Genomic DNA, 922,746 nt, shown 5'->3' on the forward strand with positions numbered 1-922,746 from the left:
GATAAGGGCTGTAATCTGCCGGAAAAATCCCGCTGAAACTGACTTCGCGCAGCTTCGGCGACTTGATCACGTTAATTTCACCCAAAGCGCTAACGTTAAACGTACTGCCGTCTCCCGAATCCGAAAACTCAATGCTCTCTGGTGTGACCGGGAAAAACATGTATTCGGAGCGGTTATTGAAGCTTAGTTGAATATAATATTCCACTTATCCATACACCCCCTGAGCACTGGAGACGATCTGACTGTTCAGTCCATCGGTGATTTTGCTGATGATGCTGTCCACATCATGTCCGCTGTTGATATCCCCTGTGGTGACCTGAACGGTTGGCGTCAGACTGACGAATCGTTGAATCGCCTGCATCTCGGCAAGCTCACGCATCAGCTTCAGATCCTCGCTCGTCACATCCACTGTGCCGTCCACGTCACCAATCTTGTCCACCTGTCCGATATTGTTGATTTTGTTGATGTTACTCATGTTGCTATTGGGAACAACGGCGGGAGTAGGTGCAGTTGGTATCGATGGCATGGAAGGTGTTTTTGGAGTTGAGCCGCCGAATTTTCCGGGTAATTTATCAGAGCCGTTGGGAAATAGGCCTTTGGTGGTATCCATCAAATCATTCCCCTGGCCAAATCCCTTATCAAATGCATCCTTATAATCCGCAGAAGCATCCATTCTCCACAGGCTAACAACGTCCTTTTGGCTCTCAGGAGCACTCGCTTCAAGGTCACTCATTAAACCCTGTATCTTACCGCTCATTGAATGAATGTTAGCATCATCCACTAGTTTAATACCGCCCCAATCGGTACCGAAAATTTTATTCAGATAGGGTATTAATTTATTTATACCCCCGATCATCCAGTTGATCTGATCTTTGAAACCACCTGCGAAATCCTCAATTCCCTTTGTAATGTTGAACAGAATTTGGAGTACAATGAGTCCCATGTCAACAAACAACTTTTGGAATGCATATGCTGGATCTCTGAATACATTGATGACAAATTCAGCCCAAGACATGAAATAATTCAGAATGGATGCAAAAATTGATTTCATATGCTCGTAAACCATATAAAAATAACCTATAATCGCTCCCACCATATCCCCAGCTGTAACTCCACATAATTGCAAAATAAAGATGAGTCCTGCAATGGCAACAATTACAAGCAAGATAGGCCAGTTAGCTACCAACCATGCCGCTGCCAGTAAATAAACCTGAGCGATTACAACTCCGAGCGTAATAATTATATTGGCTAGTAGCACTAAAGCAATGGCTGTTAATATAGGCCCGATGATAGCCCAATTTTCTTGCACAACTGTAGCAAAATTGATGAACCCATCCACGATAAATGCCACCACTTGAGCAATAATTGCGAAGGCCCCACCAATCCATTCGATGAAAGCACTGAACTGACCTGAGCTTATGGCTTCGTTTAATCGGTCAAGCACAGGAGATAAAACTTCCAAAGCTCTTGTCCCGATTTCAGATAGTATTCCATTGAACTGATTCACGAGAGCCGTCCATTTTTGCAATGGAGAATCCAGCATCGTATCAAAGGCTTCTTGTGTGTAACCTTGCATTTCAAGAACCGTCTGCAAACCTTGTATAAAACCGTCAAGATCTTTAGTCTGAATAAATTCACCTAATCCAGCCCCGGTCAATGCACTCTCCGGGATGTTAAATTGACTAGCCAAGTCTGTATTTTTTCCATTCATGGCACTAACAATAGCCTTGGATGCATCGGTCAGACTTTTATTATCCGGTGACAACATACTCAGTCGTTGAGTCATTTCATTTAACTGATCTACCTGCCCTGTATTCTGTGCCAATGGCACGAAGCCTAGAGAAGATTTAAGCGAATCATTGACATCCTGACCACTCTTGGAGGCTTGATCTCGATACTTATTATAGATGCTTTCCCCGAGCCCCGGATCTTCTGCGGCAACCATGTAACGATATTTGAAGTCTTCTTGTTCAGCAGCCGCTTTTAACACGACACTTCCAGCGGACTTTACCATTTGAACCCACTTGGAGAGTTTGCTCAGATTATCACCCAAAGCATTGCTTGTATCATCAGCCGTATCCTCCAACTTTTCCATCAGATTAATCGTTACATTCATTTGCTGGTTTATTTGATTAAAGTGGTTGGATATGTTCGTTTGGTTAAATTGATTCAAATTAACATGGTTAATCTGATTGAAGTTGTTCAAAATTTCGGTTGTTTTTACCTGAATTAGATTTAAGTTATTGATCAGATTATTTACGGATGGAGGATTAATTACATTGATACTTGTATCGGACATCTATTTCTCCCTCCTTTCCTCTTTATTTCTTCCGGGCTCGGCTCTTGGATCGTTCTTTCTTCTCTTCCTCTACCCGGATGGAGATCATCGCATAGATGGCCGCTCGTTCTCGCATGGAGAAGGCCATTAGCTCATGCGGCAAAATGTTTAATTCATGGAGAGCGTAATAAGCCAGATTGGCTTCGGAATCGCCCTCTTTAATTAGTTTTTTACGTCATCCACCAGTTCGTTCATGTCCTGATTGAAGCCGTTCAGCTTCTGAACCTGTTCACCGAGCGAAGCAAATTCCCCAGGCAACAACATTTTCCGCAAAAGCGATTCCGCCCCCATTACGCCATACGAACGTTGGAGTTCAGCATTTTTCAGATCGGGATACACGACACTTGCGCTCATCAGACGAGCCATATAATCATTGGCATCAATGTCGGGTGTGTAGACACCGTTCTTACCCTTAATTTTGCGGGTAGCTGCCTTGCGGCATTCCTGGTTTTCGTCCTCGGTCATGCTGCGCAGTTTCCAGGCAACCGGCTCGCCTTTCTCATCTTTAAAACGGGGGGATACGATAAACTCTTCCGTTGTATCCATTGCTGCATTTTGTGCAAAAAACATACTCAATCCACTCATGTATTGTTCCTCCTCTAAAGTTAGGCTCCCCGCCGCAAAAAGCGGCGAAGAGCAGAATTTTGACACGCCAAATAGCCCGTAACACAGGCAAGTTGAACAGGTTTCTTTTACAAACCCGCTGCTAATTTATACTCTTTATTAATTCTCAAATCATTATGCTTTCCACGCTACATTACTTCGGCAGATTGAACGATACAGGCATATCGACATCTTCAAAGGTAAAGCTTACTTCTTCCTCTAACGCCTCGGCCTCGGTATCCAGGGATGCCATGATCACACTGTCGAGGTTGACGCCTTTGAGGGTTACCGTCTGTTTGCCAATCGTAGAGGAAGGATCTTCGTTGGTCACTTCAATGTCGAAGTACGTGTCCACACCATTCTGCATGTACTGGAGCATCAGCTCACGGAAACGGGATGTGGTATAAAAGATTGTCATGGAACCCGAGCCAGACCAACCGGTTGCTTTGTGCTGTACACCGCGGCGACCCAACGTTTTGACTTCTGCTTTTTGCTTCTCCACCGTTGCTTCCAGCGTCTTCACATAGAACATTTCTTCCGTCTGTCCGTTAATCGTTGCGTATGCGCGGCCTTCCTGGCCGGAGATCGTGTCGCTTGCTTTCAAAAATGCCATCTTAAACCACCTTCACTTTCATATATACTTTTTCAACGGAATCCACAGGTTGGACCTGAATCTCGATCAGAATACTGTCAGTTTCATTGCCCGGAGCAACAGTGATATCTGTTTTTGAATCAAAATTTTGAATCGCCCCAATATCCTGAAGCTGCTTCAGGTAAGTGACACATTGGGAACGGAACAGGCTGCGCCCATCATCGTTGTTGTTCACTTTGCCGATATAGTAGGACTCGAAAATCCGTTTCATATCGTTAGCGATGCCATCGAGTACGCGGACAACACGGTTTTTGGCAAAATGACGTGCCTTATCCGGTGTCACGGAACGGAACGTATTAACATCCTGCTCCACCACCGCGCGGTTGCTGCTAGCCGTAAACACAAACTCGCCATTACGCAAGGCTGCTTCTGTCTCGGTATGTGTCAATCTGCCATTCACATCCACGGCATCGTCATAAGCACGGAACGTCAGGGATTCATTCAGGTTAGCTCCCGCTGTTGCGCCTGCTGTCCATGTTACGGTTTGTTTTGGTGACAGGACCGTACCATCTGCGAGCACAACACCATTTTTGACACTGATAATGCCTTCATGATCTGCAGCAGGATAATCGGACAGAACGAGTTGCACTTTCTTGCCCTCGGTATCACGCAAACGCTTGATGTAAGCTGTGTAGACTGACTTGAGTGTGGCATCGTCTGAGACCAGACCGACCGTGTTAAAATCCAGTACTTCCAGCTTGGTCAGGAAATCAGCATGCTCTTGGTTCGTTGCTGTACCATCTAATCCACCCGTTAGTGGAAGTGACGCTGTAGCTGTGAGTGCACCTTCACCAGTAAATGTGACGTATGCGTTGGATTCCAGAGCTTCGATGGTAGACGCGGTTTGTTTGTCAACTTCTTTACCCGCAAGCAAAGTGGAGACATCCAATTGTTCCGGTTCGTTGATATTCGCGGAGATTACAACAGCCAGATCATTACCACGTACACCACCGTGTTGGGCTGTCACTGTCAGTTTGTCCAAGGTTGCCTTGGCTTTGGTACCTGCATTGAGTCGGTAAAGAAGCAAGGTCTGCGCCCGTTTCAATGCCTCGCGGATCAGCAGCATTTGCGGTGCTGTCCAGTCATAGCCTAATTTGGCTTGTACATCTTCACCTGCTTGTATTGTCAGAATTGTGCCAGCTTGTCCCCATGACAACGGAAGTGCCAATGCCACCGTTCCCCGCTCCCCTACCGTACCCGGCAATGAGCCCTCTGATGCAAAATTCATATATACGCCGGGGCGTACCTTGTTTTGTGTTGTCCATGTTCCTCCAGCCATTATTGTGCCTCCCCATTCATAAATTGTTGGATATGTTGCTGTGCTTCTTGCAAAGTGTATGTTTGTTTTTCCAGCAGAACTGCTGCCAAAATATCTTTCTCCATCCGGCTGAGTTGCCGGGATTCGGCGAACTGTGCTTTGCTGTATTTTTGATTGTTTTTCTGTTGAGCTTCCGGTGTTTTAGGATCCGGTTCTTTTTTCGTAAACATTGCCAAAGCGCCTCCTATTCCTTTCATGTAGATCCCCTCATTTTGGTTATTTAAGTTCAATAAAGAATAGTTACACTAGCAAGTCCAAAAGCAGAGCAACCTTCGTTATGTGGAACTCATATCGTTATTCTCTCGTAGCTTTAAGTGCGGTGGGTCGCTGTTCCAGTTGTTGCATAGTAGCGGCGGGCTCCGACACTTTGGTGGTTCGCATGGTGTAGTACACCAGCATGCGCGGAGTATCGTTCTCCGTCTCCCAACGTAGCTCTGTTGCGCGATAGGGTGTGCCCTCCACGTCGATGGTTTCCAGCGCTTCGAAGAGCTCATCCGGCAGGGTGGCTGGGATATCGTTTGGATCGAGCCACCGGATTTCAAAGGCGTGAGATTGCACGAAGCGATCGCTGCGTTCCCGGGTGAGTTGAGCGGACAGCAAGCGGTAGGAGATGCCTTTTTCGGCAGGAGTCGAGTTACCACCTACTGATGCTGGGTGGATCGGGATGTTAGGGAAATGCTGCGTCAGAGCATCAGCAATGGCAGTGGTTAGTTGGTTTGTGGTCATGGTTCACCTCCCATTTTTGATTAGAATTGATTGAAGTATGATTTTGTATTTAACAAGCGGTAGCTTACGATCTTAAGTGTTCTAAATATAAGTTCAGAACTAGTCTTAAGACACAAGCGATTCACCTGTTGTCATATCCAGTATTAGATAGAATTTCATTGAAAATATAAACCATACGACTGCACCCTAAATATGGTGACCATCACCTAGGAGGACATCCATCAGTTGATCTATAGCCAACATTATGAAAATAAACGTCTTACCTTCAAATTTTAAACAATCCCATATTGTCTTGAGCTGCCGGCGTCAACAATGACACTACCATTTGGCTACTTTCTCCAACTCAGTTGCTCAAAAAAGTCTCCTAATTACTCCAGAGGACTTAATAATCCGCACCACTTTAGCACATCTTTTACATTGATTCGACTATTAATGCACTATTGTTACCTGGGAAATTCACAGATCCCTCACTAACTACAATTAAACTAAAGTTACGACTATTATCAAAACCACCGTTAGGTTTCGTGGTTGAGTTGCTATAACCGTAACCACCTTGATGCACATTATTCCACGACACATACGAATCAACTCGTGCAACCACCATCGCAACTCCCGATAGCAGGTTTACATGTATTTGTGCAATTGACCAAAATGAATTTACGCTATCGTTTGTAGTACCGTTACTTCCAATGTAATTATGAGTTGATAGGATCCAGTCAACCCCGTTAGCATCTCTTAATCGAAGTTCAAACTTATCAGACGCTTTACTCTGAACAGACCATCTGTCATTGAATATACTTGATCCAATAGGCGTACGCCCATAAGCCGATATAATACTTGTACCACCTGGAAATGTTGCAAGTACAAACGGGACACCCGACCCTGAATTAATAAAACCTGTGGGTGAAGTTGTTGACTGATAATACGCTTGTTTAACTTTAGTTACATTACTCGCCATCGTTGCGAAAGAAGCATTTGCCGCTGTTAGTACTCCCTTGCCAGTAATCGCAGCAGCAATTGATGCTTTACCGTTACTGACAGATTGCTTTAAATCAGAAAGTGCTGTCACTCCGTTCTTATCTCTGAATAACAATTCTCCTCCGTATTCGTTTGCGATTGTAAAGTCCTTCCCACCGGGAGTACCAAATCCGACGTATCCCTTTCTACCTGAGTTCTGGCCTTCTGGCAAGAAACCTTGATAAACATGAGTTGAACCCACGAGGTGTAATACTCCTGCATCGCCAACTATAGATCCCCCGGACCTTGGCAGGCTAGCATTCTTCGCATTTGTCTCAGCCGCCACCCTCGCATCCCTTATCGCCTTCTCCGTTGCCGCCACCGTCTCAGATGTCCCATCCGTCTTACTTGACAACTGCACCTTCCCTTTTTGCGTCAACGACGCATCAGGAATATCCATATGACTCACCGCTTCACGGAGCGCATCCAAATCCTCTTGCGTTGCAACACCAGCATCAATCTTTTCGAAAATCATACTAATACTATCCCGGGTCACTCTTTCGTTCCCCAAGGGAAGAGGTAATTTCAATCGATCGGTTTCTTGTGGCATTACGCCCACACCTCCAGTTCATTCCACGTCAAAGACGCGGCGTCCAGTTCATCCCATGTTTTCTGCTTCTTATCCAGATCGTCCCAGATCAGATAACGATACTCATATTCCACGACCATATGGGCCGGTTTCAACTCTTCAATTGCCCGTTTGAGATCATCGATATTGGGCGGAATGCCCATCGTGTCCACAAAACTCACCGTAAAACTCCACGCTTCCGGTTGAAATGTTACATCCACTTTTCCCCCGGCATATGCCTCAGCCACATTCGCAACCAACCTGCCAGAGAACTTCCCGGCACCACGCAGCTTCGATTCCACCACGGCGCGCCTTTGTTCCACGGGTTTGAGACGATCTGTCTCAATGCCGAGCTCCTGCTCCCAGAAGTCCAGCCCCCATGTCGCTGTACGGACAAAAAACTGCTCCAACGTCTCATCCAGCGCCTGGTACAGCAGATCCATCTCGACGCCTTTGGCCTGCATATCGGCCTGCATGACGCGCGAAGTCTCGTAATACCTTGGCAAATACGAGAACAACTCCCGCCCTTTCTCACTCGTCAGTCCAACATCTACAGTAGAAGGAGCACTCATGCCCTGTCCCCTCCCTTCCTTGCATATCATCATGGAGCGTCTCGCTCACTAGCTCTAACCCGGAACGGAGTATTTCTCCCAATCTTCCTTGGTCTCCGCACTCCAAAACTACTTCCTCGTCCACCATCTGCCCAATGTTACTCATGAACATCCACCGTCCCCAGCACGGCCACCTGGCTCGCGGTCATCTCGATATTCTGGTCACTTACACCGTTTACGGTAAGCTCCGAATAGTCGATAATGGGCGGAATGTCCAGCAGAATCGCGGCAATGCGAGTGTAACGAACGAGTGGATCGGCAAAAGCCAACTGCTTCAAATACGCGGTCACCCCGCGTTCGATCAATGCTCGTACATCGGCCAACGTTGCATCACTGGCAAGAGTCAGCTTCACCTGAATGTTCATCGGCACTTCCACCGCTGGCATCACGGACACCACTGGCCCCGCCGGCGCAACGCCTTCACCCTGTCCATCTTGCGTTGGATCTACGTACTTCTGCACCGCCGCCACCAAATCCGTACCCGCAGCACGTTTGTCCGTGTCCAGCAGATACAATCCAACCGTACCTGGCCCTTGCCACAACGGAATAACACGCGTTGCACCAACACCTGGTACTTCACTGGCCCATTGCACATATTGCGATTTGTTGCCGCTTGTCCCTTGGTTGCGGACTTTGGCATAAAAGCGTTCCAACAACGCCGTATCGGCCTCAATATCCGCACCGCCTTTGATCACATCAACGTTCGTGACAGAATTCACGCCACTTACAGGTGTAGAAAGCACAGTTACCGTGCCAGCAGGCACATTGCTTTCTTTTCCGGCAACAAGCGCTCGCACGCCTACCACCCCGGACCCCTCTGCATCCAGTTCCAAACGTCCCACTGTCTCATATTCGAGCGAAGCTTCAGCAGATACTTCATCCGCGAGCGTTGCCACGACCGTGCCCACAGGCACAACTTTCCCCGGCGTACCCATGAACCTCACTGCACCTTGTGCCGCCACAGCAGCCCGCCGCGTGATGCCGTGCTCTCCTGCCCGCAGATCCAGCTCTTCCGAACGAAAATTCGGATCACTGCTCGCCGCAGTACTAGCAAACCCTCGCCGAAGTAATTCCTGCGCCCACAATGCCGCTTCAGACAGCATAAACGCAACCGGAGCCTCCGCATCCCACAGAAACGATCCTTCCGACTTATCCAGATCTGCGGGCAGACGATCCAGCATACGCTGCATAATCTGTTCCTCCGTCTGGTCCTCCAAATAACGCGGAATCTCAGCCATCCCGTCAGATCACCTCACTTTCCAGAATAAACATCTCTTCCTGCACACTCGCCACCCGGCACGAGAACATGCACTGCTCCCGATTCCAATCAAACGTGAACTGGTCTACCGATTCCGTGCGTGGATCAGCCAGCAACGTTTCCGGCACCATCCGGGTAATCTCACTTTCCATCACACCTCGGCTATCACCCTGACCCACCAGATCCTCCAGCTCCGAACCATAGTTTCGGGAATAGATCACATGTCTGTAACGTGGCGTTTTCACTGCCTTAATGCACCATTGCACCCAGGCTTCATGTGCATCCGCTGCGGCTACTTTACCACTTGGGGTCAATACAAAATCCCCTACATCGTAATCGAATCGCCAGCTCCGCCCAAAGCGCACCTCTTCCGAAGCTGCCCCCGACAGATCCTCCTCATCTCCCCAGACCACACCCGTTTCCGGGAACAAACTAGGCATGCGCACTCACCACCTTACACAGCACCACAATGTCGTTACCGCCATTCACCCGCATCACCAGCACGCGATCTCCCGCTTTTAATCCCTTACCAAGAGACCACACCGCTTCTTCAACTTCCTCTTCTTGCAAAAGAAACCGTCCCGTGCCCGTTGTTCCGCCGTTTGCCACGTCAGGTATACCGGAAATCGCGCCAGCAGTCTCGCGCTCCGGCAGTCCAAGCGTGCCCGGCAACTCGGCCACGAGATAATCCTGCACTTCGTGCTTGAAATCATCCAGCTTCACGCCGGACGAGGTCATCGTACCCAGTACTGCTCCCAGCCCGCTCACAGCCTGACGAGAATGTGTACTCATCGCACCCCGCATGACGTCGGCAAAATGCCCATACGGATCATCTTTATTCAAGGTAATACCTCCTTTTCACCAGCTCAGTCGTCCCCAGCTCTAACGTCATCGTTCCAGGTCCGGCAGACAGATCACGGCTGACCGACATGACGATTAGCTTCAGTCCTTTCAACAACACTGCGTCCCCGGAGCGAATCGTATTGATATCCGGTGCCGATATCGTAAAGGTCTCCTGAATACCCGTCAGATGACTTTTCGCCAGTTTTTTCGCGGCAGTTGTCGATTTCACCTGATCGTCCTCTACCAGCTTTTGCAATGTGCCCAGTTCTTCCACACCATTCTGCTCAATTGCAAGCACTTTGGAAGGAACTTCTTTGCCACTCGGTGACTCCGACGCTGCCATCACTTTAACTTTGGTAACCGCCCCTTCGAGCGTACGCATCTGGGTCAGATCAATCAGTCGATCCAGCTCATAAACCTTCGCATTACTGCCGACCTGGAAGAGTTGCAACCCGCCGGGTGTCATCCGTGGATGGTACATTTCCCCGCCGGACTTCGCCGTTTCTTTCAGATCGGCAAACATCATCGAAAAGATCGTCTGTGACCGATACACGGCTTTTCCCAGCTTTGTCTTGGTTTCCGGCAGCGTAGCATATGGAATCTTCCACTCTTTGGCGTAGGTTTTGAGTCGTTGCGTAGCGGTCTGATCCTTAGGCAACAGGAACTCGTCCTCTGATTTTTCCAGATATATCATTCGGTCGTACACCGTGAGAGACAACCGCTTGGTGCCGCTGTTCGAGCTTTCCACCTCCCAGATGACCGCAGGATGCAACAGATGAACCATGGATTTTTCGCCAAAAGGAACCCCGCTAATCCGCACCGCCATGCCCGGTGAGATCGAAGGCAGACCGGAAGATGCAGACACCGCCAGCCGGATGTTAGCCTGATAGGCAATCTGGTCAAGCGAGTCCTTCAGCGTAATCGTCTCCACCAACTTGGTGATGTCGTATTTGTCGTCGACAATGACCTTGTAGGTCATGGCATCACCAGCTTTTGTCCGGGCTTGATCCGGTTCGGATCACTCCCGATGATCTTTGCGTTGAGCTTGTAGATCTCGTTCCATTTGGAACTGCTACCCAGCTCAAGCTTTGCTATTTTGGACAGGGAGTCGCCAGATTTGACGGTGTAGGTCTTGCTACTCTTTTTCAAATCGGTACGAGAACCTGACTTGCCCCCGGATGCCGCAGAGCCCACCTTTTCCACCTTGGAATCCCGCCATGTGCGTAGGGTCAGGTCGAAATAAATATCCCCTGTCTCCCCCCCACGAAAGCTCGAATTAAGCGAAACAATAAAAACAGGCACGTTCACGCCCGTCTCTGAAATGATGAAACGCAGCGGCTTTTTCGATACCAGAAACGTATTCAGCATATTCATCGCTACCCGCGGATCTGGAAAATCTTCTTTGTCCATGCAATAGAAGGCATCATACTCTTTGGGAAAAAAAGAAGAGAAGGTGATCTCCTTCACCTTCTCCCCTTGCGCAAAATCAAACTCGCCATGCTCCAGCATATTAATCGTTTCATACCCTTTGGACCTGGAAATACTCACCTCTTCCGGGTTCACCGGGAATTGAAATGAAGTGCCGCCATCCTTCAGCGTAAATGCCATTTTGTTAGGACCTACTTCATCTTTAAGTACAGACATACACGGCCTCCTTTCTGCTTAGGCCATAATCGTTTTTCGGTTTTCCATCGCACGGCGGAACTCGCCCGTAATCCGTTGTCCGACCTGCTTGGTAACAGCATCGTAATCAATCGCATTTTCGCGCACAGTCACCTGCACCGCACCTGGTGGAATATTTATTGCAATCTGATTGGTAGTTTCTGTTTTGAAATCCTTCAAGTATCCGGACAGACTGCTCATCTGGTCTTCGGATATCTGTACCGTCATCGTGGACGATTTTCCATTCGTCTGCGCACCGTTACCAAGCGCCATCGCTTGGTTCTGCATCATGCTTGTTCCCATGAATCCAGCAGAGGTAGGCTGGCCGACCTTGCTGTTCATATATGCGGCTGGGCCTGTCATAGTCAGTGCCGGTGGCATATATGCAGGGGCCATCTGGGGGCCTGTTGCAACTGGAGACGGTGCGGCCACCGTTGCTGCCGAGACCGTCTTCTCTTCTTTTTTGGAACCAAAACCAAAGAAGTTGGATATGCCATCGGTGATTTTTTTTGTTTTCTCAGAGACGTAATCGGCTGCACCCGACAATGCATCACCTACACCTTCGGTAGCACTAGACATAAAGTTTCCAATATCCTTCGCTTTGTCTCCAATCCAACCGCCTGCTGTACTTCCGGCCCAACCACCTACTGCACCACCGACCCATGTCCCGATGCCAGGCAAAAGAACGCTACCGATGGCGCTACCAATCGCAGTACCTGCTGTGCCGCCAATCATGGAACCCACCGCTCGGCCACGCTCTTCCGGGGGTGCTGTCGCTACATTCGCCACATCAGCAAGCATGCTGATGGGCCCAAGCAACCTTTTAGCTCCTTTGGCAAAGCCACTACTTAAATTATCCATCAATCCATTACCAGCCAGCATGTCGGTTAATGATCCCAATCCACCATCCGCAAACCCTAATCTACCGCTTCCTCGTATTCTTCTACCCCCTCCCCTATTACGGTTGCGATCGGCCGGAGGAGTTGGAGTATCAGGTACAGGATTGGGTACTGGTGATGGGCCCCGGTTCGAACGATTACTAGACCTTCTACCACTTCGGTAATTTCGTCTTCCACGATCTGATCCACCACCATCCGCATTCGGTGAACGAACTCTACGGTTTTTGCCCATCTTTCCACCTGTGCAACAGCAGCATTTGGATGCTGGACTTCTGGTTGGATCAGATGCAGGACTTTCTTCTTTTTTCTTTTTGAACAAATTTATAAATTTACCAACTTTATCAATGATGTTATCAAAAATATCATTGAGGTTATTAAAAAATTCCATCCAAGTGTTAGCCTTATCAATCCAGCTATCTTCTTCTTTCGCATTGTTAGTGATATTTTTATTATTTTGAATCACGACAGCCATAGTTGGACTCGAAGCCCCTCCTTTACCCATCGCCACTTCAATCTTCTGCCGAACTTCAAGGGATACTGTTCCCGAAGCCGTAACCATCTGGTCCCTGAATCTATTCAGTTTAACCCATGCGCGATCCAGTGCCGGACTCAGCTTATCAATCAACCCAATCGTCGGTGTAATTCGCAGCCTGCTGATTCGCACAGCCATACTATAAATATGCTCCAACCTGCGTCCAGTCGTTCTCAGCTCATTATTCACCTTGATCAGACTCTGATATCGAACTCTACCCAGACGTTCCGTCGAGCGTTGGATCTGATCCAGATAACGAAGGGTCGTCCGCATTTCCGCATTGGATTTGGATAAACCTACAATCATTTCTGCCATTTTTTCACCTCCTGCCCTATTTCGTTATCGATTCATTTGCGAAGTTATCGCTGACATTTCCTCTTCCGAGAACGCAATTAACAGCGAGCGCTCTCCACGTGGCAAAGACCAGAACTCTCCGGGCCGGAGATGATGACGCACCCACATGTGATACAGGAACGTAGTCATCCCGCCGGAGTGAATCAGTTTTTTAGGTCTTCAATCTCCACACCAAAGCCAGACAGCTCCAGCACTTTATCACCTACGGCATCCAATTCACCAGCCAGCAGCATGCGGCGAACTGCCTGTTCTCCACCAGACAGCTTCATGCGGCCTGTAATGCGGGTGTCTCCCCAGCCAGACAGTTCCAGGCTGCGGACTTTCAATTTCACCGTTGCTTCGGAAATGAGCAGCGCGTTAAACGTTTCGGTGTCCACCTTTTCCTCGGTGCGGCCTTTGGTCGTTTTTCGAATGGTACAGCGTTCGCGAATGTGATCCACTTTGGAGGACGTCAGCCCACGCAAGGTCAACAGCAGATCCAGACGCTGAATGCGCACATTCTCCTCTGGCAAACGTTCTGCTGCTTCAAACAACTGATCCAAAATCTGTTCTTCGGACATATTTTCATTCATACTCATCGGGTGTTATCTCCTTCTTATTTCATAAATGGGTTTATCTATGCCAGCTTCCAAGCCTGTAGCGACAACAAAGAGACCGAGATCATCTCGGCCTGCATTGGTGTCCATATTATACGAAGTAACCACGCAATCACGCTTGAGCAAACCAGCTCAATAACGTGCCTATTCCAAAGCTTAGTTCGCCACAATCGGATTCAGCAATTCAAATCCTTCAAACGTAAAGCCCGTTTCCTCCGGTACTTCTTCGCCGGCTGTCCAGTTGGCAAGCTGGATTTTGTCCACCATGCAACCTCTCAGCAATACACTCTCATGTCCATACGATTCTGGGTCGTTCAGCTTGGAAATAATCTCGAATTTGGTGAAGCCGCGCTGGATCATATCGGAAGTGACTTTGTAGCCCGTCATCGTGCCTGTTCCTTTTTTCGCGCCGTTTTTGTGCACCTTCCAGTCGTTACCGACCAGGTTCAGCTCACGCTTTTCAATCTCCACACTCGCTTCCAACTTGTTAATGTTTGTCTGCCACACACCATCGATATGCAACTGACCATGGGTACCGAGAATTACTCTTGACGCATCCAACATATATTTTCCTCCTTAAAATTAAAAAATCACGTTTTCCTTTCACACAACCTTATTGCACGTAAAATGTACCAAACAACTGCTCCATTACATCCGTCAGCTTCACATTCCATTGCAGGAATACCTGATCTGCTTCCGGTTTGAGAACTGGTGCCGCACCGTAATAAGCCGGGTCGAGAATGACATCATAACCGTCAGCTTCAATCACATTACTCTGTGCGAGCAACGCCAAATAGGCCTTCATGGCACTAATCAGTGCCTGACGACCCTCTTCGGTATTGTTCACTTTACCGATATACGTATCTTCCGCGGAGCGCTGCAAATCCGTGTTGATCGCGTCCAACACACGAATGGAACGGATTTTTTTCCACGCATTATTCTGTCCAGCGGCTGGCGTTACCAGTGTGTTTACACCGCGAAGTGCTTTCACCTGACGACCATCATGGAAGAAAATAAATACACCATTCTGTACCGCCTGCTCCTGTTCTGCACGCGTCCAGCGACGTGTCACATCATCGAACGGAGTAGCCGCATAGGTTGTGGATTGGCTCAGACGTTGTCCGGCAATCAGTCCCGCAACATAGGCGGACGTTTCCGCCGAGCTGTAGAATGCATCTCCAAGGCGTACGCCTGTACCGACATTAATCACACCTTCATGGTTGAGCGTAAGCGAACGTGCTGCCGCTTTTTGTGCTGCTGTAGCAGAAGTGTCATCCGCTGCGGAACCGCCAAATACAGCCACCACCGGTTTACCTTCACTACGCACACGTTTCACCCATGCCGCAAAACTCGCAAGCAGAGGTGCATCTGCCGCCTGATCCAAAGCCAAGACGTCGAATTGCTCCCCTTCCAGCGCGCCCTGTACAGCAATGTACTCAGCATTGGTCCGGTCATCGTTGCCACTTACGCCGCCTTTGAATGCCGCCCCCGCAATTGTTGCAACTACAGCTGCACCATCGCCAATCGCCTGAGCCGTTACCCAGACATTTTGTTCATCCGCGTTAATCTCTTTTGCCAGAGAAGCTGCTGTAATATCCGCTGTCAGGAGCGCATACAACATCCGGTTACCTTCGAAGAGACGCACTTCATGTTTCGTATTATCAATCACACCTGGCTGGATGGTGACGTAGAATCCATTTGCACGATCCCCCGGATACTTCGCGTCCAGTTGCAGCACATTGGCATCACTGCTGTCCTTCAAGGTAAGCGTGGCTACTTTGGCCGCAGCACTTGCTACCCGATAAGCGAGCAACTTCTTCGGCCCACCCAACAGGGCGAGCTTCAAGGACGTATAAGCCGTACCGTTGTCCAGCACATTCGACGCATAGATACGTTCAATCGCCGCTTCGCTCCCTACTTCAACAAAAGTCCCCACAGGACCCCAGTTGGCCTTGATTGGTACCACGACCGTTCCCCGCGTACCTGCCTGAATGGCCGAGGATGCTGCCGCCTGAAAATTCATATATAAGCCCGGAAGGACCGGACGATTCGTTTGCTCCCAATTTCCGCCTGCCATTATCCCTTCACCTTCGCTTTCATAAATTGGTTAATTCGTTCTTGCGTTTCTTCAATGGAAAACGTCTCTTGCGCCGCTTCGTACAGCGCACCGTACAGCACCTCTGCCTTAACGGCAAAGAGGGCTTCTGCATGATTCATCAGTTCTGCCCGTGTATACCGCGGGGCTGTCTGTTTGCTTTTTTTCACCGAGCTTGCCATTGCCATCTCACCTCATTTGTTGGACTACTAATTTTGAAACATTGATCTTTAAGGTTGACCTATGAATTTTTGATCCTATGAACCTATGAATTTGAAGCTATAATGTTGAAGCTACATCTATCATCTCAAAGCTATAATCTGGAACCACTCTTAAAAGTGCATGTTCAAAAAGATCGGTTTTCAGTACCGAGAAGATGGGATGAAGTTAGAAATGGAGTAGCAGAGCGTAGGGAAAACTACGTGAGCAACTACAATGTTTCCAAAGGAAACATACTTCGTAAGCTTATGCTTATTCGGCTGAATTCCATATTCGATGCTGATGATGCCGTTAGGCATCCTTTGTAATCAAAAGCACGCTTTTTGAACAACCTCTAATAGAAGGTTCCTCTCGACTAACGTTTACTCCATACCTTTGCTATGGTGAATCTCACGAATGAAAGGTACATTTGTACCCCGGACGATGAATCCGCTGTTGCAACGTCAGGTGAATCTGACCATTCAGATATGCATCCGTCTGCAGATCTGCCGTGATCTCATCCACCGTCACATACCGTGTGTTACCTTCGTGCTCTTTGCCACCCGTTTCAGTGATGGCAAGACGAGATTGCACTGCAAGTTGCTCTACCAACCGAGTAATGGTCTGGCGTGTTAACACCGAATGATCGGTTAGCACATGCCCAATCCACTGTTGTCGAACCTCCAAAGCCGAAGTGCCTGCCATAGACGTGCTGTATCCAGCCAATCGCCATAACACAGACGGCATCTCATATCCTCCGGGCCAGGCATTACCATATACCGACCAGTTCGAGCCAAGCTCTTGCTGTGTCCAGCCTTGAAGCGCAGCTAACCACGCGTCCTCTGTTTCAACGAGAGCAGTTCCCGAGTCTTCGGGAACATACACTCCGAATCGCAGACTGCGTGTAAGCGTGCCAGACCCTGCATCCACCCGGTCACTATCTGAAGAACCCAAATAGATGCAAGTGAAGGCCTCACCTGCTTCATCCACCAGTCTTACCTGGTGTAACCCTTCAATTAGAAGGGCTGACCAAGCTTCCACTTGTTCAGCGCCACCATCTTCCGGACGAGCGTATGGTGAAATTTTAATGATCCGTCGATATCCCGCCCAGGCAGACTTCGGCACCTCTTCCGCAAACGCAACCACGGCACAAGGCCCAGCCAACACTTCGCCTGACGCGGGTACATCTAGCACATGACCGTCCCAATCTGGCACAAGTACCGCGAGCTTCTGTTTCAGCGTTTTTTTAATGAGCGTACTCATTTTACTGGTGCTCACGGCAGTGCTAATTTCATTTCTCATAGACACATTCATTTCGCCCCCTTTGGCTGCAAGTTTGAGATCTGCCCACACCGTGCAGCGACAATGCAGCAGCAGTAGACTCCCCCTTTTAACTCAGAGTCTGTATTCCAACCGAACCAGTACCGGGACTTCATTCACCGCATCAAAAAGACCGGCCACCTGGCCGGTCTGTACATTAGCGTATGTGCTTTCGGTGCGTCCCTTGTTATTGATCCGATAATACAATCTTACACCCTTTCATCCCTAGCGCGGATGGTGTTCCGTACGACTTCGGTGCGATTAAGGGAGACGTTCGGGTGGAAAAAAGACGATTCTGGAATCATCATTTTAAAGAATACCTAAGTAAGCTTTAAGATCAAATAATTGATAAATTTATCCAAATATATTAATATTTTATTATCAAATTCATTGTCGCTTACGTAAAAGAAGGAGAAATACCTATGAGTAAAACATTCAAGATCACTTCACTTGTCATCTTAGCATTTATACTCGGGATATCCTGCTGGGCCTACTTCGGACTGCTTGGTAATCCGCTGAAGAAAAATGATGCTGAACAACAGGTAACCACTTACCTGATTGAACAGAAAGGTTATTCACCCGAACAGCTTATCGAAGTACAAGGTACTTACTCCTCAAAAAGTTCTGAAGCACCTTACGGTGCCTCCGTAACATTCGCGGATGAACTCGAAGCGAAGTATCAATATATCATTTTTAACAATGGCGAGATTAAGCAGTACAGTCATACCAGTGATGATCCCAAACATGAGGAGCCCATGGTGAGATAACAGTTTAGTTCAGCGTAACCTGCGGGTTCAACGTAATCTCAAATGCACGCCCCCAGATGAAATCGGGATTTCCATATTCCAGCAGCGCACTGCCATACGTCGCATAGGACAATTCGTCATTACAGATCTGCTTAATCGCCACATTACCTGTCTGGAAGGCTGTTTTATTCGCAAGCGCCGTGGTATAAGTCTGCATCAAATCACGGAGCAATGTTTGCAAATGGGCATAGTCTTCCTCCGAGTTGAACAGCAACATATTTTGATCCGAAAGGGTAGCCACGTTGGTATACAGCGCATGAGCTCGGGAATACGTGCGGATCTCTGCAATCGCTACCGCTTTGTAGTAGTAATCCTTCAGGAAACGCTTAAACAACAACGAGCCATGCGCATTCATCGCATCACGCAACTTATGCTCATGCTTCTCTGTTGTGATCAACGCGTACCTGGACTGCCCCATACCTACAGCAATACCGATCTTGTTACCTGGCGTATTCCATGCACTATAACCCAGAACCCGTCCGGTATATGGACTGTTGAGCAATGCTTCAGCAACATCAACATTGGCTGGTCCTTTACCCACAAAATCAATCAATACCGAAGGCAGACCTTGCTCACTATTCAGCGTCAACTGCCCCAACGCAGCCTGCACCTGATCCAGAGCGGTAATCGCAATAATCTCAATGTCGATGCCCGTGTTCTCCCCGGAATTACCCGGGTGACCTTTCGTCATACGATTCAGTTCGGAGGCCATGTCAAACGGGACAACTTGATCGGCTGCTACAGCCACTAGCTGTTCATTTTCCATGCCAGCACCCACATCCGTCACCACCTCCGGTTCAGGATATGCCGAATCCGCTACAAGCACACCACCCACAATATCCACATGACGAACCACATTCTCGTGTACATCCATGTATTCATACGTGTTAATGATGGTATTGCCGTGAGGACCAAAATATTTCACTGCGTAACGTGTCTTCGCCCCGCCTCGGAACAACTGGTTAGCCATGCGAGCGACCAAAGCGTGCCCCAGACCATCCGCATCCGGCAAGATGATGGCACGATCCGGATTTTGTCCATTGGTTCCACCTAGCCATTCATTAATCCGTGCTTCTACATATTTGATTTCATTGATCTGAACACCCTGCGTGTTGGCATCGTCGACTCCAACCGCGAGGAAATCGATATAACCTGTGCGAGCCAGCTGATCTAAAATGTACAGATTTGTTTTGAATTTATGCTGTCTTGTATTGTAATACTGTTCTTTATCAAAATAGGTCGTTGTCCCATATTCCACTCCATCCGGGGACAGGTTATAACCTTCGATAATATCCTCAAACTCAGTGGATGTCTGACGTGGCTGCTGCATCAACGCACGGGACTCATTATATGCATCAAGCGCCAAGCCATCTGCAAACGAGGTCGTAGCCAAACGCATGATGGTGTCCATTACAAATACGGGTTTGCGTGGATATTTCTGCTTGATCACGCGGATCACATCCAGCAAACGCGTCGTCTCATCATCGTATTCTGGATAGGCGCCTCCTCCATCTTCACGGAGCTGACGACTGCCAATCAGACCGCCATAAGCGAGCATATCGGATGAGATAATGAATCCGTCGACCTTGGCAGCATGTTTCAGAATAAAGTCGTGAATCTTGGACGGTTTGCCATAAACCGGCGTGGAGGTGCCGAGCAGCGTTGTGCCATCTACGGTTTTCTCCGAGTCCAGACGATTCTTAATATCACTCAGGTTCGGTGTAACGATATGGATACCGGCTGCTTTCCCTTGCACAATCACATCATCCAGATTCGCTGGACGATCATCCAGTGGAACATACAATACTGTTTTCATATCACGTAGCCTCCTGTTATCTAATTAGTCTTATTACCCGATCAGGGCAAGGATGCAATCACCGAATTAAAAAACCGGCCCCATGGCCGGTCCGTACTTTAGCGTATGAGCTGTCGGTGTGTCTTCCTTGCTGCTGATCCGATAATACCATTTTACCGCCTTTTCCCACTCGCGCTGACGGTAATCCGTACGGATAAAGTCTATTTGCTGACGCCTTCACAGCGGTTAAAAGTCGGTTTCTTGCGAGAAACTCCTAGCGGATAATCCAACCAAACCATTCCTGATGATGTTTATATGATATAAGCAGCTTTTCCAATCCTATGTACAATAAAGGATGGGTATGATCATGAATAAAAGGCATTTCTTCTATCTTTGGATTGCTGTGACCAGTTATATGGCGGGTCCCGCTATGTATGCTTTAACAATGTACATCTTATATCAGGAAACAGATGTTGTAACGACATCACTCATTGGATGGACCGCGGCAACATTCTTATCCGTTGGCATCCTGTTTATCCTGATCACAGTAATTATGCTTCGAGTGTTAAACATCTATTATTTCTGGCTGCAAACCCTGCTCTTCGAGCTGCTTTTCCTTGCGCTAGTCTATATGACCACTGTTCTTCTTGGGGCTGGCAACACAGGACTGCCCAAGCTATCCTTTCCATTTACACCCGAAGGCGTTTCCTTATGGATGTTCTGGGGGAGTATTGCACTTATGAGTTCCTGGGGAATATGGGCAGCGCGTCAGCCTATACGAAAATCACCATACATGCTGGTGTCCAGAGTCATTTTGATCCTGTTTATCCTTGAAATTTGGCCCCGTTAAAAAGATGCAGGCTGCCCACGATTCGGTAGACCAGAATGATGCCAAAAAGGGATGTCCTCCGTCAAACTCATGACTGACGGACACCCCTTCTGAAATGTATGTTTTATCTCACGCGATGATATAACGAAATTTCTCCCATGTTTCCGGTACAGGCTCCCCGTTCTTCGCATGATGATAGAAGCTGAACGGGAATTTGAATACATGACCTCCGTTCCAGTCACGGGAACGTCTGTCGGTGAGCCAATATTCCAGCTCATGAGGGAGCGCCACGGATCGTTCCGCTCGTTCCAGTGGCAGCAGGTCTACGGATGATTGCAATGTCGGCATCTCCTGTTCAATATCCACATTTCGGCTTAAGCGTAGTGCCTTCACCATGGTAAGGAAAGGCGGGATGCCTTTGTAGAATAATGCAGGATATCCCAGTTCATATAATATATTAAGCGCATGTCCGTAGGTGAGCATATGACCAATCAGGTCATGATGTGCTTCCGCGTGATAGATGGTCTGGAACGCCCCAAGTTCATCCAGAATCAAACGTGACAACTGAACTGGATCATCAATCTCGGGGAAACCATCGCTTTTTTCCGGCTTCAGACTGCGAATTTCTTTCATCGTTGTGTTCATCCAGGATCTTCCCGGGATGGTTCGATCAAATGAATCGATCAGTTCAACCAACCGACCAATATCCTCCGTAGTGCCCCATCCATCCAGTTCACGAATGGCTTTCAGACTGATTGCCCCGTAGATGGCCTGGTGTCCAACCCAGTGCAGCTCTCCAATCGTTCGATCCAATGCGTCCGTAATACGCGCTTCGGCATCTTCCCTGGGCATCATCTCACCAATCGGAGAGGTCTGACCAGGGCTGATTCCATGCTGGCGAAGCATGGCTTTTGCTTCGGCGGTAACACTGCCGGCGGCAAGGGCAGTGAGACGATTTTCCCGTAACCAAAAATATGCCGCAATCGCACCCGCCCCATAATGGGCGTGCCACAGATCTCCTGTACGTTCCCGACTGGAAACGATAATCGCTAGTCCCTCTTCCAACAAACGTCGATCCAAGCCTGCCACCACCCTTCATCATATGTAAGTCCATCAGAGAAACTATATAAGTTGAACTAAGATTATTTACACTGACACTACGATGACAGAACAACCTTCCAATCACTGTTATCCCCAGATTTTTCGATTCCCTTTCCTAAGAGAAAATCCGGTGATCAATGTGAACGCTTCGCTTTTTCGGTTTTTTTCTGTCCTCTCCGTTATCGTGTAAATGTAGTTCAACTTATATATCCTAATTAATAAATAAAGCGTTTACTTCTATAACATGATGGAAATGCTCCACATATGCCCGTTTTGCCCCGGAATGCAAAGTTTAGCCAATTCGAAGCTTGCCTACGCCATGGATGGATACTTCCAGCGGATAGATCTCTGCTTTTTGCTTGGAGAAAAACCACGTCCGATCCTTCTTCACCACAATAAATAAACCATGTACATCTCCTACAGGAGCAAAGGTATCACTAACCTCACCCCAGCGCGTGAGTCCAATCCGCTGAAGCTCATTCACCGTAGACAGAACATCATCCGCCACCAGTCCAACCTCACACACCTGTAATATATCTTGAGTCGAGAAGTCATGGTCACTCTCGTTTTGAATACGATGATGAGCAATCAGCTCGATAATATTGCCTGCCGGATCTTCGAAATAGAGAGAATGAGAGTCCCAATTAGCAGAGTACGTCTCATCCCGATTTCCTTCCCTGCTTAAAACAACACGTGATGTAGCCCACTGCTTCGCTTGCTTGAACCGATTCGTTGGAATCAACCAGGCCACAAGATAAAAGGGCTCATGATCTGTTTCACCCTGTTTGAAAATCATCTTTGTCCTTCCAACCTGCAGGTTGAAGGTCTGATCTGTCGCATTGGACACCACCATTCCCAACGTATCACGATAAAAATGCTTGAGGTCCTCCAGCCGTGTTGTATATAACTTTAATTCTTCAATCATCATATGTTCTTCTCCTGCATCTCCTCCCACTTACTCCATGGCACCATACCAAGTTCAGGCTTCGCTTCATCCGGGAGCATGGCGATGAATTCAAGCAAATGACCATCCGGATCGGTAAAATACACAGATACCGCAGGCATCCAGCCGAAGACGTACAGTTCACCGATATCATCATTCAGGAAGTTCTGTGTCTTGATTCCTTTGTTCTCCAAGTGAGCCACCGCATGTTTCATATCCTCCAGAGATACATGAAAAGCAAAGTGCTGACGCTTCACCTCGGAAGGTTCCTTTTGCCACAATCCCAGCATGGCATTGCCTTTTCCACCAATCCAGTAGAAGGAGTTTCCACGTTCTTTCTGCCCGTAGGCATGAGGTAAACCTAGGACCGTTTCATAGAAGTGATGGGATCTCTCCAGATCCGTCACGTTTAGATGTGTTTCAAATATGCCTGTAATCATAATGCTCAACCTCTTTTCCTTTTCCGATTTTTCATCTTCCTTGGTTCTCAACTCATGGTAGAATTCCGCGCATTCGTTAACGTCTGGGCCAGATTTAAAAACGATCCAATAACCCGCTGCACCCGGTCCTCTATATCCTGACTGCCTTCGTACTCTTCGTATCCGTCAAATGTTGCTTCGAATCGTCTACGCTGCGCACCACCAATGGATATCCACTCCTGGGCATTAATGCCATGCAGATTGCGAACAATCGCTTGCAGTTGTAAAAGCGAACTTACCCCCACCGCTCCGCCAGAAGAGCTGATGGACAGGACAGGCTTGCCGCTGAAATGAGCCTGACTCAGGTGATCCAGTGCATTTTTGAGCACACCGCTAATACTGCCGTGATACTCTGGTGTAGACAGGATGATTGCATCAGCCGCGAGCATACGTGTATTCAGGTCTGCCAGATGTTCATGACCCGCTTGTTTTTCATCTGGTGCGTAGAATGGAAGTGGCGTCTGATACAGATCAAACAGGCTGGCCTGATGTCCCTGACCTCGAATAATCTCCACAGCATACTCTCCCAGACGTGTACTGGTTGCATTGTTCCGATTGCTGCCTGCCAAAATAACAATATTCATTCATGTCACTCTCCTTGGTTTTTTAATAATTCAAACTCTCATGTTTCAACCGATCTGTTATTTCTACTCTTATCTTACCTTTCTTTGGCATCCAAATCGTCAGTAGATAGACTTAACTTGAAATACAAAAAAACTCAACCTTTAGGTTGAGTTTATACGACTTAAGTATGAACATATGTCGGAATTGGTCAGACGACCCAGCCATTTCTTACGGCATGAAGAGCCGCTTGCGTCCGATCCGCCAGTCCCAGTTTGTCGAGCAGATGACTGACATGTGTTTTGACCGTTTTTTCGGTGATGACCAATTGAACTGCAATTTCCTTGTTGCTCAATCCTTGAGCAATCAGCCCCAAAACTTCTTGTTCACGGCGAGTGAGCATATCCAGTCCGCCAAGAGACGCTTCAGTTGATTTCCCCTTCTGCTTTGGCTCCTGATGTTGACTGTCTGCTGACTGATCTGTCGGTATATCCTGTGGTTGCTGTTCATTTATAGACCAATCGGATGAAGCCATCACATGCATCAATTGACCTGCTGCGGCAGGATGCAATTCTACCTGACCTGCATGCACATTACGAATGGCCACAGCCAGATCCTCCGGTTCAATATCCTTGAGTAGATATCCTTTCACCCCTGCACGAACAGCCGGAACCACATGATCCTGATCCGAAAACGATGTGAGCACAATGATTCGCGTTGCTGGCATTATTGCACGCAATCGCCTTGCTGTTTCAATTCCGTCCATGACCGGCATATGCAGATCCATTAATACCACGTCAGGTTTTAACGCTTCCGCCTGCGCCAGTGCTTCCTGCCCGTTCGATGCTTCACCGACAACCTCCATGTCTTGCTGTGTGGTCAAAAAAACGTGCAGCCCCCGTCTAACCATCGCGTGATCATCTGCAAGCAAAATCGTAATCGGCATCTCTTCTTCCCCCTGACTTTATACAGATTCGAACGGAAGTGGAATGACTGCCGTTACTGTTGTTCCCTTACGGGAAGAACTCACTATTTCTAAGCTACCCCCGAGCGATTGAGCCCGTTCCTTCATAATGGACAGGCCAAGGGAGCCTCCAGACGAGGCTTTTGGCCTTTCCGTACCACCTTTTCCCTGATCTGTGACGGTGAGCACCACTTCATGATCACTTAATTTGAGGGTGACCTCAGCAGAAGGAACATCCGCGTGTTTCCGTACATTATTCAGCGCTTCCTGTCCGATTCGCCACAATGCTTCTTCTATATTACGCGGTAAAGACCGCATTCCCGTCCGATTCATCACCACTTGAAGACCTTGGCTGGTGCCGTATTCCTGTAGCGCATGGAGCAGCCCTGCTTCCAGTCCCGCGGGACGGAGCTGCATAATCAATGCGCGCATTTCCTTGAGAGCCTCCTGAGACAAAGCCCGAATATCCTTCATCGCTTCCGCTGCCGGGTGCAACTGCTCGGAGCCGGATAACATACTTTCCGCGCCTTTAGCAGTTAACGATAGTGAAAATAAAATCTGATTAACCGAATCATGCAGATCGCGAGCCAACCGGTTTCTCTCTTCCAGTCGTGCAAGTTCGCGGCGATTCTCCGCCAGCTTCAGACTCTCCCATGAGGCAGCAATATGTTCGGCCAATGCCTCCAGCACTTCACGGTCCGCCTGCGCAGGACCTGATGTTCCTATTCCGATCACCAGAATTCCCGTTTCCCCTGGCGTATGGTACGGAAGGGGAGCAGCAATTCCCGAGGCAATGGAATTCATTGTCTGGTCAGGCTCGCACAGGGTAAATATCTCAGCAATCTCTATTACAGACAGAGATGTAGCACGATGACTATTGATTACATGGTTAATGTGGCTCGTCACTTTGAAAGATAACGGAGTACTTGATAACGTTCGAACCGTATCATCTGCATAGGCTGCCTGCAAAACGAACATTCCGTTTTTCTGCTGAATGATTGTAGCAAAAGGCCAATCATAATGCTGCCCAAGCAGCTGTACAACTTTTAAAGAAAAAGCATCCGAATTGCTGCATTCGTTCACTGCAAGACCCAAAGCCGTGCTGAACTCCCCCAGCTTGGCATACAGATCAGCTCGTCGCTGCTCCGCGCGATACAATCTCATCCGCTCTATCGCACTACCAATCTGGTATGCCACACCCTGTAACAGTGCCAATTCACTGTCGCTGAAATGTTCCTTGGCTGGCGCAGCCACATTGAGCAGGCCGAGCATCTTCTCACCTGACCTTAACGGAACGGTTGCATGGTGGGTAATATCATGAGTATCTCCCCATCGGAATTCCACGGCATCCTCCAGCCGTTTACAGTTAATGATGTTGACCGCATGATTGAGCTGACCGTCCTTAAAGCGGTTCACACACCAGCAGGTACCCGTTCGCATGGGCTCTTTATATTTCCGTAGTAATGCCGGGGGCAGATTATAATCCGAAACACAGGTATAGTCTCCACGTTCATTAATCAGAAACATCCAGCCTGCCGTTAATCCGGTCAACTCCAGTAATTTGCCGACCACGGTATCCAGCATTAAGTTCAGATCATTGGACGTATTGAGCGTTTCCGCGATTGTCTTCAACGTGACCATTTCCTGCATTCCGACTTCTTCCGACATGGCAGACTTCTCTCCTTTGGCTGTGCCAACTGTGGTTTGTTCAACTATTGTAACCAATCCACCTTGGATATTAAAGGATCAACTTCTTCAATCGCTCACTCAGCCCAGCTTCTGTCGCTCTTTGCGGGACACAGACAAAGGCTCCATATTAATCAGACCTCGATCTGACAGAGCCAGTGCCATTTTGTAGAAAGCACGTGTACGAATCTTCGTGTACGTATCCTTGCTGACAGGTGGATCAAACACATGGTTATACACTTTATAGTCAAACACATCATCGTCTTTCAAATATCGTTCACAGACAAGTACACGTTCCTTTTCACTCAGCCGGGACACAACAAAATCAATCGTATCGCAATATGCCTGACGCGCACGCTGCACGTCCACATTGTAGATCGCCGTTCTCGCCGTGGAATCCCCCGTCACATTGGTTGCACCGTGGAAACGCTCGGCATAACTTGCCGTCACCATAACCTCTCGTTCTTCAAATGCAATGGTTTTATAAATTCGGTATTTTTCCAGCGCAGCTTCAACAGCTGTTTGCGTTTTGCGTCGGTCCAATTCGGGCAGCATCAATTCCATATTTATCTTCCTCCTTCAGTATTCGCTATAGAATGAAAGTCTAGTAGCTTCGCATGATCACTCCGATGACAGAACAACCTAGTTAAACATGCAACCACTTCATCTTTAGCACTTTCATTTCTCAACTCATATCACTCATTCAATGGTTCACATGAAATTGTTTTGCAATCGTGAACGATGGCAAAACGCTCTTATTCATAGAGTTGTCCAGTTTCCTAAAAAAGTAACGGCATTTTTTCAATTTCCCCCTGTTGCCTTTTGGAATCACTCCAAACCGCTATAATCCGGGGGATTCCACTTTTCAGAAGGTGATTACAAAACACACGCTCTGCCTCAACTTTACATTTTGTTCGTATATTGTTCGTATTTCTATTTGAGGATACCACTTTCTGGAGATCGGAGTAAACCTTCATTTTGGTTCGTTTTGACGATAAAATAAAACCTTCACTCTCATTTCCTATGCCTTTTGGCATAATTGTTTCATATCTCTTTACCTAATGGTATATATACGTTATAGTACTGTTTAATTAATGAACTTCCGTATAAGTCATTTGACTTTTATAAGTTAAGATTTGGATTAGATATGCACGTTAACGGAGAGGACAGAAAGAACCTGAAGAAGCGAAGCGTTCGCCTTTATCACCGAAATTCCACCTATGAAGATATACATTCAGGAAATTCGGGGATAACAGCGATCGGAAGGTTGTTCTGTCATCGGAGTGATCTGTGCAGCACGAGCTCTCTTAATTTATAACTCAAGCACTTGTACGAATCGAAGGAGTTGGCATAATTGTGGAGCACGCTTTTGGCCCTTATATGAAACAACTGCGCGAGCAACAGGGATACAGCATCAATCAGCTCGCCGAAGCAGCCGGAATAAGCAACTCACAGATTTCACGTATTGAGAATGGGGTCCGGGGTGTGCCGAAACCAGCGACCATCCGCAAGATTTCAGATGCACTCTCGGTGCCCTATACAGAGATGATGAAGCAGGCCGGTTATATTGAACCAGGGAGTGCTGCTGAACTTCAGGACGTACCGGAATGGGCTACATACAAAGACCGTCGTGATTTCAAAAAGATGCTGGAGGACGATGATGATCTGATGTTTGACGGCATTCCACTCGATGAAGAGGACAAGAAACGAATCAAGGATGTGCTGACAGGTCTGTTCTGGGAAGCCAAACAGATGAACAAACGCAAAAAGACAGACGAATCGGACAATCGCCCATGAGGCATGACCCACTGAATTTAATGAGGCAGCAGGTGAGATCATATGGATGACATCGTAACAAAGCTGATTCGAAAACACCGGACCAATTGCCCGTTCAGCATTGCCCGCGCGGTTGGAATACAGATTCGTTTCACCAATTTGGGGAAGTCCACCAAGGGACTGTACTTTCGCAAGCTCCGGCGCAGGTTTATCGTCATACACAATGATTTGCCGCCGGAATGGCAAAGGTTCGTGTGTGCACATGAGCTTGGTCATGACCGGCTTCATAAAGGGATTAATCGATTCTTTCTGGAGGAACATTCCTATTTTGCTCCAGGCAAGCTGGAAAGACAGGCCAATCGTTTTGCCATTCAATTGCTGACCTCCGGAGTGATGCCTGAACCGGATGAATCTTTGGAGAAATTTTGTTTACGTACCGGACTGCCGCGTGAAGCGCAGCATTTTTTTTACACACCTTAAGAACATACGTTCTTTCCAAAGATTATATTTTCCAACAGCAGATTTACATGTCACTTTCAGGTTACTTATTTTTACGTAATTCGCGAGATTTCCTAATAATAGTCTGTTAAAATACTACGTGAGCTGTGTAAACGCTCAAGTAGATTATTAATTGGGGAGGTTTCGGATTCATATGAAAATCTGGAAGAATTACGTTTCACTTCTGCTAACGGTCTGTTTGCTGTTTGGCAGTGTAGGTATTGCCGCGGCTGCAACGGATACCACTCCGGGCACAGGCAAACACATTACCATTCTACATACGAATGATACGCATGCCCGTGCAGTTGAATCTTCACCTGCTATGGGTTTTGCCAAAGTAGCTGGAATCGCTGACAAATATCGTAGCGAAAACCCGAACACACTCTTGCTTGATGCTGGAGATGCTGTACATGGTACAACATTTGCCACTCTCGTGAATGGTGAGAGCATCGTGAAAGTCATGAATGAAATGGGATACCAAGCCATCGTACCGGGTAACCACGAATTCAACTATGGTTCGGATCGTCTGATCGAACTGGCAGACATGATGAACTTCCCCATGCTGAGTGCCAACGTGAAGAAAAAAGACGGAACACGTCTCTTCGATCCTTACCTCATTAAAGAAGTAGATGGAGTGAAGATCGGTATCATTGCTCTTACTACACCAGAAACGATGTACAAAACAAATCCTAAAAATGTAGAAGGTCTTGATATTACAGACCCTACTGCGGAAGCTAAAGTTCTGGTAAACGAAATCCGCAGCAAAGTAGATGTTGTTGTTGTTCTGGGACATCTTGGACAAGACGCGTCCAGCACGGATACTAGCTTTAAAGTTGTTAAAGAAGTTCCTGGCATCGACGTATTCATCGATGGTCACAGCCACACTGTACTGCAAGATGGCCTTGTATCCGATAACGGAACATTGATCGCAAGTGCAGGGGAATACACTAACTACGTAGGTGTCATCGATCTGTGGGTAGATGGTGGTAAAGTAACAAAGAAACAAGCAACATTAATTGATGAAACGGAAGCAAAAGACATCAAACCAAATGAGAAAGTCGCGACTCTCGTGAACTCCATTCAAAAAGAACAAGAACCTATTTTGAAAGAAGAAGTAGCCAATACAGCTATTCTGCTGGATGGTAAACGTGAACAGGTACGTGCAGGAGAAACTAACCTGGGTGACCTGCTTGCAGATGCCATTCGTGATGTCAGCAAAGCCGATATTGCACTGACTAACGGTGGTGGTATCCGTGCTTCCATCGAAAAAGGGATCGTAACCAAAGGTGATATCATCACAGTGCTTCCTTTTGGTAATCAAGTAGTAACTCTTGAAGTGAAAGGGTCCGATATTCTGGCAGCCCTTGAAGTCGGTGTAGCTTCCTACCCGGAACCAAGCGGTGGATTTCCGCAAGTATCTGGTATCAAGTTCAAAATCGACACTTCCGCTGCAGAAGGTAGCCGTGTACATTCCGTAAACGTGGGTGATAAAGCCCTTGATCCGGAAGCAACGTATACACTGGCAACCAATGATTTCACAGCTGTTGGTGGTGACGAATACACCATGTTTGCCAAATATCCAACTACGGGTATGTATGGCGCGCTGGACGAAGCATTGATCAATTACATGCAGAAGCTTGGCGCTGTAGACATCAAAACAGATGGTCGGATCAGTGAAGCGAAAAAACCTGCAGTAGAGCCGGAAACTCCGGCAACAGAAACACCAGCTCCAACCAAGCCAAAACCAGAAACACCAAAACCGGAAAAACCGTCTAAACCAACACCAAGTAAACCAGCTCCAGCCAAACTGCATGTTGTGAAATCCGGAGATTCTCTGTACTCCATCTCCAAACAATACGGCACAACTTGGCAGGCATTACAAAAGCTGAACAATATCAAAAATCCACACTGGATTTATCCAGGTCAACAATTGAAATTGCCTGCAGCTTCTTAAGCTCAGCAAAGCAAAGTGCCTATAGGCATGATCGCTTATAAGGCGCAACAACATAACGAATCAATCTTGTCATAAAACCAAAAGGGTGTCCCCAAAGCCAGATTACTGGTTAAGGGGACACCCTTTTGTATCTCCGTTCTTAAACATCAATCCACATCAGATAATTGAACATTTCCTGTGGACATATCCTGTTGATCCTGACAATCATCTGAGGCAAAAATAAATCCCAGCCAGGCCTTTACGGACCAACTTTATCATGTGCCTTCCACACCGAACTATATAAAAACTCTCCGGAAAGACCGTGTTCATGCGGTTATTGTACTTTTATTTCGACATCTCTATCTTCTCAACATTGCATACTTGCACATAAATCCGCCTGAGTATGATCATCTTCAAATCCTTAATCATAAAATCATTTGTATACTAAATACATATGTCCAAATATAGTTATTTCGTATGATATCACTCATAAAATCCAACCAAATTTTATGCCTATAGCCCTCTTTTTCATGCTCACATTGGAATTTCAGCAATCAAAATCAGCTACCGCATCATATTCGGTACTATTATATGAACTCATATAATTAACGAAGCCCTGAATTTAGGAAGTGAGCTGTTCCTTCACATAACGCACTGCCTCCTGTGCCGTCAAAGCAATTCGTTTCGATTCACCTGATGCTGCAAGTGCATGTGATCCCAGTTCCACCTGTCCTTCGGCTGCTCCTCGGCCAATAACGATCTGCACAGGCAATCCGATCAGCTCCGCATCCTTGAATTTCACACCCGGACGTTCATCCCGGTCATCAACCAATACAGTGAATCCGCCATCGATCAATTGTTGTTCCAGTTCAAGGGTAAGCTGGCGTTGCTGCTCACCTTTCCAACTTACTGCAATCAGATGCACATCATATGGCGCCACAGCGGCCGGCCAACGAATGCCCTCATCTCCTGCATACTGCTCAGCTATAGCGGCCATCAGGCGGGATACGCCAATGCCGTAACATCCCATGACGGGCGCACACTGGCGACCATTACGATCCAGGAATGAAGCACCCATGGCATCACTATATTTCGTCCCCAATTTGAAAATATGGCCAACCTCGATGCCTTTGGTAAAAACAAGTGGCGATCCACATGTTGGACAAGCATCCCCTTCCGCAGCAAAGCGGATTCGTTCTACTCGCTCCAATGCAAAATCAACCCCTGGGCGTACGCCGGAAACATGCACATCCGCTTCATTGGCTCCTGTAATTGCACTTTTCATCACTGCCACGTCAGCGTCCACCACCATCGGCAGATTTAGTCCAATCGGACCCAGGAATCCTACCTTCAGATTTGGATGTGCCGCAATGGCTGCATCGTCTGCAAGGATCAGTTCCTCTGCCCCCAACACCTGCTTCAATGCGATGTCATTCAGTTCATGATCTCCACGTACAAGCGCAGCGACGAGCTGACCATCCGCCACATAAAGCAGCGTTTTGATCATATGTTCAGCACCTTTGCCCACAAAAGTGGTTAACTCTGCAATCGTACGAACGCCAGGTGTGGAGATGTGTACTACGTTTTCCGCTCCTGAATGTTCATCCGTTTGAAGCGCGGAGTCTGCACTCGCAGAGTCGGCTGGAACTTCCAAGCTTCCTTCTTTTTTCTCCATATCTCCAGAAGTCTGATAACCCGCTTTCTCCAGATTCGCAGCATATCCACAATGTTTGCAGGTTACAATTGTGTCCTCACCCACATCAGCAAGAGCCATGAACTCGTGTGTTTCTCCTTGACCGCCAATCGTTCCTGCGTCCGCCTCAACACGGATATAGTCCAAACCACAACGCTCCAGAATGCGACTATAAGCCGTGTTCATCGCCTGATAAGTCCGATCAAGCTCTTCCCAGTCCGAAGCAAAAGAGTACGCATCCTTCATGATGAACTCACGTCCACGCAGCAATCCAAATCGAGGACGGCGCTCATCCCGGAACTTGGTTCCGATCTGGTACAGGGTGAATGGCAGCTTACGATACGAACTCACCTCGTCCCGCGCTATAGCGGTTACGACTTCCTCATGTGTTGGCCCAAGAGCAAATTCCCGTGCATGACGATCCTTCAGACGCATCAATTCGGGACCATACTGTGTGTATCTTCCGGATTCTTCCCACAACTCCGCAGGCTGCATAATCGGCAGCAACACTTCCTGACATCCAGCACGATCCATCTCTTCACGAACGATCCGTTCAACATTTAACAATATACGCCGTCCAAGGGGCAGGTAACTGTATATCCCTGCTGCCAGTTGGCGAATCATGCCGGAACGCAGTAACCAGCGATGTCCCGCTGCATCTGCCTCCGCTGGCGCTTCACGTAATGTTGGGACAAGCATTTCACTTTGACGCATCATAACACACTCCTAATCTTCCTTTTTGTTATCAAATACGGCGCATAAACAGCAAAAAGACACATCCGTCAAGGGACGAATGTGTCGTGGTACCACCCTTATTTAACTGCAAATTAATCCGTTCGCAACCTATGCGATCTGTAACATGCAGTCCTACGGGGCATAACGGGCCCTGCCGGCGGAGGTTGCAACCCTTGATGGGCATTCTCTTCCGCAGCTCGCGAGGTAGGAATTATGAAGCAGCTACAGGAACCTTGCACCACACTGTTCCCTCTCTGTTGAAGCTGGCTTGCACAATCATGTCCTCGTTATAACGCTGTTATCATTTTTGACCACATTAGTTCATTTACAAGTAATTGTCAACCAATTAGTCGAATACAACTCCAGAATAATACTCCACTACATCACGGATGAGCATAAACGCATCCCCATTGGTAAGATTGTTCTTGTCAGCAATGCCAGCAAGCGTGTTGTCACTTATAAAGTTTTGCGTTTGTAATTGAGCAAGTGCCTGTTCAAGTGAAGTTTCCGTTTCTGAAGATCCCATTGCCAGACATAACATATACGCAGCCTGATCCAACGTTAAAGGTAGGGTTACGGCATTCTCCATATTTGCTAGAGCTTGGTCGGCACTGCCTGTGTAGGCTTCTGGAAACATCGCTTGCATTCTTTTCAATTTACTTAAAAATCGTTCTGGATTCATTCCTTTATCCAGTTCCCAACCATCGTTATTATAATTGCCTGAAGTCATATACATACTCGCTGCAGCCAGCAATCCCTTGTAATCCTTATGCTCCATATAATCAGGCTGCTCGAAACGATGTACTTTCAGATCCATACCCTGATTCTCCAGCATCTTACGTAGTTCAGATGCTCGCTCTTCGGAAGTTGAGAGTTCGCGGAAAGACTCCTTATGGATATATGCCAGCTTGACCGCCGCTCCTGCTGCTTCTCCCTCTGCCATTCCCAGCGGGACAACTCTTGCACTACCGTGTGGGATTGTATCAAAACTTGCTGCACGTCCAACGACGAGCAAACCATCAACCTTTAGCGGTACAAGCGAGCGAAAGGGTACACCATATTGAATTGGACTCAACATAATCGTGCCGGGATTTCCAACACTCGTGCTCTGAATATCAATATCGTATGAACCGTATCCAATGGCATCCCAATGATCACGATTTTCCATGACATCAGCTAATGTTAATCGGTACTCGCCATAGATATGACGTGACTCCCTCACGTAAAGCTCGTCTGCTGTTCCAGCATATTGTAGCCCTGCAAATTCATCATAATTTTTCTTCAGAAAATCAACAATTAGCGGGGCTTCTTTACGCCCGATTTCCAGACCTTTTTTCACAGATATCGGATCTAACGGATCTACCCCAAAGATTTGCATTGTATTAATTAAGATTGTATCATCATTTTGTCTTCCGATATTCAGACTTCGAATCTTAATATGTTGTGGATTGGAGGATTCATATTTTCTAGCATCACCGTACCCCCAAGCACTCATCTTATCAACCCCGGTTCCCTCTCTTTCCCTAAACTTTTGCCATACCTCATCTGTAACACCGCTTAGCTTGAATACAAGCGTAGAGACCATTTTGGATTTACCATCTCCAATATCTTGTCTGCCTATGGAATATGGAACTCCTGCAGCGGCTGCAATATCCGCATCTTGCGTTGCATCAATGATGGAGCGGGTTGAAATCTGAACAGTTGTTCCATCTTCTTTAGTTATGCTCATACCCGTTATTGTTGTGTGATCTCCCGTAGATTGTTCAGTAAGGGGAACTAATTCCTTAACATTCATCAACAGGTCAATATTAGGTTCAGAACGAACCATCCGATAGAAAATGTTAGCCGCTGTATTGGTATCAAATGAACTACCCTCGATCTGGTCAAACCATTCCTGGAAAATACCTTTGTTCAAAAAGTCAGGCTGCCGCAAACTACTCAATAACTGCGGTTGTTCAGGGGAATAATTTAGATCCAGCGTATTAAGGCCTCCCTCGGTCAACAATCCTCCCAACATGTTGCGATCTCTTGCTTCCACCAGCAATACACGCATCCCATTACGAGCAGCTGATAAGGCAGCAGTAATACCTTCCGGATCCGTTCCAGCTACAATAACGTTATAGGAATCTTTCAGGTTTAGTGTAGATTGCACGTCCTCCAAGGGCTGCCATACATAATTATTATTAAATTTATAATTCTTGTTCCAGATATAAAATGCACCATATGCAGCGCTCATTAAAACAATAAACACACTGGCTATAATTGCTGTTATTTTCAATTTTCTACTAATCAAAGAAACAAACCTCCATATGTACTTTAAATTCAACAATGCTAACTCGTGAGTAGTTTTCCTATGTTATACCAACAACCGACTAACTTTTTCTCCTTTCCTACATGAGTATGCTATAAATAATAAAAAACTCCCCAACACTTCAAACCGTGTTAGGAAGTTTTGATAATAAGACGGAAAATTCTACTATTATGTTGCCATAAATACAAACTAAAACATAGGAAAGTCCCTAACTTTCCTCATTATAACGACCACTTTTGGCGAAGTAAAGACTTACCAAAACCGGAAATGGATCAGAAAGATCATTAAACACTCAGACTGTCCGTTCATCCTGACTACAATGAATTCTCTGGCGATGGCTGACATGGCAGCACGTTCCCTGTAATATAGAGAAATAGAAATCTATCACAGGTATTAATCGATAAAGGAGCTTGTCCTATGCCATATATCATATATGATCTTGAATTCACGGTAAGCCGCAATACTCGTTATTCTTCTGAAATTATTGATATCGGTGCCGTTAAAGTTACGGAAAGTGCGGATGGATTGGTCGTAACGGATACGTTCCATACGTATGTTCGTCCTTCCAATAAGTCTGTTCTGTCCACTGACACGATTCAGTTTACAGGTATCACGCAGAAAGATATTGATGCAGCCCCCCTTTTTCCGGCAGCACTGAATCAATTCATCGCCTGGATGGGAAGTGACCCCTATTACATGTGTTCCTGGGGACCCGATGACCGCAGCAAACTGATCTCTCATTGTCGCACCCATCAACTTGATGTGGCCTGGATCACCAATCATAACGATCTCCAGCAACAATGGTCCCGCACCGTTCGTAAAGAAGGCAAGTTCCGTCAACTCGGACTCGCTCAGGCTCTTGAAATCTGCGGAATTGAATTTGATGGTACCCAACACCGTGCCTTGGATGATGCCATCAATACAGCCAAGGTGTTTATGCATCAATTTGATCGCTTCACGCTGGAAAACAATTGTGCAGCGGATGATGAGGGCATTGCATCCAAGGTCGTCTATTCCAGCTCCACAGAAGATGAAGAGAAAGAATCACCTTTTGGCAACCTGGCAAGCCTATTCAAAACCAAAGAGTAGCCAACCACAGCTCTGAATTTTTTGGTGTTCTAACTTCTGTGTTCTTGCTTCAAATGGCATACTAACCTCAATTTCTGTCGTACATTTGTTGCCAACTGTTCAGGCGTTCCTTCATCCTGATGCGGCAGATCTCGGGTTCGATGATCTCCGCATCAGGTCCATATTTAGATACCCATACGAGAATCTCCTCAACATCACTTAATATGGCTTCAAATACCAGGCTACCTTCCGGTTCAATGGTTAAGATGGGGCTTATGCAGAATTGCTCCTGCATCACACGCTCCACAGCATGGGGTGCAAATCGAATTTTGAACGCTGTCCACTCCGTACTTCCCTCGTATGCCCAAGGAATGCGGAAGTGCGATTGTATGAGATGATCCTCTTTGCGAAACGTGCGTGGCAATATTCGTATCCTCTGCAGCCGGCTTACCTGAAAAATTCGAAGTTTCTCCGACAGGTGACAGTACGCTAACAGCTCAAATCTGTACTCGCGAGGGATAAGACAGTAAGGATCTATGCGTACGATCCCTTTTTTACCTTGAGACAGATATTCCCCTTCAATGGTGTTCTGTGAAATGCCGGCATGAAGCAGGGTAATTAGAGATTGATTCTGCGGATCATTTCTCTCATTTTGCCATGCAGGTAATCCCAGTTTAAACAATCTACTAATATGCTCCGACCATTCCACTCGTTCTGTTTTGTTTTTCTGACTCGCAGCAACCACTTTCTCATAAGCGCTCTCAAAAGCAGGTTTCAGCAAAGGACGAATATTCTCCATAACTTCAGCAAGATGCATGAAAGCTTGGGCTTCTTCATCAGACCAATTTAGCGGATACATGGCAAACTGGCTGATAAACATGTACCCTTGCCCGTGTCCCATATTGGCGATCGGGATATGCATTGCACTGAGGGCCTCCATGTCGCGGTATATCGTCCTTTCCGTCGTCTCGCATCGCTCGGCAAGCTCACGTGCCAGAATGCCCGGCTTGGCCTGTACCAGCGTTATAATGCGCATTAATCGGATTAGTCGGTCTGTCATTTTGCCGGACCCTCCACGATGTTGTTTCAATAAATTTGATACAACTCCATCCATTGTTTAATATGATATTGATACATACATTCGACCTTCTCCTAAACTTCACCTTCAAATATGTAGACTCACTCTATACCGTTACCATCTGAAATCAACCCTATTCCCCTAATATCTTTTTTTCACGATCATGATATCCTGTTGTAAACGTGATCCCGTAGTGATACCGCAGCTTTTCAACGATCTCGGCTTCCGCATAATAGTCCAGATCCTGTTTCCGTGCAGCTTCAATTAACAATGCATCTGCATGACGACGCAACATATTACTTCCCTCTTGAACCCGTCCTCTTTCGTAGGCGCGCAGGGCTTGTTTGATCAAGGGCACCGTTTCACTTAATTTGATCGTCTTCTCCACTTTTGGATCTTCGGGCTGTCTCAGCATGCCCAGATGACTGGTGTACTGAATATACAGCTGTTCTCTTCGTAACAATACACGTTGACTTTGCTTCAACTTCCTTGTGCTCCAATACGCTGAACATACGGCAGCTTTTCCTGATACGCGGGGTCCCATGACGAATTCAAGCAAAATTTGCTTGCTTTCCCCCTTATACATATCGCCAAGTCTCAGTACCCAGCCAATATCCGTTTCTTTGGAACGACATCCATAGATACCTTTTAGCTGTACTCCATATTCCGGTTTGAGCAAAAGTTCCAAATCTCTTGATACAATTTTGGGTGCTATTTTCCTAAGTCTTTTGGCAGGGGCACCGTTACGCCACTCTACCATCATATATACGGGGTCGGCTCCCCCTGTCGGTATGGCCTCTTTATTCCACGAATAAGATACTTCAAAGACTGAGTTCACTGGTAGTCTCTCCCCCGATTTATGTGTATTATCTTCTAAGTTATCAGGGTGAATGGACACTATATTGTCACGGAACACATGTTCTCATTAAATTTTTCCAATATATTAGTTTTATATCCCTAAATCCGTCTCAATACGACAATAAACGACGAAAAAGCCTGGCGCTATGCCAAGCTTTTCAATCACTTATCTATGACAAGTCCCAAATTAAACAGTAGGATGATCGATTCCCATTTTGTGTAAATATTGAGCACCATCTGCTTCGGTTACCGGTGCATAGGTGACACTGTCAATGACCAGCTTACGCCCTACTGGCTCTCCATTCACAGTGATCATGATTGTTTTGGTTGATGTGTTCTGATCTGTTGTGTACATATGTTTCTACTCCTTCATGTTCACGATCTGATATTCAATCGGCTATATTGGTATCTTTCATTAAATTGCGTATTTGTGAATAGCATGCACCCGGAACTGAAGTAAAAGATCTGTAAAACGGTCCGGTGTGCTTGCCTATCGTTCTATTACCCCGCAGATTTGTAAGCTAAACAGCCCTGTTCCTAAATAATTTTATATATTTCGGGTAATAAAACGATATCATCTTGAACCCATCGTCCCGGTTTTGACGTATAATGTAAGAGCCGTATTTCAACAATAGACGACGAATTCGGCGATTGATCTATCTAACCGAAGAAAGAGGTGTTAACGATGCCAAAATCCATTCAGGGTTATTTCATTCGGGTGTTATTCACCACATGCATTCTATTTACCGTTTCGATCGCTTCGACAGTAAGTGCAGCCAGTGCCAATATTTTCACGGATATATACAGCGGATGGGAGCGAGTCTCCGAATTGCCCGGAGAAGTGAACGCTCTGCAGGAAAGTTATAAGCAAACGATGGAGCAATTAAATCAAACGTCTGCTCAGTTGGGACAAGCCCAGGCCAATGTCGAAGCATTTAAGACCCAGAACGAACAACTGCTGGCTCAGAACCAGAAACTCACTGAAATGGTAAGTAAATTACAGGATGACCAGAATGCCAAAGCAGCTACTACCAAACGAATTCAGACGACGATCATCACTGTCGTTTCTCTCATATTGGGTTACTTTGTTTTGATTCGTGTGATGCGCTGGGGAATGCGTCGCCGTTCGGGCCGAGTATAAAAGAACAGGAGCAACTGCATGAACATACACCTGAACAATGCTGAAGCAGGCGGAGCAGGACAAGTCGTCACATTTTCACTGATTAAAGATGACCGCCTTCATATTTTGCATCCGCAGCAAATTGTGGCCTTCCGCGGTCCAAGTGGGAGTCGCAATGACAAATTCATGAATATCACGGGCATATATCGCAAAAAAAAGCTGATTAAATCCGAAATCACCGGACCTTGCCAATTTGTGGCCGCCCTGCCTCCCGGATTCACCATGAAGGAAGTGGAGCTCACGGAGGATAGTGATCTGCTCTATGACTTCCGCCACCTGTTCTTCTACTCTGATGGTGTAACCATGCATACCAAAATTCAGAAAATCAAAAACATGCTGATCACCCGCGATGCAGTGAAAATGAAATTTTCCGGCAAAGGCAAAATCGGATTACTCACCCAAGGTCAAGTCTGCCAGCAGGAACTGCATCCGACAGCCCCGCTCTATGTGGATGCTGGCAGCATTATTGCCTATCCCGAAAATGCACATCTGGAACTCACCGTATATGGTAACAACCTTGCCAGTCAGCATATGAATTATCATTGGAAGATGACAGGACATGGATCTGTGCTCTTTCAGGCTGGACGTGAGAATCACCGCTTGGAACAGGATCTTAACGATGAGGGACTGTTCAAACGAATTCTGAAAGAAGTTATCCCCTTTGGCAATGTACTGATCAAATAAACTGTTAGTTGATGGAGCCGACCGATTATCTGCCACTATGCTCCAGTGGGGTGATCACCACACCGTTTCATGTTATAATGGTTCAGACAATTGAAGAAGAAAATCCATGCCTATGGCATGGGAGAGGTTCGCGAACTCCCTCTATAAGACTTGACCATGTGATGGTCAGTATAAGTCTTGCGTACACGTTGCGGTCACCATGCAACTATGTACGTAAAAAACTAAGGACACTTACTCTTACCTGCTTTTTTGAAGCGGTTATCGAGAAGGTGTGTTTTTTGATGGATGCCAGTTCATGAACTTCTCTGTTCTTCCGACACTCTATGCCTATGTGCATGGTTTGATCTCAAGAAGATAGAGAGGTTTTTTTATGTTGAACGAAGAAAAAGCAGTCGTTGTATTCAGCGGCGGTCAGGATAGTACCACGTGTCTGTTCTGGGCCAAACAACAGTTTGCCGAAGTCGAGGTTGTTACGTTTGATTATGGTCAGCGCCACAAGCTGGAGATTGAATGTGCAGCCGAGATCGCTCGTGATCTGGGTGTACAGCAAACGGTACTCGATATGAGCCTGTTAAATCAGCTTGCACCCAACGCGCTTACTCGCACGGATGTAGAGATTACCCATGAAGAAGGCGAACTGCCGAGTACATTTGTAGATGGACGAAATCTGCTGTTCCTCAGTTTTGCGGCCATTATGGCCAAGCAAAAAGGAGCACGTCATCTGGTTACAGGTGTATGTGAGACGGATTTCAGCGGATACCCGGATTGCCGGGATTCATTTGTGAAATCGATGAATGTGACACTTAATCTGTCGATGGACTATCCATTTGTCATTCACACCCCGCTCATGTGGCTAGACAAAGCCCAAACGTGGAAGATGGCCGATGATCTCGGTGCTTTTGATTATGTACGCGAGCGTACCCTGACCTGTTATAACGGCGTGATCGGCGATGGATGTGGAGATTGTCCCGCTTGCAAGCTGCGCAAAGCCGGACTGGATCGTTATGTACAGCAACGTACTGCTGCTGAATCGGCGGGAGTGGATGTACGATGAGAGAGCCGGGAACATTCCGTATTGTAGAGCATCTGCAACGCATCGGAGAAGATATTCTACCCACCCAGCTGCGCTACCACCGCAAACGTGTGCTTGTAAGCAAAGAATTCACCTTTGACGCAGCACATCACCTGCATTGTTATGAAGGCAAGTGCAAGAACCTGCACGGTCATACGTATAAAGTAATTTTTGGCATCAGCGGTTATCCGGGTGAAACCGGGCTGACGGTTGATTTTGGACATATCAAAGATATATGGAAAACTCAGATTGAGGGATATCTGGATCACCAGTACCTCAACGAGACACTTCCTTTAATGAATACAACGGCTGAAAATATGGTCGTTTGGCTGTTCGAACAGATGGAACATGCGCTCCAGACGGAACCCTATGCCGGGCTGACCGATGGTGGGCGGACGGAGTTTGTCCGACTCTTCGAGACACCCACCAGTTACGCGGAAGCGAGACGGGAGTGGATGATCCATGAGTAGTGTGACACAGCAGGTGAATGAGACGGGATCTCGCAAAGAGGCTCGTATTCCCGTGATGGAGATTTTTGGTCCGACGGTTCAAGGCGAAGGCATGGTCATCGGGCAAAAAACGATGTTTGTTCGCACCGCGGGCTGCGATTATCGCTGCTCTTGGTGCGACTCGGCCTTTACTTGGGACGGCAGTGGCAAGGACCAGATTCGGATGATTACGCCAGAGGACGTATGGGAAGAATTGCGCCGCGTTGGCGGCACCCGTTTCTCCCATGTCACCATCTCTGGCGGTAATCCCGCCCTGCTCGCTTCGCTGGGCGGGTTGGTTGCCCTGCTGCGGGAGAACGGCATCCGCACCGCGGTGGAGACGCAGGGCTCCCGCTGGCAGCCTTGGCTGGCGGACATTGACGAAGTCACTGTCTCGCCCAAGCCGCCGAGCTCCGGCATGGACACCGATTGGGCCGTGCTGGATGATCTGATCGAACGGTTGGCCGCTGGTCCGGTGGAACGAAGTCACAGTCTGAAGATCGTGATCTTCGATGAGACAGACCTGGACTACGCCCGCCGTGTGCATGCACGGTATCCGGGCACGGATTTATTTTTACAAACCGGGAACCCGGATGTGACTTCCACTGATACGCCAGATCTGGCGTCCTCGCTGCTTGCTCGTTATGAGTGGCTGATTGACCAAGTCAGTGCCTCCGATGACCTGAATGATGTTCGTGTGCTTCCACAGCTTCATACGTTGGTATGGGGCAACAAACGCGGCGTTTGAAGGGCAGTATGGGTGGAATGGGCGGCATGATGTAAGGATGAGGGCGAAAGGTCCTTAGACAATGAAGAGAATTATACAGGCAAAATTGCCTATTTATATATACCGCGAGGCTTCGGCTTTGACGGAAACAAGGAGCGTTTAATAACCGATGAGACAACCTGATGAGATGCAAGATGTGACGTTGCTGGGTAACCAGAACGTAAAATATACGTTTGAATATGATCCGGGCATTCTGGAGAGCTTTGATAACAAACATCCGTACCGCGATTATTTTGTGAAATTCAACTGCCCGGAGTTCACCAGCCTGTGCCCGATTACGGGTCAGCCGGATTTTGCAACGATTTATATCAGCTACATTCCCGATGTGAAAATGGTCGAGAGTAAATCACTCAAGCTGTACCTGTTCAGCTTTCGTAACCATGGTGATTTCCACGAGGACTGTGTGAACATCATCATGAACGACCTGATTAAGCTGATGGACCCCCGCTACATCGAAGTATGGGGTAAATTCACACCACGCGGGGGTATTTCCATTGACCCTTATACGAACTACGGTAAGCCGGGAACAAAGTACGAGCAGATGGCTGACCACCGCATGATGAATCATGATATGTATCCGGAGACGATTGATAATCGTTAATTCGTCAGGTTCATCCATTCTGTATAAGATAGAATCATAGAATACCAAAAGCCGAACTCTGCTATATAAGTTGAACTAAAGATTATTTACACTGACACTACGATGACAGAACAACCTTCCAATCGCTGTTATCCCCAGATTTTTTTCCATTCCCTTTCCTAAAGGGGAAAATCCGGGGATGGCGTATGCTTCCGATGCAGCTTTCTTTCAGAAAGCTTTTAGGCGAACGCTTCGCTTTTTCAGGTTTTTTCTGTCCTCTCCGTTATCGTGTAAATGATTAATTCAGCTTATATAGCTTAAGAAGTTCGGCTTTTTAATATAAACTTTTAGAACCTCAGTCTCTCGATACAATGGGATCGCAGCGCATTCAAGTAGATTGATCTTTCTTTAGTTCTTTGACTTTTCTAATGTAATGTCTCAACATCAGCATACCAATCGATTGAAAGATAATAAATATGACGATAGCCACAGACAAAGATGCTGGGGCAACATAGATAGCCTGGAACGTTATTACAGCCATATACAAAATAGTCATCACCAACTCACGTTTGGCGGATTCATAAGGTAAGGATTTCATATCCCTCCTCTATCCTTCTTACACATAAATATGGGTCTTCTTACAGTAGATGCTAAAGTGATACGTTTATTTTGTAAATGTAATGCTATAAAAAACATCTATTGAATTCGTCAACGTTTTCTCATGTTCCCCTTGTCGGTCCAATCAATCTATCCTATTATGTAACAATATGCTTACACGCATAGAATACAACATCAGGCGCTGATCCCTCGTGACCGCGACCAAAGGAGAATTGTACATGTCTACACAAACCTCATTAACCAAGGACGCCACAGCGCGTTCGAAAAACCCACCCGGATTGGATGCCCAAAGCACCGTATACCGGATACTCATTGCGATCAGTCTGGTTCATCTGTTCAATGATTCAATCCAGTCGGTCATTCCCGCCATTTTTCCGATTTTGAAAGACTCTATGCATCTCACGTATACTCAAATCGGATGGATCTCATTTGCTATCAACTTTACCGCTTCCATTATGCAGCCTGTCGTAGGCTGGTTTGCTGATAAAAAACCGACACCATCTATCCTGCCCATTGGCATGGGATTTACATTTACCGGCATGCTGCTGTTGGCCTTCGCCGACAGTTATATGGCTGTCCTGATTTCCGTTATTTTTGTCGGTCTGGGTTCCGCTGCTTTCCATCCGGAAGGTTCACGTGTATCACATATGGCTGCCGGTCAACGCCGTGGACTGGCACAGTCCATCTTCCAGGTTGGTGGTAACGCTGGACAATCCCTTGCCCCATTGCTTACACGCTGGATCTTCATCCCGTTTGGACTGTTCGGTGCCATTGGATTTACAGGCATTGCTGCCATGGGAATTGCAGTTCAGATCTACATAGCCCGTTGGTATGGACGTATGCTGCAATCGGGAGGATATCTGCGTAGACAGGCTGCTGCTCGTCGTGCACCCAATCCTGCTTTGCGTAAAAAGATTACTGCCGCCATTACGATATTAATCTTGCTTGTCTTTGTTCGTTCCTGGTATATCGCTTCCATCGGCAGCTTCTATGCGTTTAATCTGAAAGATACTTTTGGATTGTCCACAGAGGACGCGCAGATCTATATCTTCTTGTTCCTGGCCGCTGGAGCACTTGGTACGTTCTTCGGAGGCCCCTTGGCGGACCGATTCGGCAAACGTAACCTGATCTTCCTGTCCATGGCTGGAGCTGCTCCGCTGGCTCTGTTGCTGCCCTATGCGAATCTGTTCTGGACAGGTGTACTGCTTACCATTATTGGTTTTATCATGTTATCCAGCTTCTCAGTTACGGTTGTGTACGCACAAATGCTGATTCCGGGCAAAATCGGAACGGTTTCCGGTCTAATTACTGGTCTGGCATTTGGTATGGGAGGCCTGGGCGCACTCGTGCTGGGCAACTGGATTGACGTTTTCGGTGTATCACCCGTGATGCAGATGTGCAGCTTCCTGCCCTTGCTCGGGATCTTCACGTTCCTGCTTCCATCCGATAAATTACTCAATATCTGGGCGAAAGAAAACGGTAGTGAGGAATAAAGAATACATCAACAGGTGTCCACTTTTTACTCTATATTAGATCCAATCCTTACGTGGCAGCATCGCCTTTATAAGACGTTATCTTGCGCTAACGAACCAGACAGCACTTATTTGAACGAATACTGCCGGTTTCGCAACCTAGAGAATCTGAGCAACGCTATTCCCGAGAAAAAGGCCGAAAACCTTGGAATGTGCGTGTGAAATGCAGAAATAACGTGTCGGAGATTCTTTAGAAATCGGGATTAGTGAAATATCGCCCAGTAGCTGTCTGCTGAGTTCGTTAGATTTCACTTTAGTCACCTACATTTGCAGCCTGAATAAAAATTGAACCATAACAAAAAGGTTCCCGCCAACTCTGTATTCACAGACTGGCAGGAACCCTTTTTTATATTTGTTGTTCTCGTATTTAGCTTCAACCGTTTATTCCACGTCACACATGACAACGTTGCTACCTTGAGCTGTAATTAGTTCCTTCACATCTTCAAATTCAAAAAATACCGTCGCCGTATTTTCCATCGGATGAATTCCGATCTTCTGACCAACTAGATCCTTGTCAAAAACTACGGTCACGTTTTTCTGAATATTATTGAGAACTCCCATAGGGTTGACGTGCCCTTTTTCCAATCCGAGGAATTCCAACAAATCCTTTTCACTGGCAAAACTCAATTTGCGGCTAGGTATCTTTTCGCTTAAACTTCTCAAATCAACGGACTTCGTTCCGGCAATCGTCACCAGATAATAGTTGCGTTTCTTGTCATCACGCAGAAACAGATTTTTAACGATATGTTCTGTATGCGGAATCTGATAAGAGAATATTTCCTCCATCGTGTATACTGCGGGATGTTCAATACTTTCGTAAACGATATTATTGCGATCTAAAAGATCATAGAAACCCTGTTTGTTTAACATAACAAATTCATCTCTTTCAATATAAATATTCTTCTCTAACATTACTTCTTCTGTAATATTACTTCAAACGCTGAAGGATCAGCCGTTTTTTGTACAACATTTTGCCTGCTTCAGCTACATCTCGAATTGTATTTTTGTTGCTCACCGAACCAAACACCATGCCGGCAATCGGCACGAGTTGGAACAGCTTCTTCCAGCCAAAGGATTCACTGTAGGAGTTAAACACTTCCCGCCAGCCCTGCATCTGCGATACCACTTCAATTGGCTTGTCCGGATCGTCGTAGGCGGCCAGTTCTTCAATGATCGCTTTCTTGCCTACAATATCGGCGGAAGAGAATTGCAGACATTTTACAATAAAGATGCGCTCCAGCGGCTCATCTGGATCATACCCGTAACATAGTGCCATCTCTTGCAGTACCTTTAAGGAAAGCCCCATCACCATCGGAATATCTGCTGCAATGGTTACAATGCCACCAAACCCTGTAGCTGCTCCCTGAGCCGCGGCAAACTTCGTTCGACTCTCGGTAATGTTATCAGCTACCTGGTCCAGCACAAGAAGTGGCAGATTCTCCACACTATGAATCTTCGCTGCTCCCTCCGCTTCAGCTTCCTGCTCCAGACGATAGGTCGTATCCATCATGGAATAACCGGACTTCTCGGCTTCCTCTTGCAGTAGCTTGGCTACTTTTTTCTTCTGTACGAGGAACTTGCCCCCATTCTGCACATACTGACCCACGTCGTTCAGGGAATCTCCGATCTTCTGTTTCAGCACTTTAGGCATCACTTTATCTAACATCGCAAAGGGCAAACGTCCGATTTTATCCCATATAAACAAGTCTTTCTGCTGTTTCTCCCATTTCAAAATCTGTTCAAGTTCCTTGTCCAATGTCTCGCGTGAATCCATATATGATCCTCCTAATAGGTTCTGCATCGTAATCTGTATCTTTCTCATACGCAGAAATCATCGTTGTGGTTGCTTTGTTTTATGTTCAGGACACATATGTTCAGACCGCTCTATCTTATCGTTCACATACGGAAGAGCCCTTAATCAGCATCTCTCGCTAACTAAAGGCTCTCGTATTTAAGGTTTCACTACCTCTTATTTTGCTTCTGCTACTGCTTTTCCATCTGGAACCGGAACACCGAAGTCAGGTGTGCCATCTTCACGCCAGTGAATCACTTGAGCACGGGCGTGACGGTTCGGATCATACAAGGGATCACCCTCGATGTCTTTGTAATTACGCGCATGATAAATCAGAATATCGGTCTTCCCATCCGGTGAAACCGTAAAGCTGTTATGGCCCGGACCATACTGCCCGTTCGCTTCACAGGTCTGGAACACCGGCTCCGGTGATTTTACCCAGCTTGTCGGATCAAGCAAATCGGCATTTTCATCTGCGGTGAGCAGACCCATGCAATAATTGTAATCGGTCGCACTGGCCGAGTAGCCGATAAACAACCGCCCATTCCGATGCATCACGGCTGCTCCTTCATTGACCTTAAAGCCGATGATCTCCCAATCGTACTCTGGCGTAGAGATCATGACCTGTTCGCCGCGTAGCGTCCACGGGTTTTCCATTTCGGCAATGTACAGGTTCGAGTTGCCCACAATATCAGGATCTTTCTGTGCCCAGACCAGATAGCGGATTCCCTTATGTTCAAAGGTTGTTGCATCCAGCGCGAATGATTCCCACGCGTGTGTGAATCTGCCCTTTCTCTACCCACTCTCCTTCGAGTGGATTCGCAGAATCGTTCTCCAGAACATACATCCGATGATCGAACAGACCTTCGTTGGTTTCACTGGTGTGAGCCGCAGCGTAGTGTATATACCATTTGCCATCGATAAAATGAATCTCCGGTGCCCAGATGTTGGCACTCATTGGCCCTGTGTCACGCTTCGTCCAAGCCGTTACCGGCTCAGCATTTCTCAACTCTTCCAACGTCTCTGCTCGCCGGATCTCAATCCGGTCAAAGGCTGGTACGGATGCGGAAAAGTAATAGTAACCGTCTGTATGACGGTACACCCACGGATCAGCACGTTGCTCCAAAATAGGATTAGTAAAGGTAATGGAATCAGTCATGGGAATGCTCCCCTTTCAAATGTTGTTTGGCTCGAAGTTGGGGAATGTAACCCAATTGCGAAAAAGCGAAAACCTTTTTTGGGTGGTGCACAGCGAACGTTCGGGGGTGGTAGGGCCTTGGCGCTCTCTTGTCCTCCGATTTCTCTTTCCACCGCTCTTGGCGGTTGAAATCGGATGCCAAACTCGCTCCTGCGGCTCCTTCCTCCCCCTCACTGCTTGTGCACCTTGGCGCATCAGCTCGCTCTTACCGCGCTCGCTGGGTTACAACTCAACCTTGAGCCATTGTTTGGCTCGGTCTTATGGGGTTGACCACTTCGCAGGGTCAACTCTCCCCGTGTTTAGAGCATGATTGGCCTCAGACATAGGCCAGCATAGATGAGAATCTTGAGTGTCTATCTGTGTTATCGCACCTTAATAGGCAGCTTGCATGCACATCGGACGTTCGGGGGCGGCAGGGCCTTGGTGCTCTCTTGTCCTCCGATTTCTTTTTCCCACCGCTCTCTGCGGTTGAAATCGGATGCCAAACTCGCTCCTGCGACTCCTTCCTCCCCTCACTGCTTTTGCACCTTGGCGCAGCCACTCGCTCTTAACGCGCTCGCAGCTCGTCCCCTTACTCCTCCGCTCCGCTGATCTGCTTACCCCAGACCGCCACGCCGTGGTCATTGAGACCTGTCACCACCAGCGCAGGTTGGCTTCGCTCCCAGTCCCAGGACGGGAGCAGCTTCAGCTCTTCCGTGGAAGCTCCGCCCCATGGGCTTTCTTTCCACTTCAGTGTCAGTGTTTGTTTGTCATCAAACGTCCAAGTTCCTGAACCGTTTTCGCTTTGAATTTTACCGTTGTCCGTTAGGGTATAAGGCACGGCTTGAATCTGCCCGTCCACGGACGGATCAAGTGCCATGCCTTCCCACTCCCCGGCAATCATGGACTTAGGAATATCCTGTGCTGTCTCACCGGCGTAACGTTCGGGTGAAACCACAGGCCAGCCGTCCTTGGTCCATAACATTTTGCGTACATGCAGATATGGCCAGTTTTTATCCGTCTCGCCCCGTGCATGATGCACGATGTAATAATCGTCTCCGTCCTTCAGAACAGAGTTATGTCCGGGCGCAACCCAGCCCTCGCCTTCCGTGAAGCGATAACCGCCGAGAATTTTGGTGCCGATCTCATATTGCGGCAGATGCTCCGTATCCAGCATGTTATTGCCATTTATGTCCGTGTACGGGCCTGTGATTGAATCAGCACGCGCAACCCGCACGTTATAGTCCTCGAATAAGGAATCATAGGATACAAACAGATAATACTTTTTGAACTCCGGGTTATACACAATGTATGGACCTTCGACTGCACCTTCTTCGGTAGCACGATCCCGAGCGGCAATACGCGTACCATAACCCTCGTCCTTGAATTTGCCCGTGTCCGGATCCAGCGGCGCAATATAGATACCGTCAAAAAATGAACCGTATACCATCCACGAATTGCCCTCGGCATCCACAATGGGATTGGCATCTATCGCATTCAGTTTGTCTTGTTCATTGGCAGAAGTTTGCACAACCAGTCCTTCATCTGTCCAAGGCCCTTCGGGAGATGACGATGTCTGAAGACCAATAGCCGACTGGGTACTGCCAAAAGTAGAAGCCGAATAATACATCCGATAGGTATCGCCAGCCTGGATCACATCGGGTGCCCATAGATTAAGTGCACCTGTCCAATCCAGCGCTTCTTGCGGAATGCCCGGCAGAGCCTGACCTACCCATTTCCAGTGGATCAGATCATCTGATTTGCGTACCATGACGCCGGGTTTCGCTTCTCCTGCTACACGAACGTCTGTGGAATAAACGTAGTATCCCTGATCGGTTTTGATAATGGCCGGATCATGCGCATTGTTCACCGTCCAACGGGACTCATCATCCAGTATGGAAGTGTCATACAGCTGAGTATCTTGGGGGGCTTTAGGAAAGGCCGGACGGGGAACCGTTTCTTCTGCCCCTTCTCCAGCACAACCCGTAGCCCCAGTGATCAACAACAGCAACATGGAAGCAACAACCCCTCTCTTCGAAAATGTCCACCCTCGGAATCTCTTCCGCTGATTCATCCCTTCACTCCCGAAATGGCAACCGATTCAATAATCTGTTTCTGGAAGATCAGGAAGATGATTAATACCGGTAACAGAGCCACAATCGACGCCGCCATAATAAGTGGATAATCCGTCTGGATTGCATACGTGGCATTAAAGTTGGCAATGACCAGCTGCAGCGTCTGCTTCTCCGGTGAATTCAGATAGATAATCGGTGCGAGATAATCGTTCCAGATCCCCATGAACCAGAGAATTAACTGTGCAGCAACGGCAGGTTTAATCAATGGGAATGTAATACTGGAATAGAGCCGGAAATAGGAACTTCCATCAATTTTGGCTGCTTCAATAATGGCATCTGGCACACTAAGCAGATATTGCCGGAGGAAGAAGATCATAATCACATTACCGAACAACCCCGGTACAATAAGCGGCAATAATGTATCTGTCCAGCCAAGCTTAGAGAACATCATGAATTGTGGAATCATGACTGTTGGATACGGAATCATCATGGAAGCAAGCAAAGCAAGAAACAGTTTGTTTTTATGTGGAAACCTCAATTTGGCAAAAGCAAACGCAGCGATACTGGATGTAAACGTACCGACGATCGTTACACTCACCGCGACAATGAGGCTGTTTTTGATCCCGCTTAGCAGAGGGCCTGCTTCCCATATTTCCTTATACTTTCCAAATTGAAACACTTCAGGTATCCACACAGGTGGAAGCGCGAATACATCCTGCTTCTCCTTCAATGAAGTGGATAGCATCCAGATCAGTGGTGCAACCATCGCAATAGCACCGATCGCGAGTACGATAAAAATGATCGTGTTCGTTAAATTCCTTTTTTGACTGTAAGACATCTCCGATTCACTCCTTCCCTTGACAATTAATCCCCATCATAGGCTGATTTTTCGTTCATTTTGAATTGCACCAAGGTAATGACAAAAATGAAAATACCAAGAATCATAGCCATGGCTGACGCATAACCCATCTGAAGGTTACTGAAGGCTTTCTGCCAAATGTAGAAGACAATCGAAGCCGATGAATATTCAGGACCACCTGTAGGCGTCATAATGTTCATCTCGGTAAAGATCTGGGAACCGCCAATGATATTCGTAACGACGAGGAAAAAGGTAACAGGCTTCACCATCGGCCAAGTGATATTGCGGAAAATCTGGAACCCATTGGCTCCATCCAGTTCAGCCGCCTCATAATATGTACGTGATACACTTTGCAGCGCTGCCAGATACAATAACATGGTGTATCCCAAACCTTTCCATACCGTCATAATAATCAGTGCTGGTTTGACTGTGTCTTTGTTCGCGAGCCAGTTGGGACCTTCAATGCCAAACAGGCCGAGGAACTGGTTCACCAGACCGTAATCTCCGTTATACGCCCAGTTCCACATGATGGACACCGCAGCCAGGGAGGAGATGACCGGAATATAATAAATGACACGGAAGGTCGTAGTCCCGGGAATTTTACGATTCAAACCCATAGCCAGCAACAATGCCAGCAAAAGGCCAATCGGGATCCCGAGCATCAGGAAGAATGTATTAAACATCGCTTTGTAAAATAAGTCATCCGTTAGCAAGTCCTTGAAGTTGGCCAATCCGATAAAGTTCATCTGTCCCAGTCCATCCCAGTCGGTAAAGGAACCATAGAGGGAGTAGAGGAATGGGAACATGACAAAGATCAGCAACCCAAGAATCGGAGGTAAGATAAACAGATATCCGTACAGCATCTCTTTGCGATACAAACTCGATTTCGTAATCACGGCGTTCACCCCTGTTTCTAGTATCAGCATGTGGCATTCTTCGATTGAACCTTGCCGATCAACGAATGCCACATGCCCGTATGGAATCCAATAATACCCAATATAAATGATGCCAGCAGCATGATTGCAGGCTGCCGGCATCGCCCTTTCCTATCTACTATTTCTGAGATTTCTGTTCCTGTTCAACCGCTTTGTCGAGCAGCTTCTGCATTTTTGGCTGTTGCTGCTTCACATAATCTGCGGCTGTAATCTTGCCATCCAATACCGGCTGGATGTCTGTGAAGAAGAGGTCATACCACTCCGCATTGTACGTGTAGTTACCTGGCAAAGCACGTCCGTAATCCTCTACGATATCAATGAATTCCTGCTTGTTGGATGGTTTCGTGGATGTATCTTTGGCCCACTCGTCTGCCATATCAAGCAGATTCGGAATCTGTACCTTGGCATCTACCAGTTGCTGCATACTTTCTTTCGAAGCGGTTAGGTAGTTCACCAATGCTGCCGCTTCTTCCGGATGTTTCGATTTCGCAGATACCCCGATTCCCAGGGAACCAATCCACGTAGCCGACTTGCCAGTCGATCCCGCAGGGAAAGGTAACAAATCATACTCGAAAGGCAATTTCTCGAATGTACTCATATCCCAAGGACCTACAGGGAAGAAGGCCATTTCGCCTTTCATCCAGCGTTGGTACGTATCCAATGTTTGCGCTTCCTCAATGGAAGGTGTAATGTTGTATACGTTCTGCATATCCGCGAAGAATTGCAAAGCTTCTGCGAATTTCGGATCATCAATGGTTACCTTCGTTTTGCTCTCATCCAGCCAATCCCCGCCATTGCTCCATACAAAGGATTGCAGTGCCCACTGTACGTTAAAACCTGTACCGAATACATCCGGTTTACCGTCCCCGTTGGTATCCTTGGTCGCTTGCTGATTCACCTTAATGAACTCTTCCCATGTATATGGTTTATCCTTGTCAGGGAGTGGAATGCCTTCTTTTTCAAACAAAGTCTTGTTGTAGCCTAGTGCAAATGGCCCGAGGTCCTTCGGCATGCCGTAGATATCACCCTGTCCTGCCATCTTGCCATCATAACGGTATAGATCCACTCCATATTTCCAGATGTTATTCAAATCAACATCCGCATTTTTTTCAATGTAAGGTGTAAGATTCATGAGAACATTGCTGTTCACATAGGCCTTAATATCGCCTGGGTTAAAATAAAATACGTCAGGCAAGCTGTTGCCTGTAATTGCCGCTCTCAGCTTGGTTGCATATTGATCTGCAGCCGTTACAATAATTTTGACTTTCACACCCGGATGGTCTTCTTCGAATTTCTTGACCACCGCCTGGTATGCTTTCTGCTCATCTGTGCCCCCGCGGAACATAAACGTTAACTCCTTGTCCCCACTTGCACCGCCGCTTCCTCCTCCGCAGCCCGCAAGTACCAGTGCACTTACCAGCATAAGAAGCATAAATGTGACCCAATTCTTTTTCTTTACCATCTGAACCCCTCCTGATCTGGATTTGTAACCGTATTCAATTGGATGAAATAAGATTTCTGTTGTTAATTTATCAAATCCAGATCAATTTAGTCAACACTTTTATAAAACATTTTATATTTATCTAAAATAAATCAATACTTCGGCCATCCATTAGCGTCCCACAACAAGTCATTAATCAGCAATTTTGGATTGCCATTATCCTCTGCATCATAGGCGTGTCGTGCAATGACATTGCCGTTGTACACGTCCTGACCACCTGGACCTTTCCATTTCACATTGCCTGTATCCAATATCGTTCCGCCACCATTCAGCATATTAACTCCGTTTTTGTCCACATAAGGGCCTGTTATACTGGTCGAACGTCCATAGACCATTTTGTAGGTACTGTTCACCCCTTGGCAGCAAGAATCGATCGAAGCAAACACGTAATAATAACCACCACGATATATAATACTTGGTCCTTCAATAGCACCTCCGTTATTCGGGCGCGCAGCAATGGAAGTTATACTTCCCGTCGGTTTCATCGTATTTTTGTCCAGCTTGACAATTTTCAGACCGCTCCAGAAAGAACCAAAGGCCAGCCATGGATTACCTGAAGCATCAATGACCAGATTCGGATCAATGGCATTATAATTATTGGCGGTCGTGGTTTGAAGCACCAATCCTTCGTCCTTCCACTGCCCTGCTCCAATGCTGTTCGCAGACGCAAGACCAATCGCAGACCGATTGGAGCCAAAGGTGGAGATCGAATAATAGAGCCATACTTTTCCGTTATACTGCTCTACATCCGGTGCCCATACATCCAATCCGCTTTGTCCCGGAACGGCAGAAGCCCACCAGGATGGCTTACTTAAGAAGATTTGTGGAACACGATACCAGGACGACCCATTATCGGATTTCAATACTTGAATGCCCGGGCCGGTTGAAAAGGTGTACCAGGAACTGCCCTCTTTGATAATCGACGGATCATGAACAGCGGTATCTCCGGTCAGATTCCAGAACGCCGCCAAAGCTTTTGACTGACCTGCCAGCAGTAATACCATCACAAGTAATGCCGGTAACGCCAACCGTTTCCACTTAAACCTCTTCACATTGCTTAACTTTTCCAAACCAAACTCCACCTTTCCTGATCAAATGGTTAATTAGGTTCATGAAGTAATGAATCAATTTAGGTATAATAGGATTATAAAAGCGGTTACATTACATTTCAATGGTATATTTCAAATATATGTGAACTGATTAACACTTATTTTAACCGGAATAGTGAACAAAATATAGATTATATTTTCGTATTTGCGCTATACACAAGGGTTTTGGCTTCTATTTCTCCACCCTTCCCTTCCATGAGGGAATGATTTATAATTATCTGAAATAAAACATATAAATGTGCAAATGTCTGTGTCGAAGACTTTGTCCAGAACGGGGAAAGGAAATCCACCTATGATTTATATTAAAGATCTGATGTCGGGTGTGAATATCTTCAAAGCACTCAGTTCGGAAATCCGGATTCAGATCATCGAGCTGCTGGCCAAGAACCAAAGCCTTAATCTCAATGATCTTGCAACCAAGCTGGGACTGAGCAATGGTGCTATCACAATGCATATCAAGAAGCTTGAAGAGAGCGGATTGATCGAGATCAACACCGCTGTTGGCAAACATGGAATTCAGAAGATATGTTATCTCAATGAGGAAAAATTGATGGTTGATCTGCGTTCACAGGAGATTAACAATCGTTATGAGGTGGAAATACAGGTTGGTCATTACAGCGATTATCAGGCTGCACCAACATGTGGTCTCGCTACCCGGGACAGCATTGTTGGAGAGTTCGATGATCCGCGTTACTTTGCTGATCCACTGCGAATTGATGCGGAGATGATCTGGCTGGCTGAAGGTTATCTCGAGTATCGGATTCCCAACTATCTCAAGCCTAATCAGTCCTTTAGCGAAATTCAGTTGTCGATGGAACTAGGGTCGGAGGCACCTGGATTTTGCGACAATTACCCTTCGGATATCTATTTCTACATTAACGGTATTGAGATTGGCTGCTGGACAAGTCCGGGGGATTTTGGCAATACACGCGGTACCTTTAACCCGGAATGGTGGCCTCCGCACTTGAATCAGTACGGCATGCTGAAGCTGATCCGAATTACACAGGAAGGCAGCTATATCGACGGATGCCGCATCTCGGACGTGACGCTGGACCAGATTGGGCTGGATTACAAAAGCGATATTCACTTCCGCATTGCGGTTACGGACGAACCTTTGAACAAACGGGGCTTAACGATTTTTGGTAAAAACTTTGGTAACTATGGACAGAATCTGCTCGCTCGGGTTCTCTATAACGTGCAAGAAGAGTAGAGCCATCTCTGACTATTCACTCGATATTAATTAAGTTCGACTGATCTGCTAACATAACTGTTCAACACAACAACAATCATGTGTCTGAGAAAGGGTGCTATCCAGCACTCTTTTTTTGTTTCATCACACCGAAGAACTTGTCCAATCATGTTGGAACAAAACATACTGGATGATATGACTTCAATAGCCCCTCTGTAATCCTCCATGTTGTTTACCCTGGCGTGATATAATAATGGCCTGTAATGACAAAATGGAATAACGGGCGGGGATACCTTTTGAAATTGGAGCGATTAATCTCAATCATATACAAACTGCTGAACCACGAAGTATTGTCTGCTTCCACCTTGGCTGAAGAGTTTCAGGTGTCCCCAAGAACGATCTATCGGGATATTGATGTAATCTGTGCCGCCGGCTTCCCGGTCGTCTCCCATCAGGGACTCAAAGGCGGCTACGGCATGATGGACGGATACAAGATGGATAAAAGCTTGCTCGGTTCTTATGATGTGGATTCCCTGATCACGGTTCTGAGCAGTCTATCCACAGTATTTGAAGATGCACGTGCACAAGGCACGATTGAACGTCTGCAAACGATTGGACCGGAGCATCAAACCTCAAGTCTATCGGTGGATCTGGAGACTCGCCGAACAGAACCTGATGCCCTTCCTCATCTGCGTAAAGGTATTACGGATCATCAGGTTGTCCGTTTTGACTACATCAATACGAAAAATGAACATACACCCCGCCATCTGGAACCGGTAAGACTTCATTTTAAATATCGTAATTGGTATGTTTTTGGATTTTGCCAGACACGGCAGGATTATCGCGAGTTCCGACTGTCCCGGATGATGAACGTGCAACTGACATCGGAACACTTCCAACCCCACCTTGAACTTCCCCAAGAGACGGTTGTGTCAGATCCGTCATGGCAAGATCAAGTAAGTGATGTGGTATTTCGGGTGAACCCGGAAGCGCTAGCGGAAGCCATGGATCATTTTCAACAAGCAGATAAACAATTTCATGAGGATGGAAGTATGACGATGCGCATCTCGGTTCATCAGCCGTTACAAGCCAAGTGGTTATGGTCGTTTCTACTTAGTTTGGGTAGTGGTGCTGAGGTGCTTGAACCGATTGAATTACGAGACATTCTGAAAGAACAACTTCGAAACGCACTTAAGCTCTATGAAGAAGTATGACACGCTGTTGTCATACTTCTTTTTTTATAATCATCTCAGTAAGTTCATCCAATCCATCGCCAAATTAAAGGAGACGATCATCAATGAATCATCCAGAACAAATGTATAACTACCACGCATGGGCCAACCAAACGATCCTGGGCAGAATCAAGGAACTGCCCTCTTCTGTCCTGAATCAGGAAGTGAACAGTTCATTTCCAACCATTGCTCACGCACTCAGCCATATCTATACAGTGGATAAGATGTGGTATCTGGTGTTAACTGGCACCGGGATGCCCGAGGCACTGCAAGCATGCATACCACTCAATAGTGAAATTCACGGTTCTGTGGATGAGTACATCCAATGTTTTACCGACCTGTCGGCACAATACAGTGAGTGGTTACGAGGCCAAGCTGATCTGGAGCAAACTATTCTACTCGATAATCCATTTGCAGGAGTTCGCGAAACCAGCTTATCCGATATAGTAATCCATGTGGTTAACCACGGAACCTATCATCGAGGCAATATTTCTACCATGCTTCGTCAATTGGGGCATGCCTCCATCATGAATGATTATTCACTCTTTTGGTATCAGGAACCGGCTCAAGTATAGTTGACAATCGGATGGAAAATGTACATTGTATCCCCGTGACGTCGAGGGATGAATTGAGAAATTGGTTGCGGACGCATGGAAAAGTTGAGAAATCTTGCTGGGTAATGATAAGCATAAAACCCGTGCCAAATACCCTGCTGTATTTGGACGTGGTTGAGGAGGCGCTGTGCTTTGGCTGGATCGATGGAGTCAAAAAGAAAATATCCGAGACTCAATTAGCACAAAGATTATCTCCTAGGAGTAAACGTAGCTCATGGACTGAATTGAACAAGGAACGTGTCCGTCGTCTTGAAAAGTTGGGCTTCATGCATGACGAGGGTAGAAAGGTTCTTCCTGTTATGGAGCCGACTGCTTTCATTATTGATGGTGTGATCGAACAAAGGCTGAAAGAAGACCAGCAGGTTTATGCAAATTTCATGGCCTTCCCTGTCCTGTATCAAAACGTTCGTATCGATACGATCCAAAGTGTGAAGAATCAGCCAGCATTATTCCAGAGCAGATTGGATAAGTTCATAACCAACACAAAGGAAAATAAAATGTACGGTCAGTGGCATGACAACGGACGGCTTTTGGACTATTAAATTTCCCCTGAAACAGCAGACAGGACCTCCATATGAGGAGGCCCTGTTTTGGTGTCTTATATTCGGTCATGTATTAATGAGTCTGCCTGTATGTTTTGGGAGACTTGCCAAAGGCTTTCTTAAACTGGCGGGTGAAATAATTACTGTCGTTAAATCCACATTCATACGAAATTTCCGTGATGGACAGATTCCCGTTTTTCAACAAATGACACGCCTTCTCCAGACGCAACTTTTGCAGATAAGAGATCGGGGTCATCTGATAATAGGATCGAAAAATCCGATTCAGATGCCTTATTGAGATATTCGACTTCCCCGCAATATCCTCTAGCGACAGTGGCTCCAGATAATGATCTTCAATAAATGAAATGGCATTTGCCAGATGCATCAGATTATTACCTTCGATCCCTTTCTCCTGCGTATCATACTGCCTCGACAAATAAACAACCATCTCCGTAAGACGTGAGATCAACATCGTCTGATACCCTTGCTGTTTACTGTGATACTCCTCAATCATGAACGATATCAGCGATTCTACATACTCCAGACTGGAAATGGATAACGCCAATTTACTCGGAAAGGAGTGAATATTACGATAAAACGGTTCCAAAACAAACAGAGCCTGGAAGCCGTTAGATTTTCTCAGATCGGGCCCAGCCGAAGCAAGCATCTCGGGACTGAACATAATGTTACAGATCCTAAAATCATGAGGGTCTTTATACGCGTGATGGGTGTCGCCATTAATCACAAATGCGTTCCCTTTTTTAACAAAAAATTCCTCGGTGTTCACCACATGGGTTGCATGACCATTCAGAACAATCACAAGTTCCGTAAAATCCATATGATTATGAAGCTCCATGTCCTCAACATGTCCACCGTACTGAATAAAAAACGGAAATTGTTGATGGTCTGAGGTAAACCATCTCAAATATGCATTACTCAAAAGCATTCCCCTCCGCAAACCATGTTGGGTTGAATGTCTATATCATGCTATTCTAAGACCGAAAAATCAAGGTTCCATATACTTATAAGCGTTATAATTCGCCTTGTAACAGGGATTTTCAATGTGTCCAGATTCATACTAAACTCTCACAATGAATAGGAGCATAAATGATGAAATATACCAATCCGGTCATTCCGGGGTTTTACCCAGATCCAAGTATCTGCCGTGTAGATGAAGACTATTATCTGGTAACCAGTACCTTTGAATATTTCCCTGGTGTGCCCATCTTCCACAGCAAAGACCTTGTGAACTGGCGACAGATCGGCCATGTCCTCACAACAACTGAGCAACTCCCTCTAGCGAACGCAGGCAGCTCTGGCGGTATTTTTGCCCCAACACTCCGGTACCATGGTGGCTGGTTCTATATGACAACAACCAATGTCAGCGGCGGCGGAAATTTTTATGTGCGTAGTTCCCAGCCCGAGGGACCATGGTCTGCTCCGATTTTTGTTGATCAGGGCGGCATTGATCCCTCTTTTCTCTTTGATGATGGACGTGTATACTTTCAAACTGCTTGTAATGGCAATGAAGGCGAGGGCATCTATCAGTGTGAGATAGACATCACGACTGGAGCCAGACTAACCGATAGCCGATTGATCTGGACCGGAACCGGAGGAGCAGCCCCCGAAGCTCCCCACATGTACAAAATAAACGGTATCTACTATCTGATGATCGCCGAAGGTGGAACCGAGTATGGTCATATGGAGACCATCGCTCGGAGCACAGAGCCATACGGACCATTTGATCCGTGTCCTCATAATCCGATTCTGTCCAATCGGAGCATGAAATCCAGCATTCACGCAACCGGTCATGCAGACCTTGTCCAGATCCAGGATGGAAGCTGGTGGGCCGTATGTCTGGGCCTTCGTCCAGCAGGTTACCCCATGCGACACCATCTGGGACGCGAGACCTTCCTGGCACCTGTCACTTGGACGGATGACGGTTGGCCGATAATCGGTGTGGACGGACATATTGAACCAGAGATGACCGGACCTTCATTGCCTGAGCATCCTTGGTCACCTCGGGCTATCCGGGATCATTTTGACGAACCAACTTTGGACATGAACTGGATCTTCTTACGGAACCCGGCTCCGAATAGTTGGACACTCACAGAAAATCCCGGGCAACTCATCCTGCGGGGTCAGTCGGTTTCACTCGATGATGGAGGAAATCCAGCCTTTGTCGGACGTCGCTTGAGCCATTTCTTATTCAAAATGGCGGCCGAGCTGTATTATGAGCCAAGTGCGAGCGGTGAGGAAGCTGGATTAACCTTATTTATGAATGATAAATATCATTACGATTTGGCTGTAACACAGGTCGATGGGCAGAAGAAAATCGTATTGCGGCGAACCGTCGGCTCTCTGCGAACCGAACAGGCGCTTAACTGTGACACGGGGCCGGTTGTATTACAAATCAAGGCTGACCGTAATCACTTCTCTTTCCTCTACCAGCAAGGTTCATCCGATGCCATCGAAGTGGGTTCAGGAGAAACACATCTGTTATCTACCGAAGTAGCAAGTGGTTTCACAGGTGTGGTGATCGCCATGTACGCTTATGCTCCATCGAGGGAGTGTACGCCTGCAAGTTTCGATTGGTTTGACTATGAACCTCTGGACGAATAATCGTTTTAACTCCTATATTCAGTAATAGAAAATATAATATATGATCAGCTAAAATTATCCCCTTAAAGTAGATACTCTTTGAAAAGCCTTGTGTGGTAGCATAAGGAAATGAGTGAACTTTGAGGGGATTTTGCTATAGCTATATCTTTCTTACGAATTGCACTGGAATTTATAAAAGAACCATTGCTTTATTAGAGAAGTTCTCCTAGTATTTTTAGAAGGAACACCCCAGCAGCTCCCATCTTGGCAATAACTTCACTGCCCATATGAGAGCGCTATCGCTGCAGCACGAAAGAAAAACGGGAGGTTGCAGATATGAAATGGAATCACTTCAAGTCCAAGCTTCTGTTTAAGTACACCCTATCCTATATCTCCATTTTCCTTATCCCTCTTGTTATTTTAACCATCATTATTTATCACAACGCTGTGGACACGCTCCGTTCAGAGATTGAGCAGACCAATGTCAATCAGCTCACTCAAGCCAAAACTGTTATTGATGATCGCATGAAGGAACTCCAAGACATTGCTTTTCGCATCGCCTACGATGAGCAGTTAACGCGGTATTGGACCCACCATCCGTACTATAGCCGGGAATCCATCGGCGCATTGGTCAAATACAAAGCCACCAGTTCCATTATCGATGAGTTATTCCTGTTCTTCCGTGGAGATGATAACATCTATTCTTCTCAAGGTTCTGAGAACCTGGATGTATTCACTGGCCGCTACAAATTTACTACGTGGAACAAAACAGACATGATCCGGGATTTGAATAACGTACAGTCCCCCACAATACGTCCAGCGGAGCAGGTCGTCCAAGGAACCAGAATACCCAATTCCATGCTGGCATACCTTGTACCGATTGCACCTAACAATACTCCTGCCCATGGAACCGTCATGTACCTGATTCACGAGTCCAATCTGACGGGCCTAATTGATTCCATCCTCAGCGACTATCACGGGATGACTTATATCTTCGATAATTTCGGGCAAGTACTGGCAGCCAATTACAAGGGAGAAATCATATCTGAACAGGAAGTCAACGCTCTGTTTGCCCTTGAACCCGGGACGCACAGCATCTCCTTAAATCAAGAACCACATTCGGTTGTATCCGTTAAATCGGATGCGGGTTGGACTTATGTGACCGCTATGCCCAGCAACCAATTTTTTAGCCGAATCGTTCATATTCGCACTTTTGTTGTTCTCGTTTTCTCCTTCATGGTGGTGATGGGCACGTTCCTCGCCATTATGTTGGCCCGAAGACAGTACCATCCGATTTCAGACTTAATGGAGTTCATTCGGTTGAAAAATGATCCTGATCCATCCTCCACCACCAACGAGCTGGAATGGATTAAGAAAACACTGCATGATTATAGTCAGCGCGTAGATCTTCAGGAGCCCTATGCTCGCAATCACATTTTGCTCATGTTGCTGAAGCACGGTCACACCGGAGATTTCCCCTCTGAGTTTACGGATAAGCTTGGCATACGCTTTAACCGATCCCATTATTTTGTCATGATCATGGGCTGGGAAATGCATGCTTTTCCTATCGGTGATAACCCCGAGCAACCTACTGTCATGCAGCTGATGAACGATGTGGAGCTGCCGGAGTTGTCTGCATATGCTTACGGCGTGGAGCTGCCACAGGCAGACCAATTGGCCCTTATCGTGGGATTCGATGCCGAAATTGGGCATGAAGGTAGCCTGAATGCTCGTATGGAGCCTATTGTTGAAAAACTGCAATGGATGGTGATTGAACACACCGGGGTCGCGCCCGCAATCGGGATAGGCAATCGGTACACTTATCCGAAACAGCTGAATCAGTCCTACATTGAAGCCTCGACCGCTCTGGAAGCATCGATGCTGCATGGACAGGGCAGCAGTACATACTTTAACGACCTTTCCGGTTCCGATGTACAGGATTCTTCCTTCTGGGTCCCTAAGGATGTGTTATTAAAGCTGGTTCAGAGCTTAAAACAAGGCAGCTATGATGTGGCGGTTCAGATGGTGTCAACTGCGTTGAATACCCTGAAATCCGAAATGCCATCTGTACCGCTGCTGCGTTGCATCTGCTTTGATATTCTGAATACAATGCTGAAAACCGCTTCGGAGCTTGGAATCCATCATGTGGTTGATCAACTTCCAAGGATCACTTCCTACGACTCGTTGGAGGATTTGGAGAAAAAACTGACAGGCCTTGCCGCCGAAATCTGCGCCCATGTCGAGGCAAAGAGTGAGACGGAAGAAAGCTCTCTTATGGATGAAATCGTTGCTTATATCGATGCCAATTTCTCTGATTATGATCTCAGTTTAGGTACGATTTCATCGAAATTCACGATCTCTTCATCCTATTTCAGTCGTTCTTTCAAAGAAAAGATCGGCATGAACTTCACCCAATATATCTGGCAGAAACGGATGGATGAGGTCATTCGACTACTGCTGCATACAACCGATCCGTTAAAAGATATCATCACGCGTGTCGGTTACCTGGATACACCAAACTTCATCCGCAAATTCAAAAAAGAGACGGGTTATACCCCAGGGCAATACCGTAAAATGCACCGTCCCAACGGCTCCGCCGATTCCCCTGATGATGATGACGAGGAATGTATTGGATAAAGGGAGATATCGTCTCTGTAATGGTTACATCTCAGAACAGTAAACAATGGATATGAGAGCGAATCCGTGCCTGATTCATTAGACCAAAATAACGTAAACAGGGGCCGTCCTATACGTCATGAGCATGACGTATAGGACGGCCCCTTCGTATGTTTTTAGTCCGTAGACATAATCTGATTCGTCGCGACCAGCGACCTTATCGGATTTCCCCAGCCGAAAGATCCTTCAGCCCTTGATGCACTGCACCCAACAAACGGTGAGTTGGATCACAGCCGTACTCCCAGAACATGATCCCGGCCAGACCTTGATCCTTTACGTAATCACATTTGCATTGAATCGATTCTTCATCATCATAAGATATGAGGCTGGACCCATTAAACAGAAACGGTGCACAGGCTTCTTCATCCCAATAACGGATGTATCCATCCTTGTTGATGTACTGCGCTTCCAGCTCTGCAAATGATGGTCCATATCCGCCTGTACTCCCGGCCATTTGATGGAGTCCGCGGTTTCGGTCAGGAACCTCATTCCAGATCCGGGAATAGAACGCAGCTCCGATCACAATCTTCTCCTTCGGGACACCAGCGCGAACAAACAGGTTCACGGAAGTATCCGTACTAATTCGAAACAGATCTCCGGTTGGCGTATACAGATTCGTATGATGTCCGGTCAGGACTTGAAAACCGCCACGCATATCATAGGTCATCAACTGTACGTAGTCCAGGTACTGCTGCACCTCAGCCATCTCTGTACCATCAACGTAGTATTGATCAGCCCCTGCCGCAATAGTGAGCAGATAATGACGGCCATCCTCTTCTCCCTTGGCACTCAGTGCCTCCCGCATCGTCTTGAGAAGTAAAGTGAAATTCCGTTTATCATCTGGGCTGGATACGATATCAGCTTCACCGTAACAAGGATATTCCCAGTCCAGATCAATCCCGTCAAAAGGATATTCCTCCAGCGCCCTAACCGCCGATGCAGCCATGCTGTCCCTCCCCGCCTGGGTTGAGGCGGCTTCGGAAAAACCGCCTGCGCTCCATCCGCCTACAGATAACAGCACTGTAAGATTCGGATGCTCCCGCTTGATGTTCTGGATAACGTGACCGTTTTTTAGATGCTCGGTTGTTATTGCATCATTTTTGACATGTCCAAAGGCTACGTTCAGATGTGTTAACTTCGACAGATCCTCAGGTGCCATATCGGGGAGAACTGAATCAACAGCATAACCCGCAGCAATATATCTGGTCACTCTCTTCACTCCGATCCGTTCGATGATTGAGATATCGCAGCAGCAATCTGCAAGGCTTCCTTCCCGGTACCAATCTTGTACCCGGAAGCCGAATAACGAACTTGATACTGAGTATCCAGTACAAAGAGATGTGGATAACCCGCTTCGTGAGTTGCAGGCTTCGAAATGAAGCCGGACAAGGAAGCATAACTGGAATCTCGTACAAAAACCGTGCGTACAGGCAGCTTTGGATAACCAGCAGGGTCAAAGGCAGCATTCCATTCCATATCTCCGATCATGAGTACGATTGGTATACCCACCTTATCCAGCGGCTCTGCCAGCTCGCACAGTTCACGAATCAGATGTTTGGTCGGTTCCCGCTCCGGTTCAATCCAGGCAGCAATGGCACCCTCCGATCCCAGAAGTTCCTCTAGTTCTACCTCTGAATCATCCAGACGGGTCAGATTACTTCCTGGTGCCAGTTTACCCAGTACAGGAATATCAACCTCATTCTCGCGATAAGACAATACAACCTCAGTGGTATCTCCGGCGTTCACGGTAAAGTAGACGAATCGTACTTTTGCCGTTCCATCTTTCAGACGAATGCCTGTCGTTAAGCGATAAGCTCCTGCTTCAACCTCATATGGCTCGCTATAGACATCCGTACTGCTATAAGGATAAATCAATGTCTTGTAGACGCCATCTTTCAGACGAGCAAACGAGAAGTTTTCGAAATAAGATGCCGCAGGTGTGTCCTGCGAAGCTTTTATATCCCTATGAAGTTGGAGCATTCCCCAGCTTGTGCTCTCCTGAGTTAGAGGTGAGGTGAGACTAAACACTGCATCCTCCCAGCCTCTGTCACTTAGATACTGTGGTTTCTGTGCGCTCGGATGTAATCGGGCCGGAATATCCAAACTGCGACATACAGCCACAAACAAAATATCCAGCGACTGAGAGTCTCCCTTCATTAGACTAAACGTCCCTATTGGATTCCCTTTGCCTTTTAGATTAGGAAGATCGTCATAGTATTCATATTGCTGTTCCAGAATTCGGGCAAGTGTCGAGGGATTCTCCCTGAACGCTGCCGCCTCATCTGCCGAAAAGGCATTCTGGAATACACCTCGATAAGGGACCAGCATCTCATAGGAGATCCGCGGACACAGGATGTAGCTCACGAACGTATCTTCCGCCCATGATCCTTGCTGCGAGAGCGCACCAATCAGATGATCATCCAGCGTCTGACGAAAGGTATCAATTAAATCTTTTTCATTCATCGACTCCAGCAACCGGAGCGGCCACTCACCGTATGGATTGGAACGTTCCTCTAGGAAAGCTGCAATTTCCCGGCTGTTCCCCCGTGCCTTGCGGAGAACATCCCATACACGTACCGAGGGCAGTCCAACCTTTTTAGCCAGCGAGACAGCTTCCTCCTCACTCAGGAACGTGTCCTCATACTCGCTCCGAGTCTGCGCTCCTTCCTCCAGACGACGATTATGAATCTCAATCTTCTCCTCCGGTAATGCAACCACGACCTCTCCCTCCCTTTCCGGAGGAGGAACCATATCGAAATCTACAATCCCTGTAGGCTGCTCTGACGAGTCCAGCACAAGCTCTATAACCTCGCTTTCCTGAGCCTTGAATAGGATTTCACTCCACTTGCCCCCGCTAACTGTACGAATCAAAAGGTCGCCATAGCCTGTCTTAAAAGCAGCTTCCCCTTGTGCGTCCGTCCTGATTTCGGCAATCGGATAGAATTCAGCCGTATTGTACAGCTCAAAGCGGACACTCGCGCCGGGTACGGGCTCTCCCTGTTCATTTTTCACCTTCACATAGATGTTGCGTGTGGGCGCATAGTTCTCAAGCAAATTAATTTCCGTATATCCCTTTTCGGAGAGCGTAATATCCTCTGGTCCGGGATAGTCGGCATAGATCCTCGTATTAATCAGCATGGCCCTGCGGGCTGGCGGACTGAACCACCCTTGGTTCAGACGGGCTTCAGGCTCGCATGCCCCGATGTAATACCATTGACCATCTGCCCAGGCTTCTACCCAAGCATGGTTACTGTCACAGTGAGCCCAGCGCGGTGTGTAGACCTGACGGGCAGGTATACCGATGCTGCGAAGAGCGGCCACTGCCAGCGTGGATTCTTCGCCGCATCGGCCACGAGCATTTCGGATCATCGTCAGCGGTGATATCGTGCGCAGATCGCTGCCTATATAGGTCGCTTTTTCATGACACCAGTAATTGGTCTCCAAGATTGCATCTGCCATGGATAAGTTCGTAGTCCGCTCGACTAATTCGCCATACATCAAGCCGCGGTAATCTTCAATATTTTCCGTATTTACCCGATAAGGCAGCACAAAATGAAGGAACAGATGATCCGGAACGCGATCTCCCCAAGGCACACGTTTACGGGTGTCCAAAGCCTGGCGCACATGGCTCAAGAACAAGTCCCCGTTATAATCAGCCATGTCGTTTACCGGCATATAGGCATAGACATACTTCAATGCCCATGTCTCTTCTTGTGTTAGCTCCTGCTGAAAAATATGAAACAACTCCGATTTGCGGGCCTCTGCAAAACGCACCTTCTCCTGGAACTTCTGCTCGATCCTCTCCAATGACTGTGCATCAAGGGAAAATACCAAGGTTTGGCTGGTCATTGTGTTCTCACTCCTTCCACAGCTTTCCGTCTTCCCGAATACAGATCAAGGCCGTGCCGTCCGAAGAAGGCGCAGTAATCTGGAACAGGCTGCGAGTCGTTTCAATAACAGGATTACAGCTCAACAATTCCTCACCCATAAGCAACTTCATATCTTGGGTAAATTCACCATGCTTTTCATAATAATTACGTTCACGGTAATAAAGCTTGCGAAGCTCCCATTTGATTCGTTCGTCTTTCGGCAACTCAAACGACTGATCGGTTCCGTCATCCGAGAATACAACATACCCCCATAACTCCGGGTAATGCATGTTGATAATACCCATAGGTGACCACACCCAGTTGTCCTCCGGATAAGGTTTACCCGTATCTGGATTCAGCACCTTGCGGTACTCACCGTCCTGTACCTCGGTTTGCCACTCCACACGCGAGAAGTTGACACGCCAGAACTCACCCGGCGCAGGTGGACGGTTTCCTTCGGCGCATTCCTTTAGACTGGCCCAGGGAATCGCAACTTCCACACTCCATTTCCGGTTCTCTGCACCAGGTCTGTTCAGTTCCCCGTCGATATATACGGCCGTCTTGAGACCGCTGATATCCCAACCGTTAACCGGAGGCCCACCATCCCGATAAGGCTTCACTAATAACAGGTCCCATACCGTATTGAGCGCATTAATCTCGAACTCATAATATTGATGGGAATCCCCGTCGGGATCGATAAAAATCTCGAAGTCATTGTCATAAAAAATAACCGAATCACGTTCAGTCAGGGTAGCCCATATCTGATCTTCAATCAGCTCGGCAGCAAAATAGAAATAGTCGTCATCCCACAGCATTTTTACCCGTGTCTGTTTCTCTGGCTTCGGACGAAGATCCCCTTCGATATCAACGAAATCATCCGTCCAATGAGCCGCATTCCAAAATGCCTTATCCACACGACCGTCTAACACCAACGGTTCCTGCGCACGCTTGCATATATAATGTTTGGGAGCATATTCAATCCTGGGTTCTGGCACTCCACTTCTGTTCATGTCAATCTCTCCAATTCGTAAGGGAGGGCATGCATCTACCAGCACACGCCCTCCCCGTAATGGTTAGTTATGGGTGACAACGGCTCCAGAGCCGCCGTACATTTCCAGCTCCTCATCGAATTCGAGCTTAAGAACGGTCACCTGTTCATGCGTGTCCTCCGGGGTCATCTTGATCCACGTTGTCCCCGGGATATTGAACCAAGGCACGCCCCCATGAATCTCATGATTCAGCTCTTTGCCCGAATGCAGCACGGTAATTTTCTTGATCGGATTGCAGAGACCCTTGATGCACACATTCTCTTTTGGATCGTCATACACAAACAGGTACAGCGTCTTTCGATCCTCGGATACGGTGCTTCCCCCCAGATAATAGCGAGGCATAATGCCTTCACCCGTACCAAAGACGGCCTCTTCATGGGTTCGGATCCATGCTCCCAGCCCAAGTAGAATATCCTCCTGCCTCTGATAGATGGTGCCATCTTCACGCGGACCGATATCCAGCAACATATTACCGCCCATGGAAATGCAGTCGCAGAACATTCGAATGATCTGATTTAGGGATTTGTATTTATGATCTGTTGGCACATAACCCCATGATGTGTTGATCGTGGTGCAGAATTCCCAAGGTCCCTCCGGTCTTGTAATCGGAATGCCTTGCTCTGGCGTCTTGTAATCCCCATAACCCTGCAGACGGGAGTTGATGATGATATCCGGGTTGAAGGATTGCAAGTAATGCTTGAACTCCGGCAGATTCCACTGCTCGGCACTCCGTTCCCAGTCCCCATCAAACCACAGCAGATCCACCTTTCCGTAATTTGTTAAAATCTCTCTCAGTTGATGGTTATTGAATTGCAGGAACTTCTGCCACTTTGCCTGATCCTGAACGCCGTCCACAGGACTAGAATGCCGGTTGACACTACTGAGATCCTCCGGTACTTTTCCACCTTCATACACGCTAGGATAATCCGGGTGTGACCAATCAATGAGCGAGAAATACATCCCCAGATGAATGCCCTTTTCCCGAATCGCTTCCGCATATTCCTTCACAATGTCACGATTCGCTGGTGTCTGTTTGACAACATTGAGATCGCTATATTGCGTATCCCATAACGCAACGCCATCATGATGCTTCGTTGTTAACACGGCATACCGGGCACCAGACTTCTCAATCAAGTCCGCCCACTTCTCCGCATTGAATTCCGATGCCGTAAAACCATCCAACTGTTTCATATATTCTTCATAGGATATCCTGCCATTATAGAAGGACCAGGATTCCGCAACTCCGTCCACCGCATAGATGCCATAGTGGATGAATATCCCCAGTTTGGCTTCTTCAAACCATTTCTGCATAACGGTTCACACCTCCCCCGAGAATTCTTATATGCGAAAATTTAATGAAGCTAACATTATTGAAGCTAACTGTTGTTTTTCTGCATGGGATGAACCTCGATAGGTTTTTTATTGGCCGGTATTCCAACGGTCATATGCCCCCTGATACAGTTCGATGATACGGTCACTGCCCATTTTCTTCATCTGTGCAATGTACTTATCCCAGTTCTCAAGTGGTTCCTGGCCGGTCACAAACTTCGCTTCCATCTGTTTAACGTACGTATCCAGGTCAGACAATAGAGCGGTTGCTTCGCTTTGCTCTTCATTTGTCAAATAAACGTTAGGAAATGGCGCTTTTCCGATAGGTACCAACTTCTCTTGATTCTGCTGGTCAATCCACTCATCAAATTCAGTGCGAAGACCCTTCGCTACATCCGGATCATTAATACCCGGTGTCAAGATACCAAAGTTCGGCGTGATTTTACCGCGGTATTCCTCACGATCCCCACCCCCGGGAACGGGGAGCCACTCTTTAACGTGATTTTCCTTGTCTTTGAATTTCCACAGCACACCTTCCGGACCTTGATTGAACAGTGTCGCACCTTCATAGCTGTATAAGTAATCGATCCATCGCATCGTCGCCTCGGGGGACGGGTTGCTGCTTGTAATAGCAAAGGTACCACGAGCCGACATGCCCGGATGTTTGCCGTATACCGGAGAGTTTGCCACCTCGCTCTTCACGGGTGTCATCAGCGGATGATCCGTGCTAGGTTCACCACCAAGCGTGAAGTATGGATGGTAATCGTTGAACAGTGCAAGTTTGTTGCTTTCACCTTTAGCTTTTTTCTGATCACCTGTTTGAGAGAAGGTCTCATGATCCAGCAAGTCTTCCTTCCACAAGCGGTTCATGAATGTAAGATAACCTTTGTAACCTTCTTCTTGATAAGGATAGTGAACTTTACCGTCCTTATCGGAATAGATGCCTTCGTTGTACATTCCCCAGAAGCCGAAGAAAAACATGCGAAGATCATCCAGTTTTACAGAAGTAAGCGGAATTTCATCTTGCTGGCCATTGCCATTAGGATCTTCTTCTTTTACACGCTTGAGATACGTATACAATTCTTCCGTAGTCTTGGGCTCTTCTACGTTAAGTGCCTTCAAGAATTCCCCGTTGTACCACATTGGGCCTCTATACCACACGGCCGCTTTATCAATGAATGGGAGTGCATACATATGCCCATCAGGTGTTGTAAATGATTTACGGACATCCGGGTTCTCATCGAGAATCTTTTTAATATTTGGGGCGTAACCTTCGTCAATGTATTTTTCCAACGGGATCAGGATGCCCTGGCTGCCATAAGTCACCTGCTCGGCAGGCTTGAGGTCCGCAGCATAGAACATATCCGGCAAGTCTCCGCTCGCGAAAACCAGATTTTTCTTCGTTTCAAAGCTGTCGATCGGTGAGAGCTGGTACTCCAGCTTGATGCCCGACAGTTTCTCCATTTCTTGCAGCACAGGCATGGTGCTCCAATCGGCTACGCCCGCATCCTGGGACATGACCTTTAACGTTAGCGTTTTGTCTACAATAGGGAAACCTTCTTTTTTGACCCCCTCTACTTTGGAGGTCGTGCTTCCATCTTCATTGGTTGAACCACAAGCTGCAAGCAATGTTGCGAATAAGGTGAGACAGAGTGTAATGGATGAAGCCTTGCGAAGCTTTTTCATAACAACAACTCCCCTTGTTTAATGTGGTATATGGATTAAGATCATCCCTTAACGGAACCGATCATAACACCCTGTACAAAGTAACGCTGGAGGAATGGATACACCGCAATGACCGGTAGGGTGGCAACAATAATGACAGCATATTTGACCAGTGCAGCGATCTCCGCTTTGGTATTCATCGCTGTTGCTGAAGAGGTATCGATAGCGCCTCCCCCTTGAGCCGCCATTTCTTGAAGCACCAGAATCTGGCGCAGAAAGAGCTGCAGTGGGTACTTGGAAGAATCATTCAGATAGATCATGGCACTAAAATAGCTGTTCCAGTGTCCGACTCCATAGAAGAGCGCCATCACTGCAATGATTGGCATGGAAAGCGGGAGCACAATCTTGATGAACAACCGGGTGTTGGTACACCCATCAATATGCGCCGCTTCCTGTAACTCCTTGGGGATGGTCGATTGGAAGAACGTTCGGCATACGATAATATTCCAGATGGATGCAGCTCCAGGCAGAATAAGTGCCCACATGCTGTTCACCATACCAAGATCCTTAACCAGCAGGTAACTTGGGACAAGCCCTCCGCCGAAGAACATCGTTACCATAAACATCGCCATGAAGAATCCACGTCCCACAAAGTCCGAGCGGCTGAGCGCATAGGCTGCGGGTAGTGTAACAATCAGGTTAACGATGGTGCCTACAACGGTATAGATAATCGTATTTTTGTACCCAATCCAGATGTTGGTGTTCTCAAACACCCGGGCGTAACCTTCAAACGTAATCCCTTTTGGTAGCAGCCACATCTCACCGGAGGCTACATATTTGGGATCACTGATTGAAGCACTGATGATGTATAACAGCGGATACAGCACAATGACGAGTGCTACCGTCAGATAGATGTAATTGCACAATAAGAACAATTTATCACTTCTGCTTTCTTTCACAGCGGATGACATATGTATTCCCTCCTTTTACCATAGGCTGTTTTCACTGGTGCGGCGTGCAATCTGATTCACGGTAATAAGCAGAATCGCATTCACTACGGAGTTGAACAATCCCACCGCCGTAGAGAAACTGTACTGCGCATCGACCAGACCGGATCGATAGACAAATGTTGAGATGACATCGGACGAGCCCATGTTCAGCGGATTTTGCAGCAGCAGGATTTTCTCGAATCCGACGCCCAGAATACTGCCCATATTCAGAATTAACAAGATGGTGATCGTAGGGATGATCGCTGGAATGTTAATATGCAAAATCCGTTTGAACCGGCTCGCACCATCCACCACAGCCGCTTCATGCAGTTGCGGGTCCACACCCGATAGAGCGGCAAGGTATATAATGGTGCCCCAGCCTGCACTTTGCCAGACTCCTGACAGTACATACACTGTTTTGAACCACGCAGGGTCCGTCAGGAATTGAGGTGACTGAAATCCAAGGGCCTGTACCAAATTGACAATCATGCCTGACGAGGGTGATAAAAAGGTAATGATCATCCCCGACATCACAACGACCGAAATGAAATGCGGTGCATACGTGACGGTCTGCACAGTACGCTTAAAGAAGGAATCCTTCACTTCATTGAACGCTAACGCCAGAATAATCGGCAATGGAAAACCTATAGCCAGCTCATACAAGCTGATGCTAAGGGTATTCCATAGTAAATCCCAGAAATAATACGAATTGAAGAAACGGATGAAATGATCGAATCCAACCCATGGGCTTCCTGTGACACCAAGCGTTGGGATAAAGTTTTTAAATGCAATTTGTATGCCGTACATCGGACCATAATGGAATATCAGAAAGTATAGAAAGGCTGGTGCAATAAACAGATACAACTCCCAGTTCCGAATCGTCCTTCTCCATAATTTATTTTTCTTACTGCTCGGATTGGTGTATACCGATAAGTTTTGCGATAAGGCGGACTTCCCATCTGGTTGCATCAGTTGTTTCCTCCTTTTTTGGTAACGCTTACATACTGAGTTTATGGTTCATTGCCTAATCCGTAAATATGCCATTTCAATCTTCACTTCTAAAATTACGGAATATACTGATACAACGGGGGTTTACACTTTTGTTGCCAGCTTGTCATTGTCATTTCGGGGGTATAAAACATGTAGAATTTGACCTATTTCCCTCCTGTAGTTGTCATTGAGAGTTTCATCACATGAACTTGAAAGATGTCAGATCCGAACTTAGGTTAGAAAACAGACCTTAAGGTCAAAACCCACATATACACATGGGACACGGTATTGATGTCTACAAGCATCATACTTTAATGTAATATTATCTGTCATATATCTTTCGCACATTACAAAACTGTAATGGCTTGCCTTTATTCTATATTTCTCCTCCCTCTTTCGTATATATGTTGTTTTTATCTTTGCCTTCAGGATACATAAACACTTATAAACACTGGAAATATGGAATCATATATGTAGATTTTGCACAAGGCGTGGAATCTGAAAATAGTAGATATTTCGGAAAAGACCATTAAAAAAAAGCCATTCCGCTACACGAACTGGCTTTACAACCTAAGCAGATATCTATTTCATTCATAAAAAATGACAGAATTAATTACGCCACATGTAATATAAATGATCATATGAAAATCTGGGTACAGTTTCAACTCAAATAAAAAACGACTCTCCATACATGTATGGAGAGTCGTTTTGAAGATACACATCCGTTATATCCATGTTCAGTTTGTAGGGTTTGCAGTGAATTTACTTACCAGAAGGTTGAGCTTCTGCTGTATAGCCTGTTGGGATATCCGTTTCTGCAGTCACATTTGTGATAACCATTGGATACATCATGTCTGGATCAGGTTGAATAATGGAATAGAGCACGATGGCGCGTCCATCCTTCTCCAATTTCACATCATCAATCTTCAATCCATATCCAGGGTGCGGCATTTCAGCACTGAGTTTAACTTTGGTTGTTTTCTCATCAACCTTCGTCGTTGTTACTTCAGGTACAATCGCTTGTTGGCCTTCACCTGGATTGGTTGGAGTTGGCTCTGCTGAGCCGCCATTGCCGTGTTTATCCACAAATTCGAGTGCATTAAAGATCATGCTTGCAGCCTCCATACGGGTAAGCGACTGATCTGGACGGAAATTCCCGTCCTTATCCAGTTCAATGATGTTCATGTTCAGCAGGTTCTGGACTGCAGATATGGCGTCCTTACCGATTTTATTTTCGTCCTTAACAAGATTATACTTCATGATGACCGGATAATTCCCGGTTGTGTTAATCCCTTCATGTAGCAAAATGACAAACAGTTCACGCGTCATCTTGCCCTGGGGGTTCAATTCAACTGGAATGGACAGTCCATTCTGAGTAGCGGCCTGCACCGCATCGGCATACCACGTATCCGGACTGATTTTATTCTGAGCGGATGCTTCCGCAAATTCATTTTTCAGACCAAATGCATTCACTATCAGTTGAACACCCTGTGGCTCGGACAATGCAAGATCTGGACGGAACAGATCCGCTGTTACTCCGTTAACAATGCCTTTTGATTTCAAAGAATCCACAACCGACTTCTGACCTTCATCCTTCACATCTGTGAAAGCAAATACCGATGCACCTCCTGCTGTCAAAGAAACGCAGAGCGCAAGTGTTGCAGCCAATCCTTTTTTATGTTTCATTTCCTGGCACCTCCATATGATTAGTAAAGCCTATTTTTTACCTCTTCATTCCTACAGACGGGGTATCTCTAGAAAATGTTTCAGTAATTTCGACATCTGGTGAATACAACACGGGAACACTGAATAGAACTCTTCTCCGCTGTCACTAATCGGGGCCACCTGCTATTGCTAACTGGCTTCGTTGACATCCCATCGGATTAGCGCAAAAATAAGAATAGAGAAATCTATCGGATGACGGATAAACAACGAACTAGATCACATACAGTAAGAGGGCACGACGCGCTAATAACAGGTGTCGGCCCTTTTCTTGACTCCACCTGCTGAACTGACTTCACCTATAATAAAAGGAGAACAACGCTTATGTCCAAGAAAGGATTACTTCGCGGTTATGTTGTGTCGAACTGGCCTGTTTATCTGGTTGCTGTTCTTCTGATCATCGCCTCCAATGTCGGGCAAGCATCCTTGCCCCGCATACTCGGCAGCTTCACGGATCAGTTGATGCAGAACTCTCTTCAGATGCAGACGGTCGTAAGGTACAGCCTGTCCCTTTTGGCTATTGCCATCGGGTATAATCTACTGTTCGGTACCGGGCAATTCATGATTATGAAGCTCGGTCGACGCTTCGAATTCATGACACGTGAGCGTATATTCAGTAAGTTTTCCGAACTTAGCGAACATTATTTCTCGAAACAGGGAAACGGAAAGCTGCTCAGTTATGTCATGAATGACGTTACTTCCGTACGTGAAGCGATATCCAATGGCGTGACGCTCATGACCAATGCCACCTTCCTGCTGTTGTCCTGCATTGTCATGATGCTGCTTAGCGGGATTCCGTTGACGCTCATTCTAATCAGTGTTGTTCCTTTGCTGGCGATTCCATTTCTGGTCGTGTTTTTTGGTCCGCGGATTCGCAAGCGCTCTCGCGACGTGCAGGAAGCACTTGCTACCATGACGGAATCGGCGGAAGAGCAGCTGGGTGGCATTCGCGTCACCAAGACGTTTGCCATCGAAGACAGTGCTCGTGCACGCTTTGGAACTACCGTCGATGCAATCAAGAGCAAACAGCTTCGACTGGTTCGTCTGTCTTCCTTGTTTCAAGCCTTGCTACCGTTGCTCGGAGCTATCTCATTGGTCGTTTCTCTGCTTGTCGGGGGTATTATGACCATGCAGAATTCCATTACACTCGGGAGTTTTGTCGCCTTAACCTTATATCTGCGCATTATCATGGGACCGCTTCAACAGATCGGCAATGTTATTAATACCGTTCAGCGCTCAGGCGCATCACTGGAGCGGGTGAATGACCTGCTCAGCGAAGTAGCAGATGTGCGTGAACTTCCTGAAGCCACAGCGCTCCAAACCGTACAAGATATCACCATGGAGAATCTAACCTTCTCCTATCCTGGCAGTTCATCTCCTGCTCTCAAAAACATTCAACTCCATATCCGTGCCGGGCGAACGGTCGGTATTGTAGGCAAGACCGGCTCAGGTAAAAGTACCCTCGTTAAGCTATTGCTGCGTACATATGAACCACCTGAAGGAACAATTCGCATCAATGGTACCGATATTCGGCAGCTGTCGCTGGAAAGTCTAAGATCGCGCATCGCCTATGTCCCTCAGGATGGATTCCTGTTTAGTACCACCATCCGGGATAACATCGCATTTAGCGACCGGGAAGTATCGCTGGATACAGTGGAACATAGTGCACGGCAAGCCATGATCTATGATAATATTGTCCGTTTTCCTGATCGCTTTGATACACTGCTTGGCGAACGTGGACTCACCCTGTCTGGTGGACAGCGTCAGCGAACCAGTCTTGCAAGAGGACTGATCAAGCAAGCACAGTTACTTATTCTGGATGACAGCATGAGTGCGGTTGATGCCGTCACCGAGAGTGGTATTCTGCGCAGTTTACGCGAGATCGGCAAGGGCAAGACTACATTGATTATCTCTCATCGCATCAGCGCGGTCCGTCATGCGGACGATATTATCGTTCTGGATGAAGGGCGAGTCGCTGAGCAGGGAACACATGCGCAGTTGATGGCTGCCAAAGGGTTATATGCGGCCACCTACCGTTTGCAGGAGGAGGGATTACATCATGTCTAACGCTAACCCTGAACTTCACCCAGATGCAGAAGCCGATCAGAGTAAACGAACTTCGTTTAAAGCCATGATGGCATACGCCAAACCTCATAAATGGGCTTTTGCCGGTATCTTCTTCTGCTCACTGCTTGGCATATCGGCAGATTTGTTACAACCATATCTGGTGAAGATCGCCATCGATGATCATCTGGCCGTGGGCCAGACCAGTGTGGGCTTTCTCGTTCAGCTCGCAGCCATCTTTCTTGGGCTGGCTGTCATCAGTTTTATTTTTACCTATATCCAGAATAATCTGTTGCAGCATGTGGGCCAGAACATTGTATCCCGGATCAGAAAGGACCTGTTCAAGCATATCTCCAAAATGTCCATGTCCTTCTTTGACCGTTTTCATATCGGCAGTCTGGTTACGAACGTATCCAGTGATACGGAAACCATCAGCAGCTTTTTCACTCAAGTACTGCTCAGTCTGATTCGAGATGGTATGATGCTGGTGCTCATTATCGTCTTTATGTTCCAGCTTGATCCTGTGTTGGCGACATACTCCCTGATCGTGCTGCCTGTCATTGCCGTTGTTGCGGTATTATTCCGTAGTGGACTGCGGAAAGCTTATCAAAATGCTCGTACCCGGCTTTCCCGTTTGATCGCATTTACGGCGGAGAACCTGTCCGGTATGTTCTTGATTCAGGCTTTTCACCAGGAAGAAGAACAGAAGAAACGTTTCTCGGAACAGAATGCGCTTCATCTGAAAGCCAATATTGCGCAAGCCCGCTCCAATGTCATCTTCAACCGAACGTTTGATATCCTTGGCAATGCAGCACTGGTCATGATGGTTTGGCTTGGAGGTCGCGCCGTACTGGGTGAATCCCTGCAAGTCGGGGTATTGTATGCGTTTATTAGCTATATCCGTCAGTTCTTTCAACCGATTAACCAGATTACGATGCAATGGAATACATTCCAGTCCACGACCGTATCGATGGATCGCATCTGGAATATTCTGAATACACGGCCTGAAGTTGCTGATCCCAAACCCGGGATGGCCTCCTCGCTTGAACCACAAAATGTGATGGGCCAGATTGATTTTAACGATGTGTCGTTTGGTTATCGGGCAGACCGGCCCTTGATTCAGCAGATGAACCTGCACCTCTATCCGGGTGAAATGGTAGGTATCGTGGGAACAACAGGCGCTGGCAAAAGTACACTGATCTCCCTGCTCAATCGTTTCTATGATGTAGACAAGGGCAGTATCGAGATTGATGGTACCGATATTCGGCATCTGCCGCAGGCTAAGCTTCATCGAATCGTGGGTCTGATTCAACAGGAACCCTTCCTGTTTTCCGGTTCCATTATTGATAATGTGAGAATGTTTCGTGAGGATATTACCCGAGAGCAGGCGATTGAGGCCTGCCGGTTTGTCGGAGCACATGCGATGATTTCACGTTTGCCTCAAGGATATGATACACATCTATCCGAACGCGGAAGCGGTCTGTCTGCCGGGGAGCGGCAATTGATCTCGTTTGCCCGGATCGTGGTGTTCCAGCCTCGCGTGCTCATTCTGGATGAAGCAACCGCCAATCTGGACTCACACACGGAACAGCTTGTGCAGCAGGCACTGGAATCGGTATCCCAGGGACGCACCACCATTGTCATTGCTCATCGCCTGTCCACAGTGATGCATGCCGATCGAATTCTGGTGATGGAGAATGGTGAGATTGTGGAGGAAGGACCACACCAGGAACTAATCGCAGCCAAAGGTGTATATGCAGACTTGTACACCCACGCGCGTGATGCAGGTAAAAATTCAGCTATATCAGGGTAATGAACCTGAGTTATAGTAAATACAGAACGTTGAACATGCCGCTCTGCTCATGCAGGCGGCACGTTTGGCATATCGATCAGCATTGTTAATTAGGAGGAACACCTATGCAACAACCCGAAACACCCAAGCGTGACCATCAGCAGATTCGTTACCAACGCAGCACAGCTCTATGGAAGGGAAGTTTATGCCTCCTGTTCCTTCTCTTGTGCGTGAGCTTATTATGGATCATCGTGGACGGACAAGCCGAAAGACTTGAGACGATATACTATTCCATCGCAGCTGTGCTGGGTATGTGGTTGATCGGACCGCTATTCTTCATGTTTGTGTCACGACTAACCAGAACCCCTGCCGTGTTGTTATCCTGGGATGATGATGCGTTGAGCACGGGCAAACGGAAGATTGCTTGGAGCCAGATTCGCAAAGTCGAACTCGCCTCACCTGCCCGCAGCAAGTGGCTCCTGTCTGCTTCTCCCATGTTTGTCCTGTACTTAAAGGACGGCACACGGTCTCATATTCAGACAGATCATCTGCTGAGCAAAAAAGAGCTAAACCAGGCTGTGGCTTTGCTTCAGAGGACTTTGCAGGAACAGAAGCAGGATCGTTGAGTACGGGATGGATGAGGGCAAGTTCCCCACACATCACTGTGATTTCTCTACACCTATAGACAGGCTGACTTTGTAATTGCCGTAAGGTAACAACGCTTCAAGCAGCTGGCCAAGCTGCTCTGTGGTGCCAGTCTGCACCCGCATCAGATAACAACCTTCTCCACTGACGCGATGGACTTCAACGATGTCCTCACGATCAGCAATGAATGTACGAAAGGCGGCATGTCTGTCGCCGGAGTTCAAGAAAACTGTGACAAAGGCCTGTAGGCCGAGGCCAAGGCGTTCCGGGTTCCATTTTACCGTATACCCTTCAATCACACCCAGATCTTGCAGCTTGCGCACTCTTGCACCAACGGCCTGTCCCGTAAGATGAACCTCTTCACCGATCTCTTTGTGAGAACGTTTGGCATTCTGAATCAGAATCTGCAAAATACGTATATCCGTGTCATCTATCATTTCATTCATCTTGCTTCAGCAATCCTTTCACGGTGAAATTAGCGTGGCCTAATTCCATTCATCATGTTATGTACGCCGTTAAACGGGTTGTATACCATATAGGGTAATACTATTAAACAACTCGAAGGAGTGCAAATATAATGAAAATTCAATTGATTCGCAATGCTACACTGTGGCTGGAATACGGAGGACTGAACATTCTCGTTGATCCGATGCTGATGGACGCCGAAGTCATGCCTGCATTCCCGAACACACCGAATGAGCTACGTAATCCGAGAGTCGGTCTGCCCGAAACCGAAACGGATTATCTGAATCCGGATCTGTTGATTGTGACACACACCCATGTGGACCACTGGGATGAAGCCGCGGCGAAACAACTTGGCAAAGACATTCCCCTGATCTGCCAGCCTGGGGACGAGAATATATTTCTAGGTGCCGGATTCACGAATGTAACAGTTGTAGATGAAAAACATGAGCATCACTCTGTCCGATTCGCCCGTACATCCGGGCATCATGGCACAGGTGAAATCGGTGAACGTATGGGCAAGGTGTCCGGTTTCGTACTTGAAGCAGATGGAGAACCTGTCACCTATATTGCGGGGGATACGATCTGGTGTGAAGAACCTGCTGAGGCCATTCGCCAATATAGCCCTGAAGTCATTGTCGTGAATGCAGGAGGTGCACGCTTCGTGGAGGGTGATCCCATTACGATGGACGGCCCTGACGTTGTCGCCGTGAAGCGCCATGCGCCGTCTGCTCATGTCATCGCTGTGCACATGGATGCGATTAACCATTGTGTGATGTCTCGTACGGATCTTGCGACTTATCTGGCATCCGAGCAGTTGGACGGTCAGGTGCTCATTCCACGCGATGGCGAAAGTTTTGAGTTTAAATCTTAAGTGAGACCGTAGCATGTGACGAAAAAAAGCTGGATGCGATGAACTCGCACCCAGCTTTTTTTGATTCAAGAAGTACGCTGATCCATTACTGGACTTTCAAACGAATCACGTTCCATGATGCTTTTGCCAAGCTCGCCGTAATCAGGGTATCAGATACAACTGCACCCCCGCGATTATGAGGAGCAACGCGGTTTGGTTGTGCCGCCGTATTAGATGCTTTGAGATCATCACTCTCCAGCACGATATGCTCGATCACGGTACACTTCCCGAAGCTGCGCAGGTCCACTTCGAGCGGAAGGGATTCTTCCAGATGACGGTTGACTGCAAATACAGTCACTTCACCCTGCTCTTCGTTATGAACCGCAATAGCTTCCAGATAAGGAACATCTGTGATTTGTTTAGTATCGTATTTCGGAGACTGAATCAATGGCACCAATGCTGTTCCACGTCCGAAGAGGGATGTATGCATGAATGGATAGAAGATTGTCTGTCTCCATGAACCACCGCCCGTATCTGTCATGATTGGTGCAATCACGTTAACGAGTTGTGCCAGACAGGCCATTTTAACCCGATCCGCATGTTTGAGCATACTGATCAACATACATCCAACAAGCAGTGCATCCTCATGATTGTAGATATCCTCCAGCTGTGGCGGGGCAATCTGCCAAGGGTCCATCTTCGAATCATTTTCATTGGAGTGATACCATACATTCCACTCATCAAAGGACAGATACATTGTCTTTTTGCTGCGTTTCTTCGCTTTGATATAATCACAAGTCGCCTTCACGGTATCGATAAAACGATCCATTTCAAGCGAGCGTGCCAGGAATGTTGGCGTATCTTGCTCTTGATTGCCATAGTATTGGTGCAAGGACAGATACTCGACGTGATCATACGTATGATCCAGCACCGTTGCTTCCCATTCCGGGAACGATGGCATATTCAGATTCGAACTTCCGCAGGCTACCAGCTCAATCGTCGGGTCCGTCCACTTCATGACTTTTGCCGCTTCAACAGCTAACCGTCCATACTCATCTGCCGTTTTGTGACCAATCTGCCAAGGACCATCCATCTCGTTGCCCAGACACCATGTTTTAATCGAATGCGGCTGCTTGTATCCGTGCTTGATGCGAAGATCACTATAGTACGAACCTTCCGGATGGTTGCTGTACTCCACAATGTTGCGAGCTGCATCCGTACCCCGTGTTCCCAGATTGACCGCCATCATCACTTCAGAATTAGCCTGTTTCGCCCAGTCCACGAATTCGTTGAAGCCAAATTCATTGGTCTCAATCGTTCTCCAGGCCAGTTCCAGTCTGCGTTTGCGTTCTGACACAGGTCCAACCGAATCTTCCCAATTGTAACCGGATACAAAATTACCTCCAGGATAACGTACAATCGGTACGTTCAACTCCTTAACCATCTCCAGCACATCCGTGCGGAAACCCTGTTCGTTCGCTGATGGATGCCCCGGCTCGTAAATCCCGCCATAGACGGCACGTCCCAGATGCTCAATAAATGATCCGTACAAGCGCTTATCCACTACACCAATTGTAAAATCTTTATCTACCGTCATTTTTGCTTTTTCCATAATGAATTTCAACTCCCTAAGATTAATATAAAAATTAATTGATATTCTATGGATCAACGTTCATATTTATATTAAAATCGATTATAGCCTTAATTTCAACCTGAATTTTGCAAAATGTTATTCTTTTTACTGAATTTATGTTTAACTTAATTCTATACAGATAAAATGGAGGAACAACTGTGATCAGAGCAAATACCGATGCCGAATGGCTACCCCTATATGAAGCACTTGCCAGTGAAGTCCGTCTACAGATCATCCGCCTTGTTGCAGAGACTCCGATGAATGTGAAAGACCTTGCTGCTTCACTGGGTCTGAGTAGTGCCATCGTGACCATGCATGTCCGCAAACTTCAGGATGTGGGCATTATTCAGTCCAAAATGATACGCAAAGACGGCGGCACACATAAAATGAACAGCCTTGCTGTAGACTGGATTGGCATCTCCATGCCGCAGGAAAGCGGAACAGCGCGCAAGCTGCACGAGGTTTCCGTCCCCGTGGGACACTACACCCACTTTGACGTCTATCCGACATGTGGTCTGGCTACGTCCAATCATGTTATCGGACAGTATGATGACCCTCGTTATTTTCTCGACCCTGAGCGGATGCATGCCCATATTCTATGGTTTGGCCGTGGATTTGTGGAGTATAAAATTCCAAACTATATCTTATCCGGACAGCAGATCAATGCGATTGAATTGTCCCTCGAGATCGGGTCAGAAGCACCTTCGGTGAATCCAAATTGGCCCTCGGATATTACATTCATGCTTAATGGCATCCGATTAGGGGAATGGACAAGCCCTGGAGATTCAGGCAACGGACGTGGCATGTTCACCCCGGAATGGTGGAGTGACAGTGTCAATCAGTACGGCATGCTCAAGGTACTGCGAATTACCAATGAGGGTACGTTTATTGATGGACAACATCTATCCGACATTACACTCGCAGATATCCCGGTCGAACGCAACCAATGGACTCTTCGTCTTTCGGTGGAGGAAGATGCTCAGCATGTAGGCGGGCTTACCTTATATGGTGAGGGATTCGGCAACTACAACCAGGATATCCTGTTCCGACTGTACTATCACGATTGAGTTTTTCAAATAATAAATAACACCAAAACACCTCCCACTCGCCTGTCAAAGGCAGAATGGAAGGTGTTTTATATGCATATGAACATGCGTGGATTATTTAAGAAGGTTCTTGTTTCAACCTACAGCGCACTGCCACCAAACAGGAAGCGATACTCCCAGTGTTTGCCGGAGATATCACTAGTTGTTACACCACCGCCAGCATTGGAATACGTATGTAATACCTTGCCGTCGCCCAGGTAAATCCCTGTGTGAGTAATGGTTGCACTAGATTTATTCACGCCCGAATACGATGATGCAGAGCTGCCTTTATACGACATGAAATACATCAGATCACCGCGTTTCAGGTTTTTCCAGTTCGTCTGAACTGTACCCTTGGCTTTTACATAGGCTCCCTGTTTGCGGGAATCCGCTGGAAGTTTGATACCAAGTGCATCGACAAATGCCTGGCGTACAAAGCTGGAACAGTCAAAAGTAGCTGTGCTGTTACGACTGGCTCCGAACTCATAAGGTGTTCCCAGATATTTCATTCCCGCCGCAATCACTTTTTCTACAGATGCATTGCCGGTCACCGATGTACCACTATTCGAACCCGATCCGCTTGTGCCGCCACTAATCGCTTGTGTGTATTTGGATGAAGAAGATATGTAGCCTGTCCGGTTAGCAGAATCCTTAATCTTATACCAATCCGAACCGGATTGCTGAAGCACCGTTACCGTTTCCCCTTTAGCGACCATGCGAACAATCTTCGCAGAAGAAGAAGGTGTTGTGCGTAGGTTTACACCCCAGATTACTTTTACTTGTGAATTGTCAACAGCAGCTGCCGATACCTGTGCCGTTAGTGCTCCTGTCGTCAGACTTCCCATCAGCATCGTTGCTGTGACACTTGCCGTAATAATCGTTTTCTTCCAGTTCATGATGTCGAGTTCCCCCTGATGTTACAGAATTTTAACCTGGCTTGGTTCTCCCGGGCTTGCCCCATTGTAAACGGGCTATCCATAACGTTCATCAGTCGAAAGTCCTGTATTGATATAGACGAACTTGAGCACTAAGTATCAGGGTGTGTCCATCATCTGCTGGAAAAATTCACTGCTGATCCCTTCTTTTTGAAAGGTTAAATTATTGTAACTATTTGATATGCTTCATTTTACCGCGATACAAGAGCTAGGTCGTTTCTCATTCAGGGCATATGCCATATGGCCTAGATTTTAATGTTTAAAATCGCAAATATGGTAAACATTACTATGATTCATTTGCCGATTACCGTTCCCCAAATTCACATTTTTGCCTCCAGCCTCAATACGGATCGATTTATCAGCAGTGTCCGTTTGATTATTTCGTATTTCATTTTTGCTTTTCCATAAAAAAAGAAAAGCCAGGGATTTCTCCCCGGCTTAACCTATGTGATGAGTAACATTACTCTACAGCTGGTTGATCAACTCATTTAAGGTTCAATTCCCCATACCTTGGCGCCATCCTGATAAGCTGTTACTTTCGTCCAGGCACTGAAGGCCGTTTGGGTAGTATCAAAGGAATAATCATTCGTTTGATCAAAATTCGTCCAGTTGTTTTTCGAGAAACGTCCCTGGATGATTCCGGTTTCGGCACCTGCGGCCAAACTGCCAGCACCTGCTTTGAATTCAATCTCCAGATACGTATCTGCCGTGCCCTTGGCTGGATCTATCGAAACAAAATGTCCTTCCACGTTACCACTGCCAATCTGTGCATAATCACACCAGAAACTCAGATCAGCGGCACTATCCTTGGTGAAATAATACCGGACCTTCACTTTGCTCAAGTCCACAGCAGTTGTACCAGTATTCTTCACATTAAATTGTGGAGTTATTGCATTGACCGAAGCTCCTGAACTACCATTACGGTATTGTACTTCAAGTGTTCCCGTTGTAACTGGAGGTGCCAATGGGGTCAACACCAATACATTCGAATTCGTCTGACCACTCGTATTAACGGCTACGACTCTATAATTATAAGCCGTACCATTCACCGCTGTAGCGTCGGTATACGTCAGTGCGGTCAAACCTGTTGCCAGATCAGCATATGCCCCGGTGCCTACCGAACGTTGTACCTTATAACTTGATGCTCCAGTTGATGCGGTCCATGTCAGTACCGCCTGGGCATTGCCAGCCGTTCCAGTAAGGTTGAATACGCCTGGCACAACGGTACCTGCGAGTGGTGTTGCAGATGCCTGTGTCGACGGTGCAGACTCACCTACGGCATTCACCGCAGTGATGACATAATAATACGTTGTGCCGTTGGTCAAGCCTGTATCCGTGAATGTCGATCCTGTGACCCCTGTTGCTACAGACGTATAAGGACCACCATTCACCTCTGCACGTTTCACGGTATACGAAGCTGCACCAGCGGCTGCGTTCCAATTCAGAACCACTTGCTCACTTCCTCCAGTTGCTGTTACGCCAGCAGGAGCAGCGGGAACTTCCACTTCCGGACTATCGGAATCTCCGAGGAGACGATCATACTCGCCGTACGCTGTAGCCATATCCACCTGTGACCAGAACCGGTGATACGTAAAGGTAGGTGCACCGTTTTCCCACTGTTTCGTGGTCGTGTTATATGACGTTTTGTACAGATTATCCAAGTAAGCCCATGCCGGATCTTGTTTAATGGCCGGACGCAGATCGGAGTATCCAATGTATACGCCATTGCCACCTTTCGCCGGATCGGAAGGTACACCTGCTGTACCTGGAATCGTATTGCCCTGACCAAAGGTTCCAGACCAGTTCGCCGGGATATAGATCTCTTTGGCAAAGAAGCGGAAGTAGTCTTTACGTTCTTCTTCCGTAACAATCCCCACACCATCATTGTAATCCCAAGCTGTATCCAGCAGAGCCTCGGCCAAATCCTTGGCTTCTTGGCCTTCCGCGCTAAGTGTGCCGTTCTCTGCCTGTGTTCCCGCTGCAAAGAAGGTCAGAGCTTTAACGTAACTTCCCAGAACTCCTGTGTCCTGCACTGGATCTTTGGTCGTTACACGGAAGTTCGGATTTTCCGTAAACGAACTGAATCCATTCCATTTGTCCGGTTGACCCTGCCATTCCTGACCACCCGGAATCCAGAACTCTCCCGGAGCCGGCGTTGTTGCTACCTGAACATTAGTTCCACCCAAAATGCGCTGTCCAGCCGCATTCAGATAATAGCCTTGCGCATCCGTCACCGGACGCTCACCTACGAATACATAATCCTTACTCCAGTCGATCCACTTCGTGATTACTTTTTTGGCCATCTGGAAGTTCTCAGAGGTCAAATCACCGCTCTCCGCAAGAATATAGTACATCTCGGCTACACGCTCCAGCGGCCATGCCTGGAATCCAAACCAGGTGTTGGAATCCGGATCACGATACACTGGTGCTTCTTGATAAGCCATGTCATAGAATGTACTTACGCCTGCCGGATAGGCTTTGTATGAACCATCCAGACTGTTCGTTGCTCCCCCGCCGATAGCTCCTTCATGGGATTGTAGCCAAGTATAGAATTCCAACTGACGTTTCAGCGTCGCATTCCAATCCGCCTTCGCTGTTGCTGATTTCGGTATCAAGCCGCCAGCCGGGTCAGACAAGGCATACGCTGCAACCGGGTTTTGATAAGCCTGATGGGTATGGCTCGCTCCAATGCGCCAAGCCCAATCCCCACCTTGACCCAAGCCACCTCCCCAAGACGTATACCAAGCCATGAGATACATGTTGGAATCCTTGCCTGTACCCGGAGTTGGTGTACCGCTCTTTGCACTTCCAATTTTCTGGAAGTATTTATCATACATGCCATAGCGCAGATAGTCCCCCATCTTCTTCGCTTTATCCAGATATTCCGGATTGTTGTATCCCATCTCCTTCGCCCAATACAGCACCTGTACAGCACGCGCATCGGCATCCGTTGCATTTGTGTAACGCCATTGCGCTGACGGTACCTGATTTTCCTTTGTGAACAAGCTCATGAATCCTTCGTTTGCCTTACCAAAAGATTTATCATCCTGGGATGGATGCGGAATGGCTTCCCACACAGACTCCTGCTCTCCACGCTGGAACGTATTCACATAGGTAGCCGTATGTGATGGATTCAACAGGTTTCCATATCCATACCAGTCATCCACATCGACCAGCCAGTGCATGAGATAGGTCTGATTGTCACCATAGGTCGCCTTAAGTTCGGCATCAATCGGGTCTTTACCCGCTGCATATTGACCATTAAGTTGCGATGGATATTGATCAGGGAAAGGTTTTTCCGCTGCATACGTAGCAGGGCTGTTCGGGTTATATGAGCTCATCGTAGGCTGCTCTTCCTTGCCGTCACCTTCGTTGACCGGGATAATGTATTTCTCCATACTGTCCCAAGCCGCTTCCAATTGGGACCAATCTCCCGTGTAGTGACCATACATCGTTTCCAACCACAGCCAATAACTGTATGCCTCGGACGTCGTCATATGACCATAATCCGGGGCCTCACTCAACAGGGTCTCAATGGAATGATACGGTAGACCCTCTGGTGAAAAATATCCGTTCGCCGGATCTTTCAACTGATCATATAATTGCAAAAACCGGGCTTCATTAATGCTGTCTGCCTGAATCTCGATGGCCTGATCTGCGGCATGTGCTGTTTGCGGCCCTGCCCAGAGTCCGGTGTATCCGGTCAACATGACGGTTCCCGCCAGCATGGCTGTTAAACTTTTTTTCGCAGCTGATTTCAACATTAATATATACCTCCCTGGAATAGTGGAAATTGAATATAAACACTGTTGGTCTGCCCATGCTGCTCTTCGTCTTCTGACATTCAGCTAGTTACGGCTCCAAGCCCCATACTTTGGTGTTTCCCTGATACCCGGTTACCTTGTTCCATGCGGCAAAAGCCGTCTTGGAAGCATCATAGGAATAATCATTACTTAGATCGAAATTGCTCCAGTTATTTTTGGAAAAGCGTGCCTGAATCACGCCGGTCTCTGCTCCAGCGGCCAAACTGCCTGCTCCAGACTTGAAGCTAATCTCCAGATACGTATCTGCGGTACCCTTCGCCGGATTCACTGCGACAAATGTACCTTCAACATTGGCCGTGCCCATCTCGGCATAATCACACCAGAAGGTCATTTGATCCGCACCATCCTTGGTGAAATAATATCGGATCTTCACGGTACTGAGATCAATCGCCTGTGTTCCGGTATTCTTCACGTTGAACTGCGGAGTCACCGCATTACTTGAATTCCCGGACCCTCCGCTGCGGTACTGCACTTCGAGTGTACCGGTCGTCACCGGAGGTGCAGAAGGCGTCAGTGCCAGGACATTGGACAGTGTCTGTCCGTTCGCATTCACGGCTGCAATCCGGTAATTGTACGTGGTGCCATTCAGCGCTGTTGTATCGGTGTAAGTCAACACGGACAATCCAGTTGCCACATCTGCATATGTCCCGCCTGCCACCGAACGTTGTACCTTATAGCTAGTCGCGCCCGAGGCTGCTGTCCAAGTCAGGACCGACTGCGCATTACCAGCTGTCCCACTTAAAGTCAGTGCTCCCGGCACCGTCGAAGCTGCTTGCGGGGTAGCCGACACCTGTACAGAACCCGATGATTCCCCTGCTGAATTCACAGCAGTCACTACATAATAATAAGCCGTCCCGTTGGTCAGTCCCGTGTTTGTATAGGTTAATCCATTAACACCCGTCGCGACAGTTGTATATGGTCCTCCACTCACCTCGGAACGCTTCACCGTATACGATTCGGCCCCGGATACAGCGGCCCAGGTCAAGTTAACCTGACTGCTTCCCCCTACAGCCTGCACGCCAGCAGGTGCGCCTGGAACCGTGACTGGTGTAACACCAGGCTCCTGTCCATACACCTTCACCCCTGCATCATAGACTGGAAGGTATATGCTCTTCACAGGAGTACCTGTGGTCAGCGTCTGGAACGAATGATCATTGTTGGCATTCCATGCACCCTGTGGGCCTGTAATGCGGAACTGTACTTCTTTACGATAATTTCCTTCCCCACCTGGATAGATCTTGGTATTACCGAGGTTCGCCGTAATGGCATAGATATGCTGGGCTGCATTCACCACAACTGGTTGGGATACCGTTGCCCCCTCCGTATAGGAGGTAGTTACTTGCACGTCCGATACGGTACGTCCGGCAGCATACACTTCACTCAAATCCAGGAAATACTTAAAAGACAGTTGATCTCCCATTCGAGCAGGCCAAGCGGAACGATTATTAAGCTGTGCCCTGATTTCCGTATAATTGGCACCTGATGATTTAATCGCAGCCTCCACAAAGAACTCATCTCCCTTCACCTCAGGTGCAGGGAAGTTCGCAAGGGGCTGATGATTCTGACCAAACAGCAAATTCATCTTTGCCAGTGCGCCGGTAAAACCAGCATTGTAATCGGTTGCGACCTCATTACTCACATAATCGCCGATATCATCGGTATATCCATCCGATGCATCCGGGCCACCGACCATGGCACCATACAGAATGTGGCGATGGTTAGCCGGGATATCTTCGTTATTCAGCCATGAACCGTGAGCAGTCCGATGATGCGGATGTTGAGGTGCATTTTGCCCATATCCGACCACATAACTGCTCTGACGCGGATTATCGCCCAGAATATAATTCATCTGTGAGACAGCAAAATCCTGATATCTTGACTTTTTCACAGGATCACTGACCCAGTCGGAGTATACAAAAGAAATAAAGGATGCATTCGCTGCATATCGGAGCGAGCCCCACTGATCCAGCCACGCCAGACCTCCTGGCGTATACTTAACTCGTGTCCCATTGACTCCAACCGTCCAATAATCCAGATTGCGCTCAGTCGACTGAATAAATCTCGTCGCCTCCGGCATGTTCAAACTGGACGTAATACGGGCAAGCAGGATCTGGGCACCATAATGTTTACTGTCCCAACCTTGTGTCCAGGTATACGGCCAATTGGCTGAGCCTCCGCTAGAAGACCACCGGTCCGTAGCTGCAATGGCTTTGGACAAGTAAGCGCTATCATTAGTAGCTAAATAAAGCCATGCGCCACCCCATGCCAGCTCGTCTTCGTATCCTGTCCACGAATTATAAAACGCTGCAGCATCAGTGATACAATCGGTGTATTCCCCCCGATATGTATCTGCGAAGTTGTACAGCTCTTTCGCATGTTGGAGCAGTCTGGCCGAATATGCCGGATCATCATCTGCAAATACAATCGATGACACTGCCAGCGCTGCAGCCGTTTCTGCCGCCAGATCACTGCCCGGGCATGAAGCATCGATCTTGAACGAAGGACGGTTCATCTGCATGACTTCTGCAGGCCCCCACCAGGCATGGTCGATATTACCTGCCCCCACTTGTCCCCATAATTCATCCGGTTTCGTATGCGCTTTCATAAAATAGTCGGTCGCCCATCGGATATTATCCTTGATCTCCTCCAGTTGTCCGGCCTGTTCATATCCGTCGCTGTATTCCACGACAGACCAGGCGAGCATCGTTGCGGAAGCAGCCATCGGAAAGCCAAATTTCACATGATCTCCGGCATCATACCATCCTCCGGTCAGATCAACGCCTACATCAGCCCCATCCTGCATGCCCGAATTACCACGCCATTCGACCCGATTACTGGCTGGCAACGGACCCGAACGCTGTGCCTCATAGAAGTAAATGGCCTTTTGCAGTGCTTCAGCATAGTTCTGATTTCCGACGGCCGCATCCGCCTTAGGAATTCCTGTGCCCATCGATAAACTCCCTGCCAGTAGTCCTGCCGATAACGCGATCATAGCGACTCGTCTCCACCAGCTCCCCTTCATGTTCAACTATTCATCTCCTCTTCATCAATATTCCGTATGCATTACTCTGGACTACAAGTTTATATCGCTCCTCCCCATGGTGTATTTCAGTGTAAGTTCCACCATTAATTACCATTATAACCGTTTGTTTCACTAGCTATATAAGCGTTGGTGACTTCTGCAATAACATTGTTGTGACCTGCTTTGCGTCATGCGACAAAAAAAGCTGTTTCTCTAACGCATATACGCATTAGAGAAACAGCTTCTCGCCCTTGTTATCATCAACAGTACAAATCGAATGGCATTCTGACCATCCCGTCAGTATGTTTCTGTATACCTTGGGTATCAGAACATCTCATTAGTTACACTTTGAACTTGTTAATTTGCTCCTGCAGTTCTTCGGCCATTTTGGATAATGAACCTGCGGATGAAGCAATCTCTTCCATCGAAGCCAACTGCTGCTGAGTTGCGGCTGATACATTATGAACCCCGCCCGCTGCCTCTCCGGCAATGTTGGAGATTTGACTTACATATCCTACAACCTCAGTTGTACTCGCCGACATTTCCTCTGAACCTGCAGACACTTCCTGGATTTCACCCGCTACTTTGTTGACCGCATCCGAGATCTGCTCGAACGCTTGTCCTGCCGCAGTAACCATCTCGATTCCTGCTTCTGTCTCACTGCTGTTCACTTTGACTGCCTGAACAGCATGATCCGTATCTTTCTGAATCAATTGAACGAGATCCGTAATTCTTTGCGCAGATGTGGAAGATTCCTCAGCGAGCTTCCGCACTTCTCCTGCAACTACGGCGAAACCACGTCCATGCTCTCCTGCTCGTGCGGCTTCAATGGCTGCATTCAGTGCAAGCAGATTGGTCTGCCGGGCAATGTTGTTGATTACCTCGGTAATGGTTCCAATCTCTGCTGAACGTTCCCCCAGCCCTGTAACCAATTCAGTAAGCGAAGCAATGGAATTTCGAACAGAACCCATCTGTTCAACCGCTTGCTGAATAATCATATTTCCTTCGGAAGATTGATTCGCCGCATCTACAGCAGATACGGATACACTCTGAGCAAGCTCGGCAATCTGCTCTGATCCGAGAGCCATCTCATTCATCGCCTGTGAAGAACGCTTCACAATATCAACTTGATCAGACGTACCTACAGCCAGTTCTTCGACCGTTTGGGAGATCTGTTCCGAGGCTTGAGTATTTTGCTCTGCACTTGCAAGAAGCTCCTCCGATGAAGCGGCTACCTGTTCGGAAGTCATCGATACCGATTCAATCATGGAGCGCAAATTGCCACTCATGGTATTGAAGGAAGCCGCGAGCGTTCCCAATTCGTCTTTGTTCTTAAGTACAATCGTCTCACCCGTCAGATCACCATTGGCAATAGCCATTGCCGCTTCATTCATCTTTTTGATTGGACGTGAAATGATGCTTGCAATGAAAAAGGCAATAAATACAGCTAGCAAGAATGCAAAAATCGTCACTGCCAAAATCACATTAAATGTATACTCCGCCATCACGACAGACTCATTCGTTGCTGCATTCGATCCTTCATTGCCTAAAGTGATTAACTTGGTGATAGAGTCGTTTGCTGTGTACCACATTGGATAGGCTTCAGTATGCAGTCTACTTGCTTCTTCATAGTTATTTGCAATACCGAATTCTATGAATGCAGGCATTTTCTCCACATAAGCATCATAATTCGTACTGAAATCATTGTAGAGCTTCATCGCTTCATCATTGCTCTCAATGTATGTAAGCAACTGTTTACGCTCATCCTCAATCTTCGTGAGCAGCAACTTTAACGCTTCATTCACCTTGACATTTTCTTCTTCGTCTTGTTCAACGATAATTGCCAGCGCCAACCGCTCTACATCCGAAACATCGCCATTCATCAAGCCAAGGAGGCTTACACTCGGCATCCAGGTCTGATCCACATCATTGGCTTTACCAGACATATTATGGATCTGTATTAACGCATAAACGCTTACAACAATCAGCAGAGCCACGACTATGAGAAAACCAGTAAGTAACTTGCCTCGAATCGTTAACTTCAATATCCCCAACTTATTCCCCCGCGTGTCTTCCATGTGTCCCACTCCTCAAATAATACATATTTATAGTATATCGTCACCTATCGCCATGAATTGTAGATGTTAGAATTCAATTTCTATAAATTTCTTGTAACTTCGAACATAACACAAAAGAAGTCTCCCATCTTTGGCAGAACCAGAGATAAGAGACTTCATTCATTAAACTAAACTACCAAAACTTCACTAGACATTGCAATCAGGCGCTATCGGAAAACACGTCGGTGTATGTTAATGAAAAAGTCGGGAATCGACTTGGTATAATTGCGGGTTGTAATCAGAACCACACTAAGCAGACTTCCGAGAATGAATCCTCCCAGAATATCTCCTGGATAATGCACACCAACATATACACGCGACACCCCTGTCAACACAGCGAGTAACAACATCCATGACCCGAAGCGACGTCCAATAAAGAATGAAGCAGCCGCTAGAGCAAATACAAAGGAAGCATGTTTACTTGGAAAAGAAGGATCAGGTACATGGGCAACCAGCTGATGCACAGTCCCTTCCACAAAAGGTCTTGGATGACCGACCGCTGGTGATATCCCCCATTTGGTTAGAACCAGCGCTACAATGGAAGCCACACAGGCATAGAAAACAATTCGTTGTTTCGATGGATCGCCGAGAAACCATACGATAACGAGCAGTGCGATCATGACCCAAACCGCATACTCGGATGATGTGATCATAAACCAGTCCAGAAACGGTATTTGGTCTGCAAACTGATTAATCCAATTAAATAGTGATTGATTCATAACTGGCTTTTAATACCCCCATTACACAAAACAAGATTATTTTTTACATAATAAATATAGACTAACTATTTGTCAAACAATCCTCACATTGACCGAAGTTACGAAATCAAAGAGGACATTTTGCTTTCTTTTTGTTAAACTAGTTTGGGGTTACATATCAGTTCAATCATAGAAAGGTGAAGATTATGCTTAAAAAATGGTTATGGGGTACAGCCCTGACCCTGGCACTTGCGATTACAGGTGTCGTTGTATATTACGGATATTCGATTGTTCATTTTGCCAATAGCATCTCAACTGCTTCCGGGACTTCATCCAACTCGTCCTCTTCCGGCACAGACAGCGATTCAGACACACCATCTACAACGATTCCCAGGTGGGAGGGCCAGGAACGGGTGAACATTCTGCTCCTTGGTGGAGACTCAAGAGGCGACGATGCAGGGCGCTCAGATTCGGTCATGGTCGCTTCCATTGATCCGGTCACCAAGAAAGCCCATCTATTCTCCGTACTGCGTGATACCTATGTAGCCATTCCGGGGCATGGCAAAAGCAGACTTAATGCAGCCTTTTCCTACGGGGGTGCGGAGCTGACCAAACAAACCGTCAGTGATCTGCTCGGTATTCCCATTCAGCATTATGTCTACACAGACTTTACAGGTTTCATGGCACTCGTTGATGCGGTAGGCGGCATTGAAATCGACGTGGAGAAAGACATGTATTACACCAGTAAAGCAGATAAACATATGTACGACATTGACTTAAAAAAAGGATTGCAGCATATGGACGGCAAGACCGCCCTGCAATATGTTCGGTTCCGGCATGATGCCACCTCGGATTTTACCCGTACCGAACGGCAGCGGATCTTCATGACCGAGCTGGCCAAGAAAATGCAGAGCACTACGTCGCTCTTCAAAATCCCGGATATCCTGGAAGCCATCGCTCCCTATATTGAGACAGACCTTAGTCCAACTCAGATGTTAAAACTCGCATCACTTGGCTTCGATATCCATGTGAACGATATTGATCAGCAGCAGATTCCACCGAACAAACTACTCACCAATGAACTGGTCGGCTCAGCTCAGGTACTGGGTGTTGATGTGACCAAACTCCAGTCCTACATTCAGAAACTGTTTGAAGAAGATGCCGCGTCCTCAGAGACTCCATCATCAGAGGAACAGAACTAAAACAAGCATGAGATATATCAATAGAAAAGACGGCCAAAGCCGTCTTTTTTTGTACCTATTTTCTCCATTTAATGCAGCCTTAATGTTTAACGGGTACCCTTATATGATGAACTCCGGTTCCTGGAGGGAGGATTACAATGTGAAAAAACCGCGAATAGCGGAATGGACCGAACTGCGGGGCATTGCCTTTCTGGCAATCGTCATGCAGCATAGTATCGCTGAGTATATCTACCGCGCTGATATTGAACAACCGGATTCCATTATGCTGACCATGATTTATCATCTGACCCGATTTGGTACGCCAACGTTTGTATTTCTATCGGGTGTAATGTTGTTTTACCATCATCGTAACACCAAACCGGAATATCCTCGCTTCATTCGAAAGCGATTTGGCGATATCTATATGCCGTTTGTCGTATGGACAATTATCTACTGGCTTTCTGTCCGTATCTTCACCCCCGCGTTCTGGCTTGCAGGCATACCGGATTTTCGCAGTCTTGTTCGTGAACTGTTTATACCACAGACGGGATATCATCTCTGGTTTGTCATTATGGTGTTTCAGTTCTATATTCTGTTCCCCCTGTTCTGGACAGGAGCAAAAGCCATTCAGAGACGTATCCAGAACGTCATGCGTTTCACGCCCCTGCAAGTTATTATGGCACTAATTGTCTTGGCAGCTGCATTCTACGGCCTGCTTATGAAATGGTCCTACTATAATATGGGGGGCTGGACAGAATCCATGTCTGAGCCTTGGTCAACGTTACTGCAATATCGCTCCTATTCATGGGTGATGTACTGGTTTTACTTTTTACTGGGTGCCGTATGTGCCTGGTCAGTGGATAGCTGGAGGAGTTGGACCACGAAGATCCTGCCTTGGACGATCTGTCTGTTTATAGGGATGTATATATGGCTTGGTTACGATGTGCTGCGTGGGTCCGGGGATGTTGTTAATCTGAATATCTCCACCTATCTGAAACCAACCACATTTCTGATCATTATGGCTCAGATGTTTATGATGTATGGTTTCCTTGTACTGATGCGGGGCAAAGATACACGGTTTCAGCGCCTCTTAACCTGGATTGGCCGCTATTCATTTGGTGGATATCTGGTTCATGCACTGGTGATCTACGCGATCGCTTATGTAACTAGACCGCTACAACTCAGTGGATGGCATCTGCCTGTAACGTTGCTATCGTTCCTTGTAACCGTTGGTATTGCTCTTGCAATCAGTTGGGCATTATCTAAGCTTCCTGGTTCACGTTTCACCGTAGGGTTAATGCGCAAACCACGTTCTATACCTAATTCATCTGTTAATGCGGATAAGAGAAACTCACCCCAGCCAAGCCCCTCACCTATTCCCGCTCACAGTCGGGGAACGCGTGAGACATTATGAAGCAAGAAGAGCGTCCCCTCACGGAGACGCTCTTCTTTATTTCACTTCACTCGAAGTTGATCGTCCAGGAACAGGTTCCTGGGGACCCGGGGCTGGATGCACGTTGCCCTTCTGATTCACAAATCTCTTCAGATCACCGGTTAATTGTTCCTTCAGCTTGTCCACCAGCTGTGTTTCGCTAATGCCTTTTGCCTGAGCAATCTCAGCCAGGGATTTCCCTCCCTGAAGCTGCTCGTGCAGTTGAGCAGGGGTCACTCCAATAAACCGGGCAATTTCGCCCTTATCTACCATGGAACGTTTGCCATGGTGGGCAAATTCACGCCGCAAATCACGCAGCGGGGTATTAATGACCTTTTTCAACTTGGTATCCATGTCTGCCTTCGTGGCTGCAGCTTGTTCCTTGGTGAGACAACCTTCTTCTACAGCTTGATCCAGACGCTGTGCCAGTGTAGGCTTCAACTTCTGCAATAACTGCTCCTCACTAAGTCCCTTACGCTCTTTCGCAATCTGGGACAACGTCTTGCCAAGTTCCATCTGTTCTTTCAGATCCCGAAGTCCAATCCCAAGCAAGTCTGCCGTCTCACCAATCATAAACAGACCGTGTCCTGCCTGCATGCATGGCTTCGCTGGTTTGCTGGAGGAAGAAACTTTTGACGCATCGTCATGTTCCTCAGCCCGAACGGTTGAATCAGCGAATGCTACATGTCCTGTTGCTGCTGTTATAACTACGGCTGCCAATCCGGCTGCCATCCATGTTTTCCATTTCAAATTCATTTTTCTGCCGCCTTTCCGATGTCGAAATCCTGTGCCTTCCTAGTTTGAGCCTAAAATCCACTTTTTTATGCCATAAAATACAAAAAGTCATCATTTTTCTCACAATTGATCACAAAAAATCCTATTTTTTTCAGTTTATTTCCGCTATACTGAATGTAACTTCATGATTATAGTCGAACAGTCCTTAGTCACCTTATCGCAGGAAGGACGAGATGTAACGATGCGGAGAAATTGGTTAGATCCGTTTAGATCCGATCTGGAGGTCGTGTTTGCTTCAGCGGAACAACTCGTACGGGAATATCCCGAACCCTTGTCAGGACATGCATTAGAGCAGCTTCGTTCGGTTAATCCGCTGTTACGAGATTCGGGACACAGCTACATCGGGTACATCACTCCACTTTGGATGCAACACTCAGATAAACTACCCCCAGAGAAAGCACACCAATTAAGTACAGCCTGTCTCATCCATATGTTATATTTTCTGAATCAGGACGACGTGATGGATGAACAACCGGAGAATGCCACATTGAAGTTATCCCTGGGTAATCTATATTACATGGATGCACTTCAACTTTACTCGGTATTATTCAATCCTTCCTCCACGTTCTGGGTCTATTTCAGACAATATGTAGTGGATTGGGCCGTGAGTGTTACGGGTGAGCATTCCATTGATTATTTCCAACAGAATCCCTTGTTGATTGCGCAAAAGGCTGCCCCTCTCCTCATTGGAGCTACTGGTGCACTGCTTCTGCTGAATCAGTCCGACCGGATCATCCCGGTGTGTTCTGCCATCAACATCACACTCATGACACTCCAGATGACCGATGACTTCACAGACACGCAACAAGATGCTGTGCATGGAAACTACAACAGCTACCTCTCCCACATATCCGCAGCACTGAATCACAACTATCCAGTTCATCCTCTAAGCGAACGTATACATGACAATGTATATAATACACAACTCATGAACTCTTACGTAGACATTGCTTATCACTATAATCGTACACTAACATCGTCTAACTTAGGAATATCGCATCTTGAGGCGTTTAATTCTTATTTATGCAGCACTTTAGTACAAGCTGTTCAGGACATTACACAACGGAAGAAACGGCTCCTCCAAGGCGGGTTTCATCACTGGATTAGCGAGCAACAGTTGGGATTCTGAACATAAGGACTAAGCTGATTCAGTTTAATTTTAAATATGAAGGGAATGTTGACGATGATGGTATCAGAGAAAACGTTGCATGAGGATATTATTGAAAAGGCTTGGACTGACGAGCACTTCAGACAACAATTGCACTCCAATCCGAAGCAGGCGCTTCGTGAAGCGTTCGGCATCGTAATTCCGGAGCACATTCAGGTACGTACTGTTGAGGAGCAGCAGAATGACTATGTTCTTGTCATACCTCCCAACCCTTCCAAAGTAAATTATGATGTGAATTGTGGGCCTTGGAGAAGTTAAACCGGGTGAGTTATTGGTAATGTAAGAAATCAGGGGTAGGAACAAAAAAAGCCGCTGTATCCTTCTGTGAGTTCGTCAATCGACGAACTCGGCAAAAGATACAACCGCTTCTGTTCCTACCCCTTTGGTGCTTGTAAAGCTGATCTGTCCTTGCATCGCTTCAACAATTCGGAATGTCACCATCATGCCCAGGCCTGTGCCTTTGATTTTATTGGAGAAATAAGGCTCGCCCAACCGGGAGAGTGCTTCCTCGTCCATTCCTTCTCCGTTATCCCTGACATGCACCTTAATCATTCCATCCTGCTTGTACGCCCAGATATCAATCTGACCTTGTCCCTGCAGAGCTTCAATACTGTTCTTGATAATATTGATAAAAGCCTGCTTGAACTTCGAGGAATTGCCTCGAATATATAGATCTGGCGGAATGTCGGTGGTGATTTTACCACCTTCCAGATTAGCCATCGGTACAAGAATGCCTTCAATATGATTGAATTCATCCGAGATATTGAGCGAGATAATATGGTCAAACTCAGGTTTGGCAAAGGTAAGAAAATCCGTTATGATGCCCGAAGCCCGATCAAGTTCTTCCAGTGCAATTCGCACATACCCCTTATTTTTGTTGTCTTCCTGTTCCGTCATAAGTTGCAGGAACCCTCTTGTCACCTGAAGTGGATTACGTACTTCATGGGCAACTGAAGCAGCCAGTTCGCTAATAATCTCCATCTTTTCGGATCGCTGCAACTCATTGTTGAACAGCTCCAGTTCCTTGGAATACTCTAGAACTTTAGTATGTTTTTCGGCAAAACGACTTCCGAGAATGGCAATCAACGAGATCACAAATGCAACCATGGACCATTTCCACCATAACAGATGATACGTCCCACTCCGCTGATAATACCACAACAGTTCAGCCACACTGATCAAAGCAAATGTACCAAATCCCGTTGCAAGCAGCATAGCTTCCCGATTTCGTTGCAGCGCTTTGGCGATGGTACCAACCAACAGGATTGTCAGCAGAATGACCAACACAATGCCAACCACACGCTGTACGAGTAGATTGTAGAGGATCTCCCATTGCCCACCTGAAGTAACATAGATAAATAGAGAGAACACAGCGATAACTGAATATATGAATAGTATTTTTCGCAGTTTGGTGAAGATTCCATGCAGTCCTGGCCCGATAATCTGTTCAAAAAAATAACATAGCGCTGGCATACCCAGCAGCATCGCCAGATCAAAGACTACGGAATACAGGTCACCATATACCTGATAGAACGTATACAAAAATTGCGAGTACGTGATGATCATCGTGCCGATGGAACCCATCACGATGCATAGCGAGATCCATAATCCCTTATGGAATTTGCCAAGGAAGAACGTACAACTCAGCATCGTAATCGCTGTGAAAACAAAGGTCGCGCCCAAAATTACATCAATAAGTCCGTTATGAATATATTTCTCCTGTAACGCGGCATAAGGTCCAACCTGAACAGTACCTTGTATCCCCAGACGGCCTTTTTCATTTTGCGACCATACATAGAGCGTGTCACCTGAATTTTCGCTGGATAAGGGCAGCAACACAGCATTATTATCATAATTGTAATGATAGTTCTCGTAGACCTTGCGGTCTTCCAGATAAACAACAATATGATTGCCTTTAATGTTCTCAAATCGAATGGCTGAACTTTCCTCACTCAACTCAGGAATGGTCAGGCGAGTCCATAAAGAATTCGATCGATCCGTATTGCTATACTCTAACTTATCGCTACCCTGCTTTTCCCATATTTCGTCTGCTCCCTTAACCTCACTGATGAATCCTTGATCGTCAACGTTCCCCCATTTTACTTCCCATCCTGTAATGGATACAGGTTGCTGAACCGCTCCTGTAGTTGCAAAGACTATCCCATGTGGCATGCCTAGAATAATCAATACACTCATCCATAAGATGACGATAGCTTTGGGCACATTTTTCATTCACAGCACCTCAAAGTTCTAATTTTCCCTATCTTAGATTCTCTCATTTATCATTCGCCACCGTTTGTCACGTCACCTTCTTGAGATAAAATGAAATTTCACATTTAAGTCGATTTATAGTCTTATTTCCATTTTATTGTTAAAGTTATCCGATTAATCACGCAGGTCTTCGAACTGGTTCACTATCATTTCCCGTTCTTTCTGTTCAACTTGACTGCGAAATTCAAGCCACTGCTCTGTCTCCTCATCATCATAGATGGTCCATATGTCGGAAAAAAGGAAATCCCGTAACTGTACAACTTGCCCGGACCATATACCGCCTACCCAAAACAAACCATCCGGACGACGGATGACGGTACGGGAGAACCCGGGTGTGGACGCCTTTTGCCCGATACGGATGCGTGTGATCATATTGCCCAGTGTGAACCAGTCCACATGAAATTCCTCCCTTACATATTCAAGCTTCATCATAACATAGGCAAAACAGGAAAAGCTGTAAAAACGGTTGCTGCGATTCAATCCTTTGCTCCGGGTGTAATGGTTTCTCAAAGCAAACAAACACGCTAAGGAGATGATTACAATGAATGAGCCACATCGTACGGTTGAGGTGGAACATAAGGATGTTCAGCATAAATCGGATTCAAGTATGGTCGCTTCCACATTTATTAAATATGCCGCATATATCATTATCTTTTTCGGATTCTTATACTTCTTGGTTAAATATGTATTCCCCAAATTCTAAGGCATTCATATCGTAGTGAACACCCGGAGATAATAACCTGTGCAAGATTACAACACTAGCGCTTTGGGTAACTACGGGTAAGAAGTTTTGGACAACCGACAATGAAAGGAAGTGTTACTCATGTCTGACAAACCAATTAGTAACGAAGAGAGCGACCGCTATTATGACCGTTATCAGAGGTCCCGCGATATTCCCCCAGAGACGGAAGTCCCGGAAGGCGATATGGATACCTTTGATGAAGTTTCCGGCAGACGGATTGTAACGGAAGATTCGGATCTGGCACCCGTAGCCGCAACCGCTGTGGACGAGCCGGAATTGGATTCACGTTTGGCTGAGACACCGCTGGAATCTGTACCGGATGCAGATCTTCTGCAACCGAACAGTCCGGTTGATCCTGCTGCACCCGATCCAGATGCGCTGCATGGTACCGATCTGCTTAATGGCGCTGGTGCGGATGCCAAACCGGAGAACGACATTCCACCACGCCATTAACGGCTGTTATGACATCCTGAATGAGGAGGTGCATACACGATGAAGGAAGATCGCCAAAAGCAGGTGCATGAACCGGATAATCTCGTGACCGAACGGGATATTGACCCGGACTTCGGATTGTTCACTGAGGACTCCTTCCCCGAAGCACTTGAGGATGAGGACCAACGTGATGCGGTCGAGCATGCCATTCCCAAAGAGAAGGCTTCTCGTAAGCCCTCTTCGGATGACTAACTTATATAGATCCGTAGTAGACTTAAAAAAGATGACGTCTGTAATTTCACAGCGTCATCTTTTTTGTTACCTGTAAGTTCACGTACTCTTAGGGATTCAGCATCATCGTTTAGCGGAAACCTTACTTGCCACGGGCAGTTTGTGATCCAATCCTGACCACTTCGCTACAATCGCAGTGATGATCAATGCCACTCCATTAATAATAAATATCCAGCGTATCGGCAGCCAGCCTCCAAGTACACCACCAATAATCGGTCCCGCCATCGTCCCGATCTGGGCGGCGGATTGATTCAGACTAAAGGCCCTGCCCCGGAAACTCGATGCGGTAGCCTGCACAATCATGGCGTTAATTGCCGGAAATACAGCCGCAAAGAATAAACCGTACACAAATCGTAAAATGCCGAATGCTATATAACCTGTTGTAAAGAACTGCAGAAGATTCCCTACAGCCCCACCAACCAGTCCGATGATCAACACTTTACCGTATCCAATCCTTGAACCAATCTTGCCCCAACGCGGCGCCATAATAACTGTTGCTACCCCCACCGCTGAGAAAATAATACCCGAGCTGAGTGAGGCACGATCCGGCTGAACGCCCATCTCCATCACATAGACCGTCAATAGTGGCTCCAGAATCATGACGGAGAATGTACATATGCCCATCATGCCAAGCACCGTCATAAACAAACGATTCGCTCTCGCTTCACGAATGTCATCCATGACGTGAGAACGCGCTTTGTTCCGGTTGAAGTTCTCTTCTTTTACCCAGAAGGTTGCGATGATTGCTGAGACTAACACAACAATAGCCGAAAACAAAAATGCATTCCGGTTCCCATAATAATGACTCACCACGCCACCAATTAATGGTCCGATAATACCACCAGTGGCTCCTGCAGTGGACATAATACCAAGTGCATAACCCGTCTTCTCTTCAGGTGTATTCGTGCCTACCAAGGCAATCGCTGCTGGAACAAACCCTGCAAGCAGACCCTGAAACAATCGAACAACAATCAGCGAATACGGGTCCTGCACGAAATAATTGATTAAATACAAGACGGCAAGGCTGTATCCCGACCGGATCAGCATGGGCTTGCGTCCGTATTTATCAGCCAGTGATCCCCAGAACGGAGACACGAGTGCACTCGCGAGAAACGTAATGCCAAATGCCAGTCCTGACCATAACTCCAGGTGATCACGAACCCCCAAGTCAGCACTTAGAAACAGGGGCAGAAATGGAATCGAGATCGAATACGCGGTGCTACAAAAAAATACACCAATCCACAATATGACCAGATTGCGCTTCCACGAGAAGTTCATATATCCGCACGCCCTTTCCGTTACTGACGCCGGGACTGCCGTGTATTGGAGCGGACGGAACAGACCCGTACGTCCCGATGCGGAAGCATTTTCCTTATTTTACACCCATCATTCCATGAAGGCCATCCCTTGTTCACCACAAACACATGTATTACATTGCCATCCTGTCCACAAAAACGGTATGATAGTTGGGTAAATATCCAAATATGATTTGGAGAAAATATATAATGCAGAGATGCAAGGAGGAACGTTTTCATGTCTTTACGGTGGAAAAAAACAACCGCAGTATCGCTCGTTCTTGCGATGCTGCTTATCGTCATTAGTGGTTGCGGACGCCCTGCGACCAGTGCCGAGAAAGCGCCGGTCCCGGCCGCACCTGAAGGTCCAAACCCAGTGGCTACCATTGAGATGCAGGATGGTCAAAAGGATCGTTATTGAGCTCTATCCCGAGATTGCACCCAACACGGTGTATAATTTCATCTCCCTTGCGAATAAAGGGTTCTATGACGGCCTGGTCTTTCACCGGGTCATTCCGGGCTTCATGATTCAGGGTGGTGATCCCAATGGCAACGGTTCAGGCGGCCCAGGTTATACGATTAAAGGGGAATTTACATCCAACGGCCACAAGAATCACCTAAATCATACTCGGGGAATCATTTCGATGGCACGTAAATCGGATAATCTTGATTCAGCTGGTTCCCAATTTTTCATCATGTTAGCTGACGCGGATTACCTGGATAACGCATACGCTACCTTCGGTAAGGTAACAGAAGGTATGGAAGTTGTTGATGGTATTGCTGCTCAGGAAATAGGTGAAGGTGACAAACCCGTTAAGGATCAAGTTATGAAAAAGGTTATGGTAGATACCCACGGTCTGGAATATCCAGAACCGGTAAAAATGCCTTAATTAACATCCTTGCCAAACGGATGATAATCCATGGTTATGATTCGTAATGAACTCTAAACAAACAAAAGCTCTGTCCTATGCGAATGTCGCAAGGCAGAGCTTTATTTAATGATAGCGGTTACATATATGACTTTATAAAAAATGACCTCTTCCGGCATCATCCTCAATACATCCATCCCATCAAACGTAACCAGCCGATAATCGCAATCCATAACGGGCAGCTGAAGGCAACGCCCCATGCAAGCCCTTTCAGTAAACCACGGTTTACTTCCACGAACAACGACTCCTTTCTCCAGGGAATAGTCGCAGTATCGGTAATAGTATATGATTTTATACCCGTTTTCATTCGTCACGCAACCCTCGTTTTCCTGCTTTTGTTCCGCAGACTCATGGAATGCTTTACGGGAACCTGATATACTATGACTACTGTACGATAAATGGAACCTGATTCATGTTTGGAAAGGAGATTTTCCTATGGCAAAATCCAAAAAACGCACTCCTGCTCCCAAAACAGCAGTAGCACAGGATAAACCCACAACACTGAAGGATCTGCTTAGCAGTGATGTGCTGGAGAAGCTGAAAGCTCAGGCGGATGAAGCCAAGGCTGCCGAAGCGGCTCTTAAAGAGCAGGAACGTCAGCAGGCAGAAGAAGCTCGCCAAGCGGAGCAGAAGCGCCGGGATAACGATTTCGAATATTTGCTCAATAACAGTGCAATGGACTGGAAGAAACATAAGTAAGCTAGGGCATGACCTAGGGGTGTCTCCTATCACACATGCCAAAATAATATTACAGCAGACAGATCATGAAGATGATCTGCTCACAGAACAGGGCCGCATTGCGGTCCTGTTCTTTTTGATATATACACATATGATTCACGCGTCTTGAGCCGGGTATGTTAGAAGTAGAACGTACAACGATAATCTAACTCATGGAGGGATCAGATATGACAGAACAACGTTTGGAAGGCAAAGTCGCGATTGTAACCGGAGGTGGATCGGGTATTGGCCAGGCTACCGCTATTCGTTTCGCCGAGCATGGAGCCAAAGTGTACATGCTGGATCGCACACCCGAAAATGCGGAGGAAACAAAACAGACGATTGAAAAGGCTGGCGGAGAAGCGTATGTGATCGAATGTGATATCTCCAAACCGGATAATGTGCAGAAGGCAATCAATCAGGCTGCGGCTGAAGCGGGTAAACTGGATATCATATTTGCGAATGCTGGCATCAACGGAACGATGGCCCCGATCGAAACGATGGAAATTGAGGACTGGGACCAGACGATGGAGATCAATATGCGCGGAACCTTCGCAACCGTCAAATATGCTATTCCTCATCTGAAAGAACATGGCGGCAGCATCATTATTACCAGTTCCATCAACGGTAACCGGGTCTTCTCAGGGATTGGATTCTCTGCATACGCTTCCAGCAAAGCGGGACAAACTGCGTTTACGAAGATGGCTGCCCTGGAACTGGCTCGTTATAAGATCCGTGTAAATGCCGTCTGCCCAGGTGCCATCGATACCAACATTGATGATAACACCTACCCGTCGGATGATCTGAAAGAAGTACAGATTCCTGTTGAATTCCCTGAGGGTCATGAACATCCGCTCAAGGGCGAACCTGGAACGTCGAAGCAAGTGGCGAACCTCGTTCTGTTCCTCGCTTCCGATGAAGCCTCTCATGTTACAGGTACACGAATCTATGTGGATGGTGCGGAATCTCTGCTCCGTGGATAAAAATATAAAGATAAGTTGGCCCCATTCAGGGACAACGCCCAAACATCCCGCAAGCGATCTGATCCGGTCAGATTACTGCGGGATGTTTTATATATAAAGAGTTTATAGTACGGCGCAGGCACAACTACAAGGATTATCACTATACCGCGGAGCTTTTACCTTTTTTCACACGATGCTTCAACCGGTCTGGAATGGCAAAGAGCAAAATGTACATCAGCGAAAACAAGACTAACGCAAGTATCTCTTCCCCAAGAATGTACAAGGGATACGGACCTAGCATATCCAGCACCGAGGGTGTACTCGGTTTGTGTCTCAAAAACATATAATTCGCGTCAAGCATGACATCTACAACGTATACGATTAATGCTGCCACATTCACAAATATCATCGAACCTGCTACAGATCTCCAGCTAGGTCGCAACTGTTCCACCCAGGTCATGTAGAGTAAAGCCAGAATGATACAGGCATGAGCAACGAAAAATTGAATGAATCGAAAATGTGCATAACCATAACCCAAATTAGGAGTCAGGATCGCCATAAGGGCTCCAGCAATGCCTGCAAACAGCAGTGCAGAATGTAACAGTCGACTGCGTGTCAGTAGTAACAACGCCGATAATAGCAGAGACAGACTGCATAGTTCGAGTGGCAGTGACGTCTTCAGGCTCCATATCCCTCCATACACATACCAGAGTTGCAGCACGATTTCGCAGGCAAACATGATGCAGGCCAGAACAATCCGCAGTATGCGGCGTACCCTCTCTGACCATGATCGAAAATGGTGTCGAAGCAAAAACATCAGTACAATCAATGCTGTAATTACGCTAATTGAAACGATATGTGAACGGGAGAACAGGATAAACGGCTCTGCATCATAAGGGTCCAGCCATGGTGGATACGCCACGCATCTCTTCTCTCCTTTTCGATTATCTCACCAACATTATCTCTCTTTAATGTTAACTTTTTCATTTTGCCATTGAATGAAAGTGCTGTCCAGTTGGAATTCTAAATAAGCATTGTAATTTAAATATCTTTATGTTAAGATAAATTCAGAACCAAAACAAACGAAAAGTTAGTAACTTTCTTAACCGAAATAAAATATACCGTACTTAACAAACGTTCAACTGAACATTTACACTATCCCATTTCATCTAGGAGGAATTATTATGCAAATCAAAGGACTTCACCACGTATCAGCTCTAACAGCACATGCCGATCAGAACTATCGTTTCTACACCAACATCATGGGTCTGCGCCTCATTAAAAAAACAGTCAACCAGGACGACGTGTCCGTCTACCATCTCTTCTATGGCGATGAAAAAGGCAATCCGGGTACCGAACTTACCTTCTTCGAGATTCCGATGGCCGGACAGACTCGTGAAGGTGTGAACAGCATATCTGGAACGTCACTGCGCGTTCCAAGTGATGCGGCACTTACTTACTGGCATCAGCGTTTTGACGAATTCGAAGTCCCACATGGAGAGATTGTTGAACGGGGTGGTCGTGCCACGCTCTCGTTCACAGACTTTGAAGGACAACGTCTGATTCTGGTCTCGGATGAAAACAATACAGGTGTCGCTGGTGGTAAACCATGGGATCAGAGCCCTGTGCCTGCCGAGTATGGCATTGTAGGCCTAGGCCCTATCCATCTTACGGTAAAAGATGCTTCCCTTACCGCTCCGGTTCTTACCGAACTGCTCGGTTTCAGAGCCAAAGGAAGTTACCCAGCCTTTACTCCAGGTCAACCTGATGTACTCGTTTTTGAATCCGGTGAAGGTGGCAGCGGCTCCGAGGTGCATGTTGAGGAACGGAATGACCTTGCCCAAGAGCGTCCTGGACGTGGCAGTGTACATCATGTTGCGTTCCGTGTGGATAACGAAGAAGAACTGAAACAATGGGTGGAACGGGTTCGTAACTTCCAATTCCCTAACTCAGGGTTTGTAGATCGCTTCTACTTCCGCTCCCTGTATTTCCGTGAAGCAAACGGTATTCTGTTCGAGCTTGCAACCGATGGTCCGGGATTTGATACAGACGAAGAATTGGAGCATCTGGGTGAATCGCTTGCTTTGCCTCCATTCCTTGAAGGTCGCCGCGCCGAGATTGAAGCCAATCTCAAACCGCTGGATACCGTCATTCGTTAAACATAAAAACGATTATCACCATGTGTGTTATGGACTTGATCCAGCAACACCATCGTTGATAATCGTTTTTTTATTACGTATATTTTATTTAACCAAATACGATGTTGTAAGAGGTACAAATAGCGATGAACCTGGATCTTCTGAAACAATCTCAACAAAAACAGCTTCCGTACCCGATACATCGACGTCCAGGCTTACCAATCCGCTTCCCGGCGATATACTCAGCTTTTTGAGAACCGTATTGTCCTGGTTGATTACCTGTATCTCCTGATTCCCTTGAAGAGCGGCCAGTTCCAGATGCAGGGAAGAATACTTTTTGCCCGTCATGATCTGGAAGTCGTCTCCTTGCTTCACGGAATCTGTATGCAGATATACATCTTTATAATCCTTGCCTTTGTAAGTAGTCTCCGCAGGATCTTTGGTATGCCATGCAGTAGATCCCAACACCGTTGTTCCCAGTGTACTTAGTGTTACTTTATCGTTGGTTACTGGCCCGGTTTCATTTTTTCCACCAATCAGGACGGATGAAGTTGCACTGTCATAAGTGATCTCTGTCCCAAGCAAGGATCCCACAGCACGCACAGGCAAATAAGTCGTTCCGTTGTAAGTGATAGGCAACACTGTTTTACCATTGGCATCTTTAGCTGTCACCGTGGCACCATTCATTTTTAGCGTAATCTTGCTGTTCAGATAGGCTTTAATCTGTTCCAGTCCTGTTGCTGCGAGTGCACCTGTTCCGATTCCAAGCGTTAATGTGCCTACCATCAAACCCAGTACAACCTTTTTCTTCATCAAAATCCCTCCTGAATGTTAAAATGATTTGTCCTTTATACATTTAAACGACTAAAGCGATAAAGTCAATTGTTTCCTACGTTTTTAGTACACTGTGCCTATTTCCGGGCAGCACAAAACGAGGCTGTATGTCCCGATTTTTTTTCAGCCTCGCCCTGTTTCCCACTGTCCGTATACGGAGTAAGGAAGATATTCTTGTCAGATGTTCACTTAACTCCACACTCGAGAACTTTCAATTCCCGCTGTATTACGATATCAACATGACGCCATTAATCAAAAGTTTCATAATATTCTTCTTCATACACTTCCATACTGTACTTCAAATCTACGGCCTTCCACTCGCCATCTTGATACTCATAAGTGAATGTCAGATCACCCGCATATAAAGCCGCACCGTAAGATCCTGCTGCTAATACGACAAGCTGACCATCTTCTACACTGTAATAGGTTACTCCACCGAATCCCAACTCTTCGTTATATACGCCGCCACTTGTATCTTCCTCAATCCGTAAAGGTTCTGCTTGAACGCCATCAACGGCGACATCAACATCCACGCGGTCTGATCTAACCGTAACTTTTGACTTCACATGCTGTTTCGCAATCTCATCCAGAGATTGCATCTTCATCTCCTCCAGCGTTACCGGATTAATGATACGTGCTTGTCCCAAATAAATACCTGTTCCATGACCTTCTGTGTACAAAACAATAATTTCTTTCTGGCCGTCTCCATTCAGATCCAGCTCGTGCACTTCGGGTTTGTAAGACCCACCTTCTCCCTGCCAATCACTAAATTCTCGCGTTTTACCGTCCACTTCCAAAATCATTCCGTTATATATATAACCTGAACCCTCAACTTTCATAGGGTATAATCTGACGTTCTTATTCTCTGGAGCTACCGAAACATATTCCTCTTTCACGGGAATGGATTCCTGTGTTGTCTTCGCTGTGTCATGCATTTTATCTATATTGGAAGCCTCGACCACTTCGGTCTGGCTGGATTGATCATCTATATTAAGCTGTTTTTGCGATTCATTCATGGTTCTGGCAGCCGAAGTTGTACTAATCGTAGCTACCGCCAAAATAATCATCAGCAGGATACCTGTCCAAGTTTTCAATATACTGGGCTCCTTTATCTGTTGTGATAATCCTATTATATCTTCATTTATCGCCTGCAAGTTGCGAATTTGTTAATCTTTCATAAAATAATCTTTACAAATTTCCGTTTTCACGAAAGAACGTTCGGCTTTAACCAGAATAAGCAAATTCTCATACCAAAACTGTTCTCCAAAAACAAAAAAAATCCCGAACACAGCCTAAGGCTGCATCCGGAATGCTTTGGTTTTGTCCAATAACCGATCGGTTAATTGTCTCAGTTCTTCCGCCGAGGATGAAATCTCCTCCATGATGGCTGTCTCTTCGTGTGCGGCATCCATAATTCGTCTCGCCTCATCCGAGAACGATCCGGCTTTCCCCTGGATTTTCTTCACATGACCGTGCGTTTGCTCCACGCGACCAGTCTGTTCTGCAATCTTGGAACCGATATCATGCGCACCCTTCATAAATACTTCCACCGTGCCTGTCAGTTCATGCAACGTCTGATCTACAGAGATGGTCCGCTCCGATTCATTAACCACGAGACCATGCTGCTCATGAGACAGTTGGGCTGTCTCCCTGATCCGTTGCTGTACACGACTAATCAGCTCATTAATACGATGTACCGATTCCTTACTTTCGTCTGCCAGCTTGCGGATCTGCTGCGCCACGACTGCAAAACCAGAACCTTCTTCACCAGCTCGAGCAGCCTCAATGGAAGCATTCAGGGCAAGTAACCCTGTTTCCTCAGCAATGTTTTTGACAGAATGGGTAATTACCTCGATATCGGAGGCTTCCTTCTCCAGCAACAGCATAATGTCGCGGGAACGATTGTGCGACTCGGCCAGCTCGTCCATCCCTTTCATCAATGATGAGAAAGTCTGTTTTGTATGATCCACCGATCGTTCCATCTGACCGGACATCTCTGTCATGTCCATGGACTGGCTATGCATACGCTGGAAATCGTTCAGCATCTCATCCGCAGTAATCAGAGATTGATGGGAAGTGACCTTCTGCTCTTCTACGCCTACCGCAATATGATCTACCGCATCCGACATCATCTCGATCTGTTCGGCAGCCTGGGTAATCGCTTCACTCAGAGACTGTGCGTTCTGTGAAGTCGTTCTTGTACTGTCTGCAATATCATTTACAATGCTTCGAAGGTTAGAAACCATTGCGCGAAAAGCATCATATAATACGGTAAGTTCATCCTGCGTGCGTCGCTGCGGAATTTCGGTTGTCAGATCACCCGCTGACACCTGCTGTGCAGCCCGGGACAGGTGAACGATTGGACGAGTCAGCCAGCGTGAGGCAAACCATCCCAGAATCCCGTTCCAGCATACTCCCATGATCAAAATAATCGATATGTATACCCAATTCGGAATATCTAATGTAATCCAGTCTTTGACAAAAAATATAAAAAAGCCGCTAGTTCCGTAGGTAATAATCGAAATCAGTACCAGACCTGCGACAGTCTTTGCTCCTAAAGTCCATTTCATGTGCGCACCCCGTAGTCCTTTTTTCCTATTTTACCAATCAAGTACCAAATTTCATGTGATATACATCACTGAAAACGTTCTATTCCTCCCATACTTGCCGTTCATGCATGACTTCTCTACCATAAAGCGCATAATGTATAAGACAAGCTTGGCCACCCCTCCCTTTCTTGAAAATTGAATAATATTCCATTTAATATCCCTAATTTTATTTATTATCGGCACAAGAGACCAAATGATTTAGATTGGCATCCATTTTGCTTAAATGATATACTGAGTGCGCTTCAGCAACGCTGAAGCCGAACTATTTTTATTGATGCCACTGGAGGCGAACGAGATGTCTACTATGTCCACACGGACGGAGAAAGATTTTATCGGTGAAAAAGAAATCCCGGCTTATGCTTATTACGGAATTCAGACGGTACGGGCCGTGGAAAACTTCCCGATTACCGGCGTTCCGGTACACCGGGAGCTGATCACGGCTCTGGCTGCGGTGAAGAAGGCAGCAGCGATTACCAACATGGAGTTGAAGATGCTGCCGAGCAAGATTGGCGATGTGATCGTCATGGCAGCTGAAGAAATGATGAAAGGCCATCATCTGGATCATTTTATTGTAGACTCCATTCAGGGCGGTGCAGGCACCTCCATGAATATGAATATGAACGAAATTTTGGCCAACCGCGGGCTGGAACTGTTAACCAAAAGCAAGGGAGACTACTTCCATTGCAATCCCAATAATCATGTGAACATGTCCCAATCTACTAATGACGTGGTTCCTACAGCACTGCGCATTGCGGCGTATCAACTGTCGGAGACGTTACTCGCTACCATGAAAAGACTACAGGATGCGTTTCGTAAAAAAGAAGTGGAATTCAACGATGTGGTCAAGGTTGGCCGTACCCATCTTCAGGATGCCGTACCTATTCGCCTTGGACAAGAATTCGGAGCTTATGCCCGTGTCATCGGACGGGATATTGAGCGTCTTGAATTCGCCAATCGCCGCTTGCTTACCATTAACATGGGTGCAACTGCGGTAGGTACAGGACTCAATGCCAAACCCGAATATATCGTCAAGGTTACAGAGCACCTGTCTGATGTTACCGGACTTCCACTACAAACAGCTGAGGATCTCGTGGATGCAACGCAGAACACAGATGCCTATCTGGAACTTTCAGCGGCGCTGAAGGTATGTGCGGTTAGCCTTTCCAAAATCTGTAATGACATTCGTTTGATGGCTTCAGGCCCGCGTGCAGGATTCAATGAATTGCGCCTACCACCGCGTCAGCCAGGTTCGTCCATTATGCCGGGCAAAGTCAACCCCGTTATGGCGGAAGTCATTAACCAGGTATCCTTCCAGGTGATGGGGAACGACCATACGATCTGTATGGCGTGTGAAGCCGGTCAATTCGAGCTGAATGTCATGGGCCCAGTTATTGCGTTCAACTTGCTGCAATCGCTGAAAATTATGAATAACGGCATCGATGTTTTCACGCGTTATGCAGTTGAAGAGATGGAAGCTAACCGTGAGCGCTGCGAATTAATCATGAACCAAAGTTTCAGTATGGTTACGGCATTGAACCCGCACTTGGGTTATAATGTGGCAGCTTCCATCGTGAAGGAAGCGCTCAAGACTGGACTTTCCTTACAAGAGATTATTTTGGAACGCGGATTGCTGACACCGGAAGAACTGGAAGAGATTCTTCATCCGGAACAGATGACTACACCAGGGATTGCCGGAGAACACTTCCTGCGTAATATGGAACGATTGTAGGTAATCAGGAAAACTGTGCAGCAATCCAAACACGAATAATTAACAAGAACCCCCACAGACCGTTTATCCGGTTTGCGGGGGTTCTTGTATTCAGAGATGATAAGACGCCAGTTATTCGATTAAGCCCACCGTTTACGCTCAAGGGAAGGCAGAATCTGAAGTTCCTCCCTGTACTTGGCAACCGTTCTGCGGGAGATGACAATTCCCTCCTCGGCGAGCAGTGTGGCCAAATGACGATCCGAGTAGGGACGCTGAGTCTGTTCCGTGCGAATGATTTCTTTTAATCTACGTTTCACCGCTGAGGCAGATGTTTTATCCCCTGACGTTGTGCCGATTCCCGAGGCAAAGAAAGCTCTGAGTTCATATACACCATGCGGAGTGTCAATGTATTTACCGTTCACCGCACGACTTACCGTTGATTCATGCATGCCAATCTTCTCTGCAATAACAGCCAAATTAAGCGGTTTTAGCGCGGATGGGCCTTTGACCCAAAAGTGCTTCTGCTCTTCCATCACTGCCGCCAGCACACGCACTAAAGTCCTGCGCCGCAAGTGTACACTCCGAATGATAGCCCTCGCCTCTGCCACGCGGGTAGACCAGATTGCGTCCGGAGCCTCTTCCCTGATCCAGCGGAAGCACGCTTCATTCATCGATACACGAGGGTTACCTGCTGCATGCAGGCTAAAATGGGCCTCACCGTTACGCAACCTGACAATGGCATCCGGAATAATGTAATGTGGCCGTTCTGTACATCCGATGGATCGACAGGGCTTGGGGTCCAGACGTGTAATATAGTCATAGGCAGTCTGAGCTTCCCGTGAAGTCATACCTAATCGACTCCCTGTTCTACCTGGGTGAAAAGGAACCAGTGCTTCCAATCCCGCTTCCACCATACGTTCAGCGTACTGAATAGCCAATGGATCACGTCTAATCTGGAGCAACAGACATTCTTGCAGATTCCGCGCTCCTACACCAGCAGGGTCCAGCGATTGGAGAAGCTCCAGTCCCGCTGCAATCTTGCTCATCGAAAGCTCAAGTGTTGCTTGCACCTCTGCCAGTTCAACCGTCAGATAACCATCATCATTAACGCACCCTGCCAAATATACGGCCATATTTTCCAATTCATCTGGAAGTGTCATCACCCGAATTTGCGCAATCAGCAATTGTTCCAGAGTAGGTTCGGCACCTTTGGCCTGAAGCAACGGATCATAGGAATCATACCTGCGCTGATCCATTCTCCGCGGAATCCGGGCGAGAGGCGCAGCTTGTTCTTCCAGCTCAAGTACTGGATTTTCCTCCGCCGCATCCAGCAAGTAACGGGTCAGATCCTGGCCAGACATGGTTAGCAAATGAAAGGATTGTTTCATCTCCGGCGTGATGGACAGCCGAATACGTTGTTCCTGTACCAACTGAACACCTAACATCCGTTTCCCTCCTTATGCCTTCGGCAATAAGCATCTGTGTTTCTTATACGAACAAAAGGATTTGCAGGGATAATAGCATACTATTCAAGTGAATGTAAGAAGTTTTTAGTCGAATCATGGGTTTCTGTCTAGTATTTCTCCGATACTAGCTTCGCCTGGGTAAACAACAGCAGATAGTCTCTTCCACCTGCCTTGGAATCCGTGCCTGACATGTTAAATCCGCCAAATGGATGTGTGCCTACCAGTGCTCCGGTACATTTCCGGTTGAAATACAGATTACCCGCAAAGTATTCGCGTCTTGCCTGTTCCAGATGTTTACGATTACGTGAGATCACCGCGCCGGTCAGACCATAGTCTGTATTATTGGCGATATCCAAAGCATCCTGGAAAGATTCTGCTTTGATGAACGCAAGCACAGGTCCAAAAATTTCATCTTGAGCAATCCGTGCTTTCGGGTCCACATCGGCAATTATGGTTGGTTCAATGAAATAACCTTCAACGTTCCCTGTACCGCCACCGTGCACAAGACGCCCCTCGCCCTTACCAATTTCAATATATTCCGTGATCTTTGCATATGCCTTGTCATCGATAACCGGCCCAACCTGACTGCCAACTTCAAGAGGACTGCCCATCGTCAGTTTCTGTGTCCGTTCAATCACTTTTTGCAATACTTCATCATATACATCCTTATGAATAATGGCACGGGAACACGCCGAACATTTCTGTCCTGAGAAACCAAATGCCGAAGCGGTAATGGACTCTGCCGCGAGTTCCAGATCACTGTCACTGTCTACTACGATGGAATCCTTGCCGCCCATCTCTGCAATAACCCGTTTGATCCACTTCTGACCTGGAGCTGTTCGTGCTGCACGTTCATTAATTCGCAGTCCTACATCTCTGGAACCGGTGAAACTGATAAACCGGGTGAGCGCATGATCCACGAGATAATCGCCCACTTCACTGCCTGGTCCTGGTAAAAAGTTCACGACACCATCCGGCAGACCAACTTCTGCAAGCAGCTCCATAAACTTCGCGGCAATCACCGGAGTTGTACTTGCGGGCTTTAACACCACCGTGTTGCCGGATACCAGTGCAGCAGAGGTCATGCCTGCCATAATTGCTAGCGGGAAGTTCCAAGGTGGAATAACAACACCAACGCCCAGCGGTATATAACTCAGTTCATTATCTTCTCCTGCAATCCGCACGAGGGGCTGCGGTTCACTCAGTCGCTGCATATCCCGTGCATAGAATTCCATAAAATCAATGGCTTCCGCTGTATCCGCATCGGCTTCCGGCCAAGTCTTGCCGGCTTCATAAACCATCCATGCGGAGAATTCATGCTTGCGACGGCGCATAATGGCAGCTGCTTTGTATAGATAACGAGCTCGTTCATTCGGGTCAGTATGTTTCCATGTGTGGAATGTCTCCGCTGCTGTCTGAATGGCCTTTTCGGCCAATTCCTGATCGGCCTGGTGAATGGTTCCGACCACTTGATTTTTGGCTGCGGGGTTCACGGAAGTTAACGTGCGGCTGCTTGTTATTTTTTGCCCACCAATAATAATCGGGTATTCCTGCCCAAGTTCAGCTTCTACCTGACGAAGTGCGTCTTCAAATGCTTCTTGGTTCGCCTGGACTGCAAAAGGTGTGAATGGTTCGTTAACAAAAGGGATATTCATCAATGATTCCTCCTTCAGGATGTGGGATTCGCTGGCTGCTCGCCTGAATTATTTTGCATGTTACTCATCACCAAATATATGTAGCAAAATCCGTGCCAACTCCGGTTGGGATTGAAATATTTTTCTAATTAAATTTAACTAAAGAAAATTCACACGGCCCATTCCGATGACAGAATAACCTTCCAAATTCAATTTAAATAGATAATCCTCATAAAAAATAGTAGACCATCGCTAAATCTGGCACGCTTCTTGCTTCTAATTAGGGATAAAAAGCATGATTTAACCGAGTTGGATCGAATGATGCACAATGCTGAAGGAGGAAACGAAAATGAGTGTGGGAACGGAAATATATCGCAAAACCTTATTAACCGTGGCAGGCAACAAAGCTGTAGAGAACCTGTCCATTAGATATGGTAAGAAGCTGGCAGGCAAGTTTATTGCAGGAAACACCTTGGAAGAAGCTCTCGAAGAGATCCGCATACTCAATAACAAAGGCATTATGGCTACGCTCGATCATCTGGGTGAAGGCATCACCCGCCTGAGCGAAGCGGCATTGTACAGGGATGAGTATGTACGCCTGGTAGAAGGCATTGCACGTGAAGGCGTAGACTCCAACGTCTCGCTAAAACCAACCCAGATGGGCCTCGCACTTGACCCGGAAGAGGGTTACCGAAATATCCGTACCGTTGCCGCACAAGCCAAATTACATGATCTATTTGTTCGAATTGATATGGAGGATAGTCCATTTACTCAAGCAACGCTGGATATTGTCCGAAGACTGCACTCGGAAGGACTGCATAATACAGGCACAGTATTGCAAGCCTACCTGCATCGCACCGAAGAAGATACGCGTGATATGATTCGGGAGGGCATCCGGCTTCGACTGGTTAAAGGTGCTTACAAAGAACCCGGATCAGTCGCCTATCAGAATACTTCTGAAGTCATTCATCAATTCAAAACGATGATTCGTAATCACCTCGATCAGGGTGTGTACACTGCAGTTGCCTCGCATGATGATCACATCATTAACTGGACGAAACAATACGCCAAGGATCGGGGAATCTCACCGGATGCCTTTGAATTTCAGATGTTATATGGTCTGCGCATGAGCGAACAGGAACGTCTCGCCAAAGAAGGCTATCGCATTCGCTGTTACGTACCTTATGGCACTATGTGGTATCCGTACTATACCCGTCGTTTAGCCGAAAAACCGGCTAATCTCTGGATGGTCGTTAAGAATATGTTCCGATAGTTATTTTCCAGCTGGATCAATATATATGAAAAAGACAAAAGAAAACCATGTTGCCTCTTTCTTTCTTGGCACATGGTTTTTTCTGTACGAACACTTTACCAGAGCATTCAACTTTCCTTTTCTCCGGTTCTTCTCTTAATGTCTAAAAAATTAGCATCCCCAATTTTAAATGTCTATTTTTCTGGACACACCCATTTATTAATCAAAATTATAAACTCGAAAAGTTTAACTACTTAATTGTTGAATAAGGATAGAGGCATTGGCATTGGTCTGTGTTCCACCTGCTAGTGTTTGCAGACCAACAGCTGATGCGCTGGAATGGTTCCGTAATGTCAGCACATCACCGGGAGCAGCCGTAATAATGACCATGCCTGGATTCGGTTGAGTGCCAGCTCCTGAACCATAGACACTGCCACCTACAGGGGCTCCGTTTTGATAAAGGGTGAATTGGTTTGCCTGCACACCTGCAACGTTGAAAAACACCGCATAGTCCCCGGCATTACCAATAATAATCGCAGCGGTATTGGCCGTGTGAGTAATACCGGTAAGATTTGCGTTGCTGTCGAAGATTACATCCGCTTCAATAGCTACAGTTTGAGCTGATGTATTAAAAATATAAGCGTACGAGGACAACCCTTGCCCTGCTGTACCGGTTGCTCCAGTGACACCTGTCGTTCCGGTAACCCCAGTGCTTCCTGATACCCCCGTAATGCCCGTGGCTCCTGTTACTCCAGTAGCCCCGGTGCTTCCCGTTGCTCCCGTAACACCAGTGGCTCCTGTTACTCCGGTAGCTCCGGTGTCCCCTGTTACTCCCGTAATGCCCGTGGCTCCTGTCACTCCAGTAGCTCCAGTGCTTCCCGTTGCTCCCGTAACGCCCGTGGCTCCCGTCACTCCAGTAGCTCCAATGCTTCCCGTTGCTCCCGTAGCGCCCGTGCCTCCTGTTACTCCAGTAACCCCAGTGCTTCCCGTGGCTCCCGTAACGCCAGTGGCTCCTGTCACTCCAGTGGCACCGGTGCCTCCTGTTACTCCTGTAACGCCAGTGGCTCCTGTTACTCCAGTAGCCCCGGTGCTTCCCGTTGCTCCCGTAACACCAGTGGCTCCTGTTACTCCGGTAGCTCCGGTGTCCCCTGTTACTCCCGTAATGCCCGTGGCTCCTGTCACTCCAGTAGCTCCAGTGCTTCCCGTTGCTCCCGTAACGCCCGTGGCTCCCGTCACTCCAGTAGCTCCAATGCTTCCCGTTGCTCCCGTAGCGCCCGTGCCTCCTGTTACTCCAGTAACCCCAGTGCTTCCCGTGGCTCCCGTAACGCCAGTGGCTCCTGTCACTCCAGTGGCACCGGTGCCTCCTGTTACTCCTGTAACGCCAGTGGCTCCTGTTACTCCGGTAGTCCCCGTTGCTCCTGTGACTCCGGTAGTCCCCGTTGCTCCTGTTACTCCAGTGGCACCGGTGCTTCCCGTTGCTCCCGTAACGCCCGTGCCTCCTGTGACTCCTGTTACTCCGGTAGCTCCGGTGCTTCCCGTTGCTCCCGTAACGCCCGTGCCTCCTGTTACTCCAGTAACCCCAGTGCTTCCCGTTACTCCCGTAACTCCTGTGACTCCTGATACTCCGGTAGCTCCGGTGCTTCCCGTTACTCCTGTAACGCCAGTGGCTCCTGTTACTCCGGTAGTCCCCGTTGCTCCTGTGACTCCGGTAGTCCCCGTTGCTCCTGTTACTCCAGTGGCACCGGTGCTTCCCGTTGCTCCCGTAACGCCCGTGCCTCCTGTGACTCCTGTTACTCCGGTAGCTCCGGTGCTTCCCGTTGCTCCCGTAACGCCCGTGCCTCCTGTTACTCCAGTAACCCCAGTGCTTCCCGTTACTCCCGTTACTCCCGTAACTCCTGTGACTCCTGTTACTCCGGTAGCTCCGGTGCTTCCCGTTGCTCCCGTAACGCCCGTGCCTCCTGTTACTCCAGTAGCTCCGGTGTTTCCCGTTGCTCCCGTAATGCCCGTGGCTCCTGTTACTCCGGTAGCTCCGGTGTCCCCTGTTACTCCCGTAACGCCAGTGGCTCCTGTTACTCCAGTAGCCCCGGTGCTTCCCGTGGCTCCCGTAATGCCCGTGGCTCCTGTTACTCCGGTAGCTCCGGTGTCCCCTGTTACTCCCGTAACGCCAGTGGCTCCTGTTACTCCAGTAGCCCCGGTGCTTCCCGTGGCTCCCGTAACCCCCGTGGCGCCTGTCACTCCAGTAGCTCCGGTGCCCCCTGTTACTCCCGTAATGCCCGTGGCTCCTGTCACTCCAGTGGCCCCAGTGCCCCCTGTTACTCCCGTAACGCCCGTGGCTCCTGTTACTCCAGTAGCTCCGGTGTTTCCCGTTGCTCCCGTAACGCCCGTGGCTCCTGTTACTCCAGTAGCCCCAGTGCTTCCTGTTGCTCCTGTCACTCCAGTAGCTCCGGTGCTTCCCGTTGCTCCCGTAACGCCCGTGGCTCCTGTTACTCCAGTAGCCCCAGTGCTTCCTGTTGCTCCTGTCACTCCAGTAGCTCCAGTGCTTCCCGTTGCTCCCGTAACGCCCGTGGCTCCTGTTATTCCGGTGGCCCCGGTGCTTCCCGTTACTCCCGTAACCCCCGTGGCGCCTGTCACTCCAGTGGCCCCGGTGCTTCCCGTTACTTCCCGTAATACCCGTGGCTCCTGTTACTCCAGTAGCTCCGGTACCTCCCGTTACTCCCGTAACGCCCGTGGCTCCTGTTACTCCAGTAGCTCCGGTACCTCCCGTTACTCCCGTAACGCCCGTGGCTCCTGTCACTCCAGTAGCTCCGGTGCCCCCTGTTACTCCCGTAAGACCCGCGGCTCCTGTTACTCCTGTAACGCCAGTGGCTCCTGTTACTCCGGTAGTCCCCGTTGCTCCTGTTACTCCAGTGGCACCGGTGCTTCCCGTTGCTCCCGTAACGCCCGTGCCTCCTGTTACTCCAGTAACCCCAGTGCTTCCCGTTACTCCCGTTACTCCCGTAACTCCTGTGACTCCTGTTACTCCGGTAGCTCCGGTGCTTCCCGTTGCTCCCGTAACGCCCGTGCCTCCTGTTACTCCAGTAACCCCAGTGCTTCCCGTGGCTCCCGTAACGCCAGTGGCTCCTGTCACTCCAGTGGCACCGGTGCCTCCTGTTACTCCTGTAACGCCAGTGGCTCCTGTTACTCCGGTAGTCCCCGTTGCTCCTGTGACGCCCGTGGCCCCTGTCACTCCAGTAGCTCCGGTGCCCCCTGTTACTCCCGTAATGCCCGTGCCTCCTGTTACTCCAGTAGCTCCGGTGCTTCCTGTTGCTCCCGTAAGACCCGCGACTCCTGTTACTCCGGTTGCCCCGGTGCTTCCTGTTGCTCCCGTAACGCCCGTGGCTCCTGTCACTCCAGTAGCTCCGGAGCCTCCCGTTACTCCCGTAATGCCCGTGGCTCCTGTTACTCCGGTGGCCCCGGTGCCTCCTGTCACCCCAGCGACCCCTGTAGTTCCTGTTACTCCAGTAGCGCCCGTTAATCCCGTTACGCCACTGACACCTGTTGCACCGGTAGCACCAGTTACGCCCACCGCCCCTATAGTTTCACCCAGCAACTCCTGCGAAACCAATCGGTGAGCGGTCACCAACTCGCCTTCGGAATTCTTGCCCCATACGGATATTTGTGCTTCTGGAGCAGCCGTGTCTGAGGTTGAAAATATAAACTCAAAAGCATCAAAATTCCCATTATAAACTTTGGTTATGACCTGATTAGGTGATACATTGAGCAGTTCTTCTACATATAATGTTCTCACTCCATTAAGGTAATAGCCCCGAAGAAGCACCGTGAACATTTCTGTCGCATTCCGGTTATCGATTTTGACAGTAACGGATTGAGTTGGTCGGATCCCCGTTATTCCTGAAATATTATTCTCAATGGGCCCAGTTGATAGAATGGCCATTTTATCACACTCCTTTAGTTCTTCTTCATGCGGATGGCCTTCATACAGCATTATTCAGAAGTTTCTTAATGGTGTGGACAATTCATGTTCTATATGAATAATCACTTCAACTGTCCGTGGAGCAGATTGAGAAATAACAGTTTAATCAGGTAACTCAAATGTCATTTATAATAACTCAACCCTCACCCAAAATACTGAATGGACCGTTAGAATTAGCATTAATTCCTTAAAATAATAGTAAAAGGAAATATCAGAAATGAAAATTCAACATTGATCTCTACTGTGCCGACAACATGTATGCTTCATGTCAAAAAATATATACACACCTCATTTGGAAAGTTATAATATGGGTAACCATCATTCTCCAGTCATTTCATATGTAGATCACTTATAAGTAACTCGTGTAAAAGAAGTCGTTTCCAAAAGTTATGCCCTAACTGAGGTGATATCGATGAAACATTTACTTCCAGAATTAATGTCTTTATTGCGTACGGATATGGATATTCTGGATACAGACCTCTCCACATTTACCATTCCGTCATCAACATCGTTGGTAGATGCCTTCTGCTTATTCGACACATCTTCTTATCTGTTCATTCAGGATGAAGGACCCATACTGGGATATATCGTGGTATCCGATGTTTTGCATGCCATGATGCATGCGCATCGCCTAATAGAAGCTTATTTTGAGACCACACTGGAGACAGCGGGTTCAGCTCTGACATTAATTAATGAAGATGCCAAGGTGGCCTACTGGACAACTGGCGCGGAGCATGTTTTTTCGATCAGCAAAAAAGACATCATCGGACAACCCGCAGCGGACTTTTTTCCTCCAGATCGGCTACAGTCTCTCAAGACGTTGTATACCGGCGAAACGGTCTATCGCAAACAGCATCAGCCACGGCCCGACCTGTTCGCCCTGATTAATGCTCGTCCTGTCCAACTGGATGGACATATTGTGGGTGCAGTTGCTGCCGAAGTGGATATAACAACCGAAATCCGATTACATCAGGAACTATTACATATGACCTCCAAAGTCCAGCACCTGGAGAAAGCCGTTGCTCGGCTACGTCCCGAATTAGATCCATTTGCCAGAATCAAGGGCAGTAGCCCGGTCATCAAGCAGTGCATGGAGACCATTCGCAAGATCAGTACCACCTCAGCAACCGTACTTATCCTCGGAGAGAGCGGCACAGGCAAGGAGTTATTCGCCAAAGCTATTCATGATCTTCGTGAATTGCAGACTGCACCGTTCATCGCTATTAACTGTGGGGCAATCCCTGCTTCCTTGTTTGAAAGTGAGTTATTCGGCTACGAAAAAGGTGCCTTCTCCGGAGCAGATCCCAAAGGCAAAAAGGGCAAGATTGAGCTTGCCGAAGGGGGCACTCTTTTTCTGGATGAGATCGGTGAGATGCCATTGGAATTACAAGTGAAACTGCTTCGGGTGTTGCAGGAGAAGAGTTACTTTCCTGTGGGGGGAACGCGTATGAAACAGGCCGACTGCCGGATTATTGCAGCAACCAACCAGAATCTAATGAGTATGATTGCCCGCAATCAATTCCGAGAAGATCTCTACTATCGGCTGAATGTCATTAACCTTGTCATCCCTCCTCTGCGCATGCGCAAGGAAGATATATATGAATTAACCCAGACGTTCCTTCAAGAATTCTCATTGCTCTATAACCGTCATATTGAGTTGGTTCCACCTGAAGTGTTCAAGTTGCTGTTCCAATATGATTGGCCAGGCAATGTACGTGAATTACGAAATGTGATCGAACGCCTGACCATTCTGACGACAGATGGTGAGGTGAAGCAGGAATATCTGCCTGATACCCTCACCTCCCTCACCATGCAAGAACAGTCCGAAGTTCAACTGACATCCGGAATTCATTCACATGCCAACAACGAAAATCAGCAACGTCAGGATTCGGCGGGAGCAGAACCAGAACAAGAACCTCGAACGGTTGCAAATGTGGACGAATTAGATCACTCGGATGATTCCGAACTTGTCTCCGGTGTTACCTACCAGCAAAAATTGGACACCTATGAGGCGCAACTTCTAATTCAATATCTGAAAGCAGCAGGTGGCAACAAACGAACACTCGCCAAGCAACTTGGCATCTCCAGGGCAACGCTCTATAATCGCATGAAGAGGCTTGGTCTATGACCAGCCTCTTCTTCTCGTTATTATCGGTATGATGAATGAATAGAATCCTACAAAATCCGCGCCAAGCGAGTCAGCGCTGTTCTGAGATGGCGATAAAATGTCGCCCGACTCATGGAACACGTCTGGGCTGCGGCAGTTGGATTGCCAGCATGCGTCCAGTAGGCCGCGTATAACAGCATCTGATCCTGTGGAGATAGGCCATGCACTCTGCCCTCCAACAGATCCATGACATACAGCTGTAACTGGATTCCATCCTTTACTCCTCTAACCCTTCCAGCATATTCATGCAATTCTCCCGGGGAACGAAGATCCCCCAACATCTTGCGAACATCCTGTTCAGTCCAGACTAAACCATCCACTTCCGTTGTTTCCGGCTGTATACGCTCCTCTGTTGATTTCGGATCAAGAAGAGACATGACCCACTCTCCGAATTGCCCATTACGCAAATCCAAATCAAGTACGTCCGCCTGGTCCTCAAATCTGTCGCAGACACGAGTGCGGGTTCTTCGCATCCGGAATCCAATACTTTGCAAAAATAGTTTCAGGTGAGGGTTCGTTGCAACGAGCATCGCTCGCGCACCATCACCAAGCAGAGACAGTCGATCCAGTGCCATGTATCCCACCAGTTCTTCTCGTGTATAACCAGGCACATCATCTCTTGCCGCCGCCAGCAAAGCAAAGTGTGTATCACTCTGATCCGGGTCATTTTCGAGCTCTTGTGGTGTGAAGCATTCATTCATCTCATTTGGAAAATATTTTAGTAACAACTCACTACTATCCTTATGTACAAGGATAGTAATGAACATGGCAATTGTCTCCCCAAGCTTGTCACGCATTAATACGATCCCTTCGGGATAACGGTGTGCCAGTTCATCCAGGAAGGGGCCATAGGTTACGGCTTGCCATGGTTCCACGCTGTACTCGCACCATTGCTGTAACAGGCTTTGCAGAACGGGCAGATCCTCGCTTCTCATCGTTTCGAGAGGTGAGAACAAGGAATCACGGGACACATCAGCGTACTTGCGGTATTGAAGCATGGATTCCTGACAGAGCAACAGCATCTTTCGGGCGATTTGACGACGCTCATGAGCCCCTGCGTGTTCATGTAGCGCTTTCAGCAGCTTCGCAATCTTGATACGCAATGTCTGCAACCGATGTGGCTCACGTTGGCGAAAATCCCGTAGCAGATGCACCCTGGCCATGTCATGCAGTCCAAGACCATCCGGACCGGAACGGATAAACGACATCTGTCTCAGCATGTGGTAGTCTTCTTGCGTCACAGTCATGTCCAGGACAGATGATAACAATTCCTGATTGGCTGTCTCAAGCAGTGTTAGTACCTCCACCACAGGATGCAGACGGGGTGTCGTAAGTTCCAATAATAATCGAGCACTGATCATATGCGACAAATCAGCCCATTCGGACTGTGGAAGATTCCTCCTCTGATCCGCAGCTTCTACAGCAAGGGCCAGCCCCAGCGGATGTCCATCGGTCATTCGCGTAATGGTACCTGCCATCCCCTGATCCAGAAAGCCTGCCAACGTGATATATTCCGTAATCTCATCCACTGTGAAATGTTGAAGCCGCATCTGTATAAACCTCTGATGTAATCGGGGATGTGTCCGCCAGGTGGACGCCAGTTCCGGGCGTGATGCAAGAATGACAAGTATCCCTCTTAACGGAAGTTTGGATACAAAGACTTCCATGAACCAGCTTTCTAACAGAGCAAGCTCTTCATAATTATCCACGGCCAGGACCAATCTCTTCTCGAACGATGTGTCTCTCAGCAGACTCAATGGTCGCGGGTATCCTTCACTATCCATTGTTTCCAAGCCTAATGTAGAGGACAAATAATCCATAAAAACGGAAGGAGTTGCCCCACATGATCGACCATCCATCCATATTGCCGTCGCACCTCGATCCCGAGAGACAGATAACATCTCTGAAAGCAAGGAAGATTTACCAATGCCTCCCATGCCCGTAATTGAAAATATGGTTAATGGGGCTTCCGGATGATTGAACCACCGCTCCAGTGTCGTCAGTTCCTTGGTTCGACCAATGAAACGTTTGCCATCCTCAACATATTTGTCGTATTTCGCCTCACTACTGTTTCCCATATATGTCCTCCGTACTAGATACTGGTACTTTTAATATACTTTTTTCTCTCACAAAATTGAGACTATATTGAGACGCGCAATTGCATGTGAAGTGATAGAATCTTGTTAAAAGCCAATTTAATGGAAATATTCAAAACAGCGGACATGGAAACGTATAACAAGGTATACATAAACGCCTCCGCATTATTTCTTATCATAATGGATCATTCCGCCGATCAAACTGCAATCAACATGTTACATGAGCATTTACTGATCTCGAATTCATGCTTCCCTTTCATACCCTACTACCAGCCCGATATTCCAAGAAAGGCGGATTTGTGTGAGAATAAACCTCGATATCTGTAATCTGAGCGGACAACTCGGAATCAATCCCAAACGACTTAATGAATGGCTGCACCAAAGTGGCATTTCAATGGAGGACAACGACGCAGAACCGGAAGGACGCCCTGACCGGTCATCCCCCCCGTATCGGCTGGCTGCACCTTCTTCCTTATCACTGGCACCTTCCTCCGGTCAAGCGAAGCTATATCGGGGCCGACGCTCCACTCCTACCCTGCAACACCTTCCCGCCTCGTTACAACGGACTCGGCGGATCAGTAAAAACTGCTAGACTGTGCACGAGGTAGTGCAAGCTCAATGCACAGTCTGTCTGTCTTACATCTCATATCACCCCATCAAGAGGATTGCCACTGCCCTTCTCAATCATCGCGTGCGCGAGTAACGCCATCTCCAGACAGATTCTTCTCTCTTGATCCATGTAACCTGGACCCATCAGTTCTTCCAGCTTCTCCAGTCTGTTGTACAATGTTTGCCGATGAATAAATAACTGGGCGGCCGCATCCCGCTTGGAACCAAAGTTCTGCAGGTAGGCATCCAACGTCTCTACCAATCGCAGGTGATGCGTTTGGTCATGTTCAATCAACATACCCAGGTGATCCTGGACAAAGGGTTGCAGGAAGGATTGGGGTAACGCCTTTAACATTTGATATATACCCATACGTTCATAAAAGTGAACATGTTCCATCGAATCTACCGATCTCGAAACTTCGATCACCTGGTAGGCCTCCTGAAGGCTCTCTGGCAGGCTGGTCAAACGGTTGCGTAACTTGCCAAATCCCACATGAATCATAACCTGTTTCAAGTTACGACTGGCAAACCGTTTCACGTCCTGGGCAATCCCTTCCAGTAATCGCAGCAGTTGATGACGTGCAGCAGCCGTTACCGCTTCCTTCGCACAGCACAGATATACCTGGTTGTTCTTCAGCATAATCAGGCTAGGCAGATTGTTCTTCTTGAGCAGGGAACGCAGCAGGACAAGAACATCCTGATGATTCGCTTCCATTCGCTCCCGGCCTGTACCCTTCAATCGATGCTCAATCTCGATGACCCCTCCTGCAAACCAGTACTGTCCCTTCACCAGCAAACGAAGCCCCATTCGAGTCTGAGCCTGTTCCTCCTGATGGATGTTGCCACTCATCAGATCCTGGATCAGTTCATTCTGATTGCGGACCATCTTCTCCTCAAGAAACTGGGAACGAAGCGTGAGCGCTGCCGCCGCCTTCGCCGTATAATCGAGCAACAGCTTGAGATATTCTACTGGAGCTGCGGGATGCACAATCATGCCTACAGCCGAAAAAACCTGGCCAAAACAGACGACCGGATGACACAACAGAGCCTTCTCTTCGTCGATGTGGAACCATAATTCAGTATCTGAATCATTCAAATCCAGATGTTCTACCTCCTGCTCATACCAGGTATAGATGGCCTGTTCCATCTCCGGAACAAGTTCGGGCACAAAACTGCCCGGCTCCATGGACGAAATGTACACCACCGGTTTGGTAGCGTACTCATACAGCAGGTTCAGCACAGCAGACATATCCGTACTCTGTAATGTTCGTTGCTGAAGCTGACGGGAGTATGCTTCCAGACTTTTCAGCAACTGATGTTGATGATTAATGAGCAGAGAGTGAATATCCTGTGTAATCTCGACAAAACGGACCGGTTGCTCAAATACGATCAGCGGAAACTGGTGCCTGTCCGCCAGTTCAATCAGTTCTTCCGGGATTCCGTATATGCTGGTACCAAACTCCACACATAGCCCCGCTGCCTCACTGCCAATGAGCTGAAGCAGATACTCTTCGCGCCCTTCTTCCGATTGAAGCCACAGTCCAGTGGATAAAATAAGATCATGGGGGCTTACGAATGGAGATACATTTGTAATCTCCAATACATGAACCCAGCCAACCTGACGGTTCACTCCATCCTTCCCTGCCGCTAGTCGTGCTCGGCCAAATACCGGACGTGCAAGGATATCTTTGATCGTAAACACACGGTCATTTCGCAATGGCGATCCCTCTTCGTGTTATTTTTTCTTACATTATAATCCATGGACAAATGTCCTGAACAGTCTTTTTCGACAATATGTTGAGTTCAATTTCTAAAGATTAGACATCAAGTAAGGTGCAAAACGATTATCCAAGTCATAAACTTGTAGTATAAGCTAACAACCAATAAATGGACGAGGTGCATGGTGATGAGAATCGGAATTCCCAAAGAAATCAAGAATAATGAGAATCGTGTAGCAATGACTCCGGCCGGGGCTGCTGATTTCATCAGAGCCGGTCACCAGGTACTGATTGAACAAGGCGCGGGGATCGGCAGTGGATTCACGGATCATGAATATCAAACTGCGGGCGCCGAGATTCGGATTGATGCCAAGTCAGTGTGGACCGAAGCCGATATGATCATCAAGGTGAAAGAACCGCTTGCCAGTGAATATGGATATTTTCGTCCGGGACTGATTCTGTTCACATACCTGCACCTCGCAGCGGAACCAGAGCTTGCCAAAGCCCTTATTAAGAGTCGGGTAACGGCTATTGCGTATGAGACGTTGGAGGTCAACAGCGCTCTCCCCCTGCTAACCCCTATGAGTGAAGTTGCAGGCCGCATGGCCTCCCAAATCGGAGCACAGCTACTGGAGAAAACGGAAGGTGGCAAGGGCATTCTGTTGTCTGGTGTACCCGGCGTCAGTCGGGGGAAAGTGGTCATTATTGGTGGCGGAACGGTGGGAACAAATGCAGCCAAAATTGCTATTGGTCTTGGCGCCGATGTGACCATCCTTGACCTGAATCTGAATCGTCTGCGGCAGTTGGATGATATCTTTGGCAATCAGATCCACACGCTAGTATCCAGCCCGTCCAACATTGCAACAGCTGTTGCGGCGGCAGATCTGTTGATCTGTGCGGTGCTGATTCCGGGCGCCAAGGCGCCAACGCTTGTCAGCGAGCAAGTGGTGAAGACGATGGCACCGGGTTCGGTCATTGTGGATGTGGCGATTGATCAGGGTGGGATCGTTGAGACCATTGATCATATCACAACCCACGATGAACCGACCTATGTGAAACATGGCGTCGTGCATTACGCGGTGGCGAACATGCCAGGCGCCGTGCCGCGTACGTCCACGGTGGCGCTGACCAACGCCACCATGCCTTATGCGCTGCAGCTGGCCAACCACGGTGCAGCCGCCGCGATTCGCGGCAGTTCGTCCATTCGCAGTGCGGTCAACGCGCTGAATGGACATATCACGTATGAGGCGGTTGCCCGGGATCTCGGGCATGCCTATGTTCCTGCGGGTCAGGCGCTGGAGAATACCGCCGCTGTCCAGTAATCTTGATATGATCGTTCCACCCGGCGCCTTGTCGCCAAGCCTGTGGAACGCAATAGAAGCGCAAGTCGGGCAGATGATGTTCCCGGCTTGCGCTTCTTGATTTTTTTCACATATAGGATAGCTTGTTGGTTGGTATAAGGCCTTTAGGTTGTTCCGGTTTTGGCGCTTCAGACTGCTCGCTCACTGCATACTTCGCGGAAGTTGCAATCCCGACAGGACCGGTGGGAAGGCATCGCTGTGAAGTAGGTGACGTCCTTGGGACGGTTATAATACTCATCCTCCACGCAGGATCGCATCTCCTCAATGTAACGACCCACATTCTCCTCCACCTTCCGGATATCCTCTTCTGTGGCTGTAAACTCTCGGTGTTTTCCGGTTAACAAGTACTCCACTCGCAGCTCAATCTGCTCCAAGGGAACCCGGTAATGCTCTCTCACATAGGATGCGTACAGCATTAGCTGATCGGAGAAGTCATCTTCCTTGCCCGTCTTCCAGTCCACAATGACGATATTGCCGTTACTGCGCCGATACAATAAGTCCATCTTCACATAAACGCGCGTATCGTGCAGCATCATGGTATCCCATTTCTCAATCTCCAGAATGTCCGTACTTGCCCGGGACAAGTCCTCCCACGTAAGCGTCTGGTACAGGTTACTGACACAGGCCGAAGCCCGTTCCTTAATCGTGGCGATCCGGTCATTCAACGTGTCATCCCCGTAATAGATCTCGGACAGCATCGTGCGATTCTTGGGGTTCAGCCGCCACTGATCCGCGTCCATGGATTCCACATACGCCTGATTCAGCAGCTTGCGTATCGTCTGTTCCAGGAAGTGTTCACGCGGTTTATCTTTGCCCTCTTCCCTGCTGCGTACCGCCGACTCACACATCCGATGCGCGAGGTCCCCGAAGACAAGGTACAGATTGCTGAGCTGCTTCAGACGGTACAGACGAACCTGCATCTCATCAGCAGAGTCTGCCTTCCAGCCGTTATGGGCACCGTAATAATGATAATAATATTTGCGCAGGCACTCATCGAACATACTCGCCCGCGACTGCGAATAAGACCACTGCGGGTATTGTGCCATAAGATATTCTGCCTTTCTGTATGCCGAATCTACATGAGATCCCTTAATGCTCACAGTATAAAGCCCGCGCAACATTGTCGCAAGCGCGCTTCCGTTATTTTCTTCTGACGCAACCGTTTCCGATTCGATCCGTATCGTTTATATAGTAACATCACCAAAAGATGAAATTGCGGAGCAGAACGCATAATATACTCTATAGAGGGCAGCGAATCCGGGAGCGGGATGCTAATACGGGTCTAGCCCGGGGCCAGTGCGGGCCCGGCGCTAACGAATCTCACACACCTTATCATGTGGATCACGTGGTTTTACGGAATCTAACGAACTCCAGACACGCTAATTAGTCTTATTTTGGTTGTAGAACGTGTATACTGCAAGCTATGAGCCAATAACGTGTCTCTGATTCGTTACATTTTCAGATCTGCTAGTTTACGTGAAATAAGACTTACTCGGTTCGCTAGAAAATGATTATATGAAAAAAAAGTACAGGCATATCCTAAAAGGGGGCACCACCCATGAATCGACCGGATTGGTTCCAGGCGGAAGAAGCATTACAACATATCCAAGTCATCGGAAGCGACCGGAATGAGCTCGTGAACATCATCGGCGATGTAGAAGGATTGAATTGCATTGGCACAGGTACGGATGCGGCTGTATTTACGTATGACGGCTTGCCGCAGTATGCCTTCAAGATGTACTCGGATCATGCCTTGGACAAACTCGAAAATGAAAAACAGGTATACGAGCAGCTCAAAGGCCTGACATACTTCCCTACCTATTATGGCAGCGGCCGGAATGTGCTTGTGATCAGTTTTGAACCCGGGGATACCTTGCTGGAATGTTTGGAAAAAGGAATCCCCGTCCCCGAGCAGGTCATGCTCGATGTGGACGCAGCGCGAGAAGCCGTTCGCAGCCGTGGGCTGAACCCTCGCGACATTCATCTGAAAAATGTAATTCTTCAGAACGGACGCGGGAAAGTGATTGACGTATCCGAGTATATTCAGGACGGCAATGACAATCGCTGGGAGCATCTGGTTTGGGCTTATCACAACATCTATCCACGGATCAAAGGAACGCCCATATCCCCACGCATGCTGCAAACGATCAAATGGGGATACAATCAGTTCGATCATGCCAACGTCAAAATGGACGACCTCACCAAGAAAGCCAATCGTCTGTTCTCCAGATTTATGAAATGAGCACGTTGTACACATAGATGATTGTCTTGTTATTATTGAATCAAAACCACCCGGATGAACGCCTTGAATTGGCCTTTATCCGGGTTATTCTTTGTATATGTGCGTATGCGTATGCGTATGATTATGGTTACGGTAACCACTGCTGTGTGCTCTGCTTCTGCTTCTACTTCTACTTCTGCTCACATTGCGACTGCGAGTTACTCAGGGTCTCAACCATCTTTATAGACATTTTATTCGAGACTACTGGTAAACTGGTCGTGCTCAACCTTCTTTTCTTCCACGTCCCTGCGAGGGGGTCATGCCCTTGTATTGTTTGTATAATTTCGTAAAATAGTTGGCGTTGTCGCAGCCGACTCTGGCGGCGATCTCCGTAATGGTCAGACTACTGCCTTGCAGCAGTTGCTCTGCCTCACTCATCCTGCACCCGTTCACGTATTCCACAAAGGTACGTCCGGTCAGCTTTTTGAACATTTTGCAGAAGTGATACGCATTCAATCCCACATGACTTGCCGCTTCCGTAACAGACATCTTACCTGTGGGGTCCGCTTCAATCTGTGCGATCAACTGTTTGAAACGTTCGCGGTTGGGAAAATACGATCCGACCGTTTTATCCGGTAGCTGCTGCGGCATAAAGGTTCGCGCAAGCAGGGTGAACAAGGCGTGCAGCTTGGATTTCACCACGAGCTGATAAGCCGGGGGCTGTAACGCCATTTCCTCCACAGCTTCATTCAATAAAGAATAATAGCCTGTGCAGGCTGTGTTTTCCTCTGCCGGTTTGACCGGAAATCTCACTCTTCCTTCCAAATACGGCGCGACATATTGCTCATGCACAGGATCATGAGTGAAATCATGGAACAGTGCACGGTTCACTACAACGGAATCATAATGCACATCCCCGTCATCCAGAGCATATCCAACATGCAATGTACCTCCAGGAATGATGATGACCTCACCTGCTCGAACCACATAAGGTTTGCTATCAATATGAAACAGCGCACTGCCCTTGCGCATAATAATCAGTTCAAAATGTTCATGCCAATGCAAATACAGAATGCATTCTTCAGCTTTCATATCTGAACACCGATTTTGGAACAGCTGAAATGGATGTGATTTATGGTCAATTCGGGTATTTTCGTGAAGCGCTTTCAGATCCAGCACGACTTCTTCCCCCTCTTCACAAGATCCGACTATTATTACACAAGATTGTTTAGAGCCATCCCGTTAATCCACGGCTATAATGAGTGTGTCACGAAGTACTATAAGCCAATATTGGAGTGAAATACAACCATGAATAAATCATTACGCATCGGTACCCTTGTAGGCGGGCAGGACGCCGTCCGCGTTATCCCGCAGATCATGCAACACGGCTTCGAATCATTTAACCTGACCTTCTGGCAAACGACTGGTGATCTGGACCTGGCAGAGACAGCCAAACGTGTCCGTGAAATCGTGGACGAACAAGGTATTGTCATCTCCGCGGTGAGTGTATTTGGTAACCCGCTCACAGGAGCCGGAGACAACGCCGATACACTGGCAAGCTGGGAGCGGGTGATCGATCACGCACAGCTCTTCGGTGCAGATATCGTCTCCGGGTTCACCGGACGTCTGACCGATCAACCCATTAACGAGTCCATCCCCCGGTTCAAGGAAGTATTTGGTGAACTGGCACGCCGGGCAGCAGACAGGGGTGTACGCATTGCTTTTGAAAACTGTGATATGGGTGGAACCTGGCAGACAGGCGACTGGAACATTGCCCATAATCCGACGGCCTGGGAGATGATGTTTGATGCTGTTCCGGATGAAAATGTAGGCCTGGAGTGGGAGCCTTGCCATCAAATGTCCAGCCTGATTGATCCTATTCCACAGCTACGCAAATGGGCTCATAAAGTCTTCCACGTACATGGCAAAGATGCCACTATTGCCTGGGATATTGTCAAGGAATATGGCGTGCATGGCCCACGTGAATTTGTTTGGCACCGCACACCCGGCTTCGGGGATAACAACTGGGCAGACATTATCACCATTCTGCGTCAGAACGGTTATCAGGGTACGATTGATATTGAAGGCTGGCATGATCCCGTCTACAAAGACGAACTCGAAATGACCGGACAGGTGCACGCATTGCGATATTTGAAACAATGCCGCGGCGGCGATTTTGTGCCAAATCCGGTATAGGAAACCATGCGAGCTGTATAACACAATCCATGCGAAGGAGATGAGAACATGACTCATCCTTATCGGGTAATTATCGCTGGCTGCGGTGCCATGGCAAACACGTGGGCGGATTATGCCTTGCAAAGGCCGGATACAGAAATCGTGGGACTGGTCGATCTGTATGAACAGACAGCCCTTGCTTTTGCTACAAGACATGGCCTCACCTGCCCTACGTTCACCGATATCCGTGAAGCCATTCAAACGACTGGTGCAAATATCGTATTTGATGTCACGATTCCGGCGAGTCATTACGGCATTGCCATGACAGCCTTGAAGGAAGGATGCCATGTATTTGGCGAAAAACCACTGGCAGAGTCCTTCTCCGACTGCACAGATATTGTGCAAACCGCTCGCAGTACAGGACACATTCAAGCCGTCATGCAGAATCGCCGTTTCGATCCGCGGATTCGCGCCTACCAGCACCTCATTTCCGGCGGAGCTATAGGACAGGTTGGTTATGCCGGGGCTGACTTCTTCCTCGGGCCACACTTCGGCGGATTCCGGGACCTGATGGATAGTCCGCTACTGCTCGATATGGCAATACATACGTTTGATCAGGCACGGTATATTCTCGGAGCCAACCCGATATCGGTATACTGCCATGAGTTCAATCCTCCAGGTTCCTGGTATCAGGGCAATGCGATGGCGTTATGTATATTTGAGATGTCTGACGGTTCCGTATTCAACTATCGCGGATCCTGGTGCGCAGAAGGTGTACCCACATCATGGGAAGCAAGCTGGCGCGTAATCGGTGAAAAAGGAACCGCCATCTGGGATGGTCATGATGACATCTATGCTGAAGTAGTTACTGCGCAAAGCCTGGATGCTGACGGCAAACCCTCCTTTTTCCAGCCAAGTGAGCGGATTGAAGCGGAACTGCCTGTCATGGACAAAACAGGACATCACGGCTGTCTCGAAGACATGTTCGCTGCACTGGAATCCGGCCGACTGCCTGAGACCGATTGCAGCGATAACCAGTTCAGCATGGCCATGGTCCTCGCTTCCTTGGAAAGCGCACGCACAGGCCAGAAAGTGTTCATCGCCGATCTACTGAAAAACACATAGCAAAGCGCCTGTGTACTTCAATTAAACAAAGCCCAAACTGCAAATTTCAGCAGTTTGGGCTTTCTTGTTTTTTTACCTACTCTCCTATTCTAAAAATGATGTCGTACAAAAACAATGGCGCTCGATAGTAAAAGTAGTGCAGGGAACGAAATCGATTCTGAAGAAGCAAAGCGTTCGCCTTTATCACCGGATTTCGACTTTACAAAAGTCGATCAGGAAATCCGGGGATAACAGCGATCAAAAGAACGATTCGTAACCGGAACGGACACTTTGCAGGCAGTTTTTTTGGACTTTCATCATTTTATAGAATTCCTTTTTTCATTGCCTTGTACACCAACTGCGAGAACAGGCTGTTGGACCAGGCAAACCATGGTCTGGTGAACGTGTTTGGATCATCGGCGTGGAAACCCTCATGCATATACCCAGTACCCGCATCTGTGTTCTCCAGTAATTCAATCATCGCCAGCATCTCCTCGTCATTGTCTGCGGTCAGACCCTGCATGGATAGCGCCATGTGCCAGATGTATCCTGGAGGGGTGTGGGGGCTACCTATACCTTTGGCTACCTTCCCTTCATAGTAGAACGGGTTTTCTTTGCTCAAAATAAATCGACGAGTGTTTTGATATACCCTGTCTTCAATCGAAGCATACTCCATATACGGTATAGACATCAGTCCAGGTGTGCCCGCATCATCCATTAGACAAAAGTTGCCGTAACCGTCCGTCTCATAGGCATATATCTGTCCATACTCCGGATGACGGTAAGTACCGTACAGGGAAATGCCATGTCGTATTTCTTCTTCCAAACGAGCCATTTGACTCACCAGCTGCTCATCCCGGAACACCCACTTCGCGATCTCCCCCATCTGGCGCAAGGTTACCGCAGCGAACATGTTCGCCGGAATATTATAATGAAAATCACAGGCATCATCACTCGGACGAAATCCGGACCAGATCATCCCCGTATAATTCACCGGCATACCCAATCCTTCATTACGCAGCGTATCATGGGCAGGACAATTGCGCCGCATGAACCGGTAAGATGAACGCTCTGTATGATGCTGTTCTGTCTCCCATAGGTTTACGATATTCTCCATCACTTTCTTGAAGCGCTCGTCAAATATATCCGTGAGTTCAGTTTCCCGCCAATATGTATAAGCCAGCTTCATGGAGAAACAAAGGGAATCCAGCTCAAACTTCCGTTCCCACACCCAAGGTGACATCTCCGTCTCATCATTGGCATCCCAATGCCATCCATTCGCTGTTTCATTGAACGCATTGGCATAGATATCCTGATCAGCGTAGAACGTATGCCGTTTGATCAGCCCTCCAATGATACGTTGCAACTTCTCGTCACCCTTGGCAAGCGGAACATAATGCATGACCTGCTCTACGGAATCCCTTAACCACATGGCGGGAATATCCCCTGTAATCACAAAGGTTGTCCCATCCTCCAGTAGCTTCGTGGTCGTTTCCAGTGTATTCGGAAAACAATTTCGAAACTGCGCCAGTAATCTCGGTCGATGTTGCAAACGCTCGTCCGCCTCAGTCAGAATATCCTGCACAGCTTGCGGCAATTCCAGATGCGGCATAGGGATTTTCGGTAATCTGAACTGTTCCATGGATGTTATCTCCTTTGAATTGGTTTATTTAAGTTCAGCTAATATTTTTTACACCAGCACTCCGATTGCAGAATAACCTTCCGATCGCTGTTATCCCCAGATTTTTTCGATCCCCTTTCTCAAGGGGAAATCCGGTGATAAAGGCGCACGCTTCGCTTCTTCAGGTTATTTCTGCCCTCTCCGTTATCGTGTAAATATTTAGTTGAACATATATAGATTGGAGCTAACACTCTAATTATATTGTTATTTTTGTTATGATAAATTATAATAACATTATTATTTGTAAGTGTACTGTGTCAGAAGATGATCGTCAATTCATAAAGGTCATCTCATTGAAAATTCAATTCACTATTTACATCTGCAAATTGCATTCATTTAATCGATTGGCTCATTGGATTTATGCAAACTGCTCACATACGAAGGAGTAATGATATGTCACGCAAAGTATCCATTCAGACGCTGGCTGACCAGCTCGGATTATCCAAATATGCCGTCTCCCGCGCACTCAGTGGCAAGACGGGTGTCAGTGAAGCGACACGCGCACGGGTACTGGAACTCGCTCGCGCTTTAGGATATCGCCAAAGCACTCCTGGTGCTAGCAATAGTCCTGCTACTGCAAACCATGCAGATCCGTCCGATCCACCGTTTGCTCTCATATGCATGAATCAGCTCAACCGCGGTGAACCTCACTATTGGCAGCGTGTTCTGTCAGGCATGATCTCCGCCTGTAATGAGCGTGGTTGGCATCATGCCATTGTATCTCCCTCACTCGGAGTGACGGACGAGAACACCTCTCCCGAAAAAGCTATTGCTCCTCATTTGGATTGGGAACGTTGTGCCGGGATTATTGTCATGGGGGCTTTCCCGCATACGGTTCTGCAACGACTCTCTCAGACGGGTCGGCCTATTATTCTGGTAGATCATCAGGAGCCCCTGCTGAATTGTGATACGATCAGCCATGATAATCTGGAAGCTGGCATCACCGTGGCTAGATATCTAATGTCTATGAATTGCCGACGGATCGGCCTCATCACAGATGATGGTCGTGCTGCCAGCTTTGCGCAGCGGAAGATCGGGATTGAGTTGGCTTTGAACCATTTCCATGTGGACACCAGTCATACGACCAGCTTCAGAGAATGGAATATTCCGTATGAGAACGGGGAATGGGTTAACCAGTTGGCTACCACCATTCAAAACATGCCAGATGACAAACGTCCCGATGCCTGGATTGGTGTTAATGATGATATTGCTTTGCAATGGATGCACAAATTACAGGAGATCGGTATCTCTACACCTAAAGATTGCCTTGTCATCGGTATCGACAATGTACATTCTGCCGTTACGTCTTCCCCGCCTCTGACCACGGTTAACCTGTGCAAAGAGGAACTTGGACAGCGTGCCGTTGAAGCTTTACAACGCCGAATTGAACGCCCCGGGACCCCGAAAGAGACGGTTATGTTATCGACTACGTTAATTCCAAGGGAATCGGCATAATTTGGCATGCCCCTCCTAGGGACCAATGATTTCATTTTGTGCATTTCAAAAAGGCCCCACATTATGACATTGTGGGGCCTTTCATCTGTTTCAATCATTTTTCATCTTGGCTGGGAGACTCCTTTTGTCTTACTATTTCTTCCAAGGCAGGCTCGTGTATGATGGAAGATCCACCTCCCAATTTACATCACGAAATTCTCGGTTAACTGCGGTTCGTTTCAAAGTGAATTTCGTTCCATTTTCTTTTTTAAAGCCATGGATAATCAACCTCAGATCACCTACGATGTATTCTTCGTTTTTATTAGGCTGATCCGGGGTTCCCATCACTTCAACGGGATAATCCTTTCCTTCACGATCTATAGCCACCCATTGATCTCCATTAAAAGCATTTTGGAAAGTCCCTATTCCTTCCAAGACAAGAGATGAGTTTCCTTCAATTCCTTCGGGCAGCTTAAGTGATTGCTGTACTAGTTGATAATTGAAATCAGAGAATAGAACTTCATCTCCAAATTGTTCAAATTGTAGTACGTAGGTGTAGAATTCAGCATCCTTACGCATCTTATCCAGGTCCACTTCCACGGATTTCTCTTCCCTAACTGGAATGGTATATCCATCCAGAACAAAGCGAATGTTCTTCGCATCTACCGTTACCAAAGCAGGGTCCCATGTCTCAGACAGCTTCAACTGACCACCGTTCTGATTCAGTTCGCTCAAATCACGAAGACGGAACTTGGCTTCACGTGTATTCGGTCTGTTCCCATTGAATATTCGATACTCATTTGTTTCAGGGATTTCGATATGATACATAATGTCCATATCATTTGCCCAATCCTCATCAACTTTGGCACGAAGCTCATAATCCAGACTCACATTCAGGTCAAGTCGGGTTCCGTTTGGCGTACGTACAAGCTGGGTCATATCGAGCTTTAGCCCTTCTGGCGTCGTATATGTGTTATCCATAGAATTTTCGACAGCCAATGATTTAGCTTTGGTCATATCGATTTTGAATTGGAAGCTCCAATCCACCGTAACTTCTCTATCTTCGTAGGATTTCTTCTCGTTATCATAATAGCTGCCCACATTCAAATTACGTAGTTCACCCCGCACGATCACCTGATCCGGAATTTCATCATGCAACTGGAATACCAATCGTTCAGATAGGGAGCCCTTTGTTCTTGTATCCCTTGCAAGAGTGGCAACCTGTCGCCCCTTTTCATCCGTAACATGAATTCTCCCCATCTCAGACAGTAACCGTGATCCCCCTAATCCATCAGGTGTTGTTTGTTGCATGGTCATTACAATCTGAGAACGGTCTACAAGCACATCTTCAATTTTAAGCGTGTAGCCCTGGTCATTGATATTGATATCCGGATTAACCACAAGTCCAAGAGGCTTGAGACGCTTGTAGTCCTCTGCAAAATAGGAATATTTTAATTCTTCTGGTACAGGTATGTCGGGTAGCCGCTGATCCACAGCATTTACCGCGGGTTGTGCTGGCTCTGCTGTTCGGTCAAAAGCAAACCAGGCCCCTCCGGCAAAGATCACAACAGCCGCTGCTGCCATTCCAGTCCGGCGCATCCAATGCGTTCTCATGGATTTTTTTCACGAATGGATGCTCGTCTTCTCCACTTTCCATGGACACGCCATCCAGCTTCTGCATGAGCTTAAGCGTAAAATCCGCATCCGGCTCCTCATGATACAGGTGCTCCTCCCACAACCGATCTTCATCCTTTGAAATAGGCTTCATACGTAGCTAAACCTCCTTTGCGTTCCATTTGCTTCCTCAGCGTTTTTTTCCCGCGATAAAGGGTGTTGCGCACTTTGGTTGAACTCATGCCTGTAATGTCTGCAATCTCTTCATAGCTCAACTCGTTTGTGTACTTTAGTAATAACACCAGGCGATACGATTCAGGTAATTGTTCGAGCTGGCGGTATATTTCACGCTGCATCTCTTTATGCAGCACACGTTTTTCCGGTGTTTCATTACTGACAAGTTCGATCCCCTGATCAACCGGAGACATGACAGGTTTCTTTTCCCGTATAAAATCCCGCATCCGATTCACCGCAATGGTGTACACCCACGACGAGAAACTGCTTCCCTCCCGCCGCGACGGGAGATAACGATAGATACGAATGAACGTATCCTGAGCAAGATCCTGTGCATCCGGATGACTCGCGCCCATTCCGCGCATGATGCCGTAGACTTTATTTTTATATCGATCCACAAGCACGGAGAACAACTGCTTATCCCCTGCAACAATGCACTGAATAAGCTCCTCCTCCGGTATCTGTTGAGTCATGTAATCCCCCTTCTCTACAGCTTCCATGCATGGTTCTGTACTATATAGACGGAAGCCGTTCCCGAAACCTCTCACTTTATCCAAAAAAAAGAATTCGCCCTTATCGGCAAAGCCGAATTGGGTGAACTCTGCGTACCAATATATTGTGAGTGCCTCTGCACATTCTTTACAGGTTTGGCGGTGAACTTTATGGCGACCCGAATCACACATTCCGTGGCAGTATATTCTTGCTATCTTGCTATCTTGCTATCTTTCTCTCCTGCCTTACTTGCCTCTTAATCTTCCCTGTTCTTCTCCACAACAAAATCAGCAAGCTGGGAATAGATCGCCACAATCTCATCCATCGACATGCGCACGAGTCCACTGGACGACGGAGCGACGAACTCCTGAATCTCCTTGACGACCGGGTCGTCCTGGAATCCCCATTGCACTTTGGCGCGCTTGCTGTACTGGGTGTATACACCTTTTCCGACAAAACAAGCGATGTCCGGTCGGTATTTCTCCAACTTTTGCCGTAAAATCTGTCGTCCTTCTGCGTACTCTTCCTTCGTAATATCCTCCATACCTCTGGTGGGACGGGCCACAATATTTGTGAATCCATATCCCAGCTTCAGCAACTCTCCATCCTCCTGTGCATCATATAAACGCGGGGTTAATCCCGACCGTTCAAGGATGCGCCAGAACCGGTTTCCTTTGTAAGCATAATGATGACCCGTCTCTCCAGACGTAATGCTCGGATTGAAACCAATAAACAATATCGATAAACCAACATCCAGATGATCTGGAATCATGATGGGAAGCCCCCTTATCTTTTTTAGCTAATTACATCTTTCGTGTGTGTATAAAATGATATAATAAGCAAAGTATTTTCGAAATCGGATTGAAATTTTCATGAAAAAGGAAGCTGAACTAATGATTGCAGACATCATGCTTGAAGTCGTCCTACCCGTCTTTCTCTTGATCGCCGTCGGGTCCTGGATGCAAAAGGTGTTCAAGCTGGACTTGTACACACTCGCCAAAATCAATTTCTATTGTATTACCCCCGCAGCCGTCTTTATGAGCATGTACCACTCGGATATGTCGGGCGAACTGCTTGGGACCGTGACACTCTTTTACGCGATATATGTATTGATTCTCTATATTGTAGGTTCTGTATTTGCGCGCTCGCTTCGGATGAATAAAGGCATGAAGGCTGCCTTCAACAACAGTATTATGCTGGATAACGCAGGCAACTATGGACTGCCCATTAATGCACTGGTATTCCGCGGCGATCCACTCGCCTCATCCATTCAAGCGCTGGTTATGTCTTTACAGGCATTACTGACATTCACCTATGGCGTGTTATCCATTCAGGGCGCGAAACTCAAAGGTAATTACCGTGCGGTGATTATTGGATTTCTTAAAATGCCCGTTCCGTATGCGCTCTTGCTGGGAATTCTGTTCCACATGTGGAAGGTTCCCTTGCCTACGTTCCTGTCCATGCCACTGACCTATGCACAGCAAAGTATGGTCGCTGTGGCACTGTTGACACTCGGAGCACAGATTGTAAAATATCCAATTCAACTGTACCGTCTTGATGTGTATATTAGCACATTTTTGCGTCTTCTGATTGGCCCGGCTATCGGGATTTCGATCGTGCTTATGCTTGGGTTGGAAGGTATCGCTGCACAGGCACTCATTATCGCTTCGGGTATGCCTACCGGTGTCAATGCATCCATTCTCGCAGAAGAATACGATAACGAACCAGATTTTGCAGCCCAGACGGTGCTAATCTCAACGTTGCTTAATATCATCACCATTACGGCACTGATCTCTTATGCCAAAACGTTCTGAAACGAAAAATAAGTCCATGACCCATGAGCAGGGTTGTGGACTTATTTTCGCGGTGCTGAAACTATGTTTCAAACGTCGTTCGTTCCGGGAACTTGCCGCCTTCCCTGAATAAACATCGTACCAGTCGCTGCGCAGCTCGGTTAAAGAAAAAACTCGGGCTTACCCCATCCACCTGGACAGGTTCCAGTTCCCTCACACTTTCCTTGATCTTATTCATCTCAATGAGCCCCATCTTTCGCTCATTCGGTCCGAAGCGATAAATAACCTTCTCATCGTCCTCCGTCTGTTTCACCAGCAGAATCACAGATGCCATACAGGTTACCCCCTATCGTTACGTTATGAGATTCCATTAATCGCTTGCCTACTATAATTATTACCCAGATTCTAGTGGAAGGATATAGGACTTAAGTTAGTTATACCTAAATTAAATATCCTGATATAAAGATTCTCTGGAATGAGTCGTTAGGCTCAAAAACACCGTAGTCACACTATTCTAATGAATAGTCACTGTCATGAAAGTGCGTACTGCCCAAGTCGTTCTTCTCCGTTTATACTAACGTTATCTTGAATTCCCAAAGGAGAGAAATATATGTCTACAGCTCAAATATATAGCCACGGTGTCCCGTGGGAAGAGGCATTCAGCGTTGCTCAGGGATACAGTGTTAACGGTACGATCTACATTGCAGGACAATTTTCGCATGATATGCAGGGGACGTTTATTGGTGTCGATGATATTGAAGCACAGGTTCGCCAGACACTGGATAACTTGGATCGCGTGCTCGCAGGATTTAACGTGACCAAGTCGAACATTGCTGAACTGGAGATACTTTTGGTTCACCCGCAGGAGCATCTTGAGCCATGTGTTGCCGTGTATAAAGACTACATTGGTGCGCATCGTCCGGCTGTTACGATGGTTGGGACATCGGGTCTGGCCTTCCCTCATCAACTGATTGAGATTCGCGCCGTTGCTCATACCGACTGATTCTGGTCATGTCAAAAGTTGCAGTGCCAATTAAAATGGCCTGATGAGGTTTCGCTTTAACGAAGTTCATATACAAAAAAAGAAGCAGGGCCGGATAAACTCCTAACCTGCTTCATCATTTATTATTCTTTTTCTTTAAAAATTTACAAACGCGGGTCTACTCGCTCCGACTCCAGCGATAGCGTTGCCAGCACACATTCATGAATTCGCTCCACTGGCTCTCTGCGTATAAAGCGCTCAATCCCCTCCAAGCCCAAGGCACTCTCCATTAAAGCGTGGCGTTCTTTTTTGGACGTTTTGCGTTTACGAAGTCGGGACAGATTCTCGGGTGCCAGGTAATCCATCCCATAGATGATGTGCAAATATGCACGTCCTCGTACTTTAATCGCAGGTTGAATCATTTTGTTGTTATTCCAGGCGCGGAACGTTTCGGGCTTGATCACAATACCCTCATGTCCTTCCGCCGTGATCTCATCCCACCAATGAATGACATCCGCTTCATCTGCCTCACTTGCGATTACGCGATATTCCGTCTCCATCATCATGGTCGATATCCGGGCGAACTCACGGTTTTGTTCCATATGCCATTCGTGTGTTTGCTCCCAAAATGCTCCAGTGCTATGTGCCAGTGTGTGGAACGGTGCAATTCGAATGTCCCCTATATCCTCCACATCCCAGCAGTATTTCTGGAATACATCGCGGAACGTCTCGGCATTAGCGAGTTTACCTGCTGTCTCCTGCAACCAGTCATCTACATTCCGACCTGCCGCTTCAACTTCGCGCAGTTTGCCCAGCACTGTAGAGCGATCCATGAGCGAGGCTTCGGCCACGTGTGCATATTGTGAAGCAATCAACTCACGCGCCTTCAGATTCCAAGGTACAATCTCCGCATCGAGCAGTACAAACTCCGTCTGATGACGATCGAAATAACCATCTGTGGTCAAGTCCGCATGTAATCTGGAAAGCACATCTTGCTCTGTCGAAGGGTCAAAAAAGGATCGGCCCGTCCGAGTCACAATGTTACCCACCATCGGTCGGCCCACTCGTTTCACCGCAGCTTGCTCATCGCGGAAAAGAAGCAAAATGGCCCGGCTGCCCATGTGTTTCTTCTCGGCAACCATACGGGTAACGCCCTGTGAGCGATAATATTGGAACGCATCCTTTGGATGCTCTAGGTATCCCTCTACGGAGCATACACCCGGCGGAGGACTCATCGTAGGCGGGATGTAAATCAGTTCTTCCAGAGGCACAGTATAATGGGAAAACGTATCAATCGCCGTCTTCGCCACCTCACCGTGCACAGATACATCAAGCTTGGATGCTGTCTGAACCGTGAAACCCTCCTTGAACTTACGTATGTTGGGCGGAGCAAAACGCCGCTGTTCCCAGCGCTTTAATGGACTATCCGGATCCCCCGCATAATCCTGCTTCGCCGGAACACTGACTGCCTCACGTTCTGGCATTCGCCATGCAGTGAGCATGCCACCAAAAACGACACCTTGATCAATGTTGACCGTATCATTCACAATCGTAGGATATGGACGGGGATCATGTCCCCAGACGATGCATTCACCCGAATTGTGATCCACGTACCAATCCTTGCGCACAGGCCGACCCTGCTCATCCATACCTTCCACATCGCCATATCGGCAGTAATCCTGAATGCGTTTGGAATGTTTTCCGATAAAATGATCTCGAATCCCTGCGTGTGCAACAACCACTTGTCTTACCCCGTTGCGGGAAAAGACCAGATGAGATGGTGCATCAAGCAGAAAGGTCCTTAGCTCTGCACGTACTCGCTTTGCTGTCTCCTGACCTTGCTCCTGCTCAAGCTGCAGTAGTTCTATCTCCACCCGTTCGTCACCGTGACTCAGCGTCACGTCTCGACCATCCAGATAACGTGCAATCTTCCAGCCGTGATTACTGTCAATCATGTAGGCAAGCTCGGCGGCACAATGTCGTTGCCAGAACAACAGACATTTTAACGATTCTGGCCCACGGCTCGTTACGTCACCAACGGAGACCAATTTGCGTCCTTCGGGGTGACGGTACAGACCAGTTCCATCCTCGTCCACATACCCTAGACGGACGATTAATTCCATCATTTCATCGTAACAACCATGAATATCTCCGATGATATCAATACCTGTACCCATATCAATCACCAGCGGATTGGATGTGCGGACAAATGTAATCTCATCCGGCTGCTTCAGCACATAACTGGCATCAAAGCCATCCTCACGGATTGAGCGCAATGTGCGCTTGAACTGTTGCACCTGTTGTTTCACCCGTTGACGCCCACGCGGATAATCCCTTCGGGCATCACGTTCCAGCAGTTCTTTTTCAGGGATATCCAGCACCACAGCAATCACGGGAACATGAGCTTTCCTTGCCACCTGAATCAGGCGCTCGCGATCCTCGGGATACAGATGTGTAGCATCGACCCAGGTCAACTTGTTCAGACGGCAGCGGGTTGCTAGCATCGCCTCCATCGCTTCAAATGCTTTGGCCGATACTTGCTGATACTCCGCATAGATCACATCCGCTTCGCTGCGGGGACGGTGTTTCCAATCCACATACTCATCATCTCCAACCAGCATGCGGAATTGATCAGATGAGACGCCTTCCGTGCGGCGAATGACGCTTTCTGCAACGAGACGATCCAGCAACGTACTTTTGCCACTGTTTGACGGGCCGACAAGAACAACGATACCTGCATGGGGTAGACGAATCTCACGTTGTCTTTCCTCCATCCCATTTTTCCGATCCTGCTGTCCTCTGCCCGCACCAGTTGTTTCGCGAGAACCCTTTTCTTTACTCATGATTGACTCTCCTTTCTCCGCTCAAAAATGACCAGTTGGGTAGGTTGTCCATAGCCTTCTGCATGCTCACCGATGCCCTTAATTTCATAGGCATAGTTCCCTTGTTGCGTCCATTCCTCACACCGGGAAACCAGTTCCGCACGGGTCCACTCGAAGCGATGATCATGGTGACGGAAGCTTTCCTGCTCCATTGCATACACTTCGTTATATTCCTTGTTTGGTGTAGTGACCAACAGCACATCTGGCTGATATTCGTTCATGATTGTATCCATAATTCCGTTCAGACGATATTCCTCAATATGCTCAATCACTTCGCACAGAATCATAACGTCCTGGTTTTGCATCTGCTCGTCAAAATAAAACAATGAACCGATGATCGGCTCCGGCATAGCCACCACTCCAGAACGACCCTCGAGCTTCGCGAAGCGCTCCATGGCCCGAAGTCGTGACTGGCCCGAAGGTTCAACGGCCAGAATCGACTCCACACCGGGAATGTACGCCAATCGGGCAGATAGCTTGCCTTCCCCTGCTCCCATATCTACAATGCTCCGTTTCACTGGTAACGCTGCAACCACATCTGTGATTGCACGATAACGCAACTCGTTTAACCTCACAGGAGGTTCTGATTGGCTGCCATCGCTAACAGACTCGGACCCACGCTGCTCTTGTTCTCCGTCTTCTCGATGTTCCACGTTAACCTCCTGAATAACCGCCTCCGAGATGTGGCCTATTCCTCTCTCCTGTCCAAAAGACGCAGACAAAGCACCCTCTTGTCGCTCATACTGTCGGATCAGTTCGGCAAAACGCAACGTACGCTTCACAATGAGTTCTTTCAGTGGGTGAGCATCCAGCCACCCTTCACCATATCGTTTGATTTTATCGATCTCATCTTCACTGATGAAATAATGTTTGTAATTATCCAGCACTGGAATCAGCAGAAAGAGCTGACGCAGCGCATGTTGTACCGTGTTACGACCACGCAGGATGATATGGCGAACCGTGCTTCTATTTTTCAGATCAAATGAATACGAAAGCTCTCCACGTTCCACCGAAACGGAGTATCCTAATGGCGAGAATAATTCCTCCACAACCTTATCGGGCAGATCGGAAGCCACTGGGCCAAATTTCAGTTCCAGTTCGAAGGCATGATTCACCCACTGCACATAGTCTTCCTTCGGCTTACCATTCAGGGCCGTCCCGAGCGCCGCACGTATGTAGGAGCAGAACAGACTGCTGGTCACGAACTCACGATCGTTAATATATTGCGTAATGTCATATCCATCAGGTGTACCTCTGACCAGATCCACAGGATCAGGCTCGGCATGAATCAGCACTTCCGTTTCGTTCTCTGTAGCCGCAGTGTACACCATTCTTACACGCACACCTTTGTCTACGCGGTCATATATATTCAACGGATTCTTCTCTAACAGATGGGATACAACCCCCGCGTCAGCGCCGCTTGCTTTCAAGATCAGATGCATCAATTCTCCTCCTTCGGATCAATTCCATTCTCTTTCACGATCTCGTTTGTCATCAAGCCCTAATTAGTTCCCCACACCTCTTGCAACGCAAATCGAAAAATCCGGTCCAATTCTTCAAATTCAATAATTTGCTCATTATCCATCTTGCCGGCCATTCGTTCAAAATGATCGATCTTCTCCGCCAAAAAAGCCTGTATTGCTGGCAACTGCGGCTCCAGATCCAGTTCCTCGCCCGCCTTTTTCCGGCGCAGCAATTCATGAATCTCCGTATATAGCGATGTATTCGCAGGTACAAGTTCTTGCACCAGCTCTTCGAATGCCATCGGTGGCATCGCATCGTAACGTTCGATCCAGCCACAAGCCAGCAAGGGGCGCAGCACGTAGAAATACTTTTTGATCTTCACCCGCTCACCTTGTAAATAATCCCGGAAATTGCCCTTCGCCATATTCAGATAATGATACATGCAGGACTTGGGTGAGAAAGTCAAAGGCGACAGTGCACGGATATGCTGTGCCACGTTATACTGTTCATCATACTGAATCGGGGATTGCAACCATTCCAGCAGTGGTGGATTGGATTTGCGAAACAGCTTCAACGCCTTGCGCAGATCCCAACCATTGATGTCGAGCTGATCACTGATTGGGCGTTCGATAACATCCCTTTTATCCTCAATCGACAAATACCATTCCAGCGGTCTCACATACAGAAAACGCACATCATAATCACTATCCTGGGAAGGAAATCCCCAAGCCCGACTGCCGGATTCACAGGCATAGATAATCCGAACCTGCTCCTCCTGTTCAATCTGCTTTAGCTGTTGTCTAATCGTATCTCTCATTTCTTCATGAACATGAGTAATGTCAGTCGCCTCCTTTTAAAAATTACATTATGTATCACAGATTCCTATTCCCTTCTCGCATTGTTCACCAGATCGATTAAACGTGTTGCCCTTCCTCGCTCATAACCTCATTATGACCCAAGCATGATCATACGAACATGGCAGAAGTATGGCGACGAATCACTTTCATAACTCATTAAATTATCGTTTACCTTCATAAGTTTAAAATGAAACCTGCCGCTCATCCTGCTACAATGAAGGGATAACAAGGAGTGAATGTTCATGGCAAGAGAGAGTTTTGACAAAGAAATTCAGTTCTTACGCATGTTATCCCTAACAAGCGGTGCATATAACCGCAAACAATATGCCGAGCGGCTTGGCATATCCGTACATACCTTTGATAAAACCAATCGCAGATTAAAAGAAATCATGCAGACCGTCGCCGACCAACGCCCAGGTGCCGAAGCAAGCCGGGAAATGGCGGATCTCGTCCGCTTCCAGTATGGAGAGTCGGCTGAACCTATGCTGCTCTTCCTCTTCCGCGCCAAGTCGATGAAAGAGACTGAAGTTCAGCGGCTTTCTGTCCTTTTGCATACCTTACAACATAAAGTCCTAACTGCGATGGAACTGCTGGACGCCTGCTGTGCTGATCTGCCGGAAGATCTGGCACTACCTGACGAGAAAACCATTCGTTCCGATCTGAAGTATCTGGAAGAGGTTGGGGTTATACGGAAAGAGCCAGGTGGCAGACCATATCGATATGCCTTGCAACAGGATGTCCTTACCGAATTAACAGTGGAGGAACAGCTGGAGTTGTATGATTTTGTAGATATTATGGCAAACACTCAGGTTCCTTCCGTACAGGGGTACTTATTACGGGACAGTTTGAAGAAAGCCATTACGGCAAGTTTTCCGCAAGAAGAAGCTACCGAACCCTATATCTATAAGTATCACTATTATTCTCGCATTCTGGACGAAGCTCATCTCTACACGTTGCTTAGTGCGATTCGCCAGCGTAAACGTGTGCAGTTCCTGTACTTTTCACCGAAAAAGCCATCCAGCTACAGTTCACAGAATACGAATCCACGCTTTGAACGGGAAGCAGGCGGACGATCCAACCGGATCGTGCCCCTTGAAGTGATTTATGACCATCAGTATGGTCGTTGGTATGTAATTGGATATCAGGGCCGGCGCGGCTTTGTGAAATTCCGCATGGAAGGCATAACCCAACTGGAGGAACAGGATTCAGTAGAAGAGCAATACATGCTCGAACTGAAGCAGCAGTGGACCGACATTAGTCGCTACAGTTGGCTCGTGGATACGGGGAATACCGTGACGGTTCAAGCACGCTTTTTCCACCCGGAGCGTGGTCAGCGCAACTTCATTTTGGATCGGGTTCGTCTGCAAGGTCAATGGGGCAAAATTATACCCGAAACGGATCATACCTTTCTCTACGAAATCCAGGTCAACGGTACCACCGAGATCAAACCGTGGTTGCGGAGTTTTGGCTCAAGCTGCGAGATAATTGCACCTCAGAGACTACGCCAGGAGATGATCAAGGAATGGAAGGAGATTGCGGAATATTATGAACCTGTTCGAGAAGATGTTCAATTACCAGATGATGACACGACTGAATGAAACCGGACTGTTCACCTGGACCTCACAGGAACGGGCCTGGCTTCGCATGATGCTGAATCACCCTGCTGCGAGAGAAGCGCTGAGCCCTGTAACGTTGGATAAAATGTACAACATGCTGAATGGTGAGCAGGACCTGAACCTTCAAGATTACCTGACCGAAAAAGCCAAAAGTGAGGAAAACAGTGTCTCTCATCCACTCCTCAGACAGTTACGGCTAATCATTCTGCATCATCAGGGATTTCGGCTGATCGGTCGCGTCCGCAATGGACGCACGAGCCAGGATGAATTTGGCTTCCCGTATAAACTGGAGTACTCCATGGTCAAAAAAGAATGGTACGTGCTCTGGTACGCGCCTCGCTTCGACAAACTCATGTCCACCAAACTGCACAGCATCGTTACCGTGGAAGCCCAGCAGGTTGAACCGGATACCGCTTCTGGTTACACTGCCCGAATTGCTGCGATAACAGAGAAGCGTAAAACGTCCATCACCATCGAAGTACTGCCCGAGTTCAATCAGGAACTGTCCCGAATCCTCTATGCCTTCTCCTGCTTTGAGAAACAAGTCGAGTACCTGGAAGCCGAGCAGACATATCGGATCGAGCTGACCGTTCCGCGCAATGAGATGGATTACGTCTTATCCAAAATGCGTTTTCTCGGCAAACGGGTTCGAATCACTGACCACACAGTGCTGCGGGAGCGAATGTCGGAAACAGCTGCGAAGGCATTAGCCCGTTATGCGGAAAAAGATCCTGATTTGCATTCCGAACGCGCGAATGAAGTTCAGCACCGCCAACGTGAGGAAGGCTCTCTTGCGAAAGCCGATGGGCTTTAATTTGGTAAAAGTGGATTAACCATAACTATTGCTCAAAAGCCAAATCCATATCCATATACGAAAAAAAAGGTCTGGATGATCTCATCCAAACCTTTTTGCTATATATGCGCCTAAACTAGGTTCCACCACTGCTGGCAGCCGAGTTCCGTCTTTTGTTAATCGCGTGCACGCCCATGACCACTGCAATTAATTCATACGTGTCCAGTTGTTCCGACTGGTTATCTAACACAAATGCCCCTGAACTAAACCAGCCGCTGGTACGACGGAAACTTGCCACGATGCGGCCACCACTGCCACTTATATCATACTCCTGCGAAAATGCTGGAGCAGACACATCATACGTACCGCGTGATCCTGCGTCATATTCATACTTTTTGCTAAAGAAACTGAACCTGGCCCGCAACACACCCAGATGTCTCCCATCTGCTGCAGTGATGTCCCAACGATTGGTTAACATGCGGAATTTGCCGCTGCAGACTAATCCTGAGTTATCTGATACATCGAGTGAAGAACCAAAGACACTTTTCAAATCCAGATGCCCAGCCTGTTCCTGATTCGGATTCATAATCTCGGTGTAACCTGCGTTAAAAAAGTTATCCCTGAAGTATAATTCCATAACGATTTCTCCTTTCCCAGTTCAATGTTCTTTTCATTAAACATAACTCTGAGGTCGTACTTCCACACACATTATATCTAAATTTACGTATCATTAATGGGATTCGATTCAAAAAGTGGATTATTACTGGATGCAAAAAACGAGCAACCCTGGTTGCTCGCATCACGTTTAAGTTATCCTGTTATCAGACTTCAACTTTTTTGTTGTTCAGGTAGATGGTAGCCCACACCAAGATAACGGCTACGATGATTTCAAATATAGTACTTCCCCACATGCCGTCCGACCATAATACACCATTGGCTGTGATCGAGATCCCTGTACTTTCTTCCGTGTACTGGAACACCTCGTTTGGATTAAAGCGCCCTGTCATAATAATATTCTCCAACCAGCCAATCAGATTAACGAGGACCAAGAATGCAACGATTCCGATCCATGGCCCAGTTTTCCAACGGAAGCTGCCTGCAATCGAGATCGAAAGGAAGATGATGACGGTCATGAATACCATAACCCATGCGCTAAACAGCAACAAACTAATATAATCCGAGACATGCAGACCCGAAAGATCAATATTGCTAGCGATGTTCATTCTTAGCTTCATTGAGATATAGATGTAGGCATGAGTCACGAATATAATGACTAACCCCAACCCGCAAAGGGCTCCAAAGATTAAAGGAGACAACACATGTGACAGGCCCGTTACGGGTAACAGACGACGATTATAAGAGCGGATATTGGACGTATATGTTTTGATCATTTTCACATAAATAGCCACACCAACTCCAACATAACCCATAATGCCAAGCACAATCCCTGTGACCTCAGACATGATAAGGGAAACCCCCACTTGGGCGATAATCAAAATAACTAGCCCCGCCAGCAGTGTATTCCAGTTCCTTCTAAAGTCATACTTCAATAATGTCATCATTCCGCATAGACCTCCTTGAACATCTCATCCACACTTTTCCCATATTTCAGACGGAGCGTTTCCACTTCTTCCCGCATCACCAGCTCGCCCTCGCGAATAAAGACAACTTCATCAAAAATCCGTTCGATATCATTCACAAGATGTGTGGAGATGATTAGACTGCTGTCTTCATCATAGAATTTGACGATCGCATCCAGAATCTTGCCTCGCGCAACCGGATCTACCCCGCCAATCGGTTCATCCAGCAAATACAGACGAGCCTTACGAGAAAGTGCCAGTGTTAGTTGTAGTCGTTCATTCATCCCTTTCGACAGATGCCGTACCCGGTCACTCTCGACAAGGTTCATGAAGTCCAGCATCTCCCGCGCCTTCTCCTCATCAAAATCAGCATAGAAATCGCGATAGTATCCAATCGCATCCCGGACTCTCATCCACTTTTCGGTTAATGGACGATCCGGCATAAATGAAACCAGCGCTTTCGTCTCCAGCCCAACAGGCTTACCTGTGACTTGAATCGTTCCACTGCTCGGATGCAACAAACCCGCAACCAGCTTCATGAGCGTACTTTTTCCACTACCGTTGCTACCCAGCAGACCTACGATTCGTCCTGGAGCAATATCCAATGTAATATTACTGAGCGCTTTCTTATTGCCATATGTTTTATTGATCTGGTTCAGTTCAAGGATGTTACTCATGCGTTGTTCCTCCCTTTCCTTCCGCAACGGCATCGGCTACGATGGATAAGATATCCTGCTCTTCGATCCCCAGTTCCTGCATTCCGGTCAGAAAGCGTTCCAGCAATTCACCGGCCATCTCTTTTTTGATCGTCATAATCTTCCGCTCCTCACTGGTCACATATCTGCCCAAGCCCCGTTTGGTTTCGACCACTTCTTCCCGCTCAAGCTCCTGAAATGTCCGTTGTACTGTATTTGGATTGATCTGTAGTTCAGCCGCCAGTTCACGAACCGAAGGAATTTTGTCACCTGCCTGAAGTGTCCCGGTTACAATCTGTCTTTTGATATACTGCATGATCTGCAGATAGATTGGTAAATTGTTATCAAATTCTATAGTCACAAAGCTCTCGCTCCTCTCTGTACTGGTGTGTTAGTTACATAGTACACTAGTGAAATAGTGTTGTAAAGCCCATTTGTTAAAATATATATTCGCTTAATTGAAGGGCAAGCTTCCGCTATCGATATCCATACAAAAAAAGAGCAGATCGTGAAGATCTGCTCTGCATAACTTTATTAATCGTATTGTTATCTATTTTACACGATATCTAGAGGTACTTTGCCTTTAGGTGCAGGAAATGCCTCATCCAAACGGGCGAGTTCCTCTTGTGTCAAAACGATATTCACTGCTGCTGCATTGTCTGCCACATGATTCAGCTGTACCGCCTTGGGAATCGCCAGCACATCTCCATCCCTGATCACCCAGGCTAATGCGATCTGCGAAGTCGTAACTCCTCGATCCTGTGCAATATCCTGAATGACGGGATGCTCCAACAATTCACTTCGAAGTCTGCCACCCTGAGCCAGGGGACAATACGCCATTACAGGAACGCTCCGTTCCCGCATCCAGGGAAGCAGATCATGTTCAATACCACGCGAAGCTGCATGGTAGAGCACCTGATTCACCATGCACTGAGACCCCTCCGGCAGACTCCATAACTCCTGCATATCCCTTGTATCCAGGTTTGATACACCCCAGCGAAGGATTTTACCGGATTGCTTCAATTGTTCCAAAGCCTCAACCGTCTCTTCGAGCGGTACTCCTCCACGCCAGTGAAGCAAATACAGATCCAGACGATCTGTACCAAGACGCGTAAGACTACGCTCACAGGCAGTAATCATCTGCTTGCGATCTGCATGATGGGGATATACTTTGGATACGAGAAAAACTTCATCACGATGGCCCGAGATGGCCTTTCCCGTAACAACTTCTGCCCCACCTTCTGCATACATCTCCGCTGTATCAATCACGGTCATTCCCTGTTCAATACCGGAACGAAGTGCTCGTACTTCTTCTTCTTGGCTAGATTGCTTCTCTCCCATGTTCCATGTGCCTTGTCCTATCGCAGGCAGGACAGTTCCATCCGGAAGTAGAATCGTGCGTGTTGGATTACCATGCATCATCTATATTCCTCCATTCTGAAGACTTATGGACATTCTGACCTCTCTAACGACGATAATACGAATCATAAATCATGTTATCACTCACATGTCTCCAGTGGCTTATCATCATGATATACAATTGATCCAGTGGCACTGTGAGGCTACTTTGGGCAACGCTGATGGTCGCATCGACCATATTGCTGTTGACCGTCATCAATTTGCGTTTCATCCCGTTCTGGCGATCCAGAAAGGCTTTCTCGTCCCGCAATTTGACCCCGATCATTTTCTGTCCCATCAATTCATACATAAAAATATTCTCAACGTCTCTCCAGGCCACTGCTCCTCCTGCGGTATAAGAAGATGCATCCACAAACCCATCCTCATCAATTACAAAAGAAGGTTCCTTCTTAATCATCTTTACCAGACTGTAGCAGAAACATAGCCCAAAAAACAAAATGGATAGAAGTCCAATCACATCCGAAAGGATGGAATCATTCGTAACTGAAGAACTATCAAAAATCAAAAAAAATCCGGCTACCACAAAAAGTGCTGCCCCTGCCGTGAGCCACGCCATTCGTTTCCGGCTTGGATATTCCACATGCTGCTCATAGGATGTGCTCAACGTAACGTTCCTCCTCCATTGCGACTGAATCATACGAGTTCTATATAAACGAATGGCTAAGAACCAATACCTGAATGTAGAACAGGAATTGCATTGTACATTAAACCAAATTAACCAATGTTAAACATTGAATTAAGACCATTTTTCGTCATTTCTGCGCTTATTCAACATTAGGATTCGTCATCCTTCGAGCAAATCCTTTTAACACAACTATATGAATTGAACTAAAGAATGTTTGCACTGGCCACTCCGATGACAGAACAACCTTCCGATCGCTGTTATAAAAGTCTCCCCTCCCATCCTTAGTCATATTGTCCTGTCCCTAGCTTTCCGTTAATATAAATGGAAAGGTTAGGAAATTAACCAATTCTAATTCATGGTGGGAGGACAAACAATGATGAGTCAGCGCGGCATAACATCGGAAGATCTTTATCAGATTACATGGGTTAATGATCCAACTCCGTCCCCTCAAGGCGGACAACTGGTATATGTAAGCCGGAAAACGAATGAAGCACGTGACGGTTATTGTTCTCACCTAAGACTGCTTCATCTGGGAAGTCAAAAGGATAGGTCCTTTACCTCTGGTGAGAAGGATCATTCCCCTGCCTGGTCGCCCGATGGGTCTCAGCTTGCCTTTTTAAGAGAGGTTGATGGGAAATCCCAAGTGTGGATTATCGCATCAGATGGCGGAGAAGCACAGCAAATCAGTCACCTGAAACATGGCGTAAGTTCCCTGCTCTGGTCACCAGATGGTCATACCATACTTGTGAAATCATCCGTGGATATGAGCGGAGATGAAGAATCAGAACATACAGATCCTATAGACGATAAACCCAAACTGCTGCAAGAACATGTCGTAGACCGGATTCGCATGAAATCAGATGCCAGTGGATTATGGAACGGTCGACGTTCCCACCTTTTCGCTCTCGCACCGATCGATGTGGAACCACTCCCTGTAACTACAGGTCATTATGACGTTGGAGACTACGCTTGGTCCCCGGACGGAACATCCATCGCTTGGATTGCGCAGATGCCTGAAGAAGGCGAGGACCATAATGATTACACCCTGACTAATCATGTGTACCTTGCCAAGGCAGACGGATCGGATGTGCAACAGTTGACCCCGGAAGGATATACGTTCAGCCGAATGGCCTTTGCACCGGATGGACAATCTCTTGCACTGCTCGCCAGTGACCGTTCCTATGGAAATGCCACGCTTGTGAAGTTGTACACCCTTCAGATATCAGGTGGGGAACTCGTATGTCTGAGCACGGATTGGGACGTACAGTTGAATCACAGCATTGTTGGCGACATGCGTTCACATCTGACAACCACGGGGCCTGTATTCAGCAGAGATGGTTCTTCAATCTTCTGTCTGGCGACCATCCATGGTAGTGTACGCATCGCCAAATTCGCTCGAGACGGCAGCAGTGCCGACTATATATGGCCTGACGAACGGGAAATTTATCAATTTGCCGAGTTGGAAAACGGGCAGATCGTTGCCGCTGTAGCCGATACACTAAATCCTGGTGATCTCTATATATATGAACAAGCGGAAAATCCCGGGGTAGAACCGATTCAGCTCACCCGCAGCAATCCACAGCTTGAGGATGAGATCCATCTAAGTACACCTGAGACCTTCTGGTTCAATTCCTCAGATGGCCTACGGCTGCAAGGATGGATCATGAAACCTCATGGCATGGTCGACGGGGTCAAAATCCCGACCATTCTGGAGATTCATGGCGGCCCGCACATGATGTATGGTTTTACATTTATGCACGAGTTCCAAATTCTCGCCGCACAAGGCTACGCTGTTGTGTATATCAATCCACGCGGTGGCCTCGGATACGGGCAGCAGTTTGTAGACGCCTGTCGCGGAGATTATGGCGGTGGCGATTATCGCGATCTCATGGAGAGTGTGGATTATGCCCTGTCCCAGTATGAGTTTATCGATGAATCCAGATTGGGCGTAACCGGGGGCAGTTATGGTGGCTTCATGACCAACTGGATTGTTGGACACACGGACCGCTTTAAGGCGGCTGTTACCCAGCGTTCCATCTCCAATTGGCTATCCTTCTACGGTGTAAGTGACATTGGATATTTCTTCACGGAAGACCAGATTGGCGGTAACGCGTGGGATGACACGGAAAAACTGTGGAAACATTCTCCGCTCGCTTATGTCGGCAACGTGAGTACTCCGCTGCTCATTTTACATGGCGAACAGGATCTGCGGTGTCCAATTGAACAGGCCGAGCAATTGTTCATTGCGCTGAAAAGAGGCAAGCAGACCACAAGGCTCGTTCGTTTCCCAGGGGCAAACCACGAGTTGTCCCGTGGAGGTCACCCTCACTTGAGGGTACGCCGTTTGGAGCATATTGCCGGATGGTTTAACGAGTACCTGTAGCGGACTAATATCTAGACTATTAATTCAGAGTATAGAACCAGATATGGATTCAACCCTAAAAGCCGTCCAATGAAATCTGTTATGATTTCAACGGGCGGCTTTGGCCGTTCACTTTTTATAGAAGCAAAGATTACTCTTCGCCCCACACTACGGTGATTTCATTCAGATCCTTGTTGGTTGCAGACACCGAACCCGTGATGGTTACGGCATATTTGCCATCTTCACGACCCACGATGCTGAAGCCGTCTGCCTGGATATCCTGAGTGTTCTGACTTAGATTTTTGGTCTGGTAGTAGTCTTTGTAGGATGTTCCAACGGTTAGCAACGTTTCTTTGGTTGTGTACGTGAGCACTACTTTTTTGTCACCATCCATTATGTTCTCAATGAGACTTGTTGCCTTTGCATCCTTCGGTAATGGGAAATCTGCTGGCAGATACTTGGACTTCACACCTGTCGTCTGTGAGTTCGTGCCTGTAGATGGTGATGTCGATCCACTGTTGCCTGTGGATGTTGACCCACCAGAAGAGCTTGAAGAACCGATGCTTACTTTATTGTTTTGGGAATCATACTTCACTTCGGTCTTCAACGCATCTGCAATCGAACGAACGGGGAGATATGTACTGCCTTGATATGTAATTGGCGCAAGCTTTTTGCCCTGGTCACCTGTCGGTGTAAATTTCTGTCCGTTCACTTCGATGGCGAGCCCATGGTTCAGATAAGCTTTGATTGTCTCCAGTTGTGTACCTGCATATACACCTGCCGATCCGGTTAACACCATGCCAAACACACCCGCAGCAACCAACCACTTTTTGCTTTTCATCCCTAAACGCCTCCTGAGTTCAAATGTCAGCCTTATGCATAATACGATTCAAGCGATCGCTCGATGTACGCGAAAGACTCATGTAGTTATGCTCATCATGTATGGGTACGAGCTTATTCGGATAACAGCCCGTTGTTCCACCAAATGTTAGCAATATAATAGCATCTGACATGAGGTTGTAAACGATAAATGGACAAAACAGGACCAAGGACGTACAAAAATAGTCTTTGTCGTATGCCCGCTGTTCTCTGGCTCGTTAAGTTGTTCTTATATGAATAAAGTCCCGAAATCCGGACCATACATATGAAGCTAATCATACACGCACAACAGTTGCGAAATTAACCAATGTATTAGATAATTATTTGTCGATTTGTGGTCGAAGGAACGGAACTCAAGGGGGATTAAATACGATGAATAACAATAACAGTACATTTGATCAGTCTATTAACCGGATCTCTACCGGATCAGAAAAATGGGATGCGCTTGAGGATATCTTCGGTGCTGCTGATGCGCTTCCGATGTGGGTGGCCGATATGGATTTTGCTGCTCCACCATCCGTCATTCAGGCCCTGCAAACACGGATGGAGCACGGAATTTTTGGTTATACAGTGCGGACTGAGGCGTATCATGCAGCTGTTGCAGGGTGGATGGAACGGCGTCACAACTGGAAAATTAACGATGACTGGATCGTATTCACTCCAGGTATTGTGCCCGCACTCAGCATTGCTGTACAACGATTCACCGATCCTGGAGATGCTGTAGTCATCCAAACTCCGGTGTATGCGCCCTTCTATGAAGTAGTACGTGGTCAAGGTCGTGAACTGATCACCAATCCTTTGGTAGAGAATAACGGTCATTACACGATGGATCTGGAACAACTGGAATCCAGCTTGCAGACCGGTCGGGTCAAAATGCTGATTCTGTGCAGTCCTCATAACCCGGTTGGACGGGTATGGACTCGTGAGGAGCTTGAAGGGCTTACGTCACTGTGTCTGCAATACAACGTACTGATGGTTTCAGATGAAATCCATGCCGATCTTGTTCATCAGCGCGGAACTCATACACCACTGACCCTGATCTCGGACGCCGTCTCTGATCTAAGTATCATCTGTACGGCTCCAAGCAAAACGTTCAACATTCCTGGCCTCTGCACATCCAACATCATCATCCCCAATGCCAAGTTGCGGGAATCGTTCGCGCAGGGTGTTAAAACGATGGGACTTGCCAGTATCAGTACACTGGGGGCTGTTGCAACCGAAGCTGCATACAACGGAGCCGAGGAATGGCTGGATGAGTGCCTTGCCTATATCCGTGGAAATATGGAGTATGTACAACAGTATGTTACGGAACACATGCCACAGATCAAAATGCATCTGCCCGAAGCAACCTATCTGTTATGGATGGATTTCCGGGAATTGAATATTCCCCATGCACAACTATGCAACACGCTGCTTCATGAAGCAGGGCTTGCTTTCAATGACGGGAGCTTCTTTGGAACAGAGGGTACAGGGTTCATGCGTATTAATGTAGCCTGTCCACGTTCTACGGTTGAAGAGGCGATGCGCAGGTTATCTGCGTTGCTAAGCAATGTGTCAGGCAAATAAGCGTCAGTTACATCTATGTATGTTTCGAACAAAACGTGTACTGTTCGTTAAATGGTGAATATTTGTCAAAATAGAAAAAGGGGTGCCCCGTAGTCAAGTCCATGACTCACATTCGTGGTCAATGACTGCACAAGGAGCATCCCTTTTGTATTCGATCCATTTATTTATTCAAAACATAATTAAAACTACAGTGACATCGATAGCGGCATCGGAGTAATTCTGTCGCACAGCCTGTCCAACAAATCCCGATCATGGCTTATGATCAATAGCCCCAGATTACGCTGGCGAGCCACCCCCATCACGGTATGCCAGATCTGTGCCTGAGTGATCGCATCCAGCATCGTTGTCATCTCATCTGCGATCACGTAACGTGTCGCTGTTCCAAGCGCTCGCGCCACACAGAAACGCTGCAGTTCTCCACCGGATAATTCACTCGGCCTACGGTCCAACCAGGTTTGCTGAATACCCAATGCTTCGAGCAACTGTTCATCCTGCACAGACGCCTCTTGCAACACGCGGCGCATTCGCCAGCGTGGATTCACAGCTTTCTCCGGGTGCTGGAACACCAGCTGAACCGGACATACTCCTGTACGTGGGAGTGGTTTCCCATCCAGAAGTACTTGTCCTGCCACAGGTTCGGCATATCCTGCAAGGATGCGACCAAGGCTTGTTTTGCCACAGCCACTTGGTCCCCACAAGCCAACCACTTCTCCCTGTTGCACCTGCATGTTCATCTGTTGGAATACCCATGATTTCTGATTATAACGGTAACTCACGTCCCGTGCTTCAAGTGACATGGAAACACCTCACTTCTCCGCCCCGTACCTTACGAAGCTCTGGACGTTCGCGGGTACATACAGCGGTTGCTGCATTACATCGGGGAGCAAATGAACAGCCTGTGGTGATCTCTTGACCTGCCAACGGTTGGGAGCCTGGGAGTGGCTGAAATCCGTTCTGCGGCAACGCATTCCAGAGCGCTTTTGTATATGGATGACGAAGACGTCCTCCATTCCCTTTAAAATCATCCACCTGCGCCGCCTCTACATTGGTCCCCGCGTAAAATACAGCGATGCGATCGGCAGCCGTCAGCGCTGTCGTAACATCATGCGTAATCCATAGGATACCTACGCCTTCATTTGCAAGCTCGCGAAATTGCTTCATCGTCTCGGCCAGCACTTCGGGATGGATGCCTGGTGTTGGCTCATCTGCGATGATCAGCTTCGGATGACCGGAGGTCGCTGTAGCCATCAACACCCGCCTTGCCATACCTCCGGACAACTCAAACGGGTATTTCCCGGCTGTTCCTTGAGGAAGATGATATCGCTCCGTCAGCTCCTGCTCCGTCTTTTTCGTATGGGATCGAGTTATGAAGCCGCGCTTCCGTCCCAAATCTCGGGTTACCGGCTGAACTTGTCTTCCCACCTTCATCAGCGGGTCCAAATAACTGACGGATTGTGGAATCAACACCAGTTCGTCTCCACGCAGATGAAGCTGCCGCTCTGGGGTTAAAGGCTCGCTATTATAGCTAATTCTACCTTCCAACCTGGCATTGGCAGGCAGAATACCCATAACGGCTTGAGCCAGCACACTTTTACCCGATCCACTTGCGCCTACAACAGCCACGATCTCGCCCTTGTTTACGGAAAGATCCAGATTCTGAATAACATAAGTCTGTTCGTGCCCAAACCAACCACGAGCGCGCCGAAATGACACCGATACTCCCTCAATATCAAGCAGAGCCATATTTACCTCACCTCCCTCGAACTACCTGTACCCGTCAATGTCTTCAGACTGTTGCCCAATACATCAAACGCACGAACAACCAGCAACAATGCTAGTCCCGGGAAAAAGGCGAGCCACCACATGCCAGCAGATAAATATCTCATCGACTCTGACAAAATAATTCCAATTGCCGGTTGTTGCGGGGACAACCCCAGCCCCAGAAACGTAATGGCTGCCTCGTGCAGAATCGCATGGGGAAAGATTAGCAGTACGCCAACGAACAGCTGCGGGACCAGATGTGGCAGCATATGCTGCACCGCAATCTGTAACCGCGATTGACCCAACTTGTGTGAAATCTGAATGTACTCTGCGGATTTCAGTTGGATCATCTCCGCTCGTACAATCCGGGCCAGATTCGGCCAGTGTGTCAGCGCAATCGCTGCCGCCACTCCTGCCAAACCTCCACCGAATACAAAGGCCAACATAACCAGCGATACCAGATGGGGCACACTGAGGAACAAGTCGATAATCCATGAGATTACCCGGTCAGCAGCCTTGCTTGAAGCAGCAGCCAAACCCAACAGCAGTGCGATCAATCCGCCACCACATGCAGCAAGCAATCCCACTTGAATGCTGGTTGCCAATCCTTTTAACGTACGCATGAACATATCTCTTCCGAGCCAATCCGTTCCAAATGGATGCGCCCAGGTTGGAGCCAAATTCCGATCCATTAATGAAGTCAGCGTAGAACCAGCCGGAAGCAGCCTGCCCGTCAACCACACAACGGCAATCCAGATCACCGCGAGGCTTCCCCAGATCACCGCTCTTTGGCGAGGGTTGCGGAAATTTTGGTCTCTGGCAGCCGTATAATCTTTTCTCGTTTGGCGTGTTGTTCCTGTTCCTTTTCCAGTCTCAGCTTGTAGAGACCCTGTATTAATGTTGTACCGTACCTCTTGATTCGCAGTTTTCACTTTCTGTACTTCGGCTGTTTCTGCCGTCTGCTCGGAGGAGCGTTCTACCGTCTGCTTCATGACATCAGCTCCTCCTTCATCCGTGGATCAATCATGCGATACAGAATGTCAGCCACCATATTACCTGTAAAAACAAATATCGCACTGCACATCACAAGTCCGAGCAGCAGTGGAACATCTCCACGCAACCCCGCCTGAACCGTTGCCTGACCAAGGCCGGGGTATGAAAATACCTGTTCTGCAAGCACAGCCCCACCAAACAGTTCACTGAACGAAGCAAATTGCAGCGTGATGGCTGGCAAAACAACATGTCTGAACCCATGTCGACGGAACAGCTGAAATCCACGCTCACCCCGCGCTCTCGCAAACAGAATATAATCTGACTCGAGCACATCCGTGAGCTTCTGCTTGGTATGCAAAGCAATAGAAGCTACCCCAGTCAAACTGAGGGTCAACGCTGGCAGAATCATATGAATAGCTCGATCTCCCCATGTGACCTGATCAGCTGACATTCCTGCGGGTACCCCAAGGCCAACTGGAAGCCATCCGAGCCACACCCCAAATACCATTAGCAGCAACAGCGCAATCCAGAATACCGGCGTGGAGGCCAGCGTATAACAATACCAACAGATCAGGCGATCCAGCTTCGAATCGCGTCTCATGGCGGCAACTACACCAAGAGTGAACCCAATGATACCAGATAGTAGCCAGGCTACAGCCATTAGTGCGATAGAATTCATGAATCGTTCCTGTATAATATCCGCTACAGGCTGTCTGTAGATCATCGAAGTTCCCAGATCTCCCTGAATCAGCGCTTGTCCCCAGGCTAGTAATCGTTCCATGGGAGATTCATTCAATCCCCACCGTTCTTCTATAAGATTGCGCTGTTCGGCGCTTACCCTGATCATGTCTCCACCAATGTAGGCTTCGATCGGGTCCACAGGAGAGAATTGCATTAATATAAAAGACAACACACTGACTCCAACCAATAAAGATACAAGTCGCAACATTTTAAAACCAACAAATCTGGCCCATCCATTCCTGCCTGTCATCCAATCTCTCCCCAATTCAGGCTAAAGCTACCGTTACGTTTCCTACTTTGTACTGTTATCCCAGGACCATTCCTCCAGATTGGTTGTCACCGGCCAGCCGTGACCATGAGGATGGATCTGCTGCTCACCAATGTTCAGTCCATTCGTAACCAGATACAGATGATCTATATTTACGAGCCATGCCCATGGCGCATCACCCTGATAACTGAAACCTGTTGTTCCATCCCATTCCGCTTTCTGCCAGAACGGCAATGCCTCTTCTTCACTTGTTGCCTGAAGGGCTTTGTCCATCCAAGAATCCACGACAGGATTACTATACAGCCCCACATTGTAATACCCTTCTCCTTTGTGAGTACTGCTATAGAGGTTATACGTTTCCAAAGGATCATGACTGCCCCACCCAAACAATACAGCGTTGGAGTAAGCCATCTTTTTCGTCTCTTCACGGCTTTTACCTTCAACATTGATTTTGATTCCCGCCTGGGCAACCATATCCGCAGTAGCTAACGCCAGAGATTGTCTTGTTAAATCACCTGCAAAATAAAGCAGATTGAATTCGGCCTTAACACCGTTTTTCTCGACGATACCGTCACCATCCGCATCGGCCCAGCCACCAGCGGCCAGAATGCGCTTCGCTTCTTCGAGATTAGCATCCGTAAATACGGCTTCCGCATTGCTCCAAGGCAGATCATCACTGACGGAATAAGACGGACGACCGTACCCTTCCAGTACACCTTCAACCAAAGCCTTACGATCAATCACAACATTCACCGCTTGGCGAATGGCCAGATCGGATGTCACATCATTTCCTGCGGGAAGACCATCGCCCGACTTGGCACAAGCAGGTTGCATGGGGAACATGATGCCCCGGTTATCTACGGTTTTCACGGCCTCCAATGTCATGCCATTCACCTGTTGTTTGCTAAACGCTGCCGGGATAGCAGCGATATCCACCGTACCTGCCTGTGCAGCGGCGTAGGCTGCATCTTCATCCAGATAGAGGAAGGTGAGTTTGTGGAATGCAGACTTGTTACCGTAATATTCTTCATTGGCCTCAACGATAGCCTGTTGTCCTTTGTCCCACTGTACCAGCTTGTACGGTCCCGATCCGACCGGATGTTCTGCGTAATCAGCACCATAGGCATGTTCAGGCACAATGCCAAGTGTCGTCAGCAGACTGATGAATGTAGACTGCGGCGACTTCAATGTGAATACAACCGTGCTATCATCAGGTGCCTTCACATCAGCCATATTTGTCAAATCAATCACAGACCCACTCTGAGTAGCCGTATCAAACGTAAATTTCACATCTTCAGCCGTAAGTGGCTCCCCATCAGAGAATGTTACATCGTTCCGGAGTGTAACCGTCCAGGTCAGCCCATCTTCACTAACTGAGTATGCCGTAGCCAGATCGTTAACCAGTTGTAACTTGGCATCCCGCTTCAGCAAGGTACTCTGGAAAAGTGGTGACCCATATTGCCCCCATCCGGTTGTTGGATCAAACCCGCCTTCCGGCTCGGTGCCAACGGCCAGCACCAATTCGTCTTTGGTTGAGGTTGTTCCTGATTGTCCATTCTCTGCTGATGAAGCTGTTGGTGCTGTGCCCTGTGCACAACCAGATAAACCAATGGAACATACAAGTAAAATGCCTAATCCTGTTCTACCTTTTCGTTTTCCCCATCTCCATGAAAATCTGCCCATTCTGGTCGTTCCCCCTCTAAATATGTGCTGCACTCCCTTTTTTCGTGTTACTTTTTAGAGAAATTGTAGCACAAAATACAAATTATATGTCAACAAAGTTAACTTCGTAATCCATATTTTTTCATATTTCAGAATTAATAAATAAAAAGTTGTATAACCGAGCATTCGTAGCGCTCTATAAAGTCAGGTATTATAACAAACAAAAAAAAACAGACAGTTGGCATCTAACCAATAGTCTGTTTTTTAGATTTGCTATATTTTCATAGAAATTACACCCGTATTTGTCTTACTCCGTAGAGCGATGATGATGATGACTGTGACCATGCTGACCCGCACCTTGATTGTGACCCAGACTTTGATCCGGGTTGCCATCCTGACGACTCTGAGCATGAGCCAGTTTGTTGAGTTCATCTACATAAGTCACGGACAGCTCCGCATACAAAACACCTTTTTGTACCTGGATCTGTTGATGCAGATGACGCAATCGTCCCAGGTTACCCCGTACGGCAATTACCTCCAGGCATTGGTCATGGTTCAGGTGCACGTGCATATTGGAAATGATGTCATGATGCGCCTCGTGCTGGAGCTCCATCAAACGAATGGGAAGATCACTGATATGGTGATCGTAGACCATCACAATGGTACCTGCCACATCCTGGTCGGATTGTAATACAGAAGGTTGCAGTAATGTTTTGCGAACAAGATCACGGAAGGCCTCGGATCGGTTTTTGTATCCCTGTTCCTCAATATACTGGTCAAACTGCTCAATCAGAGGTGTAGGAAACGCCACCCCGAACCGGGTCAAATCTTCTTTATCTGCCATACTTCTCCTCCTGTGCCCTCATTTGCTTCGAGTGTACCACAGACTTGTCTGCTCATCGACTATACTGTTGCATGAATCGTACTGCCGAATGTATCGCCTGTTGTCCAGCGTCACTCTCCAGATCAAATTGATAATCATGTCCCAGCTTCTCTGATGAGTTCGAGAAAAACAAGGTTTCCACCTCAACATCAAGGCGCTTCAATACTTGTGCGAGCTCAATCGATTGACTGGTCAACGGGTCATCATTGCCTGAGGTAATAAATGCAGGTGGATACTCTGCTGTGGCCTGAAGCACGGTCGACATTTCATGCAGACGTGGATAGTCTTCAAATGTTTTGACTCCCGTATATGACCAGAGAAATGTCCGTATGAGTGGAAAGCCTGTATTGGCTACCGTGCTTAGATTGTATGGACCACAGAATAGCAGAACCCCACGCAACTCTTCCGGCTGGGCGGCTGGTGTTATGTTCATCAGCTTGGCGAGAGATGGATTGGTCACCACTGCCGCAGTCTGACTTGCAATCTGGGCACCTGCCGAATTGCCTGCGAGAAATATGTTTTCCGGGTCACCGTGATACTCACTGACATGGTTCTTCACGTAAGTCAAAGCCTGATTCGCCTGGATCACGGGAATGGGATATTTCGTATCCGGTGCGAGCGCATAATTCATACTGACCACAACGTAACCCTGTTTGGCTAATTGTACGGCATAATCTGCGATATCCTTTTTGTCACCCAAGACCCATCCACCACCATGAACCCACAACACAACAGGCAAAGGTTCCGATGTTACGGAAGGATAATAGATATCCAGCGTACTGTCATTACGCCCTTCGTCTGCATAGGGTACATCCGCAACACGAGTTATCCCACCCGAGAGCATAGTGTCCTTGCTATTTGTGTCTGTATTAGCAGTTTCAATTAATGATTTTAATAAAAATACCGTTATTTTGGGTGTCCATTGTGTACCAATCCCAATAAAACCTATGATCATAATTAGTACAACGCTGGGTATCCAGTAACGTTTACGTTTAAAACCTTTTGCCCCCGTACGTTTCGTTTCCAACTTGGACTGCAATAGCTCCACCTCGTTCCATCATCATCGAAGCGTCTTTATATCTAAAGTTGTGTACGTTGCAGAGAGGACCGGGTTTCCTCTTATTTGGGTCTCTTGGCGATTTCCTGTCTGACTTTCACATATGTAGTGGATACGTTTTGCTCCAGTGTATGAATACTTTGTTTTGTTCCTGCCCATTTCTCTGCTGCAGACGCCAAGGTGTTCAATGAGCTGAGTACACGTGACGTTTGGCTTTGTTTTGTACTCTGTTTGAACTGTTGTAGAGCTTTGGAATATCGTTCTTTAGCCAGACTCGCCTGTTTTTTAGCCGTTTGAATCTGTTTCTTCGCGGAGTCGGCCCCTGCTAGCATAGCTCGTAAACGTTTTATTTCAGCGCTCTTCCGTTTACGTGCTTCAGCAAGTTCCTTTTTCTTGATCCGGATGTCTTCTCTGGCAAGTTTCACAACGGGTCTCAACGTCTCTGCCTGAGTGCGGATCGCTGCACTCCATTCCTTATTTTTGATGGCTTTGGCTGCATCCAACTGTCTATTGACTGAACTGTATAGGGCAAATAGCGGTTCATATCGGGCCTGTGTTTGCTTTACCTTTTCAGCTAGAGTTGCGACCTTCGCATCATCGGTTTGTCTTATTTCGACACGTAATCGCTCCAATTCCGCGGTATTGGCGGCATGAAGCGTCTTTATCTTTTGTTCCCAAGCCTGCTCTTGTGTCTTCCAGTTCCCCACTTTCTCGTACGCTTGCTTCAACGTTAACTTAGTTTGTGCGTCGGCTTTGTTCAAAACGGAATCCCAGGCTTTCTGCGCTGTTACGCCAAGATCTATGCCCGCAGCCTCCACTGAAGAAGCAAAATAGATCGTGCCTGCGCTGAACAGAATCACAAGTCCTATGAGCAGGCGTGATCTGAAAATAAGATGAGCGAATGAGGATAATTGACGATGCCGTACGTTACTTTGTTCCATCATGTGACTATGGCTACCTGCTATTGGAGAAGGGAATAGAATGTCACTCGTCTCCATTAAAGCTATTTCTTCTGTAGATATATCTTCGATATGCTGTCGCCCCTTCTTTTCTTCCACCAAGCCATGATGATCTATGAAGTTATGTGAGCTTGTTCGTTCCAATAGGGAGCAACAACATGCCGTGGCCTCCTGTTCACTTATCATTTCCTTCCATGCTTCTGTTTGCATGCGTCTCTACACCCTTTCTTCTAAAATATTTAGCAGAATAGCCAACGAAATCAGCGAACGACAAAAAAGCACCCGCAAGTCAGGCATTTGCCTGCTCTTACGGGTGCTTCCCTCATAAGCCGTTCCATATGAGATTCGATTGAACGAGTCGCTCGAACCTTACCTTTTTCTAATATATTCCATTCACTGTGTCTGGTCAAGTAAATCTGGTTTCACTATACTAATATCAAACCTTTGATCAACGGGAGAACCCTTCCCGCTTATAGTTAACAACTGATACAGCTCAGCTTATTGATTGACCAAAATAGCTTTCATTTTCTCGGTCAAATCCTCTTCTTTCAGCATCATATAGATGTTCTCGCCACGAATAACATTCAACTTGATCTGATAAATGGTATCTTTCTCTGTTAGATAACCAGACCGTTGACGTTTGAGCAAATCACTAATGATTTCTTTGTTTTTAGTCGCTATCTGTTTGTTACCACTTAGATTTCCATCGATATATTCTGGCTGCGGAGCAGTCCACTGAAGCGAACCCGGACTGTTAATCTCCTGCTTCGCAAACTGAGCGGAGACAATCTCATCTGCCTGGATAAGCAACTGGTCGTATAACTTGTTCTCCTTCAGCCAAGCCAATACCCGATCATAGCTAGGTTTGATCTCAAAATTCCACATCTCCCTCGGTTGAAATGGATCTTTCGAAGTAGAGTCCTGATTCATCTCCGCGTAAGCAAACGACTGCCACGGGGAGCGCTGTTCTTCATAGGTCTGATCAAAAATGTCCTGTTTCAACAATGCTTTGAACTCACGGACTTGCTCCGGATTGCTAATATAAACCTTCCGGTATGAACTTATGGCAGAACGAATGCCGAAACTTAACGCATCTTCATCCAGCTTATACGTTTCAAAGGCGACTCTTTTGTAATCCTGGGACTGTTTCAGAGCCTTTAATTCCTGATGGAATTCGGCTTCTGGAATGTAGTATTTACGTTTCATCACTTTGCCGTTATCCAGCTTGTAGTTAATTAATATAGACTCATCATTACGCATACCTGTATTAATCGGATCATCCAGTAAAGGAAGATCGGAATTCACAATTTTTTGATGAAGAGCGATAACTGCCCCCATGTATTCCGGATCATTAGAATAGAGGTGAGCATCGTCCTTTTTCTGACTGACACCGTTACTGTAGGTATAACTCTCCCCACCAAGCTTGATGCTATTCACCTTGCTCATTTCAGGCACTCGAGCGGCGTATCCATTCCAGTCGGCAATAGGTACGTACAGTATCAGACCAGCGATGATACCATATAGAATCAGCTTGGGTAGCAGCCTGCTGCTCCAGATCAGCCATGTTTTGCGAATAATCATCTCGGCAACGATATAACCTACAATTCCGCCGAGGATATATCCGAAGATTCCCCATCCAGCTGATCCTCTTGGAGCAATCATTGTAAAGTAACCTCCGCCAATCAGAACCAATGTAAACATCAATCCAAAGCGGAATATAGGTTTTATAAGCTTAAACGTAACTGCTTGGGTAGCAGATTCAACCTGTCTCTTCGCATAAAGTACATAGGTTAGAGGAATAAACAGGATTGCAAATATCGCATAGATAATTAACTCCTGACGGATTACAGGGAGGTTACTGATCGAACCCACACGCAGGACAAGTGAGAGTTTCTCCGCATTAAAGCCCACTTCTTCAAAAGCATATCCGAGCAAATAATGCTGGAGATGAAGTGACATAATGAACCATACGACAACAGGTAACAAGACGAGTGCGTACACGGTGAGTCCCTGCAATACAGATTGACCAATACACATGCCCACCGCCACAGTTAGCATGAACATAAACAGCGAGTAGATACTCATGCTCAAGCCCCACATCCAGATTGTACTGCCATCAAACAGAAACGCAGGTTGATCCAGTACCGCCCATACCCAGCCGGTAATCGCAGTTGTAATCCAGATTGGAATCAGGATCATGGCATATCCGGTCAACAGATTCACCGTTAATAGATGTTTACGACGTAACGGCAAACTATGGAACAGATCCGAAGGTGCACCAGACTGAATGTACCGAAAAAGAAAGATTCCAGCTGCTACGGGCAGTGTGATAGCGAACAGAATCTGCACTTCACCATTGGCCTGAAACAAACTTATAATCTGCTGTGGCACATCCCTGTACTCGGTAGCGATATATAGCGGAAGTGAGAACAACAATGTGATGAGAAATAAAATGCCTATCCATCCATGCTGTCTGAAATTTTGGATCAGGATGCCCCGGTTACAGAACAATCGGTTGAATATCATACCCTGCGTCCTCCATTTCATAGATAAAGATTTCTTCGAGCGTCAAAGGCAGTACATCCAGCAGATATGGATCATGTATACGGAATTGATCCGTTACCTGTTGTCGGTTACCTTTGACAATGTACAGGGATACACTTCCCCGTTTCTCTTCATGCAAAATATCAATCTGCTCATCCATGGCTTTGGCATGGTCCGGGTGGCGGAAAGCGACCTGGATTTTATGCGTATCCGCCTTCAGATCATCGAGATCTTTCTCTACAATAATTCGGCCTTTGTGCATAATCGCCACATGGTCACACAGATCTTCAATCTCACGCAAGTTGTGCGATGAGATGACAATGGTTACTTGACGCTCAGCCGCTTCCTGGAACAGCAAGTTTTTGATCTGCTGGCGCATGACCGGGTCAAGGCCGTCAATCGGCTCATCCATCAGCAGTACTTCAGGCATACAGCTAAGTCCCAGCCATACGGCTGCCTGACGGCGCATGCCTTTGGACATGCGATGTAACTTGCGTTTTACATCCAGTTTGAACACGGTAGCCAGTTGCTTGAACCGTTCCTCATTCCAGCGCGGATATACCGAACGATAAAATGCAGCCATCTGAGTTATTGAAGATTGCGGGAAAAAGTAGGGCGAATCGGCCATAAAAATCGTGCGGCCTTTGAGATCCATATTTTCATAAATTTCAGTATCCTCGATACGAACAGTCCCGCTGTCCTGACGGTAAATGCCAGCCATCATTTTGAGCAGCGATGTCTTGCCTGCCCCGTTGGAACCGAGCAAACCATAGATCGACCCCTTATGTATGTGCATCGTTACGCCATCCACTGCCTTTTCCTGTTCAAATGCTTTGACGACTTGATTCAGCTCAATCATGAGGCTCCTCCTTCTCTATACGGGCCATCGCTTCCTCAAACAAAAGCGTCATATCCGCTTTGGTCAAACCGGAATACGAAGCTTCTGCAATCAACTTCACCAGAGACTCTCTGATCTCATCTCTCATGGCTTCATTCGGATGTTCCACTGACGATGATACGAAGCTCCCTTTTCCCTGCAAAGAATAAATGTAACCTTCACGTTCAAGCTCACGATACGCTTTCTGAATCGTATTTGGATTCACGGTCAGCTGCGTGGATAACGCACGAACGGAAGGAAGCTGCTCGTCGGGCTTTAGAATACCGTATACGATCATTTCTTTGACTTTGTCCACTAGTTGCTCGTAGATCGCCTTACGGCTGCGTACATCTAATTCGAACATCCCGCACCTCCTTTCTGTAAATGTGTGAAATAACCCATGGGTTTTAAATGACTGTATCTGAGGTGTATGTGTAGTAATCTAGGTGAAAAAAGGCGTTACCTAAGCTGTACAGATGTATGTATTCAACTCTTAGGTGTATTAACTGTACTACTATTATTAATACAGTTAAATCGAATTGTCAACCGTTGACTTTGACTTCTTGTTTTATTGGGAGTACGTTAATAAAGAAAGGTTATATGGTTTAAATGACATATGTGTTTTTGGGAAGCAAGTTCATTTCGACTTAGGACGCGGCACGATCAGGGTGACTTTCACATGAGGTGAGGCAAAACGGCTATCTGAAGCGATGTGGCTAGATGTGGCTACTCGAAGTGATACGGCTACCCGCAACCTTTGCTTGACCGCTTTTGACAGAATTACATGCAAAGGTTGTTCAGGTCTTTCCCCTTCCGTTATGATGGAGATGGAATATTGTTCGATAATCACTGTATCTTGATTACTATTTTGTGCGCGTTTAATCTGATTGATTGTTAGGTATGTCATGCGTTATATATGTTGTCTTGCGTTATAGATCTAATGTCCTCACAGCTATTGGACATACATCAGACAGCTATATTAGAGTTAGCGAGACTGTGTATTTACTTTAAATTCTGGTTTGCACAAATGAGCTACTATGCAGTGGTCGAGTGTAGACTGGGCCCGTTATTCATTTGGCTTGTTGGTCTAAAATCCGAAGGTCTATATATGATTCGCGTTGGATGGGTCGGGGCAGTCTTCAGCCTTTTCAATCGTTTATCTGTTCGTTTGGAGTGCCAACTCGTGCTGTCCGCACTGAGCATACATATTGCATATTTGTCTTTCAAAGGGTGGACACGGACATGAGAAAGTACTCCGGAATCGATATTCTACATATAGATCATTTTTAATTTTATATCTGAAAACGTCTATATATAGTGTTTCATTTTCCTGGATGGATATAGTATCTTTTGAGAAAAAGTGTCCACTCTTTGAAAGACAAAATGAAGATAAATGTCCTTTTGTAGTGGACAATGCCCGAATTCCATTTATATAAGTTGAACTATAAATTTACACAAAAATATACAAGGCAATTATAACTCAAAGAAGTGTAGCTAAAAGCTTGTTGTAAGAAAGAAACTATGGAGGCATATGCTCCGCCTCTAATACCTCATAAGGAGAATCCGAGATGAATGAACATAGACAGGATGAAGATCAGAATAATAAACCAAACGCATCATTCGAAAATAGTGGACACCACGGTGATTTAATTGGGGAAATAAACACTTCAGATATAAGTCCGGTACAAGCAAATTCATCACAACGTGTGTTAATTGTAACCGCGGTTGATGCAGAAAAAGATGCGGTCCTCCGTGGTTTGGGAGACACGGCCGCGGAACGATTTGACGTCATCGCTGCGGGCGTTGGCCCAGCCTCGGCCGCAGCAGGAACAGCCGCTACATTGGCATATGCCGTAGCGGCTGCAAGCACAAGGGCGTTGGCGCAAGCATCTACTGCGCCAAGCCCATCCGATGTGGCACAGGCATCTGCCACATCTTCAAGGCCGGGGCCCCTTGCCGGGACCGGATATTCACCAGCCTACATGCTGGTGATCAGTGCCGGCATCGGCGGCGGGTTCCCCGGCCGGGCAGACGTCGGCTCCCTCGTGGTAGCCGACGCCATGGTTGCCGCCGATCTGGGCTCGCAGACACCAGACGGCTTCCTTAGTGTGGACGAGCTCGGATTCGGCTCGTCCATTGTGGCGGCGGACGCGGAGCTTGCCGCTCGCCTGCGCCATGAGCTGCAGCGGGCTGGGCTCGCTGTCAGCGGAGGCACTGCGGTCACCGTGTCCACGGCGACCGGAACAGCGGAGACGGCCGCAGAGCTATTGCGCCGCGTGCCGGATGCCGCCGCCGAAGGTATGGAAGGCTTCGGCGTGGCAACAGCTGCTCAACAGTTCGGCGTGCCAGCACTCGAACTGCGGGCCATATCCAACGCAGTCGGTCCACGCGACCGCGACGCTTGGCGCATCAAGGATGCCCTCGATGCGCTTCAGGCTGCAAGTTCCATTTTACGGGAGGTTATTACATCATGAAAATTGCATTTTCCCCTTGTCCAAACGATACATTTATCTTTCACGCGTGGGTGCACGGTTTGATCCCGGGCGCACCTGAGCTGGATGTCCGTTATGCTGATATTGATATTACCAATGGTCTGGCGGCAAATCCCGATGGACCCGACACACCTGAAGTGATGAAAATATCTTATGCAGCACTGCCATACGTGTTATCTGACTATGCTCTGCTTCCTGCTGGAGGCGCACTTGGCAGAGGATGTGGCCCTTTGGTTCTGACCGCAAATGGCACGACCGATCCAGCATATCTGTCTGGACGACGGGTTGCTGTGCCAAGTGAACGCTCAACAGCATATCTGTTGTTCCGTCTTTGGGCAGCGCAAAATGTCCCGGGCGGTGTAGGCGAGATTGTTGTCATGCCATTCGACCAGATCATGCCTGCTGTTCGTGACGGCAAGATCGATGCCGGACTTGTCATCCATGAAGCACGCTTCACGTATCAGAACTATGATCTCAAACTGATGACAGATCTCGGGAACTGGTGGGAAAGTGATACAGGCCTTCCGATTCCGCTTGGAGCGATCATCGCACGTCGCAACATGGACGCTCATGCCCTCGCCGGTTGGGCACGCGCCTCCGTTGAATATGCATGGGCGCACCCTGATGAGTCGAGAGCATACGTTATGGAACATGCCCAAGAAATGGACCCTGACGTAGCCGCACAGCATATCGGCCTGTACGTTAATGAGTTCAGCGCCAACCTGGGTGGTGATGGTTATGGTGCAATCACTGCACTGCTTGGCCGTGCCATGAAAGAAGGACTCGTTCCCGAGTTCGACCTTGATCTGTTGCGCATCTAACTTTGATTTAATTTGAGTTAGTTTCTGCTCTATATCTAAAGAACACAGCGCATCTTATTTAGCCGAATAACGTGGTATGAGAATTCTAAAGAATCTCAGACACCGTATTCGGCTAAAATTCGTTTATATCGTCAACAAACTCGGTTCATTCCACACAATAACGCTTCTACGATTCGTTAGAAATTGGTGTGTGCGTTTTTTCAGCGAATAACGTGTGCTCGATTCGTTAGAGTCCGTCCCAAGGCGTTCTGAGGAGCAAGCTTCGTGAGGCCTATCCGGGGTATTCGAAATCGAAATGGTTTGTAAAAGTAGACTTAGGGTGCTACAAATTCGCAGGTTTTTCTCTTACGAACCCAACGCACCTTATTTAGCTGAATATCATGCCACGAAAATTCTAACGAACCCCAGACACTCTATTCAGCTAGAATTCGGTCATATCACCGACAAACTCACTTCATTTCACACAATAACGATTCTACGATTCGTTAGAAAATGGTGTGTGCGGATTTTCGGCGTATAGCGTGTGCTCGGTTCGTTAGAGTCCTGCATAGGGTACATTTGGGGATAGAAACTTCTTAGCTAGCCAGGGTGATGGCGGTGTCCTTGCGTTTTGTTTTTTTTAGAGCTTGGTTACTTAGGATTAGTATAGGTCGTATTCAGGAGGGTCACCAATCAGAGTCCGTCTTTTAAACTCCCCTTACCTATTTCGCTGAACCCAACTTTCCAGCAAAAGTTGTATAAGCCTTACCGGGTTTCGGATTTGCGGTTTGCGGTTTTAGTGTCTAATTTTTAACTTGGCGAAATACTTGCATCAAGATACTTTGCTGCAGACTAGTGACCTCACTAGCCATGTTGGACTACACTACACATGACACACGAAATAGAAAGAGCTGTCCCCTAACGTCAGACTTATGACGATGGGACAGCTCTTTTTTTCACTTTATATTCAACTTCATATTTATACTCATATCTATCACTCTACTCAACCCAAGATCGAAGCGGAAAGAAACCCATGCAACTCCACGCTCTCCACGTCATCCTAAAACCTACTTTAACCCTTCCCAACCCACTGCTCTCCCTCTTACAACGGCGGTCTACGAATCAACCAACCATCGCCTACGTTCTGCTGCAACCGCAGCCGAACAATCGGAACCATCCCCTACGAATCAGCCACAACCGTGCGGATCATAATCCGCAGTGCATCCAGCATCATGGGAATAGGTAGCGAAGAAACGGAAGGCTGCAACACCGCCATCTCTGTGGAGGCTGGAAAGTGTACAAATCCGGCACGGATCGGAAGTTGCCCTACTCGAATGTAATCCAGCACCCGGTACATCGTGTTGTTGCAGATATATGTACCTGCTGTATTGGACACGGCAGCTGGAATGCCTGCTGCAGACATGTCATTCACCATGGCACGTATGGGCAAAGTGGCAAACAAGCCGTCCGGGCTGCCATCTACAATTGGCTCGTCCACAGGGCGCTGTCCCTGGTTATCCGCGTAGGAGCCTGGCGGAATGTCTTTGACATTCACGGCGATCCGCTCCGGTGTGATGGATGTTCTGCCCTTGGCCAGCCCACAGGCGATGACGACATCTGGCCGATAGGCTTCCATCTCTGCGATCAGCAGGTCTGCACATTCATCAAAGTGCACGGGCAACAGTACTGTTTTTAGCTCAGCACCCTCGATCACTTCGTTTCCAAGAGCTTCCATTAACGCCCCAGTCGGATTCACCGCATCCCCGCCAAAAGGTTCAAACCCGGATATCAGAATCTTCACCATCACACGTCAGCTCCTGTCTGTTACTCCGATTTGTAACGCAATCCCCACTGGCCCCGAATCGTGTCCATCAGCTTCATGATTTCCAAGGATTCATCCAGTTTAATGGTATGGCTCTCCGTCCGACCTTCGAGGATACAGCGTCCCGCTTCTTCTGCCTCAAAAGCATAACCAATACATGTTCGATCATCCGTGAACTTCTCCGGCTCGTCCTGACCATTCACATGCAGATAGGCTTCTTTGCCCGCCAGGAATAAAGGTAGACGAATCTTGCCTTCCGTACCGTATATAACTGCTTCATTGCTAAGGTTCAGACGAATGGCAGCACTCAGTGATGCAGAACGTCCCTCGGAATAGGACAACAATACGGAAAACTGCTCGTCCACACCCGTTTCACCGATATTGGCCGTACTCCATACATGCTGGGGCTGTTCGCCAAAGATCATCGATGCAAAGGAGATCGGGTACACCCCTGCATCCAGCAAAGCTCCCCCACCCAGATCCGGATTAAGCAACCTTCCTTCCGGCTCCCAGCCGACACGGAATCCAAAGTCTGCCTGGAGCAAACGCACTTCACCAATTCGTCCTTCTGCAATCCATGCTCTGGCTTGAGCAATCGGTGGCAGAAAGCGTGTCCACATCCCTTCCATCAGAAAAAGGTTACGCTCCCGTGCCGTCTCCACCAGTTGCTCCAACTGACGTGCATTCATCGTAAACGGCTTTTCACAGAGCACCGCCTTGCCTGCCTCCAGACAAGCCATTACATTCTCCTTATGCACAGGATGAGGTGTTGCCACATAGATAATATCTACCTCAGGATCTTGCAGCATCTCATCATAAGAACCGTAAGCGCGTGCAAAACCATATTCAGCTGCAAACTTCTCCGCGCTTCCGGCTGTCCGTGAACCTACCGCTGCTTTCACAGCGTTTCCCGCATGTTCCAAATCCCTTGCAAACTGGGATGCAATCCATCCCGTGCCCATAATGCCCCAGCGTACTTTGTCCCGTCCCACTACTTCTGTCATATTAAAGCCTCCCTACTGCAATTTGAGTTGAAAAGGTTAATGATTCAGATCAGGCCAACATGTTATCCCCTTTATTTTACCAAAAAGAAACGCTTACGTCAGAAAACGATTTCGATTATGTGCTTTCAATAGAATTCAAGCTCATCAGGGCCTCGAACATATCTGTGTACATTTCAATTCTCCAGTAGATTTGCTAAGATTATCAGCAGACTAGGGCCAAGAAGTCTTGTCCGTAAACATACTTGTAACTAGCGACAATCTGGTTAAACTATCGATCACATCTGATAACGGGATCATATACCCTGTGCTATTCGTAAAACATCTGACTATACTGCAAACGCGCTTTGACAAGGCAGCCAGTAATCATAACATCATGCAAAACGCATCAATAGACGTTCAAGAAAGACGTTCAGGTCCGAGAAAATATGGTGCGTTCCAGATTCAATCATTACCTAAACTGTTCAAAAGAAAGGAGGACGCATAACACCATGACTACCATCCCCGGTACCGTCCACAACGGCATGAATCCACACATGTTGCATCAGCAGACAAGTCCCAAGGAATCCTCAACCCGAGCAGGCCTGGATGCATTCCTGAATGATACTCTGATCGAACTTCGTCAGGCAGAACATATTATAACCCGTGGGAAATGGCACTGGTCCACAACTGAGCTAGCTCATCATACCTTCATATACATGCACAAATTCACAGGCCAACTGATCATGAATGGGATCAAATTTTACGTGGTTCGCAAATCAGCTTGTCTATGCACACCAGGAACTGCAATTGAACTGATTAGTGATGAAGACCATGATATTGAACTGTATATCATTCACTTTGATCTGTATCGGGCTACGGAGAAGACAAAAGCCAGACGAATCTACGAACGTGAGCTCAGTTCCCCTGTTACAGGCTGGATTCAGGGCCCATTTTACGGTATACAGCGCATTGCCGCACAGCTTACACAATTAACCAACGAAGGTTTGGAAACAGGCTTGAAAGCACAGCTCTTCCTGACGGAACTGTTACATATGCTCTGGCCTCAAGAAGACCAGACTGACGTGGGGGCTGGGCAGGATGAACCCGAACAGTGGCTCAGGTCCACCCTGCAATACATGCGCGAAAACTATATGCTCGAGATCAAACTGGAAAAGCTGGCTGAACTGGCTGACATGCACCCGTCCTATTACTCGCAGCTATTCAAGAGCCGCATGCAGAAAAATCCGATTGAATACATCACTCATCTGCGTATGAACCGGGCCAAGGAATTACTGCTCACTTCCGATCTTCGTATCCGTGATGTGGCTCGTGAAGTGGGTTACCGTGACGAATTTTATTTCAGCAGACGTTTCCGGAACCATGCCGGTTATGCGCCAACTTCCTATTCGAAGCAGGTCCACCGAAATATCGTGTCGCTCTCCTATCCATACACGGACCACCTGATGACACTTGGTATCACGCCATGCGCAGCTCAGATCCAAGGCCATCTTCCTCATATGCCCAAATCGCTGACGCTGCCCTTCCACGCCTATGAACCTTGGGAACAGGGACGTCAGGCTTTCCTGGATGTGAATCCTGAATTGATTCTGACCAAGGACAATTCAGCTGCCAAAGCGATGGAGCATATTGGCGATGTCGCACCCATCATCACGATTCCCTGGAACCAGACAGACGTCTTTGGTCATCTGCATCAGATTGCATCCATTGTGGATCGCACCCAAGCAGCCACAGATTGGCTGGATCGACATGAACGCAAGGCAGAGCGTGCACGCAAAAAAATCAAGGAATTCGTCGGGGACATCACCGTTGCCGTTGGCACGTTAACGCCTAAAGGTCCACGGATGTACAGCCATCGGAACTTTGGACATGTTTTTTATCGAACCTTGCAATTGGCCGCTCCTCAGCGTATTCAGACCGAACTGGCTGGCAAATCTCCCGGCGTTGGATTCAACTGGCTGCCCTTCACACCAGGAGAATGGGACGGACTGGAGGCAGATGTGCTGGTACTGGCGATTAATTCTATGCATGAAAAGGCAACACTGTTGAAAGAGATGGCTTCGAATCCACTGTGGAACAGCCATCCTGCGGTAAAAAACGGACGTGTACATCTCATCGACTGGAACTCATGGGTCGTATATGCTCCATATTCCATCAACATCCAGCTCGATGAAGCGCTCTCTATGTTGACGAACAAACCTTCACTTTTGTAATCTAAAAAATGTCCATCTCCAAAATCTTAATTTATGCCATGTACGGGCCTGAATTAAGATTCTATAATGATCACTAATTGATAATGATAATCAATAACAATGAAATACGTTGTTGGTACCAAAGGAGTGACCCGTATTCAACATCCGGGACTGCCACATCGTCCGTCTAATTCAAGAAAATCTGCAGTGACCGTTGGGCTGACGTTTTTGTCTGCCATAGCCATACTGCTGCTAAGTATGTTTGTCGCAATCTCTTTAGGTGCCAAAGGGCTAACGCTGGAAACCGTATGGGCTGCCATATTTCAGTACAACCCAGCTTTGACACCACATCAGATTATTCATGAACTGCGGCTGCCTCGTGTCCTTGCCGCGGTTATTATCGGCGCTGCCTTTGCCGTTGCAGGAGCTTTAATGCAAGGTATTACGCGTAATCCGCTGGCAGACACGGGCATTCTGGGCATCAATGCTGGAGCCACTTTTGTCGTAGCACTGAGCTTTGCCTTTTGGCCCGGACTGCCATACGGCTGGATTATGTTTTTATCATTCATGGGGGCTGTTCTGGGCACACTGCTTATCTTCCTGCTTGGAATGGCAGCACCTGGTGGTCTGAATTCCATCAGACTGACCGTTGCCGGAGCCGTTATTGCAGCCATGTTTACCTCGCTCAGCACAGGCATTGCCATTTATTTTGATCTGAGTCAGGATCTGGCCTTCTGGTATGCGGGTGGTTTTGGCGGAATTGAATGGCGGCATCTGAAGTTAATTCTTCCCGTACTGCTCGTGACACTAGTACTGATTATGCCACTCGCCCGGCGTGTATCGCTTATGTCACTCGGTGAAGAAGTAGCGATTAATCTCGGGATCAACCTGCGCTGGACGAGATTTCTCGCCCTTGCAGCGGTTGTTGTGCTGGCTGGTGTGTCCGTGTCGGCAGTGGGCTCGATTGGATTTGTCGGACTCGTCATCCCTCATATCTCACGCAAACTGGTGGGTGTGGATTATCGACTTATCATTCCGATGTCTTCTCTACTTGGAGCGATATTACTGGTGCTCGCCGATCTGGGCTCACGCATCGTGAACCCGCCCGAGGAGCTAGCGGTAGGCATTATGGTCGCTTTTGTCGGTGTACCGTTCTTCCTCTATCTGGCCCGTAAAGAAAGGAGGGCCTTGTAGTGATGAATTTTAATACACCTTCACGAGGTAAACGTTCGATAATCGTCAGTATCACGCTGCTCTGCATCGCCATTGCCGTTATTGTGATCAGCCTGAACACGGGAACCATTCGTCTCTCCCCAGTGGCTGTGTTACAGACTTTGCTTGGTAATGGCAGTTCGGATGATCAGATTGTACTGTTTGATTACCGACTGCCTCGCATCCTGGTAACTGTACTGGCTGGAGCGGGACTTGGTATTGCCGGAGCAGCCTTGCAAGGGATCACCCGCAATCCATTGGCGGACCCAGGCATATTGGGATTGCATGCAGGGGCAGCATTTGGACTAATGGTGTTTGTTAGTCTCTCCTTTACGATGGATGGCTCTGTGGCCTTGCTGATTCCGTTGTTTGCTTTTGCAGGCAGTGTGGCCGCTGCCCTGATCATCATGCTGTTATCTTATGATCGGCACAACGGCGTATCGCCCATTAAGCTGATTCTGGTGGGAATCGCGGTAGCGGCCGGGTTCCATGCGTTAACACTCTATCTATCCCTGCGTTTGGATGAAGACACTTATTCCTTTGCCGCTCGCTGGCTGGCAGGAAGCGTCTGGGGCCGGGATTGGATTCATGTGCAAGCTTTGCTTCCTTGGGTGGTGTTATGTATCTCTTATATTTGGAGTCGATCCAAAACGCTCGATGCCTTCAATCTTGGAGATGCTGCCGCAACCAGTATCGGGACGCCTGTCCGATCCCAGCGTATTATTTTGCTGCTCTGTGCCGTGGCTTTGTCTGCCGTTAGTGTATCCATGGCTGGTGGAATCGGCTTTATCGGTCTGGCAGCGCCACATCTGGCGCGTAGACTTGTGGGTCCGATGCATCGGCATCTGATTCCAGCCGCCGGGCTCATCGGTATGGTTATTCTGGTGACCGCCGATACGATCGGGCGAACGATCTTTCAGCCTAACGCCATTCCAGCAGGCGTGGTGGTTGCTGCGATTGGTGCACCTTACTTTTTGTACCTGTTAGTACGAAGCAAGTGATCTTTTTTTCAAAAAAACAATAAAGACATCCAAGAGATGTTCAAGGAGAATGTGACTACCCATGTTAAAGAAAAATCTTATGCTTGTCATGAGTATCTGTCTGGTGCTTGTGCTTGCAGCCTGTGGAACGACCAATAATTCATCATCTGCTTCTGGTGGTTCGTCTACGGATACTTCAACCAAGAATCAAGACAACAGTGCAAGTTCGGGAGAGCAACGTATTGCCTCCATGTCGATTCACTTGACCAATGATCTGCTGTCTCTTGGCATTACTCCGGTTGGTTCCGTTATCGGTGGCGAAGCCAAAGGTTTCCTGTCCCATGTTGCTGATCAACTTCAAAATACAACGCCACTTGGTCCGGTTAAAGACCCGGATATGGAAGCTTTGCTTGCCCTAAAACCCGATGTGATCTATCTGGACGAAGAATTTTCCGGTGGTGATCTTGCCAAATTCGAAAAAATTGCTCCGGTGCATGTCTTCAATCTGGATGACGGTACATGGCGCGACCATCTGAAAGACATTGGCAAACTCGTGAATCGCGAGAAGGAAGCCGAGCAATACATTCAGGACTACGCGACCGAAACGGAAGAAGTGAAGTCCCTCATTAACGACACCATTGGTGATGGGACTGTGATGGCAATCCGTGTTACTGCCAAAGAATTGCGTGTATTCAGTACACGCCGTCCCGTGGGTCCCATTTTGTATGAGGATCTCGGTCTGACTCCTGCCAAAGGGATCACAGATATCGATTCGACTAAACCGTATCAAGTCGTCTCCCGTGAAATATTGCCGGACTATGATGCAGATGCGATCTTTGTAGTTGTGAATTCGGATGATGAAGCCCAGACCATGTTCAAGGAACTGCAAAACAATCCGATCTGGCAAGGCCTGAAAGCAGTCAAAGCCGGCCATGTCTACCCGATTGGTGCACAGCCTTGGCTGGATTACTCATCTATCGGTAATAAAATGGCCATGGATGAAGCCAAAGAAATGTTCTCCAAGAAGTAAGTTTCCGTACACTCAACACTAACGTGTGACAATACCAAAAAACCTCTCTTTAGAGACCGGAACAGAGTTAGTTATTTTACTCTCTTCCGCTCAAAGTAGAGGTTTTTGTTTTTTTCTTATCTATTTTACTTGTTTACTTTCCAGCCAATCGACCCGGAAATACCTTAAATTCAAAATAAATGATCTGTATTCACTTGACGATATATTAAATCGAACTTAAAATTTATTTAGTCGACTAACTAAATTTGCGTGTTCAAAAAGTCTGGTTTTCAGTACCGAGAAGATGGAATGAAGGTAGAAATGGAGTAGATGATATGAACCCAGTCCAAAATGATAGGTTAATGGGGCAGCTATCCGAACTCGTGAAACTGAAACGCTACAAGGTTCATGAGAAACTTGTGAACCACCCCGAGTTATACCCGGGGCAGCCCCCTTTGCTGTTCCAGCTTGAACGGGAAGATGGCCAATCCCAGAAAAACCTGGCCGAACAACTTCAGCGCAGTCCCGCAACGGTAACCGTGATGCTCAAGCGCATGGAATCATCCGGTTATGTGAGACGTGAAGCAGACCCAAAAGATATGCGCAGTCTGCGGGTATACCTGACGGATCAGGGGCGCTCTGCGCTACAAGAATTGAGAGAAGTGATTCAGGAGTTGGAACAGCAGGCCCAGAAAGATTTTACACCGGAAGAATCCGAGATCATGTCTGCACTTGCACAGCGTATGCTCCAAAACCTGCGTGAGACCTGAGGTGATGCAGACTCGCGACATCGTTTAAAAGAAAATACTTATGCTATGAAGATTGAGGTGATTCCCTATTGTGGACGTTAAAACGATTCTTGACCCCGTATAAGTCGGCGGCAATCTTCGCCCCACTGCTCATGGTACTTGAGGTTACCATGGACCTGCTCCAGCCCAAGCTGATGTCCAGCATCGTGGATGATGGTGTACTTGCAGGGAATCTGCCCCATATCGTGACTACAGGTCTGATCATGCTACTTGTTGCGTTAATCGGCTGGGTTGGCGGCGCAGGCTGTACACTCTATTCAAGTAATGCTGCCGTTGGATACGGCACAGATCTGCGCCAGGAACTGTTTGACCATATTCAAACCTTCTCCTTCCGCAATCTGGATACGTTTCAGGAAGGATCTCTGATCACTCGTCTGACCAGTGACATTACCCAGATGCAGACCTTTGTACAGATGCTGCTACGGATGTTTATCCGTTCACCAATGCTAATCATCGGTAGTATCATCATGGCGTTTACGATCAGTGTAAAGCTGGCTTTAATTCTTATTGCGACTGTACCGGTGCTGTTTATTATTTTATTTATTCTGATAAAAGCTTCCTATCCGCTGTTCGCCAGTGTGCAGAACAAACTTGATCAGGTCAACGCCGTGCTTCAGGAGAATCTTGCCGGCATTCGTGTCGTCAAGGCATTTGCACGTGCACGTCTGGAGAAAAAACGGTTCAAGCAATCCAACGAAGATTACACTACAACCGCCGTCAAAGCTTGGCGGATCGTCACACTGAATGCACCCGTGCTTAGCCTGATGCTGAACGCTACCATTGTAGCGGTGCTGTGGTTCGGAGGTTTCCAGGTAGTGGGAGGCGATATTGCTGCCGGAGATCTGATTGCTTTTATCAACTATGTCACGGTTGTACTCTCTTCCCTCACGTCGATCGGCATGATGATGATGAGTTTCTCCCGCGCCAAGGTATCTGCTGCACGGATCAACGAGGTGTTACATACACAGCCGGATATTCAATCGGGAACCGATAACTCCGGGAATGTACAGTCATCCCCGTCTACTCGTGATCAGTCCCGAAACCAAACGTCTTCTCTTCCCTCCCACACAGGCGGTCAAGTGGAGTTCAGAGACGTATCTTTCCGTTATGACGGAGACCATGCACTCACTGACATTAACCTGAAGGCTCGCCCGGGTGAGAAAGTGGCCCTGATCGGTTCAACAGGTTCAGGCAAAACCTCGCTGGTGCAGCTGATTCCCCGTCTATACGATGCTTCGCAGGGTGAAGTGCTCGTGAATGGAGTGAACGTTCGCCACTGGGATCTTCAGGATCTTCGCAGCCGTGTGTCCATTGTGCTACAGGAATCCATCCTGTTCAGCGGCAGCATCCGGGATAACATTTGTTTCGGCCGGCCCGGTGCAACAGATGCTGAATTGCGTGCTGCGGCACAAGCTGCGGCAGCGGATGATTTTATTATGAAACTGAAAGATGGGTATGACACGGAGCTGGGTCAACGCGGGGTCAATCTGTCCGGTGGACAGAAACAGCGGATATCCATTGCACGTGCCCTGCTCATGCGACCGGAAGTACTGATTCTGGATGATAGCACCAGTGCTGTGGATCTGCGTACGGAAGCGAGCATTCAGAAGGCTTTGCAATCTTTGATGAAAGACAGCACGACCTTTTTAATTGCACAGCGGATCTCCTCCGTGAAGGATGCAGACTGTATATATGTTATTGATGAAGGACAGATCGTTGCCAGGGGCACACATGATGACCTTATGGCTCATTCATCACACTATCAAGCCATCTTTTATTCGCAGCAACGGAAGGAGGATGTTCAATTTGGCTAAACCTGCATCTTCCTCCATACAACAAACGGTCGTGCCTCCCATCGGAAGACCCGGACCAGCGGGAAGAGGACCTGTCCCCAAAGTCAGAGCCAAAAATGCTCGCCATGCCCTGATTCGGGTGTGGTCGTATATGGGACGTCATCGCAAAGGAGTTATCGCTGCATTAGTGCTGACGGCTCTTGGAACACTGCTCAATCTGGCAGGACCTTATCTTCTCGGCCGCGCCGTTAACGAACATATCGTGCCCAAAGTAACAGCGGGTTTGCTAAAGGAATGTCTTCTTTTGCTGAGTGTTTATGTCCTTGGCTCACTCCTGATGTGGGCTCAATCCTATGTCATGATTGGTGTCTCCCAACTGACCGTCAAAGATCTGCGACATGCGTTGTTCTCCCGACTGCAAGAGCTGCCTATCCATTTTTTTGATAAAAATCAAAGCGGGGACCTGATGAGCCGGGCCACCAATGATATCGATAACGTATCTACAACGCTGAATCAAAGCGTAACCCAATTGATGTCCAGTGCCATCCTGCTCGTTGGCTCCTTGTCGATCATGTTTGCACTTGATGTCCGGCTTACCCTGCTCAGTCTGGTGACTGTACCCTTGATTACCATCGCCACTCGCCTGATCGCGTCAAGAACACGCAAACACTTCACCGCCCAGCAGAAATTACTTGGTGAGCTTAATGGGTATGCTCAGGAAACCATTGCTGGACAAAAAGTCGTAGCGGCCTATAACCGCCAGGATCAGGCACATCAACATTTTCAGAACCTGAACGAGAAACTGCGCACCTCAAGCACACAGGCCCAGACCGTTTCGGGTTTGGTTGGACCCACGATGAACGTGATGAACAATATCGGGTTTGCCATACTCGCTTCTGTAGGTGGATGGATGGCTTACCATGAAATGACGTCCATCGGACTGATCGTCAGCTTTCTCGCTTACTCCCGCCAGATTGAGCGGCCGCTCAACGATCTGGCCAATCAGTACAATCTCATTCAGGCTGCAATCGCAGGTGCTGAACGTGTGTTCCACATTATGGATACACCTGGCGAATACGTAGAGGAACAGAAGAAACAACTGGACCAGATTCAAGGTAAAGTTGTATTTGAAGACGTCTCTTTTGGGTATAGTGCGGAGCGAGACATTCTCAAGAAGGTTAGTTTTACTGCAAAACCTGGTGAGATGATTGCACTTGTTGGACCCACCGGCGCAGGTAAAACGACCATTATCAACCTGTTGCCCCGTTTCTACGAGATTACAGGCGGACGGATTACCATCGATGGATGTGACATCTCGGAACTGGAGAAGGATCAACTCCGTCGGCAACTCGGCATTGTACTTCAGGATGCCTACCTGTTCTCGGGTACCATTCGCGACAATCTCGCCTACGGCAAGCCGGACGCAACCAATGAACAGATCAGACAAGCGGCGGAGCTGGCGAATGCACATTCGTTCATCTGCAAACTGCCACAGGGCTACGATACCCCCATCATTTCCGGGGGAAGCAACCTGAGTCAGGGACAACGACAACTGCTGACCATTGCCCGGGCAATTCTGGCTGATCCGGCCATTCTTATTCTGGATGAAGCAACAAGCAGCATTGATACACGTACAGAGATGAAGATCCAGGAAGCGATGCGCACTTTAATGAAAGACCGTACCAGCTTTGTTATCGCCCACAGACTGAGCACGATTCGTGAAGCCGATCAGATTCTCGTCATTGATGATGGACAGATCGCTGAACGGGGCAGCCATGACGAGTTGATGCAGCAACAAGGATTTTACTATCAGTTACATCAGGGACAGCTCAATAAGTCTAACTAAAGCGTGTCTGCAAAGCTACTGCACGCCGAAGCGGACCTTAGCGCGTCTGGAGAAAGCGAATGCGCTGTATCCTGAATGTGCGAGGACATGTCCTTCGCGTGCGAACAAGCGATCAATACGCCACAAAAGCGGATTTTCTCCATTCCAAATGAAAAGCTCCACTCCGTGCCGGGCGGGATTGGAGGACATCGTCCAGCTCGCGGTTGAGCAGAGCAAGAGCGTAAGCTAACGAATCTGAGGCGCCTTATTCAAGCTTTTGAAGCTCCCTCAGAAATCTAAAGAACCTGAGACACGTTATATCCAAATAAACAGCCATTTTCAGCGTTTTTTCATGGGATGTTGGGAAATAACGTGTCTGAAGTTTCTTACAAATTAAAGTAAGGACCTGAAGGCCAAATAAGACGTCCTATGTTCCTTAGAAAATCGACTACCCATTCGCCAGGTTCAACCGGCTTGAACTTCAAACTTTTATACGCTGACCACCATCATCATATCGCTTACTTGAATTTGAAGTCACACTCTTATATAGCTAAAATGATCTGAACCGATGTCGACTCCACACATTAACTTATTAATTGAAATACTAAACACCGCATGGGGTTCTTCAGGACCCATGCGGCGTTTTTTTGATTTTGTCTAATGACTATGTTATTGCTATCTCTAGGTAAGTTATATGATTTACGTCTCCATTGGCAGATGAAGCGTGAAGGTGGAACCAACCCCCATTTCGCTATGGACGGTAATTTTACCATTGTGATCCTGAACGATTTTCTGGCAGAGCGCAAGTCCAAGTCCCGTACCTTCTTCTTTGGTTGTATAAAATGGATTAAAGATTGTGGATAGTGAATTTTCCGGAATGCCGCTTCCTGTATCTGTAATTGAAATGAGTACTGCGTCTCCGTCCTGCAACAAATCCATATGAACCTCACCAGGGTCTGTCATTGCTTCAAAAGCGTTACGAATCAGATTGATCAATACCTGCACAATTTTATCTCGATCCATGATGATCACAACTGGCTCATTAGTCATTTCAAGCGTAATTTGATGCCCTCGGGATGCCGCATCTGACTCGGTCAAAGACATCACGCGTTCAAGGCAGTGACCCAAATGTTCAGGCTTCATGTGATTGGCATGTGGTTTGGAAAACTGCAAAAATTCAGCCGTCAGATCGGTTACTCTCGTCACCTCACCCATAATCACTTCATACCATGGCGCGATATTAAACGCTTGTCCACGGGACAGCTGCAGGAATCCCCGAATTGCGGTAAGCGGATTCCGAATTTCGTGAGCCATACCCGCGGCCAGTTCACCTACAGCCCTTAGTCTTTCGGAACGAAATACTTCTTCTTCATTTTTCAGCCATTTGCTGCGCTGTTGTTGAAGCAGCCTATCCTCGGCTACCGTCATAAAGTGCTGCAACGAATCCGACATTTCCGGGTACAGAGAGATGCTGTAGCTTACCTGGAGTCCTTGAAGCTGCACGGATAGCAGTGACGACATTCGTTCTTCCACATCCTGTATCTCTGGCAAAACGACTGCAAATCGGTCTCCTGCATACCGGGATATGCCATAAGCTTCGGTGAAATGATTGCTGATCATCTGACCTGTACCTGTGATTACCGTACACCAAGGATCTTCTGAATCTTTTTTAAAGCCGCTAAAGTTATTGACGTTCAAAAGGACAAGCAAAAAAGACCGTTGCTCTTCTACTGTCTTATGTAACATCTCCATGTAACCTTCGTAATTCAACAGTCCGGTAAGCGGATCATGCAGGGTCAGGAACCGATTCTTTTCCCGAAGCCTGCGCTTCTCTACCTCACTGTTGATCAAGGTATGGTACAAAAAAATGATAACAACTGAGGTTAACAGGTCAAATAACGAAACCAGCAAAGCATATGTATCTACAGGCACATACGAAAGCCGAATCACCGTATATTGCAGCATAAGCAGCAACGAAATCGGCAAGGTCTGCGCCAACCGTGGTTTGTCCTGGATCATTGAAATAATGAGCATATAATACAGCATGTTGCACCAGTTCAGTTCACTAAAATAGTGGAATATCCCGAGGAAAATCCACTGAAACTTTCGCAGCACAGGGTATCGTCTCTCCCCATAAATACTTGCTACCAATAATGTCGCCGAAAGTGACATTATTGCCATATGAGGGGTAAGCCTGAGAACATAAGAGGACAGAATGACAAGCAGACAACCTAGCGGGAATATCACCATTTTCATCGTGTAACTAAGCAAACAGCCTCGCCCCCTTTGACATAAAACTCACATCAAACAACTTATGTACATGTATTATATCGATTATGATTAGCTGATGTTGTCGATTAGTGGAGGCTCGTCAAATTCGCAAGAATGTATAAATTATGAAGGCAATAGGACATATGATGTAATTGTAATCAACAAAAGTGAATCAATTCCTCTTCGCATAAATCAGTATTGTGGTACAATACATTAATGGATTAATTTAGGATAAATACTTGGTTATGGAGGATATCACATGACAACACAACGAAAACCACTGGGCCTCGGAACGCTCTCTCTACTCGTACTATTGATGGGTCTCGCCTTTAACTTCCAATGGGGCAAAACAAATTTTATGATCAGTCATTATCTTTTTAACTTAATAAACATACCTATTTATAGCAACGGAACTCAAGGACTTCACATTCCTTTTGTAGTAGCAGCCCTCTTCTGGATTCCAGCCTTCTTGATCGCCAAAAAATATCGTGCGCATTTCGGTACCAGTGTGTCTTATAACATCGCCGGATTTATGTTGCTCTTATGCATCATTGGACCAGTTATCCCCGTTATCGATTGGATGGTCAATGGTTAAACAATTAAAGCCAGCTCTCTATATCCCGAGGGCTGGCTTCTTTGCTACTTCTCCATATAAGATGAATGGAATTTTTACACCATAACGTAGAGTGCAGAACCAATCTGAAGAAGCGATAGCGTTCGCATTTATCACCGGATTTTCCCCTATTAATATATCGGAATCAAGAAAATCAGGGGATAAGGGCGATCGGAAGATGGTACTGCACTCGGAGTACAACGGTGTAACCTTTTCACGTTAATCTTATTTTTTCGCCATATACTTACGGATATCAAAAGCCACCGCAGCAACAATGATCAATCCTTTAATAATCAACTGCCAGTATGGGCTCACACCAATAAACGTCAGACCATAGTTAATGACCCCGAAGATCAGCACACCCGCCATAACCCCAGGTACCGTTCCAATACCTCCTGCCGTTGATACGCCGCCTACCACACATGCGGCAATCGCATCCAGCTCATACATGTTACCGTAATTATTTGTTGCTCCACCTGTGCGTGCTGCCTCAAGCACACCACCCAGACCATACAATGCACCGGCAATGGCATACAGCGCCACCAGGTTGCGTGCCACATGAATCCCGGATACATGCGCCGCCTGAATGTTGCCACCGATCGCGTACATATTTTTGCCGAGACGTGTTTTATTGAAGATCACCCAACAGATTAACGCCACAGCAATAGCAATGAGGACAATATACGGGATGGAGTAACCTCCGCCCAGATCAATGTATCCAGAGCCAATGACGGTGAAGTCCTCTCTCAATCCTCCGATCGGCTGTGACTGGTTGGGTTCCGTATCAAAATAAATGGAGTTCAGTCCATACACGGCAACCATCGTACCCAGCGTTGCGATAAAAGGGGGCACATGTAATTTGGCGACAATGAGTCCATTTACCAATCCCACAAATAGACCCGCGGTAATCCCGACAAGGATCGGCAGACCCACCCATAAGTGGGGCAGATCGGGGAAGAAACGGTTTGCATACTCGTCAATTTGCAGCATCGATGCCGATACAACCGCCGTCAGACCAACCACCCGTCCAGCGGACAGATCTACCCCGCCCGTGACAAGGATAAAGGCTGCACCGAGCGCAATAATGGCCCGTGTGGAGGACTGCTGCAAGATGTCCCGCAGTGTGGAGAAGGCCAGAAAATTCGGATCGGCAATCGCAATACCAATAATGAGCAGGATCAATACGATAAAGATGGCGCGTTGTGTTACATATTGTTTTACTTGATTAATCATCTGTGTGTTCATCTGTTTCCCTCCTGACTAAGCCATCCGCTGTTGCGCGGCCAGCCTCATAATATCCTGCTCGGTTGCCTTGGCTCCGTCCACGATTCCGGTGAGACGCCCTTCGCTCATCACCATAATGCGATCCGACATACCCAGAAGCTCAGGCATCTCTGAGCTAATCATGATAATGCTTTTGCCCTGACGAGCCAGTTCCGTAATAATGGTGTAAATCTCAAACTTGGCCCCTACATCGATTCCACGTGTCGGTTCATCCAGCAGGAGTATCTCGGGGTCGGTCAATAACCAGCGGGCCAGCAGAACTTTCTGCTGATTACCGCCAGACAGGTTGCGAATCAGCGTGTTAACCGAAGGCGTTTTGGTTCTGAACTTCTGCGTCTGCTCACGTGCCTCTTCGCGGCCCTTTTTCTCGTCCAGCAAGCCCATTCGATTTCGGTAGCGTCCCAGACTGGCAATGATCGTGTTCTCATACACCGACAACACAGGGAATATCCCTGTAACCCTTCGTTCTTCCGTGAGCAACGCAATGTTATGACGCTTCGCTGCTGCGGGAGAGTTAATCTTCACCTTGCGCCCATGAATCGAAATCGTACCTGAAGCGAGTCCGCGCAGTCCGAATAAGGACTCAATCAGTTCTGTCCGCTGTGCTCCAACCAGGCCGCCAATGCCAAGCACTTCACCTTTTCGCAGCTCAAAGGAAACATCACGAAACGATTTAGATTGGCTTGATGTCAGACCCTCGGCTTTTAATATCACTTCACCGGGTACGTTCGTCCGTTCCGGGAAACGTTCGTCCAGATCACGGCCAACCATACGCGTAATGATCAGATCTGTCGTTAGATCCGCAGCATCCCATGTCCCGACAACGAAACCATCACGCATGATTGTCACTTCATCCGAGATCGTCAGGATCTCCTCCATCTTGTGTGAAATATAGATAATGGATACGCCGCGACTGCGCAGTTCATTAATAATGGTGAAGAGTTGATCCACTTCCTTGCCTGTCAGGGAAGAAGTTGGCTCATCCATGACGATGACTTTGGATTGAAAAGAGACCGCCTTGGCAATTTCCATGGATTGAATCTTGGAGACAGACAATGTTCCCGCCTGAGCCTTCGGATCAATATCCAGGTTCAAGTCCTTGAACAAGGCCAGCGTATCGGTATACATCCGTTTCTCGTCCACCAGTATTCCCCTCATCGGAAAACGACCCAGCCATATATTCTCCATCACCGGACGATGCGGGACCGGATTCAGCTCCTGATGAATCATGGATATGCCTTGCTGAAGGGCCGCTTTGGAATTCGGAATATCCACATCCTTTCCTTCGATGCGTATCGTTCCTTCATCGGGGCGATACATGCCGAACAGACATTTCATAAGTGTGGATTTCCCCGCTCCATTCTCTCCCATCAAGGCGTGAACCGTCCCCGGTTTCACTTTCAATGTGACCTGACTTAGTGCCTGCACACCCGGAAATGCTTTGGAAACTCCATTCATCTCCAGCAGGTAAGTTGACTCCATCTTGGTTCCTCCCTTCCATATGACCGGCAAAAAAGGGACGCTACCCGAATGTCGGACGTCCCTGTCTCGTGCTGTTATTGGGCGTCGGCGATGTTGTCTTTTGTAATCTTCTTGTATGCAATCCAGACGTATTTACCATCTGTAATGTCGTATTTGGTATTTTCCTTTGTTGGTGTCTCACCTTTGGCAAGTACGGAAGCCAGTGCCACCGTGGCTGCACCCTGATTCTTGGCATCATTAAGCACCGTGCCCAGCATCGTGCCATCCTGGAGAGCCTGAATGGCTGGAGCTGTTGCATCCACACCTACAACCGGCATGGATTTGCCATCTTTGAAGTATCCGGCTGCTTTCAATGCCTCAATGGCTCCCAAGGCCATGTCATCATTGTTTGCGAGAACAGCTTCGATCTTGTCACCATGCGAAGCCAGGAATGCCTGCATTTTCTCCTGACCTTTCACCCGATCCCACATCGCCGTGTCTTCCGCCAGTGCTTCCACTTCGATACCAGCATCCTGGATCGCCTGAACCGAATATTTGGTCCGAAGCTCTGCATCCTGGTGACCCGGTTCCCCTTTCAGCATGACGTATTGCAGTTTGCCATCGCCGTTTTTGTCCGCTTCCGGATGTGCTTTCCAGTAATCCACAATCAACTGACCGGAGATCGTACCGGACTCCTCCGCTTTGGCTCCTACGTAGTACACTTTATCCCACTTGTTCATATCTTCAGCTACTGGCTCACGGTTGAGGAATACCACTGGAATGTTCGCTGCCTTGGCCTTGTCAATGATGACCCCTGCCGCCGTCCGGTCCACCGGGTTCACAGCCATCGCATTATATTTCTTGGATACAAACAGATCCACTTTCTCATTCTGGGTCGGCTGTGCATTCTGGCTATCCACGATATCCAGAGTCGCAACACCTTCCGCTGCTGCTGTCATTGCATTACGTACACCCGTCATGAATGTATCATCAAATTTGTAGATGGCAACACCAATCTTGGGCGTTTCCGTACTGGCTGCTGTCTGGCCTCCTGTATCTGTTCCCGTACTTCCACCTGCGCCGTCTCCGCCGCTGCTACACCCCGCCGCCACAACCATACATGCCGTAATCAACAGTGTCATCCATGTTTTCTTCATATCCTAATGACCTCCCCCAAGTTCATTCGGCTTCACCGATGTCTTTATTATGAAAGGGTTTACATTAAATTCGAATACAATATCTTCACCTGTTCTATCGAAATCTTCCTCAAGTTAACAAACACCTTAATTTCTTCATTCAGCATTCGTTCTGTCATTGGTTCATTGTACAAAAGGAAACAACAGCTTCTGGTTATCCATCCAGAACATATTGTCAGTGCTAACCAGCTTCGTCTCAAGTAGCACTCTCGCTTGCACCTGTTGATTGTTCAGCCGCGCAACGGCTTGATTCAATCCCAGATAACCTGCACTATATCCATTCTGGACGATGAGATGATCAAAGACCCCTTCCTGCAATTGCTCCAGTTGCTGTTGTTCACTTCCAAATCCAACAATCCTTACCTTGTCCGCCGATTTGCGTCGATTCAGTTCATCAGCTGCTCCCAGAGAAGCAGGTTCCTGAAGAGTAATGAAGCCATCCACCTCCTGCTGGTCCAGCAATTGCTTCGCAGTCTGCCAACATCCATCCCGTGTATTACATATCGATTTGGGTTCCACTTGAATATCAGGATACTGTACCAAGGCTTCCATAACTCCCTGCTCTCTCTGAATCAGACCAGAATTAAGAGGATCGGGGCCCAATAAGGCCACATGCCCTTTCCCTTCCAGAAGCTCCGCCATAGCCTGGCCGGCCTGTCTTCCCGCCTCAACATTATCCATCGAGATGAAACTGGTGATGCCTTTCACGGGAAATTCATCGTTAAGCACAATGACAGGAACATTGGTCCTATCAGAATTCGTTGTCTGTGCCTCCTGAATGATGTCACTAAGTGCCTTCTCACTTAGGGGATCAACCAATAGAGCTGATGCCCCCTGCTTCAGAGCCGATGCGGCGGCCTCCACTTGAGCCTGCTCTCGCGCACTGCGAGACAACGTTTGGCTGTTGATATTTGCCTGTTTGACCTGCATCTGATTTTCAGCAGAGTCCAAAATGGTAGGCGTGTACACATCACCATTGGAAGGGTATGCTTCCACGGTAATCAGTTCGGCTCCACTCTCTTTGGCAGCCGCTTCGGCCCCAAGGCGGATGGCTTCCGCAAGTTCCCCTGTCCCAGCTGGCGTAATCAGCGCGATACGTGGCGGTACTGCCGTAGTATCGGGACTCGATAAGCCACAGGCGCTGCATATGAGCAGACAGCAGCTTGCAACTGTCAGGGTTAATAACCGACGTTTCCGAATTCCAGGGAAGCTCGCAGCAACCTTTTTCCAAAAAGTACGAATGTATGACCCAACAACTCTGTGGCTGTGGATGTCGCTCCTATTCTCCTTATTGTCCGTCATCAGGCTCGCCCTCCTTCTGCTGCGATTGATTGGGGATTCGAATCCAGACCGTGGTTCCTTCTTCCAACTCACTTGCAAATTCAAGTCCGAAGCCCTCCCCATAATAGAGCCGGATTCGGTCATGTACGTTGCGTACCGCTACGCCGGAGCCTGCACCGCTTTTGACCACAGGACGACCACTTAGTAATCCCGACATCTGTTCTTCCGTCATGCCGACCCCATTATCTGTAATGCGAAACACCAGCTTGTTGTCCTCACGATAAACATCAACCTCAATACTTCCTTCGTCCATGTGGTACTCGATGCCATGAACAATGGCATTCTCAATCAGGGGTTGGAGCACCAGCTTTAATGTCAGGCATTCCAGGAGCGTCTCATCTGCATGGATGGTAAAGTTGAATTTGTGCTTGAACCTCATCTGCTGAATCGTCAAATAATGCTGCGCATGCTCCAGCTCTTCCCTGATCGTGATAATCGTTTTACCTTGACTAAGACTGATGCGAAACAGGCGCGAGAGTGATGTAATCATCGTAATCACTTCTTCATTGCGACTCATGCCTACCATGCGCACTACTGAATTCAGCGTATTGTACAAAAAATGAGGATTGATCTGGGCCTGCAAGGCTTCCAGCTCCAGACGACGCTTCTGTTCCTGTTCATGGATAATCTCATCCATCAGGGTGCGAATTTTATTGACCATGAGGTTGAAGCGACGGGATAGTCGTTCCACCTCCAGCGGCCCTTCAATAGGCAACTCCACGTTGAAATCGCCTCGCTCCACGGCTTTCATCTTACGTTCCATACGCCGGATCGGACGAGTCAGACTGGAAGAGAGAAACAGGGATACGAGAATGACCAGTACCAGCACAACCACCAATACACGAATGAGATATCCATTCACTTCCTGGCGCGTTGTCATAATCTCATCCAGATAGGCAACACCGACGATTTTCCACCCGATATTGGCAACGGACTTCACGGTATTCAGCCTTTTCTGTCCATCTGCTTCATCTTCGTAACTGCCGGAAGCCACCAAAGCCTGTTCGATATTCTCGCTTTTGAGTCCCATATACATCAATTGCTGCTGCGGATGGTACACGATATTGCCCGCACTCTCATCGATGATATAGACATATCCCCGTTGCCCCAGACTGACCCGACGGCTCAGTTCATCCATCTGTTTGAAATTGATATCGACCAGCAAAATAACCTGCCGATCCTGACCATTTTGCCGTATCGTTATGCCTTTGCTCATGGAAACGACCCATTTATATGGGCCTGTGTACATGTTCTGAATATGAGGTAACGAGAAACTCAGGTGATCCGGCACACGAAGCGCAGACTGAAACCACCCTTGCTGTGTCACATGGGCGCTGGTTTTTAATTCAGCTGTAGGTCGGTTCTTGAGCAATTTCCCCGTGGAATCAAGCAGAGTAATCGAGATGATATCCTCACGACTGCTGAGCAGTGTGTCGAGCTGTTTGTCCACCAGTTCCCCTTCCCATGTCCCGTCACGCAGCATGTGTTCCTCAATGGCACGGTACAGATGCGACATACTGCGGACGTAATCCTCAAGGTTATAACTGACCTGATCCACAATCTGTCTCGTCGTCAGTTCCGCACTTCGCTCGGCAGCCTGCGTGAACTTGTCATGCAGAAGCATCGCCATGATGGTCAGCACCAAGACGATGAAAACGGAAAAGGACCACGTAATAATAAACCGGATACTGCTGACTCTGGACGAACGCAGACGAGAGCGTAATTGAGGTCCCATGGAATTCACCCATCTGGAAAAAAACTTCATCGGATTGAACCTTCACTTGCTGTCTGAGAAGCCTGTTTACGATATTCTTTGGGCGAGACACCAATATGTTTTTTGAAACAAAAACTGAAGTAATTGGGTTCAGCAAAGCCAACCTGCTCCGCAATTTCAAATGACTTCAGCTCTGTCGAGCGAAGCAGTTCACGCGCTGCCTCCATTCGGATCTGCATCAGGTACTGCAGGAAGGTAAGTTGCACTTCTTTTTTGAAAATGCCACAAAAATAACCGGAGCTGATATGCAGATGGCCGCACACCTTCTGAATGGATAGGTCAGGGTCGGCATAATGCTCTTTGGTGAAGACTAACGCCTGCTCGACAATATCCTTGTATACATGCTGGCGACCACTGGCAATGCGATGTTGCACGAGTAGACAGACCTCCTGTACCTTCTTCTGTGCCTCAGTAAGTCCCGGCAGTCGGAACAAATCCGCATACAACTGGAACCCTGCACCAAAGATGTCTTCCATCGCTTCCCCTGATGCCTGTGCTGCCTTCCATACTGTTGTTAATACTTCAATTAAATAGAGCTGAATATCACTTCGCCCGTGTTCCACTGTAATTTCCCGGAAAATGATCGCAAGTGCTTCCTCCAACTCCGCCTGCGTACCCGCCTTTAGACAACGTGTCAGCGACTGTTGCTTCAACTCGTCGAAACGCAGCTTGCCCGCCGTCTGTCGCTCCACGTCCGCAATGTATATGATTGAATCCGTCCCGGGCACAAGCCGATAATCCAATGCCAGCAGGGCATCTTCATAGGCATGATTCACATCCGCGAGTGTATCCACAATCTGACCAGATCCCACCGTAGCCGGGATACGTAAATAGTGGTTGATGCTGCGCATCACATTTTCCAATGCCTTCTGTTGCCGCTTCGCTCCATCTGTACCGCCCGTACGATCCACATAGAGCAGAACAATCGTCTCCTGATGCATAAAAGCATGACCAGCCCCATGCTCCGCCCAAACTTCTGCCGCAATGTTAAGTGCCGCAAAGCGTTTCAGTTCAGCATCCTCAGATTGACGCAAGGAACCTCCGGGAATGAATATCTCAGACTGATCCGCTACCTCGGATGTTGTTTTGTTATGTCGCTGTGAGGGCTCGCTGAATACTCCCTCAGACTTCTCCTTCTGTACATCTCCATCCATATGCAGTGTCAATACGGACACACCATAACGTTCTCCTGTCAGATCCAATCCGCATTGTTTGGCTTTACTATGAATATATGTCGAGGATTTCTGTCGATGGAGCAAGGTCGCCATCAGATCTGCCTGTAATAAAGGCAAACTGGTATGATAGTGCTCACGCAGCTGCTGTACATCTTCACGCTCAGCCACTTCAGCCGCCATCTGGGCGCGCAGTCTTGTGAGCAGTTCTGTGAGATGTCCTGCCGAGAACGGCTTCAGCAGATATTCATCCACACTTAACGAGATGGCTTGCCTCGCATAATCAAATTCATCATATCCAGTCAAAATGACCACCTTCACGAGTGGATTACGCTTCCTCAATCTTTGTGCGAGTTCCAAACCATTCATGAATGGCATGCTGATATCGGTCACCACAATATCCGGCTCCACCCGCTCCGCCATCTCCAATGCTTCCCGCCCATTCTCAGCCAAACCGACAATCCGCAGATCGAGCGCTTCCCAATTGACCTCTACAACAAGTCCTTCACGCACATCTTCTTCATCATCCACCAGCAGTACCCGGTACATGTTTGGATTCCTCCTTTTGATGACGGCCTTATGCCCTATCAACGAATATATATGTAGCATTGTGAATCATTTGATTTCTTATGGCTCACCGAATTGAAGCAAAATGCAAAGGCTCATGTTGATCTGTTCCAAGGTTGCCATCATAATATACAATATTATCAGGGATATGTAATCGCTTTCTTCATTAGAGGTAAGGCAACCCTGTCGGGCAGTGCCTAAGTGAAATGTGAAGGATAGTATATGAATGCTAAAGGTAGGTTAAAGTGATACAAACACGGAAAATTTCGAAGTACTTCTAATAAGAGGTGTTTTGATTGTGATTATAATTCAGATTCTTCATTGTTGTTCTCTACGATGATTCGTAGTTAATGCTTTAAAATAAATCATGGTTGTATCTGGGTTGGTGTGTCCCATTATCTCGGCCAAACGGTGCAGTGGCGTATGCTCAGCCATGGCGTAGCCGAAACGATGACGCAGGTCGTGTGAACTCAGTCCTTCCAGCCCTGCTGTTATCATTACTTTTTTAATCAGGTGGCGCAGTGCTCTCTCCGTTAAACGATCGTTTGTCTTCTCTGAGGGAAAAAGGTACACACGATCGGTAGCAAGATTAGATAAGTACTGATTCAACATAACAACACACTGTATATTCAAAGGGATCTTACGTTGCACGTTGCGTTTATCGGCTCTCACTGTCAGGTGACCGCTTCGTCTACCAAGTTCGATATCATGAGGCTTGAGGTTGCATACCTCCATCGTTCGCAAGCCTGTGTGAAACATAAGGGTCAGGATCGTCTGATCACGAAGGGAATTACCATACTCCACTGCCGCGAGGAATGCCTGCTCTTCTTCCAATGTCATTCGGCGTGGACTTACTTTGTCTTCCGGAATGAATTTTAATGGTTTGGAAGGGTCATGACTGAGCCTGGATTCCAAGACAGCCCATTTGAAAAAACGCTTCAGCGTAATCAATCTCCGGTTAATGGTGGCTGGTTTCAATAACATAACTTTGTGAGCATCTTCACGATAACTGACTAAAGTGGATGTATCCACATCTTCAATTCGCAGTGAAAACTCTTCGCTGAGCATGGTGCTTTCCTTGTACCATTCGATAAAGTGCTTCAGATCACTTGCATATTCCTTCACGGTTTTGGGATGCAATTCTCCCTCTTTAGCAAGCATATGTATGAATTCCTCTACTGTCGGTTCCCGCTGCACCGAAATCCCTGATGACTGATTCATTAGAAATTACCTCCAAATCTTGACTTATATTAGCGGACATGGTATTATCATATTAATCGATACATTAGCGGACATCAAGTTCGTGGTTTAAATGCACCAGGTGAGTGTCAATTTTAAATTATACTCGTCATAATGATCGGCTAAAAACTTATTTTTTGGAGGAATCACATGCAAACAGGTACAGTGAAATGGTTCAACGCGGATAAAGGATTCGGCTTTATCGAAACTGAAGAAGGAACAGACGTATTCGTTCATTTCAGTGCAATTCAAGGTGAAGGTTACAAATCTTTGGACGAAGGTCAACGCGTTCAATTTGAAGTAACTCAAGGTAACCGTGGACCACAAGCTGAGAACGTTACTAAACTTTAATTATATGAAAGCTGCCTTATTAATAAGGCAGCTTTTTATTTACTCATATGTGTCACAGCAAAGTTTCCACATCCCAAGAATGAAAGCGAGGTATTCCCCATGGATAAAGAACAATTGATCACAGAAGTAGCCAAGGCTGGCGGTTTCTCCAAGAAGAATGCTGAAAAAGCTGTAACCGTTGTATTGGATTCGATTCTCGAAGCTCTCAAAGAAGGTAAAGAAGTTCAAGTGGTTGGATTTGGGAAATTCGAAGTACAGAAGCGTGAGGCAAGAACAGGCAAAAGTCGGAGAACAGGCAAGGAAATTCAACTACCTGCAGGTAAAGTTCCTGTATTCACAGCAGGTTTAAGCATGAAAGAAGCTTTAAATTAAACCACGTAACAAACGTAACAACCCATTGAAAAGAGGTTTTTATTCAAACACACAATGATAATATGGATTTAAATGTCGTGTTTACTACCGTTGATGATATCATTAACTTTTACTCAGGCAAACAGACAAACTCGGATCATACAGAAGCTCATACTCATTTAAAGCCCCCATCAGTACAGTCTGATTGCAACCTACGACCATCCACCCGCTAAATTAACATTTCATCTTGGACAACAAGAGGCCCTGATCCGCTCAAAACGGTCCAGGGCCTGATTTGCTTGGAAGCCGGCTCTGTCAGGAACCAGCTTATTTGTCTTTTATGCACAACCATCCTATTTGCTGTTCAGAAGTTCGCGCAAGATCTGGAGATCATATGTAGAGACAAGACGTTCCAAATGCGTATCCAGCCATTCCTCATCCTGATCCCACCACTTCAATTCCAGCAGCAGTGCAATCGTCTCTTCGTCAAAACGCTTTTTAACAGTCTTGGCTGGATTACCACCAACAATTGTATAGGGTTCAATGTCCTTAACAACGGTTGAATTAGAGGCAACAATTGCCCCGTCTCCAATCGTGATACCAGGCATGATCGTTACATTTTGTCCAAGCCAAACATCGTTCCCCAGTACCGTGTCACCCTTATATGGAAGTTGTTCCAGTGTAGGTGTCACACGCTCCCATCCTCCACCAAAAATGTTGAACGGATACGTGGTCATCCCCTCCATCCGATGATTCGCACCATTCATAATGAATGTCACACCTTCCGCAATTGCACAAAAATTGCCAATGACCAGGCGATCACCAATAAAGTCATAATGATGCTGTATCCGGTCATAAAATTGCTCTGGCGGATTCGTGTTATCGCTATAATACGTATAATCACCGATGTCCACGTTGGAACGCGGCGGAAGGTTTTGAATGTAACATACCGTACGGATATTCTCATTCGGGAAAAGTTTTGTTTTATCAGGGGCCATATTGTAGTCCCTCCTTTTCCCTATTGTAACAGATATTAAATCTTAAACGGACTAAGTGAGGTCTGGAGCTCTGTCGACACATCGGACAAAATAGCCGCAGATTCCTTGATCTGCTCTACCGACTTGAGCTGTTCATGAACAGATCCGGCAGCCTGCTGTGAATAGGACAAACCTTTAAGGTGAATCTTAAATTAATGATTCATAACAAAAAGTAGCCTATCAGGCTACTTTTTCTGATCCTTTATTGCTCGGTAACGGTTACACCTGCTGCTTTGTAGTAGTCCTCATTCACGTTGTTTAAAATGTTGGCCTTCATTAGAATGCCTACTCCGGCAAAGAGTCCGATTCCGTTTGTATTCCCTTCGATTCGGTTATGTTCAATCCACACATTCTCAGGGTCCCCTTCGCCGATATTGCCTGCTCCGGCATCACCTTTGTCGCGCTCAAGCCTCACACCCCAGTAACCGCTCGCCGTATTGTTAAGAATTACATTGCCGCGAATCACCGTGCCCGGTCCGTTCAACACTTTGATCCCTGCTGCCTCTGCAATCATAGCGGTATTCTCGATGAGATTATCCTCAATTAGGGTATCGGGGGTACCCATTGTTACCGAAATACCGATTCGGCTGTTCGTGATTGTGTTGTCATGAATGTAGTTCCCTTTGCCAGACTTGCTGTGGTTGCTGGGCGCCGAACCCCCGGTATTGCCGAGCCCAATCCCTGCGCCTGTCAATACGTCCGTAATGACATTGCCGGAAATTTCATTTAAATACTCCAGTTCACCATGAAGGTCGATGGCGTCCAACTTTGTTCCGCTAAAAGTATTGCCACGCAGCACGTTATTATGGGCCACAAACTGGATCAACGCTCCATGTCTCAGATAAGGTCCCTCAAACACGCTGTCCTCCACCACATTCCATAACGTATCATTGTCAAAGCCGAGTCGATCGGTTTTGGCTGTTCCCTGAATGGAAATGCCGTAACCTGAACCTCCAGGGCCCAGATCTGTTGAATTGCGGAAGGTTGCATGCTTCACAACAACATCGCGGCTGTGCTCAATACGGATCGCCATTCGTTTGAACTTCTCCACAATTACGCCGTCAATCGTAATGTCATACGATGGTGCCTCGCCATAATTGGCGATATGAATCATGCTATCCGGCCCCCCTGCGGAGGGGTTATTGGATTGATGATCGGTCGTGTAGCTGCCGGACCAGGCTGAAGTTATGGTCATGTTGGATACGAGAATGCTATGCTGAGCCGATGCTTTCAGAACGGCACTTCCCGTCACCTGATTCAGCGATGTCTTGAGCACAGTTCCTTCACGGCTCTCACCTCTCAGATTCACTCCGGATTTGAGCATCAGATTGGTGCTGCCATCCGGCCCGGATAACAAATTGTACACTCCATCAGGAAAAACACTTCATCCCCAACGTTGGCCTCGTCCATCGCAGCCTGTATAGCAGGGCGGTCATCACTCGTGTTGTCAGCAGGATCTGCTCCATAATCCCGCACATCAATTGTACGTCCGGTCACGGCATGTGGAGCATGGACAGCATGTGGTGTGCCATCTGTTTCCGTCAGACCTGGTGCGATAAAGGGCATCGTCCCTTCAGGTGGTTGTGGCACGATGTATGGAATCAGAGCCACAGGTGTCCCTCCCCCTGCAAAAGGAGCATACAGATGCACATCGGTCAGACTTGTGTAAATACTTGCATCGGAATTGCCACGCCCGGTGATTCGCACATAACGTGCAGATATGTCCGGGATATCAAACGCCTGCATTTCGGTTGTATCCCCACTGCTTTCGCCGTTAAATATCTGGGTCCACTGCTCACCGTCAACAGACGATTCCATCTCAAAAAATGTCTTTCGGATATCCCCTTTGTAAAAACCAATCCCAACATAACCCACTGGCTGTACCTGCCCCAGATCAAATGTGATCCATTGCCCCTCTCCTGCAACAGACCAGCGTGTATAGCTGTTATTGTCGAGAGTATTGGTCGCAAGGTTACCATCGCTGCCACTTGCCGTGACGGAAGCCACAGGCAGGGACGATACCGGGACGTCAAGGGTTGTCATTTCGGTTGATAAAGCAGTGCTGACGTTGCCGGCCTCATCAATCGCCCTCACTTGAAAGGTGTACGATGTTCCAGCTGCAAGTCCGCTGTCCCGAAATGACTGCTTACCTTGTTCGCTCAGCAGAACGCCATCCCGATAAATCCGGTAAGCATATACAGCCGTATCGTCACTGGCAGCGGGCCATCTCAGTTCCGCAAAATCCGTTCCCCAGTTACGAATCTCCAGCTCGGCTCCCTGCTCCCATTCGGGTGAATGCGTGTCACTGCCCTCTTCGATCAAAGCAATGACCGATAACTGTGGACGTGGATTGCTCGTTCCGTTGGCTTCCTTAGTATAGACGTTTACAGAGACGCCAGTTGATCCCGCATCCGCGAGCAAAAATGCCACTTGCCCCGCATCTGGACGACTCTTCACATAATCGGTTACATCCACTTCATAGACGGCCGGACTTCCATTCCGATCTGCCGTGACCTGGAATGTGCCCAGCAACGAAGCTTCGCTCAGACTTTGTACGGGGGCATTCGACCAGGTTAATGATGATTCATTCCAGTCTGTAGCATCCAAACCGTACAGGGACAACTCCGTAGCGGTATTCGAAGTGCCTTTCTTCGCTGCAATCCGCAGCCGATACCGGTCTCCTTCGGAATCATTTCCGGTCATATCAAATTTGAGATATACATATTTCTTGGTCGACGAAGTGGAAGAGATGCTTAGTAATCCGGTACTGGAACCTGTAGCCTGATTGAAATTCAGATCAGGCTTGCTGCTGTCAATCGCCGCATCGTCGCTTGGCAGCTTGCTGGCGATGACCTTCTCCATTAACGGTCGTTCTACTTCATCTTCGCCCTCGCCGGATGAAGTATCTTCGGGGTTGCTTTTGAAAATAATTGGCTCCGTAACGATCCGGTTCTTCACATGTTCATCCAGGAAGGCCCATGCCTCCGCATTGGCATTCTCAGAAGCTGCACCTGTAAATCCATGGCCCTGACCAGGTACAATCTTCACATCCACAATCGGCACACCCGCAGATTGAAGCTGCTCTGCAAAAGTAACACTGTCCGTGTATGGAATGGTGGCGTCAGCATCCCCGTGGCGAATCCAGAACGGTGGATCATCAGGTGAAGCATAGGTGCCCGGCATCGCAAGTCTGGCCTGTTCCGGTACATCCAATGCGCGATGACCGCCAAGCAGAGCCGTGACAGAGCTATAATTATTGGCAAATGTCGTCGTAAAATCAGCGGGTCCGTACCAGTCGGCAACCGCCTGCACTTTGTCCGAATACTCAGGCCATCCACCAGAACCTTCGAGATCCGGTACCTCTACCGTGACCCCTGTATCAAGCACGACGGGATCACCAGCGACCAAGTCCCCCGTGGTCCCGAGTAATGCGGCCAGGTGACCGCCTGCAGATGATCCCCAGACGCCGATACGACTTGGGTCCAGATTGTACTGGGCGGCATGGGCCCGCAAATATCGAATAGCAAGTTTGATATCCTGAATCTGGGCAGGGAAAGGCGCCTCAGGCGTGAGCCGGTAGTCCAGAGATACACCGATGTAACCGCGTTTGAGTACATAATTGCATATTGAGTTCAATGCCTGCTTCCGATCCCCGTGATTCCACCCACCTCCGTGAATATAGATCATGACTGGCATCGGTTCAGCTGCCGCTGTCTCGGGAACGGCAATGGATGAATACATCGCCCGCCCACCAGCCATGCCAATCTCCACATCCTCGTATAAAGTCACTCCTTGTGGTGGCGTAAACTCAGTATTCTCTTCTCCAGGCGGCACTGGGGAAGGGGCAGGCGTTATACCCGGAATGGCCTGACCGTAAATGGCAACATTGTCGATATACATGTTGGCCTGCATGGCATCTCCTGTCCGAAATCGAATATTCACTGTACTGTTATTGTTCGCTTCGGAACCCAGCGTCCAGCTTTTTAAGGTATTGCCTTCCTTATTCTTCATATCTGGAGTTCCTGGAGGAAGTTCAAACGTCTCCAACGTCGTCCAGGAAATACCTCCATCCTTCGACCATTCAATAATCACGCTTCCGCTTATATAGGAGGAAGCTCTTGTGTAGTAGCTTAGCCGGATGTTTCCGTAGCCGGTCAGATCAAGTGGCAGCGCGAGTGCATCGGTTCCATCTATCTTGACCATGTTGGGTTGGGATGGTGCGGTTGTTGAAGAAGACGTTTTGGCCTTGCTCCCGCCCGCACCATCCTGATGCCATGGTGCCTTCAATGCAATTCCGCCCGTAGAGCCAAAATTGTCGGGATCATCAAAGTTTTCCGCGTAAATCTCCAGCTCGGGCCCCTCGGGTTCCGGGATATTTTCTTCCTGTGCAGCAGCATTGATAACAGAATGAGGAATATCGTCTTCCATCGCCCAGACTTCATGCACAGGAATGGCGATACCGGTAATGAGTATGAAAGATATGGCAACAAGTACAGCCCGCTTCGTCCACGTTTTGAACAAGTCCTTCACTTGTATCCCTCCGTATTCACCTGACTTGCCACTCCAATGACAGAAAAACCTTCCGATCGCTGTGATCGTGTAAATGTATTGTTCAACTTATATAGTTAGCGACGCGGGGCTGACACTCCCTCACCCTTCTTAAATTTCTCCGTAGCTTCCTCGATGGCCTGATCGCCACCTTTGGATTTCCATTCCTCAACCACTTTTGGCCAATCGGAGATGGGCTCCTTACCATAAACCATCTTGATCATGTGTGTGAGCAATACTTGAGGAGGTGTATCCGAATTGGGAGCAATCTCGGGATTCTGCACAAAGGCCTCCAACCGCGGATCAAAGTTGATGCCATCCCGGCCTTCTTTGGCTAAAATCGTATCGTAAATATTCATCAGTTTCCTGCCTTCTTCTGTCAGCGATAACGAGCCTTTATTGTATGTTGTGTCCTGTACAAACCATAAGAACGACTGACGGTAACGCTCTTCGTCCACACCAGCGGAATCCGTTGGAGCCGTGTACGAAATCACGCCATTATCCTCTGTGTAGGTTTCTCCTTCCGTGCCATACGTGAAAAACTTCTCTGCTTCATCGGAAACCATCCAGTTAAAAAAACGGATAATGGAAGCCGGATCAGCCGCATCCTTATTGATAAAGTAAGCACGTGTCACCGGACCGTACAGATAATAACCACCCTTTCCGTCGGGACCAACAGGGGAAGGGATAATTTCGATTTTGGCATCGGGAACCGACGCTTTAATCTGCTTCTCCCATTGAATCAGTTCGTTGGCGTTCATCGACCACATGCCCGCCTTGCCGGAGAGAATCGTATTTTTGAATACCGTCGAATTGATGGTCGCAAACTCTTTGTTAATCAGCCCTTCTTCGTACATCGTCTTATAAACCGTCAGGGCTTGCTGCATATTCTCGTTATCCATGAATTTGGGTACAATCTGGTCGCCCTGCTGCTCCATCATGGACAGGAACTGCTGCACATCATAGGCACCAAAGAAGGTATCCGCATATTTGAAATCTTCACGCCCCATATATGGATTCTCCACGCCAAGCTTTTTAAAGGCGCGCAGCACTTCCAATGTTTCTTCCACCGTGGTAGGCACTGGCAATCCCGTTTGATCCAGCAGATCCTTACGAATCCAGGTTGCCCGGCGGGATGGATTGGATAAATATTCGGGGATGGCATAGATCTGCCCGTCATGGGTTACCTGGTCCCAGGCTTCCTTCGGCACGGCTTTGAGCAAATCTTGCCCATACTGCTGCAACAGCTCATCCAGCGGCTGGAATACTCCGGCTTCGACCGAACCGGCCATCTCCTTACCGTTGACGCCGCCATCACCCTGCACTACATCAGGAATATCATTGGTGGCAAACATCTGGACCATTTTCTGCTCATATTCCTTATGAGGCACAAGCACGATTTTCAGATCGCTATTGGTCAGCTCCTCCAGCTTTTTCACCCATTTATCCTGGTTGATGTCCGGTGACTTTTCCACATACGTATACGCCAGCGTTCGCAATGACATGGAGAACCTCGTCTTGCCGTCTCCTCCATTCTCACCGGATTCCGCCCCGCTTCCCTTGCTGCATCCCGCCATGAAGGTTGCCGCCAGCAATAGCGCCATGCCTGTGACCATCCACTTTTTCATGCTACCCCTCTTTTCATCCTGATTTAGGTTTAGGTATCACTTATATGTGAAGCGCTTTCATGAAGATGATAAAACATCCCCACCGCCTGCAACAATGGGGATGTTTTAGATGAGATTGCGTTTTCTTTAGGTCAGCACTTACTAGTACGTCTTGGATACCTCGATCTTCTTTGTTACACCGTTGTCGGTAAAATAGAGATGGATACCGTGATCTTGGTCATCGATGAAATAAGGGACATACTTCGGCTCCTCGATCTTGTAAGGTACAAGCAGCGTAACAATTGTATGACTTGTGGCAGACCGCGTTTCCGCGCTCAGATGATAATGTCTGTCCAGCCCTTCGTACTCTGCCGGGTCCACCTCTGCAAATTGATCCGTCTGGCTAAGCGACAGCTCACCGGAGGAAGCATATACAAATGTCCCCTCAAGCCCCGCCTTAGTACCGTTCAGACGGAAGCTCTGCCCTTTCAACTGTAGCGGGTGCAGTGCATGGAACAGCCATTGAATGCTGTCCGGTTTCTCTAGATCAATGTGGTCGACAATAACGAAGTAGGCGGATTGCAGAAAATGAATTTCCCGTACAACACGCTTCACATGGGGAACAGTGCTGGCATAGGCATCGGTCGCTACCGCACGCACATAACCATCGCCATCCCGCCAATAGGCCTCTTCGATCTGTCCGGTTGCAGCCATATTCAGCACCTTGTTGTTCTCGGCATACTGCCCTGCTCCGCCAATCAGCAGATTGTTTTTGGAGCGTGTCTGCCTGCGCCATTCCCGGTGAAAGGAGCTTCCATGCGCAATATAATAGCCGGTATCCGCGGCGAGTGGCTCACCGAATGCATGCAAAGTGAAGCTGTTCTGATCCGCATGACTGTGGCTGATCGAGCCATAACGGCTTGACTTGAGCAGAAACATCATATGCTCATCCGGATCGTCCATCCGATGATGCATGGCTACCCACCCCACATCACGGAACCATTTAAGCGGCTCGATATCCACAGGCGACTCTTCCTCCACCTGCGGATAATCGTGGCGGTATACTAATTCGTCAAAGTTAAAGTCCCACCAACCGTAGTTATAAAAAGCTCCCTCGGTCCCCGGGTCTGATTGACGTACACGCTCAAAATACCACTGGTACCAGCGATTGCCTGTAACCCCAGCCAGTTGGCGCACAAGATAACCTGTTTTCAAGTTTACCGGGTCACCCAGCGTAGACTGGTCCCCAAAGCTGGCGCGCCGTGCATCAGGCGGATAGACGTAGAACGGAAAATCCCCGGTACGTTGGAAGAATGGTCGACGGAAAAAGTCGATACCCGCATAGTTTCGCAGCAAATTCATCGCTTCGGTCACATAGGCCATGCCTGTTGTCCAATACATCGGGCCTTCGGCCCATCCCCCATCACTGCCTCCCCAAGGAGAGTACAGACAGGCATAATAATCGATTGCATAATCCAGCCACTCTGCAGCCTGCTGCTCCTCATGCAACAAGGCCATACAGCAGGGCACAAGCACGGAAGACAATGAACGCACCGCATGGCTGTCATAGGGTACATGATGAATCTTCGAGCGGACCATCACATGCTGGGCTACCTGTTCTGTCCGCCGCAGCAAACTGCGCCTGACCGCTTCCTGCTCTTCACTGTTCAACTCATCATGCAGCCAGTCATAACCCCAAGCAAGCGCAGCTGCGACCCGAAAAGCCGCCTCGTCATTATAATCGCGGGAGGTCGTTCCCTCCGTATCCCAAGCTGCCACATGCAACAGCCAGGTTTTCGCCGCTTCAAGCAGCCGTTCGTCTCGAAGCACTCGCCCAGCGATACTCAGATGACGAATCGCATATAACACTTCCTGACAGTCAATATACATTTGCCTCCAGAGTGCGGCAACACGTTTGTTCTCCGGGTAAGGCTGCGGTTCACGAATGGGCTCACGGTTTGCCCATGGCTCCACGGAATTTGCCATAAACGCATCCCAGCCGCAGTATGTAGCATCTGACGCAATGGCATCCGCAAGTGCATTCAGCCCACGCTCACCAAGCCACAGCCGTGGGTGAGACGTGTCTGTGGAAACATATCGCTGTGCCCGGGAAGGCAGCGGTGTTTCCGGTAATCCCGCTGACACCGTAAACCGCCGCACCTCACTCCAAGCCGACATTTCCCCTTGCTTCCCTTGCGAAGCATGCCCTTCGGCTTCACTCCCTTGCTGCACTGGATAATTTACAAGCAGCGCATATCGCCAATAATAATCCCCAGGTTCAAACACCCGGTCAGGCGTGAAAAAGTTATACGGGAGCGGCGCAAAGGTCATCGTCTCTTCTTCCTGAAAAGAAGGGCTCGCCGACACTTGCAGCAGATAGGCATTCTCATCCTCCTGCTGTGCCGCCATCCAGGTAAACCTTGGCGGATTCTCTGCCAGAACGGAATGCTCGTCAGGGGCATAGTCCACATGGAACGGCCCGCTGATGGGTTGGTACAACGATCTTTCTGCAAGCTTTCGCTTCACTTCCATCGTTTTTCCCCCTCCTTATCACAATGTTGTAACATCAACGCATATACATGCCACCATTGATTTCAAGCGTCTCTCCGGTAATAAAAGAACCCAGGTCGGAACACAGGTACAACGCCGCTCCTGCGACATCATCGGGAGTCCCTTCCCGTCCAAGCGGGATGCTGTTTACCGCAGAAGACCGGCCTTCTGCCGAGGTGAACGTAGCATGGAAAGCCGTCTGTCCGATGAAGCCCGGGGAGAGCGCATTCACCGTAATCCCGCCAGGGGCAAGCTCTTTGGCAAGCCCTTTGGTCAACGCCATGACAGCCGCCTTGGATGCTGCGTAAATAGCTGCACCCGGCCCGCCCCCATTATGGGCCGCTACGGAGGTCAGATTGATAATTCGTCCGCCACCAGCCGCCCTCATGCCAGGAATGACTGCTTTGGAGACAAAGACGGTGCTCTTCAGATTGACATCCATAACTCGGCTGTACAGCTCCTCACTCATCGTTTCAATGGGGCTTCGCTCCACCAGATGTCCCGCGTTGTTAACCAACAGGTCAATTGGACCGCCGAAACGGTGTGTAATATCTTCAATCATCGCTCTGATCGCATCCGTATCCGTCACATCTGCCTGAAATGCCGCCGCTTCACCACCAGCATCCCGGATTGCGGTCACGACTTCCTCCGCCCGCTCCATATTATGCAGACCATTCACAGCAACCTTCGCCCCGCAACGAGCCAACGCTCCAGCGATAGCAGCACCAATCCCTCCACTGGAACCTGTTACCAATGCGATTTTGTTCTGTAAATTGATATTCATGTTTTATCTTCCTCCTTGTTATTGGACTGAATTAAATTCGCTTGCTGTGCTGGTCCGCCGGAAGGGCCATCGTAATCGTCGTTCCCAAGCCTTCCTCACTCTCCATCATCAAGCCGTACGTCTCTCCAAATACGAGCTGAATCCTGCGATGCACATTCATAAGTCCGATCCCCCCGCGGTGATAAACATCATCCGTGTCTTCACCTGCCAGACGGTTCAGTTCAAGACGGCGACGCAGTTTCTCCAGACGTGCCTTGCTCATGCCCATACCATTATCCTGAACGATGACAAGAAATCGATCATCCAGACGCCGAGCATCGATGCGGATAAAATGACCCGGTTCCATGCCCCGTGGAAACGCATGTTGCAGCACATTTTCCACCAGGGGCTGGAGGGTGAGACGAACCATCTTTTCCAACAATAGATCCGGTGCAATGATGACCTCAACTTCAAGCTCCCGATCCATACGATGTTTCATGATGGAAAGGTAGGCCAGCACATGCTTCAGCTCATTGGCAACCGTAATTTCCTCCAGATTGGTCTGAATGGAATAACGGAGCATATGAGCCATCGATTCCACCATCTGCGTAATTTCTTCGGAATCCTGTACGACGGCATAACATTTGATCGTCTCCAATGTGTTGTAGAGAAAATGCGGATTGATCTGCAACTGGAGCGCCTGAAATTCCGCACGGTGTCGTTCCAACGCTTCCTGCTGTAGCTCAATTTCCGACTTCTGGCGGCGCAACTCCGACTCATATACACTCTCAATCATGTCCGACAAACGGCTGACCATCAGATTATAGCTGCGAATCAGCACTCCGATCTCATCGCGCCTTTCCTTCATCTCCACCTTGTTCCAGATTCCCTTCTCCGTCTGTCTCATTCCGTTCATCAGCACACGAATGGGTTCTACTTGAGATGCTCCGATCCGGTAGGCCACCACAAGCGCAGCGAGCAAGGTCCCTGCACCAACCCATAATGTAGCTGAGCGGATTGTTGCTATCGGCCTTTGAAGCTCCGACAGCGGCACGGAAGCAACAAAGCGCCAGCCCGAATAGGCAGACAGCTCCGATATAAACAGCCGTTTGGTGCCATCCGTGTTCTGTTCCAGTGACCCTGCCTCCATGTGCATAAGTCTGTCCACGGTGCTGGACGACATCACGGTCTGCGCCTCCTCGTCCCCAGGAGTGTAGATGACATTTCCGTTCTGATCCATCACATACTGATAGCCCCCTTGACCGAGATCGAGTTCTCCCCAGATGTTGTCAAGCTCCAGCACATTCACTTCCATCGCCAGCACTCCGTTTGGTGTATAGGAGGACACCCCCCTGATCCGGCGCGCAATCGTAATGACGTTTGCATTCTGTCCACTGCGAATACTGCGGGTGAGCAAAGTCGATTCACCATTCGCAGGGGTTGCAGCGAGTAACTCCTTATACTGCTGTGCAGCATCGATATCGGGTATGCCCGCTGAATTCTGGTTGTCATCGATGACAACCCGCCCGTTCTCCCCGATAACATACAGGAACTTGATCTGTGGATATAACATAAAAACAGGCGGGAACACGTTTCTTTTAATCTGACGGCTGTACTCGTAATAGGCATAACTGTCCTCCGAATTCATATCGAGAAAGTGCTTCACACTTCCGTTCGAGAGAATGGAGTAGGTAGCACGATCATAATTTTGCAAATACAGATCGGTCTGGTACGCCGTATTACGCATCGTTTGGGCGATGTTGTCCGCCAGCTGATCGTTCATCTCAGTTGAGGCATAGGTATAGGTAAACAAGCCAATAGCGGACAGGGACAACGTAATTACGATGGCAAAATGAAAGAACAGGCGGATCGACAGGCTGCGCTTCATCATTCAATGCCCAACTTACTGCGGTATTCGGACGGGGTCAGTCCGGTAATTTTCTTGAATGTCTTGGTAAAATGGGGATGATCCGCATACCCCACTTCGTAGGATATATCCGTAATCCGGTTGCCCGGCTGTTCCAGCATGCGTTTGGCCAGTTCCATTTTGCTGCGTATCCGGTATTGGATAAAGGTCTGACCTGTCGTCTGCTTGAACAGCTGGCTGAAGTAGGACGGGTTCAGGCCCAACTTGGTAGCAATCTCGTCCAGTGAAACTTCACGGCGCAAGTGCTTCTCCAGATAGGCTTTTGCTTCTTCCACTGGATGCTTGCGCTTGCCACTGCGTTTTTCCTTGATCGTCTTCATTAACGTGTGGATCTCGTTGCCCAGAGCCTCGAAGCACTCCTCTGAGGAAGCGCTTACAATTATCCTACTGGACGTACTCATCGTTCCGTTGCCACGGGCGTTCATGCGGGCCACAATCAATTCCAATAATTCCTGAAAAAGCTCCGCTGTCTGCTCAGGCATCAGGGCATATGCCGGATAACGACCAGACCATGCTGCGAGCAGCTCCGTCACATCGGATTGCCTTAACTCCCATATAGCCTCTTCCAGACGCATGGCCCAATCATTCAGCTCCCTCACGGGTACAAGGGATACCTTAGGTTTATCCTCTTCGGATGCCAGCAATTTGAGCAGCAGTTCATGAAGCTCCTGTCGTCCCACTGGCTTGAGCAGATATCGCTTTACCCCATAATCCATACAGGCTCTTGCATATTCAAAGTCTGAATAACCGGAGACTACAATAATGCGCATCGTACTGCCTTGCTCGGATAAACGTCGGCACAACTCAATGCCATCCATCGTTGGCATGCGAATATCCGTGAACAGGATGTGTGGTCGAAAGTCCTTCACCACCTGAAGGGCCTCCTCCCCATGCGCCGCCTGCCGGATCTCACAATCGAACAGACCTGCTTGCTCAATCATCTTCGCCAGACCCATCCGAATCATCGGTTCATCGTCCGTAATCAAGATTCTGAACATCGCCATTCCCCCGTTTCCGTCAGATCTGTATGCTGCTTGTAGTTAAGATTTGACGGAGCCGACCATGATTCCTTTTACAAAATGCTTTTGCAGGAAAGGGTAAATGATAATGATTGGCAAGGTGGCGATGATGATGGTCGCCATTTTGATGCCTTCCGGCGATGTATGTGCAAGGGTGCTATAGACGGCAGAACCCGGATCGACGGAAATATCGTCACTCTCAAACAGCTTCTTAAGTGTGACCTGGATCGGCCACCAGGCCGGATCATTCAGATAATAAAGCGCGGTGGAATACGCATTCCAGTGGCCCACCGCATAGAAAATGCCGAGTGATGCCATAGCCGGTTTGGATAATGGAATAACGATACGCCAGATGATGCCAAACTCTCCACAGCCATCGATGCGGGCGGCATCGATCAGTTCACCCGGCAGCTGTGAGAAGAACGAACGCATGACGAAAAAGTTAAAGGCGTTAATCGCTCCTGGCACAATCAGCACCAGTGGATTGTTAACCAGATGCAGCTCCTTCATCAGGATAAAGTTCGGAATGAGCGGCGCCGAGAATACGACGGTCACCAGGACAAACATGACAACTAGAGAGCGACCCTTGTACTCTGGACGTGACACGGGATACGCGAGTGATGCCGTTGCGGCGAGATTGACCAGCGTACCCACTAACGTTACCCCAACCGATACCGCAAAGGCCCGCCAGAAGGCAGCATCGCCGAATACATATTCATAATTGATCCAGGTAAAAGCTACTGGCCAGAAGCTAACCTTTCCGCCCATGATCGCTTCCGAACTGCTAAGTGATTGGGCCAGCACATTAATGAAAGGCAGAATCATCGTCAACGAGAGCAGCGTAAGAAAAACGAGATTTCCAATGCGAAATATACGGTAACGGACACTGGGGGTACGCATCCATCTCGCCTCCTAATACAGGCTTTCGCCGGTTGTTTTTTTGCTAAAGAAGTTACCGAGTAGAATAAGCATCAAGCCCACGACCGACTTGAACAACCCGATGGCTGTTGTATAGCTGTATTGCTGTGAGAGAAGCCCGGCTTTGTAGATGTACGTATCGAGAATCTCGCCAGACTCCAGATTGAGCGGATTGAGGAATACAAACACACGCTCAAAGCCCAGATCAAGGAACTTCCCGATGTGCAGCAGCAACAAAATCATAATCGTTGGCAGCAAGGATGGCAGGGTAATCGACCATATTTGCTTCAAACGTCCAGCTCCGTCCACCTCTGCCGCCTCATACAGATCGGGATTGATGCCCGCAATGGCAGCCAGGAAAATAATCGTTCCGTACCCGGAGTCACGCCAGATCCCCGAACCGATCAGAATAGAACGAATGTACGAGTCTTCTCCAAGGAAGTAGATCGGCTGCATGCCCAGAAATCCAAGTGCCTTGTTCACCACTCCGGCATCCATTGAGAAAATACCCATGAAGATACCACTAATGACGACCCAGGACAGAAAGTGAGGCATGTATACAATCGTTTGCAGCAAACGCTTAAACACAATCATCCGTACTTCATTCAGCAGAATTGCCAGTAAGATCGGTACCGGGAATGCAATCACCAGATCATATAATCCAAGAAGAAGTGTGTTATTGAGAATTCTTAAAAAATCATAATGACTGAACATCTTCTGGAAATGCTCCAGACCTACCCAATCACTTCCGGTGATGCCTTTGAAAATGTTGTAGTTCTGAAAGGCAATCACTGAACCGAATAAAGGTACATATTTGAAGAGGAAAAAATACAGGATACCCGGTAAGGAGAGTAGATATAGTATCCGATATCGCCACAGATAACGTCCCGCATCTCCGAGCCGAACGCCCAGACCAGACGAGTGAAGTCCGGTTGCACCCCGGCTTGGTGGCACGATATCTGCCGGCTTCACGTCTTCTCCCCTCCCTGCTTCTGTGATTGCGTGCTTCTCAAGTTATCAGGAACGTTCTCGTCCCATGGGATTTCATTGAATTCGATGGAAATGTAATCCGGCTCACGATCGATAATACGCGAGAGCTCGCGTGTGAACACCTCCACTATCTCCTGCTTTTGCTCATCCGTCCTGCCTTCATACAGCCTGATCGTAATTTCTGGCATCCGATTTAAGCTCCCTTCATTACGTGATGTAAACGCTTTAACAACTTCATCTTAGCGTTCCTGCGGAAGGGCAACAATGGACTGTCTTTTCGTTCACTTGTGTTTTCTTTAGGTCATAACAAACAAGCCCAAAATGCCCCCTTATGAATGGGGACCTCGCTAGAACCTTGCATTAACAAACGTAATAATAATGATTAAAAATGAAAAGTACACCCACAGAACCAGTACCTTAGAACCATTTTTTCTCTAAAAGCTAATATTAATATGACTTTATAACGATATAATCTACGAAGTAACTTACCTGGGGGTCCTATAAGTGAAGTAGAACTTGAAACAATGCAAAAGGCACACTGAAGCATGAGAGAATGTCACGTAACCACAGCAAAAATCAGAATTATAGAAGTTGCACGATAACAATTTTTCACTAAATATTCATTAGATTACATAGCGTATAGCATCCCATCCAGGTATAGTGCATTTTCACAATCGTAGAAGGAGTGAACCATCTTGTTTAATAAGCTTCGCTGGAGTACCATGCCTTTCTTCATCAAAAATTTGGTGATTTCATTCGGCAGCATCATGTTGATCGGTGTAATCCTGATTACTGCCGCGTATCAATTGCAAAAAAATATCTTGGTTGAACAGTTGCACGACCAGGCTACCGTCATCACCCAGAAATGGTACGATGATCTCGACACTGCCAAAGTGGCAGAAGCGGCTAAGGAAAAAAGCTACTCCGGTCCTGTACAGCTGGAAATGAAAACTTATCTCGATTCCATCCATGAATTCTATCCAAACATCGCGCAAGCGTACATTTTTGGTTCAGAACTTGAGGAAGGAAACGGAACGTCCATCATCGCGATTCCAACAAACCTGTTGGAACCATTCGAGGAGGGTAATCTGCCTGCAGGTGCCATGTACCCGCTGCCTCAGAATAACGTCGTAGTGCTGGAACAGATGAAAAAGGACGGAAAGCCTGCCTTCAGTGATTTCTACACGGATGAGTACGGAACTTGGACCACTCTGATCTATCCGATTAATAACGCAGATGGCTCCATGTACGCTGCTCTTTACTTCGATGTAGATGCAAGTGCCGTTCCAAAAGGCCTGAACAAACTGCTTACGTACGGTTTGATGTTCCTGATCGGTTTCTTGATCCTGTTCATGGTGTTGCAATTCATTTTGCTGAAAAGAACGTTGCTTCCGATCCGCAATCTGATGAAAGGTATCGAAGAAGTCAGCACGGGTAATCTGGACGTAACCATCGATACCGGACGAGATGATCTGGGTGTCATCAACGAGAAGTTCAATGCGATGATCCATCGCTTCAATACAACCATCTATAAAGTACAGAATACTTCACATCACCTCTCGGAATCTTCCAAACAACTACTGGGCATTTCCGAGAAAAATAATGTGAACATTCAATCCATCAGCACCAATATTCGAGAAATATCTACTGGACTGGTGTCACAAGACAAAGCCACTGTGGAGAACGCACGTGCCATGACAGAGATGTCAACGGTAGTGCAGACAATCGCCAGCAGCTCAGCCGATGTGGCAGATGAAGCACTCAGCATGGAGCAGCGCTCCAGCACAGGTAATGTGGTGATGCAACAAGTCATTGAACAGATGCGCCTGATCTCCGGTGCGGTGCAAAATACATCAAACTCGATTCAGTCTTTGGAAAATAACTCGAACCAGATTAGCAACATTGTTAACGTAATCACAGAGATTGCCGGACAAACCAACTTGCTTGCACTTAACGCTTCAATCGAGGCAGCCCGTGCAGGTGAAGAAGGAAGAGGTTTTGCGGTGGTTGCAGGCGAGGTACGTAACCTGGCAGAACAATCGCAGGAATCAGCGAAGCAAATTCGACAGTTAATTGAAGAAATTCAACGGGATATCATGCAGTCTTCCGAAGCGATGCAGTTGGGTTCCAAGGAAGTTACCAAAGGCTTGGAAGTTACCCAAGAGACTGGTGTATTCTTCGAGAATATTCTGACTGCTACGAATAAAGTTGCAAACCAGATTCAGGATATCTCCAGTTCTACTGAAGAAATCTCGGCAAGCACACAGGAAATGTCTGCCACGGCCGATGAACTGTCTGCCAATGTCAGCAAAGCAGCAAGCAGCAGTAAACAAATTGAGCAGTCAATTGATGAGCAGGAAGCCTCCATGGCAGCCATTGTGAGTGCCTCCGATGAGCTCTCGGTTGTATCCGAGCAACTGCAAGAACTGATCTCATTCTTTAAAGTACGCGCAGAATAGAAGCAATACGAAACAGATAACAAGAATACGACACAGTAAAAAAAACCAAGGCTCATGAGTGATTACACTCAAAGCCTTGGTTTTTTGTTGTTACCAGGGTAGGTGGGTTAGGTTCTAGTTCTATACTTCCCGGTATCATTTAACAGACAGTATTTCATAATTGCTGGACTCTGGCTCTTAGATTTTGGACGCAGGTTAACAATTGAAAGTTTCATTTTCTATAAATTCAATTTATTTTTATTTATGGAAATAATAATATATTTTAAAACTTTACTATGATATAGTTACTCTACATTTAGCAAATAAAACCAGAAAAGAGGATATCATGAAAAAGACATTTTTGCTCAGTTTAGCTATGTTCCTACTGCTCCTCCCTTTTTCCTCAACAACATTTGCGTTCCAAGAAAGACTTACGGTTTCTGACACCATGCACACTGCAGGGCGGTTAGTCTCGAACAACAATACATATATAATGGGACTAAATGGCTTTGGAGTTCTTGAGTTAAGAAATGTGCGCAATAAAACTCTGTTATGGAATACCAACGTCAAAGATCTAAGAATAAATATGCTAATAATAGATCAATACAACGGTAGATTGAAATTGACGGACTATAGCAATACCCCCTACTGGACATCCGATAATCAGGCATGGGCCAATGCGTGGTATGGCCCGGGAAATGTGCCTGAAAATCTTGTGGGCGACCTGCTAATCATGCAAAATGATGGAAATTTAGTTCTGTATAACACAAAGAATATAGCTAAAGGATGGTATCCTGTATGGGCTACTAACACAGGAGGACAATAACATTAAGAATCATTCTTTACCTGTCTGCCTGATTAAAAGGGTTGATTTACTAAAATGTATTCCTACATTACTAATTACAAACAAAAGATGGTATAGTGACTAGTTTCTTAGTCATGTACCATCTTTTTTAATGCAAGAAATCTGGTAAGATGTCCTCTCTCCCTCTACAAGCTTTTATTATGACAAAGATCACATCCACCTTCCCTGTTCAAGTGCTACAGTTGTTAACGACCAACTGACCATAATAGTAAAATGGTCAATAAAGGACTTACCTTACCATTAGCCTTTCAACCTACAAGGAGGTGTATATGTGATGAAAACGATAGATCGAAGGCAACAGGTGATGGACTCTGCCGAGAAATCCTTTGCCCTGTTTGGTTACAAGGCCACAACGATGGAGCAGGTTGCGAGACTTGCCAATGTGGGCAAGGGAACGATCTATACTTTTTTCGAAAATAAAGAAGAACTGTTCAGCGAGATTTTGCGCTCAATCATTGCGGATATGAGACAGATTACAGAGCAGACGGTGAAGGAAGAGAATTCGTTTCTGGATAACGTGCATATGAGTATGGATTCTTTGCTGGAGTATCGGGAGGAACATGAGCTGTTGATCAAGCTCTTTCAGGAGGTTAGCGAGTTCGGTACACCACAGGCCAAAGAAGGTCTACAAAAAGTGGAGACAGCCATTCTCGAATATTTGGAGCGTCAAGTGAGCCGTGCCATGGAATTAGAGCAGATTCGCAGAGATGATCCCAAGCTGGTTTCTTTTGTCCTGCTGAAGCTGTATGTCACCTTAACCTCAGATTGGAACAAAGCGCATCCTACGTTGCACAAAGATCAGATCAAGGATTTTGTGGGCCTCTTTCTCAAGAATGGCTTATCCCCCACCTAGAGAAAGGCATGCCACTAGATTCAAAACCTAATAGAGATAGAACACACGGATTAGCGTAAGGATAGGGAGAGAACATGATGAAATCATTCCACGTGTTTGGGCAGGATCTGAAGTCCACCTTTAAAAAACCAAAAGTATTTATTCCGATTCTCGTTGTACTGTTCATTCCGGTGCTGTATAGTGGCCTGTTCCTGAACGCATTCTGGGACCCCTATGGCAAAATGAATGAATTACCTGTAGCCGTGGTCAACACGGATCAGGGTGCAGTCTACAATGACAAATCACTCGAGGTCGGTCAGAATCTGGTCGATGAATTGAAAAAAAGTGATGATTTCGACTGGCAATTCGTGACTCGTGAACAAGCAGAACAAGGTATGCAAGACAACACGTATTATATGACGATTGTGATTCCGGAGGACTTTTCCACCAAAGCAACAACCCTGATGGATGAGCACCCTGAGCCGGCAGACCTGATCTATGAACCCAATGAAGGATATAACTTCCTCGCGGGTCAGATTGGCGGCACGGCGGTCAAACAAATTCGTTCCAAAGTCGCTGCCAAAGTCACAGAATCGTACACTGAAACGCTATTGGATCAGGTCGAAGAAATCTCTGGTGGTTTGGCAGATGCCGGGGATGGAGCAGGTCAGATTCATGATGGTGCGATCACGCTGGATGAGGGTGCTGCTACATTAAAAGAGAACCTGTCCAAACTGGCGGCAGGCACCGACAAGCTGGAAACGGGCGTAGTTCCGTTAAAAGAAGGTACGACTACGCTCGCCCATGGCATAGGTGATCTTCATACTGGCGCGAGTGCCCTGTCCAGTGGCCTGTCTCAATTGGCAGCAGCAGGCACGAAGCTGGGTGATGGAGCATTGCAGGCTGAAGCGGGTGGCAAACAGTTACAGGCTGGCCTTCAATCTGTTCAGGAAGGCACAGCCAAGCTGGATGCAGGACTGGCGGCTTCCGAGGAAGGCAGTGCAAAGCTGACTGCTGGGCTGCAAAGTTCTGTTGAGGGCAGTGGCAAAGTTAGCGAGGGTGCCAAAGCGGTTGCGCAAGGTCTTGCCCAATTAGCCGAAGCGAGTCCGGAACTTGCCGCAAGTCCTGCTGTGCAGCAACTCCTGGCAGCCAGCCAAGCCGTAGCTACGGGCAGCGAACAGCTGTATCAAGGCGGACAGCAATTGGTCGCAGGCAGTCAAAACCTGTACGCTGCACAGCAACAACTGCATCAAGGCAGCAGCCAGTTGGTACAGGGTGAACAACAACTGGTACAAGGAGCCACGCAATTATCCGTCGGACAAGAAAAGCTTGCGACTGGTTTACAACAGTTCAATTCCAAATTATCTGAGGCAGCCGCTGGAGGAGCCAAACTTGCGGATGGTTCAAGTCAATTGGATGCTGGTGCAGGCAAGCTGGTTGCGGGTGTAAGCCAGTTCACTGATGGAATCTCAACCCTTGCAGATGGCTCACATAAGCTGGATGAAGGTGCTGGTCAGTTAAAAGAAGGTACCCTTAAGCTAACAGACGGCTCTGGCGAACTTGCCACCAAGTTGAATGAAGCGGCTGAGCAGACGGGTAGTGTAAAAAAGACCGATGAACTCGTAACCATGTATGCAGAGCCTGTTCAGGTCGATGAGCATAAATATAATGAGGTACCCAACTATGGTACAGGATTCTCGCCATACTTCCTGTCACTTGGGCTCTTTGTCGGCGCATTGATTGCCACATTGGTAGTGCCAACACGCGGCAGCACGGTTAGTGAAGCAAGTGGCTGGAATCGTTTTGTGAGTAAAACGCTGGCTTTCACACTCATGAGTGCAGTGCAGTCCCTGCTTGCTTCATGGCTGGTCTTGTACGGCTTGGGTCTGGATGTTCAGAGCGTTCCATTATTCCTCTTGTTCAGCTTTGTTACCAGTCTAAGCTTCATGTACATCATTCAGGCACTGGTGACTTGGCTGGAGAATCCGGGACGATTCCTCGCGATTCTGATGCTGATCTTCCAGCTCACCACCAGCGCAGGCACCTTCCCGCTCGAACTGATTCCAAATTGGCTGAAAGTGTTTAATCCATGGCTACCTATGACCTATTCGGTAACGGGTTATAAAGCAGTCATCTCAAGTGGACAGTTCGGCGTGGCTTGGGATCAGATTGGTATTCTGTGCATCTTCGCCGTGATTGGTCTCGGAGGAACCTTAACGTATTTCCTGATGCATCGCACCACGGAGAACGAAAACGTCAGCAGTGAAGTCGCACTTCACGCATGATGCGTATACAGATAAATTAAAATAGGTAAAGGCATACCCCCTGTCCTGACTCGCTGAATGACAGCAAGTCTGGCGTAAAGAGATATGCCTTTGTTCTTTTGTTAGTTTTGATATTCGATCTAGTCGAGATTCTTCAGAAAGTTTTGGTTTAAAAATCTTAGAAAATTACCTTGCATGGAGCCAAGGGTAAGCATTTTCTTGATAATGCTCAATCGCCAATGGGTACCGCAAAATCAACCGTTTCTACTACTTTGGAGGAAAATGCATTGAGAAAAAGAATTCGTTAACCGGTCTACCCAGATTTTCTAGTGATTACTAGCATCGATTCTATACCTAATATGTAAAGTACACATCAGAACTCGAGATAGCGAAAGTAAATAACAGTACGAGCGCAATCAGTAATACATATAAAGCTACACTGATGATTCCACAGACAAGGCCAGCAATGGCTAATCCTCTCCCCTGCTCCATGCGGTTCTTAATTTCTTTGAGCGACACGGAGGCAATGATGATAGCAACAATACCAATCAATAATCCCACGTATGGAATCATGAGGGACAGTATACCCAAGACAAGAGCTGCAATCGATTTGCTATTGGTTTTTGGTGCTACATAAGGTGGTGGTGGCAATGTGTCACTATAATAACGATCTACATTATTAATATCTCGTTGATCCAAAGTAAATCCTCCCTCTTTATTAAGTAACATCATTATAATGGTTTATAAGATTTGTTTGTTCCATATTTTGCAAATTAAAGACTCTTACTTCCTTATTGACTCTGGTGATATCGTGCATCTGGTATCCTTAACACCGAAAAAACACGTAATGAGTATATATACTCATTACGTGTTTTCGCTCATCCATTTTTTTTAGTTCATAATGTATCACACGATTTAGTGCTTGTATCACCTCATCACATGTTCCTATTTGGAACCCCAGATCGATTGATTGTTGGAACCAATCAGTGAGAAGGTCATCACTTCGTTATGGCTAGATAACTCATTCTTCTGTTTGAAGAATATACCTTTGTACGTCACTCCGTTAATGACCATCGTGCAGTAATACGTACCGGCAGTATTCGACCATGTACCGGTTACCGCGCCAGATATCGTTCCGTTAGCATTCAGTGTTACACTTTGCGTGGGAATCATACCTACGTTGCTGGTGGACGCATCCAGCCCCATATTAACGAATTGGTACGTTCCCGTCATATCGGTTGCACTATATCCAGTGGAAGAGATTTTGCTTCCCAAAAATTCGTACACTGCGGTCACCGGCCATTTGTCGACGTTCAGGAATTGCTGATGTGCACGAACCTCATGATACTCCGTTCCGTTATTGAATCGGGTATGGTAGATCAGATACCTAGCCCCATCCGTGTCAACAAATGCGGAGTTGTGCCCTCCAGATTTGTAACCAAGCGGTATACCGGGCAGCGCATAGTTGCCGAACAACTTCACGCCCCGAGTTGACTGATTAACCGAAGCAGATTCATATACAGCCTGATTTCCGGCGGCATCGGTATATGTTCCATCAATCGTGGTGGAACGATACACACGAAGATGATAACCGCCTTCACTGGACAGCCAGCCGTACGTTACATACAGATAGTAATAACCTGCATCCTTGTCATACACGATATAGGGAGCTTCTCCCGTTTTTCCATAACCTCCTGCAATGCGCTTGCCAAAGTAACGGTCCGTATTACCACTATCCGATCCCGGATATATCGGCTGGCCTGTGTCTGGATTGATTTGAAGGATATAGATTCCCCCTGACCAGGATCCGTAACTCATCCACAGTTTGCCGGAGCTGTCATAAGTCAAGGTAGGATCGATCGCGTTGGGGAAAAGTGTATTATTAAATCCACCATTGTTCGTGAACCAGCCGCTCCGTGTGCCGGACAGATTCCCTTTGTCGATCAGCTCGGGAATGTTGGTATTCTGATACCACGTGTTCACCGTTTTTGTTCCAAGCGAAGACGTGGTCGTGATCGGATTGCTTCCACTTGTGAATCCCGAGTAGACGATGGTATCGATGTACTCGTAAGGTCCCTTAACGGATTTGGATACGCCAAAACCGATGGCTGAGCGAATATAGGTGGACGAGGTAGAGTAATACAACATGTAGGCGCCCTTGGAACCGTCCGCCCATGTATATGAAGCATTGTAGATCGGCGATGCCGGCGCCCATACCGCATGACCGCCGGAGCTGTCCTGATCATTATAACCGGCCCATGCGTAGGATACTGCCAGAGCCGATGTCAGCGCAGCTCCCGAACTTCGGGATGCATTGCCTGTGCCGCCTGCTTTGACCAGTTCCCACTTCTGCATATCTCCACCCCAGTAATTCCATTGCTGCACACTGGCACCGGCTGTCGTGCTGCCGTCCGCCACATCCAACGCACTGCGATATCCGGAAGCCTTGGTTAACAATGCAACCGTTCCGTCATCGTTTTGCTGAATTCGAAATAACTGCATGGTTCCGCCCCAATACGCCCATTGCTCAATACTGGCACCGTCGGCTGCTGAACCGCCATTGACGTCGAGAGCGCTGTTGTAGGCCGAATTGGCGGTCAGAAGATAATAGTCCCCGTTGCCGTAGTGCATTATTCTGAACTTCTGCGCGTCCGATCCATTATAGGACCACTGACGAACACTTGTGCCATCGGCAGACGAGCCATCGGAGATATCAAGATATAGGCCGCTGTTTTTATTTTTAATGTAATAGTAGCCTTCGAAGGTAGATGGTGCATACAAGGTACTGTTAGCATACCCTTGTGTTCCCTCGTATGACCAGTTTCTGAGATCTGTGCTGCTGGCCTGAGCCATATGCGAACCGTATATGTAGTACTTGTTCGTGGTTGAATCGTAATAAATGGACGGGTCGTGTACAGATACTCGTGTTGTATTCGAAGTGGTCGATGAACTTGCTGCGCCTAATGCATTTCCACTGCCCACGCTGGCGGCCAAAAGAACAAAAACGAGCAACATCATCCCCAGCTTGTTCCATAACTTGTGCACAATTTGCATGATCGGATCAATCTCCCTTCATATTGGGTTACTTATATATCAAATTAAAATTATGTTTTGGTATACCAAAACTAGTTAAGCGCTTTCATAAATTTGAATGAATAAGCCATCCGAATTCCCAAATCCACTCTTAGAGAATGCGCTTTCATTATTTTAGAAGGTATATTAGCCTCCTTTCATCGAATAAGGTGTCTATCGATTAATAGCTTCCAAGCTGTATACACCTCATATTAATGGTATTCCTTTGTCGAAGTAAGGGGGTTTGTGTCGTTTTTAAAAATAAATAATTATGTAAATAAATTCTTTAAATATAAATTAATCCTCACACTTCCAACCCTCATTATCGTCTCTTAATCAAAAAAAAAAAGATACCCCAACTCTAATGGGATACCTCTCTTTTTGGTTTCCTTTTCCGTCTATCCTTCCACTTCCACCCGCTGCAAAAATGTCCGAGTGCGTGCAAGCTTCGGATTGCCAAAGACCTGCTCTGGTGGACCGGCCTCTGCGATCTCGCCATTATCCATGAAGAATACGCGATCCGCAACGTCACGGGCGAAACTCATTTCATGCGTAACAATCATCATCGTCATATTTTCCTGCGCTAGTTGTTTGATTACGCGTAACACTTCTCCCGTCAGTTCGGGATCGAGTGCCGATGTCGGCTCATCGAACAGCAGAATGTCGGGCTGCATCATGAGTGCGCGGGCAATAGCTACACGCTGTTTCTGTCCACCGGACAGATTACCAGGGTAGACATCGGCCTTGTCCGACAGCCCTACTTTGCCGAGTAATTCCAGACTGCGGTACCGAATGACGCTTGAGCTTTCTTTTTTCAAAGTTTTCGGTGCAAGTTCCAAATTATCTTGTACAGTCAGATGCGGGAATAAGTTGAAATGCTGGAATACCATCCCCATGCGATCCGTCATCTTCCGAATATCCGCGGCACCTGCGTAACGGCCATTATCAACCAACGTCTGATCCTGAATGCGAATCGTTCCGCCCGAAATATCCTCCAGATGAATCAGGCTGCGCAGCATCGTACTTTTCCCCGAACCCGAAGGTCCGATGACGGCAATTACTTCGCCTGGTTCCACGTTGAAGGATACCTGTTTCAGCACATCAAGTGTGCCGAATGATTTTCTCAATTGATTTACTTCTATTATATGTGTCATATGCAGACAGTCCTTTGATTGATCAGATTTAATTTATTCAAATGAAAACCGCTTCTCCAGTGCCTTGAACAGCACGGTGAGTACGAGTGTCATGAGCAGATACATAACCGCCGCCACGAAGAAAGGTGTCAGCTGTAAGTCGCGATTTACCGCCGCTTGGGCGTAATACAACAGCTCAGGTACAGCCACGGCATAGAGCAGTGCCGTATCCTTGATGAGCGTAATGGACTCATTGGCCGTTGCAGGCAATACTACACGAATCATCTGAGGAATAATGACTTTGGTCATCGTCTGCCACTTCGTTAATCCAAGGACCTTCGCTGCTTCATGTTGCCCCTTATCAATGGAAAGCAGTCCGCCCCTGAATATCTCAGCGAAGTACGCCGCATAGTTTAGGATGAACGCAATCCCTGCCGCAACAAAGCGATCAAACACCAGATACTCTCCAATCACCGGAAGCAACGGTAAACCGAAGCAGAAGAATAGAATTTGGAGCAGTAGCGGTGTTCCTCGCATCACATATACATACGTATGGGCAATCCATGCCAGTGGTTTAATCTGGCTTCTCATCGCAAGCGTGACCGCAAATCCAAGCGGCACAGATAACACGATCGCCAGCAAGAACATGAAAATGGTGGTCTGCGCACCCTCTAGCATAGGTTTTAAAATGGTCGATAGATAATCCCAACTCATTATTTTGTCTCCTCTAATCTGTTAACCCCGCATTCCTCTGGGGCATGAATCGCTCCAGCATGGAATACGGGGTCCGTTTTGTTTCTAAACTATATATCAGGTGTGTAACCTGTCTATTTCAAAACCTTATCTTCACCCAACCATTGAGTGGAGATCTTAGCCGCTGTTCCGTCTGCATTCAACTCATCCAGCGCTTTTTGCAGCTGATTCAGAAGTTCTTCATTTCCCTTTTTGATACCAATGCCATATTGTTCCGGTGCAAGAGATTCATCCAACAGTTTGAATGTTCCCTCTTCTTTGGACATGTAGTATCTCGCTACCACTTCATCAATGATGACCGCATCCAGACGTTTTGTCTTCAGATCCGTCAGTGCAAGCACGTTATCCTTAAATTCAGAAGCTTTCACTTTATCCTTCAGAGGACTTGCTGCCAGTGCATCTGCCGCGGAGGACAGCGCCTGCAATCCCACATTTTTACCATCAAGTTCATCCAGCTTTGTGATTGGCGAGTCTGCCAAGGTAATAGCTACTTGGCTGTTTTCCAGATACGGCTTCGTGAAGAGCACTTTCTCTTTACGCTCATCCGTAATGGTGTACCCGTTCCAGATCATGTCGATCCGGCCACTGTTCAGCTCTGACTCTTTGGAAGACCAGTCGATCGGCTGGAATGTGATTTCTTTACCCATTTTCTCCGCTGCAGCTCTTGCGTAATCAATATCAAAACCTACAATTTCATTCTGCTCGTCCCGGAAACCCATTGGAGCAAACTTATCATCAATTCCTACAACAATCGTGTTATCGTCTTTGCTTGCGGAACTGGAACAACCAGCCACAATCAATACACATATACTGATGAATAATAGTAGAATCGCTTTTTTTCTCATCTCTCGAACCCCTCCATGTCTATAACCAAAACCCCGCTTTAGTTCGTTACCACGTTATCAGAGATTTATAATAACATAGCATGGGAGAAGAGTCGAGTCTCTTGCCTATTTCCTTCTATTTCATACAGCTTAATTGTCAACAATCTGTGAAAAAGCCTCTTTCACTTGTGCCGGTTCCACCAGCTTCTCGCGTACAGTCGAATTCCATAGCTCCGGGTTCTGAAGTTCCTTTAATTCCGTACCTGTCCATTGTTGGGCAGATTCACGACGTAAGGTATGGCTGGTATTCTCAAACTGGTAGACGATCTGCTCCAGATTATCGATCATAACAAAGTTCGCAACCGCATTATATACGAGTATCCGCTCAAGTTCCTCTGCATCCATCTCACGCGTATCCAAGCTATAATTCACTTGGACTGTGAACGTCTCCGGGTACAGTTGGTAACCATTCAATCTTTCACGTAAAGGTAAAGCCTGATTCAGATGACTAAGGTTTGAATTATCACCCATGTAGGGACTGCGATATTTGGTTAAAGCGGCAAAATCATGTGTCAGCGGATTCTGCTGCTCTTCCTCGTACCGAGCCTGTTTCGCCTCGATCTTCGGATTAACGAAGCCTTCAACAATCACCAAGCCAATGATGCCCAACACAACAAGTGTTATAATCCATATGTTTCTAATTCTCATAACGCATCACTCACTTCATACTTACTAACGATCCGATACGCCCGATGCACTACCAAAGGGATAATAACGCTTAGTAATGGGATGGCAAAGGCAATGACGATCACTGCAAACTGATAGGGTCCATCCACCTGAATGGGTCGATTAAACCAGATGTTGCTTCCGAATCGCAACGCTGCCTGCGTTCCCCATAGTACGAGTATTAATGCTGCCCACAACCACCATATCCTGCGATTCCACTGCACTAAGGCAGGGATTCGAATAACCGTGGTTTTCACGGAAGTTGCAGAATCGCTCGTCTTGTTGATCAACAGATACAATACATACATGCCACCAACAATGAGACTCACGATCATAAGCAGATTGTTTATGGCGGAGCCTTGCATCAGCACTCTCATTGGAATGGTAATGATCCAGGCTATGAGGCTATAAATCAGAGCAGACTGCAACAACGCTGTCCAGTAAGGAACACGTTGTACCCTTCGATGGTCACTCATCACTTCATCCATACCAGCGATATGCTGAATGGCGGTCTGGAACGCCTTCTCTTCACTCACCCCCTGCGAGATATAATCGTCAATGCGTGCAACGAGATTGCTGTGAATCTCTTCTTTTAATTCTCGATTGTCTAATGTATCTTGTGCGTGAGCGAACAAACGATTCACATGACGGGTGATGCGAGCTTCCAATCTCATAGGTCTTCATCTCCTTTTTCTCCAGTGACAATCATGCAATCAATCAGTGCCTTGGCTGCTTGCCAAGCATGAACCTGCTCTCTATAGGCTTCAAGGCCTTGCGTTGTAATTCGGTAATATTTGCGTCGTCCTCCCTGCGTCTCTTCCCCCCAGTAGGACTCCACATATCCACTCTTCTCCAGCCTCTTCAAACTGGAATAAAGCGTAGGTTCCTTCAATTCAAACTGCTCTCCGCTCTTACGATAGATCTCCTTAATAATGCTGTAGCCATAGTTATCTGCGGGTATAAGTACACTCAGAATGATGGGGTCAATATTGCCCCGAATCAGATCACTGTTAATCACTTGCACATCCATCTACGAGTTTCACCGACTTTCTTCCGTCCTGTGTATACTATAAGACACATTACTATGTCTGTAAAGGTAATATGTATCACATGGTAAATATGCATCGCAAGAGTAACACTAGCAACATTCCTCTCTTGCCTTTCGTTTGGAAGATATTAGGGAGGTGCATAAAATATAAATTCTTCAATACTATAAGAACATTGACCACATTGTTATTTCTTTCAACTTTGCTTATATTATCCGGCTGTAATCCTACTCCAAGTCATAGTACAAACAAAACTGCCTCACCTTCAACAACAAATGCAAATCAAGCCAAAACGGAATTAAAACAAAATCAGGAACTGCCTACACCAGTGATACAGACTGAAAGTGGCACTCCTATTCCTGCTATACAGGGCAGTTATTGCTGGGAAAGTATGTGTGCAGACTACGCAGGTGATATGGAACTGTTGGAAGGTCAAGTACCTGTCTCCGTGTTGGTAGGCGAGAATATATCTATTCATCTGGGTACAAATGTACCACCTGACGAGTTAACTCTTGTCGAATATGTAAATGGAGTGGCACGTCCCATCTCTTTGCGAGAAGGTTCATTCCAGTTAGCGCAGGAAAAAGGTACTCATTATTATGGTGCCTTTGCCCGCTGGACTTCCTCTCAAAACTCACAGGTTTCCTTGGGTGATACCTCTTTTGCCTTTGTTATCCGTGGTGTCGAAAAAAAATAAAAACAAACAGGGCCCCTCCAATTTTGGAGAGGCCCCTACGCATTTTTATCTATTGCTGCACTTTCTCGCGATCTTTCCCTTTATCGGATTCTCCCGCATTTTTGTTCGCAGCTTCGCGATCCTGTTTCATTTCTTCCACCGTTTTCACCTTCAGACGAGCTGCACCTTCATATTCCTTCGTTGGAATCAGGTCACCAGCAGCGAGTCTCGCTTCTGCGGCTGCAATCGCATCTTCGTACTGCGGCAACCACTGAGCCTGTGCAACCAGCATCTCGTCGACCATCTGCCAGATTTCTTTTGGATTACATACGGCACCCACGAGCGGGTCCATCATAAATGCCTGACGAAGTAATTTGTCGTCTCCGTTCACCGCGGCTTCAACCGCAAGACGTTGCACGGAAATACTCACATTACATACCGCAGCCGGACCAAGTGGCAGATCGCCTACATGTGGCATGGAGATGCCGTTGCGATCCACATATCCCGGTGCTTCAATAATCGCATCATCCGGCAGGTTGGAGATTACTCCATTATTAACGGTATTGAAATGTCCACGATAGACACGTCCCGTCTCCAGCCCTTCAATAATGTATGAACCGTGCTCCTCGCCCCGTTTTTCCGGAATGAATTGCATCGGTTCATCCTTCATCCAGTTAGGAAAATCAGTCTCAAACCAGTTGCGCCCCTCGGTACATACCCGCAGATAGCCACCCGTCTCTCCGTTGATCCAATTGCCCAGGTCGATCCATTCGTTAATCTCTTCCGGACGTTTGCGGTACCACGGCACATATTCACTCAGGTGACCATTCGATTCCGTACTGTAATACCCGAAGCGCCGCAGCATATCGATCCGCACTTTCTCGGTGCGGCTGTACTCCGGATGTTTTTCGAAAGCTTCAAGCAAATCGCCTGTAAGGTCCTTGCCTTCATGAGAAGCCTGGATATACCAGGTCTGATGGTTGATGCCGGCACAGACAATATCCACTTCACTCTTTTTCAATCCAAAAGCTTCCGCAATCTGATGATGACCATGCTGTACGCCATGACACAGTCCAATCGTCCGCACACCGCCATATTTGTTGCATGCCCAAGTCAACATCGCCATCGGATTGGAATAGTTCAAGAGCAGCACGTCGGGTGCACTCTGTTCACGAATATCTTTACAGATGTCCAGCATCTCGGCGATTCCGCGTTGTCCATACATAATGCCGCCTGCACACAGCGTATCGCCGACACATTGATCTACCCCATACTTCAGTGGAATATCCACATCTGTTGCAAATGCTTCCAGTCCCCCAACACGAATCGTACACAGTACATACTTCGCATCTTTCAACGCTTCTTTCCGATCCGTGGTTGGCTGAATCTGAATATTCAATCCATTCTCACGGATATCCCGCTGACACAGCTCAGTCACCATGTCCAGATTGTGTTGGTTAATATCGCAGAACGCAATTTCAATGTTGTTAAACTCTGGTACCGTCAGCAAATCCCTTAGCAATCCCCGTGTAAATCCGATACTTCCTGCCCCGATAAACGCCACTTTAAACGACATGCCTATGTCCTCCCCTAATCCGAATCTTTCGCTTCGGTTAATGACTTTCTTCATGAAATCATTGTACCAACGGCAAAAGGGGAAGCGTTATCAAAATCATGACCTGTTCAAGATCTTGTTGTCAAAAATCCTAACTTTTATGCGCCAGTTCCACTAATTGATATGTATTCGAAAATAACTGCAATCGGCTCATTCATCCGACGGGTACTGACTAACATGTCGTTCCATAGAGGAGCGAAATTCAACCGGAGTCATGCCCGTCGTCTTCTTGAATAACATATGAAAATACTGACGACTGCCTACCCCGACATAATCGGATATCTCTGAAATCGGGATATTGGTCTGCTGAAGAAGCATCTTGGCCTTCTCCATGCGAAGCATCGTCAGGTAATCGGTCGGTGTTCGCTGCGTGTGCTGACGAAAAATGCGATGTAAATAGCCTGGATGCAGATTAACTGCTGCCGCAATATCCTTCATCTGAATGTTGCGATCCATATTGTGATGCATGAATTCAATGGTTCGTTTGACATACAACTCCGCCTGATCTGGCGCACTCCGGCTCATTTCTCCGCGCAGACGTGCAACACGGACCAGCAACTGGATGAACAATGTACGCACCAGCACACCCTGTTCGGGAGACGACAGATTCCGGGCTTCGCGATGTTGTGCCCTTTCCTCTGTAGGAATAACTCCTATCGGTAAAGACGACCTTCCTTGCTCCTGCAGACCGCGCTGGTCGAGTTCCAACACCAGACTTTTCATAATGTGGTACACCTCTTCCGGGTCAGGCAGTACCAGATATGGCGAAGCATTAGTGAGTAGAGTGTGAACTTCTTCCTCCTCCAGCGCGAGCTGACGGATGGATAGCTGTCCAGGAGACGAGGTGGAGAAACCAAACTCCACATTGAGCATCCGGCAAGGGACACCATCTTCCACCAGCAAACGGTGCGGGACACCTGCGTCCAGCATAATGAACTGCCCTTTTTTCAAAACGGCCTGCTCCGTACTCCCATCCGACATCTGCACATCCACCCGGCACATTCCCGAAATAATATACATGATCTCTGTGGAATCATGATGGTGATAGGACATACGGTAGTTGTCCCACTGCTTGTAATAATACGCGTAGAAACGCGGCCCGCAGTCCTCTGTTCGCAATGCCTCCTGATACAGGCTTCCTGTCCAGCGTTTTGTGATGCTCATATACATACCTCCATTCCTGCAACGATCGATCCTCACTTTTCTCCATTGTAACAATTCTGTCGGGTGGATATAAACTGTCTGCGTTAAAAGCCTCATTGTATTATTTAATTAGATAAATATATAATTAGTATATAATCTAATCCTTTATGTAAACTGTCTATACTTAAGGAGGTTTCCACTCATGACTACCACCTTTCATTTGGTGAGACACGGTCTCAAAGAACGACGAATCGGGGATGTCCCCCTCACTTCCGAAGGGGTTTTACAAGCCGAAGCCACAGCACTTCATTTTGCCAGAGCTACCTTTCCCGTTACTAAAATCCTTACCAGCCCACTTCGACGAGCCCAAGAAACCGCAAGTATGATTGCCCGCCACACCCATTCCCATATAACCGAAGATCCTCGCCTGCGCGAACGTACCAATTGGGGCGATTGCCCGGATCAGTCATTCGAAGAATTCATTGCGATGTGGGATCGATGTACGTCTGACCCAGATTACATTCCACCCGTGGGTGACTCGGCAAAACAGTCTGGTGAACGGCTGGCCTCCCTCCTAACCGAATTGGCTAATGAAGAGCCAGAGAACAGTAACATTATTGTGGTTGCACATGGTGGACTCATTACTGATTTTCTGGTGCAGACCTTTACCGAGCGCGAGCTTAACGTCTGGCATTCCGATTTTATAACTATGCAGAACCAACTTATCCCGGAGTGCTCCATCACCACACTGATCTATGATCAAGGAACTTACACCATTAAAGCGTTCGCTTCTACCGAGCATCTAGACTCCAACGATGTAAAAAAATGACGTAACATGGATGGCTGAGCAAACGCCAAGCTTTATCCGCAGATCCTTATGTGAAAAAAGCTCTAAAATCCCATGTGCGAGACACATTGGGATTCCAGAGCTTTTAAGCTTCGATGCCAATTCTTAAAAATGCCAACGCTGCTTTACGTTACAGGCTCACATGTTGTAGGCTATTGCCAGGCATTGCTCATCCGGTCTGCTTACTTTCCGCCCTTACCTGGCGTGTAGAACTTAGGCAGCGTTACTTTGGACCAGTCCATATCCGATGCCATGTAAAAGGACGGATAGGACGGCTGGTTGTATCCACTGTTCTGTCCGGCAATGCCCACACGATACATCGCATCATGCATGAGCGTGTACAGCTTGCGGTCCGTCTTCTCGGTACTCAGATAGATACGAATCGCTGAGCTGTCGGTGGTTCTCACCAGCATCTCTTCCCGCCAATCACCGAAGATATCAGCTACGAGAGATGGTGTTCCTTTCGTGTGATTGTTAGTCAATGTGCCTGTTGCCGTCAGCACCGTGCCACGATTCCAGTCTTTGATGGTTGGTGTAACATCAATCGCACCATCTACGATCTGTGTCGTCATATCGGCAGCCCAACGGATATTCATATTCGTTCCCGGCATCTGATCACTGATTTTCTCACCCTTAGCTGTCCACAAACCTACAGCCCATGTCTCCAGCCCACGACGAGTCGGATCAACATCACCCACCATGCCACGTCCGGTATCTTTCCCCGTGTATCCGCCATAGATCACTTCTCCGGTCTTCGCATCACGCAGGGAATAGCCGTATGGCGCCCAAGGACCACCCTCGTGAACCATGAAAATCTCAAGTCCCGGACGATCCGGGTCAATATCTGCCACATGAAGTGCGTCCCCATGACCCAGACGGGCAATGGTTCCCGGTGCAGCACTCTCGGCAGGCATCAGGTCTGTGGAGCTGTATAGCACGCTGCCGTCATGATCAATCGTAGCGGAGCCATAGATAATCTCCTGTTTGCCGTCTCCATCCACATCCGCCACACTGAAATAGTGCGCTCCCTGAGTAGTAATGGAGCCGTACTGCGGATCTGTACCATCTACGCCGTGCGGTCCGTCATTAAAAGGGTTCTTCATCGGTGTCCAGCCGCTGTCCACTTTCCATTCTTTTTTCAGCTTCTTGCCATCCCAATTGTAGGCAACCATTGTCGAACGTGTATAGTATCCGCGTGCAAAGATAGCAGACGGTTTCTTGCCGTCCAGATAAGCCACTCCGGCTAGGAAACGGTCCACCCGATTCCCCGGTTCAATCCGTGCCATGGCATAATCGCCCCACATCAGACCATCATCATGACGCTCGGGTTCATATGGAATGGTCTCCAGCTCTTTACCTGATTTACCTTCAAATACCGTAACGTACTCCGGTCCATCCACGATAAAACCTTCAAACTTGCGCAGCTCATTGCGGTTGCTGCGTTCTACCGCATATACATCAATGAAGTAGTCAGCCAGGCTCTCGGCATCCTGCTGAGATAATGGGTAGTTATATTTTTTCTCGATTCCAAAAGCCTCTTCCAATGTCGCAGGCCAGTTGCCCTTCACAACCTCATCGTGTTTATGCCAGTTCCTGAACATATCCACCACGTGATCGTGGTACCCATCAGCACTTAAACGATAATCATCTTCGTTCGAATACCCTGCCTTGCGATCCTGCTTCGGAAGCGTGATGTATTTCTCGGATGTTACTTTTCCTTTTTTGTTATATTTGATAATCTTCGTGCCCGGAGCGGTCTTGAACATCATCTCAGCCTTGCCATCCCCGTCAAAATCGTAAACGAGCATCTGTGTATAATGAGCACCTGCACGGATATTGACCCCAAGATCGATCCGGTACAACAACTGACCGTCCAAGGTGTAAGCATCAATGTAGGTTTTACCGGTGTATCCTTTTTGCGATACGTCCTTGGCGTTGGAAGGGTCCCATTTGACAAAAAACTCATATTGGCCATCCCCATCCACATCACCCACGCTCATGTCATTGGCGGAATACGTATAAGCTTCTCCGGCAGGGGTCACACCATCAGCTGGTTTCTGCAGTGGAATGTCCACATATCCGTTCGCCCAAGGTTTGACGGATGCACTGCGTTTGCTTTCCTTGCCCTTCTTGTTCACCGCTGCCACTTCATAACGGGAAGAAGATTTACCCGCGGCATCTACATAGTTGGTGCTGTCGGTGACAGTAGCAATCTTTTTGCCATCACGATAGACGTTAAAGTCTGTACCTGTCAGCCCTTTGTCGCTATACCCTGTAGCCTCATCACCAAGCAATCTCCAACTGAGAAAGACACCTTCAGATGTCGAAGCAGCCACCAGTCCCCGATCCAGATATTCCAGTTGAATCTCTTTCAAGTGACTGCCCCCCTTATGTGATTGCAGGCCAGCCTCCGTCGCCCCATTACCGTTGGAAGCTTCCGCTCCCGTAACGCCAGCTGTTCCTCCAATGAGCAAAGCTACGCTAAGTGCCGAAGAGAGCACCTTGGCTGCAAGTGGCATACGAGCCTTCCTGCGACCGGATTGCCGACCTGACACCGATCCCTTATGTACCGGCGCTGTTGTTTCTGAGTTCATCCACCTTCACGCTCCTTGAGACAGAATAGGTGACGCATATACACATTGATGATGATTGGACGTTCGATCACCCGTGCAGACTTCCTTCAACGAAAGATCCCATTCCATAATGATTACGCTTACAAAATTAAAAAAGAGAAATCAGCTTGCCCGACTACCGGAGTGCGGTCCCCCTTTCATTCTCTTCCAATCCGAGCGAGGTGATCCCGCCCATCGGGTTCTATTATAGACATCCTGCCTGCCAGACCCTAGGCAAATATCCGTCCAAAACGATCAATAATCAGTGTTTTTAGGAGTCATTTGGGAAAAAGAACTTGCAGAATCGATTTCGTCCCCTCCACTACGTTCCTCAGTTGATCAAGAACTTCAATCTAGAATGACTCTTGTAATGCATAGCAAAAAACCGCGATCCTCTAACACACTGAGGATCGCGGTTAAGACAGCTACAAGTAAAGTTTAAGGCTCAATACCCCATACCAGGTTTCCACCTTGGTGGAGTGTTACCTTGTTCCAATCCTGATAGGATGTTTTCGTTGGATCGAAGGAGTAGTCGTTAGTCTCGTCAAAGTTGGACCAGTCCGTTTTGTACATGCGAAGCTGGATGTCTCCAGTCTGTCCACCAGCCTGAATGCTGCCAGCGCCAGATGTGAAGCTCAGCTCCACATACGAGTCTGTGAAGGTCCGCTGGATATTGGCTCCGCCAACTTGAGCGTAATCGATGGCCGAATCCATCGCAGCCGAGCCTTCTTTGGAAAAGTAATATCGAATCTTCAGATCACTCAGATTCACATCAGTACTGCCCAGATTTTTGATGTTGAAATACGGTTTGATCTGGCTATCCTGAGCATTGGTATCTCCAGCACGATATTGCACGACAAGATCACTGGTTGGTACAACGACACTTTGAGGTGTCGCGGAAGCTACAGCAGAATTGGCACTTTGCCCTGCTGCATTCACTGCACTTACCACATAATGATACGTTGTGCCGTTCGTCAGGGCAGTGTTGGTGTAGGACGTGCCACTCACATTCGCCGCGATCGTTGTGAACGGACCTGATGCACTCAGCGCGCGTTTCACATTATAACTTGTTGCACCTGTAGAAGCGGTCCACGTCAGGCTCACCTGCGCATTGCCTGCGGTTGCTATGAGAGCAGTCGGTGCAGCTGGCGCCGTTACACCTGCAACGGGTGTAGCTGTTGCTGTTGCAGAGTTAACACTTTCACCTACTGCATTTGTTGCCGTTACCACATAATAATAGGTTGTGCCATTGATCAGACCGGTGTTGCTGTAAGATGTTCCACTTACATTGGCAGCAATTGTTGTGAATGGACCTGATGCACTCAGTGCCCGCTTCACACTATAACTTGTAGCACCTGCAGAAGCAGTCCACGTCAAGGAGACTTGAGCGTTACCGGCAGAAGCCGTCAATGCTGCTGGTGCTGCCGGAGCTGTTGTTCCACCCGGAGGATTGCCTCCACCGTTACTTGCAGGAAGTACAGGGAATGCGTTTTTCACCAGTGCCACGAATTGATCATGGAACCAGTGACCCGATACCGGAGCATTAGGCAATGCACCTGTTAATACACCATCCCGAGTTGTGAAGGTTGGATCACACATCCGGTCAAAACCTTTGCCTTCGTTATTCGGAATTTCGGAGCTGGAGCCATCGGATTCACCCGGAGGTTTCACCCATACATAAGCATCCAGATGCGCTGGTCCTGGTGCAGCCTTAGGTGCTTCACCAATACCTGCGCCACTGGCATTACACCAGTTCCCCCGGTGCTCCCGGCGATCTACACGTCCGGAATTCACATAATCGTTGATGTTGCTGCCCGTAGCAGATGCTGGACGGTCTACCCCGCCCCACCCATTCCGGCTAGTATCAATCAGGAAACCTGTGCTGCTTGGCCAGCCAGCTTGTACAAAATCGGCATACAGCGCAGCGGTGAAATCGGTTTCGTCAAAATAAGGATTCCACTCATAAAACTTGGCAGATTTAATTGGTTGTCCACCGATATTGAGATCAGGGTTAGACAGGTTCGGCTCCCCCAGCGGTGTAGTGTTTGCTGTATTTGTAATGAAACCATCTGCACTGCTCAGACCTGCGGCTGTTCCTTGCACAACACTTGTATACAGCGCGACTGCTGCAGAACGGTTGTTATCCCATCCAAGCCAGCCGGAGTGGCCGATATCCAGATAGTTGTACACATTTGGAATGGCGTGCAGCTTGTCCAATGCATACTTCACACCCGCCTCATAGATACCTGTTGAGCTGGCTTGACCACAAGCTGGGGTACTCAGGTTGGTCACAAGGTTAGGCAGACTGTCCGGTTCAATGACAGCAATAATACGAATATCCTGATACTTCGGATCTGCGAAGATATCTGCGAGCACATCAATATAATCCGTTTTATATGTCTGCAGTGCTGCCTGTGTTAGTGGAAGTTCACCATTCGATGCAAGTGCATGACAATCTCGTCCAGGCAAGTTATAGATAACAAATGAAGCCGTTATAGGCGTACCCGGTTTCTTTTGAGCGAGAACGGCATCAAGATGTTGCTCTACACTTTTGCGACCAGCGTTGTCCGTACCGCCATAGATTGCAGCAATCCGGTCAACCCATACTGCGGTTGGATACGATTTGACCGTCTCCATCTTGGCCTTCAACGACGCATCGTTGGTCAGTGCAATGGACGTATCCACGAGAGCTGAATAGTCCTCGTTCAGATAAGCGGTTGCCCCTACAAATGGATTATCCACATGTGCTTCAGCCGCCTGAGTCAAGCCTGGAGACAGTCCAGGGAAAATCCCCGCAGCGAGCAGCGTTGCTGCAAGCATTTGTTTTACACCTTTGCGCAGGATCTTCTTACCTCTTGATTTGGTTTTCAATTTAGTCTTCATAGTTCCACCTTTCCTTTAGTTAGATTGGGTTGTACTCATGTCTGATCCTCTGTGTCATTATGATGCTTAGCACGAAGAGAACGTTCGGATGAGTTGGTTGTATCACCTCCAAAAGAAATGGTTGTATAACTGGAATCTTGAGCAAACAAATAGTGTGTGAGGGCGAATCATATGAATGAGTATAATATGGTGGGTGTTGTTGAACGTGTGTTAGACATGAAGAAGTGTGAAAATTGACTTGTGGGATGTTTGAATCCTAAATTAGGTAAGCGCTTTCTTCAAGCAGTTAAAAAAAAAGGTCTTCGCCTATCCATCTACAAACATGATGTTCGGTGTCACCTCCTTATGTTCTGATTATACGACATGTAAATATTACTGTAAATTGAATTATATAAATTTAATTATATTTTTTTCCATAATTCAGGCAGGAATCTGGACATCCCTTGCTCCAAAAGACACACGAGGTCCATCCTGGCAATCTGCCACAATGAACCTCGTGTTTTCCAATGCCGAATTAACCCGCTCGTCTAGATCGTCACTACATATGATGCCTTGTTCTTAAATTCCTACGTCTAGGGCAAAACGACAATGTCTCCCGGTTTCAACCCGCTAACTACTTCCGTCTTGTCCCCCGATTCCATTCCAGCCTGGATCGTCAGCGGCTCTGTCTGTCCATTGCCTTTGTCTAACAGTACGTAAGGCTCGGTCTGATCCCGCATAATCGCGAGACTGGACACTACCGTCACTTTATCCTTCCGCATTGTCTCGATATCGCCTTCCAGACTCACGCCTCCATACATTCTGGCGTCCGGCTTCAGATCAATGACCACGTCAAACTGTGAAGCTTGCTTGAGGTCCGTATCGGTACTCTTGCGGGCGAATTTGGATACCTTACTCACCTTCCCGGTAAATTGCAGGTCTTTCTGCGCTGTCATTCGCACCTTAACTGGCATGCCCACCTTAAGCCTGAACATTTCTTCCTCACCAACAATCGTCATAAATTTCAGTTTGCTGATGTTTGTAATGGACCCGATCAGCTGTCCTTCCGTCACCGCACGTGTCTTGCTATCCTCTTCATTCATCTGAAATATACCGGAAGCGGAAGCATACACAACAGACTTACTTATAACTGCCTGCTTTTTCTGTATCTCCTTCTCCTTGAGGACCAACGCTTTTTGGTTCAATTCATTCGTCAGGCGTTTACCTTCCCGATCTGCAAATGCCTTCTTGCGCTCCTCTTCCGTCACGCCAAGTGACTCACTCATATTCGCCTGATCCAGGGTAACCTGATTCATCTTGTTTTCCAGCTGAGCTTTCTCCAGATCACTCTGCAACTGTTCTACCTCCGTTTGTAACGTGGAAGTATCGAGGGTAAACAGGATATCGCCTTTGCTCACCTGCTCACCACTTTTCACGTGCCACTGCTTGATGTTGGAAGCATACGGAGCGAAGATATCCGTCTGATCGGTGTATACGGATTTCCCCTTCACCTGTATCGTTTGCGTCATCGTTTCCTGTGTCACATCAAAGGTAATCGGGGGCGGAATCTCTATAGGCGCCTCCGGTTTTGGCTTGTACTTTTCATACAGCCAGTATCCTGCACCTGCCAAAAGTACAACAGTGATGATAATTTTAATCCATTTCTTCATGTGCCCAATTTCCCTTTCGCTGATAAAATTACATTGATTTGATCACAGTTAATGCATTGGTCCGAGATGCGCTGATTGCCGGATATATACCCGATACAATGCCAACCAGAACAGCAAAAACGATGCCAAGTGGCAGAGCCGACTGCTGAATAACGACGGTCATCGGACCATTCATCTGATCTGCCATCTGACTCGCCAGCAGACTGTTCACTCCGCCGAGGGCAGCAAAGGCAATCCCCACACCAGCCACGCCGCCCATTAATCCAAGCATCGCTGCTTCCGTAATAAACATCTGACGGATCTGCCACAGATTTGCGCCCAGCACCTTCATCACACCAATCTGTTTACGACGCTGATGCGTAGACATAATCATCGCTACAATAATGGATAATGAGGCCAGCAGCATGATAAAACCACCGATCCCCAATGCCGCTTTTTGGTACATCGCCAATTGACCTGCCATCGCTTCCTCCTGGAACAGATTACTCTGTGTGTTTAACGTCAGCTTTTTAATCTGTTCTTCCACCTGGGATACATAACGTTTGTCCTCAACCTTGACCAGAGCCGAGTTAAGATGCTTGGCCGCACTGCTGTCGGCCTGCTGTAATCCAAGCTCATCCTGCAATGCACGAGCTGTATCGAGCGGCAGATATACTTTTTTATCGTTTTGAGCACTCATATCATCCATGTTGGAAGGCTTCATCAGTTCTCCAGACACGCGTATAGAGCCGCTCATTTTGGTTTTGCTCGCATTCGCATAATCTTCATATCGAAACTGAATACGCTGCTGCACCAACTGATCCTGCTTCGCAGACATTTCCGTAAACTGCTCCAAAAGCTCATTGTTATATGGATCAGCATTCAACTGCTCGAATAACTTCTGAGTTACTTTGGGATCCACGAGTCCGAATGCAGCCCCATAACTGGTTACCGCCATACGACCATCCTCTGCCCCACGTCCCTCAGCATACTTGTATCCAACCCCGCCCAGGGTCTCCAGCTGGGTACCAATGACCTCAACATACGTGCTGCGACCATCCGGAAGCACCATTTCCAGCGAATCCAGCTTTAACATGGGGGCCACGGCAACAACATGGGGAAGCCTTTGGATAATTTGAATCTTTTCCAACGTCAATGCTCCCCGTTCAAACTTCGATGTCTGACCACTTCCCTTGCCGTTCCCCGTACGAATGCCTTCATTGGGCGTAATCGTGATTTCATCCATCTTGTAATTGTCGTTCAATGTTTTCTCGCTATAGGTCTGTACGGACTGCCCCACGCTAAGAGCAATGATCATGGCGGCAGAGCCGATGGACAGCCCCATCATACACAGCAGTGTGACCATTTTTCTGCGAATGATCTGTCCCCAGGCCATACGTGCTACATCCCGTATTCTCACTTTTCCTCTCCTTTTGCCTCAAACTTCCCTTACAGCTTCTTCGACCAGTATTCCATGTTGCAGTGTAAGCACAACTTGCATCTGCTCCGCGACCTCTGCTTCATGTGTCACAATGACAAAGGTTGTATTCATATCCCGGTTAAGCTGCTGCAAAATCGCAATGATCTCTTCCTCCGTCTCGGTATCCAGATTCCCGGTAGGCTCATCTGCAAAGATCACCGAGGGCTCGGTAATGAGCGAACGTGCAATACTGACACGTTGTTGTTGACCGCCCGACAACTGTGACGGGAACAAGCTTGCCTTTTCACCCAGTCCCACTTGTTCCAGCAACTTCAATGCTTTTGCTTTGCGTTTCGAAGGGCTTATCCCCATAAACACCAAGGGTAACTCTACATTTTCCCGGATCGTAAGATTGGACAGCAGTTCATAAGATTGAAAAATAAACCCGATATGACTGCGTCTGAACTCAGCCAGGCGGTTCTCACTGAAACGTACAATATCTTGTCCCGCGATTAGAATCTTGCCCTGATCCGGTTTCATCAGCCCTGCCATCAGATTCAACAGTGTGGATTTACCCGAGCCAGAACTGCCCAACAGGGCTACCATCTTGCCTTCTCCAATCGTCAGGTTGATATCCTGAAGCACCGGCACGGTTCCCTGGCCATTGCGGAACGAGTGGGATAATTGTTCAACTTGAAGCATTACTACATGTCTTCCTTTCTACTTGCTAAATATGTACAGAGGTTGTTACGTAAAGATTCACGTAGCACATTCCCTTTTATTATAGGATGGAGATGTATCCGGGCTGGCCGGAGTTGTATCCAACTTGTAACATGTCATAACAAAAAGACCTTGTCCGCAGAGCAGCTATCGCTCCATCACCAAGGTCTTATATTCCTATACCTTCCGCAGCTTACCAGGCTCTGAAACTAAAGCGGTACATTTCACTTTTATCCACTGAGCTGCTTACAGCAAATAATTCCTCGTCATTCCATTTCAGACTGATGAAGTTATCAATATTGCGATAGATCACCGTATCCGACGAAATCTTGCTGTCATTCAGGTAGGCAACATGTAACTCATTCTTCTGATTCTGACTGTCCATCGGGAAAAAGTAAGCGATTCGGGATTCATCTGCATCCAGATCGAAGCTCCAGATCGAACCTTGTAATAACAGATCATACTGCTCCTCTGCTGCATGATACCGATACAGCCCCTGTACCTTATTCATCGTTCCCTGGATGAGCATGTCACCATTTTTCAGCAACTTGTACTGTTGGATGTCTTCCATTGCAGCATATGCCTTCACTTCATGCTCATCCTCAAGCGATACACGATAGATGGCATATTTATCTTTCAGCATTACCAGTATATAAAACTGTTGGTGATCCTCACTGACCTGCAACACATCCATAACGATAAACGTATCACTCGAACCTTTCCCTTGTTTGGGTCCTGTGAACATGCTCATCAGCTCTTCATACGTGTAGATGACATGACTCGTCCCCTGGCTCAGATCAACTTGTTTAAATAACAGATCATCCTGACCGATGTAGGAGTCGTTCCCTACAAACACTCGATAATACGAGTTGTCGTACGAAAGCTTGCGACGTTCCCCGCTCTGTATCATATACTCATACGTTGTCTTCTGCGTCTGACCTGCCCGATACTGGGAGTAAATGATTTTCTTGTGATCCGGGCTGATCGTTACACCGTAATCCGTATTAGCCGCAATGTTCTTCACTTCCTTATCATCCAGATGCAGAAGAGACAGCTTGAGCCCTGAATAGGAAAATTCCGGTTGATTAAATATAATCGTATTCCGGTCTAACACTTCAAAATCAAAGATCGCAAAGTCATTTGGAATCTTGGTAGCCGACTCGATCTGAATCGTACTGCTCGGTGGTGGTGCCAGACGGCTGTTGAACTGCTCACTTGGCAAAATCACCGTTCTTGGTTTGAGATTTCCGAGACTGAACAGGCTCCCAATCCCAAAAATTCCGCTGACAAATGCGATCAACAACCCTGACAGCATCAATCTGTCACGGTTTTTACGCCAAAATCCAGGATGTCTCATGCGTTCATTTCCCCCGGAAGACTGATATTCACTTGTGTCCCTTCCCGCATGATGCTCTTCATCTCCACTGTTCCTCCATGACGCTCAACGATGTTCTTCACAATAGACAGCCCCAGCCCGGCACTGCCTTTCTCGGCCCTGTTGATTCCTTTATCCTGGTAAAAGGGTTCAAATACATGTTGGAGCGCTTCTGCACCGATTCCTTCCCCCTGATCACGGATCACAATAGCGATAGAATCACCTAACCGGAAGGATTGTACTTCGATAATGGAGTTCACATCACTGTACTTGACCGAATTATCCAGGATGTTGAGGAAGACCTCCTTCAACTTATCCCGATCTCCCTGTAAAAACTGATGTTCCTCCAACTCATAGTGAATGCCTATATTGTACTTGCTCGCCTTAATCGACATGTCCTCACAAGCTTCACGAATAATATCTGATATATCGATACGTTCGAACCGGTATGCCTGAATGACCGCAGAAGAGACCGACACCTCCAGAATATCCGCAACCATCGTGTTGAGACGCTGGCTTTCCTTGATAATATAATTCATGCCTTTGTCAAAAAAGTCCTGGTCGGTAAACCCGTTATCCCGTAAAATCTGGGCGTACCCCAGAATCGTTGTTAAGGGTGTCTTCAATTCATGTGTCACATTGTCAAAAAAGACTTTGCTTCTCGCCTGTACTTGCTTCACTTCGTCCCGCTCTCGCTCAATCACATCAATCTGCTCCCGTACCCGATCAATCATGACAGTGAAGCTTGAAGCCAATTCACCGATCTCATCCTTGGTTGTAATCTGAATGTCTGCATTCAGACTCCCCTGGGCCACTTCCGCAGAACGTTTTGTCAGTACACGGATGGGTTGTGTAATTTTCCGGGAAATAAAGATGGATGCGATAAATACAAATACGAAAATAACCGCTGCAAACAGCTTGATCGTATTCTGGAACCGGAGATTGCGTTTGTACAAGTCGGTGTAATCCTTCTCCAACTGCACAATTCCAATCAATTGTTGATCCATCTGAAGCGGGAAGGACAGACTTGCTGTGACCCGACCTTTATCCACTACTGTGGTATAAGCGATCCGGGATTGTATGGCTTCCTCCACATCAGGATGGTCAGAGCGCTTAGCAACGTTAACCTTGCTACCAGCAGATCCGTAGGGCGAAGCATCGGGACGGTATACCGTAATCTCCCCACCAACGGCTGATCCAATCTGCTCCGCGAGCTCGCGACTGCCTGCTTCGAGCGAGTCTCTGCTCATGCGTTTATTATGTATCAGAAAGTACTGATTCAGCGCGATGTCCAGATTTCTTTTGGATTGCACCATATCCTCATGCACTTCCCGGTACATATTCTCCTGGGCTACCTTATTGGACAGAATCAACAGGACGGAGAATCCGATAAATACAATGACCGAGAATAGCACCACCATTTTGAACTGGATCGTCCACTTCATGTCTGTACCTGAATATTCAGCTTGTACCCCACACCGAATACCGTTTCAATCATCGAAATGCCTTGCACACCACTATCCAGTTTCTTGCGAATCCGTTGCACATGAATGTCCACCGTTCGGGTATCCCCTGCAAAATCAAATCCCCATACCTTGTCCAGCAGTTCAGAACGTGTATGAACCTTGCGATGATGGGTCACGAGAAATAACAACAGATCATATTCTTTATTCGTGAGTCCTGCCCGTTCCCCGTCTTTCCACACTTCCCGTTCATCCTTGCGGATCTCAATATGCTTGCCTAGCCTTACCACCTCGTAGGACTGATTCTCCAGTGTCTCGCTGATCAGATCAATCCGGCGAAAAATCGCCCGAATGCGCGCAACCACCTCACGGATATCAAAAGGCTTCGTGATATAATCATCCGCCCCAAGCTCCATGCCAAGTACCTTGTCCAGCATGTCCGACTTCGCAGTGATCATGATGACAGGTATCTTGGAGTTCACAGATAGTTGCCTGCACACATCAAAACCACTCATATCCGGCAGCATCAGGTCCAGCAGGATCAGATCCGGCTTCGAATCCCGAAGCAGATCCAGACCCTCTTTTCCCGTAGCTGCTTCCTTGATCTCAAATCCTTCCTTACGTAACGAATAGGACAAAATATCGCGAATGGACTCCTCGTCCTCAATAATTAAAATCTCTTTTTGTCTCATGATACTTTCGTAATCTCCCTGCTCTATGAATTTCCTTCATCTGCCTATATTTTGTATCCCAAGCCGTATGCTTGAATAGAGGGAAGCACGAAATGTTACAACTCCGATACAACTATGAACCTTTTGGAAACAACCTCCCGATATACTTGGATCATAAGAGACTCATACCAGACCGGACCCAAGCCTGATCTGTATCCAAGGGGGATTCACATCATATGAACAGCACACGAATTAATGAAGCTTATATCAACTATAAATCAGAAATCACGAGGTATCTATCCCATATCGTCAAACAACCGCAAGATGCAGAAGATCTGGCTCAGGATTGTTTCATTCGACTAATGAACGTTACCGTGGATATCCCTGAAGATCGCATTCTCTATTATCTCAAACGTATTGCCCGTAACCTGGCGATGGACAGCTTCCGCAGGCGGACCCGTACACTCAGACGAGACAGCCGTCTCGAGGTACCTACCCACCACGTCGATACTTCCCACCTTGAAATTAGCGAAGGTGTTCATGATCTTGTCTCCCATATTAACAACACTGAACATCGTAAAATATTAGAACTTCGCCTCATCCATGGATACTCCATTAAGGAAACGGCAGAGCTGGTGAATCGCAGTGAAGGTATGATTAAATCCTCTGTCTTCCATGCCGTCAATCGAATTCGGGCCAAAGTCATCTCATAAGAGATGGCTTTTTTTATGCCGAAATCAATATACGAGGATAGATTGGATAAATAAAGACAGGATCGAATTACCTATGGATATGTCAAAAGACCCAATTTTACAAATATCGAGTTAATTTTTACAAATTGTTATGACTATGTGAGATTTTCATGTGGTAGAATATGGACGAACTCATGAATCAACTAATATTTGGGAGGGATTTGGTTGGGTAAATTAACAGGTATGCGAGGAGTATTTTTAAAATCACTCCTGGCATTGTCCATGGCTTTGCCGCTTCAGATCGGATTATGGAACGGAGATGCATCGGTTCATGCGGAAGGACCGACAGACCCGGCACCGTTCATCCAGGCAAAGGTTGTGAACCAAAATGCAGGTAAAAAAGTATTATTCGACAACTCTCACGGCCAAACGGCTGGAGCTGCAGACTGGGTCATTGATGGAGGTTTCTCCGACTTCGGGAATGCACTCGCGAATGATGGTTACTATGTCAAAGAACTTCGCAAGACAACCCCATTTACCTATGATGATCTGAAAGAGTATAACGTATTCGTTATTGCAGAGCCTCAAATTCCTTTCAAAACATCCGAACAAGCAGCACTCAAACAATATGTTGAAACGGGCGGCAGCATCTTCTTTGTTGGAGATCACTATAATGCCGACCGTAATAAAAACCGCTGGGATGGCTCTGAAGTCATCAACGGCTATCGTCGGGGAGCATTCGAAGATCCGGCCAAAGGTATGAGCACCGATGAGCGTAATTCTGAAGCGATGCAAAATGTAACCGGCTCGGACTGGTTGTCCGATAACTTCGGCGTACGATTCCGCTATAACGCACTTGGCGATATCAACGCCAATATCGTCGTACCGGCAGATCAAGCCTTCGGCATCACAGAAGGGGTGTCGGGTGTAGCCATGCACGCAGGTTCAACACTCGCAATCACTGATCCGGAAAAGGCAAAAGGTATTGTGTACCTGCCAAAAACCAATGCAAAATGGAATAACGCGGTAGACCAAGGTGTCTACAACGGTGGCGGGATTGAAGAAGGTCCTTACGTGGCTGTATCCAAGCTGGGCGCAGGTAAGGCTGCTTTCATCGGTGACTCCTCTCCAGTAGAAGATGCATCACCAAAATACTTGCGTGAAGAGACAGGCACACGCAAAACAACGTATGACGGTTTTAAAGAAGCCGATGATGCCGTATTGCTCGTGAACACCGTGAACTGGCTTGCTACACAAGAGAACTACACAAGCCTGACTGAAGTGAACGGACTTGAACTGGACACAGCTACAGCGCTGCTGCCATTCGAAGAACCGGCTGCTTCCACAGAACCACAGGCTGAACCTTGGTCCGCACCTGCTGCCGGATACAAGTGGTACGATCGTTCCACGTTCAAGGCTGGTTCTTATGGTGGACCTGCATCCAGCGCGAACGCCGCATACAGCTTCGTGAAACAGGATACCCTTCCGAATGCAGAAGACTTCCAGATTCGTGTAGTTGTGGAGAACATGGCTCCAAACACAACCGTATCCGGTTATAGTGCCGGTATCTATCTGACTGGCGGAACACAGGTAGCCATGATTCAGAATGAAAGTGGTACTTGGCCAACTTCGTACGGCTATAGCTCCACATTCAGTGTAACCTCGGACAGCCAAGGTCGCGGGATCAAAGATCTGAACGTCCGTATCAAACCGGGTACAACTGGCGCTGCGAGCTTGCGTCTGCGTCTGAATGGCAGCAACCTGATCACCAATGCCGTGACTGTTGGCAATGTGCCAGCAGAACAGCTTCCGGAAGAAGAAGGACCGATTCCAGCAGCTATCACCGTTGCTGAAGCACGTACCAAAGCCGTTGGCACTACCGTAACGATCGAAGGTGTTGTGACGACAGAGCCTGGTGCATTCGGTGGACAAGCCTTCTATCTTCAAGATGAAACTGCTGGAATCTACGTATTCCAGCATACCAGCGGCTTCCATGCAGGTGACAAGGTGAAAGTAACGGCAGCAACAACCATCTATAACAGCGAGTTCGAGCTTACCGATATCGTTGCGATTGAGAAAACAGGTACGGCTTCCGTACCTGCTCCAATCGAGGTTACTGCAATTACAGATGCGAACCAAGGTCAACTGGTTCAATTGAAAAATGTAACGATCGAGAATATCATCAGTGCTACACCAGTTGGATCTTTTGAATTCGACGCGGTAGCAGCAGATGGAACGAGCACACACATCCGTGTAGACACCCGTACAGGTGTGACGGAGACTTCCTTCCCTTATGTTGCTGGTGACAAAATCGATATCACAGGCGTTTCCGCTATTTTCAAAGATGTATATCAATTGAAACCTAGAAGCTTGAATGATTTTGTACCTGCTGAAGAGCAAGGTGGCGGCGAAGTGCCTTCCACTCCAGCTGCAGGAGCACCGGGTAAACCGGTGCTTTCTTCTGATAATGGATATACCACTGGCCTGTTCGAAGGTTCGTATAACGTAAGCATGAACCTCTGGTGGGGCGAAAATGGTTCTGAGTACAAACTGTATGAGAACGGCGTTCTGATCGATACGCAAAAGTTGACTGCGGCTTCACCATCGGCTCAGTCCTCCAAAACAGCTATTACAGGTAAAGCCAACGGCACGTATACCTACGTAGCCGAGCTGACCAATGACAAAGGCACAACACGCAGTGACGTGCTGACGGTACAAGTAACCAATGCTGCTCCAGGCAAAGCTACGTTGTCCCAAAACAACTGGGATGGTGACGGCAACTACAACGTATCCATGAACCTCTGGTGGGGTACGAACGCAACCGAATACCGTCTCTATGAGAATGATGTATTGATTGATACACAAGCGTTGAACGTGGCAACACCAGCTTCTCAAAGTGCTACAACTGAATTGTCCGGTCGCGCTAACGGAACGTATACGTACCGTGCTGAGCTGATCAACGCCGCAGGCGTAACCAGCACCGAGACAATTACGGTTCAAGTTACTAAAGCTTTGCCTTTGGCTAGCTAAGTCTCAGTAAAGAAGCCTAACGTTTAACCAAGCAACTAAAAAACCGAAACCAACATTGCCTGATTCACAGGGCAACATGGTTTCGGTTTTTTTCATTCATTTCAAACGTTCCGGCTTATATCCATTTCTAACAAATAGAATGCTGTTCCATACAGCAAAGTAAGCGGCCACGGCGATGACACTAATGACAAAAATCAAGTTCATCTGTATAAACGTATAACTGCTTCCCGTGAAAATGATCAGGATCACACTGAGTCCAATATTTTCTCTGTTATGTTTTTTAAACTTCTGAAAGATCATTCTGTACAGTAATAGGAGTACCATAAACGCAATCCATATAAAATAAAATATCTCCATAGGTCACATTCCTTTCGAAAAACTCACTTCTTATATTGGTATCTAAGAGGAGTATTAATTAATATCCTTAATTCCCTTTATATAGAAACCTATTAATCTTACATGTATTTGGAAAATAATTCAATCACCTTTATACATATTCTTGGAATCCTCTTATTCCTCGACGGTTAGCTGAGCAACAAAAACGTACCGTTGTTTATTTGCAGACACAAAAAAAGACTATCCCTGCCAATATTTTGGCACCGAATAGCCCTCTCTTCTTACGCTATCATCAAATCTTAATTTATCATCTAATATATTCGTAGCGCCACATTAATTCTACACCAGTTTCTTACGAATATACCCCGAGATCAAGTCGATAATCGTGATCATCACGATAATACCCAGCAGTATTATACCTACTCGCGGCCAGTTCCGGGTGCTCAATGCAAAGATCAGTGGTGTACCAATTCCCCCTGCTCCGATTACACCAAGTATGGTCGCGGAACGTACATTGATCTCAAAACGATACAATGTATAGTTCAGGAATCCAGGCATAACCTGTGGCAGGATAGCAAACCACAACTGCTGCATGCGATTGACTCCGGAGGCAAGCAGCGCCTCAGATGGGCCATAGTCGATATTTTCAACTTCATCCGCGTATAATTTGCCTAACATGCCGATGGAGTGTAATCCAAGGGCGAGTACCCCTGCAAACGATCCGGGACCTACTGCCTTAATGAATAACAAGGCCATGATAATCTCAGGGAACGTGCGGATAAAGCTGAGTACCATTTTACCTGCACCCGAGATGGAACGATGCCCACTCATGTTACGGGCAGACCAGAATGCAAACGGGATACAGAGCACGGCCGAGATTACAGTACCTAGTACGGAGATTGCCAATGTGTCTAGCAGTCCGCGCAGCAAGTCTTCTCCCTCAGGCAAATATACAAACTCCCAGTCCGGTGAGAAAATTCCGGCTACAATGGCTTTCATAATCTGAGCGGCAGTTTCCTTGAAACCAGTAAACGGTACACCCGCAAGCGCCCAGGCATACATAAGGATTAACAGTAACACAATGACCCAGCGTAGCGGGTTCTTCCGTGGTTTAGGCCGGATGCGGCTTGTTTCATTTTTCATCATAGCAATTTCTCCCGCAGCTTAGTACTTACATAATCAATGACCAGAACAATGACGAGGGTAAACAGAATGATTACGCTGGTCTTGTCATACTCCAGGAATCCAAGTGTAGCCTCATAATAGAGTCCAATTCCTCCGGCTCCCACCAATCCCAGAATGGCTGCAGCACGTATATTAATTTCGAAGGCATACAGCACATAGGACGTGAACTGGGCAGCCAGTTGCGGCACAACGCCATATACAATGAGCTGAATCCGGTTCATACCAACAGCCGTCATCGCTTCCAGTGGCCCCTGATCAATGGTTTCCAGCGTCTCATAGGTCAACTTCGCAATCAGGCCTATCGAGAACACAGCCAGTGCCAAGATTCCGGGGATTGGCCCCAAACCAAACACAGCGACGAACAAAGCAGCAAGCAGCAGATCCGGCACGGTCCGAATCAGGTTCAGCAGAAAGCGCGCCGGATAGTAAATCCAGCGACTTGGCATCAGATTACCGGCACAGATGATCGAGACCGGAATCGCAATAATCGCACCAATGGTAGTCCCAATCAGGGCCATTCGGATCGTTTCCAGCATGCCTTGCACGATATTATCAAAGTAACTCCACCGGGGTGGAAACATTTCCTTTAGCAGATCCAACATGTTGGGAAAACCTTCAAACAACTCCGTGAAGCTGGCATCCGTCTGTTTGGCACTGGCCCACAGAAGGAGCAGAATGATCACTAAGGTGAGCAAATGTTTCGTACGCCCAGGCGGTTTTGGGCGATTTACAACCTGAGCCGGGCTGGAACCAGGTTCCTTCCCTACTCCGCCTGAATTCTGAAGTGGAACATTGGACTGCCCCTTCATACCACAACTTCTCCCTGCTCATGCACAGCCTGCTTGTCCAACAATTCGTCAGCCAGAATCGGTCTGCCGTATATTTCTGCAAAGCGCTCATCCGTTGCCTCTTCCACCGGACCGTCGAATACGACCTCGCCTGCTCTCAATCCGACAATACGGGTCGCATACTCTCTCGCCAGATCAATAAAGTGAAGGTTAACGATGGTCGTAATCCCAAGGTCTTGATTGATACGTTTCAGGTCATCCATGACCTGCTTTGTTGTAAGCGGGTCAAGTGAAGCAACCGGTTCGTCGGCCAGAATGATTTTTGCTTCCTGTGCCAGTACACGGGCAATAGCCACACGCTGTTGTTGTCCACCAGACAACTGATCTGCACGGGAATAAGCTTTCTCCGAGATATTCACACGATCCAGCGCAGTGAATGCCAGCTCAATATCCTCTTTTGGAAAACGACCCATAATGGTACGCATGGTGGAATGGTATCCAACCCGTCCAGCGAGTACGTTACGTAGTACACTGGACCGTTTCACCAGATTGAAACTCTGGAAGATCATGCCGATGTCACGTCTGATCATACGTAACCGTTTGCCTTGTGCCTTCGTGATGGAGCTTCCGTTAATCAGAATCTCTCCCTCACTAATGTCGTGCAGTCGGTTAATGGAGCGTAAGAGCGTTGATTTACCCGCACCGGACAGACCCACTACAGCAATGAATTCACCCTGCTCAAATTTCAGATTAATATTATCCAGGCCCTTGGTGCCGTTAGCGTAAGTTTTGGTAACGTTATGAAGCTCAATCATGACAATATCCTTCTTTCCATTCATAATGATCAACCATACATGAGTCCTTGCTATAATGGCACAAGCCAGCGCAGCGTAGATCACGCTGAACTGGCCTGTCCATTGCTACGATTAAGCTGTTCCCATCCAAGAAAGCTACTACAAAGTGAACAGATCCCGAACTACTTTCGGATCAGAATTATTCACCTTTCACTTTTTCGCCATACTGGCGAACGATCTCAAACTTGCTATCATCGGACTCTACATAACCTTCATGCGTATAGATTTCTTTGATGATCTGGTGACCTTCAGTATCTTTACCGATATCGATGAAGGCTTGTTTGATCTTCGCAGTCCAATCTGCATTCATGTCTGTACGAACGGCAATGGTATCGTTAGGAATAGGCTCAGTGAACGCCAGTACGCGTGTATCTTCAAATACAGTCGGATAGTCTTTAGCTACCGTGTTGCGGGCATCTTGGAAAATAGCTGCTGCATCAACGTCACCGTTCAATACAGCGATAACACCTTGGTCATGACCTTTCAACGTTACAGGTGTTACATCTTTTAATGGATCAATCCCTCTGTCCAGCAACAGACCTGCTGGCCATACATAACCTGCGGAAGACGTTACGTTTTGGTAAGCGACTTTTTTACCTTTAAGGTCCTCGATGGATTGAATCGGCGAATCTTTTTTCACAATGAACATGGATTTATATGAATCTGCCAGTTGCTCTGTAGGAGCTCCAGTCTCATCATTCACACCAAAACGTTGTGCTTGCAAAATAACTTGTGCAGCGCCTTTTTCTTTAGCCAGTACATAAGCTGTCGGAGGCAAGAAACCTACGTCTACTTTGTTGGAAGCCATTGCTTCAATAATTGTGTTGTAGTCGGTGGATACGCTGACTTTTACCGGAATGCCCAGTTTGTCACCAAGCAACTTCTCCAGCGGTTTCGCTTTGGCTTCAAGCGTATCTGCGTTCTGGGAAGGAACAAATTGAACCGTCAATTCAGTTGGCACATAACCTTCGACAACTTTCTCTGTCTCTGCCGTAGACGTACCGGATGCATTCGAACTCGCATTATCCCCGTTAGCCGAACCTGTTGTACTACTGCTAGACCCACAAGCACTCAGAAACAGAACCAAAATCAACAATGGTAAAAATAAAGCAGACTTCTTCAAACGAACACCCTCCAAAGAGTTTCTATTTTTCAGTACTTATCTACTATAGTTGCCAAATATTAGCGCGATGTGAAACGAAATTTGGAGTTTTGTAAAGTTTCCTGTCAGGCTGTCAGCGCGACTTGTATCTGTTAGAATAGGCTCATTATGGTTGAAGATATAAGAAGAACATCGGAGATCACGGCGTATACTTCGGTTCTTCAGGCTATTCATTCTTCTCCGTTTTATGGTAATTCCATATATCTGAACTTATATATTAGAGGAGATTGTAAAATGACATCCACAAACCATACGGCAAGCTTCGACATTCTGTTCACCAGTGATCTGCACGGGGCCATCCGCCCCATTCATTACAACACCAATGCCTACCGCCCGGCTGGACTTGCCCTGCTGGCTTCCCTGATTCGTAAGGAACGTGAACGTTCACCTGAATTGATGCTGGTGGATAACGGGGATCTCTTGCAAGGATCACCCTTGGCCTCTTATGCAGCTTCACAAGTTTCCAAAAACGAAGTGCATCCATTTATAACCGTTCTGAATGAACTGGGCTATGATGCTGCCGTAATGGGCAATCATGAGTTTAACTATGGTCAGCATCTGTTACGCGGGGCGGTTGAAGCTTCCGACTTTCCTTGGCTGTCTGCCAATATTGTAAAAGATGAGCATCCAGACGTACCTGCCTTCGGTCCTCCGTATCTAATCAAAACATTGTCTACGGGTGTCAAAATTGCCCTGTTGGGCGCAACTACGCATTACATTCCAAACTGGGAGCATCCGAAAAATATTGAGGGTTTACAGTTCCTTGATGCCTTGGAGACCATCCGTACATGGGTTAACTATATACGCGAGCATGAACAACCAGATGTAATGGTTGTCAGTTATCATGGCGGATTTGAGAGTGATCTGGAGACAGGAGAGCCCACCGAAAGATTAACTGGAGAAAATCAAGGCTATGCCATCTGTCGGGACATCGAAGGCATCGATGTGTTGCTTACCGGACATCAGCATCGTCAGCTTACCACTAATATTCATGGTGTAACCGTCATTCAGCCGGGATTCAGTGGAAATGGTGCGGGGCATATAACCGTTCAGTTGGAACAATCATCGGGCGGCAAGTGGCAGATTACAGATAAGCAGGCTCGGTTGTTACTTCTGGATGAACATCATGAGGTTGAACCTGATGCAACCGTCATGAAACTGACGGAAGAGCTGGAAACTGAGGCACAAGCATGGCTTGATCAACCCATTGGCGAGGTGGCTGGGGATTTATCCATCACCAATGCTACGGCTCTGCGACTCAAGGCACATCCATTCATTGCTTTTGTACATCAAGTGCAGATGGAAGCGACTGGAGCGCAGCTCTCCAATACCGCCATGCTGAGTGAAGAAGCTCGCGGTTTCGGGAGTCACATCACCGTTCGGGACGTGTTATCCAACTTCATCTATCCTAATACTCTGACGGTGCTGGAGTTGAGTGGTCAGGATATCCGGGAGGCACTGGAACAAACGGCACGTTACTTTGAAGTGAATGCTTCTGGTGAGGTGGCAGTCAATCCGGCTTATATGGAGCCCAAACCCCAACATTATAATTACGATATGTGGGCTGGCATGGAATACGAGCTGGATATCTCCCAACCTGTAGGCAGTCGAGTTGTGAAGTTGGAACATGAAGGCAAGCCAATGGACATGAATGGCATGTACTCTGTGGTGATGAACAGTTACCGTGCTGCTGGCGGGGGGGATTATGCGATGTATCCAGGCAAAAAGGTACTGCACGAAGGTGCCACGGACATGGCCGCACTGGTGGAGGATTATATTCGCAGACACCAACCGTTAACGGTTGAACAGCCAAATAACTGGAAAGTTATTGGAAGTTAAATGAGAAAGAGCAGGTCCTGTGATCAGGATCTGCTCTTTTGTTTTTCCAACCTATAACTTCGTATAGAAACGTAATGTAGTTGAAATTCAGCCTCATAATTTCAATACATATTGGAACTGATCTGAACATTAGCTTAAAGAAAAAGCAACCGATTGGTTGAACAGCTGCTTACTTGTTCTTATTTGAATTATCCTATCCTGTCCCATCCCGTTATCCGACATATTGAAGAATTAACTGATATAAGGCTATGGAAAACCCTAGAATACTTGCTTTCATTTTAGATGGATGATTTCTTTCGCTGCGAATCAAATAAAAGAAAATCACTATAAATCCTGCAGGTATCCATAGCTCAAAGACACCTTTTGTTGTACTTTGAGAATAAATTGGAGTAATGAACGTACTAATCAAAAAGTAAAAGAAAACCGTAAAACGTCTTGTTTCTAATTGCTTGCTCCACCTTACTAGAATGAAAATAATAATGATTGCGATAATCGTAATGTGTAAAGGGGGAAGAAGAAGAGCAGCATTCCCAAATTTGAATTCCATTCCGCATTGCCCTCCTCTCTTTTAATGCATCACATGACTGATTACAGGCATACGTGTAAAAATTCATTCTCATGCTTCAAAACCGCTGGCAACCTTCCAAAAACGGACCTATTCCAATATATCCATATTTTAACACACAATCATAGTTCCATTTCCCACGTTTATTCAATAAAATATGCAAAAAGAGCAGAAGTGAGGAGCATCGTGCCCTCATCCCTGCTCTTTTACATACCTACAAGCTTTCCAATACATGTCACATATTATCCAAAATGACTATTGCGCCTTTTTACGCAGCTGACTGTAATACAGCTCGCTGTAGAAACCGCCTTGTTCGAGCAACGCATCATGCGATCCTTGCTCCAGTAGATGCCCATCCTTCAGCACCAGAATCCGGTCGGCCTGACGGATCGTGTTCAGCCTGTGGGCAATGACAAAGCTGGTACGGCCTTGCATCAGACGTTGCAACCCTTCCTGGATTTTAATCTCCGTAACAGTATCAATACTGCTCGTCGCCTCGTCCAGTACGAGTATGGATGGATCTGCCAAGATTGCCCGGGCAATGGCGAGTAATTGCTTCTGCCCCTGACTAATGCCGCTCCCATCGGCCTGGAGCACTTTGTCGTATCCATCCTTCATTCGCACAATGAAGGAATGGGCATTCGCCAGCCGGGAGGCTGCTTCCACCTCTTCATCCGTTGCGTCCAGACGGCCAAACCGAATATTTTCCCGAATCGTGCCCTGAAACAGAAATGAATCCTGTAATACAAATGCCATATGTGACCGCAGATTCTCACGCCGAATGGTGGTCATATCGCGTCCATCTACCGTTAATGTGCCACCTGTCGGATCGTAGAAACGGGATAATAGCTGAATTAATGTTGTTTTCCCCGCTCCGGTCGGACCCACAAGGGCAATCATCTCACCCGGTTTGGCTTCAAAGCTGATGTCATGCAAAATGTTACGGCCTTCATCGTATCCAAAGGATACTTTCTCGAAGCGAACGGCTCCCTCTACCTTGTCCAGAGATACCGCTGCCCCTTCATCCTTCGCTTCCTCATCTTCATCCAGCACCTCGAATACACGCTCAGCCCCCGCAATCGCGGACAATAACGTATTCCACTGGTTCGCCAAATCATTCAGCGGACGGGTGAATTGACGGGCATATTCTACAAAGATAATAATCACCCCAACCGTAACGGAACCCTGAATCGCCAGAAAACCACCGATGCCCGCGACAATCGCAAAGCTCAGGTTGTTCAATCCATTCATCAGTTTCGGGATAAAACCAGAGATGGTTTGTGCCCAGAAACCGGAAATCCGGATGCGGGTATTCCGTTCCTCAAAACCGCGAATCACCCGTTCCTCTTGAGAGAATGCCTTAATGATCCGCTGGCCGGATAACGTCTCTTCGATGTAACCGTTAAGTTCACCGAGATTGCGCTGCCGCTCCTTGAAGAGCGGTCCCGTTCTGCGCGTTATCCAACGCATGCCGATGGCCATCAGAGGCACAACGATAAAGGTAAGCAGGGTCAGCAACGGGCTGAGCCAGAGCATAACCCCAAACGTTCCGAGCAGCGTTAATACACTTGAGAAAATCTGAATCGCCGAGCTGTTCAACGTACCGCTCACATTCTCGATATCATTGGTCACCCGGCTCATAATCTCACCCTGCTGGCGTTTACCGAAGAATGGAATCGGCAGCTTGTGCAGATGGGAGAACAGATCATACCGCATGCGGAACACAGTTTCCTGTGCAATTTCGATCATCCATATATTTTGTAACCAAGACGTAAGAGAGAACAAAACGTACACTGCGGTTAATCCAATCAGAAACCGAGTCCAGCTTGCGCCGGCTTCGCCCGCGATGAAATCATCTACGGCCACCCCCACCATGTAGGGGCCAAGCAAAGCGAGTGCGGAACTGGCAAACACCATCAACAGTACCATGGACAGCTTAACCTTGCGACGTGCCAGATAGGCCCAGATACGACCTAGCGTACCTGACCAATTCTTCGCCCGTGCCTTGGGTTTGCGACCACCACCTGATCGTAACGTCTCCGGATCAATCGGCGGTGGCGGCTGACGGAAAGGCTCAATGAATGCTTTGAACATGCTGTGCACCCTCCCCGTATTGTGATTCATGGATTCGACGATACAGCTCTGACGACTCCATCAGGTCTTCATGTTTTCCTTGCCCAATGAGTTGTCCATCATCAAGCAGCAGAATAAGGTCCGCCGAAGTGGTTGAACTGATCTTCTGGGTGATGATAAACGTGGTACACGACAATTCCTCCAGCGCATCGAGCAGTCTGCCTTCTGTAGCCACATCCAGCGCACTTGTGCTATCGTCCAGAATCAGAATTCTTGGTCTACGTACCAGTGCTCGTGCAATGGAAAGTCGCTGCTTCTGTCCACCGGAGAGATTCACTCCCCGTTGACCCAGCAATGTATCATAACCGTTTGGTAAATTCTCAATTGTTTCATGGATCTGCGCGCGTTTCGCGGCTTCCACGATCTCCTCCAAGGTAGCATCTTCCTGACCCCAGGCAATATTCTCCCGTATGGAACCGGTAAACAGGACAACCTCCTGAGGCACATAACCAATCGCACCACGCAGCATGGCCAGATCCAGCTCTGATGCATCAGCACCATCAATCCGTATCTTTCCTTGATCCTCTGTGTATAACCGCGGAATGAGCTGTACCAGCGAGGATTTGCCTGAGCCAGTTGCTCCCATAATGGCAATGCGCTCCCCCGCTTTTGCCGTGAATGTGATGTTATCCAGTACTGTAATTTCACTATTCGGATAACTGAAGCCTACACTGCGGAATTCAACCGCTCCCTGCACAGCGCGCTGTTTCTTCGCCGGGTATACAGATTGCGGAAAATGCGAAGATCTCATAGATCCAGCAGATGGTACAGACGCTGATACTGCCTTATGCTGTTCAGTCTCCGATGTATCCTCCGTATTAAACACTTCATTCAGCCGTTGCGCCGAAGCGCTTGCTCTGGAGAACGTCACCAGAATCCATGACAACGCAGACATGGCACCAATTGTGCGAAGCAGGTAGTTAATGACGGCGACCACTTCACCCACGGTTGCATTACCGGAGGCAATGTCGACTCGTCCAAACCATAACACGGCGATGATACAAACGTTCATCATCAGCAGCATGAACGGCATCGTGGTCTCCGTCAGGCGCAGCGCGGAGATTGTGCCTTTCATCAGCTTGCCGCTGAATCCGGCAAAGCGTTCAATCTCATGGCTCATCCGTACGAAGACACGGATCAGCCGAATGCCTGTCAGATTCTCCTGGATGACTCCATTGACGGCATCCAGTCTGCGCTGCACATTGCGGAACAGCAGCGCTGCCTTTTTGATCATCCACACTACAACAATGAGCAGTACAGGCACCATGACAACCAGCAGCAGACCCAACCTCGGGTTCACGATTACTGCCATAATCATGCTACCAATCACCACCAGGGGCACACGTGTCATGAAGCGCAGACTCATGAAGACCGTGTCCTGAACCTGGGTCACATCCCCCGTTAATCGGGTAATCAGGGACGATGTCGCAAACCGGTTAAAGACGGCATAAGAGAACGTTTGCACTTTCTCATACAACTTCTCCCGCAGATCGTATCCAAACCCCAGACTTGCATGGGATGCAAAGAACGAACTCGCAATTCCGGCAGCAAAAGCCACAACAGCACTAGCAACCAGCACACCGCCCCACAACCAGACGACAGATAAGTCTCCCTGCTGAATTCCGTTATCGATGATCTTGGAGATCAGATAAGGCTGAGCCAGCTCCACCGCAAGCTCAATTAACATCATGACCAGGGCTGCAATCGCGGCAACTCGGTACTTCTTCAAGTAGTACAACAGCTTGATCATAAGCATTCCTCCGGCTCGGAGCACCCTAAACCGATAACACGTTCCAGCTCAAAGCCTCCATTAGACATGTTGTTTTCTCCACAGCGTCCAATATGTAATCATTTCTATGTACACATATGGTTATTATAGCGTATTTTACAATGCCGCTTCTATTCTTATTACCCTACTTTTCCCAATACAATAAACTTCTCTTCATTTTGGCAGTAAAAAAAGGAAGGTCTCCCTTCCCCACGCTAGTTAAAACTTAAAGTTCGCCCGCTCTACCAGGCATATCTTAGATCGAAAAGAAATGCATGCCTGCAAATCAGGAGTATCTGCCTAACTTCGCAGAAATATAGTTATCTGTTTACATACCAAGCGAGATGTTCACTACCATCTTCTACGTCCACGATCACCCCGATAGTCATCATTCAACTCACCAAGACGATCGTACGTCTCCTTATATATCCGAATCACGGCCTGAACTTTGATAAAATCAGCATCTTCCGGTCCAAGTCCCTCCATAAACATTCTCTGAATAATCTGTTGGAAGAACTGCACTCTGGCCTCAATCTGTTTTTGCTCAAGCTGTAATATGTCTTCGAAACTGTGGTTCCCTATGTAATCCATCAACTCATCATCAGGACTGGAATAATCCGCGTTTCTTCGATCTGCAACCCATTCATCCGGCTCATTGGACTGGAGGTTAACACTGGTGCGTAATTGGGATAAGATAATTTTCTCTTTGGCCAACATCACATGAAAATCTTTGTTACGGAGCAGCTCCGATACAATCAGACTGCACATTTCACGGTTTTGGATCAGTATGCCGTCAAATGGATGCAGCGTCCACTCGCCGTTTGCATAATACAGGTTAAAGTTAAAGAACTCACTGCCATATTTGTATTGAATATTAATCTTGGTCTCATCAATAATCTCGAATGAAAAGTCCAGCATGTTCAGCAAGCTCCTTCGCACAACCCCAGATTTTAACTTCAATCTATCAAATAAATGAAACAAAGAGACGCACTCAGCGTCCCTCGTAGAAAATAAATACATGTAGCAATCTCGATACGATATGCAGAGAGTCCGACCCTAATCCAGGAAAGATCCTAATGCACTGGAATCCGGTTTATTTTTCTCCGGAATGGCAGCAGCCTTCGGCCCTTCCAGACCCAGTCGATCGCTCATTTTAGCGTTAAGTGTTGTCATCTTGTTGGTATAGTCATTACAGCTCTCGATGATCCGGCGATTAGACTGCTCGGACAGATCCAGCGCAGACATCAGATCACCCATCGCCTGATTGACTGCTTCAAGGGACATGGCTGGTTTGGACAACAGTTCATTCGTTTTCTCTGTTGTTGTCTTCAACAATCTGGCGTTCTCCTTGAATTGATCTTCAATTGTCTTATTCGTAGCTTCCACAGCAGAAATGACCTTCTCCTGATCATTAAGTGCCATCGCAATCATGGCCGAAACGGTGATCAGATTCGCTGTTTTATCAATGGCGTTATTCACTGAATCAATCAGCTTGTCATTGTTATCATTAATGATGTCGGTAGCTGCAATCGCCTGATTGTACAGCATGATCATCTCTGTCATGGATTGGGTACGTGTTACCACTTTGCGCAACCCACGCTCCAGATGTGCTTTGCGATTCTCGTTCTCAGGCTTGGCGATCTCGGTTTCAAACAATGCTTTCAATTGATTACCGAAGGAAATTTTGGTCTGCAGATTGTAGATCTCCTGAATGGAAGAACGTTTCAACTGACGCATATTCACGATGCTTTCTTCCAGGTTGTCCTTGCCGTCCCGCAACCCGTTAATGATGGCATCAATGTTCGTGCGAACGGATTGATAACGGTACACGTAGTTTTTCAGCGGGCTTTTACGTAACAACTTCCCGACAAAACTCACATTTTTACTCTGCTGCAGACTCTCACATTCATCACGGAGCTTCAGGATCATGTTCGATACCTCAGCCCGATTCCCCGACATCAGTTCATTGACTGGACGATCAAGCAGCTTGAGGGTTTGTCCTGCTCTCTCTTGTGTTTTCACACCCAACTTGCCGATATCATCCATTAAGGTATCCAGGTGAGCCGGATCACTTTGGGACACTTTCTGAATAAGCTGCGTTGCTTCCTGGTTAATCCGTTGCTCATCTTCCTGCTTCAACTGAGCCCATTCCGTTGCCATGCCAATCCCTCCTATAATTCAGAGCTGTTATACCTTTGATGTATCAGTTCCGCTTTGTTCTGGAGCTCCATTAAGTCTTTATGTTCAATCGTTGATACAATATCCGATATCTTGGAATCCACGTCTCGAAGACCATTCAGAAGCATACGCCGATTGTTGCGTTTGGCTTCTCCGCTTAAACGTAGAAATGGATTAATAAAACCGTTCAGGTCTTTCAAAATCAATCTGCGCACCGTATGGTTGATATCCCCGTTGTTCAGTTCCTGAAGGGAAGGAATCACACGCTGCAGACGGGCAAACAACGCCAGTGATTTCTCCACGATCTCATTATCCAGCTCGTTCTTCTGACCTTCGGAGATGATCATGTCCTCCAGAACTTCCAGGTACTCAATCACCGGATCAAATACAGGATCTGGTTCGGTCCGGGAAGGCTTCGCTTGTTCTGATCCCGCATGTTGTGCGGGAGTGGAGCTCGAATGGGGCTGTGCCTGAGAAGCTTCTCTTGCCCCTGTTGGCACTGCGCTTGGCGCATGTCCACTATTCAAGCGGGATGGTTCATTTCCGATATCTGTAATGGGTACAGGGGCTGATGACGAACCCTCGACCTGTGTGCGTGGCGTGGAACGTGAAGGAATCAATCCCCCGACCACAGTTGCCAGTGCCGGAATCGCCCACGTGATAACATCCGGTAGAAAGGGACTCGAGATCGCCGCGAGACCATAACCGACCAATGCGCCTATACCTATCTTCGTTTTCCGTAACATTACTTATCCTCCTGCCTTAACAACACATACAGTGCATATTCAAAAAGTCTGTTTTTCAGTACCGAGAAGATGGAATGAAGATAGAAATGGAGTAGCGGAGCGTAGGAAAACTACGTGAGCAACCACAATGTTTCCAAAGGAAACAACCTTCGTAAGCCTCCCGCTTATTTCGGCTGAATTTCAACTTCGATGCTGATGATGCCGTAAGGCATTATTCGTAATCAAAAGTGGACTTTTTGAATAACCTCTCATCCGTATTGTAAAAAAACCATCCAGAAGGTGTCAATGTTGAGGAAAATTCTCAGCTAGACGTGGTGTACTCCGCTTACCTTCTGAACGTCGATTATAAATGGCTGTTCGATATGACTTCCCAGTATGCCAAACTTCGGATGAAGTGGTCCAATATCATGGCCAAGTGCAGACTTGACCGCCAGATACGGGAAGTTCACGCCCGACAGACAAGACATGTGCAACCCACCCGACATACGCGGATTAATCTCCAGCAGCTTCGGTGTATCCTTGCGATATTTCATCTGAATATTAAAATTATAAGGAATCCGATATACCTCTGCCACATTGCGGGCAATCGCCAGCAATTCCTCGTTTTCTTCGAGCAAGCGCAAACGTCCTCTTTCTTTTCTACGCGGAATAGCCGTTATAAGTTTCCCATTGCGATCCGAAAGACAATCAATGCTGTATTCATATCCTTCCAGTACCTCCATCACCATGACATTTTGAAAGGACGGAGCAGAAGAGAACGCACGCAGGGCATCTTCATATGAAATCGAGTTAAGTGCATACCCAAACAACTCCTGCAACGGATCACGTTCATTGTTGATCACCCGGAATCCCATGCCGCCCTCACCATTACATGGTTTGAAACATACATCATGTCCACGTGCACGCAGCGCCTCATAGGCTTGCTGGAATTGTGCAGCATTACTGACCGTGAAATAATCCGGAATCTCCATAATGCCTTTCTCACGCACCGATTCATAGAACCGGTCTTTCTCCATCAATTGTTCCAGCAATTCCGTATCCGAGCATACGATAACCCGTGTACCGATCTCTTCGAATAGGGAGATATGTCTGCTGATGTCCAGCATGTTCCAGCGTGGAATAAACACATCAATCTGATGACGACGGCAAAAGTCCAGGCAAAAATCAACATACTCCCGGCCCGTTACACGTGGTTCAACTTCCGCAACATCACAGCCCTGTAATGCCATATGTCCCGGATCAGGATGAGTACCGTAGATCTCAAATTCCATACCGTCCTCATTGTCCCGAATCGCATTCATATAATGGTACGTTACAGAGAACCAACGGTTGAAGTAAATCTTCATTTTTTTCATTTATACGGTCTCCCTTATCTCGGCATGGTCTATCTGGGTCTGTTGATCGTTATGAATACGGTGGACGTAATCGAGAATCTCATCTGCTGCAAAAGCACCGAATTGTTCCGTAAATTGATACGGCACCAGCTCAGGTGCACGCTGTCTCTCCACATGTAACTCTCCGTGGGACGGAGCAATGGCATGCTGCGCAAAGTCCAGCAAACAGCGATCCAGCAAGGAATCGCCCGAAGCAATCACAGGCACATCGCCAATGCGTTGCCTAATGTGCTCCACTGCAGCTCTTTTGTTCACGGCTGAAGGCACCAGATAGAGCTTCCGACCCTGGATTGAACTCTCCCATCCCAGCGTCTCTAACACCCGAATCTTTTCCGCAATACGCTCCATCGGAAGCTTGTCACGTTCGATCAGTAATGCAAAGAACAGCTCATCACACAATCGCTGATTAATCACCCACTCCGGGCTCAGTACATCGTCAAATAAATCCAGGATCTCTTCAGGAGCAGCTGCCTGCTGACGAAGCAAAGAACGAATATGCAAGTTCCATTCATCGTCTACCTGACCGTCAACAATAATGTTGCCACCATTACTCGTCACCGCATATTTCGGAATACATTCGTTCTGAAAAATATGAATGCGCCGGTACTGCTCCACGGTACGTGTCGTCACAGGCATAAATACAATGTCCTGTGGCAATGACTGCAATCGCTCCAGTGCATATGCTGACATAAAAGCGGACAACTTGCCGTTAATCCACTCTGCGGGAACAAGTCCCGGTGTATCTTCGGGAATGCGGAGCGCACGACGGGAGTACACCAGCGTCTGGTCCAGATCACTTGCGTAGATCATCATTCTCCTCCACCTCCTAGGGATTGAATAATGCCGCAACAGGAATAGGTTAGTCCCGGATATACCTCAACCGGCACATTTCTGTCTCTGGCGAGCATCATGATATGTTGCAAATCCGGATTATCCAGACGGTCCACAAGAATCTTCCAGGGGACCCGTCGCAATAACACTCGGGTTGTTTCTCCGATTCCAGGTTTGATCAGATTAATGTTCGTAATGCCAAAGGATTGCTGGATGGCCTCGATATCCTGCCAGCCTTTCCAGGTGATTTCCGAAGTATCGGTACCATTGTCCTCCGAGCGAATCTCCACTTGGTCCATCATCTGCGGAAAATGCTGAGCGATGGTATCCACATATTGGGTCGAAACATCTGAAGAGGACCATTCACGATACCATTTGGCCCCGTGAAAATCTTCCGGCCCAATCAGATCATCGCGAAGTACTGTACGACTCACCAGTCCAGAGACAGTGGAATTCAGACAAGCGCTAGGAATGAGATAATCTTCCCTCGTCCCAAAGGTGCCTGAGCATTGCCCCGGATCGGCCAACACGGCAAGATCATCATCGAGGCTCACACCATAAGTCCGTTCCATTTGGTCACAGGACTCTTTCAGCACTTTGCGAATGGCCCCTTTTCCTGTCCAACCATCTACAAACTGAATGGCTGTTTCCAGCCCATGCTGCTGTAAAATATATAAAATTGCGTTCTCGTCCATACCCTTGCCACGAATAATTGAAATGCTATAATGCGGAATCGATACCTTGTATTTCAATTCAATATAACGCTTGATCAGGATGCCCACAGGTGTTCCGGCTCGAGCCAGAGATACCAGCACGAGATTCAGTCCCCTGCGCTCTACAATCTTCTCAGCCACAATAGCGGTATGACGCGCGATTCTTGCAGCGGATTGTTCCAGCGTCTGATGGAACAGCTCGATGTATTCTGCTGTGGGCTGATATTCCACGGGCAGCATCTCCGAATAATGAACCCCGGATTGGATCGCTTGCTCCCGTTCACCCGTTCCCTTTTCCAGATCCACATGGCTGATATCCTTCAATAGGAAAACAACGTCGGATGCAGCATAACTGCCCATCGGTTCGGGAGACGGAATCTCACGTTGTCTGATTAGCTCCAGTGTAGTTAAGTTCATTGCTCGTTGTCCCCTGTCTTCTCTGGCAAGCCGCAATATACAATATGAATGTGTCCGCATCCCAACTGCTCCAGTACCTTCAACATCGGTTCCATTCGCTCTTCGGACATCTGTCTCTCCAGCAGAACAAAAATCTCGTCATATTGTCCCGGGGCGATGTTATAGATAAAGTTACGAACGGATGCGTCTTCCGGTGAGGCATATCCGGCACCACTACGAACAGCATATTCTGGAGCCGGATGTGTATGGATTGGACTGCGGGTAGTGGATTGATACAACACGCCTTCTCCCATCTCGGCAGCAATACGCATCGGAATGTACATGAACTCCCCTGTTCCCATCACTAATGTCCGTTCTCCCGTACGCTGCGACCGAAGTCGTTCTGCAATCCGGCTAATCTCCTCACGTAATACCCCATTATGTCGGGATTGCATACCAAACCTGCCCGTATGCTGAACATAGCTCGCTGTGCTACGTTTACCTTCACCATCCTCCGAAGTGGCATGAAGCTGATGGAAGGCATCTGCAACGGTAGAGGTTTGAAGCGTTACGGCAGGACGGGATAGCTGCTCATCTTGCTGTGTTGGTTCCAACTGTGGAGTACCCACCACTTCAATGCGGCCCTTCAACAGGCTTAACGGTGTAATGGTAATTCCCAATTCAGCTTCCAGTTCGGCAAACCGAAGTTCGTCCGCTTCCGTACGCCAGTCCAACAGTGAAGCAATCACATACTGCTTCCGGGGGTATCTGGCCTGAATATCCCGAATGATATTCAACGTCGTTTTGCCCGTCGTAATCTCGTCGTCCACCAGAACAATCGGGCCCTCTCCTGCAAAGGCTTCATGATCCAGCGCATAACAACGATGAGCCATCGCGTGGGAATGTTCTTCTTCAAATTGAATATCTGGATGCATCGCTGGAACATATTCGCGAGTGGTGTGAATATAGGAAGCTTGATCAGCAAACATCTCGTACATGCTGTGACCCAGCGCTGTCGCTGTCTCGGCAAAACCAACAAAACGAATCGTTTCCGGCAAACTCAAGCTTTCTTGCAACAGCATGTTGTACACTTGCCGGGCTTGTTGGGGATCAATCAGCCCCTCGACCATTTCCCGTTTCCACTCGGTGATCTGAACTTTCGTCTCTTCCGTCTCCTCAGTCAGGTGCTCATATAACAGAACAGCCAATGCCGCGCCACTCAGAAGCGAGGTATACGGGTTAACCGGGATGTGCTTGCCCAGCAGTTTGCTTACAAACAGAAATGAACGTTTCTTATTGATGCGTGCAGCCATGGAAAATAGAGATTCTAGTGGAAGTTGCAGCGGGTTATGTGTAACCTGAACGTTCAGACTGAATTGATCAAGAATTGGGAACGTAGTTATGTTGTTGTTCGTGCTTGGGCAAGAGCCCGACAAAATGCTGCTGTTCATGTAACACCCCATATATTTGTGATCGGATTAGAATTCGATTCGCCCAGCTCAAGTGTGGTTTAATCTCATTCATTTTGTTATAGTAATTACTTTTGAACACACCCAGGCTACCGTCATTACGGGCGATGATGTCTTGGGCATCGGAATATTCCTCATGTGTAACAACGTACATCGCTTGTACGGGTTTAATATGAGAAGGATGAATGATCGTTTTGCCTACAATTCCATTTTCCTTGTCCATCATGACTTCACGCATCAATCCATCCATTGTGTTCGTAATATATTTCATTCTCAGATGCAGCCCTGATTTGCCCAGGGTTTCTTCGAATGGAGTCTGTCGTAATTGAGGTTTGAACACGCGCTCCCGCTGACTGAAATATTCCCAGACAGGACCTGAGATCACATACGGCTTGTCCATTCGTCCAAACAGATTGATAATATCCGAGATGCAGTCACGGATCGTGGCGATATCGTATATGGTCAATTCCGGGCTTCGGCGTAGTCCAAACAAGCTGGAGAAATCGGTCGCACCAATGCGTACATTGAGCACATATTCAACATTATCATCGAGGATGTTACGAAGGCCCAGTAAGGTCTCCCAACGTGTCTCCCGATATATAATTGAAGCCGTTTCCAATATAGGCATTCCATAGAGAACGGGATAATGATCCGGTTTCCGTTGATTATACTTGCGAATCTGGTCAAAATAGGCCCTTCCATTCCCCACGCAAAACTTGGGCAAAGCCACGCCTGTCAGCATGGACACCAGTTCTCCCAACGTATCAATGAGACGTTCCAACTGTTGTGGTGAACGTACACGAGCAAACAGAAGAGGCATTTGATCCTGACTCAGCATGCCTGTCTCCATATAAGTCATCAGTTGAGTTAGATGCTGTACCAGACACTGCTCGGCAAACTCTACTTGGTCGTCACCCACAGCGTCCTCCAGATCAATAATAATGGTCGTCAGACCTTCATGTTTACCATTCATAATGTCGTCCGCGATATGTGCGCGCGTCGCGGGCATATATAGAGCAGCCCCAACAGCATATGCCAGTAGATCTTTGGAAGTCCGGTGATTGAACGAGACGGGTGAAGAGAAAAATAAAGTATCTTCTTCTTCCAGACTCAAAAAGTTAAAATATTTCAGGGGTGTCTCCTCCTCGCACCTTTGGCAATAGCCAATCTGCAATAGTTGATTCCAGCTGTCGGGGCATAAAAACCAATCCCTCCTTAGTCTGGAGGGATTGATGGTCTATTATCGAGGATAACGTTGGTCAACAGTATCCTTGCAATGGCGCTGACCGATACAGCGTTTATATATTGAATAAATACAAATGATTACTTTCTTCCCGCAACCCACTGCATTCCCCAATCATGAGCCTCGTCCAACGCCTGATGCCCATTATAGAACTGCACGATTCGTTCAATACTGAATGTCTCATTGTTCACATTGCGTAACATCGCGATGCCACACATCCCAAGCGGGCTCCCGTATTCATTCATTCGGACAATGATATCCGGGCCGTCCTTCTGCTGGATGGTTACCACACCGTCTACTTGAGACCAGTTGGCCACACCACCATAAATATAGGTGAATACCAATATGCGCTCAATTTCCGAGATACGGGCACCATTAATCCGCAGATTCTCTCCCGTCTTAACCGATCCCGTCCGGTCATCCCCATCCAGGGCAATATAAGGGAAACGGTTCAGTGAACCAAACGTCTGTCCCAAGGCCTGAATCACATCTCGTGTACCATCCTTCATCTCGAACAGGCAGCCCAAGTCCAGATCCACACTCTTGCTGCGACCAAACAACCCTTTGCTGCCCTGTTGATTCCAGTTCAGGTTAATCAGGATTTCACCAAGTCCCCCCGCATTTTTCTTAAGGTTAATGGTGTCACCCTTCTTCTTCAATTCAATTTTGCTGAAATTGATCGAATTCACAGGAGAAGGCGTCGGTTCTGGTGCGGGCACCGGGGGTGGTGGAGTCGGTACAGCTGTCGGAGGAACGGTTGAAGTCGTTGGCGCAGCGTCCGATCCACCATCCACATCCACACCAAAGTTAGCGCAGAGTGCATTCAAACCTCCTGCAAAACCCGATCCTATCGCATTGAACTTCCATTCTCCGTTATGACGATACAATTCACCGATGACAATCGCGGTCTCCACTGTAAAACCGCTTCCCAGATCATATCTCATCACTTCCTGACCTGTAGCTGCATTGGCAAACCGTAGAAAACCATGCTGAACCTGTCCAAAATGATGGCGTCGTGCTTCACCGTCATGAATCGTCAGGCTGAAGGCGATTTTCTCAATTCGGGCGGGGATTTTGCCAAGATCAATGGCGAATTGTTTCTTCTCGCCACCAACCTGTCCACCATCCATATACGTGATGAACGAGGTAGAGGGCTGATTATAAAAGATAAAATCTTCATCTCCAGCCACTTTATTGTCTGAACCCAGAAGGAATGCTGATGTGTCCAGCTCCACACCCGAGGCTGCCTCCCAACCAATGCCTACCGTTAGACGGGACAAGCCCGGATTGGTTTTGGTCAGATCACTCTTCTGGCCTTTCACGACAGAAATCGCCATAGCAGAATCACCTTTCTATGCCAAGTTATTGTGCATCCAGTCCGTAATTTTTGCATAAAGCAGATAGTCCACCTGTGAAACCGCTGCCTACCGCCTGGAATTTCCAGTCCGCACCTGCACGGTAAAACTCACAGAACACCACAGCTGTTTCTGTAGAGTAGTCTTCTCCGAGGTCGAAACGAAGCACTTCCCGATCACTTGCAGCATCTACAACACGAACAAAAGCATTGGAGACTTGTCCAAAATTCTGCCCTCGTCCATCTCCATCATAGATGGTTACCGTAATCCCGATCCGGTGAATGTGCGCAGGGATTTTGCTGAAGTCAACGACAACTTGCTCATCATCGCCGTCACCCTCACCCGTACGATTGTCACCGGTATGTGTCACTGAACCCGCACCGCCGCTTGGATTGTTGTAAAAAACAAAATCATCCGTACCTTTGGCTTTTCCATCTTCGTACAGCAAAAAAGCCGAAGCGTCCAGGTCAAAATCGACTCCACCACTATATTTGTTCGTATCCCAACCCAAACCAACCACAACACGGGTAAGGCCCGGATTGGTCTTAGTCAGGTCAATACGTTGTCCTTTGGCAAGACTGATCGTCATTTGTTTTTCCACCTTTCCAAGATATGTGATTAAATGAAAAGGAGAACCGTCCAGGAGACGGTTCTTCCCATCCTGTAAGTCGTTCTGTACGTCCTATTGCAAACCGTAATCGCGTGTCAATCCAACCAGTCCATCCTGGTAACCACTACCGATGGCACTGAACTTCCACTCGCCGTTATGACGATACAATTCACCAACAACTACACCCGTTTCAATGGAGAAGTCTTCTCCCAGGTCAAAACGAATCAGTTCTTCGTTGTTTGCTTCGTTAACAATTCGCACATAAGCACGGGAGACTTGTCCGAAGTTCTGGCTACGGTCCGTAGCTTCGTAGATCGTAATGGAGAATGCAATTTTCTCTACATTGGCGGGTACGTTAGGCAGGTCGATGTTGATCTGCTCATCATCACCATCACCATCTCCTGTACGGTTGTCACCGGTGTGAACAACAGAACCATTTTCATTTTGTGGATTGTTGAAGAAAATGAAGTTTTTCTCGCCTTCTACTTTACCGTTTGCATTGGCACAGAATACCGATACGTCCAGGTCAAAGTCTTTTCCGCCATCATACTTGTTGGTATCCCAGCCCAAACCTACTGTAATTTTAGTCAGACCTGGATTCGTTTTAGTCAGATCGATCTTTTGACCTTTAGAGAGATTAATTGCCATCGTATGATCATCCTCGCTTATTTATAATTTATTGTAGTTATCGTTACATATGAATATCAGGATTATTGTCGAATTAGATTAAATCTTGTACTTAAGAGTACTTGCGAGCGAGTTCGTTGATATGTACCGCATGGGAACCCTCTCCAATTGCCGAGAATTTCCATTCGCCTCCATGACGATACAATTCACCACAGATCAACGCTGTTGAACCTGTGTAGTTATCGGATAGATTGAACTTCACGAGCTCACTGGAATTTTTACCATCCAGAATACGAATATAAGCCTTCTCAATCATGCCAAAATCTTGCTTACGATTGACACAATCGTAGATATTAACAACGATTAATACTTTATGAACATCAGCAGGAATACGGGACAGATCCATTTTGATCTGTTCGTCGTCACCGTCTCCCTGTCCTGTTAGATTGTCACCTGAATGGATAACCGAACGACATGCACTTTGCTTGTTGTGGAAGCAAACCAGGTTGGAGTCCTTGACCAACTTGCCTTCCTCATTCAACATGATCGCCGATGCATCACAATCGACATCCGCTTGTTTTTTTCTTCCGAAAAAACCTTTGGCAGTTACCGGGTCCCAACCGAGACCAGCAATCACCTCAGTAAGTCCTGCATTGCCTTTGGTTAAATCAATTTTCTGTCCTTTGACCAAATTAATGCTTGCCACTGATTTTCACCTCCCTTCATATGTAAAATAGCTACTTAGAGATTAAATTCACCCGGGTTCAGTCCAAGTACAATACATATCTCGGCAACGACTCTTTTCTCCTGATCATCAAAGTTGCCGTCAGCTGAACCAATCGCACTGCATACACCCACAATAACGCGTCCTACATCCGGCTTGGCTTTGAATTTCCCAATGGCTTTCAGCGCTTCCTGCTTCCCGATCTCTGGAGAGAACTCAAAGTTCGCGACATAATGATTAAAGCGTGTAATCACTTCAGCCATGTCGAACACTTTCAATTCCTGACTCAGTTTGATATAACCGGCCATCTTGTTCTTCTCGGCTTCGTCAATGGAACCATCCGCAAAAGCAACCAGTGCACAACCTGCAACCACGGCATCCATAAAATCTTTATTTTTAAACTTTTTGACTTGCTCTTCAAGTCCTTGTTTTGTTGAATTTAACCAGCTTTTAAATGAACTCATACTCAACCTCCAATAGTTTCAACCTGGTGTTCCGTACATTCTTTTCATGATTTTTCAGTAACTTTCATATCTACATCATGTTGAATATAAGTTAAATTATTCCTTAACTATACTCTGAAATACGGCAATATTCTACATTAAAAAACAATTAATACCTTATGATACGCATCGTTCTGGATATGGTTTCAAGCAAGATGCGAGAACTTTCTATTCACTTCATTTTTCAGGCAAATATTCCCCTATTTGAAGCCCAAACATAAAAAAGGCTCTGATCAGGGGATCAGAGCGCTTATTTCTACAACACCAAAATTATAAATTTTATGAATGATTTGAATTCATGAATTCATGAATTCACTCTGCTTTTTCAAAATCAGCCTGTTGTTGTTCATAGATCTCATAGAAGTCGTCCCAGACCAGTACATTATCCTTTTCCTTGCTCCACCAGTCTTTGTACCATGCTTCAATCTCCGGGCCACCGCCTTGCTCCCACTTCTGCTGTGCTTCCGTTGCAGCCTGTTCGATCGTATATTTGCTTCCGCCAATGATGGAACGGGTAAAAATATCGTTGATCGCTGTTGTCACATTGGTCAACTTCACCTGAAGCTCCTTCGGTAGCTGCGGCATATGTTCTGAATGGGTAACACCCTCTCCTACCGGAAGATCCGTCATGTATACCTCACGCGCTTCCTTGAATAGTCGAAGTCCTTCCTTCTGCGACGGGATCTCTTCGCTGAACAGCATTTCTGTGTACCCGCATTTGCCTTCCTCCAGACGGCTGTACAACATGGCGTAATCGCCTGCCCAGCTGATCTCCTGCTTGTATTTCTCCTGATCAGAGATGCGCGGACAGCCTTGATCGTTCAACGTATAATGCGTGCCTTCAAATCCATTTTTGAAGGTTCGGCCTGACTCTGTTTTGGTCAGAAAATCGATATATTGCATAACTGCTTCCGGATTTTTGGCTCGCGCATTCACAGCTGCAGTCATCTGAACCGGGTTATTCCACACCATCGTGTGCTGTCCTACGGACGTGGTTGGCAGAGCGATGACCTTTAATTTAGCCTCAGGAACATTCTGCATCAGTGTATCCAGTTCCTTCGCTGCAAACCCGGTATAATCCGAAGTCATGGCCGCGTACATACCGATTTTGCCATTCAGGAAATCCTGCTTCGCCTTGGCCCCATCCTTGTCGGTCAATAAGTCCTTATCGACCACACCTGCTTCATATAATGCACGTTTGAATGCCGTGGCTTCTTTCATGTTGTTGGGACCAACCACCATCTCCCCGTCCTCCACATTCACCCAGTTGGCGTTGTACATATAGCGAAACAGACCCGCTGTATCGCCGAACTGAAATCCACCGATGCCGTATGTATCATTAGCTCCGTTTCCATCGGGATCATTCTCCGTGAAGGCCTTGGCTACCGCCAACATCTCTTCCTCATTAGTCGGTACCTCCAGATTCAACTTTTCTAGCCAATCTTCCCGTATGAAAAAGCTCGTTAGTGGAAACACCTCGTTCATACGTCCCACTTCATAGAGCTTACCATCGCTTTTGATGCCGGCCTTCTTGAGCTGGGGATATTTCTCCATCAAAGCTTTGTATTCCACACTCGAGTTCTCGATCAACTCATCCAGCGGCATCAGCTGTTTCTGATTAAACAGTGTGTTACGGATCGGCGTACCGAATTCAAAAATAATATCCGGTGCACTGCCAGAAGCGAATAATACGTTAAGTTTGGACTGGGACTCCCATCGAGGAACTGCTGTATATTTTACATTAGCCGGGCCATTCTCGTTAATCCACTTGGACCACATATTATCTTCGATCGTACCCATGCCGCTTGGGACCGCGCCCCGATCATAGATCGTTGACGTGATGTTCCCCCTGTTGCCTTCGCCTTCCGCCTGTTCGCTACCGTTACCTCCTGTACATCCCGCCAGCAAACCACCGATCAAGCCCAGAACGAGACCCGACTTCATCCATGCCTTCATCGTTAACGCCATAGATAAGACCCTCTTTCTCTCCTGTAATATGAACCCATGCGGGTTAACCCACAGCTTGCTTTAACCTTTAATTGATCCAAGCATGACCCCTTTAACGAAGTACTTCTGCAAGAACGGATACACTGCCAAAATGGGTATGACCATCACAATGACAGCTGCTGCCCGAATGCCTTCCGGGGTCAGATTCGATATCATCGTTGGATCGGTAAAATCCTGTACATTCAGATTGGACATAATCATATTTTGGACGAGCACGGTCATGTTGTATTTGGACGTATCATTGATATAAATCATCACACTCATGAACGAATTCCAGTAACCCACGCCGTAAAAGAGAGCAATAGTCGCCAGCAAAGGTTTGGATAATGGCAACACGATGCGGAACAAAAGCCCCAGTTCACCACAACCATCGATGCGCGCAGCCTCGTCCACTTCCCCTGGCAGATTTTCAAAATAAGATCGCATAATCAGCATGTTGTACGTGCTCACCAGGCCCGGTAGCCAAAGCGCGCCGTAACTGTTCACAAGACCGAGATTTTGCACGACCAAATAAGTCGGGATGAGTCCACCGTTAAAAATCATCGTGAACACCATCGCCATCGTAAAGAAGCGCCGATGATAAAAATGTCTACGTGACAGCGGATATGCCGCCATAATCGTCACCGCCATGCTGAGCCCTGTACCGATCAATGTGATCTCCACACTATTCCAGAATGCATTCAGAATCGGCGTTCCCGTAATTAGGCTGTGATAGGAGAACCAGGTGAAATCGACGGGCCATAACCCCACTTGACCTGAAACAACCGCTCTCGCATCACTAAATGACAAGGCAACAATGTTCAGTAAGGGCAGGATACAGCTGACGGCAACCAATGACAACAATACATAATTGATTAGATAAAAGACTTTTTCTCCTTTGGTTTTTCTCATGCTGTTCTCCCTCCCTACCACAAACCTTCGTTAAATCGACGCGCGATATAATTTGCACTAAAAATGAGGATAAATGCAACCAGTGATTCGAACAATCCCATCGCTGTTGTCAGGCTGAACTGTGCTCCCTGAAGACCGGTGCGGTAGATATAGGTACTGATTACATCCGCTATCTCATTGACATTGGAATTCTGAAGCATATACACCTGGTCGAATCCGACCTCCATCACCCGCCCCATCGATAGAATCAGCAGGAGAATAATGGTGGAGCGTATACCCGGAAGGGTGACATGCCAGATCTGGCGCATTTTGCTGGCCCCATCCATCTGTGCAGCCTCGTATTGGCTCGGATCAATGGTCGTTAGTGCCGCGAGAAAAATGATGGCATTAAAGCCCATGTCCTTCCAGATCCCTGAGCCAACAAACACCGCAACCCACGAACCCTTGTTGTACATGAACGGATAAGGTGCTCCCGTCCAGGCCTCGACCCAGCGATTTACGATCCCATTTTCCAAAGAGAAAACCGTCATGATCATCATCGCAATGATGACCCAGGAAAAGAAGTGTGGCATATAGACCACTGTCTGCACCGTTCGTTTAAAGGCCATGTTTCGCACTTCATTCAGCATAATGGCCAGAATAATTGGAATGGGAAACCCGATAATGATGCTTAACAGACTGAGGAACAAGGTGTTGCGAATAATCTCCACCGTGCGCGGATCACTGAACAGCGTCTGAAAATGCTGAAAGCCCACCCATGGACTGTTCCACAGCCCATCATAGAAGTTGTAGTCCTTGAAGGCCATGACCAGCCCTCCGATGGGTGCATAACGAAAGGTAAGGTAGAACATAATCACCGGAACAAACATCAAGATTAACGGTATATTCATCTTGAATCGTCGAAGCTGCTGCTGCCGAATCCGCTGCTTCATTTCACTGTCCGGCGGTTGTAATCCAGACGGCGGACCTGCGGTCAGTTCCCCCTTCACATCCATCACTCCTCTCTGCTGTTGATGTACTATAGTTGTATTTTAGATAAAAATGTAAGCGTAAACATTTGTTATTTAACGATCCTTTTATAATTTTCTACGCAAAAATAACCCCACATGGTGGGGTTGACCCTACAGTAGTTCAAGGGGGATTGCTACCGGGCATTTCACTTGGCTACTTGCTTGCGATATTCGCGGGGCGATACCCCCGTCATCTGTTTGAATACGGTTGTAAAATAACTGGAGTTATCGAACCCGGTCAGTTCCGCGATATCTGCCATGCTCTGCCGAGTGCTGTGCAGCAGCAGCTTCGCCTTATCAATTCGGCGCTTGCTGACATATTGGCTGAAGCCTTGTCCTGTTTCTTTTTTGAACAAATGGCTCAAGTAGTTGGGTGTCACATGAACATGGGCAGCCACGGCCTGCAACGTGCATGTGCTGGAATAGTTCATTTCAATATACTGTATAACTCGTGTAACGACATGATCCTGCTGTTCCTGAGTTAGCCGCATCAGCATATCCACCCACTCTTCGCTCTTACATCTGGCCCAAGCGATGACTTCAGGTATGGTATGAATCCAGAGTAGTGGATCTGGGGCAGTTGAGTCCATACCACTGGATTCCTGAGGCTGAAGCTGTTGTACCAGTAAGTCCGTCATGACCTTCATAAGCATATGAATCTCCGCTTTGCCTTGTGACAAGCTCATCCCGGACGCTTCTTCTAGCAACATCTCGATCCGATTCATTATCGATCCGAATTGATGGTGGAGCAGCAACAAAGTCAGTTCCTCTCGCAGTCTCTCGGTACGGTCCACCTGGCTGTATTGTTCCCTGATCCGAATGTCGGACTGTTTTCGGCGATATCGTTCATGTGCCTTTTGTAACACCTGACATGCTTCATCGAGCGAGAACGGCTTTAACAAAAATTCAATTGCTCCATATCGGATGGCACGCTGTGCATATTCGAACTCACGATAACCTGTCAAAATGATAATCATAATGTCCAGTCCACTCTCGTGTATGCGTTCAGCCAAATCTAGACCATCCATCACAGGCATGTTGATGTCCGTAATGATCAGATCAGGTGTGCAGCTGTGTACAGCCTGTATTGCTTCTTCTCCATCGGCCGCTTCCCCAACGACCTCCCAACCGAGGGGGTTATTGCGAACCAGATGAATCAGACCCTGACGAAATAATGCTTCATCATCCACTACGAGCATACGTCCATTCAACAGAACCTACTCCTCTCAGTCACCTGAATTTCCCGGCATAAGTCCTCACCGATCTGATAAGGCAAACGAAGACGTACTAGCGTACCCTCTCCCACAGTCGACTCGATCTGTACACCGTAGGGTTCACCGTGAATCAACTCAATTCTTCGAAGTACACTCCGCATGCCAATGTGCTGACGTTCCTCATCTGCATGTGCCACTGGCGTCATAATGCGTTCAATGACCGATGCGTGCATGCCGCAGCCGTTATCTGAAATTTCAATGATGAGCAGATTCGGCTCTCCTTCATGCCCGGTATGCCGCGAGCCACGAATTTCCAGATGGCGGTTGTTCCTTTTGTCCGAGAAGGCATGAACAAAAACATTCTCCACGATGGGCTGAAGCAACAGTCGGATCACCTGACAGCGAAACAATTCAGCAGGAACGGCAATTTCAATCGACAAGGCTTCCTGATACCGGGCCTGCTGAATCTGCAGGTAGTGATCTATTTGCTTCATCTCATCCTGCACGGTCGTCAGTTGCTGCGCGGGTTCCAGCGTATACTGCAGCATCTCGGACAAGGCAGTGACCAGGCGAGCCGATTTTTCATCACCAAGCATATAGAACTTCCAGAAAAACATGCTCAGCGTGTTATACAGAAAATGGGGATTCAGCTGGGCCTGAATAGCTTTGAGTTCAGCTTCTTTTTCACTGAGTTCGCGCTCGTACACTTCATGTATAAGCGTATCAATCCGGGAAGCCATTGCATTGAATCGTTCACCGATGAAACCGAGCTCATCCCGTGTCTCGATCCGTACCCGTGTATCGAACTGTCCATCACGCACTCTTTTCATCGCGTTGACTAGACTCGCAAGTGGACGCAACAGTCTGCCGCTAATTACGGTAATGATGAACCAGGAGCATAATATGCTGGCTACCGCAGAGAACACAGCAACTTTTACAATGATCTTTCCCTTGTTCTGAATCTGAGCGAGTGAGACCTTGCTGACCAGGGTGAAGCCCGCTTTGTCTGACGTTTGCTTCGTATACAATTGGGTTGTTCCCTGCTCGTCCCTGATCTCAGTCGCCCCTAGGCTTAGCTCGGTCAGTGGTGGTGGATCTGCATCCTGATTATGAAAGGCATATAGAAGCTCACCATCTGCGTCAAACAAGTAGACAGCAACTTCCTCGTTCAGTCGCAGATCTTTGAGATACGATTCGAACAACGAGGTGTTAAACAGAATTAGCATGACGCCATAGGTCTCCAGATCAACAGACCGCATTAATCGTCCCGCCAGAATCCAATTGGATTGTTCCTCCTGCAAGAAGGCATCCGGCCCCAATCGATTCCAACCATATTCGCCGCCCGTTCCTTCCAGTCTATGAACCATCTCTGCCAGATAGGAAGGATCCATCTGTTGAAATGAGCCAGCAAAGGCGCCGAGATTAAATATGTTATCCTTCAGGTCATATATGCGGAGCCCCATGATCTCCGGTGCATCCAGCCTTACCTGATACAACTGATCATCCAGTTCATCTTCTAGCTTCATCTGATCATAGGACGAGATGCCAGAGGTCTGTGCTTTGATGGCATTTTTTACGGAGGGATTCAGTGTGATATAATCGGTGACTTTATACATGTCGTGTACCCTGGAATCCAGACGTGCAAGAATCTGTTCTGCGGTAAGACTATACTGGCGACTGACCTCTTCATTGAACAGGTCGATATGGATGCGATAGGTGATCAACCCTGTGATTCCGGAGATTAAGACCGTGGCGGTAGATAAAAACAAGATTAGCTTCGTTTTAAATTTAAAGCGTTTACAAAAGTTCATCCACCACATCTTTCACACACCTCACCTATATTCCGTACATGTCTTACTCCTAAAAACATATCATACACCTATTGGAAAAAACCAGAAAAACCCTGACCCCGCTTCAAGCGGTAGTCAGAGTTTGAAGGCATGTGATCCAGACATGTTACCGGGATGTTCCAGATTAACTCTGGATCACGGCATTTTTATTCCCCGTAAATCTCTTTGACCCGTTCTTCTTCATTGGTAGACAAGAGAACATTAAGCAACCCCATGGCATTATTGGCATCGGTTCTCGTCGTCTTGTACATCTCGGCAAACGCCGCTTCATCCTGCTCCGGGTCCATTGCAGCAAGCTTGCCCCACGACGTGCGGGCTTTGTCGTATAGCGTACTCAACGTAATGTCACGCGGATGCTGTGCAACAGGTGCCATGGATTCAAATTTCGCTGTGACCCTGAAGAAATCCATCGAATCCTGGAACGATGTACTGCTATAATCCTTATTTTTCATCGCATCTTCGGTAATCAGCAGGCCTTCACGGGCGATAAACAGTGTTTTCACCATGGCACGTTCCAGATTGGTAGCTTCTTCCCAAGTTATATAAGATTCATCAGGTGCTTGTACGGTTGTGAAAAATGGAAAGGCATCATCAATTAACCGCTGCGAATCCGAATGAATTGGAACCTCTGCATTCATGTCCACAACGGCATCGCTGTAGTTGGCGACATTAATATTTTTGGAACCCGCCTCACTGACCCGACGCACTGGATGATCTGTAAGCGGGATACGGATATAACCGAGCTTATCCGCATACTGCTGCTTCAACTCTTCCAGTGTGGAGTCCTTTCCAATCTTGCTGTCGTCGGCTGTAGAAGATTCTTTTGCGGCTGAATCTGTCTCCTCACTCCCATTCGAACCGGTTGCTGCGGTTTCTGTTACGGCAGCATTCGAGCTGCTTGTTTCTGATGAAGCAACTTCTGTACCGGAAGAAGACTCCGGCGATGACGTCTCTTTCGCTCCACCACCACAAGCTGTCAGAATCGCTGCCAAACCAAGCATAACTGTGAACGTCTTTATCGTGTAATTCCATTTCATCGTATAATCTTCCCCTTATCGTATGTATATTCCTGAGAACCATTAACCTCTGCTCCAAGACTTGAACACCTGCTTACAAAAATATCCTTTCATATAACATGCTTGATTCACACGATTGGACATGATCTACATTCTATCATAAGTTAAAAACCGGTTGTATACGACGATATACCTGTGTCTAAAGCCTTTTACTAGGCGCGCATTAACTACCACCGCAACGCAAAAACACTGCCGCCCGTATGGACAACAGTGTTTGTGAAGCGTAATTATTTGATCCCTTTAGCCTTCTCCATATGCTCTGACCTAATCTGAGGATCCGTGGAATTAACCGATGATAACAGAGCGTAGATCGCCTGAATATCTTTCTCTTGAAATACGGTTTCGGGAACCTCACTCTCAAGTCGTTCCGTCTTCCGCTGAATCGTTTCCACCAACTCATGATCGTAGATGATCAGTTCATCCGAATTCACATACCTCACAGCAGGATCAACACTGATGCGGCAACGGTTGGTGAAGGTCACCATGGAGACAAGACGTACTCTTTTGTAGTCTCCGAGGTGTGCATGAATGGCTTCCACATGTGCACGATGCTGCATAAGTGGATTGTACATTTTGACCCGGCTGCTGCTGACCGACCAATTGGCCTCTCTTCTTCCGCCGCGAATCTCACCTGTCGTCAGATTTCGAGTTTCGATTACAAAGATTGCCCGAGGACCGATTACGACATGATCAATCTGCGAATAACCGGAGCGTGACTTCGGATTGGTAACGAGCAGGTCGTTCAGCACTTTATATTCACTTGGGAGACCAATCAGCTGATCTGCTGTACTAGGCTCCTCCGGCTGGCGTGTCCAATCCCCTTCCGCTTTTTTCTTGCGCTTACTACGGACCATACGCGGGGGAATGGTTGTCGTTGATGGTAACGCTGAAGCGGAGGCTGTAATCTGGTTCGCAAGCTCTGGTTGTGTCTTGAACAGAGACAGGATTTTCTTGAACATGGGCAAGCTCCGTTCTATTATAGTGTGGGTTACGGGTGACCATTACAGGAGGAATAACATCCTTTGACACATTTATTATGTAAACTTCTATTACTTATGTCGGATAAAGCGGGGTAAAAATAAAGGGAAAACGATCAAAATCTCTCCAATACGCAAAGTACATATGAACATTTAACCAATTCCGTGACTTTAGACGCATAAACAAACCGCAAAATTGAAAAAAACAGCGCAACCCTTTCCTGAATAGAAAAAGAATACGCTGCTGTTCTCTTGGATGTTAAGCCTGAAGATAATAGGTGTAGAGCACCTGTGTACCCTTCTCTTCCAGACCATTATTTGCTATTTCCTGATACAGAGATTCGGCCAGAGCCAGCCCAGGCGTTTTCATGCCCATCGCTTTTGCAGACTCCAGTGCAATTCCCATGTCTTTGATAAAATGTTTCACATAGAATCCAGGCTCATAATCGCCTGCGATCATGCGCGGACCGAGATTGCTGAGTGACCAGCTTCCGGCTGCACCGGTAGCTATGCTCTTCAGCACGGTCTCCGCGTCCAGACCAGACGTCTTGGCATAGGCAAGTGCTTCGCATACGCCCATCATGCCAGAGGCAATGGCAATCTGGTTGCACATTTTGGTATGCTGCCCGGCTCCCGCCTTGCCTTGCAGCACAATGTTGGTGCCCATCTGCTCAAACAGCGGACGCACAGCTTCAAAGGCCTCCGAACTACCACCAACCATAATGGACAGCTTCGCGTTCTGCGCTCCGATATCACCGCCCGACACAGGTGCGTCCAGTGCATGCAGTCCTTTGGCTTCCGCAGCTTCAAAGATTCGTGCAGCCAGTAACGGACTGGATGTTGTCATATCAATCAGATATGAACCCGCTTTGGCATTGGCTACGAGACCATCCTCACCGAGATAAATCTCCTCTACATCTTTCGGATACCCCACCATCGTTATGATGACATCACACGCAGCAGCCAGTTTGCCTGGTGTGTCATGCCATACGGCACCTTCTTTCACCAACGCTTCCGCTTTGGCAGCAGTTCGCGTGTATACATGCAGCGGATATCCCGCTTGCTGGATGTGCCCAGCCATGCTTTTACCCATCACGCCTGTACCAATAAAGCCAACTTTTGTCTCTCCAGGTGCCTTCGTTGTATTTGTCATCGCAGGTTTCCTCCCTATTTCTCTATACTTCGCTCAGTGCTTGTCTTCGGACATTGCTATATCTGTATGTTAAAGCTTTCTGTCTGGCTCGTCCATCTCGTTTGCCGCTTTCTGTGAAAAAATCTGAAAAAGGAATCAACTTCCTGTATGCTGTACAACCTAACGGAAACTTCCTTCATTGGAAAGGAGGATTCGCATGAGTCGTGAAAAAGGTCAAATAACCATTTGGTTGTCCTTTTCCATCATTTTATTAAGTGCCGGACTGGTCTGCCATGTCTTGTCCATTCCAGGAATCCTCGAAGCAGCAGGCAGGGATGGATGGTTGTCTGTCGTGGCGGCTGGCCCTTTTTTCATGTTGTTTCTATGTATGATGTATATCATCATTCGGCGAGTACGTGGACAGCGATTAACAGATTGGATTACGCGAGAATTCGGGGCGGTCCCTTCCTGGATCTTCCGGATTTCCGCTTCCATTCTGCTGTTCACGCTTGGCACGCATACGCTGTATGAGACAACCAACTGGACCGTATCCACGTATCTTCAATTCACACCTCCCTATGTTCTGGCCGGTGGCGGAGCATTGGTTGCCGCTTGGGCAGCGGCTAAAGGCATACGCTCCATCGCGATGACTTCCAGTCTACTGCTACCCTTTGTCATTTTGCTTGGTTATTTTGTAATGTCCGCCAATATGAAATATAAAGACTACAGTCTACTGTTCCCGATTATGGAGAACGGCATGAGTCCCGTGTGGCGGGGCATGATCTACTCTCTTGCAGGGCTTATGGAAATCTGGATTCTTATGTTGTTCCAACATGAAGTCAGAGGCAAAATTCGTTGGTGGCATGTTCTGATCCTCGGCGTGTTTATGCTCAGTATGGCGATCGGTCCCACGATCGGAGCCATCGTGGAGTTTGGTCCAGAAGAAGCAGCCAAACAACGGAACAGTCCCTATGAACAATGGAAACTTGTGAATATCGGCAAGCTGCTGCAACACGTTGATTTTCTGTCCATCTATCAGTGGCTTAGTGGTTCCTTCGCAAGGATCGCTATATCCATGTATCTCATCGTGGATCTGTTGAATTTCCGCAGACCGAAGAAACGATATATCGCGATTCTCACCATCACCGTCATCATGAGCTTCATGGCGATGCAATGGTGGCGCATTGATTACGTCGACTATTACGTGGATCATATTCAGTTCCCGGTCATGCTGGCCTATGTCTCAATCGTTACCGTGATATTAACCATTGCTGCATTAATCCACAAAAAGGACAAGGAGGCTCCCGAACATGCCGATCTCAGCCCAGCTCAAGAATAATCGTGAAGTTGAACCGTTCAGAATGAACGAGCATAACCTGAATACCTTTTTTGCCGGATCTGATGATGTCATCATCAATAGTCATATGATCGGAGAACCTCCGATGCAACTCCTTATGACCTATTGTAGCGGTATGGTAGATAGTGAAGCGATCTACGATATTATTCTCCCGGAACTCAAACGAACATATGAAAATACACACTCTATCCGTACATCCGACATTGAAAAGTGCATCAGCCTGGATTGGACCCGAATGGATCTGCAAGATCCGGCATTTGGAACTGAACTGATGTCTCTCCGTGTTTTTGAAGGTCATATGTTAGTCTGTATACCATCCCTGCAAACCATGTGGAGTATTGATATATCTAACATCCCTACTCGGACACCGGAGGAATCGACCACCGAAGTTTCGATCCGCGGGGCAAGAGATGGGTTCATTGAACCACTTGCCGTTAATGTTGCCTTGATACGCACCCGTCTTCGTACGAACCAACTTGCCTGTAATATCGAACTGATCGGTACACGTTCTGCAACCAAGGTGGCATTGATGTATATCAAGAATATCGCCAATACAGAGCTGATCGAAGACGTCCAGGATCGATTGCGTAAGATTGAGATCGAACGAATCTTAACCGCCAATGAACTGGAAGAATTGCTGTCGCCTTCGAAGATTACTTTGTTTCCCGTCACCCATTATACGGGCAGGCCTGACTTTGCTGCAGAATGTCTCCTGAACGGACGTTTTGTCCTCATTGTCGACGGCAATCCCAGCGCTATTATTGGGCCAGTCAATCTGTTTCTTTTGCTCAAATCACCGGAGGATGCCAGCTTTCCCTTCTTGGCTGTGAACGTAGGACGGATGCTGCGCTTTCTTGGCCTGATGATCACCGTGTTCCTGCCCGGATTCTATATTGCGCTGACATCCTTTCATATGGATCAGATCCCCTTTCCTCTAGTCGCGACGATCTCGGTTGGACGCATGGGACTTCCGATGGAATCGGGAATGGAGATGTTTCTCATTATGCTGCTGATGGAGCTGTTCCGTGAGGCAGGGGTACGTTTGCCAAGTGCCATCGGCCAGACATTAACTGTCGTTGGAGGTCTGATTATCGGAGATTCCGCCATTCGAGCCGGCATGGTCTCTCCCCTCATGATTGTCATCATCGCAGTTACCGTTGTAGCTGGAGCAACCATTGTGAATCAGGTCATGACCAGTTCTGTGCTGATCCTGAGGTTCCTTTGTTTTGTCTTGGGGGCATCCCTCGGCATCTATGGGTTCATCCTGTCGTTGATTCTGTTCCTCATCTACCTGACCGATCTCAAATCATTTGGCATTCCGTATCTCACGCCGTTAACACCGCTTCATTTCAAACAAGCGATAGCTTCATTATTCAAACTGCCAAAGGGGTTAGGCAAACGAAGACCCGTCTATCTTGAGACTCAAGAACCGCGTAAGAAAGGAAACGGACGATGAAACACTTGTTACAGCGATGTCTACTGGGTCTGTTAAGCCTATCGATGTGCGTGATGACAAGCGGATGCTGGAGTGCCTTTGAGATTCAACAGGTAGACTACGCCAAAGCCTTTGGGATTGATTATAAGGACGGCATGTATCACCTGTATGTACAAACGCTGGATTTTGCCAGTGTCGCCAAAAGTGAAAGTTCGACCAAAAGTGCAGATACACCGCCTGTATGGGTCGGACATGCCGAAGGGAAAACCATGAGTCTGGCGCTGAACGAACTGTTCCGTACGGCTCAATTACACATGGCTTGGGGGCATGTGACAGCCATCGTAATGGCCGAAGGTGTGCTCACCAGCAAACATATCAAAGAAGTGTTCGACATGCTGGGACGGTTTCCAGAATCCCGTTATACTACCTGGGTGTACGGAACACGAGAGCCTCTGGAGAAAATTCTAAGTGCGACGTCCATCTATAATATGACGCCCTTGGATAGCATTCTTCACAATCCGCTCCCCACGTACATGGAAGAATCGTTGTATCCGCCTGTGCTCAGCTTTAAGCTCATTGCAACACATAATGATCCCGCTACAACGACGTATCTGCCGAGTATTGCATTGAATGATACCCAGTGGGTTGAGAACGAGAAGAAACATGATTTGTTTCTGGTGGAAGGAGCCTTTTTCGAGAAGACTGGCTATGACTTTGAATACTTTCCACGCAGTCAGCTTCCCGGTTATCACTGGTTAATCAAAGACATGCGGCGTGCTCCCTTGCTTGTGCAGAAGGATGGAACGATCTATGGGGCACTCAGTGTAGGATTACCAAAGATCAAAATTAAACCTGTCATTCAGGGTGAAGACGTTACGTTCAACATTGACGCCCAATACCTAACTGCCCTGTACGAATACCTGGTGCCTACCTCGTATGAAGAGATGATCCAGATTAGTGAAGTGAAGTTGCGGGAGCAGATCATGCAGACCTATCGTCACGGCCTTGAGCGTGGTGTGGATATTTATGGTCTTCAGGAGAAGCTGTATCGCAAAAATCCAAAGCTCTGGCGTAAGTTATCAAACAATGGCAGCAAGATGATGCTTACAGAAGACTCGATTCAGGATCTGAAAATCCACCTCACCATCCCGTATACAGGGAAATATAAACGGAAAGTATAGCAAAAACGCGAAATATCCCTTGTCTGTCTGGAGCCGGATAAGGGATATTTATGTAGATGGATGTCGTTCGTTTGCAGATTGGATCATGCGGATCTATGACTGCGAAGTTTCCATTCCATCAGCCAGCCTGTCAGTATTGAGAAATTCAAGCCGAACAGCAGGATCGGCACGTTGTAAAATAGTGTGTTCGTGTATTGGTTCAGCCAACCAAAACGGTATACTGCCGAATTTGGATCATTCGTAAATCCATTGAGTTGCATGCGTAAGTCATCGATGATACGTAACTCCAGAAAGACTGACGACACACACAGTAGGAGAGCAATCAAGGGTACACAGACATGCACCTTTCCTTCCCAGCGCTGACGCTGATCATATAACCACCATTTGGACAAAGTTGTCGTCCAGATACATAGAATGAGAAAGGTCAGAAGAGATGGAAATAACACCAGAAGTCCCAGGTTACCGTTACCAGACACACCTCTACCGGGCTCATGCTGGAAGGTTAATCCACGTACAGCTCCGATCATAAGTACGTTCCAGATGAGGAAGATGAAGTATGGCTTGTTGATTCTTTTTAAACGACTCATATGTTACCTCCTAGCCTCACTATCGAGAGATGAGTAGATGACGTGACCTTCGTCGTTCAACCCTTTTATGTCCCATATCATCTCGTGAATCGGCTGCTGGATTACCGCATACCACAACCTGCCGTTGGATTGATCGGAAGATGATTCCACGATTTCCGCTCCCAACCGTGAAGATACCAGGTTTGGTTCGTAGCGAATATGCACCTGGGTAATGTCAGCATCGTGAAGATACCCGTATATAATATAGATCATTTTGCCTTTAGACTCCTCGTATCCTGATATATGAGATGTAAGCGGCTCGGCCGGATTATCCTGCAGACCACCACCTATTTTAGCCAGTTCAGTGAACCACATCTTTTGCTGGATCAAAGCAGGAGTCAGGTTATTCGTAGTGAGATCTTGATATAAAACCAATTGTGTTCGCGGTTCAAAAGTTGTAATTAGCTTTACCTGTTCGGCATTAATACCATTCTTGCTGAGCACTGAATCGAGGTCCTGCGGACCACAAGAGCGTATCAAAAACAAAGTTGCAGCGAGCAATACAAAAACAACACGTACGCTACCTGTTTACGGTTGCGTGTCTTGAGCATTGATTAACGTCTCCTTAAAATTGAATCTCTATAAACAATTAATTATCGTAGAAATGGTATGTCAGATAGTGCTGCCCCGAAGTAATCTACCAGCATCCATGCAGCAATCCATAACAATGGCAACTGCATGATCCAGTAAGGAAAGATGTATCTTTTCTCATGATAAGAAACCCATCCCGAAACCAAAGCCGCAATAACGCAGAGTGGGTATGACATCAGTATATCGCCCTCCAAACGACTTGCCACCTGATACTCAGAAGGAGTGGGTGCAGCAAGCGACATTCCCATGGCAAATGCGATCAACGGCCAGATCAGTAATGTTAGACCATATATTAAGGTGAAAATCATGATGTACAAAAAACTTCTTTCTTTACTTCTTATATCTTTGCTCAACAATCGAAATCTCTCCCATGCGTTCATTTCATTTAAAAAGACGACCAACGGCCGCCTACTCTCAACTAACTTTCACTTCTTATAATAATCCATCACCCGCAACCGAGTAGTCAGGATTAAGGTCTGGGGAATGAGCACAAAGACAATATACATAAGTACAATTAACCATAGATGTGCGGCAAAATGTTCTGCACCGAACGATGGTTTCGGACGTTCAATCCAATACCACCAACACGGGATTGCAATAAACCATGTCAATCCCGTCGAGACGAACAAGTCTTTCACATCACTCCATAGAAAGCAGAACACCGCGACGAACAAAATAGGACCTGTCCAAGAATCCAATATTGGTCCCCAGCTCTGGAAGACAAAAATAATGGCAGGATATAGAAGATTGATGGTCCAGCGCCATATGTTATTAGTATAAAGATTCATAAAGCTTCTCACCTCATTACATAACGTTGCAATTGTAACTTCACTTATTGGGGGCATTTGCTACATTACTATCACTTTGATTATCCGTAGCCAAAAGTATGTACGTTCCATTTTTATGGGAAAGAAATGAAAAGATGAAGCATGATATTGGATATTATTGCTCATACTACCTTCAGGAAATTATTGAAGGAGTGACAGCATGAGATTAAAAAGTATCATCGCCGTTGGAGCCGTGTTAACTTGCTCAACTCTGTTATGGGGCTGTGGCAATGGCACTGCGAATAATACTTCCCAGCAACAGAATGACACCGTTCGATCGGAGAGTTGGAGCGATCCCAAACGACTGGAAGCTTCCCATCTTGAGGCGCTTGAACGTATGGAGAAAGACCATATTCACCGAATGGTCTCGCTTAGCGCAAGTACAGATGGAGACAAAGTGATGACCACACTTGAACGGTCGAGCCAAAAGTTGGAGGAAATGCGACCGCTCGCCGAAATGCTCCAACATGAAGGACATCCAGCATTATTACAGCGAATCCAAGACATGTCGGGTGATATCCAAGGTTCCAAATCCGTCATTGCTGAGATGAAAAATTTGCCTCAGGACGGTAAAATTAAGATTCAGTCCGAGAATTCCGATTCCTTGCATCACATCAGCAGCTTCCGCGATTACCACCAGTATATCCAGGGACAAGTGCAATCTTTAGACAGTAAGTCTACGCAAATGTCCCACTAACCCTAAAAATAGCTCAGAGAATCGTTACAGTCGGAATACGATAATCCGATGGTTAACGGTTCTTATTTATTAACTTCATATTGTTATCCCTCTACTACAGCTTCATTCCACCCACAACGATACCCAGATGAACATGCTAAATAACAAGACTGGTGCAAGTGCGCCTGTGGCTAATATGATCCAAAGTGTCGCGGGCTTGATCTTTTGGCAGTATGCATCGACTTTGCGCATCCGGTCTTTGCGCCACTTGGCGAATCTGAGCTGTTTGATCATCCGATTGAGAACTATTTTCCGCTGCTCGCCCTCTTCCACATCTTCGATCTCACGCCGCAACTCTTCGTATAATTGAGCCTCTTCCTGCCCAGCCACTGTAGGTGTAATCATCTGATCCTTCCTCCCATGAGAACATTATTGAGATACAGCCTCTCACCTATTTGAACCATCATTAATACGCCTGTATTCTAGTCACTACCTACCTAACTAAACCACTACTTAAATAACACATTACAGACCTTCAAAGTTTGAAGTTTTAAAAAAAATGAACAACCCAAAAAGCCCGGACATAGCCCGGACTTCGTAGAATCATGCTAGAACTATTTAACTGAGTGCTATTTAGCTCGCGTTAGCGATCAATGCATTCAAGCATACCGCACCCTGTGCACGCACATTAACAACAATAATCGGTGTGTCCAACATGTTGTGCATCCATGACATATACTCTTCTACTTTTTCGTTCGGAAGGATCGTCAGAATAACCCCTGCGAATCCACCACCATGAATCCGACAAGCGCCATCACCCAGATTTTGCAGATAATTCTCGGTCAATGCCAGCGCAATACCAATCTCCTGTTCCTTCACAGCACCACTCTGATATACATTCTGCAACCACTTCCATGACGAGTTACCGGACGCCTTGATCAGTTTCAAGAAATCAGCAAAACGTCCATCACGCAATGCCTGAACCTGACCATCGACACGCTTGTTTTCTTCCAGGAAATGAAGTGCACGCAGCACGGCACGATCCCCAGCTGCTTCACGAACCTTCTTGAGGTTGGCGTAGATTGCGTCAGCTGTAATTTCCCGAACATACTCACTGCCCAATGCCTGAGCAACCGCTCTCATCTCATATGGCACAGCAGCGTAATCTTCTGTCAGATCGGCGTGGTTACCGCCCGTATTCACAATGACCAATGAGTAGCCGTTTTGTCGGAAATCCCACTGAACAGGCTCGATGACTGGCTGTGCAGGATTTTCAAAATCAATAGCAATGAGTCCGCCGTACGCACAAGCCATCTGATCCAGCAGACCGGAAGGTTTGTTCCAATAGTGGTTCTCCGCATACTGACCAATTTTGGCCAAGGTTACAACATCCAGTGCTCCATCGTTATAGAAATGATTCAAAATCGTACAGATCAGCATCTCAAATGACGCCGAGGAACTCACGCCTGATGCCGAGAACACGTTACTTGAGAGATACGCCTCGAAACCGCCTACCTTATATCCGAATTCTCCAAATCCCGCAGCCATACCACGAATCAATGCAGTTGTGCCATCGTCTTCCGTATTTGGCGTGAGGTCCGTGAGATCGATTACATATTTCTTGTCATAACCTTCTGAATAAAACGTAATAACCGACTCCGCAGTTGGTGCTGCCACTGCAATCGTATCCAGCGTAATGCTGCCCGCCAGCACTTTACCATGGTTATGATCCGTGTGGTTGCCGCCAATCTCGCTGCGTCCTGCTGCGCTGAACAACTTGCTTCCTTCTTGCGCGCCAAAGTACTCTTCAAACGTTGCGTTCAGCTTTGTGTAACGTGCAGTCTGTTCCACTACTTGTGATTGTCCATACATTTGAGCAAGCAACGCTTGGCCCTCCGTGGATTGGATCAGATTCAATGGTTGTGTCGTCATTAATAATCCTCCTATGGATATGCAGCTGTTATTTTTAGACTGTTGGTGAACATGGTTGTTGGGTCTGTTTCACGCCTTATTCCTCTCCCATTATCTCAGCTTCGTAGCTGAAAAGGTAGGGTAGAATTGAAAGTTTGTAAGCGTTTTGTGAAGTTATTTATTGTAAAAATAGGATTGAAAACCATTTTACAATAACTTAAATTTGGTTTAGGTGAAAACACATTATTTTCCAACCTCAAATTTGCTATGCTTAACATCTTATTGGTGGAGGGAACGATGAAAATCAATTCGAACTATACCAAGTTATTCGGTGCATTTTCGCTTACATTTTTGGGTGATGGACTTACGCTTGCTGCAGTTCCTTGGCTCCTATCAAAACTAACGAGCGATACGCTCTATGCCTCTGTCACCATGACGGCACTTCGTTTGCCCTGGCTGCTATTCAGTCTGCCCGTGGGTGTTCTCATCGACCGATACTCACGCAAACATATGCTGGTTGGCGCAGGTTTTACGCGAATGATACTACTGCTTGCTCTGACGTTATGTATCTGGGGAGGATGGGTGAGTATTCCGCTTCTGGCTCTGTTCATGTTTGGAATTGGCCTGAGCCGAGTCGTATTCGACAGCACGGTGCAGACGGTCATCCCTCAACTGGTAGATGAAAGTAAGTTGGAAAAAGCCAATGGGCAATTCACCGCGGGACAGTTAATCACAAGTGATATTCTGGGCGTTGCTCTGGGAGGGTTTATCATCACCTTGCATATTGTTTTCCCTTTTGCCATAGACGCCGTAACGGCTGTTATTGCTCTGCTTTTTTTAATCAGTTTGAAGGGAAACTTCTATCCAGGGGATACGGAAACATCCAAGAAGGAAGTTCGCCCAATGAAGAATTGGAAACGTGAGATGTGGTCCGGTATTCAATACGTCTATCATGATCGTTTTCTCCGCGGATTAGCCATTCTATCTGTCACCATTACGCTGATGTATTCGATCATCCTGGCTACTCAGATCTTCTTTGTACGAGATGTGCTTCAATTGGATGCTTTTGCATTTGGTATTCTCATCTCCATTGCAACAATGGGCAGCATTGTGGGGAGCCAGGCTGTTGCTTATATGCGTAAGAGATGGAGTACAAAACAATTGATTATCTCCTCCATTTTGTGCATGGGAATCATCTACGGTGTGGTGGGTCTTACTACAAATGCATATATGGTAGGCGGCCTGTATTTCTGTGCTGCATTTTTCATCATTGTCTACAATGTTACCCGTTCGTCTATCCTGCAACGTTCCGTTCCTAATGAGATGCTTGGCAGGGTGGGAAGCGTGTTTCGCTTTCTATCCTTTGGCATCAGTGCCATTGGTACGCTTCTCGGCGGATTATTGGTGCGAGTTAGTGAAACGACTTTTGATCGTGTATTCTCGCTGCAACTCCCTTATCTCTTGTTAAGCCTGATCTATATCCTGTCTGGTCTGATATTCGCACTGAAGATGAAGAATCACTCAGAGAGCCAGTAGCGTAACATCAACGCTTGACTGTTACGTTAGGTCATACTTGATAATGATCTCAAGCTTACATGAAGGAGAGATTAAGGATGAAGATTACCGCGTTACGTTCAGATAAAATCTATGAGGAGATCATCCAGGCTGCACCCGATGAGAAATTGGAGTTATACCGCGAGCGAATGATGAGTCCATTCATGAACAAATGGAACATTCAACAGATCCCGTTTCGCTCTCAAGAGCCTCACGGCTTCGACGTGATCATGATGAATAACTTTATGAATATCGCTCCAGCAGATATCACACCTGAGATTAACGAATCGTTAGCAGCGATTTCGTCTGAAGCATTATGGCAACAGTGTCATGAAGCTGTTCGTACAAGTCTATCCACCTTTACAGATCACGGGATTGAGCTATCGGTCTCCGAATATCTATATACGATTTTGTTAGGCGACAAGAATAGCCCTTCACTCATGATGAACGAAGGTATCAGCGGAGATGGTGGAATACCGGGTTATATTATTGCGAACCTGATCCCCAATAGGTATACTCTACCTCGTATGCAATCCGTGTTAGCCCATGAATGCAATCATAATGTGAGATATCAATATATCCAGTGGAATCCACAGATTACGCTTGGCGAGATGGTGGTTAGCGAGGGGTTGGCCGAGAGTTTTGCGACATCCCTGTATGGAGAAGAGTTGCTAGGCCCCTGGGTAGCCAAAACGGATATGGAGACATTGAATACCGTAATCAAGCCAAAAATGAAAGACCAGCTGCATGTCACCGGTTTTGACCAAATTAATCCGTATCTATACGGCGATGAACTTGCCATCATGCAAAACTTCACGCCCGTAGGTATGCCCTATGCGGCTGGCTATGCCTGCGGTTATCATTTAATACAATATTATCTGAACAAAACAGGTACACCGATTACCCAAGCAACCATCACTCCGGCAAGTGTCATCCTTGCTGAAACAAAGGACTTTTGGAATGAAGACACCCTATTTCACCGTTAAAGATATCATTCAGATTACAGGCATCACCAAACGCGCATTACATTATTACGATAAAACAGATCTATTAAAACCGAGCAGAGTCGAGGACAATGGCTATCGGTATTACGATCGAGAGGCACTGGGGAATCTGCAAATGATTCTCTTGTTCAAAAGAAATGAATTTCTCATTAAAGACATTGCAGCCATGATGCAACTCTCCAAAGAAGAACAAAAAGATATCCTAAGAGAGCACCGCAGCACACTCGTTCAACGCAAACAAAAGCTCGAAACCATCATCGACCAGTTGGACGAGTATGTGATGGGACGGATATCTCTCATCTTCATCTGTTTGACGACTCTTCCATTCTGTCCATTCAAGAACAATATGAATCCGAGGCGAAGTTTGTATATGGAGATACCAAGAAATATCAGGAATTCGAAGCCAATGTGAACCAACTGTCTGCGGAAGAGCAAGAAAAAGCCTACCAGCAGTTCTCGGTTAACATGGAGCAGGTATTTCGGGAGTTGGCGAAACATCAGAATCTGTCTCCTGCCTCTGGTGAGGTGCAATCGTTGGTGGTTGAATGGAAGAATTGCTTGGAACAGTTTATGGTCTGTGATGCTGAGATTTTGAGTTGTATCGCGGAAGCCTATACGACGGATCGCCGCTATGCGGGTTATTTTGATCAGTTTGGCGATGAGAATTTTTTGAGGTTTTTGTATGAAGCGATTATGGTTTTTATAGAATCGGCATCGAACAGATAAGCTTTCGAGTGAAAAGAAGTCCCCCATACTTCGCCACAGCCGTGTCTCAATTCGTGGATCAACCTCACAGAGCGCCCGTAGTCCTTCCGGCTGTGTTATGTACAGATAATCTCCTGTGAGCATCCGTACTTCTGCCCCACGCTCCGCCGCCCGCTTTAGGTGCGGGGCCAGCAGTCTCACCCCGGACTGCATAATAAAGGACGTCATAATATAAATCCCGGATGCATGCTGCATCCGGGCAATCAGTTCGTCTGCCAAGTTATCTGTAATGAGTTTTACGTTAAGCTTCGTCGACATCGATCAGATACACCCGTTCCTGAAATCCACCGCGCGCCTCGGCTTTGTCTGCCCGTAGCTTATCCAGCTGCGCAGCATTCGCACCGTGCACCTCCGCCAGCGCCCGAATCACTTCAAGCATGTCAGCCAGTTCTTCCAATGCTTCCTGATCGCTTACTGCATTTAAGTACTCATCCGATTCTTCTTGCAGCTTCGTTCTTAACTCTTGCTTATACTCCTCCGGGTCCAGAATGCGTGTGCGGCATTCCTTACCACTGGATGTGATGATATGTGGAATCTTGTCCCGCACCAATTTGTTGTATGTAGGCATGTGGTATAACATCCTTTCTGCTCTTGAAGTCTCCCAGCCTCGATCCAGAATCTCCCTTGTTGCCATTATACAAGTTGCTATGTGGAGGGATGGGTTGAGTTAATAGAAAATAATTAACAAACAGACCAACGGGCACGACGTCAACAATGCCGCTGTAAAACTGATCTGTGCCGCGACTCGTCCTCCGGTAAACTCTTGCCGTGAAAAGAACATCCAGATCGAGAGGTACGCAGCGAATAGCGGGAATGTAATCATCTCTCTAAACGTACTCGGTTCCATATACCCATTCATCATACTTTTACCAATTAGGATTAAAGTGACCAATTCCAATATAGATAATATAAAAAACGCGATAGCAAGCACTCTTTTCAAAATGTACACCTACTTTCCAGATGCAAAGCAAAGAGCTTCCTTTGTTTTCTCTGCATCATATATCCTTTATTTGGATGATGTCATCTTGTAAGCGTAACATAGATAAATCAAACATTTAACCCAAATGATCAATTAAAAAAACATCTTACTCTGATGAATCATCCTCCAATTGAGTGGCTAACTCGTCCAATATCTCTTCCGTTCGTTGAATAAGCTTTTCGAAGTTGTTCGGTTCTAGTGGCTGGTCATATGGGTAATCCGCTTGGGATGACATATGTTGCATCGTGCCGATGAACAAGGCAATATCCAATCCAGTTTCAGTGTCCGTATGCACTAAAGGTAAGATTTCGTTCATGGTGATTTCCTTGGGTGGATGCATTGAATGATACTTATGGATATAAAGCGCTTTAATCATGGAGGCTAGAGCCCAATCACATAGAATTAGACAGGCTTTAAACTGATTGTGATTACACATGATGACGGCAAGTTTCAAATGATACTTAGCATGTTGGTGATAGTCCATTATTGTAGTACGTAGCATATGGTAAGCAGGAATGTGTTTGGACCTAGGTTGTGTGGAGATATCATGGTCTTGCAAACGTGGGGTAAAATCTACTTGGTGATTACAATGTGCTTCGGTTATGGACCAATTTCTTGCCATTGTCATCCCTCCAAAGAGTTAATACCAGTATTATACAATAAATACATACTCAAAGATATAATTAAACAAAATTATACGATTCAAGTAGTCATGTTTAGCCCCCGAAATCTTGTCTACACTTTTACATAGAGGGGGTGCGTATGGTGGAAGACAGAGAAATTTTAAATTTAGTCGGCGCTCGAATCAAGGTTTTAAGGAAAGAAAAGGGACTATCCCAAGAGGCACTTGGAGAAAAAGGTGGATTTCATTTTACATACATTGGACAAGTGGAACGTGGAGAAAAGAATGTATCTTTAATTAATCTCGCTAAAATTGCTGAGGCATTGGGAGTGAATATAACGCAATTATTTGCTTATGTGAATAAAGAAATGAAGTTCATGGAGTCAGAAACTTTGATTCAGGAGATCGTAAGTATATTAAAAGATATGCCAATTGAAAATATACTACTATCTAAAAATATTATTATTGAAATCCTAAAAATGCATGGTGATAAAAAATCCGAATAAAATTTGAAAATTGCACTGTCATCATTACTAATTTTTTCTTAAGGAGATAACTTTGCATGCCTCTTATACTTTCTCAAAGGATAAACTTTGATTCCAACTATCAAGATATTCCTTTTAAGGTATATCACTATCCAAAAAAATATAGAAGCAAAATTAAATCAGGAGATATTTTCATTTATCATCAGGGTGACAAAAAAAATCCAACTAATAGATTCTATTATGGATATGGTGTAGTAGGACAAATATCATCCATGGATGGTGAAAATTATTTTGCGGAAATAATAGGCGGTACGCCTTTCCCCTACAAAGTACCACTAAAGTATGAGACATCACAATATTATGAAAATTTTGGAGATGGCTATAATGAACGCAAAAAACCTGACTGGCAAAATGCTATTAGATTTATTTCGCATGATGCATTTAATTTAATTATTGAAGCAGCTTATGTAAGTGATATACAGTCCCTATACGATATTTCAAATATCGAATCTATTAGTGAACCTCTAATGTTAATTTCAAAATTAAACAAGATTTATTCTAATTATAATTTCGAAATGAGAAACAAAATTGTAAGTGAACATTTAGACCGTGGCACTTCTGTAACGAATGCTTTAAAGAAAATATTGGGACCTAACTGTCAGATATGTGGAGAACCCGGATTCGAAAAAAAGGATGGGACAAGATATATAGAAGCACATCATCTTATCCAACTATCCCAAAAAAAATTAGCTTCTTTATGTTCTGATAACATTATTTTACTATGTTCAAACTGCCATAAAGAAATTCATCACGGAAAGCATTTCAGTCATTCAGCAGATGAAACAAAATTATATATTGAACTAGGGACCAAAAGAGTCAGTATACAAAAAAATACTATTGATTATCTTAAGAAACTTGAACAATGTCAGGCTCTAGTACCATCATAATGTCATCTCACTCACCACATAATATTAGAACGAAATCTACACCTCTGAGTATAAAAAATCCCAAAACGGCCCCATTTTTAATGGGGCCGTTTTGGGATTAAACATCTAAACAGTAGATTTATATACTTTCTTCTTCTGTCCTAAATCTACATTTATTACAGCTGCAATTTGTTTGGCAATATCCTTCACTAATGGAACAACAACTGAATTACCAAATTGTCTGTACGCTTGAGTATCAGATACGACTATTTTAAATTCTTCCGGATATCCTTGCAGTCTGGCACATTCCCTTGGTGTCAGTCGCCTTGGATTCCCACCATTAATACTGGGAATAAGGATTTCAGAACCATCCTTGTGATATCGTGCACTTAATGTTCTTGCTATTCCGTCAAGATCAGTTAAACCAAAACCAAATCCGTTCCCTTTAAGCCTATGCTTCTCAGCGTAATCCTGAAGATATTGCCATAGTTTGTCGGACAATGTATATTTATCTTCGACTGTTTGATCGAGTATGGACTTAAAAGGGAGTATTTCACCGTTAGGTATCGGAAAGTTGAATGTTTCCTTACCCTTAAATATATTTCTATCAAATCCCACGATAAAAATACGTTCTCTATGTTGTGGGACATAATACTTACCATCCAGTACGGTGATATGCAAATTGTAATCAAGTTCTTCCAATGTGGACCGAATGATCTCAAAAGTTTTGCCCTTATCATGCGATCTCAAATTCTTTACATTTTCCAGCAAAAAGGCTTTTGGGCGCTTTTCTTTTATAATTCTGGCAACATCAAAAAACAAAGTCCCCTGTGTTTTATCCAAAAATCCATGTTCTTTCCCCAAGCTGGTTTTTTTAGAGACTCCGGCCAAAGAGAATGGCTGACAAGGAAATCCTGCAACGAGAATGTCATGATCTGGTATTTCTTGTGATTGGATTTTTGTGATATCACCTTTCGGCAGTTCTCCAAAATTGCTGAAATATGTTTTCTGTGCGTATTTGTCCCACTCCGAAGAAAAAACGCAATGTCCGTTGACGGATTCAAAGGCGATTCTCATTCCCCCTATTCCAGCAAACAAATCAATGAATCTAAAGTCTGCATTTTCAGCTCTATAAGTCGCTTCCGTTTCTTTAAGAACCTGCGAGGTAGCTCCCATAACAAAATCCTGAATCGAGACCCCTTGTATTTCTGAATACTGTTTTATTTTTGAATGTAATTCTTCATTCAACTTTATATGAATCTGTTTCAATCGGATCCCTCCGGGTCAAGTTATATACCCATATTAACCCTTGTTAATTAATTTGGCAAACAAATATTCGCATTTCATGATTTTTTAATTGAATTAAACCATAATTCAATGTCCTCGCTCATTTTTGAGAGTTCCACATGAAAAGGATAGTTCTCACTCACGGTTTCTGGAACCACTGACCAATCAATCTTTTCCCATGTTTGACCCAGTTCTTCAATAGCTTTGGACAGTGCGTATACCTTTTCCAATAATTCTTCCTTCAACACTTTCTCCTCCTTGCATCGACTATATAGTTATAAATTTTATTAATAGTTATATCATAATCGGTTTTGAATTCGTGCTCCCAAACACGAAGAATATTCCAATCATTTTTTAAATAAAATTCATTCACAGCCTGATCCCTTTTTTTATTTCCTTCCAGTTTATTAGCCCAAAATTCTGCATTGTTCTTTGGTCTGTTCGCGTGGATTGAACAACCATGCCAAAAACAGGAATCAATAAAAATCACAACTTTATATTTTCTAATTGAAATATCCGGTCTTCCCATTAACACTTTTGTATTTCTTCTAAAACGTAGACCTTTCCTCCAAAGACTGCTTGCCACCCTATTTTCCAGCTTGGAAACGGACTTGATAGAACTCATCATTTTGCTTCGGGTCTCTTTCGATACAATATCACTCATAATATCACCCCCACACATGGATTAATACCCAAAAAAGGACAGTATCACATCGAGTGATTACTGCCCAACATTAATTTATTTATTTTTCACATGGGTAATAAATGATTCCAAACTCATTAATTTATCCCTATATTTTTTCGGAAAACTTGTGATGTAAGATTTGGGAACTACAAGCCTCACCTTATAATCATACATTTCCTTTAACTGGTTCTCAGAAATGCCTTGTTGAAGTGTGAAAAGATGTTTCTCTTCAATTCTGTCAGCTTCATTAAGTACCTGTCTCCAACGATCCTTGCAAGTGGTTTTAGCAGCAAGGAAAGTAAGTTTATCACTACTGACCGAAGAATTATGGTAGTCAATCGATCCAGGGAACAAAAAGTCAGGCTTTTTTCTACCTTCAGTAACAGCCTGTTCTTCAAAATTCAATTGGTGATCCTTAAATATCCTGCTCAGATGATTTTCAAGAGATTTCCCTGCCCTGCTTTTCCTTCTGTTTAACAGCGTATTGGCACATCCCACCAATTCTTCTACAGAATTGAACGGTGTAGAGATTCTTTCTCTATATCTGGAACTTTCAATAGCACGGAACAATGAATACTCAGTTTCTACCCAATTCAACAACAATTTATCAGGATCATTTTTCCTAATATTATAGAATACTCCACTTATCTCTCTGGCTTTTCTAGAGATTTCTTTTGTATCAGGGAAATCCACAGTAAGTTCTTCTAAATATTTTTGAAAGAGTTCATCAATGGAAGGCTCGGTAGAAATGTCACCCTTTTCAATTATAGAATTTGTTTGGGTCACATCCATACCTATTTCAAGAAAGAATTCCTCAATTTCTTCATCGCCACTTAAAATATACGCATTATAAAAAGTTTCTTCCATTTGTATCAGAACAAAAAGATCTCCAACATGTTCCTCGTTTAAAAAGGGAAAACCTCTTCCGAATCTAGTGATTCTATATTCATTCCTGCTACCCTGACCATAATAAATAAATCTGCTCTCAGTCTCAAAATCTTGTTGCCACTTGATTGTGACTCGTTTTTCCTTGTTCTCTCCTTTAGAACCTGGGCTATCAAAAAGAATGCGCCAAGCATTCTTTGCTATGTAAAAGCCTGATTGATGTGACCCTGTAGAACCAGCATCGTTAGCTGAAATAAATTTGACAAATGATAATTCATTACTAAGGCAATCTTTAATCGCATCCTGTAACACTGTCAAACAATTCCCCTCCACTTCCTATAATCAGTAAAATTTATTCTTGCTTCGTTCTTTCACAAACTATTTTCAATTTTGATTCTTCATGCAAGAGGGTAATCGTATCCCCTGCTTTTATATTAAACTGCTCGAAGTACTTGTTCATGGGTGTTAATCTATATTCATCTCTTTCCCCTTTCTCTGTAAAATATTTGTTATTGTAATGAATAAAATCAAAACTCCATACTTCTCCGCATTCATCTTCAAAATTAAGAGTAACACGCGGATTTTTCTTATCCTCTGACAATTTAGGAAAAAAATTTACTTGATTTTTTAAAATATACATACCTGCCTGATGTGCCCTAGTCTCACTAACATCGTTTTTGCTCAAAACTTTTGTTATAATTCTCATGATTATATTCTCCTTTTACGTTAAGTAAGAAATAATTCGGTCACCCGACATAGAATCTTTATTTCCCACATTCTGATTATAAGCTTCTCGCTAAAGCTCCTCAATTATGCAATACTTTTGCTAGTCAGATAGTCAGATTCTGTAATGGGAATCCTCAGAATTCTTATTTATCTTCTTCCTGTAACTGATATAATCTGCAGTTAATTCTTTCATAACCCTGTCCATCGCAATATATAGAACCCCCGATCCACCCAATACAAACAGGGATTCATTAAAATCTTCTGGACCAGTAACCCGAGACAGTGCTTCATATCTTATAAAGAGTTCATACGTCACATAAACAAACATAAGGAAATATAGGCATATTCTTCGTATAAGAACTTCTTCAGAATTCATATTCACAGTGAATATCTTCTTGTAATATACCCAATAGTTACCATAAAACGGAATTAAGAATAATCCCAAAAAGTACATATTATATGACCAGGAAAGCTGTGTTAGAAAAACAAGAGGAAAATATAATATAAATATGGACTTGACTAAGTCAGGAATTTGTTTAAATAATAGATTCACTCTGTTAATAAAATAAATCCTATTATTTTTTTTGTTTAAATCTGTCATAACCTTTAATTTAAAGTTTATCCATTCTATTACAATAAATTTATATTCAGGATGTACTTTTTTGTATTCTTCAATATATGTCGTAGTAGGGAGAACCCAAAATATAAAAATCAGAGTCATAAACGACCAATAATTAATAAAAGGTTGGTTTTGAAAGCCTATAGTTATTAAAAGATAAACATTTGCACAAAAATAAACAATGGGGACCAATATTCCTGTTACTTGAACAGCCATTACGAACCACTTGTGATCAAAACGATCCATCGTTCTTTTTCCTATCCATTTCCCCAAAGGCTCCATCCATTTAGAGAAAGCGTAATTTAACCCAAACCAAATGGCAACCATTAATAAAATGGTTAACGATATAATCAAAAAATTGAGCCATAAATTCAAAGCCTTTCCCCCTCAGCAATTTTTATTTCAGTTAACTTGTTTGTATAATAGCAAATCCATACGACAACATAATGCCAGCGAACGTAAGTTCGTATAATTAAAAGGCGTGCCATAATATGCACGCCTTTTTGGTTAGTAAATCTGGTTCCATTTATTTAGTTTTTCCTTCAATTGTTCACGAACCGCCTGTGGTTCCAGTACTTCTGCATCTGGTCCATATCTTAGCAACCACTTGATAAATTCCTTATCATTGTTGACGGTTACCTCAAAAATAATGCTGCCATCACTCTCATCGGTTATTCTTGGATGTACAAATAGTTCTTTTTCCTTGACATACCTAGCAACATCTTCTTTAAACCTGACCTTGAATCTTGTATTTTTATCTCCTCTTTCAATCGACCAAGTGTTTTTAAAGTATTGTCTGATGCTGAAGTGATTCTTTTCAAAAGTCTGATCTGTAATGTCCACTTTGAGAAATCGACTGATCCGAAATGTACGAATTTCCTTTTTCATGTGACAATATCCTATCAGATAAAATTTCTGATCTCTGGGCACAAGAAAATAAGGATCAATCCGGCGGGCTGTCGTCTCATCCCGATATTGAGTATGGTACACTGTCTCAATTGAACGCAACTCTATCGTAGCTTGAATAATGTTTTCCAAAAAATTGTTGCTCTCCTTTTGATAAGAGGGGATACCCATTTGGATAATATCAGCTATATTATGTATGATATTGTTTTGTTGTCGTTTTTCCTTAAAATGAGCAGAAATAACTTTGTCATAAGCAGATTCAAATCCAGAGGGGAGTTTGTCCTTATTAATAAAAGAAGGCAGTAATAAGAATGCAAGCGCCTCTTGCTCGTTGAAATCAAGTGGGAATATATTGAAGTTCCCTTCAAATCTATAGCCCGTATTTTTCCCCTCATTCAGAATCGGTACAACCGTAGTAAGCAGCTCCAAATCTCTGTAAATGGTGCGTGGATTGACCTCACATTTTTCTGCGAGCATGTTGGCTGTAATTCCGGGATTCGCCTGGATAGCTATAATCATTTTCATTAATCTAATGATTTTTTCTTTCATGGCTACCTCATTTCAAAAGCACAAATTCAATATTTTTTTTCTTCTTATTCCTAACCTTTTCTCACTTGTTTCAAAAGAACTAGAGTAGGCATTTAGTCAAACGATACTATCTCATTAATTTTAATGGCTTCATGGAAATATCCTAAACCATGTGTGGTAAGTTCACTAGCTCTTCTGGATATGCAATAATGCTATACACTTCTCTATTATTATCGTCAAATACATTAAAAGTTTTGATTAAATGAACAAAAATATCCCTGATAAGAATTTTATCTTATCAAGGGAACTTAATTTCAGTTTTTATAGGTACATTAAAACTTTAAATTTAATTCTTATTTCCATTCATATTCATATCTTATTTATCATTATTTTGGTCTTGGTAACTAGCAGATCCCTCCTTGATATGTACTTTGAGTATTCCTGAATCTACTTTATCAAGATGCCACCACCAACTGTTAATAGGTAGGTCTCTATTCTCTTCCCCAGCAGTAATCAATAATTTTTCATCATCTATTTCCAATAATCTCAAAATCAACTCATCTACCTGATTTATCTTTTCTTCAAGAGATTTATTTATAGATTGAACTTTTAGATCTTCTCTCATCTCAAAAAGGTTCTTAAATAAGTCTAAGTATTGCAGCTCCTCACCATCCCATCCACCCTCTTCTTCAATACACTCTATTCCACCGATAAGCTCTTCGTTTAAACATTGGATAATATCTTCGATTACTTCATCATTAATTAGTCTAGAGTCATAAAATTGTTGAGTGTTTTTAAATTTCAGATTCTCTATCTCATCATTAACAAATAATCCACTATCACCATGATATATAAACACATCTTTGCTTTTATCAAGGATCGAGTAAATCTCTTTACAAAAAGATAACGCCAAGAAGGTAGCATTTCGATCCTTACTAGGTTGTATAAATAATGCAGTTTTCAGATTAGTATTAATAACCTTATCCCCAGAAATATCAAACCACATATTCCTTATCTCATCAGCATCTTCAAGAATATAATAGTTAACCCATATCCAACTGTTAGATCTTTCTATTCCCCAAGAGGATATTTGATCTTTGGCACCAAACTCAGATAGCACACTGTTTAATTTTTCAATACTAAGTTCTTCTTCCATGTACATTACTATATTGGATTGTGACATTATCTTTTTTCTCCTTTTAGGGTATTAATTAATTCTTCTGGAGATGTTACAATTTCAACACCAATTGAACTTATATTTTTTGCTTTCACAGTATCAATACCATTTGGGGCATATAAAATAACTCCTTTATGATCAGGATTTATATGTGGCTGCTTAACATCGCCTTCAAAGTATTTAAAAAAATCACTTATTGATTTTGATTTACCTCCAGTAGCATTGAAACATTCAATAATATAATTCGATGTTCCCAGATCAATCTCCCCTATCCTACCACCTAATTCCTTAGCATTATATGTTGTACCAGCCTCTGTTATTTTTATTTTATTATCAAGTAATAACTTAGCAGTATCAGCTTCCAGTCTAAAACCTTCCCTACCGGATTTTGATCCTTCTTTTAAATTTTTTAGAATCTTTTTTAATGTGTCCTCACTTGCAAGTCCTGAACTTATAAGTTCATCGGAATTCACTCCAATGTACTCAGATATCTTTTTTTGTTGGATTTCAGTAAGTTTTAAATTCTCGTTATACTTAAAAATCCCACCATGCTCCGGCTTAGCTCCACCCGCTCCACCCAGATCGGTATGCTTATCATCCATCGAACGAAAAGCTTTACCAAACAAAACATACGCCAAAGCCTGACCTGTCATCGCCCCACCGTAATACCCTGCACCATTCTCATCGATCTGCTTCTTCTGCTCTTCTACAAATTGCCCTATATCCGACCTCGCTGTTCCCGTACCCCAAGCAGTATCCCATGCAAACTGAATACCACGCCCAACGTCTACAACTTTGCCCACTGTCATGGCATATGCCACACTGCTTAATGTACTGAATGGGTTCTCGAAGAAAGCTTCTGCCGTCTGCCCCATTCCCGTTATTGTTTCTCCTACTGATTTATCAAGCAGCCCTACAGCGAAATTTCGCTTTAGTTCTTCTGGAATGTACAGCGCAACCTCGCCGGAGCCGTCCGTTGTTCTGAAGTTCTTCGCTATAAACGTAAACTCTTTCTGGATTTCGTCCAACAGCCCGAGTGTAGTCGGGAACACTTCTTTCACCTGCATAAAATCCCAGAAGAAACGCTCTCCTGTCACACCCGACCAATCGGATTGCAACATATAGATGGATTTCTCTAGTTCCCAGACCATTCGCTCCAGTTCCTGTTTCTTCTGCTGGACCAACCGGGCCTTTTCCTCCAATAGATCGGGATGTACCTCGATTCTCTGCATTTCCTTATCACCCGCCAACCTGACCCTAGTTTATGTACCTAAATTTTAACAAGTTAGAAGGAAGATTGGAATCAAACGGAAGGATCATTTCCTCAGAGGTTATCCGGTAGTTGGGCAACATCCTTGAGTAACTATTTTTGCACATTAATGCATGGATGAATGCAGTTGAGTCGACTGGGTATCTTGTACAAAAAGAACGACTTCTATCTCAGATAGAAGTCGCACAAGATAACGATACAGTAGGATTAAATCTTCTTTCTTCTTTAAGACACTACGAATTGTAAAACAACTGGAATTCCATCGTTCAGCGCATCTCCACCGGGAATTGTAATTGTAGTAGTCGTAGCCGAGGATGTATCTGCTGTCTGCATAATGCCGTTAATATAAAGATTGTAATAGTTGAACGTGCCTGGAAATGCCGTTGCAGCTACACCCGCGTCATTTGTAAAAGCTGTCGCGGCAATCGCAAACGTTGCTCCAGTACCCGTTCCATCACCAATGGTTGCAGCAAATCTTAAACTGTTCTGAAATGGTGTCACAAGTGGCATGTTTCTCACCTCCTACCTAACATAGTATATGTGGTAGGTTTGGGAGTAGTGAAGGCAAAGGAACCAGCAACTAAAACCAATTTTAACCATTTATGATATTGGCTGTTATTATAATTATCGCTATAGTGATGGGTGTCCCTGCAAAGATAACACCGTTTTGTGACGAAAAAAACAACCTTTCCGCACTTACACTGTATGAGTTTCCTGGTTGGATGATCCCGTTTATATAAAGATTATTGAAACTAGTAATTCCACCCCCGGCAAATTCGGTTATGCTACCGCCATCGTCATTCGTGAATTCTGTGGCAGGAATTATAACCGAGTTCGACAAATCCAGATCGGTGTCCGGAAAATAGAAGTAACGGTTTGCCGTAGGAATGATTTCAATTCCGGGTACGGTGCCCGGCGGACCTTGCTCACCTGGGGGACCCGTTGGTCCTTGGACTCCGGGAGTTCCCGGTTGACCCGGCTCACCTTGAGGGCCCGCTGGGCCTTGCGCTCCCGGAACTCCGGGTTGACCCGGTTCACCTTGAGGACCGGCCGGGCCTTGCGCTCCGGGAACTCCCGGTTGACCCGGCTCACCCTGAGGACCAACAGGGCCTTGCGCTCCGGGAAGCCCCGCTTGACCTGGCTCACCCTGAGGACCAGTGGGACCCTGCGCTCCGGGAAGCCCCAATTGACCCGGTTCACCTTGAGGGCCTGCGGGACCCTGCGCTCCGGGAAGCCCCAATTGACCCGGTTCACCTTGAGGGCCTGCGGGACCCTGCGCTCCGGGAAGCCCCAATTGACCCGGTTCACCTTGAGGGCCTGCGGGACCCTGCGCTCCGGGAAGCCCCAATTGACCCGGTTCACCTTGAGGGCCTGCGGGACCCTGCGCTCCGGGAAGCCCCGCTTGACCCAGCCCGCCGTGAGGGCCAGCGGGACCTTGCGCTCCCGGAACTCCCGGTTGACCCGGCTCGCCGTGAGGGCCAGCGGGGCCTTGGGCACCTGCCACACCTTGCGTTCCAGGGAGACTCACCGTCTCCAATTCATGTTGTCTCAAAGGAGCAAGCAGGGGGGCGGGCTCACAACATATCGGGTTGCTGCCTCCCCCTCTCGGTAATGCAATGACTTTTTTGTCACGGACCATTTTCTGTGATCTTAATGGACGCTTCAGTGAGCAGCGCTTTCTATGATAAGATCTACGGATAATATGGCATTTCTTTCGTTTTCCCAAGTGTTTGTTTCTACATTTCGGCGTAGAACGACTGGGCCTTAATTTGTTGAGGGTAGCTGTCCTCTTGTTCAGATACTTCAATATGGTCATCTCCTTAGGCCAAGGCACACAGTATATATGCCCTATACTATGTCCTTAGCACATTCGGAGAGTGTGCGAATAACTATGAGGGAAGCCCAATAAAAAAGACAAGAGTCCTGCTATAGTTGTCCTTTGTCTTGCCAGCATGGCTTCATTGTCTAATTATGGGGGAAGCTGAATACCCTTATGAAGCGGAGCTCAATTTCCTTTTTGCCGTCCAATAGCTCCAGCCTTGTAATACTACAAACAACGCTACCGCCATGGTCAAACTCATCCCCATCTCCACCACTCGCTGCATATTCCCATTCAGGAAAACGCTGTCCCCCTGAGTTACCGCGGAACTGAACTGCTCTGAGGCGAAAAATACATAATAAAGACTAAACATCAGCATATGAACAAAGGTATACATGATGGAAAAGGCAAAAGGAAGAATGGATATATACTTATTTTTACTTATCGCAAACATAATGAGTCCCTGTGCACCCAAGCACATAGAGGCGAATAAGGTGGACTCCAATCCACCAGACGTATGGAGCACGCCACTAAAAAATAACTTTTCAAACATATTAAACGTAAGTCCTTCACCCCAATAATGATACATCGTCTGAAAATAAGCTTGCAGATACCCTAAACTGAATAACAGGGGCACAGATAACAGGCAAAGGCGATCCACACGTTTGCGTGTAAATACAAGACAGGCACCTAGCGCACATACCGTAATCCAAAAAATAGGCATTAATTCGATATACCGATTATGCACACCATATCGATTCGCGATTAGTCCACCCGCAAGTGTTACAATGAACAGGAACAAACTTGCTAAGGCACAGCCAAAAATCATTTTCATGTTGAATCCATACGTTTCTTTGGTTACCGTTCTGCGCAGTTCTGAGATAGAGCCAAATTGTTGAATGGAACGTTCGATGGCCTTCGTCTCTCCCAACCCCTGGCGCTTCAGATGATCCACCGAGGAATAGAGATGAGCAGCCATTTCTTCTCTCCACTCAGACTTTTCCCTCTTCGTTAAAAACGTAAATCGAAGTACTTGATCCAAATACTGTTCAATGACTTCCATGCAGATCCCCTCCCAAGAATATATCAATAATCTTGATGTTCTCCCTCCATGATGTCCTCAATGTGTTGAGCTGAGTTTGGCCATCCGGGGTGATTCGGTAATATCTCCGCCGTGGTCCACTAATTTGCTCTCCCCAATAACCCTCTATGTATCCGTTAGCCTCCATACGTTTCAGTGCCGGATACAGTGTGCCTTCTTTTAGATCAAACTGACCATTGGTCTCGTCATTCACCGTTCTGGATATTTCGTATCCATATGCATCCTGCTTATTCAGTACAGACAGTACAATTCCATCGATGTATCCTTTGATCATTTCGTTTCTCAGCTTCACACACCACCTACTATGCAATTCTATGTAGTTAAGCATAACAAACAAATATTGTAAAAAGCAATCTCATGGAGCCGATTGTCTCAAAATAAATCTCATTCAGCGTTGCAAGCAACGCTATGAACCCGGAACCGGTAACTCCGGCAGCACCTTTGGAGATCAGCATCAGCACACCGAGCATTACCAGCACCTGGGTAATGGAAAGCTCCACCCCATATGCCTGAGCCATGAACATCTTCAGCTCAGGTAGATCAAACCCATCATTTTACCGATGGAGAACAGTTAGCCTACGCCGAAATTGCCAATCGTATACACCATGGCCCAGAAGGTTCATTTACAACTTAGGCATCCAAAAAGGGTTCTCTTCCTTCTCACACCCGGTTAACACGTAGTAAATATGCCCCTGCTCACTCTTCATCGTACCGATCTCTTTGCAGGTGTCGGTCTTCGTTCCCTGTTTGGAGCCATAGGCATCCCTTGAGTTATCATAAGTCGATTGAATAGCTGTACCATCATAGATCAATTCCTGGATAATGGGCCCACCTTCAATGGTATACATCGTTACACGAACCTGATCCTGCTGTTTTTTCTTCACATTTTTCATAAATGTGTCCCACTTATCTTCGTTCCGTATGCCTCCATGAAGCACAACCACATCCCCGCTTTGCTCCGCTTGCTCTGGATTATGGGGCTCGATAATTTCTGGGAATGATTTCGTGATTCCGGAAGCACCCGTGGTTGGATCATTTGCCTGATAGGCAGTTAACAGCATTAAAGCTAACGATAAGATAAGCATATTTTTTCTCATTCCATCACCTCATGTATGAAACGCTTCAATCTTATCCTTTGTTGCATGATTATTCTTATTTTGTCATTTATCTGTAACTCCCTCGTTGTCCCGAACGTACTCTCACACCTACATACAAGAAAAACCCTTCGCGCAAGCGATTCAGATCCACGTTCCCATGAACCGATGCCTGCTTGAAGGGGTTTTATATTTCTATCACATTTATTTCTCGAATCGGAACCAGCCGAAGTCAAACTGACTGCCTGGCAGGAAGATAAAGCTTACTTTCTGCTCACCTTTCACCTGTTCAAGTTCAAACACCCGTTCCTCATATCCACTTGACTGCGTGAACTCAACCAACTGGTTGCTCTGTCCGTCCGCACCTGCGAAGCGAATATGAATCGTATTCTTATCAATCGGTGAATGGCCGTAGATCACGAGCTTTGATGTGCCTTCTGCCGTAAAGTCCATGTTTTCAAACTCCAGCGACACGTTGTTCCCGATACCTTCAACACGGTCACCCTCGATTTTGAACGTATCTCCGTAGAGATGATCACAGGATGCAGCCGCATTCTGTTCAAAGGCCCGACTCTGACGTTCGAAGGAGAAACCTTTAATATGAATCTTCTGCTTCAACACAAAACAGATCGACGTGATCCCGCTAAGGCGTTTGGACAATTGGTACGTCTCTTCCTGGTATACATTCCAAATGGACTCTTTGTCATACACCACATCCGCAATCATCGTACTTCCTTCCTCATCCGGCATACCTTCCCAGATCTGAATGAGGTACTCCTCCGTGGACAACGTAAAGATTGGAATGGTAATCGTATCGGAGCCATATGGCCCGAAGTCAATATTACGGAAGCCTACATGCGTCTCTCCGTCGCGACTTGTCGCTACCCCACGTTCGTTGCCGTTACCAACCTCACCTTTGGTGTAATCGTACAGTCCGCCCGTGATGAAGCCGTATGGATCTTTGTAGGCTGTACCGAGACCGTCCGCCTTGAATTCCAGCTGGGAGATGAGTTTCGTTTTGTCCGTACCGTTGGTACTGGTTGCGCGAAGCCGGAACTCCCCGTCACCTATAGCCGATACCCTCACCGCATGTTGATGCTCACCGTTGTCGCCCGTTTCTGTTTGAACAGCTTCCACTTTGGCAATGTTGGACTCGATCCCCGCATCGTTCACAACGGCCCACTCGATATCGCAATAGGAGGTGTTCTCCGGATACAGCTTGGCGGTTACGACCAGCTCCGGGTTAGATGGATCGAGCAACTGTCCTGCAGCACTGATGATCTCGATTTTCCGCAAAGGAATCTCATGAGCATTCCCCGTAAGCACTGGACGTTCTTCATTGTTCATGAAGACAGGTTGTACTTGCTTCTCATCAACCAGTTCCGCATCCATAATACGCGATTCAAACTCAGCTACAGCCCCTTCCAAACCTTCGGAAGAAACTTCAATCCGTACCGTTCCAGCTTCATTTGTCGCTCCGATGATCGCCATCAGCTTGCCGCTGAACAGTCTTCTGCTCAACCCTTTGTATGGATCATAGTCCGTGCTGTCCCCATTATCCAGACCCAGCAATCGTCCTGCACCCGTCACCTGAACTTGCACGCGGTTATTCGCATTGTGAACCGGATTACCCGCCTTATCTTCAACATCAATTTCTACAAAAATGAGGTCTGTACCATTCGCTTGCAGCTGCTCCCGGTCCGCTTGCAGACGGATTTTCTTCGCATCCGTATAGGATCTTTGCACATCGGTTGCAATGATCTGGCCGTTCTCATCATAAGCGATCGCTTTTAGCTCGCCCTCTTCGTACGGCACTTTCCACCAGCCAGACAGCTGTGTTCCATTAGCATGATCGATATCGTACGTACCAATGGTTTTACCGTTGAGTTGCAACTCAATCTTCGGTGCGTTGCTGCACACGCGTACATCAATGATCTGACCCGGGCTGAAATCCCAATAAGGGAACAGGTGAACCATCGGACTTTTCTTATAATCCGTCCAAGCCGCTTGGTAGATGTAATAGGAGTCTTTCGGGAATGTTGCGGTATCCAGCTGTCCAAAATACGAATTCTTCGTATGATACGGTGTCGGCTCTCCGATATAATCGAATCCAGTCCACAGGAATTGACCCAGCGAATAAGGTGTATCCCGCTCTGCCAAAATGCAATATTCTGCCGACTTCGCGCCCCAGCTCGTCGTACTGTTACCCAAAGCCGAGCACTGCTCGTCATCATCTGCCAGAATCGGCTGTTCGAATGGGAAGTGATAAATGCCACGGCTCTGCACCACAGAAGACGTCTCACTACCATAGATGATCCAGTCCGGATGTTCTTCATGATGTTTGTCGTAATATTTTTCCGCGTAGTTGTAACCTGCCAGCTTCACGATATCCGCGCATTTTTGTGCATTTTCCCAAGGCATATAGTTCGAACCTATCGTCACGCCAGCATTACCTTTCGGATCAAATTCCAGCACATAGTCCATTAACATGCGAGTTACTTCCTGTCCACGCTCATCCGCATGGGTATCATAGATTTCATTCCCGATACTCCACATGATCAGGCTGGCATGGTTACGGTCGCGCTTCACCCAACTCTTCACATCCGTATGCACCCACTCCGGGAAAAATCTCGCATAGTCGTATGGCGTTTTGGCACGTTCCCACATATCAAAGGCTTCAGACACAACCAGCATACCCATCTCATCCGCGAGTTCCATGAACTCTTTGGCAGGCATATTATGCGCGGTGCGGATAGCGTTAACGCCCATTTCTTTGAGCAAAACAAATCTTCTACGCAGTGCCGTTAGGTTAAAAGCAGCCCCCAGCGCTCCGAGATCATGGTGTTCACACACACCGTTCAATTTCATCTTGACTCCGTTCAGGTGGAACCCTTCATTGGCATCCAGCTTGATATCCCGGAATCCAATACGCTGTGATACCGATTCAACTGTCCGATCTTCCTGATCATCCGAGATCAATCGCAGCTCTGTCACCAGTTCATACAGATGCGGTGCATCCGGGCTCCACAGGTTAGGATTCACAACAATAAGTTGTTGGCTATCTGTCGCTGCAACCGCTTTTTCAACCACCGAAGCCGTAACATTCGCTTGGCTGGATGCCACCACCTGACCTTCATACCGGATCGTATGCACCAGCTCTGCCTGCTGATTCTGTTCAAGGTTCAGCTCCGTATCCACTTCCACCTGCCAGCCATTCGGCTGCTGATTAATGGATACATAGATTCCATCCGTAACAATATGGTTGCGGTCTCTCGTTTTCAGCCACACATGGCGATAGATTCCGGCCCCGGAATACCATCTGCTGTTCGGGCTCTGATGCACTACTTTGACCACAATCTCATTGTCGCCTTCCACCAGTGCATTCGTGATCTCATGTTCAAAAGCAGAATATCCATACTTCCACTCCCCAACCAGATGTCCGTTCACATACACCGAAGAATCCATGTATACGCCATCAAAACAGAGCAGAAGCTGCTGCTCATCCTTCGTGTAATGGAACGTCTTGCGGTACCATCCAATGCTGTCCTCATACAGTTCAAGCGTATTATATATCAGCCAATCATGGGGAAGTTCCACAGGTTCATACACCAGACCCGCAGGTTCCGTAACATCCAGCTTACTTTTCGCAAATTGCCATCCATCATTAAAAAGTCTCTTCTGATTCATGGTAGATTCTCACTTTCTTGAAGTAAATTATGATTGCGGTTACAACAGTAGTGTCACTTTTTCCGAAAACCTTTTCGGTAATACACAAGTATGACTATAACACATAACCCGATTATACCATCAGTCTCTTTCCTATACCTCCATTTCATAAGATTTTTTAGCCACAATGATGAACGTTTTATTCCCTCCAAGCATTGTACCTTTCGATAACTACAAACCAAAAAGGCAACCCGTCAGCCGGGTCACCTTCTCTGTTCTATCCTTTAGTGAGCACTTCTTCTCTATACACTCCTGCACCAACACTACTCTACTTCTATCCCTTGTAAAAAGGGTTCCACCCTATGCCTTTGCCCGATGGCATCGCGCCGGGCACCCCGTCCGCTTCAAGCAGCGGACGGACAACTAACTTCACGGGCCACTCCCTGCTCTCGAATATCGCATGAGCGAGCGCGGCCCGGTCGGATTCGGGAAGCTGCACATGTTGCAGCGCTTCCTTCCAAGCCTGCTCCGTGATCTCCCATAACTTCGTTTCGGGAATGTGGTACACTTCGCTCAATGCCTCCATAATCACAGCCAGATTCACCTGCGTCCCCAAAGACTGCACATAGAAAATCAGTTTCTGAATCGTCTCGTTATACAGACTGTTCGAGTAGCCTGGACGAATATGATAGGCAGGGTCTGCAATGCCATGTTTGTCCAGATAAGGCTGATGCAGACGCACGGAATCATGATCGCGGAACAAAAGACCCTTTACCTGATTATCCCGTAACACCAGACAGCAGTTCTGACCATGAATCTCAGGTACAACGCCCACCTTGAACAGACGCATCACGATATCATAAAACGTTGTAGCTATGCTGGTATAGAAGTCGAGGACATCCGCGCTGCTGAGGGTATCCCCCAGAATCTCCGTTAATAGATGATGCCTTTCCAGATTCACACCCAGTGCGGCCATTGGAATTACTTTATAGGCTTCACACAGCAATTCAGCGGGATACACACGAATCTGTGCAGCCAGATGCCGGGGATGATCATCGAACAGTCCCATGGATTCTGGCATAAAGCCCCACCAGTTCTGCTCTTCGCACATATACACCTTGTCCTTCAACGTCTCGTCACAAGCTACAGCTTGCCTTAGCATAAGTTCTCCAGCAAGACCATTCAGAAGTTTGACTACTGGAAGATAACGAGCAGCCCCCAGAGATAGAACACTAACCGGTAGCTTAAGCATCCGGGTGGACTCGGTTGATGGGGCCATCGAGCGTAGAGAGGATGTGGCCTGTACGTCGGCCACTTCTATGTCCAATACGACAATGCTGCCCTCTTCAATCTCTCCCGTGAAGCGGGGCAGAATCACATGCTGCAATTGCCACGGATGAACAGGCATCGGCAGATATTCATCCAACGTGATCCCTTTGCGGGCAAACTCGGCTTCCACTACTCCACGCTGAACATCGTCTAACACGTCCAAAATGGACAACCCATCTTCACACCCTTGCTGAACGGCATCCAGCCGTATAGCCACCCAGCGCAGCGAAATCGTCTTCCCGAATTCCGCTGCATACCGAGTTACATCTTCTGCGTTGAATCCCACTTTGGCTTTGGACGATGGGTGGAATGGACGGTCCCGCAATGCCGCAACGCGTTCACCCTTGATAAACCACTCATAAGCAGACGCTGGGACGTTGGCCGACAGATACCGGACTTGTTCCCAGCCCTGAGAATACTGCTCCACAGCAATATCCAGACTAGCAAGAAACTCCGCCACTCCGGGTTGGCTATAGTCTTCATCTGACAAAGCCTTCTGTAACACCGCACGTCCAACCTCTGCTGGAGAATCAAGGAGAACCCAGCTTCCATCTGTTTTCTCCTCGTAGATCGGTGAACCCTGGACCCACTGAATCCCCTGTCTCACCCCTTCTTCAACCAGACACAGCACGCCTTGAGTGTGCAATCTATAGCGAGACGCTACATTATGATTATGCTCTTCGCTGTCATACCCCTTGTACAATCGACGGAACGGCGCAGGTGCTGCGGCAAAATCAATGAATGGGTGATCCTCCAGTGGGAGTAATTGCTCCGACAAAAATGAATTCATCAGATCCGTCATAATCCGGCGTTCAGCGGCTTGCAGACTGGAACGCTTCATCAGTGTTGACATGATTATTGTCCTCCGTTAGATAATGGAATGCCGGGTGCGGATGCCCCAGAAAATCATGATGCGAGATGGTCCAGCAATAAGCTCCAGACTTTTCAAACAAAACAATATCTCCTACCCGTAGCAGCGCTACCTCCGCATCGGAATGCATCCGATCCTTCGGTGTACATAACTCACCTACCACATGAACTCGACGATCTCTTACCTCTGGCCGGGCAAACGAGTGTTTCCAACGATCCGTCGCCATAATCTGAAACGGGTGGTCATGCCCCCATGAAGCAGGCAGACGATTGTGGTGCGTACCTCCCCTTAACACGGCAAAATACTGATCATGAGAGGTTTTGATATCCGTAACCTCTGCCGCGTAATATCCATGGTCTGCCACCAGTAGTCGACCCGATTCAAAATACAGCTGACCTCCGCGTGAAACAAGGCGCTGTCTGGCTTCACTTTGCTCCAGCAGGGAAGTGAATAAAGGCCAGTCGAATCCGGGACTGCCATCATACGTGACACCGAATCCGCCTCCTGCATTCACCACTTCCACAGGTAAATCATACTGCAGCTGCCACTGCTCCACCTTTTGCAAATATAGCTCGATCATCTCGGCGTGCAGACTTGCATCCATATTGTTGGACAAGGAGTGAAAATGGAACCCGCTTAACCGAACCACACCCGCGCCTTCCACACGAATAAGTTCAATGGCTTCTTCCACCGCCTCTTCATCGATTCCAAATGGACTAGGCCCACCGCCCATAACAATCTTCGTCCGAGGTAACGTGCTACTTCGCAGATTGATTCGGAGCAGAATGCGCACTTCCTGCGCTTGCTTCTGTTGTTGCTTGTGTTTCGGCTCATTTTCTTGCTTCTGCCTGCTTCCCTGCACCTGATCATGCTCTTGATCCATCGCTCTCTCTTTCGCAATCGCAATGATGCGGCGCAGCTCCAGCAAACTCTCTACATGGATGTAGCTCACGCCATTCTCGATGGCTAGCCTCAGTTCGCTCTCCTTTTTACCCGGACCTCCAAACAGAATCGGAACCTCGCGGCTTACCGCTCTAACCTTGAGTAACTCTCCGATCGAAGCCACTTCAAAGCCCTTCACCAATGGAAGCAACGCCTCAATGATTCGCGGATTAGGATTCGCCTTAATGGCGTAGAACAATTGTGTGTTCCCAGGCATGCTACCCAACATCTGACGTACTTGCTCCTGAATGCCAGCCAGATCGTATACATACGCACATACCGGTTCTTCCATTCCGCGTTGCAGTTCATCTATCGCATGCCATACACTAAGTTTCATATCTGCCCACCCGCATTCCTGTAGTCATTCCGTTTTTGGGCATACGCCCGAAACGCCGTATTCCGATCATCACCAAGCACGTATATATGTACTCCCCGCTCACCCCAGAGCGACATATCATCCACACCTCTGGTGACCGTTGCATAAGGTACTTCGCACTGCTGGGCGGTAGCATGTAATTCATCCAGCATACGTCTCACATCCGGGTGCTCTGTCTGCCATGGCACGCCGAGGGATTGCGACAGATCCGCCGCGCCTTCCAATACAAAACTCACCTGAGGGTGAGACAGAATCTGTGCACTTTGCCGCACGCCCTCCACACTTTCGATCATGGGTACAACCATCACCTGTTCATTGGCTTCCTCGATATATCCGGTAAGCGGATATTTACCGAACACACCGGGACGACCACTATTCAAGCTCCGCATGCCAACCGGATGATAGTAGGCGTGACGAACCGCTTCCTCCACCTGCTCCAATTGCTCGACATGCGGAATGACGATACCTTGTGCACCACAGTCCAGCACCTTCAGGATCTCCGCTCGTTCCACTTTCGAGATCCGTACCAGCGGGGTTAGGCCGACCAGTTCCGCCGCACGAACCAACTCTTCCACCGACTCCATCGATGTTGCGGCATGTTCCAGATCAATAATGACAAAGTCATATTCCGCATGTCCGATCATCTCAATGACGACCGGGTGTGGTATGGATACAAAAAGGCCATATACTGGCTGTTTGCGTGCAATTTTTTCCTTCAGCGTGTTAATCCTCATTCGACGATTCCCTTTAATTCGGGCGTTCTCTTTGATTCAAGTACATCCTTTGATATCTTGAGCGGATTGCTCGCCTTGCGGAAATATAACTCTCCATCCCCATACAGACGGCGCTTGGTCATCTCTTCGATCAGTGCATCTTCGGCAAAAAGGTCAAATGCAACGAATCGTTCCGTGTACTCCGGGTGCTCTCGCTGATAATCCACAATTACACCTGCGCACAGCTGCCAGAACGCTTCCTCCGACAGACCAAACTTCTCCAAAGCCAGCGCAATATCCGTCATGCAGATAAAAAAGAACGCATCATACGTATAGTCACGGACTTCCGACACATCTCCCGCATAGATGAAGGAATACCGATTGAACTTGCGATGAGTTTCCGGCTCTGGATTCAGTTTTGGTGCTCTTTCCGGGTGCAGCAGTTGATCCGGTACATAACGAACACCATCATGCAGATCCTTGATAATGATTCGTTTCGGCAGATCATCTTCCAGTACCAAAATGATATTCTGGGCATGGGATTCCAGCGCAATCCCGTGTGCGTAGAGCAAATGTATAATCGGCAGTGTAACCGTGCGAACAAGGGCCTCGCTCCACTTCTCCACACCATGTCGTTCTACAGCATCCTGGATAAATGGAACACCATCTGGCTGTACCAACATCAAAGCATTCAGCGGCCACGCCGTCTCACCTTGCTTCAGGTGAACCGATACATTCTCCCGCCAGATCGCACCAAGTGTGCCGTAGGCCCGTCCATATTGCGTTGCAGGCAACTGCTCATAACGGAACGACAGTCCCATGATTTCTTTCAAAATGGCAAACTGCGCCCGCTGCAACAGCTCATCTTCACGAACGAGATTATCCAGCCAATCGCTGATCAGCGGTGCGTTCTGGGTCGTATGTTGTGCCAGAATACGTGTGCTTGACGTATTGGTGATACTGAGGGCCAGTTTGATGTAAGGGGCTTCCGGATTCATCCGGTTCGAGAGTGAACGGATCGACTGCTGCGCGCGATAGGGCGAAGACGATGGACCAAGATACACGATGTCCCCATCCATCAGTTGACGAGCATATACCGATTCCAACTGGTGCTCCCACTGCCATGGATGAACTGGAATGAACACATAGGATTCATCAGTGCCAAAAGCTAATTTCCCATCCACCTTGCTGCCTTTGCTGCCAACGCTAGACCCTACTAAGCTATCTTGAGCAATGGTTATATCACGAACTTCGGCACTGCTCTCAAGCTGATCTGCACTGGTATCATATACGTTGGCGGTCTCACCCACGTCCGTTCGATTTTGTTGTTGCAGTATCTGATGAAATCGCTGTGCGTCCTCTACGGTCAGATGTTGCCCCACCAGTTCTTCAGAGCTATATCCCGCGGATACAGCGGTCTGAGCAAATTCTTTTTTCACAGCAACCCAGACTAATGCAACTTCCGTGTTAAACTCAGGGCCATAAGCGAGATTGTCTTTCAAAGAAAATCCTAGTCTCGACTTGTAGCTCGGGTGGTACAGATGACCGTCAGTCATGTGACTTTCGAGCGCATCATAATGTCGATCTTCACTCGGAATGTTCAAGGACAATATAGCTTGGCACTGGCTGTCCTTTGCCATCGTTTCGAGCAGTTCCTGGATAAAAGCCCTGACATTTGCACCCTTCAAAGCGTTCAGCACAATTTCCTCCAAAAACAGATCCAGATCGGTGCAGAGTACGCCTTCCCTTTGAATCGAACCCTTCTTCACCTTCACCCGGCCAAATGAAAACTTTCGCTCCGCTTCACACGTGTACGCCACAGAATCGCCGGAAGATGTAAGGCCGCTGGTTCGCCATTCGCTCCCACTTACATGACTGTCCAGAATGCCTTCGAACCACATCGCCTCCAACGTCTGACGCATAATCCGTTCCTGTACACCCACGTATACTGCTTCTGTCCTGCCGCCTGCTTCAGCCCTGTATCCCACGACTCCCACGCACTTCACTCCCTATTCGTTTCATTACATTGCTCACCGGCACGTAGGCCGGGGTCTGGCTGATCCCCCTTAGACAACTCACCAAATTTTGTTTGGCCAGAAATGCATCCGTTGTCAGCAGATGTTGCACATATGCATTGCCCGTTCGTTCCAGTTCCTCCACAAGTACCTCACGTACTTGCTTCCAGAAATGCTCCTCGGGGACGTTCACATCTCGCGCCATCGCATGAATCAGAGACCCCAGATGATTGACGATAAAATAATACGATGTCCGCGCCCAGGCTTTCTCTCGCGAATAAAATAATAAATCGGACGCAGCACGATCCTGCTCACTTATAAGTTCCTCATCCACACTGACCCCTTCCAGATCGCGGACGATAAAATCCACAGGCAACCCATCCTTTAAGGTCACAAGGGTATTCTGCAAATGAGCTTCAAAATGAATACCTTTCTCTCCCGCAGCCCGTACAGTCGGCAGCAGCGAACATGCCAGATATCGTTCCAGCCAACGCTCGGCAATGTCTCGTCCACCACCCAGCATGGTCATCAGTCTCGACCGCATCCTGGGAAGCGGTGCTTCAACCAGACTGGATAAGACATACGTATTCTCGACATCAAACTCAATGGGTCGATAAGCTATCGTAAACAGGCTGGTTAACTCTTCATCTTCAAAAGCACAAGTGGCTACACCTGTCTCATACGCAATATGCGTGTTCGGTTCAGCACCGAAGCAGTCATGCTGCCTGACGTATCTGGAGGCATCCAGTGTTCTGCGCATCTGCTCAGCACTGTTGGTGCGAATCATGTTGGTGATCTGCATGTTCAGTGACAGCTTGATATTGCAGTTCCATTCGGGAACATAAACTGTACGGACCGAAGAGGTTGGATAGACGGTAGGCCCCGCACTACCGAGTAGGATTAATTTTTCATCTCGAAAATAGGACTGTATCTCGGTCAACCGTGATATGTATGCGTATTGCCATGGATGGACAGGCAGCAGCCCATACATTTCACTCTTTTCTTTTAAAATAGGCTCCACATGGCTCCGCAGGAGGTCTTGCAAATCCATTGCCGCCTCGTCATCAACCCATTCCTGTACATAGACATCCTGTCTCACGGCGATATAACAGAGTTGAAACGATGTCCGTAACTCCGGACTGTACTTCTGCACATCCTGCTCGCTGAAGCCTTTGGAGTTTTTCGGAAATGGATGGAACGGATGACCATACAACAGTGACTGTTCCGATGTGCGATAATCGTGGATGTCGAGACCGGCTGCTTGTTCGATATACAACGTAAGGTTACCTACACTGTTATCTACCTTTTGTGCAAAATCTCTGGCGTACATCGCCTCTACACGATTCGTATTCTCGCCCTGTGGATGTGCAATATCCACCTCAAGTGAACGCTTCATTTCCATCACACTTTTCTTCATTCCATGTTGATCCGAACTCGCTCCCCGTGCCGTATCTCCACTTAGCTCAGATGTGATCCAACGAACAAGGTCGCCATAATGCACCGCTTCCCCGCCAGATTCCATGCTGAGGTATTCATGCTCCCCTATGGCAGAGTAATAAGACAAGTGTCCTGTCACCTTCACCCTACTGGCTTGAAAAGCAACAATGTACGTCAGCGTATTTGGATTAATCCGAATATCGCTTTCCTTCTCTAGCGCAAGCTCACGTATGTAACAGTTCAGCAACAGCTTGCACGAATGTTCATGGGCCTGCTGCTCAGTCTCAGACCGGAGCTTGTTTTCCATCTCGAACAATGATGCCAACCTTCTTTCGGGTTATAAGTAAGACCAGGGGAAGTGTAAGCAGTATGGCGCAGCCAAGTCCGATACAGATTTCTTTGAGCGCTCCCCATTTTGCCATCTCCATGGACGTTCCTGCCCCGGCAAGCCATTGCCAACGCATATCGTAATACAGGGTCAAGCCCATCACTGCAAACGAAGAAGCCAGACGCTCAATCGTCGTTGATAACACCGACCCTTCGTGCATGTCTTCGTCCGGTAAAGCCTGTAAACCAATAGCAGAGATACTCATGCCTGACAGACCAACGCCAATTCCCCGGCACGCCATGAGCATGCCGATGATCCAGATCGATGCTCCCATGGGCAGAACCGCAAACGACAGAATGGATATCGACACCAGCAACGTGCCCCATGCGATAAAATGTATGGACCGACCTCGGTCCAGCAAGCTGCCGCCAATCCACATGAACAGACTTGTACAGATCGACAAGGGAATGAACAACGCACCGGACATGGCTGGTGACAGGTGGAAGACGTCCTGGAACAATAACGGCAATGTAAAGATCACACCAAACATGACACAATCCTGAATAGTCGAGATCAGTACAGTCAGCGGAAAGACGGCATTACGCCGCAGCAACTGGTACCGGATCAGTGGTTCCTTGCGACCGTTCTCGGTCTGGACAAAACGAATGAGCAGCAACACACCGAGCGCAATCAGCATCCATGGTACCCATACTGCCACGACAGGACTTGCGTACAACTGTACCCCCAGACTAAGGGCACCTACCGCGCAGATCAGCAGCATAACACTGGTTGGATGCCATTTTTTCCTGCGGGCAGGGATATAGGTCTGAATGACTCGACCGCAGCCAATCAACGAGAATATAGCCAGTGGCACATTGAGCCAGAACAGCATTTCAAGCCGTCCATACTGAATGATGAATCCACCCAGCGTAGGCCCGGCAGCCGGAGCCAACATAAGCAGCAAGCCCCACGCTCCGGTAATTCGCCCTCGTACCTCCGGTCCGTATACATCAAACAGCAACACAAGTGATAACGGAATCATCAGCCCCGCGGCAACGCCATGCATGAAACGTACCAGTAATAGTACTTCGATGGAGTGATAAAACAACGCACCTGCCACCGAGAACACTCCATAGATACTGATCCCCAACATATACGTCTGCTTACGCCCCAGTCGGTCCACAATCAGGGAAGCCAGCGGCATCGTTAACGTCATAGCCAGCATGTACAGCGCGATAATCCACCCACCTGCTGTCGTAGAGATCTGATAATATTGCACAAAATAAGGCAGCAGCAGGTTAAATGCACTGTTGGTCAGTACCAGCGAAAAAGCACCGATCAGAATCGCGAGTAATACTGCATGCCTCTTCATCAGGGATAGCTTCAACATGCAGCCGTTGCTAAAGCAATCGCTTCAGCTACCGATTTCTCAAAGATCGCAAGGATTGCACCCGATTCTTGCTCCGTAATATTCAGCGGCGGCAGAAAACGAACAACAGCTGAATGACGCCCGCCCAGTTCTACAATTAATCCATTCTTGAAACATTCACGCTGAATAGACTCAGCCAGCGCACCATTAGGCAGATAATGTCCCAGACGATCCTTCCGTCCTGTTGGATCCACCACTTCAACACCGATCATCAGTCCTCTGCCTCGCACGTCACCAATCTCTGCATACCGCTCTTTCAATGCATTCAGTTGATTCATGAACTGCTCACTACGAAGATGCACGTTGTGTAGAACATCCTGTTCCCGGATATAACGAAGTGTGGCAAGTCCCGCTGCCATGGCCAGCTGATTGCCACGGAACGTACCTGTGTGTGCACCAGGCTGCCATCGATCCAGCTCCTCCTTATAGATGACGACAGACATCGGCAGACTTCCGCCAACCGCTTTGGAGCAGATGATTACATCAGGTACAATCCCGGCATGTTCAAACGAAAACATTCGCCCTGTACGTCCAATGCCTGTCTGCACTTCGTCGATAATGAGCGGAATGCTTCGCTCTGCTGTGATTCGGCGCAGTTCCCTCAGCCATTCAATGTCTGCCGGAATCGCCCCGCCTTCGCCCTGAACCGTCTCCACAATGACCCCACATGGTGCCGCAATACCGCTCTCGCAATCATCGAGCAAATTTTCAATATACTGTGCGCTTAATTGGGCCGTCATGCCTTCACCAACACCAAATGGGCAGCGGTATTCATAAGGAAACGGCAGGAAATGTACATCGGGCAGCAGGCTTTGCAGATGTTGTTTCTTGCTCAGGTTGCCACTCATCGACATCGTCGCTTGGGTTGAACCGTGATAACCTCCCTGAAAGGCAAGAATGGACTTGCCACCTGTGGCACTTTTGACCAGCTTAATGGCTGCTTCTACGGCATCCGCTCCGGTTGGACCACAGAACTGGATTTTGGCTTTGTCTCGCATCTCTGCCGGAAGAATGGAGAATAGTTCTTGCATATATGAAAGCTTCAGCGGTGTTGCCAGATCCAGTGTATGAAGCGGAATCTGCTGATCCAGAACATCGCGAATGGCGTTGACCACCGTGTCATGGTTATGCCCCAGCGCCAATGTTCCTGCACCAGCCAGGCAGTCGTAGAATACGCGGCCTTCAGTATCAGTAATCTTCACCCCATGGGCCTTGCTAATGACAAGTGGGAAATGTCTGGGGTACGATCTTGCATTGGATTCCTTCTCATTTTGCATCTTCAGATATTCCGTCTGCACCTCTACTGACATAGCCCTCTAACGCTCCTTATAATCGATTCAGGCAGAACCTGCTGCCTGTGTTTCTTGTTCTGCATTTTGCATATGACATGGTATTGGTTCAAAATCATGTAAGGTCCGAATTAAATGATGGTATCCGTTATCTGTTATCCGTCATATATTGTCATCTATACGTTGTTATAAGCTATATTTCTTTATATTCAAGTTGCTCCTGACACAGGTATTCCAGGTATAACCGAACCACATCACGAGTTGTTCCACCATGGGGAAAGACGTGGTGTGTCAGATCTGGCAAGGCGTTCACTTCCAGAATGCCTCCCTGATCTCTGGAGATCGGGGTGCGGATATCACAACAACGAACATCGACTCCTGCTACATCGATCTGAAGAGTCTTTGCCGCCTGAATGATCATTCGGGCATTTTCGGGATGAATGATTTTGGTACAATCCTTGTAGAATTCACTGATTTTTCCGGCGGCAGAATTGCGGAGATCGTATAATTCAATTTCTTTTCCCGCGGCAGGAACTTCATCCAGTGTTGTCCCTTGTTCATGTAATACCTCCAGCAGTCGTTCCGCTGCTGCATTAACCTCGGGAAACGCTTCATACTCGCCAATGGGTGTCATCTCGATTCGTTCCTGATTCAACTGCTCAATTAACGTCCGAACGGTTGAAGTTCCGTCTCCCTCAACATAGACAGGCCGATACTGGTTCACAGCCGCCACTTCTCCGTTGATGATCAGCACTCTGTAATCAATTCCGGTCACATATTGCTGTAACATAATGCTACTGCCGTGGACACGCGCAAGATGAATGGCTGCCTCCAGTTCATCTGCGGTACGCACATCCAGCGTCACGCCCATGCTGCTGCTCGCATCCAGCGGTTTCACCACAATGGAGCCATATCTATTCAGAAAAGCTACTGCTTCACTCCCCATCTCCGGGATCACGATAAATGACGGTACAGGCATTCCCTGTTCATGCAGCAACATATTACATGCCTGCTTGTTCTTCGCGAGCAGTCCAGCGATTAACGGCAGACGATGAGATCTGGTTTTGTTAATGATGATCTCTTTGTCCCCTACAGACAGCTTCAGAAAATCTTCGCATCCCTCAAGAAGTGGCTCACAGGTGATGCCCATTTCTCTCGCTTTGCTTATAATGAGTCGGTTTTGCAGATTATGAATCCCTTTCGGAAACACTGAAAATCCTCCCCGATCGAATGAAGGTACTCGCTCCTATATAAGTTGAATTAAAGATTATTTACGCTGACACTACAATGACAGAACAACCTTCTAATCGCTGTTATCCCCAGATTTTTTGATTCCCTTTTCTCAAGGTAAAAATCCGGGGATAAAGGCGAACGCTTCGCTTTTTCAGGTTTTTTCTGTCCTCTCCGTTGCATGTAAATGATTAATTCAACTTATATTGCTCATACGTTCATCAATTTTTATTGTAATTATATATTGATAATGATTATCAATATCATACAAAATCTATTTTATGGCAATTCGAGTTATATTGTCAATAATAAACTTTTAAGGAAAAATAAGATCGAATTTAGTGTAGGTTTGAGTCGATGCAGGTATGCTTTTATCGAATAATAGGCACAACAAACCGGGCAAGCCTGGGACATGGTTTTACCAATGGCTTGCCTAATTTGTTATCTGCATGATCATACAGTGGAGTTGATGTGGAGTTTTGGATAAGTATTGAACGAATCAAAAGCGGACTTTTTAATCCTCAAGCCAGTTGTGTATAACGCTGTTCTCCATTCAGCTTCCTTCCCCTTCCATGCGGGATACAGGTTGGTGTGCCAAACAGTGGATCAACCGCAATCTCACACTCCATCTGGAAAACTTTACGGACCATCTCCTGTGTAACGATATCTTCTGGTTTACCTTCCGCGTAGATCGACTTATTGTGAACAGCCACAATATGATGCGCATACCGACATGCCAGATTCAAGTCATGAAGTACCATGACAATGGTACGTCCTTCCCGTTCGTTCAACTCAAACAGCAGATCAAGGATATCAATCTGATGTGTCATATCCAGATAGGTTGTAGGTTCATCCAGCAGCAGCGTTTCGGTACCCTGCGCGAGCGTCATGGCAATCCAGGCACGCTGACGCTGTCCACCGGACAGTGCATCCACAGGTCGATCCGCGAGTTCTGTCAGATGTGTGGATTCGAGTGCCAGCTTAACCATGCACTCATCCTCTCGTGACCATTGCTTCAGCCATGTTTGATGTGGATAACGTCCTTGCTTAACCAGTTGGTTCACTGTCAAGCCTTCCGGAGCGGTCGGGCCCTGTGGCAGGATGGACATGCGTCTTGAAATTTCCTTGGTTGGCAGCTTCGCAATCTCTTCGCCATCCAGCAGCACCGAACCAGAGCTGGATTTCAGCAACCGGGCCATCGTACGCAGCAGCGTAGATTTACCACAGCCGTTGCTGCCAATCAGGACGGTAATCTGTCCCTTGGGAATGGTCAGGTTCAAATTTTCAATAATGGGATCTGCTCCATAGGAGATCGTAAGCTCCTTGGCTTCCAGAATACTCACAGCTCGCTCCTCCTCAAAACTGATTTCGATTCTTGAACAACAAATACAGGAAAAATGGTGCGCCTACGCCTGCAGTGAATACCCCTGCGGGAACATCTAACGGTAGAAAAGCTGTGCGGGCAATCAGATCTGCCGCAAATACAAGCAGAGCACCCACCAGTCCAGACACAATCAGCATACTGCCAAACATCCGTCCAACCAGCTTCCGGGCAATGTGTGGAGCGATTAGGCCAACAAACCCAATGGTTCCGGCAACCGCAACGGCAATTCCCGCCAGCAATACACTGCATAACAACAACGCTGAACGATGCCGCTGCACAGTGACACCTAGCCCTGTGGCCAAATCATCCCCGAATTCCTGTGCATTCAAGCTGCGGGCGAACCAGATCGCCAGAGGAACAACAAGAGTGATAACCGGCACTATTGTTCGAACATCGGTCCACGATGCTCCGTATACACTTCCAGTCAGCCAGATATAGGCTTGACCTGCCGTGTAGAACGGACTCAGGATCAACATAAAGGTTGTTCCAGCTCCGGTAATGGCTGATACTCCAATCCCGATCAGCACCAAGCGGATCGGACTGACTCCCTTTTTCCAGGCAAGCACATAAATAATCAATGCCGTCACAATTGCACCAGCGATGGCGAACAGTGGTAACAACTTGATGCTCACCGCTCCGCCCAGCAATGTAACAAAACCTACAGCCGCAACAGCGGCACCGCCAGTGATACCGATGACATCCGGTGAGGCCAGCGGGTTACGGATAATACCTTGCAGGAGCGCACCTGACATACCAAGGGCTGCACCTACGAGCAGGGATAATAACACTCGTGGCAGCCTTAAGGTCAGCACGACGAAGTCATGCTCTCCTGCATTCAGACCAAATATCGTTCTGAGCACATCCAGCGGAGAAATAAAGTCACTGCCTACACTGGTACCGACCACTCCTGCCATCAGGAACAAGAGGATACATATACCGATGACAACCAATGATTTTCGTTCCATTTGCACCGAGACGGTGTCTTTTTTGTTGCGGAAAGTCAACAGCTTCCTCATATCTTCGTCACCCCCTTACGGGCAATGTACACGAAGAAGGGTCCGCCAATCAGTGCAGTCATGACACCGAGTGGAACTTCCTGCGGCATGATCACCAACCTTGCAACAACATCCGCGGACAGCAGCAGAATCGCTCCCCCTACAATAGAGTAAGGAACGAGCCAGCGGTAATCATTGCCCACCAGTGCACGCATGATATGCGGGACAACCAGACCGACCAGACCGATCGAACCGGCTACGGCAACCGAACCACCCGCCAGCAATACCGTAACAATTCCCATGAGCACCTTGACCAGAATTACATTCTGTCCCATGCCTTTGGCGATATCATCACCCGTCAAGAGCAGGTTGATGGCTCTGCCCATGAACAGAGAGACAATGGCTGCGGCTGTCATGTACGGCAGAACAGGATATAACATATCCAATGTCCGCCCGCTAACTGAACCGGCAAGCCAGAACAATACATCCTGCAATCCGGTTCCATCCAGCACCAGAATGGCCTGTGTGAACGAGGCAAACAACGCTGAGATGGCCGTCCCCGCCAGTACAATTTTGATCGGTGTCAGGCCATCACGACCGAGGGAACCTAGCCCATATACAATTGCCGCGGCTACAGCAGCCCCTGCAAAACCAAACCACATCATGGTGGTTAGCGAGGATACGGACAATACCACAATGGCAATGACAATGAAAAAGATCGCACCGGCATTGATCCCGAACACACTTGGTGATGCCAGCGGGTTACGTGTCAACGCCTGCATCAGTCCACCCGCCACGGCCAAACTTGCTCCCACAACAGCAGCAATAATCGTACGTGGCAAGCGTTCCGTCAGCAGAACCACATGTTCCACAGAACTCTCGTCATAGAATTGCAGTGCTTCCCATGCTATCTGAAACGTGATATGCGTACGTCCCAGAATCATACTGGCTAGGCAAGCAAGTAGAAGTATTATGAGTAAACCAGCCAGTCCATAGATCTTGGCACTTGCCTTTGTAAAAAGGGGAAACATACTCTCACTCTTTCATCTGTAAAATGACAAAAGACCTGCCTGCCCAATACACTTCGTTAACGAATGTTCTGGTGCATGGCAGGTCCTGCTCCTGTTGGTTAGTTCAGGTTGAACTGCTTATATAGATCGTCCAGCATCATGTTGGCCGATGTGTATCCACCTGCCATGTTCCAGGCCACTTCATCGACCTGAACTAGTTGGTTGTTCTTGACTGCATCAAGGTTTTTCCACAGTGGACTGCTGGTCCAAACATCATAATTTTTCTGAATGGCATCTGTTTCTGTTCCTGAGTTGAAGTTGAAGATCATGTCTGCATTCATATCCGAAATGTTCTCTTTGGAAGTCAATTCAACTCCCCATGTGTCTGCGTCATGTTCGGCAGGTCTGGTGAACCCAAGTTCATTCAGAATCTTACCTGCATATCCCATGTAGAAAATACGAACCTGATCGGCTCTAAAGTTCGTGATGGTTGCTTCAATTGGCAGACGATCCCCCATTTTCTCTTTAAAATCAGCTACACGGCCATCCCAATCAGACAACAATTTATCCGATTGCTCAACCATATTCATCGCTTCCCCAACAGTTTTCACCGTTTCTTTCCAGTCAAAAAGCGTCTCCGTCACTACCGTTGGTGCGATCTGCGACAGTTGCTCATAGATCTCTTCATGTCTGATCTTCGTAGCAATAATCAAGTCGGGTTTCAACTTGTTGATCTCTTCCAGATTGGGCTGCGATTCCTGTCCTACTTGTGGAACTTCGTCCAGATCTGCTCTCAGATATTCATAGACTGGCTGCTGAACCCAGGATTCCACCACGCCTGTCGGTTTCACGCCAAGTGCAACAACGACATCATTCGCACCCTGGAACAGTGTCACGATCTTTTGCGGGGTTCCCTTGATTGTGGTTTCGCCCATGGCATGTTTGATCATTCGGGTCTGATCTTCAGTCGCACTGGCAGTTGTATCACTTTCATTATTGCTCTCATTGCTGCTTGCAGCTTGGCTGGACGTATTCGTTGTCTCGGCACTTCCACCCGAAGCACAACCAGCAAGCAGTGAAATCATCAGAATAAGTGCTGCATAAATGTATAGCTTTTTCTTTACTTTATACATGAAATCCGTCTCCCCTTTTTAATCTAAATGATATTGAATCTCATTATCAATTGTATTGTAATGGAGATGAAATCATTATACAAGCATTTTATTTGGAAAAACTTCTCACTCCCTGTCGAACTCTGTAACTTCATAAAACAACATTAAATAAAGATATATTAACTAAACCAATACAATACATATCGATATAATACGCCTCCATATAAACCATATATGTAATTTTTTTCTTACCTGCTAAATATACAAATCTCTCTTCTTACTTTTAGCTTCATCTAATACATGTCCTTTTTGCTCGTGAATCATTATTCATTCATATGCATTCAAGCAAGTTATTTACTGTAAAACAATTCCTGTAATTTCTTGTTGTACTATGTTAGATTATCCATTGGAATAAAATCACATCTATAGATAGGGGATATTAGCACGTGAAGAAATCATGGGTACTATCAATCATTATGAGTTTTGTCTTGCTTGGCGGGGTATTCGCACCTGCAGGGTCCTACGCCTCAGCTGCGGATGACTCAACCACTACATATTCGGAAGACGAATACTATGAAGAAGTTGACACGTCCGAACAAGAACCGATCCCTACAGTCGAAGAAGAAGATTTCCTCAACTACCTTGATCAGTTGGATATGGCATCGGTATATGAGGAGAAAGCCTTCAATGCTTTGGGAGGTGGATTTTACATTACATCATCCAATCGCAAGTCCGTTTTCTTGAAACTGACCAACACAGCGATTCCTAACTACACCAAATATGTTTCCAAGCTGAAGCTGATTAAACCGCAAAATGCGGAATTGCAAAAAATCCATGCCAACCTGATTAAAGGTAGCTATACACAGCTGGAAGGATTCCAACTCGCTAAAAAAGCGGTCTCCAAAACAACGGTAAACAGTGCTGTCCTGAAACAATCCAATGCCAAAATTGCTGCCGGGAAGAAAAATATCGAGAAGTTTCACAAAGAATTCTCTGCATACGCCAATAAACTTGGATTTGATTTATAAAAAACAGTAATTGCAGATATGCGTCCTACATTTCGAATAAAACTTTTGAAATTTAAGGAAAAAAAGTGTTTTCTTTTGCTGCGTTAGTTCGTATAATAGCACTATAATCAAAAGGCTATGCTGCCGAAAGGTACAACCTCGTGAACAATTGAGGTTGTGCCTTTTTTGCGTTTAATGGCCACTTTTATCTGAATTTCATCATCTGACGAGGAGTGATTTACGTGATTCTTGAAGCCATTTACCACCGCCCCAAACTCAATTGGTCTTATGCTTATGACCGCTCGACCATGCACCTGCGACTTCGGTCCAAACGTGGGGATCTGGATGCGGTGATTGCCATTACCGGGGACAAATATGCCTGGGATCGGACGATCACACACATCCCCATGCACATCTTTGCCCGGGATGAAATGTTCGATTATTGGGAAGCTGAGACTTCACCTCCCTATCGCCGATTACGGTATGGCTTCCAACTGATTCAGGGAGAGGAATCGGTCTGGATGACGGAGCGCGGATTCGAGCAGGCGCTGCCTGATCATCCACTCGAATTCTTTGATTTTCCATTTATGAATCCAGTCGACATTTTTGAATCGCCTGCCTGGGTTAAGGACGCTGTGTTTTATCAGATTTTCCCTGAACGTTATGCCAATGGCGATCCATCCATCAGTCCCAAAAATGCTGAACCCTGGGGAGGAGAACCTACACCGGTGAACTTCTTCGGCGGTGATCTCCAAGGTGTGCTGGATCATCTGGATCATGTAAGTCAGCTCGGCATCAATGCCATTTACTTCTGTCCGCTGTTTGAGGCCACGACGAATCACAAATACAATACAGGCGATTACATGAAGGTTGATCCTCACTTTGGAACCAATGAAGAGTTCAAGGCGTTCGTGGACGCCTGTCATCAGCGCGGTATACGCGTTGTTCTGGATGCGGTATTCAATCATTCCGGTAGAGAGTTCCCTCCTTTTGTCGATGTCATGAAGAATGGTCCCTCTTCCCCCTACGCAGATTGGTTCTATATCAAGGACTGGCCGCCACGTGTGGAGAATGGCATACCGACTTATGACACCTTTGCCTTTGAACCGCTCATGCCGAAGCTGAATACGGAACACCCTGAAGTGAAGGCATACCTATTAGAGGTAGGACGTTTCTGGATTGAGGAGATGGACATTGACGGATGGAGGCTTGATGTGGCGAATGAGGTGGATCATCAGTTCTGGCGCGAATTCCGTCAGACGGTAAAAGCCATCAAACCTGACGCCTATTTGCTTGGTGAGATCTGGCATGATTCGCTCATGTGGCTTCAGGGAGACCAGTTCGATGCCGTGATGAATTATCCGTTTACCAATTCGGTATTGGACTATACGGTGCATGGCAAGCTCGATGGACTTGGATTCGCCAATGAGATCGGCAAACTGCTTGCAGCCTATTCACAGCCTGTAACGGAAGCCGCCTTCAATCTGCTCGGAAGTCATGATACACCCAGACTGCTGTCCTTGTGTGATGGAGATGAGCGCAAGATGAAACTTGCCGTTACGTTACTACTTACGTATCCAGGTGTGCCATGTATCTATTATGGAGACGAAGTGGGACTTGATGGGGGATATGATCCGGGTTGCCGCAAGTGTATGGAGTGGGATGAGACCAAACAGAACCGTGAGCTTCTGGAATTCTTCACCCATACCATTGCCCTTCGTAAAGAGCACCCTGCCCTGCGCAGCACAGAACTGAAGATTGTATATGCAAAAACCGGAGACCCTTGTCTTGCCATTGAACGATTGGATTCGAATTCGGGCGAGCGTATGCTTCTTGTGCTGAATGCGGGTGATGAGCCGTGTACCCTTGAACTCCCCTTGGGAGATCGTAACATCTGGCGAAATCTGTTCACATCAAACACCGTGGAAGCTCGGCAAAATAAACTGACCCTCGATCTGGAAGCATACGGATTCTCCTTACTGCAAATGGAGATCAAACAACCAGCGAAAGCCTGATATGAATACGGCTAACAAGGGAAAATAACTTCAAAGAGGCTGTCCTCCAGGTCATATTGACGACCGGGGAACAGCCTCTCCTGCATCTTATACGTCTTGTGCATCTTATACGTCATATCCCAACGAACCAAGCACACTTTATTTGCTTCATTATACGCGGGCTAAATGCCTAACGAATCAGAGAGACCTTATTTCGTCCAATAAGTCGATTTTCGAGAGCAGAAGCCGTGTTTTCGACGCAATAACGTTACTGAGATTCGTTAGGTTTTACTTTTCTTGATTATCCACTCAATACAATGTTTGAGGTTCGTTAGCGATACCGATTCAAGCAAGGTGAAGCTCTTCGAAGCAGCGACCTATTTCCCAGCCGAGGCGAAGGGTGTCGAAGTCATTGGTTTTCGTATTTTTTTCATTCTTGAGCTTACGAGCGCTCCCTGTGTAATTACGATTTTCTGCGGAATCTTGTATGAAGGTAACTTGTCCTGACAATATTCCCAGATGGATCGCCGCAGATCGGTGAGAGTACATTCTGTAGCCAGCCGGATCGTCACCTTCACCCTCTGACCCGTGATACCACTCTGTTCTCCCGAAACTACGGCCGCTTCAATACATTCCATCTCTTCCAGAACACCCTCGACCTCGGCAGGATACACTTTCCGTCCCCCTACGTTAATGATCTCGGAACGACGTCCCAGAATACGAATGTAACCCTGCTCCAGCACAGCTTCATCCCCAGTACGTAGCCACCCGTCCTCTGTAAAAGGTGAAGGTGCATTCAAATATCCGATCATCGCAGTTTCGGTATGGATCTGCAATTCTCCTTCCACCACCCGGTACTTGACCCCTTCATCTTGAATGGAAAACAGCAGCGAGCCTGGCTCTTTGGAGCGGGTTGGCAGAATGCCAAGTTCAGACATGCCATAGGCTTGTATCGTCCTTAGTTGTGGAAATCTCCGGTTCCAGGCTGCCAGTACGGATTCAGGCATCACTTCCGATCCGTATGACACAACTTCGAGACTCGACAGATCATACCCCTCATCATTTCTACCCAGCAGCAACAGATTCATGAATGTTGGAGAGACCGGAAGAGCCTGCACACGAAACTTCTCAATCGTTCGGCACACTTCTTCGGGAGATCGATCTGCAATGATACAGAGACAGCCCCCACTGGACAGGGATTGCAGCATGGTATTCACACCGCCGATATGATCAAACATCATGAATGGAATCGTTCGCAAAGGCCGAACTTGCCGCCGAAAACGATGTAACAGCCGATCTGCACGATGCACAGTCGCTTTACTCACTCCGGTTGATCCGGATGAAAAGAGTACCAATCCCCCTACGCCATCCTGTGCCAGCGAGGATAACAATACAGGAACCTCTCCAGATAATTCACACATTTGCCGAATGCACAACTGGCCATCCTCAATGCCCAAACGCCATTTCACCTGTGCCAGTTGGATATATTCCTCTCGTTTGGCTTCAACCAGGTACCGATCCATGGGGAGCACGATACACCCTTGTCCGAGCAAAGCAACCAATGCTGCCGCTGAATAGGGGGAATAATCTTCCTCCAGCGTTACAAGTTGCCCAGTCAGCCCTTCTGCTGTAATCCACTTACTCATGATGCCAACCTGTTCCAGCAGCCACCGATAGCTGTACTCCTGATCTTTCCAGATCAGCGCAGGTTGCTGTCCCTGTTCCGCGAATCGTTCAAGCAAGAATTGGTTCAACATCTTGCATCCTCCTCACGGTCAGGCGCCCATTGATGTGCGAGATAATCAACAAGTGAACCTACGGTCTGATATGGGCTTTCCGGCATGGAAGCAGCAGCCATCTCCGCCAGTGCGACTCCCATCCCCGTCCCCCATCGATCTTCGATTCCCTGCTCTACCACTGCAAGCAATGACACGAGTTCCAGCGAATCCAGTTGCCCACTTCGTCCGTACAGTGGAGCGTTACCACCCTCACCAAGTGGAATCGATGTATTATGGTACGCGTTCAACTCCCGGCAACTATCCAATACGATACAGAGCAAATCCTCCCTGTGTTCTTGTCCAATCATCAACACGGCCTGACGTGGGAAGCAATCTGCCTGAGGTATGGACTGTCGAAGTGACTCATACCATTGCCATTCATCGGTGACCAACATTTTAATTACACTTGTTAGCTGTACTTTCCACTGCTCACGCTGCTTTATCCGACTGACCTGAAGCATATTATAGGCCTTCTCCCAACGTACAATGATCTCGCTGAATTCTCTCGCATATTGATCAAGTGGAGAACCTAGCCATAAGGCAGACTCCTGAAGAAGATCTCGAAGAAAATATCGACTCCATCGCATATCAAACAGCAGACCCGATATTAACATTTCATTGGCCAGATCCCCTTCATTCGCTCCATGCAATGCACCTAAGAGCCGCAGAGACACCGCATGTCCAAAATGATAATTGCGCTCTCCTTGCGTAATCGTCCTGCCTGTCAGAAACTCTTCAATCTGCGTTGTTAACGCCTGGATCAACATGTCTCGGTAACCGTCAGAGTCCAGCTTCACAGTCGCCCGAATGTCCATGGTTCCATACGTTCGGAGTTCTTCTTTGCGCTTCGCCTGAGCAAGCTCGGGTATGCTTTGGTTTCCTTTCCAGAAATCATGAAAGGCCCTTTGAGCAACCTTCCCCTTATACTTGGAGGGCACGGGATCATAGATGTGGACATGCTCAGCTTCCAGACCATACACGGCAATCCAATGGTCTACCAGATGCAGTCGGGAGCCTTGTTTCACGTGTTTGCGAATGTACTCGGGATTCTGATAATCCTCACAGTAAGGCAGATGATAACTGGTTCCTGTAGCCAAAAAAAGCCCACCTTCGCCAATATGCTGCCGGATCTGCGTCTTGCCTTCCTCGAAGCTGTCCAGCTGTCGCTGACCATACATCTCCCAGATCGGCTCTACATAATCCAGTTTGTGAAAATAAGGCTTCACCAGTCCGTTATCCCCGCACGAAGGAAGGCTGTACAACCGACTTGCCGCCAGCAGTGCCAGACTTGTGATGGATCCTTGTCGATGGAGCACTTCATGAATCAGAGGAAAATTGCAGGGATAATAATAGGGAATATCCAGCACCGGAGCGAATGAAGGAATGATCATTTTGGGCCTCCTGTTCCCGTTTTGGCTGACGTACTGCCCCAGGATTGGATTAGGTAATGCACAGACATATCATCTGTCGCTCGAAATACCCGATTGGCAATAGGTTTGCCATCCACATCGGTCTCGAAACGACGGAAACCGCGAGTAAATCGGAAGGAGAAACCACTATCTCGCGGGACTCGGTAACTACCTTCATATCGACCTTTACCAGAACGGACAAGCTTCATACCCATCCCACCATATATCGTCTCCTCCGAGTCTTCGTCGGGAGCTACCTCTGCACGAATGCAGACCTCCACATGAGTGGACAGTTCAGGAACGACAGTGTAGATGCGTGTAGCAGACAGTTCCCCCACAGTCAGCGTGATGGATGCACTTCCAATACCGACAGGAACCAACTCTCCACTCGCATGAACCTGAAGCACATTCGAGTCACTCGAAGTATAATTCCCGTGCAGCAGACTCCGAACTAACCCACTCTCGTAGTGCATTTGTACATTGATACACACGGTCATTCCACCCTTTAGTCCGATGACATCCCTTCCAAGCAGTTCGATCGAGGAGGGCTTACCTACGTGGCCGAACATGTACAGTAACGGGAGATGAACGCGTGCTCCCCAGTCGCCTTCCTGATGACAGGCACCCTGCTGTTCCAGAAATGCCAATTCCTCACCCGATCTGACTCCGCGTTCAATTAATTGATGAGCTACCCTTCTGACCTGAGAAGGCAGAAACAGACCTTCCGTATCTCCAATATCCATCCACATTCGAACGTCGGGTACCTCTTCTGGCAAGCGATACATGTTTTCTTCCAACAGCCCGCTCTCCGATGTTTCGTCCAGCTGCACATCCACATAGAATGGCGACATCATGATCAGTTTTCCGAAAACATCCGGATTTCGCATCCCCATGTGCAATGTACAAAGCGCCGCGGCAGATGAACCTAACAGCCCGGTATTCTGATTGTCCGGCAACGTCCGGTAACGATGATCAATGATCGGCTTGAGCTCATGAATGATGAAATGCTCATAGGCGATGCCTGAGCACCCCACACTCACGGCCTCTCTCTCCGGAGCAATGAAGTGGTAGAATTCGTTGTGCGTGACTGGGCGGACATGCGTAATGCCGACAATAATCAGTGATTCAATCTGCCCGGAGGAAATAAGACCGTCTGTTGCCTGGTCCATATTCCATGTTTCATTACCTGGCCCGGATGGACCAAAAGCCCGCTGCCCCGCATGAACGTACAGAACCGGATAATGCCGAACTGTCTGCTCATGGTAACCGGGCGGGAGGTACACATAAATGTTGCGGATATTGCCCAGCCGCGACGCCTGAATGCCTTCCAAACATTCGATGACAGAATGGGTACTCAACGATCATCAACCGCCTCTCTTCTCCCGATTCGACTGCATAATACAAATAACCCCGCCTCAGAAGAGACGGGGTTGTCCCAGAACACACGTAAGTGTTCCGGGATACATAGCCCTTATATTGTGAATCTGCGAATAGTTTAAATCCCCGGACGTGCTTTTGTAAACATAAAAATAGAAAATAAATGCTCTCAAAAAAGTTATTGACATAAGATCCAATATTTCTTACGATAACGTTGTGATCATAACTCGAGGGCCATGCTTTTAAACCTGAGCGGTTTAGGACAACCCCGGTAACTCCCGAAGGAGATGCCGGGGTTGTTGGCGTGTCAAAAGGAGGGAAGTCTTCAATCCACTGCGTAACACTCCGCTGTATTGAAAGCGCTATTATTCAAGAGCCAGGTTGGTTGTTTATCTAAACTACTACATTCACGAGAAGGGTGGATTACTATGTTTCAAATGGCCAAACGCGTACTCCTCAGCACAACACTGACACTCAGTTTACTTGCAGGGGGCGCACTTCCCTATCTGCCTGCTTCAGCGATCTATGCCGATGCGGATACCGCGGTTACCAACAAGCAGAACTTTAGTACAGACGTCATCTATCAGATCTTTACAGACCGCTTCCTGGACGGCAATCCTTCCAACAATCCTACCGGAGCTGCCTACGATGCCACTTGTAGTAACCTGAAGTTGTATTGCGGAGGCGACTGGCAGGGTTTGATCAACAAAATCAACGATAACTATTTTAGCGATCTGGGCGTTACGGCCTTGTGGATCTCCCAACCGGTCGAAAATATCTTCGCCACAATCAACTACGGCGGCGTGATCAACACAGCGTATCATGGCTACTGGGCACGTGATTTCAAGAAGACCAATCCGTATTTCGGAACGATGGCTGACTTTCAAAATCTGATTACGACTGCTCATGCCAAAGGCATCAAGATCGTAATTGACTTTGCACCGAACCATACGTCTCCTGCCATGGAAACCGATACGTCCTTTGCAGAGAATGGCAAGTTATACGATAACGGTAATCTTGTTGGCGGATACACGAATGATACGAATGGTTACTTCCATCACAACGGCGGCTCCGATTTTTCCTCCCTGGAGAATGGGATCTACAAAAACCTCTATGACCTCGCTGACCTGAATCACAATAACAGTACCATTGATCAATATTTCAAAGATGCAATCAAGCTATGGCTTGATATGGGCGTGGACGGCATTCGTGTTGATGCGGTCAAACATATGCCTCTCGGCTGGCAAAAGAGCTGGATGTCCTCCATCTATGCACATAAACCTGTATTCACTTTCGGTGAATGGTTCCTGGGATCTGCTGCATCCGATGCGGATAACACGGAATTTGCCAATGAATCCGGGATGAGCCTGCTTGATTTCCGCTTTAACTCTGCCGTACGTGATGTCTTCCGGGATAACACATCCAACATGTATGCTCTGGATTCGATGATTACAGGCACAGCGGCAGATTACAATCAGGTGAATGACCAAGTCACGTTCATCGACAACCATGATATGGATCGGTTCAAAACAAGTGCCGTGAACAATCGTCGTCTGGAACAAGCGCTGGCCTTCACGCTGACTTCACGCGGCGTACCTGCCATCTATTATGGTACCGAGCAGTATCTGACGGGTAACGGAGACCCTGATAATCGGGCCAAAATGCCTTCCTTCTCCAAAACAACCACTGCTTTCAACGTGATCAGCAAGCTGGCCCCTCTGCGCAAATCCAATCCCGCGATTGCCTATGGCTCCACTCAGCAACGCTGGATCAATAATGATGTGTACGTTTATGAACGAAAATTTGGCAAAAGTGTAGCTGTTGTTGCGGTGAACCGTAATCTCTCCACACCAGCAAGCATTGCGAATCTAAGCACTTCACTGCCAACAGGCAACTACACCGATGTATTGGGCGGTGCACTGAACGGTAATAACATCACTTCTACCAATGGCAACGTCTCTTCCTTCACACTGGCAGCCGGTGCAACAGCGGTATGGCAATATACAACGAGCGAGACAACACCAACGATCGGACATGTAGGTCCGGTGATGGGCAAACCGGGTAATGTCGTTACCATTAGCGGACGCGGATTTGGTTCCACCAAAGGTACCGTATACTTCGGTACAACAGCCGTTACCGGTGCTGCGATCACATCGTGGGAAGATACACAGATCAAAGTGACGATCCCAGCTGTTGCCGCAGGCAATTATGCTGTGAAAGTAGCTGCGAACGGCGTTAACAGCAATGCGTATAACAACTTTACCATCCTTACGGGTGATCAGGTCACTGTACGATTTGTCATTAACAATGCTTCCACCACACTGGGTCAGAACATCTATCTGACAGGTAACGTGGCAGAACTGGGCAACTGGAGTACGGGCACAACAGCTATCGGCCCTGCTTTCAATCAGGTTATCCACGCCTACCCAACTTGGTACTATGATGTGAGTGTACCCGCCGGGAAACAACTGGAGTTCAAATTCTTCAAGAAAAACGGGGCAACCATTACGTGGGAAGGTGGTTCCAACCACACGTTCACCACACCAACCAGCGGTACAGCCACAGTCAATGTAAACTGGCAATAAGATAATCCATCTATAAGCTAACCCGGAGTTACGCTAACGAGCGTATGCTCCAGGTTTTGCTGTACCTAGCGAAGTTGCTTAGATTGCTTCTATCCTCTCTCTGTTGAATGTGTACATGTGGGTTCAATTCATATCATTTTGATGTATCATACATGTCATTGATAGGTTCGAATCGACTTCAATGTTGTAGCAGCCAGAATACCTGTCGCCAGCAGTAATATGCCCACGCCTTGCAGCACAGAAGCTGCCCCCCATTGATCTGCCAATACGGAGACAACCGTCAATCCCAGAATAGGCGCCGTACTGGTGATTGTTCCAACCACACCATAGACTCTTCCTTGCAGCTCGTCCGGCACGGCTGTCCTCAGCATAATCTGGGTGAGCATTGTGCAGCAGGCGAACATCGCACCTCCGCCCACGATGAACGGTAACGCCATGATTGGTGAGGATACATTCGCCAAAAAAATATAAAGCGGCCCTAATACAATCAGACCGATAAATACCCATCTCCCTCTTCGCTTCAATCGTTTTCCCGAAGCAATCAACAGCGCAGAGCCAATCATGTATCCCAGCGGAATACAGGTCTCAATTAATCCAAACTGTACCGGATTCGCCTCCCATACCTTGACTGCCATTACTTGAACCAGCATCATGGCTGACATGAAAAATAAGATCAGCACCGGATTGAGCAATACAATGGATCGGATCAAAGGATTCCGATAGATGTAGGCAAACGAACTACGCCATTCCTGAGCAAACGTGGTCTGCTGACTAACGGATCGCTGTACCTGAGGAAAGCGGCCCGCCATCAGCACACAGACTGCGGATAACAGAAAGGTTGCCCCTGTAATTAATATGGCAACGAATCCGCCAAATGCAGCAACAGCAACCCCAGCTGCTGCTAGTCCGCTGATTCGGGCAAGATTATCCACCATATGAATGGTTCCGGTTGCTTGTTGAATATGTTCTCTGCCAACCATACTTGCTACAGAGGCGTGGAATGCAGGTGCCTGAAACAGGCTTGAAAACATGGAGAGTGAGAGCAACAGCAGCACCACTGGGAACGGCGCATGCCAGCCGAACAAGCTAATCGCAATCAGTACAGCCATTACGCCCCGAAATACATCCGAGGCCAGCATCAGCTTCCTGCGATCCAATCGGTCTGCAACCGTACCCGCCACCGATCCAAACAGAAAGCTGACGGCCATATTGCAGATCTGTACAGCTGCCATGCTCTTTGCACTCCCTGTGGTCTGTAACACCCACAGACTGATCGCAATCCCATTGAAGCAATCCCCAAAGACCGAGATCCCGTAGCCGTACAATATCCTCCGAAAGGTAACATTACGCCAAAGTGTTGGTGGAGCTTTAGTATTATGCAATGCAGCTTGTCCATCTTGGTATCCCATAATCTCGGGCTCACTGGACGGGTTCATGCCCATACATCACATTCCTCCCTAATCATGATTCGAGCCCATACAGAACCAGGCACTTCCGCAGCAGTGCCAGTCGACAAAGACATGACATCACGGAAGTGCCTAGTTGGCGTGCCGCAGGTATCGCGGCTGACTATGTTGTTATGGCACGGTATTACCCTTTCGAAGCTCCTGCCGTCAGACCCTGAACAAGGAACCGTTGCAAGAAAACGAACAGCAGTGTAATTGGAATGGCGATCAGTACCGCCCCCGCAGCAAACATCGTAAAGTTACTGTCCTGATAACGGTTGACCAGATCCCACATGCCCACCGCAAGCGTCCAGTTCTCTTTCGTCCGCAGCACCAGCCGGGCGAAGATAAAATCCATCCACGCACCGGTGAAACTGGTTAATGCCACATAAGTCAGCATCGGCTTGGATAAAGGCAGGATGATGCTGGTGAATACCCGCAGGTGACTCGCACCATCCATGCGGGCCGCTTCATCCAGACTACGGGGAATCGTATCAAAGAAACCTTTGACGATAAAGCCGCCCAGTACCGCTCCTGATGAATAGACCAGGATAAGCGCAGCGTGGGTGTCGAGCAATTTAATCTGCAGCAAAATGATATAGATGGCAATCATGCTCATGAAACTCGGGAACATGCCGAGGATTAGCATGGTGGAAAGAATCGTTTTACGTCCACGGAAGCGGAAGCGGGACAAGGCATACATCCCGAGTGTCACCATCAACGTGGAGAAGATCATTGTGAAAAAGGCGATTTTCAGCGTATTCATATACCATCTGCCGTACATAAAGGACGGGTTATTGAACAGCTCCCCGTAATGGGTCAGCGTGAAAGCTTCCGGCCATAACCGTTCACTGAACAATGCCGCACCAGGTCTCAGGGAAGAGAGAAAGATCCAGAGTACCGGATAGATGGAGACAACGGCGATGATCAGCAACAGCACATAACTCAGGGCCAAACGTAGCGGATTATTACGTGTCTTCATTGAATCATGTCCTCCTCCTTGAATGATTTGGAGCGGCGGAAGTTCCAGATAGAGAATGAAGCGATAATAAGGAAGATGATGATGCCTACCGCTGAAGCCATGTTGAATTTGTTATTGTCGAGTGTGAGCTTGTAGAGCCAGGTCACCAGCAGGTCCGTTGCCCCTGCGTACTGGTAGTCTCCCCTCAGTGGATTTCCGTTGGTCAGCAGGAAGATGACATTGAAGTTGTTGAAATTTCCGGCGAACTGCATGATGAGTACCGGAGTTGTGGCAAAAAGAATGAACGGCATCGTAATGATTCTGAACTTCTGAAACGCAGATGCTCCGTCCACTTCGGCAGCCTCATAGAGGTCACGAGGGATGGCTGTCAATACACCCAGAATCAGCACCATACTGACCGGAATACCAATCCACATGTTGACGACAATGACGGTGACCTTAGCCCAGAACGGGTCTGTCAGCCAGGGTAATCCCTCCAGCCCAAATGCTCTCATGTACGTATTGATCGGACCAAACTGACCATTGAACAGATTACGCATGAGCAGCAAAGAGATGATCTGCGGGATCGCATAAGGCAAAATAAAAATCGTCCGCCACAGCTTTTTGAAGCGTATGCCCCGCTGTTCAATCAGCAGTGCCACAAGCACGCCGCCAAAATAGGTGGTGACTGTCGCCAGAATGGCCCAGATGACCGTCCAAGTGAGCACGCCGTAAAATGTCTGGCTCCAGGATTTGAGCTGGATCAGATCACTGAACGTCTTGAAGCCTACCCAGTCCACGAGTTTGGCTGGCGGAATATGATCCGGGGCCGAATAGTTGGTAAACGCAATCGTGATCGTAAACAGGATGGGCATAACGGTGAAGAAAAGAATGCCCAGTGCCGGGATGGACAGGAACAGATACGGAAAGTTTTTGTCCATCATGTTCCGAAGCGAAGCCGCTGCGCCCAGGGTCTGCTTGCCTTCCTCCCTCGCAAGTCCCGTGACATACGCATCCCGAATATTCAGAATGTAGATCAGGATAAACACAAAAAACACCAGCAATACGATAATGCCATCAAGCAGCAAAAAGATGGAATGGTCTCCCCTTTGAAGTACAGTGGACCCATTCACTTTGACAAAACGCTGTGTATTTTCCCCCAGTGTCCATATGCCCCATACGGCCTGTGACAGGCGAGGAAGCAGGTACGCAAGCCCTGCCCCCTCCAGTAACAGTAGACAAATTCCCTTAATCCATTGTCGATTGTACAGCTGTCCAAGACCTTGCAGTATGATGGAACATATAGCCGCTGTCATCCGATGCTGTCTTTCCCTGTTCGGTCCAACGGGCACCGGGACATGCTGCTGTTGCATTCGCTCTCTCCTCCCTGCCTATTGCTAACCTGTATACATTGAACAAAAGTGTACTTACACTGACCACTCCGATGACAGAACAAGCTTCCGATCGCTGTTATCCCCAGATTTTTTTGATCCCTTTTTCAAAAGGAAAAATCCGGTGATAAAGGCGCACGTTTTACTTCTTCAGCTTTCTTCTGTCCTCTCCGTTTTTGTGTAAATATGAAGTTCAATTTATACAGCTCTTATGCATATCTTCGCACTCGTCGTTCGTCCTTATTGGACGGTTGCAAGGCTTTCCTGGATCTGTTTCACGGCATTGTCCAGTGATGACTTCACGTCCTTATCGGTATCCCAGATATCCGTAATGGCCGACGTGATTGGTCCCCATACGCTGTCCATGGCAGGAAGCGAAGGCATTGGCGTAGAGTTGTTGAACTGTTCCAGGAATGCCTTGTTGATTGGGTCCTCTTGCAACTTCGGATCAGCAGCTACGTTTTTGTTCGCAGGAAGTGTACCGTTCAGGTCAAAGTTCTCCATCTGAGCTTCTTCATTGGAAAGGAACGCTGCCAAGAGCTTCGACGCATTCGGGTATTGCGTAAATGCATTCACATAATAGGCTTTAACACCTGAGAAGGAGGTCATCGGTTTGCCATCAATTGCAGGAAGCGGAGCAACGCCAAAATCAATACCTGCATTGCGATAATCGGCAATGGTCCACGGACCGTTAATGTCCATAGCCAGCTTGCCGCTGGAGAATAATCCTTTTTTGATATCATAGTTCACGTCACCCATCTTAAGCGGCAGCACTTCCGACTTCAGCGTCTGCAAGAACTGTCCACCCTTCTGGGCTCCTTCGTTATTCAGACCGAGATCCGTGCTATCCATCCCGTTGTCTCCAAAAATATAACCGCCCTGTGAAGCCAGGAACGCATAGTTATAATAAAATTGCTGCAATTCCCACATCAGCGCATACTGATTGGACTTCACATTATTGAACGTCTTGGCGAAACTGATAATCTCATCAAAGTTTTTCGGAGCTTCTGGATAGAGTGCCTTGTTATAGAAAAGAGCGTAGGTCTCCACGCTGTACGGATAGCCGTACAGGATATCCTTGAACGTCACTGCCTTCAGCGCGTTGTCGCTGGTGTTCTCTACGGTGTCTGCTTCGAATATGTCATTGGGCAGAATAAGTCCCGCCTCTGAAGCGCTACCAATCTTATCATGCGGGAAAACAACCACATCTGCAGCAAGACCCGCTGGGCCATCCGTCGTCAGCTTGGTTACCTGATCGGTTGGAGGTAATTCCTCCATTTTGACTGTTACCCCATATTTTTCTTCGAATTTTTTGACCCTTTGCTCAATAAAGCTGCTTTGATTTTTATCCTCCCAGATCACCAGAGTTGCCCCTTCTTCCGGTTGAAGGTTCTCGGATGTCAGCTCTACAACTTCCTCCGGATTCTCACCTGCCGTAGTTGGAGATGGACTTCCGCCTCCAGCCCCGCACGCAGCCAGTGTAAAAGCCATCATGACGGACAATGTTGCCCCTTGCCATTTTCTCATGTAAAATGTCCCCTTCCCTCTGCTTGGTCCAACAAAGTTCGCGCTTTTCACCCTTTTGTCTGCGTATGTTGTCAGGTTTTTCATCCCATATCCCCCTTTTGTACAAACGTTTGCTCAAATGGGAGAAAAGATGATCTCTCCGTTCAATATGTAGGGGTAAACAAGTCAAGAAGTATGTAATTCCACTTATGTAAGCGCTACAATAACAATCACATCATACAATAACGATCTTTATTTGCACAAACGTTTGCACAAGCCATATTTGCTCAATTTTAACCAATTTCCTTCTTCTACCTACAGTAATTTCCTGTTTCCTTGTTCTGACTCTTTCTTCCTTAATTTCACTTTGCGTGCCCCCCTTACTCGGCAGTTAGCAATTGATTTCTCGTATCCTTTGGATTACCATAGGAGAATATTTATACGATTGTTCAGAAGGGATTTTTTACATGATTACGATCAAGGATATTGCCAAATTGGCGGGTGTTTCCCCTTCTACAGTGTCACGGGTGATTTCCAACCATCCTAGAATCAGCACCAAAACGTCTCTCAAAGTGAAGCAAATTATGAAAGAATTGAACTACCATCCAAACATCATCGCGAAGAGCCTGGTTTCCAAAACAACACATACCCTTGGGATTATGCTTCCGCGTCCTGCAGAAGAGTTGTTTCAGAATTACTTTTTCGGGGAACTGCTCCGAGGTATTATTACACATGCCACCCGAATGAATTATGAATTGCTGCTAACAACCGAAACATCATCAGACAATGAACTGCATGCGATATCACGCCTTGTTCATGGCCGTAGAGTTGATGGTATTTTGCTGCTTGGGTCCAAGCGAGACGATCCTATCATTTCTTTTTTGGAAGCGGAAAAGTTTCCTTTTGTGTTAATCGGTCGCAGTGAAGCTCATCCAAATGCCCCCATGGTGGATAACGATAATGTGCAGACCGCTTATGATGCGACTCATCATCTGATCGCTCAGGGACATACTCGAATCGGATTTGTCAGCGGTCCTCCGGACATTACGTTATCGCATGACCGTATGTTAGGATACCAAAAAGCGCTTGCCCAAGCCGGGCTGGATGCGGATAGTGATTGGATTGTGGAAGGTGAATTTCTGCAGGAAAGTGGATTCAGAGCGATGTCGCTGTTCATGTCCTTGCCGGACAGACCCACCGCAATTGTTGTCATCGATGACAATGTGGCCTTTGGGGTATTGAGAGCTCTTGCTGAGCTTCATTATCTGGTGCCTGAAGATATCAGTGTGGTCAGTTTTAACAATATTGCATTATCGGAACTGGCTTCTCCACCCCTAAGCTCTATCGACATCGGGACTTATCAGCTTGGTTATACAGCCGTTCAGGTACTGTTAAAAATTCTTAGTGGGGAACCACAGCTTCATAATCCGGTCATTATCCCCCATCGTCTGATCGTGCGCGAATCCTCACTCTTTTCCAAGCCAAAGCCACCCTCAGATTGATTCATTTCGGCTATCCGTGTAGTAATGCAAACGTTTGTCCTACACGGAATATGATGCTGTTATCCACCGTACGTAGGTGTATAGGTGCAAAAAAAAAGAAGCCGCATATACTCATGCGGCTTCCTTAATTCACACACTATTTCCGTACTCCATGCTCGACTGCACTTGAATGGATTAATAAGAGCTCCAGCCAGCATCTGCTGTAACGACAGTTCCGTTCACGAAGCTGGACTCGTCAGATCCAAGGAACAAAGCCACTTTGGCAATCTCTTCGCTCGTCCCGATGCGTGGGTTGATTGCCATCCCAAGCTGTTGCCGACCTGCACCGAAATGGCTAATACCTGTCATGGAGGAGCTGATATTGGTTGCCACGGCTCCTGGAGCGATTGCATTACAGCGAATGCCTTGCTCAGCATACATATACCCTGTATTTTTGGTGAAGCCCACGACCGCATGTTTGGACGCCGTATAGGCTGCTCCTGCACGTCCGCCGTGTAGTCCCCCTGCCGAAGCAATGTTCACGATGATACCTTTTTGTTTTTCCAGGAAAATCGGCAATACTTTACGCGTTGTCCGCATCACACTGGTTGTGTTCACAGCGAACAATCTCTCCCACTTCTCATCCGTTACATCTGCTGCCGGCTCCATGCCATCCATAATTCCCGCATTGTTAACCAGAATATCTACTGTACCGTATGTGCTAACCGTCGTATCGATCAGATTTTGCACATCTTCTTCTTTGGCTACATTGGCCAGAACGACAATCGCTTCTCCGCCCTGTGCTTTAATATCATTGACTACCGCTTGTGCGGATTCTTCGTTAATATCCGATACGACGACTTTCGCGCCTTCTTGAGCATATAACGTTGCAATTGCTTTCCCCATACCTGAACCAGCACCTGTAACAACTGCAACTTTATCTTGAAGTTTCATTCCATGTATCCTCCTTTGTGTATTCGTTTACAATAAGTTAACAAACAAATGTTCATTAACTCCTATCCTTAGTATAATAAGTCATAGCGTTTCACTTCAATCAGTAAAAGCTTGTCCAGTTGTACGTTAAACAACACTATCAAGCCTGAATGTACTTTAACTAATAAAGTGAACTCGCGAGGAGGAAAATAGATGTCTGAAACTCTGAATTCAATGGACCGAAGAATCAAGAAATCAAAAGCTGCACTGAAGGATGCACTCATCCATTTGATGCAAAAGCATCCCTTTAAAGAAATATCGATTACAGATATTGTGCAGCGAGCCGACCTGAATCGGGGAACTTTCTACAGGCATTATCAGTACAAAGAAGACCTATTCAACGAAATTATCGATGATGTGATTCAGGATCTGGTGACTTCTTTTCGCAAACCTTATCAGGATGAGGAAGAGTTCGAAGTCAATCTGATGCCCTCTTCGGCGATCACTATATTTGAGCATGTACACCAGCACGCACAATTCTACACACTGGTTGTGAAATCTGAGGCCTCCTCCAACTTCCAGCGTATGATCTGTGATGTTCTTCGGGATCTGGCCTTACAGGATCTGAACCACATCTTCCCGCAGCACATCAACCATGAAATATTGGCAAGCTACCAATCTCATGCGATATTCGGAATGATCATGGAGTGGATCAGACAGGATTTCAAGCACAGCCCGGCCTACATGGCCGAGGAGTTGTTCAAGATCATCCATTACAAGCCAGATAATGTCGTGTTGAGAAACTGAGATTCAAATCGCCATTCTTCCCTATAGCGTGGTCATTGAGAGGGATTTCAAGAAAGGTTTATCACCATAATTTTGTAAATACATTCCTGTAATTTCTGGTATTGATATGTTAGATTATCCATTGGAATACAAACAAAAGGAGGATGACATTACATTTGAAGAAGTCGTGGATTATATCATTGATTACCAGTTTTGTTTTGCTTGGCGGAGTGTTTCTCTCTCCAGCCGCTTCTGCCAATGCAGCCAAAGTAGCAACCTCTACATATTCAGATCAGAGTTATAGTGAAGATGATTATTTGCACGAAGAACTTATGGACGAATTAGAATTAGATGATGCCGAACAGGAGCTCACTAAAGATCAAAAGGATTTCGAGAAATATCTTGAACAAATATCTCGTCTGGTACCGTATGAGAATAAAGCAATCGATACGTTGGGTAGTGTGGGAGGTGAGGTGAATTCAACCAATCGCAAGTCCATGTACCTCAAACTTACGAATACGGTGATCCCTAATTATACAAAAACGGTCTCCATGTTAAAACAAATCAAACCTTCCAATCCTGAACTTAAGAAAATACATGCCTATTATGTTAAGGGAAGCTACCTTCAGCTGGAAGGATACTTGTTGTACAAACAAGCCGTTTCCAAAAACAAAGTGAATTCTAAGATACTGCAACAAGGTCGTGCCAAAGTACGTGCGGCTGGCGTTCTCCTCGACCAATACGAGCAACAGATATACCCTTATGCACGGAATATCGGGTATCTAAATTAGTACCAATCTTCATAGAAGCCCAAAAAGCGCCCATTCCCCATGCTTAATGAGGAATGGGCGCTTTTCTAATATTATAAAAAAGATAACTATCTAATACATATTTTTTTATTTCTCTCTTTTCTGATCACAGCCCCAGCTTCTGTCCTTTCTCCAACCGCTGAATCTGCTGCTCGCCGGTATCCGCAAGTTCACGGAACTGGTTAATCGTCTCGCGCATTCTTGGGAGGGCTTCCTGCTTATAAAGACTGATTGAATCGAGTGCTGACAGCACATCGGTAAACGCCTGTTTCATCGTATCCACGGAGATGCTAGCTTCATATGCTTGCTTCTGGATGGCAATTCCCTGATCCTTGAGCATTTTGGAAGTACCTGCGATCAGATCGTTAGTTGTCTGGTTCAACAACTCTATCTTCTGCAATACAATCTTCTGATTATACAAAGCACTTGCTACTGTAACGGCAATTTTCAATGCCGAGATCGTTACATTCTTCGCCCGGTCTACCCCTCGGATCAGTTCCTTGTTGTTGCGAATTACCACTTCAATCGCCATGATGCCCTGCTGGTTCACGACCAACATCTGCTGCAGATCCATCACCCGCTGACGAAGCGGGAATAATACTTCTTCCGTAATAAATCGGACTTTCTCGGGGTCCTCATTCCGAACCTTGGCGGCTTCAATCTGCGCGTCGATGGACTCATCCATGAGTACGCCAAGCTGAATTTCCTTTTGTAGTCGCTTGGTGAGTTCCCGCAGATTCTGCTGTTCAATCTCCAGCGTTGTATTATCATTACGCAGGGTGGATCTGCCTTTATCCAAAGAGGTTACGATGTCAGCGATGACTGCGTCAGCCTTCTGGTATTTCAGGAAATAGGCGCGAAGCGGATTGAACAATTTCCCGAGGAAACCAGTCTTGGCGAAGTCGACCACGCTTGGGTCGAGATCCTTCAGTTGCATATGCAGCTCGGTCAAGCCTTTGGCGACCTGACCGCCCTCGTCTCCCGTCTTGGACAGATGTCCAACAGAGACTTGAAGCAAGGCGTTTTTCTCAGAAGAGGATCTCATCGTGTTCATGCCAAAGCCGTCAATGGATTGCAAAATCTCTTTGCGCTTCTCCAGGGATTCGAGATCCAGTGTCATGATCATCTCTACGTTGGCATTTGCCACTTGTTGAAGCTCCGCGACCTCGGCGGGCACGGGTTTCACCTCTTCTTCGATCACCTTCTGAATTTCCTTCTGGCTCGGTATTTCCATTGAAAATGACATCTACAGTTCCCCCTTTAGATTACATCTGTACGTTAAACAGGTTACCAATCTTGTACACGACATCGTCGGTATCAGCATTGATGCTTGCCGCTTCGTTAATGCTGGAGATACTCTCCAAAGCCTTGATGTCCGCGTTGTATCCAATCGTATAGATTGGCACTTTGTACGTTTCAACCAGATCCCGGATATCCTTCAGGGTATGACCTTCGTTGGTCTCGCCATCACTCAAGACAAAAATCAGCGGCTTCACGTTTGGATCAGCAGCCATATAATCTTCCAGCATCTTCATCGCCACCACGATCCCGTCAAAGGTCGCCGTACCACCGCCAGCTTGCAGACTATCAACTGTTCCGACAAACATGGACTGCTGGTTTGTATCATATTTGGCAATCGGCAGATTCACGGTTACGCCGCTGGAGTAAGAAACCAACCCAATACTGTTCTCGGTGCCCAGGTACTTCTGACCTTTGCGCAAAGACTCCTTCAGTCGGTTAAGCGGTTCGCCGTCCATGCTTCCGGACACGTCTGTCACGAACACGGCGGCAATTGGTTTACTGCCGTTCTTCTTCTCTTTCCATACTTTCTGTGCAGAAAACAACGTGCCGCCATCCACGGTAGCCAGTTCGGATTTGTAATCCTGCAAACCGTTGAAGCCAAACTCTTCTGCCGATTGTTGGTACTTCGCCTGGGTTACGAATTCCGCAAACTTCTGGATGATTTCCTGTTTGTTCTGCGGCAATTGTCCCAATGCATACAACGGGCTATCATGTCTCACACCAAATGGTGTAAAGACGTATCCACTCTTCAGATCAGCGGTATTCACATACGTCTGGTATTCGAGTACAAAGGCATCGAGTCTGCCTGACTTGGCAGCTTCCCGCATCTGAATCGTTGTTGAAGCGGTAAACGGTACATTGGTCTGGAACTTTTCGAATCCTTCAATAGCCTTCTCGCCAAGTGGATTGGTACTGTCATACGTATTCAGTGCGGTCACCAGGAAATTCAGTCCTGTGGAGCTGGCAAATGGATCGGTATATCCCATCGCGAGTTCATTGTTGGCAATCGCTTCGGTTACGGTTTTTACATTAACGGAGCCGTACGTATCAACCAGTGCATCATATTTGGCTTTGGAGATGACAATACCCGGAACATTCCCGACCAATCGCTCGGATACCATCTCTGTCTTCACCCCGCTAGCCTCAACCATCTCGCCCCATAGTTCGTTAGAAGGTGTGAATGCATCCGGCATATACTTACCAGACTTGATATAATCGGTGGCCGTACCGGAGGCAATGTTGCGGATTTTGACCGATACCTGTTTCCCACCAACGGTAATGTTTGCTTTGTTGAACTCCTCGCCCACTTCGGTTAACCAGCCGTCTACCCCGCTGCCCGACTTCTCTGTGGAAGAGAAGATTTCGACGTAATCATTTGTTGTATTCTCTACGGCAATTGCAAATTTGGAGATATCCGGCAGTGATTCTGCCACATCGACCGGGTCGAGATCAATCTGTCCTTTGACCGGTTCCGCCGTTGCTGGTGCAATGTCCGCATACAGTTTCCCCAGTTCCTTACCTGCATTCTCTGTGCTCACCTGTGTGGTCGACTTGCCAAAGTTCGACGTCAGTGTAATCCCTGCATAGACCAGACCAAATACGAGTACCAGCATCACGATTGATATGAAAAAAAACTTTCCCTTCTTGGCCATACGAGCAACCCCTCACTGTCTGTATAATTTGGTGTGCTTGATTAACTGATCAATCTCCTGCATACAAGGCATCTCTTCAATATCTCCGGCTTCAAAGCTGTCGAGGCGTGAAATCTCCAGTAGCAACTGATCGAGCTTGAGCAAAATCTCCTCATTGGTGTGTAATGCATTTTTCACATAAGACAGATAATCGTTGTATACCTTGGTTTTTTCCTGAAAAAGCTTCTGGGGAAGTGTTGAGGATTTGGATTTCATCATGTTGGCATAGTCAGCTTCATCAAATACATTCAACCGGTTCAGCACACTGCGGATGTTCAGGTATAACAGCTTCTCCACTTCCAGCGTGACCGATGCGAATTTCTTATAACTCAGTTCCCCGGGATCAAATCGTTGATGTAGCACATTCAGAAGGGTTTCTTTTTTCTTTTTCATTCGACTAAGTTGGGACAGCCCCAGCGTAATATCTTCTTCGAGCACTTTGATGCGTCTATAAAAAGATAGTGCCTCCACATAATCTTCATGCGTTTCGATATGCTTCACGGGCAGGACTACCGGTTGTCTGAACAGCAAGGTGTAACTCCCATATAGGAGTGCCATTGCACTGCCGAACAGAAGGGTAACGGATAGCGCAGTTGTGAATGCACCCTTCTCGAAATTCAGCCCGATAAAGCCAGGTGAGAACGCCAAAACATTCACAGCCACAATACCGAGGATTAATCCCAACAATTTTATGTACTTGATCATGTTCAATCATCCGACCTCCTTTCATGTTATATATTGGTACTTCATGTCGTAATTTTCCTGTTCAACTTATTCTTGTTGTACATGATGTTAACGCTCTCAGGTGGATATCATTGGATGTTTGAATACTCATAATATACGTGGTTTGGGCTTATCCCATTTCATATTTTCAGGGACAACGTAGAACTTGGCAGGAAATTTGGTGGTCAATCCATAAAAAGTGAGTTTTACGAGACAGCCGATTGTGGAGAAGAAATGTTATCAGGTAATACGTGGAAAATAGCTATGCGTGTCATTTTTTATATAAGACTTGTCTGAAAAAGAGTAATGCAAAAAGGACGAATCGGAGATCATCCGGTTTCGTCCCTTATGCATTGGTTGTTCATTTTTGGTGTTTCCTCTACCTGAACTTGAACAGCGAATCCATCTGGATTACCAGTTCGGGATATATAACCGATTGAATTGTTTCCTGCTCCTGTATATAGATGACGGTTCTGGTAACTGCCATCCTCCAGCGTGTACACATGGACGGTTTGATTGCCGGGGTCAACAATCCAGTATTCGTTCACACCATATTTCTGATATAAGTTAAATTTTTCGTTAAAATCCTTTAACGCAGTCGAAGGTGATAACACCTCGATAATTAAAGAAGGTGCACCGTGACAGCCACTTTTAGATATCTGGTCTTTGGAGCACACCACCGATAAATCAGGCTGTACAACTTGATCTGGTAGGTCATATTGTTCATTTTCGCTAAAATACACATCAAAAGGGGCAACAAACACAAAACATTTCCGATTCTGAAAAAAATTCCGCAAAGAGAAGTGCAGCTCACCCACAATAAACTGGTGCAATGAAGTGGGCGCTGGAGACATATTAAAAGCTTTGCCGTTAATTAATTCCCATGCCCCCTCCCAGGTTAACCAATCCTGATAGTTATAAGTACCTTTATTATCGGGTTTTGCCACACTTCCAACCTCCTCTTTCACTAACCGTAATTTATTTTCATTATAACATTGTGTTTGCGCCTTTTCACACCATGCCTCTTATCACGAAAAGATGGATTCCGGTTTGCTTCGCGTGGTGCGTACCTCTACAACTTTCCCGGCACAACCATTGTCTCCCTTCGCCTGGAACATTACCGTAACGCTGTCTTTACCTGATGTTACGGCCTCAGGAATATCGTAGGTCACATAGAACACGTCGCCAATTTTATTCATGTGAATTCGCTGCTCACCAATGAGTGTTCCATCCACGGTAATGGCGAATTGTCTGTCATATAACGTACCATCCCGTTTAAACGCGGAATGATCTCCGCCCCAATAGGCCACACATAAATAATTGGTTACTTTACGATCCACTGCCAGTTGGTAACTGAAGTAAGCCCCACTGACGCCAAAAGCCTCTCGCCACATATGCAACTTCTTACGGCCATCTGTGGTTGAACCGTTGTGGTGCTCCCCACGGCAGTTGCTAATCCAGTTGATGTCCAATCTCATCCTGCTGACCGTCAGCCTGAACCCTGTCGATCGTGATATCGTTCAACTCTTTCTCCAGCGCATCCCCTTCATCGTTAAACGGCCAGTACACGGTATAAAATTCGTGATGCACATCATAGAACGGAATGAGCTTCACGGCTTCGCCTGTGGAAGTAACATCTTTGCTAAGTTCAAATGTTAACGTGTCTGCATCCACAACCTTGATCCACTCTCGGACATCCTCCTGCTCCGTCCAGATCACAGGTACAGGTGCAGTCTTGGGATTCAGCGCTGTTTCGTCCACGATCGTATCCTCGGGAAGACCCTCGTTTCCTAGTGCACCAGCGAGTACTATCGGGCCGTACAGGAATGCCACCTTGTGGGCATCATCCCGGGAGGTGTACTGGCGGAGTGACATCGGCAGTGTGATTGTGATGACATCGCCCGTTGTCCATGTGCGGTCGATGGAGAGATAGCCGGGTTCCATCTGTGTATACGGATGTTCCGTATCCCCGTTAACGGTTGCCGTCATTGGCTGTTGCAGCCATGAGGGCACGCGTAATCTTAGATGAGCCGAGGCGTTGCCTCCGGTGATCGTCAGGGTTACCTTTTCCGAATAAGGAAAGTCGGTTTCAAGCTTCAGGGATAATCCCTGTGACGCCCAATCCAGTTGGGAAGCGATATAAAGGTTGACGTACAGGTCCTGTTCATCCTCAAAATAGATCGCCTCGGCATATTTGCCCGGGTTCTCCATGCCTGATCCTGTACAGCACCACCAAGCGGTATCGTGAGTACCATAGATTTTGTAGTGGCCTTGCAGCGTTGATGCAAAATACGTTTTGTTCCCCGTATCCGGGTCCTGCGTGCCAAGGATGTGATTATAGATGGCGTTTTCATAATAGTCCATGTAGGCGCTATCATGACTCCAGGCGAAGAGTTGCTTCGTTAGATGTAACATGTTGTGAGTACAACAGCTCTCTCCTGTTTTGATCCCCAGACTCTCTCCATACCCTTTGCTTCGTAATGCTCTGAAATGCTCGTCGCACCAAATACGTAAGAACGATGATGCACCGTGGTGTTCCAGAAAAACTCTGCCGCTGTCCGATAACTCTCATGAGTATGGTCCTGATTGTAGATTTCGGCTGCACCGATCACTTTGGGAATCTGAGTATTGGCGTGTTTGCCTTGAAGATCGTCCTGTTTGTGCTCCAAGGGTCTCAGGATCAATTGATGGGTGAACTTGTTAGCGATCTCAAGATATAAGGCTTTGCCGGTAATCCCATACAAATGTGCAAATACTTCATTCATGCCCCCGTGTTCACTTTGAAGCATCGTCTGCATCTGTTCTTCTGTCATCGGGAGCAAACCTTCAACCGCCCAATCTGCAAATCGGGTAACTACCTCAAGTGCCTGTCCGTTACCAGTGAGTTTATGGGCATCAATCAGGCCGCGATAGATTTTGTGCACACTGTACCAGGGAACCCAGTATTCACCGATATTGAATCCACCGATATTCTCTGCTCGAAAAGCCATGTGGAAAGGTTCTTCGGACAAACCACCGATATACCCGCTCCCCGTTGTCTGTTGGATTCTCGCCAGTTCGGTGACAGCATAATCCAGTCTTTCTTTTAACGTGATATTCCCGGTCGCCTGATACGTCACAGCCAGGGCAGACAGATAATGTCCGAGAGAATGTCCGCTGATGGTACGTGCCTCCCAACCCGCGTAGCGCTCTTTTCGGGCAGGTAAACCATGAGCTTCGAAGCATGGAGCCAGGAATCGATCAATATCCAGCGATAACAGGTAACGCTCCCCCACCTCTTGTGATGTTTGGAACACACCATTTAACAGATCTACATGTTCCGGTCCCAGAAATCCTTTTTTCGTATCAATCATTACACTCACTCCTTCTCGGGATGTAATATATAAGTTGGACTAAAGATTATTTACACTGACACTACGATGACAGAATAACCTTCCAATCGCTGTTACCCCCAGATTTTTTGATTCCCTTTTCCGAAGGGGAAAATCCGGGGATAAAGGCGAACGCTCCACTTTTTCAGGTTTTTTCTGTCCTCTCCGTTATCATGTAAATGATTAGTTCAACTTATATAGATATAGATATCCATTCATTCTTGAGGGGTAAAATCCGTGTTCTGTTCCATATGACTAATACTCATCAATCTACTGTAGAGCTTGAATATCCCCATAATATCAAATAAAATACAATTACATCAGACTCATAATCCAAGAAAAGGTGGATAAATCCGTCCTATGCAAAAGCCACTGGAACATTACCTGTGCGGCAAGTTCATATCCGAAGGCAACTGGAGCCACATGAGACGCAGCATGCCTGTGCATGAGATCATTTTGATGCTGGAAGGTGAGATGTACATCGCGGAAGAAGAGGAACAATATGTAGTTCGTGCCAACGATCTGTTGTTTCTGCGCGCCGGTCGCACCCATTACGGCTACCAGATCAGCGACAAACCCGTCAGTTTCTACTGGGTTCACTATGATGCCGTGCAGGCAGAATTCAGTCGCTTTAGGACACATGCCACCATTCAGGTGCCTTCCATGGCCAATCAGTTATTCAAGCAGTTGCTTCATGTGTCATCCTTCTCCCCAGAAGAAGCCAACGCTGCTTTGTTACTGTTGTTCAAGGAGCTCGAGCGCAATATAGAGGCGGATTATCGCCCGCATAATGCGATTGTAGACCATATCTGCAAGTGGGTGGACATTCATCTGCATACAAACATCACGGTGAGTCAGATTGCAGAAAATTTTAATTTTAACAAAGACTATATCTCCAAAATGGTGAAACGCGAGAAAGGTACCGGACTCAAAACCTATATCCTCACAGAACGAATTCGCCGGGCGAAACAATTGCTGCTCAATACCAATGCCAGTGTAAAAGAAATTGCCGGACATTGCGGCTTCTCCGACTACAAGCTGTTCCTGCGCATGTTCAAGCAATACGAAGGCAATACGCCAACCGAATATCGCAATCATCTGTATTCCACACAGCTCAATCGCTGATATGCTTTGATCTATAGAAATGACTGAGTTAACTATAGAAAATTTGAATGAATCGGATGGAATCCGTTATGGTAAAATGCAAGAAAACTATATTCCATACTTAACCCATAAGAGAAGGGGAATTATAAGATGACAACGGCTGCCGTTACGATTCATCCTGCCACAGAAGCAGACCATCCAGAGATTGTAGATATCCTTGTTGCAAGTTATGCCGAATATCGGGAGACTTTTGAGCAAAATGAACGATGGGAAGCCTACCTGAAAGACATTAGAGAGTCTGTGGTTAATCCATACCTGACGCAATTATGGATCGCGAAGATTGATGATCAGATTGTCGGTACAGTCCAATTATTCGAAACAGCACGCAAGGCTTATCCAAACTTTGAATTGCCAATCGATTATCCGTTTATTCGGCTACTGGGTGTTGATCCAAAATGGAGAGGTCACGGGATTGCCAGAGTATTGCTCCAGCAATGCGTAGATTCTGCCAAAGAAATGGGCAAAAATACGGTGTATTTATATACGGGCGGTCAGATGGTCAATGCCATCCGTTTATATGAGCGTTTTGGATTTACAGAGGATGAGGAGTTCAGCTCCGAGAGTGGCGGGGGCAAGGCAATATGTTACCGTTATGATTCCTAGTGTTGGCTAACACCAACACGGGATCAGCGAACAGAGAATGAAATATAAAAAAGACCGATCATCTTCATGAACGGTCTTTTTTACATTTCTTGAATGATCAATCAACATTTGAAATGACACTTCGCTATTGATTTTTTAGCCGCCAATCTCTACCAAAATCTTCGCATGGCTCTTGTCGCTCATTAACAGCTCAAGCCCTTCCTGAACGATGTCGTCAAGTTTGATTTTCTTGGTGATGACCTGTTTCACATCGAGCGACCCTTCAGCAATCAGTGAAATCACTTCAGGGAAAATGTGGCGATATGCCAGCGTTGCCGTTAGATTCGCTTCTTTGACCAGAAGATCAAAGAAGTTCACTTGAAGCGGATTTGGAATCGCTGCGATGACAACAACTTCTCCGCCTTTTTTGACAACCGCAATGGCACTATCCATCGTTGGTTGCACACCTGCTGCTTCATAAGCTACATCAATGCCGCCCGATTGTTGCAAGATCACCTCTGTTGCATTGACTTTGGCACTGTTCACCGGAATCGCACCCAGTTTGGCTGCCAGGTCCAGACGTTCCTCAAATACATCGACTGCATAGATCTCAGAGGCTCCTGCAGCTTTGGCAGACAGAATGGTCAGTAGTCCAATTGGACCTGCTCCGTATACGGCTACCTTGTTCCCCACTTTCAGCTTGCTGTGACGAACCGCGTGAAAAGCTACTGCTGTAGGCTCTACGAGCGCGCCTTCTTCGAAAGATACGTTATCCGGTATGGGATGAACCATGTATGCTTCAACAACAACATACTCCGCAAAACCACCATCACCATTCAGTCCAACGAATCCAAATTGAGTACACTGGTTGTAACGCCCCTGGATACAGTACTCACATTTTCCGCAATGGTACAACGGCTCTACCACAACTCGATCCCCTACACTGATACCGCTTACATTACTCCCCAATTCACTCACGGTTCCTGCAAATTCATGACCCAATGTCAATGGTGCTTTCTGTCCTGAGAGCGGATGATTCTCGCCTTCTTGAATCCCCACACCATGATGATAGGCATGCAAGTCACTGCCGCAGATCCCCGCATATTCCACTTTGATTTTGACCTGACCCGCTTGAGCAACCGGAATTTCCCGCTCTTCCACACGCACGTCTTTATGGGCATACCATACTGCTGCTTTCATGAAGTTCATCCCCTTTATATGATTGTCTATATAAGTTGAACTAGAAATGTTACACCTAATTACGCTGATTGCAGTACCATCTTTCGATCGCTCTTATCCCCAGATTTTCTTCATTCCCTTGATCCAAGGGAAAAATCCGGTGATAAAGGCGCACGCTCTGCTTCTTCAGATTGGTTCTGCACTCTGCGTTTCTGGTGTAAAAGTAAGGTTCTACTTATATAGTAAAGAACTATAACGCTTGTCTATATATTATATCGCTGTTCATGTATTATTCATATTTATAGATACTAATGTTAACATTAGTTGTATTAATGCTAAACGGAGATGAAATCATGAATCTGGAACAGCTCGAATATGTCGTTGAAATTGCGAAAACGCAGTCATTCTCCGCCGCCTCGGAGCATCTACATGTCACACAATCGGCGATCAGCCAATCGGTTCATCGTCTGGAGAAAGAATTGGGTATCATCCTGTTCGAACGCTCGCGGCAGGGAACTCATCCCACTCCCGAAGGTAAACAATTTATTGCCAAGGCACTGGACATTTTACAGCGGATTGATGAATTAAAATCCCTGAACGCCGAAGCCTCCTCTCTTAGTGGAGAACTTCATGTGGCTACTTTTCCAAGTGTCATGCCCTATCTTGTCCAGTCTACTGCGGATATGAAGCGTGAGCACCCGCAACTTAACATCTCCATTGAAGAGAAAGGGTCCATGGAAATTATCGAAGATATTCGCAACAACAAAACCCATCTGGGCTTTATCGCGATCTACGCCAAACAATTGCGGGAATTCGATGGACTTCACTTCAGTCCCATGTACTCGGGTAAGCTGGTAGTTGGTACTCATCACCTGTCTGAACTTGCCAAGCACAGCCGTGTTTCACCTGATCAATTAAAAGAACACAAACTGGCACTCTATCGAGATGGTTTCATCGAAGACTTCATCAAGGAATTCACCTATGATCATGGACCTCTGTCCATTCTGTTCAAAACAAATAATTCAGAAGCCATCAACATGGTGTTAAGAAACGATATTGCCGCCACGATTGGTCACGACTTTTCCTTTCACCAAAATCCCTTATGGAAAGAAGGTCTGGTGAAGATGGTAGAGATCGCTGGAATCGATCAACCAAAAATGCAAATTGGCTTCGTACAGACGGAGTCCAAGGAGTCCGCCGTAGCTGCAGAGCGATTCGCCCAACGCTTCAGACAGGCGATAGAACTGGATCATTTAAAAATTTAAATCTAAAAAAGTGCTCCACCCTTTGAAGGAAGTTTGGGATGAACACCAACTTCTCCAAGAGCGGAACACTTTTCTGACTACCTCTTGCGTTACTATTACTACACCTTACTCAAACTATACTTTCACTTTACGTACGGCTTCACTCATCTCATTCGTCTGCTGCTCCAGCATTGTGGAGGTCTGCGCCACCCTGTTGAACATGGCCGACTGTTCACGCATCAAGCGATAGATTTCATCCGAATGATCCGACACACCGGCTGATATCTGCGAGATCGTATTGACGGAGGCTGCAGCCTCTTCCGATCCTGCCGAGATTTCCTCTGCCGCAGCGGAGACTTCCTGAATGCGACTGGTCACCAGTTGGAACGCATCAACTACATGGGCGAAAGCTTGCTCCGCTTCTGCGGTAATCGTAACACCTTGTCCAATCTCGGTTGCAGTAACCCCCATCTGTGAGCCAATCTGCTGTGATTCTTGTTGAATACGAAGCAGCAAGTCGGAGATCCGTTCCATGGATGTGCTTGAGGCCTCAGCAAGCTTCCGAACTTCATCCGCCACAACCGCAAAACCTTTGCCGTGTTCTCCTGCATGTGCTGCCTCTATGGATGCATTAAGTGCAAGCAGCTTCGTCTGACTCGCAAAATCACGAACCGTGTGCAGGGCACCCCCAATTTCCTGGGAGTAGTTGTTCAGCACCTGCACCATCGCTACAACTTCACTTGAGACATTTGAGATGCTCTCCATCTGTGTTTTCATCATTGTCATGCTCTGTTTACCGGACTCCGCCGTAGAAAGCGCACTTGTTGCTGCATCCGATACAACCATCGAGGATTCGGATATATCCGTTATGCCTTTTGCGATCTCTTCCATCGCATGCGCACTATCGCTCGCACCCTGCTTCTGGGTATGTGCGCCTTGCCTAATCTGTTCGACAGATTGATCAACCGTCTTGCCCATCTCAAGCATCTCTTCGGTACTACGATTAAATTCCTTCGTTGACTCTGATAAAATATCTGTGGTTACTGCTACGCCTTCAACCATGTTACTCACAATCTTATTCAAGTTCCCGGACATATGTATCATCGCTTGATATGTTGTTCCAATCTCATCTTGGCTGCGCAAACGATACGACGTCAAAATTTGATTCGCTTCTGCAAGCTCACCCTGTGCCATTTTTTCCACACTCGCCTTCAGCGGTTGAAGTGGTCGCAGTCCTCTTACGATAAACCACGTGACAACAGCAATGCCTATAAGTGTAATTAGTAGCAATAAGGCATAGAAGGGAATACTCGATTTCATAATATCCGATTCAATGCTTCCGATCACCGATACCGCCGTATCGATACCAATTACACCTGTTACAGCACCTTTACTATCCAGCATGGGAGCGTAAGAGGAAATATAGTCGCCGTACTCCTCATTGTTAATAATTGAAGAACTGGCTGTTTGCCCCTGCAACAGCTTCTGAACAGCCCCCTGAGGGACATCCGTTACTTCATTAATCGGTGAGGCTTTATCTGCATCCTTCATGCCATCCACCATAATAAGTGGCGTACCTTTATCATCTATTTTGACGAAATACACATACATTGCACCAATGCTTACGCGAAAGTCATCCAGTTCATCACGAATCTTCAAGAATTCGTCATTCTCCTTGGGGTCCTTGGCAAACTCGGCATAAGATGCTGTATCCAGCTGATTCACATAACTCTGAGCAATCTGGATGTTGTAACTCGAAATGGCCTCCTGCGCAGCTAGTTTCATATTCGCCACCTGTAACAGCATGCTTCCAACGGCTATAATCGTAATGACCAGTGTGACTACTGCAACAATGCGCACAACCAAACGTTTTCTAAAAAAACCAATCATCCGCTCCTCTTCCTCTCCCGTGAACCCAAGCCTTTTTGACTAGGCGTTACCCAAAAAACGCATGCTTGAAGCACTATGTATGGGAAAATAGTAAACGAATATGTCGAATTAGGCAAGAAAATATTGGGTTAACATAAAAACGCTATCATGGCCGTGGTAGCTTTGTTCTTGGAACAAAAAAACTCCAATGCAAGCATTAGAGTATGTTCAAAGTCGAAAAGGATAACTCATCCCGGAAAACCTTTGTTCATATCTTCTAGATAATGTATGTATTCGTGTAAAGGTGCCCCTATTGAAGCATCCTCATTTATAATGAACACTGTACTTTCACATCATTTTCGTTATTCATATTCTTGCCTACTAATCATTCCAATTTTTTGCACGGCCTTGTAAGATGCTGTTTTTTCGTAATTGAGTCAGCGGATATACGATTTAAGGTTTGAATCAACACATGTACTATAATATTGGAAATTAAATGAGGGATGGTGTTTCTCAATTGAAAACTTTTTATTGTGATCTAGAAATTACCTTGGATGTCATTGGCGGAAAATGGAGACCTCTTATTCTATATTACTTAATAAAAGGTCCTAAACGGACCGGTGAATTGAAAAGGCTCATGCCAACAATTTCTCAGAAAATGTTAGTTCAGTCTTTGCGCGAGTTGGAGAGTGGTAATCTGATTATAAGAAAAATATACAATCAGGTACCACCAAAAGTCGAATATTCAATATCAGAAATGGGTATGTCACTTGAACCCACTTTGCGAGCTCTTTGTGAATGGGGTCAGAATTATGCAGAGAAGACATTGAGCAAGGATGAATATCAGAGAATAAATGTAGAATAGCGTAATTTCAAAGAACAACTTTATTTTGTACTTCGTCCTAATTATCACCTTTTAGTTACTATATAACCTAAAAGTACGTACTGTTTTAAAAGTAATACATGGTACATAATGAGACCTGTGACCATGAAGAAAATCAAAGAATACTCTCCAATTGTAAGATTAAAAAGTTTATTAATAAAAGTTCAAAGGGGTTATTACTATGGGCAAAATACTTATTACTGGAGCAACAGGTAATCTCGGCAGCAGAACACTAGAGCTTCTTCTTAGAAAAGTTCCGTCAAATCAGGTCGCTATATTGGTCCGTGATCCGGAATCTGATAAAGTGGAAAGGTTTGTTAAAGAAGGTGTCGAAGCTCATCAGGGCGACTATTTTGATTATAACTCCCTTCTGCGAGCTTTTAGCGGTGTTGAAAAAGTTATGCTTATTTCCGCACAAGCATTTACCGACCGCAATACGCAACATTTCAATGTGATCGCAGCTGCAAAGCAGGCTGGTGTTAAACAAGTGATCTTCACGTCGATCATACGAAGAGAAAATTCTAATCTTGTTGTGCCCGAAGTATCAACATCCGACTTATTTGCTGAACAAACACTTAAAGCATCCGGATTAGCCTATACCATTCTACGGAATCCACCGTATCTTGAAGTCATGCATTCCTATTTCGGAGATGCGCTTAAAGTTGGCGTGCGAGTACCAGAGGGTTCCGGTAAAGTAGCCGCTGCATCTCTGGATGATTTGGCGGCAGCCAACGTAGCCGTTCTCACCCAAAACGGACATGAAAATAAGTCATATACTCTAAGTGGCAGTGAGGGAAGCTCTTTTGCAGACATCGCTGAAGCCCTATCGGAGATTAATGGGATTAATATCCCTTATGAGGCAATTAGCGAAAAAGAATATCTAGACACTATGGTAGCGAATGGCTTACCTGTTGTTATGACTGATTTCTTATTAGGTTGGGTGCGAGGAATCAACACTGGAGAATTCTCGGAGACGTCTGGGGATCTTGAACGTTTGATTGGCCGAAAACCAATGACATATAAGGAATTCTTTAAAATCAAATCTCAGTTTTCTAAAGTTGTAGATTGAAAGCTGACACGTTATTTACCTAACTCTAAAAAAATTCAGGCTATTTGCAAGGAGCGTCATTCATCCGGGTGATCACCAGTTAATGGCCGCAAAGTACCCCGATCCTTTGGAAAAACTACCAAGAGATTAGATGTATGTCTAATCGGAAATAGAAACAAGTTAATGTCCATTCCAGCATTCGGTGTAGGCATTGTCCAGGCAATTCCCACACCTGGAGTGACTTCCTAGCAAGCCTAGTTGTTTCAGTTTACTGTTAAATGGCATAGAAGGGTATAAAATAGGGACTGCTAAAAGCAGTCCCTATTTTACTTATAAAGTTTTCTCACTAATTACGGCAACGCACACCATACTAAACTGTTCGTCCATTCGTCCTTCTGAATCGAATCAGGGACCAGATAATCAGCAACGCGAGCACGGCAATACAGATGCTAATGCTGAACCGATTACCTTCATCGAATACAAACATGACCGCTATGACACTGAGACACAACACGACAACTCCGGTTATATAAGGGAATCCCCAAACTTTGAAGGTCGGTTGAACTGGATATTTCTTCCGCAGTTTCAACTGTGATGAGGCAATACAGATCCACACAAGGATTACCACAAACCCCGGAACTGCGAGCAATACACGGAACAGTTGATCCTGCGCGAATAGGCCAAGCAAGGAACCTCCGAGCAAAACTACTGAGCACACCAGAAGTGTGTTAACAGGGCTACCGCTGCGATTTGTCTTTGACAATGCCTTCGGAGCTTCCCCGCCCACTGCCATGGAGTGCATCATCCGGGATGCACCATAGATCCCTGAATTCGCAGCAGATAGAACTGCCGTCACCAAAATAAAGTTCATTATGTGTGCTGCTCCCGGCAGTCCCGTGGATGCAAGCACCTGTACAAATGGACTGCTCTCCGGCCCGATCTCATTCCATGGGATAAGACCACAGATGATGAGAATCGGCAAGGTGAAGAACAGAATAATTCTGAGCATGAAATTGCCCACGATTTTGGGCATAACTTTTTCTGCATTTTCCGTCTCGGTCAGGGTCAGACCAATCAGCTCCGATCCCCCATAAGAGAACATGACCACAAGCAGTGCCGAGAAGATCGATGACCATCCGTTCGGGAAGAACCCGCCTGCTTGCGTATAATTTTGCAGATAAGGGGTGTTATCACTTGGGATAATGCCAAAGATCAACCCTGCACCCAAGAAGATAAAAATAATGATCATGGCAATTTTGATCCCGGCCAGCCAAAACTCAAATTCCCCGAACACACCTACACTTAACAGATTAACGAGTATAATGAACGCCGCACAAGCCAGACTCAGCATCCACAGCGGTACTTCACTGAACCAATACTGCAAAAAACTCCCGGCGGCAATCACCTCAATGACACACACCGATAACCACAGAAAGCAATACATCCATCCCATAACAAAGGAGACTCGGCTACCAAATGCCTCCTGCACGAAGTCTTTCATATTTTTGTTCTTGTACACCGTAGCCATCTCCGCCATCGCGGCCATAACAACCAGCAGCAATAATCCGGCAAAAATGTACGTGACAATAACGCCCGGACCTGCGAGTCCAATCGTCTCTGCACTGCCTTTGAAAATTCCTGTTCCAATGACACCACCCATAGCCATAAAACTGATGTGTCTTGGTTTAAGCTTCTTCTGTAGTGTTCCTTCTGTCTGAGCCAATTCAAGTCCTCCTGATGTAAAAAACGTCTGTAATGTCTTGTTTTATAATTTTGAACAACCTCATAAACATAATGTCCAGTATACCCTATTGTCCATCAATCAGCCCAGAAGTTCCTTATGGCCAATTCATCCCAAACATATATGGACATAACCTATGTTTTATACCCCACAATGGCACGAAGCAATCTGTGCACAATCCAGGTGAGCACACTGTAGCCAGCCCCATAGAAGAACCAAGGGCCTATGTTACTCCCCAATGTTAAAAGATCACTCACGATATACAACAAAGGCAGCATAAAAGATATAATCAGCGCTCCCCAAAGTCTAAACCCTTTGGCAAAATAACTGCATATTCCAAGCACCGCAGCAATGATGGGACATAACACCAAGACTGCAAACAGCGGATTCATATGATCGAACCACCAATATATCATGCACGACTCCCTCCACATTCTTCGTCACAAGGCCACGTTGCATTATTGCTGTATTATTGAGTTTATTCTACTCTTTTTCCAACTTTTAAAATGTAAGATATGTTGCAAAATAAAAAAACCAGCATCCTGTAAAAAAACAGAAATCTGGTTTCTCATGCGAATCCATTTAGATTGTCTTTGTCATAAACGTGCTGTTCGGGTCCAATACATAATCCGCGAATGGTTCGCAATATTCAAATCCGAAATCTTCATACAACTTCCGTGCCGGGATAAATGAATCCATTGAACCCGTCTCCAGACTGATTCGCTTATAACCACGGTCTGTGGCAACCTCCATAATATGAGCCAAAATTTTTCTCGCTACGCCTTTTCTCAGATGAGCCGAAGCGGTACGCATCGACTTCAACTCTGCATGCTCTGGATCAAGTTCTTTGATAGCCCCGCAGCCGAGCAAGTCGTCCCCTTCCCAAGCACACCAGAAAGTAATTTCGGGCTCCTTGAGTCCGTCCAGATTCAACGCATGAATACTTTCTGGAGGCGAATCTGCTGCCATCCCTTGCAAGTGCTCCGCAATTAAAGCCTTAACTTGGACTCCACTCAAATCATCCACTTTGATCTCCATAACGTACCACTCCCGCCGACATTTTTATTGGTTTTATCACTGAATGTATATCAATCATTTCATCTTACTACCGTGTTAGGTTTTATGACAAGAGGTTACTTATATCCACTGAAATACGCTATTGTGATTCACCTGTAATTTCCAGTATGATGAGGCTAACAGAATCCAAAGGGGCGAGGTCTATTGCGAAATATACATAGAGTTAAATGTGAAACCAAGGTGAAGCCATCTTAACCTATTTTAAAGGAGACCCCTATGACACTAACTACGGACAACCTGTTTTATAGCAAACGATTAAAAATGACTCCCCCACGTGCTGAAGACGTGGAGACCATGCTGCAATGGAACGAAGACCCGGAGTACCTTCGGAATGTGGATACTGATCTGGCCATTCCCTATTCAGAGAAACAGTTGGAAGATGAGGGCGAAACGAAGAACAAGGAAGTGTACTTCAGACTGCGCACGCATGAAGAGGATCTGCTGATTGGTTTTGTCGTCATTCACAGTATTGAATGGAATAACCGCTGCGGACAGCTTGCCATTGGTATCGGACTTGCCAAACATCGCAACAAGGGATATGGCACGGAAGCGTTGAATCTTATTTTACGATATGCGTTCCATGAGATGAATATGGACCGGGTTGGCCTCGATGTCATCGCCTACAATGCCAAAGCAATCCGTTCCTATGAGAAGGTTGGTTTTCAGTTGGAAGGTCGGGCACGCTCCGCTGTATATCGTGATGGTAAGCGTTACGACCGCTTGATGATGGGAATCCTAAGACCAGAATGGGAAACACACAATCAGATCCATACGGAGGGTGAACAAGCATGACCAAGAATGAAGAAGTCACCGAGTTTATTGAACAGATTCAGATCCCCTGGCAAGTACAAGTCGCTGAACAATTGCGCCAGTTGGTGCATGATACCATCCCTGACGTGCAGGAACGCGTACAATACAAGAAACCTCATTTTTTGAAAAACGGAAAGTATGCTGCGGTCATTTCACCTTCCAAACAAGCCATGTCTTTCACCATCTTCAATGCAACTGGACTCGATCTCCCCGATGGGATATTTGAAGGCCCGGAAGAACGCAAAACGATCAAACTCAAGGAAAAAGATACGCCGGACTATGAATGGTTGGCTGGTTTGTTGAAGCAGGCATCTGCGGAATTGTAGACGGGTCTAGTGAAGAGGCACATACGCCGAAGTAGTAACTTAGGTGGTAATGTGCGGAACGTATGGTGTGGGCCAAGCGCTAACGAATCGGACACACCTTATGTCGCAGTTAAACACGAATTTCAGCAGTCTTATTACAGACCTAACCTCCGATTTTCTTCGAAAAACCTTGCCAATAGAAGCAATAACGTGGCTACGATTCGTTAGAATTCTATACTGCTGCAAATTCGCTCAATAAGATGCGCTAGGTTCGTTAGACTGTGTGAGTACGACAAGCCACCGCCTCTGCACGTAGAAAAAACAACCCATTCGCACTCTGGTGGCTAAATAAATAACATAACCGGCTAACTTTAACAGAAGCCCCCATCCATCCAACGCAGGGCAAAGGGGCGTCCCGTAAGTTCAAGAACTTACGGGATGCCCCTTTGTTATAGTCCGTCTACTACTGTCATTCCAACCTTAACAGCGGTGTAATCTTATAATAAGATGACTGCTTATACTTGCTTATAATATCTTATACTAACTTCCACCATCAAGATTGCTGGTACGATACGGCAGTCATCTGGCACGGCTCACATATGAACATGTAATACATACCCTCACCATATTCCTGAACCTCGCCCCAATCCAGTTGTGCGACAGCCTTCATTCTCGTGGAACAGCGTGGACATGTTGGGTACTCCGCATCCTGAACCCATCCTGGATGGCCGCCGACCTGAGATAGCGATGGCTCCATCGCCCACTCACTGGCATGGAATGCATGACGCGATGCATTCGCAATCCGAAACTGCTGGCCAACATCCGGTGCAAGTTTACCATATTCGTCCGGGTCAATCTCGTCCATTCCCGCAGGCATGACATTATGTGAACTCCATAACGGTTCCCCTGCCGCGTCCATCTCCATGTAAACCACACCGTAACTGCTGCATATCGCGCAAGTCTGTATCTGAAGTCGCTGGGCATACCAAGACACGTCCTTCAATGCTGGATGCTTAACATCCAGACTAATTAAGGTGGTTAAAGCATTGCCACACCATGGACAGCAATTGTTACTAGGGTTCAGCATCGAGAGTGAATTTCCGGTTAACTCCACGTTAGCTCCTTCATTCTCTTTTACTTTATAGAGTGAATAACTTGGGGTGATGAATAATTCCCTGCGCTGCCCGTCTTTTGTAAGCTCCCAACCAGCTTCAGTGGTGTAATGCTCAGGTGCCACGTACAATTCGCTCGCCCAAGATGGCGGAGATTGTCTCCACTGCCGGAACTGCTGCACAACAACATCATCCCCGATATGGGCCAGCATGAGCAAAATATGGTTCCGCTTCTCATCATCGGTGTTCACCTGCTGCAAGAGCCGATCACGCGCCTCACCCGAGGCACTTTTATACAAAATGGCAGGATAATAGATCTCCTGTTCCAGCAGCTCAGGAATTTCGGCAGTCAACGATATATCATGGTAGCAGACCAGATATACCAGAATGTCTTTACCCGTATCTTCATCACCTGTACGAATCCGTTGCATCGCGTAATCCTTCATCTGATCTTGTTGCTCTACAGACAAAGATAGATATACCTGTTCCTCGGATTGTTCATAGGGTGTATAACGAATTAGTGGATCGCGAACCTGAGGTTTGTGCATAATTTTCAAAATTTCGACCGGCTCTGTGATACCTGCATACAAGTTCACGTCACGTCGATTCGCTTCAATGTATCTCTGACGCTCCTCGCGTTCCATCTCCTGCTTGCAAGGCATGCAATAACCACCCGTTTTCGCAGCCGTTGCTGGCAAAATGGTATTTGCACACCCCTCCCGTATACACGGAATTCGTTCTGTCATATTTCAACCTCCTTCAACTATTGGCAATGGAAAACACGCCACAATGTGACGTGCTTGTCCCTTACTCATATTTCAATACCTGCGTGTCTCATAAAGGAAAATGCGAATCAGTGATGTCCCAACTGCTCCTTGGTGAATTCATAAAAGGCAAGCGCATCTTCACTGCTGGCAAAGCCTGCCTGAGCCATCTTTTCACTGCCGCCACCTTTGCCTTGGTAGGCTCCAAGATTGCCTTTGAAGAAAGGTCCACAAGCCCATTCAGGCGGCTGTCCGTTCTGTGCCAGAACTACTTTGGCCTCTGAGATACTGGCGAACAGTACAAGCCCCTCATGGTCTGCCGTCAGCTTGGTAGCCAGGCTCTGCATATCCTTGAGCGATTTGTCTTCAAAGACCTGAGCAATCACCAGCCCTTGCCGAGCGGCCAGAAGTTCCTCCGCATAATAGGCATCATTGGTTGTTTTCACTGCATTCAGCTCGGTTTGCAGCTGTTTTTGCTCCAGTTCCATTTTCTCAATACGCTCCAATAATTCGTCCTTGCTGGTCTTTAATTTAACCATGATGCTGTTGAGCACGTTTTGTGTAGCTGTGAATTCATTCAGGGCTCTTGTTCCACATTTGAAATAAATGCGGGTGCCGCCCTTCACTTTTTCGGTTTTCAACAGTTTGATGATCCCAATCTCACCTGTCGCGGACACATGAGTTCCACCGCAGGCGTTATACTCCACACCCTCGATCTCAACGATGCGAATGTCTTCCGTTACCGTAGGTTGCTTCACCAGTGGTAACTGTGCAGCCTCTTCAGCTGTAACCCAGGACGTGTTGATACGAGCGTTACGATAGATCTGCCGATTCACTTCTTGTTCAATGGCGGTCAATTGACTCGCTCCCAGTTCAGCCGCAGCCACATCAATCGTGTCATACTCCGTACCGAGATGGAAACTGAGCGTCATCGCTTCAGTCATCTTCAGCGTGATTGCCGATAACAGATGCTGTCCCGTATGCTGCTGCATATGATCGAATCTTCGATCCCAATCCAGCTCACAATGTACTTCGTTCTGCTCAGGGGCGCGTTCCAGCTTATGCCACACCTCGCCATCTTCGATGTTCACATCCAGAACAGCGATGCCGCCAATTTGTCCCAGATCACAAGGTTGTCCACCCCCATGCGGGTAAAAAGCAGTCTCCGCCAGCGTGACATATACACCATCTTCCTTATCCACTTTGCCTGTAATTGTTGTATGCCACTCTCTTGTATAAGCTGAGTCATAATAGATTTTTTGCGTCATTGAATCATCCCGATCCCTTCTCGTTCAAATGGGTTTTCATAATCTCCAGATTACACTATCTGGAACCTTCAAGCCAATTTATGGCATACAAAATCGCTTTCCATATCCAAAATAACGCTCTGTGAGCGAAAATACCTTTTGAACAAGAAAGAAAATTTTGCAGGTGGATGCTCGGCATTGAATAAAAAAAAGCAGAGTGAATAATCACTCTACTTTCTGAAAACCATTTTAACAAACAACTTTTCATTAAACCTTATAGCTAATAGATCGCTATCGGTCCATACGGACCATCGATAATTTCAATTTTCGTTTCAAAAATATCTGTTAGAATTTCGGGGTCCATCACTTCATCTACGGTTCCAAAAGCGGCAATTTGTCCATCTTTCATCGCACATATTCGATCCGAATATTTGGCAGCAAAATTGATATCATGCATAACCGTCAGAATGGTTCTCCCGAATTCATTAGCAGCATATCTCAAATGCTCCATCATCCGAACAGAACGCGCAACATCCAGATTGTTCAGAGGCTCGTCCAAAAGTACATATTCCGTCTCCTGACACAAAACCATGGCGACATAAGCTCTTTGCCTCTGACCACCAGAAAGCTCATCTAGATATCTATTTTCCAGATCAGTTAAGTCTAGAAAATCAATATATTTAGAGATTATAGCTTCATCCTCATCCGTTAATCTTCCCTTAGAATAAGGAAACCGTCCGAATCCAGCAAGTTGCCTAACGGTAAGCCTTGTGACAAAATGATTTTCTTGTCGTAAAACCGTTACAATTTTAGCCAAGTCTTTTGACTTGGTTGTAGAAACATCCATATTGGCAACCTTGATCTGACCTTCGTCCAAATCCAAAAGTCTTCCGATCATCAGAAGTGTCGTCGACTTCCCCGCACCATTGGGCCCAATTAAAGAAGTAAGACCGGCTTTGGGTATATGAATATTCAAAGGGCCTATCTCTACCTCGGCTGCATAGGTTTTTTTGACATTATTGATCTGTATCATAAAGAACCCTTCCTTAAAATCACAATTAAAAATGTTAGTCCGCCAACCAATTCTATAATGATGGAAACAACACCTTGGGCATTGAAAACATGATTCATAACAAAGTATGCACCGGTTAAGATCACAAACCCTATCGCAAGAGCCATTGGGAAAACATATCTGTGATCATAGGTTTGCGCGGCCTGATAACTCAAAATCGCAACTAAAAATCCATAGAATGTAAGGGGTCCAACCAAAGCCGTCGAAATGGCCATCAAAATGGAAACCAGGACCAGCGTATAAATCACACTACTTTGATGTTTAGTTCCCAAGGAAGTTGAGACATCCTTACCAAGCGACAGTACATTTAACCTCTTGGCATTAGCAAGTAGCAGGATTGCTGCAATGATGACGATAGGAATCGCAATCGGGAAATAGGCAGAATCCGCATTATTCACGGAAGCAAACATTCTTGCCTGCAAAATATCAAACTCGGACGGTGCAAGAAGTCTTCTCATAAACGAGGATACAGACCTCAGCCCGGTCCCAATGATAATACCGACCAGAAGCAGAAGTTGTAAATTACCGTATTTTCCGGAAAGCAGCCATCCATAAAGGATTAAACACATGATGACCATTGCAGCAACTTGATATAAGAAGGAATCAACACCGCTAAAATTCACAAATACCGTAGCACCAAGGAAAAATATAGTACTCGTATGAATGGTTGAATAAATAGCATCAAAACCTAAAAGAGACGGAGTTATAATTCTGTTATTCGTAATCGATTGAAAAGCAACCGTGGATAAACTTTGGCAAATTGCAGCGATCAGCATTGAAACCAGAGCAACTACCCTTCTTGTAACAACAGGTATGAAAGAAGGCGAAGACACAGGAACCGGATTGTTATAAATCAGTAGCCCAACTGATGCAAAAACGCCCAGAACAATTAATGTTATAAGCAAAATCCAATAACGCTTTTCTTCTTTCTTGGTACGGAAGGCTCTAGCTGATCTTTTTTTAGGACGACGGCTAGAATCGATTTCGATATTCAGTGGATTTCTACTTGCTAAGTCGCTCATCTTACCCTCCTTGTTGACCGCCTTTGTCTTAACAAAATGACAATGAATACGACGGCTCCCACTGTTCCAAGGATCATCGAGACAGGTATTTCAAAAGGCATGATAATGACTCGAGACAGGATATCACACACAATGATGCTGCCCATCCCTAATAAGCACACCCATGGCAGATTGCTCCTGAGATCGTCACCTCTGAACATGGAAACGATATTGGGGACAATTAACCCAAGAAAAGGCAGGTTCCCAATGACAGCTGCAACAATTCCAACGGCTAGTGAAATAAGCGCAGTCCCCAAAAGAATGATCCTGTCATAATTTACGCCAAGACTGGTAGCCACATCTTCCCCTAGTCCGGCTAAAGTCAACCGATCAGCAAAAATAAATATAAGAATAGTCACCAATACAATGAGCCATAGATATTCATACCTGCCAATTTGCACAGATGAAAAGGAGCCTGCAAACCAGCTTTCGATATTTTGAGTCATTTGGAATACAAGCCCAACGAAAGTTGAAAATGCAGAAATGACTGCTCCAAGCATCATCCCAATAATGGGGACAACTAAAGACGAGCGGAGTTTAACTTTCTTTAGAAACATAAAAAAAATCATCGTTCCTATAAAAGAAAAAATGATTGCGCCGGTCATTCTTAGTGTTAAACTCGGGGCAGGAAAGACCAGATAAATAAACATGATCCCCAGTCCTGACCATTCCATTGTTCCGGTTGTGGTAGGTTCCACCAAGCGATTCTGTGTAATAAGCTGCATAACCAGTCCTGCCATTGCCATGGCGGCACCGGTAAGCATTAATGCAACAGTTCTTGGGACACGAGTAATGAAGAACATCTCCATTCCATCCGCTTGTCCTCGTATGTCATAGACTCCAATAAGCAGTGATGTAATGCCTAAAATAATAGTGGCTATAATCGCAATGATAAAAGGTATGGTCCATAGCTTTTTGGGATTATGACGCTGGGGTTGAGAATTCTCAACCCCAGCTAATTTTGGTATTAAATTTTTCTGCACTGCAGCATACTCCTTTTTACTGTTTAGCTAATGCTTTCGTAAGGTTGTTAATCAACTCCAAGAAAGTTTCGATAGATTCATTGGTGTACGTGTCGTTTGGAGCATAAACGATTTGTTTTTGAGTAATAGCAGTGGTGTTTTGCAGAGCAGGTGAGTTATCAATAACGTCCTGAGCCGGAACGGCACCTTCTTCAGCAGATACAGCTGCATCCCGATCCAGTACGAAAATCCAATCAGGATTGCTTTGCGCGATCGCTTCAACAGAAATATCATCCCCTTGATGATCAGAAGAAGATTTGTCCACTTCTAGTGCCGGAACCCAGCCGAAAATATCATACAACGGTCCCCACACACGTCCAGTAAGAGGAGCCGAGAAACCGATGTTTCCACCAGAAACGACAACACTCATAATTTTATCTTCACCATTATAAGCAGCCTTAGCTTCTTCAATAGCTTTATCAAAATCAGCAATCAGTTGGGCAGCTTCTTCTTGCTTCTCGAAAACTTTTCCCAAATTGGTTGTTGCATCTTTAAGTCCATTAACAAAGTTTTCTCCAGGTGATGCTGTTTCTTCAAGCTCAATATTAAGGTCGATCACTGCTGCATTAGGTACTAATTTTTTGATGTCTTCATAGTAGCCAGCAAATCGTTGACCAACAATGACAAGGTCAGGCTGTATTGATGCCAAAAGTTCAAGATTTGGTTCGCGGTGATTCCCAATATTTTGTACCGATTCATCCGCCACATATGGTGAATCCGCAGGCATTACATCCTTCGGCGCTGCTGCTAATTTGACGCCCCAAGTGGACAGAGTCTCAAATGTTCTGTTATCCAGAGCAACGACCTTCGTTGGATTTATAGGCACAGTTACCGTTCCATGAGCATCCGTAATTTCAACAGTTGTGGCTGTAGCTGTAGTAGCAGCATCGGAAGTTTTAGCCTCTGTATTAGCAGTATCCGTCGTAGCAGGTTCATTACTTGAACAAGCTGCCAATACTAAAGTTAAAGCTGCAACCATGATAAACATTAATTTTGAAGAAATAGACTTTCTCATTTAATTTATATCCCCCTAGATTTAGAAAATTTGGATTCCAACGCAGCGTACTGTGTTGGATAAACTCAGTATCATATACCTCCTCCGACGTAAATTTTAGAGAATAATCTTAACCCCTTTTCACTGTAGTGCTGAGTAACAAAATAACAAATGATAGTGATTATCAATATCAATAGATTATATTATAACAAGTTAGAAGGCATTTTCAACAACCTAGTTGTTTTAATTCAGCGAAATTATGAAACAAATATTCCATTGTATGTATTTATATGCATAAAAATCGACATTTCAATACAAGAAAGAAGCATCACTGTGTGATACTTCTTTTGCGGTAAGAACACTTTATACATTTATATTTCTCATCGAAATGATCTAATTTTTCACTAACATTCTTATTTCATAGACTCAGATAATTCTGTGAAAATAACACCCAGCGCATACGCGCCAGCATCCGGGTAGCCCAGACTACGATCGCCGACGGCGCCTGCACGTCCCATACGTGCCACGATGTCTTCGGTTTTCTTCGCACCTTCAACGGCTGCTGCGGCACCTTTGGCAAATGCTGTTTTGAAGTCATCGCCAGACTTCGCGCTTTGTGTCCAGGAATCGGCACACGGCACGAGTGCATCAATCAAGGTCTTGTCGCCTACCACGGCGCCACGTCCGAAGGAACGTTCTCCTGTGGACTGAATCCCTTGCACGGCTGCATGGATCATCTCAGCAAATTCAGCAACGTTTAATTGCTGTTTATCCCCTACTGCTTTGCCAGCCGCACGGAATGCCGAACCCCAGATCGGGCCGGATGCGCCGCCACAATATTCCATGATGACTAAGGAACATGCATCAAGGAATGATCCGATGTCTTTTTTATCTTCGTTAATGATGTGATTCCATTCGCGTTTCAACTGGCGGAAGCCTTTTGCCACACTCATACCGAAATCGCCATCACCGGCATGGGAATCCAGTTCACAGAACGGTACTTCATTTTTGATGATGATCTCACCCATTTTATCGATCAGATAGACGACATTGTCCAGTGAAAATTGATTGCCTTCGATGACCGCAGCTGATGCATCCGTCTCCACTTCGTAAGATACGGGAGCATCTTCACCCACAACAGCTTCCAGCGCTTCGGAATACGCCACTTGTGCTGCTGGAGGGCCGGATACTTTAAATGCAGGTGTATCACTTTCCTTGAACAACAGCGTTTTTAGTTCCTCATCCAGTCTCAGGATCGTAACCGATGCACCCGCCATATCGATACTTGTCATGTAGTTGCCTACAAACGTAGTAGCTACATTGAGGCCTGAACGCTGTGACAGCTCACGCTGAACCGAATTGTTGAGCAGGTACAGTTCTTGCAGTGGCGTTGCACCAAAACCATTCACGAGCACCGCAATCTCAGCGGATGTATCCTTATCCAACTTCATGTCTGCGAGCAATGCTTCGACCATACGTCCTGCCAATTCATCAGCCGATACGATTTTCTCCCGGCGAATCCCTGGCTCACCATGAATCCCTACACCGAATTCCATCTCATCTTCAGCAATTTCGAATGTAGGCGTGCCTTTGGCGGGTACGGTACAGGATGTGAATCCAAAACCAATACTGCGCACGTTCTGAGCTGCTTTCTCGGCAACGGATTTCACATCTGCCAGACTGCGGCCTTCTTCTGCTGCTGCTCCGGCAATCTTGTGAACCAGTACAGTTCCGGCAACGCCGCGACGTCCAACGGTATACAAGCTGTCTTGTACAGCGATGTCATCCTCAACACGTACATACTGTACGTCGATGCCATCTTCTTCAGCCAGATGCGCTGCATTCTTGAAATTCATCATGTCGCCGCTGTAGTTCTTGATGATCAAGAGTGTACCCTTGTTGCTGGCTGTTGCCTTGATCGCTTGATACACCTGGATTTGGGAAGGAGATGCGAATACATCTCCACACACCGCTGCATCCAGCATGCCTTTACCCACATAACCAGCGTGAGCCGGTTCATGTCCGCTGCCGCCACCACTGATTAGGCTGACTTTATCGGCCTGAATCTCTCTGCGTTTGATGACTTTATATTTTTTCAGAAATTCAAGCTCCGGGTGTGCAAGCGCAATCCCGTTGCACATTTCCATAACAACATGTTCGGCCTGGTTAATAATTTTCTTCATTATTTTACCTCCCGGCGAGCTGCTTTGTACTCACGACCCATACGGTCAGCCGCTGCAATGGCAGCAGCCACTTCAGGAACAGTGATTGGGAACGGCATAGCGTGAATGGATTCTTCCGGAATACAAGCGATCTCTGCCACTTTCAACAACTCTTCCTGACTAATCGTGTCTACACCGATATCCGCCAAGCTGATCGGCAGTCCCACTTCAAGACAGAAGTCCATGACTTCATGCAGCTCTTCGGTTGGTGCATTTTCGAGTACAAGTTGTGCAATCGTACCGAATGATACTTTTTCACCGTGGAAGAAATGATGTGTGCCTTCCAGAACAGTCAAACCGTTGTGAATCGCATGTGCTGCGGCCAGACCGCCACTTTCGAATCCAAGACCTGACAACAGAATGTTGGTCTCAACGATGTTTTCCAGGGCTTGTGTCACGACGTTACTGTCACTTGCTACTTTTGCTTTTGCACCATCAGTCAGCAGCATTTCATAACACAGTTTTGCCAGTGCAAGTGCCGCATTGGTACCTACTGCAGATGGTGTGTATCCTTCGCGGGAACCCATTGGCAGACTTGCGTTTACACGGGAATAGGATTTCGCTGTTGCTCTTGCTTCGAAGTATGTAGAGAGCGCATCTCCCATACCGGATACGAGGAAACGGGTTGGTGCATTGGCAATGACTGTTGTATCAACGAGAACCACACTTGGGCTTTGTTTGAAGTAAGCATAGTCATCAAAAGAACCATCCGGTGTGTACAATACAGCGGAGTGACTTGTCGGTGCGTCTGTTGCCGCAATCGTAGGGCAGATAATCAGTGCTTCGCCTTCAGCTACACATTTCGCAGCATCGATCGCTTTACCGCCACCAAGACCGATGGTAGAGTCACATCCTTTTTCCTTTGCGATCGCTTGCAGACGAGCAACTTCCTCACGGGAACATTCACCTTTAAAACCGCTTTCAACAAACGTAATATTAAATTTCTCCGCTGTTGCATCAAGCTTTGCTTTGACACGCTGTACATCATCCGGATGTGCAATCAGCAAGGCAGATTCTCCAAAAGATTTAACAAAGTACCCCAGGTTCAACAACTCGTCTTCGCCTTGTACATATTTGGTTGGGCTGATAAATGCTTTTCTCATAATATTATATGCCTCCTAAGGATATGAAATAGTGTAGTGATTACATCAAATTTTAATTTCTTACAATTGACCTTAATATAACGCATGAGCAGCAGGTTTACAGTGGACTTTGATAACAAATTATTATAATTTACAATCGTAATTTTTTGCTTTTTGGCACAATCATGGTATCTTATTGTCATGAGATGGTTGAATTTTGACCTCCCATTAAACATTACCCGTCATCAATACATCTTAATATGTACAACTTGCTAACTTTTAACGGCCTAAATTATGAATCAGGTTAGCCTATGGAGGTTGCCCCAATGATCAAAGAATATCTGCATATCAATAAAATTCTCGACCTTAATAAATGGAAGCGTCTACAAGATTCTCTCGCAACAGTAACCAAACTGGCGATCCTCACCGTTGATTATAAAGGCATTCCCGTAACCAGTCACAGCAGCTGTCAGGCTTTCTGCCAGAATGTCCGTAAAGACCCCGAGCTGCTCCCTTACTGCCAAAAATGTGATTCACGCGGTGGTCTGGAAGCGGTCCGGTTGAATGAACCTTATGTGTATTTATGCCATTTCAATATTATTGATATCGCGATTCCAATCACGATTGATGGCAAATATATCGGCGCCGTCATGGCAGGACAAGTGAAACTCGCCGATCCGGAAAAGGGTAGCGACTTGGAGCAAATTGTCACGTCCAAAAACGTACCCATGCATGCAGCCAAGCTGGAGGAATTAAAGGATGATTACGCCCAGCTACCTGTGATGACCTATGAAGAGATTGTGAAAATCTCCAACATGTTATCCCTGCTCTGCAACTACATTGTGGAAGAAGCACTCAACAAAAATCTGTTAGTTGAAATGTTCGAGAAAGCTTCAGGCAATCAGGAGACTCTAAACCTCTCCACCATTCTGCCGGGTTACTCCATTCGTAATATCGAGTCGATCAAAAAAGAGATGACCAATGCGATAGCGGATGCTTATCTGAAGAACAGCCCAAGTGACACGGAAAGCTCCAGTCCGGTACTTCAGCCTGCTTTTGAATACATTCACAGTCACAAGAGTGAGCAGGTTTCGCTCAAACAAATGGCCGATCTATGCCACCTAAGTCCGAGTTATTTCAGCAGGCTTTTTGCCAAGGAAACCGGTGAGAACTTCACAACCTACCTGGCAAAACTCAAGATTAAGTGGGCCAAGCAATTGCTTGAGGTCACCGACATGCCTGTCTCACAGATCAGTGATGAGCTGGGGTTTAATGAATCGGGATATTTTATCAAAATATTCAAAAAGTTCGAGGAAATTACGCCTGCTCTCTATCGCAAATACCTCCAGGAGAAAATGTAGATTCACTGATACTTTTTTCGTATCAAAGATGAGGTTAAAAGATATTTCACCTATTAATCTGCCATTGTTACAATGGAGTCCAGATGACTTAGGGGGGCGACATGAATGGAATATCGCAAATTAGGAAACAGTGGATTAACCGTCAGTGAGATTTCACTCGGCAACTGGATTACGCATGGAGCGCAAGTCGAGGATGGAATAGCAGAAGCTTGTGTGCGAACCGCATTGGATGCAGGTATTACCACATTTGATACCGCAGACGTGTACTCCAATACCAAGGCAGAATCCGTGTTAGGACAGGCTCTTAAGGATATACGAAGAGAAAGTATTGAGCTATGCACCAAAGTCTGTCACCCAACCGGCACAGGTCATAATGACCGTGGACTTTCACGTAAACACATCATGGAAGCCTGCAATGGTTCATTACGGCGGTTACAGACGGATTATATTGATGTCTATTACGCTCACCGTTATGACTATAATACTCCGCTGGAAGAGACGTTTCTGGCATTCTCCGATCTGGTGCGTCAGGGCAAAGTTCATTACATTGGCGTAAGTGAATGGAACGCGGATCAGATTGCACGAGCAGCCGCTTTGGCGAGGGAACTTCATGTACCCTTTATTGCAAGTCAGCCCCAATATTCAATGTTATGGCGTGTGATTGAGCAAGAAGTCGTACCTGCAAGCGACCAAGCAGGACTTGGACAGATCACATGGTCTCCTCTTGCTCAGGGTATACTATCGGGCAAATATGCGCCTAACGCAGCATTGCCCACCGGATCACGCGCAGCTGCTGAGGCAGGAGCACCCTTTTTCAATAAACTGGCTGGACAGTGGTTACGTGAAGATGTTCTTACCGCTGTGCAACAGCTTGTTCCACTCGCTAAAGAGATTGGTCTAACTCTTCCTCAACTCGCTGTTGCGTGGGTTCTACAACATTCGTATGTTAGTTCCGTGATTATCGGTGCATCCCGGCCGGAGCAGGTATTGGAAAATGTAAAAGCCTCCGGTGTGAAACTGGACCCTGCGATCATGACTCGTATTGATGAAATATTGAATCCATGGATTGAGCGTGATCCAGCCAAGACGGGATAGTTTCTTTTTTTACTACTCACAACATACTAAGTTGTACTAATCATTTACACGATAACGGAGAGGACAGAAAAAACCTGAAAAAGCGGAGCGTTCGCCTTTATCACCAGATTTTCCCCTTGAGAAAAGGGATCGAAAGAAATCTGGGGATAACAGCGATTGGAAGGTTGTTCTGTCATCGCAGTGTAAGTGTAAATAACCTTTAGCGCAACTCATATTCCCTATCAACAAAGTTCATAAAACGGGATACCACTTCCTGATTCATATCCGTCCGCCATGCCGTGTACAACGGTACGGAGGGCGGATTTTCTTCTAATGGAAGAAAGACTACACCCTTACGCTGGAACACATCCACCGATGACGGAACAATGGAAATGCCCATGCCCGCCGCAACGAGATTCACAATTGTATACATTTGGATCGCTTCCTGTGTAATTCGAGGGTCTACGCCATGCTCCCCGCAATAATCCAGAACGAGACGATGGAACGGAGAACCCAGATGCCTTGGGAATAAAATAAAATCTTCATCCGCCAGTTCTCGAATTGAAACTTGAGTCTGAGAAGCCATCGGGTGATGATCTGGCAACACGGCAATCAACGTTTCCATCTGGCAGGGGCGGAACGAGACATGACGAGTATCTTCCTGATATCTCAAAAATCCAATATGGATCTGTCCGTCTTCCAGTGCCTGCAATTGTTGCGACGAAGTCATCTCACGCAACGTCAATTCAATTTGCGGATATGCAGCGCGAAATTTCCTAAGGACATCCACCATAATGCTCCCCGAAGCCGAATCCACAAAGGCTATGGTGATATGCCCGATGATGCCCTGATCTGCCTTTTGCGTAAGCTGAATGGATCGTTCGAGCTGGGCCATGATCAGTCTTGCCTGTTCCAGAAATACCGCACCTGCCGGGGTGAGACGAACCATTTTTCTGGTGCGTTCCAACAGCTTCACGCCAAGCTCTTCCTCTAAATTCTGAATCTGCTGGCTCAGCGGTGGTTGCGTCATATTTAATTTTTCCGCTGCACGGTGAAAATGAAGTTCTTCTGCCACGATGATAAAGTATCTTAACTTTCGAATATCCATAAGTCTGTTGCGCTTCCTTCCGTCTACCCTGTTAATTCATCTGTTCCTGAACCCAGATTGCGGACTCAGCCAGCATCGTCATCAATTCATTAAAGTCCACAGCAATTTCCCGCAGAGGAGTTTCCCCTGCATCGTGGATCAACATCAGCACCTTGCCTGAACTTTGATCCAGTATAGCCGTACTTCCTTCACCAAATCCACCAATCGGGAAAGGCTGGAGGTCAGCTGGCAGCTCGTATTCTTTCTCATATTCACGGTATACTTCCAAAAAATCGGGATAAGCCCAGCTCAGTTCTTTCACGGAATACAAGGCAGGGTCGCCGAAGTTACATGCACCGAACTCAAGTAAAAGTGCGCGATACGCTGCGGGCAGTCTCACGTTGTGCTTTTGCTCAAAATCCTCAATGCTCTGTTGTTTCTCAGGAGTACATCCATCTCCCATTGTTGTATCGTAGGCCTTCACCAAAAGATCACGAATCGGTTCCAATTCTATTGACGTCACTTGAACTCCCCCTTTTAGGTACCTTTCTCCACTGATCAGCCGTTGTGAATTCAATAGTTCTCCTTGAAGCGCAACACCTTACCCAAACAAGAGTCAAGCATTAAAATCAACTTCTTATCTCACCTATTTACGCAACTCTTGATCCAGCCATTCCAGTGCTGCACGCAGCTTGTCCTGAGGAACTTTCTCATAACGATCACCCGTAGACAATTCAAAGGCACAGCTGTTCCCACTTGTTTTGTTCAGATATGAAGTCATTCCTATGCCATACTGCTGAGCCATTTGCACAAGAATTGGTTCAACTTCGGCGGCAGCGAGCGCAAAGTGTACATGGAACATATTGGATACAGGTACCTCGGGCAACGTTTGTATCCCGTGACACACATTCAGTAGGAAGGCGAGTTCTTGAGCCTGCTCGTAATACAGCTCCATTTTCCCAATCCGTTCATTGAAATAATACTGAGAACTCAGAATATACGGATACAGGCCGATCAGATCGCCCCCGTGCCGACGTTTCCATACTTTCGATTCCTGCATCACATCGGGATCTCCCGCCAATATAGCCCCCGCAATACCTCCAATCCCTTTGTAAAAGGAAACATACACCGTATCAAACAGACTGCAAATCTCCGCAGGTGTTTTCTGATAATAGGGAGTAATCTCAAACAGGCGTGCCCCGTCCAGATGCAGCTTAATCCCGCGTTCACGGCAATAGGCCGAGATCGCTTCCAGTTCTTCATACGCCGGCAATTGCCCACCAATCTCACGTTGCGGCAGTTCCAACAGCAGACAGGCAATGTCCTGATCAAGCGCTTGTACATCTTCCAAACGAATCAAGCGATCCTTGTCCGCAAGTAAAATTGATTCAATCTGATGCAACTCTTTCAATCCGTCTTCCTCATGGATTTCAAGATGACACAGAGGGTGGTAAGCTACTCGTTTTACACCTTTGCGGTCACACCAGATCCGTAATGCAATCTGCTGCGCCATCGTTCCACTTGGGAAAAACACCGCCGATTCCTTGCCAAGAACGTCAGCCATCTGATCCTGAAATTCTTCAATGAGTGGGCCGTTCCCGTAGTGGTCACTGAACAACTCCCCATCGATCTGGTCCAGTACGTTCTGAAGTACCTTCACTTGGCGACTGCCATGACCGCCTACAATAAAGTCTGCCTGATTAAAGGCATCAGCCAACGTTAATGCAGTTTCTTTCAAGATCACTCACTCCTTTATAGTGCATGTTCATAAACGGACTTTTGAACAAGCTCTTACAGTTCTGGTTCTGTAATAATCTCAACCAAAGCGCTGAGCGCACTAGATATATGTTCACCACGGGAATACACAAATCCTACTTCCAACCGGCAATAGGGATCAGGCAAAGACATCACCGCGATCTCGCCTCTTAATTCTGCTTTGGTAACCGAAGAACGTGGCAGCAATGATACACCGAGCCCGGCAGATACCCCATTCAGAATCGTGTCCAGTGTTCCATATTCCATGATGTTAAGCGTGTGGATACCCTGATCTTTCAAAAAGGATTCCGCCTGATCGCGATGAGTGCATCCGATCTCAAAAAACAACATCGGCCTGGACAATAACGTGTACATCTCATGTACTCCAGGTTCAGCGATCAGCACCAATTCTTCGTCATACATCTTCATATAGTTCAGCTCAGGATGATCAATCGGGCCATATATTAAGGCTCCATGCAATTCATGTTGAATGACCTTCTGGTTCAGTTCATGGGTCCCACCCGTGACAAGCGAATGCTGTACCTCCGGGTAGCATGAAGTATATTCAGCCAAGAGCGGCGTCAGAAAAGTAGAAGCTGCTGTCTCTATGGCACCTAGACGAAGCATGCCCGCTGGTGGGTTACCCACTTGTGTGGCCTGCTCTGCTTCATATAATAATTCCAATATTCTATCCGCATACCCAAGCAGGTTCTCTCCTGCTGGTGTAAGCGACATCCCTCGATTGGAACGATGAAATAGCGGTACTTGCAGTTGAGTCTCCAACTGTTTAATCCGTGTTGTTACATTGGACTGCACATAATTAAGTGAGAGCGCAGCTTTACTGATACTACCTTCGCGGGCAACCGCCTGAAATATTTTCAAATCACCTGCATCCATACCCTGATCACCTGCTCGTCGTTATATCGGCATTCTGCATCATCCGATTCATGCAAAGTGCTTATCTATTATTTTCATTGATACTGACAATCATTTTTGTTCATTTTACGTGAATCTGCTCCGTCTGTACAATGAGGCTCAGTAGTGAATTCTGGCTACACAGACAGGAGGAATATTGAACATGAAAGCTATTGTCCATTCGGCCCAGAGCGGCCTTGCAGGTCTTCAATATACAGAGTCAATCTCTCGGGCACCAGAAGCCGGGGAAGTGCAGATTCAATTAAAATCCGCTGGAATCAACCATCGGGATCTATTCATCATGGCAGGACGCGGAACCCAGGATACCCCGCTCATTCCCGCTTCCGATGGAGCAGGTATTATCGTAGCGATTGGCGAAAGCGTAAGAGGGTTCGCGATAGGAGATGAAGTCATTGTCCATCCTACGCTCGGTTGGGAACATGCATCTGAAGTGCCGACCGTACCCGATATTGTTGGTGGCCCTACGGATGGAACGCTCGCGCAATATATAACGTTGCCTGCTGCAAATGCCCTGCCTAAGCCAGCTCACCTATCCTGGGAGGAAGCAGGAGTGCTGCCCCTTTCAGCGCTGACGGCCTATCGCGCCTTATTCACTCGCGGCGTATTGAAGCAAGGTGAACATGTCCTTATTCCCGGCATTGGCGGTGGTGTAGCGACCTATGCTCTGCTCATGGCGGTTGCGGCTGGTGCAAAGGTGACCGTCACCTCCAGAAGTGAAACCAAAAGAAATGAGGCACTGCGCTTGGGTGCTACCCATGCACTGGATAGTCATGCCGATTGGTGTATGCAGAACGATATGGAACCTGTGGACATCATCTTGGATAGCATCGGACAAGCCATGTTCCCAAAATATTTTGATATAATCAGACCAGGTGGACGTATCGTGATGTATGGTGCAAGTTCGGGGGATGATCTGACCGTACCAATTCGCTCTATCTTCTTCCCGCAGATCAGTCTGATCGGCACCTCTATGGGCAGCCGTGAGGAGTTTATCCAGATGCTGCAATGGGTGGAGCAACATGATATACATCCTGTAATTGATGGCGTATATCCACTGCAAGACGTAGCAAAAGCATTCGAACGCATGGAAAACGGCGAGCAGTTTGGTAATCTGGCTATCCTTATGGAGTGACATCTATTTTGAGATGGGCCTTCATGAATTGTTGAAAATTGATTTACGATAATGGGGTGAATTCATCTGACCCGTCTCGCTAAACGTATACTAATTGTTCTTGTTGCTATTATCATTGTGGCCCAAATTCCTATGATAAAAGAAACCTTAGCCCGAGGAGTTACTACGTTATATGTGGAGATAAAGTATCCCGAACATTCCTTTCAATTCCAAGACTTCAACTACGAGTCTCATTTCGGGAACTATATCATTTCATATACTGATCAAGACGAACAACGCATTAGTCTGATGCTTGAGCCCAAATTGTTTCCGGTGCTCATTACGTATGATCCTTTGAATCAGCCCATGAAAGACTAGTTAATTCACGCTATGAATCATTCAGGAGGTATCGATATGGACAATCGATTACATTTGGTAGAATTGGTTCGAAAACTGATGGAATCTAAAGGGACGGAAGCCGAGTTGGATGACATGTTAACGGAGCTACAGCAGCAGGTTCCACATGCGGAGATCAGTAATCTGATTTTCTGGGATGATCGAGACCTGACGCCTGAACAGATTGTGGAAGAAGCCTTGACTGCCCGTCCAATCATTCTTCCACCCCAATCATAATATTCTTCAGGAGATGAACGATAGGATATGTCTGACATGTCTGATTTAAATCATAATAACAACAATGAACACCCTGATTTTAACGGAATCAGCGGAGGAGAAAAACTACAGGCACTTCGTGATCTGATCGAACTAACCGATAATCACCTTACTCAGCAAGTTCTCGCTATTGGCATGGATACACATGAAGAGGATCTCATCCGTATCGAAGCATGGCGAGCTTCATTCGAAACAAGGAAGTAATAATCAATAAACCAAGTTTACCCTCCCCAATTTCCATAATTTCGTTATAATGGTAAGCAAGACACCATGTTATTGGAGGAGAATTATGGAAACGGAAGCTTTACGCAACGTGGAACAACTAGCTCTGAAGAAACACAAGATTTACAAACAAAGTTTAATCAGGTACCTCGCACGCTCCATGCTGGCCAGTATGTTTATCGGATTCGGCGTCATCGTGGCGTTTAAGACAGGTAACTTCTTTTATATGGAGCAGTCCCCGTTTACCTATCCGATGGCGGCAATTACGTTTGGCGCGGCCATCATTCTGATCGCCTATGGCGGGGGTGACCTGTTCACGGGCAATACGTTTTATTACACGTATGCGGCGCTGCGCAAGAAACTGCGCTGGTTCGAAGTGATCAAGCTGTGGATTGCGAGTTATAGCGGTAACCTGATGGGCGCAGCTGTGTTTGCCCTGTTAATCTACCTGACCGGATTGTTCGACTCGTCCCAGGTGAACGGTTTTCTGTTAAGCGTGGTAGAACACAAAATGGAAGTTCCAACCATGCAGCTCTTTTTCCGGGGAATCCTGTGTAACTGGCTTGTATGTATGGCGTTTTTTGTCCCGATGTTCATGAAGGAGAATGGAGCCAAAATGTTTGCCATGATGCTCTTTGTGTTCTGCTTCTTCATCTCGGGATATGAGCACAGCATCGCCAATATGTGTACGTTCGCGATTGCACTTGTGCTGAATCACCCGGGGACGATCTCATTTGAAGGTGTGCTTCACAACCTGGTTCCCGTGACCTTGGGTAATCTGGTGGGTGGTGTGCTGCTGATGGGCTTCATGTATTATGCGGTGAACAAACCGTTTCTGGATGAAGAGACGCATTAATCTCTGGCAAAAAAAGCCCTCCTTCCGGCCCGGTCCTTCGACCGTGGCTAATCGGTAAGAAAAAACCAAAACACCCCGGCAACCTTCCATCTCAGCGAGAAGGTTGCCGGGGTGTTTCTCTATGGGCAGGCTCACGGATAAGCCGCCTGCGAATCCCATCCGTGGCTTAGAAGTAATCCCGCCACGGAGTATATTCAATTTCGTTGTCGCCGCGCGTGACCACGATCATATTTTCCATTTTGCCCGTTTCCTTATTGGTACGGTAGATCATCGTACGTGTCTCGCCTTCTTCCGGCACAGAGAACAGGAACTTGTCCGCGACGAGGGATGAACCGAGTCCTGTCGCATGTTCGGTGAAGGCAGAGCCCGTCTTGCTTGTGAGCAGCAGACCAATGCCGTAGGCTGTAGCCGTTTGTGCCACTTTGCCAAAGAGATGCTCGCCTTGACTGGTCGTGTGCGTTTGCTCCGAATACTTATACTTTTCCGTATCTTTGGTATAGTCCACCACATTGCCCTGTTTATCCAGACTGATGCTAGTCGTTTCTCCCTTGTCACTTTTCACCTGATACGTACCCACGATGGAATCCTCGGTAATTTTCACCGTCTTGCCCGTATTGGGGTCAGTCTGATAGATTACATCTTCATACTGAAGCCGAATGATGTTCATGCTGGCCTGAATCTGCTGCGCCAGTTCTTCGTCACCCATCTCTTTGGCTTTCTTCAGCATTTCCTCATAGTTCTGATATTTCTCGGCATCCTTCTCATCCCATTCATCCATGTTCTTTGGTGGGCCTGACGTTTTGTCTAGATCATCGCCTTTATTTTTGCTCATGGTTGATAGCGCCCGCGCTGCGGTCAGCGCCGTCATGAGGGCCTGGCTCACCGCCTCTTCATCCGTCGTGCGGAAACGCTCGGCAATTTTCTTAAGCTCCGACTGAATGGACAGCACCAGTTCCAGAACAGATTTCATCGTGCCTTGAGCCGTTGAATAATCGTTATAGAAGCGTTCCCGTTCCATCCCATCCCAGTTGCTGCGCATGAAACTCATTTTGCCGTCCAAAGTGGACATGAATCCCGATAATTGCTGATGTGCCTGAGCGAACTGCCCACTGACCGTCTCCAGTTGTTCCGGTGTCACCTTAATTTGTGTCATCCTGCACACTCCTCACCCTGGTCATTTATAACTGATGGTCTATCCATTACGACAATCTCTCGGCCTCTTCCTGTTTGATCTCCAGATGCAACAGTGGAAACGGATTACCGGAACTATCCAATTCAGACCGCCCCATCTGTACAAATCCCATCTTTTCATAGAATCGGGCTGCCCCAGTATTCTGCTCATTAACATCCACCTTGAGGTGACGGCCTTTGATTTTGAAGGCATGGTCTATTAGAAGACGTCCTAGACCCTGTCCGTGTTGGCTCGGATCCACAAATAACATCTCGATAAAGTTATCATCCACACCAATAAAACCCACGGGTTGTTGCTTCGTATTGAGCGCTTCCCAAACCTCGACTTGTCTTTGTTGCAACACATCACTCACCACTTTTTTGTAGAACTGAATGTGATGCTCTTCCAAAAACGTATGGGTTGCCCGAACAGCACTCTCCCAGATCTCAACCAACTTGTCATGATCCTGTTCCCGATATGCAGCGACTAACATGTCCAATGTATGCTCCTTCTCTATTAAAAGTAAAAAGTTATGTAAAAGCCCGATCCTGGGATCGGACTTGTTTAATACATCAAATTTGAAATAACTCTACGTTTATTTTATCATGTTCATCATTCAATCTGTACCCATAATTTCCAATCATGAGTCAACGTTCTACCCCCGTTTTTGGCTTCCAACGGAAGGTTGCTGCCGATTGGGAAGGCAGTATATATCGAAACGAATCTCCATCTATGACTACATCAAAGGAAACTTCTGCCTCACCCGTGTTAGCTGCAACCAGCACCATCGTTCCATCCGGATTGCGGAAGGTTACGTTCTCGATCTTGCCCTGTTCTTGCGTGGAAGCAACTCTCACAGCTCCCGGACGTACATAACGGCTGATGTGGCCTAACGCATAATACTCGATATTTCTAGTGATTTCATCACTGTCGGGGTCAATCGTCACAACCCCACGACAGTTCTCACAGCCACCGTTCGTGGGTCCACCTTGCGGATCGAGTGCGATGTTCCAGAGCAGTACATTTTTCGCCCAGTTGCGAGGTGCACCAATGATGAGATTGGACATCTGCCAGCTCAGATTCTCGCCAAAATCAGGACTCCACTCCCCACCACTACATTCGGTAAAATAGATATTTTTGTCCGGGAAGCGCTCATGCACTTCCGACATGGCAGATGGATCACCTGCATAACAGTGAAAAGCAGATCCATCGATATAAGCAGCAGCCTGCTCATCACCAAGCACCTTGCTGGTATATTCGACCGCCTGATCCCAGTTATGATCATACGCGATGATTCGCGTATCCAGTCCCGCATCCTTTAGCGCCGGGCCGAGATAATCCCGAATGAACATGGCTTGTTCTTCGGCTCCCATACTCATACTCGGATATTTATCCGAGGTGAACTCCGGTTCATTTTGCAACGTGATCCCGTAGATGGGAATGCCCTTTGTCTGATACGCTTTGATATATTTCACAAAATATCTCGCGTACGCTTCATACACCTGGGGATCGTTGTAATTCAGATACCAGCCGTTAGTGGTCTTCTCCCCGTACTTCATCCAGGCCGGGGCCGTCCACGGTGTGCCCAGCACTTTCAGATCCGGTTTGAGCCCAGTCACATGCTCCAGCATATTCACGACTTCCTGATCCTTTTCGATCGAAAAGTGTTCCACCTCATAGTCCCTGCCGGACTCGATATCATCATAGGTATAACTTGAAGCCGCGCCTGATTCATCTACCGAATAATCGGAGACACCAATCGTATGACGCACCATATCCATGTTCAGCCCTTCTGTTGTAAACAGTTCCTTCAGCAGTTGCTCTTGTTGTTCCTCTGGAAGCTCGTTGATCAGATGTGCCGATGAACCCGTCATCGCTGCGCCAAATCCATCCATAGTCTGATACGTCTTGTCCAGGTCAATCTGTATGGTAAACGCCGACGAAGACGTGTCTGACTCCTGCGTTGAAGAAACTGAAGAAATTGTGTCTGCATCATGGTGATCGGTAATTGGAATGGGCTTCTGTGGCGTAAGCAGATTTTGCTGATCTCCCGTGGTTAACCAGACTTCGACCGTTCTCTGTTTATCCACAACCGGTGGCGGAGCAGGTTGTTCACTTCGGTTGAAGATAAGCCAGATTCCTATACAAACACAACAAACGGCGATTAACAGGTTAATCCATCGTTTGGGATGCTCTCGCCAGCCTATGTCCATCACGCTTCACTCTCCTTCCATTGTGGAAAAAGCCGCGGCCACTAGGCCACGACTCATTTTCCTAATCTATATGAATTAGAACAAACTGCATTTCGGACAGATGAATTCCATGGGGAGAACTACTTTTCGATCTCCCTTATTGCACTTTTATTTACCAGACTTGCTTCCGATATTCACACTACCTGTCAGACGAATATCATCGGATGCGCTGCCGACATACACTTGAACTTTACCCTTAGGCATTACCCATTCATGTGATGCTTCATCCCAATAGGACAGTGCGCTGCGATCCAGTTGAATATTGACCCGTTGCTGCTTGCCTGCTTTGAGATCGACTTTCGCCCAGCCAGCAAGTTGCTTCTCTGGCGTTTCAACTTTGGTTGGCAGATTGCCGACATAGACCTGTACAACTTCCGCACCTGAAACTTTACCGGTATTACGCAGGTTAAGGGATACTTCTACGGTTTCCTTATCACCTTTACCAGTGTTCTTCACATGCAGATTACGATAATTAAAATCGGTATACGACAACCCGTGTCCAAAGGCGAACGCCGGTGTCATGCCTTCTTTGTTATATCCTTTGTACCCTACAAAGATACCCTCGGAGTAGTTACCCACCCCATTCACACCCGGGAATTGTTCCGCAGTGGATACCGGGGTCTGGGAATCATCTGATGGGAACGTCACCGGCAACTTACCGGATGGATTCACATCACCAAACAGCACACGTGCCACTGCATTACCTTGTTCCTGACCTGCATACCAAGCCTGAACGATGGATGGTACTTCTTTTTGCCAAGAATCCATTTCAACAGCACGACCACTCATTTGTACAACGATCGTTTTTGGATTGGCTGCCGCTACCTCGCGAATCAGCTGCTCCTGGTTATTTGGCAGTTCCAGATCGGAACGGTCGACATAACCTTCACTGTCATACGTACGTGTCACGACAACCGCGACATCTGATTTTTTGGCCAGATCGACTGCTTTTTGCATTTTGGCATCCACAGCATCTTCAGGAGCTTCCCAGCCGAAACGAACTTGGGCTCCCATGTCATTACTGGATTGTACCGGGAAATCTGTACGATATTCAATCCGAATGTTGTGAGACTCGCCTTCTTTAAGTGTAATTTCTTTCTTTGTAGTGCCCAGTGTCGTACCTTGATTGTCTACCAGCAGCTGGTCATCCACGTATAGTTTTGCAGAACCCAGACTGGTCAGAGACAGTTTGTAATCACCTGTTTTCGGTGCCTTAATGGAACCTGTCCAACGAGCAGACATCTTGGCATTGAACTCCGTTGGTGTCGTTGGAAGCTTGGATGACTGTGCATTGAAGCCTTCATAGTTGTAAAATCCAAGATTCATGTTGACCTGATTATCTGTACGAACTAGAGAAGGATTGCCTTCCATATCTTTGTTTGTCCAGTATTCGGCACGCAATCCGTTTTTCGCATTGTCTGAACCACTTTCGTTAGCACCCGCTGGAGACAAGAGCGTGGATGGTACCGCGGACGGTCCGTTAAACGCATCTCCTGCCGAGATCGGATCGGTTCCGGCTGCATATTGCACATCTACACCGTTTCCTGCACGGTTACGAATCCCTTCAAGCGGGCTCACCGTATAGGTCGGATTAACGAGACTGCTACCACCACCGGCTGCGGATGCGGTATCCGCATCGGGTCCGATCACTGCAATGGACTTCAGATTTTTGCTCGACAGTGGCAACATGTTGTCGTTGTTTTGCAAAAGAACCATGCTCTCTTCTGCAATTTCACGTGCCTGTTTGCCGTCTTTCTTGGCATTAATTTGTGTATTCGTTACAGGGTTATCGAACAGCCCTTTCTCGAACATTTGAAGCAAAATACGTCTGACCTTCTCATCAATGGTTTGCTCGCTCACTTCGCCATTATTCACGGCTTCCAGTAGCTTACTTCCCCATTTGCCGTAAGGCTCTCCAGGTGTCTCCAGATCCAGACCCGCATTAGCAGATTTGGCCGTGCTGAAGTTTGCGCCGTAGTCACTCATGACGAACCCTTCGAAGCCAAACTGATTCTTAAGGACATCTGTCAGCATCTCTTTGTTCTCACAAGCATATGTACCGTTCACCTGGTTAAATGAACACATAGCCGAACCAAGATCCGCTTTTTCGACCATGGCTTGGAACGGACGCGCATAGACTTCCTGAATCGCACGTTCACTCGCTGTAGCATTGGTCGTGAAACGTTCCGTCTCCTGGTTGTTCAGGATGTAGTGCTTCGCTGTAGCGATAACCGGATTACTTTGAATCCCGTTCACATACGCTGCACCCATGCCGGAAGCCAGCAACGGATCTTCACCCAGGGATTCGAAGTTACGGGAACCCCATGGGGTACGTGCGATATCCAGACCAGGGCCCAGTACTACATTATGTGTTGTGTCATGGGCTTCCTTCCCGATCAGATCGCCATATTTCTTGGCAAGATTGGTATCCCAGGAAGCGGCAAGCGCGATGGGTGCAGGCAATGCCGTGGACTTTTTGTCCTGCACATCCGGGTTAGCCACACGTACCCCTGCAGGTCCATCTGCCATCTGTAATGCCGGAATGCCGAGGCGCTCCAATCCATCATTATAGAAACCATAATAGTTATTTACTTTACCCGTTACGAATCCAACTTTCTCCTCCAGCGTCATCTCCTTGAGCAGCAGATCGGTGCGTTCTTCCGCAGATAGAGATGTGTTCATCCATGGCCGATCGGCTCCGGATTCCGCCTCCGCGGCGAAGGCGTGTAACGGCATAGCCGCAACCGCCACGATGATTAATAGCATAAACCATCGTTTGAGGAAAATCAGATTGAGTCTTCTGTTCATGTTGTAAGCTCTCCTTCTCTCTTGATCATTTTTCTCGCATACATCCTGAATACATGTATACAAGGGAATGCATACTGGTTTGATCCCAGCCTTTCAAGCATTCAGGTCGTCCTGCACATGGCTTCTGAAACTGCAGCCTGCAAGCAAGTCAGCAGATTTCGCTTCCTAACGATAGCCGACCTATTCATGAATTACATCCACTTAAATTTGGTAAATGACCGATTAGAAAGAGCCTAGTTCTTTGGAATCACCATATTAATAATTCATATAACAAAACAAGAAAACGAATTATTTACATTTTCCGTAACTACTTTCGAACAAATTCTTTACTTTTAAAAACAGTCAGTTCGACCCACTCCCGATCAACCAATTAATGCAATTAATTATCAGATTAAGGAATATGATTAGACGATCTGGGTCCTAAGACTATTTGAAACCGGAACCAATCCGGCCCATTGAAATATCCAAAAATATAAAAGCAACTGAGGTCCCTTTTAACAGGTTCCTCAGTTGCCTTTATGTTTGGATTTCTCCATATTGTTCACTTGTCACCCCTGATTCTTGTTCTACACTCATTATATTGAGATTCCGAGTTACATTGAAAATCGGAGCAACAAATAAAAAACCGCCCCACAAGGCGGTTCACTTCTAGTTTGTTCACTTCTAGTTCTGTAACTGTGCAAGAATCTGCGGGTCCTTAATCTTTTTATCTTCAGCGAGCAACATCACTTTGGACAGAATCTCAGCTGTTCTCGGATCTTCATCGAGGAATGGCAGGAAGATTCGACCCCGATGCTGACTGTGCACCGGTACGATATGAAGTGCACCAGTGGCTTGTTTGAACACATTACCACTTCCCAGATGAACAGCATACTCACCCAATTCACCATCAATTCGTGCGTAATTCCCGTCCAGACGTACATTGTCGATCTTCAGCAGACGTAAAGACTCGTTCACAATGACGTGGCGCATCTCGATTGTTGTCAGGCTGGCTTCCGGATCTACGCCTCCTACATGTGCAACGCTGACCACCAGATCGATATCACGCATGACTTCGGAGAAGAACGTCAGCGGCACATCTTGCAGCGCTACAGGTTTGTAGCTCTTGCGATCGTAGAACTGCACCGTCTCCAAGGTAGGTGCCTCGGTATCTGCTGGTGAGAACCAATCTGCCATGGCATAAAGATTCGCAATCAGATTGTGCTCGTAACTTACCTTCTGCAGACCTTCCTCATAACTGACAGTCCATTGGCGTCCTTTAAGCAGAGCTACTGCTTTTTTCGGTTGAATCTGATACCCGGCGTATCGACGAGACACCGTACCATTAGCTAATTCGTCCTCGTTAGGAAGATATAGCTCACGGAATACCTGCTTGAACGGCTGACGCTCCTGACGGGTGAACAGATCCCGCTGGAATTCACTCCAGCTTCCGCTCTGATACAGATGAAGCGGATGAGCAATCAAAAGTTGATCCTGTTCCGCTAATGCATGGATCGTACCCTCCGGCCCTGGAGCAAGCAAACCACTGGACGATACATCGAATCTTCCCGTCTTGTCACCTGACTGGAATACAAGTGTTCTTACCAGCGGATGTATAACCGGATTTTGCATCAGACTGGCAATTTCCTGACGTGTAAAGGACGTTCCGGCAGTCATCGAACGTTCCAGCTCCTGTCGTGCCCGGCGATACTGATCCACCAGATCCGATTTGAGCTCTTTCAGTTCAGCGATATATCCATCTTTTTTGAACCGGGCAGGTACAGATTTGAGTGTCTTGCCTTTGCTAACGATAACCATCTCGGGTTGGCCTTCCTCATCAATGACCAATTGTGCCGTCGTGTCAGCATCCAATGCATGAGGTTCAAAGAAGGATTTCATCTCATCCAACTTGCGTGCTTCCATGTCCCACATCAGCCGCGTAACATCGGCATAACCTGCATTACGGGCAAGGTTGCCCAGTGCAATCTGTGATGCCACACCTTCGCTGGCACGGCGTTGTGCACCGAATTGTTTGCTCTGCATCAGGAACTTCTGAATGAAGTCGTATCGCTCACGCAAATCCTGTTCGCGATTTACAGCGAATGGAATCAAACTGTAGGTTAACAAATGATCCTTGTTTCGCTTGTCTGACACGGACTCACACATATCGTCCAGTCGAAGCTTGCCCAGTGCAGCATCTGCGAACAATTGGGATCTGCGGTGGTTAGATCCCCCGGAAATGTACTTGGCACAATCGTATAACAGATTGAACCGTTCCTCCCCGACAGCAGCATAGGCTTCTTCAAACCAAGCGATATCAAACGCACCTTCATTAAAGTCCTGTGGTGAGATTGGAGAATAGTGAGCCACGATGGTTTCTTTCTCCGCAGTAAAGCGTTCATTAATATGAGCATGGAAGTACCAAGCTGCACTGCGTAGACCTTCCCATCCCAGATGTTTCGCTACAATCTCCATCCACTGCGGGGCGTACATGGCTGCTTCCAGCAATTTTTTCTCATTCACCGGATACTTCTGGAGCAATTCCCCAAGACGCTTCTCATCTTCTCCATCCCGTGGATGACAATTCTGAATTAGATAGCTAAACGTCTCTTTACGTGTTGTGTTGTCTCCATAGCTATAGATATATCCACGGACAAATGTATCCTGATCCATCGCCGAGACCAGATGTACCCAGTGTTCCATGCCTTCAATTCGTTCCAGTTTCATGGCAAGTGTACTTACTTCTGTAGAGAGTTCTCCCCGGGTCAGCTCGATCTCCAGAATCCGATTAACGACCATATCCCGTAAGTGAATCAGCTTCGGATCACTTGCGATCCCTTCTGTACGAGTGGATGTTAAGCTCCGAATAAACAACAGACGATTCCCACCGACCAGCACCTGTCGATATATCTCTTGATCATCAATCAGGTTCAACTGGTACGCACGCAGGAAATCTTCAAGTGACAGTAAAGACAGCGGTTGACTACTCTCTACAAGACTGGTGAACTGGTAGGCTGTCTGGAAGAAACGTTTGAAGCTGTTGTCGTCATGGATTTTGCCCCGAACTACATAATTCCAAGGTCCAGTCAGAATATGAAGCATGCCTGACTCTTTCTCGAGTCGATCAGCAGGCATACTCGCGATAATGGAGGCCCAGGTTTTCTCAGCTATCTCAAACGTGTCGATCGGATCACTATCCAGAAATGCCGCCGATATCAGTGCCACTACCTGATCCTTATACGTTAACGAATCCAGCATCTGCTGCAGCTTTTCGATGTCATCCAGAGGATAGGTCTGTTCAGCAAACGTCTTGCGCCAGCCTTCCAGTAACGGAATCTTCTGCAATTCGTCATAGCCATACTGATCATGGAAGTAACTGTAATGGTCGCTCAATTTGCCATTGAAATCCCGGAGCTGTATACCCATATACAACTGCATTAGTTCCACACTGCTAAATCCGGCATGTTGAATATAGTTCTCCCATACGTCATGAAGCGGGAACTGTTCCATCTGCTTCATTTCATTCCGCTCTCCATACGGAACCTTGGAGCGAAGATTCGCTCCGACTAACAATGTGTCTTTATAGCCAGCGTAGTATTCCACTTGATACTCATAATCCCTGTGTTCATGCACTAATTCACTAAGTCCCTCCAGAAATGGTCTGGTCTTATCCAGAGAGAGTGTAAATATATCCTTCGGATTATGGCCCTTGAGATCACGCTTCTCATCCAGCAATGGCTCACGTCGCTTCGGATCAAATAAACCAAATCCATTAGAGGCTGTGTAACGACTCCCCTGATCGGTCAGCTTATCCAGCAGTTTCTGTTCCTTGGCAGTGGGTGTCTCAATCAGCTGCGCCAATGGCTGCAATTGCTCCTGCTGATCTATCCGCTCTGGATCTGCCGCAATCTCGGTCAATAATTCGAGCGCACCCAAGCGCTGCAGTTCACTCTTGGCCTGCAAAAGTCGCTTCAGCGAGACCGCCAATTGGTCCACGGGTTGCAGTAACAATACATGAATGACCTTCTGACGAAGTGAGCCTGTTTTGAGCTTCATCAACGCCTCCATCTGTTTCATCTCATCAACCGTCAACGTGAGCAGCTTCGCTTTGGCGAGTGCACTCTCCCGATTACTGATGCTTTTATCAGACAAGCTCTCAAACACAAACTGTCTTTGTAACTCATTATCAGGATGCTGAACAAACTGGGACAGCAGTTCTCCACGCAGTTCCGGGCTTAAACGGTCCTTGATTGCAATGACTTCGCCGATCCATTCCGGGTCCATATCATATGCAGCCAAATATAACATTTTCTTGGCTACATCATCCGTATCAATCCGGTAGTGAACATACTCAAGTACACCCGATGGTCCACCTGACCCGCCTTTTGGAATGGCAGCCAGCATCTGTTTGAACCGATCAAAGTCCTGACGCCGCAAGCCCTTATCTCCCAGAGAAGGCAATGGCCACACGTAGACGCTACGTTGATTCTCTCCATTCTCAAAACTCCAGTTGTACATATACATGGCGTCATAGTTGGTCACAATCCAGTGCATCAACTCGGTATCCTGCGCCTCCAGATAACGACGTGTAATGTCCAAACGAAGCTCTCTGTTCTGGCTGTTAGCCAGTACATATTGGGCAACAATCTTCTGATATAACTGACCTTGATCCATAATCTCGATTATCTTGCTCTTCAATTCATTCTCTTCAATGACCGCTGTCGCCCACAGACTGATAAAGAGTTTGTTGGCGTTAGCTTCCTGCTGCCAGGCCTCGCGTACTTCTGGTTGCACAAGCGCCTGATAGGCCTGTTCAATAAATTGTGCGGCAACACGCTGGTTGGCTGCTTCTATGCCGATCCCCGTCCATACGGCGAGCGCTCTTACCACGGAACTGAAACGAATCAGGTTGTTGTCGATAATGATTTTTAATATGTAAATATAGGCTTCCAGTGTCCCTTCATCCATCCGCTCCACAATGCTTTGGCGCAGTCCTTCCTGCAACCTTGCTGCAACGAGCAGCTCACCCACCATCTGATAGGCATCCGCCTGATCGCTCATGAATATACCTTTGATCATTTCATGGGTTAACAACGCCGTCTGATTGTCACCATAGATAATATCATGCAGCGCCTGCTTCATATCTCCGCCCTAATGATCCAGTTCATAAGCGATACAATCCGCCAGAACCCAACGGATCTCATGCAAATAATCCAGTTTGTACTCACGAAGTGACACATATTCTTCCAGGGAGAAATTTTTCATTTCCATACGGAACAATCCCATCAGTTTGCGAATGACCTGTTCTACATGCTGCTCCGGATCGGATGTGCGAAAAGGCCGACGTTCATAGTTGTTACTGTATGGGAAACGAGTCGCACGCTCTGCAATATAACGGAATCGTGCAACCAATGACTCGCTCGCCAGATGCTGGAGCACATCCAATAGTGGCTGGAATAATGGGTTCTGCGTTTCTGCAGCCAGCCTTCCAAGCAACTTATCAGTATTCAAAAACATCTTTTCGTCTCCACGCAAATAGGTAGACCCGGCGATCTCCACAACATAGCCTGCCAACTCGAGCTGTACCCCTGTTAACGACTTGGCTCTTTCCTGCAATCCATCCATATACACCTGTACTTGCTCTTCCTGATTCATCCTGTTCTCCTCCTTCATCGCTCTCTACCACAGACGTCCGGCAAGCATTGTAAAACGAATAAACACCACGTTATCTCCATCTTTTACAACAAGTGACTCATCCAGTTCCTGCAATTCTTCATCGTTGATAAACACTTTGTACAACCCATCCTCATAGGCGGTTATAGCTGTCTCCATCGCAACATTCAGATCAGGAACACCCTCATTGTATACTGCGCCAAACCCGACTTTCCCCGCCGCTCCTTGCGCCTCAATATCATCCGGCATCAGGTAGGCGAGCAATTCTGACTGTTTCTTCTTGTCCTGAAGTGCTTTTACTTGCAGAGCCACCATGTTCTCAATGAGCTGCCTTAACGTATGAGTTGTTTCCGGAAGTTCGGCAGCTTGCTTGGCAAGTACCGGCTTGCGCTTGCCCAGACTTTTTACCGTTATCCATACATTCACTGCATTACCTCCCTTGTCCTGCTCTATTTGAAGAAGCTTCCATAAGCCCCGATATCTATACCACGATGCGGAATATCCTAAACTCGAAATGACTATCTGTCTCTAAAATAAAATAAAAATACGTACATATGTACCCCTAATAAACATCATAACTAGAATTCAATCCATATTCATGAGCCAATCCTCATGTTTACGTGGAACCACGGAACTATGGCCTACTTGCGTACATATACGCAAAAAAAGCCGCACAGTCTCATATAAATATGGACTGCGCAGCCGCTTGCTACCATTAGAGTAACTTATGACGCCTGAGAACCTTAATATATTGAGACCTGTATGAATCATCTAACCAAGCGCAAAGGTCGAATGGTTACAGCTGCTGTCTTGAACCCAGGCATCCGGCAGAACGGATCTAGCTCTGGTCTGGTGGCCCGATTCACATTCTGAATGCCGCCCCAATGCATCGGCACGAACAAGGTATCCTCCCGAATCGAATCTTTGATGCGCGAACGAACCGTGAAGCTTCCGTACGTCGATTGAATCTCTACCCACTCTCCATCGTGAATACGATAACGGGCAGCGGTAGCCGGGTGAAGTTCAACAAAGTTCTCCAATTCACGAGCTGCCAGTGCCGGACTGTGATGTGTCTGCACCCCTGTCAGATAATGTGGGAGCACACGCCCATTGGTCAGAATCAAGGGGAACTCCGAAGATATATCATTCCAGCCCGGACTGGATTCAAATGTGAATGCAGCTTTGCCGTCCGGGTGAGCAAATCGTTCACCGAACAGCAGTCCTTCTCCCTGATCCTCCAGGGTAGAACACGGCCAGTATACCCCTTTCTCGTTACGCAAACGCTCATAGGTAATGCCATAGTAATCAGCCACTCCGCCGCGGCTCGCCACCCGAAGCTCATTAAAGATATCCTCAGCAGTGTCATATTCAAAATAAGAAGCTTTACCCAATTGTGCGGCAATCCGGCATAATATATCCCAATCATCGAGCGTTTCTCCCGGCGCAGGCCGCCCCTGTTCACGGAGCAGAACACGCCCCTCCAGATTGGTCAATGTACCTTCATTCTCCATATAAGATGTAACCGGCAGAACCAGATCAGCCATTCGTGCTGTCTCCGACAGGAACATGTCTGCCACGATCAGAAAGTCCAGCTTGCGCAGACCTTCTTCCACCAAACGCACATTGGGGTTGGATACGACCGGGTTGGAGCCCATTACAAGCAACGCCCGAATCTCCTGATCATGGACCTTCTCCATCATCTCGTAGGCCGAGACCCCTTTACCTGGCAAACTTGCAGGGTCAACGCCCCAGATGGATGCCACATAGGCACGATCGGCTTCATTTTCAATGGATCGATAGCCCGGCAGCTGGTCAGCCTTCTGCCCATGCTCCCGTCCGCCCTGCCCATTGCCTTGACCTGTGATGGCACCATATCCGCAGCCTTCTCTACCAATTTTGCCAGTTGCCAGCACCAGGTTCAAAAAGTGTCTCACTGCCATATGTCCATCCGTCTGCTGCTCCACACCACGTGCTGTCATGATCATGCCTGTCTCTGCCTCACCGTATGCCATCGCCGCCTGACGAATCAGCGCCAGATCAACCCCGCACGCTTGTGCCGCCTGTTCGAGTTGCAGATCAGCCAACCCTTGTATCAATTGCTCGTAACCATGCGTTCGTTCGCCTATAAAATGAGGATCCACCAATCCGGCATCCATAATCACCTTCAACATGGTATCCGCCAGCAGAGCATCCATGCCAGGCTTCACCTGCAAATGAAGGTCGGCAATGGCAGCGGTTGCCGTCTTACGTGGATCAATAACGATAATGAACGCCCCGTTCTCCTTGGCTTGATTGAAGTATGGCAGAAGAGTAGGTTGGCATTCTGCTATATTGGTACCTGCGAGTACTATACAACCTGCCTTGGGAATATCGGACAGACGGAACGTCAATCCACGATCCATTCCGAATACTTTACTTCCAGCTGAAGCCGCAGCTGACATGCAGAACCGTCCATTATAGTCGATATACTTTGTCCCCAATGCAACCCGGGCAAATTTTCCCAGCAGGTAGGCTGTCTCATTGGTCAAAGATCCGCCTCCGTAGACTCCGACCGTATCTGCTCCGTATAAATCCCTCAAGTTCTGAAACCGCTCTGCGATGGTCTGAATGGCCTCCTCCCAGGAACAGGGTTCAAGCTCACCATTGCGACGAATGAGTGGATGCATTAATCGTTGACCACTGAGCGCATGTTGATGAGCATTCATGCCCTTCACACACAATCTGCCCTGAGAGGCTTCATTCGGAACACCCTGAACCGTATACTCACCACGACGCTGGCCTGGAACAGGTGCAGCCAGTTCTTCAACAGTCATCTTGCACTGCACACTGCAATACGGACACTGGGTTTCCTTTACATAGAGCTTGGAGGCTGTTGGTTCTGAACTCACGGATAATCCCATCTTTCCATCCCCGCCTTTCATCTATATATCAGCTTGAAGTGTAGCTGCCAGTTCCTTCTGTAACTGGTCATCCAGAAGCGTTTCCCGAATCGACATGAATCCCAATCGTTCCGTCCATGCCCATAACGGCTCATCATACCAAGCGGTTTGGCGATACCATTGAAGGCAGGCTGATGCGAGTGTGGCCGCTTGCACCTCTGTTTCAGCCACCCCGAGCAAGCCACCTTGTTTGACCGGATGCTCTGCATGACCTCCTGCATAGATCTCCCACCCAGCTGGTGAAGCCAGCAAGCCAATATCCTGCACCAGTGCGCTCACCAACGAACCAGGCCCTGGTGCAACTCCCATATTCACCGGCGACGGCATCGCAGCGCCGATCCAACTCGCACGAAGCTGTGCAGCCAGCCCCCTGGCATCTCTTGCATAGGATGAAAGCGGGATCTGATCATCCCAGCGTACCTGAATCTCTGAGTGACCTTCCATCTCTCGAACAACCATCGTTCCACCGGATACCTGTAAGTAATAATGAATTACGGGGCGACATACCGAGCAACCAAGCTCCGAACCCCAACCCAGCTTCTGCAAGATCAAAGATATGTCTGGTAGCCCTGTCTCCAGAACATCGATGTCAGCCATTATTTCCTTCAATTCTGCATGCCCAAGTTCCGTACAACTGCACACAGGCATTGGAGCAGGTTTATCTGGTGTGGCTACCACGCCAGTACCCCCGCTTTTTTTCAGGTTATGCGTATGTTTCAATAGAGCAGCCACCATCGGGCGACAGCCACCGCATGAACCCGACGCCTTGGTCTGCTCCTTCACCTGATCTGCCGTTTCGAGACCCTGTTCCTGAATAGCGTTCATAATGGCAGCCTTGGTCACATTGTTGCAGGCACATACGGTTTCCTGAGCGGGTAATGCCGCAGCAGCCATCTCAGCCGGGTCCGGGGCCCCTTCACGCGGAGCCAACTCCGCCACATCTGCACCTCGTTGCACAAGTCCAAGCAATGCCGTTCCTTCGGTTGTATCTCCAAATAAAATAGCTCCACGCACTTTGCCAGCCTGCATCAGTACTTTTTTATAAGTGCCTTGAATGCCATCCAGATGTTGAATTGCAGTCTGCATGCCTTCCCCACTGATCTCACCCGCCGAGAAAACATCAACTCCCGATACCTTCAGTTGTGAATAAGGAATTGAACCCTTATATTCAGAAGTTTCCTGTCCACAGAGTGTACGTGCGAGTACTTTTCCTTGCTCGTATAAGGGGGCCACCAGACCATAACGGATTCCCCGATGTTCGGCGCATTCCCCAACTGCGTAGATATCCGGTACACTGGTGCGCATGTAGTCATCTACCATAATTGCCCGATTGGTGGCGATTCCGCTTCGTCTGGCCAGATCCACATTTGGCCGAATCCCTACAGCGACAATGACAACCTGAGCTTCAAGCTTGGAACCATCTGTGAACTGAAGGCCCTGAGCCTGTGATCGCCCGGTAATTTTCTGCGTATTTTTGGCCAAAAGAAAGGACATACCCTGCCCTTCAAGTTCCTGTTGAAGCATCGCGGCAGCCTTCTGATCCAACTGCCGGTTCATAATGTAATGTGCGTTATGGACCACCACAGCTTCCATGCCCAGATGCAGCAACCCGCGCGCAGCCTCCAGTCCAAGCAATCCACCACCAATGACTGCGGCCTTGCGATATGTTTTGGAATAATCAGACATGCGCGTACAATCATCAATCGTTCGGAAGGACATGACCCGCTCTTTATCAATTCCCGGAATCGGTGGGATAAAAGGTGAAGACCCTGTCGCCAGAATCAGGACATCATAGGTTTCTTTTAGTCCGGATTCCGTCTCTATATATTTTCCACGGGTATCAATGCGGTGTACCGTTTCACCTGTACATAGCCGTATATGATGCTCGGCGTACCAAGTCCAATCATTGATAATGATATCCTGTAACGAATGCTCACCCTGCAACACTTTTGATAACATGATCCGATTGTAGTTGGGACGGGGTTCATTGCCGTAGATTACAATCTCATACGTATCAGGCTCCAGTGCGATAATCTCTTCGACACACTTCACTCCAGCCATGCCATTCCCGATAATCACCAGTTTGCTTCTATTCATGGGCTGCCCCCCTATCTCTCTCACCTGAAAATAAACAGAAAAATCCCTTCTCCATGATTCGGAAAAGGGCACCGTTGCCTCCGGAATCCACACGCCTTTGTGTGGATTCATATTAGATTCAGATTAAGGGAATCTCAATATAATGTCAACTAAATTAACATTAAAAATGAGAATAACGATTGAAAAACGAATTATTTAAAATTCCATGTAATTTTTGTTGACATATACATTTTCTCTTGATTATAATTTGAATCAAAATCACAGTGCTGTGATCAACTCAGATGCGGGAACACAATGACGTGTACCGCCTGTCGGCAACGGGGCCGCAAATCGTTCAGATCTGGACGAATTGCGGCCTTTTTCTGCCTTAACAAGCACATAGACAAATCACGAAGATCTCAATTGGATGAGGAGCGATGATGGATGATGGAGAGCAAAAGTTTTTGGAAAAGCGGGCATAAGCCCACCCTCTTCGGGGCGTTTATGTATTTTGACATCAGTTTTATGATATGGGGGATGCTTGGTCCACTCGCAGTTGTCATAGCGTTGGATTATCCGATGACTCCGCTAGAAAAAGCCAATCTGGTCGCATTGCCTATTCTCGGCGGCTCCATCCTGCGCCTTGTGCTTGGCTTCATGTCTGATTATATTGGTCCGAAACTGACCGCACAGATCGGGATGCTCGTCACCTTAGTTCCTTTATTACTCGGCTGGTTATGGGTTGACTCCTTAAGCCAACTGTACGTGGTGGCACTCTTGCTTGGTGTCGCAGGCGCCTCCTTTGCTGCTGCGCTACCTCTGGCAGGCCAATGGTATGGCAAGGAGCATCAGGGTCTGGCCATGGGTATTGCCGGGGCGGGTAACAGCGGAACCGTACTCGCGACGTTGTTTGCCAATCGCTTGGCTACGCATTTTGGCAGCTGGGAAGTTGTGTTCGGACTTGCTATTATACCGATTGTTATTGTATTCATTCTCTTTTCTATCTTTGCCAAAAATAGCCCTAACCGGCCTGAACCCAAGAAATTGTCCCAATATGGAAGTCTGCTTAAACAAAAAGATGCTTGGGTATTCTGTGCCTTCTATTGTGTAACCTTTGGTGGTTTCGTTGGATTATGTAACTATCTCACCATCTTCTTCAACACCCAGTATGGGCTCTCTCCTGTTCGTGCCGCAGACATTACCACCTTCTGTGTAATCGCAGGCAGCTTCTTCCGGCCTGTTGGGGGTTACCTAGCGGACAAAATTGGTGGAACCCGCATGCTAACATTCCTGTACACAGGAGCCTGTATTATGCTAATTGGCGTATCCTTCATGCCACCTCTGCCTGTTGTGGTAGTCATGTTGTTCCTCGGTATGATGTGTCTGGGAGCCGGAAATGGTTCAGTGTTCCAACTGGTTCCCCAACGCTTCGGTAACGAGATTGGTCTGATGACAGGTATTGTAGGTGCCGCTGGCGGATTGGGCGGATATGCATTGCCGCTGATTCTCGGTCAACTGTATAGCAGCTATCAATCCTATACACCAGGTTTTGTCATTCTTAGCCTGATTGCAGCAGCTTCCCTGTTCCTTGTTCTCTTCATGCAATCCCGCTGGCGTGTGAGCTGGTTGAATCGGGGTAACAAAGGCATGGCGGAATCGACATCCCTCTCTTCCTGAGGCGTACAACCACTCGGCCGTTAACCAAGGTACAGTGTTTACGAGTGATCCATAAGTAACCAAAGAAACAGCGTTGCCCCATCAGGCAGCGCTGTTTCTTTGGTTACGGCTTGTCTTTTTACTTAAGATGAATATTTTTGAAGAACAATAACCGCATTATGACCGCCAAAACCAAAGGAATTAGACATCCCAATCCGCAAATCCGCTTTTCTTGCCTCGTTTGGTACATAATCCAGATCACATTCAGGGTCCCTCTGTTCCTGATTGATGGTTGGAGGAATGATGCCATGCCGCAGACTTTGAATAAGTGAGATCGCCTCCGCACCACCTGCTGCACCAAGCATATGTCCCGTCATGGACTTATTTGCTGTGACCGGAATATCATAGGCACCTGTCCCGAAAAGTTGCTTAATCGCTCTTGTCTCAGACAGATCACCTGCCTCCGTACTGGTGGCATGAGCGTTAATCACATCAATGTCCTCAGGTCCAATCTGAGCCTCTTTCAATGAAGCTTTCATCGCCAGATATGCCCCCCGCCCTTCCGGGTGGGTAGCTACCATATGATACGCATCCGAACTGGCACCATATCCAATCACTTCGGCAAGAATATTCGCCCCTCTTGCTAGAGCATGAGACAGTGATTCCACGACCAGAATTCCAGCACCCTCCGCCATGACAAAACCGTCTCTCCCTGCATCAAATGGACGGCTGGCTGCTTGGAACGCTTCATTTCGTGTAGACAACGCTGTCGCATTACCGAAGCTTGCCAGTGACACTTCCGTTACAGCCGCTTCTGTCCCGCCAGCAATAATGACATCGGCTCCTCCATGACGAATTAACCGGAAAGCCTCTCCAATGGCTGTATTGCCAATGGAACAAGCCGTTACTGGCGACAATGTCGGTCCCCAGCAACCAAACCTCATACTGACCATAGCTGCCGCCATATTGGATATCATCATAGGTACCAGTGTTGGGCTAACTCGCGCAGGTCCCCGCTCTGACAGGACCTTTCCTTGTTCCATCAATGTCTGGATGCCGCCTATGCCTGAACCAATATATACACCTACCCGTTCACGGTCCAGTTCATCCATCACAAGACCCGATTGTGATACAGCCTGATCCGCAGCAGCAACAGCAAATTGAACGAATCGATCCATGCGCCTTGCTTCCTTGCGTCCAAAACGCTCTTCACCATCAAAATCACGGACTACACCAGCGATTCTGGTTTTGTACGAAGCTGTATCAAAATGTTCTATAGGTGATACACCTGATCTACCCTCAATTAATCCATTCCAGAATGTATGTACATCATTCCCCAAAGGAGAGATGACTCCCATACCTGTAATCACGACTCGTTCCATGTCCATCCTCCTTCAGCGCTGTTGTCTACCTTACTCTTACGCTCTGCCACTAATAGTGCACTTTTGAATATCCTATTACAAGTTGTCAATTATAATAGTATAATGACTACCATGATAACGAGGATTGAAGGTGATGGATTGAACTACGATGTCAGGTTACAGGCATTGTCCACTTTTCTGAAAACACAGCGTTCCAAAATTTCTCCCGAATCGGTCGGTTTACCCACTGGAAGTCGGAGAAGAACGCCTGGGCTGAGGAGAGAAGAGGTTTCCCAACTGGCAGGAGTGAGTACAACATGGTATACGTGGCTTGAACAAGGTCGGGATATTCAGGTGTCCCATTCGGTGTTGGATAACATTGCTTCAGCACTGAGGCTTACTGCAGATGAACGAAAGTATCTGTTTTCGCTCGCCATGGAGCATCATACAGAGCTGCCCACACTGGAAGAAGAACCGGTTCAACTTCACCCTTCCTTGCAGAAAATTTTGCAAGAACTTCATCACTGTCCTACCGTGATCTCGGATCGGCGTTGTTACATTGTCGGCTGGAATGATGCAGCCCGGCATGTTTTTATGGATTTTGAACAGATTGCCCCTGAACAGCGGAATATGATCAGTCTGTTATTTGATCGAAAGGAGTTTCGCAGGCTCGCGGTGAATTGGGAGGATTTTGTGAGCGGATTTCTGGCGATTTTTCGTGCTTACTATGGTCAGTATGTTGATGATGAATGGTATAATTTATTTCTGGATGACATGATGAACAGACATCCCGATTTTCATACCCTTTGGAAACAAAGCAGTGTCAGCAGTGCCCCGGACGTATTAATCGAGTTCAGGCATTCCAAAGCAGGCAAAATGTTGTTTGATCTGACTTCGTTGCAGGTTCAAGGCAGCTCCGATCTGCGTTGCAGTGTCTACACCCCTGCGCCAGAGAGCGCTACCGAGCGCAAACTGATGCGCCTGATCGAGCGTGAAGCTGATCCACATCTTGGCAAGCATTAAATCGGAGTCTCTCACCTTCTTGGAGTCATGTTAGAGCCTTGACATCCTCATGTTGCATGTTATAAATATCAGGTATATTAAGTAATTCATGGATCTTAGTCCTTCTACAAGAAGGGGGTTCAGAAAGGAATATCATGACGAAAGTGCTTATCATAGAGGACGACAACATGTTAGGCGATACATTATCCTTGTATTTGCAAGGTGAAGGGTATGATGTTATCCGTGTCGATAACGCAAGAGATGGTCTTCTACAGCTTCAAGCGCGGCCTGATATCCTGCTTCTTGACTTGATGCTCCCTGATTCGGGTAATAAGAATCCTAGTTCTCTCATGCGCCAACATACGGCAATCCCCATCATTGTCATCTCTTCCTTAACCGAGGTTTCTGAGCGGATTCGATCATTAACAGATGGGGCTGATGACTATGTATGTAAGCCTTTCAGCATGCAGGAGCTGAAGGCACGTATTGAGGCCGTATTGCGTCGTTACTCTATATTGAACAGCTCTGTTGTCACTGAACAGGAATCCGGAATATCTCTCGATCTGGCCCGAAGAACTGTTTTGTTGAATAACCAGCGCGTGGAGATGACATTCTCCGAATTTGAGATCATGAAGCTGTTTATCCTCAATCCTGGCAAAGTCTACAGTCGGTATGCCCTAATTGAAGCCATTCGTGGTATTGATGCCTACATTAATGATCGCACCATCGATGTGCACATTACCAAACTTCGCAAAAAAATTGAGGACAATCCAAAAAACCCCCAATACATTCAAACCATCTGGGGGGTCGGATATAAGTTCACACCTTAAAACCACACAGCTTCATTCGGTCACCATGGCAGGGACTCGGTAATTTTATCAATTTCCTGTTGTACCTTCTCCAATATTGAACGCAGTTCCTCTTCTTTGAACAACGGACGGAACAAGAGCGATTCCAATTGGAGTACCGCACACATCAGGTCCACTGCATGCAGATTCGCAGCTACGCCTCGAAGAGAATGAACACTACGAATGACATCAGCAATCTGCTGTTGCTGAAGTTGGATCGCCAGTTTTTTCTGAAACGAGCCATACTCCATTCTGAATTTCGTGAGCGCATATTGCAGAATATGTGGCTTGCCGTCCATCTGTCTGATCGCCTTATCTGCATCAATTCCATTGATCTCCCTTATGCCTTTTAGATCAATCCATATTTCCAAAATGTCTGCGAGCTGTTGTTCATGTATGGGCTTAGTCAGTATGGCATTCATGCCTGTTTCAAGATATAATTCATGGTCGCTTTTTAAAATATTCGCTGTAAGCGCGATAATGGGTGTACGATCATATTTCCTCATCTTGCGAATGTGTCGCGCTGCATCAATTCCGTTCATATCTGGCATATAGAGATCCATCAGAATCAGTTCCCATGTTTGTTCATCCAATTTCTTCAAAACCTCTGTGCCACTATCTGCCAGCGTCACCTTGAATCCGGTATTTTCCAGCATGGCCCGAATGACCAGTTGATTGATTTCATGATCTTCAGCGATCAGAATGTGCCCTTTGGATTTAAGCAAATAGGATTCATCGTATTCTATCAACCGCTTTTTCTCCAATGGCCCTTCACCCTGAAGTGCAAGTAAGACTTCGAACAATCCCAGACGTGTAATCGGTTTGATCATCATGAGATCCGGGCGAAAGGATCTCTCCTCACTCCACAGGGCATTTTCACTAAAAGCATGGGTATAACCCACCATTTTAAATTTGGTTCGATTCATTCGCTTCATGAAACTGTCCCATAACGAACCGTTGACTGTGTCTTCTATATCCATATCCAACATGATCAACATCGAACTTGTCCCTTCGGCTTCAGGAGTATACCAATCACTCTCCATCATATGGTTCAAGGAAGTATACAGCGTCGGATTCATCCCGAATGAATAGAGCAGCTGCTTCAGATTTGCGCCCATCCGTTCATCATCTTCAATGATAACCACATCATTCGCACCATATAGGAGAGGGTGTGTCTGCAGGGAGAAACTCTCTTCTTCTTCCGAATCTGCAAGTTCAAATATCAAGTCGAATGAAAACAGACTGTACTCTCCCAGCACACTATCCACCCGCAAGCTTCCTCCCAAAGAGGTGACCAGAAGGTAACAGATGACCAGCCCAAGACCAGAGCCACCATATGTTCGATACGTCGAGGGTTCCGCTTGAGTAAACGGGACAAAGAGCCGTTCCAATTGTTCGGGTGACATTCCGATTCCCGTGTCCTCTACCTCAAAACGGACATGAACTCGCTCCGCCTCCAATGAAAGAACCTCTGCCTGCAGCGTTACATATCCATGCTCCGTAAATTTAATCGCATTACTGAGCAGATTCAATAACACCTGTTCAAGTCGGAACGGATCACCAATCACCGTTAATGGCAGATCGGGATCGGTTGTAAAGATCACTTCGATAACTTTGTGCCCGATAGCCACACCAATCTGATCTGCCACACGTTTGATCACTTCCTCTGGTGAAAAAGAGACCTTCTCCAACATCAGCTTGCCTGCCTCTATTTTTGAAAAATCAAGAATATCATTTACGAGGGCAAGCAAGGTTTGGGAGGAAGCATTGATTTTACTCAAATAATCCTTTTGTTGTGGAGATAGATCTGTTCGTTGAAGCAACAACGAAAAGTTGATAATACCGCTCAGTGGGGTACGAATCTCGTGGCTCATGAATGCGAGAAACTCACTCTTCGCCTGGCTTGCTTTGTCAGCCTTAACACGTCTATAGTGATCCGAAATGTCATGAATGACTGCCTTAATTTTCTCACTCGAGTTTAATACTTTAACAGGGTATAGGTGAACCCGAACATGCTGCTCATGACCTTCTCCAATAATGAAACTCAGTTCCGTATCTTGTGCTATATTGTGATGTAAGGCTTTTTGGAAAACGAACAACCAGTTCTCCAGCTGCTCAATGAACAACAATTCTTCAAGCTGACGCCCAATCACTTCCTGCCTGCCGAGACCGAGAACATCCAGAAATTTCTGATTCACTGACACAATACATCTGTTGTTATCCAAACCGACAAACCAATCTGCCGACACTCGCTCAAGTGTTCGATATCGCTCATCACTTTCTTGAATCCTTCGTTTAACCGCTCTGTGCTCCGTAATATCAAGTCCATATCCCACGACATATTTCACCACACCCTCTTCTCGCAGAGGGCGAACGTTCACCAGCGAATAGTAACCTCCATGCTCAATCTCGTAAAAAAAAGATTCCCCTTCCCATGCCCGGTTAAACTGCTTTCGCAGAAATTCTACCTTTTCCTGAGGTAAAATATCCAATGTGCCCAGTTTGTAATCTTGCTTCAGACTACTCATATCCAAGCCCAGTCGGGAGAGCATCTCTCCCTCAAGCACAAGATACTCGAATTTTCCGTTCTGTTTTCGGATTTTAAAAGTAAAACCCGGCTGCATACGAAGCATCTCCAGCATTTCCTGATCCCTCTGAATGACCAATCTCCTATATCGATGATTTTGGTTCAGATAATACAGGAATAATATAACGAACAGCAGGCAGATACATTGAAAAAAGAGAATCTGCCCCATCATTAGCAGAGAAGGGGAATTTGTCTTTAGTGCAGAAAACTCATACACAGTAATCAACAGCAACGCTCCGGACAACCACTTCTGTATAAATCCCCTGATATACTTAAAGATCAGACATATGGCTACGACAAATAACAACTCTGTCAACGCATACTGCCAGTTCTCCAACAAGGGATTACGCCCCATATTAATCCGAAACATCCACATGAATGCAAAAGTAACGAAAGCAGAGCCACTCCCACCAAAATAAGCAGCAAGCAGATACACAATGGCCCGGAAATTCAACAATGTACCATCCTCAAGCACAATAGAGAAATAATAGAGCGCCGTGCCCAACATGCTCAGCGTAATACCAATAATGATTCGAGTCGTGATGGATGTTGAACGGGTAGCATTTGTATGGTTCAAATAGTGATGAATTAGGAAAACAAAGATCAAAATTAGCGTGAAATTTAATACAAGATCGCGTAGCAAATGGTCACCGTCCACATTACGACTTCAGGATTTCATGCATTCAATGAATGTTGTCAGATTCATGGTCGCAGTTCCTCAGTACACAAATCATAGTATGCCGTGCTCCCTTATTCAATTGACGATATTGACCATTTTTTTGAAAATAATTACTGCTTTCAGCTAACATCCCCTTATCACCAAACAACGTTTTTTTTCATGAAAATTCATCATTAAATATGCTGATATAAAAAAGAGAATCATCCAAATGAACCGATGTAATCGTAACCTGGGCTTCCCACACTTCCTGATCAACCTTCATCAGTTTGGCAACGCCGGACCAGGTCTGATTTCCTCTCCAGTGGGTATCCATTAGCAATCGGGCAGGCTGACCTATGGTGCTCTCCCGTGAGAATCCTGTTTTGGTTACATAAACGGAATTCACATCCAGAATCACACCCTCCTCATCTGTAATCATGACCGCATCCGTTAGCAGTAAGAAGGCTTTGAGTTCCAGTTGCATGGTTGTCCACTCCCTCTAATGAAACATGATGTGATGCTGTCCCTGTGATACTCTCTTCTACGATCCCGTTTAATACTTAAACTGTCTAATCAGGCGCTGCAGCTCTTCAGCCAGGGTGGACAAGCCACGAGCCGATGAAGAAATCTGCTCCATCGCTGCCAGTTGCTCCTCTGAGGAAGCGGCCACTTCTTCGGAAGTTGCGGCGTTGCCTGACGCAATGCCTGCCAACTCATTGGATACAGCAGATACTTCCTGCACACCTGCTGTGATCTCTTGCGACGTGGCAGCAATCTCTTCAATCTGAGGTGTCGTTTCCCGCATGCTATCCAGAATACGTTCAAACTTTCGAATCGCTTCTGTAGAGATGTCCATGCCCTCTCCAACCTCTGAAGTCACCTTCTCCATCATGCGAACGGAAGCTGCCATATCTTCCTGAACCGCCGTAGTCAGCACGGTGATTTCATTGACAGACTGCCCGGATTGTTCTGCCAACTTGCGAACCTCTGCTGCTACAACGGCGAATCCATTGCCATGTGTACCTGCACGAGCAGCTTCAATGGATGCGTTCAGCGCGAGCAGGTTTGTCTGTTTGGCTATATTTCCGATTAACTCCGTGATCGCTGAAATTTGGTGTGATCGTTCATATAACGCTTGAATCAATTGGTTTGTCTGTTCTACCGTCTCTTGAATCGATTGCATCTGACTCACCGTCTGCTTGACGGTGTTGCCGCCTTCTTCTGCTTGTACGGTTGTATGTTTCGCCAAATCAGCGACATGTATGGAACGTTCGGCGATTCTTGTAATACCAATCGTAATTTCATTCATGGCCTGATGGTTATGTTCAATACCTTCGGTCTGTTTCTCCGCACCACTCGCAATTTCCTGAATGGCTCGCGCTACCTGCTCACTGGCTGCACTGGTTGATTCCGCACTCTGAGTCATTTCATCCGATAAGATGACTACCTGACTGGCGCTGTTCTCCACATTTTGAATCAGCACACGCAGATTGTGCTGCATTTTGCCAAAGGCATCACTCAGTTCACCAATCTCATCATGGCTTGTGCTAGTAATGGTTTGGGTTAGATCCCCTTCACTCACCTGGATCGCCTGATCCTTCAACTGACGAATCGGTTTAACAATCGATCGCATCACGAGCCAGATGATCAAAATTCCGATGACAAGACAGGAAACGATGACCATAATCGTTCGATTCAGAATAGGCGCAGCGGCATCCTCTACTTCAGAAGAAAACATGGTGCCTGCGACCTTCCATCCCGTGGATGCATTCGTGGCGTAATACATGACCTTATCAACCTGATCAAAGGTATAGTTGAAGTTACCGGATTCATTCGTATACACTTGTGTCCAAAAATCTTCTGTTGCATCTGTTCCAGGTTCCATCGTCGGATGATAGATATACTTTTCGCTGGCATCCAGCAGAATCAGATGTCCCTTTTCTCCTACTTTAATTCCGCTAACCAATTGACTAATGTCCGACAGATTAAGATCCAATTGGACCACACCGGATTGGTCATCCAGTGCCTTCGCAATCGTAATGGTAATCTCTTTTGTCTCTGCAGAAATATAAGGGTCTGTAACAATGACTTGCTGTGGAGTACCCATCGCTTCTGTGTACCATGGTCTTGTTCGCGGATCGTAATCTTCAGGCATCTCCGCATCGGAGGACATCAGATACACACCTGCCTCTGTGCCTACACCTATGGTGATGATATCTGTGTTCTGCGCAGCGTACCCCTTCAATTCGTTCACAACCCGAACCTCGGCATCTTCTTGTCGTAATTGCTCTGCAAGTGTATTCGCATAATATTCAATGTGATTCCGCTTGGTATTGACTGAAAGATCTATCGTTGCACTGGCAAGGTTCACATTTTCCATCGCACTATGTAAAATTTGCTTCTCCACTTCATCTTTTGCACTGTTATACGATAAAACTCCAATACTTAACGAAGGAATGGCCAGGAAAGCAATAAAGGACACCACCAGCTTGGTCTTAAAGTTCTTATGCATCTTGTTGAACCAGGTCGATTTGCTATTTTTTTGGGACAAATTTCTCTACCTCTTCCAGATTAATTTTAGTTTTACTTGTTCTAGCTCTTGTAAAGCTCTCATAGATTGTAAACCATCTTTTTAAAAAACTAGGTCTCACTTCTTGTAAAAAACACTTTTCACACTAAAAAACTCGAACAAATCTCTTCATTTATAATCCAAAAGAACCATTTTCAAACAAATTATACGAAAAAACTATTAAATAAAGTGTTCCGGGGATATGACCAAATTGTTAACTTTCTAAATACTTGTTAATAAGCACGCGGACGACAAAAAAAAGATCCAAGCGTTATCGCTCAGATCTACAGGTTATTTACATTGGACCAACGTATTCTCTATTTAAATGCCGGGATCGCGATATCTGCATATTTCTCTTCGAAGAAGGCTTTGACCTCTGGACCCGCCATGCGTTTAGCCAGCTTCTGGATCGCTTCGGAGTCCTTGTTATCCTCACGGGCAACCATGGTGATGGCAAAATGGGAATCATCCTTCTCGGTTAACAATGCATCCTTCTTCGGTGTAAGACCGAGCGGACTGGCATATGCCGGTGTCATGGCTACCAGATCAGCATCATCCATCATGCGAGCCAGCATCAACAAGTCCACTTCCTCAAACTTGAAGTTCTTTGTATTCTCGGTGATGTCTGCCTGTGTGGCGTTAAAACCTACGCCCTCTTTCAGCTTAATCAACCCGTTCTGCTCCAGCATCACAAGAGAGCGACCAATGTTGGAAGGATCGTTTGCAATTGCAACCGTTGCACCTTCTGGCAATTCCTCAATCGTTTTGTACTTTTTGGAGTAGCCGCCATAGATGGCATTATAGATAGGCTGTACAGCCACCAGATTGGCATTGTTCGCTTCATTATACTGGGTCATGTAAGGCACGTGTTGGAAGAAGTTTGCATCCACTTCCTTGTTCGCGAGTGCCGTATTTGGTTGAACGTTATCTGACAACACAACAACTTCCAGGTTGACACCATCTTCCTTCAATAGCGGTTTAACAATATCCAGTACATCTGTCATCGGTGGAATCAACGTGGCTACTTTCAGCGTAACTTCTTGTGCAGCTTGTGTATCTTCTTTTGTTCCTTCAGCCGCAGGTGTTTCTTCTTTTTTGCCACAAGCAGCTACAACCAGCATTACTGCAAGCAACATAAGCATCATTTTCACTTTCATTTCATGTCTACCCCTCATCGTATAATCTGTATTGGTTATTCTTAATAATGCACGGTCCAACCGTTCAGGATCTGCGATCCAGCCAGTGGGACAGTCTGCTACCTGTGAATTGGATCATCTGTACCAGGATAATCATAATGATGATCGTAAATACCATAATCTCCGTTTCGAAGCGCTGATAACCGTAGCGAATGGCAAAATCACCAACCCCGCCGCCACCTACAATACCCATCACCGTCGAGTAAGAGATGAAGCTAATCGTAGCTGTCGTGAGTCCCAGTACAAGACCAGATCGTGCCTCCACGTACAAAAACTTCACCACAAGTTGCATCGTCGATGCCCCCATGGAAGCAGCAGCTTCAACCACTCCCCTCGGTACATCCAGCAACGCTTGTTCCACCAGTCTGGCGTAGTAGGCAATTGCAATGACCGAGAGTGGCACGGTTGCCGCCAACGTACCTATGGACGTTCCCACAACAATCCGTGTGAATGGAATCATGAATACAACCAGCAGTAAGAACGGAAACGAACGAACGATGTTAACGACACTGCCGAGTACAAAGGACAGCGTTTGATTCTGATACCGTTGTCCTCTCCGGAATAAGTACAGCAGTGTACCCAGAGGTAACCCAATCAGAACAGCTGCCGCAATGGAGATACCCACCATGACAAAAGTCTCTCCGATCGCCTGCCATATCTCATGCTGATATTTCAGCACAGACTCAGGTAACCTCATGACTTGTCCTCCTGTTCTGCCTGACGGAACAGAGACGAACCTGTCATCCCGTATTCGTCACCCGCAAGCAAGGAGGTCAGCAGATCAGGCTGCGGAGCAGGGATACTGCTCACTTCCGCTTTAGACAACGTACGAACGAGCCGCCCATCCTTCATGACGGATATCCTGTGACATAGTCTGCGAGCCACTTCCATCTCATGCGTCACTACAACAATGGTCACGCCCAGCGTTTCATTGATATGTCGCAGCACATCCAGGATACCGTTCGTGGTCTGTGGATCAAGCGAAGAGGTCGGTTCATCACAGAGCAGCACATCTGGACGACTGGCCAGCGCTCGTGCAATCGCCACACGCTGCTTCTGTCCTCCGCTGAGCTGAGCAGGATATTGACCCGCCTTGTCTTCCAGTCCAACAAACCGCAGCACCTCAAGTCCACGTTCAACTCGCTGCGCACGGGGCATACCCGCAAGCTCCAATGGCATGCAGACATTGCCACTCACCGTTCGGTTACTGACAAGATTGAAGTGTTGAAAGATCATGCCAATGGATCTACGTGCCTGACGCAGACTCTGTTCATTCATCTGGGTCAAGTGCTGCCCATTCACAACAACCTCACCATCATCCGGCTTTTCCAATCCGTTGAGCATCCGCAGAAGCGTGGATTTGCCTGCACCACTCGATCCGATGATGCCATGTATTTCTCCTTGTCCCACTTCGAGGGACACCGAGCTTAATGCTTCGAATCCCTGATCTGCACGGGAACCGCGCTCGTTATAACGTTTGCTTACACCATATAATGAGATCATGGAGAGTCCTCCCGTGAATGATCATGCATGGTTCTTCAAGAACACATGAAGAAAGCCCGCACAGCCGATAACCGGAGCGCGAGCAAGCCTGTTCATTTATAATAAATCAACATCCCTTACGAGACAAGCTTTTAAGGTGAGATTGCCTCCTGCAGGCGGCTGGCTTCATATACACGAAAACGTCCGTTGGACGAACCCACATACACTTCATTACCGATCCGGTTAATCATTCCATTCTTCGCATCCCGGTCCCGGGTGCTCCGGGTTTCCCATCACAACGTCATGTACACGACCTAACAGTGCTCCATTCTTTTTGTTCATTACGAGCAGATTCTCGTCCATGGGCAACAGCAACTGATCATCAATGACCAGATAACTTCCCTGATTCGTCGGATGCCTTAGTGTTGCAATCGTATCTTTGGCATTCCAACGCGTCTCCCCCGTTTTATAATCCAAAGCCGCTGGATAACCGTTCTTAATCACATACAACTGATCCTCTTCCACCAGTCCTCGTTCAATCTTGCCCTTGATCGTCCAGCGTGTTTTGCCTGTCTTGGCATCATACAGGGTAGTTGTAAAATCTTCATATTCGCCGTAATGATCGCCGTTTTTGTTCTCACGGATCAACAACATGCCATCATTCAGCTCCTCAAATCTCTGTCCTACCCGAGCAGGGAATTGGGCAAGCTTTTTCCCCGTGTTCAGATCAAGCAGAAGCCACTGATTATCTAGTGATAGCCATCTTTCAGCATTCGTGGTTGCAAAGGGATCAAGACGTTCAATTCCACCAGTATATGGATCATTCCAAAATTGTTCTATGGTGGATCGTTTGCCCTTTAAGCTCCATACGGTTCGCCCTGATTGCGGATCGGCTGCAACCAGCTTATTCTTTTCCCAATACAACACATAGGGGTCATCTGCACTCTTGTTCAATAATTCATAACCCGTAGCCAGTTTTCGCGTCCACAATGTTTTTCCGTTTGCACTGTCCAGAACCGTTAACCAACTGTTGCTTGAGCTCTCAACAACCGGGTTATCCACAACCACAACGTTCTTCGCAGCGGTGATGCCATTTAGTCTAAACTTTTGCTTAGGAGTGTACGTCCACATGACCTTTCCGTTCTTCAAGTTCAGATGACGAATACGATCCACGTATTTTTTCTTATCAGGGTCATAATCGGTGTAGATTGTAACGTATTTGCGCTCTGCATCCACCTCTGCCTGCTGTCTTCCAAAGCCCCCATTAATCCCCCATAATTTCTGGCCCGAATGTCGGTCAAGAGCATATATGGAACCTTCGTAGTAATCCCCGCTAAATCCACCGTCATCCCCTTTCATCAGGAGTACATCATCCGTGGCTGCTTGTAAAAAAGTGTAGTTAATATCCCCCTGGTTGGTCCATACCGGTTTCCAAGGGATTGTCGTTGGCAGTGTTGTGCCATAGATTTTTGTTGTGAACCCATATTCATCCGCCCGACTGATGTTCCAATCGGAAACGACAGCATTTCGATTATCCTGTGCTAAATTCCAGCGTGTTCTGACCAGTCTGCCATTCTTGTTGAATGTGACCAGAAATTGCGCATCTTCCCGCTCATATCTCCAGGTCTGTCCAATACTCATTGAATAACCCGTGAAATTTAGATTGTTTGAACTCTCTTTCCAATCCGGCTCGCCTAACCACCCAGCCACTTGTTTGGAGGTGGTTGCCTTGTTCAGCTTAATATCTGTCAGATGGCGTATAACCGAAGTTGGCAGCGATGCATCCTGTTGGAACCAGCCATCAGCCACATTCATCCGCTGTTCTATAGCCTGTGCCTTGATCCAGAAGAGTCCTGGCCGATACGTGGAGGATTCTTTATTCCAGACTCGTGGGGCAATGGATACCCCATACCAGCCTTTCCACTTTGCAACAATAACAGCCTTATCTGTTAGCGCTTTCTCAAAAGACCAGGTTGTAGAACTATCTGGAGCCAGATACAGCTTGCTGCCTGATTGGAGTGTGAAGCTTTGGGGAGCTGTTTCCGTCATGCTTCTACTCTCCGTGAGGGCATACCAACTTGGTAGCCAAAAGTCTCCATGATCGGTTGACTTAAGCTGCACCCACTCACCTCGAACCGTGGCCAACGTATACTTTTCGTTTTTTGTTGTATAGTATTCAATCCCCAGCTGGTCAGCAGCCACACTGCCGTCCCTTCTGTTTTTGAACAGAGGAATGTCATTCATAAGTGTAACGGTATCTCCTTGTTTGTAGGCCAACTGTGTTGATAAGACTTGGGAACTTGCCCCCAATGCTTGTGGCGTTGTAGCCAAAGCTTGTCCTTCAAGGGCGACCATTTTGGAATCCAGCAGCATCCAGCCCGTCAACAGCACAGCTGATAATCCAGTCATGGTAATCCATTTGTACCCCGTTCTCTGCCAGTCAGGACCCGTCTTCACTCTCGTTCATCCCCATTCATTAGAAGTTATTTCCAATAGAGACGCAGTAAACAGGAAAAAGTTACCGTTTACCTCAATATATTTCTATTCTATCTGCCCGTATTACCTTACATCCACCATCGTAGCATGATAAGGAAAGGTAACTCCGATGTAATAAGCCGCTGTTAAGGTGAGGATATAATAAAATACAAACCACAGATCAGCTCGCGAATAGCCAATCTGAATGTAATACGTGCGGCTCGCGCCATCTGTGAACCCTTTCGCTTCCATCGCTACCGCCATTCGCTGTGCACGGCGAATGCTCTGTGCCAGCAGCGGAATAGCGTAACGCTTGAGTGTACCATACACGTTCCAGCGAGAGCCACGTTGCCGTGTTCCACGTATACGAATAGCGTAACGGAGCGTCTGGAATTCATCCAGCAAAATCGGGATCATGCGCATCGCGGCCAGAAAGCTATAGGCATATTTTGCAGGAAGCCGCCACTGCTGCATCAGTGAATAAAACAGCCTTACCGGCTTCGTTGTCAGTCCGAACAGCAAGCCAGCCGCTGCCATAGTCAGCGAGCGAAAACCCAAGTGTAGACCGCGATAGAAGCTCTCTTCGGTTATGTGGATCAGTCCCCACTTATACCATGTGGTCTCGCCCTTACCAAACAGCATCATACCTGTAGACGTGGAGATAAACACCAGAATGAATGGTGATGCGTACAGCATCAATCTATACCATGGGTGACCTGTCCAGCACAGTAACAGCATCATCGCCATCGCAACGTTGGTCATTACATTCAGATTGTGAATGAGGATAACGATGACAAACATCATCGTCAGAATGATCATCTTTAATCCTGGATTGACGTTATGAAGCCAGGTTTCACGGTGAGGAAACGACAGTTGCATCAGATAACCTCCCCTCATCTACCATCCAGATTCGGGTGCAATATCTTTTTACGATTTCAAGATCATGGGTAACCATAACAATGGCTGTTCCCTCTCTCCGCAATTGCTCCAGCTGTGCTAACATGGCAAACGTATTGCGGGCATCCTGTCCAAAAGTAGGTTCATCCAACAGCAGTATTCGCTGCTCTCTCACCAGTGCAGAGGCAACGCTCAAGCGTCGTTTCTGCCCCATCGATAATTGGTAGGGATGGCGCTCGGAGAGGTCTATTAGCCCAAATTGATTCAACATATGATCAGTCCTGACAAGTCTTTCTTCCGTTGTCAGCCTGCCCCCCAGCAATGAGAATTCTACTTCTTCCGCGACCGTGTTGGTCACAAATTGAAACTCCGGGTTCTGAAATACAAACGCAATTCGATCTGCAAGCTGCTCTGTTTTGCCAGAGGGCTGACCGTCCACCTCATAATGACCTGTTGTTTTCAGGATATTCATCAGAGATAACAACAATGAACTCTTGCCAGCTCCATTAGCTCCGACAATACCAATCCAGTCTCCATGCCATACCTTGGCCTGCTCCACCTGAATGAAAGGTGTTTTCCCACGCCATCCGGTGAACTGTTGCAAGTCCAGTGCAGGCTGGTAGGCGGGTGATAAAGGCGATAAGGATGAGACGTGAGATATGAGGGATATACCCGGTGTATCGGATAAGCCAGACGATCGCTGTGCTTCCAAACTTGAGATGCCGTGATCCACACACACTTGAATCTCTCCAGAAGCACTTCCCTCTTCTTGCCTAGCTGCCTGCTCTTGCTCCTCCCATATGCCTGGATACCAGATTCCATAAGCCTTCAGCTTGCCCCGTTCATCCGTAAATACCTGCTGTGCTGGCCCATCCGCCACAATCTTTCCTTCAGGTGATAACACAATGATGCGGTCGACCATATCCACAATCTCGTTTATTTTGTGTTCAACGATGATGATCGTTTTGTCACTGGCGATTCGTTTGACGGTATCCCACACCTGGGAAGTCCCCTCATCATCCAGCAGTGCAGTGGGTTCATCCAAAAACAATACCTCCGGGTCCATGGCAAGCATCGAAGCAATCGCAAGACGCTGCTTCATCCCCTGAGACATGGACTGGATCAATACACGATTCTGTTCAAAGGATAACCCCACTTGTTTCAGATAATATTCAATCAGAGCAGGCATCTCTTCACGCGGAATATTTCGGTTTTCGAGAACAAATGCGATCTCTTCATCCGTAAAGGACATACAGAACTGGGTATCCGGATCTTGAAAGACCACTCCTGCTTTGGCGGGAACCTGAATATCATCACATTTCATCGGAATCTCAACCGAACGTGGTATCAGACCGCTCAGAATTTGCAATAACGTCGATTTACCCGAGCCACTCGGGCCAAGCAACAGCACTTTCTCTCCTTGACGCACAGAAAGAGACAAGCCTTGAAATACCAAGGCTTTCTCTCCTGGGAACTTGCATCTTAGATTTGTCACACTGACCGCTTGCGAATTCCCTTCCCCGTTCATCTAATCCAGCGCCTCATAATCTTGTTTGGATACCGGTCTGAGCGAACGCGTTACACCGGTTAGTTCCAATGCTTTGGCGAGATAATAAGCGAACACTCCTGCAATCAAGATGCTTCCAATGAAGCGGAATCCGATAAATAACGTGTAGTTCCAGGCCGAGAGTGAATCAATATACCCGTACTGGTAATCCAGCAAAAGCGAAGCCGCTGCAGCTCCTATGGCTGCAAGACAGGTGACAAACAGATTGGTTTTGCGATACAAAAATGCTGCGAATAATATCTCGGCTCCCAATCCTTGCAACAGACCGTATACAAGTGTGGACATGCCCCATTCACTACCCAGAAAAGCACTTACCGTTGATGCCGCAACTTCGGCAAGAATAGCCACGCCTGGTTTACGAATGATAACAAAAGCAAACGTGCCCGCCATAAACCACATGCCGTAGATCATCTGCTCCGCATGAACGCCAAATGGTTTCATCAAGTCATATGTAGGTCCCCATATCTTGTAAATCACCCCAAACACTACTGCGATCACGATGGTTACCAGAATATCCGTTAGTTTCAATCGCTTGTTGCCTGCTGTTGTTGCCATGTTCTCTACGTCCTTCCTTTGTTCCCTGTGGGGGTTGTAAAAGTGTGTGTTCAAAAAGACTGGTTTTCAGTACCAAGAAGATGGGATGAATTCATATTCGATGCTGATGATGCCGTCAGGCATTCTTCGTAATCAAAAGCAGACTTTTTGAACAACCTCTAAAAATAAACGAAAAAGCCTCCCCGGTTCCGGGCAGGCCTTACGTACAGTGTACAATCCTCACAATGATGTATGGGATGGATGTCGAAAATACGGATATCAACCAGCTCCCCTCCGCCCTGGCAGATACACCACCACAGTTCAAAGAGGTCTGTTGTTCATCCACGTTCATTCCCACAATTCACCCTTACATATTGTAATTCCATGTTCTCTACGCTGGCATTACCCAGATCAGATGTACGGTCAGCGGCACAAGGCCACTCTCTCAGCCCAACTTCATTGAGCTCCCGGTTCACTTATTTCATTGCTTCTAATGTACATCAGATGGGTATTTGTGGCAATCCCTAGAAAAAGCTTCATTTGGGGTAACAGGGAAAAGGACATCGGATGGTTCACTTTCCATAATATGCAACATTTAGGTTATGTAGTCCGTCTTAAACATTAGAAGGGAGATTGATAGTGATGAAAAATTACAACTCTGTTTGGCAGCTTAAAACATGGAAAATGGTCCTTGCCGCTTCGATACTCACCGCAGGCACGGCACCTGCCTTACTCTCATCCACTGTGGCGGAAGCCGCAGCAACTAAACCTAAACCGACAGCTTATATTAACAATGTTCAAGCTCAATATGATGTTGTCATACGGCAGGGTATTACGTACGTGGCATTAACGGAGCTTCAATTCCTCGGCAACTATACGTTTGGTTACAATAACAAAACAAAAGAGATCAGCATTAGCAGTGGCAGCGATAAGTATATCCTTACACCTAACAGCAAAACAATGAAGAAAAACGGTCAGAATGCGACATTATCCTCCGCGCCGATTCTGGTAAATGGTAAAGCGATGCTTCCGCTCCGTGCCATCGGTGAAGCTTTTGGTGCCAAGGTGCAGTGGAATCAGAGTGCCAAGGAAGCCTACATTTACACTACCGATGCTACGATTGTAAAAGAATATAACAGTTCCGATCTGACTGTGGCGCGTGAAGCCGCACTGCATCTGCCACGCTTCTCTGAACTGGGACAAGCACGTCTGGACATTCGCAACCCTCTGGGTCCGGTGGATTCATCCATTGAATACATTTTTGAACAAGGCAAAAAAGATCGTTTCTTCGTTGTTGAGGATAACGATCTGATCAGTTATTATATCTTCAAAAATGGAAGTGCACTGCTACAATGGCAAGCTAACATCAGCAAAAATGCCGGAACCATCGGTGACCTGTTCTTTATTAAAAACAAAGCCGTCGCTGAAGCAGGGACTCGCCCTTCCGTAACAGGTCAAACACTCGTATCATTCAAGTACTCTCGCATGCTTGAAGAAACCTCTTTCGAAATCATGAACGAATTGAGCTCTATTGATACCGGTTCTGTTGTCCCCGAGAAAGGCAAAGTCATCGTTGAAGTTCCGGGAGAGAAGTAATTTGAGCATCCTCTATAAAACATCGCTCAGCAAAACTATACTATGACATCTGCATTACAAAGAGCGCCCTCAAAGTCATTGTGGCAATGACTTTGAGGGCGCTCTTTTTGGCGTTATATTTTAACTTCAAATTACAAGCGGAGCTTAAACTTTTACCAACTCCAGCGATTCAATCTCCTGTCTAATATTGCGTGTTCCCAGACTGGCTCGTTTTCCCTGAAGCAAACCCCTTGAACAACGTTGTTACTTTGGAATAACGGGTATTCGTAATTTTCCCTTGTGATGTGCTACTGTCTGTACGCAAAATCGAATCTTTCACATTGGAAATATTGGAGCTATCCAGCGTCATGTTAACCGCGAAGGAAGTTCCACCATTTTGACGAACCAGCTTGCCAATATCGTCTGCACGGAAATTTTTGATGTTAATTGTTCCAGCTGCATTCATCTGGAACACTTTATCATAAGCCTTGTACGCTGCCCCACCGGTAATGTTAACCGTTCCGGCAGACTTCAATGTCAGTGCATCCTCGCCCACGTCCTGCCAGACCACATTCGATATATTACAGTTTCCATAACAGTGAACACCATCAGCAGCTGGTGATCCAATGTTTACGTTTTTGAGCGTGGCCCCTGCCTCCAGACGGAAGACTGGCTTCTGATTTTCTGCTTGAGATCCGTCGCCCAGTGTGGAAGGATTGGCTACAAATGTTTTACCTTGACCGTCATAGGTCGTACCCTTTGGAACAACAATAGTTGAATTTACAACCGTAGGCGCAGCCGCAGCCGGAACGGCACCAAATATAGAAGCAACCAAACCAGCGGACAGCAACAACGTCAATATTTTTCTCATAACTTTATTCCTCCCTTATTCTCTCGTTATTTGGTATTGTACAAGCCTGAGCTTGTCCTGGAAGATCGTCAGAGGTGCACCTCTGTCCGACCTACAACCTAATCCTACCAAATAAGGGAGGAAACTAGAATAATCATTAGATCACGTTTGTATTTTCCAGCATAGAGCCTGATGTTTCAGCATGCTTTGAGGTATCATGTCTACTTGTTATGTACCGATATCAACTTCGGATATGCTCTATTTAAGCCACCAAAAGTTTCCGACAAAAAAAGAAACCCTTAGTCTTTTTATAGACAGGGTTTCTGCATGATACATTTAAAACTAATCTAAGTACTCTATTTATTCTAGAGTTTCCAATTCATCTTCGTTAATTTCATCCGATGGTTGAAGTGAAGTGAGTGGATCAACATTGGTAAATTCATTTACTGTTTCATAAGTAACCACACCCTCTTCAGAAACGATCATTCTGAGAATGACCCAGTATCTTTCATTACCACTGGCATCTGCTACAGTATACGTTGCACTTGGAGTGGCTACAGCACCATGGAACACGTCAATTTTGGCACCAGATTTCTTGATTGTGCTTGATCCCGAAAAATGATGAACATAGAATGTGTACGTTCCAGGAAGTAAATGACGAATGGTTGTCGTTTCAGGTCCGTAAGACGTTACATCATCCAAATCCAAATCAACCATAAGTTCGCCATTATTATAATATTGTTTATCAGAGTAGTACGTATGGAACATTCCCTCATCACCTGCTGGACCTACGAGGTGTGAATCCAGATCCACTGGATCTTTACCCCAAGTTAACACGAAGCGTGTTTCATCTTGTGTAGGTATTTCAATAGCAGTTTGATTCTCACGTTTATTCTCCACATTTACTGCCGAGACACCAATGAGATAAGTTGTAATATATTTTGTATCTCCACCTCCAAGTTCACCTGTGTAGATGCCTGGGGGAAGATTGATATAGTAGTTTCCTTGAGTATTCGTTTTGACAGTACCAACAATTTCACCTGTTTTGTTGTCCAGGCCTTTTCTAAACGAAATACTTAAATCTGCAACCGGTGCTCCAGCTACATCCTTGATGTGACCACCGAATCCTGTAAGTTTGATTGCACCACTTTGGCTTCCTGCAAAATGTGTTTTATTAACATCTGACTCCACAGTGATGTACAATGTGGCACCATAGCTATCAATAGCATCAAAAGTAAATTCACCATTGCGGTACTGCAAGTTATTCAATTGTTGTTCCGCCCCATCAAAATAGGCACGAACTAGGAAATCATTTACAGTCAGATCAGAAGGTTCCAAATCCTCAGAAAAATTCAACTTTGCACTTCCATTTGTAACTTGAATCCCTTTGAGTGTCGGATAGACTGTTCCTTCGTTATAGACTGCAACGGTTACCGGAACATTGATTTCGAAATCTCCATATTTGGCTTTTACCACTGTCGTACCATTGCCTTTAGCTTGAATCTTGCCTGAGTCAACAACGGCAATGGTGCTATCCTCGACATTCCATTCTGCAATTGAAGTGATATCTTTGATCGCTGAGGTAGCGATACCCGTGAATACGATCTGACGGGTCGAATCAATTGCTGAAAACTCTGTTTCTTGAGGTGTATAAACTATACTAGTCACTGTAGGATCTACCTCAATAGCTGGGGGTTGATTAAGTTGACTAAAATCAATACCTTCTACATTGACCAGAGCTGAAGATAATGTTCCCGCTCCAGAAAACTGTACGATTGCATTTAATATAGCCCGATTCACTACAGCACCATGGTTAATTTTAAACACTGTGTTCAATGCTTCTTGGAACACTTCGAGATTTCCAATGGTGGAATTATCTCCGAACTCCACTGAAACCTGTTCTGCGTGAACCATAACAGAGTCGAAGCTTCCACTGAGCACTACCGAAGAATTATGGGGAATCGACTCTGCTATTTCAATCGATCCGACATCACCCGTGGAGACATTTTGTACGATTGCACCAGATCTAATCTCAATCTGCTGAACATCACTTCCACCTTCAAGGACCAAACGAATACTGCCATCCGCTTTGTCAACAATCACTGTTGCAAGAACTGAGTCCACTGCATGAATACTATTTGGTCCTCCGCCTTGAATCTCAGTAGTTCCCGTGACACTAACATTATCAAGAGTCACGTCACCATTTCCTACGGACTCAAGTATCTTCAGCTTACCATTTATTTTGGTGTTTTTTAGAACAACACCTTGGGAACTAATAGTTATATTTCCAGTTACATTACCAAGAGTATATGTACCTGGAGCAGAGAGATTATTACTAGGGGCTTGTTCCCCGCCTCCACTATTTCCACCATTGTTACTTCCGTTCCCTTTATCTCCGGAGCTGCTACCGCTATTTCCCTTACTGTTACCTTCAGAAGGTTTTGCTGTTTCAGGTTTTGCTTCATTTGAATCTTCAGTATCAATCTCTGTCTTGGCAGGAGCCATGTAACTATCATATGTAGACTTATTTATCACAAACTCATATGCAAGTCTCGCTAGCGCCTGTCGATCTGCTATGCCTGATGGATTAAATTTTACTGTTCCATCTTTTTGGACTAATCCTTTGATAAAACCAGATTGATAGGCTAGTGTTACAGAATCTTTCGCCCAGTTGGATACTTGACCCAAATCTGAGAGTTGTGGTTTGGATGTTTGACTCGTTAGATCTTGATTGTCCCAACCAAAGGCTCTAACAAAAAATACAGCCAACTCTTCTCTTGTCACATTTTTATTAGGCGAGAAGCTATCTTTGGAGGTACCTTGAGCAATTCCAGATTTGACAAGTGCACCTACATATCCGGCATACCACTGATCTTCCTTTACATCTCTGAATTGACTTGCTTCGACATTATCAGGCTTTAAATTAAGCGCACCGACCATAATTTTTGCTAATTGAGCTCGTGTTACCGAATCGGAAGGTTTAAATGTCCCATCAGTAAATCCTGTGAGTATTCCTTGTTCTACTAATTTGGTTATTTCTGTTTTGGCATACGAATTATCAATATCAGTAAAAGAAGTTTTAGATGTAGCCACTTCTGCCGATACAGATAAATTGATAGATAACATAGAAACAATCAGAGACGTAGAAAGCATTAACGATAGTTTGTGATTAAACTTTTTCCATTTTGAATTCAAAACTAAAACACACTCCTCAGTAGGCTTCTGGTTGGTAAATCCACTAATATATGAATCTTTAGAACTAATACACCTCCTAATCAATAGGATAATAATACCATGCAAATTCATAAAAACAAGATTAATAAACTATGATTTTACAAAAAAGTTGTTATCCTGAATTGATTTCAATTCTTATTATCTAAATAATTTCGCAATAAAGACAAAACGAACCTACCGAAACAAATATTTTCGGTAGGTTCGTTTTTAAGTAAATTTATATATTCTAGGCTCCAAATCTCTGACGATAACCGCACTTTCGACACAACTCTTCCACAGCTTCGCGCTTGGAGAAGCCATATACCAGATTGTTCGCTCGCTCACCCTCAATAATCTCCGAGAATGACTTCTCGTGCACGTTACCCAGGTTAATCACACCCTCGCCATCGAGACAGCATGGAACCACCGTTCCATCTACAAGCACAGCTGCCTGACTACGCAATGCATGGCAGAAGCCTTTGCCGTCATCTTCAGGTGCATCCAGACTTGGCCACTGGAACTCATGGTCCTGATTCAGGTATACATTCGGGGCAATTTTGACCCCGCTGCCTGGAACTACTTTTTCCTCAATGCGGAAATCCAGATTGAACTCACGTTCCAATACTTCAAGGGTCTCCCGATTTCGATTCATCTGAGCATTTGTGAAGTTATCCTGCGTCAGATTCCAAAGTCGGAATGAGATGATGACATTGTGCTTAACGGCCTCGTGTACAAAGGACAAAATATGACGCAGGTATCCGTCACGGTCTGTTGAACCTTCATGCCCATCGAAGCTGTGCAGGGAGAAATTCATCTGCCGCAGCGCCGGTTTGCCAAGCAATTTATGCTGAGTCTTGGGCAATAGTGTACCATTCGTTGTAATGTTCACCTTGAGTCCCTTCTCATGTGCGGAATCGAGCAACAGATCTATTTTGGGATGCAACAAGGGTTCGCCTTTGACATGTAGATAAATATGATTGGTGTGTGGTTTAACTTGTTCCAGTATATTGTTGAAGACTTCAGGGTCAATGAATCCTTTGGCACGCTGCGTCTGAGGACAGAAGCTGCACGCCAGATTACAGATACTTGTGATCTCAATATATACTTTTTTGAACGTTTTCAACTCGGGTCCCCATTCTGCCTAGGAGGGAGAACAATCCCACCTGCATTTTGTGATCCGGCCTATACGGGCCATCCCTATTATATCGGGTTCATGAGCCGAGGTAAATTGTTCAGTTGTTCGGGTCTAACTCCAAGTTCATCTCAAGAATTCTATTATACTGCCTCTTTACAGTTCAGGTTCGAGTGATATATGCTGAACACATAACTGCATATCTTGAACTTTTGCACTAGGGGAGCCTTGCGGCTGAGACGAATATGACTATTCGGACCCTTTGAACCTGATCTGGATCATACCAGCGGAGGGAAGTGGAGCGGCCTTTTAGTAAGCGGAATTCTTTCATGTATATGTGAAGATAAATTGCGGATCTAACTTACAGACCCACTCATTTCTCCGGAAATGGGTGGGTCTTTTTTTGTTCCTTTTGCAGAGTATAGGATGCCATTGTTATTGCAGCAGTCTGACATCAAGGGGGTGAGGATCAGATGAATAACCATGTAACCATTCACAACATAAGCTTTGCTTTTCCCGAAAAAAGGGATTTCCCCGTGCTCTCCAATGTGTCGCTTCAGGTTCAACAAGGAGAATTTGTCTCGCTCATCGGCTCCAGCGGATCAGGTAAAAGCACGCTCTTCAAGCTGCTCGCAGGCTTGCATGAGCCAACCGTTGGCACCATCGATATAGCTGATGTACCGCAAGGGCAACGGCTCGGACGAGTCGCTTATATGCCGCAGAAAGATCTGCTGTTATCCTGGCGAACCGTCATGGAGAACTGCATGCTGCCTGCCGAGTTGGCACCAGGCCGACAGGACAAGGACAAGTTACGGGCCAACATCCTAGCTGGGTTGGCAAGGTTCGGCCTGTCGGGTTATGAACAGGCCTATCCAGATGAGTTATCCGGCGGAATGCGACAGCGGGTGGCATTGCTACGTACCTTGCTTACAGGCGGGCAGCTCATGTTGCTGGATGAACCCTTCGGTGCACTCGACGCCTTAACCAAACGAGAAATGCATCGCTGGTTGCTGGAGCTGTGGGAGGACTTTGGACAAACCGTGCTGTTCATTACCCATGACATCGAGGAAGCCCTGCTGTTAAGTGACCGTATCATTCTGTTAACTCCAGGGGGGCAAGGTCAGCAGTTGCGGGAGATAACGGTTCCTTTACCACACCCAAGGCATTCGGACATGATCTACGAACCGGCTCTCGTGCAGATGAGGCAACAACTGGAGGAACAATTACATGCAAAATGATAGAGCTGAGGTTAGCGTTTGGACGTGGTGTTCAAAGTGGCTCTCGAGGTCGTTTTCCCAATATGGTCTGTTTATTCTGCTCATGTTCTTATTACTGGCGATCTGGGAAGTGATTGTGCGTATGGGATGGGTGCCCTCCTTCATCATTCCTGCACCCACGGCTATCGCAAGCTCACTGGTTGAGCATCGTCATCTGCTGCTGACCATACATCTGCCTGCTACCTTCATGGAGGTTGCTGTTGGTTTTGGCTTGTCCATAGTGACTGGAATTACGCTGGCAACAGGCATGCATATGAACCGGTCGATTGAAAAGGCCTTGTATCCCTTCATCGTAATCAGTCAGACCATCCCGCTGATTGCCTTGTCCCCCGTATTTATCCTGTGGTTTGGTTACACGTTGTGGAGCAAAGTCGCCGTGGTGTTCCTAATCGCGTTCTTCCCCATTGTGGTCAGTACCTACGATGGACTCCGCCAAGGCGATCCGGAGCAGCGTGAACTGCTGCTCACCATGGGCGCCAGCAAGTGGGATATTTTTTGCAAACTCCAGGTTCCGCTGGCACTTCCCTCTTTTTTCTCGGGGTTAAAGATGTCTGTGGTGTACTGCGTGGTTGGTGCAACGATTGGGGAATGGCTTGGTGGCAGCAAAGGTCTCGGATACTTCAGCCGTCGTATGTCCAGCAACATGAACACGGATGCCATGTTTGCAGCTATTGTGCTGTTATCCCTGCTGGGGATCGTTTTGTTTGCACTGATTGCCTGGCTGGAGAAACGGTTTAGCATACGGCGGCATGGACATGGAGGCAAAAGAAAAGTTGGATAATACTTAGACAGAAATTAGATGTAAATACAAATCAAAACGATGAAATGAGGAACTTCATTTATGAATAACAAAGGTATCTACTCCCTGCTTCCCATCATGCTCATTAGCCTTTTGCTGATCGTCAGTGGATGCAGCACCACGAATACCAGCAATAACACGCCAACAACAGACTCTGCAACTAATGCACAGCAAACAGATCCGTCTGCAACCAAACCAACATCAGACGCCAAAGATAAACTGTCCATCATGCTCGACTGGTACCCGAATGCAGTACACTCCTTCATCTATGTTGCTCAAGAAAAAGGGTACTTCGCAGACCAAGGTCTGGATGTCGAAATTCAGATGCCTGCCGATACCAATGATTCACTCAAACTTGTTGCTGCCGGTAAAATTGATCTGGCCTTAAGCTACCAGCCCCAAATTTTGCTCGCTCGTGGTGAGAACATTCCTGTACGTTCCATTGCTGCTGTTGTTCGCCACCCGCTTGTGCATCTGTTGACCGAAGCAAATGGCAACGTGAGCTCACCCAAAGATCTTGAAGGAAAAACTGTCGGTTATTCTTCGATTCCGCTGTATGAAGCGATGGTTCGTACGATGATTAGCCACGATGGTGGCAACCCAGATAACATGAATCTGGTGGACGTTGGGTTCGATCTGATTCCTTCGCTGGCTTCCGGACAGGCGGATGCAATTATGGGTGGTTTTATTAACCATGAACAATTGATTTTGGAGAAAGAAGGACATGCCATGAAATCGATTAACCCCGTCGATTATGGCGTGCCTGATTATTATGAACTGGTCATGACTGCGAGTGAAGCTGGCATTGAAGCGAAAAAAGACCAGCTTACCCGGTTCGTCAAAGCGATCCAGGAAGGACAAAAATATGTAACGGAGCATCCAGAAGAAGCCTTGAATATTCTGCTCGCTCATGAGAATGAAACGTCTCCGCTTGACCCGGAGATCGAAACCAAAAGCCTGGCTATTCTACTGCCACTCATGAATGAAGAAGGCCAACCGTTTGGTCGGCAGGAGATGGAGTTGTGGGAGAATGTACGTGCTTGGCTCGTTGAACAGGATGTGATTCCTGAATCGGTGAAAGCCGAGGATGCTTTTATTAATCTTCAAGGAGAGTAAATGATTTAGATTTTACGTTTCTGCTTTTCCCGCATTAATGATCTGGCTGTTGTTAGACTCTGCGCCCCAACTCAACAAGGAGACTCATATCCTATTATTCTGCTGAGTGACCCTTCATACCGGTCTTCTACCGATGGGGTTACTTCAAAACAAGGAGGAAATTATATGTCTTATCTGGAACGTGTTCGTACACAAAATCCGCTGGTACACAATATCACCAACCTTGTCGTGGCTCCCTTCACAGCCAATGGTCTGCTTGCACTAGGTGCGTCCCCTTTTATGGCCTATGCTCATGAAGAGGTCGCTGATGTCGCCAAGATGTCAGGTGCCGTGGTACTTAACATTGGTACACTCGATGAAAAAGTCGTTCAAGCGATTCGATTGGCTGGTCAATCAGCTAATGCGCATCACGTGCCTGTTGTGCTTGATCCCGTCGGCGCAGGCGCAACCACATATCGCACGGAAACCGTTCAGATGCTCGTTCGTGAACTACGCCTCACAGTACTGCGCGGCAATGTGGCGGAAGTCGCCAATGTCATCGGTGAGAGCTGGAGTATCAAAGGTGTGGATGCAGGATCAGGTGAGGGCGACCGAATCGGCATTGCGGAGCGGGCAGCGCATAAACTTGGCTGTGTCGTGGTCATTACCGGGAAAGAAGATATCATTACTGATGGACAATCCACATTCCTCACGAGTAATGGTCATGCCCTGCTCACTCAGGTTACAGGTGCTGGCTGTCTGCTCAGTTCGGTTATTGGTGCTTTTACAGCCATAGCGGAATCAGGAGCCGATCTTATAGGCAGTGTTGTTGAAGCGCTCGCGTTTTATGGTGTAGCAGCTGAACTGGCGGCAGAGCGGACAGCTCATCAGGGGCCGGGCAGCTTCCAGATTGAATTGTTAAATCAACTGGCACAAGTAACACCAGACCTCTTAGCAGAACGCGCACAGATCCGTCAGATCCGTGGAGGTGCAGTATGAGCATTGCTCAAGCGCTAACCATTGCAGGCTCTGATAACGGGGGCGGCGCAGGAATTCAGGCCGATTTGAAAACATTCCAGGAGCTTGGCGCATACGGCATGACCGTTATTACCGCTATTGCTGCCCAAAATACAACAGGTGTGCAGGGCGTCTTTCCCATCCCTTACGATGGCATTGCCCAGCAGTTGGACTCGACCGGCGAAGACTTTCAACCAACCGCAACGAAGACCGGCATGTTATATAGTGCCGAGATTATTCGTCTAGTGGCTGAGAAATGGCAGCAATACCGTTGGTCGAATCTGGTCATCGACCCTGTGATGGTAGCCAAAGGCGGCGCCCCCCTTCTCCAGCAGGAAGCTGTACAGGCGTTGGTTACGGATCTGTTGCCCCATGCCCTGATCACAACACCTAATATACCGGAAGCGGAACTGCTTACCGGAATGTCTATCACGAATCTGAGTCAGCGAGAAGAAGCCGCAAGACGGATTGTACAGATGGGCTCAACGTATGCTTTGGTCAAAGGTGGTCATGATGAAGGAAGTGGCATGATCGTGGATGTGCTCTACGATGGGCAGTCTTTTCATTATCTGGAGAATGTTCGTGTGGTAACACGTCATACACACGGAACGGGATGCACATACTCTGCTGCGATCACCGCAGAGCTAGCAAAGGGTTCACCTGTTCTGGCTGCCGTTATGACCGCGCGAGCATTCATTCAGGCAGCCATCGAAGATGAGTTGGGGATTGGGGCCGGACATGGGCCGACAAATCATTTTGCGTATCAGCGCAGACAGCGGGGTGAGCAGTGATGCGCCCTTGGGATGCAGAAGCGGTACAACGCGCGATGCAGGTGTATTTGGTGATGGGCAGCGTTAATACAACGCAAGACCCTGTGGAAGTGCTGCGCCAGGCCATTGCTGGCGGCATCACGCTGTTCCAGTTCCGTGAAAAGGGAACTGGCGCCCTGGTTGGCGAAGCTCGCATCACGCTTGCGATGCGGCTTCGCGAGGTGTGCAGCCAGCACGGGGTCCCGTTCATCGTGAACGATGATGTGGAGCTGGCTGTAGCGGTGGAGGCCGACGGCGTGCATGTCGGCCAGGAAGATGCGGACGCGGCGCTGGTACGCGCCCGCATTGGAGATGGGCGGATGCTTGGCGTATCCGCCCACTCCGTGGTTGAGGCGCGCCGTGCCGTGCAGGCGGGCGCCGACTACCTTGGCGTCGGGCCCATGTACCCGACGCGCTCCAAAGCGGATGCCCACGCTGTGCTGGGCCCCGCAGGGGTGGCGGAACTGCGCGCCGCAGGCATCGCAGTTCCGATTGTGGGTATCGGCGGCATTACGCCCGATACCATGGCCGCCGTGATGGCGGCTGGAGCCGACGGCGTAGCCGTCATCTCCGCCATCGCGGGCGCGGCCGACGTGCGCGCAGCGGCTGCGCAGTTCGCTGGGGCAGTGCGCGGGATGCAGGCGTAGCCTTGCTCTCCCTGCACTGCCAGCCCCGTGGGCTGCACCGAATACATGGTGCAGCCCACAATCGCTCGCTCTCCTCTCCATAACAGAGGAGCCTCCCCCCTGCGGCCGCGGCAGTCTATGTCTTCTACTTAGAAGCGCAGCCGCTCCCCTACAGTGACTGAATGTTACAATAATTCAGTCATATCCAGTCATCAATCCATGATCAAGATGCAGCTTCCATGCTCGCATCTTGTTTTTTCATTTTCAACGGTTGACTCTCACGTAACGTGACACTGTACAATCGATGTTGTAAGGAGGTTTCACACATGGCCATGAAGGTAAAAGAAGTTGCCGAACTTGCCTCGATCAGTGTGCGCACACTGCATCACTATGATGAGATCGGACTATTAACACCGGACGAAGTGACTTCTGCCGGGTATCGATTATATTCAGATGCCAACCTGGAACGGTTGCAGCAGATATTGTTTTTCAAGGAACTCGACTTCTCTCTGAAGGAGATCAAAAACATTATAACCAACCCCTCCTTCAATCCAGAAGAAGCACTAAACATGCATCGACTTATTCTATTGGAGAAGCGACAACGCTTGGACCAAATGATTGCTACCATCGATAGAACGGTTTTACACGTGAGAGGAGAGATTAAAATGACAGCCAAAGAACAATTCGAAGGGTTTGATTTTAGCCAGAATCCATATGAACAAGAAGCGCGGGAACGTTGGGGAGACCATGCCGTCGATCACGCAAATCAGAAGCTGCACAGTCAGTCGGGCGAGAAGCAGAAGGCTCTATCCGATCAAATGAACGAAATCTACAAATATCTGGCTTCACTTCGTCACACAGAACCAGCATCTGCCGAGGCACAGGCCGGTATTCAAGAATGGTACACTTGTCTAAACCAAATGGGAAGCTACTCGCCTGAAGCCTTCAGAGGACTTGGTCAGATGTACGTGGATGATGAACGCTTCACGCGTAATATTGATCAGTTTGGCGATGGTTTGGCAGTATTTATGAGAGATGCTATGGCTGTATTTGCTGACCAAAACAAATAATATAGCCTTGTATTCAACCACATACAGTATTATTCAACTCTCATTGCCGTCAGATGTGGACTGTAAACAATAGTATGGAAGTTAACCCCCTGTCCTGTAAAAAAATTTTCTCGTCATCAGCTTTATTCGCTGTAAATGACATGACCCTTCGGATATTTGAACCTACCTCCTGGGTTGACCCTATCGTTCTTGTAATTAACCTTATGAACATGTTGATATATACTAGGGTTATGTGGTAAGTAATTTAAATCGATCCGAATTGTTGCAAAAGTTATGAGCCGTATCCCACCTACTAGCTGGTGAATACATAAAAGGGACGTACACCCTCAGGCGTATCGTCCCTTTTATGTATGCAAGTAACTCAGCCGCAATGTGAACAAGTCTAACTGCTGCTCACTCTGAGTACTTTATGAATATCTTTTAAAGTAGATTGCTCTTTACTACATTTTTCTTCTTCTGCTCCCAGTCCTTCGATATAACCGTTTCACCAGATTTTAGGATGATGATATTAAGTTTCTTCTGTCAAACGTTCTTCATTTTGCTGCCAGCGTCCACCGTATATCCGATTAAGCTCTTGGCGCGTGATCCGATGAAGATGCATCCGTAGCTAGACTTGTTCTCGCCATCCGGCCAGGAATCTGCCATGCAGACACAATCGCAAGTACAATGAATAACAAATCAATCGGTTGACTGAAATACTCCTGGAAGGTTTCCACAAACGCACTGATCATCTCGCTATCAAACACAAGTTCCATCACGCTTACATCACCAAACAGTTCGGAAGTAAAATAAACCACCGTCAGATATTTCCCCAGCAAAATACCAACAAGTGCAAACAGTACGGCAATAATCTTATGTACCGTCGCAATTTGTTTATTGGAGAACAACACAACTGCGTAGCCCGTGAGTGCTCCAATCAAAATCGCAATTAATCCCACCTCATACTCGGTCATTGCAGCAATAGCTGCCCATACGATGCCTCCCAGAATGGCTGCAATTAAGCCACCAATGATCGGCATACCGATTTTAACTCCTTGTTTCTCTTCCATGTTGTCTTTCCCTCCTGAGTCATGCATATGCTTCTTTTCCAGAATTCACCTTTCCTATGAAACCACAAAATGTCCTATTATTCAACATTTTTCTACTCTTAGTGACCATGTATTTACATAATAGAAAAGAAATATTAAGCATCCATTTCCTTATTCGCTCGAATATCATTTTAGTTTTGTCCACAAACCTCTCTTAATCATTCCCTTGGCACATAAAAAAACATCCCTCCAACAGCATAATAGCCGTAGAAGGGATGTTATCCATATCTCTATCATAGATATAACCAATGTAACCGAGAATACTACATTGAAAAGCTATCTCTATCTTACCTTTGCACTTCCTTGGAAGGCTGAATAACAGCTGCAATCTGTGCCAAAATGGCATCCACCGATGCCGGATCATGCACATCATACTCATCAATGTTCAGACGCAGCACAGGGCAAGCTGTAAACTGATCAATCCACACGGAATAGCGCTCGTGCATATGCTCCCAGTACGAACGATCCGTCTGAATCTCCATCTCGCGTCCACGTTCCGTAATTCGGTTTAAAATCGAAGGCAGACTGCCTTCCAGATAGATCAGCACGTCTGGATGTGGGAAATACGGTGTCATTACCATCGCTTCAAACAAACTGCTGTATGTCTCGAAATCTGTAGCAGACATGGTTCCTTGATCCGCATGCATTTGTGCAAAAATGCCCGTATCTTCATAGATGGAACGATCCTGAACGAATCCCCCACCCAGTTCAAAAATCTTCTTCTGTTCCTTGAAGCGCTCTGCCAGGAAATAAATCTGCAGATGGAAGCTCCAACGTTCAAAGTCATGATAGAACTTCTCCAAATATGGATTATGATCGACTTGTTCCAGAGAAGTCTTGAAATTCAAACGCTGTGCAAGCGCAGCCGTTAACGTGGATTTACCCACTCCAACCGTACCTGCTACCGTAATTAATGCATTCGTTGGAATGCCATAGTTATTCATATGATATACTCCTTTACCTGATTAACAATTTGCCTGAAGTGCTCAGGATGTTCCACAAAATCGAGTTGCTCTGCATTGACCTTAATGATTACTGGCGGATTTGAGCTATTTGCCAGATAGTCCATGCCTGTTTTGTAATCGGCGATCAGTTGTTCCATATATGCCGGGTCCATGTCCTGCTCAAATGAACGTCCACGCTTGTTAATGCGGTACATCAACGTATCAAGTTCAGCTTCAATATAGAGCACCAGATTGGGCTTTGGCAGATCATCTGTTAACAGATGATAGATTTGACGATATTTATCCCGTTTCGTTCCCTTTAAGGTACGATCGGCAAAAATCATATTTTTATAGATATGATAGTCTGAAATGACTGGGGTATTCTGCTCTACATAATGAACGCCCGTGTCCTCCAGTTGTTTAAACCGATTACACAGAAAAAACATTTCCAATTGGAAACTCCACTCGTCGATATCCTGATAAAAGGAAGCCAGAAATGGATTCTCTTCTACGATTTCTTTAACTAACGGAAGATTCAATTCATGGGAAAGCATCGTTGCCAGCGTTGTTTTCCCCGCTCCGATCGGACCTTCCACGGCAATAAACGGGGCTGATTTCATCGTGTTTACTGTTCCTCCTCGTACTTATGCGTGTTTCCGTTTTCTATATAGACCTCACCTATTGTATCACAGCTTTAAGGATTGGAACGCCAGTATTTTATGTATATAACAAGTCAAATCACAACTAATGAATTACTTTAAAATAAAAAAAACACACTCGATATCATCAAGTGTGTCTTTCTATTGCTTGGCGGCGTCCTACTCTCCCAGGACCCTGCGGTCCAAGTACCATCGGCGCTAGAGGGCTTAACGGTCGTGTTCGGGATGGGTACGTGTGGAACCCCTCCGCCATCGCCACCAAACGCAACGCTTAGCTTATATTCAGAGATCGTTCTCTGAAAACTAGATTCGAAACGAAACATGCGATTTAGAACTTGCTATTGGATAAGCCCTCGACCGATTAGTACTGGTCAGCTCCATGCATTGCTGCACTTCCACCCCCAGCCTATCTACCTCGTCGTCTTCAAGGGGTCTTACATACTGGGAAATCTCATCTTGAGGGGGGCTTCACGCTTAGATGCTTTCAGCGTTTATCCCGTCCGTACATAGCTACCCAGCGGTGCTCCTGGCGGAACAACTGGTACACCAGCGGTACGTCCATCCCGGTCCTCTCGTACTAAGGACAGCTCCTCTCAAATTTCCTACGCCCACGACAGATAGGGACCGAACTGTCTCACGACGTTCTGAAACCCAGCTCGCGTACCGCTTTAATGGGCGAACAGCCCAACCCTTGGGACCTACTTCAGCCCCAGGATGCGATGAGCCGACATCGAGGTGCCAAACCTCCCCGTCGATGTGGACTCTTGGGGGAGATAAGCCTGTTATCCCCAGGGTAGCTTTTATCCGTTGAGCGATGGCCCTTCCATGCGGTACCACCGGATCACTAAGCCCGACTTTCGTCCCTGCTCGACTTGTAGGTCTCGCAGTCAAGCTCCCTTATGCCTTTGCACTCTTCGAATGATTTCCAACCATTCTGAGGGAACCTTTGGGCGCCTCCGTTACTCTTTAGGAGGCGACCGCCCCAGTCAAACTGCCCACCTGACACTGTCCCCGCACCGGATTACGGTACCAGGTTAGAACCTAGATACGATCAGGGTGGTATCCCAACGTTGCCTCCACGCAAGCTGGCGCTCACGTTTCAAAGGCTCCCACCTATCCTGTACAGATCGTACCCAAATTCAATATCAAGCTGCAGTAAAGCTCCATGGGGTCTTTCCGTCTTGTCGCGGGTAACCTGCATCTTCACAGGTATTAAAATTTCACCGGATCTCTCGTTGAGACAGCGCCCAAGTCGTTACGCCATTCGTGCGGGTCAGAATTTACCTGACAAGGAATTTCGCTACCTTAGGACCGTTATAGTTACGGCCGCCGTTTACTGGGGCTTCGGTTCACAGCTTCGGGATTGCTCCCTAACCACTCCCCTTAACCTTCCAGCACCGGGCAGGCGTCAGCCCGTATACTTCGCCTTACGGCTTCGCACAGACCTGTGTTTTTGCTAAACAGTCGCTTGGGCCTTTTCACTGCGGCCCCCTCGTGCTATTCACACTACCGGGGCACCCCTTCTCCCGAAGTTACGGGGTCATTTTGCCGAGTTCCTTAACGAGAGTTCTTCCGCGCGCCTTAGAATACTCTTCTCGCCTACCTGTGTCGGTTTGCGGTACGGGCACCTTCACCTGGCTAGAGGCTTTTCTTGGCAGTGTGAGATCATGACCTTCGCTACTATAATTTTCGCTCCCCATCACAGCTCAGCCTTACGATGTGCGGATTTGCCTACACATCAGCCTCACTGCTTAGACGGACATCCATCAGTCCGCGTCACTACCCTACTGCGTCCCCCCATTGCTCATAACGGCTTACGGTGGTACAGGAATTTCGACCTGTTGTCCTTCGACTACGCCTTTCGGCCTCGCCTTAGGTCCCGACTTACCCTGAGCGGACGAGCCTTCCTCAGGAACCCTTAGGCTTTCGGCGGATCAGATTCTCACTGATCTTTTCGTTACTCATACCGGCATTCTCACTTGTATAATGTCCAGCGCTCCTTACGGTACACCTTCAACCCTTATACAACGCTCCCCTACCCCTGATGCAAAGCATCAAGCCATAGCTTCGGTGGTGTGTTTAGCCCCGTTACATTTTCGGCGCAGAGTCACTCGACCAGTGAGCTATTACGCACTCTTTCAATGGTGGCTGCTTCTAAGCCAACATCCTGGTTGTCTGTGCAACTCCACATCCTTTCCCACTTAACACACACTTGGGGACCTTAGCTGATGGTCTGGGCTGTTTCCCTTTTGACAATGGATCTTAGCACTCACTGTCTGACTCCCGGAAGTAAGTCTATGGCATTCGGAGTTTGACTGAGCTTGGTAACCCTTGCGGGCCCCGCACCCAATCAGTGCTCTACCTCCACGACTCTGTTTTCCGAGGCTAGCCCTAAAGCTATTTCGGGGAGAACCAGCTATCTCCGAGTTCGATTGGAATTTCTCCGCTACCCCCACCTCATCCCCGCATTTTTCAACATGCGTGGGTTCGGGCCTCCAGTGCGTGTTACCGCACCTTCACCCTGGACAGGGGTAGATCACCCGGTTTCGGGTCTACGTCCACGTACTATGTCGCCCTATTCAGACTCGCTTTCGCTGCGGCTCCGGCTCTTCACCTTAACCTTGCACGGGAACGTAACTCGCCGGTTCATTCTACAAAAGGCACGCCATCACCCCTAAAACGGGCTCTGACTTTTTGTAAGCACACGGTTTCAGGTTCTATTTCACTCCCCTTCCGGGGTGCTTTTCACCTTTCCCTCACGGTACTGCTTCACTATCGGTCGCTAGGAAGTATTTAGCCTTGGCAGATGGTCCTGCCGGATTCATACGGGGTTTCACGTGCCCCGCACTACTCGGGATCCGTCTCGGAGGGAACAGACTTTCAACTACAGGGCTTTTACCTTCTTTGGCGGGCCTTTCCAGACCTCTTCGCTTAACCGGTTCCTTTGTAACTCCATGTGAGACGTCCCACAACCCCAAAGAGCAAGCTCTCTGGTTTGGGCTTCTCCGCGTTCGCTCGCCGCTACTGACGGAATCACTATTGTTTTCTCTTCCTCAGGGTACTTAGATGTTTCAGTTCCCCTGGTATGCCTCTGCACAACCTATGTATTCAGTTGTGAGTAACTGGAAATTACCCCAGCTGGGTTTCCCCATTCGGACACCCCCGGATCAAAGCTTGCTTACAGCTCCCCGAGGCAGTTTCGTTGTTCGCCACGTCCTTCATCGGCTCCTAGCGCCTAGGCATCCTCCGTGTGCTCTTAGTAGCTTAACCTCGTGCTCCGGTATCGACTGCTCGCTTCCCTTGTTTTGCTTGCGCAAAGCCAAAAGTCGCTCCCATTCGATACCATCGTACGTGCAATCTACCTTATAAAAACACTTCACTTGTTTGCACAAGATCAGCTTAAAGGAATGTTCTAATTCGCGTTTGTTTCGTTTCGATATCTAGTTTTCAAAGAACAAGCTCCATGCAAAAGCAAGCTGTTTTGAGAGTTTGAGCTCTCAAAACCGAACAACGAGTGAGTGTTTTGCAGCTGAGCTGCGTATTTGAATGTTTCCGTTGCAGGAAACGATTCTCCATAGAAAGGAGGTGATCCAGCCGCACCTTCCGATACGGCTACCTTGTTACGACTTCACCCCAATCATCTATCCCACACCTTCGGCGGCTGGCTCCTTGCGGTTACCCCACCGACTTCGGGTGTTATAAACTCTCGTGGTGTGACGGGCGGTGTGTACAAGACCCGGGAACGTATTCACCGCGGCATGCTGATCCGCGATTACTAGCAATTCCGACTTCATGCAGGCGAGTTGCAGCCTGCAATCCGAACTGAGACCGGCTTTGTTGGGATTGGCTCCATCTCGCGATTTCGCAGCCCGTTGTACCGGCCATTGTAGTACGTGTGTAGCCCAGGTCATAAGGGGCATGATGATTTGACGTCATCCCCACCTTCCTCCGGTTTGTCACCGGCAGTCTATCTAGAGTGCCCACCCGAAGTGCTGGCAACTAAATATAAGGGTTGCGCTCGTTGCGGGACTTAACCCAACATCTCACGACACGAGCTGACGACAACCATGCACCACCTGTCTCCTCTGTCCCGAAGGAAAGATACATCTCTGTACCGGTCAGAGGGATGTCAAGACCTGGTAAGGTTCTTCGCGTTGCTTCGAATTAAACCACATACTCCACTGCTTGTGCGGGTCCCCGTCAATTCCTTTGAGTTTCAGTCTTGCGACCGTACTCCCCAGGCGGAGTGCTTAATGTGTTAACTTCGGCACCAAGGGTATCGAAACCCCTAACACCTAGCACTCATCGTTTACGGCGTGGACTACCAGGGTATCTAATCCTGTTTGCTCCCCACGCTTTCGCGCCTCAGCGTCAGTTACAGCCCAGAGAGTCGCCTTCGCCACTGGTGTTCCTCCACATATCTACGCATTTCACCGCTACACGTGGAATTCCACTCTCCTCTTCTGCACTCAAGTCACCCAGTTTCCAGTGCGATCCGGGGTTGAGCCCCGGGATTAAACACCAGACTTAAATGACCGCCTGCGCGCGCTTTACGCCCAATAATTCCGGACAACGCTTGCCCCCTACGTATTACCGCGGCTGCTGGCACGTAGTTAGCCGGGGCTTTCTTCTCAGGTACCGTCACCTTGAGAGCAGTTACTCTCCCAAGCGTTCTTCCCTGGCAACAGAGCTTTACGATCCGAAAACCTTCATCACTCACGCGGCATTGCTCCGTCAGGCTTTCGCCCATTGCGGAAGATTCCCTACTGCTGCCTCCCGTAGGAGTCTGGGCCGTGTCTCAGTCCCAGTGTGGCCGATCACCCTCTCAGGTCGGCTACGCATCGTCGCCTTGGTGAGCCGTTACCTCACCAACTAGCTAATGCGCCGCAGGCCCATCCCCAAGTGACAGATTGCTCCGTCTTTCCAGTTTCCTTCAGGCGAAGAAAACAACTATTCGGTATTAGCTACCGTTTCCGGTAGTTGTCCCAAACTTGAGGGCAGGTTGCCTACGTGTTACTCACCCGTCCGCCGCTAAGTATCAAGGAAGCAAGCTTCCTATCAACTCCGCTCGACTTGCATGTATTAGGCATGCCGCCAGCGTTCGTCCTGAGCCAGGATCAAACTCTCCAATAAAGTATTGAAAAGAGCGATAAGCTCATTTTGAATCTGACGAGATTAAAAATCTCATTTGTGCTCCAGCCGATTCAAGCCAAGGCTTGTTTCCAACTTTCGCGTTCATTCTGCAAGCAGAATGTTTACTCACTCGTTGTTCAGTTTTCAAAGATCAAACTTGTTTCGTTACCGAATGTTATTCTCTTCAGCAACTCTTATATAATATCATGTCCGAACCAACTTTGCAAGCTCTTTTTTTAAGTTTCTTTCGAAGCTTATTTCATTTGCTTGCCGCACCAGTGTTAAACGGTGTTTTCTTAGCCGGATTAATAATATATCACGTATAGATATTAATTACAATACTTAATTTAATAAAATTCATTTACTACAAATCAACTACCTTTACTGTGTTGCTCTCCTCTATCCCAGTGTAAAGTTTATTATAGCTTAAATGACATTCTTTCCATTCATACATCGCAATACATATCTAATTGATTTCAAACTTATTAGCCTACATCTCCACCCATATATTTTAGCTTCATTAATATGCTCAATTTAGGTTGTCCTTTTATCAATCTCATGCTAGATTACTGGGAGCACTGTAAGTTACCACGAGTATAAGTAGAAGTATTATAGAAGATAAACAAAAAAGTGATGCACGCATATAACTATACGTGAACCACTTTCTTGTGTGTTATTAACATTATATATAGAAGGAAACTCTTAATGTTGTGCCTGTGCTGATGCTGGAGGCGTCATTGCCATTTGTCCATTACCTGCTTTTTGCATGCCAACTCTCAGCAACGTAATTCCCCACGTTATAATCGAGATCAACAGAAGATGAACCATGTATCCACCCACTGCTTCTCCACTATAGATCAAACGCATAAATCCCTGTACCCCATTGGAAGCGGGTAGAAAGTTTCCAATATAACGGTAGAATGGCGCCAGCATCTCGGCTGGAATGATATTTCCTGCTGTCATCAACTGGAGCGGAACCATTGCTACATTAAATAGAGGGCCTGCATTACCAAACAGGGCAAAACTCATTTGTGTAAAACAGATACAAGCCAGACTCACCAGCACATGATACAGATACAAAGCGCCGAAGGAACTCGCAACATCCGTGAACTGAAGAGCTACTATATCCACAATCAGAGGAACGATCACAGCTATACACAATAACAGCAATTGCCGTCCCCAGAAGATTTCCCATTTGGAGTGGTTACGCTTCATGATATTCGACGTAATATTGAACTGAATGTTCATGGTCATCGAAGCAATGTAGGTGATAAAACCCAGAATCATGGGCAGCATCGATGTTGCAAAATCACTCACGCTGTTCGTTTTATTAATTTCAGCCTTCACAGGCCCTTCATTCATCTTCGCCATCGCTTGTCCAATAGCTGCACTCAGTTCATCGCTGTTTGTACTATCGTTATTGAGTGTCACTTGAACCTTGGATTCCAGAATCCCTTGGCCCATTTGTGCGGTCATCCCGGTCGCAGCATGTTCCACAATGGATTTGGCTACATCCGCATTTCCCTGATTGATATAAAAGGACAAGCTCCCCTCTGTACCGCTACCAATCTGGTCAGCAAACCCTTCCGGAATCACAATAACCATCGCATACTTACCTGCATTCATCTGTTGCTCGGCTTCCTTCGCAGAATCCAGCACATTTACCTTGAACGGCGCGAGCGTCTCAATCTGCTTCTGTACCTCTGTTCCCTGTGTACCATCTTCGTTCACCAGAGCAACTTGAAGTTGATCCACTCTCTCCGTGGCTTGATGATAACCCGTCATCCAGATCACAACAAATAACAACGGAACAATCAATGCAAAAACCAATCCTATTTTTGTCTGTGGCACTTTAAGAAAATCTTTGAAGCTTCTCATTCGTTCACGACTCCCGTTAGTTAAAATTAAAATAATTGCACTACATATATATGCACGTGCACATATTTGGTCAAAAAAATTTATTTCATCTTCTCATAGATGCGATTCATCACATTCATGAATGCTTCAAGCTCTTCAGGGGAACATTCGGCGAGTGCCTCTTGCTCTTGCTGTTTTGCCTTTGGTGTAAGAACGTTATTCATTTCCAGTCCTTCCGCCGTCAAACAAAGCAAAACCGCTCTGCGGTCCTGTGGATCTTCTTCTCTTGTCACCAGACCTTTGCGAATCAACTTGTCTATAATTTTACCTACCGTTGTCTGGTCCCGCACTGTTAATTCAGCCAGTTTTTTCTGTGATATATGGCTTCCAGCCTTGCTCAATTCATTCAAGACTGCAAATTGTTCCGGTGTAATATCCTGTTCACTCAGATTTCTGGTTGTTGTTTTTTTATATGCCAGATACGTCCGTGACAGAATCAGTCCAAGTGGATTTTCATCCATATTAACAGGCATGCTGATGCTCCTTTCTCTATATAGTAGCACTACCATCTAATTTGCGTAAGCTCTATATTATTACCATATTTACATTACTGTCAATTTAATTTTTTATCTTTTCAAGCAAAAAGAGACCCACCCGTTAGTCAGGCAGCTCTCTCCTCTGGCATCGTCAAGCTATACTTACTCGGGCTTGCCACTTGTAGTTTCGGTATCGTCCTTCTTCTTTGTACCTTTACTTTTATAAGGCTTCGGGGCACTTTTCGCCCGGTTAGCAGCGGCTTGCCAACGGTTCCAGCCTTTCTTACCCGTACCACGGCCGGTGCCGCCTTTTCCTTTTGCATTGCTCATGTTATCACTCCAATAATCCTGTATATGCTTAAAAATGACCGTCCTCGGTAACTTATTATGCAACCCAGCCCATCTAATTCACTTCCAGCATTCTTATTATACCAAAAATCCACGTCTTTACGTCCATTTCCATAAATCATTGTATTGTTATTCTGTTATGAAAGCGGTATAGTGGACATAATTGAAAGAGGAAGCTGCGTCTTCTTCGGGATTGTTACTGGTAAGCAGGCGATACCCAAACCAAGGCTGTCTATTAAGCCTTAGTTTGGGTTTTTTGTTATTATTACGACCAATTGAGGTGAAACACATATATGATCATCCGTCAGATTTTTAACAACAATGTCATCCGGGCTGAGAACCAGGTTGGTCACGAATTTGTTGTCATTGGCAACGGTCTTGGCTTCAAAAAGAAAAACGGACAGCCTGTGGATGAGGATAAAATCGAAAAAACCTTTGTGCTGAAATCGGATAAAATACCGCAAAAATTAATTGATCTGATTGGGGAAACATCGGTCGAATATTTGAAGTTAGCGGACGAAATTGTGGGCCATGCCAAACAGGAAATGGGCGATGTTTTTAGTGATAATATCTATATATCATTGATCGATCATATTCAGTTTGCCATTACCCGGTACCGTAAATCCGTCGGGCTGAAGAATTCCCTTTTGTGGCAGATCAAGAAGTTTTACAAGAAGGAGTTTGGGATTGGCATGAACGCTGTGGAGCTGATTCAGGAACAATTCGGCATCCAGATGGATGAACATGAGGCCAGCTTTATTGCGATGCATTTTGTAAACGCTCGTCAAGATGCTCAAGGCATGAAACAAACCGTTGAAATTACTGAAGTTATTGATGATATTTTCAACATTGTGACCAACCATTACCACATCGCCTTGGATGAGAATTCATTTAATTATTCCCGGTTTATTACCCATCTTCAATATTTTGTGCAGCGAATATTGAGTAATGAACAGGAGCAATTTGCTTCAGGAGATAACTTTCTGTATGAGCAAGTGAAAGACAAATACAGCAAGGCTTTTCAGTGCACACAGCGGATCAATCAGTACCTTGAAGACAAGTTTGAAAGTGCCATGTCCATTGATGAAAAGGTGTATTTGACGATCCATATTCAACGTGTCACTTCCCGTAACGAGCTTCTCGACGCGGAATAAAAAAAGCTTGCAAACGATTTCGGCGTCATATATAGTAGGTCTCACAACTTAACGACAAGGATTGTTACTGCTCAAGCAGGCGATACCTAAATGATTGGCAACAGGTCATCTTTCCGATGATCATAGCCATTCGTTTAGGTATTTTTTTGTTTTCAGGCAATCTTAACAACAAAGGAGAATGAACATGGATCATAAAAAAATGGGGGATGACATCGTTCGTCTCGTCGGCGGAGAAGCCAATATCAATGGTCTTGTCCACTGTGCGACCCGGCTGAGATTCGACCTGAAAGATTCGAAAAAGGCCGAACGCGAAACGCTTGAAAAACACGATGGTATTATTACCGTTGTCGAAAGCGGCGGCCAGTTCCAGGTTGTCATCGGTAGTAACGTGGCTCATGTATATGCGGAGATTATGAAAAACCGGGATTTTGGAGGAGATTCCTCCTCATCGGCTGAGTCCACAGGGGAAAAAACCTCGCTATTATCCAAAGTTTTTGAAATTATATCCGGAAGTTTCTCGCCGTTAATTCCGGCTATGGCAGGATCAGGTATGCTAAAAGCTTTGCTGACTGTCCTGACCATGCTCGGATGGATGTCTGATACAAGTGACACATACCTGATTTTATCTGCTGCCGGTAACGCTGTATTTTATTTCTTGCCCATTTTCCTCGGCATCACACTGGGTATGAAGCTGAAAGCCAATCCTTATGTAGCTGGTGTAATTGGTGCCGCTCTGATGGAACCGAGCTTCACGGGGCTCATGGATAAAGGCTCGGATGTATCGTTCCTGGGCATACCGGTTGTGATGATGAATTATTCAGCCAGCGTATTCCCAATCTTCATATCGATTAGTATTTACGCTGTTCTGGATAAGTTACTCAAAAAAATCATTTTGAAAGACCTGCAATTGTTCCTTGTACCGATGATTGCTTTGATGATTATGGTTCCTCTGTCCGCAATGGCCTTTGGACCATTCGGCACCACGGTAGGTGACTGGATCTCCTCCGGCGTAACTTGGCTCATTGGTGTCAGCGGTATATTATCAGGGGTTGTACTCGGTGGATTCATGACCTTCATGGTTGTCTTTGGACTCCACTGGGGTTTCACTCCAATCACGATACAGAATATCGGGGTTGGCGGCGATCCGATTGAAGCCATGGCTGCTGCAGCTGTATTTGCACAAATCGGTGTAGCCTTCGGTATTTTCCTAAAAGCCAAAAAGAACAAAACCCTGCGTACTCTCGCTGGTTCAACCAGCCTTACAGGTTTACTTGCAGGAGTCACTGAACCAATTGTATACGGTTTGATCCTGCGTTATAAACGTGTGATTCCTATCGTGGTTATCGCAGGTGCGATCGGCGGTGCCATCAATGGTCACTTTGGTGTTAAAATGACTGCTTATGTGTTCCACAATATATTTGCCATTCCCGTCTATACACCAACGGTTGTCTACGTAATTGCGATTGCCTGCTCCTTTGCGGTAGCAGCAGTACTAACGGTGATGTTTGGTTATGAAAGCAAAACGAAAGACACAGCTTCCGAGACAAACAAATCTGTCTCCAGCACATCGGCTGAAAGTACGCCGGTAGAGCTTCCTGTCGTACCTGAGACTCAAACAACAGAAATCAAGAAAGAACAAATTTATAGCCCACTTACAGGTAAAGCCGTAGCACTGAGTACCATTAACGACCCAGCCTTTTCAACTGGTGCTATGGGCAAAGGTTTGGCGATTGTCCCTGAGATTGGTGAAGTTGTCGCTCCGGTAGATGGTGTTGTCACTTCCCTCTTCCCGACTGGACATGCCATTGGATTAACAACTAACGCAGGAACGGAAATTCTGATTCATATTGGCATCAACACAGTAGCGTTGAAGGGAAAACACTTCACTCCTGTCGTTCAGGAAGGTGATATCGTCAGACAGGGCGATCTGTTGATCCAGTTTGACATCGATAAGATCAAGGAAGCCGGATACGAAACCGTAACACCTGTCATTGTGACCCTAACGCAGCAAGAAGTGGATGTGTTCGAAACGAATCAAGAACATGTACAGAAAAACGATGTCCTGCTGACTCTCGTTGTCTAACACAACTTATATTATACGAATTCAACTTAGGAGGAACTAACCATGAAACATACTCAACTGAAACCATTCCCTAAAGATTTCTTCTGGGGAGGTTCAACCTCTGCCTATCAGATTGAGGGAGCCTGGAATGAAGATGGCAAAGGCCCTTCTGTCATTGACATGGGCAATCATGTGGAAGGTGTAACCGACTTCAAGGTAACCAGTAATCACTATTATATGTACAAAGAAGATGTGGCGTTGCTAGCCGAAATGGGCTTCAAAGCCTACCGTTTCTCGATCGCATGGACACGCATCTATCCGCAAGGAGCGGGTGAAGTAAATCCGAAGGGGCTCGCGTTTTACGATTCTCTCATTAATGAGTTAATTAAATACGGTATTGAACCCATAGTGACGATGTATCACTTCGATCTTCCTTATGCGCTTGAGGAAAAAGGTGGGTGGTCCAACCGTGCAACGATTGATGCTTTTGAACAATATGCCAAGACCCTTTATGAGAACTACGGAGACCGGGTTAAATATTGGTTGACCATTAACGAACAAAATATGCTGATCCTGCATCCTGGCTCTCTGGGTACACTGGATACAACACTTGTTGATCCGCAAAAAACACTGTATCAGCAAAATCACCACATGCTGGTTGCTCAAGCTAAAGCGATGGTCCTGTGTCATGAAATGCTGCCTGAAGCCAAGATTGGCCCAGCTCCTAATATCGGTGTAATTTACCCGGCTAGCTCCAAACCAGAAGACACACTCGCGGCTGATAACTATGCTGCCATTCGTAACTGGCTCTATCTCGATATGGCGGTATATGGGCGTTATAATCATATTGCCTGGAGTTATCTCGAAGAAAAAGGATATACGCCTGTCATTGAGGACGGAGATATGGATATCCTTGCTCAAGGAAACCCTGATTTTATTGCGTTTAACTACTATACTTCCCAGACGGTTGGTGAAAGTCTGAACGATGGTAATGACTTCTCCCATACAGGAGATCAGCATGAAATCGTAGGTGAACCGGGCGCATATAGAGGATCTGTGAATCCTAATCTGCAAAAAACGGAGTTTGGTTGGGAAATTGATCCCGTGGGCTTCCGCTCTACCCTTCGCCAGATCTACTCCCGTTATCATCTACCATTGATTGTTACGGAAAACGGTCTGGGTGCCTTTGATAAGCTGGAGGAAGGCGACGTGGTTAACGATCCATATCGTATTGAATTCTTCAATAAACATATCGAACAGATTCAACTGGCGATTACGGATGGCGTGGATGTATTTGGCTTCTGCCCTTGGTCTGCGATCGATCTGGTTAGCACACATCAAGGGTCAAGCAAACGTTATGGATTCATCTATGTGGATCGTGAGGAATTCGATATCAAGGAATTGAGACGTATCCGCAAACAAAGTTTCCACTGGTATCAAAAACTGATTGAAACGAATGGAGAAATTCGTTAATACCGTACTATTAAAAAAATCGACTCCACATGAAACATGTGAAGTCGACTTTTTTGGTGTTGATGCATTGATGTGGAAGCTTTCTTTTCCAATTATAAAGTTACATTTCAGCCTTCGGTTGCTTTACCGCTTTGGCCCCTCTAAGTACCCGTAGGGATAACAGGAAACAGATCGCCAAAACGGCTGCTGCTGAAACGTAAGGATAGTTAATATTCACATCGAACAGTGCTCCAGCTACGATCGGACCTGCGATATTCCCCAAACTGGTATAAGCCGAGTTCAGTCCGGCCACAAAGCCTTGTTGTTCTTGTGCCAGTTTGGACATCTGTGTACTGATCGCCGGACGTAAAATATCCATACCCAGAAAGACGATAAACGTTACGACAAGAATCATCCAGTACGTACTTACAAACAAGGTCAACAGTACAAATACGGCTACAAATAACAGACAGACCGATATAACCATCTTTTCACCAAACCGGTTGAGCAACCAACCGATCAGAGATACTTGTACAACCGCACCCGCGATGGAACCAAAAGTAATAATGAATGCAATGTCTTTGGTCGTGAAACCAAACTTGTGATCTACAAACAGAGAAAATACCGTCTCATAGTTCGCCAGACCAAATGCCATAACAAATACAATAATCAAGCTAAAAAAGTACGGTTCACGGTATGAATTCAGCAATTGGGATACCATGCCCGGAGCTTTGACCTTTGTTAAACCAGGGATAGGTTTACTTTGTTCTCCTGTACTTCGTGCAGATTCCGGCAAAATAATCAATGTAATAATTGATGCAAGCAACCCGGCAACCCCTGCGGCGTAGAAGGGAATTCGAATGCCAAAGTCCGCAATGTACCCACCAATTCCCGGACCGATGATAAATCCGGTTGTAATCGCTGCATTAATCAATCCCATACCTTTGCCGCGTTCTTCCTCCGTTGTAATATCTGCGGTGTAAGCCATAACCGCCGGGAAGATCATCGCCGCACCAATACCACCAAGCATCCGGGCTGCGAAGAGTAGCACTGGTGCGTTGACCGCACCAAACATAAACTCGGATACGGCAAAGATCAGCATGCCGCCAACGATAATTTTTTTACGTCCCCATGTATCCGACCAACGACCCGCAAGCGGGGAGAACAGAAACTGGGTGAAGGAAAATGCCGCTACCAGCAATCCGACCGTGAATCCGGTGATATGCAGTAGATCCATATACGCAGGCATGATCGGTACAACCAGACCAATACCCGTAAAAACGAGAAAAATATTAAACATTAACAGCAGCAGTGCGCCCCTGTTCCGTGTTAGTAATGCCATGATTCCATCCTCCGTAGTTGTCAAAATGTTGCTTAAGCTTTATCTTTTGCAATGCCGTGCAAGAATACACTAGCGGCCTGGCGATATAACGCAAGAGCCTGATCAGGCTCCATCCCCCGTGACATCTGACTAAGGCCAATAATGGTACTTTCCAATATGAGCGCGAGATTATCTACATTGTCTGCTTTGAACTCACCGCTCTCAATGCCTTGTTCTATCATTTGTTTATTAAATTGAATATGCCGCTCAAACATTAAGGAGATCCGCTCCTCAATATCGTTTTCTTTCTTCTCCCCTGTGAAGAACTCATCAGCCGCCTTTGTCAGCGGGTGATTCATGTCATCCATGACGAGTTGTTCAGCCAGACCGTATATCTTTTCCGTGGAGGTGCGATAGAGATGTTCTTTGGCCGCCCAACTCTCTTCCCACTCCCGATCCCACTCATCGATTAGATAGAGGAACAGACCTTCCTTACTTTTAAAATGGTAATATATATTGCCTTTGCTGCTGCCCGTCGCAGCTACAATATCCTCAATGGACGTTGCTTTATAACCTTTTTGTACAAAAAGGGCTTTGGAAGCATCCGCAAGTTTTTTCTTGGTCTGCTCAGTCTGTAGTTGTTTTTTATTCATATTCATTCCATTTCACTCCGTCCCATCCATACTGAACATTCGTTCTGTATTTTAACAGATGCACCCAATATAAGCAATGAAAAAGGTACGACTGACAAAAAAAGAACCTTCCTATTAATCTAGGAAGGCTCTAGTTATTTTCAGTTTATTACTCGGAAGGAAAAGCGCTGAGATCCATATAGGAAACTTCCCACAGGTGATCATCCAGATCCTGAAAACTCCATCCGTACATAAATCCGTGATCTTGTGGTTCGTTGGATGGCTTCCCTCCTGCATCGAGGGCAGCTTGTACAATCACATCTACCTGCTCACGGCTATCTACAGACAGGGCAACGATGACTTCGGTTGTATCGGCGGCATTGGAGATTTTTTTTGAAATGAAGGATTGGAAACGTTCCTCCACCAGAAGCATGGCATAAATATTATCCCCGATGATCATACAAGTAGCAGACTCGTCCGTAAAATTGGCGTCAAACTCAAATCCCACCTTGGTAAAAAACTCAACGGATTTCTTCAAATCTTGAACAGGTAAATTGACAAAAATCTGCTTAGCACGAATAGCCACCATCGATCACCTCGAACTCATAGAATAGATTCCACCTCAAAATAACACCTCGCGTATACGCTGTCAATTGATTATAATGGAGACATTCCAACTTGTGAGGTGACACGGATGTTGCTCCGTATTGTTCGAAGTAACTAGTCGTCGGGCTGGGTCAAAACGCGTACCAGCTATCAAGGGATACGTCTGTCCATTTGATCCTATTCGACCATTTACACTAGAACGATTTGGCACAACTCTCTTGTCCTGTTCAAACAAACTCACATTGGAGGAATATGAAAATGAAAAACAAAATAGATTACGCTGACTTTTATGAACGAGTAGGCCGGACGAATGGCTGGAACTTCAGCTCCATGAACGTTGTCTCGGAGAAAATCGGATGGAACTTCTATGAGGAAGTTGTTCGCCATACGCGATCGTCCGATCTGTTGCTGGATATTGGAACAGGTGGCGGAGAAGCTATTCTGTCCATTGCGGAAGATGCCTTATTACTGGTGGGAATTGATCTCGCTCAAGGAATGATTGAGACCGCACAGCATAATCTTCAGGCTACGGACGGTCATTCCAATGTACGCTTTCTTCATATGGACGCAGAAAAACTGGCTTTTCCAGATTACTTCTTTAATGTGGTATCTTCCAGACACTCTGGGTTCTCTGCTTCAGAAGTATTTAGGGTTCTTGCTCAGGGTGGGATATTTCTAACCCAGCAGGTCAGCGAACATGATAAATCCAACCTTTCAGAAGCTTTTGGCCGTGGACAGAGCCTTGGCATTCAACCTGGTACATTGATGGAACGATACATACATGAACTTCAAAAAGTAGGTTTCCAGGACATTCAGGTCCGTGAATATAATGTGGTGGAGCATTACGCTACATCCGAAGATTTGATGTTTCTCCTAACCCATGCACCCATCATTCCTGATTTCGGGAAGGTAGACACTGACTTTGAGCGATTCCAGCAGTTTGTGAATGAACATCACGACGAGAAGGGCATTCGTACCAACTCGGCACGCTTCATGATCACTGCCCGGAAATAAACGATTCCGTATTGAATAAAATGAAACAAAAAAAGTCCCGGTCTCATGTTCGAACTATAACATGGTGACCGGGTCTTTTCATTATGTTTGCGGAGGCTATATGTTAAATCAGAGTTACTGCGTAATCTCCAACTTTTCCAAAAAGGGCTTTAATTTATCCACGACATAGTGGCTTCCACCCCGGCCGTTCACCTCTTCAATCACAGCGGATAACAGAAAGGTCGGAGAATCGGTATCAAATACTACGAAAAATCCGTTTTCCTGCCCCTTCTCTCCCTTCTTTGCTTTCAGTTCGGCTGTTCCCGTCTTGCCCGCGAGTCCTCCAGGTATTGAATTCAAGGTATGAGCAGTGCCTCCCTGACGGGAAACAACTTCTCCCAATGCATCCTTAACCGTATTTGCGGCTTCCGGAGTAATAATTACCTCAGGCTCAGTGCTTTCTTTTCCCTCGATCAGAACAGGTTTCACCAACTTCCCTTCATTAATAAAAGGTGTAAATGACGATGCCAGATGAATCGGGGACATTAACATCTCCCCTTGCCCGTAGGACGTATCAGCGAGCAACACCTCGGACGACAGATTCAGATTCGCTTCGTTGGCATATTGGCTCGGCTTCAGATACAATTCATCCAGTCCAAAGTTATCGCCAAAACCAAATTTCTGGATCCCATCAATAAACTTGGCACTCCCCATCTCGATCGCTTCCATCGCAAAGTAAATATTGTCCGAGTACACTAGTGCATCGACCATGTTAACCGGTGATAAACTCTTCACACGCTTGACATAATAACCGCCCCAGCTATCGTCTTTACGCCATTGCAAGCCAGAGATATCATGGGTTTTGTCCGCTGTGGTTACCTTCTCCATCAGTCCCGCTGCGGCTGTAATCGCTTTGAAAGTTGATCCTGGTGCATATCGGGTAGTGACTCTGTTGATAAAAGGAAGCTTCTCATTCGCCGAATAAGCATCCCACTCTGCCTGAGTAAGTCCTGTGACCATTTTGTTCGGGTTATAGGAAGGCGCACTGACCAAAGCCAGCAGGTTGCCGTCCGTCGGATTCATCAGAACCATTGCACCGGCGTCTCCACCACTGGATAAAGTCTGATACAATTTCTTTTGCTGTTTGGAACTAATCGTCAACTGAATATTCTGTCCATCTACAGCATCCTTGCGAATAAGCTCAGAACGGGAGTTACCGGATTCATCGGTGATTTCAATCAGACCACCACGTTCACCACGCAGCTGCTTCTCCATGGACTGCTCCAAACCGGCTTTACCAATCCAATCCTCGGCGCGATAATACCCTTCCGTATCCTTATCCAGATCTTCCTTGGTGGCTTTGCGCACGTAACCAATCAGGTGCGCAGCCGCATCGCCGAGTGGATAATAGCGGATTTCCTTGCTTTGCATCGTAACCCCGCTTAGAGATTCTGGTACGTCAAACTCCTCCGTTGAACCAATCGGGACAAAATATTCCGGCTTCACCCATGTCTGCGCAAGCGCCTTATGAATGGCATCTTCCGAAACCTGATAATGGCTCGCGATTCGGGCAATCATCTGGTCCGGGTTATCACCAAGTTTCTCAGGTACAATACCCCATTCATTCATCGTGCCCTTGGTAGCGAGCGGCAAACCATCACGATCCACAATGTCTCCACGATCCGGGAACAGTGTCCTCACTCGTACTTTACTGCCCTTAACCATGTCATTCAGGATCAGTGAAGGCTGCCAGTTAATTTGCCAGTTTTTGCCCCCGTCCTCAAGCTCGTGCCGGACCAGTTTCAATGTATGCGTCTCACTGACTTCTCCCAAAAAAGTTGTCAGTTGCAGGTTGTAATCCACCTCATACGTATCCGGGTTTTGTTTCTCTGCATCGGTCTTACTGCCATCGGAAGCCGTTTCGGCAACATCCACAGGTTTAACCTCTGCCTTGACGGTGGATACTTCCATACCCGAATAGATCGCATTGTATTTCTCAACAAATTGTTCCTTGTTCATGCCCGACTCTTGCAGCGAAGCAGATGTCATCAAGGTGTACAACTGGTCAAACTCTTTTTTTTGCAGATGCTCTATGTATTGATTCACGGTAGTCTGGGGTTTGGCCTCTGCTTCTTTGTTATTCTGCATGTATAGATACATTCCGATTCCACCTGCAAACAAGATGGGCAGCAGTCCGTACATTAATTTACGTTTGGATTTCATGGTTACATCACCTCTAATATACACTATAGATTTCCAGAGCCATTTAAACAATGAAACAAATCTGACGAATTTATCATTAAAAATAGCCGAAAGCTCACATAATATGTTTAAATAAGGATAGTGAGATTACATACTAAAGCTTTTTTGCTATGCAAAAGGCTGAAAAGGAGCCCGATGATGGAAATCAGCTATTTTTTACTCCCCAAAGCCGAAGTGGCCTATATCAAGTCTACCGCTTCCATGAAAGATGCTATTGAGCAATTGGAATCGCAACACTACACCGCCATTCCCGTGATTGACCAGGATGGAAAATATGTTGCTACCCTGTCCGAAGGCGATTTGTTATGGAAAATGCGAAATACACCCGGATTGACTTTTGATACGATGGATCAGGTTCAAGTCCATGAGATTAACAATCGGGTATATAATGAATGTGTATTCATTGAGGCTGAAATGGAGGATATGCTGACACTTGCAGCAGACCAAAATTTTGTGCCTGTGGTGGATGTCGATCGTGTCTTCCTCGGTATAATCCGTCGTAAGGATATTATTGAATACTATACGCGTAACATTTCGGATTAGATGAAGCCAAACATCCCGTAATAATCGAAAGGGTACTCCTGTGGTCATATTTTGGCCAAACCGGGGTACCCTTTTTGTTTCATGGTATGGTCGGAATCACTCTACTTGCGTTTAGCCCGCTCTTCAATGTAATAACTCAACACGTCCCTCGGGCTTCCCTGAAATGCACGCTCTCTGCCGAACTCATACGCCTGATGCAGATACAAATACGCCTCGTCATGCTGTTCAAGTCTCATGCAGATCATGCCGAGATCGATCAACGGACTCGTATTTCTATCCGAACTCCGCGTTTGCAACGATATCTCAGCCCACGGCTTCGCCAGTCCATACTGCTTCAGATCGATATGTGCATTCGCATGACAGGATGCGATCCAGCTTGCAATCTCCCATTCCATCTTCGGCTCGGGCAACATGCCCCATGCCTGATCATAATAGATAAGTGCTTGTTCATGCTGCTGCGTCTCATCCAGCACATTACCGGCTTCTACCGTTTCTACAATTTGTCGCTCCAGTTCGGCATGTTCCGGTGTCAGATCTTTCATTGTACCGTCTCCTCCTCCAGGACGAAATACCACTCCAGAAAAGCATTGAAATCAGCCCACTGTGGCTCACTCTCGCCATTAAGAAACCGTTCAATCGATTCGCCCAGTTCCACCAGCACCACTTCTCCCGTCTGACGGTTGTAGAAAAAACCACCTTCACCTTCAAAACTGTCCAGTGGAATATACGCCTCGGGAAGTCCCAGTGTAAGCTGTGCTACATTCATGTCTTCCATATATACGGTGTTCTCCATAAACCAGCAGATCTGATACAACTCCTGATGCCTGCTGTAGAAAGTCGGTCCATCCTCTGCATGTAGATAAAATTGTGCAAAATCCGACTGAAGATCAATCTCCAGCTTTTGCAATGCTTCTTCATATGCTGCTGGAACATCTTCATGCCACCAGCCTTGCTCCTGGCAATGATCAATCACTTTATTGGATAACATCGCAGACCTCCTAATTCAATTTTGCTCACACAAATTTTACAGGTATCCAGACTTGGGGAGGTGTGCAGTGACCTTTGTACACTTCAAGTTCCGGAATCCCTGCATGCTGATATGAAGTGGAAGGAAACCACTCTGTCATAATATGGTGCCATAACCTTTGTATCGCTTCCGGCTTTAATTCATCCGCTTCAAATACAACCCAATGGGACGCGGGAAGTTCGATGGACACCAAACCTTCAGGCACCTCACCTGAGTGAGAGGTAGCAATCCAGTACTCCATTTGATTGTCATGCAGCTCTCGCTGATCTACACAGATGCCCACCAAACCGGGAATAGCTCCGTTATTGAACCCGTTTAAACGTTCCTCAATTCCGTCTGCCAAAGCATCCTTCCACATCTTGGGAATTCCCCTTAAATTCTCACCATCCACACAAGAGAACGTTCGTTTGATGCCCACAAAGGTAAGGGACTGTTGTTCGATCACATTATCATTCACATTCATTAGATGGACTCCTCTCCGAGAGCGATATGGGGTACGGTTCTCCATGACCTATTCATGAAAACATTGGTGGGCGCTGCTGGCATCCGGAGCCGTAAAAAGATACGTTCCCTTTACCTCTCCGCGACAGCCTGGAATCTACAAGATCCCGATCCTCTTCTTCATTCAAAACAATTTGATACGTCCCATCTTCCTCTCGAAAGCCAAGGTCATGTACATTCGTATGTTGTTTATAGTAGCCCAGCTGCAAAAAGGCTGGTTGCTCTTCTGACATTTTGCCTGTGAAAGCCGGATTGGGGAACTCCTCATCAAAACTGGCTTCATCTGGTGCGAAACCTTTATAGAAACCGTTAACTACATTGCCTAAAAGATTCAATTTCGCATCAGTATCTGAAGTGCTTGTTCCATATATGATATATACCTCCGATATGTCACAGTTACTGTATCAAAAGAGCAGGAGGATTGGAAATAAAACCACTACGACTTACTCCACCTATTCCCTTGAACAAAAAAAGCCCGCGATGAACGCGGACTTGAAGAAGTATACTCCGATTACTTCAATTAAATATTAAGCGAACTAATCTACACTTTTATTGAAATCAATGGCGCACCTGCGGAGATTTGCTGAGTCCCAATCCCACGGATGGATGAATAACTGCCACTATTGGTGATAATCACAGGCGTGATTACGTGCAACCCTTTTTCACTGATTTTCGTCAAATCCACTTCCATTAGGACATCACCGACATTTACACTATCGCCTTCCTGTACTTTGAGAGAGAAACCTTCCCCTTTCAGTTTGACCGTATCCAGACCAACATGGATCAGGACCTCCACGCCATCGTTGCCAATGATTGCAATCGCATGTCTCGATCTGGTTATCGTGGTAACTACACCATCAACAGGAGATACGATCGTTCCACTTGAAGGGATAACCGCAATTCCTTTGCCCATCGCTTCACTGGAAAACGCCTCATCTGCAACACTTGCAAGGTCCACTACCTCTCCAGACACAGGGCTACACACAATCATCTCTGTTTTCGCAACAGATGAACTTGAACCTTCATCCGTCCCTTCAATACCAGAAACAGATATGGCATCCGTTGTGCCTTGGGTTGCTAACTCGCCGGATTTCGTGCGGGTTTGATATCCCCATAGATAGGTCAAAATGAAACCCACTACCAGACCCACTGCCATTTGCAAGACATAACCATAGAAGCCGGAATCAATGCCTTGAGGATTGACTGCACCAGGAATACCGAATACGCCGGATGGAGCAAACGCATAAACTTTGGACAAAAAGGCTCCACCGATCACTCCACCAATACTACCACCGATAATCGCCATTATGAGCGGTTTTTTCTGAGGAAGCAGTACACCGTAAAGTGCAGGTTCACTCACACCGAGCAATGCTGTGCCTCCAGTTGAAATCCCCAGTGTTTTCATCTGTTTATCCCGTGCTCTCAATCCAAAGGCCAAGGCTGCACCTGCCATCGCAAACTGATTTGCTGCCAGCAATCCCATTACGGAGTCGTAACCCACGGTTGCCATGTTGTTAATAAAGATTGGAATAAAGGCCCAGTGCAAACCAAACATAACAATGAGAATCCATGGGCCACCCAATACAAGTCCAGCAAGAATCGGATTGAAATTGTAGATAGCCGTTGTAATATCAGCAAGACCGTTACTGAGGTATGTGATGACAGGACCAATGATGAACAGTGTCAGCGGCACCGTAACCAAGAGTACGATAAATGGGGCCAGGAAATATCTGAAACCTTGCGTGATACGCTTCTCAATCACACGATTTAACAGGGATGCAAACCATACCGCAACAATTGCGGGGAACACGGATGACGTGTAATTCATCATATTCATCGGTAGACCGAGGAAGGTCAACTGATGCTCAGAGCCTACAAAATTCACAAGCGCGGGGTAGACCATGGAACCTCCAATAATCATTCCCACATATTGATTCAGGCCAAAGTATTTGGCGGCGGAGCTACCCAGGAAAATCGGGAAGAAATAGAACAGTGCATCACCGATAGCATTCAGCACGATGTACGTTCCATCCGTTGCCGTCAAAGCACCGAATGCAGATAGACAAGCCAGCAATCCTTTAATAATACCACTTGCTGCAAGCGCTCCCATAACAGGCATGAATACACCGGAAATCATGGATGTGAAGCGGTCGAAGAGACTTTTCTTCTCACCTTGTACATCATTGGAGGATTCAGTATGGCTCATGTCTCCCAGGAGGGAAGACAGCTCATTAAAAACGGGAACAACCTGATTCCCGATGACCACCTGATATTGTCCTCCTTGCTGAATAACGGTCAGCACGCCATCCATTGCTTTGATCTCTTCGGCATTGGGAATTTTGCTGTTCTTCAGTTCGAATCTCAACCGGGTTACACAGTGGGTAACCTTATTGATATTTTCTTTGCCTCCGACACTGCGTAACACATCCGTTGCCAGTTGACGATGATCCATGCCTGCTCACTCCTTCATGGGTGAGATATGGAATGAACATATAAGCTCTTGTGAATTCAATGTTCATTCCATATCTATTCTCAGTACTGTAAATAGACATTACCTACAATACCTGTCGGTTCCTGAATCAGGAACTGGGACAGGAAATCTTGCTGTTCTTTTACAAGCGTATTCGTCACTTCAATCACAAGTCTGTTGCCCTTTGGTTGTAAACATCCGCTTGCTTCGTACGCATAAGGCGGACAGATTCGCGTTCCGATATCATGCCCATTCAGCCACACTTGAGCTACTTCGTACGGTTCATGAATGACCAGCCGCGCTGCTGCCGGTACTTCGTGCATATCGAACTCTATCTCATATCGCACGGTCCCCGAGAACTCGGGTAACATCGTCGGTACGGCAAGTGAAGTAAGTCCAGCACATGTCCCATATGCAGAGAATTCCGGGTATTGCTTAGCCGTTGCCAAGGAGAGCTTCCACTCTCCTCTAATCTCGTGTAGGTTGGTGTATGAACAATGTGCAGTTGAGACTTCCGCGATCTCCTCACTCAGTGCAGTCCCCTGCACAATCAACACAGATTCATATTTTTCGAGCCTCAAGGAGAATGATTGCTTGTTTCCATACATGCTGGTGTGAAGTGGTGAGAGTGTATTCGCAAAAGCATTATAGATGTACATCTCATCCACGCCCTTCAAAGCCGGAACGGTAATCGTGGTCTCAATCGCTTTTGCCGGATCTTCATTGAAGAACATATATACCTCACCGTCGTTATGACGGTAGTGGTAATAACGCAAGTAGGGCTGGTATTCCGAAACGGTGATCTCATACACATGGTCACTCCGCAGGCGCGTCGCCAGTTCATCTAGTGCAACAATACTCACAGATTTCTGCTTCTTCAGATCTGACAACTCGCTCGTGCAATCCTCTCCTTCACTGCTTCGAGCAGGAAGTCCATCCACGAAATAGACCTGTAAACCGGCTTCGGCATAGGCAACCAGTTGAGCAATTAATTGACTCGGTAGCGCTTCGGCATAAGGGATAATCAGGGCAGGGAACTGTTCACGGTTCATCTGGAGTTTTCCGTCTTTCACCTGCGCCGAGATCACCAGTTCCGATGGAACGATGTCAAAATCTATCTGGTTCTGCGTAAGCTCTCTCGCGGGCTTCTGGAACAACATATACTCTCCAGCCCACTCCGCTTCTGCATGATACAGAATGGCTGCCGGTGCAACATGCACACCATCCGATAACAGATGACTTACTCTGTTCATGTAGTAAGTTAGTATTGGCAGATACCGATACTGCGGATCATATCCGTTCGCGTATAGATGAGGTGGACAATCTGGATCAGGATACTTTTTCGGCGAAAATGCATGTGGCACAAAATGGTTCACACCCCGTACCAGCATGTGGTCCGTTAGCCATTTCATCAGTTTCAGCCCTTCTCCGAACCCATATGCACCGTACACTTCACACATGGTACGACCGTGCTTCTTAGGGTCCAGGTGTCCGAGTGAGGTTCCCATCTTCGCCATTCCATAATGGAAGAACTCACCGTCCCATCCAGTGGATGTGAATGATTTGTAATAGCCATCATCCATGCCTGGCAGAATCTGATGAAGCACCACGTCAATGCCGGACATATCCTGCCCCCACAGACTGCGATAGAAATGCCCTGTACCATAACCGAGTCTTGCATGAGCGTTATTGTCTTCAATGACATGCCCAATGTACTCTACACCATGGGCGCGACACCACTCTCCCAATCTGTCCGTGAAATGTTCTGCGTATAATCGAGTGATCAGATCCATGTAGCGATAGCGCATCTCTTGTCCTTTCACACCTGCATTCGCCCACAACAAGGGGAGTGAACGAATAACATCATCGTCGGATCCTTCCTGCTTTAACATGTCCTGCAAATCTTCACACCACGGAAGAATCATATCTAGGCGTCCGATGGAAGCCAGTGGTCCTTTTACATTGCCAAACCTTGGCTCATCCGAGAAAAATCCAGCCAGTGTCGATCCAAAATCATCTTTGTATCGATCATAATGTGCCTCGTACACCGTATCAATCAGCACCTGTGTGGCTTCGGGCACAATTGGATTCAGATATCCTTCGGTTGCTTTTTCCCCTCCATCATAGGTAAGAACCAGCGTAAAGATTCTCCAACGCCCCTCAGGCAGATCCCAGTGCACCGTTCCTTCATGTAATTGTGAGGTCAGATCAACCAGGGAATCGGGATCAATCTCATCAGGTCCCGTTTTGCGAGCGGCAACTACACCAACAATCCGATCTTTAGCCGAGAAGACTTGCTTTTGTTCTCCCTCATGATCCGACTTTACTTGCTCCACTCCAACACTAACACCTCTCTGGCCGGGTCGTTGCAGCGCCCATTTCACCAGAATTCCCGCCTGAAGCTGGGGTCCGACGAAATCCTGTTGATGTATTTTCAGAAACTGCTTCTGGTACTGGGGATAATCCGTCTTGATTCTGCCAGCGGCATATCCTGTAGGAAAATGAGAATCATCCAGAATCCACACTTTCATCTTCCGGTTACGCGCCTCATCCATGATGATATCCAGATCTGTCCACCATTGGGGTCCTACAAAATCCGGATGCGGGCGGGATTCCACACAAACCGCCTTGATGCCACTCTCATCAATAATCTGCATATGTTCACGCAGTACAAGTTCTTCTTCACCATGCTGCCAGAAGAAAGGCAAAATATAATTACTCTCCCTGTTTCCCAACACCTCGGTCATCTTTCTCATCAAAAAACCTTCCCTTCTGCTAGACGAACAACTTCGTTGTCTACTTCTCTCCCCTATCTATCAAGTATCAAAATTACATATTCCAGAAAGAATTTTCCACATGAAATAAAACGTAAATCATTACAATAATCCCTATTAATCAAGCGTAATCAGACAGAATATAAATATAAAAAGATGTTTCATCCCTTCACACTTTTAATATAGCGCTTTCAAATAAAGACCGAAATATCAAAACAGTACATATTGACTGTCATAAATTCAGATGTTAAGGTTACTTCAAACTTTAGCCGAATGGAGGCAGTGAGCATGAATCACGACCAATTGGATGCACAGCTTCGTAAGCTTACGGACAGGGATCTGCATTATCAGGCTCATCCTTCTGCACGCTCTGCTACGTACGATTCATTGAAGAGAGTATTCCATGAAGGACAGGAAGTTTACGTTTTTGCGGACATGATTGGAGAGAAAGACAATATCACCATTTCCAAGCACACGCGGTTTGCCGAGGTACCCTTTCATATTCACACTTTTATTGAACTCAGCTTCGTGTATTCCGGTCAGTGCACCCAGATTATCAACGGAAAACAGGTCACGTTACAGCAAGGACAGATCTGTATTGTGGATACAGGTGTGCCCCATGCCATACTGCCCACATCGGAAGAAGATATAATCATTAATATTCTGATTCGTCAGAGTTACTTTTCCTCTTCGTTCCTGAGCAAACTCGCCAACAACGGCATTCTGTCTCACTTTCTGGCGAATGCCATCTCGGATCGTCAGAATCATAACCGATACATTATTTTTCACTCTGAGAACAACACCAACATTCCCACCCTGATGAAACAACTACTCTGTGAATATTATGATCCGTCACTCGGGTCATCCGAGATGATGGATTCCTATATGTTGCTGATCTTCTACGAACTGCTACGTGTATTCCAGTACGATACGAATCGTCCTCGTACACTGACGCAGAACAAAGTGACGATCATCGAAATTTTGAAATATATCGAGAATCATTATATGGACTGCACCCTCACATCCACCGCGGATCATTTCAATTTTAATGCCAACTACTTGTCCACTTTGATCAAAAAAACAACTGGTCAGACCTTCAAGAATCTGGTTCAGAGTGAAAAACTCAACTACTGCTCGTTCCTGCTCGCCAATACCGATCGCCCAATCTATGATATTGCTAGCAATACGGGACATAGCAACCTAAGCTTCTTTTACAGAAAATTTCAGGATCATTTCGGCATTACGCCGCAGCAATATCGGGAGCAATACACAACCCTGCAGCAAGAATGAACCTGGTTACCATGGCATAACATGGGTGCATCGTTGCTGGGATATCGAATATACCAGGTTCATCTCAGCCAGCCTTTCCTTATTCTGGTGCAACTTTCTTCCTAGTCGTTCGTCTAACTACTGATTAAATCAAAAGGAGATGACTATGCGAATAACTTGCAGCCCCGGTTTTCCTGGAAGCATGATTGGATCGATTGATCTTCAGCCATCGAAGTATTACAGCGAACCATCCATGAACAGCAAGATCACAGATCATGTTGATCCTGAACTCGTTACCATTCCCTATGTGGAAGATCCGGAATTTGGATCACACTTTGACGCCATGAAGGTCATGAACGGAACTTATAAAGATGAAATGCATGTGAGCTATGATGTCGAGTTTACGATTGATGTAGATAAAAAAGGTTATATTACGCAATTTGAACATACGTTCCAGCTGGAACGTTATCTGGATCTGGTGCGAACGCAGTCCTATAAAGTGATCAAGACAAACTGGCGTGGACAAACATTTCACGTGATGACGTACAGTTACCTGGAGGAAGTCATTCATCCGAAAAATGTTCTTTTTAAATGTAACCTCGCAGAAGACGTTTTTTTGGTAGCTGAACTTGTCCCCAATCGCTCAGATGAAAGTGCAACTGAGCACGGTATCAGGGATCTGCATTTCCGTGCATTAATCTCGGCACGTGATGATCTATACCCATTAGATTATATGTGTGAGCCTGATTTCGACCTGAGTCTCGACTAAAAAGTAGATACATATGTAGAAAGAGCATAAGCTGTCCCGAATAAGCGGGGTGGCCTATGCTCTTTTTTCAACAAATGAACCACCAATTCCACTCATTCAGACCCCCTCCTTCACACGCTCGGCCTTATGCTCCCCATGCCTTGCTCTAAGCAAAACTAGCTGTAATGTCGATGAATATACCATAATGCTGAACATGCATATGTTCTTCGTACGTTCAGATATGAGAGGGGATGGAAACATGGTTTACCGGAAAAATAAAATGCATTCACTGTTCACTCTGCCCTTGGCAGGGTTGCTGTTTCTGTTATGGGGTGCTCAAGCGGCACATGCGGAACAGATCGACAGTTTGTTACCTGAGCGAAGTCAGCAGGAGATTGTTCAAAAGTGGAATCAGTGGATGAATGGCAATGATACCTCTCCCCTGTATACAAAGACACCTTCGACAAGTGCTCCTTACTCTGCTGGTGTGGTAAGTGACGCCTATCTGGATCAAGGGCTGAACGCAGCCAACTTTTATCGTTTTATCACGGGGCTACAGGGCGATCTTGTGCTTGACCCGACATTGAATCGTCAAGCCCAGCATGGGGCTGTTGTGGTCTCCACGGGTGGATACCTGTCCCATTATCCAGAGCAGCCAGGAGATATGCCAAAGGATTTCTTTGACATCGGTTCAAAGTCTGCCAGCAGCTCCAATCTGTACGTTACCAGCAGTGCCAAGAATAACGTCCTGACAAAAAGCATTCAGGCCTACATGAATGATTCGGATGCCTCCAATATTGATCGATTGGGTCATCGGCGCTGGATTTTGAGTCCACAACTGCAACGAATCGGATTTGGACTCGCCACTCGTAGTGAAGCAGGCAAGACATATGATCAGTACTATAGTGCCATGCAGGTATTTGATAAAAGCAGAACGGGGGGAACTTCGTTCAACTACAGCCTGTTCCCGAATCAGGGAGCTTTTCCAATCGAAGCCTTTGGCAGTACACAGGCCTGGTCTGTTCAACTGAATACAGATGTATTCGCGAAGCCATCACTGTCTGAGGTACAGGTCGAGATGACTCGGACTTCCGATCAACGTACATGGACCTTTAATGGCAAGAATCAGAACAGTGGCTTTCCAACCGGTTATTACAACGTGGACCCTGCGGATAAACAATGGTTTAATCAAGCCTATTTCAATGTAGAGACAGGTGGATATGGATATGGCTACGCCATTATCTTCCGTCCCGACGATGTGCAATTGTTAAAGAACGGCGATACGTTCAACATTCGAATTACAGGTCTGCAAAAGAAAAACGGTACAGCAGCGGAAATCTCATACTCCACGCGTTTCTTCCATGTTGACGGTGTTCAAGATACAACACTTACCCGTATAACGCCAGGACAACAGGACCTGAACGTTCGAGCAGGAGAACAGATTGATCTGCCTTCGATCACTGCCGTGAATGATAACGGAACATCCTATGTTCCACAGTCTAACGTCTCCTTCACCACGACGTCAGATCGCATCGCCATCAAGGATGGAAAAATCATTGGACTTCAGACCGGTAAAGCTGAAATTCGGATTCGTTTTGAAGGGAAAGAAGCGTTTGTCTCTGTTACGGTCACGGGAATTCCCCAATTAACTGATGTCCGCACACATTGGGCAAAAGATGCCATTCAATGGGCCGTTCAACAGGAGATGGTCAGTGGATACGAGGATGGAACGTTCAAACCCAACAATCAGGTGAGTGAAGCCGAATTCCTCTCTATGGTGTTTAAGCTGTATGCGAATTCCCATGTCATTCAGAGCATCGATGCTGCAGAGGGACAGGCTATCAAAGGAGACATCTGGAGTGATCGTTATTATACCTATGCTTCCGCGTTGAATCTGAAACTGGATGCCAGCAAACAGAATCCGAAGCTGCGCAATCATGCCTTGAACCGAACAGAAGTAGCCGTAATCGTGGCGGGGCTTGGCGGTAAAAATTATACCCAGGATGAAGATGCCATCCGGTATCTGCTGAACATGGGATACTCTTCAGGCAAAACCGCAGCTACGGTGCAAGGTTATGCGGGACAAGAATCCTTGACCCGGGCAGAGGCCGTTGTTTTTCTCCAGAACCTGAAGGAAAAAGGCTTCGAACTATGGAGCAGACCGAAGAATGCCACTGAAGCTACCGAGAATGAAAAGAACGGCGGACTACCGGATCAGACCATGAAAGCAGTATATTCTGCCGATCACACGCTGGTCCTTCAAGGTACATTCCCGGCGTATGCCAACCAGACGATGCCAATTAAAATCCATGGTCCTTCGCCTGCTGCAGAGCATATCCAAACCCAGCAGGTTACAACAGATGCCTATGGCAATTTCAAATTAACGGTAAGTAACCTTGATGCGAAGGAACTTAACCTCTATGTGGACGTACGCGAAGATTATTCCTACTGGATCAGTGTAGAAGCGGGGCGTACTGCGATAAGTGATTATACCGAGTAACATGTAAAAACCAGCTTAGGAATTCTACATTGAATTCCCAGCTGGTTTGTTTTTTCTCGAAATATATTATTTCTCGTGTGAACATGACATGTTTTTATTGAATTGGAGAAGCGTCGGTCTGCACTAGAAATTAAATCGGATGACCGAATTGCTCTGCCTTTTCTGTCATTATCCTCGTTAACCTCGCTCTTAGTCCGCTCATCCACTCCGGCTCATGTGACCACTGCTCTGCAACAGATCGAAGCATACGCACATAACCGTACAAGTTGGCAAAACGGCGACAAGCGGGGAACATACTCTCCAGATCATAACGTTCTCCTGCCTTGGACCAGTACCCGTTCAGGAACAATTGTTTCTTCTGCTCCCATTGTTCAGGCTCGATCTCCTCACGTAAACTATCCAGACTCTGTTCCACGTCCATTGCGTACCAGTGATACATCGAGTCATCAAAATCAATGGCATAACAAGACTGGCTATCTTCGTCATAGAAGACATTATCCAATTCAAAATCGTAGTGGATGAGTCCGAAATTTTGCTTGTTCATCGGCCAAGCCGCAAAATATGTTCGGAGAAAATCCACCTCACTGAGAGCAGCCGTCTCGGCAGGAAAAACCTTCAGGATCTCCTGCATCCAATTCAAAACATCTGTATAGGTCCAGCGTTTCTCCTTCTGCTCAGGCATGAATGTACGTGATAGATGATGCAGCTCACCCAACGCCTGACCATAGCTGTACAGGATGGAGTCATTCAAATCAATACTTCCTAACTGTGATCCGGGTACTCGCTTGAATATAGAAGCATAGTACGTTCCCCATGGGGTGTGAGCCTCAACGAGTTCTGTCCCTGAATGAGAAGGTACAGCCTGCATGGCTCCATACTGATTCGTTCGAAGATAACGGAGGAAATCCAATTCCGCGCTGAGGTTGACTTGATTTTTTTCCTCTACCGGGGCAAAACGAAGCAATCTCACTTCCCCCTGATCTCTGAACGGATACACGGCATTGGAGGATATACGATAATACTGAAACATGTCCAGCGACTCAGGATCATAACTCCAATTCTTTAGAATCATCTCGGCAAGATCATTATTTTGAAATAAATATTTTAATTTTAACATGGGCATTTCTCCTTTTTGATCGTTTCATGTGCATTGCTTACAGCCATCGAACACCTATTTTTGCGCGCAAAAAGCCGCAGGCTATGCCTGCGGCTTTTAAAAATTCTGAGTGTATGAGAAATTTGCACAAGCAAATAAACCTCGCACACGCCAGAAAAAATGAGCAGTTATATCCCTATATATCGGCAGATCTCAGACCGACTGGGAAACTAGATGTTTCCACCCTATGGTCTGCCGGAATTATTCAGTTTATGCTTACCTTCATTGTAGTGATAGAACATACCATCTTAGACCGTCGTTTCATGACGCTCACTCCCTTCAAAAAACAGCTGTTTCCATAATAACCCATAGACTAAATGTAAGCAATTACAAAATGACGATACTCCCATCATTTTTTACTGGACAACCATCACCCGTTCGACCGTCTCGGTGTTGTCCTTATACCACACCATCACGATGTCTTCTTTTTGAAGATCAGACACTGGAATGGACGAATTCGCACTTGGGCTGGAATTGCCCGAACGCGGCGTGCCCATACCTTCAGTAATAGTGACATCATCACTTATACTCAATTTCATTTCCATTCCGGTATCCTTCCATCCCCTACTTGGAGATGAGGTATCCTGCACCTCAAGTAACGCCAGCGTAACTGTGTTTTCATTCACGGAGATGACTCTACCCGTAATGTCAGCATTCATCATCCCCTGCGTCATGCCAGGACTGTCTGTTCGATCATTCATTCCCGCGGTGCCCCTTCCACCTCTCGGTGTTCCTCCATTCATGCCAAGTCCACCACCATTCGGCATGCCCCCACCGTTCATGCCTTGCACAGAACCGGTGTTGGTAATATTCTGGGCGGCTATAACATCACAGGCCGTAAGCATCACCGAGCACCCCAGCAAAAGGAGTATTGTAACCGATGTGAAATATTTATTTTTTCGCATATGATCACCTTTTTCTCAGGGAATACTTCTCCAAGGTACCTTTACGATGGAATATGAAGTCATACGTATCTTTGAAACCCATATAGGACAGCACAACCAACAACGGATATACAGGGTAGATGTATCTGGACTTAATCTCCCACAGAATATAAAATCCGATGAATCCGAGAATGACCAGGATTAAGGAGACTTCATCATACCGTTTACGACGAATTCCACCGAACAACCGGATGAAAATAAAACAGTACATCATGAAATTCATCACATATACGATCCAGAGCAAACCTGTCCGATAAGCCGAATCCCCTTGCAACAGTTCTGTTATCGCATTGGTATAACTGTAGGAGCCTGCGATTCCGCCTCCCCTTCCTCTTCCGGCACCGATGGAACTTTCATTGCCGATTCCGTAGCGGTCCATCTGGTATGTCCCTTCGGTCCAGGTCCATATGATCTTTTTGTAATACATCTGCACCAAGTCACTCGCACTTGCTTCAGACAGCTTGTTGCCAATCTCTTGTTTGAATAATGCTGCGCTCTCTGCCTTACTGTAGTTGGCCTGCCTCTGATAGATCTGATAACTCTCCATATTGTCCCAGAAGCCAAAACGCTCCAGATTAATCCCCATATTCAGCCACATATAGACCGGTGCAGCATTCTTTCCGACAGGTTCGCTCACAGCACCGGAGAATTGAAGAACCACATTCTGAGTCCAGGTTGGTACATTAAACAACATAGCCAGCACACCGATGGAAATGATGACTTTCTTCGTTCCGATACTCCGCAAATTCAGCAGGATATATATGATGGCAGCAATTAGCACGATCACGCCAATGCTTCGGAAGTAATTGCCCAACGCGAGAAAAACGGCGGCAATGACGATTGTTTTCCAAGACTTTTCACGTACAAAACGAATAACAAAGTATAAACAAGATGTCAGAAAAGCTGTGGCAATCACATCGTTATAGATCAGGTTGTTCAGGAACAAGGAAGGCAGGTACGTGGCTGCAATGATCAACACACCGTAATCACGTTCTGTGGATCTGTCATTCACTTGTTTATAAATAAGATAAATCATGAACGTTGTTAACATTGAAAACAAAATATTAAATAGTTTGATGACCAGATAGTTATCCGGGAACAGGTACAGCAATGTCTTCAGGTACAATACGATCGAATAGTTAAACGGGAACATGTGCAGATAACCACCCGTTTCAAACGAAGAGTAGTCTTGGTCATACAGCATGTTCATGGCGAGTGAAAGAACGGTCTGTGAATCATCGGTAGGCACTCTCGGAAATACAAAAATGATGATGATCTGAATGACCAGAGAACATAACAGCACAATCGGAATGACAACCTTCGGACTGTATTTGTTCAGCTTCAGACATAGAGCATATAACCCGACACCTGAACCAAGAAGCAAAAGAATGACCGGGAGAAAAACACTCCACTGCTGCATGCCCAAAATAGGATTGTCCCCATACAAGGCGTAGTTATACTGTGCCCGTACCAACAAGGACGAGGCAATAAATACCGCAACAAACACGAGCAAAATGAGATAAAACGACTTATGCAGCACCTTAGACATGCAAAAACTCCTTTTCGATTACAGGATTCCGTGAGTATTATAATGGCTCTGGCTGAAAAATCGCTGAAAGGGAGTAACGCTTGCGATCGGTGCGGATCAGTATGTGTATACAAACAGAAAAAGACCGTCCCTTCGATAAGGTAACGGTCTATATGTCCATTTTATTAGAAGTACAGGGCCTTAAGCTAATTGTTGAAGATCACTTCTCGTCCTTGATAAAGTCAATGATATCCTGGATCTCACAATCCAAAGCCTCACATATTCGATTCAGCGTATCGAACTTCACACCATCGGTTTCTTCATTATATAATTTGGCAATCCCATTTCTATGTAATCCGGTCATACACACAAATAGACCGCCCCCCTCGCAAAAGGATGCGGTCTATTGTTGATCATCTTTCTAAGCGAAGCCCACCGCCCTTAAAAGCGGCTATTGCTCGGAGGAGTCGTGTTACCAGCACGGCTCTCTTTGCATTTTACGTCTAATCTGCTCTTATTATACCATACTCAAATCTTCGGCGTCACATGTAAACCACGCTAGATACGATACATTTCTTTATACTCATCCACATATATAACTTCAATACAATTCGACCAATTCAGAAACGAACCGACAAAATCCTGAATGTCCAGACCCGGCATCTCATACGTCTCCGCTGTGTTCACCGAACCTGTTGCGTCCTCAATCTAGGTTACCTCTGATCGTAATCTACATGTTTCATGTATATGACTGGCTCATGTTGCTGTTCAAAATCAGCGATAGCCGCTTCAATCTTGCCCAACTGAGCTGTGAGATCCGTTTTTACCAATTACTACTTCTTCTGCTTCTTCTCCCGAGCTTTTTCCACATTTTCTTTCACCCGAAACGCCACAATCCGGCGGATGAGATCCTCGGGCAATGGCTGGTCCAGCGGAAACTGGACAGATCCCTTAGCCCCTTTGTATTTAGAGAGTTCCTCCTTGAACGCCAGAATCCCACTCGGAGCAGGGTAAAACCCAATATGATGCTGGTAAGCGGCAAAATGAACCAAATTCCCATGCTGTGCATACGTAGGCATCTTGTAACTGATCTTCTCTTCGGCGTTCGGAGCCGCTTCACGAATAATCTGTCTTATTGCCTGTAATCTCACCTGTACATCAGGTGCAAACTCCGAGATATATTCATCTACCAGCACCGAATAATGGTTACTCTCAGCCATCTTGGACTCCTTCCACCACGGATACATCAATGGATTCGTGGTACGGGCATATTTGCTTATATTGTACTTCAAATGGACAAGCGGAACAGCTATTTTCCTGCAACTTGGAATGTTTAAATTTGATTTTCAAGTGAACTAAGCCTTATAATACGTTTAAACAATTAAACATTATAACGGAGTGAGCCATGAACGAGTCGATGGGTAACCAAAAAGTTATTGATATTTTCGAGAATCTAAGTCCTTATCTTCAAGGTTTGGGAGATCCCGTTCGCCAGCGAATCATATCGCTGCTCATTGATCAAGAGAGCATGAACGTATCGCAGATTGCAGAGCATGTCCCCATGTCACGCCCTACGGTCTCTCATCACTTGAAAATATTGCGTCAATCCGGGCTGTTATCGGTTCAGAAAAAAGGTACGGAGATGTATTACAAGCTGGAGTTCAACGATGCGATCGAATTACTCAAACAGCTCGTTCATCTCGTAGAAGTGGAATGTCAGAGCTAGCGCATACCGCGCTGGTGAACCGCATTCCTTTTCTTCACTCTATTATGTTCAATAGTTTAAACATATAAGTACATAAACATATCAACGGAGGTTTATCGAATGAATAGAAAAAGAGTTCTCATCGCTGGAGGCTATGGTGCTGTAGGGGCACAGCTTGCCCGCATTTTGCATGACAGGCATCCTGATCTGGAATTGGTATTGGGAGGTCGTTCTGCGGGTAAAGCAGCACCTTTTCCATCCAATCGTGTCCAAACGGTTGTTGTTGATACCAATGCACACGATCCACTGATTCACGCAGGAGAGAATATATCGTTAATCATTAATGCAGTGAACGATCTGGATGATCGGCTACTGGTATCGGCAGTGCGGAGAAAAATTCCACTCATCGATGTAACACGCTGGACTGAAGTGTTTAATCAAGCGATCCGTACAGTAGAGCAGGAGGAACTTCATGCCCCTGTAGTGCTGTCCTCTGGATGGATGGCAGGAACAGCTTCCCTCTTTGCCATGATACTCTCTAACTCTCTGCAACATGTCGAAGTAAACATTCATGCCTTGTACTCGCTGCGAGATAAAGCCGGGCCTGACTCAGCTGCCTTTATGGATCGAATGAGTATTCCTTATCAGATCACCGAATCCAACACGAACCGGCTTGTCTATCCCATGACAGATCCGATTAAAGTACATTTTCCGAACGGGTATACAACCCCATGTTACAGACTGGATACACCCGATCACGTCACTTTGCCTCATACGAGTCATATCGATTCCGCCAGCTTCCGCATTTCATTTGATAGTAAAGTATCTACCTATGCACTCGCCGGATTGGTCAAAACCGGAGTATGGAAGATGATCAGTGGTGAACGTTTCCAGCCATTCCGGCGGAAATTGCTCTATAATCCGGGAACCGGGAGTGCACATCATCTCGTCATTCAACTGAAAGGACTAGATGCAAAAGGAAACGAGGTTGAACGAACGATGACGGTCTCTGACCCACTCGGTCAAACTCATATGACTGCACTCGGCGCTGCGGTGCAAGCCGAAAAGATACTCATGATGCCAGCGGACGAGCCTATGGCTCCAGGCGTCTATTATCCTGAGCATCTGTTCGATGATCGAATGGACATGGATGCGGTTTCTCATTTTTTCAAACAATACGGCGTTCAAGTATCCCATTCCTGATATCCAGACATAACAAAAAATCCGCGAAGCCGCTCACTGCAAACAGTGGGACCTTCGCGGATTTTACAAATTATAATGGAGGTATCTATCGTGTCCAAGTGAAAGCTTGGGTCTGGAATTACAACGTCATGGCTCGACCATTGCGCATCAGATAATCTTCTTTTGCTTTGTAATCCGGCATGATGCTGCCGATCCGCCGCCAGAAAGAGCGATCATGATTCATGTGGTGAATGTGGCAAAGTTCATGAATGATGACATAATCAATCACTTCCAGTGGCGCCATCGCCAGGCGATAATTGAACGTAAGTTTTTTGTCCCAGCTGCAACTGCCCCACTTGGTGGGAGAATCTACGATCTCTACTGACTTCGGCTTCACCTTCAACTCCTGCTGATAACGACCAATGCGCTCCCCAATCATGCGTTTACACTCGGCAAAATAAAACTTCTTCAGATTCGCCCGCAACTCTTCTTCTGTAAGCCCCTCTACAGGGATTAAGTCATGCAGTGCATGCTCCTTGCCAAAAAGCAGAAACTTCCCCTTGCCCTCATCTTCGTATTCCTTGGCTTGAGGACCGTCGAGCGCCTGCTGCATCAGAGTGGATTTCTTCAAAATCACATCCCCATGCTGCTCTACAAGTTGCCGGATCATGTCTTCACTGGTACCATTGGGTGCTTTGATTGTTACCATATAAGGCAAGTCCATCGTGATGGACAATTTCTTGCGTTTGCCGTATTGGATATGACAGTTAATGCTGTGATTATTTAATTCTATAGTTAACATAACGCGCTCCGCTTCTGAAGTTATTCATTCAACCAAATCAAATTGTATACCATCTCCGACCATAATGCATACTGTTCGACGATATATATGTTTGTATTGTATTTTTATACATTACTATGTATTATTATTTAATTATAAAATCGGAGGTTGGATATGACGCATACCATAGATTCAGAACACAAAACCATTGAAGAACTATCGCTTAACCACTGGCAACCCTTGTCCACCTTACTGTATGACGGTTGGGTACTCCGTTTTGCCAAAGGATATACCAAACGTGCCAACTCCGTTCAACCGATCCACTACTCCACTCTGGATGTGCATGAAAAGATTGAGGATTGTGAGCGCATCTATGCTTCCAATCAGTTAAATACCATATTCAAAATCACACCGTTTATTCAGCCGGATCATCTCGACCAACTTTTGCAAGACAAAGGGTATGGCGTTGTCGATCTGACCCGTATCCAGACTCGGAGTCTGGAAGAGATCAAAGAGCCTGTGCACCAATCTGTACAGATCGACGAACAGTTGACCACAACATGGCTGGATCACTTTTGCCGGTTGAATCAGGTGAATGATCTGCAACGGGAAACGACGGAATTAATGTTGGACAATATCCGGACAAAGGTAGGTTTCATCTCGCTGTTGATCGACGGGCAAGTCGTCGCTTGTGGGTTTGGTGTCATCGAACGTGGCTATATTGGATTGTATGACATCATTACAGACGCTAACTTCCGGAATCAGGGCCTTGCTGAGCAGATGATCTTGCATCTATTGCATTGGGCAAAAAGGAATGGCGCTACGTATAGTTATCTGCAAGTCGTTGCGAATAATGTACCTGCGTTAAAGCTCTACGCGAAGCTGGGTTATTCCGAAATCTATAGCTATTGGTACAGAGTCAAAGAATAGAGTGTTTTCTAATCAAGCTTAGATTGTGGATTCTTATATCATATTCAGTCTGACAAACAGATTAATTCAAAACGACATCTTGAAAGCAAAAACTGCCCTCCTTCTATAAAAGAAAGGCAGTTTTTAATTTGGCTTCGTGATTGTTCGAAACTCTTCACACCGTTCAGCAGTTACTCCGTGCGCTTTCTACAATGGCAGCTTCACTAGCACCTCATATTTCACGTCGGCTTGTATATTCTTGATGATGTCGCCTGCAATTCGTTGGCCGTCAACATGCACTTCAATCGTCTGGACAGTTGCATCCTTCTTCATGTTTACGTTCAGCTCAGCCCCGCGGAACAACCGCGTAACCGATGCCTCGTTCCAATCTTCTGGTAACTGCGGACGAACCTGAAGCCCTTGTGCATGACCCTGCAATCCAAACAATCCGTCGATCAGACAACGATACACCCAAGGCACCGTGCCGGTGTTGAACAGATGACTAGAGCGCCCAGCTGTACGTGGGAATTGACGATAGGCTCCGCGATAATAATTCGGGATAAATACAGGTAGCTGACCCCGCTGGAGGATATCCTCGCCATCAGGGCCCGGAATCATTTTACGCAGCAAACGATACGCCTTCTCCTTCTCGCCCACCAGGTACAACGCGTAAATATAGAACGCCGCCGCGTGATTGTACACTGCACCATTCTCTGCACTTCCCGGATGTTTCTGCGTAACACGGCCTACATCTTCCCGCATCGCTGTGAAAGACGGCGCGAGCTTCTCGACACCATATGGCGTCTCCAATTGCTCCTCTACGGCACGGATTAACTTCTCCTGTTTCTCCTGATCCGCAGCACCGCTCATAAGTGCCCAGCTCTGAGGATTAATATAGATGCGTCCTTCCACGTCTTGGCTTACGCCAAACACTACGTTATCATCCGTAATTCCGCGGGCATACCAGTCCCCATCCCACAGATACTCATTTGCTACCGCATTGGTCTGATTGGCTTCCTGACGGAATTCCGCTGCAACTTCGGCATGCCCTGCCTGTTCACCAATATCTGCCCACACATTGAACGCATATGCCGTCGCAATGGTCAGCCAGCCGGATACGCCTTTGCCTTTGTATCCCACCATGTTCATCGGATCACACCAGTCACCCTGATTGATATAGTTCAACCCGCGCGCATCACGCTCATGGATCAACCAACGCATCGCAAGATTCATATGTTCCAGCACGGAAACCTTTTGTTCACTGTCTGTAAAAGCAACCTGTTCCTCCAAAATGCTATAGTCATTCGTTTCATCCAGATAGGTCTTCATACAGACCGGAAGCCAGATACAGTGATCGGTATGAGGAACCTGGTTGATATATTTCAGTTCTGCGTCCGGGTGCAAAATAATGCCGTCTGGCATCGCACCGCTTATATGCTGCTGAGACAAGGCCGTCAAGAACGCAGCCCGCGCAATCTGCGGCTGAATGTAGCTCATACCCATGTTGTCCTGCAAATAATTCCGCGTCTGCGGATCGGTTGTCAGACGGTTGGTTTTGCCATGATAGTACATCTGGCGAGGCAGCCAATGATTCACGACATTATCTAACCAGCTGTCCGGTGTCTCAATCTGGATGTTCCCTTGCCCTTCCGCAATATAACCAGCATACTTCTGCTCGGCTGCGGTGAAACCATCCTGTCCTTCCTCATTCTGCTTCACAAAATAATGCTGACGGATGCCCTCAATCTCTGTCTCATCATGAGCCGGACCAAAGATGAATCGATACGCCTGCTCCGCTCCCGCTTCCAGTTCGACTCTATATTGCAATACAGCTACAGGTGTCTCGTACCGTGCATCTCCACCTGCGAGTGTCTCTGACTGAAGGGCAGAAGGATTATGAAGTCCGCCTTCGCCTTCAAAAGTCTCATGATTCACTTCCCACGCGGTCGGTTGGTGATCTGCAAGCAGATAGGTTTTGTCGCTGTAGTTTTTGATTTTGCTATAATCCTGATATTTCTGATACGGCGTAATTGCCGAGCAGACAATGCCCTGCAAGTCTTCCACATATGAACCGGATTGGTTCATCCAGGACATATAACCGACCGTATAATACGGGTAGATACTCAGCTTGCGTTTTCTCGAAGACAGATTGGTTACCTTCACACGCCATAGCTCCATGACATCTTCCTTCGGCAGACGCAGGGACATCTCGATGCAAATGTCGTCCTGAATCACTTTCCAATGAATATCATGTTTACCGACAGCGAACGTATAGCTATCCGCCTGTTTGCGAACCGGTTCATACGGGGCTGAGAAAATTTCGCCACTTACTTCATCTTTAATGTAGACAAACCGTCCCGGATGGTGGGCATAATATGGCTGCTCCGGCTGCATAAACGTCTTCGCTTCCAGGTTGGGCGCATACGAGTATTTGGCAGGTTCGGGCTGCATGAATTGGGCCACCGCGTACCCCCGGCAATTCACATGAATCATCATCTTTTCATTCCAAAGGAATCCGGATGCCTTCGGTAAACTTGTCGGGCTTGTTAGTTCAACATATTGATTATCTTCCGTTGCTTTAATCATCACTGAACCTCACTTTCAGATTATGGAGTCAAAAGACAGAAAACGTTTTAGGTAACTTGTATACAACTTTGTCCATTATAACACGGGAACGCTTACAAAGAACTGAAAACTAAAAAAGAGCTGAGAAATTCAGCTCCGATTACGTTCCAATTGTTTCTCGATGCCCATCCTGTCGATCTGAATCCAATACTCTGCAATTTGTTCGTTTTCCACTCGGTATACCGCACTCGCAATTTCAATCACCGGGAGGTTGGTTGGACTGAATCCGTCCACTTTACCAACATGGGTACCCGTTTGTCTCCAGCGCACATAGACTTTATCGCCTTGCGTCAGCAACTCTTGAATTTCGAGTGAAAATTCCCCGTATGCTTCAATCATCTCTCGCACATGATCTGCATAATCGGAAGGGGTTCGGGTCACTGTGACCTCTTCTTCGGATATTACTTGATGAGCCAGTACTTGTTCCGCCATCAAGCTGCTTGCATAATCAGGATTCCGGCCTGATCGGACTTCTTCAAAAAAGGTTCTGACAATCTGTTCTGCTGTCATACGCCAATCCAGCCTCCTCAATTATTCTTCTGTTATATATATAAATATGTAGTAACTCTTGTATTTTAACATGGTCCCCCCGCTATGGAATTACAACTGTTCTATTGTTCTACAGGACTTAAAACCTACCCTCTCACCTTGACAATGCGTCAATATGACCATAAACTAGCAAAGGATATTAGGAAATTAATAGGAGGTTTGGCCGTTAAGAGGTTCGAGTATGGGTTTTAACCAATTTTGATAATCTTTCGGTGTGTAGAAACGTAGCATTAGAGCAACTCAGAAAAACAAGAAAGCGGTGTATCATGAAACGTCTATTTTTCATTATGTTTGCACTCACCCTGTTACTGGCTGGATGCCAGAGTACTGAACAGGAGAGTAGTCCGTCCGAAAATAACCCTACAGAAGTAGTAGAAGGTTCTACCATTTTAAGTTTGAAGCAGAAATACGGCTCTGAATCGGAACAAGCGATCATGCCGATGTACAATGTAGCTCAGGATGAAGAATTTACGTTCAAGTTTAAAGCAGATTTACGTAAAAGTAACCTGCGAGCTAGTGACATTATTAGTGTACATACCGATATTAAAGCACTCAAAGCAAGCGATGTATATGCCATCCCAGAGACAAACGACAATAGTGTTTCCATTAAACCTCTTGGATGGGGCGTTTTAAGTTCAGATTCCATGATGAACAAGGATCAAAGTTCTTGGGGCGGTGCCCCCATTTATTACATTCGTCTGAATTATGATCCAGATGCTGAGAAGCTAACACTACTCGATCAGCCCATCATTATTCCATTTACAGTGAAATCGGAGTTACCCGTACCTAACCTAAGATACGAAATTGACAAAGATAGACGGTTCAAGTTGGTCTGGGACAAGGTTGAAGGTGCCACAGAATATAAAATTTATAAACGTTCTGACCTAACCAACTTCGATACAAATGTACCTCTAACTGGCGCAGAGGATGCTTTCAGTAATAGTCTGCCTTTAGATATTGCGGTAACAACTGAGACGTCTTTCAATGATTTTTTGAGAGACGGAAAAGGCGGGCTAGGCACTTATAATGAAATGATAACTACCACTCAGAACCATGGTATACGAGGAGAATATTACGTCACTGCAATCGGCGGAGGCAAAGAATCCAATTTTAGCAGAGGTGTCCCTACAGCTCCGCTTGCTTCCCAGTTGCCAACATCTCTGAAAGAACAATTGTATAGGGAGAAATTAAAGAATATAGATGTACTTCCTCAGAAAGCAACAGTTGAGTACAATGACGGCTCTCTAGCTCGTGAAACCATTGTCTATGATACCAAAAGCGTAGAAATTTCAGAGTTCAATGAAACGAATATTCCTTTTCATATTAAAGGAACAGCTTTGAAAAGTTACGTGCGCGTAGAAAATGTGACACAAGCAGATTTGGACAGACTTGCTCAGCAAACCGTAGCCGATTCCAGCAACGGACTGGTGGAACCAAAGAATGACACACCTTACGTTCCTGCACCTGATGTGCCAACGATCATCAACAATCATGATGCACCTGAGTCTGCAACGGAAACAGAAGAAGCACCGGCTTCGGAAACTTCAACTCCAGAGTCTACAACCGATACTGGAACGTCAGAAGATGCAACTGATTCTCTATCTACTGAGGCTTCCGATGAGGCTTCAGATGATACTTCTGATAATTCTTCAGATATGGCTTCTGAAGAAGCTTCCAATGAAACACCTGCTCCAGCTCCAGAAGCTGTAGAAGACAACCTGGTAGATGAGCAGAAATCCAATACACAGCAAAATGTAGAACAAGGTAATCAGGAAACCGTGCCTCAGCCTGCTACAGGCGATGCAATGATCAATGCAGATTCCGCATTGGAAGAAGTTTTAGCCAAAAACATGATTGCGGCACAAGATAAAATTTCGTTAAAGGCTTTCCCCGAAGCTCAAAATTTCACGACACTCTCAGATGTTGTCCTGAAAGTGATGTACCAGAATCCATTGATTCTTGGTGTGGAAGGTTTCGAATACAACTATGGTACACTTACCCTTTCGATTAATTACAATGAATCGGCTAGTGGTATCCAGAAGAAGCAAGATGAGATTATTGCCAAAGCGAACGAAGTCGTGGCTTCTATTATCAAAGACGGCATGAACGAAGACGAGAAACGAAAAGCCATCTACGATTATCTGAACGATAACGCGAAGTATGATGATGCAGCGCTGGAAAATGCGGAACAAAACAACTTCAAAAATGTCGATCCGCAGTTCAATGACTCGTTTACCACATACGGTATTCTGGTCAAAGGTGTTGGGGTATGTGCCAGCTATGCCTCCGTCTACAAATTGCTCTCCGATCTCTCGGGATTGGAAAGCATCGTTGTAACGGGAGCCTCCAGTGGTGTTCCACATGCATGGAACAAGGTCAAAATCGGGAACGAATGGTTCCATGTCGATGCCACCAACAACCTGACGAACTCCGGCATCCCGTACTTCCTGTACAATGCCAACGATGAGACTGCTGCAAGTCAGAAAACGATAGCGGATCAAGATTACTGGCTTGATTCCGAGCTCGCGATGTTTAATGGCGAGAGCGATGCCAATGATTATTATGTGCAAAATGGTCTCGAAGTCGCGTCCATTAATGAGTACAAAACCAAGGCTGAGAGTGAACTCAAAAAAGGAGAGAACCGGGTCATTCTCCGTTTCGCCTCACCTGTTGACTCTGATGAGCTGATGACAGCTGCCGGCGAAGCCCTCGCAGCAGTGGATGAAGCGCTTCTGAACACAGCACAATTAGCCACGCTAGGCAGTTATGCCATTCTGGACCCGAAACCAGAACAGAAGTAATTTAATTACACAGCAATCCCCTTGGCTTTCTAACAAGCAAAGGGGATTTTTTGTCTATTATTAGATGACTTCAAGCCATTGATTTAACCTGTTGCAATCTGGTAATAAAAGAAGAAATAAATGCTTTCTCTTTTGTGAGATTCTGTTGCAATCTCTCACTTATTTTACTGAGTGTACTTGCATCACGCGTTATATTGTATTTCAGAACTATATTTCTCAATTTAAAGTAGTCCTGTTTCAGAATAGTGCTTAATTCCATAAAGGTTGAATCTCGTTCAATGATTGATTTCTCCATTAAGTAAGATAAACGTAACTCCATAAGTAGCTTATGTTCATACAAGAGATGAAAGACTCGTGAATCCAATGCTTCTCCAACTAGGGCTGCCTGCTCAATGTCGGTAAAGATGCGTTGAATGGCTTGCATTCCAAAATCGTATTTCTGATCTCTCACTAAGTCATATGTCTCGCTTGAGTTAAGATAGTTTTCCATCGCCGTTATAATCTGCTCCACATGAATTGCATAATTGATATTCTGAATTGGCTTGAGGAATCTCACTTCTGTCCAAAAACTGTACTCATTAGACATGGTCCAGTAGCCTTTCTCAAGTTCATCCAGACTACATACGGTTTGTATGAATTTACCATCATCTAGATTATCAGCAATGTATATCAAATTTTGATCCAGGTCATACCCATACACCAATAATTCGTGCATGAGATGTTCTTTCTGATAATAGTCTGTACACGCAATGTAGTATCTATCTGCATAAATATATAGATAATATCCCATATCTATCGCTTCCGTAATCACTTGCTTAAGTGATGTTCCCCATTTGCTAATCACAATTTCTTGTGGCAGGTTGTAAAAGGAAATTCCTGGACAGGTACTTAGCAGAAACTGATGAGAATCAAACGAAAAAATTCCCCATCCATGTGCATACCTGATTTGTATAAAGTTATTGAAAATCCATGGCCATAAATCTTCGTGCATAACGGATGTTAATGTCCCATATGATGTGTACGTGCTTATGACAGGGTCACCTAGTTTAAGTACATTCTTGACCATTACAGAATTCCTCCTTCGATTCCTAGGCATAGTGTATTGATCTGAACAGATTCATTGTATAAGCAACGCACTCTCAGAGCTGGGAGCGAAGATCATGTTCTTGAATATATTACCATGTACCTTTCCTGTTTTATATAAGAACGCTTTCATATATAAAAATATATTATTTCTCTCATCTTAATGACAAAAAAGAGGATACCGCCCCCAATATGGAGACCGTATCCTCTGATACCCTGATCGGATTACCTAAGACTTTCTACGGACTAACCGTACCGCCATTTGCATTCAGTGTCTCACCGCTCACATAGCTGGATTCCTGGCTTGCCAGGAACACAAATGCCGGAGCCATCTCGGCAGGTTGTCCTGCTCGACCAAGCGGTGTATTGGAGCCAAACTCGGCCAGCTTCTCGACTGGTTGTCCACCCACGACCTGGAGCGGTGTCCATACCGGTCCTGGTGCAACAACATTGACACGTATCCCTTTGCTACCCACCTGTTGTGCCAGCGCTTTGCTGAACGTGTTAATGGATGCCTTCGTTGTCGCATAATCCAGCAGGATTGGCGAAGGTTTGTACGCCTGAATCGATGATGTGTTGATAATGGAGCTGCCCGGCTTCATATGTTTCACAGCTGCTTTGCAGAGCCAAAACATGGAATAGACATTTGTTTTGAACGTTGCATCGAATTGCTCGGTGGTCAGATCCGCAATCTGCTCCACAAACTGCTGTTTACCTGCCACGTTAGCAAGGATATCTATCCCGCCAAGCTCTTTTACCGCAGATTCAATGAGTTCTTCACAGTATTTCTCATCTTTCAGGTCACCTGGCATCGTAATTGCTTTGCGACCGGCTTCCTCAATCAGCTTCACAACTTCCTGCGCATCTGCTTCCTCTTCCGGCAGATATGCCAGAACGACATCTGCACCTTCACGGGCAAAAGCAATCGCTGCCGCCCGGCCAATTCCGCTGTCGGCTCCGGTCACAACCGCTTTACGTCCTGTTAAACGTCCGCTGCCTTTATAACTTTTCTCACCCGCATCGGGAACAGGGGTCATCTCACGCTGGAGCCCCGGCTCATCCTGTTGCTGTTTCCACTCCGGTGTAGCCTTCGGATATTGTGTCGTTGGATCTTGCATGGTGTGCTGATCTTGATTAGCCATGTTCAATTCCTCCTCGGTTATTTATATTGATCAATACGATCACAGAAGTTGTTTTCTTAAATGTTGCACTCTTTCCTTTGTAACCGAGTTGGGCGTTATTTAAACTAAGCTAACCAGATTCCCTGACAACCGTCTAACTTTGAATCTCCCCTAACCCCATACCATTTTAAGAAAAAAATGCACTCCCTGAATGACGCTGAATCACCCTCAGGTTCTCCAATCGTTTCAAGGAATGCATGTATGATATTACGATATAAGTTGATTTTTGAATATTAGACTAGCGATTTTCGCCGCCATCTATCCGTTGTCTTTTGCCGATGCCAAATGCGAAGTATCCAGCCACCACGATGGCCATAAACGTAGCTCCAACAACCAGAGGCAAGCGCGTATCCGGGTTAAACGCCATACCGATAATGACGAGGATCAGATACACAATAATGATGTAATTGCTGATCGGGAACCATTTGGACTTGAAGTTATGATCCGCCATCTCATTGCCCCAACGCTTTCTGAATCGGAACTGGCTGAACGCCAACGCGAACCATGGAACCATACCCGGAAGAACACTTGCACTGTAGATGTACAGGAACAGCTTGGAGTCCGGCATCAGGTAGTTCAGCACAACCCCAATCAACAGCAAAGTGATTGTAATGACGATACTATTGCGGGGAACCCCGCCTTTGGAAAGCTTTTTAAAAAAGGCAGGTGCCTGCCCATTTTCAGCCAGCGTGTATAACATCCGTCCTGCACTGTAGATCCCGCTGTTGCATCCAGACATGGCCGCCGTGAGTACCACAAAGTTAATGATCCCCGCTGCAGCAACAATACCAACTTTGGCAAAGGTGAGCACAAACGGGCTGCCCGTCTCGCCCACCTCGTTCCAAGGGTACAGGGTTACGATAACGAATATTGCACCAACGTAGAAAATAAGAATACGCCACACGATATTTTTGATCGCTTTACGCAAGGTGTATTTCGGATTCTCCGCTTCGCCTGCTGTAATGCCGACCATCTCCACCCCTTGATACGCAGCCGTTACGATACACAGCGCAAAGAGGAAACCTTTGATCCCTCCAGGGAAGAATCCGCCATGGCTAAACAGATTCGACAGCCCGATTGGCTGTCCTCCGTTCCCCCAACCGAAGAAGATGAGACCTGTTCCGATCACAATCATGGCTACAATAGCCGTCACCTTGATCATCGCAAACCAGAATTCAAATTCCCCATAGAACTTCACCGCTGCCAGATTCGCCGCCGCAATGATCAGCACCCCAGCAAGTGCCGGCAACCACTGCGGAATATCCGGGAACCAATACCCGACATAGATGCCAATCGCCGTAACTTCCGCCATACCCACCGTAACCCACAGGAACCAATAACTCCAGGCGGTCAGGAATCCGGCAAGCGGACTAATATATTTGTGAGCAAATGTTGCAAACGAACCCGTGACCGGCTCCTGAATCAACATTTCCCCCATAATGCGCATGACAAAAAAGATAACGATACCAGCTAATAAATAAGCCAGCAGCACGGATGGTCCTGCCCATTTGATCGTACTTGCCGATCCCATGAACAAACCAACGCCGATTGTACCTCCGAGTGCAATCAGCTCTACATGGCGGGGCTTTAGCCCTCTAGATAGTTGCTTTGATTCCAAACGATTCTCCCCTTTTCTTGTGTGCAGCTTCCTGATGTAATTTTTTAATTTTCACATTCACATTAACGCAATGCAGAATTACTTCACCAAATTGTACGAGATGTGCCGCAGAAATACAACAAGGAATGTGAGGAAACGGATTCACTACACATATAGGTATAGGATAACCGCTTAATAAATATGGCAGAAAGTTCAATAAACAATTCACTGCAGCGTTGTGTAAACAAAGTGACAGAGACTTTCTAATACATGACTCGACAGGGAGGTTGCTGGAACCCCCAAAGGACAACTCACGTATTGTATATTTGGGTCGCAATACCGTAAGTAACTTGTTCGCTATTGACCTGCTTGTATAAAATTGAAAAATAGGAGGCTTTACATGCCTGACTTTTTACTCGTTTTTATTTTTGTTTAACCTGTCTCTCTTTCTGCTTCACGAAATGGATGCCATCAGGCGGTCCGAGTGGAAATTGTTTATGGTGTTAAAAGATATGGAAGATGATAAAGCCTATAGGTATTTCACTTGGATTCACCTGCCAATGTATACCATCATCCTCTCTCTTCTTTTTAGCTCGTATCAGACCATTACATTTTGGGTGCTGGATATCTTTTTCATCATACATACCGTATTACACTTCTTTTTCGAAAAGCATCCTCGAAATGAATTTAAAAACGGGTTCTCCAGATCATTGATCTACCCTATGGGAATAATCGCTTTAATTCATTTGATATTCCTAATCATCTAATCTGTTTACACCGACGGAATGAAGGAAGCTGGAAGGGTATTGTAGAATAACAGTGAATATGGAGGTGTGCCTATGCAGCAACATCATGCAGAACGAGTTGAATTATTTGTTTCCAACACCCAGATCATCAAGAAGTCGTTCAAATGGCAACATGCGATGATGCAACGTCTGGTTGCCCTGCTCTATGCAGCGGAGAATAAAACAGCGGATGGGGAAGCTATTCGTCAAAGCCATGAGTTGATTAAGCAAAACACAAAACTTTTCTCTGCATTCAGAGGTAATTCGGCCATTAGCATTGCTGCCATGCTCTCCCTTACAACGGATGAAGAGACGAGACTGGCAGACACCTTGCATGTCTATGACTTGATGAAAGAGATCAAATTTCGCAACTCTGATTATCTGGTTATTGCCGCCTATCAGATCGCTACTCAGACATCACCTGACCAGTTTCAACCTACGGTGGAGCGGGCCAAATTATTTTATGACGGCATGAAAGCAGAGCATCGTTTCCTCACTGGACAGGATGACTACATTTTCGCTGCCATGTTAGCCCTTTCCGATCTCAACGTAGATACTGGTGTGGCACGTATGGAACAACTCTACGGGGAATTAAAACCGGAGTTCTCTTCCAGAAACAGTGTGCAGGCGTTAACACAGGTACTGGTTCTTGGAGATGATTCCCCGGATGCAGGTGCTCGTGTGATTGCCTTAAATGAAGCTTTTCGCAAAAGGAATCTTCGAATGGACAAAACGTATACGTTAGCCTCTCTCGGAATACTTTCTCTACTGCCTTCGGACAGAGACTCATTAGTGGATGAAGTCGCGGAAACAAATGACTGGTTACGGACTCAAAAAGGCTTCGGTGCCTGGTCAATCGACAAACAGGAATTGCTCCTGTTCTCGTCTGCTCTGGTAGCCATTCAACATGTGGAGAATCTGCGGAACGGTGTGCTTACGACAGCAATCTCAACCAGTATCACAAATATTATCATCGCTCAACAAGCAGCCATGGCCGCAACTGCCGCAGCATCGGCTGCTGCCGCTTCTTCATCATCATCCAACTAACAAGTGACCCTGTTACCTTCAATATAAGATGAAAAAGACCCTCCCGAGTTCAAGTTGACTCGGAAGGGTCTTAAAACATTCAAACCTACACCTAAATAATATTCATCATTTGCTAGGATATAATCCCCGTATCCCGGAATTCTTCCACGAAACTATCCAGCCAATCCGAACCATAGTCCAGCGCACCCGTATCACTCTCAATAAAAGCAACATCTAGTCCCATCACCCAGAATCGGCGAGCAACAATAAAGAGATCAACCGCCTGCTCATCTTCGGCAGAGAAGCTTCTGACTGAACGATATCCTGTCATGAGCGCATCCCATAATGCTGCTTTTCGCTCATCAGACTGTCTTTTTCGAACTTTCACTTGAGCTAAATCATAGGCACGCCAGCCTTTGGCTGCCCACTCGAAGTCATAATGGATGAACTGATGTTCCTGTTGAAACACATTGTTATTCCCATGCATATCGCCGTGGCACAGACCAAAGTCCAAGTCTTGTCTGGAAGTGGCAACGATACGTTCTTTTAACGTTGTGGCAAACGTATGGAGAAATGCTGCTGCTTCATTGTTCTCACCGATATAGTGGATAATTCGCTCAAGGGGTTCGTCAATAAGTAACTTCAGATCCAGCTCATATCGTGGAAGCTCCATGTTCACCTGATCCATAGCCTCATGCAATTCAGCGGCAGATTGACCAAAGGCGTAACAAGACTCCTCATCCTCCAGGTTGTTCTCCGTACCCTCAATATACCGAAACATTACAGCAACCCGCTTGCCTTCCGCAGCCTCCAACACCGTATATCCCGTATGATCTTTCTTCTCGATGTATTCTCCAATGTCGGTATGTTCCGCAGAACCTAGAACGTTCTTCAGTTGAGACAATAACGAAAGTTCATACTGAACATCTGCCTCCGTGATTTCAGTGCGGTAGATACGGAGAATGCACATGCCACTGGACGTGCGAACCCGGTAAGTATCATTCAATCCTCTAAGCCAAAACAAACATTCTTCCCATGTTCCAATGTCATATTGATTACTCAATGCAGACTCCAGGTACCTGGGGTTAAGCACTGAACGTAAAGCAGTCGGTTGAATGGACATATGGTTGCTCCTTCGGTTTAATATGATTATTTCTCATCTGATGAACGATGTAATCCTTTCACCTATCAACCTATAACATAGTATATTTTTCATTTATTTTCCAGAATATATATTTTCATAAACAAATACTCTTTAGACTCCTATAGCTCCCTCTCTCTCATCAGCAGGTTAGATAGGGCTATTTGCATTGACTCGCTTTCCATGTTTCAGCAGGTTATTACACTCTGGGTCGGTGCCAGCACTCGACAATTCAGCACATTCACGAAAGGCAAAATGTTTGCACCCCCTGCATTTCTGAACATCCAGATGCAATAATGCATAATTGATGGCTTCACCCGTGTGCTCAAACATATGATCGGGACCAATCCGTTCAATCAAAGCTGTTCTCTTCAGCATCTCCAACGGTTGCGCCTGAATGCCTGAAAGTAAAACCCTGCCCCCGGATCTTTCCATATGTTTGACAACACGGGCCAGATTGGATTCACCTGTTGTATCCATAAAAGGCACCTTGCCCATGCGCAACAGCAGAGTGCCTGGTCGACGATGAATCGAATCCATAACCGACTTCTCGAACATATCCGCTGCACCGAAAAAAAGTGGCCCTTCAATGGTATAAAGGCTTATTTGCGGACAGTCATGTCCTTCCCGAACCATGTGGGCCATGACTTTCTCATGTTTATGATCGGGATCGGGCAGTACTTTGGCAACCTTCAACATCTCACTCATGCGTTTAACAAATAAAAGAACCGCCAGAATCAACCCAACCTCTACAGCCGTTGTTAAACTTGTAAATACGGTCAGTAAAAAGGTAATCAGCAGAACGAGTGAATCGTTCGTTTTGGTTTTCATGACATGTACGAAGGATCTTCGTTCACTCATATTCCAGGCAACCAGCATGAGAACAGGAGCCATACTGGCAAGAGGAATGTGGGATGCATATGGCGCAAAGAGAACAAACACCAGCAAAACCACCACACCGTGAATCACGCCAGACCATGGCGATACTGCGCCGGATTTGATATTTGTTGCTGTACGTGCAATCGCTCCTGTTGCAGGAATACCACCAAATAACGGCGTCACCATATTAGCAATCCCCTGCCCAATCAACTCTCGATTGCTGTTATGCCGACTTCCGGTCATGCCATCGGCAACAACTGCGGATAGCAGCGATTCAATTCCACCCAGCATGGCGATGACAAAAGCGGGTTGCAGCAAGTTCACGATACGCTCCCAAGTGATCTCAGGCACATGAAACTGAGGCAAAGAGTTAGGTATTGCGCCAAAGGACGAACCGATTGTAGCCACCTGCCCTTCAAAAAAGAACGCTGCGACTACCGTCGAAAGAACCAGCCCGACCAGCGATGCAGGTACCTTTGGTGCAAACTTGGGCACAAGCAGAAGAACAGCCAGACAGATTCCAGCTGTAAGCACACTGTATATATTAATCGTCGAGATATGCATTCCGATTTCTTTCATATTGGACCAGAAATCCTCGTGCTTCTCGATGCCTCGAAGTCCCAGAAAGTTCGTAATTTGTCCGCTAAAAATAATGACGGCGATCCCTGCCGTAAAACCGATAGTCACTGGCCTTGGAATAAACTTAATTAATGCCCCAAGCTTGAATATGCCCATAAGTACAAGCATCAAACCGGCCATCATTCCGGCGATCAGCAGATTCTCATATCCATACTGCATCACAATGGCAAAGAGGATCGGAATGAATGCCCCCGTTGGCCCGCCAATCTGGAACTTGGACCCACCCAGCAAGGAAATGAGAATCCCTGCGATTACTGTGGTATACAATCCATACTCCGGTTTGACTCCGGAAGCGATGGCAAAGGCCATACCGAGTGGAATCGCAATGATACCTACAATCAGTCCTGATAACAGATCCTTGCGAAAAGCGGCAGCATTGTACCCTGCATATCTCCCCATCCATTTCATATACAAAAACCTTCTTTTCTTCATATATTTGAATATTTGAATATAATTTAAAAGACTACTCCCCTGCATACGTCCTGTCAATCGGATTACGCACAATCCCAGCAGGAATCTAACACAAAAAACAAGAACCTCCGGTGATTACACCCAGTTGCTCTTGTTTATTGTGTCAGGACTCTTTACGAATATCTTCCAGCATGGAAATGGCATCAACCAGATGATTGTCAAAAATCTGTTTGGTGACTGCCAGCAGGTCCTTAATCAGCGGATCACGCAGCGAATAGGTGACGGTTGTCCCTTCTTTAATTCCGTGGACAACGTTTTTGCTGCGCAATACAGCCAGTTGCTGTGAAACGGCAGAGCCTTCCGATCCCAGAATGCTTTGCAGTTCATTCACGTTCTTGGCTCCTTCACTCAGCAGCTCCAGAATCTGAATCCGCATCGGGTGTGCCAACGCTTTGAAAAAATCCGCTTTAAACTGTTGTATGCTCTGATTCATACGCTATGCCCCTTCAATCGAACTTTTGAAGATGCAAATATCATAACATAGAACGGGTATAATGCTTTACTCTAACCATAACGGTTTGATGGAAAAATTAAGATTGACCTTGAAGTACACTTCAACCTTTATACTTTACTTATAGTCTCCACAGACCGTATATCTGAACTCCATCAGGAAGGGTGATTCCTCAATGAACATGTATATCCATAATCACAAACGCTCGCTGATGAGCTTTCTATTCGAGAAATATATCGGAACGTTAGATACCAAGAAATTTTTTTCAACACGCGAGCTTACCCGCAAACACCTGGATCATATGGGCTTGGAAAACATTAAACCTTATACCTTGGGTAAAACAAAACTGTCATCTTCCATCAAAGAGCGCTCCCATGAAGACATGCAGGTGTTCACATTAAACGATCAGCATTCCCGTGAACAGAGGGTCATTCTCTACATTCATGGCGGGGCGCATACACACCAGCCGCTGTCTTTACACTGGAAATTCATGGACCGCATGGCTCAGGCCCTGAATGCCAAAGTTGTTGCTCCCATCTATCCAAAGGTTCCGCATTTTAATTATCAGCACACGTATCCGAAACTGCTCAATCTATACCGGGATCTGCTTGCCTCCGTGGACGACCCGGCCCAACTCACCATTATGGGGGATTCCGCAGGCGGGAACATATCCCTAGCCTTGGCCCATTATCTGAAGATGCATGATCTCCCGCAGCCCAAAGATATCATCTTGTTATCACCTTGTGTGGATATGGTGCTGGATAATCCGGTCATATTCGATTACGAGACCCGCGACCCTATGCTCGCTGTCGAAGGGTATGATGTCATCCGGCGGATCTGGGCAGCTGACAAACCGTTGAACGATCCGTTAATCAGTCCAATCTACGGAGATTTCGCCGGTCTGGGCAAAATCAGCATCTTTATCGGGACTCACGAGGGCTTGTTTCCTGATAATATGAAGCTCGACAAACTGCTGACGGATCAAAAAATCGATCACCAAACATACGTTTACCCCAAAATGAACCATGTCTTTGTCCTCTATCCGATTCCGGAAGCCAGGGATGCTCAGCGTAAAATAGTTAACATCATAAAAAGCTCAGCACATGAAGCTGGACAATAGACTGTAAAGCCTCCCCAGAGCCCTTTGGCAAAAAAACGAAAAAAAGCTCAATCCCTGGACTACCGCCACCGGATTGAGCTTTCTTGCTGTTATTCTGTCATCTAAATATTATTTATATGAACCATATTCAAACCAGTCAAAGTCCGCTACCTGATCGGAAGAAGTACCGTTGCTGCTGCTGAACATTCCGATACAGCAGCCAACAAAGCCGCCGGCTACTTCGGTGCTCAGGCTGCTTGTATCCACCTGTTCCGCCACCAGATGATACTGACTTCCATCTGTGCTGTAATAGAAGTTGAGTTGCTGACCTGTCGCAGCCAGTTTGATATACACTCGCGATACTTCATCATCCAGCGCGATTTGCGCAATGTGGCTATCCTGACCATCTATAACGGTCACTACACGCAGCACCTGCTGTTTCTCGGCCAGAGCACGCTCAATCCGTACGTGATACTGATCGTTCTGAATGACGACAAGACCAGCCGTTTCGTTTGCATTTCCAGGCACAAATTCCATCGCTGTAGCTGCGACATAATCCATATGCCTTTGACGCAGACAAACAAAGCTGGAATTTTCTTTTTCCTTCAATGTTTGCGGTTTCAGCTTCAGCCGCAAGTATCCTTTTCGTTCGGTTAATGAATAGAGATCCTCCTGAGGATTGCGCAGGAACATCCATTGCAAGCCCAGTTTATCACTGTCAAAATGGTCAAAACGCAGTTGCGGCTCTACCGGAACAGGCTTCAAATCCAATGTGCCCTGCTCCTCCAGGATTCCGCGGCCCTCATTAACAACAGGCCATCCGTCCTCCCAAACGACAGAAGCAAGGAAAGTCTCCCGCCCCAGGTTGCTATAGCTCCCTCCATATGGACGCGAAGCAAGCATGACCATGAACCATTGACCGTTCGCAGCCTGCACCAAGTCGGCATGTCCTACATTAACAACAGGGTAACGTTTACCCAAATGGCGATGTGTAATGATTGGATTATTCGGATTCCCGACGTATCCTTCGGTCAAACTTTTGCTACGAGCAATGGTCACGGCATGGTTTGGCCCTGTGCCTCCCTCTGCAATCAATAAATAGTAATATTCATCGATCTTATACAGATGCGGTCCTTCCGGCCAGATAACATCCACCATCGCCCCGCGCCACAGAACGTAGCTGTCTCCCACCAGCTTCATACTGCCCAGATCCAACTCCCGCAGCCACACTTCCCAATTGCCATTATAACGAACTCCCTCAGAGCAAGGACGTGTACCAAGGTAATACGCTTTGCCGTCATCGAAGAAAATCGTAGGGTCTATGCCTTCTGCGCCTTCTATAAAATAAGGATCAGACCATGGCCCAGCCGGGTCGGTAGCGGTTACAACAAAATTGCCGCCATGTGATACATTGGTTGTAATCATATAGAAGGTGCCTTCATGATACCGAAGCGTTGGAGCGAATATCCCCTGTGAATGGCCTGCTCCCTGAAGATTTAACTGTGAAGGGCGGTCCAGCACATTGCCAATCTGTTTCCAATTCACTAGATCACGGCTCTGAAAGATCGGAACGCCAGGAAAATAGGCAAATGTTGATGTCACCAGATAAAAATCTTCACCCACCCGGCATACGGACGGATCTGGATAAAACCCGGGCATAATCGGATTATTAAACGTGCATTGTTCGCTTTGATTTGAATTTTTCATTCTTTTACCCCTCCAATGGTTAGTCCAGTCACAAAGTATTTTTGCAAGAACGGATACAGTAAAACGATCGGCATTGCCGTCACAACCGTGATCGCTGCACGAATGGATACAGGCGTCACCATGTTGGTTACATTTTTGAATGAATCCACGTTGACGGTCCCCCCCTGTGAGGTCGCAGAGGATAACAATTTCATCAGCTCATACTGCAAGGTGGTCAAATTCCGATTTCCCGCCGTGTACAACATGGAGTCAAACCAGGAGTTCCACTGACCTACAGCAATAAACAGTGCAACCGTAGCCAGAACTGGCTTGGAGAGGGGAAGCACGATACGCATGAAAATCCGAAAATCTCCGGCTCCATCCATCTTCGCGGATTCAATCAATCCCTCCGACAGTCCCTGAATGTAGGTACGAATGACGATCATGTTAAACACCCCGATCAACCCGGGAATAATGTATACCCAGAAGCTGTTCAGCAGCCCCACTTGTTTGATCAGCATGTATCCCGGAATTAAGCCGCCGCTGAAATACATCGTCATGACAAACAGCGTCGTGACCAATTTGTTAAACATATACTCCTTGCGGCTCAGTACATAGGCCAGCATGGCTGTACAGAACAGCTGTACAACCGTTCCCACCACGGTTCTGGCGACCGAAACAAATGCGGCTTGCGTCAGATTCGGGTTTTGGAATACGGAGACGTAATTTTGCAGCGTCCATTCCCTCGGCCAGAGATAGATCCCCCCGCGGATCGTATCCAGCCCGTTATTGAAAGATACGGCAATGGTGTTTAAAAAAGGATATAACGTAACAACCATGACAAGCAACATAAATATGCCATTGGTGATAGAAAAAATAGAGTCTCCCAAGCTTCGTTTTCTACTAAATCGCTTCACAGCTCTGCCCCCTTATCATATCAATCGCTCTTCACCAAGAGACTTGGCAATCCCGTTGGCGATAAATATGAGCACCAGACTGACCACACTTTTGAAAATGCCTGCTGCGGTGGCAAGTGAGTAGTTGCCGAGATTAATCCCGTATTTCAGAACAAAAATGTCGATCGTCTCGGATACATCCTGCACAAGTCCGTTCCCCAGCAAGTATTGAATCTCAAAACCTGCGTTCAGTACGTTACCAACGTTGATGATAAGCAGGATAATAATCGTTGGTTTGATGCTTGGAAGCGTGACATTGAACATTTTACGAAACCGTCCGGCTCCGTCGATGGAAGCTGCCTCGTACAAGCTCGGATTAATCGACGCCATGGCCGCCAGATAAATAATCGTGCCCCAGCCGATTTCCTTCCACATGCTGGACAGACCTACAATCCCCCAGAAGTATTTGGGTTCGGCAAAAAAATTGATCGGTGCATCAATCAGACCCAATTTCGTCAACAGCACATTCACTATTCCTGTTTCCGTTGACAATACATTCGCAACGATACCTGTTACGATGATCCACGACAGGAAATGTGGAAGGTAGGAAACCGTCTGTACCACGCGTTTGAACAATACCATTCGCAGTTCATTCAATAAGAGCGCCAGACCAATCGAGCCGACAAATCCCAGAAACAGACTGATCAGGCTCATCGCCAGCGTATTGCGAATGACACGTAAAAATGTAGGGTCCGTGAATAACGTTCGAAAATGATCCACTCCCACCCAATCCTGCTCCATAAAACCAATGCCCGGTCTATAATTCTGAAACGCCATCAACCAGCCCCATAATGGTCCATACGCAAAAATAGCGATAAACGCAATAAACGGAAATGACATCCACATTAATTGTCGCTGACTTTTCATTCTGGACAGGTTGTACCCAATCCAGCTTGTTCCCGCTGGGATATGGCTGGTTTTTAACGAAGGCTGCAACTCCTTTTTGGCCATGTTTTTTCTCTCCTTGCTTACGAGTTTATCTATATCACCCAGTCTGGGTGAATCGATTCCATTCCTATCCAATCTCCCAATCTAGCGTGTAAGAAAGGCTACAGGGTTCCCCATAGCCTTTCTGTGTGACAGGCCTTTATCCCCACAGTTCCATACGTCTACGGACTTCTTCCGTCAGCGCATCTTCATACGCTTTAATATCTGCACTTTCCTTGAGCGTAGCTTGATATTCTTCCCAAGCCTTATCAAATTCGGTTGGTGAAGTCATAATCACTTTTGGCAACCATTTGCGTTTTACATCGTCCATTTTCTGTCTGGCGATGGTCTCCGGTTTATTTGGTTCAAAATTATAGGTATAGATCGGGAACCACGGTTCATTTTCCTCCGCAGGCTCCAGGAAGTCGGTAAACTTCGTATATCCATAAGCCTTCAGCACTTTTTTGTCGATGTCATTCAATGTGGCAAGATACTCCTCCGGCTGCTCCTTAGGGTCAAGGGCATTCTTCCCGTCAGCGGTCATGCCTTCATGATGCGGGAAATAGACCAACGGGCTTCCCGTGTTTGCCAGAACCCAGTCCGGATCTTTGGAATTCGCACGTTGCTCTTCATTCCTGGAGAACACACCTTTGTCATCGACTTGGTAATCCACGCCTTCCTGTCCCCAGGTTCTCAATACCTCCATCTCAGGGTCCAGCAAATCATTAATATATTGAAGTGCTCCCTCGATATCCTCGCAGCTCTTTGTAATGGCCAAGCCACCATTCACGTTAAGGATTGGATTGTTTTGATAACGCCCTTTAACATCCTCGGAGAGTGTAATGGACAACGGTACATAGGTTTTGTCATACAATTTTTGCTTCACGAGTGATGCCTCGGCGTCAAGGAACTGCCATCCTTGATCCACCATGCCCAGCACACGTCCGGTTGAAATTTTGGAGATATATTGATCATAGTTTGCTGTAAAGGTTTCGTTATCGACGAGGCCCTGATGATATACCTCATTAATTTTCTTGAAATATGCCTTCGCTTCCGGAATGGTATTATAGTTTTTGGCCGTCAGCGTTTCTTTATCAACGATGGCTGCGCCTTCGTTAGGATAACCAGCCATGAAGAGCGGAGGGTTCTCCAGTGCGAAATAACGCCAGTCATAGGAGATAATTTCAAATCCAATTGTTGGCTGACCATCAACGGTCGGGTGAGCTGCTTTATACCGTTCAATCAAGTCGAAGTATTGGTCAAGCGTTTTGATTGTCGGATAATTATCCCACTCCAGTACGGCCTTCTGAATCCAGAATGCTTCTCCGTCATGGGATACTTTCATCGATTTCTCTTGTATATTGCCGAATTGAGGAATGAAGTAGATATGTCCATCCGTCGTATTTTTCATCTTCTTCCAGTCTTCGCCAAGGTAATTTTTGATGTTTGGATATTTATCGATGTAATCCTCAAGCGGTACTAACGCCCCTGCTGCTACCAGTTGCTGAGTACCATCACTCCCATCGATAAAATCGGGATATTCGCCGCCTGCAATGAGTACACCAATCCGCTCTTTGGCTGTTTGGCCCGTAAGCCAGTCCATCGTTACTCTGACGCCTGTTTTCTCCTCAATAGCCTTTAACACCCGATTATCGTCAGGCGCAATTTTTCCCGGTACGGCAAAAAATGCAGAAAATTGTTTCAATTCCCTTCCATCTGCTGTCTTTTCACCTTTCGAGGACGATCCTGTTGTACATCCAGTGAGTGCGATGACCAGTATTAAAGCTAGCAGAGCACTGTACTTGATTCTTTTTCTAACATCCTTTTTCATCATGACCCCTCCATCGATTATATTGACAGAAGCTTTTTGGAAAGCGCTTTCCAAAGGCTGACTTAAAATTATCATGCTTCCATGCCCCTCTCAACGGGATAAACTATAGATGGAATCCCACTAATTCCAGCATCTGCGAAAAAAAATATCCCGCCGCTCCGTCAAGGAGTGCAGGATGTTAATCAAGAGAGTACGCAGCATGGGCACTTTTACGATATTGTGCAGGAGTCTCCCCCATGAGTTTCTCGAACCGGCTAATAAAGTAATCGGAATCCCGATATCCCACCATTGTTGCGATTTCGTATACTCTTTGATCTGTTCTGCGCAACAGCCGGGCGGCTTCCTCAATACGCAATTGATTCAAATAATCACTGAAGCTGATCGAGAAATGCTTTTTGAAAATCTGACCCAGATATGCACTATTCATGTAAAATTGCTCCCCGAGCAACTTCAGGCTGATATTTTCTCTGAAATGCTCGTGAATGAAGGCCTCAATTTTGGCTAATACGCCCATCGCATTCGACTTTTGCTGCTCCTTCAGTTTCTCTGCGCACATGAGTGAGAATTCGCATAAATGTTCAATGTTTTCCTCCATGGATAACATCGCGTAGTTCACCTTCAGAAAAGTCGATTCCATCAGCCCGGAATCTGGAGTAACCGTATCGTTATTCACGAGATCCAGCAATGTGTATGCCAAATAATGCAAGTGGATGCGGACAATACCAGGCTCGATTCGCTCATCCAGAAAAAATCGAAAAATGGCCTTTGCATGACTGTATAACTCATCCGTCTGCTGTTCCTCAATAGACTTGACTAGCCCATCAAACAGTTGTTTTTCGAACTGTCCCGGCCGATTAACAAATAGGGTCGTATCCATAAGTTCGAAGTAATAAATGGGCCTGCAAGTAGTGAAGAAACGTAAGCTTTTCATTATGCCGCAGGATTGATAAGACTCGTGCAGCGCCTCCAACTCATGTACTTCCTTCCCGACATAACAAGCAATAGCCGCCTCTTGACCATGGCTCAGATCGGCATGTAATCGGGTCAAATATTGCTCCAAGGTCACTGCCTCACGGTTCACCATCAGGTCCGTAACAATGAGCAGAACCGCATTTTTATCACCTGTGAACGGCTTCAAAATTTGTCCAGGCAAGGGCCTGCCCACCCATGCCTCAACCCGAGCGCACCAATCCGTTCCCTGTTCTGGACCAGCTTCCGCCTCAATCAGGATGCAACGCAGTATGCCGGCATCTTGATAGTGGGGCTGCAGACTCGTAACAGCATCCTCCTCAGCCACCCCAAGCAAGATTGACTGCATATGCTGAGCCATAATAATCCGATCTTTTTTTTGCTGATATCGCTTCTCTTCCGTCCGCGCATTAAATGCGACCCTGAACTCCTCAAGCACCTGAACCAGTTCGGTCTTCACAATAGGCTTGAGAATATAGTCATCCACCTGGTATTTAATAGCCTGCTTGGCATATCCGAACTCATAGAATCCACTTAGAAGAATCAGCTTGATGTCACCGTTATATTGCTCGTACAAGGTTTTGGCAAGCTGCATTCCGTCCATTTCCGGCATCTTAATGTCGGAAATCACCAGATCGGGCTGCATAGCGCGTATGCACTCCAATGCCTGCATACCATTGGAAGCCTGACCGCAAATCTGAAACCCGTAAGACTCCCAATCAATTAACAATAGAAGTCCTTGGCGAATAAATGGCTCATCGTCCACAATCAGCACGTTGATCATATCCTCGCTCCTTATTCTTGAGATGCCTGCATAAGAGGAATTTGAATGCCAATCGTTGTTCCCTTCCCCTTTTCACTGAATATGTGCACCTGAACGAAATCATTAAAATACATCCGCAGCCGAATATATGCATTCATCATACCAATGCTGCTAAGCTCGCTCATCCGATCCATACTCGGGTCTTGCATCATTTTGCGGAGCGAGGCCAGCTTGTCCTGATCCATACCAACTCCGGTATCTCGAATGGAGATATACAGCTCCTTACTTCGAATTTCGAATAATACCTCCACGACCCCATCATTCGACGTCCCCTCAATGCCATGGATACAAGCATTCTCCACAAAGGTGAGCACGGTTAACTTGGGTATCATCATGGCAGCAATGGATTCGTCTGTGATCCGGATTGCGAATTGCAGCTTTTCGCCAAAGCGATACTGCTGGATACTCAGATAACTCTCCACAAAATTGATTTCCTCTGCAATTGTAATCAGATCGTCGCCCCAATTGATCGTCTGACGTAACAGCAGTGCCAGTCTATGAATGACATCGGAGGTTTCAAGCTCGTCCTTGATCAAACTCCGCATACGGATCGTTTCAAGCGTGTTGAACATGAAATGGGGATTCACCTGACTCTGAAGGGCTTTCAGCTCCGCCTGCTTTTTGGAGAGCTCAAGGGCTTGCCGCTCCACCTGACCCTTAAACACAATCTCAATCAAGTTCTTGATCTTGATGACCATCATGTTATAACTATGGGTCAGGCTGCCGATCTCGTCCTTGCCCACAGGTCCCGATATCACCTCAAATTTCTCATGCTTCACTTGATCCAGGTGCTTCGCTATCCGATCAACTCTGATGACCAGTGATCTGGATATCAACCAGATCAGCAGTGTGGGCACCAACAGATTAAGAATGATCAGCAAAGTCAAATTAAGCTTGGAATTAACAATCTCCGACAGAACGTCCAATTTCTCTGTGCTGACGACAATCTGCCAATCCTCGGATACGACGGGGATCGATTGCATGGATTGAACAGGGTCAATTGGACTGTTTGCAATCAGATTAAATGGCTGGCGCGTCTGGTTCATTTTTGAATCGTTCGAGAAAATGACCCTGCCATCCGAAACGACATACACCTTCCCATTGGCTCCCTCATTTTTAAGCGATTTGTTGATGAAAGCGTAGTCCAGATCAACCTTTAATACCTTTTCAACCTGCTGCTCCCCAAAGTAATCCAGCTTACGAATAATGCTTACTTTGCGTCCTCCCTGACTTTGCGACATCTCCGCCTGCTGTTTGTCAAAATACGAATAGATCATGATATGGTCACTCGTGTTCATCAGCGCCTGATACCAATCACTTTTCTCCACCTCATCATCCAGCTTAATGAAGTTTCCTCCATTGACGAAGGTTTCATTGCCAACATAAAACGTAATTTGATTCACCTGCTGGTAGCTGTAGTAGTACCTGACCAGATTGTTGTTGCTAAGCATATCATAGTAGGCAGAGTAATAGTCTTCCTGATCGCGATACTTGAACTCCATGAACCGGTTCAGCGTTCCATCGGTGTAGAGAAAATTGGACACATACAAGCTATTGTCTATACTGTTCCGCAGGTTGAACTTGATCCTTTGCTGCATTTCATTGAATCGGCTATGCTCCTTCTCTTCAATGTTACCTTTGATGCTTTGGTAAAACACGGTATTTGTGACCAGGACCGGGACCAGCACACAAAAAATGAACAATATGTACAACTTGGTTTTGAGACTCCAATCATCCAAAAACTGAATACGCTTACAGTATTTCTTTCGGCTCATGTTATGTCTTTGTCTCCTCTAACCATGTCATATATCAACATTATTATAACGAGTACAGGATGGGTTGGATACTGCAATCCAGGATTTCCGGGAAGCCTTTAATCAACCTCCCGTTCAACTGGCCCAACAAGACGGACACTAACACCCACATATTTTCGTATGAACCCGATCTGATCTTAAGTCGAAACGGGTATCTCGTTATAATTTCAAGAGCATTTCGTACTGGCCCACATGATATGCAAAACCTGATTTGACCAGAAGGAAATCTTCCATCGGTTTCAGATGAGACTCCACATTGAGGACACTGATTCTAGGCGATTCTGTGCGTTGGACCATCTCTGTCAGGATGCTGCTTGCAATACCTTTGCCCCGGTAATTTTGGTTCACTGCGAGCTGTGGAACATCACCTGTTTTTTGATCTATAATGCCATAGCCAACAATGCTGTGATCCTGACGTGCAACCACATAGATAAAAGCCTCCGGTACAGCGTAGATGGAATCAATTGAATTTTGCCAGGATGGCTCCACATCCCAAAATTCCTTAAACGGCTCCAAGTCGATTCTCTCCACACATTCCACCGTGCAGGTCGTTTGCGGTATGAATTTATCTTTTTGCAACTGGAAACATGAAAATTCCCTTTGAATTTTGAAGTTTTGTTTACTGTACAGCTGAACTGCAGATTCGTTGGATTGGATGACTTCCAGCAAATAGTGCTCTACATTTTTTTCTTTTAACAGCTTTTGAATATTCAAGAGCAGCTCGCTTGTTATGCCTTGCCGTCTGCAATCTTTTACAACGCCTGTCCCAAGGTCATATGCAGTTGCCTTTCCATTCCAGCTTCGAAGTCCATTGATAACAAATCCGACCATTCTCTCATCTTTAAAGGCTCCCATAGATATTTCGGGGTGATACCCCCTTCGTTGGAGCATTTGTTGAAATTTCCAAAAAGGCAAATCCATTTTAACCTGGTAGTCGGAGAATGCATCCACAAACGCCTCGTGAAGTGTCTCCATGCTTATCTTGTCCAACATCTTATAACTGTACATTAGTGCCTCTCTCCTTTAAAAAGATGAAAACAATAAAATATTAGGGCTCATGATCCCTATCCTTATTTAAATATTCTACTAAATAGTGTTAACACTATACAGTAAGTTTCTTTTAACTAATAACTAAAATAGACCGCTCCCTGGTTAAGGAATACGGTCTATTGAATTATTATTCTATGGGGATACCGATTTTATTAAACCAATTTTGGTGATCAACGTATCATACGGCTCCAATTCCATGGTCTGTTTTCCATGCTCCGTATCAATCGTCGTGGACTGAACCTGATCGCTATTATTGATCACAACCAATATGTTGCTCTCAGGGTAGTAGGCGCACTCGGTATACAAGTTATCCGTGATGTACTTTGTTTCATGGAATTCATTGCCCGCAAATCGAATCAAATTCAGAAGTAGTCTTGTATTTTCCCAGCTGAATTCGAAGGAAGGCAGATAGATCCCTTTTCCTTTTCCAAAAGCATGTGTGGACAGTGTGATCTGACCATCCGTTTCACTCACTACAGCTGCTGATCCATCAGTAAGATAAATGTTATTTTTCGGAAGTATGCTTGCCCCCTCAGGCACCAAGCCATACTCATCATTAACCTCATACGACCATTTTCCATGAACAACTCTGGAGCCTGTATCCTCATCCACCCCAAGCACATGAGCCATTCTAAAATAGCTGTCGTACCCGTCCATTGCCGAAGGCTGGTTAATGCCAACAAAGGTACCACCTTCATATACCCATTGGGTCAATAAGTCCACAGACTTGTGGTCACTCCAATGCTCTCCACCGCTCCATGCTGAACCTGCAGAGCCGGCATTGATGACAACATCTACATCCTTCAATGCGCCCTGACGAATATCATCAAAATCAATAAACTGCACATCAACAGGCAACCCGGCTAATGCCTCATTCACATGAATCAGATCATGCATATGCGTTTCATGAAAATGACCGGACAAGGTCCACGATCTTAACTTGCCCCAGGTATGCAGAACGGCTACTTTTGTCTTGATCTGATAAGGCTTTCCAGCCTGATGCAGCTCTTTCATTTCCCTGAATTCATGGGCGATCTTCTCGATATATTCCACAAAGTCCGGATAAGGCTCAACCAGATGCAAATATCCGCCCAGTCCAATCCGGTCAATCGACTCACGCAGCAGCGCACGCCGAATATTGATCCAATATTTCTTCGCATCCAGGGTAGGGTCTCCTCCCTCCTTGAAGGTAGGAAGCCCGCCTAAACCAACTGGGAACAAGTATGGATGCAATCGAATCTCATGGGTATCAGCCTTAACGCCAGAGCACATTCTTGCCTCATAACCGGAGAACACACATTTGATCATGCCGTCGAATCCAAATTCCTGAAAGCGGTCATTGTAAGGCTCCATGCCCACCCAGCTGTCATCATAGAAGACATACGCCAGCTTGTTATGTTTGTGGACAATATCAATCAACTTTTTACCGAATTCAATGACAAAATCATTGATAAATGCCATCCAGTCCAGTTTGCGCTGATCCGCAGGCATATGAGTGACCTGATATTTACCGCCATTTACAAAGTCCTCGGCGGAGAGTGAATAACCATATTTTTGAGCAAACAGATCCAGCGCTCTCGAACTCACCGTGAAATCGTATGAACCCCAATCTGAGAACAGATGGCGATTCCGCTCATCACTGCCCCAGATCCAGGCGAAGTTATAAAATAGGGACGTAAAACGTACAACCGTTGTTTCCGGGTGGTCTTGGCACCACTTTTCCATCCAATCCAGCAAATAGGTTTGGGTGTCTGTATAGATCGGGTCAATCTGCATCAGATGCTCTTTGTCCCAATTATTCGTCGTATGATTGTACATGGAAATCTCTTCCCATATCCGATAAACCATGAAACTCACCGTGTATTTATGCCAAGGAGCAACACCAGTAATGACAACATTGCCAGATTCCCTTTCATAATTCCACTGTCCTCTAGGTACCTCTTCCCCAGTCGTTCGGTCATACACCTGCCAATATTTAAACGCCTCTTTGGAATCATTCACCCTGAATTGTTCAGCAAAGAAGTCCTCCATCAGATAGATGGATACATAATCTTGCACAGCGACCTTAGGATTCGTAATGAGAAAACATTGCTGCAACTTATCCAAATTACGGGACGCCCACTCATTATGATCCCGAATAATGCAAATGGTTGAATAGATGCCGTATCCGGCATTGATAATCTCATCGGACAACTTTGTACCGTCACTGTCACGGATCACATCGGCACCCCAGCGATCGGCAAGTTCCAGCGTCAGTGCTTCATAACCGGATTCTCCCGGTAGTGTAAAGGAGCCTTTGGTTGTTTTGGACAATGTGGTTCCCTCCCTATCTCAACATATCGGACAGAAAAGCGAGTGCCAGGCCCTGACCCCAGCCCTGAATCCAGTCTTTTGGAATATTGCGATAGCCATCCCGATCCTTCATCACTGCCGTACCGCCAGATACACCAAGCACGCGTCCATCTTCGCTAATGTTGCTCAGGATGCCTTCCAGTGCCTTTTGCACATATTTGGTATGCAGTGGATTGCCATTATTGATCATGGCCGCTGCAATACCCGCAGAAGCCGATACTTCTTCATACGAATCTTCGTCATCCAAAACCGTACGCCACAAGCCATTCTCGGTCTGCACCAGCTTGAGAGCCGCCAACTGATCGCGAAGTGCACACTCTACATCCATACATTGCGGATACAAGTACCAGTCGTTGAGCTGAGGTTTCACTTGAGACATCGTATAGGCTCCCCAAGCGTTTGCTCTTCCCCAGTAAAATCCGGACATGTGGTCCTTGTTGATATTGTTATAACCGTGATACCACAGACTGCTACTCGGATCTTGCAGGTATTTGATATGCCAGTAATACTGGTTCAGCGCATCCTGAATCATGGCTTCGTCTTTTAATTTGCTACCTACGCGGAGCAGGAAAAATGCCGCCATAAACAAGGTATCCGCCCAAGCCTGTTCCGGAAAATCATTGGAAACCGATACCGTATGCTGAAGCACGTTGTCTCCAAAGCGAAGCGCATGGTTCTGGAGATAATCGACCTTGCTGAGGACAATATCCCAATATTTCTGATCTCCGGTTTCTTCATATAAAGTGATGAGCACATGGCCCATGGCACATGTATTTACCGTCCAACTTGGCAGACCCAGCTCGATATATTCATCTGCCCATTTCACCAGCCTGTCCAGAATCTCTTGGTTGCCTGTCGTCTGATAGGCTCTGGATACGCCATAATAAGCGACACCGCCGGGCCAATCCCATGTCAGATCCATATCCAGTGTTTTCTTGGTAACGTTCTCGATTACGTGTAGAATCTGTTCCCTGTCATATTTTACTTGAAGCATTGTTATTCCCCTCTCCCTGCGCACACGCCCCCAAGCGCGCCCTGAGAGGTGTCCGTCCATTTTTGTAAACGCTTTACTTATTCCATTGTACGCAGTAAAATAGTCTCAATCTAAGCATATTCACAACAAAACTGTGCAATTTCAATCATTTATACATAGGAGTCCTCGAAAATGCCCAAACCGAAGAAACCTGTCATTGAATATCGTCACTACAGTCTGCCCATTGATTTCCCTGTCCTGTTACTCAGTGGAGACCGCTGGAGAATATCCGATATCAAGAGTGAGCATCTTCATTTCCATAACCACATGGAGATTGGCATCTGTTATTCCGATGGAGGAATCATGGAGATTAAAGGAGAATCTGTGCCTTTTCGGGCAGGCGATGTCACGTTCATTCCCCGCTATCTTCCGCATACCACATACAGTTCACCTAATAACGCCAGCCTGTGGGCTTATATCTTTTTTTCACCGGAAGAACTCTTCCGCCATTCGCTCAAAACCGCCCAAAGTCACATTGAACCGAATTTATGGGCTATTCAAGGGAGCAATTGTATTTTGAATAAGGAACAGTATCCCAAAATTCACATGCTCGCAACATCAGTGGTAGAAGAGATAAAGCAGCAGTCCCCCTATTATCGGGAGAGCGCGTACGGCTTGTTGATGTCTCTATATATCGAACTGCTTCGAATTCATGCGAGCAGCGAGCGCTTGTCATCTCAGGATCAGGAACGGGAACGAGACCTCCAAGGTGACTTGGTCATCTCACCGGTGCTGGAGTTTATCACCAAAAACTATATGATGCCTGTGACCATCGATTACCTCGCTGAACTGTGTCATCTGAGTACAACGCATTTTCGCCGCAAGTTCCATGAAATTATGGGAACCACACCGCTTGATTTTCTGAACAGTACCCGGATTGAAGAGGCATGCAAACGATTAAAAAGCACCGAGGCCTCCATTCTGTCCATCTCTGAGCAGGTCGGCTTCCGATCCATCTCCAGCTTTAACCGTTGCTTCGCCAAACTGATGGGAGAATCACCCAAAGCCTGGCGCAAAGGGGCTCATACAGAAGCACAGTCTGCAAAAGCGTCGATATTGGAATTCACGGGGTGGGTATGAATTCACGTACAACTTATTGAAATAACCTTTCTCATAAAAAAGATACAAAAAAGCCCGTAAGTCGTGATGGATTGCATCCCCTAGAATTTCATCGGTTAAACCCAAGGGGTTTTCCAATGTCTATTCTAAGGGGGCAATCCACCTTAGGCTTGGGCTTTTTTTAAAAATAGATGGCCGTTCCACGCGACCCTTATACTGATACTTATTTATTAATCACAAATCGTCTAAAGCGTCTCCGTATTAAGCGTAAACCCTTCAATCACGACATCCTCGTCCACTTCAATCATGATACAACGTCTGCCTTGATAGTTCACCTGTTTCACATATCTCAGGTCTTGAGGGCTAACCGAAATCGTAGCAACCTTGGTCTCGATCTTGATGGACTTGGACGTAAACTTCGGCATAACACTGGTCGCCTTCATCTCATAGTTCTTGTTGTCAACGATCGTTTCGAAGGCACGTTCTACTTTCTCCGTTGTCAGATCCTCTATACCGCTTGCGGTCAGTACACGTTCCAGATCTTTATAATCCAGCTTTGGAGGTTCTTCCTCATGGGACTCTTCGTTAATCTCGATGACTCGGTTAATCTCCTCATATACATGTGCAATGGTGGCTGAATCGAGCTGTTCACCAGCCACTTCCTTGACGATATCTTCGAAGATCGCCCGTTCTTCCAGTGCGGTTACGGATCTTTCTCCATTCAATACATTTTCAACAAAATGCGGATCCGGGAAATTGGATTTCCCCGTACAATACAGTACACGATTCACATCGGAGTAGTTGTCCGTTACGCTAGGGTACAGGAACCCTTGCTCTGGCGTGCTTAATTTGATAATCGGATCGACAATAATGTTGTATTTGAATTCTCTCTCCACGTAATCAAACAAGAGTGTCTTCCGCTGTTTCTCCGTGGAATTCACGCTGCACAGAATGAACGGATGGGCGAACACCTCATTCTTCTCGCTCTCTTCCGTAGCTTCGTTTCTAGCCTTGGTCGGCAAGTAATACTGTCCACGCACGAACGTAGCTACCATATCCCGCTCAAATTTCGTATCCACCAACATTCGATCCACGAGCAGCAGCATCAGATCCTGCCATTCATCCGGATCACCTGTTACCAGCGCCTGGTGAAGCAATACCTGTGCTGGATCCTCCGCCGCTTCCTGGAACTTCAATTCAAATAACTTCTGATCCAAATCACCTGTCAGCAATTTTTTGAAATTGCCCATGTACAGCTCCTGCTTCTCTCTGTCCACCAGTTCGAACGGGTGACGCTCCCAGTGATATACCTCATTCGTTTCCTTCGTAATATACACGTTGAGAATATCGTAAATATTCAGTAGATCGTGATCGAGTTTAAACTGCTTGCGTATATGCGCGACTTCTTTTTTATTCATATTGGATTCGGCAACTCCTTAGATATGTTTCTGGCTTTATTAGTATAAAGGATCGACAGAAAATTTGTTGACTAACTTGTAGCTTGACGGTTACTAGATTTCAGTTACCCAAGTACGTGATATTCATAACAACACAAAAAGGGAGACACTCTCTACGTTCATACGAGCACCTCCTGCATGCGTTACATCTCCTGATGTTCTAATCTATTACAGTGATTCCCATTAACACCTTACATATTTGCGCTTGAAGCCCGTCCGCCCTTTTTCCACTGCCTTTTGGATATTCTCAGAGGCATTCAGCAGCTTGCTCTTGGGCATGTCCTTGTTCACTTCGACAGGTCCCACAGCCTGGGCTGTCTCCACTGCCTGATCGTGCAACGGTTGATAGGATGTCGCGACTGTATACAGGAAGTTGTTCATTGAATATTTCGTTCGTTCCGGAGATTCGTGAATCGTCTTTTTCACCTGTTCCAGCATCTCCATCATTTTATTCTCCGAAAACTCAGCATCCTTTCGACTGCCGAGCAACCAACAGTAACAGCTCCATCCTGCTGACATTTTCAGCTCATCTCCACTCGCGATCCACTTATCCGAAACTTCTTGAGCAATATCCGTCTCCGCCAGCGTGACGGCAACGATGAAGTCAGAGATCATGTAAAAATAAGCAGCGTCAATCCAACGGTCAAAATCAGCTTCCGTCATTGCTTGAGGATCGGCAATCACGCCCGCAAAGTACATCGCATCATAATTCCCCGTTGCATATAGTTGCTCTGCCAAAGGTTGATCCTTTTTGATCCGCTTCGCCATTGGTTTCATCGCACCGGTTGCCACGCCAAATAACGGTTCATGCGCACCATTGGAGATATAGATTTTTTTCGTTCGTTCTTTGCCCAGCGCTTCAAGCTCCTGCATCACTTCATCTAAATTCATTTCGTGACACTCCCAATCCTATAAATTATATATCTGATCATATCAAACGGACACTTATGTTTAACAAAAAACCGATGAAAAATCGCACATTATCCAATTCGAACCATTCTGCCATATGCATAATCATTCCGGCCAGATTATTACCTTTCGTATGAGGAATTCGCCACTGGGGTATTTTTCCTAAAAAAACTGAATACTATTCAAATTTCCCTGTTGCTCTGACAACCTGTTCGAGCATTATCACCGATCATAACATCTATATCATTGTTTCGCACAGATCCCTGAAAAGATAGATATAACTTCTTCGCAGACAGACATTTTTCCTTTCTTATGTTTCTACCGGCAACTTCTGATACCTGCCGAGAACCTGATTAAAAGAGCTAATTCCACCAGCACAAGCAGAGCAACATATGTCCATGTCCAAGCAACGTTAAGCTATGGCAGGATACGTCGCTCATCGTTTATGTTCAGTTTAGTGTTGTTAACAAAACCGAGATGAGAAAGGATGCGAGAGCATGAGCAACAATCAAGTGTTAGGCTTTGCCCCTGCCCTGGGCTGGAATTCGTGGAATACCTTTACGTGGGATATTAACGAACAATTAATTCGGGATGTCGCTGATGTGTTTGTATCGGAAGGTTATCTGGCCGCTGGTTACGAGTATATTGTCATTGATGATTGCTGGAGCCTGAAGGAACGTGATGCGAGCGGCAATCTGGTGGCTGACCCGGAGAAATTTCCTAGCGGAATGAGAGCGCTTTCCGATTATATCCATAGCAAAGGACTAAAGTTCGGCATGTATTCATGCGTGGGTACGCATACATGTGCCGGGTATCCGGGCAGCTTTGAGCATGAATTCCAGGATGCTGCCCTTTTTGCCGAATGGGGCGTTGATTATTTGAAGTATGATTACTGCTTCAAGCCGCGCCATATCTCAGGAGAGCTGCTGTACAAACGGATGAGCCTTGCGCTCAAAAACTGTGGACGCGATATCCTGTTCTCCGCCTGCAACTGGGGAGCCGACGACGTATACGATTGGATTCGGGAATCGGGCGCTCATATGTACCGCTCCACCGGCGATATCCGCGACAATTGGGATTCAGTGAAGGAACTTGCCCTGTCCCAATTGGGAAAACAAAGCTACACCGGCTCCTTCTGCCATAACGACATGGATATGCTGATTGTTGGTATGTACGGTGGAAGCAACAATGATTATATTGGCAGCATCGGTGGATGCAACGACATCGAATATAAAACCCACTTCTCACTCTGGTCCATGATGGGTTCACCGCTAATGATTGGATGTGACGTGCGTAAGGCTAACCAGGTTACAAAGGATATTCTCCTGAATCCTGACCTGATCGCTATCAATCAGGACGTAGAAGCGCGCGGAGCTTACCGCATTAAACCAGAGCCGCAATGGTTTCACACAGACGATGTATTTATGCTGGTGAAGGTACTCACAGATGGTGATCTGGCTATTGGCTTTTTCAACCTGAGCGACAGCCAGCGGGAATTATCATTGCAATTTTGGGATATGGGTCTGCCTTATGCTGCCGGTTATGCTCTGTCCCTGTATGACTGCTGGGAACATCAAGAGCTTGGCGTATTCCGCGAACGCTTCGCTCCCGTTGTCGCAGCACATGATTGTTTAATTGTGCGTGCCAAACTGGTGAAATAAATGGCTCAACATCGCCTGTGCACCTCCTGTCAGGTTCCGCTCTCTTCAGACGATGTGGGCATCTACCTCAAATTGATCTCGCGCTCTGCCCAGCAATTTCTGTGCATTGATTGTATAGGAGTGAAGCTGAACTGTGGACGTGAGCCTATTGAGAAGCTGATCCGTTATTTCCGAGAGTCCGGGAACTGCGCCCTGTTCCGTTAACGTTATGCCTTGGTCCGGTGCAGCGTCATGTACGCGGTTGGCGTGTGTGAAGTTGCTTTCTTGAATACTTTGGAAAAATATAACGGATCATTGTAGCCGACAGAATAAGCCACCGATTGAATCGGCAGGCCCGACGTCTTCAGCAGTTCACAGGCGCGCTCGATTCGGCAGGATGTAATATACTCCAAAACAGACTTGCCGGTTGCTGCCTTAAACAGACGAAACAAATAACTGCGCTCCAGATTAACTGCCTTTACGATCTCCGTGACGGTCAATGTCGGCTTCCAGTAGTTCTGCTCGATGTACTTTCTCGCCAGCCAGACATAATCCTTGGCGTCCACCTGCGGCTCTTTAGGATAATGTTCCATATAGTAGGAGAGCAGCAGACGCAAACGGGCATCCGCCCGCAGTAATTCATAGGATGATGCACCCGCGTTCCAGGCAAGGTGAAAAAAAGGCTGCAGCGTCTCCGGCGAGACCGTCACCACGGGTTGTACCTCTGAGAGCTGTGTCAGCCCCAGTAACCGCCCGGCATCCTCACCGCTAAACTCCACCCAGACGTACTCCCATGGATCTTGCGGGTCCGGATAATAGTAAATCTCTTTTTGCGGAAATATGATAAAGCTTTCCCCCGTAACGAGCCGAAAAACGCGGCCGCCCGTCTCCAGCGTCCCTTGGCCGCGGATAATATAGTGCAGCGCATAAACGTCACGTACACCTGGCCCCCATTGGTGAGCGTTGGCCGGCTTGTGACCACCACTGATAAAATACAAATTACTGGCTCTACTGCTCTCATGCCAAATCGGATTCAACCTTGATTCCCCCTTTCTAATGCCACGTTGATCAAATTTTCGGTAACGCTTACACGCTAAATCCAGAGAGGAGAATGTTGTATGCTTAGAATGGTTACGGTAGAACATGGACAAGTGCAAGGACTGCCCGCGGCGGACCCGCGGATTACCAGCTTCAAGGGAATTCCTTTTGCCGCACCTCCTGTAGGTGAGAACCGCTGGCGCGCTCCGCAGCCGCAGTCGAGCTGGGAAGGTGTACTGCAAGCTTTTGATTTTGCCCCCATCTCGATGCAAGCCCCAACAGTCATCGATGATAACAATATCTATACCCGCGAATGGGCCGTTGATCCCGACCTGCCCATGGACGAGGATTGTCTGTATCTGAATGTCTGGACACCAGCCAAACGCACGGATGAGAAGCTACCTGTTTTTGTCTGGTATTTTGGCGGGGGTCTGCAAGTTGGCCATACGGCCGAAATGGAATTTGATGGCGAGCGAATCGCTCGTAGAGGTATTGTCGTCGTGACGATTAATTATCGGCTGAATGCCTTCGGCTTCCTGTGCCATCCTGAGATTAGTGCCGAATCCCCCCATGCACCCGCCAACTTTGGTCATCTCGATCAGCAAGCAGGTACCCAGTGGGTCAAACGCAACATTGCCGCCTTTGGCGGTGATCCAGACCAGATCACCATCGGCGGACAGTCGGCAGGCGGAGGAAGTGTACTCAGCCAGATGACCTCTCCGCAAAATAAAGGCTTGTTCCAGCGAGTCGTCATCATGAGCGGTATAGCTACCGAGTTATACCCGAAGGTCCGCGTGCCTTCTGTCCGTTCCACACTAAGGGATGCAGAGCAAGCAGGGGTTGAATTTTTTGGCTTCCTGGGCGTATCTTCCCTGGCTGAGGCGAGACAACTGGATGCTGAATATCTCCGTGACAAAGCACTCGAATACAAAAGCTTCTGGGGAACCGTCATCGACGAACAATTCTGCGCAGGCGATCCGTTTACTCGTTTTCTTCAGCAGGAGCGCGAGGCGATCCCCGTAATGCTGGGGCATACATCTTCCGAATTTTGGACCCGTCCCGCCGCAGCCAATCTGGAAGAACTGAAGCAGATGGCTGTGGAGCTGTTTGGCGAGGATGCTCCTGCCTTTTTGCAGCTATGTGAGGCTGATACCGGCCAAATCGAACATGCTCTGCAACAAGCATCGGTCCGCATGATCCAGCATGCCATTCTGCTCGCCATCCGCGCGAACAGCGGTCATCCGTCTGAAACGCCTCTCTACTATTATAACTTCGATGCCGAGATTCCGGGCTGGGACCAGCCAGGCACTTTTCACTCCGTCGATCTGTGGTTTTTCTTCGAAACACTCGCCAAATGCTGGCGGCCTTTCACAGGCAAGCATTATGATCTGGCTCGCCAAATGTGTAATTATTTATCCAACTTTATTGCTACAGGTGATCCAAACGGTTCGGACTCCACCGGAAAGCTGATGCCTCATTGGACTCCTTGTACTACGGAACAGCCGTATCTCATGGAATTTGGCGATCAGGCTCAATTACAGAAGGCTGAGCCCGGACCGATGCTCGCGTTTCTAATTGAACAATATTTCAAGAAACAGAATGCACCTGTTGTTTAAAACATGAGGCTTGCCCTCTCACGATATATGTAAGAGCCATGCTGTCGCATGGCTCTTTTTGTATAGTGTGAATGGTAGAGCGATGTTCTTTCGCCTATGCCTATTTAGCAAGTTACTCCACTACAGCAGTCTAAGGTAACAATCAGGCAGCCAAAGGAATCCCACGAACATTCAGCATCATTCCAAGAGATTCGTTATATATGAGTCTGTGTTGGTTTATTGAAGATGACAGGTAGCGTAATCTGTAATGAAAAGATATCCCTTTCCTGCGACACCGTCAACGTCCCGTTATGCTGCTGGATCATTTTCTGACAACTAACGAGCCCAATTTCGTTGCTATCTTTCTTTTTGCCAACACGTTTAATCTTATTCTCCACCTCAAGAATGACCCATTGTTGCCTCAAAGAAATCTGGATATGAACGGGATGCACTGGATCGGCGTATTTTCGAATATTTGAAAATACGTTATCCATTACGCGACGCATGGCGACCAGATTGATTTCCAGCAAAAACTCCTCATGATGAGCATCTGTCTGAACCTGCACATCTATATCGTCCAAAACCACTAATTGCTCATCTATGAGTTGATCGATAAGAGCTCTGCCCTCATACATTTCAAATTCTACTTCCTCTTCTTCAGCCGCCGAGGATACCGTAAAATATTCGAATAGTTTGTCCGACAGCACTTTGATCTGATAGGCCTTCTCCCGGCTATTATGAATATACTGCAATAGATCCTCATGTGTCTTATATTTGTTGAGCTCTATGATATCCATATATCCTAATAGAATCGTGAGTGGCGTTCGCAAATCATGGGAAATCGCCGTGATCAATTCACGGTTGGCCATCCTGACCCTCTCCTCGCTGTCCAGCCGCTCCACAAATGATTTCCTCATCTCATCAATACTCTGGGCCAGAGATGACAGTTCATCCTTTCCAGATATCGTAATCGAATAATCCAAATTTCCACCTTCGAGTATTTTGATCTCTTGTTCAAGCACGCCAATATAAGATGTTTTCTTATTAATCATCAGTAGAAAGGAAACAATAAACACAATGGCCGCTATGAAAACACCAATAATCAGAATGAGGTTGTAGTATTGATACTCATAAAAGCTAACCAAGTATATCTGGGCATCCTGATCCGCAAAATGGATGGTGGTGATGGGTATTTTTGATGGCACGAATTGAGTTAACAACTCTTCATTAATGGCAGGATCAATCTCCGTGTTGGAGGAAAATATCAATTTGTCTTTTGCAAAAATATATAGATTTAAGTAGCGCTCATGTCTTATCCAGGCAGACAATTGCTCATGATCACGGGTTGACACGTTCTGTTTATCCACAAATGCTTCGAATCGATCAAGCGCATCTTGCTGCCTATTCTCTACAAAAGTGGATTTGCTTAAATAACTATCCAATACAGTCTCGCCAACAACTTGTAAAATAACGAGTGCACTTATGGAAATGACCAAAGAAATGACAACCGCCAGAACCAGTTTAATCTTCAGCTTTTTTCCGATTAATAATCTATTCAATTTTGTACCCCTTCCCCCAAACGGTCTTCACATATTTAGGGTTCTGCGGGTCATCCTCCAGTTTGCCTCTCAAGTTACGAATATGAACCATGACCGTGTTATTACACGTATAAAAGTAGGGTTGCCCCCAAACACTCTCATATATATTTTCTGCCGAGAATACCTTTCGTCGTTTCTTAGCCAACAGCAGCAAAATTTGGTATTCAATTTCAGTTAGAGCAATTTCCTTCTCTCCAACAAACACGGCTTTTGAATCCTGATGGACCGTAAGATCCTTAACGATAATTTGGTCCGCTTCTTCCGTCTTCTCCTTGCCCCGATATACATAATACCTCCGCAGTAAAGCCTTCACCCTCGAAACGAGTTCTGTATAAGAAAAAGGCTTGGACAAAAAGTCATCACTGCCTGAGGAAAAGGCCAATTGTTTGTCAGAGTCCTGAGTTTTCGCTGTGAGAAACAGGATCGGTGCACTTGTTTTTTCACGAATCTCCAGACACGCCTTCAGCCCCGATTTATTGGGCATCATCATATCCAAAATAATGAGATCCGTCTCTTCGCTCACTTTATCAATCGCATCTTGACCATCTATCGCTTCAATCACTTCATAATTCTCACTCTCTAACAAGATCCTTACAATTTCACGAATTTCACTGTTATCATCAGCAATTAGAATTTTCTTGCTCATCTGATCCCTCCGTCTAATTTCAGTATAATATGCGCTATTAGCGACTACCAGCAAATACAATCGACTTAAGAATTCTTCAGAAGTTATGTAGGTATCTCTTAATAATTTCGTCTTATACTGTAAATATGTAGAAGTTATTACACAAAGGGGTCGTCAGGAATGCCACAAACTTCGAAAAAAGTAATGATTAACATATTGTTGGGTCTGTTCATCATGTTGTCCATTGGTCTACTGGTGTATTATTTTCCTGCCATTATTAGAATCATGTCTTCCATGGACAACTTCAGAGCGTATATTCACTCAACAGGCCATTGGGGTCCGGTCATGTTTATTTTATTCCAGATTCTTCAGATCGTGGTTGCACCCATTCCAGGAGAAGTGGTACAGGTCGCAGGCGGTTATATCTACGGGGTTACAATTGGGTCCTTGTATACTACAATAGGCTTGATTATAGGCTCAGCGATCGCCTTCTATTTCACCCGTTATATCGGTCGCGCCTATATTTCACGACTAATGCAAAAGAAAAATAATAAGTGGATGTCGTTAATTCATGATGAGAAGAAGTTCTCCGCATTTTTATTCATCTTTTTCGTAATTCCCGGCTTACCCAAAGACATGCTTGTATTTGTCGCCGCACTTACATCGATTAGTTCGTTTAGGTTCTTCACGATCCTTATCGTCGGTCGTCTGCCGTGGATCATCGCATCTACCGTTATAGGGTCCACGATTCATATGCAACAATACACAATCGCCATTATTATTTCTGTTATCGCTGTGATCGGGTTCGTACTCGGTTATATCTATAGGGAGAAATTGGTGGGATTGTTCTCCCGGTCAGACAGTACCAAAGCCAAACCCAAGGCTATACGCAGTTATAGTACGAATAGGGAGTCTCGTAAAATAAAAAGAGATACAACATGAACATAGCCAATCTATTGATATGAAAACCGGAGGTATATCATCTTATGCAAACACTTGAAACCAATCGATTAATCCTGCGAAATTTCACCGTAACGGACGCAGCCGGACTGTTGGAATACACGGCAAATCCCAGAGTGAATTGTTTTATGGGTCAACGAATTTCCACATTGGAAGAGGCGGCGGCAGAGGTCGCAAAAAGAAGCAGTGACGATTCCCACATCGCGGTCTGCCTGAAGGACAGTAACGAGTTGATCGGTGAGCTGTTTGGTATGAGGGAAGATCGAGATTCTGATACGGATAAAGATTCGAATTCAGATACGTATAGTATTGGCTGGAATTTTAATGGCAGATATGAAGGGAAAGGATACGCTAGTGAGAGCGCCAATGCTTTCATCGAAAATCTCTTTATGGAACAGGGAATAAGAAGATTGTACGCCTATGTCGAGGATGATAACTTCCGTTCTCAGAAACTGTGTGAGAAGCTGGGCATGCGCCGGGAAGGTCTTTTTTTGGAGTTCATTTCATTTGTCAAAAATGAGGACGGCACACCGAAATACGAGAATACGTATCAATATGCTTTGTTGAAAAAGGAATGGCTGGCGCAGCGTGAATCGCAGAAATAAAGAATGACAGCCCCCTCATTAGTTTAAAAAAGTTATAGAAATGAGAACGTACCTATACGTACGTTCCACAACAAATACGGCGGCTTCTCCCTGGATAGATTCCAGAGGAAAAGTCGCCGCTTCATTATCGCACAGAACACTATTGATCGAGCAATGTGTTTATAAGGTCACAATACATTCAGCTTGAATCCTAGACGGTGCTGCCCCAATATTGCTTTGCAATCTTCTGCCCTTGATCGATCTTCGCCCATTGCTGAGCTTCGCTTAATTCGTTACCACCATCGCAGGATGCAAATCCGCATTGGTGAGACAACAGTAGCCGATCCTTATCGATGATTTTGGAAGCTTCGTCCAGCAAACGGACAACACGTGCTTCATCATCGAGTGTACTCGTTTTGGATGACAACAGACCCAGTACAATTTCCGTTTCAGGTCTGTCCTTGAACACTTCCAGAGCTTCAATTGAACCCGCACGATCATCATCCCACTCCAGGAAGAAACGATCATACTTCAATTGCTTCAGGAACAGATTCGCAATTTTGGCATACGATCCACCACCCATATTGCGGGAATCATAATTGCCGCGGCAGTTATGTGTCCACATTTTCAAGCCAAGGCTATGACCAAAGTCAATCACGGTATTATTAATATCAATGAATTCGGTAGCGAGACCCTTTACTTCATCTTGATTAATATTTTCCCCTGTAAAAGGAGAGTTCGGGTTGTCGTCTGCAAACAGTTCCCATAAGCAATCATCGAATTGCAGAATTTTGCCGCCCACTGCAGCGAATTCTTCCACGAATTCCTTATACGCGATCACAAGACCTTCTTTGAGCTCCTGTTTGTTCAAATATACAGAATCCGTACCGCCAATGTTATCCGACCAGGAAAGCTCACCGAAAATATGGGAAGGAGACGGTACACAAAGTTTCGTTTGTTGCTCGCCAGCCGTGTCTTGCAGCTGTTGGAACAACTGAATGAAATGATGGTTCTTTCCACTCAATTTATCAGTGATGCGCAGTCCAATATCTTTGCGTGTTTCATATTTTGAAGTTCCGTCCACATCTCTGAAAAAATAGCCGTGATCCGCGATGTAACGCTTCACTCCGCCAAATCCCCATACAAAGTCCAGATGCCACATCGATTTGGAAAATTCTCCATCGGTAACCACGGACAAGTTATGTTCGATTTCCTTTGCGACAACTTGTTTGATTGCCTCTGTCTCACACTTCTCATATCCTTCGTAGTTTTCATAGAACGGATATTGGATATCATCGTTATGTTCAATTTGCGTTTTATATTTCAGCAGCTCATCCGGCCGCAATAAACTTCCTACGATCTGGAACTTATCAGTCATGTAAAAAACCCCCTCGTTGTATACAATGATCATATCACGCTGAGAGCAGTTAGAAGGGATACTAAAAAACCATAACTGGTTATAGTTAAAAGCTATATCCACTTGTTAGACAGATTTCAGTAAAACCGTCACCGACACAGTGTACCTCTATCCGTGAATGTTATTAAATTTCACACCGTACGACGACGCAGTTCATAAAAATATTGTACCGCTGGATGCTTTAATTTGACCTGCTCCGACATGTTCAAAATTCGCTTTTTGCCAACTCGTCTGTCCATTAAAGCCAGAATATTAAATATAATATCCTTGCTCTCCAGATTATCCTCTATAGAAGTCGATAAATACGTCGTAGCTGCAACGGTAAAATTCGATTTACTGAGTGCGGTCTGAGCCAGCAACAGTTCTTTGGCATGTACGGAGATTTTTCTGCTTCTTGCCATGACTTGAAGACGATCCTCGGGAATGGGTCCTTTAGAATCTTTTCTGATAGCTTCAATCTCTTCATCGCTCACAGGAATCATGATCTCCGGGTCGCTCTTGATCTCCTGCTCTGTCTGATACCATCGGATTGGGGTTGTTGTATCGCTCATGTTGAGTACATTCTTTTTATCTACAGTAATATAACAATTGCCTGATTTATCAAGTGAATAGCGATAGCTGGTAGCACGGTACTCCACCCTTCCAACTAACGCGGGACTAAGAAAACTCTCCAGTTGTTGCTTCAATTTGCTCCAGGACATAAATCCTCCTATTATCAAAAGCCTACCGCACGATTTGCGGCGATCATTTCAAATATTTTTCAATCCGTCTCCAGTATCAACATTCATCTAAATTATAACATAGCAAAACAAATTGATGATGGAAGAAACCCAGTTATTGGTTTTAAATTCCCCTATGTGATAAAATTGCAGAAAATTATCTACTTACTATTAAATCGTCATAGCCTACCATTGGAACATACGTTGTTATTCACAAAGGAGAGGAAGAGTGTAATGGCTACGAAGAAAGCAACCTTACCTGCTCATATGGAAAAACTCGTTAAAGATAATGATATCGCAACCATAAAAGAGGTTTTCGAGCAATGCGAATGGGATGCCCGTGGGGGCTACAGCAAAGGTACGGCCCTCAGCTTTCGTCAAATATCGGATGAAGTGGTCCGCTGGCTGGTAGAGCAAGGGGCAGACATTAATGCACGCGACAAATATCAACGCACGCCTTTACATGCCCATGCCTCACACTGGTCAGGAAATGTACCCTTGTTCCTTGAATTAGGTGCGGATCTGGACGCTGTGGATTACCAAAATGAAACACCGTTACATGCAGCGGTCAATGGGTATAGAACCAAAGTGGTTCAAGAGTTGGTAAACCAAGGCGCTACTATTAACGTAGAAAATAAACAGGGAAATACCCCATTAGCTAAGGGGTTAGTCAATTGCAGGAATAGCGATATAGTCAATCTGGCAGAGATTGCCGCAATTCTGCTGGATGCCGGAGCATCGGTCACCCCGGATATGAAAGAATCGGTGAAGCGGATCGGTAAGGATTTTGAATTCGTCCGTGAGAAGTTCAATAAGGACAAGGTCGATGAAGTTTCAGAGGCGCTGATCAAACTGTACCAGTTATTTGATGTCGAGCCGGTAGCGAATCGGATCATGCATGATGGGACTACCCCCATTCAGGTAAAGGCAACCACTTGGACCAAACAGCACCAAGAGCTGTGGGAATATCTCATTCCGGCCCAAGGCCACGCTCAAACGGTGCAGGGAGAGGTCATCCGCATCACAGGACGTGTATCCCATGAAGTATTGGATAATGGCGGTGGAAACTGGGATGCGGAGTATCGCAAGATGCTGGATGCACTGATTCGTCACCTGAGCACTGGTGCGCCACTCGCCCCGGCACTGCTCCAAGAGGCAACAGACTTGGTCAGCAGGCTTCGCAATGGATACGATTTTGATGCGCCTGCCAGATTATCCGAGTTGGCGGTATTATGGGTGCTTGCCAATCCTCAACCGGTCGCTATGGAGAAGCCTGCGTATACGCGTTAAACAGCAAAGCAAAAAAAGAAGCGGAAGAGTTACCACTTCTTTTTTTGCTATTAAATCTACCTGAATCATACTCCGTATCCATGATTACGTCTTACTCTACTCCACCTGTTCATTACTTTTAAACTCATCGAGCAATTCGCGTACTTTAGAAGTGGTTTTGGCGTTCATCAAGCTGTTTCTCAGCTCACTAGCACCGCGGAAGCCACGAACATAGATTTTGAAAAAACGAGCCAGCGGGCTGAACGAACGTGGTTCAAGCTCGGAATATTGATCATGGAGATCCAAATGCAGCCGTAGCAGATCAAGCAATTCCGTGCTGCTGTGTTCCTTTGGCTCCTTTTCAAAAGCAAATGGATTTTGGAAAATACCGCGCCCAATCATAATACCATCCACACCATATTGCTCCACGAGTCTCAGGCCTGTTTCACGGTCAGGAATATCCCCATTAATCGTCAGCAGTGTATTAGGCGCTATCTCATCCCGCAGTTTTTTAATCTCTGGAATCAGTTCCCAGTGAGCGTCTACTTTGCTCATTTCTTCTCTCGTACGCAGGTGAATGGACAGATTCACGATGTCTTGCTGCAAAATATGAGTTAACCAGTCGCGCCATTCATCGACCTCAGTAAATCCAAGACGCGTTTTTACACTGACCGGCAGTCCCCCGGCTTTCGCCGCCTGAATAATCTCCGCCGCAAGGGCTGGCCGACAGATCAATCCACTTCCTTTTCCATTCTCCGCTACATTCGCTACCGGACAACCCATATTGATATCGATGCCTTTAAAGCCTTCTTTCGCCATACCGATACTCATCTCACGAAAGAATTCCGGTTTATCTCCCCAGATATGAGCCACAATCGGCTGTTCGTCCGCTGTAAATGTCAGACGCCCACGCACACTATGGTGCCCCTCCGGGTGACAATAACTTTCTGTATTCGCAAACTCCGTAAAAAACACATCCGGTCTGCCCGCTTCACCTACGACATGCCGAAACACAACATCCGTCACATCTTCCATCGGTGCCAGTATAAAAAATGGTCGTGGCAATTCACGCCAAAAGTTTTCCTTTGTCATCTCAAAAGCTCCTCTATACCTTCCAGGACGGTCTCTGTCCTCATTAATAATAATAAAACGTAACTCTTTGCATCTGCTTGCCTATCATCTCATTAGAATTAACATTAACAGTTTTCGTTGCAATTCACATTATGCTGTCCTTGCTTCTTCACTTATACCATGCAAATGAACTTCCTTCAAACAGCAGTATCTGTTATTACTTCCATTGGATCTTCAAATTATTAAAAGTTCGATGATCTCAAAATTGCTCTTTCCCGATTTTATCACGTCTTTATTAGATTTTCAGCCCGATTGCTCTTGCCGAACTGGAAAAGCTCCTCTAAAATGAAGCTCGACAGGCTTTTAACCTGCAAATCAAGATTTTAAGGAGGCCTGAATTATATATGGAAATTTCACTGGATATGATCAAAGACAAAGTTGAATGCTTGCAGGCTTATGACTTCCGTGAACTCGAACGAGCAATCGAAGAACGAATCGGAATGAACAAAGCATTAATGCTGCGCGTGAAGCAAGTTCAACATCAAGTAACGTTTGACCCTTTTCGCAACAAGATGTTATATAGTGCCGTCGTGCATTTTGCCGTAGATTAATGGACCAAGATTTTGAATAAAAAAACAGTTCACTGACGCAATTGCATTTAAGCATATCCTATAAAGCATGCAAAAAAGAAGACGCGAATTCGCTCGCGTCTCTTTCCATACGAAACTCCACTTTCTCTTGTTAAAACTCTGCTTAACCAATATCGCCAGGTTTGTTTAAAAGCGTTGTTAAAAGAGGATTTTTGTCACCTGTAATCATATTTTACATAGTTAAATACGGGATTGTACCACTATACAAACAGTCATTTTTGAGGATTAAGGGGAGAATACCATGCAAGAATTAATATTTATGAAGAATTATAAAAACAATGAAGTACTGCGCAAGAGTTTTTTCGAGCTTGCTGTCAACACGTTTGAAATCAATTTTGAAGATTGGTATCAACAAGGTTACTGGGGCGAGCTTTACATCCCTTATTCATATGTCGATGGAGACCAGGTTATTGCCAACGTTTCTGTTAACATCCTTGAGCTCATCATTCAAGGTGAGAAGAAAAAAGCGATTCAAATCGGTACGGTGATGACACATCCTGATTATCGGGGGAAAGGACTCTCTACACGTTTAATGAATACAGTTTTAGAGGAATATGAGAACATGTACGATTACATGTACCTTTTTGCCAATGAATCGGTGCTTGATTTTTACCCCAAGTTTGGGTTTAAACCTGTGGAAGAACATCTTTTTTCAATAAATTATACGGCAAAAAAATCATCCAAGCCTGCGAACATTCAGAAACTCGATGTTACTAACGCGGATGATTTACGTCTTATTCAAAAATTGGCATCGGAAAGATTGCCTGTTTCTCGCCATTTCGCAACCCATCATGCTCAAGGAATACTCATGTTTTATTGCCTGAATGTCTTTAGTGATGATATTTATTACTTGGAAAACGAAAACGTCATTGTTATTTATCAGAAAGAAGACAATCATATTGAGCTCTTCGACGTTGTTAGCTTAAACGAAATGAATATGAAAGATATTTTGGATAAGATTGCAGATGAGGATACGGAGAAAGTAACCTTTCATTTCACTCCAGATGATCAGGGTCTTGATCTAAAAAGTTCGATCACCAATGAAGGTTTATTTGTAAGAACTCATGGTGAACAACTCTACCCTGTGCACGTTAAACATCCGATTACATCTATTGCTTGAGGATTTATTTAATAAGATCTGCCACCAGACCATATTAAAAAAAGATCAAAAAGGAGCAGGATTTCCCTGCTCCTTCGTTATGTGAAACTTCTTTCTCTCATCAAACGTAAATTCACAAGGTATAATGAAATCAGATGACCGTTCAGCATGATCTTATGACCATCATAATGAAGGAGGGGACATTCGTGGCGTTTATCCCGCTAAACTGCCCCAATTGCAACGGAAAAATTGAATACAAGAAGGATGAGGTTTTAAAGTGTCCCTATTGTGAAACAGAGCTTTTTATTGAAGCAAAATCATGTCTATTACGTAGACCAGACCATTAATCATTACCACGGAACGCCCCCTAAAGCACCGCTGAAGCAGACTGCCTCCGTAAAGGTAATGCTGATACTGATGTTCGTCCTAGCTGGCGCCATCGGTACATATTTTTATTATAGCAACAGCTCCACCTATCCAAAAACAGAAGCCAATCTGCCTGTACGAAAGATGCCTGAAAGCGAGGTTCTGCTCTCATTTTTGCGAGATATCTTCGATAAAGGGTCCGCCTTGCCAACAGAGGAGGAATTGGCTCGTATTCGCTATTTAACCGTAGAGCATTCGGAGAATGATCAGTGGAAGTTTACATATAGCCTCTCCGATCCCTTCAGCGATGAACAGGCCGAGAAGATCACTTATGTTACTCAAGATAAAAAACTGAATAGCCAGCGGATTGATCAGCGAGATTTTGAAGCTTTTAAGGGACTGACGACATTGGACCTGACAAATACCTATGAAATATCCCAGACGGACCAAACCACTTTGGCCCATATGCCAGGATTAAAAAGTTATGGAGGCGCTTTTAACGAATCCTTCAGTACATTTTCGGGCTACTTTGGCGACAAGTCTAAAATTACGGAGCTTTCCACTCAGCTTCGCAGCAATCAGGAGTTGGCCCTACTACTGGAATTCCCCAATCTGAACTCTTTATCCATTACCTATGTGGATGAGTCCGTAACAGATTTTCACTTGTTAAACCAATTGCCAATCAAGTCCCTGTCGCTCACCTTTGTCGATGAACTCGGATGGTTGTCGTCCATGACCGGGCTATCATCCTTGTCTATACAGTACAGTGAAACCACAGACCTGCAGCCGCTGTATGCCTTGACCCAGCTTCAGGAGCTTCAGTTGTCCTATTTAACGAACGTAAAGTCCATCGACTTTGTGCAAAATATGCCTGCTCTACAAACGCTAGATATTGAAAATGTAAACATCTCGAGCCTGGAGCGCTTGACCGGCAAAAACTCCATTACTACACTACGCCTGGCTTCTCTAAGTCAACTTGGTTCGGTAAAAGCTATCAATAGCCTGTCCTCTTTGCGGGAATTAACGTTGTCCGGCTACTACGAGAATGCAGAAGCGCTGACTCTGCCTAAAGTAGAGCGAGTGGAAATTCCAAGCTCCTTTCTCCCCGGGCTAAAGGCCCCGGCTACAACCAGTCTGACGCTCCGTGGCGGAAGTGGGGAATTGAACTTGGCTGCGCTGAGGAAATTCCCGAAACTGGAGCAACTCTCGCTCTGGGAGATCGATGAAATAACCCGTCTTGCCGCCCTGGACGGCTTGTCCCGCCTAGAGACCTTAAACATTTACGACTCGTCACTGTTCAAGGAAAGCGATGCCTTATTTCGTTTGAAGCAGGTGAAATCTTTGGTGTGCTCCGAGTGTAGGCTGAACTTTGAACAAAAGGCGGCCGCGGAGAACAGCGTGCTTGAACATTTGACCTTAGAGCAGCCATATTTCAGCATAAACAACACCTCAGTTACTGAAGTTGACCAAATGATGCCTTACTTTGTCAACATGTCCGCTCTACATTCCTTCACTCTGCAAGACAGCAATTTGGCGTCTCTCGAATTTATGAGTAACTGGCAGGCCATAGAAGAGCTTCATCTCGAGAACAATGCCATTTCCAATATCGAGACCCTAAGCCAGCTGCCTAATCTGCAAAAGGTATATCTATCCGGTAATTCCGTACAAAACAAATCCGTGCTTGGTACGGGTGTGCACGTATATTAATTACCGCCTGGGATGATGGGTATTTTTAGACTACTATAGTTAATGATGGTATTGAAACAAAGACAAGAAGGGGTTCGAGAATTGATACATGATTCTCGAACCCCTTCTGTTTATGTTTAGCTTCTAACCAACATCGCTACCGACTCCACACGGGATGAGTGCTAGACCGTACAATAACCTAATACGATGTGGCTACATCCACCTATTCAAGCAATCTTATATCAGCCGTCACTCAGTCTTTCGATTGTTGAATACTTTACCCTATCCTTAGATGTCGCACCAGAAAAGGCTCTTGCAAAATGATTAGGGAAGCGATCCTAGAATCAGGAATTCTGTTACAGTAAGTCCCTCATTTTCTTTCTCCTCGTCCCTTTACTTTTTATTCGAATCAGAACGCTGATTGACCGCGCCAAAAATATGATACGGTGTTATCCCCTTTGAAAATAGACTATCGATCAGCTTGATCAATTCTTCCGACGATAGATCTTTGTCTCTGTGTATCCAAAGGCGAAACATAGATATTAATGTTGATATGTAAAACTCGATGATGTATGGTGCCAAGACATCATCTGTTGGAAAATCCACAATCAATCGCTCAAAGGGAATTTCTCTTTTCAAGCGTTCCACAAAATGAACAGAACCATAGTCGCCCAATATAGCTTTAAGAACTGAAATTTCCTCTGCATTTTCCAAGCATTGAAGTGCATCTTGGATAGTATGTGTAGAAAACTCTCTGCCTGCCATTTCCTCCTTAATGGATTTCAAAATACGCTCTTCAACGCAGTCCAACAACTCATAGATATCACTAAAGTATTGATAAAATGTACTCCGATTATATCCTGATTGGTTAGCAATCTCTTGAATGGATATCTTTTCGATTGGTTTTCGGCAATATAAATCACAGAATACATTTATAAATGTCTGCCTTGTTTTTTCCGTAATTTCAGGTTGCTTATTCATTATTGACCTCCATTTTCTGTTCAATTGATTATACGACAGATATTAAAAATCTGATGGTTGATGACCGTATAGTGAATCTATACAATAACATTATACAACACGTTGTTTGATTATTGACAAAGATGAATATGGATATTTAGGAGGCTAAGATGAGAATTTTATTTTTCGGTAGAGGTGTAATATCGACCCAATACGCTTGGGCTTTAGAGAAGGCAGGGCATACCGTTGAGTTTTACGTTAGAAAAGGGAGAAAAGAAACGTTCGGAAGTCATATAGCGCTTGAAATGTGGGACGCACGAAGAGGAAAACAGTTCATCCAAGAAAGCTGGAAAGTCAAGCTGCATGAGGAGATAAGCCCAGATTACGATCTCATTATTGCGAGTGTCAACACGGAGCAACTTCCCGAAGCAGCAAAATTACTTTCGACTACTGCTGGTAACAACCCGATCCTAATATTCAATAATATTTGGCAGGATTTAAGATCATCAATCTTGCCCCTGTCTATGAACAATGTTGTCTTTGGGTTCCCAGGAGCAGGAGGCGGCATTGAGGACAATAAGCTTAGGGGCGGCTTTTTAAAAATGATATTTCTGGAAAAACCACGGGTAGGCACGGAACAGATAAACAACAAGGTCAAAGAACTATTTGAAAGCGCCCATTTTAAAATCAATTGGATCAAGGATATGCAAAGCTGGTTATGGAATCACTATGCCATGAATGCGGCGATGGAGACCGAGGTGTTAAAACGGGGAAGCTTCCCAGCACTCTTGAATCATAGTGACTCATTCGCAATTGTCGGCAAGAGTATGCGGGAAATGAAGCCTGTTCTTAAAGCAAGAGGCGCAAAGATGGACGCGATTACTCTACTGTTGACCAAGATCCCACCGGCACTTATCGGCACGCTGTTTAACAAGGTTATTTTTGCAAAGGGCAGCTTACCACGACTTTTCATTGAATACAATAATAGTAAGTCCAGTTTTGCAGTACTTGAAGTTGTAAGAGAAGCCAAAAAGTTAGGTATACCTTTGCCACATCTTACCTTGGCATTAGAAAACACTGAACAACACACAGCTATTAAAAACGGATAAACTGGAAAACTTGATATTGTTCAGACCAACATCAACTCTACTAATCATTATATAAACCATCATCCGACGAACGGAAGCCTCATTAAATGCCCTTCGCTGAATGGATTAATTTGGTTATAACAAATATAGCCCGAACTCTAGAAGCTTCGGGCTAATTAGCTATTTATTAAAAACAGGTAAATCTAGCTTCAAAACACTACACCCTAACCAACATCGCCACTGACTCTACATGTGACGAGTGTTCAGTGAGAACAAATCTTATACGATGTGCCCCCATCAAATAAACGTCTGACTACCCATCTTTTACGGCTGTACAGAGAAAATTAACTAAACGTCTTTATCTTAATGTTGTAAAGCCCAAGACCTGAATAGAACAGGGTCTTCGGCTTATAATTACAACTTATTGGTTACTTAAAAGTGAGTTCTTACCATCACTACCTTGTCCATTGATAGGGTGACACCTTGCCCATCATCCACGAATATCGAATTACAAGAAATCCACTTTGAGAAGAGTCAAGACACTTCCGGACAGTTTATCTGCTCTTGAATATTCTTTCAATGAAATTGCTGAGCCTAACTTATTTCTTGTAATCCAGATTTTAGGATCAACAGATGAGTACCCAGTCATTCGAAAATTTGAAATCAGACACTCATAGGCAGATGATTTGTTATGGATAGAAGCACCTAATTTCAAGATATTAATCTTACCTACGAGACTCTTTGACATTCGAAGATGAGTAATTACACCATGTTTAGAACCAATAAAGGCATAATTTCCCAAATGAAAATCGAGTATTCGAAACACGGCTACAAGCTTGGAAACTACGAATTCATTACTGATTGCTTTGATTGTATCAAAGTCGAATGGTGCTGACATAGATATGGGCTTGACCATTTGTTCAGGAAGAAGAAATTCTTTTGCAAATTGGTTCGCCTCTAGCTCAAGTGGCTTTCTAGTAGAATCTAACATATCGGTTCGGGAACATTCAAACTGCTGTCCTTTGTGATTTAAGCTAAAATGTCCCAGTTCATGGGCTTTTGTAAAATTAATTCTTCCTGCATTCTTTATATCTGTATTGATAAGAATGATTGTCTTGCCTTTGGCACGAATTAAGCTTCCCATATAGTTTGAATTCCCATAATCCATTTCATCGTAGATGATATTATAATGTTCGAAGATTTGGTTAATGCTTAAAGCAGGTGAAGATGAAATACTAAAATCACGCAGCACCTGTTGTGCTTTTTGAGTCGGTATCATTGTTGCGAATTTCCGAGTAACTCAATCACTCTATTTTTAATTTTTGCCTTTGTATCTGAATTAATATCCCCATCGGAACGCGCAGCGATCTCCCAATCTTCGATATCATAAGAGTTTACTAAAGGAAACTCTACAACATTATAATCCACATTAGTTGAGTTAAATGCCTCTTGTAACACAGAATTCATTAGCAATTCGCTTTCCTGCTTCGATTGCTTTATAGTTTGTTCCAATTCATCACAAAGAGCCATCAGTTGATCGACCTTTTCAACGATACTTATTTGTTCGTTGAGAGGGGGAAGAGGAAATAAAATTTTAGAAGAAATATCACCCGACCCAATATTTCCTTGATTAGCTGTTCCAGTTTCAGTTTCAAAGATAAAATCCAATATTACGCTTGATTTCAAGAATACATTAATTAATTTTACATAAAGATTTTCAGAACTTCTTAAACATCCAACTCTCTGATTTAAAAACAATTTTTTGTTTAAATGGGACGTCTCAATTAAGCATGTATAAAAATAATCGCGTTTTCCTCTAGTACCCGTCATCGTAACTAATATATCTCTTTCTTTTAACCGATATAATTCCTTTTCTCTAGCAATATCCTCAGGTATATAGACAGGATTTGAGTCCAATAACAATTTATCATTTTTAACATTGCCTAATCTCACTATCTGGTTGTTTGAATATTCGATGTAAGAATTACTCTTGAAAGCAAATCCTCCCACAAACTGAGTAATTTCCCCTAATCTCACCCATTCCCAACCCTGCGGCAGTTCATACGGAATCTCATCTTCAGTAATTGGAGGTAGCGACTTTTCTTTCTTGATTTTCTTCTCTTTAATCAATTGCTCTTTCTCAGCCTTTATCTTCTCCAACAACACACTCGCTGCTTCATCGTTCGGGTCCTGTGGCACAAGTTTACCTTGAACAGCTTCTTGAAGAATTGATTGACGTAGGCTAAGAATCAGACTCTCAGTCAATTTCATCGAATTCTCTAATTCCTCACAACAGGTTCGAACACTAAAAAATCTCTCAATTTGTTTCAAGAGTTCATTATTTAAAAACTCCTTACCGATAACCCCTTCAAATTCACATTGATTTAAAAATGTTACGACTTCTTTTTGCATTTCTAGACTTGGAACAGGAATATCAGTTTCTTTGACCACTCTCTGACTTATATTCGGCTGAGCGCCACCAAAACTGCTTTCAATAAACTCTTGTCTTTTTTGTTTAAAAAACCAAAACATATAATCCTTATCAATTTCATCATTTGGATATATAGCACATACAGCTTGATTTGAGGCAGCTTCAAAATCTAAGACCCCTACTTTCCCAACTGTAGCACCATATAACGCTAAAACCAAAGTGCCTTTAGGATATAATTTGGCTGATGAATTTTTAAGACCTGCTTCTGTTAAATACTCCTCACAGCTTGTAATATAGGAATCATTCAATTCACCAGATTTTATCCAAGGGATATTTCCACCATAATATTCATTAATTCCACGTTTAGGAGTTCCACCGCTTGTCGATTCAGCTATCTCTTCTATTTTTTTTATAGGGACATTGGAATATAGATAATTAAACACGATCTTTGCAACTGCAACTGAAGGATTTGATTTTTTATAGAATTTATATAGACTCATGATTTACACAAAACTCCTTAATTGAAGTAATAAATCATTTGTCTTTTTATTAGCTTCAAGAAGTCGATCTACTAATTCGTCAGTTGAAAACGTATCATCAACGGTCTTAATTAATGGATTTTTCAAATCTAAGTTATAATTACGTTTTTTTATATCCTCTATACTAACTTTCCAAGCATTATCATTCTCAACTCTGTTCTCCCACCACTTCTTTTCCAATTCAAACTCTTCATGTCGAATTGGTTTAGTCTTAGAATAACTTTTATACCCTACAGGATATGGATGCTCGAAGTACCAAATATCTTCTGTAGGTTTTCCTTTTTCAAAAAACAACAAATTCGTATTAATACCCGTATAAGGAGCAAACACACCTTTTGGCAATCGGATAATAGTATGCAAGTTAAATTCTTCAAGTAACTTTTCCTTAATTGCCGTTTTGACACCTTCACCAAATAGAAAGCCATCTGGCAAGACTATACCTGCACGACCGCCATCTTTGAGCATATACATCAGTAGCACCATAAATAAGTCTGCAGTTTCTTTCGTCCGAAACTTCTCGGGAAAGTTCGTTTCTATCCCCTCTTCTTCAATACCACCAAAGGGAGGATTTGTCACAATCACATCTACTTGTTCTATCGGTTTATAATCTCTCACATTTCTAGTTAATGAATTATCATGTCTGATCTTTGGGGCATCAATGTCATGCAATATCAGATTTGTGATCGCAAGCACATGAGGCATCGGTTTTTTCTCAATTCCCATGATCGTTTCCTGCAGCACCTGATTGTCTTCCACATTCTTGATCTGCCCTGTGTTTTTAAAGTGTTCAATCGTGCTAGTTAAATACCCACCTGTTCCACAAGCAAAATCTAACACTTTCTCACCTAGAATTGGGTTGACCATATCAACGACAAATTGTGTTACTGGTCGTGGCGTATAGTATTCTCCTGCGTTTCCTGCGTTTTGAAGATCTTTGAGAATACTTTCATATATATCATTGAATGTATGACGATCTTCCTGTGCGGAAAAGTCGATCTCATTCAACTTATTGATCACTTGACGCATCAATGTACCAGACTTCATATAGTTATAAGAATCTTCAAATACAGCTTTCACGATAAAAGCCTTCGGATCACTATATTCATCAAGAACCATTTCTTTCAGCTCTTTAAATAGCTTATTATTAACGAAATCCAGTAATTCATCGCCTGTCATTCCTTCATCATTTGCTGCCCAATCTCGCCAGCGCAAGCCTTCGGGAACAACTTGAGTATATTCGTCCCGCATTAACTCCCATTCTTCTTCCTTCGCATCGAACACCTTAAGGAATACCATCCACACTAATTGAGAAATACGTTGTGCATCGCCATCGACACCTGCATCTTTGCGCATTGTATCTTGAACTGATTTTATAACTGATGAAACTGACATTATTCATTCTCCTTCTGAGGTAACCTATGCTGTATAAATCTCTTTTTGCAATTCTTTAATCACTGTTAAATAGCTAGTTTTCCCACCAAATCTTTTAACGATTTCAATGGGTGAACCGTAAACTTGGAATTCAGGAATCTTCAACACTTCCAAGTTTTCTAAATTAGCCAAACCTTCATCAGCGTATTTATCCAATAGTGCTTCTAATACCACTCTTGCGCTTTCACTATACTTTGCGAAATAGTTCCGTTTCTTCACATTGTTCGCCCGTTCTTGACGAGTCAATGGAGGCATATCAAAAGCCACATGACAGATTAGATCAAATGGATCTAAGTCTTTTCCTACTTCATCCTGCAACTCATCAAGTAAAATACCTTGAGACTCTAACTCTTTCAATATCGCATCTTTCTTGTCCGCATCGTTCCATTTTTGTAGAAAATCATTGAGCGAGTGATATTCATTTTTCATATTTTTCTTCGTGTAATCAATCAACGATTCGTTTATCAGTTTACCATCTTTGTCGTAGTAGTAAACCCGATGATTCAATACTTTCACTTCGACATTGTGGACATAATATTTCGCTGGTGGTTCATATTGTATACCACTTCCCCCAGCAGTTGAGTCATCACCAATTCCGTCTCCGTAGCCATCAGGTATTCCCTCTTCACCGTCATCCATGTCAGGATCATTTGGTTCATCATCTTCAGGAGGTATATCTCCTGTCGGTGTCATCACGACAACGGGATCACCATCGAATTCTTTATCGGCAAATAACTTCGTTACATTTCTAAAGTCAATAATCGTAAAATACAATTTCCCATGATCTTCTCGAATTCTCGTACCGCGCCCTATAATCTGTTTGAATTCGATCATGCTGCCAATATTTGAATCAATAATAATCAATTGGCACGTTTGTGCATCCACGCCTGTACTCATTAATTTACTTGTAGTTACTAATACAGGATAAGGTGTGTTGGGATCGATAAAATTGTCTAGTTCTGCTTTCCCTTCTTCACTGTCCCCCGTGATACGCATGACATATTTTGCGTTTTTAGCAACCATATCAGAGTTCTCATTAACTAACGCTTGTCTCATCCGTTCGGCATGATCAATATCAACACAGAAAAAGATCGCTTTTGCCATGCGCGAATTATTATTCTTCATATAATCAGATACCATTTTTGCAACTGTCTTCGCTCTTTGTTCAAGAATAAGCTTTCTGTCAAAATCCTTAATGTTATATTCTCGGTCTTCAATCTCATGACCGTATTTATCCTTCTGTCCTTTCGTAGGACGATATCCTTCAACATCCTTATCTAGCGTAACCCTTACAACTTTATATGGAGCAAGGAACCCATCATCTATTCCTTGCTTCAATGAATATGTATACACAGGATCTCCGAAATACGTTAGATTTGAAACTTCCTTAGATTCTTTTGGAGTAGCCGTTAAACCAATTTGAGTCGCACCATTAAAATAGTTTAGTATCTCTCTCCAAGAAGAGTCTTCCTTAGCACTACCTCGATGGCATTCATCAATAACAATAAGATCAAAAAAGTCAGGTGAGAACTCTTTGTACACATCTTGAAATTCTTCAGTACCAGTAATGCCTTGATATAAAGCTAAATAAACCTCATGAGCTTTATCAACTTTCCGGTTTTTAATTTTAATCATTTTATCTCCAAAAGGAGCAAAGTCATTCGCCATTGTCTGATCAACAAGAATGTTGCGATCTGCTAAGAATAGAATTCGCTTCTTCATTTTAGACTTCCAAAGACGATAAATGATTTGAAAGGCGGTATATGTTTTACCAGTCCCCGTTGCCATGACAAGTAGAATACGATCTTGTCCTTTTGTGAAGCTTCAATAGTTCTGTTGATTGCAATTCGTTGGTAATACCTTGGGCTTTTAGAGCCTTGATCAAAATAATAATCCTGGGTGATTGTTTCTTCAGCTTTTTGATCAATACCCTTAAATTGCTTATAGCGATTCCATAAATCTTCAGGCGAAGGAAATTGGCTAAGAGAGATCTCCTGTTCTACCATTCCTGATTGAGCGGTTCGATCATGTTCTAAGAAGCCGTCACCGTTGGAAGAATAGACAAAAGGAATGTCCAGTATCTCTCCATAGTTCAATCCTTGCTGCATACCTGAACCGAGTGAATGCTTATTGTCTTTTGCTTCAATAATAGCTATGGGAATGTTGGTTTTGTAATAAAGAATATAATCGGCTCGTTTTTTATCTCCACGCGAAACCATCTTTTTACGAACGATTACTCTGCCATCTGTAAAAGTAACTTCCTCACGTATTTGCTTTTGTAAATCCCATCCTGATTGGATGAGTGCAGGTGTTATGTATTTAGAGCATATATCGCGTTCTGACATGTCCTTCTTATTCATTGATAAACCCCCTCATCGAAAAATACCTTAAAATCATTCCATTAACTTACTTCACAATCTATCCGGTAATCCTTTATTCGACAGATTATTACCTCCATTATATAACATTTCAATTAAACTTGGCTGTAAGCAGTTATATGTTTCCATAAAAAAACTCCCAAATTAGGGAGGTTAAGGGGCTGATGAAACTTCTGAATATTATTGCTGAAATCTTATTTCCACTAACCATGAGCAATTGCGTTCCTTAATTCTAGTAAAGGAAGGTTTACAGCCCAAAATGAATAAGAGTTCATCTTCATGCCTTTAAGCATAAAATTGATAAGCTTGCAAAGATAGACATCGAAGATGAACGCATCATGAAACAACTTTTTCAAATATATATAACTTGAAGTTAGTAAAGATTGTTGAACTAAAATTCCCTACAATAATCACTCGTTTTATTTAATAGGGTATGAAAATGAGGGGCTTAATTGCTAGTCCCTGCCCATTTTAGAACCGCTACACTTTCCACATGCACCGTGTGTGGGAACATGTCCACCGGCGTTACCTCAACCGTGCGATACCCGCCATCCTCCAGCACACGCAAGTCACGTGCCAATGTGCTCGGATTACAGCTCACATACACCACTCGCTCCGGCTTCATCTCCAGGATCGTTTCCAGCAAACGTGGATCGCAGCCTTTACGTGGCGGATCGACAACGATCACGTCGGCCTCGATGCCTTGTTCTTTCCAGCGTGGAATAACATCCTCGGATGCACCCACTTCGAACTTCACGTTACGCATCTCGTTCAACATGGCATTGCTACGCGCATCCTCGATCGCTTCAGGTACGATCTCTACCCCGTACACCTGATCCGCATGTTGCGCGAGGAAAAGAGAAATCGTTCCGATGCCGCAATAGGCATCAATTACCGTCTCTTTGCCAGTCAGTCCTGCGTACTCTACCGTCTTCCCATACAGTACTTCCGTCTGCACCGGATTCACCTGATAGAACGAACGCGCTGAGATCGCAAACTGCACATCACCAATATAATCATAGATTACATCGCGGCCCCACAGGACGCGGGTCTCATCGCCAAAGATGACGTTGGTTTGTTTCTTGTTCACGTTCTGGCAGATGCTCGCCACATGCGGAATCGCTTCACGGATACTGCCAATCCATTCGTCTTTGTACGGGATGTCTCGACCATTGGTGACCAGTACGAGCATCATCTCGCCCGTGCGGAATGCCTTCTTCACGACCACATGGCGCATCAGACCACGACCTGTCTCCTCGTTATATGCACTGATTCCAAAATGACTGCCGATCTCCTTCACCTTCGCAACCACTTCGTCATTGTGCTCATGCTGAATGAGGCAACACTCCATATCGATGATGCGATGGCTTCCTTTAGCGTAAAAACCACCTACCAGACCACCCTCGGTAACGCCAATCGGCACCTGTGCCTTATTCCGATAGCGCCATGGCTCGTCCATTCCCATCGTAGGCAGTACACGAATGCCCTGCTCCGTATCTTCTTCGTTCATGACACCTTCGAGACGAAAACGAATACGATTGCTTCCAATCATTTGTGCTTTAGAAGATGCTTGTCCAGGTTGAGTTGGCTCATTCTCTTCCTGTACCAACCGCTCCTCCAGCTTCGCCTCACCAACTGAAACGTCATCTTGCAAGTGCTGTTCGGCGCCCTCATTATCATCCTGCACGTTGGATGCCAACGTCTCTGCATCCTCCACCATCACGTTCAACTTGCCAATCCGCTGCAAATTATCTACTACCAACTGGCGTTTCCACGCAAGCTGTCCGGCATAGCTCATATGCTGGATCTGGCAGCCGCCGCACTGATCGTAGATCGGGCAAGGCGCGGACACACGATCCGGACTTGCCTTCACGATCTCCAGCAGTTTGGCGTAACCATACTGCTTCTTGGTTTTCATCACGCGCACACGCACGGTTTCACCTGGAAGCGCACCCTGCACGAAGAGCGTGTATCCATTCGCACGACCTACACCCTCGCCGTCATGGTTCATACCAATGATGTCGATGACGGTCTCTTCATTTTTGCTAACGGGCAGTCCTTCGATTGGTGCAGATTCACGCGCTCTCCCTTTTGGACGAACGGCAGAAAGAGATGCGCCTTGTGGCCGCACCTCTTTTCCTTGCTGACGTGGTGATGGACGAGATGATTGACTTGGCTGACGGGACGCTGAAGCGTTCCCTTGCCCCTGAGAGGCAGCCGAATTCCGGCGGTTTTTTCCACGACCGCTGCGGTTCGTATTAGACAACGTACATTCACTTCTTTCTTTTTAGTATTTAACGATACAACATCAGATGATGACGCAAATTCGTAAACGTAGCTGGCAATGTGCCGCCCAACTCTCCATCGAGGTTCAGCTGCACATAACCCGGCGACGTAACTTCCATATGACTCGTCTGGAAATGAACCACTTTCTTGTCGTTCAGATGCTCCCCACGCAGCGCGAGCGTTACGAGGCGGATCATATCGGCCAGATTACATTTGCGGACACCGATCACATCGAACAGACCATCATCAATGGTTGCACCCGGAGCCAGCTTCTCAAACCCCCCGACCGAATTGGTATTGGCGATGAGGAATAACATGAATTCATCATGGATTTCTTCCTGACCGTCGGCGCGAATAATCAGCTCCTGAGGAGACAGGCTCGCCATTTTCTCAATACCCTTCATATAATAGGCCAGTTGCCCAATCATCGTTTTCAGACGACTCGGTACTTCATAGGTCAGTTCAGTCAATGAGCCGCCACCGGCGATGTTGATAAAATATTTATCATTCGCTTTGCCCAGATCGAGCGGACGAAGTTGCTGTTTAATGACCAGATCCACGTAATCTTCCCACTGTCTCGGAATGCCGAGTGCACGTGCAAAATCATTCGTCGTTCCCAAAGGAAACACACCCAGCGGAGGACGATTCTCCCGCTCAGCCATACCGTTAATCACTTCGTACAACGTGCCATCGCCACCAGCAGCAATAATCATGTCATATCCGCGTTCAATTGCCAGTTCAGCTTCCCGGGTTGCGTCACCTTCACCCGTTGTTGCGTGACATGAAGCTTCAATACCACCTTGATCCAAACGCTGCAAAATATCAGCCAGACGTTTCTTCATTTCTTCCCGGCCTGAGGTCGGATTATATATTAAGCGAGCTTTTTTCATCTCATACGCCACCTATTCCACATTATCCATGAGTCTAAACGACCTCATATTCTTACGTTGCATCAGTCCACAAAAGGGCATATTTTTAACACAATAATGAACTTCCGTTAATGTTGCTCTAATCTTTCGTCTTACCTATATCTATGCATCAGGAATTCCGTCTCATTCCAAAGCCTTTAACTCCTATCATATCATCAAATGTAAAGATGTCCTAGCCTGTAATCCATAAGTATATTTTTTCATATAGGTACTCATTAATCCATCCATTACCCAATAAACCTCACGCACCGCTCCTGAATCTTCCCCACTACCTTTTATGTAAAATAGTCTCATTAATCAACCATTCTGCCCGCTTGGACAGGAATTAGTCTTCGATTTCGATGATCTTTATATGATTATGACATAGATATGCTACAAATTTACAAATCTTAAGATGAAAAGATAAATAACATAAACCTTTTTCCAATATAGTTTTAGTGCACCCTCAACTTAGCACCACATCATACCCTTGAAGGAGAAGTGTAAATGAAAAAAATCGTGTTAATGCTCCTGGTCTTTCTTATGGCATGTATTCCTTGGGTCACCGTTGTTGAAGCAGCAGAAATTAATCATGATCAGGTTGTCGGATTTCAGGAAGTCTCACCAGTCACCGTGACACAACAAGCGGCCAAGCGTTTTCAGCCGTTTTTGAAGGTCTATCATGGATGCGTGCCTTTCCCCGCAGTGGATCAACAGGGCAATACCAGCGCTGGCCTGAATACGTCCGGGTCATCGAATGGAAACTGTAGCTCAAGTACAGGGCAGATCTACTCCCGCTCCACATGGCACAATGGGGTGTGGGCTATCATGTATTCATGGTATTTCCCCAAAGACTCCCCTTCCTCTGGACTCGGCCATCGTCATGATTGGGAAGGAATCGTCGTGTGGGTCGATAATCCGGCAGCTGCCAATTCCAAAATCCTCTCTATCGCATATTCCGGTCACGGCCAGTTTACCAAAGTTACACCGAGCAATAACAATACACAAGGTAACCATCCGTTGATTTCCTATAATAGTACCTGGCCACTGAACCATGAGCTTGGCGTTACTAATGCTGTGGGTGGAACTCAGCCTTTAATCGGATGGGACGATCTGACTTCTGCCGCACGAAATGCACTCAACACGACAAACTTTGGTAGCGCCAACGTGCCTTTCAACGATAACAATTTTACCAACAATTTAAACAAAGCCTGGTTTAGATAAAAAAATCCCCTTCAAGTGGACAGCTTACTTGAGGGGGATTTCGTTATGAAGTTATCGTAGTATCCCGGATACCTGTATCACTTCTTCAGCCAACCTCAAAATCCGATTTTTTTTCCTGCACGCAACTGTTTATACCAGAAATAGACGGTACAGCCTACACAATAACCCAGCAGTGCCGCGCTTGCAGCCGCGAGAAGCATGACGGAGAATACATAACCTGCGGCTACCCAGCCAAGCGAGAACGAGATGAGTGCCAGAGACAGGAAGAGCACGGCCAGAATATTGTTAAATCGCTGTAGCTCCACCGCCTGCGTCTCTGTACCTTTCCCAGTCAACACAGCTTTCCCAATCTGCACAAACAGATTAAGCTTGCCACTGGAAGCCAGACCAACCACCTGAATGCTCCACAGCGCTCCCAGAACTACAATTGGATTGAACACAAACGAGAGTAAAACAAACAATACAATACCGACCTGATTTGCTTTCACATAACGCATGGGCACTTCCCGCATCCGTATCTCCTTATCCCCATTTTATTAGTTGGTTTTATTTTAGTCGGTATGCAAGGAATGAGCAATACTTCATTTAAGGATAGTAAAATCTCTTTTCAGCACGTCCCAATGGGGAGTCGGGATGCCTGTTGTCTTTTTCCAATCGGTAAATGCATTATTTAATGCCTCAATCTCTCCAAAAGAACCTGCGACTAGCTTATGAATTGGTAGCACACTATAGATCTTCAACAGAAGGTACAACATCCGTTGATGCTTGCGAACCATTTTAGCCTGAATCTCCGGTATAATCGTTATGCCCATAGCTTCAAGAACACTAAAGCCTTCATCCATCGCCCCAATCATATGTTGGATTTGCTTTCTGTTCCCGTCCAACTTGATCAACTCACGCTCCTCATTAAAGCTCACCGCATTAAGCATCAGAATGGGGATGATATGGCTTTTCAGCCAGGCATCAATATCGCTCAGAACATTTAACTTGTATTTCACATGTTGAAAAGCTTGATCCAGCAAAGGTTTAAAGCCTATCTCTCCGTCCAGACTGCCGATTACCATCTGTCCGCTGCCTCCACCGATCGATAACATGCGGTCCTTTTCCCGCTTCCCTCCACTCACATGGAATCCAAACGCGACCTGTTTTGCTACCCTGCTGTTTTCCTCCAAAAAGTTTTGCATGCTTCGCGCATCTGCGTTGTTTCCCACAATCACAATATTACTGCTCTGATTCTCTGCCAGAATAGGTAACACTGAAGGAAAATCGTTATATTTCATGACAACAAAAATCAGATCATATTGGTCATCCACTTCCAACGTTCTGGCTACCCGAACCTGATCAACTGTCGTTTTGAATTGAAAAATATGCCGGATGACGATTCCATCCTTCTCCAGCTCCTCTGCCCGCTTCCCTCTAGCCAGAATAGTAACATCATTGCCGCCGCGCACCAGAACCTGTGCCAGTTGACTGCCCAAGACCCCAGCACCATACACTAATATCTTCATTGGTTATCCCTCAATTTCATATTTTATCAATATTCGTTGTTTTATGAACATTTGTTGATAAAATAAGAGTAACAAAGCACCTACTGTGCTTCAATCGTTAAAATATCCGTTTTTGTTGAATAATCAACGAATGATTCCTTATTGTTGAAAACCATCATAGGAGGGGCCATGGACAGACGAGTACTCAAGACACGAAAGGCGATAATTGAAGCTTTTGTGGGGTTACTGGAGGAACAGGATTTCGAGCAAATTACGATAAACGATATTGCTGATCGGGCTAATGTAAACCGAGGAACCATCTATTTGCATTACGCTGACAAGTTCGACCTGTTGGATCAATGCATTGAGACCTATTTGCAGCAGTTGTTGGATGCCTGTATGATCGAAAGCTATACTACAACACCCGTTACGGCCAAGGATGCGCTGCTCAGAACTTTCCGTTATCTGGAACAGCATGCCTCTACCTATACCACACTTCTAACCAAAAAGGGTATTCCGGCATTCCGTAGTAAGTTGATGACATTGTTGGTCCAGGGAGTGGAGGAACAAATGGATGCCTGTGGCATCCAGGAAGGTATGAAAAAAGAGATCACCATACAGTTTCTTGCTTCCGCTGCAGTCGGTCTTCTGGAGTGGTGGATTATGAATTCCATGCCTTATCCGGCCGAGGAGATCGTTGACCAATTAATAAGTTTACTAGAGCTACATCTACATTTGCACGCACCCATTAATGGATAACCTAGCCCCGTTCGAGTGATCTACAACAAATAAAAACCACGTCCTCAGGACGTGGTTTGATTGTTAATGAAGCTACGGAGTTCAAATCAATTGATGCGACATTACTGCGAGCGATGTGATTACACACCTGTGCCAGAGCGATCACTTCAAGAAGAAGCTTTAACCTCATTACATCTCTCCAGCAAAATCTGGATCTGGCGCTCCAGCCACTGCCCAAGCAATGGATGTGGCAATAGTGTCTCACCGCTGTACACATAGTTCAGTTCCTGCAGCCGATCCGGAATAACGTTCCTCGTGAAATAACCGGCACTCAAAAACAGCGGCGCCACAATGACTCGGTTCCCCCGCTCTTCGCTCCAGTACTTCACTTTGTCGTACACACTCTCTGGATTCAGTAATGCATAATCCGTATGGGCTACACTACTAACTTCCTGCACACGCTCTGCAAGGGAAGATATTCCGGCTTCCCAACGCTCGCGAAAACCATCATGAATACTCCCATGGCCTACCAGCAGAATCGTTTCTTCCTCCGGTTGCTGCGACAGTAATCGGACTTTGTCCCACACCATCACGGCAATATCCGGATCGTTATCCACCGGATAACCGAAGTGAACCCGAGCCTTCACATCGAACGGTTCCAGATCCGTTTCGCGATCAGGTGTTTCCTTTGCACCAATGGCATATTCAATTTCATCCACATGTGTACTCCCGGACGAAACAAATAGAGGTACGACCAGAATATCGGTTACGCCTTGTGCTTCCAGTCGGTCGATACCGTCCTGGATCAGGCGTCCTTCCACAAGTTCAAGAAAACCGGCTTCAACCGGTAATGGAACAGGCAGATTCAACCGGGAGATCGCGTCATCGACGGATTCCACCCAGGTCTGCTCCTGTGAACCGTGACTGATGATGAGTACACCCGGCTTCTTCATGTTAGCGTCCCAGGCGTTCCAGCGTCATTTTATAACCATCATTGCCGTAATTCAGGCAGCGTTTCACACGTGAAATTGTAGCTGTACTCGCACCTGTCTCTGCTTCAATCTGGTTATACGTATTGCCTTTACCCAACATACGAGCCACTTCCAGCCGCTGGGACATGGATTGGATCTCGTTAACTGTGCAGAGGTCATCAAAGAAAACATAACACTCTTCAATATCTTTTAGCGTCAAAATAGCCTCAAATAGTTGTTCAATACTTTTATCATTTAGCTTTTTCAGCTGCATTTCATCATCATCCCCTAGCGGTTACTGTGTACCTACATTGTACTCACCCTGAGTTGGTATTTCAAGCGTTACCGATTTCACGCACTACAGAATAAAAATACATGTTACCGCTTACAAAAGGTACTATTGTCCTCCCCTCGCGTACATCGGGCGAAATTACCGCGCTATTTCCCAGTTTTCACCTGTATATATCCGATTACTTATGTAGGATTTCAATCCTCCTAAATGTTACAATTTTGTGTCCAAACTGCATTTTACTCTTCGGGAACCTGCCATCATACATGCGCCCAAATCCGCAAATATCCCGTTTTCCGGGATACCCGCCTACGCCGTCTCTCCGCGAATGACATACAGTATAACAAAAGGGAGTTCCACAAGGGTCTATGATGTACATCTGTCATGCAACTCATGGAACGCAATTCCGAAATCCAATAGAAGGAACGTGATCGTTCATGCCACAGCATTATTATCACCGCCAGCCAGCACCAGGGCAGCGTCCGTCTTCTCATGCTCATCGGCAGGCACATACTTCTGCCTATATGCCGCCCGGTGTGGTTCCGCGGTCTTTGAATGAAACTCAGATTCAACCGATGTATCCTGGAGTAGAGCCCCATTACCCGGGCTTCGGTGAAGTCGAAGCTTCTGCAGTCGTACCCTATGGGCAAGGTGTGGCTGGCGGGAACTTTTATGGAGGTGCAGCTCAGGTTGTTCCCCCAGCTCCGGTAACGGCGCCTGCTACTGGCAGTTCCGGCTTTTCATTAGCCAACATCGGTGAGTTAAAAGGAATGATCGACCGCTTTGGCGGTATTGATGGAATCATGAGTGGAATAGGCAAAATGCAGAAGGTTGTTGGTGGGATCCAGCAGATGGCTCCGATGATGAAACTCGTTATGGGCATTCTGCCTTTTGGAAAAGGAAAAACGAATAAAAGTGCAGCTGATGCAGACTATGAAGAATATACGCCGCCCCGGAAACGCAAAAGTAAACGCCGGAACAAAGCAACGAATGTTCCACGTCGCCGCAATACAACTCCAATCCGCCGCAAATCCAATTCCACGAAGCGCCGTCCCAAAAGTCGCAAAGGTTAAAAAAATTCAGGCACCCCCTTACAGAAGGCGGGTGCCTTAACACCGTTCATCCTTATACAAATAAAGTTTAGGAACTTACGTTCTTATTTCTGTAATTTGAGGTATACTGGATAGTAACTAAAGGAGGCGGACCATGGAACTTATCAAAGACAAATATACTCCCGCATTAATCGATCGGACCGGCGAACAGTTGCGCCAATTCTACCCTAAGCTGGATACACAGCAATTTCATGAATTGGTTTTCGCTGACGGATGGGAAAAGTTGGAATTCAAAGCACGCATTCGCAGAATCACATTGGCCTTGACCCAGGTACTGCCAGACAATTATGAGGAAGCATTACATATTATCGAACAAGCCGCCCCGATGATGAGAGGCGTTGAATATCTGTTTGTACCGGATTTTATCGAAGTGAACGGACTTGACCCAGAGGATTACGAGTTATCCATGAAGTATCTAACCGTCTTCACACCTTATTCCAGCTCGGAGTTCGCGGTACGCCCGTTTATTGAACATTATCCAATCCAAACAATGAAACATATGATGACCTGGGCAGAGAGCAACAACGAGCACATCCGCAGACTTGCCAGTGAGGGCAGCCGGCCACGTTTGCCATGGGGTGCGAAACTCCAGAACTTTATCACTGATCCAACGCCTGTACTTCCGATTCTGCATGCATTAAAACAGGACGAGTCCCTCTATGTTCGCAAAAGTGTCGCCAACCATCTGAATGACATCTCCAAGGACCACCCTGAACTGGTTATGGATCTGGCCACGACCTGGTACGGACAACATGTACACACAGACTGGATTGTCCGGCATGCAAGCAGGTCATTACTGAAGAAAGGACATAGCAAAGCACTAAGTCTTTTTGGTTATAACGAGCAGGATTCGATTCACATTGAACAGCTTCAGCTTGTCCAGGATACGATTAGCATTGGCGAAGATCTTCATTTTTCGTTTGATGTCGTTAATGAGAGCGGCGAGTCACAGATGCTGCGAATTGAATATGAGATGGGTTATATGAAGGCAAACGGCAAACAGGCCCCCAAACGGTTCAAATGCTCCGATAAAATGTACCCGACAGGCAGAACCAAGGTAGCCACTAAACAATCTTTCAAAGTTATCACAACGAGAAAATATTATGCCGGTCTGCATACGCTTACCATTCTTGTGAATGGCAAAGAAGCAACTACAACTTCTTTTGTTCTTGAAATGGAGTAAAAGGAAGTCATCATAAGTTATACACAGCTTGTTGAAGCGGAATAGTTATTCACATGTGGATACATTTTTTCAAAACTTCTAATAGAAGAATCAGAAAGGCCACCTGGCAAACATCATCTTCCGACAGTTATTTCTGCCTGAGATCCTTGTCCAGTGGCCCTTTTCATATGTAACAAATGTTGCTTCAGCTAGCTATCTTCTTCTGATGATCTGCTTGCAATAGCGTGCGCTTATCACCGAAAGATGGAACTGCATACGGAGCAGTAAGGTATAACATTTTCTACTTAAACCATCCCCGCTTCACAAACCAAGCCACCATACTCCCGCCAAGCACAAACATTAACAGCAGCACCGCACCATACCCAAATTTCCATTGAAGCTCAGGCATATATGCAAAGTTCATGCCATAAATACCCGCGATCAGTGTGAGTGGCATAAATACGGTCGTAATCACCGTAAGTGTCTTCATGATCTGATTCATCCGGTTGGAGTTCAGGGAAATATAACTATCGCGCAGGTCAGCGGTCATCTCCCGATCGGCTTCAATCATGTCCGTCAGTTTCAATAAATGGTCATAGATATCGGTAAAATAAGCCGTATGTTCACCTGTTCGCTGCACATGCTGCGAGTTCACCACCCGATAGAGCAGATCCCGCATCGGTACTACGGTTCTTCTAAGCTTCAGCAATCGAGTCCGCAGATCAAACACCTGGTTCATCAAGTCTTCCACCGATTCTTGTCCACCCCGGTTCTCCAGTTCAGCCAGTTCATCCTCAATCGCAAATAGAGATGGAAAATAATGATCGACCAGCTTGTCCATCACCGTATAGGCTGCTGCCACCGGACCTCGCGCCCAGATGGTTCGTTCATGTGCATGGTGCAACAAGCGTTCCCACGCTTCATCCACTTCCTCCAAAACGCCATGATGAAAAGACACTAGGAAGTTTGATCCGAGAAACAAGTCAACCTCCTCGGCTTCCAGTGTGGACGGGTTCAGTGCATGCAGTACAAGAAACTGCAGATTATCATAATAATCGAGCTTAGGCCGCTGCAATACATGCAGACAGTCCTCTATGGCTAATGGATGAAAATGAAAATATGTATCCAGCAAACGGCTTTCCTCTTCCGTTGGCTGGTTAAAATCGGCCCATACCCAGGCGTAATCGTTCAGATCCAGCTGTGTAAGTGGTACGTTAACGGAGACTTGATGTTCTCGTGTAATGGCGAGTGTACGAATCATAAATCAGATCACTTCCTTGTCCTGTATCTATACGTTATTGTACACAGGTACCTTCAAACTCGACAACAAAAAAAGCCAACCCTGTTGGCTTCTCTCATTTCCCTATCCACAGTTCCCTGTATCCACAGGAATATCTTCTTTTGGTTTATCATTCCACGGATGGCTATCCACATATCCAGCCTGTCCACACGTTCATGCACAGGCGTCTCTTGATTTTGGTTGTATAATTGTCCACATATCCCGATATTCACACAGTTATGAACAGAGTGTCTTGTAACCCCGAATTGGTTCGGGATAACTTCTCTATTTAGAAAATAATCCAGTACAGCAATCCTGCCAGTCCCGCAGTAATTGGAATCGTAATAAACCACGTAATAATGATACGTCCAGCAAGTCCCCATTTCACAGCAGAGAAACGTTTCGCGGAACCCACACCCAGAATAGCTGATGTGATCGCGTGCGTTGTACTAACTGGAAGGTGAAGCAACGTTGCCGTGAAAATAACGGAAGCAGCTGACAGATCCGCGGCAAAACCGTTAATCGGTTCAATTTTAAAGATTTTGGTACCCATCGTTTTGATGATTTTCCAACCACCAATGGATGTACCCAGAGCCATCGCAGTTGCTGCTGAGATTTTAACCCACAGCGGCACTTCCAGATGATCTTGTACACCTGCTGCAACCAAAGCAAACGTAATAATACCCATCGCTTTCTGTGCATCATTCGTACCATGTGTGAATGCTTGCAGTGCAGCCGTGAAAATCTGTACCGTACGGAAACCTTTATTCACGTTATGCGGACTGCGTTTGGCAAAAATGTATTTGAGAATCGTCATGACCGCATAACCGATGGCAAATGCAATCAGAGGTGATAATAGCAAACCTCCAACGATATCAATGAATCCGCTCCACTTCACTTTTTCAGCTCCTGCGCCAACGAGTACGGCACCTGCAAGGGCTCCAATAAGTGCATGTGATGAGGAAGACGGAATACCAAACCACCATGTAACCAGGTTCCAGATAATCGCTGCGATCAAGGTGACTATGACGACCTCGATCCCGTTATCCAGCGTGGTGGGGTCGGTCACACTCCCCCCAATCGTCTTCGCAACGCCTGTAAACATCATCGCACCGACAAAGTTCATCACCGCTGCCAAAAGGATCGCGCGACGTGGCGTTAGTGCCCGTGTTGATACCGAAGTGGCAATGGCATTCGCCGTGTCGTGAAAACCGTTGATGAAGTCAAACGCCAGTGCAAGGAAGACGACTATACCTAATACCCAAATCGTTGTTTCCATTATTCTCTGGCTCCTTAAGAATTACGCATAATGATGGATTCGAGCACGTTCGCCACGTCTTCACAAGCATCCGTTGTTGTCTCAAGACGCTCGTAAATTTCCTTACGCTTGATCAGTTCAATCGGATCAGACACGGTAGCGAAGAGATGTTTGATACACATGCGCAGCACTTCGTCGCCCTGGTTTTCCAGATCATTCAAACGAATGGTGTATTCACGGATGGCCAGCAATTTTTTCTGTGACAGCAGATGGATCGCCTTCTGAATTTCGTAAGCCGATTGGCGCAAAATTTCAGAGAACTGAACGATAAATTCGTCCGGATCCGTCAGTTGGTACATATAGAAACGGGAAGCCGTTGCTTCGAGTCCGTCCAATACGTCATCAAGTGTTGTTGTCAGCTCCATGATATCATCGCGTTCGATCGGCGTGATAAATGTTTTGTTGAGTTCTGTAATGATCGTATGCACGTAATCATCACATTTCGACTCGTACTTCTTCATTTCATTGGCGAAAAGAGTCACATCCTGAAGGTTGGAAACATGCTGGGAGAAATAATCTGCCGCTTGAACAACCGTATCTGCCATGTTCTCCAGTGTCTCAAAAAATATATCCTTCTTCTTCTTAAGCTTCATAGCTCTATCCCCTTTACGAGAAAAATTGCTGATAACCGATGAAACATGAAATGACAACCTTTGATATCTTATCATATTTGTTTCATGGTTTGTACAAAAGGTGTGATCCTTTTTTATATTCTTATCACATTAATCTGAAATGAATCTTAATTATTTGGAATAATGGTAAATTCAAGTCAAGATTTTACACTGCGTTTACAATTCGACATCAAAATTCAAAATCGACACGATTCTACTTTTCACGCTAAGGACAAATATAATGCCTTTTCGATGACAAAATGAATACATATTTCATTGTTTTCTTTCATTACATTCTTTTATTGCTGCACAGCCAGCTTCACATGACTGGAAAATTCAGGTTGATTGGGAACAATGCTGATAAAGGTTTTACCCGGCACAAGAGTAACTTCACTGCCACCCTGAACAAACCGTATAATATCTCCCTGCTTTTTCACCCACTGCCCACGAATCATCTTGCCCTTCTGAAACAACATGGCTTCCCCGCCCTGTTCCAAATTAACGGACAACCGACCTACACTATCGAGCACCTTGTGATCTGCACCCGCCACAATGATGTTCGCTGCACCAAGTTGAGTGCCATTATCCAGATCCTGATCTGCCTTGCCATTCACCATTCTCATATATCGTCCGCTAACTTCATCATAATCATACGTCACCCGGTAACTATCCAATAAATAATGGATATCGAATTGCTTCACTGTCTCTCCTGCGGAAGTCGCGCCTTCTTCGTTATATTTGTATACGGGAGACTTGAAGTCATGGCTATAACCCTTGATATCTGACCCTTCTCTCAGCTTGTCGGCTGAAGTATACAGATTATGTGGGGCTTTACGATCCGAGGAACGCCAGAAGTAAGGTCCACCATTCGAGATTTCATCCATATGCTGTTTCTGCTGCCTTTGCAAAATGGAATACGCCTCCGGACTGCCTCCGGCGTGAACAAGTACCCCATCATAACTCTCGCCGAGCTCAATTAGATATGGACGTATACTGCGAACGGGTCCAACCGTCTCCACACCGCCTCCACTCTGGAAGATGGCTATGAAACGGGTAATGCCTCCCTCAGCGAGAACTTCAAGAATGATATCGGCTGAACTTAGACCCGATTGGGGCCGAGCTGCGGGTGCATTATTAATCATTACGGCGAGTGGTCGACGCGTAATCGCTTCATCTACAGGCAGACCCGTCAGAGGTGCTGTATAGAGAGGCGTGTTGGATTCCTCCACGTGTTCTTCTTGTACAGGTGCAGGTGTCGGTTCTGGCTGAACTGGCATCTGGGTCGCCTCCTGGTTTTGGCAGGCAACAAGACTTAATGAGAGAATAAACAGAGATGCAGCCGATGCTGCTTTGTTCCATTTAAAAAGCTTCAATATAGGACCTCCTGAACGATATGGCCTGGTTCTAAGTTGTGATATATGTCTCATCAAGCAACCATTTCACGTATTTCTTTCCATTTAATCACACCCCATCCGATTTGTCTGCGCCTAGAAGGCCTTGATACAGCTTGAAATTCACATTTGAAACAGCATATAGCCAGAAAAATATGTCCTAAATGTGAACTTCTCAAACCTTACTTAAAATTTGAACTAGATTGTGATTTTAATCACAAACAAAACAACTTTTGAACTATACAATAAAGACATCAAAGGTGATCACTTAGAAAAAACAAAAACAACACACACTAGATTCCATGAAGGAGTGGTTCATATGTTCAGCACAAACCAATGGCTTAGAGAAAACAAAGTAGCAATGTGGATTTTGACAGTACTTCGGGTGTATATCGGTTATGATTGGATGACTCACGGATGGAGCAAATTGACTGGCGGATTCGAAGCTGGCGGGTTCTTGGCCGGTGCGGTAGAAAAAGCAACAGGTGATCACCCGGCTGTCCAAGCTTGGTGGGCAACGTTCCTTGAGAAATTCGCAGTACCAAACGCAGGACTGTTCGACTTCGTTATCCCATTGGGTGAATTCCTTGTAGGTTTGGGTCTCATCCTCGGTTGCTTCACTACACTAGCTGCATTGATGGCTATGGTCATGAACTTCGCGTTCCTCTTCTCGGGAACAGTAAGCACGAATGCTCAACTGGTTGTAATGGAAATCTTCCTTGTCGTTGCTGGTGCAAATGCAGGTAAAATCGGTCTGGATCATTGGGTACTGCCTTACCTTCGCGGATTGTTCACTCGTAACAACAAAGGAAATCTTCCTAAAGACACACCAACGATTAGCCCAACTCAGAAAACAGCTTAAGCAAGCATTCATAGAATTCTCGGCCCTGCTCCCAATCCCCCTGGAGAGCAGGGCTTTTTACTTTTCAAAATCAGCCCGAATGCCTGACTGACTTGCCCATCCACAGAAAATCGTATTATGATGAAATAAAGTTGAACTTCAAAGGAGTACACGATATGCCGACCCAGCGACGTCTCGAGACCGATGCGGACTTCCAGGAAGCCATGAATATGAAGTATAAGGTTCGAGTTTTTAAAGATAATCACCAGATTGACTCCGGTGGCATCATTATCCGTTTTGACAGCAACACCGTAGTGGTACAATCCAGTGTCAGTGAGCTCGCTTATCATTCGCGTACAGACTGTGAATTGTTCGAAATCCGCAAATAAAGATCTATTGCATGAATAAGTCCTTGTATTGAAAAAAGGTTACTGTAGCCCATCAAGGGTGTACAGTAACCTTCTTTTTTGTTTATATATTGTAATTGTATGCATTAATACACGTTATTCGTACGAAACTGGCTTCAAACACCATAATCAGGCTGTTGTCTGTTCCAAGTTACACGCCGTCTCCAAACTGCCAGCAGTTCAAACTGAGCGTTCCATAAGGGTAAGACTGGAATAGACGCTTCGCTGATCGGGACATATCCGCTGTACCCATGGCGTAGAACAAAGGTGCGATGTGTTCTGTACCATACGACGGAACTGCCGTGCGTGCATGAGGGGCTTTTTTCTCATATTGAAACAGTTCTCTTGTGTTCCACTGCTGCAAGCGCTCCCCGATCCAGTTATCAAATTCCACCGCCCACTCTTGCGGTTCATCCGTATTGCCGAGCAATCGCAAATTGTGGACCGTTCCACCGCTGCCAATGATTAACACATCATCATGCCGCAGCTGTTCCAGCATTCGGCCAATATCATACTGTTCCTGCGGCGTACGCAACGAGTCTACAGATACAGCAATCACAGGAATGTTAGCCTCGGGATACATATGGAGCAACGGTACCCATACGCCATGATCCAGCCCTCGGCCTCGAATCGGCTGATGTGCCAGATTGCTGCGTGTGAACAAAGCACATATCTCGTTCGCTAAATCTGGCTGCCCAGATGCAGGGTATTCCATCGTATACATTGTAGAAGGAAATCCGTAAAAATCATGCAAGGTCTGATGTGTATCATCCATCGTCACGGACGGTTCAGGACAATCCCAATGTGCCGTAAATACGACAATGGCTTTCGGAGCCGGCAGCCTGTCTCCAAGCTGGTTCAAGAAGTGAGTGTAGTCATTGCTCTCCACCGCCAGAGCGGGAGAACCATGCGCAATGAAAAGTGCGGGTAATGTCATTGCTGCCAACCTCCAGACACGGATAGAATGCTTACTCCTCTATTTTACCCTTAAGAAGGCGCTTTTCCAAGCTGACATCCCCAAACAGTTGTAATCCTGCCACTTATATCATCCAGTGCTGCCAATCCTGCTCGATCTTCTGGCGTTCGCCCAGCCACTCTCTGGTACGCGTAATTAGCTGCTCCCGCTCTTTACCTGAAGAGAAGGTGTGATCGCCCTGGAAGATGATCTCCTTGTCACAGCGGCCCTCTTGGCGCATCCAGAATACCTTTTGATACAGGAATGCGTAGTCTACAGGAATAATCTCATCTGACGTGCCATGTACGACGAGTACATCTCCGTTAAACTTAACTGCTTCCTGGAATGGCTGTTGTTCAGCAAGAGACTCGAAGAACGTCGGTGTGAATTTGTATCCAAGATAATCAGCCGCACCCAGTTTCACGCCTTCGTCGTATACTTCCCGTCCCGTAATCTTCACGATATCATTGAATGGATAACCCACGGAGGACCACATCACCAGGTTTTTGACACGTTTGTCACGTACAGCAGTTAGCAATGCAACGGCACCACCCAGACTATGACCAATCAGCGTAACACGCGTAGGATCTACATCACTGCAATTCACCGCGTAATCCAGCACCGAACGGGTCTGCAGCACCATGGACTCCAGTCCCTCCGCTCCGTACTCCCCACTGCTCTCTCCGCAACCGATATAATCGAAACGCAGGACCAAATAACCGTCTTCAGCCAGCTCCCGTGCAGTTTTTACAAACAAACGATCCACGCCGATCCGGCTACCAACGAAGCCGTGGCAGATGACCGCCAGAGGGACTCGTTGCTGACTCTTCTCCTCCTTGATATCTTTCACAACCGGATAATGAATCGTGGCTGTTAATTCTTCCTGTCCATGACGGATACTGATCTGACGTTCCATACCGATTTCCCCTTTCCACGCTTAGCCTGTTAACTTCCATTTATTAAATATATATAATCCGATAAGTTTAGTGTGTATTAAGATGTTATTCATATATTATCATCCCGTACCCTTCAAGTCAACGTAAGTAAGAACCCTTTCTACGTCGACTGCTATCCTACATTTTATCGGTTGTTGAGCACAAAAAAATGAGCCACGCTGATGACAGCTGGCCCGGATATCCTTTGGAATTCAAACAAGTGTTGCAGGATCGTTATTCGTAGCTTCTACGGAACATCTCGTGGGTCTCCACCCGCCCATTCCATTCATGCTCATGACCCGAATCACTATTGTCCCAGAAACTTCTTCCCTTCAAATTGCCATCTGTCAGTTCTTCTGCATACTCCGTATCCTCCAGATTCTCTTCAAAGGATACAACCTCGTCCACGACTCCACGGGAGTTGCTGTTCAGTAGCAGCTTTCGCGTCAATTCTGTTTGTTTATCCATAACAAGCACACTCCAATCTTGGATTTCTGTTGGAAATGCTACTATTGTGATGGAATCGGCTGCTCTTTATGCATACTTCACACAATCGTTAGATCTGGGAGGCTTGAGGGTATTTTTTCACATGAACGGGGGAAAATAAACGAACAAACATAGGCATCATATGCCTCGGAATCCTTCTGCCGAAAGGAATGAATTCATGGAACATCTACTGGAATGGATTCAACATCACGGTAAACTGGTGCTGTTATGCACCTGCGTTATACTGGCCTGTGTATGGATATGGGTCCACCATGAGCAGCTTTTTTATAAGGAATGACTTTGCGAAACGAGAGCCCTTCCCGTATACTAAAATACCGTCAGGGTCTTCAGACAATTGGAAGATCAGAACGTGTGTAGACAGGGGGAGCAATCATTGGGGATTTCCTATAAGAAGCTTAAAGAAATACAGAACCGGCAAATAACTGAGATGAGTCGAATGACACCTGAACATGTGAAATTGTATGACCAGATCAGTACAATTGCGCGTCATGCGCCAGTGGACGAGAGAACACAGGAAGAGTGGATACTCTCCGCAGGAAAAGCAATCGTACAGGCTCAGCGGGATAACAAACCCGCTCGCGAGTTATACGGACCTGATCTGGAACAAGACATCCATGCACAGCTCGGGATTACAAATACAGCACCGGAGAAGACGGCTGCCGTTGAGGTGGGTAAATCCAGCCCGACCCGTGGTAATAGTTCAACAGCTTCAGCTAAAAAGAAAGCCAACGCTGTAGAACCACAGCCAACTGAGAATCCAGAGCCTGTGAAACGGACACCAAAGTGGTATGCCATGATCGCTTGGGCGGCTTTGTCTTTTGTCATGTTGATTCAAGGATGTGTGGGATTGTTTGTGGGTTGGACTGGCGGAGATACGGATCCGTTCCAACACATCAGTCTGTTCTCTCTGATCGTTGCGGCAGTTGGCGGTATTGCATTGGTGGAGATGCTTCGCCGCCTTGCTGAGCGACCGGACGATGAAGGAGCGGACAAGAACACCGTACCTAAGGTTAACCTTAAGGGAATCATCATCTACATCGTCATCGTGGTCCTTGTGCTCTTTGTAGGCTATCCACTGCGTGATAAACTTCCGGTATTTGCACTGGCTCCGTGGGTGAGTGCGGTGATCGGAGTTGTGGGGCTTGCAACGGTAAGGCCATTATTTGGACAAAAGAAAACTGCATAACACGTTATATAATCGATTAAGGGACTTCACGAACTCGTGAGGTCTTTTTCCATTTGGAGCTGATTCCGATGTTTGATTCCTTTGCCCGGTGTCTCTCCAAACTCCCGCTTGAACATCCGGATAAAATAGTTCACTTGCATCCCTACGGTCTCTGCCGCCTCTCGTACACTTGCTCGTGGATGCTTGTCCAGCCACTCTGAAGCCTTCCTCAAACGTAATCGCTGCATATATTGATGTCCTGTCACGTCATAATGCTGGTGAAATAATCGGTTGAGATGCTGCACCGAATAACCCACTGCGTCAGCAACATGCTTCAATAAGAGGTCATCCTGATAGTGCGTATGCATCAATGCTACTGCTCGGATGAGTGCATCCTTGCTCGGATCGGGCTCCCGATTAGAACGTGTTACAGTGCCGTCCTGTGCCCTAGATGATCCAATACCTCCGATGCCAACATCAGATGGAATTTTCGATTGTGCTAAATCCAAAATGAGCTGGTAGATCAGGGTTGATGTGTTCCACATCTCCGTTGCTCCTTGATCCAACGCGTGCCAGAGATTGGTCATGCGTGACCAGATGATTTCAAAACCGGAGATATGGTACGGCTCGTTCTGAATCAAACCCGCGCATTGTAGCACCGATCCAGCCGATGTACCGCCTATACCAATATAACCAAGTTCTCCTTTGGATTTGGAATGAGGCACATACTCATGCGCAACCTCGGGTTCCATGATAAATAACTGCCCTGCTCCCATCGTCCATGCCCCTTTATCCGGAAGCCTGAACTGCCCTTCACCACCATGTGACAAAAACAACTGATACACCGGAAATCCATCCGGTCTATGCAGAACTTTCTCTTCCTGCGTGCCTACACAATACAGGTACAGCGGCAACCTGGAATCCGGCAGGCCCGTCAAACGAAATGCAAGCATTCCATCATTCCTTTCGGCTCATAGGCTTTACATAAGGTAAACTAATGATATTTACACTGGCCACTCCGTTTCATGTAAATGTTAGTTCGATCTATATAGCCAACTTCCCTTTATTATCCATTATTTGTTCCCGATGTAACAATGGTCTTAGGAACCTTTTTGACGACAAGATTTTCAAAAAGCGAGTTTGAAATTCACGCCAGACGATTGTCGTTCATACATAATGAAAACACCCTTTCCGGATGGAAAGGGTGTTCGAGTTTGTTTCAGTGTAAATTTTTACATTCAGCCCTGTGGAGGTGTTTGCCCCTCACTTGAGGCTGGTGGATTGGTAGAAGGCGTCGGCTCCTGTGTTGGCGTAGACTGAGCTTTATCAAGCTTGAATGTATCCGATGGGCCTGAAAGTGTATGTTTATTCGTTGTTGTATTTGCAGCAACTGAAAGAATATACACCTTGTACTCGCCTCCTTCCACCAGATTGGCTCCAGTTGAATCTATAGCTGTTTTCGTTAATGTAACTTCAACCGCTGCAGGATTTCCAATTGGGTAGCTAGTGTTAGAGCTTGCTGTAGTAATATCCAAATTATCTGTTCCTTTAACAATAAAGAGTCGGTATGCAGAAATCCCAGTTTCAGAAGTTGGTTTAGCAAAGCTAAGCTTATAACTTGCCTCGGTTACAGTACTTGTATTTTGAAGACCTGTTATAGTGGCAGTTTGAACCACATTTGCTTGTGCAAAGATATTAAACTCATTGGAAGCAGAAGACAGATTGGAAGCACGTGATGTACTGTCCGAAACGGACAAGACAAACACTCTGTACTTCTGTCCAGCTACAAGGGCACTACCATTAATATCTCGATGTCCACCGTTTAGTACTACCGGACTGCCTGCATTGTTTTTGTTAATTTCAATAAAAGAATTAATTCCAAGAGCAGAACTTGTATTGAATGCACTCACTTGGTTAGCAGGCACAATCAGGATACGATAATTGGAGATATTGGTCTCGTTAGTTGCCTTATTGAAGGTTATTGTTACATCCGAAGGCGTTCCAGACTGTCCTTGATCTTTAACGGTTGCATTCACATTACTCGCCACTGCTACAGCGGAATTTGAAGTTAATGTGATTACACTGGAGGCTGACGATAATGCATTTGCCAAAGATGTATTATTATTCACAGCCATCACGTAAACGCGATAGCCTACATCATTACGGATCAAGTCACCATCCACTATTCTCGAACCAGATAAAGTAATCGTCTGGTTGCTTCCAGTTCTACTTACATACGTATAATTCGAGCTATTCACTGTATTGGCTACGTTCAGATTGAAGCTGCCTGCATTTGCATTTTTCACTACAAACACCCGATAATGATTCACATTTGTCTCATCTGCGGATTTAGTGAACGTCACACGCAGATCACGTCCATCTCCAGTATCCCCAATATCAGTTGCAACCACATTGCTCGGAGCCGTTACAGCTGCATTCTGTGCCAACGTAATTTGGGAAGAGTAACCAGACAAAGCATTCTGACTAGAGTTTCCATTATTATTCACTGACAGCACGAATACCCGATAAGCAACGTTATTGGTAATGGTATAACCATTCGTATCTACCGCATAGTTTGGAAGCGTAACGGACAGGTTACCACCTGTTTTACTCACCTGATTGTAGTTGTTTGATGCGTTGGCTGAGCTCAAGGTGAAGTTGCCCGCATTACCGGAGCGAACAACGTATACTCGATATCCAGAGATTCTGGATTCATCCGCGGCCTTGTTGAAAGAAACCCGCAGATCACGCCCATCACCGTAGTCACTAATATCCGCAACAGCCAGGTTGCTAATAACTCCCGCGTTACCGGTCGTTGTTAGTCTCAGCACAGTGGAGGAAGCTGACAGCGCATTGGTGTATCCATTTTGCTGATTGCCCACCGCCATCACAAAGATGCGATAATCTTGCAGATTCGTTACATTATAACCACTTGTGTCCTTCATGGATGAAGGCAATGTCGTTGTAATGTTGTTGCCTGTTTTGTTCACCGTATAGTACAGACTGGAGGACAGGTTGCTTGCCGTTGTCAGATTGAAGTTGCTGGCAACCGAGTTGCGCACCACAAAGACGCGATAATTCGCCACCTTGGACTCATCCGATGAACGGTTGAAACTCACCTGAATGTCACGACCATCTCCATAATCCGAGTTATCCTTCACCTGCGTAATTACCGGAGATGTTGCTGTGTTCACGGACAGCGTAAGTGAAGATGATGCTGCGGACAGCTTGCTGTCTGTTGTTGTATTAGTGCTTACCGATAAGATGTAGACCACATACGCTGTGCCACTTTTAATCATTTCGCCAGACGTATCCCGTGTCGAAGAAGTCAACTGGCTTTTCACTGCGCTACTGTTTCCTTTGTATATGATCGTGGAGTTTGCACTGGACACTTTGTTCGCTGCAGCCAGATTGAACGCAGAAGAGTCCTTCGCTTTAACAACAAAAGCACGATAATACGTAATGTTCGATGTCGTGCTCGGCTGCGTGAAGTTAATCTCCATGTCGCGGCCATCGCCATAGTCACTAATATCTGCGGCACGCAGACTTGTAACCGCCTGTACTGTGGATTTCACATTATTGAGCTTCAATGCTTGGGAAGACCAGTTCAATGCATTTTTATAATTATTGCTGCTGTTACCAACAGTCAGTACATACAGACGATACGTTTCATTACTATTGAGCAAATCCCCGTTTACGTCACGCGTCTGTGCATTAAGTGTCAGTTTCGGGTTGCTGCCATTTGGTGTAACAGATGTATAGTTCGCAGAAGGTACGGCAGTGGCTGAGGACTCCGTGAAGCTATTCACATCGCGAGTTTTCACCAGCATAATTCGGTAAGCAGATACTGCCTTCTCTGAAGTTGGACGTGTGAAGCTCACGGTCAGGTCACGACCATCTCCGTTACTTCCAGATACCGACCCGTAGATGTTCCATGCAGCATATTGTGTCTCATCCACTGGAGGTGTTGCCGTTGTCTTGATATCTACACGCTGATTACGTGAGTTCCAGAACACTTTTTCTCCAAAAGCTTCACTGACAAAACGAATTGGAACCATCGTGTTGCCCTTAATCGTGTTTGCAGGTACATCCAACGATATCGCTTCCCCGTTGATGTATGCCGTTTTGGAACCAAGTGTCAATTTAACTTCCTGATCATCGCGCGTTGCAACAATCGTTTTGGTTCTGTTCGTGTACTGTACCTTCGCATCCAATCCTTCAAAAATCGACCGAAGCGGAACCAGTACGCGTCCACCTTTCATGACAGGTGCCTGAGCAGATGATAGCTCTGCATCATTAATATATATACTGATCCTTGCGGCTGCATCCATAACCGACGTTGGAAGTGCGGACATCAGCATGGCCGATACAGCCAGCGCTGACATTACCTTCTTCACTTGTTTTCCTCCCGCTTTCCTCATATCCCATATCCCCATTCTCGCATTTAGTTAACATCGAAATAGATTCGCTGTTCTTTTCATTAATTCCTGTATTTACCTATGCACAACTAAGACGTTCCGATCAGCTCAAAAGTTTCCAGTTGCACAAAAAATATTTTCGCAGAAATCTTCCTCTATCTTCCACCCTCCAAAAGTTAAAAATAACAGAAGAATTTGTCACCATTCCGCAACCACATCCTGCACCAATTGGGTTAATGTATAGTGACTAGTGAACAACACCTATCATTTTCTCAACTACGGGAGGTTCATATCTATGACATCATCGTTCCAATCTGCCAAACGTAAAGGCATGCGCACCTTCATTACAGCCACCGCCATCCTCATGCTGCTCCAAACGGCTGTCGCTCCATTATCCGGAGTCGCTGCTGCCGCTTCTTCCAGTACAGATACCAAAGTCACGACTGCCAGTTCAACAACGATATATAAAACATTTCAGTCCATGCTCTACAAAAAGAACGGCTTGCCTGCCGCGGATATTTATCTCGAATCTCATATCAATCAAGTTACGACTCATCATGCAACCCTGATGGTCTTACAGCTGGAGAATGCCCGCAACAAGGCGTTAACAGCCATGACGGACCGCCTGCTCGTTCCTAACGTTCAAGACAAGATGATCAAAGCCTACAAGTGGAATGATAGCTTCACCCAACTGATGAGCCGCACCAACGACGCCAGTCTGCGTGCACTGCTCCAGCAAGCACGGGATAGCGGTTATCGCCTGGTTATGCTGGAAGGTTCCCTCTATCCGATCATGAATTATATGGCTTTTCAGAAATATATCTCCTACGTGAAACCAGACATCAAACAATACATTAATATCATGTCAGTCGAAACCAGCAACCTTGCCGCCGATGATGGTGCACTGGTCATTGGCTATCAGGAGATACTCAATCGCGCTTTGAATCAGGAACGATTCCTGAACGAATATCCGATGTCTAATCGGGTACAACAGGTGAAGAACCTGATGAATAACTATACCTTGTATACGTTTTATGGCCTGAATAATACGCCTTTATTTGATTATGAAACGAACAAAATGACAGCCAATGCCCAGAAAGGTTACAAAGCTGTCTTACAACGTAACTCATCCGAAGACAGTGCCTTCCTGACCAAACTCGAAAAGTTCATGGACATCGTAACCGAAGCCAAATTCGAGAAAACGGCTGCTGTCGAGAAATGGCTGGAGCAGAATGTGCCGGTCAGCGACTATGCGAATTATTGAGTTAATCCGCTCCCATGGTTAATATCCGATTCAAATTCAGGCTAAATCCCAACAGATAACCACAAAAAGAAACCGCGACAGGATTTGCTCCTGTCGCGATTTCTTTTTGCTTCTATAGTCAAAACTCACTCAACCCTTCAGCTCCCTGCACTATTGAATCGGTTTGACCATATGATTATACTCATGTCCAGCGATGACAATTACATCGTCTTTGACATATCCCTGCCGTTCGTACAGCATTAGCGCACGGCCGTTGTCCCGTTCTACAATCAGGGATACCTGCGAGTGACCCAGATCACTGCCCTGCTGCTCAAAAGCAGCCATCAGTGCCCGGCCGATGCCCTGCCCCTGATAAGCTTCACTTACCGAGAGAGTATCCAGATAATACTCCCCCGGACGGGTTTCTTTAACCAAAGCATACTTCTCATCCAGGCTTCGTCCAGGTCGATCCAGAATCGGCTGGTCCAGACGATCTGCTTCTCCGCCATCATAGGCTACCAGAATCCCCGCAATCAGCCTATCCTGCTCCATCACTGTCACATGACGATAGCTAATCCGGTTGTCTTCCTGTACATAGAACGCCTGCAAAATCTGCATCGCCTTCTCATGATCCGCCTCACCCGCTAGCGAGTAAGCAATGTCCCCGATCGCCTGATACAGTAACGGAATGACCTGATCTGCATCTTCTATGCGCGCAGGTCTGATCAGAGGAGATGTTTCTTGGTGATCTGACTGCATACTGGAAATCTTCATCAGATTAACATGTTGAACAGATTTAGATTTTTGTTCAGTTCGGTATAGGCGATACCTTTGCGGTTCATGCGTTCAATGAGCGGGTGGTAATCTTCCTTGTACATCAGCTCGATGCCCACCAAGGCAGGGCCATTTTCCTTATCATGCTTTTTCGTATATTCAAACCGGGTGATATCATCATTCTTCCCTAGAACTTCCTCCAGGAATTCACGTAATGCTCCTGCACGCTGCGGGAAATTAACCATGAAATAATACTTCAGACCTTCATAGATCAGGGAACGTTCCTTGATCTCCTGCATCCGGTCGATATCGTTGTTACCGCCACTAATTACGCAGACCACCGTCTTGCCCACGATTTGCTCACGATACTGCTCAAGTGCCGCAACAGCCAAGGAACCGGCAGGCTCGACAACAATCGCATTTTCATTATATAACTCCAGAATAGTTGTGCAGGCTTTGCCTTCTGGCACTTTCACAATGTCATCAAGTATACTATTGCAGATATCAAAGGTGAGATCACCAACACGTTTCACCGCTGCGCCATCCACGAATTTATCAATATCATCCAATGTCACAACCTGTTTGCGGAACATCGCCTCACTCATGGAAGCTGCCCCAAGTGGCTCAACTCCAATGATGCGTGTCTCTGGACTCACGGTCTTCATGTAGGTTCCCACGCCGGCTGCCAACCCTCCGCCACCAATCGTCACGAATACATAGTCGGCATTCTCATCGAGACTTTCCATGATTTCCATCGCTACCGTACCATTACCTGCAATAATCTTCGGTTGATCAAAAGGATGGATGAACGTCATGCCCTGTTCGTCACATGCACGCATTGCTTCTGCATAAGCATCATCATACGTATCCCCGATCAGCACCACTTCAACGTTGCTGCCGCCAAAACGTCTGACCTGCTTCACTTTCTGGTTCGGCGTTGTACTCGGCATGAAGATTTTGCCGTTAATTCCAAGCGCATTACAGCTAAAAGCAACACCCTGAGCATGGTTGCCCGCACTCGCACAGACAATACCCTTCTCCATCTCGGCTGGTGTCAGACTGCGAATCATATTATAGGCACCCCGAATTTTGAACGAACGCACCACTTGAAGGTCTTCCCTTTTCAGATACACATTACAGTTATATTTGGCCGACAATACAGCATCCCGCTGTAACGGCGTTCTAACAATGACCTCACGCAGCACATGATGTGCGCGTACGATATCTTCCATGCCAACACTGGCACGACCGGGACTTGTGGTTCCCGTTGGTTCTTGTTCAACTGGTTTCATGTTGTCTCCACACTCCGCTTTTATGGTCTAGCAATGTCGCGCACTGCTTTTCTTTGTATTGTATCACTTTTGTTCTGTTCTTGCGCCTGAGCTCACATCATTTATCATTCGTACAATTTCATTAATAATGACCTGAGGGTCTGTATAGATAACCATATGTCCCGATTGATCGGCCCCAATCCATCTTGCATTGGATAGCTTGCTCACCGTCTGGCGATGCGCCGTGATGAGGGCAGGTCTGATTTTCCCCTCTCCCTTGCCCGGTTTCGTACCCGAGATCACGCTAACTTCCAGATCACCCAGAGCCGGAGGATGTTCCAGCAGCGCTGCCATGTCATCCAGAAATGTTTTACCTTCCGCAAGCATCGTGCTGGCTGCCCGTACAGTGAAATCCTCCTTGAGGTGATCCGCTGTCACATCGTCAGGCTGAATACTTCCAGCTTTGCTGCCAAGCATCTTATATAAGCCAGTCCGCGCCATGATTGGAATGAGGAAACCGTTAATGGCAAAGCTCTTTTTAGTAAGCTTGGAAAAATACATTTCGCAATGCTCGTCTGATGGATCTACCAGAATAATGCCACGTAATCGAGATAGATGTGCAGCCGCCGCAGCCCGTACAATCGGACCTCCCCAGCTGTGTCCAACCAGAATGAATGGGCCCGGGCCCAGAGCTGTCAGCAGTTCTCCAAGATCCCCTGCAATGCGTTCAAGGCTGCGAGGAGCCAAGTCGACATCACTTCGTCCCGCCCCTGCCCTGTCATACACAACAGCACGTGCATGCTCAGCAATGGCTGGTGCAACCAGTCCCCAGTTCGATCTGGAGGCGCCCATACCGGACTCAAATACAACCGTCAGTTCTCCTGTTCCCATGGACATATAATGTAGTTTGCGACCATCGCGGGTCTGAACAAACTCACTTGAACCAAATGTATGTGAGCTAGGGTTAGGATTCATATTCCCCTCCTGATTACGTGCATAGTCATCTTTCACCGAATCTAATTGAAAATGATTATCAATTACTTCATTATAGAATAATCCATCCTTTACGACAACCATGTTGCTTCAGCAAGTTATAGCAGTCCTGTCACCTCTGTCACATTGTAGGATCATCCCCCATCCCACCGTTCCTTCCCCCCTTTTTCCTTATGCAAAAAGAAAACCCGATCCAGGATCGGATCGGTTCACTGTACCAGCCACTATGCGGCTGGCTATCACATAAACCTTCTTGTTGCTTCGTGCGCAGTTCCTGCACGTATCGCTTAATCCAAGGATGGTCGAATATTCGGTTTAAGGGCGCAGCCCCTTATCCCCGAATACCATGATCCTTGTTGTTCAGCTTCTCCAGAAGTTCATTCATCGCTTCTTCCGTCATGGCCCCACCGCTAAACGCAACAAGTGCACGCAGCGGCATATATTTCATCATCGCATCCATCATATCTGCATGATCCCCGGCATCATCACCGCCGAACCCACTGGCCTCCTGGAATTGTTGCAAAGCTTGGTCCAACAGCTGTTTGTGAGCAGGATCACGCTGGATATCACCCAATGTACTATTACGCGTATAGGTTGGAAGGAATGTCGCTGTAGACTCTACGTTCACACGTGTGTGCACATGAATGTCCCGTGAGGAACTGCCTACCTGAATCTCGAACTCTCCGGTCTCCACATGCCAGTCCTTCATATCTACGTTGTAATAGGCGAATGAACGTTTGTTTAGTGTGAAGCTCACCACTTTTGACTCTCCAGGTTCAAGGGCCACCTTCGCAAATCCTTTCAATTCTCTCACCGGACGAATAACTGTGCTCTCTACGTCGCTGACATAAAGCTGTACAATCTCTTTGCCAGCGATATCTCCGGTATTGGTAACCCGAACATGCACATTCACTTCATCCTGATCCGTCAGTTCTGTGCGATCTACCTTCAGATCAGCATATTCAAATGTCGTATAACTCAGTCCATAGCCAAACGGGAACAGTGGCTCCAGCTCTTTTTTGTCATAATAGCGGTAACCAACAAAGATGCCTTCCCGGTAATCGACACGATCCCCTTCGCCCGGAAAATTCAAGAAGGATGGATTATGGCTGAGCTTGGCAGGGAACGTCTCCGCCAGTTTACCGGATGGATTTACCTCTCCATACAACAAATCAGCTATCGCTCCACCAACGGCCTGCCCGCCAAGATAAGCTTCAAGCACCGCTTGCACCTGCGGCAGCCAAGGCATCTCCACTGGAGATCCGTTACTCAGCACCACGACCACACGTGATTGAACCTTGGCAATCTCTTCGATCAACCGAATATGATTGTCAGGCAGACGCAGATGGGCACGATCATACCCTTCCGATTCATAACGATCCGGCAATCCGACGAACACTACGGCGGTATCCGCCGACTGTGCTGCCTGAACAGCCTCATGCATTAACGTTTCATCCACATCATCCGCTTCAATCCGATAACCCGGGGCATACGAGAAGGTTACACCTTCGCCAGCCACCTGTGTCATCTCTTCCACAATATCATCCACTTTGGTCGGATTAATATGGGAACTGCCGCCGCCCTGGAAGCGAGGTTTACGCGCAAATGCCCCGATTAAAGCCACTTCGCCTTCACGTCCCAGCGGCAGGATACCTTCTTCATTTTTCAGCAAAACCATACTCTCGGCTGCCACCTTGCGCGCAAGGTGGTGATGCTCATCCTTGTTATATGTAGCCCCTTCTTGCTTTTGATCAACAGCATTGAAGATCAGCGTAAGCAGACGCTCCACCGCCCGATCCAGCTTGTCCAGCGGCAGTTGTCCGCTCTCTACGGCATCGATCACTTTACGCTCACCGATTCCACCGCTTGTTGGCATCTCCAATTCCAGTCCTGCTGCAAGGGCGTCTGCACGTTCATTGACCGCGCCCCAGTCTGATACCACAAGACCTTCGTGACCCCATTCGTCTTTCAGAATATCCGTAAGCAACCATTCATTCTCACCTGCATACGTACCGTTCACCTTATTATAAGAACACATCACCGTCCACGGTTGTCCATCCTTCACTGCACCTTCAAAGCTCGCCAGATATATCTCACGCAGCGTCCGTTCATCCACCACCGCATCAATCGACATACGCCGTTCTTCCTGATTATTGACTGCAAAGTGTTTGAGAGATGTACCCACACCCTGACTCTGCACACCCTGAATATGACCGGTAGCCATCTGCGTAGATAACAACGGATCTTCGGAAAAGTATTCAAAGTTACGTCCACCCAGCGGGGAACGTTTAATATTTACACCGGGCCCAAGCAGTACCGCTACATCCTCGGCCTGACATTCCTCACCCAAAGCCACCCCGACCTGGCGCGCCAGCTCCTTGTCCCATGAACTAGCCAATCCTGCCGCAGAAGGGAAACAGGTTGCAGGCACGCTCGACGTCAGACCTAGATGATCTGCACTCCCATCCTGCTTCCGCAGCCCATGAGGTCCGTCCGTCACCATGATGGATGGAATGCCAAGACGCTCCACCCCTTTCAGATGCCAAAAGTCCAGTCCCGAGCACATACCCGCTTTTTCTTCCAGTGTCATCTGCTGTACCAGTTCCTCGATGTTACGTTCCACATTAACCCCTCCAGTTCATGATGTTGATACATAGCTATATCACTAAGCATACAAGGTTATCTACCACACATTCAAATGTTTACCCGGTTAGTAACGGTTACATAACACCAGTCAATCATTTCTTCTTCCTAACGATGATCAAAATAAAAAGGAAAAACAGCCCGATCTTCTCGATCAGGCTGTCTCTATACGTTTCATAACCGTCTATCCACCCAATTTACGCCTGAGTCTTAAACCAAGCTGCCGCAGCTTCTGCTTCGGTACGGGTTAACTGATGACCTTGACGCTCCCAATGCGTGTTTACATCGGCACCTGCACCGCTCAGCAGCGAAGCAAGTTCCTCCGTTTCACGTCTTGGTACAATCGGATCGTTCTCGCCCGCACCAATGAACACAGGCAGACCTTTCAGATCCGGAAGTTCGAGTCCGCGCAGCGGTACCATCGGGTGATGCAGAATTGCACCTTTGAATACATCTGCTTGATGGAAGATCAAACTTGCCGCAATGTTGGCACCGTTAGAGTAACCCAGTGCATACACGTTGGACCGATCGAAGCCATATTCCACCGCAGCTGCATCGACAAAAGATCCCAGCTCAGCCGTACGAGCAATCAGATCCTCTTCATCAAAAACACCTTCAGCCAGGCGCCGGAAGAAACGGGGCATCCCGTTCTCCGATATATTACCCCGCACCCCAAGTATGCCAGCTCCTGGTGCGATCATCTCCGCCAGACCGATCAGATCATTCTCGGTTCCTCCTGTGCCATGAAGCAACAGGATTGTTGGAGCATCCGGCTGAGCACCTGCTTTATAGATATGTTTCATTGTATTGGTTGTGGTCATGATTTGGACTCTCCTTTCCATTCACGTACTTCAATTCGTGACAACAATTGTTCAATCTGTTCACGCTGTGGTTCATACCATTCAGGCAACATCAGTTTCTCACCCATGCTCTCTGCTGGTTCATCCCGTGCAAATCCCGGAGGATCCGTAGCCAATTCGAACAGTATGCCTCCCGGCTCCCGGAAATACACAGCGTTGAAGTATTGACGGTCAATGACTGGCGTTGGATGATACCCGGATTGTTCAAGATCCTGCTGAATTTGTTCATGCTCCACGTAATCTTTGGCACGCCATGCAATATGGTGAACCGTTCCGGCTCCACCAATCCCGCGTTGGATGCCTGTGGACTGAATATCGATGATCTGACCGATATCGCCGCTTGCCTGAAGACGAAGGAGTCCGTTCTCTTCACCGACTTGCTCCAGACCCAGTTTGCTCACCAAGACGTCCATGGTTTTCTCAGGAACGTGGCTGAACAATACGGCTCCGCCAAATCCTTTGATGGCATGCTCCGGTGTCACACCGTTGAAACTCCACTTGCTTGGCTGACCGCCTTCACGCTCAACCAGTTCAAGCAACAGACCACCTTTGTCGAAGAAACGAATGTATTGCTCACCAAATCTGGTTTTATTTTCATATGGAATATCGAAGGAAGCAAGACGTTCTTTCCAGAAAGGCAGGCTTCCTACAGGAACAGCATATACGGTAACTCCAGTCTGACCGGAACCAATGACACCTCTTCTTGAATTTTGCTGTGGGAAAAAGGTAATGATTGTTCCCGGTGCACCCTGCTCATTCCCGTAATACAAGTGATACACGTCTGGTGCATCAAAGTTAATTGTTTTTTTCACCAGTCTGAGCGCCAACACACCTGCATAAAAATCAACGTTTTTCTGTGCATCGTCTACAAAAGCTGTAATATGATGAATTCCTGAAGTTCTGAACATAATCTCCACTCCCTTGGTTTTAGTTGTATCATAGGTTGTTTTTGCTTCTTTTATTTATTGCTTTTTGTTATTTATCTTTAAGTTAAGATTCTTTAAATTTATATTAATCCATTGGACCTCAATATGCAAGCTTTTATTTTAAAATTAAGATTTAATACAAAAAGCAGGCCCCGATCACTCCGGGAACCTGCTTAGCGTTATAACGATTGATTAGGTTGCTTCGTATTTCTGTATCACTTTTGTATTGCTGCTTCTTAAACCAGTTTCATTCTTTTGGGTGGATTCACCAAATCTTTATGCTCGTATTCATCCTTGATATCTCCGACAATCTCTTCAAGGATATCCTCCATCGTAACCATACCTACCGTAGCACCTGCCTCGTTTTTCACGGTTGCAATGTGTACACGGCTCTGCTGCATCTGGATCAGTACATCCTTGATTGGAGAACGCTCGGAGAAACTCGGCGTATTGTGAACAAATGTCTCCATATTGAAGTCTCTGCCCGCTGCTACACTCGTCAGCATTTCTTTCGTGTTAATGAAGCCAACAAAATGAGCCTGATCCCCATTCGCAATAACAGGGTATCTCGTGTATTCGTGTCGATTCAGCGTTTCAATGATCTGATCAAGCGGCATTTCCTTATTTAAAGTAACGATTTTATCTCTTGGAATCATGATCTCCTGAAGCAAACGCTCATCAAAAGCAAAAATGTTTTTGAGATAGTCCAGCTCGGTCTGGTTGATCTCGCCACTCTCATAACTCTGTGCCATAATCAGCTTCAGCTCTTCTTCGGAGTGAACGGTATCATGCCCGGCAGGTTTTACACCAAATATGCCAAGCAACAGACGAGCAGCTCCATTCAGCGCATAGATGAACGGATTCATGATTTTACCGAACCAGTACAGTGGTGGTGCCAACAACAGCGTCATTCTCTCTGCAAATTGAATCGCCAGTGTTTTGGGTGCCAATTCACCAATAACTACGTGCAGGAACGTAATGATCGCCAAAGCGATACCGTAGGAAAGCACGGTGGACAACGCCGCCGGCACTTCCATGCGCTCAAAGAGCGGATGCAGCATTTTCTCAACGGTAGGTTCACCCAAGGCTCCCAATACGAGCGCCGTGATGGTAATCCCCAATTGACATGCTGACAGATAATAATCCAGGTTGTGCGCCACTTTTTTGGCCAGTACTGCCTTTTTGTTCCCTTCCGAGATCAATTGATCGATTCGGGACATCCGTACTTTAAGAATTGCAAATTCGGCTCCAACGAAAAAGGCTGTCAGACCTATAAATACGGCTACTAAAAATAAATTCAAGGCTATTATTCCGTCCAATGATTTCCCTCAGGTTTGAGGGATTCACCTCCAAGTAAAATTTATATTAAGGTTGCACGAGTGACGTTCCGGTGACGGCTCGTTCTTCCGATCGCCATTGCCTCCAAATTTTCCTGATTGTTGTTTTCAAAGGTTTAAAATTGGTTTGCAAACGCGAACGCTACGCTTCTTCAGAATCGATTCCGTCCCCTACACTGTTACGTACGTTGCCAAAACGCTTTAAATTCTGAGGGCAGTAGCCAAATAGGCAAACAAACCCTAGATTACAGTCATGATCGAATCAACCCACTTCACGCCAGATCGCTTGTAGCTTCCTCAACCTGCGCGCCGTTTACCCGCTCCAGAAGAACTTGTTTAATGTGATAGTTCTCGGTGTCCACAACGGTCCAGACATAATCACCGTGTTCTACCGTGTCGCCTTTTTCCACACCTACACCCTTCTGGTATTGGATCCATCCAGCCACGGTATCCATCTCTTCATTCCCTTCAAAGCTAAGCCCGAACTGCCGCTCCACCTCATCCAAAAGTACCCGGCCGTTGATGAGATATTGATTCTCTCCGGTCTCCTGAATATCGGCCACCTCATCAGCATCGAATTCATCACGAATCTCACCGACAAGCTCCTCCAGAATATCCTCCATCGTAATGATTCCCGAGGTGCCGCCGTATTCATCCACGACTACAGCCATGTGTACACGTTCCTGCTGCATTTTAATCATCGCATCCTGGATACTTGTAACTTCGGAAACGAACGGGATCTCACGAACGAACTCGCTCAGCTGATACGATCTTGCAGCAACCATGTCAGGCAAAATCTTTTTTACATTCACAACGCCGATAATGCGGTCCTTGTCCCCATCCTCGATGACAGGGTAACGTGAATAGTTATGTTCATCCAATATAGGAATAATATCGTCATAGGTCATATCCTGATCTAATGTCACCAGTTCCGTACGCGGCACCATGATGTCTTTGGCATCACGTTCGTCGAACACAAATACATTTTCCAGATAAGAAAGCTTGGTCTTGTTGTTCTCGTCACCTTCATAACTCTGGTTCATGATGATTTTGATCTCGTCCTCCGAGTAGGCTTGATCATGTTTGGCAGGCTTTACACCGAATCCCCGCAGAAGAACACGGGAGGCTCCATTAAGCGCCCAGATGAATGGGTACATGACTTTACCAAACCAGTATAGCGAAGGGGAGAGCATCAACGTCAGTTTTTCCGAAAACTGAATCGCCAATGTTTTGGGTGCCATCTCACCAATAACCACGTGCAAGAACGTAACGAGTATAAAGGCAATCGCATAAGAAGCAATCGACGAGATTGAAGCAGGTACGTCTAAATAATTGAATATCGGATATAACAATCTCTCAACCGTCGGTTTTCCGAGTGCACCCAGTCCTAGAGCAGTGACCGTAATACCGAGCTGACAGGCTGACAGATAATAATCCAGGTCCGAGACAACTTTTTTGGCGAGTACTGCCTTTTTATTGCCTTCCGCGACCAGTTGATCCACTCTTGATGTACGAATTTTGACTACAGCAAATTCCGATGCTACGAAAAATGCAGTCAATGCAATCAAGATAATAAGTAAAGCGATATTCAATATGGTAATTATGTCCAATGATTTCCCCGGTTCTCAGGGATTCACCTCCAGAGATAGTTACAGCGTGATCCGTTAATTACGTTAACCATTCATGCGCTGTTTGTCGTTCATCATGGCGTATGCCTTATATGAAATCGAATAATGATCATATTTGTATATGTCCTACGTGTTTGACCTTGTAAAATACAAAACAGGAATTCAAGATGAAGTCAATGACATGCAGAAACTTCTTCATTCAAATCGGGTTACCCCTCATGCTGTCAATTGTTCCTCGCTTAACTCCACCTAGATTCGCCATTTGGACAATTTACAATATCGCCTACCCAATAGATATCCACCTCCCCTCGTACTCATTCCTGTTTCCGAAAAGTATACCATGTTTCCCGCTCAACCATCCAGTTGCACGTTATGGTTTGCCACAAGCTTACAGTATAATGTTCACAAATTAGTCTCTATGTATGTTACGTACTTTATATAATATGATTGATATTACCTCATAATGTGATATTGTTCACATGTTTAGTATAGTCCAATTTATAAAAATACTACCCTTTACTTTAGGGCATTAAACATGCCTGATCTCCCTGATTTAATCCTGTTTCGTATCTTTCCCATATTCTTTTCCGTATGGACAAGTCCGGCCGTATGCACAAGATACATCTATATACGTAGCAAAGAGCCCGCAAGATGCAAATACCTTTCCGGTATACATCTTTACGGGCTCTTATATTCATTCTATACGAGTGCTTTGGCAGCAATATCCGTCCGCTGATGTTTACCATCAAAATGGATACGCTCCGCCTGTTCATAGGCTTTGTTTCTAGCTTCGGCAATATCCGCACCAAGGCCAACTACGCCCAGGATCCGTCCACCATTGGTGATCCAGTCTCCTGCTTCACTACGCGCTGTACCTGCGTGGAATACCACGGCATCTTGCACTTGATCCAGACCTTCAATGACTACGCCTTTGGCATAAGGACCCGGATAACCTCCTGAAGCAAGTACCACACATACTGCGGCATCATCGCTCCATTCAATTTCAATGTCTGCCAGCTTGCCATGAACGGTTGCCCAGAAGATATCGAACAAGTCACTCTTCAGGCGTGGCAATACGACCTGTGTTTCGGGATCACCAAAACGCGCGTTGAACTCAATCGTTTTGGGTTTACCATCTGGTGAGATCATCAGTCCGGCAAACAATACGCCCTGGAATGGACGTCCCTCGGACACCATCGCTTTAGCAGTTGGTTTAATGATCGTCTCCACGGCTTCCTCAATAATAGAAGCAGAGATATGTGGCAAAGGTGAGTATGTACCCATACCGCCTGTGTTTGGCCCTTGGTCATTGTCGAATACAGGTTTGTGATCCTGTGCTGCCGCCATCGGACGAACCGTCTCCCCATCGACAAAAGCCAAAATGGACATTTCCTGACCTGCGAGGAATTCTTCAATGATCACTTTGGCTCCTGCTTCACCAAACACTTTGTCCACCATGATACTGCGAAGTGCCTGATCAGCCTCTTCACGCGAATAAGCTACCGTCACACCTTTGCCCGCTGCCAGTCCATCTGCCTTGATGACAACCGGAATTGCTTGCTCATTCAGGTATGCTTGAGCTTGTTCGTAGTTGTCGAATTTTTCATAGGCTGCGGTTGGAATGTTGTATTTGTGCAGCAGGTCCTTCATGAACGTTTTACTTCCTTCGATCTCTGCTGCATTGCGACGAGGTCCGAATACCGGAATACCTGTCGAATCAAATGCATCCACGATCCCATCCGCAAGCGGATCATCCGGACCAATAACCACCAATCCCACTTTAAGCACTACAGCAAGAGCCGTTAGTTTATCGAATTCATTTACCGCAATGGCATGACACTCAGCGAGCTGAGCAATACCTGCATTTCCCGGTGCACAGTGAATCTTATCTACCTTTGGACTCTTTGCCAGCGCCCAGATGATTGCATGCTCCCGGCCACCGCCGCCTACTACCAGAATATCCATTCGTTCTGTTCCCCCTCCGTGCATAACTGGATTTGTTACGCTATCGCGTATTAAAAAACCTAAAAAAGAGGGGGTGTACCATAAGTCATAAGTATGACTGGCGACACCCCTTATTAAACCTTTTTCGTTCTAGTGTTTGAAGTGACGAACGCCTGTGAAGACCATAGCAATTCCGTATTCATTGGCTACTTTGATGGATTCTTCATCTTTGATCGAACCACCAGGTTGGATCACTGCTGTAATTCCGGCTTTTGCAGCCAGTTCCAGCGTATCACCCATTGGGAAGAACGCATCAGATGCCAGAATAGCACCTTTTGCTTGCTCGCCCGCTTGCTCAATCGCAATTTTGGCTGCACCCACACGATTCATTTGTCCAGCCCCCACACCTACCGTCATGTCATTCGCAGCAAGTACAATCGCGTTGGATTTCACGTGTTTAACTACTTTCCAGCCAAACAAGAGCTGTTTCAGTTCTTCTTCCGATGGTGCACGATCGGTTACAACATTCAACTCGCTCGCTTCAATGGAGTGTACATCGGACTGTTGCACGATCATGCCGCCGTCGATAGACGTTACCACGAATTGGCTCTCCCGTTTACGAGCAGCATTCAGTTCGCCTGTTTTGAGCAAACGAATGTTTTTCTTCTTCGTCAGGATATCGAGTGCCTCTTGTGTAAAGTCAGGGGCAAGTACGATTTCCAGGAAAATCTCGCTCAATTTGCCCGCTGTATCGCTGTCGATAATGCGGTTCGCTGCCACAATGCCACCAAAGATAGACGTTGGATCTGCAGCATATGCTTTGCTGTAGGCTTCATAGATACTTGCACCAATACCCACGCCGCATGGGTTCATATGTTTAACGGCGACAACCGCCGGTTCTTCAAACTCTTTGACAATCTGCAATGCTGCGTTCGCATCGTTGATGTTATTGTAAGACAACTCTTTGCCATGCAATTGCTCGGCGGTTGTCAACGTATCTTGAGCAGCCAGCGGTTTGCGGTAGAATGCCGCCTGCTGATGTGGATTTTCGCCGTAACGCAAATCCTGGAGTTTTTCGTAAGTAACCGTCAGACGCTCTGGCAACGGATCGCCGTTCAGGTTAGAGAGATAGTCAGAAATAACTGCATCGTAAGCCGCTGTATGGCGGAACACTTTTGCCGCAAGCCGTTTGCGAGTTTCGAGAGTGGTATCTCCATCGTTGCGCACTTCCTCCAGCACTTGGCTGTAATCTGCTGTGTCAACAACAACACTAACAAAAGCATGGTTTTTGGCAGCAGAACGAAGCATGGTTGGACCACCTATATCAATGTTCTCGATCGCGTCTTCGTACGTCACATCCGGTTTAGCGATGGTATCTTGGAAGGGGTACAGGTTCACGACAACGAGGTCGATATAATCCAGTCCGTTCTCTTCCATCTGGCGCTTATGCTCTTCGCTGTCACGAACAGCCAGCAACCCACCATGCACTGCCGGATGCAATGTTTTGACACGTCCGTCCATGATTTCCGGGAACCCGGTCACATCCGAAATTCCGATGACAGGTACGCCTTCCTTCGACAACAGGCTGCTTGTACCTCCTGTCGAAATAATCTCCACTCCCATTTGCGACAGCTCGCGGCAAAAGTCCACGATGCCTGTTTTATCCCATACGCTGACCAGCGCTCTTTTGATACTCACAATATGCTCCTCCTTTAATGTCCCATGGCTTCGCGTTTCCTGACGAAACACAGCCGATTTATTTCCCGAGAAATATCACAAAATGCGTACCAATATTCGACTTCTGTTATAGAAGTTGAACCAAGATGTTTACACGGGACACTCCAATGACAGAACAACCTTCCAATCGCTGTTATCCCCAGATTTTTTGATTCCCTTTTCTTAAAGGGAAAATCCGGTGATAAAGGCGAACGCTTCGCTTTTTCAGGTTTTTTCTGTCCTCTCCGTTAATGTGTAAAAAAATTCAACTTATATTAAACCGGCTTGTTAACAGTGACGTGACGTCCGTCTAACTGAACCAGACCTTGGGCGAACCAGGAAACAACTTCGGGGTATAACTGCTGTTCGGCTGCATGAATGGAACGGCTGATTGACTCAGGCGTATCCTCTGGCAAAATGGGAACCGGATGTTGAGCAATAATCGGTCCGGTATCCATGCCTCCGTCCACAAAGTGCACGGTCACACCCGTAACTTTCACACCGTATTCCAATGCCTGTCCAATCGCGTCCTTACCTGCAAATGCCGGTAGCAAGGAAGGATGTATGTTGATCAACCGCCCTGCGTAACGATCCACCACAACAGAAGTCAGCAATCTCATATATCCGGCAAGAACGACCAGGTCGATCTTTTTGGATTCAAGCACTTCCACGATCTCTGCCTCATAGGCTTCACGGGAAGCATAATTTTTCGGAGTAAACAGATGACATTCCACGCCTGCGTCCTGTGCCCGCTGCACAACACGTGCAGACGGTTTATCACACACGAGCAGATCTACGGATGCATTCAGCCCACCGTTCCGTACTGCATCGACCAATGACTGAAAGTTAGTCCCTTCACCCGAGGCAAATACAGCTATGCGGTAGTTCGCCATTAAACATCCGCTCCCGTGAAGGTTACTCGCGCATCTCCTTCGGTAACACGGCCAATGATGTACGCTTCTTCACCAGATGATTTCAATTGTTGTAGAGCTTCCGCTGCATCTGCTTCGTTAACCACCAGTACAAGCCCTACACCCATGTTAAATGTGGTGAACATGTCACGGTTCGAGACAGCACCCTTTTCCTGTAACAGGTTGAAGATTGGCAGGATCGGCCAAGATCCGTAGTCAATATCCACATTTACGTTGCTCGGCAACATACGTGGGATATTCTCGATGAAGCCACCACCTGTAATGTGTGCCATGCCTTTAACTTTTACCTTTTCCAACAGGGACAACAGGGGTTTAACATAGATCTTCGTAGGTTCCAGCAGGGAATCACCCAGCTTACCGCCCAGTTCCGCTACTTCATCATGCAGATCAAGTCCCGCATCTTCCAACAAAAGTCTGCGTACCAGCGAGAATCCGTTACTATGCACACCGCTGGAGGCAAGTCCGATCACTGTGTCGCCAGGTGCGATGGTTGTACCGTTGATGATCTTTGCTTTGTCCACGATGCCTACCGTGAATCCGGCAATATCGTATTCGCCTTCACTGTACATGCCCGGCATCTCCGCCGTCTCGCCACCGATCAGCGCACAACCAGATTGATGACAGCCTTCAGCGATACCCGCAACAATAGCTTCGATCTTCTCAGGAATGACTTTGTCACATGCCAGATAGTCAAGGAAGAAAAGTGGTTCTGCACCCTGTACCACAATGTCGTTCACACACATCGCTACCGCGTCGATTCCGATGGTATCGTGACGGTCCATGGCAAATGCAATTTTCAGCTTGGTGCCTACACCATCCGTACCGGATACAAGCACCGGCTCATCGTATTTATCTTTGTTCAAACCGAACAGGGCACCGAATCCACCCAGATCCGTCATCACTTCCGGACGGAAGGTACGCTTCACGTGTTTTTTCATCCGTTCAACCGCTTCATTACCTGCCGCGATATCGACGCCGGCCTTTTTATATGCTTCAGACAAGTGGAATCATCTCCTTTTTTTTCGCCCCACCTAAATCCTCCCGCCCGGGAGGACCCCATAGGACCTTGGCAGGCCCTCTGGACACCCGCCAAAAAAGCGGTGCAGAGGTGGCTGGTGTGATCTTGCTATGGTTGATTCGTGCGTGATCTTGCGGGATTGTTCGCCGATTCCGTTGGCTGCAAGCCATCGGTCGGCGAACCCCGCTCAGCTACGCTGCGGGCAAGCCCGCTGGGCAGCTGCTTCGCCTGGCTGCCCTGACCCCTATTGCTCCGCAAAGCGGGGCTTAAGGGCTCGGGCTAGGCCCGGGGGCAGCTGGCTTCGCACCGCTTCCTGGGCCCCTGTTGCTCCGCAATGCGGGGCTATAGGGCTAACAGCTACAGCCGAATTTTTCCTCGCCGCCGAAGTCGAGGCGGGTTGGGTAATCATGATCAAAACATGCGAGACATAGTCCGCCTTTAGGATCATCCTGATTATCTCCCTGAATCGATGCAATCAGTCCATCCGGACTGAGGAACTCCAGGGAGTCCGCATTAATTTCACGGCAAATTTCTTCCACCGACAACTGTGAAGCAATTAATTCACGGCTGTCAGGCGTATCAATACCGTAGAAACACGGGTTTTTGAAAGGTGGAGATGTAATACGCACATGAACCTCGGTAGCTCCAGCGTCACGCAGCATGTTCACGATCCGACGGGAGGTTGTTCCCCGTACGATCGAGTCGTCAATCATGACCACACGTTTGCCTTCCACGACGCGACGCACAGCGCTCAGCTTCATCTTTACGCCCTGCTCCCGCAATTCCTGGCTTGGCTGGATAAACGTACGTCCGGTGTATTTGTTCTTGATCATACCCATCTCATACGGAATACCTGTCTGTTCAGCGTATCCAATTGCTGCCGAGATGCTGGAATCTGGTACCCCCGTAACCAAGTCCGCATCCACAAACGACTCAATCGCCATACGGCTTCCCATCCGTTTACGAGCAGCATGCTGGTTCGTACCATTCATATCACTATCCGGACGGGCAAAATAAATATATTCCATCGCGCATAATGCCTTGCGGTGTTTGTGATGATCAAAGCGATCCTCGTGGAGACCATCTGCATCCAGCACAAGCAATTCACCTGGCTCAATATCACGAATCAACTCTGCGCCGATTGTTTCCAGTGCACACGTCTCGGATGCAAACAGATACGCATCTCCCAGCTTACCCATCGTCAACGGACGAAGTCCATGCGGATCGGATGCCACAAGCAGCTTGTCGTTGGTCATGATCAGAAACGCATAACCGCCCACAATGCGCTGGAATGCCTCTTTTGCCGCTTCCACAAGCCCTTTGGAGGATCGTGCAATAAGATGCGCAATAACCTCGGTATCACTTGTTGTTTGGAAAATGGAACCGCTCTGCTCCAGCTCACGCCGGATCGTTGGTGCATTCACAATGTTTCCGTTGGTTGCTACTGCCAGATCACCATCACGGTATTTGAATACCAATGGCTGTGCGTTCGTCAGTTTACTGTCACCACTTGTTGAATAACGGACATGTCCAATGGAAATATCCCCGGTCAACGTCTGCATCAGATCTTTGGTGAACACTTCTTTCACCAGACCCATGCCGCGATGATAGTTAAACTGGCTGCCATCACTCACACACATGCCTGCACTTTCTTCGCCCCGATGTTGCAGCGCATGCAGTCCATAATAGGAGAGCGAAGCCGCGTCAGGGTGTCTGAACACCCCGAACACGCCGCATTCTTCCTTCAATTTGTCGAGTCCTTCCTTGCCGGACCCTTCATTATAATAATCGCCTGTCCACAATGGTCCTGTCGTCAGTTCATGAGACATGGAATCGCATCCTCCCAGACCTGAGCCAAACCTCCTACAGGTTCGCTCACGGCTGATGTTCCGTTCAATTCAATCGTCAGGTTACTTCCTTCTACACGTCCAATAACAGCTACAGGTACACCGCGCTCACGTACAAATGCTTCAAGTTTACCCGCTTGCTCTGGCGTAGCCGACAACAAGATACGGGATTGGCTCTCACTGAACAGGGCGTGATCTGCACGCAATGCAGTCTCCACGTTCACCTGTGCTCCTACGTTACCGCTGATACAAGACTCTGCGAGTGCAACAGCCAAGCCGCCTTCAGACAAGTCATGTGCAGAGCGAACGAGACCGGATTGAATAGCTTCCAGCACCGTGCTGAGCAACGCTTTTTCCGTTTGCAAGTTCAATTCTGGTGGACGACCTTCCGTCTGACCATGAACCGCGTATTGCAGTTCGCTGCCACCCAGTTCAGCTTTTGTTTCACCGAGGAGGATGATAACATCACCTTCGGACTTGAATGCTTGTGTCGTGATATGATCCGTATCATGAACGAGACCTACCATACCGACAACTGGCGTTGGATAGATGGAGCCTTTGGCGTTTTCGTTATACAGACTTACGTTACCACCGATAACCGGCGTATCCAGCACACGGCAAGCTTCTGCCATACCGTCTACCGCTTTCTCCATTTGCCAGAAAATATCCGGCTTCTCCGGGTTACCAAAGTTCAGGTTGTCCGTGATCGCCAGCGGCTCTGCACCGGAACATACAATGTTACGCGCTGCTTCACTTACGGCAATCCGGCCACCAACTTCAGGATCAAGATACACATAACGTCCATTACAGTCCGTTGTCATCGCGAGACCTTTGCGTGTACCACGAATCGTAACTACGGCTGCATCCGAACCTGGACGAACGGCAGTGCTTGTACGCACCATGTAGTCATATTGATCATACACCCATTTTTTACTTGCTACTGTTGGTGAAGCCAATACTTGTTTCAACGCTCCGCCGAGATCCGACACTTCGTCGTAACGAAGCGTGTCGATGGAAGCACTTTGCTCATAATAAGCAGGTACAGAAGAAGGTTTGTCATACACTGGGCATTCGTCCACCAAAGCCGTTACCGGCATATCTCCGACCACTTCGCCGTGGTGAATCAATTTCAGACGTCCGTCATCCGTTACTTTACCGACTTTTGCACAGATTACGCCCCAACGTTCAAAGATTTCCATCGCCTGTGCCTCATCCTTCGGCTCAACGACAAACAACATACGTTCTTGGGACTCAGACAACATCATCTCGTAAGGCGTCATGCCTTCTTCACGTTGTGGTACCTGATCCAGATACAATTCCAGACCGTTACCCGCTTTACTTGCCATCTCTGCACTCGAACATGTTAGACCCGCAGCACCCATATCTTGAATTCCGAGCACGATTCCCGTGTCGATCAATTCCAGACAAGATTCCATTACCAGTTTCTCCATAAACGGGTCACCGACCTGAACCGCTGTCCGTTGAGACTCGGATTCTTCCGTCAGTTCAACCGATGCAAAGGTTGCTCCATGAATACCATCCCGGCCTGTTGGCGGGCCCACATAGTACACCGGGTTACCTACACCTTTAGCTACGCCGCGCTGGATCTTGTCATGATCAATCAGACCCACACACATGGCGTTAACCAGCGGATTGCCTTCATAACTCTCATCAAACATCACTTCGCCCGCAACCGTAGGAATACCGATACAGTTACCGTATCCAGCAATACCCGCTACAACATGTTCGAACAAATATTTAACGCGATCACTCTCCAGCTTGCCAAAACGAAGGGAGTTCAGCAAGGCAACCGGTCTTGCGCCCATGGAGAAAATATCACGGATAATGCCGCCCACACCCGTTGCCGCACCTTGATAAGGCTCAACCGCGGAAGGATGGTTATGGCTTTCAATTTTGAATACAACGGCCTGGTTATCACCGATATCGACGATACCGGCACCTTCACCAGGTCCCATCAGGACACGTGGTCCAGTGGTTGGGAAACGGCGCAGCAATGGCTTGGAGTTTTTATAAGCACAATGCTCGGACCACATTACGCTGAACACACCAATTTCCGTGTAGTTTGGCTTGCGCCCCATGAACTCACAGATCAGCTCATACTCGCTGTCAGATACGCCCATTTGTGCGTAAAGTTTATGTTCTGCGACTTGTTCTGCTGTCGGTTCCTTAGCGGATAGCTGCTGCGTCATGCCGATCCCTCCATGCTTTCAAAATAGATGTAAACATACGTTTGCCGTCTTCCGAACCAAACAGTGAATCCACTGCACGCTCTGGATGCGGCATCATGCCGACCACGTTTCCAGCCTCGTTACAGACTCCTGCAATATCACCCAGGGAACCGTTCGGGTTGGTACCATACGTAAATACGATCTGGTTGTTCGCTTGCAGACTCGCGAGCGTCTCCTCGTCGCAATAATAGTTGCCTTCACCGTGAGCAATCGGGATAATAATCTCTTCGCCGGGTGCATAGTCACGTGTAAATGGTGTATCTGCGTTCGCCACTTTCAAAACCGTATCGTGACAACGGAATTTCAGGGAAGTGTTACGGATCAATGCACCTGGAAGCAATCCCGCTTCCGTCAGGATCTGGAATCCGTTGCAAATACCCAAAATATATTTACCTTGTTCAGCAGCTTTCGCTACCTCGTTCATTACCGGTGCAAAGCGGGAAATCGCTCCGCAACGCAAGTAGTCACCATAAGAGAAACCACCCGGAACTAAAATACAATCATAAGCCGAAAGATCTGTAGCCGTGTGCCATACATAATCAACCTCTTGTCCAATCGCATCTTCCACTGCCTTGTAACAGTCGATGTCGCAGTTGGAGCCAGGGAACACAAGAACTGCAAATTTCATGAGATTAACCCTCCAATTCGTAGCGGTAATCTTCAACAACGGTGTTGGCCAGCAGCTTTTCACACATGACTTTCAATCGTTTCTCCGCTTCCGCACGATCTGTTGTAGCTAGGTTCAGTTCCATGACTTTACCGATCCGTACACTTTCCACTTCGTTGAATCCCATTGAATGCAGGGCTCCTTGAACAGCTACGCCTTGCGGGTCGAGTACACTTTGCTTAATAGTGACATATACGGTTGCTTTGATCATGATCCTTATGTTCCTCCTCAGTAATGAACGGGATAAATGCTTTATGCTGTTAAAAAAAGTGACTTTTGGAGCTTGCTCCGGGGCGGATTGTTCTTCCGGTCGCTTGTTGTCCCCGGGTTTTGAACCGCTGTGCGGTCAAAACCCGGGGACAAAGGCGAACGCTATCGCTCCTTTAAGAACAATTCCGCCCCTCCGCTAGTCCATGCGACGTTTTTTAAAGGCCCAAACCTTTACGTTGCACGGTGTGTAATGGTCTAGACTGACCATTACTGGAAACCAGTGAATGGTCTTTAAGTTACATGAGTAACTCTACTGTTTTACTATTTATAGAGTTCCTGTTTAATAGAAGTCTTTGGTTTTAATTGCCTCACCCACCAGTTTGAACACTGGCGGAGGGAAAGATTTGAGCTGGAGAAGCGTAAGCGTTCGCCTTTGCAACCGGAATGTTTCCTTTTGAAAAAAGGATTCCAATCAAAACATTCCGGGGGCAACAGCGATCGAAAGGTAAACTTTCCCATAGCTCTTGCTCAAACGTTAGCTTCCTCAAACGTTAAACTTTATTATTTCGTTAAACGGTTATAAATATCGACGTATCTTGCGGTTGTTGCCTCAACTACCTCTTGTGGGAGTGGATCGGGTTTGCTGTTCTTGTCCCAATCGGTTCCGGCAAGGTAGGTGCGCACTGGCTCTTTATCCATGCTGTCGATCTCGATGTCGAGTTCATAATTCTCTTTGGCCCAGAAGCGTGAAGCATCTGGGGTGAAGATTTCGTCAATCAGGATGACCTTGCCATCCACGATGCCAAACTCGAATTTGCAATCTGCCAGAATGATGCCACGTTGATCACAGTAATCGCGGGCGAATTCATACAGGCGCAAGCTTTTTTCCTGAAGCTCCATTGCAAGTCCGTCTCCCACCAGTTCTTTCATGCGATCCATTGGGATGTCCTCATCGTGACCAACATCGTTTTTGGCTGCCGGGGTGAAAATGGGAACTTCGAGCTTGGCGTTTTTGCGAAGTCCATCAGGCAGTTTAATGCCATTCACTTCACCGCTTGTCTCGTATTGTCTCCATCCCCCACCCGTGATGTATCCACGCACGACACATTCAATATCAATGCGTTCTGCTTTGCGGGTTACCATGATGCGGTCTTTGAGCAATTCAGGGTCTGTGATGAGGTCACCCAGTTGATTCACATCGGTATGAACCACGTGATTCTCCATCATGCTACTTGTCAGTTCAAACCAGAAACTGCTGAGTTTGTTCAGTACGTTTCCTTTCTCGGGAACTGCCGGGTCCAGCACGTAATCAAATGCCGAGATTCGGTCGGTAACCACGATCAGAAAATGTTCACCCAGATCGTACAATTCACGTACTTTTCCTTTATATAACAGAGGTGCTTTAACGAGATCTGCCGCAGTGGACAGTGCCATGGGCTCACCTTCTTTCAGGAGATGTAAAGTATACGTCCAATTCCCCTCTTCACGCGGGTCCACTCCGAATGCAGAACAACCTTCCGATCGCTGTTATCCCCAGATTTTTTGATTCCACTTTTGCAAAGTGAAAATCCGGGGATAAAGGCGAGCGCTTTGCTTCTTCAGGTTTTTTCTGCCTTCTCCGTTCCAGCGTGAACACATAATCAACCTATACTTTTAGGGAGTAGAATAATTCAAAGCCTTATATATTAGTCGTTCAAGCCAAGCTTTTTGAAGATCGTGTCTACGTGCTTCAAGTGCCATGATGGGTTGAACGCATCTGCGATTTCCTCTTCGTTCAGCACTTCCGTGATTTCCGGTGTGGATTTCACGATATCCTGGAATTGACGTTGTTCTTCCCATGCTTGCATCGCACGTGGTTGAACGGTATCGTATGCTTGCTCGCGGCTGAAGCCTTTGTCGATCAGCTTTGTCATTACGCGGCCGGAGAATGGCACGCCGAAGGTACGCTCCATGTTACGTTTCATGTTTTCAGGGAATACCGTCAGGTTCTTCACGATGTTACCAAAACGGTTCAGCATGTAGTTCAGCAGCATCGTAGCATCCGGCAGAATGATACGTTCTACGGAAGAATGTGAGATGTCGCGCTCATGCCAGAGTGTTACGTTCTCGTATGCGGATACCATGTGTCCGCGAATAACGCGGGACAAACCCGAGATGTTTTCACTACCAATTGGGTTACGCTTGTGCGGCATCGCGGAAGATCCTTTTTGACCTTTTGCAAAAGCTTCTTCCACTTCACGGAATTCACTCTTCTGCAGTGCACGTACCTCTGTAGCAAATTTGTCCAGGGACGTTGCGATCAACGCCAGTGTAGCCATATATTCCGCATGACGGTCACGTTGTAATGTTTGGGTTGAGATCGGCGCAGGCTTCGTGCCCAGCTTCTCGCAGACAAACTCTTCAACAAACGGATCGATGTTCGCGTATGTTCCAACTGCGCCTGAGATTTTTCCGTATTGTACATTGTCTGCTGCATGACGGAAACGCTCCAGGTTCCGTTTCATCTCTTCATGCCACAATGCCATTTTCAGTCCAAATGTTGTTGGCTCTGCATGTACACCGTGCGTACGTCCCATCATTGGTGTGTGCTGATAAGCCAGTGCTTTTTCACGAAGAATTTCAATGAAATTCACGATATCCTTTTCCAAAATCTCATTCGCTTGACGCAGTACATAACCCAGAGCCGTATCCACGACATCTGTGGAAGTCAGTCCGTAGTGCACCCATTTCCGCTCCGCACCCAGACTTTCAGATACCGTACGTGTAAATGCGATAACGTCATGACGTGTTTCCTGTTCAATCTCATAGATGCGATCGATGTCAAAAGATGCGTTCTGACGAAGCAATGCTGCTTCTTCCTTAGGGATTACACCCAGTTCGGCCCATGCCTCACATGCACAAATTTCAACTTCCAGCCACGATTGGAATTTGTTCTCTTCGGTCCAGATGGCTCTCATTTCGGGTCTGCTATAACGTTCAATCATGAATTTGTATTCCTCCAGAGGTTAGTTTGTTCAATCCATTGCAATCCTTCTTCAACATCCTGACAGAGCAGATTCACATGCCCCATCTTCCGTCCTGTTTTTGCTTCGGTTTTACCATATATGTGAAGCTTGGGAATCACACCGAGGTCTATCGCTTCTGCATCAGGTTGCCCTGTTCTTGCGATAATGCCCTCCAGATGTTCTCCAAGCACATTGACCATAACAACCGGGCTCAATAACGAAGTGTCCCCAAGTGGTAATCCGCAGATCGCACGGATATGTTGTTCGAACTGAGAAGTCGCACAAGCTTCCATCGTATAGTGACCAGAATTATGCGGTCTTGGTGCCAGTTCGTTAACGTACAGTCTTCCATCCGCCGCTACAAACAGTTCCACAGCCAGCAGCCCAACAGCCTTCATGGATTCTGCTACCGCTGCTGCCAGTTTCTGTGCTTCAATCTGGATGTCTGCAGCAACTCTAGCCGGTACAATTGAAGCATGCAAAATGTTGTTCACATGAATGTTCTCCGCTGGCGGGAACGTTTTGATCTCCCCATTTGTACTACGCGCTACAACGACCGATATCTCGCATTCAAACTTGATGAATTGTTCCAGCACCAGTTCCGCACCTGTAGCTGCAAGTTCTTCGTATGCGGCAACAGCCTGACTTGCTTCCCGGATGACCCGTTGACCTTTGCCATCGTAGCCTCCAGTCACCGTCTTCAGTACACATGGCACTCCAAGTTCGCTAACAGCAGCAAGCATCGTATCCGCACTTGTGATCTCACGATAAGGCGCGACTCTTACTCCAGCAGCTTCGATCGCACGTTTTTCACGTAACCGATGTTGTGTGGTGTACAGTAACGCACTTCCTTGCGGAACGTAGGACTCACGCTCGAGCAGCCCAGCGACTTCTACATCCACATTTTCGAATTCATACGTAATGACATCGCATTCCCGAGCCAGTTCAAGTGCAGCTTTGGCATCGTCATAACCAGCTTCAATCTGACGAGCAACTTGACCACAAGGTGCATCCGCAGCGGGATCAAGAGTAACGAATCGATAACCCATTGCCGTTCCTGCGAGCGTCATCATACGTCCGAGCTGTCCGCCTCCAAGAATGCCGATGGTTGTCTTCCCGGGCAGCAGGACATGCTGTACTTCTCCTGCCGTACTGGATTGATTCCCTGTACTACTCATAGTTCTTCACTGCTTTCGAGTACTTCTTGTTTGATGCGCTCTCGGCGAGCTTCAGAACGGCGTTGGACATCCGGGTCAAAAGCACCGATCATTTGAGCAGCCAGCAATCCTGCATTCGTTGCCCCTGCCTTGCCAATCGCCACAGTTGCGACGGGAATACCACCAGGCATCTGAACAATGGACAACAAGGAATCAAGGCCGTTCAATGCTTTGGATTGAACCGGAACGCCAATGACTGGAAGCATCGTTTTGGCTGCTACCATACCGGGTAGATGTGCAGCCCCGCCTGCGCCTGCAATGATCACCTTGAATCCCCGATCAATCGCCTGCTCTGCGTATTCAAACATCAAATCCGGTGTACGATGAGCTGAGACAACTTTTTTCTCATATCCGATTTCCAATTCATCCAGCACCTCGCACGCATGTTTCATCGTTTCCCAATCCGACTTGCTGCCCATAATTACAGCGACTTGCAGTGACATGAATACATCCAACTCCCGTCTGAGCTTTTTTGATTACATCTGGTATTAATGAATTCATTTACGTGTGAAATGAAAAAATCCGCTACCCGCGAAAACATCACATTTTCTCCGGACACCGGACTCCAAGAAATACGTATCCCTCATTTGGGCATGCCAAAAGGGGCTTGCTGTCCGCATCTGGTTGCATGCGACTCTCAGCCGTATCTCCTCGTAGTCCGGAAATTTACGGTTCCCGGGTAGATACTTCCGGGCCCTATTCCCGGCGTTATACGAGCAAATATCTATCAAACTATCTTCGTTCATTTTGGTAATCTCTTATTACATATTTCGTTCCTACTCGACCTTATTCTTACCTGATCGACACATCTAACATTTTAACAATCCCCTACAGCTAATGTCAACTTAAAGACGAACATTTAACATATTGACAAATATAATGTTCGGGAATTGCTTCTGTAAATTCGCTTAACCATCCATTTCATCCCATAAAAGAAAGCCGGCTCCTCTTCAATCTCTCGAAGACAACCGGCTTCCTGCTTTTCAGTGCGTACACACTTCATCCATTATTATTTTACGACCAGTACTGGAACCTGCGCATGCTGCACCACATTGTGACTGACACTACCCAGGACAAATTCCCGAATACCACCCAGTCCGCGGCTACCAATAATAATGATATCAGAATCATTTTCTTTGGCAAAATCAAGCAATACTTCCGCAGCCGCTCCTTGAATCAGATCCACATTGGCCGTTACACCCGCAGCCTGAATTCGTTCTTTCGCTTCATCTGTCGTCTGCACCGCCAGATTGTAGTAGTCATTATTAAGGGAAGGTGGCAGTGGAGCCAACCCCTCACCGATGAATACACGAGGGAAATCAAAAGCATGAATGACATCCAGTACTGCATTTGGGGACACTTTCGCTAGCTCAATCGCACGATCAAGTGCTTTATTTGAAGCTTTGGAACCATCATAAGCCACTAATATTTTGGAAAATAACATGTGAATCCCGTCCCTTCCTTTATATGTAGAACATGCGAAGCAAGCTTCGGTCTGACATGTAATAAACTAACAAAACCATATAACTCCTTAAACGTTCCAGAGCCACAATGAACCATTTATACGAATGAATTTACATATGAAACCACAGTATGAACGGTTACGCATGTGTTCATTGAATAAAGTAACCATAGATTACCGCATTCAAGAATAACAACAATGGAATGCCAATGGTGAAGCTGGGATGTTTAGTCTTATGCCTTTTCCGATACATCGCAATCCAGACTCCCAAAGCACCGCCTATAAATGCTAATAAGAATAACGTCCGTTCAGGTGTACGGTCACGACGCTGTTGTGCACGCCTCTTATCATCCGACATCACCAGATAACCAACTACATTAATAAATAAAAACCACAATATAAGTCCGGTTTGCATATAATTCTAGCGATCCCCCTGTCCCGGGACATCTCCCTGTCTCCATTATAGTCCTCATCAGAGACATGTTCAACGCACCGGGTAGGGAACCGGAAATTGGTGTATAAACGCTACCTCACTTTGACCTAGGACTCCTGTTTTGGAATTCCGTTCAGGCTTGGTGCTCTTTTGGCTGCTTTGTCCGGGCGCACAGCGATACTCTCTTCCCGAATACTGTCTTTGTTTTGCTGGTTATGGATTTTCTCTGGTTTGTTATGCGGCATATAGGTATCACCTCCTTGGCTTACGTTGCCTGAAAACAGAGGATCTTATACGACTTGGTATGGATAAGTAGAAAAGTCCCAATCAGTTTATTTGGAGTTTTGCTACTCTCCCTTTTTCTCCATAGCCGCCTTCAGCAGTTCACCCAGATTGGAACCGATGGACTCCTGCTTAGCATATTGTTTCACCAGCTTTTGCTGATCGCGTTTGTTCACATGTTGTTTGTCCTTATCCAACGTTTCTGTAATACCACAAGGTAGACATTGTACGTATAACCCCGCCTTGCCTTCTTTGATTTCCATCTTTTTGTGGCACTGCGCACAACGACGGTTGGACAGTCTCTTCTCTGCCGAACGACGATACCCGCAGTCCTCGGTAGGACATACAAGAAACTTGCCGCGCTTGCCTTTCTTCTCCAGTAATCGTGCATTACAGTCAGGGCAATGACTATTCGACACATTATGTGGCTTATACTCCGCTTTACTGCCTTTTACCGTAGACACCAGCTCTTTCGCCATGGATCGGATACCATCCAGAAACGGTCCGGGTTTCCCTTGCCCACGAGCGATGCGTTCCAGTTCAGCTTCCCAGCGGGCGGTCAGATCCGGTGAACGAAGCTGCGGGGCAGCCAGTTCAATCAACTGTTTTCCTTTGCCGGTTGGGTGCATGCTGTTCCCTTGACGATCTATTGTATCGGAACTGACCAGCTTCTCGATAATATCCGCACGTGTAGCCGGAGTGCCGAGTCCATGCTTTTCCATCTGGGAAAGCAGAGCGGCTTCGGTATATCGTTTGGGCGGCATCGTCCGTCCACTTTTAATATGACAACGCTGAACCGTCACGGACTGTCCTTGCTGCACATCTGGCAAAAGCGCACGCTCATGGTCTGCTGCATCGTCAGCCCGGTCATCGTCATCATCGCTGTAATCGCCGCCGTATACTTCACGCCATCCACTTTCTTTCACCGTTGTACCTTTAACATGGAAGGAGTCATTCCCCACCTGAACCGTGATCGCAACCGAATCGTACTTCGCTGCCGGATAGAACAGGCTGATAAAACGGCGTACAATCAGATCGTACAATTTGCGTTCTTCTGGATTCAGTTGATTCAGAAGCACCGTCTGCTCCGTGGGGATAATCGCATGGTGATCCGTAACTTTGCTGTCATCCACAATACGTTTGGTGATATTCAGATTTTTGCGCAGCAAAGGACGTGCCAGCGATGCGTAAGGTCCAATGGCTACACTGTCCAGCCGCTCTTTCAACGTTGCTGTCATATCGGAAGTCAGGTATCGACTGTCCGTACGTGGGTATGTCACAAGCTTGTGCTGTTCGTACAGACGTTGCAGGACATTTGATGTTTGCTTTGCAGAGAAACCATATTTCCGGTTGGCATCCCGTTGCAGTTCCGTCAGGTCATATGCCAGTGGATGTGGTTCCACTTTCTCGCTTTTCTTCACCTGGGCAATCGTGCCCTTGCGCCCATCTACCCGTTTCTTCAATTCTTGCGTTTCTTGAGGGTCGAAAATTCGTGAATCTCCTCCAGCTGCCCGCCACACAGCCTGAAAACCTCCCAAATCTGCCGTTAACGTCTCATACTCCTGTGAGCGGAAACCGTTAATTTCATTTTCCCTGTCCATAATCATACCTAATGTCGGGGTTTGTACACGTCCAGCTGATAACTGCGCATTGAAACGAACGGTTAATGCACGGGTCACGTTAAGTCCAATCATCCAGTCCGCTTCCGCCCGGCAACGTGCAGATTCATAGAGGCGGTCGAACTGACTGCCTGGCTTCAGCGAAGCAAATCCGTCTTTGATCGCCTTATCTGTCTGGGATGAAATCCACAGGCGTTTAAAAGGTTTTTTCCACCCCGCCATCTGCATGATCCAACGGGCCAGCAATTCTCCCTCACGGGCCGCATCCGTCGCAATGACCAGTTCGCCCACATCCTGACGTTTCATCAACTGCTGCACGGCTTTATATTGATGGTTGGTCTCTTTAAGTACTTTCAATTTCGTACGCTCAGGCAGAATGGGCAGGTCCTCCAGATTCCATGTGGCATACTTTTTGTCGTAATCCTCGGGTTCAGCTAATCCAACCAGATGTCCAAGCGCCCAGGTAACGATATATTTTGGGCCTTCCATATAACTTTTATGTTTATCACGCGCACCCATAACTCTGGCTATTTCGCGTGCTACAGATGGTTTTTCTGCGAGTACCAATGTCTTCACTTCATATCTCTTCCTCTCTGGTAGAACGTTATGGCTCTTTATTCCTATCTTTTCATTATATCATTTCACACTAAAGGTATGCTCTGTCATCTCTACTTCCTAATGTACTCGCATCCTGTAACCTCATGTTTAATCAACATATCGAATTCATGTTATATTTATTTACATTAAAATATGTAATAGTTTTTCTGAGTACATGTAAACAGAAGCATGAATAAGTATTAACACAGTAAAGTATTGATGTATACGTTTTTTTGGATAAATATAAACCTTGTAAGATTACCTAACATAACTATACAATGTGTCAAAAGCATAGAAACAGGATCGCTGCTAACACACATCAATGAGACACAGGAAGGGAGCGTGGATGCATGACTTATCATGGATCTGTATTGAAAAAAAGTGGGGCTTTGTTACTGGCGGGAGCTGTTGTTGCCACAACTTGGGGAGGAACGGTGCCTTCGGCATCAGCTGCAACGGCAACGCCTACGAGTAAAACAACAGTAGCTGCGGTATCCAAAGGAAAAGCGCCAGCTACTCCGGCAGCATTTGTTAAGGCCATGGGAAGAAGCAGCAACACTTGCAGGTGTTCCTTTCACCATGGACAAGCTCTCCGGCACAACCGTACAACGTAAAGATGCTGCGGTCGCCTTGCAACAATGGCTCAAGCTGGATTCGACTACCGAATCATTTAAGGATGTCCCGGATGAAGCCACTTTCGCAGGTGCTGTTGGTGCATTGAACACTGCGGGGTTGATGAAAGGTTATACCGATTCCCTCTTCCTTCCAAACGCTGTACTTACCGAGAATGACCTCTCCATACTGAAAGACCGCATTTATAACTACATAAAACCGTTTATCCTGGAGGAAGCAACCATTATGGATCTCCAGGCCGCAATGACGCAAGGAAAACTGACATCAAAAGAGCTGGTTCAGAAATATCTGGACCGCATTGAAAAATACGATGACCAAGGTGTAAGCATCAACGCCGTATTAACCCTGAACCCGGATGCACTCCAAATTGCGGAGCAATTGGATGAAGAACGTGCAGCCCAAGGTGCCCGCGGGCCTCTGCATGGCGTTCCGATTTTAGTGAAAGACAACTTTGATACCAATGACATGCCGACAACCGCAGGCTGTATCTGTCTGAAACATTCAGTCCCTGCTCATGATGCTGAACAAGTGAAGAAACTCAAAGCAGCTGGCGCCATTATTTTGGGCAAAACAAACCTGCATGAATTCGCATTTGGTATCACGACATCCAGCTCATTGGGTGGACAAACGCTTAACCCATACGCCCTGGACCATTATCCAGGTGGCTCAAGCGGTGGAACAGGTGCTGCCATTGCATCTAACTTTGCTGCAGCCGGTATGGGTACAGACACTGGTGGTTCGATCCGAATCCCTTCCAGCTTCAACAGCCTTGTGGGTATCCGTCCAACCATTGGACTGTCCAGCCGTGAAGGTATTATCCCATTGGCTTTGACACAGGATGTCGGTGGACCTATGGCCCGTACAGTTAGTGACGCTGCAATCATGTTGGATGCTACAGCCGGATATGATAAAAAAGATGTCGCTACAGCTTACGCGGTTGGCAAAATCCCTTCCAGCTACACTGATTTCTTGGATGTAAACGGACTGAAAGGTGCACGCATCGGTGTGGCCACAGAACTCATCCCAAGTACCAAAGCTGAAGAAAAAGTCGTTGCTGATGTGATCAACACAGCTGTGGACGAACTGAAGACACTGGGCGCTACCGCAGTTCCCATTTCTATCCCGAACTTAACTGAGATCAATAAGTACCCAAGCCTTAGTGGATATGAATTCAAGTTCCAGTTGAATGACTATCTGGACTCATTGGGTGCAGAAGCTCCATATCACAGTCTGTCCGAGATCATCGCTTCCGGAGAGTTTGATAAGTCCCAAGAACAATCCATGAAAACCCGGGATGCACGCCAAACCCTCGAGACTACCGAATACAAGGACATCGTTCTGAAACGCACCCAAGTTACACGTGAGTCCCTGCTGAAAATTATGGCAGATAATAACCTGGATGCCATCATCTATCCTACGTCCACACAGGCCGCTGGTGTTATTGGCGAAGGACAAAACTCTGGTGGTAACAACCGATTGAGTCCTTTCTCCGGCTTCCCGGCGATTACGGTCCCTGCTGGTTTCACAACCGATGGTTTGCCAGTAGGCATGGAATTCCTTGGTCGTGCCTTTGATGAAGGAACCTTGATCAAGCTGGCTTACAGCTACGAACAAGGTACACATCACCGCCAAGCGCCTAAGCTTACGCCGTAAAATATTTATGGGATTAAGCAATTCCGGTTAACACAAAAAATAGATGCAATCATATCACTTTTTTTGAAACGAGTTAACCCACTAAAGAGACCACCTTCTTCATGACAGCATGAAGTTTGGGTGGTCTCTTTTATGTTCTCTATTTATTTTTGTGTTGCATACCGTCGGATGTTACTCATTCCTGAACCTTGTCTGGCACGCCCCATTTCAGCACCAGACCTGCGTACGTCAGACCACCGCCAAAGCCAAAGAGAGCTACGTTCTGTCCTTCTTTCAATTTCCCTTCATCCACTGCAAGCTGTAAAGCAAGCGGAATGGAAGCAGCAGATGTGTTCCCCCGATACTCGACACTGGTTAAAGTACGTTCCAAAGGAACCGGACCACGTTCGCAAACAGCTTCAATCATTCTCATGTTGGCACTATGCGGGACAAACCAGTCAATCTGGTCAGGGCTTAATTCAGCTTTCGTTATAAGTTTACCCAATTGCTCTGGAATCGTCCGTACAGCCCACTTATAAATCTCTCGCCCATTCTGAACTAAACAACCTTCGCCCTGTAAAGGCTCACCATTCATCTCCGAAGACAGACCACTCTTATAGAGATGTACACCGCCTTCTCCATGTGTACCTGATATGGCTGCCATAAAGTCACCTTCAGCACCCGATGATCTCTCCACCAAGAAGGCCCCCGCTCCATCACCAAACAGTACACAAGTCGTGCGGTCTGTGTAATCCGTAATTTTGGATAATGTCTCTGCTCCAATTACCAGTACTTTGCGGTACATTCCACTGGTCACCAGACTGTCGGCTAGCTGTAATCCGTAGGTAAAACCTGCGCATGCAGCATTTAAATCCAGTACACCCGTGTGTGGGATCTTAAGATTAGCCTGTACTCTGGATGCCGTACTTGGGAAAGCATATTCAGGTGTACTTGTAGCCACAAGGATCATATCTACGTCTTCTACACTTACTTGGTAGCGGCGTATCATATCTTCCACAGCCTTTGTAGCCAGGTCAGATACAAACTGATCTTCAGCTGCAATTCTCCGTTCTCTCATACCTGTACGCTGTACAATCCATTCGTCACTTGTCTCGACCAATTTCTCCAGATCAGCATTCGTTAATATTCGATCCGGTACATACGTCCCCATTGCCGTGATGGTTGCCTTTGATTGATGATTCATACCGGTAGTCACCTCACTTGTTTTTTACCATTATAGCACTAAGTCTTAGTACTTGGTACTAATTTTTTATAATATTTACTCTATTTATACTTGGAATCAGCATTACTTTTATGCGAGTGGAGAGATGTTTCTGAAACATTACCCTATTTACGAGCTTTCTATAGACACTTTGTCCTTATAAAAGAGTTACATCAGTCGAATTAAAAATTACAGGTTAAGGTGAACTTCAATAAAGGGGGCGGGGGATTGACATTTCTGCTAGCTACGTTTGAAGAAACGGATACAAAATCACATAAAAAAACAGATTGTCGCAATATCAACAACCTGTTCCATAATTATAATAGCGGGGTTATGAACTTCACTTCCGGGAACCGACTATTGGGTCCGTTCATTAAGATTCCGCCCTTTTCTTTCAGGTACATGTCAAAGAAATCCAGCATATAGGAATTAATAATGAAATTCGCTCTATCGGGCGCAATCTTCCCTGTAATACCTAGAATTTTGAAAATTGGAGAAATGAACTGCACGTCTGTAAAATTTAAATGCTCCGCATTATCGATATATAGAACTTGTCCCCCTGCGGCAACTGTTTTACGCATCCGATCAAGCTCCAACTTTTTGTCTTTCCTTTCTTGATCCACCCACTCTCTTGTATTACCCATACGCTCAAGTTCAGCGTCCGTGTAGACTCGGTGATCGATCAACATTTTTAATTTTTCGTATCCACTTTCCGAGTTCATGAACAAAATCGGCTTCCGCAGGCCCTCTTTGTCATGCAGACCATAAAGTCCTCCATCAAGGTCTATCCCAGCTTTTATTCGTCGATCGTAAGAAGCATCATAGGCCGTCGCTCCTCCAATGGAATGACCAAACACTCCGATATGACCCAGATCCACCCTCCCTTTTAGCTGACTTGGAATTTCCCCAGATTGAATCAGTTCGAATTGGTCCAGTACAAACACCACATCGTCGGTTAACACTTTTCCCAACTTGTCACGGTTTTCTCTTTCTGTTCTGTAATCATGTTCGGGTGAAAACAAATCGCTGGTTGTACTGGTCGTGATTTGACCATCCGGAAACTCGGTTGCAAATGTATTATAGGTGTGGTCGATCACTGCCACGATATATCCGTGACTTGCCAGATTTTCGGCTTGTGACGTGTGAAGAAACCTGGAGGAACCAAAGCCGGGATTTGCAATAACCAGTGGGTATGAGGCCTGAACCGAAGAGACTTCAGTCGCCAAGTAAGCATGACTGGATACATACTTCAGATGTTGAAAAGTAAACCCGGGGAGGCCATAATTCTCCGCCATATAAGATAAGATTCGGGGATTAGGGATAAATGGAGTGTACTTCCCAGTGCCAGCTTCAGCCGGATACCATACCTGAACCATTAATTCTCTCTTGCCTATCTCTGATTTCCCGAATGTCTCCTCCCGGTTTGGATCGACGAAATGAAAGACTTGTGTGCCTACTTTTAACTTGCCAGTTGGTGCTGGAAGGTCAAAAACCGGAAACACATAGTGGAAACAGACTGTTGCGATCAGCCCAATTGCAATAAAAAGGGGACCAAGCACTCTAAGAATTCGGGAGACTGGCCACACGCCTTTCTGCGTTCGAACAACTTTTATAAGAGAAAACATGAACATCAGGGTCGTAAATCCGTATAAAAATACAAGCTGAATCCTGTATCCTTCAACAAGAAAATGTATCACTAAAAGAATGATGCCGACTCCGCTTGTCAGGAGCAAGGCAGATCTCTTGATACGTTGATTGAATATAAATGGGATTGCCAACAAAAAAACACTTAAAATGAACAACAGTATTTCAAAAAGCCTCACGACAACTCCCCCTAAAAATTAATCCCTTCGATGGATAGGATTAATATACAGGAGCAGCAAGATTGATACCTATTGATCTAGATTACAATCGCCTTACACTCTTGTAAGATTGTTATCAAGTATGTATCCAGGTTGCTGGTTAAGTGCACATCTGGATATCTGAGGTGAATTGTGTAATAAAAAAACAGCCCATAAAATCTGAGCTGTTCCTAATTTCATAGATTAAATTATACACAAATAAAAACCACCACCGAATAACATCGGCAGTGGTTCTTTGCTTGGCGGCGTCCTACTCTCCCAGGACCCTGCGGTCCAAGTACCATCGGCGCTAGAGGGCTTAACGGTCGTGTTCGGGATGGGTACGTGTGGAACCCCTCCGCCATCGCCACCAAACGCAACGCTTAGCTTATATTCAGAGATCGTTCTCTGAAAACTAGATTCGAAACGAAACATGCGAATTACAACTTGCTATTGGATAAGCCCTCGACCGATTAGTACTGGTCAGCTCCATGCATTGCTGCACTTCCACCCCCAGCCTATCTACCTCGTCGTCTTCAAGGGGTCTTACATACTGGGAAATCTCATCTTGAGGGGGGCTTCACGCTTAGATGCTTTCAGCGTTTATCCCGTCCGTACATAGCTACCCAGCGGTGCTCCTGGCGGAACAACTGGTACACCAGCGGTACGTCCATCCCGGTCCTCTCGTACTAAGGACAGCTCCTCTCAAATTTCCTACGCCCACGACAGATAGGGACCGAACTGTCTCACGACGTTCTGAACCCAGCTCGCGTACCGCTTTAATGGGCGAACAGCCCAACCCTTGGGACCTACTTCAGCCCCAGGATGCGATGAGCCGACATCGAGGTGCCAAACCTCCCCGTCGATGTGGACTCTTGGGGGAGATAAGCCTGTTATCCCCAGGGTAGCTTTTATCCGTTGAGCGATGGCCCTTCCATGCGGTACCACCGGATCACTAAGCCCGACTTTCGTCCCTGCTCGACTTGTAGGTCTCGCAGTCAAGCTCCCTTATGCCTTTGCACTCTTCGAATGATTTCCAACCATTCTGAGGGAACCTTTGGGCGCCTCCGTTACTCTTTAGGAGGCGACCGCCCCAGTCAAACTGCCCACCTGACACTGTCCCCGCACCGGATTACGGTACCAGGTTAGAACCTAGATACGATCAGGGTGGTATCCCAACGTTGCCTCCATGCAAGCTGGCGCTCACACTTCAAAGGCTCCCACCTATCCTGTACAGATCGTACCCAAATTCAATATCAAGCTGCAGTAAAGCTCCATGGGGTCTTTCCGTCTTGTCGCGGGTAACCTGCATCTTCACAGGTATTAAAATTTCACCGGATCTCTCGTTGAGACAGCGCCCAAGTCGTTACGCCATTCGTGCGGGTCAGAATTTACCTGACAAGGAATTTCGCTACCTTAGGACCGTTATAGTTACGGCCGCCGTTTACTGGGGCTTCGGTTCACAGCTTCGGGATTACTCCCTAACCACTCCCCTTAACCTTCCAGCACCGGGCAGGCGTCAGCCCGTATACTTCGCCTTACGGCTTCGCACAGACCTGTGTTTTTGCTAAACAGTCGCTTGGGCCTTTTCACTGCGGCCCCCTCGTGCTATTCACACTACCGGGGCACCCCTTCTCCCGAAGTTACGGGGTCATTTTGCCGAGTTCCTTAACGAGAGTTCTTCCGCGCGCCTTAGAATACTCTTCTCGCCTACCTGTGTCGGTTTGCGGTACGGGCACCTTCACCTGGCTAGAGGCTTTTCTTGGCAGTGTGAGATCATGACCTTCGCTACTATAATTTTCGCTCCCCATCACAGCTCAGCCTTAATGATGTGCGGATTTGCCTACACATCAGCCTTACTGCTTAGACGGACATCCATCAGTCCGCGTCACTACCCTACTGCGTCCCCCCATTGCTCATAACGGCTTACGGTGGTACAGGAATTTCGACCTGTTGTCCTTCGACTACGCCTTTCGGCCTCGCCTTAGGTCCCGACTTACCCTGAGCGGACGAGCCTTCCTCAGGAACCCTTAGGCTTTCGGCGGATCAGATTCTCACTGATCTTTTCGTTACTCATACCGGCATTCTCACTTGTATAATGTCCAGCGCTCCTTACGGTACACCTTCAACCCTTATACAACGCTCCCCTACCCCTGATGCAAAGCATCAAGCCATAGCTTCGGTGGTGTGTTTAGCCCCGTTACATTTTCGGCGCAGAGTCACTCGACCAGTGAGCTATTACGCACTCTTTCAATGGTGGCTGCTTCTAAGCCAACATCCTGGTTGTCTGTGCAACTCCACATCCTTTCCCACTTAACACACACTTGGGGACCTTAGCTGATGGTCTGGGCTGTTTCCCTTTTGACAATGGATCTTAGCACTCACTGTCTGACTCCCGGAAGTAAGTCTATGGCATTCGGAGTTTGACTGAGCTTGGTAACCCTTGCGGGCCCCGCACCCAATCAGTGCTCTACCTCCACGACTCTGTTTTCCGAGGCTAGCCCTAAAGCTATTTCGGGGAGAACCAGCTATCTCCGAGTTCGATTGGAATTTCTCCGCTACCCCCACCTCATCCCCGCATTTTTCAACATGCGTGGGTTCGGGCCTCCAGTGCGTGTTACCGCACCTTCACCCTGGACAGGGGTAGATCACCCGGTTTCGGGTCTACGTCCACGTACTAAGTCGCCCTATTCAGACTCGCTTTCGCTGCGGCTCCGGCTCTTCACCTTAACCTTGCACGGGAACGTAACTCGCCGGTTCATTCTACAAAAGGCACGCCATCACCCCTAAAACGGGCTCTGACTTTTTGTAAGCACACGGTTTCAGGTTCTATTTCACTCCCCTTCCGGGGTGCTTTTCACCTTTCCCTCACGGTACTGCTTCACTATCGGTCGCTAGGAAGTATTTAGCCTTGGCAGATGGTCCTGCCGGATTCATACGGGGTTTCACGTGCCCCGCACTACTCGGGATCCGTCTCGGAGGGAACCAACTTTCAACTACAGGGCTTTTACCTTCTTTGGCGGGCCTTTCCAGACCTCTTCGCTTAACCGGTTCCTTTGTAACTCCATGTGAGACGTCCCACAACCCCAAAGAGCAAGCTCTCTGGTTTGGGCTTCTCCGCGTTCGCTCGCCGCTACTGACGGAATCACTATTGTTTTCTCTTCCTCAGGGTACTTAGATGTTTCAGTTCCCCTGGTATGCCTCACACTAACCTATGTATTCAGTTAGGTGTAACTGGAAATTACCCCAGCTGGGTTTCCCCATTCGGACACCCCCGGATCAAAGCTTGCTTACAGCTCCCCGAGGCAGTTTCGTTGTTCGCCACGTCCTTCATCGGCTCCTAGCGCCTAGGCATCCTCCGTGTGCTCTTAGTAGCTTAACCTCGTGCTCCGGTTTCGACTGCTCGCTTCCCTTGTTTTGCTTGCGCAAAGCCTAAAGTCGCTCCCATTCGATACCATCGTACGTGCAATCTACCGTTTTTATTGAAACTTGTTTACACAAGTTCAGCTAAAAAGGAATGTTCTAATTCGCGTTTGTTTCGTTTCGATATCTAGTTTTCAAAGAACAAGCTCCATGCAAAAGCAAGCTGTTTGAGAGTTTGAGCTCTCAAAACTGAGCAACGAGTGAGTGTTTTGCAGCTAAGCTGCATATTTGAATGTTTCCGTTGCAGGAAACGATTCTCCATAGAAAGGAGGTGATCCAGCCGCACCTTCCGATACGGCTACCTTGTTACGACTTCACCCCAATCATCTATCCCACCTTCGGCGGCTGGCTCCTTGCGGTTACCCCACCGACTTCGGGTGTTATAAACTCTCGTGGTGTGACGGGCGGTGTGTACAAGACCCGGGAACGTATTCACCGCGGCATGCTGATCCGCGATTACTAGCAATTCCGACTTCATGCAGGCGAGTTGCAGCCTGCAATCCGAACTGAGACCGGCTTTGTTGGGATTGGCTCCATCTCGCGATTTCGCAGCCCGTTGTACCGGCCATTGTAGTACGTGTGTAGCCCAGGTCATAAGGGGCATGATGATTTGACGTCATCCCCACCTTCCTCCGGTTTGTCACCGGCAGTCTATCTAGAGTGCCCACCCGAAGTGCTGGCAACTAAATATAAGGGTTGCGCTCGTTGCGGGACTTAACCCAACATCTCACGACACGAGCTGACGACAACCATGCACCACCTGTCTCCTCTGTCCCGAAGGAAAGGTACATCTCTGTACCGGTCAGAGGGATGTCAAGACCTGGTAAGGTTCTTCGCGTTGCTTCGAATTAAACCACATACTCCACTGCTTGTGCGGGTCCCCGTCAATTCCTTTGAGTTTCAGTCTTGCGACCGTACTCCCCAGGCGGAGTGCTTAATGTGTTAACTTCGGCACCAAGGGTATCGAAACCCCTAACACCTAGCACTCATCGTTTACGGCGTGGACTACCAGGGTATCTAATCCTGTTTGCTCCCCACGCTTTCGCGCCTCAGCGTCAGTTACAGCCCAGAGAGTCGCCTTCGCCACTGGTGTTCCTCCACATATCTACGCATTTCACCGCTACACGTGGAATTCCACTCTCCTCTTCTGCACTCAAGTCACCCAGTTTCCAGTGCGATCCGGGGTTGAGCCCCGGGATTAAACACCAGACTTAAATGACCGCCTGCGCGCGCTTTACGCCCAATAATTCCGGACAACGCTTGCCCCCTACGTATTACCGCGGCTGCTGGCACGTAGTTAGCCGGGGCTTTCTTCTCAGGTACCGTCACCTTGAGAGCAGTTACTCTCCCAAGCGTTCTTCCCTGGCAACAGAGCTTTACGATCCGAAAACCTTCATCACTCACGCGGCATTGCTCCGTCAGGCTTTCGCCCATTGCGGAAGATTCCCTACTGCTGCCTCCCGTAGGAGTCTGGGCCGTGTCTCAGTCCCAGTGTGGCCGATCACCCTCTCAGGTCGGCTACGCATCGTCGCCTTGGTGAGCCGTTACCTCACCAACTAGCTAATGCGCCGCAGGCCCATCCCCAAGTGACAGATTGCTCCGTCTTTCCAGTTCTCTTCAGGCGAAAAAAACAACTATTCGGTATTAGCTACCGTTTCCGGTAGTTGTCCCAAACTTGAGGGCAGGTTGCCTACGTGTTACTCACCCGTCCGCCGCTAACCATCAGAGAAGCAAGCTTCTCTTCAAGTCCGCTCGACTTGCATGTATTAGGCATGCCGCCAGCGTTCGTCCTGAGCCAGGATCAAACTCTCCAATAAAGTATTGAAAAGAGCGATAAGCTCATTTTGAATCTGACGAGATTAAAAATCTCATTTGTGCTCCAGTCGATCCAAGCCAAGGCTTGTCTCCAACTTTCGCGTTCATTCTGCAAGCAGAATGTTTACTCACTCGTTGTTCAGTTTTCAAAGATCAAACTTATTTTGTTACCGAATGTCGTTCTCTTCAGCAACTCTTATATAATATCATGTCCGAACCAACTTTGCAAGCTCTTTTTTAAGTTTCTTTCGAAGCTTATTTATTTGCTTGCCGCACCGTGTATCTCGTGTTTTTTTGGCCGGAAATAGAATATACCATGTACAGTTATGGAACGCAAGTCTTTTTTCGATAAACATTAAATTCTTATAAAATGAGTACCCTGTAGACCTTTTAACAAGTATCTCCTTATAACCGACTAAATGATACATCTGCGCACTAACTTTAATGATCGGAGTAATTAACTCACATACGCAAAAAGGTTTTTCATATGATTCCTAATCCAATTATAGAGAAATCAAGTTGTATACAGTACAGACTCATCGCGTTATAGAACTTATTAACCGATGATTTCATTGGATAAACAACCAACAGATCATAGAACATTATACTCATTCCTTCTATATAGAAGGAAAACATTTTTGAAATTCATTTTGATCAAAAAAGGAAAACAAAAAAAGCGAAAGTTCCGGGTTTAAATCCCGTGGCTTCCGCTTCTTTCTCATATATAAGGTAACAAACTTATCTCCGTATTCTTCATTAAAACTAATGTACGCTTACTCCCCGCCAATAAATACGTATCGGCAGACTACAATGAGCGCCAAGATCCACATAAGCCAGTGAATTTTCACTTTACGCTCTGTAACCAAGTTACTGAACACCGCCAGAATCACATAAGATACGATACCTGCGGAGATCCCGTTTGCGATTCCACCTGTGAAAGGCATCAATACAATCGTAAGGAACGCGGGGAAAGCTTGCAGGAAATCATCCCACTCGATGCTGCGTACTTGACTCATCATAAGGACACCCACGATGATCAATGCCGGAGCCGTCGCAGCGGATGGAACAACCAGCGCAAGCGGAGCGATAAACAGGGCCAAAATGAACAACAAACCTGTCGTTACCGAAGTCAGTCCTGTACGTCCACCTGCCTCAACACCTGAAGCACTTTCAACGTATGCTGTAATGGTACTTGTACCCAGTGCAGCACCTGCGCTGACACCAACGGCATCGACGAGCATCGCTTTACCGATCGTTTTCTCGCCTTTTTTCTTATCCTTCATAATCCCCATACGTGTTGCAGTACCTACCATCGTACCAAACGTGTCGAACAATTCAACGAAGGTAAAGATGAAGATGATCTCGAACAATCCGAGACTGATGGCACCTTTCAAATCCAGCTGTCCAACCGCCAGATCACTGAAATTAGGCAACCAGCTTGCGCCTGAAAGACCACTCAGATTCGTAACGCCCATCGGAATACCAATCAGCGTTGTTGCTACGATCCCGATCAGCAGAGCGCCTTTGACGCGCATAACCATCAGTATAGCAATAAGGAGCAAACCAATCAGGGCCAGCAATGCATCATGATGTGTTATAAAGTTACCCAATGATAGATTAAAACTGCTACCTGGAATCGGCTGACTCAGATCTGCGTCTGGTGCAACATTAACTGTTACAGCCACGAGATTAGCAAGTTTGAAACCGATAATGGTAATAAAGAGACCGATACCAACCGTAATGGCCATTTTAATCGACTGTGGAACTGCAACAAGCAGCATTTGACGAATCTTCGTCACGGTCAAAATAATGAACACGATACCGGAAAGGAATACCGCTCCGAGAGCTGCTTGCCAAGTAATCGCTCCATTCGAACTTAGAACGACAGTCATGAAGTACGCATTCAGCCCCATACCTGGTGCAAGTGCGATCGGAATATTCACGAACAATCCCATAATAATAGTCATTAATCCGGCGCCGACGGCTGTTGCAAAAAATACTGCATTATCCGACATCCCTGCACCGGCTTGTCCCAAGAACAACGTATTTACAAAAAGAATGTAAGCCATTGTCATAAACGTAGTGAGACCCGCAACAATCTCCGTTCTAACGTTTGTTCCGTTTTCTTTTAATTTAAAGAAACGATCCATAATTACTAACTCCCCCTTAGAGATGTTGAAGCCATATTGAAAAACGACAAATGACCCTGATGAAAATTCTTCACCCAGGGTTCAGCTGACAAGGAGTGGCATGATGCCTTTACTAAGAACAAAAAAAATTCTAATGTGCGTGATGTCCCCGCAATCATGTAGAATTCATGTGCTTAGCCTTCTCCTCTTCGTAGCCAGATCATTAGGGTGATCTCGTAGAGACTCCCGGGCCAATCCCCAGGATTATACGAATAAGTATGCGCTATTTGTTTGTTTCCCATCACTATTTTAGGAGGGCAGTATGTTTTTGTCAATGAGAAAAACGAATATTAATCTCGCCCTTTTATAATATCGTTCGTATTATTTAACAGATTGAACCAGTTCAGCGGTTTACAACCCATTTGAATACGCTTTTTTCGATGAGATCTCAATGGGATATGTCCATTCTGTCAGACTGAAAGTTCCGCAGGATAACATAAAAAGCTAGCCTGATCAAAGAGCAGAAGCGCTCTAATCAGGCTAGCTTATGTTTCTGATGCGTTTTAGCAATCAGGTGAATGATGATCTAGGAATAACGATGTCTCGTATTCCGAAGGCGTTTATTCATTAGGTACATGGAGCAATTTGCGACATGTTCCGGAGCATTTTTTTTGCCGGATCAGTCCTATGTTAATTATATCTCTGTCTGAGGAGCATCCTGTATCTCTTGTTGTTCCTGATTTGCATTCGTTGTTGTGTCAGAGGATAGCTCCTGGTTACTGGACTGATCGGAAGAAGCATCCGCTGCCTCTAAGTTCACAAATGGAAATTCTCCCGAACCGGAGGCCAAGTCTTGCATTTCTGAACCGTACCCTGCCAGCATCACCATCAGAAACGCACTTCCAATGCCCATCTTCCATTTGCTCATATAGTCGGTTTTACGCATACATTCAATTCTCCCTTCAGTAGCCATATAGCTCTTAGTATGTACTTATTGTACAGGCCCGACCTGAAAGGATCATGAAGTGAACTTTAAAACGGAATTAATATTGAGAGTATATTATTTTTAAAAAGTACCCCAATGAAAATTGGATCACAATTTTTCTTATAAAAAAACGCCCTTTTATTTGCGAAATACCGCAGATAAAAGAGCATTTTTTATAATCTATCGTTAAGAGTCTATACCCTATTCCCACTCGATTGTTGCAGGTGGTTTGGAAGTTACGTCATAGACGATACGGTTTACGTTATCGACTTCGTTAACGATCCGTACAGAGATTTTCTCCAGCACATCCCAAGGGATACGTGCCCAGTCAGCAGTCATACCGTCGATGGACGTTACGGCACGAATACCTACAGTGTAGGAATACGTACGCGCATCACCCATTACGCCTACACTCTTCATGTTCGGCAGGGCTGTGAAGTATTGCCAGATCTCACGATCAAGGCCGGCTTTGATAATTTCTTCACGCAGAATGTAATCCGAATCACGAACAATTTTGAGCTTGTCCTCTGTTACTTCGCCAAGCACACGAATCGCGAGACCCGGACCTGGGAAAGGCTGACGCCATACGATAGCTTCAGGCAGACCGCATTCTTCGCCGACTTTACGCACTTCGTCTTTGAACAGGGCACTCAGTGGCTCAATCAGTTTGAAGTTCATGTCCTCAGGCAGACCGCCCACGTTGTGGTGGGATTTAATGGTCTGTGCAGTTGCTGTACCACTTTCCACGATATCTGTGTACAGTGTACCTTGCGCCAGGAATTCAAAATCATCAAATTGCTTGGATTCTTCATCAAATACGTAAATAAACTCGTTACCGATGATTTTACGTTTTTGTTCCGGATCATCCACGCCTGCCAGTTTGGATAGGAAGCGTTCCTGTGCATCAATTTTAACAACCTTCATGTCAAATTTGCCGACAAACGTCTCCATTACACTTTCTGCTTCGCCTTTGCGCAGCAGACCATGGTCGATAAACATACATGTCAGTTGGTCGCCAATGGCTTTGTGTAGCAGTGCAGCAACAACAGAAGAATCCACGCCACCGCTCAGTGCACACAGAACTTTACCGTCGCCCACTTTTTCACGAATATCTTTGATCGTATCTTCAATGAATGTCTCCATGCTCCAGTTGCCTTCGCAACCACAGATTTCGAACAGGAAGTTACGAATCATATCGTTACCACGAACAGAGTGACGTACTTCCGGGTGGAACTGAACAGCATACAATTTGCGCTCGTCGTTACTCATTGCAGCGATTGGCGCACTTTCCGTGCCTGCATCCAGTTTGAAACCCGGAGGAAGTGTAACCACGTGGTCACCGTGACTCATCCATACTGTGTGCTCACCGTCAATACCTTGTGCGAGAGCAGCACCAGATGCGAACTCGATGTCGGCTTTACCGTACTCACGCTTCTCGGAACGTTCTACTTTACCTTCAAGCTGCTGGGCCATAAGTTGCATCCCGTAACAGATTCCGAAGATGGGAAGTCCAAGATCATAGATAGCCGGGTCCACATGTGGTGCATTTTCTGCATACACACTGGATGGTCCGCCAGAGAAAATGATTCCTCGTGGTGACATTTCTGCGATCTTCTCTGCCGGTGTGTTATACGGCAAAAGCTCGCTGTATACGCCGAGATCCCGAATTCTTCTGGCGATTAACTGGTTGTATTGGCCCCCAAAGTCAAGGACAACCACTATTTCATTTGGTTTATTCATTACCGTGCCTCCCTCAATTCAATGAAACTAATTATACGCAACGACAAAACATACCGTCAAGGAAAGGCGAAACTCCTTTTTTCGACATTTCAAAACAAGGCATATTGAATACCTCCGATTATGAAATTTCGAATAGAAAGCTTGGCAGCAAGATGATGGGTCAAGTGTATGATCGTGGAAAGACGCCTCGTTCGCAGCGCAGCGCGAAAGGCTTCTTATGTATGGCATGCAGCGATGAACCAAACGCTGCGTTTAAAGAACAATGCGCCAGCCAATGATGATCTTCATCTGCCTAGAAGTGGCCAAGCTCTATTGGAAAGCGATAGCGATTGTATAGCAGCAGCTTCGCAGCTTTGGTGTAAAGTTGTAACATCCTTGTGTTACAACGCTTGCAACCGCCGGGCCAGACGAAGTGCCCGGCGCAGGAAGTCCAGACTGTCCGCGCGCAGCGGACGGTCTGGCCCGTACAGCAGCCGTTCCCAGTCGGCTGCAAACCGCGCGATGTCCGCGCCGTCCGCGCCTGCGGCCAAAGCCGGTGATGCTGCATATTCACGCAGCGTCATACCCGGCGGCCGCGGGCCGTACCGGCGCGCGAGCGCGGCCCAGACCGGAGCGGCGGCACCCAGCAGCCGCTCGCGGTCTGGAAAGCTGCTGCGCGGCCACGCCAGCAGCAGCCTGATCCGCAGCGCGGGGCGTAGCCGCCGCATGCCGACCAGAGCAGCGGCACCCAGCAGGGCCGCTGCCACAAGGGCTGCCGCGAGCCATGGCTCCGCGGCAATGGCCCGTGCGCGGGCAAGCAGCCATGCGCCCGCGTAACCCAATCCGCCGCTCATATACGGCGGATTCTCCACAACAGGCTGCGGCCCGGCGAGCGCTGCGACACCTTCGCCCGCGCCTTGCGCCATGGTGAAGCCTGGCGTGGCCTCAAACGGCATCCAGCCTGCACCCGGAAAATACACCTCTACCCAGGAATGTGCATCTCCCTGTGAAATCACATACTGACTGGGCACATCCGGGTCAGCAACTCCGGGGCCAAAGCCTTTAACCCAGCGTGCGGGGATACCTTCCGAACGAAGTAACACAATCATAGCTGTGGAGAAATGATTGCAATACCCCTGCCGGGTGACGAATAGAAAATCATCCACAAAATCTGTTCCTCGCGGTGGCATACGGGTATCCAACGTATACTCGGCATGAGCAGCCAGATAAGTCTTTACAGCTTGCACAGCGTCATACCGAGTCTCACTGCCTTGAATGATTTCCTTGGCGAGCGTCTGCACTCGACCGGGGAGTGATGTAGGCAATTGCAGATAGTCCCTCCGAATGGCTGCCGGATCTTTCCCTTTATTCGTTTCCCCAAGCAGACGTAACTGTTCAGGTGTTGCGACAGGAACCATGACGTCTGCCGAATAATTTTTAACTATCTTATCGTCCCCTGAGCTCGCGAGCCACAATGTTGCCGAATCGCGATTAGACAGCAAAGAAAACATGTTTACCTGATTATCCTTGTTCTTATCCTGGAACGATACGTTGACCGGTATGCCCCCGGTAAAGAGTGGATTTGGCCCTTTCCACTCTCGCTGCATCGTAACGGTTTGGCGAATGCGATTCCAATAGGTTGGATTCTCCCAACCATCAGCTCGCAGCATTCCGGATGGACTTGCTGTTTCAAAACTTTGACCCGGATCACTCCAAGTACTACCGTTATAATATGAACGGGTCTCCCCTCGCCAATACGTCACTTTTGGACTCTTCGCTATAAAAAAGATGGAATTCCCCTGCACCAACGGTGCTCCCATAGGCGCGTCAGCTGTGCTATATCCCGTGACTGCCGTTGCAGCAGGGATACTACTGTGCTGTGTATAACCTGCCCATCGAGCTATACGTTCACCCATCTGTTCCAGAGATATGCGTTCCGGTTGAGGAATGGAAGCAAACTGGCCAGGTAACGCGGAGAGAAGCACCATAGCTGCGGAAACAACGATAGTTACTGCACTCCAACGACCATAGGGGCTGACGCGATAACTCGGAGTCGTGACTCCTCCATTGAGACGTAGTAGCTGAAGCAGAGCCTGAATAAGAAAAGTCCATAGTACAGACCGTATTACAGAAGCATACACATCCAGCCCCGCAAAGGATTCAAGCAAAAGCAAATAGAGCAGCGTTGCACTGCCAAACAGCATAACGCTTCGACGTAACAATACGAGGGATTGCACAGAAGCCATGAGCATGCTCCAGCCGCACATCATGAACAACCCTCTCGTTTCTGTACTAATCGAGTGGAATCGCCAGTTATTTATAAAAGTGTCCATATCCGCTGAAAATATTCCCGGATAAGCCGCCGCCCAACGGGCAGGATCACTTCCTCCGTACATCAGACATAAAGCAGCGAGTGCAATGAATAATCGGATCAGTACTCCGGTGATCCATCCTGTACGAATTAACCCCGCGAGCAACAATGCTCCCGTTAATCCCGCCATTACGGACAAGAACCGTTCACTGCCCTGCTGATCTGATGATGTAACCGGATATATCCACTCCAGAGACAGTATAAGTAAAATGGCCGAAATAACAATTTTGTACAAGACAGGTACGCTAACATATCCCTCATCCTTTATGTCCGTCACAGAATTCTGGTTCACAGCTTTATATACAGAATAGGCCGATTCTATTCTCGTACGGTCCGTTAACTCTAAGTCGGCCACAGTGGAATTGGGTTGCTGGTTACGATTACGCTCCCACATCCGTTACCTCCACCTTTCCCAATGAAGATAACGCAACATCTGTAATCGCGTGGATCGGCACCCCGCTGTGACGAAGCCGCTCCAAACTTAAGCTGTCATATCCCAATCCATTCATCAATCTATCTGTTGATCCTAACTGGTTCTGGTTCGCTTCAGTCAATTGCACCTCGACACGATAACCCAACCCGATTGCAGTCATGATCCATTCGGCCAGAATCGGATCTATCTTACCTGTGAGAACCACAATTCGCGACCCGCTCGCCAGTCCATCCAACATCTCCGTTCGGAGCGAAACAGAGGTTGATTGTGATTTGGATATTCGCGCTCCCGCTAGCTTGTCCAGTCCATGATCCTCATCATCTGCATGGAACGGCCCATGTTGCCATTGATCTTGTGCATCATAGCTCTTATCGCCGCCTTCCATCCACAGATGATAAGGAATGTCATCCTGCTCAGCAGTATGAATCCAGCGGGCAGCTGCACGAACCACTCGTTCAAAAGCAGGTGCATCCATGTTCTCCCGTTGTTTTACGTCATACCCCGACGCGCCTTCATACACAAGGATGCCCAGCGAGGCAAGATCCGTGGTATCGGGCAGAAAGGTCTGAAGTTGTCCCGTTTTGGCTGTACTTTTCCAATGAACACGTCCCAGTGGATCCCCTTGCTGATATTCACGGAACTCAGGGCTACGGTTTCCCTGGCTATTTCTTCGCTCCGACAGAGTCCCTTCGATCATCGCTGCGAATTCTATCGAATCACCCTTCCCCCAAGCCGTTGCTTGAGGAACAACAATCAGGGGTGTACCTCCTTCGGTCTCTGCGGAGAGGGTATTCCAGCCAAACATATCACCCCAGTACAATCTGCCCGTATCCCATCTGTAGACTCCTCTGCGTAACCCGGAACATTCATATTGATAGGAAAATTGTCGCCGTGTTCCCGGGAAAATCAATTTGCGATGAACACCTGCTGGTGTGTTCTCACACAGAACGATCCATAACAATGGAATACGGCAATTGAATTCCAGCTCGACCAGAACCCGTACCTGCTCGCCTGCCTCAATCCGGTTCGCGTGTATTTTCCGACGGATGTGAATACGCCGTGGTCCGAACCAATGGAGAAGCAGACCTCCTGTGAACATCAAGAAAGCTATAACGGATAGAAACAACGCCGCTTTGCCCCCATGCCACTGATACAAGGAAACAAAAGCCACCACCAAGACAGCACTTACAATCCGTTGTCCCAGCGCAGTCATTGCCTCCGTCCCCTTCCCTGCGATGCCATTTGTACAGGTACCGGGACAGATGACAATGCTTCTTCAATGACTTGTACTTGCCCCCAAACCTCCGCTCTGTTCTGGGCCTTCAATTGAATACGGTGGGAAAGGACAGGCACAGCTACCTCTTTCACATCATCCGGGATGACATAACTGCGTCCTTGAAGATAGGCAAATGACTGCGCCGCAGCCATCCAGGCCAGTGTTCCACGCGGACTGATGCCCAGTCTGACCGCAGGAAGGCTGCGAGAGGCTACAGCAACGGCCACCAGATACTGTTTGACGACGGGATCAACATGTACCTGTTTGACTTCACGCTGCATGGCTACGACCTCTTCAGCAAGCAGGACAGGGCGAAGTTCATCAAGCGCTTCTCTACCTTGCATGCGGGTTAACAATTCCAATTCCTGTTCCGGATCGGGATACCCCAGTCCAATTCTCATGATAAATCGATCCAGCTGCGCTTCAGGCAGACGGTACGTACCCTCGAACTGTAACGGATTCTGTGTCGCCAGTAGAAAGAACGGGCGTGGCAAGGCGTAAGTTGTGCCATCAACCGTAATACGTCGTTCCTCCATTGCCTCCAGCAGGGCAGACTGAGTGCGTGGTGAAGCGCGATTTATTTCATCAGCCAGGACAACGTTGGACATGACCGGTCCGGGCCGAAACTTGAATTCAGCTGTATGTGGATGATAGATTGAAGTGCCCGTAACATCTGCCGGCATGACATCGGACGTGAATTGAATCCGGCCCATGGAGCAGTCCAGTGCAGAAGCAACGGCACGAACCAGCATCGTTTTCCCGGTACCCGGCACATCTTCCAGAAGTACATGCCCCCCACTGAGCATTGCAGTGAGGACATAACGAATCTCTGTTTTTTTGCCAATAATCACACTCTCAACACGCTTCATGACCCTGTTTAACAATTCAACAGCATGTTCATGTTCCATTCGGATATAAGACATTTCTCTGATCTCCTTCCTTTCATCAGCATTCCTGAACCATAGTAATCTATGATTCAGTGTTGCCCGGAAGTAGAGAGAATAGTCCTGCAAGAATGACTTTCTTCAGATCATTTTATACTTAAATATACTGTTCATTGCCGAAATGGATCTGGAAGTGCCTGCCTTCACCGTCCACTCTGCTTCATTACTGGTTAAGGAATTCACCCTCAACCCCATCTGCTCCAGTAACTCACGTAACGGAACCCAGATGGTTCCACCCTGACTCTGTACTGCTCCCGTTTCAATTGTCCCTGTTGTTGTCAGTGTTCCGCTCACACTGTCTGCATGAATCGTTCTTTCCTTCCATACTGCTATGGCAGTCCTTGTTTCAGAGTCCCAGCGAGTGCTGCCCCCGAATTTTTTCATGAAAGTACGCAAAGGCACCATGATTCGCTGACCCTCCATGCGGAACTCACCCGGTTGCAAGGTTGCCGCACCCAATCCCACCTCTATCTTCAGCTTCTTGCTTGCAAGCCATAACGTCGCGTTCGCTTCTACATGCTCTGCGATCCAGGCCTTTCCCGGCACCTTGCGGGCCTTATACTTACCATCTGGATGTACACGGAATTGAACTGGTTGATCCGTACTCTTTATGGTGTCAAAACGATATCCATGATCACGATAATATTTGATAATACCCGGAAGTGCTTTTACCGTTTCAGCATGTGCACCACCGTCATGCATCAGGACAACGACCGAACGTGCTCCCGCAGGTACTTTGGTTGAATTGCGGAGGATCTCTTTGGCCGGAACACCTTTACGCTTGGAATCGCCACTATCGACGTTCCAGTCCATGACGGTGTATCCACCCAATTGCAGCAAATCAAAATAACTTTGGTCAAAATGCCCATAGGTACCGCCTGGTGCTCGCACCAGATTCGGACGGAAACCGGTTATACGCTCCAGTACTTCCTCTGTCTGCTTGATCTGTTTCCAGAACACTTTAAAATCACTGTACAGCTGTTCGTATTGATGATTAAACGTATGATTGCCCAAAGCATGTCCATCCTCCACAAGCCCCCGGATTAACTCGGGATAACGCTCTGCCTGCTCACCCAGCACAAAAAATGTAGCCAAAACCTTCTCCTTGCGCAAAATATCCAATACTTCACGGGTATGGTTACCCGGTCCATCGTCAAAACTCAGATAGACTACCTTGTCTTGAGTATTCTTATCTTCCGAGATTAGATCACCTGAGCCGGAAGCAGAAGATGCATAAGCCGTGCCTGCATATACAGCAAATGCACATAACAATATCGCAATTCGCACGAGAATGACAGACCATTGTCCAGATAAAAACGTATGTATGGTTGTTGCAGAGTTTCCCCCTATTTCCTTGATTCTGAATTCCGGTTTCTGTACCATTTACGAATCGACCTCCACCGTCTCTAGTAATTTGCTGATAGACTTCAGCAGATTTGTTAGAATTATATGGAGGCTACATTGAAAAAAGACGTGATTTTGTTTAATATTTTTTCACAATTTGCTATCTAGCCTGATTGATTCTTCGCTTCAGATTAGGTAGCATAATGGACAGGCAGAACACATTAAAACACCTTGGAGAGTATTCATGCTCCCACCCCGTATTCAGGAGAGTGAAATCTATTGGAATTGCTTGAGAAGATCCAACATCTGTTTGGGTCCTACGGATACAGCGTATTGTTTTTTGGCTTGTTGCTTGAATTCATCGCCCTTCCCTTTCCTGGTGAAACAACGATGGCTTACGCAGGGTTTCTCTCCTACAAGGGGCATCTCGACTTCGGAATCCTCACCATACTGGCTTTTCTGGGAACAACGATTGGCATGACAATCACTTATTTTATTGGAGCCAAAGCAGGACTGCCCTTTATAACACGATACGGAAAATGGTTTCTGCTGAAGCAGGACAAGCTCGATAAAACGCAAAAGTGGTTCGCCAAGTATGGTAATGCCTTAATCTTCATCGGTTATTTCATTCCGGGTGTAAGGCATTTCACCGGATATTTTGCGGGCATAGCCGCTGTTCCCTTTCGCAAATTCGCTCTCTACGCCTATTCAGGCGCACTGTTCTGGGTTGTACTGTTTCTGGGCATTGGCAAAATATTTGGCCCCCAGTGGAACGCCGTATTCCATCTGGCTCATCAATATGCAGCATATATCGTGGGAGGAATCGGCCTATTGCTCATCGTAGCCGTGCTCTATCGTTACCGCAAAGCATGGACAGCAAGATCCACCGTATCCAAGCCAGCCCCTGTTCGACAAAGACAAAAGTAAATTTGGACAACAGTCCATCTATAATAAGCAGGCAAGGAGTTGCGAATAATCGCGGCTCCTTTTTTTTGTGATAATCCGAATTCATCCAGGTCATACTAACTTGAAAATATAGGGTGTATAGGGAGGTGAAGGCATGAGTGAATCGTCGCTGGAACGCCAAGATCAGAGGCAAATCTCTCCGGATCTAAGCGAAAATATGGAATACTGCAAGCAAGTGATGGGGAACAGCAACGACTTGATGATGCGCCCTCTCCAGTGTTTACATAAATGGCCTGCAGTCATGTTGTACATTGATGGATTAGTGGATGTGCAGATTCTGAATCACTCCATCATGGAATCATTATTGCAAAAGCGTGATCTCCCTGAATTCTCTGCAGACGATGAACATCTCAGCTACCTCCAGAATGATATCTTGATCGCCAGTGATGTATTGATGGTCGATGATATGGATGAAGTAATGAATGCACTTCTTTCGGGATCAGCTATCTTACTGCTTGAAGGATCTGAACGAGGATTGAAGATTGGTGCAGCAGGCTGGGAAGATCGATCCGTTGGAGAACCTGTCTCCCAAACCGTCGTTCGGGGACCTATGGAAGGCTTCAACGAAAACCTGCGTACCAACACATCATTGATACGCAAACGAATCCGTAATCCTCATCTTTGGATCGAAGAAAGAGAAATAGGTCGGGTTACCAAAACCCGAGTTGCTGTGCTCTATCTGAAACATATCGTGGATCAGGAGATTGTAGAAGAACTGCGTCGAAGACTCGATGAGATCGATATCGACAGTATCCTTGAGAGTGGATATATCGAGGAACTGGTACAAGACGAAACCAGAACGTTATTCCCCACGGTTTACAATAGTGAACGTCCAGATACGGTTTGTGCTGCTTTGCTTGAGGGCAGAGTAGCCATCATCGTGGACGGTACGCCTTTTGTGCTGCTGGTTCCCGCCTTATTCGTGCATTTCTTCCAATCGCCGGAGGATTACTATCAACGGGCCGATATCAGCACATTGATTCGCTTGATTCGTTATCTGTCCTTTTTTATTGCTTTACTAGCTCCTTCCTTCTATATTGCCATTTCCACCTTTCACCAGGAGATGTTGCCCACCAATCTGCTCATTAGTCTGGCAGCTCAACGTGAAGGCGTTCCTTTTCCCGCATTCATTGAAGCCATACTGATGGAACTGACCTATGAAATTTTGCGAGAAGCAGGTATACGTATTCCGAAAACGGTCGGTCAGGCCGTTTCCATTGTCGGAACACTGGTCATTGGCCAAGCCGCCGTAGATGCAGGAGTTGTCTCCGCAGCAATGGTTATTATCGTTTCCATAACGGCCATATCCAGTTATGTCATTCCAGAGAATGGACTTTCTATCTCTGTCCGAATTTTGCGATTTGTATTGATGATTCTCGCGGCAGCTTTTGGATTCTACGGTATTCTAATTGTTCTGCTCATTACGGTTACACACCTGTGCAGCTTGCGTTCTTTTGGCGTACCGTATATGTCCCCCTTTGCACCTTTCATTCAGAAAGATCTGAAGGATACGCTGTTTCGTGTACCCTGGTCCCGTATGAAAACACGACCACTCTCTACGGGTACACCGAACAAAACCAGACAAGCCACAAAAAAAACGAAGCGTTAATTCGGTAAGGAGAACAACGTATGAACAAGTGCTTCCGATTAATTGTATGCATTGCATTCCTACTCCCTCTCCTTACCGGATGCTGGGATCGCCAGGAACTGAATGAACTTGGCATTATGCTGGGTCTTGGTGTAGACAAGGATGGCGATTTGATTAAAGTGAGTGCTCAGGTCGTTGTGCCAAATGAAGTTTCCTCCAAGTCAGGGGGAGGCAATGGCACTCCTGTTACGCTGTACGAAGCGTCTGCGCCCACGCTGTTTGAAGCGATTCAAAAGCTGACCGAGACAAGCCCACGCCGCATATTCATGGCACATATCCGTGTACTGGTGTTCGGTGAAGAATATGCACGCAAAGAGGGCATCTACGATGTTATGGAAGCGTTAATGCGCGAACCTACAGCCCGTCCCGATTATTACGTCATGGTTGCACGAAATACAACGGCTTCCAAAGTACTGAACGTGCTTACCCCACTTGAGAATATCCCTGCGGAGAAGATGTTTAATTCTCTGGACGTATCTGCCAAAACCTGGTCTCCCACTACTACGGTGACTGGTGATCAGTTAATGGAATACATGCTAACTCCCGGAATACAACCTGTCATCACCGGAGTAGAGGTTGTTGGCAGTTCAGCGAGAAGCGGAAGCAAAGATAATATTGCGACAATCAAATCTCCGGCCAATCTGAATTCTACGGGATTAAGCATCTTCAAAAAGGACAAACTGATCGGCTGGTTAACGGAAGATGAATCGAAAGGATACAACTACATCCGCGACAATGTGGTATCTACCATCAGTCACATGCCTTGCCGAAAGGGAGGAAATGTGACGTTCAAAGCTCTCCGTACCAAGACCCAACGAAAAGCAAAGGTCATTGACGACCAGCCTGTGATCCACATCAAACTCAAAAATGTGTCTTCCATTGGTGCAGTAGAGTGCGGAATCAGAATTGGTTCAATGAAGACGCTCAAAGAGTTGGAAAAGGACAGTGAGGAGCGACTGATAGACCTGATGGAAAACTCCGTGAACTCGGTGCGACGAAAATTCCATACCGACATTTTTGGATTCGGTCAGGAAGTGTATCATGCCGATCCTAAATTTTTCAAAAAGATTGAGAAGGATTGGGATCAATATTTTGAGAATCTGGATGTTAAGTATGAAGCCAATGTACAGATCAAACGTGTAGGTACACTGGATGATTCATTCAAGGAGGATTTGAAGGAGTGAGACCGGATGTTGATTACAATTACTGTCATTGTCATAGGGGGCCTCGTAGGCATGGTTGATCTTCCAGGTCTCATCCGTCGCAAGGAATGGAGGGAAACAGTTGTGTACAGCGGAATGCTCGTCATAGCCACAGGGTTCAGTGTGATTGCAGCCAACCTGTGGGATTTCCCCAGTCCGCTCTATATCATCATGTGGATCTATGAACCTGTTAATCAATTCTTGGCACATCTGACGGGAACCTAGAAAAAGGAGAGGACCATTATGCTGGAACAGGGGCGCCTTGGAACAAGACAATTGACCACTCTCATCTTTATGATGGTGGTCGGGGATATGATGCTGATCTACCCCTCGGTCATCACGTCCTATGCCAAACAAGACTCCTGGATTTGCGCTTTTATAGGCGTTCCTCTGGGGATGGCACTGATGGCCATGTTCCTGAAGCTATGTAGCATGCACCCAGAAAAAAATCTGGTGCAGATGGCACGAAGCATTCTAGGGTTCTGGCCAGGTACTTTCTTTTCCTGCTTCTACCTGTTCTTTTTCATTATTGGTGCTTCCACGCATACGAGAGAAGTCGGCGATTTCATGACCACTCAAATCTTCCCGTACACTCCCGTTCGCATCATCATTCTGATGTTCGTCATCGTGATCGCCTGGGGAGTGTCTCACGGATTAGAGACGATGGGGCGAAGCAGTGAACTACTGATGCCCGTCGTTATTGTGTTTATTGTCGTCCTTGCAGTCTGCCTGCTTCCTCAGATTGATACCAGAAATTTGAAGCCAGTAAGTGATACGGGTGTTGTCTCTATCTCACAAGGCATTCTGGTAAGCATTATATATCCGATCGGTGAAGTCGTTCCCATCATGATGATACTGCCCTATGTTGCCAAGCAGGCTCATCGAACACGGGACGTAATTATTGCAGCTGGTTTAGGCAGCTTGGTATTGGCAACGCTCGTTACCATATCTCTGCTGGTCCTTGGGTACCTTTCTTACGCAACATAACATATATGCTTCTTTTGTTTTGTCCCAGAAAATCAGTATTGGGAGCTTTTTTGAACGTATTGAAGCCATTATGGCTTCTTCCTGGCTGATCTCTACGTACTTCAAAGCGATGATATACTTATACGCTTTTATTGTTGGTTGTGCGGAACTGTTCAAGCTTAAGCAGTATCAGATACTGGTACTCCCTGCGTCTATACTCATTTTCGGATTAGCCAATCTGATCTCACCAAGCATTACTTTTATCGTGATCACCATTGTTCCATATTGGGTAGATTGGGATACTACACTGGGGATCATTCTGCCGGGCTGTCTTCTGCTGATACAATTGCTTAAGTCTTACAGAAAATCATCGGTTACTCCAAACAATTCCTCACAGGAATGAGTACTATTTTTTTTGGGGGAAGGAGCCTGGTATAGATGGAAAAATGGAGTTCCTCCATGAAAGTCATCCATGCTGAATATAGAGAAGGAGAACGGTGTCTATGTTAATTAAGGAGAAAATCACCATTAGGCAATTTGCAGTCCTTACCTTTCTCGTCATGATTGGGGACATGATTCTACTCTATCCCTCCGTGGTTACCGGTTTAGGTAAACAGGATGCATGGATCTGTTCTCTTATCGGTCAACCGATCGGCATACTTATCATGTGGGTGCTATACAAACTTCATCAGACACACCCTGATCTTTCCCTTATTGAAATCTGCCAAAAAATACTTGGCCGGTGGGCAGGGTCTGTTTTGGCAGCTGCATATCTATTTTATTTCGCCATAGGCGCTGTCATATGTATCCGTGAAGTCGGTGACTTTATGACCACACAGATCTACCTTCAGACCCCCATCCGGGTCATTCTAATTATCCTTATGTGCGCTCTGGTCTGGGGGCTTATGCATGGCTTGCATACAATAGGAGCAAGCAGTGAAATGCTGACTCCAATCGTTGTTGCATTTATGATTCTATTATTTCTGGGGCTGATGCCCAAAGTAGACAGTTCAAATCTACAGCCTTACTTGAACACCCCTTGGCTTCATCTGATGCAGTCTATCATTAGAGGGGCTTTCACTTCCTTTGGTGAACTAATCGTGATCACCATGGTTCTTCCTTATGTGATGTCCGGGCCTCACATCAAACGGGACATGTTACTCGCTACTTTATGTGGAGGGCTGTTACTAACCACACTGTTGGTCATTTCACTGATGATATTTGGCCCCTTTCTGACCCAACATGAGATCTACATCTCCTATACCCTGTCCCAGAAAATTAATATCGGCAACTTTTTCGAGCGAATTGAGGCGTTCATGGCAACCGCTTGGTTAATTGCTACCTATTTCAAAAGCCTGCTGTATATGTTCTCCTTTGTCGTTGGAACAGCTCAGCTATTTCGGTTAAAGACATATAAACCTCTCATCCTGCCATCAGCGATGTTATTATTCGCGTTAGCTGTACTGATTTCTCCCAATGTCATTTTCTACACCAATACGATCATGCCCGCTTGGGTGGATTGGGATATCACGGTAAGCTTTATTATTCCGCTATTCCTACTGCTCGTGCATCGGCTTCGTTCTGGCAAGAGCAAGAATAATTCAACCAATCAAAAACGATTGCCCACCTAAAAAGGCTGTGTTCACGGTAAATTCCGCGAAGCACAGCCTTTAATGATGAAACGGTAAAGATGTATTTATTCACACATGTCTAACTCATTAATTACAATGTCTTCAAAGCCTCAAGCGCAGCCTCGATATGTCCTTTGACCCGAACTTTGGACCAGTCCTTGATCAATTTCCCCTCTTCATCAATCAGAAAAGTGGAGCGTACCATACCCATGTACTCCTTGCCATACATTTTCTTCAGCTGCCATACACCGTATTGCTCGGCTACAACGTGCTCTTCATCCGATAACAAAGTGAACGGCAGTCCGTATTTGGCGATAAACTTGTCATGTTGTTTCATCGGATCGGTGCTGATTCCGAGAATGACCGTGTTCAGCCCTTCAAATTCAGCATGTCGATCCCGGAAATCACAAGCTTGTTGCGTACAGGACGAGGTCATATCCTTGGGATAAAAATAAAGCAGTACCCGCTGTCCGCGGTAATCCGAAAGCTTTACCGATTCTCCCGTACTGGACGGCAGTTCAAAATCCGGTGCCAGTTCGCCTACATTTAACGTCATGTCAGTTCCTCCCTAATCTCCCCATGAATTGCTATAGGGCGTTATTATGAACCTGCTCCGCGATACCGCTTCACGCCAAAATTCCACAACAGCAAGCCCATGGAGCCAAACACCAATCCCATCACAGGTGTAAGCAGCGCCATGCGATGCATCTCGGACCTTTCCAGGAACAATGCTGCGGGATAGATGCCCACGAAGGCAAACGGAATGATCCAGGTTAACAGCACCTGAATGGCACGGTTATAGATCGTTACCGGGTAGCGTCCATATCCTTGAATGTTATACATTAACGGCAGGATACCTGTTGGCGCATCCGAATAAAAGGATAGTGAAGTCAATGTGGTATAGATGCCGGCATAGATCATGACTGAGCTGAGTGCCAATATAATTAAGGCAGGGATATGCCACCACTCCAGCATCAGACCCATCTCTGCTCCGCTGAAGATCATGATGATCAAGCCGATAAACGAGCCCACGAGTGCAGGCGGATCTACATTTTCAAGCAATATCTGAAACAGGTTATGTGCAGGGCGTGTCAGGATCCGATCCATCTCACCTTTGACGATGTACCGCTCACTGAATCCCCACAGATTGATAAAACAACTGAAGATGCCATAGGGCACCATAAAATATCCATAAACAAAGAGCACTTCACTCTCACTCCAACCGCCCAGGTTATCCGTGTGGCGAAAAACCACAAAAATAAAGATCAGGTTGGTTGCCTGGAACAGCAGATCCGATAGGATCTCCACCCAGAAATCGGCACGGTACGTGAGTCGTGTTTTCATGTAATTCTTCAAATATTCCCAGATCAGACCCATATAGTACATATCTGTTATCCCCCTTGCACGAACAGACGCTTGCGCGCCTTACGCCAGATCAATACCATCGGAAGCAGCAGTACGGCAAACCAGAACACCTGAATACCGAGTACACTCCAGATGGCGGTACCTTCCACTCTTCCAGTGAACACGGAACCGGGCAGATACGTAATGGCCTGAAAAGGCAATACCTTCATCACCGCGGACATCCAGCCTGGATACAGGCTGATCGGGATGATTAGACCAGAGAACAAATCAACCACGACGCGTTTCATACGCATCATGCCTTCATTGTTTTCCACAAAGAATGCCGCCAGTCCCGTTATCACATTAATCTGGGAATTAATGAGGAAACTGAAGAACAGCATGACGAGAAAGCCAATCCACGCCGATGGCGCCGTAGGCAATTCAACCGGGAATAGCAGAATGGCAATGAGCATTCCCGGAATCATGAGCAGCAGGAAGCGGAAAATGCCTTCCCCAAGCCCTTGCATCATTTTGACCATAACGTAATTGATCGGTCTGATGAATTGAATCGCAATCGAGCCATCCCGTATATCTGCGGCAATCTCGCGATCCAGGTTGTTGAAGTAAAAGGCACGTGCCATCCAGGATACGGCGATATATGTGGTCATCTGCGCTGCCGTGAAGCCGCCAAGTTCACCACTGCTACCGTAAATAGCTTGCCAGGTAAAGTAATACACGCCAATATTCAGCGTATATATCAAAATGCCGGAGTAATAATTCACCCGGTATGCCAGCATCGTTAGAAAACGGATGCGCATAAAATCAATAAATGCACTATTCATCTCAGGATACACCCACCGCTTCTTTCCCTGCTCCCACAATCTCGGGACGCTCGGCGGAACCGGATTGGTAAATACTGCGCACAATCTCATCCGTGTTGATCTCAATAATCTGAATATCGGTAATATCGGCTTGTCCAACGACACGTCCGAGTACATCCGAAACATTCAGTTCCAGCGGAATCCATACGGATGCGGACAATTCATTCTCAACTGTCCAACGTACAGGCAACGCAGCAGTCCATTCCTGCATCTGACTGATGTTGTGAGCTGAACCGAACTTGAAGCGGATCTCCCGCTCCTTACCCCACTGGGACTTCAGATGATCCAGACCTCCATCATAGATGATGTTGCCTGCATCAAGCATGATGACCCGGGAACACAGTGCCTCGATGTCCTGCAAATCGTGGGTTGTGAGCAGAATGGTCGTTCCATGCTCCTTGTTCATGTCTTTCAAGAAATCCCGAATTTCCGACTTCACCACAATATCCAAACCAATGGTTGGCTCGTCCAGAAAAACAATACTTGGATTATGCAACAAGGCTGCCACTAACTCGCAGCGCATACGCTGACCAAGACTGAGCTTCCGCACCGGACGACTTAACAGATCCTGTAGCTGCAACCGCTCAACCAGTTCATCCAGCCGTTTGCGGAAATCGACTTCCCCGACACGATATACTTTGCGCAATAAATGGAAGGATTCGATAACGCCAATATCCCACCACAATTGACTGCGCTGACCAAAAACGACACCAATATTCTGTACAAACTTCTCCCGTTCCTGATACGGAACATATCCACCAACCGATATTTGCCCTGAAGTAGGCACCAAAATGCCGGTCAACATCTTGATCGTTGTTGATTTACCGGCACCGTTCTCCCCAATATATCCGCATATTTCGCCCTGCGGAATCTGAAATGAAATATCATTTACAGCCAATACCTCTTGGTATTGACGTGCAAACAGGTCCTGGAACGCGCCCTTCAGCCCACCTCGGCTTTTCTGGACGCTAAACGACTTGCGCAAATCTTTGACATCAATCGCCAGCATGATTATACCTCACTTGGATTTTGTTGAAATTGCTTGTAGCCCAAAAAGAAATTATAATGGTATCAGTCAAAATTCAGCAAGCTTTAAAAATAGTCTGGAGCCGCGTCCTGTGCCTGATGACGATGGAGACGTGAGCGGAAGGCTTCGGCTAGATTATAACAGAAACAACTTTGGACTTATTTTATATTCTATCTCAATTACAAAGGAGAGCTAGCATGACCAGAAAGACGAAGAGAACCATATGGATTTCTCTTGCCGCCTTCGTGTTAATTATTGGAGGAGCAGCGGCATATTATTTCGGTTCTATTCTCAATCAGTTGGACGGTTTGGCTAAGGACGGCGACGATTCACCATTTGCAGGCATCGAAAATGTGGAGAAAGTAAATACTCCTGACCCACCCAAATGGGAAGGCACAGAAACGGTAAATATTCTCGTTATGGGTGTCGATGCACGTGGATTGAAAAAAGGTGAAGTTCCCCGCTCCGACAGCATGATGGTTGTATCGCTCGACCCACTTACCAAAAAAATCAATCTGTTCTCCATTCTGCGCGACACTTACGTCAATATTGACGGATATGGCAAGGAGCGGATCAACACCGCCATCACCCATGGTCCTAATGCAGCGATGCAAGCTGCCGGCGACCTGCTTGGCATTCCTGTACAGTATTATGTGTATACGGATTTCCAGGGATTCATCAAGTTGGTGGATGCCGTTGGCGGTGTTGATTTTGATGTGGAGAAAGACATGCACTATACAAGTAAAGCAGACAATAACGAATACGATATTGATCTCAAAAAAGGGTATCAGCATCTGGATGGCGAGACAGCGCTCATGTACGTTCGTTTCCGTCATGATGCAATGTCGGATTTCGCTCGGTCAGAGCGTCAGCGTGAATTGCTGAAAGCTGTAACGGCGAAAATGCAGTCAACAACTACCATTGCCAAACTGCCTGCCATTCTGGAACAGGTTAATCCTTACGTAGATACGAATCTGACACTCTCCGACATGTGGAAGCTGGGTGGACTCGGATACCAGAGCAGCATGAACGGCAGTGAGCAGATTCCGCCAATGAACATGCTGAAAGAAGAACGTACAGCAGGTGGTGCGCAAGTATTGACGGTTACCAATGAAGAGGAATTGAAGCAGCATATTCAGGATATTATTCACCCGCCTGCTACAACGGATGATAGTACGACCAGCACCGAAGACAAAACAGCCAGTGGTGATGATCAGAAGTCAGAGCAACCGGCTCAGTAATCTACACATGCAGAGGGCAGCCATTACGCTGCCCTCTCGTTATGCCCGGCTATAATATTATGAGAAAATCATCATATATTTCTGTGGTTTGTACCTTTATCATATTTTGAATTACGAAAGGAAGTTATCTTATGAATACATCACGTTCCCGTTCCGAACTTCTATACGCAGAAGCACTTGAACATATTGTAGGAGGTGTTAACAGCCCTTCACGCTCGTTCAAAGCCGTTGGTGGCGGTGCACCTGTATTTATGAAAAAAGCCCAAGGGGCCCACTTCTGGGATGTCGATGACAACCGTTATATTGATTATCTGGCCGCTTACGGTCCGATTGTTACAGGACATGCCCATCCGCATATTACGCAGGCCATTACGGAAGCGGCAGCAAATGGCGTGCTGTACGGTACACCAACAGAGCTTGAGATCAAGCTCGCCAAAATGCTGAAGGAAGCCATTCCTTCCATGGATAAAGTGCGTTTTGTAAACTCCGGTACGGAAGCAGTCATGACCACGATTCGGGTAGCTCGTGCCTACACCAAACGCAACAAGATCGTAAAATTCGCCGGATGTTACCATGGTCACTCGGATCTGGTGCTTGTAGCTGCCGGTTCTGGCCCTTCTACGCTGGGTATCCCGGATAGTGCAGGCATTCCAACCAGTATTGCGCAAGAGGTCATCACCGTGCCTTACAATGATCTGGACAGCCTCAAAGCTGCACTGGAGCGTTGGGGTGACGATGTTGCCGCAGTCATGGTTGAACCGATCGTGGGTAACTTTGGTATGGTTATGCCGGAGCCTGGCTTCCTGGAAGGCCTCTGTGCCATGACACGTGCTAACGGCTCCCTGGTTATCTATGACGAAGTCATTACGGCGTTCCGTTTCCATTACGGTTCTACTCAGACGTATGCCGGACTCGATAATCATGCGGAAATTGAACCCGATCTGACGGCTCTTGGTAAAATTATTGGTGGCGGCCTGCCAATCGGTGCTTACGGCGGACGCAAACATGTTATGGAGCAGGTTGCTCCGCTCGGACCGGCTTATCAGGCTGGGACGATGGCTGGTAACCCTGCATCCATCTCGGCTGGTATCGCATGTCTGGAGGTCCTGCAAGGCGAGGGTGTATACGAAGAGATGGAACGCCTTGCTATCGACCTGACGGCAGGTCTGCAAGCTTCTGCTGACCGTCATGGGATTGCACTGACGATCAACCGGATTCGCGGTGCATTCTCCACCCATTTCTGTGACCATCCGGTTACGAATTATGATCATGCTCAAGACACGAATGGAGAGCTGTTTGCTTCCTTCTTCCGTCATATGCTGGACCGTGGCATTAACCTGGCTCCATCCAAATATGAGGCCTGGTTCCTGACCACGGCTCATACAGACGAGGATGTTCAGGCTACATTGGAAGCCGCAGAAGCTTCCTTCAAAGCGATGGCTCAAGAATAAATTAGATTATTTCCATCTACAATATAGTGTACAAGCTGTATTGTAGATGGATAAAAATTCATGGAAAAGGCGTCCAACAAGTGATCAACTTGTGTGGACGCCTTTTGTTATTTACGGACAACATTCCGATTTTTCAATTTATTTCTGCCTGATCTGAAGTTTCAAAATTTCCTCCCGGATCTTCTGCATCCCTTCCTCGATTCGCTGCTTCGGCACATTGGAGATGTTCAAGCGCAGCATCTGATCCTTATGCGCCTGATATGTTCCCTCCGGATAATACCGTTCTGTCGTATCAACGATGACTCCGCGCTTTTGAAGCCGGGACAGCAGAACACGAAGCGGCATATCACCCGCCAAAGGCAATACGGTATGCTCCCCTCCTGTTCGAGGAGCGTCCATAAATGGAGCAAAGTCTGGATATGTGTCCAGTTGCTCATGCACCGTGTTCATCCGGGCAGCATAGCGGTTACGAATCACTTTCCTGTGATGAGCAAACATTCCGCTGTGAACATAGATCTCCAGAGCAGCTTGAGACAGAACGGAAGTGTCGATATCGAGCATTTTTTTGTAAGCCCCAAAAGCTTGAATTAGTGGTGAGGGCAGAACAGCTACACCAATGCGCAGACCTGGAAACAAAATTTTGGAGTAACTCTTCAGATAGATGACCCGACCTTCGGTATCATAGGACCATAACGGGTCCTGTTTCGTATTGTCCTCCAGATCAGCCAGATAATCGTCCTCCACCAGATAGACATCGTACCGCTGTGCAAGCCGGATCAGTCTCTTCTTGTCAGCAGCAGTCAACGATGTGCCAATCGGATTGTGAAAGCGCGGCATGACATAGAAAAACTTGATATCTTCCTCAGCGAACTGACGTTCAAGCGATACCCAGTCCAGCCCATCCAGGGCACGCCTCACACCGGCAATCGGCACATTTAATCCACTCAGTAGCGAGGGCATATTGTGATAGGTCGGTAGTTCAAGCAGTACTTTTCTCTTTCCATTGGGAAAAGGCATCAATGCAAGTACAGCCAGTGCCTGTTGCACACCTGACGTGATAAAGAACTGCTCTGTTCTCGCAAACACCTGATAATCCGCAAACTGCTTCTGCAACAGCATGATAAGCGAAGGTAAACCTTGGTCCGTGCCATACATGAATAACTCTGCCTGTTTCTTCTCCATCGCCTGATCCACACAATGACGAAAGTCTGCATAAGGGAACACCCTTGGATCGGGAGCAGCTGAAGCAAAGTCCAACGCTCCCTGCCAGTCCATGTCCTGAGCACCTGTCCCGTTCTGTACGGCATAATAACCGGATTGAGGTATGGCATACACCAAATGCCGCTGCTCTAGCCACTCATATGCACGAATAGCCGTGCTTACACTGCATTGATATTGTTCTGCTACAACTCGAACGGCTGGAAGACGGATGCCCTTATCTGCCCACTGGTGACGATCCTGCTGCTGCATCTGTTCCTGAATCCACTGCTTTAATGCTTCGGCAATCACTTCGTATTTTCTCACTGCATCCATCCCTCTCCCACAATTGTACCGTTACAGTTCATCCTTTTATCTATTGTAGCACGATGCACCTGGCAGTATATTGAATAAGGCCAGCACGTGCCTCGAACCTGACATAATTCAGGATAATGAAAGATAAAGCGCTATGACTACTGTATTGGAGGAGCATTCATGAACACAACACACACTCGGGGATACGCTTATATAGCAGCTGTATTGTACGCAGCTATTATCGGTCTATCTTTTTTATTTGTTAAAATGACCGTCACTGTTGCACATCCAATTGATGTGCTTGCCCACCGATTCGCGCTGTCGCTGATCGTTGTCAGCATTCCTGTCATTTTTGGCTGGATCAAAATCCGACTGAGCCTTCGTGATCTGTGGCGCATCATTCCACTTGGGCTGTTATCTCCCGTCTTATTTTTTGCCTTTCAAGCCTTTGGACTTGTCTCTTCCAACTCATCGGAAGCGGGTATTATTCAGGCCATGGCCCCTGTATTCACACTCGTTCTCGCTTCAGTCTTCCTGAAAGAACGCACATCCACGATGCAGAAGCTGTTCCTGCTACTGTCTGTCGCTGGAGTGGTCTTTATTTTCATAATGCAAGGAAGCGGCATGTCTATAGGTAATCTAAAGGGCATTGCATTATTGCTACTATCCACGGTCTGTTTTGCAGGGTATGGTGTGCTGGCAAGACCATTAACCCAGAAGTACAAACCAATGGAACTAACATGGGTCACATTAATGGTTGGCTGTATTGTATTTAACGCCGCTTCCCTGATCCGACATGCGTCCAGCGGTTCCATGATGGACTATATCAAACCGCTTGGAGATACATCCTATCTGGGTGCACTCGCTTATCTGGCAATTCTCTCCACCATGATCTCTACCCTGCTTGCGAGCTATGCCCTGACCCATCTGGAGGCTTCGCAAATGAGTGTATTCAGCAATCTGTCCACGCTCATCTCCATCGTAGGAGGTGCATGGGTATTGAATGAACCCGTGGGTAGCTATCACTATATTGGTGCATTGTTGATTATCGCCGGTGTGCTTGGCACCAATATGAGCGGTCGCAAACATAGGCTTACCAGGTCCGCATAATTGACTACAGAGGCTTGCCTGTATGAAGTTCAAGATTCACGTTAACACTGCTGAGGACAGTCTATTGGGAAAAGGGGACTCCTCAGCATGAAACGAACACAGCCTTCTTTTTTACAAGCTATGATGTTGATCATGTTGTCCGTTGGCTTGATCAGCCATGTTCTGATTATTCCTGCCCTTTTGGCTGCGGCCAAAAGGGATTCTTGGATTTCCGTCCTGCTATCAACCGGACCATTTCTGATATTTGCGCTGATGCTCGCCTATGTCTCTCGTTTCCTCCAGCATCAAACCCTGCATGAATGGTTAACATCCCGTCTCGGCAAGCCTATCGGCCTGTTATTTCGAGTGGGTAACAGTCTCTTTTTTCTGAGCGCAATCTATTTCACCCTGCACGACACCACGACTTGGGCCAAAACAAATTACCTGACAGAAACGCCAATTCTGGTAACCAGTATTGCCCTCATGTCTCTCTGTGCCTATGGGGCATATAAAGGTATCCGCTCACTGGCATTTACGGCAGGATTGATCCTTCCACTGGTGGTACTGCTGGGTTTCTATGTTGCAATTGTGAACACTCAATACAAGGATTACAGTCGTCTACTGCCTGTGTTAGAACATGGCTGGCATCCGGTGCTGAATGGCATGATTTACAGTCTTGCAGGCATGTTTGAACTGCTGTTCATCTGGTATATCCAGCCTCATCTCACCAAACGTATACGTGTATGGCAGTATCTGATGCTCGCACTCATCCTTGTGGGACTGACAGTCGGCCCACTCATCGGTGCGATTGTGGAATTTGATCCTTTTGAGGCTGCCAAAATGCGATATCCCGCCTTTGAAGAATGGCGAATTGCCTCCTTGGGCAAGTACATCGCCCAGACCGACTTCTTTTCCATCTACCAGTGGCTCGCAGGCTCGTTCACCCGGATTAGTCTCGCCATGTATATTGTAGTAGAAATATGGAATATTAAGAGCTCTACCAGAAGGCTTATCAGTTGTATCTCGTTAGGTGTCTTCTTTATTCTAACCATGTTGTATCCTCTGGATGATATGACCTTCGAAAAGCTTCTGGTCGAATACATATTTCCGTTCAATCTCGTGTATCTGAGCGGACTTGCGATTATCGCGACGACGGTTGCCTTTATCCATTCACGCCATCAGAGGAGGAAACATCATGGAGCATCAAGCGATTGACACCACGTCCCATGAAACACTGCTTGCCTCTTTGAAAGAGCAGTTCAATCCATGTGCAGATGTCGTTATTCAGACCTTTCCTGTTAAAGACAAATCTGATCAACCCGTAATTCTGCTTTATTGTGACGGTCTCGTCGACGGTAAACAAATTAACCAATTTATTATTCCCCGTCTGGAACAGCACTCCCTGATCATTGAGGAATCACATCCTAAAGAACTGGGATTAACCTTGAATCCGGTGGATGACCTCACAGATACTAACAAGCTTAATATGTTGATATTTAGTGGACAACTACTGATCATTTTCGGTAATGGTGTGCAGTCCTGCAGTGTGGATATTGCTGATATCCCTGGACGCAGTCCAGAAGAATCAGCCATTGAAACATCAGTTAAAGGCCCGCGCGACGGGTTCACCGAAGAACTCACTACCAACGTGGCCCTTATACGCAAACGAATGAAAACATCTTCGATGTGTTATGAGAAATATGTCAAAGGCGGTCGTACCCAGACAGCCATTGGACTTCTATATGTAAAAGATATTATCAATCCAGACATTCTGAAAGAAGCTCGGCACAATCTGGATCAGATTGAGATTGACGGCATTCTGGGCACCTCAATCATGGAGCGAGCTGTCATGGGAGGGATTCGGAGTATCTTTCCACTTACAGATAATACCGAGCGTCCTGATTTTGTCGTCGATTCCCTGTTAAACGGTCGTTTTGCCGTTTTGATCGAAGGTTCTCCTGTAGCAGTCATTGCGCCAACTACACTTTTCAATCAATTGAAGTCTCCGGAGGACGAAAGTACACCCTTTTTTATCGTTACTTTTGAACGGATATTACGTATTTCAGGGCTGCTGATCGCCTGTTTCTTCCCAGGTTTTTATATTGGCCTGACCAGCTTCAATGTGGAACAGATTCCCCTGCCTCTTCTGGCAACGATTGCTGGCACTCGAATGGGCCTGCCAATGCCTGTTACGCTGGAAGCGTTCCTGATGATTTTTATGTTCGAGCTATTCAACGAAGCAGGGCGTAGGTTACCACGTGCGTTGGGGCAAACGGTCAGCGTTGTCGGCGGGCTTATTATTGGGGATGCTGCCATTAGAGCCGGGATTACGTCCCCTACGATTATTGTCACGGTTGCGATCTCGGTCATCTCCAGCTATATTCTCGTGAATACTGTGCTCAGCGGGGCTACTGCCCACATTCGGATCGGGATGTTACTCATCTCTTCCATTCTTGGATTATTCGGTTTTATGATCGGACTATTCGCCCTATTGGTGCACCTCGTATCGTTGGAGTGTTATGGCGTATCCTATCTGTCACCTGTATCTCCCTACATTCCCGGAGACTTCACTCAGGCCGTATCCATGCCGCCTTCCATGAAAAGAACCAAGCGCCCAGAAGCACTTCATACACAGGATTCTACCCGCCGGAGGAAACGTCCGTGAAACGATGGGTATCCATAAGCGGCCTTCTTATAAGCTGCTTGATCCTGCTAACGGGGTGCTGGGATTCCAAAGAGGTGCAAAGTATAAACTTCATTACGGCGATAGGAATTGACTATGTAGACAACCAGTATATTGCTTATGCCCAACTGATTGACTTCTCCAGTATTGCAAAACAGGAAACACCAACTTCCCGGGAGACAAGGGATATCTGGACTGGACGGGGCGAGGGTACAACACTGAACATGGCTATTAACGACTTGTATGAAACGTCACAGCAGCTAACGCTCTGGACTCATGTGAAAGCTATTGTTTTATCCAAAAGAGTCTTGGATGGTCGACTGGAGGATATCTTTAATACACTTCTTCATTCAGGCCAATTGAGATATACACCCTGGATCTACGCTACAGAGCATAACATTCCGGATGTACTCTCTCCCTCTGCATTGTTAAACCAATCTGCTCAAACAATCGAACTGTTTGAACCCATGAGGTTGTATAAACAGCATTCCGGTTACGAACCTATCCGGCTCCATCAGCTTCTCGATGGATTACGGGAACCCGCTTCCGTCGTTCTTTTACCCTCGGTTTCAACGAGGAACGAGACTTGGTTCAACGGCGATAAAACGCCTCCCCTTGTTAAAATGGATGGATTTTATGTGATATCCAAAGGTACTAGTCAGGGTAGAGTTGCAGGAGCAGACGCAGATGGTACACGATTCGTAAATTATGAGCGGGTACATCAGTACCCACTATATGTATATGGGAATGGTGGAAAAACTCCTGATTTAACCTTGTTGCTTCATCATCCCAAGACAAAAATCAAGGCGAAGAAGCAAGGTGATGGCGTCACATTTGATCTGGTTACCTCGGTCAAAAGCACCATCACTGAAGATCATGGGGCTCCTCGTTCTCCAGACGCCATGGAACAAGAAGCAGAGAAACAGATCGAATCCCAAATCCGAGATACATTCGAAAAAACCAAGTCACGCATGATTGATTCCTATGGTCTTGTGGAACACTTATATCGCCACAACCTTCCCTTATGGAAACAGGAAGTCTACAACCGGGCGGATCCACTCAAACGTTTTAAGCTCGGAAAAGTGGAGGTTCACGTGGATATCCTGAATGCGAGCACGTATAAATACAGCGAATAAAACGAAGAAAAAGAAGCCCCTTACCTGCATTGGATGCAAGGTTACGGGGCTTCTTACCATCTCCAGTTATGCTGTCGATTGGGGAAGTTATCCTAATGGATACGCCATGACACTCATCAAAGCCAATTCAGGCTGGGTCGTGTCCAAACGACTGTACTGGACGATAACGGGGATATTGCTCGAAACGGTAATCGCATAAGGCACGCCCGGTGGAATAGACTGCTCCCCGGATCGTAGCGATGCAGTGCGAATATGCTTTGTCCTTCTCGCTGGCACTTCAGCGACCATACCTTCGAGTGGTTCTCTGTCTTCAAAATAAATCGTGATATGCAGCTCCGCATCCGTGGCACTGGTGTTCAGTACACAGATGCTCTCATGACTCTCCAATGTGCCCCGGCTCTCCGGGGGAATGTAACCATCCGGAATGACCCAGTAGGTGTGACCTGTAGCTGCTGAAACATTCTTACGGACAGATGTGCCTGATTCTGTCTGGTCAGGTGTCATTGAAATACATCCTCCTTTTTTTGCGATTGCAATATAGGTTAAAAATCCGTGGGCTTGCGGGGCAGTCGCTTCGGCGGGCGGATCGGGCTGTGGGCCGCTGTTGGCTCGGGATTTCTTCGGCTCATTCGCAGGGGCAACTCTTAAAACCCGTGGGCTCGCAGGGCAGCCGCTTTGGCGGGCGGATCGGGCTACAGGCCGCTGTTGGCTCGGGATTTCTATTCAATTCCCCCTCAGCAGGGGAAATCCCGCTCCAAAGGCGGACGCTTCGCTCCTTCTACCCGATTCCGCCCTCCTCCGCTGCTACGCTCGCCTGTTTTTTAAAAGTTTATTGCCTTCGCTCTTTCGCTGGGCAACTTTTGCTGGCTCGTTACTTCGTTTAACTCGCTACAGCTTTTAAACCCTGAATAGCTCGCGGGGCGATCGCTTCGGCGGGCGGATCGGGCTGTGGGCCGCTGTTGACTCGGGATTTCTATTCATTTCCCCTCAGCAGGGGAAATCCCGCTCCAAAGGCGGACGCTTCGCTCCCTCTACCCGATTCCGCCCTTCTTCGCCGCTACGCTCGCCGGACTGATTTGAAAAATTATTGCCTTCGCTCTTTCGCTGGGCAACTTTGCTGGCTCGTTATTTAATTAACTCGCTTAATTATTAAGGGCATTAACCTACCGCAGATACATCTGCAACGGTTGCAGTTGCAACTCGCGGATGGCTTCTGCCACCTGCTGGGCAAGGCGGCGGGCGCCTCGTTCCTGAAAATGCGTGTTATCCTCCACGCCTGACGGGAAGTTCACATACTCGCCTGGCAGCACCCACATAAAGTCGTCCTTTGTGCCTTCAACGCCCGCCTGCTCGAACAGAAGACGGCTGCGCTCAGCCAGATCGATCAGCGGAACATCTTCCTCTTCCGCCAACTCACGCATGGCGATGATATAATCGCCATGCGTATCGGTCAATGTGCCATCATCCGCAAAATAGCGACGATACACCGGGGTTATGAGCACTGGACGAGCCTTGGCTTCGCGTGCAGCGTCGATATACTTTTTCAAATATTCCTTATATGTTGTGAATGGGTCCGTCCCACGTTCAGGGTCCGGCTTCTCATCGTTATGTCCAAATTGAATAAACAGAAAATCTTCAGGCTTGATTCGCTCCATAATGGCGCTCAATCTGCCTTCATTAATAAAGCTGCGGGAACTGCGCCCTGACTGGGCGTGATTATCCACTGCCACATCATGTTTGAACTGTGCTGGCAATAACTGGCCCCAACCGCAATACGGATATCCACTTTCCGGCTGATCCGTTACGGTTGAATCCCCGGCAAGAAATACGGTCATGGTCTGGTTCGCAAGGGTAATCTCTAACGCATTGATTCTTGGTGCAGGACCGGAGAATGACAGACGAAGTCTGCCGCCGCGAACAACAACCGAGAATCTAAACTCTGCGTATTGTCCGGGAAGTGTGCGAATGGTTGGCAGTACAAGCCTGCCCTCACCAGCTTTCACGCGGGTCACTGTCTCAGCCAATTCATCCCCTGCAACAAGTAATACTTGGTAGGTTCCGTCGGGAACATCCACGATGAACGATGCTTTGAGCGGAATACAGAAGCCTGAACGCAATCGGGCAGACATGGTTGTCTGCCCCGGATTGATATGATGTTGTTTCGTGGAATCCGACACATCGTCATCACGAATGCGTTGTTTCTCATACACCAGAGATCCTGCCTCGAATCCGTACCCTCCGCGTTCCTCATATGCGGTTGTTGCAGTTACTTTCAGATAATCCCCTGTCTCATCGGCTCTTCCCGAGTCCGGTCCAAAGTTAAACTTCCAGCTGGTCACGGACACTGCCTGGCCCTCTGCCGCTGCCTCCATGGCAACGGCCTGACTACCCTGAGCTTTATTCAAAAGCGATAACCTCCTTGGTTAACTTTCGTAAACGTTCATTCGGGCGAAGATACGAAGATACAGTAATCTGGCTTATCCTTTCAATCCGCTGGTGCTCATCCCTTGAACAATTTGTTTCTGGAAGATGAAGAACACAGCTACAACCGGAACCAGACTGACGATGGACATGGCGAACATTGCGCCCCAGTTGGAAGCAGATTCGCTATCGAGGAACATTTTCAGCGCCATCGACACGGTATATTTATCAGGCGAGTTCAGGTACAGTACCGGACCGAGCAAATCCTCCCATCTCCAATAGAAGGAGAAGATGGCTGCAGTCGCCAGAGAAGACTTGATCAGCGGCATAATAATCTGGATATACAGTCTGAATTTGTTACATCCATCAATAGTTGCAGCCTCATCCAGCTCCTTCGGAATCGTTCGAATGAACTGTACCATCAGGAAGATGAAAAACGGCATTCCGAAGAATGTAGGGACAACGATTGGCAAGATAGTGTTCAGCCAGCCGAGCTTTGTGAAAATGATGTACTGAGGAACCAATACCACGTCATGCGGCAGCATCAGTGTTAACATCATCAAGGAGAACCAGAACGTGCGTCCCTTGAAATTCAGTCTGGCAAAACCAAAAGCGATCAGCGATGACGATATCACAGCACCGATGGTAGATATCACTACGATTACAAGTGAGTTAGTGATGTAATCCATAAACGGTCTTCCAGCTGTGCCTTTCCAGCCATCCACATAGTTGCTCCAGATCCACTCCGCAGGAAACAGGGTATCCGCTGTGACGAAAATCGTACGGCTTTCCTTGAATGAACTGAATAACATCCATAGGACGGGATAGAGCATCAGGAGGGCAAGAGCTGCAACGAACAGGTGATAAACGGGCCATTTTACATTTCTCCAAACCATCGTTACTTCCCTCCTTCAGATTCGTAGAACACCCAGTACTTGGATGTCAGGAACACAGCTACCGTAAGTATACCGATCATGATGAGCATGACCCAGGCCATTGCCGAAGCATAACCCATGTTGTTAAACATAAACGCCTGACGGAACAGATACAGGGAGTACAACATCGTACCGTCCATTGGACCGCCTTCGCCTTTGGAGATAATATAGGCAGGTACAAACGTCATGAATGCTCCAATCGTCTGCATAATCATATTGAACAGGACGATCGGGCTAAGCAGTGGCAAGGTGATGCTGAAAAATTTCCGTATAGGATTCGCGCCATCCACACCTGCTGCCTCGTACATCTCAGTAGGGATATTTTTGAGACCAGCCAGGAAGATCAGCATGGACGAACCAAACTGCCATACAGACAGTGAGATGAGCATAACCAGGGACGCATTCGGGTCACCAAACCAGCTTATAGGCCCGATCCCGATTGCCGTTAGAGCACTGTTGATAACACCCTCATTACTGAAGAGGTTACGCCACATAATGGATACGGCCACACTACCACCGATTATGGATGGCAGGTAATACAGCGTCCGGTACGTTCCAATCATACGAGAGCCAGTGTTTAGGACCATCGCTACGAAGAGGGCAAAGATCAACCTTAACGGTACCCCAATGAATACATACAGAAACGTCACTTTGACCGAGTTCCAATATTTCGGATCATCAAAAAACATTTTGGTGTAGTTATCAAGCCCAATCCACCGCGGAGAAGTGAACAAGTTATAACTCGTGAACGACATATATAAGGACACAAACATGGGGATGAGTGTGAAGCCCAGGAATCCAATAATAAACGGGCTTATGAACGCATATCCAGTTAAGTTTCTACGTAACGACGAATACTGCCTCAATGGAACGAACCTCCTTCATGGATCAGCTTGCTCCCTCATCCTTGCTTCGGTCATCTGGACGGGGAAAGGCCCTCGCATTCGCGAGTAGCCCCATTCCCGACCATCCCTGAAGTGGGACGAGCAAGCCATCATTCAACTGTTATTTATTGTTCGCAAGTACAGATTCGGCGTTCTTGCGGAATGTTTCTGCTGCCTGTTCAGGTGTAATTTTGCCAAAGTTCAACTCTTCAACCACATCTGCCAGAGCAGAGATTACTTCAGGTGAACCAACCGGTGGCGGAGAACTCATTGGTGAAGCTTTTGGCTCCATGGCTGCTACGAATTCAAAGACTTGTTTCGTTGCGTCACTCAGCTCAGGTGCGATAGCTTCTTTGATTGCTCCTGAAATTGGCACACCGCGCTCGCCTTTGATCAGTTTGTTGGCTTCCACGTCATTCACCCAGAAATCGATGAATTTAGCCGCTTCTTCCTTCACTTTGGAGTTGGACGTTAAACCCCAATACATACTTGGTTGCATATATAGTCCTTTTTCCATATCCGGTCCTGGCATTGGAGCGATTTCGAGTGGACGGTTCGCTACCTGTTGCAAGGCTACGAACTGGTTAGACCATTGCCATACGCCGATTCCTTTTTCCTTCACGAGATCTGATTCCTCAATAATGCCTTTAGTTTGGTTGGCTACATCCGGCGTAGGTGCTGCACCTTGCTCGATCATGCGGCGCATAAGTCCGAAGAACTCCACAAACAATTGGTCATCATCATAACCAAGGCCAGTTCCTTCTGCATTGTAAAGCGAATGTCCTTTGGTACGCAGGAAGTAATGGAAGAAGATATCAGGAGCTACCCCTCCATCCAAATACAGGCCTTTCTCTGCGGCTTGTTTACCCAGTGCTTCGTATGATTCCCATGTCATATTTTCAGGCATAGCTTCCGCTCCCGCTTTTTGAAGCAAAGCAGGGTCATATTGGAAGCCCAGAACGTTAACACCGGCAGGTACGCCAAATTGTTTTCCGTTAATTACACCTGTGCTAATAACGTTCTCGGACACATCGTCCACTTTGATCTGATTGCCCAGATAAGGCGCTAGATCCTCAAGCTGACCATTCTGTGCATATTGGCTGATGTAGGAAATATCCATCTGAACGATGTCAGGCAACTGATTTGCAGCTGCTTGTGGCGCGAGCTTTTTCCAGTAGTCATCAAATGAAGCATATTCCACGTCGATTTTGACATTCGGGTTTTTCGATTTGTACAGGTCGATGACCTTCTGTGTATATTCATGCCTTGCATCCGAGCCCCACCAAGCGATCCGCAGGGTAACTGAGTCATCTCCAGATGCTCCTTCAGTTCCTCCACCTGAACTACACGCCGCTGTAAAAACGAGCAATGCAGCCATCATCAGGAATATTGCCTTTTTCACCATGCCAATCTCCCCTTTTATGTTGATATGGTTGTGTGAACGAGTTATCCTTTTATTTCTGATAACGCTTTCACAAACTTGTTAATGTCATTTTCGCAAATGTACGACCATAGTTGAATACACAAAACCGTCTTGTTGGTTCAAAAAACAGAGGAGGACAACAGTCCCCTCTCGGCGCTGTTCATCCTCCCCAGACATGAATTACATGATTGGTAGTCCATTGTTATATGCTGATCCTGCGGAATTCCGTAGGTGTCATACCGGTCCACTTTTTGAACACCTGACTGAAATATTGTGAATTCCCGCCGAATCCGAACAATTCAGCAAGCTCGAATACTTTCACATCCCCGCCTCTGCGAATATGGTCACATGCGCGTTCAATGCGCAGACGATTCACGTAATTGGAGAAATTCTCGCCTGTGACTTTTTTGAAAATCTTGCCCAGATAATCTGGATTCATATACAACATCTGATGGGCGACTCCATTGAGCGAGAGATCTGCCTCTCCATAATGACGATCCACGATATCCATCATCTTCTCCACGGCAGAAGACTGACGACTGATATGGTTTTTGTAATAACCGGAAGTTAATCGGGCCGCACTGCTTGCAACAAAAGACTTCAAACCAGATAACGTATCGATATGCGGCAGTTCTGCCATACGCTGGGTGAATTCCGTTGCCTCCTCAGGTGGACAGACATGAACCATCGCCGAGTACAGCTGCACTACGTAAGAGCGAGTCACTTCAATTTCCAGCTGCTGACGCGATAATAGATCAAACAAACGATCCACCTCTACCGCTGTTTCTTCGGTATTGCCGGATTTGATCAACTGACACAGTTGCTCGGCATCCTGTTCTACATGCAATCCGTCGCATTCTCCGGCCAGTACCAGATCATTCTTCGTAATCAGCTTGCCTTCACCGATAAAAAAGCGATGGTTCAGATACTGCAACGCCTCACGAAACAACCGCCGGGACTGAATCATTCGATCTGCTTCACTCAGCGCAGCGGTCACTTCCAATTTATATAGTCTGGTAAATGCAGCCCGAACCTCTTCAATACTTTCTTTCAGTCCGGCCGGATCAACTGAATCCGCAAGCAGGATGAGGAGTTTGCCTTCAATGGTTGTGCTTAACAGGACATGTGGGAGCAGGTCACTGGCAATGTTTTTGATCGCAAATAAGTGACTGTAATCATGTTCATCTACAATTCGGAACAGCAGTAACCGAACTGCGTTCTCTTCAAGCTCCAGATCAAACAACTCCTGATAATACTCCAGGTCAACCGGCCCATAGGTGCGGTTGGTCATGAACTCCAGCAGAAATTGCTCCTTCACATGTGGAAGGACACGCTGTAATCGCTGTTTCATCTCACCGGCAACATGCTCCTTCACCTGAGCATCTTGATGCTCCTGCAACAGTTCAGTTAACGCATCATGGATCTGATTCTCATTGCAGGGCTTGAGCAAATAATGCTTCACACCATATTGCATCGCTCTGCGAGCATATTCGAACTCCTTGTAGCCGGATAACATTATGAAACGTACTCCCGGGTATGCTTCGGATGCCTTCTCTATGAGACCGAGACCATCCAGACCTGGCATGGAAATATCCGTAATAATAATATCGGGTCGCGACTTCCCGATTTTGTCCAATGCTTCAATCCCGTTCCTCGCCGTATCCACCAATTCCGTTCCTGCCGCGGCCCAATCGACCACTTGGGAAATCCCCTCCAGAATGACACGTTCATCATCTACGAGCATCACTTTGTACATCGTCATCGTCCTCTCTGATCCAAGGTATGCTGATCGATACTACAGTTCCTGATCCGGGCTTGCTGCTCATCACCATTCCACCTTCATCACCGAAGGTCAGTCTGATTCGTTCCTGGATGTTAGATAACCCAATGCCCTGTCCTCTTGTCTGAATACGTCCTTCGTGTAGCTGTTCCAGGAATTCCGGTGTCATCCCCGGACCGTCGTCCTCAACTTCAATAATCACCTTATCCCCCTCTGCTCTCGCCCGAATACGAATCCGGCAAGGGTCAATGCTTGGTTCGAGTGCATAATGTATGGCGTTCTCCACCAACGGCTGTAATGTTAACTTCGGTATCCGCGCCATTCCTACCTCTGGGGCAATTTCCATGTCGAAGTCCAGTCTTTCCTCAAAACGCGTGCGCTGAATCGTCACGTAACTGCGGACAATGTCCAGCTCTCTTTCCAGCGTGATCCACTTCTCGGACATATTCACAGAGCTACGCAGCAGAAATCCGAGAGCCTCAACCATTTCCGAGATCTGTCGTTGCTTCTGTACTTTAGCCAGCCAGTTAATCGATTCTAGCGTGTTGTATAGAAAATGTGGATTAATCTGCGCCTGAAGCGCTTTCAACTCTGTCTCACGAATCACCAGTTGCTTGGCATAATTCTCATCAATCAATTCACGTATCCGTTGAAGCATCATCTTGAATGTTCGATGCAGCAGCCCAACCTCATTCTGTGGAGATATCGGAACATTGCCAAGAGCGGCCTCCTCCAGCTTATCCAGATCACCTTTTTCGATATTACGCATCTTTTTGATCAACTGCGCAATCGGATGGGTAATACTGCGAGAGAATCTCGCTCCAATGATAAGCGCCGCCAGAAAAATCATGATGAAGATCACCGTGACCAACTGTTTGACAAACTGGATCTGTTTAAACATCTGGTCAAACGGGGTTGTGTACAAATAGGTCCAATCCGTATAGGAAGAATGAGCACGAGCTACAAAGTGCCTCCCCTGCTCCAACATGGCAATTCCATAGGGCTGGGTGCGCTTCAGTTCAGACTCAATCTCGGCTTCACTGACGGCTGATTCTGTTGGATAGATCACTTCTTTTCCATCGGTAATGAGTAATTGGGAGTCCTCAGCCGGTTCTTGCATCTGATCCTGTACAATTCGGTCCAGCCGCACCCGGATGATCAGTGTGCCGAGGTCCTCCAATGTAAATGCTCCGCCAATAAAGGATTTCACCTGTCGGACCGACAAGAGCCGGGACTGTTTATCCCCACTGGTATGCCAGGCATTGGAGCCTGAGTATTGCTGTCCCAGTGCAACCAATTCCTTTTGCTTCGACTCCGAAATCCCCTCCCGATTGCCTGCGGCCATAACGTTATTATCATTATCGATAAATAGCATGGAATAGACGTATTTTTCGGAACCGGCATAAGCGACTAACCTGTTGGTAATTTTTTTACGTAATCCATTTTTCTCATAACCCGTTTCGACCTTTTTCAGTTGGAGCAGATATTGCTGAAGCGGCTCGTCCGACATCACCTTGAAGGAGAGATTAGAAATTTCACGAAGTTGATTCTCAATACCTACCGAAGACATATTGAGGACCTGCGAGGATTTCTCATAGATCTGACGGTCATAGATACTGAACACATATCGGAGTACGGACGCATAAAACGTAAAGCTGATTAACATCAAAAGTCCGATGAGAAGAATCGTTTTGTGATGAATCGGCAGTGTTGTGAAAGCGTTCTTAATTTTGTTCATCCTAAGCGCTCCTTTGGCTTTCGAGGGGTGCCTGTCATGCTATAGGTTAGTGGTTTTATTGTAAGTTATTTTCATATTTACACATCCATTGGGCATCTGACAAGATATATTTATGCAACATTTCAGGTCATTAGAGAAGGTATACATCTGTGTCAGCAACGCAAAAAGAACACAAAACAGCCAGAATACCTTGAACAGATCAAGGTATTCTGGCTGTTGAATAACATCATGTTAAAGGCATGAAATACAATTTACGGATTCACAAAAACAGTTTTCAGCTTCGCTACATATTGCACATCAAAGCCAAGACCTTCAGCCACCATGGCAAGTGGTACATATGTTTTGGACTCTTTGCCTACCTTATTCAGGAATGCAGGTGTATCCACAGTAACCGATGCTCCATTTACCTTCACAGCATTGGCACCAATCTTCACAGCAACTTTCCGGTCTCCATATGTAATGGTTGCGGTTGAAGTTTTGTTATCCCACACCGTAGTAGCCCCGACAGCGTTTACGATGTCTTGAATCGCCACAAAGTTTTTGCCGTTACGGATAATCGGTTTGTACGGTGTATTTAATGTTTTGCCACTCACAATAATGTTCATCGGCTCACCTGTTGCAGGTGCAGTCAGCTTGGTGTAGTCGCCCCAGATCGTTTTGGCAAATACTTCGGCAATGGCCGCATATCCAAATTGGTTCGGGTGGAAATCACGATCTTTGATCATATGTGTCATCGTGCCCTCACCACCAACAAACTCCTTGGCCACGTGTGCGACTTTGACATCGGTACCTTGAGCAGTGAATTGTACTGCAATGCCATCAATGGTCTGTGTGAAACCTTGGGATGCCTCCATCAGTTTGGCGTAGAGTGCCTTGCCTGCTACTTCTGGCATCGGTTGATACTGATCGGCGATGACAATTGTAGCTGTCGGATTAATTTCATGGATATCATTAATCGTTGCACTAACATTGGCTGTATATGTTGCGAGTAATTCTTTTACCTTGGCTTGCAGATCCTGATCACTCAGTTTGTCTGCTGTACCGAGAAGCTCAGATACATCATTTCCCCCAATGGTAATTGCAACCAGATTGGCCTGTGCTACACTCTCACGGATTACAGCAGTATTGGCTCCGATCTGTCCCGCTCTTGGATCAGGAAGACTTGGTTGAATGGCTTCAGAAGTCAGCGTTTTGCCATCCTTAATTGCAGTAGTGAAGTTTTTCAGGCCACTGGTTTTCAATCCGGCAATCCCGTAGTTGTCCACCTGTGTACGTCCATGCAGCAAACCCTGCTCATGCAAACGTTCTACATAACCATAAGGCAATTCTTTTGTGTTGGGCTCATAACCTACCGTTATGGAATCTCCCAATGTGACGATGCGGAACTCCTTAGTTACGGCTACTGCATCTTTCTTCGCAGTCAGCGAAGCCTCGTTAGTACCCACTGGCAATACACCGGTTTTGGTGTCAGCCGCGTGTGCAGGCAATGCAGATGATGTAAAGAGCAGCATTCCTGCCAACATGCTTACCGTTAAACCGGCAGCTGTATTTTCCCATATACGTTTACGCTTCATTCAGGTAACACTCCTTCTCGCAAATCTATGATAATTTACACTAATATACGTGTTCAAAAGTCGGTTTTCAGTACCGAGAAGATGGGATGAAGCTAGAAATGGAGTAGCGGAGCGTAGGAAAACTACGTGAGCAACCAAAATGTTTCCTTCGGAAACATACTTCGTAAGCCTCCCGCTTATTTCGGCTGAATTCCATATTCGATGCTGATGATGCCGTTAGGCATCCTTCGTAATCAAAAGCGGACTTTTTGAACAACCTCACTAATATATAGTACATCGGTCATTCCAATGACATAAGTTCGTGTTACTCTATTCTATCATTTTAAAGTAGGCGTTGTCCTCTCTACTGAGAGCACACATGAAATAACAGACTCCCTGAAGGGGAGCCTGTTATTTACTAAGTTCAGATATGACGTTCTGTGATTAATTAAGATTGCGGCTTATCTGAATCTTCAGAATTTGAATGACCCTTGTCGCTCTCGGGTTTGTTTCCGGTAGCTCGCTCCAGATACCGATCATAACGATCATCCACTTCGCGTGCCAACTTCCGGTACTTTAACGTTTCCTCGACAATTGGATCACGTTCCGTCTGGATTCGCACTTCATATTTGGGAGGAATCAACTGGCGTTCACGCTGATCGGTGTCGCCGGACTCTTCCATGTCCCCTTCCGTCAGCATATCACTGAGCCGTCGTTCCAGTTCTTTGGATTCATCCATTGTTCTCGCTCCTTTAATTAAAGTCATACATGCGTTAATGATTACTATTGTACTTTCACTTCGTGTACAGAATCATCTTCCGATCGCTGTTATCCCCAGATTTCTTTGATTCCCTTTTCCAAGGTAGAAATCCGGTGATAAAGGCGAGCGCTCCGCTTCTTCAGATGCTTTCTGTCCCCTTCGTTAATGTACAATTACAGGTTAGTTAAAGCATCGATGAGTTGAATAAACTCACTCCAGACCGGTTGCTTTCGCTTCCTTCAGCACATCCGTCAGTGCATCATGGATTTTGCCATTGCTGGCAACGACATGATTCACAGACAGTTGATAAGGCGTTCCGATGGTATCCGTCACCTTGCCGCCTGATTCTTCAACCAGCAGCGCACCTGCGGCAATATCCCACGGTTTCAATCCAACTTCGGTGTAGGCGCTGAGACGTCCTGCGGCAACATACGCCAGATGAAGGGCGGCAGATCCGCCTGCACGCAAGTTACGTACTTGCGGAGCAAGCGCCTGCACAGCGGCCATATTCAGTGGCAACGCAAAGGTTGTGTCTGCCGGGAATCCAACCGCAATCAGGCTCTGAGCAAGTTCTTGTTCACCAGATACAAGCATCCGGTTTCCGTGAACATATGCTCCTTTCCCTTTTTCCGCAACAAACATTTCATCACGGGAAGGGTCGTAGATCACGCCAACAATGACTTCACCATTGTGAGCCAATGCGATGGACACCGAATAAAACGGGAATCCGTGTACAAAGTTCGTCGTTCCATCCACAGGATCAACAATCCACAGGAACTCTTCTTCCTCGGCCTCTTTCAGTGCTTTTGCCGAAGCTTCCGGTCCCGGTTCGACGCCTTCTTCACCCAGAATGGCATGGTGGGGAAAATGCGTGAGAATCAGGCGGCGGATCATCTGCTCCGCTCCTTTATCCACTTCGGTCACCAGATCTTGGGGTGAATATTTGGTGCCAAGTTCAGCTACCGTCCCAAGACGGCTTTTGATCCATTCGCCAGCTTTGGAAGCTGCATTAATGGCAACGGCAGTATAGCTTTTGCTTGTCACGACATAAGGTGTCTTTTCCTTCTCATTCAAAGCGTTCACTCTACTTTCTATATCAATCTACGAAAAGTTGAAATACTTGTTAAAAGTATACGCCCCACAGGTCGTAAAGTTTCTCGTTGCCCAGGCCCCTTTTGGCACTACGGATGAATGATGACGGTAGACTCGTCCACCCACTCCACACCCTCTTCGTGATAGAATGCCAGCTTCTGCATCAGTTGCACAAGTGCCTCATCTTTGCGTTTAGCCTCGATCATCACGTCAAGCCTTGGGGTGTCTGCTGCGATATGACGCAAGAAGTCGAGCAAAGGCTCTACCTCTACACCATCGGCATGACCTCGCAGATCCTTCTCGCTCTTCGGACTGGAGACATGGATTTTGGGTGGCAGTGGCTGATCAGCCGGTGAATCTGCCTGGGCAAGCGGCGACTGCCAGGTCTTTAGAATATTAGGCCACAGATCCCATGCCTGTTCTCCTTCGTTGTTCACCCACTGGTGATGGATATCCAGTACCATGGGCAATCCCAAGCGCTGGCACACGGCTAGTGTCTCCGGCGCATTGAACGTTTTGTCATCATTTTCGAGTGTGAGCCGCTCCTGAATGTCCCGATCCAGCTTCAAAAAGTTTTCTTCAAAACGAAGCGCCGCCGAAGGCTTGTCCCCGTATGCACCACCAATATGTATATTGTTCTTGGCAGTGGCATTCAGCCCCATGGCATCCAGCATCCGAACATGATGACGAAGGTCGCGAATCGAGTTGTGCAGAACTTGCTCGCGGGGGGTACTAAGTACGGTAAAATGATCCGGATGAAAGGACACACGCATATGATTTTCCTTCACAAAATCACCAATGGCCGCAAAGTCCTGCTTCAGCGCCGGGAACGGGTCCCAGTCATTCAGGTCCTCGTGTGTTGCCAGTGGAATCAATTTGGAAGAGAAGCGATATACATGAATATGGCTACCCTTGTTGTGTCTGAGCAAACGTAATGTATTGTGCAGGTTCTCGGCTGCAATCCGTTCGAGCTTGCGGATCGCTGCTTCCCTGTCATCAATTTTGTTAAAACTCGACATGGTCATGGTCCGGGAAGGCGAGGCGTTCTCTATAAGCACGGACATTGCCACGTAACCAAAGCGTACGAGCATGAATCTCTTCCTCTCTATAGGGCGGAGAACCCGCACGGCATATTCAACCGTCAGGATGTACCGTCACTGTATATAACCAAGTTTTACCCTAAAAGAGTGACCATAATCGTATTCTGGCAAATCAGTCCTTCCGACCCGCACTTACAGTCAACAACTACTCCTGTGCTTGCTCTCCAAAGAACATCTCATCCGCAAGGGCAGTCTGAATGCGTGATTCTTCCTCAGTCAATTTGCGGATGAGTTGCATCTCGACCTCGGTCACCTCTTGCCCCTGGAAGTTGATCTCTGCAATGGAAACCACGATCTTGACGATGGCTACAGCCACGTTATCCGGTGTGTATGCAATCACTTTCTGGCCGGTAGGAAATACCCGGAAGCCCTGTTTGACCATTTTGCCGCGTCCGTATTCAAGCAGTTCGAACAGCTCCTGCTCATTCTTGAACTTGCATACGGAATTGAATTCAGTCTGAAATCCCATGCATATCCCTCCTGATCTTGTGGTCGCAGGCTACGCCTGTACGCCGTTCTCGTAATTCAGTGCCTGCTTGCGGTTGTAACGCTCCAGTGCCAGCTCAATCATGCGATCCAGCAGTTCGGCATACGATACACCTGTCTCACGCCAAAGAAGTGGATACATGCTGTATGGTGTGAAACCAGGCATGGTGTTGACTTCATTAATAAGCAAAGCGCCGTCATTTTTCCGAATGAAGAAATCCGCACGTGAAATGCCGTTACCTTCAATCGCACGGAACGCCTGCAAAGCTGCCTCGCGAATGCGATCTGCGGCCTCTGGGTCCAGTGGAGCTGGAATCAGCATCTGTGATTGACCATCAATATACTTAGCTGCATAGTCATAATACTCACCGGAGGATACGATCTCACCTGGAACGGAAGCCATAGGCTCGTCATTACCGAGGACGCTGACCTCAACTTCGCGGGCTTCAACGAACTCCTCAATGACAACCTTCGTATCATACCGAAGTGCGAACTCGACAGCTGTCTTCAGCTCATCGCGGTTACGTGCTTTGGAGATGCCTACACTGGAGCCCAGATTTGCCGGTTTGATAAAACAAGGATACCCCAGCTGATCTTCGACCTGTACGATCATTTCGTGCTCTGTCTGCTTCCATTGTGTCGCGTTAAAATACGTAAAGGCACATTGGTCAATGCCAGCCTGTGCAAACAGCTTTTTCATGACCACTTTGTCCATGCCGCCAGCCGAAGCAAGTACACCTGCACCTACATACGGCATATCCGCCATCTCGAACATGCCCTGAATGGTGCCATCCTCTCCAAACGTACCATGCAACAGAGGGAACATCACATCCAGCGCTTCTGCTCCGCCATACAAACGGCCAAACAGGGCGTTCAGCGCATCCTGCGTTCCACCCGCCGATTGCTCCAGCTTCAGATCTTCAATCTGCGCGAACGGCGCATGCATGACAGGTCCTTTTTTCCACGTCCCCTGCTTGGAGATATAAAAAGGAACCAGTTCATACTTTTCATAATCAAATGCGTTTGTTACAGCAAACGCCGTTTGCAGCGATACCTCATGCTCGCCCGATTTTCCGCCGTACACGACGCCTACTTTTAATTTATCCATACTCATGTGTACCCTCCGATTATCTGTGCCTGATGCTGTCATGCTTGCATGCTCAGCACCCTTGTTATTCTGCTTGCGTTATCTGGTCTTATTTTACACGGAACTGGATGTCTGCGTCACCGCATCCCGAAAATCTTTCGTCATCAAAACTCATCTGCAATATGAAAAAGCCGGTATACCGTCCGCTCCGTCCAAGCGTAAGAATCCCGGTAATCCCAAAATCGGTGACGGCTGCTAACCGTATGTGCGTTAACAAGCGGCATACCGCCCGCATCAAACGCGGTCACAACGGTGCTGTGCTGAAATCGTCCATCTCCATCCCAATCGTAGAGAATAACATCGCCGAGCATCAGCTGCTCAGGACGCTCCACTTCTGTCGCAGTCAGACCCCAGCTGCTGCCTGACAAATAACGCTCCAGACTGTTGGAAACTGCCCAACTGTAACTCCACATTTCAGAGCCGTTCACATACCCTTTATACCACCAGCCGGCTTCTCTTCTACCAGTATAGTGGATGGGTGCGCCCCCTGCAAAGAGACATTGGGACACGTAATTGGTACAATCCACATCAAATTCCTCAAATGCCGGATTCCCCGCATTCCACCACCGATCTGCATAGGCAACTGCCAGATCTCTGCGATATGACTGTTGCCGTGAGCTTCTTCCTTGACCCAACACTTCCCGATTCAGCAGCGGCCGATTCATCGCCTGTACAAAATCAGCTTGTTGAAACGGACGTCCTTCCCCAGCAGGGCGACGCTCCGGCACTTCTCGCTCGACCCACCCAATGATCCATCCACCACTCTGCCGCAGAAAGGTTAACCGCTCCCGCTCAATCCGGTCCTCCCGGTGGGTGATCCCGCTCTTCTCGTAGAACAGTCTGCTGTACAATTGTACATCCACCACCGCTTCTTCCTGGCCATCCATAAGCGTGCGCACAAGCTTGGCGCTGGTCTCGCTGCGAAGAGGCACGGCGCGCCGCTTACGATACCATTCGTCCAGCCTTGCCATACGCTCTCCCCGTTCCACCACGAAGTCAGGATCGGTAACGATCCGTTCGCTGGTCTGTGGACGGTAGTCGATCTCACAGCGATTGTACTGGTTCACGTAAGTATATAAGGCACTCTTCCATTCCCGTTCCAAGCCTATGTCCCCCTTTGGCATGAGTTCTGTCTGAATATTTCATTGCGTATATAAACTCCTACTATTCATATGAAAGGGTCTTCGGTTGTATGTACACGGCTCAGGAGGGAGATCTGAAATTCAGCAAATACAGGTACACGAGATATCTTATTCCTGCTCGCTTCACGAAAACGCCTTCATCGGTCCAAAAGCTTGCTTGATCAGGCAAAAAGACCTTTACGTACGGAGGTGAAAACGGTATACTTAAAACTAAAGTTGTGATTATGAAATTACGTTTCATCTGATGAAACTAACGAACAAGAACACGGAACGATGAAGGCCTGTTCTTCACCTAAATGAACGTTTTCTTCATCTCACCGACACATCCCAAGGAGGTACATGTATGTCAGCAAAGAATCATTTCTCCGCCGCTCGCAGTCTTGAGGTTGGAGGCAAGTCTTACCGCTACTACAGTCTCGATGCTCTTCAGGAAAACGGCCACGGCGATCTTTCCAGGCTTCCTTTCTCCATTAAAGTGTTGCTTGAAGCAGCAATTCGTCAATTCGACGGACGTGCCATCACCGAAGAACACGTAAAACAACTGACCGGCTGGGCAGATGGCCGTGACAATAACAAGGAAATTCCATTCATCCCTGCACGTATCGTTCTGCAAGATTTCACCGGTGTACCGGTTGTCGTTGACCTCGCTGCAATGCGTGATACTGTGAAAAAAGCAGGCGGCGATCCAAAACAAATCAACCCGCTCGTACCGGTCGATCTCGTTATCGACCACTCCGTTATGGTTGATGCTTTTGGTACCAACGATGCACTTGATTACAATATCAAAGTTGAGTTCGAGCGTAATGAAGAGCGTTACCGCTTCTTGCGTTGGGCACAAACGGCATTCAACAACTTCCGTGCAGTTCCACCATCCACAGGGATCGTTCACCAGGTTAACCTGGAGTATCTGGCTTCCGTGGCAGCAACAAAAACCGTTGACGGCGAAACCGTTGTATTTCCGGATTCCCTCGTAGGTACAGACTCCCATACCACCATGATCAACGGACTTGGCGTTGTTGGTTGGGGTGTTGGTGGAATCGAGGCCGAAGCAGGTATGCTGGGCCAACCGCTTTATTTTGTAACACCGGACGTTATCGGTTTCAAACTGACAGGCAGCCTGAGCGAAGGCGCAACAGCAACGGATCTGGCACTGACCGTTACCCAATTGCTTCGTAAAAAAGGCGTTGTTGGTAAATTCGTTGAGTTCTACGGACCAGGCCTTGCCAACATCGGTCTGGCTGACCGTGCAACAGTAGCCAACATGGCACCAGAATATGGCGCAACGATCGGTTTCTTCCCTGTTGATAGTGAAACGTTGAACTATTTGCGTAACACTGGCCGTCCTGACGAACAGGTTGAATTGGTTGAAGCTTATTACAAAGCTCAAGGCATGTTCCGTACTTCCAGCACCGTTGATCCTGAATTCACAGATGTGATTGAACTGGATCTCGGCTCTGTTGTACCAAGTCTTGCCGGACCAAAACGTCCACAGGATCGCATCGAACTGACACAAATGAAAGAAAGCTTCAACAGCATCATCCGCACACCTGTAGATAAAGGCGGCTACGGTCTGAGCGATGAGAAAATCGAACAATCCGTACCTGTGAAGCATCCGGACGGTTCCAACAGTGAACTGAAGGCAGGCGCTGTTGTGATCGCGGCGATCACAAGTTGTACGAACACTTCGAATCCAAGTGTTATGGTTGGAGCGGGACTACTGGCGAAAAAAGCAGTTGAACGCGGCCTGACCAAACCAGGATATGTGAAAAGCAGTCTGACACCAGGTTCCCTTGTTGTTACCGAGTACCTGGAAAAAGCAGGTCTGATCACGTACCTCGACAAACTCGGATTCAACGTTGCGGGCTACGGTTGTGCAACATGTATCGGTAACTCCGGTCCACTGCCGGACGAAGTGAGCGAAGCTATTGCTGAGAACGATATGACCGTAGCGGCTGTATTGTCTGGTAACCGTAACTTCGAAGGCCGTGTGCATGCACAGGTCAAAGCCAACTACCTGGCATCACCACCACTCGTTGTGGCATATGCACTTGCGGGTACAGTAAATATTGACTTTGAAACCGATCCAATCGGTTATGATACGAACAATGAGCCTGTGTTCCTGAAAGACCTCTGGCCTACCTCCGAGGAAATCAAGGATACCATCGCTAGTTCCCTGAACGCTCAGATGTTCCGCAACAAGTACGAGAACGTATTTACAGCCAACGAGCGTTGGAATGCAATCTCTGTACCGGAAGGTGAATTGTACGAGTGGGACCCGAACTCCACGTACATTCAGAATCCTCCGTTCTTCCAGGAGCTTGGCGACAAGTTGAACGATATCGCAGATATCCGTTCTGCACGTGTTATGGCATTGCTTGCGGATTCCGTAACAACGGATCACATCTCGCCAGCAGGTAATATTGCACCATCCAGCCCGGCTGGACTGTACCTGAAAGAGCATGGCGTAGAGCGCAAAGACTTCAACTCCTACGGTTCACGCCGTGGTAACCATGAAGTCATGATGCGTGGTACATTCGCCAACATTCGTATTCGTAACCAGGTGGCTCCGGGCACCGAGGGCGGCATCACGAAGTACCTGCCAACGGACGAAGAAATGTCCATCTACGATGCTTCCATGAAGTATCAGGATGAAGGACAGAACCTGATCGTTATCGCAGGTAAAGAGTATGGTACAGGAAGCTCCCGTGACTGGGCGGCAAAAGGAACATTCTTGCTCGGCGTCAAAGCCGTTATCGCGGAAAGCTTCGAGCGGATTCACCGCAGTAACTTGGTGGGCATGGGCGTAATGCCATTGCAATTCCAGGAAGGTCACGGCTGGTCCAGCCTTGGTCTGAACGGACGTGAAACGTATGACATTACTGGCCTCAGCAATGATGTGAAGCCAGGACAAGAGTTGAAAGTTACCGTAACTCGTGAAGACGGTACACAGTTCGAATTCCCTGTCATCGCTCGTCTGGACAGCATGGTTGACGTGGATTACTACCATAACGGCGGTATCCTGCAAACCGTATTGCGTCAAATGATGAAAAAGGCTTAATGACATAAATCATTAATGTGATGAAGTTATACAAAAAAGCTCCCCATCACGTGCGATCTGCACGTGATGGGGAGCTTTTTTGGCTTTGCTTTTTATAATCGGTATACATTTAAAAATCAATTTTCAAGGCCAGCTGCCTTCTAATGCCCAATGTGATGTGAGGCTTGATCTAACAGTTGAATCGTGCCCATGATCAGAAACAAACACGACAGAGCAATTAACGAGCCGCCTACCCATCTAGACATGATCACTCGCTCCGTAATCTGTTTTTCCGAAGCATCCGTTACCTTTTGTGGATACACGAGAAACATTAGCCCTGCGCTAATGAACAGTACAGCCATTATAATCAAGTTGTTCCCCTCCTTACACGTGACTTTCCTTAGAATTTAACTTTTTCGTCGTCACGCGGGATTCTCCTCCCACCAAGACCTTTTTCAGGCCGATGGCCATGGTATAAATGCTATATCCAATGAAGCCGCCAAGCGTATTGAGCATCAGATCATCCACATCAAATATGCCCATGCCAGTCACTAACTGAGTCACTTCATAGCCCAGACTGAGCAGCAGAGACAGTAAGAGTACCTTTACTCCAGAGAATAACTTGTTGCCCGTCACCACAGGAATGAAGATGCCCAGAGGGATAAAGGCCAGTATATTGCCTACCAGATGGATTGCGGTGCCAGGACGATGTAACGACAGACTGTTCCAGTCTCGTGAGATTTCCTGAAATGGTGTCAGGTTGACGGTTCGCGTATGGACCAGATCCGGTTGTTGCAAGAACGCCATCAGTCGATCCTTCACGATGCCAAAATCGACCGGGCTTCCTTTAAACAGGATCAGCTTAGTCAGCAAATATAAATAGATAATGAAAATGGCACTCCAAAGGATGTAATGTTTGCTTTGCTTCTGGTTGTTTTGCTTCATGTTGTTTTGCCTCCCTTGCGTTGCCTGTTATTTCTTTACGGTGACAATGACGCCATCCATGTTATCACCCGATATTTCAGTTTGGCCTTGCTCAGGTATGTAAACGGTTGTGTCTCGGGTGGCTCGATAATAGCGGATATGATACTCCTCTTCCTCTACTGCCACAGTAATGTTCTCTTTCTCTTTAAGCATATCGAGATACTCTTCCAGCACCAGATTATTCTTATACATGACAGCACTGTGCGGCAGCCCTACATATCGAAAGTGCCATGGTTCATACTGAATACCCGTGATGCGCACTTTATCCTTTGGGTAACGTAAAATAAATCCGTATTTCCATGCATTCTTCTCCAGCCATGCACCCTCTGGTGCTTCATTCATGGCAGCCAAGCTGGAGCCAATATCCAGAGATAACCCAAGATTGTGCTCACTGTGTCCCGCAGGAAGTGCATAGTCTGAACCCTTTTCCCGATATAACTCGTCCTGCTTTTCAAAATCCCTGTACCCGCTGCTGACGAGAAAATATCTGACTCCCTCTTCGCCTGCTGCTTCAACCATCCTCTGAAACTCCTGCGCCACCTGTCGTGATAACATGATTTTCTGATCCAGTATCCCATATCCACGAAGCAGATCATCCTCATGTGCCACATATACAATATCGGATTTAACTCCTTCCGGGTGAACGGGGTATTGCTTATCCACCAGTAACAAGTTGCCCTTATGTACCTGATCCTGAATATTTCCGGTGACGGATACGGTATAACCTGCTGGATTTTCACGCGTATTCTGGATCTCGATGGGCAACTCATCCTTCTGCTGAATCCATCCCGGTGATTGTGTAACGATATATCCGATCAAAATGATACATATTAAAAAGCCCCACTTTTTCATGCTTGTTCCTCCTTTTACCTCATACATCAAGGATAGACAACACAAGTTAAAGAAAAAGCAGGGCAATTTTAAAGTTTTTCTTAAATTTGACGTCAACCTTATTGGAAGACGGGCAAACGAACTTCGAACTGCGTCCGTACCACATCGCTCTGGGCCGAGATTGTACCGTCATGCTGCTCCACAATATTGCGAGCGATAAACAGGCCGAGGCCTGTCCCACCCTCCTGAGGAGTCCGGGCACGATCTCCGGTGTAATACATATCGAAGATATGTGGCAATTCCTCCGGACGAATATGTCCACCATAGTTAATTACCTGAATGATGACCTGTTCTGCATCCCGATATCCATTAATATCTACGTACATGCCATCCTTGCCATGCCGTGCAGCGTTAATTAGCAGATTCTCGAACACACGTGCCAGCAGCTCGCCATCACCGGAGACCGTAAGGTCAGTGTCTATTTTTAGTCGGGCGACTAGTTGATTCTTTTCAAATACAGGATAGAGTTCTTCGTTCATCTGCTTTAGCAGTTCGCTAAGATCCAGCTGTGTCTTGTTTATAGGCAACATGCCATAATTCATACGGGTAATTTCGAACAAATCATCAATCAGCTTCTCCAGACGCTGTGATTTGGTGAATGCAATCGATGTAAAGTGCCGCACCTGCTCCTCCGTCAACTGATCATCCTTCATGAGCAGATCCAAATATCCAAGCACAGACGTCAGCGGGGTTCGCAGGTCATGCGCCAGATTGACGACAAGTTGGTCCTTACTATTTTCAGCAAAATCCCCTCTTTCTACCGCTTCCTTTAGTTTCTCACTTGCCAAATTCACATCCTCTGCAATCGTTCCTAACTCGTCCTTCGAGGAGATCTGCACACGATGCTGGAAGTCTCCATTGGCCAAATGTCTGATCCCTGTAGAAATGTCCTTGAAATACGTCGCGTAAGGCTTGGTAAACCAGAAGAAAAATAGAATGGCGAGTGGGATAAATAAGATCATGAAGAAATAGATATCCCCGATACTTCTCATAAAATGACGATATTCAGCAAGCTGATCTTCTGCACGGACACCCGAATAATAGGCTTGTAAAAGCTTGTAAATCCCATAAGTGATTGCGCCAGAGGCAAGCATGCTTAAACCTAACAACATAATCATGGTTGTGCGAAAACTTCTTCTTTTAGTCATTAAACGTGTACCCCACGCCCCAGATGGTTTTGATAAACTTGTTCTTGTTCACATCTTCCCCCAGCTTTTTGCGCAGGGTTCGAATGTGGACCATCACGGTATTCCCACTCTCGTAATAGGCTTCTCCCCATACCTGTTCAAAAATGTTTTCTGCACTGAACACCTGCTTGGGGTGGCTCGCGAGCAGATACAAAATGTCGAATTCCTTCGGTGTTAGTTCCACCGGTTTGCCGTAGAGTGTAACACGATGTTGATCTGGCGTGATGATGAGCCCGCCCTTCTCCAGAATGGACCTCTGCACAGGCGCAGACTGGCTGAATTGGAGAGAACGACGCAACTGGGAGTTAACCCGGGCAACAAGCTCCATCGGATTAAACGGTTTGGTCATATAATCGTCCGCACCCATCACAAGTCCCGTAATTTTGTCCATATCTGACGTTTTGGCACTCAGGAAAATGATCGGTAAATGATGCTGCTCCCGAATTTTACGGGTCACCTCATACCCATCCATGCCAGGCATCATAATGTCCAGAATCGCCAAATCTATCGCTTGGGTCTGAACAGCTTGAACCGCCGCCTTCCCGTCAAAGGCCTTAACGGTGTGATATCCTTCTTTTTGTAAATGTAAAGCAACCAGATCAGCGATCTCAACTTCATCGTCTGCGATCAGAATCGTAATTCGCTTCATTGCTTATTCCACTCCTATGTGTGATGCTCAACAATATAACATATTTGAATCCAACAGATAAACCAATGAAAGGAATCCATACATATGAAACTGGAGCGTTTATTAGCCATCGTAGTGCTACTAATCAATCGTGGGCGAGTACAAGCCAAAGACTTGGCAGATATGTTCGAAGTATCGATCCGGACCATCTATCGGGACATCGATACCTTGGGGCAAGCAGGCATCCCGGTGGTGACTTATCAGGGGGCAAGCGGCGGGATTGGTCTGGCAGAGGGCTACCGGCTGGATCGAAACGTATTAACAGACAAGGACCTCGCTTCCATCGTCACTGCACTGCGCAGTGTATCCACTTCCCATGCTAATGCGGCGCGTGAGCTTCTGGTCGAAAAACTCAGCAGTATCGTACCTGAATCCAAAAATGATGATTTTCAGGCCAATACCAATCGATTCATCGTTGATTATTCAACTTGGACGCATCCCGAAGCGCTGAAAATCAAGCTTGAACTTATCGAACAGGGTATGGATCAATTACGCCCCGTAACCTTTACCTACTGCAGTGCGGAAGGTATCCATACTCATCGAACTGCCGACCCTCATACCATCGTACTCAAGAAGCATTCCTGGTACCTGTATGCTTTTTGTCACGAGCGGAATCAATTTCGCATGTTCAAACTTGTGCGCATGCAAGATGTCACACTTGCTAATGAGCAATTCGAGCGTAAAGTCATCAACCCACAGGACAGACCCTGGCAACAGGAATGGAGCCGTCCGGACAATCAAGCTAGGTTAACCTTGAAATTCCATGCTCGCGTCCGTCATATTGCGGAAGAATGGTTTGGGATCGAGAACGTCATGCCTGATGGGACTGGGTATTACATCAGCCAGGTTGCTTTTCCCGAGGATGGCTGGTTATATGGATTCATTCTGGGCTTCGGCGCGGACGTTGAAGTATTGGAACCTCAGCATATTCGGGATGAAATCTGCCGTATCGCGGAGCAAATTGTACAAAATTATATACCTCCGACTCAAACCTGACAGACAGCTGTCCAGTTCCTCCTCGTATACTTCAGATATATTCAATCTGTACATATATGAGGAGGAACTAATCATGAACGTCACTGTATGTCAAAGCTGCGGCATGCCGCTCACAACCCCTGCCCAATTCGGAACGGAAGCAGATGGAAGCACAACCCGTGAGTACTGTATCTATTGTTACAAAGAGGGCAAGTTTGAGCAGCCCGGTATGTCACTTGAAGGCATGACGGAGATGTGCACTGCCATTCTGAAGGACGAAGGCATGGATGAGGAATCCGCTCGTTCGATGCTGCGTAACCAGCTTCCTTTTTTGAAACGTTGGCGCACGAATACAACGGATCAGCATGCAGAATCTCTCACTGAAACCTCTACTGCTTCTGCTAATCTTGGTCAGGTAACAACAGATCATTCGTTCTCTGCCCAGCCCGTTCGTTATGTCACGCTCCCCGGCAAACGTCTTGCCGGCGTATCCGCCCGCACAACCAACGCCATTGAAATCAGTGGCAAAGGTTGTATTCAGGGACTCTGGAACAATTATTTTGCCTCAGAGCACCTCCCTGCACCTGAAGTTGTTCGCTATGGTTGTTACACGGATTACACCGATGGCATAACCGGAGAATACACCATACTGGTAGGGCATGAGGTCAGTCCGAACGAATCATTGCCTGAAGGATTGGACGATATTCTACTCCCTCCTGCAACTTACGCCGTATTCACTTCCAGGAAAGGACCGATGGCAGAGGTTGTTGGCGAAGCCTGGGGATCCGTGTGGGCATGGGACAAACAAAGCGATCGTACGTTCACCGGGGATTTTGAATTATATGATGAACGTAGCCTGAATCCCGAAAGTGTACAAGTAGATATATACATCGCTGTTCGTCAAAATAGATAAAACCAACACGATGCCACCTCAGACAGGATCAAAGTTTCCTCGCCTCCCTCTTCATATCATGCAAGCTGCCGAGTACAATCGGCAGTTTTTTTGTTATATCCGGAACTACATTACCACCTAAACAACCCGACCATGGTACCAAGTTAGTTAGCATGCTTTGCATCATTTAACCAGACAATATGCCTCATAAGCGGGTACCATTGACTTCCTTAAAATTGGGACTATTCACATAACAACCGATTCGATCCTCCCATATCAAACCTTTCAAATCAGGTCCTTTACTCCTGAATTTCCCTAAAAACGTTTACATCTCCTTAAAACCGGGTAAAATCACTACAATCCAATTGGAATTACGCTTTAAACTCTTTTATTTCGTCTAACAAGTCACATGTACCTATATGCGCACCTGGCATGGTAACCAGTCGAAATACATAATTCAAAAAAACGCATCAAAGGAGGAACCAAGATGATCCGCATGCCTATTCAGCAAATGATCCCGTACCATCACCAATATCCGCGCAACACGGCGACCACTGCTCCTAAAAAGGAGAATGAGAACACTCAAGGTCTATCCTTTCATGAAATTTTACAGCAAAAAATGGCGAAGAAAAATGCTTCTCCTTCCCTTAGATAAAAATGGACACCGGACCCTAGTCGAATCCGGTTATCAACCGTCTTTCCGCAGCTTGGCGGAAGGGCGGTTATTGGCGTTGAGCAATAAACGACTGTACAGTTCTCAGGCATGTTTCTATAATGGTTTAAATATCTAAAAGATCCAAGACATATACGAACTATAAAAGGGGACTTAGCACATGATCACCATTGGTTGTTTTCACGCTCATTATTCCAACATCGCCTTAATTGAAGAGACGCTTGCTCCTTATGAAGTTGAATTGGTCCATTACGTCGATCCAGGTCTGGACCGTCTTAAACATGACGCTGACTTTTCCGAGGTCGTTATTCACGAGAAGGTAGCCCAGACGCTCCAATGGATCGCTGAGTGTCATGCCGATGCCATTCTGGTCACCTGCACCCTGTTTGCGACAGTACTGGAGCAGGAAGCCACACAGGTCCCTGTGCCTGTGATCGGCATAGATGATCCGTTATTGCAGGAGATGCGGCGAGTACCAGGAGATTACATAATAGCATTCACCAACCCGGCAACCGTTGAAGGAACGATGGCGCGGGTGAATCAGGCATTACAGCAAGAGGATGAGAATGGGCAACTACACGTTGCCAAGACATCTCAGACGGAAGCAGTGTGCATCCCTGGGACATTTGAGTTGATTATGCGTGGAGATCAGCAAGGGTATCTCGAAGCGGTACGTGAAGGATTACAGCAGATTGCTGAGCAGTATCCGGGTAAAGCGGTAGTGGCAGCCCAACTGTCTATGGCTCCCGCCGCTGCACAGGTTACAATAGATCGCGGTATTCCAATCCATAGCCCGCTGGCATTGCTTGCGGCGTATTTGGAGAAGAATTTTGGCCTGGCTCGAGAGTAGAGGCTGATTCGGAGTGAAATAACAGGTTCTGTCTGAACTATGCAACTATGAACTCACTTACTTAGTAACACCACAAATTAACGAGGTGAACTAATATGCGTTTCCTCTATATTGTTTTACTGTTTATAGTAGGTTTTTCCTGCTCCGCATTTCTATACGGAGGAGCACCAAAACTCAGTGACGCTCTTTTATTCGTTATCGCAGGAATTCTGTATAAAATATGGACCACACACAGTCACAAAGCTAATTCTGATAAAGGCTGAGTACGGTTAAGAATACATACATGACATAACACTAAAAAAAGCCGTTCTTCTCTGCAATGACAGAGAGAAACGGCTTTATCTCTATTTCAGACTGCCCAGCTTGCGCTGTACCGGCGCCTAGGAACGTGTCCGATATTCCTCGGCCTTTTCCTGCATGCCCGCTGCTACAGCCTCATTCTCGGACAATCCTTTATCCGCGGCAAAGGCACGAATGTCCTGCGTGATGCGCATGCTACAGAACTTTGGTCCGCACATGGAGCAGAAATGAGCTTCTTTGGCCCCTTCTGCCGGCAGTGTCTCATCATGGTAGGACAGCGCACGTTCAGGGTCCAGTGACAGGTTAAACTGGTCACGCCAGCGGAATTCGAAGCGCGCTTTGGACAATGCATCATCCCGGCGCTGGGCACGTGGATGGCCTTTTGCCAGATCGGCGGCATGAGCTGCGATCTTGTAGGCGATGACCCCTTCCCGCACATCATCCTTGTTGGGCAGGCCCAAATGTTCTTTTGGCGTAACATAACAGAGCATGGACGTGCCAAACCAGCCGATCATGGCCGCACCAATGGCGGATGTGATGTGGTCGTAACCCGGGGCAATGTCGGTCGTCAGCGGCCCCAGCGTATAGAACGGTGCCTCTTTACATATCTCCATCTGCAGATCCACATTCTCCTTGATCTTATGCATCGGCACATGACCCGGGCCTTCAATCATCACCTGCACATCATGCTTCCATGCGATCTGCGTCAGTTCCCCAAGCGTAGCCAGTTCCGCCATCTGTGCTTCATCATTCGCATCATAGATACTGCCAGGACGAAGTCCATCTCCCAGCGAAAACGCTACATCATACCTTTTCATAATCTCGCAGATTTCTTCAAAATGGGTGTACAAAAAATTCTCTTGATGATGCGCCAGGCACCATGCTGCCATAATGGACCCGCCCCGGGACACAATACCTGTCATTCGCTTGGCGGTCATGGGGATATAACGCAGCAGCACACCTGCATGAATCGTAAAGTAGTCCACGCCCTGCTCTGCCTGCTCAATGAGCGTATCACGGTACAACTCCCAGGTCAGCGCTTCCGCTTCGCCATTCACCTTCTCCAGCGCCTGATACAGCGGCACCGTACCAATCGGCACAGGTGAATTGCGGATAATCCACTCCCGGGTGGTATGAATGTTTTTGCCTGTGGACAGATCCATCACCGTATCCGATCCCCAGCGTACCGCCCAGGTCATCTTCTCCACCTCTTCCTCGATGGAAGAGGATACGGCAGAATTCCCTATGTTGGCATTGATCTTCACATGAAAATGACGACCGATCAACATCGGCTCACTCTCCGGGTGATTGATGTTGGATGGCAGAATGGCCCGTCCACTCGCCAGCTCCTGCCGCACAAATTCCGGTTCCACACCTTCACGAATGGCGGCAAACTCCATCTCTGCCGTAATGACTCCCTGTCTCGCGTAGTGCATCTGGGTCACACAGCGTCCTGGCTGTGCCCGCAAGGGTTTGCCACGTAATCCGGGGTACTCTTCGGCGCCAGCTCTCTTCCCTCCGGGCTTCAGTCCATTATCCTCCGGTTTAACCGTACGGCCCTGATAAGCTTCCACATCGCCGCGCTCTGTGATCCAGCGAGTGCGCAGGGCTGGCAAACCTGCGCGGATATCCGCATGAAATGCGGGATCGGTCATCGGGCCGCTCGTATCGTAGACACGCAGCGGTTCGTTATGCTCCACCCCTTGGGGAGTATTCGTGTCATGAAGGGCTATCTCACGCTCCGGTACAGCAATGTCCGGCCGTGAGCCCTGAATGTAGACTTTGCGGCTGCCCGGAAAGGGCTGAACCCGTCCGGCCGCCCCTGTTTCCTTTTCCACCTGCCGATCGTTATGTTCCTGTTCCCTCGCTTGTTGTCCCGTTTGATTTCCTGTACTCATGTTCGCTTGTCTCCTCCTCAGTGTTCGTTCGCTTGTTTGGTTGGGATCGTCATTAGCTCACTTACGTACCTGTCCCAAATCATGCACAATGCAGAGAAGAAAGAGCGATCCTACCTCAGACCAGGGAGACACTTTTCATGTACAGTTCACAACAGACCGGAAGGCAGCACAGATCATGGATCTATGGTGACTTCCCTCATCATCCAAGCCCACTTTCGCAGGTATTGAAAAAGAAGTCGATGGAGTATGTGCTATATCGCCTGTTCCCTGTATATAAAAAAGCCGGTCCCCGAAGGAACCGACTTTTAATGTCCATCACCAATAATGCACCTTTATGAAACTCCTTAACGGAGCCCTACAAGGGTCACATTATGTGGTGGTTGTGGTCATATCGCCGATTACTTCCCTACGCTGGTATGATCCAGATCAGGTGCAAAGGGTCCGGAATCTCATGCGATTCCGTCTCAGTCCGGACAGTTCGGACTCCCCCAGTAACGTTAACAAGTTGCGGCACACACATGCCGCCGTTCATATTCAATGAAGCTGGCCCCGCTGGGCCGTCCATTACAGAGTAGCGCAACCGGAACATAAAAACAACCTTTATATTCCAGAACACCAACTCAATTGGAGAAAAAACTTACATCAACATCAGGATAACATCAGCCCCATTTGCGTAGCAGCATCCTTCAACACAGGTGCGTATTCATGCAATGTCTCCTGCGAGAGTCGACTGACAGGTCCTGAGACCGAGAGCGCAGCTGCAATATTGCCTCTGCGATCCATAATCGGTACAGATACCGCGGCAGCTCCCGGCTCACGTTCCTCATAACTCGTCGCATATCCGTTATCCCGGATATCTCCCATTTGCGCCAAATACACTGCCGGATCAATAAACACCGGCCATTCAGGCCCGTTCATCAGTTCCTCACGATCCTCGTCCGTGGCAAACGCCATCAAAACTTTGCTGGAAGCGCCCACAGACAGCGGGAGTCTAACACCAACGGGAGCGACTCGGCGAATCGCCTGATCACTTTGCACAGCCTGAATCCGTATCCGTTCACTGCCATCACGCAGGTACAGACTCACGGTCTCCCCCAATCGATCTCTCAGTCGCTCCATCGCAGGCAGCAGCAGAATAGCGGGATCATCACTGCGGGACATATGAGCCGACAGCTCCCAGATTCGGATGCCAAGTCGGTACTTCTCTGTTGCTGCATCGCGGATCACGAACCCTCGATCCTCCAGCGTAGCCATCAAACGGTGCACTGTACTTTTGTGCAGGCCAATCTGGCTGGCAATTTCGGTGAGTCCCAGATCACTGCGTGTGGTAAAACATAATAATATATCCAGCGCCCGTTCCACAGCCCGGACGGTTAACTTGCGATCTTCCATGGCATAATGCCCTCCTCATGTTTCATCACATGAAACTTGGTTACATAAATTATATGAGAAACGGTCTCATCTGTAAACCAAAAAGAGCCAAAATCAAAATAGGCCAACGTGTAAATTTTTCCTTTTTATAAGACTTAATCCCCTGTAATTTACACACTAAGGTAATGTTACCCATATATCTTAAGAACTATATAACAATTGCGTAACAAATGCCCTCAATCAATTGACTTTGACTATACGGGAACATACGATAAAGATATATTACATTAAGATATCGCTCTGAAGCAGGCTCTGAAATCGACGCAATTCTCTTTTCATGTCGTTGTTATCTTCAACTGAACTTCAAAGGAGGGGCATTCATGTATCCAACATCCCAGAGCGAAGCCCCGCTGCAAACAAAAGTGTCCGATCTGCCCACTTCCCTATCACCGAGGCTGATTCGGTTCAAACATATTATCGTAGCGTTGCTGCTCTCCGTTGTATTTTTTCTACTGTTTTGTTTTATTGCACTGCATGGTTACATCGCATGGGTATTATCCAATCCTACTGTAGCGCCGGTCTTCTCCAATCCAATGCAGGCCAAGAACATGAAGTACGAAGACATCACGTTCCCGGCAGCAGATGGCAGCCGGACGATGCAGGGATGGTATATACCTGCTGACAACGCTGCAAGCAAAACGATTATCTTCAGTCACGGTTACGGTGCCAACCGGGAGGAAACATGGGTACCCATGTACGATCTGGCCCACTATGCTCATCAACTTGGATTCAATGTGGTGATGTTCGATTATGGTTTCGCCTCCCAGGTGAACAAAGCTGTAGCCACAGGTGGCAAAGCTGAGTCACAGCAATTGCTGGGCGCGATCCAGTTCGCCAAGCAGCGCGGTGCACAGGAACTGGTTGTCTGGGGTTTCTCCATGGGTGCCGGTACAGCGTTACAAACCGGACTTATTACGAAGGAAGTCGATGCGATGATTCTGGACAGTGCGTTCCTGCTTGAGCCGGATACGCTGTACCACAACATTCATAACCAGATCGATCTCCCGCGTCAGCCTACACTCGAGATTATGAAGCTGTTGTTCCCTGTTCTGAATGGTACCGGACTGCAACAGATTCCATACCAGGAAGTGAAAAAGGAAGATTATCCGTTCCCGATTTTCTTCATCCATGGTACAGAGGACGAGAAGGCGCCTTATCCAATTGCCGAGCAGCTCGCTGCCAACCAGACCAATCCGTACTCGGATGTATGGATTGTCCAGGATGCGCATCATGAGTTGATCTTCCGGGAGCATCCGAAGGAATATCTGCGCCGTGTCTCAACTTTCCTGAGTCATGTAACGAAGACAAGCAGTGACGATGTGCAGAACACGAATAATGGAGAATAATCAAATTTCAATTATCCATATTTTTTCCAGAGCCCTCAGGGGCTCTTTTTTTTTGCACTCATAGGACAACAGGCTCGCGGAATATACTCTTGGGACGCATGAATAGACAGTTTGCATGCAATGAATTTCATCTGAAGGAGGATCAACATAGATGAACTGGTATGGATATGGTCACCTGCTGCCTCTGCGGACATTGGAGGAAATCCGTTTCTGGAAAGAGCAGGAGAAAGAACATACACTCGTCATTCGTGCCCTGGTTCCTGATCTGGAGCCCCCGTACGTCAAGCTACTGGAGGAATGGGAGGTTACCTTTGCAAACAGTGAACGAGTAGCCAATCAGCTTTTAAAACAACTATTGCCTGGAACCCATCCGCCTGCTCCCTACATCGTTCGTTGTATCGATCAACTTGTGTTGGCAGCTCGGCAGCAATCGAGAGAGTTCATCAAACAGCTGTATGTTCTTCTGGAGCAAAGTGCTGCTGTGCAAGCTGTTCCGCTTGCCAAAGTACTCATTCTGCATTTTATCCGCGAATCGGAGTATTTTCTGGGCGTATTGGATACGCTTGGCCAACCTGGCATCTTACGCGAAACGGATTCGGAGCCATCACTTTTTCTGGAAAATGCGTTGCATACGTCAGTGTCAGGAAGTGTCCATCGCCAAGCTTCAGAAGCTCCAACTTCTCCAGAGGGGAATGTAAATGCACCTGCCGCTTCAGCTCAGATCCAATCCGCAACCGTTCAACCGCCTTCTACCGGAGCAACACAAGCCACACCCAGCTCTACAGCACCTCCCGTAAAAGAGAAGCCGGTTCCCATCGGAGGACACACACTGCCCCCTCTCCCCTATGCGTACAATGCGCTGGAGCCACATATTGATGAGCTGACGATGCGTATCCATCATGACAAACACCATCAATCTTATGTGGATGGACTAAATGTAGCAGAGAAGAAGCTGGCGGAATCGCGAAAAAAGAATAACTTTGAACTCATCAAACATTGGGAACGTGAACTTGCCTTCAACGGGGCAGGCCACTACCTGCATACGATCTTCTGGACAATTATGAATCCTGCTGGCGGCGGCAAACCTTCCGGTATGCTGGCAGAGCAGATCAAGCGGGATTTCGGAAGTTATGAAGCGTTTAAGAATCAATTCACAGAAGCCGCGAACAAGGTGGAAGGCAGTGGCTGGGCGATGCTTGTCTGGAGCCCGAGAGCACATCGTTTGGAGATTTTGCAGGCGGAAAAACACCAGAACCTGTCCCAGTCCGATATCGTACCGCTCCTGCCACTGGATGTGTGGGAACATGCCTACTATCTGAAACATCAGAATGAACGCAAAAAGTATATCGAGGATTGGTGGAATGTTGTCTACTGGCCCGCTGTTGCCGAGCGTTACGAAACAGCACGCAAGTTGTTGTGGCCGCCTTATTAAGCTTGAGCTTAAATCGATTAGAGAAAAAAGAGATATCTCCAGCCGAATGACTGAAAGATATCTCTTTTGGTGTAGACAAAAAAGCAAGCCTCTTGTAAAAAGAGACTTGCTTGTATTTTTGAGAGACTTCCTATTTCTAAATGTTCACTTAAGAAGCACAGCCCTCGCACGCCACATAGTTGTCGCCAACCTGTTTGCTAATGGAGATCAGATCGCCCAGCTTGATATCAGACTCGTCTGTAAACTCCAGATCGGCTATACGTGCAACGATCAGTGCAGCAGCCTCTTCCTTGCTTGTTGCCATTTGGCTGAACTCGGATTTTTCGCCTGTTGATACAACCTCATATAAATACGTATATCTCAATGTGTCCATCCTAACACTCTCCTTCCGAAATCACATCATATCATCTCTATTAACCAATTCCAAGCCCTAGTAAAAAGTGTTAATCGTATCGCAGCTTCATCTGCTCAGCTGTCAGGCGTACTTCTTCAGAGCCAACGCTAAGCACCCTGCTGGTCTCCGCCTGCGGATAGCGATCGCGCAGTGTTCGAACCAAAGCCGCAGTATATGCCGCAGCTGAAGGTACACCTGCCAGTTCTTTCAGACTTGCCATCGTGCCAGGTTGAACATCAGGATATCCTTCACTCTCCCCACCTGCTGCATGCTGATAGAATTGTCGCACGTCCGCTGCCAGTTGATCACCCTGACCTTCCACGATGATAAAAGCCGTAATGATATACGCCTTTGCCTGCCTGCGCTGGGCAATACCACAGAATTTCAATCCACCTACACTGACATCATAATCTCCCGGGCAAAAAGCACCCTGGACTTCGCCTGTCTGCGCCTGATTCGACCACGGCGTTAGCGACTCGGCAATAATCGAAGCCATCTCCCGGAAATCATCATGAATATTGATGGCATGTCCGGGATTAGGCAGAATCAGCGACACATTAACTACCCCTGGGTTTAAGGGTACTGCCGCTCCACCCGAAGGCCGAACACAGACCGCTGTCCCTTGGCTTCTAATCTGTTCCATCGCTTCTACAGCCTGTGGCAACCTGCGGTCACGCAGACCCGCTACAAAGGCATCTGGGTGTCTCCATATATGCGCAACAGGTAGATGCCCTGCCCCAACCCGCCTGCACATAACTTCTTCCCAAGCAAAAGCTTCGAGTACACTACTACCTTGTCGCATGAGTGGTGTCTCCCAGATTTGCAGACGCAATGAAGCCTGTTGATCTGCCTGTAGTCCCTTTTCCGGCTGAACCGGTTGATCTGAATGGGAAGGTACACTCATCGTTCCATTACCTCCGGCTTAACGAATTCATATGTATCCAGTATATAGGAATGACAACGCATATATAAATAAGCCGGTTCCCAGGGAACACGGCTTATTTATATCACATCCTATGGCTTAGAAACTGCTGCTTCCAAAACCAAAGGAACTTGCTCATCCGGCTTGTCCAGCGAGTGGACATACCTGATCTTAATCTTTCACCAAAGACAAGAACTCCGCACGTTGTGCCGGATTCTCACGGAAAGAACCACGTACAGCAGACGTTACCGTCTTGCTTCCCGGTTTCTTCACGCCGCGGGAACACATGCACAAGTGCTCGCCTTCCACAACGACCATAACTCCATGAGGTTCAACGGCCTCTGTCAGAATGTCAGCGATCTGTGAAGTAATACGTTCCTGAACTTGCAGGCGACGTGTTACTGCTTCGACCAGACGAGCCATTTTGCTCAGACCAACGATCTTGCCACTTGGTACATACCCAATGTGTACCTTGCCGAAGAACGGCGCCATGTGGTGCTCACACTGACTGTAGTAGACAATATCCTTGACGATAACCAGTTCTTCATGATTCTCGTCAAACGTGACACCGAGCACATCGCGCGGGTCTACTTCATATCCACCAAAAATTTCTTCATACATTCGGGTCACACGTGCAGGCGTTTCAAGCAGCCCTTCACGTGTACTATCTTCTCCAATCAATTTCAGGATCTGCTCTACATGATACTCGATCTTTTCCCGATTGTCGGATACTTTTGAATTCAAATAATCTTTAACGCCAGCCACAGCTAAACGCCTCCTTTCGAACCACAATAAAGTAAGCAGTTATTCACTGCTATTATTTTCGGCGGCCCGAACTTTTACGCGCAGGATGCTGTTGCGGCTGAGGCATTTTCGCTCCTGGCTGCTGATTCTTCATCATCTGCTGGGCACGCTGCATTTGCTTGCCATTCAGGTTGTAGCCCATTTGCTTCGCCATTTTCTGAAGCATGTCCGGATTGCTTTGCATTTTCTCAAGTTGTTTACGCAAGTAGAACACCCCGATGAAAAATCCCCCGACCAGACCAACAATCAATGTAATAATCGGTATAACAATATCCATCTCTTAGACACCTCTGTATGCATTCTAAAAAGCCTGATAATCCGTGTCACTTCATGATGTTCAACACACATGTTGCAAACCTGACACAGAGCGGATTTCCTGAAAGTATCATAGCATTTCCGCACGCCTTGAGCAAACGGATTTTCCAGTTGAACCCTACACAAGCTACGTCATGACAGCTTCAATGAAAACGGTTGTATGCTGAGCCAGATCGATTTCAACCACATCCAGAGAATAACGCGTACTTCCGCGCGCCACCCTGATTACAGGTCTGCCGGGCAATCCCCGATGTTGACGCACAATGACTCCAGTCTCTTTGGTGGACAGTCGTACCGCTGTACCATTGGGATACACGGATACACTCTTGTTGAACTCAATCAGAATGTCCCGATCCAGCTTTGTACCAGACAACGCCATCATCTCTTCACAGGCCTCATGTGGCATCAAACTGTCCTTGGATAAACCATTAATGAGATTATCGTAGATATTAGCCACACTAACGATTCTCGCAAACAGATGAATGTCACTCCCCTTGATCCCTCTCGGCATGCCTGTACCATCTACATGCTCATGATGTTGCAGGGCTGTATGGGCGACCAACAGACTGAACTCCCGTTTGTTCTTAATCACTTCGAATCCACGCCATGTATGGTGCAGCGAAGAATTCGCAGCAGAGCCACTGCCCGGAGGTTCCCCCACTTTGCCTATATCATGCAATAATGCCCCCACAGCAAGGTCCTTCAGTTGATTATAATTGAGTCCCATATTCAGTCCGATGACCGAAGACAACAAACATACATTCATCGCATGAACATACTGTGCATTGTCTTTGGTACGAATATCGGTGAGCTGCACAAGCATTTCACGCCCGTTCAGTACATCATTTAGCAACTTCTCTATACTGAGGGCAACTTTTCTCGGACTCCAGTCTTTCCCGGATCGAATGGATTCGAGTGTGACACTCATTTCGTTAATTATTGCCCGTTTCGTGGTTTCATCCAGAATGTCTTCTGCATCCACATCTTTATACGCTTCATCCTGGATGTATAACATGGTCACGCCAATACGCTTCAGCGTATTGACCATGTATACGGTGAGCTGGACTCCGGCAGACAGCAGTACCGTGCCGTTACTGGAATATACCGTCTTGCCCAGAAGCTCCCCCGCTTCCACGCTCTCCACGTTTACATACTTCATGAACGTCCCCCGCTCTTACGATAGCTGCTCCAATGCGAGCAATTGCTCCTTGGTTTGCAGACCGCCTACATAACCCACCAGGGTACCGTCTTTACCACTGATACGGTGACAGGGAATAATAATCGGAATCGGATTCTTGCTAATGGCGTCCAGAACTGCACGAACAGCCTTGGGTCTGCCGATGATTTCCGCAACCTGTTGGTGTGATGAGGCCTCTCCATAAGATATATCGGACAGAACTTGCCATACTTGTAGCTGGAATGGTGTTCCAAGCCGATCAAGCAGCAAGTCGAACGTTTTTCTCTCCCCTGCAAAATACTCCTTTAACTGCTTTGCAGCTTCGCTGAGCTTCTCTTCATTCTTCTCATATCGATACTCGCCAATCCAGATGCGGGCCCATTGTTGCAGATGAGCTTCGCGTACGTGAAAGGCGCCAAAATCAATGTGACACAGCCCTTCATCCGTCGCGCATAACGTAAGAGTACCAATCGGTGTCAGTATCTCATCGTAGTATACGGGCTTGCCATGAAGACCCGTAACGGCTGAAGGTTTCCACGCTGCGGCTTCCGGTTTGGCAGGCTGTGCAGACTGCTCACTACCCGGTTCAATCCCGGCTTCCATTTTCAAATCCTGTTGTAACGCACGTAAGGCATTGTTCTCGTTATTCTGTTCCTCTTGCTGCTTCTCACTCACTTGCCCAGCCTGTGGCTGTTTGGGTAAGGTCTCGGACGAACTCAGTCGCTCCTCGGCCTTCTGCAGCATGCTTAGTACGTTCCCATCTTGTTCGTTAGCGGCAGCTTCCCCAATTGCTCTCATGGCGTCTTCTCCTCCAATTCTGCTTAACGCCCAAGCTGCGGTTCCCCGCAACTCGGGGCGCGGATCACGTTTTAGTACTTCTGTAAGTTTGGGTACAGCACTTTTGTCTTTGAAATTGCCCAGGGCAATAACGGCGTTGCGTTGAATCGGCTTCTTGCCCCGCCAGGCGGCGGAACTCTGACCGAAACGTTCCTTGAATTCCCGGTTACCAATGTCCAGTAGCGGCAGTAGAAGTGGCTTCACAATCTCCGGATCGGGGTGAAACTCGGGATGGTGATCCCAGTTCTTGCCCCGGTTCTTCGGACAGACAATCTGACATGTGTCACAACCGTACAGACGGTTTCCTATTTTCAGCATAAATTCTTCATCCACGAACCCTTTCGTCTGGGTTACAAAAGAAATACAACGCTGTGAATTCAACTGCCCCGGCCCCACCAATGCTCCTGTAGGACAGGCATCGATACATTTTGTACATTCACCACAGTCTTCGGTCACAGGTGTGTCTGGTTGAAAAGGAATATTTGTTACCAGTTCTCCGAGAAAAATCCATGAACCGAATTTGGGTGATATAATGGCACAATTTTTGGCGCTAAAACCAATCCCCGCACGCTGGGACACCGCACGATCCACCAATGCTCCGGTGTCTACCATGCTTTCGATCATCGCTTCAGGTACGCGTTCCTTTATAAAATTGACCAACTTGTCCATCGCTGCACGCAGGACCTGATGATAATCCTGACCCCAAGCCGAACGGGCAAAAATGCCTCGATACGCACCAGGCTCCGATTTCGGCGGATTCACCATTTTGGATGGGTATGCCACGGCTATTGCGATAAGTGAAGCGGGCTCGCCATCTTTTAAGGCGGGGTGCACCCTTTTTTCAATATCCGGCTCTTCAAAACCTGAAGCATACCCTTTATCCCGCGACTGCTCCAGCAGCGACTTCAGGGAAACAAAGGGATCAGCCGAAGCAAAACCGATATCATCAATGCCCAGTCCGGGGCCAGCTGCCTTGATCTCCTGTTTTAACTTTTCCCATACGGAGGCATCCTGTGCTGCCCCGGTCTGTACGCTCGTCATTTCTCTTCCCTCTCTTCTTCCAACACTTATTCCGTAAATAGTGAACGCCCGCCTCACGGTAAGAGGACAGGCGTTAATTTCTATATATGCCTTGCATACTTGAATTCAAACGGAACGAGTCTATATGGTTTAACGCAAAATGCAGTCTGAAGTTGTTGTCCTGTAAGCATTTTACAATTTCTTCAATTCAGAAAACGGCCAGAAAATAAATTCAGCCTTGCCTACAATCTGGTCGGATGTAATACTGCCAAACACTCGGCTATCCTTACTTTTGCCTTCATGACGATTATCCCCCATCACGAAGAAATGATCCGGCTCTAGTGTGATTGGGCCAAAATCAGGGTCCTGCACCTCAATATCGGTGTACGTTTCCGCTTGTTGCTCGCCGTTCACATATAGATGGTGATCCCTAACTTCAATTGTATCTCCCGGAAGTCCAACGATCCGTTTCACCAGAAAATCCTTCTTCTCTACACCTTCACTTGGATCACGAAGTACGATCACATCTGATCGGGAAGGAGTACCCAGATGGTATACGATTTTGTTGACAAAAAGGCGATCTCGCTCAACCAGTGTCGGCTGCATGGACTGTCCCTTGACCATCGACAGATTGAACACAAACAGGTTCAGCAGCATCATGATTACAAAAGCAACAACAATCGTTTTGACCCAGTCCCACAGCTCGACAACCCATGATTTTCCCGGTTGTTCAGGCTTTGACGGTTCATTTCGTTGTTCGGAAGTCACATGTTCCATTGAATGATTATTGGAATTCAAAGGGACACCTCATTTATTAAATAGTTGAATTAAACTTGTAACATGGTGACCATACTCCCTTTCAGTCTACTCCATTTGGGAGAGTGAAACAATTGGTTATGAGCACCAATACCTTGGTTATCGTGAATACAGCCGGGATAGTCAGGGTGATTTAAATAGAATTCGGGGACTCCGAAGCATGTTACAGAAAATGAGGAAACCAGAGGAATATGACGTGAAGAACACTCATATAAATAGAAAGGCACATCCCTCACGTTCTTACACGTTAAAGAGATATGCCTAATATGAAATGAAAATCTTTTTTTATTTCTTTTTAAACATGCAAACTAAGCTTTGGACAAAATACTAAGAGTCTGGAAAGCGCTCATAATCTGATTGGCACCGTAACCCATTGCTTCATATAGAGGCATGGCTACTTTGTTGTGCTCATCACCCGCCACCCATACTTGGCTGACTTTACGCTGCTGGAACCGCTGTTCCATAGCCTCGACAAGTGTTTTGCCGACTCCACGGCGACGATAGTCTGGATGTACCGCAATACGGTAGATACAACCCTGGTTGTGATCAATCGTACCGATCAAAGCGCCGACGAGGTCTCCCTCTTCTTCCGCAACCATGATCAGATCAGAATCCCATGACAATTGACGGGCAAACGGGCCCATCGTGTTCTCATAACACTCTTCCGATAGTGCAACCTGGAGAAGCTCCGTCATCTGGCTTGCATCACTCAACTGAAAGGAACGAACGTGCATGTCTTAAATCTCCCTTTTCGTTAGCTTAGATGAGGTTTTTTACAAAAAGGGAATCCCTTTTTACCAAAAACCCAATGTTCATATAATGACAAAAAACGAGAAAATACCGCTTCTTCGTCAATTAAACCATACTTTTCTCCATAAAACACGCATTTTCTTTTGAAAGCGCTTAATTGTAACCGTTTACATACGAATATTAAAATTTTCATCCATTTAAACGTCTGAAAACACATAAATAGTTGCATAAAGGGTAAAATATGTTTGTTATCTCTGGCCCATCATTAGATCAACGCCTCGGGGGACTTAATAAACAAAAATGTTGCTTAATTAGCTCGAATGCGGTTTAATATTAGTGGCAAGGGTATTATTACATATGTACCTGTTTTCAAAAAAAACCTAAAATCTCAGGAGGTATTTCATTATGACTTTTCAATTACCAGCACTTCCTTACGCTAACGACGCATTGGAACCACATATCGATGCAAAAACGATGGAAATCCACCACGATCGCCATCACAATACTTATGTAACTAACTTGAACGCAGCTCTGGAAAGCGCTCCTGAACTGCAAGAAAAAAGTTTGGAAGATCTGATTGCTAACCTTGACAGCGTACCAGAAGGCATCCGCACAGCGGTTCGCAACAATGGTGGTGGACATGCTAACCACAGCTTGTTCTGGGAAATCATTGGACCTAACGGCGGCGGCGCTCCTACAGGCGATATCGCAGCAGCTATCGATAGCGAACTGGGTGGCTTTGATAAATTCAAAGAAGATTTCGCTAAAGCAGCTACAACTCGTTTCGGTTCCGGCTGGGCTTGGCTCGTAGTTGGTAAAGATGGCAAGTTGTCCATCACTAGCACACCTAACCAAGACAGCCCTCTCTTCGAAGGTCTGACTCCGGTTCTGGGTCTGGATGTATGGGAGCACGCTTACTACCTGAACTACCAAAACAAACGTCCTGACTACATCGCCGCTTTCTGGAATGTAATCAACTGGGATGAAGTGAACAAACGTTACGCTTCTGCAAAATAAGACTGTTAGCATGCAACAGTTAACATAAAAGAGAGCCTGATTCGGTCATCATGACCGTGATCAGGCTCTCTTTTTGCTATCACTATAGTTAATGGGTGTTTTGTTTCTAACGAACCCAGGACACGTTATTGCTCGATATTTCATCGTATCGCGAACCTAACGAATCTCAGAGTAGCTATTTCCCCAGATACGGGCTTTGATACGCACTTTTGGGTTGATTTGTCTATGATAACGTCACTCAGGTTCGTTAGAATTTATAATTGTGGTATATCCACATGATAAGACCTCTGGAGTTCGTTAGCTCCCCCATTTAATCATTCACTTGATCATACGCACCAGCAAAATAACTGCTGATCAGCTTCAGAAATATGTTGGGGAATGCCATCTTGTCCATATCTTCCCGGTCCGATCCAGCGGTAGGTCAAGCCATCACCTTTACCTGTCAGTGTCGGAGTGCTCAGCGCTAGGTCACTAACATCAGATGGTGCCAACATCTCTCCATCGTTAAGCGATGTTGCGATGTTCTGCGCATTAGGCGTGGCTTGCTCCGATGAATGCATTGTGTCTGATACAGGTGACACAGCTGATGATGAGGCTGTGCCCTCCCTTGTTGCCGCCTGTGCATCGTAGGCGGCTCTGGCTTCCGCTGCGATCAGCGGAAGCTCACTGCTCTGGTCCTGCTCCGTACACTTGTACACCTGCAGGCTCCAGACAATGTGGCTGAACACATGCTCCGCATGGGTAGCCAGCCCTTCCGGGCGGGCAGCGAAGCCTTCCGCCCACAGACTGCCGGCCAGCAATGCCATGGCCGGCTCATCCGCCAGCGGCGCCGCCTTCTTGCTCGCTGCGGCGGGCGCCGCGAGCACATGCGGCAGCTCCCACATCCGGGCCAGTAGGCCCGTGTCTGGGCGCTGGCGCACAAGCACTTGGCCGCGATGAGCACCGCGGCCCTCCACAATCGCGACCAGCCGCTGCTCAGGGCGCGGCGGCTTCGCCTTGGTCTTGACCGGCAGCGTGAGCTCTCTTCCGGCGATACGGCCGGAACATTGCTCCATGACCGGGCAAGTCAGGCAGTGCGGCGCTTTGGGTGTACACACCAGCGCGCCCAGCTCCATCAGCGCCTGATTGAAATCACGCGCACGCCCTTCCGGAATGAGCTCTCCTGCGAGCTCTTCCATCAACACCCGGGTGCTGCCCTTCATAATGTCCTCATCAATGAGGAAGTATCGGGACAGTACCCGCATGACATTGCCATCTACCGCAGGCTGCGGCTGGTTGAAGGCAATGCTGAGAATGGCCCCGGCAGTATACGGGCCAACCCCTTTTAATGCAAAGACAGCCGGCTTGTCCTGCGGCATCTCGCCTGCGTGCAGCTCCATGACTTGTCTCGCGGCTGCCTGGAGATTACGTGCACGGGAGTAATAACCGAGTCCCTCCCAATTTTTCAACACATCCTCTTCGGGTGCTTCCGCCAACGCCTGCACAGTCGGGAAATTCCCGATAAAACGATTGAAATACGGAATTACCGTATCGACCCGAGTCTGCTGAAGCATAATCTCCGATACCCATGTGAAATACGGATTGTTGTGGCGACGCCACGGCAAATCCCGTCGGTTGATCATATACCAGTCCAGCAGATTCACGCTGAAATGTTGTTTCTGTTCCTGTAAACCCATATTTCCGTCCTCTCCTATTGCCAAGCTAACTACTTTTCCATCTGTTCCACGATCGCAAAGGCCGCTGCCAATTCCGTCTGATGCGTAATGCTCAAATGAATGTCATATTGCTTATCGTATGGCAGCTGCAGACGTTCCCAGGCTTGACTGGACAGCGAGGCCACGGGACGTCCTGTCCCATCAGGCAGCACCTCAATGTCAGTGAAGCCCATGACACCACCAATACCGCAGCCAAATGCCTTAGACACCGCTTCTTTCGCTGCAAATCGACCGGATACAAACTCCGTCATCCGCTTCCCTCGACGAACCGCGATCTCCCGCTCTGCTGGCGTTAAAATTCGTTTTATGAAAGCTTCCGCATGGCGACCAGACAACAGCTTCCGCATACGTCCAATCTCCAGCACATCATTACCTATGCCATATATCATCAACGCTTCACCCGCTTAATCTTTTATACTGTAAGAGGTTATTCAAAAAGTCCCATCTTCTCGGTACTGAAAACCGCTCTTTTTGAACATGCATTGTAAAAGATCTCCATTCAATCACATGATTCGTAACTCTCCGAACACGTATTCTATTGTAGCAGGAGGGGCGATCAGAAGCGAGTACCTATCCGCATTACCATATATGCTAAAATATGAATCAGGAATCGTCTGAAATTCTTAGGAGGTCTGAAAAATGCCCATAACTTTTGAATTGTCCACTGACGTAGATGCGATCATTCGCGGAGACTTTTTCCCTGCACAACAATCCGCTCAAGGCGTCATCATTCTGTCTCACGGATACAAAGGCTTCAAAGACTGGGGCATGTTCCCCTATGCAGCTTCACAGCTAAGCCAGACGCATCATGTGCTGACCTTTAATTTCTCTCACAACGGTATCGGCGAATATCTGGAGCAATTCTCAGAACTTGAAAAGTTCGCAGTGAATACCTACAGCCGGGAGCTTGCCGATCTGGCCCTGGTACTGGAACATGTGGCGACACAACCTGAATTCACTGGACTTCCTGTATATCTGGTTGGTCATAGCCGCGGTGCGGGCGTAAGTCTCGTCTATGCACTGGATCATCCCGAACAGGTGGCAGGTGTCATCTCCTGGAATGGTATAACCAACCTGGATCTTTTTACAGCGGAGCAAAAAGAAGAAATGCGCACACATGGCCGCAGCCATGTCGTTAACGGACGTACAGGCCAGCAGATGCCACTGGACGTGGCTATTCTGGAAGACATGGACAAGCATAGCGAACGTTACGCTATCATTGACCGCTTGGCTTCTTCACCTGTGCGAGTCGCACTCATTCAGGGAACAGAAGATCCCCAGCGTCTGCGTGACGGTTCTGCCGCACTTGTGCAAGCACGCCCTGATATCCCATGGCACCAGATACCCGAAGGGAACCACACCTTTAATACGGTACATCCATTTAAAGAAACCACTCCGCAACTGGAGCAAGCCATCACCCTAACCCTGCACCAGATCAAAGACTGGAATAGCTAACTCATCTTTAATATAGTAGTCACCTGGATTTTTGCGATTTCCCATTCCACATAGTAAAAAGAGTCACTGCGTGAGCAGTGACTCTTTTTGCATTCCCTAAGAGGGACGTTATTTCAATGTTGGTGCTAACAGCTTATAACCAGCATGCTTATTCACTCGTATTAGATACCAGGAATGGCATTGCGTTTGTGATGTGTGCGCTTATAGAACGCTTCAAGGCGCTCTTGTGCAGCCGGATCGATCTGTTTGCCTTCGAGATAGTCACTGTTCGCTTCATACGAAATTCCCAGCTCATCTTCGTCCGTCTGACCTTCCCACAGTCCTGCCGATGGTGCTTTGTCCAAAATAGCCTGTGGCACGTTCAGATATGCTGCCAGCTGGCGTACCTGACGTTTGTTCAGGGTGCTCAGTGGCGTGATATCCACAGCACCGTCGCCCCATTTGGTATAGAAACCCGTGATGGCTTCGGACGCATGATCCGTACCTACAACGAGCAGGTTCTCTTCAAACGAAAGCGCATATTGCATAACCATACGAGTTCTCGCCTTAACATTACCTTTGCCTTGGTGAGTCATATGGCGTGGGCTTCCCAAGGATTTGAAACCTTGCTCCACTTCCAGCGCAATCTCGTTAACTGCATCTTCGATATTGGTTTCCACGACATGCTTCAGATCGTATGCTTTGGCTACAGCGTAGCTGTGGTCGATATCGGATTGTTCACCATAAGGTTGGAACACACCAAGCGTTTTGTACTCTTGGTTGTTCTCTTGCGTAAGCTCGTCCGTCGCTTTTTTGCAAAGCGCCGTAGCCACTGCACTGTCAATACCGCCGCTGATCGCAATCAGCAAACCCTTGGCACCCGCATTTTTCACATACGTCTTCAGAAAATCAACACGCTTGCGTACTTCCTCTTCTTCATTAATGCTTGGTTTAACCTTCAATTCAGCGATGATCTGTTGTTGCAAACTCATCGTTCACACACCCCGTTTCTAAATGAATGAAATTTGATGTCCAGCTTGAAAGGTCCAAATGGTTCAATAACCTTATCTATCCAAAATGAAACGCCCCGGCATCGGTGATCCGAAGGGCGGGGCGTTCTATTGGAGCGAATTAACGGCAGTAACGGTCAAATGCACTTTTGAGATCAGCCGCAATATCCTCTGCAGAACGGTCTTCCACTTGATGACGCTCGATAAAGTGAACGAGTTCGCCGTCTTTCATCAGAGCGATGGACGGTGAAGATGGAGGATACGGAGCAAAGAATTCACGTGCTTTTGCAGTTGCTTCTTTGTCCTGACCAGCAAATACAGTGTACAGGTGGTCCGGTGTAATATCGTGCTGCAGTGCTTGGGACACACCTGGGCGACATTGACCTGCGGCACATCCGCATACAGAGTTAATGACAACCAGCGCTGTTCCTTTTGCATCCGGAAGACTTGCTTCCACTTCTTCTGGAGTACGCAACTCCTGAATTCCTAGACGAGTTAAATCATCCCGCATCGGTTGAACCATATCTTTCATGTATTGATCAAATGACATCGACATTCGGTTTCACTCCTTATAAATGGTTGTTCTATGATCTCGATAAAATTAAAGGCCAATAAACTCTCCAAAACAACGTTACATTCATATCGAACATTATGGATGTAATGATGTGCTATTCCTATTATACATCCATAAGCAATGAAAGCAAGATTCAGAAACCGCCTGCGGAAAGGCTTCTTCCATAATATTATGTCTCAATGTCTGGCAAAATATGCTGAATGACTAACGTTCAAATGCCACTTTGAAGGTCGTGCCCTGTCCTTCCTCCGATTCCACAGTAATGGTTCCATTATGTCGTTCCACAATACTTAGGCACATGGACAATCCAAGTCCGGTTCCCTTGGCTTTTGTGGTATAGAAAGGTTCAAACAGCTTTTCCTTCTTCACTCTGGGTAGACCAGGCCCTGTGTCACGTACACACAGTTCCACTTTGTCATCGACTATCCGCGTCTCTAGCGTAAGCACGCCCTTCTCATTCATGGCTTCCATCCCGTTACGGGCCAGATTGAGTACCACCTGTTTGATTTCCTTTGGATTGAGGTGCAACTTCGGTACATTATGGTCCAGCATGAGTTCAATACTCTGACCACGCAGGTTCGCATCGGCCCACAACAATGGACTGAGTTCATGAATGATATCATGCAGCTGGGATTCCTCTTTTTCCGCAATCCGATCCTGGGCCAGCGATAGAAAATCATTAATAATACTATTCGCCCGATCCAATTCTTCCAGAACGATCCGGTAATAGTGATCGAGGGAGTCAGGACTCTTTTCCTGCATAAGTTGAAGAAAGCCCCGCACAACCGCCATTGGATTACGCACCTCATGCGTAATGCTTGCAGCCATCTGCCCCACCAGACTGAGACGATCCACATTATCCAGTTCACTTCGCAACATCTCAAGCTCCGTGATATCCTGAATAATCAGCATAGCTCCTGTGACCTCTCTTGCAGGCTCTGTTGAAAAGGCATAAATCGGTACGGTTCGGGACTGAAATACGTGTGCACCGTAACGAACGGTCAACCCACTAATCTCACCATGAACGATGGCTCTGCGAATGCTTTTATCCATCTTATCCGCCTGACCTTGTTCAACAAATTGACTGGCAGGCTGTCCAATGAGATCAGGCGTGGAGGTACAAGGTAGCTGCTCCCTTGCGGTTTGCTCCATCATCTCATTGACAAACATGACTGTGCCTTGTTTATCTACGGTGGCAATGGAGAGAGGCACTGCATTCAGAATCTGATGAAGTTTCTCCGTTTCAGCTATGTATCGGTGGTGGACTTCCGAGAGATGCTGCTCCAGCCCGCGATAGTGCTTCATCCGTTCCAGCCATAGCAGACTCAGACTGCCCGCAACAATGGCTCCAGCGGTATATCCAAGTGCTGTAAGTATCATGTAGGTCGCAGAGTATGTGGATTCATTCTGGAGGGATGCGATCCATAACAGACTCGTTACAATCAGTTCCATTGTAATCAGGATGATGAGGATCGTCATTTTGCGCGAAGGTGTATTATGCTTGAATCGTTTGGCAGACAACCATACAATAGGATAGAGAAGAATGCCCGTATGAAGGAGAAATCCGTACAGATCATAGGGATGCGCAAAAAGAAAATAGAAGAGAATATGTAGAATGGACAGCGTTACGCCTATAGCGGACTTACAATACAAAATAACAAGTATCACAGGTACGATGCTTAATGATATGGGTACGGCCATCGGGCTTGCATAGAGCGCAAACAGCAAACACAATAGCATGCTCGCGACACTCGTCACAGCAAAAACGGTCTGCATCATTCCGGCATGTTCCATTCTGGCAATAGCCCGCTTGGAGAGTACCAGACGGAATAAGGGAATCAGAAATACCGCCGACCCTGCCAGCAGTACTTGTAAAAGCATGTCCTTTAACGCAACCACAATGCCATCTCCTCCTCTGCCTGCACATTCCCTCATGTATTTCTGATTAAAACATAGGCGACAGTATATTACAATATATCCCTTAAGACTGCACAATAGAACTGCTCATAACTCCATTATATTTCAGAAAAAGCCAGGAGTAGACACATTTTACGTAAAACAGACAAAATCAATGAAAAAAGAGGGTAATAACATATGTATGATGTCATTGTAATCGGTGGTGGATCTGCGGGCCTGATGGCTTGCGTTGCTGCTGCCGAGCATGGAGCCTCCGTGCTTCTGCTGGATAAAGGAGATCAACTGGGTCGTAAACTCGGCATCTCTGGCGGAGGTCGATGCAATGTAACCAATGCCAAGGAAACGGATGAACTCATCCGACATATTCCAGGTAATGGACGCTTTTTATATAGTTCGTTTCAGAATCTGGACAACCAGGGAATCATGCGTTTCTTCGAGAATCTCGGAATTGCCCTGAAAGAAGAAGACAACGGCAGAATGTTCCCTGTAACCGATAAAGCGAAAACAGTCGTGGATGCGCTGGTAGGAAAGATTGTCTCCCTCGGCGTTGAGATTCGCACCAAAGAACCGGTCAAGGAAATTATTCAGAACGGTCAGCAGATACAGGGTGTTAAATTGATATCCGGTAAAACTATTCTTGGGCGCTCTGTCATCATCGCTACCGGCGGCAAATCCGTACCTCAAACCGGATCTACCGGAGACGGTTATCCCTGGGCTGAGGCTGCGGGTCACACCATTACAGAGTTATATCCAACCGAAGTGCCCATTGTGTCTGGGGAGAGTTGGATTCAATCCAAAGAACTGCAAGGTTTGTCTTTGAGGGATATCGCTCTATCCGTAGTGGATGCCAAAGGAAAAACGGTCATCTCCCATCGCGGGGATATGATCTTCACGCATTTTGGAGTATCTGGCCCCGTCGCACTGCGTTGCAGCCAATTTATCCGCAAGGTTCAGATGAAGTCTGGAAACCCACAGGTCATTATGAGCATTGATCTGTTCCCGGAGCTGTCCTTGGGTGCATTGGAAGCACAGGTGCAACAGGTATTGGAACAAGAATCCCGCAAGGCTGTCAAAAACATTTTAAAAACATGGGTTCCTGAACGTATGATCCCCTTAATGATGAAACGGGCAGAGATCAGCGATGACCTTACGTTCCACCATTTTCCCAAAGGTATGTTAAGCACCTTGTGCGGGCTAATGAAAGCTTTTACCTTCCGTGCAGACGGAACGAGATCGCTCAAAGAAGCCTTTGTTACTGGGGGAGGAATCCACTTAAAGGAGATATACCCAAAAACAATGGAATCCAAGCTGCTGCCTGGACTATTCTTTTGCGGTGAAGTTTTGGATATTCACGGCTACACCGGAGGGTATAATATCACCGCTGCATTCTCCACGGGATATACGGCTGGCATGCATGCGGCTGAATATAGACACGTTACATCATAATAGGTATTACACCTTTTAACCCGATCATGAATTAGCTCAGATGCCAAAAACCCCGATATCCACTATCTGTGGACGATCGGGGTTTTTGGGCATTGTTCCATTTTAGAAAAATTGGCTCGAACTGTTCTTAGCTTGTGATGCTTCTATGCTTTCACACTGCCTGAAAATCCATCAGCCGAATCATCGTATGTCGGGTCATCGCTATAGTTATGTCTGCCTTGCTCCGTCTGACTTCCCTGGGTTCCGTTCGCATAACCCTCATTCCAGTCTTCATTCACGAGATGAGCCGGAATCGATATATTCTGAAACTGATCCAGCTCTTCCGTTTGCGCGGCAAATACGGCACTTCCTCCATGAGATTGTACAATCTCTACGGCAGACTGAGGATCTTGGCGATCTGTGGGGATGTACAATTCCAGCGGGCCGGACTGATACGGCTTATATCCCAATTCCTCCAAGGTTGCCCTTGCGGCATTCAACGCTGAACCATCTGAAAAATGCACCTGTAGTTCGCTATTATCCATCATCGTCTCTTCCTCCTTGCTACAGCTAATCTCTCATCATCCATAGATGAGATTCTTCTTCTATAGCATGGGCAGATATAGCGCACGATATGCTCCGAATTAGAAAGGAATTCCTTTAGGCCCGGGTCAGCCGAACCCATCCGGCAATAGATAAGACACAGAGTCCAAAAGCCACCGCACCTGCAGCTGTCAGAATACCGACGATCCAGCCGAGCCAGGCCAATCCCAGCGTGAATCCCATAAGAATACCAATCGGGACAAACAACATCCGAACCATCATTGAACTTGCAAGATGCAGCGCCTCCGAGTCATATGTTATAAGCTGAACATAGTCGGACGTGGCAAAAACATCCCAGGAACGATAAAACATCACCGTCAACATGATGATTAATAACGCACACACAATGATATTGACCGGAAAAGGTGGCAATGCAACTGCTGCGATGGATAGTCCTCCAAGCTGCAGATACAATTTCATCGTGGCCGAGTTCCGGAAAAATGCCTTGAATGCAATCTCCGCTGTCCGATTCGCGATGGAACGCTTGCGTAACAGTTTACGCGGTTTGCGGAAGATAATAGAACGTGTTCGTGGGGCTTTCGGCTTGCTCACTGCCCGGCTTAACATTAGAGCTGTAAGCTGCAGCCTGCTACGCAGATCCTCCCGCACATCCCCTTCAAACGTTCCCTTCATCAACAGCCTCATCTGTCCAACTGTAATCAGAAGAAGCATGATAATTACAATTCCAAAACTGATTTTCCATGTCTGTCCATGCATCCATGATGTCGCATTAATGGTCATATAACCTATGCCAATGACGAGAGGGATCATCTGAATCCAGCGCCGCCATCCTGTAAGCCGAACCTTTGTCATATGTAGTGTTATGGCTTGAAATGAAGCTACTGCACCAAACCAGACAGCCATAAGTGCAATCTGGAGATTCGACATCTCATAGACACGAGACCACAGGGGTGCGGTCAGCGCTGTAATCAGGATCATTTTGCCCAGATGTTGCAGACAGGACCGGTAGAGCCCTTGCCTCATTAACGTGCGCATCCACAACGGCCTTGATTTCAGAAACAATACATCCGCTTCCTCCACAAATATCAACACACCACCGGTAAGCATAACGACGTCAATCAGCCCAGTCAGTACGGGGAGCGGTAATCCTGTCGCCCATGCAGGCAGTGATTTGGTCCACAGACTCGTGTACCATCCAATCAGATAGAGCAGACCCGGAACAAGCAGGTATACCCACACTGTCCAATCCACGACGAGTCTGAGATTTTTCATCTGTTCCTTGAAGTGCTCTTTGCGTCTTCGTCTGTATAAACGAAGTGGGGTATAACGCTGGGAAGTTTCCATTCTCTCTCACCCTTTCTCTATCTAAGACGTCAATACATCGAAACAGTCAAACAAAGAGGCTTCCGGCAATCCTGCCGCTTCACGGATCTCATCCAATGTTCCCTCGGCAGCCGATCTGCCCGAAGCAATCAGAATAAACCGGTCGCAGATTCGTTCAGCGGTATCCAGTACATGCGTAGACATAAGCACACCCGCGCCGCGGCGACGTTCATCATCAAGTAATTTTAGAAAATCCTTGGTTGCACGAGGGTCCAGTCCGATGAACGGCTCGTCCACAATATAAATATCCGGGGAAGACAGAAATCCGATCATCAACATCATTTTCTGCCGCATGCCCTTTGAGAAACTGGCTGGAAGATCATTCCGAACATGGTCCATACCGAAACGAATCAACAGTTCCTCCGCTCGGGTAACAAAGGCCTCTTCCTCCATTTCATACGCCGCTGCGGCCAGATCAAGATGTTCCCATAAAGTCATATATTCATAAAAAACCGGTTGCTCCGGGATATAGGCATAACGACCATCTCCCCCAATCGTCACTTCATAGTTCGCATGTTCCAGCAGACCAAGAAGTGTTTTGATTGTGGTACTTTTGCCCGCACCATTGGGTCCGATAATACCTACCAGTTCTCCTCGCCCCACATTCATTCGAATATTGCGTATGGTTGATTGTCCCGGCTCGTATCCTGCCTCTGTAATATGTACGTCCAATATGGACTCCTGTACTTCCTTACTGTTATATTCCGTTCCCATATCATTCACTCCCTGTTCTGATCAGGCGTTTATTTCATTCTTTATGTTTTATTGTAATCGAGTTGCGGGTTGTATGTTTGATCATTTTGGGCATTTCTATATAGATGGCAAATAAACAAAGCAATAAATCATAGTAATGTATGATTTATTGCTTTGTTTATTATTCTTCATTTTCAGAAACAGAGTATGTACGAATAATTGAGACTAATCGTACAAATGTGTACTTGTGGTTCACCATATCAACAGTAAAGTCCTCAGCAAATGTTTGATCCATCTTAAGATACACATTGTTATAACGTAGAAAGATTACCAATGCGGTAAAAGCCGTTCTTTTATTAGCATTATGAGAAGGATGGTTTTGGCCCAAAGATTGAAAGATTGCAGCAGATTCAAGCAGGCCAGAATCTTTAATTCCAACTGCTCTCCAGGACTGTAACGCTTAATCATAGCTACGTTGATCGCAATAATCTCTTGAATACTCAAATACCGGGTCATACTCACCTATCCTTGAGACCTTTCAAGGTTTGATCATATTCACCCATCACTTCAGCCAATGTATCCATAAAATCACTACTGATTCCGTTAGGCAAATTAACTTTTGTAGCCTTTTTAATAATAATCTCCCCATTAGACTGATTTATCTCGATTTGAACCATATCGCCTTGCTCAAGACCAATTTGTTTGAAGGCATCTGTCATTGTTAATCCAAGACTATTACCGAATTTCGTTACTTTTCGTTCCATCTTACTCACCCTATTCATTCATTCATTCATTACTACCTCTAGTTATACTATTTAATTGTTATAACAATTATAGTGAAACTTTTGTCCATTTGCATATTATTTCGAATTTTGAAATGCAAAAAAGAAGCAGGGGTTCCGGAGCCCCTGCTTCTTCATATTACAATGAAAATCTCATATTACCGATTTGTCTCCACCACAAGAGTAGTTTCATTCTCTGCATCTGCATCCACGTTCAGACCGAGATCCAGTGCTCCACGGCTTTCGCTCGCGTAGCTGCTGCTGTCGGTACGCTCACGGTCATTCACGCGGTTAGTGCGTTCGGATTGAGCCATCGTTGCACTCTCTCCTTCTGCTTTTGCGTTCAGACCCAGATCCAGTGCTCCGCGGCTTTCGCTCGCATAGCTGCTGTTCACGTTACGCTCGCTGTCTTTCACGCTGTTGTTGCGTTCAGATTGAGTCCAAGTCGCACTCTCTCCTTCGGCATTCACGTTCAGACCTAGATCCAGTGCGCCACGGCTTTCGTTTGCGTAGCTGCTGTTCACATTACGCTCGCTGTCTTTCACGCTGTTGTTGCGTTCAGATTGAGCCATTGTTGCACTCTCTCCTTCTGCATTCACGTTCAGACCCAGATCCAGTGCGCTACGGCTTTCGCTTGCATAGCTGCTGTTTACGTTCCGATCCTCGCCGCCTCGTGAATAGTCGCTCATCGTTGTACCTTCTCCCGACACATTGGCATTCAGCCCAAGGCCCAGCTTGCCAGAACTGCTACGCTCAACTGTGTGGTCGGAAGAAAGATCATTGTAACGGTTCATACTCTCGGAAGATAAGCCGGCATTAAGGCCAAGATCCAGATTTAATGCTCCGCTTGCACTGGATGAACCTACGTAGCTACCATGGTTACCGTAACCTGTGTCACGGTGTCCTGACAGAAGAGATCCCAGCTCCAGGCGCAAACCTGCATTTAGATCCAGATTGCCACTGCTGTTATTGCTATAGCTATCTGCGTAAGTTGCCTGCGAAGCTCCCAGCAATCCAGCTACCAACGTACCCGACAATACCGACAATTTTACCCAACGATTCACTTTTTTCATGATGATATACACTCCTTCTCAATTTTGGTTGAATTAACGCCATTGTTGCCTAAGAGAAAGAGGTATATTGCGGCGGCCGCCCAGGCGGTGCCTGTGACCATTGACTGAACCCATCGAGCCGTTCCATTCGGAAGGCATAATCGTAATCTGGCGTAACCAGACCTGTTGTTGCTCCCGGAAGTGCAGCGGCTGGAGCGGTTGCTCCACCTCCAGTTACACCGGACGAACCGGAGCTTGTCCCTGCTGAAGCATTAGCTGCTCCGGGAGAAGTTGCTGCAACAGACCAACTGGTTGGTCGTTCTGTGCGAGTCTGCAATGGAGATGTTGCATCGACATCATCTTGTTTCAGATTGGCTTCCTGGTTACTCTGCACTTGTTCAGTGACAGCTGGTTTAGCAGCTGTCTGATCTACGAGGAATAACTCGTTATCGGGCAAACCTGCATTAACATCGAAATCCTGCGTCAGATCGGTTACTTCCACAGGCAATGCCTGCGGGACAACAGGTTGTTCTGGACGTACTTCTGGTTCCGAGGCGACTTCAATCACTTTGCCCGTAACCTGTACTGCGTCCTGTCCTTCCTCATTGTTCTGAGATGAGACAGGATTTGCGAGCTCACTCGTATTGGAAGTTTCAACATTCGGTGTTTTGACGACCGTCGGCTTTTCCGGAGTGACTACAGGCGGTTCCGGCTTCACACTTGGAATCTCCACCTTTTCCTGATCAGGATTGAGTTCAGCGGATACGTCTACAACTGGAACCTCTGCTCTCACAGAAGGAAGCTGGACATTTCCCGTACTCAGATCCACTTGGGATGAAGAGATATTGACGGAAGTAACCTCAGGCACATCCACCTTAACGGAAGGTAATTCAACCTTACCCTGCCGAAGGTCTGTTTTCACAGCAGACGTCTCTGCCTTGATGACCTGCGGTACCTCTGCGGTAACGCCAGGCAAGGAAGCTGTACCTTTGTTCAGGTTCACCTGACTGCTTGATACATCGGCTTTGATCACCGGTGTATCCGCCTGTACAGACGGCAGTTCGACGGTTCCCTTCTTCGCATCAATCCCAATCTCTGATGTTCCGGCCGATCCAAGCGGCGTATCTACTTTCAACTCAGATACACTCAGCTTACCTGTCGATTCATTCGCTTTGAGCGACGGAACTTCAACATCCAGTAGTGGTGTGGATACCGATACCGACGGAGTCAGGTTCAACCCGCCATCCGAATCACGTGAAAACAGATTTAGCGACAATCCGCTGGACGGTTTTTCAGAAGATACCTGAGCATCATCCGCATACACATGTGACGATCCAAACCCCAGCATCAAAGTCCCGGCGAGTATAGCCAATGGTATGCTTCCAAGACGCACAATCGATTTTGGTAACTTTACATTCAAGTTGCTTCACCCCCTATCCGCTAATGCGTTGGTGGGACAAGGAATATGAGTTTTCCCCTAGGAATAATTAGAATACAGGGATTTCTGCCTGTTCCTCATTAAACGTGAAGGCGTTTACTCAAACGCTTTTTAATCATAAACTTAAAATTTGAAGTAAATTCAAACCTTCATTTTAACTGTTCTAACCTGAGCAGATCCGGCCTGTTTTCAGTCGCCTGCAATCATGGTCTTGGCTTCAATGGAGCCATTCAGATCGGCTTTTTCCCCGCTACGTTTCATCAAATAAATCAAACCAAGCAGGGTCAGCAAAATGCCTGAACAGACAAAAGCCGGCACTACACCAAATGAAGTGACCATAAATCCGCCTACCACCGGGCCCATAATATTACTGGCTGTCATCACGCTGCCTACCGTTCCAAATACCCTGCCTGTCATCGCCTCAGGTGTTTGTTCCTGCAACAGGATCTGAAAGGGGACAATCGCAAACCCAATTCCGACACCTGCCAGGGCAAAGAGGGATACTAACAACAGATTGGCACCTAGCCCGGCGTGCGGCCAAATCCCAACAATAACTCCGGCTCCGCCGATAACCAGACCCATAAGTGTGGTACCCAGACCCATTTTCAAAACATGCCCTGCATGCTTCCACTTCCGTACACTCATCGCTGCAATTAATGTACCTGCGCCACTTGCTGCCACGCACCATCCCAGCAGATCAGTTGAAATTCCGGGAAGTTGTCTGAATAACACCACAGTCTGTGAATCGGCAAATTGCAGAAAAAGTATGGCTGAAGCAAGCAAAATCAGAGACGTTCCTACATGAGGGAGAGATGCGAGCATGCGGATACCCTCCAGTGTTTCTTTCCAAAAAGAGCCTTTTGAGCGGTTGCGAACATCCCCAGCTGTCTCTTCCTCTACTTCTGTTACGTTATGAATTGCGGTTTGGATCACCCGAGTTCCAGGAATCCACAATAAAATGATGCCGGAGATCAGAAAAGACGCTGAATCGAGAACAAAACACCAGGTAATGCCAAAAGCGGCTACCAAAAGTCCGCCAAGCGCCGGACCAATGATTTTGGACATCTGTTCGATCACCGAGCTGATGGATACAGCTTGCACAAGTTGTTCGCGGGGTACAATTTCCTTCAGCTTTCCGTTTTTGGCCGGAGAGAAGATTACATCAAACAGGGATTTGAGGACAAGCAGTATGTAGACGTGCCAGATCTGGTCAGCAAAAATTAACGCACCCACGATGATAATCCGTGCACCATCAGCTACAATCATCAGCCATTTTCGGTTCAGACGATCTGCAAGCGTGCCTGCGAATGGCCCTGTCAACAGAATGGGTAGTGCTGCGGAAAGTGTGACAAATGTAATCTCCCATGGCGTTGCATTCCAGCGGATACCCACGAGGGTCAGGATTGCGAGCAGATGCAGCCAATCACCCAGATTGGAAATGGCCTGTGCCACCATCAATGTTACAAAAGATCGGTTATTCTTCAGCGGTCGTTGTCCTTCAAACGTTAAATCACTTGTCATCCTTCTTCTCCTCCATTATCTTCCAATTCATAGTATGAACTCATTATATAGAGCAGCCCTCTACTCGACCTCCTGCCAGAGGCGGAGAAAAAGCGACATCTGAAGGATGATTTTTCAGCATGATGAATGATCAAATTTTAAATGCTAAAAATGCAAATCTTGTGACATATCGCATGTTTTTCGTAGAAATAGAAGTTTACAATTAAACCATGGCGACAACCTGAATCGTCAAACATCACTAAACAACTCATATAAGTTGAAATACTCTTTTACCTGAACAGCATAACGGAGAGGACCCCTCTTCATCATTTCAACTTATAAAACTAATCTGAAAAGGCGGGATCAGCATGCTGGAATTACAAGAAATCGGAACCGAACGTTCACTTCATCTGTACCGCACCTTGGCCCAGACATTCAAGAGCGTGAATGAACACGCTGTATCCGGAAGCAAAGTGCATGGCTTCAACCCCACCGCATACGGGGTGCTCGAAGTGTTATATATGAAAGGAGCTCAGCCGATTCAACAGGTTGGCGCACAACTTCTGCTGCAAAGTGGTAATGTGACCTATGTGATCGATAAGCTGGAGCAAAAAGGATTGTTACACCGCAAACATTGTCCGCAAGACAGACGTATCATCTTTGTGGAACTGACCGAAGAAGGACAGCGCACCATGGATGACATCTATCCAGGCTATGCGTTGAAGATTGATCGGGCTGTAAGTGGACTAAGTGAGGAAGACAAGGAATTGCTGTCCGAACTCTTGGGAAGGCTTGCACATTCTGCAGACCGTTTATCAGCGAGCAGCTAGAGCGTATCTTCAAACCTGCCGAAAGCCGGAGCGTAACAGAATGTACTGGAGCAGATATGGAGCGGGAGCGCTAACGAACCTGTGACGTCTTATTCAAGGGTTTGAAGCGCTCGCAGCATTTTAAGGAATCTGACACACGCTATCTTTGAATAAACAGCCGTTTACAACGTGTTTTTCAGGTGATTTCGGGAAATAACGTGTCTCCTGGAGCTAGAATAAAAAGTGGACACCCGTTAACGGACGGAAGGATAATAAGACTAACGGAGGTGTCCACATGGGAGAACAGCGGCAACGATATAACGAAGAATTCAAGAAACAAACGGTCAAATTCATTCAAGAGCAGACGAAGACACTTGGAGATTTGGCAGAAGAACTCAACATTCCAAAAAGTACGTTACACCAATGGATGAGTAAGTACCGCGAACTAAAACATGAGCCTGTTGCCAGTGTAGATCGAGTGAAGGAACTGGAAGCAGAGCTTCAAGAGATGCGCCGGTTGCTTCAAGAGAAAGAGCACACGCTTGCGGATACACAAGAAGAACTGGCGATTGTAAAAAAAGCAGTGCACATCTTCAGCAAACCAAAGAGCTAAGATTTCAGTTTGTGGAAGACCATCGCTCCGAGTTTTCTTTTGGAGAAGATGTGCAGTACCTTTCAAGTATCACGGAGCGGATATTACAAATGGCGAATGGACCGAACCAGCATGCGACAGAACCGCAAAGACGAGGTCATGAAGCGTATTCGGTATCATTTTTACGACCACCAGATGCGGTGTGGAAGCCCTAAAATTACGTATCTGCTCCATTTAGAAGGGTTGCGAATCTCTTCCCGTACCGTCAGTATATACATGCGTCAAATGAATCTACGTTCTGTGGTCATGCCCAAATATCGCGTTCAGACTACGGATTCCAAACACGACCATCCCCTTGCACCAAATACGCTGAATCAGCAATTTAAAACGTCCAAACCGAATACGGTATGGGTTACCGACATCACCTACATTCCTTGCCGAGGAGGTCGCCTATATCTCGCCAGCGTTCTGGATTTGTGCACACGTGAAATTGTAGGCTGGCGTCTATATAACCATATGGAAACCAGTTTGGTGATGGGTGCACTGGAGGAAGCTTACAAGGCCAAACGCCCTGCTCCGGGATTACTCCATCACTCGGATCGGGGCTCTCAATACACGTCAAAAGAATATGTGAAGCAACTAAAATCATACGGAATGGAATCAAGCATGAGCCGCCGAGGAAACTGTTATGATAACGCCTGTATTGAGTCGTGGCACAGTATTTTAAAGAAGGAACTCATTTACTGCAACCCTCGTTTTAAGACACCGGAAGAGGCTTATACTGCCATCTACCAGTACATTGAGTTCTATTACAACCGCAAGCGAATGCATGGCGCGCTAGGGTATCTTTCCCCTGCTCGTTTTGCGATGAAATTTACGGACAAATCCGCAGCGTAGTGTCTACTTTTTTGACATAGGTCCATCATGTTCCTTACAATTTAGAAAAACGAGCAGAAGGTCAAATAAGGCGTCCTCAGTTCCTTAGAAATTCGTCTGGACGATTCACCAGGATCAGCCAGCCTGTACTTCAAAATGCTTTAGACACGGACATCCCCCAACATATCACTTGCCTGAGTTTGAAGATAAACTTTAGTCACTGCACATGTGCCATCAACAAAAATAACCGGATTTGCCTGACATCGGCGAATCCGGTTTTCCATATGTTTTTCGTATATATATCTTCTTTTTACTTTGAGCCTTGTGGCTGCGGTGGAGCATCTGCATCTTCGGGTACAATTAAACGTTTGCGTAGAGCAAGCGTCGTTACCCACGAGACCAGTGCAATGACGAACATAATCACAAACAGGGAATGCAAGCTTCCTTCCAAAACGTTACGCAGTAGCGCCCATTTATCATCAGATAGGGCAGCATCCGTATGTGGTGCGAGCAGTTCGTTCAGATCATTCTCCGATATTCCAGCCACAGCCAGATTCTGTTCACTGGATAACGTGGAGATGCGGTAGTTCAACCAGGTACCAAAAGCCGCTGCACCAATCGTCTGTCCCAATGTACGCATAAACGTATGCAGTGCCGTAGAGGAGCCACGCTCCTTATACCCTACAGAAGACTGCGCAATAATGGTGAAGATCGTGAACGCAAAACCGAAGCCGAGGCCATAAATAAAGGTCAATATAAATAGCACAGCCTGCGGGGATGTCCCGCCCACCAGAAAGAGTCCACCCGATCCAATCGCAATTCCGGTTAATCCAATCAATGCGGTCATACGTGATCCAATTTTCATCAATAGGCGGCCTGCCATCACACTACCAATGAGCCAGCCCACCGACATCGGCGCGAGCAGCAACCCGGATTCCGTCGCATTACCTCCCCGAACCCCCTGCACCCAGAGCGGCAAATAACTGGTCAGGCCGATCATCAAAGTACTGGTCAGGAGTCCGGCGATATTCGCCACACGGATGTCCCGAATTCGGAACAAATGTAGTGGAACCATAGGGGCCTGAGCTCTTTTTTCCACCACGAAAAATAAAATGATAAACAGAGCGGCGACCACACACAGCACAACAATCAACGGAGAACTCCAGGCATAATACTGCCCACCCGCCGACAGGACAAATAGCAATGCAGTAATGCCCACCGTGAAGGTCAGTGCACCGACATAGTCAATTTTGGCCGTACGCGGCGAGATATCTTCCTTCAGATAACGAAATACAAACCACATCGCAAGCAAACCAAATGGCACATTAAAACCAAAGATCCACTGCCAGCCAAGATTGTCTACAAAATAACCGCCAAGCAGCGGTCCCGCCAGAGAGGAAATGCCCCACACGGAGCTAATCCAGCCCTGAATTTTGCCACGTTCTTCAATGGCGTAGATATCCCCAATAATCGTAAATGTAACAGGAACTACCGCACCCGCACCGATCCCTTGAATGGCACGAAAAATAATTAATTGCTCCATGTTCTGCGACAGACAGCACAAGAGTGAACCGAGTAAAAATAAGGCACAGCCAATCAGAAATACAGGCTTTCGTCCATACAAGTCACTGATTTTGCCGAAAATGGGCGTACTCACAGCCATCGTCAACAGATATGCGGTGAAAATCCAGCTCAGCAGCTGTACACTCCCCAACTCACTGACAATGGTCGGCCCTGCCGGACCAATTACGGTGCCTTCAATCGCTGACAGAAATGTCGCGAGTAACAGCCCCGTCAAGATGAAACTGCGCTTCAAACCTCCAGTTGCATTCACACAAACCCTTCTCTCTTCATTCTCTATATAATTGGTACGTTAATTTACACCTCTACTACGAACCAGAACAAGCTTCCAATCGCTGTTATCCCCAGATTTTTTCTTCTCCTCTCTAAAGGAGAAATCCGGTGATAGCGTATGCTTCCGATGTAGCTTTCTTTCAGAAAGCTTTAAAGGCGAACGCTTCGCTTCTCCAGCTTTGTTCTGTTTCTTCGTTTACGTGTAAATTTAAAAGCAATTATATATTGTCTCTTTTATTTACCTCGCTTGCGAAGGAACTCATCATACAACATGGAGTACATCACCATATCCTTGTATCCGGTTGACGTATGCTGCACCTGACGCAGCAATCCTTCCCGCGTGAAACCGCGGTTTGTCAGGAACTCGCCGGAAGCCAGATTACGTGGATCAACCAGCGCTTCAATTCGATTAAGACCCATGGTCTCATACCCAAAGGGCAGCAATGCGGAGAAAGCCTCCGTCATATAACCGTGGCGCCAATAATCACGTCCCAGCTCATAACCGATCTCACCCCGGAATGCGCCTTCAAGCTGCCATGTGTTGAAGCCACAGCTGCCGATGAGCTTGCCTGTTTCTTTGAGTTCGATCCCCCAGCGGATCGCATCCTCTTCTCCTGCCATTTGGTTGAGCAGTCCAATCATGTCCGCCGCTTCGCTTGTCCCAATCATGGGTGCAAGATTCATGTAACGGGTCACCTCGCGATCTGACCAGCATGCGAACATCTGGGCCGCATCCCGGCGACGCATTTTACGCAGACGAAGCCGCGCAGTCTCCATTTCGGGAATTCTTCCTTTGCATTTATACATATAAAGACACTCCGATCCGATCTATCTCCGCAGACCATAATATTCACTAGTCATCTAATCATAACCTGCGCCGAATGGCAACTGTTCAGTCATGGACACACGTCAAAAAACCGGGCCAATTTCGCTCCCGGTCTTGTTGTACGTATGGATCCATTCAAGTTTGAGTGAATTACGGAATCATGGCTTGTCCAGATGAATTTTAAGCTTTGGACGTTTTCTTGCCCTTTCCCAGTAATTCATCGCTAACCCGGCCAAACACAGCCGTGATTTCCTTGAATTCTTCGATGCCAGTCCCGGTTAGGCTCCATTGGTCCCCGTGGGCGGTCAGGAAATTCTCCTGTGTCAGGTGTTCAAGCTCCTGCTTGATCTCCCGCTCTCCAACACGATATCCCCGTTCTTCCAATAGGGGCAGTGCCTCGCTAACGTTCAAATCCTGATTTTGCGCGAAATATAGTAGATGAATCCGTACAAAAAGATTCTGTACCTCTGCATGCATAAGCCAAGCTCCTTCCCGGGTTATAGCCCTCCGTGGTTGCTAAGTAATTACCCCACGCAAGAAGCTGAGAAACAGGAGGATTCTTCAGGTATTCCCTTCCCTTTCCGAAATCCTCCGCTTGACTAACCGCATGCTCTGCACTATCTTGAAAATAAGTACCATTTTGCTCGGGAGGGTGATTTACCATGTTTCAAGCTGTTTCCTATGAAGGAACACGAAGTGAGCAGCACACCGCCGTCCTGGGACAGTTAAGTGCTCTGATCCGCGATGAACCTAGTGCGATTGCCAATCTGGCGAACGCTGCTGCGCTGCTCAATGTATTTATGACCGACACCAATTGGGTCGGCTTCTATCTGTATGATGGAAAAGAACTGGTCCTCGGGCCATTCCAAGGACTGCCTGCCTGTATCCGAATTCCACTGGGACGTGGTGTATGTGGCACATCTGCTGCGGAAAAACGTACCCTGGTCGTTGACGATGTTCATGCCTTCCCAGGCCACATTGCCTGTGATGCAGCATCGAACAGTGAGATCGTCGTACCTATTATCAAAAACGGCGAACTGTACGGAGTGCTGGATATCGACAGCCCGATCAAAAACCGTTTTGACGACGAAGACCGCGTCTTCCTGGAGAAAGCCGTAAGCCTGCTCACAGAGCAGTTGGAGGCAACCATACCCCTTTAGGAAATGATGAACAAGATGATCGGAGTCTCATCACACACGATGATGAAGAACCCGTAATAACAAAGAGCGCAGTCCTCTCAGAGGTCTGCGCTCTTTGTTATCCATTATGATTCACACCCATGTTCTTGCTCGCCCATGTTACTTTATGCATCTAGGATAAATCATGTTCCGCTTTAATCATCATCCCATCCCGCAGGAATTCAGCCAGCCTCGGGTGGTAACCATCATACATCTGACGGAAATTTTTATGCTCTACATACAGATTGGCCAAATCCCGATAGATCTCAGCGGTGGGTGTATAATAACCTTTAATCCATTCAAGATGCCTGCCAATAATCCCTTGTACTTTTGCACTACCGGGTTCCAATCCATCCTCAATGGCCTGTTGCAAGTCCAGATGAACTTGATCAATTTTCGCCTGGGAATCCAGATAGTCTTCTTTTGACTTCAACTCCTGATTTTCAGGTAATGTGGATGAATTGGAAGATTGGATGTCGGACCTCTGAACACCCTCTGTCTGCACATGGTACATATCATTATTGACTACAGGGTCAGAACCCGATTCATTCAGCAACTGGTGACGCCCCTTATTTACAAAACCGATATACAGCTCATGTTCATCAAGTTCCTGTTCACCTTGCAAATGAGAGATCGTTTTGTCCAGTGTCTGAATCAATCCATGCAGACGGAGTGCCTTCTCCAAAATGTCAATGCGATGCTGCTTCATGATGCGTATGACATCCTGGGGATTATCCCGGAGCATCGGGGCAATCTCATTCTCCTTCATACCTACTTCCTTACAGAAAAGGATTTGCTGGAGTCTTAGCAATTCCTGCTTTTCATAATAGATGTCCTCATCTACATCCCCAAAAGTCGGATTTAGAAGACCTGTCTCTGCATACTCGCTCAGTTCGTTCAGACTTACGCCTGACATTCCCGATACGTCAACCATGGAATACGCCATTTGAATACACCTCCTGCCTGTCCTGCAACTCCAGAGTTCAGGCTTAATTCATACTGCATTTTATTTGAATAGTGAGAGAATATAAGACTTTCGGCAATGCTGTACCGCTTCATTCCGCTCGTGCTCTGGATGGGTACATCATGCTTCGGTGATATGATCGGCGTTTAGTCAGTTATGTTGCGGTATGTTAACTATGTTATACCCGTCTCATCAGATGTGAACCCGCAGTCAGCGAAGAATCCGCATGTATTTTTGAAACTCTTTTCCATGATCTTCATATAAAAAAAAACCTGTGCCATTATTCTGGCACAGGAGTGTGTAGTTATGTTTTCATTGGCATACGGTATATTGAGTAAAAGAATGGAAGAGCATCACCCTTTGTTAAACATAACAAACTTCAATTCCGTCATTTCCTCTACAGCATATTTTACACCTTCACGCCCAATCCCACTCTGTTTCACCCCACCATAGGGCATGTGATCCACTCGGAACGTCGGAATATCATTAATCATAACTCCGCCTGCTTCGATCTGATCGACAGCATGGAGGGCGGTGTTGATATCGTTTGTAAATACGCCTGCCTGAAGCCCGTATATCGAATCGTTAACATGTTCAATACCTTCTTCAACGGAATCTACCGTATTGATCACAACGATGGGTGCAAACACTTCCTGACAGGATACCTTGGCATCACGCGGAACGTTAATCAGTACCGTTGGACGCAGAACGCCTCCTTCAGCTTGACCGCCTGCTGCCACTTCAGCCCCTGCCTGTTTGGCTTCTTCAATCCAGTCGAGTGTACGCTGTACATCCTTGGAAGTAATCAGCGCAGAGACCACCGTATCCGGGCTCAGCGGGTCTCCGACCACCACTTGTTTAGCCGCTTCAGCGAAACGCCGGATGAATTCTTCCGAGATGTCACGATGTACGTAGATTCGCTGTAGCGAGATACATACCTGTCCCTGATACGTGAAAGCTCCGGTCACACATCGAGGAACCACTTTGTCCAGGTCTGCGTCCTTATCCACGATCACCGCTGCATTCGACCCAAGCTCCAGTGTCACGCGTTTGAGTCCTGCTTTGCTACGAATGCTCGTGCCTACCGCTGGACTGCCTGTAAACGTAATGTGAGCAACACTAGGGTGCTCAACAAGCACATCACCAATGGTTTTGCCATCACCGCTCACCACGTTCAGTGCACCATCCGGCAATCCGGCTTCCTGAAGCAGATTAGCGATGTAATAGGAAGACAGAGGGGTCTGCTCCGCAGGTTTGAGAACAATCGTATTGCCCGCTGCCAGCGCTGGGCCTACCTTGTGAGCTACCAGGTTCATTGGAAAATTAAATGGTGTAATCGCACCGATGACACCTAGAGGTTGCCGCATCGTATAGCCGATACGCCCTTCTCCACCTTTGGCTGCATCCATCGGAACCGTCTCTCCGGTCAGCCGCTTGGCTTCTTCGGCGGCAAAACGATACGTTTCCACTGTCCGGTCAACCTCAGCCAGTGCTGCCGTAATTGGCTTCGCCGCTTCAAGCGCTATGATTCGCGCTGCTTCTTCCTTGCGTTCTTCAAGCATGGAGGACAACTTGTACAGAATATCTGCACGCTGATGTGCAGGCATCTGGCGCATTGCCTTCCCAGCTTGAACCGCAGCTGCAACAGCAGCCTCCGCTTCCTCGGCTGAAGCCGAAGAGACTTCTGCCAGCGTTTCCCCGGAGTATGGTGCTTGAAGTGTTTTATAATCTACAGATTCGGTCAGCTTGCCCCCGATAAACAGATGTTGTTTTTTCATATGCTGCATCCTCCATCCTTTTAGAGCCTATTGAACTTAATCTATTTATACACTATTTCCGTGCCATCAACCCACTACGGTGTTCGGCAATCATGGCTTGTAACGTACCTGATGAGCCATTGTGGCGATCTTGAGCTATTGCATTATAAAGGATTTCACAACCTATTTAACCGTCAGGACGGGGCATTCTGCATGTTTTAACACGCCATGACTGACACTGCCCACGATCATCTCTGCGAGCATGCCTTTCCCGCCTGTACCCATCACAATCATTCCACAATCTCGTTCACGCGCCACACGGCAGATCTCATTAACGGGATCACCTGCAATCAGCAGTGTTTCATACGCAACGTCCCGTCCAGACAGCTGTCTGGTCACCGGTTCTATAATATGTTGCCCTTCTTCGGCAATACGAGCTTCCAGATCAACACCCAATGCAGGTTCATTGATAGAGATAGCCGGATTAACATGCACGATCAACAGACTTGCGGGATGTTTCATATCTTCAGCCAGGATCAGTGCTTGCTCCAAAGCCTTATGCGCATGATCCGAACCATCAACAGCAACCAATATATGTTTCAACATTGCAATTCCTCCTGTGAATTAATGTGATGTAATAGCAGAATCGATATCCCGCAGATGATGACGGCGTACCAGCAGTACCACGACACCAATCAGAACCATTAATGCGCCAAAATAAAACGGCGTTTCCGGCAGGAACCACTCGGACAATTTACCTGCAAGCCATGGAGCAAGTGCACCACCCAGGAAACGAACGAAGCTGTATGCAGCAGAAGCAACAGAACGCTCCACAGGTGCAGCTTCCATAACAGCCGTTGTAATCAATGTGTTGTTAATCCCAAGGAAAATCCCCGCTACAATGACTGCAATAATAACGGTAGTTGGTGAACCCATCACCGTACCTACTGCCATAACAACCAGATCAATCGCGAACAATGTAAGCATGACACTCATGGACGGAACCGATCCGAATCGGCGTTGTAATCTTGGTGCGACGAATACAGACGTAATCGCCAGCATCAGTCCCCAGCCAAAGAATACGTAACCCAGGCCGTGCTCATCCAGATTCATGACATATGGTGAATAAGCCATCAAGGTAAAGAAACCAAAGTTATACAGAAAGGCGGTAATCGCCAATGTTTTCAATGAAGGATAACTTAATGCTTTGAACGGATCGGACAAAGAACTGCGTGTTTTCGGTTTGGCCATTTTGGGCAGCATAAATGTAATGCTTATAAACGCAATTGCCATCAGAACAGCCACCCCATAGAACGGGCCACGCCAAGAGATGGAACCTAGCTCACCACCAAGCAGCGGTCCAACCGCAATCCCGAGACCAAGTGCTGCTTCATACAAAATAATTGCCTTGGCTGTCCCCGACGTGGACAATCCCACAATGGCAGATAACGCCGTTGCGATGAATAAGGCATTACCCAGTCCCCAACCGCCACGGTAACCAACCAGTGCACCTACCGTGTCTGAGGTACCGCCGAGGAACGAGAAGATAATAATCAGCAATATACCGCTGAGCAGCGTCCACTTCACACCAATCCGGCTGGATACGACACCTGTAATCAGCATCGCTACCCCGGTTACAGCGTTATAACTGGTAAATAGTAGTGACACCTGGCTTTTCGAAGCATGCAGCTGATCTGCAATCGCAGGCAGAATCGGGTCAACCAGACCCAGACCCATAAAGGATATGATACATGCAAAGGCAACCGCCCATACCGCTCGCGGTTGGGATAACAGGCCCCCACGTGATGACGGCAATTCGTCCGGTAATGATGGCTCTCTTTTCATACGTAATTCCTCCTGTGAATAATTTATGTGGTGAATCTTTTTATTTGAAAACAACCGTGAAAATAATGAAAACATTCTATGCATTTTCAGAATTAGAGGTAACAAAACGGCACAAATGACACCGAAACATCCGGTGTTTGTACAGGATCGCCACAGGTACTATGGTGCTCACTCCATGTAGCGATTATGTGTATACAGTTTTGTTTATTAAACTTTAGATGCTAATTCGGTTAGCCGTCTTCATCACCCTGCGGATCATGTGCCTGTAACTTCTGAATACCGCTCCGAACGCGTTCACGTAGCTCTTCCAGTTCAGTCTGTACGGCATGTATGCTCTGAAGTTTCTGCTCAATCAGTTGCAGCTGACCATCCAGCGTTGTTTCCATCGCGGTAAGCTTCTCGATCCGTTCTCTTACCTCGGTCGTCTGCTGGTAGTCAAAACGTTGTTCGTTCAAGGCATCTGCCGTTGCCACATAGGTATGTAACTCCTGAAGGGAGAATCCAAGTACCTCTTTGGCGCGAACCACCTTCTTCAGATAATCGATATCCTCCCGAGTGTATAACCGCGTACCGCCATCTGTCCGCTGAGGTGAAGGCATGACACCAATCTCTTCATAATACCGAATGGTTCGCTTGGTCAAACCACATTCCTTGGCTACGTCGTCGATTTTATATAAACTCATTTCCCTCACCTCTTCCATATGTCTATAATGTTATGTACATAATTATATATAAAATTAACGTTAACGTCAACGTTAGATTTCATGTATGAAGTTTAGCAAGTTTAACAGCCTCTTCACTTCTCTATCTTCAATAAAAAAAAGACCCGCTTCACACGCAGGTCTTCCTCTGTACACTATTCATTCATTTTACCTTAAACGTTCTGCTCATTCTGTTGCTGTTGCTGTTGAGCACGCTGCATTTGCTTCAACCGGCCTTCAACTCTGGTAAACAATCTGAACGTATAAAATCCTGTAGCAACCAGACTCAGCACCAAAGCTCGTACATCTGTAAGCCAGAAACCGATAATGCCGAATATCGTAATGATCACACCAAATTGCATCATTAGATTGGCGCTATAACTTTGCGCTTCGTTCCACAACTCGGGATTACTCATTGCGCGCGGGGTCCGATACCCATATATTCCGTTAATCATTTTTGGTGGTTTTTTGAACACCATGAACCCCAGAATGAAATAACACACTCCGATAATGATCCCTACTACTGCTCCTGTCAAAACGTTCTCCCCTTCACTGTTGTCTTCCTTAGACCTGCTTACACTGACACTCCGATGACAGAATAACCTGCGATGGTATCTTCGCTTCTTCAGGTTATCTCTGTCCTCTCCGTTCTCGTGTAAATGTCTAGTTAGACTTATCTACATAAAAATATAAAAACGGCTCTACGTATATACGAAGAGCCGCCTGGATCGTTTCGTAAACTTAGATATTCTTCACACGAAGTACACGCATGGCGTTCAGGACGGCCAGCACCGTGACACCGACATCGGAGAATACCGCTTCCCACATGGTAGCTATGCCGAACACACCGAGTAGCAGGAAGATCGCTTTAACCCCCAAAGCAAACGCGATATTTTGCCATACAATCATTCGTGTACGCTTAGCAATGCGGATTGCACTCGCTAGTTTCGACGGTTCATCGGTCATGATGACCACATCAGCCGCTTCAATCGCGGCATCCGAGCCGAGCCCACCCATGGCCACGCCCACATCGGCGCGCGCCAGTACAGGTGTATCGTTGATACCGTCACCGACAAACACCATTTTTTCCTTCGGAGATTTGGCAGCTTCCAGTTGCTCCAGTCGTTCGACTTTATCCTGTGGCAACAATTCAGCGTATACCTCATCCACACCCAGCTCACGTCCTACCGCGTCACCTACGGCTTTGGCATCACCTGTCAGCATGACCGTTTTGCGGATGCCGAGTTTCTTCAGCGCCTGAATGGCCGCGGCTGCATCATCCTTGACTTCATCGGCAATGATCAGATGACCAACATACGTGCCAGCTTCAGCCACGTGAACTATCGTTCCTGTCGTCTCTGGTGTGGTATAGGATATACCTGCCTGCTTCATTAATTTGGCGTTGCCTGCCAGCACTTCCCGACCATCGACACTCACCTTAATCCCGTGTCCGGCAACCTCATCATAACCTTCCACACCTTGCGTAGGAATGGCCTTGGCCCAAGCTACGCGAATGGATTCGGCAATCGGATGATTGGAGTTGGCTTCCGCAATGGCTGCCAGCTTCATCAGTTCTTCTTCCGTACGTCCACCTTCGGGACGAATGGCTGTTACTTTGAATACACCTTTGGTTAGTGTACCCGTTTTATCAAAAACAACGACTTTCACATCGTTCAACGCTTCAAGGTAGTTACTGCCTTTGACAAGAATCCCGTTACGTGAAGCTGCTCCGATACCACCAAAGAATCCAAGTGGAATAGAAACCACCAGCGCACAAGGGCATGAGATAACCAGGAAGACCAATGCACGATAGATCCAATCGGCAAATGTTGCACCACTAAGTATCAACGGCGGAACAAATGCAATCACGGCTGCAAGGATAACAACAACCGGTGTGTAATAACGAGCAAATTTACTAATAAAATGTTCTGTTTTCGCTTTCCGACTGCTCGCGTTCTGCACCAGGTCCAAAATCTTGGATACCGTTGATTCACCAAACGTTTTGGTAACTTCAATTGTCAGCATACCATTTTTGTTCACAAATCCACTCAGTACATCACTTCCGGGCTCCAATTCACGAGGTACGGATTCACCTGTCAGAGCAGAAGTGTCCACCATGGAACGCCCAGCTCTAACGATACCATCCAGCGGTACTCGCTCTCCTGCTTTCACGACAATACGATCACCAATCCGTACGTCTTCCGGAGATACACGCCGTGTCTCGTCACCCGAACCCGTCAGGATATTCGCGTAGTCAGGGCGAATGTCCATGAGCGCTTGAATCGACTTGCGTGACCGATTAACCGCCATGCCCTGAAACAGCTCCCCGAGCTGATAAAACAGCATAACCGCTACCCCTTCTGGATACTCTCCAATCGCAAAGGCACCCAAGGTAGCGACGGACATCAGGAAGTATTCATCGAATACCTGACCGCGGATGATGTTTTTGGACGCCTGGAGCACGATATCTCCCCCGGCAATCAGATATGCGAGCGCATATAGAGTAAACTGTGCCCAGCCCTCCAGCGGCGACCAGATTGCGGCTGCGAGCAACACAGAACCTGCAGCAAGACGAGCAAGCAACACTTTTGTCTGTCCTGCACCATGTTCATGCGAGTGTTTGCCATGTGAATGTGAGTGTCCATGATCATGTCCAGTATGGTCATGACGGTGTTTATGCGCACCAACTGCACTCCCTGTATGGGTGTGCACATGTCCGTTCATCTGTTTTCCTTTTTCCGAAATGCGAATATGAGGCTCCAGCCGAAGCACTTTGCGCTTCGCTTCTTCCACTACCTGTTCATCCATGTCGGAAGTGGTGTGTAGCGATAATGTTTTGGTAACAAAATTGACAGAGCATTCGTTAATGCCCTTAATTTTTTTGACGCCATTTTCGATCTTCAATGCGCAGTTCGCACAATCCAGTCCATCAAGCAGCAGTTCCCTTTTCACCTGTTCCTGTCCGGTTCCCATGTGAATTCTCCCCTTTGCAGTACAAAAACGATGTTATATTTCAATTGTATTCAATATATGAGCACTCATTCATATGTTTAGTTACCCCTATTATATGCACGCCTAAACATGAGTGTCAACAATCGTTGTTGATTTTTCATACAGATTATGCTAATAGTAATCATTTCGCTTTAGGCGGGTTTTGGATATAATAGAGCTATAGTTGTTAACATAGGCGGTGATAGGAAATGGAACAACCGGTTAAAGCACCAAGCGAATGTGATGCAGCCTGCTCAGGCACTGAAGCCGACGTGCAGACGATTCGCACTTCACTCATAGATCGGGAGACGTCTTCCGAGATGGCAGATTGGTTCAAGGCATTCAGCGACCCCACACGTCTACGTATTATTGATGCGCTGTTACAGAAGGAATTATGTGTTCATGACCTGACGGTTCTGCTCGACATGGGACAGTCGGCCATTTCACACCAGCTGCGTTCTCTCCGCAACATGCGGATCGTCAAGCGACGCAAGGAAGGCAAGACCGTGTACTACTCTCTGGATGATGCTCACATTGAGCAGATTTTCCTGCAAACGCTCCAGCATATCAAACACAGCTAGGCAGCAGCCAAGCTTGTTCATGAAGAAGAACCCCCGCCTCTCGGCTATATGCCGATGGACGGGGGTTCTTCTTGGTAAGGGTACCGTTTTATACAGGATACAAAGTGACTATATCTTCTGATTAACTATCCATTGGAGCTTGCCACTTTGGTCATAAAAGATTGTTTTTGTTCGGATCATACAGGCCGGATCTGTCCTTGAACCAGTTGAAGATATGTGATACACATACTTTCAGCACCGCGTATCCTGGAACAGCGAGCAGAATGCCCACGACTCCAAACAGATTACCCGAAGTCAGAATGACAAAGATAATCGTGATGGGATGAATCTTCAGCGTTTTGCCCATGATCTGTGGTGAGATGAATTTACCCTCGATTAACTGCACGATTGTCCATACGGCAACCATCTTCAGCAGCATCACCGGCGAAGTAACCAGGGCCACGATCAACGCAGGTGTAATTGCAATTGCTGGTCCCAGATACGGAACAACACTCGTGAACGAGGCGATAATGGCAAGAATCAGTGCATAATCCAGACCAATGACCATATAACCGATGTAGAGTAGAATACCGATGCAGAAGCTGACGATAATCTGTCCACGAATGAATGAACTGATCTGGTGATTGATGTCTTCCAGCACATGCATTGCGCCCGTACGGCTCTTGATCGGCAGGAAAGACAGAATTTTCGCTGGCAGCTTCTTGCCGTCTTTCAGCAGATAGAACAGAATGAATGGAACCGTTACGATAGACAGCACGGTCTCAGTGAAAGCTCCAAGGAATCCGCCCAATTTGGTCCAGGTCGAGTTCAGAATTTCAGTAGCCTTTTGGGAGATTGTTCCCCACCAGTCCTGCGAATTCAGATTCACCGTTTCCTGGAACTGACCGAACAGTTGGCTGCCCGTGAGTTCCTCGAACTGCTGTTTTACCGTCTCGCTGTATGTTGGGAAATTTTCGATCAGCCCCATAATCTGGTTCCGTACAACCGGAATGACTGCCAGCACTACGACGGTCAGAATGCCTCCAATCGCAAGATACAGGATTAGAATGGACCAGCCGCGCTTAATTTTCCACCTCTCCATCACATCCACAATCGGATTCAGCAGATAATAGAGTATGCCTGACAGAATAATAGGTAGCACAATGGTTTTGATGAGTACTGCGAGCGGATGAAGAACAAAGGATACTTTGGTCAGAACCATCACGTTCAGTCCCACCAACAGCAGAATCAGCAGAAATAGGACAAACTTGTTGTTAAGAAAAAATCGCTTGAACCGCTCCGGCCAAACGCGGGGTTGCTCAGGTTGCTCCATAGGCGTGTCGTCCTCTCTTATGACCCTTAATCAAAACTTAACTATAAAGCTAGATAAATGCCCATACACACGAATAAAAAAAATACCTTGTACAAGCCAACATATGTATAACACTCTGGATTTATACGTATGGTACTGATTAACCGTTTCAAATTAAACCGGGTAAAGTCATTTTACCCCAAAATGAGTCTTCTGCCCCACACGAATCATTTGCAAATTCTCCCTATTCAAAAACGGCCCGCCTCACTGGGAGACGAACCGTAAATTTATAGCTATACCCTATCATTAAGCCAGCTTTAACGCTGAAAATGAAGATTAAGCTTTTCCCGCTAATTGTGCGATTAACTCATAGGAATGCAGCCGTGCCTTATGATCATAGATCATGGATGTAATAATCAGTTCATCTGCCTGCGTCTGCCGAATGAAGGATTCCAACTGCCCACGTACGGTTTCTGGTGAACCATTTACAGCTGCCTTCAGCGTCTGCTCCACACCAGCTTTCTCACGATCCGTCCATTTGCCTTCCATCTCTGCCGGAGGCTGTACCAATCCCGTTGTGCCACGAATAATGTTCAGGAACTGCTGTTGCATCGTTGTACCCAGCCATGCTGCTTCCTCGTCTGTATCCGCAACAACAGCGTTGACACCAACAATAACATGTGGCTCCTTCAAGCTATCAGATGGTTGGAAGTTGTTTCGATACGTCTCTAATGCAATCCGGGTGTAATCGGGCGAGAAGTGGCTGGCAAAAGCAAACGGCAATCCCAGCTGACCTGCCAGACGTGCACTGAAATCACTGGACCCCAAGAGGTAAATTGGAATATTCAATCCTTCTCCAGGAACTGCGCGAACAGGTGCATGATAAGACGTCGCCGAAGCATCAAAGTATGCTCTAAGTTCTGCCAATAACTCAGGGAAATCTTCCCCACTGTTCAGATCTTTGCGTAGTGCAAGCGATGTACGACGGTCACTACCTGGTGCGCGACCCAGTCCCAGGTCAATTCTGCCAGGATACAAGGATTCCAGTGTGCCGAACTGCTCAGCGATGACAAGCGGCGCATGGTTGGGCAACATAATGCCTCCTGAACCCAGACGAATCGTTTTGGTTCCACCAGCCAGATATCCAATAACAACCGAAGTTGCGGATGAAGCAATACCCGGCATGTTGTGATGTTCAGCTACCCAGTAACGGTGATATCCCCAACGCTCAGCATGCTGTGCCAGATCAAGACTGTTGCGCAAAGCATCAGCAGGTGTTGCACCCACTACGACAGGAGCCAGATCCAAGATGGAAAGCTTAACGTCGTTGATGTGTTCTTTATGGGATGAAGCCGTATTTTCTGTAGTCATTATCGTTTAATCTCCTCGATGATTATATTTTTGTATATCCAGATATATAGATTTATTAAATCGCAGCTGGATATGGTGATGTGATGATAAACTAGCCGTTTACATCCGGACGGAATCCCTGCTTGCATATGCATCCTAGCTTCCGTTCCGGCATCCGGCTTATAACTCGTTCTGCACGTACTCGGCAAACTGACGGATTGTCTCTTCGTTGCGCCGATAATACGTCCATTGTCCTCTTCGCTCGGAGAGCAGCAACCCTGCCTTGAGCATGGTCAGCAGATAACTGGAGATAACCGACTGAGCCAGTCCAGCCTTCACTTGAATCGTGCCAACACAGATTCCGTTCTTGCCACCATCCGGATGCTGTGATAGTTCCAGCGGTGGAAAGTGTTGCTCCGGGTTTTTGAGCCACAACAAGATTTGTCTACGTGTCTCGTTCGATAATGCTTTGAATATAAGTATAGGTTCCATGGGTACGATGTCCCACCTCCATTCGTCTGTGTTCGTCTACGTTCGTTTGCCTATACTCATAGCCATTTTCGGAATAGGTTTTAACATTTTCATCCGCCCACGTTCGCACACGTTCGCAGAGATTGTGATTTTCTTGTGATTTTTGGTGATGTTTTGTTTCCTGTAAAGCAGCCATAACTTCGCCTGGTCTAGTATGAATTATATCAAATAGCTTCGCAACCTTCTAGGGCGCTATTTTTGGGAGGAGTACTAAATAATGAGTATGAACATTTTCGCGTTCATATATCTATACTTATTCACATTCAGTAGAAGAGTCATAAGAAAAGAGACCGGTCAATAGATCCGGGCTCTTCCTATTTATATGCTTGCGTTGATGATCTCTTCTATTTTAATGAAGCTGTAATCTTCTTCCCCTCGGACAAGTTTGATCTGCCTATTCGGCTTATCAATTGATGTGACAACACCCCGCAGCACCTCGTCATCAAACGGGTTGAACACTGTGAGGGTAATTGACTTGCATTCCTGGTACGATTCAAAAATCGCATCCTCAATGAGCTGCATTTCTTGTTCATCAAGGGTCGGTTTCCCCCGGCGCCTTTGTAGTGCTTCTTGAACCAAGTATGCCTCCCTGTGTTCTGGAAGGATAATTCTTGATCCTTCGTAAACGCCATTGGCGGTCAATTTGCTTGCCACGTTGCATTCCTCCTTAATATAGGGTCCAGTAACTTAAATCGTTTGACTGCGCTGGTGGCGGTGCCTTGGGAAGCTTAGGCTTTTCCGATTCTCGTTCCCAGCCTTCCAGGATAACAAGATTGCTGGTGTCTGATTTATCATCCCAATTTATGTACTCTGCTTTGATTAGACCTTCCAGAGCAACCATAACATCCTGCTTACCCTTCCCCGTCTTAACCGTAAGTTCATGGATCGTTGGTAAGCGTCTGCGGCCGCTACTGTAATTAAACAAGATCCTCAATATTTTACGTTCGTAATCAGATAACATATTAAGCCCCCTGTTCTGTCGTCCTGATCGGATAGCATGCTAGTAAACCGGATTCGCGAAATGTCCGCGGCTGCCCCGACAATAGATCATCAGCTTTGATCATTCCAGAACGGATGCTTTTGACCTGGATACGTCGTTTCGTGATCTTTCCGCTTTGATCCTCATAGATAATTTCAACCAACCACCCTAAATATTTCACCGGCATGTTTATCCCTCCAATACGAACGTTTGTTTGTATTATATGCGAACAAACGTTCTTTATACAACAAGAAAAAAAGCCCAGTATGTACTGGGCTCAAGGCATAAGTTTGAAAGGGTTTTTGAATCTATAACTAATGTACAATCCCGTCACAAGAGATCACTTCTAAATAAATTCCTTTAGGCAATGAATCCATGTATCTGTTTTTTATCAATTCACTTTGCTCCTCAGTTACATTTGTAACGATAATCCTACCTGTCGCTTTGTCATTGCTTAGAAAGAGTTTTAAAGTCACATCTTGAGAATTAATAAAGGAGATGGAACGTATCCATTTCTCACATTCATCTTTTTTCGATTCCATCTTTTTTTCGTTTTCCTGTTGTTCTCTCTTTAACTTACTGTTTTCGTAAGCTAATGAACAAATTATTATAAAAAGCGAAACAACAGGTAAAGCTATAGTCATAAAAAAAGAGAGTTTTGTGAATTGATAATTCTTAACTACGAAATATAACCCAATCATTAAAGAAGAAGTGAGCCACGCTAAAGGTATAAATTTAAGCATTAAAAACTGCAAAATTTTCCTCCGACCAACAGGTCCAGATGCAGTCCACAACCCTCCGTAATAGGAAAACGATGCAATAATTAACCAAACCAGCAACAGTGCAAATTGAAGCCACAACCAATTTGGCATAATTATCACCTTTCCTTTCATTCTTCTTTAGTGATTAATGTGCTTTCGCGTAAAGGTGGATGAGTATTTTTGACGTCAGTAATAACCAGTTTGTTCTTAAATTGAACAAACGATTCATCCACATGAAAAGAACTGTAAAATCTACCATCTATAAGTTTAATCTCAAGATGTTTGTCGGGAATTTTACTTGCTTTAGGTGATTTTATTCTAGCCTGAGGATTAGTGTTTAAAATTGGATCATCACCACGATCAGGTAGAAGTTCAAAAGAAAAAGTATATGAATTTCCAACTTTGAGTTTCTCTGTAGGAAAATCGATGAAATATAATCCATATTTCTCTAAAAACATCACTTCAAAGCTTACCAAATCAGAGATAAATCGAACACTCTTAACATTGTCTTTAATACCTTCATTCAGGGTTAATCTTGGATTGTTTTTATTTAATTTAATATTGTCTGTATTTTTTATGTTAGCGTAAATTTCAAATGAATTGAAATCAATTGAAGTATATTTTAATAAGTTATTCAAAACAATCTCAGGAGTTACATACCCAGTATTCTCATCCCACATTAATTGCGGAATATTTCCTAAAGCTATCTCTAAAGATTTTAAATCTTCAACTACATTAAACTCAGAAATTGAATTATATTCAATTGTTATTTTAGCATTCGAATCAATATTAAGAATTCCCCAAGGAAGTGATAAAGGCTCTTCATCCCAAACTCCTTCAGCAATTAATTCACTCCCGACAGTAATTTTGTAGAAAGTGTCTTTCACCTTTGAACCTACTGTATGAGGTTCAAAATCAATGATCATCCCGTCAGGGGTCGATATCATACTAAGTTCTGTGACAGGTTGAGCATTGTCGATCGTGAATTTAAAGGTTTTAGTTTTAATTGGTCTATCAAATGTGTCTTTGCCGAATGCTTGTAATTCAAAGATACCTGAAGGAAGATTCAAGATAGTTGGAGCAGTATACTCTTGTGGTGTAGCATTGTTTATGGAGAAAAATAATCTATCAAGTATTTCGTCGTTGGTAGAATCTATAGTCAATAAAACTTGGCCATTGAAAACATCACGACGATATGCTTTTTTTGAATCCTCAGTTGTTGCAACGCTAACCTTCAAATTCGCTCTATCTGGGAGCTTCTTCTCTACAGTTTCTACGCGAGCAATAGTTTTAATACGCTTATTTGAAACTATGCTCCCTCTTCGCTGAATATTTGCAGACTCTATTCTTTCTTTAACAGGAATTGTAACTAAAGCCGTAAGCCCTCTGTCGACTGGTAATGGGTCAAACTCCAGTTCTATTATTTTGTCGTCCTCATCCATGTATTCTGCTGAAATATCGGCTACACCAGTCTCATAGGAATTTATCTGTATTGTCAGATCTTCATTAAATTTTTCAAAGAAAATGTATTGCGAATCGCCCACACTTACATACTTAACTTCAGTCTCATCCAGCATTGGACTTTGTTCAACTATATCAGTGTCGTAGGCACCAGCAACATATCTACCTTCTGAGTCCATAATAGTTGTTTCAATAGGACACAATAATCTTGTCTTCAGTTCCCACTTAAGTTTCATGTTGCATTCCTTTGAAACGCCTTTAGGTAGTGCATCTAATTGCTCATTTAATAACGACTTTAGGAGTTTGATTACAACTTCATCAGAGCAGAGCTTACCGTGTTCTCCTTTTACATAGTATAGATCCGCTTCATGTTGTGGTATCCCACTCAGTAAAGGAACCACAGCGTCTCCATTCGTAAAATCAGATTTGAATTTGAATTTGTTATATTTTTCGCTTGTGCCATCAGGAAGACTGCATAAAGTTGGAAACTTATGACCAACAATGCAATGGTGCTTTAACCCCAAAGGCATCGGCTTTAACATAGCTTCTTGGACTGGTTTCATATATGCATGCCAAACATCGGGTACTACAGAAAATTCCGGATTATTTTCTTGGTACTCTTCATTAAAGAACGTTTGAACTTTTTGGATTACATCCATATATTGTGAATCTTCTTTTGTTTCTCTATATTTGATGAATTTACCTGTTTCATCTTTATAATAACTTTCTGATGGCAGTAACTGATAAACTGACGGACATTGTCTGGCCAGCTTTCTGGTATCACCATATGAGTATAATAAACCAAAAATAGGTTTAAACTCTGCATAGAAACCGGGTTCCCCATATGCTAGAGCTTTAAAAGCATCAGGTGAGCCTCCCCAAGGTGTCCCAATTGTAATTAAATTTTCTATACAATCCATTAAACCAAGTTCATCCATTTTAAGAATAGCTATTTTTGCGAGCATTCCCCCCATGCTATGTGCAACCACAGTGACTTTTCCTTTTTTTGATAGATCTCTAATTCTATCCACTAGAGCTGGTACATGGGTCTGAATATCTTTGCGCCAATCATAACCAAAAAAATCAATTTCGCCATCCTCAACCGAAAAATTATCATAAATACCCTTGTATATATTTACAGTAAATGTAGTAAAGGCTGTTACAGAATTTATCGGGTTACCTACAACGAGATTATCGTTCTCTATATGTAAGTCTTTCAGGTCATCCAAATTCTTTGGAAACCACTTTTTGTTTGTATCTAAAAAAAGCTCAGTACCCTTAATCCCGGGAATAAAAATTATATTTGACACTTGATAGTCCCCCTCAACATTACTTTAGTCTCACAACTCCCGAGCCCATTATAGTATATGTCGTCAAATAATTCCATTTTTTTCACTTTTATAACAAGGACTTCCCAAGCACAATTTGTGAATTGAAAAAATATATATCTAAGTTTCGGTAGTACTTCACAAATGAATAAATTTATAGAAAAGTACCCCACCAACGTTATGCCAGCGGGGTACTATTTACGATCAATATGCATTTATAGTCACTTTACTTGAAGAGGTGGAGGGATAAGCCAGCCTTTTTCTTTACTCATCTCTAGAATCCGTAAGCCTAAAGCAGTTTTAGTAATGTGATACTTCGCAAATAATGCTCCAATATCTTCTCTAATCGATTGTCCCATAACTTGACTACAAGCAACTAGTCCCATTGAAGTGTCAGAAGCAATTTTTGCTGCTATTTCAGGATCTGTAAACCTTGCACCAACAGGAATGTCTTCAAGGTTTACCCGAGGTCTTTGTGGTAAGGCAGGTGTTGAAGCGATTCCGTTATCCGTGAGGAGGGTATCGCACTCTTTGATTTCTAATTTAGCTTGATCAATTAATGCATCCAGTATTTTTTTCAAATCCTTATCTCCTGCGTGATTCAGAAAGGCTTCGTAGAAGGAAACAGCTCCTTTTGCAACCGTTGAACATTGCCACACACTGAAGATTTCACCATAATGCATAGGTTCATTTTTGGGATTGCCACTTAATATTCCCATTCTAACAGCTCCTTCATATTTTTATTTCCCATCAGATGTATAGTTCCATGTTCATTAACAACATATTCAAAAGTAATAAAATACCGATGGAATATTGAATTAATTTTTGGAGAAATTAAATTCATCACGATTTTGGAGGGAGGTTATTATGATGAAGAAACGAATAATAACTGCTATTGCTTCAGTTTTTTTGTTGGCAACACTAGCTGTACCCGCATCGGCACAAGAAGCTTCTGTTAATCAGCAATCCAGCAACAATTATCAAAACAACAGCGTACAAGCAAACTCTACAAATAACGACAACGATATGGATTGGGGATGGCTTGGTTTGCTTGGATTGCTAGGCCTAGCTGGAATGCGCAAAAGAGTATCTGACCATTCAAATCGTAATTAAAACTAAGTATATTGAGCAACATTTCAATATTTAGTCCACCCTCTCATATTCAGAAAAGCTCTGCAGTATTAACACTGCCAGGGCTTTTTGATTTTTACAAGCTAACCTGAATATGACGCTAGTGATCTTATCTAATTGAGACTGACAAGTGTTATACCTAAACTAACCATGTTATTGAATATTACACCCCACAAATTCCCCGTTTCTATTCTCAAAGATTTGAGTAAAATTACATAGTATAGCTTCTAAGAAGGAGGCATCTCTTATGTGTGGTAGATTTACGATTACTGATCCAATCGAGCAAATAATGGACCGATATATGGCTTCGATTGCTGATGGATTTGAGTACAAGCCTAATTACAATGCAGCGCCTATGCAACACATTCCAACGATTATCGGTAGTAAAGATGGTAATCGATTGGGTTCGCTCCGCTGGGGCCTGGTACCCGTTTGGGCCAAGGATGATAAGATAGGAAACAAGATGATTAATGCCCGGGCCGAGACTCTGGCAGAGAAACCAGCCTTTAAACGCCTGATCAGTTCCAAACGTTGCATTATCCCGACAAACGGATTCTATGAGTGGCGTAAGGAAGGTTCAGCAAAGCAACCTATGCGTATCCTTATGAAGGATGACCGTTTATTCTCGCTTGCTGGCCTGTACGATACCTGGACAGATCCGGACGGAAACAAACTAAGCACATGCACCATCATCACTACTGAACCGAATAGTCTGATGGAAGACATCCACAACCGCATGCCGGTCATCCTAAGACCTGAGGATGAAGCGGAATGGCTTGGAAGAGATAATGATATTCAGTCGCTACTTGGCTTGCTTAAGCCATATCAAGCTTCTGAGATGAGAGCATATGAGGTGCCGAAGGAAGTCGGCAATGTGAGAAACAACAATGAAGATTTAATTAAAGAAGTGGGTTAAAAAGCAAGGAGCAGCGAGGTCATGCCTCCTGCTCTTTCTTCATATCAAGTGTTTGAGGGGCTGCTGATATCATTCTGTATCTTATTTAATCTCTACTCCTGACCTATATATAACCAAATGCTAAACTGTAAATAAATAATTGAAATGGAGGGAAAGTATGATTAAGGATTTGCTTTTAGCTGAGGCCAAGCAGTATGAAGTTTGTTTAGTTTTTGAGGATAATTCGAAGTACATAGGAATGATTGAAATGTCATCAGATAAAAAAAGAGTGAAAGTCAAACACCAGGATGGTGTTGAATGGGTACCTTTAGATGAAATAAAACATTGCTCTTTGTCCGTGCCAATTAAAAATAGAGAATAATAATAACTATAAAGTTCAATCTTATAAATACTATCAAGCGGTCCGGATCGTCAAACGTTTACTAGGCCGCAAGGCTACCGCTGAGCTGCAGACAAACATGAGCCGGACACGCTGCTTGATAAAACTCTATAATTAAAAATAGAGCCCCACTAACTTTTAGTAGTGGGGCTCGTTCATAATTTATAAGTCCAATTATTTAGTTAATGCATAGAATAAGAATAAATTGTAGCCCGAGCCCATACCTGTAGCAGTTACAGTTGCTTCAGAGTTACCTCTAGGACCTGAAACGGTTGAGTCAGGATACCAATTCACATAACCCCAGCCTGTATTATAACTAAAGGTATTAGAAGTTGGATTATTACTGAGAACCTTTCCAACTCCTACACCTACTCCATCAGTTACTGAAGCCGATCTATTACTAACGAGCATAAATGAATTTTTTGGTTCCCAATAACCACTAAATTTTGTAATTTGAATTTCTTGCTTGTTATTACGATGGTTATAAGTAATAGCAATATACGCTTTCACATTATTCTCTGTTTTACCAGCCTCGCCTTCATCAAAAGTGCTTATAGCATCATTATCAGTAGGGAGAGAAACAGTAACCTCGTAACTTTCAGTAACAGTTGTTTCACTGTCTGCGTTTTGAGTTCTCAATAATCCATTAGAATTAGTTTGAGTTGACACTTGTTTCACATCTTTAAGTTCGACATCAAGTTTGTTTCCATTTTCATCAGTTACTAAAGCATTGAATTCAAATTGAGGCGGAGATGGAGTACCACCTGGTGATGCAGTCGTGGCTGTTGGTTGGGCAGTAACCCCAAAAATTAATCCTAAAGACAGAGCAAGCAATCCTAATTTCTTCTTCACTTATTGTTCTTCCTTTTTTATATTCTTATAAAATATACCATAATAATCAATTAAATTCCAATATCACCCTAAATTTTCTTTGGTAAAGCTGACATTATAGAGAATCCTAAGATTACACTAGCCACAATCACTAAATAGTCATTAACAACAATATATTGATATATAGAATCATTTAACCATCCAAATGAGGCCCATACATAACTTAAAGAAACAATAAGAGCCGGTAAAGTTATCAGTAGGAAACCCGATGTATCCTGTTGTTTTGTTGATCTCAATTGTCCTCTAATCATTAATCCAAGAACCACACCAATACCTCCGAAGAAAACAATTGGTATAATTGTTATCAAAAAAGGACTAACATCAAATCTCGTTCTGGCTTGCGTAAGTTGGTTATTGAGTAACATAGATCCAACTGCGAATAACACAATAATTAAAACAAGGTAAATCAAATTTTTGAGAATTCCATTTGCTTTAGTTTCCATTTAAGTATTCCCCTCTCTTCTATCGGATATCCTAACTTTAACAATTGTGGGATTTGAAATCCATAATTATAAAAAAAGGCACTGCCAGCTTTATGCTAGTAGTGCCTTTAAGTAAAGGATCGGGAGTCGATACTGGAGCTACGAATAGCTCCGTGTTGTGTGTTATAGCTGACCATCTATTTAATGGATCAAATTTAAGTCTATCCATTACATCCACTAGTTATTCTTGAAGTACTACCAGAAATTATTAAATATAATGAGAACCGCCCGCTGTTGTTCAAACCAGCGGGCATATTCAAAGGTTACTTGTGTGCATGGACATCTTGCCACTAAACAAAATAAAGGCACTGCTAGCATAACGCTGGCAGGGCATTTACCGATGCTTTCGGATTTGCAAATATATCACCCTAACTATCCATTTCTATTCTGTATCAATCTCTTTCTGAATTTAAAACACATGACTCCCTTTTTTTAAGTAATTGCGCTCAAAATGATTTGAAATAAATGTTTTTACTTATATTAATTCGTGCATACTATTATCTATATTGAGAGGTGCATGTATGGGCTTGGTAACATATTCAATGATAATTGTGGGTGTTAGCGGATTAAGTATTGGTATTGTAACCATAATTAAAGAGCGAAAGAAAAAGATTAAATAAGCAATAAAAAGCACTGCTGGCGTTATGCCAGCAGTGCTTTTTTACCGATGCTTTCGTATTTCGTTTTTTTATTAATACAATTATCCTTCTGCTTCAATCTTCTTCAGTCGCTCATCCATGTCAGCCACGTTTCCGTTAATCCCTGCGATTAGCTTCAGGATATTTTTCCTTAGCCTGTTCGTCACAATTCCAGATTCTTCTCGTGTAATCATTGCTCCAGGACGCGTACCATCGTAATAACCATTGGCAGTAACTTCTGCCCATGTCTCTGCTGCCCATGGGCTCACAACGTTAATGTCACGTTCTTGTGTCACTGGCTTGTCCTCCTTTACGGGCGTCTGCCCATAGTAGTTGATTAAGTATTGTGTCGGCTCCACAACTCCCGCTTCTGTGACTGTATAACCATATTGCGGACTGAAGGCTTTGCGAACTTCGTAATGCAAATGAGCTCCGCTGCTGATGCCTGTGCTGCCTTGCTTACCGATCAGTTGACCACGTTTTACTTGTTGGCCAACTTTTACGCCTGCAGCTGATAAATGGGCGTAAACGTGCAGACAACCTTTGTCGTCCTTAATGGCCACAACTATTCCATAATTACCGAAGCCGGATCCGGACACGCCCATTTTAGCGTGAATAACCTCTCCAGCCACAAAAGCATAGATTGGCCCGTCTGCAGGAGATACAACCAGGTCAACACCACGATGAAACTTATTAACGCCGCTTACTGGATGCTTACGCATTCCGAACGGACTTGTGAGCCGGTACCCTTCAAATGGATTACTCATGTCTTGCTCCCTTCCGTATCGTTTCTTCAAATCCGATAGGCTGCCGTTGAATTCATTCAGATCCACGTTGCCGGCAATGCCCGGTACCTTACCTGAGTCGCTATATTGCCATATGGTCCAGCTCTTCCATGCGGGCTGATCATCCGGAACACGAGTGTTACTATAACGTGCAATCCAAAGATCATAACCGGAAAGACCAGTATCAAAATTGCTTGCGAATGAGTTGCCCGTATAGATGATCGGTTTGATCCCTGTCAGCCGCTCCAGCTCAGTCAAAAAAGCTTTGGCCACAATGTTAATCTGTGCCTTGCTGATCCCTTCAGGATTGTTCTCGTAGTCCATCACAGGCGGTAACTGTAACGCTTTTGCCCCGCCGATCTCCTCGAGGGATTTTACGTAATGGACTGCTTCGGCCTTGGCTGCAGCTGCTGTTGTTGCCTTCAGGAAGTGATACGTACCAACCAACAAACCCGCCGACAAGGCACCCTTAACGTTGGTCACAAAATTCGGATCAGTGTATGTTTGGCCTTCCGTGGCCTTGATGAACACAAATTCTCGCTTGTCCGCTTTCACCTGAAGCCAATCAATCTTGCCTTGGTAACGGGAGACATCGATCCCTTGAACATTACTTTCTTTTCTTTGTTGCATCGTAATCCCTCCTTAAACTGCAGGCTTTTGAGTTGTTACATCTGGGTCTTCTTTCGGTGGATCTGGCAGATTTGGATTCTCCGGTACCGAACTCTTAGACTCAAAAATCTTGACGGCATTACGCAGGACATCAGGCATAGGTACACCCATGCGTCCCAAGTTCTCAGTGATAGACAGGAGTTCATTAGCTAGATAGAAAAAGACAACAGCATCTTGGATGATTCCGGTTCCTCCAGTCACGATGATATCCACAAAATGCGAAATGGTCACCACTAAAAAAATGGCCGCTTTCCGGGCAATCCCTTCAAAACCTACACGGCTGCGTAGCTCATGTTTGATCCAGGCTGCAGCCCATCCAGTTACCCAATCTACAACAACAAAAATCAGTAGTATATTAATCAAAATTCCCCAACCTCCATAGAGGTACCCCGCGCCAGCCCCCACAACTGCGGATACCATTTTAATGACACCAGACATCCCCTCGTTCATGTCGTTTCCTCATCTCTTTGTAATGTGCAATCCACTGGCCACTCCAGACACAACAAAAAACACGCTCCGGATCCGGACGTGCTGTGTTTTCTATATTCACCTGACTTATATCACCCCTCTCACAACGTCACACCCTTTCCCCCTGCTATCTCTCTATATTGCGACTAACCTTCTCTTTCTATTGTCAAAAAATCTGATAGCATAGACACTTGGGTTATATAGACGCTACCCGCGCCGTTAGTGCTCCAGATATATATAGACACCTTATCTCCCACTCTAAAAGATACAGTTTCTTCAAAAGTTATGCCTGGTTGAGTATCAGTAGAGGTTCTCACGGTGCCATAAGCTATATCATTTACATAAACTCGTGCATTTGAAATATTCCCACTACCTGGATATCGCCATAAATTAAATCTGACTTTAATTGTCCCTCCTGATTTATTGAACCTTACACCTAGAACCTCTGTTGGAGTGGTGTTTGAAGTTTGTAACATATCCGCTCTTCTAAAAATTGCGCCGTTGCCCAATTCTTGATTTCCTGAAATGGGACCACCCAACCCGTAATTGCTCAATTCAAAATTATCAAGTGTCGGCATTATGTCACCACCTGTGCATTGATATGAACGAAAACAGCCGTATTAGTATTGGATACCTTCGAAGCAATACCTTCTCCGCTTTCTATTATTTGATCTAAAGTAGGTATTAACATCGTGTCTAGTGGTTTCAAAGGATGATTGCAAATAATGTAATTAGACCCAAACTTCATATCAAACGTAATTGGATCATTAGCGGCAGTACATATAGCAATTGATTTTACTAAAAACTTACCACTCGATACGGTTATATCCGATGTTGTCGCCCTAAATCTGAACGTAATTAAATCCGTTCTATCCGTGTCGTACCCACTCAACCTAACATGGATTGTATTGGCTGTTTGCGCCCATACAGTTATAGTTTGTCCCGAGAACAACACTTGGTCAAATACGGGGATCACTAAAGTTTCATAAGGTTTTATAGAGCGACTCCACACAAAATCAATACCGTTTAACCGAATGAAAAAATTTTGCGCTGTTGGACTTGAATTGCAAACTGTCATCGATTTTAGAACGGTCCTTTTCCCGGTAGGAGGCGTATAAATTGACGTATCTGCTACCGTTGACATGTAACCTCCATACAGCTTTTTAATGATGTCAGCCATCTAAAACGCCCCCCATACTTTTGGTTGTGGTGTTTGCAATATCCACGGGAACCAATCACCGTTATCGCGATTTCTCACATACACTTTCGAGAATCCTGTAGCTCGTTGCATTAAAAAGCTCTCGGAATAAGATATAACTTCTACGTACCAGGTTCCCATTTCCGGCGCATTAGTTGAAAAAAATGGTGCGTAATAAAAGCCAGGCGCTAGCACGTTATTCAAGTTAGAATTAGAGGGAAGGATTTTAACGTCCCCGCTATCCTCTGTAAGCTTGAATTTTTGCCACGGTCGTTCATTTACATAAGTCTGAGCGTTCGCGTTGGCCAGGGGCAGTATCTCTTCAAGTTCGTCTCTTGTAGGTACTTTATTCCACGGACCCCATCCGAAATAGTAGTTTCTTTGGTACACTTCCAGATTCCCAGGCTGAAAAGTGGTTAGGGTTTGCAACACTCCCGCATGTGGCTCAACCGTTAAATGGAAGGCCTCTTCTGTTGGAGAATTAAGCAAGGTTTCTACAGTAGCATTAGCCGGGCAATAATAGTTGCCTTCTTCCATATAGGTATTAAGGTCTTCTCCCGCAGGAATGACAATCGATTTTTTAATAAACCCATCATGCAGCCCGTTAATTTCCTCTCCGATCGCATTCATATCATCAGGCTTAACTTTGTCACTTATCTTCCAATCTGTTTTTGCCATCAGTCTGTAGCCTCCTCTATTTCAAACGTCTCCAGCATCAGCGTGTCCGATATAACGGGCAAATTGACTGGCTTCGAGCTCACTCGGATATTCGGACCTTTAACCTCAATCAAAGTGACCATGGACACGTCCGCAGCAGGAATCAAAAAGTTAACCGCAACTGTTGATTCCGTGACCGCTTTTTCTGAAAAGTTGGTTATCTCATATACCCCATTGATGACTACCTTAGTGATACGGGAGTTCAAATGTGCGGCCAATTCGTTCAATATTTCTTGATCGATCATAAGACCACCTCCGGACCTAAATCAGCGAATGACTTTTCACCGAGTTCCCAACCACCGTCCAATCCATAATTCCAAGACACATCTCGTTTGACGGTCGTATGTTTAACACTGATCCTGTGCCGTAAGGAAGTGTTTTGCTGGTACACCATATTGGCTGGTTTCACTATTTGGACAGTGTGTTGCACTTCCCGAAACAGGTTGGCGTTCTCAATATTTGTCGTGACCAATAGCAAGAACTCTGTTGGCTTTACCGTCACGACGGCCATACCCGGACCGATCAACCGATCGAGCTGAGCCTGAAGCCAACGCTGAGTGAACGGCGGTTTGGTCGATTGACGGTTAATGATGCGCCGGCGGCGGAAGTCTAAAGATTCCTTTGAAGGATCAGCCTGAATACGCAACATCTTTTCTCTACGCCGTACTGCCGTCGAGCTGGCTGTCATGATGAACATGTCGTTACGTTGACGCAATATCCCGGTAGCAATGTTATCTAACTCTATCTCCTGTGCCATCAGTAATGAAGTCATCTGCTTGCTGTCCACATAATACGGCGGCAGATACTCCACGAGTCTACTCATTAAGTGTCACCGTCCCTCGTTGCGGCACCTGATCAACCGTCAGAGTGATGTTGGCAGTAGACCCATTTAATTGTGTACCAATCACATCTACAACGCCGGAAACGGTCAGTATGCGCGATTCGAGTGGCGCAACTCGTATAATCAATGGTGCCTCAGTTTCCCATGATTGACGTAAAGCAAGGAGGTAAGCATTGATCACTTCTTCAACGTCTTGCTGTACTTGTCCGATTGTTGTATCGCCATCTAGTGTCAATGTGGTTGTAATGTTGATCGTGAACCAGGTAACCCCATCTATCGTTACGGTATGGCCGATTGGAGCTAATCCGAGCCCTTGTCCTGCCAAAGCCACCGGATCAACGAGTTCTTGCAACTGATTGATCAAAGCCGTTGAAGGTGGAACATTCCCGGTTGCCATTATCGTTGCTTTGACGGAGCCGCCCCCTTGCCAAACTGGAGTGATTCGCACTGCCCCAACCCCGTCCAACGCTCTAATCATCTGGCGGTAATCAGCAACATTACCGCCAAAAGGTTGTTCATTAATTTCAACAAAAAATCGTTCACGCAGCTGGTCGTCCGTTTCCTCGTCTTCCCCAGGTACCAGGATGTCGTTCAAGGTTGCCGACGCTAAATCGTTAATGTACTCCATTGGTAGCAACGAACCGAATGGGGCATTTCCCAAGACTCCTGCAGTTTCAGAAGTCACTTTGTAAACGCCTTGTGAAACTCTTTCGGTGACTGAGTAATTCAAATCCTCAATAAAAAAGCGGCTACCGATGGTTACATCAATACCCGCTCCATTCGAATCCAAAAATGTGCCTTTTCGAACTGCAAACGTTGCTTGCTTCCGATTAACCCCCCATTCAGCTGCTCCTTCAGTAAGGTATTCTCCCGTTGCTGTATCGACGTTGTATAAGTCGTCACCGGCAGATAAATCGATGTACATCTGAGCGAATTCAGCTGCTGCAGGTGCTAATGAATCATAAATAATACTTCCAGGGCGCTTGTCCAAATCATCAGGCACCCTATCAAGCATCCTTTGCAAGATGGCTTCATATTCGTATTCTTCTGTATCAAACACTACCGACCACCTCCGTTAGCCGCAGATCCCCTTCGTTTGTGACAACGGTGAATGTGACCGTTGCACTGTCGCCCTGCTGCTCGATATCAAAATCCTTTACCTCGCTGATTCGCTCATCGTAAATCAATGCCTCAGTGATAACCCTTGGCAGTTCCGATGCTACAAAACCCGCACTTGACGCTAGGCCCACAACAGTATCAGATTCGGCACCGTAGGAGTCGGGATATATGACATGCTCAAATCGGATCGTCCGGATGGCTTTGATGATAAATTGCTTCATCGCATCCAGCCCATCTATAGCTCGTCCAATTTCGCCAGTTGCTGGATCAAATGAATATGTCCGAGTCGGCTGTACCTCAGAACTGAAGAGATCCGGCACTTGAATATTCAAATCAGGAGTCAGCGCCATATTTCACCAACCTTTCTGCGATATAAAACGACTGGCCACCTTGAAAACTCATAATCAATACTTTATCTCCAGCCTTCAACTCATTGATAAATTTGATCTTACCCGAGAAAGTGCCCCCACCCGATATTTTCGCGTTGCCTGAGTAATCTGCTGTTTGAAGGGTTCCATCTATCTCAAATTCACCTTCCAATTCCGCTTCCCTTTCGTAGGATGTTAAACGTTCTGAGAAGGATAACATTGCTGCAGGAATGGGATTTTTAGAATCCAAACCTATTTGTATACTTATGGCTGGTGGCGGTGTTAATACTGTAGCTTCAAGCAATTGAACAGGACCGGCTGCTTCCATTGCGGCTACTGCAGCTTTCTTGATAATGTCCAACATGTCATCACCCCAAAATTTCCTTGCGAAGTTGTTCCGCAAACTCTTTGTCCTCATCTTCCTTGCTCTTTTTCTTGCCGTCTTTCTTCTTGGACTTGTCTTTGTCCTTATCTTTGTCAGAATCGCTTTCTTCCGGTTCAACAGTCACATCAATATCTGGCAGATCATCGGTCTTAGTCAAAGTAAGAGACATCATATGTTCATTGCCACTAAAGGAATGGTTATCCTCATCAACATAAAAAGCCCGGCTAACGCCGAGCTCCTTGGCTATTACATATACTGCAGATCCAGAGATCATAGGTGCGATACCGAGCGCATCGATGGAAAACGTCTCGCCTATCTTTCCTTTTTCCATCATTATGGACGTCGCGCGTTGCATCAGCTGCGCCTTGTTCAGCTCGTCGGACACTTCCTCGTAATATTGCAATGTTCCGAATCGCTTCTTGGTTGTAGGATTATCGACCTTGGCAATGTGTGTAGACTTTGTTCCCTTGCCGTCTTTGCCCTTGGTAGTTGTGGTAGACGTCAATTTAACTTGGGTATAAGTGTCCTCGATCGACTGCGCAAATGAATAATCCACAAGGTTAGCCCCGTCTTCGATCACCCATTTATGTGCGAGATCCACGCGCTTGGTTAGGTGAAGCTTGCCCTTCTCGGAATACAAGTAGTATTTAACACGGTTATGCTTATATGTCAGGCTTATTGCTGTCAAGATCATATCGAACAACGTCCCCTGAAGAATGCGGGTAAGCTTATGCGGCGTGTCTGCAATCTTGCCGATCGGGATGCCGAAGTCACCACAAATACGCCGGACTATCTCACCCAGCGTTTTCCCGGTAAATACGTATTTGTCCTCAGATTTGGTAAGGTACACTAGATCGTCATAGGCTGTTAAAGCCAGGCTGCCACTCTTGGTGCGATCCTTGGTAAAAACAGTTCCTCGGAAAAGTTCCTCACCTTTCCACTTGAATAACAACTGATCCCCCACATCCACTGGCTGTTTTCGATGCATCCCCCGCGTCGTGGATAGGATAGTCGCCGAAAGGGTTCGAGGGGCTTTCAACTTTTGGCCAGACCATTCCACATCTTGCACAGGCAACTCATATGTCCCATCGCTTCGAACAACAAACAGATCCATCATTTCAGCTTCAGCCCCTGCCCTGGCTTGATCGTGTAAGGTGCTTTGATTTTGTTCAGTTCAGCAAGCTTCTGCCACGTTGTTCCGTTTGCTTGTGCGATCTTCCATAAGCTGTCGCCAGACTTCACCGTGTAACTGGCTGGTGTCGTCTTTGTACTTGGTCGTGCCGCCGTGCTGCTCGTGGTCACCTTCGTGCTTCCATTACTGGCCTTTTTGGATGTATCAAGCTTACGAATCGTCACGAATTTGTATTCTCTAAGAGATAAGTCATAATAGATCGTTTCGACGTCTCCGCCTTCTTCCCGGTGCACAAAGTCTTCAACCGTTGCCGCGAAATTCCAAGCGGTACCAGAAACAAGGAAACGGATCGGTTTGCTTGATGCCTTCCACTTTTCAATCATGGCTACAGCCTGTTTAGGATTCGGAATGTCCTCATACTCGCAATATGGCCCCCAAGTTGCGGGGAAGAAGCTGTTGAACTCGAACGTCTTGAGAACCGGATCATTGATTATGGCCACTTCACCGATCCCAGCCACGTCCACTGTTGTAGTTTGGCTGGCGTTACCGATTGTGATATCTGGAGGATTGACCGGAAGGCGCAACCGCTCAGCGTTGTTGTTAAATGATAGCCAAACTTCACGACTCCGACTCATACGAATTGCACCCCCTGTGGTCCAAGATTATGTTCGTCTTCCAATTCCTTTTTAATGATTTTAACAACTTGTCTTGCATCCATCTCATTGTGATAGTGGTTGTCACCTGTGATATTAATACTGATTGGAGCTGCTGCAGGTGTGGAAGACTGACTTCCACCCGACGCTGCCATTCCGCGGATCAGATCGGCTTCTTCACGTGGAAGGACAGTTTCACCTTTATGAAGGTTGGCCTTGTAGTCGTCATAAGGTATTCCTGAAATCCCGTTCGAATGATTTTTGAAATAGTTTTCTGCAACATTGGGGAAACCTGCGTCACGAGCAACTTGCGAAACCGTCTTGTTGGTGTCCCGCATAGCTTGTGTTTCCAACAATGGAATCTCAGAAATATTGAAACCTATGGGACCCCCTAGATTCTCAGGTAAAGGAATACTTAAGCCGTTGAGTTTCTGAATCAACCAATTGATTTTTCTTAGTATCCAGTTGACCCCTTCAGAAACAGCGTCTTTGGCACCTTGAAATGCGTTTGCAACTATACCTTTAATCGTATCCCAGTTCTTCCAGGCTGCCCAGAGCAAACCAAGTGCAGTTATAACCCATCCGATGACAGGTATAAACCGCACCAACCCACCAGCTACACGACCGATCCAAGGCAAAAATGGTTTTGCCCATTTGAGCACTTTAACAAAACCTTTGCCCAACCAAAGCAAGGCACTTCCTACCCATTTCAATACACTCCACAAGCCCTTAAGAATTTTCCATCCTACTAATAGGGCACCCCACAAACCTTTGAATACCTGATATCCTTTCGCAGCACCATAGACACCTAAAAACGCAACACCGACCACTTTCAGGATGGGCAACAATGTATCCCAGTTTTCAATCACCCATTGGATGCCTTTGGACAACCCATTGGCAAGCTCGCCCGACAGTTCAGCTACACTTTCTGTAAACTTGGCTATCGATTTTTGTCCTTCTGGTGAAGATGCCCATTTGTTGAGCTCAATGAACGCTGGAGTAACTGCGGTTATCACTGATTGCCCTATAGTCTTGAGTGTCTTGCCGAGAGCACGACTTGCATCGTTGGTCGGTGTCATGGGATTGTTTTCCCGCATCGATGTGAATTGTTTCTCCAGTTCTTTGCTGGCTTCGATTGGCTCATTGATAGCACGAGCTGCGGCCAATACCGGTTCCTTGATGTCTTCATATTTGGTACCTAGTAGTTCCGTTGCATACAAGGCACGTTGGGCTTCGCTCGGAATTTTGGACAAGGCTGTAGCAAATTCAAACATTACTTTTTCACCGGATAACGTTCCCGCATCCATAGATTTGTAAAGTTCCTTAGTACGGGCCTTACCGAGCACTTTAGCCATAGCTGTGATCTGATTGTCCGTCAATTCATTCCTACGAATGTTGAATTCGCGGAACATATCTGCAGGTTCATCGAAATTCCGGCCACCAGCTTGAATGGCCGCGACAAATGCCGAACCTACCTGACCCATGTTGAGCTGCAGGTCCTTAAACGTAGAACTGTATTCATTGATCGTATCCAGGTAATCATCGTACTGATCTCCCGCGTTTTTAAGCACGTACGCAGACACATCCCCGATCTCGCCCATGCTTCCCAGTTGATTTTTATATGCCGATGCAAAAGCACGGTCAACCTCAGGTATGTCTTTACCGTACAACTGCGCAAACATGGCTGATGTTCTGGCGGCTTCTTGAAGCGCCTTGCCCTGCAGATTAGTCTGCTGAGCGAAATCAACGAGAGACTGAGCAACCCCAGAACGTTCGGTGCCGATGTTTTCGCCATAATAAATTTGATCCGTCATAGATGTAACCTGAGGTTGGCTGATACCGCTGATTGCTGATGCCCTTGCGTCGGTCTCAAATGCGTTTGCACCTTGTGCAAGGATGGCCGTACCACCGACAGCTGCCCCCAGGCTAAACATACGGTTTTGGATTCCCGCTGCTGCACTCTCAATACGAGCGATAGCACGAGTTGCAAGGTCCTTGACCCTGACAACCACAGTCGCTGTTACTGCGCCCACCCGACGAGCCAAGTCACGCACCCTGTTCAATCCACGGGTAGCCAAGTCTCGTGCCCGCGTTTGTATCGTAACTCTCATACTGTTAAGGTTACGGGCCAATGAACGCAACCGTGTCAATCCCCGGGTTGCAGCATCACGTAAACGAGTGCGCAGAGTTGCTGTATACGATCCGAGTGCCGTTGCAAGTGAACGGATACGGGTTAACCCTCGTGTTGCGAGATCCCTCAGTTTGGTCCCAATTACTACAGCTCCACGATGTAACGCATCCCCCAAACGACGTATGCGCACAAGTCCCCTGGTCGCCATATCTCTCAAATGTGTCCTTAATACAGCTCTGCGCCACCTGAGATAAGCCATGGTCGCCCTGATCCGAACCAATCCGGCTGATGCATCGTCACGCAATCGTGTACTGATTACAGCGACCAGGCGACTTATACGCGGTACTTGTGCGGCTAAATCATTAAGTGCTCTAGTAGCCCAGTCTCTGACACGAGCTGCAATCGTTACTGGTCTGCGACGAATATCTTCAGCCAAACTTCTGAGCCGTGCTAAACCTCGACTGGCCCGATCTCGGATAGCTGTCCGAATAACCGTGGCACGCCGATTCAAGTAGTTTTGCAGATCCCTGATCCGATTTAGCCCCCGCGTTGCATTATCGCGTAGCCGAGTCTGAATAATCGCCCTGGTACGCGATAACGATTCAACCCGCCGTTGCACCTGGTTTATAGTATCCCTCAGTCGCTGAAAATTTCCGCCCATTTGCCTAACGCGATTACTTATACGGTCTCGGATATCAAACAACGCCGTTAACGTTGCCATTCACATCTTCCTTCCTACGCAAAAAAGGGGGCCCATCGGCCCCTTACTTACGTTTCTTATTTTCTCGTTCTTGATCAGTAAGATACTGATCGATTGAGCCGTAAATAAAAGCCCGATGGTACGGGTCCATCCCCCATAGATCCTGCGGCAAGATATGCAGCTTATGCAGGGCATAATGGGCGTATACGGCATCCCGATCATCGGACTTGATTAGTTTTTTACGTCATCGATCAGTTCATCTTCGGATTCGTCAAAACCGTTGATCCGATTGGATTCCTGCATCCATTCCATATATTCTCCACCTACAGAAAGGACGGCCTTAGCCAAATCAACAGGATCGGTCAGGCCGTATGACTTGAGCAATTCAGCATCTCTAAAGTCAGGGTACAACGTTGACTCAATGGCAATCCGGAGGGACAACCGTTTGCCGTCAAGCTTTTCGCCAACTTTCTTACCCTTCTTAATTTCCGGCTTGGTGCATTCCGTTTCCAACTCGTCAATCCGGGTTGTCCCCAAGGCCTTCATGATAAACGGGATAACCTTTCCCTTTTCATCTTTATAACGCTGAGTGATAATGACTTCCTCTTCTTTAACCTCAGCTGCCTGCCCTTTCATGAAAAACGCCATATTCTTACTCATTGTTCAATCTCTCCACTTCAATTTAAATTTTGTTAGCCCAATGTCGGTGCAGTAAATGTATTCGGCATATCAACATCGTCAAACGTGAAACTAACCTCTTCATCCAACGCATCTGCTTCAGTGTCCAACTTGGCAATAACCACGCTGTCTAAGTTAACGCCTTTTAGCACCACCGTTTGCTCACCAATGCTGGAAGTGGGGTCGTCATTAGTAATCTGAACATCAAAATACGTATCCTTACCATTTTTCATATATTCCAGCATCAGCTGACGATAACGGGATGTGGTGTAGTAAATAGTCATCGACCCCGAACCAGACCAGCCCGTTGCTTTGTGTTGTACACCACGACGACCCAGTGTCTTAATCTCAGCCTTCTGCTTCTCAACTGTAGCTTCAAGCGTCTTCACATAGAACATTTCTTCTGCAATGCCGTTAATTGTAGCGAAAGCTCGGCCTTCCTGCCCTGAGATGGCATCCTGCGCCTTCAAATATCCTGGCATAGATTACTTCACCCGCACTCTCATATAAATTTTCTCGATACTATCCACTGGTTGGATGTCCAGTTCGACGAATATAGCATCCTTGGCTTCTCCAGGCAGAACAGACACATCCGTTTGACTATTAAAATTCTGGATAGCGCCGAATCCCTGATAGCTGTTTACAATGTTGGTCAAGGCAGAACGGAACAAATTGCGACCATCTGCGGAATTGTCCGTTTTGCCAATGTAGTATAGTTCGAATGTGTCCTTGAAATCGTTAGCTAAGCCATCCAACACCCGGATAACCCGGTTCTTGGAACGCTCTGCCCCCTTGGTCAGGGTATACGTCCGGAAGGTGTTAATGTCTTGTTCCACAATGGCACGACCCCGGCTTGCCGTGAACAGGAATTCCCCACCCAACAGTGCCTCTTCGATCTGGGTGTTGGTATACTTCACATCAACATCCACTGCATCGTCATAAGCGGCATAAGTCAAAGACTGACTAACCGCAGCTCCGGCCGTTGCGCCGGCAACCCAAGCAACAGCTTTCACCCGGTCAATCACAGTCTGGTCGGACAATACAACGCCGTTTTTGACACTGATCACGCCATCATAGTCGGCTGTAGGGTAGTTCGGTACCACCAGTTGAATCTTCTTACCTTCATTCTCTCGCTGCCGCTTAACAAAAGCGGTGTAGATAGCCTTAAGTGTCATATCATCCGACATCAGTCCCACCGTGTTGAAGTCAGTCACTTCAAGTAGTTCCAGGTATCCGGTGTGATCAGCATTGGTTACTGCGCCATCGGTACCTCCTGTGAGCGGAACACCTGCGGAAGCAGTGAGATCCTTGTCTGCTCCGGATGCTGCGAATGTTACCCAAGCGTTTTTGATGAGTCCATCGATGTCGGAAACAGTCTGCTTGTCCTGTTCTGCGCCAGCGACCAACGTGGAAACGTCAAATTTAGTCGTATCATCAATATTGGATTGAATGACAATGGTGATGTCGTTACCCCTTACACCGCCATGAATACCCGTCACTCTCAAGTTACCGCTTGTAGCCGTTGCCTTAATTCCTTCGTTCAGGCGATAGAGCAATAACTTCTGCGCACGTTTCAACGTCTCGCGAACGGGCAACATTTCGGCCGCTGTGATGTCATATCCAAGCGCATCAAAAGGATCTGCTCCAGCTTCCACGATTACCATTTGTTTGGATGGCCCCCAACTCAGCGGTACCGCCATGGTCACCGTACCACGCTCTCCGAGGGCTGTTGTTGCAGTGCCCACAGATTCAAAATTCATATATACGCCTGGGCGTACTTTGTTTTGTCTTGTCCAAATTCCTCCAGCCATTAGCGCACCTCCCTCGATTTAAATGCATTCATCTGTCGTAGGACTTCTTCATGCGTGTACGTCTGGCCATCTTGCAACAAAGCCACGAGTACGTCCTTTTGCGCATTGCTATAACGGCTCGACTGCAAGAACTGTTCCTTGCTGAAGCGAGGTTCTGCAGGTGCAGCCTTGGCCGCCTTCGTAGTACGTTCTTCTTTCACATCACTCATGATTTCACCGCCTAATTCCTTGATTTATAAACAAAGAGCCCATCTTCTCGTATTCCACCCGGTTGTACTGATACCGGGAAGTCCACGTAAAAGTGAGCTGTGCAACGCCTTCGTCTATGATGCGAGAATCCATTTTGCGGAGTCGCATGTATTTCCCCGTGTTATGGCCATCCTCATCGATGATGGGAATGACCATACGAGATTGTCTGATTGTCTGAGCGATTTGTTCAGCCGCGTCAGCTGCTTGCTCGTCCGTTTTGGCGAATACCTTAACTGCCAATGAACAATCCAACCTGTAGGAACTGATGGAGTTGGGCGCGTCCACGGTAATCGGCTGTGGGAAATAAAGAGACGGTACAACAAAGTCCTGCGGCATGCGATCGGTGTAAACTTGAACGGGGTGTACCCGAAAGCAAGCCGCCATGATCGATCCCACGTCACTATTCACCGTCTACGTCCCCCTCGTCTATTAGCACGTCGCCCTCTTGGCAAAGCATCCAGCCATTCTTGCAGGCGACGTTCAAGAGAACGTTCAAATAGGCGTTCAAAGATCATTAATGCCGTGTCCCAATAATGGGTACCCTCAATCCACTGGCGTCTGAGCATCATGCCCGTGCTTGCTCCAGCATCATAATCAAATCGATCACCGTGCCAACGTCCAGGTACCCACCGTTGTTCTACACCTTCCTTAGTTGTCCAATGACCGTCATTAACGAATTGGGCATACTCCAGATTGGTACCAACCTCAAGCCGTAACCCACCGGAAGATATTGACCAAACGTTATCACCATCGCCCCTGTCAAAACTGTTAAGCAGCCGCCGAGTGTCTACCGTCTTCGTCCGGATGATCTCGTCTTGTATTAACTCAAGAAACTCGAACCCCATTGCATCAAGCCACAGAGCATATTCTTGTCGTAACCCACCATTGGCTGCCTGATCCAAACCACTGATCAATTCATTAAGCCCGCGGATCTCCGCACGGTTCCTGCTCATAGGTTAGCCCTCCTTGTTGCTGTGACTTCCCAATGATGCCCCCTGAGATCCCGGGGCACCTGCAGCGTCAGCTCCACCCCATTCCAGACCACCTTGTCATTCACCCGAACATCAGTGTCTGGGAGAAAATGAACAAGGAAGGAATGTAGGATCTCGTTGTTTGGCTCAGCTTGATTGATTGACTGGCCTTTCTCCACGAACCAACACGGCACATCTGTTGCGTCCGGTACCGATCCATATTTGAGATCAGGCGCACCAGGCACACCAAACCTCGGGGGAGCTGAAGCAGATTGCATATGGTAGATGTCGCACCGATCCGTAAGCATGTCCGAATAACTCATAACAATCGCATCCTCATATTGACGTTACCCTGCACCGGCTGCACTTTGAATTTACGCAACATGGCCAAGATAGACGCCTTACTGATAATCTGGCCGTTGTCCAAGGTGTATGAATAACCGCCAATGCTTTCCGACTTGATCCCCTTGGCAATCGACTCATCACCGTTAACCAGGGCATAGTATTGTCCCAACTGTATGAGGGCCAGCCGAGCTTCAGGTGGCAGAACGGGATAAAGGGTCGAATCACTGAAATCGTGACCGACCTCTTCAAACACTTCTGTTTCCGCCTGCAGGATATCCATCTGAAGCAACTGCGGGGCTCTCGCCTTGACCTTCTTGAACACCGTGTAATCAATAATTTCTTGCGGTGTGATTAGAGCCATATCGTTTACCCCTGAAGCTTCAGGATTTGCTCAATCAGCTCGTCCTCAGAATTCGAATCTTCCGGGTTACCACCCAATTCTACCAGGAGGGAAAGTTGTTCATCTTCCGTCAGCTTTTTAAGCTGCGTTTTAGTGTATTTCTTGGTTACATCGGTACCGGATGCAGGAGTAACCTTATCATCTGCCTTGACTTCCTCCAGATCCGAATGTCTTTTCAACAACGCTTCAGCTTCATCCTCGCTAACCTCGATCGGCTCATTGGGATAAAAAAAGCGCCCTCCACCAATGTGAAGCGCGCCCTTCTGTTTGTTATATTTCAAATACGGCATCTTTTGATGCACCTCCTGTATAAAGTGTGGGCTATTACAGCTTGTCACCAGACATCCAACCAACCGCATCGATTTCTCGGACAACTGCATCAGCGTAGGCAAACAAGATGTGATAAGTAGAGTCTTTCACAGCAGCAACAGCACCCTCAGCGGTACGTTTGTAACGCAATTCGCGTGTAAACACAGGCTTCAGGTTGCTCATTGGGGTTAGTGCTGCAAAGCCGCTGCCCAAGTTTTCTACCACTTCAATCGGGAAGCCACCAATTTCAGTCAGCTTACCGTTAACCAATGTTGTATCCCCCAGGTTCGTAGGCCGTTTTGTGATTAGAGCCACAATTTTTTGATAAAGGCGTCTACTCATGAACCATGTCATATCAGGGAAGTTCAAGTACTTTTCGTCCAGAACCAGAGCGTGGTTGATGAAATCATCAATGGTAGGTTCGGCAGCTCCCAATTCTGTTTTGAAATCAGATGTCTTCATTTTTTTGACGAAGCCGTCCAAGATGGACAAAAACGGGTCAGCGGTTGTACCGTCAGCCAGTTTCGCCGTTGTATCGCCGTTAAACATCAGATCTTGGAGGTCGATACCGAATTGCGTTTGCACAAGGTCAATTACCTTGCTCTCAATATCTTCGTCACGAGCATTATCGTTGTACCAAACGTCATCATCCGCGATCCATTCATCCCAAAAAACTTTCTTCACCGCGTAATCAATCTTACCGTTAGTGATACCACCGACTCCCGTAGGACTCTCATCGCCAGTGTGTTGGCGAATACGGCGTTTTTTCACGCCCAACGTATCAATTTGCCCCGCTGGGGTATTGCGATAGAATGGAGCAAGTTTCGCCAATGTAGTTGCTTTGCCAACTGTATCGACCAAGAACGCTTGCGCATCGTTTCGTGGCATCGTAATGTTAACCGACTTGCGGATTGAAGCAAGCCCTTTGTCTTTGCTGATAATTGTTTGATTATCCAATTGAATCATCCTCTCGATTAGTTATTACTATTAGTTGTTAAAATGAGCCATGTAAGAGGGGCCAGCCGATTTCGTAACTTCCTGCTGTCCGCCAGCTTCTTCTTGACGGGAAATACCACGAGCTTTCTCCACAGTTGCCAACCGGGATTCAATCGGCGCTAAAGCTTCCTTAAGAACGTCCTTCAATTGATCCGCTATACCGCCTTCAGTCTCCGGTGTAGTCCCTTCCGGATTGTCACCTTCAGCCTTCTCTAACTTGTCCAAACGATCTGTAAGCGGACCAAGCGCATCCTTCACGATCTGTGCAATGTCTTCTTTCTTCACTATTTCATCCTCCTCAGGCTCTTCTTTAGGAACCGTTTTATTTTTAAGGTCAGTCAATGCAGCAATAGCATCATCGATATGCTTCATGTTGCCATCGGAAATCTTCTTGCCTGCCTTAGTAATTTGTTCGGGCGGTTGTCCCAACTCTTTTGCGATATCTTTTACGGTCAATACATCTTGAGCAATCGTCACAAAGTCTTGAAGGGCTTCCCGAATCTTCTCAGGATCACTCTCCAGATCCTCGCTGTACCAACTGTCCCAATTGAAGATGACACTATTGAGCGCATCCTGTGCCGCCCAAAATTCACGACGACGGCGATCACGTTCATACTTATCTGCAACTGCGCCTTTGGCAATCTTAGCGCCACCAGTGAAGTATGCCTTCATGGTACGAAAAAAGCCCATAGCTTCGTCATCCGACTTGGCATCAGGCTCCTGGTCTTGTTTTTCAATTGCTTCTGCAGTCCCGGCCATAGAATATCCGGTAATTTCCCCGCTCTGAATTTGTTCCCAAATCTCATCACTTGCTTTCGTCACGAGTACCCACGACCCTTTAAGAATCGTCTCGTCACCCAATTCAAAATCTACAGGAGCAATATAGCACTCTACTACATCACCGACACCTGGATCAAAATCATGCTGCGTGTCCATAACTGCACCCTTGGCAATTGCGAGATTGCTCATGAACCCATGAACAGCCTTTTCAATCTCAGCTGCAGTCATCATATCACCATGTGTATCTTCTGCTCCTGGCTCATACACCACACCATATACCAGCCTTTTGGCATCTTCCGCCTTCGTAATCAGGCGAACCTGTTTTTGGAAGTCCGGTTTCTTAGCGCTCTTGGTAAGGAAGAAACGCTTTTGATTAGCGCCTTTATCAACGTAACTGATGTGTGTGATATCGACATTCGTTAATTCTCTTGGCATTTTCACTTTCACCCCCTTTCAGATTTAATCCGATAACAAATAGGCATGATTGCAGAACCATACCGATTTTCATAGAGAATCAGTCCTCCAATTCGTCCAAGACCTGTTGCCGGATGGCTTCCTTCTCTTCCGGACTCAGGCCTAATATTTTTTTATCCGTAACAGGTGACATCACACACTTACATCCAATACGTTCTCCTGGTGGAAGCTGCGGATCTCGGGGATAATCTCCGCTATGGCCATTCACATCAAATGGATCATCTACCGGCACCTCATCGCCATCCATCTTTACGTGAGCTTCCCGCGGGTTATTGTTCTTGCTCCCGCTATGCCGCCACCGTTTGGCGACGACTGACGGGCTTTGCTTGTACGCTTCCCACTGGCTCCGACTTGATGCGGCAAGTATTTCAGTCTGTGCTGTGACCCGAGCACGCTCGCGGTCGAACTGCGGAAGATCCTTGATTCGCTGAACGGCCTGCTGAATGGATTCGCCTTCATCCACGGCTGTGATCAGGGCTTCTTCCACGGCCTTGTGTGAGTTGAGGGCCATAATCTTACCAAGATCCTCGCCCCATTCCTTAATCCACTTGGTAGTGCGGCCTGATAGGGTTTTAAAAGCAACGTCCTTATCGATGGCAAACATCATGTCAGCCACCAGATCTGTGATAGTCAGTGTCAAAAATATAGATGCTTCAATCCCCAACAGTTCAGCAAATTCGTCCGCTGCAAACAGATCATTCATGACAAAATTGATGATGGTATCCAGTGTTTCGTCTTTTGCCACGAACGTATTTATCCCATCTACAAAATACTTGCGTTGACCACGTAGCAGCTTAGCAACGGCCGATTCAAAGTCTTCCACGTAGTCCGGAACCTTCTGGAGTCCTGGGAAATCCGGGATATCCTCTGTGATGTCACCTTCCTCAGCTTTGACGATGGTTGCAATGGATGCCAACAAACGGTCAATTGGTTCCATGGCCCATGCCCTCCAGTACGTCCCGCAAGTCTTTCAGCACATGGACGATCTCAGACGATGGTGAAGCCCCCTTTTGCAAAGCAATCGGGAATGTGTTGCCTGTCTGCTGTTGTCTAAGAGACAACGGTATATTGGCTCCCTCGTCTTCGAAGGCTTCAACCGTTTTGCCGAGGATCTTGCCCACGTCATCGCGAACATCATTCGGGGACACACCACCGATCTGATTATAAACAGTCAGCAGCTTAGCTTTATCTTCGCTGTCCGAAATGTCCGGACCTTCGAAGAAGACTTCGACATGCTGAAGGTTGTACGGTTCAAGCAATACGTTATTCAAAATGAAAGCCAAGCTTTCGCGTTCAGGTTGGAAAACCTGTTCTTCCGTGATTTCTCGCGCCTTATCTGCTGTAGCTCGATTAAAGTCACGGCTGCGGCCAACGAAGATATCCGGCAGCCTGAATGCAGATTGCTGTTTCATACGCGAGTTGTCGTCGTAAGTCTGGAATAAGGCATCTCCTTGAAGAATGTCGGCCAATGATTTCATTTCAATATCAACTTTGGTCTTTTCATCCTCAGTAATCCCTTCGTCCAATCCTTCCACTTCGAGGACCAACCATTTATGCGCATGATCAACGCCGTTCAGGTTGCTTGCATATTCTTCGAGTTGCTTCACGCTCTCGTCTGTGAGCAATCCGTTTTTGACAAGTATAGCCATTGGCACATGGCGGCCTTGATCAAAATAGTTCAGATTCAGGATTTCCGCCTTACGACTGCCCGACATATGCGGCGACTGGCTAATCCAGCGTGGTTCGCCATATGCCCCGCTGCCAATTTTCAGATGCAGGATTTCGTTCGCTTCTTCTTCTGGAGGAATACCTTCGCCATACTGACCTGTCTTCCAGGACATTTTACGCGGATCGCCAAACGCTTTGAACCAAACCTTTAAACCGTTTATTTTCTGCAAATACCTACGGAATTTCTTTTTCCGCTTGAACTGCTTGCCATTGCGCCACATGGTCACTTCCACCGGATCGCCAAGCTTGGAAACCTTGACATATTCAGGTTCCATGTTTTCAGCTTCAGCAGGCAGGCCAGTTCCATCACGGATAATTTCGATGTACCCGTTCCCGGTTTGTTCCCGATGCATAATCGCTTCGGCCCATACATCCTTGAATGGTTTATCAAAATTGAAGAACTGTAGGATATCCTTGACACGTTCCCACTCCGCTTTCATTTCAGAAGTTTCATCGACCTTGGTATCATCCTCTTTGTACTGTAGACCAAACCCGAAACCAGCGATATTTTGCTTGTATGCATCAATACATTGAGGGATTACAGTACTTTCCTTACTCATCTCGATCAAATCAACTGGACGATAGAGTGGATAAATGAGATCGCCGACTGAACCGGAATCATCTTTAATTGCTGTGGAACTGCTGCTCTTGCTGACTGAAGTCGATTTAATTACTCGTGCGTTGACTCTTCGCATGCTTTCTCCCTTCTACCGACCTCGGCTCGGGCGTTCTCGCTTCGGCCGCGGTGTCGGTGCGTTCTCCCTTTCGGAACGTCGTTGCTTCGCACGTTGCATCAGGTAATCCGTATGGACACCATACCGCCGTGCATCACATGTATGGTCGTTCTGCTTAATGGGCTTGTCTTCACCGCGCTGAGCGGCTTTATTATCCCAAATGTAAGAAACCAACTCTTTGAGTGAGTTGGAGTTGTCGGCAGAAATATAAAGTTCGTTGTTCTGAAATCGATTGGAAACAGTTTGTATGCCATCCAACACGGCGTTTACAGCCGCGCGAATATGACCTATGCCCCTGCGCTTCAGCTCAATGATGAAAGCCTTGGCGCTTGGGTCAATGAATATTGCGTATTCATCGCCATCAGCAAACCCTTGAAGGTCATCTGCATATTCGCTGTTCGTCTTCTCTCCCTTTAGCTTGATGTCGTGATAATACTCATCCAACTCGTAATAAACATCCCCCAGGACCCCGTATTTAAGGAATGTGGTCGGGTTGTTGGCCCCGTAGTCGACACAAAGGAACTTGCGATCAAACTTTGTAGGAAACCACTCACGCGGTTTCTTGTGGAGCTTATCACTGAACTTGGAAAAGATGACCCCCTCAGCCATAACCCACAGTCCAAGAATAAAACGGTCATAGAATATCCCCGTGTACATCCTCCGGTACCGATCCCGAACACGTTCGGACAGTGATAGGTTATCCTCCATCGTAAAGTGAAGATGAACGGCACGCTTAACGATCAGGTTGTCCAGCCATTCCACCTTGAACCAGTGGTAAGGTCCTGCAGGGTTACAGTTAAACCACATCTTTGCATCTTCAACCGAACAACGGGCAGTTGCCTGATCCACGAAGGACTTCGGCATCAGGGCTACCTCATCGAAAAACATGCCCGCCAAGGTGATACCTTGAATCAATTCTTGTGAACGTTCGTCCTTACCCCCAAAGAGGAAAAACTGATTGCTTACAAGACCACGGGAAACCGTGAGGACGTTATCCGTCTTGTTGTCATGCACCTGGTACCCACGACTGGCCAACATCCTTTTAAGTGGACCAACAACGTTACGGCGCAGCGCACCGATCGTCTTTCCTGCCATACCAAATTGCTCAGACCGGAACGTTTCCGTTGCCCAAACGATGTATGAAAAGGACATGGCCACTGTCTTGCCGGCACGAACCGACCCGTCACAAATGATGGAATCCATATCATGATGTGGGCTTTCAGGCATCCACCATGTCAGGACTTGGACTTGCTTATCAGAGAAAGGCTGCCACTTGAAAGGTGAAGGTTTAAGCTTCAGTGTTGCCATCTTTAGCCCACACCTCCGCAGCTCGTCCCCTCAGAGCATCCATAAAGCCGTCATCCTCAACTTTATCCGGTTCAGATCCGCCGCGTTTGATCATCAGCTCATGTTTCAGCATCTCGATCCTTACGCGCTTCTCTTCATCCAGAAGTCTGGCCTTCATCTCAATTGCCTTTAGCTTCTGAGTCTGCACACGAGTTAACGCTTCTTCAAGTGAAATGATGTCATCGATCACACGGAAGGTCTTTTCTTCTACCTGAGATTCGACCAGCTCCGTTCGGGTCACAGGAATGGTCTTTGTTTTACCCGTCATTTCATCATGAACCGTCATGGCTTCCTTGATTGATTTGAGCTCGTAAAGAACACGCCGTTCCCTCTCGGTCAGACCATCGGTCAGTCTCTTGATCCGAAGCAACATCCTACGTTCGCGGATCTCAAACTTCATTATGGCTTCATCAGCCTGTAGAATCGGGTCAGTATCAATCAAATCGATGAGATCCAACTCGTCATCTTCCAAGGCATCCAGCCAAATGGTTTCATATTCACCTGTTGTTACGGCTTTCTTATTCCCATACGGTCCACCGTTGCCGCCTTTATTGCCGACAGCACGTTTATTCCCTGGCGGTGCTCCCCCGCGATTCCCAACAGCGTTTTTGTTACCTTTTGGGGGTCCTCTTCGTTTGGTAACGTTACTAATGGTTTCAATGGTAACGTTACTATTCAATTCAGCCGCCCAACCGTCCTGAGACTTCCACTTTCGGATCTGAGTCTCCCCAACAGAAAGAGCAGCGGCGATGTCCTTAAGCATCATCTTCCCGCCGCTCTCCAGCCACATCAGTTTTGCCTTGTCCCGCTCGGGACTTCTCTCTCTGGCCATCTACATTCATCACCACCCCCAACAAAGAAACTTGCCGCAGATACTCGTCACAGCTCTACTCGCTTTCGTTTGCAACCAGGACGTATTCAGATTGGAAGTCAGCCGTTTTCATGTAAGTGAGCTTCCCTGCGATGTCCTTGACGATGTAACCGCCAACCGGCACGACCAGCACATCCAATTGATTGCGGATTACCCTTAACGTGATACCTTCCGAAGTGAAATCTACGGAAATAGGGAACTTCACAAATCCGATCACTTCGTTGAGGTGAGGCTGATCGATCCCTTCAAACTGGATTGCTTGAACCGGGATGGTTTTCGTATAGTTGTTGACGGACATGATTATCACCCTTTCGTTGGAATAGAAAAGACGACCTACATGAGATCGTCCTGTTGAAGCTTGATATCCAATTCGATGAGACGTTCCAGATCCTGAACAGTCTGCATCTTTATATTTCCAGCCTGCAGGTCTTTGACCCACTGGGCAATAGATGCCTTAACGATTTTACGGTACTGCTCTTTACTCTCAAGGATACCCTCGGCGACTTCGAGTTCGTGCTGCAACAAAACTTCATCTTGTGTTCTCATGTGTAATCCCCGACTTTCCGTTATGATGGAAAACGAGATAGCGGCGGTGTCGATAAATGCCGCGCGCGGCGGGCCGCTATCTCAGCCGGGGGATACCCTGGGTGATCAGGAGGACGTTACCGCGTCCTCCTCTTTATTTTGGATACGGTTTGTGCAAAGGCAGGATCTTACGCCGCATTTTCTTGTTCAACGGCATCAGGTACTTGTGCTTACCCTCTGTCCGGTACAATTCGGCATTGGCATCCAGGTTGTTCCTGATCCAATCGATGCGTTGACTGCCGGTACCGTACTTGCTATGAATCAATTTGGGATGTGTCTTCTTGCCCCGGATGATGAAATAATGTTCCCCGTCCGTCTTCCCCTCATAGATCCAGTTCGTAGCCTGATAGATCCCGCCATGATGCTTTTGCTCAACGTCTGCATAACTGACGATCAACTCCACATTGGGGGATTGCTCCTTCAAGAACCGGATCGCTTTGGCAAGGATCTCCGATACAAATGATTGGTGCTTGGTTAATGCAACTCGTGTCAACTCACAGCATTCACGTTGCGTCAGGCCATATGGAGAACCGATATTCTGAGTCGCCCCACGGCTGAATATAACCACACCGATAAACTGGCCATCCTCCCATGCTCCCACTTTGACCGACTTCCCTGCGGGCAAGCTGCGGCTGTAGTGGAAATTCTCACAGGAAAACTTCGCTGCTTCATGTGTCGCCCAATCCACTTTTAAATCAATCATGTTCAAATTCCTCTTTGCAGTGCGGACAAGTCACCAATTTTGAACTCAATACCCCCAAATCGCCTTGATCCTCGGAAGTACCCGCATCGAAGTTCGGGATCTCAATCTCACCAAGCATCTGTTTCAGGTCCACATCGTCGAACCCGGACAAGGAAATATCCACGCCTTCCTGTTGCAGCTCAACAAGTAACTGCGATAGGGCGTCTTCATCCCAATCACCTGATACCTTATTCAAAGCAATATTCAGGAGCCGTTCCTGCTGATCGTCCAGATCCACTACGGATACCTGCAACTCAGTGTGGCCAAGCTCGTTGACCATGATCTTATACCGCTGATGGCCACCGACCATGTTCCCGGTGCGTTCGTTCCAGACGATTGGCTCAACATAACCGAATTCCTCTATACTGCGCTTCAACTTCTCATATTCCACATCCCCAGGCTGAAGGTCAACACGGGGGTTGTAGGCTGCTGCATTAATCTGATCGATTGGCACGATTCTGATGTTCATGTTCTCTACCTCCATTTTTTAGAAATCACGAAACTTTTTCCTCTCTTCCCCGTATACACGTGTATCCTCGAAAGAGGGGAGAAAGGAGTGTGGTCTTATTGTCCACATTTTTGAGCTCCCCTTGTTCCGGAGCCTGGAGTTATTTCTCTAGTTGTCATGAGCTATAAGGGGCAAAGCTTCCAGCAGGATCACATCTGCTTAAGTCATGACCAGTCATAAGAAATTAGAAAGGCACTAATGCTCTGGATAACTTGCACTTGGTAGCAAGTAACTTGCGTGTGAAATATCACGTTAATACCAATGCGCCACAGCTCCAAGCCCAAAGCTGCAAGACTGCTTCGGTAAATAAGTGTGAAACAAATCCCGGGAGACACGCCTAGTTCCCGGGATTTGTTTATTTATATGTTACTTCTATTTGAGTTGAGTTGGTTTCAACGTTTGGGTGACCATCATATGCATGCGTAGGCTCACTCAGACGCTGTTCTCCGCTCTTCAATGGACTGATCCCTGCAAACGGATGTTCTCATATAAACAAGCTTAGAATGGCTCATACTCTGTCATATGAGAGCAAAAGAAAAAGCACCACGGTGGGTGCTTAGAACGATTAAAATCATGTGAGTTTTTGGACAAGAAGTTTCTTTAAAGCCTCAGCGACATCCTTTTTCTCCTCATTAGAAGGACTGATATCAGTAGAACCTTCAAAATTACTCTGTATTGAGGTCACTTCTGACTCTGTAATCTGCACCTTTTTTTTATTTACTGTAACTATCCAACTCAAAGGGTGCTCACTTATGAGGTCAAAATCTGCGCTATGAATACCATCTTCTCTCTTCAACTCTGCTAAAAGCGAGTTCAACGATTTATGTATCTCGACTCTACGTGAATTAGCTTCTACAAAAGATGATGAGATTACATTTTTCCATTCTGTCATAATATCCACCTCCCCCAACAACAACAAAACGTGTCATGGATATTTTACCTCTTTAGGACAAACGGGTCTACTACAAAACTGTTTTACTCCATCCCATCTGCCCCATACACAACCTTTGCATTTCTCAGGCTGCTTGTTGGGGCGAATGCGTATCTTCTTCCGTCTTCTGCTGCTATTCATATAATCCTCCAATGAAAAAAAGCCGATCCAGTGAAGGAACGACTTTAAATGTGATATGTATGAAGTTGGCGTTACGTCCTAAAAGCATGCGCCCGAAACGGTCGCCGCAAAAACGCTGCGCTCTTTGCTTTAAATGCATACGTACTATGTAACTATGGAGGAAGAACAAGACCATTTTACTGATGAAGCAAAATGGGGGTCAAGCTCTTCAAATTTGATTCATGCCGAACTTTCCAATCAAACCTTGCACTTCCGAGAGATTACTCACTAATTTGAAGTTCGACATTACTGATGAATATTAGACACAGTTTTCTTCTATAAGATGATATGAAAACAAATTGGTTTTCAAAGACTTATAGAAGGGAGCGTGTATTTCATGAAATTATTCTATCTTATGGTAAACCTCATTTCATTAGTAGTAGATCTGGTATCACTGATTATTGAGCTTTTCAATCTGTTCAGTTAATAACAGAAAAGGCGGGAAGAGGAACACCCCGGTCCATGTGCCGCGTTGTGCAGCCGTGCGTTTCATTCGCGCCTTTTTCTATGCTCCTAATGTATCACGGAAAAATGGTCATGTGGGGTTCAACATGGTCTCAAAATATGTTCACCTTTGGCTCAAATTCGGTTCAAAAAAAGAGATGTGAATACATTTAGAACAACTAAAATCCAAACTTATCTTTTTTATGGAAGAATATTGCTTAAAATAGAAAAATAAGATAAATTTAAGTTAGACGTACACATACATATGACATCCATAAAATTTAAAGAAGAGGTGTTCTATTTGAATTTAGCAAAAAAAGTAACATTATTATCTTCTAGTTGTGTACTGGCATTAGCATTAGGGGGCGCAACAGGTGCACTGGCTGCACCAATTCAAGATTCTGGTCAGACTTCTACTGACCCAATAATCGTTCCCTACGTTAACTGGTCTGGTTCGGCCTACTTAACTACCAATGCTTATAGTAACGTCACATCATCCAACAACTTTTTTAATGATTCGCCTACTGTGACAAATGATGCAAACAGTCCAGGAACTATTACCGTTAGGATTGTAAACTCATCTGGCGAACAAGTAGGAAGCACTAAAACAATTTCTGCTGGGAAATCTGCAAATTTGGATTCAATACCTTGGAATAGCGGAACGTATACCCTTCAAGCAAAAGGAAGCAAAGCAGGGTATTATAATATTTCAATTGATTAAGGAGCTGGAATAAGTATGGTTAAGAGTAAACTAAAGAAAGTTAGTATGTGGGGTGCGATTTTAGTTACGTTAACCATTATTTTTGTTTGTTCTTATCAAGTCTATCAAAACGTCGATACCGTTCATAATTACTTCTCTCCTAAAACCAGTTCAGTTCTCGCTATCGATGCAGAATCTGATGAATGGAACAGTGTTAAATTTGCTGGAAAAGATTCTGTAAAATTCGATAGTGTTTTCTGGGATAAGACAATCATTAATGATGCAAATAGTGCAGGTAACGTGCTATTGAGAGTTAAAGATGAAAAAGGAAATATTGTAATTGACGAATTTCAGGTATCTCCTGGAACAAGCAAGGACTTAAAAGATCTTAGCAAAGATCAACAATATTTCTTTGAGGTCAAAGCCCAACAGGGACAATTCATTATTAATGCAATCTAAAAAAAAGAGGACTCAGGAAAAGTCTGAGTCCTCTTTTTGTTTTAGGCTTCAAAATTCTGCATCGTCTTGTTCAAAAAAGCCGATAAGCTTCAACGTATTTGCAACACTCTCCAGTCCCTCATCGATTTTGCGCTTGATAGTGCTGTCACTGAGTGCGCGCCGGAAGAAGAGTATCGTTTCCTTGCGTGAATAACCTTGAATGTATCTGTAATCAACGGCTTTACGGGCTTCTTCGTCTTTGATTAGCCGTTGCGCCCTTTCCAACTGGTGTGTATAGAAGTCATATCTTTTGTACACCCAGCGCTGTTTCTCTATAAGAATCGTGGCGTTAGCCGTTTTGTCGGCATGCAGGTCTGTTTGATCGATGCGACGAGCTGCTTCGCCATCGATACCTACCTGTTGCAAATCCTGCTCGAATTGTTCAAAGTCTCTCATTAAGGAAACCATATCTGTATATTTATCGAGCAGGAACTTTGTCCGTTGGATTTCCTGTTTAGATGCTTTTGCAAAGAGTTCCCCTTGTCCCCATGCCATCGCCATTCCCCTCATTCCCCTTTATCCTGTGATATACTAATAAGAGGAATGAGGAAATATTGACCATCCTATCCCCCGCCTGGCCGCCAAGCTCGCGGGGGATATTTTTTATTCCGGAATGACCTTACTGCAAAACTGATCCCACTCCGCTTCACAGTCTTCAGCACTCCATCCACTTACCAAGTCCTCCGGATAACCGTATTTCAATAACAATGCTCTATGATCTCTTTGCAAACCTACCATTCACCTCCACGTTTGTAGTACCTGCTGTTGCCATTATGCTGTTGTGGAGCAGTAACCGCCTTTTGCAGCTTGTCAGGCCGTTTAGGTGGATGCTCAGCCCCAATTGCCTTCAAGTGATTTGCTATCTGTTCAGGTGTCCACACTACCGTTTTCACTTTGCGATAATCGATCATCAGCAGATCCTCCCCGATTGAATGCCTTCCTGTAGATCCGAAAGCAAGTTATAGACGTTGGCATCAAGTGTTTTCTCAATGCCTTGATCTTGAATCCATCTCATGATACCCGCTTGAGTTACGACCTTTGGCCGTTTGCCCTTCCTTGTCAGTGCCAGGGTGCGAACGCCACCTGCTGTATGTGTAAGATATCCCTTACGAATGAGTGTGTTAATGTGTGAATGAATAGTAGAAGATGACGACAACATCAGTGCTTCAGCAGTCTCCCTGATCGTAGGAGCATAACCGTTGTCTTCAATGAATAGTCGAATATAGTCATAGACTTCCTTCTGCCGACGGCTGAGGGTCTTCTCTAATGTCGCTTTCGTTGTCACTGTGCTTCCTCTCCTTGTCTTTTGAACTTCGTACCCATGTGAATCCTCGGTACCGATCTTCGATCAGATATGACTTACCCTGTGGCACAAAATTACTCGGCTCTATCCGCAACTTACCAAAACCCGTTTCAACTGATCCTTGTTTCACCAGTTCCGTACCTGCAGCACACACCATTTTGATCTGATCGATGCGGCAGCCCTCTTCAATCAACGGTGCAAGCTTATGATCGATTAACTGAATCACCTTTGGTGAGATGACCATGTAAACAGCTCCTTTATCCTGTCATTAATTTAAGGCGGTCCCCTTATTGCCAGCCGTACAGGTGGTCCACCGTAATGAATGATTGCTGTAATCTCGTCCTTAACTGGCGCAAACCAAACTAGCTCTCGAATAGGAAATCGATATTTGAATTGAATCTATTTGTAAAAAAATACGTATTAGATAATGAGGTGATAATATGAAAATAAAGACAATATGGAAGTGGACTAAGATTAGTTGGGGATTACTGTACATAGGCTTTGTTGTAGTGTTTGTGATATTCCTAGGTTTTTTTATGGCTGGAATGCTTAAAGATCAAAAAGCATTAATTGATACCGCCGCAATGAGTACAATCACTTTGTTACTTGCTCTGGTTTCACTACCAAATTTATTAGTTCAGTTGCTCTCACTTCTCGAAATTAATCAGAAGAAGACTTTTACCGCTACTAAGAAGTGCCCCAACTGCAGACATACTATTGACTTGAAGATCACTGAAGATTAGAGATTTAGTACATACGTTCTGATTAATGCGTGCAGCTGGTCACCCCGGCCAACAATCGACCGGGGGATGCTGCTATATGAATGATGCTTAGACTGCTACGCCATCCTGCATCATCTTGGCTACTCTTTTTTTGTAGGCGTTGAACTTGGAGCTGATCTGTGAACTCGGGATGTTCATTTCTTTTGAGATCTCCAACCATGTCTTTCCCTCTACCTTCCGTTGCTGAAGGAGTGCAGGGAAATCAGCAGGACCATCAGCGAACTTGATATCATCAAAAATCGGCCGTTGATTAAGAATGAACATCTCAAGTTCTTCCTTACCGATCTCGGCAGGTGGATTGGCTTTATCACCTGCAGGCGGATCTTCTTGTGTTACGTGTTGGGGATCGCTTGGCGGCTGGTCACCTTCTGAATCACCAGAACTAAAGTCCATTTCCTTTGATCCGGACTGATCACTCCCGCCATCGTTAATCCTGGAAGGAGTGCCGTCATCGTCGCCGTATGGATCTTTCGGATCCTTACCCGAATCATCGTCGCCTGTTGGAGGAACAGTTGGCTGGCCGTCACCATCATCCGTTTCTTGACCGTCTCCACTTGGTTGTTCTTGATCAGTTGGCGGCTCAGTTGGTCCAAATAACTGAGCTTGATTCTCGTCCTGCTCAGGTTCAGAACCCGGCTTTTCGATCTGTGTCACTACACCGGATGAATCAGTTGTTACGCGGCGCCCACCGTTCCAAGTGTTGTACATTGGGTCACTCTCTTGGTCCTCAAAGTCGAAAGCAGCCTGCGGATCTCCAAGATGAACCATAACGTCTTGTCCTTGGCTGTTGCTCAAGAATTCCAAGAAGGGAACAGCCGATTTCAAAGGAATAAGCAGTTTCACCTCAACATCAGAACCGATTTTGATCCCCTTTGCTACCTCTGCTGTAAATTTCGCGAATTCGATTGTCATGATTATGCAACTCCTTTGATATGTTTTTGGTCGTACGCCCAGCACAATGCCAAAGCGTCGGAAGGGTCAAACAGCCGCTGCTGTATATCACCTATTTTGTATTTGCCTTTTGGATCATTTCGCTTGTACAAGACCGGAACTGCAATCTTGTCGTAATCCAGATCAAACAACATTTGCATTTCCGTTGCCACTGTCTCTTTATCCGCATTCCCTTTACCAGTGAAGGATTTCAGTTCTGACGGCCGTATCTCTGCAATTTGAACGCGATTATGGAGTGCAGCCAATGTAACCATGGAATACGCACCAACCAAAGCGATTACGCTATTCGCATTTTTAAAATGTACGGGGCGTTCCAAAATGACGACATCAGGTTTGTGTGATCGAATCATGTCGTAGTTGTCCTGGTAAATGGCGTTCAAGACCTTGGGCATCTGTATTTTGGAATAGTCCATTAAACCGAAATCGATTGGTTTACCCTTCGTCATAGTTGCCCATCCCGCATAATTGGTCCCGTGATCAATGCCCATAATCTTCATCGTCTGGCACGCTTCCTTTCCTTCCTTCGTTGCTTCGCTGGCAGCATGTCCCGCTTAATGACAAATACCTCGGCCAGTTTATGGCCATCGTCACCGCGAACAACGTAACTCAAATGTGTCTGATGGTGCGGATCAATCAGCTTTCGCATGCTGCACCTCCAGTTCCGACAATTGCATCAAACTCAGCGATCCCTTCACGGAGCTCAGTTTGATCAATTCCCGCAAATTCCGTCTGCAGCTCGTCCCGATCAGGGACTTCTCCCGTCCTTAGAAAACGGTGCTTCATGTACTCATAGACACTCCATCTCGACAAAGGACTGCCCATCATGCTCCCCGCCGAATAGTTCTTGGCTTACCTGAGAAGCGATGAACAATGACCATTTGGTCTGGCAAATCCCTTTCAACCAGCCAGTTCTCCGCATTCAAGCCATTAGCCTTAATCTCAATCTTTTGCCGCTTTGTCGGCCGCTTCCCTTGCTTCATGTCCGTTTCCTCCTTACGCCCACTGGCGTTGTTCAATATTTTGGGGCTGTTGTGGCGGTTTTGGCCCGAATGAATCGTTATGAGTGCGTTGATAATTAACGAATTTATTGAATTGCTTCAGGAAGACCAGTTCGACGGTACCCACGGGACCATTACGTTGCTTACCGATGATGATCTCGATGATGTTCTTCTTCTCCGATTCCTGGTTGTAGTAGTCGTCCCGGTACAAGAACGATACGATATCTGCATCTTGCTCGATGGAACCCGATTCACGAAGATCACTCATCATTGGCCGTTTGTCCTGGCGTTGCTCGACCGCTCGGCTGAGCTGGGACAATGCGATAACTGGAACGTCCAGTTCGCGGGCTAAGTGCTTCAATGTCCGACTGATGTAGGAAACTTCTTGCTGCCGATTCTCACCCGATTTACCTTTTCCTCCAGCAACTTCGATAAGCTGCAGGTAATCGATCAGGATAAGTGCCAGCCCTTTCTCCTTCTTGAGCCTCCGACACTTGGAACAAATGTCCTGAATAGTGATCCCAGCTGAATCGTCCACGTAGATATTGGTTTCTCCAAGGATACCGACTGCTTCGGCCATCTTTATCCAATCATCGTTTTGCATGTCACCCATACGAATCGCGCTAGCATCGATATTCCCTTCAGAACTGACCATCCGCTGCGCAAATTGCCCTGCGGACATCTCCAAGCTGAACACTGCTACCGCATCTTTTGTATCTTTGGCGACGTTTTGAGCAATGTTCAATGCAAACGCTGTCTTACCTACGGAGGGACGAGCTGCCACAATAATCAAATCGCTCCGCTGAAGACCGCCAGTTATACTGTCCAAGTCAATGAATCCTGTGTGTAAACCATTGACGATGCCGTGCTTCACGTTGTATGCACGAGTCTCCACGTCATCGACAAGTTGCATCATGATATCTTTGATTGGCTTAAAGTCCTCTTTCGGAGCAGCCCGATCAGCAATCTTGGCTTGCGCTGCTGAAGCACTGGCAAGTAGCTGCGGAACTTTGGTACCGGCCATCGCCTGTTCTATCTGCAACATGCTCGTCCGGATGAAATCGCGTCGTATAGCCGCATCCTGCAACTGGTGAATGTACATGTCGTAATGCGTAACATTGGCTTGCTTCGGAACAGAACCCGCTAGTTCAGAAAGATAGACTACCCCACCAACATCTTCTAACTCGTTCTTCTCCTTCAACCGTCCCATAACCGTAATCAGATCTACAGGGTTATGATTCTCTACCAGCTCTACAAAAGCTTGATATATCAAACGATGCTTTGCGCTGAAGAAAGTGTCCAAATCCAGTCTTGTTACAATTTCTTCTGCCATTTCAATATCAATCAAAGCCCCGCCTAATACTGCTTGTTCAATTTCAAGGCTATGAGGTAAATCAGGTGTTCCGAAGCTTTGCAAGTAAATCATCCTTCCATCCAGACGGCGGTAGTGTCGACTTCTTCCGTCTTGCCTCTCGTTGATCCAGGTAAGTCCTGGTTGCTTCCAGCTCACGTTCACGCGCTGATTGATCAGCGGCAAACCCCCGTATCTCAGAGATTTTGGGGTAGAAACTGCTTATCTCGATGTGCCTTTCAACGTTTTGTACAGCCGTTTCAAAAGGGAAATCTTTCAGCGCCTTGAGATGGCGATCCACGTTCTCGTCACTGTCATCAAAATTCGGATATTCATCGGTTATCACAACGAACAACCTAAGGACATCAGCTCTTTCCACGGGCTTCCTCCTCTCTCAGTCTTTGCTTGAGACTCTCTCTCTTTTGTTGTTGACGGTTTAGCCTGCGCGGCTGAGCGGCTGCTGTCGCTTGTGTGTTTGGAACCAAAACAGGTTTAAATGGCTGCTGTTCCGATCCTTGATGAATTTTCCAAGCTTGTTCAATACCCTCGACGTAATACAAAAAGCTCTTAGGCATTGTGAAATTCTCTCCTTCACGTTGACGTTTTGCCTGAAGCAGGCTTGCCATAGTTTGGATGGTAAAAGGGCTAGGCGTACCTCCGGCGACCATCTTACCCATGGCTAAACGTTCTTTCTGAGAAACATTAAAATCCAGTTTGTTGTGCATCTTGCAATAAGCATCCAATATTTCAATCATTCCATCGTCTCCCGAAGGAACTGGATTCAGAATGTCATCCCATGATTCACTAGTAGTAGCAGTAGTAATAGTAGTAGTACTATCTTTTAGATCGGACAGTTTTGTCCGATCACTACCCAAATTTGCTGTGTGATCGGACATTTTTGTCTGATCACCGTGATTGTGATCGGACATATTTGTCTTATCACTGACTTCATGATCGGACACTTTTGTCCGTTCACTTTCGACTGATTGGACATTTCTGTCTGATCTCTTTTTGGAATTTCGGACCTTCAGTATCAGTCCTCTTGGTGCCCTGGTAACATTGATGTACTGATGTTGTTCAAGTGCATCCATCCATCTGCTGACGGTCTTATCATTGACTCCGAAGTATCCAGCAATCTCAGACAGCTTCATTGGCTTGCCGCCGAGGACAACGCCCCAGACAGTTTCCTCCTCCTCAATCTCCTTCGTAGTTGAACTGATGCACCAGAGGAAAAGCCATATCGCGTTGCCTATATTCTTGTAGTGGTCTGGCTCCAAGATGCCGGAGTAAATCGGAAACGGGTAACTGCCATCGGGCATGTTGCTCATCCCCTTTTTAATGCTGTGAACTACTTACTGCGTAAACGGCGACATCTAACTTGCTTTCATTCCCCGTTATCTCTTGATTAACGGTTTGGATTCCACGACCGAAATGAGTAACTAAATCATTAATCGCTTGCGGCATATGAGCAGGATCTGACGATGCTGCCGCCTGTGCTCCCAGCGAGAAAGCAACGTCTCTTAAATGGGACTGGAGAACCTCCGGCCCTTCCATCGCGGCGTCTTCAAACATTTGTTGCAACTGGTTGAACACTGCCTTTCTGCTCTGTTTCATATTCATACATCACGCCCCCTATTATCAGTTAAATAAATGTGCGGGTACTTCGCACGAACAACCAGCCATCCAGGATAGCCTCGTGCGAAGTAATCCCGAACCTCTTGCTTGAAAAGCGAAGGATCTGAATCCATCAGTCGCCATATCCGATCACCGATCATACTGCGTAGAAGCGGCTGATCAGTGATGGAATCTATTTGGCTCATTATTCAAACTCGACCTGTTCAGATCCACCGTCACCTTGTTGAGCAGGTGGTGGATCGTCAGTACCTGCAGATGGGGTGATATCGATGAATGGTTCATCCGAAGGTGTAATATCTTTCCTTGTGGTTTCGTCCTGCGTTACAGCAGAAGCAATCTCCACGCTGATCGGCAACCATTTCCATCCGGAACGAACGACCGTCTTTTTGCACATTTCCGTATAATCCGTGACCCAGGGGCCGTTATTCGATGCCTTGGAACGTTTCCGGTGCGCCTCAATCTCGCTGATCGGCATGTAATGGATGAAATGACCGCCGTCATTGAACTTGGCGACCATGTAAGCTCCGACTACCTTACCTGACTCAGTTGGCTTTTCATCTTTCCGTAGGAACCAAGGAACATGTTTCAGATTCTCTTCAAGACCATACATCAACTCTATGAAGTCATTTTCATAGACTTCATGCGCGGAAATGGATTGAATATTACCAGAACGCCGGGCCAGATCAATCATGCCTTTATAACCGATAATGAACGTGGCTTCCTTGCCGTAAGGAATGATGTAGCAATGACCAATCAGTCCTGGCTCAAGTCCTAACTGAGCCGATTGCATAACCGCGGCCATCAGTGAAGGAATTGAACATTCCAAAAGCTTTGGATTTGTCCGGATTGTAGTGAGTGCGATACGGCTTAAACGCTCGATGTTCATATGCTTCGGCATTGCTTCAGCAATCTGAGATTCCATTTTCTTCAGATAAGCGGCGATGGTTTGCGATGGATTAACAGCAGGAGCGTTGTTCGCCCCCGCTGCCTTATCTTGTAATTTCCCTTCGAGTGATGCTCCGTTAGCTCGTGCCATAGGGCCTCCTTATTTCACCAAGAACCGTCTTGAAGACGAGGTGTTTGAGTATTTTTCATATAGATCGGGTTGCTCTTTCTTCAATCGTTTACTGTCAATTCGAGAAGTATCATTCGACTTCCAGGACAACAAAGTGTCGCCGTTATGGATAGCCAGCTCATTCTCGCCCATGATTGATTTCAACTCGTTTTCGTACCGTTTGACCTGTTCCGTAGCAACAGCAGCTTCTTCTTTTGCCGCCTGAAGCTGACGAACGATGCCGGCTTGCTTATCATCCAAGATGACTTCACTTGATGGCGCGGATATGGGGTAAAGCTGATTCAACAGATTTGCTGAAGCGTCACTGCCGTCAATCATTGGCGGAATGCCAGGCACGACATGCCGGTTCCAAAACTCATCCTCGATCTGCACAAGTGAGTCAATGATCTTGTCATTGCGTTCGACCAACTTATATTGGAAACGTTGACCACCGATAAGAACCGCAAAGTACCCGTAATCCACGCCCAGAACAGCCATGTAATGCTGGAGCTGGATCGCGTACTCATCAGGAACCTGATCATCTTCCCACTCACCGAGTTTGTAGGCGCTGGCCGTTTTACACTCCAGGATGCCGAGTCCACGACCGCCTTTATCCAAGATCAAGCGGTCCACGTTACCAAGCATGAATTTATGTTCAGGATGCTGATAAAGCTTGTTGCTACGCTGAACCCTTAGTCCGGTTTGGATCGTGAACTCCCTTGCTACGACGTCTTCGAGCACGTTGCCCCAGTAAGCGGCTTCTCCAGCTTCGTCTGGCTCGATTTGACCTGTCTTATCCAGAAACACTCCAACGGGTGATTTATAACGATTCAGGCCAGCGACAGCAGATGCATCTGAACCACCGATACCTCTCCGGCGGATCTTCAACCATTCCTCTCGTGCCATGTTCTTAGTACTGGTTGCAATATTCATGGCCATGATTGTTCCTCCCTTAAATGAAATCCTGAATGCTTATACCCCGATCAGCGAGTTCTTCGTGAATCGTGGGATAATCAGAACCATATTCATCTTCACAATCAGGTTCTCCCCAATGGGATTCTTCATTGTTGGACATGTGCATCCTCCTTGTTCGGAACGGCCACCCATGGTAAGATGACCGTGTATCCATATTTAGTTTTCAATGTTCTGAGATAGCCCGTAGCCGCGGGCTATTTTTCGTTTACTGGAACAGGTCCGTCTTCCGCGATCGTCTTCCAATCAACGATAACCGGAGCATTCTCAACGCTTGTGATCAGTTGGCCATCACCATCCATAACATGAAATTCTGAATGGACATGATCTTCGTATTCAGCGCCAACTTGTTTGATCTCAATGACCTCGTGGCCTTCGATTTCGGTACCCACTTCAAAAACCCGAGTGGGATTGCTTACAACGGTAAGCCGATGAATAATTTGCACGTGTTGTCCTCCCTTCATATGTATTGATACGTCAGCCGCATCTTCCGACGCCGTACGGGAGTTGGTTATGAAACCGTCCGACGCCGGAAGACAAGGCCGACTTGGCTTGTCTTGTTCTTATGTGTGTTCTAAATCTCGTCGATTGCTCTAACCGCAAGTGACATATATTCCGTAGGTAGCTCACGAAGGCTTGCGGCAGCATTCTGCCAGCGGTGATAAATCATATCTCGTTCCTGCCAAAGAGCTTCGAAGTCAGTTCCCTGAACCGATCCATTGAAGGACATAACAGCCGCCGTGTTCTCGCGTAGAGCCTTGGCTGATTCCGTATAATTGATGATGATTTGGATGGCCATCTGATTGTTCATACAGACTCCCCCTTGCGCTTTTGCTCGGGAGACTGTAAAATGTGCAGCACAAGAGACTTTAGTCGAGTTCTCAAACCAAGTGTCCGCCCTGCCAGGCGGGCATTTTTCATTTCTACTTCCGCGAACCGGATCATCTGATTAAGATACTGCTCCGCTTCATTCATCTTCCCAGGCAACAATTTCTCAGGCTGTTTGCGAATCAGTTCCAAGTTGTGCTTCGAGTTTCTTCCAGCCTGCAATGCTTCATATGCCAACTGTTCACGAGACATTCAATCAACCTCATTTCATATATTTTTTAGCCTTTAGCTCGGCCCGATGCTCTTTCCAGATCCCGAACCAAGAGAACGAATACTCTTTGCACAGCACGGCTGCAAAGTGCGTGAGCGCCGTTATCGCTTCGACCGTCTCCATCAAAAGCCGCTTCATTATCTGCCGATCAGCTTCGGTGAGCTGGTCGCCCGTCTTATTGATCGGCACCTCGGATGACAGGTCCAAAACTTCCTTCATTTCCTCGACCGTTTTAAAAAGCACCGATGCCCTATGTAAGTCCACATTGTCCAGCCAGGGAGCAAAAGCGCCACCTGTGACTTCCCCAGCTGCAGCAATGTATAACTGACCATCATCGTAATGTTCAGCTGCGCTACGCATCAGTTCTTTCGATGGATTGCGTGTGCCTTTAAGCACCTTTCCAATCTGTGAGCCATCCATATGAACCGCTTGACCTGCTTTGGCTAATGTATCGCCTGTACGTTTGATTACTTCTTCTAACGCACCCTGAAAGTGTCCAATTGACATATTGTTTAGGTCTCCTTTGTCCGATTTGATTAGATGAATTTGGACAGAGGGTTGAAGTAATATTGAGTTGTAAGGTCTTCCCCCCAGATCCCTTCATCGTCCGCCGGCAGCCGGTACAGCTCCGGTGGATTTTCTTATTTCTGTAAGGCGATTCTGGGCAGTTTCTTTTAATGAAGCCAGTTCATCTAATGTGATCTCTTCCGGATTGGCCGTATGCCGTCCGTTATATAAAGTTTGTTGTAATGCCGTTTCCGGCTCCAACCCTTGAAGCAAAACCCTTATGACTGTTCCAGCTGCACATGCGGCGGGTGAGGATGTTCGGTGCCAACGCAGTGACATTAGGCAACTCCTCCGCGTCTTTGACGATATTCTTGAGCGTTATCCCTAATCCATTCGGTGTGTTCGTCAATCCAGATCATTAATGAGTGCAACGGTATTCTGGGATGTCCAAATTCACGAATTACAGGGAAATCATCACGATTGAGAAGTTCAGCGGCCTTGGTTGCCCCAATTCCCAAGAAATTCATTAACTGTGTCTTATCCATAAGTGCGGGATGATTTGATGAAGCGAGATTGCATTGCTCAATTGCTTCTTGAACAGCGGTCATAATCATTTGTTGGAGTGTATTGGGATCGATCTCGATGATTGACATGGCATATTCGCCTCCTTCACTAAGTTACTTTGCTATTTTAGCAAAGTTTTTGGCAAAAAAATTCCCAACGTCACATTCAAGTTGCTCTGCAAGGAGTGGCAAGTGAACAGCTCTAAACAAATACTCTCCATTTTCGTATTTCATGTAGGTGGAGGCATTCTTCAAATCCAATGAATCAGCCATATCCTGCAATGTTTTACCCATTTTTTTTCTTCTTTCTTTAATGAAGAGAAGGTCGAATTCCCTTATCATTTTCTCACCTCTCTCTTTGCTGTTTTAGCAATCTTCTTAAACCACATATTACATTGCTGAATTAGCAAAGTCAATAATATTATTGCTATTTTAGCAAATATATTTTTTCTGAAATAGAAAAATGATAAAATTTAATTGCTGTTTTAGAAAGAGAGGGAGTGTTATTCCTTTGTCAGTGTCAGGACAACGTATAAAAAAATTACGTGAAGAAAAAGGATTGAGCCAACTTGAGTTTGCCGAACGAATCGGTATGAGCAATAGCGTTATATCGAGAATTGAATCTGGCAAACGACCGCTAGAAGACGAAGAAATAAATGTCTTTGCTGATTTCTTTGAAGTCTCTGGAGACTACATCTTAGGACGATCCATTTCGAAAACTCCATCTGGTGGTAGTGCGTATTTAGATGGTGGTAAAGGCTGGACTGAAGAAGAAAAGGAAGTTGCTGACGCAGCAATTCAGGCCTGGAGAGAAATGAAGAGAAAACAGATGGAGAAAAACAATCAATAATAACACTATGTTTATAGCAATTTTCCCAGCCGATGGGTATTTAAAAGGATGAATAGATTTGAAAAAGACGATCTTAGCTTTAATTGTGGTCCTAACTCTAGTAGGGTGTTCCAATCAGACACAAACACAAGAATTAACTGAGTCCGCCGTAACAAACGCTCAAATTGACAATCCCCCCGAGGGTGAACAACCAACAGCGAGCAATGAAGAAAGTCAGGAAACACAACCTGCCTTTGGTATGCAGGCAGAAGATGAAGGAAAGCTGCCACCAGTGGTGGATGGAGTTTTAATTGTTCCTGGACAGACTACTCCTTTTGATTATGGCGGGACTTTAGAACTGAAGAAAATCATGGAACCGAAAGCAGTCGTCATGAGCGGGCCGTTAAAAATAACTGTCGAAAGCATCAAATTGTTCGAAGTCACAGATTTACCTAAAGACTATCATTCTTCTTTTAGTGAACGTTCTAAAACAAAGGTGAGCTCAACAATGAATTATATGCAAATCAGTTACAACATGGAAAACACAGAGGATCATGACATTGAATTTTTTGGTCTTGATAAAGTCGTGCTGAACACTGGCCAGCAAATTGAACGTACAAACAGTTTCTTGAATTCTGAATTTGGTGATTCTGTTTTTTACGGAATCGTAAAGCAAAGCGACACGTTAGGTCTCGTCTATGAAGGTACAGCTGATGATATTGATTCCATAAGGTTGATATTTGGTTCTGTATATGATGCTGAAGATAAAGGCATTAAAACATTATCTGATACCAAAAAGCTTAATTTGAGCTTTTAATTTTTTTCGCTTGCCCTTCGGGGCTTTTATTTTCACGAAATCACCGAACATATGTGCTATTACACAAGGAGAAATGGGATTATGCTTCCATACTATGAACCGACAGATACAGAACTGTTGATCTGTGATTTATATCAGGTGTTAGGAATAAATCACCCGCATGAACTGGATATTGATCAAATCGCCTCCCTATGGGGGGCGGATATTATTTATTACAATGGGAAGCCAAAGTCTCATTGGGAGGGTTGGGGTAGTGTAATCTTCCTCAACAAAGACGATCCAGTCACACAGCAACGGGCAGATTTTTTCCATGAGCTTGCACATATTGTTCGTCATGAAGGACACCAGGACGATATGCCAGAGCTATTTTTGGATCTTCAAGAGATCCAAGCATATAACTTTAGGTTAATCGCATCGATGCCCTATTACCTCCTCCCTACGCCATTAGAGATGACATGGAGTGAGTACATAGGACTCCTTGCAGAAGAGTTTAAAGTGCCTATTGAGTTGGCTGCAGACCGAGCTGAACAGATTGCTTCCAGGTTGCACGAAGAATATCATACCTACCGGGAAGATATTGATTTTATGAAAAATAAAATCCAGATTGCTGTAGCCCTCTTTCGTTCAACACAGCCAAAACAACCTTCAAAGGAGTCAATCCGACTTCTCCGACAATTAAAAAACCAGATCAGTGGATTTTAGGAGATGAAACTGCATGGCATCATACACAAAGGTGAAATCAAGCAATAAACAAGGATATAAGTGGGTTTGTACGCTGGATGGCCCGCCCGATCCAGTGAGTGGCAAGAGGAACCAGATATCCCGAAGAGGTGATTCCCAGAAGGAAGCATTAGCTCGTGCTCAGAAGGTCGTAGACGACCTCACAAAACATGGAGTCGATGCGAAGAAGGTAAAAAATCAGACCTTTGAGCAAGTCAAAGATGAATGGCTAGTGGATTATGCTAAAACTAAAAATGTTAAAAAAAGCACTGTCGGTGTACGAGAGGGAGAAATAAAAATAATACTTAGATATTACGCTAAGGTTAGAATAAACCAGTTAACTCATAATCATCATCAGAATATGCTTAATGATCTATTTGAGCAGGGATACTCTCAAAGCTCAATTCAAGGCGTAGATGTGACGGCTAAAATGATAATGAAATATGCAGTCAAACATAAGAAGAGAGCAGATAACCCTTTTGTTGATACTGTAATTCCAGTGAAACTTCTAACAGTTGAAGAAATTGAAAGCGACCCTATTGCCGAAAAAATTCTGGAGAAACATGAATTAGCGGAATTTCTTCTGGCGGTTAAAGAGCATGGTCTTCCTATGGATATGGAAATATTCCATTTGCTCGCATTTAGTGGTTTGCGTTCTGGGGAGTTGTGCGCTTTAAAGGATACTGATTTCTTTTTAGAAACAAACGAACTCCGTGTGACAAAAACATTGTATTGCCCTAAAAACAACGTGAAGAACTATATGTTAACCCCACCAAAAACAAAAGGATCGATTCGAAGGTTTGATGTGATTGAGGATGTAATGCGAGGAATTGCACGTCATTTAGAACGTATGCGTTCACAGAGAATAGCTGCTAAGAAACTTATGGATAATTATCATGATGAAAATTTTGTTTTTGCTCGAAGCGATGGTTACCCCTTTATCACTAAAAAAATTCTCAAACGTATGGACAGACTCCTATTAAAAACGTCAATTACAAAAAGGGCTACTCCTCATATTTTTCGTCACACGCATATTTCAATGCTGGCTGAAGCCGAAGTAGATTTGAAGACAATCATGGAACGAGTTGGGCATGATGATGCAAAAACTACTCTAAAGATATATACTCATGTTACGAAAAATATGAAGAAAAACGCGACGGAAAGAATTATGAAAGAATTCTCTGATATCCTCCAGATATGACTTTTTGCAGAGAATGTGATTTTTATGTGATTTTCTGCTTATGGTAAGCACGGAAATAACCTTATACCGCTTGGTTTCACTCATGTTTCTGATTCAAAGAGGTTTTATGGGTACGATTATACCCCCTTTCATCCATTTTGCAAACACATGAAACAAACAAACCGACTCATGATCGAGTCGGTCTGGTATCATATGGAATCCCTATAGGGAACCAACATCTATATTAGAATTTGGTCGTTACCGTCTGTTTAACCTGATCCAACATGGCTTGATATGCAGGTGCATCCAGGTATCCAATACTTCCAAAGAGCAGATGATCTACGGCTTCAATGCCTACAAAATCGAAGATACCTACATCTGAAGTTATTTTCAATCCAGCAGTCATGCCAATCTGATCATAAATTTCACTTGGTGTACCATGTGTGTTAATGATGAGTCCTTTTTTGCCTGTCAGCAATTTCTCGATTCCCGCTTCACCTGATGCATACGCAAAACCATAGGCGAATACACGGTCAACATACCCTTTCAGAATAGCAGGAAGACCTGTCCACCAGATCGGATAGATGAATGTAATGGCTTCTGCATCTGTAACAAACTGTTGCTCTGTAGCGATATCCTGTGGTGTCTGTCCTGCACGCATGGAAGCTGTGTCAGCTTCAGTCAGTACGGGTTGGAATCCAAGTTTGTACAAGTCACGAACAACCACTTCATGGCCTTGAGCTTCGAGAGCTTCTACAGCAGTATTGAGGATTGCGTTATTCAAGCTGTCTGTGTGCGGGTGAGCATATACGATAAGATGTTTCATAGTGTGAATCCCTCCAGGTTTGGTTTGAGTTAGGTTGCGAAAATGGGGTTAAATTGATACGTTCCCGCATACATAGATATCTATGTATATGGGTAAAAAATATTTGGGCTCCTCTGCCTTCACCCCAGTCAATCTGGAAGGGTTGCAGACAGAAGAGTTCATTCATTATAACTTTCGGACAATAATGGATAACAAGCTCTCCAATTGCTCCGACTGTTCATCGGACAAGCCACTATAGATGATGTCATTAATCTGCTCTGATACCTGATGAAAGATCGGTTCGAGTCGCTTCCCCTGTTCGGTTAGGCGAATCATCGTCACTCGGCTATCTTCGGCACTCTTGCTGCGTTCAACATAGCCAAGCTTCTCCAGCTTGTTGACCAGTACCGTTACCGTTGGTTGCGTGCGTTGAACACGTTCAGCCAACATCTTGATCGACAGCGTCTCTTCCCGGTACAAGAACATCAATACATCTCCATGAGAAGGAACAATCCCTGTTACCTCATGCTGTTCCAATTCGTGTACAATCCGTTTATTGACATGGTCCCTGATTCTTGCAATCAGTGCAATTGCGTTGTATTTAGGCATGACCTCATTATACATAGACATCTATGTATTTTCAAGTTATTTTATATAAAAAAGAAAAACAGCCCTTTCCATCCTGCTAACATGTGGAAAATATCGGGCTGTTTCGATACTACTTTGATCCTGATCTATAATGTTAGATCTTAGATAATTGTTTTTGAATTCATGTTGGATTCTTGCTGAATTCAGTTAATCCATTGTGTGATTTTCTCAACGGATTGTCGAGACTTCTCACGCTGGGGCTCCTCTGCCCGATAACCGAAGGCTGCCATCATAGAGACACCCCATGCGCCATTTTCGAGCAAGCCCTCTTCTTCCATAATACGGTGGACGCCCTCACGGCTGAAACCTTCGATTGGACAAGAATCAATCTCGATCTGAGCTGCCGCCGTCATCATGTTGCCGAGTGCAATATACGTCTGTTTGGATGCCCAGTCGAATAATGATCGTGGGTTATCCAGAATTTTCTGGTTATTTTGGAACTTTCCATAAGCCTCACTTGTTAGCTCAAATACGTTATTTGGCATTCCCTTTGTTTCCTTCAACATGTACTCCGCATAAGGAGAATTATAACTGGCATCTGACCGGGCCAAAATAACAACAAAATGGCTTGCTGTAGCCAATTGCTTTTGAGCGCCGGAAGAGACTTCGGACAGACGCTTACGCAGGTTCGGATTTTGTACAATCAGAAACTTCCACGGTTCAAGACCAATGGAACTTGGAGATAATCTGCCTGTTTCCAATATAAATTGAAAATCCTCATCCGAGATTTTGCGGGTATCATCAAATATCTTTGTTGCATGCCGGAAATGATAAGCCTTTAAGATGTCTTCCTTTGTCTTTGACTTTGCTGTAACTTCCATGGAGCTCCACGTCCTTTTTATATTTTTTTATGTTGAACAATAATGTTTAAGTGGTTTCATCTCAAGTATTAGTTTAGGTCCTATGCGCATAAATTAAAAGTACGCACATTATTGTTTCTTGGTTTATAAAAGTAAGTATTGAATGAGAGACAGCGATAATCCACCAGGACGCTTACATGGCCTTAGTAGATTATCTACGACTCTTTTCCTTTTAAATCTTGAAATCTTTAACGAGCTTATTCAGATTTACTGCACTATCCTTCACTTGATCAGATTGTTTAACTACTTCCACAGATTGCGCAGCAGAGGCGACCATGTGTCCTGCGATTTCCTGACTGGATGCGGCGGATTGTTCACTCGCTGATGCAATCTCGTGAATGGAACCCACTAGTATTTTGATATTTGCAGTCACTTGTTGTGAGGTTGCATTGAGATCTTTAACTGCATTGGCATGATCAAGGGAATCGACATAATACTGTTCAGCTGTATCCTCCAATAATTTATAATCTTTGCCAACCTGATTGAACATAAAGGATAGCAACTCTTTGGCATTCGAGGACAGATTGGTTACAGACTGCATAACTTCTTCCGTGACCTGCTGAATTTGATCGGCAGCCTGTTTAGAATCATCAGCCAACTTTCGAATCTCACTTGCAACAACCGCAAAACCTCTGCCTGCTTCTCCAGCTCTTGCAGCTTCAATGGATGCATTGAGTGCAAGCAGATTAGTCTGCGCCGTAACATCCAAAATAGACTGAGATAATATACCAATCTGATCTACAGCAGTTGCACGTTCCAGCGCTTCTGACATCTTCTTACTCGTATGATCATACATGTCCATGGCTACTCGGCTCGATTCGCGGGCTTCCTGCTTCAACTTTTCAGCCTTCGTGCTGGTCACATAAGCGGATTCTGCTTGTTTAGATGTCCGTTCCGATATATATTCAGCTCCCTGTTGCATCTCAGTAGCCGAATGATTCATATTTTCCGTATGGGCTGAAGCCTCTTCCATTGCAGCCGAGAGCTCTTCAACTGTAGCTGATACTTCACGAATTCGTTCATTCAGACCAGCCATGTTCTGGTTGGTAAGATCGCTAACCTGGTTGATATGATGAGATTCCTGAACTACACCACGAATGACATTTGTTGTGGAATCGCTCATTGTACGAATAGCTCGTGCGATGACACTTATCTCATTATTTCCCTGTGTTAGATGCGGATCTAAGGATGCCGTTAAGTTGCCTTGTGTTATTTCTTCACAATAACGGGTGATAGCTTTCATTCGTTGACGTATACTGCGAATCACTACAAATGAAATAAGAATGAGTGCTGCAAGTGAAAACAAAAGAACCGAACCGAGCACCAATGCTCGCTGCTGAATTACTTCCTGTGTATCCGCATAGAGCTTGGCTGACTCTTCTTCGTTATGCGCACTCAAAAGGGTGATCGTCTCCACAATCGCTGTACTGCTTTTGTTAATTCTTCCTCTCTCTTCTCTATCGTAGGTGCCCGACATCTTTTTGGTATCCATGACTTGCTCAATATCCTGATAATATGTATCCATCTTTGCTACCAAATCTGCAAATATCTCTTTTTCTTTGGTATCCAATGTTCTTGCTGAAAATTCATTCAAGCCATCCGTGATACTCTTCTTACCTTTCTGAACCTGATCGTACTGTTTGTCGGTATACTCTGCATTATCAAGAACCTTTGTATAATTGGCGCGCATATTATAGAAATTACTTTTCAATTCAAGAACATTGGTTTGATGCTGGAAGCGGTCATTGTAGAGGATACCTTGTCCCATTTTTGCTTCGTTCATTCCGAAAATCCCAATCAGAAAAACAGTAAACAAGCCGATTAGACTAATCACAGTCATGATGACCATCGTTGTTGTTAATTTTATATTTTTGAGTTTATTTCCTTTCTTATTTTTTGGCTTAGACTGAATTGACATGATTATTCCCCCACTTTAAATAGTAGATAGCCTTATATATCTTATATCTATATCGTATGTATCCATATTGTTTGTTAGCATTTCAGGAAAATCGACTTTATTCATTTAATGAGAAAAGTAATGGGAGACAACAGAAAAGCCGCCAGGATATAATCCAGCGGCTTTTCTGTGAATATGAAACGATATCTGTGCGACCTATAGTTGCTCCATCCACTCATTTTCAGAAATGACGGTATATCCTTCTTGTCGCAGCAATGCTGAGGTGACACCTTCTCCAGTTACCTTGTGATTGGCAAAATTCCCATCATAGATCATCTGTGTACCACAGGACGGACTAAACTCCTTCAGTACCACATACGATACATTCAATTCTCGTGCCCATTCGAGCGTCTCATAGGCTCCCTTGATATATAGGTCTGTGACGTCCTTGCCACTTTTCTCGATCACTTTTGCAGTGCCTGCCAGCACATCCTTACCCGTGCCACCGATAATTTCAGCCGGTTCCCGTGGAGTGGAGAATCCACCAAGCAGCTCGGGACACACCATCTTAGCCTGCTCCTGCTCCACCAGCTCCTGAATCTTCACATCCAGGCTCGCTGTTCCATTGTAACGGCAAGCTACCCCCGCCAGACATGAACTCACCAAATACTTCATCGTTATCTCCTTATACCCATTCCATCTATGAAGTAAATTGTAACATATAAGATCAATCCCTATAGCTCGCCTCTGGTGATCATCTTGATCCGTCCATCTTCCCTGTATTCAACCTGAAAAACATCCGTGCTCGACTCCAGTTCAAATGTGACCATGCCTGGATGGTCAGGATTACGGTGAAGTTTATACGCTTGAAGATCCATTTTAAATATTTTTTTAATTATAGGTTCTACTTCTCCTCTAAGAAGAGACTCCTGTATGTTATATAGTTCCTGATAATAAGCCTCTATTTCTTCCCAGTCTGCAAAGTCTTGCTCATAATGATTAGCATCCCCAACCGTATAACCCAAGCCCTCTTTTCCTTCGGTCATCTGGACAAAGTAGTTATCTTTAAAGGAAAAGGAGACTGTATCCTTGCCGAGTTCATCATCTTTGCTTCGGCTTGCTCTTACCAGATCAAGATTGGCTTTACCAGACAGAGCCTCAATCGCGTTTCTGGCATCCGCCAGCGCTGCCTGAGATACCTGATCAGGTCTAAGGTCGCCTGTGATCGAAACAGCCTTATCCTGCTGCCATACAATCTCCCCATAACCATCGCCAGTCTCATTCTCTAACGCTAATGTCGTATGCGATATTGGCTCCGATTCCCCTTGCTTCATACTCACAAAACGTTGGACTGATGCAGGTTTAAGCGTTGGAGTACTGCCTATACTTTGCAAAAGCGATGGAACTTGACGCAGATAACGGTGTTCCAGCTCGCTTGGCTGCATCTCACGTCTCATCTGTACTTCACGCAGATTTCCTGTTGTCGCATCGAGCCATATCTGCGCATACTCCTTCTCACTTTCATTTCCAGCCTCTACATATATTCTACCGGACACAGGCAGGTCTTCCACTTTCTTAATCTTCAGCTGTTTACCCAGATCATCTCGCATGGTAGTTGCAACATTTCTTTTCATTTTGTCGGTTAGCAGATTTGTGTTCAAACCATCGGATAACTGTAACGCTGCTGTCGGATAGACCTGCTCGATCACGGGTTTCACCAGCTTTCCCTCATCCCAGATCCATAGGAACAATCCAGCAGCAATAACCAACGCACCCGTGCCGGCAACAAGAGGCCCTCTTCTAGGGCGACGCTTGTGTGACACGTTGCCTACTTGCGGTCTAAACGGCCTGGATGACCTGGAACTCTCCTCTGATCTATCTCCCTTGCTTCCCTCTTCCGACTTCTTCATCCACTCCACCTGTTGAAGCACCTTTCGCTTGTGATCCTCTGTAAAAGGAGACGACGCAAACGGTCCTTTCCGGATTTCCTTCTCCCATTGCTCATCCTTGTGTCTCATTTGCTTCGCTCCTCCCATTGTTTCCGTACCTTATCCTTACCTCGGGATAGTCTGGATTTTACTGTGCCTAAGCTGATTTTCAACATCTCAGCAATCTCACTCGTCGTAAGCTCATATTTCAGATTCAGCAAAAGAATCTCCCGGAACTTCTTTGGCAACGCCAGAACAATATCCCAGATTTCATGGATATGCTCCTTACGCATCACTTCAATCTCGGCCGAAGGATGTGCAGGCTGCTCTGCAATCATGACTCTTTGGCTCGAACCCCCACGCTCTGTCTCAATGGGTAACGTATCTCCCCACAGACTGCTGCGAAAAAATCTGGATTTTCGATATGTAAAAGTGGTGTTTCTAGTAATCGTCAACAGCCATGTTTTCAGTGAGCAATCTCCGCGATAATGAGCGATCCCCGAGTACGCCCGAATAAATACCTCCTGTGACAATTCATCTGCCTGTTCGGCACTTTTGGTCAGAAAATAAGCGTAATTCCACACATCGTTTCCGTAGTCATCCATTATGCTGCTAAGTGTGTAATTGTCTATAGTCTGAGCCTGTGCCAGTAATTGATCATCCAACTGTTGTTCACCTCACTTAATATGACTGAGTTTAATGTGGTTTGGTTCCCTGTTTTGGACATTATTTCTTATTATTGTAGCAAAATAAAAAAACAGCATGTTCAACATCGCTGAACACGCTGATCCCTTCAAGTTACTTAGTTAATAATCTCTATCAGAAAGCTTTTAGGCGAACGCTCCACTTCCACAGTTTCTTCCTGCCCTCTAGTCTAACGTATCATTTTCATCCTTATACTTTCACCGCAGCAATCATCAGAAACATCGGTCTCCGATTCTCGTCTCTCATGCCTGGAACCTGTTCGATCATCTCCGGTGATGGTTTGGATTCAGCCACCTTTTGAATAGCAAACCCTGCCTTAATAAGTTCATTCATATGTGTAGCCAGCGTACGATGATATTTAACCACATCCTGATTCAGAAAGTTCGCCACACGCTTGCCTTCATCGTGGTAATCATCCACGGGCCAATGCAGAATCTCACCTGTGGGTCCGTAATGCCAATCCTGCGCAGCACGAGCGGTGAAAATGGGATGTTCGGAAGATAGCACAAATGTGCCCCCTTCTACGAGACAATCATTGATCTTAGCATACACCGTGTCTAACCGTTCAATATAATGCAAAGCAAGTGAACTGATCACAACGTCGAATTGTGCCGGTGCAAAATCAATATCTTCAATCGCCAGCTGCTTGTACTCGATCTGCGGATCGTCCGTCATTTCACGAGCACGCTGAAGCATATTTTCAGACAGATCTACACCGATCACTGAACTCGCTTGTTGCTCTCGCGCATACCGGCAGTGCCAACCAAAACCACATCCCAAATCCAGCACACGCTTTTCCTTCAAATTAGGCAACAAGGTCTGCAACTCATGCCACTCCCCGGCCGCCTCCAGCCCTTGAATTGAACGAGCCATCTTACTATAGTTGTCGAAAAACTCAGCTTCATCGTATTTATTTTGTTTCATTTGGAGATTCCTCCCGCCTTATGAATATCCACCTACTCTACCACATAAACGATATTTAAACGCAAAAGTTGCCAAGCGAATTCATGGCGTGTTATCATACAGAACGAACGTTCAGTATTATTAAATACAGAATGAACATTCAGTTTACTAACGGAGGTCATTATGAATACGAATTGGACGCATCCATTGGAAGGGCAATCTGTAGGTAAAGCTTTTATTTGCTACCTTGTGCCTTCCGTATTGGGGATGCTGGTGGTTGCTTTTAATTTTATTATCGACGGTATTATGGTTGGACACAAACTGGGTTCTACCGCGATGGCCGGGATCGGCATTGCCTCTCCTGTCTATACGCTTTTTGTTGCCATGTCGCTGTGGATAGGTATGGGCGGGGCAACCTTGTACTCCAACGCAATGGGTAGAAAAGATATAACCACAGCCAAACAAATTTTCACCAAATCCATTATGCTCATAATGCTAGTTACGATAGCTATTGGATATACTGCATATACCTTCAAAGACAAGCTGGTATACTCCCTCGGTGCTAACGCTGAGACCTTCCCGTTTGCTTCAGACTACATGAATATCATGTTGTTGTTCGGGTTCGTCTTCACCATTGAGAATGCACTCTCTGTCTTTGTTCGGAACGATGGGAATCCCAACACATCCATGTACGCTCAGATTACATTTGCTGTAGCTAATATCATCATCAATTATGTAACATTGTATGTACTTGAGTGGGGTGTACGCGGTGTTGCCCTCGGTACAATTGTATCGGCATCCCTTGCGTTGCTTGTCCTGTTTACACACTTTTTCAAAAAAACAAATAATCTCAGATTCACCCGGTTCAAATGGAACAACAAACTGCTGGCGTCCCTGCTACTCATTGGCTTCCCCAGCTTTCTGGCTGAACTCGGCATGTCGGTCTTCTCTGTCTCTCATAACATCTCGATGGACCGCATTGCGGGAACAGATGGCGTAGCATCCTTTACCGTATTGAACTATATTCATGGTGTTGTACTGTTAGCGTTCCTTGGTCTAGCATCCGCTGCTCAGCCTCTGGTCAGCTATTATCACGGTGCGAAACAGATGAAAAGGGTACAGCAAACGATACGTTTAGCTACCAAAACAGCGCTGGCATGCGGTCTACTGTTACTGATTGTTGTTCAAATCGGTGCACCTTATTTCGTGCAAATCTTTGGAAACTTCAGTAGCGGGGTAACGGATAATGCCGTTTACGGATTACGCATATTTACATTTGCCTATGTGTTCATGGGTGTTAATTTTGTTATGAGCACCTATTACCAATCTGTAGGTAATGCCAAAATGGCCATCTGGATTACAGCCGCGCGTGAGATGATCATCATGATTGCGTTAATTGCAGTCCTCCCTTCATTCTTCGGTGTGACGGGCGTATGGCTTGCTGTTCCGTTATCTGAAATGCTGGTTCTCGTCACGATAGCCGTATACTATAGAAAACGATCCCTTACGGATCGGATAAACGCGTTGCGTCCTGAATAACGTTAACAGGTAATAACAGCAACAGATAGAAGATCAATGGAACGTAGATAAAATGTAGGTAGACCTCATAAATAATCTAATAAACAAATTAATAAAGTCCTGCACGATCAATATAGATCGGTCAGGGCTTTGTTGTATCCTAAATTAGATGTCATTAGATGCGTATATCAAATCGGCCATTACTGTCTGTCGTTGCGTTTGCAATCTCCTTAGGTGTAGCTACACCCATTCCGTTGGACAGAGGTTCGGCAGGTGGCGCCTCCTTCGCAACGGCTGTACCGACTCCTGGAGAACTTTGCTGTGCAATCTGTGCATCAATCTGCTTGATCTGCTGTTCAAGCTGTTTGGTCTTTGTCTTCTTAGTCTGCTCATCATCCTTGCTGGATTGCACTTTCTCCAGTTGAGCCTCAAGCTTCGTCTTTTGTTTCTCCAAGCTACTTGAATGGTCCGAACTCGAAGATGACGATATGTAAGATGTAGTGGAACTAGCTGTAGAAGATATATTCATTATGGTTCTCCTCCTCTTTACTTGGCTTCACTATACTCTATCCCACTGAAACGTACGTTAAATTCAACTGAAAGGTTGCTGAAGGAGCTAAGAATCAGAAGTCGAACAGATGGAAGTATGTATATCAGCATTAATCCGTAGTCCAATTATTAATACTGAGAGTCTTCATATAAATGATTATATTGATGCTGTCTTATCTATATAGTTAGTTTGTTTCTCGGCAGAAAAATAGTAACAAAAAAAGACACACTCGATATTATCAAGTGTGTCTTCCTATTGCTTGGCGGCGTCCTACTCTCCCAGGACCCTGCGGTCCAAGTACCATCGGCGCTAGAGGGCTTAACGGTCGTGTTCGGGATGGGTACGTGTGGAACCCCTCCGCCATCGCCACCAAACGCATAGCTTAGCTTATATTCAGAGATCGTTCTCTGAAAACTAGATTCGAAACGAAACATGCGAATTACAACTTGCTATTGGATAAGCCCTCGACCGATTAGTACTGGTCAGCTCCATGCATTGCTGCACTTCCACCCCCAGCCTATCTACCTCGTCGTCTTCAAGGGGTCTTACATACTGGGAAATCTCATCTTGAGGGGGGCTTCACGCTTAGATGCTTTCAGCGTTTATCCCGTCCGTACATAGCTACCCAGCGGTGCTCCTGGCGGAACAACTGGTACACCAGCGGTACGTCCATCCCGGTCCTCTCGTACTAAGGACAGCTCCTCTCAAATTTCCTACGCCCACGACAGATAGGGACCGAACTGTCTCACGACGTTCTGAACCCAGCTCGCGTACCGCTTTAATGGGCGAACAGCCCAACCCTTGGGACCTACTTCAGCCCCAGGATGCGATGAGCCGACATCGAGGTGCCAAACCTCCCCGTCGATGTGGACTCTTGGGGGAGATAAGCCTGTTATCCCCAGGGTAGCTTTTATCCGTTGAGCGATGGCCCTTCCATGCGGTACCACCGGATCACTAAGCCCGACTTTCGTCCCTGCTCGACTTGTAGGTCTCGCAGTCAAGCTCCCTTATGCCTTTGCACTCTTCGAATGATTTCCAACCATTCTGAGGGAACCTTTGGGCGCCTCCGTTACTCTTTAGGAGGCGACCGCCCCAGTCAAACTGCCCACCTGACACTGTCCCCGCACCGGATTACGGTACCAGGTTAGAACCTAGATACGATCAGGGTGGTATCCCAACGTTGCCTCCATGCAAGCTGGCGCTCACACTTCAAAGGCTCCCACCTATCCTGTACAGATCGTACCCAAATTCAATATCAAGCTGCAGTAAAGCTCCATGGGGTCTTTCCGTCTTGTCGCGGGTAACCTGCATCTTCACAGGTATTAAAATTTCACCGGATCTCTCGTTGAGACAGCGCCCAAGTCGTTACGCCATTCGTGCGGGTCAGAATTTACCTGACAAGGAATTTCGCTACCTTAGGACCGTTATAGTTACGGCCGCCGTTTACTGGGGCTTCGGTTCACAGCTTCGGGATTACTCCCTAACCACTCCCCTTAACCTTCCAGCACCGGGCAGGCGTCAGCCCGTATACTTCGCCTTACGGCTTCGCACAGACCTGTGTTTTTGCTAAACAGTCGCTTGGGCCTTTTCACTGCGGCCCCCTCGTGCTATTCACACTACCGGGGCACCCCTTCTCCCGAAGTTACGGGGTCATTTTGCCGAGTTCCTTAACGAGAGTTCTTCCGCGCGCCTTAGAATACTCTTCTCGCCTACCTGTGTCGGTTTGCGGTACGGGCACCTTCACCTGGCTAGAGGCTTTTCTTGGCAGTGTGAGATCATGACCTTCGCTACTATAATTTTCGCTCCCCATCACAGCTCAGCCTTACAATGTGCGGATTTGCCTACACATCAGCCTCACTGCTTAGACGGACATCCATCAGTCCGCGTCACTACCCTACTGCGTCCCCCCATTGCTCATAACGGCTTACGGTGGTACAGGAATTTCGACCTGTTGTCCTTCGACTACGCCTTTCGGCCTCGCCTTAGGTCCCGACTTACCCTGAGCGGACGAGCCTTCCTCAGGAACCCTTAGGCTTTCGGCGGATCAGATTCTCACTGATCTTTTCGTTACTCATACCGGCATTCTCACTTGTATAATGTCCAGCGCTCCTTACGGTACACCTTCAACCCTTATACAACGCTCCCCTACCCCTGATGCAAAGCATCAAGCCATAGCTTCGGTGGTGTGTTTAGCCCCGTTACATTTTCGGCGCAGAGTCACTCGACCAGTGAGCTATTACGCACTCTTTCAATGGTGGCTGCTTCTAAGCCAACATCCTGGTTGTCTGTGCAACTCCACATCCTTTCCCACTTAACACACACTTGGGGACCTTAGCTGATGGTCTGGGCTGTTTCCCTTTTGACAATGGATCTTAGCACTCACTGTCTGACTCCCGGAAGTAAGTCTATGGCATTCGGAGTTTGACTGAGCTTGGTAACCCTTGCGGGCCCCGCACCCAATCAGTGCTCTACCTCCACGACTCTGTTTTCCGAGGCTAGCCCTAAAGCTATTTCGGGGAGAACCAGCTATCTCCGAGTTCGATTGGAATTTCTCCGCTACCCCCACCTCATCCCCGCATTTTTCAACATGCGTGGGTTCGGGCCTCCAGTGCGTGTTACCGCACCTTCACCCTGGACAGGGGTAGATCACCCGGTTTCGGGTCTACGTCCACGTACTATATCGCCCTATTCAGACTCGCTTTCGCTGCGGCTCCGGCTCTTCACCTTAACCTTGCACGGGAACGTAACTCGCCGGTTCATTCTACAAAAGGCACGCCATCACCCCTAAAACGGGCTCTGACTTTTTGTAAGCACACGGTTTCAGGTTCTATTTCACTCCCCTTCCGGGGTGCTTTTCACCTTTCCCTCACGGTACTGCTTCACTATCGGTCGCTAGGAAGTATTTAGCCTTGGCAGATGGTCCTGCCGGATTCATACGGGGTTTCACGTGCCCCGCACTACTCGGGATCCGTCTCGGAGGGAACCAACTTTCAACTACAGGGCTTTTACCTTCTTTGGCGGGCCTTTCCAGACCTCTTCGCTTAACCGGTTCCTTTGTAACTCCATGTGAGACGTCCCACAACCCCAAAGAGCAAGCTCTTTGGTTTGGGCTTCTCCGCGTTCGCTCGCCGCTACTGACGGAATCACTATTGTTTTCTCATCCTCAGGGTACTTAGATGTTTCAGTTCCCCTGGTATGCCTCTACACAACCTATGTATTCAGTTGTGAGTAACTGGAAATTACCCCAGCTGGGTTTCCCCATTCGGACACCCCCGGATCAAAGCTTGCTTACAGCTCCCCGAGGCAGTTTCGTTGTTCGCCACGTCCTTCATCGGCTCCTAGCGCCTAGGCATCCTCCGTGTGCTCTTAGTAGCTTAACCTCGTGCTCCGGTTTCGACTGCTCGCTTCCCTTGTTTTGCTTGCGCAAAGCCAAAAGTCGCTCCCATTCGATACCATCGTACGTGCAATCTACCGTTTTTATTGAAACTTGTTTACACAAGTTCAGCTAAAAAGGAATGTTCTAATTCGCGTTTGTTTCGTTTCGATATCTAGTTTTCAAAGAACAAGCTCCATGCAAAAGCAAGCTGTTTGAGAGTTTGAGCTCTCAAAACTGAGCAACGAGTGAGTAACTAGCCGACCTGGCTAGATTTTGTATTTGAATGTTTCCACTCGGGAAACGATTCTCCATAGAAAGGAGGTGATCCAGCCGCACCTTCCGATACGGCTACCTTGTTACGACTTCACCCCAATCATCTATCCCACCTTCGGCGGCTGGCTCCTTGCGGTTACCCCACCGACTTCGGGTGTTATAAACTCTCGTGGTGTGACGGGCGGTGTGTACAAGACCCGGGAACGTATTCACCGCGGCATGCTGATCCGCGATTACTAGCAATTCCGACTTCATGCAGGCGAGTTGCAGCCTGCAATCCGAACTGAGACCGGCTTTGTTGGGATTGGCTCCATCTCGCGATTTCGCAGCCCGTTGTACCGGCCATTGTAGTACGTGTGTAGCCCAGGTCATAAGGGGCATGATGATTTGACGTCATCCCCACCTTCCTCCGGTTTGTCACCGGCAGTCTATCTAGAGTGCCCACCCGAAGTGCTGGCAACTAAATATAAGGGTTGCGCTCGTTGCGGGACTTAACCCAACATCTCACGACACGAGCTGACGACAACCATGCACCACCTGTCTCCTCTGTCCCGAAGGAAAGGTACATCTCTGTACCGGTCAGAGGGATGTCAAGACCTGGTAAGGTTCTTCGCGTTGCTTCGAATTAAACCACATACTCCACTGCTTGTGCGGGTCCCCGTCAATTCCTTTGAGTTTCAGTCTTGCGACCGTACTCCCCAGGCGGAGTGCTTAATGTGTTAACTTCGGCACCAAGGGTATCGAAACCCCTAACACCTAGCACTCATCGTTTACGGCGTGGACTACCAGGGTATCTAATCCTGTTTGCTCCCCACGCTTTCGCGCCTCAGCGTCAGTTACAGCCCAGAGAGTCGCCTTCGCCACTGGTGTTCCTCCACATATCTACGCATTTCACCGCTACACGTGGAATTCCACTCTCCTCTTCTGCACTCAAGTCACCCAGTTTCCAGTGCGATCCGGGGTTGAGCCCCGGGATTAAACACCAGACTTAAATGACCGCCTGCGCGCGCTTTACGCCCAATAATTCCGGACAACGCTTGCCCCCTACGTATTACCGCGGCTGCTGGCACGTAGTTAGCCGGGGCTTTCTTCTCAGGTACCGTCACCTTGAGAGCAGTTACTCTCCCAAGCGTTCTTCCCTGGCAACAGAGCTTTACGATCCGAAAACCTTCATCACTCACGCGGCATTGCTCCGTCAGGCTTTCGCCCATTGCGGAAGATTCCCTACTGCTGCCTCCCGTAGGAGTCTGGGCCGTGTCTCAGTCCCAGTGTGGCCGATCACCCTCTCAGGTCGGCTACGCATCGTCGCCTTGGTGAGCCGTTACCTCACCAACTAGCTAATGCGCCGCAGGCCCATCCCCAAGTGACAGATTGCTCCGTCTTTCCAGTTCTCTTCAGGCGAAAAAAACAACTATTCGGTATTAGCTACCGTTTCCGGTAGTTGTCCCAAACTTGAGGGCAGGTTGCCTACGTGTTACTCACCCGTCCGCCGCTAACCATCAGAGAAGCAAGCTTCTCTTCAAGTCCGCTCGACTTGCATGTATTAGGCATGCCGCCAGCGTTCGTCCTGAGCCAGGATCAAACTCTCCAATAAAGTATTGAAAAGAGCGATAAGCTCATTTTGAATCTGACGAGATTAAAAATCTCATTTGTGCTCCAGTCGATCCAAGCCAAGGCTTGTCTCCAACTTTCGCGTTCATTCTGCAAGCAGAATGTTTACTCACTCGTTGTTCAGTTTTCAAAGATCAAACTTATTTTGTTACCGAATGTCGTTCTCTTCAGCAACTCTTATATAATATCATGTCCGAACCAACTTTGCAAGCTCTTTTTTTAAGTTTCTTTCGAAGCTTATTTCATTCGCTTGCCGCACCGTGTATCTCGTGTTTTTTTGGCCGGAAATAGAATATACCATGTAGAACACAAACTTGTAAAGAGTTAATTTCAAAACATATCAAATCCACGATCTAACCATATTAAGGACCTTCAATCTACCATGAACTCTTAGGTTCAATTGTATTATCCTGCAGCTTGATCTTCTTTATTAAATCTGTCTTTCTTCTATATATAAGAAGGTAACCCTCTCAACTCTCATATTCGAGACGAAAGGGTTACCTTCTATAGTAATCTATATTTATTTCCGTTCTACTTTATATCCTTTATCCTCAAGCAGTTTCACGATGCCGTGATCGCCCAGGTAGTGTGCTGCACCAACAACAATGAAATATTCCTCACCTTTGCCGTTTTTCAAGTAACCATCGATTTTGTCCGCCATACCAATGTTACGATCAACCAGCATTGCTTTGTTATATTCCTCGTTAGTGGAGAAGCTGTTTGTCAGTTCAAGCAGTTGCTCGTCATTACCCGTTTTCCACATCTCAGCCATTTCTTTCACACTGTTATCCAACACGTCGAAGTTTTCGATTGTCGCTTTCAGTGTTTCCTCTTGTGTTTCTTTGGAAAAGTCGTTAAACATGCCAAGTTGAGATTGATAACTCTCCAACTCAATAACTGGAAGTTTGCGCTCGATCGCTTTCTGGATGAAATACAGATCCACTCCTGCTGACGCTTCGTATCCTGCCGTTGTGGACTTCAAACTTGCAAGTGTGCTCTCTACCACCCAAGGCTTAAATGCATCCAAAGCGTTAGACTCCAGACCATTTTTCTTCAATACATCACCCAGCTTAGTATACGTTTCACTGGAAATGTGGTCTTTCAGTGTTGTTCCATCTTGATACGAACCCAGACTTAAAACCAGCTTTTGCTGCTCTTCATCAGCGGCTTTGCTAATATCAATCTCTACCCCGAGATAGTCGGCTTCCGCAAACGCTTCTTCAAACTCCGGACGCAATGGATAGAAGCTCTCATCGGCAATATGCATGGACCCTACCAGATAGACCGTGTTGCCATTGCTTTCAACTTCCCACATGAAGCCACGTCCACCGGTTTGCGCAGTTTCAGTTGCTCCCCCTTTGGATACCAACAGCACGGTGCGCGTTGCAGCATCCCAGCGAACTTCATAACCTGCAGCATCACCGACGATGCGGATTGGCGCATACGTTACACCGTTGATTCGTGTAAGCTTGCTTTTGAGTGTAATCGTTTTGCCATCTACTACAGCCGTGATAGTATCATCTGTCGCAGTTGTTAGCTTCACGTCCATAGCATCCAGCGTAGTCCGCAGTGGAACTAATGTTATACCTTTCTCCAGGATCGGTGCTCCTGTAGCATATTGCACAGCTTGATCATTAACCTTGACGGAAGTTCCTTGTGGAGCAGCCATAGCTGGTACTGCAGATGCGAGCAAACCTGCCGAGATTGTAAGAGATAAGAGCATGCGTTTCCAATTCTTCATATTATGTAATCTCCTTTATTGAATATAGTTGCCAATCCAATTTTTAATAGAATAGACATACTTAGATACTACGGTTAAAGATGGGAATTGGTGCCGCTCCAAAAACGGAGCAGCACTTTATCCCTTCAAACACTCAACCTAGATCTTATAAGCCTTCATCGCTTTAAACAATTCCTTGAAGGTTGGACGTTTACCGTACATCAGCACACCCGTGCGATAGATTTTGGCTGCAAGCCATCCGAAGATGATAATGGATACAATGAGAATCGCTAAGGACGTTAGAATTTCCCAGGTTGGCGCAACTCCTGCGCCGATTCGTACCAGAATCGCGGTCGGCGACGTGAATGGAATGAAGCTTGCGATTTTCAACAACAGAATGTTCGGTGTAGAAATACTGAAGATCGCAATATAGAAGGAAACAAGCGACAACATCGTAATCGGCAGAACAGCCTGACCGAGTTCTTCAGTACGGCTTACCATTGAACCAATGGCAGCGAACAACACGGCATACAGGAAGTAACCCAGAATGTAGAATATGAGTCCGTACACAATAACCGCAATATTCACATCACTTACATTCATATTGAAGTCACCTAGTACTGCACGGTTATGCGGCAGCAAGATATTTCCGGCAACTACCGCTCCGAAAATCCCGATTTGCAGCATCCCCACCATGAAAATCCCGATGATTTTACCAAACATCTGACTGAGCGGTGATACACTCGTAATCAGAATCTCCATAATACGCGAGCTCTTCTCAGCTGTGATCTCGGAGGCAATCATGTTACCTGTCATCATCGTTGAGGTAAACAGCAGGATGATCAGCAAGTACACCACAATATAGTTAATCGGGCTCATTTTACCTTCAGACTCAGTACCTGCTCCGCTCTCATCTGTACTCAAACTTTGCTCGGTGAGCTTCACAGGTGTTGTAATCAGTTCCTTCTGCTCCGCTGTGAGTACATCCTTCACAACCACATCCAGCTTCACACTCTGCAACGCTGCTTCAATGGATGCAATGATCTGAGGTGATACGTCTTCTGCTGAATATAGAATGGGCTGCGGGAACTCTTGCCCGGAAACAGCTTCAAACTTCAGATAACCATCGGTAAGCCCTGCTTCCACATCCGCCGCAAGAGCAGCCTCATCTTTATCCCCACTGGCAATGAATCGATAGGCCTGATCTCCTTGAGCCGCAGAGAAGCTCTCCAGTTTCTCAGAAACTTCAGGCTGCCCTGTACTCAAAAGACCAATATTTACAGGATTACTGCTTGAAGCTCCACCAATGGAACCCCCATTGAATAAGGTAATGAAATACGGGACATTGAGTCCGATTGAAATTAAAAGTGCAAGTACAATGGTCGTTACCATGAATGATTTCGTTTTAACTTTGTTTTTAAATGTAAAACCTGTAATCGTTCCCATTTTATTCATTCGACTCACCTACCTCACGAATAAAGATTTGGTTAAGCGTTGGTTCCTTCAGTTCAAAGTGTTCCACTGTCGTCTGAGTCATGGCTGTTCTCAGAATCTCTTGAGCCGCTTCCACCTGACTAATATGTATCAGGTACCCACGCTCATTCCGCTCGACTTTCTTCACACCAGACAACTGTTCGAGTCCTTCCACACTACCAATCGTACCCAGGAATACCTGTTCACGCGGATACCGGCTCTTGATCTCCTTGATCTCTCCTTGTACCACCGTGTTGGAACGATGCAGAATGGTGATCTGACGACACAACTCTTCAACGTGCTCCATACGGTGTGTTGAGAACAGAATGGCCGTGCCTTCGTCACGCAATTCCTTGACGGTGGACTTGAGTAATTCCACATTCACAGGATCCAGCCCGCTGAACGCTTCATCCAGAATAAGAATCTGCGGTCTATGCACTACGGCTGCGATAAAGCCCATTTTCTGCTGATTACCTTTGGATAACTCCTCGATCTTCTTATCGTAATACTCAGGTACCTCAAACCGATTCAGCCAGTACTTGAGGCTCTGATCTGCGTCCTTACCATTCATGCCACGAAGTCGTGCCAGGTAATTAATCTGTTCGCTGACTTTCACCTTCGGGTACAATCCGCGCTCTTCCGGAAGATAACCCATAATCTGTTGCAGCTCCGTATTATAGGGCTTGCCGTTGTACAGGATATTCCCTCCGTCAGGGTGAATCAGTCCAAGCACCATACGCATTGTTGTTGTTTTACCCGCACCATTGGCTCCGAGCAATCCGTAAATCTCCCCCTCTTTTACATTGAGCGTGACTCCATTAACTGCTGTTTTGTCTGCATATTGCTTGACGACTTGCTTCAATTCCAATCGGTTCATCATTTATCGTCTCCCTTCGGTTATTTCCACTGTACGGGTGCATACCCGGCAATCCAGAATGCCAGCACTTCATCCAATTCCAAGTTACGGATTTTCAATACTCGGTTATTCGACAGCTCCAGCCTTTCCTGCGCTTCGCTGACCCGGGTTGTAATTACGCGAACCAGACCTCCCTCTTCCAAAGAAGATTCCACAACACCGGGGATACTCTCTGGCCTTAAATCTCCTTCATACCAGACTTCTTTCCACTGATCGAGCACCATATCTTTCTCGGCCATCCCCAGTGACTGACCACGGTGCATCAATACGATGTAATCCGCAAGCCTTTTGACTTCGTCCGCAATATGTGTGGCAATCAGAATCGTGGTGTCTCCCCCCGCCATGAAGGTACGGAACTGCTCAACCATCACTTTCCAGGCAAAGGGGTCCAGTCCTGATGAAGGCTCATCCAAAAGCAATAGTCTTGGGCGAGCTGCAATTGCAGCTGCAATCTCAAATTTTCGCCGTTCTCCCTTGGACATCTTGTTCAGCTTCACATCAACAGGTACTTCCATATCCTGAATCAGTTGGTCGAACAACTTCATATCCCAACGTGGGTACCAGTACGCCCGGAAATGGGCTGCTTCCTGTGCTGTTATCCGGTTCTCTTCTGAACCAGCGTTATCTGCCACAAAACCAATCTGTTGTCTCAGTTCAATAGGAAGTGGCCCATCATGTTCCTGACCAAACCATATAATCTGCCCAGCATCTGGCAGCACCACTTGCTGTAACATGTTAAGAAGGGTGCTTTTGCCTGAACCGTTGTGACCGAGAATAGCGACTATATACCCTTCCGGGATGGTCAGATCAATTGGGCCAATAACTCTGCGTTTTCGCATTTTGGATACGCCGTTCAACTGGATTGCTATGGGTTCCACGTATGAATCACTCCCTTACTTCACGTAAATAGCCTTCAGGACTTCCCGAAACAGGCTCTCCATCTCTTCTTCCGTACAGCCTACCGATTTCCCGGACTGCACCGCTGCCTGCATCGCTTCCTTTGCGGCCTTTAATCTATAATTTTCTCTGTCGCCGGCTTCTACCTGGGCCACAAATGTACCTGTCCCCTGCTTCGTACGAAGCAAGCCTTCATTCTCCAGATCCTGATAGACCCGTCTAACCGTAATAACACTGCAATTCAGTGCTCCGGCGAACTCACGAATGGACGGCAAATGTGTTCCCTCCCCCAACTGACCTGTAATAATTAATGATCTTAACTGATTTTCAATTTGGTGGTATAAAGGTTCAGCGCTATTTTCATTAATTTGAATGGGTATTTTCACATCTTGCACCTCGCCCTCCGGTACACTCCAGTCTGTTACCTGACCGTGCCGGTTTCATCCTGTATTCGTACATAAGCTCAATTCTCATTTTAATTCAAATCCCGATGAACCAGCTTCTTCAGCGTAAAACGACTAGACAGCCATAATCCCGCTATGCCAGCCACCAGAGAAATCCACATGATCGGGGAAAGCAGCCCCCATGATCTACTTCCATCCATTACAATCCGCAATCCGTAACTGCCTGACATTCGAATCAGTATGGATATGCCAATAGCGATTGGTATAAAAAGCGTACTGAGAAGCAAGTATTTCTTGCCACTGTTCAGAAACTCTCCGTAAATATAAAATCCTGTTACCAAAAGGCCATAACCTGTACAGGTAAGGCTAAAGGCCAGATACTGATCCCATCGGAATCCTTCGGCATGAAGGTTAACCACGTATAATGATCCGTAGAAAAAGATCCCATTGTACGTAAACGCCATCAGAGACTGCTGTAGCCTGGACCACATCACCACTTGTTCAGGGATGGGAATTCTACGATAGTAGGCCAGCATCTGCGTATAAGAATCCTCGTGTATGTAACGGAAGGATCGCCTGCAGAACATAAACCCTTGAAATGGCAACATAATTAAAAAGAAGGAATCCACTACTGGATTAATGAAATCTGTCTGTTGTTGTCCTACTAACATCACACCGCTCATGCCGCCAGTGTATATCATGAATAATGCAGACCATAGCCATTGGAGCTTATCCTTACTCATCTGGCTGCGGGTCAACCACCACGCCTGCTTCCATTCGTTCATATGCATGCCTGCCTTTCACCTGTCATTCACTCATGTTGCTTACTGTTATTACTGTGTATATCAATATACACAGTATATAGACCCAATCCCCATCCCGTCAACCCCTAATTTTCCTGAATCAGGAAGACGGGATGGGACACAGTACGAATTTACGTTAAAATAAATTAAAGTAACGAATCAAAGAAAGGAAGGTTACAGCTATGGATTGGCTGGTAGAGATCGGATTTGTTCTCCTTTTCCTTATCGTCGTTATCTGGTTGGTCCTCCGGGATGAGCCTCATCGTCATTCTGCCAAAAAAGGCAGACACCGCATCCGTCGTAACAACGGTAATACCGACTCTGCTTCGGGATATCCGGTCATTACAGGAGATGGCTCCTACGATCGACATGCCAAACACACACCGGATCACAAACATCATGATTCGGATTCTTCATCAGACACACATTCTCATCACAACAGCGATAGTGGTAGCAGCAATGACAGCAGTGGGGGTAGTGGCGGCGGAGACAGTGGGGGTGGCGGGGATTAAACATCATTTCCCAATCACAAAAGAAGGGCTGTACCCGTTATTGTGTAAACACAATTCGGGTACAGCCCTTTGCCGCTCTCTAGCACCTGTTAGAAGAAGAGGCCTTACGATTAAACCAGGTTATAGCCACTAGGCAGACTGCGATCCCTGCGGATTGCGCGAATCTGAGCCAGCGTTAACCGTTGATTGGTGGAGATCAGGGATTCCGCATCATTGCCACGGATCAGATCATCCAAATCTCTCAAGTTGGTGTTGCCTCGGAAGACCCGGAATCCACCTTGGAAGTTAGGACGTGTAAACACAACCAGTGTTGCATTGGAACTTGTTGAGAAAAAGCGCAGGCTCTCCACCCCATCCAAAATATTGTCCAGGTTACGAAGACCCGTGTTGCCACGATAGATGCGGCTTCTCCCTCTGTAGTTCTCTTCTGAGTACACGGTAAGACGTGGATACGTTTGACTGACGTTGACTGTTTTTTTCATTTTGTTTCCCCCTCTCGAACTCATTCTATGAACGAATGAGAGGGAAAGCGTGGACGAATGATCTGCTAGATTCGTCCATTTTCATATTTTCAGAAGAGAGTAGTGACGCACGCCCGAGTAGCCGGAGGTTATATCTATACTTTTATACGCCGAGGATAACTTCCCATACCGGACGTGTATGACCACCAGGATATAAGAGATATAACAGAACATACACAACAACACCTGTTAGCGCCGATCCGAACCAGATCATGGACGTGAACTTACCCCAGCGGCGATGTGTTCCAAACTTCTTTTTGAACCCCAGCACCAGTGTGGAGATGCCGAATATCGCTGCCACGGTAGCGAGGATAATATGAAAGATCAGAAATATCCGATAAAAGATCTCCAGATCCGGGTCCCCGCCCCAAGCCGTATTACCCACGAACACTGTACGAGACATATAGATCACAAAGAAGATTAGAGCTGCAATCGCACCTGCTACCATGGCGGACTGATGAGCCTCACGTTTACCCCGAATAATCAGTACCCATCCAATCCCCACCAGTACTGCACTAATCACAATGAAAGAAGTACTGATCGTTGGTAGCCAAAAATACATATCCATCGTGTGTTCCCCCTCTTGTCAGAACATTACTTCATTATTTGGCAGCCGGATTGAGCGGCCCCCCTGCGCCCCCTGCAGGATACGAATCATCATCATCTTCCTGCTTCTCTTTCCGATACCATTGGAAAAAGACATAAGCCAGCATGGAGGCAAAGATTCCTTCCTGAATAAACTTCATTACAATGCCACCGACCTGCTGATCTTCTTTCGCAGAAGACAGGAAATTGAAGAACGCAGGCCCACCGAATGAGCGAAGTAACGCCGTAGAATCTCCAGACACACAATACCGCATTGCTTCAGCCCATACTGCCGGGTTGCTGTACGTCTGATACAACGGCTCGGCCGCAAAAATAATCAATCCACACGCAGGCGTGAGCAGTACCATATTCAGAAAAATAAAACCAATCTTGGATAACCCCGATGCTTGTCTGCCTTCTGGCAACGGATTCAGCAATGTCCACCACATGAGCATCGAGGTGATGAACAATGCAATATAATACAACCGGTGAACGGTAAAATTCAGCATGACGTAATCATGTACAATCGGTAGGTGATACAGCGAAAACAGCCCGTTAAAGAGTACTGCCGCAACGATCGGATGAGCCAGAAACGATAGCTGTCGTGTAGGCAACCAGCGCACGATTCTGCGCCATACCCAGATCGGCAAACCTTTCATCATCAGCGGCGGGGCTACCAGATAGGAGAACGCCATGCTCACCATATGGAAGCTAAACATCACGTGACCAAGCAAATTAAATGGTCCAGCCTGAGCCAGATACAGGACAAACAACCCTGTAATAAACATGATTCTCTGTGCAGCAGTCGCAGGTTCTGCATCCTTTATTTGCTCGCTTAACGGCCCCACAAGCACCAAATAAGCCGCAGCAATGATCAGAAATAAAGCCAATATAAGCGGACTCCATAAATCGTTGAAGCTAAAATATTGCAACCCGAGCATACGGGAAACCTCCCCGTGACCTGATTTGGTTGTTGCCTTCATTACTTTGTGAAGATTCATTCGCCAAAAAGGGGAAAAGACGGCGGCATTGCGCCGCCGCCATCTCTTTTACCACCAGACCCAATAGAGTGCCATAATGATGCACGTAAAGGCTACGAAAAAGCCAAAGGCCATGAACAGAATCGGCATCAAGTGCCCTTTGTCCTTTAAGTGCATCCAGTAACCCAATTGAACGAATACTTGAAGAATAGCCATGACGAGCAAAATAATAATGATAAAGGTTGTGTTGACCCCTCCGGCAGAAGCAGCCGCAAACGCAATCAGCGTGAGAATAATGGAGAAGATAAACACCACGACGTGTTTCTGTGGCCCTTCCGTCCGGTGACGGTGTTTCACAGGCTGTTGATCTGTCTTATCCTGTGCCGACATGTGCTACCCCACCTTTCCGAGCAGGTACACGACCGTAAAGATGAACACCCATACCACGTCAATAAAGTGCCAGTACATTGCGGAGACGTATACTTTAGGTGCGGTTACGACCGTCAATCCTTTTTTGAACAGCTGACCGATAATGATTCCGATCCACACAATACCAAAAGCAACGTGGGCTCCGTGGAACCCGACCAGTGTATAGAATGCTGAACTGAATGCACTCGTGGTCATGCCAAACTCTTTATGTTTCACATACTCGTAGAACTCGTAAATTTCCAGTGCGAGAAATCCCATACCCAGTACTACCGTGATGCCAAGCCACAATGCCAATGCATCTCGCTTGCCCTTATGCATGGCCTGAATCGCAAATACACTCGTCAAACTACTGACCAGGAGAATGAACGTTGCAGCGGCCACAAGTGGCAGGTGGAACAGTTCATTCGCCGTAGGTCCATCATTGGTTTGGCCACGAAGAGCCAGGAAGGTAGCAAAGAGTGTACCGAACAGTACCGTCTCGCCGCCAAGGAACAACCAGAAGGCGATAAGCTTGTTACGGCCTTCCAGCGTTGCTTTCTCCGGTTCATGCGGCAATTTGTCGTTTACCGGTTCGGCATGTGAGGTTGTCATGTTCTAGCCCCCTTCTCATCCTGATCCTCCGGTTCAATATGCCAGCCATGATCATCATAAAGTGAACGAAGTGCCATTGCGCCAAATGTGATTACGAGACCAATAATAACTACAATATAATTGTTAAAAATGACATTCATAAATGCATTACCAAATTCATCCTTGCTGAACATCAAGCCAAGTCCGGCGATAAAGATACCTACTGACATTACAAACGGCAACGGCGTTGCTGAAGGCATATGAATCGAACCTACAGGTTCTGCCGGTGTCATCTCCGTATGTCCTGCCATTTTTTCCTTCCAATATGCATCAATTCCGCGTACCAGCGGTGTCTGCTTGAAATTATATTCCGGCGGCGGAGATGGAATAGACCATTCCAGTGTACGGCCGTCTTCCCACGGATCGTTTGGCGCGCCAGCCGGTTTTCTCATTGTGATTACGATGTTCACGAGGAACATGATAACCCCAACACCCATTAGAAACGCACCGACGGAGCTGACCAGATTGAGCAGGTCAAAGTCCTGATTCGGCAGGTATGTAACGATCCGGCGCTGCATCCCCATCAGACCGAGGAAATGCTGTACAAAGAACGTTAATTGGAAACCGATCATAAATGTCCAGAACGTCCATTTGCCCAGTGTTTCGCTGAGAATCCGTCCGAACATCTTCGGCCACCAGTAATGCAGTCCCGAGAACAATCCAAGCACCAGTCCCCCTACAATAACGTAGTGGAAGTGGGCTACAACAAAGTACGTATCATGGAACTGGAAGTCTGCCGGAGCAGATGCAAGCATGACGCCTGTAACACCACCCATAACGAATGTTGGAACGAATCCAACAGCAAACAGATTTGCCGCGGTAAAGCGGATCTGTCCACCCCACATCGTAAAGAGCCAGTTAAAGATTTTGATCCCGGTAGGTACGGCAATCAACATCGTGGAGATGGAGAAAAGCGCGTTGGCTACATTACCCAGACCTGTTGTAAACATGTGATGCGCCCATACCATGAAGCCCAGGAAGGCAATCAGGATGGTAGCAAATACCATGGAGCTGTATCCGAACAACCGTTTACGCGAGAAGGTCGGAATAACCTCCGAGATAATACCAAATGCCGGCAAAATCAGAATGTATACTTCCGGGTGCCCGAAGATCCAGAAGATGTGCTGCCAGAGTACGGGGTTACCGCCACCTGCGACATCGAAGAAATTCGCTCCCAGTATACGGTCAAACGTCAAAAGTACAAGCCCTACCGTGATGGCAGGAAAAGCAAAAAGGATAATGGCAGATGTAATAAATGTCGTCCATGTAAACATCGGCATCCGCATGTAGGACATGCCTGGAGCACGCATTGTAATAATCGTTGCGAGAAAGTTAATGCCCCCGATGAGCGTTCCCAGACCCGCAATCTGAAGGCCGATGGTGTAGAAATCCACACCATGCGTTCCACTGTACTCACTGCCCGAAAGCGGCGTATATGAGGTCCAGCCTGCATCCGGTGCTCCACCCATAACCCAGCTCAGGTTCAGCAACAATCCACCAAACAGGAACGTCCAGAAACCCAGTGCGTTAAGAAACGGGAAAGCAACGTCCCGTGCCCCGATCTGCAAAGGCACGACAGCATTCATAATGGCAAAAATAAGTGGCATGACACCAAGGAAAATCATCGTTGTTCCATGCATTGTAATCAATTCGTTGAAGACCTGTGCCGATACAAATTCATTCATAGGCTTCATCAGTTGAATCCGAATCAAAATGGCTTCAATGCCGCCGATTCCAAAGAAAAATCCACCCGCAACCAAATAGAGAATGGCGATTTTTTTGTGATCGACGGTGGTGATCCAATCCATCAAGCCCCTGTACCTCTTGACGCTATGCGCATGAGCCAAGGTTGTGTACCCCCTTCTTCGTCCTTGCTGTTCTATTCATAGTCCAATTTGTAGTTGGCCAGATATTCGGCAATTCCGTCGATTTCTTCATCCGTCAACCCAAGATCTTTGGGATTCGGCATGGTATTGCCCGGCTTCACGGATTGTGGATCATGGAGCCATTCTTTCATGTTATCCAGTACCGGACTACCTTCTTCCTGTCCCTCGCGAGAATTCAGCAAAATGCCTGCGACAGATTCCTTGCCGCCGATTCCCGTCAGGTTAGGTGCAACCGGTCCACCTTGATCACCAACAGCGTGGCAAGAAAGGCAGTTTGTTTTGAACTTTTCGGCCAATTGAGTGTCTTCAGGAAGGACTGCAGGTGCTTTCATCTGGTTCACCCATCTGTCAAACGATTCCTGACTCACTGCTTTTACCTTAAACTCCATGAAAGCATGTGATCTGCCGCATAACTCGGCACATTTACCGCGGTAAACGCCTTCATTCGGTGCAGAGAAGCTGAACTTGTTAAGTGTTCCATCCGGGTTTGTGTCCATTTTGCCCGCAAGTGACGGCACCCAGAAGGAGTGAAGCACGTCAGCGGTTTTTAATTCGAATGCGATTTTTGTTCCGGTCGGGATGATGAGATCTTGAGCGGTGGTTACGTCATATTGAGGATAAGTGAATTCCCACCAGTACTGATGTGAGGTGACTTGGACCTTAAGTGCGTTTTTGTCATTGGACAGATCTTCGCCTTGGGCAAAAATCGTTTGGACCGTCGGTACTGCCAGAACAATAACCAGCAATAACGGAATGGCTGTCCATATTACTTCCAGCTTAAAATTACCTTCAACCTGTTCGGGCATCTCAGTCTGCCCGGCTCGTCTACGAAACCGGATCAGAACATAGGCTGCTATGGCAAATACAATGATGAGCACCACGATCATAATCGCGATGGATAACTTCATCAGATCATATTGGCCTTGCGCTACAGGACCCTGAGGTTTCATTACCGACAAGTCTTCCCGCCCGCATGCGGATAGCAGCAAAGAGAACACCGCCAGCAAGGGGAGAATTCGCTTTGCAACCTGCCACTGTTTCATCATTGATCTACCCCACTTTTTTACGTTTTCGTAGATTACCGTTGTCGTTCGGTAGAAAGGCAACAAAAGGTACGTTTCAGCACGATACGCATAATCCTCTTCATCATACAGAACGCTTACAAAAATAACGCTTCCAGTACTCCCGTGATTTCCTGCTCAGGGCATGTCTGCGCATTCTTCCAATTCATTCTATATGCTTCAATCACTTATTAAATATAAGTTGAGGGTATGATTTTGTCAATCTTTGGACACATGTTCACAAATTGTTCACTTTATGTAAAAAACCGCTCTACAACTTGATTTGCAAACGATTTCAGTTAAAAGTATTACACTCTACATTTGAAAATTTTTGCCAAATTTCGGTGATAAAACTCGATTTATTGGTGATTTTTCTCACATTGAAAACATGTGCTATTATGCAAAAGAAAGATCAGAATTTATGGAAAACCTCTTCCATATCCCTTCAGAAGACATGCCTATCGCTCCATACCGCTATCTTCAAGCTCAAAACAGCATGGAGCATTTCAGAGAAAGTTCAACTCAAGTCCTCTTCTTCACTGACTTCATCTCACGTGCCATCGGTCAAAATTAAGGGGCCATTCCCAGTAATCGCAACCGTATGCTCATACTGGACCCCCCAGCTGCCATCTACCGTCCTTACCGTCCATCCATCTTCATCCCACACTACGGCCCCGGAACTGCCCTTTGTAAAGATTGGTTCAATCGTAATAACCATGCCCTCTGTTAGCATCGTGCCCGTTCTGCGTTTGCCATAAGGCAACACATTTGGGGGTTCATGAATATATTGACCAATTCCATGACCAATGAGAGGCTTCACAATTCCGTATCGATACAACCTGGCTGTTCGTTCAATGGCACTTCCAATATCTCCGAGTGTATTTCCTGGAACTGCCTGGGCAATCGCCCGCTCAAGTGCCTTCTCCGTTCGTCTCATCAGCTTGCGAATGGATCTGCTTGTTTCGCCAATTCCATATGTCCAGGCCGAGTCAGCAAGCCAGCCGTCTTTGTTCACCACCATATCGATGGTCACTACATCCCCGCTGGCCAGCTGCTCTTCCCCAGGAAATCCGTGGCAGACCACTTCATTAACAGAGGCACACGTCGCGTACGGATATCCTTTATATCCTTTTTGCTCCGGTGTGGCTCCTCGTGCTGCCAGAAACTCTTCCACCCGCTCATTAATCTCTGCTGTAGTGATACCAGGGATCATCCACTGCTCAATATGCTGGTGACAACTTCGCAAAATTCGTCCAGCTTCCCGCATGTAGCCAATCTCTTCTTTGGTTTTCAAAATAGGGTCCACATGCATTCATCCTTCCCGCTGTAGGTGTACTCCCATATATATGCAGCAGGAACGCAAAAAAAACCGCCTGCCGGAGCTTATCGCCCGGGAGACGGTTCTATTCATTATCGGAACAGTATAATCAGAGTTGTGTGTTGTTTCAGGACACGGAAGAATCCATCTTGACAAGCTCATGCTCAACCACAGAAGTCAATTCTTCCTCGTATCCACCCGTAATCCGGTATTTTCTCACGTACTCCTTCACGAATTTTTTTGGATCTTTAGGACGGAAAATCCGAGTCATTTCCCTCAAACTTTCTTTGACCTCATTGTGACCTTTCGTTGCCATTGTAATTCCCTCCCAAAACGTTGAAAGTGAATGCTCCGTTTAGAGAATGCCGAATAAGTCTTAAATGCCATCCATGAAGTTGTGTGCGCGGCTTAAAGCAAGCTTTAGGTCGGGAACCTCGCTAGAAAGCAAGTACCTGACACTATAAATACCCGATATGATTCGGAATGAATCATAATCTTATTGTAGCATATTCGGAAGTATCTTACGACTTGACGATTTCCTCTAATAAATATAACGGTTTTCATGCCCAAAAAGTTTAATTCCGAATCATATGTTATGAATGTCGCCATTCTATACGGAATTAATATAGCCAGCATAACACTGAACTATTCGGGGGATATTATCACGGACAACCCATACAGTTAAATTACTGGTATCCAAAGGAGGCGTCGTCTCATGGACCGCAAAGAACAAGATATGCTGCCCCTTTCGCATGAAAAGGTGGAAGTAGACGGAGTTTACATCAATGAAGCTGGACGTGAGGAACATCTGCACCGGGGGCAACATTTCCCGGCCGATCCCGTTCTTGGCAAATCGGAATGGAAACTGACCGAATATGCGTATGATAATCACCACGAAGGACGAACCGATGAGCGGTTGGTTCCCAAAGAAAACGACACCGATAAAATGGGCAAGATTACAAACCCTCGCAGACAGATCGAGGGCGGATAACGATTTCGTATAAAGCAACGTTTAAGCGTATACAACAACAGGGGCAGAGCAAGCCTTACAATGGCTTGCTCTGCCCCTGTTTGCTTTTTCCTATGTGTTGCATCCCAATCCGTTCACAGGCAAATAAATTCATCGGTTCAGTTCTGTCCATCTCTCTCATAACCTAGTTAAAAAGGTCAAAGGAGGCTGGACCGGATGTCCCCCATGAAATCGTCTAGCGGTCTGGATGAAAATATTGCCGGTATGCTTTGTTATCTGTTTACCTTTGTAGGTGGGATTGTCTTTCTCGCAGTGGAGAAGCGGAGCCGGTTCGTGTTATTTCATGCGCTGCAATCTGTAACGGTCTTTGGCATCATTATGGTCGGGCATGTATTATCAGCTTTCCTTCCGTTGTTCGGACCACTGGTGGCATCGCTGTTATCCCTGCTTGGTGTAGTGGTCTGGCTTATTATGGTCGTTACCAGCTTGCAGGGGAAATGGCTAAAACTGCCGTGGGTTGGTGATTTTGCGGAAAAACAGTTACGTCATCTATAATCCCAGCTCATCATAGTTAAATAAAACAAAAAACACCGAAAACACGACTCTGCTGAGCCTGTTTTCGGTGTTTCGCATCTAAAGGTGTCTCTTTCATTTGTTCATGTGATTGAATATTCATAGCATAAACAATGTATGTCATAAACCATTCATGCTGTATATCACCATGATTAACCTGATTCATTATTCATCTTGTGAATCGTCTATTTATAACAGTTAACATAACAATCCTGCTGGATGATAAGCCTGGCCTAATTCGGCTAATTAAGCCGACTTACCCGTCTCTCCAAGGATGGCATCTGCCTGTTGTTCAGCCATTTTGGCGGCTGTTTCCTTGGTACCCAGACCATTGAACAGCAGGTTCATGAAGATCGCCGTGAAGCTGCCTGCAATGATACCATTACCGAGCATAATCTGAGCCCAGGCCGGTGCACCTGCGAACAACTCAGGTACAACGGTAACCCCAAGCCCCATACCTACAGAACAAGCGATGACAAACAGATTCTCATGTCGGTTCAGATCGACCTGACTACCGATAATTCGAATGCCTGATGATACCACCATGCCAAACAAGGCCACCATGGCTCCGCCAAGTACTGCCCCTGGAACGAGTTGTGCGAGGGCTGCAATTTTTGGTACAAATCCAATGACCACCAGGATTCCACCAGCTACTACAATGACATCACGTGTCTTCACACGTGTCATCTGTACCAGTCCTACATTTTGCGAATACGTTGTATACGGGAATGAGTTGAAAATACCACCTAACACAATGGCTAGACCCTCTGCGCGATAACCGCGCGCCAGATCCTTGGACGACAGGTCCTTGTCCAGTATTTTGCCCAGAGCCATAAATACACCTGTGGACTCGGCCACGCTGACAATCGCCACCAGAATCATCGTCAGAATAGGTACAATCTCAAACGTCGGTCTGCCGAAGTAAAACGGCTGAACAACATGGAACCAACTTGCATCGCGAATAGGTGCAAAATTAACCTCGCCCATGAACCCTGCTGCCACCGTACCTGCCAGCAGACCAATCAGTACCGAGATGGAACGAATAAAACCTGTAGTGAATCGAGTCATTAAAATGATAAAGAGCAGCACGCCGAAACCGAGTAACAAGTTCACTCCGCTGCCAAAATCTTCTGACCCCTGACCGCCGCCCAAATCGTGGAAGGCAACCGGAATCAAGGTCAAACCGATGATCGTAACCACCGAACCCGTAACCACGGGTGGAAAGAGCCGAATAAGCTTCCCAAAGATTCCGGAGAAGATCAGTACGAACAGCCCTGAGGCAATAATTGCTCCGTAAATGGCAGATACCCCACTGTTCATCCCGATTAGGATCATCGGGGACACAGCCTGGAATGCACAGCCGAGCATGACAGGCAGCCCTACGCCGAAATATTTATTTCCCCATACCTGAAGCAGTGTAGCCACACCACATGCGAGCAAGTCAATGGCAATGAGATAGGTTAGTTGTTCCTGTGTAAAACCCAATGCGTTACTGACGATCAATGGGACAACGACGGCTCCTGCATACATCGCAAGCACATGCTGTAGTCCTAGGGAGAACGTTTTGATTGGATGCCGATGCCGTTGAAAAATACGTTCGCGTGCCATATTAGTTCGTGCCCTCCTCGTCCGCAAATGTAACCTGTCCATCCGACAGTGCCCCGATGCGAACCAATGATTCCACACGGTATCCTGCTTCTTTCAGCAAGCGACCTCCCGGCTGGAATGCTTTTTCAATAACAATACCGATACCCACCACTTCAGCTCCAACCTGCTCCACAATGCGAGCCAGACCAAATGCTGCTTCACCATTCGCCAGAAAATCATCAATGATCAACACGCGATCACCAGGCTTCATGAACTTCTTGGCAACGGTAATTTCATTGGTCTCCTGCTTCGTGAAGGAGTAGACCTTCTCTACCAGAATATCTTCTGTCAGTGTGAGCGACTTCTGCTTCCGCGCAAAGATCAGCGGCACGTTCAGCTCCAACGCGGTCATGATGCCTGGTGCGATCCCTGACGACTCAATTGTCAGCACACGTGTGATATTCTCACCTTCAAAGCGGCGAATGAATTCTTTACCTACTTCCTTCATCAGAACCGGGTCCATCTGGTGGTTCAGGAATGAATCCACTTTGAGTACTTGCTCGGACAGGACAATGCCTTCCTGTCTTACCTTGTCTTTTAACAATTGCATTGTAATTCTTCCCCCTGAATGCCCTCCGCACAGAAGCTCACATGCTCTTCCAATCGCATGGTAAAAAAGCAAAAAGCCCGCCTTTTCACACGCTGCGGAATAACCGGAGACGGGAAAGACGGACTTGTACGTATATGGACAAGCCGTATGGATGCTGCAAGTGTACTGGATGGACAGGATGACAGGAGTTCATTCCTGTTGTGAGAAACTCTAAACAGTGTAATCAGAAACAGATAAAAGCCACTTGAACCTGCTCTTCAGTCAAACTGTCTGAGAATGATCTCATGCCAACCATACAAAACATTGCAACATCTTTCCCGTAGTCCGATCATTCCGGTGATCAGGTAGAGACATGCAGGCCTATTCCTGCACATATACGAGTAACGGCATATTTAATTTTTTGGCTCCATGATTCGTTACAATGTATGATCGCGAACCTGAATATAAATGGTTAAACATAACTGACAATGTTAGAAGTATACCGAATCAACGGCATGAAATAAAGAAGTATTTTCATGGAAATTGCGGAAACTTGTCTTAATTTGCAAACAAAGGGTGATTGGAATGTGTTTTTTATGTACAATATGAGGACGGAAGCGCGGATCTGAACGGATAATGCATGGAGACGCGGCCTACATTTTGAATTGAATGATCAAAGGAGATATGCAGACATGAAAGGCGTACTTAACGAATTCAAGGAATTTGCCGTCCGCGGCAACGTCATCGATCTGGCGGTCGGTGTCATTATTGGGGCTGCTTTTGGTAAAATCGTCACATCCCTTGTGAATGATATTATTATGCCCCCAGTTGGAAAACTGCTTGGGGGGGTTGATTTCAGCCAGAAGATTTTCAATCTGGATTGGGATATGAAAACCGCCAGCGGGCAGGAAATCAAGACATTAGCACAAGCCAACGAAGCTGGCGCAACCGTAATTGCTTACGGGCAGTTCATCAACGTAATGATTGATTTTATTATCGTTGCTTTTTGTATTTTCATGCTTGTTAAAGGTATCAACTACATCAAAAGCAAAGAACACAAGAAGCCCGAGCCGCAAAAAACGACCAAGGCTTGCAAGTATTGCCTATCGGAAATTCCAGCCGCAGCTACCCGCTGCTCGCACTGTACTTCAGAACTGGAAGCAGAAGGAACCGGCGCTCTAGCATAATCACAATGAACGTTTTTAAAGACGCACCGAGTTGAATTACGGATATAAATCCTGATGCGGGGGACAACCTCTTACTTGCTAGAGTTTATGTATGAAAAGCTAGCCATATGGACTTCATTAACAATGGGTTGCGTAGCTTAAAGGTTTGAAGGTTCCACCGTAAAGGTGGGGCCTTTTTTTGTGCTTAACATACATGTGATACATGTGCTCCCCCATGAATGTCATTCGCAGCCATGCTCATGAACTAGAAACGGCGTGGCAGCAAATGTTCCAGGATCGACTTCAGATCTTTATCTTCCTTGTAAACTTCTTCCCCGGTATCAAGCTCTGTTACACGAATATATTCAAAGTTTGCCGAAGCATCCACTGGCTTGAACAACAATTGGGCCTCATCTTCCAAACGTACATTAAATCCCATATCCTTAAACATGCTGCTTAACTGACTGTTAGCCGGTTCCTGACCTTGCCCTACAAATATAAGTCCTCTAAGACTTTTACGTTCCTGAGGTTGCGGATAAATCACCTGAAAGTGTACAATGCATTCCATACGATCGTTCCCCTTTCGTTTAAAACATACTTTGTGAAATTTTGAACTTTAAAAACTGCTATATAAGGAGATACGTTTCATGACCCCAGAACGTTTCGACATTTATGACGATCAGCAAAATTGGATCGGCACTTCACTACGCAGCGAGGTCCATGCCAAAGGATATTGGCACCGTTCATTCCACTGCTGGATCGTGCGTGACAAAGGCGAACAGCGACGGGTCCTTTTTCAGCGGCGGCGTGATATTAAGGATACCTTTCCCGGATATTACGACATTACAGCAGCAGGCCATCTTACCGCAGGTGAACAACTGCAAGACGCCAGTCGTGAGCTGGAGGAAGAACTGGGTGTTTATACTCCATTCGAGGCACTAACCTATCTACTCACGGCTACACAGCAGCTCCAAGGAGAGGTGCGTGGTGTCCCATTCATAGATCGGGAATTCAGCGCCGTCTATGGATTATGTCTGAACCAGCCGCTTGAAGCCTACGTTCTGCAGCCTAGTGAGGTGGATAGCCTGTATGAAGTGCCGCTGGATGATCTACTCGCTTTGTTTCGTAATGAGATCGACGTCATTCAAGCTACCGGAATTCAGACTCAGCCGTTGATATCACCGCCACATTCCATCGGTCATAAGGATCCGTCAAGCAGCGATCATGCAGCTGATGAGCCGGAACGTATCGTTCGCGAGATTCGGGCAACGGAATTTGTACCCCATGGTACAGCTTATTATACGGACGTGCTGGAAGCTCTGTATCACGTGCCCAAAGAATGACGTGTACAATCCTGTTCAACCCGATCCAGTTCAATCGAATGTTCATAGCTTCATTTTCTCAAAAATAGCATAACTTCATACCTTTACTATCGACTTGACTGGAAACAGATGCTGTGACGAACATCACTGTCATCTCTCAAACCAGCACAAACAGGCGTCTGCCTTCGGGCAGCGCCTGCTTTATGTACACACGTATTCGTTTCGTCAAGATAGATACCTTTGTGCTGGCATGTTCACTCCAATCAGAGGTGAATTAGTCGCCGATCTGTCTAGCTCTGGTCACCTTCTCCTGAAGGAGAAGACCAATAACGCGCAGAGAGTTCTTCGTACCGGTGCCCATAGCGGGACACCAGTTCCCCCCCCATATCCTGTTCCAGTTCGTACAACACCAGCTCTTGAGCAAAATGATTCAGCAGCAGTCCAGTCATCACCGGATGCTCCGTCACCACTGCCTGTGTGGCGCATGATTCCCCGCGCATGCCCAGCATGCACCAGCGGCGGTCCACCACCAGGGAAAATTTCCGACCATTACCTGTACCGTACAAAGGTAGACCCGGCAAAGGAACAGGCTGATCAATCATGCCTTCGCCACCATCACATGACCATAACAGCCGCACACCCCGAGCTTCAGCCTGTTGTAAGTCATTACGCAGCAGCTCTGCCTCTTCACGCCAAACGTCTACGACAATCTCATGCTGAGCCTCGGCCAATTCACGGCTCAGATTCTCAAACACATTCTTGTCACCTTCGACGTTATAGAAGACAGGCTTCTCCGGTTCACTTTTGGGCATGCTGCTCTGAACATAATCCAGCGAGGTACGCATTTGATCGGAGATCATACGTGTCATCTCCTCCGGCTTCAGCACACTATACTTCGCCGGTTCCCCCGGACTACACCGCAAGAATCCACGCTGTTCCAGCCGTTGCAGGGTCGCATATACATTGGAACGGGACACGCCCAGCCGCTTCGCAACCTCATATCCTGAGGCTGATCCCTGACGGGCGAGTTCCACCATTATTTTAGATTCCATCTCGGTAAACCCGAGATGACGCAAATGATGCAGCAGTTGGTCCATATTCCCGTCCCCCCATGCTGTCAGCAACCCGCACTGCCTCAAAATGATGCGGCAGTGCTTCTACTGCATCAGATCAGATCTGTTCGGCACCACAGCGCGGGCACCACTTCGACCCTTTGGGCAGCTCGGCTGCACAAATCTGACAATTCACCATTTCGCGTGATACTTCGGTCTGTACGTCCACCGTGTTCACGATCGGGTTGTTTTCTTTCCAGTAGCGGATGCGTTCGTCCAGTTCCTGCTGACGCTCACGTTCCCGTTGCATCTCTTCATCTCTGCGACGTTCCCACTCCGCATCGAACGCTTCCTTTTCTTCCTGGGTAAATTCCGTACTGTTATATTCCGATTCCGTTTCCAGATCCGCTATGGACGGAATGACCGTATGATACGGCTCGTCTTCCTCCAGTTCCAACTCAGGTGGCGCATCGTAGAAGTCCGGCTCTGGAGTTTGGGTCTGAGCTACAGCTGCCTCCTGTCTTGCGGCTGTGGTGGCTCCTGCGACTCCTGCTGCTGCTACTTTAGGCGCTGCTGTCTTGAGTTCACCCAACTTACGTCCGCATTTAGGGCAGAAGTTGGCATCCAGGGAAGCGACGTGTCCACACTCGCACAACCGTTCGTTCTTGAGTTGTGCAATCTTGTTGCGCAGACCATCAATCTCGTCCTGCAATTCGTCGCAGAGCTGCGACAGATCCACCATTTCTTTTTCCGCACGCGTCATATCCTGTGCCCGATAACCCTCATAGAAGATGCGACCCATATCTGTAAAATGGACTTCCTGTTCCTGTTGCAAGCCCACAATCTGGTTGTTCAGTTTCCCAATCTCAACGGCGTGCTGGGCACGCTCTGTTGCTTTGTTCGCTCCGTCTTTGATGCGCTGAAGCAGTTTCATGACCATTCCTCCTCTGTCCCGTCAAAACCAATATTATCATTTCTATTTAGTAGTAAATTAGCATATTACATCCTTCATGCAAAATGCTTAGGCATATAACTTATACGATATCATGCCAAAAAGTTGCGTAATCTCGTGCAGGTGCCCGTTTTATACCGATACTGGATGAAATCGGGGGCTTTCGTCAAGACCATATGTTCGGGTATAATGAAGCTTTGACCATACTTAACCGCCTGATTAGGCGACTAACTCTATCATACCAATTTACAATGTGATTGTGAAAAGGGCAAATGGTTTACTTTTAGCCGGGATAGTCCTATCCCTGAATGCATACAGAGGTGGATGAAACATGTTAAGTCCGAACTCAACGTTCTACCCCCGTCCGCTCGGGGTTACCCCGGCGGCGTCCCTGCCCCAGTCCCCGTCTGCTCCGCTGGAGACCAGTCGGCAACTCGTGGGTAATGAGCAACAGGATGCCTTTTATTTTCGTTCTCTGGAAGAGGCCGGCATCAAGTTAAACGCACCACAAATCTCGGCAGTCCGTCACGGCAGAGGACCGATTCTGACGCTCGCCGGAGCCGGCTGTGGCAAAACAACTGTGCTGGCTGCAAGAGCTGGCTATCTCATAGAGGTCAGTGGCGTACATGCAGGCAGTATCCTGCTGGTGACGTTCACGAACAAAGCCGCCACCGAGATGAAAGACCGGATAGCGGCTTTGCCAGGTATACGCCCAGCGGCCGCAAGAGCCGTGCAAGCTCGCACCTTTCACTCTTTTGCGCTGACATTACTGCGTCATTACGGTGTACAGGAAGAGATCTTTGGCGAGTCGCGGGCTCAGCATACGGTGCTGAAGATGCTTCTTCGCCAAAATGGCATGAGTGAAGCCTTCCAGCCTGAAAGTCTGCTGGCCATGCTGTCCGCATGGAAGATGCAAGGATCGGAAACAACCGACTTGCCTGAGAAATCACAGGAAGAACGCGATGCCAAGCGTGTCCTGCTTGGTTACGAAGCCTGGAAGCAGGATCGGGGCAAAATGGATTTTGATGATATTTTACTACGGGCAGCCGCGCTGCTTCGTGATCCTGCTGTTCTGGGGCCGCTTCAGAAGCGTTTCCAGTACATTATGGTGGATGAGTTCCAGGATACCAACCATCTGCAGTATGAAATTGTGCAAAAACTGGCTTCCGCTCACCGCAATCTGATGGTTGTGGGAGACGATGACCAGACGATCTATACCTTTAATGGCGCACGCCAGGAATCAATTTTGGAATTCGATAAAGTATACCCCGGCGCACGCATTGTGACGCTGGATATCAATTATCGCAGTGATGCACGCATTCTGGGACTCGGAAGTGAACTGGTCGCCCGCAATAAACGCAGACGTGACAAACGGCTGCGTGCTGCCGGAAACCGCGGCGATGCACCCCGTTTCGCTACACCTTCCAATGCAGAGGAAGAAGCGGCGTGGGTTGTAAACCAGCTGTGTCAACAGGTTGAAGAAGGGCAGCACACCTATCGTGATATTGCGATTCTTCACCGGACAGCAAGCAGCAGCCGGGCTGTATTCGAGCAGCTTGTGTTGAAAGATGTACCTTTTGTACAGCATGGTGCTTCCCCGGTGTTCTATGACCAGTCTCTCATCAGACCCCTGATGGATCATTTGCGTCTGTCTCTTGATCCACGTGCCATGGATGCTCTCCCAAGTGCGCTGGGACCACTCTACGTTTCACGGGATGCAGGGCTGGAGTGGATTCAGCGTTGCGAACAACAACAGGCGAAGAAATATCCGCTCATACATCTTGTGAAATGGGACAAGCTGAAACCGTTCCAGCAGGAACAGGTCAAGGAACGCATCAAGCTGATCAAATCACTGCACAAACTAAAACCCATCATCGCCATTCAGGAGATGCGCAGGCAATTCTACGACAAGTATATGGAAAGTGGTGACCCCAGCATCTTCACCCATTATAAGGAAACGATGCTGGAAACCCTGGATGAATTCGAAGCTGCCGTCAAAAAATTCGAAACGGTAGAAGAGTTCATCCAATTCGCGGATGAACTCTCCCGCAGACACCGGGAGATGGAATCTCTGCGCCGCGCACAGGACAGTGACGCAGTGCAGCTGATGACGATCCACCGGGCCAAAGGACTGGAGTTCCCTTGTGTGTACTGGATCGGAGCCAGTGAGAGGCATTGTGCCTCACAGTACAGCACTGCGTCAGGATATTCCTGAGGATCAGAAAGCTGCGCTTGCTATGCAGCAGACAGATGCCGAACTGGACATGGCGCTGGAGGAAGAACGAAGACTCGCCTATGTTGCCATCACACGGGCCAAGCAGTACTTGTATGTCACCTCACCGGCAAGTCATCATGGAAAGCCAGCGGATGTGTCCCGTTTCCTGCTTGAAGCCTTCGGTATGGAAGTTCCGGACAAACGTAAACCTCGTGAAGAGAGCCGGACGAGCGGTCAGACTTCATATGGTAAAGGCAACGGACAGTATGCCCGCTCGGGCTTGGGTGCCCGTTCCGAAGGTCGGGATATGGCACAGCGTCGTGCCATCAGCCATAGTGACCGTCGTGACTACGAGGTCCACAACGAACGTGATGAGGATCGCCTCGGTGAACGGCGTGGTAGTGGGGAGATTCGCAACCATAAGGCGTTCAGCACCACAGGTGTAAGTCCGAAAGCTGCGAGTTCCTCCAGTTCACATTCGCACACTTCAGGTTCGGGTAATGCCGAGCGTACGGAGACCGTTGCGGTCTGGAAGTGCAGTTCATCCACCTGTAAAGCGTGGCTAAGACAGAAGCCTGCTGTGCCTTCAAAAGCAACCAAGAAGGCATCATCGGGCCCTCCCGCCTGTCCCCTGTGTTCAGGATCGATGGAGGCTGGGACCCGCCAGGTGCCCGTAACGGGGAGATTTGGGAAATAAACGAAACGGGATACCGTTATAGCTCGTTTCAGGGCGCTTTTTGCTGTTTATTAACAGTAGAAGCGTCTTTTTTCCATTTCAGAATGGGGGTTGGATTATGCAGGACGGCAAACAACATCTGTATGTATCGGTAACACATAATCTTATTGAGCAAACCAAGAACGAATCTACACCCTTTGAGGTGTTGGTGGATGACGAACAGTTGGGCCGATTAAAAGATCTGATGAAGGTGCTGGAAGATGACGATGCCTATACATTGCAACGGGCGCCGGTACCCTACAAATCAGCAGACCACGATGAGGCAACAGAGCAATTTTCAGATGGCATGACCTTGCTGTATACCTTTCTGTATGACCACGGCACGCCGGATACCCGGCAGGCAATTGAGAGCATGAACGTGCTTCCAAGGCTGCAGGATACGGATTATGATGACCCTGGATACGAGAATTCACCACTGAATAAATGACCTGATGCCAAAAAGCATGCGCAGCCGCAGATCACGCGGAAGACGCATGCTTTTGTTATATGAAGGACAACAGGAACGGGAATGGATTTAATCCAGACGAATCTCCTGCCCTTTCTCAGCGGATTCGTAGATTCCGCACAACATGCGTGTGGAAGCCACCCCATCCGCAATTGGGCTGATCGGCTCTGTACCGTTCAGGCAGCAATCCACAAAGTGGTCAATCTGGTTCTGGAATGCACTATGAATATGGAGACCCGTATTGTCCGTCTGGGGTTCAATATTTAGGATGGTATTATTTTTCTCCGTGACGATCAGTGTCTCCGGCTCCAGTTCGAACCCACCACGCTCGCCGTATAATTTCACCGAAGATTCATCTCCGCGTGCATGAAGGGTAAAGCTCACATCCACCGCCAGCGAAGCCCCGTTCTCAAACCGAATAAGTGCATTCGCCATATCTTCCACATCATTCACCGCTGCGCTGTAGTCGGCTGCTTTGTAAAAAGAAAGATGTTCGATATGGGCACGATTGCCCAACTTCCGATACGTATTACCACTGACCGAAACGGGTTTCGGCCTGCCCATGAGGTACCAACACTGGTCAATAATATGTACGCCGAGATCAATCAGGGGACCACCGCCGGAACGGCTTTTGTCAGCGAACCAACCGCCTGGATTGCCGTGACGCCGCAGAATGGAAGCTTTGGCATAATACAGTTCACCAAACTCCCCGGCATCAATGAATCTGCGCATCATCTGCATATTGTTATCATAACGCCGCACAAATCCAACGATAAACGTACGTCCGCTCTTCTTCACCGCTTCTTCAATCCGCAGTGCATCTTCCACATTGGTTGCGACCGGTTTCTCCAGCAACACATGCTTGCCTGCCTCCAGTGCAGCAATGGCAAATTCGGCGTGTGTATTATTCCAGGTACAGATACTGACGGCATCCACATGCGGGTCCTCCAGCATCTCCCGATAATCGGTGTACACGGATTGAGCATCATACTTTTGTGCCGCAGCTTTAGCCCGTTCTTCGTTCAGATCGCAGATCGCATAGATGACGGCATCCTCGTTTTTCGCATAACACCTCATATGAAGATCCGAGATTGATCCTGTACCGATCATTCCGATGTGCAACATTTGTTTCGTGCTCATCATCGTCCTCCCTTCCTTTTCCACAACTTCCACAACATCATTATCGTCTAGTCTGCCCGCAGCATGCCTTCGTAAATACCCGGCGTTGAATTTTCAATCTTCACGGCACCCAGCGTCTGGGCATAGAAATCCACAGGTCCCGCTGATCCGATAATCGCATACCCGTAACCGTCCGCCTTCATCGCATGCATACAGGCCAGTAACAGGGCTGTGCCTACACCTTTGCCGCGTGCATCCTGGCTCACACCTGTCGGTCCAAAGAAGTTGCGACATGTCGCTTCGTAACAGGCAAATCCAATCATTTTCCCATGCTCAACCGCAATATAACAGGACACTGGCTGACGCGCAAAAGCGACCTCACATTCATCCACCCAAGCCTGACTAAAATGTGATTTCACCCAATCCAGTACAAGCTGTTTTTCTGGGGCAATGGCTCTTCGAATCACAATGGAGGATTCCTCCAGCGCTCTCAGTCCACTCTCTTGCTCCGGCAAACGATAGAGCGCTACCAACATATCACTCATCTAATCCGTTCCTCCTCGTACTCGAATGTGAAATAGGACAAAGGTTTGGCCACTTACCTGAAATTAACCTGATCCTGCTGCGGATAACCTGCAATACAAGCGATATTTCTAATTTAAACTAACCTACCGCTTACATTCATTGCATTTCAACTGCAACACTTAGACGATTTGTCCCGTCTATTAACTTGAAGAGCGGCCCTAAGGAAGATTTTACCGCGTCAGTACACAGATTAGAAGGGATGAATATTGATGAACAACAACATGAAAAAAGTAAGTGCACTGATGGCCCTATCCATGGCATTGGGTGGTGGAGCCGCTTATGCAGCAACACTGGACAACACACAACCAGTCCATCAAACATCCGTTTCAGCAGATAGTAATGCAGCGAGTGTAGTAAACGTATCCGTGAATGGGGCAACCATCTCTGATGGTTATTGGAACAAAGATGGCAAAGTAGCCATGATCCCGCTGCGTGATCTTACCGACGCACTGGGTATTGAACTGGAATGGAATAAAGAAACTAAAACTGCAGAGCTGACTCGTGGTGCTCTCTGGACACAGGTAATCACAGGCAAGGATCAATATTCCGTGAATAAAATGCTGCTCACGCTGGGTACAGCGCCCGAAATCACAGGCGGGAAATTGTATGTACCGGTTTCTTTTGCTGAGAAAGCACTGCATGGACAAGTGAACACAACAGGAAATCAAGTGACTATCTCCAGTGAAGAGGACGTGAAGACGGTTACCGAACGTGGTGTAATTACCAGAATCTCGAACCAAGATAAATATAAGTCCATCCAGATTGGCGGTGCAGGTACGGATGGTATTGTGCTCAATCTGAGCGATGAGACAAAATTCATCTCAGTTGAAGGGAAAGAGATTGCACTGACTGATCTGGCCATTGGCATGAACGTGGAAGCTGAGCATTCCCTGATCACCACCCGCAGTCTGCCACCACAAACGCCGACCTACACAGTCACTGTACTGGATGACGCTTCGGAATCACAATTGAAAGACGTTCTGGGGACAGCGGGTACAATTGAAAATGTAACAACAGCTGAAGGCAGTATCTCACAGATTGAGATTACAGGAACACGGTTAACAGAAACCGCTCCTGACCATGTCGTGCTGAATATTGCTAAAGACACGCTGCTCGTGAACCACGAAGGTGAAACGGTGAAAGCTGAAGAACTGACCAAAGGCGCTAAAGTCATTGGGTTCTACAGCCCTATGTTGACACGCAGCCTGCCTCCAATCGGAACAGCTTGGAAAGTGGTTGTTGAAACACCTGCAGCAGAGCTGGAAGCGAAATAATACCATTGGAAAAACGTCTGGCTGAAACACATGTTATATGTTGTTGCAGACGACCGTGTGCATCGCTTAGCACGGGGGAGTGTGGAGCATCATAATGACCAGCCATCCGCATGTAGCTCCTGGCGCGCGGTGTAATGAGTTTGGCGCATCAAGAGCTCAGCCGTGCGGCAAGGCGGCGAAGTCAATTCAAAATAACCTTATCCGCTTGTCTTCTGACAAGCACGGGTAAGGTTATTTTTTTGGGTTTGTTGGTTTTTAGTTTTTAGTTTTTAGTTTTTTAGATCGTGTCTTCAAACTTGCTCCAAAGCGAAGCGTACCTGAAACTTGTCCGGAGCAGACACGTGCGATGTGCGCTGCATACGAAATACGTTGCATACTGAATGTAAGAGCAAGGGGCGTTAACGCTAACGAATCTGGGGCGTCTTATTCAAGGTTTTGAAGTGCTCGCAAAAATCTAGGGAATCTCAGGCACGCTATGTTTGAATAAATAGCTGTTTATAGCATTTTTATCAGAGTAATTTGGGAAATAACGTGTCTGATGTTCCTTACATTTTAGCAAGAGGATCTTATAGCCAAATAAGATGTCCTGTGTTCCTTAGAAAATCCTCAGACCATCTGCCAGATCAACCAGCTTGGGTTTCATCTTCAACGATCGCTTCCACTTCAATCTCAACCATCAACAAGGGATCAATGAGTGCGCTAACTTCAACCATTGTGGCTACAGGCTGGATCTGTCCAAAAAATTCACCGTGTGCCTTGCCAACTTCCTCCCATCTGGAGATATCGGTCACATACATCCGGGTTCTCACTACATGCGACATATCAGCCCCCAGTTCTTTCAGTGCATTCTCGATCGTCTGCAAAACGAACCTTGTCTGTGCATACGGATCACCCGCCCCAACAACTACACCATCTTGCATCGCGGTTGTACCCGCCACTTCAATTCGGTTCCCTACACGGATGGCACGGCAATATCCCACCAACGGTTCCCATGGGGAGCCGGTAAAAACCTGCTGTCTGCTCATTCTCTCGTCCCTCGCTTTGGTTGAATTTGTTTCTTCGGATTAAACATGAATTATATCAGTCTATCATCATTTAAAACAATGGAATGAAGTTTAATACCACCTTAATTCCAACATCATTTTTGAACAGAAAAAAATCCCCTGAATGACTGCCCATTGGTTAGATCAAAGACGGTTCATTCGGGGATTTATGAGAATTAGTATTAGTATCTTTTCTTTAAGGATAAAACATCCGCATTACAACTTGATATTAGCCTCATCGAAGTATTCTTCCAGAGTTAACCCACTCTTCGCCACATCCGGTGCCAAATCTGTACCGATGTACCGGATATGCCAAGGCTCATAGACGTAACCTGTGGTATCTTCCTCACCTTGCAGATAACGGATGACATATCCGTATTCTGCAGCGTGTTCAGCCAACCACTGGCCTTCCTTCGATGTGCCAAATACCTCTTCCAACACATTGCCCACACTCGGGCTGGATACATCAATGGCAAGACCGGTCTGATGTTCGCTTCGGCCTGGCACAGAGCTCACGCGATCCGTGTATTCTTGACCTTTGGTTTTGACATTATTGTTATAGATGGATACCTGACGCTGATATGAACGATAACCAGACACCGCACGAAGCTCAATACCATCTGCTTTTGCACCTGCAAACAACTTCTCCAGTGCCTCCGCAGCTTCCTTGCGCATATGCCGCTTCTCGTGAGGTTCGTCGAAGGAGAACGGTACATTCGGCTCCACCAGATCGTCCGGCTCGTACCCGTCAGGCAGACTCCGTTGCTTGTTGACAATGACGGTCATAGACTCAGCATTGGTCACCACGGATTGTGCATCAATCGTCGTTTGCAGTGCGCTGATACTGCGTTTCTCCAGCAATGGATCTTCCGCTGTCGCCCCGTTACCATCGTCTGAAGAACCCTGCTCTTCGCCAGTTGAAGCATTCCCAGACTCGCTATCCGTGCCTTCACCGCTGTTGCCAGAAGATGATGTGTCATCCCCGCCAGCATTGTCGCCGCCCGTACCTTTATCCTCCGTAAAATGAACCGTTGTGCCGTCCGACTCCTGCTGTGTGTTACCTGCTCCATTCGGATTCTGGCTCTCCTCTGTGCCGTTCTGGCACGCGGTAAGCAATGCTCCGCATATCATCAATGAGGACAGCATAACCACCATGCGGCGCTGTCTTCCTGTAGTTGATTTCATGTAAAAACTCCTATCGCAATAATATAAATGTTATATAGTCCTCTGCGTGCAGTGTTCCCTGCGACAGTATACCTTAATTGGGAGCGAAGCTCCACCGGTAAAGACCTCCTTTAGAAGAGATCCGAATGAACATATACGGGCTGTACAGCCTGTATGATCGTTTTTTGGACTTTTAGAGCAACATGCTGCAATAAAAACAAGCAGGGGTGATCTGAGATCTCCCCCGCTCTGATGGGTGCATCATTTGGTTGCCGGGCTGTCCGTCTTCTTCTGGACAGCCTGCCACATCCGCGCGGCTACACGCTGGCGGATCAAATCCAGCCCTGCGGTGGCCGGCACGCCCGGCAGCAGCGCCGTCAGCTCCGGCAATGCCGGCGGCTTGCCTGGCTGCGCGAGGCGCACCTCAACGGCGCCAAAGCCCGGCCCCGGCTGGTGCATGGCGCCGTCCGCGGCAGCCTCGGCGATCCACTCGCCGACGGCCGCGCCGCCTTCGCCGCCCCGCACTTGCGGGCGGCCAGCTGTTTCCGCTGCGCGGCCGGGGCCGCTGGGATCATGGGCGAGTTCCTCCGCCCATGCCCCCAGCACGCCGGCGAGCAGCGCTTCGCGCGGCAGGCCGGCGTGCACCAGCTGCAGCAGCGGCTCGGCCGCGAGGCGCGCGGCTACGGCGCGCTCAGCGGCCGCGGCATGCGCGCAGCCCGGGCGGCCGCAGGTGCACGCCACGGCCGCGCTGGCCGTTGCTGCACCTGGCGAGCCCTCGGGCGCTTGCGCAGCCGGCAGCAGCCCCGCGAGCTCCTCGGACGCCGGGCCGCCGCGCAGCAGGGCGTACAGCGTCAGCGGGCGCTTGCGCAGCTGAGCCAGTACAGCCTCGCGCTGGGCTTCGCTCAGTCGCGCCGGCGTTCCCGTGACCGTGAACATGCCTGCGGCTGATCCGGTCTTGCCCTCAGCAGCGGAAGCGGAAACGGAAACTTCCTGATCCGCATCCGCTGCTGTATTTACTTCTGCTGTCCATCCACCGGGGGACATATGCAGCTCGATCTTCCATTTTTCACTCACAACAATCCCCCTTTCTCAACATCTATATTCCTCTGAATGTTCAAGGTCACAGCCACGTCTCACCCTGAAGAGAGATCAGACCACGCAGCTCATCATCCGACATCTCGGTCAGCCAATTCTCACCCGAACCAACGACCTGCTCGGAGAGTGCCTTCTTGCTTTCGATCAGCTCATCAATCCGTTCTTCCAGTGTTCCCTGACAGATCAACTTATGCACCTGCACGTTGCGATTCTGTCCAATTCGGAATACACGATCCGTTGCCTGATTCTCAACCGCAGGATTCCACCACCGATCATAGTGAACGACATGACTCGCCCGTGTCAGATTCAGACCCACACCTCCGGCACGAAGAGACAGAACAAACATGGACGGCCCCTCTCCTTTTTGGAAAGTCTCCACCATATCATCTCTTTGCGCCTTCGACACACCACCATGCAGGAAATAAGGTTCTTCCTCATATCGCTGTTTCAATCTCGATACCAGCAGATCTCCCATAGCAACATACTGCGTGAAGATCAGAGCCGATTCCCCGTTATCACGGATGGCGTCCAGCAGTTCAAGCAAACGTTCCATCTTACCGGATGCCTCAGCCTTGCCGTGGTCTTTCCGATTACTGTCCGCCAGCACCGGATGATCACAGATCTGCTTGAGCTTGGTCAGGGAGGACAGAACAATCCCCTTCCGGGCAATGCCATTTCTGCCGTCCAGACCACCCATCAGATCATCCACCACACGCTGGTACAACACCGTTTGCTCCGGCGTCAGAGAACAATAGGATTTCAGTTCAAGCTTCTCTGGCAGATCCTTGCGAATATCCGGATCACTCTTCAGCCTGCGCAGCATGAATGGAGATACCAGTCGATGAAGCTCACGCAAGGATGCTGCATTTTCTTCGGATGGCCCCAGTCCCGTATACCGCTGGCGGAACGATGAAGCTGTGCCCAGATACCCCGGATTGAGAAACTGGAAAATCGACCAAAGTTCGCTCAGTCGGTTCTCTACAGGCGTTCCTGTCATCGCAATACGATGAAGTGTAGACAGGCGCATTACGCTTTGCGCTTGTTTGGTACGGTAGTTCTTAATATATTGTGCCTCATCCAGCACAATAGTGGACCAGTGCAACGAAGCCAAATCCGGGCCATCTCTGCCTGCCAGATGATAGGTCGTCAGTACAATGTCATGCGTCTGCGCTTCTGCCTGAAAATCATTCCCGTGCAGCCGTTGTCCGCCATGATGAATATACAGCGACAGATCCGGGGCAAACCGCTTCAGCTCACGCTGCCAGTTTCCAAGCAGCGAGGTAGGACACACAATAAGTGCAGGCAGATGAACAGGCTGCTCATTCGTGTGCTGATCCGCCGGGAATGAATCATCTGATCCATTCAACAGCTCATTCTCACGGGCTTCCTCTTCAGCTGCCTGGCGTTCCTCGTGTTTGCGGTCCAGCAGACAGGTAATTACCTGAATCGTCTTCCCAAGTCCCATATCGTCCGCCAGACATACGCCAAAGCCCAGCTCACGCATCGCGGATAACCATTGGTAGCCTCGTTCTTGATAAGGTCTGAGTTCACCGTGCAATTCTGCCGGAACCTGACGAGGCTCAATGCTGCGAAGCACCTGTCCATCGAGCAGGAAAGCAAGCATCCCATCAGATTCGGCACCAAAGACGGAGAGGCCCTTCCATGCGGAATCCTCCCCTTCATCCGCTGCCAGATGCAGCCATTCGGAGAGAGGCATGTATTGTTCTTCTTCTTTTTTCATATAACGCAGGACTTGGCGAATCTCTTTTGTATCCACTTCAATCCATTCACCACGGAACATGACATAAGGAACTGTGGATTCAGCGAGCGCTGCCAGTTCCTCCGCCGTGACCGGTTTACCATCCAGCATGGGCTCCGCCTTGAAAGCAACCAATTGTTCCATGCCCAGTGCCGATGTGGCTCCAGGCAACCGCTCTGTTCCCCGATTCAACATCTGCAGACGCAGTCCCGCACGACGTTTCCCGGCACGACTCCACCTTGAAGGCATGAGAACGGTTATCCCGGCCTTCTGCAAACGTGGAACCGCATGCGTGAGAAATTCGAAGAAACCCTGCTGCTCCAGCTTAATTTCCTCCGGACGAGCGGTAAGCAGCGCTGTCTCCAGTTCAGGTGCCAGTTCTGCTGCTTGCCCGAGTGCCATCAATAATTGCTCTGCCGCCGAGGTATACAACACCTTCCCTCGGTCCAGATCTCGCTCTGGATGTGCCCAGATAGTCCGTGCAGGCAACCTCAGGCTTGGTTCCTGCTCACTGTCCACCCAAAAGCTTATTCCCCAGATCGTTTCATGTTCGCCCAATGGAGGCTCCAAGCGGAGCACCAGCTTCAATTGGCCTTCCGCAGGTGCCATCTGTTCTGCTCCCACGATTGGCATTGACGTTCCACCAACTTCTTGCAGCGTATGAATAAACGCTGTCATGTCGTCCGTCGGCCCTTGCACCGTCACAGGACGGAACATCGAGATCAGACTGTTCCACCAGAGTTCGGCTACTGGCGAAGATCCGCGTCGATATGGGGTGCGGTAACGGGACAGTTCACTGTCCATGCCCTCCAGTTCACTTGTCACTACAGCATGAATCATGCCACTCATGAATGAAAATAATACCGCAGCCCCTGCTTCTTCACGCGTTTCCGGTTCCAATGAAGCATAAGCTCCAGGAGCAGCCAATCCAATCGGAGGCATCGCTTCAGCAAGATCGCGGAAGCGTTCGATGTCCTCCTCCTGCTGCAAGCGTGGCCGCCATACGCCTGTTAATGTCTCTTGCCCGGTCCGTCGCCGTGCTCCGGTCTTTGCTGCGAATTCAGCCGATGGAGCAATTGCTCCCCGCAACAGCAGCTCCTGTGTGAACTGCGCTGCTTTGATCCAGTAACGCATCTCTTCTCCAACCTGAATTCCGGCTGCATTTAACAAACGGTCATCCCATTGCAGCAGCAACCTGAAGGCATCCTTAGGCGAGACTGCCAATCCTTCCAATGTGCGCCCCAGCAGTTGACGCCGCTTCGTGTTCTTGGCTTCAGCCGTGTTCCTCAGCGGATTCGGCCAGCGCAACTCCGCAAGACGCAGAGCGGCAGGCTGAAACAGACGACCCCCGTCGCCAAAATTCAACCTTCTTACCACGTGGCTCCATGCATCCACACGTGGTTCCGATGTTTCACCGGAAAAACAAAAAAATACGTCACCAAGCCATACTCCATACAGCGATTGCATCATTAAAGTCTCCCGTCATCCCTTCGCATTGTTACTCTCCATCATATACGAAAATGACCGGATTTAAAAACCTTTGCCCATAAAAAGTGGTTATTTCAATGGTTAGGGCGTGTCTCAAAACTCGCTGAAGTGCATCTTTTACCCCCTTTTCGCCCCCCGCTGCGTCACTTTCCCTTGACGTGCCCCGGCACGCCTGCGGAAAACTTTCTTGCTTGGAACGAAAATTCGGCAAAATCTGCTTCCTTCGGAGTTTTCAGACACACCCTAGCAGCACAAAAAAATGTCCCTTCTCCCGAAAAGCGGATGAGGAACATTTGGGTAAACCGAAGGATTAATACTGAATATTGAAAGAATTACGGATTGTTATACTACTATGATCTGATCAAGCTGCCCAGTAATACATCGAGGTTCAAAATACCTGCACGATGATCTTCACAGAACCCGATTTTGTCAAAAACGCCAAGCATGAAACGGCGGTGTTCCTCAGCTGGTTCCTCGAAACGATCGTAACTTACGACAGAATCGACCATATCTACGATCAGCGGTACAAATCCACCTTTGTAAGGCACCACAATAATACGTGTAGAAGAGGTATCCTCCTGGTCTGGCATGCCTAACAATACACGAAGACTCACCACCGAAACGACCTTACCGTACAGCGAAGCAAAACCTCGGATCTCCGGGCTTCCAAATGGAACTGTTGTCACCTGCACCATTCTGATGATCTCATGAACTTCATCAATTCGTAGTGCAAAGATCTGGTCTCCTACCGAAAAATTAATATATTGCATTCCCTCGTCCATAGTTATCCCCATATCCTCTCATTCCGTATAATCAGACTACTTTCGTACCATTAGATGTTACTTTGGTGTATCGGTTATTTTTGATCAAATGTTTAGGCTTCAGATCAATTTTGCCAACTTCAACAGACGTTGCATTACGGTTGCTGTCTCCGCTCTGCTCATTTGCCCTGCTGCGGAGGGTGGTGGAAGTCAGTCGTTTTAATATTGAGCGTAAGTAACCTGACATTGGATTGAAAAATTATATTCAAAAAAAAGACCAAAGATCAGCTTTATGCCGATTTTTGGTCTTTTTTATCCCCATATATTATGGATCTGTTTCTATGTTTTCAAATACTTGGAACAAAAAAGCGATATTCCTGTGGATAACTTGTTTAATTACTCCAAAACGACTGTTTTATCGCATGAAAACACGAGTTATACCTGATTTGTGGATAAGTTGTGCACATATTGCACACATGCTGTGGATATCTTTGGCGTTTCATGTGGATATTCATTAATTTAATGTGGACATGTTGTGTATTTGTTTGTAAATCTGACGTAAAATCTGAATTTCCGCTTCAGTTATCCATTACTGTGGACACGTTGTGGACATGCCCAATTTCCTTCGCTGTAGTTATTCGACCAATTCACCCTGACGCATGATCAGCTTGTCATCGATGTACACGTCCGGCTTTTGTACAACTGCATCAATATGAACACCCGCGGCAATCGTTCCACCAAATGTGTTATTGCTGCCAAAGGCCACATGAATTGTCCCGTACACCTTCTCATCTTCCAGCACCACACCTGTGATTCGTGCCTTGTTATTGGTACCGATCCCGAATTCGCCGAGAAAACGACCATCGCCCTCACCAAGCGTTTCCAGTAATTGAGCCCCTTCTGGTCCTTCGGCTGACACCAACCGTCCTTCATTAACGGTTAATAGCATCGGTTCACGGAGTGCCCCAATTCCAGCAACGGAACCATCTACAACAATACTGCCCTCGCCCTTGCCCTCAACGGGAGCAATATAGGCTTCTCCTGACGGCAAGTTGCCCGATTCACCAGGGTTCAAATACATACCTGTGCTTGGTACACCGTTACGATCTTCAATGGAAAAGGAAAGACTATGGCCCTGCTTCTCTATTCGCACATGGCGACCTGCGGTTAATAGAGCCGTTACCTTCTCGGTCAACGCCTTTACTTGCGAATATTCAGCTGTAATGGCTCCGTTCATAAACATATCCTCTGTCATGCCGGGCATTGTTGCCACTCGGGTCCCTGAAGCAGCGGCTTTTTTGCGTGCCTGGGTATGTGTTAATGAATATTTCGTTACACACACGGCTACATCTGCTCGAATCATGGCCTCTGCAATCGGAGCAGGTGGCTCTTCTCCAGATCTGCTGCGTTCCTCCATGATTAACAGGACAGACTCTGCACCAAGTGCTTTTCCTGCCTCATAGATGGATTCAGCCAGATCCCGTTTCATATCGTCTGCGACAACCACCAGATTCTCTCCGCTGCGCAGTCCGAGACATTCCTTTAGCACATTTTTACTGATTTCCACACGTTGCTTGCTCATACATTCATCTCTCCTGTCTTTGGTTCAGCTCTCAAAAGTCGACTTGACCCTTTCGACAATTGGCATGGGATTCCTGCATGTCCAAACCTGAACTCACCTCAAGGTATCGGCCCATTCGGCGAGGATTGCAGCTGTTTCCTTATACTGAAACGTCGGAAAGTAATGTCCATAGGGTACATCTATCCGTTTGACCTGTGAGTTCATATCCTGGGGAAAGTGATATTCCCGATCTTGATTGGCCCACACAACTAATACATTCTTGGCATAATGCTGACTTTCCATTTCCGCCCACAACGTTGATCTGGCGCCTTTCCTCTGACCCGAGTGAATCCAGCGCAACAAGTCTGCATGTGCTCCTGCAATACGAGGGGACTGGAGACTGGAGCGTATTCTCTTGCCCATGGTATCGGCCATAACACTGATGTCGCCTACGCCGCTATGTGAACTGAACATTTGATTCCAACTTTTCTCCGATCTGCCACGCAGCAGGGAGCGCATCACCCCTCTTGGCAAACGGGAAACCCATCTTAGGACATTCGGATTCGAATTGTTGGCAACTGGCTGAAGCAACCCCAGCCGAATGTCTGTCCGCCCGCTACGCATCTGTGCCGCAGCTGCAATAGCAGCCCCGATCGAATGACCAACCAGCTTCACCGGACCTTCAAACTCACCAAGAGCCGTAAGCAGTGCATTCACCTGACCTTCAAACGCTTCATCTCCCTGATGCACCGGGGACCGTCCGAATCCGGCGAGATCGATTAACCATACCGGGTTCCCGGTCCGGTCCCTAAGCTGTTTTCCTAACGGTAACATCTCATCCGCAGATTGAAGCAAACCATGTACAATAATCCAAGGCTCTCCCTCGCCCTCCCAACCAAGCATAGCCATATTTCCACTTCGCGACCGAATATAATCTGTCGGAGAACCCTCAGGTAACAGCGTATACCGAAGACGATAATCCAGGTCGGCTGTAACCAGCGGAAGCTGTTCCCGGATATCCGGCCAGGATTGCCTCATACGTGTGAACAGAGCCTCCGTCTCTTCAACCGGGAATGACCTGTTGGTAATAAAAGCAACCGACTCCGCTGGAACACCACTGATGCGTGAACCACCTGATTTCATGATCCATTGAATCCATGGTAGTGGCACAGCCCCTTTGGGCTTGGGTACGTCCAATTGCTGCGCCAAGAGTTGCAGCAGTTCCTTCATATTGGGACTGTCTTCCCTCCGCGCCAACAGTGGATAAGTTCCTCCGACTGGAGCGGCTTCCCTGGATAGAAAAACAAGCGTCTGTGCAACAATGTCATTCTCCACAAGCGGTAACCAATAGGATGAACCTCCCGGCACTACTGGCATAAGTCCTTTCTGAATCGCCTGAATGAGCAGCCCAATCCCACCCGTTTGCTCCGTTTCACCTGTGGGACGTGGTCCAACCACTGTACTCGGATTTACAACGGATAAGGGGTAACGATGCTGTTCTGCATGCTCGCGAATGTGCAGATCGGCATGGAACTTCATCTCTTCATACGCACTTTCATTGTTATCCACATGCTCAACCTGGAGATAATTCCCCTGTTCAATCCGCTCTCCATAAGGACTCATATAACCAACAACGTGGATAAAGTGTCTCAATCCATGAGTACGGTGAATTTCCTGTGCTAGCTGTGCCACTTCTCTGGCCCCGTTCATGAATATCTGCTCGGCTACTTTTCGTTCCAAAGTGACGTCCATCGTTCCACCCGCATGAATGATCACATTTGCTTCAAGAGCACGCTCCCGATCTGCTGCGGTAAGGCCAAGACCCGACATGGACAAATCACCTTTAATAAAGGTAATCCTGTTGAAATCCTTCACTCCATAAGCCTTGAGCACAGTTCTGGCTCGCTGTTCCGAACGAACCAACAAGAGCAATTGTACGTCTCCCTGCGTGAGTTGTTTGACCGTCTCTTTGCCGATAAAACCTGTACTTCCTGTCATAAAAATGGTCGTGTCTGCAATATCAGACTTGCTTATTACCTGATTCATATTTGTTGAATGTGCTGCTGTGTTTTCTTCATTGGATACACGGTTAGTATGTACAATCATTCTGTTACAGCTCCTTTTAGTACTATATAGTACTAGTTATACTCAAAAAAAGAGCTTCGATTAACGAAGCATCTGACAAAACGTACGTGCCGATTGTTCTATAATCCCAACATCACGGGCAGTTCCCGCTAGGATTAGCGAACCTTCCAGTGCTGCAATAAACAACAACGCAGCCGGACCCGGCTCAATTTCTTTGCGAAATTCACCGCGATCTAAACCTTGCTGAAACAACTTCTCCACCATAGGTCTAAGCTCACGAAAGAATCTGGATATGCTTTCCTTCACTTGGGGTGCACTGTCCGGTGTCTGCATATATAACGTAACAAAAGGACAGCTCCCTTCGTAATTTCGGCCCTCAATGCCTGCCGACAGTAATGCCATGAATGAGTAGATACGCTCCTCCACTCCTCGCTCACGCTGACTGAGCAGCAGATACAGCTCCGACTCATACTGGGCAATCCAGTATTGTACCACGGCCTGGAGCAGTTCCTCCTTGTTTTTAAAATGATAATAAATATTCGACTTGGATACCCCACTCACTCGCACGACTTCATCCATGCTGACGTAGCTGTACCCCTGACGCAGAAATAATTGTGCCGCCACTTCAACTGCCTTGGTCCGGTTCACCGGACTGGAACTCTTAGATTTGGCAGGTCCCGTGTTCATTTTTGGATTTGTCATACTTAGAACTATACAGTACTAGTCAGTTGAAAACAAGTATTTCTGTTAACAAAAGAGGACCTCCCACTCAAACTACTCCATACTTGTCCACATTTAGAGTGTTATACACACAGGATATCCACATATAGTATTAACTCTGTGTTAAATACGTCATGAGATCCTTAAACTACTTTTCGGTTATCCACATTTCAGGGATATTACCATCTATCATTTTTCCAGCGAATACTTTTTGGCTCCTCGGAAAAACAAAAACAGGCCAACCTGAATGGTTGGCCCGTTTCAATTAACTTATATCCGATAGACTAACTTTTCTATCCAAAAATTTTGAACAGTTTTCGGTAACCTGTGGATACCGTCCATGATCCAGATTATTTTTTCAGACTATCCCAGTTCTGTTGCAATGCTTCGAGCAATCCGGCTTTATCCGATTTGCCTGCAACGTAAGCCTGAATCGTGCTGCCATACTCTTGTGGAACCCCTTCAGGGAAACGGTTGAAGTTCCAGCTGAGTGTTTTATTTTCCTGGCTATACTTCATGATCTCTGTGGCGAGGTCACCCAGATCCTCTTCCGATGCCGTGATGGAACTGAACGCCGGAATGAATTTGAATTCTTTCGTCATGTATTGTTTCCCGATATCCGAAGTTACGAGCCATTCCAAAAACTCTTTTGCTTCCGGTTTCACTTGGGAATTCTTGTTCACAACCCAATAGTTCGGCACGCCGACAAACAATTTGTCATTGGGTTCATTGTTAATTGGCATTGGGAGGATACCCAGATTCAGATCTGGATCGATTCCATCGATCTGTACTTGAGTCCAGTTTCCTTGTTGCATCATCGCCGCTTCTCCACTCGCAAACAACGTAACTTGCGTATTGTAGTCGGTTGTCAGCGGGTTTTTGTTGCTGTATTTCAGCGTTAAGTCGAGCAAGTTGATCCAGTCGGCGAACACTTGGTTGCCAGGAATCTTCTCCGTACTTTCGTTGAGTCCTTGGATGAATTTCACCGGATCTGCCTGATTTGCAAATGCGACGTTTACGTTATGATTGCCCAGCACCCACCACTCTTGATATCCATTAGAGAATGGGGTAATGCCTGCGGCTTGAAGTTTCTGTGCAGCTTGATCCAATTGTTCCAGTGTCGTTGGAATTTCGGTAATACCTGCTTTTTGGAAGAGGTCTTTGTTATAAATGAAACCATAACCCTCCAGCGCGAGCGGCTGTCCGTAGAGTTTGCCGTCTTTGGTCATTGGCTCTTTGGCTACTTCGAGTGCATCCTTCGCCCATGCTTCTCCAGACAGATCTTCCAGATATTCAAGCCATGTATCCAGCTCACGATAACCACCTACGTTGAAAATGTCCGGTTGTTCGCCAGCGGCAAACTTGGCTTTTAATGCAGCACCGTAGTCACTGCCGCCACCTACAGTCTGAATGTCCAGTTTGACGCCTGGATGGGAGGATTCATATTCCGCTTTGAGACGATTGAGCGCTTCCGCAATTTCGACTTTGAATTGGAAGATTTTAATGGTTTTATCTCCAGCAGCAGCCTCACCACCACCTTGTGCATCCGTGTTGACCGGACTGCCACTCTTGTCTCCATTGCCACAACCCGCGAGCATTACCGAAAAAGCAATCAGCATAAGCAACGTCAACTTGGTCATTCTTTTCATACATACACTCTCCCTATATTAGTTTCATTATAACAGTTTGTGTGTGGCGAGAACCTTCCCTTTGAAGCGTGTTTTCATTCTAACGAACCGAGCGCACGTTATTCGCTCCTATTTGCACAGGTTCCCATACTAACGAATCACAGCGACATTATTTCGTCGATTTGGTCGAATTTTAAGGCTCTGACGCCGTTTTGTACCCGAATAACGTTGCTGAGATTCGTTACAATTTGTATTCCTTGATTATCCACCTATTAAGATGCGGTGGATTCGTTAGCGCTTTGAAAAAGGAGCATACCATCACTTCACTCTGCAGAAGAAGTTCCTGGCTATACAAGCGTCTTTCTTGGTCATTTCTCTTTATCGATGCTTTCTCTTCCCTAGGAGTCATGCCCAAGCTATGCGGGCATGACTCCCTTTGCCCACCTCCATGCGAGGTGGGAGCAAAGGGATCAGGATGTGATGTAGGAGCGGAGCGATCGCCTTTGATACTCGGTGGCTTCCTTGCCCCAATCCATTCAGGCCACCGAGGAGCAACAGCGACCGAAAGCGCAACTTGATCCCGCAGCGACCCTGCCTCGCACTCTCCCACAGCGACCCTTCCCTCGCACCCTCACCCTTTAACTGATCCAGCGGTAATCCCCTGAATGATATACTTCTGCATCAGCAGGAAGAAGATAATGATCGGCATGATGCCGAGCACAAGTGCTGGCAAGGCCAGATCCCATTGCTTCGTATATTGTCCGAAGAGTGCAAAGGTCGCAATCGGGATTGTACGCAGGTTGGAGCTTTGCAGGATCAGGGATGGTAGCAGATAATCATTCCAGATCCAGAGTGTGTTCAGAATAATGACGGTTACATACATCGGTTTCATGAGTGGAAATACAATCCGGAAGAACACTCCATAGACCGAGCTTCCGTCCACCCGGGCTGCCTCCTCAATCTCCAGTGGGACGGATTTCACGAATCCGTGGAACAGAAAGACTGACATCGGTGCCCCGAAACCGAGATAACAGATGATGAGTCCGCCAAGGCTATCGATCAGGCCCAGATTACTGGTTACAGTAACGAGTGGAATCATGATAGACTGGAACGGAATCACCATGGCGGCAATGAACATGCCGAACAAAATCCGGTTGAACCGGGTATCGCTGCGAACCATTCGGTACGCGGCCATGGAACTGATCAGCACAAGCAACAGATTGCTGACTACCGTAACGATAAGCGAGTTCATCAGCGCCGACGGGAAGTTAATTTTCTCCCAGGCGTTCGCATAATTGCCCCACTGGAACACTTCCGGCCATGCAGCCGAATTGGTGAGCAGATCACCGAAGGTTTTGACCGAATTCACAAACAGGAAGTAAAACGGAACCAGGAATAAAAGTCCAATGAGTACCATGACAATCTCGGTTACAATGGTACTGAAGCGGTAATTTTTCGTCGTCTCCATTAGGCTTCTACCTCCTTGCTCTTCGTCAGACGTACCTGAATCATGGTGATAATGGCAACGATTACGAAGAACACGAGCGCTTTGGCGGTTCCGATGCCATATCTGTTATTCACAAAAGCTTCATTGTAAATATTGAGTGCAACCGACTCTGTTGACCCGAATGGTCCACCTTTGGTCAGTGACAGATTGAGATCGAACATTTTGAACGACCAGGAGATCGCCAGGAACAGACAGATCGTTACACCCGGCATAATGAGCGGAAGAATGATGCTCCGCAGTACCTGCCAGCGACTTGCGCCATCAATCTCGGCAGCTTCCAGCAGATCAGGGGATACATTTGTCAGAGATGAGATGTAGATGACCATCAGATATCCTGCAGTCTGCCATACAAACACAATCACGATTCCCCAGAAGGCGGTTGGTTCGTCTCCCAGCCAAGGAAGGTTGAAGAAGGACCAGCCTGTTACATCGCCTACTGCTGAAAACCCTTTCACAAATATGAACTGCCAGATAAAGCCGAGCAACAACCCACCGATCACGTTAGGCATAAAAAAGATCGTACGCAGAATGTTTCTCGTCTTGAGCGGTTTGGTCAGGAAATACGCCAGGAAAAAGCCAATCACATTGGTCAGCACCACACCAACCACGGTGAAGCGCACCGTAAACCAAAACGCCGTTTGGAACTTGGGATCATTCACAAAAACATGCACGAAGTTGTCGAACCCTACCCAATTAATGTTCTCGGATACCCCGTTCCAGTCCGTGAAGGAATACACCATGCCAAGCAGGAAAGGGACCACGATGATGAGAATAAAAAACACGATGGAGGGACCCACGAACACAAGCTGCTGTAACAGCTGTGAAGATTTGCGATGCTTCATATCGTTCTCCCCTTCTATAGATGGATGAAATTGGTCTCTTTTTCTATTAAACCCCATTATCGCCGAGGGAAACACCGACCCTTGTGAACAGTTGGGGGTAAAATATTGTCCTTTCTTAACCTGCAACCAGAAGGGGTGTTCCGATGTCCAAATACTACAGTATACGCACCAAATTGATTGCCTTTATGCTCATTGCTACCACACTTCCACTGCTCGCATCGATCAGCATGACATTTATCCAGACCAAGACAGCCCTGCGGGAACAGGCTGTTGAAGAGAACAAACGCCTGATCTACCAAGCGTCTACCAATCTCAACAACTATGTGGATAACGTGGCCAGAGCGTCGCTCGCTGTGTATAACGACCCGAACTTTCTGCGTAACTTGGCAAAAATTCCTGGTGATTATCGTGCGGTTGCCGAGGTGTACACCACTTTGCAGACGATACGCGCGGCTGTGCCGGATGTATTCCAGCTGTATTTGCACTCTTTTGCCGCCAATCAATCCACCTTAATTACCAATCCCTTTCCGAAGCGGGAGGAACGCAAACAGGCCTATTCCGGCTCCCTTCATGGAAAAACAGGCGGTGACAGCCCGGATATCTGGGTGGAATCGGCCCATATGAGTCACACGTACGGATTCAAGGCTGCCTCCCCCGATGACCCTGCCAGAACGGTCATTACCCTGCATCGGGTGATCAAGGATATTCCGTCCACCGAGCGTCTGGGTGTACTCGCCATTGATCTGAATATGAATACCATTGCAGCAATCTGTGGCAGGCTGTATGATCCGGCTAAGGAACAGATCTATGTGGTGGATGGTCAGAATCAGATCATTTACCAAGGGCGTTCCGAGGTCAATCATACGGATGCACTGCGAGAGGAAACGGCTAGTGAACTGAATATCGCACGATCTGGCGAAGGTACAGCCCAGAATGTCGCAGGACATTTTGAACAGGATCGATCCATGTATGTATACCAACAACTCGGCAGCACATACGCCGATTGGACCATCGTCAAACAGATTCCGAATGAGACGTTATACGCCAGGGCGACCACACTCACGTGGAATAACGCAATGATTGCCATTGCAGCACTTGTATTAGTCATTATTGCAACCTTGTTTATCTCCATCCGAATCACAGGTCCGCTCAAGCAACTCATGCGGTATATGAACCAGATTCAAGCCGGGCGTCTGCATGTGGATATCCATCTATCCAGCCGAGATGAATTCGGGGTGCTCGCTCGTCATTTCCGGGATATGATGGATACGGTAAATAATCTTATTTTGCGGGAATATCGACTCGAGATCGCCAATAAGACAAATCAGCTCAAAGCGTTGCAAGCGCAGATTCATCCGCATTTTCTATATAACACACTGCAATCGATCGGTACACTTGCCCTTCAACAGCAGGGACAACGGGCGTATATACTACTCTCTAGCCTGTCCAAAATGCTGCGCTACAGCATGCGGGATCAGACCTGCGTGACCTTACGCGAAGAGGCGGAGCATGCCCGATTATATCTGGAACTGCAGCAGGAGCGGTTTGGTGACCGCCTTGAGGTGGATTTGGATTTTGCCGAAGATACCCTGTCTGTCGAAATGCCAAGAATGACGTTACAACCTTTAATTGAGAACTATTTCAAACATGGAGCGGATATTCAGCCTGGCAAAGGTCACATATCCCTATCCAGCCGCCGGATCAATGATCATTGGATTGAAATAGAACTGAATAATAACGGCCCCTCCATACCTGAAGATAAATTACTGGAGATCCGCGGATGGCTACATCAAAGTCATACAACAACCGGGTTATCCACACAAGAATCCGACGAGTCTGAATCCATCGGTCTACGAAATGTAATACGCCGACTTCAATTGAACTCACATCCCGGTCACTCAGCCAGGCTTGAGATCAACAATCGGGAACCCAATGGTGTGAAGATCACGGTTAAACTATACGCGGGAGAGTGAACAACATGAAGGCACTGCTTGTAGATGATGAAAAACATGTCCGCGATGCCATAAGGTTGCTTGGTCATTGGGAAGAGTTTGGCATTGATACATTACTTGAAGCAGCAGACGGGGATGAAGCCATCGCCGCCATCACGGCACATCAACCTCAAATCATACTCAGTGACATGCGTATGCCGGGCAAGGACGGTATGGCATTACTTGAATGGATATCGGCTCATACCCCGCACAGCAAGGTACTGGTTATCAGCGGATATGATGATTTTGAACTCGTGAGGCATGCAATCAGACATGGTGGCATGGACTACCTCCTGAAACCTGTGGAAGCAGATGAGCTGAATGCATCTCTATTAAAGGCCGTTACAGCTTGGGAAGAGGAAGACGCCATTCGGATACAATCCACCAGGCAATCCATTGTCGTTAATCGAATGCGCCCCCACTACCAGGATCGTCTGCTCACCGAACTTGCCGTCGGAAGAGGCAGCAGCCAATCACACATGCAGCGATTACAGGATGAGTTAAATCTCCCCCGTCTAATCTCTGTCTGTAGTGTCGCTGTCACCAGCCTGTCCCATCTGGATGCAGATTGTCTGGCAAAATACCGCAGTCAACCCGACCTGCTTGTGTTCTCGGTACTCAATATCTGTGCCGAGATGTTATCCACACCAGACGAAGGCGTAATGTTTCGCCAGTTGGATCAACCAGACGAGATTGTTCTGCTGCATTGGGGTCCATCCACTTCATTGGAACATATTCTGGACAAGGTCAATCATGGATTGGAGCAGACGATTCAGCGCCGGCTTCATTTTGGCATCTCCACCTGTGAGTCCTACCCTGGCGGAATCTCGGCGGCCTATCTGGAAGCAAGTTCAAGGTTGTGGCGACGTAATGCTGTGCAAATTAAACAGCGAATCCATGCCTCCGTGGAATCATCAAATGGGAATAAAATCAGGCGTTTGACCGCCCATGAAGAACCCCTGCGTATGGCAGCCATGAGTTGCCGAGCTTCCAGTGTAGCTACTGCGGTCGCCGAGTGGATTGACCCGATTACTGATCTTGAGGTTGTCAGTGCTGAGCAGATCCAGCAATGGATCGAGGAGCTGGAATGGATGCTGAGCCGCTGGCTTGATGATACGGCAGGTTCGTCATTCAAAGAGGAAGAAGTGACGGAGGAACAGTCTATTCCCTTTGCCGAGTTACCTTTGGACGCTGAAGGACTGTTATCCTTCCCCCTGCTTCGTTCATTATTGGAACAACGACTGCTTGCTGCAGGAAAGGCGCTCACCGCTCATCACCACGCCAATCCTGATCCCATGAGTGAGATTGCACGTTATATGGACGCCCATTATCAGGAAGACCTGTCCTTACAGCAGATTGCCGCGCGTTTCTATCTGAGCCGGGAGTATATCTCCCGTAAATTCAAACAGCAATTTGGTCTGAATTGGTCTGAATATCTGGGCAAACTGCGGATCAACAACGCCAAGCTGTTACTACAAAATCCTTCCCTGCGTGTCGCCAAAATCTCGGAGATGGTTGGATTTCAGGATGAAAAGTATTTCAGCAAAGTGTTTAAAAAGATGGAGGGCATCACGCCAGCGGAATATCGTAAAACATTATTGGAGGCTGGTACGTAACGAGTACCTGATCCGAATTAAAAAGAGTACTCCCGGCATGGCCCATCGGAAGTACTCTTTTAATTTTACTTTTACAAAAAATAGCATAGATCATGACGACTTGTTGGCTCTTTCTTTTCTCAGATAGGATACGATCCGAGAGATTGTACCTATTAAAATTACAGCCATAAATCCATAAGCCATATTATTTCCTGTCTTATGAGCTACTATGGGGAAATAGATGAAGCTGAACAGTAATAGGACAATATCCAGGTAGAACATAATCTTCCGATAAATAGGGATTCCCACCTCCCCCTTTTATTTACCAAAAATGGTTTTATTAATTGTAATATATCATAACATAGATACACCCTAGTACGCTTACCGATCCCGCAAAATCACCGCAGGTACAAGTCGAATGTAGATTAGCTCCCCTGCAAGTTCCACCATCGTCTGTGTAACGATGACTGCCGCAGCTATAGTTGCCCATTCTGGCGGCAGTGCGAGGGCCAGCGGTAGAACAACCAGCGAATTCCGTGTGGCTGAACTGAAAATCAACGCCCGCCCTGCACCTGGACTCAATCGAAACCCATTAGCAATGATCCGAGATATCCAAGGCATAATGATCAGAAAAGCAACGTAGATTGGGATCACGTTCACGATAATCGCCATATCATTGTAGACTTTGCCAATCTGGGAAGCGACAACCACGATTAGCGCTAGTGCCATCATCGGAACCGGGAGCCATGCCGTCATATTCATGACCCGCTCCCCGCTCACTTTACCTCTGGAGAAAACTTGTGTAACAACAGCGAGCAGCAGTGGAATAACGATCAGGAACAGAAAAGCCTCTACAAACGGCCCTACCTGCATGATCTGTGCCACCTCGGTACCCATCAATAGCCATAAATAAAACGGCAACAAGATCATTTGTATAACAAATAAAAGAGGTGTTGCGGCCAGCATCAGTTTCTCATTGCCCCTGCCGAGTTGTGCGAACACAATGACGTAATCAATACAGGGCGTTAACAGTACCAGATAGACTCCGATCAGAACGCCTGGTGATTGCGGAAAGACAAGTGTAAGCAACCATACAACTACAGGTACTACGATAAAATTAGCCACCAGTAGCGCCCCCATAAATCGAAGGTTGGACCAGGATTCTTTTAACTGTAAAAAGGGAATCTGTACAAACATGCTGTATAACAGAACGGCAAGAACCGGGGACACGGTGTAGTGTAAAACATTCCCCCATACCGGATTACTCAGCCCTATCGATGCTCCTAAAAACAATGCAACTACATAGAACCAGGTTTGCTGTTGCTCCATCGTTTCTTTTGTGAGCATTCTCTTCCTCCTCTTCCAGTGGGACATCGTGGGCATGGACATATTTCTGTTTGGTTTCGCGTACATTGGGACAGAGTACCGTTCCAACGTAGCCGCAGAGCACAAGAATCTGCAAGATCAACTTGTGAATTTTTTGCGGCTGTTATTAGAATGTGCAAGAACTGGGTATATTCATTGTAGACTGACCCGTGGTTCATTCATTCGTTAAACCAAGGAGGAAACACAATGTCACGTAACAATCCGTACAAGTGGTTAAACGCCATTGGTTTTATCGCTGTAATTATCGTGAACTACCTCTCCAACGCTCTGCCGATCGGGGGCAAGACCAATAAAGAAGTATCGGATATGTATCCTGTGCTGCTCACACCTTCTGGCTATGCCTTCTCTATATGGGGTTTGATCTACTTGCTGCTGGCAGGGTTTGTGATCTATCAGTTCGTGCCTGCTTCCTGGAAAAGGGACTCGATTACCCGTCTCGGGTATTGGTTCCTGGCAAGCTGTGCCTTTAACGTAGCCTGGATTTTTGCTTTTCAAAACTTGCAGACCGGTCTCGCTTTACTGATCATTGTACTGCTTCTGTTGTGCCTGATCATGCTGTATGTAAAAACACGTACCATTACTGTTCCAACCACTGCTGAGATCTGGCTTGTGAAGCTGCCATTCAGCATCTATCTTGGATGGATTAGCGTGGCAACGATTGTCAATGCAGCTGTATTGTTATATAAAATTGGCTGGGATGGTTTTGGTATCAGCGAACCAACCTGGACGATCATTATGCTGATTGTCGGTATGGTGCTGGCTGTACTCGTTAGCTTCCGTTATCGCGATAGCATATACCCACTTGTATTCACATGGGCATATATCGCCATTGCACTTAAACAAAAGGATGTCACTTCCGTATATTATACGGCAATCATCATTGCGATCGTACTGGCCATCTACGCGGTATGGCTGTTCTTCGCCCGTAATCAGGATCGCGATTGAGTAGTTTCCATGATATATAACGCTTAAATATAACGAAAAAACATAAGCAAAAAGCCGATTCTGGTCATTCGACCTGAAATCGGCTTTTTATGTATACCGCAGCGAATGAAGGTTGTCCTATTTCAGGGCAATAACTTCAATCTCCACCAATGCATCTTTTGGCAAACGAGCAACTTCCACTGCACTGCGTGCAGGATACGGCTGTTCAAAGAACGTGCTATACACTTCATTCACAGGAACGAAGTCATTCATGTCCTTCAGGAACACCGTCGTTTTCACAATTTTATCCATACTTGTACCTGCTGCTTCAAGGATAGCCTTCACATTGCTCAAAGACAGACGTGTCTGCTCCTGTACATCTGCGCCGAACTCTCCCGTTTGAGGATTCAGACCAAGCTGTCCGGAAGTGTAGATGAAATCACCTGCATCAACGGCTTGACTGTATGGACCAATGGCGCCTGGCGCTTGATCGGTAGAGATTGTTTTTTTCATGGACGAGTTCTCCTTTGTGTTCGTTATCCTGCTGCGCATGGAGTCAGGGTTCGAACTCATTTTTGTTGCCTATTATACCACGATCTACCTCAGGCGAGAAACGCTCCTGCCTATACACATGGAGCAAACAGCTCGTTCAAAGGTTTCTTAGCCCCCGTCCACACCAAGGACATGAATGACTTCATTCGCATACACATGGTTTCCCTTGGCTTGCACCAGCGCAATATTTGTCATGGCCTGTGCAATGGTTGCGGCGTGGACCGCCCGGTATTTGTCCGCTCTGCCTTTCATCCAGCGATCCAGAAACTTCATGGCATAGGCAGCCATCTGCTCACCGAACCGCTTCTCGTTTCGATCTCCCAGAATTAAGGAAGGACGGAAGATATGCAATGACGGAAAACCGATATCGGACAATGCATCCTCCATTTCCCCTTTGGTCCGACTGTAAAAGACCCGGGAACCTGCACTTGCTCCCATGGAGGAGATCACCAGCATCTGTGATACACCATGTTGCTTCGCAATAGTAGCTGCACGAACCGGGTAATGATAATCCACCTGACGGAAATTGTCCTGACTGCCTGCTTTTTTGATCGTTGTCCCCAAACAACAGTACAGGTCATCGATTCCGTCGAATAAGTGGTCTTGGCTCTCCAGCTGTCCCCAGTCCACCACATGCTGTTCCAGTTTGGTATGTTGCAGCTCAAGCGGACGTCTAACCAGAACGCGAACCAGGCTGTATGCCGGGTGCTCCAGCAGATGATGAACCAGTAATTCACCTACAAGCCCCGTGGCTCCAATCACCATGGCTTTCCGTTCGAGACGATTCAATTACATCCCTCCACTTCGCCAACTTTTTTTGAAGTCATACCAGATATATATGATCAACCTAATCATTTACAAGGTTGTTCTGTCATCGAAGTGCCAGTGTAAATATTCATTAGTTGAAATTATATCGTTTCTATTTTAACAGTACACGACGTCCAAGGGTAAATGTCAGAATCAGCATCACGACACCAACCCCCACCTGAAATCCATAGGCTGAGATCCAGGCCAGCGCATCGGACCAGGTTTCCATCTTTTCATACAACCAGCCACCCAACAACGGCCCGAGAAACGAAGTTACTCCGGTCAGAGCCGAATACACCGCGACAAACATCGGTCTTTCACTTTTGGGTGTGTCTCCAATCGTAAAGTTAAATGCCAGCTGGTTAAATCCGCCTACACCGATCCCAAGGAAGATATGAGATAGAAATAGTGCGATCAATACGGGCATGAACGACATTAAACCCCACGACAAACAGGAGAGTGCAATGACTGGCAACGTCCAAAACAACAGGGTTTTGTTACTGAATCTGGCATTCAGATTGCCCCAGACATAGAACCCGGCCATCATGACCAGCGTCTGGACTACCGTGATCAGGGATACCGTCTGATAATTGATGTTCAATAAATCGAGCATAACATAGGAATAGAGCGGAACAATCAAGGTCTGGATCAATAACCAGACAGCCAGGAAAAGCGTTGCTTTCAGGAAAGAACGATCCTGGAACGGCTTGATAAACATGCGCCAGAAAACCTTTTCGGTAGAACGTTCAAAGGCCACGTCCGGATAGAAGAAATAGATGACTGTATTGGCAATGGCACATATCCACACCGGAATAAACAGGATCAGAAAGCCCATTTCTCCAGGGTAACGGTCCAAAACAATACCACCTGCGAATAAGCATACGCTTCCAAGAGCATTCAGAATCGTATTTCGAATTCCAAAATAACGCCCTCTCACCTTGGCAGGTACGATATCGCCAATTAGTGAAGTCCAGATCATACCGCCGATGGTATTTGATATAAAAGCAACCGTGTATACGCCAATATATACGCTTACCCACCACTCTTTGGGGAATATAAACGGAATCAGTCCCGTTGCACTCCACAAGATACGATGAGTGCCCACGAACAGCAGAAGCATGCGTTTACGGCTGCGAATACGCTGCATCCAGTAAGCTGCTCCGATCTGGGCAATGTTTACAAACGTCGTAATCGCGAGCACAAAGCCGATATGTCTCGACCCGGCCCCAAGGTACAGCAGAAATCCGGTTAAAAACGGGCCTCCCAGCAAGGTCTGTAAAATAATTGCCGGTACACCCTCCCATGTTGCAATCGATAAATTCGTGCGTTGTGTCGAACCCTTGCGCCGTGGTTTGCTTGCTAACGGGGGAGGGTTAACGTTGACCGTCTTCTGTATGGGGATACACTCCTTAGACCGGGTCTCAAAAGCCGGTCGATGCTAGTTGTCATCCCAAATTCTACTCACGGCGCGAAGGTTGTCAACTCATTTTTTCACGGTCCAACGGAAGATAGAGATGGAAGGTGCTTCCTTTACCTTCAGTGCTCTCCAGTTCAATCGATCCCCCCAGTAATCTCGCTAAATCCCGACTGATTGACAGGCCAAGTCCGGTACCGCCAAATTTTCGACTAATCGACCCGTCCGCCTGCTGAAATGCTTCAAATATGGAATGATGCTTGTCCTCAGAAATGCCAATGCCTGTGTCCTGAACAGAGAAAATAAGCCATCTATTCTGAATACCTGCATTCTTAATCTGCTTGGTGCTTACGGTCAGCGTGACCTTCCCCCGGTGAGTGAACTTGATGGCGTTGGACATCAGATTCCGCAAAATCTGTTGAACCCGCTGGGGATCAGACCAGAGCGTCTCGGGCAGTCCCTGTTTTTTGTCCAGAACCAACTGAATTCCCTTTTTCTCAGCACCGAGCTGAAAGTGGCTCATGGCATCTTCTGTAAGTTGTGCGACACTGATATCCTCCAGTACAATATCCAGCCGCCCCGCTTCTACTTTGGAGAGATCCAGAATATCGTTAATGAGCGTGAGCAGTTCCTGCCCGGAGTGGTCGATCATATTGGCAAAACGTACAACATCCTCCTGATCCATCGTGTCGGCATTCTCGCTGATCATCTGGGCAAAGTTAATGACACTATTAAGCGGTGTACGCAGTTCATGGGACATATTGGCGAGAAATTCGGATTTGTACTGTGAGGCAATCATCAATTGTTTCGCTCGATCCTCCAGTACAATCTGGGCTTTCTGTAACTCTTCCTTTTGCACAGACAATAGCCGGTTTGTACTCTGGATCAGCAAAATACGATTCTGTTCATTCTGAAAATCACGTAAAATAAATGCAAAAATAAGGCTCAGCAAAATGCCTGTAGGGAGTGTATAAGGCATAATATGTGAAAAGAAGTATGTAGCCGGGATCACACCAACGATAGCAATGTTTACACTATTGACCACATTGACGATAACTGTAACAAGGATTCCTTTAATAATCAGCCTGTAGTTGCTGCGTCTCATCCATATATTCAGACCTGCACATATCACGCCCAAAATAGACATGTTAAGTACTGCCGCCAATGTAGCATCCGTGATGCCAAAAGTCAGCCTCGACAGCCCAATTCCAATACCCACGATGATTACGCTATAGGGTTGTCTATACGTTAGAACGGCAACAATTAAAGGAACATAACGAAGGTCAAAGACCACTTCATCGGTGAGTTGAAACCCAAAAACCGTACTGATCCAACCTGCAAAAATAAGGACAAGCACGGAACTGATCTGCTTCACTCGGGAAGAGGTACGTATTACGACATATTTATAGAACACACTAGCAAGATATGCAATGGTAATAAGCATCCCCATATTCAATACGAACATTTTTGAAAATTGCATTCACTCACTCCTGTTGTACCGACTTTACTGGCCAAATTGCCTTCGTCCGTATGTGTCTCTATCATATCATGCCCATTGAAACTTCCGCATTCCTTCTTCGTCAAAAAAATACACAAAAATACACAAATCAGGATTCAATTTGTGCGCTGGTCGTAGTAGAATATATTGTTGTTTAAATTTGAATTAGTTATTTGCTGGGGTCATGCTCCTAGGGAGCATGAATGAAAGGAGTAAGGTGTTGTGCAATTGTTAAAAAGCAAATCCTATTGGCTGTCATTGAGTTTGATGCTGTCTTTGGCCGTCATGGGGCTGTTCTATGATATTCTTAATAGTCCAGAACGCGGGTTCGTAGTGCTTGATTCGCCGCTCGACCGGATCATTGCCTACGTGCCTGGCATGTCCATTCCATATTTGGGCTGGTACCCGTTTGTATTCGGTGTGCTCGCTTACCTGTGTGCCAAGGATCGCCTGACGTATTACCGTGTCTTGTTATCCATGAATATCTGTGTCTGGATATGTTATCTGATCTACTTCAACTTTCAGACCATGGTACCGCGCCCGGAACTGACGGGTACAGGCCTGGGAGCATCTGTTCTCGGATGGCTCTATAGCCAGGATCGTCCTTATAATTGTTTTCCAAGTATTCATTCTCTTCACTCTTATCTGGTTATGCGTGCTGTTCTCTCGGTTCCAAGCATCCGCAAACCCATCAAGATTTTGGTGGCCGCCGGGGCAGCAACCATTATAGTATCCACGCTAATGATCAAACAACATGTGATCTATGACGCCTTGGGTGCAGTCATACTCGGCGAATGTGTTCTCACCATCATAACAGGCCTCGCTCTTCACCGGAGACGCAGAAAAGAATCGAAGTGGACAGAGGGGATCAGCTGATCCCTCACTTCGATGGTTTCTGAAGATGCTGTTGTCGTCTCCATTCATCAATAAACAAACCTGCAAAATAGGGGTCCCATTGGGTCCCTTTTCCTTCTTCCAAAATCGTTAGCGCTTTCTCGTGACTCATTCCATTCCGATATGGTCGATCAGACGTCATGGCATCAAAGGCATCCGCTACCGCAATGATGCGGCCAAAAAGGGGAATATCATCACCAGCCATCCCATCCGGGTATCCTTTGCCATCATATCTCTCATGGTGAGATCGTACACCTGGCAGAAAGTCGGCCATGGCATCAATAGGCTCTATTTGCAACAAAATACTCTCTCCCTGCACGGGATGTGTACGAATAATCGCAAATTCCTCATCGCTTAGTTTTCCATCCTTCAGCAGTACCTCATCAGGTATGCCGATTTTCCCGATATCATGAAGCAGGGCTGATTTGTACAATAAATCCGCCTGTTCCTCATTCATTCCGCTCAACTTGCCAATCATCAGCGAATACTCTGCCACACGCATGGAATGCCCTGCCGTGTACTTATCTCGGGCGTCTAAAGCAGCAGCCAGTGTAGAAAAATAACTTTGCAAAAGCTGTCGATTACGTTCCTGTCTCATCTCAAGTCGATTAATCATCATATTGAAACCGGAGATTAGTGCAGAAAATTCATCCGCATACAGATCCGGAGCTCTTCTGCCAAGATCTCCCTCCTGAATTCGGTTCATCTCATGCGTCAGCTCGGCAACCGGATCACGAACATCACGAATCAACAGCCAGCTTCCCACCAGCGCAAACCCCGCGCCCAGAACAACGATGAGAATTCCCCACAGTATGTACTCTTTCGCAAATTCACTGTCCATATACTGAAGTCTGATATATGTAGCCAGGAAAAATAGAAATAGAGGAAATAAGCCAATCAGTGCCGTACTTAGCTGAAATTTACGCTGGATCGATACCAGAATGCGCCCTCCCAGCGAAGGTTCCATCCCGTATTGGACTTTGCCTCGATGTCGAATCTCAAGTAACAGGGGTCTAATCGCCCGCACCGTTAGGTAATACTCAATCAGCGCATGCATGATGGCAATCAGAAAGGCACACGCAGCGGCCACGACAGTATAGAAGTAAGGAAATTCAAGCCACCCTGTGGATATCATCCATATTGTTAATCCGGCTGCCGGAAGTGAGAAGCCAAGCATGTGCGGACCCATGATCCGATATATGGTCTGTCCCGGGAAACGATGAATTTTCTCATACATGTGGTTCAATTCGTCTCTCTCATGATGCTCGGAAGTGAAAAATTGTCTTATGGGGCCAAGCTGTACCCACAGCGTAATTAATTCTGCAACCAGCATGAACAAGATTGAAATCAGTACAATGAAGATGAGTCGAACAAATTGAATATTGGGTATTTGCAGAGTAGATACCATAACTACTGTACCGACAACAAAAACAGCTGCCAGTGAACCGATCAGATAATTGCGTATCAGGCGAAAGATAAATGAACGGTATGCTTCCAACTGAACCCCTCACTCTCTATGTGCAACCAGTTCTCCCTTGAGACACAGGGAGATTAAGGGTATTGCCTTCTATTTGTTTATCGGTTGCTCCGACTAAAAAAATTAATAAAATCCAATGGGTGGGCACCAGAACTGGGAAACACAAAAAGGCTGCTCCACGACGGAGCAGCCTTTGGTGATATATCCTATATTTATCCTTTAATCTTGGCAGCCAGAATCATTGTACCGCGCGGCTCATCTCCCATTGCATCCGGTTCAAGCGTGATGGCAACCGTATCATAGTCGTTGGCCGAATCCAATGTGTAATATACCGCTCCCGTTCCGTCACGACTAAGGAAAGTACCCGCATTCTGAGGGGTATCTCCTTTGATCAACCAGACCTGAAAAGCCTCGTTGCCTTCCAGGTTCGGCAGGTTCTCAGCTTGCACAACCAGGTGAGTGCCTTTGCTGTCAATAACGATGGTTGCGAGACCCTGAGCTACAATGTCCTGCGTTGCAGGATTCAGCTTCACTGCCTCGCCAGTCTGCATGCCCTGTGCGGGCTTCAGAGCTGATGCCAGCTGCTCCTGCAGCTGCGCATTCTGCGCCTGTGCCTGCACCAGCTGCTCTTGCGCAGCCGACGAGCCCGCCGCTTGCTGCGTCAGCGAGTCGATCCGGCTTTGCAGCTGCGCCGTGTACACGCCCAGCAACAGTGCCGCGGCCGCAAGGCCGGCACTGGCTATGCGCCAGGCGCTGCTGCTGCGCGCACGCGCGCGCGCTTGTGGCTGCCATGGCTGTGCCTGGGCAGCCTCTTCCACCCGGGCCGCAGGCACCGCCGTTACCGGCGGCAAGCCTGGCCCGGGCTGCGCCGCACGTTTGTGCTGCGGCGCAAGATCCTCCTGAAGCACCACGGGTGCTTCAGGCTCTGCAGGAGCAGCGGCTGGCTTCGCCTCGGCGCTCTCCTGCACGTGTCCGAGCACGTTGCCCAGCACACGTGCTCGCATGCCTGGCGGCGGCGCTACAGGTTCCGCCGCAAGTGGCAGGAAGCCAGTCACTTCCTGCAACTCCCTTACCTCCTGGCGGCAAGGTTCGCAAGTTGCCATATGCGCTTCAAACGCAGCCACTTCCTCTGCTTCCAGTCCGCCCAGCACATACATCGGTGCCAGATCAGACCACTCCTCATGTCGTTCTATCATGGATGTATGCCCTCCCTTCCCGCGTCCGGATGCAATTCAGCATCGGCCAGCAACTTTTGGAGCTGTCGCATGGCAAGCCTGACACGGCTCTTTACTGTACCCAGCGGAATCCCGAATCGGCTGGATACTTCCTGCTGGGTTAATCCCGCATAATAAATCGATTCTATAACTTGTTGCTGATCACCGTTCAATTGGGACAACGCCTCTTTAATCCGGGTACCTTCCCATTTACGCTGCACTTCTTCTTCCGTGTTTGTATCTTCATCGGCATAAGCCGCCAGTTTCTCGTGTTCAACTGAAGTAGTCGCTGCCCCTTTTGATTTCCGCCTCAGCATGTCCACTGCAATGTTACGCGTAATCGCAAACATCCATGTGGTCAGCTTTCCCTGTGAGGCATCGTAACGTTCAGCATTATTCCAGACCCGCATAAAAAGTTCCTGAACGGTCTCTTCTGCCGTCATGGGATCACCAACGATCCGGTAGGCAAAAGAATACACCGCTCGCTCATAACGGTCATATAAAAGCTCCAGTGCGGAGGCATCACGTTCCGCGATCTGCCGCATTAACCTGCTGTCCTCCATCGATTCAGTCATGCGAGGGCCCCTTTCTGTTTCTTCCCTCTTATTATAACCTACGCAGAATCTTTTGAAGAGGATTACCCCTATGAAGAAATAGTCTGAAAAAATTTCTGTATCTTTTCAAACTAACCTTTCACTTTCTAACATAAAAACAGTCCGAAAACATGTTGCTCTGGTCGCGCTTTCCTTTTTATTGCAGTTAATTACAACCTGTGGTATACTATAAGAGTTGTATTAAACAACCTCATATGATTTCTGTCTTCTTTAAACCCCGGAATATTTTCTTCATGCTGCGACCGCAGCGAACTTTAAGCACAATTAACCTATGAAGATTGAAGAACCTGAATCACAATAACCCGGTAGTACAGAGTTTCACAAGATGTTCCCATTCACACTGGCGCGGTCATCGGAGCCGCAAGGACAAAAGAGAGGTAGGGCTTTTGTTGTTTTGGATATCACTTATTCTTGAGAAGATTGAAAACATACACAAAGCACCCGGAATTGGGTTCCGGGTGTTTATCCATGTCTACATATCCAATTTAGCAACATCTACAAAACCATCGGCCTCCACAATTGAGAAAAATCTTCCTTCCACTTATCAGACTAACCAGATAAATTCGGCTCTGCTTTTAAAACTTTTCCGTTCTCCCACTTCCTTACTTCTCCAATTGTGCAAATAACCCCGGCCTCTAAAGCAAATGTTTACGCTCACCAGACGCTAACGAATCCTGCACACCTTATATTAAGGATTTCTGTGCTATGTAAAATCTAACGAATCTCAGCCACGTTAATCCATGTCACTTTATGAATATAGGCTCCAATCATGCCCAGATTCAGATAATAAGACGTCCACGATTCGTTAAACTTGTGAAATGGCAAAAATTCATGGAATAGAGGCTGTGGAGTTCGTTAAAGAAAGTAATCCCAACGCTCCTTCACTTAATTCTAATAAAAAAAGGGACACCGCAGGATGAAATCCTACGCTGTCCCTTTCTGAATCATAGGTACGTTATGCCCCAACATGGAACTCAAACTCGGAGTTTATTTAGAGCACCTACTGTAACGATCCACGATCAGCAAAGTCTCCTTGCACTCACAAATACTTAGATAAACATCGTTTTGGAGATGATAACCAGCAAGATGAACAGTACGAGGATCGTACCCATGGAACCCCAGCTTCCGCCGCCATGACCATAGGATACTCCACAACCCTGGTGATAACCATGCATCATTGGAGCTTGATTTGGCTGGTGTCCGTATCCATAGCCATATCCCATTGGCATTGTTCCACAACCATATCCATACCCATGCATTTCATGACCTGTGTATTGGTATCCTTGCATATGCTCATAACCTCCCGTATGTCCGTATACGTGTCCCTGTCCGTTCGGTGAATTCGGTTTTACTTCGCTCATTGTTCATTCCTCCTTAACATTTGCCTACACCCCTAAGCTATGTATTCAGCCTACCTCTGGACCGGGCTATCGCCCTCATTTTGACAAAATGGGCGTTTAGCCATTAGGTACCTTCCCCATTTTCTAAGCATACGCCATCCTTCCTTTTCTTGAATTCCACCAATTCTTCCGTTCAACCACAAGCTATCTTATCTTCCTGGCTCTCCACCATGCTTGTCCTCTAGAAAAAAAACCCCACCGGTTGCCCGGCAGAGCTCACCATATTATACCCAGAAAGATTTAGTGATGATTACGAGCAGAATGAACAGAACGAGGATTGCTCCAGTCGATGTCCAGCCGCCGTATCCTGCGCCTCCGACTACTTCACTCATACAGAACCCTCCTTTACCAATATATTAGGGTCCAAGCGGTTTATTAGATCAAGAATGCTTTAGAGATGATGACCAACAAAATGAAAAGAACCAGAATCGCGCCAGTCGATGTCCATGCGCCGCCGTATCCACCTACTACTCCACTCATGTAAACCCCTCCTTTGATTTGAGGTACAGTTCACTATATGCACCAATCACACATGGGACCGGGCTCAGGTCGAAAATGGGCTGTTTTTTTCCACCGACTATTCGTTAATTGCACCTACATAAAGGGTTAGTTCTTAAGTCGGCATGTTATGTTCATATATGTTTAATTCATAAATAAATCCCACGGTTATATCAACCAAATGTATGTACTATCGTTCAAAATGGAACCCTTACGGTATATTATTGCTTCTAACTTGTTAAATACAGATAAATTACCTTTTTAGTAATTACGAATACTGAAATCTTTATTTATGTTATTATTTTACTAATAAAGTAGAAAGGAGTTTCTATGCTCACCACCTAAACTAGATTATCCCAAACGAAATGATGACCTTAGAAAAAATCCCAACCGATGGGAAGCACATTAGGAGAAATTAGACATAATGAAGAAACTTATTACGATTTTGGCATTAGCCACATTGCTTAGTGCTTGTGGTAATTCAGAAACAAACACAACAACCAATAGCCAAACGTCCGAAGCATCCAAGGCAACTGAAACTGTCTCAACAGAAGCAAAAGCTACGAAATACACTACATATCGTGGAGAAGGATTTTCTTTTGCATATCCTGAATCCTGGAAAAGCGTAGATACAAGTCAAATGAATGCTCCATCCATTAAAGCTGCTTTTTCAGACCAATCTTCATCAGTCACATTTGCAGATAATATGAATCTGACGATTGAGGCCAGCTCAACCGGTTCAATTAATCCTGAAGAATACGCCAATAATATAGTGGATTATTACACACAAAGCGGTTCAAGCATCGGCATTTCCGATTATAAAAAAACCAGCTACACGAACAAGTCTTATAAAGAATATAGCGCTGGTGTCTTGGAAGGAGCCTATAAGCATTCCTCGGGTACAGATGTTATCCTTGTGCAGTATCTGATTCCGACCAATACAGAACTCTATACCATGACGTTAACCTACGCCAAGGATACTTATAATCAGGATGAGATCAAAGATATCCTTGATTCCCTAAGCATTACTGCTCCTCTGGAGCAAACAGCACCAACTGCAACGACTGGAAATTCATCTGCCACAGCATCAGCTGCCGATTTCTTTAATGAGTTAACTCCGTACATTACAGAAGACACAGCCTTTATGGAGCAGGCATCTTATGATTTCTTTGGTAAACATAACGATGTATTCCCTGCCATTACGGCAGAACTAAGCAAAAAGGTACAGGGGCTCGTTGACTCCAATGTAACGACCCGTCATCTGAATAAAAATGTAGCCAACTATTACAATACTTTCGTACAAGTTAACGGGGAAGTCATTTCCGTTGAAGAAGATAGCTCTCTCGGAGCAACTTTCTCTATCGTTCATGTCATGGATGAGAACGGAAACGATATTATAGCGTTATATCCTGCAATGACCGGAGATTTGCTTGATGGTGATTATGCCACGGTTATCGGTGCGCCAATTACCAACTTCTCTTTTGAAAATGTTGGCGGTGGTTACACCAACGCCACGTTGATTGGAGCCTCATTGGTAGTTGCAGATTAATTAAAATGTTAAATGAGTAGACAAAAAGACCAGCTTAATGAACGTTAAGCTGGTCTTTTTGTGTCTTTCAGTTTATAGATGTCAGAAATTCACGTTAACTACACAGACAGACAGACACAATCTAGCCTTTAATTAATGACTTATAACATACCAAATAACCGTATATACGGATGTTTATACTAAACCATTAATTAGGTCTTGCCTGAAGTGACGTCAGTTTATCCTGAACCGATTGTAACTTCTGTATACTTGAGGCATCCGGTTTATCACGACGGTCGTCAATTTTGACGGATGTGGAAACGCGCTGAGCTCCTGACAAAAACGGCGCTTCATGCAGAGCCGCAATTGCTGTAAAGATCTCGTTAAGCGGTCCCTCAATAATGGTGCTCATGGAAGTTAACTGATATGTAATGCCCCTTTGATGTTCCAATACCTTTTGCATGTCCGCCACATAACTGCTTAGACTGGTTGTACCCGTTCCGATTGGAATTACAGTCACTTCTGCTATTGCCATTTTGCTCCGCCTCCTCTGGGCCCCGTGAACAACCGCTGCCGCTGATTTTAGTCGATTTTTGACTATTTTTATTCTACCAGTTGAATGCGTTACAATTCAAACTGACGTGATGACGTCATTCAAATTGGTCAAAATTTTTTTTTGATAAATCTTCAAATCTTCCAGTCCTTTTCCTTTGCGGATTCCTGGCTTAAATGGTATACTCGGAATTACGTTTTACTGTATCGGCCCACTTTACAAACACAATATGTTGGGTTACAGTATGTTGACAGCTACAAAATGTAGTAACACTAGATTTCTCCGCTTCTATTAGTCACCTTCTGCATTCTCGCGAAAAACAGGATGAAATCACCTCCAAAGGCACGTCCCTGTAGGTGTAAATCGCTTTCTCGAAACAGAGTTGACATGGAGGTTAACGGGGCTGTTTGGACTGCATCCGGTATCCTCAAACTACAGGCATATCTGCAATAGACAAAAGCTTACATAAGCACCCTTTTCTGTCGATATCCAGAACTTCTAAGACAGTAAGGAAGCCAGAGCATCCATGGGCATTTTCAGCCGCGAGGCGGGGAGAATGCTTTTTATATGAGCATGTTCTGCATTGTGCTGTTTTGTGCTCCTCAAGTTGAGCGATTTAAGACATGACTTGTCACCGCCGTTTCAGTCTGCCAAAAGCAACCTTTACCTTTTTCTCACCGTAAGACGACACTCAATTCTTTATATAAAGAATTTCTCCAATTTATCTCTTAAACATGCGAAAGCGAGGAATATTCATGCCACAAGTTGTGACCAAGCCGAACAACCGCCAGCTTGCCTTTGATGATATGCGCATCTCGGTGTATGCCGACCGTACTCTGGAAGGACTGGAAATGCTGGACAAGGAACGTCTGGTACGTGGGGTAAACAGCAAGCTCCGCCGTGATGAAGTTACCGGAGACGAAATCAGCAACGCTTTTATCATGAGCGCACTGGAACTGGTAACCAAAGAGGAGCCTAATTGGAAATTTGCAGCGGCACGCTCCCTGCTCACTTCCCTGTACAAAAAAGCGGCTACCAACCGCAGATACAAGTCTTACCCTGACGAGCCTTATGGCGCATTCCATCCCCTTCTTGTAGATCTCGTCAAGAAAGGCATCTACCGCGAAGAATTGCTGGAATGTTACACCAAAGAACAGATCGACGAACTTGCTGAGTGCATTGACTACCGCAACGATCTGCTCTTCGATTACATCGGCTTGCTCACACTGGCAGAACGTTACCTCGCACACGATTTTGATGGAAAAGTAATGGAACTGCCACAAGAGCGTTATATGGTTATCGCCATGTTCCTAATGCACCAAGAGCCTGCCGAGAAACGTATGGATCTCGTCAAGGAAGCATACTGGGCAATGAGCAACATGTACATGACCGCAGCTACTCCTACGATGTCCAATGCAGGTAAAAAAGTAGCCGGTCAGCTCTCCAGCTGCTTCATTGATACGGTGGACGACTCACTCGAAGGTATCTTCGATTCCAACACGGATGTAGCTCGTCTGAGCAAAATGGGTGGCGGCATCGGCGTTTACCTCGGCAAAGTCAGAGCTCGTGGTTCGGATATCCGTGGTCACCAAAATACAAGTTCCGGTGTAATCCCTTGGATTCGCCAACTGAACAATACAGCGGTCAGCGTAGACCAGCTCGGTACGCGTAAAGGTGCCATTGCCGTGTACCTGGACGTTTTCCACAAAGACATTCTGGCCTTCCTCGATCTGAAGCTGAACAACGGTGACGAGCGTATGCGTGCGCATGACGTATTCCACGGCATCTGTCTGCCTGACTTGTTCATGGAGCGGGTATCCACCCGTGGCGAATGGAGCCTGTTCTGTCCGCACGAAACAAAGAAAGTGATGGGCTGGAAGGACGAGAATGGTCGTGCACTCGGACTGGAAGATTTCTATGATGAGTCCTTTGGCGAAGGTGCGTTCCGTGATAAATACGAAGAAGCGGTGAATCACCCACTGCTGTCCCGGATTACAGTACAGGCGATTGACATCATGAAGCGTGTACTGAAATCCCAACTGGAGACAGGTACGCCATACATGTTCTACCGGGATACGGTTAACCGCTCGAATCCTAACCGTGCACACGGTATGGTATACTCCTCCAACCTGTGTACCGAAATTATGCAGAACCAGTCTGCCACTGTAATTGAAAAGGAAGAACTCGTAACCAAGGATGGACAAACTCGCATCGTGATTTCCAAAGTGCCTGGCGACTTTGTTGTCTGCAACCTGAACTCCATCCATCTGGCACGTGCTATACCTCATAATGTATTGGAGCGTCTCGTTCCAATTCAGGTGCGCATGCTGGACAACGTTATCGACATTAACAACATTGAAGTGTTGCAAGCCCAATATACCAACAGCCAATATCGCGCAGTCGGTCTGGGAACGTTTGGACTTCACCACCTGCTTGCTCTCGAAGGTATTCATTGGGAGTCTGAAGAAGCTGTAACATATAACGATAATCTGTATGAAAAAATCAACTACCTGCTCGTGAAATCCAGTATGGAGCTGTCCAAAGAAAAAGGACATTATCCGAAATTCAAAGGTTCCGATTGGGAAAGTGGTCATTACTTCGACCAACGCGAGTACACATCAGGTGAGCGCGTAGGCGAGTTCGTGACAACCGAACAGTGGAAAGAACTGCAAGCCGAAGTACGACAAAACGGTGTACGTAATGCTTGGTTGTTCGCCATTGCACCTAATGGTTCCACGTCCATTATTGCCGGTTCAACGGCTAGTATTGATCCGCTCTATGAGCTGTTATCTTATGAAGAGAAAACAACTTACAAAATTGCCAATCCGGCTCCGGATCTGTCCGAAAAAACAAGCCCTTATTACCAAACGGCGTTCCAGGTGGATCAACATGCTTCCATTAATATGGCGGCTGCCCGTCAGCGCCACGTCGATCAGGGACAAAGTTTCAACTTCTACGTTCGACCAGATATTAAAGCAACAGAATTCCTGGAATTGCATCTGCACGCCTGGAGAGCCGGCATGAAATCAACTTATTATGTTCGTAGCCGGGCATTAACGATTGAAGAATCTTGATTTTTGCGCAAGTTACGTTTTATCCATGGTAGAGAAGATTTACTAGATTCGAGGTGACCACCAGGGCATCCTGTTTTGATTGCAAAATGGCGTTGCCCTGGTTCTTTTTTGCCTAAAACACGATCACAGCATCGCAAGATGTTGATATAGATGCCACATTATACAACCCTAATATATATAAAAGAATTAATGATTACACGATAACGAAGAGGACAGAACAAAGCTGAAGAAGCGGAGCTAAAAGCTTTCTGAAAGAAAGCTACTTCGGAAGCATACACTTCGCCTTTATCACCGGATTTTCCCTTTAAAAGAGGGAATCAAAAAAATCAGGGGATAACAGCGATCGGAAGGTTGTTCTGTCATCGTAGTTATAAAGTGTAAATTCATTCAAGGAGTGAACGGAACAATGCAAGTACAGAAAATTTTCAACACCGAAGCCCCTAACCAATCAACCCGTATTATTGAAGGTGAATGCTCCGGTATCCTGAACTGGAACGACATTCGTATGCCTCATATGTACAAATTGTACAAAGTACTGCTGCTTAACCACTGGATCGCAGACGAGATTCCAATGTCCAAAGATGCTTCCCAGTTTGCTCAACTGGACGAGGAAGAGCAACGTACGTTTAAAATCAACATCTCTCTGCTCGCGGTACTTGATTCCATGCAGACGATGTTTGTTGGTGACGTAAAACGTTACTTTACTGATTCTTCACTCGAAGCGATCTCGGCCATTATCGGACAACAGGAAGTCGTTCATAACCAATCCTACTCCTACGTCCTGTCTTCGATCGTATCTGATCGGGAGCAAAAGGAAATTTTTGAATACTGGAAACATGATCCAGTCCTGCTTGACCGTAACCGTTTCATCGCAGACATCTACCAAACATTCCGGGACGAGCCGTCTCCACAGACGTTCTTCCAGGCTATGGTAGCCGATCTGGTACTCGAAGGTATCTTCTTCTATAGTACGTTTGCCTTCTTCTACAATCTGGCCCGTGACCAGAAAATGATGGCAACCAGCCAGATGATCTCTTATATCCAGCGGGATGAAAACCAACACTGTTACTTCTTTGCTGAAGTGTACAAACAGTTGCTGGTGGACTTCCCTGAACTGAACACACCTGAGAACATGGACTACGTATACAAAACAATCCATCGTGCTGTTGAGCTTGAAACCAACTGGGCACATTACACACTCAGCAACGTGCGCGGTATTGACCTGAACGAGTTGGAAGATTACATCAAGTACATCGCCAACAAACGCCTGCGTCTGATGGGTATGGAAAAAGCATATGAAGGTGTGGATGTAAACTGCATGCCTTGGATTAAACCATTCTCCGATGAAGCATTGAATGCAACCAAAACCGACTTCTTCGAAGCTAAATCCCGTAACTACGGTAAAGTTGGCGACGATAACGGATTTGACGATTTGTAAAATCTTCTGATCGAGTACCTACTACTTGAGTATATCCGGTATAAATAAACACAAATTAAAGCACTCCCTTTGATAGAATGCCTTCATGGCTATCTGCATGCGGGAGTGTTTTTTTGTCTCTTAACCTTGTAAGATAGTTTTGAAAGAGATTCATACCCCTCTACGGAAGTGAGGCCTATTCATGGAAAGAGAACTGCTGGAACAAATCAACTTGTGGCATGAGCAGGACCAATTCAGTCTCATTATTGAACATATTGAACGAATCCCCGTCTCAGAGCGGGATTATAATCTGATTGGTCAACTCGCCAGAGCCTATAACAATGACACACGTTACCGCGAAGCCATTAAACAACTGTTGTCTGTCGAGGAGCAAGGGGTAAACGACCCGCTCTGGCAATATCGCTTAGGGTACGCGTACTGTTATATCGCCAACTATGAACAAGCACTATTGGCGTTTGAGAGAGCTAACGAACTTCAGCCACATGATGAATCAACCCTTGAATTTCTAAGTCAGATTCGACCTTTCGCTGAGAAGATGCGGCGGGATCGTCAACGCCATGAAGAGAATATCGCAGCATTGGAGCAGAGCGGTACACAGAACCATCTAAGAGCCGCTTCAGGGACTTATGATCCCGCAACGTTCTGGGTACAGAGTGATTATGCGCAGGACAATCATGTATCAGAACCTTTTGATGAAGAAGAGATTTTGACTATTGAGAAAGAATTAGGTTACAGGCTGCCCGCATCCTATATTCAACTGATGAATACGCAAAACGGCGGTATCCCTGCGCTCACTGTATTTCCCACCAAAGAAGCGACTTCCTGGGCTGAGGATCACATTGCCATTTCAAGCATTATGGGAATTGGACACGATAAAATATACGCACTCGCTGGTGAGCTGGGAAGTCGGTTCATGATCGAGGATTGGGGATACCCCGACCTGGGGATTGTGATCTGTGATTGTCCATCCGCTGGTCATGATGTCGTTATGCTGGATTATCGCTTCTGTGGCCCTGAAGGTGAACCCTGTGTAGTTCATGTGGATCAGGAAAATGATTATGAGATTACATATCTTGCGCCGAATTTTGAAGCTTTCATCCGTGGATTGGTTGATGAGGATACGTATGACCTGTCTGACGAAGAGAATGAGGACTAAAACCCAGGAGGGTCGGCCATATGACAACCCGTATATATTTTGGTTCCAATCAACTTGGCGAAGTGGCCGCAGTTCCATTGCAGGATGCGCTGAATGAGCTTGATCTGGGAACCCTTGAAGATTATCGACGAACAGATAAAGGTGTTATGGGTCAGACACTGCTCATTCGCTCTTCCCGTGGAGAGTATATTCTGAAAGGCAATCCTTTATATGCAGGACAGTTACAGGAAGAAAAGTTCTTTGTAGAACAACTGGCAAAACATACGTCCATTCCTGTCCCTGATCCATATTTATTACATGAAGATACCCATCTGCTAGGCTGGAGTTATGCCATAATGCCACGCCTGCCCGGGAATCACCTGTATGATCCAGCATTCCAGGATTCACTGTCACAGCAAGACCAGGAAGAGATCGCCTGTATGTTTGCCCATACTTTGGCTGAACTGCACCGCTGGAAGGTGCCTGATGCCGGGGAATATGACCCTGTAGCACAGCAGATTGTTTCCTTTGCAGGCGATTATCTGGACTGGTTGTACGGAACCATTCGTCACTGGTTACATGATGCTGAACAGTACTCGGTGATTACGGATGAAGATGTTCAGTGGGTGGATGAGCAATTCAAGAATGCTGAACCGGCATTTCGGTCCAAAGCTGTTCCGGGTTTTGTCATGGGAGACTTCAAGGTCGAGAATATTCTGATTCAAAATCCGGACGGCCGTTCTTCAGGGTGGCAGATTAGTGGTCTGTTCGATTTTACAACCGCCTATTTCGGAGACGGCACAGCTGACCTAACCAAAATATCCACCAGGTATGTTCGTGAGGGTCAACCAGAACTGGCCGCACAGTTCCTTCGCTGCTACCGGGATCTGGTCTGTGCAGCAGATGAGGAGAAATGCCAACACTTCCGCACACGTCTCAGCATGCATCTGCTCTATCAACGTATCTTGTGGTGGGGGGAAGCCAAAGCGACAGGACAAGTGACATGGGCAGCCGACCTGCCTTTTGCACAGTGGGCGCAGCAGTCCATTAATTCGATTGTCGCATTGCTGGATTAGTAGATTAGTTAGTAGATTTGGACAGGTCGCTCAATGGATAGCGGCCCTCCAAACTAACGTATGTATCGTTCCATATATATCGCCCAACATCCGGGCATACGCATAAAACCGCCAAAGATCAATGAAGATCTTTAGCGGTTTTTGTCATCTCACTATATTTCAGTCAACGATGGAATCTCTCAACTTAAGCTTGTGCAACGGGTGACTCCTGATGTTTCTGCAAAAACTCCAGCATCCGGCGGTACACGAGAATCTCGTTTGTCTTCCTCGAGAAGCCATGACCCTCATCATCTAGAACGATGTATTCCACATCAATTCCCTTGGACTGGAGCGCAGCCACGATCTGATCAGATTCGGCCTTCACGACCCTTGGATCATTAGCACCCTGGATAACCAGCATTGGGTTAACCATCTGATCGAGATACGTAATCGGTGAATCCTTCGTTAGGCGTTCGCGGTCACGGACCGGATCACCCAGCCAGTTATCCATCATCGGTTTCCAGTCTTCCGGTACGGATTCCAGGAATGTGAACAGGTTACTTGGCCCAAAAATATCGACCGCAGCCCGGAAGAGCTCCGGATGGCGACCTGCCAATAACAGGGTCATATATCCCCCATAACTTCCACCTACCACAAATAACCGCTCTGGCGATGTAATTCCCTGATCAAACAACCAGTTGATCCCGGCAACGCAGTCCAGTCTTGGGCCCTCACCCCAATCACGCTCAACCATCTTGACGAATTCCGCTCCATATCCGGTACTGCCCCGGAAATTCGGTGCAAAGACATGATAGCCCTGAGCGAGCATCATCTGGAACATTGGCCGAAAAAACTTCGCTTCGGATGCTTGCGGCCCACCATGAGGCCAAAATACGGTGTAGCCATTGGCCTGCTCTGGTTTTGCTTTGAACAAGAGAGCTTCGATCTCCAGTCCGTCGTAGGAGTTATACCGAATAACGTCAGGGTACACGAGATCGCTTGGGTCCAGTCCGGTTACACGATTGGCAGTGAGCGGCTCCCAGGACTCAGCACCTGCTATTTTGCGATAGATGTTATGCGGTTGGATCGCTCCACGTCCGAGGATATACACATTGCCAGCCTTCGTAACGTTCACCTGCTCTATCGTATCCAGCGGCATCTCTATGCGCCGAGGCTCATCGGCATTTTTGCCCAATACGTACATACGATTCTCCGGCCCTGTAAGTGTCCAGAAATATAAGGTCTCGGAAGCCTGATGCCAGCGGATGAACTCCACATCTTCCCCTTCGATTCTGCACAATAAACGGAATTCGCGGGTATCGATACGGTACTCAGCCACATAGGCGTATGCGGAGTCATCATTGGTAATGAATAGAAGACGATTGTCATCTGCAAAAATCAGATCGGAAACCTGACTATGACGTTCTGAAGCTGGCAGAATCACCATTTCTTCATTATTACGATACAGATGCGCCGTCTGATACGTATTGGAGTACATTTTTAAAATAACATAACTCTTCTCGTCAGGACTTACAGCAAACAGGCTGCTCGTAACCTCTTCCCCACTATATAACAGTTCATCTTCCCCTGTCTCCAGATCGATGCGGCGTGAATTCAGATAATTCGGATTACCCGCGCTGGTGACATAATAGAGACGTTGTCCATCCTCGGATAAATCAGCGAAATAACAGCGATCATTCGGTTCTGCCGGAACTACAGGCAGTGGGACACCACCCTCGGGTGGGAGTGCATATAGATGATAGTTCTCATCTCCATCCCGATCAAACGCGGTAAGAAGATGACGTCCTTGCGGGTCTGCTTTAATAAACTGACTGCTCTGATTCAAGTACGTTAAAGGATACGGGTATCCCCCAGGCAAATCCATCGCCCAAATATTCGGCTGACCGTTCAGATTGCTGTCCATGAACAAACGTTTCTCGTCTGCCGAAACGGCAAAATGCGAAATACGGTAAGTCTGAAAATATTGCTCAACATCCGGTTTGGGGAACTGAATCATGACAAACCTCCTTGGAATTGAACCAACGAATTTAACATTGGTAAATTAAGGTACCATTTGTCCATATTATAGGTAATGCCAATGTTTAGACAATAGATATGTGAGTTATAATTCCAGATTTTCTCGATTTGCACATGAACTCACGGATAAAAGGTCATATGAGCTTTGTCTTCGCGATAATAATCCAGCCTTTGCTTCATCGTACCTGTATGCAGTTCAAACAAATGACCATCCGGATCGGTAAAATATACAGATAATGCATCCCGCGGATCTCTTGGCCTTCCGGGCAGAATGTCCGCCCCCGCTGCTCGCAGCTGCTGCACAGACGCGTCGAACTCCTCTTCTGTAACGGTAAATGCAATATGTGTATAGGTTCGTTCCGTATAGTTGCGAATAACATCCTCCTGATTCAGGGCAATCCACAGACCGGCAAGCTCAAAATAAGCCAGTTTGCGTCCTTTCACCTGAATTCGGGCACCGAGAGCCTGCTCATAAAAGGTAATGGCCCGCTCCAGATTGGATACGGAAAAGCACAAATGATTAATTCCTTGAATATTCATGTGGCTCCTGACACCTCCATCGATTTAAGGATCTATCCTTATTATGGTATATTCTGTGCAAAAAACAACCGCTCTGCTGTTTCCTCCCGCACCTTCTTCTGGGCGAATGCATAGGTTATCCGTATCAATGAACGTTCGAGGAGGATGTAAAGCGCATGAATCCTGTCTATCCTTTTTATGGTGAGAAAACGGTATGCAAGGAGCAAAAGCTGGCCTTTCCACCCCAGCATCAGGACCAGCAACCCGGTCTGGAAACCCTGATGGTGCCTGAACCAATTAGTGAAGATCCTGCCTATATCGGCAGCTGCAAACTCCAAGGTAAGGTTGCCATTATTACGGGTGGTGACAGTGGAATTGGCCGGGCGGCCGCCATCGCTTTTGCCAAGGAAGGTGCGGATATCGTCATTGCTTATCTATATGAACGGACAGATGCCGAAAGGACTCGTGAACGGATCGAAGAACTGGGACAGCGCTGTCTATTAATCGAGATTGATCTCCGCTTAAAGAAAAACTGTGAAGCCGTCATTCGCACAACCATGGAAACCTACGGGAAGATCGATATTCTGGTCAACAATCATGGCGTACAGTATGTGCAGCCAAGCATCGTTGATATTACAGAAGAACAGCTGTATCACACCTTTCAGACGAATGTGTTCGCCTATTTCTTTCTGATTCAGGCCGCTCTCCCCCATCTGTGCAGAGGTGCCTCCATCATCAACACGGCTTCCATTACGGCATATAAAGGTAACACTCAACTGATCGACTACTCCTCTACCAAAGGAGCCGTCGTATCGCTGACTCGTGTACTCGCCCAATCGCTCGCTGCACAGGGAATCCGTGTGAATTCCGTCGCCCCGGGACCCATCTGGACACCGCTCATCCCTGCCAGTTTCTCCGCTGAGGATGTACAGGTATTTGGAACAGATACGCCTATGGGTCGGGCTGGTCAGCCTTACGAACTGGCGGCAGCCTACGTTTATCTCGCTTCCCGCGATTCATCTTACGTCACAGGTGAATGCATTCATGTAAATGGTGGCGATATGGTAACGACATAGGCTGATGTCAGGTTGGATTTGGCAGGTGTGGCAGGATATCGGTTGTCCAGTTGCGAAGAGGGTTAGGAGTATGACCGGTTATACCTGAACCTGACATCTAGCGACAAGGAGCTGAACAACCTGATGAACTTCGATCCACTCTACCAACCGTACCCCTCTTACCGCGTGCCTGTGTATGCGAAAAAAGGCATGGTCGCCACGTCTCAGCCACTGGCTGCACAAGCCGGTCTGGATGTTTTGAAAAAAGGCGGCAATGCCATCGATGCCGCCATTGCAACTGCGGCAGCACTCACGGTGCTGGAGCCAACGTCCAATGGCATTGGAGGCGATGCTTTTGCCCTCGTCTGGACCGAGGGCAAACTGCATGGCCTGAATGCCAGCGGCCCTGCGCCTCAGGGCATATCCATTGAGGCGCTTCAAGCGGCAGGCTATACGGAGATGCCGAAGCTTGGGGTTGTTCCGGTGACGGTGCCTGGCGCACCGGCGGGTTGGGCTGAGCTAAGCCGCCGTTTCGGGCGGCTCACGCTGGCGGAAGCGCTGGAACCGGCCATCCGCTATGCGGAGGAAGGTTATCCGCTTGCGCCTGGGCTGGCCCGCCACTGGGCAAGGGCAGCCGAGGTCTATGCACGCCAGGGTGATGCGGAAGCAGGGCGTGCGTGGTTTGAGACATTTGCTCCAGGCGGGCGTGTTCCCGCAGCTGGAGAGATGTGGCGCTCGCCGGATCATGCGGCGACTTTGCGCCAGATTGGCGAGAGCGAAGCGCGAGACTTTTACGAAGGAGAACTGGCAGAGCGCATTCATTCCTATATGACAGAACACGGTGGTTATCTGACCAAAGATGATCTGGCGGCATTCCAGCCCGAGTGGGTGGATCCCATCTCTGTCTCCTATCGTGGATACGATGTATGGGAGATCCCGCCGAATGGACAAGGACTGATTGCTCTGGCAGCGCTTAATCTGCTGAAAGGTTACGAATTCGACGAGAAAGAATCTGTTCTGGCGTATCATCGGCAACTTGAAGCCATGAAGCTGGCATTTGCCGATGGGGAGAAATATATTACCGAAGAACGCAAAATGGGTGTCACGGTGGAGGAACTGCTGTCCGAGGTATACGCGGAAGAACGGCGCAAACTCATTGGTGATACCGCACGTGCACCTGAGGCAGGTGATCCACGAGCAAGTGGAACGGTCTATCTGGCTACGGCGGATGGTGAAGGCAACATGGTTTCCTTTATCCAGAGTAACTACATGGGCTTCGGATCTGGACTCGTCGTTCCGGGGACAGGCATTGCCTTGCAGAATCGCGGACATAATTTCTCACTGGACCCGAATCATGCAAACGCCTTGGAGCCGGGCAAACGAACCTATCACACCATCATTCCGGGGTTCCTCACCCGCGGCAGCGAAGCGGTTGGGCCATTCGGTGTCATGGGTGGTTTCATGCAACCGCAGGGGCATGTACAGGTGGTCATGAATACGATTGATTATCACCTGAACCCACAGGCCGCCTTGGATTCTCCACGCTGGCAGTGGACGAAGGGCAAAACAATTCTCCTGGAACCGGGGTTCCCACAGCACATTGCACAGGCACTCGCCCGCAAAGGACATGATATTCAAGTGGCACTCGATCCATCCCAGTTTGGACGTGGTCAGATCATCTGGCGCAACCCGGACAATGGCGTATTATGCGGGGGTACGGAAACCCGAGCCGACGGCTCGATTGCGGCTTGGTAAAACTCGCGTAATTTTTATATTAGGATGATCAACTTATCATCCGTATAGGGTGAAATTTTAAGGCACAAGAGAGATGATTCATGTCATCTCTCTTGTGCCTTTTTTGGACTTTTAACGTCAGTAAACAACATACTGTAGTTATTGATGCTCCTTTTTAACCAGAGAAATGTAAAAATAATGTATAATTCATGAAAAATATTTATTTTTCCGTAAATTTTCACTACATACCATAAATCACAGTGTCTTTCTGACCGATATAGATAAAGGGAAATCCTCACCATACGTGTCATCATGTACACGTCATTCCCTGGAGCTAAGGAACCATGCAAAACAGAAAAATGCGACTACAGAAATGAGGGTAACACACATGAAAACAAACAAGAACAGACGCGCAGGTCTAGGTCTCACCCTAATGATGATCCTGACGGTACTGATCCTGGGGGCATGTTCAGTCAATAATACAACAACGGCAACAGACACGAGAACAAAGGTCGGGATCGTGCTTACGGAAGTGGGTCTGGGTGACCGTTCTTTTAATGATGCTGCTTTTGATGGACTGGTTCAGGCCAGAAATGAGAAAAGTATTGTCTTTGACTATCGTGAACCCGGCGACAATGCCGAAGCTGCATTTGAAGAGTTTGCGAAAGCCAAATTTGATCTGGTTATCGGTCTGAGTGATGCTGTCCAAGCGGATATGGAGAAAGTTGCAGCCAAATATCCTGACCAGCAGTTCCTCATGATTGACAGTCAGTCCGAACTGCCTAACATTGCTTCCATTTCATTCAGGGCGGAAGAAGGAAGTTATCTGGCAGGTGTTATTGCCGCTATGGCTTCAACGGAAGATCATGTTGGCTTCCTTGGTGGAATAGAGATACCGGTCCTTCGTAATTTCGAGCAGGGTTTTAAGCAAGGTGTTCTGGCTGTCAAGCCGGATGCAACCGTTGATGTCGTCTACGCAGGGGACTTCGGTAATGCCGATCTCGGTGAACAACTGGCTGTACAGATGATTCAGGAAAAGGGCGCTGACGTGATTTACGTTGCTGCCGGTCTCACAGGCGTTGGCGCACTGACGGAGATTCAGAAATTAGGGAAATACGCCATCGGTGTAGATACCGATCAATTCTTTTTGGCGGAAAAAGCCATTCTTACGTCCATGCTGAAAAATGTGGATGTCTCTATCTATAATGCCGTTAACACGTTTGTTCAAAACAATCATACCTTCCCTCAAAAGGAAATCGTGGAGGGGCTGGCGGAGAACGCCGTGGGTCTGACTGCTCTACATAATATCACGCTCAGTGATGAACAACAGCAAACCTTCGAAGATCTGAAAGCAAAGATCTCTTCCGGTCAAATCAAAATTAAGCTTGATCAATAACCCATCGGATACGAGGAGGTACGCACATGAAACTACAGGGAAAACTGATACTTAATGCTCTAATTTCACTACTTCTATGCCTTGTGCTAGTCGCTTATATCATCATGCAATTGCTCAACATGAATGCCAAAAATCAAAATCTGGTACCCGCCATGCTCAAGGTGAGTGAACTGAACGCCAATCAGATTCAGACCCAGCAGGCGCTGGACGTCTACTCATTCTCCATGACAGCAGGAAACCAGGACGCCGTACTTCGCTTGCTGGATGAAGGCCAAACGATGATTCAGGAGCTTACGGACGGATTACTCGAAACGGATCAGCAGTTACAACTTATTCAGTCCATCGAGACGAAGTTAACAGCTCTCAACGAGGGAGCCACCGAAGCGATGAGCGCGATGAACAGTGCGGAAGCGAAACGTTACAGCACTCGGGTTCGGGGCATACAGAATGATATCTATTCGTTAGATGAGATGACTCGGGATCGTTATGATCAATACACCGTTGATTTGGAACATGACATTCAGCAAACGTGGCAAACCGCTCTGGTAGGAGCCATCGTATTGCTCGTCGCCGTAATGCTGTTTAATATGTATACTTCACGTCAGATCGCCAAGCGTATTCGAACACTCAAAGACGCCGCGGGACAAATTGCGGACGGTGACCTGACCGGACAATTACCGGAAGCTCGGGGCAAAGATGAACTCGATGACCTGAGTCGCTCCTTCGGTATCATGACTCATAATATCCGCGGCATTATTCAATCGATTGGTGAAGCGGGTCATCGTGTCGATCTGATGGCGCAAGATATTGACCGTGGCAATGATACGGCCCAAGCGATTGTGCAGCAAGTATCCCGCACCACGGAGGAACTGTCGATTGGCAGTCAAAAGATTGCCGAGGATCTGAGTGAAACGGTGATGGTTGTGGACAAAATGCAGTCTACTTTCAATAGCAATCTGGAGGCCACTTCCCAATCGGTGATCGATGGTCGTGAAGTATTAACTACCGTTGAGGAAGGTAATAAGGCTGTAGCGGAGCAACTCCGCCTGGCCGAAGTAAATCGTATGGCGATGTCCGAGGTGGAACAAACGGTGCGGGAACTGGAAGAAAGCGCGGTTCGAATCACTACAATGACGGCATATGTATCAGAGATTGCCAAACAAACGACTATGCTCTCGTTAAATGCCTCCATAGAGGCTGCTCGCGCTGGAGAAGCCGGACGTGGCTTCGCTGTTGTTGCGGGCGAGGTGAACAAACTCGCCGAACAATCTGCGCAATCGGTCAAACATATCTATGCGGCTGTGGGCGAGATCACAACCTCCATGGATAAGGTGAAGAACTCTGTAGCACAGAGCATGCAGTTATTCGGCGAACAGGAACAAGCCACTGGCCAGACTCGCGAATCTTTCTCTGCCATTCGTGAAAGTGTGGAACGCATTAGTACAGGTATCCATCAGCTTGCTGAGGACATGCAACACTCCAATGAACTCAGTACACAGGTGCAACAGGCCATCGAAAATATCAGTGCCATCACCGAGCAGTCGGCTGCCAGCAGTGAAGAGATCACCGCCTCCACGTCGGAACAACAACGTTCCTTCGCTGATGCAAGTATCAAGGTGAAGTCATTGCGAGATATCAGTGCAGAGATGCATCAGGAACTGCTGCGATTCAGGCTGTAAGCAGGATGCCGGGAGAAATTCGGCCAGACATAGGTCGGATTTAGTTTAGATATCGTTTAGATGCAGATTTTAGGCAAGTTATGGGCAGGTTATAGGCGAGCCAGGATCAGGTAGCGTGAACATACAAACAAATAAAGGGGAGCCTCGGTCATGAATCATGACAGGGCTCCCCTTTTCAGTAACTAATCGTTGTTCCATCTAACCATTAATTCGTTTCAAAGATATGAAAGTATAAAGATTGAACTAAACATTTACACAAAACAGAGAGGACAGAAAGAACCTGAAGAAGCGGAGCTAAAAGCTTCTTGAAAGAAAGCTGGTTCGGAAGCGTACGCTATCCCCGGATTCTCCACTTTATAAAAGGAATAAAAAACTGGGGATAACAGCGATCGGAAGATTTTTCTGTCACCAGAGTGCCCAGTGTAAATATTCTTTAGTTCAACTTATATAGATAACAAGTTTAGATAACAAGGCATCAGCGTTTCAGATCCAAACGTTTAACGAACCGTGCAAACCTTATTGGGCCATTAATTGCAGATTATAAAATCTAATGAATCTCAGGCACTCTATTCCCTAATTTAGTCCGGTTTTTCAAGTGTTTTCTCTGAAATACACAGAAATAACGTGGATGAGATTCGTTAGCTTTTGCTCCTCGATATAAAACCGTGGCATAAGGTGTATCAGGTTCGTTAGGGCAATGACATTGAGCATTGAGCACTCGGCATTGAGCAATGAGTACTGATCATTGAATAATGGACAATGATCAACGTGCACTCATCTACTTTTGATGCTCCGATGCGCTGGTTCGTTGGATCACTTGCAATTTTGAAAATGAATCGGCATAGGCAGTAACCCAAAACCATGAGCTTGTCCCACACCTGCCCCATCCTCACAGTGCGTCGATGATGTCTCCGGCCAGCAGGGACGATGGGTCACCGCGCAGCAGTGCTGCACGTTCGGCGGCATGTCCGTGGAGATATACGCCGAACGCGGCGGCTTGCTCCGCGCTGAGCCCTTGGGCAAGCAGACCGGCGATGATGCCGGTCAACACGTCTCCGGCACCGCCAGTCGCCATGCCGGCGTGCCCGGTGGTGTTGATGTACGCCTCGCCGGTTGGCGTTGCGATGACCGTTCGTGCTCCCTTGAGCACAAGGGTTACGCCCTGCTCGCGGGCGTATTTTGCAGCGTGTCCAATACGGTCACGCTGCACCTCTTGGGTCGACATGCCCAGCAGTCGGCCCATCTCGCCAGGGTGCGGCGTCAGGATTGTCGCCGCACTTCGCTGGCCCAAGTCGCGAGGCCCATGTGGGCCAGCGTCTGCCAGCATGTTGAGGGCGTCCGCGTCGATGACGAGCGGACGATCCGATTGTTGCCACAGACGGCGCAGCCAGTCTGTGTCGCCCTTGAAGCGGCCGAGGCCGGGGCCGGTCGCGAGCACGTCGCGGCTCTCCGCGAGACGCAGCACGGCGGAGGCGGAAGCCGCGTTCCATTCGCCGCTGTCGCCATCGGTGGCGGCAGCAAGCATGAGCTCGGGCACGGTGCCGATGACATGCGGCAGCAGTGCCGCGGGCAGCGCCCATGTGGCGAGCCCGCAGCCTGCGCGCAGCGCGGCCTTGGCCGAGAGCAGGCCAGCGCCGCTCATCGGCAGACTTCCTGCGGCCAGCAACACGTGGCCGTAGGTGCCCTTGTGGCCGTCCGGTGCTCGGAGGCGGCCTGTATCCACGCGCAGCGCACCGCGCAGCACCTCGTCCGTCAGCAGACGGACCGAGGGGCCATGCTCTGGCGCAAGCCGCGCGGGAATGCCGATGGCGCGCACCACAATGCGCCCCGCGGCAGAAGCGCCCGGGTACTGCACGAGCCCGCGCTTAAGCAGTGCGAGACATACGGTAACCCGGGCTTGAATGCAGGGCTCGTACACCTCTCCGGTGTCGGCGTCCAGCCCGCTTGGCACATCGGCGGACACAACCGGCTTGCCGCTGTCGTTCGCCGCCTCAATCAGCGCCGCGTAAGCTCCGCGCGGCACTCCCCGCGAGCCGGTGCCCAGCAGCGCATCCACGATGCCTGTGCACCGGCTGAAGTCCACGGCTTCGCGCCCGTGGACAAGAGCAGGGATGCCAAGCTTCGCAGCGGCATCCCGTTGCACTGCTGCTTCGCCCCGCAGTGCATCAGGGGCATCGGCGTAGACCAATGTCACGCCAAGCCCTGCTTCAACCAAATGGCGCGCGGCCACTAGCCCATCGCCGCCATTATTGCCCTTGCCGATCAGCATGTACCACTGCTGATCTCCCGGGCGCTCCATCACCAGCGCCGGATCGGCGATGATGTCGCCACCATAACCTTGCCGATCACCGGGCCCGGTGTGTGCCCGCCTAGCATCGGTCTTGCTGCTATAGCCAAGCTGCTCTGAATCCTCAATCCGGCCTTCTGCCTGCCCTTCCCGGCACAGCTTGATCACTTCCTCGGCTATGGCGCGGCCTGCATTCTCCATTAGACTTGCTGCCGGAATACCGAGCTGTTGAATGGTATGCTCGTCCACAGCTCTCATCTGTTCAGCGGTTACGATAAACAATGTTCATCCCTCCCCGTGACAAGCTCATCTCATACCTAAAAGCAACAACAACTTCGCACCTAAACGCTGTATCCTGTATGTGTATCGCTATCTTTCCTCTTACCTCATCCAGTTACCATGATGCGCTCCATGCATCATTGGAAGCTCTATCGATTCCGTGTACGAGACCTTCAAATTAAATTATCCATTCCAAAGCCTGTCTACGCTTAATAACCTACCGTAAACCGAGCTTGGATAAATTGCGGATCGTCCAGTTCGTCCACCAAAGCCGCTGCAAAATCGCCAACGGAAATCGAGCTTTCCCCGATATCATCCGTAATCACACGGTTCATGCCAACCCGGAACTGGCCTGTCCGACGTCCTGTTGTGATTGTCGCAGCAGGGCTCATGTAGGTCCAGTGAATACCTGATGCTTCAATCAGGTCATAGGCTTCTGCATGTGCTTTTGCCAGTGGTTTGACTTCTTCCGGGAATCCCGGCGTATCCATCAGCATATCACCGGATTCGGTTAGCAAACTTCCCGCTCCACCAACTACAACCAGACGTCCTGCTTTTGCCCGGCGCACACCCTCGATCAACGAACGTGTCACTTCCAGCATCTCTTCTTCTCCACCGAACTTCGGTCCATATGCACTCACAACCACTTCTTGACCCGCTGCAAAATCAGCCACTTGATCCGGGTTAAGCAGATCTCCCTGTTCTACACGCAAACGCTCATGAACCATCTCAACCTTCGAAGGGTCACGCACCACCGCTGTCACTTCATGCCCACGATCCATCAGCTCCCACAGTATCGTCTTGCCAATCGCTCCGGTTGCTCCAAAAATGGCTACTTTCATATGAATTCCCTCTTTTCTGTAGATATCATCTTGTCAACTTACCGTTATTTTAATACTTAATCCTATTGTTATATACCTTAAACGGCTCACGCCATCTTAAACCGGATGTGACATCTTGTAAATGTTAATGTTCATCCGCTTAACCTCTCCAACTATGCACCAGACCACGAACAACACTTCACCAACCGCTTTTCCTTTCCATATCATTACCTTAAATATCGCCAAAAAAGCCGCATTTGCGGCTTCAACATCACGTATTTATCTTACGTGGATACTCTACTGTAGGTTAGAAAATCAACAGCCTTCTGCGCCCAGATTCGCTCCGAATAAGCCTCATGCGCCATATCCTGTACAATATGAAGTTCAATCCTGCCTACAGCTCCAGACATTTGCTTGTTTTCCATGATGTCCAGATATAACCTCTCCGTCTGCTCTACGGGACACAGTTGATCAGCCTGACCGTGAATGAGCTGAATATCCACCTCACTGAGTCCGGATACATAAGCTGTTGGGCTTCTATCCCGCAGAGCAGATTGATCATGCAAAAGCTCACCGATTTCAGTTTCCAAGAATGATCTCAGCTTCGCTCCTCCGCCTGCGTACAGTCCTTCCAGATCCGTAAACGGTGCACAGGCAACCACAGTACTCCATAACGCCGGACTTTTACCTGCTACCAGCAATGCCAGATAAGCCCCATAGCTCACTCCATAGAGAGATGCGTTTGAATAAGAAGATAACATCTGCTCCCGCATGAATTGGATGATATCTGCATCTACGCCGCCCCAATCGTTCTGAATGCGCATCCTGTAATCCGTGCCGAACCCTGAACTGCCGGGATAGTTCAGCCCGATGACCCGCACTCCTGCTTGATATAATCCACTGATGACCGGACTAAAGCTGTCAAACAGGCAATTATGAGGTCCGCCATGAAGATAGATGACCACCTGTTCTGCGCCCTTCGGGTGCATGTCCATGTACGGAATTATGTCATGCCCATAACGAACCCATCCATAGATTACATCGGGTTCCTCTTCAGGATGGTTACCAATTCTCTCATCTCGCTCAACCGGGAAACGGGTAATCGTACGCGTTTGTTCCGAAAACCGGTAAATCCCCGGCACCGGAGGACGTACGATAGATTCATATTTTCCGATCAATCCCTGCCTGTCCCTGCTGAGCACAGCCTGTGTCAAGATTCCCGGATAATCATACAGCTCATACCTCTTCTCTCTGTCCAATGTATATTGAACATATTGCCACCTGCCACAAGTTATCCCTTCGCAGAGGACTAGCTGTTGATGTGGATCAAGTTGCATTCTGATCAGTTCAGAGAAGGGTTGGCTATCCCTTGAACATTCATGCACCCGATCCTCTCCTTGCCTGATCCATCCAGGCTGGAAGCCATCTTCCACAGGAATAGAAACGGCTATCAGATCCCCCTGCTTATCCATGACAGGGTAGGCATACTCCGTATAGGGTATTTCGGATGATGGAAGGATATCTTCGGAATACGAGTACACTCTTCCGAATCCACCAACGTTTACGCCAACCTCTCGTGTTGAAGCAGACCAGAATACAAATTGCGGGTTGTCCAGATCAGGAGTAACCCATCGCGCCTCATCCTTCTCCGGATCGTAAAGACCTATACGGACAGCTCCTGAACGATGTCTAATGGAAAATAGCAGAATTAATTGCCCCTCTTGCCAAGCGGCCTGCATCACAGGAAATGGAAACTTCACAAATAGGCTCTGAACCAGAATTACTTGCTTCTCATTCTCATATATATGAAGCCATTTCCCCGTCTTGTCCTGTGTAATCACCAGAACACGGTTCCTGCCCATAAACTGAATATGCTGCGTGTGCTGATCTGACTCTGTCCCATGTTCAGAAAGGCTCTGACGGCTATCCATGCGGCCTGTATCATCAAGACTGCACCATTCGCATGTATTGTCATCATAGCCCAAGAGCATACTCGTTCGTTCCTTGTTCACACTCATTCGTGTCAGGAATGGATAGCCCAACCGGATTTCCTCCTTTCATTCCAGTACTTTAACTGCTCCCATCCCTCCAATTGCGATTCCAGTTTATCAATATACTGGTCCTGCGTGTATGCATCTAGGGGCGTAACGGTCCCCAGTCTGCCTAATGTTTCCCGAATCAATCTGATCTGTGGCAGACTGGCAACCGGCAGCCCCATCATCAATAGACGGTACACCCGGGATGCCCGTTCCTCTGATCCTTGAGTAATCAGCGCGCCAGCGATTTCCACCGCACGACCCAGCAGTTTCGAATGGATAGTGTTTGTCTTCATACGTAACAATTGAATCAACAGTTCATATTCCTGCTCCTGCTCGCCAAGCTGTTGATGTAATACCATTTTTAATTGCAGTACATGCCCCAGCCAATCTACATACGCATCAACACATAACTTCTCCGCAGCCAGCAACGTCCTACCTGCCTCTGCATAGTGACCTGCCCGGAGCTGCAAGCCCGCAATGTTTAGTAACGTCTGAATCTGAAAAACTTGCTTATCGGGTCCATCAGGAAGCTGGCGTATACGCTGGCCCGCCTGTTGCTCCAACGTAATTGCGCGTTCTACATTGCCCTCCTGCATCTCAATTAATGCTTCACCATTATCAAGCGCAGCCCATTTCCCAGTACGATACGTTTCAGTTAGTTCTTCATGGACAATGATCTCCCTTGCTTTCGAATAACAGTGTCGTGCTTCGGCATAATGCTTCCCATTTTTGGTCAACAGCTGACCCAGCTCAAACCAGAGTACTGCCTGCTGTGTTGCCGACAAACGTTGAAATAACGAATTATGGTCGAAAAAATGAAAACAGGACCTGTAGCGGGCCGGATCAGCCGATTTGGACAACAAAACCCAGGCCAGCCTATTGTAGAGCGCCAATGCTGCCTCTTTTTCCTTCCCTTTATCCTTGCTTACCATTTGTAGATGTTCTTCCAACAAACGTCGGGTCTGATCGGGTGTATCCCTGACAATAGATACCGGAAGTTTGGGTATGTCCTCAGGATTACTCGCCATCGTTGGATATCGATGAAAAAAAAGCACTACACTTACTCCCCTTAGCTTCTGTCGATACAGGATATAGTGAATGGCTCCCAGATCCGCAGGGTGAAGGTAGGAAGATACTTCAACCAGAACCCATTTCCGATTACCAGGCGTCCACCCTGATCTTTGGAATCTCAATAACGCATTTTTACATGCCACAAGATCATCTATTGGCTGAAATGGATTTAGTTGATAGATCAGCGGGAGAGTAGCATACGGATCACCAACCGCAATTTGTATAACCTTATCCTGCCAATGCGTTCTCAGTTTATGAATTTCATGCTTCACCGCATCTGATGTCCCTTCAACAACAAACAATCCAGGTTCATGACTCACACGAAACCATTTACTTCTCAGATCATGATAATCCGTACTTTCCAGTGAGACAGGCATCATGAAAGTTCACTCTCTTTCGTGATTCGGCATACGTGTATAAGTTCAGGCACCTGTTGTAAATTCAGTGCCGTCATCAATTGATAACTACCCCGGTTGTTTGCATCAAGTGAAGCTTTAATCCACTGATCCGGATCTGAACTGCACCGATGGAGACCATATGCAGCAAGCCATCGGGCCCATCCTTGACGTTTCGCTTCTGGTATTGTGAATATATGAGCAAGGAGTACACTCCCAAACTCATCGCTTAACAGGCAGCCCCCGATCTTACTTCCCTCCAGTTCAACAAGCCCGGAACCTTTCAGCAACTTGCCATATACACCCTGATAGATATCTCCGATAGCTTGACGAGCAGCTTCCCAACTTGGACAGGTAGGATCACTGGCTTGGAGCAAGTGTGCAAGGGAATCCACCTGTCCCTCCGCAGACATCCAAACCGCGTCTTCATTAGGTATAGCCGGCACGGGAACGTCCTTCAACTTGCCGAAAAATCGATACCGATGGGCAAGAACATCCGCCCGGTATCCAAGCTTCTCCCACGGAAATGAGGCAGGAGCAGTTGCATATAGAGAGGACCATGTGATTTTATCCAAAACGGATGACATCCGATCTTCCCAATAAGGATTGGAATGTGCTTCACTCCATAAATCCAATGTATACTGCCCTTCACCCTGATCAATTACCATGAACGAAGATAGGCTTTCGTCGTTTCCAGGTTCAACTGCATAATAGCGATCACCCGCCTTCCCCGATTCGTGCTGGCATTGCGGCAGGATATCAGATATGGATGTTAGCATCATACGCTTTTCCCTCCCTGTTATAATCGAAACCTGAATAAACCAGTGGTTCGGATGTAACAGACGGATAAAACCGGCGTAACAGGAATGTATATATCCCCATATAACCGGTCATGTAATCCGGGGAGAAGGACTCCATGTCCTCCAGAGGCCACATCCATATGTCTTCCTGTGGATCACTTCGCAATACATACAAGCTCTGTGTATACTCCGCTAGTTTGGTTTCATATCTGCCTGGGAACTTGCGGTTAGCCAAAAGTAGAAAATCTCCATTGCCTGCAATTCCGTGACACTGCCCAAAAGAAGCAAATACCGTTGCCTGTGCCACTGCATCCGCTGCTTGAAGTCCAAGTCTGGTACAGAGGGGATCTTGCAAAATATCAGCCGCAGCCATCAAAAATCGACCAATACCCGCCGATCCATTACACCAATGTACCCAGAGTGTATCCGGTTTTTCCGGGGATGCAGGCCACAGGCTCACGCCATTCTGTCCTCCATGACTCGTACGATCAAGTGTATCTACAATTCGCTTCACAGCAGAATAGTACGATTCCTTTCCTGTACGCTCTGCCAAGGCAAGCAGATAGTATCCGATACCTGTGATGCCATGAGAGAATCCAAGGGAATGATGGCCTTTTTTGTCCGATTTATCTTTCACTTTCCACAAACTCAATGATTCATCTGTCTGCTCTTCTTGTTCCAAAATATAAACACCCAGTTCCTCTGCTCTTGCCAGAAGTTCAGGGCGGCCGCCAATACGGTATATCTCAAGCAGCATTAATCCCAACCCCGCCGCTCCATGACTAATATTGGTCTGTACTGGCTCATGCCGGGTGATTTCCAATGCCAGATCCTCTGCACGTCGAAGCAACGATGGATCATTTATTCGTTCAGCCGTCTCTGCCATTGCCCAGGGAACAGCGCCATATCCAAAGTATAATGCTACGGGTGTCTCATCTGGAACGTAAGGGTGATTCGTCCAAATCCATTCCAATACTTCACGTGCATATTGATGGTATTGTCTGTTTTGTGTAATCTGACCAAGTTGATTAAAACCAAAGATCACCCCTGTCCAGCCAAAGTTGAAATTCGCCGGATGAAACATCTTGCTCATGCTGTTTTCCGGGAACAGTTGCAAGGGGTTATTAAAATCAAGAGAAGTATACAATGTGTTTACCATACGCTCGGCCTGACGGAGTACTTCTTCTGGCTCCATATTGCATTCGTCCTTCTCTATTACATCCATGCTTCCTCCTGAATTGACCTCTTGCTGCTCCAGCAATGCAACCAGTGTTTCACGAATTTCTGATAACTCCACATGTCCGCCAGACATGATCTCGATGCCCAGACTTCCCAAGCCACGAAGCTGTGTATTACTCTGATGATCCAGATAAGCCTGTGCAGCTTCCAGATGGGATTGCCGATATTTCAGATAGGGGTCGATGGATGAAGCCATGTAATAGAAGACACCTCCCAGTGCATACAGATCATCCGCATAACTGGATCGCCTGCTGTGCTCACGTCCCCGTGGCACATAGCCCGGAGTATGACCGGTCAATGGATCAGCCTTACTCTCATCACTTCTGACATAAGCCAGTTCAAGATCAATCAGGCGTACACTTCCGTCCGTCAGCACAACAATATTGTTGGGCGTCAGATCATTGATCACAATTCCTTTATCGTGACATTGCTGCACCATATCGAGAATATGTATACCCATCCGATGCATATCCGCCCGGTTGTAATCTGCGGCTACATGTCTGCGATGGATATATTCACGCAAGCTGATGCTTTCAAAATACTCCAGGATCAGATAGCGATTATTTTCAGTACTAAACAGATCAAGCGGCCTTGGGGTAACCCCCGTATCCTTCATCAGATCAAGCACGCGATATTCATTATCCAAATAGTTATGAGCAGACCGCCTACCACCGTCTACACGCATGCGGTAGACCGCTTCTTTCATGACAGCCTGTTCATAGGATGTGCCGGAGATGAGAAATACTCCTCCCTTGCCGGATTTCTTGAGTACGCGTCTCACACGAATATTTCGTATACCAAACTCATTGTTATTGGAATCGGATTGACGAGAAGCAGCCTGGTTCTTCTCCATGGCTTGAATCCGCACTAACTCCTCAGGTTCATTCACCCACTCCGGTTTATACCTGCCAGGTGTTCTTCGATCCTCCTCCAGCTTGCCTTCTGGATTCTGGATGGCATACACTTTTGCACCCGAGTACCGGTCATAGTAGAAACGATCAGTGAATGCACCATAACGATAAAATACACACTGGCTACCGAGGTATGCCCGATCTGTCGGAATAGCGGGTCCTTTCAGATCGCTTGTACATGAATGCATTAGCTCAAGTAACTTCAAGAATTGCTCTTCGTCTCGTGCGTAGATGGTGACACACTTCCCAGTCTGAGGGAGAGGTATGGAACCGTTGGATGTTTCAATCAGTCTCAGACCGCTGCTCACTACTTTCCATTGCACATCATTTTCTGTGAGAACAGGTGCAATGCGTCGCAGCAATTCAGCTCCTTCCACAGGGATAACAGACAGATGAATTTTCCAGCCCTGTGCGGGAAGCCTTAATTCTTCCGGTCTAAAACAAATCCAATGGCCGTCATTCGACCATTGGATGGATTGGGGAAGTTCCCGGATTATATGTTCCAAAGCGTTCTCAAAGGCGTCCTTCTTGGGGGTTACGCTTGCGAATTTCAATGAGAATCACTCCTTTTTGAATAAAGTAAGAGGGGGAGGTACAATTATTTTAGTAATGCGCGAAAATCAAAGACTTATCTTTCAAATGATTCAGTGAATAGAGCGTGTAAAGAAGTTCCTAGCTCTCAACAACAATTGTTTGTGAGCTAGTCCAGCTGCACACTGTACACAAGCTTGTTTCCTCAAACATGTTGTTATCCTCTTCAACCTCTAGTGCCATCAAATCCTGTACAGATAAAATTTCCTTGTTTTCCATGATATATTACCTCCCATTTGTCTCCCCCTCTTATAAACCAAATTCTACATAAAATTTGATATTCCTTCTTTTTAATTGAATTATTTTACATAAATTATTTATCAAACCCATTTATTTCGCCTGATCATGTCAAATTACTTGTTTCCTCGGACAAAAAAGAGGCGCAATATGACATCAGAATTCAGACTACATCGAGGTCGTTTGTTGCCGGGTACGCTTGCTCCGTTCTTCACGGAAAGGTCGGACAAATAGGCTTGCCATGCCCATACAAATAACAAATGTTCCAATCCCCATGTATACCCATGAAGGGTTGTACGTTTCAATGAACCACCCTCCCAGCAACAACCCAAGTGGATTACTAATGCCACTCATCAAGACACCCATACTGTTCATGACACGTCCTCTCTTTTCTTCCGGGGTGGATAAAAGAATGGAAGTAACCAAGGGTACATTCACAAGAGCAAGTCCCATCATCAACAAAAATGAACATGCAATCGCGATATACAGGTTAGGAAACATCGGCATGAGCAGCAAACTTGTGCCGGAAATGAGATAACTGATCAAAAACCAGTGAGCGAGCGAGAGTCGTTTGGCATATTTACCACTGAGCAGAGAGCCTGCAATACTGCCAGCGGCAAAGGCTGACTGAAGCAGACCGTAGCCTTGTGGTCCGGCTTGCAGCACCATATTGGCAAAAATCGGCGTGAAGATGTGCAGTGGCGCACCCGCAAAATTGATAATAGCTCCAAAGATAATGCAGCAGGCCAAAATTTTACGGGAAAACAGGAATGTAATTCCCTGCATGCTATCTTTAACAAAACCGGTGACTCCTTTTTGTTTCACTACTTTGGTTACAGGGATGCGGATAAAGAAAATGGATATGGCGGATAGCAGAAATGTAACGGCATAGATGAACAGGATGGACTGAACGGAGATGAGAGCGATCAATATTCCCCCCAAGGCGTATCCAAGCAATTCAATCGTTTTGGAGGAAGAGTTCAGTAGTGCATTGGCTGGAGCTAATTGTTTTGTAGGTTCTGGCAAAATAGCGGGGATGACTGTCTGGGTTGCCGGATTGAACAAAAAACCAAGGATTGCAATGAGCAGATTGGCTGCGTAAATATGCCACGGAAGCATGGATCCTGTCATGAACAAAAGCGCCAATATGCAAGCTACGCCTGCACGCAATATATCTGTCCAGATCAAAAGCTGCTTTTTCGGCAGGCGATCACTGATCGTAGCCAGGGGTATGCCCAAAAAAGCATAGATCAAGTACGGCAGCATCGGAATCAGCGCAGCAGCAAGTGCCGACTCTGTTAATTGGAGGATATACCACATCGTCGCCATAGAAAATAAAATTTGCCCTGCGCCAGAAACCAATCTACCAACAAGAAGCACAACAAAAGAAGGAAGGCGCAAAACCGCTCGATAGCTGTCGCCGCGAATTTCATTTTTCATCTTTTTCACGCACCTCTCCCTCGTCCGTAACAGATTCATCATCACTAATACGATGCAGACGCGTAACCAAACCTGAATCTCGAATGGTCTGTTGTATCTTGGCTTTTACCCGTTCCAGTTCAGCCGTATACTCGCGTATCTCGTTCAATAAGGTCTGATGGGTTCGGATGCCTTCCCTAATCAACATTGCAGTCGCATCAGAACGGTTTTTGGCTAATTCAAGAAATACTAGCTGATCTATGATATCAATCTCTTCCTGACTTAATCGAACGGAAACAACTCCCTTGGCTCCCGAAAGGTTTTTGTTCGCCTGCTCCACAGATCGTTCCACCATCTGGTTAAACTGAGCTTTCTGGTCATTGTACATATTCATTTCCTCCATTCTTTACGATTGCACCCGTATATTGTAATTCGTAAATCGTAAATTGGTTTTAATTTACATTATACCTGTAAATAAATGGTTGTAAAGCAAAAAACCTTTGGATTTATCCAAAGGTTCGCCGAATATGTTATTTAACTAGTTCACTAGTCTCCCTGCCTCCACCACATACCCTCCGACTTTGGGCTGGTGTATTCAAATCCAAATTGAGCATAAAGTTGATCAGCCGGAACATCCGCCAGCAGACTGACCAAACCACGGGCAGGTACTGCTTTACGCAGATAATTCATAATCTCGCTCATGATCAGTTTTCCATACCCCATTCCCTGAACATCCGGGTGTACAGCAATATCGACGACCTGAAAGAAACAACCTCCATCTCCAATCACTCGTCCCATGCCTATCAGCATATCCTCTTCACGCAGACATACGGCAAACAGGCTATTCGGTAATCCAATCTCTGCCCCCTCCCTACTCATCGGGCTAAGGCCGGCAATCTGCCGCAAGGCAAGATACTCCACCGCTGCGGGTGGTGTGTGTTCAATATTCACATGATCCATGAATTGTGCCCCTTTCTGCTTGAATTCATCTACTTCCTGTGTAATAGTGAGAGAAAGCTTACGTGAAGCGTGTTTCATGATACGTGAAGTTGGTGCAAAGGAGGAACAAGTGTGTTTCAACGTTGGATTGAAGATCTAACATCTCGCTCAGGCGCTGTGGCTGTGCTGTTTGGAGTCATGGCTTTGCTTCTGGGGATATACATATGGTCTGCCACTGAAGTTCGCCGCAGCCACGAAAGGCGAATGCAAAGGATACGAGATACATTATACATAAGTACAGCCCTCTTGGGACAACTTACCATCCAGGAAAATCGGAATCATGAACGATCGGAACACGAACATAACGATCTGATAACAGCAATGTTAGCCTGCAAAGCTGCATCTTACCTATCCCCTCAGCTACAGGACCAGATCCGGGACTGTATTAAGGATCATGATCCTGCCAGAATCGGACTGATGCACAGAGCACTGGAACGGGAATGCACCGTATTATCGGATGAACTCAGCCGGGATACTCATGCAGATCATTGGGGCACAGCGGTCTGGATCATCCTTCGGCCCGTAGCCGAACCAGCCGCACTGGCGGCTACAGGGTTTCTGGTTACAGATCTGGTATTTCGTCAGCGGATGTTGGACGTGCCTGTGGACTCATGGGAAAGCATCTTGCCATGGATTCGCGCAATTTCCATAATGATCACCATAATATATGGTTACCTGCTCTGGGCCAGCCCACGCCGGGATCGGCCACGTACAGTAACCAAATTGCTCTCCTTGCTGATCGCGCTATGCTCCTTGCTCCATCTAATTGGACCTGTTGCTGCACCCTACGCCCTTGGATTACAGCTGATTATATTTACTTCGGGCTTCGGGTTGACTGGGACCCGCTCTCGAAGTGATCGCCCCTACGCAGGACATACGGATCTGGAACCTACGAAGCAAGTCTCTACGGAACTGGAAGGGAATACACGTCGTACATCTGGTACCAACACCGACGAATAACCTACGCATTCAGCCGCTTCCGTATGATTAAACTTAGATACCCACCTCGATGATACGAGACTCGGCCCTCCCTCGGCTGGATTTTCACAGATCAGGTCGTGTCTCCTTACTCGGCATGTTATACGATGATGGATGTCAGTGTCCCAAAATTATCGAGTTCCCGTCTGGCTGATCCTATTGAGTAGTCAGTCGATTTTCTAAGGAACTCAGGACGTCTTATATTACGTCTACAGCATCTTTCAAAATTGTAAAGAACCTCAGACACGTTATTTCCCAAAATCGCTTGACAAAAAAGCTCTAAAACGCCGTACATTTCGATATAACGTGTCTCAGATTCGTTAGCGCTCAGTGCCTGCTCATGCCCTGTTCCAAGCGCAACTGAGAGGACAACCTCATGTCCCTCCCGTACGAAGCGAAAATTTTCATTGGTAGAGGAAAATAGGAAAATCGCCTTTGCGACGTCCTGATCGCTAGATCGTATATGCAGCATGCTTCCCTACTCAGGACCTGTTCAGGGCGCCTCGGCTTTAAGTAGGTTTTGAAAGAACGCTCTAAATTTTTCAAGTCTTTACGCAAAAAGGGCTGAAACTACATTGTAGCTTCAGCCCTTTTCTATATTACTAATTTTGTCTTGCGAAGAATGATCGGAAGGTTATTCTGTCATCGAAGTGGCATGTGTGACATTCTTTAGTTCACTTTATATCATGCATAATTACTTCACTTATTTGGCTACAACATGTGCAATGACGCGGCCCTTTTCGTACGTGACAGTCACGTCATAACCATCTGCCGTTACACTGTCGAACTCACCTGTAATTCCATTAGCGGTGATTAATGTAATATCTTTGGAACCTTCAATCTTATAGTTGGACAAGTCGAGTTTGAGACTTCCTCCATCAATATAGAGTTTTCTGCCAACATTCAGTTGACTATTGTTGTCAGCCACTACCAATTCCAACGTACCGTTATCCATGGTAAAGTTTCTATTTAAGTTGAGTGCTCCGTCGACATCGACGACAACTGTTCCATTTTCTACATACAGATCACCTGTACCAAAAGCAGCTGCAGATTCAGCTACCAGCGTTCCTGCTTGCAGCAATGTTCCGCCAGTGTAGCTATTTTCCCCTGTCAATGTAAGGGTTCCTGTTCCCTTTTTCGTAAGCATTCCACTACCGGTGATATCATTTCTCCACCAATCTTGTGCATTGAAGCGCCCTTTGGAAGCGTCCATATCCACAGTTACATTGTTCAAGAATGCGCCGTAGCCATCCGCAGCCGTGACCAGATCAATTCTACCCCAGCCCTTGGATTCATCCAGTACAGGATATCCAGAGTCAATGGATGTTGTATACAATACTTGTCTGCGTTGCTCATCTGTTAAATACGGTTGACGTGTTTCTAACAGGGCTTCTGCTCCTTGCGGTACAACTGGAGCCAAACCTTTGGTTCCGGTTTGTGGTAGACCGTAAGTCATCTTTTCTCTATAGAAGGCTTTATTGGCATCGTGATCTTCCCATTTGTGTTCATCGTAAGCACTCTTGAACGTATAATCCTCTGTTACGGTGTGTGCATACTCATACAGACTCATATTTTTTTCCTTGGCTGCAGCTCCAAATACTTCTCCTGCATTCTCATAGCCCTTCTCTAACACTTCTCTGTTCTCAGCCTGATTAAGTGCATATGCGGCCATGGCTGTGGATTGTATTCTTCCTCCTATAACATCAAGCGGTGAGTGCATCCCCGCTACGACTCGATTCTCGCCCAACTGAGCTGCTCTCGTTAACAATTCAGTGAATCGTTCTGGTGTAGCGTATGCCAAAGGAAATACGGATAAGTAAGCTGCACTGGTATGTCCGCTCGGAAATCCGCCATCTTTTCCTCTTCCATCCTCAGCGATTCGTTTGACATAAGTTAACGCAGGAATAAGCTTAACGTTGGTTTCGTATTGCTGGTAATGTTTTTCTCCTGTTGATTTGGTGCCGCCTGAAGCCAAAGGTACTTCTTTTTTCTCACCTTCGCCCAAGGTTTCCCATACAGGCAGTCCTTTGCTGTCAACAACTTCTTTCACTTCTCCATTGGAATTCATTCTCCACGGTCTAGGGGAAGAGTAGAAATATTTAGAGGGATTAGATGAGGCAGGGATTTTGAATCGAACCAGATCAACTAAATGGACCAAGTCTGAAAGTTCCGTCTTTGCTTCCCAATCTCCAATGCCTTGGCTTTCATCTTCCACTGTTTCTTCGGTCAATACCACATTCATCTCGTCCACCGTTCGTTCAACGTTTGTCTTTGGCTTGATGATATCTACATACGTGTTAGCCAACGGACCAAAGCCCTCCATCACGCTATAGATCTTATCTCTTTGGTCATCATAATAGGCTGCCAATGTCTCTTCACCTGTGCGATTTTGCGTGACCTTTTCTACATATTTGATATTGGCTTCCCAAGTTGCTTTGTTTCGGATCTCTTCATTTGCATATGTTTTCTGATCAGCAACAGCTACGGTTGGATCGTTTTTAAAGCCGTCATAATATGGGGATGGTCCATCTCCATACTTTGCATTCTTTCCGTCAGCTCCAATTTTGGTTGCCGCTGTTCCATCTCGCCAATCCGCTTGGTTCATGGACCATACTTGATCAAAACCGTCCAAAATATCAATAAACGGATTGGTTTCCGCAATATTTTTCAAGGTGTCGTCTCCGGCATTGGCTCCGTGCTTCACGGCGGATAACCGAGCTTCATCTGCTGGGGGATTAACATTCAGTACGCTTGCCGTTCCTTTTGGCTTAGCTGGTTTGGCAGCTGTAGTAGCATCTGTTTCCACAGCCTTAACGAGCGCAGACACCGCTTCGGCACGAGTAATGGAATTAAGCGGTTTGAAGGTTCCATCTGCATAACCAGAGATAATTTTCGCTGCTGCCGCTCCACCTACAGCTCCCTTGCTCCACGCCGCTATAGACGATGAATCGCTAAATACATTCGCTGCTGTTTCATTTAACTCCAGATTCAAAATGCCAGCGATCACTTTAGCTGCTTCTTGACGGGTGATCGGATCTTGCGGCTTCATTGTGCCATCGGTGTATCCATCTATATATCCATTCGCATTTGCAATAGAAATTGCTTCGTAATACCATGCACTCTCAGACACATCGTTAAAGGTAATTTTAGCTTGTCCGGAATATCCAAAAGCACCGTTTACCAAATTCATAAATTCTGCTCTGGTAATATACGTATTCGGTTTAAATGAATGATCCAGGTAACCTCGAATTAATCCTTCATCACCCCATGCTTGAATATTTGCTTCCGCCCAGTGTCCCTTAATATCAGAGAACTGAATCTTCTGATCGGCTGCAAAACTCTTCTCTGCAAATGTCGGACCTACCATAGACAACATTAGAAGTAATGTCAGTGACTTTTTAAGTGGTTTTCTCATGGCTTGCAAATACACGCTCCCATTATGGTAAATTATTTTTTGCTTCTGCATCTGCAAATGAGTAAGAAAGACTCTATACAGATGTCTGATCTGCCGTTACTGTAGCATTAGGGAGCGTTTCGCATCTATAGAACAAATTCCGTTTTATATCAAAATCGTACGTTCCGGAGCTTATATGCCAAGCTAAATGGAGTTAGATACTACATTTATCAATTAAAATACCTACTTTTGTAAACGCTTTATTAACTGAAAGTAAATTATGGAGTGGGAGTTTGTTAAATTTCGATCAACATGATTTCTAGTCCTCGGCCTGCTATATAATGATGAAGTTGTTTAGAAACGAGAAATGAAGGGGGAAAAAGAATGCGTAAGCCATTTCAATCTGTGAGATCCAAGATGGTTCTTTCCTACCTTGCTGTCGTTCTTGTCATTGCACTTCTTTTCGGCTCCATTCTATACCTCTTCTTCTCCCATCAATACAGCAAAGAGATTCGAATCAATAATCAACTGTCGCTGAAAAGCACTGTCAATTATATTGAGAGCTCCGTGATCCAGAAGGTGAATCAGGTCTATCTGTCCCTGGCACTCGGTAACGCAGCAAGTATCGACCTAGATAGCTTAAAAGGAAACCATAGCAAAATCCTGGACATCGAACAGTCCCTCAAAAATATGGTGCAAAATTATTCCGATCTCATTGAAGCTATTCATGTGTACGATACAAAGAACCACTTCATCGTCTCATCTGTATATGGGCTGATGCTCTATGAGGACACGCCTTCGAGTGTGGATCATACGACGGATTGGATTGCTGCGATGAAAGAGACTCCAGAAAGCTCCTTATGGATGAAGACTCGCATGGTGCCTCAGGATGCTTATATCGAATCACGGGAACAGGGCAATATGAGCCCTCTAATTTCCTATGTCCATAGTTACCCGTTTCAATCGTCTGGACAAGACAGTAAGGCCATGATTGCGATTGATATCAAAGAATCAGCGATCAGTCAGATCATTAAAAATATGCTCCCTGCTGACTATGCTAATACATTAATCATCGATCAGGATGGAACCGTCATTTCTGCCGCGGACAAAACGTTGCTAGGCACCTCCACGGAGGAGAATCTAACGCAGTCGCTCCTTTCCTATCATTCTTCAGATGAAAGTTTCACGCCTGTATTTAACTATGACTCTCATGTCGTTACCCAAGATCAATTTAAAGGAAATGCATGGCGGATTTACACAACCACACCTAATGAAAGCTTCTATTATAAACTGGATAGCTTGAAGGAGATTTCGGTTCTTCTCGGTTTATTGGCTGTTGCGGTTGGAATAGCGATGTCGTCCATCTTTACCAGGGCCAACTATAGTCCTCTTAAACGAATCATGAATAACATCAAGAGCCGGATGGATAGCCCAACCAGCTTAAAGCAGGACGAATATCGGTTCATCGATACAACGTTTAACAGTCTGTCCAATAAAGTTGATAGTCTTGAAGAAACCTTACAGGCCAATCACAGAATGATTAAGCATAGTATTATGCTCAATATGTTAAATAATCGATTTACACCCGAGGAACTTACGGAACAGCTCCAATCTGTTCACATTTCAATGGCCTACTCTCGCTTCCGTTGCATCGTCATTGACCCTGTCAATGAGAAGTGGAAGGATCTGCAGCCACGACAGTTGCAGCATACGTTGTATACGATGATCCAGCAACTGGAGATCGCAGAAATGGATGGAACTCAACTGCTGGCAGAGGAATTGCAGGATCACAAAATAGCAGTAATTATCTGTACCAACCAACCCGAAGAACCGCTCTCTGATCACATTGTAGACTTTATTCACGCTGAGGCGAGCAGCAGATTTGGTCTGGAATTTGTACTATCGTTAGGCGGATGGGTAGAACACTTCACAAAGATTCACACAAGCTATCATCAGGCGAATACCCTGATTCGATACAGCTACTTCTTCCCCGAGCAGTCTGCCATTCAGGATCTTGATCTTCTGAACAGGGAAGCCAGCAGTTTGGAAATTCCGGAGTCATACCTCGTAAACTTTGAAAAGAAATTGCAGATTAGGGATGTGCAAGGTACGGTTCAGGCCATTCAGGAATTGGTCGCGACAATAAAGGAAGGCCCCTATTCCGCCGAATACAGTCGGATCATCTTATTAAAAACGGTATCTATTTACGCTGAGTGTATTAATCAGGTGCGCCTGCAACCCGCCGAGGCGAGTTCATTGAATTTGTACAAGCAATTTTCATTGTTCTATAATATCAACCGCTATTCGGAATGGATGATCCATCTCGTGACCGAATTTGTGATGCATATGGAGAAGCGAAGCGAGGTACGGAGTGTGGATACCATCTCGGCGGTCAAAGCCTATATTCACGAGCACTTATCGGGCGATCTCACGCTGGATCATGTCTCAGAACAAGTATTCATCAGCCCTAAATATCTCAGTAAACTTTTCAAGGAAGAAACCGGGATTGTCTATTCGGAATATGTTACGAACCAGAGGATGGAACGTGCACGAGAACTCATGACACAACGCGAAATTACAGTTGAGCAGGTCGCGAATACGGTCGGTTACCGTACCCCTGCTTATTTCATTAAGAAGTTCAAAGAAATTCACGGCTGTACACCGAAAAACTTCATGCGCAGTCTAATGGAACAGGGATCTATATAGGTTCAATTAAAGAATATTTACACGGACACTCTGATGACAGAACAACCTTCCGATCGCTGTTATTGTGTAAATGTTAAATTGAACCTATATAGAATTTAAAATTAGTAAAGGAGCTGCTATGAACCTTAACCTTTCAAGAAAGCTATGTCTATTGATTGCTACATCTATTCTTATAGGATTGATGAGCGGTTGTACCTTTCTAAACAGGGAAGGATCACAAGTGCAACAGCAGGACCATCTAGCAAGCGCTGAGAAGGAGACAGCACCGCAGTATACGATATCCTGGACCATGCATCAAAATATCCCTGTTCCTGAAGACGCGGAGATGATTACATATATTGAGGATCGGTTTGATGTCGATCTGGAGGTGTGGAATCTTGAAAACAAGCGGTACGAGGAACTGCTTGATCTGGAGCTTGCTCAAGGGAAAATACCCGATTTATTCCGAATCAGACAACCGCAGGATCTGCTTAAGTATCAAATGCAAGGGGTCTTAGCGAAAATCTCCCCGGAAGTCCTTGAACAATATGCGCCAAATATCGTACAGCGAATTCGTGATTATGATTCACGTTACCTAGAGTATGGAAAAATAAACGGCTCCTTATATGGAATTCCGGCCATTAATCAGACCAACATCTATCGAACCCCTGTTGTATACCGAGAGGACTGGCTTAAGCAGCTTGGTCTGGAGGTGCCGAAGACATTAGATGAATTTGAAACGGTTATGTATGCCTTTGCCAAAGATGATCCGGACGGAAATGGTAAACAAGATACGTATGGCCTATCCAGAGAGGGCTTAAATGTCGTGTTTGGCGCCTTTGGACAGTCCGTTTTCACCGAGCAACTGTATTTTAATGAAAAAAACAACCAACTTGTGATCGGCGCTTTGGAGCCTGAGATGAAAAAAGCATTGGCTTATATGCAAAAGTGGTATCGGGACGGGATTATCGACCCCGAGTTTATAACCGGCGAAAATAAAGGCGGCTATAAACATCTATCCCATGCTTTTATTAATGGAAAAATTGGGATGACCTCGATGGGCAACTACTATCATTGGATTCAAGAGGGAGACTACAGTGTCCTTAATGAACATGGCCAAGAAACTCCAGTGGGAGCCTCGTTTAATGTTAATGAGCTGTTACAGAAGAACGCAACTGCAGAGGTTGTATTTGGTTCTCCTGTTATTGGTCCTGATGGACATAGCGGTTCAAAAGGCAACAATCTGCTGATGAATTTTATTGCTATAGGTGCTGAGGCTGCAAAGGAGCCGGGAAAACTGGAGAAAATTTTGGAGATACTCGATTATGTAAGTGCCAACCCCGATCCGGAGGAGCAGATCAAAATGGAGTATGGCCTCCCAGGAAAACACTGGAATTGGAGCGCTGAAGATTCAAACTCGTTCCATTTACTTTACCCATACAACAGAATGGAGAATTATATTAATATGATCGGCTCAAGTATCGGCATGACGGTTCCAGGTACACCCTCGGATAAACGTGAACAGTGGGCTGCATCTGCAGGGTTGACGGAGAATGGTATCTATAATCGCCTGGAGGTTGCAACCCCTGCCCTGATTCAATATTCATCTGAATTGATTCGCATGAGAGACAGAGCGTACATCTCCATCATCACTGGCGATCAGCCTGTGGGGTATTTCGATACCTTTGTGGAAGAATTCATGGATGCAGGTGGGCAACAGGTGCTGCTTGAAGCGAATCATTGGTATAAGGAGCATATGGAGACAAGTCGTGCACAATAGGTAGGAAGATCTGGAACATGCATTTCCCATGAGTTTCTGGAAAGTATACATTTGTGTTCCTATGCACCAATCCTCGATTCCTGACGCCACGTCACTCTCTATCCCTTCGCACTCGCATTTGATCCACGTAGTGAACGGGCTGAACTGCTTCGTGCCGTGCTTCCGGATTTGGAGGCGCTGCCTGAGGGCGTGTTTTCAAAACGCTTGCGTTCGGTCCGCTCCATCTGTACAATCTGACCTTCGTGTACCACGATGTGTAATGAACCAAACTCCATGTCATTCAGCTGTCCGGCAATTCGGTCCAACCATACCTCATCCACTTTTAACGGCTTAGCCATAGAGCCGCCTCCTCTTCTCGGGCTATTGCCCGCCATATTCCTAAGTACGCTGTCATCCAACGAATTTATAAATCATTCTTATCCAACCTATATACTTGGTTTATACATTAGCAGGGCTTCCAGTAGCTGTCAATCTGTATTTTCTTCTTCTCATAATCACTTTTCTGAAACGGCTTTGTGTCCAAGCCAGCTCTTGAGCAGCAACGTGGCAAGAGCCAGAATCAGGAGCAGGGAAGCTACGGCAAACGAAGCCGAGAATTGATATTCGTTATACAAAATCTCGACATGAAGTGGTAACGTATTGGTCTCCCCGCGGATATGCCCGGACACCACAGATACGGCTCCAAACTCGCCCATAGCACGGGCATTACACAGAATAATGCCGTACAGCAGCCCCCATTTGATGTTGGGCAAGGTTACACTCCAGAAGATTCGCCACCCGGAAGCACCTAGCGTAACCGCCGCTTCCTCTTCCCGGGTTCCCTGGTCCTCCATTAATGGAATCAACTCCCTCGCTACGAACGGGAAGGTAATAAACAACGTTGCAATCACAATGCCTGGCAGCGCAAAAATGATTTTGATGTCATGTTCGGACAGCCACGGCCCAAACCACCCATTCGAACCAAAGACCAATACAAAGATCAATCCGCCCACCACAGGCGAGATGGAAAAGGGAAGATCAATCAGGGTGATCATGAGTCCCTTGCCCTTGAACTGGAACTTGGTAATGACCCATGCAGCGGCCACACCAAATATCGTATTCAGCGGCACCGTAATCGCCGCAACCAATAACGTGAGTTTCAGTGCAGACATGGCATCCGGCTCGGTAAGAGCCGCGATGTACACACCCCAGCCCTGCTTCAACGCCTCCATGAGCACAATGGCCAGTGGCAAAATAAGCAGCCATATGAGTACCAGGCTTGCCAGTCCAATCAACAACCATTTGACCCATGGAGCTTCCGTTGTTGCACGGTTCGTTCCACGCCCGGTCTTTACGGGTGGAACAGGGCTTAGTGGGACAGAACCCGCCATATGCTGCACCTCCTTTGGTTTGGGTGAGTGACATCTGATTGTATCCATATTCCACCATGCTTCATCGTCATGCTCTGCCCGCCTTCCGGCTCCAACGCTGCAAGGAATTAATGATCAGCAGCAGGATGAAAGAAACAAGAAGCAGCAGCAAAGCTACAGCTGTAGCGCCTGCATAATCGAACTGCTCCAGCTTGGCCATGATCAGCAAGGGAGCAATCTCCGTTTTCATCGGCATATTACCTGAGATAAATACAACCGAGCCATATTCGCCAATGCCTCGGGCAAAAGCCAGAGCAAAACCCGTCAACAGCGGTGGAATCAGATCCGGCAGCAGAATCGTCCGGAATATCCGCCATCTTCCTGCCCCCAGTGTGGCAGCAGCCTCTTCCACCTCAGCCTCCAGCTCCTCCAACACCGGTTGCACCGTGCGAACTACGAACGGAATTCCGATAAACATCAGCGCCAGCGTAATCCCGGCCTGTGAATAGGCGAGCTTGATGCCCAATGGCTCTACAAACTGCCCAATCCAGCCATTGCCGGCATAGATCGCCGTAAGAGCAACCCCTGCTACCGCTGTCGGCAAGGCAAAAGGCAGATCAATGACCGCATCAAACAGCCTTTTACCCGGGAATTCATACCGAACAAGCACCCATGCCAGGAGTAACCCCAGCACGAGATCAATCAGCGCCGCTGCACCTGCGGTCAGGAAGCTGACCTGGAAGGAAGCCAGCACCCTGGGATTGGTCGCAACCTCAATCATGGTTGCCCACGTCAGCCCTGTGGAGTTAAACAACAGCGCAGCCAGTGGAATAAGTACAACCAGGCTCAGGTAGAACACACTGTAACCCATCGTTAATCCAAATCCCGGCAATGTGCGTCTCCGCGCCACCATCACCTTGTTCATGCACGTTCATCCTCTCTGCCTTCAGCCGGTAAGGCTGGTTGGCCGCTCACAGCGCGATTGATCAGGTGTTCATTGAACAGAGCAACCTTAGCTGCCTGGAACATAGATCTGGTCGAAGATCCCACCGTCATTGAAATGTTTGGCCTGAGTATCCCGCCATGTGCCAAATACATCTTTCAACGTGAACAGTTCAAGCGCCGGGAACTGATCCTTGAATTTTTCCTCCACGTTGTCCAGAGTTGGGCGGTAATAATTTTCAGCGGCAATCGTCTGTCCCTCTTCACTGTACAAATATTTCAGATAGGCATCCGCCACGTCGCGGCTTCCTTTTTTGTCTGCATTTTTGTCCACAATTGCAACCGGTGGTTCAGCCAAGATGCTAACCGATGGCACGACAATGTCGAATTTGTCCGGACCCAACTCTTTTACCGATAGGAAAGCTTCATTTTCCCAGGCAAGCAACACATCACCGATGCCACGTTCAACAAACGTCGTCGTAGACCCGCGAGCACCCGAATCCAGCACAGGCGCATGTTTGAACAATTCTCCAACGAAAGCCTTAGCTTTCTCTTCATCATTGTTATTATGTTTAAGGGCATATCCCCATGCCGCCAGATAGTTCCAGCGCGCCCCGCCGGACGTTTTGGGATTCGGTGTGATGACTTGCGTATCCCCTTTGATCAGATCATCCCAGTCCTTGATGCCTTTTGGATTACCCTTACGTACAAGGAATACAATCGTAGAGGTATACGGAGCGCTGTTATGCTCGTATTTGTCCTGCCAGCCTTCGTTAATCAGACCTTTATCTTCAATCGCATCAATATCGTATCCCAATGCCAGCGTCACCACGTCTGCATCCAGTCCGTCAATAACAGAACGACTCTGTTTGCCCGATCCCCCATGGGACTGCTTGATGGTCACTTCCTGGCCTTTCTCTTTCAACCAATGCGCCGCAAACGCTTTGTTATATTGCTCATAGAGTTCCCGCGTTGGATCGTAGGAAACATTCAGCAGTTCGATGGCCTTGGCCCCTTCTGTACCGCCTTCCGCTCCCCCTGATGTTCCTGCTGCACTGGACCCGCCGCTATCCGATCCGCATGCTGCCAGTACCCCTGTTAACACCAGTGCCAGACCAACCAAAATACCCTTATGAATTCTCTTTTTCATTAAATAACACTCCCCCGATATAGATCTGCATGACTACCTCAGGCCGGCTGAACAGGATATAAACGCCCCGTAAAAAACAAGAAGACGGAGGAACCCCCGCGCACTTCTCCCCATAAAGTCATGCCGGCTTAAGGCCGTGCATGCTCCATCTGGAAAGGATGCGCTGCGGTGTTCCTCCGTCTATACGGTGAGAACGTTATTCTGTTCAGGTTGCATGGTTGCATCTGTCTGTAAAATGACCGTTTTCACAATGAAAACAGATTCATTTTTATTATTCCTACCTGTTTAGTAAGTTATATACGTATAATAAAGGCAGTCCATATACCTGTCAAACGTTTTTTCCGATTTTTACCGTATTTCTGGGCTATTGGCAAAAAAAAGAGGAACAACGAACCATTGTCCGTTGTTCCCTTCAGCGAATCCCATACTTCGCTGGCTATTGTAAACATAAACGGAATTGGACGGCCACACCTTGTCCATTCCTCATCTGCCCGCATACCGGATATTGGGTACCGGTGGTGTGCTCATGCCTTCTCCCAGATAAAAACCGGTGTGTGGCGGTTGGTTGTAGGCTACATTTTGCCAAGCGACGCCAAGACGGTACACCGGATCATGCATCAGCGTATAGATGCGTTTGTCCGTAACTGCTGTTGTGGTATAGATCCGCAGGGCTGAGCTGTCATTCGTCCGCCACACAACTTCCTCTCTCCAGTCCCCGAACAGATCGGCCTGCAGATTCGGCGTAGACTTGGTTCCATTATTGGAAGATACGCCGGAAGCGGTGAGCAGGTTCATCGTTGTGCTGTTGGCATAATTCCACTTGTCGATTCGGTTGCTGTCCAGCAGTTCGCGGAGCAGATCACCATCCCACCAGATGCCAAAATTCGTGGAGGACGGCAGGGTTGTCCCGAGTTTCTGCCCTTTGGCTGTATACAGACTGCCGTCTGCCCATACTTCAGCGCCTTTATATCTTGGATCAATATCTGCCGCCATACCGCGTCCAATATCCTTTGTTGTTTTGACTCCCCAGATTAACTGGCCTGTACCTGCATCCCGGAACTCCACTCCGGCATTGGATGGCGTCTCATGGACCTGAAATACCTCAAGTCCAGGGCGGTCCGGGTCGAGGTCACTCAAATGCATGGCATCGCCATGATGAAGTCCTGTTGTGTACAATCCTTTGCCGTTATCATCCACCGCCATGGCACCATAAACGATCTCGTCTTTCCCATCTCCGTCTACGTCCGCCACACTCAGATTATGATTGCCCTGCCCGGCATAACCTGAATTGCCGGAGGTATTGGAATCAAACGTCCATTGTTTGGTCAGCTGTCCATTCCGCCAGTTATAGGCCACAAGCACACTTCGCGTATAGTACCCACGCGCCATGACCAGACTCGGGCGCTCCCCATCCAGATAAGCAATGGCAGCAAGGAATCGGTCAACCCGATTGCCGTAGTTATCCCCCCAACTGGATACATTGCCACGCGCCGGTTCGTAGTTCACCGTGGAGAGCGCTTTGCCAGTCTGCCCATTGAAAACCGTCAGGAATTCGGGGCCAGATAATACATAACCGCTGGAATTGCGGTAATCCTTGCCTGCATCACCGATGACCACGCCAGTGCCATCCTTGGTGCCATCGGCTGTTTTCATCGCAACTTCGGCTTTGCCATCACCGTCGAGATCATACACCATGAACTGGGTGTAGTGAGCGCCGGCACGGATATTTTTGCCCAGACTAATTCGCCAGAGGCGTGTTCCGTTTAATTTGTAGGCATCGATAAACACTTCCCCGGTATAACCGCTCTGGGAGTTATCCTTGGAGTTGGAAGGGTCCCACTTCACGATCAATTCATACTCACCATCACCATCCAGGTCACCTGCACTGGCATCGTTGGCACTGTAGGTGTAGGCTACTCCATCAGGCGTTGTCCCACTAGCGGGTACACTGAGCGGTACAGACAGATAGTTATTGCCCCACACGCTCGCTGCCGCTGAAGCAGCCTGCTCCGTTCCACTGACGACAGCGCGAACCGTATATTTGGAACTGCTTGTCCCGCTTGCATCCTGAAGGTTGGTGCTGTTTGTTATGGGCGTAGCGTTCACCTTGGTTCCATCCCGATATACGTTAAACGATACATTCGATCCTTCCGTTCCCAGAAGCCGCCAACTGACAAACACACCTGTCCCGGTCTTCACAGCCACCACACCGCGATCCAGATATTCCATCTGCCTTGCTCCCGCTGCATGTGTTACCGCCGTGTTGCCAAGGCCAAGTGAAGTAACCAGTAACGCGGAACTCAGCAGGGATACTCCCGCTGTACGTAATGTGCGCTTCCACAATGATGAACGATTTCCCATAAACAATTGCCTCCCCAATTGTATTGGTAAGCCCGATGCCCTTGTAGCGCCATCTTTATATGTAAGCGCTTTAATATATTTATTTTAAATTAAACATATAATTCCATCTATAGGTCTAATTTAGTAATTGGATGGTGGTACATGAAAAAAGCCAAAGGATTTCTCCTTCGGTTAGCCGTTGCCCATTCTTCGAATTGCTTCAGTCGACGACTGGAATCGCAATCAACTGACTCACGGATATGGGACGATTCCCATGTTCGCATAAAAAGCCTAAAAAAGCTGTAAAACCATGTGTTTCTCCATGATTTCACAGCTTATAGACAACTTTTATACCACAGGAGCAATGCTTACCGGACGAGGCAGTTCCAGCTTGAACCCGTTATGTGTCAGACGTCCGTCTTCTTCACTGATCTGGAATCCTACGAGGTTATTGCTGTCCTGATTCGCCACGACCAGAATTCCGCCTGGCAAAATATTAAAGTTACGCGGTGTCTGCCCAATCGTGGACGTCCACTCTACAGCTTCCAACTCACCGCTCTCCTGATCAATATGATAGAGCACGATGCTGTCATCTCCCCGATTGGATGCATACAGGAAACGTCCACATGGAAATACACGGATGTCTGCAGCCGTACCCTCTCCTTTATGCCCTTCTGGAAGTGTGGAGATGTGCTGTACCGTAGTGAACTCCCCTCTGCGCTCATCGTACAGGAATGCCGTAACCGTGTTGTTCAATTCGTTGATCACATAAGCCCACTTCGAGTTAGGATGAAACACAAGATGCCTTGGACCTGCGCCTGGTGGCTGATCCATCTCACGATGGGTAACCAGACGTCCCTCTTCCAAGCGATACACAATGATCTGATCCAGACCGAGGTCACATACGACAGCATACTGCCCGGACGGATCGGGTTGAATGGAGTGTGCATGCGGCCCTTCCTGCCGTTCTTCGTTGATTCCACTTCCCGTGTGCTCCACCCATGCACTCATCTCACCAAGCGTCCCCTGATCGCCAACCGGGAATACATTGACACTGCCGCTGCTATAGTTGGATGAGAACACCCACTGACCATCCGTGGAGACAGACACATAACATGGAGAAGCCCCTCTGGTCTGTTTTCGATCCATCAGGTGCAGCTCACTCGTTGCCGCATCTCTCCGATAGACCAACACCTCTCCCTCGTCCGTCTCACTCGCCACATACAGACAGTTTCCATCCGGGGATAGCGCCAGATAAGACGGATTATCCACACCATCCATGTGATTGACGATTCGCATCTCTCCTGTATCCGCATTCAACGCACATAGGAATATTCCGGGTTCATCCGCTGACGCATACGTACCTGTGTAGAAAAGCGTTTCCTGTGTTGTGACTGGTTCCATAACTAAATCTCTCCCTTATCTTGTATATTCACTGTTCTGATTCTTCCCACTGGTATGTACTTACCCAATTCACGGGCAACTGCTTCACTTCCTGTAACGTGGCTTTCTAAATCGATAACAACCCCGGTGTGCGCCCTCATATCTGTCATTGACTCCCTTATCGCCTCTCACCATAATACAAAGTATGAGACCTAACAACAGACCACCCCTACAGCGTAAATCTGACGGATTTCGTATGCAAAAACTCATTGTGCTTCCGGACTCCCTGCTGCAAGAAACCGCAGCTTATCCGGTCACGTCCGGATTATATGTTACCGATATCGGTTACTTTCACGAAGCGGAGCATCATTACCGTGATCGTCCCGATGGTTGTGAATCACACATTCTGATGTACTGTGTCCAAGGCACAGGCTGGTATACGATGGATGGCAGCAAGACATATGATGTCAGCCCGGGAAACCTCGTTATATTACCTGCACATGTCCCTCATGTGTATGGTGCCAACGCAGCTGAACCATGGAGCATCTTCTGGATTCATCTGCGCGGGGAACACGCTTTATCCTACATAGAACCCTTGTTAACTCATCATATTACTACCATGCCACCGGCCAAGGCTCAAAAATGGCTTGAGCTGTTCCATGAATGTTACGGTGCACTTGAGACGGGTTACTCCATGCAGACGATGACGTATGCCTCCCAGATTATTGGTTATATGCTTGGCATGCTCGCTTATGGACCGGAGACGACAGGGACAGATGGTGGGATCGTGAGCAGCAAACGTGCGGCTGAACAATCCGTTCAATATATGCTGGAGCACCTGGAGAATGGAATCACCCTCAAGGAACTGGCGGCTCACGCACGGCTGTCTGTCCCTCATTACTCTCAGTTATTCAAGCAAGCTACGGGGCATTCGCCCATCGATTATTTCCTACGGCTTAAGATTCAGCATTCCTGCCGCTATCTGGATTTTACCGATTGGACCGTGAAGCAGATCAGTTCCGAGCTTGGATTCAAAGACCCGTACTACTTCTCCCGTCTGTTCAGCAAAATGATGGGACGTTCACCCACAGATTATCGAAATAAATCCAAAGGTTAAAGGCAGTGCCTTCACTTAGCCCTTTCTAAATGATTATGAATTCAGTTGGAAAATTGCAGCAACCTTTTGAACAGAAGGGTCGTCTATAGGGGCAAATAACTTTTATATAAAGGGATCATCCCTGGAAAAGTGAGGCGAACCTATCATGAAAAAAAATATACTTGCTACATTAACTGCAGGAGCTCTGCTCACGCTGTCTCTAAGTGCAGGCCCGATCAACGCTGCGCAGGCCCAATTCACGGATATTCAAGGTATCGCAGGAGCAGACAAAATCGAATCTCTCCATCAGGATGGATTCATCAAAGGCGTGAGCGACAGCTTGTTCAAACCCGAACTGGAGTTAAATACCGCTCAGGGCATTCAACTGATTGCGGATGGACTGAATCTGAATCTGGACACGATTCGTTTTATCAAACAGCCGCTGCCAAGTGACCACTTTTCTCATGTAAAAGATGGCGTTTGGTACAGTGATGCATTTATCCGCGCACAATATAATGGCATTCAGATGTCACAGGATATCGATCCGTCCAAACCGCTTACTCGTGAACAATTCACACTGTTCCTGATGCAAGGCATCGAGGCCAAAGGCGGTCTGCCGATGATTAATATCAAACCTGTGGACATTACCGACGAACAGGAACTTACGCCAGAGTATCAAGGTGCCATTCAGCGTTCACTCGTTCTCAAAATCAATGAACTGGATGCCGACGGAAATTTCAATCCCAAACAAACGATTACTCGTGCCGAAGCAGCAGTGATGATGTATAACGCAATCGAGTATATGGAATCGTTCCATGCACCACAAATCCCGGAAACACCTGAGAAGTAATATTTCCTAGGTGGATAGCTAAGAACTCACTTGAGTGGTGAATCCGCTCGATTGGAGTCACCGTGAGTGGACTTTTCCATAGAACCCCAATATGCCAAACAGCCGCACCTTCCCTCAACAGGAAAGTGCGGCTGTTTGTTTATACCTATATCACTGATGCAATCATCAGATTTAACTTTCTAACTTAGAAAGAACCTTTAACAACAACCTCAGACAACGGTAAACGTCCTGACGGGCGAGCTGGCTGTGCAGCTTTACCTACAGTAATCAACAACGTTGGCACAAATCGTGCAGGAATGTTGAATGTTTCCATCAGTTTTTGTGGATTATATCCACCGATTGGACATGTATCGTAACCCAGGGAGCGTGCAGCAAGCATAATATTTTGGGAAGCAAAGGATGCATTGCGGATCGCTTCATCGCGAGCGATTTGCGGGCTTTGGTAAGCACCGTTGATCTGTCCAACCAATGCGTCACGAACCTCAGCAGTCAGTGCGCCTGCTTCAACAGCTTGATCGTAGATTACGGTGTTACGGTTTGCTTCCAAATCTCCAAGAACAGCAATCGTAACCGAACTTTCCACGATCTGACTTTGACCGTAAGCAACTGGCAGCAATTTCGCTTTGTCTGCTTCAGATTCAATTACGAGGAATCTCCAGTGTTGCAGGTTCCATGAAGATGGTGCTTCCGCAGCTGCTGTCAGAATCGCATTGAGATCAGCTTCAGGCAATTCAAACCCTTTTTCGTACTTTTTGACAGCATGGCGTTCGCTAATAACACGAAGTGTTTCATTTTTTTCAATGCCTGACATGTGTTCCACTCCCCAGAATCTAGTTTGTTTATACTTCTTTACTTTCGCAAGGTGATCTTGAAGAATACTACTCTACCGAGGATTTGCCTTCCGAAAATAACATCAGCGCAGATAATCTCTCCCCATCTGTGTTCACGTTATGCCCGGAATCGCCTGAGAACATCAATGGATCTTTCACCGGAGCACACGCCAATGCCATAACTTGTCCACCATGCCTGACTAAACCAAGGCCATGTCATGAAGGACCATTCGTTGTGGACTCCGTCAGGACTTCTCCTTTGCAGGCAATCCATTCAGCGACAGGGTTATCGCTTCCCCATGACCTATGCGCTCTTTCACATCCTGAATGGATATACGGTCAAAATAAGCGCTGAGCGCCTCTTCGCCTCCGTTATATATGTTCCCCATCACATCCTGCATATTGGAAGATACCACGCACGATGAACCGGACTCCCCTGAGCACCAGTTGGGACCGAGTGAACCACCAGCTACCAGTCTGTACAATTCTCCCAGCTTGATCTCTTCACTTGGACGGCTAAGCAAGTACCCACCATGAGCACCTTCCTTGGTCGTCAGATAACCATGCTTGCGCAGAACACTAAGTACCTTACGGACTCTGGCCGGGTGTGTACCCACACTCTGGGACAAATCTTCACTATTGGCCATACACTCATCTCTCATCGACAGAAAAACAAGACAATGCACCGCTATGGTAAATTCGCTGTTCATAACTTACTCCTTCCCGGCTTACAACACCGATGAACTCCAACTCAAGGTAAGTATAACTGTCATGGTAATAATAACAGTTGAGTTTGTCAACATTTTAATTTATCCGCTACGCAATGAAATAATTGATCAATAGGCCTTACTGCTTAAATAACTACAATTCAAGGGCAGCAGACATATTCATTTTTTCGGACAAAAAAGTCGGCACATAGGCCGACTTAATCTCAATCTCTTATAAAGATTATTATTAAAATTCAAGACTTAACTCATTAATTCTAAAGTTAACCAAATGCTTTGACATAAGTAGTTTTTGAGTCTATCAATCCTGTATAATTAGAGTTTTTATAAAAATAGAATTCATTTCTAATCATATGAGTAGTAGGATGTAAATATTGAACTTGTTTAATATAAACTTCCTCTTGGTTTGATTGTCTAAAGAATTCTACAAGTCCGACTAACGTAGATACTCCTGACAAACCAGGGATTCGTGACATTACGGCAAAAACTACAGCAGCCGTAGCTCCTTGGTCTACACTTTGTTTACGATAAACTGTAGTGACATACTGATAGTTATCTGACGAAGCAGCTGCAGCTAATACAGAACTTGCCCCGATAGGATTGATATTTTCCTTAGTAGAACTTGCATGTGCAAATGAAGGTAATACAAGTGGCGCCACAACTAATACAGACATCGCAGATAACAAAATTTTCTTCATAAATAATACACTCCCATTTATCTCTTTTTTTAGTGAAAATATTAATTAATAATCTAATAATACTATTAATTTATTCAATTGTAAAGATATAGGAGGTTAATTTCAAAAAAAAGCATCTTAAGTCCTTATTCCATCTATAAATATTAAAGAATTTTTATTCTGACAAACAAAATAAATCTCAACAATTAAATGGGGTTAATATCGTATGATAGATTGTGAAACCAAGTGCGACAATTCTTCAGTGAAAGATTCGTTGCAGTCTTTCAACCCAAGCATTTTCGTGGTCTGTGATTAATTAAATCGAGTGAGAGAGCTACATCTCCACTTGAGCGAGATCCGTACCTTTAGGGAAAACTCTCGAAGCAACCCGTTCGCATTCTCGTTGGAACCTCGTTTCCAGAATGAATATGGATCACCAAAGTAAATGTTCGGACCATCGGCCGTTTCCAGATGGGCATAGTAAGCAAACTCTTTGCCTCGATCCGCAGTTTGAAAGAGACTACTGGCGGACCTTCGGTACAGAAACGTGGAGTGATCTGTTCCGGAGACCACGTTGCTTCCAGTTTTCTCTCCAGTTAAGCAGCCAAGCTGTCTGACCATCTACCTGGAGAGACAGAGGCTTTAACGACGCTCCTCATAAGCGTTCTGAGCGTGTTCTGCCTGATAGAGATGTGAAGAAATATCACGACCTATTTCACGGCAAATCGCGGACGAATGCCTTCCCAACTCTTTAATTGACTCTTGAGCTTTTACTTTGTTCTGTGGAGGATTTCTAGCTTGCTGCGTTCGATATGCTAAGATGTGAATAACTCATGGTCTGATTCTCCTTGTGTGAATGTCGGTGTGGTAACTTTCAGCTACACAAATCAGGCTATGAGACATATTTTATTTACAGTAGGTGTCGCACTTCATATTACAATCCGTCTTAGATATTGCTAAATGAGCAAGTTAGGACAGAAAAATATTTTTCTCTTGATAAAAGCAAAAAAGTGCATATTTAACCTGATATAAAAAATAAAAAAAAGTGAGCCTTCCGCTACGCGAAGGGCTCCAATAAGATAGACATATGAAAGGGCTTACGTGATTATTATAATCGGTAATCCCTAATTTGAAAACGCTTTTTTTGTAAAGTGCATCATTATTTTAAATTTTTTTTATTTAAATAAAATGAACAACAGGTATTGCTAAAACTAATCCCATTAGTTATTATACTAATACCATTAGTTTTAAGGAGGTTTTAACGATGCGTATTACCCGAGAATTTGATGTCGTTCAAGTTACGTTTTTCCCAAGACTATTCCCTGTGAACGTATACCTGGTTGAAGAGGAAGATGGTTTAACCCTGATTGATGCCGGAATACCATTCAGTCTTAAGGGGATTTTGGCAACTGCCCAGTCCCTTGGGAAGCCCATTACCAAGATCATTCTGACTCACGCTCATAGCGACCATATTGGTGCGTTGGATCGTCTCAAAGAGGCACTGCCTCAAGCCGAGGTCTTCATCTCCAGACGGGATGCCCGGCTATTGGCGGGTGATACTTCCCTTCTTCCCGGTGAGCCTCAAACCCCGGTACGCGGCGGGGTGCCTAAGCCCAAAGCGGTACACACCCAGCCAAACCACTTGCTGGATGACGGTGATCAGATTGGTTCACTGGTCGCCATTGCCTCACCAGGCCATACGCCGGGGCATATGTCCTTCATGGATACGCGCAGCCGCGTGCTCATCGCTGGCGACGCGTACCAGCTGCAAGGCGGCCTTGCCGTATCCGGCCGCGTGCGCCCGCTCTTCCCGTTCCCCGCGCTGGCGACGTGGAACCGCGAAGCCGCTCTGGCCAGCGCGAAGCGCCTGGCGGAGCTGGAACCGTCCGTGCTGGCTGTAGGCCACGGACGGATGCTGCGCCAGCCCGCGGTCGCCATGCGTGCGGCAACCGCTGATGCTCAGCAGCGGTTTGATCTTGCCGGGGGGCAACTATGAGCCCCCGGCAAGGGCTGGATCGCGGCGCTCTGCTCAGCGCCGCGGCCCAGCTTGCAGACAGCGACGGCTTTCAGGCGCTGACACTGGCCGCGTTGGCACAGCGGCTGGATGTGCGCTCCCCGTCGCTCTACAACCACATCAGCGGACTTCCCGGGCTTCGCCAGGAAATGGCGCTGATGTCCGTACAACAGCTCAGCCGCGCATTAACCGCGGCTATCGCTGACCGCGCTGGCGATGATGCCATTCAGGCCATCGCTGCGGCATACATTGGCTTCGTCCGCGAGCACCCCGGGCTGTACGAAGCCTCATTTCATGCCCCGGACCGCGAGGAGCCACAGCTCGCCGCGGCCAGCACAGCTACGCTGGAGTTGCTGCTGCACAGCTTGCAGCCCTACCCGCTCACCGAAGCGGAAGCATTGCACGCCGTTCGTGGTTTGCGCAGCCTCTGCCATGGATTTGCCTCCATTGAGGCACAGGGCGGCTTCGGCATGAACTTTGATCCGAACGAAAGTCTGCGTCTGACCGTATCCGCCTTCCTGCACGGACTCCGGCATCTTCACCAAGCCTAGATAAGGCACGCATTACATCATGAAAAAGGACTGCAGAGGATCTGCAGTCCTTTTTGCCTTGCCGTGTACTGGTACATCCCATAGATTTGACAGTAATAATGTTATAGTTGCGCCAATGACTTTTAACACTTTAACACCCACTTTGAATTCATCTTTCATCGTATTGTGTTCTTACAATTTCTTTTAATACAGAAGAAAAAAGGGCGCCTCGGTTGCGTGATGCCATGATCGGTGCCCTCTGTCCGAAATCTAACGAACCGAGGACACGCTATAACGGCAATTAGAGCGAATAACAACAACTAACGAACTCCACACGTCCTATTTCGCAGAAAACTGGCTGCGGGATAGGAATAATGAGTATATTCCGTCATTTAACGTGTCTGTGATTCGTTACATTTACCAACGTACCCAATTAGGCCAAATAAGATGTGCTGAGTTCGTTAGAATGTGCTACGTACGGTGCTTCAGATCACGATGCCATAGCGGCACACGTCCAGACACACATTGTGTTATGGTCTCTAAATACGGAGCGATCATGCTCCAAATTGTATTGATCATGCGGATGCGGGTACATGACTAGACAAGGATCTTACCTTGCTCGTAATGCACATAGTAGTATATGTTTTATTACTATTCATGTATAAATCACGCTATAGTTCAGTGTACACATTGGGGCAATTCTAGATACGGAGCTTACCCTGGTCGTGATGCACACTTTAGTACTTGTTTTAATACGTGTTTTAATACGAATCATTTTATAGATCACACTACATGTACGCCGCAGCGGGATGATTATTGTTGAGTATCTAGCTACATATCCCATTGTTCATGGCGGTAAGAGTCTGAAACGTATTCGAGCTACCCAGTCCCATTGCACAAGGCAAAGTCGATTCTTCCCAATACATATCTCGCTCCAACCACACTTTTGCCACTACAACAACGTACTTCTCTATTATGTACATCTCCCGTTCCTCTCGAAAGGTGGAATGGACTTTAGCTTCCCTCTTTCCATCGAAACAGTTCTCGATAGCCTATCTATGGCCATTGCTGCCGTCCATCCTGCACTTCATTCAAAATATGCTTCATCACGGGCACGTACACCTTCCAGTAGAACATGTCAGGAATATCTTTCTGATCGGGCGTAAGCTTGGACCGGACGACCTCCCATCCCCGGATTCGGCGCCAGAAGGAATAATGCTTCATCTCACCAAATGACCCTGCCATGTAATACGACCGATTATAGTCGTCGTAGCGGACAAGCGCAGCAAATTCCGCGGGAATTCCTGCATTCCCCAGTTTCTGCTCGCCTGCCTTCGTCAAATCCGTTTTATACCAGGCCAATATGGAATCCTGCTGTTGCGGCACAATGATATCAAACCAGCCATTGTAATGAATATCCTGGGTTATGCCGCTCCAATCCCTGCCCTCCTGTGTGAATGCAACTTGTACATTTCCTGTCTTTACATCCGGGCCTTTCTCCAGCACTATGACCTGCCCATCTACATGAACTAGCAGAATACCAGCTCCGTGAAAAGACCATTTCTTCTTCTCCTGCTGCTCATAGTTAGTCCAAATCCAACGGGGTACTTCTTCTATACTTTGCAGATTAGATATCGATTTTCCTTGCCATCCACTGCTGTTCACTCCCAAACTGGGATACAGTTGCTCCCTGGTCATCTTCGAAGCCGTATTTGCCAATGCACTGTATTCGGCGACAATCGTTACCCCTTTATACGCAGCCTCGCGGATCTTCTGCACATCATATATCGTTAATCCTTCATAGATTCCGTCTTGTTTCCGTTCACTCTTCTGTGCAGACAGACTACTCCGATTCGCCGTCAGATAGATCAGATCCGTGTCTGTCACCTCATCAGGCAGCATTTGTTTCATTCGTGGAAGCCCGTCCTGAAGATCATAGCCGTAATAATCCTCTTCATACGAGTAGTATTCCCCTGTGTGCTGTACAATCTTTTGTTGATTCAAAAGCCAAACCAACCCCTTGTGCCCCTGATAGGACAAGTCCGGCCTGCTCTTGTCAATAATCATGATGTTCAGTGGAACAGGGGCCTGAGATTGCCACATAATCCAGGGGACAACCAGCACCACCGATACCACTGTAAAACAAGCCAGCGTCCACATCGTGGCTGGCCTGTAACTTTTTTTCATGAAGCGTCTTCCTCCTTGTTCTGTTCCAAGGTATTACCAGGATTGCCGATAGATTACCCCAATCCATTCCTGATCTCCTTCTCCTTTTCCTTCCTCAATCCCATAGCCTGCAAAATGCCAAACATACGGAATATATTGTTCAGCGGTCTGAACCAGAACGTCTCCGAACAAGCATACAATAACAGACGCGTCACTGCTCTGGACGTGTACGCTTTGCGTGAACACCATACTTCGAACATTACCATACCTGCGGACAACAGTGAACCATAGAGCGTCAGCAGCAGAACGAGAATGATGCATAGGTTGATATCCACCAACTGTAGCCCTATGCCTGCAATGAACAGCAAAATCGCTCCCCATTCCATCACAGGCCCCAACAATTCGATCAGAATAAAATACGGGATGGATACCATCCCCATCCAGCCATAGGCCGGATTGAAGATCATGCTCCGCTGAGTCCATAGACTGCTTGCAAGTTGCATGTGCCAACCGATACGCTGTCTGCACAGCTGACGCCATGTACCGGGTACTTCTACCCTGCAGACCGGATCGGGAATATATATAATACGGCCACGTTCCCGGATCTGCTTCATATGTTTCTGTAACCGCATCACCAGTTCCATGTGAGCGACCTGGTCGTCGCGCTTGTACCCACCAACTTCCATCACCCGGTTCTTTTTGAATACACCGAATACTTGGGCCGTAAATAAAAGCACATTAATATTGTAACGAACAAGTCCCACACCACCAATTAAAAAAGCACGCACGTATTCAATGGTCTGCATTACATACAACGTACTGTCCGTAAGTCTTGTGCTGTTATCCGTTAAATCTGTATGATCCGTATTTCTGGGGGCCACGAGATCTAATCGTCCACTACAAGCAACGACCTCTTCTCCTGGGAGAGCATCCATAACGGGTTTCATAATCTTCACCAATGCATCCCGTTCCAGAACTGTCCAGGGTCCAACAGAGGCGATATAAGGATATTGCGAGATATTCAGGCCTGCATTCAGGGAGTCCATTCGTCCTCCATACTCCTTGTCGATCACAACCAGACGATGATGCAACCTGGATTGGTAGACACATTTAATCTGAGCCGTCTCCTGGCCGAGTCCCGAATAATGAACTTTACTCCGAATGGGCATCAGGTCATAGGTTTCTATTAACCGTGGCATTGTTCCGTCCTCTGATCCATCATTAATGATAATAACCTCATAGCGTGCATACTGAATATCCAGCAGACAATTAATTCGCTGTACGATCGTATTCTCACTATTACGCATCGGGACAAGCAGGGATACCGCAGGAGCCAGTTCTTCATCCAACATCTCATGATATTGCAGCGGGTCCAGATCCCTCTGGCGAATCAATGTGCGAGCGGCAGCAACTACCAGAACACTGCACATCACAATCGCTAACACCAGATAGATAAATATCCCCTCGTAACATGCCAAAACAAAACTCCGCAACATCTCAATCCATCTTTCGTCCATACTGCATCCTTTCCAGCGTTTCCTCCGCTATCTGCCTTGCATATTTATCCGGATGGTTTACAGCCGTTTCCCGGAGTTCTTCAAGTCCCTGCTCGTACCGGGCAAGAGAGTTCGCCGCTTCCTGTCGGATCTGAAAAGAAGGATCACCCATCATTACCTTCAGTCTAGGAATAAAAGCATCCGCATGAACAGTACCCATAAGCTGGGTCACTGTTAGTCTTTCAGAGCGTTGCCTCTCCTCACCAGATTCGTTCCATACCAGCAATAGCCCCTTCAGCATATCTTCGCGACCTCTGCCCACTTGAGCCAATGCCTGATACGCATGGGTACGCAGCAATGCATCCTCTCCAAGAATGAGCTTCTCCAGTAGAACAACAGCACCCTCCGTCTGGTCATCCCGAATACGAATGGCGTGGACGATATTACACTGGACCTGATAAGGTACATCTTTGAAATGATCCTTCAGACGAGTCCAGGATAAATCGGTAAGCAACAGCAGAATCTGCAGATACTGCGAATCGGACCATACATATTGCTCACGCAACAATTCCTTCACGATTCTGAAATAACCGGTTCGGGCATATATGCGCAATATGATGAAGCGTTCAAGCGGCGTACAGGAAGAAACCCGCAGCATATCCTCTAACTTGGGCAGAAGCTCTACCATATGAAACTGTTCAATATATAACAACGTGTTGACCCGTTCACTCCACTTTCCCGTCTTCAGGACCGACCGGTATGAACTTCCAAAGACTTGCCAGGATAACAGACGAATTCGCAGAGTCTCGTGCTCTACCGGACCTTGAGCAAGCCGTTGCAATAACAGCTGCTGCAGAACGCTCTGTTGATCTCCACTCATATTCAATAAGTCTACTTTTACTTCTCCTTGGCCCAAATACCGCTGTAACACCGAATCTTCGGAAAGTAATTCCTGCATCAGTGCCGTCTTAACCTTTTCCCTGCGCCTGCTGCTATATTTCATCCATAAGATGTAACCGTAGATAACCAGCAAAAAAGCTAGTACACTTGCAAATAGAAGGCTGACCACATGTACCAACCAATCTGTATTACCTGCAAGCCACCCTCTATGATGTGAGCCGATAAGCTTGATATACATCCATTGTTGTCCAATCATTGCATGATTTCCCCTTAATCGAATAAACGGCCTTACAACGGGCACAATAATACAAAATTTTCAAATACACCCTGTGAATACATATCGGGTATATGATACACTAAGCTTTCTATCGGCTTTCTGCGTTTGTGATATAATAGGAACTGAAAATTCCGGCAATTCGTACTGGGTTCCGGATCTCCGGATAACATATTATTCCAGAAAGAGGGAGTTCTACGTGGCTCAAATCAGTCCGTACTACCTGCAAATCGGGGCAACCGTGGGCATGCTTGTCATGGCACTGCTTGCCATCTTCATCCGCATGAAAGCCAGTCACAGACCGGTGACCATTCGTAAAATCCTTATTCCTCCGCTCGGCATGAGCACAGGATTTCTCATGTTTGTTGTACCGGAGACTCATGTTCCTCTACTCTGGGCATTCATTGCGTTTCTGGTGGGCTGGTTCCTCTTCTCCTATCCCCTCATTCGCAGTACACGGTTTGAACGAGTAGGTGAAGAAATTTTTGCCACACGTTCTCGCAGCTTTGCTTTTATCTTGCTTGGATTGTTGGCCGTACGCCTGATCCTGCATGAAGTCATCCAGCGATATGTAAGTATTCCGCAAACGGGCGGATTGTTCTTCCTGCTTGCTTTTGGCATGATTGTACGCTGGCGTGTATATATGTACAAACACTACAAAGAAGTGCTGGTCGCCGAACACTAGTCACCCTACATAGACCACGCACAGATTTACAGATAAAAAAGACACGTTCTGTTGCACCCTCGGTGTGCAGAACGTGTCTTTTCGTTTTCAACCTAATTGTACATGTAAACCATTCAATATCTATTCAGGATCTGCAACCTTAACCAGTTGCTTGCCCAGATTATCTCCCGAGAAGAGGCCCATGAATGCTTCCGGCGTCTGTTCGAACCCGTCCACAATGTTTTCTTCATACTGGATATGACCTTCCTTGATCCATTTCGCCAACTTGGCGCGGCCTTCTTTGAAGGATTTCGTATAGTCACCCAGCAGGAAACCTTTCATTAATGCTGTATTTGTTAACAGCAACGTCTGTGGCCGCATCCCGATATCCGGTTTCTCCAGATTATAAGACGAGATCTGACCGCATAACGGAATACGCGCATTCCGATTGATGTGGCGCAAGACTGCATCCGAGATGTCACCGCCCACATTGTCAAAGTAGACATCTACACCATCCGGGCAAGCCCGTTCAATGGCCGCTGACATATCCTGCTCCTTCTTGTAGTTCAACACCACATCGAAGCCCAGCTTTTCTTTCAAATAAGCGCATTTCTCATCAGAGCCTGCAATGCCAACCACGCGTGCTCCCACAATTTTACCAATCTGACCTGCAATCATGCCTACCGCTCCGGCTGCTCCCGATACAACGACCGTTTCGCCGTCCTTCGGTTTGCCGATGTCCTCCATACCAAAATAAGCCGTCAGACCCGTCAGGCCTAGCGCACCCAGGTAAGCGGTGATTGGTGCTTCTTCCGTATCGATCAGCGACAGATCCCCCGTATTCACTGCGGCATATTGCTGCCAGCCCCACATGCCGGATACGAGATCTCCTTTGCGCAGATTCGGTTCCGAAGATTCCACAACCTGTCCAATGGCTCCACCCTTGATCACTTCATTTAACGCGTACGGTGCAGCATAGGATTTTGTATCTTTCATGCGGCCCCGCATGTATGGATCGACCGACAAATATAATGTACGTACCAGGACTTGCCCAGCTTCCGGTTCAGGAAGAGGTGCATCAATGAAGTTGAAATTCTCTCTGGATGGGGCACCCTCGGGACGAGACGCAAGTACGATCTGTTTATTTAAAGACACCAAAATTACCTCCTTGTTGCCAAGTGGACGCAAGGTTAACCCTTGTCAGCTGAGATCACTTACCACTGGCTCTGTGTTATCACTTCTTAATAGTTTAAACCGAAACAGGCGGATCACAAACGTGGGCCGCCTTGAAATATGCAAATATCGTCACATTGTAGCTGCTTTTGGCTATTATTGTGCTGTCAAAATCACTGGACCATCCGCCGTAATCGCAATCGTATGTTCATACTGGGCAGACAGACTTCCATCCAAAGTACGCGCAGTCCATCCATCTGAATCCAGCTTACTTCGGAACGTACCAATATTCAGCATTGGTTCGATCGTAATAACCATGCCTTCCTTGAGACGCGGACCCCGATGAGGCGGACCGTAGTGAGGGACTTGTGGTTCCTCATGCATCTTCTCACCAATGCCGTGTCCAATAAACTCACGCACAACCGATAGGCCTTCACCTTCTGCATACACTTGAATCGCATTGGAGATATCTCCGATCCGGTTGCCCACCACGGCAAGTTCAATGCCTTTGTACAGAGAGTTTTTGGTTACATCCAGCAGATGTTGTGCTTCCGGAGTCACTTCACCTACGGCATATGACCAAGCCGAATCCGCCAGCCAGCCATTTAGATTAACCACCATGTCGATTGTAACGATATCGCCGTCTTTCAGTGCATATTTTCCCGGAAACCCGTGACAGATCACATCATTAACCGACGCACATGTCGCATATTGATATCCGTTATATCCCTTTTGTTCCGGCGTAGCGCCATTTTTCTTCATAAAACCTTCTGCAAACTGGTCGATCTCCTGTGTCGTAATGCCTGGACGAATCATCTTTGCAATTTCTCTATGGCATGCGGCGAGAATTTCTCCGGCTTTTTTCATATATTCAATCTGTTCTTTGGTCTTTAATGTAATCATAATAACTACTCCTGTCCGTTAAAATCTTATCCTGTTCTCTATTGTAACGCTAAACACTCAAAATAAAAAATTCCGTGCAATCAGCAACATCCTATTATACGCCAAGCTCCTGTCCAATGAATACAATTATCCATGAAAAAATCGAAACCCCTTCCGATCTAGCCACGTATATGCTTAAAACAGTTGAAGTCGAAAGGGTGAAAGCTCATGTTCAAAAAGATTATCGGCAAACTTATCGATTCCAAATCTTCATCTCACCGCAAACGTCATAGCTCCTCAGACAGGCGCTCCTATAAACGTCACAGCAGCTCCTCAGGCAAGCGTTCCTACAAGCGCTATTCTTCTTCAGATGTGAAATACCGGGATAGCCGCAGTGGCTCCGGGTATTACAAAAGCAGAAAATACAGCTCCAGCTAAGCGGCTTCCACGACTGCTTTAAAGAGCAATGATCACACCAGCAGCTTATTAGACGCTACCATAAATGAATATGTAACAAAGGGGTGTTCTGTTAGCCGTACTTACGGCTAACAGAACACCCCTTTATTGTTTCTATATAAGTATGTATCAATTTTGCTGATTTTGATGTCTTAATGCTTCAATATAGCAAATTCGCTTATCCAGGGAGAACGAATAATACACTTTAAATTTATCAACTAATATCCGGTACGTCCCTTGCCAGGATGGTTCCTGAGCTGGCATGGATTCCGCCATGACAGCCACCTTCAATTCAATTCTCCGAACTAGTTCAATCTTATAGAGCTTTGTCTCTTCCTGAGTGAAACGAATACTTCCGATTTGAGCGAGAGCCTGTCTTGCTGAAGGTGTCCACTGGATCAACATCTATAAATTCCCTTTTTCAATTGCGTCAATTATATCATCTGTAGAGTAGACCCTACCCGAAGAAATATCCTTTTTGGCTTGCATAATTAAAGTTTTGAGCTCCAGATCACTTTCTATTTCTTCCTGAACCACGTTTTCCAGCGGCTTGATTAAATAATGCTTACCTTCAATATCCACAATGGTGTCTTTTTTGCTATGAAACCATGTTTTGAATAATTCGGCATGATCGCCTTCCAGTTTTTTAAGCATATGATGAATCGCCTCCTTCAACGTATAATTGTTATTCATTATATCATTCAACCCACTGTTTTGATACGTTTTGCATTTATCAGCAAAAAGGAAAAAGACCCCTGCAGATATCATACGAAGAGGTCACGGATAACTAGTATAGGGCCGCCTACAGAGCTTATTTCATTGTAATCTCAGCAACACATTCTCAATTTCTGCCAGTAACTCCATCGCTCCGCCTTCATAACCTGGACGGAGTCCAAGGAGTCGCTCCAGCATCTGGTGCAATTCCGGCGTAAGCTTAAGTTCCTCCTGCCAGCTGGCGGGTTCACGGCCCTTCTCTGGCTCATAAGCCGAATACAGCATAAAGAGAAGAAAGTGGCCGATATCCTGCAAATCATGATCCGGTGTAGCCCGCTCATCTTCAGGCTCAGGGACTTCACGCATACGTCGCTTCAGCTCCGGCAACAACGGCTCCCCCAAGCGTCTCGCCAGACCAAAGTCAATCAGATGCACCGTCCCTTCACGTAAAATAACATTGGGAATCCGCACATCTCCATGAATATATCCCTGCTCATGCACATGAGCCACCGGAGCCAGCAGTTGACCTGCCAATTCCAGACATTCCCGCTCCGTATATCGAAGACCTTGCTCAAATATGCAATCTTCCAGCGTCTGTCCACGAATATACTCGGTAACGATATAACCTCGTCTCCCGGATGTGAACACATCCAATAGATCAGGGATCGCCGGATGATGCAGACGTCTCATCACGTCCGCCTCCCGCTCCAACAGGTGCGCAGAGAGTCTCCCCTTGCTAGGCTTGGACTCCTTCAGCGCCACTTCCCTGCCGTTCTGGTCATCTGTACACAGGTATGTCAGCCCATAGCTCCCCATACCCAACAATTCCTGTATTGTATAACGCTCAGCAATGGTCGTGCCTTCCCGCCGAGGACGATCCGTCCATAGTCCGAGCAATCTTTGCCAACTTCGTCGCAGCTCCACAGATCCTCCCACGCCAGCTTCCTGATCCACTCAGTCTTTATCTATACTGAGCAGTCCGTTGCCAGTCTTCATGTTGTATGGAGCTTATTATATCAGGCCCATAATGCAAAATCACGATGAGCAAGAGCCTGTCATTCAAGCTTCCTTATGCTTCTTGGGCAGGAACCCGAACAACATACGCAGGGATACTCCTTTTGGTTTGCGTTTTCTTCCCTGGAAACTGCGCAGATTGGTTACGAGTTCACGATCCCGCTCCTCTTCCAGCTTCTCATTCATCCATAGACGCTGTTTCTCCATCTGTTCCTGGAGCGCCATATGTGTCTCCGCCAGATGCTGAAGGGTCAGTTCCAGTTCATCGACCCGCTGTTGCAGCAGCTGTACCCGATCATCCTGCTGCTGTTCTACAGCACCATAAGTCACCTCACTTACCAGTTGCCCCAGACCTTCATAGGATCTCAGATTACCCATTATTTCAGGTTCTTCAGGGAATACGGATGACATGACTGTCGCTGCACATTCCGTCTCTGACAGACCTTCAATTCCCACCACTGGTACATCTACTTCTACTACAGCTACAGGTACTTCTGGAGCCAATACAGTCACCACAGCATCAGCCAGGGGTAGATTATGCTCTCGGAGTTCAGTCATCAGACGTTCAATGCACTCGATGTCGTCGGACTTGAATAGTCTGGATTTGTTGGCGGACCGTTCGAACCGGTATCCCTGTTCTTCCAGTGCTGCCGCATATTTACGAAGAGTACTGGCACCTATGCCCAGGCTCTTGGCCGTTTCCGTCGTTGCTCCTGCTTCTTCAATCATCATTAATTCCCTCCCGGAATGAAGTCTTTTGGGAATCAATTTCATAATACCTTTAGTGAGTTATGAAATTGATTCTTGGATAAAAACATTTTGGCTTCAGCGTTCCTTTTTTTGGAACCGTCATCGGATCGGGGCAACCTGTCTCATGGATCAAGTATGCTTATCTTTTGCTTGTCCGTATGTATTCGTCAGCTTCTCAGCAGATCCCTTTGGCGGTTTTGTTCTGTTTCTGCGGATTCCTAAGAAGTTTTGTCAGGTATATAATCCGCACAAATAACCCCCAATCCGACAACGAGCATGAATGCTGTCATGTCGAATGACACAGGTGCAAACGCCGTCAAATCATATGATTATGAATTATTCATGTCAATTTTATTAACTCCTTTACTCCAATACGCTCCCGCGATAGCGGATATCATTGCTGCACAGCTTTTCCATGTGTTATCTTATGTAACGTAGAAGTACATTCCAGCATAAAATAAAGGACTATACTTAACATAGGACGCATTAGTAACGGATAAATATCAATCTAACTGGGGGGCTGAACGGCAGTGTTAGGCAAATCAGGCAAAGTAGCGGTGATCGGGGCGGGTCTTGTCGGTTCGAGTTGTGCGTATTCCATGATTAATCAATCGATATGCAGGGAAATTATGATGGTGGACCGGACGTATGAACGTGCTGTAGCACAGGCACTGGATTTTTCCCATTGTATGGATTTCACACATAACCGCACCAAGGTATATGCAGGCACGTACGCCGATTGTGGCAATATGGATGTTATTGTCTTAACTGCCGGGGCGAATCCCAAGCCAGGACAGACACGGCTGGATATTCTGGAGGAAGCGGAATTGATTGCTAAAGACATCGTGGTCCCGATCATGAACAGTGGATTTAACGGGATTTTTGTCGTAGCTGCTAATCCAGTTGACATAGTAACTTATATGGTATGGAAATTATCTGGTCTTCCGCGTGAGCATGTCATCGGCACAGGGACGTCCATTGACTCTTCAAGGCTCAAAACGCTGCTGTCTGAAGTCTTCTCCATCGATCCACGCAGTGTGCACGGTTATGCTCTCGGGGAGCATGGAGAATCCCAGTTCGTGGCCTGGTCGCATGTGACCATCGGCGGTAAACCGATTATGCACATTATGGATCAGCATAAGGAGCGCTTCAAACATCTGGATCTGGACGATATTGCACGCAAAACAAAGGATGCCGGCTGGGAGATCTTTACCCGTAAAGGTTCTACCCAATTCGGAATCGGCAATGCCCTCGCGCACATCACTCGTTCCATCCTCAATGACGAACACAAGATCATCGCCGTATCGGCTATTCTGGACGGAGAGTACGAGCAACACAACGTTTGCGTCGGTGTTCCTGCAATCATCGGTGGCAATGGTATTCAAGAGATTATCGAATTGAATCTGGATGCAACGGAACGTGAGAAATTCAACAGCTCCTGTGAAATCCTATCTGGTAATATCAATCGTCTGACACTGGTATAAGCCATTTGTATACTACTCCACTTTGTATGCTTAGGCTCAACTTCAAAAGCCTGCCAACGCAAACATGCCAATAACACTCCATGCGAGGAGTCTTATTGGCATGTTTGCGTTTATTATTTTCACAATCGAGTAGTTGTTCAATTTGGTGCAAGTTGAGGTTCGTCCCTTGGCCCCCATTGCTGTAACACCCGCTTCAACTCACTCAGCATAACCGGTTTGCTAATAAAATCACGCATACCAATCTCCAGACAAGCTTCCTTATCTTCACGTTTGGCATTGCCTGTAACTGCGATGATTGGAGGTATACGATCCTGTGGAATTAGGCGGTGTAACAGGTCTGTCGCCTTCAGTCCATCCATCACAGGCATATGAATATCCATCAGGACAATATCATAAGCATTCTGAGAGATGGCATCAATTGCTTCCACGCCATTAGTACACACATCTGCCTGGTATCCGAGCTTCTCCAGATATTCTCGCAAAATCTTCCGGTTTACCGGATGATCTTCCGCCACCAGAATACGCATGGCGACCTTATCACTCTGACGTGTACGATCATGATGGAACTGACTTGCTGTCTGTTCTGCTGAAGCATCTACACTCGCCGCAGGAACAGCAAACCGGAAGGTTGAGCCCTCCCCTTCTATACTCTCGACACTGATACTGCCTCCCATGATCTCCACGAGTCGCTTGGAGATGACCAGTCCCAGTCCGGTACCACCATACTTCCGGTTAATCACCGGGTGTAGTTGAGAGAAGGACTGAAACAACTGATCCAGCTTGTCAGCCGGGATGCCAATTCCCGTGTCTTGCACCGCAAAATCAAGAACGCTGTCTTCAGGCTTTCTGCCCTTGATAATATCCACGTTAACATCAATGCTTCCCTGATCTGTGAACTTGAGCGCATTGCCAACCAAGTTCACCAGAATCTGCCGGATACGTATAGCGTCACCGACCATGAACTCAGGGATGCTTGGATTGAGGCGATATCTGATCTCCAGATGTTTCTCATCTGCACGCGGTTTAAACAGTTCGGCAACCTGTTCCAGCATCTTGCGTAATGCAAATGGTTCATAAGCCAGTGCCATTTTCCCGGATTCCAGCTTACTGAAGTCCAAAATATCATTAAGGATGTTCAGTAAAGCATCGCCGCTGTCTCGAATAATCTCGGCATATTCACGCTGTTCTTCCGATAAATCGGTACCGATCAGCAATTCTGTCATCCCCACGATCCCGTTCATCGGTGTCCGGATCTCATGGCTAACCATAGACAGAAATTCTGACTTGGCCTGAGCTGCCAGCTCAGCTGTCTCTTTGGCACGTACAATTTCACGTTCGCCAGTCACATCATTGAACACAACCACGGCGCCCTGAATCTGTCCCTGTTCAATAATCGGCGTCACCTGATACTGCACCAGAAAGCTGCTGCCATCTTTACGCCAGAATACATCTTCCTTGATTGAACGTCTCTGTCCATCCAACACAGTCATGTGGATCGGGCACTCTTCTTGTGGCAAATGACTTCCGTCTGCACGGGTGTGATGGATGATGGGATGTGAGTTTTTGCCAATGAATTCTTTCGCCTCATAACCGAACATCGAAACTGCTGCAGGATTCATAAACATGGTGATTCCATCCGCATCCAAACCATATATTCCTTCCGTAACCGTGTTGAGGATCAGCTCATGTTGCTTGCTAAGCTCCTGAATCCGTTCCGTATATTCCTTGCGCTCGGTAATATCGGATACGATCCCATAGACGCCTACCATTTCCTTATCCACAATAATGGGCACATTCGTAACAGATACTTCAATCTTCCGACCACTTGAATTGACGATTCGGGTCTCATAATATTGCGGTTCGCCTTGCTTCACCATTTCAAAATAACGTTTGCCGTATTGCACTTCGCATTTATCCAGATTGGATAAAAAAGATTGGCCAATAAGCTTATTGCGAGGGATATCCAACATTTGCACCAGTTTGCTGTTTACTGCACTGTATTTACCTTCCAGATTCAATGAATACACAGCTGCCGGGTTATGTTCGAACAACGATCTGTATCGCTGACGGCTTTCCCGAAGACGTCTGTCCGCATCCTTATGCTGGGTAATATCCCTGCTGATGCTTACAATCTGGACACTCTTGCCACGCTCTCCAGCCACAGGTTTCGCCAATGTCTCCATCCAGATATAATGTCCCTTCTTGTGCAACACACGCATCTTGCAGCCATTGCCGATCTTGGAAAGATCCATAGGGTCCGGATAATCTCCCGGATAACAATAATCCTTGAAGGACTTTCCTATGACTTCCTCCGGCTTATAACCCAGTAAGGTGTACACGGAAGGGGAAACGTATAACAACTCGCCATCCGTAGCACAAGTTGTAATCAGATCTTGTGCATGGTCAGCCAGCACCTGATATTTCTCCTGTGCTTCCTTAAGCTCACGTTGCACTTCCAGGATATTGGTAACATCTTTGGCAATGCCATAGATTCCTACGACTTCTTTTCCCTCCGTTATAGGCACATACGTGATCTCTGCCTGTTTCAGGGAACCATCTTTATGATAAAAAGTAATGGGATTACTGACTGAACGTCCAGCCAGTACCTCTTTAATGTATTGTTTGCGTGAATTTTCACTGTCCGGAGGACAGATCTCATTCTGATTCATACGAATCAAGTCATCCAGTGTATACCCCGATATCCGCTCTACCGAGGGATTAGCATCAATATAGTTTCCATGGATGTCCATCACATAAATGGCATCCGGATGGTTAAAAAACAGTGATTGGTAAGAACTTCCCTCAGAAATAATGCGCTTCAGGGTTTCCGTTTTATTGATATCCAAGGCTTACCCCTCTTTTCTCAGCCAATATCTTCATCTAACAACAGGGATTAATTATCCCTTACAAAAATGGGCCTACCCTCGAATAACCATGTAAGCCTGCCTAGAAACAGCTTTTTTTATTTTACCAGATTCTCGTCTCATTTTGCTTACAATCTATGATTCAATTCACATGATGTGTGAGGTAATACTTGGAATTTTAATATTACTTAGGAGGCGTCTTCAAGGAAAGACAAGTTATACAAGAATAAATGTAAACCTATAACAAGCTTGGAGTTCAATTCCAAGTCAGCTAATTCTGGCGAATGGGTAAACGATTTTCTAAAGAACTCAGGACATCTTATTTGGCGTCCATGCGCCCTTTGTAAATGTTAAAGAACATCAGACACGTTAATCCCCATAATCTCCTGTCATATACGCTGCAAACGGTTGTTTCATTGGATGTCCCGCCTGAAGCAAAGCTTCTCAAAGAAAGAGAGATCATCCGCTCTTGCGATGCCTTGATATAAAATTAACGATACAATTTGTATCAAAAAGGCTATAATCGTTAAAAAACGTTTTTTGACTACGGAGAGGACGGATGAATCATGCTGCCCAACAGAGTTAAAATTGCTTACGGTAAACTAAGAGGCTTGGCCATCTTTGGTAAAATTCAGCCCTCTATGGGCCTGCTGCCACGAATCAGGGGTAAGGTTTATCTGAATAGATTGGGTGATTTGCAGGTAGGAAAACGGCTTAACATTATAGGCAAACCTTGGGGAACCCAGTTAACGGTGGTCAAAGGTGCGCGATTAACGATTGGCGATGACGTCATGATTAATGCAGGAGTCGGGATTGCCGCTAACGTTGAAGTGACCATCGGCAATAACGTCATGATTGGTCCTCGAACAAGCATATTCGACAGTGCCTATCACCGGATTGACTCTCTGGATGACGGGAGCCAGACTGCCAAGCGGATTGTGATTCAGGATAATGCCTGGATTGGTACAGGCGCGCTTATTTTGCCCGGAGTGACCATTGGCAGAAATGCAGTTGTGGCAGCAGGAAGCACGGTGACCAAAGATGTACCCGAAAATACACTTGTAGCCGGGGCACCAGCCAAAATCATCCGGGAGTTGACCATTCATGATGGGTGGGTCAGACATTAGAAAAAATCCTCCTGAAGCATACATACAATAGAGCTTGCATGTTTTGCTTAAAGAGGATTTGGATCTACGATAACCAAGTGTGTAAGGGATTATTCAGATTTCTTTTTTTGCAAAATACATCATGCCGATTCCAATGAAAATAACAGCACTGCCTCCAACAACCGCCAGCATCGTCATCAGTGGCACGTTGTAGGCTCCGAAACCCGCGCCGTCCACGGGTGTCATCAGAATCATCGGTTGTGCCCATGGATAATACGGCCCATATGTCGCCGAGTTTACAATGAGAATATTCGGTATGGTCAATGCAAAATTCAGTGCGAGCGGTGCGGCAAAGCTGCTCCACACCAATGAAACGAACATCTGCAGGGCAGCCAAGGGTACACAGGCCAGCAACCCAAGCAGCAGTTTGCCTACCAAGAATCCCCAAGGTACTGGCATCGTAATGCCGTGAATCATGCCTGCCAGCAGAATGGACATCAGCAATAATACTTGTGTACCCGCCAGAAGCATGAGTACAATCGTCAGTTTACCTGCATATACGCCTGAACGCGTGAGCGGTAAAACCAGCATCTGCTTCCACCCTCCACCTGCATGTTCAAAACGGCAGACAAAAGACGTAAACACGCCAGTCAGCATCGGTAACAATAACAATCCGTGCAGGAAAACCATCGTGGTCATCAATACCTGCCAATTTCCCGATGGAGTGGACAACAGTCCGATGAGCAGCGCAATGAGTGGACTCAGCAGAATCAGGAGCCATATGGGCGATTTGCTCATTTTCAATCGTTCAGCGGACAAGATTCGGAAGTACGTTGTTGCAAAGCTCATATCAGGCCACATCCTTCCGGCTAAAATGCACCATACCCAGCAACAGGATTAATAACCCTAGACCTGCCCCCATGCCTGCATACAGGTATGGATTAGGCCCATTCCAGGCCATCTGTGCCCATGCGAGCGGAAAGCTCGGTGAGATACTGAGCGAGAACATACCCGTTATCGCGAGAACGATGCCCAGGGTGACGGGAAGCGCCTGATTCTTGTTAACCATCGTGAGCCACAACTCCAGTGACAACACCGGAAGTGCACCAGCCAAAGGCAATAGACCCAGCTTGATCGCATGTGTCCAAGGTATTTCGCTGGCATGGAATCCGAGGATCAGACCCAGACCTACAATTCCTGCGGTTAACAGCAGGCAGGAGATCACCAGCAGCACACAAGCAAGCAGGAACTTGGCTAAATACACGGCTGGTCTGGGAATGGGCATCGCAAGCAACTGTTTCCACGATCCTTGTTCATGCTCAACATTAGCGATCATGGAGCTGAGAATGGTTGCCCCCAACATCAGAGACAAAGGCACAAAGACAACCACATTGCCGAGCAATCCGCCCCACAGGTTATCTGCATACTGCTCTTTCAGATAGTCCAGCCGTAAGCCAAAATTAAGTGCCTGCATCGCTGTCAATCCAAGAGGGGCTAGAAAAACAAGAAACCAGATCCCTTTCCCCCGAATCTTGAGCCAGTCTGACGATAATGCACGCCCGGTCATATGGAAGCCCCCTCGCCAATGACCCGCATGAACAGATCTTCCAGCGACTGACGCTGTTCCTCTACACGATACACATCATGATCCTGCTCAATTAATCGGCGCACAAGCAGTGCCACTGAACTGTTATCCATATAAGGGAACGTTAATGCAGAACCTTGTTGCTGACCAAATTGTCCCTGTTCTCTCGCCAGCTTCATAGCCTCTTCCGGCTCGGAAACCGTTAACCGGATAGAGCTACCCGTCTGACTATGCAGACTTGCGATGGTATCCTGAAGCACCATCTTGCCTTCACGGATAATACCAACGCGACTTGCCATCTGTTCGACTTCACTCAGCAAGTGGCTGGAAACCAGAACGGTAATGCCATGTTCCAGAGGCATGCGTTTGATCAGTTCCCGAATCTCCTGAATACCGGCAGGATCAAGCCCATTCGTTGGTTCGTCCAGAATCAGCAGCTCCGGTTCACCCAGCAAAGCGCTGGCAATACCCAGACGTTGCTTCATCCCAAGGGAATAGCCCTTCACCGAACGTTTGGCATCCTTGGTCAGATCTACAATGGACAGCACTTCAGCAATTCTTGATTTTGGTACATTGATGATGCGGCGCAAAGTTTCCAGATTTTCTACTGCGTTCAGATGTCCGTAATAGGACGGGTATTCGACCAAGGAACCCACACGGCGCAAAATATCCATGCGATCCTTGCGGATATCCTTGTCGAAGATACGTATCACGCCTTTGGTTGGTTTAATCAAGCCGAGAAGCATGCGAATCGTTGTTGTTTTGCCGGCGCCGTTGGGACCGAGGAAGCCGTAAATATCTCCCTTTTTAATATGCAGATCAAGTTCACGGACCGCTGCACGGTCCCGGTATGTTTTCCATAAATTCGCCGTTTGAATAATATTTTCACTCACTGTATGATCACCTCGGAACTATCGTAACCTTCCAAGGTTAAAGCTAAAGTAGTCTCCAGTTTAAGTTTAGTTTAAAAAAGCTATTTCAGCGGTTTGTTGTTTCCCTGTTTCCCCTTACCACTGTAGATATATGTCTGGACACCCGTATCGGAACTGTCTACCCGCTTGCGAAGACCCATCTCACGAATCAACAGGTCTACAATGGATAAGCCTAGACCTGTGCCTTTTGTGTCGGAATTCGGTTGCATTCCCGGACCCCGATCCTGAATAACGATGGCCGTCTCACCCTGAATCTCCTGAGTTGATATACCAATATATTTCCCGCTGGCGGCATGGCGGATCACGTTTTGGAACAAATTATCAAGAATACGGCGCATGCCCTGTTCATCCATATGCCAGATCAGCGGTTCCTCTGGCAGGTCAATATCAATCTCAAATTGCTCTTTCTCCCAGACCGGGTACCAGGCGGCCGCCGTTTCCCTGACGATCCGCAGTATATCTTTCTCTTCCAGCTTCAGTGTATATTTCCCACTTGTGAGCAAATTGTAGGATAACATGTTGTCAATGAGCCCACCGAGGTCCTCCATCTTTGCTTCCATGCGATGTAATGAACGGTCACCTTGCTCGCTCAACTCTTCCTTGTGCAAAGCATGCATATGTCCACGAATCACCGTTAGCGGGGTACGCAGATCGTGGGAAAGCCCTGCAATGAGACGTTTGCGCAATTGTTCTTCCTCGCGTTCACGGTGGCGGCTGTCGGACAGTTGATGCACCATCTGATTGAAGGATTCTTCCAGTTGACCAATCTCGTCTGACCGGCGGATATCTACCGGAAGCGGGAGGCCTTCCTTGCCTGTGGTCATCATGGCCGTCTGCAAACGAATAAGTCGTTTGCGAATGCGTGCAAAGAAGAGAAACGACATAATGATGAAGATCAGAAAGATGAGGGTCATTACGATACCAAGATACAAAAGTTCCATCGGCCAGTTACTCTGATTCATTTGCAGAAGTGACCGCGGCACTTCAATGATCATGAATCCCTGTCCTTTGTCCTGCTCATCTCCGCCAATATATGCAACTACGGTCAGTGGATCACGATAGGAGGCTTCTTTCATGAATTGCACGGTATTGTTCGCATTCCATAAGGATGGAATATGAGTCTCTGTCGTTTGCCCGGAATCCAGTGACCATCTCAATGTCGTGTCTGTTCTGCCATCCGGCGACGTGGATTTCAGAAGCGTTACATCTTCACCACCGAGAATAAAGAGGGTCTCACCGCTCACATTCACACGATACATGGAAGATTTGGGATATGAGTCATGTAATTGCTCCAACCGGGCCTTAATCTCTTCATCCGAAGCACCATCCAGGTTCTTCGATTCACGTGACCAGATATTACTGATCCTAGTAACATCACCGTAAGGTGCTGCTCGGTCTGTGTTCGTATTATTCACTACGACAATATATATAACGGATATGATTGGAAGGACAACAGGCACAAACAATATTGCCGCCAGGATCAGGAGGATGTATCTGGACATCAAGGAGCGCCCAAAGCGAAGCTTGCGCCGCCTGGATTGCTTTTGATCCATGCTTCGTTCTCCCTTCCGTTCTCCCTTCATGATCTTCCGTTCTCTGAACCACCGGATCATGGCTTCTTCACACGATATCCCACACCACGGACCGTCTGAATAACTACAGGATTGGCCGGATCAAGCTCCAGCTTTTCGCGTAGATGTCGAATATGTACCATTAAAGTCTTGTCCCCATCCAGATAAGGCTCGTTCCAGACGGCTTCATAGATCTGCTCTTTCGTGCGAATCATGCCCATATGTCGTAGCAGGTAGGCGAAGATGTGGAACTGTTTTCCCGATAAAATAATCTCATCTCCCGTCTCCTCATTAACGATCCGGTTGTCCTTCTCATAGATGGAGAGATGATCCAGCTTCAGGGCAGCATCCGTGGATACCGCTGTTCCTGCCTTACGCAGTTGTACTTCAATCCGGGCAGCCAGTTCATCGGGGTGAAATGGTTTGGTCACATAGTCATCGGCAAAATCAAGACCGTGCAACTTATCGTCAATGGACGTTCTGGCCGAGAGCATGACAATAGGCACCGCGGGATGTTCTTTTTTCAGTCGCTGGCCCACCGTAAATCCATCCAGCCCGGGCAGCATGACATCCAGAATAATGAGTGAGCAACCGATAGCAGCCTCCGCTGCACCTTCACCACTGCCGAGCCATACCACCTCATAACCGCGCTCCTCCAGATCGGCTCTGACCCAAGTCGCAATTTCCGTATCATCTTCAATATATAACAGTTTGGTTTTCATCCGAATATTCGTTTCCTTTCTGTCCCCATTGGGTTAATGATATATCTGAGCATAATAATGATAAAAGCTGCCTATAACATATGGATTCATGTCTTATTGAAACAATGTTAAAGTCCTTTACGTTACCACACATTCTAATTATAGCGTATTCATTAACGTGGGGAATGTCATATTAATCAAGTCTACCAAGTACATACTATATCCACACCTGACGGGAGGAAATTCATCATGCTGCTGGAAGCCATCTATCATCAACCGAAACGTAACTGGGCCTATGCCTATGACCAAGATACAATCCATCTGCGCCTGCGTGCCAAAAAGAATGATCTGACCGAGGTACATGCCCTGACCGGGGATAAATATGCGTGGGATGCAACCAAAGCTCTGGTTCCCTTAACGAAGTTCACCTCTGACTCCATGTTCGATTACTACGAGGGTGAGGTGAAACCTCCCTACCACCGACTGAAATACTCTTTTCTGCTCAAAAACGGAGACGAACAGATCTGGATGACCGAGACGGACTTCCAGGAAGAAGAACCGGACGATCCGGGTCGTATGTTCCAGTTCCCTTATATTCATGCCGGAGCTGTATTCACACCCCCTGCATGGGTTAAGGATGCGGTGTTCTATCAGATTTTCCCTGAACGATTCGCCAACGGCAACCCGGATATTAGTCCGGAAAAGGTAGAGCCGTGGGGCGGCGAGCCAACACCTTTCAATTTCTTCGGCGGTGACCTTCAGGGCGTGATCGACCATCTGGATTACATCAGCGATCTTGGCATTAATGCGATCTACTTCACACCCATCTTCGAAGCCACCACCAATCACAAATACGATACCGAAGACTACCTGCGGGTAGACCGGCACTTTGGTGACGCAGATACCGTGAAACGACTGGTCGAGCTGTGCCATGCACGCGGAATTCGCGTACTTCTGGATGCTGTGTTCAACCATTCCGGGAAGACATTTGCGCCGTTTGTGGATGTGCAAAAGAACGGAGAACAATCCAAATACAAGGACTGGTTTCATGTACATGAATACCCGCTGGACGTGAAGGATGGCATTCCTACGTATGAGACCTTCGGATTCGAAGCGCACATGCCAAAGCTGAATACGGAGAATGCCGAGGTTAAGGCCTATCTGCTGGAGGTTGCTGAGTACTGGATCAAGGAAGTGGGTGCGGACGGATGGCGGCTGGATGTGGCAGACGAAGTGGACGATGCATTCTGGCGTGATTTCCGCCGTGTAGTCAAAGCGGCTAATCCGGATGCCTACATTCTGGGGGAAGTATGGAACGAGTCTTCTTCCTGGCTGCAAGGCGACCAGTTCGATGCGTCTATGAACTATCCGTTTACCGATGCCGTGAATGCTTTCTTTGTGAAAAATACAATGCACGCCGAACAGTTCGCAAACTCCATCGGGCGACAGTTATCCCGTTATCCGCTTCAGGCTAGCGAAGTGGCGTTTAACTTGCTGGACAGCCACGACACCCCGCGACTGCTCACGCTGTGTGAAGGCGACCAGCGCAAGATGAAGCTGGCTGCGTTATTCCAGTTCAGTTACATGGGAGCGCCATGCATCTATTACGGAGACGAGATTGGCATGGATGGCGAACATGATCCGGGCTGCCGTAAATGCATGGAATGGGATGAAGCGAAGCAGGACCGAGAGCTGTTCGACTTTTATCAGAAACTGATCTCCCTGCGTCATGCTCATCCTGCCCTGCGTGCAGAAGGCACCGTTCGTTTCCTGCAGGCTCGTCCCGATGGCAGCCAACTGGTATTTGAGCGACAAAATGAGGAGGAACGCATTTTGGTTCTGTTCAATCGATCAGAAGAGACGGCTATTGTCGAGCTGGAGGCTGGGGACGAGGAATGGACCGAGTTATTTGGCGGAAACCATCGTACCGCCCAGGAAGATGGCGTACTCGCCATTGAACTGCCCGCGTATGGATATGCCGTATTGAGTACGGCTGTGAGTCAGGACTAGAGTTATAATACACATCATACATCTGAGCCACATCTAAATAGCCTATCTTCGCTTCATCTGGCAGCATAAAACAAGCGTCCTGCAGAACCCTGATTCGGGTTCACGGACGCTTGTTTTGTATTTTTGTATTCGCCGTTATACATAATAATGTCACTATTTATATATCGGTGGTCCCGGTTCAGCTTAAACCTGAGTATCCTTGTCCATTTGAGCATTGTCCGCCCCACTTGTAGTTGTGTCAGAATCCGCTGGCTTTGACTCCTGCTCAGGCTCGGCACGCTTTGCCTTTGGTTTAGCCAACTTCTGCATCATTTTGCGGCCGGTTGGTGTCTGGGCCAGTCCGCCCTGGGCTGTCTCCCGATGGCGGCTCGGCATCGCACTGCCTACTTCCAGCATGACGTCGATGACTTCATCTGACGGAATAGCACTACGCACTCCGGCCAGGGCCATGTCAGCCGCAGCCAGCGCCGTAACTGCACCCAGTCCATTACGGACGATGCACGGGATTTCAACAAGGCCTGCGACCGGATCGCAGATAAGGCCCAGTGTATTTTTTAACGCCAAGCCTACGGCATGAACGACCTGTTCCGGTGTACCTCCACGCAGTTCAACCATGGCACCCGCAGCCATGCCGATTGCAGAACCCACTTCCGCCTGACAGCCACCCTCGGCACCGGAGATAAATGAATTGTTGGCAATAACATAACCAATCGCTCCCGCACAGAACAACCCGTTCACCAAATGTTCGTCCGTCCAGCCAAATCGCTCCTGTGAGCTAATAAACACACCGGGGATGATGCCGCAGGAACCGGCTGTTGGTGTTGCCACGATCCGACCCATGGAGGCATTCACTTCAGATACACACAGGGCATACGCCATGGCAAGTGCGGAAGCATCTCCTGAACAAGTCTCACCCTTGCGGATGTACTCGGCCATTTTTTTGCCGTCTCCACCCGTTAACCCACTGCGTGATGTTGTATCTTCCGTTAACCCTTTGCGTACCGCTTCCTTCATCACTTGATAATATTCAGACATCTGCTTCACAACATCTGCTTCTGGTGTATTGGTCTCCTGAACCTGCTCCTCGATCATCAGCTGTGCAATTGTTTTGGATTCCGCTGTACAGATCGTATTCAGTTCGTGCAAATGTTTAAACCGCATCCGAACCAACTCCTCTCTTCAAATCGATAACACGAATGTCCAGCACATGGTCGAGCTCCTTTAGACGCTTGAGCATATCGGGATTAGGCACACCATCCATTTCCATCGCGGTAAGCGCTTCGCCATCACGGGCTTTCCGGTCCACCTGCATATACCCGATGTTAACCCCGGATGAACTGATCGTGGACGTTACCGAGGCGAGCACCCCCGCTTTGTCCGCATGTCGCAGAACAAGTGTCGGAAACTCACCACTAATCTGAACACGAAAATCATTCATCGCATGCACCGATACGCTTCCACCACCAATGGATGCACCGATTAAGGAGCAGGCACGTTCTCCATGCCACAACTCAATTTTGACCGTATTTGGATGAGGAGCAGGCAGGCCACTTGTATAAAACTCAACCTCCATGCCCGCTTCCTCTGCGTATTGCTCTGCATCCGGGATACGCGGATCGTCTGTGACATAATCCAGCAGACCGCCAATCAGTGCCAGATCTGTTCCGTGCCCCTGATACGTATCAGCGAATGAACCGTATAACGTCAGCCGGGCACGATCTGGCGTACATCCTAGCCACTGTCGAGCGATTCTTCCCAGCCTTGCTGCTCCAGCTGTATGTGAACTTGAAGGCCCCGTCATGGACGGACCAATTATTGAGAAAACATCTTTAAATCGCACCTTGTAACCCTCCAATTAAATTCGTCATTTCCATCCAGATTCCATGCCGTAATGTTCCTTTTTTGCTGAATGATGACATCAAAAAAGGACAGAAGAAGGCCTCAGGCCCTCTCTCTGTCCTCGATACCTGAGAGTTTCACAATCAGCAGTGTCTCACGACAAGGTGCATTGTCTGCAATTACAGACAAGGTCACCGGACTGACTGATCATATACCCCTTGGGTGGCGCAGTTCGCGCACTCTCCAGAGTTGCGTCCAACGATGGTACATTTACCTGAGAGATTAACCACTGCGCCGGGTGCGCAGCGGCTTGCTCCTTCGGTGCCTGAACACTAGCCATTTTGCTTGGCTAACCCAGGTCTCTCCCGCTCGTTATCATCCGCTTATATTCACTTCCTCGTTCAACTCACATCGAACGTGTGTCTTCTGTTCAATTGGATCATATCTGGTACATATACTTACAGATTAATATGCTACACATTATATGTCAATAAAAGTGACGTATAATTACCATCTTTATCAACTCATTAGGAATGATTAGGCAGCTTCAATTCATTTATCCAAGCTTGAAGCTTCTCTTTCGTCCATCCTTCGTTTTCACCCATAATGGAGTAACGCAAGCCATTCTCACTCCATGATATGTTCCGAATGCTCTTCATATATGAACCCTCGGTGTTACGAACCTTAATCTTGGCTTCATCCGGCATTAGTGTATCGTCCACATTTTCTTCCGGCATCTTGAATACCGTCAGGCTGACTTCTACCTTGTCGTTACTTACGTAATACAAGGTTACTTCATCTCTGCTCAGCTCACCGCGCGATGTAGACATTTCGATCCGTGATAGTTCGAATTCTCCACTCATGTCCTGTAGGAACGGCTGTTCCAACGCTTTTTCCGCTTCCTCTAGGGTCACTTCGGAATTCTGCATCATATCGTTCAAGTCCTTCACATCGACCTCCTTAGGGATGTCAATTACGAAAGTATCCTTTGTGAATTCAGGGTCATACTGAATCGGATCATAGACCATTTCTGATTTTCCATCCCCATACGCGCTGTTTACTTTGACAATCATCCACGTTTTGGGATCTACCCAATACTCTGAAGATATGGAGAATGCGCCTTCTTCTTTTGGTGTCAATTCAATATGAATGACGTCCTGTCCATGAAGTTTCTCCTGTCCCATCATATTCACATCATGCGTAGTACGTAACCGCTCTAGTTGATCGAGCAATATTTGCTTCTGGGTTTGATTAGGTTGTTGTGACACGGATGATGCATCCATGGAATATGCTGCCCCTGTTTCTTTTTCATATATGATGATCTTCTTTCCATCATTAACTGCGTAACTGACATTGCCATTCTCTGATGTTTCCGTGCGCTTTCGTCCGGTTTCACCATCTACCCATTCCTTAATTTGCAACGTGTTAGTCAGCTTGTCATCTGCCCATATCTTCATCACACCTTCCGCATAATACGAGGCGGGTTCTGTTTCTGCTGAGACAACCTTCTCAATCATCTCATCTCCTGACATAGCCAGCATATCCTTCTCCGCGCAACCTCCAAGCAGGGCGCCTGCCAACACAGCAGTACCCAGCATCATCCATCCTTTTTTCATCATCTTATCCACCCTCTCTGCGTTTACATTCTCCATGTTCAGGCAATCGGCATGCTGCCAGCGTTCCATATCCTTCGTATGACCACATGCGCATATCCCCTCCGTGCTTTATCGCAACCCGTTTGGCTATACTCAATCCCAATCCCGAACCACCTGCATACGTCTTCTCCTCCTGATTCTGGTGTTGAACATAGGGTTCGAAGATACGAATGAGCTGTTCTTCAGGAATAGCAGGACCTTCGTTTTGTACTATGATCAATGTTGCTCCCGCCCTGTAGTTATCCAATTCAGCTCTAAGCGAAGGAATAATCCATTCAGGAAGCTCCCAATCTGAAGCAATAACCCCTAGTCCCATTACACCGTTCGTCCTTGTGTGGCGTAGTGCATTATTTATCAGATTATCTGTCAGGCGCATCAGTTGTTCGGGATGAACTCGGTACAGTTGATCTGTGCGGACATCCATCTTCACGTCAATCTGATCACGCTCGGCAAGTCCCTCATAGCTCCCAAGCAGCATATCAAAAAACTCTTCACCTTCCACCTTAACCATGGCCATCTCCGATTCACTGGAACCCAGCGCCGTATACATCTCAAGTTCACTAATCATCTGTTTCATCCGCTCCACATTTCCGAGCAGCACATCCTGATATTCCTGCCTTTCAAGGCGTTTCAGTTGACGATCACCGTTAAGTACTTCCGTATAGGCACTAATGGACATCAACGGTGTTTTCAGATCATGGGATAACGAGGCGATCATGAGCTCTTTTTCTTTTTGCTCCCTCTCCACATCGGCCTGAGTATGTCTGATCTTGTCTTGCATTGCATCAAACTGTTGGAGCAAGATGCCCATTTCATCATGACGAACAGGTACCACATCCGTAGCAGCCTCTCCCCGTGCAAAAGCATCCATTCGTTCTATGAGATATTTCATCGGCCGAAAGAGCTTTCGAGATAGCAACCACAGCACTGTTCCGTATAACAGGATAAAGAAAGTAGCAGTGAGACCCATGACCCAGGTTGTCCGCAAGGATATGCCTTCCAGCCAATCTCCACGCAGCATGACGATTTCGTAAATGCCAACCAACTCACCTTTTTCCCATACGGGTTTCTTCAACGAGAATGTACGATGACGAATCTGTAATTTGTACAAATTACGATACAGCTCCCGCCCCCCCAACGGTGTAAGCTCCAGAAGACCATGTACTCCCCCCTGATGTGTACACCCGAATCCCTGTTGGTAAATACAGATCAAAGTTCACCCGACCATTCTCCAATTCGGAGAGTGCAGCGAAAGCATCAGGCGAGTGCAGCTGGTACAGTCCCGGGTCAGATAAAGCCAGTTCAATAGGAGCTAATTGTCCGGACAACTCTACATATTCCGTTACGGCACGCTGATCATTGTAATAGTTATACAGGGAGTACAGCGCCCACCCAGCAGCGACAGGCAGCAGCATTACAATGAGGAAGGCAAGCATTAACCAGTACTTCAACTTCATTCCTCAGGCTCCCCCACGAACCGATAGCCACTACCCCACACCGTCTGAATCCAGCGTGGATGATGGGGCTCGTCACCAAGCTTGGCCCGAAGGCTCTTCACATGAACTGTGACTGTACTCGAGTTCCCCGCCTCTGGCTGACTCCAGACATGTTCATACAGTTCCGCCTTGGTAAACACCCGGCCAGGATGAGAAGCAAGCAGTATGAGCAAAGCCCATTCCTTGTTGGTTAGTGCCACATGTTCTCCATGAAGCTGTGCGCGCTGATTCAAATAATCAATCGATAACCCATCGTTATACTGTCTATCTGTCGAATCCGGCTCTACGCCCTGATATCTGCGGTACCTATTCAGATGAGATTTAATGCGAGCTGTAAGTTCCGTTAGACTGAAGGGCTTCGTAATATAATCGTCAGCTCCCAGCCCAAGCCCCCTGACTTTGCTCTCTTCCTCAATTCGAGCACTCATCATGAGCAGCGGAACATCGCTGATCAGTCTAATGTTTTTGCATACCGTGAACCCATCCATTTCCGGCAGCATCAGATCCAACAAGACTAATTGATAGGCTCCCTCCCTAAAGTCTTCCCAGCTCTCCAAACCGCTTGATGCCCAAGTTACCCCATAACCCTCATGACGTAGATGATCTCTCAAAATACGGGCAATCTCCGGATCATCCTCCACCAGCAATATATTCTCGCTGTCTCTCATCGCTGCTTCATCCTCCCATGACTATATTGTAGCTAAGAAAAGTTGACTCTCCTCAGAGTTTATACTTTCTTCATAAATGTCCATTACGATCGTTATCTAATGCATGCAAAAAGAGCACCCCGATTGTTCAGGACGCCCAGGTAATATTCACAATCTTAATCCTAAGTTATAGCTCCTAGAAAAGGAAACACCTCATAACTCATAGAAGATGCTCTCGTTCTGTACATAGGGTCTACAATACTTGCTGCACAGCTTCGGCATGCGGTCTTTCATCCATTCGTGTCTCGACTCATTCGCCATCTGAAAGGCATAATAACCCAGTGTAAAGATCAACATGAATCCTTCCATTAATCGGATATCACGATCCGTCAGTGGTGCGGTCTGTTGGGTATAACCGGATAAGAATATGTCACGTTCCTCCCGATTGAACATAAGTGCTGCCCCTCCGGCATCGAAAAGATAATAACCATAACCGTGTAGACAAAAATCAATCATGGAAATTCCCTGCTCCGTTATCAGCAGATTGTTGCGAGTAATATCCCCATGAATGATCCCCCATGTCCCAGCGTGCTGCGGGTATGTTTCTAGCTGCTCATTAATGTTCTCAAACGTCTCACGAAGCAGATCGAAGTCTTCCGTTGTGAAAATCCCCAGTCGGACGCCTTCCTCTAACTGCCCTAGCATGACCAAGTTCTCGTGGGCATTGCCATATGCCGGCCGCACCTTTGTTCGATCTGTCTGATTCTGATCATGCCCATATTGATGAAGCATCTGCAGTTGTGCCCCAAGATCATAGATCTGCTCTGTTGTCAGGCGTTCTCCCTGCTGGATGTCCCTTCCCTCAATCCACTCCAGTACCGTACAACAAATCTCTTTCCCTGCCTCACTTGTCCATACCGTTACCCATTCACCCGATGCATTGCGTACCGGATGTTGAACGCGCAATGCTGTCGTTGCGTTTAACTCATGAAGCAGGTTCATCTCTGCCTCCAGCGCAGGAAGCGTATGCTGAATGCCTGTCATACTTGCATATGCGGCTTGATGGATACGTAGCAGATACTTCTGCCCGCTTGCTTCATCAACGACATGATATGTCAGATTCTCATTATGACGAATATATGAAACGACAGGTTTCTCAATAGTGTAGTTCTGTATAATCTGAGCTGCCATAAGGTCGTAAGACATCTGATCCGTAGTAATTATCAACATCTCCTTCAAAGTAATGTAAACGTTCTCCTTATTACTAATTATCGTAGCATGATTGCTTTACACACAGCAAATTCTTCCAATATGAAATCAAAAAAGCACAACCCCCGAACAACCGTCCAGGCATTGTGCTTTCTTTTATCTCTATTTATTTCTTTATCTCTATTACTCTATGTTACACTCCATGATCCAATTAACCGAAACGTCCCATAATGTATTCTTGCGTTAGACGATTGTCCGGGTTCGTGAAAATGTGCTCTGTATCACCGTGCTCAACCATACTTCCCAGATAGAAATAAGCCGTGTAATCCGAGATGCGTGCCGCCTGCTGCATGTTATGGGTAACAATGACAATCCGCAGCTCCTTCTTGAGCTCGGTAATCAACTCTTCAACTTTACCCGTAGATACCGGGTCAAGTGCAGATGCCGGCTCATCGAGCAGCAGAATCTGTGGTTCAACAGACAAAGCGCGAGCGATACATAGGCGCTGCTGTTGTCCACCAGAGAGAGACAGAGCTGACTCATGCAGTCTGTCTTTCACTTCGTCCCAGAGCGCAGCACGGCGCAAGCTTTTTTCCACAATTTCATCCAGTGCCTTCTTACTCTTCGTACCGCGGTAGCGGGGGCCAAACGCGATATTGTTGTAGATGGACTTATGAAAAGGATTTGGCTTCTGCCACACCATGCCAATCTTCTGGCGAAGCTTGATTACATCGGTTCCAGGCTCATTCAGATCGTTACCGTCCATCCAGATATGTCCCTCTGTACGGGAACCGGCAATCTCGTCGTTCATCCGGTTGAGTGACCGGAGGAACGTGGATTTACCGCAACCAGACGGCCCAATAAGAGCCGTTACGCTTGCTTCAGGAAACGTCAGGCTAATCTGCTTGACCGCCTGGAAATGTCCATAATATATGCTTAACTGTTCCGTACCAAAAGGTATGGCCATGTTGGTTCCTCCTTATTTCGAAGCTGTCATGCGGCGGAATACAACCCGACCGATCCAGCGTGCACTTAGATTGAACGCCAGCACGAGAATGACAAGCACGGCGGATGCCCCTGCTGCCACTTCTTTGGAATCTGGCCCAATACCTTCACTATTCACTTTCCAGATATGGACAGCAAGTGTCTCTGCCGGACGGAAAGGATTAAGCGGTGATCTTGGACTCGTCGGATTCCAATCTGTAAAGTCCAATGGTGGACTACTCATACCTGCGGTGAACATCAGCGCGGCTGCTTCACCGAAGATCCGGCCCGATGCCAAGATCGTACCCGTAATCAAGCTCGGCAATGCCACAGGCAGTAGAATGGAAGTGATAATTTTCCACTTGGACAGTCCAAGCGCCAGACCTGCTTCCTTCTGTTCCTTCGGAACGGCACGGAAGGCCTGCTCCGTTGTACGTACCATCAGTGGCAAGTTAAAGATCGCCAGAGCCAAGGCACCCGAGATCAGGGAGAAACCAAGACCAAATTGATTTACTAGCAGCAAGAGACCAAACAAACCAATAACGATGGATGGGAATGATGACAATACTTCAACGACCAGACGAATGAAGCTTGTAATCTTGCCTGGTTTGGCGTACTCCGCCATGTAAATTCCGCCGCCCCACCCGAGTGGAATGGTAACAATCAAGGTCAGGACAAGCAAGAATACGGAGTTGAAGAGCTGTGGACCAATTCCGCCCCCACCCTTGAGCAACTGTGGTGCGCTCGTCAGGAAGTTCCAGCTAATATGTCCAATGCCTCTATACATGATGAATCCAAGCAGACCGAGCAATAGAATAACAATGAATAGAGCCAATACAACGATAACGGATGTTGCAATTTTATCTACCGTCTTTGCCTTCATTTTCATACCCGGTTTCTCCTTTCAAGCAGGCGAACCAGAATGACGAAGACAAAGGTCATCACCAACAGGACAAGCGCCATACTCCACAGTGCATTGTTATGAACAGAACCCATCGTGGTGTTACCCATGCTGAGTGTGATTACACTTGTTAATGTTGAAGCCGATTCGAGCAAGGAGGTTGGAACATGCGGTGCATTACCGATAACCATCTGCACAGCAAGTGCCTCACCAAAAGCACGGGCCATACCCAAAACAACACCTGTCAACAAAGCTGGCAAAGTTGTTGGGATAATGACACGGTAGATGGTTTGCCAGCGAGTGGCACCGAGTGCGTAGGAGGATTCACGCAATCCTTTTGGCAACGCGGACAATGCATCTGCCATAATACTTGTCACCGTAGGAAGAATCATTACCGCGAGAACAAGACATCCGGCTGCAATCCCGACGCCTGTTCCACCAAAGATACTGCGCAGCAAAGGTACGATGACACTCAGACCGATAAATCCGTACACAACGGATGGAATTCCGGACAAGAGCTCAATCGCAGGCTGCAAGATCTTTTTCCCTTTGCCCGGGACAATCTCTGTCATGAAGAGCGCTGCACACAGGCCAAGCGGACTTGCGATCAATGCTGCAAGCAAGGTTGTAATGAAAGAACCTGTAATGAACGGCAATGCCCCGTAGAACGCAGGCTCTCCAGTTGGATTCCACGTTTTCCCACCAAGAAATTCACTTATGCTTATTCCATTTTGGAAAAATGTTGATAGTCCCTTGGACGCTACAAAATAAACAATGGAAAACATGACAACGATCAGGAAAACGACACAAATCGACGTATAGATCCGTCCCGTCCACTCTTCCCAATAATGTTTCTCTTTTAAGGGCCGGCGCGGTTTCAACTTGTTATTCATTACCGTTCCCCCTTCGGTCTGTTCCATAACAACCATCCTTCTATAGTAGAATTAATGCAAAATATGGGATTATTTTAGAGCAAACCGCGTAAAGAGGCGGGACCTAAGTCCGCCTCTTTCGCTGTATGCGCAAGTTCAAAGATTACTCAACCACATTACCTGCTGCATCGCGTTTTACTTTCATACCTGACATTGGAATGTATCCAAGTTCTGTCACGTCATTTTGTTGAATTTCGTCACTCAAGATGTAGTCCAGGAATGCTTGTGTTGCTGCATCTGGCTTACCTTTTGTGTACATGTGCTCGTAAGCCCACACTGGATAAGTTCCTGCTTCTACGTTCTCAACTGTTGCTTCTACACCTTCGTATTTCAACACTTGCAAGCTGTCATCCAAGTAAGACAAGGCAAGGTAACCAATAGCACCTGGCGTTTCAGATACCAATTTTTTTACGTTACCAGAAGAATCTTCTTGAATCGAACCTTGGATATCATCCATTTTTGCACCCAATGCATACTTCTCAAAAGTTGCACGAGTACCGGAACTGCTCGGA

General features: G+C 46.8%; 801 protein-coding genes, 9 rRNA genes, 10 pseudogenes and 7 riboswitches (2 of these 827 cut by a window edge). Of the genes and pseudogenes, 219 read left to right on the forward strand and 601 right to left on the reverse strand.

The features are described 5' to 3' along the window. The 20 genes from QF041_RS14140 to QF041_RS14235 form a co-directional block, all read right to left on the reverse strand. Nucleotides 1–205, reverse strand: partial view of a LysM peptidoglycan-binding domain-containing protein gene (locus QF041_RS14140; protein WP_307414627.1) — the 5' portion only. It extends 491 nt beyond the left edge of the window; the window shows 205 of its 696 coding nt (coding positions 1–205); its start codon is at nt 203–205; its stop codon lies beyond the left edge, outside the window. Then, nucleotides 206–2,299, reverse strand: coding sequence for a phage tail tape measure protein (locus tag QF041_RS14145; RefSeq protein ID WP_307414628.1), 2,094 nt, complete (start codon nt 2,297–2,299; stop codon nt 206–208). A 201-nt stretch (nt 2,300–2,500) separates the two neighbouring features. Further along, nucleotides 2,501–2,923: a phage tail assembly chaperone gene (locus QF041_RS14150; RefSeq protein ID WP_307414629.1), complete on the reverse strand. Its 423-nt coding sequence runs from the start codon at nt 2,921–2,923 to the stop codon at nt 2,501–2,503. 172 nt (nt 2,924–3,095) lie between these two features. After that, complete coding sequence (locus tag QF041_RS14155) at nt 3,096–3,554, reverse strand: phage tail tube protein (RefSeq protein ID WP_017690162.1); 459 nt, start codon at nt 3,552–3,554, stop codon at nt 3,096–3,098. Between the two features lies 1 nt (nt 3,555). Further along, entirely contained in the window at nt 3,556–4,872 is a 1,317-nt protein-coding gene (locus tag QF041_RS14160; protein ID WP_307414630.1) for a phage tail sheath family protein, read from the reverse strand. Continuing rightward, nucleotides 4,872–5,108 (reverse strand): YqzN/YkzM domain-containing protein, encoded by a 237-nt coding sequence (locus QF041_RS14165; RefSeq protein ID WP_307414631.1) that lies wholly within the window; start codon nt 5,106–5,108, stop codon nt 4,872–4,874. The genes QF041_RS14160 and QF041_RS14165 overlap by 1 nt, the downstream gene beginning before the upstream one ends. A 97-nt stretch (nt 5,109–5,205) precedes the next feature. Next, nucleotides 5,206–5,637 carry a phage tail terminator family protein gene (locus QF041_RS14170; protein WP_307414632.1) on the reverse strand — a complete coding sequence of 144 codons (432 nt, stop codon included), beginning with the start codon at nt 5,635–5,637 and terminating at the stop codon, nt 5,206–5,208. Nucleotides 5,638–6,049: 412 nt separating this feature from the next. Continuing rightward, a complete protein-coding gene (locus tag QF041_RS14175) occupies nt 6,050–7,204 on the reverse strand; it encodes a tail fiber protein (RefSeq protein ID WP_307414633.1) in 1,155 nt (384 codons plus the stop codon). Then, nucleotides 7,204–7,794 (reverse strand): YmfQ family protein, encoded by a 591-nt coding sequence (locus QF041_RS14180; RefSeq protein WP_307414634.1) that lies wholly within the window; start codon nt 7,792–7,794, stop codon nt 7,204–7,206. Before QF041_RS14180 ends, QF041_RS14175 begins: the two co-directional genes overlap by 1 nt. Nucleotides 7,795–7,931: 137 nt before the next feature. Then, entirely contained in the window at nt 7,932–9,071 is a 1,140-nt protein-coding gene (locus QF041_RS14185; RefSeq protein WP_307414635.1) for a baseplate J/gp47 family protein, read from the reverse strand. Between the two features lie 4 nt (nt 9,072–9,075). Further along, on the reverse strand, nt 9,076–9,531 hold the full coding sequence (locus QF041_RS14190) for a DUF2634 domain-containing protein (protein WP_307414636.1): 456 nt from the start codon (nt 9,529–9,531) through the stop codon (nt 9,076–9,078). Beyond that, nucleotides 9,524–9,934 (reverse strand): hypothetical protein, encoded by a 411-nt coding sequence (locus QF041_RS14195; RefSeq protein WP_307414637.1) that lies wholly within the window; start codon nt 9,932–9,934, stop codon nt 9,524–9,526. The genes QF041_RS14190 and QF041_RS14195 overlap by 8 nt, the downstream gene beginning before the upstream one ends. After that, a complete protein-coding gene (locus QF041_RS14200) occupies nt 9,927–10,913 on the reverse strand; it encodes an XkdQ/YqbQ family protein (RefSeq protein WP_307414638.1) in 987 nt (328 codons plus the stop codon). Before QF041_RS14200 ends, QF041_RS14195 begins: the two co-directional genes overlap by 8 nt. Continuing rightward, entirely contained in the window at nt 10,910–11,542 is a 633-nt protein-coding gene (locus QF041_RS14205; protein WP_307416965.1) for a LysM peptidoglycan-binding domain-containing protein, read from the reverse strand. Before QF041_RS14205 ends, QF041_RS14200 begins: the two co-directional genes overlap by 4 nt. A 54-nt stretch (nt 11,543–11,596) precedes the next feature. Beyond that, nucleotides 11,597–13,342, reverse strand: a complete 1,746-nt coding sequence (locus QF041_RS14210) for a hypothetical protein (protein WP_307414639.1) — start codon at nt 13,340–13,342, stop codon at nt 11,597–11,599. Between the two features lie 182 nt (nt 13,343–13,524). Continuing rightward, nucleotides 13,525–13,959 carry a phage tail assembly chaperone gene (locus QF041_RS14215; RefSeq protein ID WP_017690174.1) on the reverse strand — a complete coding sequence of 145 codons (435 nt, stop codon included), beginning with the start codon at nt 13,957–13,959 and terminating at the stop codon, nt 13,525–13,527. A gap of 174 nt (nt 13,960–14,133) precedes the next feature. Further along, a complete protein-coding gene (locus QF041_RS14220) occupies nt 14,134–14,541 on the reverse strand; it encodes a phage tail tube protein (protein ID WP_036611426.1) in 408 nt (135 codons plus the stop codon). 49 nt (nt 14,542–14,590) lie between these two features. Next, complete coding sequence (locus QF041_RS14225; RefSeq protein ID WP_307414640.1) at nt 14,591–16,054, reverse strand: phage tail sheath subtilisin-like domain-containing protein; 1,464 nt, start codon at nt 16,052–16,054, stop codon at nt 14,591–14,593. After that, complete coding sequence (locus QF041_RS14230) at nt 16,054–16,254, reverse strand: YqzN/YkzM domain-containing protein (protein WP_017690177.1); 201 nt, start codon at nt 16,252–16,254, stop codon at nt 16,054–16,056. The genes QF041_RS14225 and QF041_RS14230 overlap by 1 nt, the downstream gene beginning before the upstream one ends. A 427-nt stretch (nt 16,255–16,681) precedes the next feature. Then, nucleotides 16,682–17,578 carry a hypothetical protein gene (locus QF041_RS14235; protein WP_307414641.1) on the reverse strand — a complete coding sequence of 299 codons (897 nt, stop codon included), beginning with the start codon at nt 17,576–17,578 and terminating at the stop codon, nt 16,682–16,684. Nucleotides 17,579–18,012: 434 nt separating this feature from the next. On the opposite strand from QF041_RS14235, the gene QF041_RS14240 reads away from it, so the two are divergent. Continuing rightward, nucleotides 18,013–18,357 (forward strand): YfjL-like protein, encoded by a 345-nt coding sequence (locus tag QF041_RS14240; protein ID WP_047841934.1) that lies wholly within the window; start codon nt 18,013–18,015, stop codon nt 18,355–18,357. Between the two features lie 4 nt (nt 18,358–18,361). Here the strand turns inward: QF041_RS14240 and QF041_RS14245 are convergent, their stop codons facing one another. Beyond that, nucleotides 18,362–20,212 carry a DUF4127 family protein gene (locus tag QF041_RS14245; protein ID WP_307414642.1) on the reverse strand — a complete coding sequence of 617 codons (1,851 nt, stop codon included), beginning with the start codon at nt 20,210–20,212 and terminating at the stop codon, nt 18,362–18,364. Nucleotides 20,213–20,558: 346 nt separating this feature from the next. Between QF041_RS14245 and QF041_RS14250 the strand changes: the two genes are divergently transcribed. Next, a complete protein-coding gene (locus QF041_RS14250; RefSeq protein WP_307414643.1) occupies nt 20,559–21,041 on the forward strand; it encodes a hypothetical protein in 483 nt (160 codons plus the stop codon). Nucleotides 21,042–21,149: 108 nt separating this feature from the next. On the opposite strand, the gene QF041_RS14255 is transcribed toward QF041_RS14250, so the two are convergent. The 7 genes from QF041_RS14255 to QF041_RS14285 form a co-directional block, all read right to left on the reverse strand. Further along, nucleotides 21,150–22,100 carry a hypothetical protein gene (locus tag QF041_RS14255; protein ID WP_307414644.1) on the reverse strand — a complete coding sequence of 317 codons (951 nt, stop codon included), beginning with the start codon at nt 22,098–22,100 and terminating at the stop codon, nt 21,150–21,152. A gap of 313 nt (nt 22,101–22,413) precedes the next feature. Next, nucleotides 22,414–23,049 (reverse strand): VOC family protein, encoded by a 636-nt coding sequence (locus QF041_RS14260; RefSeq protein WP_307414645.1) that lies wholly within the window; start codon nt 23,047–23,049, stop codon nt 22,414–22,416. Continuing rightward, complete coding sequence (locus QF041_RS14265) at nt 23,046–23,504, reverse strand: VOC family protein (RefSeq protein ID WP_307414646.1); 459 nt, start codon at nt 23,502–23,504, stop codon at nt 23,046–23,048. The genes QF041_RS14260 and QF041_RS14265 overlap by 4 nt, the downstream gene beginning before the upstream one ends. Nucleotides 23,505–23,551: 47 nt before the next feature. Further along, nucleotides 23,552–24,127 (reverse strand): NADPH-dependent FMN reductase, encoded by a 576-nt coding sequence (locus QF041_RS14270; protein ID WP_307414647.1) that lies wholly within the window; start codon nt 24,125–24,127, stop codon nt 23,552–23,554. A 188-nt stretch (nt 24,128–24,315) separates the two neighbouring features. Next, nucleotides 24,316–25,050: a response regulator gene (locus QF041_RS14275; protein WP_307414648.1), complete on the reverse strand. Its 735-nt coding sequence runs from the start codon at nt 25,048–25,050 to the stop codon at nt 24,316–24,318. Between the two features lie 18 nt (nt 25,051–25,068). Continuing rightward, complete coding sequence (locus QF041_RS14280) at nt 25,069–26,736, reverse strand: GAF domain-containing sensor histidine kinase (protein WP_307414649.1); 1,668 nt, start codon at nt 26,734–26,736, stop codon at nt 25,069–25,071. Nucleotides 26,737–26,835: 99 nt separating this feature from the next. Further along, the gene (locus QF041_RS14285) at nt 26,836–27,318 is read right to left on the reverse strand and encodes an ArpU family phage packaging/lysis transcriptional regulator (RefSeq protein WP_017690187.1); all 483 of its coding nucleotides are present in this window, start codon (nt 27,316–27,318) and stop codon (nt 26,836–26,838) included. Nucleotides 27,319–28,107: 789 nt separating this feature from the next. On the opposite strand from QF041_RS14285, the gene QF041_RS14290 reads away from it, so the two are divergent. From QF041_RS14290 to QF041_RS14300, 3 genes are all read left to right on the forward strand, one after another. After that, nucleotides 28,108–28,551: a helix-turn-helix domain-containing protein gene (locus QF041_RS14290; RefSeq protein WP_082219000.1), complete on the forward strand. Its 444-nt coding sequence runs from the start codon at nt 28,108–28,110 to the stop codon at nt 28,549–28,551. Nucleotides 28,552–28,593: 42 nt separating this feature from the next. Continuing rightward, entirely contained in the window at nt 28,594–29,010 is a 417-nt protein-coding gene (locus QF041_RS14295; protein WP_307414650.1) for an ImmA/IrrE family metallo-endopeptidase, read from the forward strand. A gap of 172 nt (nt 29,011–29,182) precedes the next feature. Continuing rightward, nucleotides 29,183–30,982, forward strand: a complete 1,800-nt coding sequence (locus QF041_RS14300) for a 5'-nucleotidase C-terminal domain-containing protein (RefSeq protein ID WP_307414651.1) — start codon at nt 29,183–29,185, stop codon at nt 30,980–30,982. Between the two features lie 601 nt (nt 30,983–31,583). On the opposite strand, the gene QF041_RS14305 is transcribed toward QF041_RS14300, so the two are convergent. Both QF041_RS14305 and QF041_RS14310 read right to left on the reverse strand, forming a co-directional pair. Then, complete coding sequence (locus tag QF041_RS14305; RefSeq protein WP_307416966.1) at nt 31,584–33,368, reverse strand: proline--tRNA ligase; 1,785 nt, start codon at nt 33,366–33,368, stop codon at nt 31,584–31,586. A 367-nt stretch (nt 33,369–33,735) separates the two neighbouring features. Then, complete coding sequence (locus QF041_RS14310) at nt 33,736–35,682, reverse strand: FAD-dependent oxidoreductase (RefSeq protein ID WP_307414652.1); 1,947 nt, start codon at nt 35,680–35,682, stop codon at nt 33,736–33,738. A 435-nt stretch (nt 35,683–36,117) separates the two neighbouring features. Between QF041_RS14310 and QF041_RS14315 the strand changes: the two genes are divergently transcribed. Then, nucleotides 36,118–36,789, forward strand: coding sequence for a 3'-5' exonuclease (locus QF041_RS14315; protein ID WP_307414653.1), 672 nt, complete (start codon nt 36,118–36,120; stop codon nt 36,787–36,789). A 67-nt stretch (nt 36,790–36,856) separates the two neighbouring features. Here the strand turns inward: QF041_RS14315 and QF041_RS14320 are convergent, their stop codons facing one another. From QF041_RS14320 to QF041_RS14330, 3 genes are all read right to left on the reverse strand, one after another. After that, the gene (locus QF041_RS14320; RefSeq protein WP_307414654.1) at nt 36,857–37,828 is read right to left on the reverse strand and encodes a helix-turn-helix transcriptional regulator; all 972 of its coding nucleotides are present in this window, start codon (nt 37,826–37,828) and stop codon (nt 36,857–36,859) included. 151 nt (nt 37,829–37,979) lie between these two features. Beyond that, nucleotides 37,980–38,684, reverse strand: a complete 705-nt coding sequence (locus QF041_RS14325; protein WP_307414655.1) for a hypothetical protein — start codon at nt 38,682–38,684, stop codon at nt 37,980–37,982. Between the two features lie 207 nt (nt 38,685–38,891). After that, nucleotides 38,892–39,059: a hypothetical protein gene (locus QF041_RS14330; protein ID WP_167544395.1), complete on the reverse strand. Its 168-nt coding sequence runs from the start codon at nt 39,057–39,059 to the stop codon at nt 38,892–38,894. A 330-nt stretch (nt 39,060–39,389) separates the two neighbouring features. Here QF041_RS14330 and QF041_RS14335 point away from each other — a divergent pair, with 330 nt between their 5' ends. The 7 genes from QF041_RS14335 (at nt 39,390) to QF041_RS14365 (ending at nt 45,606) form a co-directional block, all read left to right on the forward strand. Continuing rightward, complete coding sequence (locus QF041_RS14335; RefSeq protein ID WP_036611459.1) at nt 39,390–39,845, forward strand: hypothetical protein; 456 nt, start codon at nt 39,390–39,392, stop codon at nt 39,843–39,845. A gap of 18 nt (nt 39,846–39,863) precedes the next feature. Beyond that, a complete protein-coding gene (locus QF041_RS14340) occupies nt 39,864–40,568 on the forward strand; it encodes an AIM24 family protein (RefSeq protein WP_036668803.1) in 705 nt (234 codons plus the stop codon). 373 nt (nt 40,569–40,941) lie between these two features. After that, entirely contained in the window at nt 40,942–41,622 is a 681-nt protein-coding gene (gene queC, locus QF041_RS14345) for a 7-cyano-7-deazaguanine synthase QueC (protein WP_076209865.1), read from the forward strand. After that, a complete protein-coding gene (gene queD, locus QF041_RS14350) occupies nt 41,619–42,110 on the forward strand; it encodes a 6-carboxytetrahydropterin synthase QueD (protein ID WP_100530025.1) in 492 nt (163 codons plus the stop codon). Before queC ends, queD begins: the two co-directional genes overlap by 4 nt. Then, nucleotides 42,103–42,876 (forward strand): 7-carboxy-7-deazaguanine synthase QueE, encoded by a 774-nt coding sequence (gene queE, locus QF041_RS14355; RefSeq protein ID WP_307414656.1) that lies wholly within the window; start codon nt 42,103–42,105, stop codon nt 42,874–42,876. The genes queD and queE overlap by 8 nt, the downstream gene beginning before the upstream one ends. Before the next feature lie 148 nt (nt 42,877–43,024). Then, nucleotides 43,025–43,516 carry a preQ(1) synthase gene (gene queF / locus QF041_RS14360; RefSeq protein ID WP_076319044.1) on the forward strand — a complete coding sequence of 164 codons (492 nt, stop codon included), beginning with the start codon at nt 43,025–43,027 and terminating at the stop codon, nt 43,514–43,516. Between the two features lie 815 nt (nt 43,517–44,331). Then, nucleotides 44,332–45,606, forward strand: coding sequence for an MFS transporter (locus tag QF041_RS14365; protein ID WP_176872761.1), 1,275 nt, complete (start codon nt 44,332–44,334; stop codon nt 45,604–45,606). A gap of 420 nt (nt 45,607–46,026) precedes the next feature. On the opposite strand, the gene QF041_RS14370 is transcribed toward QF041_RS14365, so the two are convergent. The 8 genes and pseudogenes from QF041_RS14370 to abnA all read right to left on the reverse strand — a co-directional run bounded on the left by QF041_RS14370 (nt 46,027) and on the right by abnA (nt 54,988). Next, nucleotides 46,027–46,515: a prolyl-tRNA synthetase associated domain-containing protein gene (locus QF041_RS14370; protein WP_307414657.1), complete on the reverse strand. Its 489-nt coding sequence runs from the start codon at nt 46,513–46,515 to the stop codon at nt 46,027–46,029. A gap of 58 nt (nt 46,516–46,573) precedes the next feature. Further along, nucleotides 46,574–47,419 (reverse strand): EcsC family protein, encoded by an 846-nt coding sequence (locus tag QF041_RS14375; RefSeq protein WP_307414658.1) that lies wholly within the window; start codon nt 47,417–47,419, stop codon nt 46,574–46,576. A gap of 195 nt (nt 47,420–47,614) precedes the next feature. Then, nucleotides 47,615–48,596 (reverse strand): annotated as a pseudogene (locus tag QF041_RS14380) (glycoside hydrolase family 43 protein). Nucleotides 48,597–49,206: 610 nt separating this feature from the next. Further along, complete coding sequence (locus QF041_RS14385) at nt 49,207–50,628, reverse strand: arabinan endo-1,5-alpha-L-arabinosidase (RefSeq protein ID WP_307416967.1); 1,422 nt, start codon at nt 50,626–50,628, stop codon at nt 49,207–49,209. Nucleotides 50,629–50,684: 56 nt separating this feature from the next. Further along, on the reverse strand, nt 50,685–51,527 hold the full coding sequence (locus QF041_RS14390; RefSeq protein WP_124117106.1) for a carbohydrate ABC transporter permease: 843 nt from the start codon (nt 51,525–51,527) through the stop codon (nt 50,685–50,687). Between the two features lie 26 nt (nt 51,528–51,553). After that, nucleotides 51,554–52,444 (reverse strand): carbohydrate ABC transporter permease, encoded by an 891-nt coding sequence (locus QF041_RS14395; protein ID WP_124117107.1) that lies wholly within the window; start codon nt 52,442–52,444, stop codon nt 51,554–51,556. Nucleotides 52,445–52,601: 157 nt separating this feature from the next. Continuing rightward, the gene (locus QF041_RS14400) at nt 52,602–53,945 is read right to left on the reverse strand and encodes an ABC transporter substrate-binding protein (protein ID WP_307414659.1); all 1,344 of its coding nucleotides are present in this window, start codon (nt 53,943–53,945) and stop codon (nt 52,602–52,604) included. A gap of 131 nt (nt 53,946–54,076) precedes the next feature. After that, entirely contained in the window at nt 54,077–54,988 is a 912-nt protein-coding gene (abnA, locus tag QF041_RS14405; protein ID WP_307416968.1) for an arabinan endo-1,5-alpha-L-arabinosidase AbnA, read from the reverse strand. A 397-nt stretch (nt 54,989–55,385) separates the two neighbouring features. Between abnA and QF041_RS14410 the strand changes: the two genes are divergently transcribed. The 4 genes from QF041_RS14410 to QF041_RS14425 all read left to right on the forward strand — a co-directional run bounded on the left by QF041_RS14410 (nt 55,386) and on the right by QF041_RS14425 (nt 58,670). Continuing rightward, the gene (locus QF041_RS14410; RefSeq protein WP_091033990.1) at nt 55,386–56,303 is read left to right on the forward strand and encodes an ArsR/SmtB family transcription factor; all 918 of its coding nucleotides are present in this window, start codon (nt 55,386–55,388) and stop codon (nt 56,301–56,303) included. Nucleotides 56,304–56,578: 275 nt separating this feature from the next. Then, on the forward strand, nt 56,579–57,496 hold the full coding sequence (locus QF041_RS14415; RefSeq protein ID WP_307414660.1) for a helix-turn-helix transcriptional regulator: 918 nt from the start codon (nt 56,579–56,581) through the stop codon (nt 57,494–57,496). An 83-nt stretch (nt 57,497–57,579) separates the two neighbouring features. Continuing rightward, nucleotides 57,580–58,089, forward strand: a complete 510-nt coding sequence (locus QF041_RS14420; protein WP_307414661.1) for a DinB family protein — start codon at nt 57,580–57,582, stop codon at nt 58,087–58,089. Between the two features lie 11 nt (nt 58,090–58,100). Continuing rightward, a complete protein-coding gene (locus QF041_RS14425; protein WP_307414662.1) occupies nt 58,101–58,670 on the forward strand; it encodes a YdeI/OmpD-associated family protein in 570 nt (189 codons plus the stop codon). A 73-nt stretch (nt 58,671–58,743) separates the two neighbouring features. Here QF041_RS14425 and QF041_RS14430 read toward each other — a convergent pair whose 3' ends face one another. Then, nucleotides 58,744–59,610, reverse strand: a complete 867-nt coding sequence (locus QF041_RS14430; protein WP_307414663.1) for a helix-turn-helix domain-containing protein — start codon at nt 59,608–59,610, stop codon at nt 58,744–58,746. Nucleotides 59,611–59,780: 170 nt separating this feature from the next. On the opposite strand from QF041_RS14430, the gene QF041_RS14435 reads away from it, so the two are divergent. Both QF041_RS14435 and QF041_RS14440 read left to right on the forward strand, forming a co-directional pair. Then, a complete protein-coding gene (locus QF041_RS14435) occupies nt 59,781–61,292 on the forward strand; it encodes a glycoside hydrolase family 43 protein (protein WP_307416969.1) in 1,512 nt (503 codons plus the stop codon). A 315-nt stretch (nt 61,293–61,607) separates the two neighbouring features. Beyond that, nucleotides 61,608–63,908, forward strand: a complete 2,301-nt coding sequence (locus QF041_RS14440; RefSeq protein WP_307414664.1) for a helix-turn-helix domain-containing protein — start codon at nt 61,608–61,610, stop codon at nt 63,906–63,908. A gap of 196 nt (nt 63,909–64,104) precedes the next feature. On the opposite strand, the gene QF041_RS14445 is transcribed toward QF041_RS14440, so the two are convergent. The 8 genes from QF041_RS14445 to QF041_RS14480 form a co-directional block, all read right to left on the reverse strand. Then, a complete protein-coding gene (locus QF041_RS14445) occupies nt 64,105–65,157 on the reverse strand; it encodes a glycoside hydrolase family 18 protein (protein WP_307414665.1) in 1,053 nt (350 codons plus the stop codon). Between the two features lie 5 nt (nt 65,158–65,162). Beyond that, a complete protein-coding gene (locus QF041_RS14450; RefSeq protein ID WP_307414666.1) occupies nt 65,163–67,796 on the reverse strand; it encodes a transglutaminase domain-containing protein in 2,634 nt (877 codons plus the stop codon). A 7-nt stretch (nt 67,797–67,803) separates the two neighbouring features. Next, nucleotides 67,804–68,826, reverse strand: coding sequence for a carbohydrate-binding family 9-like protein (locus QF041_RS14455; protein WP_307414668.1), 1,023 nt, complete (start codon nt 68,824–68,826; stop codon nt 67,804–67,806). A gap of 63 nt (nt 68,827–68,889) precedes the next feature. Beyond that, nucleotides 68,890–70,176: an alpha-L-fucosidase gene (locus QF041_RS14460; protein WP_307414669.1), complete on the reverse strand. Its 1,287-nt coding sequence runs from the start codon at nt 70,174–70,176 to the stop codon at nt 68,890–68,892. A gap of 108 nt (nt 70,177–70,284) precedes the next feature. Continuing rightward, nucleotides 70,285–71,880 carry an extracellular solute-binding protein gene (locus QF041_RS14465; RefSeq protein WP_307414670.1) on the reverse strand — a complete coding sequence of 532 codons (1,596 nt, stop codon included), beginning with the start codon at nt 71,878–71,880 and terminating at the stop codon, nt 70,285–70,287. A 41-nt stretch (nt 71,881–71,921) separates the two neighbouring features. Then, nucleotides 71,922–72,830 (reverse strand): carbohydrate ABC transporter permease, encoded by a 909-nt coding sequence (locus QF041_RS14470; protein ID WP_036668765.1) that lies wholly within the window; start codon nt 72,828–72,830, stop codon nt 71,922–71,924. A gap of 15 nt (nt 72,831–72,845) precedes the next feature. Next, nucleotides 72,846–73,817, reverse strand: a complete 972-nt coding sequence (locus QF041_RS14475; protein WP_133386662.1) for an ABC transporter permease — start codon at nt 73,815–73,817, stop codon at nt 72,846–72,848. A 783-nt stretch (nt 73,818–74,600) separates the two neighbouring features. Beyond that, nucleotides 74,601–75,524 carry an S-layer homology domain-containing protein gene (locus QF041_RS14480; RefSeq protein WP_307414671.1) on the reverse strand — a complete coding sequence of 308 codons (924 nt, stop codon included), beginning with the start codon at nt 75,522–75,524 and terminating at the stop codon, nt 74,601–74,603. Between the two features lie 360 nt (nt 75,525–75,884). Between QF041_RS14480 and QF041_RS14485 the strand changes: the two genes are divergently transcribed. The 3 genes from QF041_RS14485 to QF041_RS14495 all read left to right on the forward strand — a co-directional run bounded on the left by QF041_RS14485 (nt 75,885) and on the right by QF041_RS14495 (nt 80,042). Continuing rightward, complete coding sequence (locus QF041_RS14485; protein ID WP_307414672.1) at nt 75,885–77,627, forward strand: ABC transporter ATP-binding protein; 1,743 nt, start codon at nt 75,885–75,887, stop codon at nt 77,625–77,627. Then, nucleotides 77,620–79,437, forward strand: a complete 1,818-nt coding sequence (locus tag QF041_RS14490; protein ID WP_307414673.1) for an ABC transporter ATP-binding protein — start codon at nt 77,620–77,622, stop codon at nt 79,435–79,437. The genes QF041_RS14485 and QF041_RS14490 overlap by 8 nt, the downstream gene beginning before the upstream one ends. A gap of 104 nt (nt 79,438–79,541) precedes the next feature. Next, the gene (locus QF041_RS14495; protein ID WP_307414674.1) at nt 79,542–80,042 is read left to right on the forward strand and encodes a hypothetical protein; all 501 of its coding nucleotides are present in this window, start codon (nt 79,542–79,544) and stop codon (nt 80,040–80,042) included. Between the two features lie 33 nt (nt 80,043–80,075). Here QF041_RS14495 and QF041_RS14500 read toward each other — a convergent pair whose 3' ends face one another. Further along, on the reverse strand, nt 80,076–80,507 hold the full coding sequence (locus QF041_RS14500) for an Lrp/AsnC family transcriptional regulator (protein WP_307414675.1): 432 nt from the start codon (nt 80,505–80,507) through the stop codon (nt 80,076–80,078). 131 nt (nt 80,508–80,638) lie between these two features. On the opposite strand from QF041_RS14500, the gene QF041_RS14505 reads away from it, so the two are divergent. Beyond that, on the forward strand, nt 80,639–81,397 hold the full coding sequence (locus tag QF041_RS14505; protein ID WP_307414676.1) for an MBL fold metallo-hydrolase: 759 nt from the start codon (nt 80,639–80,641) through the stop codon (nt 81,395–81,397). 85 nt (nt 81,398–81,482) lie between these two features. Here the strand turns inward: QF041_RS14505 and arfA are convergent, their stop codons facing one another. Then, nucleotides 81,483–82,988: an arabinosylfuranosidase ArfA gene (arfA, locus tag QF041_RS14510; RefSeq protein WP_307414677.1), complete on the reverse strand. Its 1,506-nt coding sequence runs from the start codon at nt 82,986–82,988 to the stop codon at nt 81,483–81,485. 182 nt (nt 82,989–83,170) lie between these two features. On the opposite strand from arfA, the gene QF041_RS14515 reads away from it, so the two are divergent. After that, on the forward strand, nt 83,171–84,076 hold the full coding sequence (locus QF041_RS14515; RefSeq protein ID WP_047844139.1) for an ArsR/SmtB family transcription factor: 906 nt from the start codon (nt 83,171–83,173) through the stop codon (nt 84,074–84,076). 119 nt (nt 84,077–84,195) lie between these two features. On the opposite strand, the gene QF041_RS14520 is transcribed toward QF041_RS14515, so the two are convergent. From QF041_RS14520 to QF041_RS14540, 5 genes are all read right to left on the reverse strand, one after another. Then, nucleotides 84,196–84,990: a C40 family peptidase gene (locus QF041_RS14520; RefSeq protein WP_307414678.1), complete on the reverse strand. Its 795-nt coding sequence runs from the start codon at nt 84,988–84,990 to the stop codon at nt 84,196–84,198. Nucleotides 84,991–85,517: 527 nt separating this feature from the next. Beyond that, nucleotides 85,518–88,793: a glycoside hydrolase family 48 protein gene (locus QF041_RS14525; protein WP_307414679.1), complete on the reverse strand. Its 3,276-nt coding sequence runs from the start codon at nt 88,791–88,793 to the stop codon at nt 85,518–85,520. Between the two features lie 88 nt (nt 88,794–88,881). Beyond that, nucleotides 88,882–91,875, reverse strand: a complete 2,994-nt coding sequence (locus tag QF041_RS14530; RefSeq protein ID WP_373461391.1) for a glycoside hydrolase family 9 protein — start codon at nt 91,873–91,875, stop codon at nt 88,882–88,884. Between the two features lie 341 nt (nt 91,876–92,216). Continuing rightward, entirely contained in the window at nt 92,217–93,953 is a 1,737-nt protein-coding gene (locus tag QF041_RS14535) for a methyl-accepting chemotaxis protein (protein ID WP_307414680.1), read from the reverse strand. A 206-nt stretch (nt 93,954–94,159) separates the two neighbouring features. Then, nucleotides 94,160–94,711 carry an undecaprenyl-diphosphatase gene (locus QF041_RS14540; RefSeq protein WP_307414681.1) on the reverse strand — a complete coding sequence of 184 codons (552 nt, stop codon included), beginning with the start codon at nt 94,709–94,711 and terminating at the stop codon, nt 94,160–94,162. A 185-nt stretch (nt 94,712–94,896) separates the two neighbouring features. Between QF041_RS14540 and QF041_RS14545 the strand changes: the two genes are divergently transcribed. Together QF041_RS14545 and QF041_RS14550 are read left to right on the forward strand one after the other, a co-directional pair. Continuing rightward, nucleotides 94,897–95,892, forward strand: a complete 996-nt coding sequence (locus QF041_RS14545) for an LCP family protein (protein WP_307414682.1) — start codon at nt 94,897–94,899, stop codon at nt 95,890–95,892. A gap of 139 nt (nt 95,893–96,031) precedes the next feature. Continuing rightward, nucleotides 96,032–97,285 (forward strand): acyltransferase, encoded by a 1,254-nt coding sequence (locus QF041_RS14550; protein ID WP_307414683.1) that lies wholly within the window; start codon nt 96,032–96,034, stop codon nt 97,283–97,285. A 36-nt stretch (nt 97,286–97,321) separates the two neighbouring features. On the opposite strand, the gene QF041_RS14555 is transcribed toward QF041_RS14550, so the two are convergent. Next, nucleotides 97,322–98,059: a hypothetical protein gene (locus tag QF041_RS14555; protein ID WP_074093832.1), complete on the reverse strand. Its 738-nt coding sequence runs from the start codon at nt 98,057–98,059 to the stop codon at nt 97,322–97,324. A gap of 163 nt (nt 98,060–98,222) precedes the next feature. Here QF041_RS14555 and QF041_RS14560 point away from each other — a divergent pair, with 163 nt between their 5' ends. Together QF041_RS14560 and QF041_RS14565 are read left to right on the forward strand one after the other, a co-directional pair. After that, nucleotides 98,223–99,227 carry a hypothetical protein gene (locus QF041_RS14560; protein WP_307414684.1) on the forward strand — a complete coding sequence of 335 codons (1,005 nt, stop codon included), beginning with the start codon at nt 98,223–98,225 and terminating at the stop codon, nt 99,225–99,227. 54 nt (nt 99,228–99,281) lie between these two features. Further along, nucleotides 99,282–99,524 carry an NHLP leader peptide family RiPP precursor gene (locus tag QF041_RS14565; RefSeq protein ID WP_091015589.1) on the forward strand — a complete coding sequence of 81 codons (243 nt, stop codon included), beginning with the start codon at nt 99,282–99,284 and terminating at the stop codon, nt 99,522–99,524. A 75-nt stretch (nt 99,525–99,599) separates the two neighbouring features. Here QF041_RS14565 and QF041_RS14570 read toward each other — a convergent pair whose 3' ends face one another. Continuing rightward, on the reverse strand, nt 99,600–101,498 hold the full coding sequence (locus QF041_RS14570; RefSeq protein ID WP_100526916.1) for a sensor histidine kinase: 1,899 nt from the start codon (nt 101,496–101,498) through the stop codon (nt 99,600–99,602). Nucleotides 101,499–101,651: 153 nt separating this feature from the next. Continuing rightward, entirely contained in the window at nt 101,652–101,933 is a 282-nt protein-coding gene (locus tag QF041_RS14575) for a hypothetical protein (protein ID WP_017690238.1), read from the reverse strand. A 145-nt stretch (nt 101,934–102,078) separates the two neighbouring features. Between QF041_RS14575 and QF041_RS14580 the strand changes: the two genes are divergently transcribed. From QF041_RS14580 to QF041_RS14590, 3 genes are all read left to right on the forward strand, one after another. Further along, nucleotides 102,079–102,240 (forward strand): hypothetical protein, encoded by a 162-nt coding sequence (locus QF041_RS14580; protein WP_017690239.1) that lies wholly within the window; start codon nt 102,079–102,081, stop codon nt 102,238–102,240. Nucleotides 102,241–102,360: 120 nt separating this feature from the next. After that, complete coding sequence (locus QF041_RS14585) at nt 102,361–102,732, forward strand: hypothetical protein (RefSeq protein ID WP_036611534.1); 372 nt, start codon at nt 102,361–102,363, stop codon at nt 102,730–102,732. 39 nt (nt 102,733–102,771) lie between these two features. Beyond that, nucleotides 102,772–102,963 carry a hypothetical protein gene (locus QF041_RS14590; RefSeq protein WP_221819027.1) on the forward strand — a complete coding sequence of 64 codons (192 nt, stop codon included), beginning with the start codon at nt 102,772–102,774 and terminating at the stop codon, nt 102,961–102,963. Nucleotides 102,964–103,065: 102 nt separating this feature from the next. Here the strand turns inward: QF041_RS14590 and QF041_RS14595 are convergent, their stop codons facing one another. Next, the gene (locus QF041_RS14595; RefSeq protein ID WP_047841895.1) at nt 103,066–104,280 is read right to left on the reverse strand and encodes an MFS transporter; all 1,215 of its coding nucleotides are present in this window, start codon (nt 104,278–104,280) and stop codon (nt 103,066–103,068) included. A gap of 255 nt (nt 104,281–104,535) precedes the next feature. Here QF041_RS14595 and QF041_RS14600 point away from each other — a divergent pair. From QF041_RS14600 to QF041_RS14610, 3 genes and pseudogenes are all read left to right on the forward strand, one after another. Further along, nucleotides 104,536–105,187 (forward strand): annotated as a pseudogene (locus tag QF041_RS14600) (peptidylprolyl isomerase). A 474-nt stretch (nt 105,188–105,661) separates the two neighbouring features. Next, nucleotides 105,662–105,925, forward strand: a complete 264-nt coding sequence (locus QF041_RS14605) for a YqkE family protein (RefSeq protein WP_211081827.1) — start codon at nt 105,662–105,664, stop codon at nt 105,923–105,925. 206 nt (nt 105,926–106,131) lie between these two features. Beyond that, nucleotides 106,132–106,926: an SDR family oxidoreductase gene (locus QF041_RS14610; protein ID WP_036612094.1), complete on the forward strand. Its 795-nt coding sequence runs from the start codon at nt 106,132–106,134 to the stop codon at nt 106,924–106,926. A gap of 139 nt (nt 106,927–107,065) precedes the next feature. Here QF041_RS14610 and QF041_RS14615 read toward each other — a convergent pair whose 3' ends face one another. Beyond that, nucleotides 107,066–107,827 carry a YwaF family protein gene (locus tag QF041_RS14615; RefSeq protein ID WP_307414685.1) on the reverse strand — a complete coding sequence of 254 codons (762 nt, stop codon included), beginning with the start codon at nt 107,825–107,827 and terminating at the stop codon, nt 107,066–107,068. A 262-nt stretch (nt 107,828–108,089) separates the two neighbouring features. Between QF041_RS14615 and QF041_RS14620 the strand changes: the two genes are divergently transcribed. Further along, nucleotides 108,090–109,064: a ring-cleaving dioxygenase gene (locus tag QF041_RS14620; protein ID WP_307414686.1), complete on the forward strand. Its 975-nt coding sequence runs from the start codon at nt 108,090–108,092 to the stop codon at nt 109,062–109,064. Between the two features lie 84 nt (nt 109,065–109,148). Here the strand turns inward: QF041_RS14620 and QF041_RS14625 are convergent, their stop codons facing one another. From QF041_RS14625 to QF041_RS14635, 3 genes are all read right to left on the reverse strand, one after another. Continuing rightward, on the reverse strand, nt 109,149–109,856 hold the full coding sequence (locus QF041_RS14625; protein ID WP_221819022.1) for a stalk domain-containing protein: 708 nt from the start codon (nt 109,854–109,856) through the stop codon (nt 109,149–109,151). A gap of 269 nt (nt 109,857–110,125) precedes the next feature. Then, on the reverse strand, nt 110,126–110,971 hold the full coding sequence (locus tag QF041_RS14630; RefSeq protein WP_307414687.1) for a hypothetical protein: 846 nt from the start codon (nt 110,969–110,971) through the stop codon (nt 110,126–110,128). Between the two features lie 198 nt (nt 110,972–111,169). After that, nucleotides 111,170–112,447, reverse strand: a complete 1,278-nt coding sequence (locus QF041_RS14635) for a methyl-accepting chemotaxis protein (protein WP_221819020.1) — start codon at nt 112,445–112,447, stop codon at nt 111,170–111,172. Between the two features lie 334 nt (nt 112,448–112,781). Between QF041_RS14635 and QF041_RS14640 the strand changes: the two genes are divergently transcribed. Further along, a complete protein-coding gene (locus QF041_RS14640) occupies nt 112,782–114,215 on the forward strand; it encodes an aspartate ammonia-lyase (RefSeq protein WP_307414688.1) in 1,434 nt (477 codons plus the stop codon). Nucleotides 114,216–114,334: 119 nt separating this feature from the next. Here QF041_RS14640 and rpoN read toward each other — a convergent pair whose 3' ends face one another. After that, entirely contained in the window at nt 114,335–115,639 is a 1,305-nt protein-coding gene (rpoN, locus tag QF041_RS14645; protein WP_307414689.1) for an RNA polymerase factor sigma-54, read from the reverse strand. A 128-nt stretch (nt 115,640–115,767) separates the two neighbouring features. Further along, the gene (gene pruA / locus QF041_RS14650; RefSeq protein ID WP_307414690.1) at nt 115,768–117,315 is read right to left on the reverse strand and encodes an L-glutamate gamma-semialdehyde dehydrogenase; all 1,548 of its coding nucleotides are present in this window, start codon (nt 117,313–117,315) and stop codon (nt 115,768–115,770) included. Between the two features lie 328 nt (nt 117,316–117,643). Between pruA and QF041_RS14655 the strand changes: the two genes are divergently transcribed. Then, the gene (locus QF041_RS14655; protein ID WP_307414692.1) at nt 117,644–118,567 is read left to right on the forward strand and encodes a proline dehydrogenase family protein; all 924 of its coding nucleotides are present in this window, start codon (nt 117,644–117,646) and stop codon (nt 118,565–118,567) included. A 607-nt stretch (nt 118,568–119,174) separates the two neighbouring features. On the opposite strand, the gene QF041_RS31330 is transcribed toward QF041_RS14655, so the two are convergent. Further along, nucleotides 119,175–122,480, reverse strand: a complete 3,306-nt coding sequence (locus QF041_RS31330; protein WP_483874697.1) for a hypothetical protein — start codon at nt 122,478–122,480, stop codon at nt 119,175–119,177. Between the two features lie 451 nt (nt 122,481–122,931). On the opposite strand from QF041_RS31330, the gene QF041_RS14670 reads away from it, so the two are divergent. Next, nucleotides 122,932–124,647, forward strand: a complete 1,716-nt coding sequence (locus QF041_RS14670) for a sigma-54 interaction domain-containing protein (RefSeq protein ID WP_307414695.1) — start codon at nt 122,932–122,934, stop codon at nt 124,645–124,647. A gap of 47 nt (nt 124,648–124,694) precedes the next feature. Here the strand turns inward: QF041_RS14670 and QF041_RS14675 are convergent, their stop codons facing one another. Beyond that, nucleotides 124,695–126,764 carry an nSTAND1 domain-containing NTPase gene (locus tag QF041_RS14675; RefSeq protein WP_307414696.1) on the reverse strand — a complete coding sequence of 690 codons (2,070 nt, stop codon included), beginning with the start codon at nt 126,762–126,764 and terminating at the stop codon, nt 124,695–124,697. A gap of 319 nt (nt 126,765–127,083) precedes the next feature. On the opposite strand from QF041_RS14675, the gene QF041_RS14680 reads away from it, so the two are divergent. Next, nucleotides 127,084–127,374, forward strand: a complete 291-nt coding sequence (locus tag QF041_RS14680; RefSeq protein WP_307414697.1) for a hypothetical protein — start codon at nt 127,084–127,086, stop codon at nt 127,372–127,374. A gap of 51 nt (nt 127,375–127,425) precedes the next feature. Here QF041_RS14680 and QF041_RS14685 read toward each other — a convergent pair whose 3' ends face one another. Continuing rightward, nucleotides 127,426–129,108, reverse strand: coding sequence for a PucR family transcriptional regulator (locus QF041_RS14685; protein ID WP_307414698.1), 1,683 nt, complete (start codon nt 129,106–129,108; stop codon nt 127,426–127,428). Nucleotides 129,109–129,297: 189 nt separating this feature from the next. Between QF041_RS14685 and ald the strand changes: the two genes are divergently transcribed. Further along, entirely contained in the window at nt 129,298–130,431 is a 1,134-nt protein-coding gene (gene ald / locus QF041_RS14690; protein ID WP_307414699.1) for an alanine dehydrogenase, read from the forward strand. 167 nt (nt 130,432–130,598) lie between these two features. On the opposite strand, the gene QF041_RS14695 is transcribed toward ald, so the two are convergent. Next, complete coding sequence (locus QF041_RS14695; RefSeq protein ID WP_307414700.1) at nt 130,599–131,516, reverse strand: PD-(D/E)XK nuclease family protein; 918 nt, start codon at nt 131,514–131,516, stop codon at nt 130,599–130,601. A gap of 512 nt (nt 131,517–132,028) precedes the next feature. On the opposite strand from QF041_RS14695, the gene QF041_RS14700 reads away from it, so the two are divergent. Then, complete coding sequence (locus QF041_RS14700) at nt 132,029–132,712, forward strand: serine/threonine protein kinase (protein ID WP_307414701.1); 684 nt, start codon at nt 132,029–132,031, stop codon at nt 132,710–132,712. Nucleotides 132,713–132,973: 261 nt separating this feature from the next. Here the strand turns inward: QF041_RS14700 and QF041_RS14705 are convergent, their stop codons facing one another. Further along, nucleotides 132,974–133,870, reverse strand: a complete 897-nt coding sequence (locus QF041_RS14705) for a helix-turn-helix transcriptional regulator (RefSeq protein ID WP_307414702.1) — start codon at nt 133,868–133,870, stop codon at nt 132,974–132,976. A 129-nt stretch (nt 133,871–133,999) separates the two neighbouring features. Here QF041_RS14705 and QF041_RS14710 point away from each other — a divergent pair, with 129 nt between their 5' ends. Next, complete coding sequence (locus tag QF041_RS14710) at nt 134,000–134,887, forward strand: sugar phosphate isomerase/epimerase family protein (protein ID WP_076214488.1); 888 nt, start codon at nt 134,000–134,002, stop codon at nt 134,885–134,887. A gap of 48 nt (nt 134,888–134,935) precedes the next feature. Next, the gene (locus tag QF041_RS14715; RefSeq protein WP_307414703.1) at nt 134,936–135,991 is read left to right on the forward strand and encodes a Gfo/Idh/MocA family protein; all 1,056 of its coding nucleotides are present in this window, start codon (nt 134,936–134,938) and stop codon (nt 135,989–135,991) included. A 301-nt stretch (nt 135,992–136,292) separates the two neighbouring features. Here the strand turns inward: QF041_RS14715 and QF041_RS14720 are convergent, their stop codons facing one another. Continuing rightward, a complete protein-coding gene (locus QF041_RS14720) occupies nt 136,293–137,612 on the reverse strand; it encodes a glycoside hydrolase family 125 protein (protein WP_307414704.1) in 1,320 nt (439 codons plus the stop codon). A 432-nt stretch (nt 137,613–138,044) separates the two neighbouring features. Between QF041_RS14720 and QF041_RS14725 the strand changes: the two genes are divergently transcribed. Then, the gene (locus QF041_RS14725; RefSeq protein WP_307414705.1) at nt 138,045–139,106 is read left to right on the forward strand and encodes a LacI family DNA-binding transcriptional regulator; all 1,062 of its coding nucleotides are present in this window, start codon (nt 138,045–138,047) and stop codon (nt 139,104–139,106) included. A 132-nt stretch (nt 139,107–139,238) separates the two neighbouring features. Here the strand turns inward: QF041_RS14725 and QF041_RS14730 are convergent, their stop codons facing one another. The 4 genes from QF041_RS14730 to QF041_RS14745 all read right to left on the reverse strand — a co-directional run bounded on the left by QF041_RS14730 (nt 139,239) and on the right by QF041_RS14745 (nt 142,197). After that, complete coding sequence (locus tag QF041_RS14730) at nt 139,239–140,684, reverse strand: hypothetical protein (protein WP_307414706.1); 1,446 nt, start codon at nt 140,682–140,684, stop codon at nt 139,239–139,241. Next, entirely contained in the window at nt 140,617–140,853 is a 237-nt protein-coding gene (locus tag QF041_RS14735) for a hypothetical protein (RefSeq protein WP_307414707.1), read from the reverse strand. Before QF041_RS14735 ends, QF041_RS14730 begins: the two co-directional genes overlap by 68 nt. Next, nucleotides 140,831–141,406: an RNA polymerase sigma factor gene (locus QF041_RS14740; RefSeq protein WP_307414708.1), complete on the reverse strand. Its 576-nt coding sequence runs from the start codon at nt 141,404–141,406 to the stop codon at nt 140,831–140,833. The genes QF041_RS14735 and QF041_RS14740 overlap by 23 nt, the downstream gene beginning before the upstream one ends. 275 nt (nt 141,407–141,681) lie before the next feature. After that, entirely contained in the window at nt 141,682–142,197 is a 516-nt protein-coding gene (locus tag QF041_RS14745; RefSeq protein ID WP_307414709.1) for a mismatch-specific DNA-glycosylase, read from the reverse strand. Between the two features lie 121 nt (nt 142,198–142,318). Here QF041_RS14745 and QF041_RS14750 point away from each other — a divergent pair, with 121 nt between their 5' ends. Continuing rightward, nucleotides 142,319–143,239: an AEC family transporter gene (locus tag QF041_RS14750; RefSeq protein WP_307416971.1), complete on the forward strand. Its 921-nt coding sequence runs from the start codon at nt 142,319–142,321 to the stop codon at nt 143,237–143,239. 61 nt (nt 143,240–143,300) lie between these two features. Here the strand turns inward: QF041_RS14750 and QF041_RS14755 are convergent, their stop codons facing one another. After that, on the reverse strand, nt 143,301–143,552 hold the full coding sequence (locus tag QF041_RS14755) for an RNA-binding protein (RefSeq protein WP_091015650.1): 252 nt from the start codon (nt 143,550–143,552) through the stop codon (nt 143,301–143,303). 276 nt (nt 143,553–143,828) lie between these two features. On the opposite strand from QF041_RS14755, the gene QF041_RS14760 reads away from it, so the two are divergent. After that, nucleotides 143,829–144,221 carry a RidA family protein gene (locus QF041_RS14760; RefSeq protein WP_307414710.1) on the forward strand — a complete coding sequence of 131 codons (393 nt, stop codon included), beginning with the start codon at nt 143,829–143,831 and terminating at the stop codon, nt 144,219–144,221. A 143-nt stretch (nt 144,222–144,364) separates the two neighbouring features. On the opposite strand, the gene QF041_RS14765 is transcribed toward QF041_RS14760, so the two are convergent. From QF041_RS14765 to QF041_RS14775, 3 genes are all read right to left on the reverse strand, one after another. Continuing rightward, nucleotides 144,365–146,974, reverse strand: a complete 2,610-nt coding sequence (locus QF041_RS14765) for a polynucleotide kinase-phosphatase (protein WP_307416972.1) — start codon at nt 146,972–146,974, stop codon at nt 144,365–144,367. Between the two features lie 65 nt (nt 146,975–147,039). Continuing rightward, the gene (locus tag QF041_RS14770) at nt 147,040–148,524 is read right to left on the reverse strand and encodes a 3' terminal RNA ribose 2'-O-methyltransferase Hen1 (RefSeq protein ID WP_307414711.1); all 1,485 of its coding nucleotides are present in this window, start codon (nt 148,522–148,524) and stop codon (nt 147,040–147,042) included. A gap of 59 nt (nt 148,525–148,583) precedes the next feature. Then, a complete protein-coding gene (locus QF041_RS14775) occupies nt 148,584–149,363 on the reverse strand; it encodes a nucleotidyltransferase domain-containing protein (RefSeq protein ID WP_307414712.1) in 780 nt (259 codons plus the stop codon). Nucleotides 149,364–149,645: 282 nt separating this feature from the next. Between QF041_RS14775 and QF041_RS14780 the strand changes: the two genes are divergently transcribed. Both QF041_RS14780 and QF041_RS14785 read left to right on the forward strand, forming a co-directional pair. Further along, nucleotides 149,646–151,001 (forward strand): helix-turn-helix transcriptional regulator, encoded by a 1,356-nt coding sequence (locus tag QF041_RS14780; RefSeq protein ID WP_307414713.1) that lies wholly within the window; start codon nt 149,646–149,648, stop codon nt 150,999–151,001. Then, nucleotides 150,949–151,833: a WYL domain-containing protein gene (locus QF041_RS14785; protein WP_307414714.1), complete on the forward strand. Its 885-nt coding sequence runs from the start codon at nt 150,949–150,951 to the stop codon at nt 151,831–151,833. The genes QF041_RS14780 and QF041_RS14785 overlap by 53 nt, the downstream gene beginning before the upstream one ends. Nucleotides 151,834–151,948: 115 nt before the next feature. Here QF041_RS14785 and QF041_RS14790 read toward each other — a convergent pair whose 3' ends face one another. From QF041_RS14790 to QF041_RS14815, 6 genes are all read right to left on the reverse strand, one after another. Then, a complete protein-coding gene (locus QF041_RS14790; protein WP_036606430.1) occupies nt 151,949–152,449 on the reverse strand; it encodes an LURP-one-related family protein in 501 nt (166 codons plus the stop codon). A 184-nt stretch (nt 152,450–152,633) separates the two neighbouring features. Further along, nucleotides 152,634–153,374: a hypothetical protein gene (locus tag QF041_RS14795; protein WP_307414715.1), complete on the reverse strand. Its 741-nt coding sequence runs from the start codon at nt 153,372–153,374 to the stop codon at nt 152,634–152,636. Beyond that, nucleotides 153,371–154,069 carry an ABC transporter ATP-binding protein gene (locus QF041_RS14800; RefSeq protein ID WP_307414716.1) on the reverse strand — a complete coding sequence of 233 codons (699 nt, stop codon included), beginning with the start codon at nt 154,067–154,069 and terminating at the stop codon, nt 153,371–153,373. Before QF041_RS14800 ends, QF041_RS14795 begins: the two co-directional genes overlap by 4 nt. Then, nucleotides 154,062–154,448, reverse strand: a complete 387-nt coding sequence (locus QF041_RS14805; RefSeq protein ID WP_036606428.1) for a GntR family transcriptional regulator — start codon at nt 154,446–154,448, stop codon at nt 154,062–154,064. The genes QF041_RS14800 and QF041_RS14805 overlap by 8 nt, the downstream gene beginning before the upstream one ends. A gap of 194 nt (nt 154,449–154,642) precedes the next feature. Then, entirely contained in the window at nt 154,643–155,506 is an 864-nt protein-coding gene (locus QF041_RS14810; protein ID WP_373461392.1) for an aldo/keto reductase, read from the reverse strand. A gap of 46 nt (nt 155,507–155,552) precedes the next feature. Beyond that, on the reverse strand, nt 155,553–156,110 hold the full coding sequence (locus QF041_RS14815; RefSeq protein ID WP_307414718.1) for an STM3941 family protein: 558 nt from the start codon (nt 156,108–156,110) through the stop codon (nt 155,553–155,555). Nucleotides 156,111–156,504: 394 nt separating this feature from the next. On the opposite strand from QF041_RS14815, the gene QF041_RS14820 reads away from it, so the two are divergent. Beyond that, nucleotides 156,505–158,514 carry a S9 family peptidase gene (locus QF041_RS14820; protein WP_307414719.1) on the forward strand — a complete coding sequence of 670 codons (2,010 nt, stop codon included), beginning with the start codon at nt 156,505–156,507 and terminating at the stop codon, nt 158,512–158,514. Between the two features lie 130 nt (nt 158,515–158,644). On the opposite strand, the gene QF041_RS14825 is transcribed toward QF041_RS14820, so the two are convergent. Then, the gene (locus QF041_RS14825) at nt 158,645–159,334 is read right to left on the reverse strand and encodes a stalk domain-containing protein (protein WP_307414720.1); all 690 of its coding nucleotides are present in this window, start codon (nt 159,332–159,334) and stop codon (nt 158,645–158,647) included. A 410-nt stretch (nt 159,335–159,744) separates the two neighbouring features. On the opposite strand from QF041_RS14825, the gene QF041_RS14830 reads away from it, so the two are divergent. Next, nucleotides 159,745–160,938: a MalY/PatB family protein gene (locus QF041_RS14830; RefSeq protein WP_307414721.1), complete on the forward strand. Its 1,194-nt coding sequence runs from the start codon at nt 159,745–159,747 to the stop codon at nt 160,936–160,938. A 185-nt stretch (nt 160,939–161,123) separates the two neighbouring features. Here QF041_RS14830 and QF041_RS14835 read toward each other — a convergent pair whose 3' ends face one another. From QF041_RS14835 to QF041_RS14885, 11 genes are all read right to left on the reverse strand, one after another. Continuing rightward, nucleotides 161,124–161,735, reverse strand: coding sequence for an ABC transporter ATP-binding protein (locus QF041_RS14835; RefSeq protein ID WP_307414722.1), 612 nt, complete (start codon nt 161,733–161,735; stop codon nt 161,124–161,126). Beyond that, nucleotides 161,725–162,681 carry an ABC transporter ATP-binding protein gene (locus tag QF041_RS14840; protein WP_307414723.1) on the reverse strand — a complete coding sequence of 319 codons (957 nt, stop codon included), beginning with the start codon at nt 162,679–162,681 and terminating at the stop codon, nt 161,725–161,727. Before QF041_RS14840 ends, QF041_RS14835 begins: the two co-directional genes overlap by 11 nt. A gap of 2 nt (nt 162,682–162,683) precedes the next feature. Then, nucleotides 162,684–163,691 carry an ABC transporter permease gene (locus QF041_RS14845; RefSeq protein WP_307414724.1) on the reverse strand — a complete coding sequence of 336 codons (1,008 nt, stop codon included), beginning with the start codon at nt 163,689–163,691 and terminating at the stop codon, nt 162,684–162,686. Next, the gene (locus QF041_RS14850; protein WP_307414725.1) at nt 163,688–164,683 is read right to left on the reverse strand and encodes an ABC transporter permease; all 996 of its coding nucleotides are present in this window, start codon (nt 164,681–164,683) and stop codon (nt 163,688–163,690) included. Before QF041_RS14850 ends, QF041_RS14845 begins: the two co-directional genes overlap by 4 nt. A 42-nt stretch (nt 164,684–164,725) precedes the next feature. Continuing rightward, complete coding sequence (locus QF041_RS14855; RefSeq protein WP_307414726.1) at nt 164,726–166,384, reverse strand: ABC transporter substrate-binding protein; 1,659 nt, start codon at nt 166,382–166,384, stop codon at nt 164,726–164,728. Nucleotides 166,385–166,670: 286 nt separating this feature from the next. Beyond that, nucleotides 166,671–167,207 (reverse strand): nickel-responsive transcriptional regulator NikR, encoded by a 537-nt coding sequence (gene nikR, locus QF041_RS14860; RefSeq protein ID WP_307414727.1) that lies wholly within the window; start codon nt 167,205–167,207, stop codon nt 166,671–166,673. Between the two features lie 52 nt (nt 167,208–167,259). Further along, nucleotides 167,260–168,285, reverse strand: a complete 1,026-nt coding sequence (locus QF041_RS14865) for an alpha/beta hydrolase (protein WP_307414728.1) — start codon at nt 168,283–168,285, stop codon at nt 167,260–167,262. A gap of 80 nt (nt 168,286–168,365) precedes the next feature. After that, nucleotides 168,366–169,472 (reverse strand): coiled-coil domain-containing protein, encoded by a 1,107-nt coding sequence (locus QF041_RS14870; RefSeq protein WP_307414729.1) that lies wholly within the window; start codon nt 169,470–169,472, stop codon nt 168,366–168,368. A gap of 288 nt (nt 169,473–169,760) precedes the next feature. Then, a complete protein-coding gene (locus QF041_RS14875; RefSeq protein WP_307414730.1) occupies nt 169,761–171,788 on the reverse strand; it encodes a hypothetical protein in 2,028 nt (675 codons plus the stop codon). After that, complete coding sequence (locus QF041_RS14880; RefSeq protein ID WP_307414731.1) at nt 171,763–172,665, reverse strand: ABC transporter ATP-binding protein; 903 nt, start codon at nt 172,663–172,665, stop codon at nt 171,763–171,765. The genes QF041_RS14875 and QF041_RS14880 overlap by 26 nt, the downstream gene beginning before the upstream one ends. After that, a complete protein-coding gene (locus QF041_RS14885; protein WP_036606399.1) occupies nt 172,658–173,047 on the reverse strand; it encodes a GntR family transcriptional regulator in 390 nt (129 codons plus the stop codon). The genes QF041_RS14880 and QF041_RS14885 overlap by 8 nt, the downstream gene beginning before the upstream one ends. Nucleotides 173,048–174,251: 1,204 nt before the next feature. On the opposite strand from QF041_RS14885, the gene QF041_RS14890 reads away from it, so the two are divergent. Beyond that, nucleotides 174,252–175,157, forward strand: coding sequence for a futalosine hydrolase (locus QF041_RS14890; RefSeq protein WP_307414732.1), 906 nt, complete (start codon nt 174,252–174,254; stop codon nt 175,155–175,157). Next, entirely contained in the window at nt 175,154–175,996 is an 843-nt protein-coding gene (locus QF041_RS14895; RefSeq protein ID WP_307414733.1) for a 1,4-dihydroxy-6-naphtoate synthase, read from the forward strand. The genes QF041_RS14890 and QF041_RS14895 overlap by 4 nt, the downstream gene beginning before the upstream one ends. A gap of 1,159 nt (nt 175,997–177,155) precedes the next feature. Here QF041_RS14895 and QF041_RS14900 read toward each other — a convergent pair. Both QF041_RS14900 and QF041_RS14905 read right to left on the reverse strand, forming a co-directional pair. Further along, nucleotides 177,156–177,779, reverse strand: a complete 624-nt coding sequence (locus QF041_RS14900; protein ID WP_307414734.1) for a pyroglutamyl-peptidase I — start codon at nt 177,777–177,779, stop codon at nt 177,156–177,158. 20 nt (nt 177,780–177,799) lie between these two features. Then, nucleotides 177,800–178,801, reverse strand: a complete 1,002-nt coding sequence (locus tag QF041_RS14905) for a Gfo/Idh/MocA family protein (RefSeq protein ID WP_307414735.1) — start codon at nt 178,799–178,801, stop codon at nt 177,800–177,802. A 488-nt stretch (nt 178,802–179,289) separates the two neighbouring features. On the opposite strand from QF041_RS14905, the gene QF041_RS14910 reads away from it, so the two are divergent. From QF041_RS14910 to QF041_RS14940, 7 genes are all read left to right on the forward strand, one after another. Beyond that, entirely contained in the window at nt 179,290–181,011 is a 1,722-nt protein-coding gene (locus QF041_RS14910) for an AraC family transcriptional regulator (protein ID WP_307414736.1), read from the forward strand. Nucleotides 181,012–181,110: 99 nt separating this feature from the next. Then, on the forward strand, nt 181,111–182,184 hold the full coding sequence (locus QF041_RS14915) for a FecCD family ABC transporter permease (RefSeq protein ID WP_307414737.1): 1,074 nt from the start codon (nt 181,111–181,113) through the stop codon (nt 182,182–182,184). Nucleotides 182,185–182,186: 2 nt separating this feature from the next. Beyond that, nucleotides 182,187–183,203, forward strand: a complete 1,017-nt coding sequence (locus QF041_RS14920; RefSeq protein ID WP_307416973.1) for a FecCD family ABC transporter permease — start codon at nt 182,187–182,189, stop codon at nt 183,201–183,203. A 61-nt stretch (nt 183,204–183,264) separates the two neighbouring features. Continuing rightward, the gene (locus QF041_RS14925) at nt 183,265–184,212 is read left to right on the forward strand and encodes an iron-hydroxamate ABC transporter substrate-binding protein (protein ID WP_307414738.1); all 948 of its coding nucleotides are present in this window, start codon (nt 183,265–183,267) and stop codon (nt 184,210–184,212) included. A 314-nt stretch (nt 184,213–184,526) separates the two neighbouring features. Then, the gene (locus QF041_RS14930) at nt 184,527–184,961 is read left to right on the forward strand and encodes a MarR family winged helix-turn-helix transcriptional regulator (protein WP_307414739.1); all 435 of its coding nucleotides are present in this window, start codon (nt 184,527–184,529) and stop codon (nt 184,959–184,961) included. A gap of 68 nt (nt 184,962–185,029) precedes the next feature. Next, nucleotides 185,030–186,814, forward strand: a complete 1,785-nt coding sequence (locus QF041_RS14935; protein ID WP_307414740.1) for an ABC transporter ATP-binding protein — start codon at nt 185,030–185,032, stop codon at nt 186,812–186,814. Continuing rightward, nucleotides 186,798–188,639: an ABC transporter ATP-binding protein gene (locus tag QF041_RS14940; protein WP_307414741.1), complete on the forward strand. Its 1,842-nt coding sequence runs from the start codon at nt 186,798–186,800 to the stop codon at nt 188,637–188,639. The genes QF041_RS14935 and QF041_RS14940 overlap by 17 nt, the downstream gene beginning before the upstream one ends. 678 nt (nt 188,640–189,317) lie before the next feature. Here the strand turns inward: QF041_RS14940 and QF041_RS14945 are convergent. Beyond that, the gene (locus QF041_RS14945; protein WP_307414742.1) at nt 189,318–190,733 is read right to left on the reverse strand and encodes an ATP-binding protein; all 1,416 of its coding nucleotides are present in this window, start codon (nt 190,731–190,733) and stop codon (nt 189,318–189,320) included. A 415-nt stretch (nt 190,734–191,148) separates the two neighbouring features. Here QF041_RS14945 and QF041_RS14950 point away from each other — a divergent pair, with 415 nt between their 5' ends. Continuing rightward, the gene (locus QF041_RS14950; RefSeq protein WP_307414743.1) at nt 191,149–191,484 is read left to right on the forward strand and encodes a hypothetical protein; all 336 of its coding nucleotides are present in this window, start codon (nt 191,149–191,151) and stop codon (nt 191,482–191,484) included. A gap of 243 nt (nt 191,485–191,727) precedes the next feature. Here the strand turns inward: QF041_RS14950 and mglC are convergent, their stop codons facing one another. From mglC to QF041_RS14985, 7 genes are all read right to left on the reverse strand, one after another. Then, nucleotides 191,728–192,747 carry a galactose/methyl galactoside ABC transporter permease MglC gene (mglC, locus tag QF041_RS14955; RefSeq protein WP_307414744.1) on the reverse strand — a complete coding sequence of 340 codons (1,020 nt, stop codon included), beginning with the start codon at nt 192,745–192,747 and terminating at the stop codon, nt 191,728–191,730. 15 nt (nt 192,748–192,762) lie between these two features. Continuing rightward, nucleotides 192,763–194,268, reverse strand: coding sequence for a sugar ABC transporter ATP-binding protein (locus QF041_RS14960; RefSeq protein WP_307414745.1), 1,506 nt, complete (start codon nt 194,266–194,268; stop codon nt 192,763–192,765). 74 nt (nt 194,269–194,342) lie between these two features. Continuing rightward, nucleotides 194,343–195,404: a galactose ABC transporter substrate-binding protein gene (locus QF041_RS14965; RefSeq protein WP_307414746.1), complete on the reverse strand. Its 1,062-nt coding sequence runs from the start codon at nt 195,402–195,404 to the stop codon at nt 194,343–194,345. Nucleotides 195,405–195,566: 162 nt separating this feature from the next. Then, nucleotides 195,567–196,745, reverse strand: coding sequence for a substrate-binding domain-containing protein (locus QF041_RS14970; protein ID WP_307414747.1), 1,179 nt, complete (start codon nt 196,743–196,745; stop codon nt 195,567–195,569). Continuing rightward, nucleotides 196,732–198,519: a sensor histidine kinase gene (locus tag QF041_RS14975; RefSeq protein WP_307414748.1), complete on the reverse strand. Its 1,788-nt coding sequence runs from the start codon at nt 198,517–198,519 to the stop codon at nt 196,732–196,734. The genes QF041_RS14970 and QF041_RS14975 overlap by 14 nt, the downstream gene beginning before the upstream one ends. Nucleotides 198,520–198,545: 26 nt before the next feature. Continuing rightward, nucleotides 198,546–200,279 carry a response regulator gene (locus tag QF041_RS14980; protein ID WP_307414749.1) on the reverse strand — a complete coding sequence of 578 codons (1,734 nt, stop codon included), beginning with the start codon at nt 200,277–200,279 and terminating at the stop codon, nt 198,546–198,548. A gap of 336 nt (nt 200,280–200,615) precedes the next feature. Beyond that, on the reverse strand, nt 200,616–201,518 hold the full coding sequence (locus QF041_RS14985) for a tyrosine-type recombinase/integrase (protein WP_307414750.1): 903 nt from the start codon (nt 201,516–201,518) through the stop codon (nt 200,616–200,618). A gap of 168 nt (nt 201,519–201,686) precedes the next feature. Here QF041_RS14985 and QF041_RS14990 point away from each other — a divergent pair, with 168 nt between their 5' ends. Together QF041_RS14990 and QF041_RS14995 are read left to right on the forward strand one after the other, a co-directional pair. Continuing rightward, nucleotides 201,687–201,887, forward strand: coding sequence for a cold-shock protein (locus QF041_RS14990; RefSeq protein WP_017690333.1), 201 nt, complete (start codon nt 201,687–201,689; stop codon nt 201,885–201,887). A gap of 99 nt (nt 201,888–201,986) precedes the next feature. Then, nucleotides 201,987–202,259 carry an HU family DNA-binding protein gene (locus QF041_RS14995; RefSeq protein ID WP_074093765.1) on the forward strand — a complete coding sequence of 91 codons (273 nt, stop codon included), beginning with the start codon at nt 201,987–201,989 and terminating at the stop codon, nt 202,257–202,259. A gap of 332 nt (nt 202,260–202,591) precedes the next feature. Here QF041_RS14995 and QF041_RS15000 read toward each other — a convergent pair whose 3' ends face one another. From QF041_RS15000 to QF041_RS15055, 12 genes are all read right to left on the reverse strand, one after another. Further along, nucleotides 202,592–203,236 (reverse strand): Vat family streptogramin A O-acetyltransferase, encoded by a 645-nt coding sequence (locus QF041_RS15000; RefSeq protein ID WP_017690335.1) that lies wholly within the window; start codon nt 203,234–203,236, stop codon nt 202,592–202,594. 35 nt (nt 203,237–203,271) lie between these two features. Further along, nucleotides 203,272–203,406, reverse strand: a complete 135-nt coding sequence (locus QF041_RS15005) for a hypothetical protein (RefSeq protein WP_307414751.1) — start codon at nt 203,404–203,406, stop codon at nt 203,272–203,274. 71 nt (nt 203,407–203,477) lie between these two features. Further along, nucleotides 203,478–204,632, reverse strand: a complete 1,155-nt coding sequence (locus QF041_RS15010; RefSeq protein ID WP_307414752.1) for a right-handed parallel beta-helix repeat-containing protein — start codon at nt 204,630–204,632, stop codon at nt 203,478–203,480. After that, a complete protein-coding gene (locus tag QF041_RS15015) occupies nt 204,599–207,805 on the reverse strand; it encodes an alpha/beta hydrolase fold domain-containing protein (RefSeq protein WP_307414753.1) in 3,207 nt (1,068 codons plus the stop codon). Before QF041_RS15015 ends, QF041_RS15010 begins: the two co-directional genes overlap by 34 nt. A gap of 95 nt (nt 207,806–207,900) precedes the next feature. Next, the gene (locus tag QF041_RS15020) at nt 207,901–209,451 is read right to left on the reverse strand and encodes an extracellular solute-binding protein (protein WP_307414754.1); all 1,551 of its coding nucleotides are present in this window, start codon (nt 209,449–209,451) and stop codon (nt 207,901–207,903) included. 141 nt (nt 209,452–209,592) lie between these two features. Then, entirely contained in the window at nt 209,593–211,962 is a 2,370-nt protein-coding gene (locus QF041_RS15025; RefSeq protein WP_307414755.1) for a DUF4962 domain-containing protein, read from the reverse strand. A gap of 34 nt (nt 211,963–211,996) precedes the next feature. Beyond that, the gene (locus QF041_RS15030; protein WP_307414756.1) at nt 211,997–212,764 is read right to left on the reverse strand and encodes an SDR family NAD(P)-dependent oxidoreductase; all 768 of its coding nucleotides are present in this window, start codon (nt 212,762–212,764) and stop codon (nt 211,997–211,999) included. A gap of 31 nt (nt 212,765–212,795) precedes the next feature. Continuing rightward, on the reverse strand, nt 212,796–214,634 hold the full coding sequence (locus QF041_RS15035; protein WP_307414757.1) for a cache domain-containing sensor histidine kinase: 1,839 nt from the start codon (nt 214,632–214,634) through the stop codon (nt 212,796–212,798). Further along, a complete protein-coding gene (locus QF041_RS15040; RefSeq protein WP_307414759.1) occupies nt 214,631–215,668 on the reverse strand; it encodes a response regulator transcription factor in 1,038 nt (345 codons plus the stop codon). The genes QF041_RS15035 and QF041_RS15040 overlap by 4 nt, the downstream gene beginning before the upstream one ends. Nucleotides 215,669–215,710: 42 nt before the next feature. Then, nucleotides 215,711–216,589, reverse strand: a complete 879-nt coding sequence (locus tag QF041_RS15045) for a carbohydrate ABC transporter permease (RefSeq protein WP_074093756.1) — start codon at nt 216,587–216,589, stop codon at nt 215,711–215,713. A gap of 12 nt (nt 216,590–216,601) precedes the next feature. Beyond that, a complete protein-coding gene (locus QF041_RS15050; protein ID WP_197997778.1) occupies nt 216,602–217,519 on the reverse strand; it encodes an ABC transporter permease in 918 nt (305 codons plus the stop codon). Between the two features lie 56 nt (nt 217,520–217,575). Continuing rightward, complete coding sequence (locus QF041_RS15055) at nt 217,576–217,785, reverse strand: tautomerase family protein (RefSeq protein ID WP_076213555.1); 210 nt, start codon at nt 217,783–217,785, stop codon at nt 217,576–217,578. A 534-nt stretch (nt 217,786–218,319) separates the two neighbouring features. Here QF041_RS15055 and QF041_RS15060 point away from each other — a divergent pair. The 4 genes from QF041_RS15060 (at nt 218,320) to QF041_RS15075 (ending at nt 224,017) form a co-directional block, all read left to right on the forward strand. After that, on the forward strand, nt 218,320–220,056 hold the full coding sequence (locus QF041_RS15060; protein WP_307416974.1) for a methyl-accepting chemotaxis protein: 1,737 nt from the start codon (nt 218,320–218,322) through the stop codon (nt 220,054–220,056). 325 nt (nt 220,057–220,381) lie between these two features. Further along, entirely contained in the window at nt 220,382–220,861 is a 480-nt protein-coding gene (locus QF041_RS15065) for a hypothetical protein (protein ID WP_307414760.1), read from the forward strand. A 313-nt stretch (nt 220,862–221,174) separates the two neighbouring features. Beyond that, complete coding sequence (locus QF041_RS15070) at nt 221,175–221,753, forward strand: TetR/AcrR family transcriptional regulator (RefSeq protein ID WP_307416975.1); 579 nt, start codon at nt 221,175–221,177, stop codon at nt 221,751–221,753. 77 nt (nt 221,754–221,830) lie between these two features. Further along, on the forward strand, nt 221,831–224,017 hold the full coding sequence (locus QF041_RS15075; RefSeq protein WP_307416976.1) for a YhgE/Pip domain-containing protein: 2,187 nt from the start codon (nt 221,831–221,833) through the stop codon (nt 224,015–224,017). 333 nt (nt 224,018–224,350) lie between these two features. Here the strand turns inward: QF041_RS15075 and QF041_RS15080 are convergent, their stop codons facing one another. The 8 genes from QF041_RS15080 to QF041_RS15115 form a co-directional block, all read right to left on the reverse strand. After that, nucleotides 224,351–224,695: a DUF4190 domain-containing protein gene (locus tag QF041_RS15080; protein ID WP_307414761.1), complete on the reverse strand. Its 345-nt coding sequence runs from the start codon at nt 224,693–224,695 to the stop codon at nt 224,351–224,353. Between the two features lie 246 nt (nt 224,696–224,941). Next, complete coding sequence (locus QF041_RS15085) at nt 224,942–227,050, reverse strand: RICIN domain-containing protein (protein WP_307414762.1); 2,109 nt, start codon at nt 227,048–227,050, stop codon at nt 224,942–224,944. Nucleotides 227,051–227,466: 416 nt separating this feature from the next. Continuing rightward, nucleotides 227,467–228,222, reverse strand: coding sequence for an amino acid ABC transporter ATP-binding protein (locus tag QF041_RS15090; RefSeq protein WP_307414763.1), 756 nt, complete (start codon nt 228,220–228,222; stop codon nt 227,467–227,469). Nucleotides 228,223–228,255: 33 nt separating this feature from the next. Beyond that, nucleotides 228,256–228,915, reverse strand: coding sequence for an amino acid ABC transporter permease (locus QF041_RS15095; RefSeq protein WP_076253366.1), 660 nt, complete (start codon nt 228,913–228,915; stop codon nt 228,256–228,258). Nucleotides 228,916–229,028: 113 nt separating this feature from the next. Next, nucleotides 229,029–229,799 (reverse strand): amino acid ABC transporter substrate-binding protein, encoded by a 771-nt coding sequence (locus QF041_RS15100; RefSeq protein ID WP_036672520.1) that lies wholly within the window; start codon nt 229,797–229,799, stop codon nt 229,029–229,031. 129 nt (nt 229,800–229,928) lie between these two features. Next, nucleotides 229,929–230,486, reverse strand: coding sequence for a DUF4825 domain-containing protein (locus QF041_RS15105; protein WP_307414764.1), 558 nt, complete (start codon nt 230,484–230,486; stop codon nt 229,929–229,931). Further along, entirely contained in the window at nt 230,483–231,178 is a 696-nt protein-coding gene (locus QF041_RS15110) for a permease prefix domain 1-containing protein (RefSeq protein ID WP_307414765.1), read from the reverse strand. The genes QF041_RS15105 and QF041_RS15110 overlap by 4 nt, the downstream gene beginning before the upstream one ends. Then, the gene (locus QF041_RS15115; protein WP_047841826.1) at nt 231,175–231,534 is read right to left on the reverse strand and encodes a PadR family transcriptional regulator; all 360 of its coding nucleotides are present in this window, start codon (nt 231,532–231,534) and stop codon (nt 231,175–231,177) included. Before QF041_RS15115 ends, QF041_RS15110 begins: the two co-directional genes overlap by 4 nt. An 80-nt stretch (nt 231,535–231,614) precedes the next feature. Here QF041_RS15115 and QF041_RS15120 point away from each other — a divergent pair, with 80 nt between their 5' ends. Next, complete coding sequence (locus QF041_RS15120) at nt 231,615–232,247, forward strand: hypothetical protein (RefSeq protein WP_307414766.1); 633 nt, start codon at nt 231,615–231,617, stop codon at nt 232,245–232,247. A 49-nt stretch (nt 232,248–232,296) separates the two neighbouring features. Here QF041_RS15120 and melA read toward each other — a convergent pair whose 3' ends face one another. After that, on the reverse strand, nt 232,297–233,802 hold the full coding sequence (gene melA / locus QF041_RS15125) for an alpha-glucosidase/alpha-galactosidase (RefSeq protein WP_307414767.1): 1,506 nt from the start codon (nt 233,800–233,802) through the stop codon (nt 232,297–232,299). A gap of 189 nt (nt 233,803–233,991) precedes the next feature. Then, entirely contained in the window at nt 233,992–235,005 is a 1,014-nt protein-coding gene (locus tag QF041_RS15130; protein ID WP_307414768.1) for an AraC family transcriptional regulator, read from the reverse strand. A gap of 181 nt (nt 235,006–235,186) precedes the next feature. On the opposite strand from QF041_RS15130, the gene QF041_RS15135 reads away from it, so the two are divergent. Next, entirely contained in the window at nt 235,187–235,813 is a 627-nt protein-coding gene (locus tag QF041_RS15135) for a histidine phosphatase family protein (RefSeq protein ID WP_307414769.1), read from the forward strand. A gap of 200 nt (nt 235,814–236,013) precedes the next feature. Here the strand turns inward: QF041_RS15135 and QF041_RS15140 are convergent, their stop codons facing one another. The 8 genes from QF041_RS15140 to QF041_RS15175 form a co-directional block, all read right to left on the reverse strand. Further along, nucleotides 236,014–238,350 carry a rhamnogalacturonan lyase gene (locus QF041_RS15140; protein ID WP_307416977.1) on the reverse strand — a complete coding sequence of 779 codons (2,337 nt, stop codon included), beginning with the start codon at nt 238,348–238,350 and terminating at the stop codon, nt 236,014–236,016. 531 nt (nt 238,351–238,881) lie between these two features. Next, complete coding sequence (locus tag QF041_RS15145) at nt 238,882–241,326, reverse strand: glycoside hydrolase family 6 protein (RefSeq protein WP_307414770.1); 2,445 nt, start codon at nt 241,324–241,326, stop codon at nt 238,882–238,884. Between the two features lie 572 nt (nt 241,327–241,898). Then, nucleotides 241,899–242,975 (reverse strand): efflux RND transporter periplasmic adaptor subunit, encoded by a 1,077-nt coding sequence (locus QF041_RS15150; protein ID WP_047841820.1) that lies wholly within the window; start codon nt 242,973–242,975, stop codon nt 241,899–241,901. Between the two features lie 28 nt (nt 242,976–243,003). After that, on the reverse strand, nt 243,004–244,374 hold the full coding sequence (locus QF041_RS15155; RefSeq protein WP_307414771.1) for an ABC transporter permease: 1,371 nt from the start codon (nt 244,372–244,374) through the stop codon (nt 243,004–243,006). An 18-nt stretch (nt 244,375–244,392) separates the two neighbouring features. Beyond that, nucleotides 244,393–245,076 carry an ABC transporter ATP-binding protein gene (locus QF041_RS15160; RefSeq protein WP_047841819.1) on the reverse strand — a complete coding sequence of 228 codons (684 nt, stop codon included), beginning with the start codon at nt 245,074–245,076 and terminating at the stop codon, nt 244,393–244,395. A 211-nt stretch (nt 245,077–245,287) separates the two neighbouring features. Further along, entirely contained in the window at nt 245,288–246,451 is a 1,164-nt protein-coding gene (locus QF041_RS15165; protein ID WP_307414772.1) for a hypothetical protein, read from the reverse strand. Continuing rightward, nucleotides 246,448–247,914 carry a sensor histidine kinase gene (locus tag QF041_RS15170; RefSeq protein ID WP_307414773.1) on the reverse strand — a complete coding sequence of 489 codons (1,467 nt, stop codon included), beginning with the start codon at nt 247,912–247,914 and terminating at the stop codon, nt 246,448–246,450. The genes QF041_RS15165 and QF041_RS15170 overlap by 4 nt, the downstream gene beginning before the upstream one ends. Further along, nucleotides 247,911–248,624, reverse strand: a complete 714-nt coding sequence (locus QF041_RS15175; protein WP_036606313.1) for a response regulator transcription factor — start codon at nt 248,622–248,624, stop codon at nt 247,911–247,913. The genes QF041_RS15170 and QF041_RS15175 overlap by 4 nt, the downstream gene beginning before the upstream one ends. Before the next feature lie 215 nt (nt 248,625–248,839). On the opposite strand from QF041_RS15175, the gene QF041_RS15180 reads away from it, so the two are divergent. Both QF041_RS15180 and QF041_RS15185 read left to right on the forward strand, forming a co-directional pair. Next, entirely contained in the window at nt 248,840–249,316 is a 477-nt protein-coding gene (locus QF041_RS15180) for an RNA polymerase sigma factor (protein WP_076213502.1), read from the forward strand. A 222-nt stretch (nt 249,317–249,538) separates the two neighbouring features. Beyond that, nucleotides 249,539–252,325: a DUF5689 domain-containing protein gene (locus QF041_RS15185; RefSeq protein ID WP_373461393.1), complete on the forward strand. Its 2,787-nt coding sequence runs from the start codon at nt 249,539–249,541 to the stop codon at nt 252,323–252,325. 96 nt (nt 252,326–252,421) lie between these two features. Here the strand turns inward: QF041_RS15185 and QF041_RS15190 are convergent, their stop codons facing one another. The 5 genes from QF041_RS15190 to QF041_RS15210 all read right to left on the reverse strand — a co-directional run bounded on the left by QF041_RS15190 (nt 252,422) and on the right by QF041_RS15210 (nt 256,626). Further along, nucleotides 252,422–252,682: a hypothetical protein gene (locus QF041_RS15190; protein WP_307414774.1), complete on the reverse strand. Its 261-nt coding sequence runs from the start codon at nt 252,680–252,682 to the stop codon at nt 252,422–252,424. A gap of 318 nt (nt 252,683–253,000) precedes the next feature. Beyond that, on the reverse strand, nt 253,001–253,807 hold the full coding sequence (gene phnE, locus QF041_RS15195) for a phosphonate ABC transporter, permease protein PhnE (RefSeq protein ID WP_307414775.1): 807 nt from the start codon (nt 253,805–253,807) through the stop codon (nt 253,001–253,003). Beyond that, nucleotides 253,804–254,655, reverse strand: a complete 852-nt coding sequence (phnE, locus tag QF041_RS15200; RefSeq protein ID WP_036672541.1) for a phosphonate ABC transporter, permease protein PhnE — start codon at nt 254,653–254,655, stop codon at nt 253,804–253,806. The genes phnE (QF041_RS15195) and phnE (QF041_RS15200) overlap by 4 nt, the downstream gene beginning before the upstream one ends. Then, on the reverse strand, nt 254,652–255,449 hold the full coding sequence (gene phnC / locus QF041_RS15205) for a phosphonate ABC transporter ATP-binding protein (protein WP_036606306.1): 798 nt from the start codon (nt 255,447–255,449) through the stop codon (nt 254,652–254,654). The genes phnE (QF041_RS15200) and phnC overlap by 4 nt, the downstream gene beginning before the upstream one ends. Nucleotides 255,450–255,627: 178 nt before the next feature. Beyond that, complete coding sequence (locus QF041_RS15210) at nt 255,628–256,626, reverse strand: phosphate/phosphite/phosphonate ABC transporter substrate-binding protein (RefSeq protein WP_373461341.1); 999 nt, start codon at nt 256,624–256,626, stop codon at nt 255,628–255,630. Between the two features lie 258 nt (nt 256,627–256,884). On the opposite strand from QF041_RS15210, the gene QF041_RS15215 reads away from it, so the two are divergent. Then, nucleotides 256,885–258,489 (forward strand): bifunctional metallophosphatase/5'-nucleotidase, encoded by a 1,605-nt coding sequence (locus QF041_RS15215; protein WP_307414777.1) that lies wholly within the window; start codon nt 256,885–256,887, stop codon nt 258,487–258,489. A gap of 211 nt (nt 258,490–258,700) precedes the next feature. Here QF041_RS15215 and QF041_RS15220 read toward each other — a convergent pair whose 3' ends face one another. The 24 genes from QF041_RS15220 to QF041_RS15335 form a co-directional block, all read right to left on the reverse strand. Next, nucleotides 258,701–259,036, reverse strand: a complete 336-nt coding sequence (locus QF041_RS15220; RefSeq protein ID WP_307414778.1) for a hypothetical protein — start codon at nt 259,034–259,036, stop codon at nt 258,701–258,703. 273 nt (nt 259,037–259,309) lie between these two features. Then, entirely contained in the window at nt 259,310–261,148 is a 1,839-nt protein-coding gene (locus QF041_RS15225; protein WP_307414779.1) for an ABC transporter ATP-binding protein, read from the reverse strand. Continuing rightward, the gene (locus tag QF041_RS15230) at nt 261,129–262,937 is read right to left on the reverse strand and encodes an ABC transporter ATP-binding protein (RefSeq protein ID WP_307414780.1); all 1,809 of its coding nucleotides are present in this window, start codon (nt 262,935–262,937) and stop codon (nt 261,129–261,131) included. The genes QF041_RS15225 and QF041_RS15230 overlap by 20 nt, the downstream gene beginning before the upstream one ends. A gap of 369 nt (nt 262,938–263,306) precedes the next feature. Then, nucleotides 263,307–263,873 carry a hypothetical protein gene (locus QF041_RS15235; protein WP_307414781.1) on the reverse strand — a complete coding sequence of 189 codons (567 nt, stop codon included), beginning with the start codon at nt 263,871–263,873 and terminating at the stop codon, nt 263,307–263,309. A gap of 138 nt (nt 263,874–264,011) precedes the next feature. Further along, complete coding sequence (locus QF041_RS15240) at nt 264,012–265,115, reverse strand: toxic anion resistance protein (RefSeq protein WP_036606281.1); 1,104 nt, start codon at nt 265,113–265,115, stop codon at nt 264,012–264,014. An 11-nt stretch (nt 265,116–265,126) separates the two neighbouring features. After that, nucleotides 265,127–265,879, reverse strand: coding sequence for a hypothetical protein (locus QF041_RS15245; RefSeq protein ID WP_307414782.1), 753 nt, complete (start codon nt 265,877–265,879; stop codon nt 265,127–265,129). Between the two features lie 305 nt (nt 265,880–266,184). After that, entirely contained in the window at nt 266,185–267,234 is a 1,050-nt protein-coding gene (locus tag QF041_RS15250) for an ATP-grasp domain-containing protein (RefSeq protein WP_307414783.1), read from the reverse strand. After that, entirely contained in the window at nt 267,235–268,083 is an 849-nt protein-coding gene (locus QF041_RS15255; RefSeq protein ID WP_237176922.1) for an HAD family hydrolase, read from the reverse strand. It lies immediately after the preceding gene. Further along, nucleotides 268,083–269,234 carry a cysteine protease StiP family protein gene (locus QF041_RS15260; protein WP_307414784.1) on the reverse strand — a complete coding sequence of 384 codons (1,152 nt, stop codon included), beginning with the start codon at nt 269,232–269,234 and terminating at the stop codon, nt 268,083–268,085. Before QF041_RS15260 ends, QF041_RS15255 begins: the two co-directional genes overlap by 1 nt. Beyond that, a complete protein-coding gene (locus tag QF041_RS15265) occupies nt 269,231–270,526 on the reverse strand; it encodes a phosphoribosyltransferase family protein (RefSeq protein ID WP_373461394.1) in 1,296 nt (431 codons plus the stop codon). Before QF041_RS15265 ends, QF041_RS15260 begins: the two co-directional genes overlap by 4 nt. Before the next feature lie 67 nt (nt 270,527–270,593). Then, a complete protein-coding gene (locus tag QF041_RS15270; RefSeq protein WP_307416979.1) occupies nt 270,594–271,814 on the reverse strand; it encodes an HpcH/HpaI aldolase/citrate lyase family protein in 1,221 nt (406 codons plus the stop codon). Nucleotides 271,815–272,005: 191 nt separating this feature from the next. Next, complete coding sequence (locus QF041_RS15275) at nt 272,006–273,262, reverse strand: TerD family protein (protein WP_307414786.1); 1,257 nt, start codon at nt 273,260–273,262, stop codon at nt 272,006–272,008. 25 nt (nt 273,263–273,287) lie between these two features. Next, on the reverse strand, nt 273,288–273,869 hold the full coding sequence (locus QF041_RS15280; RefSeq protein WP_036606267.1) for a TerD family protein: 582 nt from the start codon (nt 273,867–273,869) through the stop codon (nt 273,288–273,290). Between the two features lie 93 nt (nt 273,870–273,962). Then, nucleotides 273,963–274,538 (reverse strand): TerD family protein, encoded by a 576-nt coding sequence (locus tag QF041_RS15285; protein WP_221818919.1) that lies wholly within the window; start codon nt 274,536–274,538, stop codon nt 273,963–273,965. Between the two features lie 91 nt (nt 274,539–274,629). Then, a complete protein-coding gene (locus QF041_RS15290) occupies nt 274,630–275,223 on the reverse strand; it encodes a TerD family protein (protein WP_145321026.1) in 594 nt (197 codons plus the stop codon). Nucleotides 275,224–275,258: 35 nt separating this feature from the next. Next, entirely contained in the window at nt 275,259–275,705 is a 447-nt protein-coding gene (locus QF041_RS15295; RefSeq protein WP_307414787.1) for a tellurite resistance TerB family protein, read from the reverse strand. Nucleotides 275,706–276,056: 351 nt separating this feature from the next. After that, complete coding sequence (locus tag QF041_RS15300) at nt 276,057–277,712, reverse strand: extracellular solute-binding protein (protein ID WP_307414788.1); 1,656 nt, start codon at nt 277,710–277,712, stop codon at nt 276,057–276,059. Between the two features lie 60 nt (nt 277,713–277,772). Continuing rightward, the gene (locus QF041_RS15305) at nt 277,773–278,642 is read right to left on the reverse strand and encodes a carbohydrate ABC transporter permease (RefSeq protein WP_036606256.1); all 870 of its coding nucleotides are present in this window, start codon (nt 278,640–278,642) and stop codon (nt 277,773–277,775) included. A 14-nt stretch (nt 278,643–278,656) separates the two neighbouring features. Beyond that, on the reverse strand, nt 278,657–279,574 hold the full coding sequence (locus QF041_RS15310) for an ABC transporter permease (RefSeq protein ID WP_307416980.1): 918 nt from the start codon (nt 279,572–279,574) through the stop codon (nt 278,657–278,659). 224 nt (nt 279,575–279,798) lie between these two features. Further along, on the reverse strand, nt 279,799–280,863 hold the full coding sequence (locus tag QF041_RS15315) for a response regulator transcription factor (protein ID WP_127547327.1): 1,065 nt from the start codon (nt 280,861–280,863) through the stop codon (nt 279,799–279,801). Then, complete coding sequence (locus tag QF041_RS15320; protein ID WP_307414789.1) at nt 280,860–282,635, reverse strand: cache domain-containing sensor histidine kinase; 1,776 nt, start codon at nt 282,633–282,635, stop codon at nt 280,860–280,862. The genes QF041_RS15315 and QF041_RS15320 overlap by 4 nt, the downstream gene beginning before the upstream one ends. 227 nt (nt 282,636–282,862) lie before the next feature. Then, nucleotides 282,863–283,753: a hypothetical protein gene (locus tag QF041_RS15325; protein ID WP_307414790.1), complete on the reverse strand. Its 891-nt coding sequence runs from the start codon at nt 283,751–283,753 to the stop codon at nt 282,863–282,865. A gap of 266 nt (nt 283,754–284,019) precedes the next feature. Beyond that, nucleotides 284,020–284,751, reverse strand: coding sequence for a nuclease-related domain-containing protein (locus tag QF041_RS15330; RefSeq protein ID WP_307414791.1), 732 nt, complete (start codon nt 284,749–284,751; stop codon nt 284,020–284,022). Between the two features lie 277 nt (nt 284,752–285,028). Then, on the reverse strand, nt 285,029–285,922 hold the full coding sequence (locus tag QF041_RS15335; RefSeq protein ID WP_307414792.1) for an NAD(P)-dependent oxidoreductase: 894 nt from the start codon (nt 285,920–285,922) through the stop codon (nt 285,029–285,031). 196 nt (nt 285,923–286,118) lie between these two features. Here QF041_RS15335 and QF041_RS15340 point away from each other — a divergent pair, with 196 nt between their 5' ends. The 3 genes from QF041_RS15340 to QF041_RS15350 are packed head-to-tail and all read left to right on the forward strand — an operon-like array spanning nt 286,119 to nt 289,874. Further along, entirely contained in the window at nt 286,119–287,240 is a 1,122-nt protein-coding gene (locus tag QF041_RS15340) for a GerAB/ArcD/ProY family transporter (protein ID WP_307414793.1), read from the forward strand. Further along, a complete protein-coding gene (locus QF041_RS15345; protein ID WP_307414794.1) occupies nt 287,212–288,714 on the forward strand; it encodes a spore germination protein in 1,503 nt (500 codons plus the stop codon). Before QF041_RS15340 ends, QF041_RS15345 begins: the two co-directional genes overlap by 29 nt. Beyond that, nucleotides 288,711–289,874 carry a Ger(x)C family spore germination protein gene (locus tag QF041_RS15350; RefSeq protein ID WP_307414795.1) on the forward strand — a complete coding sequence of 388 codons (1,164 nt, stop codon included), beginning with the start codon at nt 288,711–288,713 and terminating at the stop codon, nt 289,872–289,874. The genes QF041_RS15345 and QF041_RS15350 overlap by 4 nt, the downstream gene beginning before the upstream one ends. A gap of 83 nt (nt 289,875–289,957) precedes the next feature. On the opposite strand, the gene QF041_RS15355 is transcribed toward QF041_RS15350, so the two are convergent. The 4 genes from QF041_RS15355 to QF041_RS15370 form a co-directional block, all read right to left on the reverse strand. Continuing rightward, complete coding sequence (locus tag QF041_RS15355) at nt 289,958–290,461, reverse strand: hypothetical protein (RefSeq protein WP_307414796.1); 504 nt, start codon at nt 290,459–290,461, stop codon at nt 289,958–289,960. 3 nt (nt 290,462–290,464) lie between these two features. Beyond that, nucleotides 290,465–290,944 carry a hypothetical protein gene (locus QF041_RS15360; RefSeq protein ID WP_307414797.1) on the reverse strand — a complete coding sequence of 160 codons (480 nt, stop codon included), beginning with the start codon at nt 290,942–290,944 and terminating at the stop codon, nt 290,465–290,467. A gap of 149 nt (nt 290,945–291,093) precedes the next feature. Then, on the reverse strand, nt 291,094–291,444 hold the full coding sequence (locus QF041_RS15365) for a hypothetical protein (protein ID WP_307414798.1): 351 nt from the start codon (nt 291,442–291,444) through the stop codon (nt 291,094–291,096). Nucleotides 291,445–291,516: 72 nt separating this feature from the next. Further along, nucleotides 291,517–291,879, reverse strand: coding sequence for a hypothetical protein (locus QF041_RS15370; RefSeq protein WP_307414799.1), 363 nt, complete (start codon nt 291,877–291,879; stop codon nt 291,517–291,519). A gap of 199 nt (nt 291,880–292,078) precedes the next feature. Between QF041_RS15370 and QF041_RS15375 the strand changes: the two genes are divergently transcribed. Then, complete coding sequence (locus tag QF041_RS15375; protein WP_307414800.1) at nt 292,079–292,615, forward strand: hypothetical protein; 537 nt, start codon at nt 292,079–292,081, stop codon at nt 292,613–292,615. A gap of 102 nt (nt 292,616–292,717) precedes the next feature. Here the strand turns inward: QF041_RS15375 and QF041_RS15380 are convergent, their stop codons facing one another. Beyond that, on the reverse strand, nt 292,718–292,999 hold the full coding sequence (locus QF041_RS15380; RefSeq protein ID WP_307414801.1) for a hypothetical protein: 282 nt from the start codon (nt 292,997–292,999) through the stop codon (nt 292,718–292,720). Nucleotides 293,000–293,227: 228 nt separating this feature from the next. Beyond that, complete coding sequence (locus QF041_RS15385) at nt 293,228–294,526, reverse strand: galactokinase (RefSeq protein WP_307414802.1); 1,299 nt, start codon at nt 294,524–294,526, stop codon at nt 293,228–293,230. Nucleotides 294,527–294,802: 276 nt separating this feature from the next. Here QF041_RS15385 and QF041_RS15390 point away from each other — a divergent pair, with 276 nt between their 5' ends. From QF041_RS15390 to QF041_RS15405, 4 genes are all read left to right on the forward strand, one after another. Continuing rightward, nucleotides 294,803–296,041 carry an MFS transporter gene (locus QF041_RS15390; protein WP_307414803.1) on the forward strand — a complete coding sequence of 413 codons (1,239 nt, stop codon included), beginning with the start codon at nt 294,803–294,805 and terminating at the stop codon, nt 296,039–296,041. A gap of 77 nt (nt 296,042–296,118) precedes the next feature. Continuing rightward, nucleotides 296,119–297,045, forward strand: coding sequence for a DUF2268 domain-containing putative Zn-dependent protease (locus QF041_RS15395; protein ID WP_307414804.1), 927 nt, complete (start codon nt 296,119–296,121; stop codon nt 297,043–297,045). Continuing rightward, nucleotides 297,020–297,475: a MerR family transcriptional regulator gene (locus QF041_RS15400; protein WP_307414805.1), complete on the forward strand. Its 456-nt coding sequence runs from the start codon at nt 297,020–297,022 to the stop codon at nt 297,473–297,475. Before QF041_RS15395 ends, QF041_RS15400 begins: the two co-directional genes overlap by 26 nt. After that, on the forward strand, nt 297,397–297,789 hold the full coding sequence (locus QF041_RS15405) for a TipAS antibiotic-recognition domain-containing protein (RefSeq protein WP_307416981.1): 393 nt from the start codon (nt 297,397–297,399) through the stop codon (nt 297,787–297,789). The genes QF041_RS15400 and QF041_RS15405 overlap by 79 nt, the downstream gene beginning before the upstream one ends. A gap of 280 nt (nt 297,790–298,069) precedes the next feature. On the opposite strand, the gene QF041_RS15410 is transcribed toward QF041_RS15405, so the two are convergent. The 3 genes from QF041_RS15410 to QF041_RS15420 form a co-directional block, all read right to left on the reverse strand. Further along, entirely contained in the window at nt 298,070–298,396 is a 327-nt protein-coding gene (locus QF041_RS15410; RefSeq protein WP_307414806.1) for a nucleoside triphosphate pyrophosphohydrolase, read from the reverse strand. Nucleotides 298,397–298,495: 99 nt separating this feature from the next. After that, on the reverse strand, nt 298,496–298,675 hold the full coding sequence (locus tag QF041_RS15415; protein WP_307414807.1) for a hypothetical protein: 180 nt from the start codon (nt 298,673–298,675) through the stop codon (nt 298,496–298,498). Between the two features lie 238 nt (nt 298,676–298,913). After that, nucleotides 298,914–299,429, reverse strand: coding sequence for a HEPN domain-containing protein (locus QF041_RS15420; protein ID WP_307414809.1), 516 nt, complete (start codon nt 299,427–299,429; stop codon nt 298,914–298,916). A gap of 143 nt (nt 299,430–299,572) precedes the next feature. On the opposite strand from QF041_RS15420, the gene QF041_RS15425 reads away from it, so the two are divergent. Then, the gene (locus QF041_RS15425; protein ID WP_307416982.1) at nt 299,573–299,935 is read left to right on the forward strand and encodes a helix-turn-helix domain-containing protein; all 363 of its coding nucleotides are present in this window, start codon (nt 299,573–299,575) and stop codon (nt 299,933–299,935) included. A 56-nt stretch (nt 299,936–299,991) separates the two neighbouring features. Then, nucleotides 299,992–300,861, forward strand: coding sequence for an HNH endonuclease (locus tag QF041_RS15430; RefSeq protein WP_307414810.1), 870 nt, complete (start codon nt 299,992–299,994; stop codon nt 300,859–300,861). 105 nt (nt 300,862–300,966) lie between these two features. Here QF041_RS15430 and dcm read toward each other — a convergent pair whose 3' ends face one another. From dcm to QF041_RS15570, 28 genes and pseudogenes are all read right to left on the reverse strand, one after another. Then, nucleotides 300,967–302,109 carry a DNA (cytosine-5-)-methyltransferase gene (gene dcm, locus QF041_RS15435; protein ID WP_307414811.1) on the reverse strand — a complete coding sequence of 381 codons (1,143 nt, stop codon included), beginning with the start codon at nt 302,107–302,109 and terminating at the stop codon, nt 300,967–300,969. 74 nt (nt 302,110–302,183) lie between these two features. Next, nucleotides 302,184–302,372, reverse strand: a complete 189-nt coding sequence (locus tag QF041_RS15440; RefSeq protein WP_237176802.1) for a hypothetical protein — start codon at nt 302,370–302,372, stop codon at nt 302,184–302,186. Next, nucleotides 302,369–302,791, reverse strand: coding sequence for a very short patch repair endonuclease (locus QF041_RS15445; protein WP_237176803.1), 423 nt, complete (start codon nt 302,789–302,791; stop codon nt 302,369–302,371). The genes QF041_RS15440 and QF041_RS15445 overlap by 4 nt, the downstream gene beginning before the upstream one ends. Before the next feature lie 75 nt (nt 302,792–302,866). Then, nucleotides 302,867–304,009: a type II restriction endonuclease gene (locus QF041_RS15450; RefSeq protein ID WP_237176924.1), complete on the reverse strand. Its 1,143-nt coding sequence runs from the start codon at nt 304,007–304,009 to the stop codon at nt 302,867–302,869. Between the two features lie 40 nt (nt 304,010–304,049). Continuing rightward, nucleotides 304,050–304,403, reverse strand: coding sequence for an EcoRII N-terminal effector-binding domain-containing protein (locus QF041_RS15455; protein WP_307414812.1), 354 nt, complete (start codon nt 304,401–304,403; stop codon nt 304,050–304,052). A gap of 132 nt (nt 304,404–304,535) precedes the next feature. Continuing rightward, nucleotides 304,536–305,417: a hypothetical protein gene (locus tag QF041_RS15460; protein WP_307414813.1), complete on the reverse strand. Its 882-nt coding sequence runs from the start codon at nt 305,415–305,417 to the stop codon at nt 304,536–304,538. Between the two features lie 132 nt (nt 305,418–305,549). Continuing rightward, complete coding sequence (locus QF041_RS15465) at nt 305,550–306,497, reverse strand: helix-turn-helix transcriptional regulator (RefSeq protein WP_307414814.1); 948 nt, start codon at nt 306,495–306,497, stop codon at nt 305,550–305,552. A 355-nt stretch (nt 306,498–306,852) separates the two neighbouring features. After that, entirely contained in the window at nt 306,853–307,659 is an 807-nt protein-coding gene (locus QF041_RS15470; protein WP_307414815.1) for a hypothetical protein, read from the reverse strand. Then, nucleotides 307,659–308,885: a WXG100 family type VII secretion target gene (locus QF041_RS15475; RefSeq protein WP_307414816.1), complete on the reverse strand. Its 1,227-nt coding sequence runs from the start codon at nt 308,883–308,885 to the stop codon at nt 307,659–307,661. The genes QF041_RS15470 and QF041_RS15475 overlap by 1 nt, the downstream gene beginning before the upstream one ends. 263 nt (nt 308,886–309,148) lie before the next feature. Continuing rightward, nucleotides 309,149–309,433, reverse strand: coding sequence for a DUF4183 domain-containing protein (locus QF041_RS15480; RefSeq protein WP_237176809.1), 285 nt, complete (start codon nt 309,431–309,433; stop codon nt 309,149–309,151). 82 nt (nt 309,434–309,515) lie between these two features. Then, nucleotides 309,516–310,562, reverse strand: coding sequence for a DUF4183 domain-containing protein (locus QF041_RS15485; RefSeq protein WP_307414817.1), 1,047 nt, complete (start codon nt 310,560–310,562; stop codon nt 309,516–309,518). Nucleotides 310,563–310,914: 352 nt separating this feature from the next. Continuing rightward, entirely contained in the window at nt 310,915–311,805 is an 891-nt protein-coding gene (locus QF041_RS15490) for a permease prefix domain 1-containing protein (RefSeq protein ID WP_307414818.1), read from the reverse strand. Next, nucleotides 311,792–312,136 (reverse strand): PadR family transcriptional regulator, encoded by a 345-nt coding sequence (locus tag QF041_RS15495; protein WP_307414819.1) that lies wholly within the window; start codon nt 312,134–312,136, stop codon nt 311,792–311,794. Before QF041_RS15495 ends, QF041_RS15490 begins: the two co-directional genes overlap by 14 nt. Before the next feature lie 46 nt (nt 312,137–312,182). Then, nucleotides 312,183–312,368: pseudogene (locus tag QF041_RS15500) on the reverse strand (cation:dicarboxylate symporter family transporter); the annotation flags it as partial. A gap of 99 nt (nt 312,369–312,467) precedes the next feature. After that, complete coding sequence (locus QF041_RS15505) at nt 312,468–312,941, reverse strand: DUF4362 domain-containing protein (RefSeq protein WP_307414820.1); 474 nt, start codon at nt 312,939–312,941, stop codon at nt 312,468–312,470. A gap of 201 nt (nt 312,942–313,142) precedes the next feature. After that, entirely contained in the window at nt 313,143–316,625 is a 3,483-nt protein-coding gene (locus tag QF041_RS15510; RefSeq protein ID WP_307414821.1) for a glycoside hydrolase family 2 TIM barrel-domain containing protein, read from the reverse strand. 313 nt (nt 316,626–316,938) lie between these two features. Further along, on the reverse strand, nt 316,939–318,786 hold the full coding sequence (locus QF041_RS15515) for an IucA/IucC family protein (protein WP_307414823.1): 1,848 nt from the start codon (nt 318,784–318,786) through the stop codon (nt 316,939–316,941). Further along, nucleotides 318,746–320,083 (reverse strand): type III PLP-dependent enzyme, encoded by a 1,338-nt coding sequence (locus tag QF041_RS15520; protein WP_307414824.1) that lies wholly within the window; start codon nt 320,081–320,083, stop codon nt 318,746–318,748. The genes QF041_RS15515 and QF041_RS15520 overlap by 41 nt, the downstream gene beginning before the upstream one ends. Further along, a complete protein-coding gene (locus QF041_RS15525) occupies nt 320,080–320,856 on the reverse strand; it encodes an HpcH/HpaI aldolase family protein (protein WP_307414825.1) in 777 nt (258 codons plus the stop codon). The genes QF041_RS15520 and QF041_RS15525 overlap by 4 nt, the downstream gene beginning before the upstream one ends. Then, the gene (locus QF041_RS15530) at nt 320,853–322,832 is read right to left on the reverse strand and encodes an IucA/IucC family protein (protein WP_307414826.1); all 1,980 of its coding nucleotides are present in this window, start codon (nt 322,830–322,832) and stop codon (nt 320,853–320,855) included. The genes QF041_RS15525 and QF041_RS15530 overlap by 4 nt, the downstream gene beginning before the upstream one ends. Then, nucleotides 322,807–324,594, reverse strand: coding sequence for an IucA/IucC family protein (locus tag QF041_RS15535; protein WP_307416983.1), 1,788 nt, complete (start codon nt 324,592–324,594; stop codon nt 322,807–322,809). Before QF041_RS15535 ends, QF041_RS15530 begins: the two co-directional genes overlap by 26 nt. Next, on the reverse strand, nt 324,572–325,987 hold the full coding sequence (locus QF041_RS15540) for an MFS transporter (protein WP_307414827.1): 1,416 nt from the start codon (nt 325,985–325,987) through the stop codon (nt 324,572–324,574). Before QF041_RS15540 ends, QF041_RS15535 begins: the two co-directional genes overlap by 23 nt. 11 nt (nt 325,988–325,998) lie before the next feature. After that, nucleotides 325,999–327,354 (reverse strand): diaminobutyrate--2-oxoglutarate transaminase, encoded by a 1,356-nt coding sequence (locus tag QF041_RS15545; protein WP_307414828.1) that lies wholly within the window; start codon nt 327,352–327,354, stop codon nt 325,999–326,001. A gap of 172 nt (nt 327,355–327,526) precedes the next feature. Further along, entirely contained in the window at nt 327,527–328,543 is a 1,017-nt protein-coding gene (locus QF041_RS15550) for an ATP-grasp domain-containing protein (protein ID WP_307414829.1), read from the reverse strand. Nucleotides 328,544–329,084: 541 nt separating this feature from the next. Beyond that, complete coding sequence (locus tag QF041_RS15555) at nt 329,085–329,906, reverse strand: ABC transporter ATP-binding protein (RefSeq protein WP_307414830.1); 822 nt, start codon at nt 329,904–329,906, stop codon at nt 329,085–329,087. A 13-nt stretch (nt 329,907–329,919) separates the two neighbouring features. Continuing rightward, nucleotides 329,920–330,963, reverse strand: a complete 1,044-nt coding sequence (locus QF041_RS15560) for a FecCD family ABC transporter permease (protein WP_307414831.1) — start codon at nt 330,961–330,963, stop codon at nt 329,920–329,922. Then, complete coding sequence (locus QF041_RS15565; RefSeq protein WP_307414832.1) at nt 330,960–331,973, reverse strand: FecCD family ABC transporter permease; 1,014 nt, start codon at nt 331,971–331,973, stop codon at nt 330,960–330,962. Before QF041_RS15565 ends, QF041_RS15560 begins: the two co-directional genes overlap by 4 nt. Nucleotides 331,974–332,071: 98 nt before the next feature. Further along, a complete protein-coding gene (locus QF041_RS15570; RefSeq protein WP_307414833.1) occupies nt 332,072–333,085 on the reverse strand; it encodes an ABC transporter substrate-binding protein in 1,014 nt (337 codons plus the stop codon). Between the two features lie 425 nt (nt 333,086–333,510). Between QF041_RS15570 and QF041_RS15575 the strand changes: the two genes are divergently transcribed. Both QF041_RS15575 and QF041_RS15580 read left to right on the forward strand, forming a co-directional pair. After that, nucleotides 333,511–334,092, forward strand: coding sequence for a hypothetical protein (locus QF041_RS15575; RefSeq protein WP_307414834.1), 582 nt, complete (start codon nt 333,511–333,513; stop codon nt 334,090–334,092). 221 nt (nt 334,093–334,313) lie between these two features. After that, nucleotides 334,314–336,086 carry an alpha-glycosidase gene (locus tag QF041_RS15580; protein WP_307414835.1) on the forward strand — a complete coding sequence of 591 codons (1,773 nt, stop codon included), beginning with the start codon at nt 334,314–334,316 and terminating at the stop codon, nt 336,084–336,086. Between the two features lie 356 nt (nt 336,087–336,442). Here the strand turns inward: QF041_RS15580 and QF041_RS15585 are convergent, their stop codons facing one another. From QF041_RS15585 to QF041_RS15595, 3 genes are read right to left on the reverse strand one after another with little or no spacing between them, the layout of a single operon-like run. Further along, nucleotides 336,443–337,822, reverse strand: coding sequence for an ANL family adenylate-forming protein (locus QF041_RS15585; RefSeq protein ID WP_307414836.1), 1,380 nt, complete (start codon nt 337,820–337,822; stop codon nt 336,443–336,445). Continuing rightward, on the reverse strand, nt 337,816–339,234 hold the full coding sequence (locus QF041_RS15590) for a cysteine peptidase family C39 domain-containing protein (RefSeq protein WP_307414837.1): 1,419 nt from the start codon (nt 339,232–339,234) through the stop codon (nt 337,816–337,818). The genes QF041_RS15585 and QF041_RS15590 overlap by 7 nt, the downstream gene beginning before the upstream one ends. Continuing rightward, nucleotides 339,231–340,610, reverse strand: a complete 1,380-nt coding sequence (locus QF041_RS15595) for an alpha/beta hydrolase (protein WP_307414838.1) — start codon at nt 340,608–340,610, stop codon at nt 339,231–339,233. Before QF041_RS15595 ends, QF041_RS15590 begins: the two co-directional genes overlap by 4 nt. Nucleotides 340,611–341,057: 447 nt before the next feature. Here QF041_RS15595 and QF041_RS15600 point away from each other — a divergent pair, with 447 nt between their 5' ends. Continuing rightward, nucleotides 341,058–343,214, forward strand: coding sequence for an alpha-amylase family glycosyl hydrolase (locus tag QF041_RS15600; RefSeq protein ID WP_307414839.1), 2,157 nt, complete (start codon nt 341,058–341,060; stop codon nt 343,212–343,214). A 155-nt stretch (nt 343,215–343,369) separates the two neighbouring features. Here the strand turns inward: QF041_RS15600 and QF041_RS15605 are convergent, their stop codons facing one another. From QF041_RS15605 to QF041_RS15620, 4 genes are all read right to left on the reverse strand, one after another. Next, the gene (locus QF041_RS15605; protein WP_307414840.1) at nt 343,370–344,656 is read right to left on the reverse strand and encodes an MFS transporter; all 1,287 of its coding nucleotides are present in this window, start codon (nt 344,654–344,656) and stop codon (nt 343,370–343,372) included. A 148-nt stretch (nt 344,657–344,804) separates the two neighbouring features. Then, nucleotides 344,805–345,641, reverse strand: coding sequence for a sugar ABC transporter permease (locus tag QF041_RS15610; RefSeq protein ID WP_017690474.1), 837 nt, complete (start codon nt 345,639–345,641; stop codon nt 344,805–344,807). Continuing rightward, nucleotides 345,638–346,993: a sugar ABC transporter permease gene (locus QF041_RS15615; RefSeq protein WP_047841752.1), complete on the reverse strand. Its 1,356-nt coding sequence runs from the start codon at nt 346,991–346,993 to the stop codon at nt 345,638–345,640. Before QF041_RS15615 ends, QF041_RS15610 begins: the two co-directional genes overlap by 4 nt. 258 nt (nt 346,994–347,251) lie before the next feature. After that, nucleotides 347,252–348,538, reverse strand: a complete 1,287-nt coding sequence (locus QF041_RS15620) for a sugar ABC transporter substrate-binding protein (RefSeq protein WP_307414841.1) — start codon at nt 348,536–348,538, stop codon at nt 347,252–347,254. A 446-nt stretch (nt 348,539–348,984) separates the two neighbouring features. Here QF041_RS15620 and QF041_RS15625 point away from each other — a divergent pair, with 446 nt between their 5' ends. After that, entirely contained in the window at nt 348,985–350,019 is a 1,035-nt protein-coding gene (locus QF041_RS15625; protein ID WP_091034562.1) for a LacI family DNA-binding transcriptional regulator, read from the forward strand. A 174-nt stretch (nt 350,020–350,193) separates the two neighbouring features. Here the strand turns inward: QF041_RS15625 and QF041_RS15630 are convergent, their stop codons facing one another. Beyond that, complete coding sequence (locus tag QF041_RS15630; protein ID WP_307414842.1) at nt 350,194–350,952, reverse strand: SDR family oxidoreductase; 759 nt, start codon at nt 350,950–350,952, stop codon at nt 350,194–350,196. A gap of 192 nt (nt 350,953–351,144) precedes the next feature. On the opposite strand from QF041_RS15630, the gene QF041_RS15635 reads away from it, so the two are divergent. Together QF041_RS15635 and QF041_RS15640 are read left to right on the forward strand one after the other, a co-directional pair. After that, the gene (locus QF041_RS15635; protein WP_307414843.1) at nt 351,145–351,738 is read left to right on the forward strand and encodes a TetR/AcrR family transcriptional regulator; all 594 of its coding nucleotides are present in this window, start codon (nt 351,145–351,147) and stop codon (nt 351,736–351,738) included. A 143-nt stretch (nt 351,739–351,881) separates the two neighbouring features. Beyond that, nucleotides 351,882–352,508, forward strand: a complete 627-nt coding sequence (locus tag QF041_RS15640; RefSeq protein ID WP_307414844.1) for a hypothetical protein — start codon at nt 351,882–351,884, stop codon at nt 352,506–352,508. Nucleotides 352,509–352,632: 124 nt separating this feature from the next. On the opposite strand, the gene QF041_RS15645 is transcribed toward QF041_RS15640, so the two are convergent. The 7 genes from QF041_RS15645 to QF041_RS15675 all read right to left on the reverse strand — a co-directional run bounded on the left by QF041_RS15645 (nt 352,633) and on the right by QF041_RS15675 (nt 359,595). Further along, nucleotides 352,633–353,772, reverse strand: coding sequence for a toxic anion resistance protein (locus QF041_RS15645; RefSeq protein ID WP_017690481.1), 1,140 nt, complete (start codon nt 353,770–353,772; stop codon nt 352,633–352,635). A 19-nt stretch (nt 353,773–353,791) separates the two neighbouring features. Next, nucleotides 353,792–355,480, reverse strand: a complete 1,689-nt coding sequence (locus tag QF041_RS15650; RefSeq protein ID WP_307414845.1) for a vWA domain-containing protein — start codon at nt 355,478–355,480, stop codon at nt 353,792–353,794. 12 nt (nt 355,481–355,492) lie between these two features. Further along, a complete protein-coding gene (locus QF041_RS15655) occupies nt 355,493–356,224 on the reverse strand; it encodes a hypothetical protein (protein ID WP_307416984.1) in 732 nt (243 codons plus the stop codon). 347 nt (nt 356,225–356,571) lie between these two features. After that, complete coding sequence (locus QF041_RS15660) at nt 356,572–357,189, reverse strand: Uma2 family endonuclease (RefSeq protein WP_307414846.1); 618 nt, start codon at nt 357,187–357,189, stop codon at nt 356,572–356,574. Nucleotides 357,190–357,270: 81 nt separating this feature from the next. Then, the gene (locus QF041_RS15665; protein ID WP_307414848.1) at nt 357,271–357,714 is read right to left on the reverse strand and encodes a DUF6805 domain-containing protein; all 444 of its coding nucleotides are present in this window, start codon (nt 357,712–357,714) and stop codon (nt 357,271–357,273) included. Then, a complete protein-coding gene (locus QF041_RS15670; RefSeq protein WP_307414849.1) occupies nt 357,695–358,657 on the reverse strand; it encodes a beta-L-arabinofuranosidase domain-containing protein in 963 nt (320 codons plus the stop codon). The genes QF041_RS15665 and QF041_RS15670 overlap by 20 nt, the downstream gene beginning before the upstream one ends. Next, a complete protein-coding gene (locus tag QF041_RS15675) occupies nt 358,645–359,595 on the reverse strand; it encodes a beta-L-arabinofuranosidase domain-containing protein (protein WP_307414850.1) in 951 nt (316 codons plus the stop codon). Before QF041_RS15675 ends, QF041_RS15670 begins: the two co-directional genes overlap by 13 nt. A gap of 378 nt (nt 359,596–359,973) precedes the next feature. Between QF041_RS15675 and QF041_RS15680 the strand changes: the two genes are divergently transcribed. Together QF041_RS15680 and QF041_RS15685 are read left to right on the forward strand one after the other, a co-directional pair. Next, nucleotides 359,974–360,738 (forward strand): helix-turn-helix transcriptional regulator, encoded by a 765-nt coding sequence (locus QF041_RS15680; protein WP_307414851.1) that lies wholly within the window; start codon nt 359,974–359,976, stop codon nt 360,736–360,738. A gap of 129 nt (nt 360,739–360,867) precedes the next feature. Then, on the forward strand, nt 360,868–361,380 hold the full coding sequence (locus QF041_RS15685; RefSeq protein ID WP_091034581.1) for a GNAT family N-acetyltransferase: 513 nt from the start codon (nt 360,868–360,870) through the stop codon (nt 361,378–361,380). A 135-nt stretch (nt 361,381–361,515) separates the two neighbouring features. Here the strand turns inward: QF041_RS15685 and QF041_RS15690 are convergent, their stop codons facing one another. Further along, a complete protein-coding gene (locus tag QF041_RS15690; protein WP_307414852.1) occupies nt 361,516–362,559 on the reverse strand; it encodes a 2,3-butanediol dehydrogenase in 1,044 nt (347 codons plus the stop codon). 332 nt (nt 362,560–362,891) lie between these two features. On the opposite strand from QF041_RS15690, the gene QF041_RS15695 reads away from it, so the two are divergent. Continuing rightward, nucleotides 362,892–363,803 (forward strand): LysR family transcriptional regulator, encoded by a 912-nt coding sequence (locus QF041_RS15695; RefSeq protein WP_307414853.1) that lies wholly within the window; start codon nt 362,892–362,894, stop codon nt 363,801–363,803. A 114-nt stretch (nt 363,804–363,917) separates the two neighbouring features. Here the strand turns inward: QF041_RS15695 and QF041_RS15700 are convergent, their stop codons facing one another. Further along, a complete protein-coding gene (locus QF041_RS15700; protein ID WP_307414854.1) occupies nt 363,918–365,672 on the reverse strand; it encodes a methyl-accepting chemotaxis protein in 1,755 nt (584 codons plus the stop codon). 496 nt (nt 365,673–366,168) lie between these two features. Between QF041_RS15700 and QF041_RS15705 the strand changes: the two genes are divergently transcribed. Together QF041_RS15705 and QF041_RS15710 are read left to right on the forward strand one after the other, a co-directional pair. Beyond that, a complete protein-coding gene (locus QF041_RS15705) occupies nt 366,169–366,516 on the forward strand; it encodes a winged helix-turn-helix transcriptional regulator (RefSeq protein ID WP_307414855.1) in 348 nt (115 codons plus the stop codon). A 199-nt stretch (nt 366,517–366,715) separates the two neighbouring features. Next, nucleotides 366,716–367,603 carry an SDR family oxidoreductase gene (locus QF041_RS15710; protein ID WP_307414856.1) on the forward strand — a complete coding sequence of 296 codons (888 nt, stop codon included), beginning with the start codon at nt 366,716–366,718 and terminating at the stop codon, nt 367,601–367,603. Between the two features lie 349 nt (nt 367,604–367,952). Here QF041_RS15710 and QF041_RS15715 read toward each other — a convergent pair whose 3' ends face one another. The 3 genes from QF041_RS15715 to QF041_RS15725 form a co-directional block, all read right to left on the reverse strand. Then, nucleotides 367,953–369,305 (reverse strand): amino acid permease, encoded by a 1,353-nt coding sequence (locus QF041_RS15715; protein WP_307414857.1) that lies wholly within the window; start codon nt 369,303–369,305, stop codon nt 367,953–367,955. 152 nt (nt 369,306–369,457) lie between these two features. Beyond that, on the reverse strand, nt 369,458–369,739 hold the full coding sequence (locus QF041_RS15720; RefSeq protein WP_307414858.1) for a hypothetical protein: 282 nt from the start codon (nt 369,737–369,739) through the stop codon (nt 369,458–369,460). Between the two features lie 166 nt (nt 369,740–369,905). Continuing rightward, nucleotides 369,906–370,361 (reverse strand): GNAT family N-acetyltransferase, encoded by a 456-nt coding sequence (locus QF041_RS15725; RefSeq protein WP_307414859.1) that lies wholly within the window; start codon nt 370,359–370,361, stop codon nt 369,906–369,908. A gap of 255 nt (nt 370,362–370,616) precedes the next feature. Between QF041_RS15725 and QF041_RS15730 the strand changes: the two genes are divergently transcribed. Further along, nucleotides 370,617–371,192, forward strand: a complete 576-nt coding sequence (locus tag QF041_RS15730; protein WP_307414860.1) for a GNAT family N-acetyltransferase — start codon at nt 370,617–370,619, stop codon at nt 371,190–371,192. After that, the gene (locus tag QF041_RS15735) at nt 371,189–371,536 is read left to right on the forward strand and encodes a DUF1801 domain-containing protein (protein ID WP_036606185.1); all 348 of its coding nucleotides are present in this window, start codon (nt 371,189–371,191) and stop codon (nt 371,534–371,536) included. The genes QF041_RS15730 and QF041_RS15735 overlap by 4 nt, the downstream gene beginning before the upstream one ends. 532 nt (nt 371,537–372,068) lie before the next feature. Here QF041_RS15735 and QF041_RS15740 read toward each other — a convergent pair. From QF041_RS15740 to QF041_RS15775, 8 genes are all read right to left on the reverse strand, one after another. Beyond that, nucleotides 372,069–373,373, reverse strand: a complete 1,305-nt coding sequence (locus tag QF041_RS15740; protein ID WP_307414861.1) for a DUF1963 domain-containing protein — start codon at nt 373,371–373,373, stop codon at nt 372,069–372,071. A 107-nt stretch (nt 373,374–373,480) separates the two neighbouring features. Beyond that, nucleotides 373,481–374,659 (reverse strand): alanyl-tRNA editing protein, encoded by a 1,179-nt coding sequence (locus QF041_RS15745; protein ID WP_307414862.1) that lies wholly within the window; start codon nt 374,657–374,659, stop codon nt 373,481–373,483. A 259-nt stretch (nt 374,660–374,918) separates the two neighbouring features. Then, on the reverse strand, nt 374,919–375,671 hold the full coding sequence (locus QF041_RS15750; protein WP_307414863.1) for an iron ABC transporter ATP-binding protein: 753 nt from the start codon (nt 375,669–375,671) through the stop codon (nt 374,919–374,921). After that, a complete protein-coding gene (locus tag QF041_RS15755) occupies nt 375,668–376,732 on the reverse strand; it encodes an iron chelate uptake ABC transporter family permease subunit (RefSeq protein ID WP_307414864.1) in 1,065 nt (354 codons plus the stop codon). Before QF041_RS15755 ends, QF041_RS15750 begins: the two co-directional genes overlap by 4 nt. Further along, nucleotides 376,729–377,739: an ABC transporter permease gene (locus QF041_RS15760; protein WP_373461395.1), complete on the reverse strand. Its 1,011-nt coding sequence runs from the start codon at nt 377,737–377,739 to the stop codon at nt 376,729–376,731. Before QF041_RS15760 ends, QF041_RS15755 begins: the two co-directional genes overlap by 4 nt. Before the next feature lie 31 nt (nt 377,740–377,770). Beyond that, nucleotides 377,771–378,808: a siderophore ABC transporter substrate-binding protein gene (locus QF041_RS15765; RefSeq protein WP_307414866.1), complete on the reverse strand. Its 1,038-nt coding sequence runs from the start codon at nt 378,806–378,808 to the stop codon at nt 377,771–377,773. A gap of 392 nt (nt 378,809–379,200) precedes the next feature. Next, nucleotides 379,201–380,970, reverse strand: coding sequence for a dihydroxyacetone kinase subunit DhaK (dhaK, locus tag QF041_RS15770; RefSeq protein ID WP_307414867.1), 1,770 nt, complete (start codon nt 380,968–380,970; stop codon nt 379,201–379,203). Next, a complete protein-coding gene (locus QF041_RS15775) occupies nt 380,970–382,112 on the reverse strand; it encodes a glycerol dehydrogenase (protein ID WP_017690500.1) in 1,143 nt (380 codons plus the stop codon). Before QF041_RS15775 ends, dhaK begins: the two co-directional genes overlap by 1 nt. 305 nt (nt 382,113–382,417) lie before the next feature. Here QF041_RS15775 and QF041_RS15780 point away from each other — a divergent pair, with 305 nt between their 5' ends. Continuing rightward, nucleotides 382,418–383,452, forward strand: coding sequence for a PocR ligand-binding domain-containing protein (locus QF041_RS15780; RefSeq protein WP_036606178.1), 1,035 nt, complete (start codon nt 382,418–382,420; stop codon nt 383,450–383,452). Nucleotides 383,453–383,557: 105 nt separating this feature from the next. Beyond that, entirely contained in the window at nt 383,558–384,547 is a 990-nt protein-coding gene (locus tag QF041_RS15785; RefSeq protein ID WP_101314615.1) for an aldo/keto reductase family protein, read from the forward strand. A 199-nt stretch (nt 384,548–384,746) separates the two neighbouring features. Here the strand turns inward: QF041_RS15785 and QF041_RS15790 are convergent, their stop codons facing one another. The 4 genes from QF041_RS15790 to QF041_RS15805 form a co-directional block, all read right to left on the reverse strand. Next, nucleotides 384,747–385,634 (reverse strand): LysR family transcriptional regulator, encoded by an 888-nt coding sequence (locus tag QF041_RS15790; RefSeq protein ID WP_307414868.1) that lies wholly within the window; start codon nt 385,632–385,634, stop codon nt 384,747–384,749. Between the two features lie 31 nt (nt 385,635–385,665). Then, a complete protein-coding gene (locus QF041_RS15795) occupies nt 385,666–386,136 on the reverse strand; it encodes an SMI1/KNR4 family protein (protein WP_307414869.1) in 471 nt (156 codons plus the stop codon). A 123-nt stretch (nt 386,137–386,259) separates the two neighbouring features. Then, nucleotides 386,260–387,351, reverse strand: coding sequence for a threonine aldolase family protein (locus QF041_RS15800; protein ID WP_307414870.1), 1,092 nt, complete (start codon nt 387,349–387,351; stop codon nt 386,260–386,262). A gap of 53 nt (nt 387,352–387,404) precedes the next feature. Continuing rightward, nucleotides 387,405–388,265, reverse strand: a complete 861-nt coding sequence (locus QF041_RS15805; protein ID WP_307414871.1) for a LysR family transcriptional regulator — start codon at nt 388,263–388,265, stop codon at nt 387,405–387,407. 181 nt (nt 388,266–388,446) lie between these two features. Here QF041_RS15805 and QF041_RS15810 point away from each other — a divergent pair, with 181 nt between their 5' ends. The 4 genes from QF041_RS15810 to QF041_RS15825 all read left to right on the forward strand — a co-directional run bounded on the left by QF041_RS15810 (nt 388,447) and on the right by QF041_RS15825 (nt 391,165). After that, complete coding sequence (locus tag QF041_RS15810; protein ID WP_307414872.1) at nt 388,447–389,436, forward strand: quinone oxidoreductase family protein; 990 nt, start codon at nt 388,447–388,449, stop codon at nt 389,434–389,436. A 393-nt stretch (nt 389,437–389,829) separates the two neighbouring features. Then, nucleotides 389,830–390,048 carry a hypothetical protein gene (locus QF041_RS15815; protein WP_307414873.1) on the forward strand — a complete coding sequence of 73 codons (219 nt, stop codon included), beginning with the start codon at nt 389,830–389,832 and terminating at the stop codon, nt 390,046–390,048. Between the two features lie 36 nt (nt 390,049–390,084). Further along, complete coding sequence (locus QF041_RS15820; RefSeq protein WP_307414874.1) at nt 390,085–390,291, forward strand: hypothetical protein; 207 nt, start codon at nt 390,085–390,087, stop codon at nt 390,289–390,291. An 85-nt stretch (nt 390,292–390,376) separates the two neighbouring features. Then, nucleotides 390,377–391,165, forward strand: a complete 789-nt coding sequence (locus QF041_RS15825; protein ID WP_017690511.1) for a formate/nitrite transporter family protein — start codon at nt 390,377–390,379, stop codon at nt 391,163–391,165. A gap of 166 nt (nt 391,166–391,331) precedes the next feature. On the opposite strand, the gene QF041_RS15830 is transcribed toward QF041_RS15825, so the two are convergent. From QF041_RS15830 to nirB, 9 genes and pseudogenes are all read right to left on the reverse strand, one after another. After that, nucleotides 391,332–392,318 carry a WXG100 family type VII secretion target gene (locus tag QF041_RS15830; protein WP_307414875.1) on the reverse strand — a complete coding sequence of 329 codons (987 nt, stop codon included), beginning with the start codon at nt 392,316–392,318 and terminating at the stop codon, nt 391,332–391,334. 46 nt (nt 392,319–392,364) lie between these two features. Further along, nucleotides 392,365–392,829, reverse strand: a complete 465-nt coding sequence (locus QF041_RS15835; protein WP_373461396.1) for an acetyltransferase — start codon at nt 392,827–392,829, stop codon at nt 392,365–392,367. 154 nt (nt 392,830–392,983) lie between these two features. Then, nucleotides 392,984–394,549, reverse strand: coding sequence for a glycoside hydrolase family 30 protein (locus tag QF041_RS15840; RefSeq protein ID WP_307416985.1), 1,566 nt, complete (start codon nt 394,547–394,549; stop codon nt 392,984–392,986). A gap of 147 nt (nt 394,550–394,696) precedes the next feature. After that, nucleotides 394,697–397,396 (reverse strand): beta-glucosidase H, encoded by a 2,700-nt coding sequence (locus QF041_RS15845; RefSeq protein WP_307414877.1) that lies wholly within the window; start codon nt 397,394–397,396, stop codon nt 394,697–394,699. A gap of 663 nt (nt 397,397–398,059) precedes the next feature. Beyond that, nucleotides 398,060–399,307 (reverse strand): DUF4132 domain-containing protein, encoded by a 1,248-nt coding sequence (locus tag QF041_RS31335; protein WP_483874698.1) that lies wholly within the window; start codon nt 399,305–399,307, stop codon nt 398,060–398,062. Further along, nucleotides 399,308–403,048: pseudogene (locus tag QF041_RS15850) on the reverse strand (DUF5724 domain-containing protein); the annotation flags it as partial. 6 nt (nt 403,049–403,054) lie between these two features. Then, nucleotides 403,055–403,474: a hypothetical protein gene (locus QF041_RS15860; protein WP_307414880.1), complete on the reverse strand. Its 420-nt coding sequence runs from the start codon at nt 403,472–403,474 to the stop codon at nt 403,055–403,057. A 341-nt stretch (nt 403,475–403,815) separates the two neighbouring features. After that, on the reverse strand, nt 403,816–405,948 hold the full coding sequence (nasC, locus tag QF041_RS15865; RefSeq protein WP_307414881.1) for an assimilatory nitrate reductase catalytic subunit NasC: 2,133 nt from the start codon (nt 405,946–405,948) through the stop codon (nt 403,816–403,818). Nucleotides 405,949–405,969: 21 nt separating this feature from the next. Next, nucleotides 405,970–408,084: a nitrite reductase large subunit NirB gene (nirB, locus tag QF041_RS15870; protein ID WP_307414882.1), complete on the reverse strand. Its 2,115-nt coding sequence runs from the start codon at nt 408,082–408,084 to the stop codon at nt 405,970–405,972. Between the two features lie 426 nt (nt 408,085–408,510). Here nirB and QF041_RS15875 point away from each other — a divergent pair, with 426 nt between their 5' ends. Then, entirely contained in the window at nt 408,511–409,740 is a 1,230-nt protein-coding gene (locus tag QF041_RS15875; RefSeq protein ID WP_307416987.1) for a nitrate/nitrite transporter, read from the forward strand. A gap of 122 nt (nt 409,741–409,862) precedes the next feature. Here the strand turns inward: QF041_RS15875 and fabF are convergent, their stop codons facing one another. Further along, a complete protein-coding gene (gene fabF, locus QF041_RS15880; RefSeq protein ID WP_307414883.1) occupies nt 409,863–411,101 on the reverse strand; it encodes a beta-ketoacyl-ACP synthase II in 1,239 nt (412 codons plus the stop codon). A gap of 138 nt (nt 411,102–411,239) precedes the next feature. Here fabF and QF041_RS15885 point away from each other — a divergent pair, with 138 nt between their 5' ends. After that, nucleotides 411,240–412,103 (forward strand): helix-turn-helix transcriptional regulator, encoded by an 864-nt coding sequence (locus QF041_RS15885; protein WP_091034663.1) that lies wholly within the window; start codon nt 411,240–411,242, stop codon nt 412,101–412,103. A gap of 134 nt (nt 412,104–412,237) precedes the next feature. Then, entirely contained in the window at nt 412,238–412,912 is a 675-nt protein-coding gene (locus tag QF041_RS15890; RefSeq protein ID WP_076253483.1) for a response regulator transcription factor, read from the forward strand. A 20-nt stretch (nt 412,913–412,932) separates the two neighbouring features. Here QF041_RS15890 and QF041_RS15895 read toward each other — a convergent pair whose 3' ends face one another. The 10 genes from QF041_RS15895 to QF041_RS15940 form a co-directional block, all read right to left on the reverse strand. Next, entirely contained in the window at nt 412,933–416,160 is a 3,228-nt protein-coding gene (locus QF041_RS15895; RefSeq protein ID WP_307414884.1) for a hybrid sensor histidine kinase/response regulator, read from the reverse strand. A 193-nt stretch (nt 416,161–416,353) separates the two neighbouring features. Next, entirely contained in the window at nt 416,354–416,659 is a 306-nt protein-coding gene (locus QF041_RS15900; RefSeq protein ID WP_036606158.1) for a PAS domain-containing protein, read from the reverse strand. A gap of 69 nt (nt 416,660–416,728) precedes the next feature. Beyond that, nucleotides 416,729–418,726, reverse strand: a complete 1,998-nt coding sequence (locus tag QF041_RS15905; protein ID WP_483874690.1) for a methyl-accepting chemotaxis protein — start codon at nt 418,724–418,726, stop codon at nt 416,729–416,731. 335 nt (nt 418,727–419,061) lie between these two features. After that, complete coding sequence (locus tag QF041_RS15910) at nt 419,062–419,901, reverse strand: MetQ/NlpA family ABC transporter substrate-binding protein (protein ID WP_483406961.1); 840 nt, start codon at nt 419,899–419,901, stop codon at nt 419,062–419,064. A 64-nt stretch (nt 419,902–419,965) separates the two neighbouring features. Further along, entirely contained in the window at nt 419,966–420,637 is a 672-nt protein-coding gene (locus QF041_RS15915) for a methionine ABC transporter permease (RefSeq protein ID WP_047841707.1), read from the reverse strand. Next, on the reverse strand, nt 420,634–421,443 hold the full coding sequence (locus QF041_RS15920; RefSeq protein WP_053061448.1) for a methionine ABC transporter ATP-binding protein: 810 nt from the start codon (nt 421,441–421,443) through the stop codon (nt 420,634–420,636). Before QF041_RS15920 ends, QF041_RS15915 begins: the two co-directional genes overlap by 4 nt. A gap of 222 nt (nt 421,444–421,665) precedes the next feature. Further along, complete coding sequence (locus QF041_RS15925; RefSeq protein WP_307414885.1) at nt 421,666–423,879, reverse strand: outer membrane protein assembly factor BamB family protein; 2,214 nt, start codon at nt 423,877–423,879, stop codon at nt 421,666–421,668. A 102-nt stretch (nt 423,880–423,981) separates the two neighbouring features. After that, entirely contained in the window at nt 423,982–424,776 is a 795-nt protein-coding gene (locus tag QF041_RS15930; protein WP_307414886.1) for an energy-coupling factor transporter transmembrane component T family protein, read from the reverse strand. Further along, nucleotides 424,751–426,322: an ABC transporter ATP-binding protein gene (locus tag QF041_RS15935; protein ID WP_307414887.1), complete on the reverse strand. Its 1,572-nt coding sequence runs from the start codon at nt 426,320–426,322 to the stop codon at nt 424,751–424,753. The genes QF041_RS15930 and QF041_RS15935 overlap by 26 nt, the downstream gene beginning before the upstream one ends. Continuing rightward, nucleotides 426,323–426,916 carry an ECF transporter S component gene (locus QF041_RS15940; RefSeq protein ID WP_307414888.1) on the reverse strand — a complete coding sequence of 198 codons (594 nt, stop codon included), beginning with the start codon at nt 426,914–426,916 and terminating at the stop codon, nt 426,323–426,325. Nucleotides 426,917–427,537: 621 nt separating this feature from the next. On the opposite strand from QF041_RS15940, the gene QF041_RS15945 reads away from it, so the two are divergent. Next, the gene (locus tag QF041_RS15945) at nt 427,538–428,491 is read left to right on the forward strand and encodes a copper amine oxidase N-terminal domain-containing protein (RefSeq protein WP_307414889.1); all 954 of its coding nucleotides are present in this window, start codon (nt 427,538–427,540) and stop codon (nt 428,489–428,491) included. A 181-nt stretch (nt 428,492–428,672) separates the two neighbouring features. Here the strand turns inward: QF041_RS15945 and QF041_RS15950 are convergent, their stop codons facing one another. The 3 genes from QF041_RS15950 to QF041_RS15960 all read right to left on the reverse strand — a co-directional run bounded on the left by QF041_RS15950 (nt 428,673) and on the right by QF041_RS15960 (nt 433,656). Then, a complete protein-coding gene (locus QF041_RS15950; RefSeq protein ID WP_307414890.1) occupies nt 428,673–429,341 on the reverse strand; it encodes a pectate lyase in 669 nt (222 codons plus the stop codon). A gap of 339 nt (nt 429,342–429,680) precedes the next feature. After that, nucleotides 429,681–432,515: an S-layer homology domain-containing protein gene (locus QF041_RS15955; protein ID WP_307414891.1), complete on the reverse strand. Its 2,835-nt coding sequence runs from the start codon at nt 432,513–432,515 to the stop codon at nt 429,681–429,683. Nucleotides 432,516–432,780: 265 nt separating this feature from the next. After that, nucleotides 432,781–433,656, reverse strand: a complete 876-nt coding sequence (locus QF041_RS15960; RefSeq protein ID WP_253430463.1) for a radical SAM/SPASM domain-containing protein — start codon at nt 433,654–433,656, stop codon at nt 432,781–432,783. 218 nt (nt 433,657–433,874) lie between these two features. Next, nucleotides 433,875–433,977, forward strand: a riboswitch (TPP riboswitch). 161 nt (nt 433,978–434,138) lie between these two features. Here QF041_RS15960 and QF041_RS15965 point away from each other — a divergent pair. The 7 genes from QF041_RS15965 (at nt 434,139) to QF041_RS15995 (ending at nt 440,358) form a co-directional block, all read left to right on the forward strand. Then, nucleotides 434,139–434,903 carry an ABC transporter ATP-binding protein gene (locus tag QF041_RS15965; protein WP_307414892.1) on the forward strand — a complete coding sequence of 255 codons (765 nt, stop codon included), beginning with the start codon at nt 434,139–434,141 and terminating at the stop codon, nt 434,901–434,903. Further along, nucleotides 434,893–435,723 carry an ABC transporter permease gene (locus tag QF041_RS15970; RefSeq protein ID WP_307414893.1) on the forward strand — a complete coding sequence of 277 codons (831 nt, stop codon included), beginning with the start codon at nt 434,893–434,895 and terminating at the stop codon, nt 435,721–435,723. The genes QF041_RS15965 and QF041_RS15970 overlap by 11 nt, the downstream gene beginning before the upstream one ends. Before the next feature lie 60 nt (nt 435,724–435,783). Beyond that, nucleotides 435,784–436,857: an ABC transporter substrate-binding protein gene (locus QF041_RS15975; RefSeq protein ID WP_307414894.1), complete on the forward strand. Its 1,074-nt coding sequence runs from the start codon at nt 435,784–435,786 to the stop codon at nt 436,855–436,857. A gap of 165 nt (nt 436,858–437,022) precedes the next feature. Beyond that, nucleotides 437,023–437,835, forward strand: coding sequence for a hydroxyethylthiazole kinase (thiM, locus tag QF041_RS15980; protein ID WP_307414895.1), 813 nt, complete (start codon nt 437,023–437,025; stop codon nt 437,833–437,835). Then, nucleotides 437,832–438,644, forward strand: a complete 813-nt coding sequence (thiD, locus tag QF041_RS15985) for a bifunctional hydroxymethylpyrimidine kinase/phosphomethylpyrimidine kinase (protein WP_307414896.1) — start codon at nt 437,832–437,834, stop codon at nt 438,642–438,644. Before thiM ends, thiD begins: the two co-directional genes overlap by 4 nt. After that, nucleotides 438,644–439,309 (forward strand): thiamine phosphate synthase, encoded by a 666-nt coding sequence (gene thiE, locus QF041_RS15990; protein WP_307414897.1) that lies wholly within the window; start codon nt 438,644–438,646, stop codon nt 439,307–439,309. The genes thiD and thiE overlap by 1 nt, the downstream gene beginning before the upstream one ends. Nucleotides 439,310–439,614: 305 nt before the next feature. Continuing rightward, nucleotides 439,615–440,358 (forward strand): MerR family transcriptional regulator, encoded by a 744-nt coding sequence (locus tag QF041_RS15995; protein ID WP_307414898.1) that lies wholly within the window; start codon nt 439,615–439,617, stop codon nt 440,356–440,358. Nucleotides 440,359–440,924: 566 nt separating this feature from the next. Here the strand turns inward: QF041_RS15995 and QF041_RS16000 are convergent. The 9 genes from QF041_RS16000 to QF041_RS16040 all read right to left on the reverse strand — a co-directional run bounded on the left by QF041_RS16000 (nt 440,925) and on the right by QF041_RS16040 (nt 450,905). Next, nucleotides 440,925–441,407 carry a hypothetical protein gene (locus QF041_RS16000; protein ID WP_223199847.1) on the reverse strand — a complete coding sequence of 161 codons (483 nt, stop codon included), beginning with the start codon at nt 441,405–441,407 and terminating at the stop codon, nt 440,925–440,927. Nucleotides 441,408–441,733: 326 nt separating this feature from the next. Beyond that, on the reverse strand, nt 441,734–442,390 hold the full coding sequence (locus QF041_RS16005) for a deoxynucleoside kinase (RefSeq protein WP_036672670.1): 657 nt from the start codon (nt 442,388–442,390) through the stop codon (nt 441,734–441,736). Beyond that, nucleotides 442,387–443,010, reverse strand: a complete 624-nt coding sequence (locus tag QF041_RS16010) for a deoxynucleoside kinase (protein ID WP_076253494.1) — start codon at nt 443,008–443,010, stop codon at nt 442,387–442,389. Before QF041_RS16010 ends, QF041_RS16005 begins: the two co-directional genes overlap by 4 nt. Before the next feature lie 185 nt (nt 443,011–443,195). Continuing rightward, nucleotides 443,196–443,312, reverse strand: a 5S ribosomal RNA gene (rrf, locus tag QF041_RS16015). A gap of 78 nt (nt 443,313–443,390) precedes the next feature. Next, nucleotides 443,391–446,319 (reverse strand): 23S ribosomal RNA (locus QF041_RS16020). A 308-nt stretch (nt 446,320–446,627) separates the two neighbouring features. After that, a 16S ribosomal RNA gene (locus tag QF041_RS16025) occupies nt 446,628–448,182 on the reverse strand. Together the 16S, 23S and 5S rRNA genes form the textbook arrangement of a ribosomal RNA operon. A gap of 702 nt (nt 448,183–448,884) precedes the next feature. After that, a complete protein-coding gene (locus tag QF041_RS16030) occupies nt 448,885–450,060 on the reverse strand; it encodes a YhgE/Pip domain-containing protein (RefSeq protein WP_307414899.1) in 1,176 nt (391 codons plus the stop codon). 80 nt (nt 450,061–450,140) lie between these two features. Beyond that, a complete protein-coding gene (locus QF041_RS16035; RefSeq protein WP_036605963.1) occupies nt 450,141–450,572 on the reverse strand; it encodes a MarR family winged helix-turn-helix transcriptional regulator in 432 nt (143 codons plus the stop codon). 165 nt (nt 450,573–450,737) lie between these two features. Beyond that, entirely contained in the window at nt 450,738–450,905 is a 168-nt protein-coding gene (locus QF041_RS16040; protein ID WP_307414900.1) for a DUF3934 family protein, read from the reverse strand. Between the two features lie 311 nt (nt 450,906–451,216). Between QF041_RS16040 and licT the strand changes: the two genes are divergently transcribed. The 3 genes from licT (at nt 451,217) to QF041_RS16055 (ending at nt 455,612) form a co-directional block, all read left to right on the forward strand. Then, nucleotides 451,217–452,077 carry a BglG family transcription antiterminator LicT gene (gene licT, locus QF041_RS16045; protein WP_307414902.1) on the forward strand — a complete coding sequence of 287 codons (861 nt, stop codon included), beginning with the start codon at nt 451,217–451,219 and terminating at the stop codon, nt 452,075–452,077. Nucleotides 452,078–452,261: 184 nt separating this feature from the next. Continuing rightward, complete coding sequence (locus tag QF041_RS16050) at nt 452,262–454,160, forward strand: beta-glucoside-specific PTS transporter subunit IIABC (protein WP_307414903.1); 1,899 nt, start codon at nt 452,262–452,264, stop codon at nt 454,158–454,160. A 42-nt stretch (nt 454,161–454,202) separates the two neighbouring features. After that, the gene (locus tag QF041_RS16055; protein ID WP_307414904.1) at nt 454,203–455,612 is read left to right on the forward strand and encodes a glycoside hydrolase family 1 protein; all 1,410 of its coding nucleotides are present in this window, start codon (nt 454,203–454,205) and stop codon (nt 455,610–455,612) included. A 100-nt stretch (nt 455,613–455,712) separates the two neighbouring features. On the opposite strand, the gene QF041_RS16060 is transcribed toward QF041_RS16055, so the two are convergent. The 3 genes from QF041_RS16060 to QF041_RS16070 all read right to left on the reverse strand — a co-directional run bounded on the left by QF041_RS16060 (nt 455,713) and on the right by QF041_RS16070 (nt 458,130). Continuing rightward, nucleotides 455,713–456,933 (reverse strand): MFS transporter, encoded by a 1,221-nt coding sequence (locus QF041_RS16060; RefSeq protein ID WP_036605966.1) that lies wholly within the window; start codon nt 456,931–456,933, stop codon nt 455,713–455,715. A gap of 32 nt (nt 456,934–456,965) precedes the next feature. Then, a complete protein-coding gene (locus QF041_RS16065; protein WP_036606079.1) occupies nt 456,966–457,565 on the reverse strand; it encodes a TetR/AcrR family transcriptional regulator in 600 nt (199 codons plus the stop codon). Nucleotides 457,566–457,713: 148 nt separating this feature from the next. After that, entirely contained in the window at nt 457,714–458,130 is a 417-nt protein-coding gene (locus tag QF041_RS16070) for a VOC family protein (protein WP_036606080.1), read from the reverse strand. 278 nt (nt 458,131–458,408) lie between these two features. Here QF041_RS16070 and QF041_RS16075 point away from each other — a divergent pair, with 278 nt between their 5' ends. Further along, nucleotides 458,409–459,164, forward strand: a complete 756-nt coding sequence (locus QF041_RS16075; RefSeq protein WP_307414905.1) for a class I SAM-dependent methyltransferase — start codon at nt 458,409–458,411, stop codon at nt 459,162–459,164. Between the two features lie 114 nt (nt 459,165–459,278). Here the strand turns inward: QF041_RS16075 and pbp4 are convergent, their stop codons facing one another. Further along, on the reverse strand, nt 459,279–461,366 hold the full coding sequence (pbp4, locus tag QF041_RS16080; RefSeq protein ID WP_307414906.1) for a penicillin-binding protein PBP4(5): 2,088 nt from the start codon (nt 461,364–461,366) through the stop codon (nt 459,279–459,281). 177 nt (nt 461,367–461,543) lie between these two features. Between pbp4 and QF041_RS16085 the strand changes: the two genes are divergently transcribed. Then, nucleotides 461,544–461,948 (forward strand): CBS domain-containing protein, encoded by a 405-nt coding sequence (locus tag QF041_RS16085; protein WP_047840578.1) that lies wholly within the window; start codon nt 461,544–461,546, stop codon nt 461,946–461,948. A 101-nt stretch (nt 461,949–462,049) separates the two neighbouring features. Here QF041_RS16085 and QF041_RS16090 read toward each other — a convergent pair whose 3' ends face one another. From QF041_RS16090 to QF041_RS16115, 6 genes are all read right to left on the reverse strand, one after another. After that, the gene (locus QF041_RS16090; RefSeq protein ID WP_307414907.1) at nt 462,050–462,490 is read right to left on the reverse strand and encodes a hypothetical protein; all 441 of its coding nucleotides are present in this window, start codon (nt 462,488–462,490) and stop codon (nt 462,050–462,052) included. After that, complete coding sequence (locus tag QF041_RS16095; protein WP_076217251.1) at nt 462,487–462,936, reverse strand: hypothetical protein; 450 nt, start codon at nt 462,934–462,936, stop codon at nt 462,487–462,489. The genes QF041_RS16090 and QF041_RS16095 overlap by 4 nt, the downstream gene beginning before the upstream one ends. Before the next feature lie 25 nt (nt 462,937–462,961). Continuing rightward, the gene (locus tag QF041_RS16100; protein ID WP_307414908.1) at nt 462,962–463,438 is read right to left on the reverse strand and encodes a GyrI-like domain-containing protein; all 477 of its coding nucleotides are present in this window, start codon (nt 463,436–463,438) and stop codon (nt 462,962–462,964) included. 52 nt (nt 463,439–463,490) lie between these two features. Then, entirely contained in the window at nt 463,491–463,811 is a 321-nt protein-coding gene (locus QF041_RS16105; RefSeq protein WP_307414909.1) for a hypothetical protein, read from the reverse strand. A 206-nt stretch (nt 463,812–464,017) separates the two neighbouring features. Further along, a complete protein-coding gene (locus QF041_RS16110) occupies nt 464,018–465,928 on the reverse strand; it encodes a beta-glucoside-specific PTS transporter subunit IIABC (protein WP_307414910.1) in 1,911 nt (636 codons plus the stop codon). 80 nt (nt 465,929–466,008) lie between these two features. Further along, entirely contained in the window at nt 466,009–468,702 is a 2,694-nt protein-coding gene (locus tag QF041_RS16115) for a glycosyl hydrolase family 2 protein (protein ID WP_307414911.1), read from the reverse strand. Between the two features lie 306 nt (nt 468,703–469,008). Between QF041_RS16115 and QF041_RS16120 the strand changes: the two genes are divergently transcribed. The 3 genes from QF041_RS16120 to QF041_RS16130 all read left to right on the forward strand — a co-directional run bounded on the left by QF041_RS16120 (nt 469,009) and on the right by QF041_RS16130 (nt 473,237). Next, nucleotides 469,009–470,010: an AraC family transcriptional regulator gene (locus QF041_RS16120; RefSeq protein WP_307414912.1), complete on the forward strand. Its 1,002-nt coding sequence runs from the start codon at nt 469,009–469,011 to the stop codon at nt 470,008–470,010. Nucleotides 470,011–470,155: 145 nt separating this feature from the next. Continuing rightward, a complete protein-coding gene (locus tag QF041_RS16125) occupies nt 470,156–470,758 on the forward strand; it encodes a hypothetical protein (protein ID WP_307414913.1) in 603 nt (200 codons plus the stop codon). Between the two features lie 238 nt (nt 470,759–470,996). Then, complete coding sequence (locus QF041_RS16130) at nt 470,997–473,237, forward strand: S-layer homology domain-containing protein (protein ID WP_307414914.1); 2,241 nt, start codon at nt 470,997–470,999, stop codon at nt 473,235–473,237. A gap of 130 nt (nt 473,238–473,367) precedes the next feature. Here QF041_RS16130 and QF041_RS16135 read toward each other — a convergent pair whose 3' ends face one another. From QF041_RS16135 to QF041_RS16160, 6 genes and pseudogenes are all read right to left on the reverse strand, one after another. Further along, nucleotides 473,368–474,354 (reverse strand): phosphotransferase enzyme family protein, encoded by a 987-nt coding sequence (locus QF041_RS16135; RefSeq protein WP_307414915.1) that lies wholly within the window; start codon nt 474,352–474,354, stop codon nt 473,368–473,370. 395 nt (nt 474,355–474,749) lie between these two features. Further along, nucleotides 474,750–475,298: a hypothetical protein gene (locus QF041_RS16140; protein ID WP_307414916.1), complete on the reverse strand. Its 549-nt coding sequence runs from the start codon at nt 475,296–475,298 to the stop codon at nt 474,750–474,752. Nucleotides 475,299–475,302: 4 nt separating this feature from the next. Further along, a complete protein-coding gene (locus QF041_RS16145) occupies nt 475,303–476,886 on the reverse strand; it encodes a glycosyltransferase family 39 protein (protein ID WP_307414917.1) in 1,584 nt (527 codons plus the stop codon). 199 nt (nt 476,887–477,085) lie between these two features. Next, nucleotides 477,086–477,229, reverse strand: a pseudogene (locus QF041_RS16150) (helix-turn-helix domain-containing protein); the annotation flags it as partial. Nucleotides 477,230–477,423: 194 nt separating this feature from the next. Beyond that, nucleotides 477,424–477,573: pseudogene (locus tag QF041_RS16155) on the reverse strand (cysteine hydrolase); the annotation flags it as partial. A gap of 125 nt (nt 477,574–477,698) precedes the next feature. Then, a complete protein-coding gene (locus QF041_RS16160) occupies nt 477,699–478,085 on the reverse strand; it encodes an iron chaperone (RefSeq protein ID WP_253505713.1) in 387 nt (128 codons plus the stop codon). A gap of 185 nt (nt 478,086–478,270) precedes the next feature. On the opposite strand from QF041_RS16160, the gene QF041_RS16165 reads away from it, so the two are divergent. Further along, entirely contained in the window at nt 478,271–478,591 is a 321-nt protein-coding gene (locus QF041_RS16165) for an ArsR/SmtB family transcription factor (protein WP_017690570.1), read from the forward strand. Between the two features lie 99 nt (nt 478,592–478,690). After that, nucleotides 478,691–479,773, forward strand: a complete 1,083-nt coding sequence (locus QF041_RS16170) for an SDR family oxidoreductase (protein WP_307414918.1) — start codon at nt 478,691–478,693, stop codon at nt 479,771–479,773. 118 nt (nt 479,774–479,891) lie between these two features. On the opposite strand, the gene QF041_RS16175 is transcribed toward QF041_RS16170, so the two are convergent. Then, entirely contained in the window at nt 479,892–480,554 is a 663-nt protein-coding gene (locus tag QF041_RS16175; RefSeq protein WP_307414919.1) for a M48 family metallopeptidase, read from the reverse strand. 153 nt (nt 480,555–480,707) lie between these two features. Here QF041_RS16175 and QF041_RS16180 point away from each other — a divergent pair, with 153 nt between their 5' ends. Continuing rightward, complete coding sequence (locus tag QF041_RS16180) at nt 480,708–481,463, forward strand: GNAT family N-acetyltransferase (protein WP_307414920.1); 756 nt, start codon at nt 480,708–480,710, stop codon at nt 481,461–481,463. Nucleotides 481,464–481,649: 186 nt separating this feature from the next. Here QF041_RS16180 and QF041_RS16185 read toward each other — a convergent pair whose 3' ends face one another. Further along, nucleotides 481,650–484,028, reverse strand: a complete 2,379-nt coding sequence (locus QF041_RS16185) for a GH36-type glycosyl hydrolase domain-containing protein (RefSeq protein ID WP_307414921.1) — start codon at nt 484,026–484,028, stop codon at nt 481,650–481,652. Nucleotides 484,029–484,157: 129 nt separating this feature from the next. Next, the gene (locus QF041_RS16190; protein WP_307414922.1) at nt 484,158–484,577 is read right to left on the reverse strand and encodes an ester cyclase; all 420 of its coding nucleotides are present in this window, start codon (nt 484,575–484,577) and stop codon (nt 484,158–484,160) included. A gap of 305 nt (nt 484,578–484,882) precedes the next feature. On the opposite strand from QF041_RS16190, the gene QF041_RS16195 reads away from it, so the two are divergent. After that, on the forward strand, nt 484,883–487,417 hold the full coding sequence (locus QF041_RS16195; RefSeq protein ID WP_307414923.1) for a transglutaminase domain-containing protein: 2,535 nt from the start codon (nt 484,883–484,885) through the stop codon (nt 487,415–487,417). Between the two features lie 70 nt (nt 487,418–487,487). Here QF041_RS16195 and QF041_RS16200 read toward each other — a convergent pair whose 3' ends face one another. The 3 genes from QF041_RS16200 to QF041_RS16210 all read right to left on the reverse strand — a co-directional run bounded on the left by QF041_RS16200 (nt 487,488) and on the right by QF041_RS16210 (nt 491,299). Then, nucleotides 487,488–488,483: a cysteine peptidase family C39 domain-containing protein gene (locus QF041_RS16200; RefSeq protein ID WP_307414924.1), complete on the reverse strand. Its 996-nt coding sequence runs from the start codon at nt 488,481–488,483 to the stop codon at nt 487,488–487,490. 256 nt (nt 488,484–488,739) lie between these two features. Beyond that, the gene (locus QF041_RS16205) at nt 488,740–489,642 is read right to left on the reverse strand and encodes an SDR family oxidoreductase (RefSeq protein ID WP_124118614.1); all 903 of its coding nucleotides are present in this window, start codon (nt 489,640–489,642) and stop codon (nt 488,740–488,742) included. 277 nt (nt 489,643–489,919) lie between these two features. Next, nucleotides 489,920–491,299 (reverse strand): amino acid permease, encoded by a 1,380-nt coding sequence (locus tag QF041_RS16210; RefSeq protein ID WP_307414925.1) that lies wholly within the window; start codon nt 491,297–491,299, stop codon nt 489,920–489,922. A 440-nt stretch (nt 491,300–491,739) separates the two neighbouring features. On the opposite strand from QF041_RS16210, the gene QF041_RS16215 reads away from it, so the two are divergent. Next, a complete protein-coding gene (locus QF041_RS16215) occupies nt 491,740–492,045 on the forward strand; it encodes a DUF6713 family protein (RefSeq protein WP_307414926.1) in 306 nt (101 codons plus the stop codon). A 72-nt stretch (nt 492,046–492,117) separates the two neighbouring features. Then, nucleotides 492,118–493,110, forward strand: a complete 993-nt coding sequence (locus tag QF041_RS16220; RefSeq protein WP_307414927.1) for a DUF4003 family protein — start codon at nt 492,118–492,120, stop codon at nt 493,108–493,110. A gap of 112 nt (nt 493,111–493,222) precedes the next feature. Here the strand turns inward: QF041_RS16220 and QF041_RS16225 are convergent, their stop codons facing one another. The 3 genes from QF041_RS16225 to QF041_RS16235 all read right to left on the reverse strand — a co-directional run bounded on the left by QF041_RS16225 (nt 493,223) and on the right by QF041_RS16235 (nt 496,652). Next, nucleotides 493,223–494,212: a phosphotransferase gene (locus QF041_RS16225; protein WP_307414928.1), complete on the reverse strand. Its 990-nt coding sequence runs from the start codon at nt 494,210–494,212 to the stop codon at nt 493,223–493,225. A 168-nt stretch (nt 494,213–494,380) separates the two neighbouring features. Beyond that, complete coding sequence (locus QF041_RS16230; RefSeq protein WP_307414929.1) at nt 494,381–496,156, reverse strand: SulP family inorganic anion transporter; 1,776 nt, start codon at nt 496,154–496,156, stop codon at nt 494,381–494,383. A 166-nt stretch (nt 496,157–496,322) separates the two neighbouring features. Next, nucleotides 496,323–496,652 carry an ArsR/SmtB family transcription factor gene (locus QF041_RS16235; protein ID WP_017690603.1) on the reverse strand — a complete coding sequence of 110 codons (330 nt, stop codon included), beginning with the start codon at nt 496,650–496,652 and terminating at the stop codon, nt 496,323–496,325. Between the two features lie 193 nt (nt 496,653–496,845). Here QF041_RS16235 and QF041_RS16240 point away from each other — a divergent pair, with 193 nt between their 5' ends. Next, nucleotides 496,846–497,790 (forward strand): alpha/beta hydrolase fold domain-containing protein, encoded by a 945-nt coding sequence (locus QF041_RS16240; RefSeq protein ID WP_307414930.1) that lies wholly within the window; start codon nt 496,846–496,848, stop codon nt 497,788–497,790. Between the two features lie 108 nt (nt 497,791–497,898). On the opposite strand, the gene QF041_RS16245 is transcribed toward QF041_RS16240, so the two are convergent. The 9 genes from QF041_RS16245 to QF041_RS16285 form a co-directional block, all read right to left on the reverse strand. After that, nucleotides 497,899–499,476 (reverse strand): glycoside hydrolase family 43 protein, encoded by a 1,578-nt coding sequence (locus QF041_RS16245; protein ID WP_307414931.1) that lies wholly within the window; start codon nt 499,474–499,476, stop codon nt 497,899–497,901. Beyond that, a complete protein-coding gene (locus QF041_RS16250; protein WP_017690606.1) occupies nt 499,473–500,372 on the reverse strand; it encodes a carbohydrate ABC transporter permease in 900 nt (299 codons plus the stop codon). The genes QF041_RS16245 and QF041_RS16250 overlap by 4 nt, the downstream gene beginning before the upstream one ends. A 15-nt stretch (nt 500,373–500,387) precedes the next feature. Then, nucleotides 500,388–501,362, reverse strand: coding sequence for an ABC transporter permease (locus tag QF041_RS16255; RefSeq protein WP_036606005.1), 975 nt, complete (start codon nt 501,360–501,362; stop codon nt 500,388–500,390). Nucleotides 501,363–501,498: 136 nt separating this feature from the next. Continuing rightward, nucleotides 501,499–503,172 (reverse strand): extracellular solute-binding protein, encoded by a 1,674-nt coding sequence (locus tag QF041_RS16260; protein WP_307414932.1) that lies wholly within the window; start codon nt 503,170–503,172, stop codon nt 501,499–501,501. A 175-nt stretch (nt 503,173–503,347) separates the two neighbouring features. Further along, nucleotides 503,348–504,922 (reverse strand): response regulator, encoded by a 1,575-nt coding sequence (locus QF041_RS16265; RefSeq protein WP_307414933.1) that lies wholly within the window; start codon nt 504,920–504,922, stop codon nt 503,348–503,350. 11 nt (nt 504,923–504,933) lie between these two features. Continuing rightward, a complete protein-coding gene (locus tag QF041_RS16270) occupies nt 504,934–506,736 on the reverse strand; it encodes a cache domain-containing sensor histidine kinase (RefSeq protein ID WP_307414934.1) in 1,803 nt (600 codons plus the stop codon). 198 nt (nt 506,737–506,934) lie between these two features. Beyond that, a complete protein-coding gene (locus tag QF041_RS16275; protein WP_307414935.1) occupies nt 506,935–507,783 on the reverse strand; it encodes a GNAT family N-acetyltransferase in 849 nt (282 codons plus the stop codon). A gap of 174 nt (nt 507,784–507,957) precedes the next feature. Beyond that, nucleotides 507,958–510,138, reverse strand: a complete 2,181-nt coding sequence (gene gnpA / locus QF041_RS16280) for a 1,3-beta-galactosyl-N-acetylhexosamine phosphorylase (RefSeq protein WP_307414936.1) — start codon at nt 510,136–510,138, stop codon at nt 507,958–507,960. 13 nt (nt 510,139–510,151) lie between these two features. Beyond that, nucleotides 510,152–511,171: a glycoside hydrolase family 88/105 protein gene (locus tag QF041_RS16285; protein WP_145326245.1), complete on the reverse strand. Its 1,020-nt coding sequence runs from the start codon at nt 511,169–511,171 to the stop codon at nt 510,152–510,154. Between the two features lie 171 nt (nt 511,172–511,342). On the opposite strand from QF041_RS16285, the gene QF041_RS16290 reads away from it, so the two are divergent. Further along, nucleotides 511,343–512,290, forward strand: a complete 948-nt coding sequence (locus tag QF041_RS16290; protein WP_307414937.1) for an AraC family transcriptional regulator — start codon at nt 511,343–511,345, stop codon at nt 512,288–512,290. A gap of 224 nt (nt 512,291–512,514) precedes the next feature. Here QF041_RS16290 and QF041_RS16295 read toward each other — a convergent pair whose 3' ends face one another. Together QF041_RS16295 and QF041_RS16300 are read right to left on the reverse strand one after the other, a co-directional pair. After that, the gene (locus QF041_RS16295) at nt 512,515–513,687 is read right to left on the reverse strand and encodes a DUF4317 domain-containing protein (protein WP_169482339.1); all 1,173 of its coding nucleotides are present in this window, start codon (nt 513,685–513,687) and stop codon (nt 512,515–512,517) included. Between the two features lie 222 nt (nt 513,688–513,909). Further along, a complete protein-coding gene (locus QF041_RS16300) occupies nt 513,910–514,617 on the reverse strand; it encodes a DNA alkylation repair protein (RefSeq protein ID WP_307414938.1) in 708 nt (235 codons plus the stop codon). 515 nt (nt 514,618–515,132) lie between these two features. On the opposite strand from QF041_RS16300, the gene QF041_RS16305 reads away from it, so the two are divergent. Both QF041_RS16305 and QF041_RS16310 read left to right on the forward strand, forming a co-directional pair. Further along, entirely contained in the window at nt 515,133–516,296 is a 1,164-nt protein-coding gene (locus tag QF041_RS16305; protein ID WP_307414940.1) for a glycoside hydrolase family 27 protein, read from the forward strand. Further along, nucleotides 516,297–516,500 (forward strand): hypothetical protein, encoded by a 204-nt coding sequence (locus QF041_RS16310; RefSeq protein ID WP_074093540.1) that lies wholly within the window; start codon nt 516,297–516,299, stop codon nt 516,498–516,500. A gap of 2 nt (nt 516,501–516,502) precedes the next feature. On the opposite strand, the gene QF041_RS16315 is transcribed toward QF041_RS16310, so the two are convergent. After that, on the reverse strand, nt 516,503–517,312 hold the full coding sequence (locus QF041_RS16315) for a helix-turn-helix domain-containing protein (protein WP_307414941.1): 810 nt from the start codon (nt 517,310–517,312) through the stop codon (nt 516,503–516,505). Between the two features lie 81 nt (nt 517,313–517,393). On the opposite strand from QF041_RS16315, the gene QF041_RS16320 reads away from it, so the two are divergent. Then, nucleotides 517,394–518,929 (forward strand): carboxylesterase/lipase family protein, encoded by a 1,536-nt coding sequence (locus QF041_RS16320; protein ID WP_307414942.1) that lies wholly within the window; start codon nt 517,394–517,396, stop codon nt 518,927–518,929. Nucleotides 518,930–519,123: 194 nt separating this feature from the next. Here the strand turns inward: QF041_RS16320 and QF041_RS16325 are convergent, their stop codons facing one another. Together QF041_RS16325 and QF041_RS16330 are read right to left on the reverse strand one after the other, a co-directional pair. Next, nucleotides 519,124–520,467, reverse strand: coding sequence for a sensor histidine kinase (locus QF041_RS16325; RefSeq protein ID WP_307414943.1), 1,344 nt, complete (start codon nt 520,465–520,467; stop codon nt 519,124–519,126). Further along, nucleotides 520,460–521,152 (reverse strand): response regulator transcription factor, encoded by a 693-nt coding sequence (locus QF041_RS16330; RefSeq protein ID WP_307414944.1) that lies wholly within the window; start codon nt 521,150–521,152, stop codon nt 520,460–520,462. Before QF041_RS16330 ends, QF041_RS16325 begins: the two co-directional genes overlap by 8 nt. Before the next feature lie 159 nt (nt 521,153–521,311). Here QF041_RS16330 and QF041_RS16335 point away from each other — a divergent pair, with 159 nt between their 5' ends. Continuing rightward, a complete protein-coding gene (locus tag QF041_RS16335) occupies nt 521,312–522,073 on the forward strand; it encodes a TVP38/TMEM64 family protein (RefSeq protein ID WP_307414945.1) in 762 nt (253 codons plus the stop codon). Nucleotides 522,074–522,117: 44 nt separating this feature from the next. Next, nucleotides 522,118–522,696, forward strand: a complete 579-nt coding sequence (locus tag QF041_RS16340) for a GNAT family N-acetyltransferase (protein WP_307414946.1) — start codon at nt 522,118–522,120, stop codon at nt 522,694–522,696. Between the two features lie 190 nt (nt 522,697–522,886). Here the strand turns inward: QF041_RS16340 and QF041_RS16345 are convergent, their stop codons facing one another. Both QF041_RS16345 and QF041_RS16350 read right to left on the reverse strand, forming a co-directional pair. Continuing rightward, nucleotides 522,887–524,053, reverse strand: coding sequence for a cobalamin-independent methionine synthase II family protein (locus tag QF041_RS16345; protein WP_307414947.1), 1,167 nt, complete (start codon nt 524,051–524,053; stop codon nt 522,887–522,889). Nucleotides 524,054–524,223: 170 nt separating this feature from the next. Further along, complete coding sequence (locus tag QF041_RS16350) at nt 524,224–524,793, reverse strand: SF0329 family protein (protein WP_307414948.1); 570 nt, start codon at nt 524,791–524,793, stop codon at nt 524,224–524,226. 252 nt (nt 524,794–525,045) lie between these two features. Here QF041_RS16350 and QF041_RS16355 point away from each other — a divergent pair, with 252 nt between their 5' ends. Beyond that, a complete protein-coding gene (locus QF041_RS16355) occupies nt 525,046–526,101 on the forward strand; it encodes an ankyrin repeat domain-containing protein (RefSeq protein ID WP_307414950.1) in 1,056 nt (351 codons plus the stop codon). Nucleotides 526,102–526,197: 96 nt separating this feature from the next. Here QF041_RS16355 and QF041_RS16360 read toward each other — a convergent pair whose 3' ends face one another. Further along, nucleotides 526,198–527,172, reverse strand: a complete 975-nt coding sequence (locus QF041_RS16360) for a tRNA dihydrouridine synthase (protein WP_307414951.1) — start codon at nt 527,170–527,172, stop codon at nt 526,198–526,200. A 383-nt stretch (nt 527,173–527,555) separates the two neighbouring features. Here QF041_RS16360 and QF041_RS16365 point away from each other — a divergent pair, with 383 nt between their 5' ends. From QF041_RS16365 to QF041_RS16375, 3 genes are all read left to right on the forward strand, one after another. Continuing rightward, entirely contained in the window at nt 527,556–527,762 is a 207-nt protein-coding gene (locus tag QF041_RS16365) for a DUF2536 family protein (RefSeq protein WP_221818740.1), read from the forward strand. Nucleotides 527,763–528,042: 280 nt separating this feature from the next. Further along, nucleotides 528,043–528,921 carry a GNAT family N-acetyltransferase gene (locus tag QF041_RS16370; RefSeq protein WP_307414952.1) on the forward strand — a complete coding sequence of 293 codons (879 nt, stop codon included), beginning with the start codon at nt 528,043–528,045 and terminating at the stop codon, nt 528,919–528,921. A gap of 267 nt (nt 528,922–529,188) precedes the next feature. Beyond that, nucleotides 529,189–530,973: a leucine-rich repeat domain-containing protein gene (locus QF041_RS16375; protein WP_307414953.1), complete on the forward strand. Its 1,785-nt coding sequence runs from the start codon at nt 529,189–529,191 to the stop codon at nt 530,971–530,973. A gap of 372 nt (nt 530,974–531,345) precedes the next feature. On the opposite strand, the gene QF041_RS16380 is transcribed toward QF041_RS16375, so the two are convergent. Further along, nucleotides 531,346–531,933 (reverse strand): TetR/AcrR family transcriptional regulator, encoded by a 588-nt coding sequence (locus QF041_RS16380; protein ID WP_307414954.1) that lies wholly within the window; start codon nt 531,931–531,933, stop codon nt 531,346–531,348. Between the two features lie 149 nt (nt 531,934–532,082). Here QF041_RS16380 and QF041_RS16385 point away from each other — a divergent pair, with 149 nt between their 5' ends. After that, nucleotides 532,083–533,021 carry a ketopantoate reductase family protein gene (locus QF041_RS16385; RefSeq protein ID WP_307414955.1) on the forward strand — a complete coding sequence of 313 codons (939 nt, stop codon included), beginning with the start codon at nt 532,083–532,085 and terminating at the stop codon, nt 533,019–533,021. 487 nt (nt 533,022–533,508) lie between these two features. On the opposite strand, the gene QF041_RS16390 is transcribed toward QF041_RS16385, so the two are convergent. From QF041_RS16390 to QF041_RS16420, 6 genes and pseudogenes are all read right to left on the reverse strand, one after another. Further along, nucleotides 533,509–534,279, reverse strand: a complete 771-nt coding sequence (locus QF041_RS16390; protein WP_307414956.1) for an ImmA/IrrE family metallo-endopeptidase — start codon at nt 534,277–534,279, stop codon at nt 533,509–533,511. Then, entirely contained in the window at nt 534,276–535,931 is a 1,656-nt protein-coding gene (locus QF041_RS16395) for a restriction endonuclease subunit S (protein WP_307414957.1), read from the reverse strand. Before QF041_RS16395 ends, QF041_RS16390 begins: the two co-directional genes overlap by 4 nt. Nucleotides 535,932–535,934: 3 nt before the next feature. After that, nucleotides 535,935–537,362, reverse strand: coding sequence for a type I restriction-modification system subunit M (locus QF041_RS16400; RefSeq protein WP_307414959.1), 1,428 nt, complete (start codon nt 537,360–537,362; stop codon nt 535,935–535,937). A gap of 24 nt (nt 537,363–537,386) precedes the next feature. After that, nucleotides 537,387–539,761 (reverse strand): annotated as a pseudogene (gene hsdR, locus QF041_RS16405) (EcoAI/FtnUII family type I restriction enzme subunit R). A gap of 466 nt (nt 539,762–540,227) precedes the next feature. Beyond that, nucleotides 540,228–541,790, reverse strand: a complete 1,563-nt coding sequence (gene rlmD, locus QF041_RS16415) for a 23S rRNA (uracil(1939)-C(5))-methyltransferase RlmD (protein WP_483874699.1) — start codon at nt 541,788–541,790, stop codon at nt 540,228–540,230. 283 nt (nt 541,791–542,073) lie between these two features. Then, a complete protein-coding gene (locus QF041_RS16420; RefSeq protein WP_307414963.1) occupies nt 542,074–542,955 on the reverse strand; it encodes a diacylglycerol kinase in 882 nt (293 codons plus the stop codon). 525 nt (nt 542,956–543,480) lie between these two features. Between QF041_RS16420 and QF041_RS16425 the strand changes: the two genes are divergently transcribed. Further along, nucleotides 543,481–544,197 carry an NPP1 family protein gene (locus QF041_RS16425; protein WP_307414964.1) on the forward strand — a complete coding sequence of 239 codons (717 nt, stop codon included), beginning with the start codon at nt 543,481–543,483 and terminating at the stop codon, nt 544,195–544,197. 95 nt (nt 544,198–544,292) lie between these two features. Here QF041_RS16425 and QF041_RS16430 read toward each other — a convergent pair whose 3' ends face one another. Next, on the reverse strand, nt 544,293–544,709 hold the full coding sequence (locus tag QF041_RS16430; RefSeq protein ID WP_307414965.1) for a DUF4395 domain-containing protein: 417 nt from the start codon (nt 544,707–544,709) through the stop codon (nt 544,293–544,295). A gap of 69 nt (nt 544,710–544,778) precedes the next feature. Continuing rightward, the gene (locus QF041_RS16435) at nt 544,779–545,705 is read right to left on the reverse strand and encodes a ketopantoate reductase family protein (RefSeq protein WP_307414966.1); all 927 of its coding nucleotides are present in this window, start codon (nt 545,703–545,705) and stop codon (nt 544,779–544,781) included. A 168-nt stretch (nt 545,706–545,873) separates the two neighbouring features. On the opposite strand from QF041_RS16435, the gene QF041_RS16440 reads away from it, so the two are divergent. Then, nucleotides 545,874–546,443, forward strand: coding sequence for a TetR/AcrR family transcriptional regulator (locus tag QF041_RS16440; protein WP_307414967.1), 570 nt, complete (start codon nt 545,874–545,876; stop codon nt 546,441–546,443). Nucleotides 546,444–546,589: 146 nt separating this feature from the next. Here the strand turns inward: QF041_RS16440 and QF041_RS16445 are convergent, their stop codons facing one another. Further along, nucleotides 546,590–547,375 carry a sirohydrochlorin chelatase gene (locus tag QF041_RS16445; protein WP_307414968.1) on the reverse strand — a complete coding sequence of 262 codons (786 nt, stop codon included), beginning with the start codon at nt 547,373–547,375 and terminating at the stop codon, nt 546,590–546,592. A gap of 1 nt (nt 547,376) precedes the next feature. Beyond that, nucleotides 547,377–547,667: a YerC/YecD family TrpR-related protein gene (locus QF041_RS16450; RefSeq protein WP_017690665.1), complete on the reverse strand. Its 291-nt coding sequence runs from the start codon at nt 547,665–547,667 to the stop codon at nt 547,377–547,379. 452 nt (nt 547,668–548,119) lie between these two features. Here QF041_RS16450 and QF041_RS16455 point away from each other — a divergent pair, with 452 nt between their 5' ends. After that, on the forward strand, nt 548,120–548,755 hold the full coding sequence (locus QF041_RS16455) for a hypothetical protein (RefSeq protein WP_179088568.1): 636 nt from the start codon (nt 548,120–548,122) through the stop codon (nt 548,753–548,755). A 133-nt stretch (nt 548,756–548,888) separates the two neighbouring features. Further along, nucleotides 548,889–549,977 carry a DNA alkylation repair protein gene (locus QF041_RS16460; protein WP_307414969.1) on the forward strand — a complete coding sequence of 363 codons (1,089 nt, stop codon included), beginning with the start codon at nt 548,889–548,891 and terminating at the stop codon, nt 549,975–549,977. 280 nt (nt 549,978–550,257) lie between these two features. Here QF041_RS16460 and corA read toward each other — a convergent pair whose 3' ends face one another. The 4 genes from corA to QF041_RS16480 form a co-directional block, all read right to left on the reverse strand. Beyond that, entirely contained in the window at nt 550,258–551,217 is a 960-nt protein-coding gene (corA, locus tag QF041_RS16465; RefSeq protein WP_036668386.1) for a magnesium/cobalt transporter CorA, read from the reverse strand. A 307-nt stretch (nt 551,218–551,524) separates the two neighbouring features. After that, on the reverse strand, nt 551,525–552,514 hold the full coding sequence (locus QF041_RS16470) for an inorganic phosphate transporter (RefSeq protein ID WP_307414970.1): 990 nt from the start codon (nt 552,512–552,514) through the stop codon (nt 551,525–551,527). A gap of 14 nt (nt 552,515–552,528) precedes the next feature. Next, the gene (locus QF041_RS16475) at nt 552,529–553,146 is read right to left on the reverse strand and encodes a DUF47 domain-containing protein (protein WP_076215091.1); all 618 of its coding nucleotides are present in this window, start codon (nt 553,144–553,146) and stop codon (nt 552,529–552,531) included. A gap of 317 nt (nt 553,147–553,463) precedes the next feature. Continuing rightward, nucleotides 553,464–554,537: a DUF3048 domain-containing protein gene (locus QF041_RS16480; protein WP_307414971.1), complete on the reverse strand. Its 1,074-nt coding sequence runs from the start codon at nt 554,535–554,537 to the stop codon at nt 553,464–553,466. A 337-nt stretch (nt 554,538–554,874) separates the two neighbouring features. Here QF041_RS16480 and QF041_RS16485 point away from each other — a divergent pair, with 337 nt between their 5' ends. Next, nucleotides 554,875–555,417: a DoxX family protein gene (locus QF041_RS16485; protein WP_091019780.1), complete on the forward strand. Its 543-nt coding sequence runs from the start codon at nt 554,875–554,877 to the stop codon at nt 555,415–555,417. 155 nt (nt 555,418–555,572) lie between these two features. Beyond that, a complete protein-coding gene (locus QF041_RS16490; protein WP_017690673.1) occupies nt 555,573–555,785 on the forward strand; it encodes a hypothetical protein in 213 nt (70 codons plus the stop codon). Nucleotides 555,786–555,954: 169 nt separating this feature from the next. Here the strand turns inward: QF041_RS16490 and QF041_RS16495 are convergent, their stop codons facing one another. The 3 genes from QF041_RS16495 to QF041_RS16505 all read right to left on the reverse strand — a co-directional run bounded on the left by QF041_RS16495 (nt 555,955) and on the right by QF041_RS16505 (nt 558,161). Beyond that, nucleotides 555,955–556,740, reverse strand: coding sequence for a DODA-type extradiol aromatic ring-opening family dioxygenase (locus QF041_RS16495; protein ID WP_017690674.1), 786 nt, complete (start codon nt 556,738–556,740; stop codon nt 555,955–555,957). A 103-nt stretch (nt 556,741–556,843) separates the two neighbouring features. Next, complete coding sequence (locus QF041_RS16500) at nt 556,844–557,674, reverse strand: alpha/beta hydrolase (protein WP_062836226.1); 831 nt, start codon at nt 557,672–557,674, stop codon at nt 556,844–556,846. Nucleotides 557,675–557,927: 253 nt separating this feature from the next. Next, nucleotides 557,928–558,161, reverse strand: a complete 234-nt coding sequence (locus QF041_RS16505; protein ID WP_047840502.1) for a hypothetical protein — start codon at nt 558,159–558,161, stop codon at nt 557,928–557,930. Nucleotides 558,162–558,573: 412 nt separating this feature from the next. Here QF041_RS16505 and QF041_RS16510 point away from each other — a divergent pair, with 412 nt between their 5' ends. Beyond that, entirely contained in the window at nt 558,574–559,386 is an 813-nt protein-coding gene (locus tag QF041_RS16510; RefSeq protein WP_307414972.1) for a DUF1129 family protein, read from the forward strand. A 26-nt stretch (nt 559,387–559,412) separates the two neighbouring features. On the opposite strand, the gene QF041_RS16515 is transcribed toward QF041_RS16510, so the two are convergent. Both QF041_RS16515 and QF041_RS16520 read right to left on the reverse strand, forming a co-directional pair. After that, nucleotides 559,413–560,318 carry an AraC family transcriptional regulator gene (locus tag QF041_RS16515; protein WP_307414974.1) on the reverse strand — a complete coding sequence of 302 codons (906 nt, stop codon included), beginning with the start codon at nt 560,316–560,318 and terminating at the stop codon, nt 559,413–559,415. Nucleotides 560,319–560,603: 285 nt separating this feature from the next. After that, nucleotides 560,604–563,762, reverse strand: coding sequence for a copper amine oxidase N-terminal domain-containing protein (locus QF041_RS16520; protein WP_307414975.1), 3,159 nt, complete (start codon nt 563,760–563,762; stop codon nt 560,604–560,606). A 316-nt stretch (nt 563,763–564,078) separates the two neighbouring features. Here QF041_RS16520 and QF041_RS16525 point away from each other — a divergent pair, with 316 nt between their 5' ends. Continuing rightward, nucleotides 564,079–565,047, forward strand: a complete 969-nt coding sequence (locus tag QF041_RS16525; RefSeq protein ID WP_307414976.1) for a hypothetical protein — start codon at nt 564,079–564,081, stop codon at nt 565,045–565,047. 150 nt (nt 565,048–565,197) lie between these two features. On the opposite strand, the gene QF041_RS16530 is transcribed toward QF041_RS16525, so the two are convergent. From QF041_RS16530 to QF041_RS16645, 24 genes are all read right to left on the reverse strand, one after another. Further along, a complete protein-coding gene (locus QF041_RS16530; RefSeq protein WP_307414978.1) occupies nt 565,198–565,785 on the reverse strand; it encodes a GNAT family N-acetyltransferase in 588 nt (195 codons plus the stop codon). Nucleotides 565,786–565,799: 14 nt separating this feature from the next. Beyond that, nucleotides 565,800–567,092 carry a threonine ammonia-lyase IlvA gene (ilvA, locus tag QF041_RS16535; protein WP_017690682.1) on the reverse strand — a complete coding sequence of 431 codons (1,293 nt, stop codon included), beginning with the start codon at nt 567,090–567,092 and terminating at the stop codon, nt 565,800–565,802. 63 nt (nt 567,093–567,155) lie between these two features. Next, entirely contained in the window at nt 567,156–568,046 is an 891-nt protein-coding gene (locus QF041_RS16540; protein ID WP_307414979.1) for an alpha/beta hydrolase, read from the reverse strand. Between the two features lie 349 nt (nt 568,047–568,395). Then, nucleotides 568,396–570,687, reverse strand: a complete 2,292-nt coding sequence (locus QF041_RS16545; protein ID WP_307414980.1) for a beta-glucosidase family protein — start codon at nt 570,685–570,687, stop codon at nt 568,396–568,398. A gap of 217 nt (nt 570,688–570,904) precedes the next feature. Then, a complete protein-coding gene (locus tag QF041_RS16550) occupies nt 570,905–571,510 on the reverse strand; it encodes an alpha/beta hydrolase (RefSeq protein WP_253509378.1) in 606 nt (201 codons plus the stop codon). Nucleotides 571,511–571,524: 14 nt separating this feature from the next. Further along, nucleotides 571,525–572,475, reverse strand: a complete 951-nt coding sequence (locus tag QF041_RS16555) for a ring-cleaving dioxygenase (RefSeq protein WP_373461342.1) — start codon at nt 572,473–572,475, stop codon at nt 571,525–571,527. A gap of 254 nt (nt 572,476–572,729) precedes the next feature. Continuing rightward, nucleotides 572,730–573,812, reverse strand: coding sequence for a hemolysin family protein (locus QF041_RS16560; protein ID WP_124118555.1), 1,083 nt, complete (start codon nt 573,810–573,812; stop codon nt 572,730–572,732). A 290-nt stretch (nt 573,813–574,102) separates the two neighbouring features. Then, nucleotides 574,103–575,440 (reverse strand): hemolysin family protein, encoded by a 1,338-nt coding sequence (locus QF041_RS16565; RefSeq protein WP_307414981.1) that lies wholly within the window; start codon nt 575,438–575,440, stop codon nt 574,103–574,105. A 717-nt stretch (nt 575,441–576,157) separates the two neighbouring features. Continuing rightward, nucleotides 576,158–577,423: a phosphoribosylamine--glycine ligase gene (gene purD / locus QF041_RS16570; protein ID WP_307414983.1), complete on the reverse strand. Its 1,266-nt coding sequence runs from the start codon at nt 577,421–577,423 to the stop codon at nt 576,158–576,160. A gap of 129 nt (nt 577,424–577,552) precedes the next feature. Further along, nucleotides 577,553–579,100 carry a bifunctional phosphoribosylaminoimidazolecarboxamide formyltransferase/IMP cyclohydrolase gene (gene purH / locus QF041_RS16575; protein ID WP_307414984.1) on the reverse strand — a complete coding sequence of 516 codons (1,548 nt, stop codon included), beginning with the start codon at nt 579,098–579,100 and terminating at the stop codon, nt 577,553–577,555. Between the two features lie 293 nt (nt 579,101–579,393). Further along, nucleotides 579,394–580,011, reverse strand: a complete 618-nt coding sequence (gene purN, locus QF041_RS16580) for a phosphoribosylglycinamide formyltransferase (RefSeq protein WP_307414985.1) — start codon at nt 580,009–580,011, stop codon at nt 579,394–579,396. Beyond that, on the reverse strand, nt 580,011–581,051 hold the full coding sequence (purM, locus tag QF041_RS16585; protein WP_307414986.1) for a phosphoribosylformylglycinamidine cyclo-ligase: 1,041 nt from the start codon (nt 581,049–581,051) through the stop codon (nt 580,011–580,013). The genes purN and purM overlap by 1 nt, the downstream gene beginning before the upstream one ends. 367 nt (nt 581,052–581,418) lie before the next feature. Next, nucleotides 581,419–582,897, reverse strand: coding sequence for an amidophosphoribosyltransferase (gene purF, locus QF041_RS16590; RefSeq protein ID WP_036606069.1), 1,479 nt, complete (start codon nt 582,895–582,897; stop codon nt 581,419–581,421). Then, nucleotides 582,882–585,125, reverse strand: a complete 2,244-nt coding sequence (gene purL, locus QF041_RS16595; RefSeq protein WP_307414987.1) for a phosphoribosylformylglycinamidine synthase subunit PurL — start codon at nt 585,123–585,125, stop codon at nt 582,882–582,884. Before purL ends, purF begins: the two co-directional genes overlap by 16 nt. Then, complete coding sequence (purQ, locus tag QF041_RS16600) at nt 585,103–585,792, reverse strand: phosphoribosylformylglycinamidine synthase subunit PurQ (protein ID WP_036606071.1); 690 nt, start codon at nt 585,790–585,792, stop codon at nt 585,103–585,105. Before purQ ends, purL begins: the two co-directional genes overlap by 23 nt. A 4-nt stretch (nt 585,793–585,796) precedes the next feature. After that, on the reverse strand, nt 585,797–586,042 hold the full coding sequence (purS, locus tag QF041_RS16605; RefSeq protein ID WP_307414988.1) for a phosphoribosylformylglycinamidine synthase subunit PurS: 246 nt from the start codon (nt 586,040–586,042) through the stop codon (nt 585,797–585,799). A 560-nt stretch (nt 586,043–586,602) separates the two neighbouring features. Then, nucleotides 586,603–587,475, reverse strand: a complete 873-nt coding sequence (locus tag QF041_RS16610) for a phosphoribosylaminoimidazolesuccinocarboxamide synthase (protein WP_307414989.1) — start codon at nt 587,473–587,475, stop codon at nt 586,603–586,605. A 251-nt stretch (nt 587,476–587,726) separates the two neighbouring features. Further along, complete coding sequence (purB, locus tag QF041_RS16615; protein WP_307414990.1) at nt 587,727–589,025, reverse strand: adenylosuccinate lyase; 1,299 nt, start codon at nt 589,023–589,025, stop codon at nt 587,727–587,729. Further along, nucleotides 589,022–590,224, reverse strand: coding sequence for a 5-(carboxyamino)imidazole ribonucleotide synthase (purK, locus tag QF041_RS16620; RefSeq protein ID WP_307414991.1), 1,203 nt, complete (start codon nt 590,222–590,224; stop codon nt 589,022–589,024). The genes purB and purK overlap by 4 nt, the downstream gene beginning before the upstream one ends. Further along, nucleotides 590,221–590,706 carry a 5-(carboxyamino)imidazole ribonucleotide mutase gene (gene purE / locus QF041_RS16625; protein ID WP_017690699.1) on the reverse strand — a complete coding sequence of 162 codons (486 nt, stop codon included), beginning with the start codon at nt 590,704–590,706 and terminating at the stop codon, nt 590,221–590,223. Before purE ends, purK begins: the two co-directional genes overlap by 4 nt. A 191-nt stretch (nt 590,707–590,897) precedes the next feature. Next, nucleotides 590,898–590,999: riboswitch (purine riboswitch) on the reverse strand. 273 nt (nt 591,000–591,272) lie between these two features. After that, the gene (locus QF041_RS16630) at nt 591,273–591,707 is read right to left on the reverse strand and encodes a universal stress protein (protein WP_076215141.1); all 435 of its coding nucleotides are present in this window, start codon (nt 591,705–591,707) and stop codon (nt 591,273–591,275) included. 169 nt (nt 591,708–591,876) lie between these two features. Further along, a complete protein-coding gene (locus tag QF041_RS16635; protein ID WP_017690702.1) occupies nt 591,877–592,140 on the reverse strand; it encodes a DUF1294 domain-containing protein in 264 nt (87 codons plus the stop codon). A 125-nt stretch (nt 592,141–592,265) separates the two neighbouring features. Further along, on the reverse strand, nt 592,266–592,403 hold the full coding sequence (locus QF041_RS16640; protein ID WP_017690703.1) for a hypothetical protein: 138 nt from the start codon (nt 592,401–592,403) through the stop codon (nt 592,266–592,268). A 102-nt stretch (nt 592,404–592,505) separates the two neighbouring features. Continuing rightward, nucleotides 592,506–594,635 carry a DNA topoisomerase III gene (locus QF041_RS16645; RefSeq protein ID WP_307414992.1) on the reverse strand — a complete coding sequence of 710 codons (2,130 nt, stop codon included), beginning with the start codon at nt 594,633–594,635 and terminating at the stop codon, nt 592,506–592,508. 371 nt (nt 594,636–595,006) lie between these two features. Between QF041_RS16645 and QF041_RS16650 the strand changes: the two genes are divergently transcribed. Then, entirely contained in the window at nt 595,007–595,270 is a 264-nt protein-coding gene (locus QF041_RS16650; RefSeq protein ID WP_307414993.1) for a hypothetical protein, read from the forward strand. Continuing rightward, nucleotides 595,236–596,942 carry an amidase family protein gene (locus QF041_RS16655; protein WP_307414994.1) on the forward strand — a complete coding sequence of 569 codons (1,707 nt, stop codon included), beginning with the start codon at nt 595,236–595,238 and terminating at the stop codon, nt 596,940–596,942. Before QF041_RS16650 ends, QF041_RS16655 begins: the two co-directional genes overlap by 35 nt. Before the next feature lie 175 nt (nt 596,943–597,117). Here QF041_RS16655 and QF041_RS16660 read toward each other — a convergent pair whose 3' ends face one another. The 12 genes from QF041_RS16660 to QF041_RS16715 all read right to left on the reverse strand — a co-directional run bounded on the left by QF041_RS16660 (nt 597,118) and on the right by QF041_RS16715 (nt 616,462). Further along, nucleotides 597,118–598,125, reverse strand: coding sequence for a ketoacyl-ACP synthase III (locus tag QF041_RS16660; RefSeq protein ID WP_307414995.1), 1,008 nt, complete (start codon nt 598,123–598,125; stop codon nt 597,118–597,120). A 335-nt stretch (nt 598,126–598,460) separates the two neighbouring features. Continuing rightward, nucleotides 598,461–599,966 carry an alpha/beta hydrolase family protein gene (locus tag QF041_RS16665; RefSeq protein WP_307414996.1) on the reverse strand — a complete coding sequence of 502 codons (1,506 nt, stop codon included), beginning with the start codon at nt 599,964–599,966 and terminating at the stop codon, nt 598,461–598,463. A gap of 276 nt (nt 599,967–600,242) precedes the next feature. Then, nucleotides 600,243–600,359, reverse strand: a 5S ribosomal RNA gene (rrf, locus tag QF041_RS16670). A gap of 78 nt (nt 600,360–600,437) precedes the next feature. Beyond that, nucleotides 600,438–603,366 (reverse strand): 23S ribosomal RNA (locus tag QF041_RS16675). Between the two features lie 305 nt (nt 603,367–603,671). Then, a 16S ribosomal RNA gene (locus tag QF041_RS16680) occupies nt 603,672–605,224 on the reverse strand. A 771-nt stretch (nt 605,225–605,995) separates the two neighbouring features. Beyond that, nucleotides 605,996–607,372: an NCS2 family permease gene (locus tag QF041_RS16685; protein ID WP_076320372.1), complete on the reverse strand. Its 1,377-nt coding sequence runs from the start codon at nt 607,370–607,372 to the stop codon at nt 605,996–605,998. A gap of 171 nt (nt 607,373–607,543) precedes the next feature. Then, a riboswitch (purine riboswitch) is annotated at nt 607,544–607,643 on the reverse strand. A gap of 402 nt (nt 607,644–608,045) precedes the next feature. Then, complete coding sequence (locus tag QF041_RS16690; RefSeq protein ID WP_307414997.1) at nt 608,046–608,297, reverse strand: hypothetical protein; 252 nt, start codon at nt 608,295–608,297, stop codon at nt 608,046–608,048. A gap of 240 nt (nt 608,298–608,537) precedes the next feature. After that, the gene (gene guaA, locus QF041_RS16695; RefSeq protein WP_307414998.1) at nt 608,538–610,076 is read right to left on the reverse strand and encodes a glutamine-hydrolyzing GMP synthase; all 1,539 of its coding nucleotides are present in this window, start codon (nt 610,074–610,076) and stop codon (nt 608,538–608,540) included. 380 nt (nt 610,077–610,456) lie between these two features. Next, nucleotides 610,457–612,820, reverse strand: a complete 2,364-nt coding sequence (locus QF041_RS16700; protein WP_307415000.1) for a transglutaminase-like domain-containing protein — start codon at nt 612,818–612,820, stop codon at nt 610,457–610,459. After that, nucleotides 612,807–614,072, reverse strand: a complete 1,266-nt coding sequence (locus QF041_RS16705; RefSeq protein ID WP_307415001.1) for a DUF58 domain-containing protein — start codon at nt 614,070–614,072, stop codon at nt 612,807–612,809. The genes QF041_RS16700 and QF041_RS16705 overlap by 14 nt, the downstream gene beginning before the upstream one ends. Then, nucleotides 614,069–615,058, reverse strand: a complete 990-nt coding sequence (locus tag QF041_RS16710) for an AAA family ATPase (RefSeq protein WP_076217185.1) — start codon at nt 615,056–615,058, stop codon at nt 614,069–614,071. Before QF041_RS16710 ends, QF041_RS16705 begins: the two co-directional genes overlap by 4 nt. Before the next feature lie 102 nt (nt 615,059–615,160). Beyond that, nucleotides 615,161–616,462 carry a polysaccharide deacetylase family protein gene (locus tag QF041_RS16715; protein ID WP_307415002.1) on the reverse strand — a complete coding sequence of 434 codons (1,302 nt, stop codon included), beginning with the start codon at nt 616,460–616,462 and terminating at the stop codon, nt 615,161–615,163. A gap of 240 nt (nt 616,463–616,702) precedes the next feature. Here QF041_RS16715 and QF041_RS16720 point away from each other — a divergent pair, with 240 nt between their 5' ends. The 7 genes from QF041_RS16720 (at nt 616,703) to QF041_RS16750 (ending at nt 622,836) form a co-directional block, all read left to right on the forward strand. After that, a complete protein-coding gene (locus QF041_RS16720) occupies nt 616,703–617,350 on the forward strand; it encodes a DedA family protein (protein WP_017690726.1) in 648 nt (215 codons plus the stop codon). A 133-nt stretch (nt 617,351–617,483) separates the two neighbouring features. Further along, the gene (locus QF041_RS16725; RefSeq protein ID WP_307415003.1) at nt 617,484–618,998 is read left to right on the forward strand and encodes a spore germination protein; all 1,515 of its coding nucleotides are present in this window, start codon (nt 617,484–617,486) and stop codon (nt 618,996–618,998) included. Nucleotides 618,999–619,018: 20 nt separating this feature from the next. After that, on the forward strand, nt 619,019–620,221 hold the full coding sequence (locus tag QF041_RS16730; RefSeq protein ID WP_307415005.1) for a Ger(x)C family spore germination protein: 1,203 nt from the start codon (nt 619,019–619,021) through the stop codon (nt 620,219–620,221). A 6-nt stretch (nt 620,222–620,227) separates the two neighbouring features. Beyond that, nucleotides 620,228–620,464 (forward strand): hypothetical protein, encoded by a 237-nt coding sequence (locus tag QF041_RS16735; protein ID WP_047841432.1) that lies wholly within the window; start codon nt 620,228–620,230, stop codon nt 620,462–620,464. Between the two features lie 18 nt (nt 620,465–620,482). Then, on the forward strand, nt 620,483–621,226 hold the full coding sequence (locus QF041_RS16740) for a GerAB/ArcD/ProY family transporter (RefSeq protein WP_307415006.1): 744 nt from the start codon (nt 620,483–620,485) through the stop codon (nt 621,224–621,226). Nucleotides 621,227–621,245: 19 nt separating this feature from the next. After that, nucleotides 621,246–621,608 (forward strand): GerAB/ArcD/ProY family transporter, encoded by a 363-nt coding sequence (locus QF041_RS16745; RefSeq protein ID WP_307415008.1) that lies wholly within the window; start codon nt 621,246–621,248, stop codon nt 621,606–621,608. Nucleotides 621,609–621,708: 100 nt separating this feature from the next. Next, complete coding sequence (locus QF041_RS16750) at nt 621,709–622,836, forward strand: GerAB/ArcD/ProY family transporter (RefSeq protein WP_307415009.1); 1,128 nt, start codon at nt 621,709–621,711, stop codon at nt 622,834–622,836. Between the two features lie 91 nt (nt 622,837–622,927). Here QF041_RS16750 and bcp read toward each other — a convergent pair whose 3' ends face one another. From bcp to QF041_RS16770, 4 genes are read right to left on the reverse strand one after another with little or no spacing between them, the layout of a single operon-like run. Continuing rightward, nucleotides 622,928–623,392 (reverse strand): thioredoxin-dependent thiol peroxidase, encoded by a 465-nt coding sequence (gene bcp, locus QF041_RS16755; RefSeq protein WP_036668208.1) that lies wholly within the window; start codon nt 623,390–623,392, stop codon nt 622,928–622,930. Nucleotides 623,393–623,436: 44 nt separating this feature from the next. After that, the gene (locus QF041_RS16760; protein ID WP_036614076.1) at nt 623,437–624,222 is read right to left on the reverse strand and encodes an ABC transporter permease; all 786 of its coding nucleotides are present in this window, start codon (nt 624,220–624,222) and stop codon (nt 623,437–623,439) included. 5 nt (nt 624,223–624,227) lie between these two features. Then, entirely contained in the window at nt 624,228–625,022 is a 795-nt protein-coding gene (locus tag QF041_RS16765; RefSeq protein ID WP_036614077.1) for an ABC transporter permease, read from the reverse strand. 1 nt (nt 625,023) lies between these two features. Next, entirely contained in the window at nt 625,024–626,070 is a 1,047-nt protein-coding gene (locus QF041_RS16770) for an ABC transporter ATP-binding protein (protein WP_036614079.1), read from the reverse strand. Nucleotides 626,071–626,285: 215 nt separating this feature from the next. Here QF041_RS16770 and QF041_RS16775 point away from each other — a divergent pair, with 215 nt between their 5' ends. Further along, nucleotides 626,286–627,329, forward strand: coding sequence for an LCP family protein (locus tag QF041_RS16775; protein ID WP_307415010.1), 1,044 nt, complete (start codon nt 626,286–626,288; stop codon nt 627,327–627,329). A 131-nt stretch (nt 627,330–627,460) separates the two neighbouring features. Further along, on the forward strand, nt 627,461–628,780 hold the full coding sequence (locus QF041_RS16780) for a glutamate-1-semialdehyde 2,1-aminomutase (protein ID WP_307415011.1): 1,320 nt from the start codon (nt 627,461–627,463) through the stop codon (nt 628,778–628,780). A 138-nt stretch (nt 628,781–628,918) separates the two neighbouring features. Here the strand turns inward: QF041_RS16780 and QF041_RS16785 are convergent, their stop codons facing one another. Beyond that, the gene (locus QF041_RS16785) at nt 628,919–630,313 is read right to left on the reverse strand and encodes an aminotransferase-like domain-containing protein (RefSeq protein ID WP_307415012.1); all 1,395 of its coding nucleotides are present in this window, start codon (nt 630,311–630,313) and stop codon (nt 628,919–628,921) included. A 159-nt stretch (nt 630,314–630,472) separates the two neighbouring features. Here QF041_RS16785 and QF041_RS16790 point away from each other — a divergent pair, with 159 nt between their 5' ends. From QF041_RS16790 to QF041_RS16805, 4 genes are all read left to right on the forward strand, one after another. Next, nucleotides 630,473–631,402 (forward strand): DMT family transporter, encoded by a 930-nt coding sequence (locus tag QF041_RS16790; protein ID WP_307415013.1) that lies wholly within the window; start codon nt 630,473–630,475, stop codon nt 631,400–631,402. An 87-nt stretch (nt 631,403–631,489) separates the two neighbouring features. Further along, nucleotides 631,490–632,596 (forward strand): GerAB/ArcD/ProY family transporter, encoded by a 1,107-nt coding sequence (locus tag QF041_RS16795; RefSeq protein WP_307415014.1) that lies wholly within the window; start codon nt 631,490–631,492, stop codon nt 632,594–632,596. Then, nucleotides 632,577–634,046 carry a spore germination protein gene (locus QF041_RS16800; RefSeq protein ID WP_307415015.1) on the forward strand — a complete coding sequence of 490 codons (1,470 nt, stop codon included), beginning with the start codon at nt 632,577–632,579 and terminating at the stop codon, nt 634,044–634,046. The genes QF041_RS16795 and QF041_RS16800 overlap by 20 nt, the downstream gene beginning before the upstream one ends. Beyond that, nucleotides 634,043–635,200, forward strand: coding sequence for a Ger(x)C family spore germination protein (locus tag QF041_RS16805; RefSeq protein ID WP_307415016.1), 1,158 nt, complete (start codon nt 634,043–634,045; stop codon nt 635,198–635,200). The genes QF041_RS16800 and QF041_RS16805 overlap by 4 nt, the downstream gene beginning before the upstream one ends. Before the next feature lie 87 nt (nt 635,201–635,287). Here the strand turns inward: QF041_RS16805 and QF041_RS16810 are convergent, their stop codons facing one another. The 14 genes from QF041_RS16810 to QF041_RS16875 all read right to left on the reverse strand — a co-directional run bounded on the left by QF041_RS16810 (nt 635,288) and on the right by QF041_RS16875 (nt 651,622). Beyond that, nucleotides 635,288–635,704: a sensory rhodopsin transducer gene (locus tag QF041_RS16810; protein WP_307415017.1), complete on the reverse strand. Its 417-nt coding sequence runs from the start codon at nt 635,702–635,704 to the stop codon at nt 635,288–635,290. 659 nt (nt 635,705–636,363) lie between these two features. Further along, on the reverse strand, nt 636,364–637,572 hold the full coding sequence (locus QF041_RS16815) for a rhamnogalacturonan acetylesterase (protein ID WP_373461397.1): 1,209 nt from the start codon (nt 637,570–637,572) through the stop codon (nt 636,364–636,366). Nucleotides 637,573–637,677: 105 nt separating this feature from the next. Then, complete coding sequence (locus QF041_RS16820; RefSeq protein WP_091039044.1) at nt 637,678–638,517, reverse strand: carbohydrate ABC transporter permease; 840 nt, start codon at nt 638,515–638,517, stop codon at nt 637,678–637,680. Between the two features lie 2 nt (nt 638,518–638,519). Beyond that, on the reverse strand, nt 638,520–639,422 hold the full coding sequence (locus QF041_RS16825; RefSeq protein ID WP_091039042.1) for a carbohydrate ABC transporter permease: 903 nt from the start codon (nt 639,420–639,422) through the stop codon (nt 638,520–638,522). Nucleotides 639,423–639,561: 139 nt separating this feature from the next. Continuing rightward, entirely contained in the window at nt 639,562–640,845 is a 1,284-nt protein-coding gene (locus tag QF041_RS16830; RefSeq protein WP_307415019.1) for an ABC transporter substrate-binding protein, read from the reverse strand. A gap of 220 nt (nt 640,846–641,065) precedes the next feature. Beyond that, nucleotides 641,066–642,619 (reverse strand): response regulator, encoded by a 1,554-nt coding sequence (locus tag QF041_RS16835; protein WP_307415020.1) that lies wholly within the window; start codon nt 642,617–642,619, stop codon nt 641,066–641,068. Then, nucleotides 642,594–644,381 (reverse strand): sensor histidine kinase, encoded by a 1,788-nt coding sequence (locus QF041_RS16840; protein ID WP_307415021.1) that lies wholly within the window; start codon nt 644,379–644,381, stop codon nt 642,594–642,596. Before QF041_RS16840 ends, QF041_RS16835 begins: the two co-directional genes overlap by 26 nt. A 251-nt stretch (nt 644,382–644,632) precedes the next feature. Then, on the reverse strand, nt 644,633–645,955 hold the full coding sequence (locus tag QF041_RS16845; protein ID WP_307415022.1) for an SGNH/GDSL hydrolase family protein: 1,323 nt from the start codon (nt 645,953–645,955) through the stop codon (nt 644,633–644,635). 427 nt (nt 645,956–646,382) lie between these two features. Next, a complete protein-coding gene (locus QF041_RS16850) occupies nt 646,383–646,673 on the reverse strand; it encodes a hypothetical protein (protein WP_307415023.1) in 291 nt (96 codons plus the stop codon). Between the two features lie 231 nt (nt 646,674–646,904). Beyond that, nucleotides 646,905–647,768, reverse strand: a complete 864-nt coding sequence (locus tag QF041_RS16855) for an inositol monophosphatase family protein (protein WP_197997992.1) — start codon at nt 647,766–647,768, stop codon at nt 646,905–646,907. Between the two features lie 107 nt (nt 647,769–647,875). Further along, a complete protein-coding gene (uvsE, locus tag QF041_RS16860) occupies nt 647,876–648,877 on the reverse strand; it encodes a UV DNA damage repair endonuclease UvsE (protein ID WP_307415024.1) in 1,002 nt (333 codons plus the stop codon). Between the two features lie 154 nt (nt 648,878–649,031). Further along, nucleotides 649,032–649,355 (reverse strand): hypothetical protein, encoded by a 324-nt coding sequence (locus QF041_RS16865; protein ID WP_036614107.1) that lies wholly within the window; start codon nt 649,353–649,355, stop codon nt 649,032–649,034. A gap of 30 nt (nt 649,356–649,385) precedes the next feature. After that, entirely contained in the window at nt 649,386–650,486 is a 1,101-nt protein-coding gene (locus QF041_RS16870; RefSeq protein ID WP_036614110.1) for a D-alanine--D-alanine ligase, read from the reverse strand. Between the two features lie 137 nt (nt 650,487–650,623). Further along, nucleotides 650,624–651,622: an amidase domain-containing protein gene (locus QF041_RS16875; RefSeq protein ID WP_373461343.1), complete on the reverse strand. Its 999-nt coding sequence runs from the start codon at nt 651,620–651,622 to the stop codon at nt 650,624–650,626. Nucleotides 651,623–652,004: 382 nt separating this feature from the next. Here QF041_RS16875 and acnA point away from each other — a divergent pair, with 382 nt between their 5' ends. Beyond that, entirely contained in the window at nt 652,005–654,719 is a 2,715-nt protein-coding gene (gene acnA, locus QF041_RS16880; protein WP_307415025.1) for an aconitate hydratase AcnA, read from the forward strand. Between the two features lie 140 nt (nt 654,720–654,859). Here acnA and QF041_RS16885 read toward each other — a convergent pair whose 3' ends face one another. The 5 genes from QF041_RS16885 to QF041_RS16905 all read right to left on the reverse strand — a co-directional run bounded on the left by QF041_RS16885 (nt 654,860) and on the right by QF041_RS16905 (nt 658,409). Further along, nucleotides 654,860–655,069, reverse strand: coding sequence for a hypothetical protein (locus QF041_RS16885; RefSeq protein ID WP_307415026.1), 210 nt, complete (start codon nt 655,067–655,069; stop codon nt 654,860–654,862). Nucleotides 655,070–655,082: 13 nt separating this feature from the next. Continuing rightward, complete coding sequence (locus QF041_RS16890; RefSeq protein WP_307415027.1) at nt 655,083–655,643, reverse strand: VanZ family protein; 561 nt, start codon at nt 655,641–655,643, stop codon at nt 655,083–655,085. A 27-nt stretch (nt 655,644–655,670) separates the two neighbouring features. Beyond that, nucleotides 655,671–656,534, reverse strand: a complete 864-nt coding sequence (locus QF041_RS16895; protein ID WP_307415028.1) for a M15 family metallopeptidase — start codon at nt 656,532–656,534, stop codon at nt 655,671–655,673. A 98-nt stretch (nt 656,535–656,632) separates the two neighbouring features. Further along, entirely contained in the window at nt 656,633–657,721 is a 1,089-nt protein-coding gene (locus tag QF041_RS16900; protein WP_307415029.1) for a HAMP domain-containing sensor histidine kinase, read from the reverse strand. After that, nucleotides 657,714–658,409, reverse strand: a complete 696-nt coding sequence (locus tag QF041_RS16905) for a response regulator transcription factor (RefSeq protein ID WP_307415030.1) — start codon at nt 658,407–658,409, stop codon at nt 657,714–657,716. Before QF041_RS16905 ends, QF041_RS16900 begins: the two co-directional genes overlap by 8 nt. 84 nt (nt 658,410–658,493) lie before the next feature. Here QF041_RS16905 and QF041_RS16910 point away from each other — a divergent pair, with 84 nt between their 5' ends. From QF041_RS16910 to QF041_RS16925, 4 genes are all read left to right on the forward strand, one after another. After that, nucleotides 658,494–659,444 (forward strand): helix-turn-helix transcriptional regulator, encoded by a 951-nt coding sequence (locus QF041_RS16910; RefSeq protein ID WP_307415031.1) that lies wholly within the window; start codon nt 658,494–658,496, stop codon nt 659,442–659,444. A 73-nt stretch (nt 659,445–659,517) separates the two neighbouring features. Continuing rightward, the gene (locus tag QF041_RS16915; RefSeq protein ID WP_307415032.1) at nt 659,518–660,336 is read left to right on the forward strand and encodes a zinc ribbon domain-containing protein; all 819 of its coding nucleotides are present in this window, start codon (nt 659,518–659,520) and stop codon (nt 660,334–660,336) included. A gap of 466 nt (nt 660,337–660,802) precedes the next feature. Continuing rightward, nucleotides 660,803–660,970, forward strand: a complete 168-nt coding sequence (locus QF041_RS16920; protein WP_017690769.1) for a hypothetical protein — start codon at nt 660,803–660,805, stop codon at nt 660,968–660,970. A 178-nt stretch (nt 660,971–661,148) separates the two neighbouring features. Then, entirely contained in the window at nt 661,149–661,838 is a 690-nt protein-coding gene (locus tag QF041_RS16925) for a hypothetical protein (RefSeq protein WP_307415033.1), read from the forward strand. A 380-nt stretch (nt 661,839–662,218) separates the two neighbouring features. On the opposite strand, the gene thiC is transcribed toward QF041_RS16925, so the two are convergent. Together thiC and QF041_RS16935 are read right to left on the reverse strand one after the other, a co-directional pair. Further along, nucleotides 662,219–664,036: a phosphomethylpyrimidine synthase ThiC gene (thiC, locus tag QF041_RS16930; RefSeq protein ID WP_307415034.1), complete on the reverse strand. Its 1,818-nt coding sequence runs from the start codon at nt 664,034–664,036 to the stop codon at nt 662,219–662,221. A 386-nt stretch (nt 664,037–664,422) separates the two neighbouring features. Then, a riboswitch (TPP riboswitch) is annotated at nt 664,423–664,536 on the reverse strand. A gap of 148 nt (nt 664,537–664,684) precedes the next feature. After that, nucleotides 664,685–665,428, reverse strand: a complete 744-nt coding sequence (locus QF041_RS16935; protein WP_017690772.1) for an IclR family transcriptional regulator — start codon at nt 665,426–665,428, stop codon at nt 664,685–664,687. Between the two features lie 359 nt (nt 665,429–665,787). On the opposite strand from QF041_RS16935, the gene QF041_RS16940 reads away from it, so the two are divergent. Together QF041_RS16940 and QF041_RS16945 are read left to right on the forward strand one after the other, a co-directional pair. Beyond that, nucleotides 665,788–666,813 (forward strand): alpha/beta hydrolase, encoded by a 1,026-nt coding sequence (locus QF041_RS16940; RefSeq protein WP_307415035.1) that lies wholly within the window; start codon nt 665,788–665,790, stop codon nt 666,811–666,813. A gap of 151 nt (nt 666,814–666,964) precedes the next feature. Next, a complete protein-coding gene (locus QF041_RS16945; RefSeq protein WP_307415036.1) occupies nt 666,965–668,245 on the forward strand; it encodes a Fe-Mn family superoxide dismutase in 1,281 nt (426 codons plus the stop codon). Nucleotides 668,246–668,393: 148 nt separating this feature from the next. On the opposite strand, the gene QF041_RS16950 is transcribed toward QF041_RS16945, so the two are convergent. The 8 genes from QF041_RS16950 to QF041_RS16985 form a co-directional block, all read right to left on the reverse strand. After that, the gene (locus QF041_RS16950; RefSeq protein ID WP_036614132.1) at nt 668,394–668,618 is read right to left on the reverse strand and encodes a hypothetical protein; all 225 of its coding nucleotides are present in this window, start codon (nt 668,616–668,618) and stop codon (nt 668,394–668,396) included. A 70-nt stretch (nt 668,619–668,688) separates the two neighbouring features. After that, the gene (locus QF041_RS16955; RefSeq protein ID WP_307415037.1) at nt 668,689–669,543 is read right to left on the reverse strand and encodes a lipoate--protein ligase family protein; all 855 of its coding nucleotides are present in this window, start codon (nt 669,541–669,543) and stop codon (nt 668,689–668,691) included. A gap of 189 nt (nt 669,544–669,732) precedes the next feature. Next, nucleotides 669,733–670,326 carry a GTP cyclohydrolase I FolE gene (folE, locus tag QF041_RS16960; RefSeq protein ID WP_036668229.1) on the reverse strand — a complete coding sequence of 198 codons (594 nt, stop codon included), beginning with the start codon at nt 670,324–670,326 and terminating at the stop codon, nt 669,733–669,735. A gap of 52 nt (nt 670,327–670,378) precedes the next feature. Beyond that, nucleotides 670,379–670,642, reverse strand: a complete 264-nt coding sequence (locus tag QF041_RS16965; protein ID WP_017690778.1) for a YneF family protein — start codon at nt 670,640–670,642, stop codon at nt 670,379–670,381. A gap of 165 nt (nt 670,643–670,807) precedes the next feature. Beyond that, a complete protein-coding gene (locus QF041_RS16970; RefSeq protein ID WP_017690779.1) occupies nt 670,808–671,839 on the reverse strand; it encodes an HD-GYP domain-containing protein in 1,032 nt (343 codons plus the stop codon). 15 nt (nt 671,840–671,854) lie between these two features. Next, nucleotides 671,855–673,735 (reverse strand): tRNA epoxyqueuosine(34) reductase QueG, encoded by a 1,881-nt coding sequence (queG, locus tag QF041_RS16975; protein WP_307415038.1) that lies wholly within the window; start codon nt 673,733–673,735, stop codon nt 671,855–671,857. A gap of 171 nt (nt 673,736–673,906) precedes the next feature. Further along, nucleotides 673,907–674,491 (reverse strand): signal peptidase I, encoded by a 585-nt coding sequence (gene lepB / locus QF041_RS16980; protein WP_074096722.1) that lies wholly within the window; start codon nt 674,489–674,491, stop codon nt 673,907–673,909. Between the two features lie 347 nt (nt 674,492–674,838). Then, nucleotides 674,839–675,264 carry a GNAT family N-acetyltransferase gene (locus QF041_RS16985; protein ID WP_017690782.1) on the reverse strand — a complete coding sequence of 142 codons (426 nt, stop codon included), beginning with the start codon at nt 675,262–675,264 and terminating at the stop codon, nt 674,839–674,841. A gap of 421 nt (nt 675,265–675,685) precedes the next feature. On the opposite strand from QF041_RS16985, the gene QF041_RS16990 reads away from it, so the two are divergent. After that, on the forward strand, nt 675,686–676,297 hold the full coding sequence (locus tag QF041_RS16990; RefSeq protein ID WP_036614138.1) for a superoxide dismutase: 612 nt from the start codon (nt 675,686–675,688) through the stop codon (nt 676,295–676,297). 326 nt (nt 676,298–676,623) lie between these two features. On the opposite strand, the gene mutY is transcribed toward QF041_RS16990, so the two are convergent. Together mutY and acpS are read right to left on the reverse strand one after the other, a co-directional pair. Continuing rightward, nucleotides 676,624–677,973, reverse strand: a complete 1,350-nt coding sequence (mutY, locus tag QF041_RS16995; protein ID WP_307415039.1) for an A/G-specific adenine glycosylase — start codon at nt 677,971–677,973, stop codon at nt 676,624–676,626. 29 nt (nt 677,974–678,002) lie between these two features. Then, on the reverse strand, nt 678,003–678,401 hold the full coding sequence (gene acpS / locus QF041_RS17000; RefSeq protein WP_036614140.1) for a holo-ACP synthase: 399 nt from the start codon (nt 678,399–678,401) through the stop codon (nt 678,003–678,005). Between the two features lie 250 nt (nt 678,402–678,651). Here acpS and QF041_RS17005 point away from each other — a divergent pair, with 250 nt between their 5' ends. Then, nucleotides 678,652–679,467 (forward strand): alpha/beta fold hydrolase, encoded by an 816-nt coding sequence (locus tag QF041_RS17005; protein WP_307415040.1) that lies wholly within the window; start codon nt 678,652–678,654, stop codon nt 679,465–679,467. A gap of 161 nt (nt 679,468–679,628) precedes the next feature. Here QF041_RS17005 and nadE read toward each other — a convergent pair whose 3' ends face one another. The 3 genes from nadE to QF041_RS17020 form a co-directional block, all read right to left on the reverse strand. Beyond that, nucleotides 679,629–680,438 carry an ammonia-dependent NAD(+) synthetase gene (nadE, locus tag QF041_RS17010; protein WP_221818675.1) on the reverse strand — a complete coding sequence of 270 codons (810 nt, stop codon included), beginning with the start codon at nt 680,436–680,438 and terminating at the stop codon, nt 679,629–679,631. 139 nt (nt 680,439–680,577) lie between these two features. Then, nucleotides 680,578–681,012, reverse strand: coding sequence for a BrxA/BrxB family bacilliredoxin (locus QF041_RS17015; protein WP_017690788.1), 435 nt, complete (start codon nt 681,010–681,012; stop codon nt 680,578–680,580). A 222-nt stretch (nt 681,013–681,234) separates the two neighbouring features. Then, nucleotides 681,235–682,929, reverse strand: a complete 1,695-nt coding sequence (locus QF041_RS17020; protein WP_307415041.1) for a two-component system sensor histidine kinase NtrB — start codon at nt 682,927–682,929, stop codon at nt 681,235–681,237. Between the two features lie 195 nt (nt 682,930–683,124). Between QF041_RS17020 and QF041_RS17025 the strand changes: the two genes are divergently transcribed. Continuing rightward, entirely contained in the window at nt 683,125–684,393 is a 1,269-nt protein-coding gene (locus tag QF041_RS17025) for a BaiN/RdsA family NAD(P)/FAD-dependent oxidoreductase (RefSeq protein WP_307415042.1), read from the forward strand. Nucleotides 684,394–684,536: 143 nt separating this feature from the next. On the opposite strand, the gene QF041_RS17030 is transcribed toward QF041_RS17025, so the two are convergent. The 8 genes and pseudogenes from QF041_RS17030 to QF041_RS17065 all read right to left on the reverse strand — a co-directional run bounded on the left by QF041_RS17030 (nt 684,537) and on the right by QF041_RS17065 (nt 691,805). Continuing rightward, entirely contained in the window at nt 684,537–684,920 is a 384-nt protein-coding gene (locus QF041_RS17030; protein WP_307415043.1) for a hypothetical protein, read from the reverse strand. Nucleotides 684,921–685,032: 112 nt separating this feature from the next. Next, nucleotides 685,033–686,280: an ABC transporter permease gene (locus QF041_RS17035; RefSeq protein WP_307415044.1), complete on the reverse strand. Its 1,248-nt coding sequence runs from the start codon at nt 686,278–686,280 to the stop codon at nt 685,033–685,035. A gap of 21 nt (nt 686,281–686,301) precedes the next feature. Then, nucleotides 686,302–687,033 (reverse strand): ABC transporter ATP-binding protein, encoded by a 732-nt coding sequence (locus tag QF041_RS17040; RefSeq protein WP_307415045.1) that lies wholly within the window; start codon nt 687,031–687,033, stop codon nt 686,302–686,304. Nucleotides 687,034–687,193: 160 nt separating this feature from the next. Further along, nucleotides 687,194–687,534 (reverse strand): annotated as a pseudogene (locus QF041_RS17045) (type II toxin-antitoxin system death-on-curing family toxin). Next, the gene (locus QF041_RS17050; RefSeq protein WP_373461345.1) at nt 687,531–687,776 is read right to left on the reverse strand and encodes an AbrB/MazE/SpoVT family DNA-binding domain-containing protein; all 246 of its coding nucleotides are present in this window, start codon (nt 687,774–687,776) and stop codon (nt 687,531–687,533) included. Before QF041_RS17050 ends, QF041_RS17045 begins: the two are co-directional and overlap by 4 nt. Before the next feature lie 176 nt (nt 687,777–687,952). Further along, nucleotides 687,953–688,867, reverse strand: a complete 915-nt coding sequence (locus QF041_RS17055) for a hypothetical protein (protein WP_307415047.1) — start codon at nt 688,865–688,867, stop codon at nt 687,953–687,955. Nucleotides 688,868–688,916: 49 nt separating this feature from the next. After that, nucleotides 688,917–690,266, reverse strand: coding sequence for a hypothetical protein (locus QF041_RS17060; RefSeq protein WP_307415048.1), 1,350 nt, complete (start codon nt 690,264–690,266; stop codon nt 688,917–688,919). Between the two features lie 207 nt (nt 690,267–690,473). After that, nucleotides 690,474–691,805, reverse strand: a complete 1,332-nt coding sequence (locus tag QF041_RS17065; RefSeq protein ID WP_307415049.1) for an MFS transporter — start codon at nt 691,803–691,805, stop codon at nt 690,474–690,476. A gap of 347 nt (nt 691,806–692,152) precedes the next feature. Here QF041_RS17065 and QF041_RS17070 point away from each other — a divergent pair, with 347 nt between their 5' ends. The 3 genes from QF041_RS17070 (at nt 692,153) to QF041_RS17080 (ending at nt 694,082) form a co-directional block, all read left to right on the forward strand. After that, nucleotides 692,153–692,614, forward strand: a complete 462-nt coding sequence (locus tag QF041_RS17070; RefSeq protein WP_017690799.1) for a MarR family winged helix-turn-helix transcriptional regulator — start codon at nt 692,153–692,155, stop codon at nt 692,612–692,614. A gap of 274 nt (nt 692,615–692,888) precedes the next feature. Then, on the forward strand, nt 692,889–693,206 hold the full coding sequence (locus QF041_RS17075) for a transposase (protein WP_036673079.1): 318 nt from the start codon (nt 692,889–692,891) through the stop codon (nt 693,204–693,206). A 9-nt stretch (nt 693,207–693,215) separates the two neighbouring features. Beyond that, complete coding sequence (locus QF041_RS17080; protein ID WP_307415050.1) at nt 693,216–694,082, forward strand: IS3 family transposase; 867 nt, start codon at nt 693,216–693,218, stop codon at nt 694,080–694,082. 289 nt (nt 694,083–694,371) lie between these two features. Here QF041_RS17080 and QF041_RS17085 read toward each other — a convergent pair whose 3' ends face one another. The 3 genes from QF041_RS17085 to QF041_RS17095 form a co-directional block, all read right to left on the reverse strand. Continuing rightward, the gene (locus QF041_RS17085) at nt 694,372–695,877 is read right to left on the reverse strand and encodes an MDR family MFS transporter (RefSeq protein WP_307416992.1); all 1,506 of its coding nucleotides are present in this window, start codon (nt 695,875–695,877) and stop codon (nt 694,372–694,374) included. A 272-nt stretch (nt 695,878–696,149) separates the two neighbouring features. Then, nucleotides 696,150–696,722: a GNAT family N-acetyltransferase gene (locus QF041_RS17090; RefSeq protein ID WP_036614167.1), complete on the reverse strand. Its 573-nt coding sequence runs from the start codon at nt 696,720–696,722 to the stop codon at nt 696,150–696,152. Nucleotides 696,723–696,921: 199 nt separating this feature from the next. Beyond that, nucleotides 696,922–697,218 (reverse strand): hypothetical protein, encoded by a 297-nt coding sequence (locus QF041_RS17095; RefSeq protein WP_036614170.1) that lies wholly within the window; start codon nt 697,216–697,218, stop codon nt 696,922–696,924. 185 nt (nt 697,219–697,403) lie between these two features. Between QF041_RS17095 and QF041_RS17100 the strand changes: the two genes are divergently transcribed. Beyond that, nucleotides 697,404–697,901, forward strand: coding sequence for a GAF domain-containing protein (locus QF041_RS17100; protein ID WP_036614172.1), 498 nt, complete (start codon nt 697,404–697,406; stop codon nt 697,899–697,901). Between the two features lie 151 nt (nt 697,902–698,052). Here QF041_RS17100 and QF041_RS17105 read toward each other — a convergent pair whose 3' ends face one another. The 7 genes from QF041_RS17105 to QF041_RS17135 all read right to left on the reverse strand — a co-directional run bounded on the left by QF041_RS17105 (nt 698,053) and on the right by QF041_RS17135 (nt 706,159). After that, entirely contained in the window at nt 698,053–698,865 is an 813-nt protein-coding gene (locus QF041_RS17105; protein ID WP_307415051.1) for a MerR family transcriptional regulator, read from the reverse strand. 371 nt (nt 698,866–699,236) lie between these two features. After that, nucleotides 699,237–700,661: an aldehyde dehydrogenase family protein gene (locus tag QF041_RS17110; RefSeq protein ID WP_307415052.1), complete on the reverse strand. Its 1,425-nt coding sequence runs from the start codon at nt 700,659–700,661 to the stop codon at nt 699,237–699,239. A gap of 162 nt (nt 700,662–700,823) precedes the next feature. Then, entirely contained in the window at nt 700,824–701,246 is a 423-nt protein-coding gene (locus QF041_RS17115; protein ID WP_307415053.1) for a universal stress protein, read from the reverse strand. Nucleotides 701,247–701,264: 18 nt separating this feature from the next. Then, complete coding sequence (locus QF041_RS17120; RefSeq protein ID WP_307415054.1) at nt 701,265–702,485, reverse strand: MFS transporter; 1,221 nt, start codon at nt 702,483–702,485, stop codon at nt 701,265–701,267. Nucleotides 702,486–702,715: 230 nt separating this feature from the next. Then, complete coding sequence (locus tag QF041_RS17125; RefSeq protein WP_101315043.1) at nt 702,716–703,168, reverse strand: helix-turn-helix domain-containing protein; 453 nt, start codon at nt 703,166–703,168, stop codon at nt 702,716–702,718. A 191-nt stretch (nt 703,169–703,359) separates the two neighbouring features. Beyond that, on the reverse strand, nt 703,360–703,722 hold the full coding sequence (locus QF041_RS17130) for an SdpI family protein (protein ID WP_307415055.1): 363 nt from the start codon (nt 703,720–703,722) through the stop codon (nt 703,360–703,362). Nucleotides 703,723–703,927: 205 nt separating this feature from the next. Continuing rightward, nucleotides 703,928–706,159 carry a heavy metal translocating P-type ATPase gene (locus QF041_RS17135; RefSeq protein WP_307415056.1) on the reverse strand — a complete coding sequence of 744 codons (2,232 nt, stop codon included), beginning with the start codon at nt 706,157–706,159 and terminating at the stop codon, nt 703,928–703,930. A gap of 227 nt (nt 706,160–706,386) precedes the next feature. Between QF041_RS17135 and QF041_RS17140 the strand changes: the two genes are divergently transcribed. Beyond that, nucleotides 706,387–706,758 (forward strand): ArsR/SmtB family transcription factor, encoded by a 372-nt coding sequence (locus QF041_RS17140; protein ID WP_036614212.1) that lies wholly within the window; start codon nt 706,387–706,389, stop codon nt 706,756–706,758. Nucleotides 706,759–706,909: 151 nt separating this feature from the next. On the opposite strand, the gene QF041_RS17145 is transcribed toward QF041_RS17140, so the two are convergent. From QF041_RS17145 to QF041_RS17185, 9 genes are all read right to left on the reverse strand, one after another. Beyond that, on the reverse strand, nt 706,910–708,070 hold the full coding sequence (locus QF041_RS17145; RefSeq protein WP_047841385.1) for an AI-2E family transporter: 1,161 nt from the start codon (nt 708,068–708,070) through the stop codon (nt 706,910–706,912). 315 nt (nt 708,071–708,385) lie between these two features. Beyond that, entirely contained in the window at nt 708,386–709,420 is a 1,035-nt protein-coding gene (locus QF041_RS17150; RefSeq protein WP_051449565.1) for an LLM class flavin-dependent oxidoreductase, read from the reverse strand. A 159-nt stretch (nt 709,421–709,579) separates the two neighbouring features. Then, on the reverse strand, nt 709,580–709,891 hold the full coding sequence (locus tag QF041_RS17155; protein WP_036668255.1) for an ArsR/SmtB family transcription factor: 312 nt from the start codon (nt 709,889–709,891) through the stop codon (nt 709,580–709,582). A gap of 357 nt (nt 709,892–710,248) precedes the next feature. Continuing rightward, complete coding sequence (locus QF041_RS17160) at nt 710,249–710,584, reverse strand: YolD-like family protein (protein ID WP_307415057.1); 336 nt, start codon at nt 710,582–710,584, stop codon at nt 710,249–710,251. A gap of 13 nt (nt 710,585–710,597) precedes the next feature. After that, nucleotides 710,598–710,891, reverse strand: a complete 294-nt coding sequence (locus QF041_RS17165; RefSeq protein WP_307415058.1) for a hypothetical protein — start codon at nt 710,889–710,891, stop codon at nt 710,598–710,600. 1 nt (nt 710,892) lies between these two features. Next, nucleotides 710,893–711,096 carry a hypothetical protein gene (locus tag QF041_RS17170; RefSeq protein WP_307415059.1) on the reverse strand — a complete coding sequence of 68 codons (204 nt, stop codon included), beginning with the start codon at nt 711,094–711,096 and terminating at the stop codon, nt 710,893–710,895. 127 nt (nt 711,097–711,223) lie between these two features. Next, nucleotides 711,224–711,781 (reverse strand): hypothetical protein, encoded by a 558-nt coding sequence (locus tag QF041_RS17175; RefSeq protein ID WP_307415060.1) that lies wholly within the window; start codon nt 711,779–711,781, stop codon nt 711,224–711,226. Nucleotides 711,782–711,798: 17 nt separating this feature from the next. Then, entirely contained in the window at nt 711,799–714,441 is a 2,643-nt protein-coding gene (locus QF041_RS17180; RefSeq protein WP_307415061.1) for a lipase/acyltransferase domain-containing protein, read from the reverse strand. 239 nt (nt 714,442–714,680) lie between these two features. Next, nucleotides 714,681–715,178 carry a DUF3231 family protein gene (locus QF041_RS17185; protein WP_307415062.1) on the reverse strand — a complete coding sequence of 166 codons (498 nt, stop codon included), beginning with the start codon at nt 715,176–715,178 and terminating at the stop codon, nt 714,681–714,683. A gap of 148 nt (nt 715,179–715,326) precedes the next feature. On the opposite strand from QF041_RS17185, the gene QF041_RS17190 reads away from it, so the two are divergent. From QF041_RS17190 to QF041_RS17200, 3 genes are all read left to right on the forward strand, one after another. After that, nucleotides 715,327–715,572, forward strand: coding sequence for a WGxxGxxG family protein (locus tag QF041_RS17190; RefSeq protein ID WP_307415063.1), 246 nt, complete (start codon nt 715,327–715,329; stop codon nt 715,570–715,572). A 265-nt stretch (nt 715,573–715,837) separates the two neighbouring features. Further along, nucleotides 715,838–716,506 carry an SOS response-associated peptidase gene (locus tag QF041_RS17195; RefSeq protein ID WP_307415064.1) on the forward strand — a complete coding sequence of 223 codons (669 nt, stop codon included), beginning with the start codon at nt 715,838–715,840 and terminating at the stop codon, nt 716,504–716,506. Between the two features lie 157 nt (nt 716,507–716,663). Then, complete coding sequence (locus QF041_RS17200) at nt 716,664–716,867, forward strand: hypothetical protein (RefSeq protein WP_145322983.1); 204 nt, start codon at nt 716,664–716,666, stop codon at nt 716,865–716,867. A 192-nt stretch (nt 716,868–717,059) separates the two neighbouring features. Here the strand turns inward: QF041_RS17200 and QF041_RS17205 are convergent, their stop codons facing one another. From QF041_RS17205 to QF041_RS17375, 35 genes are all read right to left on the reverse strand, one after another. After that, nucleotides 717,060–717,737: a hypothetical protein gene (locus QF041_RS17205; protein ID WP_307415066.1), complete on the reverse strand. Its 678-nt coding sequence runs from the start codon at nt 717,735–717,737 to the stop codon at nt 717,060–717,062. Between the two features lie 68 nt (nt 717,738–717,805). Next, nucleotides 717,806–718,219, reverse strand: a complete 414-nt coding sequence (locus QF041_RS17210; protein WP_307415067.1) for a hypothetical protein — start codon at nt 718,217–718,219, stop codon at nt 717,806–717,808. Between the two features lie 739 nt (nt 718,220–718,958). Continuing rightward, nucleotides 718,959–720,311 carry a GH25 family lysozyme gene (locus QF041_RS17215; protein WP_307415068.1) on the reverse strand — a complete coding sequence of 451 codons (1,353 nt, stop codon included), beginning with the start codon at nt 720,309–720,311 and terminating at the stop codon, nt 718,959–718,961. Between the two features lie 12 nt (nt 720,312–720,323). Next, nucleotides 720,324–720,800 (reverse strand): phage holin family protein, encoded by a 477-nt coding sequence (locus QF041_RS17220; RefSeq protein WP_307415069.1) that lies wholly within the window; start codon nt 720,798–720,800, stop codon nt 720,324–720,326. A gap of 164 nt (nt 720,801–720,964) precedes the next feature. Beyond that, nucleotides 720,965–721,396, reverse strand: a complete 432-nt coding sequence (locus QF041_RS17225) for a hypothetical protein (RefSeq protein WP_307415070.1) — start codon at nt 721,394–721,396, stop codon at nt 720,965–720,967. Continuing rightward, nucleotides 721,396–721,998, reverse strand: a complete 603-nt coding sequence (locus tag QF041_RS17230) for a hypothetical protein (protein WP_307415071.1) — start codon at nt 721,996–721,998, stop codon at nt 721,396–721,398. The genes QF041_RS17225 and QF041_RS17230 overlap by 1 nt, the downstream gene beginning before the upstream one ends. Then, the gene (locus QF041_RS17235; protein WP_307415072.1) at nt 721,999–722,694 is read right to left on the reverse strand and encodes a pyocin knob domain-containing protein; all 696 of its coding nucleotides are present in this window, start codon (nt 722,692–722,694) and stop codon (nt 721,999–722,001) included. After that, nucleotides 722,694–722,978 carry a ketopantoate hydroxymethyltransferase gene (locus tag QF041_RS17240; protein WP_307415073.1) on the reverse strand — a complete coding sequence of 95 codons (285 nt, stop codon included), beginning with the start codon at nt 722,976–722,978 and terminating at the stop codon, nt 722,694–722,696. Before QF041_RS17240 ends, QF041_RS17235 begins: the two co-directional genes overlap by 1 nt. Continuing rightward, on the reverse strand, nt 722,975–723,556 hold the full coding sequence (locus QF041_RS17245) for a putative phage tail protein (protein WP_307415074.1): 582 nt from the start codon (nt 723,554–723,556) through the stop codon (nt 722,975–722,977). Before QF041_RS17245 ends, QF041_RS17240 begins: the two co-directional genes overlap by 4 nt. Further along, complete coding sequence (locus QF041_RS17250) at nt 723,549–724,577, reverse strand: baseplate J/gp47 family protein (RefSeq protein WP_307415075.1); 1,029 nt, start codon at nt 724,575–724,577, stop codon at nt 723,549–723,551. Before QF041_RS17250 ends, QF041_RS17245 begins: the two co-directional genes overlap by 8 nt. A gap of 49 nt (nt 724,578–724,626) precedes the next feature. Next, nucleotides 724,627–725,043, reverse strand: a complete 417-nt coding sequence (locus QF041_RS17255; RefSeq protein WP_307415076.1) for a DUF2634 domain-containing protein — start codon at nt 725,041–725,043, stop codon at nt 724,627–724,629. Then, the gene (locus tag QF041_RS17260; protein ID WP_307415077.1) at nt 725,027–725,425 is read right to left on the reverse strand and encodes a DUF2577 family protein; all 399 of its coding nucleotides are present in this window, start codon (nt 725,423–725,425) and stop codon (nt 725,027–725,029) included. The genes QF041_RS17255 and QF041_RS17260 overlap by 17 nt, the downstream gene beginning before the upstream one ends. Nucleotides 725,426–725,429: 4 nt before the next feature. Further along, on the reverse strand, nt 725,430–726,563 hold the full coding sequence (locus QF041_RS17265; protein WP_307415078.1) for an XkdQ/YqbQ family protein: 1,134 nt from the start codon (nt 726,561–726,563) through the stop codon (nt 725,430–725,432). Beyond that, nucleotides 726,560–727,213, reverse strand: coding sequence for a LysM peptidoglycan-binding domain-containing protein (locus QF041_RS17270; protein WP_307415080.1), 654 nt, complete (start codon nt 727,211–727,213; stop codon nt 726,560–726,562). The genes QF041_RS17265 and QF041_RS17270 overlap by 4 nt, the downstream gene beginning before the upstream one ends. After that, entirely contained in the window at nt 727,210–730,083 is a 2,874-nt protein-coding gene (locus QF041_RS17275; RefSeq protein WP_307415081.1) for a phage tail tape measure protein, read from the reverse strand. The genes QF041_RS17270 and QF041_RS17275 overlap by 4 nt, the downstream gene beginning before the upstream one ends. A 210-nt stretch (nt 730,084–730,293) precedes the next feature. Continuing rightward, entirely contained in the window at nt 730,294–730,722 is a 429-nt protein-coding gene (locus tag QF041_RS17280; protein ID WP_074093024.1) for a phage tail assembly chaperone, read from the reverse strand. A gap of 32 nt (nt 730,723–730,754) precedes the next feature. Beyond that, nucleotides 730,755–731,222, reverse strand: coding sequence for a phage tail tube protein (locus tag QF041_RS17285; protein WP_307415082.1), 468 nt, complete (start codon nt 731,220–731,222; stop codon nt 730,755–730,757). Between the two features lie 3 nt (nt 731,223–731,225). Beyond that, nucleotides 731,226–732,551: a phage tail sheath family protein gene (locus QF041_RS17290; protein WP_307415083.1), complete on the reverse strand. Its 1,326-nt coding sequence runs from the start codon at nt 732,549–732,551 to the stop codon at nt 731,226–731,228. After that, nucleotides 732,551–732,760, reverse strand: a complete 210-nt coding sequence (locus QF041_RS17295; protein ID WP_074093021.1) for a hypothetical protein — start codon at nt 732,758–732,760, stop codon at nt 732,551–732,553. The genes QF041_RS17290 and QF041_RS17295 overlap by 1 nt, the downstream gene beginning before the upstream one ends. A gap of 4 nt (nt 732,761–732,764) precedes the next feature. Further along, nucleotides 732,765–733,208: a phage tail terminator family protein gene (locus QF041_RS17300; protein WP_307415084.1), complete on the reverse strand. Its 444-nt coding sequence runs from the start codon at nt 733,206–733,208 to the stop codon at nt 732,765–732,767. Beyond that, entirely contained in the window at nt 733,205–733,753 is a 549-nt protein-coding gene (locus tag QF041_RS17305; RefSeq protein ID WP_307415085.1) for an HK97 gp10 family phage protein, read from the reverse strand. Before QF041_RS17305 ends, QF041_RS17300 begins: the two co-directional genes overlap by 4 nt. After that, on the reverse strand, nt 733,750–734,094 hold the full coding sequence (locus QF041_RS17310) for a DUF3599 family protein (protein ID WP_307415086.1): 345 nt from the start codon (nt 734,092–734,094) through the stop codon (nt 733,750–733,752). Before QF041_RS17310 ends, QF041_RS17305 begins: the two co-directional genes overlap by 4 nt. Continuing rightward, on the reverse strand, nt 734,091–734,477 hold the full coding sequence (gene yqbG / locus QF041_RS17315) for a protein YqbG (protein WP_307415087.1): 387 nt from the start codon (nt 734,475–734,477) through the stop codon (nt 734,091–734,093). The genes QF041_RS17310 and yqbG overlap by 4 nt, the downstream gene beginning before the upstream one ends. 5 nt (nt 734,478–734,482) lie before the next feature. After that, a complete protein-coding gene (locus QF041_RS17320) occupies nt 734,483–734,806 on the reverse strand; it encodes a hypothetical protein (RefSeq protein WP_307415088.1) in 324 nt (107 codons plus the stop codon). A gap of 34 nt (nt 734,807–734,840) precedes the next feature. Further along, nucleotides 734,841–735,782 (reverse strand): phage major capsid protein, encoded by a 942-nt coding sequence (locus tag QF041_RS17325; protein ID WP_063564831.1) that lies wholly within the window; start codon nt 735,780–735,782, stop codon nt 734,841–734,843. A gap of 30 nt (nt 735,783–735,812) precedes the next feature. After that, the gene (locus QF041_RS17330) at nt 735,813–737,036 is read right to left on the reverse strand and encodes an XkdF-like putative serine protease domain-containing protein (RefSeq protein WP_307415089.1); all 1,224 of its coding nucleotides are present in this window, start codon (nt 737,034–737,036) and stop codon (nt 735,813–735,815) included. A 79-nt stretch (nt 737,037–737,115) separates the two neighbouring features. Beyond that, nucleotides 737,116–738,012 carry a phage minor head protein gene (locus QF041_RS17335; protein ID WP_307415090.1) on the reverse strand — a complete coding sequence of 299 codons (897 nt, stop codon included), beginning with the start codon at nt 738,010–738,012 and terminating at the stop codon, nt 737,116–737,118. After that, a complete protein-coding gene (locus QF041_RS17340; RefSeq protein WP_307415091.1) occupies nt 737,999–739,498 on the reverse strand; it encodes a phage portal protein in 1,500 nt (499 codons plus the stop codon). Before QF041_RS17340 ends, QF041_RS17335 begins: the two co-directional genes overlap by 14 nt. A gap of 12 nt (nt 739,499–739,510) precedes the next feature. Further along, nucleotides 739,511–740,764: a PBSX family phage terminase large subunit gene (locus QF041_RS17345; RefSeq protein ID WP_483874691.1), complete on the reverse strand. Its 1,254-nt coding sequence runs from the start codon at nt 740,762–740,764 to the stop codon at nt 739,511–739,513. A 61-nt stretch (nt 740,765–740,825) separates the two neighbouring features. Further along, on the reverse strand, nt 740,826–741,716 hold the full coding sequence (locus QF041_RS17350) for a phage terminase small subunit-related protein (protein WP_307415093.1): 891 nt from the start codon (nt 741,714–741,716) through the stop codon (nt 740,826–740,828). 55 nt (nt 741,717–741,771) lie between these two features. Further along, nucleotides 741,772–742,053: a hypothetical protein gene (locus QF041_RS17355; protein ID WP_307415094.1), complete on the reverse strand. Its 282-nt coding sequence runs from the start codon at nt 742,051–742,053 to the stop codon at nt 741,772–741,774. 35 nt (nt 742,054–742,088) lie between these two features. Next, nucleotides 742,089–742,301, reverse strand: coding sequence for a hypothetical protein (locus QF041_RS17360; RefSeq protein ID WP_307415095.1), 213 nt, complete (start codon nt 742,299–742,301; stop codon nt 742,089–742,091). A gap of 133 nt (nt 742,302–742,434) precedes the next feature. Further along, complete coding sequence (locus QF041_RS17365) at nt 742,435–743,043, reverse strand: Mom family adenine methylcarbamoylation protein (protein ID WP_307415096.1); 609 nt, start codon at nt 743,041–743,043, stop codon at nt 742,435–742,437. Beyond that, nucleotides 743,036–743,551 (reverse strand): ParB N-terminal domain-containing protein, encoded by a 516-nt coding sequence (locus QF041_RS17370; RefSeq protein WP_307415097.1) that lies wholly within the window; start codon nt 743,549–743,551, stop codon nt 743,036–743,038. The genes QF041_RS17365 and QF041_RS17370 overlap by 8 nt, the downstream gene beginning before the upstream one ends. Before the next feature lie 610 nt (nt 743,552–744,161). Beyond that, the gene (locus QF041_RS17375; RefSeq protein ID WP_307415099.1) at nt 744,162–744,482 is read right to left on the reverse strand and encodes a hypothetical protein; all 321 of its coding nucleotides are present in this window, start codon (nt 744,480–744,482) and stop codon (nt 744,162–744,164) included. Nucleotides 744,483–745,446: 964 nt separating this feature from the next. On the opposite strand from QF041_RS17375, the gene QF041_RS17380 reads away from it, so the two are divergent. Both QF041_RS17380 and QF041_RS17385 read left to right on the forward strand, forming a co-directional pair. After that, nucleotides 745,447–745,866 (forward strand): T9SS type A sorting domain-containing protein, encoded by a 420-nt coding sequence (locus tag QF041_RS17380; RefSeq protein ID WP_307415100.1) that lies wholly within the window; start codon nt 745,447–745,449, stop codon nt 745,864–745,866. Nucleotides 745,867–745,881: 15 nt separating this feature from the next. Further along, nucleotides 745,882–746,304 carry a hypothetical protein gene (locus QF041_RS17385; RefSeq protein ID WP_307415101.1) on the forward strand — a complete coding sequence of 141 codons (423 nt, stop codon included), beginning with the start codon at nt 745,882–745,884 and terminating at the stop codon, nt 746,302–746,304. Between the two features lie 48 nt (nt 746,305–746,352). On the opposite strand, the gene QF041_RS17390 is transcribed toward QF041_RS17385, so the two are convergent. From QF041_RS17390 to QF041_RS17410, 5 genes are all read right to left on the reverse strand, one after another. After that, a complete protein-coding gene (locus QF041_RS17390) occupies nt 746,353–746,844 on the reverse strand; it encodes a hypothetical protein (protein ID WP_307415102.1) in 492 nt (163 codons plus the stop codon). Between the two features lie 102 nt (nt 746,845–746,946). Next, the gene (locus tag QF041_RS17395; RefSeq protein WP_307415103.1) at nt 746,947–747,072 is read right to left on the reverse strand and encodes a hypothetical protein; all 126 of its coding nucleotides are present in this window, start codon (nt 747,070–747,072) and stop codon (nt 746,947–746,949) included. Nucleotides 747,073–747,074: 2 nt separating this feature from the next. Beyond that, nucleotides 747,075–747,254, reverse strand: coding sequence for a hypothetical protein (locus tag QF041_RS17400; protein WP_307415104.1), 180 nt, complete (start codon nt 747,252–747,254; stop codon nt 747,075–747,077). Then, a complete protein-coding gene (locus QF041_RS17405; RefSeq protein ID WP_307415105.1) occupies nt 747,254–747,628 on the reverse strand; it encodes a LexA family protein in 375 nt (124 codons plus the stop codon). Before QF041_RS17405 ends, QF041_RS17400 begins: the two co-directional genes overlap by 1 nt. Beyond that, nucleotides 747,570–747,890 carry a hypothetical protein gene (locus QF041_RS17410; RefSeq protein WP_307415106.1) on the reverse strand — a complete coding sequence of 107 codons (321 nt, stop codon included), beginning with the start codon at nt 747,888–747,890 and terminating at the stop codon, nt 747,570–747,572. The genes QF041_RS17405 and QF041_RS17410 overlap by 59 nt, the downstream gene beginning before the upstream one ends. 196 nt (nt 747,891–748,086) lie before the next feature. On the opposite strand from QF041_RS17410, the gene QF041_RS17415 reads away from it, so the two are divergent. Then, the gene (locus QF041_RS17415; RefSeq protein ID WP_307415107.1) at nt 748,087–748,389 is read left to right on the forward strand and encodes a hypothetical protein; all 303 of its coding nucleotides are present in this window, start codon (nt 748,087–748,089) and stop codon (nt 748,387–748,389) included. Between the two features lie 87 nt (nt 748,390–748,476). On the opposite strand, the gene QF041_RS17420 is transcribed toward QF041_RS17415, so the two are convergent. The 20 genes from QF041_RS17420 to QF041_RS17515 form a co-directional block, all read right to left on the reverse strand. Next, on the reverse strand, nt 748,477–749,340 hold the full coding sequence (locus tag QF041_RS17420; protein WP_307415108.1) for a hypothetical protein: 864 nt from the start codon (nt 749,338–749,340) through the stop codon (nt 748,477–748,479). Nucleotides 749,341–749,342: 2 nt separating this feature from the next. Then, nucleotides 749,343–749,876 carry a crossover junction endodeoxyribonuclease RuvC gene (locus tag QF041_RS17425; RefSeq protein WP_307415109.1) on the reverse strand — a complete coding sequence of 178 codons (534 nt, stop codon included), beginning with the start codon at nt 749,874–749,876 and terminating at the stop codon, nt 749,343–749,345. After that, entirely contained in the window at nt 749,873–750,025 is a 153-nt protein-coding gene (locus tag QF041_RS17430; RefSeq protein WP_307415110.1) for a hypothetical protein, read from the reverse strand. Before QF041_RS17430 ends, QF041_RS17425 begins: the two co-directional genes overlap by 4 nt. Continuing rightward, nucleotides 750,013–750,162: a hypothetical protein gene (locus QF041_RS17435; RefSeq protein WP_307415111.1), complete on the reverse strand. Its 150-nt coding sequence runs from the start codon at nt 750,160–750,162 to the stop codon at nt 750,013–750,015. Before QF041_RS17435 ends, QF041_RS17430 begins: the two co-directional genes overlap by 13 nt. Nucleotides 750,163–750,200: 38 nt before the next feature. After that, entirely contained in the window at nt 750,201–750,359 is a 159-nt protein-coding gene (locus QF041_RS17440; RefSeq protein ID WP_162842437.1) for a DUF6906 family protein, read from the reverse strand. A gap of 13 nt (nt 750,360–750,372) precedes the next feature. Next, complete coding sequence (dnaB, locus tag QF041_RS17445; RefSeq protein ID WP_307415112.1) at nt 750,373–751,803, reverse strand: replicative DNA helicase; 1,431 nt, start codon at nt 751,801–751,803, stop codon at nt 750,373–750,375. Continuing rightward, complete coding sequence (locus QF041_RS17450; protein ID WP_307415113.1) at nt 751,772–752,107, reverse strand: hypothetical protein; 336 nt, start codon at nt 752,105–752,107, stop codon at nt 751,772–751,774. Before QF041_RS17450 ends, dnaB begins: the two co-directional genes overlap by 32 nt. After that, complete coding sequence (locus QF041_RS17455; protein ID WP_307415114.1) at nt 752,094–753,047, reverse strand: helix-turn-helix domain-containing protein; 954 nt, start codon at nt 753,045–753,047, stop codon at nt 752,094–752,096. The genes QF041_RS17450 and QF041_RS17455 overlap by 14 nt, the downstream gene beginning before the upstream one ends. Nucleotides 753,048–753,063: 16 nt before the next feature. After that, a complete protein-coding gene (locus QF041_RS17460) occupies nt 753,064–753,348 on the reverse strand; it encodes a hypothetical protein (protein WP_307415115.1) in 285 nt (94 codons plus the stop codon). Beyond that, nucleotides 753,345–753,548, reverse strand: a complete 204-nt coding sequence (locus tag QF041_RS17465) for a hypothetical protein (protein WP_307415116.1) — start codon at nt 753,546–753,548, stop codon at nt 753,345–753,347. The genes QF041_RS17460 and QF041_RS17465 overlap by 4 nt, the downstream gene beginning before the upstream one ends. Continuing rightward, nucleotides 753,548–754,399 (reverse strand): recombination protein RecT, encoded by an 852-nt coding sequence (gene recT, locus QF041_RS17470; RefSeq protein WP_307415117.1) that lies wholly within the window; start codon nt 754,397–754,399, stop codon nt 753,548–753,550. Before recT ends, QF041_RS17465 begins: the two co-directional genes overlap by 1 nt. Before the next feature lie 9 nt (nt 754,400–754,408). Beyond that, entirely contained in the window at nt 754,409–755,356 is a 948-nt protein-coding gene (locus QF041_RS17475; protein WP_307415118.1) for a YqaJ viral recombinase family nuclease, read from the reverse strand. A gap of 13 nt (nt 755,357–755,369) precedes the next feature. After that, nucleotides 755,370–755,492, reverse strand: coding sequence for a hypothetical protein (locus tag QF041_RS17480; RefSeq protein WP_307415119.1), 123 nt, complete (start codon nt 755,490–755,492; stop codon nt 755,370–755,372). 94 nt (nt 755,493–755,586) lie between these two features. Further along, nucleotides 755,587–755,835, reverse strand: a complete 249-nt coding sequence (locus tag QF041_RS17485; RefSeq protein WP_307415120.1) for a hypothetical protein — start codon at nt 755,833–755,835, stop codon at nt 755,587–755,589. A 128-nt stretch (nt 755,836–755,963) separates the two neighbouring features. Continuing rightward, a complete protein-coding gene (locus QF041_RS17490; protein ID WP_307415121.1) occupies nt 755,964–756,200 on the reverse strand; it encodes a hypothetical protein in 237 nt (78 codons plus the stop codon). Then, on the reverse strand, nt 756,197–756,469 hold the full coding sequence (locus QF041_RS17495; RefSeq protein WP_307415122.1) for a hypothetical protein: 273 nt from the start codon (nt 756,467–756,469) through the stop codon (nt 756,197–756,199). Before QF041_RS17495 ends, QF041_RS17490 begins: the two co-directional genes overlap by 4 nt. A gap of 10 nt (nt 756,470–756,479) precedes the next feature. Then, entirely contained in the window at nt 756,480–756,995 is a 516-nt protein-coding gene (locus QF041_RS17500) for an XRE family transcriptional regulator (protein ID WP_307415123.1), read from the reverse strand. Between the two features lie 93 nt (nt 756,996–757,088). After that, complete coding sequence (locus QF041_RS17505) at nt 757,089–757,334, reverse strand: hypothetical protein (protein WP_307415124.1); 246 nt, start codon at nt 757,332–757,334, stop codon at nt 757,089–757,091. Further along, entirely contained in the window at nt 757,334–757,648 is a 315-nt protein-coding gene (locus QF041_RS17510; RefSeq protein ID WP_307415125.1) for a DNA-binding protein, read from the reverse strand. The genes QF041_RS17505 and QF041_RS17510 overlap by 1 nt, the downstream gene beginning before the upstream one ends. Nucleotides 757,649–757,672: 24 nt before the next feature. Beyond that, nucleotides 757,673–757,900, reverse strand: a complete 228-nt coding sequence (locus tag QF041_RS17515; RefSeq protein WP_307415126.1) for a helix-turn-helix domain-containing protein — start codon at nt 757,898–757,900, stop codon at nt 757,673–757,675. Between the two features lie 175 nt (nt 757,901–758,075). On the opposite strand from QF041_RS17515, the gene QF041_RS17520 reads away from it, so the two are divergent. From QF041_RS17520 to QF041_RS17535, 4 genes are all read left to right on the forward strand, one after another. Then, nucleotides 758,076–758,408, forward strand: a complete 333-nt coding sequence (locus QF041_RS17520; RefSeq protein ID WP_307416993.1) for a helix-turn-helix domain-containing protein — start codon at nt 758,076–758,078, stop codon at nt 758,406–758,408. A gap of 58 nt (nt 758,409–758,466) precedes the next feature. Continuing rightward, entirely contained in the window at nt 758,467–759,204 is a 738-nt protein-coding gene (locus QF041_RS17525) for a hypothetical protein (protein ID WP_307415127.1), read from the forward strand. 81 nt (nt 759,205–759,285) lie between these two features. After that, nucleotides 759,286–759,906 carry an ImmA/IrrE family metallo-endopeptidase gene (locus QF041_RS17530; protein ID WP_307415128.1) on the forward strand — a complete coding sequence of 207 codons (621 nt, stop codon included), beginning with the start codon at nt 759,286–759,288 and terminating at the stop codon, nt 759,904–759,906. Between the two features lie 13 nt (nt 759,907–759,919). Then, nucleotides 759,920–761,125 carry a tyrosine-type recombinase/integrase gene (locus QF041_RS17535; protein ID WP_307415129.1) on the forward strand — a complete coding sequence of 402 codons (1,206 nt, stop codon included), beginning with the start codon at nt 759,920–759,922 and terminating at the stop codon, nt 761,123–761,125. Nucleotides 761,126–761,348: 223 nt separating this feature from the next. Here the strand turns inward: QF041_RS17535 and QF041_RS17540 are convergent, their stop codons facing one another. The 8 genes from QF041_RS17540 to QF041_RS17575 form a co-directional block, all read right to left on the reverse strand. Next, a complete protein-coding gene (locus tag QF041_RS17540) occupies nt 761,349–761,930 on the reverse strand; it encodes an NAD(P)H-dependent oxidoreductase (protein WP_307415130.1) in 582 nt (193 codons plus the stop codon). Between the two features lie 165 nt (nt 761,931–762,095). Next, complete coding sequence (locus tag QF041_RS17545) at nt 762,096–762,518, reverse strand: MarR family winged helix-turn-helix transcriptional regulator (RefSeq protein WP_091018819.1); 423 nt, start codon at nt 762,516–762,518, stop codon at nt 762,096–762,098. A 182-nt stretch (nt 762,519–762,700) separates the two neighbouring features. Beyond that, nucleotides 762,701–763,378, reverse strand: a complete 678-nt coding sequence (locus QF041_RS17550) for an NAD(P)H-dependent oxidoreductase (protein ID WP_036614223.1) — start codon at nt 763,376–763,378, stop codon at nt 762,701–762,703. Nucleotides 763,379–763,589: 211 nt separating this feature from the next. Further along, nucleotides 763,590–765,335, reverse strand: a complete 1,746-nt coding sequence (locus QF041_RS17555) for a methyl-accepting chemotaxis protein (RefSeq protein ID WP_307415131.1) — start codon at nt 765,333–765,335, stop codon at nt 763,590–763,592. 195 nt (nt 765,336–765,530) lie between these two features. Continuing rightward, nucleotides 765,531–765,989, reverse strand: a complete 459-nt coding sequence (locus QF041_RS17560; protein WP_307415132.1) for a 2-thiouracil desulfurase family protein — start codon at nt 765,987–765,989, stop codon at nt 765,531–765,533. Between the two features lie 59 nt (nt 765,990–766,048). Continuing rightward, complete coding sequence (locus QF041_RS17565; protein ID WP_307415133.1) at nt 766,049–767,332, reverse strand: hypothetical protein; 1,284 nt, start codon at nt 767,330–767,332, stop codon at nt 766,049–766,051. Further along, entirely contained in the window at nt 767,329–767,907 is a 579-nt protein-coding gene (locus QF041_RS17570) for an RNA polymerase sigma factor (protein ID WP_307415134.1), read from the reverse strand. The genes QF041_RS17565 and QF041_RS17570 overlap by 4 nt, the downstream gene beginning before the upstream one ends. Before the next feature lie 229 nt (nt 767,908–768,136). Further along, nucleotides 768,137–768,871 carry a class I SAM-dependent methyltransferase gene (locus tag QF041_RS17575; RefSeq protein WP_307415135.1) on the reverse strand — a complete coding sequence of 245 codons (735 nt, stop codon included), beginning with the start codon at nt 768,869–768,871 and terminating at the stop codon, nt 768,137–768,139. 162 nt (nt 768,872–769,033) lie between these two features. Here QF041_RS17575 and QF041_RS17580 point away from each other — a divergent pair, with 162 nt between their 5' ends. Beyond that, nucleotides 769,034–770,389 carry an MATE family efflux transporter gene (locus QF041_RS17580; protein WP_307415136.1) on the forward strand — a complete coding sequence of 452 codons (1,356 nt, stop codon included), beginning with the start codon at nt 769,034–769,036 and terminating at the stop codon, nt 770,387–770,389. Between the two features lie 154 nt (nt 770,390–770,543). Here the strand turns inward: QF041_RS17580 and QF041_RS17585 are convergent, their stop codons facing one another. The 10 genes from QF041_RS17585 to QF041_RS17630 all read right to left on the reverse strand — a co-directional run bounded on the left by QF041_RS17585 (nt 770,544) and on the right by QF041_RS17630 (nt 782,373). Further along, a complete protein-coding gene (locus tag QF041_RS17585; RefSeq protein WP_307415137.1) occupies nt 770,544–770,897 on the reverse strand; it encodes a FlxA-like family protein in 354 nt (117 codons plus the stop codon). 278 nt (nt 770,898–771,175) lie between these two features. Beyond that, nucleotides 771,176–771,292, reverse strand: a 5S ribosomal RNA gene (rrf, locus tag QF041_RS17590). Nucleotides 771,293–771,370: 78 nt separating this feature from the next. Next, nucleotides 771,371–774,298: ribosomal RNA gene (locus tag QF041_RS17595) — 23S ribosomal RNA — on the reverse strand. Nucleotides 774,299–774,608: 310 nt separating this feature from the next. Continuing rightward, nucleotides 774,609–776,161: ribosomal RNA gene (locus QF041_RS17600) — 16S ribosomal RNA — on the reverse strand. A gap of 537 nt (nt 776,162–776,698) precedes the next feature. Beyond that, entirely contained in the window at nt 776,699–777,919 is a 1,221-nt protein-coding gene (locus QF041_RS17605) for a TraB/GumN family protein (RefSeq protein WP_307415138.1), read from the reverse strand. 138 nt (nt 777,920–778,057) lie between these two features. After that, entirely contained in the window at nt 778,058–779,353 is a 1,296-nt protein-coding gene (locus QF041_RS17610; protein ID WP_307415139.1) for an ABC transporter permease, read from the reverse strand. Then, nucleotides 779,346–780,248 carry an ABC transporter ATP-binding protein gene (locus QF041_RS17615; protein ID WP_036668607.1) on the reverse strand — a complete coding sequence of 301 codons (903 nt, stop codon included), beginning with the start codon at nt 780,246–780,248 and terminating at the stop codon, nt 779,346–779,348. The genes QF041_RS17610 and QF041_RS17615 overlap by 8 nt, the downstream gene beginning before the upstream one ends. Before the next feature lie 20 nt (nt 780,249–780,268). After that, nucleotides 780,269–781,165, reverse strand: a complete 897-nt coding sequence (locus tag QF041_RS17620; RefSeq protein WP_221825741.1) for an ATP-binding cassette domain-containing protein — start codon at nt 781,163–781,165, stop codon at nt 780,269–780,271. 15 nt (nt 781,166–781,180) lie between these two features. Continuing rightward, the gene (locus QF041_RS17625; protein ID WP_307416995.1) at nt 781,181–781,570 is read right to left on the reverse strand and encodes a GntR family transcriptional regulator; all 390 of its coding nucleotides are present in this window, start codon (nt 781,568–781,570) and stop codon (nt 781,181–781,183) included. An 89-nt stretch (nt 781,571–781,659) separates the two neighbouring features. Further along, nucleotides 781,660–782,373 carry a hypothetical protein gene (locus tag QF041_RS17630; protein WP_307415140.1) on the reverse strand — a complete coding sequence of 238 codons (714 nt, stop codon included), beginning with the start codon at nt 782,371–782,373 and terminating at the stop codon, nt 781,660–781,662. Between the two features lie 200 nt (nt 782,374–782,573). Here QF041_RS17630 and QF041_RS17635 point away from each other — a divergent pair, with 200 nt between their 5' ends. After that, nucleotides 782,574–782,903, forward strand: a complete 330-nt coding sequence (locus tag QF041_RS17635; RefSeq protein WP_307415141.1) for a hypothetical protein — start codon at nt 782,574–782,576, stop codon at nt 782,901–782,903. Between the two features lie 110 nt (nt 782,904–783,013). Here the strand turns inward: QF041_RS17635 and QF041_RS17640 are convergent, their stop codons facing one another. The 9 genes from QF041_RS17640 to QF041_RS17680 form a co-directional block, all read right to left on the reverse strand. Beyond that, entirely contained in the window at nt 783,014–783,385 is a 372-nt protein-coding gene (locus tag QF041_RS17640; RefSeq protein WP_307415142.1) for a hypothetical protein, read from the reverse strand. 142 nt (nt 783,386–783,527) lie between these two features. Continuing rightward, nucleotides 783,528–783,992, reverse strand: coding sequence for a DUF420 domain-containing protein (locus QF041_RS17645; RefSeq protein ID WP_036613174.1), 465 nt, complete (start codon nt 783,990–783,992; stop codon nt 783,528–783,530). A gap of 34 nt (nt 783,993–784,026) precedes the next feature. After that, on the reverse strand, nt 784,027–784,950 hold the full coding sequence (gene ctaG, locus QF041_RS17650) for a cytochrome c oxidase assembly factor CtaG (protein WP_307415143.1): 924 nt from the start codon (nt 784,948–784,950) through the stop codon (nt 784,027–784,029). Nucleotides 784,951–785,058: 108 nt separating this feature from the next. Next, the gene (locus tag QF041_RS17655) at nt 785,059–785,379 is read right to left on the reverse strand and encodes a cytochrome C oxidase subunit IV family protein (protein WP_036613178.1); all 321 of its coding nucleotides are present in this window, start codon (nt 785,377–785,379) and stop codon (nt 785,059–785,061) included. A 3-nt stretch (nt 785,380–785,382) separates the two neighbouring features. Next, on the reverse strand, nt 785,383–786,009 hold the full coding sequence (locus QF041_RS17660; RefSeq protein ID WP_047840264.1) for a cytochrome c oxidase subunit 3: 627 nt from the start codon (nt 786,007–786,009) through the stop codon (nt 785,383–785,385). Then, nucleotides 786,006–787,856, reverse strand: coding sequence for a cytochrome c oxidase subunit I (ctaD, locus tag QF041_RS17665; protein WP_373461398.1), 1,851 nt, complete (start codon nt 787,854–787,856; stop codon nt 786,006–786,008). Before ctaD ends, QF041_RS17660 begins: the two co-directional genes overlap by 4 nt. Nucleotides 787,857–787,927: 71 nt before the next feature. Continuing rightward, nucleotides 787,928–788,980: a cytochrome c oxidase subunit II gene (gene coxB / locus QF041_RS17670; RefSeq protein ID WP_047840266.1), complete on the reverse strand. Its 1,053-nt coding sequence runs from the start codon at nt 788,978–788,980 to the stop codon at nt 787,928–787,930. A 565-nt stretch (nt 788,981–789,545) separates the two neighbouring features. Continuing rightward, on the reverse strand, nt 789,546–790,307 hold the full coding sequence (map, locus tag QF041_RS17675; protein ID WP_307415145.1) for a type I methionyl aminopeptidase: 762 nt from the start codon (nt 790,305–790,307) through the stop codon (nt 789,546–789,548). Between the two features lie 133 nt (nt 790,308–790,440). Then, nucleotides 790,441–790,629, reverse strand: coding sequence for a hypothetical protein (locus QF041_RS17680; protein WP_017690840.1), 189 nt, complete (start codon nt 790,627–790,629; stop codon nt 790,441–790,443). A 399-nt stretch (nt 790,630–791,028) separates the two neighbouring features. Here QF041_RS17680 and QF041_RS17685 point away from each other — a divergent pair, with 399 nt between their 5' ends. Next, the gene (locus QF041_RS17685; RefSeq protein WP_036613189.1) at nt 791,029–791,304 is read left to right on the forward strand and encodes a hypothetical protein; all 276 of its coding nucleotides are present in this window, start codon (nt 791,029–791,031) and stop codon (nt 791,302–791,304) included. A 195-nt stretch (nt 791,305–791,499) separates the two neighbouring features. Then, on the forward strand, nt 791,500–791,838 hold the full coding sequence (locus tag QF041_RS17690; RefSeq protein ID WP_047840268.1) for a DUF4870 domain-containing protein: 339 nt from the start codon (nt 791,500–791,502) through the stop codon (nt 791,836–791,838). 264 nt (nt 791,839–792,102) lie between these two features. Here QF041_RS17690 and QF041_RS17695 read toward each other — a convergent pair whose 3' ends face one another. Beyond that, complete coding sequence (locus tag QF041_RS17695; RefSeq protein WP_307415146.1) at nt 792,103–793,464, reverse strand: nucleobase:cation symporter-2 family protein; 1,362 nt, start codon at nt 793,462–793,464, stop codon at nt 792,103–792,105. Between the two features lies 1 nt (nt 793,465). After that, a complete protein-coding gene (locus QF041_RS17700; RefSeq protein ID WP_036613196.1) occupies nt 793,466–794,053 on the reverse strand; it encodes a xanthine phosphoribosyltransferase in 588 nt (195 codons plus the stop codon). 300 nt (nt 794,054–794,353) lie between these two features. Next, nucleotides 794,354–794,453: riboswitch (purine riboswitch) on the reverse strand. A gap of 271 nt (nt 794,454–794,724) precedes the next feature. Between QF041_RS17700 and mscL the strand changes: the two genes are divergently transcribed. Further along, entirely contained in the window at nt 794,725–795,219 is a 495-nt protein-coding gene (gene mscL / locus QF041_RS17705; RefSeq protein ID WP_307415147.1) for a large conductance mechanosensitive channel protein MscL, read from the forward strand. Between the two features lie 244 nt (nt 795,220–795,463). On the opposite strand, the gene QF041_RS17710 is transcribed toward mscL, so the two are convergent. Continuing rightward, the gene (locus tag QF041_RS17710; protein WP_017690846.1) at nt 795,464–795,766 is read right to left on the reverse strand and encodes a hypothetical protein; all 303 of its coding nucleotides are present in this window, start codon (nt 795,764–795,766) and stop codon (nt 795,464–795,466) included. Between the two features lie 79 nt (nt 795,767–795,845). On the opposite strand from QF041_RS17710, the gene QF041_RS17715 reads away from it, so the two are divergent. Then, nucleotides 795,846–796,541 (forward strand): NUDIX hydrolase, encoded by a 696-nt coding sequence (locus QF041_RS17715; protein WP_307415149.1) that lies wholly within the window; start codon nt 795,846–795,848, stop codon nt 796,539–796,541. A gap of 269 nt (nt 796,542–796,810) precedes the next feature. Here QF041_RS17715 and QF041_RS17720 read toward each other — a convergent pair whose 3' ends face one another. Further along, the gene (locus QF041_RS17720; RefSeq protein WP_307415150.1) at nt 796,811–797,617 is read right to left on the reverse strand and encodes a TrmB family transcriptional regulator; all 807 of its coding nucleotides are present in this window, start codon (nt 797,615–797,617) and stop codon (nt 796,811–796,813) included. 73 nt (nt 797,618–797,690) lie between these two features. Further along, a complete protein-coding gene (locus tag QF041_RS17725) occupies nt 797,691–798,506 on the reverse strand; it encodes a zinc ribbon domain-containing protein (RefSeq protein ID WP_307415151.1) in 816 nt (271 codons plus the stop codon). Nucleotides 798,507–798,855: 349 nt separating this feature from the next. Here QF041_RS17725 and QF041_RS17730 point away from each other — a divergent pair. Then, a pseudogene (locus QF041_RS17730) lies at nt 798,856–801,436 on the forward strand (UvrD-helicase domain-containing protein). A gap of 97 nt (nt 801,437–801,533) precedes the next feature. After that, on the forward strand, nt 801,534–801,902 hold the full coding sequence (locus tag QF041_RS17735) for a hypothetical protein (protein WP_124117824.1): 369 nt from the start codon (nt 801,534–801,536) through the stop codon (nt 801,900–801,902). A gap of 87 nt (nt 801,903–801,989) precedes the next feature. Here QF041_RS17735 and QF041_RS17740 read toward each other — a convergent pair whose 3' ends face one another. Both QF041_RS17740 and QF041_RS17745 read right to left on the reverse strand, forming a co-directional pair. Beyond that, entirely contained in the window at nt 801,990–803,060 is a 1,071-nt protein-coding gene (locus tag QF041_RS17740) for a Gfo/Idh/MocA family protein (protein WP_047840275.1), read from the reverse strand. A 47-nt stretch (nt 803,061–803,107) separates the two neighbouring features. After that, complete coding sequence (locus QF041_RS17745; RefSeq protein WP_307415153.1) at nt 803,108–803,584, reverse strand: GNAT family N-acetyltransferase; 477 nt, start codon at nt 803,582–803,584, stop codon at nt 803,108–803,110. Nucleotides 803,585–803,833: 249 nt separating this feature from the next. Between QF041_RS17745 and QF041_RS17750 the strand changes: the two genes are divergently transcribed. Next, nucleotides 803,834–804,898, forward strand: a complete 1,065-nt coding sequence (locus QF041_RS17750) for a copper amine oxidase N-terminal domain-containing protein (protein WP_307415155.1) — start codon at nt 803,834–803,836, stop codon at nt 804,896–804,898. 623 nt (nt 804,899–805,521) lie between these two features. Here QF041_RS17750 and QF041_RS17755 read toward each other — a convergent pair. The 11 genes from QF041_RS17755 to QF041_RS17805 all read right to left on the reverse strand — a co-directional run bounded on the left by QF041_RS17755 (nt 805,522) and on the right by QF041_RS17805 (nt 820,551). Then, nucleotides 805,522–805,923, reverse strand: a complete 402-nt coding sequence (locus QF041_RS17755) for a RidA family protein (RefSeq protein ID WP_307415156.1) — start codon at nt 805,921–805,923, stop codon at nt 805,522–805,524. Nucleotides 805,924–806,157: 234 nt separating this feature from the next. Further along, nucleotides 806,158–807,126: a M15 family metallopeptidase gene (locus QF041_RS17760; protein ID WP_307415157.1), complete on the reverse strand. Its 969-nt coding sequence runs from the start codon at nt 807,124–807,126 to the stop codon at nt 806,158–806,160. 240 nt (nt 807,127–807,366) lie between these two features. Further along, nucleotides 807,367–808,179: a hypothetical protein gene (locus QF041_RS17765; protein WP_307415158.1), complete on the reverse strand. Its 813-nt coding sequence runs from the start codon at nt 808,177–808,179 to the stop codon at nt 807,367–807,369. A gap of 46 nt (nt 808,180–808,225) precedes the next feature. After that, on the reverse strand, nt 808,226–811,429 hold the full coding sequence (locus tag QF041_RS17770; protein WP_307415159.1) for a DEAD/DEAH box helicase: 3,204 nt from the start codon (nt 811,427–811,429) through the stop codon (nt 808,226–808,228). A gap of 368 nt (nt 811,430–811,797) precedes the next feature. Continuing rightward, a complete protein-coding gene (locus QF041_RS17775; protein ID WP_017690859.1) occupies nt 811,798–812,229 on the reverse strand; it encodes a chemotaxis protein CheW in 432 nt (143 codons plus the stop codon). A 613-nt stretch (nt 812,230–812,842) separates the two neighbouring features. Beyond that, nucleotides 812,843–813,790 carry an aminopeptidase gene (locus QF041_RS17780; RefSeq protein ID WP_307415160.1) on the reverse strand — a complete coding sequence of 316 codons (948 nt, stop codon included), beginning with the start codon at nt 813,788–813,790 and terminating at the stop codon, nt 812,843–812,845. A gap of 93 nt (nt 813,791–813,883) precedes the next feature. Next, on the reverse strand, nt 813,884–815,875 hold the full coding sequence (locus QF041_RS17785) for an alpha/beta fold hydrolase (RefSeq protein WP_307415161.1): 1,992 nt from the start codon (nt 815,873–815,875) through the stop codon (nt 813,884–813,886). A gap of 60 nt (nt 815,876–815,935) precedes the next feature. Further along, nucleotides 815,936–816,502, reverse strand: a complete 567-nt coding sequence (locus QF041_RS17790; protein WP_036607516.1) for a TetR/AcrR family transcriptional regulator — start codon at nt 816,500–816,502, stop codon at nt 815,936–815,938. 422 nt (nt 816,503–816,924) lie between these two features. After that, nucleotides 816,925–818,223 (reverse strand): ABC transporter substrate-binding protein, encoded by a 1,299-nt coding sequence (locus QF041_RS17795; RefSeq protein WP_307415162.1) that lies wholly within the window; start codon nt 818,221–818,223, stop codon nt 816,925–816,927. A gap of 610 nt (nt 818,224–818,833) precedes the next feature. Then, entirely contained in the window at nt 818,834–819,670 is an 837-nt protein-coding gene (locus tag QF041_RS17800; protein WP_307415163.1) for a carbohydrate ABC transporter permease, read from the reverse strand. After that, the gene (locus tag QF041_RS17805) at nt 819,670–820,551 is read right to left on the reverse strand and encodes a carbohydrate ABC transporter permease (protein ID WP_017690864.1); all 882 of its coding nucleotides are present in this window, start codon (nt 820,549–820,551) and stop codon (nt 819,670–819,672) included. The genes QF041_RS17800 and QF041_RS17805 overlap by 1 nt, the downstream gene beginning before the upstream one ends. Before the next feature lie 143 nt (nt 820,552–820,694). Between QF041_RS17805 and QF041_RS17810 the strand changes: the two genes are divergently transcribed. Beyond that, nucleotides 820,695–822,524, forward strand: a complete 1,830-nt coding sequence (locus QF041_RS17810) for a cache domain-containing sensor histidine kinase (protein WP_307415165.1) — start codon at nt 820,695–820,697, stop codon at nt 822,522–822,524. A 5-nt stretch (nt 822,525–822,529) separates the two neighbouring features. Continuing rightward, nucleotides 822,530–824,158: a response regulator transcription factor gene (locus tag QF041_RS17815; protein ID WP_307415166.1), complete on the forward strand. Its 1,629-nt coding sequence runs from the start codon at nt 822,530–822,532 to the stop codon at nt 824,156–824,158. Between the two features lie 360 nt (nt 824,159–824,518). On the opposite strand, the gene QF041_RS17820 is transcribed toward QF041_RS17815, so the two are convergent. Then, nucleotides 824,519–825,484, reverse strand: a complete 966-nt coding sequence (locus tag QF041_RS17820; protein ID WP_307415167.1) for an arsenic resistance protein — start codon at nt 825,482–825,484, stop codon at nt 824,519–824,521. 225 nt (nt 825,485–825,709) lie between these two features. Here QF041_RS17820 and QF041_RS17825 point away from each other — a divergent pair, with 225 nt between their 5' ends. After that, nucleotides 825,710–826,468: a tryptophan-rich sensory protein gene (locus QF041_RS17825; protein ID WP_017690869.1), complete on the forward strand. Its 759-nt coding sequence runs from the start codon at nt 825,710–825,712 to the stop codon at nt 826,466–826,468. Between the two features lie 117 nt (nt 826,469–826,585). On the opposite strand, the gene QF041_RS17830 is transcribed toward QF041_RS17825, so the two are convergent. The 4 genes from QF041_RS17830 to QF041_RS17845 form a co-directional block, all read right to left on the reverse strand. Beyond that, nucleotides 826,586–826,960, reverse strand: coding sequence for a RidA family protein (locus tag QF041_RS17830; protein WP_307415168.1), 375 nt, complete (start codon nt 826,958–826,960; stop codon nt 826,586–826,588). Between the two features lie 147 nt (nt 826,961–827,107). Then, nucleotides 827,108–827,788, reverse strand: coding sequence for an oxidoreductase (locus QF041_RS17835; RefSeq protein WP_307415169.1), 681 nt, complete (start codon nt 827,786–827,788; stop codon nt 827,108–827,110). A gap of 130 nt (nt 827,789–827,918) precedes the next feature. Beyond that, nucleotides 827,919–829,076 carry an MFS transporter gene (locus QF041_RS17840; RefSeq protein ID WP_307415170.1) on the reverse strand — a complete coding sequence of 386 codons (1,158 nt, stop codon included), beginning with the start codon at nt 829,074–829,076 and terminating at the stop codon, nt 827,919–827,921. Between the two features lie 208 nt (nt 829,077–829,284). Then, nucleotides 829,285–830,700: a sensor histidine kinase gene (locus QF041_RS17845; protein ID WP_307415171.1), complete on the reverse strand. Its 1,416-nt coding sequence runs from the start codon at nt 830,698–830,700 to the stop codon at nt 829,285–829,287. Between the two features lie 240 nt (nt 830,701–830,940). Between QF041_RS17845 and QF041_RS17850 the strand changes: the two genes are divergently transcribed. Further along, on the forward strand, nt 830,941–831,594 hold the full coding sequence (locus QF041_RS17850) for a phosphatase PAP2 family protein (protein WP_307415172.1): 654 nt from the start codon (nt 830,941–830,943) through the stop codon (nt 831,592–831,594). A 4-nt stretch (nt 831,595–831,598) separates the two neighbouring features. Here the strand turns inward: QF041_RS17850 and QF041_RS17855 are convergent, their stop codons facing one another. The 6 genes from QF041_RS17855 to QF041_RS17880 all read right to left on the reverse strand — a co-directional run bounded on the left by QF041_RS17855 (nt 831,599) and on the right by QF041_RS17880 (nt 836,797). Beyond that, on the reverse strand, nt 831,599–833,110 hold the full coding sequence (locus QF041_RS17855; protein ID WP_307415173.1) for an HD domain-containing phosphohydrolase: 1,512 nt from the start codon (nt 833,108–833,110) through the stop codon (nt 831,599–831,601). 191 nt (nt 833,111–833,301) lie between these two features. After that, the gene (locus QF041_RS17860; RefSeq protein ID WP_307415174.1) at nt 833,302–834,285 is read right to left on the reverse strand and encodes an anti-sigma factor; all 984 of its coding nucleotides are present in this window, start codon (nt 834,283–834,285) and stop codon (nt 833,302–833,304) included. Then, a complete protein-coding gene (locus QF041_RS17865) occupies nt 834,282–834,878 on the reverse strand; it encodes an RNA polymerase sigma factor (RefSeq protein WP_307415175.1) in 597 nt (198 codons plus the stop codon). The genes QF041_RS17860 and QF041_RS17865 overlap by 4 nt, the downstream gene beginning before the upstream one ends. A 1,088-nt stretch (nt 834,879–835,966) precedes the next feature. Next, nucleotides 835,967–836,278 (reverse strand): hypothetical protein, encoded by a 312-nt coding sequence (locus QF041_RS17870; protein ID WP_307415176.1) that lies wholly within the window; start codon nt 836,276–836,278, stop codon nt 835,967–835,969. A gap of 263 nt (nt 836,279–836,541) precedes the next feature. Beyond that, nucleotides 836,542–836,649 carry a YjcZ family sporulation protein gene (locus QF041_RS17875; RefSeq protein ID WP_221825910.1) on the reverse strand — a complete coding sequence of 36 codons (108 nt, stop codon included), beginning with the start codon at nt 836,647–836,649 and terminating at the stop codon, nt 836,542–836,544. A 43-nt stretch (nt 836,650–836,692) separates the two neighbouring features. Continuing rightward, the gene (locus QF041_RS17880) at nt 836,693–836,797 is read right to left on the reverse strand and encodes a hypothetical protein (protein WP_017690880.1); all 105 of its coding nucleotides are present in this window, start codon (nt 836,795–836,797) and stop codon (nt 836,693–836,695) included. A gap of 442 nt (nt 836,798–837,239) precedes the next feature. On the opposite strand from QF041_RS17880, the gene QF041_RS17885 reads away from it, so the two are divergent. After that, nucleotides 837,240–838,364, forward strand: a complete 1,125-nt coding sequence (locus QF041_RS17885; RefSeq protein ID WP_307415177.1) for a PsbP-related protein — start codon at nt 837,240–837,242, stop codon at nt 838,362–838,364. A 187-nt stretch (nt 838,365–838,551) separates the two neighbouring features. On the opposite strand, the gene QF041_RS17890 is transcribed toward QF041_RS17885, so the two are convergent. Then, nucleotides 838,552–838,878: an MTH1187 family thiamine-binding protein gene (locus QF041_RS17890; protein WP_017690882.1), complete on the reverse strand. Its 327-nt coding sequence runs from the start codon at nt 838,876–838,878 to the stop codon at nt 838,552–838,554. A 773-nt stretch (nt 838,879–839,651) separates the two neighbouring features. Here QF041_RS17890 and QF041_RS17895 point away from each other — a divergent pair. The 4 genes from QF041_RS17895 to QF041_RS17910 all read left to right on the forward strand — a co-directional run bounded on the left by QF041_RS17895 (nt 839,652) and on the right by QF041_RS17910 (nt 845,619). Then, the gene (locus QF041_RS17895; RefSeq protein WP_047840293.1) at nt 839,652–841,970 is read left to right on the forward strand and encodes a ribonucleoside-diphosphate reductase subunit alpha; all 2,319 of its coding nucleotides are present in this window, start codon (nt 839,652–839,654) and stop codon (nt 841,968–841,970) included. Nucleotides 841,971–842,376: 406 nt separating this feature from the next. Beyond that, nucleotides 842,377–843,408 carry a ribonucleotide-diphosphate reductase subunit beta gene (locus tag QF041_RS17900; protein ID WP_091018583.1) on the forward strand — a complete coding sequence of 344 codons (1,032 nt, stop codon included), beginning with the start codon at nt 842,377–842,379 and terminating at the stop codon, nt 843,406–843,408. Between the two features lie 181 nt (nt 843,409–843,589). Then, nucleotides 843,590–844,564 carry an SMI1/KNR4 family protein gene (locus tag QF041_RS17905; protein WP_307415178.1) on the forward strand — a complete coding sequence of 325 codons (975 nt, stop codon included), beginning with the start codon at nt 843,590–843,592 and terminating at the stop codon, nt 844,562–844,564. 20 nt (nt 844,565–844,584) lie between these two features. Further along, nucleotides 844,585–845,619 (forward strand): phosphotransferase family protein, encoded by a 1,035-nt coding sequence (locus tag QF041_RS17910; protein WP_307415179.1) that lies wholly within the window; start codon nt 844,585–844,587, stop codon nt 845,617–845,619. A gap of 184 nt (nt 845,620–845,803) precedes the next feature. Here QF041_RS17910 and QF041_RS17915 read toward each other — a convergent pair whose 3' ends face one another. Then, complete coding sequence (locus QF041_RS17915; RefSeq protein WP_307415180.1) at nt 845,804–847,615, reverse strand: S9 family peptidase; 1,812 nt, start codon at nt 847,613–847,615, stop codon at nt 845,804–845,806. Between the two features lie 140 nt (nt 847,616–847,755). Further along, the gene (fosB, locus tag QF041_RS17920; RefSeq protein ID WP_307415181.1) at nt 847,756–848,175 is read right to left on the reverse strand and encodes a metallothiol transferase FosB; all 420 of its coding nucleotides are present in this window, start codon (nt 848,173–848,175) and stop codon (nt 847,756–847,758) included. 155 nt (nt 848,176–848,330) lie between these two features. Between fosB and QF041_RS17925 the strand changes: the two genes are divergently transcribed. The 4 genes from QF041_RS17925 to QF041_RS17940 all read left to right on the forward strand — a co-directional run bounded on the left by QF041_RS17925 (nt 848,331) and on the right by QF041_RS17940 (nt 854,018). Continuing rightward, on the forward strand, nt 848,331–849,230 hold the full coding sequence (locus QF041_RS17925; RefSeq protein ID WP_036607429.1) for a glucose 1-dehydrogenase: 900 nt from the start codon (nt 848,331–848,333) through the stop codon (nt 849,228–849,230). 123 nt (nt 849,231–849,353) lie between these two features. Then, complete coding sequence (locus QF041_RS17930; protein ID WP_307415182.1) at nt 849,354–850,964, forward strand: gamma-glutamyltransferase family protein; 1,611 nt, start codon at nt 849,354–849,356, stop codon at nt 850,962–850,964. Between the two features lie 367 nt (nt 850,965–851,331). Further along, nucleotides 851,332–852,339: a BMP family lipoprotein gene (locus QF041_RS17935; RefSeq protein WP_307415183.1), complete on the forward strand. Its 1,008-nt coding sequence runs from the start codon at nt 851,332–851,334 to the stop codon at nt 852,337–852,339. A 26-nt stretch (nt 852,340–852,365) separates the two neighbouring features. Further along, nucleotides 852,366–854,018, forward strand: coding sequence for a methyl-accepting chemotaxis protein (locus tag QF041_RS17940; RefSeq protein ID WP_307415184.1), 1,653 nt, complete (start codon nt 852,366–852,368; stop codon nt 854,016–854,018). Nucleotides 854,019–854,907: 889 nt separating this feature from the next. On the opposite strand, the gene QF041_RS17945 is transcribed toward QF041_RS17940, so the two are convergent. The 10 genes from QF041_RS17945 to QF041_RS17990 all read right to left on the reverse strand — a co-directional run bounded on the left by QF041_RS17945 (nt 854,908) and on the right by QF041_RS17990 (nt 867,067). After that, entirely contained in the window at nt 854,908–856,587 is a 1,680-nt protein-coding gene (locus QF041_RS17945) for an NAD(P)H-hydrate dehydratase (protein WP_307415185.1), read from the reverse strand. A gap of 206 nt (nt 856,588–856,793) precedes the next feature. Next, nucleotides 856,794–857,426, reverse strand: a complete 633-nt coding sequence (locus QF041_RS17950; protein ID WP_047840318.1) for an NAD(P)-dependent oxidoreductase — start codon at nt 857,424–857,426, stop codon at nt 856,794–856,796. Between the two features lie 263 nt (nt 857,427–857,689). Beyond that, on the reverse strand, nt 857,690–859,447 hold the full coding sequence (locus tag QF041_RS17955) for an alpha/beta hydrolase family protein (protein WP_307415186.1): 1,758 nt from the start codon (nt 859,445–859,447) through the stop codon (nt 857,690–857,692). Beyond that, entirely contained in the window at nt 859,429–860,895 is a 1,467-nt protein-coding gene (locus tag QF041_RS17960) for a tetratricopeptide repeat protein (protein WP_307415187.1), read from the reverse strand. The genes QF041_RS17955 and QF041_RS17960 overlap by 19 nt, the downstream gene beginning before the upstream one ends. Continuing rightward, nucleotides 860,892–861,692: a hypothetical protein gene (locus tag QF041_RS17965; RefSeq protein ID WP_307415188.1), complete on the reverse strand. Its 801-nt coding sequence runs from the start codon at nt 861,690–861,692 to the stop codon at nt 860,892–860,894. The genes QF041_RS17960 and QF041_RS17965 overlap by 4 nt, the downstream gene beginning before the upstream one ends. After that, nucleotides 861,670–864,414 (reverse strand): lanthionine synthetase LanC family protein, encoded by a 2,745-nt coding sequence (locus tag QF041_RS17970; RefSeq protein ID WP_307415189.1) that lies wholly within the window; start codon nt 864,412–864,414, stop codon nt 861,670–861,672. The genes QF041_RS17965 and QF041_RS17970 overlap by 23 nt, the downstream gene beginning before the upstream one ends. A gap of 118 nt (nt 864,415–864,532) precedes the next feature. Continuing rightward, on the reverse strand, nt 864,533–864,670 hold the full coding sequence (locus QF041_RS17975; protein ID WP_161799395.1) for a hypothetical protein: 138 nt from the start codon (nt 864,668–864,670) through the stop codon (nt 864,533–864,535). Nucleotides 864,671–864,856: 186 nt separating this feature from the next. Then, nucleotides 864,857–866,128, reverse strand: a complete 1,272-nt coding sequence (locus tag QF041_RS17980) for an MFS transporter (protein WP_307416996.1) — start codon at nt 866,126–866,128, stop codon at nt 864,857–864,859. Next, complete coding sequence (locus QF041_RS17985; protein ID WP_307415190.1) at nt 866,118–866,495, reverse strand: ribbon-helix-helix domain-containing protein; 378 nt, start codon at nt 866,493–866,495, stop codon at nt 866,118–866,120. Before QF041_RS17985 ends, QF041_RS17980 begins: the two co-directional genes overlap by 11 nt. Before the next feature lie 158 nt (nt 866,496–866,653). After that, nucleotides 866,654–867,067, reverse strand: a complete 414-nt coding sequence (locus QF041_RS17990; RefSeq protein ID WP_307415191.1) for a GNAT family N-acetyltransferase — start codon at nt 867,065–867,067, stop codon at nt 866,654–866,656. A 111-nt stretch (nt 867,068–867,178) separates the two neighbouring features. On the opposite strand from QF041_RS17990, the gene QF041_RS17995 reads away from it, so the two are divergent. Next, nucleotides 867,179–868,066, forward strand: a complete 888-nt coding sequence (locus QF041_RS17995) for a hypothetical protein (RefSeq protein WP_307415192.1) — start codon at nt 867,179–867,181, stop codon at nt 868,064–868,066. A gap of 721 nt (nt 868,067–868,787) precedes the next feature. Here QF041_RS17995 and QF041_RS18000 read toward each other — a convergent pair. After that, complete coding sequence (locus QF041_RS18000) at nt 868,788–871,499, reverse strand: S-layer homology domain-containing protein (protein ID WP_307416997.1); 2,712 nt, start codon at nt 871,497–871,499, stop codon at nt 868,788–868,790. A gap of 363 nt (nt 871,500–871,862) precedes the next feature. Between QF041_RS18000 and QF041_RS18005 the strand changes: the two genes are divergently transcribed. Together QF041_RS18005 and QF041_RS18010 are read left to right on the forward strand one after the other, a co-directional pair. Then, on the forward strand, nt 871,863–874,184 hold the full coding sequence (locus tag QF041_RS18005; RefSeq protein WP_307415193.1) for a helix-turn-helix domain-containing protein: 2,322 nt from the start codon (nt 871,863–871,865) through the stop codon (nt 874,182–874,184). A 118-nt stretch (nt 874,185–874,302) separates the two neighbouring features. Then, on the forward strand, nt 874,303–875,943 hold the full coding sequence (locus QF041_RS18010) for an extracellular solute-binding protein (protein ID WP_307415194.1): 1,641 nt from the start codon (nt 874,303–874,305) through the stop codon (nt 875,941–875,943). A gap of 98 nt (nt 875,944–876,041) precedes the next feature. Here the strand turns inward: QF041_RS18010 and QF041_RS18015 are convergent, their stop codons facing one another. The 6 genes from QF041_RS18015 to QF041_RS18040 all read right to left on the reverse strand — a co-directional run bounded on the left by QF041_RS18015 (nt 876,042) and on the right by QF041_RS18040 (nt 883,128). Beyond that, on the reverse strand, nt 876,042–876,281 hold the full coding sequence (locus QF041_RS18015; protein ID WP_036607453.1) for a YezD family protein: 240 nt from the start codon (nt 876,279–876,281) through the stop codon (nt 876,042–876,044). A 156-nt stretch (nt 876,282–876,437) separates the two neighbouring features. Continuing rightward, entirely contained in the window at nt 876,438–877,313 is an 876-nt protein-coding gene (cysW, locus tag QF041_RS18020) for a sulfate ABC transporter permease subunit CysW (protein ID WP_076319499.1), read from the reverse strand. Between the two features lie 67 nt (nt 877,314–877,380). Continuing rightward, nucleotides 877,381–878,217 carry a sulfate ABC transporter permease subunit CysT gene (cysT, locus tag QF041_RS18025; protein ID WP_307415195.1) on the reverse strand — a complete coding sequence of 279 codons (837 nt, stop codon included), beginning with the start codon at nt 878,215–878,217 and terminating at the stop codon, nt 877,381–877,383. Between the two features lie 87 nt (nt 878,218–878,304). Further along, the gene (locus tag QF041_RS18030; RefSeq protein WP_307415196.1) at nt 878,305–879,384 is read right to left on the reverse strand and encodes a sulfate ABC transporter substrate-binding protein; all 1,080 of its coding nucleotides are present in this window, start codon (nt 879,382–879,384) and stop codon (nt 878,305–878,307) included. A gap of 483 nt (nt 879,385–879,867) precedes the next feature. Beyond that, nucleotides 879,868–881,745, reverse strand: coding sequence for a rhamnogalacturonan lyase (locus QF041_RS18035; protein WP_373461348.1), 1,878 nt, complete (start codon nt 881,743–881,745; stop codon nt 879,868–879,870). 327 nt (nt 881,746–882,072) lie between these two features. Further along, a complete protein-coding gene (locus QF041_RS18040) occupies nt 882,073–883,128 on the reverse strand; it encodes a lactonase family protein (protein ID WP_307415197.1) in 1,056 nt (351 codons plus the stop codon). A gap of 235 nt (nt 883,129–883,363) precedes the next feature. Between QF041_RS18040 and QF041_RS18045 the strand changes: the two genes are divergently transcribed. Both QF041_RS18045 and QF041_RS18050 read left to right on the forward strand, forming a co-directional pair. Then, a complete protein-coding gene (locus tag QF041_RS18045; RefSeq protein ID WP_307415198.1) occupies nt 883,364–884,224 on the forward strand; it encodes an AraC family transcriptional regulator in 861 nt (286 codons plus the stop codon). Nucleotides 884,225–884,369: 145 nt separating this feature from the next. Then, complete coding sequence (locus QF041_RS18050) at nt 884,370–885,053, forward strand: S-layer homology domain-containing protein (protein WP_307415199.1); 684 nt, start codon at nt 884,370–884,372, stop codon at nt 885,051–885,053. Between the two features lie 184 nt (nt 885,054–885,237). Here QF041_RS18050 and QF041_RS18055 read toward each other — a convergent pair whose 3' ends face one another. The 5 genes and pseudogenes from QF041_RS18055 to QF041_RS18075 all read right to left on the reverse strand — a co-directional run. Beyond that, nucleotides 885,238–885,864, reverse strand: a complete 627-nt coding sequence (locus tag QF041_RS18055) for a nitroreductase family protein (RefSeq protein WP_282319573.1) — start codon at nt 885,862–885,864, stop codon at nt 885,238–885,240. Between the two features lie 67 nt (nt 885,865–885,931). Beyond that, nucleotides 885,932–886,063, reverse strand: a complete 132-nt coding sequence (locus tag QF041_RS18060; RefSeq protein WP_307415200.1) for a hypothetical protein — start codon at nt 886,061–886,063, stop codon at nt 885,932–885,934. 65 nt (nt 886,064–886,128) lie between these two features. Continuing rightward, nucleotides 886,129–886,593 (reverse strand): RrF2 family transcriptional regulator, encoded by a 465-nt coding sequence (locus QF041_RS18065; RefSeq protein WP_091038227.1) that lies wholly within the window; start codon nt 886,591–886,593, stop codon nt 886,129–886,131. 278 nt (nt 886,594–886,871) lie between these two features. Continuing rightward, a complete protein-coding gene (locus tag QF041_RS18070) occupies nt 886,872–887,306 on the reverse strand; it encodes a hypothetical protein (protein ID WP_307415201.1) in 435 nt (144 codons plus the stop codon). Between the two features lie 195 nt (nt 887,307–887,501). Further along, nucleotides 887,502–887,795, reverse strand: a pseudogene (locus tag QF041_RS18075) (IS30 family transposase); the annotation flags it as partial. A gap of 754 nt (nt 887,796–888,549) precedes the next feature. On the opposite strand from QF041_RS18075, the gene QF041_RS18080 reads away from it, so the two are divergent. Together QF041_RS18080 and QF041_RS18085 are read left to right on the forward strand one after the other, a co-directional pair. Continuing rightward, a complete protein-coding gene (locus tag QF041_RS18080) occupies nt 888,550–889,281 on the forward strand; it encodes an MBL fold metallo-hydrolase (RefSeq protein ID WP_307415202.1) in 732 nt (243 codons plus the stop codon). Continuing rightward, nucleotides 889,278–889,850, forward strand: a complete 573-nt coding sequence (locus QF041_RS18085) for a TetR/AcrR family transcriptional regulator (protein ID WP_307415203.1) — start codon at nt 889,278–889,280, stop codon at nt 889,848–889,850. Before QF041_RS18080 ends, QF041_RS18085 begins: the two co-directional genes overlap by 4 nt. An 806-nt stretch (nt 889,851–890,656) precedes the next feature. Here the strand turns inward: QF041_RS18085 and QF041_RS18090 are convergent. The 4 genes from QF041_RS18090 to QF041_RS18105 all read right to left on the reverse strand — a co-directional run bounded on the left by QF041_RS18090 (nt 890,657) and on the right by QF041_RS18105 (nt 894,647). Beyond that, nucleotides 890,657–890,812 (reverse strand): hypothetical protein, encoded by a 156-nt coding sequence (locus tag QF041_RS18090; protein WP_307415204.1) that lies wholly within the window; start codon nt 890,810–890,812, stop codon nt 890,657–890,659. Between the two features lie 73 nt (nt 890,813–890,885). Then, complete coding sequence (locus tag QF041_RS18095) at nt 890,886–892,016, reverse strand: hypothetical protein (RefSeq protein ID WP_307415205.1); 1,131 nt, start codon at nt 892,014–892,016, stop codon at nt 890,886–890,888. Nucleotides 892,017–892,069: 53 nt separating this feature from the next. After that, nucleotides 892,070–893,512, reverse strand: coding sequence for a glycosyltransferase family 2 protein (locus QF041_RS18100; RefSeq protein ID WP_307415207.1), 1,443 nt, complete (start codon nt 893,510–893,512; stop codon nt 892,070–892,072). Continuing rightward, complete coding sequence (locus tag QF041_RS18105; protein WP_307415208.1) at nt 893,493–894,647, reverse strand: HEAT repeat domain-containing protein; 1,155 nt, start codon at nt 894,645–894,647, stop codon at nt 893,493–893,495. The genes QF041_RS18100 and QF041_RS18105 overlap by 20 nt, the downstream gene beginning before the upstream one ends. Nucleotides 894,648–894,864: 217 nt before the next feature. Between QF041_RS18105 and QF041_RS18110 the strand changes: the two genes are divergently transcribed. Next, a complete protein-coding gene (locus QF041_RS18110; protein ID WP_176873064.1) occupies nt 894,865–895,350 on the forward strand; it encodes a CcdC family protein in 486 nt (161 codons plus the stop codon). A 120-nt stretch (nt 895,351–895,470) separates the two neighbouring features. Here QF041_RS18110 and QF041_RS18115 read toward each other — a convergent pair whose 3' ends face one another. Both QF041_RS18115 and map (QF041_RS18120) read right to left on the reverse strand, forming a co-directional pair. Then, nucleotides 895,471–896,484, reverse strand: coding sequence for an NADP-dependent oxidoreductase (locus QF041_RS18115; protein WP_133386915.1), 1,014 nt, complete (start codon nt 896,482–896,484; stop codon nt 895,471–895,473). A 174-nt stretch (nt 896,485–896,658) separates the two neighbouring features. Next, a complete protein-coding gene (map, locus tag QF041_RS18120; RefSeq protein WP_307415209.1) occupies nt 896,659–897,405 on the reverse strand; it encodes a type I methionyl aminopeptidase in 747 nt (248 codons plus the stop codon). 207 nt (nt 897,406–897,612) lie between these two features. Between map (QF041_RS18120) and QF041_RS18125 the strand changes: the two genes are divergently transcribed. Beyond that, complete coding sequence (locus tag QF041_RS18125) at nt 897,613–897,822, forward strand: hypothetical protein (protein WP_074093270.1); 210 nt, start codon at nt 897,613–897,615, stop codon at nt 897,820–897,822. Between the two features lie 147 nt (nt 897,823–897,969). Here QF041_RS18125 and QF041_RS18130 read toward each other — a convergent pair whose 3' ends face one another. The 4 genes from QF041_RS18130 to QF041_RS18145 form a co-directional block, all read right to left on the reverse strand. Further along, nucleotides 897,970–898,245 carry a hypothetical protein gene (locus tag QF041_RS18130; protein WP_076329673.1) on the reverse strand — a complete coding sequence of 92 codons (276 nt, stop codon included), beginning with the start codon at nt 898,243–898,245 and terminating at the stop codon, nt 897,970–897,972. After that, nucleotides 898,246–898,494: a hypothetical protein gene (locus QF041_RS18135; RefSeq protein ID WP_017690948.1), complete on the reverse strand. Its 249-nt coding sequence runs from the start codon at nt 898,492–898,494 to the stop codon at nt 898,246–898,248. A gap of 162 nt (nt 898,495–898,656) precedes the next feature. Further along, nucleotides 898,657–899,478, reverse strand: a complete 822-nt coding sequence (locus QF041_RS18140) for a serine/threonine protein kinase (RefSeq protein ID WP_307415210.1) — start codon at nt 899,476–899,478, stop codon at nt 898,657–898,659. 135 nt (nt 899,479–899,613) lie between these two features. Continuing rightward, nucleotides 899,614–900,300, reverse strand: coding sequence for a hypothetical protein (locus tag QF041_RS18145; protein ID WP_211084252.1), 687 nt, complete (start codon nt 900,298–900,300; stop codon nt 899,614–899,616). Nucleotides 900,301–900,848: 548 nt separating this feature from the next. Between QF041_RS18145 and QF041_RS18150 the strand changes: the two genes are divergently transcribed. Beyond that, nucleotides 900,849–901,802, forward strand: coding sequence for an L-lactate dehydrogenase (locus QF041_RS18150; RefSeq protein WP_307415211.1), 954 nt, complete (start codon nt 900,849–900,851; stop codon nt 901,800–901,802). Nucleotides 901,803–901,939: 137 nt separating this feature from the next. Here the strand turns inward: QF041_RS18150 and QF041_RS18155 are convergent, their stop codons facing one another. After that, nucleotides 901,940–904,648: a PAS domain-containing hybrid sensor histidine kinase/response regulator gene (locus tag QF041_RS18155; protein WP_307415212.1), complete on the reverse strand. Its 2,709-nt coding sequence runs from the start codon at nt 904,646–904,648 to the stop codon at nt 901,940–901,942. A gap of 584 nt (nt 904,649–905,232) precedes the next feature. On the opposite strand from QF041_RS18155, the gene QF041_RS18160 reads away from it, so the two are divergent. Then, complete coding sequence (locus QF041_RS18160; protein WP_091038205.1) at nt 905,233–905,793, forward strand: acyltransferase; 561 nt, start codon at nt 905,233–905,235, stop codon at nt 905,791–905,793. Nucleotides 905,794–905,886: 93 nt separating this feature from the next. On the opposite strand, the gene QF041_RS18165 is transcribed toward QF041_RS18160, so the two are convergent. The 5 genes from QF041_RS18165 to QF041_RS18185 form a co-directional block, all read right to left on the reverse strand. Then, on the reverse strand, nt 905,887–906,621 hold the full coding sequence (locus QF041_RS18165; protein ID WP_307415213.1) for an ABC transporter permease: 735 nt from the start codon (nt 906,619–906,621) through the stop codon (nt 905,887–905,889). A gap of 1 nt (nt 906,622) precedes the next feature. Next, nucleotides 906,623–907,339: an ABC transporter permease gene (locus QF041_RS18170; protein WP_047840344.1), complete on the reverse strand. Its 717-nt coding sequence runs from the start codon at nt 907,337–907,339 to the stop codon at nt 906,623–906,625. Continuing rightward, nucleotides 907,336–908,250, reverse strand: coding sequence for an ABC transporter ATP-binding protein (locus QF041_RS18175; RefSeq protein WP_124117936.1), 915 nt, complete (start codon nt 908,248–908,250; stop codon nt 907,336–907,338). The genes QF041_RS18170 and QF041_RS18175 overlap by 4 nt, the downstream gene beginning before the upstream one ends. An 80-nt stretch (nt 908,251–908,330) precedes the next feature. Beyond that, complete coding sequence (locus QF041_RS18180) at nt 908,331–909,842, reverse strand: HAMP domain-containing sensor histidine kinase (RefSeq protein WP_307415214.1); 1,512 nt, start codon at nt 909,840–909,842, stop codon at nt 908,331–908,333. A 56-nt stretch (nt 909,843–909,898) separates the two neighbouring features. Next, entirely contained in the window at nt 909,899–910,582 is a 684-nt protein-coding gene (locus tag QF041_RS18185) for a response regulator transcription factor (RefSeq protein ID WP_307415215.1), read from the reverse strand. A 228-nt stretch (nt 910,583–910,810) separates the two neighbouring features. Between QF041_RS18185 and QF041_RS18190 the strand changes: the two genes are divergently transcribed. Further along, nucleotides 910,811–912,571: an alpha-glycosidase gene (locus QF041_RS18190; protein ID WP_307415216.1), complete on the forward strand. Its 1,761-nt coding sequence runs from the start codon at nt 910,811–910,813 to the stop codon at nt 912,569–912,571. Between the two features lie 183 nt (nt 912,572–912,754). Here the strand turns inward: QF041_RS18190 and sdaAA are convergent, their stop codons facing one another. From sdaAA to QF041_RS18245, 11 genes are all read right to left on the reverse strand, one after another. Beyond that, a complete protein-coding gene (gene sdaAA / locus QF041_RS18195) occupies nt 912,755–913,732 on the reverse strand; it encodes an L-serine ammonia-lyase, iron-sulfur-dependent, subunit alpha (protein ID WP_307415217.1) in 978 nt (325 codons plus the stop codon). Next, complete coding sequence (sdaAB, locus tag QF041_RS18200) at nt 913,722–914,411, reverse strand: L-serine ammonia-lyase, iron-sulfur-dependent subunit beta (RefSeq protein ID WP_307415218.1); 690 nt, start codon at nt 914,409–914,411, stop codon at nt 913,722–913,724. Before sdaAB ends, sdaAA begins: the two co-directional genes overlap by 11 nt. Nucleotides 914,412–914,523: 112 nt before the next feature. Further along, nucleotides 914,524–914,659, reverse strand: a riboswitch (glycine riboswitch). A gap of 4 nt (nt 914,660–914,663) precedes the next feature. Further along, nucleotides 914,664–914,788, reverse strand: a riboswitch (glycine riboswitch). Between the two features lie 149 nt (nt 914,789–914,937). Further along, nucleotides 914,938–916,029, reverse strand: coding sequence for a LolA family protein (locus QF041_RS18205; RefSeq protein ID WP_307415219.1), 1,092 nt, complete (start codon nt 916,027–916,029; stop codon nt 914,938–914,940). Nucleotide 916,030: 1 nt separating this feature from the next. After that, on the reverse strand, nt 916,031–917,176 hold the full coding sequence (locus QF041_RS18210) for a sensor histidine kinase (protein WP_307415220.1): 1,146 nt from the start codon (nt 917,174–917,176) through the stop codon (nt 916,031–916,033). A 1-nt stretch (nt 917,177) separates the two neighbouring features. Next, nucleotides 917,178–917,522 (reverse strand): hypothetical protein, encoded by a 345-nt coding sequence (locus tag QF041_RS18215; protein WP_307415222.1) that lies wholly within the window; start codon nt 917,520–917,522, stop codon nt 917,178–917,180. After that, nucleotides 917,519–918,229, reverse strand: coding sequence for a response regulator transcription factor (locus QF041_RS18220; protein WP_307415223.1), 711 nt, complete (start codon nt 918,227–918,229; stop codon nt 917,519–917,521). Before QF041_RS18220 ends, QF041_RS18215 begins: the two co-directional genes overlap by 4 nt. Nucleotides 918,230–918,421: 192 nt before the next feature. After that, on the reverse strand, nt 918,422–919,438 hold the full coding sequence (locus QF041_RS18225) for a phosphotransferase enzyme family protein (RefSeq protein WP_307416999.1): 1,017 nt from the start codon (nt 919,436–919,438) through the stop codon (nt 918,422–918,424). A gap of 190 nt (nt 919,439–919,628) precedes the next feature. After that, on the reverse strand, nt 919,629–920,384 hold the full coding sequence (pstB, locus tag QF041_RS18230) for a phosphate ABC transporter ATP-binding protein PstB (protein ID WP_145152038.1): 756 nt from the start codon (nt 920,382–920,384) through the stop codon (nt 919,629–919,631). 12 nt (nt 920,385–920,396) lie between these two features. After that, nucleotides 920,397–921,284, reverse strand: a complete 888-nt coding sequence (pstA, locus tag QF041_RS18235; RefSeq protein ID WP_026081329.1) for a phosphate ABC transporter permease PstA — start codon at nt 921,282–921,284, stop codon at nt 920,397–920,399. 2 nt (nt 921,285–921,286) lie between these two features. Beyond that, nucleotides 921,287–922,222, reverse strand: a complete 936-nt coding sequence (pstC, locus tag QF041_RS18240) for a phosphate ABC transporter permease subunit PstC (RefSeq protein WP_017690972.1) — start codon at nt 922,220–922,222, stop codon at nt 921,287–921,289. A gap of 115 nt (nt 922,223–922,337) precedes the next feature. Further along, nucleotides 922,338–922,746, reverse strand: partial view of a phosphate ABC transporter substrate-binding protein gene (locus tag QF041_RS18245; protein WP_307415224.1) — the 3' portion only. It continues 518 nt past the right edge of the window; only the last 409 of its 927 coding nucleotides appear in the window; its start codon lies beyond the right edge, outside the window; it ends in the stop codon at nt 922,338–922,340.

The organism is Paenibacillus sp. W2I17 (genome assembly GCF_030815985.1).
GTDB lineage: Bacteria > Bacillota > Bacilli > Paenibacillales > Paenibacillaceae > Paenibacillus.

Coding starts and splice junctions, on each gene's coding strand:
- QF041_RS17465 (WP_307415116.1), bottom strand. CDS start 753,548: ATGAGCCAAATAGATTCCATCACTGATCAGCCGCTTCTACGCAGTATG.
- QF041_RS16165 (WP_017690570.1), top strand. CDS start 478,271: ATGAACGAGTCGATGGGTAACCAAAAAGTTATTGATATTTTCGAGAAT.
- QF041_RS17420 (WP_307415108.1), bottom strand. CDS start 749,340: ATGACAATCGAATTCGCGAAATTTACAGCAGAGGTAGCAAAGGGGATC.
- QF041_RS15465 (WP_307414814.1), bottom strand. CDS start 306,497: ATGAAAGAAAAAATCATTAGATTAATGAAAATGATTATAGCTATCCAG.
- QF041_RS16060 (WP_036605966.1), bottom strand. CDS start 456,933: ATGGCATTACTAACACGGAACAGGGGCGCACTGCTGCTGTTAATGTTT.
- cysT (WP_307415195.1), bottom strand. CDS start 878,217: ATGAACAAGGTGATGGTGGCGCGGAGACGCACATTGCCGGGATTTGGA.
- QF041_RS14185 (WP_307414635.1), bottom strand. CDS start 9,071: ATGGCTGAGATTCCGCGTTATTTGGAGGACCAGACGGAGGAACAGATT.
- QF041_RS14595 (WP_047841895.1), bottom strand. CDS start 104,280: ATGAACTTCTCGTGGAAGCGCAATCTGGTCATATTGTGGATTGGTGTA.
- bcp (WP_036668208.1), bottom strand. CDS start 623,392: ATGACGTTAAATGTAGGCGAACTGGCACCGGATTTTGAACTGCCGTCC.
- QF041_RS16935 (WP_017690772.1), bottom strand. CDS start 665,428: ATGGAAGATCGCAAGTTAACCGTCCGGGCTGTGGAACGGGCGCTGGAT.
- QF041_RS15420 (WP_307414809.1), bottom strand. CDS start 299,429: ATGGCAAGAAATTGGTCCATAACCGAAGCACATTGTAATCACCAAGTA.
- QF041_RS15655 (WP_307416984.1), bottom strand. CDS start 356,224: ATGATCAAGTACATAAAATTGTTGGGATTAATCCTCGGTATTGTGGCT.
- QF041_RS17340 (WP_307415091.1), bottom strand. CDS start 739,498: ATGCGAAGAGTCAACGCACGAGTAATTAAATCGACTTCAGTCAGCAAG.
- QF041_RS18160 (WP_091038205.1), top strand. CDS start 905,233: ATGCTGCCCAACAGAGTTAAAATTGCTTACGGTAAACTAAGAGGCTTG.
- QF041_RS17240 (WP_307415073.1), bottom strand. CDS start 722,978: ATGATCGATCAAGAAATATTGAACGAATTGGCCGCACATTTGAACTCC.
- QF041_RS17195 (WP_307415064.1), top strand. CDS start 715,838: ATGTGTGGTAGATTTACGATTACTGATCCAATCGAGCAAATAATGGAC.
- QF041_RS14320 (WP_307414654.1), bottom strand. CDS start 37,828: ATGACAGACCGACTAATCCGATTAATGCGCATTATAACGCTGGTACAG.
- QF041_RS15230 (WP_307414780.1), bottom strand. CDS start 262,937: ATGATCAAGCTGTTGTACTACTTGAAGAAGTACCGAGTTGCCGCGATT.
- QF041_RS14895 (WP_307414733.1), top strand. CDS start 175,154: ATGAAAATTGCATTTTCCCCTTGTCCAAACGATACATTTATCTTTCAC.
- QF041_RS17860 (WP_307415174.1), bottom strand. CDS start 834,285: ATGATAGAACGACATGAGGAGTGGTCTGATCTGGCACCGATGTATGTG.
- QF041_RS17935 (WP_307415183.1), top strand. CDS start 851,332: ATGAAAACAAACAAGAACAGACGCGCAGGTCTAGGTCTCACCCTAATG.
- pstC (WP_017690972.1), bottom strand. CDS start 922,222: ATGGAACAGACCGAAGGGGGAACGGTAATGAATAACAAGTTGAAACCG.
- QF041_RS17075 (WP_036673079.1), top strand. CDS start 692,889: ATGGGAGAACAGCGGCAACGATATAACGAAGAATTCAAGAAACAAACG.
- QF041_RS15470 (WP_307414815.1), bottom strand. CDS start 307,659: ATGTCACAATCCAATATAGTAATGTACATGGAAGAAGAACTTAGTATT.
- QF041_RS15355 (WP_307414796.1), bottom strand. CDS start 290,461: ATGAGTCGTTTAAAAAGAATCAACAAGCCATACTTCATCTTCCTCATC.
- QF041_RS15110 (WP_307414765.1), bottom strand. CDS start 231,178: ATGAGATTGGAAGCTCGCATCACCCGTCATGTGAATCGTTTGTTCGCT.
- QF041_RS14640 (WP_307414688.1), top strand. CDS start 112,782: ATGTCTACTATGTCCACACGGACGGAGAAAGATTTTATCGGTGAAAAA.
- QF041_RS14890 (WP_307414732.1), top strand. CDS start 174,252: ATGAATGAACATAGACAGGATGAAGATCAGAATAATAAACCAAACGCA.
- QF041_RS16850 (WP_307415023.1), bottom strand. CDS start 646,673: ATGGATGAATCCAAAGAACTGGAACGACGGCTCAGTGATATGCTGACG.
- QF041_RS16440 (WP_307414967.1), top strand. CDS start 545,874: ATGGACAGACGAGTACTCAAGACACGAAAGGCGATAATTGAAGCTTTT.
- QF041_RS16770 (WP_036614079.1), bottom strand. CDS start 626,070: ATGCTGGCGATTGATGTCAAAGATTTGCGCAAGTCGTTTAGCGTCCAG.
- QF041_RS15285 (WP_221818919.1), bottom strand. CDS start 274,538: ATGGCAATTAATCTCTCTAAAGGTCAAAAGATCGATCTGACTAAAACG.
- QF041_RS15185 (WP_373461393.1), top strand. CDS start 249,539: ATGCGAGGAGTATTTTTAAAATCACTCCTGGCATTGTCCATGGCTTTG.
- QF041_RS17815 (WP_307415166.1), top strand. CDS start 822,530: ATGAAGGCACTGCTTGTAGATGATGAAAAACATGTCCGCGATGCCATA.
- QF041_RS17875 (WP_221825910.1), bottom strand. CDS start 836,649: ATGAGTGAAGTAGTCGGAGGCGCAGGATACGGCGGCTGGACATCGACT.
- QF041_RS16140 (WP_307414916.1), bottom strand. CDS start 475,298: ATGCGAAAAAATAAATATTTCACATCGGTTACAATACTCCTTTTGCTG.
- QF041_RS17095 (WP_036614170.1), bottom strand. CDS start 697,218: ATGCATGCAGAGGTACAGAATCTTTTTGTACGGATTCATCTACTATAT.
- purK (WP_307414991.1), bottom strand. CDS start 590,224: ATGAGTAGTACAGGGAATCAATCCAGTACGGCAGGAGAAGTACAGCAT.
- QF041_RS14535 (WP_307414680.1), bottom strand. CDS start 93,953: ATGGAAGACACGCGGGGGAATAAGTTGGGGATATTGAAGTTAACGATT.
- QF041_RS14790 (WP_036606430.1), bottom strand. CDS start 152,449: ATGGAATTATACTTCAGGGATAACTTTTTTAACGCAGGTTACACCGAG.
- QF041_RS15735 (WP_036606185.1), top strand. CDS start 371,189: ATGACCAAGAATGAAGAAGTCACCGAGTTTATTGAACAGATTCAGATC.
- QF041_RS14905 (WP_307414735.1), bottom strand. CDS start 178,801: ATGACAGAAGTAGTGGGACGGGACAAAGTACGCTGGGGCATTATGGGC.
- dnaB (WP_307415112.1), bottom strand. CDS start 751,803: ATGATTTACTTGCAAAGCTTCGGAACACCTGATTTACCTCATAGCCTT.
- QF041_RS15535 (WP_307416983.1), bottom strand. CDS start 324,594: ATGGAAAACAAGCTCCGGTCTGAGACTGAGCAGCAGGCCCATGAACAT.
- QF041_RS15875 (WP_307416987.1), top strand. CDS start 408,511: ATGGAGAGCAAAAGTTTTTGGAAAAGCGGGCATAAGCCCACCCTCTTC.
- QF041_RS17115 (WP_307415053.1), bottom strand. CDS start 701,246: ATGTTGAAACATATATTGGTTGCTGTTGATGGTTCGGATCATGCGCAT.
- QF041_RS16035 (WP_036605963.1), bottom strand. CDS start 450,572: ATGCCTGTTAATATGGATGAAAATCCACTTGGACTGATTCTGTCACGG.
- QF041_RS17535 (WP_307415129.1), top strand. CDS start 759,920: ATGGCATCATACACAAAGGTGAAATCAAGCAATAAACAAGGATATAAG.
- QF041_RS14775 (WP_307414712.1), bottom strand. CDS start 149,363: ATGAGAGATACGATTAGACAACAGCTAAAGCAGATTGAACAGGAGGAG.
- QF041_RS14635 (WP_221819020.1), bottom strand. CDS start 112,447: ATGAAATGGACTTTAGGAGCAAAGACTGTCGCAGGTCTGGTACTGATT.
- QF041_RS16160 (WP_253505713.1), bottom strand. CDS start 478,085: ATGGCTGAGAGTAACCATTATTCGGTGCTGGTAGATGAATATATCTCG.
- purQ (WP_036606071.1), bottom strand. CDS start 585,792: ATGAAATTTGCAGTTCTTGTGTTCCCTGGCTCCAACTGCGACATCGAC.
- QF041_RS16485 (WP_091019780.1), top strand. CDS start 554,875: ATGTTCAGCACAAACCAATGGCTTAGAGAAAACAAAGTAGCAATGTGG.
- QF041_RS16270 (WP_307414934.1), bottom strand. CDS start 506,736: ATGAGCCGAAAGAAATACTGTAAGCGTATTCAGTTTTTGGATGATTGG.
- mutY (WP_307415039.1), bottom strand. CDS start 677,973: ATGGGTTTACAGGAACAGAAACAACATTTCAGCGTGAATCTGCTGGAC.
- QF041_RS17375 (WP_307415099.1), bottom strand. CDS start 744,482: ATGACAGAATGGAAAAATGTAATCTCATCATCTTTTGTAGAAGCTAAT.
- QF041_RS16235 (WP_017690603.1), bottom strand. CDS start 496,652: ATGAATCAGAGCATACAACAGTTTAAAGCGGATTTTTTCAAAGCGTTG.
- QF041_RS15725 (WP_307414859.1), bottom strand. CDS start 370,361: ATGGAGATCAAAGTGGATGATTTGAGTGGAGTCCAAGTTAAGGCTTTA.
- QF041_RS18125 (WP_074093270.1), top strand. CDS start 897,613: ATGTTCAAAAAGATTATCGGCAAACTTATCGATTCCAAATCTTCATCT.
- QF041_RS18005 (WP_307415193.1), top strand. CDS start 871,863: ATGCGTAAGCCATTTCAATCTGTGAGATCCAAGATGGTTCTTTCCTAC.
- QF041_RS14265 (WP_307414646.1), bottom strand. CDS start 23,504: ATGATTACAGGCATATTTGAAACACATCTAAACGTGACGGATCTGGAG.
- QF041_RS14875 (WP_307414730.1), bottom strand. CDS start 171,788: ATGATATTCAACCGATTGTTCTGTAACCGGGGCATCCTGATCCAAAAT.
- QF041_RS16530 (WP_307414978.1), bottom strand. CDS start 565,785: ATGCAGTCAGATCACCAAGAAACATCTCCTCTGATCAGACCTGCGCGC.
- QF041_RS17360 (WP_307415095.1), bottom strand. CDS start 742,301: ATGAGAACACAAGATGAAGTTTTGTTGCAGCACGAACTCGAAGTCGCC.
- QF041_RS17775 (WP_017690859.1), bottom strand. CDS start 812,229: ATGGACGAGGGAATGCAATATATTAATTTTTCGGTAGGAGACCAGATC.
- QF041_RS16540 (WP_307414979.1), bottom strand. CDS start 568,046: ATGAATCCTAACCCTAGCTCACATACATTTGGTTCAAGTGAGTTTGTT.
- QF041_RS17225 (WP_307415070.1), bottom strand. CDS start 721,396: ATGCCGACACTTGATAATTTTGAATTGAGCAATTACGGGTTGGGTGGT.
- QF041_RS16385 (WP_307414955.1), top strand. CDS start 532,083: ATGAGAATTTTATTTTTCGGTAGAGGTGTAATATCGACCCAATACGCT.
- QF041_RS18185 (WP_307415215.1), bottom strand. CDS start 910,582: ATGAAAACCAAACTGTTATATATTGAAGATGATACGGAAATTGCGACT.
- QF041_RS14260 (WP_307414645.1), bottom strand. CDS start 23,049: ATGATGATTGAAGAATTAAAGTTATATACAACACGGCTGGAGGACCTC.
- QF041_RS15105 (WP_307414764.1), bottom strand. CDS start 230,486: ATGAGAATTAGAAACATATGGATTATAACACTTGTTGTGTTGGGCATC.
- QF041_RS17630 (WP_307415140.1), bottom strand. CDS start 782,373: ATGAACGAATGGAAGCAGGCGTGGTGGTTGACCCGCAGCCAGATGAGT.
- QF041_RS17235 (WP_307415072.1), bottom strand. CDS start 722,694: ATGGCAAAAACAGATTGGAAGATAAGTGACAAAGTTAAGCCTGATGAT.
- QF041_RS16175 (WP_307414919.1), bottom strand. CDS start 480,554: ATGTTAACTATAGAATTAAATAATCACAGCATTAACTGTCATATCCAA.
- QF041_RS17165 (WP_307415058.1), bottom strand. CDS start 710,891: ATGTTATCTGATTACGAACGTAAAATATTGAGGATCTTGTTTAATTAC.
- QF041_RS14220 (WP_036611426.1), bottom strand. CDS start 14,541: ATGTTGGATGCGTCAAGAGTAATTCTCGGTACCCATGGTCAGTTGCAT.
- QF041_RS18045 (WP_307415198.1), top strand. CDS start 883,364: ATGCAAAAACTCATTGTGCTTCCGGACTCCCTGCTGCAAGAAACCGCA.
- QF041_RS16910 (WP_307415031.1), top strand. CDS start 658,494: ATGAAACTGGAGCGTTTATTAGCCATCGTAGTGCTACTAATCAATCGT.
- QF041_RS18135 (WP_017690948.1), bottom strand. CDS start 898,494: ATGCTTAAAAAACTGGAAGGCGATCATGCCGAATTATTCAAAACATGG.
- QF041_RS17585 (WP_307415137.1), bottom strand. CDS start 770,897: ATGAATATATCTTCTACAGCTAGTTCCACTACATCTTACATATCGTCA.
- QF041_RS16610 (WP_307414989.1), bottom strand. CDS start 587,475: ATGGCACTGTCCACTGCGGCAGATCTCGTTAAAGCACCTCTGTTATAT.
- QF041_RS15510 (WP_307414821.1), bottom strand. CDS start 316,625: ATGAATCAGAAGAGACTTTTTAATGATGGATGGCAATTTGCGAAAAGT.
- purN (WP_307414985.1), bottom strand. CDS start 580,011: ATGGCGAACTACCGCATAGCTGTATTTGCCTCGGGTGAAGGGACTAAC.
- QF041_RS14375 (WP_307414658.1), bottom strand. CDS start 47,419: ATGGATTCACGCGAGACATTGGACAAGGAACTTGAACAGATTTTGAAA.
- QF041_RS17940 (WP_307415184.1), top strand. CDS start 852,366: ATGAAACTACAGGGAAAACTGATACTTAATGCTCTAATTTCACTACTT.
- QF041_RS16765 (WP_036614077.1), bottom strand. CDS start 625,022: ATGAATAGTGCATTTATTGATTTTATGCGCATCCGTTTTCTAACGATG.
- QF041_RS15780 (WP_036606178.1), top strand. CDS start 382,418: ATGATCAAAGAATATCTGCATATCAATAAAATTCTCGACCTTAATAAA.
- QF041_RS17415 (WP_307415107.1), top strand. CDS start 748,087: ATGAAAATAAAGACAATATGGAAGTGGACTAAGATTAGTTGGGGATTA.
- QF041_RS16740 (WP_307415006.1), top strand. CDS start 620,483: ATGCTGGAACAGGGGCGCCTTGGAACAAGACAATTGACCACTCTCATC.
- QF041_RS15265 (WP_373461394.1), bottom strand. CDS start 270,526: ATGGCTGCACGCATCAATAAGAAACGTTCATTTCTGTTTGTAAGCAAA.
- QF041_RS16445 (WP_307414968.1), bottom strand. CDS start 547,375: ATGAAGAAGCCGGGTGTACTCATCATCAGTCACGGTTCACAGGAGCAG.
- QF041_RS14950 (WP_307414743.1), top strand. CDS start 191,149: ATGACAACACAACGAAAACCACTGGGCCTCGGAACGCTCTCTCTACTC.
- QF041_RS16990 (WP_036614138.1), top strand. CDS start 675,686: ATGACTTTTCAATTACCAGCACTTCCTTACGCTAACGACGCATTGGAA.
- QF041_RS15255 (WP_237176922.1), bottom strand. CDS start 268,083: ATGATCTACGCAAGTGATCTGGACCAGACGCTGGTGTACTCCCGTCGT.
- QF041_RS16245 (WP_307414931.1), bottom strand. CDS start 499,476: ATGAAAAATTCAAATCAAAGCGAACAATGCACGTTTAATAATCCGATT.
- QF041_RS14765 (WP_307416972.1), bottom strand. CDS start 146,974: ATGGAGGAAAGACAACGTGAGATTCGTCTACCCCATGCAGGTATCGTT.
- QF041_RS14610 (WP_036612094.1), top strand. CDS start 106,132: ATGACAGAACAACGTTTGGAAGGCAAAGTCGCGATTGTAACCGGAGGT.
- purF (WP_036606069.1), bottom strand. CDS start 582,897: ATGTCTCATGAACTGACGACAGGACCATTGTGGACAGGCGATTATTAT.
- QF041_RS16095 (WP_076217251.1), bottom strand. CDS start 462,936: ATGTTATCCAATAAAGTGATTGATCATTGCCAGGAGCAAGGCTGGTGG.
- QF041_RS15165 (WP_307414772.1), bottom strand. CDS start 246,451: ATGAGACATCCTGGATTTTGGCGTAAAAACCGTGACAGATTGATGCTG.
- fabF (WP_307414883.1), bottom strand. CDS start 411,101: ATGGAACGAGTCGTGATTACAGGTATGGGAGTCATCTCTCCTTTGGGG.
- QF041_RS16800 (WP_307415015.1), top strand. CDS start 632,577: ATGGAGCATCAAGCGATTGACACCACGTCCCATGAAACACTGCTTGCC.
- QF041_RS15090 (WP_307414763.1), bottom strand. CDS start 228,222: ATGACACATATAATAGAAGTAAATCAATTGAGAAAATCATTCGGCACA.
- QF041_RS17975 (WP_161799395.1), bottom strand. CDS start 864,670: ATGGAAAACAAGGAAATTTTATCTGTACAGGATTTGATGGCACTAGAG.
- QF041_RS16115 (WP_307414911.1), bottom strand. CDS start 468,702: ATGAGAAAGATGACCGAGGTGTTGGGAAACAGGGAGAGTAATTATATT.
- QF041_RS16475 (WP_076215091.1), bottom strand. CDS start 553,146: ATGAAGCTTAAGAAGAAGAAGGATATATTTTTTGAGACACTGGAGAAC.
- QF041_RS15330 (WP_307414791.1), bottom strand. CDS start 284,751: ATGTTCAAGAAAATCCTGTCTCTGTTCAAGACACAACCAGAGCTTGCG.
- QF041_RS15130 (WP_307414768.1), bottom strand. CDS start 235,005: ATGAGCATCACAAAACGCTGGACAGGAAGCCTGTATCAGGAGGCATTG.
- QF041_RS18015 (WP_036607453.1), bottom strand. CDS start 876,281: ATGGCTAAGCCGTTAAAAGTGGATGAGGTATGGTTGGACCGAATTGCC.
- QF041_RS15935 (WP_307414887.1), bottom strand. CDS start 426,322: ATGAACGGGGAAGGGAATTCGCAAGCGGTCAGTGTGACAAATCTAAGA.
- QF041_RS17400 (WP_307415104.1), bottom strand. CDS start 747,254: ATGATCGATTATCGCAAAGTGAAAACGGTAGTGTGGACACCTGAACAG.
- QF041_RS15065 (WP_307414760.1), top strand. CDS start 220,382: ATGAAAAAGACATTTTTGCTCAGTTTAGCTATGTTCCTACTGCTCCTC.
- QF041_RS17965 (WP_307415188.1), bottom strand. CDS start 861,692: ATGATGCTAACATCCATATCTGATATCCTGCCGCAATGCCAGCACGAA.
- QF041_RS16505 (WP_047840502.1), bottom strand. CDS start 558,161: ATGGATAAACAAACAGAATTGACGCGAAAGCTGCTACTGAACAGCAAC.
- QF041_RS14245 (WP_307414642.1), bottom strand. CDS start 20,212: ATGAAAACAGTATTGTATGTTCCACTGGATGATCGTCCAGCGAATCTG.
- QF041_RS17490 (WP_307415121.1), bottom strand. CDS start 756,200: ATGAACAATCAGATGGCCATCCAAATCATCATCAATTATACGGAATCA.
- QF041_RS14730 (WP_307414706.1), bottom strand. CDS start 140,684: ATGCGCCGGACTGGAATGGCAGCAGCGGCTGTTGTGATCTTTGCCGGA.
- QF041_RS16420 (WP_307414963.1), bottom strand. CDS start 542,955: ATGAAAAAAGCTCGCTTAATATATAATCCGACCTCAGGCCGGGAAGAA.
- QF041_RS17895 (WP_047840293.1), top strand. CDS start 839,652: ATGCCACAAGTTGTGACCAAGCCGAACAACCGCCAGCTTGCCTTTGAT.
- QF041_RS17150 (WP_051449565.1), bottom strand. CDS start 709,420: ATGACTACAGAAAATACGGCTTCATCCCATAAAGAACACATCAACGAC.
- QF041_RS15380 (WP_307414801.1), bottom strand. CDS start 292,999: ATGATTACACCTACAGTGGCTGGGCAGGAAGAGGCTCAATTATACGAA.
- QF041_RS14715 (WP_307414703.1), top strand. CDS start 134,936: ATGACTCATCCTTATCGGGTAATTATCGCTGGCTGCGGTGCCATGGCA.
- QF041_RS18040 (WP_307415197.1), bottom strand. CDS start 883,128: ATGGAACCAGTCACAACACAGGAAACGCTTTTCTACACAGGTACGTAT.
- QF041_RS14285 (WP_017690187.1), bottom strand. CDS start 27,318: ATGGAATTGATGCTGCCCGAATTGGACCGACGCAAAACGCAAACAGCT.
- QF041_RS15640 (WP_307414844.1), top strand. CDS start 351,882: ATGACATTACATTTGAAGAAGTCGTGGATTATATCATTGATTACCAGT.
- guaA (WP_307414998.1), bottom strand. CDS start 610,076: ATGAATAAACCAAATGAAATAGTGGTTGTCCTTGACTTTGGGGGCCAA.
- QF041_RS14465 (WP_307414670.1), bottom strand. CDS start 71,880: ATGAAAAAGCTTCGCAAGGCTTCATCCATTACACTCTGTCTCACCTTA.
- QF041_RS15635 (WP_307414843.1), top strand. CDS start 351,145: ATGTCTGAAACTCTGAATTCAATGGACCGAAGAATCAAGAAATCAAAA.
- QF041_RS17550 (WP_036614223.1), bottom strand. CDS start 763,378: ATGGAAGTTACAGCAAAGTCAAAGACAAAGGAAGACATCTTAAAGGCT.
- QF041_RS14835 (WP_307414722.1), bottom strand. CDS start 161,735: ATGTCACTTGAAGCACGGGACGTGAGTTACCGTTATAATCAGAAATCA.
- QF041_RS15275 (WP_307414786.1), bottom strand. CDS start 273,262: ATGGCGATTTCTGTCGTGAAAGGCCAGAAGAGTGATCTGACCAAAACC.
- QF041_RS15775 (WP_017690500.1), bottom strand. CDS start 382,112: ATGAGAAAAGCATTTATCAGCCCAACCAAATATGTACAAGGCGAAGAC.
- QF041_RS18035 (WP_373461348.1), bottom strand. CDS start 881,745: ATGGGAAATCGTTCATCATTGTGGAAGCGCACATTACGTACAGCGGGA.
- QF041_RS16335 (WP_307414945.1), top strand. CDS start 521,312: ATGCCACAAACTTCGAAAAAAGTAATGATTAACATATTGTTGGGTCTG.
- QF041_RS15745 (WP_307414862.1), bottom strand. CDS start 374,659: ATGACGCAAAAAATCTATTATGACTCAGCTTATACAAGAGAGTGGCAT.
- QF041_RS17440 (WP_162842437.1), bottom strand. CDS start 750,359: ATGAAGCAAGGGAAGCGGCCGACAAAGCGGCAAAAGATTGAGATTAAG.
- QF041_RS14210 (WP_307414639.1), bottom strand. CDS start 13,342: ATGGCAGAAATGATTGTAGGTTTATCCAAATCCAATGCGGAAATGCGG.
- QF041_RS15675 (WP_307414850.1), bottom strand. CDS start 359,595: ATGATTGATACGAAAAAAGGATTTCTGGGACCGGAACATGTAGATCTG.
- QF041_RS14995 (WP_074093765.1), top strand. CDS start 201,987: ATGGATAAAGAACAATTGATCACAGAAGTAGCCAAGGCTGGCGGTTTC.
- QF041_RS16350 (WP_307414948.1), bottom strand. CDS start 524,793: ATGTCCTGGAGCAAATTGAAGCAACAACTGGAGAGTTTTCTTAGTCCC.
- QF041_RS14800 (WP_307414716.1), bottom strand. CDS start 154,069: ATGAGTAACATCCTTGAACTGAACCAGATCAATAAAACATATGGCAAT.
- QF041_RS15700 (WP_307414854.1), bottom strand. CDS start 365,672: ATGATTGGTTTTTTTAGAAAACGTTTGGTTGTGCGCATTGTTGCAGTA.
- QF041_RS17230 (WP_307415071.1), bottom strand. CDS start 721,998: ATGGCTGACATCATTAAAAAGCTGTATGGAGGTTACATGTCAACGGTA.
- QF041_RS16810 (WP_307415017.1), bottom strand. CDS start 635,704: ATGACACCTGACCAGACAGAATCAGGCACATCTGTCCGTAAGAATGTT.
- QF041_RS17285 (WP_307415082.1), bottom strand. CDS start 731,222: ATGCCAGGATATTTGAAGGCGCAGGATGCCATCTCAGGGCAGGAAGGC.
- QF041_RS17275 (WP_307415081.1), bottom strand. CDS start 730,083: ATGGCAACGTTAACGGCGTTGTTTGATATCCGAGACCGTATAAGTAAT.
- QF041_RS16435 (WP_307414966.1), bottom strand. CDS start 545,705: ATGAAGATATTAGTGTATGGTGCTGGGGTCTTGGGCAGTCAACTGGCA.
- pstA (WP_026081329.1), bottom strand. CDS start 921,284: ATGAAGGCAAAGACGGTAGATAAAATTGCAACATCCGTTATCGTTGTA.
- QF041_RS14485 (WP_307414672.1), top strand. CDS start 75,885: ATGTCCAAGAAAGGATTACTTCGCGGTTATGTTGTGTCGAACTGGCCT.
- QF041_RS15545 (WP_307414828.1), bottom strand. CDS start 327,354: ATGTCAGTAGAGGTGCAGACGGAATATCTGAAGATGCAAAATGAGAAG.
- QF041_RS16170 (WP_307414918.1), top strand. CDS start 478,691: ATGAATAGAAAAAGAGTTCTCATCGCTGGAGGCTATGGTGCTGTAGGG.
- QF041_RS16005 (WP_036672670.1), bottom strand. CDS start 442,390: ATGAATAACTATGGCATTCCAACGAATGCATTAATTACGGTAGCAGGT.
- QF041_RS14580 (WP_017690239.1), top strand. CDS start 102,079: ATGAATGAGCCACATCGTACGGTTGAGGTGGAACATAAGGATGTTCAG.
- QF041_RS16225 (WP_307414928.1), bottom strand. CDS start 494,212: ATGTCCATTCAACCGACTGCTTTACGTTCAGTGCTTAACCCCAGGTAC.
- QF041_RS14270 (WP_307414647.1), bottom strand. CDS start 24,127: ATGAATATTGTTATTTTGGCAGGCAGCAATCGGAACAATGCAACCAGT.
- QF041_RS18085 (WP_307415203.1), top strand. CDS start 889,278: ATGAGCCCCCGGCAAGGGCTGGATCGCGGCGCTCTGCTCAGCGCCGCG.
- QF041_RS17610 (WP_307415139.1), bottom strand. CDS start 779,353: ATGAATAAAATGGGAACGATTACAGGTTTTACATTTAAAAACAAAGTT.
- QF041_RS14280 (WP_307414649.1), bottom strand. CDS start 26,736: ATGTCGGAAGAAGTCGGAATGCAGGAAATGGTCACGTTGAAGACAATC.
- QF041_RS17915 (WP_307415180.1), bottom strand. CDS start 847,615: ATGATTCAGTTCCCCAAACCGGATGTTGAGCAATATTTTCAGACTTAC.
- melA (WP_307414767.1), bottom strand. CDS start 233,802: ATGTCGTTTAAAGTGGCGTTTATCGGGGCAGGAAGTATCGGATTTACA.
- QF041_RS15490 (WP_307414818.1), bottom strand. CDS start 311,805: ATGGAAGTCATTGAACAGTATTTGGATCAAGTACTTCGATTTACGTTT.
- QF041_RS16690 (WP_307414997.1), bottom strand. CDS start 608,297: ATGCGTAAAACCGACTATATGAGCAAATGGAAGATGGGCATTGGAAGT.
- QF041_RS17605 (WP_307415138.1), bottom strand. CDS start 777,919: ATGAAGAATTGGAAACGCATGCTCTTATCTCTTACAATCTCGGCAGGT.
- QF041_RS31335 (WP_483874698.1), bottom strand. CDS start 399,307: ATGTGGGACATGGAAGCACGCAAGTTGGATGAGATGAAATCCTTCTTT.
- QF041_RS17645 (WP_036613174.1), bottom strand. CDS start 783,992: ATGGATATGTATTTTTGGCTACCAACGATCAGTACTTCTTTCATTGTG.
- QF041_RS16495 (WP_017690674.1), bottom strand. CDS start 556,740: ATGACATTACCCGCACTTTTCATTGCGCATGGTTCTCCCGCTCTGGCG.
- QF041_RS17635 (WP_307415141.1), top strand. CDS start 782,574: ATGGATTGGCTGGTAGAGATCGGATTTGTTCTCCTTTTCCTTATCGTC.
- QF041_RS14795 (WP_307414715.1), bottom strand. CDS start 153,374: ATGATGACATTATTGAAGTATGACTTTAGAAGGAACTGGAATACACTG.
- QF041_RS14205 (WP_307416965.1), bottom strand. CDS start 11,542: ATGGCATTTACGCTGAAGGATGGCGGCACTTCATTTCAATTCCCGGTG.
- QF041_RS16795 (WP_307415014.1), top strand. CDS start 631,490: ATGAAACGAACACAGCCTTCTTTTTTACAAGCTATGATGTTGATCATG.
- QF041_RS16945 (WP_307415036.1), top strand. CDS start 666,965: ATGAACTGGTATGGATATGGTCACCTGCTGCCTCTGCGGACATTGGAG.
- QF041_RS14160 (WP_307414630.1), bottom strand. CDS start 4,872: ATGGCTGGAGGAACATGGACAACACAAAACAAGGTACGCCCCGGCGTA.
- QF041_RS17880 (WP_017690880.1), bottom strand. CDS start 836,797: ATGAGTGGAGTAGTAGGTGGATACGGCGGCGCATGGACATCGACTGGC.
- QF041_RS16185 (WP_307414921.1), bottom strand. CDS start 484,028: ATGATTAAAGCAACGGAAGATAATCAATATGTTGAACTAACAAGCCCG.
- QF041_RS17540 (WP_307415130.1), bottom strand. CDS start 761,930: ATGAAACATCTTATCGTATATGCTCACCCGCACACAGACAGCTTGAAT.
- QF041_RS17065 (WP_307415049.1), bottom strand. CDS start 691,805: ATGACAAGTGATTTAACGTTTGAAGGACAACGACCGCTGAAGAATAAC.
- QF041_RS17890 (WP_017690882.1), bottom strand. CDS start 838,878: ATGGCAATAGCAGAAGTGACTGTAATTCCAATCGGAACGGGTACAACC.
- QF041_RS14880 (WP_307414731.1), bottom strand. CDS start 172,665: ATGATTGAGCTGAATCAAGTCGTCAAAGCATTTGAACAGGAAAAGGCA.
- QF041_RS17265 (WP_307415078.1), bottom strand. CDS start 726,563: ATGATGGATCTGTTTGTTGTTCGAAGCGATGGGACATATGAGTTGCCT.
- QF041_RS15590 (WP_307414837.1), bottom strand. CDS start 339,234: ATGATCATTCCTTCATTCGCTCCGGTGCTGGATATTCCCTATTATTAT.
- QF041_RS17780 (WP_307415160.1), bottom strand. CDS start 813,790: ATGAGCAAGCAACGTGTGGAAATCAGTAAAAATGTGCTAAAGGAATGT.
- QF041_RS16790 (WP_307415013.1), top strand. CDS start 630,473: ATGAACACAACACACACTCGGGGATACGCTTATATAGCAGCTGTATTG.
- QF041_RS16090 (WP_307414907.1), bottom strand. CDS start 462,490: ATGAAAGATCTGACACCGGAACATGCCGAACTGGAGCGACAAATTGTA.
- QF041_RS17810 (WP_307415165.1), top strand. CDS start 820,695: ATGTCCAAATACTACAGTATACGCACCAAATTGATTGCCTTTATGCTC.
- QF041_RS17390 (WP_307415102.1), bottom strand. CDS start 746,844: ATGGCGATGGCATGGGGACAAGGGGAACTCTTTGCAAAAGCATCTAAA.
- QF041_RS14520 (WP_307414678.1), bottom strand. CDS start 84,990: ATGAACTGGAAGAAAACGATTATTACGGCAAGTGTCACAGCAACGATG.
- QF041_RS16285 (WP_145326245.1), bottom strand. CDS start 511,171: ATGCTTCAAGTAAAATATGACAGGGAACAGATTCTACACGTAATCGAG.
- QF041_RS16845 (WP_307415022.1), bottom strand. CDS start 645,955: ATGAAGCGTAAACGTATATGGGAAAATACAGCTGCCGGTTTAACGGTA.
- QF041_RS14330 (WP_167544395.1), bottom strand. CDS start 39,059: ATGTACACAACAGATCAGAACACATCAACCAAAACAATCATGATCACT.
- QF041_RS17280 (WP_074093024.1), bottom strand. CDS start 730,722: ATGAGTAAGAATATGGCGTTTTTCATGAAAGGGCAGGCAGCTGAGGTT.
- QF041_RS15830 (WP_307414875.1), bottom strand. CDS start 392,318: ATGACACAAATTAAGGTGACACCGGAACAACTGGAGACGGTCAGTGGG.
- QF041_RS17905 (WP_307415178.1), top strand. CDS start 843,590: ATGGAAAGAGAACTGCTGGAACAAATCAACTTGTGGCATGAGCAGGAC.
- QF041_RS16395 (WP_307414957.1), bottom strand. CDS start 535,931: ATGAGTCTATATAAATTCTATAAAAAATCAAATCCTTCAGTTGCAGTT.
- QF041_RS17050 (WP_373461345.1), bottom strand. CDS start 687,776: ATGGAACGAAAAGTAACGAAATTCGGTAATAGTCTTGGATTAACAATG.
- QF041_RS15250 (WP_307414783.1), bottom strand. CDS start 267,234: ATGAAAAAAATGAAGATTTACTTCAACCGTTGGTTCTCTGTAACGTAC.
- QF041_RS17755 (WP_307415156.1), bottom strand. CDS start 805,923: ATGAGCAGACAGCAGGTTTTTACCGGCTCCCCATGGGAACCGTTGGTG.
- QF041_RS15480 (WP_237176809.1), bottom strand. CDS start 309,433: ATGCCACTTGTGACACCATTTCAGAACAGTTTAAGATTTGCTGCAACC.
- QF041_RS15950 (WP_307414890.1), bottom strand. CDS start 429,341: ATGAGAAAAATATTGACGTTGTTGCTGTCCGCTGGTTTGGTTGCTTCT.
- QF041_RS14190 (WP_307414636.1), bottom strand. CDS start 9,531: ATGCCTAGTTTGTTCCCGGAAACGGGTGTGGTCTGGGGAGATGAGGAG.
- QF041_RS14900 (WP_307414734.1), bottom strand. CDS start 177,779: ATGGTGAAGATTCTGATATCCGGGTTTGAACCTTTTGGCGGGGATGCG.
- QF041_RS16630 (WP_076215141.1), bottom strand. CDS start 591,707: ATGTTATTTTCCAAAATATTAGTGGCTTATGATGGTTCCAAAGCTTCA.
- QF041_RS15965 (WP_307414892.1), top strand. CDS start 434,139: ATGAATAACCATGTAACCATTCACAACATAAGCTTTGCTTTTCCCGAA.
- QF041_RS17030 (WP_307415043.1), bottom strand. CDS start 684,920: ATGATGGATAATAGCGAACTACAGGTGCATTTTTCAGATGGTTCAGCG.
- QF041_RS15730 (WP_307414860.1), top strand. CDS start 370,617: ATGACACTAACTACGGACAACCTGTTTTATAGCAAACGATTAAAAATG.
- QF041_RS17640 (WP_307415142.1), bottom strand. CDS start 783,385: ATGAAAAAAACAGTCAACGTCAGTCAAACGTATCCACGTCTTACCGTG.
- QF041_RS16840 (WP_307415021.1), bottom strand. CDS start 644,381: ATGAACAAAATTAAGAACGCTTTCACAACACTGCCGATTCATCACAAA.
- QF041_RS15975 (WP_307414894.1), top strand. CDS start 435,784: ATGAATAACAAAGGTATCTACTCCCTGCTTCCCATCATGCTCATTAGC.
- QF041_RS31330 (WP_483874697.1), bottom strand. CDS start 122,480: ATGGCCATTCTATCAACTGGGCCCATTGAGAATAATATTTCAGGAATA.
- QF041_RS17655 (WP_036613178.1), bottom strand. CDS start 785,379: ATGTCGGCACAGGATAAGACAGATCAACAGCCTGTGAAACACCGTCAC.
- QF041_RS14495 (WP_307414674.1), top strand. CDS start 79,542: ATGCAACAACCCGAAACACCCAAGCGTGACCATCAGCAGATTCGTTAC.
- QF041_RS18220 (WP_307415223.1), bottom strand. CDS start 918,229: ATGAGAGACAGCGAGAATATATTGCTGGTGGAGGATGATCCGGAGATT.
- QF041_RS18000 (WP_307416997.1), bottom strand. CDS start 871,499: ATGAGAAAACCACTTAAAAAGTCACTGACATTACTTCTAATGTTGTCT.
- QF041_RS17560 (WP_307415132.1), bottom strand. CDS start 765,989: ATGAAGTATTTGGTGAGTTCATGTCTGGCGGGGGTAGCTTGCCGTTAC.
- QF041_RS16100 (WP_307414908.1), bottom strand. CDS start 463,438: ATGAATGTGAATGATAATGTGATCGAACAACAGTCCCTTACCTTTGTG.
- QF041_RS18010 (WP_307415194.1), top strand. CDS start 874,303: ATGAACCTTAACCTTTCAAGAAAGCTATGTCTATTGATTGCTACATCT.
- QF041_RS15765 (WP_307414866.1), bottom strand. CDS start 378,808: ATGAGAAAGTCTATTTCTTCAAAATTAATGTTTATCATGGTTGCAGCT.
- QF041_RS15890 (WP_076253483.1), top strand. CDS start 412,238: ATGACGAAAGTGCTTATCATAGAGGACGACAACATGTTAGGCGATACA.
- QF041_RS17695 (WP_307415146.1), bottom strand. CDS start 793,464: ATGGCACGCGAACGTATTTTTCAACGGCATCGGCATCCAATCAAAACG.
- QF041_RS15445 (WP_237176803.1), bottom strand. CDS start 302,791: ATGAGTGATATTGTATCGAAAGAGACCCGAAGCAAAATGATGAGTTCT.
- QF041_RS14605 (WP_211081827.1), top strand. CDS start 105,662: ATGGCAAAATCCAAAAAACGCACTCCTGCTCCCAAAACAGCAGTAGCA.
- QF041_RS18165 (WP_307415213.1), bottom strand. CDS start 906,621: ATGAGCTTTGCAACAACGTACTTCCGAATCTTGTCCGCTGAACGATTG.
- QF041_RS16275 (WP_307414935.1), bottom strand. CDS start 507,783: ATGTACAGTTATAAGATGTTGGACAAGATAAGCATGGAGACACTTCAC.
- QF041_RS14180 (WP_307414634.1), bottom strand. CDS start 7,794: ATGAGTGCTCCTTCTACTGTAGATGTTGGACTGACGAGTGAGAAAGGG.
- QF041_RS15305 (WP_036606256.1), bottom strand. CDS start 278,642: ATGAGAAAAACCAAAGGAGAAAAAGTCTTTTATCTAATCAATTATGTA.
- QF041_RS17785 (WP_307415161.1), bottom strand. CDS start 815,875: ATGATTGTACATACTAACCGTGTATCCAATGAAGAAAACACAGCAGCA.
- queG (WP_307415038.1), bottom strand. CDS start 673,735: ATGACGAGCGTACAGACCGGGGCAGCACAGGATGCCTCCGTATGGGAA.
- QF041_RS15045 (WP_074093756.1), bottom strand. CDS start 216,589: ATGCGTACCCCCAGTGTCCGTTACCGTATATTTCGCATTGGAAATCTC.
- QF041_RS17260 (WP_307415077.1), bottom strand. CDS start 725,425: ATGTTGGACATTATCAAGAAAGCTGCAGTAGCCGCAATGGAAGCAGCC.
- QF041_RS17515 (WP_307415126.1), bottom strand. CDS start 757,900: ATGATAAGGGAATTCGACCTTCTCTTCATTAAAGAAAGAAGAAAAAAA.
- QF041_RS18065 (WP_091038227.1), bottom strand. CDS start 886,593: ATGAACAGCGAATTTACCATAGCGGTGCATTGTCTTGTTTTTCTGTCG.
- mscL (WP_307415147.1), top strand. CDS start 794,725: ATGAAAGGCGTACTTAACGAATTCAAGGAATTTGCCGTCCGCGGCAAC.
- QF041_RS17255 (WP_307415076.1), bottom strand. CDS start 725,043: ATGGCGCTGACTCCTGATTTGAATATTCAAGTGCCGGATCTCTTCAGT.
- coxB (WP_047840266.1), bottom strand. CDS start 788,980: ATGATGAAACAGTGGCAGGTTGCAAAGCGAATTCTCCCCTTGCTGGCG.
- QF041_RS16725 (WP_307415003.1), top strand. CDS start 617,484: ATGAGTGAATCGTCGCTGGAACGCCAAGATCAGAGGCAAATCTCTCCG.
- QF041_RS14155 (WP_017690162.1), bottom strand. CDS start 3,554: ATGGCATTTTTGAAAGCAAGCGACACGATCTCCGGCCAGGAAGGCCGC.
- QF041_RS17170 (WP_307415059.1), bottom strand. CDS start 711,096: ATGCCGGTGAAATATTTAGGGTGGTTGGTTGAAATTATCTATGAGGAT.
- QF041_RS17700 (WP_036613196.1), bottom strand. CDS start 794,053: ATGCAATTGTTAAAAGACAAGGTAAGACAGGAAGGCATTGTCCTGTCC.
- QF041_RS15350 (WP_307414795.1), top strand. CDS start 288,711: ATGAAACACTTGTTACAGCGATGTCTACTGGGTCTGTTAAGCCTATCG.
- QF041_RS17845 (WP_307415171.1), bottom strand. CDS start 830,700: ATGCAATTTTCAAAAATGTTCGTATTGAATATGGGGATGCTTATTACC.
- QF041_RS15075 (WP_307416976.1), top strand. CDS start 221,831: ATGAAATCATTCCACGTGTTTGGGCAGGATCTGAAGTCCACCTTTAAA.
- QF041_RS17680 (WP_017690840.1), bottom strand. CDS start 790,629: ATGGCAACGAAAGGTCACAATGAGGTCAAAGAAAGTTTGAGGGAAATG.
- QF041_RS15175 (WP_036606313.1), bottom strand. CDS start 248,624: ATGAGACAAAAAGAGATTTTAATTATTGAGGACGAGGAGTCCATTCGC.
- QF041_RS15415 (WP_307414807.1), bottom strand. CDS start 298,675: ATGGAACCGAGTACGTTTAGAGAGATGATTACATTCCCGCTATTCGCT.
- QF041_RS15710 (WP_307414856.1), top strand. CDS start 366,716: ATGGGCAAAATACTTATTACTGGAGCAACAGGTAATCTCGGCAGCAGA.
- QF041_RS14695 (WP_307414700.1), bottom strand. CDS start 131,516: ATGGCACAATACCCGCAGTGGTCTTATTCGCAGTCGCGGGCGAGTATG.
- QF041_RS17310 (WP_307415086.1), bottom strand. CDS start 734,094: ATGAGTTATTCGGACATGCTTACGGATCGGTGCGACATCTACCATATG.
- QF041_RS17900 (WP_091018583.1), top strand. CDS start 842,377: ATGCAAGTACAGAAAATTTTCAACACCGAAGCCCCTAACCAATCAACC.
- QF041_RS15740 (WP_307414861.1), bottom strand. CDS start 373,373: ATGACAGAACGAATTCCGTGTATACGGGAGGGGTGTGCAAATACCATT.
- QF041_RS17950 (WP_047840318.1), bottom strand. CDS start 857,426: ATGAAAGTAGCCATTTTTGGAGCAACCGGAGCGATTGGCAAGACGATA.
- QF041_RS17885 (WP_307415177.1), top strand. CDS start 837,240: ATGAAGAAACTTATTACGATTTTGGCATTAGCCACATTGCTTAGTGCT.
- QF041_RS17110 (WP_307415052.1), bottom strand. CDS start 700,661: ATGAAAAAACAACATCTGTTTATCGGGGGCAAGCTGACCGAATCTGTA.
- QF041_RS17770 (WP_307415159.1), bottom strand. CDS start 811,429: ATGATGCAATCGCTGTATGGAGTATGGCTTGGTGACGTATTTTTTTGT.
- QF041_RS16260 (WP_307414932.1), bottom strand. CDS start 503,172: ATGATGAAAAAGGATGTTAGAAAAAGAATCAAGTACAGTGCTCTGCTA.
- QF041_RS15035 (WP_307414757.1), bottom strand. CDS start 214,634: ATGATGAAGCGCAGCCTGTCGATCCGCCTGTTCTTTCATTTTGCCATC.
- QF041_RS17355 (WP_307415094.1), bottom strand. CDS start 742,053: ATGTCCGTCAACAACTATACGAAAACCATCCCGGTTCAAGCAATCCAG.
- QF041_RS14240 (WP_047841934.1), top strand. CDS start 18,013: ATGAGTAAAACATTCAAGATCACTTCACTTGTCATCTTAGCATTTATA.
- QF041_RS14275 (WP_307414648.1), bottom strand. CDS start 25,050: ATGCCGATTACGATTTTGCTTGCAGATGATCACGCGATGGTTAGACGG.
- QF041_RS15920 (WP_053061448.1), bottom strand. CDS start 421,443: ATGATCTCATTATATGGTGTAAGCAAACGTTATAACGAGCGCGGTTCC.
- QF041_RS15840 (WP_307416985.1), bottom strand. CDS start 394,549: ATGGACATAGGCTGGCGAGAGCATCCCAAACGATGGATTAACCTGTTA.
- QF041_RS17220 (WP_307415069.1), bottom strand. CDS start 720,800: ATGAACGAGGGGATGTCTGGTGTCATTAAAATGGTATCCGCAGTTGTG.
- QF041_RS18180 (WP_307415214.1), bottom strand. CDS start 909,842: ATGGATCAAAAGCAATCCAGGCGGCGCAAGCTTCGCTTTGGGCGCTCC.
- QF041_RS14165 (WP_307414631.1), bottom strand. CDS start 5,108: ATGAAAGGAATAGGAGGCGCTTTGGCAATGTTTACGAAAAAAGAACCG.
- QF041_RS16010 (WP_076253494.1), bottom strand. CDS start 443,010: ATGAAATCAGCCCCGTTTATTGCCGTGGAAGGTCCGATCGGAGCGGGG.
- purS (WP_307414988.1), bottom strand. CDS start 586,042: ATGATCAAAGCAACCGTATATGTCACTATTAAGCAAAGTGTACTCGAC.
- QF041_RS14840 (WP_307414723.1), bottom strand. CDS start 162,681: ATGGCTCTGCTTGATATTGAGGGAGTATCGGTGTCATTTCGGCGCGCT.
- QF041_RS14425 (WP_307414662.1), top strand. CDS start 58,101: ATGGAAAATGTACATTGTATCCCCGTGACGTCGAGGGATGAATTGAGA.
- QF041_RS16055 (WP_307414904.1), top strand. CDS start 454,203: ATGAAACATACTCAACTGAAACCATTCCCTAAAGATTTCTTCTGGGGA.
- QF041_RS17685 (WP_036613189.1), top strand. CDS start 791,029: ATGGACCGCAAAGAACAAGATATGCTGCCCCTTTCGCATGAAAAGGTG.
- QF041_RS18070 (WP_307415201.1), bottom strand. CDS start 887,306: ATGAAGAAAATTTTGTTATCTGCGATGTCTGTATTAGTTGTGGCGCCA.
- QF041_RS14670 (WP_307414695.1), top strand. CDS start 122,932: ATGAAACATTTACTTCCAGAATTAATGTCTTTATTGCGTACGGATATG.
- QF041_RS17245 (WP_307415074.1), bottom strand. CDS start 723,556: ATGAGTAGACTCGTGGAGTATCTGCCGCCGTATTATGTGGACAGCAAG.
- QF041_RS14985 (WP_307414750.1), bottom strand. CDS start 201,518: ATGAATCAGTCATCAGGGATTTCGGTGCAGCGGGAACCGACAGTAGAG.
- QF041_RS17185 (WP_307415062.1), bottom strand. CDS start 715,178: ATGGGAATATTAAGTGGCAATCCCAAAAATGAACCTATGCATTATGGT.
- QF041_RS16830 (WP_307415019.1), bottom strand. CDS start 640,845: ATGGTGAAAAAGGCAATATTCCTGATGATGGCTGCATTGCTCGTTTTT.
- QF041_RS16330 (WP_307414944.1), bottom strand. CDS start 521,152: ATGAGCAAGAAAATTCTAATTGCTGATGATAACAGTGAAATTCGTGAA.
- sdaAA (WP_307415217.1), bottom strand. CDS start 913,732: ATGCGGTTTAAACATTTGCACGAACTGAATACGATCTGTACAGCGGAA.
- QF041_RS14780 (WP_307414713.1), top strand. CDS start 149,646: ATGGCAAGAGAGAGTTTTGACAAAGAAATTCAGTTCTTACGCATGTTA.
- QF041_RS14710 (WP_076214488.1), top strand. CDS start 134,000: ATGAATAAATCATTACGCATCGGTACCCTTGTAGGCGGGCAGGACGCC.
- QF041_RS18130 (WP_076329673.1), bottom strand. CDS start 898,245: ATGTTGATCCAGTGGACACCTTCAGCAAGACAGGCTCTCGCTCAAATC.
- QF041_RS14295 (WP_307414650.1), top strand. CDS start 28,594: ATGGATGACATCGTAACAAAGCTGATTCGAAAACACCGGACCAATTGC.
- QF041_RS18080 (WP_307415202.1), top strand. CDS start 888,550: ATGCGTATTACCCGAGAATTTGATGTCGTTCAAGTTACGTTTTTCCCA.
- QF041_RS15505 (WP_307414820.1), bottom strand. CDS start 312,941: ATGAGAAAAAATATGCTTATCTTATCGTTAGCTTTAATGCTGTTAACT.
- QF041_RS14720 (WP_307414704.1), bottom strand. CDS start 137,612: ATGGAACAGTTCAGATTACCGAAAATCCCTATGCCGCATCTGGAATTG.
- QF041_RS17330 (WP_307415089.1), bottom strand. CDS start 737,036: ATGCCAAGAGAATTAACGAATGTCGATATCACACACATCAGTTACGTT.
- QF041_RS18225 (WP_307416999.1), bottom strand. CDS start 919,438: ATGTTGATAATTACTACGGATCAGATGTCTTACGACCTTATGGCAGCT.
- QF041_RS17925 (WP_036607429.1), top strand. CDS start 848,331: ATGAATCCTGTCTATCCTTTTTATGGTGAGAAAACGGTATGCAAGGAG.
- QF041_RS14785 (WP_307414714.1), top strand. CDS start 150,949: ATGAACCTGTTCGAGAAGATGTTCAATTACCAGATGATGACACGACTG.
- QF041_RS16120 (WP_307414912.1), top strand. CDS start 469,009: ATGAATCACGACCAATTGGATGCACAGCTTCGTAAGCTTACGGACAGG.
- QF041_RS17805 (WP_017690864.1), bottom strand. CDS start 820,551: ATGAAGCATCGCAAATCTTCACAGCTGTTACAGCAGCTTGTGTTCGTG.
- QF041_RS16940 (WP_307415035.1), top strand. CDS start 665,788: ATGTATCCAACATCCCAGAGCGAAGCCCCGCTGCAAACAAAAGTGTCC.
- QF041_RS14470 (WP_036668765.1), bottom strand. CDS start 72,830: ATGTCATCCGCTGTGAAAGAAAGCAGAAGTGATAAATTGTTCTTATTG.
- QF041_RS16125 (WP_307414913.1), top strand. CDS start 470,156: ATGCGAATAACTTGCAGCCCCGGTTTTCCTGGAAGCATGATTGGATCG.
- QF041_RS15820 (WP_307414874.1), top strand. CDS start 390,085: ATGTCTGATTTAAATCATAATAACAACAATGAACACCCTGATTTTAAC.
- QF041_RS17800 (WP_307415163.1), bottom strand. CDS start 819,670: ATGGAGACGACGAAAAATTACCGCTTCAGTACCATTGTAACCGAGATT.
- QF041_RS17015 (WP_017690788.1), bottom strand. CDS start 681,012: ATGTCGATGTCATTTGATCAATACATGAAAGATATGGTTCAACCGATG.
- QF041_RS16760 (WP_036614076.1), bottom strand. CDS start 624,222: ATGTACTATATGGGTCTGATCTGGGAATATTTGAAGAATTACATGAAA.
- QF041_RS16145 (WP_307414917.1), bottom strand. CDS start 476,886: ATGTCTAAGGTGCTGCATAAGTCGTTTTATCTCATTTTGCTCGTGTTT.
- QF041_RS14400 (WP_307414659.1), bottom strand. CDS start 53,945: ATGGTAAAGAAAAAGAATTGGGTCACATTTATGCTTCTTATGCTGGTA.
- QF041_RS15085 (WP_307414762.1), bottom strand. CDS start 227,050: ATGCAAATTGTGCACAAGTTATGGAACAAGCTGGGGATGATGTTGCTC.
- QF041_RS16710 (WP_076217185.1), bottom strand. CDS start 615,058: ATGTCTTATATCCGAATGGAACATGAACATGCTGTTGAATTGTTAAAC.
- QF041_RS15540 (WP_307414827.1), bottom strand. CDS start 325,987: ATGAAGAGGCATGCAGTATTACTCGCGATTCTGATCGGTGCTTTTTCG.
- QF041_RS15475 (WP_307414816.1), bottom strand. CDS start 308,885: ATGCAGAGAATCGAGGTACATCCCGATCTATTGGAGGAAAAGGCCCGG.
- QF041_RS14300 (WP_307414651.1), top strand. CDS start 29,183: ATGAAAATCTGGAAGAATTACGTTTCACTTCTGCTAACGGTCTGTTTG.
- QF041_RS18095 (WP_307415205.1), bottom strand. CDS start 892,016: ATGAAAAAAAGTTACAGGCCAGCCACGATGTGGACGCTGGCTTGTTTT.
- QF041_RS15970 (WP_307414893.1), top strand. CDS start 434,893: ATGCAAAATGATAGAGCTGAGGTTAGCGTTTGGACGTGGTGTTCAAAG.
- QF041_RS15900 (WP_036606158.1), bottom strand. CDS start 416,659: ATGCAACTGGAACTCAAAGCCTTCTTACTGCTAACGGATGCGGTCATG.
- QF041_RS17320 (WP_307415088.1), bottom strand. CDS start 734,806: ATGCCGTATTTGAAATATAACAAACAGAAGGGCGCGCTTCACATTGGT.
- QF041_RS14725 (WP_307414705.1), top strand. CDS start 138,045: ATGTCACGCAAAGTATCCATTCAGACGCTGGCTGACCAGCTCGGATTA.
- QF041_RS14885 (WP_036606399.1), bottom strand. CDS start 173,047: ATGTTCGAATTAGATGTACGCAGCCGTAAGGCGATCTACGAGCAACTA.
- acpS (WP_036614140.1), bottom strand. CDS start 678,401: ATGATATATGGCATAGGTAATGATGTGCTGGAGATTGGACGTATGCGG.
- QF041_RS17105 (WP_307415051.1), bottom strand. CDS start 698,865: ATGGCGTATTCCATGGTTGACGTATCGGGAATGTCAGGCGTAAGTCTG.
- QF041_RS17960 (WP_307415187.1), bottom strand. CDS start 860,895: ATGATGCCTGTCTCACTGGAAAGTACGGATTATCATGATCTGAGAAGT.
- nikR (WP_307414727.1), bottom strand. CDS start 167,207: ATGGCAGATAAAGAAGATTTGACCCGGTTCGGGGTGGCGTTTCCTACA.
- QF041_RS16135 (WP_307414915.1), bottom strand. CDS start 474,354: ATGTTAAAATTAAAATATTTATTTCAAAATAATGATCTTGCCGAGATG.
- QF041_RS16215 (WP_307414926.1), top strand. CDS start 491,740: ATGGATGCCATCAGGCGGTCCGAGTGGAAATTGTTTATGGTGTTAAAA.
- QF041_RS16205 (WP_124118614.1), bottom strand. CDS start 489,642: ATGGCTAATCAAGATCAGCACACCATGCAAGATCCAACGACACAATAT.
- thiD (WP_307414896.1), top strand. CDS start 437,832: ATGAGCATTGCTCAAGCGCTAACCATTGCAGGCTCTGATAACGGGGGC.
- QF041_RS14560 (WP_307414684.1), top strand. CDS start 98,223: ATGATTATAGTCGAACAGTCCTTAGTCACCTTATCGCAGGAAGGACGA.
- QF041_RS14920 (WP_307416973.1), top strand. CDS start 182,187: ATGAATTTTAATACACCTTCACGAGGTAAACGTTCGATAATCGTCAGT.
- QF041_RS16970 (WP_017690779.1), bottom strand. CDS start 671,839: ATGAAGTATGTAAACGTGGAGAGCGTGGAAGCGGGGGAGCTTCTGGGC.
- QF041_RS14960 (WP_307414745.1), bottom strand. CDS start 194,268: ATGGAGTCAACTTACCTGCTGGAGATGAATGGAGTTTCCAAAGCATTT.
- QF041_RS15815 (WP_307414873.1), top strand. CDS start 389,830: ATGGACAATCGATTACATTTGGTAGAATTGGTTCGAAAACTGATGGAA.
- QF041_RS14170 (WP_307414632.1), bottom strand. CDS start 5,637: ATGACCACAAACCAACTAACCACTGCCATTGCTGATGCTCTGACGCAG.
- QF041_RS16360 (WP_307414951.1), bottom strand. CDS start 527,172: ATGACAAAGGAAAACTTTTGGCGTGAATTGCCACGACCATTTTTTATA.
- QF041_RS17295 (WP_074093021.1), bottom strand. CDS start 732,760: ATGAGTGATGTGAAAGAAGAACGTACTACGAAGGCGGCCAAGGCTGCA.
- QF041_RS15025 (WP_307414755.1), bottom strand. CDS start 211,962: ATGGAAGTGAAGCGAAAGCTTGCAGAAAGATCGTTGTACCAACCCATC.
- QF041_RS15560 (WP_307414831.1), bottom strand. CDS start 330,963: ATGAGGAAGCTGTTGACTTTCCGCAACAAAAAAGACACCGTCTCGGTG.
- QF041_RS15455 (WP_307414812.1), bottom strand. CDS start 304,403: ATGAGAATTATAACAAAAGTTTTGAGCAAAAACGATGTTAGTGAGACT.
- QF041_RS17200 (WP_145322983.1), top strand. CDS start 716,664: ATGATTAAGGATTTGCTTTTAGCTGAGGCCAAGCAGTATGAAGTTTGT.
- QF041_RS16655 (WP_307414994.1), top strand. CDS start 595,236: ATGGACAAGCTCTCCGGCACAACCGTACAACGTAAAGATGCTGCGGTC.
- QF041_RS14810 (WP_373461392.1), bottom strand. CDS start 155,506: ATGCATGGTAATCCAACACGCACGATTCTACTTCCGGATGGAACTGTC.
- lepB (WP_074096722.1), bottom strand. CDS start 674,491: ATGGAACATGTGACTTCCGAACAACGAAATGAACCGTCAAAGCCTGAA.
- QF041_RS15345 (WP_307414794.1), top strand. CDS start 287,212: ATGCCGATCTCAGCCCAGCTCAAGAATAATCGTGAAGTTGAACCGTTC.
- QF041_RS14930 (WP_307414739.1), top strand. CDS start 184,527: ATGAACCCAGTCCAAAATGATAGGTTAATGGGGCAGCTATCCGAACTC.
- QF041_RS16290 (WP_307414937.1), top strand. CDS start 511,343: ATGCCCAAACCGAAGAAACCTGTCATTGAATATCGTCACTACAGTCTG.
- QF041_RS14215 (WP_017690174.1), bottom strand. CDS start 13,959: ATGAGTATGAATGAAAATATGTCCGAAGAACAGATTTTGGATCAGTTG.
- QF041_RS14340 (WP_036668803.1), top strand. CDS start 39,864: ATGAACATACACCTGAACAATGCTGAAGCAGGCGGAGCAGGACAAGTC.
- QF041_RS15260 (WP_307414784.1), bottom strand. CDS start 269,234: ATGAACTTAACTACACTGGAGCTAATCAGACAACGTGAGATTCCGTCT.
- QF041_RS15430 (WP_307414810.1), top strand. CDS start 299,992: ATGCCTCTTATACTTTCTCAAAGGATAAACTTTGATTCCAACTATCAA.
- QF041_RS15750 (WP_307414863.1), bottom strand. CDS start 375,671: ATGATACAGATCAATAATGTCAAAAAAACCTATGCAGCCGAGGTAGAG.
- QF041_RS14870 (WP_307414729.1), bottom strand. CDS start 169,472: ATGCAAACAGAAGCATGGAAGGAAATGATAAGTGAACAGGAGGCCACG.
- QF041_RS17425 (WP_307415109.1), bottom strand. CDS start 749,876: ATGAAGATTATGGGCATTGATCACGGGACCAATTATGCGGGATGGGCA.
- QF041_RS16460 (WP_307414969.1), top strand. CDS start 548,889: ATGGAACTTATCAAAGACAAATATACTCCCGCATTAATCGATCGGACC.
- QF041_RS18170 (WP_047840344.1), bottom strand. CDS start 907,339: ATGACCGGGCGTGCATTATCGTCAGACTGGCTCAAGATTCGGGGGAAA.
- QF041_RS15650 (WP_307414845.1), bottom strand. CDS start 355,480: ATGGCCAAGAAGGGAAAGTTTTTTTTCATATCAATCGTGATGCTGGTA.
- QF041_RS15670 (WP_307414849.1), bottom strand. CDS start 358,657: ATGTTACATCTAACGAAGCAACTCTTCGCCTGGAGTCATGATAGCGCC.
- QF041_RS14975 (WP_307414748.1), bottom strand. CDS start 198,519: ATGGGACCTCAATTACGCTCTCGTCTGCGTTCGTCCAGAGTCAGCAGT.
- QF041_RS14770 (WP_307414711.1), bottom strand. CDS start 148,524: ATGCATCTGATCTTGAAAGCAAGCGGCGCTGACGCGGGGGTTGTATCC.
- QF041_RS15145 (WP_307414770.1), bottom strand. CDS start 241,326: ATGAAGACTAAATTGAAAACCAAATCAAGAGGTAAGAAGATCCTGCGC.
- QF041_RS14970 (WP_307414747.1), bottom strand. CDS start 196,745: ATGACGGACAATAAGGAGAATAGGAGCGACATCCACAGCCACAGAGTT.
- QF041_RS14435 (WP_307416969.1), top strand. CDS start 59,781: ATGAAATATACCAATCCGGTCATTCCGGGGTTTTACCCAGATCCAAGT.
- QF041_RS16430 (WP_307414965.1), bottom strand. CDS start 544,709: ATGCGGGAAGTGCCCATGCGTTATGTGAAAGCAAATCAGGTCGGTATT.
- QF041_RS15295 (WP_307414787.1), bottom strand. CDS start 275,705: ATGAGTTCATTTAAAAGCTGGTTAAATTCAACAAAACAAGGACTTGAA.
- pstB (WP_145152038.1), bottom strand. CDS start 920,384: ATGGCCATACCTTTTGGTACGGAACAGTTAAGCATATATTATGGACAT.
- QF041_RS15690 (WP_307414852.1), bottom strand. CDS start 362,559: ATGAAAGCAGCAGTATGGTATGCCCATAAAGACGTGCGTGTGGAAGAG.
- QF041_RS15720 (WP_307414858.1), bottom strand. CDS start 369,739: ATGATATATTGGTGGTTCGATCATATGAATCCGCTGTTTGCAGTCTTG.
- QF041_RS15680 (WP_307414851.1), top strand. CDS start 359,974: ATGCAAAAGCCACTGGAACATTACCTGTGCGGCAAGTTCATATCCGAA.
- QF041_RS17070 (WP_017690799.1), top strand. CDS start 692,153: ATGCTGGAATTACAAGAAATCGGAACCGAACGTTCACTTCATCTGTAC.
- thiE (WP_307414897.1), top strand. CDS start 438,644: ATGCGCCCTTGGGATGCAGAAGCGGTACAACGCGCGATGCAGGTGTAT.
- QF041_RS17005 (WP_307415040.1), top strand. CDS start 678,652: ATGCCCATAACTTTTGAATTGTCCACTGACGTAGATGCGATCATTCGC.
- QF041_RS17505 (WP_307415124.1), bottom strand. CDS start 757,334: ATGTCACTGCGTTGGCACCGAACATCCTCACCCGCCGCATGTGCAGCT.
- QF041_RS15930 (WP_307414886.1), bottom strand. CDS start 424,776: ATGCAACTGTCGTTTCCTCACCGTGAAACCTGGCTTCATAACGTCAAT.
- QF041_RS17720 (WP_307415150.1), bottom strand. CDS start 797,617: ATGGACCAACTGCTGCATCATTTGCGTCATCTCGGGTTTACCGAGATG.
- QF041_RS18060 (WP_307415200.1), bottom strand. CDS start 886,063: ATGGCATTGGCGTGTGCTCCGGTGAAAGATCCATTGATGTTCTCAGGC.
- rpoN (WP_307414689.1), bottom strand. CDS start 115,639: ATGTTAGGTGTTCAGTTGGTACAGGAACAACGTATTCGGCTGTCCATC.
- queE (WP_307414656.1), top strand. CDS start 42,103: ATGAGTAGTGTGACACAGCAGGTGAATGAGACGGGATCTCGCAAAGAG.
- QF041_RS17215 (WP_307415068.1), bottom strand. CDS start 720,311: ATGCAACAAAGAAAAGAAAGTAATGTTCAAGGGATCGATGTCTCCCGT.
- QF041_RS17100 (WP_036614172.1), top strand. CDS start 697,404: ATGTTTCAAGCTGTTTCCTATGAAGGAACACGAAGTGAGCAGCACACC.
- QF041_RS15340 (WP_307414793.1), top strand. CDS start 286,119: ATGAGTCGTGAAAAAGGTCAAATAACCATTTGGTTGTCCTTTTCCATC.
- rlmD (WP_483874699.1), bottom strand. CDS start 541,790: ATGAACCATGACGGCGAGGGTGTAGGTCGTGCGAATGGATACACGCTC.
- QF041_RS15520 (WP_307414824.1), bottom strand. CDS start 320,083: ATGAAACTTAGTGTATGGCATGCGATAGATGAACTGCAACGCGGAATG.
- phnC (WP_036606306.1), bottom strand. CDS start 255,449: ATGATTGAGCTTCATAACGTTACCAAAACTTACGCTAACGGCACCAAG.
- QF041_RS16180 (WP_307414920.1), top strand. CDS start 480,708: ATGACGCATACCATAGATTCAGAACACAAAACCATTGAAGAACTATCG.
- QF041_RS17580 (WP_307415136.1), top strand. CDS start 769,034: ATGAATACGAATTGGACGCATCCATTGGAAGGGCAATCTGTAGGTAAA.
- QF041_RS17910 (WP_307415179.1), top strand. CDS start 844,585: ATGACAACCCGTATATATTTTGGTTCCAATCAACTTGGCGAAGTGGCC.
- QF041_RS15610 (WP_017690474.1), bottom strand. CDS start 345,641: ATGAAGACACGTAATAATCCGCTACGTTTGGCCCTGAGTTATGTGCTG.
- QF041_RS16955 (WP_307415037.1), bottom strand. CDS start 669,543: ATGAGTGTACCTTCCCATTCAGATCAACCGGTTCAGCCGGAAAAGGGA.
- QF041_RS16380 (WP_307414954.1), bottom strand. CDS start 531,933: ATGAATAAGCAACCTGAAATTACGGAAAAAACAAGGCAGACATTTATA.
- QF041_RS16775 (WP_307415010.1), top strand. CDS start 626,286: ATGACCAGAAAGACGAAGAGAACCATATGGATTTCTCTTGCCGCCTTC.
- QF041_RS14335 (WP_036611459.1), top strand. CDS start 39,390: ATGCCAAAATCCATTCAGGGTTATTTCATTCGGGTGTTATTCACCACA.
- QF041_RS17090 (WP_036614167.1), bottom strand. CDS start 696,722: ATGTATAAATGCAAAGGAAGAATTCCCGAAATGGAGACTGCGCGGCTT.
- QF041_RS14150 (WP_307414629.1), bottom strand. CDS start 2,923: ATGAGTGGATTGAGTATGTTTTTTGCACAAAATGCAGCAATGGATACA.
- QF041_RS17870 (WP_307415176.1), bottom strand. CDS start 836,278: ATGAGCGAAGTAAAACCGAATTCACCGAACGGACAGGGACACGTATAC.
- QF041_RS17040 (WP_307415045.1), bottom strand. CDS start 687,033: ATGGGAACGGAATATAACAGTAAGGAAGTACAGGAGTCCATATTGGAC.
- QF041_RS16735 (WP_047841432.1), top strand. CDS start 620,228: ATGTTGATTACAATTACTGTCATTGTCATAGGGGGCCTCGTAGGCATG.
- QF041_RS17125 (WP_101315043.1), bottom strand. CDS start 703,168: ATGAGTTTATATAAAATCGACGACGTAGCCAAGGAATGTGGTTTGACC.
- QF041_RS16815 (WP_373461397.1), bottom strand. CDS start 637,572: ATGGAGGCAGCGGCAGAGGGCCAGGCAGTGTCCGTGACCAGCTGGAAG.
- QF041_RS16650 (WP_307414993.1), top strand. CDS start 595,007: ATGACTTATCATGGATCTGTATTGAAAAAAAGTGGGGCTTTGTTACTG.
- QF041_RS16195 (WP_307414923.1), top strand. CDS start 484,883: ATGAAACGTCTATTTTTCATTATGTTTGCACTCACCCTGTTACTGGCT.
- QF041_RS16750 (WP_307415009.1), top strand. CDS start 621,709: ATGTTAATTAAGGAGAAAATCACCATTAGGCAATTTGCAGTCCTTACC.
- QF041_RS17430 (WP_307415110.1), bottom strand. CDS start 750,025: ATGCGAAAGCTGATTGATCCGCACCATCAGACACATTTGAGTTACGTT.
- QF041_RS17350 (WP_307415093.1), bottom strand. CDS start 741,716: ATGGCCAGAGAGAGAAGTCCCGAGCGGGACAAGGCAAAACTGATGTGG.
- QF041_RS15100 (WP_036672520.1), bottom strand. CDS start 229,799: ATGAGAAAAAAAGCGATTCTACTATTATTCATCAGTATATGTGTATTG.
- QF041_RS15335 (WP_307414792.1), bottom strand. CDS start 285,922: ATGACAAATACAACGAAGGCACCTGGAGAGACAAAAGTTGGCTTTATT.
- QF041_RS16730 (WP_307415005.1), top strand. CDS start 619,019: ATGAACAAGTGCTTCCGATTAATTGTATGCATTGCATTCCTACTCCCT.
- QF041_RS17555 (WP_307415131.1), bottom strand. CDS start 765,335: ATGTCAATTCAGTCTAAGCCAAAAAATAAGAAAGGAAATAAACTCAAA.
- QF041_RS16075 (WP_307414905.1), top strand. CDS start 458,409: ATGAAAAACAAAATAGATTACGCTGACTTTTATGAACGAGTAGGCCGG.
- QF041_RS16030 (WP_307414899.1), bottom strand. CDS start 450,060: ATGAGAAGCTTCAAAGATTTTCTTAAAGTGCCACAGACAAAAATAGGA.
- QF041_RS14500 (WP_307414675.1), bottom strand. CDS start 80,507: ATGAATGAAATGATAGATGACACGGATATACGTATTTTGCAGATTCTG.
- QF041_RS17055 (WP_307415047.1), bottom strand. CDS start 688,867: ATGAAAAAAGTGAATCGTTGGGTAAAATTGTCGGTATTGTCGGGTACG.
- QF041_RS17270 (WP_307415080.1), bottom strand. CDS start 727,213: ATGAGTCGGAGTCGTGAAGTTTGGCTATCATTTAACAACAACGCTGAG.
- thiM (WP_307414895.1), top strand. CDS start 437,023: ATGTCTTATCTGGAACGTGTTCGTACACAAAATCCGCTGGTACACAAT.
- QF041_RS14830 (WP_307414721.1), top strand. CDS start 159,745: ATGAATAACAATAACAGTACATTTGATCAGTCTATTAACCGGATCTCT.
- QF041_RS16640 (WP_017690703.1), bottom strand. CDS start 592,403: ATGCCGCATAACAAACCAGAGAAAATCCATAACCAGCAAAACAAAGAC.
- QF041_RS17615 (WP_036668607.1), bottom strand. CDS start 780,248: ATGAACCGATTGGAATTGAAGCAAGTCGTCAAGCAATATGCAGACAAA.
- purB (WP_307414990.1), bottom strand. CDS start 589,025: ATGATTGAACGTTATAGCAGACCCGAAATGAGAGCCATCTGGACCGAA.
- QF041_RS16555 (WP_373461342.1), bottom strand. CDS start 572,475: ATGTTCAGAACTTCAGGAATTCATCATATTACAGCTTTTGTAGACGAT.
- QF041_RS17460 (WP_307415115.1), bottom strand. CDS start 753,348: ATGAATATGAAACAGAGCAGAAAGGCAGTGTTCAACCAGTTGCAACAA.
- QF041_RS16390 (WP_307414956.1), bottom strand. CDS start 534,279: ATGATACCGACTCAAAAAGCACAACAGGTGCTGCGTGATTTTAGTATT.
- QF041_RS17930 (WP_307415182.1), top strand. CDS start 849,354: ATGAACTTCGATCCACTCTACCAACCGTACCCCTCTTACCGCGTGCCT.
- QF041_RS17495 (WP_307415122.1), bottom strand. CDS start 756,469: ATGTCTCGTGAACAGTTGGCATATGAAGCATTGCAGGCTGGAAGAAAC.
- QF041_RS18030 (WP_307415196.1), bottom strand. CDS start 879,384: ATGAAAAAGAGAATTCATAAGGGTATTTTGGTTGGTCTGGCACTGGTG.
- QF041_RS17510 (WP_307415125.1), bottom strand. CDS start 757,648: ATGTCAATCATCGAGATCGATCCCAATACACTCCAACAAATGATTATG.
- QF041_RS17735 (WP_124117824.1), top strand. CDS start 801,534: ATGCAGGACGGCAAACAACATCTGTATGTATCGGTAACACATAATCTT.
- QF041_RS17725 (WP_307415151.1), bottom strand. CDS start 798,506: ATGAAACTGCTTCAGCGCATCAAAGACGGAGCGAACAAAGCAACAGAG.
- QF041_RS16470 (WP_307414970.1), bottom strand. CDS start 552,514: ATGGAAACAACGATTTGGGTATTAGGTATAGTCGTCTTCCTTGCACTG.
- QF041_RS17545 (WP_091018819.1), bottom strand. CDS start 762,518: ATGCCTAAATACAACGCAATTGCACTGATTGCAAGAATCAGGGACCAT.
- purL (WP_307414987.1), bottom strand. CDS start 585,125: ATGACGCAGCAGCTATCCGCTAAGGAACCGACAGCAGAACAAGTCGCA.
- arfA (WP_307414677.1), bottom strand. CDS start 82,988: ATGGAAAAAGCAAAAATGACGGTAGATAAAGATTTTACAATTGGTGTA.
- phnE (WP_036672541.1), bottom strand. CDS start 254,655: ATGAAGGGGCAGTCCAATGTTCCACTTCAGAATTCAGGCGGAGTAGGG.
- QF041_RS17370 (WP_307415097.1), bottom strand. CDS start 743,551: ATGAACATCAGAATCGTGCCAATCGATCAGATTAATGCAGCAGCCTAC.
- QF041_RS16230 (WP_307414929.1), bottom strand. CDS start 496,156: ATGAAATGGATGGGGAGATATGCAGGGTACAATGCTGCCGCTTTTCGC.
- purE (WP_017690699.1), bottom strand. CDS start 590,706: ATGTCACTGCAAGTCGCTGTAATTATGGGCAGCAAGTCGGATTGGGAA.
- QF041_RS16920 (WP_017690769.1), top strand. CDS start 660,803: ATGATCCGCATGCCTATTCAGCAAATGATCCCGTACCATCACCAATAT.
- QF041_RS15945 (WP_307414889.1), top strand. CDS start 427,538: ATGAAAAATTACAACTCTGTTTGGCAGCTTAAAACATGGAAAATGGTC.
- QF041_RS17865 (WP_307415175.1), bottom strand. CDS start 834,878: ATGACTGAATCGATGGAGGACAGCAGGTTAATGCGGCAGATCGCGGAA.
- QF041_RS17530 (WP_307415128.1), top strand. CDS start 759,286: ATGCTTCCATACTATGAACCGACAGATACAGAACTGTTGATCTGTGAT.
- QF041_RS16000 (WP_223199847.1), bottom strand. CDS start 441,407: ATGGAAGAGAAACAAGGAGTTAAAATCGGTATGCCGATCATTGGTGGC.
- QF041_RS15390 (WP_307414803.1), top strand. CDS start 294,803: ATGAAAATCAATTCGAACTATACCAAGTTATTCGGTGCATTTTCGCTT.
- QF041_RS18050 (WP_307415199.1), top strand. CDS start 884,370: ATGAAAAAAAATATACTTGCTACATTAACTGCAGGAGCTCTGCTCACG.
- ctaG (WP_307415143.1), bottom strand. CDS start 784,950: ATGCTCGGGTTGCAATATTTTAGCTTCAACGATTTATGGAGTCCGCTT.
- QF041_RS14565 (WP_091015589.1), top strand. CDS start 99,282: ATGATGGTATCAGAGAAAACGTTGCATGAGGATATTATTGAAAAGGCT.
- QF041_RS14250 (WP_307414643.1), top strand. CDS start 20,559: ATGAATAAAAGGCATTTCTTCTATCTTTGGATTGCTGTGACCAGTTAT.
- QF041_RS17715 (WP_307415149.1), top strand. CDS start 795,846: ATGACCCCAGAACGTTTCGACATTTATGACGATCAGCAAAATTGGATC.
- QF041_RS15245 (WP_307414782.1), bottom strand. CDS start 265,879: ATGTTACGGAAAACGAAGATAGGTATAGGCGCATTGGTCGGTTATGGT.
- QF041_RS15385 (WP_307414802.1), bottom strand. CDS start 294,526: ATGACGACACAACCATTGAATCTGATCCAATCCACGGAGGGCCAAGCG.
- QF041_RS15400 (WP_307414805.1), top strand. CDS start 297,020: ATGAAGACACCCTATTTCACCGTTAAAGATATCATTCAGATTACAGGC.
- QF041_RS14175 (WP_307414633.1), bottom strand. CDS start 7,204: ATGCCACAAGAAACCGATCGATTGAAATTACCTCTTCCCTTGGGGAAC.
- QF041_RS15625 (WP_091034562.1), top strand. CDS start 348,985: ATGATTACGATCAAGGATATTGCCAAATTGGCGGGTGTTTCCCCTTCT.
- QF041_RS16950 (WP_036614132.1), bottom strand. CDS start 668,618: ATGGACACATTGAGATATACGTATTTATATGAGGTTGTATCAACAGGC.
- QF041_RS17345 (WP_483874691.1), bottom strand. CDS start 740,764: ATGCCTGAAAGCCCACATCATGATATGGATTCCATCATTTGTGACGGG.
- QF041_RS14225 (WP_307414640.1), bottom strand. CDS start 16,054: ATGGCAGGCGGAAATTGGGAGCAAACGAATCGTCCGGTCCTTCCGGGC.
- nirB (WP_307414882.1), bottom strand. CDS start 408,084: ATGAATAGAAGCAAACTGGTGATTATCGGGAATGGCATGGCTGGAGTG.
- QF041_RS16925 (WP_307415033.1), top strand. CDS start 661,149: ATGATCACCATTGGTTGTTTTCACGCTCATTATTCCAACATCGCCTTA.
- QF041_RS15160 (WP_047841819.1), bottom strand. CDS start 245,076: ATGCTTCAAGTTGAACAATTATCCCACTCGTTCCGCAATGGCCAGGGA.
- QF041_RS17210 (WP_307415067.1), bottom strand. CDS start 718,219: ATGGAAACTAAAGCAAATGGAATTCTCAAAAATTTGATTTACCTTGTT.
- QF041_RS17795 (WP_307415162.1), bottom strand. CDS start 818,223: ATGAAAAGAATGACCAAGTTGACGTTGCTTATGCTGATTGCTTTTTCG.
- QF041_RS16685 (WP_076320372.1), bottom strand. CDS start 607,372: ATGGATCGTTTCTTTAAATTAAAAGAAAACGGAACAAACGTTAGAACG.
- QF041_RS15325 (WP_307414790.1), bottom strand. CDS start 283,753: ATGAAATGGAATTACACGATAAAGACGTTCACAGTTATGCTTGGTTTG.
- QF041_RS15215 (WP_307414777.1), top strand. CDS start 256,885: ATGACATCCACAAACCATACGGCAAGCTTCGACATTCTGTTCACCAGT.
- QF041_RS15190 (WP_307414774.1), bottom strand. CDS start 252,682: ATGGAGATATTTTATTTTATATGGATTGCGTTTATGGTACTCCTATTA.
- QF041_RS15805 (WP_307414871.1), bottom strand. CDS start 388,265: ATGGATGCAGGTGATTTGAAAATATTTCAGGCGGTTGCCCGCGAAGGT.
- QF041_RS17175 (WP_307415060.1), bottom strand. CDS start 711,781: ATGCCAAATTGGTTGTGGCTTCAATTTGCACTGTTGCTGGTTTGGTTA.
- QF041_RS14820 (WP_307414719.1), top strand. CDS start 156,505: ATGATGAGTCAGCGCGGCATAACATCGGAAGATCTTTATCAGATTACA.
- QF041_RS15000 (WP_017690335.1), bottom strand. CDS start 203,236: ATGGCCCCTGATAAAACAAAACTTTTCCCGAATGAGAATATCCGTACG.
- QF041_RS15525 (WP_307414825.1), bottom strand. CDS start 320,856: ATGAGGATTAACACGCTGAAGGAAAAAATTGCACGCAAACAGCCAGTA.
- QF041_RS18190 (WP_307415216.1), top strand. CDS start 910,811: ATGCTGCTGGAAGCCATCTATCATCAACCGAAACGTAACTGGGCCTAT.
- QF041_RS15620 (WP_307414841.1), bottom strand. CDS start 348,538: ATGAGAAAATGGCAAGGGGCAACATTGTCCGTCATGATGGCTTTTACA.
- QF041_RS14490 (WP_307414673.1), top strand. CDS start 77,620: ATGTCTAACGCTAACCCTGAACTTCACCCAGATGCAGAAGCCGATCAG.
- QF041_RS14440 (WP_307414664.1), top strand. CDS start 61,608: ATGAAATGGAATCACTTCAAGTCCAAGCTTCTGTTTAAGTACACCCTA.
- QF041_RS15055 (WP_076213555.1), bottom strand. CDS start 217,785: ATGCCAGAAATTACGATCAGGCTGTATGAAGGCAGGACGGATGAGCAA.
- QF041_RS16065 (WP_036606079.1), bottom strand. CDS start 457,565: ATGAATAAAAAACAACTACAGACTGAGCAGACCAAGAAAAAACTTGCG.
- ilvA (WP_017690682.1), bottom strand. CDS start 567,092: ATGAAACCAGTTGAACAAGAACCAACGGGAACCACAAGTCCCGGTCGT.
- QF041_RS17820 (WP_307415167.1), bottom strand. CDS start 825,484: ATGCTCACAAAAGAAACGATGGAGCAACAGCAAACCTGGTTCTATGTA.
- QF041_RS17335 (WP_307415090.1), bottom strand. CDS start 738,012: ATGGAACCAATTGACCGTTTGTTGGCATCCATTGCAACCATCGTCAAA.
- map (WP_307415209.1), bottom strand. CDS start 897,405: ATGATTACATTAAAGACCAAAGAACAGATTGAATATATGAAAAAAGCC.
- QF041_RS16895 (WP_307415028.1), bottom strand. CDS start 656,534: ATGAAAAAGTGGGGCTTTTTAATATGTATCATTTTGATCGGATATATC.
- nasC (WP_307414881.1), bottom strand. CDS start 405,948: ATGGGATTATCCGTGAGTTCAGAACCAACAGCCTCCAAGCTCTATGTA.
- QF041_RS16660 (WP_307414995.1), bottom strand. CDS start 598,125: ATGAATCATCAATCAAAGGCAACCATCACGGCAATGGGGACGTATGTA.
- QF041_RS16820 (WP_091039044.1), bottom strand. CDS start 638,517: ATGGTTTGGAGAAATGTAAAATGGCCCGTTTATCACCTGTTCGTTGCA.
- QF041_RS14855 (WP_307414726.1), bottom strand. CDS start 166,384: ATGGGCAGATTTTCATGGAGATGGGGAAAACGAAAAGGTAGAACAGGA.
- QF041_RS14410 (WP_091033990.1), top strand. CDS start 55,386: ATGATTTATATTAAAGATCTGATGTCGGGTGTGAATATCTTCAAAGCA.
- cysW (WP_076319499.1), bottom strand. CDS start 877,313: ATGGCGGGTTCTGTCCCACTAAGCCCTGTTCCACCCGTAAAGACCGGG.
- QF041_RS16355 (WP_307414950.1), top strand. CDS start 525,046: ATGGCTACGAAGAAAGCAACCTTACCTGCTCATATGGAAAAACTCGTT.
- QF041_RS17290 (WP_307415083.1), bottom strand. CDS start 732,551: ATGGCTGGAGGAATTTGGACAAGACAAAACAAAGTACGCCCAGGCGTA.
- QF041_RS14420 (WP_307414661.1), top strand. CDS start 57,580: ATGAATCATCCAGAACAAATGTATAACTACCACGCATGGGCCAACCAA.
- QF041_RS14735 (WP_307414707.1), bottom strand. CDS start 140,853: ATGAAGCCTATTTCAAAGGATGAAGATCGGTTGTGGGAGGAGCACCTG.
- QF041_RS16835 (WP_307415020.1), bottom strand. CDS start 642,619: ATGTACAAAGTGATGCTCGTAGATGATGAACGTGTCATTCTGGAGGGG.
- QF041_RS16320 (WP_307414942.1), top strand. CDS start 517,394: ATGCTTAGAATGGTTACGGTAGAACATGGACAAGTGCAAGGACTGCCC.
- QF041_RS18090 (WP_307415204.1), bottom strand. CDS start 890,812: ATGTACATAATAGAGAAGTACGTTGTTGTAGTGGCAAAAGTGTGGTTG.
- QF041_RS14480 (WP_307414671.1), bottom strand. CDS start 75,524: ATGAAACATAAAAAAGGATTGGCTGCAACACTTGCGCTCTGCGTTTCT.
- QF041_RS14460 (WP_307414669.1), bottom strand. CDS start 70,176: ATGCAGAAATGGTTTGAAGAAGCCAAACTGGGGATATTCATCCACTAT.
- QF041_RS17745 (WP_307415153.1), bottom strand. CDS start 803,584: ATGAGTGATATGTTGGTAGCGCTCTATCGTTTGCCGGAGCAAGAGAGT.
- QF041_RS17155 (WP_036668255.1), bottom strand. CDS start 709,891: ATGGAACCTATACTTATATTCAAAGCATTATCGAACGAGACACGTAGA.
- QF041_RS17740 (WP_047840275.1), bottom strand. CDS start 803,060: ATGAGCACGAAACAAATGTTGCACATCGGAATGATCGGTACAGGATCA.
- QF041_RS17830 (WP_307415168.1), bottom strand. CDS start 826,960: ATGAAAAAAACAATCTCTACCGATCAAGCGCCAGGCGCCATTGGTCCA.
- QF041_RS15565 (WP_307414832.1), bottom strand. CDS start 331,973: ATGTTTCCCCTTTTTACAAAGGCAAGTGCCAAGATCTATGGACTGGCT.
- purD (WP_307414983.1), bottom strand. CDS start 577,423: ATGGATATTCTGGTAGTAGGCGGCGGTGGCCGGGAGCATGCAATCATC.
- QF041_RS16965 (WP_017690778.1), bottom strand. CDS start 670,642: ATGGATATTGTTATACCGATTATTACATTGATTGTTGGTCTGGTCGGG.
- QF041_RS14145 (WP_307414628.1), bottom strand. CDS start 2,299: ATGTCCGATACAAGTATCAATGTAATTAATCCTCCATCCGTAAATAAT.
- QF041_RS16050 (WP_307414903.1), top strand. CDS start 452,262: ATGGATCATAAAAAAATGGGGGATGACATCGTTCGTCTCGTCGGCGGA.
- QF041_RS15605 (WP_307414840.1), bottom strand. CDS start 344,656: ATGGGCATGAACCCGTCCAGTGAGCCCGAGATTATGGGATACCAAGAT.
- QF041_RS17365 (WP_307415096.1), bottom strand. CDS start 743,043: ATGATTGATTTAAAAGTGGATTGGGCGACACATGAAGCAGCGAAGTTT.
- QF041_RS14545 (WP_307414682.1), top strand. CDS start 94,897: ATGCTTAAAAAATGGTTATGGGGTACAGCCCTGACCCTGGCACTTGCG.
- QF041_RS14305 (WP_307416966.1), bottom strand. CDS start 33,368: ATGCGTCAAAGTGAAATGCTTGTCCCAACATTACGTGAAGCGCCAGCG.
- QF041_RS16200 (WP_307414924.1), bottom strand. CDS start 488,483: ATGGTCAAGAATGTACTTAAACTAGGTGACCCTGTCATAAGCACGTAC.
- dhaK (WP_307414867.1), bottom strand. CDS start 380,970: ATGAAGAAAATTATTAACCAGGCCGAACATGTTGTTATGGAAATGTGC.
- QF041_RS15685 (WP_091034581.1), top strand. CDS start 360,868: ATGACAACGGCTGCCGTTACGATTCATCCTGCCACAGAAGCAGACCAT.
- QF041_RS14675 (WP_307414696.1), bottom strand. CDS start 126,764: ATGGGAAACAGTAGTGAGGCGAAATACGACAAATATGTTGAGGATGGC.
- QF041_RS17480 (WP_307415119.1), bottom strand. CDS start 755,492: ATGTCCAACAATGAAGAATCCCATTGGGGAGAACCTGATTGTGAAGAT.
- QF041_RS16220 (WP_307414927.1), top strand. CDS start 492,118: ATGCAGCAACATCATGCAGAACGAGTTGAATTATTTGTTTCCAACACC.
- QF041_RS17990 (WP_307415191.1), bottom strand. CDS start 867,067: ATGGATCATGTGAATATTGAACACACACCACCCGCAGCGGTGGAGTAT.
- QF041_RS18105 (WP_307415208.1), bottom strand. CDS start 894,647: ATGATTGGACAACAATGGATGTATATCAAGCTTATCGGCTCACATCAT.
- QF041_RS15630 (WP_307414842.1), bottom strand. CDS start 350,952: ATGAAACTTCAAGATAAAGTTGCAGTTGTTACAGGTGCTGGTTCAGGT.
- QF041_RS14585 (WP_036611534.1), top strand. CDS start 102,361: ATGTCTGACAAACCAATTAGTAACGAAGAGAGCGACCGCTATTATGAC.
- QF041_RS16345 (WP_307414947.1), bottom strand. CDS start 524,053: ATGACTGATAAGTTCCAGATCGTAGGAAGTTTATTGCGGCCGGATGAG.
- QF041_RS15915 (WP_047841707.1), bottom strand. CDS start 420,637: ATGAGGTTACCTGAGTCTGTGCTGAAATATCAGCATGAGATATGGCAG.
- QF041_RS17750 (WP_307415155.1), top strand. CDS start 803,834: ATGAACAACAACATGAAAAAAGTAAGTGCACTGATGGCCCTATCCATG.
- QF041_RS15790 (WP_307414868.1), bottom strand. CDS start 385,634: ATGGATATTCGAAAGTTAAGATACTTTATCATCGTGGCAGAAGAACTT.
- QF041_RS14450 (WP_307414666.1), bottom strand. CDS start 67,796: ATGACCAGCCAAACCTTGGTATTTTCCCTTGATGCACAGTCATTGGAG.
- QF041_RS14525 (WP_307414679.1), bottom strand. CDS start 88,793: ATGTTGAAATCAGCTGCGAAAAAAAGTTTAACAGCCATGCTGGCGGGA.
- QF041_RS15120 (WP_307414766.1), top strand. CDS start 231,615: ATGGTAAATATGCATCGCAAGAGTAACACTAGCAACATTCCTCTCTTG.
- QF041_RS15825 (WP_017690511.1), top strand. CDS start 390,377: ATGGAAACGGAAGCTTTACGCAACGTGGAACAACTAGCTCTGAAGAAA.
- QF041_RS14540 (WP_307414681.1), bottom strand. CDS start 94,711: ATGAATCAATCACTATTTAATTGGATTAATCAGTTTGCAGACCAAATA.
- QF041_RS16550 (WP_253509378.1), bottom strand. CDS start 571,510: ATGAAACATATCTATAAAGCAGGTGCTCAGCCGGATGCTCCAACAATC.
- QF041_RS14750 (WP_307416971.1), top strand. CDS start 142,319: ATGATTGCAGACATCATGCTTGAAGTCGTCCTACCCGTCTTTCTCTTG.
- QF041_RS14760 (WP_307414710.1), top strand. CDS start 143,829: ATGTCTACAGCTCAAATATATAGCCACGGTGTCCCGTGGGAAGAGGCA.
- QF041_RS14990 (WP_017690333.1), top strand. CDS start 201,687: ATGCAAACAGGTACAGTGAAATGGTTCAACGCGGATAAAGGATTCGGC.
- QF041_RS16635 (WP_017690702.1), bottom strand. CDS start 592,140: ATGCAAACCGGACTTATATTGTGGTTTTTATTTATTAATGTAGTTGGT.
- QF041_RS14625 (WP_221819022.1), bottom strand. CDS start 109,856: ATGAAGAAAAAGGTTGTACTGGGTTTGATGGTAGGCACATTAACGCTT.
- QF041_RS14530 (WP_373461391.1), bottom strand. CDS start 91,875: ATGAAGGGGAGCTGGTGGAGACGAGTCGCTATGATCGCGTTATCGGCA.
- QF041_RS16340 (WP_307414946.1), top strand. CDS start 522,118: ATGCAAACACTTGAAACCAATCGATTAATCCTGCGAAATTTCACCGTA.
- QF041_RS15410 (WP_307414806.1), bottom strand. CDS start 298,396: ATGCCTACATACAACAAATTGGTGCGGGACAAGATTCCACATATCATC.
- mglC (WP_307414744.1), bottom strand. CDS start 192,747: ATGAACACACAGATGATTAATCAAGTAAAACAATATGTAACACAACGC.
- QF041_RS15515 (WP_307414823.1), bottom strand. CDS start 318,786: ATGTCAACACTGATGAAGCGTTCCAGTCTGCAAGCCGCTGAACGCCGG.
- QF041_RS16780 (WP_307415011.1), top strand. CDS start 627,461: ATGAATACATCACGTTCCCGTTCCGAACTTCTATACGCAGAAGCACTT.
- QF041_RS15095 (WP_076253366.1), bottom strand. CDS start 228,915: ATGAGTTGGGATTATCTATCGACCATTTTAAAACCTATGCTAGAGGGT.
- nadE (WP_221818675.1), bottom strand. CDS start 680,438: ATGAGTTTGCAACAACAGATCATCGCTGAATTGAAGGTTAAACCAAGC.
- QF041_RS16450 (WP_017690665.1), bottom strand. CDS start 547,667: ATGCAGCTGAAAAAGCTAAATGATAAAAGTATTGAACAACTATTTGAG.
- QF041_RS16190 (WP_307414922.1), bottom strand. CDS start 484,577: ATGACAGCAGAACAGATTGTCAGAACCTTTTTTGAAGAAGTCCGATCA.
- QF041_RS15300 (WP_307414788.1), bottom strand. CDS start 277,712: ATGGCGTTAACGATGAAGGCATGGATGAAGTCGGGTCTCGTTCTGGGC.
- QF041_RS14555 (WP_074093832.1), bottom strand. CDS start 98,059: ATGAATTTGAAATGGAAAACATGGATGGCAGCCGGATTGGCAGCCGTA.
- QF041_RS16130 (WP_307414914.1), top strand. CDS start 470,997: ATGGTTTACCGGAAAAATAAAATGCATTCACTGTTCACTCTGCCCTTG.
- QF041_RS18215 (WP_307415222.1), bottom strand. CDS start 917,522: ATGAAGTTGAAGTACTGGTTAATGCTTGCCTTCCTCATTGTAATGCTG.
- ctaD (WP_373461398.1), bottom strand. CDS start 787,856: ATGGATTGGATCACCACCGTCGATCACAAAAAAATCGCCATTCTCTAT.
- QF041_RS16915 (WP_307415032.1), top strand. CDS start 659,518: ATGAACGTCACTGTATGTCAAAGCTGCGGCATGCCGCTCACAACCCCT.
- QF041_RS18055 (WP_282319573.1), bottom strand. CDS start 885,864: ATGTCAGGCATTGAAAAAAATGAAACACTTCGTGTTATTAGCGAACGC.
- QF041_RS16370 (WP_307414952.1), top strand. CDS start 528,043: ATGCAAGAATTAATATTTATGAAGAATTATAAAAACAATGAAGTACTG.
- QF041_RS15600 (WP_307414839.1), top strand. CDS start 341,058: ATGTTTCAAATGGCCAAACGCGTACTCCTCAGCACAACACTGACACTC.
- QF041_RS17025 (WP_307415042.1), top strand. CDS start 683,125: ATGTATGATGTCATTGTAATCGGTGGTGGATCTGCGGGCCTGATGGCT.
- QF041_RS14700 (WP_307414701.1), top strand. CDS start 132,029: ATGAATCGACCGGATTGGTTCCAGGCGGAAGAAGCATTACAACATATC.
- QF041_RS16865 (WP_036614107.1), bottom strand. CDS start 649,355: ATGGGATTTCAGACTGAATTCAATTCCGTATGCAAGTTCAAGAATGAG.
- ald (WP_307414699.1), top strand. CDS start 129,298: ATGAGAATCGGAATTCCCAAAGAAATCAAGAATAATGAGAATCGTGTA.
- QF041_RS15180 (WP_076213502.1), top strand. CDS start 248,840: ATGAACAGCACACGAATTAATGAAGCTTATATCAACTATAAATCAGAA.
- QF041_RS14475 (WP_133386662.1), bottom strand. CDS start 73,817: ATGCAACCAGATGGGAAGTCCGCCTTATCGCAAAACTTATCGGTATAC.
- QF041_RS15220 (WP_307414778.1), bottom strand. CDS start 259,036: ATGGAATTCAAATTTGGGAATGCTGCTCTTCTTCTTCCCCCTTTACAC.
- QF041_RS15695 (WP_307414853.1), top strand. CDS start 362,892: ATGAATCTGGAACAGCTCGAATATGTCGTTGAAATTGCGAAAACGCAG.
- QF041_RS16110 (WP_307414910.1), bottom strand. CDS start 465,928: ATGGATCATCGTCAACTGGCAACGGATGTGTTACGCAGTGTCGGAGGC.
- QF041_RS14590 (WP_221819027.1), top strand. CDS start 102,772: ATGAAGGAAGATCGCCAAAAGCAGGTGCATGAACCGGATAATCTCGTG.
- QF041_RS14505 (WP_307414676.1), top strand. CDS start 80,639: ATGAAAATTCAATTGATTCGCAATGCTACACTGTGGCTGGAATACGGA.
- QF041_RS16425 (WP_307414964.1), top strand. CDS start 543,481: ATGAAAAAAATCGTGTTAATGCTCCTGGTCTTTCTTATGGCATGTATT.
- QF041_RS17985 (WP_307415190.1), bottom strand. CDS start 866,495: ATGTACAATGACCAGAAAGCTCAGTTTAACCAGATGGTGGAACGATCT.
- QF041_RS15240 (WP_036606281.1), bottom strand. CDS start 265,115: ATGGCAACGGAATGGGCTCAGTTGAAGCAGGAAGATGAGCAACGGATT.
- QF041_RS15755 (WP_307414864.1), bottom strand. CDS start 376,732: ATGAGCGACTTAGCAAGTAGAAATCCACTGAATATCGAAATCGATTCT.
- QF041_RS16715 (WP_307415002.1), bottom strand. CDS start 616,462: ATGGTACAGAAACCGGAATTCAGAATCAAGGAAATAGGGGGAAACTCT.
- QF041_RS14315 (WP_307414653.1), top strand. CDS start 36,118: ATGCCATATATCATATATGATCTTGAATTCACGGTAAGCCGCAATACT.
- QF041_RS14390 (WP_124117106.1), bottom strand. CDS start 51,527: ATGTCTTACAGTCAAAAAAGGAATTTAACGAACACGATCATTTTTATC.
- QF041_RS16985 (WP_017690782.1), bottom strand. CDS start 675,264: ATGCACGTTCGTTCCTTTCAGTTGAGTGATGCAAGCCAGATGACGGAG.
- QF041_RS17710 (WP_017690846.1), bottom strand. CDS start 795,766: ATGGAATGCATTGTACACTTTCAGGTGATTTATCCGCAACCTCAGGAA.
- QF041_RS14965 (WP_307414746.1), bottom strand. CDS start 195,404: ATGAAGAAAACATGGATGACACTGTTGATTACGGCATGTATGGTTGTG.
- QF041_RS15570 (WP_307414833.1), bottom strand. CDS start 333,085: ATGTATAAAGTAAAGAAAAAGCTATACATTTATGCAGCACTTATTCTG.
- pbp4 (WP_307414906.1), bottom strand. CDS start 461,366: ATGAAATCCAAACGTAAATTAATGTACGGACTGCTGCCCATCTTGTTT.
- fosB (WP_307415181.1), bottom strand. CDS start 848,175: ATGAATATTCAAGGAATTAATCATTTGTGCTTTTCCGTATCCAATCTG.
- QF041_RS15375 (WP_307414800.1), top strand. CDS start 292,079: ATGAGATTAAAAAGTATCATCGCCGTTGGAGCCGTGTTAACTTGCTCA.
- QF041_RS16265 (WP_307414933.1), bottom strand. CDS start 504,922: ATGATCAACGTGCTGATTGTGGACGATGAGCCATTTATTCGCCAAGGA.
- acnA (WP_307415025.1), top strand. CDS start 652,005: ATGTCAGCAAAGAATCATTTCTCCGCCGCTCGCAGTCTTGAGGTTGGA.
- QF041_RS17475 (WP_307415118.1), bottom strand. CDS start 755,356: ATGGCCATGAATATTGCAACCAGTACTAAGAACATGGCACGAGAGGAA.
- QF041_RS14915 (WP_307414737.1), top strand. CDS start 181,111: ATGAAATACGTTGTTGGTACCAAAGGAGTGACCCGTATTCAACATCCG.
- QF041_RS15810 (WP_307414872.1), top strand. CDS start 388,447: ATGAAAGCTATTGTCCATTCGGCCCAGAGCGGCCTTGCAGGTCTTCAA.
- QF041_RS15040 (WP_307414759.1), bottom strand. CDS start 215,668: ATGTTCAGAATCTTGATTACGGACGATGAACCGATGATTCGGATGGGT.
- QF041_RS16255 (WP_036606005.1), bottom strand. CDS start 501,362: ATGGCCAAAAAGGAGTTGCAGCCTTCGTTAAAAACCAGCCATATCCCA.
- QF041_RS16310 (WP_074093540.1), top strand. CDS start 516,297: ATGGCTCAACATCGCCTGTGCACCTCCTGTCAGGTTCCGCTCTCTTCA.
- QF041_RS16870 (WP_036614110.1), bottom strand. CDS start 650,486: ATGAGTATGGATAAATTAAAAGTAGGCGTCGTGTACGGCGGAAAATCG.
- QF041_RS16890 (WP_307415027.1), bottom strand. CDS start 655,643: ATGAAGCAAAACAACCAGAAGCAAAGCAAACATTACATCCTTTGGAGT.
- abnA (WP_307416968.1), bottom strand. CDS start 54,988: ATGGTATTACTGCTGGCAGGTCAGTCAAAAGCTTTGGCGGCGTTCTGG.
- QF041_RS15140 (WP_307416977.1), bottom strand. CDS start 238,350: ATGCCACTTGCAGCCAAGGTGCTCTCTTCGGCACTTAGCGTAGCTTTG.
- QF041_RS15910 (WP_483406961.1), bottom strand. CDS start 419,901: ATGAAAGTGAAAATGATGCTTATGTTGCTTGCAGTAATGCTGGTTGTA.
- QF041_RS16365 (WP_221818740.1), top strand. CDS start 527,556: ATGGAAATTTCACTGGATATGATCAAAGACAAAGTTGAATGCTTGCAG.
- thiC (WP_307415034.1), bottom strand. CDS start 664,036: ATGAGTACAGGAAATCAAACGGGACAACAAGCGAGGGAACAGGAACAT.
- QF041_RS14745 (WP_307414709.1), bottom strand. CDS start 142,197: ATGATTCCAGATCATCTGGATGTTGGTTTATCGATATTGTTTATTGGT.
- QF041_RS17140 (WP_036614212.1), top strand. CDS start 706,387: ATGGAACAACCGGTTAAAGCACCAAGCGAATGTGATGCAGCCTGCTCA.
- QF041_RS14940 (WP_307414741.1), top strand. CDS start 186,798: ATGTTCAATTTGGCTAAACCTGCATCTTCCTCCATACAACAAACGGTC.
- QF041_RS15585 (WP_307414836.1), bottom strand. CDS start 337,822: ATGTTGAACCAATTCTTGCTTGAACGATTCGCGGAACAGGGACAGCAA.
- QF041_RS15070 (WP_307416975.1), top strand. CDS start 221,175: ATGAAAACGATAGATCGAAGGCAACAGGTGATGGACTCTGCCGAGAAA.
- QF041_RS17500 (WP_307415123.1), bottom strand. CDS start 756,995: ATGTCAATTGGACACTTTCAGGGTGCGTTAGAAGAAGTAATCAAACGT.
- map (WP_307415145.1), bottom strand. CDS start 790,307: ATGCATGTGGACCCTATTTTGAAAACCAAAGAAGAGATTGGCTACATG.
- queD (WP_100530025.1), top strand. CDS start 41,619: ATGAGAGAGCCGGGAACATTCCGTATTGTAGAGCATCTGCAACGCATC.
- QF041_RS15280 (WP_036606267.1), bottom strand. CDS start 273,869: ATGACGATCAGTCTTGCCAAAGGACAACGTATTGACCTGACTAAGACC.
- QF041_RS14655 (WP_307414692.1), top strand. CDS start 117,644: ATGAGTGTGGGAACGGAAATATATCGCAAAACCTTATTAACCGTGGCA.
- QF041_RS15995 (WP_307414898.1), top strand. CDS start 439,615: ATGGCCATGAAGGTAAAAGAAGTTGCCGAACTTGCCTCGATCAGTGTG.
- QF041_RS14370 (WP_307414657.1), bottom strand. CDS start 46,515: ATGTTAAACAAACAGGGTTTCTATGATCTTTTAGATCGCAATAATATC.
- QF041_RS18145 (WP_211084252.1), bottom strand. CDS start 900,300: ATGATGATTGAAGAAGCAGGAGCAACGACGGAAACGGCCAAGAGCCTG.
- QF041_RS16500 (WP_062836226.1), bottom strand. CDS start 557,674: ATGGAACGTCAGATCAGTATCCGTCATGGACAGGAAGAATTAACAGCC.
- QF041_RS18205 (WP_307415219.1), bottom strand. CDS start 916,029: ATGATGAAAAAAGGATGGATGATGCTGGGTACTGCTGTGTTGGCAGGC.
- QF041_RS14455 (WP_307414668.1), bottom strand. CDS start 68,826: ATGAACAGAAGTGGAGTGCCAGAACCCAGGATTGAATATGCTCCCAAA.
- QF041_RS15020 (WP_307414754.1), bottom strand. CDS start 209,451: ATGAAAAAGTGGATGGTCACAGGCATGGCGCTATTGCTGGCGGCAACC.
- QF041_RS17190 (WP_307415063.1), top strand. CDS start 715,327: ATGATGAAGAAACGAATAATAACTGCTATTGCTTCAGTTTTTTTGTTG.
- QF041_RS17145 (WP_047841385.1), bottom strand. CDS start 708,070: ATGGAGCAACCTGAGCAACCCCGCGTTTGGCCGGAGCGGTTCAAGCGA.
- QF041_RS15785 (WP_101314615.1), top strand. CDS start 383,558: ATGGAATATCGCAAATTAGGAAACAGTGGATTAACCGTCAGTGAGATT.
- QF041_RS17410 (WP_307415106.1), bottom strand. CDS start 747,890: ATGGTCATCTCACCAAAGGTGATTCAGTTAATCGATCATAAGCTTGCA.
- QF041_RS16705 (WP_307415001.1), bottom strand. CDS start 614,072: ATGACTGCGCTGGGACAACGGATTGTAAGTGCTGTCTTGGTGGTGGCT.
- QF041_RS15135 (WP_307414769.1), top strand. CDS start 235,187: ATGACTACCACCTTTCATTTGGTGAGACACGGTCTCAAAGAACGACGA.
- QF041_RS17455 (WP_307415114.1), bottom strand. CDS start 753,047: ATGCCCGATGGCAGTTACCCGTTTCCGATTTACTCCGGCATCTTGGAG.
- QF041_RS14570 (WP_100526916.1), bottom strand. CDS start 101,498: ATGAAAAATGTGCCCAAAGCTATCGTCATCTTATGGATGAGTGTATTG.
- QF041_RS14910 (WP_307414736.1), top strand. CDS start 179,290: ATGACTACCATCCCCGGTACCGTCCACAACGGCATGAATCCACACATG.
- QF041_RS15060 (WP_307416974.1), top strand. CDS start 218,320: ATGCCTTTCTTCATCAAAAATTTGGTGATTTCATTCGGCAGCATCATG.
- QF041_RS15615 (WP_047841752.1), bottom strand. CDS start 346,993: ATGCAACAGCAGCATGTCCCGGTGCCCGTTGGACCGAACAGGGAAAGA.
- QF041_RS17660 (WP_047840264.1), bottom strand. CDS start 786,009: ATGACAACCTCACATGCCGAACCGGTAAACGACAAATTGCCGCATGAA.
- QF041_RS15115 (WP_047841826.1), bottom strand. CDS start 231,534: ATGGATGTGCAAGTGATTAACAGTGATCTGATTCGGGGCAATATTGAC.
- QF041_RS17980 (WP_307416996.1), bottom strand. CDS start 866,128: ATGAAAAATGAAATTCGCGGCGACAGCTATCGAGCGGTTTTGCGCCTT.
- QF041_RS17690 (WP_047840268.1), top strand. CDS start 791,500: ATGTCCCCCATGAAATCGTCTAGCGGTCTGGATGAAAATATTGCCGGT.
- QF041_RS15170 (WP_307414773.1), bottom strand. CDS start 247,914: ATGAAGTGGACGATCCAGTTCAAAATGGTGGTGCTATTCTCGGTCATT.
- queF (WP_076319044.1), top strand. CDS start 43,025: ATGAGACAACCTGATGAGATGCAAGATGTGACGTTGCTGGGTAACCAG.
- QF041_RS15310 (WP_307416980.1), bottom strand. CDS start 279,574: ATGAAGCAGCGGATTCGGCAGCAGCAGCTTCGACGATTCAAGATGAAT.
- QF041_RS15395 (WP_307414804.1), top strand. CDS start 296,119: ATGAAGATTACCGCGTTACGTTCAGATAAAATCTATGAGGAGATCATC.
- QF041_RS16525 (WP_307414976.1), top strand. CDS start 564,079: ATGACATCATCGTTCCAATCTGCCAAACGTAAAGGCATGCGCACCTTC.
- QF041_RS16400 (WP_307414959.1), bottom strand. CDS start 537,362: ATGTCAGTTTCATCAGTTATAAAATCAGTTCAAGATACAATGCGCAAA.
- QF041_RS16515 (WP_307414974.1), bottom strand. CDS start 560,318: ATGCTTGCATTTCGTTTGACGGGCCTGCCGGATTCCAGGTTGCCGCTG.
- yqbG (WP_307415087.1), bottom strand. CDS start 734,477: ATGGCTCTAATCACACCGCAAGAAATTATTGATTACACGGTGTTCAAG.
- QF041_RS18100 (WP_307415207.1), bottom strand. CDS start 893,512: ATGGACGAAAGATGGATTGAGATGTTGCGGAGTTTTGTTTTGGCATGT.
- QF041_RS14755 (WP_091015650.1), bottom strand. CDS start 143,552: ATGGCATCTGTGATTCTGCTGGTGAAACAGACGGAGGACGATGAGAAG.
- QF041_RS16700 (WP_307415000.1), bottom strand. CDS start 612,820: ATGTGGGAGCGTAATCGTAACCAGCAACCCAATTCCACTGTGGCCGAC.
- QF041_RS14925 (WP_307414738.1), top strand. CDS start 183,265: ATGTTAAAGAAAAATCTTATGCTTGTCATGAGTATCTGTCTGGTGCTT.
- corA (WP_036668386.1), bottom strand. CDS start 551,217: ATGATTCGTACACTCGCCATTACACGAGAACATCAAGTCTCCGTTAAC.
- QF041_RS17760 (WP_307415157.1), bottom strand. CDS start 807,126: ATGAAATCAACTACAGGAAGACAGCGCCGCATGGTGGTTATGCTGTCC.
- uvsE (WP_307415024.1), bottom strand. CDS start 648,877: ATGCTCGTACGCTTTGGTTACGTGGCAATGTCCGTGCTTATAGAGAAC.
- QF041_RS14230 (WP_017690177.1), bottom strand. CDS start 16,254: ATGGCAAGCTCGGTGAAAAAAAGCAAACAGACAGCCCCGCGGTATACA.
- licT (WP_307414902.1), top strand. CDS start 451,217: ATGATCATCCGTCAGATTTTTAACAACAATGTCATCCGGGCTGAGAAC.
- QF041_RS14385 (WP_307416967.1), bottom strand. CDS start 50,628: ATGTTGCTGTTGTTGATCACTGGGGCTACGGGTTGTGCTGGAGAAGGG.
- QF041_RS16490 (WP_017690673.1), top strand. CDS start 555,573: ATGCCGACCCAGCGACGTCTCGAGACCGATGCGGACTTCCAGGAAGCC.
- QF041_RS14825 (WP_307414720.1), bottom strand. CDS start 159,334: ATGAAAAGCAAAAAGTGGTTGGTTGCTGCGGGTGTGTTTGGCATGGTG.
- QF041_RS14980 (WP_307414749.1), bottom strand. CDS start 200,279: ATGTACCGGGTACTGCTGGTGGATGATGAAGAAGATGTGCGTGAAGGA.
- QF041_RS16785 (WP_307415012.1), bottom strand. CDS start 630,313: ATGGATGCAGTGAGAAAATACGAAGTGATTGCCGAAGCATTAAAGCAG.
- QF041_RS16305 (WP_307414940.1), top strand. CDS start 515,133: ATGAGCAACAATCAAGTGTTAGGCTTTGCCCCTGCCCTGGGCTGGAAT.
- QF041_RS15485 (WP_307414817.1), bottom strand. CDS start 310,562: ATGGTCCGTGACAAAAAAGTCATTGCATTACCGAGAGGGGGAGGCAGC.
- QF041_RS15645 (WP_017690481.1), bottom strand. CDS start 353,772: ATGTCATTTTCAATGGAAATACCGAGCCAGAAGGAAATTCAGAAGGTG.
- QF041_RS17575 (WP_307415135.1), bottom strand. CDS start 768,871: ATGAAACAAAATAAATACGATGAAGCTGAGTTTTTCGACAACTATAGT.
- QF041_RS15225 (WP_307414779.1), bottom strand. CDS start 261,148: ATGTTCAAAGCATTCATTGAGCCTTTCCGTCAGCCGCCACCGCCGATT.
- QF041_RS16455 (WP_179088568.1), top strand. CDS start 548,120: ATGCCACAGCATTATTATCACCGCCAGCCAGCACCAGGGCAGCGTCCG.
- QF041_RS16900 (WP_307415029.1), bottom strand. CDS start 657,721: ATGACTAAAAGAAGAAGTTTTCGCACAACCATGATTATGTTGTTAGGT.
- recT (WP_307415117.1), bottom strand. CDS start 754,399: ATGGCACGAGCTAACGGAGCATCACTCGAAGGGAAATTACAAGATAAG.
- QF041_RS14850 (WP_307414725.1), bottom strand. CDS start 164,683: ATGACAGGCAGGAATGGATGGGCCAGATTTGTTGGTTTTAAAATGTTG.
- QF041_RS17565 (WP_307415133.1), bottom strand. CDS start 767,332: ATGAGACACAAGGATGAGCAATGGGAGAAGGAAATCCGGAAAGGACCG.
- QF041_RS16040 (WP_307414900.1), bottom strand. CDS start 450,905: ATGAGCAATGCAAAAGGAAAAGGCGGCACCGGCCGTGGTACGGGTAAG.
- QF041_RS15845 (WP_307414877.1), bottom strand. CDS start 397,396: ATGAACAGAAGACTCAATCTGATTTTCCTCAAACGATGGTTTATGCTA.
- QF041_RS17385 (WP_307415101.1), top strand. CDS start 745,882: ATGGTTAAGAGTAAACTAAAGAAAGTTAGTATGTGGGGTGCGATTTTA.
- QF041_RS14845 (WP_307414724.1), bottom strand. CDS start 163,691: ATGAAGCAGACGGTAGAACGCTCCTCCGAGCAGACGGCAGAAACAGCC.
- pruA (WP_307414690.1), bottom strand. CDS start 117,315: ATGAATATCCCTTTTGTTAACGAACCATTCACACCTTTTGCAGTCCAG.
- QF041_RS14620 (WP_307414686.1), top strand. CDS start 108,090: ATGCAAATCAAAGGACTTCACCACGTATCAGCTCTAACAGCACATGCC.
- QF041_RS14365 (WP_176872761.1), top strand. CDS start 44,332: ATGTCTACACAAACCTCATTAACCAAGGACGCCACAGCGCGTTCGAAA.
- QF041_RS15370 (WP_307414799.1), bottom strand. CDS start 291,879: ATGAATCTTTATACTAATAACATATGGCGCTGGACCATCAATCTTCTA.
- QF041_RS16085 (WP_047840578.1), top strand. CDS start 461,544: ATGGAAATCAGCTATTTTTTACTCCCCAAAGCCGAAGTGGCCTATATC.
- QF041_RS17825 (WP_017690869.1), top strand. CDS start 825,710: ATGTCACGTAACAATCCGTACAAGTGGTTAAACGCCATTGGTTTTATC.
- QF041_RS15940 (WP_307414888.1), bottom strand. CDS start 426,916: ATGGCAACAACAGCAGGCAACAAGCGATTGAAACTAACGGATATTCTG.
- QF041_RS16240 (WP_307414930.1), top strand. CDS start 496,846: ATGAACATGTATATCCATAATCACAAACGCTCGCTGATGAGCTTTCTA.
- QF041_RS15835 (WP_373461396.1), bottom strand. CDS start 392,829: ATGTTAGTCGCTGCATATCGGGAACAGGATCATGACAAGTTGGTTGAG.
- QF041_RS17120 (WP_307415054.1), bottom strand. CDS start 702,485: ATGAAAAGAGAGCCATCATTACCGGACGAATTGCCGTCATCACGTGGG.
- QF041_RS17135 (WP_307415056.1), bottom strand. CDS start 706,159: ATGGGAACCGGACAGGAACAGGTGAAAAGGGAACTGCTGCTTGATGGA.
- QF041_RS16300 (WP_307414938.1), bottom strand. CDS start 514,617: ATGAATTTAGATGAAGTGATGCAGGAGCTTGAAGCGCTGGGCAAAGAA.
- QF041_RS14200 (WP_307414638.1), bottom strand. CDS start 10,913: ATGACCTACAAGGTCATTGTCGACGACAAATACGACATCACCAAGTTG.
- QF041_RS15235 (WP_307414781.1), bottom strand. CDS start 263,873: ATGCTGGACTTTTCATTCGAGATTATTGATGAGACCAAGATTAATATT.
- QF041_RS17035 (WP_307415044.1), bottom strand. CDS start 686,280: ATGGAAACTTCCCAGCGTTATACCCCACTTCGTTTATACAGACGAAGA.
- phnE (WP_307414775.1), bottom strand. CDS start 253,807: ATGATGAAAAATGAAACAAGCCGCATCCGGCCTAAACCACGGAAGAAC.
- QF041_RS17435 (WP_307415111.1), bottom strand. CDS start 750,162: ATGAAGCACCGTTTTCTAAGGACGGGAGAAGTCCCTGATCGGGACGAG.
- QF041_RS14740 (WP_307414708.1), bottom strand. CDS start 141,406: ATGACTCAACAGATACCGGAGGAGGAGCTTATTCAGTGCATTGTTGCA.
- QF041_RS15030 (WP_307414756.1), bottom strand. CDS start 212,764: ATGAATATCAATTTACAGAACAAAATCGCATTGGTAACAGGTTCCAGT.
- QF041_RS16905 (WP_307415030.1), bottom strand. CDS start 658,409: ATGAAGCGAATTACGATTCTGATCGCAGACGATGAAGTTGAGATCGCT.
- QF041_RS15150 (WP_047841820.1), bottom strand. CDS start 242,975: ATGAAGAAATGGATTAAAATTATCATCACTGTTGTACTTTTGGCAGGT.
- QF041_RS17305 (WP_307415085.1), bottom strand. CDS start 733,753: ATGAGCAGGAACCGTGCGGAGATCCGCGGGCTTAATGAATTGATCAGT.
- QF041_RS16295 (WP_169482339.1), bottom strand. CDS start 513,687: ATGAATAAAAAAGAAGTCGCGCATATACGCAAGCAGTTTAAACTCGAT.